Source organism: Ekhidna sp. (assembly GCF_039940915.1).
Taxonomy (GTDB): domain Bacteria; phylum Bacteroidota; class Bacteroidia; order Cytophagales; family Cyclobacteriaceae; genus Ekhidna.
Genome location: NZ_JBDVFO010000002.1, coordinates 1 through 922,746, shown reverse-complemented (window position 1 = coordinate 922,746; position 922,746 = coordinate 1). Strand labels below are relative to the sequence as shown.

Here is a 922,746-nt window from a genome sequence, read left to right as displayed (position 1 = left end):
AGCTCTTTTTCAAGGTCATTTTCTCTACCTGAAAATGTAGATGAAGATAAGATAAAGGCTTCTTACAAGGAGGGAATACTTTCACTGAGTTTGCCCAAAACAAAGGAAGCTACCATTCAAAAAAAGGAAGTTAAGATTTCTTAAATAGCGTTGTGCTGATTCTTAATGATGAAATGGGAGGATGAATTCCTCTCATTTCTTTTCAATACATGACAAATATGAAAAACTTAGACAAAGGTGTTTGGATAGATGAGCGACAAGCATGGATCGTATATCAAAATAGAAATCATGTGAGCCTGAAGGCGGTAGGCTCTGAAGTAGAAACATATCATCTTCATGGAGGGTCTGGCTCGTCCACACCGTATGGACCACAAGAAGCAATATCAGAAACAACTCTTAATCGAAGAAAAGAACAGCAGTTGAAAAACTATTATCACCTGGTTATAGAAGAACTTCTTCCAGCAAAGAGGCTGTACATTTCTGGGCCTGCCGAGGCAAAGATCGCCTTGGAAAAAGAAATTGCTCAGAGGAAAAACCTCCCACTTAAATCTGTTGTGGTAGAGCCGGCTGATAGCATGACAAAGAATCAATTTAAGGCTAAGGTTAAGGACTTTTTTGAGAAAAATCATGGTTATGATGATGTCATGGATTAGAACTCCCAAACGAAAATTAACGCTACCTGATTGGCTATCTCTTTATAGAATTATTGCAGCACCCTTCTTATTAATCCTGATACTTTTAGAGGCGCGGTTGTACTTCGGGATTTTTTTGCTGATCAGTTTTCTTACTGATGCGCTGGATGGCTTCCTTGCCAGACGTATGAATCTAGTTTCTCAGCGGGGAGCTCAGTTTGATAGTATAGGTGATGCGATAACTTTTGCAATTGGCCTGATTGGTATTTTTTGTTTCGAAAATGCATTCATTATTGAACAGTCAGGATTGATCATTTTCGCTTTTAGTTTCTACATTCTGCAGCTATTTATCGCCTACCTTAAATATGGCATGCCTAGCAGCTTTCATACATACCTGGCCAAGATCTCTGCTATTTGTCAGGCAGTTTTTATGCTGTGGATATTCTTCATAGGTATTGAGTATTGGTTGTTTTACTTAACGATCGTATTGAGCATTTTGGAAACTGTTGAAGAGATTATGTTGATCGTTTGGTTTTCCGAATGGAAGTCTGATGTGAAAGGTTTCTTTTGGGTTTTTAAGAAGAAAAAGGCCAAAGAAACGGTGTCCAACAATGAAATATAGGATTTATGAAAAAACTTATTTGCCCAGTCGATTTTTCAGAAACTGCCAACAACGCTGTAGAGTATGCAGCTTATCTGGCCTCTGGTTTAAAAGCAGAGCTGGCTCTTATTCATATTGTAAATGAGCCATCTATTGATGATATGTCCGACGCGGTAGGCGGACAAGAGGTAGAAGGGAAGAAAGAACTTGATGCGTTGGAACGTCTCGAAACTTATTGCCAAACGGTCAGAGATAGTTTCTCGATAAAGTGCCGACCTATTGTAGGCACATATACTCCTAACATGGAAGCCGCATTAAGAAAGGAGATTGAAACTAATACATATGATCTCGTATTGATGGGGACGAATGGTCGAAGTGATATCAGTCAGTTCTTTTTAGGCACCCATACCAATCATATCATTGGAAAAATATCAGCACCCATAATGGTGATTCCGTTTGGATGTAGTTTCAAGAAGATTGAGAAGGTTGTTTACGCATCTAACTATAAAGTTGAGGATATACCGGCTTTGAATTCACTCATAGCACTCACTCAAACATTTGATCCTTACCTAACAGTTTTGCATGTGAATAAAACTCAATCAAAAAAAGATGAAGAGATTCGTCTTTTGCTACAAGATGTTTACCAGGACAAACTGAAAAATCAAAAAATCATGTTTGATCAGATTCATAGCGAAAATGTATCGATGGCTATAGATGGTTATGTAACCAGAAATGATGCGGACTTACTGGTTCTTGTAACGCACAAGTATTCCTGGATCAGGGAAATTTTTCACGATAGCGTGACTAAAAAAATGAGTTTAGTGGCTGATTATCCTATACTAGTTCAGCATTTTAACGAGACTGGCAATTGAGGTTTCGAACTAGGAATCAATATTAAGTTCATTTTCCAGAAATTGAAGAATAGCTGACTTATGATTCTTTATTTCACCCTTCTTAGATGCTCCTGTAAGCGCATCTACTCCTTCCATTTTCTCTTCTCCGGATCCTGAAGTTGTAATAACAAGCATTTTTTCAGGGTCAAAATGCTGTGGGATGAATGAGTCAATTGATTTAGGTGGTTGTGAATACTCCCATGTATGTATCAATACAATTGCATCCCAACGATCATTATAATATTCTTCTAAACCGGATATATCAATTACCTGTATATAAACATCACTTGATTTAAGTGAATCAATAACGCTCTCTACCAATTCATCTTTGTAAAGACTCCCTTGTGTAGCAATCAAAACACTCTTTTCAAGAGAGGGATCATTGATTTCATACGATGCAATGTCTTCCATAGAATAGGTATTTGTGTACCAAAAGGAGAAAGCGATAAATGCGAGAATGAGGATACCTAGTCCTTTGAGAATGTATTTTAAAACTGTCATGGCTTGAATGCTATTAAGAAATGGAAATGGCTCTGGATTTACTTTTGCTTACGAAGGGCAAAGTGATATGTAGAAGCCCATTTTCAAAATGACTAACTATCTTGTCTGCATCAATGAGCGATGATAAGTAGAATGTTTTTTCCATACGATTCGTATCGATTTCTCGCTGAATGTAGTTTGTGTTTTGCTCTTTACCGGAGCTTTTCTTTTCAGCAACCACACGCAAAACATATCCATCTACGGATATCTTGATGTCTTTCTTTGAATATCCGGGCATGCCTACCTCTAGTTCAAATTGACTTGGATCTTTCTTAATAATATTGGTGACGGGGCGAGCTATCCAGCTATCTTCAAATGCGTTGCGGCCCATGAAATGATCAGGATCGATAAAGGAACTATATCTATCTCCGATTCTTCCAAAAACATGATTTTTTCTTCTATACAAGTTCATAACACATGGTATTTATTTATCCATAAAAGAACCTGGAATTGAATATGTTTTCAATGACACGTCTCATTTATTTTAATGATGCTAAACCTGTATTTGCGGCTGATCGAATCCAACTTATTAACTGATGCACGTCATGGTAGGAGGGGATTCCTAGCGCTAGGTTTAATTAAAAATGAAAAAGCTAATAACTGTCTGTGGTGTTGCAATCCTGGTAAGTGGCTTGCTCAGTAGTTGCGCTGCACCTATTTTTTTTGAAACGTCCCAACCTTCCTTTAAGGAGCCGCAATACCAATTTAAAAACCGGTTCATTGGAGAATATTTTGATCCTATAGATTCCATGGGTTTGATTATTTCAGAAAAGAGCGTACGCGCAGACCCATACTATTTTGGAGAATCACGACAGGATACAATATTTTCAATTTCCGAAAAGAACATTCTGAAATATTACAAGAAAAGATACCTGCTAAACTACAAATTCGAAGAGGGAGATTGGGGGATCCATATAATGGATTTAAAAGGTGACCAACTTACTTTTTACTGTTTCAATATCCCGGATGATATCTCTTCTTTGAAGAATTTTGGTACCGTAAGGGAGGTTCGAAACGAGTGCGGTGAAACCGTGAAAATGGTTGTGAATCCGACCAGAAAAGGATTTGCCAAATTATTCGCCGATGAGAATTTGGAAAGCCTTGTGGTTTATCAGAAAGTGAAGAAAACAGACTAGGAGATGCTGGGATATCTATTTGCCTTTCTGCTTCTTTTTCATGGATGGATTCATCTACTTGGTTTTGTGAAGGCATTCAAGCTGGCAACTGTATCTCAGCTAAAGATGGAGATTTCAAAGCCCTTTGGAGTTCTATGGTTCATTATAGGTATGTTGTTCGTTTACCTTGCGCTCTCCTTTCTGGTTCATGAAGACTGGTACTTCTTTGGATTTGTGGCTGTGGCGTTATCACAATGTCTCATTTTCATTTTCTGGCAAGATGCAAAAGCTGCATCTATTGTAAACTTGCTGGTTTTCTCCGTAGCACTTGTTCAGTATGCAGGAGACAGATTCGAGCATCAATACGAACGAGATGTAATCGCAAACTTGAAGAAAGGGGCCATGGATGAAGAGTTGATTACAAAGGAAGATTTGGAGCACCTCCCACTGCCAGTTGCGAATTACCTGGAATATGTAGGTGTGATAGGAAAGCCTAAAGTAAAAAACATGAAAGTGACCTTTGTGGGAAAGATGAGGAAAAAAGGTGGAGGTTGGTTTTCTTTTGCATCGGCTCAGCACAATGTCTTTGGTGACAGCCCCGCCCGATTATTCTTCATGAAAGCTAAACTTACGGGTTTGCCTGCCTACGGTTATCATTCTTATCAAAAGGGAGATGCAAGAATGTTGATCAAAATGATGTCCCTCTTTCCTGTGGTCGACCTTGAAGGAAAGCAGCTTTTTAAAGCGGAGACAGTAACGTTATTTAATGACCTATGTCTGCTAGCACCTTCTGCGCTCATTGATAAAAACATTGAATGGGAGGCTGTGAATGATACAACGGCTAAGGTGAAATTCACTAATCAAGGAGTGAGTATTTCTGCTTCGTTGCATTTCAATAAAGTACATCAGCTAACCAATTTTGTATCAGATGATCGATATGAAATGAGTGGTAAAGAAGTAGTTCAATATCGATTTTCAACTCCTGTTGGCAAGTTCAGAAAATTCAATGGGCTTAACCTTCCATCCTATGGAGAAGCCATCTGGCACTACCCTGAAGGGGAATACATATATGGTAAGTTTAATGTCCAGGAAATCCATTACAATCTTACCCTTGATTCGCTTGCTTTTTAAGTAGGAGCATTACCTTTTTTTGATCTATTTTTACTATAACTGATTCAGCAGCTTAAATGAGATTTATCTCATAAGACGAAGGTCATCATGAAGGAAGTACTCACCTCACATACTTTTCATTTCATGGATGATCCTTTCTGTCGAGCCTTTTTGGATTCAACAAGGGAGTCCATAATCGCGATCGATAAGAAGGGACACATTCTTTATGCCTCCAAAAAAGCATACAAAATGTTTGGATACGAGGCAGATATATTGAATGGAAAAATGTTCAACATGCTGGTTCCCATTGAGAATGCTTTTGATATAGATAGAACAGATATAATCCAAACCAAAGCATTGGAATTGGATGGCATTCATCGAAGTGGATCACGTTTTCCTGTAGAGGTTAGCTTAACTCACGTTCCGATGGGTGAGGGCATACTGTTGTTTTTTGTAAGCGAAAGATCGAAAGAAAGTAGTGTAATAGTTCAAAATGATATCAGCAGACAATATTTTGATATTGCTGAAGTCATATTACTTGCCTTGAATCAGCAAGGCGAAATCATTGATATCAATAAAAAAGGATGCGAGGTATTAGAATACACCACAGATGAGTTGATCGGAAAAAATTGGTTTGAAATTTCTGTTGAAAAGAGGAAAGAACTGCAGAAGGTATTCTTAGGTGTGTTGAGTGAAGCAGAACAATTCAAAGCGTATAACAATCATATAATTACGAAAACCGGCCAAAAAAAGCTCATTCATTGGCAGAATACCGTGGTTAAGGATAACGATGGTAACGTTATCGGATCTCTGAGTTCGGGCATGGACATCACAGAAAAGAACCAGATGTTGAATGCCTTAAAGGAAAGTGAAGAGAAGCTGAGATCCTACAGTGAAGATTTAGAGCTGCAAGTAGTGGAAAGGACTAAAGAGCTTCAGGAATTGCTAGATAGCGAAAGAGACCTTAATGAATTGAAATCAAAATTCGTTTCTCTAGCTTCTCATGAATTCCGTACACCTCTAAGTACGATTTTGTCATCAGCAGCTCTGATTGCTAAATATCCGGATACGGAGACCAACGACAAAAGACTGAAGCATGTGAACCGCATTAAGTCTTCTGTGAATCATTTAAGTGGTATTTTGGAAGATTTCTTATCTCTGGATCGATTGAATGAGGGAAAGGTAAGGTGTCATCCTGAACCATTTGAAATGGAAGAAGTCTTTGCGGAAGTATTATCTACTCTTTCTCCAATTCTCAAACCTGGTCAGACGTTGGAAGCTTCTCATTCCGGGATCACGCGAACGATGCACACTGATAAAAAACTAGTAAGAAATATCCTGGTAAATCTTACGTCAAACGCCATCAAGTACTCCCCAGAAAACCAGCCCATCCATTTGCGATGCAAGTTCTCATCACAAGATGTAGTGTGCGAGGTGGAGGATAATGGCATAGGTATACCAGAGGAAGATCAAATCCATTTGTTCGAACGTTTTTTCAGAGCGAATAACACCCGAAGTTTTCAAGGAACTGGTTTAGGACTTAGCATTGTCAAGAGGTATGTAGAATTACTTAATGGAAAAATCTCTTTTGAAAGCCGCCCTCAGGAAGGAACCACGTTCACTGTTACATTTCCAATTAAATACTCAAGCTGATCCTGTACAAGATCAGTATCACACCAAGGCGGTAATTTTTTTGTTTAATTCAATCTCCGCTTCATTCACATTTTCTATTCCTTTTAATAGCGCATCAGGATTAAAAGAAATGCTGTTGATTTTATGTTGAATAAGAAACTTAGCAAACCGAGGATCATCACTAGGAGCTTGCCCGCAAAGACCTACTTTGATCCCTGCATGATGAGCTGCCTTTATCGTTTCACCGATCAAGGATTGAACACTTTCGTTCTTTGCATCAAATAGATTGCTCAGGATTTCAGAATCTCGATCTACACCTAACGTAAGTTGAGTTAAGTCATTGGAGCCAATCGAAAAACCGTCAAAAAGAGCAGCAAATTGCTTGGCCTGGATGACGTTACTTGGGATCTCCACCATCATGTAGATTTCCAAGCCATTCCCCCCCCTGATCAAACCATAGGATTCCATTAGTTTCAGCACTTTTTCTGCTTCTTGAGGTGTTCTGCAAAAGGGGATCATCAGCTTAACATTGGCTAAACCCATATCATCCCTAACCTTTTTCATGGCTTCACATTCCAGTCGGAAGCCTTCTTTGTAATGCGGATGGTAATACCTCGATGCTCCTCGCCATCCGATCATTGGGTTCTCTTCTTTTGGTTCAAAGTAGTGGCCGCCGATCAGATTTGCATATTCATTGGTTTTGAAGTCGCTCATGCGCACAACTACTTCCTTGGGATAAAATGCTGCTGCAATAGTGGCAACTGCCATGGATAGCTTATCTACGAAGTAATCTCCCATATTTTCATACCCTTGGGTAAGAGATTGTATTTCCGTTCGTATTCTTTCATCCTTCACTTGCTTAAAATCCACCAGTGCCATGGGATGAATTTTGATGCTATTGCTGATGACAAACTCAAGCCGCATCAATCCAACACCGTTATTGGGAAGTTTGGCTAGCTTAAATGCTTGGCCTGGATCTGCCAGGATGAATTTCATTTCCGTCTCCGGTAGATGTATGCCGGAGGTGTCTATTTCTGTTGTGTCAAATTCCAGTTTGTCATCATAAACGATTCCCTTATTTCCTTCTGCACCTGATACGGTGATCAATTGACCATTTTTAATTGCCTTAGTGCCGTCACCAGTCCCTACCACAGCGAGTGCACCGCATTCCCGCGCGACAATCGCTGCATGGCTCGTTCTGCCGCCTCTGTCGGTAACAATTGCTGAGACTTTCTTCAGTATGGGATCCCAGTCAGGATTAGTTATTTGGGTGACTAGCACATCGCCGGGCTCTAGCTTGTCAATTTCATTTGGTGAAGACAAAATTCTTGCTCGCCCGGAGGCAATGGCACTGCCGACGTTTTTTCCTTCTGCTAATGCCTTCCCTTTCTGTAGCAATTTGAATTCCTTGAATGTATAAGCATCCCTGTTGGAGTGGACAGTTTCTGGCCTTGCCTGAAGTATGTATAGCTTTTCATCTACCCCGTCTTTTGCCCACTCCAGATCCATAGGTCTGCCATAGTGATCTTCAATAATCAAAGCCCATTCTGCAAGCTGTAAAATTTCTGAGTCCGTAAGAATATATTGACGTTGCTTTTCAATTTCAGTGTTGATATTGATGGTTTTTGAGTCGACACTTAGTACCTCATCCTGGGATGTTTTAGTATACACCATGGTCTTTTCCTTACTTCCAAGATTCTTTGAAATGATTGCTTGTTTTTTACCCTTTAGGGTAGGTTTGAATACATAAAATTCATCTGGGGTTACGGCTCCTTTCACAATATTCTCCCCCAAACCCCAACTGCCATTTATCAATATGATCTCTTCAAATCCACTCTCCGGATCGATGGTGAAACAGACTCCAGCACATGCCAGATCAGATCTGACCATCCGTTGAACTCCTATGGAAAGAGCTACTTGCATGTGATCAAATCCGTTATCCTCCCGATACTTAATGGCTCGGTCGGTAAATAAGGATGCATAGCATTTCAAAATTGACTCAAGTAATTCTGTTTCAGAATCTATGTTTAAATAGCTTTCCTGCATGCCAGCAAAACTTGCCTCAGGCAGATCTTCAGCGGTCGCACTGCTTCTTACAGCTACTTGTATTTGATTACTTCCTTTTAGCTCTTTAAAGCCTTTGAGAATTTCATTCGTTAGATCGATTGGTAATATGCCTTGCAGTAAAAGGGATCTTGCGGCTAACCCAACCTGTTTAAGGTTAGTGAAATTTATTGTGTCAAGTCCAGCAAGAATCTTTGATAGTTTAGCATGGAAGCCATTCATTTGGAGAAAATGCCAATATGCTTTGGCATTGAGCGCGAATCCATCAGGAATATGAATTCCTTTTGGTTTCAAATGATGGATCAACTCTCCAAGCGATGCATTTTTACCCCCGTACTGATCAATCTGATGGATAGTGATGTCTTGAAATGATTTAATGTATAAATCCATGGCTACCTTGTTTTAAAAGACTTGCTTATAATAGGCCAGATATCGGATCAGTTTTATGATCCTCATTTGGATCATGAATGATTACCATCATTCACAAAAAAAAGGCGGGTTTAACCGCCTTTGGATGCTAGACTCAGACCTATGCAGAGTTTCTGAGCCATGATCTATATATTGATATTAGTTTATCGTATAGTTATCGGCATTTCAATATATCACATCATGTAAAAAGCTGATTGTAATCATAAATGATCTCAAAAACCTCTACTGTTTCGCTCCCCGTAAATTCCTTCACATACTTTGACATTAGTTGGAGGTACTTTTTGGTTTCTTCCAGGAAGTATTGCTTATCCTCCATCTTTTGAGCTTGTTTGGCTTTAAGCGCATTAACTTTTGCTCTTACATTCGCGCGGTAACATTTATAATAAGAAAAAAGCCTCTCCTCATCCTTGTTACTTATGATAGGAAATACATTGAGGTATGCTGTTACAAAATCTTTGCATAAGTCTTCTTTGCCTTTTGCGTCAAGATCCATGCATAGGAAGGCAATTTCATCAAGCACATCGATTTGACGGAATTCATCATTGAACTCAATGCAATCAAATAGGATAGGCTCCTTTAGAAGAAAGATATTTTTTGCATGAAGGTCTCCATGTACATCTCTGATAAAACCATACTTGATTCTATCATGCAAAAGTCTCGCGCTGCTATTGATGTAATGATTACTTTCTAATATCGCTTCATTGATTTCGCTCACAGCTTCTATACCGAGTTCACGGTAGAGAAAGTTTTTGACTGATAGAATGTCATTAAATTTTTGACAGACGTTTCTCACCGAAACTGGAGTCCTTATGATCTTGGCATTGTGATGAAATTGAGCAATGGTTTTAGCCAGAGTCCCGATCGCTTTTGTGGTCACCAAATCTTCCTCTATCATGCGATCCATCTGAAAGTCAGAGTTGATCCTTTTCATTTTCACGCCATAATCGATGATTTCTTCTCCTTCTTCAAATTGAATTTTCTTTCCAGACCTATAGATAGGTACCACACCAAGGTAGATGTTGCTGTACCGGCTATTTAGTTCAACCTCCCTTTCACAATAGTATTTGCGGCGAGCAAGCTTGAAATAGTTTAGGAAAGAATATCTGATGGGTTTCTTGAATTTGAATGCAAATTCCTGTGTAAGAATCACCCATGAAATATGTGTCTCAATCAGTTGAACGTCTTCCTCTTTTCCGTACGATTTCAGCAATAATCTAATCTCCTTGGCTTCCATTGTTCTCTTTTTTTTAGCTGTAAATAATTTAATGTGGTCTTTATCATTTCCCCGATATTACTATTCGTGGAAACAATTTCCAGATGATCCTCCTGCATGGGTTCAAATGCTTTCCTCAGCTGCTTGTATACTATAAAATTCGCATCGCTAAAAGGCCTCCTCTTACTTGTTCGCTCTTTTATTAAAGCTTCAGAAGCTTGTATTTCTATAAAATGACAGCTCGCCAAGTTTTTGAAATTCTCAGTGACCATATCCCTCCATTTTTTCAAATAGAACGTACCATCTAAAACGACATCATTTCCGCTTTCTAATGCCGAATTGGCCAATCCCAACATCTTCCTGTAGACTTCTTCCTTCGCTTCTAGGGAATAGTTCTTCTCTGAAAAGAGGGTAGCTCTTAGCTGATCTGAACTGAAATAAGATGCACCCAAAACTTCCGCAAGCTTTTCTGCGAAAAAGCTTTTGCCGGAACCAGGTAAACCGAATACGACTACAATTGACTGATGCATGATTGATTGAATGTATGATTCTTCGATGGGCCTTTCCATGAACTATCTCAGTTAAATCCATAACCTTGATCAGTACTACAATAATCCTCAGGATCATCCAAAAGATTGATCTAACTCATGGTGGATCAGGACTAAGTCTTCTAGTTTAAGACCATAAACCATAAACTATGCTTAAAATCAAAAAGCTAGGAGTGCTTCTGGATACTACGGATTTGGGTTTTGAAAATGAAGGAGTTTTCAACCCAGCTGTGATCTTAGAGGAAGGAGCTATCCACCTTTTCTATCGTGCGGTACGTTCAGGCAATTATAGCTCGATAGGTTATTGCCTATTGGATAAGCCTGATAGCGTAAGGAAGAGACACACCAAGCCCTTACTTTTTCCCGAGCATACATACGAATCTCAGGGCATGGAAGATCCTCGAATCACGAAAGTTGAGGATACATTCTATATGACTTATACAGCTTATGACAAAATAAACGCAGCAGGAGCTATTGCTACTTCTACTGATCTTAAAAAGTTTGAAAAGAAGGGAGTAATCACTCCGCAATTTACTTACAGGGAATACAAACACTTTGTGGAATGCTCACCCGGTCTTAACGAAAAATACTTCTTTCATTACAAGATTTTTAAGGAGCATGGACTTGGTCCGGAAGTGGCAGGGAAGCTCAAAATATGGGACAAGAACCTCATGTTTTTCCCAAAGAAAATAAATGGAAATTTTGCGTTGCTCCATCGCATTCATCCAGGCATTCAGATTGTCTATTTTGATCGTTTTGAAGACCTCACCCACGAGTTTTGGAAAGACTACTTCATGAGTTTGGAGAAGCACATTGTAATGGATCCCAAACTATACTATGAGTCCAGCCATATTGGCGGAGGCTGTCCTCCGATTGAAACAAAAGAAGGATGGTTGCTTATTTATCATGCAGCTCAGGATACTCCCCAGGGATTTAAATACCATGCCTCTGCTGCCTTGTTGGATTTGAATGATCCGCAGATTGAAATAACCAGATTGAAGACTCCATTGATCTCACCAACACTTAAATGGGAAAAAGAAGGTATCGTAAATAATATCATTTTCCCTTCTGGAGCTATTGTGCACAATGACTACCTCTATATCTACTATGGTGCCGCGGATCAACGGGTAGGGGTAGCGTCTATCAAATTAAATGAATTATTGAACCAGCTAAAACAGGATTGATTATGGAAGACCGAAGGAAGAAGATCGTATTCTTAACGAGCTATCCACCTCGAGAATGTGGGATTGCTACTTTCAGCTTTGACTTGATCTCAGCTCTTAAAAGGCAATTCGGAGAGACGTTTAAGATAGAGGTATGCGCCTTGGAAAATGGGAAAGCAGAAAGGGTATATGCTGAAGATGTGAGTTACCAATTAGATGTCACCGATCCCGAAGATGTAGAAAAAGTATTGCACGAAATAAACGATGATGGTGAGGTAGTTGGAGTCTGCCTTCAACACGAGTTTGGCTTGTTTGTAGGTATGTATGGTAAGAGTCTATTGGATCTTATCGGACAATTGGATAAACCTCTTTTTACAACTTTTCATACAGTACTCCCAAAACCGGATATCGAGTTGAAAGGAGTGGTAGAACAGATCACCTCCAAATCACACAAGGTGATTGTGATGACAAAGAATGCTATGAACCTGTTGGTCAGATCCTATCGGGTAAGCAAGAAAAGGATCGTATTTATCCCTCATGGTACGCACTTGGTGAACTGGAAAAAACCAGAATTTCTCAAGAAAAAGTATGGACTGGAAGGACATTTAGTTTTATCCACTTTTGGATTATTGGGACCAAACAAAAGTATTGAAACAACGCTCAAAGCACTTCCGGAAATCATTACATCTCACCCAAGTGTCAAGTTTTTGATATTGGGAAAAACGCATCCGGAATTGGTAAAGCAGGAGGGGGAAAAGTACCGAAGTATGCTTAAGCGTTACGTAAAACGGCTTGATATTGAAAACAATGTTTTATTCATCAATAAATACCTTTCGCTTGATGAATTGTTAGAGTATTTGCAGTTGACCGATGTTTACCTGTTTACTTCGAAAGATCCAAATCAGGCTGTGAGTGGCACATTTGCTTATGCCTTAAGCTGTGCTTGTCCCATTGTTTCTACACCTATTCCTCATGCCATTGAAATGCTAGATGAAAATGTAGGAAAGATTGTAGCATTTGAAGATCATACCAACTTAGCTCTTGAAACAAGAAAGCTATTGTCCAGTCACAACAAACGTGCTGAAATGTCCCTGAATGCTTTTCATAAAACACGCATGACTATTTGGGAAAATGTGGCGATCCAGTATGCTCAACGCTTTCAGCAATGTTTGCCGAAGGGTGATACATTGAAATACTCACTTCCTCCAATCTCCTTACGTCATTTGAAGCGAATGACTACAGATGAAGGAATGCTTCAGTTTTCCTCTTTGGGAATTCCGAGTCAAGCATCTGGCTTTACACTGGATGACAATGCCAGAGCAATGATTGCTATGATAACGTATTATGCCCAATCCGGGAGGTTGGAGGATTTGCGGCTCATTGAGCGGTATTTCACTTTTATAAAGTATTGCCAAAAGCCAAATGGTAGGTTTAATAATTATGTAGACATCAAAGGAGAGTTCCACAAGCAGAATGCGTACACTAACCTTGAAGATTCGAACGGGCGGGCAATTTGGGCTTTGGGCTACCTTGTCTCCAATGCCAGTTACTTTCCTGATGACTTGGTGACCAAAGCAATTATTGCGATATCCCAATCAGCAGATTGGATGATGAAACTGAAATCGCCACGATCGATTGCATTTGTGATTAAGGGCCTCTATTATCATAATCAATACCTGAAAAATCAGACACTCGTAGATATTGTAGAAAAGCTGAGTGACCGGTTAGTGCAGCATTATGTAAGCGAGTCTCACGATGAATGGGATTGGTTTGAAAGCTATTTGACTTACGCGAATGGAGTTATGCCGGAAGCACTTCTTCTAGCCTATGATTTGACGGGGTATGATAGCTATCAGGAGATTGCAATTAAGACTTTTGATTTTCTTATTTCGAAAATCTTCAAGGATGGAAAGATCAAGGTGATATCAAATAGAGGGTGGTTAAATAAGGGCGATAAAAACGCGCACTTTGGAGAACAACCAATTGATGTGGCATATACAATTCTTGCACTGGATAACTTTTATAGGATCACGGGTAATGAGAAATACAAATCTTGCCTAGAGACAGCATTTGAATGGTTTCTTGGGAATAACCACTTGAACCAAATCATTCATAATCCAATATCAGGTGGTTGTTACGATGGTCTGGAAGAGAATCATCCTAACCTCAATGAAGGAGCCGAGTCCACTGTATGTTACCTGATGGCTAGGCTGATTATGGAGAAATATTTTAATACTTCGGTGTCAGAGCCAAGTAAACTACCAGCGATTGGAAAAATCAAGCGCAATCGGGACAAGGTCTCTGTCTAATTGGAAAAGTGATAAGTAAAAGCATCTTTTTTTCTGAGCCAGATCATACATCTTGAGGCTGTATGGTTTGCATATTTAGCTATGGAAATTACGAACCAACCACATAATAGAGGTACTGGACAGCTTTTCAATAACAAGCTTTTGGAGAAAATGACGAGAACGCATATAGCAGTCCCATTGATATTTTTTTCGGTAGTATCTATTGGCCTCATGTTTTATGGACTTCATAACTCATTCATCAATGGGTGGAACGCTTCTTTACTTTTCCCTCTTGGCTTTTTACTCTTTACGTTGGTTGAGTACTTGATGCATCGATTTTTGTTTCATCTACCCATAGAAACAGAAGGCGCCAAGAAGTTTACATATACAATCCATGGAGTCCATCATGACTATCCAAAGGATAAAGATCGATTGGCAATGCCTATTCCACTTAGCGCTTTACTGAGCGTGGGATTTTTTTTCTTGTTTGAGCTTTTCTTAGGGAATCTTGTATTTGCTTTTCTTCCTGGATTCTTAATCGGCTATGCCACCTATCTCTGGATACATTACATGGTTCATGCATTTAACCCACCCAAAAACTTCTGGAAAACTTTATGGGTCAATCATGCCATTCATCATTATAAGAATCCTGAAAAGGCATTTGGGGTTTCTTCGCCCTTATGGGATGTAATATTTAGAACCATGCCATAGCTTTTTGTTCAATGAATAATGATCAAATCATAAGCTGGCTTTTAAATGGAGATGTTTCCATCCAATATCAAGCTAACAAAGATTTGCTGAAAGAGGATCGAAAAGATTTACAAAAAAGAATCTCAGAAGAAGGATGGGGCAAGGAGTTCTTATCCAAACGAAATTCCGATGGTCAGTGGGGACAAAAATTTTATCAACCGAAGTGGACTTCATCTCACTATACCCTACTTGACTTAAGAAATCTATGCATTGTGCCTACTCATCAACTTATCAAAGAATCTCTTGATAAAATTGTGAATGAATGCAAGGTTCAAGATGGCGGAATAGGACCAGCACCTCCAGATGGAAAGAGTGATGTGTGTGTCAATGGTATGTTTCTCAACTATGCTTCCTATTTCAATACGGATGAGGGGGATTTGGCATCTGTTGTTGATTTTCTTTTATCTCAGCACATGAAGGACGGTGGGTTTAACTGTCGCTCCAATCGTTCTTTGGCAGTGCATAGCTCGTTTCATAGCACCGTATCTGTATTGGAGGGAATCACTGAATATGAAAAGAACGGGTACCAATATCGAGTGATAGAACTTGCCTGGGCTCGAAAGCAAGCTATCGAATTCATTCTAAAGCATCGACTATTCTTATCTGATCACACAGGTGACATTATTCATAAAGACTTCTTGAAATTATCATACCCGAGCAGATGGAGATACGATATCCTAAGAGCCTTGGATTACTTTCAATATGCCAAAGTACCATGGGATAATCGAATGAAAAAGGCTCTCGAAGTGCTGGCAAGAAAGAGAAACAAAGACGGAACCTGGAATGTACAAGCTAAACATCCTGGACAAGTTCACTTCGATATGGAGAAGGCAGGTAAGCCTAGTAAATGGAATACATTGAGAGCGCTTAGAGTGCTGAAACATTATAATCTATTGGATCAATGAGCTATTATATCAATCTTGAAAAAATGACGATCGAGTTCTTCAAGGAATGGTTGCTGACTTCAAACCTAATTCCCAGCTGGATGATATTGAGGGATAACATTGATCATCTAAAAAGCATAAAGAAACTGGGAATAGAAAATCTTGAGCAATTGAGAATCCTGTTAAGAAGTAAGTCTAACCTACAAGAATTTGCAAGCAAAAGTGGCCTTCCGGAGGAGTATCTCAACGTTCTCAGAAGAGTGATCAATGGCTTTCATCCCAAACCAAATAGAATTAAGGATTTTCCAAGAATAAGGCAGGATAGTGCGGAGAGGTTAAAAAAGATAGGTGTGACAAACACACTACAGGTATATGAATACGTCAGTGATACCTCAAAAAGAGCACAATTTTCTAAGGATACTGGCCTGGGTGAAGGGGAAGTGGATAGGCTATGGAAGCTAACAGATCTTTCCAGGATTAAATGGGTCAATCATACGTTTGCCTCCATGCTAAAAGAAGCAGGATACGACAGTTCAGAAAAGGTGGCAAATGCGGATTGTGAAGAGATGTATCAAAAGGTAAAAGAGGTCAATGATGAACAAAAATTTTATGCTGGAACCATTGGTTTGAAGGACATGGGAAGGTGTATAGAGTTTGCACAGATGCTGATTTTATTTAAATGAATATAGATTTTACTAAACGGTAATAATTCAGTTATGAAGACGAAGGAAGATGTTCACATACATGTAAAACTGATCGATGAAAACAAGGAGCCGATTAGCGGTGGCGAATATGTGGTGAGATTCTTCGATGAGGATGTTGTAGTTGATGATTTTTTAGGAGAATCTCTCATTGACGATTTTGGTCATGCCCAGGTAATCGTTTCAGAAAAAGACTTCAAAGTAGGTGGGTCTGCTTTAGAAAAGTATCCCGATATCTATTTCAAGGTTTATAAAGGCGATGAGATGATATACAAAAGCAAAGTATTTAAAAGCACACATCTCACGGAAGCTAAGGATTATCCTGCATCAAACAGGCTCCATTACGACCTGGGGATTTTTAAGGTTTAGCATGATCAGGGAATCACTATTCTTTGACGAGTGCAGGAGTTCCATTCCCTGCCTGAAAAGGAAATTCTTCAAACAACTTTTCTATTGCCTGATTGATCCGCTCCTCTGCGTTTTTCTTAAACCTATCAGGATTGCCAGTAGCTACTCCATGCCATACTAATTTTTTGGTTTTGGTATCAACGATATCCACCACTAGCGTTCCTTCTTTGTAGTTTCTGACTTGCTCAGAACTATATCCCCAGCCAGGACCCCAGTAATTGTAATATCCCCAGTAGCCATAGTACCAATACCTAATGCGATAAGGGAAGTATGGTCCGTCATAAGTCGTTACCCGCTCTGTACGCTTTTCAACCTTGACATAAATATTTACAACCAGATCGGCTTGTGTTGCTTCGCGATATCCATGTGATTCCATTTCATGTATGATCGCTTTTCTAACACGACGACCATTCAACTCATTTATGACAGGGTCGACGGGTAAATTGTCTCCCGATGGAGCCATCTCAAAAGTGGTATAATTTTCGAACCGTGCTTCCTGATCATAATCGGATAATACACGAACGGAGCTACAGGCGCTGATCAAAAGCGCGGTAGCCAGAATTACTATTTCTCTCATGCCATTTTTAGGTTTAATGTGCTAGATATCCTCCGTCAATAACCAGCTCTTCGCCAGTTACGAATTTCGCTTCATCAGAAGCGAGATAAAGTGCCCCATACGCGATATCATCGGGCTCACCCATATGACCAATTGGGTGGAGAGCATCAGTGGCTTTTTTACCTTCTTCTAAATCTCCATCACCACTACTTAAATAACCTTCAACCATTGGTGTCCAGATAAATCCAGGATGGATTGAATTAACTCGGATTTGTTCAGAGGCATAAATCATCGCATCAGTCTTGGACATTTCCCTGACGGCCCCTTTGGATGCATGGTAAGGAGGTACGTCAGGAGCGCCCACAATTCCATAAATAGAGGAAAGGTTGATAATGCTGCAAAGTCCACTTTGCTTCATGTATGGAATAGCATGCTTGGTGCAAAAGAAAACGCCTTTTACGTTTACCGCCATTACTTTATCCCATTCCTCTTCCGTAATTTGATCTGTAGGCGCATTTGCTCCAGCTATTCCAGCATTGTTTACCAGAACATTCAATTTACCCCACTTATCGAAGATGCTCTTCATCACTGAGCTCGCTTCTTTTTCGTCTGCTACATCCAAATGCCAGTAGGCTGCTTCTCCACCATTTCGCACAATTTTGTCTACAACCTTTTTCCCCTCTGCATCCAGCACGTCAGTTACGGCCACTTTGGCACCTTCCTTTGCAAATAACTCTGCCGTTGCTTCTCCAATGCCGAGAGAAGCCCCAGTAACTATTGCCACCTTTCCTTCTAATCGTTTCATAATCGTATTCTTTTTGAAATGAAGTACGGTTGGAGATCGCTCAATTGAAATGATCTGGGTCAGTTAGATGATTGATCGTAATGAGGAACTCATCTGAACAATTGCTATTGCTCACTGGAGTCTGGAACTACTTAGATATCGTGTGGCCTTCGGATGAAGATGATCTTATTACCTTCTTTTACTTTTCTGCGGAAGCCAAGGAGGTGAAAGATTTCAACGACATACCATCTTGCTATTCTTTTATTGACAACTATGGTATGATCTTGCTCTTTGTATTTCCCTACTCCGGGTAAAAATTGAATGAAGCGATGAAAATGCCTTTTACGAAGAAAAGCAGATACTTCAAGCCAAAATTTCTTGATCTCCCTTACAATAAAAAAACCATCGCTCCCAAGCCTTTGATATAATGGCATGAAAATCCGTCCCTCTTCCGGTGACCCAATCGGAGATAGGTCTTCTGCTAAAATCTCGCGCTTTTTAACGTGTTGAAAATTGATATATCCTGGCTTCATATTAAACGACGAATCCGCATCAATTTCATGACGATATCGAACTTCAAAGATCTTCTCTCCATCAATAACATGTCTGGCCAGTCGCTCATAATGTTTCTTTGCTTCAGGCATCATATTGCTGTCGACACAGCCTGCAAACGCTAGGGTAGACCAGATGATTGATTCGTGATTTTCGATTGAGGAGAGCGCGTCGTGCTGACCCGCCTCTACTCCAATAGCAATATGTCCAAGCTCATTGATGTAACTAAGAATAGTTCCATCTAAGTGTTCTTCCAATCCCAGGACGATTGGTACTGGGTACTTTCTGGCGAAGAAGCGGTTTTTCAGCGTGTCATTAATGGAAATGAATGGCTGACTTTCAGAGGAAGTAGTATGAAGGTCAATGAATATGATAGAGCCATTGCTATTACCTATTTCTCTATGAATTACCTTCCAAAGGTATTTTTGCTCCAGATCTTCCACTTTCTCCTCAGGAAAATCTTCATAGTTGTCCTCAAGCATTTTTACGCGCGTTTCGGTCCATGCTCTATTTAGATCCGTATCAATAAATCGCTCATGTTCGGTGCTTGCGGTAATGTTGCCCCATATTCCAACGATTTTGCCTTTAAAATCAATCTCTGTCTGACCAAGACTTTCGATTACACGCTGAAAAGCGATCTTCCCTGCAGGTTCGTTACCGTGAACGCTGCAAAAACAAACGATGGTTGTTCCTGTGCAGTTCTGGTCGTAGGATCCTATGATTCGTTTGAGTTTAGGCTTGCTGTTGTTATTGACAGGAATAATTACGGGTTCCATTTAGTTTTTCTTTTGGTTCAACCATTTGTTAATGAGCTGCATGAAGTCTCTTTCTGTGATGATTCCTACCAGGTATCCATCTTTTGTAACCGGTAGTCCACTAAGGTCGTGTTCAGTCATAAGCCGTATCACATCCGTAATTGGCGTTTCAGGATATGTGGTGACAGGCTTTGTCAGCATTATTTCTTTGACGGTTATATCATCTGCATTTCCAAGGCTTTTCTGAATGAGATTGGAAGTAATGAGGCCTTTCAATTTTCCTTTTTTGTCCTCTACGGGAATGTGCCTAATATTTTTCCATATCATCATGTTGCTTGCAAGCTGAACCGGATCTTCTTCATTTACGGAGAATAGGTCTCTGGACATGATTTGAGAAGCTTTTAGGCTGTCGGAGAGATTGATTTCTTCGTCAGCGATGCTGGTATTCCACCGATGGATCGGGATATTCTTTTTCTGCTTATGGAGCATGGTTGTAGTAAGTTTCATTGCTGCAATGGAAGGAGTGCTGTCCTTCGAAAACTCTTTGTAGGTATCCAAAATCCATTGTGACCCTGTGTTCTCGGACCTTACGCGATCCTCAATAATCCCCAGGTATTTGTGAATGTCTTTATTCACGATGCCTGCCTTCACAAGCCCCTCTTCTGCAATTGGAAGCAGTTTGGATAAAATCAATTCTTTTGCGGGTATTCTTTTGTGATTGATCCAATTGAATTGTGCACCCAGTCCCATTCTGGCGGCCTTGATGAAATTTGAGCGCACATCTTCAAAATCCATCAACTGAGACAGGTCTTTATATTTAGGTGGGCAGCCATTCATGAGACCGAGCCAGAAGGCAGCATTTGCAACCTCATCTACCACCGTTGGGCCAGAAGGAATATACCTGCATTCAATTCGCAGGTGGGGCTTCCCATTCGTGATCCCATAGCATCCTCTGTTCCATCGATATACAGTTCCATTGTTTATTGAAAGAGCTTTCAATTTTGGGATTTCACCATTTTGTAACAATCCCAAAGAGTCTTCAGGCTCCAGACTTTGCAGAAGTACGGGATATCGGGTGATGTCGTCTTTATATATTTCTGTGATTGATTCCTTAATCCAACTGGTGCCAAAAGTGACCCTCGGTGCTTTTTCGATGATGCCATAATTTGACCTTCTTGAGTCAAGAGCTTGTTGGAATAATGCTATACGTGTTTCCCTCCATAATCTTTTCCCAAGTAGGAGTGGAGAGTTGGTTGCCATTGAAAGGACAGGTCCGGCAATAGCCTGAGCCCAATTGTATTTCTCAACAAAATCCTCTGCACCAACTTGCAGGTGAACTTGAAAGCTGGTGGTACAACCCTCAAACATGGTATTGTCATGTCGGGTGATTAGCTGATCCGCGCCTTCTATCCTGAATTCGTAAGGTTCTCCTCTACTTTCAGTGAAAAGCTTATTTATTACGCGGTATCTATCTTCTGATGTGAAATAATCAGGCGTTAAATGCTCTTTTTCAATGGTAGGCAAGATGCCGACTAGTACCACGTCCGTATCAATGGTTTTTGCTGTGTTGGTTAAAAAATTAATATCCCTGTTCAGGTTCGTTTCAAGTGTAGAAAGGCATTCGCCTGTAAATTCCAATGGTTCCAAATTGATTTCTGCGTTGAAGCTGGCATGCTCATAGGTGAAGTTTGGATCTCTTATTTTGTCCAGTACTATTGAGTTGACCGGAGCAGGACGAGAATCGTGATCGACAAAGCATACTTCCTGTTCTGCTCCGATACGTTGGATGGATGATTCAATGTATTTATTCTTGATCATGATCTCAAGAGCTTCAATGTCTTGAGTCAATGAATCAATGAGATTCTTTCTTTCTTTTTTTGTTGTAACCGCCTTAATCTCAAATGAGCCCATCACTTTAAGCTTTATCCAAGCCTAAGGATTGAGTCATTTAATGCGTATGAGAATCGTCAAGAATATCTATGATCCTAGTCGATTTGAGGTCAAATTAAAAAGTGTTTTTCTGCAGCAGTCTCAAGATTTTTCAAGTCCTTGATCTTGATTTTGCCCGATTCAATAAGAATGAGACCTTCCTCTTTTAAGTCAGATAGTACTCTGATAGCGGTTTCAGTAGCTGTTCCAATCATATTTGCAAGGTCTTCCCTTGAGATGTTTAAGAAGGAAAACGAGTCTGATTGCCCAAATTTTTTGTTTACCTCAATCAATGCCTTGGCAGTCCTTTGCCTTACCGTGCTATAAGCTAAATCGAGCAACTGATTTTCCTTTTTTGCTACCTTATGAGAGAGTAATTCAATGAATTTTTTGGACACATCAGGATTACCATATATAAGATTCATGAAATCTTGCTTAGAGATCAAGACTAACTCAGAATCTTCTAATGTTGTAGCCGATTCACCGTACACGCCTTCTAGCAGTGATTCATATGCGAAGAAATCACCTTCAACATAGATGCCCGTAATGAGTTCTTTACCTTCTTCGTTAGTCTTATAAGTTTTTACACGACCATTTTTAATATACATGAGTGATAGTGGAGTATCACCCTCGAGAAAAATGTCTTTCTTTTTCCTATATAGTCTCGTTTTTCGGTTGTTTTTTATTTCTGATAGATTGTGAACCGAAGTTGCTTCATCGATTAAAAGATTGAGACCTTCAAGACCTTGACCAAAGTCCATTTTTGCAGTTTCTGATTTTTTCAATCGAATCTCTATTGCATCAAGTAACTCCATGTCATCAAAGGGCTTAGTCAGATAGTCATCAGCGCCAAGGTTCATACCTTTTCGGATATCTGATTTTTCCGCTTTAGAGGTCATATAAATAAAGGGAATATTTCTAGTTGATTCTTTCTTATTAAGTATGTGCAATACTCCATAGCCATCCAGTTCTGGCATGGTAATGTCACAAATCACTAAATCCGGCAATTCTTTATTTATTAAAGCTACTCCCTCTTTTCCATCACATGCTGTTTTTACATCAAAATCAGCTAATTCTAATATCTCCGCAATGTTTTCACGTACGGCAGGGTTGTCTTCTATGATCAATATTTTTTTCATTGTATGCTACTTTGGAAGCAACACAATTGTAGGTAAAAGATTATGCAGACGGTATGATAATAGTCAATTCAAAAGCTATATTGAATCAGTTTAGTCTCTTGATAATTAATTGCCTAGCGCGCTAACTGAGGCGATCAGCGTGGCAGTAGCCATCCTATGTGCATAGACCTTTTACACGGTGAAAATTAGTATAAATCAGTCATAGGTTTGGATGATGTAAATCATGTTGACTCTCAAGTTTTTCGAGCAATTTCACTCCTGCAATTAGTGAACAATGAGAATATGTGTGATCATAATAGGACTTGGGCTAATGACGCAAGCTCCAAGGAAAGTGATGAATTCTTTTGATCAGAAATATAGCCGCGCAGAATGTATTTCATGGTCATTCGTAGATGATCATTATCATGCTTCATTTGAACATTTCGGTCAGCAAAAGATCGCGGTTTTTAGATACAATGGAGAATGGTTAAAAACTCTCGTGATCCTTGAACCAAAAGAATTAATGTTTTGCATTCGAGATTATATAAAACATACTTACAAGGATGCAACAGTCGGAAACGTATTCTATGTAATTACTCCAGAGATATGCGAGTATCATATTTACCTCAAACGTGGGGAGGGAGAGGATGTGTGTTTAGAAGAAGACCCTTTGATCTTCGATGAGAATTGCGAATTTCTTCGGAAGCCGGATAAACCATAACTGGGAGCTGATACGGTCAAGATTCAGAGTTAGATCATTCATGAATCCTATGAAGTGATTTGAATTAGCTATTTCAGTGATTGTGGTCATTCCAAATCCCCGAGGCTGATTATTTATTTATTACATAATGAATGATCATGGAAGAACGACATAGAAAAATTGATGAATGGAAGGAATCTTTGGAGCACTTAAGACTCCAAATGCACTTAGGACTCGAGGAGGCAAAAGATGAGTTTGAAAAGCAAAAGAAACATCTAAAAGAGTGGACTGGAGATGTACAAGAAAAATTACGTCATGCTAAAGATTTAACCGAGGAGAAAGCTGTTAGACTAAAGTCTGGTTTTGAAGAACTAAGAGTGCAAGCCGCCTTAGGAAAAGCAGAAACAGAGGATGCTCTTGGTAAACAAAGAGATAAGCTAAGCAAGCAAATTCATGAGGTTAAGCATCGTGTCAATGAAACATATAGCCACTCAAAAGGCAAAACGAAAGAGATTTTAGGTAATGCAAAAGACCAGCTTGATGATCTTCATACCAGATTTGATTTATTCAGACTTCAGGCACATCTGGCAAAAATGGAAACCGATGATGCCTGGGAAGAAAGAAAGAATGATATATCAAAAAAGATGCATGACATTAACTTGAAACTGGAAGAAGGGAAAGAAACTGCTGTAGAAAGATGGGATCATTTTAAAGAAGAAATGTCTGAGGCGTGGAGTCATTTTCGAGATGCATTCAAATTATAAAAATGGACGCAACTCATACGCACCTTATTCTTAATCACATTCCCATTCTTGGTACACTCTTTGGCCTATGCCTTCTACTAGTTGGGATTGTAAAGAACAAAAGCCAGATAACAAATGCGGGTCTCACAACCTTTGTGATTGTTGCGATACTAACCGTTCCCGTATTTCTAACGGGTGAGGGATCCGAAGAGTCTGTAGAACAGGTGTCTGGTGTTTCTGAACATTTTATAGAATTGCACGAGGACTTGGCTAAAGTAGCTTTATGGTTAGCAATATCACTGGGTATTCTTTCAGTGATTACACTTGCCCTTTCCACAATAAAAAGCAGAAACAATCATAGATTGAAATTAGCAATTCTAGTGCTATCATTTATCTCCTTTGGTGTGATGACGGTTGTGGGAAACTATGGAGGTAAAATTCGCCATAGCGAGATAAGAAGCTGATATATAGGTATTTGAAAGCAGTAAGTCGATGGGTATCGATCGCCCAGCATCTGTGAAATTAGAGCTTCCATTCTCACCATCCACCTTGATTTGGGTCATTAATTCATTTGATTGAGGTCATTGCAAACGATGACCTTAGCCTTGACACTTAGAAGGTATTTTAAACAGTAAGCACTCATTCAATTGAATTGATTGAGTGATGAAATATGAATTAACAATAAAAAAACCTTTGAAATGAAAGCTATAACTCTTCTAATCATGATGTGTTGTTCAACATTGTCTTTTGGACAGCCTGAGGAAATAATTATCCAAAATGAACAACCAGATGATACTTATCGGGCAGGAAAAAACATAAAGGTCAATGCTGCCATACAAGGAGACTTAGTCATAGCTGGAGGAAATCTTGTGGTCAATGATAGTATAAATGGTGACTTGACAGCAGCTGGAGGTGAGTTATTTCTCAACGGCTATGTAGCAGATGATGTACGCATAGCTGTAGGAAGAGTAATCATCGACTCAGAAATAGGTGATGACTTAGTTGTTTTTGGTGGAGAGGTCATCCTAACCAAGGAGGCTGTTGTAGGTGGGGATCTCAAATGTTTTGGAGGAAATATAGAGATTAATGGCGAGGTAATTGGGAAACTTGAAATCAAAGGAGGAGATATTCTAATTGATGGAGCCATAAGAGAAACATCAAAAATAATTGGCGATGATATCACTATCGGGTCAGGTGCAAAATTCTACAAGGAACTTCAGTACTGGAATAGTGACGGAGAAATTGATTTTGAAGAATCCCTGGTTAATACTGAGGCCCAATTCAATGAAAATCTCAAGGAAGAAAAATCGGAATCATCTTTAACCACTTTTGGAACCACTTCAGTTAAGTTGTGGGTGTTTTACGTATTATCAGCCTTTCTCGTCATCCTGGTTTTACACGCACTTTTTAGAAAAGCATTTTCAGGTGCCGTTGAAAGTATAGAAAACAACCTGTTGAAAAGCTTTGGTTTCGGGTTGATTTATCTCATCGGAATTCCATTGTTAATCATCCTTGCCTTGCTAATTATTATTGGCATTCCCCTGGGACTCTTCGCGACGGTTATATTCATATTTAGTCTTCTTTTCGGTCATTTAATCGCTGCTTTACTTGTAGTCTATTATTTCAAACATCAAAAAGAAAAGGATTGGGGGTTTTGGAGTATTACATTCCTGGCTCTATTGTGTGCAGTCCTTTTGCGCCTACTCACAATCATTCCATTTGTTGGAATATTACTTTCTGTAGTGATCCTTTCAATCACCTATGGAGCTTTGACTTTGAAGGTGCTTCAGTCTAAAAAACAACAGGTTACCAATTAGTATATGAAGACGGAACATCCAAATATCAGTATTTTGAAGAGGTTCAATCCTGCAAATCCGAATACTGCTGCTCAAATGTTAGCCGAAGATTTCGTCTGGCATTACATTAATCCTAAGCTACCTGAGATGCAAGGAGACTATTTTGGACTCTCCGGTTTGGTAGACTTTTTCAAAAGAGTAGCCAGTCGTACTAGCGGTTCCTTTAAGGTAAATCCTATATCCATAGCCCCTATGGGAGATAAACTGGTCATTACACATGTTAAGGACAAGATGTTACTCGAAGGCAAAGAAATGGAAATTGACGCTGTTGTTACTTGGTGCATTGTAGAGGGTAAGATCAAAGAAGCCTGGGATATCCCCGTGAGTCATACCGCTAAGTTTATAGAATGATAAAAGAGAGGCCATGACTATAGTAGAGGTAACACCAAAAAATGCGATTAGAGAAACGTTCTTCTGTATAAAGGACACAAAAAGACAAGGGTTTGAAGATAAACTTAAGTGGTTCGAAAAGCGCTACAAAGAAGGTTTAAAAATCAAAATCCTTAAAAACAATGAGGACAAAATGATCGGGTTTATTGAGTACGTGCCCGCTAAATATGCATGGCGACCTATAGATGCGGACAATTACATGTTTATTCATTGTGCGTACATATACGCTAAAAAGGAAAGGAGTAAAGGCTATGGTTCAATGCTAATTGAAGATGCCGAAAAGGAAGCGAAGGCCAAAGGAATGGATGGTATATGTGTGATGACGAGTAAAGGTGGTTGGTTGGCTAATAAATCTCTTTTTGAAAAAAATGGCTTCAAGCAAATTGAGGCAAAGGACAGATTTGAGTTAATGGCAAAAACATGGAATGGTGGTGCTGGAAATCCTAAATTTTACAATTGGACTAAACAACAAAAAAGATACAAAGGCTGGAATCTACTCTATGCCGATCAGTGTCCTTGGAGCGAAAAGTCCGTAGCAGCCATACTAAACGTGGCGATGGATTACAACATAGACTTGAAAGTGTCTAAAATCAATAAGGTAAAAGAAGCAAAAATGGCACCTTCTGGCTTTGGTGTTTTCAACCTTTTATATGACGGTCAATTATTAGACGACCATTACATAAGTGCAACTCGGTTTAGGAATATTTTGAAAAAAGAACTCAGTACTGAAAATCAAACAAAATAAGGCTATGAACAATCTTACTGAAGAAGAACTGAAAGAGAATGCAACGAAGCGCGTTGATTTCAAACATCACTTTTTAATCTATGTCGTGATTATTGCTTTTTTATGGACCATATGGGCAGCTACAGGCAGTGGATATATGTGGCCTATTTGGCCAACAGGTGGTTGGGGAATCGCAATTTTTTTCCATTATGTCGGTGTTTTTAATCCCTTCAATCTTTTTTCTGTTGAAAAGGAAATCGAAAAATTGAAAAAGGAAAGAGGATGAGCATTATGAGAAATAAAAGGATGAGTGAAGGCGACACGGTCAGTACTCATTCTGTTGAATAAAATGAAGAATAGTATATGATGAGAACAGTCAAAGAACATAAAACGATATTATCGATAATACTTGTCTTCATTTCAACAGCGATTTTCTCTCAGGAGATGAATGCAATATTTTCAAAAGATAGTTCTAATAGAATTTCTACTGGTGCTTATGGGGGCCCTTTTGTTAGCGCAACACAATTAAATGGAAATTGGGGTATTTCAATAGGAGGTAAGGGAGGTATCATAATCAATCGGAAGTTTGCTTTAGGTGGAATTGGTATGGGAACGGCAAGCGACTATGGTTTCGTAGGGGACAATTTTAGCGGCAATTCAAATGCATCGTTAGATGTTAGCTATGGTGCCGGAGGAATTTTTCTTGAGTATATTTCTCATATAACGAACACCATTCATTATTCACTGCCTATTAACTTGATGGCGGGCGGCATTTCCATCAAAGACAATGACTTGGACGTTGAATCTTCTAGTGCTTTTATTATCGAACCAGGTGTGAACATAGAGTTCAATCTGACTAGATCGTTTATTCCTGGAATAAACTTTTCTTACAGACAGTTTTTTGGTAGTTCTTTAAATAATCTAGATGACACGGATCTTTCAGGATTTAATATAGGGATGGTATTCAAGTTTGGATCCTTTTAGAAGGAAGAAGACAATTGAATAATCGGTATGATTTAGCTACTCTTGAAGATACTGATCCACCACTTTCCACCAATTCTCCTGAAAAAAACCAATCTATCATAGCTTGATTATTCCATTAATGATCAATTGAAAGTCTAACCATGTAGAACCTTGGTCAAATTTTTAGACGTGTTGCTTAGATATGCCCCTACATATCCACATCATTTGGCATTGATATGAACTCGATAAGGCATCCTGTGCTATATTAGAAATTAAGTATGATTGAGTGAGTTTAAGTGGTAAGATATTTTCTCCAACTAGCATTTACATTATTCCTTGTTATTCAGAGCCAAGCTCAGTTGGAATTGGGCAATGATGCTTCTATGTATCATATAAATGATTATGTGCTTGTCAGCAGTACCGAAGATACACTGGATGGGCAGACAGCTTGGAACAAGATTCTTCGTGGAGATATTGAGTTGCTGTCGGAAAGTACCAATCCAGGTATTACCAATTCTGCTTTTTGGATTCAAATACCAATTGTGAATAACTCAGATGTTGAAGATTTCTATCTCGAAGTAGACTACCCGCAGTTAGACTATTTACAATTATATGAGGTAAGCAAAGATTCAGCAATCCACCTCTATGAAACTGGAGACCGGTTTGAATTTAACCTTCGTCCAGTTCAATATAGAAATTTCGCATTTCCGGTAAGTATCAGAAGAGGCGATAGTATTCGACTTCTTTTCAACGTAGATAAGCGTAATTCCGCCACGCGCTTTCCACTCACACTTTACAGTGAAATTTCTTTTTATAGAATGTACAATCAGGAAGCCATCTTTTATGGATTTTGTTTTGGTTTCCTAGCCTTAGTGGTCCTGCTTTCAATTATTGTTGGAATCAGACTTAAAATGCAAATCTTTATTTGGTATTCACTTTATGTGCTCACCTTCGGACTCAGGTGTTTTGCCAAACTTGGGTATGGCTACCAGTTTATTACATCAGACTATCCGGAATTAAACACCCATTTTTTCCCATTTACAACTCAACTAGCTTTTGTCTTTTTGATCATGTATATCCAAAGATATTTTGATACAAAGAAGACCATGCCTCGCTTCAATAGTGTCATGAACTATCTGCTCGGATTGTTTTTTGTGAGCTCCATTGTTTGGGTGATCTTTCCATCATTTATTGTTTCCGTGGCTCCAGCGCTAATATCTATGAGGTATGCTGTTGTCGTTGCTGTCATAGCTTTCGCATACTCAAGTGCCACGAATTATCTGAAGATAGATGTCTTAAGAGCTCGTGCATTTTTGGTCGGCTATTCGGTTTTTTTCCTTGGTGTATTTAGCCAAATATTGATGGAATACGGAGCGATAGACAGCTCTCTGATACCTGGAGATCCGCTATTTGTTGGCTTTTTTATTGAAGTAGGCGTTTTGTCTTATGCCATGATGGCCATATTGGTGAGTATCATCAAGGAGAAAAACAAGCTTGTGATTGTTAATGCGCAATTAAAAAACCTGGCAGACAAGCTTCAGCATGAATCAAAAGAAGAAGAAGAGTCTCCCTACGTTGTTTTAAAAAGTAAAGCAGTGGTGGATGCTCATCGCATACGATATATTCAATCAGATGATCATTACCTGGAATTCTATCTGAATGATAAAGAAAGACCCGAAGTAGATCGAAATAAACTAAGTGCGGTTCTGGAGATTCTACCAGCTCAGTTTGTTCAGATACACCGATCAACTATCGTAAACTTGGAGTATGTACGCACCATTTATGGTAATTACCTTTTGCTCAACAATGGTGAGGAGCTAAAACTCTCTCGAACGTATAAGTCAAAATTGGAAGAACGACTTGCTAAATAATTTGTATTTCGCGCTAGGTATTGTGTCATTCGCGACAAAAACTTCACGATACCGAATTAGGGGGCTTTAATTAGGGGTAACACCAAACCAGTAAAACCAATGCAAGTTGAACCTAAAAACATCGAAGAAGAACTTACCAATCGTGAGATACAACTAATAAGATGGCTCAGTCAAGGGTATTCAAGAAGTGAAATAGCAGACAAAATGGCCATGAGCATTCATACCTATGACGGATACCGTAAAAACATCCGGCTAAAGCTTCATATCAAAAATCAAGCAGACTGGGCGAGGATTCTCGTGCAAGTATCTTAGATGTTCTGCTAAAATTATCAACTACATATTTAAGCAAGCCGACATAATAGTCGGCTTTTTTCATTCATTTCAAAATGATGTTTCGATAGATTGATTTTATAAAAACCTATGACATATACTTGCGAATTGTGATGAATAATAACCTTTAAATAAAGATGAAAAAAGTACTATTAACCTTGTGTCTATTTGCTGGATTTGGAGTGGTAATTGCACAAGAAGAAACCACACTTTCAGATGAAGAGCTAACCTCGTATGCCACTGTAATGGTATGGGGCAAATTGGAAAAAAGTAATATGACTGGAATTTACAACGGTTGGATTAGTGAAAGTGATGAGCTCGCTGCAAAGAGATTTTCTGAAATCAAAAAAGCCAAGGGCGACTCTGTTAAGCTTGAAATGCTTGAGGTAAACGATACTGAATTAACAGCATTCAACACCATTCAAATGAAGTATGATTCAATGATCGATTCATTTAGAACCACCTATAAAGGTAAGATTAAGGAAGAAATAGGGAATGGCCTCTACAACAAGATAAGGAAAGCGTTAAAGACAGATGCCGAGTTGAAGTCAAAATACCAAGCCATTTACGATGGCATACTGGAAGAGCAAAGTGCTAAAAAGGCAGAGTCAGACGAGTAATCAGATCAGAACATTTAATGAAACCCTGTCCTTTGGCAGGGTTTTTTATTTTCCAAGCCTCTTAATTCCTCCGTCCACTAATTCTATCAGCTTTTTTTTGTATAAAATCCCCGTCGATCGCTTAAAGTTCTTCTTGCTCATCTGTAATAAAGCCTGAATATCGTCAGGATCACTTTTATCATGGAGTGGGAGGTATCCATCATTTTTCTTAAGCTCATCCATGATTTGCTGAGCTCCCATTTCAAGATTTTCAAGTCCTTCTTTTCTTAAGCTGACATCAATCTTCCCATCCTCACGTACAGCCTTTATGTATCCTTTGATGTGATCTCCCTCCAGTACATCATGAAAAAGCTCACTTTCATAAATCAATCCCCGATGACTGTTGTTGACGACCACATTTACTCCAAGATCCGTAGTGTTTGCTATGATAAGATCTACCTCTTCTCCTTCTTGAACAGTTACTTCAGATTTAAAGTATTTGGCAATTTTTGCAGTAGCCGCAAGGCGATCGGTCTTTTCATCTAGAAAAAGGTAGACTAAACACCATTGCCCTCTTCGCAGCTTGTTATTCTGCTCTCGAAAAGGAACAAGTAGATCTTTGTCAATGCCCCAATCTAGAAATGCCCCCACATTCCCAGCATCTTTTACTTTCAAGTAAGCAAATTCATTGACTTTTGCATAGGGCTTTTGAGTAGTGCAAATGATTCGATCTTCAGAATCACGATAAACAAAGACCTCTAATTCATCACCTTCCCTGGTTCCTGGCGGGATATATTTTGTAGGCAGCAAGACATCCGTTTCACCATCAGTAAGGAACGCGCCGGGATTGGTGATTCGATCAACTTCTAAGGTTTGGTAAGTACCTACATTCATGGTGGTAAAGTTAAATCAACTCTGCTCAGTGAAGAGTTATATTTTCATTTCTGGAATATCACCATCCACCACAAGTCTCCCTGCCGTGGCGTTCTTAATTTCTTCCACAGAAACACCAGGCGCTCGCTCCAGTAGCTTGAATCCATCCGGAGTGATGTCCAAGACTGCTAAGTTTGTAACAACTTTTTTTACGCATTGTACGCCAGTGATAGGAAGTGTGCATTCTGTCAGGAGCTTGGATTCACCAGCTCTATTGGTATGCATCATCGCTACAATAATATTCTCTGCTGAAGCTACCAGATCCATTGCACCGCCCATTCCTTTCACCATCTTTCCAGGGATTTTCCAGTTGGCGATATCCCCATTATCAGCCACTTCCATTGCTCCGAGTACGGTAAGCTGAACGTGCTGTCCCCTGATCATAGCAAAGGAAGTAGACGAATCAAAAATAGACGCTCCAGGAAGTGTAGTTACCGTTTGCTTTCCCGCATTGATCAGATCAGCATCCACTTCATCTTCCGTAGGAAAGGGGCCCATGCCCAACAGTCCATTTTCAGATTGAAACTCCACACTTATACCTTTAGGGATATAGTTGGCCACAAGGGTTGGTATTCCAATGCCTAGATTCACATACCACCTGTCTTGAAGTTCTTGTGCAATTCGCTTTGCTATTCCGTTTTTATCTAACATATCAATTTGAGGATTTGGAGATTAATAGATTTGGAGATTTACTCCATTCCTTTTAGATGAGCCAATTATTTTAGAAAGCACTTTGATAACCGATTGTAAATAGTTTCTCAACTCCTTTGTATTTGGATAATTTTCTGACTCTTTACAGAGTAGCAACCAGTATTCAGTTTCGTCTGCTTCCTTAGCTGCTATTTTCAGCTTATGTATAAAATCAGCTTTACTTTCTGCATTTTGAGCCTCTCTGACATTTGCGCCAATAGATGTTCCTGATTTTAAAATCTGTCTTGAAATGACAAACTTTTTGTCTTTCTCCAGTTCTTCCGAAAATGAAATGATTTTTAATGCAAAACTAAAGCTCAAGTCAACGATCAAATTTTCTTTTTCATTTCTCATAAATCATCAAATTAAGACATTTTCAAATCGACTCATCTTACCGTTCGTTGTTCAATTCTCTTTTCGTATGTCTCACCTTGAAAAATACGCTGTACAAATATTCCGGGGGTATGAATAAAGTTGGGGTCCAATTCGCCGGGCTCGACCAGCTCTTCCACTTCTGCGATGGTGATCTTACCAGCCATAGCCATCGGGGGATTGAAATTCCTTGCAGTTCCTTTAAAGACAAGGTTGCCAGCACGATCACCCTTCCAAGCTTTCACGATTGCAAAGTCCGCTGTTAAAGCAGATTCTAAAATGTGAGGTTTACCGTTAAACTCTCTTACTTCCTTACCTTCAGCTACTTCTGTTCCATAACCTGCCGGAGTAAAGAAAGCGGGTATTCCGGCACCTCCAGCTCTACAGCGCTCAGCCAGGCTTCCTTGAGGGATTAGATCAACTTCTAATTCTCCACTGAGCATTTGGCGTTCGAATTCTGCGTTTTCCCCAACGTATGAAGAGATCATTTTTTTAATCTGCCTTTGCTGAAGCAACAACCCAAGTCCGAAATCATCGACGCCTGCATTATTGGAAATACAGGTTAAGCCCTTAACGTCAGCTTTTACTAATGCTGCAATGGAGTTTTCAGGGATACCACAGAGCCCGAATCCACCAAGCATTAGCGTCATATTGTCTTCTATCCCTCGGATTGCTTCTTCTGCGTTTGCTACTACTTTGTCAATCATGGTTTGAAGTTATTGTTAATGTGCAAATAAAAAAAGCCATCCACGAATAGCAGATGGCTTTGATAGATCAATGGTTAAAGTTTTACTCGTCTTTGAGACATTCTACAGGATTTACGCGCGTTGCCCGCATGGTTTGATAAGCTATAGCCAATAACGTCAAGACTACTGCAACAATGGCAGGCATTACAATTAAAATAGTGGATACTGATGTGCGGTAGACAAAATTTTCTAACCAGTCATTCATAAACCAATAGGCCAATGGTAGGCCAAGAACAAAAGCAATTCCGATAAGGACAAGGAAGCGGTTGCTGATAATCATCCAGATATTTCCAGAAGATGCGCCTAACACTTTTCGCACGCCAATCTCTTTGATTTTGGTTTCGATGATGAAACCAACCATGCCAATGAGTCCCAGGCAACCAATGAGGATAGCTATCGCTGCAAAAACTTTGATCATACTGCTCAGCCGCTCTTCTTTCTGATATTGATCATTAAACAAGTCATCAACAAAGCTGTAGTTTGGATCAGTTTCTGCATCAAATTCTGCATAAACCTTTTCAATATGATCCAGTGATTCCCTGATGTTTTCTGACTTTAGTTTAAGGCTAATTCTTCGATAACGATCAGTCACTAGAAAGAGCGTAGGAACAATCTCACTATACAAGGATTCAAAATGGAAGTCTTCCATCACACCAACTATTTGACCACTGGAAGGGCCATAGTTTAATCGTTTTCCAACTACCTCGTCGGGATTGTCGAAACCCAGTGCAATTGAAGCCGCACGATTAATTACGTAGTAGCCGGTTGCAATAGTGTCTTGGGCTAGAACTGTTTCCATGCCGTCTCGGAAATTATCTCCTGCTACTACATCAATGCCATAAGCATCTAGAAAATGCCTGTCAACGGAAACTACGGGCAATCTGAATCCCGTTGCTACTGCAGAGTCTCCCCTAAAAAACCTTGATCCCCAGCTATCTGCAAGTCTACCTGTTGGAATGCGAGAAGAGAAGGCCGCTTTCTCAATGTTGGGATGCTTTAGCAATTCATTGCGAAAAGTTTCATTGCTGTAATCACCGCGCGGCAGTGACAAGCTCACCATCTGTTCACGATTGTACCCGGGATCAGAATTTCGTATGAAGCCCATTTGACTTTCGATCACTCCAATGGCGAAGATCAATCCAATCGTTACAACATATTGAAATGTTATCAGAAATGACCGGAAATTCCATTTGCTGGCATTCATGGACTGTTCGCCTTTCAACGCTTGCACCAGATTGATCTTCGATAAGAACAATGCTGGATATAAACCAGCCATACTGCTCACTAGGATCATGAGTACGATAAGACCAGCCAAGAGGTCTGTTTGAATCAATGGGTTGAAAACCAACTGCTTACCTACAAATTCATTTAGATATGGTAGGGAAAGCGTAATAAGTACGAGTGCAAGAGGTAGAGATAAAACTACGACCAAAAGGGATTCGGATAGGAATTGCTTAATTAATGATGATTTGAAAGCGCCAATTACTTTTCTTACACCTACTTCCCTCATCCTTCGAGAGTAATGTGAGGTAGCGATGTTCATGTAATTGACACAAGCAACAAGAAGAAGAAGGATGCCAATCACACTGAATATGTAGACCTGATCGATTGATCCATTTGTTTCGAATTCTCCTTCGAGGTTGGAGGTAAGGTGAATATCTAGCAAAGGTTGGAATTCAAAATCATAGAAGTCTCTGGCGTTTGCTCCGGACTGAAACTGACCAATATATTTATCCCAAAATTCATCATTGGCATCTTTAGTGAGACCAGGGAGGTTAGCTCCCTCGCTTGTACGGATATAGGTTAACCAATTATAATTACCACTTACGTTATTAACCGCATCTTCGCCCATGATCAACTCGACAAAACGGATAGGAGCAAGGTAGGAAAAGTGAAAATGTTGCTGATCGGGCATATCTTCTATGATGCCTGTGACCTTAAAAGGCGCTTCATTTCCATCTCTCGATAGCGTGACAGCTTCGCCAACAATTCCTTTCTCTTGCCAGTCTGTGCCAAAAATTTTCACGGCCTTCGATCGAGTAAGTACCAACGAATAAATGTCTGGAAAAGCTGTTTCAGCACTTCCTTCTATAAATTCGAAACTGAATATGTCAAAGGCATCTGGGTCACAAAATACAACTTGTTCACCTAGAAAATCCTTACCACCATAATTAAGATCTGGAAACGCCCAGGCATAGAATCGAGTGGCATGCGTGATTTCTGAATAATCTTCTTTGAGCCTTGTGGCATGGCCTCCTGATGCGAAAGCCCATTGCCTGCTGATATCACCGTCCCTTGTATAGTTTTTGACTGTCACACGATAAATATCTGATGCATGAACATGATGGCGATCATAGCTCACTTCATCTTTTACGAAGAGTGCAATTAAGACGAAAGCGGCTATACCGGTCGATAAGCCAATGACATTGATAATAGTACTGGACTTGTATTTCCAGAGGTTTCTGAGTCCGATTTTGAAGTAATTCTTAAACATAGTCGTTTCCTTTTCAATTGAGTTTTGAGCTTCTATTTCTTTAATCATACTGGGCTTAAATAGCCGAATAATTTGCCAGGTATACCAACGCTTAGCTCGGATCAGGTTGGTGTCTTTAGCCTTTAGTTGAAATTCCTCCTCCAAATCTCCCTGCACATCTTCGTAGTAGTCCTTTTTGAGAAACCAGGCTAGGAACTGTGTAGACCAGGAGGGAGGCGTAAACCTTTGCTTATCCATGCTTTTGAGTATTCATATGATACATCTGGGATTGCTGACCATAGCTTCCTTCTGGTTTCTTTGGCATGGTCCAATGCTGCTTTTCCTGTCTTGGTCACTTTGAAAAAACGCTTACGTTTGCCACCTCGAATGGCTGTAGCTTCTCCTAGTTCAGACTTTAGGTAATCTTTTTTTTCCATTCTGCGCAAGGCAGTCTGAAGTGCACTCACACTCACACTTCTATCAAGTCTGGATTCTATATCCTCTTTAATAGACACGCCATAGGCATCTTCATGAAGGATTGCTACCGTGAGCAAGACGATCTCTTCGAACTCACCTAACTGATATTCTTTCATTCCTTTGTTTTAATTTCTAAATGTAAATTAAATATAAAACTGCTAAACGTAAATAATATCAGAAGGTTGGACATAAAAAAACCACCCCAGCATTGCCGAGGTGGCTTACAAATTGATCTAATAGTTAAATTAGATAGTTAGTTTAAAATTGACAGGCACTGCTATTTTTCCAACTATGGCTGTTCCTTCCTCATTTTTAGCAGGCTTGAACTTCAAATCTTTAATTACGTCTTTCACGGCATCTCTTAAATCAGAGCAAGGGTAAGAATCAAATTCATGATTGATAACATTACCTGTTTCGTCCACTTTCAGCGTAACGATGACCTTACCTTCAATTCCCTTTTCCTGACAGACTTTAGGATAGACTATTTTAGAGATCACTTCCTTGTAATTTGTTGGTTTAGGGCTTTCTGCTTCACCTTTTACGCCACCATTATTGGCCAGGGCTCCAAATACAAATAGAACAAGTGTAAGTGTCAATAATTGCTTTTTCATAGTCTCCGTATTTTAATGTTTCCTTAATGTTATCTAAAGTTTACCTTAAATCAAAAATTGAGCAACCATTTGTTAACATTTAGGTAACATTGATTTTCTTCTTCGACGCTGAGCGATGTTAGATATTTTAAAATCTCTTTTTGTGGATAACTAATCAGGCTTTTTGAAAGGTGATAGAGGGCTTCCTGCTATTTTAGTAGTATGTCGCTCAATATTTATCGCTCATCTGCAGGTTCTGGCAAAACATATACCCTGGCAAAGGAATACTTAAGGCTAGCGCTCCGTTCTAAAGATTATTATCAGAAAATTTTGGCAGTGACTTTCACTAACCGTGCTGCTGAAGAAATGAAAGAACGGGTGCTGGAATTTCTCATTGAAATTTCAAAAGGGAAGCATGAATTGATTGCCGCATTTGAGAAAGATCTAGGTAGGTCGGAAGCCCAAATCATTGAAGCCGCCAACGACGCACTGACCCATCTGCTACACCATTATGGGTATTTTAATATCACAACCATAGATACTTTCTTTCATCGCGTCATTCGATCATTTTCTCGAGAAATTGGCTTGCAGGGAAGCTTTGGGATTGAACTGGACGTAGATAAAGTTGCAGAGTTAATTACTTCCAATGTCTATGAAGGCGTGGAAACGAACAAGCAACTCAAGGATTGGCTGGTGGAATTTTCCATGGATGGACTGGTTGGGGGTGAAGGATATGAAACCAAAGGTCAGGTGAGTAGGCTGGCGAAGCAGCTCTTTCAGGAAGAGTTCAAGAAATTACCTCAAGGGCAATTTGGAGATGATCAGATCAAAGAAAAAATCAAAAACTTGAAGAGTGAGCTCCTTGCAAAAAAGAAAGTGTTTGAGAATGAGCTGATAGAAATTTCGAAGAAGTATGAAGCGGTCATGCAGTCTGCTGGGCTGTCCATTGATGATCTCAACTACAAAGCCTCAGGTCCGGGGGGCTTTTTTCCAAAGTTGCTAAGGAAAGAATACGATGGCTTAATGACTAAGCGTGTTGATGCGGCGCGTGTTGATGCTTCTGCATGGACCTCCAAGTCCAGTACTTTAAGAGATCAAATCATTCAATTGGCTGGGGATTCACTCATTCCGTTGATGAATCAGGCAATCGAATACATTGAAGAAAACAAGAAGGATTACTATACGGCAAATGCAGTTCTTAAGCATCTCTATACGCTGGGGTTGATGACAGATCTCGCCCAAAAATTGCAAGACTATAAAAAGGAGGAAGAGGTAATCATGATTTCAGACCTTCCAGACTTCCTTTCTCAGATTATCGATGATACGGGATCGCCATTTATCTATGAAAAAGTGGGAACATGGTATTCACATTTTCTTATAGATGAATTTCAGGATACCTCGCAGTTTCAATGGAATAATTTCAGGCCGCTACTGGAAGAGAGTCTGGCAAACGGAAATGACAACATCATTGTGGGTGATGCCAAACAGTCCATTTATGGTTGGAGAGGCGGAGATCCCACATTACTGCTAGATACAGTCGAGAAAGAAGTGCCGCAAACATCGGTTGATCCCACCAAAAGCACCAACTATCGGAGCACGCGAAATATTGTCAATTTCAATAATCAACTCTTCTCTAAGCTCCCGGAACTGATGGTTGGCGAGATGGGAGATTCCATTTCGGAAGAAGAAGGACGTACGATCCTCAAGACCTATGAAGGAGTAGAGCAAGAAGTGTCAGATGCGAATAAAGACATAGATGGATTGGTTCATTTGGCGTTTTTAGCATCTGAAAAAAATGAATGGAAACAGCGCTCGATGGAGCAAACTGTTGAGAAGATTGAGCAACTTCTAAAAGAAGGTCACCGGCTCAACGACATGGCTATTCTCGTTCGTACCAACCGAGAGGCAACAGATATTGTCAACCATGTGCTTGACTACCGCAGGATGCAGAATACCCAGATTGAGGTAATATCCGCTGAGGGGATGCTTCTAGAAAATTCAGCTCTCGTACAACTGATGCTTTCAGCTTTTGGACATTTGATCAATCCAAATGACATTAGCATCAAGGCAGATCTGACGTTTAGATACCAAAAAACAATTAAGAAAAAAGAGTTTAAACACCATGCTGATTTTTCGAAATTGGCGAATGGCGGATTACCAGGAAGTTTCACGAAATTTCAGCAACACTTACTTCACCTACCAATTTTGGAATTGGTGGAGGTACTCATCCGGACATTTGAGCTAAATACACTCGCGTCGGAGTTTGTTTACCTGCAGGCATTTCAGGATGCGGTTTTAGAGTTTACTAAAAACAACCGATCAGACTTGCGGTTATTCATGGAATGGTGGGAAGACAATGGGAAGAAACGATCAGTTCAGTTAACAGGAGCTCTGGACGCTGTGGAGGTCATCACGTCTCATAAATCTAAAGGGCTTCAGTATCCTATCGTCTTCGTTCCTTTTTGCAATTTTGATATGAATAGTCGCTCCAAACCTGTGTGGTACGAATCACCATATAAAGAAGGAGAAAATTTACCAGTAGACTATAAGTCTGAGTTGGAAAACACCAAGTTTGTTGAAAGCTATCAAAAGGAATTTGCTAAATGGCATCTGGAAAGCCTCAATGTACTCTATGTAGCCTTTACCCGTGCAGAAAATGCACTGTACGTGCATTGTGACCCACCTCCGAGTAAAAAGGATAAGATGTACAGCACGGCAAGCAAACTTTTGTGGAGCTTTTTTGAGGGTCAACCAATGGAAGGATGGGATGCTAGTACGAACACCTTCTCTATCGGGAACGTACCAATCAAACACCGGACATCTGAGGATGAAATGGTGAAGCTGAATAGCTATGCCTCTAACAAATGGAGTGCGAAGTTGAAGGTGAGGAAAACAGGAAAAGCCTATTACGATGATGAAGTAGAGAAAAGTAGAAACGAAGGTATTCTGTTGCATCAAATGCTTTCTGAGATCATTCATCATGCAGACACAAAAAATGTGATGGATAAATACGAGCGCGGGATGCTTATAACTACTTCAGATCGTCAGCGGTATGAGTCTATGGTCAATAACTTATGGAAGAATGATACGGTGAAGGCCTGGTTCAGTGGAAAAGGAGAGGTGAAGACAGAAGTGGTCGTGCTACCCAAAGACGGTGAGGTGAAAAGGATGGATCGCGTGTTGATTGATGAGAGCACAGCAACAGTGATTGATTTTAAAAGCGGCTTGCCAAAGTCTCGAGATGAAAAGCAACTTAGTGAATATGTGAAGTTATTGACGGAGATGGGGTATGATGCGAAAGGATACTTACTGTATCTGATGAATGGGGAGGTGAAGAAGGTCTGACCCCCTGTCATGCCGGACCTGCCTGCGGTAGGCAGGCTCGATCCGGCATCTTCTAGTAAAAGAATCTGGGATCGTCATTGTGAGGAAGCATGACGAAGCAATCTTGGTGTGAATAAATATGCCGATTACATGAATGGTGACACTTGATGGCAGCCATGCACGTAGACTAGTATCATGTTTAATTAGACTGCTACTATGCTAAATCTTTGGAAGATTATAATCCTGTTCCTTTTTGTTCCGATGGTTTCCTGTGCTCAGGAGCACGATCCCAACAGAGAAACATTTAATGAATTGTGGGCCTTGCTGGATGAGCGCTACTCGCTCTTTGAAGCTCGTGGGGTAGATTGGCAAGCAGTTAAGGAAAAGTATAAACCACAACTGAACGATATCGGTACAGAGCAGGAGTTATTCGACTTGTGCTGCCAGATGATTTCAGAACTTAATGATGGTCATACATCATTAATAGATGTCATTAGCGATGAAAGATGCAACAGTTTTTCTTTTTCCAATACGCCATCTATTTTGGGAGCTTTTGAAAGTAAGGAGGCCTTTTGGAAAGTGTCTGATAGTACGCTTAAAACCAATGGCTTCAACGAGCTTCAATTGATAGATCAACATGTCTTCTATTCTTTCAATGAACGATTAGGCTACATCCGCTTGAATCTTATGTCCGGAACCTATCGCGGCTTTGCAAAGGCGCTGGAGCTGGTGAAGGATAAAGAGGGACTCATTTTGGATATCCGTCTCAACCCAGGCGGGAATGACGAAACCCTCCATCGGATCGCAGGGCGTTTAGTAGATGAAACTTACATTTCTCATTATAAGGAGACACGAATAGCAGGAACCGATCAATATACCAAGCTAAGAAGCTGGAAGGTAGAGCCGGAGGGCCCTTATCAATATTTGAAGTCAATTGCATTATTGACCAGCGATTTCACAGCCAGTGCCAGTGATGTATTTACCCTATCGCTGAAAGGAAGATCGAATGTGACCATTGTTGGCACACCTACCATGGGAGCTATGTCCCATGTGGAGTCTGACCGGCTTAAGAATGGGTGGAGGGTCAACTACTCCAATAAGCGAACGTACTCGCGCGACATGGTTCTCTATGAAGGCAAAGGCATTCCACCCGATGTGTACGCTGAGAGTACCGACACCACGAAAGATCAGGTAATCTTAAAAGCAATACAACTGCTTCAAGATTAGTAGCAATCCTTGTTTTTTAGTTGGCAATTGTAGAATGTTGCTGCATGGCATTTCTTTCGGAAGTAGCGGATCATTTACTCACTCAGCACAAAGATCGTTTGGGAGACTGTACCGTTATTTTCCCCAATAGAAGGGCAGGTTTATTTTTAAAAAAACACCTTTCCCAAAAAGTAGATAGACCAGTGTGGTCTCCTGCTACATTGAGTCTTGAAGACTTCCTTTTCACTTTTACGCCGACGAAGAAAACAGATCCACTGACCCTTATTTTTGAATTATTCGAAGCATTCAAGACACATCAAGGGCAATCGGAGGGTTTTGAGTCATTTTATTTTTGGGGAGAAATGCTACTTCGGGACTTTGAAGAAGTAGACCATTACCTAGTCAATCCTGAACAATTATTTACCTATGTTAAAGATGACCGTCAACTAGCCGAGGATTTTTATTTTCTGGATGAAGAGCAAGAGAAAATCATTAAGAAATTTTGGCAAGAGTTTTTACCAACCGCTACGAAAACTCAAGAACAATTTGTAGAAACCTGGCGAATTCTTATGCCTGTTTACGCTACGTTCAAGAAACGTATCAAGGAGCAAGGAATCGGGTATACGTCTCATGTTTATCGTGAATTGGTAGACAATATTCAGCAGATAACATTTGACTCAAACAAGCCTTTGATATTTGCGGGGTTCAATGCGTTAACGCCAGCCGAGGAATTGCTGATAAAGCATTTTGTTTCCAATTTTAATGCGAAGATTATATGGGATTTGGATGCCTACTACCTAGAAGATCAAAATCAGGAGGCGGGTGATTTTCTCAGAAAATATGCCAAAGATCCCATCCTTGGTACAAGTTTTCCACATCCTTTGCCTAAGAAAATCACCGACTCAAAAGAGGTTGAAGTTACAGGGGTTTCACTGGAAGTGGGGCAAGCCAAGTTAATAGGAGAGGAGATAGATCGGCTGATGTCTGAGGGGGTTAAGAAAGAAGAAATTGTGATCGTTCTTCCGCAGGATTATATGCTTTTTCCTGTTTTAAATGCGATACCAGAAAAGGTAGATAAACTCAATGTGACCATGGGTTATCCACTCAAGGATACCCCATTATTTGGACTGCTCGAAGCGGCGATCGAACTGCAAGAGCACGCGAGCCTTTCTCCGGAAAATGGACTCTCTTTTTATCATAAGCCAACCGTTGATATACTCAGCCATCCATACTTATATAAGGAAGATAAAAATCCGCTGGATAAGCTGCTTAGCCAGATTAAGAAGAAAAATCAGATTCGGGTATTTCAGCAAGAAATTCAAGTCATTCAATCTACGGTGCTTAACACTATTTTCAGGCAAGTGGGGGAGCACGAGCCTATTTCAGGATACCTGCAAGCAATCGTTTCAATCCTGGGGGATCAGGTGGTTGAGCGCTTTGGCTTGGAGAGAGAATACTTATACCATTTTGAGCAGCTATTGGCGCGTCTTAGCGAAATTCTGGACAAACAAGTAGCCATCATTGACATAAAGACCTTCAAAGGGTTATTCAGGAAAGCGACAAGATCAGTAAAGATTCCATTTACTGGCGAGCCCGTAGAGGGTCTGCAAGTAATGGGGGTGCTGGAAACTCGAAACCTGGATTTCAAGCATGTGCTCATGCTCAATATGAATGAAGATATTTTTCCTGCTTCGCAGCGAGCCGGTTCATTCATTCCATATAGAATACGTAAAGCTTTCCACCTCCCTACGTTTGAGACACAGGATGCGATCTACGCATATCTATTTTACCGTCTGTTTCAAAACTCAAATAAGCTCTCATTCTACTACAATATGTATGCAGATTTTGGCTTGAGTGGAGAGGTGAGCAGATTCATTCGGCAAATTGAATTGGAAAGTGGTTTGACGGTTCAGCGGAAGAAGCTGAGTAATTCAATTCAAGTAAATGAAATCAAACCTATTCGCATTGAGACAACGCCAGAGGTATTAGAGAAGCTTGCCATCTACACAGATGCTGTCCCGGAAATGGATCAACGGAGACTGTCAGCGTCTGCTTTAAATATTTATTTGGATTGCCGACTTAAGTTTTACTTCCGTTACGTACTCCGACTTTTTTCTGGCGATGAAATGAGTGACGATTTAAATGCGCGTCATTTCGGGAATGCACTCCATAGAACCTTAGAGTATCTCTATGTAGATACCATGAAAGAAAAAGGATCCAGACTCATTGATGAGAACGACTTTTTTAGAATGGAAAACTCCATTGATGGTGCGATGGAAAAAGCATTTAAAGAAGAGTTTGGAATGAAGGGTAAGAAGCGTTTTGAATTCAAAGACCGAAACGTGGTGATGGCCGAGATTATTCGAAAGTTTGTGAAACAGGTGATCAAGATGGATAAGGAGTATGTTCCATTTGAAATAGTAAGCCTGGAGGCCGAGGATAAATATGAACGATTTTTTGAAATCCATTCAAATGGCAAAAGCAACCAGGTAAAACTGGGAGCGGATATCGACAGAGTAGACAAAAAAGATGGAACGATTCGCGTCTTGGATTATAAAACGGGTCGCGACGAAACGGAAATTGGATCCTTCGAAAATATTTTCAATCCTGACGTATTCTACAAGTATCAAGCGGGTAGAAAAGCTGGATACCAGACTTTTTTTTATGCCTGGCTATATGCTTCGAAATATGGCGAGGAAGATGCCATTGTCCCCGGTCTGATCAACATAAAGCAATTCTTTCAGACGGATTTTGATTACCGTTTAAAGGCCAACGGTCAGCCAATAGCGGATTCAAGAGCGTTTTTACTCCCCTTCGAGCAGAAAATGAAAGAGTTGCTTGAAGAAATTTTCAGTACTGAGGAGCCGTTCAGTCAAACAGATGATTTAAGAAAGTGCAGCTTCTGCGATTTTAAAGGAATATGTGAACGTTGATGATTTCGTTGGTTTATTCCAGAGTCAAAGTAGTCGATCCGAAATTTTCATTGAGGCTATTGTCAATTTGACCTTGGAAATTTTCATAAAACTTGTAATTCGTAATTGATTAGCTAGAAATTTTACAGCTTAATATTTCTTTAACACTTTTTAAGAAATACTGGCATTCTAATTGTAATTATTCAGGCAGCATGATTAGTTAGTTATAAAAAGTAGTAGAGTTAGGTTAGGTTGGTGAGGCCTCTGCTTATTCATTTAAGCAGGGGCTTTTTTATTGCGAAATAATATTTGGTTAAAGTTTGTATCAACGATCATTCAAAAACTATTATTTGGTGTAAATGAATTATTAAAAATTTGTTAAATAGTAAACTCTTTCTGCAACTTTTCGTTTGCTTGGTTCATCTTAGTAGAGAAACACACTGAGAACAATGCAAACGTCATGGAAATTTCGAAATCTTCATCCATAAAAATTCGAATCGGTATGCTGATTATGATCGCCATATTCTTCTTTCGAGCATATGCAGAAGTACTAATCTGAAAAGGTTAATTGTGGAGTTCCATGGGAACTATTTCATACGTACATCCTTGCTTCTTAGCGAGGATTTTTTATTTCTTGATAGGAAAAAAGAATTGGGGTTAGTTTCACTATTCTCTATATCTTGGCATTGACCATCAGCTATGGCTTTATGAGAGAAAAACTAAGGAGCTGGCTCCTAAAGGATTATAATGTCCCTAAATCAGAGGGCGTTCAATTTATAACCATTGGTATACTCACCTTTCTAATAGCTTGCCTCGCAGCGGGTGAGATTTTGGTGGATTTGAAAGCCACCTCGTTGCCCTTAATCATTACCCTACTTTTTGTGAATATTGTTTTATTCATTTCGGCAAAGCGATTTGGGAAGTCAACAATTATTGGGCACTTTCAGCTGCTTGTTTTATACATCATGTTTCAAGTCAGTTTTTTCACGCTCCCCAACACTTTTCATGTTTTTATGTATTGGATGCCTTCCATTCCACTGTTGGCTTTTATTTTCGGGAATCTGCGTACCTCTCGTATTTGGCTGGTTATTACATTAATTACACTTGGAATGGATACCATTTATGGAATACAAGTGAATGGGAAGTCCTATACCCCAGAAATTCCATACATCCCTTATGCCTTTGCTGCTACTTTTTTCACCATCACCCTAGTAGCCTGTTTCTCGCTACTATACAACCTTCTGGGTAGATCTTATAGTCGATTGAGAGCTAAGAACAGAGAAGTACTAGAGCTCATTAGTCAGTTAAAAGAAATGAATGGGTCTTTGGAGGACACTGTCAAAGAAAGAACCAAAGACATAGAGAAGCGAAATGAGCAATTGAAGCAATATGCTTTCATGAACTCTCACATGGTGAGAGCACCGCTGGCCAATATTATAGGAGCAGCATCTCATTTGGAAGATGAGAACGACAGTGAAAAGATGAAGGAGCTTATGCAGATGATAAAAATATCAGCAGCCAGCCTGGACGATGTGATAAAAGAAGTTGGAAAATCGTTGGAGATCAAATCATAAATCGCGCTTTAGAATTTTGATTTCATTCGGAAAAAAAGTAACTTAATAAAGGGTTTAGTAGCATAACTAAGTCCATTAGGTGGTTAGATTGGATCGAATAGCCTTGAGCTATGTCGGCCACACCAACTCAAAGGCGAGTAACCCTCGCCTTTGAGTTTTAACAGCACACCGTTTGACAGATATTTTATGCCGATCTCCACTTCGGCTGTAACCAATCAGGACTTGTTGGGTACTTATATATAGATGATGCAACTTTTTTTGAGATACTGCATCTATAATACAAACACCCATATAATAAAGACATGGAAATATCTGACTCACTATCTACAAAACTCCGGCTAGCAATGCTGCTACTGTTCAGCATTTTTATTTTTAGAGCCTTTGCCCAGAACACCGTTTCGGCTTCAAAGATCATGGAAGATGTAAGAGAAGGAAAAGACATCTCTTACGAAGGTGTGACCATAGTAGGTGAACTGGATTTCACTTACATGGCGGAAAAAATGCCCGACCTTCCAAAGAAATCAAAGTGGTGGAACAATGGGGGAGGCAATACAGTGGAGGAATCCATTGACGTAAACATCTCATTTGTTAATTGCAAATTTGAAGATGATGTACTAGCCTATATTCATGATGACGATTCTGGATACACTTTTACGGCAGACTTTGATAAAGGGGTCACTTTCAAAAATTGTGATTTTAGCAGAAATGCAATGTTTAAGTATTCAGACTTTGACGGAAGCGTAGACTTTTCAGGAACTCAATTTCAACGTGAATCAACCTTCAAATATGCAGAGTTTGACGAACAAGCAGATTTTTCTGATACTCGCTTTGATGATGATGCAACGTTTAAGTACGCAGAGTTTGATGAAGGCGCAAGCTTCAAAAATGCGGTATTTGAAGAATCTTGGAATATCAAGTACATGAAAGCGAGGGGGGAATTTGATATCGCAGGTCTGAATGTAAGAGATGACATTGATGCTAAATACACGAAGATCAATGGTCAAAGCTTTACTAACTACCTTATAAACTCGAGAAATTAATTCTCTTTATATATACACGATACCAACGCGTGACTTACAGCCTCTCTTAGTTTACTAGGAGGGGCTTTTTTTATTTACGCTCATTCCTTTTCCAAATGATGCCCTGAGTAGAACAATCCTGATCTACAATTTTTGCTTCCTTCAGCGAGTATAAAACACCCTCAAGCATTTTGTTGCTCACCCAGCCATTTACAGACCATTCTGTAGCATGGTACCATCGCTCAGCATCCTTTTCATTGAGGTTATAGCGCTCTGCAACCAGTTGAGAGGCATTACTTTTTTCCATGAAGTGATGATTTGCATGGTGAATGATTTTCAAAACTTTGCTTATTAATGATGGTTTTGATGCTATGAAATCATTCGTTGCGGCGATCATGAAGCAAGGCCAGGGAGAAATGAATTCATCAATCTTCTTGAGTCTACCTTTCTCCAAATAGGGCTTAGTTGTAAATTTTTCCCAATAGAATATCTCCGCGTCTCCACTATTTAAGGACTTGATTCCTCCATTAATATCGTTGACTTCAACAAATTGACCCAGATCAATTTGTTGATCCTCCATCATGGCATTCACGATAGGCATCAGATGAGAACCAGACCCAAACCTGCTGATGGCTATTTTTTTATCAAAAATAGAAGAGTTGTCTTCAGTGTAATCAACGCTGGTGTGAATTCCCCACGTCAGGGAAGTCTTCACAAAACTGCTGACAATCTTCGACGGATTTCCTTTTAAAATATCGGTTACTATTCCTTCGGTAAGAAGAATGCACAAGTCGACCTCTTTCTTCCTCAGCGCTTCTTTCATATACCCGGACCCTCCTGGGAAGTCTGACCAGGCCAGATCAATACCCTCCTTGCTGAACCAACCATTCTCCACAGCAAGATGTATGGGTAAATTAAAATGTTCAGGGACCCCGCCTATTCGCACCTTGTCCATATGCTTAAACTCAGATTATTTTTCTGGTGAAGTTAAGGCATTAACTTGCTGTCACTTTGTGCAATAACCAAAAACGTCTCATATTTTACATATAAAAGGAGTATGATTATGTCAAAGGTCAATACGGGTGAAAGTCTGACTATGCAGAGTGCTTTGGACTACTAAAAAGATAACGATACACATGAAAGCCTATAGATTAAGAAAGATTGGGAAACCTAAAGTTTTAAAGATCGAAGATATTCCTGAGCCTAATCCGAAAGCGAATGAATTGAAAATTAAGATCGAGACCATTGGCATAAACTATGCAGAAATATTGTCTAGAAAAGGACAATATAGCTGGGCTCCAAAGAAGCCTTATGTGATGGGAATGGAATGCTATGGGGAGGTTGTGACGCTTGGCAGTGAAGCATCAAAATTTAAAATCGGTGATAAGGTCATAGTAGGGCAGCAATATGGATCATATGCGGAATATGTGTGTGCTCCTGAACACCTGTGCTTTCCAGCATTCGACACTTTTTCTTCAGAAGAGAATGCAGCCTATTTGGTGAATTTCATGACTGCATGGGTGGCTTTGAAAAAACTGTGTAGAGTAGAGGCAGGCGAGCGAGTATTAATACAAGCCGCTGCTGGAGGTGTGGGTACAGCTGCAGTCCAGATTGGCAATGCTCTCGGATGCAAAGTTTACGGGACTGCAAGCAAAGATGACAAGCTTAAGCTCATAGAGCAGTTAGGTGGTACCCCCGTTAATTATCGAAAAAAAGACTTCTATGATGAGATCATGAATGATGGGGGAAAGGTCAATTGTGTGCTAGAAACAGTAGGCGGAGACGTTTTTAAGAAAAGCCTGAAGTTGCTCGATTCCTTTGGCAGGCTTGTGGTCATTGGTTTTGCAAGTATGAATCTCAAGATTTGGAATCCAATATCGTGGGTAAAGACTTATCTGGACGCGCCAAAGGTGAATATGATGAATATGGCGATCGAAAGTAAAGGAGTATTTGCTTCCCACATTGGATACTTGACAGAGAATGAAAAGCTTACTTCCGATATATGGGAAGAACTACACACCTTCACCATTGACAATAATTTGAAGCCGATTGTAGGAAAGGTGTTTGATTTTTCAAACCTGCCTGAAGCACATTCATTCATAGAATCGAGAGATTCTGTTGGAAAAATAGTAATCAGACTCTAATTTGAAAATTTATTTGATTTTATCTCCGACAACTCTTTTACATTATCAAATGATAAAAAAAATCGCAAAATCTTTTGATAGAAGCAGGAAAGCATATAAATTCGAAGTATAGATAGTGAGTATCTATTTTCCATAGCTGGTTCTTAATGATGAAGGGTTACTGTCAAGTGACCCTTCTTTTTTTTCTCCCAAACTTTTTATTAAATTTATCACATGATAAATGATCGTATTTACAAGCTTATTCGGGTTTTGGATATGAACCCCACTTCATTTTCTGATAGTTTGGAAGTAAGTGTTACGGTCATATTTAATATTATCAAAGGTCGCAGAAGCAAGCCAAGCTTCGATTTAATCCTTAACATCCTCAGCACGTATGACAAGCTCAATGCTGAATGGCTGATCAAGGGCAAGGGATCAATGTGGAACGATGACATTGTTACTTCTGCTGAAATTGCGCCAACACATGTAAACCTTCAAGCACGTATTAGAGAGTTGTTTGTGAAGATGAGGTTGAATCAACCAGATTCTCATGAAGTTCTTGAGCTGGAAGAATTGGTTAACTACATGATGGATGAGACGGCAGAGCAGAAGAATAAATTGATCCTTTTGCATGAGCGTCAAGAAGGCATGTTGAATGTCCTTAAAGAGAAGCTGAAACTGAAAGTTTAATCTTAACAGCTTTCGGGCTAATTAGCTCAATCCAAATCCATTGTATTTTCTGAATAGCCTTTTAAAGAAGGGTAAAACAAATCACATATATAAAGCTGGATGCTTTTCAAGAAGGTGAAGGGGTAAATCTTTCTTGTGCGTGGCGTGTACTTGAGGGATGCAATGTATGCAATGCTGATGTGTTTGTTTTTGAGAACAAAAATGGGGGGGGGAGACTTATTAGTCGATGACCTTCAGCTTGATCAAATCCTGTACAATGCTCTTTCTGAGTTGAACTTTCTGATAGCGGTTAAACCCAATGGTAAATAGGAGCATTCCAAGTAAAGAACCCGAGATGAGTTTAGACCACCAAAGAATATGTGCAATACGCTCTTGTTTTTCAACCTTATCAAAGTAGCGCTTGGTAATGAGATCCATGTTGTAACGTTTGTCGATCTCTTGAATATCTTTTTGGACTTCTAAATATTTATTCAGACTCTCAGAGTGAAGGTCTTCGTATTTTTTTGCTTCATTGAAGTCTTTTAATAAAAATAGAGCATCAGCTTTCGATTTAAAAAGCTCATAGTAATCTAAGTTTCCTATTTGATCAATATACTTTTCAGCTTGATTAAAATATTTAAGCGCTTTTTTCACCTCTCCGTTTTTCAAAGAAAGATTTCCAAGCTCACTATAGGTTGAAAAAAGCGTTGATTGATTGCTCAGGTTTTGCTTCATTTCCAATGCCTTATTAAAATGCGAATAGGCGCTATTAAAATTGTTTAACGAGGAAAAACATCTACCTATATTGTGCATTGCGTATGCATGGTATTTATTAGAGAGTGAGGTAAATGCCAGCGAGTTGTTATGTGCTTCAATGGCAGATTCATAATCCCCAAATTCATAGAGAGCAAGACCCAGCCTATTGTTGTACTTCCAATAATTTCTTGAATCGATAGATGTTTTTGAAATAAGGTTGGTGAGAATAACTACGGCTTCATTAAATCTTTCTTGATCCATTAAAAGCCCAGAGATATTATAATTGATACTTTGCTTTTCCTGTTCGTTTTCAGTTTCTAAAGCATGCTCGAAGGCTTTATTGTAATATTCCTCCGCCAATGTATAGGATTTGAATTTCCTAAAGATGACTCCACAATTTTTATGTAGAGAGATTAAATCTCTACTAACATTGTCATAGCTTGATTCCTCCGCATATCTAATTGCCTCTAGATAGTAGATGATAGCCTTGCCATACTCTCCTTTAATCTCATCATGGATATACGCAAGTATGAAATTACTTTGAACGATTCCGTATTCGTCATTTCTTTTCAAAGCTTCAATCATCAAATCTTCGGCTAACGAATAGGCTGAATCTGGATATTGCCCAATGAGTGATGAAATCGAGCTAGCTCTATCAGCGATAGAATTTGCAAATATTAGGTGACTTGAAAGTATTGTAAAAAAGATGAAAATGTATTTCACTCCAAATAACTGTTTCTTGTACGCAATATAAAAAAACGCCATCAAAATATATGATGGCGCTTATATTATTTGGATGAAGTATGGCTCAAAATCGATTTTAATCGAAAAAGCTTAGATAACTTTCTTAACCGCCTGTGCCAGGAGGTTTGTTTTTGTCATCATCGTCTCCATCACCAGTTCCATCAGTGGCATTTAGTTCGGTATCCTGCAGTAGTTCTTCCATAGCTGCATCCTCTTGGCATGCGGTTAGTGATAATGCTCCTAAAATCACGAATGCTGTAAATAGTTTTCTTTTCATAACTCAATAAGGTTTTTAATGATGAATCAAATATAAGTAAAAAAAAATAAATTACACATAACTAATGTGTTTTTATTTTTTTTTAAATTTATACGATTAAATGATTGATTGTAAGACAGTTATGTGTGAAAATAAATTTTATTCCGATAAAATTTATTTGAATAAAACGCACTCAATTATCTTTGCAGAAAAGAACTGAATACTATGAGATATTTAATACTTATTCTTGTTGCTGTAGCATGTAGCACGCCTACTGAGAAATTTGCTCCATACGGAGAGGAAATTTCTTCTGAAGAAGCACTTTCCACCACCGCGTTTTTAACAGAAGTGAGCGAGGAGGAGACCACCTTTAAAGTAAGAGGTACCATCGAGGAAGTTTGTCAGATGAAAGGATGCTGGATGACACTCAAAAATGAGCAGGGTGCAAATGTTCGGGTAACTTTCAAGGATTACGGCTTTTTCGTTCCCAAGGACATCAGTGGTCGTGAGGTAATTATTGAAGGTGTAGCAATGCAGGAAGTGCTAGAAGAAGATGTCGCTCGCCATTATGCAGAAGATGGAGGCAAGGAATACGATGAATCCATGAGGAATTCGATCACATTCGTGGCTCGTGGTGTTTTGGTGAAAGAAAGCTAATTAGTTGTAAAGACTTCTTTTCTTCTGCTTAACAAACAGTTGCCTGAAGGTGGTGCCGGAAAGGGAAGCAAACCCGCCGGCTAATCCGCCGATGAGTCCAGTTGCGAATACCAGGAGTATTGGGTCACTTATTTGCATGATTTCGGCAATCGTGTTGCCGAATACGGATCCATTTCCTACATCAATATTCCAAGCATGCCCCATCCAGACCAGTCCGACACCCAGAAAACCGGCGGTGAAGGCGTTTAGTCCTGAGGAAGGAGATGTATAGCAAACGATAAAGGCGATAACCATCACTGACCACCACACCGTAAAAGGAGAAATAAAGTAGGTTAAAGCACCTATTACAATGATTCGAACAATTAATTTCATCTGGCTGGTTTTAGAGTTATGCTATGTTCCACTGCTTCATCAGCAGGTGTAAGCGCTTGCTTAAACAGTAATTTGTAATATTGGCCGCTTGCCCAATCTTCAATCATGTGTCCATATTTCGGATTGCCAGGATTTCCTGTCTGACTGCCAGGGTAAACACCCCAGGCATTTACTTCTCCGTCTCCTAACTCAACAACCATTCGCCAGGAAGGACCATGCGAACCTGAAGCTGCGTTGACAATGGATCTGTTTCCTCCGATCTTGATACGACCTTTGCTGAATGGACTTATGCGGAGGAGATGCCTTATGCTAGTGTTTTTGTATTCATACCATTCCAGCGAATTGCCATCCTCCTGCGAGTGCTTGGCCAATGCTGCGGCGGTTTCCTTAAATGTTATTCTGAATAGATCACCAGCGGTTTCTCTGGTTTCAGTATCCTGAATATCTATCATAAAAAAATCTGGATTTGATTTGAGTATTTCAATGGTATTGTACCAGTTCGGTCGATAGACCGCTACTTCGCTGCTGTCTATTTCATCCCACAATTTGGCATTTAGCTTTCTCCACCAAGATTCGTAGATAGATGGTGCTTGCAATTCCGGTTCATTGAAATAATCCCAATTTTTGAGTTGGCTGTAGTAGCTTAATTCTAAGTCTGTGAATGAGGCTGAATCCAGGCTGTCTAGCATCATGGGTAAGGCTTCTGATGCATTGTAGTTAAAATTATCATGCTGCAATTCCATCATATCTTCAACTTTGATGTTGTCCATCACTCGCAATCGGTCATTGATTCTTCTTCCTCGGTAGTGTTCAAAACTGTAATCGTATTGGTAATAGGGATAGGTGGAGTCTGCTGCATGTTGATTAGCAGAGCTCACAAAATTTCGAGGTGGGTTCTTCACATATAGATTGTGTGCTTGAGGCATATAGGCTTTCCATTCATGGTCGATATTGCTGCCATCCATCAAGAACTTGCCCTGTTCTTTCCACTTTACAGGAAACTTGCCATTGACCCACAAGGCTATATCGCCACTCACTGATGCAAACGAGTAGTTTTGAGGAGGACCGCTGAAATAACTAAAAGCTTCTACAAATTCATCGTAGTTAGAAGCTTTATTTCCCAAATACAAAGCTTTAATCTCCTTACTTCCTTCATGTGCCGTCCACTTCATGGCCAGATTTGACACCTCACTTTTGCTGCTTGTGAAATTTCGATCATAAACTACAGGGCCGTGATGTGTGTATATGATTGTATCATAGTAGCTAAATGAACCCCTGGCTTTTATTTCTTCCACCACTTTTTTTGTTGGTACCCAATTGCCATTGTATAGGTATTCATTCCTTCCTTCATCTTTAAACCGGATATGATACCAGTCTACTAAATCTCTTTTTGCATTTGTATTTCCCCAGGCAATGGAATCATTGAAGCCAATGATAACGCCTGGCCCTCCCGGCAGAGTAGCACCCATTACATTCATGGATGGTGCATTCAATTGCATCACATACCAAATGCTAGGGAGGTTTAGACTCAAATCGGGCTCGTTTGTCAAAATGACTCTTCCGTTTGCTGTCTTGTTGCCATTGACGACAAAACTATTGCTCCCGTTATCTGGATTCGGTGCTTCAATTAATGGTTCAGTAAACTTAAGTGGAAAAGAAATGTCTGGTTTTTCTACCAATATGGGATCAAAATCAAACGTAGTTCCTATTGGAATGACTGGATCAATTGTATCAGGTCTTTCAGGATAAAGAATGTCAAAAGTTTCTCTTCCCCATTTTTTTAAGGCATTGGTGTGTTCTAAATCGCGCTCACCTCTTGAGAGCATGTTATTCATGTTTGAAATCAGGAGGAAACATTTCAAAGGAGTCCATTCCTCTGGTTCATAGTCCAGAAGCTTATATTCTATGGGAAGCTCGGCATAAGAAAGATTGTTGATGTAGGCATTAACACCAGCAGTATAGGACTTGATTAGCTCATAGACTTCTGGTTCTTCTTTCTTAAACAAGTTCTCGGAATTTTGGGCTCCATACATGAGTCCAATTCTTCGCATTCTTCGGTCAATGTCTACAATGCTCGTATTTCCTACTTTTGGACCGAGGAGTTCAGCCAGCCTGCCTGCTGCGGAGTACAGTTGAAATTCCATTTGCCAAAGCCTGTGATAGGCAGTAATATAACCTTGAGTAAAAAATAGGTCTTTTTCATTTTGGGCAAATACGTGTGGGATCATCAATTCATCGAAGTGTATGTTGACACTATCTATCAGAAGCTCTTCAATTGATTGTGATTCTATGTCAATAGAAGTATTTTCCGCATTTTGCCAGAAGCCATGAAAAGGGCTGAGAAATTTACCCAGAGGAGGTATTGATCCGATTTTTGAATTGAGTGAGATTCCGAGTGCCAAGGTGATGCTAAGAGAAAGGACGAAGCGAAAAGTTTTCATAAGTGCAAGTCGCCTTTGAGGCAATTTCGAAGCTGATTGATTTAAGAACTAATTTCAACTTGAAAAATATCAAATAATTGGGGTAATGCCTATTTTTAGCCGTATGCCAGGAAGTAATTTTTATGTAAGTGCAGCCAAGCCAATTTTTGATTGGGTATTCGCCCTATTTCTTTTGGTGTTGCTAGTACCCATCTTATTGATTATTGGTGTGGTTTTGGCCGTTCATTTCAGGAAGTCACCGGTATTCATCCAGCAGAGGGTAGGAAAAGATGAGCGAATTTTCAACCTTTTTAAATTCCGAACGATGAAGATTGATGAGGATGAGGACACTACTTCTGCAATGGGCAAATTTCTTCGTTCTACATCTTTGGATGAGCTTCCTCAATTGATAAATGTCTTGAAAGGAGCAATGTCGTTTGTTGGTCCCAGACCACTTCTGCTTGAGTACTTACCTCATTATAGCATAGAAGAAAAAAAGAGACATGCGGTAAAGCCAGGTATTACCGGATGGGCGCAAGTAAATGGACGAAACACGATAGATTGGGGATTACGAATGAAAATGGATGTTTTTTATGTGAATCAAATTTCTTTTTATCTCGATATGAGAATTCTGTTTTTGACATGTTTTCAGTTATTGAAAAGAGATAAAACCACATATTTGGATCAAAAGACTGTCAAATTTTCAGAATACGCATCAAAGAGGTGAATCAACAACGCATATATCTATCTCCTCCAGATTTTTCCAAGTCAGAATTGAATGAGGTGAGCAAAGTTTTTGAGAGTGGATGGATTGCTCCGGTAGGGCCAGCCATCGATGCGTTTGAAGCTAAACTTGCAGAGAAGTACAATGACAAATCTGTACTCGCCCTTAATTCAGGAACATCAGCTCTTCACCTGGCACTGATTTTAGCAGGGGTGGGGGATGGTGACGAAGTACTGGTAAGCAGCTTCACGTTTGCTGCCTGTGCCAATACTGTATTGTATGAACGTGCAATTCCCATTTTTCTAGACAGTGATGATGTAAGTTGGAACCTCGATCCGGATGTTTTACTCAACTACTTGTCCAATGCCGAGGTAATTCCTAAGGCTTTGATCGTCACGCATCTGTACGGAATGCCTGCTGATATGAAACGTATTGCTGGCATTTCGAAGGAGTATGGGATTAAAATAATTGAAGACGCTGCGGAATCTTTGGGTGCAATGGATGATGGAGTGCATGTTGGAGGTATTGGGGATTATGGTATTATTTCTTTCAATGGAAATAAAATCATTACCACTAGCGGAGGTGGCGCGCTTATTTGTTCCTCAGAAGATTGGGAGAGAGGTAAGCACCTAGCTACACAAGCCAATTCAGGTAGTTTTGGTTACGATCACAAAGAAGCTGGCTACAACTACCGGATGAGTAATGTGCTCGCAGGCATTGGCTTGGCTCAATTAACGAAACTGGATTCATTTGTGAAAAGGAAAAGAATGATTTTCGAGATGTACGAAGATCAGCTGAGTGGATATTTTGATTTTTTGCAAGAGCCAGCCTCTATGTTTTCCAATAGATGGTTAACTACGGCATTACTGAAAGAAGAGGGAAGAGAAATCGATGAGTTAGTAGTGTACCTAAATGGGCATGAAATTGAGTCACGAAGGTTATGGAAGCCGCTTCATCTGCATGAAGCTTATCATGCCTCAGTCTTTATTGGAGAAGGTGTATGTGAGCAAATTTATCGACGAGGAATTTGTCTTCCTTCGGGTTGTGGACTAACTGTAGATCAGCAACAATTTGTTATTGATAAAATAAAAGATTGGCTGAGTCAATAAGCCGACGGTTTTTTTATGATCGCTTTATTCTTTCTGCTAAATAAGTCTTGAGGCAAGAAAATTTCAGCTTTTATGCTGATCTGCAAAAAACTGTCATTATTATCGGGATTGCCCCGCTGTGATCCTGGTTGGATTTGATCATAAAACGCGGGATTTACGATACCAATTTCCTCTTTCCGGTCGCTTAATAATTCAGAGGTAGTATTTGAAAATTCAGAAGCATATGTGTTAGACACATCGTCCAGATAATCGGTGAAAGTAAAGTGATAAGATATTTCCAGATTCACATTTAAAAACTCATTGGCTTTGAACTTTGCGCCAATTCCAACGGGTATTGTTGTCACCCACTTTTTGTAGGCTACACCTTCAGTTCTTGCATCCCTGAGTAAATAGGTTTCACCACCAAGTGTAGTTGTTGGGTTAAATTTCATGTAGCCAACCCCGGAAAATATAAATGGGTCAAAAACCCATCTTTTATAGTAATCTCCTTTGTAGGGTTTTAAATAGTAGATTGTATGCAGTTGAAAATGAATGTTTCGAGAGTCAAACGAAAGATTCCTTTGTCGCTGGAATGAGCTATCCGACGCGTTGCTATCTTGCCCGGATAAAGCAAAATAGCCGGCCTCTATTCTAGCACCAATTCTGTTGAGTAATCGGGCTTCAATTCCCAGATTGATCTGCGAGAGGTTGTTGTTAATACTGTTTCGACTATTGAGTTCTCCAAAGTAAGTTGAGGTGCCTGTGCCAACAGAAAATGAGAAATAGCGATCGTTAAATTGCCACGAAAGAAAGTTTTGCGATGAGACCGCCAGACTTATGAGTAGAAAAAATGCTGTGAGGATATTTCTCATTAGGATTCAAAAGTATTGCAGAAAAGTTTCCGACCCTTATAGATCGGAAAACAATTTCTACAAATAATCACCCTAATCGTTTACTTTTCCTAGTAAACCATGCCTGTTCTGTTATTACAAACACGCTTACTAATATCAATGAGAAAATTAATGTCGTCATAACTAATTGTTACACTACAATATTACGGCAGTTCAGTGGAGTCAAACGATAGGGTAAAATCGGATATATAAATAAGCAAAATGCTTATTTGGATTCTTTTCTTGCGCTGATTGTAAACCGTAAGCCCTTATTCACAAATAGGCACAAAATAAGCTGGCCCAAAGTGAATCGCCATTGCGAAGAGACCTGCGGCAGGCAGGTGCAGTGAAGCAATCTCAAACCTCTTGCTTTCATCCGCGTATGGACATAAAAAAACCGACCCCTGGGGTCGGTTTTGAAAGAGGCGCTAAGCGGATTCGAACCGCTGTAAAAGGTTTTGCAGACCTCTGCCTAGCCGCTCGGCCATAGCGCCAAATATGTTTTCACAAAAGTAGGAAAAACGAGTCATCTGACCTGCAGATGACTCGTTAATATATTACTTCTCTTCTTTCTTAGCTTTTGCCTTAGTTGGCTTTTTTGTAGACTCCTTTCCGGCATCTTCCATTTTGTCTTTCAATGCAGAAAGCGCATCAAGGTCTCCAAGCGTAGATTTTTCAACTTCTTTGTTGATCTTATCTAGCGTGTTTCCTTTTTTACCTCCGCTAGCAGGCTTCTTAGCAGCTGCCGCTTTTGGTTGCTCCGCATCTTTGTCCCAAACAGAAGTATGAGAAAGAACGATTCTCTTATCATCTTTAGAGAATTCCAATACTTTGAACTCTAAAGTTTCTCCCTCAGCTGCTGTTGTTCCATCTTCTTTCTTCAAGTTCTTAGGTATCACTTGACCTTCAAGACCATATGGAAGCTCAACAGTAGCAGTCTTATCAGAAACGTTAGTCACTGTACACTTATGAGTTGAGCCTTTGGTGAATACAGTTTCGAATGTATCCCAAGGATTTTCCTCAAGGTGCTTGTGACTAAGTGCGAGTCTTCTGTTGTCGATATCCAACTCCATCACTTTCACCTCTAGCTCATCACCAACTTTCACGAATTCTGATGGATGCTTGATCTTCTTGGTCCAAGACAAATCAGAGACGTGTACAAGGCCATCAATTCCTTCTTCAAGCTCAATGAATAAGCCGAAGTTGGTCAAGTTACGAACCGTTCCTTTGTGTTCGGTTCCGATAGCGTAGTTTGTAAGTACGTCTTGCTTAGTCCATGGATCTTCAGTAAGCTGCTTGATGCCGACGGACATTTTTCTTTCTTCTCTGTCGATTGTCAGTACCACCGATTCGATTTCGTCTCCAACATTGATGAAATCAGAAGGATTTCTCAGGTGCTGAGACCAAGACATTTCTGATACGTGGATAAGACCTTCTACTCCAGGAATAATTTCTAGAAATGCGCCATAATCAGCTACATTCACAATCTTACCTTTCACTTTAGATCCAACCTCGATATCCTTACCAAGAGAATCCCAAGGATGATCAGTAAGCTGCTTCATGCCTAGTGAAATTCGTTGCTTGTTGTCATCGAAATCCAAAACAACCACATTTACTTTCTCGTCTAGCGAAAGTACCTCTTCAGGATGGTTGATTCGACCCCAGCTAATATCAGTAATGTGAAGTAGACCATCTACACCTCCAAGATCGATGAATACACCAAAGTTGGTCATGTTCTTGATTACTCCTTCTAGAACTTGACCTTTCTCAAGGTTATTCAGGATTTCAGCTTTTTGCTGCTCTAGATCTTTTTCGATGAGTACTTTGTGTGATACTACTACGTTATCGTTCGTGTAGTTGATTTTCACAACTTTCACTTCCATCGATTTACCTACGAAGATGTCAAAGTCTCTAATAGGCTTCACATCAATTTGCGATCCCGGAAGGAAAGCCTCTACGCCGTATACATCTACGATCAAACCACCCTTGGTTCTTCGCTTCACAAAACCTTCAATGACTTCATCGTTATCAAGAGCACCCTGAATGGATTCCCAAGCCTTAACGATTTTTGCTTTTCTTCTTGAAAGAACAAGCTGCCCATTCGCATTTTCTTGCTCTTCTATATAAACCTGTACTTCATCACCAGCTTTTAAGTCCGGCATATCTCTAAACTCAGAAAGAGATACAAGGCCGTCTGATTTGAAGCCAATGTTTACAATAACTTCTCTGTCGGTGATTCCAACAACAGTTCCGTTAATGAGTTCTTTTTCTGTGATTTCAGTTAATGTATCCTCATAAAGCTTCTCCATTGCCTGGCGATCTGCTTCTGAGTATTCATCATCAAAACCATCATCGTCGAAATCATAAGCTCCGGCTGGTTCGATTTCCGGCTCAGCAATTTTGGTAGGTTTTTCTGCTTTCACTTCTACCTTCTCTTCTTTCGGCTCTTCTGCTTTCACTTCTACCTTTTCTTCTTTCGGCTCTTCCGCCTTCACTTCTACCTCCTCAGCTTTTGGTTTTTCCGCTTTAGCAGCTTCCTTCTTTTCAGCCTTCTCTTTGGTTTCTTTTTTTGCAGTCGTTTTGGAAGCTTTCTTTTCTTCCTTCACTTCCTCTTTCTTGTCGTCTGCTTTCTTGGTTGCTGCTTTTTTTGCTGCAGGCTTTTTAGCTGCAGGTGCTTCTGCTTTGGTTTCTTTTTCCTCAGCTTTTGCGGTTTCTTCTTTCTTTGCCATAATAAAAAATGACTCCTTATTCATACACTGTGTCAGTTGGAGTCGATACTGACCAGCATTTTTGTTAAACATCTCCTGGCAATCACCAGAATGCTCCATTTTGGAACGGAGCGCAAATTTAGGGAATTTGATTATAAAAACCAGTCATACGATTAACTTTAGGAATTAAAGAAAACCTGACTAAATCAATTCAAAAATGAAATTCTCTCAATTATTCCTGATTGCACTAATCATCTTTTCATGTGAGCCTGCCGAACCGGAAGTAGCCGCTGATAGTATTTATTTCAATGGACCCATTTATACGATGGACGATGAAAGTCCTACCGTGGAAGCTGTTGCGATCAAAGCAGATACTTTCTTATTTGTTGGCTCAAAAGCAGGTGCCGACGCGTTTAAAGCTTCTTCTACTAAAATGGTAGACCTCCAGGGTAGAACAATGATTCCTGGGTTAACGGAAGGCCATGCGCATATCATGGGAGTGGGCTATAACCTACTAAACGTGGACTTGCGAGAAGCGAAAAGCTACCAGGAAGTTGTAGATATGGTGGCGGAACGTGCTGCAAATATCCCTGAGGGGACATGGATATTGGGGCGAGGATGGCATCAGGATAAATGGACAGAAAAGCCAGAAATGACCAAAGGTTTTCCTACACATGATCTACTGAGTGAAGCGGTACCAAATCATCCGGTTTGGTTAAAGCATGCTAGCGGGCATGCAGCGTTAGGCAATGCGAAGGCGATGGAAGCTGCTGGCATTGATGGTGGCTCAGCTCAGCCTGATGGAGGTGAAATCTTCATGGGGATAAGCGGTCAACCGACAGGTATATTTAATGAAACAGCCCAAGGTCTGATTACGCGATCAATTCCAAGCCAGACAAAAGAAAGCGATGAGCAAGCACTCAAACTGGCCTTGGCTCAGTGCTTCAAGTATGGGATTACAGGATTTCATCAAGCGGGATCCGGAATGAAAGACATTAACCTGTATAAGGAATTCGCCGAAAGGGGAGATTTAAAATTGAGGCTATATGTAATGCTTAATGGTCGTGATCCGGAATTGTTAGATACTTATTTTTCCAATGGAATTGAGGAAGACTTGTTTGATAATCAATTGACGGTGCGATCTGTGAAATTGTATGCGGATGGGGCATTGGGATCGCGTGGTGCGTGGCTCCTGGAAGAATATACGGATGCGCCTGGCGTGCATGGGCATAATGTAATGCCGATGGGTGAAATCGAATCCATTACCTCAAATGCCTATAAAGCGGGGTTTCAAGTCTGCGTTCACGCCATCGGGGATAGGGCAAACAGGGAGGTTTTGGATATTTATGAAAGAACTTTTCAACTTTATCCTGAAGGAGCACCAGATGAACCTAGATTTAGAATAGAACATGCACAGCACTTCCATCCAGAGGATATTTCACGTTTTGCAGAGATGGGGGTGATTCCTGCGATGCAGGCTATACACATGTCTTCTGACCGTCCGTGGGCAATCGATCGACTGGGGCAGCAGCGCATTGAGTGGGGAGCTTATATGTGGCAAACGTTACTTCAGTCGGGTGCACATATTGTAAACGGAACCGACGCTCCTGTTGAGCCAATTACACCGCTTGCCAGTTTCTACGCTTCGGTTAGTCGAAGAACCTTAGGAGGTAACCCAGAAGGAGGTTATGAGCCCGCTGAGAAAATGACACGTGAGCAGGCGCTTCGATCCTATACCTTGGATGCTGCCTTCGCGGCTTTTCGAGAAGATAGAAAAGGGAGTATTGAGGTGGGTAAATGGGCAGACCTTACCATTTTTGATAAAGACATCATGACAATACCTGAAGAAGAAATATTGGAAACAGAGGTAGCTATGACTGTGATTGGTGGGGAGATTGTTTATGAGAAGTAGAACAAAAACCATGTTTAAAAGCAATGATCAATTACTTTCGTAAGAAACAAATTAGCATTGATCGTACAGCAGAATATTTCACTTAAACCTTACAATACATTTGGCTTGAATGAGAATGCAGGCTATCTGGCAATTGTCGATTCGATTGAAGACCTGGACGAAATCTATCAGACGGGCAGATTCCGCTCCCAAAAGAAGATGATTTTGGGTGGTGGATCCAATGTTTTATTTACCCGCGGATTTACGGGTGTTATAGCTAAAAATGAGATCCGAGGCATCCAGGTACAGAATGAAACGGAAGAGGATGTGCTTGTTTCGGTGGGTGCTGGAGAAAACTGGCATCAGTTTGTGCTTTGGTGTGTTGAAAGAGGTTACGCAGGAGTTGAGAACCTTTCATTGATTCCAGGCACAGTAGGAGCTGCTCCAATGCAGAATATTGGGGCGTATGGTGTAGAGTTAAAAGAGGTCTTTAATTCATTAGAAGCTTATGAAATCAAGAGTGGTAAGACACTTTCGTTTTATAAGGAGGATTGCAAGTTTGATTATCGTTATAGCATTTTTAAAGGAGAACTGAGAGATGAATTTGTAATCACAAAGGTCTTTTTCAAGCTATCTAAAAAACCATCATTCAACGTAACCTATGGTGCTATTAAGGAAACGTTGGAAGAAATGGGGGTGGGAGAGCTGACCTTGAAAAATGTTAGCCAGGCAGTCATTAATATCAGGCAATCCAAGCTGCCCGATCCTATGGATATCGGGAATGCTGGAAGCTTCTTTAAAAACCCGATTATTGAAAAACTACATTTTGAAGCTCTGGAAGCGCAGTTTGAAGAGATCAAATGCTACGCCATAGATGATGATAAGGTGAAAGTGCCGGCAGGCTGGTTGATAGAAGAGGCCGGTTGGAAAGGATTTCGCGATGGGGATATTGGAGTACACGACAAACAAGCTTTGGTACTTGTTAACCATGGAATGGGGAGGGGCAGAGATATTTTCAAACTTTCCAATGAAATCATGAAATCTATTCAAGGAAAATTTGGTATTGAACTTGAACGTGAAGTGAACATAATCTAGCCGAACAAAGCATGTAAGAAGTCTGTTTTTCTGAGTTTCATTTGAGTGATTGGAAGACCAGAAAACTCACTTCTTGGCCCTGTCACCTTTCCACCAAGAGACTTGAGCAATTCAACGGTGATGTCTCTGGCGTCAATTACTACCTCATCGATTTTCATTTCAAAAAGATCTTTGAAGGATTCAATTGCGAGTTTTTTCCCTAAGCCTTTTCCCCGTTGGTTTGGATCAACGGCCAGTCTACCCCAATGCCATTCGTTACCTTCTTTCCATGCAGCTACCGTCCCGACAATGGTTGTCTCCTCTCGAATGCACCACCAATGCTGCTGAGCGTTGGTTAGCGGTATCAGCTCCTTCGGGATTTGTTGCTCATCGCTGAATACGGTTTCTAAAAAAATGAAAACAGCTCTTAAATCACTTTTTTCGAGCCTTTCAGGCTTTGTGTTGTGTTTCATGCCAACCTTATTTCAAGATTAATATACCTAGCAATTGTTAGGAATCCACTACTGTCATGGTATTTTAGCCAGATGATCTATCAGCCAATTTACATCCTAACAGTCCTTTTCTTTCTTGTCTTTTTAAGTGAATGGCTCTGCAAGCACACGTTTTTGAAACACATAAGCAGCTCTTTGCTAGTCATTATTTTGGGAGCAATTGTCGCGAATCTTGGTGTCATTCCCTCAGCTTCGGATGCTAGTCCTGTATATGATTCAGTTTTCAAATACGTGGCTCCCGCCAGCATTTTCTTTCTGCTGCTGGGAGTAAACCTGAAAGAACTTAAAAAAGCGGGTGTACCGATGCTGGTGGCTTTTCTGTTGGGTTCCGCTGGGACCATGTTAGGCGTATTGACAGCACTGCAACTCATTGATTACGAAGTTGTGTTTGGAGAAAACTTTGCTCCAATTGCTGGAATGATGGCTGGTACCTACACAGGAGGTAGCGCCAACTTCAATGCAGTGGCTCTCCATTATGAGGTATTCAGGGAAGGTGCAATATTTACCGGTGTTGTTGTAGCAGACAACATCATTACGGCAATCTGGATGATTGCAACCTTGAGTTTGCCGGTTGTGATGCATAAGTTGCGACCCCATCCTAAGGTGATCTCTGATTCAAATGCTGAGGAAGAGGTGAATAGGGAGGAGGAATCAATTGGACCGCAGGCACTAGCCTTAATGTTAACTCTTGGTGCTGTTACACTTTTTGCTGCAGATTATTTAGCCGACCTCAGTGCCGGGTGGGGTTGGGAAGTTCCTTCAATTTTGATTTTAACTACAATCGCGTTGATTCTTGCACAATCCAAAAGAGTACAGCAATGGCCTGGAGCGAAGCTTTTAGGAATGTTTTCTGTTTACTTGTTTTTGGCCGTGGTGGGTGCTTTCTGCGAGATCGGAGCACTGATAGACGTAGGTGCTCATGCGTTTGATATATTACTATTTACCACAATGATTGTTTTGATCCATGCTGCTTTCTTAATTGGAGCATCACTCATTATCAAGGCTGACTGGGCCATTGTAGCGGTAGCTTCACAAGCAAATATTGGAGGCGCAAGCACGGCCCTTGCTTTAGCGAAGAGTGTGAAAAGAAACGACCTCATACTTCCAGCAATTTTAGCTGGATCATTAGGCTCTGGACTGGGAACGTATCTTGGCTTTTTGGTGGCTGGATTGCTTGGGGCTTAAGCAAAAAAAACCGGACCTTTCGGCCCGGCTTTATCTAGGTTGGTAATCAGACGTTACTTGTCCATCTGAACGGTTGTTTCCATCGCATCGCGATTTTTTACGTGCTCTTCCAGCCACTTATCTTGCTCCCACAGCACATGAAGGATGCTTTCTTTTGCTCGGTAGCCATGACTTTCCTTAGGTAACATAACCAGTCGCGCAGGACCTCCCAGTCCTTTGAGTGCGTTGAAGTAGCGCTCACTCTGCATCGGGTAGGTACCTGAATTGTTGTCGGCCTGACCATGCACAAGCAGCAGAGGGGTTTTCATCTTATCTGCATGCATGAATGGAGACATGGTGTTATATATCTCGGGTGCTTCCCAATAGGAGCGTTCCTCTCGCTGAAAACCAAACGGAGTGAGTGTTCGGTTATATGCTCCACTTCTGGCGATACCAGCTGCAAATAGGTTGGAGTGACTAAGCAGGTTGGCTACCATGAACGCACCATATGAGTGACCACCAACGGCTACTCTGTTACGATCAATGTATCCCATTTCATCTACTGCATCAATTCCTGCTCTGGCATTTGCCACCAATTGTTTACGGAATGTATCGTTTGGTTGCTCGTCTCCTTCTCCGATGATAGGGAAGGCTGCATCGTCCAATACTACATATCCTCTGGTTACCCAGAAAACAGGGGAACCGTACCATGGATAAATAAACTCGTTCGGGTTGGTCGTATTCTGACCAGCACTTGCTTTGTCTTTGTACTCCACAGGGTAAGCCCACATGATCATAGGCATCTTCTCCTTCTTCTCTTTGTCATAGCCCACAGGTAAATAGAGTGTTCCGGTAAGCTCAACACCATCATCTCGCTTATAGCTGATCACTTCTTTTTCAACATCCTGCATCGCTTTGAATGGATTTTCAAATTGCGTAATTGGCTTCAATGCTGATTTCTTTTTGATGTTTCTTAAGTAATAATTAGGATACTCTGTAGGCGACTCGATGCGAACTAGAACTTCTCCTTTGCTCATATTCATACCGTCAACCAGATCCTCTACCTTGTCTGTGTAAGCAGACTGATACAGTCGTGTTGTCTTTCCACTTTCTAAGTTCATCTGATCCACAAATGGAAACTGTCCTTCTTTGGTAAATCCATCACCCATCAAGTATGCATTGCCATTGTCCATGGATAGAACATATTGATTCAGCTTGTTTTTGGAAGTGACAAAGTTGCCAGGATTGCTGTATGCATCCTGATAGTTTCGATCAAATATGATTTTTGGTTCCTTCGAGTTATCGGAAGGGTTGAATACGTAGGTTTTTGTATTTCTGTCGTCAAACCAATAGTCATAAGCCAACGCTGTATTATCTGTACCCCAGGTAATTCCAGAGAAACGATTTTTAGTCTTAATAACGGATCGTTCTTTGCCTGTAAAAGGAGCATTTAACTCAAATACTTCATCGCGGTACTCCATTTTGTTTGCTGGATCGCCAGCATCTAGAGCGATGGTCCAAACAATGGTTGATGGCTTATCAGCACGCCAGTTGAAGCCTCGTGGCTTGTCTGTAGTAGACATAAATCCTTTAGGGCGAACTTCATCTGCACCTCTATCCAACAGCATTTTTACTTGTTTGCCATTGGTGTCATAAATGGCAGTTTCCGAGGCAAATCTGAAGTAAGGTACAAGGTATGAGAATGGACGTTTCACTTTCGTCATGATGATATACTTTCCATCTGGCGAAAAGTCCAATCCTCGATACATATCGGTATCCATCCATTTGGTGGAGCCTCCATCGATATTTACTTTGTAGATTTCAGATCTTGCTAGCTGCTCAAAGTTTTTCTCATCAACTGGATTTTTTAATAAGTCCTGATAGGTTCTATTTTGCGCCTTCTCTCCTGAGCTGACACTTACTGTTGGACCCGTAGGAACAGCCGTCTGAGTATTTATTAAAGGCTCACGATCTCCAGGTAACATTTTCACTAAAAGTGCTTTGCTGTCTGTATACCATGTCATTGGCCATCCCAGGTTTGCATTTGCGCCTGCATTGGTCAGTTTCTTTGCTGATCCTTTGTTGACATCTAATAGCCAGATTTCTACACCGGTTGAAGTCGTATGTGTAAATGCCATCATTGTTTCGTCAGGAGACCAACTGAAGTATGCAAATCGCGGGTTTTCAGGAAGGCCGGACACTTGCTTAGCATCTTGATCAAAAGCTTTCTTCACTTTGATGTTATTATAGAAAGTGGTTCGACTTCCTATGTTAGTCACAGGATTGATCCTTAATCCACCTAAGCGTAATTCTTCTTCTGAAAGTTCTGCAATCGTTTTGTATGCATTTCGATAAAGTAAAATTACATTTTCACCCTTATTGTCTATCCGTACGGAAGGGGCGAGAGGGGCATCCACCAAGTCCTTGATTTGTTTTGGAGGCTGCTGATAACCAAGCCCTCCCTGGGCAAAAACGCCAAGAGAAAGAAGGATGAGCAGCGCGTAGTTCATGATTTTTTTCATAGTCCTAGCTGTTTAATTTGGTTTGAACCATGAATTTAAAAATTATTTAGTGGATTAGGTGACCGCTTGTGTAAGAGTGATGTGGCGAGTTTATGCTTTGTGAAATCATTAATTTCAGAATTGCTACAGAATGAGCAAGTAAGTTTGTTGCATGAAATTGCTTTTAGTAGAAGATGAGGAACAATTAGCGTCCAGCGTTTGCAGTTATTTTTCGAAGGAAGGTGATGTGTGTGAAGTAGCTGCCAACTTTTCTAAAGCAACTGATAAGTTGTATGCATTTTCATATGACGTCTTGCTATTGGATTTGATGTTACCGGATGGAGATGGTTTATCACTCCTGAAAGAGGTGAAAGAAAACTGGCCCGAAATGGGTGTAGTCATTATCTCGGCAAAGAATGCCTTAACAGATAAACTCCAAGGCCTGGAGAGGGGCGCTGATGACTACTTACCTAAACCGTTTCATTTAGCGGAGCTCAATGCCCGTGCAAACGCAGTTTATAGACGCAGAAAACAAGAAGGTAAGCGGACGATTGACTTCAAAGAGATTGAGCTGAATCTGGAGAACCATGAAGCTAGGGTTCATAATACAGCGCTTGATTTGACCCGGAAGGAGTATGAATTGCTTCATTATTTTATCGTAAATCAAAATCGACTATTGACCAAACAAGCGATCGCTGAGCACCTTTGGGGTGATTATATGGATACCATGGATTCATTCGATTTTGTCTATCAGCACATAAAGAACCTGCGAAAAAAAATCATCAGTGTAGGGGGAAATGACTATTTGAAAACAGTATATGGAGCGGGTTACAAAATGAAAGAAGAATCATGAATCTAATTGTTCGAATAACGGTATTATTCGTGCTGGTTTCGCTGGTCGTTTTCTTAATCGGTGGTGTTATTAGCTACAATATCCTTTTAGGTGAAGTAAACATTGAACAGGAGAGATTCCTAAGCGAGCGTCTGGATAGAATGCAAATAAGGCTGGAAAGAAAACCTCCTGATGACACTTTGAAGTGGACTAAAATGATGGTCATCCCTCTTGATAGTTTTCAACAAGAGCGGCAATCTTTTTCCGACACATTGGTTATGCATAGTCAGCTTGAGCGACTGGAGCCACATTTGCTGCTCAACGCAATTAGAAATATCAATGGAAAAAGCTATGAGATAAGTCTCTACGATATTATTGTTGAGGCCGATGACGTGAGAGATGGATTGATAGAGTCATTAGTAACCATGTATCTCATTTTGCTAGCAGCAGTATTGATCATAGGCTTTCTAGCATCTTATTATGTCTTGCGACCATTCAACGATACATTGGCAGTTATAAAAAGCTTCTCGTTAACCAAGCCAGATCAAGAGCTCAATTTTCCAAATTCCAGGGTAGTGGAGTTTAGGCGACTGAATGACTTTCTGATGGATATGACCAATAAGGTGAAATCTGACTATCAATCACTCAAAGAATTTTCAGAGAATGCCTCACATGAAATCCAAACGCCAATTGCAATAGTCCAGAGCAAGCTGGAGGTATTGATGGATGGTGACAACCTTACCGAAGAGCAAATACAGCAACTCAGTTTTGCTCAAAACACCATAAAAAGGCTCAGTCATTTAGGTAATGCGCTTTCGCTGATAACCAAGATTGATAATCGAGAATTTGCAGATGAAGCGACTATAGACCTTTCGGTTACGTTGGAGCAAATGTTAGAGGAGTTCAAGGAGTTAATTGAACTCAAGGGAATTAAAAAAGTGGAGGAGGTAACGCAGGGTGTTTTGGTGCAGGCAGACCGTGTTCTCATAGAGCTTCTTTTAACCAACCTGATAAATAATGCAATCCGACATAATTGGGAGGGGGGTGAACTTCAGATCTCCCTGAAATCGGATCAGTTAAAGATCGTCAATACCGGGCCTCAACTGGAGATCCCGACCCGTGAGTTGTTTCGAAGATTTAAAAAGTCAAATCAAAGTGCCAAATCCATGGGACTGGGGCTTGCCATTGTTAAGAAAATTTGTGATCTCTACGATTATGAATTGTGCTACGAAAATCTAGATGAATCACATACCATTCATGTTCTGTTTTGACCGTAAATAGAAACATTTTGTAATCTTCAGATTTGCTTCAAATTTCACTCAAACATACTTCAGATATAGGTGTTAGTCTTGTATCATGAAAATTAAGATTCATTTATTTATCAGCTTGCTATTCATTGTTTTAATCGGGTTTAGCCAAGCTTTAAAAGATCAAGCTGCAGCACCATATGCCATTAAAGGAAAGCTACTCATTGATGGGACAGGGCAGCCACTTGAATTTGCTACTGTCAGTGTTTTTGCTGAAGCGGATTCATCGTTAGTTGCAGGTGGATTGACGGACGCCGATGGAATTTTCAACATTCCAGTTGTGCCGGGTAAATATTATCTAAAAGTACAATTCATGGGATTTCAGGAAATGATCCTTTCCGATATTTCCATTACCAAGAAAAACAAAATATACAACGCAGGGGATGTTTCAATTAAGGAAGATGAAAAGCTACTGAATGAAGTAGTGGTGCAGGCAGAGCGTACGCAAATGGAGCTTACGCTGGACAAAAAAGTCTACAATATTGGGAAAGACTTAAGCAACCTCGGTGGTAGCGCATCAGACTTATTAGCCAACCTCCCCTCTGTAGAGGTAGACGTAGACGGTAATGTGGCATTGAGAGGTAGTGAAAACGTACAAATACTCATTGATGGTAAGCCATCAGGACTGATTGGACTTTCAGGAACGGGAGGTCTTCAGCAGTTGCAAGGGAATCTTATCGAGCGTGTTGAAATAGTTACAAATCCTTCGGCCAGGTATGATGCAGAAGGTGGTGCTGGAATAATTAATATCATTTTAAAGAAAGATCAAGCGAAAGGGTTCAATGGAAGCTTTCAGCTGCAAGGAGGTTTCCCCGCTAATAATGGAGCAAGTGTAAATGTAAATTATCGCACAGGCTGGATCAATTGGTTCGTAAACTATGGGGTGACTGCCAGGACTTCACCGGGCCAAGGTTTTACAAATAATTCATTTAACAACCCTCAAACGGATACTATCTATTTTATTAGCCAGGACAATGACCGTGAAAGAAAGAGCCTTTCTCAGAATATACGCTTTGGCTCTGATATCTATTTTTCTGAAAAAAATGTGTTAACCCTTGCCGCATCCTATAGGAATTCAAATAGCGACAATACGACACAAACGGGATACAACTTCCTGAATCGCAACCGAGTACAATTTTCAGATCGATTCAGAGTAGATAACGAAGATGAAGATGACGTCAACTGGCAGTATGAGTTGAATTACAATCGAGAGTTTAAAAGGAAGGGACAGAAATTAACATTTACGCTTCAGCAGCAAGATAGCGAGGAAACAGAAAAATCCCTGTTTGATGATGTCACCAACTTTTCTGATGGGACTTCCTTTGACCTGGTTCAGCGAGCAAGAAACGATAATGGACAAGATCGCCAGTTGATGCAATTGGATTACGTTCATCCGTTTGGGAAAGCCGCTAAATTAGAATTAGGCACCAGGTACAATGGTCGAACGATTTTCAATAATTACATCGTGGAATCCGATTCCTCTGCTTCTGGTCTGGAACAAAATTTTGAGGAGGTGATAGCGTTAACAAATAACTTTTCGTTTGAAGAGCGAATATTTGCTGCTTATGGCATTCTGAGTAATAAATATGAAAAGTTTTCTTGGCAGATAGGCTTAAGGGCGGAAAATACCAACCTGGATACTCAGTTGATTCCGCGAAACCAGGTGGAGGCTTCAAGTGAGGAATATGAGCCGAATAGTCAGAGCTATTTCAGTTTGTTTCCAAGTGCGAACCTGACCTACAAGTACAGCACAATATCATCCTTACAGTTGAGTTACAGCAGAAGAATTAGCAGACCTAGATTCAGGAATCTAAACCCATTTATCACCTATAGTAATCCCCTGAGTTTGTTCGCTGGGAATCCGGATTTGCAACCCCAGTTTACAGACTCCTACGAGCTGGGGATTTTACAGAACAGAAAGTCTGCAAGTATTTATGTAGGGCTTTATTACAGATACACCACAGACGTTGTGCAGCGCATTCAAAGAACTGTAGATGAAGGTATTACGGAAAGACTTCCAGTAAATCTAGGTGTGAGGGATGATATAGGCGTAGAAGCAAATATCAATTACGACCTGAATAAAAAGATCAGGTTCAACAGCAACGTAAATTTCTTTAACTCTCAGACCGATGGAGGCGAATCATTTTCGGCTCAAGCAACAACTGTTTCCACCAGAATGGGTGCATTCTATAGAAATAGCAAACTTTTCAACGCTCAGCTTTCCTGGTTCTACCGTGCACCTCAAAACAGACCACAAGGAACCAGTAAGTCAATTCAAAGCCTTGATGTAGGGTTGTCAAAAGACGTACTAAAAAACAATGGAACAATTGCTTTCAATGCTCGGGACTTGTTCAATACCCGAAAGTATAGGGGAGAAACAATCACAGAAACATTTACGACCGATTCGGAGTTTCAATGGCGAAGAGGCCCAACGGTGGTCTTATCTTTTACCTATAGGTTAAACCAAAACAAGCAAAGGGAAAGAAGAGGTAATCGAAGTGAAGACTTTGACGATGGCGGAGGAGAATTTTAAGATAACTTTTTGAGTAAGTTGGTGATAACCCTCCTTTGCCTTATGGCGGGAGGGTTTTTTATTGGTATTGAATCCGATGTTCAGTCAGCACTTTCCCACCCTTGCCTTGATACACTATGTCAAGGACAGGGTTATTACTGACCCACCTTATACTAAGCAAGGCAAAATTGGATTCATGGATTTTCTTTTTTATGAGATACTGATTGGTATCTTTTTCTTTTCCCGCAGGACTGTTGAGGCTACTAGAAGTAAACTCGTACAAAGGATGTTGGTATCCTGTGATGTTCATTTTTGAAATCTCAGACAGGTGTCTGTCTCCGGAAAGAAGAATTAGTGGAGCATTGGTTTTTGCAATGAGATCTAGCAGTTTTGCTCTGGATTTGGGAAAATTCGCCCACTTTTCCCATCGATGTTTTTCAGGGATTACTTGTATGCCAGAGGCAACAATAAATAAATCAATTTCTTCGTCCAGGAGCTGTGTTTCCAGCCATGCCCATTGAGCGTCTCCTAAAATATCTCCTTGAGGATTTGCGATGGATCTCTTTTCTCTGGTTCCAGGATTTTCCCATTCCAGGACATCACGAAAATATCGTGTATCCAGTAGGATAACCTTCACATTTCCATTATCGCTTTGATAGGTGTACGATTGATAAACTCCCTTTCTTTTTCTTGCGGGGTGATCCGTATCAATATCGAGAAACTCAAATAGTGCTTCTTTGCTTCCTTCCTTGGCAGGGAATTCTTTACCACCATCATTGACGCCATAGTCATGATCATCCCATATTCCGATGACATCAGAACGTTTTAATAATTTTTGATAGTCTGGGTGCGATTTTTGAAGATCATACTTTTCCTTCATGATGCTCATATCTTCTGTATCGCCATAGATGTTGTCACCCAGCCAAATCCATACATCCGGATTTGAGGAATTGATCTCGCTCCAGAGTTGGTCATCGGTTTGACTCTGCTTACTACAGGAGCCAAATGCAATTCGCGAAATATCCATCTGAGTGGTTACATCAGCTCTTTGAGCAAGCAATAGCATGGGACAGAGTAGAAGAACAAAACCTGATTTTTTCATGCATGAAAGCTAGTAAGGCTTTTGCTATTTTGAAGTTAAGAAATGATGAAGTTTTATGTATGATCAAGTCAGCATTGACTACCTGCTAGTTTTGTGGAAAATGTCCTGATTACGATAAACTGGGCAAAAATCTGCCGCATTGGCGTTTATTTGAAAAGAAGTTCTACTTGGAATGATCTAAATCTCAATTTTTTTGTTGCTTAGTCCAATCACAATTTTTCCCTATGATTTTGAACCATACAGATCGTACCATTGAAGGCATCATGCGACTTACCTATGATGAGAAGACGTTCGGACGAAACTCTTTTGTTGAAAGCGATGAAAGACTGCTTACCATCGCCTGGAATACTGCTGATGATCAGTGCGTGTTTGTAGACGATGAAGAATTACTGCTTAAGTCAAATCATGTGATTGTATTTAGCGTAAGTCAATCCTTTCAATTTGAAGATCCAAGCGGAATAATTGCATTGCAGTTTAATCGCGATTTTTATTGCATTGTTGATCATGACCATGAAGTTTCATGCGCTGGTTTGCTCTTCTACGGGAAAAAAGAAAACCCCATCATAGCACTCGATGAGTTGCAACAAGAAAAGCACAACCTCATATTTCAGGTTTTTCTGGACGAGTTCAATGAGGAGGATGACAGTTTGAAAACTGAAATGTTGAGAGTTGTTCTGAAGCGCCTCATTGTGAAACTAACCCGCACGTATAAGACTCAGGAAAACCTAGATAAACTTGAAAACGTGGAGTTGGATTTGATCCGACAGTTTAACGTACTCGTGGATCAGCACTATAAGAAGTATCATCAGGTTCAAGATTATGCCGACCTCATTCATAAATCTCCTAAGACCATATCAAATTCATTTTCAAAGTATAGTGATAAGTCTCCGCTGCAAACAATACATGAGCGAATCTTGCTAGAAGCTAAAAGACTACTGCGCTATACTGACAAAACCACCAAGGAAATAGCCTATGAAATAGGGTTTCATGACATCCCTGGTTTCAGTCGCTTTTTTAAGAAACACACCCAATTTGCTCCCTCCAGGTACCGTGAAAATCAACAAAAAGTCCTTATTGGGAAAAATTGATAAACCTACGGGAAGAATAGACACTACCTAAAGGTATCAGACCTGCGTTCTTTGAACCATAATCTTTTAAACGAAAAATTAAAACAAGAAAATAGAATTATGGAAACGATTAACGTACCCGAAAGAAACGAAGTATCTGAAAACAATCAGGTCATCTTCGATAACCTGAATAGCAAGCTAGGATTTGTGCCAAACTTGTATGCAACATTTGCACATAGTGAAACAGCACTTGGAGATTACCTTACTTTTCAGAATCGCAAGTCGTCACTGAAAGCTAAAGAAAGAGAAGTGATCAACCTGGTAGTAAGCCAGGTAAATGAGTGTGAGTATTGCCTTGCTGCTCATACAGCACTAGGTAAAATGAACGGCTTTACAGATGATCAAATCTTGGAGATTAGAACTGGCGAAGCAGCTTTTGATGCTAAGATTGATGCGCTGGCAAACTTTGTTAGAGACATTACTGTGAACAGAAGCAAGCCAAGTGCAGAGGCTGTTACGAGACTATTCGAAGCAGGCTATACAAAAGAAAACTTGATTGACATCAACATGGTGATAGGAGATAAGATTGTTAGCAATTTCATCCATGGTTCAGGACAGTTTGCAGTGGACTTCCCAGCAGCTCCAAAATTGGAAGCTGAATTAGTATAAATAGGCAATCGATTTACAAATAAGAAGATGAACAAAATAAGTATTTTATTTCTATTAGCACTTTCCGTACTAGGTACACTAGCCGCTAATGCACAAGAACCTCAGACAGTGAGTTTGGTTCAAACAGAAGGACAGTTCAAACAAAAAGAACTAATGTTGGAAGCAGGCAAACCATACGTTTTTGAAGTAGAGAATGATGGAGTCGATCATTTATTAGGATTTGTCATAGCTCCTAAAGGAAAAACGGAGAAAGAATACCATGTACAAAATGCCTACCTCAACAAAACAATTGCTGACGGTGAAAAAGCAAGTTCTCAAGAAGTAGTATTAGACAAAGGGGAGTATGTTTATTTCTGCCCTTTAAATCCCACCCCCTTATACACATTGATAGTAGAGTGATCGTAGGGTAGTTGATAATGAGGGTCACCAGCATGGTGACCCTTTTTTGTTTCAACACGACTAAGTAACTATTGCCTGATTCCTTACCTAGATCTGAAGTACTGAGTCTAGACTGCTATTTTCGGAGCTAGCTTTTTCGACCTTCTTTTTCAAGAAGTATGCCTGTACACATAATGTATACCTGAGTATTTAGACGGGTGGTCATTCAGGTTTCTAGTTTTAAGAAACTATCATCTCCTTATTGAATGACTATTTACTACAGGCAGCTATTATATCTCTTTTTTTTGTTCGGTTGGCTTTCCACAATGGGACAAACAGATCGATTCGTTTCTTCATCTGGTACCGATACTGGTGACTGCACAAACAGTTTAGCACCCTGTGCAACCATACAATACGCGCATGATCAATCCAGCACAAGTAGTTCCATCACAGATGTTATTAATGTTGCAGCTGGGGCTTACTCAGAAACAAATATTACCATAAATCGCAACATTCATATCAGTGGTCCTGACTTACCAAGTACTGCAGTCTTTTCAAATGGAGGAGGAGAGCAAAATCGTTTTGCTTACGTTAATGGCAACTCTCCTTCACCAGATGCTATCGTGTCGAATATTTCCTTCTTAGATTATGATGCAAATGGATTTTCAGGCTCGAAGAATGGAGGTGTATTTCGCTTAGGAAGTTCCATTGGCTCTCTGACGATAAATAATTGCAATTTTGTAAACAATGCTGCGGTTGGTGGAGGTGCTATTTATGCATTCAGAGGAGCTTTGACCATAAATAATTCTCATTTTGAAGGTAACACCGTAGAGACTAGAGCCGGAGGAGCCATTTGGATACCAAGTAGTAATGTAGACCATGCCGTTACTATAAATAATTCTACATTTGTTTCGAATAGCACGATACAAGATGGGGGAGGTGTTGACGATGGAGGAGCTATCAGTTTCAGAGGTTTGCAGTTGAGTATTACCAACTCCACATTTTATGGAAATACTAGCGGTGATAATGGAGGCGCCATTAATGCTCATGGTTTAAACACAAATAGCCAAATCGATTTGACTAACTGTTTGTTTTATGAGAATAATGCAGAAGATCTTGGTGGAGCCATATATCTGAATGATATCAGTAGTAATATCTATCACTGCACAATTGCAGACAACAATGCAGAAACGACAGCCACTTCAATAGCCAGCAATACAGCGGGTGGAGGAATAGAGTATAAAGAAAATGCCGTGGGCTACGATGTGACAATCAACATTATCAATTCCCTTTTTTGGAACAATCAAGCGATAAATGGGACGAATTCGGGAGATCGGGATATTCGAGAAGGCGAGAGCAATACGGCGACAGATATTGATGTTGAAAACTGCCTCTATAAGGTGGCCTCTTTCAATCAGACTCGGACATCCAATAACATCGCCAACGAAGACCCACTCTTTCAGGATGGTGATAACGTAGATTTTTCCCTACGTAAGTATCACTTTACAGTGAGTGAGTCAGGAGATTTTTCACCAGCGGTCGATGCGGGTCAGGATATTGGAGTAAGCGCGGATATACTGGGAAGAGCTCGTTACAATGATGATTCGGATATTGGTGCCTATGAATTTCAAGGAGAACCACTTCCGGTAGAGTTGGTAAGCTTTTCAGCTTACTTTTTAGAAAGTAACGGTACTGTGGTTTTGGATTGGATGACTTTATCAGAAGTAAACAATGATTTTTTCACTATTGAACGGTCTAGAGATGGTCGCGTTTTTGTTCCCATCAAAAGAATTGACGGGATGGGAAACAGCAATAGCCTGCACAAATATCACGCGGTTGATGATGCACCGCTGAGCGGAAGGTCATACTATCGACTTAAGCAGACAGATTTTGATGGACGGACTTCTTACTCCGAGATGAAAAGTGTAAATGTCAAATTCAAATCCAGCATTCGTTTTTTCCCAAACCCAACGCATGATCATATTAAATTTTTATTATCTGGAAATTGCCATGCTGAAATCCACATTTCATTAATGAATCTTTCCGGCGAAGTACTGTCCCATCGAGTGGTGCAATCCCCATTAGGAAATTCAGTTTTGAATTTTCATCTTCCTGAAAAAACGATAGCAGGAGTTTACATCATCCATATCACTGGACACGACTTTGCTGCCGAAGAAATTTTACTTCGTAAAAAGTTGGTAGTCAGATGAAATGCCGAATGAGCTTTTGATCCAAAGAAGTCTTACTTATACCAGTTCAGATACATTATCCAACGAACCTTCATACTTATCTGCTTCTACTCCAAATTTGCGAAGAAAATCAATCCCCTCGTCGGTTGGAATGCCTTTGTACTCCGCATACGATTTCAAGTAGACTACTTTCTTGATTTTCATTGTATAGATGATTCGTGCGCAGGCTATGCATGGGGATAGGGTAACATATAATGTAGCACCCTCCACATCTGTTTTGTTTTTCACGGCATATAGAATTGCATTTTGCTCCGCATGCAGGGCAAGGGAACAGCTCCCCTTTGAGTCTCTAGGGCAACCTTCGTCAGGCCACTCCAAGTCGCAGTTATGTGTTCCAGAAGGTGGGCCATTGTATCCTATGGAGATGATTCGCGTGTCTTTGGTAAGCACTGCTCCAACATGGCGCTTGATGCAATGTGATCGTTTGGCAAGATTAACTGCCAACTCCATAAAAATATCGTCAAATTCGGGTCGCTCCATGTGGCGAAATTAAACAGCTCGAAGGGAAATCGAACCAAATAAATAATTGTCTCGTTCGATGCGGGTGGACAGTTGTATACTTGTCATTAGAAAAACCTTGTAACATGAAAAAAAACCTAGCCTTCTTTTTTACCATCATCTCCGTTTCCCTTTTTGCCCAGGAATCAGCGCCTGAGCAAACCATGAGTTTTGAAGAGTACAATCCGACATCTACGCTAGTAGTTCCGGAAAACCCTGTAAAAAGAGCAAAATTTCCATTCGTAGATATTCATAGTCATCAATGGAACCTGACGAAAGAGCGAATAGCAACGCTTGTAGAAGAAATGGATGAGTTGAATATGGGGGCGATGATCAACCTTAGCGGTAGGGGTTTTAATCGAGAAACCAGAGATATTGGAACGCAAGAATATTTGGCAGGAATGGTGAGAAGAGTGGAAGGTGAGGCGCCTAACAGAATCATTGTATTCACCAACGTTTCATTCAAAGACATAGGCGAAAAAGGCTGGACAAAGAAAGCAGTAAAAGAGCTGGAAGAAGATGTGGCGGCTGGCGCCAGAGGACTTAAAATTTATAAAAGCCTGGGCTTAAGCTATCAAGATGCTGAGGGCAATAGAGTTGCTATTGACGACCCTCGCATTGATCCGGTTTGGGCTAAGTGCGGAGAGTTGGGAATTCCAGTATTGATCCACGCAGCTGATCCAGCGTCATTTTGGGATCCAATGAATGCAGACAATGAACGATGGTTGGAATTGAAACTTAGACCTGGAAGAAAAAGAGGGGCAGATAACCCAGCTCCCTTTGAACAGATAATCGCAGAACAGCACAATATTTTCAAGAAGCATCCAAACACTACGTTTGTCAATGCTCACATGGGATGGATGGCAAACAACCTGGATAAGGCAGAGAAACACCTGGATATGTACCCGAATGTTTATTTTGGAATAGGAGCAGTCATCGCTGAGTTTGGCCGCCAGCCTAAAAGAGCAAACGCCTTTTTTGAGAAATATCAAGATCGAATCTTGTTCGGAAAAGATGCCTATAATCCAGAGGAATTTTATACTTATTTCCGAGTGCTAGAGACGGAGGATGAGTATTTTCCATACTACAAGAAATACCACGCCTATTGGAGAATGTATGGGTTGGGCCTCTCTGATGAAATTCTTAAAAAAGTTTACTATAAGAATGCTTGTGCAATCATCCCAGGACTAGAAGTGAGTCAGTTTGAGTGATCCAATCATGGTAATCACTCAAACGTATAAGGAAGCTAATTGCTAGCCCCACTTGCTCGATAATACTCCATTGCTTTTGGCATATTCGCATTTAAGTCTGATATGCGTGTTGAGTGAGAAGGGTGAGTAGAAACAAACTCAGGCGGAGCTTCTCCACCACTATTTGCTGCCATGCGTTCCCAAAATATAGGTGCTTCCTGAGGATTGTAACCAGCCATTGCCATGAAGTAGAGGCCTAGTTTGTCGGCTTCTGACTCATGCTTTCTAGAGAAGGCAAGGATGCCTAAAGAGGTGGCTGCACCGGCTCCTTGCATAATCAATTCGGCAGGGACTGATGGTCCTGTGCCACCACCAGTCAGTAAGATACTAACTGCGGATAGTCCAAATTGTGCAGCGTAACCTTGACTGATCCGCTCGCGACCATGATTGGCAATGGCGTGAGCTATTTCATGTCCCATTACAACAGCCACACCCAATTCATCTTTACAAATAGGCATTATACCTGTGTAGAAAGCTACTTTGCCACCAGGCATACACCAGGCATTTACCGTGCTGTCATTGTCTATTAAATTGAACTCCCAGTTATAATCAGAAAGGTATCCTGATTCACCTTGATCGGCAAAGTATTGCTCGACTGATCGCTGAATGCGCACGCCAACTCTTTTGATCATCCGTGCTTGATCTGTGCCTGTAATGATCTCACTTTCTTTCTTTACTTGTTCGTACTGCTCAAAACTCATCGGGAAGATTTTGTCATTATCGATGAGTGCAAGCTGAGATCTCCCACTGAGAGGAACGCTTGAGCATTGTACGAGAAATAATGCGATGAGAAGAAATGAAAGGGAAGCTAGCTTCTGCATGTGTTTGAAAAATTTATTTGTGGAGGTAATCACAATCCTAATGCCAAAGATAGGAAGACGAATGATTTAATAATTATATGATTGAACGAATGATTTGAAGTCTGGTATGACATCACGCAAAAAACTGATTTTTAGTCCATGAAAAAAATAATTGGCTAGATCACATGATTTTGGGTTCCAGCATGTCTTTATCTAGAATTATTCTGAAAGTAAAAGCTATCAGAACGTTTTGTAGCATGGGCTGTTGGCTGTAAAGAGTTTTCATCCTTCTTCAGTTAATTGATCCTTTTCATTTCGGGAAAGTTGAATCTCTGTCTCTAAAAGGAGAGGTGTTGGAAGCTTTGCAAACATTAGCCCTAGTGTAAGTGCAACAGTAACTAAGTGCAGGATTTCATTGTTAAGAAGGGCGACAACTGCAGCAAACAAACCACATCCTTCCAATAGTGCCATGCGGATGATATTAGCTGTCTGGAAAGTAGCCAACTTTTTACTGAGCGGGATTTCTTTTTCTAAGGCAGGTTTAATTGTGATTTTAAACATCTGAGCCTGAATGATTATCACAATGAAAAATAAGGCGGGGGAAAAATAATTAAACAGCTCAATTTCATTCGAAGTTGTTTCTTTACCAAGGATAAGAAAAGCTACCACTAGCGAAAAAAAAGCTATACCACCGATGAGAGCCAGGTGGATAATTCGAATAACATTAAGTTGATCTTTTGGATGAGCATTCATTGGATTGATTTTTCAATAAAAATACTTGATTAAGCTAACTCCTCCCACTTTTCCATTAGTCCCTCTAACTCAGCTTGCTCTTTCTTGTATTGAGTGTTTACTTTCTCATACTCATCCGCTTTTTCATAAATCTGAGGGTCTGCAAGCTGATCCTCAAGTGATTTAATGCTTGCTTCCAGCGATTCAATTTTCTGTTCGATGTTCTTGAGTTCTTTCGCAGCTTTTTGTTCCTCCTCATTGTTTCGCTGCTTCGTATGCTCTTTTTTCTTTATTGGTTTCACCTCCTTAGCCGAGGTATCTGCACCCTTGTTGTTTTTTTCCCACCACCAGGTAAACTCCTGATATGTGCCTGGATACTCTTTTATTTCCTGACCTTCAATCCACCAGATTTTGTTGGCTACCTGAGTAATGAAATGCCTGTCGTGAGAAACAAGCAAAAGCGTACCTTCATACTGTTGAAGGGCTTGTACCAGTATGCTCACAGACATCATGTCCAAGTGGTTTGTGGGCTCATCGAGCAATAGAAAATTGGCTTCAGATATCAGTGTCTTGGCCAATGCAACTCTGGATTTCTCACCACCAGAAAGCACTTTGATCTTTTTGAAAACCTCATCATCCGAAAATAAGAAGCATCCCAAAACACTTCGCAGCTCTTGTTCTGTTTTACCCGTTCCAGCTAGCTTTAGCTCTTCCAGTAAGTCATTTTGCACACCCAGAGATTCCAATTGATGCTGTGCATAAAATGAGTTGATTACGTTATGTCCGGTTTGCACTTTTCCTTCATGCGATTCAGTGCCCGCCACTATTCTGAGTAGGGTAGACTTACCTTTTCCGTTTGCTCCAATTAGTGCAACCTTATCTCCTCGTTCCAGTCCGATCGATGCATTGCTCAGTATGTCAAGATCGCCGTAGGATTTAGAAATATCTTCCAGTCGTTTCACATGTCTTCCAGATTTGGTCTTAAAGTTGAAACGAAAATTGACCTTCATGTTTTCGTCAATCACCTCTTCTACACGATCCATTTTTTCCAACATTTTCATCTTGGACTGTGCTTGACTGGCTTTGGTAGCTTTGGCTTTGAAACGTTCAATGAAGCGTTCTGCTTCTTTTATTTTCTTTTGCTGATTTTCGTAGGCGTTTTGTTGCAACTCATTCCGCAAAGATTTTTCTTCTTCGTAGAAATCATAGTTTCCGGAATACACATGCAGATTGGCTTGGGTGACTTCTACAATCTTATTGACAGATCGATTGAGGAATTCTCTATCGTGAGAGACGATGATGTATGCACCCTCGTAGGATTGTAAATAATTTTCAATCCATTGGATGGATGGGAGGTCAAGGTGGTTGGTAGGCTCATCGAGCATCAGGAGGCTGGGTTTTTCCAGAAGCAACTTCGCCAGCATTACGCGCATCCGCCATCCTCCTGAAAACTCACTCAGTGGGCGAGAGAGATCGGCGGTCTTGAATCCAATCCCTTCCAGTATCTCCTCAGCTCTGGATTGCAGCGTATATCCTTCCTGCGCTTCGAATCTTTCCTGAAGTTTTGCCAACTTATCTACCAGCTCATCGCGGTAGTTTTCCTCCATTTCTTTGATCACTTTGTCGATCTCTTTCTGGATCGCCATGGTTTTGGCGAAAGCCGTCATAGCTACTGCCAGGATCGAATCCTGTGTTTGGAAAGAAAGTAAATCCTGATTTAGGAAGCCAATGGTTGTATCCTTACTCATGGAAATTTTACCCCCAGATGGTTGGGTATCTCCGACCATCATTTTTAGCAAGGTAGACTTGCCCGTACCATTGAGTCCGATCAGCCCTATTTTGTCTTTAGGCCCAATAAAAAGCGAGGCTTCATCGTACAGTGGACGGTCGCCTATATAATAAGAAAGATTCGTGATATCGATCATGCGCGCAAAAGTAACTTCAATACTTTTTTAATGATTCCTGAAACGCAAAACTATTTTTGATCAAGTAAGATGGAGACGGTAAACTTGGCACCTTTTCCTTTTTCACTTTCTAGCGCAATGGTTCCTCCTAATTTTTCCACCAGTGTTTTTACAATGGATAATCCAAGGCCGGCAGAACTTTCACCGGCAGTAGGTCTGGATGATAAGCGTTGAAACTTTTGAAAGACTTTGGTCTTGTCTTTATCATTAAATCCAAGGCCATTATCTTCGACGCAAAGCACGAGCATTCCGTTCTTGTTAGATAGGTTAAAATCAACTTTTCCTCCTCTAGATGTAAACTTTATAGCGTTGGAAAGTAAATTATCTGTTATTCTCCCAAGTACATTTGAATCTGATATTACCTGTTTGTTTGACAGGTCAAGGGAGGCATTTAGCTGAATGTCTTTCTTTTCCGCAAGTTGATGGAACGCAATTTTCTTTTGTTCAAAAAAATCGGCTAAATCAAAAGAGGATTTATTTACTTCAAAGTCATCTTGTTCAAAAACCTTTAGCTCTGTGAGGTTTTCAATCATTGCTCGTCCATCAACGGTGACCTTTTTAATCATCTCATTGAATTCAGCTGTTTGACCTTTCAAATCTGATTTCATCAATTCACTAATTCCTTGAATACTTGAAAGAGGGGCTTTCAGATCATGAGCTACTACGGCCATCAAATGATCCTTTTCTTTCATTGCCTGTTCCAATTCTGCGTTTTTAAGCTCAATTATTTCATTTTTATCTTTCAATGCCTTGGTTCTTCGATCCACCATCTCTTCTAATTCTTTATTTACTTTCTCCAAATGAGCAGACAGTTGTTCCTTGCCTTCAAGTGCAAACAAGTACCTCCCAGTTAGCATGAACATCAATTGGAGGATATAGAACGCTATGCCAGCGTGCATCATATCAAATGAAAAAGCAGGAATGACATAATTGCTGGAAAGTAGGTCATGCAAAACAGCTAAAAATGCGGCCAGATATCCTACCAATAGAAATCGTGCACCAAACCTGTTGGCTATCGCAGCCCTAACCAAACAGACAAATAAGTAGATGCCTATGAAGACATTGTAGACGTGATAAAATGGAATGATAGAGTACGTGATTCTAGGAGATACAACCAGTGTAAAGAGTGATAGTGCCAACGCTAAAACTCCCATCCCGTTAGCGATTTTCTTATGGAAGAATTTAGGAAAAGTCTCTCGAAGAAAAAGCGCATTGACTGGTCCAATGAGAATGATGGATAAGTAAAGGGTTTTTTTCAACGCTACCCAACTGGTTTTTGGAAAAAGATCGATGATTGGTAAATCCCCTCTGGTCACCAAAAGCATTGAAAGAGAAAGGCATATGAGAAAGAAGTAGAATGCAGATTTTTCGTTTCGCTTTCTGAGAAATATAGACAATTGAAATAATGCACCGATCAGGATGCATCCAATGATGATGAGTTTTAATGATCGATTCAAATCAATTTTTTCCTGTAAATCTTTCTTGTAAGCCAGCTTAGGTGCATACCAAAGTCCACCACTCTGGTTACTGAAATTACTAATGTGGAAGGTGAACGTTACGGTGTCTCCGGCATGGATTTCAAAATCATAAACCTGAAAATCTATTTTAGGTCGAGTTTGGGATTTGTTTTTACCGGGAACACCTACCTGACCAATGAGTTTTTCGTTTGCATAGAGCCGATACGCAATGCTTACTTCCGGCACTTCAATCGCTAAATATTGCGTTGAGATGTCTTCACCAATTACGATGGTTTTATAGTAGGTGCCGAACCCAAAAGATCCAACTTTTTCACCATTCCAGATTACATTATTCCAAGTACTGGGGATGTCGATTTCAGCTTTATCTGGAGATTTTGTTGTTTCAGGATAGGAGAGAAAGGAGTTCATCACCAGATTCCACTCACCCTTAAGGTAAATCTCATCCCCCTCGAAAATAATAGGCGTTTCTTGGGCATGACTGGAAAGGCTTCCAAACAAAATTGGAAAAAGGATAAGTAGTCTTTGAATCAAAGAAGCTGGAACTAGGTTTAAGTGAGTACAATCTATAGAACAAAGAGCGACGAATTTTAATTATTCTATTTAACCGTGAAATCTTTCGATCTATGTCAATATGTATTTGTCAATTGTATCATTTAACTTGAACTGAAAACGTAAGTATGTTCCGATTTTCTGCACTTTTTTTGATGATTTTGATGGTTTCTTGTTCTTCTAAGTCACTAGAGGAAAATGAGACAGAAGATCCTATTAACGATATGCCTTTGGTGTCCTATGAAGGATTAAACCTTGATGCCATTGAACTTCCTGAAGGTTTTAAAATTGATGTTTTTGCCCGCGTTAACAATGCGAGAGCAATGGTGATGACGGATAATGGAACCTTGTTTGTAAGCAACCGAGGAGGCGATAAGGTCTATGCATTGAAAGACACGGATGGTGATTGGAAAGCAGATGAACGCTATGTAATTGCGAGTGGAATGCGAATGCCAAATGGCATTGCTTTCAAAGATGGGTCGCTTTATGTGGCTGAAGTTTCAAAACTCTGGCGATTTGACGATATAGAAGCAAATCTGGAAAACCCACCAAAGCCAGTGAAAATTTATGATGATTACCCTACTGACGGACATCATGGATGGAAGTACATCGCTTTTGGGCCTGATGGCAAACTATATGTACCAGTAGGTGCTCCTTGCAATATTTGTGAAAGTAAGAATGAGATGTATGCAAGTATTACCCGGATGAATCCTGATGGATCAGACAGAGAGGTTTATGTGCATGGTGTCCGAAATACCGTAGGTTTTACCTGGCATCCAGAGACAGGAGAGATGTGGTTCACGGATAATGGAAGAGACTGGCTTGGCAATGAAAGCCCCTCATGTGAGCTGAATCGTGTGAGTGAACAGGGGCAACACTTCGGATATCCATATTGCCATGCAGGAGAAGTAAAAGATCCAGAATTCGGAGATAAATATCCATGCTCAGATTTTGTAAAACCGGCTCAGACCCTTGGTCCACATGTTGCACCGCTCGGACTTAAATTTTGTACAAGCGAATCATTTCCATCTACCTATAAGCATAAGGTATTCATTGCTGAGCATGGCTCTTGGAATCGAGATTCTGATGTGGGACATACAGGACATAAGATTACCCTGGTGACCGAAGAAAATGGTCAAGGTGTGGCATATGAAGATTTTGCAGTTGGATTTCTGAATAAAGAAACCAATACGGCATGGGCGAGACCTGTTGATTTAATTTTTGCCTCAGATGGATCTATGCTAATCTCTGATGACTTAGCCGGCACCATCTTTCGTGTGACATATCAGAATTAATCTTTTTTAGATTTCTTTTTTTTATTCTGATTGTAATGGTTGTAGAGGGTATTGATGAAGGTTAAAATGATACCGACTCCAATAACTATGTAAATGATGGTAAATACCTTACCGGCATCTGTTTGTGGTGCAAAATCACCAAAACCAATTGTAGTGAGTGTGATGAAGGAGAAATAAAAAGCATCCAAATAGCTCCAACCTTCTAATTCGTGATAAACGAACGTTCCAATAACTAGTATGGCTATACTAGTCAATAAAAGGTCTCGGTATTCTTTATCGGCCAGAAATGACTTGACAGTACTGATGATAATCATGCAATGAAATTACTGATTCCTTATCAGAGTTTCCTTATGACATCCTTGGTAAGAACCCCTTTTTTGCCAGAAAGTGAAGTAACTCGCACGTATACATGGTTTACAGCGGCAATTTTAAGCTGCTCCCCGATGAATAAGGTATCTGATACTTGCGCCGACTTGTTCATTTGATTCCAGAGAGGAAGCATTTCTTTAAGAACGATTTCTTTTCCTAGCAGTGTGGTGTCTGCTCCGAATTTGGAAGGGCGTTTGTATTCTTCCACAATGAATGAAAAAGGATTTATGGGGCCATTATTATAAATGCCAAAGTGAAGGTGGGGGGGAGTGTATTTGGCATTGCCTGTATTGCCTACTGTACCAATGGTGTCTCCAGGATTTACTTTTTGATATCTTTTTACTTTTTGTTCTTGAAGGTGCGCAAAGTATAGATGATTGCCGGTTTTCCGATCGTAAAGCCATACGACCTTACCACCGATCCCTCGGGTTCCCACGAATCGAACATCTGCAGCAATCGGTGCCAGGATAGGAGTGTGTCTTTTTGCGAAAATATCCACTCCGTGATGATCTCTTCTACCTCCGTCTCTTGGATCACCAAAAAAACTCTGTATGGCCCTTACATTTTTTCCAGCAACGGGGAAGGCGAGTGTTGGCACGTTCTCGATGGTGATCGTAAACTGTCCACCACGCAAGAGTTCAGGCTGAAGTCGTAGCAGATACGATGCGTCTTTTCTCGGAGCGAAGGCCAAGTCATATACACTGTCCGCCGAGGCTACCTGGCGATACGTGCCGAGTGAATCATTATCAATCCGAAATAGATCAACAAAAACCTGGGTGGTATCATTGGTGATCAGATTGATATCGATGAGTACTTTTTGGCCCCTTTTCACATCGAACCTATAGCCAAGTGCATCTGGCTTTAAGTTGGATATTTCGAATGCTTCCTGATAAGGTAGTTGGACTTTGATCTGCTCATCAAAAGGTTTTTGAGCTGCAGTCAGCCATTCTTTGCCAAGCGCCGTATTCAATAAATTGGCCTGTTTCAGCGAATACCAATACGCTTCATGGTCGTTTCTGGGGTAGAATCTTTCTGGAACGATTTCTTTTTCTGAGCAACTGAAAAGTATGAGTGCTGCGAGGAATGTGGTCAGGAACTTTGATGACATACCTCATTTACGGAAAATCTTCGAGCTAGTTAGTTGTTTTCTATCTTCTCTCCATGTTTATAGGTTACTTCCTCGATTAGATTGCCTTTCTTATCATAGTAATTCCAAACAGCATGACGTCTGTTTCTTACATATGTGCCGGAATATTCTATTTGTCCGTTTTTATAATACTGTATGTATGTGCCTTGCAGCTTATTGAGCTCATTAGTTGCTGCTATTTTGAGGCTTCCGTTGGAATAGAATTCTTGATAGGTGCCATACTTGTTTCCAAATCGATATTCCGTCAATGAGAACTTATTCCCTTTTTCGTATGCTTCCTGCATGCCGTGCAGCTTCCCTTTCTCATATCGTTCAACAGCCAGAGGATCTCCTTTGTCGTTCCAGATTTTCCATGTGCCGTGCGGTAGCTCGTTGAGTAATTCTTTTTCAGAGATAAGTACCCCTTTGTCGCTGTATTCTTTTATTGCTGCGTTCATACCGCTATTGGAGAAGCTTGATGCTAAACGGATTTTTCCATTTGCATGATAATCAAGGCTTTTCCCAGTACGATATCCATCTTTGTATTTATACTCACTCTTGGTGTCGCCGTTTGCATAATAGACCAAATATTCACCTTGCAGTGTCCCTTCTTCATAGGTGCCGAGTGCCTTAAGCTGGCCATTTTCATGATACGTTTTTACTGATCCTGTGCGGTCACCGCGTTGATTCACCACCTCCATTTCCAGTTTACCTGTGGGATAATAGGTTTTGTATGTGCCGTCAAGCAAACCGGCGCTATAGTTAGCTTCAAGCTTTATTTTTCCACTTTTGTAGTACTGGCGAGTTATTCCATTGGGTTTACCCTCTGCATAAGTAACTTCCTCTTTCACTTCACCATTTTCAAAGTATGAAAAAACTGGCCCGCTGGGCTTTCCATTTTTAAATGAAGTGGTGCCTTTTAGATTTCCATTCTCATCGTATAGTTTGATAGCTCCCACGAGGGTGTCTTGCTGAAAGGTAGATTCCTGAATAACCTGACCGGAAGGGGTGAAAACCTGAGTAAGTCCTTCTCGAAGATTATCTATATAGACGGTCTGCCTTTGAATACTGCCATCAGCATAGTAATTATAGAATGTGCCTTCTTTCTCACCAGAATCGAATTCGCCAGTGACGATTACGTTACCACTGAGGTCATACATCTTGTATGTTCCATCCACCAATGAGCTATCGCCATTGAGAATGTTATATTCTTCTTTTATTTGTCCCTGATCGTAGTAGGTTTTAATTAGCTGCGCAGAGCTTTGAAATACAAGGAAAGTGAGAAGGGCTAGGGTCGTTAGGTTTTTCATCATCGTACAAACGATTTGTAGACGTATTTAGTACAAAATAAATACACAACGTAAATTCGTCTACTTCAAAGCTAAAATTTATCGAATGAATATACTAATAGTGGGTGTTGGTCTGATTGGAGGTTCTTTCTCTCTTGCATTGAAAGATAGATCTGATTTAAGTTTTGCAGGTTTTGATCTTGATCAGGAAGCGTTGTTGAAAGCTAAAAAAATAGGGCTCGTAGATGAGGTATTCAGTGAGATGAATAGTGCAGTAAAATGGGCAGATGGCATTGTGCTGGCAATTCCTGTAAAAGCTATAAAAGAGCTCTTACCTGTTATACTTGATAAATTGGAATCGCATCAGTTTGTTGTAGATTTTGGTTCTACTAAAAATACCATCTGCGAAACAGCAGATAGCCATGAAAAAAGGGATCAGTTTATTGCGGCTCACCCAATTGCGGGAACGGAACATTCGGGTCCGGATGCCGCATTTAAAGAGTTGTTCGTTGATAAAAACCTGATTCTTTGTGATGCTGAAAAGACGGATTTGCATAAGTTGATGTTATTCGAGGATTTGGCAAAGAGTGCAGGGTTTTATTTGACAAAAATGAGTGCAAAGGAACATGATCGGCACTTGGCATACATTTCTCACCTTAGTCACATCACTTCCTATGTATTGAGCAATACGGTACTCAATAAAGAGAAAGATGGTGAAGTGATTTTGGATTTAGCAGGTTCTGGTTTTGAGTCGACTGTTCGTTTAGCTAAAAGTTCTCCGAGGATGTGGAGTTCCATTTTTTTGGAGAATAAGGAGATGGTGCTAAAAGGGATAGTGGCTTACAAAAAGGAGTTGGAGCAACTGGAAACGCTCATTGAGAATAATGAGGAGGATGCCATTGAGGAGTATCTGGAAGAGGGCAGAGTGATTCGAAAGATTTTGAAATAGAAACGTCATTGCGAAGGCAAACCAGCAGCAGTCCTAGTAATGTAGCGATTGCCTCGATTTGCCTTCACAATGACGCCTCCTGACTAAACCTTTTCTATCACAATAGCAGAGGCACCGCCACCACCGTTGCAGATGCCAGCACAGCCGATTTTGCCGCCTTTCTTGTTCAACACATTTACAAGTGTAGAGATGATTCTAGCACCTGATGTGCCCAGAGGGTGACCCATTGCCACGGCACCACCAAAAACGTTAAGCTTATCAGCGTCTAGCCCAAGCTTTTCCTGATTGGCAATCGCTACCGCAGAGAATGCTTCGTTTACCTCCCAGAAGTCCACATCGTCCTGTGAAATACCTGCATGATCCAAAGCTCTTGGAATAGCTAGGGAAGGAGCTGTGGTAAACCACAATGGCTCTTGCGCCGCATCACCAAAACCTTTGATCTTGGCAATCAATGTAAGTCCCAATTCGTCTGCTTTTTCTTTGCTCACTAATACAAGTGCAGAGGCACCGTCATTGATGGTAGAAGCATTAGCAGCTGTTACGGTTCCTTCTTTACTAAATACAGGTCGTAAGGATGGAATTTTATCATAATTCACATTTCTAAACTCTTCATCTTCATCCATAAGTACGGGATCACCTTTTCGCTGGGGGATAGCAACAGGTACAATTTCATCTTTGAAATCTCCAGCCTCAGTGGAAGCAGCTACTTTTTTATATGAGTTGATTGCATACTCGTCCTGTGCTTCTCTTGAAATGTTCATTTCGTTGGCAGTATTGTCTGCACAGTTACCCATAGGAAATTCATTGTATACTTCCCACAGTCCATCGTGCATCAGCCCGTCGACCATTTGACCATGACCGTATTTGTACCCAAATCGTGCTTTAGGTATATAGTATGGTACATTGGACATGCTTTCCATTCCTCCGGCCACAACCACATCATTGGTCCCCAACATGATTGATTGTGCTCCAAACATGACGGCTTTCATTCCGGAAGAGCATACTTTGTTTACGGTAGTGCATGGTACATTATGTCCAATACCTGCACCTATTGCTGCCTGTCGAGCAGGTGCCTGTCCAAGATTTGCAGATAGTACATTTCCCATGAATACTTCATTTACCTGATCCGCAGAAACGCCTGATTTTTCAAGTGCTCCTTTGATGGCGAATGTGCCTAGTTGTGTGGCTGAGAATCCAGCAAGTTTTCCACCGAAGCTTCCAATGGGAGTTCTGACAGCTGCTGCTATGTATACTTCTTTCATGTGTATTAATTTTTTTTAAGGGTCTCAAGGAATTTGCTATAAACTTTTACCTCTTGTTGGAAAACATGAGATGTAAGGACTAGCTCATTTCATTTCTGTTGAGGGTTTGTTGTATTTAAATCAAAAAAAAGTCCCGATGGTTCAAATCGGGACGCAAAGATCGTAAAATCATTTTGGAAAAAGTAGCAATCGAAAGAATTGAAACTACCAGTCAGGCTTATCGCTAGGAGGACGCTTGGTTGGTTTCCTTTGCTGATGTTGTAGGTATTTGATTTCGCTTTGTCTCATTGCCTCTAGCAGTTGTCGGGCTTTTTCCTCGCTGATACCCATCTCCTCCAGTTTTTCTTTGGTCATCTGTTCCTGCGATTTCTCTTTCTCACTTTCTTGCTCTTCACCTTCCTTTTTCTCTTGCTCTTTTTGTTCTTCGTTCTGTTCCTCGTCAGATTTTTCTTGATTTTCTCCGTCTTGGTTTTCTTGATTCTCCTGCTCTCCGTCTTTTTTCTGATCTTGATTTTGTTTCTCTTGCTCGTCCTCCCCGTCTTTGTTTTCCTGATCTTGATTTTGTTGTTCTTGCTGCTTCTGCTCTTCCAGTTGTTTTTTCACAACTTCATAATTGTATATGGCTTCCTGATTGGTGGGGTCTGCTTTGATAGCAGATTTCAGTTGCTGAAGTGCTTCTTCCAGTTTGTTGGCCTCTTTGCTCATCACCCCCAACTGTTGCAGGGCTATGGATTTCAAGGGTTTACTTTCCGAACTCGCCAAGTTGCCGTAATTCAATTTGGCGCCTGCAGTATCTCCCAAATGATAGTGTGAATGTGCAAGATTTAGTTTGATGGCAGGGTCGTCCACTCCAAGTGAATCACGAAGAATGGTGTATTTTGAAAGAGCCAATTCATAATCCTGAGCCAAATAGGCTGCTTCGGCTTCTCTTTTCAATGAATTGATTTTGGCGATCTCTTTAGGATCATTGATCAAAATCGCTAGTATAATTACTAAAAATGATCTCATAGTTTTATCAATTTCACGCTAAATAGTACATCCATTACCATCAATAATAATGCTAGACTTAAGAAGTAGTAGTATCTATTTTGGGTGGCATCTACTTGCTTGGCATCCCTCATTTCACCTTCTACATTGTTGATTGCATTAATCAAACGTGCTACATCGTTTCTTGATTCATTTATTTCGAAATACTCACCACCTGCATTGTCTGCCAGCTTTTCTAAGGAAGTGGAATTTAGCTGTGAGATGACATCATTTCCACTTCTGTCCGTTTTGAAACCGTTTCGAGTGGGAATTTTGCTGCCTTGCTTGGTGCCAACGCCTAAAGTGAAAAGCGTTATCCCCTCGGATTCTAAATCATCAACAATTTCGTCTGTGTTGTCACCAAAATCTTCGCCATCACTGATGAGAATGGTGATTTTTGATTTGGATCGAGTAATGACGGTATCGTCGGCAATTAATTTTTCGGTGGCCATTTCTAACGGCGGACCAAAGTCAGTTCCAAAGTTGGGAACCATTCCGGTGTTTAGTGTTTGAATGAAAAGGTTGAGTGCGTTGTTGTCATAAGTGAGTGGACACTGCATGTAAGCTTCACTGCTAAACATGATCAGACCGATGCGATCAGAATTAAATGCTTCAACAATATTTTTTAATTCGAATTTCACTTTTTCCAGTCGTGATGGTTGGACATCTACCGCATTCATGGATTGGCTGAGATCAATACAGACAAATATGTCTTTTCCAACAGTTTTTACTTCACGTGAAGTATCGCCAAAACTGGGCCCCAGGAGAGACATAACAATTAGCCCGAAATAAATGGTTCGGAGGAGTGTCTTGATTATTACTCTTCTGGCTGGAAGGCCTAACCTCCTGGTAGTGCGAATGACTCTCCATATAAAAATGAGATAGAGCAAGAGAAATATCCCTGCCAATACAAGTTCAAAAGTGCTAATCGAGTTAACCCACTTCATGTACCAAGCTGTCTTTAGTTTTCATCGGCAGCAAATCTAACAGATCAATTGGATGAGAGGCTCTTGATTTTTATGGATTAACATTTTTTAAGGATAAGAGTATGTTGATCCCTTTTAAGGGTTAAGATTGGTTTTTAAAATTATCGGATTTCCCTGTTTGCTTTCACATTCGCAAATGATGTCTTGTAGCTTGAGGTAGCTTGTCGTATACACATTCAGGTCCACAAAATAGGTTCCATTGTCCTTTGGTAAAAGCCTAACATCTTTGTGCACCGCATTGAAGTAGCGATCATCGATGAGCTTACCTATGAAAAACTTTGACTTCTTACACTCCTCGGATGTGGAAAGCAGGTAAATGTTTCCATTTTTCTTAGCGAGGATGCGATTTTCATTTTTTAGCGTACCGTCAAGGAGGTATTCTTTTGTCCCTGTTCCGGGATTCCCATACCCGTAATTGATAATGGCTTTTAGTTGACCAGATGAATAGTGTATTTTTCTTGGCCCATGCATCCGATCATTTTGATACGAGGTAGAGGCATAGAGCACGCCACTTTCGAAGTATTTCATTGAGGTACCTTCTCTCTTTCCTTTGTTGTATGGCATGGCGAGCAAAATGGTTTCACCATCATCATGGTATAAATAGGAAGTGCCATGCTTGATCCCTTGATCGTAGTTTACTACTGTCCGAAGTTTTTTGCTTTTGGTATACTGTCGCACCTCACCGTGTTTTACTTTACGCTCGGTGGCAGGTTTTTCTGATTTGCTGGAAATAAGTTGCGATAGATCAAGGTAGGTGGCACTTACACCAAAAATGCTAAGTATGACTAAAGCTATGAGTATCTGGGTTTTATTCATGCTTGAAAAATTAATTGGAGGAAATTACTAAAGAATTGGATGAACGAAATGGATTTTTGAAGGTAACTTTTATATTTGCACTCCTTTTCAGGGATATCCCGATATGAGGATGTTTTTTTTGAAGGGAATTTAGTCAGAAAGCTGACTGAAAATGAGCATCGGCTAATACCACGGAGAGGTGGGTGAGTGGCTGAAACCACATGTTTGCTAAACATGCGTGCGAGAAATCGTACCGGGGGTTCGAATCCCCCTCTCTCCGCAAACAAAATGCTGCAAAAGCAGCAACCGGAGAAACCCGATTCAAGTTTACTTGAAATAGGGTTAGAGGAGGTTGGTCTGATACGAAGTATCAGTATTTTGTTTCATTCTCCCCATCAGGGGATCATGGAATAATCCCTCTCTACGTATAACAAAATATGGTTGCATAGCTCAACTGGATAGAGCAGCTGCCTTCTAAGCAGCAGGTTCGGGGTTCGAGTCCCTGTGCAATCACGATTAAACCCGCTTTTTTAGCGGGTTTTTTTGTTATAATTCGATTTTCAACAAGAAATAACGGTTAGTTAATGGTAAGTCGGTTAGAGTAGCTGCTCGTTTCACTACGGCTTCTAAGCAGCAGGTTTGATCGGACAGAAGATTCTGCCAGGTGGACGCTTCCATTCGAGTCCCTGTGCGGCATTTAATCGCAACGAAAAACTTTAGTCGAAAGCTTCAGGAAATATTAAAACTTTGAAAATGAAGACATTAGTTTTGGGCTTTGACCGTCAATGAGCAAGGTTGTATGGGTATACAGTATGTAGACTCATTATGTATGACTTTACTCTTTGGTCACCTTTACATATCCTTGTGTATTAAGGTATGTACTGTATCTATTGAAAATCAAATTTTGATCAAATGCTTTCACCGCTACAGAAAGAAAAAATATCACACTATTTCCATGTTGTGTTAGACCAGGACCGCAACGGGATCTTGGAAGCCAATGACTTCATGGAAATCGGAGAATCCCTATGTCTTCTTTGGGTTTACAAACCCGGTACTGAAGAATACAAAAAAGTGATTGATGGAAGTGTGAAAAGCTGGAAGATGTTTCAGAAATATTTTGAACATCAAGGCGGTGAGGCCAATGAAGAGCACTTCCTTGAGTTTTGTGACAACATGCTAAGCAAAGGGAATGAGCACATTTATAAGAGTTGGGTCATTCACATGATTAGCTCCATATTTGATTCCTTTGATGTGAATAATGACGGAGTGATTTCGGTCAATGAGTATTCTGATATGTTTATGTGTTACCATATTCCAATCAAGCATTCAGCAAAAGCATTCATCAAGTTGGATCGGGACGGTGATGACTTCATTACAAAAAGGGAACTCATGCATGCTGTTGATGAATTCTTTAGGTCTACCAATGAAAAATCTCCCGGTAACTGGTTGTTTGGGTTCTGGGCAGACAGAGACTAAAAAAAAGAAACCCTGCCTTTCAGCAGGGTTCACACACCTAAATAATATTACCGTAATAGTTGGCTCACCGCTAAGCCACTTTTAGCTGGTTCATATAGGTTTGACACTTATCTTTAGGTCCTATGTAAAGGATTCTTAAATTCTTCTTTACTACCCATTCTCCTGAATTTGTCTTGGAGAGTTTCAACGCATCTTTCTTTGCAAATAGACTGAATAAATATCCCATAGCTCTTAATGTTTGTTAATCGTAGTTCAAAGGTGTATTTAAATACTACCATTATATATTGGTATTGTACCATATATAATGGTAAGCATTTTAACTATGAATTGTAATTATTCAGCTATGAATTAGTACTATTCTTAGATGAGTCTATTTTTTGCTTAGATAATCAAGTGTTAAACCCATCATTGCTTTCATGCCTAGGTTCATGCCTGTGTCATCTACGTAGAAATCTGGGGTATGGTGGCCTGCTACTTTTTCAGGATCTCTATCCGGTGGGCATCCACCGATAAAGAAGTAAAGCCCCGGTACCTTTTCCTGGAAAAAAGAAAAGTCTTCAGCACCTGTTATTGGTTTGATAATTTCAACATTTTCTTTACCAGCTGCTCTCTTCAATGTAGGTAGCATCTGATCATAAAGCGATACTTCATTGTACGTCACTGGATAACCTTCATCGATCCATATATCGATTTCTGCATTATTAGATTCTGCGGTCTTGGTTGCTACTTCGCGAATACGCTGTAAAATCTGAGTTTTCATATCAGCATCTAGGGTGCGAATGGTACCAAGCATGTAAAGGTCTTCAGGGATGATGTTATATCTCACTCCTCCGTGGATTGCACCAATGGTAATTACCGCCGGCGCCTCTGTCAATTGCATATTTCTACTCACAATGCTCTGCAGGTTATTAATGATCTGTGCGGCAGTCACTATCGGGTCGATTCCATCCCAAGGCGCTGAGCCATGAGCTTGCTTTCCTTTAATGTCTATTCGCATGCTATTTACAGCAGCCATGATGCCTTCTGGTCTCACTTTCAATTTGCCTACTTCTGTCTGAGCATTGATGTGAAGGCCAAAGATTGCATCAACATCTGGGTTTTTAAGCACGCCTTCTTTCACCATGAGTTGGGCTCCTCCTTCTTCACCTTTAGGAGCTCCTTCTTCGGCAGGTTGAAAAATGAATTTAACAGTGCCTGGCACTTGATCCTTTATTTCCCAGAGCATCTTAGCCACACCCAAGAGAATACTTATGTGTGTGTCATGGCCACAGGCATGCATCACTGGCACCTGTTCTCCGTTGTACTCACCCATTTGGGAAGAAGCCCATGGAAGCTCCACACGTTCTTTTACTGGTAGCCCATCGATATCTGCGCGCAATCCAACTACCGGGCCTGGTTTCCCGCCTTTCAGCACAGCTACCACTCCAGTTTTGGCAACTCCAGTTTGTGGCTCATATCCAATTTCTTTAAGTATCGCAGTAATTCGCTTCGCTGTTTCGAACTCCCGATTGCTCAACTCTGCGTTTTGATGAAACCAATGACGCCACTCAATGACATCTTTCTCTGTCTGAGCGACCATCTTTTCGATCTGCTTATCAAATTTTTGAGCAAATAGGACTGATGTAATCAGCACTGAACATAGGGTTAGATAGGTTTTCTTCATAATTACTTTAGTTTGAAACCATAATTTACAACTCATCCTTTTATTTCTACAGTTCGGTGAAGCTTATTAGCTAAGGAATGTCTTCATGTTCACTTTTGACTCATGCTAAAAGTCAGAAACATGAGGACCGGATTTTTTTTACTTCTGTTTATTTCAGCGATTGTTTCGCAAGGCCAACTTACCATTACTGGTCAAGTGACTGAAAAGTCTGGTGAGCCTTTATTGGGTGTGAATGTCTATCTACAAGGGACATATGATGGAGCCACCACCGATATAGCAGGCAGGTTTTCATTTTCCACTTCCGAAATGGACAGTCTGGTGCTGATAGCCTCCTTCATCGGCTTTCACGACGCGATACTTCCAATCGCATCCAAAAGTCAAGAACTCAACATCATGCTAAAAGAAGAAGTAAGCGTTCTCAACGCTGTGATAATTACTGCCGGGGCTTTCAATGCTTCGGATGAGAATCAAAGAGAGGTAATGAAGCCACTGGACATAGTGACAACTGCAGGCGCCACTGCAGATATTCCCGGGGCGTTAAATACCCTACCTGGAACGCAAACAGTGGGAGAGACGGGACGACTTTTTGTACGAGGGGGTGACGGTCGTGAAACCAAGACATTCATTGATGGCATGTTGGTGCACGGTGAATATGGTCCTGCAGCTCCCAATACACCAAGCAGAAGCCGATTTTCACCCTTCATGTTTAAGGGGATGAGTTTTTCAACTGGAGGGTATTCTGCAGAATATGGACAAGCACTGTCCTCTGCACTTATTCTGCAATCAAAGGATGTGGCTGACAACAATCGAACAGACATCTCTCTCATGTCTGTAGGAGGTGATGTTTCAGCTACACGCGCATTTAAGAATAGTTCGTTGGCTGGTAAGGTTCAGTACACTAACCTGACTCCTTACTTTGAATTGGCACCTCAAAATCTGAAATGGGACAAAGCGCCTACAGGATTGGATGGAAATTTTGCTTATCGACTCAAAACAAGCAAAACGGGATTGCTGAAGTTTTACACCAATCTCAGCACATCAAGAATGGAACTGTTTGAGTCCGAAATTGGAAATCCTGAAGCAGAACTACCAGTAACCGTCTCCAGCGATTATGCACACGTCAATGCATCTTATCGTGAACTGGTTTCTGAAAAGTGGGGCATACGTGGTGGTGTCTCGATGACCACCAGTCAAGATTTCGCTTCAATTTCTGACAACAGCAGGGATCAAAAGTTGAATGGTGGTCATGTGAAATTCGTGGCAGACTATCAGCACTCTGATCGATTGGCCATTCTCTTTGGAGGTGAGGTGGTCAAAAGATCACTCGATCAGGTATTGTCTGACGAGACAGGACCGTTTCTTCAAAATTTTGATGAAACATTGACGGCTTCTTTTCTAGAAACTGAAGCATTTGCATCATCTGCACTCGCCTTTAAGGGAGGGTTAAGAATGGAGCAGAACAGTTTGAATGGAAAGACAACGCTATCTCCTCGATTTTCAACGGCGTATAAAACGGGAACGAATAGCCAAATTTCCATGGCCTATGGTCAATTTTATCAAGCACCTCAAACGCAAATTATATTAACTGAGTCCAGCGCACACGCTGAAAAGGCGGCGCATTACATTGCCAACTATCAATGGGTAAAAGAAGGACATAGCTTTAGAATAGAAGTTTATGAAAAGCGCTATGATGATTTGGTAAAATATGCGAGCATCTATGAAAGCAATACTTTTCAGTTTGATGGGAATGGATATGCTCGCGGTGTAGATCTTTTTTGGAGAGACAATAAGACTTTCAAGAATATGGACTACTGGGTGAGTTATTCATTCTTGCAAACGGAGCGAGAATATAGAGACTATCCTGGTTCATTTACACCTGCATTCGCCTCGTCACACAATTTCTCTTTCGTGATGAAGAAATTCATTGATGAAATCAAAAGCCAAATAGGTGTGACCTACTCGTTTGCCAGCGGTAGACCTTACAATGATCTAAATAGTGAAAAATTTCTTGGTGGCAAAACGCCCGCATACCACGACTTGAGCTTCAACATAAGCTACCTCTATAGCAATCAAATCATTGTGCATGCAATGGTGAATAATGTACTGGGGATAAACAATATATACGGGTATGAATTTGCGGATCAGCCGGATAATGCAGGTGTCTATACGAGTAGAGCCATTACACCACCAGCCAAGCGATTCATCTTCTTAGGTGTGTTTATCACCCTATCAAAAAACAAAGGAATTAATCAGTTACCAAATCTTTAAAATCAAAACAATTATCAATTATGAAAAAGAATTTAATACTCATATTATGCATGCTTTGTACCTCTTTAACGTTTGCAAATGGTCAATTTGAAAAGGCCATGGGAAAAAATGTGCCAGCGATGTTTGCTGCTGAAACTTCCGAAGACTTGCAGGCAGCGATCAACAACCTCAATCGAATAGGTGAGGCAGAAAAGAACCGTTGGGAACCTTACTACTACGTGGCTTTTGGCTATTTGAAAATGAGTGAGATGTACCAAACAGCTGAGGACAAGGATAAGTATTTGGATTTAGCCATGAAGGCTGTAGAAAAAGGAGAGGAAATCAATCCAAATGATTCCGAATTAGAAGCCATACGAGGTTATGTAAACATGATCAAGTTGACGGTAGACCCTGCAACGCGAGGAATGACTTACAGTGGATTGGCATTCGGATCTTTTCAGAAGGCGATAGCATTGAATCCCAACAACCCAAGGGCTCACTTTCTGATGGGACGTATGCAGTATGGTACGGCTCAGTTTATGGGTGGTGGAACCGACGATGCTTGTAGCAGTTTGTTTAAGGCGATGGTTCTTTTCGGTAAGGAAGAGAAATCTGACAATCCATTTGCTCCAAGTTGGGGTAAGGGAAGCACGGAGCAATCCATCAAAGAACTTTGTGAAAAAGGGAATTAAGAAAAAAGCGGCGAAAGCCGCTTTTTTCATTCAAATTCATTCTGAAGCAGCTTTAATTCGTCCAGTAATTTCATTTCTTTCTGAATTGCCTTACGGATGGAATAGATAAATATGGCAGCAGCTCCCAGGTAAGAAACATCCATAAGGATGACCTGGATGGTAGTGAAGTAATCACTAAACTCAGGAGTCAACAAATAAAAACCAATCGTGTAAGCGATCAGAATAACAACAGTTATCGGTCCATGGATGCGCTTTCGATAGTTATAGAACTGCAAGGAAGTATCATTTGCAATAGCGACGGATTCGCTCACATCTACATGTGAAGATCGATAAATACTGTAACACTCGATGATGATGCGAATTGCGAGTCCACCGACCATCAAAAAAATACCGATGTGACTCAATGTGTTCTTCAAAGGAGCCACATAAATGAAGAAGGCAGAGATTCCGATCAGCGTGATAGCCAATACTCCAATATTCCCCACATGCATCATTACTGCACTCTTCATCTTCTTTTTGGCTAAGGAGATTAACTCTTTCGAGCTGATCTTTGGTTCGCTAGGCGTGCTTTTCACTGCATCCCACTTGTTTTTTAGACTATCTATTGGATCACTCATTTTCTAATATTTTTTTAAGATTCTTTTTGATTCGATGGATTTTTACCCGCAGGTTCCCTTCACTAATTCCCACGACACTGGCTATCTCTTCATAGTCTAGCTCATCCAGTACCATCACAATGATCAGTCTATCCAATTCACTGAGCTTGCCAATGGCCTGATAGAGTTCTTGATGCGTGTCCTCATAAGCAGACTGATGAGCATTTTCGAGCAGATTGATTTTTGAATCAATGGGTACCTGATTTTTGTGCTTATTGTCCCGAATGAACTTTAAGCAGGTATTTACTGTGATGCGATAGATCCATGTTTTGTAGCTGGAAGCCTCCTTAAATTTGTCAAGAGATTTCCATGTGTTAATGAACGACTCTTGCGCTAGATCTTTCGCTAAGTCTCTATCTCCCTTCATGAACCCCATACACATTTGGTGTACCATGCCATAGTATTCAGCGTGCAGGGATTCGAAGAGGCGGGTGTTACTGGACATTCTTGGCTATGTAATCGTTGATTTTGGCATACAGCCATTCAGGTTGATCAAACATGATGAAATGCTTACTATCATCTGCAAGTTCAATGGTTTTATTTTTCAAGTTAGCATATTGCTTTTCGAATGTTTGCTGAGCCATTTCTCTACTTGGAAAAGTAGCGCCAAGTATGAGTGTTTCAGTAGCAATGTTATTTAGCTGCGGTCGCAGATCGAGTTTCAATAGATCGGTGTACCCGTAGACATACGTCTTACGATCAGCTGCTAAAGACCAGCTGGCTAGCACATCAATTTTCTCCTCAACATTTGTCATATTTCGAGCCATTGATAAAGCCACATTTTTGAATGCATCCTCTGGCATATTCAGCATTTGATTATTGTATGGGCTATCGTATTGCAATGAACTTGCTGGTACTCCTGGCATCATCAGTTCCCGCATACATGGCAGAGATTCTATGATGATTAGTCCGCTTAATTCATTGTCAAAATGAGCAGCCAGGTCAGTAGCGAGATTACCACCCATGCTGTGGCCTATTAAAGTGAGGTTAGTCAACTTTTCTTCTTTGATGTAGTCGATTAGCTTTTGTTTAATGGGGGCATACCAGGGTGTCCCGATAGATTCCATGCCATTAAATCCTGCATAGGAAACCACATGGGTTTCAAAAGTGCCATTCAAATTCTCAATAGTCTCTTCCCAAACTGACCCGGGAGTTGTAAATCCAGGAAGAAAAATGATCGGATTTCCTTTGCCACTTTTTTCTACCTGAATAGGAGATTGGCCAAATGAAAGCTGAATGATAAATACTGCGCTAACTATGAATAATAACTTTTTCATGATCTGTTTTATTAAAATTTTCCCTTTGATCCAATGTTTGGGAAATTGTTACAGACGCATAAAATATTTTCAATCAAGCAGAGGAACTGTTAAGCATGTTCATTTTTCATGATCTTGTGATTGAGACTTTGCATATGATTCAGCCCAGAGTTGAAGGGCTTTCGGTGTAGAATAGAATAGGTTATTGCCATGGTTTGCATTGGGCGTATACATGTGGTGGTACGATTCAATAGTTCCAGTATTCATCAAGCGGATCATGGCATCATATCCAGCTTTCATCTTGTCATTTTCTTCCGTTCCCAGACTAAGGAAAATGAAGTTTCCCGTTGATGAATATGATAATTCTTTTTCGGCCTTTTTAACAGCGAGGGACTCGTCTCTCCAAAAGGCTGGACTAAAGCTAAAATAGGCATCGAAAGAATTTGGCCTCTCTAGATAAGCGTAGAAGGAAAAGAGTCCGCCTCTCGAATGGCCTGCCAACATTTTGTAGCCATTGGTCGGATACCTACCTTCAATGTATGGAGCTACTTCATCTGTGATGAAGCTAAGGAAATGATCTCCTTCACCATATATTTCTCCATCGGTTTCCTGTAAAATGTAGTGAGGTGTAAGGTCACGGTTGCGATTAGTATTGGGAATTCCTACGATGATCATTTCCGGAACTGTGCCGGCCATATTGAGTACCTCCGCAATTCCTGCCATTCTGAAATCCTGAGAAGAGCCATCGAGTACATATAGAACAGGATAGACCTCATCTGGATCATATGCATATGGCAGATGAATGAGAATGTTTCGTTTTTCATTCAATATTTCAGAGTCAATCTCTACCAATGCATCAGCTTCTATTTGCCGCTGCTGTGCGATGACCTCAAATACTGTAAGTACGATTAGTGCTGTGAGTATTGTCGTTATGAGAACGGTTAAAAGTGTTTTTTTCATGACCTTTTTGACGGGCAAGAAAGAATGAAAATGAAGAATACGTTACGCCATTTCTATGTCATGTTGGTGTCATTATAGCAATAGTGGAACCCAGGTGAGGATTTTTGTTCGATTGCTGTTTAACCTCACTGCTGTAATACCAACCAGACTCACATTGATAAGAAGAAGGATCATGTAGGTGATCAATCGGTAAGGGAAATGGCCAATCACACTTTGTCCCGCAATGATGAAGGAGAGTATGTGAATCAAACTGAAAGCAACCAATGTGGCTAGAAGCCATATAATCTGAAAACTCAAGATTCGTCTTCCGATAGTTTTGTATTGACCTTCAACCTTCTTTCTTTTCCAGTAAAATAGCTGAACGAATAGATGTATCAGTGGGGCAATAATTGCGAGTAGGCCAATGGCATTAAGTGTCCGAAGTTCGTTCGAAAAATCGTGATCCTTTTCTTTGATGAGATCGGTCAGATCAAACTCCAGTGTTTCAGCCAGAACCTTCAGGGTATGTCCATGCGGATTAACGCTGCCTTTCTCAATGCGTTGAATGGTCCTGAGAGAAATCCCGGATTTATGTGCCAATTCTTCTTGGGAGAGAAGCTTTTTTTTGCGCTGTTGTACAATGACTTGGCTGATGATTTTCACAATGTAAAGTAAGTGATTACGGAAGCAAAAAGGGGTTAACCTCTGCGCATAAACCACAATGTATAATCTTCAGATTGCTTCCACGTATGGTAGGTACGAAAACCAAAGTGCTCGTAGATATTCTTGTTTCGCTCTACTGAAGTTTCCAGTAAGATTGGGAGTTTTTTTTCTTGTGAGATTTTAAAAATCTCCCTCTTGAGATCATGCACGCCGCCTCGTCCTTTGTTGTTTGGATCGACACCTAAAAACCAGAAATTGAGATGAGGTTCTTTCGAACGGTACTTTTTGAGATATCCTTCACGTTTTAGCACATGAGGAACACGTGAGATACCGATTGCTTTTCGTATGAGAATTAGTTGGTTCCAGTAGGCCTTCATGCTTGATGCTGTGGGTTCTTCAAAACAGATAGCAGCAGCTGATTCATCGTCTGAAAGAAATGCACCATCATTTTCCAACCCTGTTTTTACCGCGTATTCAATGAGCGCTCGGAGGCGCTTTTGTACTTTCTGATCCTGCTTGATTACCCACAATGCGCTTGGATTGGTCTGGAAGGATTGTGTCAGGATGTGAACAGCTTTTGATGCGGAGGAAGAGGTTATGAGTTTCATTAGTGTGACATACAATCTTGTAGGGCTTTCAAGGAATGTTTACACAGTCTTCGATGCTACCTATGTAAACCAAAGATATGTTTAGCGATCCGTAAATCCCCAGTCTGAGTAACCTTAAGGCAGTATGGATATGGCCGGATTTATCTTAAGCATCATTTGTAAGAAAATAGACATTGATCATTATAATCCAATGTTCTCACCCTTAAGATAAATCTTAGAAATAAAAAAGTTTATAGATTGTTGGTTCATAGTCACCAAACAAAATCAAGAAGCAAATGAGAAATCAGTTCATTGTCATATCGGTTATCGTCATCTCGGGAATTTTATTGATTTCATATTTTGTAACTTCCATGCTTTGGTCATTCATCCTAGTAGGGCCTCTCTTTCTAATAGGGCTCAATGATATTCTTCAAAAGAGGCAAGCCATAAGGAGAAATTTCCCTTTGCTAGGCAACCTGAGATACTTATTTGAGAGCATAAGGCCTGAGATTAGTCAGTACTTTATTGAGACCAATTCAAGTGGTGTTCCATTTTCACGAAACGCCCGGTCACTGGTATATCAGCGAGCGAAGAAGGAGCTTTCCACCCTGCCATTCGGAACGCAGAAAGACGTTTATGATGTGGGGTATGAGTGGGTCAATCATTCACTGAGCCCAACCGAAGTGGATCCTAAGACACTGCGAGTCACCATTGGCGGACCAGACTGTAAACAACCTTATGATGCTAGTATTCTCAATATTTCGGCTATGAGCTACGGATCCCTAAGCAAAAACGCAGTGGAGGCCCTCAATAGCGGAGCGAAAATGGGAGGTTTTGCACACAATACGGGTGAAGGTGGGTTGACTCAATATCACCTAAGGAACAACGGAGATATCATCTGGCAAATAGGAACTGGATATTTTGGTGCACGCACCCACGATGGAGATTTTGATCCTGAGCTCTTTAAGGAAAAATCCTGTCATCAAAATGTAAAAATGATAGAAATAAAGCTTTCTCAGGGTGCAAAACCTGGTCATGGAGGGATACTTCCAGGGGAGAAAGTAAACGAGGAGATTGCAGAAATTCGTAATGTACCCGTCGGTAAAACGGTGGCCTCTCCTCCAGGACATTCTGCCTTTAGCACTCCTTTGGAAATGATGGAATATATCAAGCTGCTCAGATCACTTTCTGGAGGTAAACCAATAGGAATAAAACTATGCATAGGGAAAAGAAGGGAGTTTATCTCCATTTGCAAGGCCATGATATTGTCAGGTATACAACCGGACTATGTAGACATTGACGGGAGCGAGGGTGGAACTGGGGCTGCTCCAGTTGAGTATTCTGACCGCATAGGTACGCCGTTGGTGGAAGCGCTTTCATTTGCTCACAATACGTTGGTCGGTTTTAATCTTAGAGATAAAGTGAAGGTGCTTTGCAGCGGAAAAATTATTACCGCATTTGATCTCATAAAAAATATGGCTATTGGTGCAGATGCATGTTATTCCGCCAGAGGAATGATGATGGCTATTGGCTGTATTCAGGCATTGCGATGCAACTCAAACGATTGTCCTACTGGTGTAGCAACCCAAGATCCCCAACTGGTAAAGGGACTGGATGTGAAATACAAAGCTAAGCGTACGGCTAACTTTCACGGGGCTACGATGCATGGCGTAGCTGAGATGCTGGGTTCTATGGGATTGAAGTCTACATCAGAACTGAGGCCTTGGCACAGAATGCGTAGAACTGATTTTACTGAAATTAAGCACTATGGGGAAATATATCCAGCGCTTAAGCCCGGAGATTTGCTCCAAAAAGAGCTACCGGTGGGGTGGGAACGTGCAGTCGTTGCAGCCTCTGCCACCACTTTTAGCAATGTAGATGATGATTGATTGATGGGTTAAAGTGGTAAAGATTTTTCTATTGCCCTGCTTCCAATTCTTTCCATCGCTCATAAGAGATGACGCCATTTTCAGGTCTGGATTCACCAGCTAAAATGCCAATAAATTCAAGTGAATGTCCATCAGGGTCATCAAAATAGATGGAGATGGCCGGCATCCAGGCAAAAACCATGGGTCTTTCGGTACCATCGTTCAAAAAATTGCGACAGGCGAGGTTTCTTTTTTTCAAATAGCCGACCGATTCATTCAATACCCAGTTTGGATCGCATTGAAATGCAAAATGCATGGCATTAATCTGTTCTTTGGGCTTTTCCCACAATCCTAGCATGAATTCTTTCGGCTTGCCAATCCAAAAGAAGGCCGCTCGTCTTTCTTCCTCATAGTAGCATTGTTCTAGCTCCAAGACATTTGAATAGAAGTCAATCGATCGATCCAAATTGGACACATTGAGATGTGTTTCATAGAGCCCTTTGATCATCTTGATTCATGCCTTTTAATAGGTGAGACGCAACAGTTTATTTGTGACAAGAACATTCATGATGCTCATTTAGATACGCAATGGTTTCCTTACAGAGTTTTTCCAAAACAGAGATGTCGATATCAGCAAGCTTCTTCACGTATATGCATGATTTTCCCATTTTGAACTTCCCGAAATCGTTCAAAAGCAGATCACTTTTCTCTGTTTGCGAATAGACATAGAGTGAGAATTGTGCTTTTCGCGGAGAGAAGGCAATGATCGGAGCATCTCCCTCGTGTCCGCTTGCATATTTGTAGTGGTAACCGCCAAACCCAACAATGGTGGGCCCCCACATTTTAGGCTCAAAACCAGACCATTCTTTCATCAAATCAATCAAACGATGGCTGTCTTCCTTTTTTTGATCATTCTCTACATAAGAATTGATAAAATCTTGGACACTTACTTCTGTTTCGATTGTCTTGGCCATATCTTTTTTTGTAAACGTATAATGTAAGATACCTTTTTTCAAAAAAATGCGAAAGTGAAAAGAGGTGCTATCCAGGTTTTGATCTCGAATGGAAATAATTCAAATAATCGTTTGCTAAAAAAGCTTAAACAGCCCTTACCTTCGCAACATGCAACCCATTCTATTCATTGACCGTGACGGCACCATCATCCAGGAGACAGAGGATGAGAAAATCGAAACCATTGAAAAACTGGATTTTTTACCTGAGGCATTGTACTACCTAAAGAAGCTGAAGGATGAAACGAACTTCCTTTTTGTGATGGTTACAAATCAGGATGGACTGGGCACAGATGCTTTTCCTGATCACGAATTTTGGCCAGTACACAACTTCATTATGCGGCTGCTTGAGACCGAAGGAATCCATTTTGATGCAGTGCATATCGATGAGCATTTTGAGAAGGATAATCATCCAAACCGTAAACCAGGCACTGGGATGCTTAATCAATACCTTTCGGGTGATTATGACATGGAAAGCTCCTATGTCCTGGGCGACCGAGCGACTGATGTACAGCTGGCGCGAAACCTGGGATGTAAAGCCATCTATCTGACCTCAGCGTATTCAGATAACGAAACTGAAGCAGCGCTAAAACCAAAGAGCTGGAAGGAGATTTACCAATTTCTAGTTACTAGCAGCTAGTCACTTGAAGCTTAATTTTTAAATTCTATCCCAAGGAATTCCTAGTAGCATGAGTATCAGCGACATTCCAAAGAAAATGGACTGAAAGCGAAATTTTACTTGAGCATCTGTAGTCTTCTTACTGATGGATCTTCCTACCTGGGCAGCTGCTACAGCAAATAGCATCAATGCCAAGTGCTCTACAGACCAGAATCGGGACACTTGATCACTCATGTTGTAGGTGATGAATGGACTATAGATGAAGTAGAGCGCCAATCCAAGCAATAATTGCAAGTGCATCATTCCTACGAAAGCTACTGCAACGATTTTATCAAACTTTGAATATTCGGTGCCTGCAAATAACCCAATAAGCGATTTTATCACGGCAATGACAACAGCAACAAGTATTAACCAGCGTAATCCGGAGTGAAATTGAAGTAGAAATGTGTACATAGTGAGAAATTTTCGTCAAATATAGTAGGAGTGATCCATTGAGAACTCAATTTATTTATCCATTGTCATCAAGGCGCTCATTAGCTTGATTCCATACCATAAATTTCCTATGCGAATATTCTCATCTGCAGCATGTTGATTGTTGTCATGATTGGCAATGGGCAAAATTATGGCTGGTTTTTTTAGTTCATCGGTGAAAAGGTAAAGAGGCAGCGACCCACCGAGTGTAGGTAAAAGAATCAAGTCATCTCCAGCTACATGTTTAGTTCTTTCAATTACCTCCTGAATGATTGGCAAATCCATGGATGTACGGGCAGCGGGGTAGCCGCTTGAGCGTGTGACTTTTGCGATTTTAGGATACTTCAATCGTGTTTCCTGATCTGGGTCTTCTCTGACGATATGAAACCCCTGTTTACGTATGTGTGCTTCCACCAGATTCTTTTGTTTTTCTGGATCACATCCTTTGACCAGCCGCATGCCAATAGCTGCAGTGGCTGTGGCTGGCACCACGTTTCTAGCCAATTTTCCAGTATTTCCACTGCTCAGGCCTTTGATGGTGAGCGAAGGACGGAGAAGTCGTTCGTTGTATGATTCGGTGCCTTCAGGATTGTTGATGCCAAGTTCTTTTTTTAAACCATCGTCAATGGAAGGAATGTTTTGCATAGCTTTTTTTTCCAGCTCACTTAATGGCTCCACATCTTCGTAAAAGCCATCAATGATGATGTTTCCTTCCTCATCTTTCATGCTGGCAATGAGCTCTGAAAGTATTTGCCCGGGTACTGGTGCCCAGTTTCCATAGTGTCCGCTGTGCAGTGGACGATTGGGTCCATAGGTAGTTATTTCCATGCCTGTTACGCCACGTACGCCAAATACCAATTGTGGTCTTCTGGATTGATGTACCGGGCCATCGCAAAACAGCCATAAGTCAATTTCATCAACGAGTGCTCTGTTATCATTCAAGTATTGCTGCAGCTGTCTGGATCCAGCTTCTTCCTGACCTTCAAAGAAGAAGACAAGATTAGATGTGGCTTTGATTTTATTTGTCTGAATCATATCCAATGCCGTAAGTATGGTGATCACAGGTGCCTTATCATCTCCCGCAGATCGTGCGTAGATGCGATGCTCATCGTCGATTTCATCATAGGAGACAGGAAAATCCATTGGCTCGCCACCTTCAAACAAAGCCTTGGAGTAGTAGGTAGGTGTCCATGGGTCGTTAATCCAGTTATTTTTATCGGCAGGCTGACCATCGTAGTGTACATAAAAGGCCAGTGTGCGCTTGGCTCCTTTCACAGGGTAGTATCCGTAAATAATGGGAGGTGTGCCCACTATGCGTAGCAGTTTGGTTTCCACGCCTCTCTTCTTCAATTCAGAAATGATGTGATCCGCATTCTTGTTGATATTCGGTAAATCGTAGGCCACATTCGGGATGGAAAGCAGGTTTTTGAAATCGGTTAAGATTTGTGTGCTGTTTTCTTTGATGTGTTTTTCAGAAAGCTTGTTTATGTCCTGACAGGGAGCGACTAAAGAAAGCAGAATGAATAGTGCAGAAATAATGCGCATCGTTTTTTAAATTTGAGATGTGGCTAAGATCATTAAAATACCTTCCGTTTTTGTATATGATACCAAAGTGGTAGGTGTGTCTAAAGATAATGCAGATGGATCTTCTCGCCAGGAAATCATACGGCGTGAAGTGCTGGAGGATGATAAGCTCAGTTTAGCAGCTGAGCCCACCAACCCGTATGACTCGAATGCCATTCAGGTACTTTCAAAATTTGGCAACCAAATTGGGTATTTGAAAAAGGATATAGCAGAGACCATTTTACCAGCACTGAAAAACAATACAGAGATTCATGTCACCGCGAAGTGGGTGAATGGCGAAAAGATGCTTGGCGTAGGACTGAGGATCGAGTTGGTAAGTTGATGCCTTATACGTCCAAAAAACACCCTTAAGAGCTAGTTGTTGCTAATTAAGCCATGAGGCATTCCTATATTCTTGAGTCCTTGCGGAGGCATCCCTGTTGTACATATTGAGGTGATGCTCATCTAAATACACGTGGCGATATCCAAACAGGTGAAAGATGTCTTTCGCCATAAATCGGGCAATGCGTTTATTTACCCGAAGACCTGATTTATCCTTATCCAGCCACTCCACCCCAGGAAGAAATGTTAATATTCGATCCAATCGGTGCTTTCTCAGAAATTCTGATAGTACAAGGAAAGGCGACCAGATTTCTTTAATTGTAAAGAAGCCGTCGGTGCCTTTGGGTTGATAGAGGGGCATGAAAATTCTTCCATCATCTTTCGCTCTTACCGGATTGTCGTTGCTTTCAGCAAGATGTTGGTTCTGTTTGATGCGTTGGAAATTGTAGAAACCGGGAAGCATCTTAAAATGCTCATCTTCCCTGATGGAATAGTGAAAATAGATTTCATATATGTGCCGGACGTCTCCGACCGTTTTGGCAAGCAAGTCATAATATCGTTGAAATTCGAAATCCTTTTTGTTGAGACAGCCGCAAAATTCGAGTGATAGATAGATAAACGAAACGCAGTTTTCTATGGAGGCCATGTCATCATGTTGGCCTGCTTCAAAACCGAAAGCGACATAACCCAATTCATTGATGTAGCTAAGAATAGGACCATTGAGGTATTCTTCAATGCCAAGGATAATGGGTAGTGGATACTGAATGGTGAAATGTCTATTCAGAAGGCTGTCGTTTACCGTAAGGAACGGCAGGGTTTCGCTGGAAGTGGTATGCATGTCAAAGAAATAGAAAGGGCCTTTTTCCTTCTCTAAAATATCATCCAAAAGCTCATTAATAGCTACCTGCTCTGTCTGATCATGATGGAGCGTGGGTTCGCCTGCTTTAGGTAATTTCACCATTTTCTCAGCTGTCCATAACCGGTTGAGGTCAGCTTTATGATACCGTTCGCCTTGTTTTAGTGCCCAGAGATTCCCTGATATTCCATAGATGGAACCTTTGATGTTTTCTGGTTTTAGTTGTTTTAGCACGTGGTGCAAAGCAAAAACACCTGCTGGCTCATTGCCATGTATGCCACCCATAAAGATCAGTGTGGGGCCAGCAGTTTCACCTTTTATGTGTCCGATGATTCGGTCTACTTCTATGGTTTTGTCCAGTGCTTTACTATGCACTTTTACTTTGGTCATACTGTTTGATGTCTTTGATGGTGACAATGCCGATGAGGTGCTGGTTGTGCACGACTGGGAGGCAGCCGATTTCATTTTGTTTCATTATTTTGATGGCTTCTTTTATTTGCATTTCCGCATGAGCGAGTATTGGATTTTCATTCATAATGTCTCCAACGGTAAGACTATCACTGTGTGGTCCTGTTTTCTGGAAATGCCGCATGTGTGTCCAAGTGAGAATGCCGCATATTTGTCCATTTGCGCATTCTACAGGAAGGTGATGAATATCCTTCCATTGCATCAGTTGGGTAGCCAACTCTGCGAGATCATCGGTTTTTACGGTAAACAAACGGGTAGACATGATATGACCTACCTGTGAGGCGTGCTCGTGTGTATTAGACACATTGGGTACGTTTGGCCACTCATGAATCGGGGTATCTTTCTGCTGGTTTTCGTACATGCTTTTCGTTAAGGCCAACAGTGCATCATCTTTACGAGTGGTTCTTTTCAGCCTTCTGTAATTTGTAATGGACCATTGTGCCCCTGTTTGTTTAATGGCTCGCTGATCAATGACCTCTAGTAAACGAGAGGCTGTTTCAGCGTCCACCTGGGCATTTGCCAGTCCTTCATACGCTAAGGGCAATAATTCTCGAGTAATTAGATCTTTGACCGATACAAAACGGTCTTTCCATTTTAGGACAGATTGTTTTCCTGTTCTTGCGGCTTTGATGAAGTTGGCTTTAACATCCTGAAAGTCCATTTGATTGGTGATATCGCCGTAGGTGGTAGATCTACCTTTCATCAGACCTACCCAAAAAGCAAAGTTGGCCATCTCGTCGATGATGGTTGGGCCAGCAGGGATGTATCTGTTTTCTATGCGCAGGTGAGCTGCTGTAGCTGTGGCACCATAGCATGCTCGATTCCAGCGATAAATGGTGCCATTATGGGTGTTGAGCGCTTCCAGCTTGGGTATTTTACCATTTTTAAGGTCTTTTAGCGAATCGTGACTGATGGGCTTTGAAAGAATGATTTTATGTTGAGCAATATCATTTTTATAGATGTCCGCTACAGTTCCATATTCCCAGTCTTCCCCAAAACTGACCCTGGAAGTTTGATCCTTTAATGCATATGTAGAGTTTCGAGTATCTATACTTTGTTGAAATAGCGCGATTCTGGTTTCGCTCCAAAGTTCTCTGCCTAGCAGGAGGGGAGAGTTGGCACAAATCCCCAGGACAGGACCTGATATGGCTTGGGCCCAGTTGTAGCTATCTACAAAGTCTTCCGGGTTTACTTGCAGGTGTAATTGAAAGCTCGTGTTGCAAGCTTCCATCAATACTGAGTCATGGGTGATGGATAATTCGTCTACCCCCTTGATGTGTAGTTGAAAATCAGAACCTCGCATTCCTTTCACCATTTCATTCAGAGACCAATACCTTGGCCTGGGCGTCATGTACTCCAATGAGAGTTCGGTCTTGCTTATGGTGGGAAGAATACCTGTCAATAGCAGATGTGTTTCTCTTTCTTTTGCTTTGTCCTCTGCTCTTTTCAGAAGGACCCGCAACTGTGTTTCAATTTCATTGAAACATTTTCCTTTGAGTTCTACAGGATCGAGATTGAGTTCGAGGTTGAACCTTGCCAGCTCGTTAGTGAAATGAGTGTCATCAATGGCTTTAAGTATTTCGTCTGCATTCTTTTCTGGTCTCCAGTTTTTTGAAATCAAACAGAATTCCTGTTCAGCTCCAATCCGACTAATACCTGATTCGATCTGATTTTTTTCAAGCATGAGTTCAAGACATTTCACATCATTTAGCAGGTGCTTGATGAATTGATTTTTCACAGCTTTTTTAGAAGCGGACTTAACCCCAAGATCTCCCATAATCGAAAATTTTAATTCGATAAAGATTGGCGATTCATTGACCATTCAGAATGATGAATGACAGGTCCATAAATGACTTGGGTCAAGGTCATTGTTATAGTCTTCGATGCGAAATTGCAGTCCTAGGTTTAGTTAATGCTAGGAGTATTATTTTTAAAATAAACCTGAATGCTTGCCAACTAATCATACAAATAATAGACTAAAATTATCGCCAACATGTTGTACAATCCATGTGCAATAATTGGTGCGGTAAGCCTTCTTGTTGTTATAAATAAAAGCGTGTAAGCTAAGGTTGGAATAGTGATATCAATCAACGCAATTTGATTGGAAGGAAGATGTCCTGCAATGAAGAAAATAATTGATAAAAAAGAAGCGAAATAAAGACCTATTTTTGGATTGTAAAAGACTTCTTTTAAGGCGTTAATGAAATAGCCTCGATTAAAAATTTCTTCAGTGATTCCACCACCTATTACACCTAGGGCGATATATGATAATAATGCAATAATTCCTCCCTTTTGCATGTCTATCATAGCGGCAACATCTGGGCGTTCTACCCCACCCGTATTTGGTATGATAATCAGGAATTGAAGAGCAGTCCAACTTAGACCGACTGCTACACCGATCCAAAGATCACTTGCCTTGAATTTCATCCCGATGAAGTCTAATTTATGTCCGACTTTACTTAAAGCGAATTTAACGAGAAGTGTAACGGTGAGGAATTGAAATAGAGCTGTATAGAATAGATTAATTCCATTTAGTCCGCCATTCCATTTTGTAATTCCGAAGAATAAATTGGGGAATATAAATAGGAGGTAACCAGCTATAAATGTGAAGATGAAGAATAGGATTTTTCTCTTTCTGCTGTATTTTTCCATGATCAGGTTTATGTAGCTGATGGACATACCTCTGAAAATGTTACAGCTTACGCATAGGAGTTAATATCGGGCTTTATTGATTGAATAATTACCATAAGTAAGTTTAATCAAAATGCTGAATTACAGGTATTTAAAATAATATTTGATTAAATACTAAAATAATTAGTATTTCAACTCAATGCAGTCTTATACACTTCAAGGCACCTCTCCCTTGCAGCTTTATGATCTATGATTGGATTGGGGTAATACTTAGTATCTATTTCAGGTATCCACCGGTTGATGTACTTACGGTCTTTATCAAATTTATCTGTCTGCGAGTAAGGGTTGAAAATCCGAAAATACGGCTGTGCATCTACTCCTGTTCCAGCTGCCCATTGCCATCCGCCATTGTTGCTGGCCAGCTCAAAGTCGAACAATTTCTCTGCGAAGTATGCTTCTCCCCATCGCCAATCGATGAGTAAATGTTTAGTTAGAAAACTTGCAACAATCATGCGAACGCGGTTGTGCATAAAGCCAGTTTGATTGAGCTCGCGCATGCCTGCATCAACGACGGGATATCCGGTTTTTCCTTGCTTCCATTTTTCAAATTCTTCCTCATTATTTCGCCATTTTATGTCGTCATATTTCTTATTGAAGTTGGAGTCAATTACCTGTGGAAAATGCCATAAAATAGCTTGATAAAAATCACGCCAAATCAGCTCATTTAAATACTTTTCATTGAGTGTATTTGCTCGCTTTACAAGTGAGCGAATACTGACTGTCCCGAAGCGCAAATGAAGGCTCATTCTGCTCGTTCCTTTGACTGCTGGAAGGTCTCTGGTTTCGTCATATTTTCCAACCACTTTTTCATCCAATTCACGAGAGGGAAATTCGATTTCTGTGGGCTCAAATCCTAACTCCTTTAGCGATGGAATTTCTCGTGCTTCTGACCTTGACCAGTTGGAGTAATTTTCAGATTTACATGAAGTGATATGTTCTTCGAGTAGGGACTTTTTCCACAACTTGCTGTAGGGAGTGAACACGACATAGGGGTCTCCATTGTCCTTGACGATTTCATCTTTCTCAAAAATGACATGGTCTTTTTTTGCCTTAAACTCGATGCCTCTTTCGTTTAGGAAATCGTAAACTTCCTTGTCTCGTTCGCGTGCATATGGTTCATAGTCGCGGTTCGCCCAGACAGCTTTTACATCATAGTCATTGATCAGTGATTTCCATATTTCTATCGGATTTCCCATTCGCACATCGAGGGTACCACCATGTGCTGAAATCTCATTTTGAAGACGTGTTATCTCTTGATGAATGAACTCAACACGTGCATCTTTTTTCGGAAGTTCTTCTAAAATTTGCGTGTCAAAAATGAAGATAGGCTGGACAGGATTTTCTTCCTGAAGCGCATGATAGAGACTGCAATTGTCTTCCAGGCGAAGGTCTCTTCTGAACCAAAATAGTGTGACTTGAGGTTTGGTCATTTTATGATTTTTATCTCTTGATTATTGAATCTTTTCATTGATTAGAATCTGGAAAAAAGTTCGGAATGCTTACGCTTTATAGGCTATAATATTCTTTGCCATGTTTCTAAATATGGGGCCATGCAAAGGGAGCACCAGGAACCAGTAGAGTCTTCCCCAGACACCTAGCGGTCGAAAGGTAGCAGTCTGAATCAGGCTGTGTTCTTTACCGGATGATTTGATTTTGAATTCCAGCCAGGCATCACCCGGCAGTTTCATCTCAGCAAATAGCAACAAGTGAGATTCTTTTTTATTAGCATACAATACACGCCAGAAATCCAGCGCATCACCTCCTTTTAAATCGTTGGGGCTTCTGCGTCCTCTTCGCAGACCTACACCCCCAACCAGTTTGTCTAAAAACCCTCTTATCTTCCAGAGAAAGTTCCCATAATACCATCCACGCTCACCCCCAATGGCCCAGATATTTTCAATCACGTCTTTGGGATTTCGCTCAAAAGCATAAGATTGAGTGTCTTTGAAACAACCGTGCTTTGGTACCTCTACTTGTTGCAAAAACGCATTATTGAAGTTTGGACTGGCAATTGAATCCTTCCAGCTACTTACAATCTGCTTTTGGTTGATCTTCTTGAACGTACGTTCAAGTGATTCCTTATAGGAAAGCTTTTTGATGGAAACGACTTCATCAATGGAGCCATCCTTTGCGATAACTTCATTTTTCATACTATCTACCAGGTTTCTGGCCAGGCGATAGGAGGTGGAGGTAACTAAGTAGAGCCAAAGTGAGGATAAGCGAATGGTAAGAACAGGAACTGTAAGTATGTATCGTTTTAACCCTCTTACTTCACCAAACTGTAAAAGCATTTGCTTGTATGTAAGAATATCTTTACCACCTATGTCAAAAATCTGATTGGAGGCTTTTTGATTTCCAAGAACGCCTACTAGATACTCAATTACATTATATATCCCAATGGGCTGGCACTTGCTATTGAGCCATTTGGGAGCGATCATGATCGGTAGCTTTTCTACTATGTCACGGATGATTTCAAATGATGCCCCTCCAGAACCAATAATAATCGCAGATCGAAGAACAGTCAACGGTACATCAGTTTCTTTCAAAATGTTCTCGACGTTTTGTCGGGAAGATAAATGATCTGAGAGTTTGGTATCATTGGCTATGCCGCCCAGATAGATGATCTGTTGCGCATTGGATTCAGAGACATATGCTTTGAAATTATTTGCAGTAATGGCTTCCAGCTGGCTAAACTCCTTGCTGTTAGAGGTAAGTGAGTGGATGAGATAGTATGCGGCATCAATGTCTTTTGGAAGACGCGTGAGGCTTTCTTTGTCTAGAAAATCACATTCTATGACCTCTATGGACTTCAGAAACTGGTCATCAAAGTCCTCAAAATCGAAACGTCGCATATCGCGAACAGGGCATACGACAGAGTGTCCAGCTTGCACCAAGTCAGGGAGCAGACGACGCCCAATATAACCCGTCGAGCCTGTGAGTAATAGTTTCATTAAAGTGGTCTTATAGATGACATACCTCCGTCCAAACCTATGATCTGCCCTGTCATCCAGCTGGAATCATTCGAGAGAAGAAAGGTAGCCAATTTCGCCACCTCTTCTGCTGTTCCCACCCGATTTAGCGCATGTCGTTTTCCCGAAGCCTCTTTTTTTTCCTCTGAAGAGAGTATTCGACTTGCAAGAGGCGTGTCAGTTACAGATGGAGCAATACAGTTTACACGCACCTTGGGAGCAAGCTCCGCGGCAAGTGACCGTGTCAAACCTTCCAGTGCACCTTTACTTACTGCTACCGAAGCATGAAACGGCATACCTTGCTGCACTGCTACAGTACTAAAAAAGACAATGGATGCATTACCATGGTTTTTCATTTGTTTTACAAAGTGTTGCAATGTTTTGATTGCTCCTTTTACATTGACTTCAAAGTCTTGCTGAAAATCTGCTAGTTTCAAACCGTGGAAAGGCTTAAGATTTATTGATCCAGGGCAATACGCAAATCCATCAATGGAATCTACAGTGATTTCAGGCATTAATTCGGATGTTATATCAAACGAAATGTGCTTAACGTTGCTAAGAGTATCTAGATTCCCTTTGCTTCTTGAAAGTACAATTACCTTGTTCCCTGATTCTGAGAGTTGTTTTGTTATCTCAAATCCGATGCCTGAGCTACCACCAACGATGATATAATTCTTATTCATGGACTATTAACTCATGCATTCGGTGAAAGTTTAGGACGGGCAAGAATTGTTGCTAAGGGTAGGGTGAACAGTTGCTCTTTGCGTTTCAGATTAAACCAATTAACATTCACATGCAAAGATTTACTGCCGCCATATTTATGCTCGCTAGCCTGTTTCTCATTAACTGTAAAAATGATGAACCTGTTGAACCATCTGATGACGAAAACCATGAGCCGCTGACGACCGAATTGAGAACCTTCATATTTGGTCACAGCCTGATTGTACATGATCCACCTTTGATTCCCACCCCGAGCGATGAAACTTCTGTACCTCACTGGATGGCTTCTTTAGCAAATCATGCCAATTTTGATTTTGCGGTCGCAGGCCAGTACGGATTTTTGCAGCAGCATGATGATCTTCCACCTATCGCACAATGGGGATTTGATATTGCAGAACCTGCCTGGGATTCCGATAACGAATCTTTTGCAGATGCCGATTTTAACACCGTTCTACTCACACCAGCTAACTTCATTCAATATCAGCCTTCTGATGAAAACTATTTCAATGGTGATGTATCACCCGTTGGAGCTACGCTAACGATTCATGATTGGGTGAAGGAACAAGAACCAGAAATTACCTTTTATGTGTATGAAAACTGGCCAGATATGGCACCTTTTATTGGAGGACAATTTCCACCAACTGAGGAAGAATTGGCCGCTTATCATGAAAACACACAAGGAGAATTTCATGAGTGGTGGATCGATTATCACGATCATTTGGTGACAGCCAGACCTGAAGATGATATCAGAATGATTCCTGTAGGACCTATCATTGGCAAAATTCTTACGGAAACAGAGCTTGCGAGTATTCCATTCGCTGAATTGTACGAGGATGACGCTCCACATGGAAGGCCAACAATCTATTTTCTGGCAGGATTAATTACCTATATGGCAATGTACGGTACGGAATCACCTGCAGACTATGTTATTCCAAATACGGTACATGAACTTGTTTCTACTCATTACCAGGAGGTTGTATCACTCATTTGGGAGGAGTTAAATGCTTTCGATTTTGATAACGGTGAAAGTAGGGTATGGTAAAGACGTCTGGGTTTGAGTCTTAAAAGAAAGCAGCTGAGGTAAGCAATGTGCGAAGCTCAGCTCTTCTGCTTAAGAATACTTGGAATGATTCCACTCCAGCCTGACTAAAGTTAGGATAATGATCATTTCGATCACAAAATAGCTCAGTCCCAGAAAAGTCAAACTTTCAAAAAATGAAATGATTAAGCCAAGAGTGAGTAAGCAATAGCAGGTGTTTATCACAGCAATGATTCTGAGGTATTTCTTATCGGATGACTTGAGATAATAGCAGGTTAAGGAATAGGCGGCAAAAAGTAGCGCCAAACAAGCCAATAGGTATAAAATTGCCGGGGGCATACCGATGATGTCTTTTAGTCTGACCAGGATAACTCCTAGGAAAACCGTAGAAACCAGCGCTCCAAGACCATCCATGAAGAAAAGTTGTTTGGTGCTGAATTTCGAGGTATTGTTAAAAACCATTTGAATTAATAGACATTGAGCGTGTGCATGCCTTCTTCCGGAAAGGTAACACTTGCAAACCCATTTGGTGTTTGAATGGCCCTAATTTCAGCTTTCATGATCCATTCACCTTTTCCGAATCGATCTTTCTCCAGTTGAATTTCACGAGCTTTTCCATTTTTAAACTTGGGGCGAGCGTTTTCGTTGCTTCGATCTATGCCATTTGACCAAACTTCGTTGGCATACCATCCCGTATGATTCCACCATAATTCACTTAGCGGGTTATCTGGTCTGGGAGCGCCTTCTTTTAAGTACCATTCACCAAGTTGCGCTGAAACGTGGATGTTTAGGGTATCTGCAAGGTTGGGCGTCAGAAGTTTCAAATCCATCGTTCCAAAGCTATTTTCTGGATAATCATATGCGAGCCAGACAAAGTATTCATCTTGATAGAAGTATAGGTTGACTCCATCCATGAGATTGATTGGTTCTACGCCCAGTCGGAGGAAGTCAGCAATATTTCCATCCACCATTGGAGGTTTCGGTTTTTTTGATTGCTGGCAAGAAAAAAGAGCCATGGCCAACACGACGGCTGAAATGATTGATTTGAAATGCATACGATTAAGTTTGTTCTCCATCGGAAACGATGTATAGTGATCAAGGGTTTTCGTAATGAAGCTTCTATTGGATCGGATATATTGTGGGCTAGAAGCTTCAAAACCAGAAGTTATATTTCAAAAGGATGTCTCCTAATCTACTGGTCGAGATGTATCTGCTCCGCTGTAAGTTGTAAATCTTCCCATCTACCAGGACTAGACGCTCGTAAGTGAGAAAAATCAGCATTTGACTTTACCTGATCAAATCCGTCCCATCCTCTGGCCAATGCCCTGGTAAGAAAGGTGTAACCTTCACCAATTTCGGCGTGCTTGGATAGTGATAAGGCTTTGGCTGCATATACGAAATCTTCTGTTGTCACATGTCCGTAGGCGCGCGTGACTTCAATGTAGTAATCCACAGCTTCCAAGTACTTTTCTTGAGCGAAAGCTTCTTTTGCTTTGGCTATATTTTTTTGATATGAGATTGCCAACTGCTCAGCTCTTTGCTGAGCTTCTTCAGGTGTAGGAACGGTATATTGAAAACCCATGGATTGGGCATTCTCAACGGCTGTTCTACTCACGCTCATCTCTTCTCGGCGATTTTGAACATTTGATTCATCATCTATCGGATAGTATGAACCTTTTTCTAATCCATTATTCGTCCAACTTTGGGTAGCATACAGTTGCTTTTCTCCAAGAGAAACACGGACGCGATCATATAGGTAGGCATAGTTACTTGGATTCGCCTGTTCATTATCAACCGCCTCCTTAAGAAGTGGAAGACATTTGGCTTGAAAGAGTGGATTTCTATCTGCATGCTGGACAATCAGCCAGGCATTATTACTTGGCCCAGGACCCACAAGGTCATAAGTTGGCCATCCATGCTTAGCGATGATTTCGCGCAATCGAGCTGTATTGGCACGATCAGCCGCAATAGCTCTGACCGTTAGTTCTTTGAACTTCTCGCTCTCTGTTTTCCCTTTTCTATGCATAGAAACCCATTTGTTACGAAGTTTTTGATCTTCATCACGCATCTGCTTCAACTCTTTGGCAATTTCAGGAAGCTGAACTTTTTCCTGTGCAGCCAGAGTAAGCGAACAAAAGCTCAGAAGTAGTACCAGGTAGAGGTAACTATTTTTCATCTTCATGCTGTTTCCATTTTTTATCGTTGTTGTAGGCTGTGCCGAGCAAAATAGCGCCAATAAGTAGCCCAAAGAAGTAGTCGTCGAAAGGACGACCAGTAAATGCACTATAAGCACTGAAAAGGATACTTATTATGCCAATGACCATTATGACCTTGTGAGCTAGTTGTATTTTACGCATGACCTAAACTTTAGCTGTAGCTAAAATAATCAATGCATGAGAGTCTCCGCTTGTTACAAATCAAGGGTTTTTTTCCAGAAATGCGACTAAATGTTGTTGAAGGAAATCGGTCCATGCAGTGGAGCAAACAGCAAAGCATATAAAGTCAGGAATGAGTCCTTCATGTTCAAAATTTAATAGCGTCTTTTCTTCATCCAGCGCTTTTAGCCGCCAGTGCACTTTGGTACCTACCCATTCTTTTTGCACGCCTTCCAAGCCATTGATGATCTGATTGGCGTCCACACATTCCCAAATCATTTCTTTGTTCTCGTCATACTTGACGACCTTGAATTGGTACCAAGGTTCACCCCAGGATACTTTGAAAACAGTGCCTGATTCTGTTATAGTATGGTCTTGATGTCCCCACCATTCTTCCAATTGTGAGCTAATTGCTTCGAAAACTTGTGTCGCTGGCCTTTCAATTTCCACTGAGGTTGAGTAATTATTCATCTACGTTGTTTTTCTATGGACGAATGATTAAAAATGTTTTGGACAGCCGATTTGTTTAAAATGAATCAATCACAAGTACACCTTTGTTTTTGAACTTGTTCATATTGGGTAGCGCTGAAGTTGCTTCTTGCAGAGAAATTGTCCTTTCGATTAATTTTTCTGGCTGAAGGAGACCATTTTTTATCATTTCCAGCATTTGTGGATATTTAAAAGCCTGCATCCCGTGACTGCCTATGATTTCTAGTTCATCAGCAAGTACCCGATCCATGGGAACTTTGGGGTGCTGGTGGTCTCCCGTCATCAATCCTACCTGAATGTGCTTGCCTCTTTTCCTGAGATTTGAAATGGAATTGAAGCAGGTGATCTGGCTTCCAAGTGCATCAATGGATACATGGGCTCCACCATTGGTTAACGATTTCACATGTGCAATTACATCGTCCGATTGAGAAGCGTTGACTGTTTGGGAAGCGCCCAGCTCTTTTGATAGGCTCAGGGTTTCTTCATCAATATCCACTGCAGTGACCTGAGCACCTAAAGCGCTGGCTATCATAATGGCGGAAAGTCCAACTCCACCGCACCCGTGCACCACAACATGCTGGCCTCCTGTGACTTTCCCTTGCTCCGCTACTGCTCTGAAGGATGTAATAAACCTGCATCCTAAAATGGCAGCAGTCACATCATCAATTTCCTCTGGAAGCTTCACTAGGTTAATGTCGGCGTAATCGAGCGCTACGTATTCTGCAAAAGACCCCCAATGAGTAAAACCTGGCTGTCTTTGGTTGTCACAAATCTGATGATTACCCGAATGGCATTCAGGACATTTCCCACAGCCACTAACAAATGGGACAGTTACCCGATCACCAACCTGAAAACGCTTCACATCTTTTCCGATAACTTCAATTGTGCCAGCCAGCTCATGCCCAGGTACGTGTGGCAGGTCTATGTCTGGATCATGTCCCATCCAGCCGTGCCAGTCACTGCGGCACAGACCCGTAGCTGTAACTTTTACGACTACTCCATGATTTTTTGGTGAGGGATCAGTGACATGCTGGACAGCAACAGGTCCTTGAAATTTTTCGTATATGAGCGCTTTCATTACTTAAGATCTTCAATCATTTATTAGATAGCTTCAAAACAGGTAAAATCTTCTGCTTCATGATTATTATTAAAGGGCATACGCAGCAGAGTAAAAACTAATACATGGTGTTTGGATTCTTAGAAGTAGGAGGAATCTGCTGGATGGAATCCCAGTGCTCGCATATCAATCCTTTTTCATCAAATCTGAAAAAATCCATCGTAACATATTGGTCATTCCCCGGCCAGGTCTGATGAGTATGTAATGCCACAAGATCTCCTTCGGCGATGCACCTTACAAACTCGATGGACTTGTCCGGGTACTCTTGCTTCATACGTTCGAAATATGCAATGAAACCGTCCAGGCCATTGGCAACATCGGGATTGTGTTGGATGTATTCATTGCCTACATAAGCTTCAACAGCTTTTCTTGGGTCACCCTCATACGCCATTTTATAAAAGGCAATGGCGTTTGCTTTATTCTGTTCTAAGTTCATAAGCTGTTCGTTTTGGTAAACTTATTTCAGATAAACGATAATGCCTCTTTCTTGATCTTTTGATTTACTAGCCACTTGGCCAGCCGATTCCAACGATTGTATTGGACGATGCACGTGTCCTACTTTATAAAACAGGACTTCTATCTTATAAATGACTACCGAAAACAGGTTCTTTGGAAGGTATCCTTGAGAAGAATTTATTGAAGATGACAATGAATTCATTTAATCATTAATCGATATAGACATGAAGAAACAACTTTCGCTTATTGTAGTCACACTATTACTTTTCACTTCCTCACATGCCCAACAGGTTAAGCTTGATAGTTTGTTTGAAGGGTTTTCTGAAGAGCCTGGAATAGCTGTGGCTGTTTATAAAGACGGGCAGTATGTATACAAGAAAATGTTTGGTTTAAGTAATCTTGATTACGGGATAGAAATAACGGACAAGACGCGTTTCGAGGTGGGTGGCCTCACCATGCACATAACCGCTTCCTGCATTCTTATGTTGGAAGATCAGGGCAAGCTTACACTTGATGACAAAGTGAGTGATATTCTTGAAGATCTTCCAAAATACCAAGAAGGAGAGGTAACTATTAATCATTTGCTGCATCATACCAGTGGTATCATGGATTATTTAGTAGCGCTCGGTATGACGGGGCATGTATGGGAGATGCCCTTCAGTACTGAGGATGCTTACGAGCTGATCAAGAAGAATCCCAAATTGGGCTTCAAGCCTGGGAATGAATATGAGTACAGTAATTCGAATTATGTCTTACTGAATAAGATCATTCAAGAACTAAGCGACACAACCATCAATGCATATGCAACCAAGTTCTTGTTTGAACCATTGGGAATGTCGAATACAGCTTACTATGAGCTGGGCAATGTTGTTTTACCAAATAGGGCAACCAGTTATAGCAAGATAGCAGATGAATATGTTGTAAATCAAAATCGATATTTCACCTCTTCAGGTGATGGACGCTTATATACAAGTATCGATGACCTGATGACGTGGGCGAATGCGTTGGAGGAAAAAACACATCCGGTGAAAGATGCTGAGTCACGTCTAGAGGCGCGAGGCGTTTTAAATGATGGAAGTGAAATTGGCTATGCACTTGGCGTAGAGCACGGTATTGAAAAAGGTTACTCCTTTTATGGCCACACCGGTTACTGGGATGGATTTAGTGCAATGTTTTTGAAAGTGCCACAAGCAAATTTTTGGGTGTTGACGTTGAGCAACAATGAAAGCATATCCGCACCAAACCATGCGTATAAGATACTTGATCTTCTCATTGATCAAAATCCAAATACGGTTGAACCAAAGGCGTATGCTATGTCAGTGAAAAATTTAAGGAAATATGAAGGGGATTACATTGCCTACAAAAATGGCTACTTAAAAGAACTTGTTGTTGAGAATGATACACTGGTATACAAATACACGGAAGATTCAGGCCGAGCATATAAACTGATGCCAATAGGTAAGGATCGATTCAAATTACTAGGTACTCTCTCTGACTATACGTTGCAATTTGCTTTGGAGAAAGGGAAGCCAATAAAAATGAACTTGATCAGAGAGGGGATCATCAATTATAGATATGAATCTTACGTCCCCTCAAAAACGCCAGATATCAATTCATTTTTGGGACGCTACAGGAATGAAGCACTGGAGGTTACCTACGAATTGAAGCAAGACGAAAAAGAGGGGATTGCAATATTTGTCAAGGGGGAAAAACTCATGAATTACGTTCCTGTGATGGCGAACATATTCTGCTCTGAATCCACGCACCATGGATATTTACGCTTCAATGAGACGAAAAGTGAATTTACTATCAGTGACTATTCGTTTAAGCCGATGCGTTTTGAGCGAGTGGAATGATGGATGTCGGTATTTCAAGCATTGACGAGGATGCTTAGGGTTGCTACATCTAGAGTGAATGCTTGGGTCCAATGTAGGCTATTAGGAAAGAAGGGGTGATCTAAATCACACCCTTCTATTTCACCAACTACTCGATCGTAATCTTGCGGATGCTGTGATTTTGATAGTCTGCAACAAACAGGTTATCAGAATTATCAACTATGATACCCCAAGGACGGTTGAATCTTGCTTCTGACTGTCCATCTATGAAGTCAGGATTGCCCGTCATTCCAGAAAAAACCATAGTAGTCAATACGTCATTATTATTGGCATCTTTGAAAGCTCTTATAATGCGATGATTAGCCCAATCGGTGATGTACATGTTATCATTTGCATCGATTGTCAGATTATAAGGTTTGTTAAATCCGTTTGCAGAGGTAAGATATGTTGACAAAGGTCCGCCAGTGCCTAGCGCACGAATCGCATTATTGCCTGAATCTGCAATGTAAATAGTTCCATTATTGGCTACTACTACCCCCACAGGAGCATTGAGTCTTCTGGTTTGTGAAGCTGCTCCGTCCGCATACCCTGCTGTACCATCACCTGCAAGAGTGGATACATCTCCGGAAGGAGTCACCTTACGAATCGCATGATTTGAAAATTCGGCCACAATCAAGTTATCTGAAGCGTCTATTGCCAAACCAACAGGACGGTTAAATTGCGCTGCTGTGGCTATACCATCTACAAACCCCTGTGTGCCTGAGCCTGCAAAAGTGCTCACTACCCCTGCTGGCGTTATTTTTCGAATTCTGTGATTGCCTTGCTCAGCTACATAAATATTACCGGCGGCATCAATGGCTAAGCCAAAAGGATCGTTAAACTGTGCGGTATTGCCCGGTCCATCGACGTAACCTCTCACGCCTGTACCAGCAAAAGTGCTAACTACTCCTGCTGGAGTAATTTTTCTAATCACATTGTTACTTCCATCTCCTACATAAATATTGCCTGAAGCATCCATAGCCAGACCTGTTGGGGTATTAAATCTGGCTGCTGCGCCAGTTCCATTAACTAAACCAGACAACATTGATCCGGCAAAAGTACTTACCGTAATTCCTGACGGTTCTACTACATCTGTTACATTGATGGTAATGTTTTGGGTAGTGCTCAAATCACCGTCTGTTACCATTACCTTGACTGTGTGAGACGTAGAAGATTCATAATCAAGTGTATGTATCGGGTGAAGACTTATGGTGCCATCAGATCCAACCCTGAATTTATTTCCACCTGTTTCAGCGGGTACTAATCTGAATGTGACATTATCTCCTTCCGGGTCACTAGCAGTAACGTTTCCAACGACCGTTCCGGAAACAATATCCTCAGCTACTGTAAACGTAGTTGTTGCCGAATTAATGATTGGTGCCTCGTTTACGTTTGTGACATTGATCGTTACATCAGCACAGGTTGTTAAAATGCCATCATTTACGGAGACAGTGAACGTATGGCTTGTTTTCGTTTCAAAATCCAGTCCTTCACCTATTTTGAGATTGATGAATGTACCATCGCCTCTAACCTCGAAAAGGTTGTCATCATCAACAGTGATAACAAATATGAGTTGATCTCCATCAGGGTCAGTAGCTATTATATCGCCAATAGAGTCATTATCTCCTATGTTCTCTGCCACTGTAAATGACTGGTTGGCTATGACAGGCGCCATGTTTTCAGCGACATCTACCACATTGATTGTGATTATGGCTGATACTTCATCCTCTCCATCAGTCACCTCTACAGTAATGTTGTGTGAAGTAGTCGTTTCAAAGTCAAGATTTTTCCCGGATGCAAGACTCAACTCACCGGAAGTGCTGATCTCAAATAAGTCATTATCATTGGTGGTAATGCTAAACGAAAGTACATCATCTTCGTCTTCATCAGAGGCAACTACTGTTCCGAGCACATCTGTGTCTGAAGCTACTTCCGATGCGCTGAAAGTTTGAGCGCTAATCTTAGGAGCCGCATTCTGTGGAGGAGCTACTGCATCATCCTTTCCGCATGAAATCGCCATCAGGATGAGTACTAGCATGGCGGTTTTTTTCCTTGTTTTCATAGTAAGTATAAGTTCTGTTTAATATTGATGGCAAATGTGAAAGCAGAATCGAAGCGATTGTTATAGCAATTGCTGAGATGTTGATCTGAGTTGCTAAAGCACATCAATGAAGCAGACACTCCAAACAAGGTGGGTATTTGATTGAATCAGCTATCCATAGAGTATCTCAGCTTAGATGCTGCTGATCAACGTCAGAAATTGGTCACGATTCTCTTTACTTATGGTGACAGAGGTGCCATTGTCCATTAGGATATATCCTCCATCGCTTTTTATGTATTGCGATACATACTTGAGATTGATCAAAAATGAGCGATGAGGTCGATAGAACAGGGGTATATTCTTAAGAAGTTCCACAAAATGTTTTAGTGGTTTGCTGATGAGAATTTCATCTTCTTTTTCTAATGTAATTTTCGTGTACATGCCATCGGCTTCCAGCATTACGATTTCTTCAAAAGAAACGAACTTAATGCCATTAGAAACTGGGAGTCCAATTTTCTTAAAGTTGGATGAAGCCAAACTCGCTTTCAATTCGGTGAGTTTGCTGCTTATGTTTGACTTTCCAATAAGTGCCAAACATTTATCCACTGCATTTTTCACTTGCTTGGATGATACAGGCTTTAGCAGATAATCTATGGCCGCCAGTTGAAAGGCTTGCACGGCATAGTCGCTATACGCAGTGGTGAAGATGATTTCGAAATCTACTACTTCTTTTTCAATGAAATTCAAGATTTCTAATCCGGAGTGTTCCGGCATTTCAATATCCAGAAATACGATGTGGGGAGCTTGATTTTGGATAATTTTAACGCCTGTAAGCAAATCTTCAGCTTGAAAAACTTCTTTGATCTTTGGACAGTTTTCCTCTATTAGTACTTTAAGGATATTCCTTGCTTTGGGCTCATCGTCAATTATAATTGCTTTCATGTCGTCTGTCTCTTTCCTATAGGAATGGTAAGTGTGACCCGAGTGCCGATGGCCTGTTCATTCTCAGTCAGATCCTCAATTATAACACCTATTTTTTTGTCTTTGCCGTAGTTGAGAAGTCCTAGTCGCTCCTGAGTTACCTTAGAAGCAAACGGCTTGTGCCATTTGTTTCTGCTCTTTTGTAATTCCCTTGTTTTGTCTCGCCCAACACCATTATCCTCAATGACACATTGAATCATTTCTTTTTGTAATGTTTCAAATGAAACAATGAGCCGCTTGTTACCTTTCTTGTGCAATAGCCCATGCTTAATAGCATTTTCCACATAAGGCTGGATCAGCATGGTAGGCAGGTAAGTGGCGTCTTGTGCTATTGTGTCAGAAACTGAGATAGAATAATCAAAAGCATCCTCAAATCGCATCACCTCCAGATCCAGGTACATGGTCAGACTTTCAACTTCTTCTGTGAGAGATATCAGGCCTGAATCGCTGTGTTCCAGGTAGGTGCGTATTAAACCTGCAAACTGACTCAGATAATCACTCGCCTCATCCTTTTTATTGGTGACGATGAACTCTTGAATAGAGTTGAGTGCATTGAAGATGAAATGTGGATTCATTTGCGACTTCAATGCTTTGAGTTCGCTCTCGCGGTATTGTTTTTCCAGGGCTAGTCGCTTTTGAGCTTCTTTTAATTCCATGGCTATGAGCTCTATTTTTTTTCGAGCCTGCAACCTTGCTAATAAGAAAATGGAAATAAGAAAAATGAGTATGGCTATGGCAATAACCGCGATTAGATAGTTTCTGTTCTGGTTGCTTTTACTTTCAGCTAACTCGACCTGTGCTTCTGCAGTAGCTTTTTCAGCTGCCAGTTGCTCAGTTTCATATTCCGTTTTCAATTTCCTGAATTCTTTTCGCCGATCGTTTTGGTACAAGGTATCTCTGTAGATGGTAAACAGCTCATACGCGTCAAATGCTTCTTTGAAATTCCCCAGCTTGGCTAATATGTTTTTTCTGTTTTCATATGTTTTTCTAAGTCCCTTTAAGTAGTGGAGTGTATTGTATTCATATAAAGCATTATCGTTATGTACCAGTGCTTTGCTGTATGCTTCGGTGATATAATATGCTTCACTTAATAAGTTGTAGGAATATCCCATATAGAAGTGATTATTTGGCTGACTTCTTTGCAACAGTTGGTTAGCTTTCAAAAAGGAAGAAAGGGCGGCAGGTACATTGCGATTGTTTTTCATGAATGCCTCTCCACGTCCATTGAAAATAGAGACTAAAAGTAGGGTGTCATTTTTGGACAACGCAATCATTTCAGCCTCTTTGAATTGATCCAACACCTCTGTGAGAGGCTTATTCAGTTTTTCATACAAACTACCAATGGACATGTAGGTGTGGCCAAGGCCAGACTTCTTCTTATCGTGAATTAGGTAAAGTTCATGTGCTTTCTGCATGTATGGTAAAGCTTCCTCGAACTCTTGGTCATCGATGAGAATTACCCCAATGTTATAGCTTACATTGGCCAGAAATAGCTCATGACCCAGTTCTTCAAAAATGGCAGCTGTTTTTTTATAATAGATCAAGCATTGAACTTGATCTCCTTTCATTTGATAAATAGTCCCAAGTGTTGAATAAGCCTGCCCAATTCCTCGCAGATGCTTGTTTTTTTCCGAATAGCTTAGCATGTACTTAGCAATGGTTTCAGCGGAGTCTAGATTCACATCCCAAAGGCTGTAAGCCAGCCGCACCAGGCTATCTGTCTTTTTAATAATCGTGCTATCTACGGGTGCTTTTGTCTGCCCAAAGCAGACATGGCAAGTCGAAAATAATAGAAGAGTAAGTAGGTTTTTAGCCTTCACGGTGGTAATCAAATACGCTCAAGTTTATGTTGAGCGAACTTGCACTTTTTTTTGAAAAATTAACCGAGATTTCTTCTCAAATATTGTTTTAAGCTTTTAAAGCAGGTGCTTGTTGTTGTTCAAGCGAACACAAACTGACAACTCAAAAACAGGATTCGACGAGGAATAAAAATCGAATTTTTCATGGGTTGTTGGTTTGATTTAGATCGAATATCCCTATTCATGTTCTAAAACAAAGCTTCACCTCACGCCTGCGAGTTGTCGTTACTTTCATGAAAAAATCTATGTAAATCTGTGATGCAACTACCTTTGGTCGCTATTAGCAGAGGCTTGCAGCCAGGAAAATATGTCTGAGAAGTAGTCAGTGCCTTTCAAGTTATGATCGGAACCAGGATATTGGATGGATTGAAAGTTTTTACCACTATCTACCAGCATATTGATACGTTTCAAACTCTGCTCCACAGGACCAAAACGATCTAGCTGGGAGTCACCAAAAAGCCAAAGAATCGGAATGTTTGTCGCTTCAAGTAACGGAACAGGATCAAAGTCGATAAGAGTTTTGAACCAACTTCTGTAGGCATTGGAACTTGGCTCCTCGAGGAAGTATTCAGACACATAAACACGTGAAAACCAAGCCTTATTTTTATTCTTCTCCCACAGTTGTTTGAATTCTTCATGCCTGGAGTGGTTCCGTGTAAGTTCCTGATCAAGCTTTTGCATCTCCGTTGCTTCTGCTACTTCCATTTTGTTGAAGCCTTCATTTGCCAGGCGAGTGGCGCGTTCGAATAAGCGGTCTTCTGCTACAGTGCTCACCGAGGCTGAGATCATAATTAAAAAGGATACATCGTTGGATTTGTTAGCTACAATAGGAGCTACCCAGCCACTCTGGCTAGCTGCAACAATGCCAATCTTCTGTGCTTTTACATCAGACCTTGTTTTTAAATAATCAATAGCAGCAATGGCATCCTGTGCGAGGGAGTCAAAGCTAAAATATCGCCAATCATCTTTCGTGCCCTGAGATTCTCCTGTTCCTCTTTTATCATAAACCAATGCGATATATCCATTTTTCACAAATTTTTTAGCTCTCCAGATATTTTGGTCTCGGGTAGATTCCCCCGAACCATGAAGAAATACAACAGCAGGGAAGGGGCCTTTTCCTTTTGGAAGCATCACGGTTCCAGAAAGACGCAAATCACCGCTGACAAAAGCGATCTCTTCCTTTTTTGTGGCATAGCACACACTCACAATAAGCACTAAAAGTGCTCCGATTAATAGTCCTTTGAATTTCATAGTATTGAGTTTTTACCAAAGCAATATGGAATGCGGTAGATAATCGACTCAATTCTTTTTTGAGACCTATTTTATTTTTTTTTCAGCATACGTAGATGGAGAAATACCTTCATGATTTTTGAATATTCTATTGAAGGAGGCTTTATTGCCAAATCCTGATTCCAATGCAAGTCCGAGCAAAGTCTTCTTTTTATGCTCTCCATTTTTGAGAGCCTGCTTTACGGCTCCTACTCGATAGGTGTTTACAAAATCTAAAAAAGTGGTTCCTAAGTATTGATTGATTAGGTAAGACAGTTGCTGATTCGATAAGCCTAGATTCTGAGCAGTTTCTCCAAGTGTGAGTTTTTCATTTAAATAAGGCCTTTCGGTTTGAAAGAAAGTAAAGAGGCGATTGGCATGGCTGGCTTCTTCCCCGTTAAAAAAATCAACAATTAAGGAGGAGTATGAATTTTCTTCAAACAAGGCTGGGTTTTTAAATGCAATGATCCCCATGAAATAGAACATGCCTATGATCAAGAGACTCCCGACCTTGTCCGACTCAAAGGGTATATGAAAATCAAAGTAATTGAAGAAAAAAGTAGCATAGACAAGAAAAATAACGACTGATATTGCAATGACAAGTTTTCGAAAATTGCAAAGCAAAATCACTTTTTTATTCCCATAGAAAAGTTCTTTTAGTTTGCTCAGCCGTACCGTAAGGGTGTGTATGGTGTAGCCGAGAAATAAAAAAGCAATACTTGACTTGAATAATACGAATATGGCCATGCTCTGAGGTATCCCTTTTTCGAAATATTCAATCTTTTCAAGACCTTGCGAGAAGGTATAGGGGATTTGCCAAATAAAGCCAATGAGAAATGGTAGAAAATAAACCATGTCTAAATAGCTATACCTGCTTCGCTTTCCTGAAATGGCCTGGATGTAGAATAGAAAAAATGGCCAAATCAGAAGATCAGCAGTCAAAGTAAAATCCGCTAAAAAAGGGTAGTAATCTATCACATCTGATTCCTGTATAATTTCATCTAATAGCATGATACTCATAATGAAAAATGCAGCAATTACATTCTTGAAATGTAGCGAATGCTTTTTTCTAAAAAAGAGGAACAAGAATTGTAAAAAGACTCCAATTGCGAGTCCACAGCCAAACAATAGTACCCATATGTTGAATGTGATTGTCATGTGATGGCAAGTAATTCAAGTTCAATACTGACTGTTGAATTTAGAATATTTAAGGAAGAAGTTTACACTGATAATATTTTGATTCTGGAATCAACTGCTAATCAGGCTTTGGTATTGCAAATAATATCGAAATAGATGGATTCGCTTGCGCATAGCTGTAACTATGTAATCAAGAAGTCCCATTGAGAAGAATGTAAAGTAAGTGCATCAAAATAAAATAGAGGCATCTGCCACCTTTGCTTATTGTGAGGTATCTTAACTGATTAATCTCCTATTTTAAAAAATGTTAGGTGCTAGGGTTGCATAAATTCTTATGAAAAAAAAATCTCAAAAAATGGATAAGGAGCACTTTTGGGATAAGTTCTATTTCAAGCTCATTGTTGGATATATAGTTGGTGCGTGGACCTTCATTGAGTTTTCCTCCTTCTTATTGACTCGACTAAATATTTCCTTATTATGGATTGATATTCTCCTTTTCGCATTGATTGGTTTTATCCCTAGTATTGTTCTGTTGGCTTTGGGAGAAAACCTCTCCGCGACACGTCGCACTTCTCGGGTAAAAAAAATGGTTCCGATACTAAACCTCATAGTGCTCATCATTACTATAACTATCTCTTACTGGGGTGACGAACTGGGTTCTATGTCATCAAAGATTTCGTATCAGGATGAAGATGGCAATATCGTTACAAAAACAGTTGTTAAATCTGCCTTTGTGAAGACCATACAGGTGTATAACATTGCTTGCACAGAAGGATGTGATGAAAATAATGAGTGGATTGAAGATGGTCTTCGAATAGCTATTGGGATAAATCTCAACCAGTTTCAAGGTGTAAAAACCGAAAATTCTGGAACCGCCTCTGAAAGTAACCTGCAAGAAATAATCGAATGGGTAAAACTTCGTGGAGCTGACTATGCCTTAACTGGTAACTTTCGGTTAACCAATGATAGCATATTTGCCAATATTAAAATCTATGATAAGAAAGGCAGAGTAGTGAATTCAAGTAGCTATCAAAGTGTTGATATTTTCACTCTGAGCGATAAGATTAAAAATACATTGCTTGATAAGATTGATCTTCATCCCAATGTGAGAAATGAAGTCAACCTGCCTTTTAGATCACATATGACAAGTAATCTTGAAGCCTTTAAATATTTTGTTTTCGGGGATAAAACCAAAGCAATCGAAGTAGATAAGGAATTTGCATATGCATATCTGTTTGAGACCGAATACGCTTTTTTGAATGACTTAAGCATTGACTATAAAAGACGAATAACAGCATCGGGATTGCCGAAAATTGGTAGAATACCCAAAAGAGATCAATTGAAATTTAGAGCCTATTACTTTCTCGCAAACGGGGAGAATGATAAAGCGCTGGCGACTTTTCAAAAGTATATGAAAATGAATCCCGGAGATGCCAAAGCAAGCTTAGATTATGTTGTTTTTCTATCATCAAATGGTTTCTATGAAGAAGCTTTGGATATCGCGCTTAAAAAAATAAGCAAGGAATACGATGTAAGTTTTGCCGAAATCTCATTCGAATTATCAATGATTGGTGGCTTCACAGAGGTTGCAAGAAAGTACATAGACAAATACTCGATTCTATTGAATGCCACCAATACAGATATTGCATATGGAATTACCAATCTAGTAGAAAAGAACTACGATCAATCCCTGGCAAATTTCCAATCAGCACTTTTGGATAGACCAGACTTTTATAGTCTGGATAGTTTAGCGCAAGCATCCAAATTTATGGGATCGAAAAATGAAGATGAATTAAGTAAAATGACAGCAGCAACTATAGGGAATTACTTTCCTTTTCGGTCTAAATCGAGCCTTCTAAAGGTTCGACAAAATGAAAATTCTCTTTATGTTGAACTTTTTGGAAGATTACCTCGGGTGGCATTTTTAACTAACCAAAACACAGTATTGTGGAGCACACCTTTTTATGAATCACAATTGACAAGTTCATTGAATTTAGTGGCGAATTCAGATAATGTCTACTCCAGCGGAGTAATGACAGAAAAGAATTTTGAATACGAACCATCTTATACATTATTTCTTAGAAGTAATGACAGATTAGACTCAGCTCTTATGGATCTAAGAGAGAAAAACTATCGAAAAGCTTATCAACGATTTTCCTCAGTCTTTAATCAAGACAGTGCTTATTATTTTGCCAATCAACTTGCAGAGGCTTCCTTGTTTCTCCAGAACCCTGATTCAATATTGTTTTTACCCAACGAGGCTATCTCATTTAGATCAGATAGAGATTCAAGTTTCACTTTCACAATAGAACCCAATGGAGATCATTATGTATTATCCGCTGAAGTTGACAGTGAGGATCGCCCTCTTTATTTAACACGTGATGGATGGCTTGTGGGAAGCGAAAATTACGATGTTATATTTCAAACTAGTAAAGACAAAGATAAAATCGTACTACATCAATATTATTATTTCAGTAATCGATTGAAATTTGAGTATATGGCATCATTTTATCAATTGCCATAAACCTAAGCTGGAGCAACTTATCCAGATTAATGACAAAGCCTTACATATTGGGCAAGTTGTCCTTTACAAAATAGACTTAGGAACAACGCCTCTGAGCCAAAGCTGAAATCGCTTGCTTCTGCTAGCATACTCATCGGGATTGAATTCAGTGGTGGTCTGCCAGGCGTTTTCAGGTTGCAATTCTATGAGCATGGTGTTGGAGAGGTTGGTAGCGATGGTTGAATCGCGGATGATTGCAATGCATTCCGTGTTGAGGTTGGCACTTCTTGGATCCAGGTTGAATGTACCAATGATGGCTATTTCATCATCTACTACCATGGATTTAGCATGCAAGCCAAAGGTGGGAGTGAAGTTGATCTTTCGCTGAAGTGCACCGGTCATTACTTCATATCGAATGGCTGCATCGGGCCTGAATTCGTATATTTCAATACCTATGTCCAGCAAGGTTTCCCGTTCTCGCTTATACCCGCTGAAGGCTTCAAGGTTGTCTGTGGACATGAGGCTGTTGGTCAGTATTTTCACCTTAACCCCTCGGTCAACGGCAGCTTTAAACAATTGTTGACTTAGCTCAGTAGTTACCAAATAGGGTGTTTGTATGTAAATGGAATGTTGTGCTTCAGTAATCAACTCAATAAGCGCGTCGGTACTGGCACCACCACCTCCCAACCCTTCAGAGCCATCGTTTTTACCCGGGATATCTGAGACAAAAGATACGTCTTCCACCCAGGCCACTTGTCCCGCAGTGTGGAGTTGCTTGAATAGCGCTGGTACATGTTCGATGTTCTTGCGTACTTCTGGCCAAAAGTTATTAGGGCTACATGCGTATTGATGCAGGTAGGCAAATTTGACTTCTGTATTCTTTTCGGCCTCACTTAAACTGATAAGTTCAGCAATAGGCACGCTCAAGTCATTTTCCCAAAACATGGAGAAGGAGTTGGTTACATCAACAACTGACTCACCCACGAGCATTACATCCCTATCGCGGAAGTTATATTTATGATCATAATCAAAGTATTCATCAGCGATGTTTCGCCCTCCCGTGATGATAACCTTACCATCAACGGTGAAGGTTTTGTTGTGCATGCGTTGATTTACGCCACGAAAGTCTGTTGCCAGGCTTTTTACTTTAGATGACAAATTCTTGCCAATGTTAGCTGTAGGATTGTAGATTTTGATCTCAATGTTGGGGTGAGAGTCGATAGCCAACAATTCATCTGCATCAGCTTCCACCATGATGTCGTCCACCAGCAGACGAACCAAAACTCCTCTTTCTGCCGCTCTCAGTAGGTAGTCCACAGCGATCAATCCTACATTGTCGCCGGAGAAAATAAAATACTGAATGTCAATGCTTTCTTGTGCTGCTTCGCTGAGCCACGCTCTGAATATCATAGAAACATCGCCCTCTTCGAGCACCAATACGCCTGTCTTGGTTGAATCGATTTTCGTGAAATCCATGAGTTGATTCAGCTCCTTTTCGCTTTGCATGGGAAGTGTTGCACAGTAATCTTCCGTGATGGGCTCATACTGGCGCTTCTCCGATGAGCATGCAAGAAAAACAATAAGCAGAAAGAGGAATTGATGCTTCATTTATTCTTTTGAATCGAAAGCTACTTGATTATCTCGAGTATTTTTCTGAACTGCAATCGCACCGTATATAGCGAGCAGAAAAGCAAAAGCATAAAATCCCTTCTCGCTAGGCCACAGCTCGGCGTTCCAAAGCCCTATGACAAGGAGTAGGATGGAAAGCAGGGTAGAGAACCAACTGATCCCGTAATAGATATCTGTCACCGGTATTCCTTCTAGCCTGTCACGTACTGCTTTTTGTAAGGAGATAACGGAGAATAGTCCGTACATTAAAATGGTAAAATAGTAACCTTTTTCGTTGAGCTCCATCTCAGCTCTGAAGAGCCCGATCAGGTATCCAACAATTCCTGTGCCCATGGCAATCCATGAAGCTGCCACAAAGGCGTTTGACGTTTTCTGATTCATAATAGTTTCATCTTTAATTATAAAATCGATTTAAAAACTCAATACTGACTTTTGCCGAAACAGGTGTTCTGCAAAAGTTCCGACCGTGTACGGCTGGGGTAAAAGAAAGGTTTTAAAAACGTCTTATAGGCTTAAATTAGACCGATTATGAATTTTAACAACGTTGGCAATGCGGACACTTTTGGTTTGTATCTCGACTTATTGTGAAGGCTGTAAGCCCATTGCTTCTTTTAAACCAATGAGTTTTATATCGTTTCTCTTCTTTAGTTCTCTTAAAAACCAACCCTTGTGCCCAGCTCCGTAGGTGATGACAATCCGTTTACCTTGATTAGCATATTCATCCAAGGCCTTTTCAATGTAAGCATAATGCGCCTTGTTGATGTTGTCCCATCCTCCTAGACCTAATTCTTCATTGAAGAGGTCGTTATAAATACTTAGAGCGACCTCACTGGCATTGTCATACGCATCGGAGTTTATCCAATAAGGATCAAACTCTCTGCCAGACGCTTTTTTGATTGAGTCAGCCTTTTGCCTGGCCAGCCCATAGAGTTGCCAATCGTACGCACGATCGGGATCATCCCGAATCTCTCGCATTTTTTCCAGTCTTGCATTGGCCATTTCTTCTGTCCAGGCAGCTGTGGGTACAAGGACGAAATCCATTTCCTTAGTAAGCGGGATGATTACATCTATGTATTCAGGAAAGCGTGCAACCCGTGATTCATTCACAATTCCAGTCTCTGCATACGTGCTCATGGCTTTTTCAAATCTATCCGGTGGTATTTCTGCAAGAATGACATCAGGATCAATTTTTTTCACCATGTCGCGTAGCACATCAGTCGAAAACTCTTGCTGCGTTAGATGGCTGCCATGGATTAAACCAAGCACAAGCACCTCATTTCTATCATCTGTTTTGCAAGAAAGGAATGAGGTGATTAGGAATAAGAATACTAGCTTTTTCATAAGAGTTTGGGTTCTTCGCTAAAATACAAGTTAGCCACAACTACTTAGATGAAAGAGCCATCTTAAAAGCCATTTTGTATTGGTCACGTCTTATAAAAACTTGATGCTTGGCATATATTTTAGCGTTTTGCCTTTTTGTATCAGCGAGGTGTTAATGATAATCATTAGCAAGTTATAGGCGTAGGCTCCAAGACAGAACAGTGCCCCGGCTGTGATAAGGATGGCGAGAGAAGGATCCGGAGCGCCAAAAACAAGCGATGTGAACGTAAATATGAGACCAAAGAAAAGTAATATGTTCCAGGTGATTTGAAAGTTGATAAGTGCAGCTCCAGCCTCATCTAGTTTTGCTATGCGCCCTTTTTTAGAATGCCAAATCATGTACGGTACGATGATACCAAGTAGTGGAAAAAGCAAAAAGAAAAGTGCTGATAGGTTCATTCGTTTGATGAAGTTTAAATTTTCCTCCATGTCCCAGTCTATCAACTCTTCAGGAGTGGTATCCAGCACGCTTGCTATTTTCTTAAGTGAATCGCCAAGAGGCTCGGTTTCACCATTTTCGATTCGCTGGATTGTCCTTAAACTTAATCCTGATTTTTCGGCAAGTTCATCCTGAGAAAATCCTTTTCTATTTCGTAGCTCTTTAATATTCACTGTTGTTTTCATCTTCTTTCGTTTAAATTAAATACCCTACAAAGGTATTTTCAGCTTTTATGACTCACTGCGACAAGTTTAAGACATCCTTACGTCATCCTTGTCAGTGAAAGCAAATAAGGACATGAGTTGATGATTTATTAAAAAATATGGGCAGAATTTATTCCACTTTTGAATCAATAATATGTATTTCTTTTGGTTTTAGGAATGAAATATTTTTGATTTAATTTGGTTTTAGGAATTAAATCGTTCTATATTTGATTTGGTTTTAGGAAAATAATAGAATTATGAAAATTGGAGCTTTTGAAGAGTTGGTTCTTTTAGCAGTAGGATCGCTGGGAGAGGAGGCCTACGGCGTAGTGGTGAAAGAAATGCTTGAAGAAAAGACAGGCAAGAGTCCAAGTATTGGAGCGCTTCACTCTGCTCTTTATCGCTTGGAGGACAAAGGATGTCTGACTTCACATGAGGGAGGAGCCACCTCCGAAAGAGGAGGGAGGAGGAAAAAATACTATCAGATTACCTCCGCAGGAAAGGAAGCAATACTGGAAGTAAATAAGATTCGCCTTGAATTTTCCAAAAACATTGAAGGACTAAACTTAGGCCTGGATGAAGCCTGAAAAGGAAATACATCCACCCAAGTGGGCTGATGTTCTTCTTAAGTGGTTTTGCTCTGAACGCGTCATAGAAACACTACAAGGCGACCTTTATGAGCTGTATGCCAAAAGGAGGAGCAAATCATCGAAACTGAAAGCGGACTACAGTTTTATTGGTGATGTGATAAGCTCTATTCGCCCATTTGCAATTCGGAAATTATGGTCAAAACACTCAAACACTAACGCAATGTTTAGAAACAATTTAAAAGTCGCTTGGCGTGGACTAGTCAAGCACAAAATGTATTCATTAATCAAGGTGGGAGGCTTAGCAATTGGAATTACTGCCTGTTTGCTCATCTCTATTTTTGTCAAAGATGAGTTAAGTCATGACAGAAACTACACTGAGGTTGAACGTATCTATCGATTGATCAATGTAAGCAACGACCCTGCAGATTTTGAAAAATGGTTAGCACATCAGGCACTTGTGGCTCAAATGATGAAGAACCAGTTTCCCGAAATAGAGATGGCAGGTAGGCTAATCCCTTATAATTGGTTTGAAGGCGGGGAGAATCAGGTAAGAAGATCAGATCGTATGAGTAATGCCTATGAAGACAGCTTTGCTTTCATGGATCAGGAATTGCTCGAAATTCTCAGACCTGAAATGGTATATGGCGATTTGGAAAGCGCTTTGTCAAAACCAAACTCGATTCTTATATCACGAGCGAAGGCCGATAAATACTTTCCTGATGAAAACCCGATTGGCAAAACACTCATACTGGATGAAGATTTGGAAAACCCAAAAGTAGTAGGTGGAGTGATGGAAAATCCTGATCCTCAAAATCACCTACAATTTGACTTTTTGATTTCATTGACAGAGCGCGAGTTTTGGAGAGGTGAACAAACAAGCTGGTGTTGCAGCAACTACAATGTTTACTTCAAGTTAGCCGAAGGTATTAACGCAGAGGAATTGCAAGCCAAGTTGACCAAAGTAATGCAGGAAAATTATGTTCCTTATTTGAGAGAGCGCGGAAATCTGTATGCAGAGGCGGTAGAGCAATACAGGAGTTATGAGCTACAGCCTGTAGTCGATATTCACCTTTATTCCCGAGACCTTAATGATGTTTTAAAAAATGGTGATATACGAATTGTATGGCTGTTTTCTGCGATTGCTTTTTTCGTACTTGTTTTGGCGTGTATCAATTTTATCAACCTGAGTACTGCTAAATCAGCTAATCGTGCAAAAGAAGTAGGCTTGAGAAAAGTTGTCGGTTCTTTCAGGAGCAACTTAATCGGCCAATTTCTAACGGAATCAATTCTCGTCACTTTGATTTCAACCGCATTCGGAATCATGCTGGCATGGGTACTGATGCCTTTTTTTAATACGATTTCTGGAAAGACTTTAGATATACCTTTTGAAGAGTGGTGGCTTATTCCTTCGATGATCATTCTTGCCATTGTGGTTGGGACACTTGCAGGGATTTATCCGGCTTTTTATCTCTCAGCATTTAGGCCAATAGAAGTGATAAGTGGAAAGGTCAGCAAAGGAGCAAAAACCTCAACCTTAAGGAGTATAATGGTGATATTCCAATTTACTTGTTCCGTTATATTGATTGTTGGCTCCCTTGTGGTTTATCAGCAAATGCAGTTTATGCTCAACAAAGATTTGGGATATGATAAAGAACATGTAGTCCTTCTTCAAGGAGTAAATTCGATTGGTGATAAGCTGGATTTACTTCAAAATAACTTGCTCAATCTTTCTGATGTTCAAAGTGTATCAGCTAGTAATTACCTTCCTGTTTCTGGTACAAAAAGGGATCAAAATGAGTTTTGGAAGGAGGGACGAAGCAAAATTGATAAAGCTATTGGGGCTCAGGTCTGGCATGTAGACGATGATTACATTGAGACACTTGGGATGAACTTGATGTTAGGAAGAGATTTTGATAAGACTTCTTTGAGAGATTCAAGTTCACTTATCATCAACCAAACAATGGCCAGAGAACTGGGACTCGACGATCCAATTGGAGCGAGAGTTCAAAACTGGGAAGGGTGGACAGTAATTGGTGTTATTGAAGATTTTCACTTTGAAAGTATGCGAGATGGTATCGGTCCATTGGCTCTGGCTCTAGGTAGATTCGGTTCTGTTGTTCCTGTGAGAGTTAAGACAAATAACATGAAGGGCACGCTTGAAGAGATAACGGCAGCATGGGATGAAATCATGCCCAATCAGCCCATCCGATATTCTTTCCTTGATGAAGTATTTGCTTCTATGTATGAAGATGTACAACGAACAGGTAGTGTGTTTACTGGGTTCTCCGTACTTGCCATTTTTGTGGCTTGCTTGGGGCTTTTTGGTCTTTCTGCTTTTATGGTAGAGCAACGAAGCAAGGAGATAAGCATTCGAAAAGTTTTGGGAGCATCCATCAAAATGATATTCAGCCTTTTGACAATTAACTTCATGAAACTCGTGGGTATGTCATTGTTAATTGGAATTCCCGTAAGTTTTTACCTCATGCAGGAATGGTTGCTAGACTTTGAATTTCGCATTGAAATAGGATGGATTGTGTTTGTAGTGGCAAGTATCATCACGACCATTATCGCAATCGCAACCATAAGCTTTGAATCTTTCAAGGCCGCTGTGGTAAATCCCGTAAAAGGATTAAGGTCCGAATAGCACAAGATTAGAAAAAAGAAATAGTTTACGTAAGCCGCTCAACTCCAACTTATTCACCATTTTTGGTCAATGGATCAGTGGCTTACGTTTCCATGGATAGAGACATTTACCATGAGCTTACTCCTGGTAGGTGGGCTTACAGGTTTATTGCTTGTTTTAAGCAAGTATCCTTCTGGTCGCTGGCTTGGGATTCTAACGCTGGCATATCTCTGCATATTTGGATCGAAACAATTCGGCATACCCAATCTTACACCAGCTTTCATTGTTCCTACGGCAGTTTCTTTCTTTTTATACTGCCACTCATTTTTCTTTCAAAAGAAGCGCGTAAGGATTGTTCATTTGATGCCCGTATTGGGCATGACAGGCGTATTGTTTATCGCATTTGACCTGTCACTGGTAAAGGCAGCTGCTGGTTTACTAACCATCGGCTATGCTGCAAATACATTGAAACTGATGTTAGATGAGAGTAGATCCAGAGGGTTTTCTTACTTTCTTAATCCAGGTGCTAGAATCGCTTGGTTTCGCAACTTTGCGATGTTCAACATTGTTTTTGTCGCTTTTTCATTTTTAGAAACGAGCACACTGATTTACGCCTCCCTTTATTTGCTTTTTTTAGCTCAGATACTGTTCCAAATCTTAAATGAATCGATTTTTTTCACGCCCATCCCGATAGGCAATAAGTACAAGAAGTCTACACTTAATCCAGAAATTAAAGCTTCTATTCTTGAAAAACTGGAAGCGGTGATGCGTGATCAGAAATTTTATCAAAGAGATGATGCGTCATTGACGCAACTAGCAAAAGAGCTTGGCGCTACTACACATCATTTGTCTCAAGTGCTTAATGAGTCGCTCAAAATTAGTTTTCAAGACTTGCTGGCTCGCTATCGAATTCGTGAGGCTTGCCAGATGCTACGGCTGGAAAAGTATGAACAAGTTAAAATTGAGAACATAGCGACCATGGTAGGGTACAACTCTAAATCCGCCTTCAATACGGCGTTTAAGAAGCGTACAGGCCTGACACCATCGGATTATCGAGAAGCAAAGCACGTTCGGACTTATGGGGAAGAACGTCTAACCGAACGGAAAGCACCATCCATAGATCAAGGTTTTTTTAGTTTGAATCATGTTTTTAACCTCAAAATAAAACGTGGTATGATTCTCAACTTTTTAAAAATATTTAGTAGAAATCTTAAAAGAAATCGATTATTCTCTTTCTTGAATATTGTTGGATTAAGTGTTGGCTTCACTTGTGCCATTTTCATCTACCTCTTTATCCAGGATGAGCTTTCTTATGACAAAGCAATTCCGGATGCTGACCGTATCTATCGCATTGCATGGATGAATGACAATCCACAAACACGGACCCCGCATCCACTCGCTCAAGCAATGGTCAATGATTTTCCAGAAGTTGAGGCAGCTGTAACACTTTCACCGTGGTACGGTCCCGGTTTAAGTAAAGATAAGATTAGGGTTAAGAATGTTCAATCCAACATTCTATTTGAAGAACCCGACTTTTATTTTGGTGATTCTACCTTTTTAGACATTTTTCAGTTGAAAGTGCTGGAAGGAGATGAATTTGCTTTGAGCAAGCCTTGGTCACTGGTAATTTCAGAGCCGCTTGCTAAGAAATATTTTGGAGATTCCAGTGCCATTGGGAAAGAACTTTCAATGAATGGGATGCTCACAGAAGTATCAGCAGTGGTGGAACCTATGCCTGAGAATTCACATTTCCATTTCAATGCAATCATTCCGTATGTAACCCTCAAGCAGATAAACCCGGAGAGTAATTGGATGACCTGGGCAGACTTTGGTCATTTTAATTACATCAAATTGAAGGAAGGAACTGATCCAAAAGTGCTGGAATCCAAAATTCCGGCGTGGGTTGTTGGCTACCTGGATTGGTCAGAAACAGACAAGGAAATGCTATTGGCTGAAGAAGCGAAATTTGAGCTTCAGCCCATATCAGCCATTCACCTCAACTCTCACCTAAGATGGGAGCTGGAGAATAATGGCAATATCTTATACATCTATATTCTCCTTGCGGTCTTTGGGTTCTTAATCCTAATTGCGGCAATTAACTACACCAACCTTACTACTGCAAAATCCATTGAACGAGCCAAAGAGATAGGTGTGAGGAAGACATTAGGAGCTTTTTCAAAAAGCTTGTCCATTCAATTTTACATTGAGTCAATCGTATTTTCATTTGCTGCTTTGATCATTTCACTTTTAGTAGTGGGTTTCATGCTGGACGGATTCAATACAATCAGCGGGAAAAATTTCCAAATTCAAGACATACTTAATGTTGCATTCATGATTAAAGCCTTGCTGCTATGTTTAGGAGTAGGAGTTTTGGCTGGTTTTTACCCAGCGATTGTTCTATCCTCCTTCAGGCCAGCTGAAGTGTTGAAGGGGAAGTTGACATCAAGCTCGAAAGGGGTACGATTAAGAAGCGCATTAGTTATTCTTCAGTTTACTATTTCCGCACTGCTGATTAGCGGAAGCTTGATCATTTATAACCAGATTCAATACATGAAAAACAAGGATCTGGGGTTTGATAAGGAAGCTATTATATCACTCAATGTTCCCCTGAGTGTGAAAATAGGGGGAGTAGATGATGAAGCACTTGAAACAACCCTCACGGAATTAGAGGCCATAAGTGGGGTCAACTCCACCTCACTGACTTCAAGCGTACCAGGAGGGCAGTTTAATCAACACGCCTATTTTCTCAGGGATTTTCCCGAGAATCGAGTAGATGTTTCTGAGATTATGGTCGATTACGGAATAGAAAAAGTCCTTGATCTTGAAATAGTAAAGGGACGGAGTTTCGATAGATCTTTTACGAATGATTCTCTGGGGGGAGTTATCATCAACGAGTCTTTCGCCCACCAGTTGGATGTTGATGATCCCATAGGAATGGTTTTAGTGCAAGATGCCAGTGGCAGAGAGTTCGAATCCAGAATTGTAGGTATCGTAAGGGATTTTCATTTTCAATCACTCCATCAAGAGATTCGGCCTTTGCTAATGGGGCTCTTCCCTCAAGCAGCGGGGCATATTTTAGTCAAGCTTGAAGGACAGCAGTTTAGCCAAACAATGGCAAAAATCAAGGAAGTTTATAATCAGAATATTGATAGTGAACTTCCATTTGAATACCATTTCTTAGATCAGGAAATAGCTGCCCTATATGCACAAGAGGAACGTACACTTTCCATTTTTTCCATTTTTTCGATGGTGGCGTTGATCTTGGCGAGTCTTGGATTGTTAGGAATGGCCATCGCAATTCTGAATCAGCGAGTGAAAGAAGTAGGTATGAGAAAGATTATGGGAGCTTCTTCAAGCCAAATAATCAGACTAATTCTTGGACAGTTTGTCAAACTCATTGCTGTAGCTGTTATCATTGGATTACCGGTATCCTATTTACTTATGCAAAGTTGGATTGCTGAATTTTCGTATCAGGCACCACTTGGTTTCATGCCTTTTCTGCTATCTGTCCTTGTCTTATTTTTTGTTGCTTTGCTAAGCGTAGTTTCTTCGGTAGCGAAGATTTCATTCGCTAACCCTGTGGATTCACTGAGGCAAGAATAACAAACATCAAGGCAAAGTCACTTTCTTCATTCTGATCAGGTCAACGTCTCCCATTTCTGTCCATGCGAAGTACAATGATCCATTGTGAACCTCCATTTGAGGAAATCCGCTCCCCCGCTCTTTAGAGGTTTCGGCCAGCAGGAATACCGACGACATGGATCCGTTTTGATTGACCGTTCGGTATTTGATGGCAGGATTATCCCCGCCATCCAGCCAACTGACAATCGCAGTTTGATTATTTATCATAACAATATCTACCCTGCCTATAGGGGAGGTATTGTCTATGATTATTGGCTCGTCGAAATCAGCTCCTGATTTGAAAGCAACCTTTACTTTGGGGCGGTTCAAAGCAGCAGTGTACCAGGCGACAGCTGTTCCATTTTCAGTGGCCGCCATCCTTGGTCCATTCACCGGGCAGCCTGCTATATTCCAGTTATCTTCAGCCACAAGCTTCGGCGCTTGCCATTGGCCATTTTTCTTGGTCACATATGCCATGTCACGTATCTCATCCACTGAGCGATCGCGATATACGAAGACTGGGCCATCATTTGTCATCACGCCACTTGTTTGGCAGCAATCACATACCCGACCATCAAGCTCTTCTTCTTCGGACAGATTTCCTTCCAGGTCTATTTGCGCTGTTCGTAAGGTCATAGCACCACCGGTTCCGTGATTGCTATGGTCACCTCCGCCAGTATTTCTGCCGTCTAGCCAGGCAAGGGTAAAAGAGCCATCAGTACCAGCTAACAAAGTAGTGAAACCATGTTCGGTGGGCGTTCCATCACTGTGGGGGATGATTGGTGCTGACCAGTTAATCGAGTCCGTATGCTTGAGCACCACATTTACATCATATGAATAGGTTCCAGCTGAGCTTTTGGCGAGGTAATGAGCAATTTTGTTTCCCACATTATCTATGGCAATCATTGGGTAATCGGCCCAGTTGACAAACCAGTTGTTCCCTTGTGCAATGACTTCCGGCGTATCCCAGTTATCTGCTTCTAAGGAGGAAAATTTAAATACTGATTGAATTGAATCTCCCTTTTCTATCCAACTCAGATATAGTTTCCCATCATTCCCTTTGATCAAATAGGGGAGGCTTGAGTTGACGTTTGATGGAACTGTCAAATCCTGAGCGATTGCAGGCTCGTTCTCTTTAGGTTGACTGCAAAAAGTGCAAAGGATAAGTAGTGCAACGGATGCATGTGGTAGCTTCATGAAACTAAGTTATGCATTGATTTTGAACGGAGCTTCATTATTGTTATTAGATATCTTCTAGCAGATTGCAGCGCCTTCGTCATGGTTCGCGTCCCCACGAAATGGCAATTTCAAAAACATTCAATAAGTTGGTGAAGACACCAATCTGGGCTTCAGTGCCATTTCATTGAATCGAAATTACAACATCTTCGAGTTCAATGAGCGATAATTGAGTGAGTTTGCCATTTTCATAAGCTGCGTCTATTTCGGCAAGTGGCACACTATCCTTCACAGTTGGTTTCAGGTTTTTATAATCCTGAACTGTTACGCCGTTTATTTGCCGAGGATTGTAAGCTACACGGAATCGGATACCCTTTCCATCATCTTCATTGTAACTGTAGGCTAGGTAATCCATGCTGAAATCTTGTGTATCAAACCAGTAGTAAAAAACATCCTCAAAATCCTCACCGCCTCCTTCAGCATTGAATGTTACTTTAATTTTATAGTACGTTTTATCTGCAATTTTGACTTCACCTTCCAATGACTTATTTACAGCAGCATCGTTGAGTGAGAAAGGGAGGAATGCGAAGTAGATCACGGAATTTACGGATGCCGTATAGGCAGTACGCTTTTCTTCTGTAATGATTGCTTCTTCATTGTTTATGAAGCGCTTTAAGCCTTCGTTGCTAAGCACGTCCTTTACTTCATTGCCCAGACTGTCCTTCTGCGTTCGAGCATAGGAAAAACGCCCACCATCTGTGAAGTATTCGTATTTTATATTTCTGAAAGTGAACAGGGAAGATGCGTTGTTTAAACCTGCTGTTCCTGAAGCGTCAATGGCTTTATCTACCACTTGCTGTGCGGTAGGCGTGGGACTTTCACATGCCCAGGCCAATAGAATAAGTAGAGCGAATTTTTTCATTTCACTACCAAACGTAAGAAGACTGTCAAAGGGTTTGTCGCACAGACGGCAAAAGAGATAACTATGCTGTTTGCTGTCTTTCAGAAGCTTGTTCCATCATGTCGGTAATGGTGGCATTGAGCTTATCCACAAGGCTTCCGATCCCTTCTTCCTTATCTTCTTCCAGTAACTCTACATGGTTTAAAAACAAAGTGATTTGCTTAGAGAGTTCTGTTTTCCAAACCACCACTTGTGGAGTCTCGCTTGTGGAGCCATCATTGATTTTTTCGTGATAAACCTGATTGAACTGCTCATGGGCATTAAGCATTTCTTCAAGTAAATCAGCTACACCTGCATGGGATATTTCTGCTGAGCATCTGTTCAAGTCTTCAACCAGACTTCTCATGGCTTCACTTTGGGCGATGTAACCAAGGTTATATAGACTAAACCCTCTCTTCCTTACGATCTCCACGAGTTTTTCTCCAGCTCTTTTGATCGATGGTTCAGTGCGATACGATGCAGATAAAACGCCGTATTTGAAGGCTTGAAAGGCATCATCACGTACTAAATCTGCCTGTTGTACGCGTGAGGCGTATACGTTGGAAAGACTTTCATTGAGTGCCTCCGACAATACATTTGATGCTTCGGTGGTTTTCTTAATTCTGTTTTCCAAAGTGCTTTTCAATGGAGAAGAATTGAGCGATTGAACAAGCCTTTCTGCTAAGACGACTAATTCTTCGGATGTGAGTAGTGAGTGTGAAAATTGCTTGAGCATGGTTCTTTCTGGTTAGTGGTAGGGATTTTGAGTGTGCCAAGAAAGCTCCTTCCTCTCAGACAAAAAACTAAACTTCGATAAGGCACTGAAAATTTTGGATATAACTATTCGCTGCAAGCGACCTCATAAGGAATATCACTCCCTACAAACTCATCCCACTCTTCTTGGGTTAGTTGCCTTTCAAGCAATGCGCATATGCGAAAAGCAAAATAGGCAGGGTCTACTGGCCATGTACGAATGTATTCGTCACCTCCGCCAGTGATCACTTGCGTGCCACTTGGATCGAAGCTGCCAGTTAGCACCCAATCTTGGTGGTCTTCCATAATGATGGGAAGCTTGCGCGATTCTTTCAGATCCCAGATGCGTGCCGTGCCATCTCTACTGGTGGTGAGGAGAAGATTACCTTTCGGATTAAACTGAATGTCGGTAACGGTGCTTTGATGACCATAAATGATGCGAATGAGCTCCTTATTTTCAATATCCCACAGAATTACATCCCCACGATCACGACCAATGGCTAATGTGTTTCCATCGGGACTGATATCTAAACAATTGATGGAGAAAGTGCCAAGTTCATATCCGAAATAAGACTGCTGCCTCCAATTTTTCATGATATCTTCTATTGGGCTTTCTTTGACCTCATAGGGCTTTTCCCAAGCTTCTAGCACACCTTGGTCGGTACCTGCGTAGATGGTGCCGTTGTTTTCATCCACCTTAAGTTGGTTTACTTTGAGTGCGGTTTTTCCAACATTTTCGGATTTGGAATCAAATCCCTTGAGAATCAAATCTCCAGCCTTGGTCACGCTCAGGTATTTTCTTTCACCAGGAATGAAAGTAGCCGTTTGAACAGGCTGTGGATCTTCCAATACAGCAATGTCTTCTTGTATGTTTTGATCAGTAGGTATAAGCGCCAGTCCTTCCTGATAAAAAATTGCCATTAGCACCTTTCCATCATTGGACATCTCAATGGATTGGATAATTTTCTTTGATTCATAGACTACTTCAGGAATGCTTCCCGGTTGTTTAACATTCCATTTCAGTATTCGTCCATCAGAGGAGGAGGAATAGTAGTAGTCAGGGTTTGCACCAAAGACCACTGAGGTAACTGTATTTGAGTGGAAGCCAACCTGATTGTATGCAAGATTCCTTGCAGAATCATACCCTAAATATTTATTTGCCTCGTACAACGCTTGATAGACATTGAGGTGAGATACGTAGGGTTCTGTTTCTCCATTTTTCCAAAATTCGTAGGCTTGCCTCGCAATTAAAGCTTTAAGGTCAGTCAAATACCCGGGCATTACCAACGATCGTTGAGACATGGACATTACCAACTCAGTGATTTTGGGATCATTTTTTAAGTCGCTCTGAGAAAAACAGAAATTAGTAGCTACGCAAAGAATTGTGGTGAGTAAGAATCGCATAACCTAAAGTTACGAAGAAAGGTGTACTATTAGATGACCTCCATTTTTTTCATAATGAAGCTTGCGCTTTTGTTTTGACATACCCCATCACGGAGTTTATAATCAAACACCAGTTCATCATCAATGATTTCTACTTCAAATCGTTTGTTGGTCAGTCTTTTTGGATAATCACTAGCCACATTGCATACTTCAAGGTCATGTGTAGCGATTCCTCCAAAGACGTTCTTGTCGGCCATTTTCTTGATGACTTCTATGGTTCCATTTCGTTTATCGTCTGAGTTAGTGCCTCTTAATATTTCATCTAAAAGGACAAAGCACGCTTGCGTTTTCAGACGATCCATGATGTATTTCAGTCGCTTCACCTCGGCATAAAAGTATGATTCACTATCGGTGAGTGAATCAGATAACCGCATGGACACCACAACAGGCAATGGAAATATGCTTGCTTTCTTAGCATATACGGGTGCTCCAATTCCGGCCAAAACCATGTTAATACCTAACGTACGGAGAAATGTACTTTTCCCTGACATGTTTGAGCCTGTAAGAATGAAGAAAGAATGGGGTTGAAAATGAATCGAGTTTGTTACACTGCTTTCTTGCTGTATGAGCGGATGTCCCAGCTCTTCGAAGCTCAGTTCTTGATTATCATTTACCTCAGGAAATGTAAAATCCGGATTATTGTAGCTGAAATTTGCCAGACTGCTATACTTTTCAAACTCACCAATCACTTTAAGCCAATCCTCTACATGTGCAGCATAATTTTTCCGCCAGTTGGATAATCCTCTCAATACGTGTAAATGATACAAGGCCAACCCATTGAGTATTGGAGCGGCAAAAACATTTTGCACGTGCTCAAGTCTCCCAAAAAGGAGAGACAATTGATGAATACTTGAGCTTGCTTTATGATTACTTTGGGTGAGCCTCTGCTTCAATTGCTGCAGTTTCTCCGAATGGAAATGTGTGTTCTCTATTTGTCTGAAAAGAAATGAATATTGTTTGAGTATTTGCTCAATCCGGGTGGTGGTCATGAGTTCATTTTTAATAGACCTAAACATGGAGCTTACCGCACCAAGATTGATGAGTGAAAGAAGAAAACTTATCCGTCCCATCATTTCGTTCGAAGCAAACAAATAAAAAGACAGCGTGATGAGAATCACTACAGGGCTGACATAGGAGATAAAGTGGATGATGCCGGGAATCTTAGCTGGTTTTTTTCGCGACCATTGTATCAAATCCTCAAGACTCTCAGTACTATCCTGTTTTATTCTGGCAAGTGCAAGTATTTCCTGTCGCCATTCAATCTGATCTTTTAATTCGTTTACTGCTTCCTGATTTTTTAAGATTTCTTCTTTCGGCAATATGTGAAGGAGCGAATCGGCCAGTACTTTTTTGCCGGTTATTGTACCTGTTCTGTTGAGGTGTTGGAAAAGAGAATGATCGCCGAAGAAGTCGAGATCGTAAGAGTAGTCATGGGTAGAATCGACAAACTCTTTGCCATTCCCGAAAGGCAACTTGCCTTCATTTAGGTAGCTCAATTCTTCTTCGTTAATTGAGATTTTGGCTTTAGCCAATTTGTTTTCCCATCGCGTGGCACTGTGTTTTCTGATCAGTAGCGCAAATGCTACCAAAATTAAAATCGTGCCGGTTAAGAGAATACCCCTGCCCGATTCGTAGTATTGATAAGAAAGCGCAATTGCGGCAAGCATCAATGTAAATCGATACATACTGATTCGCCTATCACGTGCCGATAGATCTGTGGACAATCCCTGATAGAATGCTATGAAATCCTTGTATACTTTCAACTTAGTCACTTCGAAAAGCAAGGATAACGATTCTTAGTGCCTAAGGTTAAGCAAACGGATGATTTAATCTTTGTAGTCCGCTGAATTGTTGACTATTCTTCATTCAGCGTAAGCGCCGGATTTGTTCGCGCCCACTTAATAGATCGTGTAGCGGTTATCACAAAAATCATGACGTAAGCCAGTATCAATGCCATTGGATATACCCAGGGATTCATGTCAATGGTATAGGCGTAATCTTCAAGCCAGGTACTCACGACTAGGTAGCTGAAAAGGCTTCCAAGTATTGCAGCACTGAGCACTATGAACCAAAGATCCTGATTCAAAACGCCAATAATACGAAGGAGAGAAGCACCTAGTACTTTCCGAATGGTCAGTTCCTTTGATTTTAAGCCAATGATGTAGATCATGAATCCGGCCAGACCCAATACAGACAGTCCGATGGCTAGCATGGAGAAAGTGATGCTAATTTGTCCGGTCTGTCGTTCTTTTGCGTACATGCGTTTGATTGCATCGTCCATTAAGTCATACTCCATAGGCACATCGGGCTGAATGGTGTACCACTGATCTTCAATGAGGTTAATTATTTCTTCCAGGTTATCAGAATTTGACTTAACCAGAATGTTTGTATTTACAAATTGTGGATCTGTTCGCAGCGAAATAATCTGCGGAGTGATTTTTTCCTTGAGTGCATAAAAATGGAAGTCTCTGAAAACACCAGATACTTTTCGATTGAGTTCGTTTTCTGTACCAGGACGTAAAATGATTTTTTTACCGATGGGATCATCTTGCCAGCCAAAGCGATCGATGAAGTTATGATTGACAAGTGATACTATTTGTCCTGCCTCGGCTGACTGCAAAACACGTTTGAAGTCTCCATGAGTAAGATCCATGCCCATTACTTCAAAGTAATCGATATCCACTCCATAGGATAGCAGGTTTTCATAGGTTTCATCTTCTCCTTCCACCTTATAAGCTAATGGGTTCATTCCATCACCCATCATTGGGCCAAAAGCGACACCACCAACCTGAGGGTAGCTCAATAGCTTGGTTTTGAATAGCTCATAGTTGGCAAATTCTCCGATTTCAAAAGCATTGGTCACTTTGATCACATTGGTGGCGTCAAACCCCATGTCTTTATTGTCCAGGTACCTGATTTGCTTATTCATAAACCAACCTGAAATGCCCAGCGTAAACAGCAAAATGAACTGGAAGAAAATCAACCCATTTCGATACTTGGTGCCACCAGTAATATTCATCGCTGACTTACTTTTCATGAGCGAGTTTACATCAGTGTTGCTAAGAGCAATTGCAGGGTAGAGTACAGTGATGATGCCTATCAAAGCTAAAAAAGCCAATGTACCAAAAATGTATAATGGAGAACTAAGCAGTACATTGGAGAGGTTGACATCCAGGATGATATTGAGTGCCGGTAAGGCAAAGCTGAAGCCGATCAATATAATGGGAAGGGTAAGTAGCATGGTAGTGAGTGATTCATAAATGAATGCCAAAACGATGTGAGTTTTGGATTCACCAAATACTTTTCGAATACCAACAGCTCTTCCTTTGCCCAGGTAAATAGCCAGGGAAAGATTTACATAGTTTGTGATAGCAATGAGCAATATCAGTGCGCCAATAATTAGGAATACCTTCAACTGCAAAGGGTCACCTTTTCCTCCCGATCCAAATGCTGCATCAGACTCCAGATAGATATCTGAAACAGGCATTAATTGTACTTCAGACAACTTGTGAAATTCATCTCTGGCGACATCCATTGCAAGTATCTTATCTTCCAGTTGACCAATGCTCACATCGTTTGACAGTTCGAAATAGATTTGAGAATGGTGATGGTCTCTTTCATAGAGACTTGGATTGGTATAAATCAAATCGAAATTCAGATGGGTGTTTGTGGGAAGGTCCGCAATGACTCCTGTCACTTTGTATTGAATGGTGTCACGTGTTAGGACTTCACCGATGGGTGAAGCCTCTCCATAGTATTTTTCTGCAATTGAGCGGGTGATAACAATTGCATTGGGTTCTTCCAGCAATCCTTCCGGATTTCCCTCTAGTACCTCAAAGTCGAAAATGTCAAAAAAAACTGATCCGGGATTTGTTTGGATGATGTTGGTTTCTGCGAACTTGTTGTCTCTGTAGCTATAGAATGCCTTTGGAGCTCTATTCACTAACACCCTGTTTTTTACCTCAGGATATGCGCCCCCAATAAGTTCTCTGGAATGCTCCACCCCAAGATTAGAAAACCAGGCATCTCCATTGGTCTTCGCTTCCATACGAAATAGGTTGGAAGCACTTTGATGAAACTGATCGTAGTGGTACTCATGATCCGCATAAACAATGATGAGTAGCGCTGCGATAACTCCGAGAGATAGGCCTAATATGTTGAGGCTGTTGAGACCGATTGATTTTAAGAAATTCCGGATGCTTAGATTGAAAAAAATGCTCATAGTCAAAATTGTTTGTTCAACAATACGACATGCTTGAGACCCAGAAGAATAACGTTTAGTTAAATAGCGATAACGAAAAGTTAAATTGGTTAAAAAAGAGTTAAAACATAGGAATGGTTTGATTTAAAGACAAACAATCCGTTATTTAAATGTTCCTTATTAAAGTGCATTCGGATGCAATTATCTAAACGAGCGATATTCATTGTGATCGGCTTGGCTTCATTAGCCTTGCTAGGGCTTTCTGCTTTGCAAATTCAGAACCTGCGATCTTCCCTCACCACGAATAAGCAGATCTTCCTGCAGAAAGTGGATCTCGCATCGAGCAAGATTTCAAAAGAGTTTCTTACCAACCCTCTTCATGCCGAAAGACTCAGAGAAGCGGAGCATCGCATGTTGCAAAGCGACAAACTTAATGATCCCATTATGGATCAGCACATGAAAAACATCCTGGAGCCTATTTTCACAGCGCATGGTATTGACCTCAAGTATGAGTATGCGGTTTATGTGCATAAGGAGCACACGGATGGATTCAACTTTGTCATGGGAGACGATGGAGCAAGTCTTGACTTTGAGTTGGTCAGTTGTGAAAATCCAAGAGAAAGAGGTCACGGTTGGGCGAATCTAACTTGCTCATCAGGTGGCAATCTGCATCTGGCATTATTCTTCCCTGATCAGGATGCCTATGTTTTTGCTCAATCAAGTGGAGCACTTATGATGTCCGTGGTGTTTATTTTGCTCCTTATTGGATGTTTCTCCTATACGTTGATCGTCATCAGAAAGCAGAAACGATTGTCGCTGATCAAAAATGACTTCATCAACAACCTAACCCATGAATTCAAGACGCCCATTGCTTCAATTGCACTAGCTACAAGCATGCTGAAAAGTGATAAGCCGGAAATAGAAAAAAGAAAAAAAGCCAACTACCTTAATTTAATTGAGCTTGAAGCGAAAAGACTTGAAGGTCAGGTAGATAAAGTGCTTCAGATAGCGATGATTGACTCTGGTAACTTTACACTTGAAAAGAAAAACCTCAATGTCCATGATGTGATTAGACGCGTGGTTGATAGCATGGAACTCATGGTAGGTAAGCGCAACGGTGCAATTTCGCTCCAACTAAATGCGACGCAATCAGAAGTGATGGCTGACGGCACTCATCTTGTCAATATCATTTATAATTTGATAGATAATGCACTTAAGTACACCATAGATGTTCCGGAAATTGTCATCACAACTTCTGATCATCCACAAGGAATTGAGATAGCAATTCAGGATAATGGTATCGGGATTGGAGAAGAAATTCAACGTTACATCTTTGATAAATTTTATCGCGCAGAATCAGGCAATATTCAAAATGCAAAAGGATTTGGCTTAGGATTAAGCTATGTAAAAAAGATCATTGAAGAGCACAAAGGAAGAATAGACCTGAGTAGTAAGCTTAATCAGGGAAGTGAGTTTCGTTTATATTTTCCATTTAGCTGATATGGGAAGGATACTGCTGGTAGAAGATGATGAGAGTTTTGGATATATCCTTCAGGAGTATCTTGAGCTTCACGATTTTACGGTCACTTTGTCAAAGGACGGAGAGGAGGGGTTGCGAACCTTTCAGGAGCATACATTTGATCTGTGCCTCTTAGACGTGATGATGCCCCTCAAGGATGGATTTACTTTGGCCAAAGAAATAAGAGACCTGGATCCGGGCATGCCATTCATGTTTCTCACAGCGAAAGCATTGAAAGTGGACAAACTCAAAGGATTCAGGCTTGGGTGTGACGACTATATTGTAAAGCCCATAGATCAGGAATTACTCATCGCTCGTATCAAAGCATTGATCAAACGAACAAATCAGGATACGGTAGCCAACAACCGTTCGTACCACATTGGAAAATATCATTTCGATTTCAATAATCAGCTATTAAGTATAGGTGATCAAGCGCAACGTCTAACAGAGAAGGAAGCTAAAATCTTGCAGCTGCTTTGTGAGAATAAGCATGAAGTCTTAGATCGAAGTAAAGCGCTAAAACATGTATGGGGTAAAAGCGATTTTTTTAATCGTAAAAGCATGGATGTATTCATTCATAAACTTCGCCAATATCTCAAAGCAGACCCAGCCGTTCAGATTGTGAATGTACATGGCAAAGGATTTGTTCTGCAAGATCAAGAAGTGCATTGAATCACGGCCTAACCTGCTATCTTTGAATTGGTCATGCGTTCCTTCAGGGGTGTTTGTGTATTCAACCTGATTGAGCAATATCAAAAAGAAATCAAGGCAATTGTTATATGAAAAAACTCGGATTGATCGGAGGAACTTCTTGGCATTCATCCATTGAATATTACCGAGCAATCAATGAAAATGTGAATGAACATTTTGGAGATAATACGAATCCTCCTCTGATGCTTTACAACCTCAATCAATCGCAAATTCATCGATATCAAAATGAGGATCGATGGGATGAAATTGCAAAACTCCTGACCCAAGCGGCTCTGAATCTCGAAAAGACTGGTGTAGAGGCTGTGATGTTTTGCGCAAATACTCCACATAAAGTTTACGACGCAGTGAGTAATGCAATACATGTTCCGATTCTTCACATTGCGGATGCCACAAGCAAGGCAATTGCAGCCAAAGAAATAAATAAGGTGTGTTTCATAGGCACGAAATTTACTATGCGGGAATCCTACATAGCAGATCGTATTTCTCGAAAAAGCATTGAGGTTTTAGTGCCGAAGGATGACGACAAAATTGAGGAGCTTCACCGCATTATTCAGAAAGAATTGACCTATGGAGTGATTAATGCTTCCTCCAAAGCATACGTAGTTGATGTGGTAAATTCCATGATACAAGAAGGTGCAGAAGGTATTGTATTGGGCTGTACCGAGTTCCCATTGATGCTAAATGGAAAAGATTTTTCAGTACCAATTTTCAATACAACAACCATCCATGCTGAGGAGGCCACCGCTTTTGTATTGAATAAGGATGATAAGTGAAAGAAAATTGAAATTGTTATCTAACAATTCGTTTGCGTTTGCGGTTAAATATTTAATGCAACGTTATGCTAAATTAAATTTGCATAATACCAAAAAATAGGGGTAAATCCGATAGTGTTTTAACCAGATTTACCTTTCTTTTGACAGAGTTAACCAGCTACACATGATACAACTTAAGAATTCCTCTCAGCAAAGTGAATTAAGGAAATCAATTAACCGACTTGTCTCAAATCTTGATCACTCAACACATAAGCGTGGTGATAAGCTGGCAGATACTGATGAGTCAGCTGCAAGCTACATCTCCAGACTTAATGACGAATCGCTGAACAGAGCCTTTCTTGATTACTGCAGCGCAGCGAAAAATTATGCTAAGTTCAAGCTCGATAGTTAATTCCCATCTTTAGCCTTTAGTGGAACCTGTGGAATAGGTGTTCCATGTGACCCATCTTTGCAACACATTGGAAGATTGTCGTAGGCAATGAGGTTTCTTGCTAATGTATCTGCATGATAACCAACCTTTGTGATTCGTTTTCTCAAGGTCTCCGGATCCGTTTTCTTAGGATTATAAGTGATGCTCATTACTTTATCATCGAGGTTAAGCGTGGCCTCTTTTACTCCTTTTTCAAAAGCCAAATCCTTTTCCAATGTGTATTGACACATCTCACATATCGCTGAGGTTTTAATCTCAATTTTAAATCCTCCATCCACTTCTATGGGCTCATTTTGAGCGATTGATAAAAGCATTGTCATGCTTGCTATCATTGAAAGTACTATTCTCATATCTTTAATTTTAATGGTCAATTTCTGTATATCAATTACGTTTGATTTTATATCGAAAGCCTGCATACACCATGCGACCAGCTACTGGCGCCCACACGATAGAGGCATCAAAATTATTACTAAATGGGTTCTCCGAATCAATGATCGGGTTGCCTTGCGTAAATCCGAGCAGGTTTTCTGAACCCAAGTATAAGTTACCCCACCTGAACGTACGGCTAATCTGAGCATTCAGCAAGAAGAAATCGGGGGTGGTTTCTCCACGCTGAAATTCTACCGGCTTGTCAGAGGTATCGGGAAGCCTTTTTGAGCCAAACCATTGCAGTGTGGCATCTGCTTCCCACTTATCAAATCGAGTAGCGTAGGAGGCATTTAGAAAAAAGCGATCTCTGGAATTGAAGGGAACTTCTCTCACCTCTCCATTGATTGTAGCACGTACGTCATAAAATTTATAAGCCGCTTTCGCACTAAACCTGTCGGAAAATTGATAATTGCCCTCTAGTTGGAAACTGTGCGCATAGGAGTCTCCCCGAAGGTTGTATACCCGAAGTTCGCTCGAACTTTGATCCATATCATAGATCAATTGGTTTTCGAAGGTGGTGTAGAAGTAATCTACGATAAGGTTTAATTGCCTTTCTCCAACAGGAATGGCGGTTGTCAAGCTACCGCCCATATTCCATGAAATTTCCGGTGCCGGCGCTTCTTCAATGATTAATCGCCTGGAAGAAACCAAAACGTTACTATTTTCTACTATGGCATTTGGTGTACGATAGCCTCTTCCGATCGCTGCTCGAAGTGTTGTATTTTCTGAAAACTTGTAGCGGGAATGAAGCCGGGGAGTAAAGTATGTGCCATATAGGTTATGGAAATCGGTTCGCGCTCCTGCTAATAACGAGAACCGGTCTCCTGGTGAATAAGTGTATTCATAATATAAACCTGGAATCACCTCTTGTCTACTATATGTGGAATCTGCATACACTTCATCAAAGTCATTGAAAAGGATACTTACGCCTGTCTTATACGAATGAAAAGAGTTAGCAATGATGTTCTGGAAGATGACATTTCCGTAGAGCGTCTGCTCAGTTCCTTTGTAATTATCTCTTCCAAACCCTCCGTTGATATCCAGGTATGATGCTGAATATATAAAACCCCAGCCTTTGTATGGTTTGTTGTGAAACAGCAGACCCGTCTTGCCAAAAACCTCTGCTCTGGTCGTTTCATTTTTGAAGCCGTATTGCGTGGAAGAACTGAAGTCATCTCCAAAATCAAAGCCAAGCTGCCCTCCGGCTTTTTCATCACGCATAAGCGTAAATCCAATCTGAGATACCAAGTTTTCTCCGCGAAACTTATACCTGTTCATCACATTGATTTGACGAGACTTTGGAAGATCCAAAAATCCGTCATCATTCTGATCTATCTCACTATTAAGGTAGTTGGTATGGAATAGGAGGGCAGTGCTCCATTTGTCGTTGATGTCTCTAGCATGGTTTGCATTCACCTCAAACCTGCCAAATGAGTTTACATAGCCATTGAGGTAAAGTTTTTCGCTGTTTTCTGGCTTTTTGAGTTCGACGTTGATTTGTCCGGTCATGGACTCGAATCCGTTGACAACCGTTCCTGCACCCTTGCCCACATCAATGGATTGCACCCAGGTACCTGGTACGTAAGAGAGGCCGTACCTACCAGAAAGCCCGCGTACGTTGGGGATGTTTTCTCGATTGATCTGCACATAGCGACCATCAAGGCCGAGCATGCGAATGGTTTTTGCACCACTTACGGCATCTGTGAATGACACATCTACGGATGCATTGGTCTCAAAGCTTTCGGAGAGGTTGCAGCAGGCAGCCTTCGTAAGTTCTGCTTCAGTAATGACCTCAATGTGTTTTGATTCGAGATCATCCATGAATGTACTGCTAGCTTGTACTACCACTTCCTCCAATTCCTCGGCATTCTCCTTAAGCTGGATATGCGTGGCTTTGGACAAATCAGCTTTCACCGTGTCTGAAACAAAGCCTGAATAGGATATGACAAGAAAGGCATCCCGTGAAGAGAGCTTTAACTCAAACATGCCTTCTGCATCTGTGATTATGCCATTTTGAGTTCCTAATTCCTGTATGGTTGCTCCGATAAGCGCTTCGTGATTTATAGTCTCTACTTTCCCGCGGACGGTTTGTCCGTAGGTTGTTGAAATGGATAGTGCTATGCAAAGCACTAAGCCTAGTTTTTTATACATGATTAAAAATTTGATTGTGAAAAATGAATTATCCGTGACCGAAAAAGCGGTCTCAAGGTGTAATCACAATCGGTATTATATCAGGAAGGACTGGATAAGTACAGGAATATCCTTGTCAGGAAGGGGTGGAGAGTAGTGTCGAAACTGCTTTTCTAATTGCTGAGAAAAGTCAATATCCTCACGTAGAACAAAATGGACAATTGCCAGTTGATACAAGTCGGGAGAGGCATCAAAATCAAAAGCAACAGTAGTGAACTCTTCTACTTTGAGTTCTTCGCTGATGTCTTTACAACAAGGCATTTGTTCGTCTTCTCCTTCAAAGCAATGCTCAGCGTGAACATTCACCGCGATAGACTTCAGCCTACCCATACAGTAGTGCTTGTTGAGGGTAATGCCTGTGGTAGCTACCAGCAAGGTGATTGCTAAAAAAGTATTCGCTATGTTTTTAAAGACGCCCACTGTTGCAAAGATACGGATATTAACTGTTTTAGTTTAATGACAGGCTTGATTGAATTTCTTGAGCTTGTAATAATTGTAGGGTAGAGGAGTAATAAATCCAACAATTAAAGCTGGAATCAATGCAAGCCAATAAGCCGGATCATCAAAGGCAGCTTTGCCGCCAGTAATCATGAAATCTGTGCTTGTCATAGCTATTTCCATAGCTACCATGGAAATAAATGACATACCGAAGGCTGTTTTCAATGCAAATGACCAGGAGAAATGCTCTCTGCTCTTGAGGATTATTGTTTCAAGTATGATGGAAGTACAGAGTCCTGCTACAATGGCAAGAATCATTTGCCACATGATTGGGGTGGATGGATAATAGGCTTGTAGAAAAAACACCATACCAAAGTCCCCAATGGAACAGCCAATCAAACAGTTCAATGTATTGAAAGAAGCACGATTCCATTTAGTCTTATCTGACCAAAACCCATCCGATGTTTTTACATGATAGCCATTCTGTCCCAAGAGTGCATCCAATTCTCTTTTAGAAATGGTCCCCTCAACTATTAGCTTCACTTCCCCATTGATATCGGCTTTCCAATGTGAGATTTTTTCGCTTGCGTCTAAAGCAGGGCCTACCTTATCTACACACCCCTGACAATGCAAGCTGGTTGCTACTTCAAGTTTTTGCATTTGCTCCATAATTACTATACAAATTTCGTAAGGAAATGGTGCAAATGCTTATTAATTACTTCTATTCATATCTTAATGCACTGACAGGATTCATTTTGGCTGTTTTGTAGGTTTGGATACTCACCGTGATGAAAGCAATTAGTGCTGTAACGAAGATCGCAATCACGAAGATTGCCGGATTTATCGTGGTATGAAAAGCAAAGTCATTTAACCATTGATTACCATAATACCAGATCAGTGGAATCACAAATAGATTACCGAGCAAAACCAAAATCATAAACTCTTTGGAAAGTATGAAGATGATTTGTCCAATACTTGCACCCATCGTCTTTCTTATTCCTACTTCTTTGGTTCTACTAAGCGCGACAAAGGAGATTAAGCCAAAAAGCCCAATAGATGAAACAATGAGAATTATGATTGCGAAAATGGTGAGTACCCTGGCTAGCTGATTTTCTTCTCTGTATTGTCGATCAAAATCTTCATCAAGAAAGAAATACTCCAATTCATAGTCGCCGTAGACATCATCCCATGCATTCTCTATCCCCTTGGTTAGCTCGTAGGTTTGCTTGGTGTCGTATCGAATGGCGAAGTATCTACCATAACTGTAGCTTCTGTAGTCCATGGCTTGTGGCCAAATAATATCTTGCAGTCCAAGTCCATGATAATCTTTCACAACTCCGATGACCGTGCCGGCCGGCCGTTGAGAGGGGGAGACAATTTCTCTACCAATGGCATCCTCCGGACTTTGCCAGCCCATTTCTTCAACGCATGTTTCATTGATGATCAGACCGGCCTCTAGTTCAGATGGTCGCTCAAGGTCAAAGTTTCTACCAGCAATTAACTGAAGCTCCAATACATCTACAAAGTTCTCATCTATGGCCATATACTCGGTATCCACCTGTTCTCCGCCTTCTTTTTCGGGGTAAGCCCACTGGCCCAGCCATCCAGGTCTTCCTGGCAGCGCATTCGTGTGAGATACATTATATACACCAGAGATTGATTGAAGCTGACTTTTTAAAACATCTCTTCTGGATCCTCTCGGCGCGTCGGAAGCGTTGATGATCAAAACCTGTTCCTTTTCAAATCCCAGATCTTTTGTTCGCATGTAATTGATCTGGTTGATTACCAAAAGTGTGGCTATGACCAGCCCAGAAGAAATGAAAAATTGAAAGGTTATTAAGATTTTTCTAAGACTTAATCCCTGATAACTCTTGTTTAGTTTGCCACTAAGTGCATTTAAAGGATTTAAACTGGATATGATCCATGCAGGGTAAAAACCGGAACCAATCGTTACCGCCATAAGCAACAAAAGCACCGCGGTTACGAATTCCATGGCACCAAATGACGCGATATCATATTTTTTACCCATCAAATCATTGAAAAAGGGGAGTGCCACACTCATCAACACCAAGCCTACTACAAAAGAGATGAGTGTAAGCAAGAATGATTCTGTCATGAATTGACTTATTATGGCTTTTCTTGAAGAGCCGGCTACTTTCTTCATGCCTACTTCCTTGGCACGATAAGCAGAACGAGCCGTGCTTAAGTTCACGTAATTGATGCATGCGAGAAGGAGTAAAAAAGCCGCAATCCAGGTGACTGTTTTTACTCTTTTACCGGAGCCTTTCGGCCCAAACCCATTGTAATAGGTCTCGTTTAGATAGACCTCTTTTAGCGGTATCAGTTCTACTGAAAACGATACACCCATTTCTTCCATCCACTCCCCATTGTTTTCGTTGTACAAGTCTTTAACCTTTGACTGGAGCACATCTGGATCAGTTCCTTCTTTCAAAAGAAGGTAGTTTCGAACGTTGAAATTTCCCCAGCCCTCCGTATAGCTCCACCACTGCAGCTTTTCTATGGTTGGAAACGAGACAAGAATGTCAAATTGAATGTGCGAGTTTTCTGGAAAATTTTCAATTACTCCCGTAATTTCAAAATCAATTGAGTCAGCCAGAGTAAGTGTTTTCCCAAGTGCGTCGCCCTCGAAATAGACATCTTGAAGAGATTCTGTGATAACCACCGTGAAAGGCGCTGTAAGTGCCTCTTTTTCATTGCTTGATACCAAGTCAAACGAGAAAAGATCAAAAAATTCCTGACTCGCATAATAAATAGATTGATCAACTCGCTTGTCTTTATGGTTCAATTTGATGTTCGAAGGAAAATTCTTTGCATATAAGACCGATTCGACTTCAGGAAACTCTGTTCGTAACTTGTATCCAACTGGCCAGGCGTTGGTTTCCATTCCTCCTTCAGAGCCAGTTACAACTTTGTAAATTCGATCACCCTTTTTATGAAAGTTATCGAAAGAGAGTTCGTCGATAACGTAAAGAAGAATAAGCGCACCTACTGCTAGTCCCAGTGATAGCCCGATAAGGTTTATAGCAGAGTGGGTTTTGAATTTTAATAAGTTTCGGAATGCAAGTCTGATTGTTCTCATGATTGATATGATTAGCCCTATTTTATAAATCCATTTTAAATTTTTGAGTAAGCTCAGCCTGAAGAGCTTCAACACACCAAGTGTGTACCGTTTGCGGGCCCCCTTTTTTGAAAGAGTTTCCAGATCGTCGTAAAAAACTTCCTCCAGATCCCCCTCGATCTCTTCCAGGTATTCACCATGAATGAAGATGCGAAGGAGTCGGCGAGCCCATTTTGGTGGCGCTATCTCCTTCATTATTAGATGGTTTTAAGTCCCTGGGTAGCTATTTCTGACCAAAAGCCTTCGCGAATTGCTTTTATTTCATTGAGTATTTTTTCCGCATACGGTGTGGCGTTGTAAATCCTTTTGCGTTTCCCGCCTCGTTTTTGAGTGGCCTCTCCAAACTCTGATGTAAGAAAACCCTTCTCCTCCATTCGCTTGAGAGCGGACTGGATAGAGCCTACACTGAGTCGCTCCTCCATTCGCTTTTCTAACTCCTTCTTTATTTCTACTCCGTACGCATCTTCGCGTAAGACGATTACCGATAACAGCACCAATTCCTCGAATTCTCCAAGCTTAGTTTTTTTCATTGCGATTGATAGGTTAGTAACTATTCAGCCACCTATTACTACTACAAAAATTGAGCGTGACAAGCGGTATACATTTATATTATTCGTAATTGCAGTAAAAATAGTTACAAATATTATTCGTAATTGCAGTTTTTATGAAAAATATTCATTAAACCAGCCTTATAGTGCTTTAAGGTAGGTTTATTAAATAACTTGTACAAAACAACAACTAATTTGATAACTTGTGCGTTTGTACAACAAATGGAAAGATTTTTAAGACACGAATCCTTGATTCAACTGCTAAAGGCAATGACATCAGGCAGTAAGTCTTTCTACTTTTAATAGAAGAAAAAATGAAGGGAGAACACCTAGGAGAATTAGAAGAATTGGTCCTACTGACAGTTGGATCGCTTATGCACGAAGCGTACGCGGTTTTGATTCTAGAAGAGATAAAAAGCAATACAAGACGAACCATGGATGTAACAGCCATCCATTCGGTACTTCGGCGTTTGGAAAAGAAGGGTTTTGTGAGTTCAGAAATGGGGGGAGCGTCTAAGGAACGAGGAGGCAGGAGGAAGCGTTTTTTCACGCTGACTAAAGCTGGACGCAGTGTGTTGGATCAATCAATGGAATTGCGCTACTCGCTTTACCAAAAATTACCTAAACTGACTTTCACCGGACTAGGATGAGCCAGCCTCCAAAATTTGCAGATCAATTATTGGAATGGTTTTGTGATCCTTACCTAATTGAGGATCTACAGGGAGACCTCCATGAGATATATGAAGGCAAAAGTAAAAATGGAAAGCAAAAGGCGAAGGTGCTTTATTGGTGGTTGGTTATCCGATCTTTTCGCTGGTCTGCGCTAAAAAAACCTCAAACATTCAAAAACTCAGGACTTATGATTACAAAGAATAACATTAAAATAGCATGGCGGGTATTGCTCCGCGATAAATTTAACAGCGTCATTAATCTACTAGGGTTAACAGTAGGAATTACATGTTTCCTTTTATTGGGCTTGTATGTGAAGCAGGAGATTAGCTACGATCAATTTCATACAAAAAAAGATAGAATCTATCGCCTCATCTTAAACGAGGATTATGGAGATGGACGTACCTTTTACAATTCCACCACGCCGCTGAGATTTGAGTCGATGCTGGAGGAAAATTTTCCAGAGGTAGAACAAGGCGTGCAGTACATACGAAGAACCCATCTCATCGGTAGAGGAGAAAAACGCATCAACGAACCTGTTGCTCTAATCAGTGATGACTTCTTCACCATGTTTGACTTTGAAATGGTAGTTGGTAAGCGGGAAGCTCCTTTTTCTTCTAAAAGTGGCGTATTGCTGTCTAGAAGATATGCTGAGAAATATTTTGGAGAAAATGACCCCATGGGAAGGCCCTTTTCTATACAGATTAATGATGAAATTCAGGATTTTGTTGTGGAAGGTGTTTTCAAGGATATTTCTAAAGAATCCAGTATTCAGTTTGACATAGCGCTATCCGTAAAAATGGGTCGCGATCTGTACAGTGAACGTTCGTATACAGCCTGGTTTAATATCATTCCGGAAACGTATGTTCTGCTACGTGAAGGTGTGAAGCCGGCCAGTCTCAACGAAAAGATGCAAGACGTGGTGATGAGCCAGCTTGGAGAGTTGGACATGGGAGGGGAGCCAATACTTAGAGGTCAATATGGAATTGAGTTTCAATTATTGACTGACATACACCTCAATCCTGATGTTCCACTAGGTTTTGCTCCGGTAGGAAATCCTCAATATGTGACCATCTTAGGAGTGATAGGGTTGTTGGTAATCATCATTGCATGTATCAATTATGCCACCTTATCCATCGGTCAATCATTGAAGCGATCCAAGGAAGTAGGAATAAGAAAAGTTCTTGGAGCATTTGGTAGCTCATTAACAGTACAATATTTAATGGAAGGTATTTTACTCACGCTGATCGCAATGATCATAGCAGTCACGCTTGCCTTTCTTTTAGTTCCGACATTTAACATGCTTACAGGGACCGATTTGGTACTGGAATTTGAGTGGTGGCATATCATGATCTATCTAGCCATGTCCATCATTATTGGTCTTGCTTCGAGTATTTATCCCGCTTTAGTTCAATCCAGGTTTAAGGCTATATCGGTACTTCACAGTGGTGGTCAATCAATGGATAAAGTAAAGGCAAGAAAGGGGATGATCGTTTTTCAGTTCATAATTACTGTTTTCTTGATTAGTACATCCTTACTCATAAGACAACAAGTTACCTACCTGCAAAACAAAGACATAGGGGTTAAATACGACGCAGTTATTTCTGCGAGGCTACATGCAAGTCCAGAGGCACAGAGAATCGCCGCGCTTACAAGCACTGCCATGCAAAATGGCGAAATACTTAAAGCAAGGTTAGAAAAGTACCCTGAGATTACTCAAATAGGAATGGGAAGTCATGTTTTTGGAAGTAATGGATGGGCGCATTATGGATTTAATGACAAGGATGGAAATTTCAAACGTTTTCGATTGCTGGTAGCTGATGCCGAATACCTTGAGTTGTTTAATATAAAGGTCAAAGAAGGAAGACTTTTTGAGAAAGACAATACATTAGATGAACGCCAGGGAGTACTGCTAAATCCCGCTGCTGTGGCTTTGCTAGAACTGGAAAATCCGGTGGGAGCTCAGCTGCCCAATGACGAATTTGGTGATCATCAAATTTTCGGAGTAACGGAGGAATTCCACTTTTCTTCTTTGCACAATTCCATTGAACCTCTGGTCATTGTTCAAAACCCTGTTCCAATTTTGATGGGTATTTCAGACCTAGATATTAATGATTCTTTTATTCCAAAACTGGTATTTAGATTCACTGGAAATAACTTGCTGGATGCTACGGACATACTTCAAAGAGAGTGGGAGGCGTCATTTCCCAATGAAAGCTGGAATTATGAATTTGTGGATGAGCGAATCAAGTCGCAATATGAGAGTGAGGCTAGAATGAACAAATTGATAACGGTAGCCACCGTATTATCTATTCTCATAGCTTCTCTCGGCTTGTTAGGACTTTCACTTTTGGTGGTGAATAGCAAAGTCAAAGAGATTGGTATAAGAAAAGTAATGGGAGCATCTCCGATTTCCATTTTTAAATTGCTGGCAAAAGGGTTTTCCGTTCAGATTCTAATCGCTATTGTTTTATCAATCCCGATTACTGTTTTACTGATGAATAAGTGGTTAGACAACTTTGCCTATCGTACTAGCATTGGGATTGGACTCTTTATAGTAAGCGCTTTGCTTTCTATTTTGGTTGCAGGTATTGTCATTGTTTATCAGACGATGAGAGCTTCCAAAGTGAATCCAGTGGAATCGCTGAGAGCCGAATGATGAAGATTAGGAATAAAAAAAGGCTACTCTAAATGAGTAGCCATTTCTAAAAGCGGAATGTTTGACGGTAGTAAAATCTTGAAATTAGCCTATGAGGAAATTTACTACTAGTAAGGATAAGGCTAATCCCGTCGTGCATATCACAAAACTTAAGTTGATGAAATTCTTTTGTTCTTTAGTGAATGTAAGTGCAGCCATGATTGGTAGTGTTTGATTTCGATTATGAAGTAACTCATTAAGGAAAACACTTCCAATTTTGTTCGTTGAACCTGATAGAAGCGTAGACTATGGGACGAAAATCACAGATTAGGATTTTCTAATTTTGGATCAATTCAGCTACTTCTTCGCCAACTAGACTTCCAATGGCGACCCCCATGCCGCCTAGACGGACTCCAATGGCGATGCGATCAGATACTTTTTCAACAATAGGCGCCTTGGTTTGACCAAAAGCCATGATGCCGGACCACTCCATTTCTATTTCAAACTTCTGAGCTGGAAGTATGACGGTTTTTAAATCCGAAATCAGCTTTTCTTTAATGTGGTCATTTACACCAAACGCTGTAGTGCATTCATCTTCAAGAGCTAGATTCCTGCCGCCACCAAATAAGAGTTTTCCATAGTAGTCTCTGAAATAATAGTAACCTTCTTCATAGTGGAAAGTCCCTTCAAATTTTAAAGGTTGCTCCGGTTGAATACTCATGACGATACCCCTGCCAGGGGTTATATCCAGGTTTCTAGGTATCAACTTTTTAGTAAATGCATTGGTGCATACCGCCACTTTTTGAGCTTTGAAGGTTACGTCCTTGCAAGTCACGGAAACAACTGCTTCCTCTTCCTCAATAGCCAAAACTTCACAACCCGTATGTACATGAATCCCAAGCTCGGCACAGTATTTCCAAAGCGAGGCTATGAGTTTCCCCGTATCAAGCTGGCCTTCCAAGTGGTTTTCAATCAAATGATTGGTCTGGCCAAAGCCAAAGCTTTTGATCTTTGAATCTGATAATTTGAACACCTCTGTTTGAAAGAAGGGATGAAGTAGGCTATTGATCTGATTAATATTTTCTTCCATCCCGGAATTTTCTGACATCAACTCATATCCGCTTTTCATCTGGATGTCAATCATATGTCTTCCCAGTCGCTGACAAGTCTTCTGCAATCCATCCCATCTTTTCTCTACAAGCTTAAGCATGCCATCTTCACCAAGTGCTGCAACATCATTCATCAGCTCGGAGACGCTTCCGAAGCAAGCAAAGCCTGCATTTTTTGTACTTGCCCCGGAAGGGAGTACACCGCGTTCCACCACCGTCACTTTTAGATCTGGGGATTGCTCTTTTAAAGTAGCTGCCGCTGAAAGGCCTGTAATACCAGCTCCTATGACTAAGACATCAGGTGTAAGAAAGGACTGTTTTTCCCAAAGACTGTGCACGGTAATTTATTTTATTTTGAATTTAGTTAATCAGTATAATTGACTCGCAACACCTCTGTTTTGATTTTAGCTGAGGCTAAAAAATTAAGCCAAAAAAGCTGCTGCGCAGAAAGGTGATCGTTGGGTGACTTCACTTCGTAAAACTGGTAATCTTTATCCTTCCAGATGAATAGATCTGGAAAACCAGCGCTGTTCTCTTTCATATTTTTAGACATTTCAATCAACACGACTTTCAATCCTTTGAGGGGTAGTTTTTGAATCATCACCTCTAGTGCTGGTAGGAGTGCCTCATGCCAGGTCACAAACCGATTAGCAATGCCCATTTTTTCATCATGAACAGTTGTTACATATTCCACCAATTGCTTCCTTGATCGTAACTTTTTAAGTTGATCCTGGAGTAATTCTTGCCGTGACTCAAAGAAAACGGCATCATTCAAATCTGAGGGTTGCCGCTGGAGCGGGTGATGGAAGGAGCCATGGTTTGTGTCAAATATGATGTGCCAAAATACAAGCCCAAACAAACCCCTCCACAGAAAATTTTCTGCATGTATTCCATCCCAACCTTCATTGGCATAGTAGTCGAGAACAGCATTTTCAACCCGACCAGTTGGTGTTGGTATAGCTATAGATGCCGCACTTTTGAGCCGCTGAGTCATGCTTCTATCTATGCGCAGACCTTTTCGATTTAAGAAGTCCGTAGCAAATGTAAGTTCTGATGCATTAGCTGCTCCTTCTAGCATTTTCTGAGCGATGTGTACGGCTTCATCCTTGCGATCTAGCTTGTCCAGCAAACGCACCTTTCGCTCTCTGGCTGGAGGTCTATCTGTATAGGAATAGTAGCTAAGAGCTAGATCAGGCATTTGAATTTGCTCCATATAGTAGGCGATTTTCAGAAGGAGCTTTTCTGCGGATTTTGCAGATCTTGGGTAGGAAAGCCACGTTTTCCAGGGTATATCTTCAAGATACTCTTCAAGCGGTAGGTCTGCTTCCTGTATTTCATAAACCATGCGCTTCAATTGTGATACGTGCATGACTGATAATGCCTCTTCACGTGATTGAAACCAGGGTTTGAAATTAGCATCATCAAGCTTTTCTATTTTGATATTTCCTACATCACGTATCACAAAATCGGTCATGCGACCACCTCTATGACCAAAGAAAAGGAGCTTGATAAACTCAACCTCTTCATTTTTCAGCACCTGAGCAATTTCTTCCTGCTCGTGTAAATGTGAAAGGTCTGATTCAGTTAGTTCTGCCAGGATATCTTCCTTTTTTTGAGATGGAAGTAGAAAATCATAAAAAAATGTTAACTCCGATTTTGTAAAAAGTCTAAACTGATTGGGATCATTGCTTTCATTTATTTGAATGAAGCCGTGATGCGTCAGCTCTTCTTTTGCTTCATGCACGTTTGGAATTTCGACATACGATATCTTGTTAATTCGAAAAAAGTCACCTCTGCGATTTGAAAATCGGAGATATAGGCATTGGGCTTGTTCAGATAAATCTCGGAATGATTGATAAAATAAGTGCTCGGGTTGATCCAGCACATGATCATATTGACGTTCCACAAACTCAAGTAAGTAGTTGAAGTAATCTAAATAGTACTTTTCGGGTAATATGATTGGATCATTTTTAGACATTTATCAAATAAGCCACTTTTTTGGTTACTCTACGTGTATATGCAGTATTATAACAGTGCACCACCATCAACTAAGTATATGAGGCAACTTCTGGTTGGATTATTCATCCTGGCTACATCATTATTATATGCTCAAAGTTATATCGATTCAGGCATTCGCCATTTTGCTGCGGGTGAATATGATGAGGCATTAATCGATTTTAAGGATGCGGAGGAAATTGAGAGTATGATTACAGAATCGTCCAAAGCAAAGCTGTACTATTATCGTGGAATCATTTGGTTGAATAAGGCAGAGTCTGCTGTCGGTTTTGCTGAAGAAGATCCGCTGCAGATGAGCTTTCAGGACCTTACGCAGGTGCTAAGTATGGATCCCGATTGGGAGCCTCAAATAAAGAAGGCATATGAAAAACTTCATTCACTGATTTTAGATGAGGCTGAAGATTATACAAAGCTTGCGAGAAAAGAGGAGGCTTTGAATGGACAATTATCCCTTTTGGATACTCGAATTGGCTACCTGCAGATGGCTGAAAAATTGGAGGTTTCCACCCGTCCGATTTTACTGCTTGGTCAAACCAATAAGTACGCTGGTGATTTATTATTCGACAATGCAGGCAATGACTTAACGGAGTTGAAAAAATCCAGAAAATATTATGAGAAAGCGCTTCAGTACTATGAGATTGCTAGATACGATGACCCTTTTTCAAAAGAAATTATTGAGGAGTTATTGTTGATTTCGAGACGATTGACAGATGCAGAACGTATCGAGGAATACGAAAAACTACTTGAGCTTGCAGGCGGATAGTTTAATGCGGGTGTCTAGCCTTGAATTAATTGATCGTTTACAAAATTCGCAACTTCGCATAGGCCAATAGCAAGGTCTTTTCACCAGCTTTTTCAAAGTCTACTTTCGCTTTCTTGTTTGCGCCCTGCTCATCAATGTTGGTTACCACCCCAAAGCCAAACTTTGGATGCTCTACTTTCATTCCTTCAGCAAGGTTTGTAGTGTCACTTGGTTCGAAATCGGGACTCGGTTTATGGTTTATTTTTGCTGCAAATCGTTTCGTATTCTCCTTTTTGACATTGTTAACAAAGTTTTTAGTCACATAATTAATGCCAGGAGAGACAGGGTCACTGGAAGAAAACTTTCGATTTACCTTGATGAATTGAGGATCTACTTCTTCCAGAAACCTACTGGGTTCACAGTTTTTTAGCCGACCAAATCGATACCTATTAAGGGCGTAACTCAGATAGAGTTTCTTCTCTGCCCTAGTAATCGCAACATAAAACAGCCTTCTTTCTTCTTCCAAATCTGCACGGCTGCTTAGCATCATTTGAGAAGGGAACAATTCTTCCTCTAAGCCTACAATGAATACATAAGGAAACTCAAGCCCCTTGGCCATATGAATCGTCATCAGGGTAACTGCCTCATCGGTTTTCTGATTCCGATCCTCATCAGTCAAAAGGGCCACATCTTGAAGAAAAGCACCAAGACTTTTGTCCTCTCGATCCGCGTCATCGGTAAACTCTTTGATCGCATTGAGAAGTTCTTGGGTATTCTCATACCGGTTCATTCCTTCAATGGTCTTATCCTCATACAGTTCCTTAAGCAAACCTGACGTTTTTGCTATTTGGGAAGCCGTATCATAGGCATCTTTCTTCTCATTCGTCAAACGAAAAGACTTAATTAGTGTCGTAAAATTCTCTACTTGAATGCCGCCTTTACCCCCCACATAGGAGCTGGCTTTTTCCATGATTTCCCAGAGGGTTTTTCCTTCTTCATTGGCGGCAACCACCATCTTGTCAATTGTGCCAGGTCCAATACCACGTTTAGGTAAATTGATGATTCTGCGCATGGCTGTTTCATCATTTGGGTTGACCGTATATCGGAAATAGGAGAGGAGATCCTTGATTTCTTTTCGTTGGTAGAAGGAAAGTCCGCCAACTATACGATACTTGATATTATTTCTTCTAAGGGCTTCTTCTATGGCACGAGACTGACTATTGGTTCTGTATAGGATGGCAAATTCATTTTCTGATGCATGATTGTGCATTTTCGTTTCAAATATGGCTGAAGCTACCAGCTTGCCCTCTTCATTGTCTGAAGTAGATTTGATCAAATCAATAAGTTCACCATCCTGATTAGCTGTCCAGACACTCTTTTTTAGTTGAGCAGTATTTTTATTGATGACAGAATTGGCCGCATTGACTATTGTCTTAGTTGAGCGATAATTTTGCTCTAGTCGGATGGTCTTCAGGTCTGGATAGTCACGCTCGAAATTGAGAATGTTTTGTATGTCAGCCCCCCTGAAAGCATAAATACTTTGTGCATCATCTCCCACCACGCAGATGTTTTGCCGCACCGCTGCGAGTCTTTTGGCTATCAGGTACTGCGAAATATTGGTGTCCTGAAACTCATCGATCATCACATAGTGAAATCGTTGCTGATACTTATTTAAGACATCATCGTGGTTTTGAAAAAGAATATTTGTGTTGAATAGAATGTCGTCAAAATCCATGGCATCCGCTGCGAAACAGCGCTCAGAGTAAGCACGATAGATACGTCCCATTTCTGGCCGCATATTTTGCGCGTCATCTTCTAGATATACAGGATTGTTTTGATACTCATGCCAGGAGACTAGTCTGTTTTTTGCGCTGGAAATTCGATTGTATACAATATTCGGTTTGTATACTTTGTCGTCCAGGTTGAATTCCTTCACGATAAGTTTAATGAGCGACTTAGAATCGTCAGTATCATAAATGGTGAAATTGCTCGGGTAGCCAATTCTTCCTGCCTCGGCTCGTAATATTCTAGCAAAAACTGAATGGAAAGTGCCCATCCACAAATTTTTGGATTCACCTCCGACCATTTCTTCGATCCGTTTTTGCATTTCACGGGCGGCCTTGTTGGTAAAGGTCAGAGACATGATGTTGAACGGATCTACATTATGAGCTTTTATCAGGTGTGCAATTCTATAGGTTAATACACGTGTCTTCCCAGAGCCAGCTCCAGCAATGATCATGCATGGACCTTCAATGTTTACTACGCCTTCTTTTTGTGGGGGATTGAGTTGGTCAAGGTAATCTGCCTGCGCTTCTGCCATCTGGCAAATCTATTTGATTTGATCAACAGATTTTTAGTTGGTTAGGCTAAATCAACCAACAAAATGAAAAAACTTGTTCAAAACGATGAAAGCTAAAAACCCTAGAAATAAAATCACTTCAATGATGAGAATGAGATTGTTGGCTCTAAAGAATGACTTTTTCACAATGGTGATCGGTGGAATCTGATTTAGTGATTTTACTGGGTGCTAAAATTAATAATATTGAATCAATGTTAAGGCTGTGTTACCCTCGCATTGAAAAATTCAACTATATCAATTTATGACACATTATTTTTATATTGTTATCTGTATAAAACAACTTAACTACACTACTTATGGATTTTGCATCAATTAATTGGCTAGCTGTTTTAGTAGCGGCCGTATCTGCTTTCGTTGTAGGAGGTCTTTGGTATGGACCCATTTTCGGAAAAGCTTGGATGGCTGAAATGGGTTACTCTGAGGATGATCTCAAAGATGCTAACATGCTCAAGATTTATGGAACGGCTTTCATTCTTGAATTTATAATAGCTCTTCAACTAGCATTCTTTTTAGGGCACGGAAATAGCGACCCTTCTATAGGAGAAGGAGCTACTTATGGCCTACATATTGGCCTTTTCTTCATTGCCGCCGCGATGGGGGTAAATGCACTTTTTTCTAGGATATCGCTTAAGCTTTGGTTTATCAATGCTTTTTACTTTGTTGTCCTTCTGGTACTGATGGGAGTGATTTTAACCGCAATGTAATAGGTTAAAAAAATAGGTTCGCAAGAACCTATTTTTTTTGTCTTATAAACTTTCCCTCGTGATAGGTCTGAAGACATTCTCCTTTTTCTGAGAGTGAACACACCCGAAATAAGTATTCATCCTTGGATTTATAAATCCAACTATCCCTCAACAAAAGCCCTCCATATTCATATTCATAATGAAGACTCTTTCCTTCTGTCTTTATAACCCCTTTGCTAACTCCTCCCAGCTTATCAAATTCATAAAATTCAAGTTGTTGGGTTTGCACATTGTATATCCGTACTCCCTCATTTCTTAGCCCAAACTTCAATGTTTTGGGATCTGTAGTGTAAGATTTCACTTTTACTATTTCTCCATCCAGTCCCCATGAAATTTCCTTAACAGTTTTTCCATCATGCCCTCCCAATTGCTTACCAGACGAAATCCAAGTACTACCTACCAGGTTTTCAAATACGCCCAATGAATCTCCTTGGCCAAGAAGGGAGGTAGAGGATAAAATCAATAATAGCAGTCCAATCATTTTCATAAGCAGTTAATTTCTTGAGTTTGGATATAGTTTTCTCGGAATAGTCATTATTTCCAATTGTCGTCCATCAATGTATCTGACGTTCTCGCCATCGAAAAAAGCATCTTCCTCCAGCATTATACGAATTTCTTTCTGCCATGCATCCAGGTAAACACTTGCGTTTAATTCTATTGAGTGTGCAGTATTAGGGTAAAGTGGGTAGTCACCTTTCCCGGTTACACCTCCTTGTTGATCCCAGAGACCAATCGTAGGTCCTGCAGCATGTCCATGGAATCCAATAGGGTGGGTGTAAATAACACCTTTAATGCCTTCAGCTTTACATTGGTCTAAAGTGGCTTTTAATATTTCATTTCCACTTCTTCCTTCTTTGAAATTGGAAGTGAGAATATCCTGCACTCGATTCCCTTGCTTAAAGGCTCCTTCAAGAAAATTAGGTACTTCTTTCTCACCGGGCTTCAAAACATAAGCATGTTGCTGAGTGTCGGTGTTTAGTCTTAAATAGGTAATTCCAAAGTCTACATGCAGAAGGTCTCCCGGATAAATGACTTGCTGTTCCGGTCGTTCCGAGAAGGATCGCAAGTGATCGAAAGACTCCGGATCTTTTCTTTGAATAGAAACCGAAGGATGAAACCAGGCTGTGAATCCCAATGCTCTTATTCGATCCCGGTACCACCATACCACATCATTTGTTGTGGTGATTCCCGGTTGGATTATCTTTTCAGAAAACCCTTCAGCGATAATTTGATGTGCAATCCTAACGATGTTTTGATAAACAATCATTTCACTTTCCGTTCGAGTCTCCAGCCATCCGATGGCAATATTTTCAGCGCTCACAACCCGCTCCTGATAGTTCTTTGGAAGGACTTGCATCAATTGATCATAATGAGTAGATGAAATACCGTCAGCCAATGCAAATGTTTCTGATTTGTTAATTCCGATTTTTTTTGGGTTCTTGGATGCAATCATTTCAGCTAAAGCTTTCCATTGGTCTGGCTGCTCTTCTTTATTCCATATTGTCTTGAACAGACTTCCAGTATTGTAGCGTGACATTCCGAATGTTTCCAAATCTTTACCCTCACCCGGATCATAGGCGATCAGCATTGTGGTTCTTCTTGCCGACTGCCAAGTGGCAGGAAGTAAAGTTTTTATCACCGGATCTTCATTGTATTCCCGAGCGATAATTACCCACATATCAATTCCTGATCTACGCATAATCGAAGGAAGTGTAGTTTTCACTCGCTCTTCTAACCATTGATCTACCACCTCCGCTCTCTCTTTCATTGAAAGAATCTTCGGATTATACGGATTTTGAGAAACACATTTAAATGATAGCAGTATAATAGGTAATATGAGAACCCTCTTCATTGTTATTTATATTGTGTGAGTCTAAGATACTTGAAAACTAAAAACACCTATATAAGTTTTGCCACCATTAATTAAACCTTGCAACTGATAAATGTCAATAAAAACTTCATGCATATGTTCCTTACTTATACTATCACTTTCAAGTTGGGCAAATCCAAAAATTGATAGTTTAAAAAATGAACTTTACAATCATATAGGAGAGGACAAAAGGAAAGTAGAGCTACTAAATAATCTTGGATATGAATATTGGATTATTAATCCTGTCCAGTCGATTATATATGGGCAGCAAGCCAAAGCACTCGCTGAAATCCTTCAGGATGCTCCAGGCTTGGCTTTTTCGAATCGAGTAATTGGCGTTGCACATTGGGCAAGGGGTAGTTACGATAAGGGATTGGAATACCTTTTAGATGGCTTATCACAATATCGTGAACTCAACAACAGTCTGGGAGAGGGTAATTGCCTGATGAATATCGGACTAATCTATGCTGATCGCTCGGACAATGACTTAGCATTGGAATATTACCAACAGGCACTGGAGTTATTTGAGAAAAGCAATGCTCAAAACAGATCTGCGACTACATATGTGAAAATTGCAGCCGTGCTTATCAAGCAGGGCAAACTAGCCCAGGCAAGCGATTTCTTAAGAAAAGCAGAACTGATTCATGGAGCTGAAGATTTCTTCTACGGCATGTCTGAAGTATTGAATAGGTATGGACTCCTTAAAATTGAGACAAAAGAGTATGACAGTGCCAATATCTATCTTAAGCATGCTTTAGAGTTGAGCATACGGATTGAAGATAAAGATGGAATCACAAAAAATTATATTGACTTAGCTCGTGTAGCGCTTTTAGGTGATGATACAAAATTGGCGGAAGAGTTGCTGATTAAAGGATTGACAACAGCAAGGGAAATTCACTCCCATAAATGGCTCAAAGAAATATATAACAGTCTCTTAGGCATATCTCGAAAGAAAGGAAATCTTGAGCAGGCTATTTTTTATTATGATCAGTACGTCCTAGAGAAGGACAGTATCTTCAATGAGCAGACACTTAAAAATATTTCTCGTTTAGAGACAGAGCTTGCCACTACTGAGCAGAAGAGACAGCTTGTTGCTAAAGAGAATGAAATAATTGTCTTAGAGCAGAAATCAGCCATCCTGCATATCAGAATCCTTATTTTGGTTCTTGTTATTATTACCATCGTAGCGTCGGCCATAATTATTACAAAAAATCAGCGACAAAAAGCACGAAGAAAAGAACAGAAGGCTCTGAAAGAGGCAGAAGAAGTCAAAAAAGAACTTGAGTTTAAAAAGAAGGAATTGGTGTCATACACCATAAATTTTGTTCAAAAGAACCAGCTGTTTGAAGAGCTAATGACTACTGTGTCGGCTATAAAAAAAATCTCTTCCGATGAAATCAGAAAAGAGATAATCAACATGGATCGAACAATTAAACGACATCTACAGGTTGATAAGGATTGGGAAGATTTTAAACTAAGGTTTGGGAACCTTCATACGGGATTCTTTGACAAAATTCTAGCTCAGGAACCGACCTTGACCGGCAATGATTTAAAACTGTGTGCGCTTGTGAAAATGAGTTTCTCAATAAAAGAGATATCCGAAATGATGGGTATTTCGACCGAAAGTGTAAAAACAGCTCGCTATCGCCTAAAAAAGAAGTTGAATTTGCCAGGAGAAATGTCTGTTAATGATTTTTTAAATTCCATTACTACTTAGTGTTAGCTAAAACACAAATGCTTAGGGTCTATTCAATATCTATTTGAAAATTGCTGTATAACGCTAATTCAGCATTTAGCATAATTAAAGTTCACCTCTTGTCATCAAGCAAATACTTTTGGTAGACCTATTGTCTACCTCGAAAAATAGATTCAGGAGACTATCCCATAGATATTTGCATGTCTTCATAAAAGAATATTAGGTTTTGATTAATGAAGACATTTACTCTAAAAGCGGAGTAATTTTGGTGGTAGGGGCGTTCTTCGGAACGCCCTTTTTTATTCTATGATTATTCTTGAAACAAGCTTGTCCCCCTCTGATGAACTTACTTGCAATAAATAGATTCCTTTTTCTAGACCAGTTAAGTCAGCGCGGTAGCTTAATGAGTTTTCTTGAATGGTTTTTTCAAGAAAACTTTTTAATTCTCCTCCCGATAAGTTGTAAAGCGTAATGCTTTTAATTTGAAAAGGTTTAGTTGAAGTGACATTCATAATCCCATCTCTAATCTTTGTTGGATATGCTCTTATTTCCCTTTTCTCTTTTTGAAGTCCGGTGTTTACTTGTACAATTTGAAAATATTCGAATTCGCCATTGAAATCGACTTGCTTCAACCTATAATACTCAGTGGAAGAAAAAGCAAACCGATCCGTGTAGCTGTAGGTATGGACACTATTGGTATTACCATTTCCTTGAAGCGTTGCAATTTCATAGAAGTGCGTACCATCTTCAGATCTCTCCACAGAGAAATAGTGATTATTTATCTCTGAAGCTGTAGCCCATGATAGCTTAACACCATCGGTATTTTCGAATTGAAAATACATAAGAGTTACCGGAAGTGGTGTAGAGCCTCCACCACCCACAAAGTCTTCGATTGTTTCAAATCCATCCGTGCTTAAGTCCTCGATAAGAAAAGATGAGTCACCCGCGCCATCACCGCTCGCATCAATTTCAGACTCAGCATTGCCGGCATAGGAACCCGCATAAACATTGCCAGCACCTGAATAGTCATTATTGCCAGTAGATCCTGACATGGCGAAAGTTCCTGTAGCTACAATAACTCCATCTGAAGCCACCGATATTTTGTTGTTCATGGAGAGGTCTCCAAAGATGATGAGGACTCCATTACTGGTGACTGTGAGTTCCATTGCCTTATTTTGAAAGGACACATTCCCGAAAATCACAAGTGTATCATTGACGATAAATTCACCAGCGAAATTGCTACTGGCCACATCTATATTAACATTGCTGAGATCAGTTCCGAGGGTGATGTAATCATTGAAATTCAAAGTTTCCCCATCGAGATTTAGGGTGCCGTCAGCATCTGTGCCACTCCCCGGATAAGTGGTGCTCCAATTGCCATTATCTTGCCAGGATCCATCCTGGCTTGTGGTTTGGGAAAATGATGTGAAAACCATCAAAGCAAATAATAAGAATATTAGAGGTTTTTTCATGTGTCCTTGTGCGTTGTTCACAAAGATACGAAGTGTCCATGCCTATTGGATCCAATTTGAAACTATTTAGATACTTAGACAGGTTTGCTCGACAAAACTTTTACTTACCCAGTTGAATAGCTTTTTCTACCTTTGCAATACAATACCATAAGTAAAAGATGAATTATCTAAATAACCTTACCGAGGGGATCGGAAACACACCATTATTGAAGTTGAATAGTGTCAATGAGGGAATTAAAGGCACTATACTAGTTAAGGTAGAATACTTTAATCCTGGCAATTCAATCAAAGATAGAATTGCACTTAAAATGATTGAAGATGCAGAGAAGAATGGGGTATTGAAACCAGGTGGAACCATTATTGAAGGTACTTCTGGCAATACGGGTATGGGATTGGCTTTGGTGGCCATTGCAAAAGGATATAGGTGCATATTCACACTGGCCGATAAGCAGAGTAAAGAAAAAATGGATGTTCTTCGTGCCATGGGGGCGGAAGTAATTGTTTGCCCTACGAATGTTTCGCCGGAAGACCCAAAATCGTATTACTCGGTTGCGAAAAAATTGAATGAAGATATTCCGAATTCTTTCTACCCAAATCAATACGACAATGAGTCCAATGCAGCCTCTCACTATGAGACCACAGGCCCAGAAATATGGAAAGATACCGAGGGAAAGATTACGCATTATGCTGCTGGCATGGGAACTGGGGGGACAATAAGTGGAACATCAAAATATCTAAAAGAACAAAATCCAGATGTTTTAACAGTCGGATTGGACTCCTATGGATCTGTTTTTAAGAAGTATAAGGAAACAGGAGTGTTTGATGAGAAGGAGATTTATCCCTACCTGACAGAAGGCATTGGTGAAGATATTCTGCCTAAGAATGTTGACTTTGACATGGTTGATCACATTGTGAAGGTTACCGATAAAGATGCAGCCATCATGACCAGAAGGTTGGCAAGAGAAGAAGGTTTGTTTGTGGGATGGTCTTGTGGGTCAGCGGTTCACGGTGCTTTAGAATATGCAAAAGAGAATCTCAGCAGCAATGATGTCATGGTGATCATTCTTCCAGATCATGGCACCAGGTATTTAGGCAAAGTATACAATGACGATTGGATGAAAGATCATGGCTTTCTGGAAGAGCGAAAGTTTGCAACCGCAAAAGATATCATCCTGCGTAAGAATGGCTCTTCCAACTTAATTACGATTGATCAAAACATCACGGTAGGTGAAGCGATTCAATTAATGAATACAGAAGGGATAGACCAGGCTCCAGTTATTGATGGAGTCAACTTTGTAGGGAGTATTTCTGATAGTATGATTTTGAATAGTTTGATTGAAAAGCCGGAAATGAAAAGCAGCCCCGTTTCAGATGTCATGGACAGCGCGTTTCAGTTTGTATCACCTCATGACACCATTGATGTTATGTCCTCAATGCTAAGCAAAAAAACGAAAGCTTTGCTTGTGCGGGATGAGCAAAATGATGTTCACATAATCACGCAAAGTGACCTTTTGGTAGCCATGACGAATTGATTAAATTTGACAAGTACAATTATATAACTCTTTACTTGCAGCCCTGACGGTCACCGTTAGGGCTTTTTTGAATGAAATCGAATCAACCAATAGGTATTTTTGATAGTGGTATCGGTGGATTGACGGTTACACGAGCTGTAAAAAACCGATTGCCCAACGAGTCGATCATCTATTTTGGAGACACTGCCCATCTTCCGTATGGAGATAAATCCACCGCTGCAATCCAAGCCTATTCGGTTCGCATTGCTGAAATGTTACTCCAGCATGAGTGTAAGGTTATTTTGATTGCTTGCAACTCAGCATCCTCAGCCGCTTATGAGCTTGTAACGGAGTATGTTGGAAAAAAAGCCAGAGTTTTTGATGTAATAAATCCTACGGTTGATTTCATCCGTGAGAATCATGCAAATAGCAAAATCGGTTTGATAGGAACAAAGCAAACCGTCTCATCAAAGGTGTACGAAGATAAAATAACTGACTTGGGTCAAAACATTGAGTTTTCGTCACTCGCCACGCCTCTTTTGGTTCCAATGATTGAAGAAGGGATGTATGACGATGAAATTTGTCAAAACATCTTAAAACGATATTTGAATGATACCAGACTTGAAGACATTAAGTCGCTGATTCTTGGCTGTACACATTACCCGATCATCAAGGATGAAATTGGAAAGTTTTATGAACATGAAAGATATGAAGTTGAAATAATTGATTCAGCTGAAATAGTGGCCGCAGCACTCAAGTCCTTTTTAGCATTTCATCAATTGAGCAATAAAAATCACTCATCAGAGGATAAATTTTTTGTCTCCGATTTTACAAAATCTTTCGAAACCACTACCAAAACGTTTTTTGGAGAAGAAGTTAACCTGCAGCAAATTCCCATTTGGGATGAATTGTCTTAGATTTACGATATGAATAAAATAGTCACGCTTTTACTAGCGGTCATTTTGATTGGCTGTTCAGTGACAAAAACCACCAATAATATTCATCCTTTCTCCGGGGATAGTATGGGGTGCGGTAATTTCATTGTATATCAACTTTCCGAAGATAATTCCGAATACGTCTCCATTGTTGTAGATGTTTCTTCAATCGACCTTGAAGAGATGCAAGTGTACAACGTAAGCAAAGCAGATGTTGTGAGAGTGACACGTAAAAAGTACGCTTCAGCCGTGAATGCGTCCTTATGCAATGATGTGATGATGGATAAACCAAAAGAATTGCTAGAAGAAATTGCTTCAGAAGGTGTGGTTGAGGTATTTGTGACAAACTATCAGTTGGAAAAGGCTGAAAATAAGGAACCTTACAATGTAACCATAGTTCTCAAAAAAGTCATTTTTGAGACCATTTCAATAGATTATTTACGAATCGAAAATATAAACGTAGGATGGCTGCCAGGATAAAATTATACTCAATACTACTCGTGTTAGCACTCAGTAGTTACGCTCAAGAACTTGTTTGTGGTACTGAAGCCACTCCAAGAGATATCGAAGCGCTTAAGGACTTGGATGTAGAATCTTTTGTCAACGCACGATCTTCTTCTGCTGATCCAATAAGGATTGCAATAACGGCACACGTTGCTCGACGCTCTGATGGTACTGGAGGACTTTCGGAATTTGAATTGGCTGCAGCAATTGCGGATGCAAATCAGATTTACACGCTTACAAATATGGAGTTCTTCATTTTTGGAGATATCAATTACATCGATAGCGATAAGTATTTTGACTTTTCATCCTCGATGGAATTAGAGGTGGCCGAACAGCACTTTGTTGAGAACACAATCAATGTGTATTTTTTCAATTCTGCCTTATCAGGAGAAAACTCCGTTTGTGGATATGCACGATTTCCCCAAAGTGGGATCGACCGTATCGTAATGGTTAATAGCTGCACAACAAATGGCAGTACTTTTCCACATGAACTGGGGCATTATTTTGCGCTATACCACACCCATGGGAAAACGAACAATGGTACAACAGATGAATTGGTAACAAGAGATGGCGGTGCAAATTGTGCTACCGCAGGTGATGATCTGTGCGATACAGCAGCAGACCCGAGGTTGTCTGGTTTGGTATCTACCAGCTGTACGTATACAGGAGATGCGAAGGATGCAAATGGTGAAACTTTCCGTCCAAACCCTCGAAATTTAATGTCTTATTCAAGAAAGGAATGCAGAGATCAATTCACCCAAGGTCAAGCCGATAGGATTGTAGCTGCCCACCAACAGTACAAAACTTATTTGTATGATAAAAATTACTTAGCAGACTTTGATGTAGTGTCTAGAGAAGTCTGTCAGAATGGTACATTGGAGTTTGTAGATAAATCTGTGAATGCAGCGAGCTATGAATGGACATTTGAAGGAGGTACACCTGCTGTTTCTGGTGAGGCTAACCCAACCATCGAATACGCTACATTAGGAACCTACGATGTTACATTAGTTATCACCGATGCTGAGGGAGGAATGGACACGAAGACTTTCGAAAACCTGGTTACGGTTAGGAGTGAAGTAACTACCGACAAAACATCTATCGCAGGTTCTTTTGAGGAAGCCACCCTGACAGAGACCATCTATAACTATGATGAATCAGAAACATGGAAAAAAACGACTGCAGCTTTTTCTGACGGCACCAGTTCTGTTTACATGAATTTTGCAGATTATAACAGTGTAGGTTCAAACGATTACCTGGTGATTGATGCTTTGGACGCTTCAACAGAAAAAGTTTTTGCTTTGAATTTTGACTATGCATATGCGCCTTATAATGAACAATATTTTGATGGGCTGGAAATAGTTTATCGGGAGCCATGTGGCACATGGAAATCTGCGTGGTTAAAAGAAGGTTTTGACTTGGCAACTGTAGCCAGCCAGGAAAATTTGTTTACTCCGACAAGTGATCAGTGGAAGACTGAAACCGTGATTTTTGAAGTAGACCCATCTATAAACGTTGTTGAGGTAGCCTTTAAATCTATTAATGGTTACGGAAACAACTTATACCTAGATAATTACAGCATCGATACTTTCGATCCTTCGTTCGAAATACTTGATATTCAAATCACGAATACCTCATGCCCGAATGCAAATAATGGAGCCATTGATATTTCTGCTTCCTCCAACTCCGAGTTAGACTACAGCATTGATGGTGAGAAATTTGTTAAATCAAATGTCATTGAAAACCTTTTTACTGGCACTTATAATGTCATCGTAAGAAATGTTTTAGGAGATCAAGAGGTTCAAGAGGTAGTAGTTGCTTCTGAAAACGTATTTCCTGATACTCCGGTGATTGAGTTGATTGGAGGAGAAATTACGGTCACATCGGGAGGCAAAAGCTATCAATGGTACAAGGATGGACAATATTTGGATGGAGCTACGAGCGCAAGCTATTCATTCGAATCCGGAGGCAAGTTCATTGTATATGTCTCAAATGGAGAGTGCGGCGTATTCTCGGAACCATTCTTAGTTCTTTCAGCGGATGCTGTTGATTCTAATTTGAAGGTTTTCCCTAATCCTGCGGAAGATTACATCTCGATATCGTTACCGTCCAAACTTCAAAAGGAAGTCAATAAGATTACTGTCAATGATGTGTCAGGACGAAAGATTCTTGAATATCAATATGAAGAAAGATTGGATGTAAGTGCTTTGGAGACAGGTCTTTATATCTTACATTTTGAATTAGAAGGAGAAAAGGTAAACCGACGTTTTCTTAAACAATAAAGAGCCGTAAATTCGAGTGTGATTTCATTCGTTTTCTATCTGGCTTTTCTTCTGATATTTGTAATTTTTGCCGTCTACGCAGAAAGAAAAACTGCGGCATTCATCCAAAATAGACTGGGCCCGATGGAAGTGGGCCCTAAAGGGATTTTGCAGACCGTTGCTGATCTGCTTAAGATGCTTCAGAAGGAAGATATCCGAGCGAATGCTGTTGACCTGATTCCATTTTTAATTGCACCCCTGATAGTTTTTGCAGCTGTTTTTACTGGTTTCTCGGTGCTTCCAATCAATGCGGATCTGGGAGGGTCTGATATATCTAGCGGAGTTTTTTTCTTGCTTGCGATTGTTTCAATAGATGTTTTAGGAATACTGATGGCGGGTTGGGCTTCAAACAATAAATACAGCCTATATGGAGCCATGCGATCAGTTGCTCAAATAGTATCGTACGAGGTGCCGCTTGGATTAAGTATACTTTGTGTGGTAGTCATATCCGGGACGCTTGATCTGAATGAAATGAGCATGCAGCAAAATCACAATGGCTTGCTGTCTTGGAACATTGTCAATCACCCGGTATTGATTATTCCCTTTATCATTTTCCTTATTGCAGGTTTGGCAGAATCTAATCGGGCACCTTTTGATCTCCCGGAATCTGAGTCCGAGCTGATCGGAGGGTATAGCACAGAGTATTCTGGTTTTAGGTGGGGCATGTTTATGTTATCTGAGTATGGGATGATGTTGTTGATCTCCATATTGGGAGCAACCCTATTCTTTGGGGGATGGAGTTCACCGCTAAGTAGTTTTGGAAATGGCCCTGTCTGGGGAACAATTTGGCTACTATCCAAAGCCATGCTATTAATTTTTGTTCAAATGTGGGTGCGCTGGACCTTGCCACGCTTAAGAGTAGATCAGCTCATGAGTTTATCCTGGAAATATTTGACCCCATTGTCGATAGTGATGTTATTTGCCTCTGCGCTGTGGAAGCTATGGATAATTGGCTAAGCATATGAGTTACCTTGGAAACATATCAAATGCAATAGCGACTACCTGGAAAGGAATGAAGCTCTCAATACAGTACTTTTTCCAGGCCAGAAAAGGACGTAAGAAAGAATGGGTTGGAGAGGACAACTATTTCCATAAAGCTAACGGAACATTTACCGTACAATATCCGCATGAACAGATTCCTGTTCCAGATCATGGTAGGTATCAATTGCATAATGAAATTGATGACTGTATTGTCTGTGATAAATGTGCAAAAGTTTGCCCTGTTGATTGCATAGACATAGAACCCATTCGTTCACCAGAAGTCTTTGGACAAACCTCAGATGGCACCCCTCTTCGAATACATGCTGCTAAATTTGACATTGATATGTCTAAGTGCTGCTTTTGTGGATTGTGTACAGTTGTATGCCCTACCGAATGCCTGACAATGACTAACGAATTTGACTTTAGCACCACAGATATCCTTGATCACAATTTCTCTTTTAGCAAAATGACAGATCAGGAAATTAGTGAAAAGAAGAAAGAATTTGATGAATACCAAGCCGCCAAGATCACCGCGAAACCAGAGATGCCAGCAATAAAGAAAGCGAATGAAGAGGTGAAGAAACCTGCTGTAAAACCTGTTTTTAAGCCTAGAATTCCAAAAAAGAAATGATGGGGGTAATTCAAATAGCGCTTATACTGCTCACCCTGTTAGGTGTTGGCATTATTGTCTTCACCAAAAATATTGTGCACGCTGCATATGCCTTATGTCTGTCTTTGATGGGCATAGCTGGTATTTATGTCGTGTTACTTTCAGAACTTTTAGCTGTTGTTCAGATCATGATATATGCTGGTGGGGTGGTAATACTACTTGTGTTTGGCGTAATGATGACCAATAGATTAAAAGGAGAGAAAGTTTTGACAGGATCGCGTAATTCAATTGTTGGAGCGGCTATTTCACTTAGCTTATTTTCCTTTTTGGCCTGGGTTATCTCAAATTCATCCTTTTCACCCGCAAAGGTGAAAAATCAAGATCAAGTAAAGTCAATTGGTGTATCCTTTCTTACTGATCATATCGTTGCATTCGAACTCGTTGCTTTTGTATTGTTAGTGGCACTCGTGGGTGCGGCTTATTTAGCTAAAACGGCTGCTGATGAATGAAGAGCAGATAGCATATTACCTCTACTTTGCAGCACTACTTTTTAGCGCCGGTATTTTTGTTGTGCTAACAAAGCGAAGTGCAATTTTTGTACTCATTGGAGTAGAATTAATCCTAAATGGAGCAAATGTTGTATTGGCAACTTTCTCGCAATACGATCCCAACTTAAATGGACAGATTTTCGCCATTTTCGCAGTGGTGTTGACCGTCTGCGAAGTGTCTATAGCATTAGCTATTCTTCTCAATATTTACAGAAAATCTAAATCATCCAACCTGGATGAATTAACGGAGGTGGGGAATTGATGATGTTTTTATTGATCAATGCGTTATTATTCATGCCTCTTGTCGGAGGTGGGATTTCATTTTTTATAAAATCCAGAGCGGGATTGCCCTCGACTATTGGGGTTTCTATTTCATTGCTAATTTCAATTTACCTACTGGTTTCAGATGTCGAATTTGTGACATCCCTGGAATGGCTACCGGAATATCGAATGAACATGCTGGTAGATAAGGTTTCACTGCTACTGATATTTCTCGTGACATTGATATCTATGTTGATTCATGTTTTTTCAAAAGAATACATGAAGGACGATGATGGGAGAAATAGGTATTTTTTCAAATTAGGATTTTTCACGTTTTCAATGATTGGTTTGCTCCTGGCAGATCATTTAATTCTGCTATTTGTTTTTTGGGAATTGGTGGGGCTAGCCTCATATCTACTCATTGGATTTTGGTATTCGAAGGAGGGTGTTCCTTCGTCAGCAAGGCTTGCGTTTATGGTTAATAGAGTGGCGGATGTTGCATTACTTGCGGGCATTCTATTGCTGAATAAGCAAGGACTAAATATTTCCAATTTTGAAGACAGCTTGCTATTTCTACCTTCATTATTAATTGCCATTGGAGCTTTTGGGAAATCAGCTCAGCTTCCATTTTCAGGATGGCTTACCAAAGCCATGGTAGGGCCTACGCCTGTTTCAGCGCTTATTCATGCAGCCACAATGGTGGCAGCTGGGGTATACCTATTGTTTCGTGTTTCACCATTCATGCATGCAAATGCGCTTGTATGTGTTGCGTTAGTTGGAACATTGACAGCATGCTATGGCGGACTTTGTGCCTTAATGCAGCATGATATAAAAAAGGTTCTCGCATATTCTACCATTTCGCAGCTTGGGTATATGGTCATGGGTATTGGCGTTGGAGCACAAGATGCTTCGCTTTTCCATCTGTTCACGCACGCCTTTTTTAAAGCAGGCTTGTTCTTAGGAGCAGGAGCTATAATTCATTTTATGCACTACCAAACAAAGGAAGATGCACAGGATATGCGAAATATGGGAGGGCTCAGGATGCATTTACCTTGGACTTACAAGACATTTTTAATATGCGCTTTGGCATTGGCAGGAATCCCATTATTTAGTGGATTTATGTCAAAGGATGGCATTATTATCGCCGCTTGGGAATGGGCTAGTGAGCTTGGAACCTGGGCGTATGTCGTACCTGATATTGCGTTAATCACCGCATTTCTTACCGCTTTCTATGTTGGCAGAATGATAATTTTAATTTTCTGGGGTAAGGCAAGGCTATTGAAGAAAATAAACAGTTTTTCTGAAGCAAGAGCTATGAAGATACCTTTAATTGTTCTAGCCATTGGATCTACGTGGATGCTTTATAATTGGAATCCCATCGCCCATACAAGTTGGTTGCAATTTTTATGGGGAGCTGAAATCCAAAACCACTCTGACCATGTCGCAATGATTGTTGCATTGCTATCACTACTGATGGCCGGTTCGGGATTGCTTCTGGCGTATTCCTTTTTCAAGCCGGGCTCGGCTTACAATCAGCGATATAGCCTAGAGACAGCCGATCGATTTCCTGCCATTTTGAAAGGCTTTTATCTAACATCGCTCTATCATGAGCTAGGGAAGGGTACTGAAAAGGTGACTAAAGCACTGTCGCTGTTTGACCATAAAGTAGTGGATGGTGCAATTCATCTCATGGGAGTTGGAGGCGTGGTACTTTCAAAAGTTATTGCCTTGGCTGATCGATTTCTGATTGATGGCCCAGTTAACTTTGTTGGGTACCTTTCAAAGTTGACTGGAAAGCTTCTGGCAGACTTAAGCTCTCGGGACCTTCAAACCCAACTGACTTGGTTGTTGTTGGGTGTCATTTTGATTTTAAGTTGGATACTGTTTTTTTAGCGCCGCATGCAAAACATCCTCACATATATATTTCTATTACCACTGATTATAGCAGTTGCAATGCTATTCATTCCAGCTGAGCGTTGGAAGCTATTTAGAAGGTTGTCGCTTACAACCATAGGTGTGCAGCTTGTGCTATCTGTGATGTTGATGGTCAACTTTGATCAATCCCTCAGCCCGAATAGCTGGTCTACAGGATTTCAATTTGTAGAAAGGGCAGATTGGATAACCATGTCATTTGGATCAGTAGGCTCCATTAGTATAGCATATTTTCTGGGGGTAGATGGCATAAGTTTACCACTTGTGGCACTGTCATCTTTTGTGCTTCTGATTGGAGTTATTTCTTCTTGGAACATACAAGAAAAGGCAAAGGGGTACTTCATTCTATACCTGGTGCTCAGCTCTAGTATTATAGGTTGCTTCATTGCGTTGGACCTCTTTCTATTCTATCTCTGTTTTGAATTTATGCTTCTTCCAATGTTCTTCTTGATTGGAATTTGGGGAGGTGAGAGAAGGTCTTACGCATCGATCAAGTTTTTCCTATATACACTTTTCGGATCTCTTTTTATCCTGGTGGTAATGATCGTTCTGTACTTAAGCGTTGTGGATGGAAATGCCAATACATTTAGCCTGGTGCAGATGCTTGATGGTAATTACTCCCCAGGCTCCGTACTAGATCCGAACTCCCCTCAGCTCATTTTTGGATATTCAGCAAGAGTTTTGGCGTTTATATTCTTGATCATTGGTTTTGGTATTAAACTTCCAGCAGTGCCTGTTCATACCTGGTTGCCAGATGCACACGTGGAAGCCCCAACACCCATATCAGTAGTTTTGGCCGGCTTGCTGCTCAAAGTTGGCGCCTATGGATTGATACGTATCGCATATGGGATATTTCCCGATGCGGCAACCGAATATGCCTTGTTTGTCGCGGTGATTGGTGTTTTGTCGATTCTCTATGGAGGCCTCAATGCGCTTGCGCAACGTGACTTGAAACGTATGGTCGCTTATTCTTCTATTTCGCATATGGGATTTGTGTTGGTGGGCTTAGCTTCATTGACAGCCGTTGGCTTTGCCGGAGCTTTATTTCACATGGTCTCCCATGGACTGATTTCTCCTGCACTATTCTTGATTGCAGGTGTCATTTACGATCGTACAGGGAACCGTCAAATGGAAAACTTCAGTGGACTTGCCGGTAAGATGCCAGTCTATACATTCTTCATGGCCATCTTCTTTTTTGCTGGCCTTGGCTTACCTGGACTTTCCGGATTTGTTGGTGAGCTAATGGTGCTAATGGGAGCATTCGGTAGTTCACAATTTTCTTTATGGATTGGTATCCTTGCAACCTTAGGTATTGCCATTTCAGCAGCATATTTCTTATGGACCATACAGCGCATGTTTTATGGAAAGTATTTTGTGAGAGAGCCTAATTGGGAGCCCAATATGTTTGATTTGACCGCTCGAGAGAAGCTGATGCTTATACCACTGGTTATTCTGGTCATTCTCCTGGGTATATTTCCACGCTTAATCCTAGACTATAGCAATGAATCGATCAATTTCTTCATTCAGCAGGTTAGCAACTTTCAGCCATGAATTTAACAGAGAAGCTGAACGGCATATTGAATGACTTGCAAGCGGTTTGGCCTGAAAGCAGTCTTCTTCTTGGAGCTATTTTGCTCCTGGTGATTGGATTGATCAAATCTCATGAAATCGGAACTAAGATTCTCTATGGTGCTATAATTCTGATCGCCTATTGGTTTAATATATCCTCAGAACTGCAAGGAGGACTATTGATGAACAGTATTATCATATCAGCACCCACCAACTACTTTGGTACACTTTTTTTATTGGTGGGTTTACTGATTCTTCTATTTCCGAGGAATAAAAAACATGCCACGGAATTCTATTTCTTCATTCTGGCAATGCTTTCAGGTAGCCTCTTTATGATGAAAGCCAACAGCCTGCTGACCATCTACCTAGCCATTGAAATCGTCTCATTTTCTTCTTATATCCTTACCAACTTTTCGTTTAAAAAAGAAGGTTTTGAAGCAGGCATTAAATACTTACTATTTGGAGCGATAAGCTCAGCAATCATGCTCTTTGGGCTGGGGTTTATTTATGGCAGCACAGGTGTATTTGTGATTTCAGATTTGAAAGAGCTAGTATCCATGGAACTGATGACGGAAGTAGGAGTCGTCATGACCCTTGTAGGCCTCTTTTTTAAAATTTCAATAGTTCCTGCTCATCTCTGGGTTCCGGGTACTTACCAATCTGCTCCTACGGATGCCACAGCTTTTATGTCGATTGTACCTAAGATTGCAGGACTGGTGTTGATGCAAAGACTGCTCCAGGTGGAGGCGCTTGATTCTGACCATTGGATAATCAAAACGGTATGGGTCCTTGGTATGCTTACAATAGTTGCAGGAACCTTGGGAGCCTTCCGACAAACAAATGCACGCAGAATGGTAAGCTTTGGTGCAATAGCGCATTCTGGACTTTTGCTGCCATTTGCTTTGATAAACTCAAGCACATCAAGTACTGGATTTTGGTGGTATGCTGTTGCATACGCATGTATGAATTTGGCTACTTTTTATTTGTTGGATCAATATGAGAAAAAAGGAATTGAGGCAACTTCAGATTATGCATTGTCATCCAAATCAATTTGGATGGGCGTGAGCTTTACTTTGGTGTTAATATCACTGGTGGGTATTCCTCCGATGGCTGGATTTACCGCAAAGTTTTTGCTATTCACTACGTTATGGGAAGCATACCTTGAATTAGGATCTTCTATCGTATTATCCTATTTAATTGTCGCGGTGCTAGCCACTGTTGGCTCTCTGTTTTATTATCTGCAGATTCCAAAAAACATTTTCCTCGCCAAGGACTCGCAAAATCAGTCGATCAATTTCAATCTATTGCCGAAAATTATTGCAACTCTTTTTTCTATTGCCCTGTTATTGTTGTTCTTTGTACCGAAGCTGGTAATAGTAATGCAACAATTGCTTAACAACGTCCATGAGTGACCCAATAAAACACGAATGTGGCATAGCCCACTTACGCCTTAGAAAGCCCCTCCAATATTATATTGATAAATACGGTACGCCTGCATATGCCGCCAAAAAGATGTATTTGCTGATGAAAAAGCAAAGTAATCGTGGACAAGACGGTGTTGGAGTAGCAAGTATAAAAGTCGATTTACCACCAGGACACAGGTACATATCGCGATACCGAACAATTAATTCGAACCCCATCGAAGAAATTTTTGGGAAGATCAGCAAGAAATACCTAAAAGCACAACGAGACCCCAGCGGGGATGAGACAGATGCGGAATGGCTGAAAGAGAACTATGCTTTTACGGGCGAATCCTGGTTGGGACATTTGAGGTATGGTACACATGGTAAGAATAGCATAGAAAACTGTCACCCTTTTTTAAGACAGAATAACTGGAGAAGTAGAAATCTGGTAATGGCCGGTAACTTCAACATGACCAATGTGGAAGAACTCTTCAATATTTTGGTAGGGTTGGGGCAGTTTCCTAAAGACAAAGTGGACACGGTGACCGTGATGGAAAAGATAGGTCACTTTCTGGATGAAGAAAATCAACGAATCTTTGATAAATACAAGGATGAATTGTCCAACGAAGAAATTACCTACAAAATCGAAGAAGAGATCGATTTGCAGCGAGTGCTTAGCAGATCATGCAGGGACTTTGATGGAGGATATGCAATGGCTGGCATCATCGGTTACGGGGCTTCTTTCGTCGCACGAGATCCTGCGGGAATAAGGCCTGCTTACTATTATGCGGATGATGAAGTTGTAGTGGTTACTTCAGAAAAACAAGCCATTAAAACAGCTTTTGGCTGTGAGTACTCAGATATAACCGAAATCAAGCCGGGCCATGCGTTGATCATTGATAAAGATGGGAGCTATGATCAAAAGCAATTCATCGAAACAATTGAGCGCAAATCATGCAGCTTTGAGCGCATATACTTTTCGAGAGGTACAGATCCTGATATTTATAACGAGCGAAGAACTTTGGGCGAACTACTTGTTCCTCAGGTATTAAAAGCGATCAATTCGGACCTTAAGAATACTGTTTTTTCGTATATACCAAACACGGCAGAAACTTCATTCCTTGGACTCATGCGAGGTGTAGAGAAGTACCTTATTGCCAAGCGCAAGGAAGTAATATTGGAAGGAAAACCATCGGCTGATTCGATAGAAGAAATGCTGAACTTTCAGCCCAGAGTCGAGAAGCTAGTTTTAAAAGATGCAAAACTGCGCACCTTCATTACAGACGATAGCACAAGAGATGAACTGGTTTCCCATGTATATGATACCACGTATGAGGTAATCAACAAGCATAAGGATACGCTTGTCATTATCGATGACAGCATTGTTAGGGGCACTACCCTGGAGAAAAGCATCTTGACTTTATTGGATCGCCTGGAGCCAAAAAAAATTGTCATAGTATCTTCTGCTCCTCAAATTAGATTTCCTGATTGCTATGGAATAGACATGAGCAAGATGAAGGATTTTCTTGCTTTCAGAGCTGTACTTGGACTCCTTAAGGACCACAACAAAGAAGACCTTCTGGATGAAGTTTTTGATAAGTGTTTGGCAAGTCAGACAGACAAGAATCCTGTAAATCATGTGAATGAGTTGTATGAACCATTCACTTATGAACAAATCTCAAATAAGATCACAGAAATCGTAAAACCTGAAGGCATGAAAGCTGAAGTAGAAGTGGTTTATCAAACAGTAGATAACCTTCACAAAGCATGTCCAAATCATCGAGGTGACTGGTATTTCACTGGTGATTACCCAACCTTCGGAGGAAATAAAGTCGTAAATCGTGCCTTTGTCAACTACATGAAAGGGGTAGAAGTAAGAGCGTACTGATTAAGTACTTATTCTTGCTGGATAAGCCTGTTGATATGCACTATTGACAATACATGCATGAAAACAGCTACAGGCATGAGGCATCCTGCAACTAACCCATACGGATAGGTCATAGCCTTCAGCGGCAGTAAAGGTTCTACAGCTCCATACAGATCAGGCTTGTAAATGGAAGTCATGAAAACGAAAATGACAGTAGCCAGAACAATCAAACCCAGGTAATTCCAAGACCTAACCAGCTTCAAATTCATTGGACTCCTGCGCATGGCCACAAATCCAATGATTGGAACTGTAATAGCATAAATCATATCAAAGTTGTATCCTTCAATACTTGCTTCTTTGTGCAGAATTCCAGCTGCTACAGATGCAACAAATAAGCTTTCAACCAAAATTCTAAACGATTGGAAAAAGAAAATTTGCCTGGTGGGTAAATTCAGTATCCAGCGTTCATTTCTGTTGCGATAGACAAAAACACCCGTGAAAATGAAGGAAGGAATAATCATGGTTAAAACAAAACGAGGAGGGAAGGTATAGGATTGAATAAAATCGGTAGATCCAATCATGGCCAGATACAATTGCCAAAGGACAATACCCCCGACAAGGAAGGCTTTCTTTTTTGTTTTCTGAGCATCCTCAAAGGTTTTATTGATTGCTGTAAATCCAAAATGGATCAGGCATAAGCAGACCAGCAACGTTAAAAGAAGATATCCGAGTTGTAGTGTCATGAGTGTGTGGTTTTAAGTTTTGATAAAATGGTATCAACTGCAGCTTCACCATCTTGCTGAAGCACCTCTCTGATTTCATTCATAGCTGCCTGCCAGGAGGGGATTACTGTTTCGAGAAGTTCTTTGCCTTTAGCGGTGATTTCTATCAGTGGAAAGTCCTTTTTTGAGCTGTAGCCCCTTTCAAATAACCTTCTCAAGTTTCTATTTACAGATGATTTTTCCATGAAGAGAATGTGTGAGAGCTCTTTTTGAGTGACTTTTCCACGTTTTAGCATCACAAAAAGAATGGTCAGTTGACTGTTGGTCAGATCGAAATCTTTTAAGTGTTTTCTGAAGATGTTTCCAGTAAGCCGGTTGATTCGATTCATTTTACCATTCAGGCACGTGGTGGGATCAACAGTGTATATGTTTTTAAATTTCATGGTTGTATATACAACTTTACGAAATTAAAATCACATGGTTACTATACATTATGAAATTTAATTGAGGCGTTTAGGTTCGCTCGCTATTCCTCTGGAACTCCAACGTTCGCCATATACAGACTCGTAAATGATCTCTACTTCAATGGAATCAGTTCTGGAAAACCACCTTTTCAGAATAGGAGAATTAATGGAATCATTTTTTACACCAACTAATTCTATTCTTGAGCCTGCGGGTATAAGAGTTCCTTTTTTAATATTTGAGTAATAGAAGTTGATAATTGAATCTTTTGGCTTTATGACACGATGAACGAAACTTGCCGGATCATCGATATATGCTGAATCGCCAACATGAATTTTCACATCCTTAATAAATGCAGGTCCTATGCCGTTGTTTTTCAGGACGTACATATAGCTCATTCCTTCTCTTCCTGGATTAGAATTCCACATTTCGAGATAGGGAAGCACAGAGGCATACTGTTGCTTACGGATGAGATTTGTCTGGTATACAATAGTAAATAGTGTGCCCAATGATGCCGTGATCGCAACAATGCTTAACCACCTATCTGATGACCATTTTTTCATGCAACTAAAATAGTCACATCAAAGGGATTTTAAACAGAGAAGCTTTCTCCACATCCACAGGTACGGGATGCATTTGGATTTACAAACTGAAAACCTTTGCCATTTAACCCATCCGAAAAGTCAAGGGTTGTTCCTAAGAGATACAGAAGACTCTTTTTATCAACCAGGATTTTTACACCCTTGTCTTCAAAAATTTCATCAGCATCTTGAGTCTCCGGATCGAACGTAAGGTCGTACATCAAGCCTGAGCAGCCACCTCCTTTGACCGAAACACGAATGTTGTGATCCAGTGATTTACCTTCACTGGTAAGTAGGGTTACAATTTCTTCTCGTGCTTTATCCGTTACGTTGATCATCAGGCTACTGGGTTTAATACAATGCTAAATACAGTTAAGTTATTAATGTCTCTGCCATAGTACAGCTTGTCCATGGCATCATACATGTTTTTCGCACGGAAGTAGGATGTTTGCAGCTCGTTCATGCCTTTCATCATCCATTGGATTGTAAATGAACTCTCCTTGTCCTTGTGCGTACGCACATAGTCAAGCATCTTGTGCAGTACATCGGTCTTATCAAAACCATTGATGGTTTTGAATAGGAACGATTGATTATGGCGCGGATTGATCGTGATTAAATCCAATTTGACTTTTCCGTCGTTATTTGAAAATTCAAAAATCACCTCATCGCTTCTCAGCCCGAGAAAGTTTTTTATCTCGTTTTGAATCTTCGCGGATTCTACATGAATATCAGATCGTAACTCCATTTGTTTTAATTAATGGGTAAACTTTTCAGATCGACTGAAAGTTCCTGCATTTTTGCAAACTTAATAATTGAGCATGATGCTCAACCTAATTATTAAGACAAATTGCACAGGTATTGTTAAAAAACTGGCACATGGCCCATTATTTTAGCTTTTAAATAAATAAACCAAAATGTGGAAAAATGTTGAACATATTGGCATAGCAGTAAAGGACCTGTCATCTGCAAATCAACTATTCGAAACGCTTTTCAATAAAGAAAGCTACAAAGAAGAAGTTGTTGAGTCCGAATCTGTCACCACTTCTTTCTTTCAGTTGGGAGAAACGAAAATTGAATTGCTTGAAGGCGGATCTGATAGTGCGATTGCCAAATTCATTGCCAAGAAAGGTGAGGGGATACATCACATTGCATTTGAAGTAGACGATATCTACTCCGAAATGGATCGATTACGCAAGGAAGGCTTTCAGATATTAAACGAGGAGCCAAAAAAAGGAGCTGACAATAAGTTGGTGTGCTTTGTACACCCAAAGTCGGCCAATGGGGTATTGGTTGAATTATGCCAGGAGATAAAAAAATAAAATGAGCGAAGAAAAAAGAACAGAAATAGGAGAGATAGGAGAGTTTGGTTTGATCGACCAGATCGCCGAGCGATTTACACCTAAAAGTGAGAAAGTCGTGAAGGGAGTCGGAGATGATGCGGCTGTATTTGATCTGGGTGATAAGTATCTCCTGACCACTTCTGATATGCTACTAGAAGGTGTGCACTTCGATTTGTCGTACATGCCATTGCCACACCTCGGATATAAAGCTGTAGCGGTCAATATCTCAGATATCGCTGCAATGAACGGCACACCGACACAAATCACCGTAAACCTAGGTTTGAGTAATCGGTTCTCTGTGGAGGCAGTAGAGGCACTGTACGACGGAATAAAGGCTGCTTGCGATGAGTATAATGTAGATCTTGTTGGAGGTGACACGACTTCCTCTTCCTCTGGGTTGATTATTTCTGTTACCGCATTGGGAGAGGTAGATAGAGATAAAATCGCTTATCGGAATGGAGCGATGGAAAGTGATATTTTATGTGTGACGGGTGACTTAGGGGGTGCTTTTGTAGGCCTTCAAATCCTGGAAAGAGAAAAAGCTGAGTACATGGCCAACCCGGATATGCAGCCTAAACTTGATTCCTACGATTATGTTGTGGGACGCCAGTTAAAGCCGAAAGCGCGCATGGATATCATTCACGAGTTCAAAGATCTGGCTATCCAGCCTACATCGATGATTGATGTGTCTGATGGTTTGGCGTCTGAGGCATTCCATTTATGCAAACAATCAGGGCTGGGAGTGGCCATCTATGAAGATAAACTGCCAATAGAGAAGCAATCTTTCGAGACGGCAGCAGAGTTTAGCATTGATCCAAACTCATGCGCACTCAATGGAGGTGAGGATTACGAATTACTCTTCACCATTGGTCAGGATGATTTTGAGAAAATCAAGAATCACCCGGATATCCATACGATTGGTTATATGCAGGCAAAATCAAAAGGAAGAACCTTTGTAACCAGAAGTCAGAATGTAGTAGAACTTCAAGCGCAAGGTTGGAAGCATTTTTAAAAATTGCACTTTTTAGAGCATAACTTGTCTTAATTCTATTTTAATCACTTTTTTCTTGGTGAAAATTGTGTTTGTACGCCTTTTGTACACATGTAATTACCTGCTCCTGAGCTAGTCTAGACGTTTTTTGTTAAATGAATTAGAACAATTAAACGGACTATCTAGATGATAAATAGGAAATCAAGATTTAGCGTGGTACTAGGTTTGACCATCGCTATGCTCTCAGCAAGTGTACCGCCAGCATCCGCATGCACATACATGAATGGTATTGAAGCTGTCCAATTGAATAAGAGTGATGAAGATTTTAAATACGGTCAATACGTTTATGTTACATTGAAGGACGGCACTCAGACCGTGGGTAAAATAGCGGGTAAAAAGAATTCGAAAAAGTACTACGTGAAACAACTGGATGGATCGCTAAAAGGAGTTGTTCACAAAAAGTACATCAGGAAAATGACAAAGGAAGAAGTGGAAAATTATAAGTCACGCGCTGATGGTGATTGACCCCTGGATGAAAATCATTCATTCAGAACCAAAATTCTTCTCATCCATTCTTTAAATGAAAGCCCACGCATACGAATAGGTTTGCTAAACGATAAAAATGAAAATACGATGAAAGAGCAAATCAAGTACTACGAAAGCAAACTTACTTATGAGATGGATCCATCCGATTTATTCGCTTCTTTAGAAACGGACACCAATCTGGTTGTTGTTGACGCTCGTCAGGCATTTGGTTATGAAAAAGAACACATTCCTACAGCGATCAATTTACCTCATCGGGAAATTACACCGGAGAGCACACAAGACCTTGATACATCCAAAACCTATGTCTGCTATTGCGATGGCATAGGATGCAATGCCTCAACCAAAGGCGCACTTAAGTTGGCAAAACTAGGCTTTAGCGTGAGAGAGCTCATAGGAGGAATAGAATGGTGGAAGTTCGATGGTTATGCTACTGAAGGATCCATGGCTACTCAGGGAGCTGCAATTCAATGCGCATGCTGATACGTCGAGCACAAGAACGGGACATTGATCAGATTCTTGAACTCTGCGCTTTGCATGCCGCACATGAAAAAGCTAATTACAATGCCACGGGAAAGCGAGATAAACTGTTTCATCAACTTTTTGAGCAAGCAACGGTGCAATGTCTTGTGGCGGAAGAACAAACTAACCTTTTAGGCTATGCTACCTTCATTAAGCAGTTTGCTACCTGGGAAGCTGATCATTATTTGTATCTGGATTGCATTTACCTAAGAGAAGAGATAAGAGGAAAGGGTGTTGGAACTAAACTCATGCAGTTGATAAAATCATATGCTGAAGAAGAACGATGTTTTCAGATGCAATGGCAGACGCCGGCATTCAATAAAAGCGCCATTGAATTCTATAAGAAGCTTGGAGCGGTGTCAAAAAGTAAGGAACGATTTTTTTGGTCTTAAAAAATAGAATGATATACACATGATTTTGTCCATCTTAGGTTTTGATTACCGCTAATTTATTAATTATCTACCTTAAATATTAGGGGCACTTTTAAATTAAATTTTTGAAAGGAGAGGAGCAATAATAGATGCGTGATCTGTCATAAAAAAGGGCCGTCCGAATAATCGAACGACCCAATCACCTAATCACTACTACTATTTCTTAATTACTTATTTGCAACCAGACTTATACTTAAGTCGAAATTGTCATAAATTGTTTTGTCTCCCAGGTTATCAAAGAAACTTCCTGATCCATATTTCACATCAAACTTGGATCTGTCTACAGATAATGTTGCTTTTGCAATAACCTTTCCATCTTTTTCTTCGATGCTCGCTGGGAACTGAATTTCTTCTGTTTTCCCCTTGATTGTAATGTTACCGACAATCTTGTATTTGCCAGGACCTTGAGGTACTGCTTTGGTAATCACGAAAGTAGAAGTAGGAAATTTCTCAACACCAAAAAAGTCATCAGACTTCAAGTGACCTTCCAGCTTCTCTTTAGATCCACCAGATAGATCGGTGTCTTCCAGGGTAGTCATGTCTATAGTGAATGTTCCACCTACAAGTTGGCCGCCTTCCATTTCTAAACTTCCACCTTGCAGCGAGATCACTCCACTGTGCTGACCGGTTACTTTCTTACCAACCCACTCTACTGTACTCTCTGTGGTGTTCACCTTGTAATTTTCCTTAGCGTCTGTACCTAGCAGTGCCGCTAAAATGATAAATGCTTTAATCATGGTTCTTTGTGTTAAGTTATCTAGTTCTCTTCAAAATAAATGTATGTACATATAATGTATAAGCAAATAAACGCCACAAGTCTGAATTTGTTCCATAATTTTGAAAAAAAAATGAAAAGATGATTGAGGTAGGAAAAACGCTCATTTCTGATGATGTAATAGCAGAGGCATTTGTTTGTGATCTCACGAAGTGTAAGGGTGCTTGCTGTGTGGAAGGAGATCTAGGAGCACCACTTTTGGAAGAAGAGTTAGATGAAATTGATAAGGCAATAGATTTGGTAAAGCCTTATCTCACTCAGGAGGCGATAGATGTACTGGAAAAGGAGGGAGGCTATCTGTTAGACGAAGATGGAGACCTTTCTACCACCACAATCAATGGAAAAGAATGTGCATTTGCTTTTTATGATGAAAGCAAAATCTTAAAATGCAGCATAGAACAAGCCCACAAAGAAGGAAAGACCGACTTCAAGAAGCCTATTTCCTGTCACCTTTACCCAATCCGTATTTCCAAGCTTCCGGAGTTTGAAGCCCTCAACTACGATCGGTGGCAAATATGTTCTCCGGCTTGTGATCTGGGAAAAGAACTGAAAGTTCCTGTTTATCAATTTTTGAAAGAAGCGCTAATTCGAAAGTATGGAGAGAGCTGGTACGAAGAGTTGGTAAAGAAAGTATCGGAGCGTTAATAGTATGCGATTATAGTTTGGCCAGGCAGAATTCTACATATTCAATGCCGCGTTTGCATCTAAATTTATCCAATGGTTCTCGATGCAGTTCTTCGGCTAATTGATAGAATTTTTTCGATTTTTTCAATTCCTCTTCGGACTCGATCCTCTTCGAGAGGATAAAAGCAATCCTTTCATAGTGAAACGGAATGTCTACATCCTTAGGATTGACTAACATCATCTCTTGAAGGTTTTTGATTTTTTTGTCAACGGGACTTAGGTCCATGTAATGCGCAATGCTATCCTCATAGTGATAGTATTCGGTCGGCGACTCATTCATTTTCTTGAAAGCCTTAAACTGCTTAAAGTCTTTCATAGTTATGGGTTGGTTCAGAAGTTGCCACCTTCGCTGACATGGTAGGTGACTTTCAATAAACTTTTCTGGCTCTACAAACAAAAACTTAGAGCGTGAGATTTTGACGTACTTCCATTGGCCCATTTCCAGATTTACATATCCACTTGCCCAGGTAATGTCCATCAAGTGAAATACGCCATTTAATTCAATGACATTCCATGCATGATTTGGTCGCTCAAAGATTCCATCGTCTACAAAGCCATTTCCTTTCGCATATCCGTTGATCACCTGGCACCAAATACCTGTTCTGAAACAGAGCTCTTTATACAGCTCCGAATAGCCTGAGCAGACCGCTTTCCTAGAGGAAAAGGTTGTTTGCCAATCGGAAGGTTGGAGCGTATTGTTTACAAAACTTTCTATATCATACTGAATGTTGAGCATCATCCAATAGGCAAGAGCTTCAGCCAACTCCTGTTTTGAGAAAGCGCCATTTTCTAAATATTCGACAAGCTCATCAATGTTTTTGCTTGCAGGAGCTTGACTCACATAATCGAATATTTTCTTATTGCGTAATTGCCCAATGGCAGCTGTACCAATAAAAATCAGGAAGCATATGGACAAGGCTTTTCTAATTGACATGCATCATCAATTCACAGTTCTTTTACCTTAATAACCAAATATCAGTAAAAAACCCTCACTATTCTCAAAATGATCGGTGTAGCCATTGTTATACTTGTCTAAATCTCCAGTAGCCTTCGAATCTTGGCCAGCAAAGACTGAGATTACCATTTTAGGGTTCGAGTTTCTGTATGGTAAAAAAGAAATTTTTGAACCTCATATTTCACCAATTAGGCACACCCATAATCCCCATTCAGTCATGGGATTGTTATTGTTTTTTGTTGCTAACAATAGGAAGCAGTTCTTGGAAATCGGTAATTCGGTAATCCGAATGCTCAGATCGCACTTGACCAAACTTTGCTACTTGTACCGTCTTAATTCCTAATTCACGACCTGCTTTCAATTCAGAGGTAGGATTATCTCCAATAGCAAAGATGTTTTCTGGTTTTACATTGCTTGATTGAAGAATTGCTGTAAAAATTCCTTTTTTATGCTTTCGATTTTGTTTGTTCACTTCATCAAAGAAAATTGATTCAAATTCTTGTTCAATTCCCAATGCTTTAATCTTAGCTCTTTGTAGTTTCTTAAACCCGGTAGTCACCAGAATTTTTCTAGCAACAATGTTTTCCACATGATGGAAATCATTGAACGTTTGAATATCCAACTCATATTCTAACTCATTTATAGAAGTCGAAAATTGTTCATTGAGCAGATCATCAAACTGATATTTTTTTGCTACAAAATCGAAAGGGAACTGCCATAAGTCTGAGATAATCAATTCTATTTTATCAGGCCTGTAAAAACGTTCCGCGGTTATCTTGAATTTATCAAGAATTGGTGCTACATGATGTTGACCAATAGACCTTGTTTCAAAAATTGTATCATCTAAATCGAATATAAGTAGATTCATATTGAGCATAACGCCCAGATAGCATTGTGCTTCAAGGCATGTTTACTTCTTCTAAGCTAGCGCGTTTGCACTGGACTTTCAAGTTGCACCTTTGAGGTATACTGTGTCGTTTGTTTAGATGTACTTCAATCCAAAACGTAGCAAGTAGCATAGGGGAGGTACTGAATTCAGAATGGGTGCGAGTTTGGTGAATTCCTACTGCACCTTTAATTCCTACTCATCTCTTGAAAACAATAAGGGTTAGAGAAATTCTACTCGGATTTACCACCATAGAAATGGCCCCTTCCCGATAAATTGGACTCATTTGAAAGTAACGAACGACCACACTTCCCTTAAATTTTTTGAAGGATCTTAACATTCCTATTCCCCCTACAAGTCCAAATTGAAAAGGTCTAATTCTCCAGAAAGTGCTTTCAGGTAAAGTAATCACTTCATCGTCGAAGACCTGTTCACTAGGCAGTTTTGTGCTTGAATTCAATTGTAAATCTAAATTCAATCCTCCGTTTATATATAGACTGTAATTTTTTGAAGGAAACAAATAATTAAAAGAAAGTGGAATTGATAATGTAGTAAGGTCGATGGAAGGGTAATAAAACTTAGGGTTTGCACCTCCATCCTTAAAAGTTGATGAATAGTTTGATTTTCGAAAATTAAGCTCTGCTTGAAAAGTTAATTTATCTGAGACCCGCGGAGAAGAGATTGTTGTAATTATCCCAAAGGTAGGATCTACGGAACTGTAGGATTCATCAAGGTAAAAATAAGAACCAAGACTTGTCAGTTGAATCCTTGATAAAGAAACTCCCAGGCTCACTCCAAGATCAACCTTAGTCCATGGTTTACTCGTTTTGAATTCTGTATATCCTGTGCCTTTGCACTTGTTATATTTTAAGAAAAATTCAGTAAGGCTCCTTTCATCAAGTTTCAGATTGGCGACACCCTTGGTTGAACAATCACTAACGAGATAATTAACGATACCACGCCACTTACTTGTTTCTCGGTATCCAACTTTTCCATCTTTCACCACTTCCACTTTTTTGGATTCTAAGTCAAACACTGAAGTGTCTTTCTTTACATGGAATTTCTCTTCCGATTTATATAAGCTGATTTCCCCAACTAAGAGAACCTCCACGAAGGCGTCCTCAATAATTTGTGATGAAAAGAATTTATCGTCTTGATACCCAAAGCCTAAAATGAGATTTGGGGAATAATCGAATTTACCTTCTTCGCCTTGGAAAAGACAAGATTTAGGATTCTTGGAGGAGTTGGAATAATCCACTTGACCTTGAATAGTATCGTTATCCAGCGTTATTACAAAGCCCTTTCTGAAGTCGTTCTGTCCATATGAATGGCCAACCGTAAGAAGAAGAATGATTAGTGTTGATTTGATCGTTTTGTACATAGCTCAGTGATGTCCTAATAACAAGTCGGTTTTCAGCTATTTTCTTTATTAACTACTGATACCTTGAGATTTTCAAAAATCCTTAAACAGATTAAGGAACATAAGCTTCCAGTTTCACAATGAAATAACGTGGCAAATCTTCCACTGTAGCAAATCCTGCGACGACATAGCCCTCATCAGAGGTCTGTTGGATTGAGTAAGCACTTTCACTAAGAGTTCCTCCAATTGTTTTTTGCCAGGTCAATTCCCCTGACTCATCCAATTTAACAATCCAAAAGTCATGACCCCCAGAGCGATCTGTCACATCTCCATCACTGGAGCCGGTATGCCCTGCTACAACATAGCCACCTTCTATGGTCTGTTGGATAGACCAAGCCACATCATTACCGGATCCACCAAATGTTTTTTGCCAAGTCATATTTCCTGACTCATCCAATTTCAAAATCCAGTAGTCGAACTCAGTAAAGAAGCCAGCATCACCCTCACCAAAGGATCTAACAGTTCCTGCGACAACATATCCTCCATCAGTTGTTTGTTGTATAGAATTAGCATATTCGTATTCTGACCCACCAAATGTTTTTTGCCAAGTCAAATTCCCTGAAGCATCTAATTTCGTAATCCAAAAATCAGAAAAACCATTAGAACCTGTCACGTCTCCATCACTAGAAAAAGTATGTCCAGCTACAACATAACCACCATCATTCGTCTGCCAGATAGATTGAGCCTCATCTTCGAGAGTGCCGCCAACTGTTTTTTGCCAAGTCAAATTCCCTGAAGCATCTAGTTTCGTAATCCAAAAATCAGAAGAACCTTTAGAACCTGTAACATCTCCATCGCTAGAATATGAATACCCAGCTACAACATACCCCCCATCAGTTGTCTGCTGGATAGATTGAGCCTCGTCTTTTTTAGATCCACCGAATGTTTTTTGCCATGTCAGATCACCAGAAACATCTAGTTTTGTGACGGAGTAGTTAAAGCCTGTATGCCCAGCAATAATATATCCCCCATCAGTCGTCTCCTGAATGGAGTAAGCATGATCTTGGCCATCTCCGCCGAGTATTTTTTGCCAGGTCAAATTTCCTGAAGCATCTAGTTTTGTGATCCAAGAATCATGGCCACCCTTTCTATCTGTATCCGTCAAATCGCCATCTCTGGAATTTGCATATCCAGCAACTACATAGCCACCATCTATTGTCTGTTGGATCGAATAAGCGACATCACGACCTGTACCCCCGAGTGTTTTTTGCCAGCTGACGGCTGGTGAATTGGAATCATTCAAAGAGTCCATCTCATTTTTATCACCGCACGCTGAAATAACCACACTAAGTGAAAATAAAGCCCATAAGGGGATGCAAACATTCTTATTCATAAATGAATATAGTAATTGCAATCAATAACCTTCAGTTATTAAAATTAAAATTCCAAATTAATACTGGAAGTTCTGGATAGACAAGCTGTTCTTTCTTAAAATCGACTTTCAAGAGAGCATCTAGTTCTTTGAATTCCTTCCTGAAACTATCACCAGAATCTTAACTATGTTTCAAAGTAAAAAAGTCAACTTATAGCTGATTTAATTACTATGAAACATAATTATTAGTGTCATTTTTGGGAGGGAGATTTGAGCTCTTTTGGTTTTTTTCATGATTGGAGTTCTGGTGGCAAAACCAAATGTGCTAAAATGTGTAGACGGTCTACGTCACGGCATGAAACCTAACGTCCCAGGTAGGCACGTGCCTACCGCAGACAGGTATGTCCCGAACCACTGTCTACGCGACCCGCTGTGAAAAACTAAGCTAGCAAAGCTTTGACCCACCCACAACCTTGCCTGTGAAAAACTACCTCATGAAAGTAGAGGCTAGAGCAGGAAAACGCTAAAGTGAATCGAACTTTCAGAAGCCTGCCGCGAACTTGATTCGGGGGCGAAGCTTTGCGGTTCGGATAGCAGGAGAGTAGCTAGAAGCAGTTGACCGGCACGCGCAGTGATATGCACTTTAGCGTTTGTTATCTGCTTTTGGTCATTAGGCCCTTTCCAACATATAGATCTACGACCTTAGGAACCAGCTCATTTTTGATTTCCCCCCACTTTTCAAAAGCCTCATTAGTTAGTTTTCGGTTCTTCTTATTGTCTTTTAGAAGTATGAATTGGGTCTCAGAGTTAATCTCTCTAATAGACTGTGTAAAGCATTGGACAAAATCGATGAAGACTATCTCATTAGATGGAACTTGGAGTTCGAAGTAACCGTCAAGATCAGTCATAGTTCCATAGGTAGTTCCCATTACTATGATACTCTGGGCGGGAAATGGCTCACCGTCTGCCATTACTCTGCCTTCAATCGTTCGCCATTCGCCATTTTCTTGCGCGAAGGTGTGAATTGAAATAATTGTTGCTATGGTAGCTATGAAACTCTTCATGTTGCAGATAACGACCCAGCTATGATGAGTGGGGATTAGAAAGCACTAACCTTTCCTGCTCCTCAAAGCCACGCCTTGATTTAAATGTAAAACTTTTGGCGGACTTTCCAATCCCCACAAAACTATCCTCACTGATGAAACCCCATTCATTCATAGCATATGTTGTGTACCGTCATTTTCAAGTTCCTTGGAAAGTTGGAAGAATGTAGCAAAATGACTGTCAATCAAATCATAAAGTTCAGGTTCAGTATCTATAAAATTGTAGTGTCCAATTGCAAAGTCATAGAATTTCCCGTTGATTAAAGAGTTATATTTTGCTGACTTAATAATTTTTGAATCTAGGGTTTTTAACTTGCCAAATTTGTCCAGTTGTGTCTTTAAACCCTTAGAGGTTTTGAGAAGCTCAGATAATGAATTTGAACGAAATCCGAGATAGTCTTCTAAAGTCGAAGTTTCAAGTAATTCCGAATTAGGAGGATTGACTACAAAATTCTCTAATTCTTGAATGTATTTATCTAAAGTTTCAGAATACTTCTGGATTAAAGTTGCTATCACATTCTTCATTAAATGATGCTTTAGAGATAAAAAGTTGTATCCTTTTTGAGAAGGTTCAGAAGTTCCGTTGGTTCGTCAATATCCTCATGAAAAACCCAACCTGATACTGTTCTTTCAGGTTTAGAATACCTTCGCTCTAAGGCTTCCGCATTCCTTTGAAAAACAGCATTTCTGGAAATGTTCGCCAACGCCTCATTAATTAGTTTCAAAGAATCTTCATCAGCTAGCTCTTTCCAGTTATTAAGTTCGGGCAAGGTGAGTAGTTCTACCAATTCATCTATATCTATTGCATTCCAGTATGACATCAGCCACTCCTTATCCACTGTGTTCTTCTTCAAGCGTCGATTTGAGTTCAACAGTAAATCCTTGGTTGTTGAAGATAGTGTCGGCGTTCAAAGTGATTTGAGTCTGATAAGGCGATAGATCCTCAGATTTCGTTTTTTGACTTTTATCACTTCGAGAAAGCGTAGCAATTGTAATAATTAAACCAGCAATAGGAGTTACAATAGCTATGATAGACTGGGTAGTAGTTAGTCTTCTTTTTCGTGTGCTGTTTTTTTTACTTGTCTTTAATTCTGCAAACCTTGTTAATCCTACTTTATTGATTCGTTCAAGGTCGGCCATTTCATCCAAATAGCCTTTCTTATAAAAGTCATCTAGCAGTTTTTTGAAATCCTCATGCCCTATCTGATTCTCGACTAATGCATATAGATCTGCATGATATAGCTCTCTATGCTTGTTGTCTGCAAGGGCCTTAAGTAAAATGTATTCATGGTTCATAAGTTCAGTGCAGAAGTGACATATAACGTCCCAGATAAAGCACGTGCCTCTGGACTTTGTTTATATCTCTAAGCTAGCGGATTTGCACTGCACTTTCAAGTATCTTCTTAGAGGTATGTGCTATATTGTTTGTTAGATGCCGTCTTAACTATCAAATGGGAAGGCTATAGCTTTCAAGGAAAAAGCTCAGTTACTCAAACAAATCAATATTCAAATTCTCAATATTAATTGAGGCAGGGGTTTTGGAATGTAAGGCAAATGAAATAGAAACTATTTCCGTCTTCTCAGATAAACAATAAAGTTCATGCACAAAATTATTGTAAGTTCCATTCTCTGATTCTCTTCTACTGTTTAAATAAATTCGACTAAGAGAGCCATCACTTAATCTTTCTCTTAAACTCAAAGAAACTCTAAAAAAGCCATCAGTTATTCCCTCGGCAGTGATATCCATAAATGACTTTAAATTATCACACTGGTTAAAATTTTCTAATTCAAATCTCTTTACGATTATTGCTCGCATGTCATCAGATGGTGAACCATTGGTTGTTAAGGTCACACTATGATCAGAATTATCTTTGGCAAATGCGAATTCAGAATCATTCATCTCATCCTCAATTATAAATAATTCCCAATTTGAATAATATTCACCACCGCCTTCTTGAAATACTGTCCTTACTAAATTGTCCTTGTTGATGAAATCTGGAGCTTTAGTGCCTCTATCAAATAGCTCATCTAAATAGTAGCTTCGGAATAGCTCATTATCATGATAAGTATTGAAGTTATTACAGCCATTGGGTCCATCTGAAGAGCACATGATGGATTTTGGACTTTCATTTGGAAAAGTTTCATCCAGATGTGGTCTACCTAACAAAGCATGACCTAATTCGTGGAAGACAAGGTTCTCTCGCTCGATATCGGTTCGGCTTTGCCAGCAATTATCGGAGTTTTTCACTTCAATTCTCTTCTTTAGAGTTCCTCTATAAAAGAACCAGCCATAGCCACAATACGTATTATCTCCACCAATGCTAATTTCATTTACGATTTCCGCTCCAAAGTCATCTATATTTAACTGAACACCTCTTCTGTTTGCTTCTTCTATGAAACTTTCAATATAGGGTCTTAGTTCTTCATCTATAAAATTGTTGTTTGTGATCGGTTCGTCACATGATAAAAACAACAGTAGAGAGATGATTATATATTGGATCTTACTCACAATAATTGATTTTCTTAGTTTGGTAGTGTTGCCACTAACATTTGTGTAAACGACATAATGTCGCTTATCTACCTTTCAAATATATCCGTAACTACCAAGTTGTCCAACAGACTCTTCATTTCTTCCATACTCTCCCCACTCAAATTGGTAACAAAAAAACCCTCACCGTTTCCGGCAAGGGTTTTAGACTTTTCAATATGTGCCTAATTACTTCAGGACACTGAAATCCCAGGTATCCAGGTACTTCGTGGTGAAGTTTCCAGATTTAAAGGCCTCATCTTCCATCATTTTCAGGTGGAAAGGGATCGTCGTTTTAATTCCTTCAATCACAGTCTCTTCCAAAGCACGCCTCATTTTAATGATTGCTTCTTCTCGCGTCTGTGCGCTCACAATCAGCTTACCAATCATCGAGTCATAGTATGGAGGGATCGTATAGCCAGCATACACATGGCTGTCGATACGTACACCATGTCCACCAGGAAAATGTAGGTTCGTGATCTTGCCAGGACTTGGTCGGAATCCGTTGGCCGGATCTTCGGCATTGATTCGTACTTCAATCGCGTGAAGTTGAGGATAGTAATTCCTTCCAGAGATTGGCTCACCAGTGGCTACTTTGATCTGTTCTTTGATCAGATCGTAATCAGTTACTTCTTCGGTGATTGGGTGCTCTACCTGGATACGTGTATTCATTTCCATGAAGTAGAAATCACCATTCTTATCTACTAAGAATTCGACTGTTCCAGCACCTTCGTACTTGATAGCTTCCGCACCTTTGATGGCTGCTGCACCCATTTTCTCTCTTAGTTCCTGCGTCACGATGGGAGAGGGGGTTTCTTCTATCAGCTTCTGGTGTCTTCGCTGAATCGAGCAATCTCTTTCTGAAAGGTGGCAGGCTTTGCCGTTGCTATCACCGATGATCTGAATCTCCACGTGGCGAGGCTCTTCCACAAATTTTTCCATGTACATCCCATCATTCCCAAAAGATGCGGCTGCCTCTTGACGAGCACTGTCCCAAGCTTTTTGGAATTCGCCTTCTTCTTTGATGAGTCTCATCCCTTTACCACCGCCACCAGCAGTAGCTTTGATCATCACCGGGTAGCCTATTCCTTTAGCTAGCTCCATTCCTTGTTCTACGGACTCCAATAATCCTTCAGAACCGGGTACTACGGGTACTCCAGCCTCTATCATGGTTGCTTTTGCCGTGGCCTTGTCGCCCATTTTGTTGATCATTTCTTCGCTGGCACCGATGAACTTGATGTCATTTTCAGCACATACACGAGAGAATTCAGCATTTTCAGACAAGAATCCATATCCCGGATGAATGGCATCCGCATTGGTGACTTCCGCCGCAGCAATGATGTTAGGAATCTTTAGATAGGAATCTTTTCCAGCTGCAGGACCAATGCATACGGCTTCATCGGCAAAACGCACATGAAGACTATCAGCATCTGCTTTAGAATACACTGCCACAGTTTTGATACCCATTTCTTTACAGGTACGAATGATACGCAATGCAATCTCGCCTCTATTGGCGATCAAAATCTTGTTAAACATAGGGGTAATGTTTTACGATGGATCAACTAAGAAAAGTGGCTGATCGTATTCTACCGGTTGCGCATTGTCAACCAAGACCTTCACGATTTTACCGGACACTTCAGACTCAATTTCATTGAAGAGTTTCATGGCTTCAATGATACAAACAGGATCTCCTGCCTTTACTGAGCTTCCCACTTCTACAAATGAGGGTGATTCCGGATTTGCAGATCGATAGAATGTTCCAATCATTGGGGATTTGATTTCTACAAGGTTGCTATTAGCAGCTGGAGCACTTCCTCCATCAGCTGGCGGAGCTGGAGCTGCTTGTGGTGCAGGAGCTACTGGCGCCGCTTGAGGGGCAGGAGCCGCTACAGCAGCTGGTGCAGATGCAATCACGTGTTGTTCAGCACTTCGCTTGATGCTTACCTTAAAGTTGTCTGTCTCAATATTCACTTCTTCCAATCCTGACTCAGAAAGGAAGCTTATTAATTCTTGAATTTCTTTGGCCTTCATAGGTTAATTGTTGATTAATAAATCTTAAGAACTAAGGTATAAAATTTCTTTGGCGTAAGCGCTATTATTTTACGCGCTCAACGTAGGAGCCATCCGCTGTATTAATTTTGATCACTTCATCTTGTTCGATGAACATCGGTACCTGGATGGTAGCTCCCGTTTCTACCACCGCATTTTTGGTGGCGTTTGTTGCTGTGTTTCCTTTCACGCCTGGATCTGCTTGAGTTACGGTCACAATCACATGCTGTGGGAGCTCACAGGCTAGGATCTTTTCTTCTTCTGCATGGAAAAGAATGTCCACTTCTTGTCCGTCTTTCAAGAATTTAGGAGCGTTGATTAAGTCTTCCTGAACAGCAATTTGTTCGTATGTACTGGTGTCCATGCAGTGATAGCCCATGTCATCCTTGTATAAGAACTGATAAGGCCTTCGCTCTACACGTGCAGTAGTGATTTTATGCCCTGCGGAAAAAGTATTGTCAATTACTTTGCCGGTGGTTATGTTCTTGAGTTTTGTACGAACGAACGCAGGGCCTTTACCAGGCTTTACGTGTTGAAACTCTACTACACTAAACAAACCATGATTAAACTCAATCACAAGTCCGTTTTTGATGTCTGAAGTAGTTGCCATGATTTTTTTAGGATGTTAGTTAGTTATTTAGGATCGTATGCCCATTTCACCCAGATGGATCCCCAGGTAAACCCTCCACCAAATGCAGCGAGGATCAGATTGTCTCCTTTTTTCAGTTTGCTTTCATAGTCAAACAAACATAGAGGAATGGTTCCGCTCGTTGTGTTGCCATATTTTTCAATATTCAACATTACTTTTTCATCGCTAACGCCCATGCGATTGGCTGTAGCGTCAATGATCCGTTTGTTGGCTTGATGTGGAACAAGATAGGCCACATCATCTGCGGTCAGGTTATTTTGCTCCATGACTTGCGCAGCTACATCTGCCATGTTTTTCACAGCAAACTTGAATACGGTAGCGCCTTCCTGAAAAGCAAAGTGCTCTCTTTTTTTCAATGTTTCTTCCGTCGCTGGTCTACGGCTACCACCGGCCTTCATGTGAAGGAAAGGCTCACCCGACCCATCGGATTTAAGAATGGAGTCCTTGATGCCGAAATCTTCCTCGGTAGGTTCCAGCATTACCGCACCTGCTCCATCACCAAAAATGATGCATGTCGCTCGATCAGTATAGTCAACGATGGAAGACATTTTATCCGCTCCAATGACCAATACTTTCTTGTATTTACCGGTCTCTATGAACTGAGAGCCAGTTGCTAGTGCGTAAAGAAACCCGGAGCATGCTGCTTGAATATCATATCCGAATGCATTTACAGCGCCTATTTTATTTGAAATAATATTGGCTGTTGCCGGAAAAACAAGATCAGGTGTTGTCGTTGCACACAGTACCAAATCAATATCTTCTGCTTTGGTATTGGTCTTCTCCAGAAGCCCCTCCACAGCTTTTACAGCCATCACGGAGGTGCCTTGGTCTTCACCTTTTAATATATGTCTTGTTTTGATGCCAGTTCGAGAAGTGATCCACTCATCATTGGTGTCAACCATCTTCTCCAAATCCTTGTTGGTGATAACATCTTCAGGAACGTATCCATGTACGCCTGTGATTGCAGCTTGAATTTTTGGCATCAGTACTTAGCTTAAGCTAAAACTTCTTTTTCCATCACCACTTTACCTTTATAGTAAAGTTTACCTTCATGCCAGAAGGCTCTGTGTGGAAGGTGAGCTTCACCTGTAGTAGGACAGATCACAAAGTTTTTAGGAGTTGCTTTGTAATGCGTTCTTCTTTTGTCTCTTCTGGTTTTCGAAATCTTTCGTTTTGGATGCGCCATCTTTCTTTCTCTATCTAAATTTTTCTTATTTCAATTTTTTTAAGGCTTCCCATCTGGGATCTATACTCTCTTCTTGTGATTCTTTCTGAGGGTCAGAAACATATATCATTTCATCATTCTCAGACTCGTCTTGGAATTTAGGATGAAGTTTCTTCATCGGCACTTCCAGACTTATCGACTCGTACAAAAACGCTGCAATATTTATTTCCTGCTCCCCTTTTTGTATTACAAATACATCTTCACTCAGCTCCTGCTCTTCGTCTCCGTATTTGTAAATGATCTCCTTATTTATTGAAATAGGGAAATCAAAAAGTTCAAGACTTCTGTCACATTCTAACTCAATTGCCCCTTCAATCTTAAGATTGAGTGTAATCATTGAGTCTGTTTTTGCTAAAATCACATCACAAGAGCCTTTGCCCTTGCTTACCAAGCTGTTTTCAAAATGAGAAAAGAAATCGTCGCTAAACGTGAAATTGAAGTCGTGAGTGCTATTACTCAGTCCAAATATCTCGATTTTATACGCTTTCAAATCCTGCATTTCCGTCCACTTCCCGGTAAAGACCCGCAAATTTAGATAGAATCCAAGTACTACAAAAGATTTGTGGGATATGATTTGTGGGATGTTGTAAAAACATCTTTTTAGCTGGTGAGATAAGAATGTTTCGAATTTACGATGACAAAAGAAATGAACTAAACTTTTACTTATTGAAAGCTTTACAAAAACCTAAGTTTTTTTGACTTTCGGATAGGATTTGATCCATTTTTTTTGGCGCATGAAAAAGGTTAAAATCAATCTATGGATCATCCTCGTGATGGTGTTTCTAGGCGTGGGTGTTTTGAACGCATCCTATCGGTTAAGGTCGCTCGATGGAGGAATTCTGCAAGCGGATGTAGCAATGGCAACATTCTCTTTTGAGAATCATGTAATTCTGACGGATGTCTATATAGACGGAGAAGGGCCATTCAATTTCATGGTAGACACGGGATTATACCCATCCCAAATTTCTTTAACCCTGGCCAAACGTTTGGGACTCGATATCAAAAGCAGAGGCGGTAACGTGCTGGGGGCTGGTACCGGAAACCTCTCATATTATCCGACACGTATTAAAAATGCTAAAGTTGGTAGTCTAAAAATAGATGATTTGGAAGCTATTGCAGTGGAGATGCAGCATTTCCAGGGGGAGGGTAAAGAGCTGCACGGGATGTTAGGGTATAGTTTTCTAAAGAACAGAGTCACAACCATTGACTATAAGAAGCAAGAAATGAGGTTTTATACCGAATGGCCAAAGGACTTCTGGTTGAATAAGAACAGGGAGGAAAGTGTAGCATTTCCTTTGAAGCTGGCAGGGGGTAAAATTCCAGAAATTCCCAATTTAAAGGTTAATGGACAACCTTTGAATGCATTGATTGACACCGGTTGCAATATCGGAATGATTTTATCGCATGGTCAAGCAGCCAGGCTTTCGCTGCCTAAGGTAGATATGTCAGGAATGGAGGCGAAGGCTGAAGGTACAAGAGGACAGTTTAGCATTGTTTTACACAGAATAGATAAACTGTCTTTGGGGAGCCTGGAGCAGGATTCGGTTATTGTAGCCTCACATGGGCAGGGGTTGAGAGCATCAATCGGCAATGCATTTCTTAAAGAATACATGCTGACGTTGGACTATGTCAATCGCAGGGTATACGTGGTTCCAGAAGAATAAAAAAGGATGCCCAATTTGAGCACCCATTTTCGAAAAACCATGTACAAAAACTAAAAACGCTCCACTAGTCGATTTTAAAATCAAGATTCATTGACTTAATCAAAAAAGCAATTTCATCTGCGAAGGTGGTTACGGGGGAGTGTGTTTGCGAGCCAAATGTAGAATGTGATGATCCCCATGCCATTTGCAGCAGATATTCACTTTTGCATTGCCTGCTTAAGTTCTGCATAGCTGCAATGAAGCGGTAACTCTCAGTGTCCATGGGGGTATCCATTTCACTCGTCAAGGCCAAAACAGGAGGGTAACACACGTTGGGGTCGATTTTTTGATAGGGCGAATACTCAATTATCGCATCAAAATCTTCCTTCACCGCAGCTGAACCAATTTCCGGTATCATGAAATCATGATTAGGGTCTTCGAAAAACCTCTCAGAATAAGAAACCATATCCAACATTCCGTAATGAAGAACCGCCCCACCTACAAGTTCTGGACGCTGCGTGAGTACACCACCCACAGGGATGGTTCCTGCGCTTACACCATTGACGACAATTAGGTCAGAAGACGAATACTTTTTCTCTGTCACATACTCGATCGCTGAAATGTAATCATCTATGCCATTTTGCTTGTTTCTAGCGATGCCTGCTTGGTGCCATCCGGATCCCAATGCTCCTCCGCCTCTGATGTGTGCCACGGCATGTATACCACCCATTTCAAGCCAGGTGATATAGTCGCCTTGAAAGTATGGATAATTTGTGAAGGCGATTGCACCGTATACCTGCATCATCAACGGCGTTTTTCCATTCTTTATTAACCCTTTTTTGTAAGTAAGCGAGATGGGTATTTTGGTTCCATCTTTACTTGTGCTAAAAACAATCTCGCTCATGTATTGGCTAGCATCAAAGTTAGTTTGTGCTCTACTGAATGGTTTAATGTCGCCCGAGTTCACATCGATTTCCAGGATGGTATTTGGTTCTGTGATACCGATAAATCGCGTGAGTACTTTGCTAGAAGACCTGGATCCACTCAACGCATTGTGTCCATTTGTGTTAAAGTAAAGACCACCGCTTGGCAATTCGATCTCGCGCACTGCTTTTCCATTGAGGTTGTACACACCTAGGTATTGTTTCAAGTTTTCCTGATAAGGAATGATGAATTTATCGTCAGCCATGAGCGGTAGAAAAGTACCTCCTGCAGACTGGTATCCAATGATGGGTTTTTGCTGCTCTGCAATCACTTCTTTCCAACTTGCTTTCGCTGGACGATCGATGTTGATGGCAATGACTTTGCCTTTAGGTGCTTCATGATCTGTCTGGAAATAGAATGTCTTCCCGTCATTCCCCAAAAAAATGAATGAAGCAGTAGCCTCTTCTATCAGGGTCGTGCTTTGATTGGTCTTCGTATTTACGTAGTGAACTTTAGCGGGAGTGGAGGCGCCTTCTCGCTCGGCAATCACCAGGTAATCGCCGCCTTTGCAAACGGAAAGCTCGAGCTTAGATCCATCATTGCCTGGAGTGAAAATAGTTTCATCGGTATTTCCTGAACCATCAATAAAGTGTTGCTTTACAACAAAACCTGATCTGGTACCATCTTCGCTGGTGACTGTATTTCCTATATAATAGAACGACTTGCTGTCGATGTTCCACACTAGCCGGGTGTCACCCATGTCTGTTCCTTGCAACATCCCTTTCATTAATTTTCCGGTGGAGACATCTAGGATTTTCCAATCAAAATTTCCAGTGGCAACAGCCATAGCCACATACTTTGCATCGGGGCTTGGAATGAAGAAATAAAATGCGCGGGGATTGAAGGGAGGCGTAGAACCAAACACTCCTTTTTCTTCACCTTCGGACTGTATGTAAAAATCCCACTTACCTTCGGCATTATCCTTTAGATAAAACATTTTCCCGCCGGCCATAGTGGGAAGTTCAGAACGCTCACTTATAGACATGTATTTCTGTACAGTCTCTTTCAACTTCGTGTAATTGGGCATGGAACGAACGTAGCTTTTCATCAAATCATCCTGGACAGTAACCCATGCTTTGGTCTGATCGGTGGTTGCATCCGCCAGCCATGCGTATTCCTCCAAAACGTTTGTTCCATGATAATTTTTGGTTTGCACTTGCTTTTCAGTGATTGGATAATCCAGTTGCTCTTTTTTCTGAGAGTAACAGCTCATGGCATTTACCATCAGAAAGCATATCAATACTTTGCTTGTAGTCATTTTCTTGAGTTTCATTTTTGATTTCATTTTTTTGATTCACAAATTTTTCATTCAAATGAACTCGTCAAAGACTAGAATTACCTTAGGGGAATGGAAGGAAAACCTTCAGATATTATAAGTGCTTTTTGCGCTTTCATAAAAGCTTAGGTTTTTGTTAGGTTTTCTTTATGGATTAACTTCAATAGCACTTCTGCGTTAGCCTTGCCAAGTAGCAGGATCAATAAATGAAAAACTTTTTTTACATACATGACGTCCGTGTTGATCCAGAAATTAACACAATCACCCTCAGGGGCAAGAGCCATAAAATGGAGCCTAAAATCATGCATGTGCTCATGTGTTTGGTTGAGGCGAAGGGGGAGGTTGTTTCCAAGCAGTATTTATTCGAAACAGTTTGGGCAGAGACGGTAGTTGTAGAGATGGTTCTAACCAGAGCTATTTCGGAGTTGAGGAGAGTGCTGGAAGATAAGCCTACAGATCCTAAGTTCATTGCAACCATTTCTAAGTCAGGCTATCGACTTGTGGCACCTGTTTCTACTTCAATAAGGGGTTTTCAAAAAGTGAGATTCCTGAAAGGCGCAATTGCAGGAAGCATGGTTTTGGGGTTAGCCATTGTATTCGGCTTTTTGCAGTCCGACCCATCACCTGCTGTTTCTAGTGTACCCCTAACCACAGAGAAAGGGTGGGAATACCATCCGGCATTGTCCGAAAACGGGGAGTGGGTTGCTTACATCGGGCAGTCAAACAATGATTTTGCGGATATTTTTCTGAGATCAACCTTAAGTGATTCAGTGATCAACCTGACGGGTTCGAATGGGTTCTTTTTAAAGCCTGTGTGGTCACCCGACGGCAAATTCGTAGCTGCTTATGGCAATCGGGATCTTAAAAAAGGACTGCATATTATCTCCGTGAAGAGTGGAGAAGTAAAAGAAGTAATAGAGATTAAAACCCAATACGTAGGAATGTCATGGTCACCCAGCGGAAATGAAATATCGTATGTAGCCTATGATTCTGTCAGTGCCAGGCACTCACTTTTTAAATATACCTTGGCAAATCAACAGTCCTCGCTCATCGTAGAAACAGCTCCAGAGTCCTGGGGTGATTCTGAGCCTAGATATAGTCCCGACGGAAAATCCCTAGCCTTTGTGCGCACGGTCTCAGAGGGTGATCAGGATTTATATAGATTGGATCTATCCAGTTCTACCATTTATCGACTGACGCGTATAAACCGGAATATCCTGGGATTTGATTGGGAAGACAATCAGACACTGTTGCTCTCATCAGACATAGATGGCGCAAATAATCTCTGGAAACTGAGGGTAGGAGATGGTGAGAGCCTCGCATCGCTAAAGAACATCATAAAAATTCCATATGGTGAGAGCATTCAGAATCCGACCGTAAAAAACAATCTGTTGATAGGTGAGAAATGGATACAAGATACGGACTTGATTCAAATGCATTTGTTGCATGATTCAGTCGGATCAAATGAGTTGACCTCAACGCAATGGGAGTTGCATCCTGACATTTCCAGTGACGGTAAATATGTTGTGTTTTGCTCAAATCGAAGTAGCACATATGAGATATGGAAGTATGCCTTTGAGGACGGACAAGTCGAACAGCTCACTTCCTTAGCGAATGGATTTAGTGGTAAGCCAAAGTGGTCTCCAGATGGGAAGCAGGTAGCTTTCGAATCCAATGCAACAGGAAGTCATCAAATCTACGTAATGGATGCAGATGGAAATAATCTGAAACAGATTACAGATGGACAAGGGGATTATATAAACCCTACATGGTCCAGTGATGGAAGCTTTGTTTACTGTGCATCAAACACAGATCAGGATTGGAATATTTGGGCACAATCGTTAAAAAATAATAGGTTAAGAAAGATTCAGAGCTCTGGCGGATATTATTTGCAAGAGGCAGGGTTTGGTCGCACATACATAAGCAAGCTTCATCAAAATGGAATTTGGGAGGTGAAAATGGACGGGACGGAAGAGCGAATTATAGCGAATCTTGCCGCTACGGACTGGGGTAATTGGAAGGTGGGAGCGAGAGGTATATATTATTACAATCGATCAATCAACGCCATCATTTATTATGACGCTGAGAAGGGCGAGGAGACTACTTTGAGAAAACTAAAAATAAATGTACCAACCAGCGATCCTTCTTTCGCTATCTTGGAAGACTCAGGAATTTTTTATCTGGGAAAGGTCAATAACTACAGCGGTGATTTAATTGCTATCAGAAATTATTGATTTCATTTAAATCAAGGCTTTTAGTTTCATTTTAACCACATACGGTTGACCACTTCTAAGGTATTCGAAAGTGATGTCGCTTCCATCATCGCGAAACAATATTCTCAGTTCATGAGAACTTAAATCTTTGATATCCATGTTGTTGATTGAGGTAATCGTATCACCTCTTATGAGTCCAGCTTTTTCTGCTGAAGATCCCTTAATTGTATTTTGAACAATCAACTTACCGTCCGACTTATCCTTCTTGAAAAGAATCCCCAAGCAGTCTACACTAAATCCTTCATCAATGGATTTATTGGGGTTAATAAACATTCTGTTTTTACGGTAGTCAAATGTGATATTGAATCTCTTTAAAATTGAATTGCCGAGAATACCGTCAAAATTGAGAAGTGAAAAAACGCCGCTGTTCGATAAAATAAGAGCAAGCGGAACTTGTCTGAAATCTACTTTTCCCATCTTCATATTTGAGATTCGGGTTATTACTACCTCTGTTTTGGCATTGGAAGTACCTATCCGGCTATTAAAAGAGTAAGAATTATGAATTTCCTCCATAATTCCATTGTCCTTTACAAAAGAAGGTCCTAGAATCATGTTTGCATCTGCACCACTATCTACAAGAAATTTCCCAAGGTATTCTTTATCATCGATTGTAAATGCCAGTGAAATAGATGGGATATTAGATATTTTTTTGAATTTGATTTCATGCCATGAACTGTCAGCAGAGTACTTGCCGAAATCATGCAATTCAATTAGGCTTCTATCATAGTCAATAGTCACGACGAATCTAGATAGTATATCATATCCGACGATTCCATCTAACCTCTCCCCAAGCAAAGCACTTGAAAGTTCGGTTTCATTTTTAATCAGAGAGATGTTATCGATTGTTTCTTGACCAATAGCTATTGAGTTACCATGAAATATTTGTACTGGATGACTTCCAGCGGCACCTATATTAGTAGACTTTTTGCCATTGGTTAAACCCAGTAGATCTCCAGTTCTCAAACCGATCAAGGTGCTGCCTGCACCAGTATCAAATATGAAGTTTAGGCTATCGATTTCGTTGATTCCTATTCGGACATAAATGATGTCATTGATGAGCCTGAATGGGAGACATAGTGGCTCGCTTAGCTTTTGTTTTTCATGGCATTGTGGGAAAAGCATTACTGCGAGAATTACCACACGTATTGTTTGAGAGATGGAGAGCATTTATTGGTTTTACTGTTTTTATTCTACTTTCAATTAAACGGTTAGAAGCCCAATACAATAGAATGTTTTTTTACAATGGGTTAGGACTAATTATTTAGAAATGAATTGTTGTATCAAATCTTACGATGATTCAGAACTTTGTTTTAGCTAAAAAGGAAACCTTATAAAATCATAAGGTTTTTTGATAAATAAGGCTGTCAAATTCGGATAGTTTTAATTGCATAGAGGAAAATCAGGAATGATGAAAATAAAGTATTATTTGAGAATAAGCATGAGAATAATTTGGATGATTATTGCACTCTCCCCTTTAATAAAAACAAATGCCCAAAATGGAGATATCCCTTTTTATAAGCCTGGTGACCTAGACCTTAAAACCCATCAAATAAAACCACACCGCATTGAACTTAAAGAAATTTCCTATCAAGGTGAGGACGAGTACCTGGAGTCGTATACCTACTTAACTTTTGATTTTGCAAAGCAATTTGAGAAGGAAATGTATTTAATTGAATGGGTAGCCGTAACTAAGTACGGGACGGGCCTGGATATCAATTTTGTCTCTAAGGATTATTTAGATGTAGTATTCAGGTTAACCCCAAAAGGACTTCCATGGGGTCACATTATTGAAAGCCATGCATTTGAAAATGAGGTAAATAGCATAGAAGTTAATGCAGATGTAGAGTTACACCTCGAAGAAATAAAAACCGTATATCCTGCTGCAAGGAAATTCCATCAAAATCCATCAAAAGAAGTAAAATACAGGTCGTTCAATGCGATCATTTGGCCATATGTCTTGGCTGCAATGGATCTAAAACAAGGCAATCAATTTGTTCTCCCAGGTTTCAACTCATATACCAATAGCCAGTTCTATTGCACCTTTAAAGTTTTGGGTGATACACAATTCAAAGATGTTAATGGCATCACCCATGGGGCAATTGAAGTAGAGGCAATCAGTAAGTCAACATTGGCGGGGGCAAAGAGTGTCAAATTCAATGACGAAGGGAATAGAACCGTATTTTATATAAGCCCGGAGGCTCCCTATTTTTTGGGAAAAGAAATCGTTGGGTTCGAAGAAAAAAAAGGACGGTTTGTAAAACAAAAGTGGACCTTAAGTAGCTGGCAATTCCTTCGTGTCAATGCTCAATTACGAATAGAAGAAATGGTGGAAGAATGGAAGCAAATCGAGAAGGAAAATAATATTCGTATCCCATGGCAAAAGGAATAGACATCCTCAGATGCTAATCACTCTCAAATTGATTTTCGTTTCTCTGACGGATGATGTCATTGGCTAGGTAAAGCGCATTGCGAAATGATGTCTCGTCGGCTTCATTTTTGCCAGCAATGGAAAAAGCCGTCCCATGATCGGGGGAAGTTCTCACAAACGGTAACCCAGCAGTGTAATTGATACCTTCTTCAAAGGCTAAGGTCTTGAAGGGAATCAGGCCTTGATCATGATACATTGCGAGTACGCCATCGTATTGTTTATGGGTACCCATACCGAAAAAGCCATCCGATGGAAAAGGACCGGCGACAATGTGATGACCACTTTTTACTTCATTGATTGCGGGTAGGATCACTTGCTCCTCCTCCTCACCCAATAGCCCATTTTCTCCAGCATGCGGATTTAAGCCAAGTACTGCTACGCGTGGCTTTTTGATGCCGAAATCTTTTTGAAGTGATTTGAGCATTTTTTGAAGCTTGGTCACAATCCTTTCCTTGGTCACTTTACTACTCACGTCTTTCAGTGGAATGTGCCCGGTAACCACTCCCACTCTCAATCCTTCGTGAACGAGAAACATGAGACTCTCTTTTTCTCCTGCCTCTTGCGTTAGGTATTCCGTGTGTCCGGGAAATTGAAAGTCATCGGATTGAACCAGTTCTTTGCTCAATGGGGCTGTGGTGATCGCATCAATTTTACCTTCTTTCAAATCAGCTACTGCCCGCTGTAATGAAAGTACCGCATATTTACCTCCTGTTGCGTTAGCCTGACCCGGATTGATCTCAATAGCTTCATCCCATATATTAAGCACATTCACCTTGCGATGTACGATTTTTTCTATGCTTGAAATTTGCTGATAATTGAAGCTGTCTTTTTCTAAATTTTTCCTGTAATAAGAGATTACTTTACCCGAACCATAGATCACCGGAGTGAATTGCTTAAGAATGCGACTATCCTCAAGAGATTTTATGATCACCTCCGGCCCAATTCCATTCACATCTCCAATTGTGATTCCTATTACAGGTTTATTTTTTTTGTGTGACGATTCACTCATTTGCACAGTACATTTATAAAATTGAAGTTAACTCGAAAAATTTGGGAGTTGTTTAATGGAGCGTCTACGGTTCTCCAAAATTAAATTTCCTCCGAAATCAGCGTCAGACAAATACAATATATAAACGGAGAATAAGTTGGCAAGCGTAAAACCAAAAAAACATTTAGGTCAGCATTTTTTAAAAGACCAAAATATTGCACTGAAAATAGTGGAGGCACTGAAAAATGAATGCAACCTTCCGGTTTTTGAGATAGGGCCCGGCACGGGAGTTTTGACCAAATACCTCCTTCAAAAAGAGGGAGCTGAGTTTTATGCATTAGATGTCGATACAGAATCCATAGACTTTCTGAAAGACAATTACACTAAGCATAGTGATCAATTCCAACTGCAAGACTATTTAAAGTATGACGTGCCCTTTGATCAATTCAATGTCATCGGAAATTTCCCATACAATATTTCATCACAATTGTTTTTCAAAATATGGGACGACCGCAGCAAAGTAGATGAAGTTGTTTGTATGATTCAGAAGGAGGTGGCAGAAAGGATATGTGCTCCACATGGAAACAAGACGTATGGCATCCTCAGTGTGTTACTTCAGGCATTCTACGATATCGAATACCTCTTCAGTGTTTCACCGGGTGTATTTAACCCTCCACCGAAAGTACAGTCAGCGGTTATTCGGTTGAAAAGGAATAGTGTGAAACAATTGTCCTGCGATGAGAAACTTTTCAAAAGAGTGGTAAAAGCGGGTTTTGGCAAACGGCGCAAGACCTTGCGCAACGCACTAAAAGACCTAAATTTGTCTGACACTGTTGTTGCCATGGAGGTGCTGAACCAACGAGCAGAACAGTTGTCTGTTCAAGAATTTATCTCGCTTACTGAAAAAATCTCCTGACATGGAACCAGTAATGACTTTTGAGTTATCCGTTGAATTCAAAGATCGGTTTCAGCAAGCGCTGGACGAGAAAGATACTTCCTTTATCAAATCAAGTTTAGATGGTGTTAACCCAGCGGATATTTCAGCACTCTTAGATGAGTTTGATTCTGAAGAATGCAAGTATGTTTTCGATCTTCTAACTCCCGAAGTAGGTGCCAGCATTCTCGAAGATCTGGAAGAGGATGTACGTGAGGATTTCATAAAGAAATTTTCTGCCAATGATCTAGCTTCATTCGTTGAGCTCATGGATTCCGATGATGGCACCGACATTCTCTATGAGATGGAGGTGATGGATCGAAACGAAGTAATCCGACAAATCTCCGATGAAGAAAAAGCGTCCAACCTAATGGAGCTTTTGGAATATGATGAGGATGTTGCTGGAGGATTGATGGCGAAGGAATTGATCAAGGCCAATTTAAATTGGAGTATATCTCAGTGCATTGAAGAGATCAGACTTCAAGCTGAGAATGTAGAGAAAATCTATTCAGTGTATGTGATAGATGACAAGGAAAACTTAATTGGCAAAGTAGGTGTGAAAAACCTGATATTAGGTAAATCAGGAGCTAAGGTTGCGGATATTTATGATGACCAAATCATCTCTGTAGAAACATCTACAAGCGAGGAGGAAGTGGCCAGTATCATGCAGAAATATGATCTGGAAGCAGTGCCAGTAGTAAATGCCAGAGGAAGGTTGGTAGGTAGAATCACCATTGACGATGTTATTGACGTGATTCGTGAAAATGCTGAAGAAGAACGCCAACTGATGACGGGAGTAAGCTCCGATGTAGAAGAGGACGATACCGTTTGGAAAATATCGCGCGCCCGGTTGCCATGGTTAATCATAGGTATGGCGGGAGGACTTGTGGGAGCCCAGTTTATGGGATTCTTTCGGCAGGAAATAATCATAGTGCCAGCTTTAGCTTTCTTCATCCCACTGATTACAGCATCAGGTGGCAATGTAGGGATCCAGTCATCTTCCATAGTGGTGCAAAGTTTGGCTAACCCAAATGTCTTTGCCGATTCCATGTGGAGGCGATTATTAAAGGTATTCTTTGTGGCCATCGTGAATGGAGCCATTCTTTCACTGATGGTCTTTGGAGCGGTAATTCTATTCATGCAAGAACAGCCACTTGCAGCTACGGTAGCGATAGCCCTCTTTGCTGTTGTATTACTAGCATCTTTTATGGGTACCATTACACCTCTTCTTTTGAATCGGTTTGGTGTCAATCCGGCTTTGGCTTCCGGACCATTTATTACCACAACGAACGATTTGCTCGGTTTAGCTGTCTATTTCTCGACAGCACACCTTTTATACAATTTATGATGACAAATAAGCGCATACTCATCGCCGATGACGTGCACGAATGTATTCTTCCACTTCTGACTGAAGCAGGGTATGAACCTATCTATTCACCCGAGATAGATAGGAGAGGTATTCTCAACATCATTCATGAATTTGACGGATTAATCATCCGAAGCAAGACTAAGGTAGATACGGAAATGATTGATTTGGCCGTAAACTTAAAATTTGTAGCCCGAGCCGGAGCAGGCATGGATAAAGTAGATCAATCGTATCTGAACTCAAAAGGTATTGCAGCGATCAATGCTCCAGAAGGAAACCGGGATTCTCTCGGAGAGCACGCTATTGGGATGCTATTAACTCTTCTTCATAAAATTCCATCTGGACACAAGCAGATATTGAATGGAATATGGGATAGAGACGGTAACCGGGGCATAGAACTCAAAGGAAAAGTAGTTGGCATATATGGAGTAGGTCACATGGGATTGTCATTCGCTTCAAAACTGAAAGCCTTCGGATGTGAGGTCATTGGCTATGATAAGTTCAAAGATGATGTGGCCAATGAAAGCATACAAATGGTGGATTTAAAGGATTTATTTGAGAGAGCTGAAATACTGAGTATCCATATTCCATTGGATGACTATACGAAGGGGCTATTCAATGAAGCGTATTTGAGAAGATTCAAACAGCTTAAAGTACTTATTAATACGGCTAGAGGAGGGGTGTTGGATACCCAGAGCCTGATCAAGCTATTAGATGATGGGAGCTTATATGCAGCAGGGCTTGACGTGTTGGAAAATGAAAAGTTAGGTACCTACTCAACTGAAGAAAAACGACAGCTTGAAAAGCTCTCTTCCTATGAGAATGTAGTTCTCACACCTCACGTAGGTGGTTGGAGTTATGAATCTTATCAAAGAATAAGTGAGGTGCTCGGCGAGAAAATTGCAAAACTACTTTAGAATGAGCCAGTTTAAAGCATCCTGCTCAAGTTTGAATTTCTGAAACTGCAGATTCGGTATAATGATGCTAATGGCAGAGGTAATCAAATTACTGAAAATACTGCCCTTTACCGAAGTTGGAGTTATGATTGCCATCTTTTTGACCAGGTGCGCTATTCTTTTTGCTCTCATTTTCAAGAATTTTTTTATCCCTATTCTCGCTTCAGTTTCGAATTCAATGAGATTGGCGCGATTTAAGATCAGTCGTTTGTAATTATGATGTTCAACTGAATCAGCTCCCATACTTAGCAATTTAAGGGCAGTGTCTTTGCTCACCACGCCTGACCAATCAATCTTGGCTATCTTTAGTTTCGGTTCAACAAGAAAAATGCTACCCTCTATTTCTGCTAAAACTTGAAATTCCATTTCCCCTTGATCAAAAGAACTGCTCGACTGAATCATGGAGGGATTCATTTCGGAAATTTTTGCGGTAAATGCGAGGTTCATAATTGCGATAGCTTTTAAATTTTGGTGCAAGTTCTGTTATTGATTCTTGCAAAACTTGAAAAATCGTTCGATGACCGATATTCTCGTTGAGTGAGCCATTTATTTCTATGGAATATTTTCACGGAGTTCAAAAATCGTGTCAAATGAAATATTGTAAATCAATCCATATTCTACCTATATTTGCATTGTATTAACAATCCAAAGAAAACGGCTTCACTGTGAGGCCGTTATTTTTTGTTTAAAGGGGTAACACCAATTATGGCAATTAATTATTACACGAAAGAAGGACTGGACAAGCTAAAGGCTGAGTTGAACGAACTCAAGACCAAGGGAAGAGCAGATATGGCTAAGCAGATTGCTGAAGCACGTGATAAAGGTGACTTGAGCGAGAATGCTGAGTATGATGCAGCAAAGGAAGCTCAGGGATTATTGGAGTTAAGAATTTCGAAACTTGAAACAGTAGTGGGTGACGCTCGAGTGATCGATGAGTCCACAATTGATACGTCTAAGGTTTCCATTCTTTCCACTGTTAAAATAAAAAATAAGAAGAATAACATGGAGGTGACCTATCAGCTGGTAGCAGAGGAAGAGGCCGACCTTAAGAGTGGAAAGATTTCAGTTCAATCTCCGATTGGAAAAGGTTTACTGGGCAAGAAAAAAGGAGAAAAAGCTATGATTAAGGTGCCAGCAGGAGATATTGAATTTGAAGTCTTGGACATCACCGTCTAATGGCAACCATTTTTACGAAAATAGCTGAGCGAGAGATCCCTGCTCACATCGTAGCAGAAGATGAAAACTATCTTGCTTTTTTGGATATAAACCCTCTAGTGGAGGGACATACGCTAGTGATCCCCAAAAAGGAGGTCGACTACCTATTTGATTTGGATCATCAAACCCTTGCGGGCTTATTCTCCTTTTCAAAAGGTGTAGCCAGAGCGATCGAAGAAATTATTGATTGTGAGCGAATCGGACTTTCAGTCATCGGATTAGAAGTACCTCATGCTCATGTACATCTGATCCCGATAAATGCCGTCAATGACATGAATTTCAGTCAAATGAAGCTTTCTCCAAGCAAAGAAGAGTTAGCAGAGGTGGCAAAGAAAATAAAGAAAGCTTACGTCAACTAGTTTTAATGGCTAGTAATTAGCTATTGAATCCACCGAAAGATGAGTTTTTGATATCATTCTTTGGGCAACACTTTCATTTAAATTGATTCAATCAACTCCTTCACTTGTTTTGGTAAAATGGAGCCACTAAGTGTAATGTGATCCTAATCACTAAATACCAATTACTACACAATTTGCTCACTTAATCCTCCCGGGATTATCCGCGATAAAGGATTTCCAACTTTTTTTACCACTTCCACCGAGTACTGATTTAGAGGAGTAATGATGACAAATTGCCACCGCAAGCGCATCAGTAGCATCCAATAGCTTGGGAGCTTCTTCAAACTTGAGTAGCATTTGAATCATGTGCGCGACTTGCTCTTTACTGGCATTTCCACTCCCTGTAACTGATTGCTTGACCTTTTTAGGAGCATACTCATGGATGGGCATTCCCCGGTTAAGTGCGGCGGCCATTGCTACCCCTTGTGCACGACCTAGCTTAAGCATGGACTGAACATTTTTACCAAAAAAAGGTGCTTCCAGAGCCACCTCATCAGGTAAATACTCTTTGATAAGCTCAGTAACTCGATCAAATATTTTCTTCAGTTTTATCTCATGATTTTTATACTTGCTGAGATGGATTACACCAAATTGGATCACGCTCATTTTTTCACCCTTACAATGGATCAGTCCGTAACCCATTACATTCGTACCCGGATCTATTCCTAAAATGATTCGCTCTTTAGTCGCCACAAATGCAAATTAAGAACAACCGTTCAAAGTACCTTCAAAAGTCATGGATCATTACCTTGATCAAAGCACTGCTGCTTGCTGGTTGTTTATTCTTCATTTATTCGAAGCTTCGCAATCAAACCATTTCGTTCATTGAAATGCGTCCGCCGGAGGGGTTTCAATTGGTGCTAGCCACAGTTTTGATATTAATGGTAATCAATTGGTATTTGGAAGCATTGCGCTGGAAAGCATTAATTGGTCTGTTTGAACCAATCACTATCAAGGAGGCATGGAAAACGGTGCTTGGTGGATTAGCTCTCAATTGGATGCTACCGTTTACATCCGGAGATTTGATTGCACGCATCTCTCAGCAGAAGGATAAGTATCAGGCAACTTCGGCAGTCATATTTAGCAGAGGCATTATGCTTGGTGTTACACTCATTTTTGGGCTGTATGGGATGAGTTTTTTAACCAGGGAATACGCCTTGAACTGGTGGATTTTTTTCGGAGTGATCGCCGGGGTTCTATTACTGGTTCTTCTATTTAAGAATCAAATTGAACGTTTCAGAAGCTACTTTGAGCTACTTACCAAGCACTTGTTTTTGCAAGTGATTGCGATTTCTTTATTGCGTTACTTTGTTTTCACTTTTCAATTCTACTTGCTACTTGCAACATTCCTTCCATCACTTGATGCGCAGGTAGTCATCGCCGGAATCGGCTGGGTTTTCCTTGCACGATCGGTTTTGCCTCTTTTGTTTGGTGGCATAGGCGTTCGAGAGGCTTCAGGAATCTTTTTCTTTGAACCATACCATGTAGAAGTTCAGCCCATTATTGTTCCCATTTTTTTTATCTGGATTATCAACACTGTCTTACCTTCCCTCATAGGCTTAATCTTTATTTGGAGATTGAAATTTGTGCGGAAATAGTACTTTTAGATTAAGTACCCTATCATTTTAGCGAACGAGTAAAATTCACTCAAATATTCGGGTTAACATTGCGCGATGATCTTTCTGATTGGCGCATTCACTGTTCTACACGTACTATTTTACCTAAAATTGACCGTTGGGTGGAGTAGAATTGGTGTGATGAAAGAAAACAATGAATCATTCATTCCATTCACAGTAATCATACCGGTACGCAACGAAGCGGATACGATTGATGCAATTTTGAACAGGCTCAATGAACAGGAGTATCCAAAAGATTTTTTCGAGGTGATTGTGGTTGATGATTTTTCAGAAGATCAGACGGTCACGATTGCTAAGAAAACAATGGAATCCCTTAGCATAAGCATCCGATTAATTCAGTTGAAGGATGAAGCACGGCAAGGCAAAAAACACGCGCTTACAGCAGCGGTTAAAGAAGCATCTTTTGAAACAATACTTACAACAGATGCTGATTGCTGGTTTGGTAAAGAATGGATCAAGTCTTTCAATGATGCCTTTGAATCAGACACCAATATGGTCGCAGGGCCTGTGGTAATTGAGGGACAAGGTTTTTTCGCAAGACTACAACAAGTCGAATTTGCTGGCCTAATGGGTTTTGGAGCGGTAACCATTACAGAAGAAAACCCAAGTATGTGTAGTGGAGCGAATCTTGGATTCAGAAAAAAAGCATTTGAAGAAGTTGGGGGATACACCAATAACCTATTTACTCCTTCTGGAGATGATGAGTTTTTGCTATTCAACATTATGCAGAAGTTTCCCAATTCTGCACGTTTTTTGAAATCTGAGAAAGCCATTGTTAATACCCCAGCACATGCTAAGTTCTATTCCTTTATAAATCAGCGGACCAGATGGACAAGCAAATGGAAGCACAATATGAATCGGAAGGTTCGGATTAGTGCCATACTCTTTTTTCTTGATTACTTAACTTTTTATGGGGCGATTGGCCTAGCAATAGCAGGATATCTTGATACTGTTCCTCTTGCTCTCGTTATTATTGTTCGTTTTTTGTCTTTACTTATTTATGTATCGCCCATCAACAGTTTCCTAAAAGGCAAAAGCAGTTTTTGGCCGCTACTATTCTTCCAAATAATTTACCCGCTACATGTTTTATTCATGGGTTTCAACTCTATCTTTGGTTCCTATACCTGGAAAGGAAGAAAATACGGATGACAGACGAGGAATTCGAGATCATTGATGAGCTCTATTTTGTAACAACCTACAGTGACTTAAAAGCCACTACAGATTTAACAGATGATCAGCTGAAAGACAACTTAATTCAAATGGCGCAAAGAGGGTGGGTAAGAGTGTATAAATCAGTGGATGAAGAATCGGAGTTAGAGCAATTGGACATGGAGAATGACTTCCAATCCTATTACTACCTTGCATCTAAGAAGGGACTATTTGAACACAACTCGCAATGAAGGAAACTTCGCTTGATATAAAAGACTTACAACTCAATGCACTGTTAGAGGTTACACAGGCAGTGAATAATAATTTGCCTGAAGATGACCTGTTGAAAATCTACAAGTTCACGCTACTAGCAGATTTAAAAATCAATAAGTTGGCGCTTTACACAGAGCAAAAGGAAGGTTGGGTCTGCAGAGTGAATTTCGGTACAAAGAACGACCTGATTGGAAACCCACTACCAGATAAATACCTAAAATTGAAAAATGAGATTGGTGTAGTGGAAACATCTTTTGATGAGTTTGATTCAGTCTTTCCCGTATACCATAAGAGTAAGCTTCTTTCCGTCGTTTTTATCAAATCAGACGCGAAGCTGGGAGTTCAAAACCGTTTTCTCAATGCTTTGACGAATATTATTCTGGTGGCCATTGAAAATAAGCGGCTTGCACGTCAGCAAATGGAACAAGAAGCATATAGGAGAGAGCTGGAAATTGCCAAGAAGGTGCAAAATTTCCTTTTCCCAAAAGAACTTCCCAAGATTGAACGATTACAGATTGAGGCATTCTATCTTCCACACCACGACGTAGGAGGTGATTATTATGACTACATCCAAATAGATGAACACAGGTTCCTGGCGTGTATTGCAGACGTTTCTGGCAAAGGAGTTCCTGCAGCCTTGCTGATGTCAAACTTTCAAGCTTCTTTGAGAGCGCTGGTTCGGCAAACAAAAGACTTGCTGGAGATTGTCACTGAATTAAATCATACAACTTTCGTAAGTGGAAATGCAGAGAATTTCATCACATTCTTTGCTGGAATCTACGATTTCAAAACAAAAAGTTTGGAATACATCAATTGCGGACACAATGAAATTATTCTCAAGAGCGGTAGCACAATTGAGCTGCTAAATGATGGCACTACGGTTTTAGGGATGTTCGACCCTCTTCCATTTATTGATACACAGCAATTGAATAATATTGATGAGTTTTTCTTATTTGCCTACACCGATGGACTTACCGAAACATTCAACGAAAAAGATGAAGACTTTGGTTTTGATCGATTGTTAAAGATCATAAAGCAAGATTGTCCGAAAGATTTATCCCACCTCCATGATGAAATTCTTAAGGTATTGAATGAATTCAAAGGAGAAAGAGCATTTCACGATGATATCACAATGCTCTCCTGTCTTATTCAAAACAAATGATTCGGTTTTACAAAACACCTTGGATAACTAAAAGAAGATATCCTGAATTGGTGTGGCAATTACCTTCCAGAAATACCCTTTACTTAACCTTTGATGATGGCCCAAATCCAACCGTAACCCCTTGGGTTATAAATGAATTGAGAAAGGTCGATGCGAAGGCTACCTTCTTTTGTTTGGGAAGCAATATTCAGCAACATCAAAACTTGGCGAAAGCGTTAATCGAGGAAGGACATGCAATTGGAAATCATACGCAAAATCATTTGGACGGCTGGAAAACCCTAAGTAGTGAATACCAAGATGATATCCTTAAGTGTGATGAAGAATTAATGAATTTGGGGGTACATAATCAGCTGTTTCGTCCACCATATGGAAGGATAAAAAAAAGCCAAATAAAGAAGTTGAGAAATAGGAAAATTATTATGTGGAGTCATTTATCTTGGGATTTTGATGGAAAATCAAACACTCAACAGAGTATCGAAAAACTTAAAAAGGCAGAAGAAGGTAGCATACTTGTTTTCCATGATTCTGCTAAAGCATTTGAGAATTTGCAAGTAATTCTTCCAGAAATTCTTTCTTTTTTCTCAGCAAAAGGTTTCAAATTCGATAGCGTAAGATGATTGATACGCACGCACATATTTATCTGGAGCATTTTTCCGAAGATATTGATGGAGTAATAGATCGAGCACTTCAAAATGGCATCCATAAAATTTTACTTCCCAATATCGATAGCTCAACGATCGATCAAATGTTAGAGCTCGAAAGCCAATACCCTGATATTTGTTATCCAATGATGGGGCTTCACCCTTGTTCTGTAAAAGAAGACTTTGAAAAAGAACTGAGACTCATAGAAGATTGGATGAATAAACGATCATTTTTAGCGGTAGGAGAGATGGGTACGGATTTGTATTGGGACAAGACTTTCTGGAATCAGCAAAGAGAAGCTTTTCACTTTCAATGTGAGCTAGCACTGAAGCATAATTTGCCAGTAGTTATTCATTGCAGAGAAACCATTGACGAAACCATTGAGATGGCTATGAAATATCAGGGAAAAGGCTTGAAAGGAGTATTTCATTGTTTTACAGGAACAATAGAGCAAGGAAAGCAAATCACAGACATGGGGTTTCACCTGGGACTTGGCGGAGTGAGCACCTTTAAAAATGGTGGCATGGATCAGGTAATTCCACACCTTGAGCAAACTAAAATTATCTTAGAAACAGATAGTCCTTACCTCACCCCGGCCCCTTACCGCGGAAAGCGAAATGAACCGGCCTACGTATCCATCATTGCTGATAAGGTGGCTGAATGTTTGAATACTTCAAAAGAAGCGTTGGTTGAATTGACGACAGCAAATGCAAATGCGCTATTTTTCCCAAATAAAATTGCTAGCCATTGAAATATAAGATTGTAAATATCAATAAGACCGGAGAGCGTTCGGTATTAATTATTTATACCGGAGGTACGTTCGGAATGGTTCAGGATTCAAGCGGAGCACTCGCACCTTTTAATTTTGGAAAAGTTGTAGACCGAGTTCCTGAGCTGCGTCAACTCGGAATAAGGATTACTGTAATATCATTCCCTAAGCCAATCGATTCTTCCAATATTCTTGTCCAGGATTGGAAAGACATGGCATACATCATCGAGGAAAACTATTCTCAATATGATGCTTTCGTGATTCTCCATGGTACAGATACCATGGCATATTCCGCCTCCATGCTCAGTTATATGCTTGAAGGCCTCAACAAACCAGTAATATTCACAGGGGCACAAATGCCAATTGGCTCTATTCGATCTGACGCGAGAGAGAATTTGATAACCGCTCTTGAAATAGCCGCTGCTCATAACAATGGAGATCCGATAGTAAGTGAGGTCTGTGTCTATTTTAATTACAGACTACTAAGAGGTTCAAGATCACAAAAATTGAGAAGTAGCACATTTGCTGCTTTTGAATCAGAAAATTATCCTTGGTTGGCAGAAGCTGGTATTGAAATAGAGTTTAACTACCCTGCATTAAAGCCTTATGATAAGGAAGCTAAATTGATCGTGAGGAATGAAATGGATTCCAATGTGGCCATTTTGAAAATATTTCCAGGCATTACAGAACATGTTGTGCGATCGATTTTGTCTGATCCCGATATCAAAGGTGTTGTTATCGAAACATTTGGTTCTGGAAACACTATGAGCTTTGATTGGTTCATTAAATGCCTGCAGGATGCTATTGATGATGGCAAGGTGATACTGAACGTAAGTCAATGCATCGGAGGAGAGGTTGAGCAGGGACGATATGAGACAAGTAAAAAATTAAATCAAATAGGGGTTTTGAGTGGTGGAGACATTACTACAGAGGCTGCTATAACAAAGCTGATTTTTTTGCTTGGGGCTGGATTTAGCAGCAATGAGCTTAAACAACAGCTAACACATTCTTTAGTTGGTGAAATGGATTCATCAATTGAATGAAAAAATGAGAATAACCCTGATGTTCGAATAAAACTTGCATAAAGGTATTTTTCATGATTTATTTGTAGCCCGTCAAAAGTGGCGGCCTACAGAGAGGTGGCCGAGCGGTCGAAGGCGCACGCTTGGAAAGCGTGTATATCTCAAAAGGGTATCGAGGGTTCGAATCCCTTCCTCTCTGCGCTTTTTTGCAGAGAAAGACTTTCAGGTTCGACATTTTATATAAATGGTGCGAATTTTGTGGGAATGAAAATGCAAATTTGGATTTACTAAAACTTAAATATTTAACTAAACCGAAGACTTAACTTACAAGACTGAATTATGAAAAAGTTATTGACTCTATTAATGTTGGCAGGTGTTTTTACCTTCAGCGCTACAGCGCAAGAGTTTTCAGACTCTGATGCTGCAACCGATTCTGCTGCTGTAGACTCTGCTCAAGCAGAAGAAGTATATGAAGAGCCTGTTGAAGAAATTGCTGAGATCGTGGCTCCTCAAGAGGAAGCGGCTCCTTCGCAAGGATTTCACCAAATAGTAAAAGAACAATTCATCGATGGAGGGCCAACTTTCATGGGAATCGTTCTTGCATGTTTAATTCTTGGTTTAGCTATCGCTATTGAAAGAATTATTCACCTTAACATGGCTTCTACGAACACAAAAAAGCTTTTGGCTGATGTAGAAGATGCCTTAAGTGCCGGTGGTGCTGATGCAGCAAAAGAAGTTTGTAGAAATACAAGAGGCCCAGTAGCTTCTATTTTCACACAAGGACTTCTAAGAATGTCTGAAGGTGTTGAAATGGTAGAGAAATCAATCATTGCTTACGGATCTGTCGAAATGGGCAAATTGGAAAGAGGCATGATTTGGATCTCACTTTTCATTTCACTAGCACCAATGCTTGGTTTCATGGGAACAGTAATTGGTATGATTGAAGCATTCGATGCAATTGCAGAGGCTGGTGATGTATCTCCTGCATTGGTAGCGAGTGGTATTAAAGTAGCACTCTTAACAACAGTGGGTGGACTAATTGTAGCTGTAATTCTTCAGTTGTTCTACAACTACTTGGTATCAAAAGTTGATTCAATCGTGAACAGCATGGAAGATGCTTCTATCTCTTTGGTAGACCTTCTAGTGAAGCATAATCTTTCTAAATAATCTAAAAATCGATTAGACTATGGTTGATGTAGGATTATTTATATCATATATACTCATTGGTGTTTGCATCCTTACCGCGGTAGGTATGCCACTAGTGAAGGCATTCGGAGATCCTGACTCATTGAAAAAAATGGGATTGGGAGTTGGAGCATTAATAGTTGTTTTTCTCGTTGCTTTTTTTACTGCAAGCGGAGACAACTCAGGAGATGCTTCTGAAACAACAGCTAAGCTCGTAGGAGCAGGATTGACAACTTTTTACATTCTTGCGATCGCAGCTATTGGCGGTATCGTTTATACGGAAATTAAAAAAGCAGCTGAATAATGGCTAGGAATAAAGATAGAGGAGGCACTCCAGAAGTGAGTTCAGGCTCTATGGCAGACATTGCCTTCCTTCTACTCATTTTCTTCTTGGTTACTACCACGATTGCAAATGATAAAGGAATATTAATGCAACTGCCACCTCCACCAGAGCCAGATCAGCCAATTGTAGAGTTTCAGGAAAGAAACATCTTTAAAATTTTGGCAAACTCTAATGATCAGCTTTTGGTTGAGAATGAGCCTTATAACAAGCCTATGTCGGAACTGAAAGATGAGGTGAAAGCTTTTGTTTTAAACTTTGGTAATCCAGATCAGGAGGGTATTGATACATACAATAGCCTTCCTTCTCAAATGAAAATCAGAGCCAAGCAAAGCTCAGAATCTTCTGATCATCCGAAGAAGGCGGTAGTTTCATTTAAAGCAAATAGAGGTACGAGTTACGAGCTATACATAGATGTGTTAGATGCTGTGCAAGCTGCATATAATGAGATCTATGGAGAGCGTGTGGGTATTACAGCAGATGAATTCCTTCAGCTCGACCAGAGCAAGGATGTGGAGAAGAGAATGTATCAACAAGCTAGGGCAGGAATTCCGAAGGCGATCTCAATTGCAGAACCAGATAAATAAGTTGAATTATGTCGAAGTTTAAGAAAAATTCAAGCGCATCACAAGATATTCCTACGGCAGCATTGCCAGATATTATCTTCATGCTGCTCTTCTTCTTCATGGTGACAACTGTGATGAGGGAGCAGGAGATTTTAGTGAAGCAAGTACTTCCAAAAGCGGAGCAACTTTCTAAGATTCAAAAGAAGTCATTGGTGAGCCACATCTATATTGGAGAGCCAAAGAATATTGGCACATATGGTGAAGAGCCACGAATACAAACAAATGATGTATTCATGGAGGCAGATGAATTGACCCTCTTTGTGAATCAGGAAAAGGATAAACTTTCTGAAGCGGAACGGGACAGAATTACAATGGCTTTGAATATTGATTCTGAAGTGAAGATGGGAATTGTTTCGGATGTGGAACAAACACTAAGAAAGTCCAACGCGCGAAAAATCCTTTACAAGTCATTGAAAGGAATTCAAGAGTAAATAACTTTTCAAATATATAATAAGAACCCAGTCCTTAGACTGGGTTTTTTATTTTTTATCCAGCTGTTTCTTTTTCTCCTCAAGCCATTCATCATACTCCTTCTTCGCATCCTTAATCGCCTCTTCTAATTCCTTTTGAGTGGCTTTCCTAAGCTTTTCGGCTTTATCAGTCACCTTCCTTCTCTGCTTTTTTAGGTTTCTTAAGGCGGTTTCAATATCGCGTTTAGCATCTTCCGCGGCTTCACGAGAAGCTTCTTCTAGTTGACTTATCTCATCTTCAATCTCAAGCTTCTTTTTTTCAAATTGTTCAAGTGTTTCTTCACGTTCGGCTTCTCTTTCTTCAGTACTTGGCGAACAAGAAATAAGAATTAATCCACAAAGAATAAAGGGTAAATATTTCATGAGCAAAATTTATGTGAAGTTAGGCACTGAAACGCTTGGGACTTAAGTAGGGAGCCCAGTCTTCACTATACTTATCATTCATACGTAAAAATGTCAAATAGGATGGTTTGATTGGCGCTTTAAATAGCCTCATTCCTACCTTATCTAAAGAATAATCACTTTTGCGGGAATTGCAGCGTTGACAGGCCGTGACAAGATTCGTCCAGGTTGATTTGCCTCCTTTGGATCTTGGAATGATATGATCAATTGTGAGCTCTTTGCTTGTTCCACAATACTGACATTTGCCACCGTCACGCTTAAAAATGTTGTGACGACTCATTACGACCCCTTTATATGGGATGGCTATGTAGTATTGAATTTTGATAATGGAAGGAAAAGGGAATGATTGACTGATTGATCTAAGCTTTTTGCCTTTGATTTCTGAGATTAGTTCTGCTTTTTTTAAGAACATAAGTGTAAAAGCTCGCTGTGCTGTACATACAGTAAGGGGAGTGTAATCTTGATTTAGTACCAGTACCGTATTCATAGCCTATATTTTCATCCGCTCTAATTCTCTTTTCTGATCTTTCTTTTTGATGCTATCTCGTTTATCGTATATTTTCTTTCCTTTAGCAAGAGCGATCTCCAACTTAGCCAAACCTCTATTGTTAATGTAAATTCTTATTGGAATGATGGTAAGTCCCTTTTCTTCCATTTTTGATTTGAATTTCTCCAATTCTCTCTTTTTGAGCAGAAGTTTACGATCACGTGTCATATCATGACTTTCAAAACTGGCTTGTGAATAGGGTGCAATGTTCATTCCTTTAATAAAAAGCTCTTCTTTTTTAAAAAAACAATGCGACTCCTGAATACTTGCCTTACCCTCACGTAAGGATTTGATTTCAGTTCCTTTCAGCATTATTCCTGCTTCTGCTTTTTCAATGAATTCATACTCATAGCTCGCTTTGCGATTTTTGATCTGAATATTATTGGAAAACCTATTCTTATCCTTACTCATAAGTTAAATATATAGTACTGTCATCAAAAAGGCATTCTTGGAAGCGGGCTATCAGTGAGCTTTCCAAACATACGTTGTTCAAAAAGCAAATGACCACTCATCGCAATCATTCCTGCATTATCTGTACAATATTGAAAATCCGGAATAAATATTTCCCACCCGTTCTTTTCGGCCTCATCTTTAAGCGTATTCCTTAATCCACTATTCGCAGATACACCTCCAGCGATTGCGATTTGCCTAATACCTTCTTGCCTAGCTGCATTCACCAGTTTAGTCATTAACATAGAAATGAGTGTTTTCTGTATGCTTGCGGCCAGATCATGCTTATTCTTTTCAATAAAATCATTGTCCTGTTTGAGTTCTTTTCTGAGAAAATATAGAATAGAAGTCTTAATTCCACTAAAGGAGTAGTCGAGTGCAGGCATTTCAGATTTCGCAAATAGAAATTTATCAGAATCCCCTTCCAGAGCAAGTTTATCAATCATAGGTCCTCCTGGGTAGGGAAGGCCTAAAAGCTTAGCCGCTTTGTCAAAGGCTTCACCCACAGCATCGTCTTGCGTTTGACCAAGTATCACCATATCAGTAGCATTTTTCACTTTCAATATCTGGGTATGTCCTCCACTTACAGTTAAACAGATGAATGGGAAATCTGGTCTGGGATCATCAATAAAGTGAGCAAGTACATGTGCTTTCATGTGATGTATGGGGATCAATGGGATGTTGAGAGAAGCAGCCATCGATTTTGCAAAACTGCTGCCGATTAGTAAAGCTCCCAATAATCCCGGCCCCCTTGTATAAGCAATTGCATTCAATTCATTCACCTCAATTCCAGCATTGTTTATCACATGATCAACTACTGGCACGATATTTCTTTGATGTTCACGTGATGCTAGTTCAGGAACGACACCTCCGTACTGTGTATGAATATCTTGGCTGGCAATTTCATTATTGATTACTTTGCCGTTTATACAAACTGATGCTGAAGTTTCGTCACAAGAAGACTCTATGCCTAGAATAACCGCCACTTTTTTTTGAAGGCCAAGATAACCATATCAAAAGTTCGTAAGGTGCTCTGGAAGTTTTTTTCAGGGTTTTTCTTCTATTCCATCGCTACTTTACTCATCATCATGTTGCTTATGCAACTCCGACCTGTTCAGACATTCTTGGCGCAGAAAACACTGAAGCTTATTTCTGACAAGACAAGTCATGTTATTTCCATCGATCGGGTTAAAATTTCCTGGTTGGATCAAGCAGAGCTGAAAGATATCCTAGTGCAAGATTTGCATAATGATACACTTTTGTATTCCCATGATTTGACCGTTAATTATTCACTTTTCGATTTGATTAAAGGCGCATATCTAAACATTGAGGAAATTAATGCATCTGACCTGAGATTAAAGTTAGCAAAGTACGATTCCGCTGCTAAATTGAATCTCTCCATATTTCTAGAATCGCTTAAAAGTGATACGCTTAAAAAGAAATCAACGCAAATTTTTGTAAATCAAATTACTTTGAATGATCTCAGATTTAGTCTGAGTGATAAGACTAAAATACCCGAGAAAAATCGACTTGATTTTTCGAACCTGAATTTTTCAATCCCCTATTTTATAGCAGGCCAATTGGCGATTGAGTCCGATACTATATCTGGAGATATCATCCAGATGCGTGGCGTTGAGCAGAACTCTGGTTTCACAATTGAAGAGTTTTCCACAAACTTTCATTTGAGCAACGAATCACTAAGTGTTGATGATTTAAATTTCAGAACACCCACTAGTTTCATTTCTGATAGTTTAGAATTTTTCTACAATGGATTGGATGACTTAGGTCACTTTGTCGACAGTGTCTCCTTTATTCTTCATTTTAACAATTCGAAAATTTCCAGGCAGGACATACAGATCATTCTCGGTGATGATCCTTTAAAAGAAGACATTACCATCGATGGAGTAGTCTGGGGAACAGTCGGCGATTTTAATATTGAAAATACAAGATTCGGTTACGGAAGATCATATTTTGTAGGTGGTGTAAGCTGCTTTGGCCTTCCTGATGTATCGCAGACATTTGTTTTAGCAGACCTGACTGATTCACACGTGTTGCCATCAGATTTAAGGCCTTACATTGGAGATTATGCTGATAACCTTAGTCAAATGGGTAGAATTGATTTTACCGGAAGTTTTGCTGGATTTTTAAAAGACTTTGTAGCAAGAGGTGATTTTGTCACAGATCAGGGGTCCATACATACCGATATCAATTTGAAGATACCTGAAAACTTTAATAACATGTCATATGAGGGTAATTTGGAATTTAGAAGTGTCAATGTTGGAGCTTTTTTTCAAAATGATATTGTACAGACTGTTAATCTGAAAGCTGCAATTAATGGGAGGGGAGTGAAGCCAGAAAATGCAGAATTTGACTTGGAGGCTGTTCTTTTTGCAAGCGGACTCAAAGGATATGTTTATGACAGTGTTAAAGTAGATGGAAAATTTGCGAAGAACTATTTCGAAGGAAAGTTTGCCGTGGATGATCCAAATTGTGATTTAAAGGGCATTGCTCAGATAGACTTTCGTCAAATACACGAAATACTCAAATTGGATATGGTGGTGAAAGTGCTGAATGCTAAATCCATCAACCTAACTCCTCAAAATATCTCAGCGAATGGTAAGTTAAAAGTAGAAATAGTCGATTTTGATATTGATGATTTCAAAGGAAAGCTAGCAGTAGATTCAGCACTTTTTATTCTAAATCAAAAGAAAGTGAATTTAGATTCAATCCGTGTAAACGCCTTCTTTGAAGATAGTACCAGGATTGTGCAATTAGGATTTCCTGGATTGAAATCTACGCTTAAGGGAGATTTCAAAGTCTCAGATGCGTTAATAGATATCCCCGCAATTGTAAGAAGTTATGCATCTGAGTTACACCTTTTAGATGATAGCTTAATAGCAGAGAACAGTGGTAAGTCATACAAGATGACCCTGAATGCAAAAATTGAAAATGTATCCAGCTACTTAGATTCATTGGATCTACCATTCTCTTTTGGGGGTAAAACCATAATTGAATCTACTTTTAGGCAAAGTAAGAATGCAAATATTTCATTCTATATGAAATCAGATACCTTTTCAATGGGTGAGAATAGATTTCATAAACCAATGCTTGAAATTAATGCCTCTAGCGATCCAGAGGCTTCAGATATCCTCACAAACTTTTTCTTTGAATCTAAAAATCAGACACTTGAAGGCATACCTGATACTGAAAAATTATCCCTCGAAGGAGTTTGGTATGACAAAAACATCGACTTTACTACACACGTCGGCCAACCGGTAACAGCCAGTGATATTCGAATAGAGAGTAATTTGAAATTGTATGAGGATTCAATTATTCTAAAAATGAAACCTTCAGACATAAAACTTCTGGATGATGAGTGGACCTTTAATCCGACGAATAAAATAGTTATCACCGACAACAAGACCTTAATTGAAAATCTTGAAATTTATGATTCAAGTGAATCCATTGCGATTCAGGGGGAATATGCGGATTCTACGGCAACATCAATCGTAATCTCTTCTGAAGATTTAAACATGAATAAAGCTAGCCTTTTTTCGAAAGCAACAATTGGAGGTTTTCTAAACGGAAGTTTTGAGATGTTTAGACAGAATAGCCAAGAGGCATTCAAATTTGACGGAGCTTTTCTATTAAAAAACCTTTCCTATGATGAACTCAGTGTTGGTGATGTAAGTGGATCTTCCGAGTGGAATCCTGTTGATAGAAGTGTATTTACAAAAGTTGAGGTTGAAAGAGAAAATGTCAATGCCATGCAGGTAGAGGGTTACTATTATCCAGCAAGCCAGCAGGATCAACTCGATTTTGATGTCACCTTTGATGAGGCTGATCTTAAAATGGGAGAACCCTTTTTGAAAGGAATCTTTTCAGATATTCAAGGTGCGGCAAGCGGATCATTAAAACTGACGGGGACAATAGCAGAACCTAAAGTGATCGGTGATTTTGAAATGAAAAATGGAGGAATCACCGTTGATTACCTCAATACGAGATATTCCTTTGATGGTTCCGTAACCTTTGATCCATCTCGAATCAGTCTGACAGATTTTAATCTCGTGGATAGAAAAGCCTCAAAAGCAAAAGTGTCAGGGGCTATTCAGCACGCTTCTTTTAAAAATTTTATTACTGACATCACGATAAGTGCTGATAATTTTGAGTTTCTCAATACAACTTCTTTAGACAATAGCCTCTATTATGGTTCCGCATATGGAACAGGGACAATAAACGTTACAGGACCACTAAACGATTTGCTAATAAAAGCAAAAATAGAGACCGAAGCAGATACCCGCTTTTTTGTACCTATTTCAGAAAGTACAGATGTTGGGCAAGAAGACTATATCACTTTTGTTGATTTTTCAGACACTACACGAGTGGAAGATGAAGAAGAGTTTAGCATTTCTGGTTTGACACTTGAATTCGACATTGATGTCACACCCGATGCATATTGTGAGTTAATTTTCGATATCAAAACAGGAGATATTATTCGAGGTAGAGGCAGAGGTAACCTCAAGTTGCGCCTGGATACAGACGGTGATTTTAATATGTTTGGACCTTTAGAAATAGAAGAAGGTGCCTATAATTTCACTATTTCTAACCTGCTAAGTAAGGAATTTGATGTAAGTCCAGGTAGTCGAATTACTTGGTACGGAGATCCATATAATGCCACCATTGATTTAGACGCAACTTATCTTCAACGAGCTTCCTTCGAGGGGCTAAAGAATTCTACAGAGCAGGATCCAACTCTGATCGGTCAAAAAGTTCCAATTCTGGTTGTACTTCAACTTGAAGGTGGAATGTTAACGCCACAAATTGATTTTGACTTGCAACTTCAAAATGAATCTGACGCGACAAATGAAAACATACCTGCCTTGTCGCAAATAAGAAATGATGAACAGGAGCTAAAGAGGCAAGTCATTAGCTTGCTGATTCTTAAAAGGTTCTCTCCCAAAGAGAGCTTCACGCTAAGCGGAGGAGGAAGTGTTGGGAATAGCGTAAGTGAGTTCATTTCAGGACAGGTAAGTTACCTGGTGAGTCAAATCGATGAAAATTTAGAGGTGGAAGTAGATTTAGCTGATTTAAACAACGAAGCATTCAATACATTCCAGCTAAGATTTGCATACACTTTCCTAAATGGAAGACTTAAGGTGACCAGAGGGGGCGACTTTGGAAGTCAGGATGATAATAATAATGTTCTCAATGACCTGATCGGTGATTGGTCCGTGGAATATAGCTTAACAAAAGATGGTAGGCTGAGAGCCAAAGTATTTAGTAACTCTGATCAGCGAATTCAGGTTAATGAAAACCAGCAAAATCAGGAGATTGGAATTAGTCTGCGTTTTGTTCATTCATTTGATGACATAACTGAGTTATTAACATTGAAGAGAGATGAAGCATTGCTTCGTCGTGAAGAAGAGGAAGAAAAAAAAGAAGAAAAAAAGACTGGAAATGATTCTACGAAGAAATAGTAGAGGTTCAAATTCAATTGGAATGGTTATCTTAAGAAGATAAAACCTAATTACCATGGATTACAGAAAGTTTAGCCAAAAATATGCAGAGGAGATTGGAGGGGAGTTTAGAGAGTATGACGAAACCCAGTCAGTCATTATCGTTCCATTGAAAAATGGTCGCTTTCAAACGGTGACAGGCCACATCGTAACCCATTCGGGCTATGAAAGAGAATTGGTACATCTAAAATCAAAGGTATGTGAACTTACCTATGATGTGCCGTTCAAAGAGTGCTTAGAAGCTTCAAAAGAATATCCATATACCAAGTTTATCGTTGAGGATGACTTCCTAAAAGTTGAGGCCATAAATTTTCTTGTGAATCTTAATGAAAATATGGTGAAGGAAATGATTATGGAAATTGCTCATCATGCAGATGACTGGGAATTAAAAATTACTGGTAAAGACATTCATTGATATTTTTGCAGATGCAAGCCGACTCATCGCTTGTCAATTGACAAGAGGAAAGTCCGGGCAGTACAGAGCAGCGTACTTCTGAAAAGGAAGCATCCCAATACTTTGTTTTGGGATAGAGAAAGTGCCGCAGAAAATAGACTACCTGTCTTAGACAGGTAAAGGTGAAAAGGTGAGGTAAGAGCTCACCGGGTGAATGGTGACATGAACCGCATGGTAAACCTTACGTGCTGAAAGACCAAATAGGTTCTATGATTAAGGGTTGCTCGCCCGAGTAGAATTGGGTAGGTCGTTAGACCTTGTCGGTGACGGCAAGGCTAGATAAATGATGGGATAAAACAGAACCCGGCTTACTGGCTTGCTTTTTGTAATTAAATCGAATAAAAACATAAGATGGCTAAAATTCTTGTAGTTGATGATGAAAAGAGCATTCGTGATGCTCTCAGAGACATTCTTTCCGAAGAAAAATATGACGTGCTTACCGCCGAAGATGGGGAAGACGGATGGTCTAAACTCGAGCAGGAAAAAATTGATTTGGTACTTTGTGATATCAAAATGCCAAAGATGGATGGCATGGAATTGCTGAATAAAGTTTCCGAAGAAAGACTGGATGTTCCATTCGTCATGATTTCAGCACATGGAACGATCGATACAGCAGTAGAAGCTACAAAGAAGGGTGCCTATGATTTCATTCAGAAACCACCAGATTTGAATCGTATTTTGCTCACGGTGAGAAATGCCATTGACAATGGTAAGCTTGCCACAGAAACGAAAGTGCTTAAAAAGAAAGTAAGCAAAGGGCTTGATATAGTTGGAGAATCCAAGGGAATTGTTGAGGTCAAGAATACCATAGATAAAGTGGCTCCGACAGAAGCTAGAGTGCTAATCAATGGGGAAAACGGGACAGGTAAAGAGCTTGTAGCAAGGTGGCTGCACGAAAAAAGCGGAAGATCTAAAGCCGCAATGGTTGAGGTGAATTGTGCGGCAATTCCTTCAGAACTTATTGAGAGCGAGTTGTTTGGTCATGAGAAAGGCTCATTCACCTCGGCTCACAAACAGCGAATCGGTAAGTTTGAGCAAGCAAATGGAGGTACACTTTTTCTTGATGAGATAGGAGATATGAGCTTATCTGCTCAAGCGAAAGTTTTAAGAGCGCTGCAAGACAAAAAAATTACCAGAGTTGGTGGTGATAAAGCTATTAATGTAGATGTAAGGGTGCTGGCAGCAACCAATAAAAATCTAAAGGCCGAAATTGGAGAGGGTAACTTCCGTGAGGATTTGTATCACAGGTTGAGTGTAATGGTTATTACGGTTCCAGCTTTGCGTGAAAGAAAAGAAGATATTGGCTTATTGGTTGATCACTTTTTAGATCAGGTCGCCAGTGAATATGGATCAGCTAAGAAATCGATAGAAAAGGATGCTGTTGAACAACTTGAAGATTATAGCTGGACAGGTAATATTCGCGAATTAAGAAACGTCATCGAAAGGTTAGTAATTATGTCTCAAGACACAATTACCAAAGAGGATGTTAAAAAGTACGTGGAGACTTAAGCGTTTGCTTCTTGCTCTGCTTTTACTTCCTGAGTATCTTCTTGAGCATAAGTTGGACATGTTCTTTGAGTACATGCACTCATTGCTAATATAATTACTGCTAGTATCGTAAGTTTTAGTTTCATATGCGGTTTATTTCAGTGTGAGGGCTATTTCTTTACCTTACCCTTCAAAAATAGGAGAAATAATCAACTATTCAACTGCGAAACGTTTAAAATATTTCATGATTTTCGCTAAATCATCAAGTTACATCCACGAATGTCACTATTATCAAAACGACCGAGGACCTCAAAGCCATTAGAAACTATTCTTCCAAGGTCTTTTGTCTCAATAAAACAGCAGGTATCAATGTTTGCAAGATCAATAATGTTGATTCCACCAGTCTTCCCTTCTTTTTGAAAGCTGAAAGGATCATTTATATCCCGGATTATGCATTTTGCCCATTTTGGAAATTCGAATGCACCATTTTTTCCATATGCCTGGCTCTGGAGTTCGGTCATTCCATACTCAGACCAAACCTCATTCACCTTAAAACCTTCTTTGAGCTCACTGTGTAATTCATACCTCGTTATCTCCTTTCTTCTGCCTTTCATGCCTCCCGTTTCCACTACTGTGAGATTGCTAGAAGAAGGCCTCTGGGCAGCAATATCTAAGAGAGCATATGATACACCTATCACAAGCTTTTTACCAGCCTGATTGAGTAGGTCATCCCAATCCTGGTTAAGGAAATAGTTGGATGCTGAATGGCTGTAGTTCATGAAATTGTCAACCATACTTATAAGCGATGAATCCCCTTGCTCCTGGTAGGAAGGTAAAACAGCGAAGATTTTAAATTCGGATAACTGTCCTATTTTTTCCTGAAACGTATGTCTTGCTACTCGGTGATAGTGATCAATGTCACGTATAAAGTGCTGACTTCTAGTAGTCGAGGTGGTTCCACTGCTTTTAAATATTTTCTTTTCTTTCCAATTTCCACTTTTTATAGCATGATTTTTGAAGAACTCAATTGGGATGAAGGGAATATCTGTGAGATTTTTTACCGTAGCAGGTGATTTATGCAGGTAATTGCAGTAAGACTTATAAATATCACATGCCTTGTACTGATATTCAAATGCAGCCAGTGAACTTTCAGTAAAGGTTTTTTCGTTTATTTCGAAAAGTGTATGTTTGAATTCTTCAGCAAAATTCATAGTTCTGAACTATTAGGGGCAAAGTAGATTAATTTTGTTTTCAACATATGAGTAAACTTCTTAGAAATATATTACCGTTAATAGCTTTAGTGCTTACCAGCTGCTTTGACAAAGATATTTTTCCAGACACTCCTAAAATAACTTTTGAAGATATCCTTTTCTATGATGGTACGACAACTGATTCGTTAATACTGTCATTTTCTTTTGAAGATGGAAATGGAGATCTGGGAGTGCTTCAGGCAAGAGATATTTTACCTCCGTATAACGAATTTAATGTTTACTTAGATTCCAGAGACAGCGTAATTACTGTTGGTAACATTGATATGGCCGTTCCTCCTGTATATAAGGCAGCACTTATAACAGAAAATTTTGTTCCCATTCGAATTACAAATACTTCCATAATAGTAAATGCGTCAGAATCTGACTATCCAGTGTTTTCTTTTACGAAAGAATTTTTTTCAGACAATGTTTTAGATGTTCCTCAAACCTGTCCGGATCTGGCAAATCAAGATGGCACCTTCCTTGAAAGCATAACTCTCACGCCCTATGTATTGGTTGATGAAGTAAATCTCACTCCAGCTTCAGCGGGCTCACAAGTGATACGTACCGCAATTCCGGTAGAACGTGTAGAAACATATTACAATTTCATTATTGAGTTTCAAAAGAAGGTTGGAGAGAATTATGTCCCTTTAAACTACCAGCAAATTTTTGGAACAGATAAGTGTGATATAGGCATATTTAATGGGAGAATACCACTTTATGACCCTGAAGGAAAAAGCGGTACAATTACGTATGCCATTCAATCCACCGTGTTGAGACTGGCTTTTCTTGATGATGTTATTCGTGCCAAATTTTACGTATACGATCGTGCCGGAAACAAAAGCAATGAAGTCACATCAGCCGATTTCGTGTTGGCAGACATCACCGTTTCTCAATAGATTTTTAGGTACTTATCTGGGTTAGCTTCTGAGATGAGATTATAAACTTTCTCGAAAATCTCTTCAACGTTTGGTTTAGAGAAATAATCACCATCGCTTCCGTATGCTGCTCTATGATCTTTCCCGGTGATTGTTACAGGTTTAGAGTCTAGATGAAAGTATCCATTATCTCTTTCTAAAATTTGCTGCATAATGAATGCAGAAGCTCCACCTTCCACATCTTCATCTACCACGATCAGTCTATTTGTTTTCTCCAGTGATTGAACGATTGTCTTAGTGCGATCGAAAGGGATAAGTGTTTGAGCATCAATAACTTCAACTTCTATTCCTTCGGAGGCCAGTTGATTAGCAGCTTCCATCACAACTCTGCATGTGGATCCATATGTCACGATCGTTGCATCACTGCCCGCTCTTAAAACATCTGGTTCGCCAAGTGCTAATTTGAACTCGGTGAGATTATCGGGCACCCGCTCCTTCAATCTGTATCCATTCAGTGATTCTATCACCAGAGCCGGGTCATCAGAGGTCAACAGTGTGTTATAAAATCCGGCAGCCTGAGTCATGTTTCTTGGTGTGAGGATATACATACCTCTAAGTGAGTGAAGGATCATTCCCATTGGAGATCCTGAATGCCAAACACCTTCTAAACGATGCCCTCTTGTTCGAATGATTAATGGCGCTTTCTGACCTCCATATGTCCTGTATTGAAGCGTTGCAAGATCATCAGATAGCGTTTGCAATGCGTATAGCAGATAATCTAAATACTGAATTTCTGCGATTGGTCTGAGTCCGCGTATAGCTGCACCAATCCCTTGGCCAATAATTGTGGTCTCACGAATTCCAGTATCCGTCACTTTTAGATCTCCGTACTTTTCTTGCAAACCAGCAAACCCTTGATTTACATCTCCTATTTTCCCAACGTCTTCTCCGAAAGCAAAAATTCTAGGGTCATTAGCCAAGTGATAGTCGAAGCATGCATTGAGGACTTCTCTTCCATCTACTAATTCACTCTCTTCAGAGTATTGAGCTGGGGTGGTGTCCGTAAGTAAAGCAGATTCAGAGGATTCGCTGTATAGCTTAGAGCTATATTGTTCCTCATACAGGTTACTCTTTTCTGAGAGAAAATTAATAAGATTTTGTTTCTCAGTGGATTGCTCGTTTTTCAAAAACCTTAACGATTTTTTTGCAGCTCTCACGATATGTGACTTTTCGGGATTTAATTCCTTTCCAAGTTCTTTTGTGATATTGGAAACATCAGCTTTGCGAGCTGAGGATATGCCAGCTTTTTCGATAAGGCTAACGGCTTCTTCTACTTCTTTCTTAATGTCGTGACTATAAGCCTTCCAAGCAATGTCTTTTGCATGTTTTGCTGCTTGTTTTGCTTCTTTTTCTATTTGATCTAATTCTTCTTTGGTGGCAAACTTTTCCGTTTGTATCCACTCCCTCATTTTTAAGATGCAATCGTGTTCTTTTTCCCAGCTGAGACGGTCTTTGGATTTGTATCTCTCATGAGAGCCTGAAGTCGAATGACCCTGCGGCTGTGTAACCTCTACCACATGAACAAGGCAAGGAATGTGCTTTTTTCTGGAAATGTCTATCGCTTTCTTGTATGTTTCCAGGAGAGCTATGTAGTCCCATGCTTTCACTTTGAATATTTCAAAGCCAGGTTTTTCTTTTGTTCTTTGAAATCCACTAAGCGCATCTGAGATACTTTCTTTTATGGTGTGATACTTTTGCGGTACGGATATACCATATCCATCATCCCAGACTGACATTACCATCGGTACTTGCAATACACCTGCTGCATTCATTGTTTCCCAAAAATGCCCTTCTGAAGTTGATGCATTGCCAATTGTGCCAAAAGCTACTTCATTCCCTTTGATGGAAAAATCTTCGAGTTCGCTAAGTTCTTCGTTTTCTCTATACAACTTAGAGGCATAGGCCAATCCAAGTAAACGTGGCATTTGGCCGGCAGTAGGTGAGATATCTGCACTGCTGTTTTTCTTGTCGGTCTGAGTAAGCCATTCTCCTTTCTCGTTTAGGTACCGAGTCGCAAAGTGTCCATTCATCATTCTCCCCGCAGATGCCGGGTCTGCCTCTACGTCTGTGTGTGCATAGAGCTGAGCAAAAAACTGCTGAGTATTCAGTTGACCTACGGCCATCATGAAAGTCTGATCTCTGTAGTAGCCTGATCTCCAATCTCCATTTTGGAAATATTTGGCCATAGCGATCTGCGGAACTTCCTTGCCATCACCAAAAATTCCAAACTTAGCCTTACCCATGAATACTTCCTTTCTTCCGATTAAGCTTGCCTCTCTACTTTCTATCGCAAGCCTGAAGTCTTGAAGTATTTCTTGTTTTGAAATTAAAGTTTTAGTCCTTTTTTTCGCCTCACTCATGTGCATGAATTTTTAATGTTGATGACCAAAGTCACTTCCAAAAATATGAAAAAGCAACCACTTTTGAAAGTGATGTCATCCGTATAAAACTATGTTTTGTGCCAATACTATTATTCTATGAAGAATAAAATTTTATTAATTAAAATTTTAAAGAATATTATTCTTAAAAAAATCGAATTACTATCCTCGATATTTCGTATTTAAAAATGTTGGGTGGTCAATAAAAAGCACTTCCTATATTTGCCGTCTCTTAACTTTATTTACCATGATTATAGGCGTTCCAAAAGAGATAAAAAACAACGAAAACAGGGTGGCAGTGACGCCATCTGGAGTAGTAGAATTTACTAAAAGAGGTCATCAAGTTTATATTCAATCCACGGCAGGCGATGGTAGCGGCTTTACGAATGATCAGTATGTTGAAGCAGGAGCTGAAATTCTTCCAACCATTGAGGCGGTTTATGATATAGCAGAGATGATCATAAAGGTGAAAGAGCCAATAGAGCCTGAATATAAGCTTTGTAAAAAAGATCAACTTATTTTCACCTACTTTCATTTTGCATCGCACGAACCACTGACCAAGGCGATGATAGAGAGCGGAGCAATTTGCCTGGCTTATGAAACCGTAGAAAGTTCGGACCGATCATTACCATTGTTGATTCCAATGTCCGAGGTTGCGGGAAGAATGTCTGTTCAAGAAGGAGCAAAATATTTAGAGAAACCGCTTAAGGGAAGAGGGATTCTCTTAGGAGGCGTTCCAGGAGTTCGTCCAGCTAAGGTTATGATTTTAGGTGGAGGTATTGTTGGAACAAATGCAGCCAAAATGGCCGCTGGAATGGGAGCGGATGTTACGATCATGGACTTAAACCTTCAAAGGCTGAGATACCTTGATGACATTATGCCTGCAAACGTGAATACGTTTATGAGCAGCGAGTATAATATTAGAGAATTAATTAAGTCTCATGATTTGATCATTGGAGCAGTACTCATACCAGGAGCGAAGGCACCCAACCTCATTACAAAAGATATGTTGAAAGAGATGCAGCCAGGCACAGTTTTAGTGGATGTTGCTGTAGATCAAGGAGGATGTATTGAGACATGTAAACCTACAACGCATGAAGATCCGACTTTCATCATTGATGATGTGGTTCACTATTGTGTGGCTAACATGCCTGGAGCTGTGCCATATACATCAACATTGGCACTAACAAATGCTACTTTACCTTATGCACTTGAATTGGCTAATAAGGGATGGAAGCAGGCTTGTAGCGATAGCAAGGAATTAAAGCTGGGCTTGAATGTGATCAATGGAGAAATAGTTTACAAAGGAGTAGCTGAGGCATTTGATATGCCATATACTCCAGTTGATAAATTTCTATAGAACACCAGCTTGAGTATTTGGCCCATCCATGGTAATGGATGGGCTTTTTTGTTTTCCATTCAGAGTGTACTTATGACCATTCACGTCAAAGCCTATGAATTTGGGATGGCATAGAATTTTATTTGTTTTAATAAATTGAAAAAGATGACCAGAAATAATTCGTATTGGCTCCTTCAATCATTTGGGTGGTTTACCTATGCGATGATAGGAGTGGTCGTCTCTTTTCTCTTCTATGATAGTGTTGACGTATGGGTGATTCTCGCCCAGTTTTTTGGAGCAATAGTTATGCTAATGTCTACACATTTGCTACGCTACAAAATGAAGTTGGATGGGTGGCTGAAGTTAAAGGTTCAAAAATTGATTCTGCGCTTAGTACCAGCCTTGCTGGTTATATCATTACTCGCGAATGGCGTTGTAGTGGGGTATACAATACTCACGACCGATATAATTGACGTTGAGAATTTTAGCATATTGGTGTTTTTCCTGTTCTCCTTTCAGACTTTTGTGTATTTCTCGCTGTGGACTGCTGTCTACCTCATCATTTACTTTTTTAGAAATTACAAGAAAGAAGAGGTAGAGAAGTGGCAACTGCAAACATCCGTGAAGGATGCTGAGCTAATCGCTCTGAAAGCTCAAATCAATCCCCACTTCTTATTTAATGCACTGAATAACATTAGAGCTTTGATACTTGAAGATCACATGAAGGCACGTGATATGGTCTCTCATCTTTCTGAATTATTGCGTTACTCCATTCAATTCAATGACAATGAGAAGGTAACGATTGAAGAGGAACTTAAAATTGTTAATAAGTACTTGGAGTTGGAAAGCATACACTACGAAAATCGCTTGCACTATGAGATATCCACAAATAAACAGCTTGAAAGGTATAGAATACCTCCCATGTTGATTCAGCTGATGGCCGAAAATGCAGTGAAACATGGTATCTCCCAAGTAAAGAATGGAGGTGACATTTTGATAGCTATTAAGAAGGACGGGAAAGACCTTGCTTTGGAAGTGAGGAATACCGGAAGACTAAAGAAAAATTTAGGAAGTGGCATTGGTTTAAAAAATGCAACAGATAGGATTAGAATATTGTTTGACAGTGAACCGGACCTTGAATTGACTCAGGAAGGTGATATGGTTCTCTCAAGATTAAAACTACCACTAGTAAAATGAAAGCATTAATAGTAGACGATACCCGATTAGCTCGCCAAGAACTTCAATTTCTTTTAAAAAATCATAAAGATGTTGAAGTAATAGGTGAAGCAGAAAATGCTGATGAAGCAAAGTTATTGATTGAAGAATTGAAACCAGATTTAGTTTTTCTGGATATTCAAATGCCAGATAAAGACGGGTTTGAGTTGTTGGAGATGCTTGATGAAGTTCCTCAAATTATTTTCACCACGGCCTACAGCGAGTATGCCATCAAGGCATTTGACTATAATGCCCTGGATTATTTAAAAAAGCCGGTTACTGACGATAGGCTTACGCTTGCATTGCAGCGTGTAATAGAAAATCTTGAAAAGAAAGAGGAGCCAAAGGATGTTTTAAACGAAAACAGTCAGGTCTTTGTAAAAGATGGCGAGAAGTGCTGGTTTGTAACACTCAAAGATGTCCGACTATTTGAGATATGGGATAATTACACCCGAATCTATTTTGAAGAACATAAGCCGATGATCCCAAAAACGCTGCAGTACATGGAAAGTAGGCTTGATTCAAAGGTCTTTTTTCGAGCAAATCGACAGCAAATCATAAATATGAAATGGATTGACAAAATTGAACCGTGGTTCAGTGGCACGATTCGTTTGTATTTAAAGGACGGTACTGAAGTGGAAGTGAGTCGAAGACAAACTTCTCGATTTAAGGATTTGATGAGTTTTTAAGCAACTCTTTCAGCTTTCTTATTGCTGATCTATTGCTTTCTATTGAGATATTTTCCTTTATATGTTGCTTTTCTTTAGCTGTTAAATGCCAACTCAAAGAAGCACGCTCCACATCTGTAGAAGATTCGTTTTTTTCAAATGAATCGTATGCAACTTCTACAATATCAAAATCTCCATCAAACCACAACTTCATCTGCTCAATACGCCCATCATTGTTAATGTCCTGCATATTTGTGAGGTTGTTGTAAACACTTGCAATGGGATAAGTCAAACGGTCAATTACCGAAGGGTTAGGGCGCTTTTCGATGGGTGAGTTTGATTTGGTATCCCGAACGACTAAGAATACAATGCCGGCCGTATTATCTGCAATCCATTCTTTAAATACATCTGCAAAGTGGATGGCATCAGCAATTCCAAAATTATCAGAAATACCAGCATCCATTATTTCAATGCGCGGTTCTGATGGAAGACTAATATTTGGGGTAATGTACGGAAAAGAGGCAGACATCCTTAAAGCAGATAGAAAACTTAGTTTCCCGGAATCATTCGTTCTGAACAGTCCTTGGAAGTCAACTCCTCTGATTTTTTGATTGGTTTTATCCAAAACCTCTGAAGAAATACCCATAAAAGAAATGGGCTGTGAAGAGATATAGAGTTTCCGTCCATCATTGGCAATGGTGGGAGACATAATTAGCGTTGGAATTTCAGCGGCTTTTTCTTCCCCAAAATAATCTTCGATTTGTTGATCCAGGGAGTAGCCAAGATTCTTGTTGAGGTTTTGTTCAAAAACAAATCCTCTATCAATGCTGTAATCACGACCCTCATATTCGTGAGTTCGCATTTTGAAAAAGAGATCATTTACAAGAAGTCCAAAAATCACAGGGTTCAAGTTGTCCTTGCCCATTTTTTCCAACAGTTCATGTCTGTTATTCGAGATCGCAATGCTATTATTTCTTCTAAACATCTCTCTGTAATATGCAGCACCAATGAGACCTCCAGAAGCACCTGTTATCAGCATTGTTTGATCCAGTAAGGAGCCGTTCAGTGCACTATCGGCGCTCAAAAGGGCATTGACTGTCCATAAGGCGGCCCGTTGACCACCTCCGCTGACGCATAAGAAGACCATCTTCTGCTCTTTGGGATGATCCCATTTTGCCTTCCAGTTTTCCAATGTTTCCAGCATATGCAACTGATCATGAACATACTGCTCTTTTGAATGTATGGCTGCTAAATTTTCTACAGAGTATTCAATCTTGGTTGTATCATAGTTGATGCCAGAGGCTTGGTTGATGCCCTTACCAAACCCCATTTGTGCGCCAGTATTTACAAGAATAAAAATCCCGAGGGCAAAGCTCAGTCCCCAACCTTTAAACCAATAACTGATGGCTCCCACAAGCATGACGGCAATTGCAAAAATGAGAAGAGAGCTCGCAGCAGCCGGAATTTGTAAAAACTCAATATGTGTGAAAAAACCCAGGATTAGAATTACTCCAATGATGCATAGCTCAACCACGACCGAGTTAAAGTGATTTTGGTCAAAAACTCTGACGATGGCTTCTCTATTGTCAAAGTGGACAATTTCTTCTGTCGATTTTTTACGAAAATTTAAATCTAAATAGTTGGTCACATTGTACTCATCAGCTCTGTTTTCACGAACTCTTTTCATTACCCGATCTCTACTTAAGACATTCTTTCTTAGCTTTTTATCTAGTGTTCCAGCAAGAAAAATGAATATGTCTTTGTTGGTAAATCGGAAATATAAAATCATGAGTAAGTGCATCGCAACGATTCCCAGCACCAGACCTGAAACATAGAGGAAGATTTCAGTAGATTCAGCAAAGCCATTATTGAGCTGAAACTTGATCAAAAGTAAAATATAGAAAATCAGTATGGATACAGGAATGAGGCTATTATTAAGGGAAAATTTGGTGAATGGCCTTTGAAGTACTCCAATAAATCTGAATCTGTGTCCATCAAGTATGTAGCTAGTAATGTGCCAAGCCATTATCAAGTTTCCGAAGGCAACACCTACAATGAAAAAACTCCAAAAGCTAACTTCTCCAAGGTATTCAGGATCTAGAAAGAGGTAATGAATGCCGTAGACTTTACCCAGACCGCCCGAGAAAGCAGCAAGTACTATGACCCAAACTGTGAGCAATGCTAGATTCCTTTTAAAATGATGAAACACTAATTGCACCATTAGGGAGTGATATATCTGATCTAGCACTAGTTTGATTCTGTTCATTTTTTGTTTTATCGATTGAATCGAGTCTTACCCTGACTATAACCTTTGATTGATCGAATCAACAACCAGGTATCCGAATATAGTAACTAAATTCATACCACAATTCACAACCAATTTCGAATACAGGTCTTTTCGACTTAGCATAAAAAAACCCGCACGAGCGGGTTTTTTTACTCTGCAGCTATGATTACTTAATGGCTTGATCCAAATCGGCAATTAGATCATCAATGTCTTCAATTCCTACGCTCAGCCTGATAAGCGAGTCAGTCAATCCACCAACAATACGTTTTTCTTTAGGAATACTCGCATGTGTCATTCCCGCGGGATACCCAACTAATGATTCAACGCCTCCCAAAGATTCTGCGAGACTAAATAGTTTAAATTTATTCAGCGTTTCTTCTGTTTTTTCAATGGTATCTTCTTTGGGAGTAAAAGAGATCATGCCTCCAAAACCACGCATCTGTTTTTTCGCAATGGCATGGTTTGGGTGATCTTCAAAGCCAGGCCAGAAAACGCTTTTTACGGCTGGATGATTTTTCAAAAAATGAGCTATTTTCTCGCCATTTTCGCAATGCCTTTGCATACGTAAGTGAAGTGTTTTGATTCCTCTGAGCACAAGAAAGCAATCTTGAGGGCCAGGAATTGCACCACTTGAATTCTGAATAAATCCGAATTGCTCATCTATTGCCGGATCGCTGGTTCCTAAAAATCCCATGATAACATCCGAGTGCCCTGCAATGTATTTAGTCACGGAATGCATAACTATATCAGCTCCTTGATCAAGTGGATTTTGTAAATATGGGGAAGCAAATGTGTTATCCACAGCAACTTTGACTCCATGTTTATGACCGATGGCGCTTATAGCTTCAATGTCAATGATATTCAGCATTGGGTTCGTAGGTGTCTCAACCCAAAGAAGTTTTGTCTTATCAGTGATGATTTCTTCGACCTTCCTAGGATTGCGCATATCCACGAATGTGAACTTTATTCCAAATTGTTCAAAAATTTGGGTGAACAGTCTGAAACTTCCCCCATAAAGGTCACCAGTGCTAATCACTTCATCACCGGGGCGAAGCGTCTTGATTACTGTCTCTGTTGCACTCATCCCGGACGCAAAGCACCTCCCAAACTTGGCGTTTTCCAGCGCTGCAAGATTCTTCTCAAGAACACTTCTTGTCGGATTTTGCGTTCTTGCATACTCATATCCTTTGTGTACTCCAGGAGAATCTTGTACGTAAGTTGACGTCTGAAAAATCGGGGTCATAATTGCTCCGGTTGAAGGGTCTGGCTCTATTCCAGCGTGAAGTGCTTTTGTTCCAAATTTCATAGGTATAGTTATTTAGAAGTTAAAATATTTTGGTTACACGCTCCAATAAATGCCATTGCACCTCATTGGAATTTATGTGGCTTTGAAAAATGACGAATTTATCAATTAAGTTCCTGATTTGTTTGGTACTTTCATAAAGTAATTATTCTAAATATTGCTTACAGAGGCAATTGTCTGCCAAATGTCTTTATATGAAAAAGGAGAATAACCCCGAAGAAAACATACTGCCAACTGACATTGAAAATCCCTTCGAATACCAACACACGAGATCTTTTGCGCAGATACTTCATTCGCTAAAAAGCAGTTTAGTCCTAAGCACTTATCAGACAGGAAAGATTGTTATGTTTAGTCCCAAGGATGATCAGGCTATGATACAGTTGCCAAGAAGCTTTCGTAAGCCTTTGGGAGTCGCAGTGCATGATAAGCATTTAGCAGTTGCATGCTTGGATGAGATCGTATTGACACATAGATCGCAGAATGCAGCCAAAACTTACCCCAAGAAGCCTGATGTCTATGATTCAATTTATCTTCCGCGATCTACTCATTATACAGGAGCAGTAGATACGCATGACATTAGCTATGGCAAAGGAGGACTGTGGGCCGTGATTACTGAGTTTTCATGCATTGCTCAAATTGATCCGCGCTACAGCTTTTTACCCAAATGGAAGCCTTTCTTTATCTCTGAAGTGACACCTGGAGATAAGTGTCACCTAAATGGAATGGCGATGAAAAACGGTCTTCCAAAATTTGTTACAGCCCTCGGGAAATCTGATATGCCAGGAGGGTGGCGTGAAAATAAACTGACAGGTGGAATTTTAATGGATGTTGATAGTCAGGAAATATTGCTGGATGGACTGGCTATGCCTCATAGTCCAAGATTGATCGGTGAAGATATCTACTACCTCCAATCAGCAGTCGGAGAGCTATGGAAATACCATTTACCATCAGGTTCGAATGAAAAGATATGCGAAGTGCCAGGATTTGCACGAGGTATGTCGTTTTATCAAAACTTTCTTTTCATCGGATTGTCCAAAATCCGTGAAGAGAGCAAAGATTTTGGAATGATGCCTATTGCTTCTAAGAAACCTATCCCGGGAGTGGCAATAGTCAATTTAAGAGCCAAAAAAGTAGAAGGATTATTAGAATACAAGGGTGCTGTGAGAGAACTCTACGATGTTCAGGTGCTTCCAGGCATTCAAAGACCTAATATTTTAAACGCGGATGAGGAAATTCACTCCAGAGCAATCATTACCCCACAGCGTATTTTCTGGCAAGAGAAAACGAAAAAAAAGGATAGCAAAAAAGAAAATTTGGAAGAAGGTAAGCTAGCTGATTCTGATGGCAAAATTTAACATCCAGACGTACTTTAAAACTGCTTTGACGATGCACCAGTCAGGAAAACTGAGGCAGGCAAGAAAGTTATATTCGGATATTTTAAAACACAATCCTGACCATTTTGAAAGTCTTTTTATGGTGGGTCAATCCTGGTTTCAGGAAAAGAGATTTGACAAGGCGCTGGAATTTTACAATAAAGGCGCAGAATTACAACCGTCAAATGAAGGACTCTTACTGCAAAGAGCAATATCGCTCACTAATCTCGGAAAGTTGGTTGAAGCCAAATCTGCATTTGAAAATCTTAAACGCTCAAGCAAAACAAGCGTTGGAATACTCTTTCACGCTGCTAGAAATCTGAAAAAAATGGGGCACTTTGAGAGTGCTATCCAGCATTATCAAAAATTGCTGGATATGGAACCACAACATATACAGGGATTAAATAATCTTGGAAATCTGTATCAGCAAGTACATGAATATGCAAAGTCCATGGAGTGTTATGCTCGATTGCTTGAAATAGATGATGAATCTCCTATGACTCACTGCAACATGGCAGGGTTACTACAAAAAATGGGTCAGCTTGATAAAGCAGAGCGTCTTTATCTCAAAGCCTTAAATCTTGATGGCACCAATACGTTGGCACATTATAACCTGGGAGTAATTCAAAGTGTGAAGTATGAGCATAAGAAAGCACTTGAATTTCTTCAAAAAGCGATACAATTATCCCCAGATAACGCCAAATACTTGAGTACTTACGCGAATGTTTTGAATGGCATTGGTGAGAGAACGAAGGCGACCACATTATTACAAAAACTTGTGAAGTCTGGGGTGAAGAGCGAAGAGCCATACATCAAACTTGCTAAAATTTGGATGACCGATTCTGAAATGAATAAAGTCGTTCAATTATTGGAAGCCTATATTCATGTCAATCCATACTCCTTTGAATCATACTACATTCTGGGGATCGCGCATGAACAGTTGAATAATCTAGAGAAGGCCGAGAGCAACCTCAGAAAAATTGAAAAGCATCCTGAATTTGCGCTTCGTTCACTTATGACATTGCAATTGCTTTATCCAAAAATGGGACGAGTTGATAGGAATAATGAAATCATGCATGAGGTATCTGTCCTACTGGAAAAGTTTGTTTCGAGTCAAGTAATAGAAGAAGAGATACCCGTTTACAACTTGGCATATTTCACCTACGATCCACAGTTGGTTGCTAAGGTCACAGCCAAATTTTCAAATGCCCTAATCAAGAGAATCGAACCCCTTAGAAAGCGACTGGATTTTAATTACCAAGGCAAAAAGGATAAAATCAAAATCGGATACCTCTCACCATATTTCAATAAACACCCTGCCGGTGTTTTGATTCAAGGAGTTTTAAAAAATCATGACAGGGAGAAGTTCGAGGTTTTTGCATATGCGATCAATTGCAGAGAAGATGAAATCAATGGTGAGATTCAATTGCTCGCTGATCAGTACACTGAAATAGGAGGTCTTAGTTCTGCGGAAGCGGCATCTAAAATCAATGAAGATGGAGTTAATATTCTTATCAGCTTAGCGGGATACAACGTGGGAATGAAATCAGAGATTCCCGCACTAATGCCAGCACCTATTCAGTTGGTAGCCATGGATTGCCATGAGTCCTTGCAGTGTGATTTTTACGACTATGTATTTAAGGATGAGATGGTGATGACTGACCGAAATAGAGCTTCCTTCAGCGAGGCTATTATCTACCTTCCTACTAGTCATTTTTTCAATGTTGAGTTAGAACCTACTGATAAAATAATTGAGAGATCTGACTATGGACTACCGGATGATGCTTTTGTGTATGGATGTTTAAATCATCCACGAAAGCTAAACTCGGTAGCCATCAGCGCATGGATGACGATATTGGAGCAGACACCTACTTCGGTTTTATGGCTTTACGATGGTGGGTTTGCATCATTCAGAAAAAATATCCAATTAATTGCAAGTAAACACGCGATAGCATCTGATCGAATTATTTTTTGTGGAAGAGAACATCATCGTGACCATTATAAACGGATGACTTTGATTGACTTATTTCTCGACACGCCAGTTTACAATGGCCATACCACTTGCTTGGAAGCGCTATGGATGGAGGTTCCGGTTTTAACATTAAGAGGCGAAACGGTAAGTGCCAGACTGTGTAGTTCTTTTTTAGCCGCCGTTGAAATGGATTATATGATTTGTGATGATGAGAAACAATACATTCAAGAAGCAGTGAGCTATGTAAATACGCGCGAGAAACTTGTGAGAGCTAAGAAACAGCTGAAAGAAGCAAAGAGTAGTAGTGATTTTTTCAATATTGGCCTTTTGACCAAAAGAATGGAAGATGCGTTTGAGCAGGCTTGGTATAAATATGAAGCAGGTAGTAAGCCAACAGATTTTCATGTGTGATGGATATTGAGGAATATATCGGTAGGATTAATGAAGCAATAAAGCTTTTTCAAAATGGACGAGAAGCAGAAGTTCTGTCGGAGTGCCAAAAGCTAATTGACTCAAAACCAGAGCGTGTAGGGGCATACCTCCTTTTGTCACAGGTATATTCTAAGCAGAATCAACTGTATTTGGCAGAGAACATATTGAAAGAAGGTCAAAAACAAACTGCCGATGATTCTTTGCTGATGAGCCTCGGTATTATACAAACAAAGCTGAAAAAATATGAGGATGCTATATCGGTATTTAGGTTAGTGAAAGTGCGGGGAAAGAATAGGAAATTTCATTTCTATTTTGCTAAAGCGCTTGCTGAATTGGGCCTAATTGAAGAGGCAATTGACGAGTATAAGGAATGCTTGAAATTAGATCCCAATCATAGAGCCTCTTTGAACAATTTGGCAAATTTGTCGCAACGAAAAGGGGACCATAAAGAGGCCATTCGTTTCTATCAACGATTAATAGATATCTACCCAGATGAGGCAATTGGTTATTGCAATCTTGGTGGAGCGTATGAGCAAGAAAGTTTGTTTGAAAAAGCAAGATCATGCTATGAAAAGTCTTTAGAAATTAACCCGAAGCTTTCCATCACATACTTCAACTTGTCGCAATTGCAAGCAAAGAAGTTTAATGACTACAAGGGGGCATTGCAATTCATTGAGGATGGCCTCAAACATGGGGACGAGCGTTTCAGGGAAGGACTTAGGTTTTATCAAATCCTTTTTAGAAAGATAATCGCTGATTGGACAGATTACTCGCAAGACAAAAATGATTTGATCAAAATCATAGATGAATACCTAGAGGGGAATATAAACCTGCCTTTCGAAATCGTGCCTTACACCCTGAGCTATATGCGTGTTGAAAATGAGCGCTATAGGGCCGTAGCTGAAAAGTACGCCGAAAAAATAACTGATGAGGTTAAAGTTAAATATCAGAACCTTTTGTACGATCATTCATCGAGCCCTGGAAAGCTCAAGGTTGGGTATTTATCACCGAACTTTCGGAAGCATCCAGGAGGTGTATTGGTACGCAAACTATTTGAATTTCATGATTCAAGTCAATTTGAAATTCATGGTTTCTCATTAGTGCAATCCAGTGATTTCATTAATAATGACATTAAAAACGATGTTGATTATTACCACGATGTTTCGGAACTAAGAACCAAAGAAATAGCAGATTTAATTAATCGATGTGGTATTGATATCCTTGTCGGTTTAGCAGGCTATAACACCAACATGAATATGGAAGTCTTCGCATTGAGGCCGGCACCCGTGCAAATGATGATGATTGGTTCGCATGAGACATCAGGGGCTTCATTTATTGACTATGTATTCTCAGATGAATCAATGATGGACGCTTCGCTGAGAAAGAACTTTACAGAGCAGGTGATAACACTCCCATGCTCAAGCCTCATCAATAGTGAACTCCCCTTGGATGAGACAAAAAACACAACAAGAGCAGATCACAATTTGCCTCAAAACACATTTGTGTATGCCAGCTTCAATCACCCAAGAAAATTGGATCCGGAGACACTTGATGCCTGGATGCAAATTATCCAAACAGTACCTAATTCGATATTATGGCTATTTGATGGAGGTTTGGAGCAGTTTCGGGTATCGATACACAATCTTGCCAATTCATATCATGTTGAACATAGTAAAGTCATATTTGCTTCGCCGGTCGATCTCCATACACATTGGGAGCGTATGAGGCATGCCGATCTTTTCCTGGACAGTTTTCAATACAACGCCCATGTTACAGGAGTAGAGGCATTGCGTATGGGTGTGCCCATGATTTCATTGAGAGGAGATAATCACAACAGCAGGTTAGGGTCAAGCCTTTTGCACTATTCTGGACTGAAGAATTGTGCAATTTCAACTAAGAATGATTATATTGAGCTGTCGATTTTGGCTGCATCTGAAGGGAACGAACTAAAGGGATGGAGAGAGAAACTGGAATCGAAACACAGTAGTATACTTTTCGATACTGAATTACAAGTGAAGTATTTAGAAAAATCGTATCGAAAGGCACTTTTTAGACATAGAAAAGGACTACCACCAAAGGACTTTTCTGTTGGATCCGCTTTAGAGCTAAATTTTTTAGAATGAATTTTTAGTTAATAATATTTCCTAATTCACAACTGCTATGAATATGTATCACCACACATTTCAAAAGACGAGAGAAAAGTATCTTAAGTTTAAATATCGACTTGAGAGAAGCATCTCTTCTGGCTCATTTGATAAACTATCCAGAAAAAAGAAAAACACACTCATCGCCAGAGTAGAGAAGTTTCGTTCACAGCTGGAAGGTTTTGCTAAACTTAAAAATGGAGCTGTATTGGCAGGGTCTATAGGAGCTGTAATGCTTCCCAATGCACTTGCAGCACAAGATCCTCTGATGCGTTTTGAGCGAGGCACTAAAGATATAGCAGTCTTTGGTACCAATGTGCATATAGAAGTAGCAAACATTGATAGTGACCCTGAACTGGAAACACTCATTTCAACGACGAGTGATGGTTTCATTATTGAAGGGAACGATAAGAATGGTTATGAGGTGCTTAGACCTTCCTCATTGGATTTGATGAGAGAAGAATTCTGGGTTGGAGATGTGGACAATGATGGAGACAATGACATAGTATTTAGGAGCAATGATTACTTCTATTTGCTCTTCAACGATGGTGATGGAAATTTTGAACTAACAGAACAAGTATTCTCATATTCAGCAAGTTCTACAGCAGGTGCTATTGCTCGTGAAACCAACCCTGACGACATTGATCTAGTAGATTTTGATAGTGATGGCGACTTGGATTTGGTAATAGCCTATGCTGACAACTCCCTCAAACATTTCGACAATGATGGTTCAGGCGCCTTTTCAGGTGTTAATTATTTATATGTGAATCGCTACGATGGGGTGACCGAATTCGAATTCGCAGATATGGATGCTGATGGTGATCTGGATTTAATACACAACCAAAGTGATGGTGCAGACAATACACGTGTATATGTAAAGGAGAATACTGCTGACGCTGATGCTGTTCCGGTTTTCTCTGGGGCAAATACTTACCTCCTTCAATATGAATATGCAAGCTTTCAGCATATTTCAGCACTTGATATGGATGGTGACAAGGATCTTGACTTATTCTTTTCAGATGGATCTTACAATCAAAATTTTGTTTATCAAAACAGATATGATGAAGGTCAGAATTTTCAATTTAATTCCATTTCAAATGCTGGATTGCCAAATGAGGCGGTCAATGACGTAGAGATAAACGATTTCGATGGTGACGGGAATGATGATTTACTAATAGCCTTCAATTCAGAATCAAAAATTGCGGTTTTTGATGGAGCCGATTTGACCGCTTCAGACCATAGTTTGAATGGTGAGATTGGAGATGCCGCACGAGCTTTTAGTTCTGTAGCGGTAGGAGATATTGATGCAGATGGATTGGATGATATCATAGGGCTCACTACATCTCTAGATCCGTTTGTTTATTTTGATAAGTCGGCACCATATATTTCCAGTTTTAATGGAGAGGTAATCATTGATGAGAATAAACCAGCTGGAGTTATTGCCAATCTTGTTGTTGAGGATTTTCACTCAGATCCGATAACATCTTATTTGAGTGGTGACGATGCTTCCAATTTTACCTGGAATGAGACCACAGGAGATTTGTCAACCAATCAACCGTTTGACTGGGAAGAATCTGGAAGTTCGCTTGATCTTAGCTTTAACTTTGGAGATGGTAATAAAAGCAGAACAGAAAAAATCAACATAAAAATCAATAACCTTCCAGAAGAGGGGAATGGATTATTTGATTCTAATAGCTATACGTTAGAATCCAGTAGCGGAGTTATTGAGGGTTTCAAATCCAGCGATATAGATCAAGATGGGGACGCTGACTTGTTCGTAACAGATGAGACCATCCTCATTAACAATGGAATAACTTTTGTAAAGGATCAGATAAATGTGTTTTCAGATGGAGCAACGGAAGTTGCTTTTATTGATTTTGACGATGATGGAGATTTAGACCTCTTTGGGTTAGACAATAGTGGATTGTACGCTGTGGAAAATAGTGGCGATGGAGGATGGAACTCTATTGGTACTAATTTTATCGGTAGTGGTAGTTTTGATTTTATACCTGGAGACTTTGATTCAGATGGTCTGGAAGAAGTTGCGCTTATTCGTAGATCATATAGTTCATCACAATATACCTACTTCAGGAGGTTTGAAGTAGCCGAAAACAATTCATCGTTTTCGCAAGAGCAAAACATATCGCTGCAGCCTTCTGCTGGGGGAGGTGCAATGCAAAATGCAGGTAGAATAGTCGATATTGACATTGCGGACTTTGACAATGACGGAAATGTGGATTTGTTGATTATAGCAGAAAACGATGGCGTAGATCCAGGTACAGATGCCTTCTTCAATGGGACAGGTAGTGGTTTTTCAGATACTTCTACAGCAGCAACTGGATTTAATGCAGATAACGGATTCAATAGAATTGAGATTGGTGATTTGAATCTGAATGGGTCTATCGATATTGCTACCTTAAGATACGATGGAACTGAGGTAGATATTGATATTATGATCAATGATGAAAGCGGTGGGTTCTCGGTTTCGCAAAGCTTAGATTTAGGAGGCGTAATTGACACGGATGGAGAGCAACTTGCTGATTTGAAGCTTGGGGATATGGACGGAGATGGATCACTAGATATCGTAGTTGCCATTACTGATATGAACGGCCAAAATGACATTACCTTATGGCTAAACGATGCTTCCGGTACTTTCACATTGAAGCAGACATTGTCCAACGTGAGTGGCGTGGAATTAGAATTGATGGATGTCGATAACGATGACGATCTTGACATTGTATTGAGAGAAGAAAATTCGTCTTCCAATGACGCAGTGAAAGTATTTCTCAATACAAATGTGTCAGCATCAAGTATAGGTTTATCGTCTTCCACTTTGGATGAGCATTTGCCAGAAGATACGCAGGTGGCAAGTGTCTCTGTTACTGATGATAACCCAAATGATGCTCATATCATTTCTTTAGCCGATGGTGACGGTACTAATGACGAACACAATAATTTCTTTGCCATAAACGGAAATAATCTGATCCTTACTAGAGATGTGAGTGCGGAAGAATTTCCAACGCTCAACATATTATTAGCTGCAAATGATGGTGAAAATATCCATGAACAAGCATTTACCTTAACTGTCAGTCAGGTGAACCTAGCTCCGACTGCAATTGCTCTTTCGTCAGATAATTTCAATGAACGAACAGCCATTGGAACAAGCATTGGAACAATTACTGCAACAGACGATGGCATAGAGGCACTAAGTTTTGAATTGGCTACAGGAGATGGTACCAACGATGCTGACAATGGATCTTTTAGGGTTGAAGGAGATCAGCTGATAATAGATGAAAACTCACAATTTGAAAGCAAACCTTCTTACAATGTTTACATAAGTGCAGCAGATGTTGATGGAAGCACAGAGCAGGCGTTTGTGATCAATGTCAATGATGTCAATCAAGCACCGAGTGCAATCGCCCTCTCAGCTGATAACATTGATGAAGGATCTGCAATCGGATCTACTGTTGGAACAATAACAGCTACAGATGATAGTATTGAGCCATTGACTTTCGAATTAGTAGATGGAGATGGCACTAACGATGCTGATAATGAATCTTTTAGAATAGAAGGGGATCAATTGAAAATCGATGTTGAGTCTAGATTTGAAACCAAAGAATCATTCAACATATATGTTAGAGCGTCAGATATTGATGGGAACACAGAGCAAGCTTTTGTGATCAGTGTCAATGACGTCAATCAAGCACCGACAGCCATCGCATTATCCGCAACTTCTTTAGATGAGAGTGTATTTCCCGGTAATGCAATAGCAGACATTTCTGCCACTGACCCAAACACAACAGATACGCATACTTTTTCGCTTGTAGATGGAACAGGATCGGATGACAATGACAAATTCATCATACAAGGAAATCAGCTCATATTAATAAAAACGCTTGAGTTTAATACCACTCCTTCTCTTTCCATAAGAATCGTTGCTTCAGATGGTGAGGAGTCTTTTGAGCAATCATTTGCTCTTACTGTAAATGAAGTATTAGGCTTAGAAGATGAGATCAGAAATGTTTTAGGTATTTATCCAAACCCCGGTCAGGATAAGATCAATTTCAATATTGAAAATGACCTGTACGGTGAGATGAATGTTAAAGTAGTTGATCTTGCGGGCAGAAGTGTACATCAATTTGATGTACAAAAAAACACGCGAAATTGGACCTACGACCTTGACATGAGTACGCAAAAATCTGGGATTTATGTCATTGAGGTTATCGTTGGAAGAGTAAAACTTGCCCAACGGTGGATTAAGAAAGACTAGATTGGTCGCGGATCAATTGACCCTCTTTTCAGTTTTTCCCAAACATAGATTTCAATTTCATCTCGGCATCAGATTCTGAAGGATATGAAGGAGATAGCGATGGTTGACCGGGTAAGTTTTCGATGTGTAGTGTTTGTGTTGGGAATGCAAAATTGACACCGAGTTCTTTGCCCAACTTCACTATTTCCATCAGAATTTCATGTCGACATTTCAATTCATCGCCCCAAGTAGGCACATTGAAGAAGATGTAAAACATAATATTCAGTGAGCTTGAGGCCATGTCGTTAAAATAAACGTGGTAGTTCTTCTTCCAGGTTTTTGGATGTTTTTCCACGATTTCGCGTAACCCTTTTACAAAAATTTCAATTAACTCAGGAGGAGTATCGTAGGTAATTGCAATTTGGGTGTAAAATCTGCGGTACTTTCTTAACCCGTGGTTGTCTATGGTATTATCTGCCAGTTTGCTATTGGGCACATAGATCAATGAATTTCTAAATGTTCTTATTCTGGAAGATCGAAATCCGACCTCTTCGACTGTGCCGTCTACACCGTCTGAAGTGATCCAGTCACCCACCTGAAATGGCTTGTCTACGAATATCATGACTGATCCGAAGAAGTTTTTTATGGTATCCTGAGCTGCTAATGCAAAAGCCAAACCGCCAATCGAAAGACCTGTAAGCAGTGGGAGGATAGGCACTCTTAGGTTGTTGAGGATCAGTAGTGTTCCGATTATTATGACAAAAGTTTTTAGCGTCTTTCTAAGAAGTGGAACTAGCTGATCATCAAGCGTGCTTTCTGTATTTTGAGCTATTCTAGCAAGCAGTACGCTAGAAATAGAGACCAACCGGTAGGTGATTATGGTACCAAACAAAGGAACCATTACTCTTAGGATAATATTGACATATTTCGAGTAGGCAATTGGGAGCTGAAGAGCAGGGGTAAAGACTAGGAGTAAAAGAATAATGATGAAAACGCTGGTTGGTCGGGCGATTTGCCATAAATACTTCTCGGAGTTTTCACTTTCATACTTGAACCGTTTAATAATTCTGCTAAAAATGCGTTCAGTGAAGAACGCAAAGATCTTATAAACTAGCGTACTTATAAGTGCCAGGATAAAGATCATGATGTACTGGTAGGTATATAAACCAAAGGTCTTCTTGGTGCCTAGTTTAGGCAGGAGGTTAAGTAGCTGGCCAGTCCCAAATCTAAATGTCTCTTTATACAGTTTATCAATACTGTCAATACTTGAATTTGAGAAGTGCCATTGGCCATTTTCAGATTTTATCAAATATATTTTAGGGTACTCATCAATTAAAACATACTTATTTCTGTTGTTCGTTGAATCGCGAAAGTTGGTATTGCCAGGGATCTCGTCGAGGTACAGGTAAATGCCTCTTCCATCAAGTATTCGTTTGAATTTAACCGATACCTTCTTTGCTTCTGCCAATGATCTGTTTTTGGATTTAAAAGGAAGCGCGGCTATTGAATCATTTACAGCGTTGGGTTGAAGATTTTCCAAAAACGTACGGACTGATGCATAGGGAGAGCTTAAATCTGAGTAAGGATTCTGAGCATTCAGTGAAGTCGACAACACACAAATAAGCACAACAAAAAAGTACCTCATATGATCATTTTTCTGCAAAAGTAAACCGCTCAAGCCATTACATTTGCCGACGGTTAAATTTAAATTCATTGCAATGGCTAATCCACTTCTTTCCACTTTTAAAACGCTCCACGAAATGCCTCCGTTCTCTCAGATAAATGCTGAGCATTATGAAGAGGCGATAGAGGCCGCACTTGATGCGGCAAAAGAGGAAATAGATAAAATCATCAATAATTCAGAGCCACCCTCTTTTGCGAATACCATTGAAGCGATGGAAAATAGCGGAGAAAACCTCCAACGAAATTCCTCAATTCTTTTCAATTTAAACTCTGCGGAAACAAGCGATGAGTTGCAGAAAATTGCGCAAAATGTATCTCCAAAACTTTCAGCATTTGGTAGTGAGGTAAAGCAGAATAGTAACTTATTTAGTCGCGTAAAGGAGATTTACGATCAGAAAGACAGGCTACACCTTTCGACTGAGGAGCAAAAATTGTTGCATGAAACGTACTTTGATTTTGTCCGACGCGGTGTTGAGTTAGAAGGTGACAAAAAAGAACGATTCAAAGAAATAAGCATCGAGTTATCAAAACTTTCACTTTCATTTTCAGAAAACGTTTTGGCCGAAACCAATGACTATGAAATGATTTTGACCAACGAAAATGACCTATCGGGACTTCCTGATGATGTAATAGCCAGAGCCAAAAATTTAGCAGAAAAGAAAGGCAAGGAAGGGTGGATCTTTACGCTACAAGCACCAAGCTATATTCCTTTTATGGAATATGCTGACAAACGAGAGCTAAGAGAGGAGTTGTACAGAGCCTATATGTGTAAATGCTTCAAAGGCAATGATCATGACAATCAAGAACTCATATTGAAAACAATCAGACATAAGGCTGAGCTTGCTTCCTTGCTTGGATATCCCACATTTGCCCAATACATACTGGAACAGCGAATGGCAGAATCCCCAGCCAAAGTGTTGGACTTTTTAAACGATCTCCTTGAAAAGAGCCTTCCGAAAGCCAAGGAAGAAGTCATTGAAATTAAAGAGTACATCAAGTCCAGAGGAGAAGATATTACCCTTGAACGATGGGATTGGTCGTATTATTCAGAGAAACTGCGCAAAGAGAAATATGAATTGGATGATGAGCTTGTAAAACCTTATTTCAAACTTGAAAACGTAATCAACGGGGTCTTTAATACAGCAGAACGATTGTATGGCATTTCTTTTAGACCAAGTGATAAATTGGAGGTGTATCATGAGGAGGTACAGGCATACGAAGTAGTGGATGAAAAAGGAGAGGTGGTGTCTGTTTTTCTAGCTGACTTCTTTCCAAGGGACGGAAAAAGAGGAGGTGCTTGGATGACATCCTATAGAAGTCAAAAATACCATGGTGATAACAGGGTTATCCCTCAGGTCAGTATTGTTTGTAATTTCACTCCTTCGGCTGCAGGACATCCATCATTATTGAAATTCAATGAAGTAGAAACGCTCTTTCATGAATTTGGACATGCATTGCATGGAATGTTAGCGAATACCAAGTATCAAAGCTTATCTGGGACAAGTGTTTATTGGGACTTTGTAGAGTTGCCATCACAGATTATGGAAAACTGGTGCTACGAAAAGGAATGTCTGGACATGTTTGCGAGGCATCACGAAACAGGTGAGTTGATTCCAGAAGATTTAGTGGACCGCATAAAGAAATCATCTACTTATCATGAGGCCTATGCCACTGTGCGCCAGTTGAGCTTCGGTCTATTGGACATGTCCTGGCATAGCCTTTCATTAGAGGAGGCGAATGAGATATCCAGTGTTGGAGCGTTTGAAGCAAATGCTTTTTCAGCAACAGAACTCTTTCCAGCAGTGGAAGGAACAAATATGAGCGTTCAGTTTAGTCATATATTCGCGGGAGGATATGCTGCAGGTTACTACAGTTACAAATGGGCCGAGGTGCTGGATGCAGATGCCTTCTCGGTTTTTCAGACCAATGGAGTATTTGATAAAGCGACAGCCGATTCCTTTAAGGAGCATGTGCTGAGTAAAGGAGGGACAAAGCACCCGATGGAACTTTATAAGAATTTCAGAGGGCAAGAGCCTACACCAGAAGCGTTGCTCAAACGAGCCGGACTTATTTCTTAGTTTTCTAGATAGGGTATTTCGGAATCTATTGACTTGTCATTGTCACTCAGATCTTTTTTGATGTCGGCAATCAGTGCATCTAAGGAAGTACTTAGTTTTCTGATTTCTTGTTGCTTTTCAGGTCTACCTCCAAAGACTCTGTCTTTTTCCGATGGCGAGAGTAGTGAAGCAAAGTATTTGGTATCTGTGCTTAGCTTATTAAGGAGCACCGAGACCTTAGGAAGTAATGAAAGAATCTTATTTTGTGAGATAGACAATTCTACCTCGGGAATGTTATACAATATAGAATTGATTTCAGAATCGCGGAGATTTATCTTGTCGTGCGTATCTGCCCGTAAGGTTTTAAGAAGTCTTGACAGTGACTTTAAATTACCGTTGGTATGTTGGTCTCTTGAATTGATGCGTGCAATGTTGAGAAAAGGCAGATACTTTTTCACTTTCTTGTGGGCAAAGTCAAACTCAGCGATTCCTCGATAAATTTCATTTTTAGTTTTTACGAATTCAGCGCTGTTGACCCAAAGGGAGGGAAGCACATCAATTTCGCATGTTGGTTTTTGAGCCGTTATTCTGATTCTGGTTTTATCGCTGTAGTCAACAGACTTAAAGGATGTATCTTTTGTGAGAATGTCCATCAAATCCATTGCAAGTGTTTGCATGTCTTTGTGTGGTTTATCAGAAACATTTTTCTTTATGATAATGATTTCTACATCCCCATAAAGTAGGATGTTAGAATACGTCTTTAGCGCACCCTGATATCTGTAATCAATGTCATAACCTCGCTTTCTAAGCGATTTACCAATCGTCTCGTGGATTCTTCGTGAATTTGCATAAACCTTATAGGCATAAGAGGGATCAATTTCAACCATTGATTCCAAGGTATACTTAAGGCAATCAGAGTAACCAGATTGATTAAAGGCATCTGATAGCACAGGCTCGCGCAGCGCTTCGTCATACCTTCTCCCTTTTAGGTTTTCTACTAGCAGGCTGTAGTCGTGTTCCATTGGGATGGCAAAATAATCAATTATAAACACATGAATTGTATTTTTAGAAGATTATCGACAGTTTATTTTCATGTTTAACTTGATATAGTAGCCTGAATTTCGCAGATGAAAGGGCAGATAAATGGTGTTTATTAGACTCAGGAAGTGATTCTGATTCCAAAAAGACATTTCATCTTATTTGAATGACAATTTTGAATGAAATGAAGAATTTTTAGTTTTTTGATTAAAAACTTAAAAACGGAAGACGTTTTTTCTAAAAAAAAGCACTAGAATTGTGGTCTTATGATTCTATTCACTGAGATTGTAAATACCACGCCCTCACGAGTCAGAGGGTAACCCCTAGGCTGGGTATCTCACCTTATCCGTTTTTTTCTTAACAATTTCATGGCTTTGCAGTCTATGCACAAGCTTCATCATTTAATTTTCTTTAGAAATGACGAAAGAATCATTCTCTATATCGAGAGTTTTTAAACTCTTTGTTTCCGCGCTAAAAGGAGAGGAAACAGAATTCACAACAGGAAGTATTAACAGAGCTATCATATTGCTATCTATTCCAATGATTGCAGAAATGATTGGCGAGTCACTATTTGCGGTGGTTGATATGATTTTTGTATCACGAATCAGTGTAAATGCCATCGCTACTGTAGCACTGACTGAAACCCCGTTAATGATTATTTACTCGTTGGCTGTTGGACTAAGCATGGCTGCTACCGCAATTGTTGCACGAAGAGTAGGAGAGAAAAAGTTTGGACGTGCAGCTGATGCTGGGTTTCAAGCAATTGTTATTGCCATCGTTATCGGTGTAATATTTGGCGCTATTGGCTTTCTCTTTGCTGAGGATATCCTCGCATTGATGGGAGGGGAATCTGACCTGATATCCGAAGGAGTTGGCTATACCAAAATCATGTATGCAGGTAACCTGAGTATTATTTTGATTTTCTTGATCAATGGAATATTTCGTGGTGCTGGCAATGCCTCAATTGCCATGAAATCTCTGTTACTGGCCAATGGTTTAAATATGCTCTTGGATCCAATTTTCATCTTTGGCCTAGGACCAATACCTGCAATGGGGGTAGAAGGAGCAGCTGTTGCCACAACTACAGGAAGATCAATTGGAGTCATTTATCAACTGGTGCATATATTCAATGGTAGCTCTCTGATAAAGCTTACAATTAAAAATTTCGTCATCCGCATTAAGACGGTTATCGAGATTGTCAAGATTGGTTCAGCTGGCATTGGTCAGTTTTTAGTTGAAACACTTAGCTGGTTATTTCTGGTTAGAATAGTAGCGGAGTTTGGAACAGAATCTGTTGCTGGTTATCAACTGGCATTCAGGGTCATTGTTTTTACACTATTGCCTTCTTGGGGTATGGCCAATGCGGCTGCTACGCTTGTGGGTCAGAACCTGGGAGCTAAAAGCCCGGATCGGGCAGAGACTTCAGTCTGGCGAACAGCTAAATGGAATACGATATTCCTCATTGCGGTTGCGATCCTATTCTCCATATTTTCGAATCAGGTTCTGGCGATTTTTAATCAATCAGGCGTGGTTCTTGAAACAGCAATTAATGCACTTCGAATCATCTGTTTTGGGTACATATTCTTTGCTTATGGCATGGTCATAGGACAGGCTTTCAATGGAGCAGGAGATACTTTAACTCCTCTCTGGATCAATATTGTGGTCTTTTGGGTTATACAGATTCCGCTAACATATTTGCTGGCAATCGTGTATGATTGGGGGCCTAACGGTGTCTTTTTCTGCATAGCGTTTTGTCATAGCTTGTATGCCATAGTAGCGATTGTGCTGTTTAAGCGTGGCAAATGGAAGACAGTAGAGGTTTAAAGACTAATCCAGAACATATGAGAAAAATTATCTACTATGTGGCGACTTCATTGGATGGCTACATTACAGGAGAAAATGAAGACGTCAGCATGTTTGCGCAGGAGGGAGAGGGGGTAGAGCAATACTTTTACGATCTTGAATCTTTTGACACGGTAATCATGGGAAGAAAAACCTATGAGTTTGGTTATCAATTTGGTTTAAAACCTGGTGAACCAGCTTACCCAAATATGGAGCACTATATTTTTTCAAATAGTCTTTCTTTTGATGACCGAAATGAACAGGTAAACATTGTTCCGATTCATTTGGATAACCTGAATATTCTTAAAAATCAAACGGGAAGTGACATATACCTCTGCGGAGGAGGAACTTTTGCAGGATGGCTTATGAAGAATGGAATGATCGATCAAATAAAGCTTAAAATCAATCCGATACTCTTAGGCAAAGGAGTGAAGCTTTTTGGTGACTGTTGTACACCTTACAAGTTAAAGGTTGAATACAGCCAGTCCTTTGATGATGGTTTTCAGATTGTCACTTATCAAATTGTCAATAACTAAAATTGTAGAGTTCCAGGTTTGATCCCCACGTGGTGAAAACTTGGAACTCTCTTTTTGCACTTGAATAAATTAAGCTTATTTCATGTTCCGAATTCAATGGATTGCCAGTCAGCAAATTCCCGGATTTGTCATAGATGTATAGGCTTTGGCTAGTTATGTCCGTGAATATTACCAGGTCTTTGCCGGCTCCAAATTGATAGTATTGAATAAGTACTGGTCCATCGGACAAATAGTCTTTTTTGAACAATAAATTACCTGTATCATCCAATACCTCGTATGTTCCCTCTTCTTTGCGAACAATAATGAAGGAATCTCCTCCTTTATCAGGAACGATTCTAAAAGACGCGTCAGCTGTGGTTTTTATGAGTTGATCTCGCCTTATTACATCACCTTCGAGATTGAGTTCGGCTAATTCACCTCCCTTTGATATTACAGTTATCGATGAATTGGATAAAGCATTAGACTTTCTCAAATGGTAGTATTGACTCACATCTTGTTTTACATTAAATGGAAACCCCTGAATGAATTCACCTCGGCGATTCATTATATTGATTGTGCCATTTTCCTGCAAAGAAATCATCACATCTTTTCTGCCTAGCCTCGCATGATCCAATGGTAAAAGTGCCCTTCGGTTTAATTTTCTTGGATTCCATCCTTCCAAAATTTTCAAATTTTTATCAGCCAAGTAGATATTTCCATCTATATCTGTAATGGCAATTCGATAATTCCTACTTCGCTCATAGTCTATCAGATTTAAATGATCGATTCTTGCATTATTTGACAATGCCTTCGGATATTCTGGTATATAGGAGCCAGTTCGATCGATGATGTGCACCTCGGAAGAGGTAGCGAATATGTACTGAATCTTTCCATTTTTGTAATAGTCGATAGAGTAGATGTCTCCCTGAATCGGCTCATCCAGCGTTTCAGACCATAGTGCATTTTGATTGGGATCAAGGTAGTAAACAGTATGTGTACTGTCCTGAACAATGATGTCAAAATTCTTATGAGCGTGGGTACGAACAAGAAATGGTTTGGTCGTTAGGCTACTGATGAACCTAACGCCATTTTCAGCATTCGTTTTAGGGATGTTTTTGGACTTCTTAACTGGCTGAGTGAAGGTGTAATTGGTGAAATACTTCCCATCCAGGTAGCTGTATTGAAAAGCAGCCATCTCCAAGGATTTGTAGATTGAAGCATTTTTTTTGAAATGATCTTCCCATTCCGGTTTCAGCTGATTTTGAATATCAAACCAGGCTCTGGGAATATTTACAAACAAGCTAACATTGGCAGCTTTGTTAGCCATTTCCAAGAAGTTATTCATCTGGATAGACTTACCCCATGTTTCTTCTTCCTTTACCGAGGAAATGAAATTCTTCAATTCCTGCAAGTCATTCGAAAAGATGATATAGTTTAAATGACTTATATAAAAGCATTGCTCAAAACCCTCAGCTATCGTCCCCAGTATAGTCGAAGGAAACTCACCAACTGGTAAAAACCGTATTTCGTTTTCACTATAAGATTCTGTATATACTGTGTCACCTCTTGAAAAAGCAACTCTTTCAGTTAACTGGCTAAAAAAATTGAGTGACTCCTCGGTACTTTTTACCTCTAGGATTAGGAGTTTTCGACTATCCTGAGATCGGGGAGATTCAAGATTTGCTAGTCCTATTTCATTGTCAATCAGGTCGAATACCTGATCGGTATTAAAGTCATATTGAACTTTCAATGAATCTTGATAGGCTTTTATTTTAGTATTGCTGGATCGTAAATAGTTGATCTGCTTTTCCTTCCAATTGGAGAATACCGAAGAGGTAATGTGATAGAAAAATGCGGTGTTTTCAGGAACAACCTCAGCCATATCAAAAGTAGATGGCTGTTCGGTGTGCGTAGCAATCCATCCATCGTCAACATAGGAAAAACCAGATAGTTGCATGAATGATGAGTCAAGTTGGAGTTCATAGTTTCCACTGGTCATTGGAAGATCTTGGTCTTTAGTAAAAGCACCCAGTAAATCACCAAATCGAAGGTAATTGATGTATACAGATGCTAGTCCGTTGGTTCCTATCTCATCAAATTGGCTAAACTTATCTTTAAATGCGTTCATTTCTGAATTTCCAATTACTCTTACTGCATCCTCTACTAAATAGGGAGTAAAGCTTGCCAGAAAGAAGTTTCTATAGAAAATAAATGTTAGTGTCTGATTGGCGCTGGAAATCTCGCTAATCTTAAAATCATCATAATTTCGAGTCTTAAATCGATACCCATTCTTCTGAAGACGGCCAATTGCAGCATTTGCAAATGTATTTTGGGAAATATTTTGGAGTTCGATCACAAAGAGGAAGTCTAGCTTATTGCTTGATACTTTGTGCGCAGATGCTAGCACAGGAGTGTCTTTGAAAATTGCAGAGAATCCTCCGTCCCCATTGATTGAATCAAGAAAAGAGAGTCCATTTCTGAAATTCTGAAATCCTGTAGATTCATCCAAAATGGTGGAAATAGGGTAGCCTTTTATTGACTGGAGGTCTTTCATCAACCCACCTTCCAATACCAACGCGGCATCTGCAGGAATAAAACTCCAAGCGGTCAAGTCGGAATGTTTCACCCATTTTTCGTAAGTGAAGTATCCTGCTCCCGAAAGGAGTAGAACTGCTAGTAAAATCAAAAGTTTCTTCAAATCGATTGGTTGATTTGCTTCAAAAATAACTTAGTTATTGACCATTTTAGTACGTATCTGGATGTATTGTATTCTATTTTTTACATGATAGGTAGTTAGCACAGTATTGGAATTTAATATCTTAGCTCGTATGTCACCGTACAAAGAACTCGGATCATTTATAGACCGCACATATAAAGTAGTTCGTCAGGACTTGATCAACAGATTTAAGCTTGCTAAAGTAGACATCACACCTGAACAATGGGTTATCCTTTCAAAGCTGAGTGAAAGGGATATGTATCAGACAGAGCTGGCATGCAACAGTTTTCGTGATAAACCTACGGTTTCTCGCATAGTTGATTTGTTGGTAAAAAAAGGATTAGTAGAGCGAACACGAGATACCATGGATGGAAGGAAATTCCACGTATCTATTACCAAGAATGGGGAATTGCTCGTTCAAAAAGCGTCTCCAGCAGTAGAAGACTCAAGAAAACTGGGATGGACAAATCTTACCGATAATGAATATCAGGTGCTAATAGCTACCCTTGATAAGGTGTTTACCAATTACAGTGAACGCAGTTAGATTTGAAAAACTAGAAACTATTCATACAGATTAAAGGATTAACAACCCGTGTATCGCTTACTAATCATTAATTCGGTTTTCGCTTAAAAGATGAAAAAGATAATAGCTACATTTCTACCTATTGTATTTGCGGTTCTTTTGGCTTTAGCATTAGAAGCATTATATGCGAATCGCATAAGGCAAAGTGAGATTGAAGTTGCTTTAGCTGATATTGGGCTCGATATATACTCTTATACTCAACAATACGAAGCTTTTGATTTCAATCAATCTCAATTAGATTCATTGATTGTTAATATTGAAAGATACAGACAAGGAAACTCTGCAAACTTTAGCTTTGGGTATGCCAGACCTGAATTGAGTTCTTTGGCTTGGGAGATGTCAAAATCAACTGGCCTGGCTTCAGATTTTGGAAATGAGCTTTATACAGATATTGCCAGAGTTTATGTCGAGTACGATAGGTTAATCGGACTCTGGGATTTTACATATGATTTTATGCTTTCATATGATCCATCTATGCCGTCTTATGATTTAGCTCAACATAAGACACGTCAACTTAGACGCATTCAAGCCAGACATGCTGAACTCGCGGAAAAATCTACTGAGTTCTTAAATAAATATAATAGCTCAAGTTTTATCAAAGCCTTGGCAAGCCCAGAATAAGTTAGGAATGGTCAAAATAGCCTAATAATATGTAGGCTAGACTATAAAGTTCCTCTCAATTCTTGCTCTCTTTCCAATGCTTCAAACAAAGCTTTGAAATTCCCTTTCCCGAAGGAAGTAGCCCCCTTTCGCTGAATAATCTCGAAGAACATGGTAGGACGTGCCTGAACCGTCTTAGTGAAAATCTGCAGAAGATATCCTTCATCATCTCTATCTACTAAAATCCCCAAAGGTCTCAGGGCTTCAATGTCTTCGTCAATTTCTCCTACACGTTCCGAAAGTACATCGTAATAGGTATCAGGCACCTGAAGAAATTCAACGCCACGGTTTTTTAGGTTTGTGATGGTTTGGATAATATTATCGGTAGCTACTGCGATGTGTTGGACTCCCGCTCCCTCATAAAACTCCAAATATTCATCCACCTGAGATTTTTTAAGTCCGGGTGCTGGTTCGTTGATTGGGAATTTAATTCGACCATTGCCATTGCTCATTACCTTACTCATCAGCGCAGTGAATTCGGTAGAAATATCGTTATCATCAAACGACATGATTTGAGTAAAACCCATGACCTCTTCGTAAAACTTGACCCACTCATTCATCTGACCCAGCTCCACATTTCCAACCATGTGATCTACATACTTAAGACCAACAGGCTCTGGATTGTATTCCGTGTTCCAAGCTTGATATCCTGGAAGAAAAATTCCATTATAATCACTGCGCTCAATGAAAATATGAACGACCTCACCATAGGTGTGGATTCCAGACCTCACAACTTTTCCATCCGCATCCTCCAGTGTATTTGGCTCCATGAAAGACTTAGCTCCACGTTGCACAGCTTCCTTGTATGCCTTGGTCGCATCATCTACCCAAAGAGCCGTTACTTTTACTCCATCCCCATGCTTGTCTATGTGACGTCCGATAGCTGTACCACTTTTCAAGGGAGATGTCAAGACTAATCGAATCTTGTCCTGTACTACTACGTAAGACTCCCTGTCTTTGACTCCTGTTTCTAGACCAGCATATGCTAAGGCCTTAAAACCGAAAGCAGAACGATAATAGTGAGCCGCCTGTTTTGCATTGCTGACATATAATTCCAGATAGTCAGTGCCATTGATTGGCATGAAGTCTATGGTTTCTTGAGAGTTGGATGTTAGCGTTGAGGTCTCCATGGAGGTGTTTGTTATCAGTAGTTGTTATAACAACAAATTTAGCAAGTCTCACCTCCAATTCAAACTGTCAATTAAAATCAACTTATTCGTTTCGCAATGATTTCACCGGATTGGCCTTTGCTGCACGCCTTGCTTGATCTGAAACAATGATAATTGCAAAAAGAAGTACAATAAAGCCCACTAGAGGGAATATCCACCATGCGATGTTTACCCTAATCGTGTATCGATCAAGGTATTTATCCAAAAGATACCAGGCAAATGGAGCAGCAATAAAAAAGGAAACCAATACAAGCCTAGCAAAATCTTTAGAAATCAGATTCATTAAGCTTGCTACAGTTGCACCCAAAACTTTGCGAATGCCAATTTCCTTGATGCGTTGTTCGGCCGTATACGATGCTAGACCAAATAAGCCTAAACCTGTGATGATCATAGCTAAAGTCGCAAACAAACTTGCAAGCTTTCGCGTCAGGTTGATCGTTGTAAATTTTCGTTGGAATTCAACATCTGCGAAGTTGTACTCAAAAGGATATGCTGGGTTATGCCTATTAAAAATTTGTTCTAACTCTTGCAGGGACGCTTGCAAATCATTTGTTTCCTTAAGTCGAACTGATATATAGCCTCCCCAATCTTCCAGAATCATAAACATCGGTTTGACAGGCTCATACGGAGACCCCATCAAGACATTGTCAACCACTCCAATGAGCTTTCGTTTGTCTCCCCATAAATCCAAGTTTGTTCCTATGGGATCTTCCAGGTTCATAATGTCCAAAGCTGCTTTGTTAATGACCATGGCATTGGAGTCGCTTGCAAATTCTTTTGAAAAGTCACGTCCCATGAGAACCTCAATTCCCATCGTTTTAGCATAATCATAGGTTGTCGTAATCGTCGTAAAAATTACTCGCCGATCATCTGGCTTTCCTGGCCACCCTACAAAGTTGTTGGAGTTAATTTGGGTAATTTGAGAGTTTGAGCGTGTGGCAGACTCAACAAATCCAGAGGACATCAGTTCTTGTTTTAATATTTCATAATTTTCCGAGAGATCATTGGTTTGTTCAACAGAAACAAGGCGATCTTGTTGGTATCCTAAGTCTCTGTTTTTCACGAGGTTGATTTGCTGAAAGATCACGATCGTACTGATCATCAAAACAATTGAAAAAGCAAATTGGGTAACTACGAGTATTTTCCGTGGAGTGGTCGCTCCTTTACCTGCTTTGACCGTTCCTTTGAGCGTCTGCGCGGGCTGAAAAGAGGAGAGATAGAAGGCAGGATAGCTTCCTGCAATGATACCTAGCACTATGATGATTCCTATGGAAGAAAACCAGAAGACAGGGTTTGCATAATTGATTGTTAATTGCTTTTCTACTAAGTTATTGTAGGCAGGTAAGGCCAATTCCGTCAATATTACGGCTATCAAAAAAGCAATGAAGGTGATGAAAATGGATTCGCTGATGAATTGATAAATCAACCGGACACGACTGGTACCTAAGCTTTTTCGGATGCCAACCTCTTTGGCGCGTTTTTCAGATCGAGCAGTTGCAAGATTCATGAAATTGATGCACGCGATGATCAGAATAATGATAGCAATGGCTGTGAATAGTTGGACATAATCACTTCTCCCGCCAGCTTGTTCACCTTTTTCATTCCAGTTGGAATAAAGGCGCCATTTAGACATGGGATGAAGAAAGAAGTGTTTAGCCATTCCATCTTCTCCATCTTTTTCCTGCAACAAATCATAAATACTTAACTCAACATCAACTTCACGAGCAGGATCATTTAGCTCAACAAACACTTGAAAGGAATAGTTACCCCAATTTGTTTTATTGTCTTTGACCCACTCATTTACTGACTCCCTGTACTTCCAGGTAGCCAGATAGTCAAACTCAAAGGAAGAGTTTTCGGGGAGATCTTTCACAATAGCCGTTACCTGAAGCGTTCCTTCATCTGAAAGCTTCACCTGTTTTCCCATCGGATCTTCATCTCCAAAAAGAATCTTAGCAAGCGATTCCGATAGAACGATGGACATGGGGTCTTTTAATGCTTCTTCATGCGTACCTGATACGAGAGGAAATTCAAATATTTCTAAGAACTCTTCGCTCACGTAATAGCCGGGTTTGATAATCCTTACATCTCCAGCTGTAAGTAGTCGCTCACTTCCCCATCCAGCCACAACAGAATTTTTTATGTTACTATTTATCACTTTCATCTCAGAATAGGTCGGCAGGGGCACGGACTGCCAATTATTTACCCTATCATCAAATTCAGAGCTAACATAAACCTGATAGAGATTATCATACTTTGGAAGGAATTTGTCATATGACACCTCATCTGCTACCCAAAGAAGGATTAAAACGCTGCAAACGATACCAATGGAAAGGCCTGAAATATTTATGACAGAATATAATCCATTCTTTTTCAGGTTGCGAATAGAGATTAGGAAGAAGTTTTTGAGCATGGCAAAAGAAGTTGAGTATACTATAAGGATTTAATCAGGTGATTATAGTTGCATCAATCTACCTAAATACTGCATTAAATTAATATAGTTACAAGATGTTGACTTATTTTCATGGAATATAAAATTTTGTTTTCAGTATGATTCTTACGCTTTCGGATTGGTTTGTCATTGCAGTCTTTTTCGTTATTGTCCTTGCAATAGGTCTATGGGCAAGTAAAACAGCAGGAAAAAGCTCATTGGAATATTTTCTCGCAGGAAAATCTATGCCATGGTGGTTGCTTGGTGTTTCAATGGTGGCCACTACATTTTCTGCAGATACACCCAACCTTGTAACAGGTTTTGTGAGAGAAGGAGGTATCGCTAAGAACTGGCTTTGGTGGTCTTTTTTGTTGACAGGGATGGTTACGGTTTTCATTTATGCCAGGCTGTGGCGGAGGTCTGGAGTTTTGACTGATTTAGAATTTTATGAACTGAGGTATGGAGGTAAAGCGGCCTCTTTTTTAAGAGGGTTTCGGGCATTGTACTTAGGCGTATTTTTCAATTGCCTCATCATGGGATCAGTGACTTTGGCTGCTATTAAAATTTCTTCCATTCTGTTTGGAGTGGAGCCCATTTATACCGTAATCGTAGCCTCGATTGTTGTTGCCTCGTATGCTGCCCTTGGAGGAATAAAGGGAGTCATTTGGACGGACTTTTTTCAATTTGGGATCGCATTGATAGGAGCTATCTACGCAGCCTATGTTGCTGTTAGTCAACCAGAAGTGGGTGGATTGTCAGGCTTGGTTTCTCATGAATCTTTAGAAGGAAAATTGGACATCATCCCGGACATCAATAACACGTCTCTCATGATTTCGATGTTCATCATCCCATTGGCTGTGCAATGGTGGTCTGTATGGTACCCCGGCGCTGAGCCTGGCGGTGGAGGATATATTGCCCAGCGAATGCTAGCCTCAAAAAATGAAAAACACGCCGTTGGAGCCACTTTGTTTTTCAACTTTGCTCATTATGCACTGCGCCCATGGCCATGGATTCTTGTGGGATTGGCATCACTCATCTTGTTTCCGGATCTTCAGTCAATAAAAGCAGCTTTTCCTGATATCGATGATCAATACCTGGGAGATGATATTGCTTATCCGGTAATGCTTACACTCTTATCGCCAGGATGGCTAGGTCTTGTCGTGGCCTCCTTGATAGCTGCCTACATGTCTACCATTAGCACGCATTTAAATTGGGGATCATCGTATGTGGTCAATGATTTTTATAAGCGCTTTGTAAAGCCAGAAGCATCTGAAAACGAACTTGTGAATATTGGAAGACTATCCACGGTTTTATTGATGATTATTGCCGGGATTCTGGCGCTTACCGTTCTTGAAAATGCTTCTCAAGCTTTTAGTATACTACTACTTTCGGGTGCAGGAACCGGAGCGATTTTCTTGTTTAGATGGTTTTGGTGGAGAATCAACGCGATAACAGAAATCGTTGGGATGATCGTTGCGACGATAAATGCATTTGTGTTGGTTCTATGGATTCCTGATGAAATGGTTGCTACTGCATTCATTGATGGCTTTACAGCAAAATTGCTCATTGCTACTTGCATCACCACCGTGGTTTGGATTGTAACCACGCTACTTACCCAACCCGAATCTCATGAAAAGTTACAATCTTTTGTTCTGCAAGTGAAGCCAGGGATAGGGTGGAAAAAATTTGATAACCGAGGAGAGTCAAACTTAGTCGCAAGTTTGTTAAGTGTATTTGTAGGTACCATTGGCACATATGCAGCTCTTTTTGGAATCGGCAGCCTCATCTATGGCAACCTTGGCTTGGCATTGGTGATGATTTTCATCTTTGGGCTTTCCATCTTTTTGATTTTCAAATGGTGGAAAAAATAAGAAACTGTGAATTGTGAAAATACCCTAAAGTGGGTATTGATTATCATTTGATAATGAGAGTACTTTGTTAATAGATACTCACCGCTCTATTCACTGCCAAATGTAGAGGCGCCATTCCGGGGCCTCTTTTTTTATGCCCTTTAATTATATTGCCTTCAAACAATATCGTATGAATCACACACAAGGCATGCTTAGTCCCGAGTCGCTAAAGGGCAAAACTATAATCGTAACTGGGGGAGGAACAGGATTAGGTAAATCAATGGGAGCTTATTTTTCTGAGCTTGGAGCTAACCTGGTGATCACCAGTCGAAAGATTGAAGTGTTGGAGGAAACAGCCAAGGAGATTACCGCCAAATCCGGATATCCTGTGCACTGTGTAGCGTGCGATGTTCGTGAATATGAGCAGGTAGAGCGTGTGATAAAAGAAGCAAAAGAGAAGTTTGGAAGCGTAGATGTGTTGCTCAATAATGCTGCTGGAAACTTCATTAGCCCAACGGAGCGACTGTCGAATAGGGCTTTCGATACGGTGGTTGATATCGTATTGAAGGGTAGCTACAATTTTACGCTGGCCATGGGCAAGGACTGGATTGAAAATAAGCAGAAAGGAAATATTCTGAGCATCGTCACCACCTATGCGTGGACAGGTTCAGGATATGTGGTGCCATCGGCTTGTGCCAAGAGTGGAGTTTTGGCAATGACCAGGTCGTTAGCTGTTGAATGGGCGAAATACGGTATCCGAAGCAACGCCATTGCACCGGGACCTTTTCCGACGGAAGGTGCCTGGGATAGACTGTTGCCAGGGAACCTTAAGAAAAAATACGATCCAGCTATAAAAGTGCCGTTGAAACGGGTGGGAGATCATCAAGAGTTGGCCAATCTGGCCGCTTATCTTGTTTCAGATTATTCAGCGTACGTCAATGGCGAAGTAATTACCATTGATGGGGGAGAATGGCTGATGGGGGCAGGAGAGTTCAATGGACTGGAAGCCATCCCGGAAGAACTTTGGGATGCGATGGAAATGGGTCGAAAAAAGGGAGGTTCGAAGTTGAAGATGATGTGGCTATACTTCAAAGGTATGCGCAAGCTTAAGATTTGATTGCACTTTTTAAAGTATGAATTATGAAAATTAAGCTAATACTAGCACTATCGTTTATTGGGCTTTTTTACTTTTCCTATTCACAGGAAAATGAAGAATTAGTCAAAGAATTGTTGAAGAAAGGAAAGGCATCATTGCAACAATTTCAGCTGGATTCTGCCAAATCTACTTTCGATAAAGCGTCACAGATTTCCGAGAAGAATGAGCTGTGGGATTTGTATTTTGATGCGCAGCTTAATCAAGCAATGGTTGCATTCCTCTCTAGAAAGCAAGTAGATTCCGACCAGATCATAGACGAACTTTACAGCCGGGTTAAGGTGAATAGTTCTTTAGTCAATGACAGTTCTATTGCCTTATTAAACTACATCAATGCAAATCTGCTTTGGCGGCAAAGCAAGTATTTAGAGTCAAGGAAGAGAATAAATGAGGCGCTAAGACTGGCCGATATTTCCAGAATTTCTGATGGAAACAAAGCAAAAATGCTGTTGATTGAAGGAAATATTAACCTTCATCTATCAAACTATGGACAGGCAATTGAAGGATTTCTCAATTGCCTCAATCTTCAACCAGACAAGGAGAATAGGCTTTCCATGTTTGTTTACAACAACATTGGTCAAGCCTATTCAGAGAGTAGGAACTATCAGCGTGGGATGGAATATTACTTGAGAGGTCTCTCTGTTTGTAATAAACTGTATAATCCAGATCATCCATACTTTGGTTTTTTCTATCAAAACATAGGAAATCTCTATTTTCTCATGGATGATTATTCTAATGCCTCTGCCTACTACACTAAGCTGATTGACTTAAATGAACGAATTCTGGATCCAGATGATCCGGAACTCGCAAAAAATTACAATAATGTGGCAGCTCAAATGATTAAAGAATCTAAGTATGATTCAGCAAGAATCTACTTAAATAAGTCATTCGCCATATTGGGTGAGAAGAATCATCGCAATAAGAGACATGCATATAATATTTTGGGTCAGCTTTTAAGTGCTGAAGAGAGGTACGATGAAGCTTTGCGCAACTACCATGTTGCCTTCTCAATTGAGCGTGAAATTAAAGATGGTGCCAATCATTTTTTAACTCAGATATTGATGCGAAAGGGGAAAGCGTATCAAAAACTGACGCAATATGACAGTGCTATACTTCAATACAATGAAATTCTAATGAGGATAAGTGATGATTGGTCTCCAGTGGATATCGAAGATAATCCTAAAATGAAAGAGTTGAAAGTAGGGTTTGAGGATGAGGCAATTGAAGCGCTATTAGCTAAAGCAACGGTGATGTGTTTAACAAAAGTTTCCCGATTGGGGATTACGCCTACTTACTCACTGATCGAGACCTTGTTAGATAAGCTAGAATCAGACTATTTAAGTCCAGAAGAACAGTTTAACCTGGTGGGGTATGAAAATGAATTGGCTAGACTGAAACTAGAAACCATAAGTAGCGAATTTGAAGGTACCGGTAATGAAGATTTAATAGAAGAAGCATTTCAATCCATTGAACGGAATAAGGCGAGGATTTTGAAACTCGAATTAGAATCACGTCATTCGAATAACGTGTATAGGTTGGATGAAAAAATATTTGAGAGAAATAGAGATCTTTTAATTTCAATTGGCTACCACAAATCCCTGGTTGTTACAAGTACCAATCAATTAAAAATTGACTCACTAAACTCCATCATTTTTGATCTCAACAGAACGAAAGATTCTCTTGAAACAGTGGTGAGGGATCGATTTCCATTAGCATATAAGAAGAAATTTGGTAAACAGGAAACCTCTGTAAAGCTGATCCAGGAAAGATTACAAAAAAACAATGTCTTGGTTCAATATTTTATTGGAGATTCCGCCATCCATATGCTATCCGTGAGCAAAGAAGGTGTAGAATTCACTTCGAGAACTATTCCAAACAACCTGGAGGAGCTAATAAAAGATGCTTCTATTCAAGCGCCGAATCAACTCAATTCTGTAGCATTTTCCGAATTATATAACCTATTGATTCAACCGCTAGCATTGGCGGATGAAATTGATAAGCTGACTGTGATACCAGACAAGCATTTGTGGAATGTTAATTTCGAACTTCTACTGAGTGAAAATCTCGAACCGGAAATTCCAATGAAGAACTGGCCATTCTTACTTAAGCAGATGAGTATACATTATGTGTATTCCGCAAGTACGTTTACCGATAATGAATTGGGGGCAGGAACAAATGTCAAAGTCCTGGCTATGTCGTTTGGAGATATAGATGAAGGTGATGGTACGGCATTGATTAGAGACTTTGCGGATTTAGGTGAACTTCCAGGAACACGCGAAGAAATACGTAGGATATCCAAACACGTAGGTGGTAATTACTATTTCGGAAAGAATGCCAATGAATCCAACTTTAAGCGAGAGGCTCCAAAATATTCTGTTCTGCATCTGGCATTGCATGGGGAGACGCAAGAAGACAATCCAAATAATTCAAGCCTCGCGTTTTACAATAATGAGGACAACATGGAAGATGGCTTTTTACATGCATTTGAACTCTATGGGCTAGAGTTGGGTGCAGAATTAGCAGTTCTCAGTGCCTGCCAAACAGGAGAGGGACCATTGGTAAATGGTGAAGGCATCATGAGTTTAGGGAGGGCTTTTAGCTCCGCAGGAGTTAAGAGTTTGGTAGTCTCGAGGTGGAAAATCCCTGATGCTACTGCACCCGAAATCATGGAAGCTTTTTACCAAGAGTTAGTGAATGGAAAAAGCAAAAGTGAAGCGCTTAGATTAGCCAAAATTGCCTACTTGGATAAAGCTGATAACCTGACTTCTCATCCGTACTATTGGTCGTCTTTTTACGTGCTTGGAAGTGATGCCAGCATGGACTTTTCTTCCAGTTTTTCACTTTACTTCTTGGTGCTTGGAGTTGTGATTATTGTATTTATAGCAATTCAAATAAAAAGAAGAATGTCTTAGGATTTCGAGCGATCGATCTCCCGAAGAAGCTCCTGAGCATCTGACCAGTTAAAATCATTTTCATTGATCTCTAATAGCAAATCTTTGGCTTGATTAGGCTCGTTGCTCTCGAGATGGGCTAGTGCCAGGTACCATCGAACCTGCTGTGCATATTTACCACCCTCAATAGTCATAAGCAGGGCTATTGATTCGCCTGACTTCCTTAAAGCTAGTAAGGTCATCGCATGATAAAATGTCACATCTTCTTGATAAGAAATAGGCGGTGATGCAGCCTTGAATAATTCTAAACCCTCTGCATACTTCCCGACCTGATATTTTTTTAGTGCCTTTTTCCAGCTAGTCTCATTTTCACTTTGCAATCGGACGCTTATTAGTTCAGGATATGGTTGAAAGTACGCTGTAAAGAGTTCTTCCTCAGATTGATTCGAATCTACGATTTTGTAGATCGAAAAGACTGTTAACAGCACTAGGGCCACCGAAGCGACTAACTTAAGATATGGCCAACTTCCTTTGTCTGTATTTGCTATTTCCTCAATGGTTGAGTTTAGGGTTCTTACTTTATTTTGTAGGGTTACTTCTTCTCCAAGTTCAAATAGGATGCGATCAGGATGGTCAGGGTTAAGTTTTGAAATTTCATTTCTGAGTTCACTCTTCCGTTCTTCGGTCGTGGACTCATGAAAATATTCTTCCAACAGTTTATTATACTCATCCATTTTTTAACTCTTTATATAATGGATCTTTTTTAATTGCTTCGATTAGCTTTTCTTGACAGAGATGTTTCTTTTTTCTGACATAACCAGCACTCCCCAAGTTCATCGCATCGGCAATTTTTTCCATGCTCATTCCTTTGAAAAAAAACTCAAATAGATTTTTACACCCCTCTGAAAGTCTTCCGAAATGAGCAACGAAAAGATTTCGTCGCTCTTCTTCAAACAGAATTTCGTCAATTCTTGGATCATCACTGATTTCCGACTCAGGAGTTTTCATCATCCTCTTAGAACTCCTTAAAACATGCAGCCACTTATTTTTTGCAATTGAATAAACGAAAGTGTCAATAGTTGACGACAATTTGAAATCTGGATTGTGCACTTTCTTATAGGCTACAATTATTGATTCCTGGAAGATGTCTTTGGCGTCTTGAGTGTTTCCAGAGTTGTTAAGTACATGCTTTTCAATTGACGGGAAAAGCCTTTTATAAAGCTCTTCCAGACTCTTTTTATTCTCAAATAAGGAAATGAGATTTTTGGTAGTCATTTTTTTTCAAGCGAAGGGTAACATTTTCCTGCAACATACAATTAAGGGTGAATTTTCTAAACCCTTAACCCTAATTAAAATGAAAATTGCGCAAAAAACGATTTGGTTGGTCATTCTACTAACCCTGTTTTTTTTCCTTCTTCATGAACCTGCTTAAGGTGTTAAAATTCAAAGAACGCTTTTCTAATTCAAAAAAGTAACTGATGCAATCAATTAATTCAATCACTTATTCAACCCTAAATACAGCATGCCATGAATAGCTCATTTAAAGGACTCCTAATTATCATAATGAGCACGTTTTCATGCGCGCTTTTTTCCCAGGAAATCAACCTTACAGAAGAAGTCCATACACTGCTTCCCTCACCTGATGTGGCCCAGATGAATAAGTTCGTCGATGTTCCAGTCAGTTTGTATACGGGGCAAATGAATTTGTCCGTCCCCATTTATGAGATCAAAATGAATCACTTCGCGATTCCGATTGCACTTCAATACAATTCATCAGGGATCAAAGTAGATGAACCCGCATCCTGGATAGGAGCAGGCTGGACCATGACCGGTGAAGGAGCAGTCAGTAGAAACGTAAATGGACTGCCTGACGAGAATCTATCTGTAGCAAAAGGATTGTTCCACAATACAAGATTTTTCGATGCAAACGGAATACGAGTAAGTGACCTTTCAGAATGCGGTGATGATTTTCTTACCGCACCGCAAATTCCCGAATCCGTACCGGATTCAATTGCCATGGGCTACCTGGATTTTGAGCCGGATGTGTTTTACCTGGCCTCACCCTTGGGTAATCTCAAATTTGTCTTTGATCATAATCGGCAGATGGTTCCATATGAGGATACAGATATCGAGATCGAAGAGCACCCTTTTGAGGACTTATCGAACATTGGTACAAAATGGATCATAAAAACCCCAAATGGTGTTACCATGGAATTCGAAGCGCTTGAAGCGATGAGGTCACAGTCTGGTTGTACCTCAAACGGCGCGTACTATGTCAATAGTGCAAGAATTCTGATCGGAGTAAAGTCTGCATGGAAAATCACCAAAATACATAATGGAATCGAGTCGGTCACTTTCGAGTATGAAGATGACTCATTGGCTGTTGATCGACTATATAGTGAAACAACTGATTATGGACTTTATGGATCGACTACCAAGTCCAGAAGTTGCCAAACCGAGATAAAGTATCACACAAAATATCTTAAGAAAATATCTACAACAAGTGGGGTCATAGTGGATTTTCATTCATCAGGAAGAGCGGACTTAGCTGGTAGACATAAATTGGATTCGGTTACAGTGACCCAGCATGGAAGATTTAAGAAAAGAATGGTTTTGGAAAATGATGACAGTCTTACAAAACTCAGGTTGTTGTCTGCATTTCAGGTGGATGAAAATGGACAAAGCTTACCCGGTCATACATTCAATTATTATGCTGGGATACTTCCTGACATCAATGAGAAAAGTCAGGACTACTGGGGGTACAATAATGACAGGAATAACACCACACTTATACCTGACTATAAGTCCGGTGTATACCATTTTGAAACTTCTTCAGATCGTGAGCCAAACCTGAGTGGCAGCCAGGTGGGGGCATTGCGGTCCGTTACATATCCGACAGGAGGAGAATCTGTATTCACTTACGAGCTTCATGACTATTTTGATGAAGCCTATGAATGTACGAAGATGTACGTTGTGCAGACACCACCCGGTGAAATAGATTCGATAGAATTTTCAGTTAATACAGCAACCAATTTCACCTGGACAAATGCCAACTATGTTGATACCGATTTTGATGGTGGAGGTACCCAATACTCCATTCTTGAAATTCAGAAGTTGGATAATGGAAGTTACATCACATATACACCAGCCACTACCATTGGAAATCGCTTCCTCCTAGATTCAGGAGCCTATAGATTATATTCTGAAAATCACGAGATAGGCGAGGACTTAAACATGCGTGTGGAGTACGAGGAAAGCTGCCCTCAAAAAAACTATGTAGGAGGATTGAGAATCAGCAAAGTTGAGTTTAAGCAAGCAGGTGAAACTTCGTTTACAAAAGAATATGAATACGAAGGTTTAGATGGAGTTAGTAGTGGCTTGTTGTTTTCCACACCATTGTTTGGTGGTTTTATCACTTCAACACTAAACGGTAGTATAGCGGAAAATGAAGGAGGGCTTGAGTATTGTGTAGGCGCAGACGTATCTAGTTGGTTAACGGTAAGTTCATCCCCAACGATTGCTACTTTCTCCGGTACACACCTTGGCTATTCGCAAGTAAAGGAAATCATATCAGGCACGCAAAACGACAATGGCTTTATACTGCATGAATTCACCAATGAGGAATTCCCAGGATTTAACTACCCACCTGTGAGCTATGTAGACAAGGGTATAACCAATGGTAAGCTCCTTAGCCAGGTAATGCTAAGTGTGTTTGAAGACACTGTTCAGCTGACTACCAATCAATATGAAGAAGTAAACAGTAGCACCGTGGCCTACGGGCTGAAAGCATCGCGTAAGCATACGCAGTTTTGCTATGATTGCTCCGGGTCAGACTTTACCGAAGACTTTGCTGCAAGTTTTTATGAAGTACGGCCGAAATGGCACAGACTGAAAGAAACCCGAACCTATTCCTATGAGGGGCAAAATGAGCTTGTAAAATCCCAGGTGTTTGAATACGGATCCGACCACACTTATCCTGAATGGATCAAAAGCACAACGAGTGATAGTGACACTCTTCAAAATCACATCATAAGAGAAGATACGCTTAATCCAGGCCTGGTTACCGAAAGTATTGCGTATTTGAAGACGCCGAATGCAACGGAGAAAATCAGTCAAAAAAGATGGAGTTATCAAGAGGGACTTCCTATTGAAGAGTCTGTATGGAATCGTCAATCAGATACAATGAATCGTGAAGGCGTGATTGTAAGAGACGCTCTTGGAAACGTCATGAGCTACCAACAGCTTCCAGATAATGGCGGGACAACATCCGTGTACTTGAGAGCATTTGATGGGGCCAGGGTGGTTGCTGAAATCACCAATACATCGCAGGCTGAGATCGATAACATTTGGGCTCCCAATACTATTGCTGAGCTCTATGTCCTGGAGGATAATGTGGTAATAAATCAACGATTGGAATCCCTGAGACTGGCACTCCTCGATCTTCCAATGCACATGCGGATATTCAAATATGATGCAGTTAACGAAGTATTCGGTCCTTCTGAGATCATTGATTTCAATGGAAAATCTGTGAAGTATGAATATGACACTTTCGGAAGACTGATCCTTATTCGAGATTATGAGGACCATGCATTGAAACAGTTCCAATACACCTTCTCCAATCAATAAGTCATCCCCTAAACACGCAATCCGATGAAACTAACAAAATCATTATACATTTTTATATTCCTTTCAGTTATATTCCATATTTCTGTGTTTGCGCAGACTGTGAATGGAAATTCGCAGGTGGGTGTAAGTACATTCCAAACATATACCTACTCAGGATCTTATTCGACAGGGTATCGTTGGGCTGTGGTTGGAGGAACAATTTCCAGTAGTTCTGGGCTAACCGTGAACATTATTTGGTCTGGTTCTCCTGGTACGGGCAAAGTACAATTCTATCCGAGTCGATTTGCTTTCACTCCACATGAGTTAGCAGTGACCAAGCATGCCAACCCACCTACTCCTTCAACTCCTTCGGTATCTGGCAATACGTGTGGAAACAAAACAGTAACTCGTGGTAATCCACCTTCAGGTATTACCTGGTACTGGCAGACCAGTTCTGGGGGTGCAAGCACCAGTAACTCCAATTCCACATACACAAAAACTTCTTCTGGCTATCTCTACCTCAGAGCACGTAGAAATGCCACAGGGCAGTGGAGTGGCTCTAGTTCTGTATACGTTACAGTAAATCACGCGCCAGGCATGCCATCTACACCCAGTGTATCTAGTAACACCTGCGGCAATAAAACAGTAACTCGTGGTAATCCACCATCAGGAATTACATGGTACTGGCAAACGAGTTCTGGAGGTGTAAGCACAAGCAATTCCAGTTCTACTTATACGGTTACATCAAGCAGAACCGTATACCTCAAAGCAAGAAACAATTCGTCGGGTTGCTGGAGCAGCGCTCGTTCGGTATTTGTTTCTGTTAATCAAAGTCCTGGCCAACCAGCTGCACTAAGCGTATCTAGTAATACCTGTGGAAGCAAGACTGTTACTCGACCAGGTGTACCCGGTGGCCAGACCTACTATTGGCAAACCAGCGCTTCAGGAACCAGTACAAGTAACTCCTCTGGGTCATATGTTGCGCATAATTCTCAATGGGTTTATATAAGAGCTAAGAATGATATTGGTGGATGCTGGAGTACAGCACGATCCGTTTATGTTACTGTAAACACTTTGCCTTCGACGCCTTCGACACCTTCTGTGTCGAGCAATACTTGTGGCAATAAGACAATAACAAGAGGCAATCCACCATCGGGAATCACCTGGTACTGGCAGACGAGTTCTGGAGGTGTAAGCACCAGTAACGCCAATTCGACATACACAAAAACTTCTTCCGGAAACCTGTATTTGCGGGCAAGAAACAATTCCACCGGATGCTGGAGTACCAATAGTAGTTCGGTGAGCGTGACTGTAAATTTTCCACCAGCTGCGCCATCCATATCAGGTATGAGCATGTGTGGATCTGGTAATGCTATTCTAGTTGTAGATGGCTACAGTCAAAATCAATTTGCCCCTTTTAAGTGGTACACAGCTTCTAGCGGAGGTACAGCATTTGCATCAGGCATTTCTTCCATCAATGAAAGCGTTTCATCAACCACCAGTTACTATGTTTCTCGCTACAATGAAACGACACTTTGTGAAAGTGGACGCACGCAAGTGACCGTGACCGTTCAGCAACCAACGCATACAACCGGTACTTCAGAATCTCATTGTCAAACTGCAGTTGCAGTACCGCTAACAGGAGAACCCGCGTACACGGGAACATGGTCAATCAATGGCCCTCCTTCCGCCATTGTGTTTGGAAATGCAGTGGATATGACCGCACTAAACCCTGGTCAGACCTATCAAGCTACCTACACTTACACAAACGGCATATGTGGCAGCAATACCTTTGTGAAAGATATTTATGTTCGTCCTCTTTCGGTTGCCGGTACTATAGCAGGTGATAGCCTACGGTGTGGAAGCGGAACATCGACGTTTACCCTTTCCGGCCATACGGGTACAGTTTTAAAGTGGGAAAGTCGGTATCAAGATGGAAGCGGAAGTTGGAGCGTCTGGGATCTAATCACAGATACGGATGATGTGCTACAAGTGAGTCCCAATCTTATCGAATGGGCAGGAGGCGTACGCACCTATGAGATCAAAGCTTATGTACAAAATGGAGAGTGTAACCAAGTCGCCTCTACAAAGCAAATATCCATTGACCCTCAATCGGTGGGGGGCTCAGTGAGTGGAGGCAAAGAGTCGTTTGTGTCGGCTACTGGGAGTTTAACCCTTCTTGGAAAGACGGGCACAGTGGAGCGATGGGAAAAATCCACGGATGGAGGAGCTACATGGAGCATCATAAATCACGTTTCCGAAACTTATCCTTACAGCAATGTGTCTACCACCACACTGTTCAGAGCAGTGGTTAAAAGTGGAATATGTTCGGAGGCTGTAAGTGCTACAGAACAAGTGACCATACTACCTGCACCAAGTATCAACTTGTCAGGTCTGTCAAACATCCGCGACTGTCAAAGTACCACGCTTGTCGCTACACAGGGATACGCCAACTACGCATGGTATTTGAATGATGTATTGATACCCAACGAGTCATCTCATGAGCTCCATATTGATCAACCAGGTGTTTATAAATTAACCATCACCTCTTCTGGCGGAGCGACCTACACGATCAGCAATTTTAACGTCACAAGCCAATTCATACTGGACCATAATGCAGTAACTACCTTCACCTATCGTGTACCAACAACAGCACCCGACTCTTCCTTTTGCTTCAGTGTAGAAGACCGATCAGTGGATGTACAGATTTTTGACGGACTTGGACGTCCTATTCAGCAGATATCGCTCAATGCCAGCCCACTAGCACAAGACATTGTGGTGCCCATGGAATACGATGATTTGGGAAGGCAAACCAAAAACTACCTTCCATATTCGGATACGGATTTGTCCGTTATTTACAAAACGGATGCACTCGTAGACCAACCCACTTTCTATCTGGGCAACAAAGGAAGTAACAAAGCCTACAGCGAAACCCGTTTCGAAACATCTCCGCTCAACCGTCCATTGGAACAGGGAGCGCCTGGTGATAGCTGGCAAATTGGGCAGCATACTGTGAAGTTTGAGTATGCCATTGCGGATTCAGCCGAAGTGATCAACTGGAACTTTTTGAGCTTTGATACTTTGCTTAGCAATCCAAAAGAGGTTTACGACCTGGGGGAGCTCTACAAAAACACCACTTTTGATGAAGATAGTAGTCAAACTGTAGCATACACCAATAAGCAGGGGCAGACCATTCTCAAAAAATCACAGCTAGATACTACCTGGGCAGAGACGTATTACATCTATGACATTTATGGACAACTGGTAGTGGTGTTACCACCAGAGGGATCCAAAAGCCTCAAAGATGATTTTTTCCATGTTTCAAAAACTCCAACCGATCGTCAAGCATTTTTGGATCTCTGGGCCTTTCAATATGCTTACGATGGTAGAGGAAGAATGACTGAGAAAAAGGTACCAGGGGCTGAACGTATGTTTATGGTATATGACCAATGGGATAGACTGGTCCTCACGCAGGATGGAAATCAGCGAGACAATAGTCAATGGTTATTTACAAAATATGATGAACTCAGCAGACCGATCATCACCGGGCTGATGAGTGGAGGAAACGAAGCGACCGAACGAACAGCAGTAGCTGCCTCGAGCGTACGGTTCGATACACTGAATACCACATTAGTGAATGAATACAGCAACCAGTCGTACCCGACTACTGGAATCGATGAGTATCTGACGGTCACCTATTACGACAACTATGACTGGGATACTACGGGACTTTCATTTAGTAATCCAACTGGTTTGTTATTGAATGCAATAGTAAAAGGTCAAGTAACAGGTACGCTGACGAAGGTAGTCAATGATAATGGCTCACTCCCGGGAGGGTGGATCAAGAGTGCTAGCTACTATGACGACAAGTATCGAGTTATACAGGTTCAAAGCACCAACCACCTGGGTGGCAAGGATGTGGTTACCAACCATTTCGACTTCATTGGACAAGTAATGAAAAGCATCAGTCTGCACGACAATGGAGACACCACATTCACCATCACCCGTAGCTTCAACTACGATCATGCTGGCCGGTTATTGAATACCTGGCATCTACTAAATAACTATGATTCTGTAAAAATTGTAGAGAATCACTACAATGAATTGAGCGAGCTGAAAGATAAAGACTTACATGGGGGGACGGGGGGCGTCTTCGCCCAATCCCTGGACTATGCTTACAACATTCGAGGCTGGCTAGAAAGCATTAATGATCCAGCGTTGAGTTCAACAAATGATACCAATACAGATTTGTTCGGAATGAATTTGTACTACGATACGGCTGTGGCAGCACTGGCGAGTCAGCAATTGTTCAATGGAAATATCAGTGCAATGGAGTGGAGTGACTTTGCAAGTATGGGTACCAATACACGCGCTTATGCCTACACTTACGATGACTTGAACCGGATCAAAAATGCTGATCATTTTGATGGAGGAGTAACCTCAAACTTTGATGTATCTGCGATCACCTACGAGATGAATGGTAATATTAAGAGTCTGGTCAGAAATGGTGCTACGGGAGCTGATATGGACAATCTAACCTATGACTATGAAGGCAATCAACTGCGGGAAGTGAGTGATGTGGGTTCGGACACTACTGGATTCTACGATGGATTTACTGCCAATTTAGACTCGGCGGATTATTCCTATGATGCCAATGGCAACATGGTCAAAGACCGCAACAAAGGCATTGATACCATTTACTACAACCACTTAAACCTACCTACCACTGTCATCCTGAGCAATAGCGAAGGATCTCAGGACAGCATCAAGTATTTATATGACGCAGCTGGCATCAAATTACAGCAAATCGTCTATGACAGTGGTGTTTTGGTGAAGATGACTGATTACGTGGGTGAGTTTATTTATGAAAACGACACCCTGGAGTTAATCCAGCATGTAGAAGGTCGAATCATTCCTGTGCGAAACATTGCTGGTGATGCTATTGAATCGTACGACTACCAATACCACCTCAAGGATCACTTAGGAAACGTACGACTAACCTTTAGTTCAACACCTGAAGAGTATGTGACGGTACAGAACATGGAGTCTTTAAATGATGCCATGACGGAATCTGAATCTCCAACGAATTTTGTCAATATACCATTTCGACAGGATGTTAATGCCAATACAAGCATTGGAGGAGATGAAGTAGCTACGTTGAATGCAGGAAGTGCGGGTGTCATGTCGTTGATACGCGTGAAGAAAAACGATGAGATGAGCTTCTCTGTTTATGCCAATTATTTAAATGATCCATCAACATCTGATTTGTTAAGTTTGGCCGGAGGAGCAATTTTCAATGCATACAACAATGGTGCTAATAGTAGTGGATTGGAAGGATTGACTTCAGCTACAAATTTGGAAATAGGTAGTGCCGTGACGGCCATGACAAGTGGAGCAGGAGCTAAGTCATCCAGTGGGGACGCACCAAAAGCCTACCTCAATTACATCTACTTTGATAAGTACATGTCATTTAATCGTGCAGGATTTGCGCAAATCAGTAATGCTGCCAAAGGGTTATCTGCGCATGAGTTGATTACCCTTGATGTAGGTACTATGGAAGCAGAGGGCTACATCTTGGTGTACCTGAGTAATGAAAACAATGCGGCCATACAAGTCAACTTTGACGACTTAACGATCAACCACACCATTGTAAATGACGTGGTGAGCACACAGGATTACTATCCGTTTGGGCTGACGTTTAATGCTACTAGTCGTACTGCAAGTACACCTCAAAAGTTCTTGTATAACAATAAAGAGCTTCAAGAGGGAACTGATTGGCTTGACTATGGGGCAAGAATGTATCAGCCAGAAGTTGGAAGGTTCTTTAATCAAGATAGGTATGCCGAAAAGTATATGAATTTTAATCCATATCAGTATACTTTAAATAACCCTATTCTCTACGTTGATGTTAATGGAGATAGCGTAAATGTGGCTGAGAAATATAGAGATCAAATGACCTCCGCATTGTCAGCAGTGTTTGGATTAAAAGCTTCAGATTTTTCATACTCAGAAGCGGGGAATTTGATTTTCAATGGGAGTACTGATGATCTCAGCAAAGAAGAGGCGGCTGTCTTTGGAGATTTCAGTACAGTGTTAAATGAGAAAACCACTACCAATATTGTATTTGAAAAACAACATTCAGTTATTGATAATGATGGAAATAAGATTCCTATCAATACCGCTAATTATGGAGGAGAGGCAACTTTAACAACATCAGATGCCAACGTTTCTGAAAACTATGTGATTATTGATCCAGCAGAAAGCGTAAAAGCGACCGTTTTCCCTTTAAATCCGAATTTCAATCCAAATGCTCCAATGTCGCCAAGTAATCCAGTTTCTACTGGTGCAGTAGAGGTTAATAATTCAAGGAACAATCGTACTTGGCATGGTATTGGTCATGCTATATTTAGAGGACAAACTCAAGATAAGGTTATGGATTTTGATAATGCCACAAGGAGCGCCAATAAACGGTTTAATTCTTTGGGTTCAGTATTAAAACCTCTTCCTTTGAAACCGTATGATACTAATCACAATATAAATGAACAATAAAATAAGAATTGCTAATATTATTTTAGTAGTGATTTCATTTTTCTGGAAACAAGACCTCTTGGCTCAAGAGATTCAATTACCTAGAAACTATTGCTCTAATCCTGAAAGGGGAATGTCTATTTCTCAGGGAGAGAATGTGTTGAATGATACCATACTTATTAGGCAGAGGGAAGAAGTTGATAGAATAATTTTTCAATTCTATAACACAACTTCGGAGACAGTATTTTTATTTAGTAGCTATTTTGAAGACTTATATTATTCTTCAAGGCATCTTCATCGAGTTGATACGAATTCTTTGGAATATAAGATTTCATTTATACCACTGAATCCATTTTTGAAGACGATATCTTCAGACAGAATAAAATTTGTTGCAAGAGATGCGGTGATTAGTAACCAAAACCTCTATGATTTTATTAAAATTCAACCCTATAGTTTTTTTGAGCTAGAAATTCCATACAGATTACTATTTAAGAATATTGATAATGAGGATTCATGTGTCTCTGTAATAGATGAAGATCAAAATACATTATTTGGTAATATAGATTTTCAAATTCTAGATAAGAAAAGTGTAAAATCTAAATTGGATTTACAATTTGAATTTGCTGTTTACGAAAGTGTTGATTTCCTATGTAATCGCACAGCTTATTGGGAAGCATCGAAGGAGTTTGAGAAGCAAGCTATGGGTTTGCAAAAATTTATAGTACCAGTACAACTTGAATATTTTATGCATTCATTGATAAATTGATAATTACTATCCCAAAACCCCCAATCTAGCGCAAGTATTAAATAAAAAACTGGTTCAAGCGTCCGCTTGGACTTTTTTTGTTAACAGTAAGTAGATTACTTTAAATAGGCACAAGCGGACGCTTGCGCCATGTGGCGTAGCATGCTACGCTTTTCTATCGTTTCGGTCAAGAAAAAGTAGAAACTTTAACCTACAATGGAAACACTTTTGCCATTTATGCAATAAAGGGACAAACATTCATAGGTTCCAATGCGATTAGCTTTCTTACTTCTCTTCACCACTTTGACTCTCAGTCTTTCGGCCCAAGTAAAAATCAATGCAAATGCAACAGGCAAACATGCAAATGCGATCAACAGAGCCAAGCAAGCAAAACAAACTGCCAAGGAGCGAAGAGCCCAAGCTCAAAAGCTTCAGCAGCAGGTAAAGGCACGAGAGCTGTATCAGCAGAGATACGATAGCATCAAGAACTCATACCATCTTGGAAATAGTGTCGAAATACTTGATATGGACTCTTTGACCATGCCTGAATTTACTGAGGAAGATTCCGTCGCGGTTTGCAGAGAAATTTTAGAAAGTGCGAATTTCCCTCCCGAGTATAGAGAGCTCATCCTCAATTCAGCCGTTTTTGATGTGGACATAGCTACTGAAAATGCAGACAGTCTGGCGCTGGCCGAAGCTACGCGTGTGCTGGAAGATGAAGCACGCAAGTTTTTACCAAACGAATCAGGGCTTGCAGAAGATCCAATGAGTCAGTTCAATAATCCGGCTTTGGGTCTCACATCACTCAAAAAACCAACCAAACCCAATCCCAATCTGATAAAGCCAGATCAAGCAAAGATCTTGTTCGAAAGAATAGATCCGGAGCAATTTCAGGAAGCACAGGCAGACATTCAGAAGCTGAAAAAAAAATATCGTAAGCTGCCCGACACTCGATATCCTGAAGAGGGAATCAGGCGTAATTCACTGGAAAAGGTACCCTTCAAGAAGAGGTTGTATTTAGGAGGGAATTTAAGTCTTCAATCCACTGATCCGCTAATCATAAATACAAACCTCCAGTTAGGTTACTGGATAAATAAAAAATGGTTGGGAGGTGTCGGGCTTATTCTTCGGGAGCAGTTTGGTAGCGATTCCACCAGATCATTGACAGGAGATGGTCATGGTTACAGTCTGTTTACAAGATACGATATAGCCAAAGGATTCTTCGCTTGGGGTGAAGTAGAGCAACAGATCAATAAATCATTTTTTAGCTCCGAGAGCCTTCCAAGTAAACAATGGCAGTCAGCACATATGCTAGGTGTCGGCAGGGAGTTTAAGATTGGGTTTGTCCAAATGATGTCACTGATTCTCTATGACTTCAATTACCAACGCAATGACTTGAATGCACGTCCGGTTGTTTTTAAGCTGGGAGTTCAGTTTGCTAAGAAGCCCAACTAGACGTAGACTGCTAGGTCCATTGGGAGAGATTGGAAAAAATAAAGGCATGAGAGCTATTCCCATGCCTTTTAGTGATTTGAATTTTAGAGCACGATGCTAATAATGTCACATCCTCCAGGTGTAACCGTGTAAAGCGCTGGGTTAAACCCACTAGGAAGTGGAGCTGGTCCGCCCGAAAGACTATAGAAGACATCTGGCTGTCCTTCACCGGTAGTGTCACAGGCATTCACCTGAATTGTTCCGCCTCCGGGAGGTGGAGGAGGGGGTGGAGGAGGACACGTTACTGAGAATGTGATGTTTGCACATCCAAAGTTGGGCACGGTATAAAGTGCTGGATTGAAATTGCTCGGCAGAGGAGCTGGCCCTCCTTGTAAACTGTAAAAAATATCAGGTTGTCCATCTCCCGATGTATCACAACCTCTGACTGTTTGTGTACATCCCCAAAAGGATGCTTCTTCATTGTTGGTTGACACTGTATCAAATCCTGAAAGGATTAGAAAACAACAACCAATGGATAGTGAGATCCATAGCTTCTTCATAAAAAATACATTTAACTGATTTATGTCTCGAAACCGCTCGAGACTATTATATTAAATATACGTAATTCAGTTAACTATATTGTTTTCTTTTAAATTAGAACTGTAAAATAGATTTAGTTCTAACGAGAGATCGCTTCGCTAGGCTCGCGATGACGTAATGATGCAATGTAAACGTTAAGGTTTGATCCTAGCAAGCATTTCATCCGCTGAGAATCGGTCCCAATGCGCTGGCAGAAATAAGAGAGCGACCAATAAGATGGCGCGATACATGACGTGTGACAGATCCCATATCGGATCGACAAGCCCATGCCCAAAGGAGACAATCACCAATACTGAAGCAAGGGCATAAAGTGCATAGCTTCTAAATAAGCCAATGACCACCAGAAAACCTGCAAGAAGCTCCACATAAGAAGTGTAGTACGCCGTTGCTTTGAGTAGGAATTCAGGAAGAAGCTCTTGGTATGTTCCCAGAAAAAATCCCTGATAGACATTTTCGATCCCAATCTTGAAGACTTTACCAATCCCTTGGAACAGGAAGATGAGACCTAATAAGAGACGGACGGTGAGCACACCAATTTGTTGATTGAGATTCATGAGGTTAAAGAAAGGTAATTTTCAACCACCATTTGGAAATGCCTCTCCTGAAATTTTGCAAACTGCCCGACATACTACTTCCAAAAGCAAAACCTTTTAGCCTCACAGACATTTAATAGGATGTTCATAACCAATCAACCACATGAGGACTAGCTCCAAAGAGCAACTTTACAAAATTATTGCACATTCTTCCACTGATTATTTGTCGATAGTCAGTTCAGATTACGAATACCTTGCCGTCAATGAAACGTATGCCAAAGGGTTTAACCGCAAGACAGAAGAAATCGAAGGAAGAAAGGTCGAAGAGCTTCTGGGCAAAGATGGTTTTCGGCATTTGGTCAAACCCAACTTTGACAAGTGTCTCGAAGAGAAGGAAGTCATCATGTTCGAAGATTGGTTTGAGGTATCTGAAGGAAGGGCATTTTTCAGTGTTTCATATACTCCAATCGAGATTGAAGCCGAACGAGTAGTTGTAGTAAATGCCCATGATAATACGAGGCATAAACTACTGGAAGATTCACTTGAAAAAGCAGTGGAAGACCTGAAAGCAGCTCATAGCTATAAGGATAAATTATTTTCTGTGGTATCCCACGACTTGAGATCTCCGATAATTGCGATTAATAGCTTTCTGGAGCTCATCGGTGATGAGGAAACAGGTTTTGACCAGATACGATCGCTAGTTCCGCTGATGAGCAGTAAACTTCAAACAACCAAGGCAATGCTGGATAACCTTTTGGGGTGGGCTTCAACCCAGATCAAAGGTCAGACGGTAGCATTTGAAAAGTTTTCTATGAGAGAAATTGTAGAAGAAAATACGGCGCTCTATGTGGATGAAATAACTAAGAAATCGTTGAGTATCGTAAATGAGATACCTGACGGTCTATCAATCAATGGAGATAAAAACGGTGTACGAATGATCATTCGAAATTTGTTATCCAATGCGATCAAATTCTCCTTTGAAGATGGCTCCATTAAAGTTAGTGCTCAAGGTGAACCTGTGGATGGATTTCAGTTTTTTCACTTCTCTGATAATGGGAAAGGGATGCCATCAGAAAAAGCGCGTAACCTGTTTTCTGGTACAGTGAATAGTGAAAAAGGAACACAGGGAGAATTAGGTACCGGCTTGGGGATGATGCTCACAGCAGACGCCATAACTGCACATGGAGGTACAATCACTGTGGAAAGTATGGAGGGAGAAGGGACGAACTATTCCTTTTCCCTACCAGCAACATCGCCGTACTAAACGGTGCTTCTAATCGTCAATCGTATAAAGCAGCTCATTGTTTGCAAAATCGTATAATGTGAGCCTTCTCAGGTCGTAGTATGCGATCCAATAGCTTCGCAATGCGTTGTTGTAGCTTCTTTTAGCGGTATCCTTTTCTGTCAATGCGATATTGAGGTTAGTAATGTCAATCTTTCCGATCAGGTACCTGTTCTGAGCTACCTCGTATCTTTTTTGTGCTACCTCATCCGACTTCTTTGAAATTTCGATCTGCTGCCTCAAAACATCGAGTTGACGAACTTGTGTAATGATCTCCTGTTCGAAATTTTGCTCCTCTTGGGCAATCACATAGTCTGTCAGCTGCTTGTTCGCGAGCGCGGTTTTCATTCGTGCTTCATTACGTCCCCAGTTTACGATAGGGATGTTGAGCGTGAGGTTGGCAAATTGCTGACTTTGAGCATTTTGGTACGACTGGTCAAATGCAGTTCCTGCACTATTCAATCCAAAGGATGCATTCAGATTCATTTGAAAACGTTGACCTTTCGCTTGAGCTACTTGGGCATCTGCTTCAATTCTTCGTCGTTCAAAGGCGATAAAGTCCGACCGATTGTCTTTTGCGTATTGCAAAGCAATACTTTCATCTACGGGAAATACTGGAATATCCTCAGGAAGCGCAAGGTCAAAATTTTCATCTTCATTCAATCCAATAAAAATTCTTAAAGCTAGCCTGGACGTTTGCAAATCCAATTGTGCCTGAGTTTGATCTTGCTGGGACCTCAACAGTTGAAGCTCTACCTGCAGTAACTTGTCTTCAGATGCTGTTCCAATGTTGTATCTACCTTTTTCGATATTGTAAATGGTGTCATTATTGGCAAGGTTAAACTCAGCAATTTGGTAGTTTACCTGTGCATCCAAATAGTCAAAAAACCGCTGAACTGCATTTCTTGAAACAAATTCCATTTCTTCCACATAGCTACGTCTGGACTCCTCGTATCGAATGGGCTCCGTCTTTTTGTCCCATTTGAGCTCATTGAAAGCAAAAATTGGTTGGTTTAAGGTCAAGTCCACGATCGTGCTCCTATAGCGTGTTTCATCGTTTACAATATCCTGAAACTGACTCGCTCGTGTATTTACAGAGATGCTTCCACCAGTAGGTGCGAGGGGTTGAAATAGACCAAGGTTAAGCGAAGAGTTCGTTTGCTCTACAGGTCTGAATTGTGTTGAACCATCTTCTTGCGTAACCGGTATAAACTGGTTACTGTATGCTGGCAAGTTTCCACTAAGCGCCAATTGCGGATTATAATTGGATCTAAACAACCGGTATTGCCAAAACCTATTTTCTTTTCTTGTCTCCGCTTGTTTCGCTTGAGGTGATTGGGATTGTGCTAACCCAATGATATTTTCAAGTGAATAGACCTGCTGCGAGCTAGCTGTTAATGAAAGTCCGATCAGGCAAATTCCTGCAAATAATTTATTCATATCTAAGTGAAGTAATAGGGTCTTGTAAAGCTGCTTTTCTGGCAGGGGCGATTCCGAAAACTAGGCCAATGGCTGTTGCCACACCGAAAGAGATTAAAATGGAGCCAAAGGAAATTACCGTTGGTATTTCGGCGAACCTACTTACCGCATGAGCCATTATTACCCCCAGCAAAATACCTATAAACCCACCACTGATACTGATCATCATTGCTTCAAACATGAATTGATTAACAATGTCTGCTTTTTTCGCTCCAATGGAGAGTCTTAACCCAATCTCTTTGATCCGTTCCAAAACAGAAGCTAGCATGATGTTCATAATTCCAATACCACCAACTATCAGCGATATGCCTGCAATAGCTCCCAACACATAGCTGAAAATGTCATTCGTTCGTTGTTGCTGTTTCAACAGTAGTTCAGGGATTTCTATCTCATAGTCGACGACCTGATTGTGCTTGCGTTCAAGCATACGAACGATGACATCTGCCGTAGGATTGAGCTTTTCTGTCTCTGCCACTTGTACCACAAGCCGATCCAATTGATGGTAATTGATGGTTTGCTGCGGCGCATCGTCTGAACCACTACCGCCACCTCCACCGATGATTATAAACCCAGCGGATCCTTTGTTGGCACCTTGGATCATTTCCTCAGTGAGCATCGCTCTGTTTTTATAGCGCACCAGCACGGTTTGCAATGGAGTGTATACATCCATGTTGTAATCTCTGATTCCAAGTTTGCTAATGCTACTCTCGCTGATATACCTCTCGTCAAGCACACCAATTACCTTCAGCCAATTTGAGCCACACTTGATCATTTTGCCCACCGGGTTTTCAGAAGGAAAGAATTTTGCTTTGATGGACTTTCCAATGATGCAAACTGCCGCACCTTTTTCCAACTGTGCTTGATTAAACATTTTCCCATCTGAAAGTGTGAAATTGAAAATATCAAAGTAGGAGGGTTCAACTCCCACTAATTTGGCTGACCTACGAATACCATTCTTGATGATATAAGTTTCGAGGAGAATCTCTGCACTTATGGTTTCTATGCCTGGGATGATTTGTACGATGGATTCCTTATCCTCTAAGGTTAAACCTGGAGAAAACTTCTTCTTTTCCTTTGCCTCATCGTCTTCTGCAAGGTTTTCTTCCGTTTGCTCTACTACAGGCTCTATGATGATGTTATTTACACCTACAAGCTTGATTTGTTCGAGGATTTCCTGCTGGGCACCATTGCCAATTGCAAGCATGGCAATAACGGCCGCCACTCCAAAAATGATCCCGAGAGCGGTCAAAATGGACCTAACTCTGTTGGCAAGGACCGCTTCAATAGCAATCCAGAGATTGGCTAAGACTCTTTCCTTATCCATTTTAATTTCTTCTTCTACGACCTGGTGTAGCTTGTGGATTCGTTACTTCTGCTTCAGCAGCGGCTTCTTCCTGCTTGTTGCGTTTACCGTCCATCTCAGGAAGTAGATTTACCTCTTTGTTCTCCATTCCTTGGAGAGAAGAAAGGTTTACACGATCTCCAGCCTCCAGTCCAGCTACGATGTGAACATTTTCTGCATTTGCATCGCCAATTATCACCTCTTGTTTTACCGTAGAGCCACCTGATTTTTTGAAAACATAAGTAATGGAATCATATTGAGAGTGAAGACTTTCTAATGGAATGAAAAGTGCGTCTTCTACTGTTTTAGTAATGATTTTGTTGCTTGTGGTCATGCCAGGCTTTAGCAATGGATCAGTACCAAAAACTTCAATTTCTACCTCGAAAACTTTGGCATCCGAATTGGGTCTTTGTTCACCAACATTGGCCACTTTCGTAACCTTTCCTTCTAAACTTTTATCAGGGAATGCATCGAAACCAATTTCAACACTTTGCCCTGCTTTCACCTTACGTATATCTACTTCATTTACATAAGTTTTGGAAATCATTTTACTCAAATCGGGTAGGGTAGCTACCACAGGATCCCATGCACTCACTTGAGAGCCTGCTTTGATCGGCTTACCATCCCAGCTTCTTTTGTAAATCAACATCCCAGTCTGAGGAGCAATGATTGTGAAGTCTTTCGAAAGAGCCATCAGTCCTTCCAGTTCATTCTTATCTCCTCTAAGCTCAGCAGATGCTTCTTGCATTTTAGCTACATTTTGCTGACGCTTTATTTCGTAATTCTCTGTTGCCTGCTTGAGTGATCGCTGTGCTTTTTCTAGTTCAATTTCAGCCTTTTGTATGGTTGCGGGCGGCTCGAATTGAGATTGATCTAGCGTCAGTTGCTTTTCTCTTACGGTATAGCCAAGGTTAATGAGCTCATCGCGTGCCTGGCGCATGGTCAAAGCAGTATCCAGTTTTGTTTGAGTAAATTTTGACTGAGTTTCATCAACTCCCAATTGAGCATCCTTGATTTTACCGGTCAATTCGGATGGGTCTAAACGCGCAACATATTGTCCTTGCTTCACCTCAGTACCCTCGTCAATGATGTGTTGTATGGTGACATTCCAAATACGATAATTACGAAGACCATTTGGACCTTTGATTGGCACGGAATTTTTGGCATCCAGAGCCCCAGAAGTCATTATATCTACCACAAATTCTCCTTGCTCAACGTCTACTACAACTTCCGCTGTAGCATCTGATGAACTTCCAGAGAATACCAGGACGAGAATGGCTATTATGGCCACACCTCCAATTAATGCTATTTTGTTATTTTTCTTCATGGTGTTAGGTCTCTATGATTAGTATACCTTGTTAAATCAAATTAGTTACTGCTACCAAGCCAGAAATCTTTCACTTTTTGTTGTTCTGGTGTTGGGTTTTCTACCGCTTTCAGCAAATGCTTTTGAGAGGACTTGACCTTTTTTGCTTTTGCCTTGAGTTTTACATTTTTAATTTTTCCTTTTACTTCTCTTCTAACGATTACCGTCACTTTATCGCCTGCCTCCACCTCTCCATAGTAAGATTGAATGACATCAGAAAAAGTTTCAGGCGAAACAACATTTCCGTTCCAACTCAATAAAACGTCCCCCTCTTGAAGATCAAGATCTTTGCCGAACTCATTCAAATTGTCAGTCCCTGCAACAAAAACTTCTTGATCCTCATTAAGTCCTGGTGCGAATTTTCCTGCAGTTATGACCATCTCATCATTATCAGGCGCATATTTAATTCCTGCCCAACTTAAGATTTCAGCGTAAGGTAATTTTTCACTTCCTCCTACATATTTTTTTAAGAATGAGCCAACTTCAGGTGTAGTGATTTTTTCAATTTCAGAGAATAATTCTTCGTCTTTAAAAGCTTTTAGAGGACCATATTGTTTCGATAGTTCTCTTAGTACTGATTGAAGATCCTTCTGACCATTGGTGGAATTGATGATGGTCAAATCAAGGCACCAGGCAATTAGTGCACCACCGGCATACACATCTCCGTATTTGCGTTCATTTTTAGGCTCAAGGATGTTCTCGCTAAATTCGGTATACGGAATATTTACATTGTATCGTTCTTGCTGATTTATCTTTCCCCTCATCTCATTTAGAAAATCGTCCAATTCATATAGACCATATTTTACCTGAACGTGCTGAGAGGCATATTCAGTAACCCCTTCGTAAAGCCATAAGTGTTGACTCATTTTTGGCTCGATATAATTAAAGTTGTGAATTTCTTCTGAGTGAATGTTGAGGGGAGTAACTATGTGGAAAAACTCGTGTGCCGCAACATCTTTTACTGTCTGACTAATTCTTGCTGGATCCATTTCTGGAAGTGCATAGAGAGATGAATAGGAGTGTTCCAAAGCTCCATATGAACCCGAAATAGTTTGACTGTCAAATAGATAGATGAGATAAGCATACCTGTCAACAGGTAGTTTTCCTCCTAAGTATTTGGCTTGAGCCTCCATTAATTCATCGATGGTATCCATCACATCGGCCGCAGAGAGTACTTTATTTGGAGAGTAAACTGATACGGTAATGGTCGCACCAGCGATTTCTTTACTTACAATATCAGGCTCACTGTACATGATAGGGGCATCTGCTAGAAAATTGTAATTCTCCGCAGTGTAAGTATCCGAGGTACTGGTAGATGAGGTTTTTTTGAGTGACGTTGCCCCCTGTATTTCTTCATCATGAATGACGGTTAGATAGAAAGGTTTGAATTTGTAGCCATCTACATAACCAATAAAGCCAAAAGTGTTCATTACGAAAACACCCTTATCTGCTTCAATGCTCATGCCACCTGGTTCAAATAGTTTATTACTGCCATATCCTAAGAAATCGTCAAAGGAGTCTTCGATCCAATAAGTGATTTTATCCAACCTTGATGCGTCTTTAATGACCCATCTGTTGGTAGAAATATTTTTTACTTCTAACGCATTGCCATCTTCATCGAGTGCTTTAAATCCTGCTACGAAACGACCAAAATCTGAAATGCTGTAAGTTCCTGGAACCACTTTGGCCATGTGGTACTCAACCTCATCTTGTTCAATGGCGGGAACGACTATTTCAACCGGAACACGGTCATCCTTAGCTGCGGTAAGGTCAATGTTAATAGTATAGCTCTCTTGGGCTTGAATGGAAGTTGTGAGGACAACTAGAAGAATCAATAAGTTTTTTTTCATAGTGTATAGTGTAATCAAATACCGTGCATTTATTAAGCGCAAAAAAACCCCTATTGTTTGTTAATAGGGGTTAAATTATATGAATGGTCTGCTATGTATTTGAACAGACCCTTACGTAATACCTAGAAAAGAAAACTATTTTTTAGTTTCAATTGTATTGTCGTTGATGATATCGCCTTTTGCGTTAACATCTATTATTTCATATCCGAGTTTTTCAAGCTTAGACCTATTGGAAGCTCCATCACCAACCACCAGGATGTAAAGGTTTTCATCTTGCAAGTATTTCTTAGCTAAACCATTGATTTCTTCTTTGCTAATGGTAGCTATGATCTTGTTTTGCTTGTCAACAAAGTTCTTATCAAGGTTGTAATGATTGATTCGTCTTAGAAAATTCGCTTTCTGACCTGGAGTTTCATAGCTTCTTGCATCTCTCTGACCAATTGCGCTTCTCATGAAAGCAAGTTCAGCATCGGTAATGCCTCCCGTTCTGAAGTTTGTGATCTCTTTCATGAATTCAACCACAGAGCTGTCAGTTGCAGCTGCTTTAACTCCTGCCGAAGCTGTAAATGGTGCTGGTTCGTCACTTCCATTGAAGAATGATCGTGCACCATAGGTCCAGCCTTTATCTTCTCTAAGGTTCAAGTTGATACGGCTGTTGAACGCTCCTCCTAAAGGAAAATTCATCAAGGTAGACTTGTAGTAATCTCCTGTCACATCATATTCAAGATCTGTCACATAGCCAATTCTAATTTGTGACTGAGGTGCATCCACCTTGTCGACCAAATAGATTTTTGTGTTATCTGAAGCTTTAGCGGTAGGCAGTTCAGGCAGCTTTGTGTTTTTGCTTTCCCAGTCTTTCAAAAAGTTTAGATATTTATCTATTTCTTTCTTCGAGATATCACCAACGATTACAAGCTCAGAGACATTGGGTGAGTAGTATTTGCTATAAAACTCACGTACATCATCCAATGTAATGTTTTCTACCGTCTCTTCAATTCCTTGAGAGGATACCGAATAGATATGCTCATCACCATACATTAAACGATTGAACACTTGACTGGCAATGCTACCCGGACTTTTTTGAGAAGCTTTGATTCCTTCCATCTGCTGATTTTTCAAGCGATCAAAATCTTCTTGATTGAAGGCAGGATTTTTAAGCATCTCATCCGCAATTTCTAAAGTTTTGGCCAGGTTTTTCTTCAAGGATGAAACGGTCATAGTAGTTGAGGACCTTCCACCAAAGATGTTGATACTACTGCCTAATTTTCTCAACTCTTCCTGTATTTCTTCAGAGGTGTAATTCTTCGTAGCCTCGTTCATCATACTAGCAGTCAACGATGCTAAACCAGATTTTTTTGGTGCATATGCATCCATTTTATGCCCACCATTGATGGTCAGCTGTAGAGCCACAACAGGGATTTCGTTGGTTTCAGTACCAATTACTTTTATGCCATTCGCATAAGTCTCCTTCCAGAAATCAGGAACTTTTATGGATGGGTTTTCACCTAGTGGAGGTCTTTGACTTCTGTCGAAATTATCTCCAGTAGGTCTAGTGTAGCTAAGACCTGAATAATCAGTCGAAGGGAATGGATTGTCGCCTTCTCTAGGAATATCATAATTATCCTCTTTGGCAGTCGCAGTTTCTTCATTTGGAATTACACTTTGAATCACCGCTGACTTCCCTTTGATATACTTGTTGAACACCCGCATCACATCCTCTTTTGTGATTTTCATGTATCGATCAAGATCGTATTTAATTCCGTTCGGATTTCCGTAAAAAGTTTCATAAGAAGCCAGCTGACTTACTTTACCAGCTACACTCGCCAGACCATTGATCATGCTTTGTTCCTGGTTGGCTTTGAATTTGATGATATCGTCATCGGTTACACCATTTTCTTCAAACTCAGCAAGAATCTCCCTGATTTGTGTTTCAAACTCTGACAATGTTCCGCCAGGGAATGGTAACGCAAACAAGGTAAACTCACCTGCATGCTCGCTAGTAGGGTGGAAGGTGGATGCTTGAATCGCCTTTCTTGTAAGTACAAACTTCTTATAGAAATATGAGCTCCTTCCTGTACCCAATATCTCTGCAAGACAATCGAGTGCAGCTTCATCATCGTGGAATCTTGGCACTGTCGGGAATGTCAGAAGTAGAGCAGGAAAGCGAATGTTGGAATCAACATATGAAACATAACGATCGCTTGCTAACTCAGGAGCGGCAAGCTCCAATGGGTTTACATCTGGACCACCAGGGATCACACCAAACAGCTTTTCAACTTTCTGGATGACATCTTTAGGATCAACATCACCACCTACAGTTAATGTTGCATTATTTGGCCCATACCATCTTAGAAAGAATTTTTTGAGATCTTCTACATCAACGCGATCCAAATCTTCCAAACGCCCAATAGTCAACCACGAGTATGGGTGTCCAAATGGATAAAGTGATCCAGCATTCACTTCTCGCCATTTTCCATATGGAGAGTTGTCATAGTTTTGGCCTTTTTCGTTCTTAACAGTCGCTCGTTGAACTTCAAATTTTTCTTGTGTAACCGCATCAAGGAAAAATCCCATACGGTCAGCTTCCAGCCATAGCATGGTTTCAAGTTGATTGCTAGGTACTGTCTCGAAGTAGTTAGTCCTATCTCGATTAGTGGTTCCGTTCAAGGTACCTCCTGCTTCTGTAACAATCTTAAAATGTTCCTCATCAGCCACATTTTCAGATCCCTGAAACATCATGTGCTCAAAGAAGTGAGCAAAGCCTGATTTGTTTAATTCTTCTCGTGCTGATCCAACATGATAAGTGACATCTACATGAACCAAGGGGTCAGAATGATCTTCGTGAATAATCAGCGTAAGACCATTATCTAAGACATACTTTTCGTATGGAATGACAATTTCGTCACCTTTTTTCGTCACCTTCTCCACAAGTTTAGTCTGGGCTATTGCCACAAAACCAATGAGAAGGGCCAATAAATAAGAGATTTTTTTCATAATCGTGAGTTTTTGAGTGGATTGAATTATATGCTGAAAAGATAACTAAAAATGACTCATTAACTCATCTATCCGTTAGATGGTAGTGTTTTTTAACAAAAAAAACCTGCCATGTGGCAGGTTTTCAAAATTGTTGATCTTTATTGCTAGTTAGGCATTTTCAGCATTGGCCATTCTCTTTCGTTGATTTTCATCAAGATAAATCTTCCTCATTCGAATGGATTTAGGGGTTACCTCAACGTATTCATCCTTCTGGATGTATTCCAACGCTTCTTCAAGACTGAATTTTTTTGCAGGAATGATCTTAGCATTATTATCAGTGCCTGACGTACGCATGTTGGTTAGCTTCTTTCCTTTTTGGATGTTGATTACCAGGTCATTCCCTCTTGAATGCTCTCCAATTACCTGACCGGTATACAAGTCAACTCCAGGATCGACGAAGAATGACCCTCTATCTTGTAACTTATCAATTGAATATGCAGTACCAGGACCATTTTCTATCGAAATAAGGGAACCATTTATTCTTCCTGCAATATCGCCTTTGAAAGGTTGATATTCTTTCAATCGGTGTGTCATAACTGCTTCGCCAGCTGTAGCAGTCAGCATATTGTTTCTTAACCCAATCAGTCCACGTGAAGGGATTTCAAACTCCAGATGCTGGATATTGCCTTTTGGCTCCATTACTTTCAATTCACCTTTACGCTGGGTTACCAACTCTATGGCTTTCCCTGCATACTCTTCAGGAACATCTATCACCATATGCTCGATGGGCTCAAGTTTTTGACCATTATCATCTTCTTTGAAAAGCACCTGTGGCTGACCAACTTGCAGTTCATAGCCTTCTCTACGCATCGTCTCGATCAAAACAGACAAGTGAAGTACACCACGCCCAAAGACTAAAAACTTATCTTCCTTATCTGTTTCCTGAACTCTAAGCGCTAAGTTTTTCTCGAGCTCTTTCATCAAGCGATCACGCAAGTGGCGCGAAGTGACGAATTTCCCCTCTTTACCAAAGAATGGAGAATCATTGATTGTGAAGAGCATACTCATGGTAGGCTCATCGATAGCAATGCGAGGAAGAACCACCGGGTTTTCGAAATCAGTAATCGTATCACCAATTTCAAAATCTTCAATTCCTGTAATTGCACAAATGTCTCCGGCTCTTGCAGATTCTACTTTTCTTTTGCCCAATCCTTCAAATACGTGTACCTCCTTCACTTTTGCTTTTTTCAGCGAACCGTCTCTTTTACTGATGCCAAGACTTGCTCCCTCCTTAATGTCACCTTGAACGATTCGCCCAATAGCGATTCGCCCCGTAAACGAAGAGTAGTCAAGTGAGGTGATCTGCATTGCTGGTACGCCCTCTTTGTATGGAGCTGGAGGTATTACCTCCACGATTTTGTCCAATACAGGAAGGATAGTGTCAGTTGGCTTTTGCCAATCTTCACTGAACCACCCTTGCTTACTTGATCCATAAAGTGTTTGGAAATCAAGCTGTTCCTCTGTTGCATCAAGCGAAAACATCAAGTCGAACACTTGCTCATGCACCTCGTCAGGGCGACAATTTTCTTTATCTACTTTGTTGACTACTACTATAGGAGCAAGTCCGAGTCCTAGGGCTTTACCAAGTACGAAACGTGTTTGTGGCATAGGGCCTTCAAAAGCATCTACCAATAAAATAACCCCATCTGCCATTTTCAACACTCGCTCCACTTCACCACCAAAGTCGGCGTGACCAGGTGTATCGATGATGTTGATTTTTACGCCTTTGTATTCTGCTGATACATTCTTGGAAAGAATGGTGATGCCCCTTTCACGTTCCAGGTCATTGTTGTCAAGAATCAATTCACCCTTTTCTTGATTTTCGCGAAATTCCTGAGTAGCGTAAATGATTTTATCAACGAGCGTAGTTTTGCCATGGTCAACGTGTGCGATGATGGCGATATTTCTAATTTCTTGCATTCGATTGTGTATTCGGGCGCAAAATTAGATAGAATGATTGTGGAATGCACTATGTCACGTAGACACAAAACTTATATTTGCGCTCTCTTATCGAATTTATGAGTAAACAATACAAAAGACATACAATAACAGCCGCGCTTCCGTATGCCAATGGTCCCGTACATATTGGACATTTAGCGGGAGTATATGTCCCATCTGATATTTATGCCAGGTACTTAAGAAGCAAAGGCGAGGATGTGGCCTTTGTCTGCGGATCTGACGAGCATGGCGTGGCTATAGAGCTACGCGCACGAAAAGAGGGGAAGACACCACAAGAGGTAGTGGATTTTTACCACAATCAAATCAAGAACTCTTTTGAGAAATTTGGGATCAGTTTTGATATCTATCATCGAACATCCTCAGAACTGCATCATGAAACTGCATCAGCGTTTTTCAAGGAGATGGAAGGCGATGGAAAATTTACAGTTGAGACCTCAGAGCAGTTCTTTGATGAAAAGGAACAACAATTTCTGGCTGATAGGTACATCAAAGGTACCTGTCCAAACTGTAGCTTCACGGAAGCTTATGGCGATCAGTGTGAGAATTGTGGGACAACGCTAAGTCCTTCCGAGCTCCAGAACCCTAAATCCATGCTCAGTGGAGAAGCTCCAATCATGAAAGAGACAAAGCATTGGTACTTGCCTCTTGATGCGTATGAACCATGGCTAAAAAAGTGGTTGCTTGAAGGGCATAAAGAGTGGAAGTCAAATGTTTATGGTCAATGTAAAAGCTGGATAGACAATGGCCTGCGTCCCCGGCCTATGACTAGAGATCTGAAGTGGGGGATACCCGTACCCGTAGCAGGTGGAGAAGGTAAAGTGCTTTATGTCTGGTTTGACGCCCCTATAGGTTATATCTCCGCAACGAAACAGTGGGCTCAGGATAAAGGGAAGAACTGGGAAGACTATTGGAAGTCTGAAGATACCCGACTCCTTCATTTTATTGGCAAGGATAATATCGTATTTCATTGCATTATTTTCCCGACACTTCTCAAGGCTCAAGGATCTTATATACTGCCAGACAATGTTCCGGCGAATGAATTTTTGAATCTGGAGAATAATAAAATCTCAACATCCAGAAATTGGGCTGTCTGGTTGCATGAGTATTTGGAAGAGTTTCCTGAGAAACAGGATGTATTACGATATACACTCACAGCCAATGCCCCCGAAACGAAGGACAATGACTTCACCTGGAAGGATTTTCAAACAAGAAATAATAGTGAGCTTGTAGCCATCTTTGGCAATTTTGTAAACCGCGCAGTGGTGCTCACACATAAGTACTTTGAGGGTAAAGTCCCTGCTAGAAATGAGTTACAGCCCATTGATGAGGAGGTAATCAAGGCTGTGAGCGCTGCTCCGTCCAAAATTGAAGCAGCCCTGGATCAATTTAAATTTAGAGAAGCGTTGATACAGATGATGGAGCTGGCTCGGATAGGTAATAAATACCTGGCTGATACCGAACCATGGAAACTGATAAAAGAAGATCAAAATCGAGTAGAGACCATTCTTAACATAGCCTTACAAATCAGCGCAAACTTGACAATCCTGTGTGAGCCTTTCCTTCCATTTACTTCAAAGCGATTGACTCAGATTTTAAATACAGAGCAAAGAACTTGGACAGAGGCAGGTGGAATGGATTTTTTACCTGACAATCATCAGCTGAATACAGCAACCCTACTGTTTGAGAAGATTGAAGATAAGGACGTAGAGACTCAAGTGAATAAACTATTGGAAACGAAGAAAATGAACGAACAAGAAAATAGCACAGCGGATTTACCAGCTTTAAAAGAAGAAATCGTCTTTGACGACTTCATGAAGATGGATCTAAGAGTTGGTGAGATCAAGACCGCCGAAAAAGTCGAAAAGTCGAACAAACTTCTTCAATTCACTGTGGATATGGGAATGGAAACTCGCACGATATTGAGTGGGGTAGCTAAGCACTTCACTCCCGAAGAGATGATAGGAAAGAAGGTGACCGTGATGGCAAACTTGGCACCACGTAAGATCATGGGAGTAGAATCTCAAGGCATGCTGTTGTTTGCTGAGAACTCTGATGGGAAACTGGTGGCAGTGAGCCCAGGCGCGGATGCTCAAAATGGGGCGAGCATAGCTTAGAATCTGAGAATGAAGAAATTGAAAGAGGCTGCTGATTGAGTAACCTTTTTATTCATTTACTGAAAAAAGTAGGCGTATACGATAACTGCAAATAGGCAAAGTGCGCCATTTCACCTTCATCACCTCGCTGCTTAAGAATCCGCATGCTTTCTGTAGCAAAAAACTGCGTATATCCAAACCCGAGCCTTAGGTCATTATATGGACTATAATTAATAAACGCGTCTACTTCATATCCCAGATGTTTTTCACCAGTGATGGAGCTAGTGGTGGCATCAAAAATGCTTTCTCGAGTAGAGAAGGAATGAAGGTGTATTGCGGTATTCAATTTAGCGTTCACCGTGTGCTTGAATTTCACAAAATAATCTGCCAGCCCTCCAGGTACATTAAATCCCCCGGCATAAAACATGTCTTGAACACCAAAATATCTATGCCTTCGTGCGTAAAGAGGAATGAAAGAATTGGTTTCATTGAATGTTGGATCTTGCTGATTTTCAGCACTTGTTCCAGATAAAATATCAAATCCACCTGTAAAGCTGGTCTTTTGAGATAAGGGAACTTCGAGTTGTAAAGCAACCATGCTTGCTTCTACATTTTGGTCGGACTGATTCTTGCCACGCTGCAAATAGAAGCTTCCAGTTAGCTTTAAATCACCAAATTTCTGAACACCATATATTCCAATAGTCTTGAAGTGATTTATAGATGTATCTGCCAATTGCTGACCTAGATCCAGAAACAAAAATGAAAGCTCAGTATTCGTCAATTTCTTATTGAGCCAAATCATGCCCATATTCTTGTAATAATTACTTGTGGTATACAGGGTTTGAAAAAGTACCTGCTGATCGTTGTTAACACCACCGGCTAGGTGCACTTGAAAGCTGGAGTCAGCACTTTGCCATTGTAGCAATGCGGCATCATGCGTACGTGCTTGGAGTCGCCAGGTACTATTACTAAGAATTTTAAGATCGTCATATTCAAATTCCTGCCGACCCAGTTTAAGGCTTAAGCGATCCACCACATTGAATTTTAGCCAGGCTTGATAAAGGTTCACCGTAGAGGCAGTGGTGTTTAGATTGAACTGACCCCACGTTCGAATATCCTGAAATGAAAGAAAGGATTCAATCTTGTTTTTGTCTTTGAATGACGCGTTGAGTCGGGTACGCTGTGTGATAAGAAAAACACCTTTCTCATCAGGTTCGCTCAAGGTTTGGTATCCATCTCTAAATTCTGCCCTGGGTCGGAACTCCGCGCTCAGTTTAAATTGTGCTATTCCAACTTGCTGAATAAGCATCAGCTTGACAATGATTAATAATGCCTTTTTTATCATAAATGATGTTCAATCCAGAATTATACAGTAGAGCGACGAGTACTAGATGTTAGGTTTCACCTAAGAGGCAAAAATAATGAGTTCCAGATTACCACAGATTATTGATAGAGAATCCAACTACGTCTATGAATTTTATTCATTGTTCGTCTTTTACCAGACATATTTGCTCATTAAAACTATATTTAATCACCTTTTCAATCATCAACACCAAAACCGAACTTCTTAATGAACCTAAGAATTAAGATTGCGCTGTTCATTGGCGGATTATTACTGTCAACTGTGACTATTATAAGCACAGTTACTATTCTTAGCATTCAATCTAAGAGTGAGGAAGACATTGCTTCATTTGAGCGAGAGGAAATGTTGAAAGCAAGATTGAGGCTCGAAAACGTAGTAGATCTCGCTTATGATATTGTGGAAGATGCGCATAAGTCTGTAGATAACCGAGATGAATCTATGGCAGAAGCCCTCAGGGTACTTTCCCAAATTCGCTTCGATGGTACAGAGGGTTATTTCTGGATAACCGATACGCAGCTACCCTATCCAACCATGATTATGCATGCCGCAAAGCCTCAGAATCAGGGTAAAGTAATGAGCGATGAAAAGTATAATGTAGTAGAAGGGAAAGAAGGGAAGAATCTGTATCAGGAACGAGTGGAGCAATCGTTGGCAAACGATGCTGCTTTTGTAGAGTACTACATGGTGAAGCCGGATGAAGATATGGTGTATTCAAAGCTCTCATATTCAAGACTGTTTAAGGAATTAGGCTGGGTTATTTCTTCAGGAATCTACACCGACTCAATTGACACTGCTGTTCAGATGAAAAAAGATGAACTCTCAGATCAGCTTGCAGGCATTGTATATAAAGTGATTGGGATATCATTGATTCTACTCGTACTCGGGTTATGGATTGGTTTCTATTTCAGCAATCAAATTGTGGATGCTATTGTAGGCGTTAGGGACCGATTAATTTTGTTGTCTAAGGGGAGAAAAGTAGCGAAAATCGAAAGGGCAAGAAATGATGAGATAGGCGATATGACCACCTCGTTAAATCAGTTGGTAGAGAGTTCGGTAAGCTACACCAAATTTGCTATTGAGATAAGCAGAGGGAATCTTGCTGGAGACTTTGGAGATTTTGATGATGAAAATGTGCTAGGCAGTCAGCTTGAGCGGATGCGGATGAATCTCAGGCAGATCGTTTCGGAAACCAATGAAGCATTACACGAGGCAGGCGGTCAGGGCATTCTTAAGGCTCGCATTTCAACTGATGAGAAAAGAGGTGTTTGGCTGGAAATGGCCGAATCTGTGAATAAGCTTTTGGGCTCGGTATCAGAGCCTATTTTTGAAGTAAACAGGGTAGCAAATGCAATGGCTAAGGGGGATCTTTCACAAAGGATGGAAACCAGTAGCAAGGGCGATATAAAGCTGTTGACGGATAATTTGAATCTCGCACTGGATCAGTTGAATGTATTACTTTCTGATAGTGTATCAATAACGCGGAACGTGGAAATTTCAGCGTCTGAAATGTTGGTGACTGGTGAGGAAATGTCCAGAAGCACGGGAGAAATTGCTTCTGCGACAAGTCAGATGAGCAGTGGCGCACAATCGCAGGTACAAAAAGTAGATGAATCTTCTCAGTTGATCGAAGGAGTCTTGGGTACTTCCAATGAAATGAAGATAAAGGCTAAAGCCATCAATGATGCTGCAAAATTAGGATCAGAAAAAAGCCAGAAAGGTGGAGGGATGCTTAATGAGCTTAAGGTGAGTATTTCCGATATCTTAAAGTACACCACGAAGAGTAGCGAGTCAATCGAGGTGCTCAAGGGTAGATCCAATGAAATCAATCAAGTATTATCTGTGATTACCGAAATTGCTTCACAGACGAATTTGTTAGCATTAAATGCCGCGATTGAAGCAGCACAAGCCGGAGACGCAGGGAGGGGGTTTGCAGTAGTCGCTGAAGAAATAAGGAAGTTAGCTGAGGACTCTCGCAAGTCGGCCACAAGAATTGAGCAGCTGATCAAGGATGTTCAGAAAGACACCCTTGAAACATCCAAAGCCATGACTGAGATGAGTCAGCGTGTGCAAAGTGGAACGGCGGTCTCAAGTGCGGCTCTTGAAATATTCAATGAAATCACAGAATCCTCGAATAATACTTTGGTTCTTTCAGAGGAAATTGTCTCAGCAAGCGAAAATCAATTGACTAAAATTCAGGAAGTGGTCGTAATCATTGAAGGAGTAGTTGTCATTGCAGAGCAAACCGCCGCGGGGACTGAGGAAGTGGCCAGTTCAGCTGTTGAACTCGCCTCAGGAATGGAAAACTATAAAACGAAATCTACTAATTTGTCAGAAATTGCCTCTGGCCTTAAAGATGAGCTCTCAAAGTTTAATCTAAAGGAATAATCGAATGCTAAAAACTCACCTTCAAAAAGAAGTTCATGGCAGGTATGGTCTTATCGAATGAACGACCATACCCTGGTATAGCGTAAACATCCACATCTTCCTGTTTGTCATAATCTGCAAGTATTCGCAGGCGTAGATTCATGCCAATGCTAAACAATTCGGAGAGTTTTTTGTCAGTATACACGACCACTTCATACCAGGTAGCTTTTAGGTCTTCTCGTTCAATGTTTTGGATGAAATTGCCTTGTGATCCGCTTGGGCTTTCGATGAATATGCGACCATCTTCTGAGAATGAAGAAGACCCATATCGGGCAGTCAATCCAATTTTATTCTTTGGCGTTAACTGATTGTAATATCCAGTGCCAATTCGGAAATAAACCCCCTGACTTTCATAGGTTCCATTGGAATAGGCTCCCTCTGGACTGAGCGTTGCCTGTCCAACTTCCACAATCAATGGAAATTTTTCTTTGAAGAGTAATTCAAAACCACCCTCGTACTTTGTTTCCATTTCAGTTGGGATAGTAAGAAGCTTACCATAGTCCAGGTAAAAGGAAGGAATGACTCCTCTGCTATACAGGGCTGAGTCTTTTGCAGCATCCTTTGTTTGAGCTAAGCAGGCAGCAGAAAGGATCAGACTAAAAATAAAAAGTAAGCGTGGTTTCACCATCTACGCAGTTTTCTTCACAGTTAATTAACGAATCATAGGATGTGTTTACTACACGAATATTTTCAGCTCTGATGAGTACATTTCTTTCTTGATCTACTTCCTGATAATTATCATATGTCAGCTCAATGGTTTCTGTTACCCCGGCGATGGTTACTTCGTATTGCGTGAAGGCTCCATTATATGAAAGCGGAATAGTCCAAGCCGTAGCACTGTCTTCAAAGGTAAGTGAGCTATTGGCTCCCAAGAATGCTACTTGATCCACTTTGAGCAAACCACTATTCATAGTTGATTGTGTGCTGCTATATACAGCGTTGATGCTGTCCAGCTTAGACTTAACCTCATTCAGACTATCAATTTTTTCTACTTCGCTGGGATCTAATGCAGCGATTGTCGAATTGATCGTTTCGATATCCAGAGAATTGATCGTAGAAAGGGCTTCAAGTTCAGCAATGCTATCTTGATTGATGAATACAAAAGAGACTGTAGGCTCGAACGAAATAGCGTCACAGTCATCGCACGGATCACAAGATCCAATCCAAAAAAATATTATTAAAATAATGAAGACGTTTTTCACTCTTGTGTTTCTATACAGGGTCAATGTCAAATACCACGCCAACTCCTTTAAATGCTGGCATCTGTTTCATCATTTGCTCAACAGATCGAAGGTATTCTTTTACAGCCAGCAAGTTAATGCCTTGTTTTTCAATTTTCAATGTGATTTCATGGAGGTACATGTTTCTGATTTTCCCAATCAATGGTTCTACAGGTCCAATCATCCGTTGATTGCCGAGGTTTTTGCGAATGTCCAGGGCGAAGAAATTTGCTGCTTGAAATGAAACGGTTTTTTCTCTATGCTTAAATGTAATGTTTATTAAGCGTGTAAACGGAGGGTAGTGGAAGTGTTCGCGTTCCAAGATTTCCCATTGAAAGAATGCTTGATAATTATCATTTCTAACCCGCTGCAATAGCTCTTGATCTGGATCGTTGGTTTGCACAATCACCTTACCATTTTTGGACTTTCTCCCTGCTCTTCCGCTCACTTGGGTGATTAAGTGATAAGCTCGTTCGTGGGATCGAAAGTCTGGAAAGTGAATCATCCGATCAGTGTCAAAAATTCCGACAAGGTTTACTCCGTCAAAATCAAGCCCTTTGCTGACCATTTGGGTTCCCACCAAAATATCGATCTCACCATCTTCGAATGCTTCTATGATTCGCTGATATCCATACTTGCTTCGGGTCGTGTCTAAATCCATGCGTTGCACGATGGCTTGTGGAAAAAGTATTTTCAATTCCTCTTCAAGTTCTTCAGTGCCAAAGCCCACATTTCTCAATTCCTTGCTGCCACACTTAAGGCAGTCACTGTACATGCTTTGATTGTAGCCGCAATAGTGACAGACCAGCTTATTGTTATACTGATGATAGGTGAGGCTTACCGCACAGTTTGAGCATTTCGGGATGGTGCTGCAATTTTCGCAGTTGATATAGGATGCATAACCTCTTCGATTCTGAAAGAGGATAACCTGTTCTTTCTTATCTAAAGATTCTTGAATTGCTTCTACCAAAACCGAAGTGAAATTGCCTTTGAGTTTACGTTGTTTTCTTTCGCGACTGACATTGGCAAACTCCATTTTGGGATTGTATGCATCTCCGTACCGAGAGGTAAGCTCAACCAATCCATACTTTCCATCAAGTGCATTCTGATAGGTCTCTAGCGATGGGGTAGCGGTTCCGAGCAATACATTGGCATTATGAATAGTAGAAAGATAGATAGCGGAATCTCGCGCATGGTATCGCGGAGCTGGCTCAAATTGCTTGTAGGAAGGTTCATGTTCCTCATCTACCACAATTAAGCCCAGATCTGAGAAAGGAAGGAACACGGCACTTCTAACGCCGACTACAAACTGATATTCTTTTCTCAGCACTTTCTGCCAAACCTCAACACGCTCATTGTCTGAATATCTGGAGTGATAGACGCCAAATGAGTCGCCGAAAATCCGATGTAAGCGAGCGATGATCTGTGTTGTTAGCGCAATTTCAGGTAAGAGGTACAGCACTTGTTTGCCCTGATCTATCTGTTCTTTTATTAGTTCAATGAAGATCTCGGTTTTTCCACTCCCTGTAATCCCATGAAGTAAAACAGTGCTGTGGGAGTCAAAGGAAGAGGCGATGAGTCTTCGGCAATGTTCTTGTTCTTGACTGAGTTTGATAGCTTTGAAAGCATCGGACTTGTGGGTTGGTAGCCTTGATACTGTCTCTTCCCACTCAACTAAGATTTCATTCTTAATCAATGTTTTGACAGATGAAGGGCTTACTTCTTCCGTAAGCAATTGCGTTTTCAGGATACCAGAGGTGTTTAGTTCTGCTTCATCCAATACAGGGACATTACGCAGATAGGCTAGAAGTACATCCTGTTGTTTATTCTTGGATTCTAGCTCATTGATCAAACCTTCCAGCATACCATCCTCAAGGTATGAATCAGCTATTCGGATTCGCTTCACTTTTTTTGGCTGGTACTTATCCTTCACTTTTTCGAAAAGGTCAATCAGACCATTTTCCGAAAGCTTTTTCAAAATCCTTTGTGGTTGCTTCAGTCCAAGTACTTCGCTCACATCTTTCATCGTGAGATCATTGCCCTTCAAAGCTCTGAGGAGGTTCCACTCACGGTCATCCACCTCTGCGTTTTCAGGATCTATTTCCGGGTTTATTCCTACAAAAGATTCACTCGATAGCTTAAGAGCAGCGGGGAGAGCCGCATTCATTACTTCACCGAGCGTAGATAGGTAATACCGAGACATCCACTGAAAGAACGCTAGCTGCTTTTCATTGACTAAGGGTAACTCATCCAGTACGTCCAAAAGCTCTTTCGGCTGATATCCAGACACTGATTCATTGTGTGTTTTGAGAACAATGCCCGTATATATTTTCTTTTTGCCAAAAGACACTACCACACGAGAGCCAGGAGATATAATAGGCTTGTATTGTGTTGGGATAGCATATGTGTACGTCCCTGCCAGAGGCAACGGAAGGATGATTTCGCAATATGGATTTTGACTACTCAATGCTATTTGAAGCTACTGGTTCATTTCAATTGCTTCTAATTTGAGCAAGCGCTTCTTTTACTGTTGTTACGGGTCGCTTACAGGACTTATTGTAGCAAATGTAGATGGTGGTTTTACCACCCATAGCACTCTTGAGTTCGAATGGAACCTCGCTAGTTTCCTGAAGAGTACCGGATATGATCTTGTTAGGAATGAACTCCTTATTTAATTCATTTACAAATTCGTTTGCCTGTGGACCAACAACGATCACCTCAGCAAAAGTACCTGACAGCTCCATTGCAAGCATTCCCCAATTACTCATGTATTCAGGTTCTGTGATAATGAGCTCCCTCGTTTGTGCAAGAACCGAATGACCTTTTTTGATCATCTCGTCATCATACAAATGGGTGCCAAGGTGAACGAGATTCCAGGCCATTAAAGAGTTGGATGAAGGAATTACATTGTCGAACAGCTCTTTTTTTCTAGCGATAAGGTTGGCATTTTCAGCACTGTTGAAGAAATATAAATTTTCACTTTCATCATAGAATGCTTCTTCTACTCTCGATGTAAGTGTCTTGGCCAGGTTCAGGTATGAGCGGTCAAGTGTTGTCTCATAATACTTAATAAAGCCTTGTATAATAGCTGCATAGTCTTCCATGAATCCTTCCAGGTCTTTGTCAGGAAAACGATACAACTTGCCCTCTTCGATTAGACTTTTGCTGAACTGCGCATTTGTATGGGCAAGGTCTAATATGGAAGAATCTTGCAGGGCTTGATATGATTCTACCAAGCCTGACAAAGCCAAACCATTCCAACCTGCAATGATTTTATTATCCAAACCCGGACGAATTCTCTTGGCTCTTTCTTTTAGCGCTTCTTTTTTGAAGGCCTGTATTTTTGCATTGAATTCTGCCGGAGTTAATTCATACTTACTCGCAAGCTCAGCTTCATTGACCACTACCCTTAGCGCGTTCTTACCTTCCCAATTCCCATTCGGTTTTATATCGTAGTACTCAGTGATCAGTTCAGCATTCTCTTTTTCCAATTGGACGATTTCTTCGTAAGACCAAACATAAAACTTACCTTCTTCTCCTTCACTGTCAGCATCAAGCGCAGAGTAAAACCCACCTGACTGGTCAAGCATTTCTCGTTTAAGCCATTCAATAGTCTCAAGGATGGTTGTTGCAAATTTTTGATTGCCTGTTAGTTTAAATCCGTTGGCATATAAGCTCAGTAGTTGGCCGTTATCATACAGCATCTTTTCGAAGTGAGGAACATGCCACTCTTCATCGGTACTGTATCTGGCAAAGCCTCCGCCAACGTGATCGTATATTCCACCATCAGCAATCTTTTCCAATGTGAAGGCTAAGTGTTCTTTGGCTTCTTTTGATTCGGTCAATTGTGCATATGTAGCTAGGTATTGCCATACAGATGGCATAGGGAATTTTGGTGATTTCTTGATGCCCCCATCAATAGAGTCAAATTTCTTCCTAAGATTTTCGTACGTCACATTTACCTCTTCAGAAGTCAGTTTGTAAGCCGTTCCATCAAGTTTGTACTTTTCAGATTCCTTGGCTTGAAGGTTTAAGGTGAACGCTTCTGCAGATTCATTGATCTTCGCACGATTATTTTTAAATGCCTCGGCTACACTATTCAGTAGATTAACCCAACCCTGTTTTGGAAAATAGGTGCCTCCATAGAATGGTTTTTGATCTGGCGTTAGAAAGACATTCAATGGCCAACCACCTTGAAGCCCCATGGCCTGTACTGCATCCATGTATACTTGATCTACGTCCGGTCGTTCTTCACGATCGACTTTGATATTTATGAAGTACTTGTTCATGACCTGCGCAACGGCTGTGTCTTCAAAGGACTCTTTTTCCATTACATGACACCAATGACAGCTGGAGTATCCGATGCTTACTAGAATTGGTTTGTCCTCTTTCTTTGCCAGCGCCAACACCTCCGGACTCCATTCCTGCCAGTTAACAGGATTGTGCGCATGCTGCTGTAAGTAGGGACTAGATGAATTAATTAGCGCGTTGGTGTATTCATGCATCTCATTTCGGCTTTTAGATTGGCAGGCAATTAGTAGTACAAATAGCAAAGGAATTAATCTCACAGTATTTGATTTTTCAATAGTTCTATTTCAACAGTCACATCTACTTTTTCATTCATTTTTTCCAGCTTCCTGAGCGTAGCTTTTAGAAATTGCTGATGGGCATCAGATTCGGGTTGAAAAGGCTTGTGTTGTAGCGCAGTTTTAATCTTTTGCCAATCCGATAGAAAAGCGATTGTTTCATTTTTGAAATACGTGTCAACGAACTTTTGCCAGATATAGTGGATTGCTTTTCTGGATGGATGAACCATGTCTTCAGAAAAAAATCGGTAATCCCTCAGTTCATCGATGAGTATTTCGTATGAAGGAAAATAGTCAACGTTTTCATACTGATCTACCAATAAGCGAACAGCATCAATTAGAATAGCCTTGCTTTGATTGTTTTCTACAAGCCCGTCTCTGATATGGCGTACTGGGCTGATGGTGAAAAGAACACGTATGTCCGTGACGGTTTTTGTGAGGTGGGAGTGGAGTTCTTTAAATTGATGGACGATTTCATCTTGCCTTAATAAACGTTTGTGAAACTTTGAAGCATCTATCTTATGACAGTTTGCAACAATGCGTCCATCTGACAGCTCATAGACGTGAGCTGTTCCTAGTGTAATGATTAGCCACTTTGCATCTCTTATAAATTGTTGCGTTTCCTTAGTCTTATGCTTGAATAGCTCTTTTGTTCCCTGCTCTGTTAAACCTGATATAGCTCCGTGAGCATCCCAGTGGTAGTATACCCCTTGACTTTCAATGACATCTCCTGAGGAAGCTTGGTCACTGATGAGCTTAAAAATCGAATACGGATTATAGATTGTTCCAAAAGGATTGGAAAGGCAGTTGAATTTATTCTCAGCTAATAGAGAACCTATTTCGTCCGAAAAGCATGACCCCATCAGTAAGATCTTGTCATGCAATTCAATTTTTTTTGAAGATGCGGGGATGTTGAATTCGAGCTTAAACACAGGTAAAGTTAAGCGAATTGAAATGTCTGAAAACAAAAAAACCCTGAACCTTATGGCACAGGGTTTGTATTCTAATGAATTATTTGCTTATTCCGCGATCACCTTGATTTGAACAGGGTGATGCACTTCTTTGTGCAAATCAAGTAGGGCAGTATACTCGCCTACTTCTTTGATTTTTTGCTCAAATGAAATTCGCTTTCTGTCTACCTCATGGCCTTGAGCACCAAGTGCTTCTGCAACCTGGATCGGAGTAATCGCTCCAAATATTTTACCACTCTCACCAGCTTTGGTTTTGATTTCAATAACCAATTCACCGATATTCTTAGCTATCGTTTCAGCATCTTTCTTCGCTTTCTCAGCTTTATGAGCTGCTTGACGAATATTCTCACTGATCATCTTTTTGTTAGAATCACTAGCAATGATCGCCATGCCTCTTGGAATCAGAAAGTTTCTGCCATATCCAGGCTTCACAGCAACTGTATCGTTTTTGTAGCCAAGACCTTGTATATCTTCTCTTAGTATTACTTCCATGTCAGTACTTATTTAAGGGAATCTCCAACATATGGCATTAGTGCCAGGTGTCTCGATCTTTTGATCGCTTGAGACACTTTTCTCTGGTACTTTAAGCTCGTACCTGTGAGTCTCCGAGGAAGGATCTTACCTTGCTCGTTTACAAACTTTAGCAAGAAATCAGGATCTTTATAGTCGATGTACTTGATACCGTTCTTTTTGAATCGGCAGTACTTATCCTTCTTCTGCTCTCTGTTTATTGGTTCGTTCTGTAATGTCATTTGGCAGCCTCCTTCTTAGTTTCTTTCTTCTTGTTGAATGCGCCTTTCGCTCTACGCTCGTTGTATACAACTGCGTGTTTGTCAAGTGTAGTGGTGAGAAATCTCATCACTGCTTCGTCTCTCCTGTATTCTGTCTCTAGCTTAGCAATAAGTTCAGGCTCTGATCGGAATTCAAACAGCTGATAAAACCCGGTGGTTTTATGCTGAATAGGATAGGCAAGCTTGCGCAATCCCCAGTTCTCTTCGTTAACAAGCTTTGCGCCGTTATCGGTTAGAACCTTCTTGAATTTTCCGACAGTATCCTTCATCTGAGCTTCAGACAAAACGGGAGTCAAAATGAATACCGTCTCGTAATTCTTCATAATTGTAAATAAATTAAGAACTATTGTTTAAAAATGAGCTGCAAAAATAAGTAAAAAAGAATTGAAATTAGAAAAATACTGAAAGACTAATTCTACTTTCACGAATGGAGGTGCTACCTATTGATTGAGCCCCAACCATTGGGTTATTTACCGTGGTAAAGATTGCAGTGTTTTTAATCAACGCCAATTCGTATTGGACAGCTAGTCTAAAGGTCTTAACAGGGATTTCGTATCCTGCCAAAACCTCAAAATTTCCCCAATTGCCTATTTCAATAGGTCTTATTGTGCTGCTGAGCGTTTCTCCGCTAATCACCTGAACTAATTCCCTAGTGGATTCCCAATCATATGCGAAGTTGAGACGATAGCCAAAGTTGACGTGGAACTTTCCAAGTTTTGTGTCAAACACAGGCCCAATAGAAAACGGGATAGATATTCTCTTGATGTTCATCTTGAAAATTGATTTCACAGATTCCTCAGCAGGAAATCTTGGTTCAAGATCTACCTCATAACCTTTTAGATTGGAAGAGAATTGGATACCTGAAATGATTGAGTATCGAATAACTTGATTGCTATTCATTATGTACCGCGCCGTAAGACCAATCATAGGAGTAACACTTTCAAAAGTGGTGTTTCGGTAGCTAGAAGGTACTTCACTGGAATTTTTAAAAGTAACGTTGAAAAAAGAGACAGCGGTGTATGTTCCCCAAAGGAATTCATTTTTTGCAATTTCTCTAACGTATTTAATTCTTTGATTTTTGCAATTATTATAGGTAACTGCATAGGAAATCATTCCCTTGTCTGACAAGGTGTAATCCTTTTGTCCTGTTTTACAATCTGAGGAGAGGGCTGTTAGTTTTCCCTTCCATCTTTGATCTTTGTACATGAAGTCTTTTCCATCTTTTTTAAGGAATTTTTCCTTTTCATCAATTAATGCATACTCGCTGTTCTTAATGATGTGGTATGTTTTATTCGCAGCAGCTGATAAGAGTGTCATCTCTCCATCTACCAATACCAAAGCAAAGCTGCTATCGGCTTGTATGGGCCTGAAATGCGTGTTATCAAATCCATACCCTAATGTATTCAACGGATCTAAGTTTTTTTCTTTTCCACCAACATTTACGCTTATTTTCTGAAAGGACTTGCTAGTTATTTTTGCTTCTAGGTAGCATTGAACGGTGTCTTGGTTTAAGTCAACAAAGTATCCATTATTGGGATGGTTCTGGCTCCTTGCGGTTGATAGATTGAACAGAAGGAATGCAGAAAGTGCTAAATGCTTTAAGCGAATCATTTTAGTAGACGGTTTTTATATAAATAAGCGCCAAAGTAATGCGCCACAAAATCGATTGGAAACTTTTTTAAAGCTAGCTTTCAAAAGCTGAATGACCTTAGAAAATTCATCATTTCGTAAAAGCTTATTCAGCAGCTAGTATATGATTCTTGTAGACCCTGAAATAAATTCAGGGTGAAATTTAAGGCAGGAGGTTCTAGACAGCTTGACGCTAACAACTTGAAGCTTGCTACTTACTTTACCATGAACGAACCTTTACCCATCAGGTAATCATCCGTGTATACTTCTACTTTGTGCTGGCCAATCGCATAGTCGCTCCCTTTGATGTAGAGGAAGGTGACTAGTTGATTATTGCGATCATAGAGGATTTCCTGCTTTGCAGTATAAAACATCTCACGATTTTCAAAAGTGAATGACCCAGATCCTTTGGTTACATCAAACAATACATTTCCGTCTGGGGCAATTACACGAAGCAACAAGTCTTTCCCTTCGATGGGAGCAATCTCGTTCTCAACTACTGTGAATTGAATTTTTAGCTGCTCAATGTGTCTGTTTCTGTATTCTCCGCCATCGCGTTCTTTACCATTGTCGTTTATTGCATTCACTTGCATACCCTCTATCTGAAGCCTGGATGCATAAGCCACCTTGCTGGCCAGTTCCTTTTTGTTTTCTTCAAGCTCCTGCACCGCTTGGTTTAGCTGATCTTTCTCTACTTTAAGTGTAGTGTTCTCCTCAGAAAGCTGTTCATTCAAAACTTTCAGCTGTTCTATCTCCTCATCCTTCAAGACCAATAGTTCTTTATATCCGGCTACTCGATTGTTTAGCTTGGTAATTCTACCCCGCTGGTACTGAGCATCCACGAGGAGTTGTTTTTTGTCTGCCTCGAGTTGTGCCTTGATGGATTCGAGTGTGTCTACCTCACCTCCAAGTTCTTTGATGGTCTGTATGCGGAGGTCCAGTTCATCTCCAATGGAATCAAGCCTGGACTGTGTCAGTAAAATCTCCTGGAACTGTCTTTCCTTTTCATCTTCCAGCTGCTGATTTTGGTAGTAGAAAAAAACTACCGCAGCTAAAAGTAGAAAAGTTACAATGATGAAAACGGGAGTCCTATTTTTCTTTGGCTCCATATAGGCTGGTTGATTTTCTGGTGTTTTTTTCTCGTCCATGTGTTTGAATTGTGATCGCAAAAGTAGAAAAATGGTCAATCATTAAAAACGCAACGTAAAATGTTGCTTGGGCATATCTATGTGTGGAAAAATAAGTCCGGCCTGAAAGAGGTCAACGGTCAAAGCAAAACGCTCATCCTGGACAAGTTCATCCCATCCTTTTTGCATGTCCTCCGACCAATAGATGTCATGAATAATGATGCATTTAATCCCAGGGCAGTGCTTCATTAAATGATTGACGCAGAATTTCACATGCACTGAACGGTGATCTGCATCAATGAAGCAAAATTCAGGTTTTTCCTTGACGATCAAAGCTTCAAATTTATCTTGAATTGTGCCTTCTGTGATAGCTATTTTATGCTGAAGTAGTTTTGCGAACTGTTTCTTGGCGATTGAGGCGATAATGGGAGAGGCCTCAATGGTACATAGTTTTTTCACTAATTGCGGTCCAGCCATGTATAGGCTGTTGATGCCGAGAGAAGTGCCCGTTTCCAGCACTTTTGTTACTTTAAGGTGATCGATTAAGAGGTAGATGAAAGCTGAAAATTTTGGCGTACTCAAGGAAGTTTGAGCTAGAGAACTTACGGTTTTTCGATAATTCCTTTTTTCTTTCAGATCGTATAAATCGATGATCTGATGATCCTTTTTGAGTTCATTTCTGAGCTTTTCTACATTTTCCAAACGGAATGTTGAAGCAGGTTTGATTACTTGATTAAATAACTCGAATAAAAATGGCGAATGGAGTGCATGTGGTCCCACTGCTCTGAATCTATATTTCAGATAATGTCTCAATCTGAACAAAAAAAGCCTGATCAAGTGATTAGTTTAATTTGAATGGAACTACCATCAAAAATTCTGGAATTTCCACATTGAATAAACGTCCATCAAGTATTCGTTCCATGATATAGTAGCCGCTCATTTTGCCAATGCCTGATTTTAAATTGCAACCTGATACGTATTGATGTATTTCGCCAGGCTCTAAAACCGGCTGCTTGCCCACCACTCCATCGCCATCAACTTCATGTTTGGGATGTGCTGCATCAAGTATATCCCAATGACGAGCTTTGAGCTGAACCGTATTGCTTGAATTATTTTCTATTGTAATCCGGTAAGTAAACACAAAGTGCTCATGAGCCGGTTGCGAATGCTCCGGCTGATAGTCAGTTTCAACTGAAACTTTAATGCCATTGGTTACTCCAGTAATCATATTCTTGGCAGACAATTTAATAGAATTTCAATTTAATTTACCAACATCAGGATCAACTAATTTAAAATGGCTGTGAAAATAGAGGCTAGCTGGAAGAAACAGCTGGATGATGAATTTGAAAAAACGTATTTCAAGGAGCTTGTGACTTTTGTAAAAGAGGCGTATGAGCAAAAACAAGTCTATCCTCCAGGATCTTTGATTTTTAGTGCATTTGATCATTGTTCTTTTGATGAGGTGAAAGTGGTGATTGTAGGGCAAGACCCTTATCACGGTTCTGGACAGGCAAATGGCCTGTGTTTTTCTGTAGCGGAAGGTGTCCGTCATCCACCTTCATTGCAAAACATATTCAAAGAAATTGAAAGTGACTTGGGGCAGCCAATACCTGAATCCGGCAATCTCGGAAGATGGGCCGATCAGGGAGTATTGCTTCTCAATGCTACACTGACAGTAGAGGCAGCTAAGGCTGGTTCTCATCAAAATAGAGGCTGGGAAACATTCACTGATGCGGTTCTTCGCGTTGTTTCTGAGGGCAAGGAAAACATTGTTTTCCTTCTATGGGGAGCGTATGCTCAAAAAAAAGGAAGCTTCTTGGATGATGAAAAACACTTAGTACTTAAGTCGCCACATCCATCACCTTTTTCGGCACATTCAGGATTTTTTGGCAACAAGCACTTCTCAAAAACCAACCAATACCTTACTTCTAAGGGTCTTACACCCATAAATTGGTAATTTTACGTTTATTTTAATGGACAATCTTCAGTGGATTGTTTTATGAGTGAGAATATATGAAGTTGATTAAAAATATGTGGGTGTGGATGATGCTTTTGATAAGTATCGCTGTAGCGTGTAATAAGGATGATGGAATCAATGTTCCTCTACAAAACGAGGCAAATGAATTCGTTTGGAGGGCGATGAATATTTACTATTACTGGGTGTCTGAAGTGGAAGATTTGTCTACGGATAAATACCCAACCTACGATGCATTGTACACATTTCTCAATGAATATGCTGAACCGGAAGATCTTTTTGAGCGCTTACTTTTTGAGGGTGATCGGTTTTCTTGGATTGTCGATGATTACGAAGCGCTGGAACAATCTTTTCAAGGAGTTTCCAAGTCTTTTGGTTTTAAATTGGGATTGATACGAATAGCGGAGGGAAGCGATGATCTAATGGGTTATGTACGATACGTTGTGCCAGGAAGCCCTGCAGAGGTAGCAGGATTAAAGAGAGGGGATCTTTTCACGAAAGCTGATGGACAACAGCTTACACTGAATAACTATATTTCCCTCTTGAATGAAAGTGAACAAGTTACGCTCGCCTTATCTCAAATTCTGGACAATGAGATCTCCACCACAGGTGTAGAAATATCTTTGGTTGCAGTTGAACTAACTGAGAATCCCATTCTCTTTTCAGACATTCTGGAAGTTGACGGAGTTCGGGTTGGATACTTGGTTTACAATCAGTTTGTAAACAACGGAGTTTATCACAATGAAATGAATAGTATCTTCGGAAGATTCAAAACCGAGGGAATTAACGATTTGGTCTTGGATCTCAGATACAATAGGGGAGGATCAGTGGACACTTCCGTGATTTTGGCCTCCCTGATCTACGGAAATGGCAGTGCAAGAACAGTTTTTACCGCAACGAAGTATAATGAACAACTTGAAGCTGCGTTGATTCGAGCAGGTTTAGATCCAAATGAATACTTCACTGATGATATTCCGAATACTTCGTCACAGCTTAATAGGTTAGATCTGGGACGGGTGTTTATTCTAACCTCAGGAAGTACTGCATCTGCTTCGGAACTTATCATCTCTGGCCTTGATCCATACATGGACATCACGCTTATTGGAACTGCAACTGTAGGGAAGAATTTAGGATCGACTACTCTATATGATTCCCCTAATTTCAGGAAAACTCCCGATAATAGTGGGGTGAATCACACCAAATCCAATTATGCGATTCAGCCCATCATTAGCAGGTTCACCAACATCAATGACATAGATTATAAAGATGGTTTTGAACCAAATATTCAAGTGAACGAGGTTGACTATGTGAATGAAGGCCTGAAGCCACTGGGTGATCCAGGCGAAGCTTTGCTGGCTGAAGCACTTGCGATAATAACGGGAACAGCCCGTGTTGCAAGACCGCCAGCCAGTAAAATGAAAGCGGTGCCGGATTACGATATTGATGCCGTCCAAAACAGTATTTTGATGGATGATCCCGAATTGGCGCTAGTCGTTGGAGATCAGTTGTATATGCGTAATCAATGAGTCACCATTTAGAGCATTTTTACAAATCTGATACTGAAAAAAAGGCACTCATTCCTGGGTGCCTTGCTATGTTTTTCTTTTTGGCCTTAGGTACAGGCTTTTTCATCGGCCTGTTCATGCTGGTCAGGTGGCTTTCCTGATTATTCTATTCCATCGAACAGCCTACTCCACCTGATTTTATTTAGGAAGCTACCGTTTGTATCAAATGACATCCAAATGAAAGATGCTTCCCCAACAATATTATCTTCAGGCACAAACCCCCAATAGCGAGAATCGTCCGAAGCATGCCTATTGTCTCCCATCATGAAATAGTAGTCTTTCTTAAACGTATATTCGGTTAGTTGTTCACCATTTACCGTTAGTTTATCTACATCAATCACTACAGAATCATGACCTTCATAGTTAGTGATGGTAGAGCCGTACATGGCGAGGGTTTCTTCATTGACCTCTATGGTCATGTCTCTAGCGGGCACTGTAAGTGGTCCGAAAAAATCTCTGTTCCACGGAAAATAAAGTGCGTTTGGAAAGATATTTCTTTCGGCTTCTCCTTCTGGAATTAATTGCAAGGTTACATTTTCAACAAAAGGGAGTTTTTCAAATTCATTTGCTCCTTCTGGTGGCATTTGAACAAAGTATCCATTGGGATGCCTGGAGACACTGTTGTATGGATTCACATTTAAATTTTCAAATACACGCTCTCGAATAGATTCATTCGTTCGCACAAAATACTGATGCTGCATCAATGGAGGATTTACGCTTGGCTCTCCATTCACATAAACTTGTGTGTCCTTTATTTCTATGGTTTCTCCGGCAATGGCTACACATCTTTTTATATAGTGCGTTTTCAGGTCCATTGGATGATAGTCACCATCCTTGCGCTGATTGTAGTTATCGTTCACAGGATAGTTAAAAACAACCACATCGTTCCTCTCCACTTTCCCAAGTGAAGGAAGTCTTAAACTTGGAAGCGAAACACCAGGGATGTATGACGGCACCTCTGTTCCCCAGATGGTCTGATGTGTCAACGGAATTTGCAACGGGGTTTGTGGTGTTCGTGGGCCGTATTCGGCTTTGCTTACAAATAGGAAGTCGCCAACTAAAAGTGACCTTTCCATGGATCCAGTGGGAATCACATAAGCTTCCATGAAAATCCATCGAACAAACGTTGCGCAGAAAACGGCAAAGACGATCGCTTCAAACCATTCCTTACCAAATGATTTCTTCGGTTTTGGAATTTCTGTAGCCTTATCGATATACTTAGTGTCTGACCAAGCAATGTAGTTCATGTAGAACGGAGCAAAGACCACCCCAAGAACTTGATCCAGATAAGTGTACTTACCAAAGGATTTCATTAAGTCAAGATGCATGGTAAGGCCAACAAAGAAATTGATGACCGGGACGAATAGTAGCGCCACCCACCACTTTGGTCGTCCCACAATTTCAAGGTGCACATAGTAATTCAAAATTGGAACAAAGCCTTTCCAACCTTCCTTTCCTGCTTTCTCGAAGAATTTATAGTAGGCAGTACCTTGAAGAACGTACCATAAAATCAGGGACGTGATTACAAAGATTGGATTAAAATCGTGAAAGTACATATAGTTAGTTATCGTTAATAAAGTCTGACATTGTATAAACTCCCTTCTTCTCGCGAATCCATTCGCCTACTTTTACCACACCTTCAGCGAATACGCTCCGGTCATGTGCTGTGTGTGTAATATCGATGGACTCTAAAGGAGATGAATAGCTTACGGTATGAGTACCCGGTACGTTGGGTGTGCGCTCAGAAACTATTCCTAATTTTTTATGATCGGCAGATTCAGCGTTTATCCATTCATCGATGGAAGAGTGGGAGGCCATAATTCCTTCTGCCAGCGTAATTGCCGTCCCACTAGGACTATCTTTCTTTTCTGTGTGATGTACTTCAGTAAGCGATGGTTTGAAATCCAACTGCGCCATTTTCTGAGCAAGCCAATTGTTGAGCTCGAAGAATAAATTCACACCTATGCTGAAATTTGAAGCGTAAAGGAAGGTTCCGTTTGCTGCTTTGCACATTTCATTCACTTCAGGGAGTTTATCAAGCCACCCTGTGGTTCCTGATATTACAGGTGTGCCCTTTTTGAGACAATGAGTGATGTTTTTGAATGCGGATTCAGGCTGAGTAAACTCAATGGCCAGGTCCACATTGGAATCTAAATTCCTGAGATCTGAATCGCCTTGCACAATCAAAGAAACAGTGTGCCCTGCTTCCAAAGCAATTTTCTCGATGGCTTTTCCCATCTTACCATATCCGATCAAAGCAATTTTCATTCGCTAAAATTTCAATACAAAAGAAACTCCTACAGCCTGCGAAAATAATGGAGTTGATTGAATAGATGGCTCTATCCCTAAAGCAAGTTTGTCATTTAGCTTAAACTCTTCAAGATGAGCGGATACATGTGCATCTACTATCTGCAGAATGTAAAATGCTGACCCTAAAATGATTAGAAAGTCTCTATTCCTTCTAAAAACGTCCCTGTTTCTAACCAATGCCGTCTCTGTTGTAATGATGGACTGATAGGGGTTGCTGCCTGAATCTCTGGAGGTAAGAAGCGCGGCATTTCGTAAGCCATGGTACACTTTGTTATTGTAATCGATAAAATGGGCAAAGGTGATTACACCGGCTAAGACTATGGGAACTTTCCAATACTGCTTATTGTAGGCCTGGCCCAACCCTGGGAATATAGCGGATAGGAGTGCAGCTCTTTGTGGATTTAGCTCTGATACTTCTTGAAACAGTTCTGCATCGTCTTCCACTTTTGTGAAGGTGGAATCAGTAATAAGCACAGGTTTATCTTGTGCTTGAAGCATAAAAGCAGCGCTGAAGCTAAATACGAATAGTAGTTTTTTCATCATTCGTGCAATTGCTTCGCAAAGTTCGCGCCTAAAGTGGAAAATGTGAGTGATATTCAGGAAAGATTTAGCGCAAAGTGCTTAGAACTTTGCGCGATCGGCAACAAATCCCAAAAATCTAAATGTCCAAAATTTCTAAGATGCGATTTAAGTCATCTGTTGAGGAGAATGGTATTTTGATTTCCCCCTTGTTTTGATCATTTGATTTTATGGCAATTTTAGACCCAAAGTGGGTCGAAAGTTTGCCCTGGAGCTTTTTAATCTCAGGATCAATAATCCCTGATTTCGCATCAACTTCTTCCTTCTTGCCATTGGACCTCACCAATTCCTCCACCTTTCTTACGGACAGGTCTTGTTTGATGATTTGATTGAAAATATCCAATTGTCTGGATACGTCATCGATAGATATAAGTGCCCTGGCATGTCCCATGCTCAGCTTATTGTCTCTCAAGGCTATTTGTATATCCGGTGGAAGCTTTAGTAAGCGTAGGTAGTTGGTGACCGTGCTTCGGTTTTTCCCAACCCGATCACCAAGCTGCTCCTGCTTTAAATCGCACTCTGCCAAGAGTCGTTGATAACTTAACGCAATTTCAATAGCATTGAGATTTTCACGTTGAATATTTTCTATAAGAGCCATCTCCAGCATCTGCTGGTCATCCGCAATTCTTATGTAGGCTGGAATGGTTTTTAAGCCTGCTTTTTTGCTTGCCTGAAGCCTTCTTTCTCCAGAAATAAGTTGGAATTCTTTTTCACTGAGGGCTCGAACCGTGATGGGTTGAATGATTCCCTGAACTTTAATTGATTCAGCTAAATCATTTAATGCATCTTCATCGAAATCAGTTCGTGGTTGCCATGGATTGGTTTCAATTTTTGAAATCTCAATCTCATCGATTGCTCCTTTTGGCGTTGCGCCAGAGCCACTGATTCTTTCTTTCTCTCCAGAATCTTCTAGAAGAGCTCCTAGTCCTCTTCCTAGGCCAGACCTTTTCTTGAATTTACTCTCTGCCATGATTTCTTCAGGCTGCTTTTACTTCGTTTCTTACTAAAATTTCTTTGGCTAAGTTGAGATAACTTATCGATCCTTTGCTGTCTGCATCATGTGTGATTGCTGGCATGCCAAATCCCGGAGACTCACTTAGTTTAATGTTTCGTGGAATCATGGTGTCGAAAACCATTGACTCAAAATGCATTTTTACTTCTTCTACAACCTGATTGGCAAGGTTCAACCTCACATCATACATGGTGAGAAGAATTCCCTCTATTTCTAAATCTTGATTCAATCGGGTTTGAATGATCTTAATGGTATTGAGAAGTTTACCCAGTCCTTCCAAGGCGAAATATTCGCATTGAACAGGAACAACTACAGAGTCGGATGCAGTGAGGGCATTTATCGTAATCAAACCCAAGGATGGAGAGCAGTCGATGATGATGAAATCATAGTCATCTCTGATTTCAGCAAGAGCCAACTTCATTTTTTCTTCACGCTCTTCAATGTTGACCATTTCTACTTCAGCACCAACTAAATCAATATGAGAAGGTAGAAGGTCTAAAAACTTAATCTGAGTTTCAACAATGCTTTCTTTAGCGCTTGCGCCATCTACCATGCACTCGTAAATACTTACCTCTACGTTCTTGGGATCTATGCCAACTCCCGATGTAGCGTTTGCTTGTGGATCAGCATCTACAATGAGCGTTTTAAATTCTAAAGCAGCTAGACTAGCAGCTAGATTTATAGCTGAGGTCGTCTTACCAACTCCTCCTTTTTGATTTGCAATAGAAATGATCTTACCCATATAATTTTATTTTGAGATGTGATTCCAGGTAGTGTAAAGGACACAAATATATCCAACCTGTTCTCAAGATAGTCATGTTGTGAATAACTTGTGTAAAAAAGAAAAACCTTGATTCAATGAATTCAAATCAAGGTTTTTAACGTAGATATCAACAATCTATTTTTTCTTTTTATTCTTTTTCTGAGCTTCCTGATTTGCTTTCATGGCATCTTCCAGCCTCGTCTGAAATTTTGACTTCTTCTTGTTGACGTTCTTCTTTTTATTCTCCTGGAGTAAGTTATGAATCTTGTCTTCATCAATTATTTTTCTAAATAAGACGGTCTGCCCAAAAGTGGTCATGTTGGATACAAAATAATAGAAGGTAAGCCCTGAAGCGTAGCTATTCAAAACAAATAGGAACATGATAGGCATCATGTACTGAAGTGTCTTCATCGGTCCTTGGACCGTCGTGATTTGACTATTACTCCAGGTATATAGAATTGTAGACAAGGTCATCAGTAGTGTGAATAAGCTCACATGATTTCCATAGAATGGGATGGTGAATGGGAGTGTCAACACACTATCATACGTTGATAAATCATGCGCCCATAAAAAAGACTCCTGCCTTAACTCAACTGCATTTGGAAAGAAGAAGAATAAGGAGAAAAGTATAGGCATTTGCAACAGCATAGGAATACAACCGCTGACAGGATTGATGCCTACTTGTTGATACAATTTCATCTGCTCTTGCTGAGCTTTTTGCATATCGCCATCGTGCTTAGCTTTGATTTCATCAAGCTCTGGTTTCATTGCACGCATCTTAGCCATGGACATGTGAGATTTCCAGGTCAATGGTGAAAGCATCAATCTGATGACAATTACCACGATCAAAATGATTACTCCATAATTGCTAAGGAACCTTTCAAGGAAATGAAAAATGGGAATGATCAAATATTTGTTGACTAGGGGTAGAGGTCCCCAACCCATATCTAAATTCTCTTCGAATTCGGGAGCTACCCTTTTAAGTACGTCATACTTGTTCGATCCGAAGTAGTACCGAGCACTAAATCCATTAACAAAGTCTGAATAAGGTATCAGCATTTGCATGGATAGGTTTTTGACAGATGTAGTATCCGCAAAATCTACCGACTGGCTAACATAGCCAGATTTGAAAGCATTTTTTGCGATGATTGCAGCACTGAAAAACTTTTGCTTGAAAGACACCCATTTCACTTGTGTCCCCAGTGTTTCTTCTTCAAACTCGGTAGATCTCTGTGACAAATCATCATATTCATCATCTGCTCGATAATACCTTACGTTGCTATTCAGACGACTATCGTCCAGGTTGTTTTCAGCACGATTGATCGCATGATACCAGTTGAAATTAACATCGGTTGGATTTAAAATGGTATTCAGTCCTTTTGCTTCAATGCTATAGGCAACCTCAAATCCGGTAGGGGGTATGAGATACTGTTGAGTGATGGAAAAATCTCCATTTGACAGAACGTAGGAGATTTGAGTGGTATCTCCGAAAGTTCTCACATTGTTCGTGAATGATAGATCAGATAGGTTGATGTTTCTTCCACTGTGATCCACAATCAAATCAGTCTTAGATTTAGATCCATCCATCAAGACCAATGGATTTCCCATGTAATCTTTATGATTTTTTAAGATCACATCCTTTATCCTTCCTCCCTTGCTTGAGAAGGAAATCTTTAAATCTTCATTCTCTATGGTTTTCAGCTCTTCTGCCCCTTCACCTGCAAATGCAAATGCACCGTACTTCTGCGTGTTGAGGGAAGCCTGCACTGAGTCAGGAATTGTCTGAATAGTGGAGGGTGTTTCTTCAGGTGTTGATTGAGTAATTGGCTGAGATACCTGCTCTTCCTGAGTTGCTAATTCTTCAGGAGAGGGAGGGTCTGGAGCAAACCAGGTAAAGTAAACTGCCAATAAGGCAAACATTAGGATTAGTCCGATAAATTGATTTCTATCCATTTATTAAGAATTATGCTTCTTGACTTTTCTTTTGGTCAAGCGACGCTTTGATAAATTTTACAAATAGTGGGTGGGGATCCATCACCGTTGATTTCAGTTCAGGATGGTACTGCGTTCCTACAAACCACGGGTGGTCTTTTATTTCCATGATTTCCACGAGGTTGGTGTCCGGGTTAATTCCAGTGGCGGTCATGCCCGCATTTTCATACTCTTCCAAGAACTTGTTGTTAAACTCGTATCTATGCCTGTGGCGTTCCATGATCTTTTTCGAACCATAAGCTGCATAAGCTTTGCTTCCTTTTTTGAGTTCGCAAACATATGCTCCAAGTCGCATCGTACCACCCATATCCTTGATGTTTTTCTGACTTTCCATCAGATCAATGACAGGGTAGGAGGTTTTGGCCATTTCTTTACTGTTGGCTTTTTTCTTTCCAAGCACGTTTCTGGCAAACTCAATGACTGCACATTGCATTCCCAAACAAATGCCAAAGAATGGAATTTTGTTTTCTCGAGCATATTGGACCGCATATATTTTCCCTTCTATTCCACGCTCTCCAAAACCTGGGGCAACCAAAATTCCATCAAGACTACCTAGCGCTTTATGTACATTGTCTCCATCAAGCTCCTCAGCATGTATCCAATGCACATTTACCTTACATTCATTGGCAGCCCCTGCATGAATGAAAGATTCAGCAATGGATTTGTACGCATCCTGTAACTCTACGTATTTACCAATAAGTCCGATGTTTACTGAGTCTGTAGGGTTCTTTAATCTACCTAGGAACTCTTTCCACTTCACAATCTTCGGTTCCTTCTTGTAAGGCATTTTGAATTTAGTGAGCACACGTTCATCCAGTTTTTCTTTCCTCATCAAGATTGGCACATCGTAAATTGTAGATGCGTCTAAAGCTTCGATGACAGAGTTGATAGGAACGTTACAGAAAAGCGCTAATTTTTTTCTAATATCTTGATTAATAGGATATTCGGATCGACATACTAAAATATCAGGCTGTATTCCAGCTTCTAAGAGTTCTTTAACGGAATGTTGAGTAGGTTTTGTCTTCAACTCTCCTGATGCTTTTAGATATGGAATCAATGTCAGATGTATGGAAATGCTGTTTGTAGGGCCAAGTTCAAATTTGGCTTGCCTTACGGCTTCCACAAATGGCAGTGATTCAATGTCACCTACACAACCACCGATTTCAGTGATTACCACATCGTACTTTCCAGTCTCACCAAGTTTATAGATGTTGTTTTTAATTTCGTCTGTTATGTGTGGGATAACCTGGACGGTTTTTCCGAGAAATTTCCCTTGTCGCTCTTTTTGAATAACGTTATAATAAATTCGTCCAGTCGTAACATTGTTGGCCTGTGAGGTTTCTATGCTAAGAAATCGCTCATAGTGACCCAGATCCAAATCTGTCTCTGCTCCATCATTTGTGACGTAGCATTCTCCATGCTCGTATGGATTAAGTGTGCCCGGATCAATGTTGATGTAAGGGTCAAATTTCTGAATGGTTACGGATAAGCCTCTGGCCTGTAGTAATTTACCGAGAGAAGCTGCGATGATTCCTTTTCCTAGGGAAGATGTTACACCGCCCGTAACAAAAATGTATTTCGTTTTAGACATGAAGAGCGTTTTCCTTTTCCTTGTTACGGGATGCAAAGGTAGGTTATTATTCCTTTTCGGCAGTGATTATTTGAAAGGTATTCTGTAGGAAATTGAAGCACCGAAATATCCGATAGGATCCACCTCAATAAACTCACCTGGTAATTGGACTGGAATGCTATAGGTATAACTTAAAAGAAGGTAGAATCGATTGGTTGACAATGAGAGGGGTAGGGTGAGTGCATAATTTAATATTCCGAACTTGTTGCTATCCCTAAACTCAGTTATCTCGTATCCTTCATTGGCAATTGTTTGCAAAGCTTGCTGATTTTCAAGTGTTAATTCTTCTGCATTTCTTAAGTTGATTAACAGCTCATTTCTCTCCTGTTCTGTTATTACTTGATTATTGAATGAACGGAAAATGAGCAAAGCCATAAATCTTCTTTGATCGTCTGTTAGATTGGCAAAAGAATCTATTCGCCTGATACGATTCGCCGTTTGCTCACTGACTTCACGATTGGTGATTCGCAATTGAGTAATGTCACTATTACCTGCCATCATACTTGCAGATGGATAAAGGCTTATACTTTTGAATATCCACCATTTACCAAGGTTAATCGTTCCCGTAAGGTTGGTTATGATTCTGTTTGCTGTTTCTTCTCCAAAAAGAAATGAATAGTCAACAGAAGCAAACCCCCATTTGAAATCGTAAGTGAGTGAACTTCCTGCTGAATAAGTGAGTGGGTTATTGGATGAATCCTTTGGGTTGTAAAACCACCGTTCGGCGTCTAGCGAATAGCTCCATTTTGGGTTCTGAAAATTACCTAGATAACCGGCTGACAAGATTGTTGGATTGTAGCCAGGATCAACTCCGCTATTCCAATACCCTGCTAAATCTCCATAGAAACCAGATTTATGGTAATAGGATAGTCCTGGAGATAAGCCACTCTGACTCAGGTTATAATCGCGGCCTGCACTTGTCACGTTTGTAGTAAATCCAAATCGCACATTGAGCTCACTTGAAGGCTTGGCGTCTAAAGAAAAAAGACTATCGATAAGGTTGAATATGGATAGGGAATCCAATTCATCCTCAATTGCTCTCAGCTGCTCAGCATAGCTCAAAGTATCTTGCGATTGAGAAGGTAGCGCTATGGTCAGCAGCACCATTATGGTGACTGTCCGATTCATCAGGTAGGGGTAGGTGTTAGTTACGTCGATCGTTCAGCCGATCGTTGTTTCTTTTTTGTTTCTGGCGCTGCATTTGCTGAGCGCGTATCCTTCGCAAGAGCATTTCTTTAAAGTCATTTTCAGCTTTGCGCAAGTTGTTTAGTTGACGTGAAGTGATCACTTTTAAAATTCTATCAGAATATTCACGCTCCAACTTTAACTGTCGTTCCTTCACCTGATTGGCCATTTCCAGCATTTTTTTATTCTCCTCTTCAGTTGCCTTGTTTGGGTCAAATGTCCTTCTGGCTTGATTGAAATCTTTTCTAATCAATTGTCTTTCCTTACCAAACTCACGATAGATAGGCCAGAATTTTTCTGCTTGTTGAGGAGTTAGTTCTAGCCGTTCGGTTATGAGTGCAATTTTAGCAGCTTCGATCTTTTTCAAAGCTTCTGGACTTTGTCCGAAAGCTCCAACCGAGCTGCATACTACGATTAATAATAATATTCTTTTCATCTTTATAAGTATTCGTCTGCTAATTCATATTCTAATAGTACGTTATCAATGGATTCGTCACCTATGTCAATGCCATCTAACACGTTTGTATCTTCAAATTCCAATTCATTGACTTCATCTCCAATGGCTGAAGCAATATCGTATTCATCCAGATCTATTTGATCCAGATAGGCTATTATCTCTTCTTGGGATATTTCTGCGAGGAGTTCTTCCGTGCTTGGATTACTTTCTGGTATGATAAATATGAAAGTAACCAGCAAAAGGACGGATGCTGCCAAGGCCAAACTCCATGCTGGAATTTTAACACTTCGAGGTTTTTGCTCTTTTGCAATCCGCGTTTGGATCTTTAAGGACAAATCTTCAAAGTATCCTTCTGGCACTTTGAAGGCTTCCTTTTTGTCGATATCGTCAAGTTTGTATTTCATCCGTTGTTCTTTAGATCATTTAACCAGCAAAAGGTTTAATCAGTATTTATAAAATCTTCAATTTTTTTGACTGCATGGTGATAGCTTGCTTTGAGGGCTCCAACACTGGTTCCTGTAATTTCCGCTATCTCTGCAAACTTCATATCTTCAAAGTATTTCATGTTAAATACCATTCGTTGTTTATCAGGTAGTTTTAATAATGCTTTCTGAAGCTTCATTTCTACTTCATCGCCTGATGGCTCTGTAGAGTTGACTAGCTTTTCAGTCAACTCTCCTTCTAGATCATGAATGGGTAAAAAGAAACGTTTCTTTTTCTTTTTGAGAAAGTTGAGGCATTCATTAGTTGCTATCCTGTAGATCCAGGTGTAGAGTTTTGAGTCCTCCCTAAACTTGCCAAGGTTATGCCAGACTTTTACGAAAATTTCCTGGACGAGATCATCTGCGTCATCATGATCAATAACCATTTTTCGGACATGCCAATAAATGCGTTCTTGATACTCTCGTACGAGCAAATTAAACCCGTAATTGCGAGTCTCTTCTTCACGAATCTTTTCTATGATAAGATCTTCCAAATTTTTTCAGGTGGGTACGAGGCTTAGATGTTAAAGATAGGTGAAGGTTTAATCTCCTCGCCAAATTATTTTGTAAAGGCAACCTTTTTTAAGGAATGTTGTTACATTTAATGTAATTGTATTTAAAATATATCTATGGGTATTGCAGAAGAGATAAAGCAACAAAAGTTTAAGAGTGAATTTTCAAAAGCCATTGTCAATATTATTTATACCAACTCATGGTTAAATCAGGAAAATTTGCAATTGTTTAAGTCCTATGGACTCACCACACCGCAATTCAACATTCTACGCATATTGAGGGGACAACATCCAAAACCAGCTACTGTAAATTTGCTGATTGATAGAATGCTTGACAAAAGCTCTAACGCATCACGCATCATTGATAAATTGGAACAAAAAGAATTGGTGATCAGAAGGCAGTGCTCAAATGATCGCAGAGCTGTAGATGTATTGATATCCAATAAAGGATTGGAGCTACTTGAAGAAATGGATGAAAAAATGAGTGACTGGGAATCATCCATCAATACGCTCACAGAGCAGGAAGCCCAGACGCTCAACGGTCTGCTTGATAAATTGCGGAGTTAACTCAAATCGATAAGCGATTCCAAGATACCCGCGACAGCCCCTTTCTTTCGGATAATCATTAATGGTATATCTTCATTTATCCGAATCATGCGTTCAGATTTGCTTCCAATAAACAGGGCAGAGGTAGTGGTTCTACCTTTTGCTCCCATAACGATTAAGTCAACTTTCTTTTTGGTGGCTTCTTTCAAAGCCAGATCAATTATTTTACCATCTTTATCAAGTGAGCAAACTGGAATTAATTCTTGAGAATCTTTTGCCACATTCTTGATTAAAATCTCAAGGTCTTTTGTTGCATGACCTTTCATGATTTCAGCAAACTCTTCATAGGTTTTGCCAGAATACCGATAGCTTGATGGAACCTGATAGACGTTCTGAAGATATACTTTCGATTTCAATTCTTTCGTGAGAAGCATGGTTCTTCCAAGCGAAAGTGAAGAATAATCAGAGAAATCTACAGGGATGAAGATTTTATCAAACTTAAGTTCCACACCTTCCGGTATAAGAAGGAGGTTACATGGCGACCTTCTGGCCACTCGGGTGCTTAAAACTGAATCACTTACTTTTTTTCTACCGAGAACAATTAAATCTGACTTTATTTCGTCAGCGGCTCGAAGTATTTCTTTTGTTTCTCCACCTTGACGGACAAGTATTTTTGTGGACACATCACACTTGAAATGACTGCCTATCAACTTTTTGATTTCATCCTTTCGTTCATCCAGCGCTTTGTCTAGAAGGTCGGGAAATTCTTTAAGTACTGATTCGGGAAGGTTAAAATCTTTGATGATGTTGAGAAAAGTGATTTCTTCTGTTCCAGCAATTTTGCTTATTGAACATGCATTCTCAATAAGCTCCTTATCCATGTCTGAATGGCCAAGGCAAACGATGATTTTTTTAAGCGGTGTGATCAACTTTATAGGCGTTTATAGGTGCAAAGGTATTATTGATATTTGATGAATCAGCAATCATTATTCTCTTTTTCAAAATATTTTTTCTTAAAATATGCATGTTGATAAAATAATACTCTGAAAACTGCAAAATGTTTCACCTAAACAGAATATTATTCTACTTTGTCCATTAAGTCGCAGATCATTTCGATGGACTCCTTCGAGTGCGTAGGGAAGTTAGCTATTCTGATATGATTTTCCTTGTTAACACCATAGCCATCTCCCAATATCAAACCCTTCTTTTGGAAGAATCTAAGTATTTCTCCTGATTTTTCTGTTTTGGCAACAACTGTCGTTTTTGAGCGATGTTCTTTTGATGTCACAAAATGATCAAGCTGTGAATGATTAGACACCATTTGGTTAAGAATTGCTGCTTTGTAAGTGGTGTCATTGCGCATCTTTTTGACGCCCATTTGCAAAATGTCTTTGGCTATTTGACCCAATAGGTATATGAATAACATGTTGGGTGTTTCTGGAGTCTGATGCTTACTTCCGAACCTTTTCAGATTCGGAAGCGCTCTGTAAGATCCGAGCGATGAATTTTCTGCTCTTTTAATTGCTACTTCATGGCACCTTTTGTTGGCAATCCATACACCAAGTCCGCTAGGCATACCAAATGCTTTTTGTACAGAAAAGTATGCTGTATCTACGTTTTTGAAGTTTATTGGAAGGGAAGGAGCTGCGCTAACGATATCTAAAGCAATTAATTTATCTGGATAAATATGTCTAAGATTTTCCAATTCTTCTTCAAGAAAAGTGTGGCCCACACTCGTCTCATTCTTTGTAACTCCTATCAATTCTGCTTTTTCAGGCACTTCCCATGAGCTAAAGGTTCCGCCATCAGCAACTTCACTCAACGTACTTTCTTTTGCATGCTGAGTCGCAAAATCATAAAACTTTTTACTGAAAGCTCCATTAATGAAATGATGCGAACTTGATTGAATTAAATTTTGAATGATTCGATCCCAAGCTTCATTGGCAGAGTTGAGAAAATAGATGTCATATCCTTCTGGAAGCTCCAATAACTCCACAAGAGCTTCTGTGGTTTCTTGCATTACCTTAATGAATGCGGAACTTCGATGAGAGATGGAAGGAATGTCGTTGAATATAGCTTTCTTGAGATGCTCTTCAAAAGTGTAGAAAAGTTGAGAGGGCCCGGGAGTAAAGTAGATTTTATTAGACATAAAAAAAGCTCTTGAATTAAGAGCATTATAATATTAAAATAAAGATTTAGGTTCCTTTCAAACCCTTGTTTCCATCCATTTAAATGTTCTGTTAATAATCTTAAGCGCGAGTTTGATCTTTTTCACACTGATCATTTCTCTTGACTCATCATACATCGTAACTCCATCGGCGAAAAGTAGAACTTGAGGGTACTCGTTAATTACACCGGCCATGTCAGTCACCGTCTCTGTAAGATCTTTATCCTTCATTACATCAATGATGTATAAGTCTAAGTCTTCAGGGGAAATACTCCAATCTCTTTTGAGCGTTTCCATAGCTTGCGTGCTCTCCGGTGAGGAAGGTCTATGCTTAAAAACAAGCGCAGGTTTCTCTTTCGAGCGTTCAACTAGTCGGTTGAACTCATCTATTGTACTCAGCGATTTCCAGTTAAGCGGATAACTCATTGTTAACAATTTAGCTTATATAAACGTTTTAATAAGCTCTTTCGGTTGGGTGGTTAGCGATAAAATTTGCATTAAATCTAATATAAAACTCTGAATCTAAGGGTACCTCTCACCCTTTTTAAATCTTTTATTGCCTCCTCTTTATAGTTCTTGTCTATATCAGTGATAACGTAACCAATTACATCGTTCGTTTTTAAGTATTGGCCAACGATATTAATGCCATGTTTAGCCAGCACATTATTAATGTCTGCTAATACACCAGGTTCATTTTTATGAATATGAATGAACCGATGAGCTTGACTCAAACCTGGCAAGGTGATGTTTGGGAAATTAACGCTATTGGTCGTTGATCCAGTATTGATATACTCGATTATTTTAGAGGGAACAAAGTCTGCAATATTTTCTTGTGCTTCTAGTGTACTTCCTCCCACGTGAGGGGTCAAAATAGTGTTTCTTTTCCCTAGAAGGGGTGATTTAAATGGATGATCATTAGTTAAAGGCTCTTCTGGGAACACATCAACACTAGCTCCATGTATCTTACCACTTTCAATATTCGAAGCTAAAGCTTCAATATCAACAATGTGTCCTCTACTCAAATTGATAAACACGACACCATGCTTCATCAATTCAAACTCTCTTGTAGAAATGATATTTTCATTGGCCTCACGACCGTCTACGTGAATGCTGATTATGTCCGAACTGGACAAAAGCTGTTCGATACTTTGGCACGACGTTGCATTGCCTAATGCTAACTTTTCTTCAATATCAAAATATTGAATGTTTAAACCAACGGATTCAGCTATCACTGAAAGCTGTGATCCTATTTTACCATATCCAATGATTCCAAGTGTTTTTCCACGGATTTCAAAACTCCCATTTGCTGATTTATTCCACCTACCCTGATGCATCATGCTCATTTTGTCAGGTAGATTTCGCATGAGCATGATGATCTCTGCAAGCGCCAGTTCCACTACCGATCGCGTATTTGAAAAGGGTGCATTAAAAACAGCAATACCTTTTCTAAGTGCGGATGAAAGGTCTATCTGATTTGTGCCTATACAAAAAGCTCCAATGGCCAATAATCTTTTGGCGTTAGCTAAAACCTTATCTGTGACCATCGTTTTTGAGCGTATTCCTAACACGCTAACATCTTTGATGGCTTTTGCAAGCTCATCTTCGGTCATGCCTCCAGCATATACTTCAACCTGATAACCTTCTTTTTTTAACCTATTTACAGCATTTTCATGAATGTTTTCAAGCAACAACGCTTTGATTCTGTTTTTGGGATAGGAGTGTGCTCTTTCAAGATTTTGAGTGAAAAGAAACTCATCAAGCGAAGGAGCTTCGTGATCCGCTTCATTCAGAATCTTTTCTCTTCTCACATTTTCAGTAAACGCATAAAACTTATGAGCTAAACCTGCTTTTTTTATTTCAAAATCTGTAAACCCATCCCCGAGAACAAATACTTCCCCATCCAAATTGAGACTTTCTATTTGATTGGCTTTGCCATTGTTTTCAGATAAAAGATTGCCTTCATCAAAGCCAACAATGTTGCCATTCGAGTCATAAATAAATTCATTGCCAAATACGTTTTCTTCCTTGATCCCAAACCTCTTAACAATTGGGACAATGAAATCTTTGAATCCATTTGACACAATGAAAATTTGTGTTGAATATTTAGTTATAAACGCTGTATTTCTTTTAAATGAAGGGGAAACAAGTGACTCTAATCGTTCCACGAGCTCTGGCAAATGGTCTCTATGAGCTTTTAAAATATCAACGCGCTTTTTTAAAGATTCCCTGAAAGACATTCCTCCCTCCATGCCCTGATCAGTAATCAGCTTAATTTCTTCAATGGCTTTCGCTTGATTTTCGCTATTCTTGAGAGAGATTTCAGCAAGTACATCGAGTGCTTCTACTTGTGTGAAAGTGCTGTCGAAATCAATTATGAAAAATTTGGTTTGCTCCATTGATTATCTAAATAAGCGTCAAAAATAGAACATGCTCAAACTCCAACACGGGATATTTATACTTTTCTTTTTTGCAATCGTTTCCGCCAATGCGCAGGCGGTAGAAACCATGCGAAATAGTATCGATAGTGTTGTCTATGAAGCGATAAATGCAAAGGCATTCCCCGGTTGCGTGGTGTATGCAAGCAAGGGCGATAGCGTATTTTTCATGCGATCGTATGGTCATCATACCTATGATTCATTGAGGAGGGTAGCCGTTAATGATGTGTTTGATCTGGCATCCATTACAAAGGTGGTGGGAGGTACTCTGGCAATGATGAAGCTGTATGATGAAGGTCATTATCAACTTGAAGATCCGATTGGAAGATACATTGATAAAATTGGGAAAATTGGAAAGGTCACCTTTCGAGAGGTGATGGCTCATCAGAGTGGTCTATATCCCTGGATACCCTACTATCAAGAGGTAAGGAGAAAGAACGGAAATTTCAAAAAAAACACACTCTCATTTACGCCCGACGAAGACTATACATATGCACTAAGCGACAGCCTTTATCTGCATGCCGGGTTTTATGAAAAAATCAAGAAAATGATAAAGAAAAGTGATGTCTCCAAGGAGAAGAAATATCGCTATTCTGGTTTGTTCTTTTACTTAATTCCAGAGCTGGTGGAAAGATTTACAGGCATGTCATATGAAGATTATTTAGTAGAAAATTTTTATGCCCCACTTGGAGCGAAAACACTGAAATTCAACCCATTAGAAAGCATTTCATCTAAACAGATTGTCCCAACGGAAATTGACACATTCTTTCGAATGGAGTCGATTCATGGTAAGGTTCATGACGAGGGCGCTATCATGATGAAAGGGGTGTCAGGTAATGCCGGCTTATTTAGCAATGCGCAGGATCTTGCCGCCGTACTTCAACTCTTTTTAGCCAATGGAAAAGTGGATAGTCTTCAATTGCTCTCGCCTCAAACTATTCAGCTTTTTACTGCTGTTCAATATCCGAGCAATGAAAATAGGAGAGGGCTCGGCTTTGACAAGCCATTGCTGACTTATGACTCCATAGCCAGTAGCGTAGCAAAAAGTGCAAGTTTCTTTAGCTATGGACATACAGGGTATACGGGTACCTTAGCTTGGGTGGATCCAGAGACTGATCTTATTTTCATCTTTCTTACCAATAGAGTATATCCTTCCCGGACATACAGAGCTTTGTATCAACAGAATGTGAGACCCACAATTCATCAGTTCATTTATGATTATTTGCAGGCGATTGAAAGGCAACCGGACGACCCTGTCGAAAACACCAAATAAACAACGCGAATTGCTTATTTAAAATTATTCTAAATAAGGTCTTTTTTTGGTTTTTTTTTATTCTTAAACTGCTGAATTACATGGGGTTACGAAACAGAGCGTCCTAATGGTAAGTGGGGGTTATAACCCACCTTTGAAAAACAACTACCCAATGTTACTTTTGTACGCGTTTGATCTCAAGCCCATCGGAATACATGTTTAAAACAACACCGAATCTAACCAAAATCTTCCTAGGCCTTGCCCTTGGAATATTTGCATCTACGAGCCTTTCAGCTCAAGAAATCTCAACAGACGAAAGCGTAATTGCAGCCGGAGAATCTACTTTCAAGACCAACTGTACCACGTGTCACAGGATCTGGGAAGTACGAATTGGTCCAGCTCTAAGCGGCGTATCAGAAAAAAGGTCTGTGGAGTGGCTGAACTCGTGGATTAAGAATTCACAAGCATTGATCGCTTCAGGAGACGAAGATGCCATTGCTATTTACGAAGAATACAATCAGACATTGATGCAAGCCTTTCCATTCAATGACGATCAGGTCATGGAATTGCTAGCATATATTAAGGCTGAGACAGCTAAAGGGCCTCCTGTAGCAGTAGAAGACCCCAAGAATCCTGAGAATCCAACTGGGGATTCCATTTCATCCTCATACTTGATGGCGGTAATCATCATACTTGTCGTGGTACTGTTGCTAGCCGTTATCGCCTTGATAATTGCTGCGAAAACACTAGTTAAGCATCTGAAAGATGTGAAAGGATTGGATGAGGCAGAACAGGAGATCGTTTCGCAAGAGTTTAACGTTGGAGCATTTCTTAAAAGCAACAACTTTGTTGGCTTGGTTATTTTCATTTTCACCATCATCGTGTTAAAAACATTGATTGATGGCGCATTTACCATAGGTGTGCAGCAGGGATACCAGCCAACACAACCAATTGCCTTTTCGCATGAGATACACGCAGGGCAATATGAAATCGATTGCCAGTATTGCCATACAGGCGTCAATAAATCAAAATCGGCAAATATTCCTTCACCTAACATTTGTATGAACTGTCATACACAGGTAAAAACTGAGTCTGAAGAAATAGCAAAGATCTATGCGGCCATCGATTATGATCCGGAAACAAAAACGTACGGAACGAACACTAAGCCGATAGAATGGGTAAGGATTCACAACCTTCCTGACTTGGCTTACTTCAACCACTCACAGCACGTCAATGTAGCTGACCTTGAGTGTGAGACATGTCACGGTCCTATAAAGGAAATGGAAGTGGTCTACCAATACTCATCATTGACCATGGGGTGGTGTATCAATTGTCATAGAGAAACGGATGTAAATACCAAAGGAAACGAATATTACGATAAGCTTGTGAAGCTGCATTCCGAGCAAAGCAAGGAGCCAATGAAGGTCGAGGATATTGGTGGGTTAGAATGTGCTAAATGTCACTATTAATATTCGAAAACAGCTTGATCTAAATGAAATGTGCATGACTAAAGAAGAACCAGGAGTTGAGAGAGTAAACATCATGCGAATTCCATGAGGCCGTTGAAAAAACGAACAAGAACGAATGAAAGAAACTAAGAAATACTGGAAAGGGATAGAGCAACTGGAAAACACTGCAGATTTCCAGCAAAGAGCTTCGAAAGAATTCCCTGAATATTTACCGATCAATGGTGGCGAAAATGGAGAGCCTTCCAGAAGAGACTTTCTGAAATTGATGGGATTCGGCGTAGCAGCAGTTTCCTTAGCTGCATGTGAAGCTCCTGTTAGAAAAGCCATTCCTTATGTAAATAAACCTATGGATGTTGATCCAGGGGTGGCAAATTATTATGCTTCTACCTATGCAATGGGTAACGATGTGGCTTCTGTTGTGGTAAAAACGCGAGAAGGAAGACCCATTAAAATTGAAGGCAATGACCTTTCAATGATCAGCCAAGGAGGAACATCTACACAAGTTGAATCTTCGGTGCTTTCATTGTATGACGGAGAAAGGTTACAGAATCCAAAAATTGGAGGAGAAGACACCGATTGGGAAACCATCGATGATAGAATAAAAACTGAACTTTCTGCAAACGCTGGAAAGATCACTATCCTTTCATATTCCAATTGTAGTCCAAGTACTACAAGAGCCATTCAGGTTCTAAGAGATACTTATGGTGAAGTCGATCATGTGCAGTATGATCCTCTTTCGATGAGTGGAATGCTTGATGCATATGGAGATGCAACAGGTTCAAGAAGCCTGCCGATGCATGATTTCTCCAAAGCGAGCACTATTGTTTCCATCACCGCTGATTTCCTAGGCAACTGGCCAAACCAAGCCCTTAACAACAGACAGTTTGCTTCTACTAGAAAGCTAGGTCCGGATAAGAAAGAAATGTCCAGGCTTTATGCTTTTGAGTCCAATCTCTCATTGACAGGTTCCAATGCAGACTACCGTCAACCAATCAAGCCTTCCCAAGAAGGGCTTTATGTTGCAAATCTTTACAATCTACTTGCACAAAAGGCTGGCGCAGCAGCAATAGGAACAGCCAGACTTGAAGATACGGTTATGCTTGAAAAAGCAGCCAATGACCTTTGGAGATCTCGTGGGAAATCGATGGTTGTTAGTGGATCAAACGATAAAAATGTTCAGCTTCTTGTTATTGCAATCAATGATTTGCTTCAGAGCTATGGTTCTACGATTGACTTAACGAAAAGTGTAAATACACGAAAAGGTGACGACACAGCATTTACTCAATTGGTAAGTGATGTAAAAGGAGGAGTAGTAGGAACGGTTATGTTTTATAATTGTAATCCAGCTTACGATCATCCAATGGGGGCTCAGTTAGTGAGCTCATTGGGCAAGGTAAAGACCACCATTTCTACGTCAGATAGAATGGATGAGACGAACAGCTCAGTAAAATACCTTACACCTGATCACCATTACTTGGAGTCATGGAATGACTTCGAGCCTGTAACTGGTCATATTACGCTTTCACAGCCAACGATTCAAAATATTTTCAATACCAGACAGGCACAAGAATCTTTCTTAAGATGGTCTGATAATGATGCTACCTACTACGATTTTGTTAGAGAAGGATGGCAATCATTTGCATCAGGTGATTTTAATGGGTTCTTCGACAAATGTCTACATGATGGATTCTACAATGTAGAGGCTACCGGAGATAGTCCTTCGGTAACTGTTGACGCAGTGGTAGTAGGAGGCAATCTGAAAGGATATTCAGCAAAATCAGATGGATTGGAACTAGCGCTGTACGCAAACTACTCGGTAGGAGATGGTGTGCAGGCGAACAATCCTTGGTTGCAGGAGATGCCAGATCCTATTACAAAAGCTTGTTGGGATAATTATTTCACTGTATCACCTCGCCAATCCAGAGAAAATGGATGGTTCGTAAAAGATGGAGATATGGATTACAAGGTAGCTACCTTGACCATCAATGGAATGTCTGTTACTGCTCCAGTTATACCACAACCTGGTCAGGCCTTTGGTACCGTTGGGTTAGCGGTAGGATATGGAAGAACGAAAGCTGGAAAAGTAGGAAATGATGTAGGTGTGAATGCCTACCAACTGATAAGCAGCTCTGCTAATGGATTAACTTTTAGTGGAAAAGCAACACTCGAACTGAACGGCGAGGAACGTAAAGTTGCTCAAACACAAACCGCACAGACCTACGCAGGTAGAGAGACGGTGATTCAAGAAGCCACGCTGGGTGAGTATCAAAAAGATCCTCAGGCAGGTAGAAGCTTCCCAATGATCTCAAAAGCTGATGGTACGAAAGTAAGGCCTCATGCAGTTTCTCTTTGGAAAGGACACGAATACCCGAATCACCATTGGGGAATGATCGTAGATCTGAATTCTTGTACAGGATGCGGAACGTGTACGGTAGCTTGTCAAACTGAGAATAATATCCCAGTTGTTGGAAAGGATGAGGTGTTGAATAGAAGGGAAATGCACTGGATTCGAATCGATAGATATTACAGTAGCAGGGAAGAAAGCAAGATTACAGAGGAAGATTTAGATTCTAATATTGTAAGCCTTGCCGAAGTAGCGGCCGATAACCCTGAGGTTACCTTCCAGCCGATGATGTGCCAGCAATGTAACAATGCTCCTTGTGAGACTGTTTGTCCCGTTGCTGCTACTACTCACAGCAGTGAGGGACTCAACCAAATGACTTACAACAGATGTATTGGTACAAGATATTGTGCAAACAACTGTCCATATAAAGTACGTCGATTCAACTGGTTTAAGTACCATGACAATGCTCAGTTCGATAAGAACACCCCGATGAACAATGACCTGGGTAAGATGGTGCTGAATCCGGATGTAACGGTGAGAGCAAGAGGAGTAATGGAAAAATGTACTTTCTGTGTTCAACGTATTCAGTCAGGTAAATTGGATGCGAAGAAAGAAGGTAGAAGACCTGTTGATGGTGAAATCCAGACAGCTTGTGCCAAATCATGTCCTACCGATGCATTGGTATTCGGAGATATGAAAGATCCGGAAAGCAGAATATCTCAAACATTGAAGTTGAAGTACAATGATAAGAGTGTTGAAGCTACAGAAGATAGAGCTTATCATGTACTAGAGGAGCTAAGGGTGATGCCAAATGTTTGGTATCTCACTAAAATCAGAAATAAAGACAACAACGATAAACTAGAAGCATAATGCACGCAGAATCAGAAGTACGGATACCCTTAGTAACGGGTGGAAAGACAGTCCACGATGTTTCTGAGGATATTGCTGGAAGAGTAGAGCAAAAACCTACGGTAACGTGGATGCTTGCCATGGCTGTCTCTTTGGCACTTCTCCTAGCTGGAGGGTATGCAGTAGCAATCACCCTTTGGGATGGAATCGGAATGTGGGGGCTTAACAAGACTGTAGGATGGGCTTGGGATATCACCAACTTTGTTTGGTGGGTAGGTATTGGTCACGCAGGAACTCTTATCTCAGCCGTTCTTTTACTGTTTCGTCAACGGTGGAGAATGTCCATTAACAGGGCATCAGAAGCGATGACAATTTTCGCTGTAATCTGTGCTGCTATGTTCCCGGTTTTGCATATGGGACGTCCTTGGCTAGGATTTTACTGGGCTTTGCCGCTTCCAAATACATTTGGATCTTTATGGGTAAACTTCAATTCACCACTGCTTTGGGATGTTTTTGCGATATCAACGTACTTCTCTGTCTCATTGGTATTCTGGTATATCGGGCTTATCCCTGATTTTGCAACCATTAGAGATAGAGCAAAGAATAAAATTTCTCGTGCCATTTACGGAGCACTTAGCTTTGGATGGACCGGAGGTGCAAAAACCTGGTCACATTACGAAACTGTGTCTTTGGTACTTGCTGGATTAGCAACACCATTGGTACTTTCCGTGCACACGATTGTATCCTTTGACTTTGCAACTTCAGTGATTCCAGGATGGCATACAACTATCTTCCCTCCATATTTCGTAGCAGGAGCGATCTTCTCTGGATTTGCGATGGTACTAACCCTGCTATTAGTTACCAGAAAAGTGTACAAACTTGAAGACTACATCACAATTCAGCACATAGAGCTGATGAATATTGTTATCATCGTAACGGGATCAATTGTTGGTATAGCCTATATCACAGAGTTTTTTATAGCTTGGTATTCTGGAGTAGAAGCCGAGCAGTACGCTTTTATCAATAGAGCAACAGGACCATACTGGTGGGCATACGCGTCAATGATGACTTGTAATGTGATTTCACCTCAGCTCTTCTGGTTTAAGAAAATTAGAACGAATCTGGCAGCCACTTTCGTCATTTCCATAATTGTAAATATCGGGATGTGGTTTGAGCGATTTGTAATTATTGTAACCTCGCTTCATAGAGACTTCTTGCCTTCAAGTTGGGCCATGTTTTACCCGACAATGTATGATGTAGGAGTTTATGTTTTCACTTTCGGACTGTTCTTCACAGCATTCTTCCTGTTTGCGAAGTTCTTTCCAGTGATCAACATGGCTGAAGTGAAAAGTATTATTAAAGCAACTGGAGAAAAACCGACTCAGTCGGGTAAATAAAAAGATAGATTATGTCTCAAGGAACGAATTACGTACTGGGCGTCTATGACGATGAAGATGTTTTGATGGATGCCATCAAAACGGTTAGGGAATCAGGTGTGAAAATCGAAGAAGTTTATTCACCATTTCCTGTGCACGGAATCGAAGATGTTCTTGGGTATAAAAGAAGCTGGCTATCAATAGCAGCGTTCATGTTCGGTATCACGGGTACAACCTTGGCTTTGACCATGATGGTAGGTATGATGGGCGTTGATTGGCCAATGATCATTGGGGGTAAGGATTACGTTCCAATACCAGCGTTTATTCCGGTGACATTTGAGATGACAGTATTACTAGCATCATTCGGCATGGTTGGGACCTTCTTCGTGATATCCAATCTGAAGCCATGGGGTAAGCCTAGAATTTATGACATTAGAATCACAGATGATAAGCACGTAATGGCTATTGATCTGGATAGCAATGACAAGTCTGAAGCAGATATTAAGAAAGTGCTGCAGGGAAGTGGAGCTACTGAGGTTAACGACAAAACTTTTGATTGATAATGAAACTGAAGGCATTTAGATACTTAGGAATTATCACAGTTGGAGCACTCGTAGCTTCATGTGCTGCCGGCGTTGATGACACAGGTTTGGAGTACGCTCCTCAGATGTATCACTCTACTCCATACGAGCCACTTACACAAATTCAGAATGAAGATGCTGGAAGTTGGCTAGATTCAAATGATGAAGACGGACATGGTGAATTTTACAATTCAAATCCGTACAATCAATTCAAAATGAATATGCGAGAGCCTGTTGCGAATACGGTTAGAAGAGGAGAACTTTTGCCGGTTCGATTAGGCAAAGATGATCTTGAAATAGCAGCTGCTACTTTGGAAAACCCGTTCTCTGCTGAGGATGAGGATGTTGTAAAGCAAGGGAAGGTTTTATACGACAGCTACTGTAAGCATTGTCATGGAGAAAAAGGAAACGGAGACGGACTAGTGGCAGAAGCTTACGCTGGTGTGGCTAACCTTAACGGTGCGTCTTACCTTGAGATTACTGAAGGGCACATTTTTCATGTGATTACCTATGGTAAAGGTTTGATGGGAGCTCATGGATCTCAGGTAAGTCCTGAAGATCGATGGAGAATCGCCCGATATGTTAAAGAATTGCAAAAGAAGAATTAAAGTCTACTAATGGTAACTGAAGAAAGATTTGAATTTACTGCTACTGCTAAGAAGCGCTTGATCATCACATTGGTGGTAGGTTTCGTGCTATCTGTGCTTGGCTATTTTATGCTAGGTTCCGGTGGTGATCATGGTGATGATCACGACGGAGGAGATCATACAGAAGTGGCTTCTGAGCATGGTGAAGAACCATATGAGGCTGAGGGACATGGGGAAGCGGAAGGTCATGGAGAAGAGGGGGCCCATCATGGAAGCAGCTCATCAGTAAAAAGATTGTTGTCTAATTTGTGGATTAACAATGTATTCTTTGCTGGATTAGCAATCATAGGAGTTTTCTTTTTTGCAATTCAATATGCAGCACAAGTTGGCTGGTCAGCTGGTTTGAAACGAATACCGTTTGCCTTCGGAAGCTGGTTGCCAATAGCGTTTGTTTTGATGCTAATTGTCTTCCTGATTGGTGGACACGATATATTCCATTGGACACATTCAGATTTATACGCTGCTGAAGGAGGAGATGAGATTGTAAAAGGCAAAGCACCTTATTTCTTTTGGCCATTGGAGGGAGGATCTACCCCAATCTTTTGGATTGGCAGGTTGGTTATATTCTTTGGAGTATGGTATCTGTTTTTTAGAAAATTAAGATCACTTGCATTTTCTGAAGATTTAGAAGGAGGGACTGCAAAGTGGTATCAAATGAGAAAGACCTCTGCGATATTTCTAGTGTTCTTCGCGGTATCATCATCCATGGCAGCCTGGGATTGGATCATGTCTATTGATGTACACTGGTTTAGTACAATGTTCGGATGGTACGCATTCGCTAGTTGGTGGGTTGCGGGTCTTGCATTATCACTATTTATTGTAGTGATGTTGAAAGACAAAGGCTACCTATCAGTAGTTAATGCTAATCACATTCATGATTTAGGAAAGTTTGTCTTTGCATTTACTATCTTTTGGACATACGTCTGGTTTTCACAGTTCTTGTTAATCTACTACGCACACATTCCGGAGGAAACTGTTTACTTCCTGGAGCGATGGAAAGATGATCACTATGCGCCAGTATTTTATATCAATTTAATTTTAAACTTCTTCTTCCCATTCCTAGTTCTTATGACTAGAGATGCGAAGAGACACACAAGAATCCTCAAAGTAGTTTGTCCAGCTGTTGTATTTGGTCATTGGCTAGATTTCTATCTGATGGTATCTCCAGGAACTGTAGGTGATAATGGCGGATTTGGATTCTTGGAAATAGGTTTGATTCTAGTCTATGCTAGTGCTTTCTTGTATGTGACATTCAATGCACTTTCAAAAGCACCACTCTTTGCCAAGAATCATCCAATGTTGAAAGAAAGTTTGCATCATCACATTTAATAAGTGAGGGAATAGGTTATGCTTAATTTAATCATTGTAATAGCGGTCGTATTAGTAATAGCTGTCATATTCACAGCTTACCGCGTCACAACGTTAGTTGATGTTGTAAAAAAGGATAAGAGCAAAAGTCATGTGCCCTCCGGAAATAGTTTTCAGGGTGCACTTATGATTGTATTCCTGGTTTTAGGGATAGCTAGCTTCTTTTATTTCTCAATGAAGGAGTACGATACGTACAATTTGCCAATTGCATCAGAGCATGCAATTGTAACAGAAAATCTTTTCTGGATAACAATGGCAATTACAGTGTTCGTATTTATTGTTACCCAAATTTTTCTCTTCGGATTTGGCTGGAAGTACCGATACAAAGAATCAAATACTGCGCATTATTATCCGCACAATAATAAGCTTGAGATGATCTGGACAATTGTTCCAGCACTGGTTCTAGCGTGGTTAATTATTTCCGGCTTGAAGCAATGGAATGTCGTTACCGGCCCTGCCCCTGACGATGCTGAAGTAATTGAAGTAATGGGTTACCAGTATGCGTGGGCTTTTAGATACCCGGGTAAAGATGGTGAGCTAGGAAAGACAGATTTTAGAAAGATTGATGCCGTCAATTCAATGGGAATTGATTTAGAAGATCAGAATGGTCATGATGACTTCATGCCAGCTCAACTGGTATTGCCTAAGGGTAAGGCAGTACACCTTAAGATTAGAGGAAGAGATGTAATTCATAGTGTTTACAACCCGCACTTTAGGATGCAAATGAATGCAGTACCGGGAATGCCAACACGATTTTGGTTTGTGCCTACTTTAAGTACTGCAGAAATGCGTGAAAAGACAGGCAATCCTGATTTTAATTATGAGCTTGTTTGCAATAAAATTTGCGGAAAGAGCCACTATGGAATGAAGGGGATCATTATTGTATTGGAGCAAGATGAATACGATTCCTGGTATAAAGAGAATCAAGAAAATTCGTTCCTGAAGCAAAATCCAGGATACTTAAGCCAAGTTCCTGAAGAATTGAAAGAGGCAGCTAAAATTGCCGCAGGAATCGAGAACATAGAGAACGAACAAAAGGTTACAGCTGCAGCAAGCAGTTCTAAATAAAAATATATGTCAGTAACAGATATACAACTTCAGGAAGATTTAGCTCATGACGATCACCACGATGAACACCATGAGCCTGGGTTTGTAAGCAAGTATATTTTCTCGACTGATCACAAGACAATCGCGAAGCAATTCTTGATTACAGGGATATTTTGGGCTTTGATAGGAGGAGCGCTTTCTGTCATCTTTAGGCTTCAATTAGGCTTTCCTGAAATGGATCTTGAATGGTTGAGGCCATTTTTGGGTCAATGGATTACAGCCGATGGTAAACTAGATGCTGAGTTCTATCTGGCACTTGTTACCATGCATGGTACCATCATGGTATTCTTTGTATTAACGGCGGGTTTGAGCGGAACTTTTTCAAATTTCCTGATTCCGCTTCAGATCGGAGCTCGAGACATGGCATCAGGCTTTATGAACATGCTTTCGTATTGGTTTTTCTTTGCTTCTGGCATTGTGATGTTCATTTCTTTCTTTATTGAAACAGGGCCTGCTGCAGGGGGTTGGACGATATATCCACCATTAAGCGCGTTGCCTGAGGCTATTCAAGGTTCAGGGTTAGGAATGACGCTATGGTTGGTTTCGATGGCTTTGTTTATTGCCTCTTCCTTATTAGGAGGTATCAATTACATCACAACAATAATAAATATGAGAACGCATGGAATGTCTTTCGCGAGGCTTCCGCTCACCATATGGGCGTTCTTTATCACTGCAATTTTAGGGTTGCTGTCATTCCCGGTTCTTTTATCAGCAGCTCTGCTATTGATTTTTGACCGATCTTTCGGTACAAGCTTCTATTTGTCTGAAATTTATATTGCTGGCGAGGCACTACCAAATGTTGGAGGAAGTCCAATCTTGTTTCAACACTTGTTTTGGTTCTTAGGCCATCCAGAAGTATATATCGTAATTCTTCCAGCCTTAGGAATAACTTCAGAAATTATTGGTACAAATTCACGAAAACCAATCTTTGGTTATAAAGCAATGATTGGATCAATGCTCGGAATTGGTTTCTTGTCATTTATTGTATGGGCTCACCATATGTTTGTGACAGGCATGAATCCATTCTTAGGATCGGTTTTTACCATCTTGACATTGGTAATTGCGGTTCCATCAGCAATTAAAGCATTTAACTACATCACTACATTGTGGAAAGGTAACATTGTATTTACACCAGCAATGTTGTTTTCAATTGGTTTAGTATCCTTCTTTATATCAGGTGGTCTTACAGGGATTTTCCTTGGGAATTCAGTGCTGGATATTAACCTACACGATACATACTTTGTAGTAGCACACTTTCACTTGGTTATGGGTAGTGCCGCGTTCTTTGGAATGTTGGCCGGTGTATATCATTGGTTCCCGAAGATGTTTGGTAGAATGATGAATGATAAATTGGGTAAGCTACACTTCTGGCTATCTTTTGTTGGAATTTATCTGGTATTTTTCCCAATGCATTACATTGGAATTGCAGGATTTCCAAGAAGATATTATTCATTCACATCGTTTGAAGCATTCAGTATTTATGGTGATTTAAATGCATTAGTGAGTATTGCTGCCATCCTAACTTTTGCAGCTCAGTTCATATTCCTGTTCAACTTCTTCTACAGCATATTTAGAGGTAAGCTGGCACCAGCCAATCCATGGAAGTCAAACACGCTAGAATGGACCACTCCAAGATTCCCTGGACATGGAAACTGGGTTGGAGCTATTCCAAAAGTATTCAGATGGCCATATGACTACAGTAAGCCTGGTGCTAAGGATGACTTTATTCCTCAGACAGTACCTTATTCACACACTCCTGAATCTAACCTTGAGCATGAAAATGAGCTAACCAAGGAAGAAGATCTTGCCGGAGTTGAGAAAGCTAATTAATCAAAAGAATTTTTTAAGAATCAATGCAATAACGCTAGGATCAGTATTAGTGCTGATCCTAGTGGGGAGCATTGTTCGCGTGACAGGCGCAGGAATGGGATGTCCTGATTGGCCAAAGTGCTTTGGCTCATATATTCCTCCGACTACTTCAGCAGGCTTGCCTGACAATTACCAGGACATTTTCAGAGAGCAAAGGGTCACTAAGAATAAGCGATTGGCTAAACTCTTTGACAGACTGGGTTATGAAGAATTAAGCAATAGGATAACGAAAGATCCGGCTGTGCTGCTTGAACAAGAATTTAATGTGACAAAAGCATGGATCGAATATGTCAATCGGCTGGTTGGAGTTCTTATTGGTCTTTTGGTTTTCCTGAATATGATCTTTTCTTTTTCTTATAGGAAAAAGTCTTTTTGGATCCCATTTATGGGAGTGTCTATATTCATTCTAACAGGCTTTCAAGGGTGGGTTGGATCGCTAGTTGTATCAACCAACCTACTCCATGGGTTCATTACATTTCATATGCTATTAGCCCTGGTGATTGTTGCTATGCTCATCTGGATGAACGTTCGTGTGAAGTCGCTCAGTACGATCAAACACTCCACAATATTTTGGGTTAGCTTGATAACAACTATACTTTTCATACCACAATTGATACTAGGAACAGAAGTAAGAGGAACGATTGACGACCTGCTTGTTTCTGCTATTGGAAGAGGTGAATGGAGCGAAAGCCTGACACAATCATTTTATGTACATAGAACTTATTCATGGCTGATCCTTATTGGATCAGTTTTGCTAAGCTATTATGCTAAAAAAACGAGAGAAGCTTGGTTAATCCGAACATCTATCCAGTTGGTATTCCTTGTTTTTTTCGCAATGGTGGCTGGAATTGGAATGGTTAGGTTCTCGTTTCCGTTTTGGTTACAACCACTTCATTTAATTCTGGGTGTGGGTATTTTTAGCTTGTTGTTTTACTTAACTTTACGAATCAAATTAGTCAAGTGAGTACATCGATAACACATATTGATATTTCAGCGATAGGCAAAGCAAAAGCCTACTATGAGTTGTTGAAGCCAAGACTATCCTTCTTGGTGGTTTTTTCTTCTGGTTTCGGGTATGCTTTGGCGTCACAATCTGCTTTTAATTGGCTAAACCTACTTGTTTTCCTTTTGGCAGGATTTTTAGTTTCAGGGTCATCAGTCACCATCAACCAGGTGATTGAGCAGAAGTATGATGCCATCATGAAAAGGACTCAAAAGAGACCTTTGCCCTCTGACCGTATCACAGAATCAGAAGCTATTTGGTTCAGCATTTTCACTGGAATTGCAGGTTTAATTTTGATGATTCTGACTACCAATCTTCTGGCCGCTTCATTGTCTCTGATTTCCTTGATTCTATATGCATTTGTATATACTCCGTTGAAACGAGTAGGATCTATTGCCGTATTTGTTGGAGCGATTCCTGGAGCACTTCCTCCTTTGATCGGTTGGGCAGCTGCAAGTGGTGCGATCACCTATGAAGCGATGATTATTTTCGGCATTCAATTCATCTGGCAGTTTCCGCACTTCTGGGCAATAGCCTGGGTATCGGACGAAGATTATAAAAAAGCAGGCTTTAAGCTTCTGCCAGGGGGAGGAGCAAAAGATTTGAATACGGCCATTAATATCATGGTCTATACACTGTTTTTATTGCCTTTGGGACTATTGCCGACTTATTTTGGTCTTACTGGCCTTACCAGTGGTGTGGTAGCCACAATTTGCGGAGTATTGTTTTTGGCACAAACTTTCAGTTTGATGAAAGATACTTCCAATCAAAAAGCACGGAGGATCATGTTTGGGTCATTTATATATCTGCCCATTGTTCAAATAACATTTTTATTAGATAAGATATGACAGGAGAGATGCAAGCTGGAAATAAAGTGAGATCAATGCATCCGCAAAAATTCGCGATGTGGTTATTCTTGGTTTCAGTGGTTATGGTATTTGTGTCATTATCAAGTGCATACATAGTCAAGAAATCGATAGGAGATTGGATTTATATTGAATTTCCATCCTTGTTTCAGTTCACCACAGGTGTTATCATCCTTAGCAGTGTCACCATGCATTATGCTTACATCTCCGCCAAGCGGAATAACATTAAAAACATAAGAATAGGGCTTGTAATCACAGCAATTCTTGCGGTAGTATTTATCGTCGGGCAGCTAAAAGCATGGGGGCAATTAGTAGATGGAGGGTATCATTTTGTTGGAAATCCAGCAAGCTCTTTTATCTATATTTTCACAGGACTGCATGTGGTGCATTTGGTAGGAGCTGTGATATTCTTGTTAATTGTTCTGAAAAAGGCATTCAATTATAAAGTTCACTCAAAGAGTTTGGTACGAATTGAAATGTGTGCCACTTTCTGGCATTTTCTTGGTGGACTTTGGTTGTATTTATACTTATTTTTGATACTCAATAATTAACCTACAAAATCTAAACGGATGGCTAACTCGGCTGTAATAGTAGAAGAAGAAAGCAAAAATATTTGGCGCGGCGGTGTTTCACCGATGAAATCAAGCTACGGAAAGCTTATGATGTGGTTTTTCCTGTTGTCAGATGCATTTACTTTCTCAGCTTTATTGATCACTTACGGCCTGATTCGTTTCAGCCACCCTGCCTACGTAGGTACAGTGGCTGATTTCAAGTTCTCGCAAGAATATTGGCCAATACCAGAAAAGGTATTTGAAGCTGTTCCATTTTTACATGGAGTTGAACTTCCATTGGTTTTCGTTGGGATAATGACATTCATATTGATCATTAGTAGTGTGACAATGGTGCTTGCAGTTGAAGCTGGCGAGCGAATGGATAAAAAAGCTGTAGAGAAATGGATGCTTTGGACGATACTTGGTGGGTTGACATTCTTAGGATGTCAGGCATGGGAGTGGAGTCACTTTATTCATGGAGCAGATGTTTCTATGAATCTGGAAGGAGTTTTTCAAGGAGCAGGACTATCCTATAATCAGTACGGTCCTCCAAATTTTGCCGCATTGTTTTTCTTCATTACCGGCTTTCACGGCTTCCATGTATTTAGTGGAGTACTGATAAATTTTATTATTTTCTATCAGGCGACTGTAGGTGTCTTCGAGAAGAGGGGACATTATGAGATGGTAGAAAAAGTTGGCCTCTACTGGCACTTTGTAGATCTGGTATGGGTCTTTGTATTTACTTTCTTTTACCTTGTATAATCTTATCATTTTCAAATAAATGGAACAGCAAACTCCACAAGTCGAAGTAAAGCCTGTTGACAAGGCTAAAGTAAAGAATTTCTTAAAGGTCATGTGGTATCTGGCCTTAATCACTGCCATTGAGTTTGGTATTGCTTTTACAGTACCTCACGAATATAAATGGGTCAGAATTGTCGTTTTTATTGCTTTGACAATTGTTAAGGCTTACTACATCGTAGCTGAGTTTATGCACCTTGGACACGAGAAGAAGTCTCTACGGATGTCAATCGTATTGCCAATGCTATTCGTAGTGTTCTTAATCTTCATCATGATTTATCAAGGTGGAGCTATTCTAGAAGCTCTTAGCTAAATTCATTTGCAAAATAAAGGGCTAAAACGACTCGCATTTTTTGTGGTGTTTTTTATACCAGTAGTCTGGTATCTTTTTCTTCAATTATTCGGTAGTAATAACTTTTCGCTGACGTTACTTGATGATGTAGCATCTGGATGTGATGTCTATGAGGAGATCACGGTCGTATCGAAGAACGATTCTCTTACGATTGTTGAAACCAATTATATGAATCGGGTAGTTTATGCGGTCGACAAACGAAAAGTTACTTTAATCTATGTTCCCTCAAGTTATTTTGATTGCATTGATCAGCCTAATGTAGATTTAGTTTTAGTTAATAAGGAAGGAATTTGGGGAACTTATGCATTGTCTAGGGAAGGAGTTGATCAGCTTTTAACCGAATTAGATATCCTGTCACTTCAACAATCATATGGAAAAGGAACAAGCCGGTAGCAAAGTATACCTTCGAATCATTTATGTGGTTTCATTGCTGATCCCTTTGGTCGTAACTTTTCTTATTTTTTTTCCAGCCAAATTCGGAGCTGGTAGCTGGGTGAAAACACTTCCGACAGTACATGCACTGATCAACTCACTGACCGTTGTTACTTTGATTGCCGCACTTGTCGCAATTAAGAAAGGAAATATTGCTGTCCATCGCTCATTCATGTTCGCTTCCCTATTTATGGGAGTGCTTTTTCTGGTATCCTATATCCTTTACCACTCAAATGTGTCTTCCGTCAAGTTTGGAGACCTGAATCATGATGGAATGGTAGATGAAATTGAATTAGCAAAAGCGGGAACTAGTAGGGTCATTTATTTGGTTATCCTAGCAAGTCATATTTTACTATCGATCCTTGTTGTACCATTTGTGCTTTTTGCATTCTATTTTGCTTTGACAGGCCAGATTACACGGCATAGAAAGATTGTAAAGTACACATACCCCGTATGGATGTATGTCTCAATTACTGGAGTTGTAGTGTACTTCTTGATTAAGCCATATTACATTTGATTATGAAAAAGTTGTTCGTACTTGCATGTGCTTTTCTAATCCCATTCATCAATTGGGCGCAATGTGCGATGTGTAGAACTCAAATAAAAAATAATGTAAGCGCAGGCGAAACCTCGATGGCTGAAGGACTAAATAAGGGGATTATGTTCTTGTTTTTCACACCTTACATCGTCGTGTTTGTCATTATTTTTCTTTGGTACAAAAACAGTAAAACAACAAAGAGTGTCAGTCTTATCGAACGTTTTAAAAGCTAAGTGCCCGCGTTGCAAAGAGGGAGAAATCTTTACTCACTCCGCACTTAATATTAAGAAAATGACTTCAATGCATGCTAACTGCCCAAGCTGCAATTTGAGGTATGAAAAGGAGCCTGGTAATTTCTATGGAGCCATGTATGTTAGCTATGGATTTTCCGTGGGTATTTTTCTGGTGACTGCATTTATCCTCTACCATTTTTTCAGTGACCCTACACTTAGTGTCTATTTGATTACAATCTCTCTTGTCGCGCTAGTGCTCTTCCCATTTAACTTTAGGTATTCAAGAGTCATCTTCCTTTACTTGATTTGGAAAAGTTAAGGCTCATTAAAGGACTGATTATTGTATATTCAAGCCTGTGAATCAAAAGATTTCCATCGGGTTACTTGTTGGATGTTTTCTAGCGCTGTTAATCAATCACTCCTTCATCCATTGGGATGATCTGAATAGACGTAGGGCGATTGAGAGCATTGAGGATATTGTTGCATTGCAATACAGTGATTTAATTCAATGGAAAGAGGGTAAATCTGTAAGTGACCTGTTTCGTAAACGGACCATTTGCCAGGGAAGACTTGAAAGCTGGAGCGATAATCGACCCTTCATTAGTAATCAAGCAAAAGATTCAATTCAGGTAATTGAAAATGATTTAGGAATCTTCTTGCTTCAGCAGTTTGATGCTGATGACTGCACCTACATTTCCTGTCATCAGTTAATCGAGAAATACTCCATCACCAATCAATACCTCACAAAATCAAAAAGTGTATTGCTTGATCAATCGGTTACCAATATTTCGCTTGACAAAGGAGATTACCGTTTCATGGAGATACTATCATTTGATGTAAAGAGTATGCCCAATAAGCTGATTGATGCTGTTATATCCTTGATTGTCTTGTTGGTATTGCTGTTTGAGTATTGGAAGTTTAGTCAGCTAAGCATTCAATCGTTTTGGAAGGCTCTGGTGTTTCTTTTTTTTCTACGATTCCTGAGCTTGCAATTCGAGGCTTTTCAACTATTCTTCAGGTTTGACCTATTTGATCCGCTTAAGTATACATCTTCTGTTGTAAATCCAACATTGGGTGACCTACTTGTCAATTGCATGGTCCTGAATCTGATAATTGTCGCCAGTGCTAAATACCTGTTAAGCTTGAAGAGATCCAAAAGGGCTGTGGCTGTGATTACTGGACTGAATACCATTCTTTCCGGCGTTGTTCTCCATGTCGCCTGGAGTATAATCAGTAATTCTCAGCTCTCGCTTGATGTTGGGCAGTCTATCGAGTTTGATTTGCTTCGTGCAACTGCTTACATGTGTATTCTTTTGGTGTGTGTGGGGTATTTTTATTTTACTTACCTCACGCTCCAGTTAATCCGAAGGAGTCATTTCATTTCCCAAGCAATTGGAGGAGCCCTTCTGGCGGCTTTGATTATGGGATTTCTCGACTTACTTTCCATTACTTTCAGCGTCGTTCACGTGTCAATTATTCTTATATCTATTCGCTATCAATGGGGCAAGTCATTTAAAGAATTCACCTATTCCAATCTGCTTTTTATTCTCATTGTAAGTGTAGGAATTTCTGCTGTTCTTTCATTTTGTATTTATAAATACGAAGAAGGGGATGTCCTAGACTCCAAAAAGAAGTTTGCCAATTACCTACTTCTAAAAAGAGACGTCTTAGGTGAATATTACCTTGATCAAACGATCAATAAGTTGTCAACGGATGAAAATTTGGCACTGATAGCAAGTGAACGAAGTAGGAAAGTACTAGAAGATAGGATCAGGAGCGAGTTTCTGACACCTTACTTCAATAAGTATGATTTAGAAATTGTCTTTCAAGACTATCAGAAGCTGAAATTGAATTCACGTTTCACAAGAGAATACAGCTTGCTTACTCCGGAAAATCAATCTGACTATGAGGATATCTATTTCATAGATGAGGGAACCAATTTTAAATACATCTGTAAAATTAATGTTGGTGATCTTGTAGGGTTGATAGTGCTAAAAATAAAAAGGAGAGTTCCGACCAGCGTATATCCGGCTTTGTTAACTGATAATAAATATTTCTCTGTAAGCAATGACTTTGATTATGCGGTTTTTGCTGGGGATGATATCCTGTTTCACAGGAGTAAGTTTGGACAAGGTGAGTGGCCCCAGCAAGAGGACTTTGCCAATGAAAAGCTATTTTATGATGGCATAGAGAAAAATGGTAGACACTATTTTGGTGTTAAAACCGATGATGGGAGAACCATTTTGATTATTTCAGCTAAATATGATGCCAGAGATCGAATTACCAATTTTTCTTTCCTCTTTTTACTTTTACTTTTTTCATTTGGGGTATTCAGTATCTTGAGTTCTGTAATTGAACGTGGCTTTAAGCTAAATTTTACTGGTAAGATCCAACTTTATTTGGGGATGGCTTTTATTATTCCATTGTTGATAACGGGGTTCGCACTTCTCAATACACTTAACACCTCTTATCGGGAAGAAATCAATCGTAGTTACATCAAGCAGTCACTTTACATTTCGGAAATCCTGTCAATAGATATCGAGGAAGTAAACAACGAAACAGCTGCTTATCAACTTGCTGAAATTAGTAGTTACATTCAGTCTGATCTTAGTTTTTATAACGAATCTGGTTACCTGGTGGCTACCAGTCAACCGGAGATTTTTAATTTGAATTTGCAGGGCAACCTGATTAATCCTATTGTATTTGAGGAGCTTGTAGATAAGGAAAATCAAGCCATAATCGCAGACGAGCACGTAGGAAATCTAGACTACAAAGTATGCTACGCGGTGGTGAATACTGTCGATAATCAGGTGTCAGGATTTATTGCTATGCCTTTTTTCAATTCGAAAAATCATTTGAGGCGACAGCAAATAGAAGTATTCGGAAATCTATTGACGATTTTTGCTTTCATATTTATCATAGCCATAGTGTTTGGGAATGCCGTTCTGAATAACCTGCTTCATCCTTTAAGAATGGTAGCAGCAAAAATTAGAAGAGTGACGTTGGAGGATGTGAATAAGCCTATACAATACGAATCTTCGGATGAAATTGGGTCGCTTGTGAAGGACTACAATCAGATGCTGGTCAAACTAGAGGATAGTAAGCGCGCATTGGCAAAAAGTCAGAAAGAGACTGCTTGGAAAGAGATAGCTAAACAGGTCGCTCATGAAATAAAGAACCCACTGACGCCTATGCAGCTTAAGATTCAACAAATGCTTAGGAAGCATAAGAATGATTCTAAAGAACATGAAACACTTCAATCTTTGTTGACCCAGGTGGATACATTGAGTCAGATTGCAGAGTCTTTTTCTGCGTTTGCTGAGATGCCAGCACCTGATAATCAGGTCTTTAACTGGGGAAAGTTGACGAAAGAGGTTGCAGGATTTTATAGCGCAGAAGACGTGACAATATCACTCAACATCGCTGAAGATGTACATATAGAAGCCGACAAGGATATCTTTCGAAGAATCCTTAATAATATTGTGTTGAATGCTATTCAATCTGTAGTAGATAAACGTGCTGAGATAACGGTCTCGTTGGGCATGAAGAAGGGTAAAGGCGTACTTGCTATCGGAGACAATGGCAAGGGAGTACCTTTGGAGTTGAAGGAAAAGATATTCCTGAACTATTTTAGTACTAAATCAACTGGAAGCGGTATTGGACTGGCATTGGCCAAAAAAGGAATTGAAAACGCGGGAGGCAATATATGGTTTGAGTCAGAGCAGGGTGAAGGCACAACGTTTTTCATATCCATGCCTCTGGTTAGCTAGCAGCTTTTTTTTCCTCATTGTTCAGGACACATTAGCTCAAAACCTGAAATGTCGTACCATCCCTTCTAATACTCCTGTTTTACTGGATACTTTGGTCATTGAGCCCGGTTCTATTCGTACCAGTGGTTCATTCTCCTGGAATGATTCAACAAGAGTTATTTCGGTCGATGCTACAACAGAAGAAGTTGAGATTTGTTATCGGGTACTTTCAACGCTGCTGACGTCTGCCTATCAAAATCGAAGTTTAACATCTTATGATGAAAGCAGAGAGAGCATAAAGATCATTCAGAAAAATCCAACTGTAGAAAAGGAAGAGCTGTTTGAATTTAGCAGTGTTCAAAAATACGGGGCTATTTCACGGGGAGTTTCATTTGGTAATCGACAGAGTTTGTTTGTTAACTCAACGCTGAACTTGCAAATGGAAGGAAAACTGGATGAGAATTTGAACATAGCTGCAGTCATTACTGATCAAAATATTCCTTACCAGCCTGAAGGAAATACGCAGCAAATAAGGGATTTTGACAATGTATTCATCAAGTTATACAATGACAAATTTGACTTGACAGCAGGAGATGTTGTTTTAAAGCAGCCAGAAAATGCCGGATACTTTCTTAGGTACTTTAAGAATGTGCAGGGATTGAAAGCTAGTTATCGCGGACAATCAGGCAAATGGAAGCATGAAACAAGAGTCTCAGGAGCACTAGCAAAGGGAAAGTTTAACTCGTCGACATTGACCCCAATCGACGGGTTGTCAGGTCCATACAAGTTGAGAGGGCCAAATGGAGAGCGTTTCATCATTGTCTTAGCAAACACTGAAAAAGTGTTTATTGATGGTGAACTGATGGAGAGGGGATTTGATAGAGATTATGTAATTGACTATAACCTTGGAGAAATCACGTTTAACAATCACATCGTAATCACTCAATTTACGATAATGCGCGTAGATTTTGAATATGCTGAACAATTCTATAGTCGGTCTAATCTATCTGCCTATCAATCGGTGGCTTCTGAAAAGGTGAAGGTATTTGCAAACTATTACCGAGAGAGGGACAACCCCAATACCAGCTTTGGGTTCAACCTGAATGAAGATGATCTCAATCAGCTGAGAGGTATCGGAGATAACATCGATCAGGCATTCATTACCGGTTTTGATTCCGTGCAATTCTCTGAGAATCGAGTGCTGTACATACAAAAAGATACGGTCGATCAAGATGGAATGACGCAAACCATATTTGAATATTCAACCGACGCGCTTGATAGGCTTTTTAGTCCGTCATTTTCAGATGTCGGTTCTGGTAATGGTGATTACGTTCTTAGCCAAACCACCGCAAATGGTAGCGTTTATCAATGGGTATCCCCTGAGGGAGGGCAGTCACAGGGCAATTACCAGCCCGGAGCTTTTATCCCACTCCCCAATAGTAGACAGTTGCTAACTTTTGGTACAGAGGTGAGCCTATCTACCTATGAATCAGTGAAGGCAGAGGTGGCCTTTTCGAATACCGACAGAAACTTATATTCAAACCTTCAAGATGAGGACAACAACAGTAGAGCGTACTTTGCATCTTTAGCAACAATTGGACGTTCATCTTTCATAGCTGGATATACTTGGCTGGGGTCAATTTCTTTGGAGTATGATGATACAGCTTTTACTTTTATCGATCGTTATCGCTCCATTCTTTTTGATCGAGACTGGAACTATGTGCCAGGTCAAAATGATTTTTCTGAGGATCTTATAGTTCACCTAAAGGGGGGGCTCAGGAAGAATGAAGCGAATCGTTTTGAAGCTTCGCTGAACCGAAGGAAGCGTTCATCCTTCATCGACGGTTGGCAACAACAAATTGATTTCAACCAGGAAGTGACCAACTTTAGACTGGTTTCTAAGCATTTTTTATTGTCCAATGACCAAGGAAGTCAGACTACTAATTGGCTTAGGTCGAGATCGGATTTGAGCTACAGAAAATGGAAAATTGCGCCGGGCTACATTTTTGAAATGGATGAAAATGAAGTTGCTAATGGGGCACGTATCATTAGCTCGCTAATGAATTACAAAGCCCATGAATTTTACCTGGCTAGTACTGATTCTGCGAAAGCAACTTATCGAATTGGATATCAACTTCGCAAGGATAGACTACCAGTGAATGGTGATTTTGAAGATTACCTTTTTTCAAAAAACCTCAATGCTTCTTACACGATCACCAACGAAAAATCCAGTGTTACCGCTGACTTTAACTATAGGGAGGTTGATGATAAACTTGATTTAAATGTTGGTGAGGAAGAAGTAATCAATGGACGAATCAACTGGGTCCAATCCATGTTGAATCAAAACTTACGTTCTAATTTTTCATTTTCAACAGGCAATAGCCGTGAACTTAGGAGAGCATTTGTTTACCTACCTGTAATTACTGGAGAGGGGACACATACCTGGAGAGATACAAATGGAGATGGAGTTCAGGATTTGAATGAGTTTTTTGAAGCCATCAATCCAGATGAGCGAAACTATGTGAAAATTTTCACACCTACAGATGACTACATCATTGCCTTTCAAACCTTGTACCTGCATACGATTGACATGCGAGCACCTTCAAGCTGGAGAAGTCAGGGAGGAATAAAACGTTTTGCATCTAAGGTTTCAGCGAATATCAACTTCAATATCAATTTCAAGACGACATCAAATGACTATGCTGAACGGCTTAATCCTTTTCAGATTAGTTTGGATGATGAGGACCTGATAAGCACGCAAAATGGGAAAAGATATACCTTGTTTTTTAATCGAAATGGAAGGGGATTTGCTGGGGATTTTACCTACCAAACTTCTGATAATAAGCAGCTGCTTTTACAAGGATTTGAAACCCGAGAAAAAGGTGAGTGGATATCCAATGCTAAAGTGGATTTGAGCGCTGCGTATACTTTCAGGATTACCACCTCAATCGGAAATCTCATAAATGAATCGGACTTTCTAGATTCTCGAAATTTTGAGATCGCATCCAATTCGTATCGTCCACAGATTATATGGCAACCATCCAATGTGGTTAGGCTGATAGGAAGTTATGAGCGTAAGGTCAAACGTAATGAATTTACAGAATCAAGTTTTGAGTCCACTACTTCAAAGATCTATCAGGCAGAGTTGACATGGAACCAAGCAGGGATAGGCTCATTGAGAGGATCTTTTTCAGTGGTTCAAATTGATTTTGCGGGTGATGCTACATCTTATTTAGGCTACCTACTTTTAGATGCATTACAGCCTGGCACAAATCAGACCTGGCAGATCAATTGGCAGCAAAAGATTTCCAAGGGCATGCAGATATCCTTGTTATACAATGGGAGAAAATCGGAAGAAGCAGCTGCTATCCATACAGGCAATGTACAGGTGACGGCTTTCTTTTAGTTTCCAAGCTTTTGAACAAACGTAGGGCAGCCCAGTTTTTTCTTGTTGCTGGGTGTTTTGTATGGATCTTTTGGCATTCTAAAGCTGTATATCAGCGAAAATTCATGCGCACCACCACCAGCTACCGGATCAAGACGAGATAGATTAAGATCAAAACTGTACCCAAACTCGAAATTGTCATATTCAAGCCCAGCTACAAGAATTATTGCATCTTGATTGATCCTGTTAAAACCGTTCTTAATGAAAGGCATTCCACGATAATACAGTCCAATAAGCACCGGCTGTAGATGGACGGTAGCACCCGCATCTATTTGCTGAAACTCACCTTGTCGTCGATAGAGAATACTGGGGGCTATGGATGGAATGATGGTGCCAATGTTCACCAATTTTTGAAGTGGATATCTGCTTCCGATATGGAGTGAATATCTAATTGGCAAATTGTCTTCACCTTCAAGGAGTGAACGATTCGGACGGGTTAAATGGTCTATACCTACGCCAAACCAATTTTTTTTCGTGTAAATAAGAAAGCCAGCACCAATGTCCCAGTGGTTTTTCAAACGGATTGAGTTGATCTGAGGATCTTGCGAAGGCGTACCGTCCACACCGAAATCTACTTGATCTCCTAAAACCAATTTGCTCCTGTCAATATCTCGAAATGTATACCCAAACTTAAGTGCTGGACGAAATACAACCTTATTATTCATATTGGCTTCATAAGCATAAATGAAAGAGCCAGTTGTGTTTCTCAAACCCGCAGTACCTTCTTGATCAGAATGTATGACAACTCCGAATCCACTATTTATATCACTGGCATTGTAATCTATCGAGACCGTTGAATTAGAAAACGCTTGTGGAAGATTTGGCCATTGAATGCGGTGGATGAAAACGGCTCGTGTATCCTGTGCAGTTCCAGCAAAGGCAGGATTCAAATAGATCGGATTTGCATAGAACTGAGAGTATTGCGCATCCTGTGCATATACAACAGTTGCAATAAGAAGAGCGGTGATATAGATGTGTAGTTTTTTCATTAACGAATGAGGGTGACATCACCCACTTTTATTAAATCTCGACCGTCAGAAAATCGAAGCTCCAGCTTATAGACGTAGACACCAGATTGTGCTAATTTCCTTTGATAGTAACCATCCCACCCTTTGTCCTGTGAGTTGCTTTCAAAGATCAATTCTCCCCATTTGTTATAGATGAGCATTCTAAAGCGCTCTACACCCTCAAGTCTAGGTAAAAAGACATCATTAATTCTTGACGGATCACCTTCATTGCCTCCCACAATTCCCCCTGACGGACCGTTTAGGCTAGGAGTGAAGGCGTTTGGCGTATTTACGGAACCGCCAGAGATCGCTTCGACTTCTGCAGAACGAAAAAGAGTGTCTACACATCCAAAATCATTTGTAGCGATCAACGTGATGTCATAAAAACCCTCTTCACTATATGCATGCCTCGGGTCTGAATCTGTAGAAGTAGTGCCATCACCAAAGTCCCAAAGGTATGTGCTGGCATTCTCGCTCAAATTTTTAAAAATTGCCTCCTGATCTGGTATGTACACAACTCTTGTAGATACGAGGAAATCCGCGAATGGCCTGGCATAGACAGAGATATATGCTTGCTTTTCAATTTCGGAGTTCGTACCTACTTCATTTTGCCCTCTCAAACGAACAGTGAAGTTGCCGCCGGCAAAGAAGGTATGTGTTGGATTGTCTGACCGGGAAATACTCCCGTCACCAAACTCCCACAAAAATTCCCCAGGAACAGCAAACTGAGAGAGGTTAGTAAATTGTACTGTAAGTGGGGCACAACCTTCAAGAACATCTGCTTCAAAATCTAGAATGGGAGCTGTTGGGAGCACCGTAATGGTTTGGGTAGATTCTATCGTACAGAAGGCATCGGTGATTTCAAGCCTTATTTCATACGTGCCAAATTGATTGTATTCATGGGATACTGGATCAAATCCAGTAAAAGTGCTACCATCACCAAAATCCCACTCATAGATCAATCCTGCACCAGTAGAACTGTTATTTGTAATGGTAACGGTGTTTTCAGGCAGCTGTAGAGTGAGGGTTGAAAGGGTAAAATCAGCAGTATTGGCAGGTCTTTGCTTTTCAATGGTTTCATTTATTACCCCAGGGCTGCTTTGACAAGATGCCAGGTTTGTCGTTATAAGTGTAATGGCCGCATTCAAATCATTTCCTGCATTTCCTTCACGATTGAATGAAATCATTATTTCATCATCTCCTCCAAAAGTGGCATCAGGAACAGGGTTGAAGGTCCAGGCATAATTGGCGAGCCCTTTTTGAGTAGCTTCTAATGTGAAATTCACTCGATCACAATCCTCTGTTCTTTCAAAGGTAAAATCAGCCATTGGCTGTGGACTTATTTGAATATTGAAAGTATCATTGGATATGCATACGCCAGCTTTCTCAGCCTCTAATACCATGGCGTAATTCATGATTGTACTAGAGGTATTGATGATTTCATAGTCAAGTTCGTTGAAGTCTGCATCTCCACTGTTCTTGACTTGCGGATATCCAGCCAGTGCTCCATTTTCATCCAGTAATGTCCATCTGTACAGATCAGCAGCTAAACTTTGAGTAGCTGCGTCTACAATCATTGTACTGTTCCAGGGAGAGCAATTGGTATTGAAGAAATTGTAAGCAGGGTCGTCAAATTCTGCTTCCTCATCAGGAGAAACACGGAAGGTTTCTACGCTGCTAATAACAACACAGCCGTCAGGGGTTTCTGCACGTATTTGTGCTTGAAAAGTTCTTGTGGTGTCATCAGGATTACTAAAGGATAATGACGTGTTGATCAATGCTAGTGGAACATTCAAACTAAAACCAGAAGGAGGATGAGTTACTTCCAGGCTGTATGTTGTCCCTGGCAAACCTGGATTGTTTGAATCATTATTGAAGGTTATGATGTCACCTGGGCAAACATCTCCAGTAGCATCATGCGATAGCTGAGCATCTGGATTTTCATTGACAGTGACTGTTTGGGTGATGAAATCTGAGCATCCTCCTTTATCAGAGGTCATCCGTAAGGCAACAGTATAAGTCCCTGCTATGGATGTTGTTGGTTCTACCCCTGTGACTATATCAGTACCATCTAGATACCAATCGAAATCAGTATTATCAGTCCGAATCAATTCTACATTAAATGATCCATCATAACTAAAATCCCACTCATAGAGATTAACCTCATCATTATTGACCTGGGTTGTCAGGCTTGTGATAGGGTCGGCTATGCTAGTAAAAGATGATCGATCTCCTTCACATGCTTCGTTCGATGCGAAAACGGGTTGAGGCCTTCCGTATACAAAGACGGTATCTTGATCTTCACTGCCGCAAAGTGTGGATGTATTCTGCGCTACAAGTCTTACAATGATGAATTCTTCTGCTGAAAAGTCACGCGTAAAGTCAGGAACCGGATCCGAAAGAAAAGAGCCATCTGTCGGTTGGGTTGATATGAGTGCATTGCTTTCATCGTAAAACTCATACCTGAATTCAGTATTCGGCTGGTCAATGGTATTGTCTCTGAAACCAACGGTGAATACATCAGCGCCGGTTTGGCAGAAATCAGGATTAATTGGTGCAGTGAATGCACCATCATAAAAGGAGAAATCTGCCACAGCATCTGGTGAGAGATTTACAAAATCATCATACACCACATCGCACACGCCATCTGCGTTTGGATCAGTGGCAATAAGGCGTACCAATTTTTGACCGCCGTTGGCAAAGCGAAAGGTTGGGTTTGTGTCGTTAGTGGTTCCCAATGAAGTATCTGTATCAAGCGGACCATCGAAAAATTCCCACAGATAGTTGTAAGGTCCACCAGGTGTTTCATTGTCAAAGTAAATGTCAGAATTAATGCAAAATTCTGTTAGAATGGCTCCTCCTGGCCCACCGTCCCGAGCCACGAAATCCGGCACTGGTGGTGGAACAACTGAAATCACAACAGTTTCAGCAATCGCATCTTCATAATTTGGATCTACTTGATCTCCATTAAAAGGATTGCACGTATTCCAATTGTACATCGTGATTTCGAAAGTAGTGCCAATGATATTGGCAGCATTGGCAGGCGCAGATATTGGAAAACTCTGATGAATCGGGCCCGCAGCAGGAGTAGGAGCCTCTTCAACAGGCCCAAAGTATCCTGCTGTTACCATTACAGCGCCCGTACCTTGTGTTGATGGTGCAGATAAGTTGCCGGCATTGTTGGTAATGGTAACCGTGCCACCATCATTGAGCGTGAGATCTCTGATTCGACCTACAGCAGGTGCCCCGTTGGTGCCATACACAAACTGAACCCACCGTGATAGTTGGTTGGGATTGTCTGGATGATCGTTGATGTTGCAGTTGAAGGTAGAAGCATCTGCAAATGAGACGTTGGTAATTGCGGTGTTTTCACAGATGTCATAAGCTCCAGGGTCTATTGCTAATACACCTCCGTTTTGATTGTCTACATTCCATGAAGGTATCAATTGATTTTCCTCTGAAGCTTCGCAGATGTCTCCATTGACGATCATGAAGGCTTGAGCTTCGTAAAAGCACTCAGTTCCAGCGTTTGGATACGCAAAAGGAGTAGCAGTAGCTTCGAAAATGGTATTTCCACCAGAAACGGTGAGGCCTCCGCCTGTAATCGTTTCAATTGTATTTCCAGGATCATTCCAACGAAATTCGATCGCAATTTGAGTGGGGTCTTGCGGCGCAATAAAGGTATACGTCACCCGAAAGGTGTTAACTGTAACCGGAGCACAGGTACCGTCAGCGGTAAACTGTTTGTTAATGGCTGTGCTCAATACGCTGCACTGTCCATAGCCAAGTGTTCCGATCAAGGCCAAAAGAATGGTGAGAGATAGCCTGGTGATCATAAATATGAATAGTAATATTCAAAGATCAAATGTACTCATTTGAATATCTCTTTAATGCAAAAATCCAGGAAATATTGTGTAAAAGATCAGTTTTTTAGGGATTCCGAATTACTTGGAAAGGTTTTCTGAGAGTCTTCTCATTAATTCGTCTTTGTAGGATCTTGATACCTTGATCTTTAGATTGCCATTTAGGTTGGCTATCATCTCTGAATGACCAATGGGTTCTAGATTTTGCAGGTATTTCAGGTTAATGATGGATGACTTGTGGACGCGCAAGAAAAAGTCTGGTAAACTCTGGTTAATGCTTTTCAGACTATCTTTTATGATGAAAGTTTTGGATGCATGAATTTTGATGTAATAATCATACGCCTCTATCCAGATGATTTTTTCAAAATCTATAAGCTCTATTCGTCCATCTACCCGAATGACGAGGCGATTCGTTTTGTAAGATGAGTGAATAGTTTCGTTGGAGTTTGTTGTTTGTTCTAAAGTATCAATGAGTCGTTTCAGCGCATCTATTGATTGCTTTTCCTGATTATTTCTAATCAAATCAATGGCATTTGTCATCGCTTCCTTAAACCGGGTATCTGTGAATGGTTTTAGTAAATAATCGAGGGCATGCACTTCAAATGCTTTCAGTGCGTACTGATCGTATGCGGTGATGAAGATAGTAACTGGCTTATACGATATACTTTTAAGAATATCGAACCCTGAAATACCTGGCATTTGAATATCCAAGAGCAGAAGAGCGGGACGGTTTTTCTCAATGGATTCGATTGCTTCAAGACCATTTTTGCACACATCTATCAGCTCTATGTTCTTTTCAGCCAAAAGTAAATGGACCAACCCATCTCTGGACTTTTTTTCGTCATCAACGATGAGTGTTTCAATCTTTTTCACTCCACGGTATTTCTACAATACAAATCACTCCATTGTTGGAGTTGATTAGATTGAATGTGTAATCTTCCTGATAGCTTTGTTTAAGTCTAGCATTGATGTTTTTAATACCTATGCCTTGATCTTTGTCCATATCGAAATTGCGTTTGACCTTTGGTCCTGTATTAAATACGTCAACGATCAAGCGGTTGCCGCTTCTTTTGGCTTCAATCTTTAATTGGGATTTTCCCAAGTGTTTTGAAATCCCGTGTTTAAATGAATTTTCAACGATGGGCTGTAGAATCAGGTTGGGTACGAGGGCGTTATCACAATCTGAGGAGATCTTGATGCTGACGTCTAAAGTGTCTTCAAATCTGATAAGTTCGATATCCAGAAATTTCTTCATGAGCTCAATTTCATCCTTTAACTCGATGAAATGCTTCTCTCCGGAATTGAGAGTGGCTCTTAGAAGATCACTCAAAGAGGAAGTCATATCAATGGCCTGATCGTATTTTTTTGTTCTAATCAACATGGAGATAGTGTTGTGTGCATTGAACAAAAAATGAGGATGAAGCTGCATTTTGAGTGTCTCGAGCTGAGCCTGAATGAGTTGTGATTCAAGCTCCGCTGCTTCCAAAGATTTATTTCTATACTTGATGTAAAGTTCACTGAGGAAGAATAGAATCAACACAACCCATGCAATAATGGTGGCTTCTACAAAATGAAAGGAACCTTGTTTAATGATGAAAGCAAACAAAGGGACTCCACGGTCGTGAAGACCAATTGTTAGATAAAATGATGTCCAGGAAAGTATGACCTTGACACTCCCCGCGATGGGACCAATTAACAAAAGGAAAACAAACCTTAGTAGAGGAGGGGATTTTTGAGATTTTTGAAAAAAATGAAACAGTGGGAAGGTGATGCAAAACCACAAAAGGAAGCCGAAAAAATAGAAGGATAAAAGGTATCGAGTATCTTCAACAGCGAATATATTCTTCTTAAGAACATCGATACTCAGAAACAGCAACCAGAAAATTAGTGCTGCAAGCAAACGTATTCTTAATGAGATATTTTTTCCGTTATTCACTGGATCAAACTAAAATATTGCCTGAGCTGCATGTCAGCCCAGGCAATTTAATCAATGAAAACCAACTATTTTCCTTGTGCTTTTGTGACGGCCATTATCCGCTGATCAGCATATTTCAGCCAGCGAAATCGCAACCAATTTTCATTCCAGTGAGCGGTCATGACCGGATGCTCACTTACTTGCTTGAAAATGGCTTGTGCCTGATAAAGCAGCGCTCGGCCAGCTAGCACTTCCTCTACATTGTCACTTGAGACTTTTGAAGTGCCAATCAGCACATATATCAGCGGGTTATCCGGGTTATAGCTGAGAGATATTCTAACATGTTCCCGAGCCTTTTTTCGATAGTCATCTACTTCAGCATCATATTCTGGATACCATGTATGGATGTTATAAACAAAAGATTGGAGCGCATGAAGGTCAGATAGAATTTCCGCACTATCTCCTTGGTAACTCTTCATGGCCATTTCCATATTTTGTTGCGCTTTTACCGGAATTAGCTCGCCAGCATTTCTAGGTCTATCTCGATATAAGCCGCATTGCGTATGAATAAATGCTGCCCAATAGTAAGCCAGCCATTCATCAGGGTAGTCTTTCGCTACATCTTCAAGCATCGTAGCAGCATATAAACTAGACTGATATGTTGAGGCTGTATCATGAACATGAAATGCAGATTTTAATACGCGATTGTAGGCCTTCTTGTCCTGTGAATAGGAGAGGAAACTAAGAAAGCAAAGCAGTGTTAGGGTAAATAGTTTTTTCATAACGTATGGATTTTTAGTCCCTTTTTACGTCATGATATACATTTCAAATGAAGCTAGTCAGTGTAATGGACAAAGGAGTCAGTGAATGGGATTTTACAGAAGAATATGCTGTTGGAGTCTAACTCCTTACTCGTACTTCAACGTCTTTGCAGGATCTAACTGAGCAGTTTTCAACGTGTGGAAACTGACCGTAAGAAATGCAATCAATAGTACCAGAAGGGCAGCCAATCCAAAAAACAGAAAATTAATGGAAACATGATATGGGTAGTTTTCCAACCATCCACTTAAAAAATACCAGGCTGTAGGCCATGCTATAAGGTTCGCAATACTGATCAGAATTAAAAAGTCTTTGAACATAAGGCTAATGATTGCGGAGGTAGATGAACCCAATACCTTTCGTATTCCAATTTCCTTAGTTTTTTGAACTGCAGTATAAGAGGAGAGTCCAAATAGCCCAAGACAACCGATCAGAATTGCTAGAATAGTAAATATTAAAAATAGGTCTCTAAAGCTTTTTTCTGATTGATAGTAGCTATCAAAATAGCTATCAAGGAAAAAGAATTCAAATGGATTTCCAGCAAAGCTTTTATCCCATTGCTCTTTGACGACATCAACAGTTTCCTCAATATTATTGGTGCTCATCTTCACCATCATATATTCATGATTGTACTGTTGAAGAAAAAATCCGAGCGGTTGCATAGCTTCCTGCAAAGATTCGTTATGAATGTTTTTAAGCACTCCAACCACCTGTGGCTTCCACCTGAATTGATCAATCGAGACATATTTGCCTACAATCTCTTCAGGTGTAAATCCTAGAGCTCTAGCACCATATTCATTAACCACAATAGCTGTGTCTGGATCTTTGATAAAGTCTCTGGAAAAATTTCGTCCTTCGATCATCTCCATATTCATTAGATCGAAGAGGTCATAGTCCATGCTGCTAAAGGCGAATGTGGTTGCTTGCTCTGGATCCTGCTCTAGTTTTCTAACCTGAGTTTTGAAACGAAGCTTTTTGCCAGGGAGCATCCCGGATCCAGCAACGCCTGCAATCATTGGCTGATCTGCCAGACCATTCTTAAAGGACATATAATCATTCTCGGCTTGTACGTTGGAAGTATCACGAGTTGCAGGGCGCTCAACAACCATGACCTGATCGGTGGTATAACCAAGGTCTTGATTTTGCATGAAAGACATTTGCTCATATACAATGAGTGTACCGATGATCAGGGCAACGGAAGTTGTGAATTGCATCACTACTAATGCTTTTCTCAGGAGTATACCTTCGCCTTTTCCCTTGAATTGTCCCTTTAATACTTCCACGGGTTTGAACGAGGATAATACCAAAGCAGGATAAAATCCTGTAGCCAATGAACCACCAATCCAGAAGACTAAAACACTTACCCAAAACCAAGGTTGTGACCAAAGGAGATAAGAAGTTGGAGTTCCTGCAATATTGTTGAAGATTGGATTAATGAATACAATAAGTGCAAAAGCAATCAAAATGGATAAGAAAAAGATGATGCTTGATTCAATCAAAAAATGAATGATAAGTTGTGACTTTTGTGAACCTACAACCTTTCGTAAACCAACTTCTTTTGCTCTTTCAACAGATTTTGCTGTGCTTAAATTGACATAGTTAATGCATGCAATAATGATAATAAACCATGCGATGATGGCTAAGTATCCAACGGCCTCACCATTTCCATTTATTTCTGCTTCGTCAGTTAGTCTTGATGTAAGGTGAATGTCTTTTATGGGTTGTAATAACAAAACATCTTCACCATTTTCCTCAACTAGCTCAGGCTTAAATTTGCTTACTAATTCAGGAAGTTTTTTCTGAAATTCTTTAGAGTCTGTGCCGTTTTTCAATTGAACATACGTGTAGTAGTCTTTTCTACCCCAACCTGTTTTGTAACGCTCCAAAGCACCGTCATACCTTCCATAAATGGTCGGAAATGAAATAAGGACATCAAATTTTAAATGTGTGTTGGCTGGGTGGTCCTTGAAAACACCTGTGACAATGCACGGTTCGTCATTGAAATCATCATCCTCTAATCTCAATGTTTTACCCATTGGATCTTCGCCTCCAAAGTAGTTTTTTGCCATTGTTTCTGAGATAGCAATGGTGAATGGCTCTTCGAGTGCTTTATCACGATCTCCCTGTACCATCTCATAAGAGAAGAGACTTAGTATAGAGGCATCGGCATACAAGAATTTTTGCTGTTTGAAAACTACCGGTCCATTCGGTGCTTGTTCCCATGTGATAATTACATTGTTTTTGGAGCCCATATTATAGAGTCTAGCATACGCTACTACCTCTGGGTATTCTTCCTTCATTGCAGCGCCTACACCTGCATAATTTTCAGAACTTTTGTAAATAAGCTCTCCATTGCGATAGACATCTAGCTGTACACGATAGATATCGTCACCGTTTTCCATGAAGTTTTCATAACTTCTTTCGTGGGTCACATAATGATTGATGAGCCAGAAGGCACATAGCCCAATAGCCAATCCTACCACATTGAGGAAAGTGAAAAAACGTTGTTTGAGTAAATGACGGAAGGAGGTTAGTAGGTAATTCTTGATCATAGTTGGAGAGGTGCTCTAAATAGTGTACTGAAAATTCATTCAATAGTTACGATTTAGATGATTGTAATCAGGAATTAGTTTCAATAAGGTTATTTGATGCGATGCTATTTACCTTTTACCATCTTCATCAACCTTCCTGCAAATACAAACTCGTTAAGCTCTTTGACATCAGAGTCACCAATGTCATCACTTGGACCTGTCCATAAAACATGTCCTTGATGCATGAAATTCACTATATCTCCGATTTCTAGGACTGAGTTCATATCATGAGACACTACGACGGTCGTCATTTCATACTCATCTGTAATGTCTTTGATCAGGTTATCTATTTTGATAGAAGTCTGAGGATCAAGTCCTGAATTGGGTTCGTCACAGAAAAGGTAATTGGGCTTGGTAACTATTGCTCTGGCAATGCCAACACGTTTTTTCATACCTCCAGATATTTCTGAAGGCATTTTGTGATTGGCATTTTCGAGTCCTACGCGTTCCAGGCAAAAGTTGACTCTGTCCAGCTTTTCTTCCATCGATTGAGTAGTGAGCACGTTGAGGGGAAACATGACATTTTGTTCTACTGTTTGGCTATCGAATAGGGCACCACCTTGAAAAAGCATCCCCATTTCTCTTCTCACTTCTGTTTGCACACCCTTTGATGCATTTGCGAAATCACGACCATCAAACTGAACTTTTCCATGATCTGGTTTTATAAGCCCTACTATGCACTTCAGAAGCACGCTTTTTCCGGTTCCACTGGCACCAATGATCATGTTTGTTTTCCCTGTTTCGAATGTCACATTGATGTCGAAAAGAATTTGTTTACCATCAAAAGACTTAGATATGTCTGTTATTTCGATCATGGAGTAAGAAATGGAGCTAGTAAGTATGCCAGTAGATAATCACCAGCTAAAATTGCGATGCAGCTGCTAGTAACAGCATTCGTAGAAGATTGTCCAACTTCCAATGCTCCACCGCTCGTGAAGTACCCTTTGTAGGAACTTATCGCAGCTACAAGGAATCCGAAAACGACAGCTTTGATTAAGGCAAAAATGACCTGGAAAGAATTGAAGTCCATTTGGATACCTAGAATATAGTCGGTTCCGGAAATCACACCAGTAAAGAGAGCTGTGAGGTAACCTCCGTAAATGGAAACAAATCCTGCCATAACAACAAGCACCGGAAACATGAGTACGGAGGCGATAATCTTTGGCAACACAAGGTAAGATGTTGCATTGATTCCCATGACCTCCAAAGCATCTACTTGTTCGGTAATTTTCATGGTGCCGATTTCTCCGGCAATATTGGATCCAACCTTACCAGCATATACAATAGCTGTAATGGTTGGAGCTAATTCAATAAGCGTCATATCTCTAACTACCAATGCAATAACGGGATCGGCAATCAATGGCGAGATAAGATTATAGGCTGTTTGTACAGTCGTAACGGCCCCCATAAAGGCAGAAACGATCACCACTATAAAAATAGAGTTATAGCCAACTTTGATACTTTCATCAACTATACGAGCTGTATAGGTTTTGAAAGATTCTCTCCTGACGAATAATTGACCTAAAAAAATGATGAATTTCCCTAAACTCTTCATGAAGTTTTCGTTGGCTAAGATTGTTAGCTTTGTCAAACATAACACCTTAAGGAATAACCGAAAAGTTTAAAATGAATAATTCAGAGAGATTAGTTGTAGTAACTGGTGGAACACGGGGGATAGGCAAAGCAATTATCGAACGTTTTGCCGAAGATGGATTCCCAATTGCAACTTGTGCGAGGAACGAGCATGACCTGACGCTTTTGCGAGAAGAAATAAGCAAAGAATACGACCAGCTTATTCACACATATGCAGCAGATCTTTCAAAAAAAGAAGGGGTGAAGGATTTCATCGAATTTATTCGAATGATTGGACAGCCCGTGGAGATTTTAGTGAACAATACAGGCGTATTTATTCCAGGATCGGTTCTCGAGGAAGAAGATGGCGCGCTCGAAAAGATGATAGATACAAATCTGTACAGTGCTTATCATGTCTCCAGAGGCATTGTTCCACAAATGAAAAAAACAAAAAGTGGTCATGTATTTAATCTTTGTTCAGTAGCTAGTCTGAAAGCGTACCCCAATGGAGGTTCTTACAGTATTTCGAAGTTTGCACTTTATGGATTCTCACAGGCCCTGAGAGAAGAGTTGAAGGAATCGGATGTTCGGGTCACATCTATTTTGGCAGGTGCAGTAAAAACCCCCAGTTGGGATGGAGTAGAGCTTCCAGAGGAAAGATTCATGAAACCATCCGATATTGCCGAAACCATCCATGCCACTTATCGGTTGAGTGAGCGGACCGTGATAGAAGATATCGTATTAAGACCGCAACTTGGAGACATATGATTCATACGTATTGCAATAGCTTGACCGAGTATTCTCGAAGAAAGACGAGAGAAGTTTTTATTGGTGACGTTCCACTGGGTGGTGATAACCCGATAAGGATACAATCCATGACCACCGTGGATACCATGGATACCATGGGTTCCGTAGAACAGACTTTGCGAATGGTGGAGGCCGGTTGCGAATATGTACGTATTACAGCACCAAGCATTAAAGAGGCTCAGAATCTTGAAAACATTAAGAACGAGTTGAGAAAAAGAGGGTGCGATGTTCCTTTGGTAGCGGATATTCACTTCACGCCAAACGCTGCTGAGCTTGCTGCCACTATCGTTGAAAAGGTGAGAGTAAACCCAGGCAACTACGCTGATAAAAAGAAATTTGAGCAAATAGACTACACCGATCAAGCGTATGCAGACGAGTTGAAGCGAATAGAAGATAAGTTTTCGCCGTTGGTAGAAATCTGCAGGTCTAACAACACGACCATGCGGATTGGAACGAACCATGGTTCTCTTTCCGACCGAATCATGAGCAGGTATGGAGACACACCATTAGGCATGGTAGAGTCTGCGCTAGAGTTTATCAGGATTTGCGAGTCCATGGACTATAAAGATCTTGTGGTTTCTATGAAAAGCAGTAACCCGCAGGTTATGGTGCAAGCCTATCGATTGCTAGTGAATAAGTTGGATCAGGAAGGCCTTGAGCCATATCCTTTACATCTTGGAGTCACCGAAGCAGGTGAGGCAGAAGATGGACGAATCAAGTCGGCTGTTGGGATTGGTACTTTGCTTGAAGATGGCTTGGGAGATACGGTTAGGGTATCGCTTACAGAAGAGCCAGAGGTGGAGGCTCCCGTAGCAAAAATCATGGTAGATCGGTTGAATGAAAAGCAACATCAAAAAATGATTGAACCGGTCATAGATCGGTTGCCGATAAATCCATTTGAATATCATAGAAGGGTAGCAGATGAATTTCTGAATTTTGGGAATGAAAATGTTCCAAGAGTCATTGCGGATTTTTCTAAAATGGGAATGGTGGAGGTGAAAGATCTCAAATCAGTTGGTCATTCGTATCTCCCTGAACTGGACAAGTGGGGGATGAATGACCTGGGAGCAGACTACATTTATACAGGTTCAAATCCAGTCGAATTCATGCTTCCAAATGGACTAAAAGAAGTGTTGGATTATGAAAAGTGGGAAAGAAGTAGCGATCAAGTAAATAAGTTTCCATTAATAACTGATTTACAAAATGTTAATGAGTTTCATAAGAAGCTAAACTTTATATTAGTCGATACAGATAATTACAACCAAACAATCTTCGGTTTCTTGCAAAAAAGCGCCAATACAGTACTTATACTGCATTCTGAGCAGGCGCATGCCACAGCCAGCATCCGCAGATTTGTGATTGAGCTAATCAATCAAAATATAAAGGTTCCTGTTGTTCTGAAGCAGTCCTATCCTGAGCTCACTGAAGATGAATTGATGATCTATGCTTCCACCGATGCAGGCACGCTATACATTGATGGTATTGGAGATGGTATCATGCTTTCTCCTGAATCGACTCCTACAGTAGATCAATTGAAACTCTACAACAACACCGCCTTTGGAATCCTTCAGGCAGCACGCACGCGCATCACCAAAACTGAATATATCTCTTGCCCTTCGTGCGGCCGTACACTCTTCGACTTGCAAGAGACTACAGCGATGATCCGCAAGCGAACCGATCACTTGAAAGGTGTCAAGATTGGTATCATGGGCTGCATCGTAAATGGACCTGGAGAAATGGCCGATGCAGACTTTGGCTATGTTGGTTCTGGTAAGGGAAAGATCACTTTGTATAAGGGTCAGGAGGTAGTCAAGCGTGGTGTTCCATCTGAGCAAGCACTGGATCAATTGATCGAGCTCATTAAAGAGCATGGCAAGTGGGTGGAGCCTGAAGGTGTTACCCTATGACAATAGTGCTTGCCAACTTTGAGTTTGCTTCGCGAAAGCTCTCGATGACTAAATGAAGCATGTATAGTCACCTCTGAATATTTATCCATCCAAAGTCGGCAGGTTTTGATGAACCAAGCATTATTTTAGCTAGCTCATGCGGATTCTTTTAATACTACCATTATTCCTGCTCGCTTTATTCTCCACGGCTCAGCCAAATAGGTTTAGGTTTCATTCTTACGGTCTGGAAGAAGGACTGACATCCAATTCCATTAATACAATGGCAGAGGATGCTCACGGTTTTATTTGGGTGGGTTCAAATGACGGTTTATTTAGGTTTGATGCATATAGCTTCAAACCTTACTTCAGATCTAAAAGTGAGAATTTAGGTTTGGTAGGCAATAGTATTACAGAAATACACGCCCTTTCAAATGGCGATTTACTCATAGGAACCAGACAAGGAGTTTCTTATTTTAACAGTAAAAAAGAACTCTTTACGCGTGTATGGAAAAATCATGACTTAGGTTACGTAAGTAAAATCATTCATGATGAGGATGGCTGGTTCTGGGTCGCTACAAGAAATGGTTTGTTTCGATTAAGCTTGGGGACCGAAAAATTTCGAGTTTATACCAATGAAGAGAAACCCAACAGCCTAAGCGCAAATGGAATCTTTGATGCACTAATTGATTCGAAAGGAAGATTTTGGGTGAGTACGAGTAATGGTTTAAACCTATATCAAGAAGAAACTGATGACTTTAGGGTTTATCAATATGATGATTTGGATAGAAATTCAATTTCATCAAACGTACTGAGACAACTGGAGGAGGCTCCAGATGGAAGGATATTGGTTGGAACAGCAACGGAAGGATTAAACATACTTGAACCTTCAACGGGAGTTTTTAAAAGATACACTCACAACCCATCGGATCCCAATTCACTGTCCACAAATTCAGCGTACTCAATCTTGGTAGATAGCAATGAAAACATTTGGGTGGGGACATGGTCGAATGGTTTAAATCTGTTTGATATAAATACCGGAAAGGCATTGCGCTATACCTACAATCCAAACGATTTGTATAGCATACCTCATAATTCTGTTAAAAGTATAATGGAGTCTTCATCAGGAGATATTTGGATTGCCACTGATGATGGAGGTATTGCAAGAATGAGCCCCAGGCAAGAACAAATCGTCCGATATAGACATGATTCTCGAAATAGTAATTCGATAGGAACAAACTATGTTAGAGCTGTATATGAAGATAGTGAAGGAGTTTTATGGATTGGAACAGCACAGAGTGGCCTGTACGCATATGATCGAAACTTGGGTCAATTCCAGGTTTTCTTAAAGCCCGATGAATCTAGACGTTCTAAAGCAAGAGGCAGTGCCTGGTCAATAGCTGAAGGAGAGAACGGAATCTTGTGGTTGGGGACAGGGATAGGACTTGGTAAACTTGACAGAAGAACTGGTAAAATAAAGTTTTATGAGCCCGACGAAACAAACAGGAAAAGTATTTCCACCAATAATGTCCTCGAAGTATTGGATGATGGAAAAGGGAATGTTTGGTTGGGAACATGGAGTGGAGGATTGAATAAGTTCAATAAGTCTACTGAGGAATTCGAAGCCTTTTATAATGATGAGTCTGATGAAAACTCCCTTGCCGGTAATACTGTTACTTTCATTCATCAAGATGGCAAAGGCAGGCTTTGGGTTGAAGCGAATGGCTTTCTGCATTTGGTAGATGAAGAGTCAATGACCTTTACCCGATTTGACTTAGGAGTTAATTCAATCGTCGAAGATGAGATGGGTGATTTTTGGATTGCCTCTGACGATGGCCTCATAAAATTTGATACCAAAGAGTTAGTCCATGCTAGAATCGTTCACAAAGCATCAGAAGTTCTTGATGACTCGTTTTATACCATAGAGAGGGATTTATCCAACAGAATATGGCTTGGTTCGCCAAAAGGTGTAATCTGCTACGATCCATCACTAGGCGAGGTTGTTGGTAAGTATGATAAAAAGAGTGGTCTGGCAGGAAACAATATTTCTCCGTATGTTTCTGATTTTGGTCAGCGATCTGAAAAGCTTTTTTTCGGAGGACCCGATGGACTGTCAGAGATAGATCCGACCATTGTTTCGTTGAAAGAAGCAAAATTTAATACGGTATTTACAGATTTTCTACTTTTCAACAAGAGTGTAGAGGTAAGCGATTCTACTGTACTGACTGAAGGCATCCATGCAGCTAGTTCAGTAACCTTAGATTACAATGACTACATTTTTGCTTTTGAGTTTGCAGCTTTAAACTTCGGACATCCAGAGAAAATAAGCTATGCATACAAGTTGGAGGGTTTTGATAATGACTGGATAATCACCGATCATCTGGATCGCAAAGCTGTTTATACCAATGTACCTGCAGGCCGGTACACGTTTAAGGTAAAAAGCTCAGCTCCTAATGGTTACTGGCTGGATGAAAAGGCAGCATCAATTCAATTAAGTATTATCCCCCCGTGGTGGCAAACGTGGTGGGCATATGCAATCTTTTTGCTATCTGTACTTTTTGCCATCGTTTTGATTTTTAGAATTCGAACAACTCTTTTGAGAAATCAAAAAAGGTTACTGGAAATTCAAGTAGAAGAGCGGTCTTCAGAGGTGGTGAAGCAAAAAGAAGAATTGGAAGTGAAAGCCGATGAGTTAAGAAAGATCAATGAACAAAAGAATAAACTATTTTCGATCATCGCCCACGATCTCAAGACACCACTAAATACAATAGAAAGTGTTGTTCCTTTAATAGATCCAAAGATTCTTGACTCGCAGAATTTGGAGAAGATTAAGCAATCCATCAATGAGCAGGTAAGCTCTGTTAGTTCTGCGATGGAAAACCTACTGGTATGGGCCAAAAGTCAGCTGGAAGGTGAAATAATTCAGAAAAGTCATTTTTCACTTGCTGATGTTATCCATCAGAAAATGACTTTGTTTATGCCCTACGCTGAATCGAAGAAGATTCAATTAAAAACAAGTGCTTCAAACAAGCTAACGGTATTTGCGGATGAAAATCAGGTAAGAGCGATTTTAAGAAACCTTATTGGAAATGCACTAAAATTCACCAAAGCTGGTGGAAGCGTCACTATACACGCTGCTACCGACGATACTGAAGTCAAGGTTTCAATCGCTGATTCAGGAATTGGTATCGCTAAGGACAAAATTGATGGCTTATTTAATGTGAAGATGTCAGCTTCAGTTGGCACTGGTGGAGAAAAAGGTGTTGGTTTAGGTTTGTTGGTTGTAAAGGATTTTGTCGAGAAGAATGGAGGTACTATTTCCGTAGAATCAATTGTTGGAAAAGGCACAACTTTCCACTTCAACCTTCCCAAGGACAAATCATAATTTGACGCCAAAGCGACAATAGGTCAACGACGCGCACGTACCGGTCTTCGGTATTTTTAATCTTAATTGGAAAGGGGTAAATTGATTGGCTACATCAAAACCCAACGATACTACCACATGCCTGCAAAAAAAATATGGAAGAAAGTCCTTGACGATCCTTCAAAACTCAAAGATGATCGTGTAATGACCGTGACTGCTGGTCACAAAAGCTTTTGCCTCACAAACCACAAAGGAAAATTCGGATGTCTGGACAATAAATGCCCCCATCAGGGAGGCCCTTTAGGCGAGGGTTCCATTGAAAATGGCTTGCTCAGGTGCCCCTGGCATGGATGGGATTACGATCCTATCTCTGGAAATGCACCTGGATTTGACGATGGGGTAGAATCATTTGATGTGGAGGTCAGGGATGATGGAGTTTATGTACAGCTAGAAGAAGAGGAAGAAAAAGAACGAACGGTTTCTGATGTCATGATAGAAACCATGGTGAATGCAGGTGTCACACATGCCTTTGGAATGGTTGGGCATTCAAACCTTGGTGTTGCAGATGCCATGCGATATCAGGAAGAGCAAGGAAGACTGACATTTATAGGTATTAGACATGAGGGGGCTGCAGCCTTTGCAGCTTCTGCCTATGGTAAAATCACGGGGAGGCCTGCCGCATGTTTTGGCATAGCCGGGCCTGGAGCTACCAACATGTATACGGGAATGTGGGATGCTAAAAACGATCGAGCGCCTTTGCTGGCACTATCAGGTCAGGTACAAACACAGGTGGTTGGTACTGGCGCGTTTCAAGAAGTGGATTTGGTTTCAGCATTCGAATCAGTAGCTTCTTTCAATCATAGAGCCCAATCGGATAGCAAGCATGCGGAACTCATGAACCTGGCGGTGAAGCATGCCATTGTCAATCGGGAAGTATCTCATATCACGTTTCCGGATGATGTACAGGTAATCAGCTCGGACGGAGAGGCTGGTACGCTTGAAAACAGAATTGCCAATCACAAAATCATTCCTCCTAAAGAAGTAATAGATCAGGCAACAGCCAAAATAAAGGCGGCTCAGCGGCCGGTGATCATTGTGGGGCATGGAGCACGTTTTGAAATGGATGCAATCACTGCGCTGGCCGAACAACTAAACAGCCCCGTTTTGACCACATTTAAAGGGAAGGGTTTGATATCAGACCATCACCCGTTAGGTTGTGGAGTTTTGGGTAGGAGTGGAACACCCATTGCATCCTATTTCATGAATGAAGCAGACTTACTTTTGGTTTTTGGAGCGTCATTCTCTAATCACACAGGTATTACACCAAAAGTGCCTACGATTCAAGTCGATTTTGATCGAATGGCGTTAGCCAAATTTCATGCAATAGATGTTCCGGTGTGGGGTGAGCTTGGGGAAACCGCACGTATCTTCACCAACCATCTTGCGTCAGCAAAAACGACCTTTGAAGATCGCAGACCTGCCATTGCAGAGCGTTGGGAAATATGGAGAGCAGAAAAAACGAAGCGTCTAAAAGAAACCAATGATAACGGTGTGAGTTCTGTCGCCGTGTTTGAGGCGATGAATCGACACATTCCGGCCAATGCGGCCATCGGAGTGGACGTAGGAAACAATACATATAGCTTTGGTAGGTACTTTGAATGTAAAAACCAATCCGTGGTAATGTCAGGTTATTTGGGATCGATTGGCTTTGGCTATCCAGCCGCTATGGGTTTGTGGGCCGCAGTAGGACACGAAAGACCCATCGTGGCGGTGACAGGAGACGGAGGGTTTGGACAGTATCCCATGGAGATAACTACAGCTGTCAAGTACAACATGCCAATCAAGCACATTCTTCTCAACAATCATGAATTAGGCAAAATATCCAAAGAGCAACGAGCTGTAGAATTTGATGTATGGAAGACGAGTCTTCAGAATCCTAATTTCTCAGAATTTGTAAATAGTTGCGGAGCCTTGGGTATTCGTGTCACTAAAACTGAGGATTTAGATGCAGCCTTTGAACGATTAATGGCGCATGATGGCCCAGGTACCATTGAAATCATGACTGATGCATTGTTGATCTGATGTTTCAGTCATTCATCATATTGCTCAGTCTAGCTGGATTACTCAGCTACATAAACCATAAGTTTATCAAGCTTCCTAGCTCAATAGGCATGACGATGCTTGCCATCATCATGGCCATTCCATTGGGATTGCTTGAAGTCATTAGTCCAGATCTGTTTCATCAGACCTGCACCATTGTCACTACTTTGGATTTCAAGACCTTACTGTTTGATGTCATGTTGAGCTTACTCTTGTTTGCTGGCGCATTAAACCTCCAAGTACGCGACCTTTCCATGGAGCGCAAGTCCATTCTATCGTTTGCCACATTGGGAGTTTTGATTTCAACGGTATTGATTGGTTTCCTGATTTATGGAACTACTTCACTGCTCGGCATATCGCTTCCATTAGGCTACGCACTTATTTTTGGGGCGCTAATCTCACCCACGGACCCAATCGCGGCTTTAGCTATTTTGAAAGAGCTAGGCGTGAAAAAGTCTCTGGAAAGTAAGATAGCTGGCGAGTCCCTTTTCAATGATGGCATAGGAGTAGTCGTTTTTGTGTCACTGGTCAACATTTTCACCATGAGTGATGAAGGAGTTGGGGTAGGTGAAGTAATAAGCATTTTCGCTGAAGAGGCGCTAGGAGGAATGATTGTAGGTGTCCTGCTGGGACTTCTGGGTTTTCAGCTGCTAAAATCAATCTCTGATGAGCCAAAGATAGATATCATGCTCACTTTAGTGATATCCATGGGAGGATATGCCCTATGTTCAGCATTAGGAGTTTCAGGGCCTTTGGCCATGGTATTCGCTGCTTTGATTATTGGCGAGAAGCTCAGATCTAGCCTGGCGTTTTCTTCCGAAGGGAAAATTGAGATGAATGTTTTCTGGGAAGTGCTGGACGAAATTCTGAATGCTGTGCTTTTTGTACTCATTGGACTTGAAGTGCTCGTACTTTCATTTGAATGGGATTATTTATTGATTAGCGCCCTGGCTATACCATTGGTGTTGCTCGCGAGATTCATCACCGTAGTGCTTCTTTCCAAATTCTTTCCAGATGAAGGAGACACTGATCCTGCTGCCACAGCCAAGATTTTAACCTGGGGAGGGCTCAGAGGAGCAATTTCCGTTGCACTTGCACTTTCACTTGATCCTTCACCTTATAGAGAGTTCATCTTATTCGTAACCTATGGAGTAGTGGTATTCTCCATCCTGGTGCAAGGCTTGACAATTAAAGGTGTGGCTAAAAAACTAAAAGTGACTTTGGAATGAGAAAACTCACATTGGCGCTACTGTTTTTTCCGTTGCTGCTTTCAGCTCAGATGAAAGAGAGCGGTGTAGCTCCCGGAGCAAGTGTAGTGCTTGGCGAGCATACAGGTGTCAACTTACGATTTCACTATTTTCCCAATCACAAGATGTGTTTTGGATTGGAAAGTAACCTTTTTCCAAAATCCGGGCATTCGCTAAGCGAAGGAATGGAACTCACCCTCAACGGCCACTTCATTTTCGAAGTTTCTGAGCATTGGGGAGTCTATCCGCTGGTTGGTGCAGGCTGGAAAAACCTCGAACATGAGTCTGGGTTTAGAGCACTTACAGGTGGAGGCTTGCATGGCTCATACGGAAGACTTGCGCCGTATGTAGAGTACATCTACAGTAGCGGCTTTGAACCGGAAGGGATTTTTATCATCGGAACATTTTTCACATTTGAATTAGGTAAAGAATAATATATGACAGCATTTGAAAACTTAACCACACCCGTAAAGATCGCCACCCTGAGTGATCTGCAAGAAAAAGAGCCTTCGCATGCGCAAGTATTGGGAACGGATCTGGTCGTTATAAAATATGGAGATGAAGCATCTGTGCTTTATGGAAGATGCCTTCATCGGGGAGCGCTGCTTTCAGATGGATTCATAGACGGGAAAAACCTGATATGTGGACTTCATAATTGGGACTATCGCTACGATACAGGAGTGAGTGCTTATGCTCCTGATGAGAAATTGAGAAAGTTTAAACACAGCATTAAAAGTGGTGGCCTTTACGTAGATCAGACGGAAATTGAAGCGTTTGAGGATAAAGAAGTACCTCCAAGATTCAATGAAAATGAATACTTAGGTAAGTATCAGGATACACATCCAGAACCGCCAGAACCTTACAATTCATACATCCAATCCTTAGCTAAAAATGGCTTGAAAGAGTTTGGGCATCACGGGCAAACTACCGCCATGGGTGTAGAACGAGATTTGCTACCCAGTTGGAATGATATCCAATTTTTACCGGCCCAGCTGAGTCGCAAGCCGTTGTTGGATGAAGAAGCTGTAGACACAGCTGTGGTAATTGGCCCCAACGCTAAAAAGCCCTTGAAGCTAGACATTCCGTTGTTCGTGTCAGATATGTCTTTCGGTGCCTTATCCAGAGAAGCTAAGATCGCTCTTTCAAAAGGCGCTGAGCTCGCCGGTACAGGTATCTGTTCGGGTGAAGGAGGGATGCTTGAAGATGAGCAGAAAGAAAACTCACGATACCTCTATGAGCTGGCTTCTGCGAAGTTCGGTTTCTCATGGGATAAGATGAAGAAAATACAAGCGTTCCATTTCAAAGGAGGTCAGGGGGCAAAGACTGGAACAGGAGGTCACTTGCCAGGGCATAAAGTGGTCGGTGAGATTGCCAAAGTTCGCGGTTTGAGTGAAGGCACTTCAGCCATTAGTCCTGCAACTTTTACGGACCTAACCACGGCTCAGGAATTCGCAGCTTTTGCAGATACTGTTCGTGATGAAAGTGGAGGTGTTCCAATCGGATTTAAGATTGCTGCATCGCGCATTGAAGAGGACATAGACTTTGCACTGGAGTCAGGTGTTGACTACATCATTTTAGATGGTAGAGGAGGAGGAACGGGAGCTGCTCCGATTGTACTTAGGAACCACATAAATGTACCAACGATTCCAGCCTTAGCTAGAGCAAGAAAACACCTGGATAAGGTGGGAGCATCAGGAATTAGCCTGGTTGTTACGGGTGGATTGCGAGTTCCTTCCGATTTTGCAAAGGCCATGGCTATGGGAGCGGATGCCATTGCCGTATCCAATTCTGCACTTCAGGCCATCGGATGTTTAGGCATGAGAGCGTGTCATACAGACAACTGTCCTGTCGGTATTGCCACACAAAAGCAAAACCTCAGATCGAGATTAATCATTGATAAATCAGCTGAACGTTTGAGTAATTATTTCAAGGCGTCTGCCGATTTGATGAAGGTCATCAGTCGAGCGGTTGGGCATGATCGTTTATCCAAGTTATGCATGGAAGACCTATCCACATTTGATCATGACATGCACCGATTGACTGGCATTCAATATGGAGGAGTGAACCCATGATTGAAAGCGCAGTAGATATTTTATTGGGAGTAATGACCATGTACCTTATTGCTGGAGTGCTCTTTAGCATTTACTTCTATGTGAAGGGAGCATCAAAGATTGATGAAGGCACCGATGGTACGCCATGGCATTTCAAACTCATCATATTTCCTGGAGTGGTGCTTTTGTGGCCTGCATTATTTATTAAACTATTATAAAGTATGACCAGAGGGCTGAGAAAAAGACATGTAATTATTTGGACACTTCTGGCAATTGTGATCTCTTTTTTGATGGTAAAATCCCGCACATATATCCCTGTCTTTAAAGGGGATATACAAACAGAATCAGTAAGCGAATGAGTGTTTCCTATACATCGATCCTGTGGAATAAACATAAGAAACAGTATGATCTGGCTATACTGGTAAGCGTCGTGCTGTTTATTGGCACATTCACCATACTGAATACCCTATTACACGAGGAAGTCACCTTTGAAACAAATTTGATTCGATCGTTCGGTTGGGTGTCCATTTTACTTCTACACGTCATTTTAGTTATTGGCCCATTGGCTCGTTTGAATGCTAAGTTCAATGTGGTGCTTTACAATAGACGACATCTTGGAGTTACGATGTTTCTGATGGGCTTGATTCACGGTGGATTTAGCATTCTTCAGTTTCATTCATTGGGAAACATGAATGCCATTCGTTCAGTGTTTCTTTCCAACCTGCAATACGATAGCTTGACGTATTTCCCATTTCAAACGTTGGGTTTTTTTGGCTTGCTGATTTTGGCCGTCATGGCTGTCAGTAGTCACGACTTTTGGTTGAAGAACCTTGGGTCAAGAACATGGAAAGCTCTTCATATGATGGTATACATAGCCTATGGTTTACTGATTATGCATGTCATCCTTGGAGGTCTACAGAATGAAACCAGTCCAGTTATTTTTGGGATTGTGCTTGTGGGATTTGTGCTGGTTGCTGGACTGCATATTGCTGCAGGTTTCAAGGAAATTACACTGGATAGACCAATAGAGACATCTGCAGAATTCATTCCTGTTTGCAAAGTTGATGAGATCCAGGAAGACAGAGCTAAGATATTTACTGTTAGTGGGGAGCGGGTAGCCATTTTCAAGTATGATGGGAAAATTTCTGCGATAAACAATGTATGCCGGCACCAGGGCGGCCCGTTGGGCGAAGGAAAGATCATCGATGGATGTATTACATGTCCGTGGCATGGTTACCAATATTTGCCGGCCAATGGACAGTCACCGCCACCCTTTACAGAAAAGGTAGAAACTTATCGATTGAAACTGGAGGAAGATCAGATACTGATTGACCCCACGCCAAATGAACCAGGCACTCAGGTAGATCCTATACAAATATGAAGGACGACTTTTACATTGGTTGGAGCGATGAGACTCCAAAGAGCTATGCCGCAAAAGCAACGTTTTTTTTCGTTTTCGTGCTTATTTCCATGATTTCCATTGCGGTCATCTATGTGAAAAACCAGCGCGGATACATTGATAGCACTTATGAGTATGGTGTATTGCAGGAGTTTTCTGGATTTTTAGTAAAAGATCCGATCTGGGGACTCAGGATAGATGAAGGAGGGGAGATTAAAACGATACCACTCGTGGGTTTCGGGAAGATGGGGCCTGAATCTACGCTTTCTAAGATGATGGAAACACATGAGCTGAAAGAAGGAACAATGGTTACGCTTCGGGGAATGGTTTTTCACTATCAAGGAAAATACTGGATGGAGCTTACAGAAAAAGAAAATAGCCTTGTTTCAGCGGGAGGACGAACAATGTTAACCCGGGAAATAAAAATGGTAGGCTACAGGAAGTTGGAAGGGGAAATAGTGGATCCAAAATGCTTTTTCGGTGTGATGAACCCAGCAGTAAAAGCTGTTCATCGAAGCTGCGCTATTCGTTGCATATCTGCAGGGATGCCGCCAGTTCTTGCAATTCGAGAAAATGGGTACTTCGTTGATTACTACTTTCTGCACGGAAAAGATATGGAAGATATTTCAAGCACTATTCTGCCGTATGTCGGCTTGCCTATCGAGGTTTCTGGTGGGGTAGCCATGTATGATGATTGGAAATCACTGACGATCGATACGTCTGACCTCAAGGTTGTCCTGAATAAGGCTTTGAACACAAACCCTGTTGCATTTTGTAATTAGTTTGCTAAAAGAAACTGATTGAGTTTAGACAATTCAGAAATCTTTCATGAAAAAGGCATCGCTTTATTGGGCTATGATGTTGTAGCTTATTTCACATTAGACAAAGCCGTCAAGGGAATGGCTGTACACTCCTTTGAATGGAAAGAGAAAGCTTGGTACTTTATATCTCCTGAACATAAAGAACTGTTTATTCAACATCCTGAAAATTATGCACCTCAATATGGTGGCTTCTGTGCGTTTGGAATTTCCAATGGATACAAAGCCAGCACCAGACCTGAAGCTTTTACCATTGAGGACGGAAAGTTGTACCTCAACTTTGCGAAGTACGTGAGAAACGATGGATGGAAAAGAAGGGCAATCATATCCAATCGGCAAATAGAGAATGGTCGAGCATGAGGGCCTCCGCATCAATCAAAGCTCATCCCATCCCTATTTGGTGGAAGTATCAATTTTTGAAATTGGTCGGGAAGGATCTGTTTGGTGAAGTAAAAAAGGATCCTGCTAAAATTTAACAGGATCCTTTCTCTTAATATTCAATCAATCCATTCGAAAGTCGTTGAATTAGTTCTTTGTTGTTTTTGAAATACTTAGCATTTGCTTCAACAAACACAAGGTAGTTTTTATTGGTTTTTTCGCTGTAGAGTGCTGTAATGAGCGCTTTTTTCTTATTTCTTTTTAAGACAAGCCTAACACCTATGAAATCGGATTCTACATTTTTTTTATCCACTAATTCCGACGAAATGATTTCATCCTTGGAATAGTCTAGCTGCCCGGTAATTGTTTTCACAGACTGCATGAGCATATCTGTATTTGTGGCCTCTTCTGCAAAGGGCCACTTCATAATTTCCAACTTTGCATGTTCGCTTTCCATTTCATACACTACCTTATTTTCATTGATTACCTTTTTAGTAAAAGCATGAGGAACATGAAAAAATGTGTTCTCTTTCCACTTTTGGCTATAGACACTTTGTGCATTCAGATGATAGGAGAGTGCTAAAAAAACACCTAGTATAATATATTTCATTTTATAGTGAGTTATAAATAATGATTTCAAGACAATACAAAGCATGTGTGACTTTTTCTGCGGCGTGCAGATAAAATCAACAGTAAAGTCTCCAATATAAAAGGTGGTAGTGTTGGCTTTTTCTATCAGAAAATGACAGAAGAAAGCGTTTGTGACGTAAAATTAACGAATTACTTTTCTTATTATTCTAAACATTCCATAATAATAATCTTAGCTGGTTATGTTGTTAAGAGCCACTATTCTGAAAAATGGTTGGAGCCATGCAACTGAGGAGTTCGTTTGGCGTCTTTAACAAACGGTATGAACAGCATGCAATTCTCATTTTCTTCCATTGCCGCTTTGTTTGCGGGTTTGATAGGCATCATAGTTGTCTGTTTTTTTCTAAGCAAGCAAAGAGGCAAACAGCATCGATTGCTTATCTATTTCCTATTAATACTTATTTACATGCAGGCATATTCATTTGCATTTGATACTGGCCTCATGCTCAGTTTCCCCTGGGTTCTCAATTCTAACATTCCATTGGTATTCCTACTGGGTCCTTTGCTGCATGGCTACTCGCATTACCTACAGCAACGCAAGCTCACTTCAATGGAATGGATCATTCACTTACTGCCATTCATCTTCGTTACTTTGTACTTCTTTAATTTCTACTTGCAAGGGAACGGATACAAGTTCAACATCATTGCTAATTCAATCGATGCTGATGAACCGCTACAGTCTTATGTAAAGGACTTTCCATCTGATCCATGGAACCTGAACGGATGGATAGTTGTGGAGCTACAATGTCTGCATTTACTTGTCTATGGAATAAGTACGCACTTAAGCATATTTCGGTCTTCTGCTCGATCAAGGTGGTTGATCCTCCTCAACTTTAGTTTGATTGTTGCATCAGTTGTTCTATTTATGTCGGAAGGAGGAGTGATTAATGGCGTCCGCTTTTTAGGCACTTTTTTACCTCCGCTATCTAATGCACTTTTCGCAGTAATAGTCTTGTATGGTTTTGCTATTTACTTAATCATCAAGCCATCTTTTTTAATGCAGTATGTACCTAAGTATCAAAAGTCATCCATCAATGAAGATTGGAGAAAGCAGAAGGCGAAAGATTTACTTACCACATTGGAGCAAGACAAACTCTACCTCAGCTCGGACCTCTCTTTGCAGCTTGTGGCAGATGCCATGGGCATAAAAAAACACCACCTTTCTCAGGTAATCAATCAGGAACTGAACTGTACCTTCTTTGAGTTATTGAATAGGTTTAGAATTAATGAAGCTAGACAAGTGCTGAGCCAGGAAGCAGATTGTAAGATGGAAGCATTGGCGTACCAGCTAGGTTACCGGTCCAAGTCCGCTTTTTTCATCGCCTTCAAAAAGGAAACCAGTCAAACTCCGGGACAGTTTGCACGCAGCATTTAGTTTTTTCCGTTCCGAAAAAACCCAAAAAAGACCCAATTCTTTAGCAAAAGACGATTTCTGGAATACCTATGTCCTAAAAAAAAATGAAAAGGACAATTTTATTCTTTGCACTATTCACTCTAGGACTAGTGAGTACTGCGCAAACATTGAATACTGAACAATGGATTCATGATTTGGACTACCTGAACGGTAAAATTCAGAGACAATTCGATTCTTTTACTCCAGGTGTAAAAGAGCAATTTCAATCAGCAATTGAACAGATAAAATCAGGGATCGATGAGATGGAGTCTCATGAGGTTACATGTGAAATTATGCGAGCCTTGGCAATGCTTAAAGATGGGCATACGGAGTTAAACATCGGCCATCGTAACGTAGGATTTCATCGGATGCCGCTTTTGCTCTACTTCTTCGAAGGAAATTTGCGCGTGATTGCCGCGCATGAGGAGTATGAAGATCTACTTGGGGCCAAAATTATTGGCATAGGAAACAGCACGTTCGATGAAGTTTTCGAAATGCTTACTAAGCGAATGTCTGCGGACAATGCAATTGAATACTTGCATGCCGGTCCCGGTTACCTGATACTTACTGAACTCCTGGAGTGTATGGGCGTATCAGATGACCCCATAGCTGCCAGCATCTCATTTGAATTAACCGGGGGTGAAACCCGAAAAGTTTCCTTTCAAGGACTGGAAGTCAAGGAGTACCAAGAAGGTACCTGGAAATTCGTAACTACGGGTGAACAACCCTTGTATTTGAGTAACGGGAAGGAGAGCTACTGGTTTAAATGGCTTCCGGATGAGCAGATCATGTATGTTCAAATCAATCGATTGAATAACCAAAAAGGAGCTCCTTCAATTAAGAAGTTTTCAACTAATCTTTTCAAGGAAATAGATAAACGAAAGCCCGCCAAAGTGATCTTTGATGTTAGAAAAAATAATGGAGGTAATTATCACTTGAGTAGACCCATTGTTAATGGAATCAAGAATAGAGATTGGTTAAACCAGCAAGGGAAAGTGTGGTTTATTACTGGGAGAAGGACGTTTTCAGCAGCAAGCACGATGGGGATATTTCTCAAAAAGGAAACAGAAACCATTCTCATTGGCGAACCAGGAAGAACGCATCCGAATCTTGCGGATAACAACGAATACATGAATCTTCCAAATTCTGATTACTTGATAGAGTATACGACCAAAATCAAAAAGCATTGGCCTGAACGCCCAGAGCTCACCATGATTCCTGTGGATGTCGAGATCCTTCCTGATTTTGAATCCTATAAGATTGGAAAGGATAAAGTCATGGAATATCTTATCCAGAACGATTAATCTATGAAGGAGTATAACAAGGGAGGGAGTTGATGGTCTGATTGGATTGCCGATTTTAAAATCAATTATCTTGGGTGAAGAATCATTCGAGCTAAAATGCAATATTACGATCCCAAAACCCTTTCCTTTTTACTCTCCGACGTTCATCAGCTTCAAGAACTCTTGAATGCTGAACGATATGCTGCATATGATCAACAATCCATTGATCTGTTGTTGGATGCTGTTAAGGATTTTAGTGATACATCGCTATTCCCTTTTGTCAAAGAGATGGACGAGAAGCCGTCTGTTTTTAAGGAAGGCCGGGTGACGATTCATGAACAATTTGGGCCGATTTTGAAGAAAGCAGGAGAGATGGGGTTGATCGGTGCCTTTATGGATGAGAAGGACAATGGGCTACAGTTGCCAATGATGGTTTTCAATGCCTTGTATTTCATCATGGAGGCAGCCAACAACCACGTGACAGGATATCTGGGCCTTACTGCTGGTTCTGCCAATTTAATCTTGACCTACGGCTCAGAAGAGCTAAAACAAAAGTACGTGCCCAACATGCTAGAGATGCGTTGGTCAGGAACCATGTGCCTGACGGAACCACATGCCGGGAGTTCTTTGTCAGATATCACTTCCTCTGCCATCCCTAAAGGTGACGATACATATGCTATCAAAGGGCAGAAGATTTTTATCTCTGCCAGCGATCACCAGTTTTCCGACAATTTCATACACCTGGTGCTGGCACGAGTCAAAGGAGCTCCAGCCGGGACGAAGGGTATCTCTTTGTTTGTCGTACCGCAATACCATGTCAATGATGATGGGTCGATCGGAGAATACAATCATGTAGATGTCGTAGGTGAGTTTGAAAAATTGGGTCAGAGAGGGTACTGCACCAATCATCTGGCGTTTGGTGATAGTGGAGAGAGCGTAGGTTACCTGGTGGGACAAGAGAACAAGGGATTGAGTTACATGTTTCAGATGATGAACGAGGCACGCATAGCCACGGGCCGCATGGGGACAGGCATAGCTTCAGCCGCATACTACGCCTCGTTGCAGTATGCCAAGGAACGTCCGCAGGGTAGGAAGCTTCAAAGTACAGGTCAGAAAGATCCAAGCGAAGAGCAGACCCTCATTATCAACCACCCAGACGTGAAACGTATGCTGCTGCATCAGAAGGCGATTGTTGAAGGTAGCTTGAGTTTGATATTGCAATGCTCGTATTACGTAGACAAATCACTGACTGAGGAAGGAGATGAAAAAAATACCTATCACCTGCTGTGCGAAATCCTAAACCCCATAGCCAAAACTTATCCCTCTGAGGCAGGGAAAGAAGCGGTAGATACAGGCCTACAGGTGTTGGGTGGCTATGGTTACATGATGGATTTTATTTTGCAGCAATACCTTCGAGACATCCGCATCATCTCGATCTATGAAGGCACCACAGGAATTCAGTCACTCGACTTGCTGGGCAGAAAAGTAACCATGATGGATGGTGCCGCACTGAAACTGTTGGCGAAAGAAATGGAGACGACGATTGCTGAGGCGATGGACAAGGAAGAACTTAAACAATACGCAATAACATTGGGGGAGAACGCCAAGCTGATAGAAATGTGTCTGAGAAACCTGATGCCTTACGCAAAGCAAGGGAATCATGAGCGATACCTGGCAGATGCTACCATCTTTATGGACTTATTTAGTACAGTGGTTATTGGCTGGCAATGGTTAAAAATCGGGGTGGCAGCACTGGGACAGAATGAAGTGTTTATGCAAAGCAAACTACATACGTTGGAATACTTTTATAAATATGAAATGTCCCGCTGCAAAGGCTTGCAAAAAACGATCTGCGACGATTCGGAGGTGACGATAAAGATGGGAGTAGAGATGTATTAAAGTAGTGATCTGTAATCAGTAACCAGTTGATAGGTAGACTTGATCCGCATCTTCTGAAAACGGTCATTTCATACGTGCTCATAATGGAGTTCATAATGATGAACTCCATCTGCCTGAGTAATAGTCAAAGTACCGGATATGGTTGCTAATTCATCACTTCCAGAACCTTCCAGGATATCGATTTGAAGCGTTTGAGAATTTTTATCCATGAAGCCTTTATGTGCTAATGTAAATTCACCTTTCTTCCCATCAACAGTGCCAGAAAACTCTTCAATGGCGAAATAGACTGCACCTCCGTCCTCAACTCTTTTGCTGATCATTTGCCCCAGCCCTTTGCCTACCATATCTCCCTGATAGGTTTTATCTAAGGTAAATCTTCCGGCTGGTACTCCTTCATCCGTTTGTGGATTCATGATGATTTCGAACGTTCCTTTTGCGATCATACTGCAGATGTTTTCTTCAATCTAGCAGAATTACTCATCAGTTTCAAATCGAAAAACCTAAAACTTCCGGATCTTATGAATCTGCAACCCGTTGTATTCTCCCTCCATTTTCACAAATTTCCGCTCATCTATGGTATACCAAAAACGTGTAGGTTGTTTGCCTGCATAATCAATGAATAGCACCCAGCACATCTTTTTGCCCAATCCATTTATTTCAAGCTCTTCTTTGCGCTCCACAATCATTTTGTAGTAAGCAGGAGGGCTGTACGCACTCCCCGCATGAAAAAAGGGAATGGCAAAGACAGCCCCTTCTTTCATCGATAATATGGCATACGTTTCAATATCTATCTCAAAGTTGAAAACCGGATGGGGCAGCTCTTTGCGATAATCTGCTGCGGCATTATTCGATGCTGAATCAAGGCCGGTGATCTTATCTGGAAAAAAACTGTAGGCTTCTTTCTTTCCTTCCGTGTTCCTGATCTGAATGATTGGCTCGAATGTGCCATGCTTCACCAGTGCAAGGAAGCTGCCGTTGAAGTTATTGCCAGACCATGTATGAGTTATCGCAATTACTCTCTTGCCATTCATCATCTCCTCACTGGTAGCAGAGATGAATGAAATTTCAGGCCCACGTTTGCCATTTTTCTCTGAATACACTGTGAAAGGGTAGCTTTCGTAGCTGAGCTTGTCAAAATCACCAAATGATTTCCCTACATGTAAAGTGTCTATGGATTGAGCAAATGTGGATTGACTAAATAGCAGCAATGTAATGATGAAGATTCTCATAATTGTTCCTTTTTGAGTTTGAATATTTCCGCCAATTTTGATATCCACACCCACATTGGAAAGTTTATTATACCATCTGCCCGATCAACTAGACGTACGCAGAGCTGAAGCAGATACTTGCGACAGGTGGAGTAAAGGACTCAAAGCGTCGATTATAAACCACCATCGGTATAAATGCATTGTGCAATGGCCGATTTGATCAATAGCTTTAGGTTTCAAACCTGCATGAAAGCATTGTTCACTCGATACCGATTACTGTTTTTTCATCTGATCTTTTGGACGGTATTGATATCCTATCGCCTATTTGACTTTACCCAATACCTCAGCATTCAACAGGCGTTAATCTTTTTTGGCATTCCGACAGCACTTAACATGTGCATTAGTTATGTGCATTACTTTTTCATTTTGCCCTACATCTATGGCCAAAAAAAAGTACGGAGGTATTTCGTGCTGCTGACCTTTACGCTGATCGCATTCCTTTATCTACGTTTCCTATCCGATCACCTTTTTGTGGTGCACCTAGTTCCGGAGCAAGCCTATTACAAGTCCATTCACCTGGCCCGAGTCTTGAGCGTACTGTGGGGATACTTGTCCTTCACGGTGCTTACAGTAATGATCAAATTGGCTGTGGATTGGTATGAGCTTGAGAATAAACGAAAGCAATTGGAAAACGAAAAACTCAGTGCTGAATTGAAGTATCTCAAGTCCCAGATAAATCCCCATTTTTTGTTCAACACCTTGCACAATCTGAATTATCTCGCGCTTAGCAAAGATGCTACCGCCAGCGACGTGATTATTCGCCTTTCCAACATGATGCGGTACATGATTTACGATACCAATAAAGAGGAGGTATTGATCAAGGAAGAGATACAATACATGAAAGACTACATTGAGTTGGAGAAGATACGCCTGAATCAATCCTTTACGCTCACCTTTGAGGTGGGAGAAAACGTCGGGGATTGTAAGATTGCACCCTTGCTGCTATTCACCTGTCTAGAAAATGCATTTAAGCACGGAGTGAGTGATAAGCAGAAAAGCTGGGTAACTGTGAGGCTGAGGAGAGAAGAAGAGACATTTCATTACTGGGTGTCTAATTCGAAGATTGCACAACCCTCCACAAATGAACCGTCCGGTTTCGGGCTGCATAACTTAAGAAAAAGACTGACGTTGCACTATCCGATGAGTCATGAACTTCAAGTGGAGGAAACTGACAACCAATACAGTATCCATCTTAAAATCACTGGGATCGTATGAAATGCATAATCATTGATGATGAGCCTTTGGCGCGTAAACTGTTGGTGGATTACATCGTGAAGGTGCCATACCTCGAGTTGAGAGGAGCGTTTTCTTCGGCACTAGATGCCCTGGAGATGATCAATAGCCAGCACGTTGATTTACTCTTTCTGGATATTCAAATGCCTGACATTAATGGCGTGGATTTTTTAAGGTCGTTGCATTCAAAACCATCAGTGATATTTACTACTGCTCATTCAGAATACGCTTTTGATGGCTACCAGCTGGATGTGCTTGACTACTTACTCAAGCCTTTCAATTTCAGTACTTTTTTACGTTCCGTAGAGAAGGTAAAGCGGCTTAATCCGATGAGTATACCTGCTAAAAGTGAAAAAGAACAACCCTTCATTTTTCTAAAACAAGGGAATGTACTGGTCAAGGTGCAGGTTTCGGATATCTACTACATCAAAGGTTTGAAGGACTACCTGAGGATCATCACCAAAAAGGGACAATATGTGGTTTTGCAAACGATGAAATCAATGTTGGAAAAGCTTTCACCCTATCATTTTGTGCGGGTACATAATTCCTATATGATCTCGATACGACACATCGAATCAGTGGATAGCACCAAAGTAAAAGTAGGAGGTGAGCCTATTCCCATCGGGGGGATGTATAAAAAGCATTTCCATGAATCGATCAAGGATTTGTTGGATGAGGGAAAAGTGTGACGACAGATGCTATATCGGGTTAGGTCTAAAATAGCGCTTTGTTATGCAGAGAAAAGTTGATCTACATTCCTAAGCGCCTTGAACTCCAGAGCGTTGCCTTCTGGGTCGCAAAAAAACATGGTGGCTTGCTCACCAACCTCACCTTGAAATCGAATACTTGGTTCAAGAATAAATTGCATGCCTTTTCTTTTTAGCATTTCTGCTAAATCGCTCCATTTATCCCAAGGTAGCACTACACCAAAGTGTGGAACGGGAACCTGATGACCATCTACCGCATTGGTGATGGGGGCTGTTTGAAAAGTACGCTTTGCAGCCTGATGTATGACCAACTGATGTCCAAAAAGATTGAAGTCAACCCAACGAGCACTGCTTCTGCCTTCCGAACATTCCAAAACATCCCTATAAAATTGGCGGCATATATTTAGATCGCGAACCGGAATGGCCAGGTGGAAAGGAGTTGTAGTTTCCATGATGAATGCTTGTTTTATTTAAATCAAAATTAGACTGGTATTGTGTGTATTTAAAGTGGAATCAACTGATACTAGATGTAATTATGAATTAAAAGACTTTATTTTGAATGATAAACGATTGATTCTGCTATGGATGAAATGGATGCTAAAATACTGGCAACTCTGGAGAAGAATTCCAGACTGTCATTCGCGGAAATAGGACGGGTTGTTGGACTTTCTCCATCTGCTTCACGCGACCGTGTGCAAAAGCTAGAGGGCAAGGGGATAATAAAGAATTACACGATTACCACAGACCAATGCTTACTTGGCTATGATATTGAAGCCTTCATTTCGATAAAGGTCTTTCATGGCAAGTTGAAGTTTTTTCTCAGCGCTGTTGGAAGTTTTCCTGAAGTACGTAAGGCCTATCGAATTACCGGTGGGCAAAACCTGCTGCTGGAAGTTCGTGCGAAGGATCGACTTCAATTGCAAAACCTCATTGACCAAATCATGGAGTACGGCGATACAGTTACACAGCTGGTACTTTCCGAAGTAGTGCTTGAAAGGTAAACTGCTAGAAGTCATCTCTATCAATACCACGAAGGTTGAAGACTGGTTGCATTTTCCTGTGTGAGTGGCTTTACTTCATTGGTAGATAGATCAGCTATGAAAAGTTCAAATAGCCAACCTTCACCGTGCTTTAGTGAATACAATTTTGTCATCATCTACAGACCACCCGGTACTGTACGAAAAAATTGGAGACTCCGATAAGCTATTCAGGTAGTTCTTTTCAGATGCTTTTGCACCATATAGTGTTTGCTCTGTATTATCTGTTAGGTTGAACACATGTGTGGTTACAGACTCGTCATCATGTATTTTTGAAAAGCAAGTAAACTTCCGTTAGAAGAAAGAGAGGGAGCAATGGCATGCCAGTCTTTGCTGTTGCAGACAGGCTCAGTCTTTCCTGACTCAATAATCAATCGCTCAATGGCATAAATACCATCAATGTTTATCTGATAGTAGATAGATTTCCCATCATGAGAAAAATGAGGAGCGTAGTGATTATGACCGTTGCTGGTAAGTTGTCTCACCTTTTTGCCTTGCACATCTGTGATAAATATCTGACGGTACCCGGAGCGTCCATTGGTAAACCCTACGAAGACTATGGACTGACCGTCTGCTGACCAATCAGCATCATACTCATATCCTTTAGAATTGGAAAGTAATTTTTTTATGCTACCGGATTTAATATCTCCATTTTCAAGTTCTGCAATGGCAAGTTTCCAACCACCATATCTGTAAGTATTGAAAACAATGAGCCTAGCATCGGGCGAAACTTGCGGCTGGTATTCTCCTCGAGATTCCCTGGTGGTCAATCTACTGACTGTTCTATCCAAATCAACTCGGAATAAATCAGAGTAGCCGTCACCGCCAGAAAAATAAATTGATCTTTCCTGGCTCATCAGAGGTGAAACAGCACAAAGGACGAAGGCTAGTAAATAGGTGCGGATTGCCATGTTAATTATTTATGTTGATTTTGTTGGCCCCATCACTGTCCATCACCCATGCCTGATAGATGCCGTCTATGTGTGCAAAGTAGGCGATGCGGTTGCCGGAAGGAGACCATCTTGGTGTCCATTCGTCATTCGAAGATTTAGTGAGTTGCTTCTTTTCACCGGTGGCTATATCAAACAGCCAGATATCTACATTACCGGATTCCTTGGAACAATAAACGAATGCTTTATCCGAGGTGGGGGAAGCATCTGTAAAGAATATTCGATCACTACTTTTAAGTAACTCAGTTACCTGATTGGTTCTTGAGTTGAAGCGAATAATGGTACTTATTTCATTCTCAAATATGGAGAGCAGAATGTCTCCATTCGCAAAAAATGAAGGAGCACTTACGTATTTGTTTTCCAAAAACGCATTGAGTTTTCTTTTTTTATAGTCATAAATGAATAATCTGGATACTTTCATCTCCGCATTCTCGGCATGAAATGCAAGCTTTTTTCCGTCCTTAGACCATATGGGGTGAAAGGAATTCAAATTGCTAAGACGGTCGTCTGCTATAACTACTTTTTCGCCACTTCTGACATTCACAAGTGTAATAGCGGAAGAGCCATTGGTCTTCATGCGTACAGCGTATAGGTCTCGATTTACCGGGTTGGGTGATGGTTGACTTCCCTTCAAGACTTTTTTTCTATCGCTTGATTTCATATCGTATGACCAAACATCTCCTGATCTATCATAGTATGCTATTACATGTTCGCTCTCCCATTGGGGATGAAGCCCGGATTGCGCCTGTGAAACAAAGGTTCCGCTAGTGATGACGAGACATACGAAGATCTTTTTCATTTTATACGAAGTTTGCTTTCGCTTCAAGGATACGACCTTGAGACTCCAGAAATGAAAGAAATTGACGAATCGTTGGTGTTGTGATGAGTTGTTTAAAAAAAACTCAGCTTTATGTCACCCTTACCCAATTGCCTCTTTGAACAGCGCCAATTGTTTTTGAAATTCAACGCGAAGTTCATCACTGGATATACCGACAGTTGCATCGAAATTGCTACCGAAAGCAGGAAGAGAAAAAGTACCTGATAGTTCTGCGCCCTGATGTGGCATGGCTGCTTTTGCTGTACTCAATACACCTTGTCCACCTCTGCCACCTGGAGATGTAGCCAAGAGCAGCATTGGCTTGCCGGCCCACGTCCCTTTCTCAATTCGCGAAACCCAATCGGTAATGTTCTTAAATGCCGCACTGTAGCTCCCATTGTGTTCTGCGAGCGAGAGTACCACTCCATCCGAGTTTTTGACGATAGACTTAAAATCATGAGCTTCGGGTGGTATGCCGTGTTCGTTTTCTTTGTCGATACCGTATATCGGCATTTCAAAGTCATTGAGGTCGATGATCTCTACATCAACACCATCTAGTTCATTTGCAGCCCAAACGGCAAATTGTTTGTTTATCGATTGTTTACTATTGCTTCCACCGATGGCAAGTATTTTTTTCATTGTGTTTCTCCTTTTAGTTTTTTTATTAATTCGCCTAATTGTTCGAGCTCGCTTGAGGATAAGTTATTGATCATTGAAGAATGAAAGGATCTTAATTTTTGATCCAATATTTTTAAATAATCAACACCTTGTTTCGTAATGGTGATATCCATTTTTCTTCGATTGGATGGACATTCTTTACGTTCGACAAGTTCTTTTATCAAAAGCTTATCAATGATTCGGGTCACATTGCTGGAACGCTGTATCATTTGAGATTGAATTTCTTGCACAGTGGCAGGCTTATTATCTCTGCCTCTGAGGATTCGAAGCACATTGTATTGAGGTTCTGAGATATCGAATTCTTTCAACTCAACAGACACCTGATCTGTAATCCAGTGACCGGTCTTTATGATCTCAAATATGGCTCGGAAGTAATTATTCATATATACAATTGTTGTACATACAATAGTAACGGGCTGATATGAAAATGGTTCATATTGAATTAAAAAATATTGGTGGAATGGAATTCGCTATTACCGCTTAATGATCTTCATCTTTCGAGACTGATCACCCGAGTGAACGCTTACCAAATAAATTCCCGATTTCAAGCCACTCGTATTAATGGGGAGGGAGTTTATACCGATGGTCGTATTTAACTTTCTTGTAAAGACTTGTTGGCCGTTTAAGCTTGTTAGTTTAATGATAGCCTTGTCTATAAAAGGTGAATTTAATTCAACAGTCAACTGATCGCTCACAGGGTTTGGATATGCAGAAATGGTCACCTTATCTTCAAACTCGATGGATACTTCTTCAATTTGACTCAGTGTCTCAGTACCATCGAAATCTATTTGCCTAAGTCTATAGAATACTTGTTGCGAATAGAAAGAGCTATTGTCATTGTAGGCATAATCGATTACCTCGTTGCTATTTCCAGATTCAGCTTTTGATTCCACCACTTCAATGACTTTCCACTCACTTTGATCTTCACTTCGCAGGACCTCAAAGCGGTCGTTGTTGGTTTCTGTTGCTGTAGACCAATTCAATCGATTTACATTGCTGACTCGCTCAGCATTAAATGCAATGAGGTCAACAGGCAAGGGGGCAGCCGCCGTACCAAATGCCGTCTGACTAAAAGATGTTATGCCATTGAAAACGGCTTCTCCAGTTCCTGTATTGACTGAATTTGCAGCAATGATGGTACCCCATGATCCGTTGGATTTACTGGGACGCTTGAAAAGAAAGACACTTGCAGGATTGGATTGCGTAAAAGCGCTCGCTCCATAAGTATAGGTGAGGTTGGCGCTGGTAAATGTTCCCGCTCCATACGTCTCCAATATCCAATATGGGGAATTAATGGCCTCATCAAGGGTGTTTTCGTCTCCTGGCAATGTTCCCACTGGTGTACGGTCTACCTCGAAAGCAACCAAATCAAACGAACCAGATACACCAACAAATTCCACAGAAATTCCACTATTCAGAACGGTGGTACCATCCATAGTGATTGTAGCGCTATAGGCATTCCCTTTGCCTACCGGAGAAGTAGAGGCCTCCCAGCTAGTTCCAGACAGGGTGCCATTGTTGCTGGTGATGATGTTTTGAGTGGCGCTTCCAGTGTTCTCATTGAATTGCCAGTATCCTACCAAATCGGTATCTAGACCATCGGCGATAAGGAAATTACTTGTTCTTATTTCGTTCTCTGTGCGCACAGAATTCCAAAGTCGTAACTCATCTACAGTACCACCAAAATAATCAGAAGGCACACCGATACCGTCCCAATCTTGACCAACTACCCATGCCAATCCATCTGGATCTCCCAGCACCTCAGAAATGGTATTTTGGAATGCTTGAATGCCGTCTTTGTACACCGTGATTTGCGAAGTTGTAACTGTCAGTTTTTCTATTGTAACTGCCAAGTGTTGGAGGCCGGTTTCTTTGGTGCCTCCTGAAGTAGTTGTACCTCTTATGTCTACTTCAATTGCGCCAGCATTGAATCCTATTTTAAAAATATCGTTACCAGATGCGTCATGCTTGGCCAAAAATGTCTGACCATCATCAGTAGTTGTTGGGTCGATCCACATTTCGGCCGTAAAAGATTCATTTACACTCAGATTGGAAAGCGTGGTATAATCGCTCGTTCCGTTCAGTGATAGATGTGTGCCAGGATCATTTTCTGTAATATTGACATTGGCGGTATTGGTAGGCCCTGATATCTCAAAATCATCAATCATGAAGCCATCTCTGTCATATCCGCCGCTATATCCTGCATTGACGTATAAAACAAACCGAAAGGCAACTGTTGAATTCCCGCTTAGGAATGAAACATCGTATGAAGTGGCTTCATTTGAGTAGTTGTCATTAAAGCCAGTGCGATCATGTATCACGTTGGTTTCTAGGCTGTTACCAGAATTTATTCCTTTGTCATACCAATTAGTTCCGCTTCCGTCATCTGTTCCAAGACGCGTCCAATTGCCTCCATTGTCTGTGGAATATTGTACTTGTACGCCAAATGGGGCATTTACAAATTGTCGCTCCATGCTCTTTCTGAAGCTAAGTGTATAAGTTCCTGACTCTGTAAAGTTGAAATTGGGAGAGAATAATGCACAAGAGTAGTCCGCCTGGGTGAGGTCAGAAGAAAGAGCAGTTTTCCATGCATCCGTACCTGAGTTGACTGTAGAAATGGCATTGCCGGGTGCGCCAAGTTCCCATAGATTAATGCCTCCAGTGAGATCATCTGATCCAAAATAGGTCGTATTGGTCTCGAAATTGCCACCATCGGCAGCAGCAAATGGTATTGCTACATTGGGTAACACATGAATAAAGCCCGATTTAGTTTGAGAGTCAGCACCACTGTTGATGGTAAGTGTCACATCATACACACCCGAACGTTTGAATGTGTGTGTTGGATTCTCTTCCGTCGAGGTACCACCATCTCCGAAGTTCCATTCCCAGGAGGTTGCTTTGTATGAGGCATCTGTAAAATTGATGCTTGCTTCAGCGTAAATGGTGTTTCTGTCAGAGGTAAAGTCTGCATGAACGGTTGCGAATATGTCAGAGGTAAAGATGCCTCGTCCGTGAGTTCCAGCCACTACCAGGTTATCAGAAGATCTAATCTGCAACATGTCCGTGCGAACATTAGCTAAGCCATTGTTGGAAGCTTCCCATATGGTTGAGGCTCCATTTAGGTTGTCTGTAGACCAAACACCAAGTTCTGTGGCTATCAGCGCCTGATCACTATTGCTGGGATTAAACAAGGCCCACCTTACAGGCATGTCAGGAAGGTTTCCTTCAACGGCTGTCCAACTGGTACCACCGTTGGTTGTTTCCCAAACACTACTCACCCCATAATTAGAGAATGTGACGAGCAAGTGGTTGTCATCGCCATCTTCTATTGCTACACATGAAACCGATCCTACAAAGCTTCCATCGCCTATATTCGTGCCAGAAGGAGCGGAAGTGGCATTGTCCACTTGCACTACGCGACCATTGTCCAGGCCAAAAAACACACGTTCTGAGGTGTTTTCAGAGGCCGCAACAGCTGTTACATTACCTGAATTAAATGCTGCAATAGCAGGACTGGAAAACCAACTCATGGTGCCAGCTTCGGTATCTGGACTATAAAGATATTGGCCGGCAGCAAACCCTCCATAAAACATGTTATCGGTATAGGCTAGGTCGGTTGGGTTAATAAAGGAACCACCTCCATTACTTAAGACATTTGTGAAGGTCAAACCGCCATCGGTAGATCGATTAAAGCTCGCGTTGGTAAAAGCAGTGAATTGGTAATTAGCATTATTTTGGTCAATATGAGCGAAACCTCCATCACCGCCGGTTACCTCAACAATGGAAGCAACACCTAGATTGGATACCTTATTCGTCCCGTTATCCTGAGTTCCGCCAATGAATCCTGGGTCATAGGCAGTGGGTTCCATTGCTATGGAATAAAACTGCGAGGTATTGTAACCAAACTCTTTTCTGTAAAATGTGGGGCTTGTTGCGCTTCCATCGTAGGTAGCATAGATTCCTCCGTCATTGCCAAAATAAATGGTATCCGAGTCGCCAGGTTCGTAGAGTATGAAGTGCTGATCAGCATGGACTTCAGGTAAATCGCAATTTCCAGCCCAGTTTGTCATTTGAGTCCAGTTTGCGCCTCCATCTGTTGTTCTCAATAGGTCAATTCCTCCTATGTAGACCGTGTTTTCATCGTTTGGATCAACCGCAGCAATGAGGTCATACCAGGCCTGATTTCGTGTAAAATCAGTAGTGCCAGTGACGCATTCCTGATCGAACCAATGTGGAGTGGGTTCTGTAACGCTGGCCCAGCTAGTTCCAGCATTTGTTGTTCGGATGATCCGATTGATGGTATTGTCATCTTCTTGAATAAGTGCATAAACATAGTCAGAGTTGCTAGGCGCGGTAGCCAGCTCTATTCGTTCTTCGCTGCAGGCTGAAGTAAAAACATTGGACCAGTTTGCACCGTCATCGGTTGATTTCCAAATCCCCTGATTTTCGAAAATCCCGAAACTTACATAGATATCACCATTTGCGGCTATTTCAATATCGGAAGCACGACTTCTAAAATCGTTACCAGTGCAGGCATTATTTCCAGTAAAACCGGATAAAACATTGGTCCATGAAGTTCCACCATTGGTAGAACGCATGAGCCCACCACCAAAATTTGTATATCGGCTTCTAGTCGCTGCCAGTACCGTCCCAGTTCCAGTGACGACAAGCTTGTTAACGTATAGAAAATCACACGCTCCAGTTCCCGCACATGAAGATGTGTTTGTGGTTATGGTAGCCGAAAGCTGCGTCCAGGTGTCGCCGCTATCTGTTGATTTCCAAATGCCATTTCCTTCAACGGCATCTACATTGAAGTAACCTTCTCCTGTTCCAAAATACATCGTAGATGTGGTGTTAGGGTCATAAGCGATTGTGGTAATGGCCATGTTTTCGAAGAAGTCATTGACCGAAATCCAATTTGGGTTTTCTTGAGTGATGTCAGCGGTTTTCCACAGTCCACCGGAAATACTGGCAGCCCAAATGGTTTTGTTTGTTGCATCGTTGGGATCGACCATTATGGTACGTGTTCTTCCCCCTAGGTTATTTGGTCCGCGTTCTTTCCATGAAACTCCAGGAATTGCATCCAGCAATACTTCTCCGTCGGTTCGAGTTTTCATTTGTTCCTTTACTTTGTAGGCTTCATAAAGCCTATTTCTAGGTACAATCCCTAAGGCTGGATCTTTGGTACGCTCAAATTCTTGTTTCGCGGCAAGATCCATGCGGGTTCGCTTATCAAGTTTTTCGAACTGTGATATTTTCTGGATACTATCATCTGTCGATGTGTTGACGCGATTGATTAAAACAATCAATGCGAAAAGGAGAGGGATTAATAGAATAATCCTTTTTGGTGGTTGCATCACGTTGTAGCTGGTTGTGGATCAGGTCATCATGCAAACCAGATCCAGTAAATAACAATACTAGGTTTAGTAACTTATAAATATACAAAATGGAATAGGATATTCCGTATATTTTTTTTCATTTTTTCAATTCAAAAGATCGCACAATAACGTTAATTGAAACACAACTCATTGTAAGTCAACGATCTTAGTCGTACGGACTAAAAGGCCTACTTTATTGCCTTCAGCGACGATTATTGAAGTACAAAACCTCCGGTTCCGGAATTGAACTAAAACTGGACGTTATATTTTACTTCAAATTGCTCTGGCATGTCTTCCTTATTTTCTCCGAGGTTTTGCCGTAAATCTATTTCAATGCCGCGAGCGATCGTAGAGATGGGCACATCGTTCGAAGTACCTTCAAATGGATTGTCTCCCGTGCGTCCTATGCGCTCCATGGTATGAAATACCCAGCCAATAGCCGTGTATACAGGAATGGAGAACCAGATGAATATTTTTCCGATTAAAGGGTATGAAGCTGATAAATTCATGCCTATTTCCATGAACTGAGGAACCAAGGCTACAGGTAAAAACATGAGGAGAATCCACATGAAGTAATGATTGAGCGTGGCAAATTGACGCGGATACGGAAAGTTTTTAATGCGCTCGCTTTTGCCTTGCAAATCGAAAAGATCTTTTTGAATCGCCTCCAGCTCTAGAAACGAAAATTCCCAAACAAGTCCTGATTCTTTAAGTCTTCTTAAATGATGTGATTGTTGATAAAGGAGGGCTGTTTGCCTGTTGTCTTTGGAAAGCGCATCAGCCAAATCTTCTTTGCTGAGGTAAGGTTGTAAATCATCCTCAAGCGTAGATAGTGTTTCTGGTGGCTGGATTCCCCACTCTTGATTGGTGCGTAGGTTTACGGTTGTTTCCCATTGTTTTTTTGCTCGCATGGCGTGACGTAGAGCGGTCATCCAGGCAATGTGACGATAGGTAAGCGTCTTTACTTCTTCGAATAATGACTCATCCGATTGCTTTTCTTTTGCGTGCTCGTTGGTAACCATGTCCTGTACGTACATTCCGAAGGAACGAGAAGTGTTAACGATTCCACCCCAAATCTTGCGAGCTTCCCATATTCTATCATAGGTTGCATTGTTTTGGAAGCCTACGATGAAGGCTACAGCTGTGCCGATTAGCGCAATGGGGGTCCAAGGAATTTTAAACCAGCTAAGGTCTAGAAAATGATAAGCTAATACCCAAATTAGGATGATGCTAAATATCTTGAGTGTATCAAATCTCGTCCATATGGCAAGTTCTGATGCTTTGTAGGTTCGTCTGGTATACATAGGCTAGGCTATTTGGTTGACGCTTTAACAAATATCAACCGTTGATTGGTTTCAATGCCTACTAAAATAGTAAGGACCTTTGATTTGACTAGCGAAATGATGGTTCTAACATGAACTTAATGGAGGAATTTCTTAGGCCTTTTTCACAAACTCGGACTTGAGTGCCATGGAGCCAAATCCATCAATTTTGCAGTCGATGTTGTGATCACCCTCTGTTAGCCGGATGTTTTTCACTTTAGTTCCGGCTTTTACGGGTTTGGGTGCTCCTTTTACAGGCAAGTCTTTGATGACAACCACAGAATCTCCGTCCTGCAATACGTTACCGTTGGAATCTTTGATTACTGAGATATCCGCATCACTTTCTTCAGGATTCCACTCATGGCCACATTCCGGACACATGAGCAAGCCATCAGTCGGGTAGGCATAGGGTGATTTACAGTTGGGGCAAGGAGGTATCTCAGACATGGTTGCAAAAGTAGTTCATGCTACTGCTTTTAACTTGTCAACTACTCCTATTTCACAACCACTTTCCCAGCACCATAGTAGGAGTGATATTCATTATTGTACATCGCATCTGCAGCCACAGGCCCTAGATTATACTGACCCTTGGATACCGCTCTGACCATGTAGTAATAGTTTCGCGTATTGCTGTAGTTGAGGTCTGTGAACAAATGAACTCTGTCGTCTCTAAAATCTGAGTAGTCTGGTCTGCTGGCGTCCTTGATCCATCTAAACGCTGGCAATTGACCAAATCGTGGGTTTTCTACTTCGAAACAACCCGGCAGCATATCTGTAACTACAACATTATCGATGCTGGAACCAAATGTTTTGGAAAGGCTGAGCTTTACAATCAAGCGGTCGTTTTGTTTGATGTTGTTGAGGTCGGCAATTGCTCCATTTTCATGGTAGTACGTTCGTCTCACGCGAATGTATTTGTCTTCCTGAATGTAAGATCCATCCTTACTAATCCCTTCAGATTCCCAGAAATAGTAGAGCGTCCCTTCTCCAGAAGTGCTGATAGAAACATTTCCTTTGACATCCGCTCCACTGAGTTCCAGTGGTTCTGAAGTGTTTTTATATGATCCTATTGTTTTTCCATTCGCTTTTATCTCAGCATTTATGGATGTTTTTGATGCTTCCCGGGCAATACGTCCCAAAGCGATAAGGCTGAATGCTCGCTCCTGAGTACTGTACCATGAGCGGCTTTTAAGTGCTTCAGAAACGTGTTTGGCCATCACCGGTATTTCTGAATTGGAGGGATCTACATCTAGCAAGGCTGTCAAAGCAATTGCTTCGTCTCGAATAGGGGAGTAAAAACTACCTCCGGTCGATCTGATCTGGGATTCACTCTTAAATTGTGTATCGATCAGCTCTCTGCTACGAGCAGGATCACCCGATAACACATATGCTGCACTCAATAGATACCTGCTGTCAGAAGTGAGGTATTGCTTTTTCGAGAGATAAAAATTCATGGTAGATACCTGAGGCTGTCCATTCAAAGCCAGCACGAACAGAGAATAAATGTTGGCTCTCGGATAGATTGTTCGCTTCTCAGTGTAAGTGTAATAATAGTCCATTACTTTCTTCTCGTTGGCTTTCTTAGCGAGGTAATCCATTCCTTTTGAGAGCACATTGCTATCAACATTATAGCCTGCTCTTTGTGCTTCTACCAGAAAGTGAAGCGCATAAACTGATCCCCAAAAAGAGGCGCTACCTTGACCAGGCCAATATGCGAAACCACCATTGTAAAGCTGCATTAGGTACAGCCTTTTGATTGCTTCATTGACGATGTAGTTTGCATTCTTTACCTCCAGGTCATCTTTGCTCAGCACACCACTTGATATATTTCTATAGTAGAGGAGCGGAAACCCTTGTGAAGTCGTTTGCTCCAAGCATCCGTAAGGGTAGCGCAGCAGGTAGGAGAGGTCTTTTGTGAACTCCACCATTGGGGATTTACTCACGATCAACTTTCGCTGCACGGTCTTTTCAATGAAATTGGAGTCTTTGATTTCTGCTTCTTCCGTTTTTGAACCTTTGATCACACCTGATCCGGTAATCTTTAGCAGTGGAGAGTTTGGCCGAATCGTTATGTCTGTTTTGTGCGTATACGTATCACTACCGTCGGCTACCTGTATGTTTATCTCACTAGTTCCAATGTTGTTGTCAGCATAGAGGTTGTAAGACAGCATGGTTTCTTGTCCAGCCTTAAGTGATTCTTTTGATTTAGACTTTCCGGTCAGGTTTAAGAGCTCACCTGTGCTCACTCCGACATCCGCGTTGATTGTGCTACTTGTTGTATTCGAAACCGCGACAGGCATTACGAGCGTATCGTTTGGACTAAGGAATCTTGGGATTCCCGGACTGATCACAATAGGGTCAGCTACCTTCATGTTGCTCTGACCATTGCCAAATGCTTCGTTTTTTATTGCAATGGCCATGATTCTTAAGTCTCCTGAGAATTGTGGAATGTCTATGGTATATTCAAGCTTGCCCTTTGCATCAGCTTGTTTTATGCCGTTCCAGAAGCTTACCAATTTCACCCGATCATTGTTCATCGGGTTCACTCTTGAAGACAACTCTCGAGCCAACCCAACACCACCTCCAGTTAGATTTCCTGCTATTTCTGGAAATAGGTATGGATAAACATCGTATGATTTTACTCCCAAAGCTCTTTTTCCATAAAAGAAGTTGTAAGGGTCTGGTGTTTGATATTTTGATACCTGAAGGATGCCTTCATCAACGATGGCCAAACCTACCATGGCATTTGGTGCGGTTGAAATAGTGATCTTTTGAGACTGATTGGATTTTGACTTTTCTACTGATTCGATTTTTACGTCCAGCTTGTTGTCAGGTTTGTCCACTTTGATGGGACTGTACCCATGTGCAACGGTCAGCGGAATGTCCGATTCTTTTTGTGGCTTGAAAAGGGTTGTGGACACAAAAACATTGGGAAGGTAGCTGTCTTTGATTGGCATGTCAAACTGAGCAGATCGATTGTCGGCTTGCACGTAAAAGTGATCCAATACATTGTTGCTTTCTACCGTCACCAATACCCTTCCCGAAAACGGTGTTTTAAGTAGGACTTTGGCCGTTTCTCCCGGACTGTACTGCTCTTTGTCAAATACAATATCCACTTCACCTTCATTGTCTACTTCAAAGGAATTGACAGTGGTTGATCCATACCCGTAGGCATAGAAGCTTTTCGAAACGTAGTTGTTGACTCCAGGAGGGAAGATTCGGACTTCATATTGACCTGATAAGTCTGGGATGAATGAAATGCTGGTGTTGTCACCATTAAATTCTATTTCCTTGTCTTCAATTATTCGCTCATAGCTTTGTGATCGATACCTGTAATAGCTGCCAGACTTAGCAAGCACAGTTTTGTACTCATGCTTGATGACCTTTACCGTTGCTTTTTGGCCATCAAGTATTTTCCCTTCTTTATTCAGGGCAATGAGTTTTGTTTTTATCAAATCACCGGTTTTTACCCAGTAATCATCGCTTTTTAGTCCGAAAAATACTTCCTGAGTATACAGGTTGGATCTATTAATGACCCCAACAGGACGGCCGGTTTCATCAAAAACGGTTACAAAAGCAGTCAAACGGATGATGCCATTGTTTTCAAAATTGGGCGAGATTTCAACAGAAATGTTGGCTTTTCCTTGAGCATCGGTGGTTCCTTGCCTGGTGATGTCATAAAACTGCGTATTGGTTTTGTCGTAGTTGAAATTGTAACCATTGTAGCCTTTTGGATAGAAGCCAGTCTTTGTCCATTGCATCCGCACTTCATAGCTTTTGTTTGCAGCCGGAGGGCCAAAGAAGTTCACCGCGCTTACATCAATATCGATTTTTTTATCTGACGGAGTGTACTCTTCTTTGTCAAGCTTAGATTCTACCTTGATCCTGTCAGGTAGAAACTCTTCTACTTTCAGTGTTCCGCTGGTTAAGAATTTATCGTTTGATGTTTGAATGGTGATCGAGTAATTACCTGTTAGACTCGCTTTTGGCAAGGCAAAAGAAGTTTCAGCTGATCCTTGCGCCGTTAGGATTTTTTGTTGATTGATGAATTCTTGCCCGTCAGGAGTTCGTACATTGATTTTAATAGGAATTTCACCTGGTAATCCCCATTTTCTATCACGAACGATAACCGCAAAATTGGCAGTTTCGCCAGGACGGTAGAGGTCTCTTTCCATAAAAATGAACCCTTCATAGACCCTGTCAGTGAGATATTTGCCCCCCACATCGTATCTGGAGGTTTGCACGGCTGTGGAGCCAAAATCCAATAGGTTGTAATCGTTTTGAAGACTGGCCGTTATCATCTCCGGTCTAAATCCTCTGGGAAGGTTAGGGTCAAGGTTAAAAACAGCAACGCCTTGCGGGTCAGTATTTACTGTTTGCAATTTTTGATTATTGCTCCCTATAATAGAAACGGATGAGTTAGCTACTGGCTCACCAGAATCCAGGGAATTAACAAACACATGGACCTTATTTTCGCCATTTTTAACAATGATGCCGAGATCGGAAATTGAAATTAGCCGAGCATCTTTTAGCCAGCGATTCTCTGTTGACCGTACTTGAACCACATAGATTCCCTTGTAATCGCTGAGTTTATCTTCAAAGTCCAGATTGAGCAAACTGAAATTACCTTCACGGGACAGATCTGATGTTTTGATTTTCTTACTCCACACCTCATCCTGCAGGTCGGTATTGTTGTAGTTGTAGCCGTAATAGTATTCATCCGAATTGTAATCGTAGTAATAGTCTCTGCTAGAAAGGAATGTCTTGGCATTGTTTTCATAAAGCTTTGAAACAACAACTTCTACTTCAGGAATATTTAAGATTTGAACCTTGATGTTTTTAAAACCTTTGCGGCTTAGGAAGCGCGTCTTGGTGCTGGCAAACTTGATGGTGGGCTGCACCTTACCAAATGAGAACTCTTCTCGGTAGTTATTCTTAAGAATTCCACCAATTTCTCCTTCAATACCTTCTTTCAGTGTCACTTCATACTTTTCAGTTACTTCAAAGGCTTCACTTGTAATGATGAAGCCGTTACTCTTTCTTTCGATATCATAGGTCAGCTTAGGTTTGATATCTATGTATTTCTCATAGTTTTTGAGTTGCGGAGCCTGTGAGGTTACAATGGTGAGAATGCCCTTGGAACCGTCATAATTTGAGCTTACACTGCTGACATTGAAGTTATAAGGACTGTTTAGATTGGTTGTTACCTGCCTTACTTCCTTGGTGCTTTGGTTACCGCCAAATGGGATGATGCCTGGCTGAATAACAATCTTCACAGGAATGGTTACATCTTTGAGTTCAAATTGATCCACATAAAGCTTGACGGTTCTGGCATATTCTTCTTTGGTATCGACGATAAATGCCTTGTTTTCTGAGCCCAGTTGCAGCTCTAGCCGACTTTTGAGGTCAGAAACAGGTATTGGAAAATTGAATTCCAATTCCACAAAAACCTTGGGTGTGTCTTTCGATTCCTTATTTAAACGTGCCCAATAGGATGCGACCCTGTAGACACTTAGAGGCGTTGTTTTAAAAGAAAAGGAGATATCATCTCCCAATGCTAAAGACCCGTCCTCTGGCAATACTTTTTTAGTGACTGTACCCGTGATGGTGGTAGCAGGGGGCAGCTTTTCGGAAGGTGAAAATGTAAGTCTATTGGGCGTTTCCCAGTTAAATACTCCTGAGATTTGCGGCTCAAACTGGATGTATTGTGTACTATCCCAAAGATTCAGCTTACTTTCGTCGGCTATATTTTGAGAAAATTCAAGCGTAAAATTTTGTGTGGTATTTACTTCTTCTCCGAAGTTCTTGTATGAAATTTCAACCTTGTCTTTATTGCTGCATGAAAGCGCAAATATGAAAACACCAAGAGCTAGCAGTGTTTTTTTGAAAGACCTGAGGAGAGGGAATTGAGAGTGGAAATAAATGGGCATGATCTCAGAATTAGTTAGGTATGAGCAAACTAAATAATAAAATTCAAACCTTCTTTACGGTTAGATGAAGTTTAGCAGGATATCAGCATATTTCAATAATCGACGCAAAAGAATTCGAAAGGCGACCATTGCTGTATGGTTGCTTTCTGGAGGTCTTTTCTTAATTTTTTTGCTGTTAGACTATGTTTTTCCTTTTAAGAAAACCATCGACTATTCCACGCTTGTTATGGATAGTGGAGGAGATATACTCAATGCCTATTTGTCGGAGGATGACAAGTGGAGACTATTTCTAGCGGCAGAGGACATCACCGATGATCTAAAGAAAGCCATCCTCTATAAAGAAGATCAGTATTTCTACTCGCATCCTGGCGTAAATCCAGTTTCGGTGGGACGTGCGCTCATTCAAAATGTCATAAGCGGAAAAAGAAAGTCGGGAGCATCTACAATTACAATGCAATTGGCTCGATTGCTCAATCCCAAAGAGCGAACCTATGGAAATAAGGTCATAGAGATGTTCAATGCTTTGCAACTCGAGTACCACTACAGTAAAGACGATATTCTGCGTTTGTATCTAAACCTGCTTCCTTACGGAGGAAATATCGAAGGCGTAAAATCGGCATCCTACATATACTTTGGTAAAGACCCTAAACTCCTCAGTCTTGCGGAGCTTGCAGGCTTGGTGGCCATACCTAATCGTCCTAGTTCCCTCTCCATTAAAAATGACAATGAACCAATCAACCAGGCCAAGGATAAGTGGCTGGTCAAATTTCAAGAAGCGAGTCTGTTTCCATCACACATCATTAACCTTGCTTTGACTGAAGAGCTCAACCCAAAGAGGAGAGACCTGCCCAATCAGGCACCGCATCTTTCCAGACGCTTAAAAAGGCAGGCTGAAAATGATATTATTAGAACTTTTGTAGACTATGAATATCAGAAAAGAATTGAGGAGATAGCCGCCGCGCACATCAAAAGGCTCCAGTATTTGAATGTGACCAACACCGCGATTATCGTTATAGAAAATGAAACGAGAAGAGTTGTTAGCTATGTAGGTTCAGCCAATTTCTACAATGAATCGAGTGCTGGTCAGGTTGATGGAGTCCCGGCGGTCCGATCTCCAGGTAGTACCCTTAAGCCGCTGCTTTATGCTTTACACTATGACAAGGGTACGCTTACACCGAAGCGACGAATCGCGGATGTGCAAATGAATTTTGGAGGCTATGAGCCTGAAAATTATGACAATTCATTTCATGGCTGGATCTCTTCTGAGGAGGCACTGAAACAGTCGTTGAATGTGCCAACTGTCCATTTGCTGAACGAATATGGAATTATGGAATTTATTGAACCATTGCAGTCCGCTCAGTTTAGAACCATTGAGAAGACAAAAAATAATTTGGGACTGTCATTGATTTTGGGAGGGTGTGGTGTTGCGCTAGAGGAGCTTGCAGGGCTCTATGCTGCATTTGCTAACGAAGGAGAGTATCAGCCACTGAGCTTTTACGAAGACCTGGATTCCATTAACTTTTCTAGTCTCATTATCTCCAGGCAGGCCGCTTATATTCTTACAGAAATCCTGACGGAAGTCACACGGCCAGATTTGCCTGACAGCTGGAAAGATAACCCCAATCGACCAAGGGTGGCTTGGAAAACAGGCACTTCGTTTGGTCGGCGCGATGCATGGAGTATTGGGTATAATCAGAAGTTCACGGTGGGGGTGTGGGCAGGTAATTTTTCCGGAGAAGGTGCACCAGAGCTTTCCGGCGTTGGTGTGGCAGCACCGATACTGTTTGATGTATTTAATGTGATTGACGATGTTTCGACGTATGACTGGTACGAGCGACCTTCCGGGGTAGACAGGATTTTAGTTTGTGACGAAACAGGTTTGTTGCCCAATACTTTTTGTAACAATACGGTAGTAGATCAGGTCATAGAAGGGGTAACCATCCCCAGCATCTGTCAGCATCTCAAACCCGTGCTCATTGCTCCTGATTCTTCGGTGAGTTATTGCATGACGTGTGTAAAGGACGCTAAAGACTACCAGGAAGCATTGTTTCCCAATCATTCGGCAGAGATGTTGGATTATTTTAGGACAGAAAAAATCACCTATTCCAAGGCGCCTGACCATTATCGATTTTGTGAGCGAGTCTTTCCTGATCAAGGCTTAGAGATCGTTTCCCCCGTAGATCGACTTGAGTACTATGTAGATGCCAATGATGAAAAGCAAATCCAACTCAAAGCGCAATCTCCTTCCAATGCCTCTAAGTACTTCTGGTACATCAATGATGTGTTTTATAAGTCTGTCTCAAGGAATGAAGAAATATATTTCACTCCATCAGAAGGGAAGGTCAAAATATCTTGTAGTGATGATAGAGGGAGAAATCAGGACATCATGATCACAGTAAAAAAAGTTAATTTCTAAAACCCGCGTTCTTTTATATAAAAAGACCACCTATTACAAAATAGATGGCCTGAAATAACTACCTAAAGTAAAACTTAACCTAATAATGCTTGAGAGGATAGTTATATTCTAACACGTTATTATTGAATATTTAATACAAAGTCAATATCTATATCGGTATCTCCGGTTTGGGATGTTGATGTAGCAGACTTTTGAGGAGTTCCACCTTCTTCTAATGGAGGCTGGTGTTTTAAGAGTACTTTAAACGCTGCGGCAGATGCTGCATCACCTGTAGTCCAGGAAGTTTCTAAACCCAATGGATTAGAGCCGTCATTATCTTCATAGTTCATAGGATCGTTTCTGCTGTCCGCTCCAATATTCCCGTCCCCGGCAGGGCTTGCAAATACATCAGCAGTAAATGAGAAAAAGAACATATGCTCATCATCTTCAGTCTTAATTTCTGCGGTAACATCTTGCTCCTCTTGTTCAGTAGCTAGCGTATTCTCAAGTGTCAAAGACAAAGTATATGCGGTGTTTGCCTCAAGATTTATAGGTTCTACCGTTGCTTCGTCGGGTCCATCTTCACCATCAGCATCAAACCAAACAGCTGTAACTGCTGTACCTCCTGCACTTGGAGTGAAAGTCAATGTCACTCTCGTAATCTCTTCCTCGGGATTCTCAGGAGCAGGTACATCATCATCTCCGCAACTTGATAGGAATACGGCACTCATTAATAATACACCTGTAAGTAAGTAGCTAAGTCTCATTTTCATTTTCATTTTTTATTTCTTTTATGCAATACTATTGCAAGTATAGTGAACAATATCGTTTTTGCAACAATGTTGTAAGAATTAAAAAGAATAACTTACATGAGCGGCAAAGTTGATACCTGGCTCGTCAGCGTAGTATCGAATGAGATTGGTGTATCGCCTGTAGGAGGCGTTAAGTAGATTTTCTCCCTTGATACGGAAAAGGAAGTTGTTCTTTTCGTATGCTACGCTGCTCCCCAATAGAAAAAAACCATCGGGGGCTTCCATAAGATCAAATGTTTCATTCAGTTCGAAAGGAACTTCCTGAGCATTGATGATTTGAGATGGACTGACAACTGGCGGTGTTGTGAATTGTCTGGCTGTCCATTCAGGGGTTATTGCAATACTGAAATTTCCATATTGCTTTTTCAGTTCTAGCTGAATATTGATCGGGGGTATGCCGATGAATGACCCTTTGTTTTTGGTATCCCTCGCATAGACATAAGAAGCTTTTAATTCGCTGTGAAAAGATTCATTCCATTGCTTCCTCACGTCTACATCAATTCCTGTGTAAAGCGCATTTGTTTGATCATAGATGAAGAAAGGAAGCGTTCCTCTGATAGTTCCTCTTATGCCTAAAGGCCGGGTAAATAAATAATTCTGGATGTAATTAATGTAAGGGGTGATTTCAAAACTCAGCTGATCCTTTTTCATTTCAATTGAGCTGATCCACTTCAAGCCTTGCTCGTTTTTAATGGGACGATCTTGATTCGTCAAAACAGTTGTGGTGTTAAAAGATGGAGAAGTTACATATCTCCATAGACCATATTGGAGAATGTTTTGATGTCTACCAAAACTATACAGCTCACCGATGTTCGGAGCTCTCCAGGCAGATCCGATATTTGTTCGAATGGACACATGTTGGTTCAATTGCTTGATAACACCTAGCGTAAAGCTAAAATTCTGATAGTTTTGATTGTTTCGAAATACATCTTGGTTTAAGTCTCTACCTCTTACATCAAGTTGCATAAAATCATACCTGAGTCCCACTTCATACGTCGCATTTTCTTTGGTATATGATTCGACTCCAAAAAAACCAGCACTATATGTATTGTAGTTTGGAATGAAAGGTGGGGTGCCCGTACCAAATAGGTTGTTGTTGTCTTGGGCGAACAATTGTATTCCGTACGTTCCAGACCAAGTGCCATCACTGGGGTGATCCCAGTCCAGATCTAATGAATGGGATTTCAACTTTAAGTTGATGGAAGGTTGAGAATTTAAATTGCCTCTGCGAACATCAAACTCTTTCCTTAAGTTATTCTGATATGCATACTGAACATCAAACTGCTGCTTGCCCAAATACAAGGATGCCTTTAATCGCAGCAAATCATGGGTGGTTTCTTGCTTAGGATTGTTGATGTCGTAAGAAAAGGGACCTGTTTCATTGGGTATTTCGGCTTCAAAAGCAAGTAGCAAATCCTCGAAACTTCCGTTTACCGAGCCCCTCAATATGCCAAGGTCTTGATCAAACCTGCTTGCATATATATCCAAGTCAACAATAGGGAAGTGAAATTTTCCTCCAAGACTAAACCCAACCTCACTTTTGCCGGTATTGGTCAATTGATAGGCCGGAGCAGTTAAATCACCCTGCCTTATTCCAGAGAGCGAGGCCCTCCAGGCAACACGCTCAAAGCCTTGCGTCAATGAAACTTCACCGTTAAATGCTCGTCCATTTGTTTGGAATCCTCCATTTACTTCACCACCTAAGTTGGTGTTATACGCAGGGGAGGGAGCATCAAATAAAATAACACCTCCCAGAGCTTCAGATCCATACCGAACGGTGGAAGCACCTTTGATCAACTGAATTTTATCAATCTGGCTTGGATCTACTTCTAACCCGTGTTCGTTGCCCCATGATTGATACGCATGTCTCACACCATTATTGATGATTAACACCCTGTTTGAATGCAGGCCATGAACGATGGGTTTCGAAATATTCTGACCGGTCTTTAGTAGACTTATGCCAGAGGATTGTGCGAAAATCTCACCTGCAGATTTTCCGGAGGCATCGAGGGAACCCAATTCGATATCTTTTGAACTAAGGGTCTTTAAGTCATGAACATTCAGCGCTTGCTCTATTACCACACTTTCAAGGAGTGTTTCATCGGCAGCCATAAAAATGGTTGGATTTGAATGATGAAAATCATGATGATGAACGATTGTTTTGTATCCCAAAAAACGAATTTCAAGATCCACTTCTTCATCGCAGATTTTCTCAATAATGAAATAGCCATTCTCATCGGCTACAGCGCCTTGCTCCGTTCCTAAAATTTTGATCGTAGCAAATGGTAGTGCTTCTCTTAAATCAATATCAAGTATTTGCCCTTCTATTGTTCGATCACACTGCGCATTGGATTGAGCAAAAAGCGAAGTACATATAATACAGAAAAAAAGGCTGAGTAATGAAATTCTCATGACTATGCACATTTAGCGCAAATGCCATCTACGATCATATTTACAGCCTCAATTTCATACCCTTTCGGTACAGAAACATGGGGAACTACCTTATCATCCAGGCATTCAATTTGTCCACAGTTGTTGCATTTGAAGTGTATGTGGTTGTGGTCGTGATGATCTGGAGAGCAAGTCTCATGGCATAGTCCGTAAGTCGCAACACCACTGGCATTGGGTATTTTATGCAAAATGCCAGAGTCAAGGAAACTATTTAGCGTACGATAGAGGGTAACCCTATCATACTTCTGGAATTGATTTTCCAAATCCCCTTGAGAAAGTGCACTCTTCTCATTCAAGAAAAAATGCATCACATCCAGCCGGCAATCAGTGATCCTTAGCTGATGCGATTTAAGAATACTTTTTAAATTTTCTTGAGACATATTGCAAATATAGTTTATGCAACTTACTTGCATTTATAAGAATGAACACTTTTCTATCTTTGATGGTTTAGAACACAATTATGACCGAACAGAAAAATCCGGATAAGGAAAAAGTGAATTATTTTGACTTCAGCGAAGTGCTTACTTACTTTTTTCGGAAAAAGGATCCGAACCGGCCAAAGAGCTTCAATTTGAAAGCCATGCACACCATTAACAAGATTTCGATCTTGATGTTTTTGGGAGCAGTAATCGTGATGATTGTGAGAGCCATATCCAGGGCCTAGTTTTGCGACATGAAAAAACTATTCTTTCTTGCTGCAATTTCAATAGCCGCTTTCGTTTCAGCGCAAGACGCTGACCCCATCGTGACAGACAGACCCACACAATCGGCCGCCTCCAATGTAATGCCCAAAGGAAACGTGTTGGTTGAATATGGATTTGTTTATGAAAAAGCAGGGGATTTTTCGAATGTAACATTTGCCAATTTCCTGGCACGAGTCGGTTTATTCGAAGGTGTGGAATTTAGAATCACGCAAAACATACAGCAGGTGAAAAATGACCTCACCGATTCTAAAGTGAGTGGACTATCTCCGATTACATTGGGTACGAAAATACATCTACTGGAAGAACAAGGTGCATTGCCGCAGATGAGCATCATTGGTCAGGTTACGTTGGCAAATGGAGAAGAGGCTTTTAAGCCGGAAGAGGCAGTCACAGAAGTACGACTTAATTTTTCAAACACCCTGTCAGAAACGCTTTCATTGGGATACAATTTTGGGATGGCTTTTCCTGAAGATCAAACGCAGACGCTTTACACCGTTGTTTTGGGATATTCCTTTTCACCAGGATGGACTGTTTTTGCAGAACCTTATGGCTTTTTTCAGGATGGAGTTTCAGACCACCGATTCAATACAGGGTTGATTTACCTATGTTCTGATCGTGTTCAGTTTGATGTATCTGGTGGAATAGGACTCTCAGAGAGCTCACCAGATTCATTCATTGGTTTTGGCGCTGCTATTGGTTTTTAATTTCTAGCCAGACTCCAACTGATGCCTAAATAGACTTCCCTGCCATGGATGGGAGAGTATGCGTATGCCGTATCAAAACTATCACTAAAACCAATGTTGGTATTTGGGTCATTAGTGCCTGTTAAAGGAGACCAGGGCTGTACGTAATCGAAAATGTTTTGCAGTCCACCATAAATTGACCATCCTTTCTTCAGGTCTTTGATGACTTGCAGATTGTGAATAGCAAATGCAGCAGAAGTAGTGGGTCTTGGATTAGTCAAAGGATCCCCATTTACATCCAGATCAAATACAACAGGTAAGGCCATGGGGCCGGTCACTCGTGCAGTGTATCCGATCGTCATTTTCCAGGGTTTGTAATTGTAGTTGGCAGTGAGGATTCCAGTCCATTGAGGCGCAAATTCGATGGAGCGTTTTTCCCCATTTTCATGCTCAGTTACGTCTTGAAGATTAACTCCAAGGTTAAAGGCAAGCGGGAAGGCAAATTCTTGCTGTAAGTTAAAACCTACTCCTTTGCTAACCGCGAAACCGTCTGTATTAGCGTATCGTATCTCCCCTTCGTTTTCATAGTCTGGAGTAATCTTATTGGTGAAGTGCGTGTAGAAAATGTCCACATCCAACATGCCCTGACTTTGCCCAATGGTATAAACATGATTGAGATTTAGTGAAAAGTTGTAAGACTTTTCAGGTTGTAACGCTTCCTCTATGATGACTTCACGCTGACCAGTCACGAAGGCATGATCCTCTGTGAAAAGGTTGACAATGCGGAAACCTGTTCCAAAATTGGAACGAAGGGTTGTCCATTGTCCTGGTTTGTATTTCAGGTTCAATCGAGGAGCAGGGATCACGCCATGGTTCTCGTAGTGATCAAGCCTTAGACCGCCCAGGGCGGTAAATTGATTGGATATTTCCCATTCATTCTGAGCGAAGATTCCTGGAGTAAATTGATTGTCAGGAGCATTGGTGCCATTGTGCTGTGTCGCAACCGTATTGTCATCATACGACTGATACCTTGAAGTGATGCCTGTGGTCACCACATGACTACCTAACTCTTTATTCCAAATGAAGTTAGCAAACGCAATGTTTTGAGAGGCTTTGTAGAAGTCAGCACCGTAATAGCTGTCTTGATCATGGGTGCTTAGTGAATAATCAACACGCATGTTTTCTGCGAAGTTGAAAGCGTAAGTACCAAAGATTTCTAATCGATTCGTATATATGCTTTCTCCATAGATTTGATCATCTCCTCTAAGCACTCGATAGTTTCTGTTTTCGAGAAATTCTTCTACACCGTTTCTCCTGTCTTCATAGTAGTATTTAGCCGAGATGGAAAATTTCTTTTTTGAAGGCCTGTTAATGTCCCATTTAGTAAATAAGGAAATTCGATCCAGGTTAATGTTATCTCCAAATCCATCACCGTTTTCATCATCAAAGTCATTGATATACGCATAGTTGAGTCCGATGAATCCTGCGCTCTTCCCAATTTTCGGCGCGAATGAAAAATTGCCGAAAGATTCAAGATGAGAAGTTCCCATGATGTCTGCCGAAAACACGGGTTGCTGAGATGGGTCTTTGGTAATGATATTGATCACTCCGGCTACTGCCTCTGATCCATACAGTGTTGAGCTTGGGCCTTTGATTACCTCAAACCGATCAATGATCATACTCGGTATACCATTGAGCCCATAAACAGAAGCAAGGTTGCCGTAAATAGGGGAACCATCCATGAGAATTGCAGTATATGGACCAGGAAGTCCGTTGATGGATATGCTATTGGTAAAACAAACACCACAGGCAACAACTTCTTGCACACCATTTACAAGCGAAATGCCTTCAACTACACTTGTTGCAGCTGCAGGAATGTATGTATTGAGATGCTTAGCCGTTATTACTTCAACCTTTACAGGAGATTGGGAGACAAAAGTCGGTTGCATGGTTCCTGTGACCACCACCTCGTCCATGGTCAAAGTGCTTACCTCCAGAGCAATGGATAGCCGATCGTTTGTGGGTATTTGTATTTGTCTTTTGACAACCTTAAACCCTACGGAACGAACCTCTAGGAGATAGCTTCCCTTGGGAATGCTCTCAAGCGTAAATGATCCATCAATCCCTGAAATTGTTCCATTTTTTGAATCTAGTTGGATGGTTGCCCCAGGAAATCCCTCACCGTTGACAGTAACTTTTCCCATAAGAATTTCTTGAGCTTGAAGCTGTACTGAAAGGAAAATTAGGAATAGAAGTCCGATTCTCATTGTAAATCACATTGTGACGATACAAAACTATAAATTAGTTTAAACAAAACAAAAATTTAGATTAGTCTAAAAATTAAACAAACTGAAAATTGATTGTTCCGGATAAGTGAGTGAGCCTCGGAGAGTGATTAAAAAAATGTAGAAAAAGGGCAAGTTGGAAATCTCTTCGTTCAATGAAAGCTACCATTCATCCTTAGAAAGTGCACTTTTATTCATTGCTGAAAATTAATTTTTAAAAGACAAGATAAATTGTCAATTTTATGAAGTTGAAGCATAACGACTTCTATATGACCAGCTAGCCATTTATCGTTATGTTTCATAACCTAATCAGTATGAAAAGACTCACTATCAAATTGGCAATGCTATATGCCTTGCTGTATCCAATCATATCCCATGGTCAAATCGATCGACCTTTACTAGATGAAGATTGCATTAGATGTCAAACCCCGTCAGTTTCAATTTCTGGTACTACTAGCGTAAATCTAAATAGCACTTATTCATATACTGTAAGTGCTTCTTCTGGATTACATTCATCAACCAGTTACGCTGTTTCTGGAGGAGTGATTACCTCACAAAGTAGAAATTCTGTTTCCGTAAGATGGACGTCCACCGGATCAAGATGGATTAGAGCGAATGCAGTTATTAGCGGTAGTATATATTCATCTACTAAGTATGTCAATGTTGCTGCACCTCTTTCCGGGGGATCAATTTCTGCCAGCACATCTTCAACAATATGTAGTGGAACTGATCCGGGAACAATTAACAACGCTGCGTCACCTTCGGGAGGAAGTGGTTCATTCAGCTACCAATGGCAAAAACTTTCCGAGGGTTCTGATTCGCCAATAGGAGATGGAGATGGTCCAACCTTGGAAGGTATAGGTGGTGGCTCTCTGGGGTGGTCTAATATAAGTGGAGCTACTGGGTCTAGCTACAATCCTCCAAGGTTATATAGTAATACAACCTATAGAAGAAGAGTGACTTCAGGAGGCAAAACAGCATACAGCAATGTCGTGAGTTATTCGATTCCTGCGGTAAGCGCTGGATCAATTTCATACAATGGAGGAAACATAAATGTTAGCGCGACACCCTCGAGAATTACAGGTACCAATGCCAGTGGAGGCAGTGTGAGCTATCAATGGCAGAGAAAAGTTGGAACTGCCAGTTCTTATTCAAATATTTCCGGAGCAACCAGTCGTGATTACCAGCCAGGAAGTCAGACAAAGACTACTGTCTACAGAAGAAGAGTAGTTTCTTGTGGTCAAACGAAATATTCCAGCGCCATAACGATTAGGGTCAATCTAAAGCAAGGATCTATTGCAGCGTCCACTACTACATCATTGTGTTACAACGGGAATCCTGGAACGGTGAATAACAGTAGTTCACCTTCTGGAGGCAACGGTTCTTTTGCATATCAATGGCAACAGCGCGTGTATTCCAATGGAGCATACGGTTCCTGGAACAATGTGTCAGGTGCTACTTCATCAAGCTATAACCCACCAGCGCTAACATCCAGTAGAAAATACAAAAGAAGAGTAATATCCGATGGTCAAACGAAATATTCCAACGAGATAACTTTTTCGGTAGCACCAAACCTCAATCAGGGATCCATCTCATATTCAGGTGGGAGGACATTAAATCCGGGAGGAAACCCTTCCACAATATCGGGTTCAACACCTACAGGAGGCAATGGCTCCATTGCCTATCAGTGGCAAAAGAAAACGACAGGTGGGTATTCAGATGTCAGTGGAGCGAGAAGTAAAGATTATAATCCAGGTCCACTTTCAGTGACAACAACCTTTAGAAGAAGAACTTCTTCCTGTGGTCAGACGAAATATACAAATGAGATCAAGTTTACTATAAATCTTGTTGGCGGAACAGTGACAGCTTCTTCCAATACCTCCATCTGTCCCAATACCAACCCTGATGTAATTAACAATGCATCTGCTGCTGCTGGAGCTTCTGGATTGTACAGTTATCAATGGCAATACTTATCAGAAGGTGGTTTAGAAGAAATAAACCCTCAAGGAATAGACGAAGTTAACCCTGTGACTCCTTCTGGGTTTACATGGCATAATATTTCGGGAGCTACTTCCGCTTCTTACAATCCACCAGCACTTTTAGTAAATGCCATTTATCGCAGAAAGGTTACATCCGGATCAAGTGTAGCTTACAGTAATAGCGTTGGCTATACCATTACATCTGCAGTCAATAAAGGGTCAATAAGCTATTCAGGAGGGTCAATCAATCCAGGAGCTACACCTGCTAAAATATCCGGATCTAATGCTACAGGTGGCAATGGGATCGCCTATCGTTGGCAGTGGAAAAGAGGGACTGAAAGTTCTTTTACTAATATTCCGTCCAACCTGGGATCTAGCGTGACCTCTCGCGATTATCAACCGCAGGCGTTGACCAAGAAAACGGTTTTCAGACGAAGAGTGACATCCTGTGGTCAAAATTATTACACCAATCAAATTACCATTGGGGTAAACCTTGTTGCAGGTTCAATAAGTGGTAATCAAACGATTTGCAAAGGGTCGGACCCATCCAATATTTCAAGCTCTTCCCTGGCTCAGGGTGGAAATGGAAGCTACAGTTACAAATGGGAAAAAAGAGACTATCGTCCAAGTGATGCATTGCCCTCTGAGGGAGGCGACTCGCCACTTGAAGGAGGAGGTATCGAGGCACCTGTAGGAGGTGGGGTTGAGTATACATGGTCAAGTTGGACCGAGGTTGCTTCGGGCACCAGTTACAATCCTGGACCCATCTCATTCAAAACAGAATATCGCAGAAAAGTGACTTCCAATGGGGTTACCAAATACTCCAATGTCATTACCAAAAACGTATATCCTGATGTAGACCCATCAACAATTTCGTATTCAGGAGGGTCAATCAATTCAGGAAGCACGCCCAATCAAATTTCAGGTGGGGTAGCAACAGGAGGCAGTTCGGTAAGTTATCAATGGCAAAGTAAGACAACCGGCGGTTTTACCAATATCCCTGGAGCCACAGATCGCAATTACCAGCCTGATCCATTGACATACACAACTAGTTTTCAAAGGCTAGCCTCATCAAATTGCGGAAATACGCAGGCTTCAAACAGCATAAAAATTACTGTAAATCTCAGTCCTGGGTCAATTGTTTCCGGGAATGAATTAATATGTAGGGGTTCTAATCCTGATGTTATTACCAGTACAAGCCCTGCAACGGGCGGTGTAGGAAACTATCAGTACCAATGGCAAATCTTTTCAGAACTTGGTGAAGGTGTACTGCAAGGACTGGAGGAAGATATTCAATCACCTCAAGACAATTGGATTAATCTCATAGGAGAGACTAATGAGACATTCAATCCTCCAGTGTTGAATGCTGATGCTGTTTACAGACGAAAAGTGACATCAGGAAATAAAGAAGCATTTACCGGATCGAAGACATTTACTGTATCCACACCTTTGAGTGCTGGGTCAATAAACTATACCGGAGGAGCAGTAAATGCAGGTGGGAATCCGCCCACAATCACAGGTACTTCAGCTTCAGGTGGAATTACCCCAAAATACCAGTGGCAAGAGAAAGTGGGAACAGCTACTGGTTTTACCAATATATCAGGTGCAACCAATAAAGACTATAACCCTCCATCTGGGATAGACTATACCACAACGTATCAACGTAGAGTACAATCTTGTGGAGAAACCAAGCAAACGAATCAAGTCACAATAAACGTCAATTTCAATGCAGGCAGCATCAGTGGTAATCAAACCATCTGTAGTGGTTCCGCTCCATCTACCATTTCGAATTCAACCTTAGCAAAGGGAGGAAATGGGAGCTACAGCTATAAGTGGGAAAAGCGAGATTATCGACCAAGCGATATCTTACCCAATGAAGGAGGTGATTTGCCAATCGAAGTAGGCGGAGTTTTGACCCCTATAGGTGTCAGTGATGAATACATATGGACAGACTGGGCGCAAGTAGCCTCGGGTACTAGTTACAATCCTGGTAACGTCTCATTCAAGACAGAGTACCGAAGGAAGGTGACTTCCGGTGGAGTTACTAAATATTCCAATGTTGTTACAGTTGATCTTGAAGAATTGCCAGATGCGGGTTCTATTAGCTATGTGGGTGGCACAATTAATTCGGGAGCTTCCGCCGCTCAAATAATTGGATCCGAAGTTACTTCTTCATCCAATTTTCAATACAAATGGATGAAAAGAATAACAGGAGCCTTTGTAGAAGTGCCGAATTCAAACTCACGCGACTTTTCACCTGGTGTTCTAAATTATTCAACTTCCTATGTACGAATAGTTGAGAACGATTGTGGAAGAATTGTGGAATCGAATGTGGTGAAAGTTCCGGTTAAGTTAATAGCTGGTAATGCAACCACTGCGAATTTTGATGTTTGTCATGATTGTACCAGGCCGACACTTAGTCCAGCAAATCCCGTTGGCGGAAATGGTCAATATTCATACCAGTGGCAAATGTTAGGATCAGGGCTGATTGAAGGAGGAGAACAGCCAATCGAGTCTCTGGGAGGCAACGACCAAAATCCGATACCTACAGGAGAAGTATTTGATGATATTCCTTTAGCTAAAGATGCAAGCTATACTCCAAATGACATCATTTGGATGGGTACCCGAACTTTTAGAAGAAAAGTTATCTCAGATGGACAAACTACCTATTCTGAGCCCATTGATGTGACCATTCATCAACCCATCGTTCCAGGTACCATTTCTTACAATACAGATGCTTGTCAAGGCAATAATTTGGGAACCATATCCGGTACGCTACCGACAGGAGGTAGCAATTCATATGATTATCAATGGCAGTACTATACAGGTTCTGCATGGGAAACTTTTAGCAATTCCAATAGCCGATCGTTTAATCCAAATTTTGTCATCACCGCAGATACTTTGTTTAGAAGACGTGTAAAATCCGCGGGAAGTGGCTGGAAGAAATCCAATGAGCTACTGATAGAAATATATGATGTATTAATGGGTAGTGAATTGGGCACCTTAAGTGCAACCAGTGACAAGGTATGTCCCAATTCAAAGATCGAGTTTACCTATGCACCAGGCCCCAATGTAAATACAAATAATACACGTCTGTACGGTGAGAAAGATGGTAACGAAATTGATTTTGGTAAAATAGGGACTACCAAATCGATCCATGTTATGGAAGGCTTTACGTACTATGTTCGATACACCCAACCATGTGCGTCTGAAGATTATGCGACAAACAGTGTCTCCCTTAGTTTTTATGAAAATTGCAATGTTCCACCGTCTCTGGATCAAAACTTCGTAAGAACGGAAGTGCCAAAAATCCCAGTTAAACAGGAATATGACCTAACCATACTGGATGCTACAGAAAAGTCTACATCATACACTTACTCGGATGGATTAGGAAGACCAACTATGAGCGTAGCAGTTGAAGCAGGACAGAATTTCGAGGATGTTATTCAGTTCAGTAAGTACAATGAAGAAGGACGTCAGGATATATCCTATATGCCTTATTACAATAGAGCATCAATTCCCGGGAAGTTTATTGATACGGATGATGCGATTACTCAGCAAGAGAATTTTTATAATGCGTCGACTTCCAGCTATGATGATATTAGCCATGATAGCAAGCCTTACTCAACTACTGAATGGGATAGTAGAGGTCGCGTGAAGTCAGTAATAGCTCCTGGAGAAGCATGGCACAATGGAAACAAAAGAACAGTGTATGACTATGCAGTGTTTGATCCAGCACTGACTGGCGGTGATGCAGCTAGTATTCACGCAGATGTAACCAAATGGAAGATATCTGGAGGATTACCGGTACCTGACGGAATGTATCTTGCCAAAGAGCTCTCCGTAACATCTGTAACTGGTGTGGAAGGTCATAAATCCAGGACAGTCACAGATGGAAGAGGCCTTACCATTACATCGCAGATTTATGACCAAGACCAAGATAAATGGATAGGTTCCTACAATGTATACGATAATTTTGGACGAGTTCGATTCATAGTTCCGCCACTACTTCAAGCAATCACATCACCAACCAGTGATCAAATCAAAGAACTTGCATTTGAGTATCAATACGATAGCAAAGGACGCGTGATAAGGGAACGCGCACCTGGTTCGGGCTGGGTTAGCTATGTATATGACCAATGGAATAGATTGGTTCTGAGAAGGCACCAGGCTCAATTTGTCAAGATAGGAGATGGGCCTTACCCCACAGAAGATGGTTACAAAACCTGGACGTTTTTCAAATACGATGCACTCAACCGACAAATTATGTCAGGGGAGGTTTATGATGAAGAAGAACGTAATAGGGCTGAGCTGCAAAACTTATTGGATAAAAATTTAGTTGGGGATACTCGCTATGAAACAACCAATCTTTCAAGTAGCAGAGGATATACCAAGTACAAATCATTCCCTGATCTAAATACTGATTATCAGATTTATGAAATCCATTCTGTCAACTACTTTGACAATTATGACTTTTTGGAAATAGTCAACTGGGATGCAGAAGATCATGATTATGCCTTGATTATACCGCCGGGATTTCAAAATTTTGGATGGGCACCGGAAGGGTATGAGCTCGTTACCGAAAACAAAGTCATTAAGGATCGCCGACTAGTCCTACCAGGAGGAAACCCTCCAACAGGAGATATCGAACACAATGGTAAATATGCAAAAAGACCAGGTGTAACCATCACCTTTGAAGAAGGAGTCGTTCCGGGCCCTGAATATGAAGAGATAGATGCAGCTGAACCCTATACCAATGTGATCAATCGTCCAACTGGAAGTAAGATTAAAGTTTTAGGATCCGATACCTGGCTAAATGCGGTTGTGTATTATAATGAACGAGGAAGAGCCATTCAAACGATAGCTGAAAATCACAAACGAGGTACAGATCGATTGACCAATGACCTGGATTGGAAAGGTGAGTTGCAAAAAATGCTGGTTCTGCATGAGAGCAAAAATGAGCATGGGGCATCCTCAGACAAAGTAGCATTGTTGAATGAATACGAATATGCACACAATGGACAGTTACTAAAGACCTATCAAACCATTGATGAGGATCAGAGAATACTTGTAGCGGAATATCACTACAACATACTGGGAGAACTGGTGGAGAAAAACCTGCATTCTGAAAATGAGGGGACTTCATTCCTCCAGTCCATTGATTACAGATACAACATTCGGGGCGCAATGACGCGCATCAACAATGCGGACTTGGGTGATGGAGAGGGAGATATCTTCGGTATGGAGTATTACTTCGAAACTCCGTTATCGATCAATAATAATGAAACAGAACCACGATTTGACGGCATGGTCAGCGCGATGGCCTGGAATGCAAATAATAACCCCGGTGGCGATAGTGATTTCAACAAAACGGCGATTGGGTTTTCTTATGATAAGCAAAGCAGGCTGAGATCAACAGCTTACGGAACAGGTACTTCTTACAGCGATCAAGCAAATGCCAATGCGTACACCATGAAGGTTGGCGAGCTGGATGCAAATGGTAAGTATACAGGTGGATATGATGACAATGGCAACATATTGGCGTTGAATAGAAATTCTGAGAAGGAAACAGTAGATGAGTTAACCTATCACTATTCACCCAACAGCAACAAACTTGATGGGGTGACTGATGATGCTACGAAAGAGGGGTTTGATGATTATAATGCTCCATCTGACATCAAAACCCTGGGTACTGACGAATACACTTATAATGCCATGGGCAACATGACCTATGATGTCCACAAGGAAATTGAGTTGCATTACAATCATTTGCAGTTAGTCGATAGAATTGACTTTGTTGATGGAGATAAGGTGTTGACTTCCATTATTTATACGTATGATGCAGGAAGAAATAGATTGGCTAAAGAAGTGCTAGATGCTGATAATAATTCAATAGCCAAAGTCGATTATGTTGGGGCTGTAGAATACTTGGATGATGAAATTAATCAAGTCTTTACACCAGAAGGGAGAGCCTACAAGCAAAACGGAGATTATCATCACGAGTACTTTTACACGGATCATCAAGGCAACAATCGGGTAGCTTTCGGTAACCTCCCTGAAAGAAATATATATACGGCTACTATGGAACAGTCGAGAAAGGATTATGAGAAAAGTCAGTTTAAGTTTCCAAATGATGATATAAGAAGTGAGGTAGAAAATCATACACCTTTAGGGAAAGGAAGCATTGCTTTAAATGGTACATTGTCAGGAAGACAAGTTGGACCAGCGAAGGTTTTGAGTATTTCTCCAGGAGACGAGGTTGAAATTGAAGTTTGGGCAAAGTATAAGGAAGCATTTTCTAACAGTACGGTTGCTGCAGGAATTGTCACAGCCATATCATCTGCCTTTAATTCAGCAAGCTCAGGAACTGGTTTAGAAAGTAATTCCACAGTGTTATCTGATGCATTAGCATTACCTAGTGATCACCTTTTTGCTAACAATAATTTGCCAAACAATGAAACACGTGCTTACCTGCAATACATTTTCTTTGATGCAAATTATGCTTTTAAGGAGGAAGGTACCAGTTATCAAGAAGTGACCAGCGCAAGCTTAGGAAAGTTTGCCAAGTATGAGTCGGGTGTACTTAGTTTTGATGAACCTGGGTATCTCTTTGTTTACTTGGTGAATGAAACTAACGAGAACAAAGATGTCTATTTTGATGACCTTAAGATCACACATAGCAGTACAGCTGAAAGCTTTAAAGTATCCCAGGTGAATGATTACTATCCGTTTGGTTTACCGACTTCCAACTCATGGAGATCGGAAGGATACATTGATCCTGGTCTGTTGTACCAAAGCAGCTATGCCAGCTACGATAGCTTGACAGGGTACTACGACTTCTTGAGTAGAAGTTATGATCCGGTGCTTGGAAGATTCTTTGCAGTAGATCCAGCTGGACAGTATAGTTCACCATACCTTGGTATGGGTAATGCCCCACACATGGGAATTGACCCCAATGGAGAGATATTTGGATTTATTGCAGGAGCCTTATTTGCTGCCGCAGGGCAAGCCGGAGTACAAAGTTTAAATGGTAATGGAAGTTTTTGGGATAATGTAAAAAACAATGGCTTTGTGATTGGTGGAGGCTACAGTCAAAATCAATCGTATATTTCAGCTGGAACTGCTAGCCTAGGCGCGGTATCTACCTATAATTTCCCAAATCAAGGGAGTCGGATATTTGGAGGTTTTGCTCGACCAGATAATTCAAATTACAGTTTACCAGGGCCTTATCAAGATGGAGGCCTGATAGCGGCTTATGGCTTTGATCCAAATAGCGCAATCGATTATGATTTTATGGGTGCAATGGTGGCCAGGAACACCTTTTACCCAACAATTCCACTGGAGGGTGATGGGGATGGTTTAGGAGGAGGTAGGGGTCAAGCGAGAACTGTTTGCTCTGTATGTGATCATAGTCACTGGGATTGGGGGGATGGTGGAATACCGCCTGAGCTCGAAGGTGGTACAGGTTGGGCATCTGTTGCGCAAGGATCATTAGCTACTGGAGAATTTTTCAGGAATCTAAAATCATTTCAGTTTACTGGAACCAATGCTGTCAGAGCTGGAAATATTTTAGACAACAGAAGATTTTTATACAACGGTAGAACTTTGAGTAATAGATATTATGGTAACCAACATCAAGGTGTTGCGACTATAAGACATGCAAAAAGGGCTTTCCAAAGTAGTGCCAGATTATTGAAGGGTGCAGGTAAGGCTATAGGAGCTTTGAATATAGGAATAACAGGATACCAAGTATATAATGATTTTTCAAACGGTAACTATTACGGTGGAGGAGCACGAATGGCAGTAGCTGGGGTGGCTGCTGGAGCAGCATTTATTCCTGTTGTTGGATGGGGGGTTGCTATTGGAATAGGAGTAGCTGACGCTATTTGGGGAGACAGATTCTATAATTATATTGAAAATAGATTTAGAAATTAGTTCTCATGACTATCTATAATTCACTCTTTTATCATATCTATGAATTGGCACTCAAGTCAAAAAGTAATAGAGACATGCCCATGTTTATAACTATAACGGTTATAAATCTTTGTTTTATGTTCAATGTATTCTCAATTTTTTTAGTTCTTGAAGGTTTTGGGTTGGTAGATAATTTATTTCCTAATGAATTTAGATTAGTAGTAACTCTAATATTTCTAGGAATAATTTCTGCTTATTATCTGTTGAATAACAGATATAAAAAAATACATGAATATTATAAGGAGAGACGAAAAACGGCACCAAGTACCTTCAAATCAATTTTAATAGTAGTTACATACTATTTAGTGAGTGGAGTTATTTTGTTGCTTGCCGCATTATTTAAAAATAAAGATTGGGTGTTTAATTCATTATAGTAGAATAGACATGCCTTTTATCGTAATACCCTTTATAGCGCAAGCCCTCCAGCTCAGGATGTGAAGGGGATAATGGGGGAAAGTAGAACTAAAAAATGAGTAGTAAATACACGATGAATACCACTTATAACTGATGAATGCAATGAAATTTTATATTCGACTAATCACATTAATAGCTTTTTTGGCTACAATTTCTTCGCAAGCACAGATAGCACCATCACCCGGTGCCATGAGTACCATCAACCTCAGTAATTCTGAAGATTTGTATCGCGCTCAGGTAACTGAAGGGGTTCCAATCTATACTATTGAAGCTGAAAATGGCTATCAAGTACCTGTTCAACTTACGTATCAAACTCGTGGTATTAAGGTGGATGACGTAGCTTCCTCAGTAGGTTTAGGTTGGGACTTGTTTGCAGGAGGGGCAATCACACGCGTCATGAAAGATGAGCCGGATGATCAGTCATTTTTTGTTGAAACGCCATCTGCGACTTCTGTAAGACATAGTGAATATGATAAGCAAGCAGGAAGAGATTATCAAAAAGATATTTTCTATTTTTCTTTCCCTGGAGGAGGTGGAAGTTTTGTTAGCAGTGGAAAAAAAATGAATACTAACCTTACCGAGAATAGTGATTTTTATGGACTTCCGTATACGGATGTGAACATCAAATTCTTCCGTACAAGTAGTACTAACTCATATTGGGAGCTTACGGATACTCAGGGAGTTGTTTATCGTTACGGTATGAGTCCTGAAGCGAGAGAAATCACTTCAACTGAATCTTATGAATCGGGCCAGCCCAAAGAAGACAATGCAAGATTTACCTACATATCTACATGGTACTTAGAAGAAATTCGCTTTCCAAACTTGCCTGCGACTAGCAGCATCGTATTTGACTATGAAAAAAATGACAATTATATCAACATGGTTTCAAGCTCTAAATCCATTGTCTTTGATTTAGTGGAAGATAAAACATACTGGTATTACGGAAGGCTAGAAGGCGATGAATCTTTTGCTGATTATTTTACCCTTAGAAGGCAAGATCGTTTTGCTGCTCAAAGCTTTACATATACAGTCCCAAATTATGGGAATGTTCCTGTTCCTGGATCAACAGCTGGACCTTCTATCAATAATGTTCCAGGACTTTATGACTATAAATTGTTTGAGAAAGTTTGCGTAGAAAATGCAGATCCGCAAAAGCAAGAGTGTTATCAAACATTTAATGGCGGTTCATGGACGCATGGTTCTTTTGCAGATAATTTTATTGATAATTTAGTCAATACGGGTAACACTACTGATTATACGGGAGGACCGTTTGTAACGTACAAGAAATCCCCCAATCCGCCGCACAGTGAGAAGCTCTTCATAACGTCAACAGATATCTACACTTCCAATTTGGTATCAATTAAAAGCTTAAAAGCTGACGTGATATTTAACAATCAGCCTAGGCAAAGTCGTCCTGGTTTAAGTCGTATTCAAAACATTATTATAAAAGACCATCAAAATAGAGAGGTGTTTAATTACGAACTTGGTCATGAGTACTTCGATTCTAGAGACCATCATGAAAATAACCTTGGGTTGGATGTTTCTTATACTAAACGACTAAAATTATCTTACATTAATAGAAATGGTCAATTCTACAGGTCATTTAACTACATAAATGAGTCAGATCCAAGTTATGAGCTTCCTCCTTGGGGTAGTGGCAGGAGAGACAAATACGGTTATTATAAGCGTTCAGTAAATTCTCCATACTCCCCGTACACTGTTAAATATGGTATATCAGAACCATTTGAGTTTGTTTATGATATACCAATCGATTATGGCGTCAATCGTGAGCCAAATGCGGATACGAAAGCTAATATGTTATGGAAAGTTAATTACCCTACTGGAGGATACAAAGAATTTGCTTTTGGTACAAAAGCAGGAGGAGGAGCAGCGATTACTTGGACAAAGCTAAAAGATGAAAATGATGAGGTAGTCTCACATATTTCATATAAGTATGGCAATCCACGGATAATGGAGGCAGGTTTACATGTAGTTGGTAATAGTCAGGTAACATTCTTCTCCAGTTCACCTTATCTTACTTTTGATCATCAAAGTTTAGCTGGATATGAGTTCGCTACTGTTAATGATGTTGTGGCTAAAACTTCAGTTAAATATAGATTTAGATCACCTATTGTGACAGACGAAAGCGCCAAATCCAAATGGCAATTAAATGGTAGCAGTTGGACTGATTTGAATGATAAAAAGGTGACAAAAGGAAGCTCGCCAATGATGTCACCACCAATGGTATTTGGTGTTGGTTTACCTAGATATATCGAGGCGTTTGATGCTGAAGGAAACCCTACAAACTACACGAGTTATGGGTATTCTCATGGTGATGTTGAGCAAACCATCGAAGAACATGCGTTTCTTCAATCTTCAGAAAACGGGGGACATTTTTATCAAGGCAAATCACCACTTAAGTTGAGAACTTTTAACTTGAGTAGTACACATAATATTTCTTATGAAGGTGATCATTCTACCCGAACCAGAACAACTTACTCCTATCACGATACTTTCAAAACACTGTTGGATTTCACAACTACGTATGCCGTCAATCAAAATAATGATCCAATAACGGATAGAGATGTGGTAAATACTAGAAGTACAATCTATTACCCTTCGGATGCAGATGCCATTCGTTCATTCTACGGAGAGGAATCCACCACATTGAATAAACTCGTAAATAAACACATGATTGGAATTCCCGTTGCAACCGTAAAAGAAGTGGACCTACCCAATGATGGGCACGAAGGTTACTGGGTTAACGGAGTAAGCTTCTCTAAATACACTGAGAAAGTGGTAGACGCTTCCAATAAATTTTTGTTACCGACCACACAACATCAATATATAATTACTCATCCAGAGGAAGAGTGGTATAGCGAGTTCCATTCAGAAATTATTGCAACAACTACTTACAATAATGAAGGACTTTTGGCTTCAAAAACTGGTCAGAATGAAATAGTAACGTCTTATGCATACGATGATTATGGATATATGAAAAGCATGACTGTTGATCCTGGTGTGGAAGATTTAAAAAGAACGACATCTTATACGTACTATCCCCTGGTCGGCCTGGATGCATTGACAGGACCTAATGGAAGAGTGGTTACGTATGAATACGATAATCAAAAGAGACTTCTACTCACTCGGGACAATGAAGGCAATATCCTTAAACGTTATAGATACAACTTCGTAACCCAAAGTCAGGAAGCACTTCGAGTTTCCATTGACATTTCCTCAGGGTATAATGTTGTGAATAGACCAATTAATTTATTAGCTGTGGTAAGCGGATCAGATTATGGATCAGTTTCCTATCGCTGGGGTGACGGAAGCACAAATTCTTCAAGAAGAGTGACTTACAGTACACCTGGCAACAAAACAACTTCAGTTTCTATCACCAACTTGGAGCATCCTGATGTGAAAAAATCTGCTGCTAGATCAATAGATATTCACGCTGAAATAGCAGACCTGAAGCTCAATGGTCCTATCTGGGTAGAATATTGCCCGGGTGACACCTTTGATGACGGATTTAGTGGCGGAAGTGAAGGCTCTTCAGGACCATCGGTAGATTATGGTACCCAAAACAGTTTTTTTGGAGCTGGATTTGAGGTTGGAGCCAGATGCCTCAATTATGGATATAAAGAAAGGTACATGGAGTATAGTAAAGATGGGGGTTCTACCTGGACACGATTTGCCAGCGAAGAAGGGCTGTTTGCTCAGCTTCCCCTGTCAGCATTTCACTATTCCAGTGTGGACTATACCATTTTAGTACGTGCTACCTACAAAGATAATTGCGGAGGAAAATTTGAAGATCAGAAAAGTATTGCAGTGAAAAGATGCACTTCATCTGGAAATTCAGGAGGGGGAAATGGATCTGCTTGGACGGTTGGAATCTCTCAAATGAACAGTAATTTATGTCCTTCTGGAACACCATCTTCTACGCAACTGACTGTTGCTTCAAGTGGAAATCACAATTGTTCAGATCCATCATTATCATATACATGGGAGTATAAAAAAGTAAGTGAAAGCACTTGGGACGCTTGGCCATTACTCGGCGTAGGTCCCGCATCACTTAACGTCACCAGATCTGTATTGGCAGCAGACGATCCAGACAATCCGCAAGGGTCATGGGATATTCGGGTTACCGTAACGGACGATTGCGGAGAAACGAGAACGGCGACATCTAGAGTAAACATTGTATTTGATTGCTCTTCTGGTGATGGTGGAACGGGAGGTACAGGTGGTATTGGTGACGGAGATCCAGGGAATGGAGGTTCTGGTGATGGCACCATTGATCCTGGTAATGGCGGTGGATTGAATTAATTATAATTGTACCATGCTGAAGGTTGGATGCTTGTGTCTATTTCTCGCTGTACTCCATGTCGAACTTACCGCACAAATCAAGTTTGATGTCAATGTCTCTGATAAACACCTGAAGAAATTAGAGAACTCCACGGACGCTAAATCCAAGCTCAAAAGCTACAAGGAATTTTACCGGAAAGACAGCATCAAGGCAGCCAAACTCGCCTGGAAGGAATACAAGAAAACCAATAAAGACAGTCTGAAATCCATTGGAAAATGGAAAGAGGTGAAAGCACATAAAAAGGAGCTTCTTCTTGGAAAGTACAAATTAGAAAATCCAAAAAAATACTTCGTTGACTATTCCAAATTTATAGATCCCAGAGACTCAACGGATTGGGCCATCCAGCAGCTAGCACGCAATGAGGATTTTATTCAAGTACAGAAGATCTATGAAGTATATGGGCAATATGATTCTGCATATTTAGAGCAGTTTCATCCAGACTCGGTAAAGTTAGACAGTGCAACCCTTGCCAGTAGGTTTGATATGAAAAAACGACTGGAGTCATACTTACCTCCAGAGCTTTCCAAGGAAAGCGATTTTAAAATATCAGAACAGATGAAACATGGTGCTGTTGATGAATACGGTCAGATAATGAAAATCGATCGATCCGGGGTTTCCGATTTTTTTAAAAAAATCTCACCAGAGGAATTTACAAAATCGCAGGTTGCGTTGAAGGAAGCTAAAAGAAAATACTCCACCATTCCAGATCTTTCAAGGGAAGAAGAAGGCATTAAACGGCAGTCATTGAAAGGCAAACCACTCAAAGACCGCTTATTTCTAAATGGGAATGTTACCATACAATCAACCACACCCGTTATTTTAGATTCAAACATCCAATTAGGATATAGATGGAATAAATCACTCTCCACCGGAGCAGGACTCATCATCCGAGAGCAGCTGAGCAATCGTGATTCTACTTCATTGACGGGAGATGCGCATGGCATCAGTTTATTTGCCAATTATGACATCATGAAAGGTTTTTTTCTTTACGGCGAATATCAGATTGTGAAGAATAAATCGTTGTTTCAAGAGTCCAGTAAAATCGCGAGTTGGCAATATGCTGCGCTTATGGGGGCCGGAAGAAGATTTGTCATATCTCGCAATGTAAGCCTGAGTATTTCATTGCTTTATGACTTTAATTACAAAAAGAACAAGCTTAACCAACGTCCACTTGTGCCAAGGATCGGTTACAATATTTCATTTTAATTACTTTATATAATTACCATTTTTAACTTTCCATTCATGAAAAATATACTTGCCTTCCTTTTTGTTCTGATGTCCATTACTTGTTTTTCTCAAAATCAAGACTTAAAAATGGAGAAAGGACGTTTTTTGATCAATGGAGATAGGTCCACCCTAAGGGAGTTTGTGGAAGTGATGAGGCCAAATCCGGAAGCATATGACCTTGCACTCAAAGCCAAATCAGGATATAGTGCAGGATCAGTAGTTGGATTCATCGGGGGATTTATGATAGGCTGGCCGATAGGAACAGCACTCGGAGGCGGTGATCCAAACTGGACGCTGGCTGGAGTAGGAGCGGCAGTTGTTGCAGTAGCCATACCCATCATGTCATCAGCGACAAAGAAAATGGATCAGGCATTGGATATTTATGGCAATAGTTCGTCTGCTCAGACGAGTAAGCTTGATTTGAAACTGATGCCTACTAAGGTTGGACTTGTCTACTCATTCTAATGAACATAGAAGTATTCAGAGATTATTGCCTGGCTAAGCCCGGAACCACGGAAGAAACGCCATTCGGACCAGACACATTGGTTTTTAAAGTAATGGGGAAAATGTATGCCTTGTCAGGCATAGAGGACTTTGCATTCATAAACCTCAAGTGTGATCCAGAGTACGCCATCGAATTGCGTGAAAAGTATGATGGCGCTATCAGGCCGGGCTATCACATGAATAAAAAGCAATGGAACTCAGTAGATACAGATGGCTCAGTGCCCGAAAACCTCATGAGGCAATTGATTGATGATAGCTATGATTTGATTGTAGAAAAATTGCCAAAGAAGATCAAAGAAGAACTGAGTAAATTATCCCAATAACGCTAGTTAACAGCCAGATCACTCACTGCGTATATTTTCAAATTCTTGCTTTTGCCTTTTAGTTGAATATTACCCATCAATTCGTATTCATTGTCTGTGATTTCACTTAGTGCGCTTTCCAGGCTTTCAGAAATAAGTACTTTTCTATTGAATTCATTGCAGCAAGCTTGTATTCTGGCTGCTGTATTAAGCACATCTCCATGATAGGCGATTTCCCTCTTAATTTCACCGACCTCAGCTACCATTACATTCCCCATTTCCAACCCTGCCTTGAACTGAGGCACCAGGCCAAACTTTGATTCATAGTGACTCCTACGCCGCTCCAATAAGTCTCTGTAGCTATAATAGAATCTAATGCAATTCAAATCAGCTAGTCCTTCATCAATGGACCAGCTCAATACAATTTCATCTCCAACATATTGATAGATGTGCGCCTTATGAGCAATTACAAGATCAGAAACATCTAGAAAACATTCCTGTATGAGCTGACTGTATTTATTGTGGCCGAGTTGTTCTGCAATAGTCGTTGAACTTTTTAGATCGAGAAACATAAAAATTCTACGATCTTCTTTTGGATGATAAAATTCTCCTCTAAGCATTCTCCACAAATTGCCTGGGCCAAATTTCTTACCAACTTCGCGAAAGAAGTCAATGAGAAACCCTACTAGAAAAATGTAGACCGTAAGAAGAATCATCTGTTTTGAAAAAATGAAATCTTGATAGAACAACCAATCAAATTCTATATTGGCAATTCTAGAGAAGGTTTTAAAAGCAAGTGTGACAAGTATTGCTATAGATACTAGATAACTTATCGAACCGATAAGCATTGTTTTTCCAAATGAGACACGTTTGTAGATGTACTTTTCAAATAAATACTCCAAACTTCCAAATAGAAACCCCGCAATCACGCCAAGCGCTAGGTGAAATCTAATTTGTTGAATAAAAGTTAACGGTTTAAATTCATTTGGTCTGATTATCTGTTGCCCAAACTCCCGCATAAGTGTCCAAAAGGCAAAGGCTAACGTCCACAGTATAAACTGACGGATCAAAGCCTTCAAGTAATTGGATTTGATAGATAATTTCAAAATCGAAGATGTTTAGTTAGTGCTAACGAAAACGTATCATTTTCGGATTAAAATTAGACTTCTTTGGTGATTCAATCCTCTAGCTGGAGAAAGGCTTTAACCTCATCTTGCTTTTCAGAGAGTCCCCAAGGAAGGTAAAAGAATTGAACAACTCTATATTTTTTGATTTTTATCAACTCCACCATTGGTATAAGTCATAATAAAACCCCTTGATAATCAATAGGTTTACTACACTCCATAAACCTCATTGATATGAAAAAATCAAAAAATGCAGAGTTAGCGAGCCTCCATCAGGAAACCATTCACGAACTCTCTAAAGCGAACAAGAGAATTGTCAGGCAAAATAAAAACCTCACTTTATGCGAAAGCCTGATAGAGATCAAAAAAGAACGTAAAAGAAGGGAGCTTGCCTTACGTCCACTACTGTTAAATGTCGGGATGGTTTTAAGCTTATTATTCGCAATTCTTGCGATCAATTGGAAATCTTACAATGATGGAGAGCTTATAGATCTAGGAAGGGTAGTGGTAGGTCTTAACGAAGTTGTAGAAATACCTACCAGTAAACAACCGCCACCGCCACCTCCAAAGCAAGAAATTTTTCAAATTGAAGAAGTGAAGGATACAGAAATAATCGAAGACATAAATGTTGATCTAGATGTTGAGGTAACCGAAAATGAAGCTGTGGAAGAAGTTGAGGTATCCATGGAGGTGGAAGAGGAGCAAGTTGAAGAGGTTTTTGTAATAGTTGAACAAGAGCCAATGCCACAAGGAGGATTCGAAGCATTCTATGCCTATTTAGCAGATGAGTTGAGGTATCCCGCACAAGCCCTAAGACTGGATATTTCAGGATCTGTCTTTGTTCAATTCATCATTGAAAAAGATGGTAGAATTACTGGAGTTCAATTGGTGAAAGGAATCGGGGCAGGATGTGACGAGGAAGCGCTCCGAGTTATCAAATCTGCACCTCCATGGGTTCCAGGCAAACAAAGAGGTGTTGCAGTACGCGTAAAAAAGATTATTCCCGTCCGATTTGTGATAGGCAAAAGGTGAATGTAGTTGGGCTTTTGAAAGTGATTTTACAATCAAAAAGCTGTATTTTGCATAAAATCCCTAACCATGCGTTTTCTTATCCTTTTATCCTTTTTTATTTTCACCGCTTGTTCAACCAAAAAACCTGATTCTATGCCCCAAGATGGATTTGTTCATTTGGCACTTGGTGATTCGTACACGATTGGAGAGGCAGTGAATGTAGATGAAAGGTGGCCAGTGCAATTAGCGCATCGTTTGCGGAAAGACTCCGTCAAAATTGACCCGGTCATTGTTGCAACAACGGGATGGACCACAGATGAACTTCAAACAGGAATAATAAAGTCGGATGTAGAGGGAACATATGACTTAGTAACCCTTCTCATTGGTGTAAATAACCAGTATCGAGGATACCCAATCGATCAATACGAACGCGAATTCAAAAAACTACTGGATCAAGCGATACAATTTGCTGATGGTAACCCATACCATGTTATGGTGATTTCGATTCCTGATTATGGAGTTACTCCATTTGCCAAAAAGAAATTATTGGACGAGGAAAAAATAGCCAGCGAGCTAGATAATTATAATGCCATTGCTGAAAAAATAGCAAAGCTTAGAGACGTTAAATTCATCGATATCACGCCTGGCTCAAGGCAGGCAAAAGATGACCCTTCTTTAGTAGCATCAGACGGGTTGCACCCATCTGGTAAAATGTACAAAATGTGGGTCGATGAGATGTATGAGCATGTGTTTAACAACCTTTCGTCCAGATAAATCTACTAAAAATTCAATTTCGTCGTTGATTCATCAGTATATAATAAAATACACCTATTTTTGATCCAAATCACCTTTTGTCACAACCATTCTCAATGAAGAGACTGTTGCTCATTTTGTGTTATGCATCGCTCATGTCTTGCCAAGACAGGGTGATTTGTCCTGCCTTCCAGAGTACCTACATTTTGGATGATTCTACGCGTAATGCCTACTTTTCGTACGTGTGGCAATTGGATGAAAACACAAGAGCCCAGTACCTTGCCGGCCAGCAAGGTGGCGATCCCGATGATACGCTTGGTGTAGTGACTCAACCAAAGACTGATTATTACGCTTATGCTGGTGAAAAAATGGTTCCGTGGCGTCTTCAAAAAAAGACGAAGTATGGAATTGTAAAGCAGCCACCACTTAAGCCATTAATTAAGCCAATAAAGAACTATCAGAGGCGCACTGCTCCAATGGAAAATGTGCTTGCACCTGAGCCAATTTCAAACGATTTTGTTGCATCCGATTTCACAGATTCCTTGGGAATTGATTCCTTATCCATTGCAATGGATTCACTTTCATTGGATTCAGTAGCCGCACCATCACCTGTGGTAGCTAAAGAGGAAACCAGGTATCTATATGGTTACGATCCATCAGACAACTTTAACGTAGAGCAGGAGTATTACAATAAATATTTTGGTGAAAAATTAGTTGATAGACGTCCTAAACCTGAGCCGGTTCCAATTGCAACTGACTCATTGGGCAACCCGCTTGCAGATTCAGTCCAAACAAAAGAACCCTTCTTCAAAGGATTGTTTAAAAAGAAGAAAAAAGATAATCAAGCCCCTGCTGAAGAAGACCTAGAGTCAACTACTCCATCCGATGAATCGGAAGAAGCCACAGAAGAAGAAGGTGAAGAAAGTGGTGAAGAAGGAGGTAATGGATGATTTCCAACCATTAGTTTCTGTCGTTCTACCATTTTACAATGCTCCCCATTTACAAGAAGCAATAGAAAGCATCCTTGATCAAACCTACGCAAATTTCGAGTTGCTGCTCATTGATAATGGCAGCTTTGATCATTCAGCCGAAGTTGCCCAAACTTACGCGAGGCATGCGAAGGTGAGACTGCTGAATGAACCTGAAAAAGGAGTCGTTTTTGCTGCCAATAAAGGAATAGCGCAAGCAAATGGAGATTTGATAGCGCGAATGGATGCGGATGATATATCCAATCCAGAGCGACTTGAAAGACAAGTAGAAATGTTCAGGAATAAGCCAGCTTTGAGCGTAGTTTCTGGGCTGGTAGAATATTTAGGTTCACCCCAAAATGAAGGATTCTTAACCTATGTAGATTGGCTCAATTCAGTCAAAACAACAACCGATATATGGTTTAATCAATTTGTCGAGTTTCCGCTAGCCAACCCATCGCTAATGATTCGAAAAGAGGTCTTCACCCAATATGGAGGCTATCAGGAAGGGGATTTTCCTGAAGATTATGAATTCTTTCTTCGTTTGCAGTGTGCTGGAGTGGAAATGGATAAAGTCGATGAAGTCGTACTCTCATGGCGTGATATACCCTCACGATTAACAAGGACAGATAGCCGGTATTCTCAAGACGCATTTTTTAAGGTAAAAGCAAAATACCTGGCATTGTGGTTGAGTGCTCACAATGCATTTCATCCAGATATTTTTATTTGGGGAGCTGGACGACTCTCACGCAGACGTAGTGAATACTTGCTGAATGAGGGCGTCAACGTTGTAAAGTACATTGATTTAAAAGAGAGTGACCGAGTGTTGCATTACACTTCAATTCCGGCACCATCGGAGGCGTTCGTCGTATCATACGTCGGTAACCGGGGAGTAAGATCGAAAATACGCAATTTCCTAGATCAGCAAGGCTACAAAGAAGGAGCCAATTACATCATGGCCTCATAAAAATTCTAAAAATTTTAGTATTTAATATTTTTTACTAAATTTAAGATCAAATTGAAATCATGCAATTGGCAAAAGATTTGATATTAGATGATTATTATAAGCTGAGAATTTCGTCAAAGAAGTTGAGCTCAGGTCGATATCAAGTGAAATTCTTTGCGACAATCCGTGAAGAAAAACAACTGTATGGTTACGTACTTGTAGAAGCTGAGGAGACCCTAAAATCTGTAATTAGCAGAATAAAGAAGCGACTGAAAGAACTGGATTATGGTTATGAAAGCAATCACTTTCATCTATACAATGTAGCTCAGGAATCGCAACGTGCAAATCTTATGATATTTCAATAATGGCTAGAATACCCAATAACATAAAATTCCTAAGGAAGAAAAAAGGATTCACGCAGGAAACGTTTGCGCAGACTTTAGGAATAAATAGACCCTCTGTGGGTGCCTATGAAGAAGGTCGAGCAGACCCAAGACTCACTACTCTTTCTAAGATGGCAGAACTCTTTGAAGTGACGGTCGATGAGTTGATCAATGAGGATTTAACCAGGGAAAATAGAATACCCAAACAAAACGTAAAGGTTTTGGCGGTTACAGTAGATGATGCAGAAGAAGAATACATTCAGTTGGTGCCCACAAAAGCGGCAGCTGGATATACAAATGGGTATGCGGATCCCGAATACCTGACAGACTTACCAAGATTTCACCTTCCTGTATTACCGAAAGGGGGCACTTACCGCGCATTTGAAATAGCAGGAGATTCAATGCTACCAATTGTTTCAGGAAGTATTGTCATTGGAAAATATATTGAACAGCTTAATCACATCCGTAATGGAAGCACCTATGTGTTGGTCACGCACTCAGAAGGTGTCGTCTACAAACGCGTATTTAATTACATAGAAGAGAAGGGTAAGCTTTTCTTAGTTTCCGATAACAAGTCTTTTAGTGCTTATGAACTTGATCCTGCAGAGGTTATGGAGATATGGGAGGCCAAAGCATACATCTCAGTAGAGTTTCCAGACCCAAACGCTACCAATGATTTATCAATGGACCAGTTGATAGGAATGATTGGTAACCTTAGAAATGATGTAGAACGCTTAAAGAACAGCTCCGACTAGCTTCAATTCCACCACTTTCATCCTAACTTTGCCCTTCTTATGCGGGTAGTTGGATTTACATTGATTTTCATATTTTTTGGTTGCTCATCCACATCAACGGACAGGATAGTAGTGCCCGAACTTCATGCAGGGTTCTATTCAGACGCATTAGAAAGAATCAATGAAGAATTAGTATCTAACCCTCAAGATGAGCGCCTGGTTGATCAGAAGTTATTCTATTGCGAGCAACTAGATTGGCCCACTACATGCATCACCGCATTAGATGCCTTCAAAGAGAAAAATGGGATGACCAGTCAGTTGGTGGAGCAATACATCGCATATTATAAACAGCATGAACGTTTTCAATTACTATTGGATGTAATTGATAAATGGAGTTTAGAATATCAACTAGAGGAGAAATTTACTGAGACATACATTGATTGCCTGACAAGATTAGGAAGAAAGGCATCAGCGACAATTGAACTCAATAGATACCTAAAAAACAATCAGTCGATAAATGCAATTTCATTTGCCTCAAAACAGTATCTAAGCATTGGAGATTCAACCCTGGCGGCCTATAATCTAGGGAAGCTGCACAAGCTAGATCCTGAAAACGCTCTCATGTGGGACTATGGACAATTACTTATATCTATCGGTTATCATGAATTGGGCTTTGAGGTAATGCGTGATTACGTAAATAGAAATGAGGAAAAATTTGATTTACAACTATCCTATGCTAAACACTTAGCAAACTTCAACCTGAACCAGGAGGCTAGAACCGTATTGAAAAGGTTTAGCACAAAAGACACAGTCTCTTATATGTTGGCAGATTTATACAAGAAGGATCAAATGTGGGACTCAGCTAGTTTTCTTTTAGAAGTCCTAATAGCCAAAGACTCTTCGGTACGAGAACCAATTTGGAGACTTGCTCAGCTCTATGATGAAAGAGGGTGGTTTCTTACAGCCATCCCATACCTTGAGTACTTAACAGACTTAAATCCACCGGATACAATAGCACAGCAAAAAATAGACCTTATACAGCGAAAAATTGCATATTTGCAGCGCTTAAAATTTGAGGAAAATAAGATTCCAATAATAGAATTACAACCTAAAAAAATAGAAAATTAATGAGTGAGCAAATCACCATTACATTGCCAGATGGCTCTAAGCGATCTTATGACAAAGGCGCAACAGCTCTTGATGTTGCGATGAGCATTAGTGAAGGTCTGGCTAGAAATGTACTAGCTGCTAAAGTAAATGGAGAAGTAAGAGATTCCTTTCGTCCAATAGAAGAAGATGCAAACCTTCAACTACTTACCTGGAATGATGCAGAAGGTAAATCTACCATGTGGCACTCTTCTGCTCACTTAATGGCGGAAGCATTAGAGGCACTGTATCCGGGTATCAAATTAGGAATTGGCCCACCCATTGAAAACGGATTTTATTACGATATCGACTTTAATGGAGTGGCGTTTGATTCTGAAAACCTTGCGGCAATAGAGAATAAAATGCTTGAACTGGCGCGTGAAAAGAATGCCTTCACAAGGCAGGACATTTCAAAAGAAGATGCCATAGCATACTACAAAGAAAAAGGCGATGAGTATAAGTTAGAGCTTTTAGACGGCCTTGATGATGGCACCATTACCTTCTATAATCAAGGTAATTTTACTGACCTCTGCCGTGGACCTCATATACCACACACTGGCTACATTAAAGCTGTCAAGATTCTCAATGTTGCGGGAGCCTATTGGCGTGGAGACGAAAAAAGAAAGCAACTGACCAGACTTTATGCGATTTCTTTTCCTAAACAGAAAGAGCTAAAGGAGCATTTAGAATTGCTGGAGCAAGCAAAGCTGCGTGATCACAGAAAAATTGGTAAAGAACTAGAACTATTCACATTCTCAGAGAAAGTTGGGAAGGGGCTTCCGCTATGGCTTCCCAAAGGCGCAGTTCTTCGAGAACGACTTGAAAATTTCTTGAAGAAAGCGCAACTTAAAGCAGGATACGATCAGGTGGTTTCTCCTCATATTGGAGGCAAAGAGCTTTATGTCACCTCTGGACACTACGCAAAATACGGTGAAGATTCATTCCAACCGATTCATACACCGGCTGAAGACGAGGAGTTTTTATTAAAGCCAATGAACTGCCCGCATCATTGCGAAATATATAAGTCAAAGCCAAGGTCATACAAAGATCTTCCGGTGAGATATGCTGAATTTGGTACCGTTTATAGATATGAGCAGAGTGGAGAACTTCATGGCTTGACCAGAGTGAGAGGCTTTACGCAAGATGATGCACACATTTTTTGTAGTCAGGATCAGGTAAAGAGCGAGTTTGCCAAAGTTGTAGACCTAGTACTTTATGTATTTTCAGCACTTGGATTCCAAGATTTCACGGCTCAGGTATCACTTCGCGATACGAATAATCCAGATAAATACATCGGTAAGGATGAAGATTGGGAGAAAGCAGAGCAAGCAATCAAAGAAGTTGCAGAAGAAAAGGAATTGGATTTCGTGATAGAATATGGCGAGGCAGCTTTTTATGGCCCGAAGTTAGACTTTATGGTAAAAGATGCACTTGGCAGAAAATGGCAACTAGGAACCAGTCAGGTGGATTACAGCCTACCAGAACGCTTTGAGTTGGAATATATCGGAAGCGACAATCAGAAACATCGTCCGGTGATGATACATAGAGCTCCTTTTGGCTCAATGGAACGCTTCATTGCAATACTAATCGAAAATTGTGCCGGTGATTTTCCGCTGTGGCTTGCCCCGGAGCAGATAGCCATTTTGCCAATTTCCGAAAAATATCATGATTATGCGAAACAGGCATTTCTCGATTTACAAGAACAAGACATTCGAGGCTTTGTAGACGAACGAGATGAAAAAATTGGCAAAAAAATAAGAGACGCCGAAGTGAAAAAGATTCCTTACATGCTAATTGTTGGTGAAAAGGAAGCGGCAGATAGTACCGTTTCTGTCAGGCAGCATGGTCATGGAGATGTGGGATCTATGAAAAAAGATGAATTTGTTCGTTTTTTCAAGGATAAAGTGGCTGAACTTATCAATTGAGTTTTGTTAAGAGTAAATAATCACGATATTTGCGTTTTGTTTTGATGTTCAACTAAAATAAAGCAATACAATCGCTAAACTAAGAAGAAGAGGCCCTTCCAGAATTAGAAAAGAAGAGCCCTACAAGGTAAATGACAAGATCACTGCGCGACGAGTAAGAGTGGTTGGAGACAATGTGAAGGTTGATGTTTACCCACTGGATCAAGCTATTAAAATAGCTCAAGAGCAAAATTTAGATTTGGTTGAAATTTCACCCAATGCTGATCCACCGGTATGTAAAGTGATTGATTACTCTAAGTTCAAGTATGAACAGAAGAAGAAGCAGAAAGAAATAAAGGCTAAAGCGCAGAAAACTGTAATTAAGGAGATACGCTTTGGACCAAATACAGATGATCATGATTTCAATTTTAAATTGAATCATGCCATCAAGTTTTTGAAAGATGGAGCTAAGGTGAAAGCATATGTTCATTTCTATGGAAGAACAATTGTTTTCAAGGACAGAGGGGAGATCCTACTGCTAAAGTTTGCTCAAGCACTTGAAGAGTATGGTAAGGTGGAGCAGCTACCAAAAATGGAGGGGAAGCGGATGATTTTGTTCGTTGCTCCAAAACAACTTAAAAAATAATTAACTAGAATAGATAAAGTAGAAATGCCGAAACTTAAAACAAACTCCAGCGCCAAAAAGCGATTGAAGCTTACCGGAACTGGAAAACTTAAAAGAAAGCATGCATTCAAAAATCACATTTTGACAAAGAAAGAGACAAAGCAAAAGCGGAATCTCAGATATATGTCAGTTGTGGATAAGGCAGACGTACCAAACATGAAACGTCTTTTAAATCTGTAATTGCCTACGATTTAGGCAAATGGATTAAGAATGTAATTTTTTTTAAACCCACACTGTGGGTGGTTAAATGTAAAACCCGGTTATTGGTTGAAAGACGCTGATTAAAGTCAACGCACCAATCGCCAAAACAAAACAAAAATGAGATCAGTAAATCATGTAGCTTCAAGAGCCCGTCGTAAAAAGATGATGAAGCACGCCAAAGGATACTTTGGTAGAAGAAAAAATGTTTGGACAGTGTCCAAAAATGCCATTGAAAAAGGATGGCAATACGCTTACAGAGATAGAAAAGCAAAGAAAAGAGAATTTAGAGCACTTTGGATTCAGCGAATTAACGCTGGAGCAAGAGAGCATGGAATGTCTTATTCCGTATTCATGGGTAAACTGAGTGCAAAAGGCATCGAGATCAACAGAAAAGCACTTGCAGACCTGGCAATGAATGAGCCTAAGGCTTTCAAAGCTGTCGTGGATGCAGTGAAGTAAGATTATCAAAGCAATTATTGAGAGCTCATAATGAAAATTATGAGCTCGTTTTGTTTATAAGCAAAGCCTATCCTCTGCTTTTTGCTTTCCCTCTTTTTTTCTTTTTAAGACGTTTTTTTCGATTCAGTTGATTTTTAATCATTCGTAATTTTATTTCTAACTCCGTGTGTTTGGTATTGTGAGCTCTTTCATTTTTCAATACTTCTTTTTTTAGTTGTTCATTCTCAGATTTTAGCACTTTCACAGCCTCTATCAAATGTGGAATGAAATTTATGTATTTGCTTGAAAAACAGCTGTCTGGAAGCACTACAGTATTTTTTCTAAGATCGACATCATTCATTGTGAGGGTTGACTCATTTTCTTGAGCTACCAGAGAGGTTATAGCTAGAATTGCTGTTGTAAGGAATAGTGATATTTTTTTCATCTGTAGTTATTTTTTGTAGAATTCAAAGGTCGATTTGAATTGCTTTTAACTACTTACTATGAAGCGTACAAATGGTGTACGCTAGTTAATTCGCATTGAAAAATCTCAATTTATTGGCTAGATCTAATGAATTTCCTTGACAGGGGTTCTTCTACTTTATTTTAAATATTGCTACCAATAAAAAACAGCACCAGTACCGGTTGATTAAAAAATGCCACATTCAAAGAATTGACATTTTCATGACATTTCATGAAAATGTACTTTCCCTATAGAAAAATGTACTTTCCTAACATGTAATTATCATTTGACAATACTTATCTTTAGGGCTTTATCCGCCAAAATTTAAATGCTGAGTGATGAGAATCCGCTTTTTAAGAAAACCTTTCTTGATAGCCTTATTGGTTACGGCTATTTTTTTTGAATCGAAGGGACAAGACTGTAATTGCGTAGCGAGCGCTACAAACCTTACAGTCACAACAGGCCAAACGGTAGTTGTAAATGCCTATTATCCTGGGAGTGCAAATGCTTTAGCTGGAAGCACTAGCATACCGATCGGAACGAAAAGAACCATTCCAGGGGCTTTTACTGATAATGGAGGAACCATTGCAATAGGTGACTTATTGATGATTATCCAGATGCAAGGTGCTGAGATTGATCCAACAATACCAGATATCACGATTACAATCAACCCAGGAGTGGCTGATACATATGAAACTTCTGATTATGGAGATGGGTCGGGAGGACTTGATCATGCAGGTTTTTTAGATAACGGGAGTTTCATTGCTGGTCAATATGAGTTTGTAGTCGCTACTAATGCGATTGGTGCTGGTGGTGGAACATTAACTATCCAAGAAGGACTTTCTAACTCATATGTTGCAAATACCACGCCAACGACAAACTCAGGAAGAAGAACTTTTCAGGTGATCAAAGTAGGAAACTATAATGATCTGACCGTTGATTCAGGAGGAGAAATAACTACCGTTCCGTGGAATGGAGCAACAGGTGGAATTATAAGCATTGATGCACTTGGTACTTTTGATTTGAATGGTACTATTGATGCAAACTTCGCGGGCTTCAGAGGTGGCCATCTAGATTTGACAGGAGGTCAGAATGGGGATGAAGACAATGGAATTAGAGGCGAAGGTATTGCAGGATCTCCAACACAAGTTTTTGGATATAATGATGATTTTACGACCATTTCTGGTACGACTGGATTAGCAACTGGTTACCCTGGTGGTAGCTCAACAGTTGATATAGATGTTGACTTGGGAGGTGTCGTTTTTTTCAACAGAGATCATACATGGGATGCCAATAGAGGACAAGGTGGTGCCGGAAATGCTGGAGGTGGTGGTCTTTGGAATGGCGGTGGAGCTGGTGGAGGAAATGGGAGTACTGGAGGTGGTGGTGCGAATGAGAATGCTCAAGAATCCGCAGGCGGAGGTGCTATTGGAGTAGAGAATGGAAGTAGACTAGCACTTGGAGGAGGCGGTGGTAGTGGCGGTCAAACTGACCTTGTAAATGATGGCTTTCCAGAAGATGTCAATAGCGGTAGACCTGGCGGGGGTGCCGTGCTAATTAGAGCAGATGTATTTGAAAGTACAGGAACTACTGGAGTAATAAATGCAAATGGAGATGATGGAAATACCTTTAATGCAACAGCAAATCCATCTGCTCCAGATGAAGATGGTTCCGGCGGTGGTGGCGGTGCCGGAGGCACGGTGATTGTGGTTACGAGCTCAGAAGATTTATCTGACTTAACCATCAATACCTCCGGTGGAGATGGAGCTGGTCTTACCGGAATTCAACAATACCTGTCTCCAGATGGAGGCGGTGGCGGTGGGGCCGGAGGCAGCGTTATGCTAGTTCGAAGAGGAGGAGATTTTTCTGCTACTCCAACGATTGATGTGTCTGGTGGAGCCGCCGGTGCAACACAAGGAACTCCTTCCGAAAACTCTACTGGAGGAACGGGAGCTGTAACGCTTCTAACAACACCTCCTGCTGCAAACCTTGATTGCCCGTTAATTACACTAGCAGCTCCTGCACCTGGAGGTGTTCCTGGATCAATTATTTGGTTTAACCCTGATGAAAATGTTACTTATAATGGAAGTCAACAGGTTTCTTCATGGAATGATTTTAGTGCCAGCAATTTCACGTTGACTAATACTGCTGTTAGTGGTATCACGGGTACTACCCCTGATTACATTGCAGGATCGTTTACAGGCGCAGAGGGTAGCTCTAATGCCAATTTCAATTTCAACCCCTCAATTTCCTTCAATGAAGGAGCGGATCAGGATGATTACCTGGCATTCGCCAATTTCACCAATATTAGTACAGCAGCCATTACCACGTTCGCAGTGGTACACATCCCTGCTTCAACGGCGAATGATCAAACCATCTATTCATATTTACCGAATGATGTGCAAGATGATGAATTGGATCTGGGGATAAGCAATGATGGAGGGGCAGATGGAATTAGAAAGCAAACATTGGATGATCCAGCTGATAGAGCAGGGGATTTGCGTGATGGTATTACACGTATAATTGCCACAGATTATGACAATACAGATGTAAATATTTATTTGAACAATGGAACAGCTACCAATGTAGTGCAGAGCGCTGGAACATTGGATGTGGGCGGAACCTTTGTGCTAGGTCAAGACCTGGACGATTTCACAACCCCGGCTTTTGACAACACTCGTGTATTGCAAGGACAATTGGGTGATGTGATGTACTTCAGCAGAATCATTACGGATACAGAACGGCAGCAAGTCTCTTCGTTCTTAGCTATTAAATATGGCATTACGCTAGACCAAACCACAGATCAGGATTATTTGAATTCAATCGGGGAAGCTATTTATCCGGTCGTTACGGAAACTGCTAGTTATGCTGCTTATGACAATGACATAGCTGGAATAGGAAGAGACGATGGTTCACGTTTGAGCCAATTAAGATCGAAAAGCATTAATTCAGACGCTATTATTACAGGAAGCCATACCGATGGATTTGCGGTAGACCGTCAGTTTGTTGTTTGGGGAAACAATGATGGAGGAACGACTTTTAACACGACTGAAATAAGTACAGGAATCACCAACAGAATTCAGAGAGAATGGAGAGTGGCAGTGGCAAACTCACCCAATCCAGTAGATTTTTCTTTTGACCTAAGCGGAACGACCAGTACACCCGCCGTATCAGCAAATTTGGCACTTGTTATTGATGATGATGGTGATTTCAGTAATGGATTTTTGAGAACTGTCTCAGCAAACTCATGGGATGGTTCTACGGCAACATTTGATAATGTGACGCTTAATGATGATGAAGTATTCACTGTTGCTGAGGTGCCAGAGACCCCTGGTGGCGTGTCAAATTTGACTCTTTGGTTGAAAGTGGATGCCGGACTTTCTGAAACTGGCGGCTCTGTTTCAGCTTGGGCTGATCAAAGTGGCAATAGTAATGATGCAACGTCTGGAAACAATCCTACTTTAATTGCAGACGCAATAAACTCCTATGGAGTGGTTGATTTTGATGGGACCAATGATAACATGGATGGCGCTGCTGGATTTAATACACAAAGTTATTTCATTGTAGCTCAACCCGATGTAGCAGTAGATGGTACGGCTAACGGATTTGTTTTAGGTTTTGAAACGGGAGGTAGCACTTTTAGTGGGTTTTTGTTAGGAACCAATGTTGACGGATATGTGCCATCAGATAGAATTGTTCATGTGGTTGGTACAAACGGTGATGGTGATGAATATCGATCGGGACGACCTGATGGAACCTTTACGGCTTTGGATGAGCCTGTTATTTACAGTTCAGCCAACAATACTGGAGCAACAGTACAAGATATTTTTTCGAATGGAGCTGACATTAACCCTGAACAATATGCAAATGCCTTAAAAAACTTGACTGACGAACCTTATAGACTTGGGAATAACTATGCCAACAGCAACTTTTATGATGGAGGAATTGCTGAAGTGCTAAGTTATTCAACAGCATTAAGTACAACTGAGAGAGAAAAAATCCAATCTTATTTGGCAATCAAATACGGTATCACTTTAGACGGAGATGAAACAGATTATATAGCATCTGATGGAAACTATATCTATGAGACGGTAATTGCACCTGCTAATTACAACAATGATATCGCTGGAATTGGAAGAGATGATATCAGTCAATTAGATCAAAGAAAGTCACTAAGTGTAAATGCGGACGCGATTGTCACAATGGCACTTACTGATAATGCAGGAACGTTTGCTAGCCCCAATGCCGCCACTGCCAACCTTTCGTTCCTTGCTTGGGGGAATGATAATGACGATGATGGTACGATTGAAGACATAACAACCGAAGTACCTTCGAATGTAGTGACCCGTCTGGATAGAGAATGGAGGGTGCAAGAAATAGGAACGATCGGCAATGTCACGATGGAAATTGATATAAGTGGAGTAACTCCAAATGGAGGAGGAGATTTCACGGGAAGTAATGCAGCAAATTTCTTGCTATTGATCGATGATGGAGGAGATTTTAGCAATGGAATTACCCGAAGCGTAGATCCTGCTTCTTATGATGCGGTCAATGAAATCCTTACGTTTGATGTAGACTTTGTTGATGGGGATATATTTACTGTAGCAACTTCATTGGCCCCAAATGGTCCAGGGGGTGTGACTAATAATTTGAGCCTGTGGCTGAAAAGTAATGAAGGAGTTACATCTGTTGGTGGAGATGGTACTGAGGTTACTAACTGGGCTGACCAATCGGGAAATGGATTGGATTTTGCAAGTCAGGTGTTTAGCCCAGGAGAAACACAAATAGGTCCAACATTGGTCAATTCGGATCCAAATTTTAATGATAATCCATCATTTACATTCACAGATAATTATTTAGCAAGGGATCCTTTCAACTCATTCCCGGGGACAGATTTGTCTGCCATTATTGTAAGTAGACCGGATTTAACCGCAACAGGCAATAATCAGGCATTGTTGAGCTATGGAGCAGAAGTGTTTCAGCTCAGAAGCCTTGATAACCTATTAATCGAATACAATAACGGAAACAATACCATCGGACTGGATATTTTAGGTTTCACTAATATATTATCAATAGCTGCCGACGATTTAAATGATGAAACCAACATATTCCTCAATGGTGTAGCTGATGCAGGCAATCCGAATGGGACCACTCTGGCTGGATTTGCCAATAATGATGAGTTTGTTATTGGATATGACTCAGATAGCGATCAATCTCTTGATAACAATGAAGAATTTGTGGGAAGTGTGGCTGAAGTAATACTTTATAATTCAGAATTGACAGATACGGAACGCACAAGGATCGAATCTTACCTGGCAATTAAATACGGTATTACCTTAAACGGTGGAGATTATGACTATGAAAGTGCAGATGGGACCATATTTTTTCCAGGGAATTCAGATACGGATTTTGCATCGTTCAGGACAGATGTGGCTGGTATAGGCCGTGATGATAATTCTGATTACGAGCAACTGACATCTAGTTCAATCAACAGTACGGCAGTGTTGTCGATAGCTAAAAATGCGGTTTTTGGTGGGAGCGACCAATATGTGGCATGGGCGCACAATGGAACAGTCATTACAGCCTCTGCGGCAACAGATTTCCCTTCTGGTACTGAAGGTAGATTAGATAGAGCTTGGAAAATAAAACTTACAAATGCTCCAAGCGGCACCATTGACATGACCTTTGACCTAACCGGTGTCAACGTTGACAATGCGGCAGACTTAAGAATTATTGTTGATGCAGATGGTGATTTTAGTGATGCTACACTGTTAAGTCCCACTGTCGTCCAAAATGGAAATAGCTATACATTTTCGAATATTGATCTATCTGATTTTACTGACGGCTCTTTCTTTACGGTTGCAAGTATCGATAATGCAGACACACCGCTTCCGTTAGATTTCTTATCATTTGTGGTAAATGAAGTAGGAGGGAACTCCCTACTTAAATGGACAACCACCAACGAGGTAAACGTTGACCGTTTTGAGATCGAGCGAAGCGGAAATGGAGTTGACTTTGAGGAAATAGGTCAACTGAAAGCGAATAATAAGTCAGATGGAATTAATGCGTATGAATTTTCAGATACTCATCCTTTGAATCAGGTCAATTACTATAGAATCAAACAGGTAGATTTCGATGGGGCATTCGAGCATACCAGAATTGAATTTGTGATTATTGATGGAGGTAAATGGGAAGTTAACGTCTATCCAAATCCGACAACAGACATGTTGAATATAGCTACAACATTGCGTACATCTGGTAGAATGAAAGTAGTTGACATGTTTGGAAAAGTGGTCATGGATTACCCAACTGTTAATGATCGAGTCAACTCAATGGATGTGTCTAATCTAAAAACAGGTGTGTATCAGCTGGAATTTAATTCTGTTCTAGGTGTTCAACGGGTTAGGTTTATCAAAAAATAGTATTTAGAACCAAAAACGGATTGAATCCTGGCACTTGCGTAAGATCTGCGTTTAAGCTTCAGGTTCTTTCTTCGTTGCTGAATGTTACTTTGAGCGTTTTTTGTTTGAATGAGGAAGCCAGTATTTTTCTTTTAGTACCTCATCGTTTCACGAACTACTTTTCAGTGCTTAGCTTTAGGCCTGTTAATGAGAAGGGGACAACTATTATTTTTGATAGGTGTATGCGCGTGCGCATCACTTAAAACTGGCTCGATCCAGATGAATGGCGATGAATACAAAGCTGTCGATTTGGATTTCGAAAATTGTGCCATGGGTAAATCCTACAAGTTTATTGAGGTAATGGTGCCTGTTGAATTTAAGCTCTCCAAGCATGATAATGATGGATTCTGCGAGTATCGTTTTGCTTATAAGAATGAAGCGATATTTTATGTTTCGTCCAATACATTTTCCGGATCCATGCTCAACTATGAGAATAGACTGAAAAACCACATTTCAACCTACTCGACTAATCGCAGTGAGAACGATACCATCAGAAACAATGGTAGGGAAATGAATGGCAAATATTGGCTTGAATGGATAAACGGTGGCTATGCAATAGGTTACTTCAATGCGGACGATTCCTTAAAGTTTGAGGAGACTTTAGCATCAATAAAGCTTTCCAATTAATCTAATAACGTGCTGATACTGGCAAAGGAAAAGTGTATGGCTCCCCGTCCATCACAAGCGCACTTCCATACGGCAACTCTATTCTGAGCTTCTTTTTTAAATCCTTACGGATCATGTTTTCGTGATAAAGTGCACGAATTTCTCTTGTAGATACCACTCGCCCATTTGCATAGGCAAGACGATCATCTAGAAGCCCAAAATTGGCATCATAAGCATGAGAGAGTTCGTGTGCCAATCTAATTTTTTTCAGAGACGGTGTCCAACGGATTTCGGCTCCAGATCCTATTTGATCAAATGGCGCATAGTCGACAACAAGCGTATCCTTATCCAAAACCTGAAATGCGTAGGCATTGTTGTTCAGGACGCCAAGCCTCCCATCAAGTATCGGAACAAGCATATAGCTATAGATACAGGGAACAATGGCTATTGTGAATTTATTCTGAGAGTTTTGAAGTGTTTCTATGATGTTTCGAGCATAAGCAGATTGTTCGTAAAGGCTATTCAATGCACTTACGGTTCTTCTCAAATCCTTTGCATATGCCGTTTCATATTCATTGAATTTTAACTCCTGGTAGTCACACTTCAGTTCTGTGAAAGAGTAGGTTTTCATATGCTTGTATAAAAACTCTTTATCATCAATCTTGATCCATAAACCTTTTTCTGATTGTGTTTTTGTTTTACCAGCATATGATTTAGCTCGGAGCTTCTGTGCTTTGATTCCCAGCGGACTCAACTCATTGAATCTAAAATTTTCCAGTGTTAATCCATTGGCTTTTTTGTCACCTAGGTGCTTCAGAAGATCATTTAAGTCCTCTTTGTATTGTGCGTTACTGCTTATTGATACAATAAAAAACGCGACCGATATCCAAATTTTAGATGTTCGGAATGAAGCCATTGTAGTAGTCCAGATTAAATTGAGTAATCACCTTGTAAACGAAGTGTCAAGATTCAGGACTGAAAAAAAAGAAGAAAATAAGGCTATTTGTAAAAAAGAAGATTAATTATTGTTCTTATTCAAGCTTGAGGTGATGGATGTGCTCATCAATGATGTCAATGCGGTAGGTGATACTGTTTAGATACTGGATCAATTCTTTTTCAAATTTTTTGATATCCTTCTCATATTGCTTCAACGTCTTCTTGTCAAAAGTATCATCGATCTCCTTCAGCATGTCACATTCGTTTAAGATGAATTGTTTAAAGTTAACAGTAGAGTATTCCGTTTCTAATTTTTCAATATCCTGCAGTGTCGCTTCGGCTTCCTTATCTTGGGTACCTTCATATTTGGCCTCCACGATGAAGTAAAGCGTGGTGTCCCAATGGTGAATTTCATCTAAAAGATTAATCGTTTTTATGCGATTTTTTTCAGATGAACAGAAGTTTTGTATCCCCTGGTAGTCTTTGAGAGCTATTGCGGTTTCATCCCATTGTACAGTTAATGCGTCAATTACCTTTACGATATTGTCCTTTTGCTGTGCCATGGTGGAGATGCTAAGAACAACCAATAAGAACGATACTGCTTTTTTCATAATCATGATTTTGAAATAATCCATTTCAAGGTAGAAGATTCTCTAATATTAATAAAATACTCCAATAACTTTAGCACGTGAGATTGAGACACTTGCTCTTAAGTATTTCGATATTGTTTTCTTTCAGTGGTGAATGCCAGTCTGTAAATGAAACCAATTATACAGTAAAAGATGGTTTGCCATCAAATACGGTTTACTGCGTACGTCAAGATAGTCAAGGCTTTGTTTGGTTCGGTACAGATGCCGGCCTTAGCCGTTTTGATGGTGCAAAGTTTAAAAATTATGGTTTGAAGGAGGGCTTGCCAGACATGGAAGTTCTCAATTTCTATGAAGATTCATTCGGACGAATTTGGATATACACGTTCAATGGGAAGGTGTGCTACATCGAAAATGGTAAGATTCATAATTCCATAAATACGCCGTTTTTGAAAGGTGCGGATGCTAATTCACGTATCACGGGTATTGCAGAAAAAGACGGCATAGTTTTTATCTCATTTCATAAAAACGGAATTAAAATAATAGATAAATCTGGTATCATAGCTGAAGAAGTGGATGAATCTAGCTTTATCTACAGTTACGTTTCGGTTATGGATGACAAGTATTGTTGGGTTGAAGTGGGTGATAGAAAACTTAGTTTGATTACGGGATCCGTCCATGCCACAAATTCAACAAGAGATTCATTGCTTATCAATGACTTAAAAGTGGTTAATACATTTTCCTACATTATTTCCTCCGGGAAAGACCTTATTGGAATTACGCAATCAGAAAACAATCATTTTATATTAAGGGTGAATACTCTGAATAAAAATGTTGTTCAAAAGGAAATTGAAGATTATAAAATTTATAATCTTTTTAATACAAAAGACCAGATTCTCCTTTTTACGGAAAGAGGTGTGAAGAAATTCAACAAAGAGACTTTTGAAATACTTGATTTCATAAACCTTCCAGAAACAACCAATTTTATTGAAGATACGGAAGGTAATTCCTGGATTACGACACTAAATAATGGTGTTTATTTTCAACCGAAAATTGAATTAAGAAAGCACTATTTTGATGAAATTTTCCAAGCAAAGAGCATATTCACATATCAAGATTCTTCTATTTACATAGTCTATCAGGAAGGCAAAGTTGGCTTGATTGATCAAACAGAGGAACTTCATTATTTGCATCAAATAAAGGACAAGTCTTTTCTCAAATCCATGTATGTCGATTTTGATAGACAAGTCTGGACCTTGAATTACTCTGGCCTAAGACAAAATGGGGTGCTAACAAAAAAGGAGTTTACTGCAACAAATGTTAGTTACCTCGATGATGGAGTTTTCATTTTTCAAAGCCCAAACTTCTTGATCTATTGGAACATTGATACGAATAAACGAATGAGATTGGAACTGGGTAAACTTGGCAAAATTTGGGATTTTAAAAAAATAAGAGATAACGAATTTCTGATTGCCAGCGCAAAAGGTCTTTCCGTACTAAATATTCAAAATGAAACCCTTGTTTTTTGTAAAGCCTTTGACAATATCCGTATCACAGATATCGAGCTCGACGCTTTTGGTAAACTCTGGCTATCCAGCAACGGCTATGGTCTCGTACGTATTGACAATAGCTCTCTTGCAACTTTATCTTTCGAAGAGGTTCTAAGCAACCGGGTCGATGACTATTCAGATGTATTCGGAAAAATCTTATCGGTAGATTCTGTCATTTACGCAGCTACACCTAAGGGCATTAGCAAAATGCTCATCAATGAAAGTGGTGTTTTGGATAGCTATCATATTTCCAGATCAAATGGACTTGAACCTGCAAGAATTAATGATCTAGCATATTTTCAGAATCGGATCTATTCAGCTCAGGATAATGGTCTTTTTTCCTTTTCTCACATTGAGACTTTCAACGAAATGGCTGATTTTCCCGTGATAGTAGATAAGGTAGTCGCGAATGACTCCACGTACTACAAACAAGATCGAATGATCTTTACGCATGAAATTAGCGTGGTTCAGATTGAATGCAAGGCTGTCAATTTCAGAAATCAAGACAACATTCGATATCAATTTAGATTGTTGGATAGTGAGTCCTCGCGGGACCAGAAATGGAATGCGAGTCAGAGCAATCAATTTGTTTTCTCGAATCTTTCTCCAGGTAATTACACGTTTGAGGTTAGAGCGCGGACAGTAAATAGCGCATGGACCAAACCAACGGCACAAAGCTTTGTTATCAAAACCATTTTTTGGCAAACACTCTGGTTTAAAACGGTGTGGATTTCATCATTGGTCCTATTTTTCATTTTAGCATATTTACTATACACCTCCGAACGAAGAAGAAAAAAAGAACTAAGAAGAAAAAAAATCGAATCAGATTTAAAAGCACTTAAGGCACAAATAAACCCTCACTTTCTGTTCAATTCAATCAATTCGATTCAATCATTTGTGCTAGAAGGGAATAATGAACTAGCTGAAGAATACCTGGTAAAGTACGGTAAATTGATTAGGACTACTCTAAATCACTCCAATGTGCTTACTGTATCAATAAAGGAGGAGATTGAGGCGCTTGAAAGATATGTGGAATTGGAGAAGTTGAGGCTATTGAAATCTTTGAATTTCAACATTCAGACTAGCCGCCTAGATGCTGGTTCGGAAAGGATTCCGTCCATGATAATTCAGCCATTGGTTGAAAACTCCATATGGCACGGTATTCAACTTGGGAATAGAACAGGAGAAATTACATTGAGCTTCGAAAAAGTCGGAAAGAGTATAAAAGTAACAATAGAAGACAATGGCAATGGATTTGAGGTACAACCCATCATGACCAACAATGAACCTAGTGGAATTCAGCTTGTGAGAGAAAGAATCGACCTCATAAACAAACTTCAAGGATATGATTCTAATTTTGAAGTGCAGTCCAATGATGAAGGGACAAGAATCATTTTTACTTATCCATCAGATTTAGTTGAATTATGATAAAATCATTGATAGTTGATGATGAACCAAGAGCCATAAAAGCTCTTGAGATTTTACTTGAGAAAAATTGCCCGGAAGTAAGGATTATTGGCACTGCGTCCAATGTAGATGATGCATATCGGCAAATTGTGCTCGAAAAACCAGCACTTGTTTTCCTAGATATAAACATGCCTAACGGGACTGGTTTAGATCTCATTGAGAGGATAAAAGATACGGAGAGCGCAAAAGTGATTTTCACTACTGCACATGATGAATTTGCAATAAAAGCCTTTCGACTTTCTGCCATTGACTATCTGTTAAAACCCATCGATAAAGTTGAATTAATCGATTCAATTAATCGTTTTAAAAAGCATGTAAGTAAATCAGCTAATGAAGAGCTTACCGTGTTGTCGCAACTGCTGGACAAACAAAATGGGAAACGTATTGCTATCAACACCGTGGATGGAGTGCATGTAATTAATTTGGAGGATGTTCTTTACCTTTCTTCGGAGAAAAACTACACTACTTTCCATTTTCAAGGATCAAGTATTTTGACTTCAAAGCCACTGGGTGATTATGAGAAAACCTTATCCGAATATCAGTTTATAAGAGTTCATAGATCTTACATTGTAAATCTTAAAAAAGTTAAAGAGTTTCATAGGAAGAGGATGGAGATTGTACTAGATAATGAATGCTGCATCGAAGTATCCAGAAATAGAAAAGAGCTTTTGATGGAAAACCTCAAAATTGTTTAGCACTATTCGTTCATTCAATCATACCTTTCATACAGTAAAATTAGGCCTTCGTTCATTGCTGAATCAAAAAGAACTTTTGTTTCAGGGCAATTGATACATTAGCCGGATGAAAGATACTCTGTCAATTCCAAGAAAATTTCAACTGCTGGCAAAAGTGACTATGCTTGGTAGCTTGCTTGTTCTATTTATGATTTGATTGGAGAAGTAGAAGCGGATAGCCAAAATCCTGAAGGAGAGAATAATTGAAATTTTACTTCGTTTTTTTATATCACTTTGTATCCGGTATGTGAAGGTTTGATCGAAAAGGGTTTCTCATTGTGAATATTTATTTAGAAATTAAGAGCTAGCCAACTAGCCAACTTGCACCAATGAGTGAGAAAGAACTGAGTTTCGACCCCTTAATTTATACTGAGGTCTTCGAAATAAGTCCACAAGGAATATGCCTGATAAGCGATAGAGGAATATACCTCGATGTAAACCAAAAATTCGCTGAGCTTCTTGGGTATTCTTCAAAGAATGATTTGATAGGGAAATCAATCGAAGAAGTTACACATCCAGATGATTTCGAGGCAGACCGGATTATGACGGAAAAGATTTTCTCTGGGTCGATTGATTCTTTTGAGTTAGATAAGCGATTCCTAAAGAAAAATGGTGATGTCACCTGGCTAAAACTACATGCAAGAACTTATCAAAAAAAGTATGGCATAGGTGTGCTGGAGCCAATTAGTGAGCGGACCAAATTAGAAACAAGAATAGCTAAGCTTAAGAAGGATCTGGATCAGTTTACCTATCGGATTTCACATGATATACGTTCTCCCGTAGTGAATATCCTTGGGTTAACCTCCATGGATTGCAAGACAGAAGAGGAGTTTCAATACCTCATGAAGCAAATAAAGGTAAGCGCTCTCAAATTGGATCATATTATACGTGAAATTGCTGATTATGCTCACAATAGAAAATTTCCGATCAGAGAAGAAAATGTTAACCTGGTAGAGTTGATAGAGCAAATTTGCGCGGATGCTTTAACTGAAAAGACGAACGAGAAATCAATTGACATCAAGCAAGATATTAGACATAACAATGGGGTGAAAGTCGACCATTCCAGGTTAAATATTGTTTTAAAGAATCTGGTACTGAATTCACTGGCTTTCGGAAAAGACCAGGGAAGTACTGTCGTATCGGCTGAGGTTGTTGACTCAGAATTGATTTTAAACATTAAAGACGATGGCGTGGGGATTAGAAAAGATATACAAGCCAAAATTTATGACATGTTTTACAGAGGCAGTAACATAAGTGAGGGCGCTGGATTAGGCTTATTCATTGTAAAAGACATTCTCAAAGAGATCGATGGTGAAATATCATTTACCTCAGAAGAGGGGACTGGTACTGAGTTTATCGTAAGAATCCCTCTGGATCGTCAATGACAAAGAGGCCGGTTACAAGGCTGCATAGTAAGTAGGGTGAGTTTCCAGATGGGTTAACTTCTATTCATTAATCTTCCATACTTACCAGGCGTGGTGCCAACAATTCGTTTAAAGCAGCGATTGAAATGGGAGAGGTTTTGAAAACCAGATTGATTTGCTACAAGACTTACCAACGGGTTACCACGACTGAACTGCCCACAAGCATAGGATACCCTTAGTTCATTCACATAACTTAAATAGGTCTTTCTTGTCCTTGCCTTAAAATACTTACAGAATGCATTGGGAGTCATATTAGCAATTGAAGCTATCTCATCAATGGTGATGTGTTCTCTATAATGATTTAGCGTATACTGCATTACTGCATTCATGCGCTGACCTTGATTTTCGCTCATCGAACGTTGGTTGTAGCTGAGTTTTTCAGCAAAATCGTCCATCATCAGGTATTTCAAGATGCTTAAGAATTCAATAATTAGGGCTAGATTATTTGTGGATGGTATCTGTTCCATCGGCAACCTGAGTTTGTCAGATATTTCCTGAGAAAACTTAAATCCGTACTTGCCTTCTTCGAGAAATATCCGAAGATCTTGGGCTTCTTCAAGACGTAGGAAATCTCTTCCCAATGCGTCAGTGCTAAAAAAAATGGAAATAGCGTACACATCTTTGTCCTTGTCGTTTTTATAAAACTCCTCATCACATTTAAGTACATGGGGCTGATTGGGGCCAAACATAAGGACGTTGCCAGGTGTAAACCTACCAAGATATTCATCGCAAATTAGCGTTCCATGTCCCCTGACGATGAGTGTGATTTGATACTCGGGATGCTTGTGGAGTATATCGTAGAAGTACGCTCCTGAATCTATCTGTGTCAGAATTGCTGGATCACCAGCCTTCGGAATTTTGAATGGAAGTACTTTCAATTAGCTCAATTTTATCTAAAATAATATAATTAGAGTATATAATGGATAATAATGGATATTTTATGAATTACATCTCCTTCTTTCTTTGTCACCTTGATTTTTAACTTATAAAATGATAATTATGAAATGGCAAGGTGTTTTTCCAGCTGTAACCACAAAGTTCACTCCTCATGACGAATTGGATTTAGAGGCATTTAAGTCCAATTTGGAAGCACAACTTGAAGCAGGCGTAAGTGGGATTGTTTTAGGAGGTACTTTGGGAGAAGCTTCCACCTTAGAAGCGGAAGAAAAATACGCGCTAGTAAGAGCAGCAGCAGGTTATGTTACAGGTAAGGTGCCTGTGGTGATTAACGTGGCGGAACAAACAACAAAAGCTGCTATTGAAGCCGCACAAAAAGCTGCTGACAATGGAGCAAGCGGCTTGATGATGCTTCCGCCGATGCGGTACAAAGCAGATGACAAGGAGACAGTGGAATTCTATAAAGCTACTGCCAAGAGCACTGAGTTACCCATCATGATATACAACAATCCAGTTGACTATAAGATTCTGGTGACACTTGATATGTTCGAATCACTTGCCGAATGTGAAAACATTTGCGCAGTGAAAGAATCAACCCGCGACATAACCAACATCACGCGAATGATTAATCGATTTGGTGATCGATTCACTATCCTGTCCGGCGTTGATACGCTGGCCATGGAGAGCATTGTGATGGGAGCCAAAGGGTGGGTTGCAGGGTTGGTCTGTGCCTTTCCGGCAGAGACGGTAGCCATTTACAACCTGATCCAAGTTGGTAGAATTGAAGAAGCGCGTGAAATCTATCGCTGGTTTATGCCGCTCCTTGAACTGGACATCCATCCAAAACTAGTCCAATACATCAAGTTAGCGGAGCAAGAGACAGGGCTAGGTACAGAAAATGTGAGAGCCCCCCGTCTGACCCTAGCTGGAGATGAAAGAGCGCATGTGTTGCAGATTATACATGCGGCATTAGCGAATCGACCACAACTACCTGATTATAAAGACCTACAAGCATGATAGAAGGAGCAAATATTCTCGGGTATTCATTAGCTAAATCTGGTCATGTGATACTCAAAGCGAAGGAAGCATCAACCCAAAACGAATTGCCGTTTGATTTTTTCGCTGCGACTGAGGATGAAATTGAAAAAGCTGTCCAGTTGGCAAAAGATGCGGCCTATGCATACGCGCAGACAGAACCTGAAAAGAGAGCACAGTTTCTTGAGTCCATCGCTAAAGAAATCGAAAACTTGGGGAGTTTGCTGGTTGAAAGAGCTTCAGCGGAAAGTGGGCTGCCGCAGGCAAGGATAGAAGGAGAGCGAGGGAGAACCTGCAACCAATTGAGGTTGTTCGCAGAGGTTGTCAGGGAGGGATCATGGATAGAGGCAACCATTGATTTAGCCAATCCAAACCGGACACCTCTACCTAAACCCGATACACGTAAAATGTTCACTAGTATTGGTCCCGTTTTGATTTTTACAGCAAGCAACTTTCCTCTTGCTTTTTCCACTGCCGGAGGTGATACGGCATCAGCACTTGCTGCTGGCTGTCCTGTCATCGTAAAAGCACATGAAGCACATCTTGGTACCAACGAACTTGTGGCTAAGGCCATTATGAGGGCTGCACAAAAAACGGGTATGCCTGAGGGAGTTTTCTCATCACTCAATGGTGACGGGTTTAAAACTGGAGAGCAATTAATCAAACATAAGGAGGTAAAGGCGGTAACATTTACGGGTTCGTACCGAGGAGGTATGGCGCTCCATAAAATGTCACAAGAACGAGAGGAACCAGTGCCATTTTTCGCAGAAATGGGCAGCATCAACCCCGTAATTATTTGTTCAGGCATTCTCAAAAACAATGCAGAAGAAGTAGCATCAACGTATGCATCATCGATTACGATGGGAGTGGGACAGTTCTGTACGAATCCAGGCTTGTTGATTGCAGTCTCCTCTACTGAACTTGATCACTTCAAGGACTCACTTTCTCAACAATTGAATGGTGTGCCAATGGCTCCAATGCTCACCGCAGGCATAGAGGAGCATTTTATCAATGGTAAAACGAAAGCCCTATCTCAAAACCACGTGGATTGCTTGACTGACGAGTCCAAGTCATCTACTCTGGCCTCAATCTCTGCGAAAAAATTCATTGGTAACCCGGTACTTCACGAAGAAATTTTTGGGCCAATGAGCCTTTTGGTGGAATGTGAAAGTGAAGAGGAGAGATTGGTAGTTGTTGAAAACCTCAAAGGACAACTTACGGGTACGATCATGGCAAATGAAAGTGATCAGTTGATAGCTGGTCAGATTGCTCAAATTCTTGAAAATAAAGTTGGTAGAATAATCTGGAATAATCCTCCAACCGGTGTAGAAGTGTGTCATGCCATGCATCATGGCGGTCCGTTCCCTGCAACTACGGATAGTCGATTCACGTCGGTTGGCGTCTCAGCCATTAAACGATTTGCTCGACCGATTTGCTATCAAAATTTCCCAGAAAGTTTACTCCCCATTGTTTTGAGAGACCAAAATGAATTTAACATTCCCCGAAAAGTAGATGGCGATTGGATTTTGTGAATTAAAAGCTCAGAAAAAGACAAACCAAAATAGATCATGTCGAGGAAAGTATTTAGCTGCATAGATGCGCATACCTGCGGAAACCCTGTCAGAGTTATTACAGCAGGGGGACCACAACTTGAGGGTACGACCATCTTTGAGAAGCGGCTTCATTTTTTAGAAGAGTATGACTGGATCAGAAAAGGGTTGATGTTTGAGCCTCGAGGACATGATATGATGTCAGGAAGTATTCTCTATCCACCTGCAGATGATGACAATGATGTAGCAATACTTTTCATAGAGACCAGCGGGTGCCTACCCATGTGCGGACATGGCACCATTGGTACAGTAACCGTCGCTATAGAAGAAGGGCTGGTAGTGCCTAAGAGCCCCGGTAAATTGAGACTGGAAACTCCGGCTGGTATCGTAAAGGTAGAATACCAGCAAGAAGGAGAAAAGGTCACTTCCGTGAAAATCACCAACGTGCCTTCTTTCCTGCATAGCGAAAACCTGGAGGTAGACTGCCCTGGGCTTGGAAAATTGAATGTAGATGTAGCATATGGGGGGAATTTCTATGCCATAGTGGATCCACAGAAAAATTTTCAAGGACTGGAAAATTACAACACGCAGCAATTGATCCCCTGGAGTAGAGCCATTCGGCAAGCAATGAATAAGTACTACTCATTTCAACATCCTGAAAACCCAAAAATTAGTGGCTTAAGTCACTTGCTGTGGACTGGAAAACCACTCTCAGAAGCAAGTTCTGCACGGAATGCAGTCTTTTACGGGGAGAAAGCGATTGACCGTTCCCCATGTGGAACGGGTACATCAGCGCGTATGGCGCAATGGTTTCAAAAAGGGTATTTAAATAGGGGGGATAGATTCATTCATGAAAGTATTATTGGTTCCAAATTTATTGGGCGTGTAGAGGAAACCACCTATGTGGGTTCCTATCAGGCAATCATTCCTAGTATCGAAGGCTGGGCACAAGTCACCGGAACCAATACGATATATTTGGATGACAATGACCCCTTTGTTCACGGTTTTTCAGTTATTTGATTATGATCACTATTATTGGAGGAGGCGCTATCGGATTATGCACGGCCTACTTTCTTCACAAGGAAGGGCAGGAAGTTCAAGTAATAGAAAGCAGTCGTTCGAATGAAGCTTCAGGCTGCTCGCACGGAAATGCCGGCATGATTGTACCTAGTCATTTTACTCCATTGGCTGCTCCGGGAGTTATCAGTCAGGGTTTAAAGTGGCTATTCAATAGCAAAAGCCCCTTCTACATCAAGCCTCGTTTGAACAAAGACCTGCTTCATTGGATGTGGCTTTTTGCTCGCTCAGCAAACCAAAAAAACATCTTGAGAGTTGGAGACCAGCTGTTTAGGCTTAATCACGCAAGTCGAAACTTGTATGAAGACATAATCAAAGAGGAAGACTTGAAGGTAGCATATCAGCGTCAGGGACTGATGATGCTGTATCAGACGGAGCATGTTGAAGCAGAAGAGCAGCATTTGGCAATAGAAGCCAGCATCCTGGGCATAAAATCTGACATACTGAGCCCACAAGAAGTGGCCAAATTGGAAACAGATTTTGAGTTTAACATAAGGGGAGGAGTTCACTACCATTCGGATGCACACTTAGATCCGGGTAGCTTCATGGTGCAGCTCAAAGACTATCTTCTCAAGGCTGGTGTTGACATTCATTACGATGTTCAATGCCACGGATTTAAGTCAACTGGCAATAAATTAACTCACGTTAATACAAACAAAGGGCTTTTTGAAAGCCAAAAGGTTGTTGTAGCTGCCGGGGTTTGGAGTCGGACACTCTCAGAAAACCTTGGCGTACATATTCCATTGCAAGGAGGGAAGGGCTATAGTTTAACCATTAAGAAGCCACCACTGCAGCTAAAAATACCCAGCATCTTATGTGAGCGAAAAATTGCCATTACGCCAATGGGAGAAAATCTGCGACTTGCAGGCACAATGGAAATAGCAGGCATGGATAGAACCATTAACGAGCATAGGCTACAAGGAATAAAAGACGGTGTAAATCAATACCTCAAGAATTTTGAAATGGATTGGGTAGAAAATGTGACGCCATGGACAGGTTTGAGACCGGTATCTCCTGACGGTATGCCATACATAGGCAAATGCAAGGACTGGGACAATCTTTTTATCAATACAGGACATGCTATGATGGGAGTGAGCCTGGCGCCCATTAGTGGCGAAGTGTTAAAAGACATTATTCTGAAGAAGCCCGTGAAGTTTAACACCGAAATTTTATCCCCTGATCGGTTTTAGCTAAATGAGACTTGATGTTGTAAACATCTTTGCATTACACTTTTTGAACTCAGAAGCGAATGTGTATGGAAAAAAAAGAGTACTCACATTTTTGTAAGTGCTTAAACTTTTAAAGCAATCTGGATGGCACGGACGCAAGCAGTGGCTAACACCAAACCTTATAAATAAAAAATCCATCTCGAAAGAGATGGATTTACACTTTTTAGCGGTCCGGACGGGACTCGAACCCGCGACCTCCTGCGTGACAGGCAGGCATTCTAACCAGCTGAACTACCGGACCGTGCTACAAAAGCGTTGCAAAAGTAAAAGCTTCTATTTTCCTATACAATAGCTGAATGCTTATTTTCTTAAGAATATTTTAAAACCTTTTAAACCTTTCACAGTAAGTTTGTTGCTGCAAATTCAATCCTATGCTATTAGACTTTGAAAAACCAATTGCCGAACTTGAATCTAAGCTCACTGACATGAAAGAGCTGGCCAAAACCAGCGATGTGGATGTGACAGCTACTGTCGGTCAATTGGAAAAGAAAATATTGAAATTGAAGAAGGATACCTTTAGCAACTTGACCAGATGGCAAAGGGTGCAGCTTTCCCGCCATCCGGAGAGACCATACACCTTGGACTACATCTATGAAATCACCAATGATTTTATCGAGCTCCACGGTGACCGGACGGTAAAAGACGACAAAGCAATGGTAGGTGGATTTGGTACCTTGGGCAGCGAAACGGTCATGTTTATTGGTCAGCAGAAAGGTAGGTCTACGAAACAACGCCAGATGAGAAACTTTGGGATGGCCAATCCTGAAGGTTATAGAAAAGCGCTTCGCCTGATGAAAATGGCAGAAAAATTCAATAAGCCCATAGTCACGTTAATAGATACGCCGGGTGCATTCCCCGGCCTGGAAGCAGAGGAGCGAGGACAGGGAGAGGCTATTGCAAAGAATCTCAGAGAGATGATGACACTGAAAGTGCCAGTCATCTGCATCATCATAGGAGAGGGAGCATCAGGAGGTGCCCTGGGCATAGGCATAGGAGACAAAGTGTTGATGATGGAAAACACCTGGTATTCGGTGATCTCTCCTGAATCATGTTCATCCATTCTTTGGAGAAGCTGGGATTATAAGGAGCAAGCTGCCGAGGCATTGAAACTTACAGCCGATGATATGCTTAAGAACAAGCTGATAGATGGAATCATCAAAGAACCTCTTGGAGGTGCTCATACCGACCTAAACAAGAGTTCTGCAGAGCTTAAGAAAGTGATCTTAAAGGAATTGAAAGCTTTGTCTGCAATGAAAACTCAAGACCGAATCAACGAGCGCATCGAGAAGTTTTCTGAAATGGGCTCATACAAGTAATCAGATTAAATGAGTAAGGCAAGCATCAACTGGACGGACCATATACTCAATTTCGTATCAGTGATTGTTGGCGTTTCGCTTGCTTTCATTATTTCAAGCCGTTCAGAGCAAAGCAAACAAGAAAACGAGTTCAACCAAAATATTTCTGCTATATTGGAAGAACTGGATTCAGATATTTACACCTTTGAATCTTACCAGATACCGGATAACAAAGAAAAGCTGGTGCGCATGAAGGATGCGATTCAAATGATAGCATCACAAAGTGGAAGCGATAGTGTCAGTGTACAGCTGATGTCTTTCTTTGATGTGAATAATTATTCCCCAAGTAACATCACCATCAACAGTTTAATTACTTCTGGTAAACTGGACCTTCTTAATGACTATGACCTTAAAACAAACATCCTGTATTATCAGAATCTTGCAGATGAATTAGAATCTCAGGGAAAATTCCAAGTCGAATTCTTAATGGATCGTATTACTCCGTGGTTTATCGAAAATGCACCGTATTTTATGGGAGAGAAGAATTACATTGATGATTACAAAGGAGATGATTCTGAGGCTATCATGATTTTTTCTCTCTATATCGCATTCGTGGAAAACAAAATAGCCAAGTATGAGTCTGCTTTAAAGGATGCTAAATCTCTTAAGGAACTGTTAACTAAGTATCAAGAAGAAGAAGGATTAAATGATAGGTAAGATTCTAGCAAGTGCGTTCAAACTAGCCGGATGGAAGGTTGATGGCACCAAGCCTGATCTTAAGAAATATGTCATCATCGTTGCACCTCATACGAGTAATTGGGATTTTTTTATCGGATGGACTGCTAGAAACCTCATAGGATTTCGTCCGAATTTCTTGGCAAAAAAAGAGCTATTCAAGATTCCAATAGTGGGCTGGTTTCTCTCCTCCATTGGCGGAGTAGCTGTCGATCGGAAGAATAAAAGAAAAAGTACCCAACTTGTTCAGCAGGTCGTGGACTTATACGCGGAGCGCGAGGAATTCATCATGACCATTACACCAGAAGGAACCAGAAGCTATGCACCCAGGTGGAAAACAGGATTTTATCGGATTGCCACGGAAGCAGGTGTTCCTATAGTGAAGATTGCATTTGATTACGGCACGAAGACCGTATTCATCGATAAACCATTTTATCCTTCGGGTGACATGGACAAAGAACTTGAGGAAATAAAAGACTATTACCGGCAATTTACCGGAAAGAATCCGGAAGATGGCGTGAAATAAAAAAGGCTACCAATTTTGGTAGCCTTTTTTTATGCTCTTGAAAGTTTCTACTTCTTCTCAGTAGTTGCTTTCTTTCGTGTTGTTCTTCTTTTTGGCTTTACTTCCTCCTCGATCACATCCTCTACGTCAGAAAGGATTCGTCCACAGTGTTCACACACGATGACTTTCTTTTTCTCTCTGATCTCTGCTTGCTTCTGAGGTGGCACTACGTTGAAACAGCCTCCGCAAGCACCTCTCTTCACAGGCACCACCGCAAGACCATTGCGCATGTTTGTTCTCACTTTATCATAAGATTTCAAAAGTCGCTCTTCAACATTCTTAGTTGCTTTCGCTCGATCTTTCTCCATCTTCTGCTCATCAGCTTCAGACTCCTTCACAATATTGGCAAGCTCTTCCTTCTTACTTTTAAGATCTTTCTCTCGCTCAGACAGGATGTTCTTAGTTTCACCCATCTCTTCCTTCTTCGCATCAATTTTCCCATGGGATTCTTTGATTCTCTTCTCAAGAATCTGAATTTCTAATTGCTGCAGCTCCATCTCTTTAGTAATAGCATCGTACTCACGATTGTTTCGTACGTTCATCTGCTGCTCCTCGTACTTCTTGATTAGCTTCTCAGCGTCTTTGATTGCGGTCTTATTAGCGGAGATGGCTTCTTCAAGTTCTTTCTGCTCCTCGTTTTGCTTTTCAATTCGAGTCTGGTAACCAGCTATCTCATCTTCCAGATCCTGAACCTCCTCAGGGAGTGCTCCCCTGACTTTCTTAATCTCATCAATTTTTGAGTCTAGTGCTTGTAGTTTTTCTAAAGCTTCCAGCTTTTTAGCTACTGTATTTTCCATTCAGTTTTCTATAGATATTTGATCGGATTCGTGTCTACCTTCGACAAACGGAACGCAAACTTAGTGAAATTTTTAGTTAAAGCATCCAGTATTAATTCTTTCGTGAAGACTTCACTTTCATAGTGTCCAATATCTGCAATAATGATGGCAGCATTGGCTTCAAAAAAGTCGTGATATTTAAAATCTCCTGTGATAAAAATATCAGCGTTTTTGGTAATGGCCTGACTAAGGAGAAAGCTACCGGAACCACCACAAATGGCTACTTTTTTTATGGTCGTATGGACTAAAGCAGTATGACGAATGATTTCGAGGTTCATGCGCTTTTTCAATGTTTCAAGAAACTTGTGCGAGCTCATGGGGGCTTCAATTTCCCCGATCATTCCAGCGCCTACTTCCTGATCTTTGTTCGAAAGCGGTTGTACATAGTGGGCTACCTCTTCATACGGATGAGATTGTACCATGGCCGAAAGCACAGAACCAAGTTGATGATTCGAAACAATTACTTCTAGTCTGGTCTCATTTACCTGCTCATCTACGCCTCGCTCACCGAGGGATGGATTGCTCTCTTCATTTCCTCGAAAGGTTCCGATGCCTTCAGATTGAAAACTACAATGGTCATAATTTCCGATTTTTCCAGCTCCCGCTTCATACATTGCGTCCAAAACCTGTTGTTTGTTTTGGGTAGGTACAAATACGGTAAGTTTAGCCAGCGTGTCACTCTTGGGCTTTAGTATGTGAAGGTTTTGAAGGCTAAGCTTCTCAGCAATTTTTCTATTGACACCGGTGTGGACATTATCCAGGTTGGTGTGAATTGCATAAATGCCAATGTCATGCTTTATCGCCTTGCGAATGCATCTGTCAATCCAATGAGAATTTCCAATGCTTTTTATTCCCGTAAAAATAAAAGGGTGATGAGCGATGATGAAATCTGATTTGGTTTCGATTGCTTCATCGATCACATCTTCCGTAATGTCTAGGGTGATAAGTGCCTGCTTTATCTCATCATTTTTTTCCCCTAGGAGCAGGCCAGAGTTATCATATGACTCTTGAAGGGATAGTGGAGCCCATGACTCCAGGTAATTGGTGATGTCCTTGATTTGCATGACTCAAACAAATTCTAAATGTTAGATACAATTATAGATGATCTGAGAACTAGATTTTTAATGTATTGTGTATTAATTCCATGATATTCGGAATGCTTTTTGTAAATGTGAAGTCAATGCCTCACATCCATAGAAAGCAATTGTTAAATTTGCGCGTGCGAATATTTTTATTTTTTATAACGGTTTTATTTATTTCGGGATTATCGGCTCAAATAGTTGATGATTCAACGAAGCAGATATATGGCCCAAAGACCACCGAATTTACAACAGGATCTAACCTGCTAAATAATTTGGAAGCGTATCAAAATGTAGATACGTCAATCTATCTTTTTGAGCGAAAATCTTTCTATGATAGGTCCGGCCGAAGATTTCAGGACCTTGGAAGTTTCGGAACTGCTTTATTTCCGATCTTTCACAATCCTCAAAGTCAGATTGGTCGCACCTCAGGATTTAATGCGTACAGCAGGTACGCTTTTGAAGCGTCCGAGGCTAAATACTACGATACCAAATCTCCATTTATTGAACTTCAGGTGTATTTAGGCGGTGGAAACAGAAACATCGTAGACGTAGGGTTTTCGCGAAATGTAAATCCCAATTGGAACATTGGGTTTGATCTAAGGAAGATAACCACCAACAAGCAGCTTGCACCTGAGAACCAAACAGATAGGCAAGTAATCGGAACTTCTTTTGTCGGATATACGCACTACAAGCATCCGAAAATAAAATATCAGCTCGCGGCAAATTACTCAAGTATGAATCACAAGGTAGTAGAGATCGGAGGCGCCAGACCAACATCTGATTCATTGCGAACTGACTTCTTTTTGTTTGATAATGCCTTGGTAAGACTGGATGATGCGCAAGGAATTATCAGTACTTCGAGGTGGTATCTTTATCACGATTATCAGATAGCAGAGCAATTTCAGCTGTATCATATATTTGACTTCAAGAGAGAAGTCAATGTCTACAAGGATTTTTTAGGAGGCACAGGCTCTGGAGGGTATGATCTCTACAGAGACTTCTACCAAGATTTCTTAATCGATTCGGATTCTACTCAGGAAAGAAACGAATTCAAATCGCTATCCAATGAAGCAGGGATAAAAGGAAATTTGTCTTCTGTTTTTTATCGATTCTATGCAAGAATACGATCAGTGAATTGGCAATACCTTTTGTATGATCCTGAAGGGGAGACAGCAGAGAAGTATTTGGGTGGTTTTGTTCGCTTTGATTGGAAAGAGAAATTCAAGGTATCCGGAAACGCAGAATATTTGATTGGTGGCGAGTATCAGTTTGGAGGCAAACTATCCAGTGATTTGATTAATCTGAGTTATGATTCAAGGAAATTCAAAGTCCCATTCGTTTATGCAGACTACTTCGGCAACCATCATGAATGGCACAATAATTTTGAATCAATTTTCAGTAATAAGCTTGAGGGGCAACTGAATTTGCAGATTAAGTCATTCGAATTTAAGCCAAAATTGAGCCTTACGGCGTACAACAACTTTGTGTATTTAGATCAAAACGTTGATCCTGTGCAGGCGAGTGATGGAGTGCTTATCTCTTCATTTGGTGCTGATTTCAACCTCCGTATATTCAATGATAAGCAGGAGGGATGGCATCTTGAAAATGAATTACTAGCGACAAATGTTTCAGGCGGTTCAGCTGATAAGGTAAGAGTTCCTGACCTATTTTTCAATGGGCGATATTTTTGGCGAGGCAATTGGTTTGACGACCTTGTTCCGGTAGAGTTTGGAATTGATGCTCATGCCCGTTCTTCTTACCTGGCGAATGCCTATGCACCAGAAATTCAGCAGTTTTACTTGCAAGACGTTCAGGAAATCTTCGGGTATGTGGCCGCTGACCTTTTTGTGAATATGAAGATAGATAAGTTCTTCTTTGCTTTTAAATGGACGCATGTGAATCAACCACAAGACGATGGATATTTCGTAACTCCCAACTATCCAGGCCAGCGAAAAGTTATTGACTTGACTGTTAGATGGATGTTTTTTGACTAATGGAACCTTCGAAAACAACACTTGGACTTGAACTTCCTACCGATCCACGGTGGGTAAATATTGCTGAGAAAAATATTGAGGATATCCTGGTAGACCATGCGTACTGTGAGCAGAAAGCCGCCTCATCTTGTATTTCACTGATAATCATGTTTCCCGAGCGCGAAAAACTGCTAGAAGTGCTGACACCTGTTGTGGCTGAGGAGTGGGCTCATTTCGAACTGGTGATTGAGCATTTAAAGAAACGAGGGTATACACTGGGGAAGGCGCGCAAAGATGAGTACGTATCCCGTTTGAATGGCATCATGAAAAAAGGAGGGACGCGAGATGAGCAGCTTGTTGAACGCTTGCTTATGAATGCGCTCATTGAGGCAAGAAGTGCTGAACGCTTTAAGCTTTTGTGGAAAAATCTTGAAGATGAAGAGTTACAAAGGTTTTATTATGACCTCATGGTTTCAGAAGCAGGACACTACCATAATTTCATTGATCTGGCGAAAGAATATTTACCTAAAGAGAAGGTAGAAGAACGATGGAAATACTTCCTAGTAGAGGAAGCAAAAATTATGCAAACTCTTGTCCCAAGGGCCGATCGGATGCACTAAGCCCTGTGAATTAATAATGATTCTGTTGAACTTTATTTTTCAACAATTATAGCTGGATTCTTAGTTAACAGTTCTTCAATAAATTCCTGCTCATCCCGAGGGGAAACTGGGAAGTCATCAAACTTCGTATACCTGAGAAGAAGCGGACGATTTGATAAGATTGGTTTAATCAGTGAATTGATTTCCCAAGCGGATTTCACTTTCTTCAATTGGCTAATCTTAGCAATCTCCAACTGACCCTTTATAGGGCCAGTAACCCAAAGTACCTTGTCGTCTTTTATTTGATAGTAAGTATTGAAATAAATACTTGCCATGAAAAGAGTGAAACAACTCACAAGAATTACAATGAAAATGAATAATCCATCGATTTCTCCCATCAATATGGGAAGGCATGAAACCCAGACAATAAGAATCGACGCTATAAGCATCCACTTGTTAAAATCACTGACTGCAGAATAATACCTCTTCATATCATGTTTTTTGTTTCTTCTTCTTGGCTGCTGGAAACAAAATATTATTCAGGATCAGACGGTAACCAGGAGAATTGGGATGTAAGTTCAAATCCGTTGGAGGTTCGTTCACAAAGTGCTGATAATCTTCAGGGTCATGTCCACCGTAGAAAGTCCAGAAACCTCTTCCAAGAATTCCGTGAATGTACTTGGCTTCACTAATGCTTGGTGTTTGTCCCATTACAATTACATCGCCTTTTACCATCTGTTTCTTAAAACCGGTGGTTTGTCCCATGAAGCCATGAACAATTTGCTGATGGTTTTGTGTGAGCATTGTCGGTATTGGATCCCATTTAGCCGAAAACTCAAAAAGTGTGAAGTAGTCATTCTTTTCAACTAATCCGCGTTCATTTGCCTGATTGTCAATGTTTGAATATTCATACCTCATGGGATCACGTTCGATGGTAAAGTTTTCGAAAGCCATTGTTTGCGAAAAATCCAACTTAGATTGAGCCCGAGGGTCTGCAGGGTCGCCATCATAAATGCTCTCTACGATATCTAGCCCCTCAGCAGCAAGGGCAATGTCATAGGTATCTGTTGCAGAACACATAGCAAAGAGAAAGCCTCCACTAGCAACGTAAGCTCTGATTTTTTGAACAGTGGCAAGCTTGAGTTGTGATACTTTGTTGAAGCCGTGTTTGCTTGCTGACTCTTCGTATTCTCGCTGCTGTTGTTGATACCATGGAAAGTGATGATATGCGCGATAAAACTTACCATACTGTCCCGTGAAATCTTCATGATGAAGGTGTAGCCAGTCATACTTTGGAAGTTCTTCTCCCATTATTTCGTCATCGAAGAGTACATCATAGGGGATTTCTGCGTAACTCAAGACCAGTGTGACAGCATCATCCCACGGCTGCTTACTTTTTGGAGAGTAAACAGCAATTTTTGGAAATTTTTCTAATTTCATCACATCCATGTTAGAGGATGGACTAGCGATCACATTCAAAATATCATTGGCTTCTGCATCTGAAATCACCTGATAGGATACTCCGCGGATGATACATTCATTTTCAAAAGCCTGAAGATGCTTTACCATGAAGCTACCGCCCTTATAGTTAAGCATCCAATCCACTTCTACCTCTTTGGTTAAGATCCAATAGGCAATTCCATAAGCCTTTAGATGATTCGACTGGGTCTCATCCATTGGGATAACGATATATGCCGCCTGACTGGCTATACAGACATTTAAGAAAATTAGTAACAATATTCCCCTCATATGCATCACTTTTGTATATACAACGTTAATCAAAACCGTGTGTTTTACTAAAATCAACCGATGAACATTAAAGAAAATATCAAAGAGGGAATCAAGTCGATTAAGGCAAATAAGTTGAGAACCTTCCTCACCGCTGCGATTATTTCTATAGGCATCACCTCATTGGTTGGTATTCTTACGGCAATTGATGGTATTCAGAGTTCTATAAATAGCAGTTTCTCAAGTTTGGGTGCCAATACCTTTGATATCGAAGATAAGCGAAGATCACGTGGATCTTCAGATGGAAAAAAAGAAAAAACATACCCCAAAGTGACTTATCATCAGTTGCTGACTTTCAAAGAAAAATATGAAGGGCCTGGAGTTGTGTCGATATATACAGTCATAACTGGTCAGGCCGAAGTTAAGTATGGTTCTAAAGTCACTAATCCAAACCAAATTGTAAGGGGAGGAGATGAGAATTATTTGACTGTAGATGGATATGATGTAGACAATGGACGACCATTTTCTGCAAATGAAAGTTTGAATGGGAGCTATGTCGCTTTAGTAGGAAGCGATGTGATAGATGAACTTTTCACTGATAATGAGAGCCCTGTAGGTAAAAAGATAAGCTTAATGGGATCGAAATTTCGCATAGTAGGAACCATTGCTGAGCAAGGTGGAGCCAGTGGAAATTCGAATATTGATCGAACAATAATTATTCCAATGCAGACAGCACGAATAATAGCCCCTGAGAGAAATTTTGGCTATGAGATTGCCGTTTCAGTTCCGGATCCAACTCAGATGGATAACGCCATGGGTATCGCTAGAGGATTAATGCGGGCGATTCGTCAGGATAGGCCAGGAGATGAGGATTCTTTCGAACTATCCGCAAGCAAATCATTGGCTGAAAGAATGGGGGAGATTACGGGCTACCTCAGGGCAGGAGGCTTCACCATAGGCTTTGTCACGCTGATAGGAGCATCTATTGGCCTTATGAATATCATGTTGGTTTCTGTGACCGAACGTACTCGGGAGATTGGTGTAAGAAAAGCTTTGGGGGCTACACCCCTTAAAATTCGTCAGCAGTTTCTGATTGAGGCCATTGTGATCTGTCAGATGGGAGGCATTGGAGGCATCATTTTTGGTATGGGCATAGGAAATCTTACATCAGCTCTCATATTCAAATCTGGATTCGTTGTACCATGGCTATGGATGTTTATCGCTGTGATAATTGGAATTGTAGTGGGACTAATCTCTGGATATATCCCAGCTTATAAAGCTTCAAAACTTGACCCTATCGATTCATTGAGATTCGAGTAGTTAGGCGCTTACTGCTGACTTCACTTGCATCATGAAACGATCCAATTGACCTTGGGTGACGTGATCCATAACGACTATTTTATACCAATTGGGATTTTCATCATGTGTGTCTGGCACTAGCATAAATTCATTCGCTAATTGCGGGTCAATTTGTGAAGACTTAATCGTCACAATGTTCATGAAGGGGTTTCGATAATGCTCAATTCCTGCGTCAGTCAGTTGATCACACAGACGATTGGTCTTTTCAAGTAGCTTGTTGATTTTCATTTTCCAGCCCTCAGAGCCATACGTTCTCATAATCATCCAAACTGCTATTGCATTCGCACCAGAACGACTACCCACTAGCGTATAATCTTTGCCCTTTACATAGTTGGCCTCTTCAGTGAGGGCATAGTCCATGAATCCTTTCCGTGTCAAATATATTCCTGTCCCATATGGGGATTGCAACATTTTGTGTCCATCCAAGGTGAAGGAATTTATCTTCGGATGGTTAAAGGTAAGTTTTGAATCTTGATCTGAAAAAGGATAAATAAATCCACCGAAGGCCCCATCAATATGGATCTTGTAGTTGAGATTCAATTCATCTACCCAATCGGTTACAGGGTCGATATCATCGATAGAGCCGAACATGGTGGTGCCCATATTCAGTACAATGATGAAGTAGCGTTTGCCATCATTATGCGCATTTTTTAATCGGATGGATGCTTCATTGGATATTTCCCTGCTTTCATTGTCTACTGGTAAGACCAAACTATCAAGACTTAGCAGCGATCCCGCTTTTGGCATGGAATAGTGTGCATCCTCCGTATATACCAATGCAATTTCATGCGGTTTAGCCTCAAACTCTTTTTCATAGTATCGTTTCAGCACCCAAATTGCCTGAATGTTTGCCTCAGTGCCTCCCGAAGCTACGTAACCGTCATAGCTTTCATCCGAGCCTCCGAATATTTCTTTGGTACATAGATCAATGAGTTCGGCTTCAATTTTTTGCGTCCCTTCAAAGGCAGATTCCGATTCATTCAATGTGTGACAGCCTATGTGATTGGGATTAGCAATCATGGCGGATAGGAAAGGGGCTTCAGATAAGAAGGGAGCATCATGGTAGAACACCTCAGTATCCAGAAATGAAGCTGGAAGACCTAACACTGGCTTCTGCCTGTAGTCCAAATTTTGCTCTAACGCCTCAAATACCGTTTGCTTAATTTCTTTGTGGCTGTATGAATCCCAATACATAACTCTATTCTTTTTGTAAAAATAGTTGTTAATGCAACTAAATGAAATTTTATATTCCTGAAAAAGTGATTGCTATGAAATTTGGGAATGGATCACAGTTTAATGCTCACACCAAAGTAAGGCATCACATATTTGGTTGCTTCATATCCACCTTCGGCAGTTGGGGTGAATAGCCAATAATAATCCACTCCTGTAGCTAAGAATTTATTCATGTGATAAATGAATCTCATCTTGGCTAGTGATCGCTCGTCAAAACTAAATGCATCACCAAGATCATCTAAGTCACCTTTTACATAACTCCCATGAAAAGAGAATTTATTAGCAAGTCGCTCCATATCTGCCGTTAATTCCACAAATGCTGGTGATGACGCAGAAATATCATCTGGAATCATGAGACTCCCTCCAAGGGAAACCTTCTTCAATACGTGACCTCTTAGTGAGCCGTAAATTCCGTTTTTGCCGTCTGTGGTTACAAGGGAAGCAATCCTACCATCTTTATTTATTTCATAGGTCGCATTAAAAAATTGTGGTATGTAATGGTCGGAATTATTCAGACGTTCAATTCTAATATCTGTACTGAAGACGTCTGCTATGAAATGCATTCTGAAATTTAAGCCTACTGATGTACCAGAGCCCGTCTTAAAATCATTCTCACCTATTGCTGATGCAAATTGGGATAATGTGTCACTTTTGACATTTAGGTTAGCGTAAGAGGCAAATAAATCGATTTGTATGAAGGGAGAGCTAAGTAAAGTGACGCCCATATCTACGCCAAATCCCTTAACGCCTGATCTGGTGAAAGCGTAAGTCGTGCTGGTAGAATCACTCGTAATGATGCTTGTCTGATCTTTGTCAGAAATAAATGAAGCGCCTACTTCTAATGTGTTAATGATTTTAAGAGGAAAAGCAGAGAGGGGTCTGATGTAAGGTCTAGCAGCGAATAAGTTGAAAGACTCAGGATTCAGATCACTGTAGAGCAATTCTAGACCTACAAATCGATCATAATTGAAGTCTGCATGGATTCCAACTTTGCGCTTTTCGTAACTGGTGGAGTTGGTGTAGTTGTTCATTAAGCCACCATAGCCAAGCATTAATCCCGAGATTTCCCCGGCTTTCACATAGACTGGATCGCTTTTCTGAACCCCATAACGAATATATCTAATCAGTCTGGCTACTCCCACGCCATCTTCGAAAATCTCCGTTCGAATAGAATTGTCATCCAATCCATATAAGATTGGCACGTTTAAGCCAACACCTACTTTTCCAAACTTAAATTCTGGTGAAAGTACTAAGCCCACATAGTCCTTACCATCGATTTGGGTATAAGTCATCCCTCCGTTTATACTCCCATCATCGTTTGGAAGTACCATGGGTTCCCTGAAATCACTGATTGGAGGACGCTCTACTCGTTCTCTTTTGGGCTTGGGCTCTTCTACATCCTCGGTATTGAGCGTGTCAATTTGAGCGTTCATTGCTGCGGTATCTGGTCTTAGCGTATCAGGCTGGAACAGGAGCGACCTTTGATTGAGGCTGTCAAGCTTCAAGCTATCTGAAGGAATCTGTAAAGAATCAATTTTGACTTGCTCGTCTTTCTTCTTACGCTTCTTCTTTTTTTTCTTTTTCGCATCTTCTGCCCATAGGTAAGAATAATCTGAATATGTATCCGAGGTTTCTTGAGAATAGCCCTTTGATACGAAGAATGAAACAAAGAGGGATAAAAGAATAGCTGATCTAATGGTCATAAAATTTAAGATGGATTCTTATGGTAGGCACAGGATATAAAAAAAGCCCCTAAAAGGGGCTGGATTATTTCAGATAAACCTTCTCTTTTTTGTTGTATTTATTTCGATAGGCAAGTTGGAAACCATTTTTACCCCATTTCTTAATCTTATATACGTACGGGATCCTTCTTCTCTCTTCGGTGAAGGAGTCATAGGTGAGAATCAGCTTGCTTCCGTCAAGCGACCAATCACCTCCAAGTTTTGCGTAATTATTTCGATCGTGGTAAAATTTGCGATCAATACGAATGGTGAACGTTTCACCAATTTCAAAGTAAGGCCTTTTACTTTTCACATCCATTACTGACCATTTTTGCTTCGTTTGCAATACCTGTTCAAGTTTTGAAAGCTTTTGTGCATTTGCCGAGGAGAAACCAAGGAATAAGATAATGAGTGTGATGTATAGCTTTTTCATATCAATAATCAGTTTTAGATTACATGAACCGTTTATTTTGTACGTTTCATGTTGATTGAGTTTTTTAGTAGACTCTTTTCAAATACTGTGCCTCAATTTTAAAGCCAATTTTCTTCACATTTATGAATCTGAAAGAAAGAATTACTCAGTCCATCCGGACGGTGCCTGATTTTCCTAAACCAGGGATCATGTTCAAAGACATAACACCTTTACTTAAAGATGTAAAGCTCAGCAAAGAGATTACGGAGGCACTTGCTGAATACTGGTCGCCGCATAAACTTGATGCAATAGTGGGTATCGAGTCTCGTGGGTTTATTTGGGGAAATTCGCTCGCGCAGCTTTTGAGTATTCCATTTGTTCCAATCAGAAAAATTGGAAAACTACCAGCCGAGACCCTCAATTTTAAGTACGACTTGGAGTATGGATCTGCTGAAGTGGAAATTCATAAGGATGGAATAGAAAGAGGTAAGCGTGTGTTGGTACATGACGATTTATTAGCGACTGGAGGAACAGCTATTGCTGCTGCAGAGCTAATAAATATGTCGGGTGGAGAAGTAGCCGGATTTTCTTTTTTGGTGGAGTTGGGCTTTCTGAATGGGAGCAAAGAGCTTACCCGTTATGCTTCCAATATCCATTCACTAGTAACTTATTGAGCTTCTCTCAACATTACTTGAACAAGATTTGCTCGTCCAATGGCATTAAACCTCACCGATAAGTATTGAATAGTTTCATATGACCCGCACGTGTCTGGAGGGGTGAGGCGGTAATGAAAAAATTTCTGGTTACGATCGTAAAGTTCATTTTCACCAGGCCTGCCTAGTAAGCTTTCTACATCATTTTGAGTTCCCTTAAGTAGCACTTCCTGATTTTCGACAATGAGATTAACAACATCCATTCTGTAGGTGCTGCAATCACTTTCATAATTGCTCCATTTTTCCTTGTCAAAACCCTCCATCGTCAAGGTTTTATAGCATGAGGCTAGGAAAAGCAGACCAATGATTAAGAGACAATTTTTCATTTTTTCAATCTGACTATCATGTAACAAATAGCGAAAATAACACCAGAAACAGTTACCATAGCCCCAGCAATTGATCCATCTAAAATGTAACTCAACCAATATCCAAAAAAAGAACTCAGGATCCCAAATGCAGCACTTAGAATCAACATTACTTTCAGCTGGTTGGTCATGAGGTACGCGGAAGCTGCAGGGGCTATGAGCAGTGCTACAACCAATATGGCTCCAACCGATTCAAATGAGGCGACAGTCGTTAATGATACCAATCCCATGAGAACGTAATGCCATTTGCTGGTTGAAATACCTATTGCCTTGGCAAAAGAAGTATCAAACGTTGTGATAAAAAGTTCTTTGTAGAATAAGAAAACAAACAAGAGGATGAGTATAAGTACGAAACTGAGTATAATGACAGCTTTTGGGCCGAGAACATTTCCAGAGGAGTCGTAAACCAAATCAATCGGCACATAAGCGATTTCTCCGTACAAGATACAGTCTTGATCAATGTGTGCGTTTCCAGCGTAGTACGTTACAAGAATTACACCCAATGCGAATAGCCAGGTGAATGTTACACCAATGGAAGCATCTGTTTGAAGTCTACCTTTTTGATGAAAAAATTCAATCAGGAATGTGGTCAGGATTCCGAGAATCCCAGCACCCACAAGCATCCAAATGGATTGCATACTTCCAGCAATGAAAAAAGCAATTACAATTCCGGGGAGCACCGAATGAGAAATGGCGTCACCCACCATGGACATTTTCCTAAGGATTAGGAATGAACCCAGTATGGCACAGCTTACTGCCACTAACGAGCCTGTCAATATAATCCAAAAAGCGTCCATCATTTGGGTATCATGGATTGGTGAGGGTCGATGGTCGGGTATTCCAGAAGCTTCTCCAGACTAGCTTCCAACTCGGGGGTTATTACATGCTCAATGGTATCAGCATCTTCATGCACATGATCCGGAGCTATGCGTAGATACTTGGTTAAGTACAACTCCCATAACCTATGCAGCCGCGTAATCCGTTTGCCTTTTTCAAATCCTTCCTTGGTTAAGAACCAAGAATCACTGGTTCTGCTCACATATCCATTCGTGCGCAGTTTCCTTAAGCCGTTGCTTAGTTGGGTCGGAGAAAATTTTCTAATAAGCTGCAGATCATCGATGGCCACTGTATCAAAATGATCACCGCTATTTTCTCCGATCCGATAGAAAGTTTTTAGAAGATTTTCTTCTAACAATTGTCGCCTAATTGAGAACCTTCTCCATTGGCGTACCACGATTCCCTTGCGAGGTGCAAAAAAGAATGAGAAAAGTGCAATGATGGATAGAATCATGACCATCCATGGACCTGTTGGCATAGATGGTGCACTGTAGGAAATGTAAGCTCCACTAATACCAGAGAATGCACCGAATAGGGATGCTAGTAAAATCATTCGAGAAAGCCTGTTCGTCCAAAAACGAGCTGCAGCTGCAGGGGTGATGAGCATGGCAGCCATTAAAACAACGCCTACGGCCTGAATACCCGTAACAACCGCTAGCACAGTAATAGAAGTTAAAATCATTTCAAGACGCTTTATAGGTAGCCCTATGACTCGTGCAAACTGTGGATCAAAGCTTATAAGCTTGAATTCTTTGTAAAAGAAAAAGACCGTTAGAAGCACCACAATAGCGATAATGCTAAAAGCCAACAAGTCATTGCCAATCAGAGCCGCTGCTTTTCCAAACAGAAAAGTATCCAGGCCACTTTGTGCAGCATTACCAGAATGCTGAATATAAGTCATCAATAAGATGCCTACGCCAAAAAAGACGGAGAGAGACAGACCTGTAGCTGCATCTTCTTTGATTTTTGTGTTTCGTATAATGGCGTCCATGACGATGATGGATATCCATCCTGATATGAAGGCACCAATAATTAAGAGAAAGGGGTCTTTGCTACCTGAAGCTAAAAACGAAATACAAATCCCAGGAAGAACGGCATGTGAGATGACATCTCCGACCAGCGATTTTTTTTTGATGAATGTAAAACACCCAACCACGGCAGAGCTGATGGATAGCAATATGGTTCCAAACACAACATATTTAATGTTTGGGTACTGAAAAGAAAAAAATTCAATCAGCGTCTCCATCACTGCTTTTCCCTGGCTTTAAATTCCCCCTTTTGAACCAACTCCCCAACTTCACTAAGAAGCGTCAGTTTACCTCCATATGTTTCCTCTAGTAGGGTGGGGATAAAGACTTCTTCCGTTGGGCCGGAAGCAACAAGTCTGAGATTGAGTAAAATTACCCACTTGAAATAGGTCTCTACAGATTGTAAATCATGATGCACGACAATGATGGTCTTGCCTTCTTGAGATAGGTTTTGCAAAATCTTAAATATTGCTTTTTCGGTGGCTGCATCTACACCGGCAAAAGGCTCATCCAAAAAATAAATATCAGCGTTTTGAGTCAGTGCTCTTGCTAAGAATACTCGTTGCTGTTGCCCTCCGGATAGTTGTGATATCTGACGGCCTTGATACTTATCCATCCCAACCAGCTCCAATGCCTTGATCGCAGCTTCCTTATCCGCTTTTCGCGGATTTTTGAATAGGCCCAAGCTGGCATATCTGCCCATCAGTACGACATCAAGCACCGAGGCTGGAAAATCCCAATCCACCGATTCACGCTGAGGGACATAGCTGACACGCTTTCTTACTTCATTAAGTGATTGATCAAAAAGTTTTATATACCCGGAGTTAATATCTACCAAGTCCATAACGGCTTTGATTAGTGTAGACTTCCCGGCTCCATTGGGTCCAATGATTCCACAAAGCGTGCCCATCGGAATCGAAAGATCAATCCCCCACAAAACTGGTTTCTTATCATAACTCACGGTTAAGTCATGAATTTCCAATACGGGCTTTTCAACTTGTTTTATAAAGTTATTGGACATTGGATTTAGTTTTTAAATTATTTCAAAGCGTTCACAATTGTTTCTACATTCTTTCTGAACATACCCAAATACGTTCCTTCTGAAGTCCCAAACTCGCCCATGGCATCTGAGTATAAATACCCACCAATTTTCACATCATGACCTTTTTCTTTGCAGCCGGTGATCACCGCGTTTATTGACTTTTCGGAAACACTGGTTTCAACAAAAATGGCTTTAATGTTATTTTCAATAATCAGATCAATGAGGTTAGCAATGTCTTTAAGCCCAAAATCAGCAACAGTGGATATTCCTTGAAGGGCCTCTACTCGTATTCCATATGCATCTCCGAAGTAAACGAACGCGTCATGAGCAGTAACAAGGATTCGTTGATTCTCTGGAATCTCACTAAGTCGACTTCTGACATACATGTCCAGGCTGTCAAGCTGAGAGAAATAAGCTTGCGTATTGATTTCGTAAAACTTTTGATTCGCTGAGTCAAGTTTGATGAGGGCATGACTCACTGATTTTACAGCGTATTTCCATCGATTAATATCAAACCACACGTGCGGATCATAGGCGTCTTTATAGCCTACAGCAGACTTCAGTCTTTCTATGGGAATGGACTCAGCTGCTGCAACGGTTGGTTTTTGCCGACCTAGTTTTTTTAAAATGTCGCTCATTTTGCCTTCAAGTTGTATACCGTTATACACAATCATATCAGCCTTGTTAAATTTGGATAAATCACCCTGAGTAGCTTTATATAAGTGTGGATCTACACCAGGCCCCATTATTGCTTCAGCAGTAATTTTATCTCTGCCAATATTGATAACCGCATCATACAGCATGCCCGTGGTTGCCACAATGTGTGGTTTGCCACCCCGTGACTCCTCTTTGGTATTACATCCACCAGCGATGACTACAATTATGGATAGCGCCAGAATAAGTTTACTCATATTTAGTCTGTTAGGGTTATCATTAAATTTTCAGCCACAGATTTTGAAAGAAACTGTTTTGGTCCCTCATCAATGGAAATAGATACCGAACCATCAAAGTCCATCCTTTCCAGAATTGCTATTTTCGACCCCAGCTGAATACCTAAAGAATCAAGGTGTTGAAGAAGGAGGGTGTCATCATTATTGACAGCTACAATTATTCCTTTGGCATTGACAGCCACCTCGGCAATGGATGCTCTTACAGTTTCTTTCATTATGCCTTCTTCATTAGGAATCGGATCACCATGTGGGTCCATCGTAGGGTGGCCTAAAAAGGCATCCAAACGCTTGATTAAATTAGGTGACTTAATGTGTTCAAGTTGCTCTGCTATCTCATGAACTTCATCCCATTTGAATCCCAACTTATCAACTAGAAAAACTTCCCAAAGTCTGTGTTTCCTAACGATTGTCAATGCGACCTTTTTACCCTTGGCTAGGAGCGTAGTTCCTTTATACTTCTGGTAGCCTATGAGATTCTTTTGAGCAAGCCTTTTCACCATATCATTAACAGATGCTGGAGTAGTGTTCATGCTTTCTGCCAGAGAATTTGTGTTTACGCTTTCTGTCCCATCCGATGAAAGGTGGTAGATCGCTTTGAGGTAGTTCTCCTCCGTGAAACTTAGTTCTGAAACCATGCCACAAAGTTATATTATTTTTAGATGAATCTAAAAATAAATTTAGAATGATTATTTAACGAAAATATAAGTAATTGTTAATCAGCAATTTTATAATCAATTGATTAATGTTTCAATTGAATTAACTGCTTTGACGGATTCATTTTCCCACGTAGCATCTTCAGGATAAGTTTTTGTTAAAAATGAATCTACGTTTTTGAACGTTTCGGATATCTTGGAGTGATTTTCTTCATCGAATGCCACAGGTATTGCAGCGCCTAATCTTAATCCTACTTTGCTCCATTTGGTATTTTTCTTTACTAAGAATGGAAGTCGGTACCTTGAATATTCGTAGAGTTTAGTTGGAATTTTTTCTCTATTTACTTCGGATGGCTCATATCCGATAATACCTAGATTTGCTTCGAATATGGCTTCTAATATTTGGTCGTATGGAACGGGAGTAGTGGAAATATTTAACATGAGCCCAGGATTGTTTTTCTGCTCAGATTCTAACCAATTTTTCAGAGAACTGTCATGCACTTGCCCAATGATTTTCAAGGTTGTTTTCGGAGAATCACTTTGGATTTTGTAGAATAGGCCTACTGCTCTTCTGACCCCTCCGTAATCCGAAATGGTCCCAGAAAATAGCATGCTGATGGAAGAAAAATCTCTTCGGGGGTAAGGCAAGTCGAGAGCCTTATTTTCTAAGATCAGAAACTTATCTTGCACAAATGAAAGTTCTTCTGCATAACAACTCTCTGCTAACCAAAATTGATCAACAAACCTTCGTGAAAACGTTTCCTTCAAACGGATAAATTTTGAAAGTATCTTCTTTAATAATGTGGGGTTGATGGAAGAGAGATTCAAACCATGATTTTCTTGCACATCGTAAACCACTTTGCATCCTGTAATTAGTTTTATTAGCAAAGCGTTGTTTAGCAATTCATGTGTAGTTATTATCAATAAAGATGGTCTTATCCGTAGGATTCGAAAAAATATCAATTCGCGGATGACAAGGCGTTTTAGCCAATTTTTGCGGTCGAGTTTGTGATGGAGGAACTTTATATTCTTTTCATCTTTTTCTTTTTTCCCACTATTTCCTATGATATTAACTTCATATTTATTTGTTTTCGCCATTGATTGAGACAGCTTCCAGTAAGCACGTACATCGTCTACTGGTTTGAGTAGAGAAGCTATCACAATTTTTTTCTTCATATTATCTGTAAATATTAGTCATTAGATGGAATTAAAAAACCTCATAGAGGAAGCCTGGGAAGATCGAACACTCGTAACCAAAAAAGATGTTTCTGTTGCCATTAAGACAGTAATAGAAGAGCTGGATAATGGAAAGAGACGAATAGCCGAGCCCTCTGAAGGGGAGTGGATTGTAAATGAATGGCTCAAAAAAGCTGTTATTCTTTATTTCCCACTGATGAAAATGCAGTTGATAGAAGTTGGTCCCTTCCAATTTCATGATAAAATCAAATTGAAATCCGGATACGATCAGTTAGGAGTGCGTGTGGTTCCACATGCAATAGCTAGATATGGAGCTTTCATTCAAAAGAATACCGTGTTAATGCCCAGTTATGTCAATATCGGAGCCTATGTGGACGAAGGAACGATGGTTGATACCTGGGCAACAGTTGGTAGCTGTGCACAAATCGGAAAAAATGTTCACTTAAGTGGCGGAGTAGGAATTGGTGGAGTACTGGAGCCAGTACAAGCGGCTCCAGTGATTATTGAAGACAATGCATTTATTGGGTCCCGTTGCATAGTTGTTGAGGGGATCAGAGTAGGTAAAGAAGCTGTTTTAGGCGCAAACGTAGTTTTAACTGCCAGTTCCAGAATCATTGATGTTACAGGCTCAGAGCCTAAGGAATATAGAGGGTATGTTCCTCCAAGATCAGTTGTTATCCCCGGTACAGTACCTAAAAAATTCCCAGCCGGAGAGTTTCAAGTGCCATGTGCATTGATCATCGGAGAGAGGAAAGAGAGTACCGACAAAAAGACCTCATTGAACGAAGCTTTAAGGGAAAACAGCGTTTCAGTTTAATTAATGGCACCTTAGTTGTAGTGATGGAAAGCGTACCAACTTTAAAAGTCATGAAAACTTTAGCATTGATTTTTCTAGGGCTTATCACCAATGCCCAAACAAATGTTGTTAGCGATAAACCAGTAAGTAAAGGTGAAGAACTTCATTTTAAGCTTTCTTATGGCTGGTTTACAATTGGAAGGGGTTCATTCAAGATTTCAGATGAATATGTAATGCGAGATGGAAAAGAATGCATAGCAATTGATGTGCATGGAAAAACTGCAGGGCTTGCTGGCGTTTTTTCCAAAGTAGACGACAAGTGGGGAGCAGTTATTGATAAGGATACTTTTTTACCCTATTATTCATTTAGAAATATATCTGAAGGAAACGATGATCTGGATGAAAGAGCATATTTCGATTATGATTCTATGCAAGTGAAGGTAGAAAGTACTTCAAAATCGGATCCGGAAGTAAGCCCTACTAAGTATTTTGATCTTGAGGAAGGTAAAATCTTCGACATGATGGGAGGAATCATGTATGCTCGAAGTATTGATTATAGAGGGCTTGTGAAGGGAGACACGATCCAGTTGGATGCTTTCTTTGACGATGAATTTTATGATTTCGAGATGATCTATCATGGCATAGAAATCACTAAAACAAAGGTGGGCGACATCTATTGCCACAAAGTGGTACCTATCATGCAGAAGAATAGTGTTTTTAAAGGAAGCGATGCTGTTACCTTCTGGATTTCTGCTGACGCAAACAGACTTCCACTAAAAGTTGCCGCAAATATGAATTTTGGCAAGGCATATTGTGAACTTACTTCGTATAAAAATGTGAAAAGCGGCATTGATTTTGATTAATCAATCTACTTTTGCCGACTTTATACATTCAAATGAAATACATACTAATAGCATTTATCATTATGGCAGCCATCAGTTGCAATAATGAAGACTCACACAATGGTGACGACTTTTTTGAGGATGGAAAATACCGTCTGGCAATTGAAGCTTACAGCACTTACCTGGAGACTCATCCAGATCATAAAAAGAGTATTTATAACCGAGGTAGATCATTTGAAGAAATCGGGGAAACTGGAAAAGCGATTAGCGACTATAAGAAGTTGCTTAAAATAGATCCTAAGTACATCAATGCCTACTTAAGCTTAGCAAAGGTTTCATATAATAATGGTGATTATAACAAGGCCCTTATTTACATAGGTGATGCCAAAGACTTGAATGAAAATTCAGCTCAGGCTCATTTTCTATCAGGTCGAGCAGAACATCAATTAGGTTATTTTGATCAAGCCCTTGAATCTTACAATAACGCAATTACGATCAATCGTGATTTTGGAGAGGCCTACTTATATAGAGGTGCCGTCAAAATAGGGCAGGAGAAGTTAAGATCTGCATGTGAAGATTTCAAGTTTGCTAAATCCCTTGGTGTTCCAGAAGCAAACAAGGCCATTAAAGACTATTGCGACTAGAACCATAGTCTACTTAGAAGATAAACCCTGCTATCAGGTAGAAGACGATTGAGAGTGCACCTGTGAAGAGTGCATAGGGCAATTGAGTTCTTACATGATCTATGTGATCACATCCGGAAGCAACCGAGGCAATCAGCGTCGTATCTGAAATAGGGGAACAGTGATCACCAAATACGCCTCCACCAAGTACAGCAGAAATTACCAGATAAATATTCGCATCAACAGCGAAGCTGAGAGGTACTCCAATAGAAATCATGATTGCAAATGTCCCCCAGGAAGTACCTGTAGCAAACGCAATAAACCCACTGATTACAAAAATAAGCGCCGGAGCTACTTCGGGTATTAACCATGCCGACGTTACTCTGGATACATAAATCCCTGTTCCCAGTTCGTTACATAAATTGCCAATGGCGAAAGCCAGGACCATCAAAACGGCCATGACAACCATTTCATTCATTCCCTTAAATGACTGATCAATGAAAGTTTTGATGGTCAGCATCTTCTGGAAGAAGTACATGATAGCTGCAACCAGGAACCCTGTGAAGCACGCATTTAAAACGGCTTCTGATCCTGAACCATTGCTAATGCTGTTCCAAACCTTATCAGCAAATCCCCCTGCCAAGCTTGGATCCCATCCACCATAAATAAGGAAAAAAGGCATTGAAAGCACCATTACAGCTATTGGGATAACCATATTCAGAGGAGAAGACGTGGCATTCTCTGTATGACTTTTTTCATCGTTGGATTCATTATATCGTTCTGCAGTCTTTTTCATCTCACCATATTCCCTGCCTGAAAATGAAAGCCAGAAGACAAAAACCAATGTTAGAATAGCGTAGAAGTTGAATGGGATAGAGTAAACCAAAGTTTTGAAAGGATCTAAACTCGGGAACGCCAAAAGCAAGCCCATAACATATGCTCCCCAGGCATTCAGTGGAAAAAGAACGCAAGAAGGCGCAGAACTCGAATCGGCAAGGTAGGCCAGTTTCTCTCTCGGAATTTTATGTTTATCAAACAGAGGTCGAAAAATGGTACCTACAGTGAGGATGGAGATGTTTGATTCAACAAAAATTAAGAAGCCAGTGAGTGCAGATGTTGCTTGAATTTTTCCTTTTAAATTCTGTTGTCCAGAGAGCTTTTTTTGTACCCAGTTGATAAACCCGTTGATGCCTCCTGAGTACTTAATGAGCTGAATCAATGCACCAATGATCAAAGTAAGTACAATGGTGCGTGTGTTTCCTTTGCTTTGGAACACTTCAACAAACGCTGATATGGTTGACAGGAAACCTTCAAATACATTCCCTCCTTGAATAATAAGATATCCTACAAATATTCCTAGGGAGAGTGAAAAGACAACTTGCTTTGTTTTGATGGCTAATCCGATTGCTAGAAGAGGTGGTATCAATGACCAAAAACCATAATCTGTCATTATTTGCTGTCTTTCTTTTTACTTACAAATGTTTTTAATGATTCATCCTCCTTTGCAGATAAAGCTCTGTAGGGGTAAGATGTGAAAATGTGACCAACAGCTTTTTCTATAGCGGCTGATATTTTTTTCTCCTTTCGCTGTTGACTAAGGTCATAGCTGCCTTGCCAAACTAATTTCTTTTTTTGGTCGACCAGCTCAACAATGAGAGCTGACTCGTAAATGGCACGGGATGAAACTTGCGTGTTGTAGTATGAATCAAATTGATTTCTTTCGGTCTCAACGCGTGTGCTGGAAGTAACTTCGTATCTCAATGTCAAGTCTGGGGACACGCTTGAAAGTTTGTACGATCGCCTTGCCATTTCATTGTGGATATTTTGTTTAATCAAATCAAAAACAGGCGTATTTCCGGATGTTACATTCTTCGAGTCAGCCTGAGCGCTAACTAATCGATAGGTTTCAAAGTGACCAAATTTGGACTTAGGGTTCACAAATGACACCACTTTTGGATTGCAACTCACAATGAATACAATGATTAGGAGAGAGCACTTTTTCATTGAGGCTAATTTATGAATTTAACATGACTAAAAATCGGGGTTATACAGGGTAGATATGAAAATGTGAACATTAAATCTGTATTTTGTTCAAATGAGTAAATTTTAGCTGGCTTATTGTATATACTCATCGAAATAATCGATATTTTTCATCATTATAGCATCATGTTTGGAGTGTTAATGCAAAAAGTCTAAAATGTATAAAATCGGATGTTTTTTTATACTTACTCTGTTTGGAGTAAATATGCTCTTTGCTCAAATGACTCCAAAGGTCGAGACGAACCTTGCCGGAGTTTATAAAGGGAAGACCTTGTTTATTCAAAATCCTTTTGACAAGGCTGACAAACGGTTCTGTATTGAAACTATTTATATCAACGAAGAGTATTTAGATATAAATTATAAACTGAGTGCAATCAAGCTTGATTTTGAAGGGTTTGACTTAAACACTCCTGTAAAAATTCGAGTTGTTCATAGGGACACGCTGTGTGTTCCCGTGATCATTAACCCGGAAGCTATTCTTTTTCATACCATTTTCAGATTCACTGCTGTTACCCTTACCGATAGTGCTTTGGTTTGGCAAACGAAAGGGGAGACAGGTGTAGGAGGGGAGTTTGAAATAGAAAAATTGAATAATGGCATTTGGATTGATCAAGAAGTTCGCGAATCATTGGGCAGATATGAAGGAGCGGATTATACTCATTTTCCAAACCTGGAAGAGGGGGCGAATAAATATCGAATTAAGTATAATTTCCCAAGGGGCTCGAGAGTTGGCCATTTGTATTCCTGGGAGGTTGACTTTGATCACTATCCTGAGCCTGTAGAGTTCACCCCTAAGTCGGCTAAGACAAAAGTATACCTTTCACGTTCTACTCACTACGAAATTTACGATGCGGGTAGCAAGCTGGTGCTAGATGGACAAGGTACAGTCATAGATGTTACTGTACTTAGGCAGGGCCAGTATGTAATATATTTTAATGGCAAAGATCCAGGCACCTTTATCAAGGAGTAGGTCTTAGATAAGCTGTATCCCGAAAAATTTAAATAGCACCGTTAAGATAAATACGACGACCAATACAATTGGTGCAAAATACCCAATGGCAAAATTTAGATACTTCTGAACAAATGATCCTTTGTATCCCGGTGCTCCATGGGACAATTCCTCATCCAGGTTATGCTTTTTCCATACATGCGCTGCAAAGAAAGCGATGATACATCCTCCAAGCGGAAGAATGGTGTCATTTGCAAGAGCTGCAACGAATGAAAGAAAGTCTGAATCAGTACCTCCGTCTTTATAAGTAGTAAAGCTAGTACTGAAAAACTCAGAATATCCATTGCCAATCAGCGAAGGAATTCCGATGATGAAGATAAACAAGGCAACCAACCAGGAAGCTCGATTTCTTCTGATTTTCCACTCATCCACAACAAATGAAATGGGTACTTCAAGCAAAGAGACAGTTGAGGTGAGAGCTGCGAAGCATAGCAGTATAAAAAACAATGTACCGGTCGCGATGCCTAAGTTTCCTCCAATTTGACCAAATATTTGAGGGAGAGTGACAAATATTAGTCCCGGTCCACGACCAGCCCCTTCCATGGTGCCTCCACTCATGAAGCCAATCAATGGAAAAATCATTAGACCAGCTAAAAAGGCAATACCTACATCCGTAAGTGTAATGAAGGCTGCAGAACTGACAATGTTGTCAGATTTGCCAACGTAACTTCCGTAGGTAATCAAAGCTCCCATACCAAGTGATAGTGAGAAAAACGCTTGCCCCATGGCATTGTAAACTACTGAAGGAGTAAGCTTTGAGAAATCAGGTATCAGGTAAAATTTTAAGCCATCAATGGCATTTGGAAGTGTCATTACATACCCGACAATGATCAAAATCATTATGATAAGTGTAGGCATGAGCAACCTTGCTGCTTTCTCAATTCCACCAGAAACTCCTTTCGACACCACGTAAGCAGTTACGCTCATAAACACTAAACCATAAGCTCCAACTTTGAACACATTTGTAATGTATTCGCCAAACTGATCTGCAATTCCAAAGTTGCCAGAGATCATTTCGAAGATATATCCAAATGCCCACCCAGCAATTACATTGTAAAAGGATAAAATCAAGACTCCACTAAAGAGACCGAGTTTTCCGACAAAATTCCATTTTTTATAACCAAGTGCATTAAAAGCTCCTACTGGATTCTTTTGTGTTTTTCTTCCTATCGCGATTTCAGTCACCATTACCGGGTAGCAAAGGATGAAACAGAAAATCAAGTAAATGATCACGAATGCGGCGCCACCACCTTGACCAACTTCGTAGGGGAATCCCCAGATATTACCAAGTCCTACAGCCGATCCAGCTGCTGCCAAAATGAAACCAAGCTTGCTTGAAAATTTACCACGTCCGCTCATGTACTATACTTTTTTGATTTTGCTTAAAGCGTCAAATATAGCAAAAGGAGGGTACCTACAAAGTCCAATCTTATTTACGTTTAATTCAAATCTTCGCCATCTACCTCAATTTCATATGGGTAGTTGAAAAGGTGGTTAGACTTGATCGCTTCGGCTACTCTATTAGGGACCATGTCTTCCCAGCCCGACTTATCATGCTCGATCATTTCTAGCACCTGATCTGAGATGATATGTAGGTTTTCTGTTTTGGCATCCGGGATACTTAGAATCTTATGATTTTCAATGAAGTAGTAGAATAGACTTTCCAGATGTCGATCTGGCGTGAAATCATTGCCTGTTTTAATATCGCCTGAAGCTGAATCTATGATTGGATAGACAAACAACTTCACGTTGCTACCGAACAACCTTGCAAATGACTCAAGTATGCCGCCATCAAGGTTTTGATAGTACTTTTCATCAAAAATTTGTGTTAGGTTATTGAGTCCTATGATGATTCCGAGCGTCTTATCCTTTATGAATTGAGACAGATAGCCCGCAAGCTTATAGTGTTCTTGATAATTTGAAATCATCACATTTTGCCCAAGTGAACAAAGAAGATCTACTCGGTCGAGGTAGTCTTGTTCATCAAGTTGTCCAGCCAGGGTTAAATCTTTGAGCGTGATTTCTACCACAGAAACTATGTCTTTGGTATGACCTAGTTCCCTTTTAAAAGAACGCATTCCTGTAATCATCATGTCAACATTGACATGTGTTACCGGACGAAACCTGCCTCTTAATACCAAAGCGTTTTTTCGATAGATAATGTCTGATGGAAGAACTACATTTTTATCAGGTCCAAACATGGCTACTTTGGTAAGCCCGTTTTTTACCAGCTTAAGCGTCATTAGACGATTGTCTACATGGTGAAAATCAGGACCGCAAATGCTGAACATGTCAATTTCCAGTCGATCTTTGCGAACGTTATCTACTAGTGCGTCGATTATTTCTTCCGGGGTGTTGTATGTGTAGCATGAGTGTATAAGGTTCACTCCAACAATTCCTAAGACCTGCTGCTGCCATTCTGCGTCTCGGTCTTTGAGGCTCACATGAATGACGCATTCGTTTGGCTCAGAATTGGAATGACGCTGGAATCGGAGACCCATCCAACCATGCCCAACGTTACTTCGATTGTAATTAATTACTTCCACGGTATTGGCGAAAGCAAAGAAGGTGGTTTTTTTAGCTCTTTGCGTAAGTCGCTGATCCAGAAGTGAATACTCGCGATCAAGCATACGTAGTAGCTTTTCTTGCGACACATACCTTTCACACTTCCCATAAATGGCATCACTGAAAGTCATGTCATACGCTGACATTGTTTTGGCAATGGTTCCAGATGCGGCACCTGCTTTGAAAAAATATGCTGCTACTTCTTGTCCTCCTCCAATCTCGGCAACTGTACCATAGATTCTATTATCAAGGTTAAGCTGTAAAGCTTTCTCTTTTGTGGTTAATTTCTTGCTAAATTCTTCCATTTGGGGTGCTCTGCGTACGAGACAAAGCTATTTTGAATTGTGGCCAAAACAAACTCTAAATAAAAAAAGCCGACCTAATGGCCGGCTTTTAGTAGCGTACGAAAATAATCCTTATTAGTTGTAGAGAGAATAAGGAAATTTGTTTTCTTCAATCATGACATCAGCTATTGATTGTCTGAGTTCTTTGGTATTTACAGGATCCATCTTTGTGAATCTTTTCATACCCATAAGCATGACGCGAAGCTCATCCCCATCTGCAAAGCAAGCCACTGCCTCATCTCCTGCATTTTTGATCTTCCTTACCGCTTCGTATAAATAGAGTTTAGCCATGTTTTGATAAAGCGTGCTTCCCTCATCTCCGTATTTAGCCATAAGCTTCTCTGTTCTAAGCAAAGTGGACTCAGCGACGTATACTTCGATAACCATATCGGCCAGACTCATAAGGACTTCTTGTTCATGGTCTAGGTTAGGGCCGAATTTTTCTGCGGCCTTTCCAGCAGCCATCAATACAGCCTTCTTTAAATTCTTCACGACCTGTTTTTCTTTCGCGAAAGGCGCCGAGAGGTCTTGACTCTCAAAGGAAGGTACTCCAGTCAATTCTTGTCCAACGGCCATGGCAGGTCCCAATAGATCAATCTCGCCCTTCATGGCTTTTTTGAACATCATTCCGACTAAGAGCATTCTGTTTATTTCGTTTGTTCCTTCATAGATACGCGTAATACGTGCATCTCTGAAAGCTCGAGCCATTGGTGCTTCTTCTGAAAAGCCCATGCCCCCATAAACTTGAACGCCTTCATCTACACAGTAGGCCAGCACTTCAGATCCGTGTATTTTAATCATTGCGCACTCTATAGCATATTGTTCTACACCCTTGAGTTTTGCGTCGCTAGGGGAGAGTCCATCATTTTGCAATTTGGCAATCAAGTTCTCGATATCTTGACCAGCCCGGTATGAAGCAGATTCAGTGGCATAAGTTCGAGTTGCCATGTTGGCTAGCTTTTGCTTAATCGCTCCAAAACTTGAAATAGAGACCCCGAATTGTTTCCTTTCATTGGCATATTGCGTTGACTTTGTAGCTACGTCCTTGCATCCATTGATACACCCGGCACCCAACTTAATTCTTCCCACATTGAGCACATTTACAGCTATTTTAAAACCGTTTTCCCTTTCAGAGAGTAAGTTTTCTGCAGGCACTTTTAAATCATTGAAAAAAACCTGACGGGTGGAAGAGCCTTTGATGCCTAACTTTTTTTCCTCATCATTCATTGTAATTCCATCCCAGGTACGCTCGGCGATAAATGCAGAGAGTTTTTTGTCATCATCAATTTTTGCGAAAATGATAAGCAAGTCAGCAAACCCTGCATTGGATATCCACATCTTTTGGCCATTGATGACGTAGTGTTTTCCATCATCGGATAGTTTGGCTTTGGTTTTACCTGAGTTAGCATCCGATCCAGCATCTGGCTCGGTAAGGCAATAGCATGCTTTCCACTCACCACTGGAAAGGAGGGGAAGGTATTTTTTCTTTTGATCTTCTGTGCCGTAGTACAGGATAGGTAAGGTTCCGATGCCCGTATGCGCTCCGTATGCGGTCGAAAAAGAACCTGCCACAGCCATAATATCTGCGATAAGCATGCCTGTGTTAAAACTCATTCCAAGTCCGCCGTATTCCTCAGGAATATTCACACCTAGCAGACCCAATTCTCCAGCTTTATCCATAAGGCCGGACATCACACCCTCTTCCATGTTCTCAATGCTTTCAGTGATAGGAGTAATCTCTTTATCAATGAAATCTTGAGTAGCAGCAGCCATCATTTTTTGTTCTTCAGAAAATTCTTCCGGGATGAAAATGTGTTCTGCTTCCGTTTCTTTGACGATAAACTCACCGCCCTTTAATGCTTTATTATCTATTGCTGACTCCATTTTACGATATCAATGTTCTGGTTTGTTATTAAAATACGCTGCATGCATAACAAATATAGTGCTATTTACTCTGCATGCATAACATTTTCAAAATATTTTTAATGTTCCAATGCGCTATTATTGCTGCTTAGAGTGTAAATGACAATTCAACCATGAAATTTAACAGTTGAGTCGTTTAAAATTTAGGCATTGGTCATGTTAGCATCACCTTTGAATCAAATAAAGCACTATGAAGCAACAGATTCTATTTATCATGATTTTCTTTTGTTCTCTTTTGGCAAGTGGTCAAAATACGTTCGATCTAATAGTCAAGGTAGAGAACATCAAGGAAGTGAAAGGGTCACTAATGATAGCGATTTATGATCATGAGGATCATTTTTTGGTTAAAGAAGTTATGGGCAAACGAAAAGCAATTGAATCCAATCAGATTGAGTTTCTATTTGAAGGGCTAGGTAAGGGTACCTATGCCGTATCGCTTTTTCATGACGAAAATGATAATGGTGAACTTGACTCTAATTTTATTGGCATACCGTCTGAGCCTTATGCTTTTTCCAACAATGCAAAAGGAATGTTTGGTCCGCCTAGCTTTGAGCAATGCAAGTTTGAAATCAAAGGGAGTGCTCACGAAATAGTGATATCACTATGAGTAAGTATTTGCGAAATCACCTCATTGGGACTGTGTTAATTTTCCTTCTTGGAGGAGTAGTCAATGTAGTACTATTTTGCTCGATTTGTCTGGAGGAGCCTTATTTCCTTACCCGCATGTTTTATATCAACTTTTGTTACAATGGAATGGCATGGGTTGCTTTCTGGAAGGGTAGTGAGTTCTTAGTAGAGTTTTGGGACAAGCACATACCTTGGATAGAAACTCCAATTAAACGATTTGTAGCAAGTTTGCTTTCTATAACGATTTATATCTATTTAGCTGTTTGGGCCCTGGATTTGTTTTTTGACCTTATTGTTTTCGAATTACCTCTTTCAAAAGCCTTGGAAGAGTCAGGGGCACCATTTAAAAACGTACTCTTGATTACTTTGGGTATAAATGTCTTCATGCATGGCCGAGGCTTTCTAATCTCCTGGAGACAAGCGTCCATTGACATGGAGAAGCTAAAAACGGAACAAATTGCTTCTCAATATAACAGTCTGAAAAATCAGGTGAATCCGCACTTTCTTTTCAATTCGATGAATGCGCTTAGCTCGCTAGTGTATGACAATCAGGAAAAAGCGGTGGAATTTATCAGGAAATTATCTCAGGTCTATCGCTATGTTTTGGATAGCAAAGATGATGAAGTAGTTTCTTTCGAAAGAGAAATGGGCTTTGTGGAGAATTTCATTTTTTTACAAAAGATCAGATTTGGAGAAAATTTGAAAGTAGAAATATCCGAACATAAGCCTAGCTTATTTGTTCCACCACTAGCTATTCAAATGTTAGTTGAAAATGCAATAAAGCACAATGTAGTCTCTGAAAAAGATCCACTAACGATTGTCATAGATGTTCAAAATGATTGCTGTATTGTGAAGAACAACCTGAAGGAGAAGAAGGTGAAAGATTCCACAGGCATAGGTCTGGAAAATATTAAATCTCGCTATCAATACCTGAGTGATAGGGAAGTGGAGATTTTAAAAACAGATGACTCTTTTGAAGTAAGAGTCCCATTATTAAATATGAAATAGATGAGGTTTATAATTATTGAAGACGAACAGCTGGCAGCAAAAAGATTACGATCATTAATTGAGGCCATACGTCCCGGCTATGAATTTGTATCCAAGTTTGATTCGGTAGAGTCAGCATCTATTTCACTCCCAGCACTCGCATATGATGTCCTGTTTATGGATATTCAACTCGCCGATGGCATTTCATTTGATATTTTCGATCAGATTAAGATTGATAAACCAATCATTTTTACCACCGCATATGATGAGTTTGCCTTAAAGGCATTTAAAACGAATAGTGTCGATTATTTATTGAAGCCCATAGCTGAAGCAGAGTTAGGAAATGCGATTGAGAAATTAGAACAAAACTTCAGCAAAAAAGAGGAACCGTCTCCAACAGTAGACTTGAATCAACTTGTTAAGGCAATGCAGCCCTCCGGCAAGGAAAGGTTTGTTGTTAAAGTAGGGGATCATTTGAAGACCGTGGAAACTGCCGATATTCAACTAGTTTATAGTCAAGATAAAGGCACATACCTTTTTACGACTGCAGGTAAACGTTTTCTAATCGACTATACTTTAGATAAAGCAGAAGATTTACTGAGTACAAGCCAATTTTTTCGGATCTCCCGGAAATACATGATTAACATGAATTATATCAAAGATATTATCGCATTTACCAATTCAAGATTAGAAATTGTTGTGGATCATTTTGACGAAGATCAAATAATTGTGGCACGAGAGCGCGTAGGCGAATTTAAATCATGGCTTGATAGATAAAAATGAGCCACTGATCAAAATCATATGGCATATGAAGCGTTTCTTCTATAATTTTGAGTTATTAGAATTTTAAAATAAGCATATGTCTGTAGGTACGATGGGTCGCAAGGTTGTGAGATTTAAAAATAATCTACACGAAGAATTCAATAAGACGCTTAACCAGCGTGTAAATCAGTATTTTAAAAACTCTAAATACGGGCGCTATGCAAATGCGGAAATGGTTATCAAAACCATCTTCATGTTTAGCTTGTATTTCATTCCCTACTTTATGTTCCTCCTAGGGATCGTACAAAACATTTGGGTTTTTTATCTAATGGCTTTCCTAATGGGATTGGGAAAAGCAGGAATAGGATTGTCTGTAATGCATGACGCCAATCACGGCGCATATTCAAAAAAGAAGTGGATAAATAACTTAGTGGGCTATTCTTTGAATTTGGTAGGCGCAAATGCAACAAATTGGAAGATTCAGCACAATGTTAAGCATCACACTTATACGAATGTGTCTGGTATGGATGAGGATATTTCTCCGAAAGGCGGAATTTTAAGATTCGACCCTAACTCGCCGGTAAGACCTCATCATAAGTGGCAACATATTTATGCTTGGTTTTTATATGGATTGATGACAATGAGTTGGATCATTGTCAAAGATTGGAGTCAATTAGCTGAATATACGCGCGATGGACACTTGAGAAAGCAAACCAAGAGCATCACGAGAGCTTGGATATGGTTGGTGGTTACTAAAATATTTTATTACTCGTACATTCTAGCTCTTCCACTTCTTTTTACATCACTTCCTTGGTATCATATTCTCCTTGGGTTTATCCTGATGCACTACGTTGCAGGTTTTAGTCTAGCATGTATATTCCAACCAGCTCATGTGATGGAGGATCATACGTTTGAGAGTGTAGAGGATAAGGACTTTGTTGATGAAAATTGGGCAGTTCATCAGCTCAAAACCACCTGTAATTTTGCTCAGAAGAATAAAATTCTTTCGTGGTTTGCAGGAGGTCTTAATTATCAGATAGAGCATCACCTGTTTCCTAATGTCTGTCATGTTCATCACAGAAAAATCTCAAATATTGTAAGGAAAACAGCGGAAGAATATGATATCCCATACAGATCTTATCCTACATTTAGGTCTGCTCTGTTATCTCATGGTAAGATGCTTTATGCACTTGGCAGGTAAGCCCAAGAGTCTTTTAGAAGAAATTAAGAAGCTGCACAATTTGTGTGGCTTTTTTTGTGCCTCACATGTGGTTCGAAGAACGGTTTGTAGATTTTTTTGACAAAGGCCTACAGTCCATCTAGTTGATTTTGGTTCCAGATTGAGGAAACCCAAAAGGTAAGCTTCCTGACAATGCAAAGCCTTGTATGTTTTGTCGAAAAAACTACCATGATTGCATTTATTCTCTTTGTTGAGGTGGAATTTGGGTTGAGAAACATGATGATTTGAGTTTACTGCTCCCAGAATTACATGATCACATCGAAATTCTTTTCCATGTAAGGTGAGGGTATGTTATCTTGCTTTTTTGTACCATCAGGAATTAAATAGTTATGAGAAGATTTTCGCCCTATTTAGGCATTTGCCTGCTTTCTTTTAGTGTTTTCTATTTCTTAAGACCCGAAGACCCCAAGCAAGATTGGATTGAATTCATTGAAAACCATCCTTATAATCAGAAGAGTGATTTAAAGAAAATTCAAGAACTTCCTAAGCAGGATCGTCCTGATTTGGCAATGCAGCAAAACTTCTTGATGACTGTAGACCCAAAAACCAAAACCGTACCAACTGATCGCATGGTCAGCGCATTCGAAAAACAAAAGCGCAGCAGAATTTTGACTGATGCAATTTCTGGCGTTTCATGGCAGGAAGAAGGGCCAAACAATATAGGAGGAAGAACACGTGCTTTGATGTGGGATCCCAATGACGACACACATTCTAAGCTTTGGGCTGCTGGAGTCGCCGGAGGAATTTGGTTCAATAATAATGTAATTAGCGGCACTTCATCCTGGCAGAATGTGGATGATTTCATGGCTAATTTGGCAGTAACAACCTTGGCTTATGACCCCAATAACACTCAAACCTTTTATGCTGGCACCGGTGAAGGGTACTTTAATGGAGGGTCAGTGAGGGGCGCTGGTATTTTTAGATCCATTGATGCAGGTGCCAACTGGACTCAAATCAGCTCTACTGCTAATGCTACTTTCAATTACGTTCAAAGAGTAGTGATAACCGCGGCAGGAACTATTCTGGCATCTACAAGAGATGGAGGGTTACAACGTTCGGCAGATGGAGGAAATACTTGGACATCAGTACTTAACATCAATTCTGCTGGTGCAACAAATTCAAGAGCTAATGACATAGACATTGCAGCAAATGGTGACATATATGCTTCAATGGGTATTTTCTCCGATGGAAGTATTCATAGATCAACAGACGATGGACTGTCCTGGACAGCAGTAACACCTGTTGGAGGCAGCCCGCAACGAATAGAAGTGGCAGTCGCTCCATCAGCAAGTAGTACGACTGAAACGACAGTTATGTATGCCGTTTCTTCTCGAGGTTCAAACGTAGAATGGTTTAAGAAAACAATGGATGGAGGAACCACATGGACAGATATAACGATTCCAAAATATAGATCACAAAATTGTGAAGAAAGCTCCGATGACTTCACCAGGGGCCAGGCATGGTATGATTTGGCGTTGGCAGTCAATCCTGAGAATGCGGATGTGATAATTGCTGGTGGTATTAATGTTTCCAGGTCAGATGACGGAGGAGAGACAATGGCTGAAGTTTCTTACTGGACAGGAGGGTGTGACTCCTATGTTCATGCGGATATTCATATGATTCTTTTCAGACCAGATCATCCCAATGAAGCGGTGATTGGGAGTGATGGTGGTGTAAGCTATTCTTTCCAGGTTGGCTCATCTGTGAACCCCACATTTACAGATAGAAACAAAGATTATAACGTCACTCAATTCTATTCTACAGCGGCACAAAATGCGGTTGATGTAGGTTATTATATTGCTGGAGCACAAGATAACGGGACGCAGAGATTTTTAGATGCAGCAGGCATGACGACCGTCAGTATCAATGGAGGAGATGGCGCTTTTTGTTTTATTGATCAGGATGATAACAACTTTCAAATAACCTCATATGTGTACAATGTGTATGATTTACATAATTCAAATGGAGGTAAGATTGGGTCATTGGTGGATGATCAAGACAAAGGAAGATTCATAAATCCTGCTGATTATGATAATGCAGCAAATATCCTTTACTCAGCTGGAGAAGCTAACAGATTGATGCGAATAACCGGTATCACTTCTGGAAACCCGAGTTCACAAGCTTCTATTTCAGTCGCAATGAATGGAGGACAGATATCAACAATTCGTGCGGATGCTTATGCAGACAACAGAATTTTTGTAGGGACAGATAGAGGTGAAATTTTTAGAATGGATGAAGCCAACGACACGCCGATAGTAACTGAAATAACTTCCAACATCTCTACAGGTGGCTATGTGTCATGCATCGATATAGGAGCGTCTGATGATGAGCTTGTTGTTACGTTTTCAAATTTCGGTGTTATTTCTGTGTGGTACTCAAATGATGGAGGGACTACATGGGTAGATAAGGACAACGATGCAAGTCTTCCAGATGTGCCAGTAAGATGGGCGCTTTTCAATCCTAAAAATACCAAAGAAGTAATGCTAGCTACTGAATTGGGCGTTTGGTCAACTTCAGATATTACAGCTTCCAATCCCGGATGGGAACAGTCTTCTGAAAACCTTGCAAATGTCCGATGTGATATGCTTCAATACAGATCAAGTGATAATTTGGTGCTTGTGGCAACGCATGGTAGAGGATTGTTTACAACCAAAGTTTTTGATGGTCTAGTTGCTCCAACGGATTTTGATGTGAGTCAAGACGCAGATTTTGTAACGCTGTCTTGGACAGATAATAGCAGTAATGAGTCAAATTATATTGTCGAAAGATCTGTTGATGATGAATCTTCCTATGAAGTAATTGCTACGTTAGACCCTGATACTGAAACGTATCAAGATGCTATACTTTCTACAAATCAAACCTATTTCTACCGAGTTTATGGAACATCAGCTTCGAGTGGTGATTCCAGGACTATAGAGGGTAGCATTCTTAGTATCCCTGGCGTTCCTACATTGGCAGAAGCTACAAACGTTACTGCTGAAGAGTTTACAATTAATTGGACTGTAGCGGATGGAGCGACACAGTTTTTTGTTGATGTTTCAGAGGTTGAAGATTTCTCGACCTTTTTGATTGGATATCAAAATAGATTGGTGACAGGTTTGAGTTTGGATATAAGCGACAGACTGAGCGGAACTTATTTCTATCGAGTAGCAGGTTTGAACGGTTCTGGTAGATCTGAATATTCTCAAGTAGGTACAACCGCATTAGATCCTCTTTCAGTGATTGACAATGAGCTGATCTGCTATCCTAACCCTACCGATGGTGAGTTTTCTCTGAAAGGAGTTTCGAGTCAAGCTACATTCGAAATGTTCAATGTGTTAGGACAAAAAGTAAATTTTGAATCCAGAGGAGGGAGTGGAGAATTTCAGTTCGATATTTCAACCCTGGAAAACGGTTCTTATATTTTAAAAATCAATGACATATCGGGTTCAAGAACTCAAACTCTCCTGAAAAAATGAGATATTTAATTATCATACTCCTTGCCACTTTAGGTTGCAAATCGACTTCTAAGAATGGTCAGACTCCAACTGGTGAAAGTACTCCAAACGTGTTTCAGGAGGTGAGTCGTGAAATGACCAATTCGGGTATTTATGTTAAGCTTAAGAACACAAGCGAGATACCGCAAAGCATTTTGAATCCTATGAAACAAAGTATCGAGAGAAATGTGGATGGAGAATGGAAGAAAGTAGGAGTGCTCTATTGTGATTGTGGAGGTCCACCTTGTCCTGCGCCTCCTAATGAGCAATCGGTGGAACCCAGTGGCACTTTTATATTCTCTTGGGATTTGATGGTTGAAGAGTGTAAGTCTGATCAAAATGGGCGAAGCACTGTTAAAGATCGAGCGACTAAGGGTGAGTATAGAGCTATTTATCAGTTTAGAGCTGAGGTAGGAGGAGATAGGAAGGAAGTTGTTGTCAATTTCTCTGTGGATTAGAAAATTACCCAAAAATGGGTATTGATATTCAGTGTTCAAGCATAGAGATTAGCATATTACTAATCGCAAGCAATGAACGTTTCCATAATATCTACCTATAAAGAGGGAAAATCCTCTGAAAACAAGTCTCGTAAGATTTCAAAAGTACTTCTTGAAATTGCTGAGACTCACTTGAAATCCCCAGAGACCAGCCACTTTATTTCTTTGGATGGTGTGGAGAAAGTGCGAAAAAAACTGGCATCTTAAATGAGTATATAAGAGAGGTCTGAGCTACTAATTCAGACCTCCTTGAGTTTTTAAAAGATCACTTCGGGTAATTGGCGCTCGCCATGATCTCTTTGATTTGATTGGTATGTCGTTCTGTGTGTCCGGACATAAATAAGATTCCTTGATATGTATCAATCAATCCGAAAGGAAACTGCAAAAAATGATTTCGGAGATCAGCATCTGTAGATTTGACGAATTTCATATTTGATTTCCTTCTGTCCTTAAATGCTTTTAAGGTTCCATCAAATCCATCAAAACTATTTGTTGGTTCGAATTCTTTACGTGTTTTTACTTTTTGTTCACGACTCGTGATTAATCCAAGAATCTGGTCATCACTCATGGCTACTTCAGACCTTTTGGAGGGATCACTTTCTCCTTCTAGTCCACCTTGAATCATTCCAATGAGGTTCTTTTCAGAGATGGCTATATGCTCAAGGCATTCCGCAATAGACCATGAGTTTTCGTCCATTTTAAAATTTACTTGATTTTCTTCAAGCCCATTGACCAAAGAAACCAGTTCACTTTGCGTTGCTTTTAAATGGGTTAGGGCTTTTTTCCTTTCAGTATTGCTAATGGTTGTCTGCGAAAGAGCTACTGAAACAGTAAGAAGGATGGCTAATGTTAGAATTGTCTTTTTCATCATTGTTGTCATGTTTTAATCGATTGACGAAGGAAGCACTAATTTTTGGACAATGCGAGCGTTTATTCTTCCAATGACAAAAGAAACCCAATGGAGAAGTTAGATTCGCTATCGAAAATATAGGAATAGGTAGGCTCCAGGTAGAGCGCGTTATAAATCACATTTCCTGCTCTTAGTTTTTCATTATCTGATGGATACGTACTTGGCTTACCTAAAACAAAGTACCTGTTTTCTGAATCTTCAATTTCATCCTTCATGAATTCATAAATCATTCCTCCCAGCATGAAGCAGAGGTGCCGGTTTTTCTCAGGAACCTCAAGCAACGCATCTCTCACCTCTCGAAACACAGTGGTATCTTGAATATCGCCAAGGAAGTATTTTGAACCATGGATTTCAATATTTAATGTATCATCGTTTTCTACCCACGCTATTTTCGAATTTCCGGATCCAATATCGACTAAAAATGACTCGCCGATGAATTCTTTTGGGATTGTGGCAATAAGCGCATATTCAGCTTCAGTCTTAGCATCAATGGAATTAATGGCTAAATTATCATTCGCTAAGCCAGATTTAATTTCTGAAATAATATCTGCCCTTACAGCACTGGAACTTGCCAAAATGTGAATGTTTTTTCTAGCTACTCCCTTAGTTAGAATTTCCTTTCTAAACTCATCAATCTTATCTAATATTTCGCGAGTAGTATTTACTCCATATATAATGTTACTTCTTCCATAGGATGCATTTATTAGCTGCCACCTCTTTTGAGCATCAATTTCTGCGATGAAATAGTTAAGTCCCAGAGCTCCCAGCTCAATTGCTGCATATAACGTTCCCTTCACTGGTATGGGAGGCTGATAATCAAATACTCTTGCCCTTTCTACCTGCTCAACAGCCTTATTTTTGGTATCTGTTTTTCTTTGTTCAGAACTACAGCCAATTGTTATTGCCAGTATGAAACAAATCTGGATTATAAGTTTCATTAGATTAAAATATTAAGCTAACTCCCGTAAATCTACAGGAACCACTTTAGAAACGCCTTGTTCTTGCATTGTCACACCATAAATTACATCTGTACTTGCCATCGTTCTTTTGTTATGAGTTACAATTATAAACTGAGACTCTTTCGAAAATTTTCGAATAATCTCATTGAACTTATCAATATTGGCGTCATCCAAAGGAGCATCCACCTCATCGAATATACAAAAAGGAGCTGGCTTAAGCAGATAAATGGAGAATAGGAGTGAAGTTGCAGTCAAAGTTTTTTCACCACCTGAAAGTTGATTTATTGTGAGGGGACGCTTTCCTTTCGGCTTTGCAATGATGTCAATTGAACTTTCCAGCGGCTGATCAGGATTGGTTAATATAAGGTCACAGTCATCTTCTTCTGTGAAAAGTGTTCTAAAAACTTTAATGAAGTTGTCCTTAATATGTTGGAAGGCTTCCATGAAGGTTTCTTTTGCAACCTCATCAATTTCGCTAATTGTGGTAAGAAGGGATTCTTTCGCATTTATAAGGTCTTCTTTTTGACTGATGATGAATGTATGCCTTTCTTGAATCTCTTCGTAGGCCTCCATTGCCATTGGGTTAATAGGCCCCATGTTGTCAAGCCTGTTGCGAAGTTTGTCAACCTTATTTCTCAACTCATCTTCTGAGAATTTTTTATAGTCAGCAGTTTCTTCCTCTTTGACTTGTTCCAGATTGATGTTGAATTCTACAGACAATCGATCTTTGACAGAATTCAATCCAATTTTTGCATCATTGAGCTTATTCTGCCATTCCATAAGGGCGTGATCAATTCCTTCACGTCTTCTCTGCGTTTCCCTTAAATTCTTTTCTTCCTCATCAATGATGCTTCGAGCTTCGTAATACTCTTTTTCCACCTCATTCACTCCTCCCTCCAGGGATTCTTTTTCATCATACATGCCAACTAATTCATCATCACTCGCAGTGCTTTTTTTCACTAGCTCATTTAGATTAGCCGTAGCATTTTCAAGTTCTTGTTTATTGTGCTCAATTCGCTCAATCGAAGATTCGTACGATTCTTCCTTGAAGGAGATTTCCTGGAGAATGCTATTCAGTTTATTTTGACGTTGGTGGAATACAACATTTTCTTCATTGTAGACTGTTGATTTGATATCCAGCGCTTCTTGCAAAGTGAGTGCTTCTTCTTTTTTAGCTTCCACACTTTTTTCAAGCTCCGTCAGTTCTTCTTTTTCTTTTTCTGCTTGTGGACGTAGCGTTTCCAAAGCTTGTTCAAGTTCTACAATTTGCTGTTGGATGTCTTCTCTTCGGTTCTTGTTGGAAGTCAATAACTCAGCGAATTGTTCTTGCTTCGTTTGTACAGAAACCTCCATTTCCTTTATTCGCGCCAGTTCTTCCTTCACTTCTTCTAGCTGAGACGCTTTTGAGGAAAGTCGAAGTTCTTCCAATTGCACTTGTTGCTTTCCAATGATTTGCTCTGAAGCCGCTTGTTTTTTCTTTAAGTCTTTGATCTCGACTTCTAACTTTTCCAGATTTTTAGCTCTACCAATGCGCTTTCCTTCAAAGAGACCTATCGATCCACCAGAGATACTATATCTTCTAAAAGTTACTTTTCCTTCCTTGTCGAGAAGTACCACATTTTCATTCTCGATTTGAGTGGGGTTTGGAGATATGTATACATTCCAAAGCAAATGATTAATGAGATTCTGATATTTAGAGTCAAAGTCAATCAGATCAATGGCAGCCTTGCTTTCTTTGGGCGGCTTTGCACTTTCTAGTTTATGATTTTTTAGATTTTCTAGGATGAAAAAATTGGCCTTTCCACGCGTTGATTCACTGAGTAGGGTTACAGCGTTCAAAGCATCTGCTTTAGTCTCTACAATATAGTAGTTCATAAAGGGCTCCAGAAAATTTTCGATTGTGACACGGTATTCTTCAGGACAACTCAAAACATCAGAAAGGAGCGGAGCTTCCTTCCATGTTGGATTCTTCTTGAGGAACTTAATTGCTTCAGGAAAACCTTCGAGGTTATCTACCAATGACTTGGTTAGGTTGAACTCGTTCTGTCGCGCATCCAAGCTTCGGTTTATTTTTGCCAATTCTTCTCTGGCATTTGCTAGCCGTTCTTCCGTATCTGCGATTTGTTCCTTCAAACTCTCTTCGTTCGATTTTAACTGATCGTAGATGGATTGTTTCTCATTCTTCTGGCTTCCGATTTCCTCTAGCCGATTCTTGAACTCTTCCAGGTTTGCACTTTTCTCACTTGAGTCTTCGCTGGTTTTGCTCAACTCGTTCATCATAGATTTGAGCTGAATGTCTTTGATTTCAATTTCTTTGCTTAGCTGAAATTGATGATCTTTTTTCTCGGAATGATACTGATTGAGCGAATTCAGCTTTTCTTGAGCTTCTGTGGTAAGATTTTTTTGTGACTCGTAATCACTTTTGAGTGTTTCTACTTTAGAAAGTATGGCTGTAACGTCCTTTTCTACTTCACGAGCTTCGTTTCTTAAGCCTTCAAGCGATGTTGCAGCTCTTTCACTACTTTGTTTGTCCTGACTGATCTGTTCCTTTAGATTATCAATTTTATCATTTAGGAATTTCTGTCGCTCGTTTTTAATCTTTTTATCACTCTCATATTGTCTAATGGTACTGACGTGCTCATTGAGCGTTTTTTGCCGTGATGATAGCAACTTTTCTTTGGTAATCAGATCCGCCTTCGCTTTTTCAATAGCAGCTTCCTTTTCATTCACCAGACCATTAAGAGCTAATTTTTTATCATTTTCTTCTTGAATTTGTTGTTGGATCATATCAAAATGCTCCTGCTGATTGTTCATGGCCTTCTTGGCAAGAGCTATGCTGGATTTTTTGTAGTCGTCTTTAAGTTCATAATACTTTTTTGCTTGTGAAGCTTGACGTTCCAGAGATTTCAGATTTTTCTCTATTTCGAAAAGTAAATCCTCCACTCGCTCCAAATCGGCATCAGTGTCACTTAGTTTTTTTAACGTCTCCTTCTTTCGAATCTTAAATTTTGAGATTCCAGCAGCTTCCTCAAATAGCGCACGTCTAGAATTATCCTTATCATTTAGGATGTCATCCACCATCTTCAATTCAATAATCGCATAGCTATTGGAAGCGATGCCTGTATCAAGGAAGAGATTGGTGATGTCCTTTAAGCGGCAGGTCACTCCATTTAGTAAATACTCACTTTCTCCAGAGCGATAGTATCTACGAGTAATGGTAACCTGAGCATATTCAGTGGGAATTAAATTCTTTGTATTGTTGAACGTAAGTGAAACCTCTGCGAGTTGAGTTGGCTTTCTGGCCTTCGTTCCATTGAAGATTACGTTCTCCATTTTATCAGATCGAAGAACTCGTGATTTTTGCTCACCGAGTACCCATCTGATGGAATCAACTACATTAGACTTTCCACATCCATTAGGACCTACTATACCAGTAATGCCCTCATCGAAATTAATTACTACCCGATCGGCAAAGCTTTTGAAACCCTTTATCTCTAATTTTGTTAATTGCATGCAGAGTACATTCTGTCCTTGACGGTGAAGCGGACAAAAATATAAGATTCGTTCGCAACTAGGTGTTTAGAAATTGAAATTGTTTCCTTGATTTATCCACCTTTTTTCCCCATTGGACACATTCATTCGTTTAGATCAATTATTCATGTAATTATTTAAATGATTAATCGAATGATTATAGGGTAATCCAAATGTTCGTTGCATTATTGTAACAAACACAGACAAATGTGAGAATAACTTAACTTTTTAATAAAAGTCAATTATTTTTAATAAACATAGATAGCAAGTAGATTCTTAATATGGACAAACCCACCATTTTGTATGTGGACGATGATCAGTTCAACATTACCCTCTTCGAATTCAATTTTAAGAATGAGTTCGAAATACTTAATGCTACGTCCGGGTCAGAAGCTCTAAGCCTAATCAAGGAGCATGATGAAATTGCTGCTATTGTAAGTGATGTACGCATGCCTGAAATGGATGGCATTGAGTTCATCACCAAAGTAAAGGAGACAAAAGAAAGTCTACCTTGTTTTTTACTTACAGGGTATGGTGGTGCTCAGGAAGTAGTTGACGCTATTGATCAAAACCTCATAGTGGGCTATTTCAGCAAGCCATTTGATAAGGAAAACATTATCACAACATTAAAGTCTACGATAAACGATTAAGTCGCTGTAATAGCGCATATTCATTCCTCTTTTTCTAACTTAGCTGCATGGACGATTTTAGTTTTTGGTGGTACATCATAGCAGCTGTAATCTATTTTATCACGCGAGGAAAGAAGAAAAAAGAGCAGCAGCCGAATGCTCGTCCAGGATCTGAAAATAACCCTCCTCCAAGTCAGCCCAAATCTTTTGAAGACTTGCTACGAGAAATAACTGAAGGTAGGACCGAAGAAGAGCCAACCATAGAGCAAGAACCGGTGGTAATTGAGCCTCAAGAAACTGAAGAGGAAAGAAGAAGGTTAGAGGGGGAGCGCAGGGCTTTTGCGGATGATGAAAGCAGAAGAGTTTATGAGGAGTCAATTAAGATGGCTGAGGGCTCAGACATTGAGTTTGCACCAGATGAAAACTTCCGAGAACCAAGATTGTTTAAGGGAGGTTCACAAGAAGAAGAGGAAGAAGAATGGTCTATTGCTGATGAGATTCGTGACGGATTAAGCACTTCAGAGGCGAAAAAAGCAGTTATTTACAGCGAAATTCTTACTCGGAGGTATTAAACTAATCTTTGTTCAGATCAAATGCATGTGGCAAGAGATCGCTTGCCTTATGTGAATTGGACTCTGATTTATCGCAGAAGCTAACTATTGTTGGATTACCAAACTCATGAATAACCTGTCTACATGCTCCGCATGGAGGAGTAGGGGTTGCAGTAGGAGTGTAGACCACAAGTTTTTCTATTTCAATGCTTCCTTCCTGATTAACCGCTTGGGCTATAGCGTTTCGCTCAGCACATATCGTAAGTCCATAAGAAGCATTCTCCACGTTGCATCCTGTATAAAGGTTTCCTGATTTAGTTAGTAAGGCACAACCGACTTTAAACTTACTGTAAGGTGCATACGCATGTTTTGAGGCATTTTTGGCAGCCTCCTTTAGTTGATTTTCAGACATATGAATTTGTTGCGAGATTTTAAATTAGTCTCCTTGAATTTGATACAACCTATTTTTTTGTAGTTTGCATTACAAACATTTAACAATTTATGAAATATTTATTGCTAGGGTTGGTTACGATGATGTTTAGTTGTACCACTCCCTCTACTACTGCTCCTACGGTGATTACTGATGAAGATGAGGCTTTGCTTAGAGCTTTTAAAACCGTCTCATGGCCCAAAGCATACGGTGAACAAGATACGGTGTTACTGGATGAGCTCTTGCACGATGATTTTCAGATGATTGATGATAATGGGGATATATATACGAAGGCCGATGAGCTTGCATATGTGGCAAACTATGGTCCAAGCTATGATGAATTTGATTTTGAAATCACTCGGCTAGATATTTTCGAAAATGGAACTGCCATAATCTCTGGAGTAGGTACCATGAAAGGTGTAGAAGCAGGAGTGCCAGGACAACCCGGGCAGGCTTATATCACTAAGTACAAGTCCAGCAATGTCTTGATAAAAGTTGACGGCAAGTGGAGAGCAATTAGTAGCCACGTAAGCGGAGTAAAGGAAGAAAAATTCCCAATGGCACCTACAGAATGATTTAAATTGTAAAGACATTTCAAACACCCTAGTCATGCTTTCTCAGTTGGATCCAGAAAAACTTGATGCAAAGTCTCGAAAGATGCTTGATTATTTTCTGAATAAGGATAATGTAAGCGTTTTCTGTAAAGACATTGAATCTAAATTTTTCAATTGTAATGCTTCTTTTTTGAGCGACTGTGATGAAGGGTCGGTTACCACACTAATTGGAAAAACTGATTATGATCTGTCATGGACAAAAGAGCAAGCTGCATATTTCCGTCTTGTTGATAGAGATGTGATGGAGAATGACATGCCTAGAATGGGTATCGTTGAAGAACAGACTAGCAGGAGCCGAAGAAAAAGGTGGATTGAGACAAATAAATTTCCTCTGAAAGATCCAGATGGATCTGTTGTGGGCTTGTTAGGTTTTTATGTGGAACGGCTTTGAGTGACTAGCTTGTAGCTGGATCACCCAAAAATCAAATTTGTAGTGCATCAAAAAAGCCCACATACTGGTGGGCTTTAATATTGTTTGCGTGAGAATTTTTACCGCTTAGAAATATCTGAATAATCTCTTTCATTCATTCCTGTATAAACCTGTCTGGGTCTTCCGATAGGCTCACCCTTTTCTCTCATTTCTTTCCACTGAGCAATCCACCCTGGAAGTCTTCCAAGAGCAAACATTACCGTAAACATATCAGTAGGGATACCAAGGGCTCTGTAAATTATTCCCGAATAGAAGTCTACATTCGGGTAAAGCTTTCTTTCTACGAAATATTCATCCCTCAAAGCTTCTTCTTCCAAACCTTTAGCAATATCCAATACCGGATCAACTACTCCTAGTTTCTCGAGCACATCATCCGCAGCTTTCTTGATGATTCTCGCTCTTGGATCAAAATTTTTGTAAACTCTATGTCCAAATCCCATCAATCTAAATGGATCGTCTTTGTCTTTGGCCTTAGCCATCCACTTCTTCGTGTCTCCACCATCTGCTTTGATGTTTTCTAACATTTCAATCACCGCTTGATTGGCTCCACCGTGGAGAGGACCCCATAGCGCATTGATACCAGCCGAAATGGACGCCCATAAACTTGCTTGACTGGATCCAACAATTCTTACCGTAGAAGCCGAGCAGTTCTGCTCATGATCCGCATGCAAAATGAGAAGCTTATCGAGCGCAGTAGCCACTACCGGATCAACTTCATAATCGTCTGCAGGAAGCGCAAACATCATGTTAAGGAAGTTTCCACAGTAATCTTTCTTATTGTTAGGATAGATCACCGGGTGACCAACTTTTTTCTTATATGCCCAAGCAGCAAAGGTCGGCATCTTAGCAAGTAGTCTAATAATGCCTAGTTCTGTTTCTTCTTTTGATCTGTTAGGATCAAGGCTGTTTGGGTAAAAAGCAGTCTGTGCTGTGATCAAAGAAGAAAGAACCCCCATTGGATGGGCAGCAGACGGAAATCCATCCAATATTTTCTTAATATCCTCATTTACTAAAGTATGATGAGTGATGTCTCCAGCAAACTTGTCGAATGTCGTCTTATTTGGAAGCTCGCCATAAATCAGCAAGTAGGCAACTTCCAAAAAAGTAGAATTATCAGCTAACTGCTCAATGGGATAACCTCTGTATCGGAGAATCCCTTTTTCGCCATCAAGAAATGTGATTGCACTTTCACAAGAACCTGTGTTTTTAAATCCCCTGTCTAGCGTGATAACTCCAGACTTACCTCTAAACGAGCTTATGTCGATAGCGTGTTCGTTCTCCGTACCTACAGTTACAGGTAACTCATATGTTTGACCATCGAGGGTTATTTGAGCTGTTTTTGACATGTTATTTATTCTTCTTTTGCTGATTTAAAAATTTCCACGAAATTAATGATTTTAATCCAAATTTTGAAGGCTAGTTGCCATTCAAAATGAGCGGAAGTCCTCCGTCTTTGCCTCCGATTACAATTACTTTTGCGTTCGGTGAGTTGGCAATATTCATCGTCGCCTCAATTCCTCGCATTTTAAGGAGTTCGTCTGTTAAACTGCTGTTGATGATTTTGTTTGCTGCTGCTTCACCTTCTGCTGCAATTCGCTTTCTTTCTGCCTCACTTTTTTCTCTATCCAATCTAAATTTGTAGGCAAGAGCTTCCTGTTCTTGCTTGAGCTTATTTTCAATCGCTGTTTTTATTTGTTCAGGAAGTTTAATTGATCTTATTAATAAGCTTTTCATTTCTACTTCATTACCTGGAGCTCCAAGTACCAGCCTGGTCTCTTCCTTTATGGCAGCTTCCACTTCGGGTCTTTTGGTCGAATAGATTTCTTCTGCTGTGTAGCGACCCATTACCTGCCGAACGGTAGATCGTCCCTCAGGGATAACCAATCGTTGAATGTAATCGCCTCTAAAGTTCTCTTGGATTGTTCCTATTGCATCATATTTAGGATGGAAACGCACGGTTACATCTACACTTATGCTCAATCCATTCTTGTCAAGCACATCCATTGTTTCTTCGATTTTACTTTCAGATACCTCGTATACGTAAATATCATTCCAAGGAGCTTTTACATTCCATCCTGGCCCGATGATGTTTTCTTTTTCAAGAGTTCCGCTAAGGGCGCGGAAAAGTACGGCTCTTTCTGAAGCTTCAATTCGGTAAAAAATGCGGTTAAAAGCAGATAATAGCACAATGAAGGCTATGATTGCTATGATTACAAAAGGTAAGTATTTTCTGTTATCCATGTTGATATGGTTAGGGTTTTATCAATTTTGACGTAAAGGTAACATGAAGCGACTGCCTCAAGTTCAGTCGATGGGTTTCAAAACCAGTTTATTTTGTGATTGTTTGATTTGATCATGGTTCATTTCCATTTTTCGGAATTCTCCTTGGACGAACATCTCAGCCTGGTCATCATAGTATGGACTAAAGTAATTGCCTGATTGTCCGGTGGGTAGAATACTCCAGCTGTTATTTCTAACATCAGCGAAATCTACAATTCTGCGTGTTGATGGACCAAATAAAATGATCTGTTCAGGAGATTCTTCATACGTATACCCCATGTTGTTCAGGACTTCATTTGCCCCTGATGCAGAGAATTTTCCAACATTTAAAAAACCAACAACATCTCCCATCGCATGTTTATGGTTGAGTTTATGTGAATCTCCCCATTTCCACTGGGTGTAATCATCCCCCCAGACTTTTGATAGCTCGGCAATGGTAACCTCAAATGCCTTTTGAATGATGTCTGTCCTTGTCTCCTTTCCTTCGGTGGTCACATCATCCCACCAGGGAGTATTCCTGTTTTTGATTAAATGTTCAGCAGATACTTTGTATGTATGTGTCTTTTTATAAATCGGCCATAATTCATCGCCTATTTCATCCTTCAGTGCAATTCTTAAAATTTCGTTTGACCACTTCTGAAATATGAGTGGTCTAAAGTCATTTTTGCTGAAATCGCACTTCCATTGAATGAGCTCTCTCAACAAATCACCTCTTTCCGTGTCTTTGATTGCATGAAGCAAAATTCCTTTGATTGCCTCATGCTTCATGGATTTGTCATCCAACAGCATAACCTTAACATCATCTACCGTGATATTATTTGATTGGTCAAGTATTTCAGCAATGCGCTGAGCTCTATCGTCTGGGAGGTAATAGCCTGAATAAAGCACGCCATCAACCGTGTCTGGTTGATTATTAGCACTATGTACATATCCCCAGGGCGGATTAATCGCATGTGGATTTTTATCAAACTCATACGTTGACACAGGATCATCGTATCCGGTAGATCCGTCATAGAACGTTTTGCTTGTTCGTTCATCTTTTCTTGTCATGAGTTTACCAACTGCCCACCAAGCTACATTACCAGCTGAATCGCCATACATGATGTTGAGTCCCGGACCATGTATCCGAGAAGCTGCGCTTTCCAATTCACCTATGCTATTTGAAGTCACAAATCCATAAACGGACTCTATCATATAACTGGGAAAGTTGGCGGTGACCCAATACATGCTGACAATGTCATCCAGGGGTTCATCTTGAAGGATATCAGAAACAATGGGCCCATGAACTGTGGAGCGAATGTTAAATGAAACGGTATCTTCACCTTTTACTTTTATTGTTTCTTTTTGCAAGTCAATGGCTTTCCACTCACCATTATGCATGTATAGCGTAGAATCTTCTGGATGTATCTCCTCCACGTAAAAGTCCATGTCGTCATTTTCAAACATCGTTAAGCCTGTAGCTTGCTTCTCAGAATGCATCAGTAGGGGGAAGGGAGCTCCTGGGATATGGTATCCATAGTACTCATTTTCAGGAGAGATTATGTGGGATTCATACCATACGGATGGTTGAGAAAAAGCGATGTGAGGATCGTTGGATAGAATGACCTTGCCACTTTTGGTTTTATCACCGGAAAGTACCCAGCTATTGCTTCCAATGAATTCAGGGATGTTCATCCGATCAAGGATGGCAAGTGTTTTTACTGCTTGTTTCGCATAACGATTATCAAACGACTTCAAAGTGGATTCACCTTCGTAATGGTAGATGTTCAGATCTTGGAGATAGACCGTGTCCAGCTTAGTGGCAAGCTCTGTTAACACAGGATCAGTAATTTGAGCATTGGAAAAACTGAAAGCCATGTATGTCAGGGTCTCGAAGATGTTTTGAACTTCAAATGGCTCCACATCTAAACCGAGTATGGTATGCTCTAATGGCTTGGAGTTGTTAGCGATGTATTCATTTATACCATCTATATAAGCATCAACAAGCGGAAGACTTTCGTGATTTCTTTTTACATAAACCTCAGCGGATTCCTTTGAATAAGAACTCAAACCCATAGTTCTCAGGTATTTGTCAACCTGAATCATATCAGGGCCGAAAAGCTCAGACAGTCGACCACTTCCAACATGACGCATCAAATCCATTTGCCATAGCCGCTCCCTGGCATGAAGATAGCCGAGTGAGCGATAGGCGTCTATTTGATTATTCGCATAAATATGCGGAATGCCAAACTCGGTAAAATAGACATCCGCATTTTCGCTCAACCCGCTTAGTCGTTCTTCTCCTGAATATGAGGGAGTGAGCGATGTTTTTATATAGAATGCATAGGAGGTAATTGTGACTATTATCAATAGGAACAAGATTCCCAATATTTTAAGAAACTTCATAAGTTGATTTTGAAGTAAAATAAAAAAGCCGTCTCAATTTGTGACGGCTTTTTATTTAGTTATTCCTTTATTTCTTCATAGTCCTTGAAAGGGGAAGTGTCTAGCTTTTCTACAGCTTCCCTAAATTCGGACCACTTTTCGGTATAATACCCATTAACCATCTCCATTGCTTCGGCAAGGTCATCCTCGAATTTTTTAATGAGTTTATTCTCTGTTGCTCCAGGAGCGTGAAGTGCGTTTCCTACATACCGAGTGGCTCCAAAGTATGAATTATTTACGCTGTTTGGAGTTCCTCGTGTGATTCCTTGACGCTTGTCCTCTTTACCCATAAAGGCATCTAGCATACTATTCAAAGTATCCAAAGTAGACTTACACAATTCCAGTTGTTCCTTGTATCCTTCTTTGTCTTTTTCTTTGAGGTCGCTTTGAATTCCTTTCACGATATCTAGACTTTCTTTCAAACGATCAACCGCTTTTACTCCCATGGAGTACTTGGCCTCAAGTGATTTCAGTGCATCGTATTGCGCTTTTATGGCTGCACTAGACATCTCAATTCTCGGGTCGTATCTTACCTCAACGTTGGTAGAATCCTTCTGATCACCAAATGTAAACCTCACTTTGTACGTGCCCGGAAGAACGGTAACCCCACCTGGCTCACTAGTGCGTCGCCTGTTTCTGCGGCTCATGTAATTGGTGCCTTTTTCATTCATGTACCAGTACGTTCTGTGAATGCCATTCTCCTTTGGTGCTTTGAATTTAAGCGTTCTTATGATATCATCACCTTTCAAAATGTCAATGAAGGCTGAATCATAGGATACTTTGTCTTCTTCTGCATCTTTCATATCAGATACATCCTCCTTCTTTTTCTTTTTGGCTTTCTTCTTATCATCCGATTCTTCGTCCTTAGCTTCTTCCGGACGATTAATTGAATAACTCAGCATAGCTCCATAGGATCTATTCTCTCCGTTGTAAAGAGCGTCACCTCCGAATCTTGAGCCTTTGGGTTGCTGGTTGGATGCAACATAGGCCACAGGAGGATCATAAACACTCAGCACTTTATCCAGTGTTGACTTGCCATTTTTTGCAATTTTTCTAAGCGGGCGAATGTCATCCATTACCCAAATTGACCTACCGAACGTTCCGATGACTAGATCATGCTCTTCAGGATGAATAACTAAATCATAGGCGTTTGTGGTTGGGAAGCCCTCTGTCCATTTGGTCCAATTGGCTCCTGCATCTACCGAAACGTAAAGACCATCGTCTGTTCCCAGGAATAGCAATCTTGATTCTTCTGGATCTTCAACGATAGATAAGGCATAGCTTACCACATCATTACTGTCTACGATTCGCTCCCACGTTTGACCATAGTCTCGTGTGCGATATGCATAAGGGGTGTAGTTGAATCTTCTATAATCATTTGCGACCAGTAGTGCTTCTCCTTGGTTCTTATTGGAGGCTTTTATTTGAGTTATCCAGGTGCCAGCAGGAAGTCCAGGAAGGCTTCTACCCACATTGGTCCAACTGTCGCCACCATTTCTTGAGATTTGTACATTGCCATCATCTGTCCCTACCCAAAGGAGGTCTGAGTTCAGTGGAGATGGTTCGATTACGATTACGGTGCAATAGTTTTCTGCTCCGGTAGCATCCATTGTCAAACCTCCGCTTTCTCCTTGCTTTTGCTTTTCAGGATCATTCGTGGTAAGATCAGGAGATATGATGTCCCAGTTTTGACCGCCATCCACACTCTTGTGTACAAATTGACTTCCGAAATACACTACGGAAGGATTTTGTGGATCTCTGGCCATTCCAACATTCCAATTGAACCTGAGGTCAACATCTCCATCCGGGTAAGTAGGCCTTACAGTCTCGTTATATCCTGTTTTTCGATCATATATAGAGGCGTATCCTTGTTGAGAAGTGGAGATACCGTATCGACTATTTCGCGGGTCTGGAAGTACATCAAAACCATCTCCGAAAGATATTTCCTGCCAATAGTGGTTCCTGATGCCTTGAGCTTTCCAAACGTAAGCAGGTCCTGCCCAAGAACCATTGTCCTGCATACCACCATACACATTATAAGGTGTTTCATTGTCCACGTTGATGTGGTAGAACTGTCCTACAGGAAGGTTTGAGATAAATCTCCAGGTCTCACCTCTATCTCTCGTAATGTTCAGACCACCATCATTTCCATCCATCATGAAATTAGGATCTTCCGGATGGATATACCATGCATGGTGATCGGGATGAACTCCATTGTCCACGCCATAAGCACCCATAAGTCTGGAAAAAGATTTTCCGCCATCGACAGAAACATTTACGTAAGTGAAAATACTGTAGACACGATTTTCATTTACAGGATCAACATAGATTTCAAAATAATAGAAGGGCCTATTTCCAATGTCATTGTTGTCATTGATCTTACGCCACTTAAAACCTCCATCATCTGAGCGGTAAAGTGCATTTTTCTTTGATTCAATAATAGCATAAACCACATTAGGTCTAGATGGAGCTATTGCAATCCCCATTCTTCCTAATTCACCTTTTGGTAAGCCATCTTCTTCGGTTCGCTTCTCCCATGTTTCTCCGCCATCATGGGTTATGTAAAGTCCAGATCCTGGTCCTCCGGATTTGAAAAACCAAGGATCACGTTTATGCTCCCACATGGCCGCCATCAGTTTGTTAGGATTGCTTGGATCCATTACCAACTCGGCCGCTCCAGTGCGAATGTTGGTGAACAAAATTCGATTCCATGTGAGACCTCCATCAGTTGTCTTATACACGCCTCGTTCTTCATGTTCGCCCCAAGGTGAGCCAATGGCCGCCACAAATACAGTATTGGGTTTATTTGGGTGGATGATGATTCGGTGAATATGACGTGTTTTTTCCAGTCCCATCTTTTTCCATGTCTTGCCACCATCTAGCGTACGGTAAACACCGTCTCCACCATTGAGGGAATTCCTAGGATTGCCTTCTCCGGTGCCCACCCAAACAACTGATGGGTTGGACTGCTGAATAGCGACAGCACCAATGGAGGCGGTAGTTTGATCGTTGAATATCGGCTCCCAATCGATTCCTCCACTGGTGGATTTCCAAACACCGCCAGACGCTGAACCAATGTACATGATGTCGGGTTGATCGGTGACTACATCTATTGCAGTTACACGTCCTGACATACCAGCCGGCCCAATATTTCGAGGTGCCATATTTTTGAAAGCCTCCATATCTAGCTTTTGAGCAAAGGCTACTGAGCTGATGGTGAGAAGTAAAGTGAGTAATTTGTTCTTCATTTCTTATAGGTTACTTTTTAGAATCCCAGTAATTTAAAAAGGATAGAGCAGATGAATTGTCCGATAGTTGATGAATGGTTCAAAGGAAAGATGGATGTTCGAAACAAGGTGCTTCCTCATTCGTTTATTTTAAGCATGCGGTTTTTCGCGACCATGTTTCTAGCTTTTATAGCATCTTTTTCTGTTGCCCAAGATCCACCAGAGGCGTACATCCTTAAGAGTATTTACTTTGGGGGAGGTAGTTATTTTATTGATGAATACCAATTGGAGGAACTTAAGCAGCTTGTAGATTCTGTGAAGGATATTCGTGATTACACCATTACGATACACAGCCATACGGATAACATTGGTGGAGCAGAGTATAACGAATGGCTTTCTGAAATGCGCGGAGATGCAGTCATCGAAAGACTTTTGATATTAGACTTTAAGGCCAACCAGATTGAAAAGCGAGATTTTGGACAATTCAATCCAGTGTATGATAACAGAACATGGGAGGGCAGGCGCAGAAATAGACGCGTCGATATTATTTTCTGGCCCGTCGTTATGTAGCCAAATTAATGATGGCTTAAAATCATTTTAAGAATAAATAGAGCCCCAACGGTCAGTATCCAATAATAATTTGGTAGGATAGTAATGACCGGAAAAGAGACTTGAGGATGGATAGACTCTACTACGTATCCTTTTGTGGGTATTGTTTTGATTAAATCATTCCCAATTTTTTTTCGAAGCATTGAAATAGAGTGCGTTAATAGCTCTTGTCCACTGTTATAATTCCCCCAAATAGCATCAATTAGGAACTCTCTGGTAACAACTCTCCCTCTGTGTTTCAAAAGAATTATTAAGATTTTTGAAAGGCGAGGCTCCAGATATATGCTCTCTCCGCTTGTCCTATCTTTTAATTCGTTTCTATCCACTAGCAGCTCAAGCTGCGATGTAATCTTAATGGTTTTCATTTCTCAATGTTTTCTCAATGTTCTCATTCCTTATGGTTTGATGCTCCCTAAATATGTTTGACAAGTGTTTAAGAAAAAAGGTTATAAATGAAATTTAAGAAGTCCCAAAAAAATGTCGCAGTTACTATTTTGTGTGTTTATCTCATGACTTCAATTCATCATGTATACGGTGCATTGTTGTATGAGACACCATGGAGATACCACATTGCTTATCAAGGCTTCACATGGCTGATTTTATCCTATCTAATTCTTGTAGTTTCAGTTAGATGGGAGCGCCAATTTATTAAATGGATCTTCGTTGTTTTCGCTGGGTTTTTCTTTGTTGGAGCCATTGGGCTCTATGAAGGCTTATACAATCATGTGTTGAAGAACGTGCTGTATTATTTGAATTTTGATAGTGATTTACTGGTTGCTATGTATCCTCCTCCTAAGTATGAACTTCCAAATGATTTTCTCTTTGAAGTATCTGGCATACTTACCCTTGTAGTTAGTGCTTGGTGTCTAAAGACAATGATAGTGTATCTAAAAAAATGATTTTAGGCTATTTTTTGGGTGGGTTAATCATTATATGTGCTCTATGCGTGCCAGGGTTCATAATCCATGGTGCACCTGGAGCAGGGGGGCTTAATGGCATCCCTGTTGATTCCTCTGTTGCATAGGGAATGTAAATCACGTAGCGGGTATACAAATTGTCAATTTCTCCAGTTTCTTCGTTTGGCTCGCCAACCGTAACGTAAAGCGTTGCTTTGTCCGGCATCTCTAGCGTACCCGCAGCTACTTCTTCCTCTCTTTTATCAAAAACTTCTTTTGCATTCAGCCCTTGCTTCTTGAGTTCTCTGCCTCGAGTCATGAAGGGTTCTAGACTTTTGTGATATGCCGCGACACTGAATCCATCATTGGACGGATTATCCGCTATGCATACAAAATCATTGGTTCCTTCTTTTAACATCACAATATCTCCTGATTGATTGAAACCAAGCACTGTAGCTTCACTTCTTTGGTGTTCAGGCGCAGCAAGAACTGCTGTTTTAATCTGATAATCCTTATTTGGGACTTCTTGTCCAGTACAACTCAGGAGTAATAGAAAAAGCAAGGATAGTGAGGTGAGATTTTTCATGAATCAATGTTTTGAATTAGACTAAAGGTACCGGATTCCTGTGTGAATTCAATTATTTTGCAAGCATGAATTCACCGACAGAAACGGAACGCTCTCTGCGGCACATTAAGATCATTATGATGATTTTTTTGGGCATTGCTGTTCTTTATTTGATGCGAGAGCTATCAAACCTCTTGATTCCGTTGTTCTTTGCACTATTCTTTGCCGTTTTGTTTCAGCCCCTGGTTCACCTCTTTCAACGACTTTTTCCTGTGAGTGTAAGTATTGCATTGACCACACTGGTAACCATGACAGTGTTTTTCTTTATCGGCTTTGGTTTGTTCAATGTCATACAGGCACTTATTGAAAATGGAGATTCTATTCTTGACAGTATATCGAATGATCTCAGACCATTCATCAATGACTACACGGCCTATTTTGGAATCACGTTTAAGAAGGGAGAACTGAGAAGCTTGGTGACTGATATGTTTCAAACAAGTCAATTTTGGACGGTGTCTGGATCATTTATCAATACTGTGAGTGGAAAGGCGGCAGAGCTTCTTATGACAATTCTGTACTTCGCAGGACTTTTGGGTGCGATCACTCAATACGATCAAACAATAAGCTACCTCATTGGAACAACTGGTGAGGATAAGAAAAAATCATTGGAAGTCTTTAATCGAATTAAAGACTCTGTGGGCTCATACATCAAGGTTAAAACGCTTGTAAGCGTCATGACTGGTGTCGCTATTGGACTTATTTGCTGGTTTTTCGGGATTGACTATGCGGTGTTGTGGGGATTTCTTGCCCTTGTGCTCAATTACATTCCTTACATAGGATCATTGATTGCCATTATCCCACCCTTGGTGTTGGGAATCATTGACTCCAGCTCTGTATCTCAGGTGCTGGTGATATTTTTCTGCTTGGAAGGTGTACAACTTATCATGGGAAATGTCGTGGAGCCGAAACTCATGGGGGATTCGTTTTCCATGAATACCGTAGCGGTGCTCTTCGGTTTTGTGTTCTGGGCTTTTCTTTGGGGAACGGCAGGAATGTTACTTGCAGTTCCATTAACATTTCTGTTCAAAGTAATCCTTGAGAATATGTCTGATGCAGGAGTGGTTGTGCGCCTGATGGAAAAGAAAGAGTTGGTGAAAAAGAAGTGATCAATTCACTTTAATCAAAAAGTAGTTTTTCTTCCCTCTCTGAGCAAGCAAGTATTTGTTTTGCAGTAAATTGAATTCCACAGACTGATCGGGGGCCTCAATTTTGTTTTTATTGATGCTTACTCCTCCGCCTTGAATCATCTTTCTTGCCTCGCCTTTGGATTTAAAGATGATCTTTTGAGTGGTTTCACTTAAGAAAGTGGTCACATCGATTCCAGTCATGTCATTTTTACTTACCTCAGTTTGTGGTACGCCATCAAAAACCTGAAGCAATGTTTTCTCATCCAGGCTTTCCAAATCCTCAGTTGTAGACTTCCCAAATAGAATTGAGCTGGCCTTAATGGCAATGTCAAGATCCTCAGGAGAGTGAACGCGTGCGGTGATTTCATCAGCTAAAGTACGTTGAAGCAGCCGCTGATGTGGAGCTTCCTTATGTTCTGCAATCAAACCTTCGATTTCTTCTCGACCCTTAAGACTAAAAATCTTAATGTACTTCTCCACATCTTCGTCCGAAGAGTTGATCCAGTATTGATAGAACTGGTATGGCGATGTTTTCTCAGGATCTAGCCAAATATTACCACCTTCAGATTTTCCAAATTTGGAACCGTCGGCCTTGGTAATCAGGGGGGTAGTCATTGCAAAGGCTTCGCCTTGGTCTTTTCTTCTGATCAGCTCAGTACCCGTTACAATGTTTCCCCATTGGTCAGAGCCTCCAAGCTGAAGCTTAGCATTTTTATGTTTCCACAGGTAGTAGAAATCATATCCTTGCACTAGCTGGTAGGAAAATTCCGTAAACGAAAGTCCTGTTTCCAGCCTGGATTTAACTGAATCTTTGGACATCATGTAGTTGACAGTTATGTGCTTACCCACATCTCTGATAAATTCAAGAAAACTAAATTCTTTAAACCAGTCATAATTGTTCACTACTTCAGCCGCATTTTCTCCATCAAAAGACAAGAAACTCTCAAGCTGACTTTTAACGCATGCCAGGTTGTGATTGAGTGTCTCTTCATCCAATAGATTTCTTTCCGAGGCTTTTCCGGACGGATCTCCGACCATGCCAGTTGCACCGCCTACCAGCGCAAGAGGTTTGTGCCCACATCGTTGGAAATGAACCAATGTCATGATTTGCACCATGTTTCCAATGTGCAGTGAATCAGCGGTAGGATCGAACCCGATATAGGCAGTACTCATGCCTTTGTTTAGTTCCTCCTGAGTGCCCGGCATAATGTCGTGCACCATTCCTCGCCATTTCAATTCTTCTACGAAATCTTTCATTGTATTCATTTGAGCAGGCAAAAATAGATGTGTTGGTGGAGCGCGTCAACTTAATTTGGAGCTAATATCAAATTAAATCTGCTTTTTCTTACAGGAATGGTTATTTCTTAAGTATCTGAAAATTAAGTCATTATGTTTTCGATTGTCGAATGATATTTATCATTTATGCTTTTATAAAAAATTAATAATCAATAAGTTATATGCCTTTACTTTGATTAACAGTTAAAGATTTTTAATTTTCTGGCTTAATAAGTAAATTCATACCAATGCGAGCAATTTGGAAAGGACATATTCGATTCTCAATGGTCACGATTCCAATCAGAATCTACAATGCCATTGATACGGCTCAAAAGGTTCAATTCAACCTGCTGTCCAAGGAAACAAATAATCCGGTAAAGTATGAAAAACGGGATAAGGTAACAGGAGACGTGCTGCGTCAGGAAGATATCGTAAAAGGGTTTCAGTATGAACCTGGACAGTTTGTGATTGTTGAGCCGGACGATTTTGAAAAAGTCAAACTGAAGAGCACCAAGGTAATTGAGATCGAAGGCTTTGTGGATGCCCAGGAAGTACACGAGACATTATACGATTCACCCTATTTTGCAGGACCTGACGGAGATGTTGCGAGTAAGACCTATGCATTGCTGAGTCAAGCCCTTAGAGAATCTGGAAAGGTTGGAGTAGGAAAAGTGGTTCTACGCGATAGAGAAAGTGTGGTTTTGCTAACCCCACATGAGCGAGGTATTATGATCTATAAGCTTCGATACCCTAATGAAGTTAGAAGCATCAAGGATGTTCCCAACGTTCGCATAGAAGAAGAAGCAGAAGAAGAACAGTTGAAGCTTGCCAATATGTTGATCAAGTCGATGACGAAAAAATTCAAAAAAATCGGTCTTGAAGATAAATACAATGATGCTTTGCGCGACATGATTGATAATAAGATCAAGGGCAATGAGGTTGTATCATATATTGAAGAAGAGCCTGAGGTGGTAGATATTATGACTGCTCTGAAGGCGAGCATCGATCAGGCAAAAGATGCCAAGAAGCCTATGAAAAAGGCTGATAAAAAGGAAGTAGAAAAAGAAGATAAGCGCAAAGCTAGCTAAATGACAAAAGTTGTCCAATTTCCAGTAAGCCCCCCAGAGAAACTGGGTCCTAAAAAGGCAAGGAGGAGGAAGAAACCAAATCTGGAAGATTTTGGACAGTTGAATATGTTTGATCAGTTGCCAGATAAGACACCTGTTGTGGCTCTACCAAAAGCAGGATCTTTTTTTGAGGAGGCATTGGATTTGGACGAAGTTGGAGCTGACGATGCTGAAAAATACTATTTGCTGGCCATAGAGAATAACCAGTCAGTGGAAGATGCTTACTGCAATCTCGGTATTTTGAAATCAAGCCAGGGAAACCTGACCAAAGCAATTGATTACTTAACACAATGTTTGAAAAGGAGTCCACGTCACTTCGAAGCACATTACAACTTAGGGAACGTTTATTCTGATTTAGGGAATTTGGAACTTGCGAAAGTACATTATGAACTATCCACTCAAATTGAACCTGAGTATCCAAACAGCTTTTACAACCTCGGTTTGGTTCTTATTTCCATGAAAAGATATAAAGAAGCCATCCAGAGTATCAATAAATTCGTAGAATTAGCTCCAAGTACAGAACATCAAGTAGCTAATGAACTCATCAAAACCTTAAACGCTATAGCCAAATGACCAAAGACAAGCACCCAGTTCTGAGTGAACATTTTGAGCGACTCAAAGAACTCATGCCAGATGTGTATGCCAAGCACTTTCGTGAAGAGAAAGAGACAAAGAATCAAAAGCTTTTTCGAATGCTGAAACACTCGTTGGGAGTAATAGAAGCAGTCTACCTTCAGAACAACGATGATTTCTCCCTTTCCAAAGCTGAAGAGTATAGCAAAATCATTGAAGAATTGAAGGAGCTGGGTTACAGTTATTCAGGCCAGCCTGAACTGATGAATCTTGCCACACAATTCATGATCATGAAAGCCAAGAAGCCAATGGAAAAAGCCAAGGGAGGTGTTCCGAGAGAAAGTGACGATCGAAAAGCGGTTTAATTGGCGAAAGAAAGCTTATTCGCCATTTCATTCGTATATATAGCTGAAAAGCATAGCCTGTGTTAATCAGCGTAATTATCCCAACCTTAAATGAGGAAGAACGAATCGGTTCTTTGCTCAAATTTCTTACGAGTCATCCACTAAAGAATCGTTTTGAAGTCATCGTGGTTGATGGCGAAAGTGAAGATAAAACTGCAGTCATTGCCCGTACTTTTGATGTTCCTGTTTACACATCTGATCCCTGTTCCAGAGCATTGCAAATGAATAAGGGAGCGAAGGAGGCCAAGGGCGATGTTCTCTATTTTGTTCATGCAGACGTGCAACTTGTTCCAAGCTTTGTCAATGATATAATTGAGGCTGTTTCGAAAGGTTTTGAAAGCGGATGTTACCGTTTCAAGTTTGACAACCCTTCAAACCCATTGCTTCATATCAATGGATTTTTTACGCGATTTCCATTCAAGTGGTGTAGAGGTGGAGATCAAACCCTTTTTATTACCAAAGAGGCATTTTCTAGAATTGATGGATTTGATGAACGCTTTGTTATCATGGAAGATTATAACTTGCTTGATCGATTGGGGCAAGAAGGATTGTCATTTAAAGTCATTGCTAAAAGCATAAAAGTATCTGCCCGAAAATATGAAACCAATTCGTACCTCAAAGTGCAGGCTGCTAACCTAAAGGCCATGAAAATGTATAAGAAAGGAGAAAGCCCAGACCTTATTAAGAAATTCTATACTTCTGCACTTGATTAAAGTGTGAGAGTGATCGATTATTTTTAGGTAATTGAAAATAAGATGAGCGATATCCCAGAAGATCAAATAGAAGGCTGGCTGAAGAAGCTTGAACGCGAAAGCTGGCAGTTAGAGTTACTCGTATCCGCATTTACCATTTTTCTTCTAATAGGAGCAAACACTCAATTTGATGAATTTTTGACTGATATTTTGTTTAAATACAATATTTCAGGCCCCATATCCATTGGCTATGTCTTCCTTGTCCTTATAAAAAAATCAATTCTGGCGCTTACCATATGTTTGGTTATCCACTTGATGCTGAGGGGTTTTTGGATAGGCACTATCGGGCTGAGATCCGTACAATCCACGATTGACTTCAATAAACTCAACTATAATGACTTTTTCACGGAGAAGTTAAAAAAGAAGGTGATTAGCCTAGACAGGATGGTCATTCTGCTTGATGAAATCTGCAGTGTGATCTTTGCATTCTCTTTTTTGGTCATATCCATATTATTGGCTTTCGGAATGTTCTTATTATTTCTTGCTTTTAGTGGCTTTGTCTTAAGCGCAGGTTTAAATGCTTTACCGGATGGAAATGTTAGTTCTGTACTCACCTTGATATCTATGGTTGTTTTTCTGTTTTTGATATTAATGGGAATGATCTACATGATTGATTATTTCACCCTTGGTTTCTTCAAAAAAATCAAATGGTTCTCAAGGTTCTATTATCCTTTTTATAGGTTTTATAACATCATCACGCTTTCAGGCTTAAGTCGAAGCATCTACTATTACTTGATTAGCAAATTTTCCAAGAAACGAATCAGGATAGTCTATGCCATGGCTGGTCTATCTGTGCTGCTTGCATCAATCTTTTCGTTCGATCAATATCAATATTTTCCAGGTGGTTCCAACACCAATGTTGTAACTGCTAATTACTATGATGATAAGAGGTCAGAAGATCAGTACGTGAATTCCATAAGTCTGGAGTCTAAATTTATCGATAAGCATCATTTTCAGGTTTTTTTGAGGTACGACGCTGCAGATAATGGACTAATTGCCTCCCAATGCCCGGACTATGAGCCTTTGAAAGATGACGGGTTAAATATGAAATTCGGATTTAAAGCGGCAGCTGGCAATTTGCAAATAACAGGGGTAGACTATTCATCCGAAGACCGACAAAAATTGCTTGAATGTCAAGCATCCATATATCAGCTTAGCATCAACGATTCTACCTATTCAGATCTCAAGTATCATTTTTACATACATCCTGCTCAAGAGCAAAAAGGACTTTTAGTCACTATTCCAACAGACTCGTTTTTGCTTGGAGAAAACACGTTGGAGGTTAAAAAAGTGAGCAGAGATTCAACAAGATCGTTTCAGCGTTTTGTAAATATACCTTTCTGGTACTATCCCAACTGATCATAGTTTATCCTTCATCCAAGCTTCGGACTTTTGTGCTAAAAAATCCATGATATCTTCCTTTGTTTTACCACTTCTCTTGGGAACATTAAATGAATGATCTGCGTCCTCAATGAGCTCCATTTCCACCATTTGTAAAGACTTGACTACCTCGTTCATTAAATCAGGATTGGCGAGTTTGTCTTTTGACCCTTGTAGAAACAATTGAGGAATATTGATGTCAGCCAGGTGAGCTGCCCGATCAATGGAGTCTCTTCCGGGGGCATGGAGAGGAAAACCAAAATAGATAATGCCTTTGATAGCTGAAATCTGGTTTTGAGCTATTAAATGAGATGCCATTCTTCCTCCGTAAGATTTACCTGAGGTAAAAATGGGTAAATCTGGGTAAGTGTTTGAAACGTAATCCACAACCGCTTTCCAAGCTTCGATATTTGTTTTTGGAGAACCAGGAGACTTCCTCCCTTGCTCCATGTAAGGGAAATTGAAGCGGATTGTTGTAATGTCTATGAGCGCAATTTTACTGGCAAGAACTTGCATAAAAGGATGGAGCATGCCTGCACCGGCTCCATGGGCCATTATGAGAATAGCCCTTGCATTGCTTGCCTCATCTATTTCAACACTAATTTTTCCAAGTTTATCATTTAAGAATAGCTCCATTGGGTAAATTTAGCGAATGGAATTAATTGTACTTGGCTGTGGCGATGCCTTTGGAAATGGAGGAAGGAATAACACTTCGTTTCTTGTTTCCGATGGTGATGAGCATGTTTTACTTGATTGTGGAGCCACAACCCTCATTAGGCTGAAACATGAAAAAATAGATGTAGAAGCAATTTCCACCATTGTTATTTCTCACTTTCATGGTGATCATTTTGGAGGTATCCCGTTCATCCTTATTTGTAGCCTGTTCGAAATCCCTCGTAAAAAACCGCTTACAATAATTGGTCCCATTGGTGTAGCCGATCGCGTGCACAGTTTACTTGAAGCAATGTATGCCGGAACTGTTGAGCAGTTGGGAATGCTAGATTTAAGGTTTTTGGAATATAAGCAAGGAGAAGTACTTACTATAGGTGATAAATCAATCAAAGTTTGGGAAGTGGATCATAGCCCACCTTCTTTCCCTCATGCCATTCGTCTGGAGTGGAAAGGGAAAAAGATTGCATTTTCGGGTGATACTTCCTGGTCAGATAAGCTAATCGCTCTTGCAGAGGGTACCGATGTTTTTATTTGTGAATGTAACTTTTTAAAAGAAGTGAGTTTTGGTCACCTGAGTTATGCTGAACTTTTGCATAAAGCTTCCTTGTTCCATACTAAGTCTTTATGGCTTACACATATGGCCGATGAAGTCATCGATGCAGTTGATTTTAAATTGAACAGACTGACTGATGGTCAGAAAATCACCCTCTAATGAATAGTAAAAAGATTTGGTTCATTCCCGCAGGAATGGTTGCGCTCGGCATCTTTCTATTGTCTACATTTTTGAGCATTCCAATTCAAGTTGAGGGAGTTGGTTACCTTGATAAGCTTGAGCATTGCTTTGCGTATTTTGTGCTCATCATAAGCTTTATGATCGCATTTAGAAAAGCAGATATTCTGACACCCAAACGGGCAATTAATCTCCTACTTATTGCATCTGGATATGGATTCGGGCTAGAGGTGGTACAGTATACTTTTTTTTCTTACAGGTACTTTGAATGGATCGATGCACTAGCCAATGTTCTAGGTGTTTTGATTGGTTTCGGTGTATTTAAATTATTCGATCGTGGCTAGAAAAAGGCACTATTTCATTATTCACAAACCATTCAAAGTTTTAAGCCAGTTTTCTAACGAAGGTCAGAATGTTGGACTCGGTGAGGTGTTTACTGATCTGCCGAAGGACGTCTACCCGGTCGGACGTCTGGATTTAGATAGTGAAGGACTTCTTATTCTGTCAAATGATAAGGCCTTGAACGATAAATTGCTAAATCCTAAACACGGTCATAAACGCACCTACTGGGTAGAAGTAGAGGGGACTCCAGACGCTCACGCTTTGAAATCCTTACGGGAAGGAGTGAAAATTAAGATCAACGGGAAGGAACATGCAACAAAGCCGGCTGAGGCTGAGCTAATAAAGCCGGTGGTTTCAGAGCGAAATCCTTCAGTAAACTATTTGAAGCATCCCGTGCGGTCATGGATGCAGATATCTTTGATAGAAGGTAAAAACAGACAGGTAAGACGAATGACTGCTAAGGTGGGACATCCAACGTTAAGATTAATAAGAGTAGGGATTGAAGAATTAAACTTAGAACCCCTTAAGTCTGGTGAAATAACTCAGATAAGCGAAAAAGTCATTTACAAAAAACTAAACCTTCTTTAGCTTGAAATCGAGTGAGTATTTCCCTCCACCCATAAGGTAAATACTTAAAAATCCAACGAAATAGAGTAGGGGAAACTCTTGCTTACGCCACGGATCATCTGCATGCACCACAAAGGCAGCCACCACCATTGTGATAGCTGGAAGTATGGTAGCCAATCGTGTTTTTAATCCGATGATTATTAGAATCGGTGAAAAGAACTCGGCTAGGACAGCTAGTATCAGGGTCGGAGCTTCACCAATATCTATTGGGTCAGAAAATGAAAGATTGCCAGACAAGAGCCGATTGAATTTACCCCAGCCATGTGTTAGCATCATACCCCCAAAAGCAACTCTTATGAGAAGTGAGGCCAGATTAGTATGCATCATTGATTTGCTGATTTTTTAATTTTTCTTGCACGCTTGTATACCCTCGGCGAACCCATCATTATTTGAAAAGTATCCCACAACCTTACCCAAGAATTTGGCCTGCTCTCGTCTTTTTCTCGCGATTCAAAAAACGTGATGACTTTCTTGAGTGTATTATCCAGTAGTGCCAGATACAGTACTATCGTCATAAACCAGATAAAGGATATATTAAAGTAGAAAGTGGATATCTCGCGCCCGGCTAAAATTTTGAAAGGTGCATAAAAATGTGAGCGACCTATATTGGAATAGGGTCGCATGAAAATAGGATCCTTTTTTTGAATGAGTTGATCTTCTCCACGATAGACCATGTCGAGATGCGCCCTGTTCATGAGTAAATCCGCTAAAAACTCATTATGATACTTTTTCTCAAGTTCAGCAAACCCCTCTTTGCCCATCTCATCTACTAGCTTGATGTAGAGTTGGTCACGTTCTTGTTGTGATCTTAAATAAGCGTTGGCAAAATTATCTCTAGCATAAACTAGATAGTCTTCTAACTTTTCTGCTATTGACGTACTGTAATATTCAGGAGTAATCTGGTCAAGATATGGGAAAGCTCTCAGCCCATGAAGATCTGTTAAGTTTCCTATTTCATTTTTCATGATGATAAAGGAATGCTCTTGTTTACTCCAATCTGCGCTATCGCGTACAATCTCTCGACTGATTGAGAATAGCTCAGGAATCATGAATGAGCGATAGACCGAATTTTTGCTAATCTCTTTATTCACTTCAAAAAAGTGTCTTTCGTAATCATTGTAACGAAATTGAGCCACAGCCAAAGCTTCGTAAGCCCATCTTGAAGCCATCATGTCACCAACAATAGGTACATTTTTTTGATTATTGATGGAGTGATGGAGTTCATCGAACTTGATCATTGCCCCTCCAAGCAAAAGCTGAGGCACTAAGATGAAAGGAATGAGGATGTAAATATTGATTACTGAATTGAGTGCAGAAGAGATATTTAAGCCAACCAAATTGGCAAAACAGGAGACTGTAAACAGTACCGCCCAGTAATAGAGTGTCATCCCGTGAATTTCCAAGATGTAATTGCCTATCAATACAAAAGAGAGGGTTTGAATGGCCGATAAAATAAAGAGATACACGATCTTGGAGTTGATATAACTCAACCGTGATAGATTTAGAAAGGATTCCCTTTCTAGAATTTGCCGGTCTTTATAGATTTCCTGCGCACTGACCGTAAGCCCCATGAACAATGAAACCACAATGGACATGAATAGGTATACAGGAAGGTTGATGTTTTCAGAGAAAGCGTAAGATTTTTCTGGTGAATACTTGGAAAAATAACCTAAGATAAATGCCAGAAGAGGCGCTTCAAGTAAATTTATGATGATATACTGACGATTGGAGATCTTGGAAAGTAGATTCCTTTTACTGAAGATTTTAAACTGATGCCAGCTATCTGGGATTCGAAAATTCGTAGGAGGGAGCACTGAATCATACTTCAGCCGAACCAGCTTTGGAACAATGTTCTCTTTGTATTTGGAATACCAAACTGATGGGTTTACCCTTCTTTTCTTCGTAGACCTTCCTCGTTCATCAATCTCACGAGCTTCAATGATTTGAAGGATTTGTTCCGGTATGACATTGCCACAACGAGGGCATTCACTTTCTGCTGCATTTACCTGTGTATTCATGGTCTTGAAATACACTACCGCATCTATTGGGTTGCCGTTGTAAATAGGGTAGCCACCTTTATCGAGTATCCACAATCGATCAAAAAGCTTAAAAATTTCAGACGAAGGTTGGTGGATAATGGCAACTACCAGTTTACCCTTTCGAGTCAGATCTTTGAGAAGCATCATCATCTTCTCTGAATCCATGGAAGATAATCCAGAGGTAGGCTCATCTACGAATAGCACAGAAGGTTCACGCATGAGCTCTAAAGCAATGTTTAGCCGCTTTCTTTGCCCGCCCGAAATTGTTTTGTTGAGTGGATCACCAACCTTCAAATCTTTAATATCCTCCAAGTCAAGATCATCAAGAGCTTTGTGAACCGTTTTGTCAATCAAATCTTCAGAAAAGTCACTGAAACAGGTTTTAGCATTGAAATACAAATTTTGATAGACAGATAGCTCCTCAAATAGCAAATCATCTTGGGGAACGTATCCGATCACACCTTCAGTAGATGCTTGCTCCAACGAAAACCCATTTATATGCAACCTTCCACCATTTAATCTTAGCTTGCCATTGAGAATATTCATCAAGGTAGTTTTTCCAGTACCTGACCCTCCCATAATACCGATTAGTCGGCCAGAGTCCTCAGAGAAAGAAAAAGGCTTCAAACCATTGCTGCTGTTTCTGAATTTGAATTCAACCTTATCTCCAGCAAGTACTACACGTGTGCTTGTTTGACTTTGAATGAATTGCTTGGTTATCTCAGATTCATAAATGGAAGAGATATTCGGTCCTTTGATGATAGACCCTGGTTTTAAAATATAGGATTTTGCAGGTATAACTTTTATCCCTTCAAGAAAAAGATTCAAGGGGCCATCATATCTGAAAACGAACGTCTCTACACTTTTCAAATAAAGGACTGTGATCTTACCAAACAGGTTTTGAACGAAAAGGTGACGTACCTGATTCGTGGTTTTTTTCTTTCGAATGATCCAGGCCATTTCCTCCGGCCATTCGGTCTGCTTGTTGTCAACTATGAGAATTCTCTCTTGGTTGATCTCCTTTTCATCGGGCTTTAGAATAAAGTTTTTGAGGTTGACAACATCCTCTTGATCCAGGTTAAAATTCAACGCAACGAGTGCTGCAAATTCTTCTTCCTTCGCAGTGACTTTTTCATCTGCCCGTATCAGCTCCATTAATTGCATGAAGACAATGAGTCTCTCAGAGCGAAGAAGTTCTTTGTTTAGTTGATTGCAAATCTTAGCTATTTGTAGAATGCTGGTACTATCAATGCTTACTCCTTCATTGTCTTTTGCTGCTGGTTGCTCCTTATAAAAATTGAGATAATCATAGAATAATTTGATGTACTCGGCGGTGAGCGTCTCATTATTGAGATTTTTTTGAAGATAAGGTCTAATAACAAGCTCGCCCGAATCGACAACACCAGTATCTTCTTTTGCACTTTCAATGATTGCAAGGAGATGGACAAGCGCGTTTATTATGGATTCGGTCATATGTTATTTTGATATAAAAAAAGCCCCAACAATGGTTGAGGCTCTAAAAATATAGTTTCGTAGAGGATTATCCAACGATGTGATCTCTCATCTCCTTTACACTGTTAGCAATATCGGAAAATTGTCCCTCAGTCATCTCCACACCTTCACCCAATTGATCATACGTTAGGTTGATAAATCTCAAATTGGGAAGAACCTTACTTACGTTTTCATCATCCTTATGATTTTCCATCAACTCAACAAGTTTGACAACCTGCAATTTCTGATTGGCCAATACAGCCATAAGCTCACCTTGATTTTCGCTCATTTTCACCAATTCGCAAGTAATGTGCAGCCCTTCAATCACACTTCCAGCAATTACAAGGATAGAAGTTTTCTCTTCGCCATTTCTGTTGAGGTAATTGTAGGTGTCGTAGAAAGATTCAGTGACAATAAAGATCAATGAATCAACATTGTCCATGTTATTCTCGATGCGCTGCGCCATTGATGAATTGAATGCAGACGTGATATTGAGATCATCAATGAGCTTCTTTGAGACATCTAGGAAATCTATGGTTTCCTGAGTTTTATCAAAAGTAGCTGCATAGCTTAAGTCAGCTCCATAAATGCCAAGATTGGCAGCTTTTTGCCAGGTAGCTACATATTGATCAACCTTTGAGGGGTTGTTAACAATATCCTGTGAATAGGAAGTATTGGCATTTCCTAACATTTGGGAAACTTCAAAAGCTGTAGGGAGTGGATAGGTAAACTCTTTTTCTACAAAACTTTCAATTTCTTCCTTTTTCTCAGCAGTAGACTCGTCAGAGGTATTGCTTCCTCCTCCACAAGAGATTAAAAAGAATGCAGAAGCAAAAAGAGAAAGGTTTATAATATTCTTTTTCATGAGATTGGTTTGTTTATCGTCAATTCGAATTCAAGATTAATCTATTAATTACTTTCATCAAACACTTATCGTGCCTAATTACCATTAAAATGATTAATTCAGTCCAAATTTTGAGGTATGCCACACTCTTTCGTGTAGGTAATAAAAAAGCATTTTAATAAAAACTTCGACCAAAGCAATTCCCGTTGCCTTTTCCATTGCATTGGGATCTTCTCGAAAAATAAGAAATGCGATTGAGAAGGTAGTAAGAGAAGCAGTAAACCTCCAGGTAATGGTTTTTAGCAAATGTCTAAGTCGACTGGAAAGTTTGGTTTTTGCATTGAACCAAATGCGTTCATGGTAATAATAAATAACCATCTTTACTAAAGATTCAATTCCTGCTACCCAGGATGCTTTGGCAGTTGCATTGGGGTCTTCGCGAAAGAAAATCATCGTCAATGCGAATGTTGTAGCTGTTGCTACAATTCTCCAGGTAAGCGTTTTGGCAATATGTCTTTTTCTCCCGTCCATTTTTTAGATGGCGGCAAAAATATCATCCAAGTTTATCGATAGCTATGTTTTAAGCTAAAACATTCCCATGCCTATGGATATATTTCTCATTTACCTAAAAGAATCACTCTGGATACGGTAACTTTGCATTTCACATTAATAAGTGCTCTTTGAATAATTTTGAAAAACTGGGACTTTCACAGTCAATCGCTGACGTCCTGGATAAGATGGGTTTCACAGACCCAACCCCTGTACAACAACAATCGATTCCACTTTTACTTACTGAAAATCCAACGGACTTTATTGGATTAGCTCAAACCGGAACTGGAAAAACTGCGGCTTTTGGTCTACCGCTTATCGATTTAATTGATGCTGATATTGCGCATACGCAAGCATTGATTATGGCACCAACGCGAGAGCTGGGGCAGCAGACCGCTAAGCAACTAAATGATTTTGCGAAGAGCAAATCGAAGCTAAACGTAGAAGTAGTTTACGGTGGAGCAGCTATTGTCAATCAGATAAAAGCACTTAGAAGACCAACTCAAATAGTAGTAGCTACACCTGGAAGATTGCTTGATTTGATCAAAAGAAAAGCAGTAAAGCTGGATCAGGTAAAATATGTGATACTGGATGAGGCGGATGAAATGCTCAATATGGGCTTCCAAGAAGCCATCGATGACATTCTTTCCCACACCCCAAAAGAGCGCGTGACGTGGTTGTTTTCAGCTACCATGCCTTCCGAAATTAGAAGGATCGTTAAGAAATACATGTCTGATCCTAAGGAAGTGTCTGTTGATACTTCTCAGAAGAGCAATAAAGACATCTCTCATAAATATGTCGTTACCAAAGTAAGCAATAAGCTACCTGCGATTAAACGCTTTTTAGATAGAGAGCCGGAGATGCGTGGGATTTTGTTTTGCCGTACAAAAAGAGAAACACAGGAAATTGCAGACAACCTTAGCCAGATTGGATATGGTGTAGAGGCACTGCATGGTGATCTTTCACAATCCCAGCGAGATGCTGTAATGAGGCGCTTCAAAGCAAAATCAATGCAACTACTGGTAGCTACAGATGTAGCCGCAAGAGGAATTGATGTGAACGATCTTACGTACGTTATTCACCATACATTACCAGATCAGTTAGAAAGTTATACGCATAGAAGCGGAAGAACAGGTAGAGCTGGAAACAAGGGTGTTTCATTAGCGCTGATAAACCCTCGGGAGTCTAGGAAAATCAGTGAGCTAGAGCGTAAAATCAATGTGAAGTTTGAAAAAGTGGAGGTTCCTAGCATTAACGAAATGCAAAGTTCTCGTATCACCAATTGGGCAGATCAATTAGCCTCCATGGAAGTGGCTAAAGAAGCGAGCCAACTGTTTGAACAAGTAAAAGATACTTTTGAAGCGTACGGGAAAGAAGAAATTCTTCAAAAATTAATAAGTCTTCAGCTGAATCAACTCACCGTCAAGTCTGGAGAAGACGCGAATTTGAATGAGTCGGCAGGAGGATCTTCTGACAGAAGAGGTAATTCGGATCGGCAAGAGAATAGCAAATTCAGGAAATTCTTCATCAATGTCGGGTCTGTAGATGGTTTCATCAAAGGAGACATGGTTCACCTTTTATCTGACCTTTCGGGCGTTGATAAGAAGTTTTTTGGAACGGTCAAAGTATTAAACAACAGATCGTACTTTGAAGTTGATAAAACGTATGAAAATGGGTTTGGTGAAAAGTTTGAAGGAGTGGAATTGGAAGGAAGAGCAGTAAGGGTGCATCCGGATAGTGAATCTTCTTGGGGCGGCGGTAAGCCATCGGGTCATTACAAAAAGAAATCAAGCGGTAGACGTCCAACCAATCGCAGAGATGATCGAAAATCGAGTAGGAGGAAGAGAAGGTAGGGATTTTTTTAGCTAACTTTGCTATGTTCTCAGAGAGGTGAAGCCTTCTAGAGGGATAACCTTTATTTAACAATTCTAAAATTATTACATGTCTAGTTCACAGAACAAATTCATTAAGAATCAAAAAGAGAAAAGAAAGCAGCAGAAAAAGAAGGAAAAAGAGGAGCGTAAAAAAGAACGACAGGAAAACAATGCAAAAGGTGGAGATCTTAATGATATGATAGCCTACGTTGATGAGTTTGGAAATATCGTTGACGAAAAACCTGAAGAACCTGTAAAGAAGGTTGATAAAAAGAATTAAGATCAGCCTGATTAGAAAATACGCAATGTGCTCTCATCATTTTACCGATCCTGATTTAGGTAGAATTCGTTCTTGTATTGTTACTTAGATCGCTCATTTTTACATTAACTACCGAGTGATGGCATTAGGGAAAAACCTTACAAAAAATTCTCCACTAGAAAACCTCTCAAACGAAGGTGACGGTGAAGCAGTGGCTGAGTTAGCTCCAGCGGAAGCAGAAGATGGAGATAAAGATGTTAAATCAGAACACAACGAGCAGGAATCTCTTCCAGAATCATTGAGTCAGTTCTGTGTTTTTAAGTCACTCGATGAAGAGTATGCCATTCCAATCAATCTTGTAAAAGAGGTTGTGCCCTTTCCCAAAATAGCCTCAGTTTCCCAAATGCCAAATTACATCATTGGAATGACCAATGTGAGGGGAAACATCTATGGGGTAATGGATCTGGGGGCTTTCTTTAGCAACAATTCCGAATCCACTTCTGAGTATAAATACTTGCTTGTGCTGGAGCATGATGTTTTTCAGATGGCTGTTGCAATTCCTGATGTTCCAGACACGCTGATGGCATCAGAAGCTATGATTGAGAAACTTTCAGCAGCAAGGTTAAAATCTGTAATAGGGCAGAAATACCTTAAGGGAATTATAAAAAAAGATGGCAGAATGATTATCCTATTCGATATATTGGGTATTATTTCTAGCGAGAAGTTCACTGAAGTAACATAAGGCCGTCACCATCAACATGCTAGTTTAACCATTATAGAGATGCTTAAAAACTTTACTATAAGAAGAAAAATGATGCTGTTTATCCTTGGATTAACAGTCGTTATTTATGTTATCACGCTCGGATTTATTAGTTATAATCTCAGAAAGAGTGCAATTGGTGAGGCGAAGAAATTAGCAGATTCCTACGCCGCCCAAAAGGCGAATTCATTGAAGGCCATTATTGATGAAGACATGGCTGTGGCCAGAAATATGGCCGAAGTTGTAAAGGGCTATACAAAAATGAATAAGGACATGAGGGATTCCTTGCGCTGGGACCTCATGGTTAATATTTTAAAAAAATACCCTAAATATGATGCTACATGGATGAGTTGGCAGCTTTGGGCTATTCAAGATGGGTATGATAAAATCCATGGTCGAGAAAGAACTAATTTCTATATCCGTGATGGTCAAGTCAATTCCTCTCAGGAGTTAGCAAACCTTGATAAAGATCCAACGAGTGGAGTTTACTGGTTTTTAAAATCGAATCAAGATCATGAGGAGAAATTGTCAGAACCATACTGGTATCTTGATTATGACTATTCATCAGGATCACGTGACTCATTGCTTGGTATTTCGCCAACGGTATCCTTTTATGTAGATGGAAAGTTCGCAGGGGTTATTGGCAGTGACATGACCGTAGACGATTTTAAGGGAATGTCTGAAGTGGAATTCTACGAAAATGGGTTTGGGTTCTTGTTTTCCAACGAAGGAGTGATTGTGGCTCACAAAAATCATGACCTGTTTAGCCAGTCGATGGATACTTTGAGTATCATACGGAATAGTCCATTTGACATTAGTGAAAGAATTAAAAATGGTGACTCCTTTTCGTTTACGGTATTTGATGAAGATATAGATGAAGATGTTTATGTCTCCTTTGCTTCGATTCCGGTGGGCAGGTCAAATTTTCCCTGGTCGGCAGGTATCGTAGTGCCAGTGTCAGAGATCACAGCTGATTTTAACGCCACGTTTATGCAGACGATCATTATTGGCCTCATTGGCTTAATACTGCTAACGTACACCATTTGGACACTTGCCAATCGAATCACAGATTCATTAGACATCTCCAACGGTCTTTTGAAAAACCTGGCTAAAGGAGAGTTGGATTCATCAAAACGCATAACGAAAATTACGAAAGATGAATTAGGCGAAATTTCGCAATCCTTAAATACACTTATGGATGAGCTTAATAGTAAGTCTGAATTTTCCAGAAAGATAGGAGAAGGCGATTTAAACGCTGATTTTGAAATTGCTGGAGAAAATGATGTTTTAGGTGCCTCATTGATTATGATGAGAAATAACCTTCGTGCAGTTATTGATGAAACAAATGATGTGGTCCAGCACGCTGAAGGAGAAGGTGATTTAAGTTCCAGAGTGAGTCCAGAAGATAAAATGGGGGCATGGAAAGAGCTCAGCGAATCAATCAACAGCCTTTTGGGGTCAGTTTCTAAGCCATTTGTTGTCTTAAACGATATTGTGAACAAAATGGCAGAAGGCGACCTGACAGTTAGGTATACCGAAGAGGCGAAAGGAGATATCCTGAACCTGGCTCAGAACCTAAACAAAGCCTTGGATAAGCTAGATGAGCTTTTAGATGGTATCGTTGGTAATGCTAACATCATTGGAGACTCTTCAATGGAAATGCTGTCCGCTAGTGAGGAGATGAATACCAACACAGGTGAGATAGCCTCCGCAATTGCAGAAATGAGTAGTGGCGCACAGACGCAGGTGAGCAAAGTAGATGAGTCTTCGAATCTGGTTGAAAGTATCCAGCGATCTGCCACAAGCATGAGCAATCAAGCCGAAGAGATCAATAAAGCCGCACACATGGTATCAGAAAGTTCTGAAAATGGACTAAAAATGGTGAATAAAGTAGGCTTTAGCATGAAAGATATCAAAGCATTTGCCAATGATACCGATCAGTCCATTCAGGTGTTGACCGAACGCTCGAAAGAGATTACGCGGGTGCTTGGGATAATTACAGATATCGCAGCTCAGACGAATCTTCTCGCTTTAAATGCAGCCATTGAGGCTGCGCAGGCTGGAGATGCCGGCAGAGGCTTTGCTGTAGTTGCCGAAGAAATAAGAAAACTAGCAGAAGATTCAAGAAATTCTGCAAGAGAAATTGAGAAACTCATTACCGATGTGCAAAACGATACTGCAGCAGCAGCTAAGGTTATTGAAGTCATGAGTGAAAGTATTCTGGGAGGAGAAGCAGCATCAAATGATGCTTCAGAGGCATTCAGAGAAATCTCGTCTTCATCCAATCAGAACCTTGAGATTTCCAAACAAATATTGGAAGCGACCAAGGATCAGATGGAAAGTATCAAAAATGTGGTAAGTATCACCGAAGGAATTGTGGTGATCGCCGAAGAAACCGCAGCAGGTACAGAACAAGTAGCAAGCTCAGCTACAGAGTTGTCCGCCGGCATGGAAAGCTATACGCAGAAGTCGGAGGAGGTGACTGAAATATCCGCCAAACTCAAGGAGAAAGTGAGTATGTTCAAACTTTCGTCTGAAAAGTAGCATTTACCTTATTTACTCCACCTGAATAAAAGGCAAGTCAGCTAGGATATTGTACATTCCATCGAATTGAAATCTCCGGTGATTAGGATTTCCTTAACCTTGTAATATTATCAATTGATAATAATTGATTATTTTACAAAAAGCGAAAACCTAATATTTAACACCATGAAGAATTTATTTTCTTATAAGAAGCAAATGATTGCTTTGTCATTATCAATAATATGCCTTGGAAGCCTCAAGGCACAAGAAGACGACTTCAATGCCGTTGTGGAAGAAGATGATAAGAAAACCGCAACTGGAGGATTTGGAGCAGACTTAGCCAAGAATCTAAGTTTTGTAAACTTTAACGGATATATAACAAACGAATTCTTTTCCGGAACAAATGGAGGTAATTCATCATTTGATAATCATTACTTCAATGTATTCATCTCTTCACAGCTAACGGATAAAATATTCATTGAAGGTCAGTTAGAATACGAACACGGTGGCCAGGATATTGACGTAAGATATGCCTACGCAGATTACAAAGTATCAGAAGCATTCGTAGTGAGGTCAGGAAAGTTCCTTGTTCCAGCAGGACAGTTTAATGAGTATTTGTATCCCGAATATTTGAACAAAACAGTCAGTAGAGCATATGTAAACAGAGAGATAGCTCCTTCGGCTTGGGGAGAAGTCGGCGTGCAAATTAGAGGAAGGTTTGACTCAGGAGGTTCTGCCACCCCATTTTATTCCGTGTATGTTGTCAATGGACTCAATGGTGATTCTGGTGCTGGAATTAGAAGCCTTAGAGGTAATGCACGAGACAGCAAGGGAGGCAATGAAAACAAAGCTTTTGGGGGCGCATTTGGTGTAGATATCGGCAAAGATATCACAGTAGCCGCCAACTATTACTCTGGAAAATACTCCAGCGATAATGAGCTGAACCTCGCAATAATGGGAGCTTCATTCTACATGGACAAGGAAAAATTCAGCATCTGGAGTGAAGTGCATTTGGCAAAACAAGAAGCATATAATGATGCAACAGATGTAACGCAAGGAATCTCCGATTTGGATAAAAGTGGTTTTTATATCCAGGGAGGGTATATGATTACTGAAAAATTAGAGCCTATTGTAAGATATGATGCAATCAAATTAGACGGAGCTCCTGACGCTGATCGATCCAGAATTACCTTAGGAGCTAATTATTATTTAGCCAAAACAGCTGTCGTCAAGGTCAACTATGAGCTTGTTAGCGATGATGGAGCAGATCCTGATGACAACCTATTCGGAGTTCAATTGTCAATTGGATTTTAAGAGAAGGTCATGCGAAGAATAATATTTTTCATTGCCATTCTATTGATATCAAGTGCCGGAACCAAACTCTATGCTCAAGTAAATAAATTCCAAGCTTTGTATCTGATCAATTTCACCAAGAACATTGATTGGTCTTCAAGCGACTTAACGATAGGAGTAGTTGGAAACACAAAAACACTTTTAGAATTAGAGTCTTTAGTTGCAAAATATCCGAACATATCGTTGAGGAAAATTGCTGGAACAGAGTCAATAGAAAAGTGCCAGATGATTTTTTTGCCGTTAGCTCAATCGCGAAACTTTGAACTTATTCAGGGAAAAATTGGAGGGCTTCCAATTGTCCTTGTTTCTGAAGATGAGAGTCTTGCAAGTAAAGGTGCAGAGATCGCCTTTTACATGGAGGGGAATAAGTTGAAATTTATTCTAAACAAGTCAGCACTTAAAGGTGCCGGTGTTGAGGTCGGTGAAAAACTATTTTCCATCGGAAAAGTCATAGACTAACCTAACCTGTGACTCAGAGCAATTCAAATCGGAATTGCTCTGTTTATAAATTTTTCATTGTTCGATAACCTACCACCCATGAAGAACGCTGTTGTATCCATTGTCAAGAGATTCACCATCTCTAAGAAATTAGCTCTTACAAGCTTTGTAGTCATAATTTTAGCCACTTTTAGCGGTGTCTATAGTTTAGTTACGCTGAGATCGAGTAGGATCATCGATAATCAACTTTCTAATGGCTACTACCCACTTACGAGTCAGCTAAAGGATTTTGAAGACTTGGTCAATCAATCGAACAGCCTGACTGTTAACTGGATATACCTCCCCAATCCTGAAGATAAAAGTGAGCTTAATAATATTCAAGCTAAAAAATACCCAGCCCTCAAAAAGCAGATCATCAGCTCCTTAGCGGCATGGAGTGATTCTAGTCAGTTGAAGGCAAAATCGCATCTTGCTGACTTTGAAAAGGTATTACCAAGTATTCAACAAATTAAAACGACCTTAAACACGGAGGAGAGTTATCAAGATGACTTCCTCTTATTTGACTTGATTCCATTACTTGATGATGAAGTTTCAACACCGCTAGCCGAATTGCAAACCAAAATAGCGAACCACATTGCCGAATTGGAGCAGGAAACAACCACCCTTATCGAGAGTAAGTTTGAAGCATTCGATGGAGTAGAAGTTGTGATCATTTTGACCACACTGCTGGCAATTGTTATTGGCACTATAGCCACCTTTTTGTCAACCAGATCAATTGTAGGTCCGGTTAGTAAAGTCAATATGCTGGCGAAAAGCTTGAGCAAAGGAGATCTGACTGATATCGATATAAAGGAGCAAAATGATGAAATCGGAGACATGGTCTCCTCAATAAAAACGCTGAGAAAGACCCTGGAAGAAACCGCAAAGTTCGCCAACGACATCAAAGAAGGAAAATTAGATACCGAATACAATTTGCTCGGCAAAGACGATGCCCTAGGATTAGCATTGGTTGAAATGAGAGATAACCTGAAAAAAGTGATTGACGAGACTAATTCAATTGTGATCGAGGTGGCTCAAGATGGGAAGCTGAATAAACAATTGAGTATCGAAGGAAAGGAAGGAGCGTGGAGAGATATAAGTCTATCTGTTAATAGTTTATTTGAATCCATATCAAAACCAATTCAGCCAATGAAGTCAGTATTGGAATCCATGGCAGCAGGAGATTTGTCAGTAAGATTTAATGATGAGTTGAATGGAGACTTCAAGCAACTGACGGACAGTCTGAACTTCGCTTTAGAAAACCTGAATACCTTTCTTTCCAACATACAAGAAAATGCCAACATAATAGAAGAGTCCACCACCGAGATGCTTTCAAGTGGAAGTGAGATGTCCAATAGCACGAGTGAAATTGCCAGTGCCATTGCGCAAATGAGCAATGGCGCACAGTCTCAAGTGCAACAAGTTGATGAATCTTCCCAGCTTGTTGAAAATATCTTAACAAGTTCAAAGGAGATGGCCACTCGATCTGAAGCGATTAATAACGCAGCAAAGAAAGGTGTAGCAGATAGCCAGCGTGGAACGGAAATGGTTGATAATGTAACCGCCAGCATCAATGAAATCATGGGGGTTTCATCGTCAACCAATGAATCCATGCAAATCCTTGCACAGCGCTCAGGTGAAATTGGTCGTGTGCTTGGCGTAATTACCGATATAGCCTCTCAGACAAACTTACTAGCCCTAAATGCTGCAATAGAAGCTGCGCAAGCAGGAGATGCAGGTCGAGGGTTTGCTGTTGTGGCAGAAGAAATAAGAAAATTAGCAGAAGACTCGAGAAACTCAGCCAAGGAAATTGAAAGACTTATAGATGATGTAACAAACGATACATCTAAGGCGACAAAGATGATGGAAGCCATGAGTCAGAGTGTTGCCAAAGGGGTGGAGGCATCAGAAGAAGCATCCACGGTATTTGTTGATATGGCAACCTCATCATCCCAAACACTGGACTATTCCGAGCAGATACTTAAATCCAGCAAGGAGCAGTCAGAGAAGATCATGAGTGTGGTCAATATCACCGAATCGATTGTCGTCATCGCTGAGCAAACATCAGCAGGCACAGAGGAGGTGGCATCTTCCGCGACGGAAATGTCTGCAGGAATGAATAATTACATCCAGAAATCTAATACGCTGAATGAAATTTCTGTGAAATTGAAAGACGGATTGAGCAAGTTCAAACTGAATGCCAAACTATAAGATTTAGAAGAGTGATCTGAATCAAAATAAATTAATAGCATATAGTTATTATGCTTAATGATTACTCTGTATTACGCGCTATTTTTAAAAGAAAAGGAGATCAAACCTTGTATTATCAGTTGATAATTTGTTGCTTAGTAATATTATCATTTGATAATAACCTAACCAACCACAACCACTAAAAACATGAAGAGATTACTTTACAATTCTCATCTGATAATTAATTTCAATCCGAAATTTTATCCCAGGCCTTAGCTTCAGCTTACTTTCCAATTTTTAAGAGTTTTCATCAACCAGCTATGGTATACCTATTAGCGTGTATAACCATTAATCCATCAATCTATGAAAAAGTATTTTTTTATTGCACTTCTAATTCCATGCATTGCGCAAGCTCAAGACGATGAATTAGATGCGGATCTTTCACTCGAGGAGATCATGAACCGTAACCTTGTGGACATGTCCATTGAAGATTGGGTTAACCTTGACGACAAAGAGCTCAATCAACTATCGTTTTATGGCTTTCTAAACTTTAATGCTGAGAAGGTTTTTCACGAGCCATCTCTTGATGCAGCTGGCAATACGATCTATGAGACTAGCCCTGGCGAAATGTCAACACCAGCATTTCATCTGTACGCTGGCTCAAGACTTTCTGAGAAATTCACTGTTTTCTTTAACCTTGGCCAGTCAGACGGGAACATTAACCTCGTAAACGCGTGGGGGAATTGGAAAATCAAAGACGGCTTTCAAATACGTCTGGGAAGACAATATCGTCGTTTTGGCTTATTTAATGAACGCTTAGATCAAATACCTACTTATTTAGGCATCGAGCCTCCGGAGTTGTTTGATGGTGACCATCTGCTTTTACCAAGAACAACCCTCGCATCTATTCATGGTGAGTTTCAGATGCAGGGAAGATCTAGATTGAGATACTTCCTTTCTACTTCCAATGCGGAAAGCGGTCAGGAAGGAAGCGTGCTCCCGTTGGGGCTAGACTTAAGGTATAGTTCTAGTTTCTTTTTGGTCGGCGTTTCAGGATATACATCCAATATCTCAGGAGCAGGCTCTCAGCCGACAGTCTCTTTAGGAGAAGGATCACCAAGTGCAGCAATTCTACCATGGATGGACTCAGATAAGTATGTTGTCTTCGGCTTGTTCAGTGAAGTGAGGAAAGGAAACTTAGGGATCAAGGCAGCTTATTTTACTGCCGATCATGATGCTGTCAGAAATGCTACTCAAGTTGTGGAGCTTGCAAATAATGGACTACTAAATCAAGCGCAAACCAATCGAATGTTTAGAGGGAGTACAGATCCAAACGCACCAACTGAGGCAGATGTAATCTTAGATGGCTCGTATCGGGTAAATACGTGGTACATCCGATTGGGATATGACATCAATACCGTCAAAGGAAAATTCACTCCTTACTTTTTCTTAGATAGCTATGAGAATCCTGAAACGATCAGATCCAAAGATTTTGGAGGAGATAATGAGGCGGGAGCTTCAGATAATGGTAGGTTTTTAAAACCATCAATAGGAGTTGTGTATAAGCCGATCGATCAAGTGGCAATAAAGCTTGACGGAAGCACGCACTCATATGATTTTAATGGAAGAAGTGAAAGCTACTCGGAGATTAGAATCGATTTTTCATACATGTTTAAATAATATTATACCATTATGAGATATATATTATCATTCCTTTTAATAATCACTTTCTCTTTGTTAGCGCAAGCTCAAATGGAAAAGTATAAAGCAATCTTTTTGTACAAGTTCGCTCAAAATTTCGAGTGGCCTTCAGATAAAATTTCAGAAAACTACAAAATTGGAATTTTTGGTGATGTGCCTCTGTATGATGAGTTAATCAAGCTTACAAATGGAAGAACAATTAATGGTAAGTCAATCGAGGTTGTTAAATACACCCCTGGAAATGATTTAGGCACTTTGTGCATCCTGTTTATATCCGACAAGAATAAAGATACAATTGAGCTCATGAGTAAAGCCGGAAAAGCAAGCAATACAGTAATTGTAGGAGAGTCTCCCGGTCTTTCTAAAAAAGGTGCTTGTATTAATTTTATAAGTAACGGAAATTCATTGAAATTTGAATTAAACGAGACAAACCTTAAGGAAAGCAAAGTGAAGGCTTCAGGTTCCATCAAGTCATTGGCCATTTTAGTAAACTAAGTCAGCAGTTACCTAACCTTTAACCTCATGATTTTCAAAAAAAAGAGCCTAAGCTGGCGTAGCTTAAACATTGGGACGAAGATTTGGGGAAGTTTTCTCATTCTCATTCTCACCATCCTTTTCACAGGAATATACAGTGTAGTTACACTGGGTAACGGCATGGGTTCATTGGATACAATTTCCAATGAACTTACGCCTGTTACCGATCAGTTGATTCGATTTAGAGACCTCATAAAGGACGCTAAGACCTATACCTCAAATTGGGTTTATGTAAGTGCTTATGATACAGACAAGCGAAAGCTTACCGACATACATGCCCGTTCATATCCAGCACTAAGGAAGGAAATAGAATCCATCATTCAGGCGATTGACGATGAGAATACAAGAAACCAACTTGTTGACCTTTTAGCCAAAACGGAAAATCTTATCAAAACGCAAAGAGAGGTGATGCAAAGCCTTCAAACTTTTGAGAATTATGAAGATGCGATGGTGCTATTTGTAGCTGAGGATCAAATTGAAAATGATGTAATTCCAAACAGTGATATCGTTATTGATGGCATTGAATCAATCATTCAATCACGTCAAATCATTTTAAACGATATGAATGATCAAATGCAAGCATCCTTTGCAGGTCTAAGAAGAGCGATATGGATCTCAGGAATTCTTGGAGTGGGATTCGCTTTGATTATTTCTTTCTGGCTCGTTCGAAACATTAAAAATCCACTTTCTCTGGTGGTTGATAGAATTTCTAAGCTATCTCTGGGGAAAATTCCCCAAACAATAGACGTAAAGAGCGAAGATGAGATTGGAAGAATTGCAGGAGGATTGAATGCATTGATCAACGGCTTTACTACAACGGCAAAATTTGCTCAAAACGTAAAGAATGGAGATTTAGAAGCTGATTATACCTCTCTAAGCGACGATGATGTTTTAGGCCTTTCGCTAATAGAAATGAGAAACAATCTAAAAAAGGTCATTGATGAAACCAATTCAATCGTGTTGGAAGTAACCCAAGATGGGAAACTAGATAAGCAATTGAGTGTCGAAGGAAAGGAGGGAGCCTGGAAAGACATAAGCCTGTCGATCAATGATCTATTCAAATCAATTTCAAAACCAATTGAGCCAATGAAGTCAGTTTTGGAATCCATGGCAGCCGGTGATCTATCGGTCAGGTTCAACGACGACTTAAAAGGGGATTTCAAAAACTTAACCGACAGTTTGAACTTTGCGCTCGGCAACCTCAATGCTTTTCTGACTAACATTCGCGAAAATGCAGGCATTATTGAAGCGTCTACAGCCGAGATGCTTTCCACGGGAAGTGAAATGTCCAACAGTACAGATGAAATTGCAAGTGCAATCGCTCAAATGAGCAGTGGTGCACAGTCTCAGGTCCAAAAGGTAGATGAATCATCTCAGCTTGCAGAAAACATTCTTAGATCGTCAAATGAAGTTACTTCCCATTCTGATTTGATCAACACTGCGGCAAAAAAAGGGGTCGATGACAGTGAGCGCGGAACAAAGATGGTAGCTAATGTTACCGCTAGTATTGGCGAAATAGAGGAGGTGTCCGTGTCAACCAATGAGTCAATGCAAATTCTGGCGCAACGATCAGGAGAAATCGGACGTGTTTTAGGGGTAATTACGGATATCGCATCTCAAACTAATTTGCTAGCATTGAATGCGGCAATTGAAGCAGCTCAAGCTGGCGACGCAGGTAGGGGGTTTGCAGTTGTCGCAGAAGAAATTCGAAAACTAGCTGAGGACTCACGAAATTCAGCCCGAGAAATAGAGAATTTAATTAATGATGTCACCAATGATACTGAAAAAGCAACACAGATGATGGAAGTCATGAGTAAGAGTGTTGCCAAAGGAGTGGAAGCATCAGAAGAAGCATCCACGGTATTTGCTGATATGGCAACCTCATCTTCCCAAACACTGGACTATTCCGAACAGATACTTAAATCCAGTAAGGAGCAGTCTGAGAAGATCATGAGTGTGGTCAATATCACCGAATCCATAGTCGTCATTGCAGAGCAAACATCGGCGGGAACAGAGGAAGTAGCCTCATCAGCTTCCGAATTATCGGCAGGAATGAATAATTATATCAAAAAATCCAATACACTGAACGATATTTCCGTGAAATTAAAAGATGGATTGAGTAAGTTCAAGCTATCATAATTTCTCAAACCTAATATGGCAATTATTTCAATTGTAAATCAAAAGGGAGGAACCGGAAAAACCACCACTTCACTTAACCTTGGTAGCGCGCTTGCCAAGCAAGGAAAGCGCATTCTTTTGATAGATATGGATTCCCAAGGTAACCTTGGCTATAGCCTAGGATTGGAAGAAGGTCCTACCATTTCAGATGTGTTTGAAGGAAAGAAGGACATAGAAGAGGTTATCCAGCGTCGAGAAGACATGGACATTGTTCCCTCAGACATCAGATTAGTGGATATAGAGCTTTCATTGATTGATTTGCCCGATAGGCATGATACGCTGAATGCTCAAATAAGCGGCATTGCAAAGCGATACGACTACACACTAATAGACTGCCCACCGTCACTTTCAATATTAGCTGTAAATTCGTTATACGCTTCTGAAAAAGTGGTGATTCCCATGTTAATGGAAGTATTAAGTTTACAAGGGTTAGATCAAATCATTCAGACCATAGATAAGATTAATAAAACATATAAAAAGAAACTTGAAATAACTGGAATCTTACCGGTTATGGTTGATAAGAGAAGGAAATTGAGTGAAGAGGTAAAGGATTACATTAATGAGAATTACGATGTAAGAATTTTTGATTCATTCATCAGAAACAATGTGAAGGCTTCTGAAGCACCGTCGTTTGGTCAAAGCGTAGTGTCGTATTCGCCACAATCCAATAGTGCGAAAGACTACATTGCTTTTGCTGATGAAATTGTGAAGCTAAATAAGTAAGTATGGCACTTGGAAAGAATCTTAAGAAACGGAAATTGATAGCTAATGAGCCTGAAGCCAAGGAAAATACTCCAGTGGCTAAGAAGAAAAAAAGTGTAAGGGCAAAAAAAGAGCTGATTGAAAAACCCAAAGCCAAAAAGAAAGCCAGTCCACAAAAAAAGGTAGCGACAAAAGCCAAGAAGCAACCCGTTGCAAAACCACTGAAAGAGAAACGCCCCGTAGAAGAGAGGCGTCTGGTAGAAGAGAGAAGTCCTGTAGAAGAGAAACGCGCTGGGATAGACCCTGGCCTTCCAATTTTCATTGCCAAGGAACTTCATCAATTAAAAAATTCGCTTAGGAAAAAGTACCAAGAGGATATCAATAAACTGGGTGGAGTTGTTACACAATTTGTTGTCATTGAGATTGGCAGTGAATTATATGCGGTAGACATTGATTGCGTAAAGGAAGTTGTTCCGACCTCCAATCTTTCCAAAACTCCAAACACTCCATCCCATATTCAAGGGATCGCTAATGTAAGAGGATCCACGTATGTTGTATTTGACCTTACCAAGAAGTTTAAACTAGGCATTGAAGTAAATTCTCAGTACCTACTCGTCTTAGAAAATGCAGGGATTGCGGCAGCATTATCATTAGGCTCCTTGCCAGCGACCAGAAAAGTGAATGGAGACAATATTTCAAGTGAAATGAATATGATCGAAGATGCTTCGCTGGATGTCTCATATATCAAAGGGCTGATTCAAGACCAAGACCAATTGATTTACTACTTGGATGTAATCGAGCTGTTGAAGAATGACAAAGCCATAGTAGTACCTGATAACCTGACCGATTCCAAAGAATGAGCGGAAAGTTGAAAATATTAGTAGTTGATGATTCAGCTTTTATGCGGCTGCTGATTACAGATCTGCTTTCAGAGGATTCGCAGATTGAAGTAGCAGGTACAGCCACAAATGGCCTGGAGGCTGTCCAGCAAGTAAAGGCGTTGAAACCCGATATTGTTTTGCTTGATCTAAACATGGCAGAATATGACGGTTTGTATGCCGTGCGAGAGATCATGAATGATCGACCTACTCCCATATTGATACTTAGTTCGGTAGGTAACACCGATCTACAACCGGTATTTGAAGCACTTAAAAGTGGTGCCGTTGACTATATCAATAAGCCAGATCGGAATAAATCAAAAATGCGGGAGCTTCAAAAGGAGCTCATTCAAAAAATTAAAAGTACGTCCAGAGCAAAACCTAAACAGATTTCCTCAACGAAAACTAAGGCGCAAGTCGTTACCAAGAAGAAACGGTCCAGCTCAAAATATGAACTCATAGCCATCGGAGCTTCCACTGGAGGACCCACGGCCATTGAACGTGTGATCTGCTCTTTGCCAAAAGATTTTGACATTCCAATCATCGTATGCCAACATATGCCAACGATGTTTATCCCTCAATTTGTTCAACGATTAGGCTCACTCACATCCTTGGAAGTGGTTTCAGCGACGAAAGGCATGAAACCAACCCCCGGGGTTATTATGTTTTGTCCCGGTCACGCAAACCTCATTTTATTAGATAAAAAAGGAGGGGCCGTTGTTGACTTCACAGATAAAGTATATAAGGAATATAACAACCCCTCCATCAATGCTATGATGCTGAGTGCATCAGAAGCATATAAAGATAAAATGGTTGGCGTATTGCTAACCGGGATGGGCAAAGACGGAGTAAAAGGAATGTCAGCTATTCATGAAGCGGGAGGAAAAACCATAGCACAGAATAAGGAAAGCAGCGTAATCTATGGAATGCCAAAGGCAGCCTCCGAAGCTGGAGCCGTTGATGTTGAGTTAGACATAAAGGAAATTGGTAACTATTTAGTTAATGGTATTTAAGTGAAATCCAAAGAAGAAGAATATCGTCAATTATTTCTCACAGAAGCACTCGAAAATTTCGAAGAGCTCAATCGCCTCTTTGTAGAGCTAGAGAAAGATATATCCAGTAAGAAAGCGATCGCTAATATCTTCAGAATAGTGCATACGCTGAAAGGAAATGCCATGGGCATGGGGTACGAGAAGATTGCAGATTTGGCGCATGTGATGGAGGATGTTTTCGGTGCAATAAAGAATAAAGAGGTTGCACCAGATAAAGAACTGGTTGATAGTCTGTTTCGAGCCAATGATAAGCTCGGGGGACTTATAAATGCCATTACTTCGAATGAACGGATAAGCTATCTGGGAATCAAAACAAAGCTTTCTGTTTATCTGAAAAATGCCATAGAGGAACAAGAAGCAAATGGTTCAAAACCCACAGGGGAAGAGGAGGAAGTAGAGGTACTTGCTGAGGAAAGTGGCGAAGAGGCACCAGATACAGGCACAGGAATCAAGTTCGCAGACGTTGTTCAGATACCCGTTCGCAAAATGGATGATTTGCTCAATATGGTTGGCGAACTAGTAATAGAGCGTGACCGATTGATTTCCCTGTTTGGATCAGAAGGTCAAAGCACACTTGAATTTGAACGCATAAAGCGGATCTCTTCAAACCTCCATTACGGGATCATGAATGTAAGGATGGTGCAGATGGGATTTCTTTTCAATAAATTTCACAGGGTACTTAGAGACGCAGCATCTACCGAAAACAAGGAAGTAGAACTGGTCTTGAAGGGCACAGAAGTCGAAATCGATAGAAATATCCTGAAGATCATCAGTGATTCCATGGTGCATCTGGTCCGGAATGCTGTAGGACATGGAATTGAATCTGCAGCGGCAAGAAAAGACAGTGGCAAGCCACCCTCGGCCAGTGTTACCCTTTCAGCTACTTTGGAAAAAGATAGTGTGGTCATATCCATTTCCGATGACGGGAAAGGGATCAATGTTGATAAAATCAAGGAAAAAATTGTAAAGCAAAACATGGTCACTCAGGATGTAGCAGACCAGCTTGCAGAAAAAGAAATCATCCGATACATATTTGAGCCAGGCTTTTCCAGTGCCGATAAGGTTACTGAAATTTCTGGTAGAGGAGTCGGGATGGATGTGGTGAAAAAAGCGGTAGAATCTATTGGAGGGCAGGTGCTTGTGGACACAGAACTTGGGCTTGGTACATCCGTTCACTTGGTTTTGCCATCTTCTTTAGCGTTGAAAGGGGCGCTCTTGTTCGAAATAGATTCGCAAGAATATGCTATTCCACTTACGTATATAGATTCTGTAACATACCTCAGGAAAGGGGATATTCACCAAGTGGCAGATAGCTTAATGGTGGATTATCAAGACCAATCAGTGCCCATTGTGTTTTTGAAAGGATTACTAGCCGTAAGAGATCTGGAAAATGTGGACCAAGCGGTCATTGGACAAGAATTACTGAAGTCTTATGAATCTGATAAGGAAATGAATGTGGTCATAACAACTCATTCAGGTCGCTTGTTAGGACTGGTGGTGGATAAGCTACAAAGGCAAAAAGAGATAATCGAGAAAAAATTACCTAAACCTTTAGATAATAGCCAACTCTTAAGCGGTACCACTGTCTTGGGATCGGGTAATGTATGCCCAGTTCTAGATGTTGCTTCCGTAATGGATGTATTATTTCAATCGACAACTAAAAAAGTAGAGTCATAGCCACATTAACCATCGATACCATCAGTGATGAAGAGCTTACAGCTCTCATGCAAGCTATAAATAACCGTTATGGCCTTGACTTCACGAATTATGAGCGAACCTCCCTTAAAAGAGGCATCATTCGGTTGATGATGAAGCACAATATGGAATCCATTATTGAGCTGTGGTCATTGGTCTTACGTGATAATGAGTTTTTCCTGGGAGCAATTGATGATTTGCTGGTAAACCTTACCGAGCTGTTTCGAAACCCAGATGTGTGGATTAAACTCAGAGATATTGTTATCCCTGAGATTCCTAACAAACAAATGAAAATCTGGCACGCCGGCTGTTCTACAGGAGAGGAAGTTTACACCATGAATATTGTCCTGGAGACATTAAACCTTCTGAATAGAGCAAAGCTGGTAGCTACAGATTTAAGCAATAAGGCGCTGGCAAAGGCAAAAAAAGGAGATTATTCTCACATAACGTTAAAGCAATACCTGGTTCCGTTCCTCAAGTTTTTTCCAGATAGAAAAATGGAAGACTATTTCGATTTTCAAGACAAACATGCCACGATAAAATCAAAGTACAAGGCCAATGTAGCTTTTAAGAAACATAACCTTGTGATGGAGCCAATGGATGATAAGTACGATATCATCTTCTGCAGAAACGTGATGATCTATTTTGATGAAACATTGAAGCACAGGGTATTGGATTTGCTTTATGGCGCTTTGAAAGAAGATGGGTACCTGATAATCGGATACTATGATATTATGCCGGATTACGGAAAAGATAAATTCGGAATTTACGATGTGAAAACACGCATTTACAAAAAGATCTCAGCCACCAAATAACCGAAAATTATGCGAGTACTAATAGTAGATGATTCCACATATATAAGATCCTCGCTTAGGACTTTGCTAGGGAATCAAGGATATGAAGTAGTAGGGGAGGCAAAAAATGGAGAAATGGCTATTGATTTAGCCTTGGAATTGAAGCCCGACGTAATTACGCTAGACAATATTCTCCCAGATATGACTGGGATAGACATCTTAAAAACACTCAATGCAGGTGAATTTAATGCTACGGTAGTAATGATCAGCGCTGTTGGCCAGCAATCTGCAATCGTAGATGCAATGAGCAACGGAGCAAAGCACTACCTCGTAAAACCATTTGATGACTCAGAATTAATCGCCATTTTGAAGCAACTCGATGAAGAAAGCATATAGTTCGCCTAAAACATTAATTAGATTGAGAATAATAGACTATTTTGACCCCCAAACCACGAAACCTAATATTATATGATGGCAGAATTGAATGATAGTGAAATGAAGGTAGCCACCAAGCTCATTTTCGACGGGCTTTCCATGGCAAAATCATCAATGGAGCAAATTCTTCAAAGCCCTATTAACATAGAGCAAATTGACTATATAAGTGCAGAATTAGATCTGGATCGTTTTGGTGGACCAAATCAAGATGTCCATTTGATAAAAACAGAACTTCTCGGAGAGTTGAAAGGCACTAGTCATTTAATATTTTCTGAAAAAGAGGTAGCAAAGCTCTATGAGGCTTGTTTACCAGAAAAAATCGCGAAGGATAACTCAAAAGAAAGTGTAATTATGAAACTTGGTTTCCTCACGGAAATTGATAACATGGTTTCAGCTGCAGTTATTACAGAATTTTCAAACTGTTTAGATGTGGAAATTTATGGAAATGTACCATCTTTGAAAGTATTGAAAGCAACGGAATTGAATGAATTTATTGTTAAAGAATCCAGCGAATTCGAATCTATCATTCATTTCAAAGCCGTTTTTCACGGAAAAGAACTAGATATCTGCCCAGATTTTATTTGGGTGTTTCACAATAAATTTGTGGATAAGATTAAAAATCTGGTGTAGTACTCATTATCACCCTAATCAGTTATGCTATGCATAGCTATCGTAATCTTTAATTAAGTGATAAAACAGTAATAAAAAGTAACATGAGCAAGACAGTATTAGTTGTTGATGACTCCATCTATATGCGGTCATTGATTAAAACCGCAATGGAAGGAGCAGGATTTGAGGTAGTAGGAGAAGCACAGAATGGCGAGAGTGCCATTGATCTGGCGGTTCAATTGCAGCCTGACCTTATAACGCTCGATAATATCCTTCCGGATATGATGGGTTTTGAAATATTAAAGGTCTTAAAAGACGAAGGAGTACCTTCAAAAGTAATAATGGTAAGCGCAGTAGGACAGCAAACAGTTGTTAACAAAGGATTATCCCTTGGAGCATCTGAGTATATTGTAAAACCATTCACTGAAGAGGATTTACTTAAAGTAGTAGAAAAAGTACTTGCATAGACTTATGCATAACCGATGATAAAGAGACTTACCAACCTACCCATACGCCAGAAATTTGCGGTGATTATTATACCGCTTATTGTTATTATTCTGGCATTTGACTATTTACAAGTCAGGTATCACTACTTGGATTATTCAGATAGCGTGCGACTCAATAAAGCTATTCGCATTGGAATAGAAATAAACCATGTAGTTCATGAGATTCAAAAAGAACGAAGCATTTCTTCTGGGTTTTTAGCGAATCAAGGAGAGAGCTTTGGTGTCAAACTGAATCAGCAGCGCGAGCGAACGGACAGTACCCTTCAGCAGTATTTTTCAGAGATAACAAACGGTGAGCTTGATGAGCTGATGGTTTTGCATAGAACAGATCTCGATCAGCTAAATGCTTTTTTTGATAAATTATCTACTTTAAGGAAAAGTATAGACACGCATCGCATCTCATCTGAAGAATCCATTGATAGATTTTCAGAGGTAAACAACAATGCGTTAAATACGGTAATTAAGCTGATTGATGAAACCAGGGATAAGGAAATTGCACAGCAAATACACGCAATCATTTATTTCCTAAAGTCGAAGGAATCTGCAAGTATCGAACGAGCCATTGGTACCCAAGCTTTTTCTCACAATCACATCGGTTTTGATTTATACAATAGGTTCACCACGCTGGTAGCTCGTCAGAACTCTTACCTTGATGCTTTTGATATCATCGCCAATGCCGAATCCATAGCTTATTACAATCAAATCGCAAGTGGAGAAGAAATAGACGAAGTAGATCGCATGCGTGCAGTACTTTTTGCAAATGACACCTTATCTGAGGATCCAGATCATTGGTATGAAGCCAGTACAACTAAAATTAACCGATTAAAAGATGTTGAAGACTACATGTCAGATAACATTCAAGCCAGAACCCAAGAAATTGCAAAAAGTTCAGTTAGAAATTTCTGGACATTCCTTATTCTGGATGTTACCATCGGAATTATTGCATTTTGGCTAATGACTACCATTGTTACTAACCTTCTGAAGAACGTTAGTATTTTGGAAGCATACACCCGAAGAATTTCGTCTGGTGACTTAACCAAGAAAGTAGTCATTCCTACAAAAGACGAACTTGGGCAATATGCCAATACCTTTAATCGTATGGTATTGGAGATAAGAAAATCGCAATTTGAACTTAGAAAACAACGCGATAAGGCCAAATTTCTGTACAAGAATATTTACGGTGTATCGATGGTGGTATTTGAAAATATCGAGCAAGGTATTTTCTTATTAGATAAAGAATTTAAGATTTCAAAATTTCATTCAAAGGCCATGAAGGAGATTTTCAGCAACGATCGAATTGCTGGAGAAAATTTTGCCAACTTCATGCGACCACTCATTCTTCCCAGAGAGCTTGAGGCCCTTGAAATGTTCATGAGACACTTGTTCAACGAAGATATGGATGAAGAAGTAGTCAACCAGCTGAACCCCATAGATCAGGTGAAAATTCATACAGAGCAAAATGGGATAGTGGCTACCAAATACATTCGAGTAGAATTCACACGTATCTTCCGAAAAGAGAAGATTCAAAATATCATGGTTTCCGTTTCTGATGAAACAGAATCAATTTTACTGCAACAGCATCTCAATGAAGCTGAAAAGAAAAAGCAGCAAGAAACTGAAAGAGTCCTTAGCATCCTTAAGATTGATCCATCAATACTTAGAGGATTCTTGCATAATTCCCGCAAAATGCTGAAGAGCATCTCTGAGAGATACGAGAAAAACGATAGCGATGAGTATGCAGATTTGCTGAGTTTCACATTTGATATCATACATAACCTCAAAGGGAACGCAGTAGTTATTGGCATGGAGCTGATGGCTAACAAATTCCATGAAATTGAAGATTCAATCACGGCACTACAATCGAAAGAGGTAAGAGGTAAAGACTTCCTAGCAATTCTTTATGAGGTAGATGAGGCTGATCGGATGATTGCAGAAATCGCTGAGATGCTTTATAAAATCATCAATATTTATAAGAAGTTTCCTGCAGAAGGTGATTCAGTATCCAATATCATGGTGATTGATTCGCTCGAACGAGGAGCAGAACTCATAGCGAAAGAGCTTGGCAAAACAGTCAACGTTACCTTCGAAAGCATAGACAATGTTGTGCTTCCTGAAGCGTACATTGAGCCATTTAAGGATATTATGATCCAGCTTATTCGAAACTCTGTGGTACATGGAATCGAAGCTCCAAGTGTACGGATGAATGTTGGAAAAGTGATCATGGGAGAGATTTTGATAGAACTCTCTAAAAGTGATGACGAGATGTTTATCCGATACAAAGATGACGGGAGAGGTCTTGAGTTGGAGTTAGTTAAAAGGCGTGCTTTGGACAATGGCTTGGTTACAGATACAGATCTTAAGAAAATGGAAGACTTTGAAGTCGCTGACTTAATCTTCCAGGAAGGATTTTCGACTGCAGATAAGTCGGATTCTCATGCCGGGAGAGGTCAAGGTATGCATTTGGTGAAATCTATTTTAGATAACCACAAAGGCGCATACGATATCACTTCCGTGCCAGGCAAATCGTTTGAAATGTTGATCAAATTGCCTGTAATTAACACCGATAAAGCAGACGAGGAATGAAAAAACTATTGATAGTTGATGATTCCTCAGTCATGCGAAGAACCATTGAGAAAAATTTGACGGACTATGATCTTGAAATTGTTGGCCAGGCAGCCAATGGTGTAGAAGCCGTGCAAATGGTAATGGATAAGAAGCCCGATGTAGTTACATTGGATATTACGATGCCTGAAATGGACGGAATCGCCTGTTTAGAAGAGATTATGAAAATAAATCCCGAGACAAAGGTGATGATCATCACGGCACTTACGGACAAGCTAACAGGCCTGATCGCATTGGATAAAGGGGCGAGAGGCTTTATGTACAAGCCAGTGAATGCGGATGATCTTTCTCGAGCATTTGATAAACTTTTGAAAAGGGATGGAGAGTAGGAAAGAAGAATTCGAAGCAACCTGTAACCTGTTTATCAATTCGGTAAGCAATTACTTCAAACATCTCACAGAGATTGATTCCGATATGAAGGTGCCATACCTCAAAGAGTCTGAAGGATTAGTCCTCAAAGATTTTACAGGCATGATTGGAATATCAGGTAGCCGCAAAGGCTTTGTATACATCTCTGCCAATCGAGAAATGTTTGCAGACCTCATCAATATGTTCATTGGGATAGAAGATCCATCTGAAGAAGATATTTTGGACATGGCTGGTGAGATTTCAAATGTAGTAGCAGGAAATGTACGTGCAAATCTTGGAGCAAACTTCATGATTTCTGTCCCTACCGTTTTTGAAGGAATGCCTACAGAACTAAATATACCAGAAAACGTTTCTATGTACGTGATTCCGATTAAATGGAATAATCACGAAGCTTTTGTAGTATTGGGTCTAGACTAAATAACGTTTCATGAGCGATCGGGGTAAACAGCAGAAAATGAGCGAAACAAACTGGATCATCAATTTTGATAAAATTGAAGACAGTACCCGTCGTAATTATTTCTCTGTTCTTCCACAAGAAAACAGACTCATGGATTTTTTCTCTGACGCCTTTGTGATCAACAAACCGAAAGGAAGTGTAGGAGGAGATGGTTTTTGGTTACATAGTCATGGCGATGATGTTTATCTAGCGCTTTTTACCTGTATAGGAGAAGGGCATTTGGCTTCAATGATGATACGCATCTATATGAATGCCCTTAAGAAAATGGTCGAAGGCTATTCCATTGATTTTCCCGGTTCAATTTTGCAGTTTTTACATAGAGAAGTACAGGCACGTTTTAAGGATAAAAACAACATTCTGTTGAATACGAATGCCAATGTTGGTATTGTGAAGCTTAATATTGTCACCAAAGAGATGGAGTTTGCTGGTGCTAATATGGATTTGGTTCAAGTAACTAAAGAAGGAATTACTATAGTGGAAGGTGAAAAACATCAGGTGGGAGAGAGTACCGACAAAAGATATAGCTACAACTCCAATTCTTTGAAAAATTCGAAAGATTCCAATTTCTATTTGTGCAGTTCGGGGGTATTTAATCTCATTGGAGGCCCTGAATTCAAGAAGTTATCAATCAAACAGTTGGGTGATTTCCTTTATGAAAACAGGGAAGCATCTTTTCAAGACCAAAAGACAATCAGCCAGCAGCACCTGGCCACCTGGACGGGCGCAAATCGTCAAAATGACGATATCATGGTCATTGGCTTCAAAGCTTAAGCATTCGCAGCAACCATCCGTTTCTTTTCAAGAAATTCATCATAGGTACTGAGCGTGTCAGTATAACCGTCAGGTCTTAATTCTAAGATGCGATTTGCTACAGTCTGCGTAAACGTATGATCATGAGAAGTAAAAAGAATCGTGCCTGGAAATTCCTTGAGCGAATTATTCAGTGCAGTAATTGATTCCAAATCAAGGTGATTTGTTGGTTCATCCAGAATGAGCAGGTTAGCTCCCTGCAGCATCATTCTTGAAAGCATGCAACGAACTTTTTCACCCCCGGAGAGTACTGTACACTTCTTAAGCGTTTCCTGACCTGAGAAAAGCATCTTACCTAAAAAACCTCGAATATAAACCTCATCCTTGTCTTCTTCATCTTCCGTGTATTGTCGCAACCAGTCAATCAAGTTATCGTCAGATTTGAAGTAATCCGAGTTCTCATTGGGCAGGTAAGCATGTGTGATTGTCTGGCCAAACTTGAATGTCCCTGAAGAAGGTTGTTCCTCTTCCATTAAAATTTTGAAAAAAGAGGTAACAGCCAGGCTGTCATCGCTTACCACGGATATCTTGTCTCCCCTGTTTACAAACAAGTCTAGATCTTTGAATAAATATTCGCCGTTTACCTCCTTGCTTAGTCCTTTGGTTTCTAGAATTTGATCCCCGGCTATCCTATTTTGATTAAAAATAATGGCTGGATACTTCCTGTTGGATGGCTGAATTTCATCCACATTGATCTTGTCCAGAAGCTTTTTTCGACTAGTAGCCTGCTTAGATTTGGAGGCGTTGGCACTGAATCGGGCAATAAATTCTTGCAACTCTTTTTTCTTTTCCTCCGCCTTTTTATTTGCTGAGGATCTTTGACTCAATGCCAGCTGGCTAGACTCATACCAAAAAGTATAGTTTCCGGTGAAAAGCTTGATTTGGCCAAAGTCAATATCTGCGATGTGTGTACACACGGTATCCAGGAAGTGCCTATCGTGAGATACAACAATGAGCGTATTGTTAAATTCTAGCAAATAATCTTCAAGCCATGAAATTGTTTGAATGTCCAGGTCATTTGTTGGCTCATCGAGAATGAGAATGTCAGGGTTTCCAAACAAGGCTTGAGCTAGCAGCACACGTACTTTTTCTGTGCCGTTGAGTTCTTTTACGGTCTTGTAGTGGTCTGCTTCAATGATACCCAAACCACTGAGTAGTGCGGCAGCATCAGATTCAGCATTCCAACCGTCCATATCAGCAAACTTGGCTTCCAATTCAGAGGCTCTATTGCCATCAGCTTCTGAAAAGTCTGGCTTAGCATAGATGGCATCCTTTTCTTTCATGATGTCCCAAAGTTCCTTATGACCTATCATCACCGTGTCAAGAACTTGCACTTCATCATATTCATGATGATTTTGTTTCAGCACGGCCATTCGTTTGCCTGGTTCAGTTTTAACCAGTCCGGAATTGGCAGCTATTTCGCCTGATAATATTTTCAGGAAAGTGGATTTTCCCGCTCCATTTGCTCCAATGATTCCATAGCAATTACCTGAAGTAAAATTGATATTCACTTCATCAAAAAGGACGCGTTTGCCGTATTGGAGAGAGATATTTTCTGTTGAAATCATAATGAATGAATTTGAGAGCCGCGAAGATAGACATATTCTTTGGCAGAATGAAGAGTATCGATGATTTTGGTGCTGTTTTGCTACTTAAACTCCTTTCTAGTCTCTCTATGACATTGCTACGTCGTGTAAGCAATTTGTTCCATCGAATGAGGTAGGAATGCATAGCTTTTGATGCGTACTTTGCAAACAAATACATCACTAAAACTACTATTAAGGTCACACCTACTTGATGAGGAGAGACACCACTAGTTCTTCAGAGTTGAGCATAAAGAAACTTATGATCCGTATACTCCTGGCATTCGCTTTGGGAGTATCGGTGGTATTGGTGATCGCTTTCACATCAAACCGTCAAATACAAAATCTAGCAGAAGTAAGCGCAGAACTGGATGAAACCATCAGTCTATGCGGGAAGCAACGTACACTTAGCCAATACCTCACGAAGTATGCCTTAATCCTGGAGACAGATACCAAAAAGCCAGAAGTGGCCATTAGTCACCTTGATTCGGCACTGGCACTCTTCAATAGAAATCATCAGCAAATTGAAGTTTCAAATCGCCAGCTGGCAACGTATGCTATTGATATTTCTGAGGCAGAGCAACTTTACAAAGAAGTTACACCTGCTATTTCAGCATTCATACGCAATAGCTATGGTATTCAAGAAGCAGCCAATATGGAGGCTTTTCGAGCCAATATCTTAAAACATGAAGAAACGTTCCTTCCAGCAATGAATCAGCTTAGTGATAGCTATCAAAAGTTATCGATGGAAATGAACAACAGGCTGACATCCACTATCGCTTCGCAGTATTGGATGATGGGCATAACGGTTGTTTTGGCGGCTTCATTGGTTCTAATTTTCACCATCCAGCTGGTCCGAGTTCGAGTAAATCGGCAAAGAACACATTTTACTGCGATAATTGAGTCAAAGGAGAAATATGAAAATCTTGTAAGAGGAACACACGATATCATTTATGAACTGAATAGGGTAGGCGAATTTGTTTACATCAACCCTGCTTTTGAAAAATGCATTGGATACAATCTTGCTGAGATAAAAAGGAAAAAATGGTTTGAATACATAGTCCCTGAACATAGAAAGGAAATTGTTGAGTTCTATGATGAAGTGGTCAAAAACAGAGCTAAAGAAATCTACATTGAGATTCCTTTCTTAACAGCGAATGGAGAGAAAAAATGGGTTGGTCAAAGCACAGATTTTAGTATTAGTGATGAAGGTGAGATCGATCACATCTATAACGTGGCTAAAGACATCACAGAACTGAAGTCGGCAGTAACGAAAGAAGAGAAGTACAAAGACGGGCTTATGTTGCTGAACGATCTGCATGCTCCTTCTGAACTTTCTATCCATGAACGTCTGGAAAGAGGACTGAAGTTGTGTTCGGAATTCCTAGGATTAGAAGCTGGCATTATAAGTTCGATATGGATGGATGAATATCGTATTGAAGCCTTCTACCCACAGGAATCTGGTCTTGAAATCAATCAAAAATTTAAGTTAGGTAATACGTATTGTGATATCACCATTGCTCAAAAAGGAAGAGTAATTGGGATAGACAATATGAAAAAATCTGAGCATAAAAATCATCCGTGTTTTGAAAATTTCAAACTTGAATCATACGTAGGAGCGGCTTACCGGGTAAATGGCAAGGTTTCTGGAACGGTGAATTTTACAAGTGTAAAAGCTAGAAAAGAACCTTTTACAGATTATGAAATTGATTTTATCTCATTGGTAGCCAAATGGGTTGGGGGACTTATGGATATCAGAGAAAATAGTAGCAAGATCCAAGAAGAACAAGATCTACTCAAGACCTTTATTTCAAGCGCTCCTGCGGCTATTGTCATGCTAGATAAGCATATGAATTATATCTCGGCGAGTAAACGCTGGTATAAGGAGCAAAACATTGTAGGAGACATCATCGGAAAATCTCATTATAAAGTATTTCCTGACATTTCTATTGAGGTGAAGGAGATGTATCAGAAAGCATTGGATGGAGACATAGTGAAGTCTGGAATTGAATTGAATACGCGAGCGGATGGAACCACCCAATGGATGCAAGGTGAAATCCACCCATGGTATACTGGAAAAGATAAAGTAGGGGGGATCATCATTTTCGCGAATGATCTGACAGAAATAAAAAGACAGGAAGTAGAGCTGAGAGAAGCCAAGGAAGAAGCCGAGAAAGCAAGCAGCATCAAGGAACAATTTCTGTCTACCATGAGTCATGAAATCAGGACTCCTCTGAATGCTATAATTGGCACAACCAACCTCCTAGAGATGGAGCATCCCGAACTTGAGGGAAGCAATCGGTTGAGAATGCTCAAGTTTGGAAGCAATAACCTTCTGACTCTGATAAACGACATTCTTGATTTTCAAAAAATTGAATCGGGGAATTTAGAAATAGTTACCGAAGACATAAACCTTCATGAGTTGGGTGAAAACATCATTGAGACCTGGAAGTCTGTTCCCAAGCAGGGGGATGTCCAGCTATCCTACCACTATTCCAATAGTCTTCCAGATCATTTCCTCTGTGATGAAGTTCGATTAACACAAGTTTTAAACAACCTCATTAGCAACGCCTTAAAGTTTACAGAAGAGGGAGAAGTAGAACTAAAAGTAATTCCTGGGGGAGAAGAAATTGTGCAATTTGTGATTAAGGATACGGGCATAGGTATTCCTGAAGATAAGCAAGAGACGATCTTTGAGACGTTCAAGCAAGTCAATAGTTCACGTACGTCTAAGGCTGGCGGCACAGGCCTCGGGCTTTCCATTTCAAAACATTTAGTTGATTTAATGGGTGGCAAACTTGAAGTTTCTTCGAGGGAAAATGAGGGAACTAGTTTCTACTTCTCTGTACCACTAGGCATTTCATCAACAAAAACGTCTAGAAAGAAGAAAGTAAAAGCTAGAAATGCACAACTAGATTTAAAGATTTTACTTGTTGAGGATAATAAAGCAAATCAAGAGATTGCCAAAGGCTTCTTGAACCGATGGGGGATTAGAGTAGATGTAGCAAATGACGGTGAAGAAGCGCTCGAAAAAGTAGTAAGTAAAGCCTACGATCTCATGATCATTGATGTGAGAATGCCAGTAATGGATGGCTATGAGGCAACCAGGCGAATCAGATCAATGGAAGATGTCTACTTTAGGCGGCTTCCAATAATCGCATTGACCGCTAGTACGCTCTTGGAATCGAGATCTAAGATGGAAGAAAGCGGAATGGACGAGATAGTTTCAAAGCCATTTGATCCGGACGATCTTTTTGAAAAAGTAAGCAGACTGGGTAAAAAATCTATCAGAATGACCTCCGATCAGAAGGAATCACAGATTCCTTCTGATCGAATTGATAAACCCTTCGCCTTTCTAAGTGAATTGCTGGGTGGAGATGAAGAGAAGGTAAGAATGATTGCAGACATGGCAATGAAGTCTATCAATGAAGGTATTGACGGAGTACGGTCCGAGGAGGAAGCAAATAGGAATAGAGAAAAAGCCTACGACCACCTACATAAGATGAAATCCAATTTGGCGAACCTAGACCTACAACCCCTTGCATTGCAAATGCCTGATTATCGGTCTGAAAATTTTTGGGAAGACATACCTGACTTCATTAGCAGGGTTGAAAAGGAGATGGCTAAACTCGCTAAGTATCAATTGGAGAGCGAAGGCGTTTCTTCATAGCAATACTGGTCGGTTGGTAGATTGCACCTCACCATCATTTATTAGCAAAATAATTGCTTAAAAGCTTCACATAAGGTTTTCACATGCTGGAATAGAAAACCAAAGGCTCCGCATAATACGACTGAAGTAAATCTTTTTTTCTCGTAGTATTCTGTAAAAAGAATTCATATGCGCAAAGCCCCAATCTACAAACTGTTAATCGTACTACTCTATTTTATAAACACGTCACTGCTTAGTCAATCAATTGCGAATAGCAGTGTTGCCTTTACAATATCCGAAAGAGACCTTTTACCAGAAAGTGTAGGTTATGATGATCAAACAAAAACTTTCTATGTCGGTAGCACTAGAAAAGGTACCATTGTAAAGATTGATAAAGAAGGCAAACAATCTACGTTCATTGAGAGTGGGGCATTTGGTCAATGGATGATCATAGGAATAAAGGTAGATTCTGAAAGAAACGAATTATGGTTCTGCAGTTCAGGCGGAGGGAATCTCATCGGCTATTTAAAGAAAGATGAAACAGAAGGCCGTCCTGCAGGTATCTTCAAAGTTGATCTTGCTACAGGTAAACTGAAAAAGAAATACACGCTTGAAACGGAGGGTGAAGTGCATTTTTTCAATGATCTCGTCATCGATTCCAATGGAAATGTATATGCTACTCATATGTTTTCTGATCATTCCATTTATAAGATTGAACGCGAAAAGGACGAACTCGAGGTTTTTGTTGAGAGTGATATCTTGAAATATCCAAATGGCATGGATATCTCAGATGACAATCAATTCTTATTCGTGGCTCATTCGGAAGGTATTGCACGAGTTGCATTGCAAACTGGAAAAACGGTTAGTCTGGATATTGTGAATGATGTGAATATCACCCACCGTGAAAGCATTGATGGCTTATATTTTTATAAAAATACACTGATAGGGGTTCAATCTGATTTGAAGCGAATCACTCAATATCAGTTGAGCCGACCCGCTGATGCCATCATGCAGGAAAAGGAGCTGGACATTAACCATCCAGCAATGGATCACCCCACTACTGGAGTCCTGATCGACAATGAGTTTTATTATGTAGCGAATGCACAATTTGAAAAGGTAAATGAAGATGGATCTCTCCCTCCAATGCATGAATTGAGCGAGCCTACGATATTAAAGCTCAAACTAGAGAAAGAATAGTATGGCTATGCTTCAAAATGATGAAAAAGTATTTTACCAAAAAAAGCGGCAATGAAGATGCAAAATTTAGTCTCTCGCAGAAAAGCTATACAGTGTACAGCAGCAGGTATTGCAGGACTTTCACTTCCTTTTGTTAGCGTTGCCTCACCATCTGCTTTAACCAACTCTTTGTGGCAAGCCACTCAAAAACCTTATCCAGCCTATCCTTCTTTAGATCCTGAGCTGGTGTCGGAAATGGTTGGTAAATCTCACTTTGATCTTTCAAGAGTGCGACAGTTAGTTAAGGAGCGACCAGAGCTTGCTCGTGCAACCTGGGAATGGAAGTTTGGGGATTTTGAATCAGCTATTGGAGCCGCATCACATGTTGGAAGACGAGACATCATTCAATTCTTAATAAATCAGGGTGCAAACCCGGACATTTTTACTTTCGCCACCCTAGGATCTTATGAAATAGTAAAAGGGATGGTGGAGCTGTTTCAAGGCATTCAGAGAACATTAGGACCTCATGGCATTAGCCTGTTGAATCATGCTCGGGCAGGCCTTCGGATGGAAGATAAGATGAGTCTTAAAGAAGTAGAAAATTCCAAGAAATTAATTGGTTACTTAGAAGATTTAGGAGATGCAGAAGGTCCGCAATACCAAGATGTATCCGAAGCAGAAAAAAACCAATACCTCGGAGATTATAGATACGGAGATGGGAAAACGGATGGTTTCAGTATTCAGCTAAATATGCGAAAAATGTTGTCATTGGGAGTTATCGGTGAATTTGGTGGTGCACTCAACAAAGTGGGAGATGATGAATTTACCTATGCAGGAACTCCGTCAGTACAAGTTACATTTCAGAAGGACAATGATAGCATCAAATCCATTACTGTGACAACCCCAGGATCGGTGATTGTAGCAAAGAAGGTTAAATGAAACCTCGAGCAATGTAGATCAAATCATGCTATGCCTCGTATTTGGAAAGTGCATTAAGTAAATCTTCTTTGAAACTGCCGCCAACTGGGATTGAAATTTTTCCAATTTCTAAATCATGGCTTGTATAGGATTTTATCCGACTGATATTCACAATATATGACCGATGTGATCGCATGAATATATTTTTTGGCAACACATCTGAAAGGTGACTCAGTTTTTGATAAGTGATGAGCGTCTGATCCTCACAATAAACTCTCACATAATTGCTAAGTCCTTCTATGTAAAGAATTTTGTCTAAATAAACCTGAACCATCTTCGCATCCACTTTTAGGTAAATGTAGCTTTGTAATGAATTAGCGGCAGTTGATGGTGCTGCCAATACCCGATTCAGGGCCTTTAGAAAGCGTTCATGCGAGATTGGTTTGAGCAGATAGTCAATAACATTTAATTCATAACCCTCTAGAGCATATTCACGATACGCCGTTGTTATGATGATTTTAGGTCTTTTTTCAAGGTTTTTAACAAAAGATAGCCCATCCAGATGAGGCATTTCAATATCCAGGAAAATGAGATCTATGGATTGCTCAACAATGATCTTATTGGCTTCAATTGCATTTGAACATTTGCCAAGAATTTCTATCTGATTAAAAGGTTCCAGATAGCTTTCAATGATGTCTTGCGCTATAGGCTCATCGTCCACAATGATACAAGTCATTTTCATTTTTCGTTTTGAATAGTAAGTTCAACAACAAACATCCCATCCTGTTCTTCACAGAGCAATGAGTGTTTTTGCGGATAGATGAGGCTAAGCCTTTTTTGTACATTGAAGATGCCTAATCCATTTCTGCCAGTATTCGATTGATCAGCCAAACCAAATATCTTGTTTTTAATAGAGACCATTAATGTGTTTTGAGAAACATTTATCCTGATGGAGATCCAACCATCTTTTGAGCTTTTGTTTACGCCATGCTTGAAACTATTTTCTAGAAAAGGGAGCAAGATTAAAGGTGGGATTCGGAAAAATTCAGGATCACCAGTTACTTCTATTTCTGTATGAAACCTGTTCTCATACCTTATTTGTTCAAGGCTTATGTACCTTTCCATTTGATCGATTTCTTCTGTGAGCAATACGGAATCTTTATCTGAATCATATAGCACATAGCTCATTAGTTCCGAAAGTTTCATAACAACTTCTGGCGTCTTTTCGGATTTTTTGAGAGAGAGGCCATAGAGCGTGTTTAATGTATTGAAGAAGAAATGAGGGTTGATTTGAGAACGTAGGTAATCCAACTCTGCTTTGATTTTTTCATTTTCAAATTGCTCTGCTTTTCTTTCGGAAGAGACCCACCTTTTTATCACGACCAAACCAATTAAAAAGATCATTGGTGAAGTGATAATCACCGATGATTGAAGTAGCTTATATGCGATAGGGAAAGATTCCTGATTCCAATTAGGAAAAAGAATTTCATTGAGATAGAAATACATAAACGATCGATGCAAAAACCCTGCAATTGCTATGCAAATAAGTGTATAGAATATGTATTGAACAATGTTGCGATTGAGGAGAAATCTTGGGAGAAGCCAGAAGTAATTAAGGTATGCGACTGAAAGACGGAATGGAAGAAAACCTAATTCGATATAAAATGAAATATCAAAATTGTTGGAGTAGCCGCCTTCAACAAAGGTGAAAATGGCTGTGTATATGATCCAGAATAGGATGTGCCAGAGCGCCTCTTTCTTCATTTCTTTCAAACGAAAATAACACAACTCTCGCTATTGAGGTTGTTTGTGATAGAGGTTGACATAGAGGAAACCAACCTTTGCATCAGGTATAGTATAACCCACATAAACAATTTACGCTATGAGATAATAGAAGGAATAAGAGCTAGTCAACGTGCTAAGCACTCTTTTGTCTCTGCTGATCGGGATGGTATTCAATGAATCTAAAAGGTAGATTCAATAGATCACTATAGTCTTCCCCAGCTTCCAACATGTCTTCATCGTCTTCATCGTAATACCATCGTACGATGACTTCTTTTCCTTTTGTTTCCAAAGACTTTAACTCTTTGAGAAGATCATAAATACATTTGGACGAACTAGTATTGAAGTATTCCATTTTGATCCGCACATCTACTCTTTCAACAGTTATGTGATTGGCAAGAGCTGATCGCAATGGCTCATAAAATTGAATGGAATTTTCCGGACTTGATCTACCATACATTTTAAAGACTCCCCTCGAAGGATCAAGCAGAACTGCTGGTGTATTTCTGGTAGGTTGTATTTTGATTGGTTCCATTGGTTGATTTTACTTACCTAAAGAGAATGAATTTTTTGGTAGAATTTTTTCTTTTTAGGTGAGAGGTCATTTTTGCTCGTTTAGTGATCAAACTCCTATGATTAATATTTCAGACCAATAAAAATAGTAAATAGTTGATGACATAATTTAGTCTGAGTTCCATAAAAAACTTTGTTGATATGAAATTGTATTAAACGTTTTAATACCCTTCTTTGACAACATTCATTATCAATTAATAATTCAATCGTGAAGGTTGATGTAGTAGGGGAGTTCAAGTATTTAATCAAGCTTTAAGTGATGTACATGCTCGTCTATGAGATCTATTCTCGTCGTTACATTTTCAACATACTTATTGAGCTCCTTTTCCAATTTTTCAACTTCGTCATAGTACTTCGACCCGCTTTCTTGGCTGTACTTTTCTCCAATTTCTGCAAAACGATCACATTCTTTTTGTAGAAAATCTTTGAAGTTGGGAGTAGTGTATTCGGTCTCAACAGTGAGAATATCCTTCAGGGTGGATTTAGCTTCCTTGTCTTTGGAGTCTTTATATTTCACATTTACAATTTGGTATAAGACTGTGTCATAATGATGAATCTTGTCTAGAAGCTGGATCGTTTCATTTCGGTATTTATCAGAAGTACAGTAATACTTCATACCTGAGAACTTCCCTAAATCATCAGCTCGTTTGTCCCATTTGATGGTAAGGTCATCGATAATTTTTACAATGTCTTCTTCCTGAGCTGAAGCGAAAAAAGTCACTGAGCAGAATATAAGAATAATAAGATGTCTCATGGTTAAGCTATTAAATTGATAGCTAAAGATATTTCATAACATTCAAAAAGAATGCGGATGCGACTGGCTTGGTCGACTGAAAAAGCGTGTAGTTCGAAATAATTAAGGTGAAAACCATAATTTATGTGCCCAACGCTTTAAAAATCAAAAAAAACCGCCCTCAATTAGAAAGGAATTGACTACCTCCCGACATGCAGTCGATAGCCGATTGAACGAAGATTTTCAATACGTATCGTCTGATCTGCACGAAGGTATTTCCTCACCTTAGAGATAAAGACATCCATACTACGTGCCACAAAGAAACCGTCCTTTTTCCATATGGTTTCCAAAAACACCTCACGGTCGATGACCTGATTTGGGTTTTCGAAAAGCAGTTTGAGAATTTGATTCTCCTTATAGGTTAAACGAAAAGTGGAATTGTCTACTACAAGGCTTTGATTATGAAAATCCAAACACGAATTCCCAAGTTGGATTCGGGTATTTTTTGCGGGGATTGCAATCGTAGACTTTTGATAGAGGCTAATGGAGTAGAAGTAAATCCAAGAAATGAAAATGAGAAAAACCACAGCAAAAAACCATGCGTCCATTTGGCCAAATAGATAGCTCTTCCTTGAGGGGAATAACACCGCGAAGTTCTTGTTAATAGCATCGGATATATCACAGGTATCATTTGATACGGTGTTCATTTCGGTACTTTTCACATAGTTGCCATAAACAAGTGAATCGTCATCTGCATTGTAGATGCCAAGCTCATAGTCCAGTGCAAGATTCCGCGCCAAAAACTCTTTTTGAATCAGGGTGTCAATCTCTTCATTAGATACCGGACTGTTTGTTGTAACATAGAACAGGTTGGAAGATCGTTTCTCTACGGTAGCACGTTCGCTCATGGTATCAGCTGCAGTAAATAGCGCTACCGATACAGAGTGATCAAACTGAGAAGCATTGGCATCAAAAGCTTTTGAAAACCAATATCCTAGAATACCAAACAAAAACACTGCAACGATACCTCCAATGATGACTAACTTTTTCAAGGGATTTTATGGATAAAAATAAGACTGATGAGGGTTTCTTAAAAGAAGTAGGAAGTTTTTAACTTTCATTTAACACTTCTTTACACAGTTTAACTCAGCTTCTTTGACTCCAGCCATATGCTTGTCGGATGAAATTAGATCCATCCGTACAAGTGAAAGGTAGATGGCTATACTTTGCCGTTGCTTTAACTTTCCAATTTGTTGCCATACTGTTAATGGCACTTGATTCCAGCCCTCATGGTTTTAGCACACTTTCCCTTACGGTGGCTCCAATTCTCCTCATCACCGGAATTTTGTTACCTGTGGTGGGACTATCCAAATTGGAAACTTTGCGGAGTACTCTTAAATCTTTTAAAGTAAAATCTTTTCAATCTCTGGGTTTCATTGGTTCCTTTCTTGTCGCATTTATCACTTATGCACTTACATTGGAGCCAACTGCCTCACTTTGGGACTGTTCTGAAACGATTGCTACAGCCTACAAGCTTCAAGTGCCACATACACCGGGCACTCCACTGACATTATTGATTGCTCGGCTTTTTTCGATGCTGGCGATGGGAGATGTATACAAAGTGGCCTGGTTTATTAACCTCATGTCTGGGTTTTTCTCTGCATTGGCTGTTGGAATTTTGTTCTTGTTTACCTGGCATTTTGGACGTAAACTCTTTCAAAATAAGTGGGTAGTGCTAATTGGAAGCTTTGGTGGCGCATTGTGTCTTACTTTCTCTGATTCGTTTTGGTTTTCAGCAGTGGAAGCCGAAACCTATGGACCATCCGTTTTTTTCATGCTCTTGCTAATTTGGCTATCCATTCGAGGCAGCTTTTTGGAGGGATATGATCGCAAGCTGAAGTTATTGCAGATTGCTTATTTCACAGGGTTATCCTATTGTATTCACCCGATGTGTATACTCATCTTACCGGTATGTGCTTTGATCTGGCGATTTAGATATCATCCTTTGAATTGGAAGCAAATAACCATATCTCTGGCCATAGGACTGGGAAGCATACTCTTCATCAGCAAAGTGATAGCTGTCGATTTATTTGAATGGGCTTTTCGATTAGACCTCCTTTTAGTAAACGGCTTGTCATTACCTATGTATTCAGGTGTGTTCGCATTATTGCTCATTATAGCCCTGGTGATAACAGTCGTTTGGAGAAAAGTGAAGAAATCTCGGCTGACATTAATGGCATTATGCATGGTGGTGTTGGGTTTTACTCCATACATGATGTTGTTTGTAAGATCCTCTAAGCTGCCGCCAATCAATGAGTTTGCCCCTAATAATCTCGCCAAGATTAAACCTTACATGAACAGAGAATCATACCCAAGTCGGCCATTGCTTTATGGGCCATATTTTGATTCATCAGTTGAGCGCACTTCAACCAAAGCCACCAGCTACATTGTGAAAGATGGACGGTACGAAGAAGTAGGGACTATTTCACAATATCATTACAAGAAAAACGACCTGACCATACTTCCCAGAATGTATAGTAAAGAGCCTGCGCATGTGGCTGTTTATCATCAGTGGACTGGATTGACCAAAGGTGAAGAGCCTCGCTTCGCAGACAATCTTAGGTTCATGTTTCGCTATCAATTGGGAGAAATGTACCTTCGATACTTTCTATGGAATTTTGCTGGCCGAGTCAGTGATGTGCAACACGCAGGATGGTTAGCTCCATGGGAAGACGCTGGAGACCGCTCACATATCAGCTACTCCAAGGCAGCCAATCAGTATTTCATGTTGCCTTTGTTGCTGGGAATGCTAGGATTGCTCTTTCAATTCAAGAAGGATCGAAAGGGCTTTGTTACTAACCTTTCATTTTTTTTCATCACAGGTTTTTTACTTGCCATATACCTTAACGCCACCCCGGTTGAGCCTCGGGAGAGGGATTATATATATGTCGGATCATATGTAGCATTTAGCCTGTGGATTGGCTTAGGTATGATGTCCTTGTTTGACATGATTAAGCGTAAGTGGTCGCTTTATATTTCAGGACTTGTTGCTCTTGCAGTGCCTGCATGGATGCTTTATCAAAACCTGGATGATCACGATCGGTCTGGTAGAACGTTTCAAATGGAACATGCCAGAAGTGTGCTAGGCAGCTGTGAGAAAAATGCAATTCTTTTTACGGGAGGAGATAACGATACCTTTCCAATGTGGTACTTACAGGATGTGGAAGGCTTCAGGACAGATGTACGTGTAAAAGTGCTGAGCTATTTCAATGCTGATTGGTATATCAACCAGCTAAGCAGAGAATATTATGATTCACCTGCTGCAAAATTGACTCTAAAGGATAGTGAAAATAGATACGGCCCATACAACCCGCTTTACATCAATGAGCAGACGAAAGCACCCATTTTGTGGAACAAATACATGGAGGAATTGAAGAAACGAAATCCTCAACTCATCTTATCTGGTACTGGGGAAAGCGAATACTTTTATCTGCCATCCCGACGAATTGAATTACCAACATCACAAGGAAAACTCCAGCTCTCAATAGCCGGTTCATATTTACCAAAGAGTGAGTTGGCGATCCTTGACTTAATCAGCAGCAATGAATGGAGTCGTCCGATCTACTTTAACTTCACGGGACTCAGCAGTCTTCAAACCAACTTTCGACCTTACCTTGTTCAGGAAGGATTAGTGTATAAGCTTACAGCTGAGTCAAGCAAGTCCGATGGCGTCAGATTGGATTTGGAAAAATCCTATGAAAATCTGGTAAAAAAGGTGGACTATTCCAGCCTGAAAAGAACAGACGTCTACTTCAATCATGAAGATTATCAATCACGGATGATCGTTCCAATCAAGTTTACATTCAATTCGCTGATACAGGATTACTTGGAGGATGAACAGAAGGATGAAGCGGAAAAGCTGATATTGTTTGTAAACAAGCACCTATATCATGATCACTTGGAGCCGTCCTATGCTGATATTCAACTTGCAGGCACGATGAGCCTATTGGCCATGGATGACGCAGCGGAACAGTTGGTTCAACGCACTTTCCAGTTTTTTTATGAAAAAATAAGTCAGCAGCTAGCACTTAATCATACCTATGCACAAAACGACTTGTTCATATTACAAGAAGCTGTGCGATTCCTGAAAAATCCTCAAAGTTTAGCGCTTTATCAAACATTGGTAGATCAGATAAGAAATGAGTAGTTGTTGTATTTACCTTCATTTTTGCAACCATTTAACAATCGCTGATGCTAGAGCTTTGTCAGTCCAGCCAAAAAGAGCAGATTTGAAAAAATATGTTGGAATTGCATAATCAGATTCTTAAAACGACCGGAGCCTCTTCCATTGAGAGCACACAATCCGTTCAAGCGCTATGGAGCGGATATGGAGAAATCAAACGAGTTTTCCTGAAGGGCGGGAAATACCCAAGCATCATTGCTAAACACATCCAATTGCCAAAAAAAAATCAGCATCCTCGAGGATGGAACACTCCCATATCTCATCAGCGGAAGCTTACATCTTACCAAGTGGAAAGAAAGTGGTATCAACAGTTCGCTAATCAAACAACTGAACATTGTAGAGTGCCTCACAGCTATCACGTATTGGAGAATGAGAATGAACTGCTGCTGATCATGGAAGACTTGGACGCAAACGGATATCTAATCCGGATGCATCACAATAATGTCACCTTAGATGCAGTCAAAAGTTGCCTCAGCTGGTTGGCCCATTTTCATGCCAAATTCTTGCATGTAGCTCCCAATGGATTGTGGCCAATAGGTACCTACTGGCATTTGGATACACGCCCCGATGAGTGGCATAAGATGAACAATACCCAACTTAAACAGGCAGCAGAAGGAATTAATGACCGACTTAATAGGGCTACCTACCAGACATTTGTGCACGGAGATGCCAAAATTGCCAATTTCTGCTTTGCGGAAACTGGTGCAGTTGCAGCAGTTGATTTTCAGTATGTAGGTGGGGGTTGCGGGATGAAAGATGTAGCCTATTTCATTAGCAGTTGTTTTACTGAAGAAGCATGCGAAGCGTATGAACAGAGGCTGTTAGATCACTACTTTGCCCAACTGGCGATTGCGCTTGATCCTGCCGTTGATTATTTAGCGGTAAAGAAGGAGTGGAGCGAGTTGTATAGGTATGCATGGGCTGATTTTTATCGCTTTTTAGATGGATGGAGCCCAGGTCATTGGAAGATGCACAACTACAGCGAGCGAATTACTCGGCAGGTGATTGAAGAACTAGGAAATGAACGGAAAGGCAAATCATAACTATAGCAGATTCAGTAAAGGTTAGAAGTCGTACCATTGATTCAAAACATTCGCGATGCACTGTTGTTTTATTTTAAAGAATCCTCATGAAAATATTTGCATCCTTTTTTATTGTCTGGCTCGCTTTCTTGCCCATGAAAATTGACTTTTCTGATGATGGAAGAGAAAAGTGGTATGTGTTAAGTGATGGAGTAATGGGAGGACGATCCAATGGCAATCTCACGGAGACTAATGATGGAGTGGTGTTTTACGGAAGTGTGTCGCTCGAAAATAATGGTGGGTTCACTTCATACCGTGGACCCTGGGAGCAATATGATTTTACCGAATACAGCGAAGTGAGCATCAAGTATCGCAGCGAAGGGATGCGATTAGCTTTCACCATGGAAACAAGCCAGCGCTTTTGGATTCCAAACTACAAGGTAAGTTTACCGAAGACAGACGATTGGGTGACAGAAACGTTCGCCCTTAAGGACTTCAAGCAATATCGTCTTGGTAACCTCACAGGCAGATCTTTTACTGAAGAAATCAAGGATGACATCATCCGCATCGGCTTCATTACGGATGAGAAACGTGCAGGTGATTTCAAATTTGAAGTTGCTTCTGTCGAGTTTAAGTAGATTTTGAATGAAGCGATCTCATGTCGGCTTGTTGTTTATGGTCTTTGAGACTACTTAGGTCGTTACTCTCTCGCAGTGACTTCTTTCAATTATCATAATTCTTTAGGGGTTTGATCACATACTTCCGACTAACCATTAGTTGAAACTATTAAACAGCCTCCATGAAATTACTATCCCTCATTTCTCTTCTACTATTGCTTAGCTTTTCTCACTGCAATGTGAAAGACCAGATTGATGAACTATTCCTTGATATTTCAGGAAACGTTTCAGATGATGGTCAGGTGGTAGAAGGTGCCTTAATCGTATTACTCGACAGTCCAACCCTTACGGATGGTGTCTCACTATCTAATGGAAGTGTTACGGGTGCTAATGGAAACTATACGATTCTGAGAGTGAAAGAGGGGAACTACTATGTGGTGGCAGTCGATGATGTAAATAACAATTTTGAATTTGATCAAGGTGTTGATCGGTTTGGATTTCATGGGGTAGACCCAAATCAGCTGGATCTTTTGCCAACATTGGTAAATGTCTCAGCGGAGGATGTAGAAAACATCGATATCACGTACCTGATCAATTAGTACTAGTGACGCTGGTCACTTGACCTAATCTTCTTAGCAAGGTGGTTCTTTTGCAGGCTTCCACGATCGCACCAAGTTTCTCAACAATCCCTTATCTTCCCCACTACTATGGAAGTAAAAGTAATACACAGAAGTAATGCTCGGGCATGCGAGTGTTGCAGTTCTTGGCTTAAGCATTGGGAACGGATCACCAAAGAAGATGTGGGCACTTGCAGAACTAAGAGCTGCACCAATCCTGCGAAGGTAGGCGCACACGTGAAACGCAAAACAGGTGATAATACCTGGCGTATCGTTCCTCTTTGTCACGATTGTAATAAGCGGGAAGATTGGATCACCTTGAATAAAAATACTAAATCCGCACCCTCTGAGCAGCATTCGTGTGGGCGGTGAGTAGCTTAAGAGTTTAAGCGAAATGATGTTCTCTTTTTTGAACCGTCATCATACATGAAATGAAACGATTTCATGCTGGCTTGATATTTATTCGTATTTGAAGACTGTTTCGGTCGTTTCTCCCTCGCAGTGACGTCTTACTGAATCGTCATCATGAATGAAATGATTGCCTACCCATCATGCTCATCACTGAGCTTTTCGTTGATGCTTCGAAGAGCATTGTCTAGTTCAGTGGCGGAATCATGCAGACTTTCATTGATGAAGGGCAGATTGGAGGAGTCTTTTGGATCATATAAATCCACCAGACCCAAAATACGGGCTAGTGGAGCGCGCACGATATGAGAGTTGGAAGAAAGGTATTCTTTGAGTTGCTTGTTGCGCAGTTTTAATTCTTGAGTTCGCTTATTTACGATCTTCTCCAGGTTGTTATTCATCACGATTACTTCGTGATGTGCGTCTTGAAGTTCTTTTGTTTGCTTTTCTATTTGCGAATTGAGCATGCGTAGTTCATCGTTGGCAATGCGCTTACGTTTGAAATTGCGAAAGAGCAAGTAAGAAATGATGCTCATGGCTAATACAACCACAATTAACGTATTCCGTATCCAAATGGCATTTGCCAATTCACTTTCTTGATTCATCTTTTCTTTTTGCTGCTCAATGGCTAACTCTGTTTGACGCTGATTAAATTCATACTCGGCTTCTTGAAATGCAATGCGTCTGGTTAGGTCTTTATTGAATAGCGAGTCATTGAGTGATTTGTAAATTTTATGATAGGTTAAAGCTTCCTCAAACTTGTTTTGTTGCTCATAGGCATCAGAAAGTAAGCCGGCAGCATTTTTTATTTCTGATCGCATTCCAATCAAAGAGGCCACTTCATACGCTTCTTCAAACGCTTTTTGTGCCTGTTCGAGCTGATTTAATTTTTGAAACATTAGGCCTTGATCGATCTTAGTAAGGCTGAGAATGTAATGATTGCGGAGCTGATGGGAGAGCTGCATGGCGCTATCGAGGTAGACACTTGCAGAATCTAACTCTCCGGTGAGCATATGAACACTTCCAATGTTGTAGATAGGAAACAATGATTTGATGGCATCTTGTTCTTTATTAGCACTGGCTCGCGAACGACGTAGGTATTCAAGTGCTGTTTCATATTCACCTTTTAGCTTATAGAGGTATCCAATGTTGTTCAGGACGATTCCTTCTGTCGGGTCATCCAATTGTGCAAATTGAATGGCCGCCTTTTGATAGTATTCAAGTGCCTTGTCATTCTCTCCCAGGAAGTTGTAGAGCCTCCCGACATTATTATTGAAAGTGGCAATGCGATCCTTAGCATTCAATTCTTTGAAAATAGCATATGACTCAAGGTAAAGTTGAAGGGATTGATAGTAATTCCCGAGATTGGTTTGAGCAATGGCCATGCGCACTTTTGCATCAGCTATTCCCAGCTGATAGCCAGCTGAGTTAGCGAGACGTTCACTCTGATTTGCTAGTAGCAAGGTGCTGTCTGGATTCGTAGATCTCATCAAATAAGCGATGCTATTGAGTGCATCTACCTTAACTATTGGATCGCTAGCATCTTCAAAAACACGCCACAAGCTATCAGTATTGGTCTGTGCAAAAAGGGTAGTTGCGATGCAACATAAAATGGATGTGGTTAGGACTCTTAGGCTCAATAATCTGTAGGCTGATGGTAAAATGAAGTTACCTAAAAAGTCTTTTGGTAACAATTTCTAAAACAAGTCATCCTTGAAAAAACGACGGATAGCAATTGGAAAAGGATAAAATAGATGTTTTTACACACCAATTTTTCAATGCTAAATCGACTTTATGTATTCATCCAACGCCAAAATTTGCCTAGCATAGTCTTGGGTTCTGGACGTGAGTCATGCGGTGTCTCTGGAGCAGGTGGATCTGGGTGTTTGGCTTTCCCCTTAACCCCAGCCGACTTCATTTGCTCAAGTTTTTGCTTGTAGTGCTGCTCTCTTCGTGATTTATGCGCCTGTTCTTCGCGCTCTTTTCTGCGCTTTTCCTGTCGCGCTTCATATTCTTCCTTTTTACGCTTTGCCTGAAGTCGCCGCTTTTCTTTTTCTTCCTCCGATAATGGCTGACGCTTTCTTCGGGGGTTTCTATATTCCCTAAGATCTTTTTCAGTAACTATATCACTTTCTTTTTCTTCCTTTTCTTCTTTTTTCTTTGGTTCAGGTAGATCTACTTTACCCAACACTTTGAGTCCTGACAATTCACGTTTTGGTGCCTTGATGAGTTTGATTTTATCGAGCTCTGCCGGAGCATCTTCAGATTCAAGCATCTCCAAAAGCTTGTCTGTCTGGATGATTTCATCTTCGGCATGTGCTACTTTTTCTTCGATAGTCACTTCTGGAGTCTCTGGGATAGCTTCTTTCTTTTCAGGTGTTTTTAGGACATGCAGGTCTTCCGGTTTTGCCAACTCACCTTCTACCATCGCTATTTCTTCCTCAGGTGTTGCCGGCAAGGGAGGCTCAACATCAATTACCTTAGGAATGTCAACCACTTTCTCATCATCAACTACTCCCTCTGCTGCGTCTTCAGTCAGTGGCTCTGGTAAGTCCATAGCAACTTCCGGTTCGACATTTTCGACTTCTACCTGTTCATCCGATTCGGGTTCTGCTTCCGATAAAGGCTGCAAGTCGAAATGATCATAGACCTTGGATTCCAAGGCATCATACAGTTTGGCATTTGGATGAAATTGTTCACCTGTCTCTTCCTCGAGATAAGAAATAATCTCCTGAACGGAGATGTCATATTTTCTGGCGAGTTGTCCGAGTCTCATTGGGATTAGGTTTTGACACTGCAAAAGTAATTTTTTCGCGGTTCTGAGTTACTATTTCTTTTTTAAAAATACTTATATGAAGAATCTGTTCTTGATAGCATGCTTCCGTCTGTCAAAAAGTGCAATCGCCACGGGTATTGGTTTTGTATATTTGATATGCATCCTTTTGATGTTCAGTTAAACTTAAACCTCACTAATATGAAATCTCGATTATTACTCATTCCAGTACTCCTTTTCGCCTTTGTTGCTCATGGGCAAGAAATAATTGACAAGGAGGCAATTGAAAAAATCAAGAAAGAAGGCCTTGAAAATTCACAAGTAGAGCAGATAGCTTTCGAATTGGTAGACAAAGCTGGCCCAAGACTTACAAACTCAGCAGGATATCAAAGGGCAGCAGAATATGCCGTCAGCCAGCTGACTGAGTGGGGATTGGAAAATGCAAAAACCGAAGCATGGGGAGAATTTGGCCGTGGCTGGGAAGTGAATAAAAGCTACATCGCCATGACAAAGCCCTATTATATGCCATTTATTGCCGTACCAAAGGCTTGGACGGAAAGCACCGATGGACCTATATCTGGCAAAGTGATCTTTGTTGAAATCAACAGTGAAGAAGATTTTGATAAATACAGGGGGCAATTAAAAGGCGCAATTGTCGCATTTAAGCCTAGGGGTGACCAGTCACCAACATTCAAGGCAGATGCCATCCGACATACTGCTGAAGCATTGCAAGAGATGGAAGAGCCGCGTACGCCACGAACCCCGTGGACATCTGATGAAATAGCTGCTTTTCGTAAGCGCAGAGCGTTTAGCCAGACGCTGAATACTTTTCTAACAGAGGAAGGTGTTGCTTTGATCATCAAAGGAGTCAATGGTAAACATGGAACATTATTTACAAGTAGTCCACGAGGATATCTCAAAGACACTCCAAAGGGAGCCAGTGAGATAGAGATGGCGCCTGAGCATGTCAATTTGATGGCTCGGTTGGCTAAAAATGGAGTAGAAGTAGAGGTTGAGGGTGAAGTAAAAACCACATTCAATGACGAAGACCTTCAAGGCTACAATGTACTGGCAGAAATCCCCGGTACAGATAGAAAGTTGAAGTCTGAAGTGGTAATGTTAGGAGGGCACCTCGATTCATGGCATGGTGCAAATGGAGCAACAGATAATGGCGCGGGATGTATCGTGATGATGGAGGCCGTTCGTATTTTGATGGCTTCAGGATTGAAACCTAAACGAACAATACGAATCGCGCTTTGGGGCGGTGAAGAGCAAGGGCTACATGGGTCACGCAACTATGTGAAAAATCATTTCGGCGATGCAGAAACGATGGCGCTCAAGCCAGAGCAAAAGAAGGTTTCAGCTTATTACAATATAGATAATGGCACTGGAAGGATACGAGGAATTTACCTGCAGGGCAATGAAGAAGTTGGCCCGATCTTCAGAGAGTGGTTTGGCTCGTTTGATGATATCATTGACAATACGACGGTTACACTGAGAAATACTGGCGGAACCGACCATCTGGGTTTTGATGCCATAGGTATCCCTGGATTTCAATTCATTCAAGACCCGGTAGAATATTGGTCCAGAACACATCATACAAACATGGATACGTACGAGCGGTTGGTAATTGATGATTTACAACAAATAGCGACCATCGTAGCTTCATTTGTTTACAATACAGCCCAGCGCGATGAGATGCTTCCGCGAGAACAACTGGAAACGAAAGAATAAGCGGCATTGAATACGAATATGGGGAAGTGTGTTGATCACTTCCCCATATTTTTTTTCCAGCAGACCTTAACCAGCCATTGAATTCTTAGCTAGAAAGTAAAAACACCTACTCACAAACCAAACCCACCCTTTCAAAAAATAAGCTTCCTGTACATATTTTGAGTGAATACCTTAATTGAATGAAGCTGATCGTACGATCACTTTTAATGAAATTCATCACCAATAACTAAAACTCACGAGAACATATGTCAACAGAAAGTTTTACTGAAACTCGCAAAGTTGCCGGTGCAATAGCCAGCATGGGTATAGACGAGCTCATTTTCAATATGGCCAAAGGTATTGCCGATGGGCAAGCACGACTTGACCAAACATGTATGGACTTGGCCGTTCAAATGGGAGATGCTCAAATTGAATTTGGCAAGATTCCCGGTACCAACGAAGCAGACTTAATCAGTCTTGTTGAGCTCGGTTTTACACCTAACTTCTATCAGTTTGTGGATACTATACTCGAGATCAATGTATCTGTAACCAGCCAGTACGAAGAAGAGCAAGAGACTGTGCGTTCTGAAATCGACAACCAGACCGATGAGAAGCAAACACAAACTCAGTATGCCCACCAGCGAAACAACAACTATTCCGGGTATGGCTATGGTCGAAGTTGGGGTTACGGGTATGGCTATGGTCGGTGGGGTTATGGAGGTCATGGGTATGGCTATTCAGGAGGTAGCAATACCACTGATAAAGTCAATACCGCGCAAAAGACAAAGACGGTGAAAGTGAATACCGTAGATGCTTCATTTTCTTCGAAATATGGGTATGAAGTTGCAGCCTCATCTGTTATCAAAACCAAAATCGTGCCTATACCGCCACCACAGGTATTGGAAGAGGCTGTACAAAATGCGGCCAAAGAGCGTAAGGAATGGGCGAAACGTTTCGCTTTATTACGTTATTCTAAAGTCATTTTTTCCACCCTTTCAAGCTCGGGAGTGACAACAAAAGAGCTCATCAATGGATTTCTTGAACATGGAGAGGGAGATGATAAAGTAGAAGCGTCTACTCCTGATTTTGCAAAGGCTACAGAGATTAAAATAGCAATAGAAAGCTTGAATGATGAGTATGCCAAGTTGACCAGCGACCATTGGTCAGTGATAGAGAACGTGAAAGATCGAAGGATGCTGGACAACTACTACGAAAACGCCATTAAGATGGTGGCTAAGCTCATGAGTTATTATCCAAATGGAGCGTTGAAAACAGACATAACAGAGGAAGAAACGGATGCGCTGAATGCCGAGCTGCAAATAAGCTTCGATACACTTACTAGTATTGATACATTGCTGACTGAGATTCAAGGCAGGCTCCCGCTGACACCCGAGGAGCAGGCGAAGAAAGATGAGGAAGATGAAGCAGCTGCTGCCAATCAGCAAGCACAGGGTGATCAAGCAGCGTAATTCATTAACAAACTAAAACGTATCAACTTATGGCACGAGATATTTCGCAAGAAACCCTGAAAGTAGGCAATGCGCTAGCAAGCGTACGAATAGATGAAATGATACTTAACCTTGCCAAAGGCATCGCCTGGGGGCAATATGAACTAGATCGGGTAGGCGTTGACATCACAAAGATGATGGGCGCACCTGGAACCGTTTCCATTGGAGGAGAGCAGGTCTCTATGCTAGAGGCTGGATTTACACCATCCTTTTATCACTTTGTAGATACCATTTTAGAAATGAAAATGGAAGTGAACATCCGGGAAGAAGAGTCTTCTTCGAAGAGTGTTTCTACCAAAACAAGTAAAGAAAAGGAGAGTTCAAGTAGCTACAAATTCAGTGCTTCCGGCTCTGCAAACCTGGGCCTTTTCAAAATGAAGGCTAGCGCCTCGGGAGGTGGAAGTTCCAAGTCAAAATCGGCTTATTCTAAAGCCGTTGATTCGACCCAATCGCAGAAATACAGCCAGGACCTTTCCGCTTCCAGCTTGATGAGGACAAAGATTGTTCCCATACCTCCGCCCGAAATTCTGCTCGAAAGAATCAAAATTTTATTAGAAAAACTGAGGAAAGAGGCAGAGGAAGCAGAGGTCGCAAGTGAACAAGAGGCTCTTGGATTGAAAGAAGAAAAATTATTTGATCTGACTATAAAGACAGGTGAAGATGATTTAAAAGGGATAAATGAAGAAATGTTGAATTTGGCTGACAAAAATGTGAAAAAACGTATTTATGAGGCTTTTTCAGATCAGGAAGATTACGAGCTAATGAAGTCCATGGAGATCACCGGCAAAGGGGAGGAAGAAGGTGGTGGACTAACCGTGAAAAAATGGATTGTAAAGGATAAGATTGAAAATAAATACATCATCGCATTGACGAAAGAAGAAGGAGCAGAGGACAAAATAACTGTTCACTCTGGAGGTGAAACTCAGAATAGTTCTTTCTCATTTGACGATCTACTTGACTTAGACGTTCCGCTCTAGATGAAGAAATCACAAGGAATATTTGATGCGATCTCCGATGAACTTCATTCTGAAATTGCCAATAAAGCAGATGTCATCAAAAATCGAATTATTTATCATTCCGAGTCCTTGAAAATCGAAGGTTTCTCAATGGAGACCTTGAAGTCAAAATCAGTTGCCTCGGAGGACTCACCTATGTCTCAAGCTGGTGACGCCATGAAAAACCTGAGAGATAAAGCAACTGATCCATTCAAATTAATTGGGTTTTCCAAAGAAGACATGCAGGTGGACAAGAGCCAAATTGGACAGAAAATGTTGGACACATTAGATTCAAAAAAGCAGTCTGAAAAGCTTGACACAGCAATTGATTCATCGGGAAAAGAGCTCCTTAGAGCGGCCAAAGACAAGATCAAGGAGGCCGACGCTGATCTAATGAAAGTTGCTTCAAAGAAGTGGCAATCAAAGTTCAATAATGGTTTTGACAGCTAATGGAGAAAGAAGACAAAAGAAAGGTACCTGAAATCTCAATTGACGAAGCTCTTCAATTGTACATCTCAATGGCATTCCCTCAAGGTTTGCCTGAAGGAGAAGAAGGCGAGCAGATTCTAAAAACAATCAAAGCGAAAATTGCATCCGAACGCCCTGAATGGGCAAAAGCATCCGGTTGGCAAAGTGAGACGGAAGATCCGAAAGGCTATTCGGGCATTAAACAAAAGGCCATAGAAGAAGCTGCAGAAGAGGATTTGCCTGAAGATCCTGAAGAGCGCTACCTGTATTTAAGGAGGCAGGAAGCACGGGAAAATAGTTCGCAAAAAAGAGACGAACAGCGTGAGGAGCAAGAAAAGTCCAACTTCCGAAAAGAGCTGATAGAGAACAAGACTGCTGAAGATGAAGCCATACTCCAGCGCGCCGCTTTAATCAAAAAGACTCTTTTGGAACGTGCCAGGAAAAAGGTAATGCCTGAAATGGGTAAACCTGAGATGTCTCCTTCAAAAAAACAATCCGCTGAAAGACCACAGATTCAAACTAAAGAGGATGCAGGTATACATCATCAGCAAGTTGATATCACTAAGAATGTTGTTAGACAGAAAGAAAAGTTTCAACATCAACTTGATTCACCTAAGAATCAATTAGATGAAGTAGATGTACATGAGTCGGCAAGGAAACCTGACGCTAAAGCATGGTTCAAAGATTTCAAAAGCCTTTCAGTAGAAGACAGAATGAAATCTATCAAATCGTACAATGATAAGAAAAGAGAAATGCTGGATTGTAAGGAAGATTTGATGTGGAATCGTAAAGCAACGCAAAAGGTCAAAGATCAACTTCAATTTGATGATGATAATTTGAGCATGGATTATGGCCTTTCTTTTGGTTCGGATAAATACGCTAAAAAAGGATTGAGATTGGAATGATATGATACTCACACAAAAACCAGATCCAAATATAGGTGTATGGGAGCTGGAAAGCGCCTTGGGTGTGATAAAGAGAAATATACAGTCTTCACCTGAATGGCAGTTCCGCGAGGAATACATTGATAGGGGAATACTCGACCCTTATTTGATATTCAAGATTCGCAAACCGGAAAACGATAAGCTGGATGATGTTTGGGATCAGAAACTACTCAAAGGAGCGCAGGAAGGGTTTTCCTATGTTCAACGGACAAGCAGGTGCACCAAGTCGTATTGGTGTGATATTGGCACGCGAGCTTTGATTGAGAGGTTGGATCATTTCAAAGAGTCCTATGACTTAAATAAGCTTCAGCCACCGGGATTTAAGGGAGACTTGATTGATCCTAAAGAGCCACACCAAGTCTTTGAAAAGAAAAGGTACATATATGAGCTGCTGACCCCATTCAAGAAGTTGACAGGAATAGGGCCAAGCATGTATGCGATGGGGCCAGGTGCGGTGTGCGGAACGGTGTTGGATCTAGAAAACCGCCCCTTGGACGGTGCTGAGGTTCAACTTCAGAAGGGACAAGAAACGCTGACTCGATTGACAAAAGATGGAGGACTTTTTTGGTTTTCCAAGGTGCCTGAAGGAAATTATACCGTACGCGTGAAGAATCGTTCATGCACCATTCAAGTGATTCGCCGAGATGAGTTTGGCAACATCAAAGGATGGCTGACCGATCAAGATGGATATCCTGTTGAATATGCTGATGTTCGTTTGAAGGCTCCTGACAATGAAGTTTTTACTGCAACAACAGATGAAACGGGTAAATTTCGTACAGGGCCTATACCAGCATTTCCAGTAACTGACACTCCGCTATCCAACTATCCATACATCATGAATGTGCCCGATTTTTTGTTCTCTGTGGCGAAATCCTTCATGGTCAAGGATGCGATTGCTGGCGGCATTCTTAGAAACCGTGAGGGCAAAGTGATGACTAACCATGAAGTCATCCTAAAGCAAAATGGAATAGAAATAGCCCGCACGAAAACCGACGGACATGGCAATTTTCAGTTTTTTGAACTTGGCGGAGGAACTTATGAATTGGAAGTTTCAGATTTCACGATCTATTTAAGTCATTTATCACCAGGGAAGGTCTTTGGCGTAGATCATCAGGGAAAGATCAATGAGACGCGAGTTGAGCTGGTAGCGCAAGGAAAAGTAGTTGCCACCGAACATCTATCCAGAAAAAGAGCATTCAGCTTTGATCAAGTCGCTCCCGGGAAGTACGAAGTAAATGCAAAAACACCTGATTGATGGGGGCAGTAACGGTCAGCGGGAAAACCTACAAGATTATTCAGGGAAGCATCAATGCGCACTCGGATTATAACCTACCTCAAAACCTGGATTCTCAGCTAAGGGGTGAATCTCTAAATCCTGCATTTGCTTTGCAGCTCAATGACAAAATCACGATTGTAGAAGTGATGCGAAGGGTAGAGGAAGCTGCGCCTGATCCAAATGAACCAAAATCTCCAACCGACGCAACAAAAGTTGTTTTTGAGGTTGTCAAAGCAACTGTAGAAGGAAAGGAAGGCGAATACTATGTATGGGTCGTGTACAATGGAGTTGTAAAAGTAGAAGAATTTGTAGCGGAGAACGTGGATCCGCCAGAGCCGGACCCGCCTGATCCTATTGATGATCCTGATCCGATTGATGATAACTACCCACCATTCCCGCCCGATCCACCGGATCCGATAGAGCACGAAGAGGTGAATGGAACCGAAATCCATGTAAAGGCTGGGCAGACAGTCGTAATGGAGGTGATTGCAGAAGGGGAGAAGCAGCAAGGAGAAGAGGAGGAGGTCGAGGTGGGTAGTATTGAAGTAGAATTGGTAGATGAGGAAGGTGTGCCTTACGAAGGTGCTGAAACAGTTCATTTACTGGGAGAGAATGCTATTTATACGGTTCCCATTGATAAAAAAACCGGTAAGGGGAGCAAGAGCAAGATTCCCCCAGGTGAGTATGAGCTGGCTTTACAGTTGGGAACAGTCTACTTCGATCAGAACAAAGATGTTCTGATTGCCTCTGAGAGAAACCGACTTGCTGAAATTTTAAACAAGCTAGCTAATGCTAAAGTCGATTTTGACACGATCAGGTGTGTAGGTTATGCGGATAGCGAAGGGTCAAAAAAACACAATGAAAGTTTGTGTTTAAGACGAGCGATTCATATTAAAAAGTATCTGGCACAAGCTCAAAGTAGAATTAGTGAAAGTAAGATTTTAACTGGTGTTGGGGGAGAGCTGGAGGGGAAGAATGGTGATGAAAAGAAAAAGAGCAGGAAGGTTGATATCTATTCAGAAATTAGAAATCAAGAACATGATGCATGTTCTTTTCCAAAAAACATATCTGTCGATCACATTACTGAAAGCACATTGGCTCCCAATATCATTAGCAAAGATGGCGAAGTGTCAGGTAATGATAGGGGAAGACATTCTATAGCGGGTGAACTTGAAATTGATGGAAGTGAATTTGAAATAATTCTTTATGGATTAAAAACATATATAGAATTATGGGGAACATCAGTATATCATAGGTTGGACCAAGTCAAACTCATCTGCAAAAAGGGTAGGAAGCATAGGAATTACTCAGAGCTATCTGATGAAATAAAAAACCTTAAGCTAGCTCAAGATCCTTCTAAAGTCCCTTGATAGATATAAAGAATAAGATAAATGAAGTAACAAAATGGGCGATTTCGAATCTAAAAATTCAACCTGATGAGTACGGTTAAGATAAATCCTAACAAAAAGGAAAATGTTAAGATTTCCATGGCTGGAAATGAAATAGAAAGTGTTTCCTATTCGGGATTCAAGATTTTTGTGAAAATAATAGCCTACAATGGAGCTGAGTACGTACCTGTCACGAATACTCCTGTGGAATGCATTGCTGACAAGTTCTTATCTAATGACATCTTAGGTAATGCGAAAACCAATGAATTAGGAATAGCTGAGTTTCAATTTGAATTCCAATACGGTTCAGGTACCTACGATATCTTTTTTTTATTCAAATGTGGAGGGAGAAACTTTAACGGAGAATTAACAGAATCTGGAGGGTTTCTTCACGACCTCTCCACAAAAGATTACAATACGATTCATAATGGACCAGGATATTTTGAAAACTATTTTGGCGAGCTTCTTAGTGATATTGACAACCCTTTGACATTTACTCCATCTTTAGAAGTGAATCTTAAGCTAGAAATATGGAGCAATTTGAAACAGTCTTATCTTCCGGTTGCCAAAGAGGTAAATGTTAGCATGGTGGATTATGATATTTTTATCACAAATCCCAACGACGAGTTAAAGCAGTCATCCACGAATGAAAATGGTCGTGTTTCTTTTAAAATAAGTGATAGATGGACCCTGGATGAGCCAGACCCGGATCTTTTTTTCTTCATAAAATCCGGATCAAAAGTTTTAATGATTGTTGACGAACAAAATTCTGATAATACTGAAGAAATTATTCTTGAAGAAGGATGGTCATCCGAGTATTGGGTTTCATCTGATCGCCTAATATCTGGTTATCTAAAGGCATTTAATGGTGTCCGTCTAGGAACAGAAGATAATCCCATCTCTTTCCGATTAATACCGGATGAAACTGATGTTATTGACGATTTTATTGATGACTCACAGGAGAAAATTTTAGCATGGCGAGATCTAAAAAAAATCGAATTCCACAAAGATGTGACCCTGGAAAAATGGAATATGATTGGAAGTATTCAGAAAAAACTATTCTTAATAAGACTCTTAAAAAGATATGGTGTTCAACCTGTGCACGATAATTTGTTAGATATTGTGAATGATTTCAGCGATGAGTTCCCAAATGAATTTGAAGGAGTTGACTCATTCGAATTCACTGAAAATGAGAATATTTTTATGTTGGAAGCTGTTGTTGAATATTTCCTCAACTATAATGATCCGAGAAAACCAATTCTCGATCACAATCAAATTCAAGGATCGTGGAAAACAACGGATTTGAGAAAGCCGATTGCAGAGGGTGTAAAAGCGAGAATTTTTTACTCTAGTAAACCGGATATTCCGAATTCTCTTGGTATTGATTACGTCGTTGGAATTGAAAAAGCGAAAGCAGGAGATATTATGTACTTAGAGAATGCAATCGACGAAGCAAATGACGCTTTCAATACAAAGTCTAAATACTTCATCATTAAAAAAATAGTTAAATACCATAATAGTGACAGTAGATCCGTTGAGCTGCATGGCAATCCAAAATTTTTACCTGGGGTAGAATCTTCTCGATGGAAAATTATACGAACACCTAACCTAGTCTTAATTGATTCCTTTGGAGCTAGAAACAACTCTCTAAAGGGTGAGTCAAAGAGCTTTTCAACCGATTCACCTAGGATTTTAGAGATTGAAGATTCGGCCGTCTTGACTAAAATAAATAATGAATTTGATACAATTTTGATCAAATCGGCAAATGGTGACAAAAGATATGAAATCGTTGAAGTTGACAATTCTAATGGTTCCAAATCAGTAACAGTAGATAGAGATATTCAACTAAGCAATGGTGCAATTTCCTCATGGCATATCCCAGCTGGGGTTACTGGCCAACTTCCAAACTTAAACTACACTCTTGGGCCTAACGATAATCGTAATGCAGGTAAGGATCATTATGATGGACAATTGTTCTTGATCTTTGATGGTAAAATCATTTCGTATTACCGCTGGTCAAGCTACACATCCAGACAAAGACTATATCAGAGACCTGCGTGGGCCTCTTCAATGAGAGGTAATGACATATTTGATTATTGGAGTATTCGGGATGATGATAGCAGTTATAGAAATTTTTGCTTCAGAATTAATGACAAAGACAAAAAATTCAAGAATAAAGACGGGGATTCTGTATACGGAGTTCTAAATGCAAGATTCTATTTTGGAATCCCATCTCAAATAACACCTGATGTACGTGTTATTGCAAACAACAAAAACGTCATAGATGATTTCGTACCTGAAGAAGCAGATCCAAGAATTCCATCTGATAATAATACCACTCAGGCAAATGGTAAGACAGGAGTAATAATTCACTATGGAAGTACGTCGGGGGAGACTACCCATTCTGGAGGATGTGTAGTGTCACCTGAAATGTTTAAAATGAGATCAAGACTTATTCAAGTTTATCTGGATATTGGTTTATATGATAATATCTATGTACATCAGTCAAAGCTGAGTTTAAATTCAGTTGGGGTATTACTCAACAATAAATTAAACATTTTGAAAGATAAAAAAACCTATACCGAGTCCAGAAATCTCTTTAATGGAGGTGAAATGCCCAAAGAGTACTGGGGCAATTTATTTAAAGGCTTATTTTACCTAATTCGACCCGACGAAAAACCTTTACATAATTATGATTAAATATTATTCAACCCCCGGCGAAAACTGCCATACCTGCTGCAGCCTTCCGGATGATTTGTTGCCGGTGGTTTGTGATTCACCATAGCCCTTACCACCATGCATCATCAGCCAGCCGGTGGGATTTACCCAGGTAGCGGCTCCATATCGCGAAGAAGGCCAGCTGTCCGGATACGGAATCTTTGGTGCAGTAGCATTTCCCATATCACGTGATTCCACAGGTCCTCTAGCATATGTCCATTTTTTATTGGCAAACTTCCACAGATCATTGAGTGGAGCGTCACGGTCGACTTCAGTATTTGAGCCTTCACCGCCAAACATCCACACAATTCCGTTGCTATCTTTCCAAACAGCCGGGTAAGCTCTTGGGCCCGGCCGCTTTTTAAGCTCGGCAAAGTTCGCGTCCAATGTTAGATCGTTATCGCTAATCATTGTCCATTTATTGCCCTTAAAATGCCATAGATCGTTCAAACTTCTCGCCTTTCCACTGACAATTCCATACCCACCGAACAGCCACAACCTACCCGTATCATCCGTCCAGATGGAAGCCCCACTTCGAGCAGAAGGCCGCTGATTTTGAATGTCCGGAGCATAGTCCGGGGTATCATCGCCATTTTTAAGTTCCCATGAAGTACCATCAAATGTCCAAAGATCCGAGATTCGATATTCTTGCTTACTGGATTCCCGGTATTCTCCTCCAAACAACCACAAAAGTTCTGTTTTTTCATCGTACCAAAAAGCACTATGAACCCTTGAGAGCGGCCAGTAATTGGTGATAAATTCTTTCCCATACTCATCCAGCATGGTGTGTTGATCTCCGTAGGTTCCATGTGCCCCATCTAATTTCCAGCTTGCGCTAATGGCGATCATTTCCCAACCCTCGTCCTCGGTGAATTTCCAGAGATCATTCAATGACCTTTGCCGCCCGCTTTTGTGATAGCCGTGTCCGCTAAACATCCAGAATACGCCATCATTGTCTTGCCAGTAAGCGGTACCATTTCTTCCTCCTGGTGTTGTAATTTCACCAGGGGTATTGCTAAATTTCGAAAGTCCATTCGTAGTGGACAACCCATTTATCCATGTCCAGTTGTCTCCATCGTAAGTCCACAAGTCATTCAACTGTCCTCTCCTCGGATTTGCATCGTTACCATATCCGCCAAACAGCCAGATCTTTCCTTTCAAATCTTGCCATATGGCCGAAAAACTACGCGATCCTGGCATGCTTCTGGGATCTGTTTCATTTTGAATTCCGGGTATAGTTAGCACCTTGGTTTTATCAGATCCAAATAATAAGGTCCATCCATCTTCTACATGTGTGAAGTTGAGTTCAGCTTTCACGATGGCCAGGTGATCGTCAAAACCTGAGGAGCCTGGCTCTACACGTATCACCAATGTGCCTTTTTTGCCTGCGCCACTGTGCGGGAAGCTAAACTTAGAGAGTGAGCCCCCGTAGGTCTCAAAGGCTCGGTTGATGAAATAGTGTCTGGCGCCATCTGCCTCTTCTAAAAAGAGTGAAAATCGAATGCCATCTGTTTGGCTCGCCTCTTCAAGAAATCCAAGGTGGAAAGATAGTTCGCATGTTTCAGGTAAATAGAAATCATCTAGGCTGCCGTCGATGAATCGATGTTCGGGGTTGGGGCAGGAGACCACCAGTGCCTGCTCGTACAGATTGCCATCATCCAATATCACCTTTTCTTTGACAATCACAGAACCGAAACCATCAGAGCCGGTTCCTTCAGAGCCGAAAGAAAGTACATTACCCGAAGGCAGCGACCATTTTGCTTGATGTGCATTTCTAAGAAAATTATAGCTATTCAAGGCGCTCACATTGATAAGTGTAGAGGACTCTTTAACCGAGTCTTCCGAGTAAACCAACCGTAGCTTGGCATTGACAATGGTCAATTTAGGAGCCACTACTTTTATGAGTTCATTGGTGATTTCAAGAGCTTCCAGCGGACCAAATTTCTCTACGTAAACGTTAGGCAAGCCATTTTCAGTGAAATGATCGCCCCGAATAATTATCGGATCACCTGCTGCGACATGGCCCGGCGATGAGAAGATTTTTGCTTCCTGAATGATTCTAAACGGAATGGATCGTGAACGCAAAGTGGGGTTGAGGTAGTCGAAAACATATAGTTCACCATTGGTGAATGGTGCATCATGAAGATCTACTTCAAGCTCTTCTGACGACACAAACAAGGTGTCCAAGCGTGTTTCATTGATATTGACGGCTGTGTAGCGGGTAAATCCTGACCCAGAAATCCTAAACTTTCGGATTTCAGTGGTAGGGAATTGACTAATCTCATCCAATGCATAGCCTTCATCCTCTTGAAGCAAAACCTCAGGCACAAAATCCCAAACGAATTTTGAGAAGTCCGGAAGCTCCAACGCATCGTAATTGCTGAGGATGATCGAACTTATAAAGGACTCGTGAGAAAGATCTAATGTCAACCTTCTGGTTTCGTGTGCACTGTTGTATTCTCTCAACAAAACGGCTACTTCGGATTCAGTGTTGTCCATATTCCAGCTGAAGCTGTGCTCATTGATGAATAAAACAACCTCGGTTTTGCTTAAATGGATTCTGAAAAATAGCTGGTCGAACCCTGCATCACCCAACAAAAGGTTGATAGGATAGGTGACGGTTGAATCTATTGAACTGAGGTGAAAAACAATTGATGCAGGAGTGACGGTGATTTTAAGATGTCCATGAGATGCTTGCGACAGATCCAGTATTTCAAATTTAAGGTCTAGTGCATCCAGGTTGTAAAACTCACCGTAAAATGAAAAGTGCTTTGGAAGATGCTGTTTGAGAATCAGTTCACCAACTGGTTCTCTTTTTTTCAACACTTTTTTTGGCAATAAATCAAAGCCTTCCGCTATCCAGCTGTCATCAAATTGGTTCCAGGTAGGAGAACACCAAAGAATGTGTTCAGTGAAGGTTCCTTGCCTAAATACGGGGATTTTTCGATCCCAGAGGGTCGTGGTGTCCTCATACTTTTCGTCGGATGCGATATCAGCTCGTATGATGCGAACTTTATCAGTGAAAGCACCCGGACTGAGCGCAAATCCGACAACTTGTGATTCATCTGTTTGATTCACATATGAAGCTTCAATAATGTTGGTGTCGTTTTGTTCGAATTCAAGGTAGAGACCTTGGTGGGTCTTGCCGAATCCATGTCCGTGTATTTTGCATTCATCGCTAACTACCATGTAATCAGGCGTCTTTGTAATGTTTGGAACCTGGTAGAAGAAGATACTGGTATCCCACCATTTCTGATTGCTGAACAGATGAAGTCTGCCATCTCCAGCATTGGTTGGTACTGGAATCAATAAGGATTGGTCTGACTTGATGGTGTAGAGACCATCCTCGGTTTCATTTGCTGAGAGGTCAAATGATTGCTCTCCAATTCTGAGTTTATTGACATTGGAGAAGTGGTTACCCGTAATTCGTATGAGCTCATTATGTCTCGCTTCCTTTGGCGTGACCGCATTGATGAACGGACGCAAATAGAAAACATCCGTCATTTCCACTTCTTGGTCACGCGTTAAAAAACTCACTGGGCCTGATTTAGCATTTTCGGGAACTCTAAACTGTGCCAGAGTAGACGTATGGGATATGACGTGAGCCAATACATCATTAATTTCATTGGGATCTTTGGCGAATTTAAGTTTTGTTTCAGCTGAGATATTTTCACCTATGACTTTTATCAGACTGCCCTGTTTGTTTTCAGGGTTGAAATATCCATAGTTGGATTGGCTTTCGAAACGAAGTGGAGTCGCTGCAATAATGAGCTGACTTGCATATTGAAATGAACCTTCAGGCGTAACAACCTTCAGGCTTCCGCTGATAAGTTCTGGTGTGATTTTGAAAGTTATCTGCTCGAAAGAGACTTCAAGGGGAGTAATTTTTTTACCACCTAAAGAAACTTGTGTGTCTGCCATGTTTAGGGCACCCAGGTTCTCGCCTGTTACGGTTATTGTTTCACCAGAAGTGGCAACCAGCTTATCTACTGCCGATATGATGGGGCTGGCAAGTTCAGTAGTATCTTCCATGGTTCGATTTCCCGGAGATAGCAAAAGAAGTTCTAAGAAGTCACCGGTAGTATCATCATATATGAGAAGCCCAAATAGCTCGTCAGCATCGAAAATAGAAACATACCATTTTCTTGAATCACGGATGTATTCAATAGTCAGGTGTGTATAAGTTATTTTCGTTTTGGTCTTTAACTCATTGTTCTTTTCAATTTCTTCCAGAGCCTTTTTTCGAATATCCTCTGAATTTTGTTTGCCCGGAGTTTTTGATGAAGCATTCTGGTCTATGTCTTCCTCAGGAACCATCGCGAATTTCAAGGATATCTTGGAGGAGACCTCTTGGCTCACATTGGATTTGGCCTGCGTTTGCGCATTGTGAGGCTTGGTTTCAATTTTGAAATGGCCGGAAGAATCGTATTTACCCTTGACCTGCATATTCAGATCAAGCTTAGCTTCAGGCAGAACAAAAGAAGACGCTTGCGGGAGTATCAACTGAGGGTTGGCAAGAAGTTCTTTGAGCCGATGCTGCTGCGACTCTATAAGAATTTCATCCAGTTTCTCCTGGCTTTGTGAAAGCGCTTGACCAATCTCCTTCACGATATCTTCCATGTATCCAGCACCAGCACCGCCTGTGGTTCCTATGACAGACTTTTCACGTTTTTTTTGATTGAGGTAATGTTTCATTCTTCAGAATCTGGAATGTTGGCAATCTTAAATTTCAATCGGACCAAAGGAGAGTCTTCCGTCACACTCTTGATGTTTGGTAACATGATCATGGGTTCATCTTCACCACGCTCTGCAATGAGAGGTAAGGCAAAATCAACCTCTAAATCCTGTATGATATAATCTTTAATGGTTTCACTCTCGGCACCTTCAAGCGTGCTTGATTTGATGGCCTTGGCCATCGAGTTTTGAAATCCATTCATGAGATCACTGGTTTTTACAGCGATTCCCGTAATCTTCTGACTTTCCGTCTTGGAAGTTTTGAGCTCATTGTAGAGATCGAAAACGAGATTTCGTAAGCTGACAATCTCGTTTTCAAGTTCCGGTAGTGTTTTCTCACTCATAAGGCTAGTATGATTTCGTTGTTTTTGATTCCTGCAATTCCTGTGGAGATGTCAATGTCAAACGCCTTGATATCCAGCTGATGAACTTGGGAGTTGTTGTTGACACCATGCACCTCTTTTACTAACTCCATATACCCTCTGAGGAAATCGGAGAGACTTGGAGTGTGTGTATATTTTATCCTTATCGCGTCCTTATCAATTGGAAAAGGAACTGTTCTTATAGGAGCAACTTTCTGTATCTCCTGCGAATAATTAGCTTGTTCTTTTTTCATAGTCAGTCCCGGTATTTAGCGGTTATGATTTCGCCTGATTCATCGTCGACTATTAGTAGGCCACGGAGAATCAACCCCGATGCTTGTTGGCTGCCCTCGGCTGGTGGGTGCAGTACTTCCACATACCAGTTTCCACCTTTATAAGACTTTGGATTTTCGAATGGCCGGAAAAAGGCATTGAGAAATGCATGATCATAGCTGTGAAGCAATTGAGCCACCTTACGTATTCTTGAAATTCGACCGATCAGATCATTTTCATTCTGAGCCGTCAGGTTTAGACTAGTCTCTACAGGCACCCGTTTTACCTTCAAATTGAAGTCACTTGACAAAGTGGTGTCTACATTGTATTTTGAAGTATAAGTAGCGTCTACCATTTGTGAGCGTAACTCCCGTTCCTTACTAATCTCAAGTAACATTTTGATAGCAAGGTCAGCTTCTGGAATGGCATACCAGTGCGCAGACATGCCTGTTTGTTCAGTTAGGCCGCTTTCAAGCAGCCGGACAGCAGTTTTGATGGAATTGCGATCCATCTCATATTGAGATTTGGCGACTGAACTTATCAAGCCAATAATTAGTGATCGTAAATCAATTGAATCTTGCATGGCTAATGAATTAGTTTTTGTAATCTGATGAGGTTAAAATCATATGCAATGGCCTGCATTGGGAGTGCGGAAGGGAGGGGATTTTTCATGATGTTTCGGGGTTACATTCTGTTGAAATAAGCCAGTAGCTCTTTTCGGTAAGGTTCACTGACGGGAATCCGTCTGTCCATGTAAAAAACATTGGCCTCAGAAAAGGAATCAATGTTTTCGAGATTGATTGTGTACGAGCGATGAACTCGCATAAAAGGATAACTGAGCTCCTTACAGCACTGTGTCAAATTTCGTGAGATTGTATAATCTTTTTTGTTCGTTCTGACGAGCGTGTATGCTCCTTGCGCTTCCAAGTATAAAATATCGTGATACTGAATTTTGTCAAACCTGATGCCGTTTCGCACAAAAATGCCTGGCACATAAGAATGGCTTTGATAATTGTCAGTTGTGACAATTTGTTTGCCCTTGCTGAGCAGCGCGATTAGCGGATCGCTTGCGGGTAAATTAATTCGAATTTGAACGCCATCTTCCTCTTCCCTCCATGCAATCTCGGCGTTGGTGGTTTTGAGCTGGTCCATGCTGGTGAGCTGGTTATTTAAGTCTTATTGAAATTACTTCAAAGTCCAAGTGAAAGGAACCAAAACAGGGATTATTTTAGAAAAATACCATAAAATGGGTAGGGGCATTTGGAATAAATTGCATTAAATAAATATCAAACTGCACTGAAGGATGTCCTCTTTTAATTGATGTGATCTACTTCTTTGGAATGAGTACAGGACATCCTTCCGGAAAGACAGGTCTTGGGAACTGAGATATGTAGAAACCCCCAATCGAATAACATCCCATGAAGGAAATTGATCCTAAGCTGAGGAACGCATCTTTTTGATTATTCCGCGGTACTTAGGTGTTTTCTTTATGAATGTATTTTTCCAGAAAATCTTTTTTGTAGTTCTTAAAGGAGGAGACCATTCCAATCTTATTCAGGCAATAAATGTAAATCCAGGCTAGATCTAATTGGTATGGAAGAAAGCCTGCCTGAGCACTTGTTGGGTAGAGGTGATGGTTGTTGTGCCATTCTCCTGAAAACAACCCAGGTCTTGTTTGATTGATGGATAGATTACTTCTGTCAAAATCAATACCTTCCTTGTGAGCCTCATCTCCTTTCCCATGGCCTGTGTAATTGAAAGCCCTCACTAACACAAACCAGAACATTGCAGCGCTGAATGCCGCTGTAGCGATTGCATGTCCTCCAATGGCATAGAAAATGGCGTACCATGCTGCCCAATTTATAACCCAAAGGGAAAGTGTATATGAAATAGAGGCAACAGAGCCCCATTTCTGATATTGCTTATAGGAATTTATTTTGACTCCTGTATGCTTCATGAACGTAGCTGCTTTTTGATAGTCCGCTTCGTCCAGATCTTCTGCAATGCTTTGGTGATTTACATCTGACATCATGCAGTACATAAGACCACCTTTTGGATTATAAGGATCGCCGGGTTGATCGGATTTAGCATGGTGAACATGGTGAGAAATAACGTAGATCTCTTCAGGAAATGTCTTGATTACCAGATTTTGAGTCATGATCCTCCAAATGGGATGTGCGAACTTGTAAGCTCTATGCGTACAGTATCTATGAAACCAAATGGTACCATGGGTACTCATTATGACCATTGCATAAAGCACAAAAAAAGCAAGCGTCCCAAAACTCAAATGGTACACAAGAAAGGGAATGAAAAATAGAAAGAGACAGAGCACCATTACCCAGCTGATCGATGAGATCCAATTTTTCTTGTTTTTGAAAAAATTTAGTCTGGAGAAGAACTCTTTGTATAGTTGCTTCCAACTTGGGACAATTAGTTCACCATTTTCATCTGCCCAACCATAAGCAGGGACTTTAAGTACTTTATCAATAAATGCCATGCAAAATGCTCGTTTTTAAAAGCTGGAGGCAAGGTAGAGAAATTAGTTGTCTATAAAGTAGATGTCTGAATAAAACAAGCGCAAAAGGAATCTTGGGTTCAGTAGCTACCTGCTTTAGTGATACTTATTGTAATTGGCAGTTTAAATAGAACTACCTTTATACAATCTCATCATGAATGAGATAGGCTTCATTTTTGGCTAAGACGATATAGTCAGACTATCTGCAAAATAAGCTGTCTTAGGACCACAAAATCATTTGAATGAAGCAGTTAAAAATCCTTTCTCAGATTACAAAAAGAACTCCGGCGCTTGAAAAGTATTTTCAGGAAATTGATAAAGTTCAATTAATAACTGCTGAAGAAGAAGTTAAGCTGACGCAGCAGATAAAGAAGGGCGATCAAATAGCCTTGGAGAAATTGACAAAGGCAAACTTGAGATTTGTTGTCTCTGTGGCGAAACAGTATGATCGTGGGATACATAATTTGACGTTGGGCGACTTAATCAGCGAAGGGAATGTGGGTTTGATAAAAGCAGCTAGCAAATTCGATGAGACCAGGGGTTTTAAGTTTATATCCTATGCGGTCTGGTGGATACGGCAAGCAATCATATCTGCAATATCCGAAAACTCGAGAATGGTAAGGCAGCCAATCAATCGCGTGAGTAGCTACAATAAGGTAACTCGTTCGTTTGCTGAATTGGAACAAAAGTATGAACGTGAACCTACAGATGATGAAGTGGCTGAAGCTCTTGATCTTACGGAAGATTATGTGATTCAAATCAAGAAGGTGGGTAGTCACGCGGCTTCCCTCGATGCCCCACTTTTGAAAGAAGAGGTCAGTAATTTGATTGATGTACTGAAAGATCCAGAAGCAAGCGATCCGGAAGCGGTCTCCCTCATCGACTCTTGCAAAGCAGATATCAATAATGTGCTTGATATGTTGACGGCCCGAGAGTCAGAAGTCTTAATTCATTTTTACGGACTTAATAATATGCCCGTTTTGACATTGAATGATATCGGTATGCGATTGGAAATTTCGATGGAGCGAGTACGGCAAATAAAAGAAAGTGCTTTATATAAACTGAAACAAAATGGCAAGGTAAACACTTTGCTAAGATCGCATTTAAGCTAGTCAAGTCAGATGGGCGATTGAGCTATTCAGTTATATAATCGTCCTTCTCGATAGGCATCCGATAATGCGGCAGGGATCTCTGCTTCAGCCTCTATTACCAAGGCTTTTGCTTTTTGAATATCCGCAATCATCTCTTGCTCCAGGGCCACTGCCATTGCTCTTCGTTCTTCCGCTTTGGCATTTGCAATTTCAAGATCAGCTGCGGCCTGGTCGATTTGAAGTTTAGCGCCAATGTTTTTACCAATGTTTATATCGGCTATGTCTATCGAGAGAATTTCGTAGGCAGTTCCAGCATCCAATCCTCCATTTAAAACGTGCATGGATATCTCCTCTGGTTTTTCAAGGATGATTCGATAGTTGGTAGCTTCACCCATCCGTGAGATGATACCTTGACCCACACGTGCTTTGATGGTTTCTTCACCAGCTCCTCCAACCAATTGATTAAGATTGGTTCTTACTGTTACCCTTGCCTCTGCCAATAATTGTATGCCGTCACCCGAAACACCTGTGATTGAAGGAACGACGATCATATATGGGGTCACTGAAATTTGTACCGCCTCCAGCACATCTCTTCCTGCCAGATCAATGGCAGTGGCTTGTTTGAAAGATAAACTAAGATTTGCTTTGTCTGCCACAATCAAGGCTTTGATCACGTTCAATAGGTTTCCTTTGGCGAGGTAGTGGGTTTCGAGCAGCTGAGAATTGATATCCTGGAGGCCTGCTTTCACCGCCAATATCAGGGAGTTTACAATCAGTTTGGGAGGTACCTTTCGAAATCGCATGAATACCATGTCCATCAGGTTCACAGTTACTCCTGAGAACACAGCAGTAATCCAAAGACTTATCGGAAAGATGTAAAGTACCAGCCAAAGGACAACAAGAATTACCCCAATCACTATAAATATTTGTTGCTCCATTATGATTGGTTTAACTATAAATGTTGATCGTGGGAAGGTACAGCTAATTATGGTATTAGAGGTTTATTCCTGTCGTTTTAGTCGATCAGTAGCTCAACAAAAAAAGTAATTCAGCGCTGCTCGTGTCTTTTTTAGCCTCATTGAAAATTTGCCCAACATATTTTCTTTGCTGTCTTTGCTCCCTTAAACCCGAATCTGAGTCATTCAGTGAGAGTTGTGTTCATTCAACTATGATCAAACTTCCAAAATGATCCCTCTATGATCCTCTCTGGATCAAATTAGATGGAGCAGACTGAGTGGGTCCTGAACAAATAAGCCATGAAAATGCACATTTGAGTAGATAGTGCACATTTGGTACCTTTAAAGTATGCATAGAAACCTCTACATAACCGGCATCATTGTATTTACGATAGTTGGACTGTTTGGCTGTTTTTGGCTGTTTAATAGCCTCATTCATGGGACTGAGTTTACAGAGTTCGTCGCATTTCCAAATCTGACAATCATTGATGGGATTAACGTTCTAATCTTAGAGATTGTCTTTCTTGTCTACCTGCATTTAAAAAAGTATAAAGTAGCTTTTGCATTCAGTTTATTGTCTGCCATCACTTTTTTGATACTTTATTCGACGGTGTACCTATTTTATCAAGGTGTAGGTGCCGGAGATTCTATCAATCTCATTGTTACAATTCATCTGGTAGCCGTGACCCTGTTCTCGTTATCATTGATATTCTCTAAATCCTCTGAACGACCTTTATTAAAGACTGCAGGTTATCTGGGAGCAGTCGTGGGATTAATTATTCTTCCAACTCATGTTGTTGGCGTTTATATGCCAGAAGGAGCAACGCTGGATATACTAATCTACATTGGTATGCTGGTTGGCAGACTGGGAGGGCTGATTGTTATTTTCTACATCCTGAATTTTTATCAGGAGTTAAGGTCTGAGGTTAACGCTGCTCTTCAAACCTGAAATGGAAGATTAACTATTTCCCAATACAGAATGTAACAGATATTGATAATCAATTAGTTAGGTAATTGGCGCAACACTAGCGCAACAAGATTATAACAATAATTACTTATTTATTTTTCCGATACCTAATTTAGTCAAGCTGGTTTTTTGAGAAATTTCTTTTTTGGATTTATTCAAACCTAGGTGAGCAGCGGCAACAATATATGCTTCTCTCAACTCTCTCGAATTAAATCGTCTGATTCCGTAATAGAGTTCTAAACTCCTTTGGTAAGAAGGAAGGAGTTCGTTTAGCTCTAGCAACGAAATTAGGGTTAGAACATTGAAGAATCGAAGATGACCAAATTTTTCTTGTACTCGTACGATAGCTTTCTTGTCATCGATTAGAATAAATGGTATTGAACGGACGCTAGCTTGTGAGATGGCTTCTGCTTCCCCAGCGTCTACCTTGTCTATGGATTTTAGGAATGTCAGTATCATTTGATCTTTCGAATTACAAATGCGATAGAATCCTTGAGATACTGAAAGCGAGCCAATTATTTGATTTCTAATTTTATTTTCTGGAATGTCTTTTCTTGGCGTAAATTCCTTGATTACTTCTTCTGGGAAAAGGAGGTGGTCAAATAGTAGTCTTATCCTGTCTAAGAAGCGAATTTCATTCAGCAGAGTGGCCTGGGCCATGAAAGAATTATCAACAATTGCTACAGGTTTAGGCATCTACTCGTCTTTGCTGAAGAGAGAAATAAGTGCAAGGAGGCCAAGACCAATTCCTAGGAACGCTAATAGTCCATCAATCTCATTTTTGTTTTGGTTAGATTTTTCTTTCTTAGATATTATATCTAGCGCTGCTTTGGTTGCAGCTTCAACTCCCTCGGCTTGTGGATTAAACTCTACCAATGTCATTTCGCTATGATCGATTCCAATACTATTTGAATGATACATGTTGCAAATGACAAGTATTTTTGAAGGGTCTTGGAAATGCTCATATGCTATGCTAATCTCTTCAAGAACAATTCTGCTGAGTTTGTTGGTAGCAAAGATTATGAAGTAGTCAGCTGATTTAATCCTTCTTACCGTTTCATCATCCACGTAGTTCTTTCCATACCTATCAGGAAGAAACATTTCAAAGCCGCTTACAGCTCCAATGGTTTGCAACCTAACAGCCAAAGTTTCTTCTTCATGTGAGTTAGGATTATAAGAGATGAATATGGATGGTACTCTTTTCAATGATCTAAAATTAGGTTAGATAAAGGTAGTATTAAATGATACCATTATCAGCCATACTATAAAACGAATTACTAGTTATAATTATATGATCAAGTAAGCCAATTTCAAGCAATTTGGTGCCTTTTCTAATTTGTCTTGTAATCTGAATATCTTGTTGACTAGGGTTAAGGTTTCCAGAAGGATGATTGTGAGCGAGAATTATTCCAGTGGCATGAGCCATTAAAGCATGTTGAAGGATAATTCTTATGTCCATTACTGTTCCGAAGATTCCTCCTTCACTTAGTCTGACCCAACCCAGGGTATTATTAGCTCGGTTCAGAAGTAACATGTATGCTTGCTCTTTATAGTTTATTCTTTTGAATAGTGGTTTAAGTTGATTGACAGCATCTTCAGAGTTTTTAATCTTCGCCTTTGGTTTTTCCTTGACGTGATAATCTACTTGGATTTCGCCTACTAATGATTTGAATTGTTTAGTCATGATAATTCGATTTTGATGGAACATGATTTAATTGGCGATCCACCAAATCACTTTATCGGATTGAGGCAAAAGGAATCCGAATAAACTAGAATGGAATGTGTGATGGCTTTATGCGGAAGTCTTTTGCAGAATGTGAGGGAGGTGTGCCAAGCAATCCGTAAAGGGATTTAGACTTGAATTAAATCTGCTCCACGAGTCTGACTATTCACCAATCTTGAGTTGTTCCTCAACTCGAATTACTAGGGCTGAAAGCGTGGTATTGACTGCATGACAAATCTTTAACATGGTAGCAAATCGAGGTGTTTTCTCGTTGCGTTCCAATTTTGAAATGTAGTTAGCATCCAATCCAGTTTTAGCTCCTAGCTCTGCCTGGGTAAGTCCAGCATCTTGTCTGAGTTTCTTGATTTCTTTAGCTAGGATGGCCTCCAATTCCATCCTGTAAAGAAGTAATCAAATTATTCCAATTAAGTAGCTCTAAAGAGCTATAAATGTTAAATTATTTCTAACTTAGGAATATGAAATTTTTATTCCGACCACTGTGTCTATTATTAATTTTTTCCACTTTCGAGAGTCATTCACAAGATGAAGTTAAAGTCACCCATGCCTTTAAGAAGCATGATGTATTCAAGATATCTATTTACCAGATGAAAGGTGGTCAACTGAGCTTGTATTCTGACCAGTCAAGAGTAGGTAGACTAACTCAAGTAATGGATGATGCTTATGTAATTAAGATGTCCGATAACAATGTTATCTATTCAATCTCCGCCTTAACCACGAATGAAGAAGCTGATCCAAATTGGGGACTTTCAACTACTGGACTTTTCAGGGATAATGGACTTGATAAAGACTTAAGGTGCTTAGTAGGAGCTGATTCCTATTATGACTTTGATAATATGAATGGTAAGGCGTGTATTAAACTTCATGTAGCCTTACCTGAACTAGGTCATTATTGGGTCTTTCACATTCTTGATGAAGACTTTTAACTAAGCATTTTCTTGGCAAAGTTTTACCAATTGTTTGACTAATGAAGAATAGGATGTGTAACTCTCAACGCTGCTGGTACCAAGTTTTTTTCCAATTTCTTCAATTGTTTGCACTATTTGCTCTTCATTACAAAAGTTAGCTGCATTGACTCCTGTGATTGGTCCTTTTAGTAGATCATAACCTGTTGGATCAATTAGAATTGGGAATAACGATGCTCCCAATCCCCATGCTGCACCCAGCTCAAATAACACATAATGAGATTTGATACTTTCTGCTGACAAAAGTCCAAGGAACACCTTGGATTCCCTAATTTCATCTCTTAAGGTCTCATCTGTTTGAGCGCCTATTGGAAGTTTGTATCCATCGACGCTAGTGCATCTTATAGATTTAGTAGGCAAATTCAAAGCGGTTCTTAAAGTGATTATTAGTAGATCTGCTATTTTTTTGTCTTTACTATTATGACTAATAAATATTTCAATATCAGACATTTGTTTTGCAGCAAATAATTGAGGTTTTAATGGAGCTATGTCTTGTTGTATTGTTAGTAATTCGGTTATTTCTACTAAGCTTTCAAGATTATTAATTTTGGTTCTAAAGCTTTCAATATAATTATCTACTTCACTTCTAGGGTTTCCATTAAGTAAATCAAATGTTCCAACGAAAGTAGCGCAATTATCATATTCTTTTTTATACTCGTTCGAAGAGGCGCTAAAGGAGGATTTGAGAAATTCAGAATTGTATTTATCCCATTTCCGAAATTGACTGGAAGCTTCTTCGAACTCGTTCTCTGTGCGAATATCTTTTTTTAAGAGTTCATTTCCCTTGGCAATCCTTTCAGTAAGGGTCGATTTAAATTGCTCTGGGTCTTTTGTTAATTCTATTCTATCTGTAATTGGTTTTTTTGCCATTTGTAATATTCATAAGTCCCTGTAGCAGTCAAAATTAAGTCTTAATTTCATTAGCGGACCTTTGCGGAAGCGAGGAGTCTCTTAAGGGAAGAGTCCGCTAGGACGCCCTTGGGTAAGCGCAGCGTGGCGACGAGTACGCAGGTCCGCATAAACATCGAGCTGCGATGGACTCAAATGGGCTATGGTAGGGTATGAGGGTAAGGAGCTTATTTGAGGACAGAGAGCAGCGGGTGAGGACTGAGCTTTTTGCATTCAATAATAATGACAGATATGCCCCGTAGGGGTAAGTAGCTCTTGGTACAAGTGCTGCTAATCTGGCGGTATTATTGAGGCAAAGCGAAGGAGGAACGCCTTATAACCACGTGGATCAGAAGACCCACCGAATTATGCCACATATCACAAGAATATGCCTTTCCGAATACCCACCAAATATCCTCCTTTCACTTCGTACTTTATGAACCATCCAATGGAATACAACGCATCCTCAATTGGTCTTTCACCAACTAAGACTCTGCTTCCAATAGCTACTTTATTTTTCTGAACGCAATAAATATCTATCACTTTACTTTCTCGAGTAATCAGCGTTTTCCTAATTCCTATACCTAATGAGTCTATTACTTCACTTTGTGCTGGTTGGTAGCTACATCTTTGGGCAGAGTACACTCCAGTGTCTAACTCATGTCTGAGCTTTTCTAATCGGATCATAGCAATGAATTTTGATGTTAGAATGCGAATAATCAGAATGGAATTGCAAGACCTTACCCAAATCCCCATCAGGCCGTAAAGTGGGGTTTGGGTGAGGGTGATGCAATTAGCTTTCTCAGACTACACAGAAGGTGAATGCACCTTTAGGAATAGTTACTTGATTGGTGGTTGGATTTACCGTTTCAATTAAATGCTTACATCCATGTACTCGATATTTATCTTTAATATCATCTGTTCTAACCATGAGATTTCTCTTCCCTTTTAGGCCGGGAATCTCTACATCAACAGCTAATCTAAACTCATAGCCGTCTTTACTTTTTCTACTGATTATCTGCTCATGTTTTACTTCGCTAGCATCATCAATTGGGCCTAGAATTTTGATTCGTTCGGGCAGGTTATCGTGGAACTTTTCACCTGCGTCTTTTAAGAATTTTTCACAAGTCATAATAAATGAATTTAAATGAATGAATTTCTGGGATTTTTTCCCTTGCGAGAGGGTCGGGGGTACTCGGGGTAGTACCCATTGTCCGAACAGAATTTTTAAAATTTTTTATTTTTTGAAATCTGAAATGATCAGTTAAGAACCTTTTATTGTGGAGATTATCTTATAGCTGAGGTTTAAAATGGATTTCTGAACTTTCTCATAAGTTAGGAATTATGGGGTCTTTGATTCCCTCTCTGTGAATGGAAACCATCTAAATCAGTTAAATTTGATATATGTCCATCACTATTATCTCTATGAGAATTCTACTTTGGTCTATTCTAATGATTAATGTAACAACTGTTTCAGCACAATATGAATATGAGTATAAGCCAGAATTGACTGATATTGACACAACGAAGTACGTGGAATTTATCAATGGGAAGGGATATCTTATTTCAAGACTAGATTTTTCTACGGTTGGAATTCATCTCCAACGAACTGGAAAATGGGAGGTAGTTGTCGATCTTGCAATTCAATATAACGGTGAAAGACTGAATTTTATCCCATCAGAAAGCTTAACCATTACTGGTTTAGATAGAAATTATGAAAGGGTGATTTATGAGACATACTCACATAAGGATTATTTGGATGAAATCGCTAAGAAGCAAAATTCAAGAATGTTCTGGACTTCTTTGGGCGAAGCGATGAGTAACTATAATGCTGGGCAGACTACTACGACTACCCAAACTAATGCTACCGTGCGTGATAATTATGGAAACGTAGTAAGTGGAAGTGCAACCAGTTATCAATCCACCTATGATCCTAATAAAGCTAAATCATCACAGGAAATTTCAAGAATGAGATTGCAAAGGATGCAAGAGCAGCAATTAGAGAACCTAACCTCAATTGAAGAATCTATAATGAAACCAGTCACACTTTATTATGGGGATTTTCACTATGGATATGTATTCTTGAAGATACCAAAGGTAGATAGAGATGCACATGCGATCCAGTTTGATTTAAAGATCGGTAAGGATTTACATACTGTTCTATTTACTTCTACGGATTATTGACATTCACATTTATTATTCATTATGTACTTGTGGAATCTCTCACCGTATGAATCAGAGTCACCATATCCTCCGTACCTGAAATTTCGCCAATTGCTGTCAGGGACATCACAGAAGATGTAAGTGTTGGTTTGATACGAATATTCATTCTTTTTGATTTCAGCAACAACATATATATCATAGTCATAAGAATATGCAGTAACTTTATAAAGCCACTTAGAATCCAGCACGTATGAGGACATAGTAGCCTTGACGTAACCTTCTTCTTTTATGAAATCCAATAGATCATTACATGTAACTAATGAAGAAGAATAATTTTTAACGTTAATCCTGCAATCTTCTAGACTTTCAAGCGAATACTTCAAATCTGATACAGCATTATTAAGATCTGTTACAGCATCTTCAATATCTGATAAAGCATCATTAAGGTTGCTAACTATCCACTCTCCATCAGATTCGTAGGCTGCAGTGGATAGATTACTTTCTGCATCATCCAAGTAACTTGATGCACTGTTGAAATCTCTTGATGCATCATAAGCATACTCTTCAGCATCATCACATTTTATATCGTTGGCTTCATCCTCTGCATATCCAGCGTATTTTTTGGCATTATTAGCATAACCAATTGCATCTGATATTTCAGATTCTGCATAACTAGCATAGCTGTTTGCATCAGATGTATATTGTGCCCTCTTGGCAGATTCAATATAATCTAACGCCGACGAAATGCTTTCTAAAGCACTTTTATAATTGTTATACGAATCTTCTATTTCACCAGCTACATCATCAATCTGACCGAATCCGATATGGATTATTAGGAAGGAAAGACTATATATGATGGTTTGTTTCATACTTACTTCACAAAGTAATCTGCTAACATTTCTGCCTGACGGAGCACTGTTTCAGTAGCTAGCTTTTGTTGATCTGGTGGATAGCCGAATTTACGCAATGCACGTTTTACCATTACTTTCAATTTAGCTCGGACGTTTTCTTTGATTGTCCAATCGATTGTGGCATTAGACTTTACAGTTTCTACCAGGTAGATCGCAAGCTCCCTGAGCTTATCATCACCTAGCACTTCTTGGGCGCTCTCATTATTAGCAACAGCATCGTAGAATGCCATCTCATAGTCACTTAGCCCCATGGACTCTCCACGTTCATCAGCATTCTTGATTTCCTTGGCAATATTGATCAACTCCTGAATGACTTCAGCTGCGGTAAGAATCTTATTCTGGTAGCGCTTGATAGAATTCTCAAGCATTTCCATTAAGGATTTGCTTTGAATTAGGTTGGTTTTGCTTCTAGCTTTGATTTCATCATTGAGTAGCTTTTTCAATGTTTCTAGAGCCACGTTCTGATGCTTCATATCCTTTATTTCCAATAAGAATTCATCAGATAGGATAGAGATATCCGGCTTCTTAATTCCGGCTGCATCAAATACATCTATCACCTGTTCAGATACAAGTGCCTGATCAATGACTTGTCTGATTGTGGTTTCAATATCTTCGTCCGTCCGTCCATTCCCTATAGAATCAAACTTGGACAGACGAGCTTTCACTGCCTGGAAGAAAGCTATCTCATCTTTTGCGTCAATGGCTTGTTCATGAGGTATGGCTATTGCAAATGCTTTGGATAATGCTGTGACCTCATTTATGAATCGCTTCTTTCCATCTTCAAGACTTAGGATATGTTCCTCTGCCGCCAGAATGATCTGAAGCTTGGTCTGGGTGTCAGAATCAAAGTATTCCTCATATTTGAAGCCATCAGCTTTTGTTATGTACGGAACATCTGGATCAGCCGCCAATTTGCTGTAATCATCTGAATAAGCACTTGCTGGCTTCTCGTGGAACATTTGTGATACAACCTCCAATTTCTCTAACATTAGCTGCACCGCTTTTTCTTGGGCTATGGTAGGGTCACCTTTACCACCGCTTTCGGAATAGAAGGAGAGGGCTTTCTTTAAGTCAGAGGCGATTCCCAGATAATCCACTACCAATCCACCTGGTTTGTCTTTGTATACCCTGTTAACCCTAGCAATAGCTTGCATCAGGTTATGACCTTTCATTGGCTTGTCAATGTATAATGTGTGCATACTTGGTGCATCGAATCCGGTCAGCCACATATCACGAACGATCACCAGTTTTAATTCATCATCCGGGTCTTTCATTCGATCTGCCAATGCTCTTCGTTGTTCCTTAGTTGTGTTATGCTTTGCCATTTTAGGACCATCTGAAGAGGATGAAGTCATGATTACCTTGATGGCTCCTTTGGCTAAGTCATCTGAATGCCACTCAGGTCGAATTTTGATAATCTCATCGTAGAGGTCAGCACATATCCGTCTTGACATACCTACAATCATTCCTTTACCTTCGAAAGCTTCCTGCCTTTGCTCGAAGTGGATAATGATGTCTTTTGCTACGGTTGCTATTCGTTTTTGACTTCCAATTAGACCTTCAAGCTGTGTCCACTTAGCTTTTGCTTTTTGGCTTTCTGTCAATTCGTCTTGGCTCAATTCTTCATCTAATTCCTCAACCAGTTTTTTACCTTCTTCGCTGAGATTCACTTTCGCTAGCCTGCTTTCATAGAAGATGCGAACGGTGGCACCATCTTCCACCGCCTGAGCTATATCGTAGATGTCTACATAGTTTCCGAATACAGCAGGTGTATTGACATCTGTGTTTTCAATAGGAGTGCCTGTGAAGCCCAGATAGGTAGCATTTGGTAATGCGTCACGCATATATTTTGCGAATCCATAGACCACCTTTTTGCCAATAATATTTCCTTGCTCGTCTGTATCATCAATGGTCTTGGCTTTGAATCCATATTGGGTTCTGTGAGCTTCATCTGCGATAACAACCACATTTTTTCGTTCAGTCAATGTTTCATAGATGTTCCCTTCATCCGGTTGAAATTTTTGGATCGTTGCAAAGACGACACCACCTGAAGCGACTTTCAGCAATTCTTTTAAGTGCTGTCTGCTATTGGCTTGAACAGGGGTTTGTCTGATCAATTGGGTTGACCCTGAGAAGGTATCAAAGAGCTGGTCATCCAGATCGTTGCGATCTGTTATCACTAATATGGTTGGGTTATTTAATTGTTGTACAACCTTCCCCGTGTAGAATACCATGGATAGGGACTTGCCTGAACCTTGGGTATGCCATACCACTCCACCTTTACGATCACCATCTTCTTTGGAAGCTAATAATGTACTATCGACTGCTTTGTTTACCGCATGATATTGATGGTATGCGGCGATTTTTTTCACTGTTACTACCGAAGTAATCCCGGTATTCAAATCTTCCTTCTTTGATTTTTCAAATACCGTAAAGTGGCGAATTAAATCGAGTAGGATAAGGGGTTTAAGCTGGCCATGAATGAGGGTGATGAGTTCAGAGCTCAATGCTGAGGCCTCAGTTTCTCCATCTTGTGTCTTCCAGGATAAGAAGCGTGACTGGCCAGCGGATAGTGACCCGGACTTGGCTTCTAGTCCATCAGATATAACTAACAGGGCGTTGAAGGTGAAGAGGCTTGGAATCGTAGCTTTGTATGTTTCCAGTTGCTTAAATGCAGATTTTATTGTTGCCTGCTCACTGCCTGGATTTTTGAGTTCAATAACCACAAGCGGTAATCCATTTACAAATAGAATTACATCAGGCCGCTTGTTGTTGCTTTCCTCTATGATCGTGTATTGATTAGCCACTAGGAATTCATTCTTTTCTGGCTCCTCGAAATCAACAAGCCAGACTAAGTCACCTCTTGTGATCCCATCCTTTTGATAGTCAACCTTAATACCCTCGGTTAGCATCCTATGGAACTGCTCGTTGTTAGTGAGTAGTTCGGGAGAAGCAATTCTTAAGACCTGACTTACAGCTTCTGCTTGAGCCTCAATAGGAATGCCTGGGTTAAGTTTTCCTACGGCATTTCTTAGTCGCTCAATTAAGACGCAAGCACTGTAGCTACTTCGCTCCTGTTCTTCTCCATCAGGCGCGATAGAAGGGCCATGGATATAGGAATAACCTAGTTTCTCCAGTTCTTCAATTGCTAATAATTCAATATCGTTTTCAGTGATTTTGGTCAACTTATCTTATTCTTTAAAATATCGTTGATTGCTGCCAATAACACTTGGTAACTTATTTTGGCTGTATCAATATCCGGATTAAATTTTGATGACCACTGCTCATAAGGATGTATATAGTTTCGAAAGCCCCTTAAGTTATGGCTATATTCTTTTACATCTTTTCCAAGAATTCGCAATTCATACGCTACATTAATCATATCGTAAAGAGTCCATTTACTGAATTCCTTTACTTTATCGTCCGAATTTTTAGGGCTTATTTTGCATTCGTTAAATTGTTTAGGATTGCTAGAAGCAACTCCAAGAAGCAATCCCTCCAATGTACTACCTGAAAGTATTATTGAAGCTAAGGCTGCTCCATTGGAGAGACTGATTTGTATCTCCTTTATCCTACTCTTCATAATCTGAATTAGAGCACTATCCATTGGTAGTTTATCAATTACTACACTTTCAAACTGTTTTTCAAGAAATTCCTGCTTGGTGCTTATGCTCTCATCAGTTGAAGGTGATTTTTGCCCAGATAATCTTTCAACAATTTTATCACAATCAGTTTGCAGTGCCCTTGAATTTTCAACTATTGGTCCATCTGTATCAATTTCCCAAACCTGAATAAGCGCATTCAATAAACCAGCTACAATTTTATCATTCTCAATTTCCCAAAATGCTCTTAATCGGTTGGCTTTTGATTCTCCTAGTATTGCATATTTATTGTCATAAATATCTATTCCAATACTACTCCCAATAAAGCTTTGAAATGAGTTATTGCTGAACTCAAGCACATAACCTCCATCCATTCGAAGGAGCTTTTCTAGTTTAATACGTTCTACACCTGTCAAGCTGCTCATAATCAATTACTATTCTAAATCTTATCAGTTTATTTAGGAAATAGCCAATATGGTAAGCTATTCCTTAGTTGTGATCTTAGTCTTCTATTCAATGGATCTAACTCCTGGTTTAGAAGATAATAAAGGTCGGTAAGAAGTTCCTTAGTATCGAAAGCATAAGCATGATGAGCGATGTTAGATTTGACCTCTGTTGTATCTACCGTATCTAAATCTCCATCAACAAACAGATCTTTTCCAGCATCACCCAGACGAGGCTGATTCCTAATTTGTTCTGACAGCCACAATGCTTTATCATTTTCAGAAGCGTACAAGGTGCGCCTCTTGCCAATATTCTTAAACTTTGGCAGAATAGTGTTTTTGAATACTAGTTGGTCAATATCAGGGGCAGCTAGAACTATCTGTCTTATTTTCTTAGCTATCTCCTTACGCATCTTCGCATTGCTGTTTAAGTTATTTAGTCCAACAGTCATTATTCTGTTACCCATGCTGTGCGCTATAATATGAACCTGCTCTGCATTGGTGTTTGTCATTAATTCAGAAATGAAATATTCGAATGAAGGAATAGAAGCGTCCGCTGATTCAATATCTTTAAAGTACCCTGCCGCCTTTGATGCAGAAGGCCAACTAAAGAATCCGGTCAATCCTTTGAATGGTATATCCCATGCTATTTGTGCAGTTCGACGTGCAGCCTCTTCAAAGGAATTATTGTAACCATGGACAAATATTAGAACTGATTTTTTCTCAAGAGACGATAGGTCCTTGTCTAATTGCTTGATGAATGAATTTTTATCTACTGGCTCCACTTTATCCACCACAATGTGTTTATTAGGGTTCTCTCTTAGGGAGAAGGAGAGAATATTCATAGGCCTTTCTATTTCACCTTGTTTGTGATTAGTAGGAATTGTCACTTTGCATTGACCATATTCAAGATCACCGAATTTATTCCCATATTTTACTTTCTTAGTTGACTTACCTTGTGCTCTAGTTGTAGCATAAAATAGAGATACTTCACCTATACCATCATACTCACCAACTTCTGAACTTTTCTCTACATGCTTGCTAGTAGCACTTTTTTTATTCCATCCATATTCACCATCACCATACATATCCGGATAGAACGCAGGTTCAAATTTCATGTGAAACTTTTCACCACTTCCACTCGGCCTTTCAATTTGTTTTGTTCTAATGGATATTGGTAGTTGAGCTTTTCTAATTTTGGTTTGAGTTAATGTGCTTAGTACCTCCTGTGATTGAATAAGATCGACTTTGCTTTCTAGTTTAAGTTCACTCGCAATTGGCTTCAAAACAATTTTTGATATATTATTTGCCTTACCTTCAGAATTCATTGAGTTCGAAGTAACTCTTCCTATAGTTTGCACCTTGTTGTCTGAACTAATACCTAAGATGATGTCACCTTCTTCTATCTTAGTCAGCATATGTAAAGCTTTAGCTGAATATTTAACTTTTTCCAGTGGAAGTTTTGGGTAAGCCTTAGAAATCCCTATTTGAAGATCGTCTTTTGAATGAGAGAATGATTTTGGAATGAAATTCCAATTGAAATCAATTTGCTTATGATCCTGAGTCCATTGATGTATCTCAGATTTCTCAAGTCTAACTATCCAATATTGATATGCACGAATGATTTCAGGTAGGTTTTCCATATCTATTCCATTTTAACTCTAATCTCTCCACCCATCAGTTTAGGTAGGAGAGTGTCTCTTAGATTAATCAATGTGTTCATCTCCTTTGTATTATTGGCTATTTTGCTAATTGTTGATTTGGTTACTATGCCAAGCTTCTGTGCTAAGGCTAAATCAGATGGTAATGCAATTTCATATTCAGGAATGGCACTCTTGGATAAGTGTAGAACCGTAGTGCCATTTGAATAGCCAACACAATGAGATTTGAAATTACGATCTTTCATTAAGTAGTATAGGAATTCAGTTGAAATGAGGGGTTCTTTTGATTCTACCTTTACTAAATCCATAGATATAATCAGCTTTTCATATTTGGGATTTTCGAGAATTAGTGCAGGGTTGCCTAATACCTCAGCATCTTGAGTTAGATCCGTATGTGCGACGATTAAGTCTCCAGGATAAACCAAATGCTTTTCCTTATACCTGTCACTTACCAATTCTTTGAAACCATCGTATCGAAATCCACCAGTTCTATCAAAGTTCTTAAGTGTTACTAGGGCCTCATTTGACTCTTGCAACTCATCCCCTTTATACGAATAGCCATTATGAATTTGGACAAACTCTGATAGATGGTATACTTTCCACCCCTCCGGAATCTCACCCAATTCAGAAGCGATCATTTTACCACCGGAAGATTTGTACGGATTACCGTTTTCATCCGGGAATTCAAGGTCTACGAACCACCGCTTGAATAAGGTCTGAGCGATTTGTTCAAGCGTTTCATTTTGTTGACGGAGTAGTGCTATTTTTTGGTCGAGATTTGATAGGGTTTGGGCTATCTCATTCTGCTCATCTATGGGGGGTGTATAAATTGGTATTCCAAGCACATCAGCTTTTGATATATTGGCTTGACTTGCGCTTCCACTTGATTGATTTCCAATATAGAATTGTGTTCTTGACCAAGTGAGATAGTAATAGAGGAATTGATTGCTTAGCTTTTTATCGTTAGTTGAATATATTTTACCAACTCTTTGATTAAGCAATGCTGGCTTTGACAACTTATATTGAGATACTCCTCCAACTACTTGTGTTTTATCGATAGGATGATTACCGGTTAAAGCAATTAATATATCCCCTTTTTCGACTTTATACTTTTCCAATTTGGAATCAGTCTTGTGATACACTGCGTCATTCAAATTGGCATCCCCATTAGCTACATTTTTAATTTTAAGTATGGGTAATGTATCTGGCAGATACATTTCAATAAAGTCTTTGGACTTAAATGCATATCCATTTAACAAATCACAATATTCACCTATGGTAGTAGTTGACCAATTGCTCATATTTCAATTCCTATCCCTTTAAGTTGATTTGCAATTTCCTTATCCAACTTTTGAGCTTCGTCCATTTGTTCCCTAAGCTCTATAGTTAGCTTTTCCATCTTTTCTTCAAATGGGATACCATCATCTTCTTCATCCGGGATGCCAACGTATCGGCCTGGGGTGAGTACATATTTGTGTTTTTGAATTTCCTCTGCAGATGCTGATTTACAGAAGCCTTTTATATCCTCGTATTCATCTTCATTGAACCATTGATTGTATGTTCCGGACATGTGTTTAATATCCTCATCCGTAAATGCCCTATTGCGCCGGTTTACCATGTAGCCCACCTCGGAACCATCAATGAATAAGACTTCATTTTTTCGTTTGGTCTTTCCTCGTCGAAGGAACCAAAGACAGGCCGGAATGCCGGTATTCAGGAAGAGTGCTTTCGGTAGCATCACAATACATTCTACCAAGTCCTCATCAACCAACCGTTGACGAATTTCTCCTTCACCACCGGAGTTGGAACTCAATGATCCGTTCGCAAGAACAAATCCGGCCAGGCCCTGAGGTGCCAAGTGGTACAGGAAGTGTTGCACCCATCCGAAATTGGCATTCCCAGTAGGAGGGACACCATACTGCCATCGAGCATCATTACGCAAAGCCTCGCCACTCCAGTCACTTACATTAAATGGAGGATTGGCAATGATGTAATCCGCCTTAAGGTCTTTGTGTGCATCATTCAGGAATGAACCTTCATTATTCCACTTAACCTGTGAGCTGTCAATACCACGGATAGCCAGGTTCATTTTACATAACCTCCAAGTAGTTTGGTTGCTTTCCTGTCCATAGATAGAGATGTCATTGATCTTACCCTGGTGGTCTTGCACAAATTTCTCCGACTGTACGAACATTCCACCGGAACCGCAGCAGGGATCGAAGACACGGCCTTTGTATGGTTGCAGCATTTCCACCAATAATTCCACTACGCTTCGTGGTGTGTAGAACTGACCACCTTTCTTACCTTCATCCAGTGCGAACTGACCCAAGAAGTATTCAAAGACATGTCCAAGCACATCAGCACTCCTGGCTTTAGCATCGCCCAGGGCTATATTTCCAATCAGGTCAATTAACTCACCCAGACTGGTAGGATCAAGATTTTGTCTGGCATACACTTTAGGTAGAACGCCCTTCAGAGATGCATTCTCGGCTTCAATCGCATCCATGGCCTCATCTACGGTCTTTCCAATCGTTGGCAGTTTGGCATTACTCAGCAAATGTGGCCAGCGTGCAGTAGGAGGGACAAAGAATACATTTTCTGCTTTGTATTCGTCTTTATCTTCCGGGTCCGCTCCTGCGTAATCTCCTTTACCGGCAATCAGTTTTTGGTAGAGTTCTTCAAATGCATCGGAGATGTATTTTAAGAAGATCAAACCCAATACAATGTGTTTGTACTCAGCAGCGTCGATGTTCTTTCTGAGCTTGTCTGCGGCAGCCCAGAGCTGCTTTTCAAGGGGTTCTTGTTTGGTTGGTTTCTTGGTTGTTGTTTTTGCCATGCGGTGAAATAAGAGAAAGCCCTTCACATAGTGAAAGGCTTCTCTAAATTAATTAAGATTGTTTAAAGCGGCTTGTCCGTCCATATATTTCCTTAGGGGGTTGGACGGCCGGACATTAAGTTCTACCATTCCGTTTAAGAATGCTGGATATTGTGCCTCTACCTATGCCTTGTCCTTTCTTAAACCCTTTTTCTATTAACCTATTTTCAATTTCTCTGAGAGTAGTGGTGCCATTGTCAAAGTTTAATAGAACTATTTCTTCGATTTTAGTTTTTAAGGCCTCTATCTCATAATTGTCAATATCATCTTTCACTTCAATCAATGAATAATGGAGGTTTTCAAACCGCAACCGGTATCTCTTTTTTCGTTCCTTATCTGATATATAGTTGTGTTTACCAAAAGATAGTATACGCTCATTATCGGTACGGTTTCTTTTTAGCTCCATTGTCACTCTAGGTCTCGCCTGAATGGCCTGTGATCCTGATGCGTTATTCTTGTGGCTAGAATTATTTTCCGATGCTTTTGTATTGTGGTGCAGGAATATAACTGAGCAATTATGCTCATTACATATTTCTTGAAATTCATTATAAAATGATCTGACATCATCTGCGCTATTGGAGTTGGTTCCATTAAATACATCACCAAATGCATCAACTAATATCAGGGAATAATTTTCATGCTTACATGCCTCTTTCAGGTCTTTCCTAAAAGTTGAACCATTTAGAAGATATTGGACATTTCCACAGAATTGTTGGCTGACGTTTTTTGGTAGACTATTCAAATAGAATGATAATGATTCAATGATGTCTTCAGAAGCAAGAACGAGTACTTTACCATTCTTTTTTACATCGAAACCGCAAAAGTCATTTAACCCGTAACCGACTGAATATGCAATTTGTCTCAACAAGGTACTCTTACCAATGTTGGATTCAGCATGCAATAACACCAAGCATTTCTGAGGTATCAGAATGTCAATTATGTATGGGATCTCTGTAATTCCTAAATCAAGTAAATCCTTGTCTGAATAGGGCGGCTTTAGATTCTTGATCCTAGTTGCTAGATCATTTATCATGATTACCTCCTTCCTCATTGTTCACATAATCAACTGCTTCTTTATAAATCTTCCGTCTGGACTTACAATGATTCTGAAATGCATAGTCTTGGATATGCTGTGCACTGAAGTAGGCTTTCTTGCCTCCTGGTTTGTGAAAGTCTATTTCACCTTTAGACATCAACTGGTACACATACTGCACCGATACATCCAGTATTTTCGCCACATCTTTTGGTGTGTAAACTGGTTTTACATCTACCTTAATCTTGATAGAGATATGAAATAGACTCTTTTCTATTTCATCTAATTTATTGATTAAATTTTTTAGCATAAAGCATAAAATTTTAGTTATGCTTTACTTCACGATCATTGAATTGGATAGGTACGGAGTGGTAATTATTCCGAACCGTTATTTAATATTAAGTTTGTCCTTTAAGAACTTATCATAGTCTTGGGTACTAAGGTCTGTGAAGCTTTTGCTGTCGTACATTCTCATATCCAGATCACTTTCATAATAAGACCATTTAAAACGATTTGATGCGAATCTTAACAGATCTTTCTTTGGAGATTTAATCAATTTTTTGTCAATGAGGAACTTCAACAATGCACTCAAGTCTGTTTGGTCAAGTTTAAACTCTAAAGCATCAAACGTATTCCTTCCGGGCTTATATCCATCAGTCAGTAGCTCAGGATCAAATCTAGATTTAAGATATTCAACCCCTTTGGTTACCACGAATAGCTTTTCTTGTCGATCCGTTGGTATGCGACTGGCATTTTTCTGAACAATTGCTATTCCATCTAGAATTGCTTGTTTAGTATGCTCAATATGATAAGCCTTTTGGATGATATCGGCAATAATTCTAAAGACACCCTTACCGGCGGCTAACTCAGGGTCTTGGAACTCATCTTCATGTGTATGTGACCAGCAGAATTCCTCAAACGTATATTCACGCTTTTCTTCGCCTTTCTCTTGGCCTCTTTCGCTCTGGTAGTACCAAGTATGTTTAATTGTAACTGTATCAGATTGGTCTGGGCTTAGTTTTTCAAACTCGCTTACGCACCAGTCAAAGAATCGATCATCCAGCGTATTTAGCTGCTGGATGATCATATCTTCATATTTGCTCATTAGATCGATATTTTATTGACTGCATCTCGCTTGCTCTTATTCATGACTTTGACATATATCTCAGTTGTCTTTACATGCTTTTGACCAAGGATTTCTTTTACAATAGTAATATCGTTTCCATAATATAGGTTGAGAGTGGCACAGGTATGTCTTGCACAATGAAAAGTAATTTTCTTTTTGATTCCAGCTTGCATTACCCACTCTCTGAGCTTTAAATTATTCCAGGCACTGTACTTAAGCCCTCTGAAGACTTTTTCATCAGGGGCTCCAGGTTTGCCCAGGTGCTTTAGGGTATTATCAGTAATTGGAAGTATTTCTTGACCTTTAGTTTTCTTCTGCTGGTACTTGATGCTGTGGCCACCCTCATCTTTTCTAATGTCACCCCATTTCAAATTTTGGATGTCAGACCAACGCATGCCCGTACGGCAGCTGAATAAGAATGCATCTTTAAGAACTGACATTTCACATTCGGTATTTTTCAATAGCTCAACTTCTTCTTCAGTGAGATACTCTCTGTCAGGTTCTCCCGCTTTAATACTCTTGACCTGACCCACGACATCTATATTGATCAACTTATCACGAAAGGCCTCCTTTAAGGCAGCTCTTATTTTGTTGAAATAACAGCTTTTTGAATTTTGAGAGAGCGGCTTATTCCCATGCGCAATTGCTTCCTTCTCTAGGTAATTCTTAAATCCCGCAAGCCATTCCTTATTAATCTTACTAAACTTTACATCCTTGTCATTCAGATACTTTTTAAGATGCTTAATAGCGCTATCCCAATTGCCATAGTTTCCCTTGCTATTTATGCGATCAGCAGCAAGTCCTTCCATGTACCTTACAAATGATTTATTTGCATTGCTGATAGAAGTGAATCCAAATTTTCCATTTTGATAGTCTAGTAGTTTTTGTGCTCTAACTCTCTCGGCTAGTTCTAGGATGTCCTTGTTCTCTCGCTTCTGAGCAGGAGTGAGGGCTTTTCCATTTGGTTTGTAAAGGTGTAGGTCTAAAGGCTCTTGCTTTCGAGCTCCTCCATCATAAATGTCGAGGTACAGGGAAGTCCTTGTCTTCCTTTCTCTTTTTCTTAGGGTTATCTTCATTGTATTTCCTGTTGCGTTTTGTTGCGCCCTTGCTTGTGCCACATAAGCGCAACAAAATCCTATCAATTATTGTACTATAAAGATAATCAAAAGGTTTCATAAATAACTGAATATCAACTATTTATATACTAAGATAGTACTAAGATTATAGGGCTTACTTCCCAATACAAAACTTGCTAAAGATATTCTCCAACAAATCATCGGTGGTGACTTCACCGGTGATCTCACCCAAATGAAAGAGGGAAGAACGGATATCCTGAGCTACCAGATCATTACTCATCTGCATGTTGATGCCTTCAATTACACGGTTGAGCGCCTCATCGGTTTGCTGTAGGCTTTGGAGGTGTCGAGCGTTGGTGACGATCACATCAGATTGAGTTGGAATTGAGATGAAAGCCTTTAGTCTGCTTTTGAGCTCGTCCAAGTTGCTTTTTTCCTTCGCGGAAATCATGATAGCATCCCCTCGATCACCCAACCATTTCATTAATTCACTATTTCCCGAATCCACCTTGTTTCCAATAATCAAAAAGGGAGCCTCAGATGCTTGTAACTCAGTGACTTGATCAGCGATCGAGTCAATTGTTTCGTTCTCCAAATCCACCAAATACAATACAAGGCTTGCCAGTTTCATCTTTTCCAATGTCCGCTGCACGCCGATACTCTCTACCTTATCGTCCGTTTCACGGAGGCCAGCAGTATCTATGAAGCGGAAAGCAATGCCATCCAGGTAGATTTGATCTTCGATAAAATCACGTGTAGTCCCTGCAACATCCGATACAATGGCTTTTTCCTCATTCAGGAGCGCATTCAAAAGTGTAGACTTGCCTGCGTTTGGTTTTCCAGCGATTACCGTTGGTACACCGTTCTTGAGCACGTTTCCATATTCAAAGCTGGCAATCAATGATTGAATCAAAGTTTGAATCTTAGCAATAAGATCCAGGAGTCCATGCCTGTCGGCAAATTCTACATCCTCTTCAGCAAAATCAAGTTCCAGCTCAATCATGGATGCGAAATGAACCAACTGCTCTCGCAAGTTTTTGATCTCATCTGAGAAACCGCCGCGCATTTGCTTCATCGCTGTTTGCTGCATACCTGCATTCTCGGAGGCTATCAAGTCCGCTACAGCCTCTGCCTGTGTCAGATCGAAGCGCCCATTCAGAAATGCTTTTTGCGTAAACTCCCCTGGCTTTGCCAGCCGAGCACCTTTGGTGACTAGCAAACTCAATATCTTTTGAAGAATGTATGGCGACCCATGACTGGATATTTCTATTACATCTTCTTTGGTGTAGGAGTGAGGCCCTTTGAAAATGGATACCAACACCTCATCAATGATCTCGTTTTGATCATTTCTGATTGTTCCTAGATGGATGGTATGCGAATCTACCTGAGTTAGATCTTTACCCTTAAATAGCTCATTGACAATGGAAATAGCCTGCTTACCTGAGACGCGGATAATGCCGAGTGCTCCTTGTCCCGGAGGTGTGGCGAGTGCAGTGATGGTGTCATTGATATGCGACATAGTGCAAAGATGGATAGAATCCGGGTAGTTATGAAGCGCACTTTTTGTAGCTTTTTTAAAAAGCTGTAACCTAATGTTGTTTTTAAAGTATACATTTAGGAAACATTGATAATATACATTTAGGAAATATAAAATGAAGGGTTCAAATATTGGCGAGTTTGAGGAACTGGTAATGCTTTCTGTGGGAATACTTCAGGAAGAAGCTTACGGCATTTCTATTAAGGATGAATTAGAAGTACGTACGAATAGAAAACCTAGTATAGGTGCTTTACATAGTGCGTTAAACAGGCTTGAAAAAAAAGGCTTACTTAAATCCTTTCTCGAAGGCCCAACCGAAGACCGAAGGGGGAGAAGGAAGCGTTTCTATCAACTCACCCTGACAGGGAAAGAGGTTCTTGCAGGTATCTATGAGCAGCGCAAGGAAATGATTCAACTCATTCCCAATCTTATTTTCAACTCATGAATAAATCTAACCCGCCAAAGCTAGCTGAGCGATTTTTTCGATGGATCTGCGCGCAGAGTAACCTTGAAGGACTTGAAGGGGATTTGTATGAATTGTATGAGCGAAGAGCTAAAAAACAAGGCCATCGAAAGGCAAACTGGTATTACCTGTTGGATATGCTAACACTCATGAGAGGGTCTGTTGTACAGATCAATTTCAATAACTCAAAATCAAATAAAATGGGAATGATACTCAATTACATCAAAATTGCTTTCCGGAATGGTTTAAGGAGAAAGTCTTTTACATTGATCAATCTTTTTGGCTTGACCCTGGGAATCACAGCGGTGCTTTTTATAAGTGTTTATTTATGGGAAGAGACGCATTACGACAGGTATCAAACAAATGGAGAAAACAAGTACCGATTATATGATCGCCTGGAGCGCGAGAGCGGAGACGTCTCTTTGATCACGACTGTACCTCCGCCAATTGCAGAGGCCTTAGAAGCTAATTTTTCACAAATAAAAAAGGCTGGAAGAATCTATTTCGACTATGGTGGGACGGTATTTCAAATTGGAGATAAATCATTTTCTGAGACCAATGGCTACTATGCTGAATTTGATGCGCTTGATATCTTAGATGTAGAGATAATCGCAGGAACCCGAGATGGACTTAAAGAACCAAGATCATTTATCCTATCAGAATCTCTTTTTATCAAATTTTTTGAAGGAGCTCCTTTCAATAATCAGACGGTTCAGTTAGGAAGTTCTACCTTTTCGATCGTTGGGGTTTACAAGGACTTTCCAGATCAATCTCATGTGAATCCAGATTACCTTGTGTCGTTTGAGTTATTAAAAAACTATACACCTGAAGAGCGGATGAATAGTTGGCTATGGCATCAATTCACTACATATGTTGAGTTTGAAGATGGTGTGAATGTGAAGGCATTTGAAGAAGAAGCCCAACGTTTTGTGAAAGAAAGGTCAGCCAAAGAGTTAGAAGCTCATGGAATTTCTTATACCACTCATTTTCAATCATTCCATGATATTCACTTACACTCATCAGCTTTCGAACAGGATACATTTGATAGAAGCAGTTATCAAAACGTATTTTTTTTAGGAATTGCAGCCTTGATTATACTTTTTATTGCCTGCTTGAACTTTGTGAATTTAACCTCTGCTCAAGCAATAGGTAGAGCAAAAGAAGTAGGAATCAGGAAATTTGTTGGAGCAGGAAAGGGACAGGTGTTCGTTCAGCATTGCATCGAATCCCTATTATACGTGCTGATTGCAGGGGCTTTAACATTGGGACTTTTATTTGTTTTATTGCCAGAATTTAATCAGTTCACAGAGAAGGAATTCGAACTCGTTGACTTATTCACGCCTCCTCGCATACTTGCCTACCTGGGGGCATTAGTGGCTTTAGGGGTATTGGCAGGTGCCTATCCAGCCACCCTGTTGACACGAGTAAGAGCAATCGATATCGTGCATGGTCTTAAGATACATAGAGTTAAAGTAGGTAAGCACTTCGCGGTTTTTAATCCGAGGCAAATTTTGGTAGCCGTACAATATGTTTTAAGTGTTGGGCTCATCATTATCTCTGTTGTCGTCTATGAGCAATTTCAATTCATGCGCGAAGCGGATCTTGGATTTGATAAGGAAAATCTAATCTTGATATCTACAGTGGGTTCCATGAGAAGGGACCTGGAAAGTACCAGGCAGGCATTTAGCGAATATAGTAACATCAAAAATATAACCTTTAGCTACAGTGTTCCTGGGGGGATTGTTGCGGGTGATGGCATAATTATCCCCAGGCTAAACAACAAAGATCAGTCAGCTAATGTCTTTGTAACAGATCATCAATTTCTGAAAACAATGGAGCTTGAACTCATTGCAGGTCGCGATTTTAAATTACAAAATGCATCAGATCATTCACAAGCATTTGTGCTGAATGAAGAGGCTGTTCGTACCTTCGACCTTGGTAATCCTGAAGATGCAATTGGTGAAGTAATTCATTGGAAGCATTGGAATCATCAGGACTCATTGAAGAAAGGTAAGGTTATAGGTGTAGTGCGTGATTTCAATGTCAAAAGCATGCATAAAGAAGTATCTCCTGCGGCTATTCATCTGTTAGACTCTTACATGCCAAACATGATTGTTCGAATTGGAAATGGCGATTTAAAAAAGACCATAGAATTTCTGGAAGAGAAGTACAGCGTTTACGCCCCTCAGCGTCCATTTGAGTTTACTTTCTTGGATCAAACCTTCGATGACTTTTATAGAAAAGAAGAAAAGATGGCTCAACTGTTTGGACTTTTTACAGTGCTCACCATCGTGACCGCTCTTATTGGATTATTGGGACTAGTAAATTTCAATATCAATAAGCGCAGCAAGGAGTTGAGTATTCGAAAGATACTCGGTGCTGGTAGATTGAACATCTATGTGCTTTTGGTGAAAAAATACATTTTCCTCATCTGCATTTCATTGATGATTAGTACACCCATTGCCTATTACATGGCCAATGGCTGGCTTGATGACTTTGCATACCGAATCACGCTTGATGCACTCATATTTATCAAAGTTTTAGGTTTGATTTTATGCTTGACATTGATTGTCGTTAGCTGGCGAGCCATCAAAGGATTACAAACCAATCCGGCGGATAAACTCCGGACAGAATAACATTTTAATCATTTAATGAAACCTTTTGGTTACATTTTAGTATACTTGTAACCAAAAGGTTTCATATTATGCGTAGAGATGTATTCCAAGCAATAGCAGACCCCACCAGAAGAGAGATCATAGGATTGGTATCTCACCAATCCAGAAACGTCAATGAGTTGGCGGACAATTTTGAGATGAGCAGACCGGCTGTTTCCAAGCACGTCCGGATTTTGAAAGAGTGCGGGCTAGTAACGATCGAAAAGAAAGGTAGAGAGCGCTTTTGCCATGCCCAATTGGATAAGCTGGGAGAGATCGCACTATGGGTGCATCAGTACAGACGCTTCTGGAATACCAGCCTTGATAAGTTAGAAGCCCTTTTAAGAGAAGATACCAACAACAACAAATAAACTACTACTATGAATACTTATGGTAAGTTGATCAATGATCACACAATTCAATTTGTACGACTATTGCCTGGCCCGATCGAACGAGTTTGGGAATACCTGACTGATGCAGATAAGCGATCACTATGGTTTGCGGGAGGTGAAATGGATAGCATGTCCGGTGGGAAGGTTGAGTACATATTCAACCACAACAAGCTTTCGCCAGCGAAGGATCCGATACCTGAAAAATACAAAGGCCTGGAAGGAGGAATGACTTCAATTGCAGATGTACTTACCTACAATGCACCTCATTTACTAATGATTGGATGGGAAGGCGGCGAGGTGGAATTCAAACTGGAAGAACTGGAAGATGAAGTAAAGCTGACGCTGACCCACTCAAACCTACCTGCGGATAGAAACAAGCGAGTTGGAACAATGGGTGGCTGGCATACACATCTGGATATTCTGGTGGACAGAATGAATGGTGTTGATCCCCAGGGATTCTGGAGTGTTCACATGCAGATGGAAAAAGAGTACATGGAAATCTTCTTTTGATAACTATTAATGAGATCAGATCATGAATAAAAATGGAAAATTGATAGCACCAACCACTTTGCAATTTGAACGTATGCTGCCAGGACCAATTGATCGTGTTTGGGAGTACTTGACAGATGCGGAGAAACGAGGAAAATGGTTTGCTTCTGGTTCAGTATCACTTAATGAGGGGAGCCAAATAAAATTTGTGTTTAATAACAATCAACTATCCAGCCCAATAGAATCACCACCGACCAAATACCAGGATTTTGGTGATGGGTTTGTCTCCTACGCGAAAGTTATTAAATCGGAAGCTCCGCATCTATTCGTAATTGAGTGGGAGGGATTAGTGACGTTTAAGCTGGAGTCCCAAGATGAGGGGGTGAAGCTCACACTGACACATGAGAAACTTGAAGACACGCATGAAACGCGTGTTGGTACCATGTCCGGATGGCATACACATTTAAATATCCTGGAAGTACAGCTGGCAGGAAAATCGCATGAAGGTGGCTTTTGGACAACACACATGTCCTTGGAAGAAGTTTACGAAAAGATCGTCTAGCTTCTCTTTCGAGATGCATTCCCAAGCCACAAGCCAAAAAGCAAAACAAAACCTCCTGCAATGAGGTAGGAGGTAACTCCCTCAAGTAAAAAAATGAGGATTGTGCCCGTGGCTAAAAGCCTGATGAATTCAGATGGAATCCAATTGCTCCTGTTCTCCATCAATATTCCTAGCTGCGCAATGGACCACATGATATATCCAGCAAGTGCTAGTTTGACATACAAATCATAGTTGACATGCGTGAATAAGAAGAGTGCGGTGAAAGTAAGTACCATCACAAACTGAACAAATACATATCGGATCATCGGAATGTGCGGGTGAACATCGTATTTATGGTAAGCATCTTTATTTACTTCAGGAGCTGCTTGATACCCTCCAAGTTCATCAGGTTGCCACCCGGGTTTGTAGAAAAGAATTTTGAGCTTATTCAAAAACCCGGAAGTAGTTTTCAACTGATGGGTCATATCCACAATGGGAAGTACATTGGCCCATACGGGATTCCAGGTATTTGTCGGTTTGGTTACGCCGTACGTTGGCTTTTCTTCTTCAGCCTGAAAAGTTCCAAACATCCGATCCCAGATCATCAAGGTTCCTGCATGATTCTTGTCGATGTACTTAGGATTGCGTCCATGATGCACCCGGTGATGAGAGGGTGTGTTGAATACATACTCAAACCACTTCGGTAATTTATTTATTGCTTCTGTGTGTATCCAGAACTGATAGATGAGGTTAATACCTTTCACAGCAAGAAAAGCGTAGGCATTGAATCCCAACAAAGCCAATGGCAAATAGAAGACCATGGAGAAAACGCCACCAAACGATGACTGTCTCAAGGCCACAGAGAGGTTGTAGTCTTCACTTTGATGATGCACTACATGAGCAGTGTTCCACAGGAAATTAATCTCATGACTTGCCCGATGAAACCAGTAGTAACACAGATCTACTAAAACGAAAAGCACGAGATAGCTCCACCAATTATTAGGAATCTGAGCAATTGACCAATGCTGGTATACGAATTGATACATCCCAACCGAAATCGCTCCCCAAATGGCATTCGTAACCTGAGAAAAAATGCCGCAACTGATATTGGTGACAGCATCGTTGGCTCGATAGATTTTTGTTTGCTTTACAAGCTGATAAACCAGTTCTAAGCCGATCAAAAAAAAGTAGAGAGGAATGGAAAGTATCACCGGGTTTAAATCCATCGAATAAATATAAAGATGCCTGGTCAGAGATGGCCAGCATCAGACCAACATTTTGAGTCATTTAAATATTCCAGCAGTTCATTGTTCCTTCATTAGCAGCATAATGACATGTGCAGCACTCCAACTGAAGTTATAGGCATGTAGTCCTTCACCAGTTAATGGATGATAATTTTCTCGAATGGCAGGGCCCTTTTCAAGCAGCCCGTTTGCGCCCTCCAGTATCTGCTTCGTGGCTTTGTTGGCTTCATCATTGTATCCGTAATTCCGCAATCCTTTCACGCCAAAATAGGCCTGATCAAGCCAATTGGGCCCACGCCAATATCCTTTGAGCGGATCAAACCTTTCATGATCAGCACTCATGGTTTGAAATGGAACCCGCGTGAAAAACTTGGTAGTATCCATCATTATCTCTTTAACAGCTTCGGCCTGTTCTTGGGTTGCTGCCATCGTCCAAAGTGCCGTCCAACCCTCGCTTCCTTCACCTCTGATGAAATGCTCACCATCCAAAGAGGTGTCGTAGAACCAACCTTTCTCTTCATCATAAAACTGCCGTTGGATTTGACCTTTTAAGAAATCAGCCTCGGTCTTGTACTTGATTGAATCTTTCCTTTCAGCCAAAACCATTGCTAAGTCTGCAAGCAAAAGCTTTTCGGCATAGAGGTAGCAATTCAGGTCTACACTTTCTTGGTCCAGCGAATAGGCATCATCGCTGTTTTTTAAAATTCTTGAGCCATCAAACCGGATGGCATTATCCATTCCGCTTTCCCACTTGGCGGCTACCAAACTGCCATCGGTAGAGCCATATTCACACAACCCGTCCTGATCGTGATCACGTTTTTGATACCACCATTGATGATACTTTTTCAGTTTGGGGTACATATAGTGCACAAAAGCAGTATCTAAACTCTTTTCAAAAACTGCGGCAACTGCCCACGCGGAGAGTGGAGGTTTAGTGTCGCGATAATTGTGAGCCTCAATGGTCGTATCGCGATATACACAGTCTGCAACAAAACCATCTTCATCCTGAAATTCAAACATCAATTTGATCTGCTTTTTTGCCAAAGTGATGTCGTAAAAGGAGAGACCAACACTGTGCTTCCAGGAATCCCATGACCAAAACCCATTGAACCATTCATAATGATAGCTGGGAAACAAACCTTCAAACTTGATTTCACCGGCAGGGATGCGCCAATTGTTTTGTAAGGTCAAATGCGCCTTTGCCAACGCCTGGGCATAGAAAGAATCCTGAAACTTCAACCGTCTGTTGTGGAGCAATTTTGACAACTGTAGATCTTTTTCACGTTTACGTCTTTCTAAGAGCGAGTCAAAATTGATTCCTACAGTCTCTTTTTGTTCTTTTCCCCAGTCGTATTCAGGGAAAATGAAAGTTTGAGAAATGTCAAGTTTGATAACCTCTCCTTTGGCAAGTGAGGCGGTTTTTAATTGTGTTTCATAAGAGTTGTTCTCACAACTCACTATCGAGTCGGAAAATTGAATATAGCCCATTGCATCTGTATGATCGGATGCAATTTCGATTTGACGGTTGTGACCACTTAGTTCTAGACCATCAGCAAGAATAGGGGCGTTTCTCCACTGATATTGGATGGACACATCTTTGTCAGAAGTATTTTCAATTTCAGAGTAAATTAATGCCGTATGACCTGACTTAAACGCAAGCCTTTGGGTTAGTTGTAAATCATCCGATATAAAAACCTGCTCCAAAAAACCACTCGTACTTCTCGTTTTATGTGCCTTCCAGTTTATGTTTTTGATGCGTAAATAGGAAAGGCATCGGCTACTCCATATACCATTTTGCTGAGTCATCAAAAAAGGGCCGGTGAATCCGGCAATACCGATGGAGTCTGGGAAGCTATATGCAAACCAAGCTCCTTGATCAGAAAACATCAATCCATTTTTATCGAACTTGCTCGTTGGAGTGAAAGAGTAGTTGAGGATATTTTCACTAACGCTTAGCGAAGTAAATACGGGTGCTTCTGCTGGCACTTGCTCTCTACAACCCCAAAGAATAAGACAAACTATAATACTAAGTGTTCCCGCTAATTTCTTAATCATTGAGACGTGGTTTAGGAAGTATAACAAGCTTCCATCGTGCCAAATATAGTTTCATTGAATCTTCAAGTTCACCTTTTGTACACATAGTATTTTTTCGAAGCGAAAAATGTAGCTCGAACTTACTTTCTAAAAACTAGAGAGAATGAAAAATATAGCTCGAGCACTCATCCTCCTTCTGTTTATGGGATGTAATAAAGAAGATTCTAGGGTGCAGATAACAAATTCAGATGTCCAGTTTACTTTCAATGTGTCAGATGGTGTGGTCGGGAGAACGCTATCGAACTCAACTGAACCTAAAGAAGTCATCATTACCATTAAAGATGAAAACGGCTTAATTACACATTATAGAGAACATATCGAACTCCTAGACTTCAATGGAGCCTTGCTAAGTTCACCGCTAACATTGCCAGTCGGAAACTTCACACTGGAGGAGTTTTTTATCTTGAACGAAGAGAAAGAAATACTCTATGTAAGTCCACTCGAAGGGAGCGAAAAAGCCAGCCTTGTCAAAGAACCACTTGCAATTTCATTCGATGTATCAGAAGACAAAATTACCACAGTGAGTCCAGAGGTTATACATGCAGCAGGATCTCCTGAGAGCTATGGTTTCGCGCAGTTTGAATTTAAAGTTGTACGTGTAGAAGTGCTGACGATATCTGTGTTTAGTATCACTGGAGATGGTGGACTAAATCTTACCAATGCTCACCTTAAGATTGCAGGCTTTGATGAAGAAGGTGATGTCATTTGGGAGGAAAGTATTGAGTTGGAGTCTACAGCTAATCAAATTTGTGTAAGAGAATCCTACAGCTACGGGTTGATTATTTCAAAGGATGGTTTTAAAACCGAAGAGCTCCAAATAGCTGATGAAGATTCACGTAAACTGGAGGTTATATTGCAGGAGACATGTGAGGAACTTGATTTTAAAACAGTTTGGAGTAAGGAAATTTCACTAGAGGGAACGTCTGTATATACAGTGTCTGGGTATAAAATGCTAGATGATGGCATTCTCATTTCTCTTGGCCTTACCAATGCTAATTATACAAACGAATTGTTTCTCAAGGTGGACAGTGATGGAAATGAACTATGGAAATTTGACCCCCATAGGTTTTTCGGTCAGTCTGTAAAAAAGTATTTGGCAGTGAGCGATGGTGGTATTGTCATTATGGGATATGGGGTCAAAGGGAGTGACCCTGCACATCTCATGAAAATTGGTATAAACGGAGAGATACAGTGGGATTTGCCTATAGGTACCGGGCATAACATGAACGCCATTCAATCAGCCAGTGAGGATGAGTTTTGGTTTAGTGCAGATGGACCAAGTAGCCTTGTTGATGGACGACGAGATTTTAAAGTATTCAAAGCTGACCTGCATGGAAATACAGTGGAGATCCTTTCCATAGACAACAGTCTTTACAATGGTATTTATTTTCGATCAAGCACAGCTTCGGGTTTTTCAATTCTGGGAAATCGAAGATTGGGAAATAATGAATTTCAACGATATGTGATGAATTTTGATTTTGATGGAAACTTTATTGATGAGTATAAAGAAACAGTTATCAGTTTGAATCATATTCGGGCACGGCTAAATGATGGAACGTGGTTGACAGGGTCTTCAGAGCAAATGACGGATTGCGGCGAAGATGTTTCATGTACTTATAGCATAGTTAAAAGATTGACGGCTGATGTTCAATCAGAAATAGCTACAACCTATTTGGATGTACCATGTCCAGTTTATGATGAATTGTATAGCCTATTCACAGGAATCTTTCCCATGGAAAACGGGGGTGCATTGCTGAGTTATATAACATCAGATTATCCAATTGGTTATGAATTGGAATTCGGAGACGATATCGCGAAAAGGAGTCATGTAATTGCTGAATTTGATGCAACTTCAAATATGATTATCCAAAGAGATAAAATTCCAATTCAGAGTGGATGGGAAAAAGGTTATCATGGATATGCTTGGTATGTACTAAGTCTTGCAAAGGGGGCTATTGTTCCCGATCAGAATAATGGGTATTATAGATTATTTTCAACAGACGAATATGCACTTAGAATAGAGAAAATATCGTTTTAAAGTGAAGTCTAAAACTGTTATTCTAAAAACGAAAGCGCATTCGTTTCGGATGCGCTTTCGCTCTCTGAACCTTGAGACGATTAGGTGATTCAGATGTCACTGGAGGAAGTTGGCATAAATTAAGCTGATTGGAAGAATATTGATATCTAACCATCAGGGGTTTGCTTTCAATATGCCTGTTACTGTTCGCAAGTGATTGTAAAGCGCAATGGAATTCTTTGTTAGTTGATAAACTTCATAGCTACCTATCCGGTGAATTGCTTCTTTTTAGATGAAGATTATTCGTCCCATTAAATTATATATGACATTTTTGCAGCCATGGTCAAAGCGATAAAAGTCTTCAACGCTATTTCAGTTTTACTCTTTTCAGTTATTCTACTTTTGGTGTACGCATACTCGCCCATTATGGTAGACCTGAATATAGAGGGGGTGAAGGAAATTCATAAACAATCGTTCTTCTATTATGCCTTTGGAAGTTTTGTGATTGTGAACATCGTTTTGCGCATGGGAGTCACGCTCGGTTCTAGAAATTTAGCTGAAAATTTAGCTGCTTGGATTCGCGCCATCCTTTTCATTGTCAACTTCTATTTGGCATCCATGATTGGTTTGGTAGGGGTGATGAACAATACCAATCACATAGCTCCATCCAGCTACGGATATCTCAACTTTTTAGGTCCTGTATTTCTGGTTATTTGGGTTGGGGGACTGATTTTTTTCATTTTTAAAAAGAAGTAGAACTACCTCTATTTCAGATTCTTAATTTGTCTTATTTCAAGTAACACTGCCTCTGAGGGTTAGGTTGTTACGTGTAAGTGTTGGATTTTTATCATTACTTTGAATTAGAGATTATTAAATCACTTATAACTACTTTATTAGATGGCTGAAGCGATATATACCGAGGATAGCATCAAATCACTGGATTGGAAGGAGCATATTAGACTCAGGCCAGGGATGTACATCGGTAAGCTTGGGGACGGTAGCTCTCCGGATGATGGCATATACGTATTGGTGAAAGAGATCATTGATAATAGTATCGATGAACACATGATGGGACATGGCCGAACCATTGATGTGAAAGTAACAGACCACCGCGTGACTGTGCGGGATTATGGAAGAGGAATTCCACTTGGAAAAGTAGTTGACTGTGTGAGTAAAATTAATACGGGAGGCAAGTATGACTCGGGAGCTTTTCAAAAATCCGTAGGCCTAAACGGCGTAGGAACAAAGGCAGTAAACGCACTGTCCAATTACTTCAAAGTACAGAGTTACAGAGATGGAGAAACGAAAGTAGCTGAGTTTGAAAGAGGCGAGGTTACCACCGATTCCAAAGTTCAAAAAGCCGAAGGTAGAAATGGTACGCAGATCATCTTTGAGCCAGACGATACGGTCTTCAAAAATTATCACTTCATTCCGGAATATCTGGACAACCTGATGTGGAATTATGCCTACTTAAATGCAGGCTTGACCATTGTACTCAATGGTAAAAAATATCACTCTGAAAATGGACTGAAAGACCTGCTGACCAATAAGGCAGACATTGAAAATCTACGCTACCCAATCATCCATCTAAAAGGGGATGATATTGAAATTGCTATAACACATGCCAATCAGTATGGTGAAGAATATTACTCATTCGTCAATGGGCAGTACACGACACAGGGAGGAACGCATTTAGCAGCTTTTCGTGAAGCAATTGTGAAGACTGTGCGTGAATTTTATGGAAAGAATTTTGACGCCGCAGATGTGCGGTCAGCGATCATTGGAGCCATAGCGGTCAGAGTACAAGAGCCTGTATTTGAAAGTCAGACCAAAACAAAACTGGGATCGCAAAACGTTGGGCCGGAAGGCCCCACAATGCGGACATTCGTCAATGACTTTGTGAAAAAGGAGCTTGACAATTTCCTACATAGGGATTCAGCTACAGCCGATGCACTTTTGAAGCGTATCCAGCAGTCTGAGCGTGAGCGTAAGGAGATTGCGGGCATTAAGAAGCTGGCGAACGAAAGAGCCAAGAAAGCTAATCTGCACAATAAGAAGCTAAGAGATTGCCGTATTCATTTCAATGACAAGAAAGGAGATGAAGCCATCAAAGATGAAACCATGGTTTTCATTACGGAAGGAGACTCAGCAAGTGGATCCATTACCAAATCAAGAAGTGTACAGACGCAGGCCGTATTTTCATTGCGTGGTAAACCGTTTAACTGTTTTGGGCATACCAAGAAGGTAGTTTACGAAAATGAAGAGTTTAACTTACTGCAGCACGCGCTAAACATTGAAGACGGGCTGGAAGGGTTACGCTATCGGAAAATTGTAATTGCAACAGATGCCGATGTGGATGGCATGCATATTCGATTACTCTTATTGACCTATTTCTTACAATTCTTCCCTGAGTTGGTTCGAAACAATCACATTTTCATTTTGGAAACTCCTTTATTTCGTGTTCGGAATAAGAAAGAAACGATTTACTGCTATTCTGAAGAGGAGCGGAGGAATGCCATAGCCAAGCTGGGCAGTAAGCCAGAAATAACTCGATTCAAGGGATTAGGAGAGATCAGCCCAGGTGAGTTCGCTGAGTTTATTGGAGACAACATCCGCCTCGATCCTGTTATTCTTCAGAAAGACACCAGTATCCAGGATTTGCTGACATTCTATATGGGTAAAAATACACCTGACCGTCAGCAATTCATCATTGACAAGCTTCGCGTAGAGAAGGATTTAGTGGAGGAAGTGGAAGCGGCCTGATGGAACGATCGAAATCCCTATCCATCAATTCTGTGAAGAGGTATAAGTTCTTTTTAATGGGGTCACTCTCCATCATGTTTTTGGCATATATGACCCTTTACCTGATAGATGGAGATCTGTATGGAGTTGTAATGGTTGTAGTCTATCTAGCTCTCATGATTTTCTACTGGTACCCCAACATTGGAAAGTTCCTTAAGAAAATAAAAGAAGTTTCCTATGATAAGGAAAACCTATATGTGCAAGAGGGGACGTATGAGATACAGATACCATTCCACGAAGTAAAGGACATTGAAATTGTTAGTTTGGATGGCTTATACAAGTTTAAACTTTATCAAAGTGATCAATTTGGAGACGAGGTGATCTGCAAACCTTCACTTTGGTACCCGCTGAATTATAAGAAAGTAGACGCCGAACTCAACCGCATACGTGGCTTGGTCAGAAAAGCGCATCATGAGTATACCGACAAAATAGGCTTTGATCGAAGTTTACCGAGTAATTAATTGTAATAATTATGCAAAAAATGATTTTTTGTAAAAAAAACGCAATAAATTGAGTTTTGTAAAATTGACGAATGAATAGGTTCATACTAATGGCGGATATCGTGAGCAGTCACGAAAAGGACAGTAAGGCATTGATGTCGGACTTTCAGGCGTTGGTAAAGTGGACCAATATGATATATGGTGACTCCATTGAGTCTCCACTGACCATCACCTTGGGAGATGAATTTCAAGGAATCGTGTCATCCGCATCCAGAGGAATAGATATCATTCTGGCGATGGAGGAATACATTCTTGAAGAAGAGTTCGATTTTAAGCTGCGATATGTCTTGAATGAAGGTGAGGTAGAAACGCCGATCAATGAGGACAAAGCGTACGAGATGTTAGGTCCTGGTCTGACGGATGCACGAAAGATGCTGAACGAGATGAAGAAGGAGAACGGGCGCTTTTTGATTTCAATAGCGGCGAGTGATCAAATCAATAAGATGATGAAGATCACGCAGCATTTCATTGATGGGTGGCATCCGAAAGATAGAAGCACGGTTTCTGGATTTTTGCAAGGGCATGATTATAAAGCACTAGCGAAGATTCAGCAAAAGGATGATTCATCGCTTTGGCGAAGAAGAAAGAGTCTGGCCATAGATGAGTATTTATTGTGTAAAGAACTAATTCACGAACTGATAGATGGATAAGCACCTTTACTATAGTGCCATCTATGTGGTGGGAGAATTGGTAGCGATGGGAATTTTTTTCCTTGTTACCAAAATGTTTAAGAAATCGCTGACACTGAGTAGCGTTTTGAGGGGAGCACTGGAAAGGGGCTTTTTGTACATCATTCTATTGGTGAATCTACCTCAAGGCATGGCTTTTTTTGGCGCATTAAAAATAGCAACACGTCTGAAGGACGATGATAAAATTTCAAATGACTATTTCCTTACGGGAAATCTAGTCTCAGTTTTAATTGTCATTGGGTATTACCTAATGAGTCAATATTGTTTTTAAATGGGAGAAGAACACGAAAAAGAGGACGAAATACGAGACGTCATTCCGATATCCGGAATGTATGAGAATTGGTTTCTGGATTATGCATCATATGTAATTCTGGAACGAGCCGTTCCTGCAATCAATGATGGATTGAAGCCAGTGCAGCGCCGGATACTGCACGCCATGAAAGAGATGGATGATGGTCGTTACAACAAAGTGGCCAACATCATTGGAAGCGCCATGCAATATCACCCACATGGAGATGCATCCATTGGAGATGCCATTGTGAACCTCGGACAAAAAGATCTGCTGATAGATACGCAAGGTAACTGGGGAGACGTCCGAACTGGCGACTCAGCAGCGGCAGCTAGATACATTGAAGCTCGCCTGTCCAAATTTGCGCTTGAAGTCATCTTCAATCCACAAACGACCAATTGGCAACTTTCCTACGATGGCAGAAAGAAAGAACCAGTAACATTCCCCGTAAAGTTTCCTTTGCTATTGGCACAAGGAGTAGAGGGAATTGCCGTAGGACTCTCCACCAAGATGTTGCCTCACAACTTCTGCGAAATTCTTGATGGATGTATTGCCACGTTGAAGGGCAAAAAAGTTCAACTTTATCCGGATTTCCTTACAGGTGGCAAAATCGATGTTACGGATTACAACGATGGGAAACGTGGCGGAAAAGTACGCGTGAGAGCTACCATAGAAGAGCGAGATAAGTCGACATTGGTAATCAAAGACATACCGTATGGAACGACGACCACTTCATTAATTGAATCCATCGTCAAAGCCAACGATAAAGGAAAAATCAAGATCAAGCAGGTAGTAGACAATACAGCCAAAGACATTGAGGTTTTGGTCAGCCTGGCATCAGGAACATCTCCTGATATCACCATGGATGCGCTGTATGCATTTACCGACTGTGAGGTATCTATTTCTCCAAACGCCTGCGTGATTGTAGCTGATAAGCCCATGTTTTTGGGCATATCTGAGATTCTGAAGCAGTCCGTAGATCAAACCGTAGATCTGCTGCGCCAGGAGCTGGAAATAGAGAAAGCAGAGCTGAAAGAAAAGATCTTCTTTAGTAACCTGCTTAAAATCTTCATCAATGAAGGGATGTATAAGCATCCTGATTATGAGAACTCTGGAGACCTTCAGAAATGCTATGAGGTCTTGAATACATTGTTTACTCCATTTTTCGATATGTTCTATCGAGAGATAACCAATGAAGACTATAAACGACTCATAGATAAGCCATTGAGCAGCATTACACGCTTTGATACAAGCAAGGTTGATGCACTAATGCAAGACTTGACCGATCAAATAGCGAAAGTAGATCATAGCCTGGATAACCTGACAGATTATGCAATTGCTTACTATCAAAACCTGTTGGAGAAGTATGGAAAAGGAAGGGAGCGTAAAACAGAGATCACAAACTTCGACACCATCAATGTAACCGTAGTTGCAGCCAACAATGCCAAGCTATATGTTAACAGACAGGATGGATTTGTCGGCTATGGGTTGAAGAAAGATGAATTTGTGAGCGACTGTTCTGACATTGATGACATCATCGCGTTTACGAGAGATGGTAAATGCGTTGTTACCAAGATTCAGGACAAAACATTTGTAGGTAAAGACATCTTGCATGTGGGTGTGTTCAAGAAGAATGATGAACGCATGGTTTACAACATGGCGTATGTGGATGCCAAGTCAGGAAATTCCTATGTGAAGCGTTTTCAGGTGCTTTCTGTAACAAGAGATCGGGCGTATGAATTGACTAAAGGAGGCAAAGGGAAGGTGCATTACTTCACTGCAAATCCAAATGGAGAAGCAGAACTTGTAACCGTTTCTCTAACGCAAGCAAGCAAAGCACGTAAGAAAATTTTTGATTTCGATTTCTCTGAGATTGAAATCAAAGGTCGTGGTGCTGGTGGCAATATCCTGACCAAACACCCGGTAAGAAAAGTGGTGCTGAAAGAAGAAGGTAAATCAACACTTGGAGGTGTGGATATATGGTATGATCCAACGGTCGGTCGATTGAACCGGGAAGAGCGCGGTGATTCGCTTGGAAACTTTATGTCAGAAGATCAAATAGTGGCCTTTTATAAAGATGGTAGCTACGAGACAACTTCTTTTGAGCTGACCAACCATTACGACTTCAACAATGTAATGGGTATTTACAAATTAGATCAGGATGCTTCGTTCAATGCAATACACTATGACGGGGATTCGAAGAATTACTTTGTAAAGCGTTTCATTATCGAAACGAATACACCGAACAAGAAATTTCCATTTGTAACCGAAACACGCAGTTCTAAGCTTATTTTCATCTCTAAGGGGATAGAAACGGATGTTGAAGTAACGTATAAAGAAGGCAGGAAGCACGAGAAGAAGAAGCTTGACCTGATGAGCTTGATCGATATAAAAGGATGGAAAGCCATTGGCAACAAGCTTCCTGTTCAGCAGGTAATATCTGTTGATTTGATCAAAGACGAAAAACCCAAAGAAGAACCCAAAGTTGACCTTGAAGCAATCAAGAGCACCATTCAATCGGAAGTTGAAGAAGAGGAGAACCAATTGGGGCTTTTTGGTGAGAAAAAAGAGTGATGAATGCCAACGCCATAATTGAAGTGCTGGAGGAGTTTGTTTCTGAAAATAAACAAGCCCACATCGAACGGGTTCTTCAGCTTCGAACCAGGCATTTAACCTTAGTTTTTGAGGATATCGATAAACCGCACAATGTAAGTGCGGTACTTCGAACGGCAGAATGCATGGGCATTCAGGATTTACATTTCATCAAGAATAAGAATAGCTATGAAGTCAATCCGATCATAACTCAGGGAGCAGCCAAATGGGTGAACATGCATCATCATGATCAGGCGGAAGACAATGTGGCGGAGTGTTTTGACTCACTAAGGAAGGATGGCTATCAAATATATGCGACTTCTTTGGAAGAGACATCAAGGTCCATCTATGACATAGATCCTAATCAGAAAACAGCCATTGTTTTTGGTACTGAATCGGATGGGATTACTCCCGAAGTGGGGGGGAAGGCCGACGGCTTTGTTCATATTCCAATGAATGGATTCACGGAAAGTTTCAACTTGTCGGTCAGTGCGGCTATTTGCATAACCGTATTAAAGTCTCGCCTCGGCCAATGGCCAGAACTTTCCAAGAAGGAAAAATTGGATTTACGTGCTCAATGGTACCGAAAGATTGTACGCGAAGCAGACCTCATTTTGAAGGCGAAAGGAGTGGCATATGAGTAGGGTGAAGAAGTTGATAAGAATAATTATTGGGTTGGGCATCAGTTTGTTTCTTTTCGTTTTGGGTTCAAATATCTGGGTAGTCCAGTCCACTAAGAGCTATATCTATGATGCTTCGGACGTTCCCGATAATGCAGTGGCATTGGTACTCGGAACGAGCAAAAAAACGACAGAAGGTAAGCCCAATCGATTTTTTGTAGAACGTATGAATACTGCAGCAACACTCCATTCGCTGGATAAGGTGAAGCATATACTTGTGAGTGGTGACAACCGGACTAAGTATTACAATGAACCACGCGATATGCTACAAGCCTTGGGTGATCTCAACATTCCTGAAGAAGACATATCATTAGACTTTGCTGGCCTGAGGACGCTAGACTCGGTGGTGAGATGCAATGAAGTATTTGGCCAAAATGAGGTGACAATAGTCACACAAGAATTCCATTGCTATCGGTCTTTATTCATTGCCAGGTATTTTGGAATGGAAGCGATTGCCGTCTCAGCTGATGATGGCGGTCCAATTGGCAATATGCTTGCGTTGCGAGAAGTTCTGGCAAGAACCGTTGCAGTCCTTGATCTTTATATTTTGCAGCGTAAGCCTAAATACCTGGGTGAAAAAATTAAGCTGCCGATTAAAGGTTAGCCCAATCTTTCAACTGCTTTACGGCATCTTCACATTGTGCATGTATGGCTGCAAGGGAGTCGCTGGTTGCTTTTTCAGGATTATGTTGTATTTCCTCAAGCGTCTCAGCGCACGAAAGCTGTATCATTTTGGCAGAAGGTTTTAGTTGATGAGCCGACTTGGCAAGGTTGTCCATATCGTTTGCCGCCAGTTCATTCTCCATCTTTTCAGTTAAAGATTTGTAGGTCGTTTCAAAGGTTTCAATGAATTCTGCTTTGAAGTCCTCATCATCTTCACTTAATACTTCCAGGTAGGTAAAATCGATTTTTTCCATAATTCGCTTAATCCGAATGTTAAAAGTAATAGCATCTAGGTAAAAAACATACCAAAATTTAGGTATGATGTCAGCTTTTCCGCGGAAATAATTTCGTATTTTCGAGCCGAAAATTTGAAATCCCAAAGGAATGATCCCAGAATTTGAACCATTAAGAGAAGACGAAATCCAAGTATTGCTTCAAGCTCCTGTATATGTAGCTATTTTGATTGCCGGAGCAGACGGTAAAATTGACAAATCTGAGCGTAAAGAAGCGATTGAAGTAGCCAGAAGTAAGCAAAGCAGATCAAGAGAGCAACTACATGAGTTTTATAAGTTGGTAGGTGAGCAGTTTGAAGATCACTTCAATAAACTAATTGATCAACTTCCATCAGGAACTGACGAGAGAATCTCCGCCATCACTACAGAACTGAGAAAGTTGAACTTCATCTTACCAAAGATTGATAAGAACTTTGCTGTGAAGTACCATGCAAGTTTGAAAGATTTAGCTAAGAAGATAGCAGAAGCATCAGGAGGTGTTTTAGGATACCTCTCTGTTAGTTATGAAGAATCAAAGTTGATGGAGCTTAAGATGATTAAAGAGATAGGCTGATTACTCGAGCACTGTAGAGTCGGTTAGACTATATAGAAATTTTATGATGACTGATTTTTCGAAATCAGTCATTTTTTTTTGTTTCTCCGCCTCATTTAATTGGACAGGGTGATTATCCAAGACCATACTTAGGCTAGGGTACCTTCCATCGTGCATGTAAGGTGAGGTGAAAATCAGATTTCTAAGTGTAGGTGTTTTGAACTTTCCAATATCCATGGTGTCTTGAGAAATATTAAATCGCCCAAGCGCTTTATCACCAAGTTTGAACTCACCCTTGATTGAGAAAGTGAGGGAAGATTCCCTGTGAAATTTGTTGTCAAAAAATAGCGGAGGAATGTGACACCGATTACATGACCTTTTCTGGAAATAAAACCATCCCATTTGTTCACCTTGAAGTAATGCGATATCTCCATTTAGATATGCGTCAAAACGTGAGTTAGAAGATTGAAGTGTTTCTATGTATCTGGCTATACTCTTCAAAAGCATTGAGGTAACCAATGTGTCGGTGTTAAATGCTGACTCAAATTTTGAATGATAACTTGAATCGCTCGTTAAGTACTCGAGAAGAGATGACATGTCATTGGCCATCTCATCAGGATGCGTCAAAGGATTGAAAACCGTAGATGCCAGATCAGAACTTCCACCATCAAAAAAGAAGAATTGACTTTGATCAAGATTAAGAAGCGTGGGGGTATTGATCCCCAATGATTTTCCTGTAACACCTAAAGTTGTGGTTTTGAGGCCATCGGTAAATGACTTGGATGGCTGATGGCACGTTGCACATGAAACCTCTTGATTGGCTGATAGCATTGGGTCGAAGAAAAGCTTCTTCCCCAATTCAATGGCAGCTTGTTCATTTGCTATGGGATATTCCCGATTGATCGCGTGTTCTTCCTTATATGAACAACATGAGCAAAGGAAGAGGAGCACAATTGACCTATTCCATTTGAATAAATCCATCGCTGTAGTTATCTGCCACCTTTCTTGCATCAGCTTTTGAGAAAGTGATGTTTGATAGTTCATTGAAATCAATTTGATGTTGACTATCGAATAGGGAATTCACATTCAACCTGAAGGAGTAAGAAGGACTTTTCTCTTTGATTTCATATTCCAGCCTTCTTGTATTTTCATCAAAACCAATGTGGTACACCAGTCCAATTGTCTCGTTAGATTCGCTTGGGAAATAATTACCTTCTAACAGTAGAAATTTGTATCCGACATTCCAGTTCCAAACCATATCATTGGTGGGGTCAAGATCACCTACATGATCAATGGACTTGTTAGACACTTCATCTACCCCAATCATAAATGAAAGACGATTGTAGTTATCAACTGGAACATTTGGAATGTCTACCTGTAGGCTTGGCTCAGAGAAATCCAGTAAATGATAACTATTTGGAACTAGGTAGTCTTCTCCATCGACATTTGTGAGTATGAGGTTGCTGATGTATAGCTTAAAGCGTTCAATTCTAAATGTACCCGAGCCTACTGGAGCTTCAAAAATTTCACCCGTATGAAACCGCTGATTTCCAATCGCCGCATCAAAATTTAGTGTCAACGCCTGTTGATGATTATTTTCACTAGAATCGCAGGAGCAGAGAGATGCAAAAAGAATAAGAACTATTGCATCAATCTTGATTTTCAAATGGATCGGAGAAATCCTCATTTTGTATGAATTTTTGATCTGTTAAAGTTTTTAAAAAGGCAATGACGGCTGCTATTTCTTGGTCGGTTAAGCCAAGCTTAACTTCATCATGAATGCCTTCAATATTGGTCGCGTTTCTTATCAAAGGATCCAGAGTTTTGCTTTCCTTGACTCCTTCATTGTAGTGACTGAGTACCTCTTCCAGTGTTTCGAAACGACCGTCGTGCATGTAGGGGGATGTCAATGCTATATTCCTAAGCGTTGGAACCTTCATCTTGCCTTTATCCGATTCGCTCTTTGTCACCTTCATCAATCCATCTTTCAAATTGTTTGGGTTGTCCAGTCCATTGTTTCTGAAGCCATCAAATCCTGAAGGAAATCCATCAGTTAGTATGTTTCTGTGACAGTCGAAACAGTTGGCTCCCCGAACTCCGGATTTAGTGTCGGGATGTGTGAAAAATAAATTCAAGCCATGCAATTCTTGCTCAGTAAACCCTTTGCCACTGGTGAGAAATACGTCGTATCTAGAATCTTGGGAGATCAGCGTCCTCTGAAATTGAGCTAGCGCTTTGGCTATGTGTTCTTTGTCAAGGTTGTGAGTGCCAAAAGTGTTAAAGAATAGTGCTCGATATTCGCTACTTGCTCTCAACCTTTGTACTGCCTCTTCGATGGGCAATCCCATTTCGGCAGGGTTTTCAATTGGCTGCAGTGCTTGATCCTCCAAGCTTATTGCACGACCATCCCAAAAGAAACGATTGCTCCAAAGCAAATTAGCGATTGACATACTGTTTCTAGGAATCTGCGAGCCATTGATTCCCAGCGCCAGCTTCTTCCCATCTGTAAAGGCAAGATTTTGTTGATGACAACTGGCGCATGATATCGACTGATCTTTTGATAAAAGCTTATCATAAAACAATCTACGGCCAAGTTGCACACCTTCTTCTGTCAGAGGATTGTCTTCAGGAATATCATAAAAGCCAAAATTAAAGGGAGTGTTTAGTTCATAAGGTGTGGCCACAATAGTATCCTCTTCTTTACAAAAAGTGAGTAGCAAGACTCCTATGAGCAGAATGTATGGATGTCTGAAAGCTTTAGGCATTGTGATTTGTCAAGAAAAAGCAGACGACCCTTAGTCGCCTGCTCGAATTCAATGTTTAATGGTGATGCGGATAGGCGTCTTCGTCTAAGCCACCCACAAACTCGATTCCATATCCATGCTTTGCTTGGATGTTCACTGTTTTAATCTGTTCTCCTGTAGCTCTGTTAAAGGCCGTTACTTCGTGCGATCCGAGAGAGATGTCAAGAGGGAACGGAGTATTGAATGCTTCTTGACCTAGATTCAGTAGATTTTGTTGAACAATCAAAACAGGTACAGTTTCTCCTGTTTCAGGATTCGTTACATCATAAAATGCGAGATGATGTGCACATGTCTTCGTATCAAATTCTACACTTGTTTTTACCAACTCACCAGTATTGGCGAGAGTAGCCAGATCGAATGTAATGACTTTTTGCGCATAGGTGACGTATAGCTTTGCTTTTCCGTCAGCTTCATCGGAATCATTTGTTGCATAAAATTCCAGTCCGAAATATCCCCAGCTATCGCTTGCTCCTGGTGAAAATTTTGATGTGAACTCTCCAAACTTTCCATCCGTATCATTCCAATCCGCAACCCTGATATCTCCTGCAAGCATATTCATCACTAAGGCCTTCTCGTTACCCTCAAACGCTGGATGTATACTTCCTCTCAAGATGAGAGATTCGACAGGTGAGACTCCAAAGCCTGCAATTGGACCTGCTGGGATTGTACCTAGATCATAACTCTCAATGGTTGATCCTGTAGCCAAATCAACCAGACGGGCAAATTGTCCAATATTCTCAGCTATAACAGCCGGAGATCCGCTGATGGCAATGTCTTCATGAATCACTTCAGTAACTAAAGCAGTTGTAGAGTTGTCCAGCATTGAAATTCCATGCGTGTATTTGTGACCATCTTTGATGACTCGGACCACTGCATCTGTATTTGCATTGTATACAACAATGCCTCCGCCGTTCGATTCTGAATCATCTCCAGCCAGTGAAGTCACGGCAAAACGATCTTGACCGTTTTCTTTGAACCAGAAGATGTCTTCTCCAACCCGCATACCTTCATCAGCCAGGGGAGTCTCCAGGTGATGAACCACTGGAGTGCCATCAGTAACTTGAACATGAACCCTTCTGGCCATGTCATCAGCGAGTGAAACATATATCTGACCATTTACCGGGCTGATGTACGCATGATGACCAAGCTGGCCTTCTTTCTGATTGATAATTGCTCCGAAATCTTCTGAATACGGATTGAAATCCATGACAGCATATGGATGAGTATCTGTAGTTGCTGTTGTGCCATCTTCATTTATATCTCTCAGCAATGCAAACATGTAGCCATCAATGTTTTTTACAACAGCACTATTGTCATCGCTTCCGCAACTTGTTAAAAATGCGCCTACTACAAAGCAGACTGCTAATAATTTTGAGAATGTTTTTTTTCCTTTCATCGTTTGTTTTAATTATTTGATAATTTCCCATCCCATCACAGGACTGAATGCTATGACTTTGTGGTGCTGGGCAAAGCACACCATAGTTTTGATTTCTTAATGAAAAATGCAGGTGTACAAAAGGTTATCTTTTGATAATGTTAATGAAGTGTCTAAATAGGAGAAATCAATTATTGTCACTAATGGTGTCCGTTTTACAATCAAATTTTTATCAGATGATATTTGCTTAATTTCCCCTTATGCACAAGTCAGGAATTGTACCACCGCTCAGGCTCTGCTTCTTCATGTGGCTTGTGTTCACCATTGAATTTTATTTAGAGGTGGATTTGGGATACCTGGGTATCTACCCAAGATCTCTTACGGGTTTGATTGGCGTGGTGATGGCACCTTTACTCCATGGAAATTTTAATCACCTCATGTCCAATACAATTCCGCTTTTGGTACTGGGTGGGAGCCTGTTCTTTTTCTTCCCCAAGATTGCATTGCGCGTATTCCTACAGGCTTATTTCTTTACGAATGCTTTGGTTTGGTTTTTTGGCAGACCATTTTACCACATTGGAGCCAGTGGGCTGATTTATGCGCTTGCTTCATTTCTTGTTTTTTATGGTTTATTCAAACGTAATTTTAAATCGGTCATTATCAGCGCCATCGTCATCTTCTCCTACGGAAGCATGGCCACTGGCTTGTTCTCGCTGGATGAACGTATAAGCTGGGAGTCTCATTTGATGGGCGCGATAGTGGGTTTAGTTTCTGCCTATACTTTTTCAAGAATCAGAAGATCATGAAATGAATTACTAAAAATATTAGTAATTTTATTGAATGGATTATTTAAAAGGAAAAGGTGCTCAAATCAATGTTGCGAACAAGTTTTCAGAGCAAAGGATAGAGGCCATTGATTATGATGGGCTAGATGAAGAATTTCTTTTGGATAAGCCAGCCATTGAGCTTTTTAAGGAAACGCCAAAGAGGATAATCTCGACCAATTCAAGCCCGGATATTGGTATGTCCGCTTCTATCAATCCTTATCAAGGCTGTGAGCATGGGTGTGTGTATTGTTATGCGAGAAATTCGCACGAGTACTGGGGATTTAGTGCCGGACTGGATTTTGAGACTAAGTTGATTGTGAAACCAGATGCACCCAAGCTTCTGGAGGCCGAATTTCTTAAATCATCATATAAGCCACGTACCATTATGCTGAGTGGCAATACAGATTGCTATCAGCCAATAGAGCGAAAATTTGAGCTTACAAGAAAACTATTGACTGTTTTTAATAAGTATAAAAATCCAGTTGGAATTATTACTAAAAATGCATTGGTGACACGGGATGTTGATATACTTAAAGAGTTAGCGGATAGTAATCTGGTTCATGTCATATTTTCGATTACTTCACTCGATGAAAAGCTGCGACAAAAGCTAGAACCCAGAACAGCAAGCGCAACCAAAAAACTGCGGGCAATGGAAAAGCTGGCAAAAGAAGGCATACCTGTAGGCGTAATGAATGCTCCACTTATTCCAGGTCTCAATCACCACGAAATTCCGATGATACTCAAAAGCTCAGCGGACGCTGGTGCGAGCTTTGCAAGCTATACGGTTGTGAGACTCAATGGGCAGGTAGCTACAATTTTTAAGGATTGGTTAAGTAAGAACTTTCCGGACAGGGCAGATAAGGTTTGGAGTCAGATTAAAAATCTACATGGTGGAAACGTAAATGATACGGAATATGACAGACGCATTAAGGGCGAAGGCAAAATATCTGAAATAATTAGAAAGCTCTTCGAGGTAAGCAAGCGTAAATATTTTGGTGATCACGTTTTTGAACCACTGAGCACCGCTCATTTTAGAAAAGGGGGGAGTTATAGTTTGTTTTAAAAAAACCCTGATGAAATACATCAGGGTCTCTCTTCATACTTACACTAGAATCTAGGGCAAGGTTTTTCTTAATCTGAAAGGTGAGCACTCATAAACCATGCACCGCCCGCAAGGGCTAAATCTTTCAAAAACATGGACGAACTTATTGGATCTTGACTCAAAAAACCAGATAAATGAATTAATACTGCAAACAACGCTAGCATAAGTCCCAGAAGTTGTGCTGCCAACTTTGCTTTCTTACCAATAATTATGGCTACAGCTGCTAAAATAAGAGCCAGTCCTGTGAGATAAACAAAAAATATAGGGGCGGGTAAAAAATCAGGTACCATGCCTGTCATATCATTGGCGCCCATCATGTGAAAAATACCAAACATTGCCATGGGTCCGGCATACATGAGTTTTCCAATAAATCCTAAGCTTTTCATACGGTTGGGTTAAAGGTTGAAATAGATGTTAATCTCTTTCAAGATACATTTTTCACCTCTAAATAGCAAGTACCAATGGGGCTATACTTAGCTGATTAGTGCGTCAATTAGCCGATTAATTTCTTGAGAAACGCGACCTTTTTTTAATTCATACCACAATCCGTCACCTAGGTTTATGCTATTTTTCTTAAGCCCTTTCGCAGGCTTTTGAGTTTCATAATCGATGCTATAGATGACATTGAGAAGCTCTCTTCCGACTTCCCAATTTCTACTACGTGTGTCATTCAATTCAATCATCCGTTCTGAAAACCTCCATTTGATCCGATGAACCGTTCCTTCAATACAAGACTCTAGGTAGAGAGGGGATTCCAGTTTGCTCTTTTCTAAAATGGCCTGCATCAGTTCATGAAAAATTACCTCGGCTTTTTTGATGTCCGTTGGGAATCCTTTCGACTCGCCATTTGATTCAATATGAAGATAAGTGGCTTCATTTGGTTCATCATCATATGAGTACTGCTCAAATGAATCAATGTCTTCCTTCCATGCATTGCTTATTTCTCCTTTCCAGGAAAAGTCATCGGCCCGTGTGAATCCTTCAGACTTGAGTTCATCGTCAGAGACACTCTCACGCCCAAGATATTCAAGGTCAAATTGGGCATAAGCATTTTCCTGAGACATTTCAATTTGCAGTACGGCGGCATATGCATACGGAGGAGGAAGTAGTTGATTTTGATATGAAATAGTTGTTTTCATAAGGTGTTTTTGAAATGTTCTTGCGTCTTCAGACGATCGAGTTTGCCTGAAGATGTTTTGAAAATCTGCTGGTTGAAGTAGCATGCTTTAGGAGCTTGATATTTTTCTAATTCTCCGAAATCAATCGCCTCTTCTTGACCACTAGACAGTAGAATGACTTTACTCCCCAGTTGCCCATCTGGAAGGGAACTAATCATGATATCGCCCTTGACTTTGTCTGATAATTGCTGCTCGACTTTCTCAGGATGTATTTTCAATCCGCCGGAGTTAATCACGAAATCCATGCGTCCGATCCATTTAAAAGAATTATTGGAGATAATCGAGACTAAATCGTTGGTTTTTAGCCATTTATTATCTGTTATTGAGCCATTTATCATCAGGCCGCCTTCATCGCCAATAGCAACTTTTGTATCTCCCGTGGTTGTAAATAACTCTTCACCAATGGGACGTAGGGCGATATGAGATACGGTTTCCGTCATTCCAAATGTCGAGTAGATTTTAGCCGTGGTTTTGACCTTCCTGACTTCAATGGGAGCTCCTCCGATAAGGACTGTTCGGAAACAATTTAAATCCGTAGGACTCAGTTTGTTAAACTGCATGGGAACGAACGATACAAGATCAAAAGCCTCACCTCCTAATTCGTCCATTGGACTTGCCGAGGGTGCTACTATGGTTAAATCATGCTCGAAGATCAAGCTCCGGTATACGACCATTGCTCCACCAATATGTGCTGCGCTAATGCACAGGAGTGAGGTTTTTATTTGATTTTCAGGATCGATGGACGAAAGGGTCGCTTTCGCGCTTGAAACAATTTTACTTCTGCTAATCTTAATTTTCTTGGGTGTCCCGGTCGAACCAGAAGTTTGATGTGTAAAATATTGTTCTGAGCTATGCCAGCGCCTAATTATATTCAACACAAACTTTTCATGTTCGTTATATCTTTTCGTCGGAAGATTTTCTTTTAGAATTTCTTCTAACTTTAGGACGAAATTTTTAGATTTTATAATCACTGCGCTTGGAAAACGAAGAGGAAATTGTACAACGGTTAATACACAAAGATAAGCGGGCTTTCGAACTGGTATTTAACCAATACTACAATATCATGGTTATGTATGCTACTCGCTTCATGGATACACGCGAAGAGGCCGAAGAGGTAGCCCAGGAAGTCTTTGTGAAATTTTGGGAAAAATGCGACACACTTTCAGAGGATTCGTCCATTAAAAGCTACCTCTATCGATCAGTACACAACTCCTGCCTCAATTCCATAAAACATGAGAAGGTAAAAGATGGATACAAACAACACGTGATTCATGTGATGGAGTCTTCTTATCAGAATGAGTTTAACGAAGAAGATCCGAATGGATTAAAAAATAGAATCAGCGACGAAATTGACAAATTGCCACCAAGATGTGCTGAGATTTTTAAGCTAAGTCGATTTGAAGGTTTGAAATATCAGGAAATAGCCGATCACCTCGGGATATCTGTCAAAACAGTGGAAGTGCAGATGGGAAAGGCGCTTAAAGTCCTACGGGAAAGCCTTAAAGACCTTAAAAACCTCAGAGATGCGAGCTAGCATAGTAGTAGTTCTATCTTTGGTCTTAAGCTATGGTTTTTCTCAAAATCGCAAGAATGACCTGGTCACAGGTTCATTTTCAAATGCTCCCCTGGAATTGATTTTTGATAGCCTGAGTGCCCAGACCAATTATTTTTTCAGCTACAATTCAGATTTATTGCCCAAAGGAAGTCTCTATTCAATTTCAGCTGAAAACACTCCAATAGATCAATTCTTAGCTCGATTACTCCTGGGAACGGGCCTTCAATACTCATTCTTTAAAGATCAAATCATTCTCAATTATAAGCCAGTCGAGAGGGTTGTTAAAAAGAAGAATTTGTTTTCGATCTCAGGTACTGTTTACAATGAAGATGGAGAGGCACTGAATAATGTCAATGTTTTCTTGGATGGAACTACCATAGGAGTGTCCAGTGACATAGATGGAAATTATAAATTGGAGTCCATTCCTCCAGGCTTTTACGATATTGTTTTCTCACATGTAGGATACAAAAATGCCATTTATCAAATCTCTGAAAATAGCGGCGGTGCGCGAATACAAAGTCATCAAATGGAGCTTGATTTAGGTCAGCTAGAAGAAGTCGAGGTTATTTCTAATCGAATCGATCGTAGGGGAACTGGCTGGCAACAGTATTATACCGTTTTCAATGAGGAATTATTGGGCATATCGCAGCATGCTAAAAAATGTGTCATAGAGAACCCTGAAGCACTAAATTTTTCGTACGATGAAGACAGTAAATCGCTGCGCGCTTTTTCGCAGTATCCGCTTCAAATAAGAAATGATGCACTAGGTTATCGAGTGAGCTACTTCCTGGAGTCCTTTAAAAAAGATGAGTCAGATTTAAGATTTCGAGGCAATATTCGATTTAGAAACCTCAAGCCTTTAAGCAGAAGTGAAAAGCGCGAGTGGCAAAAAAACAGAAGGATTAGCTACTATGGGTCATTCAATCATTTCAAGAGGTCATTGCTTAATGGAGAATTGAAAAAAGAAGGTTTTAGAATCTTCGAAGTTAAGAACCTGGAAAATTTTAAAATAAAGAAAGAAAACGAGCTCGAAGCATCTGATATTATTGTATTTAAAGGGGATCACTACAGGCTCGATTTCAAAAACTTTCTGGCGATTGAGTATCGAAAGGAAAAGGAAAGCATGGATTTTCTATTGAATAGCGAGTCAGTAGGGATCATTTACTCAAACTTACTCACATCTGATGGCCATTTGAGGAAGGAACCCGGAAGGCAAATCTCAATTATTAAATTACTTAAGAGCTCTGTCAGGCTTGATTTATCCGGCGAAGTTTTGGATAGATTTGGACTCACTACCTATGGATATTGGGCGTGGGAGAGAACCGCCGATCTTGTTCCTGTTAATTACGATCCTAAAATTGATAATTTATAAAAAAAATATAGGGGGGAGATAGCTGTAAGTTGTTAAGAACCAGACGATAAGAAGAAAATGGAAGAAGTACTAGCAAAATATTTTTCTGGCAATGCAAGTGATGACGAAATATCCTTGGTTGAAAGCTGGAGATCAGAATCTAAATCTAATGCAGAAGTGTTTTTAGACACTAAATCTGCATGGTTGATGTCTGAGCCTCAAACACCGGCTCCATCAGAAATATTGAATACAATTTTGAATAAGCCTGAAGGAAAGAATGTGCCTTTTATTTTACAAAATTGGGTGAAGTATGCAAGTGCAGCGGTGTTGGTTTTGGCAATTTCCTTATTGTTTATTCTTAATCAGAATTCAGTCGATTCGGGTTACGTGAATAAAGAGCTATCGGATGGGAGCATTGTCGCTCTTCACGGAAACTCTACCTTGGAGGTCATATCATTGAGCGAATCCAAAAGAGAAGTGAGAGTAGAGGGTAAAGCTTACTTTGACATTGAACGAGACGAATCAAGACCTTTCATCATACATACCAATAATGCAAAGGTTCAGGTTTTAGGAACCTCTTTCGTGGTTGACGCCTATGGTTCAAAAACTGAAGTATGTGTTGAGTCCGGCCTTGTGGAGCTGTCCAAGGGCCTTACTGGAACTGAAGTAGTTTCCGTAAAACTTGCTAAGGGTGAGATGGGATTGATTACGGACTCAAATAAAGGAATAATCAAAAAGAACAACGAAAACCTGAACTACCTCGCTTGGAAAACCAAATTGATTACGTTTAACGAGTCAAGCATGGATGAGGTGAAAAAGGTGATCGAGGATGTTTACGGAATCGAAGTGACATTTGAAAACCCAGCGTTCAAAGAGTGTAGGCTTACGGCAAAATTCAACAAGAAAAAAGCAAAAGATGCCCTCGAGATTATTGCTCGAACATTCGATATCGAGTATGAATATTCAAACGGAAAAGCAATATTGAAAGGAAAGGGGTGCTAGTGACACCCCATTTTACTTTTCATCTCCTCAAGGAATCCACTTGATATCGCTGAAGTTTGGTTTTCTTTTCTCCAAGAAAGCGTTTCTCCCTTCTTTTGCTTCATCTGTCATGTAGGCCAATCTGGTAGCCTCACCTGCAAAGACTTGCTGTCCTACCATTCCATCATCGGTCAGGTTAAAGGCAAATTTTAGCATTTTGATGGAAGTTGGGGACTTAGCCAAAATTTCCTGTGCCCATTGAAAAGCTTCACTTTCAAGTTTGTCATGCGGTATTACGGCATTCACCATTCCCATTTCGAAAGCTTCCTTAGCAGAATAGTTACGCCCTAGAAAGAATATTTCTCGTGCACGTTTTTGCCCCACCATTTTTGCCAGATATGCGGAACCATAACCACCATCAAAGCTTGTGACGTCAGCATCAGTTTGCTTAAAAATGGCGTGTTCCTCACTGGCAAGTGTAAGATCACAAACCGTATGTAGACTATGCCCTCCGCCTACAGCCCATCCAGGTACCACGGCAATCACTACCTTAGGCATGAAACGAATCAGTCGCTGAACTTCAAGAATGTTTAATCGTGGCATCCCATCATCATCCACATACCCTTGATGTCCGCGTGCATTTTGATCACCACCGCTACAAAATGCCCAGCCGCCATCCTTTTGAGAAGGGCCCTCACCACTGAGCAGAACCACTCCGATATTCACGTCTTCTCTGGCATCATGAAATGCTTTGTATAGTTCGCCCACCGTTTTGGGTCTAAATGCATTTCTTACTTCAGGTCTATTAAATGCTATGCGCGCTACTTTGCCGCACTTTTTATACGTGATATCTTCAAACCCTTCGGCGGAAATCCATTCAATCTTTGATTCGCTCATTTATGTATTTTTTTAAATCTTTATAGACGCGTTGGTTAGTTTCAGGATTGCTGAAAACCTCTAAAACTTTTGCTGAACTTGCTGGCAAAAAAAATGTCGACAAATCATTTTCCAGGTTGCTAAAATCTTCTGACCTGAAATACAGCAAACTGTTCTCAGCACAAATATATTCAGCCGTTCTATTATGTCTTGTTTCAAAGTACTCTTCAAGCTCGGGCAGCTTCGAAGGACCAGGTATTAACCTGAAAATGCCACCCCCTTGGTTGTTCAATACAATGACTCTAAGGTTTGGTGTATGGTAATTGTGAAAGAAGGCATTGCGATCGTAGAGAAAGGCTAAATCTCCAGTAATAAGAATGTTCAACTTGTCAGAAATCAGCGAACTACCTACGGCTGTAGATGTACAACCATCTATGCCACTTGTACCTCTGTTGCTGAAACACTCAACAGCTTCCCCCACACCAAACATATCCGCATAACGAACAGGCATCGAATTGCTTAAATGAAGATTTGAATTTTTTGGAACCACATCCAATATCATCTTTGCTACCCCTGTTTCCGAAAATTCACTTTGACTCTGGAATTCTGCCAATGCATGTTTTGTTTTTTGTTCGTAAGATTTCCATGCATCAATAAACCCTGAATCTAGATTGGTAAATTCATGGTTCTTCAGAAAGTGATCCACAGAACTCCTTATTACCTCAGGACTGGTTGCAAACGTATCAACCGGTACACCGGCTGGATCAAAATGCAGATGTTTTTGTGGTTTGTTTGCTCTTAAGAACAGCTTCAGCTTTTTAGAAAGGACGGATAAGCCACTGGTAATCAGTAGGTCTGGCCTTAAGTCCTGTTGTTCATCGATGAATAGATCTACATGATCAATCCCCTTAGATAGGTTGTTGAGTGGAAACTTCACAATTGGAATGCTTGAGAATTTTTTTAGCACTTCTTCCAATTGTTGATCGTTAGGATTTTGGCCGATAAGGATTAAAACTTTACGGTATTCCTTTAAGTCAATCGCAACTTCTTCATGCTCAATGGATGCCGATTCCACTTTTGTAAGGGCTAGTTTTTTATAAGTAAAAGAGCTGTTTTCTTCAGGATAGAATGGCTCAGCAAAAGGTATGTTCACATGAACAGGTCCAGCGGGCAACAATAAACTCTCGTTCAATGCTTCTACCAACAAATTGGAATAGAGGGTTGAGTTTTGTTCTGAATCAATGATTGGAAGTTGGATGGACTTCTTTACATGATTGCTCAGCGCTCCAAATTGACGAATGGTTTGTCCGTCTCGCTGATCAATGAGCTCAGGTGGTCTATCTGCTGACAGCACAATGAGCGGAATCTCTCGGTAGTATGCTTCAGCAATGGCAGGTGCGTAGTTAAGCAGTGCGGTACCACTTGTGCAGCAGAGTACCACTGGAGACTTACTTTCCTGAGCAATTCCCAAAGCAACAAATCCTGCTGATCGCTCATCAGGAATGATCCATTTTTGAATTTCTTGGTGTCGGGCAAACGAAATAGTAAGTGGTGCATTCCTTGAGCCAGGGGACATCACGGCATGTTTTACTCCGAGCTGACTGCAAATTTGTGCTGTATTAAAAACGGTAGGGTGAAGCACTAATTCTTATTGAAATCAGGGTTGAATTTTGACCTAAATTCCTTCCGACTATTTTTCATGCGTCTTTTTCCAATTTGGAAAAACAAAATTGAACCAAGAACCGGAAAGAGTATAATGAGTAGTAACCATGATCCAGGACTTTCATGGCTGTTTTTACTTAACCTAAAAATATCAATCAAAGCCCAAATCCATAGCACAACGGCTAGCCAAAAGAAGCCTCCTAAAATCATTCCCACCTGATTTGTCATATCTAGTATCATTGCTTCAAATGTGATTTTAACACATCAATTTTCATCTCTGTTTCCTCGAATTCTTTCTGAGGGATGGAGTCCTCTGTTATTCCCGCTCCAGCGAAGAAGCGGATGGCGTTGTTTTCAACTTTCATGCATCGCAAGTTCACAAATAAGTCTGTGGAGTTGCCGAAGTTGACGGGTCCCAGGAAACCTGCATAAAATCCTCGATCATAATGCTCTTTTTCGCGAATCCATGGTTTCGTGTTTTCAATGGGCATGCCACAAACCGCCGAGGTGGGATGGAGGAGCTCTAGCATTTGATCGGCTAAATTTTCGAAAGCCAATTCATCATAGTTCACCACAAACTCTGTTTTCAAGTGAGCTAAGCTTCCAGCCTGAATAGTCTTAGGACCATGTTCATGAAACTCACGCAAGCGTATTTTCTTGAAGCAATTGATGATGTATCTGCTGACAAAAGCCTGCTCTTCAATTTCTTTCTGGGTCCACGCGATTTCACTTAGGTTTTGTCCTCCGTCCAACGTCTTTGTTCCAGCCAATGAAACCGTTTTAAATCGATTGCTATTATTGGAAAGCAATAGCTCTGGAGTAGCGCCAATCCAAAGACCTTTGGATGGTACGAACGTTATACTAACGAATGCATTCGCATACGTTTCAGAAATATCCTGAAAGAAGTCCCATGAAGAGAAATTGCCCGGGATTTCTTCCTCCTTAAATCGGGACAATACGATCTTTTCAAACGTACCCGATTTGATTTGATGTACTGCTTCACTTACTGCATCATTAAAATTGCTCTGAAAATCACCGACCGAAGAAATTGCATGTGCTTCTTCCTTGTCGAAAGTCGACTCCATAGCTTCTTTAAATTTGTCTATTGCTGATGACGTTACTTTAGGATCTATCAACAATTCATCGTCGCGGATGATTATGTCTGCTGCAATGAAGTAGGGCCTTATTGGATGATTATCCTCAAACTCATTCACGAGAAACCCTGAACCAAGTGCCGACAATTCGACAGTGTCAATTTTATCAGCGGTGTCTAACGAAACAATAAATTGAGTTTGGGATGTATTTGGCATTCTCCATGCTGCAAATGCATATCCGGCCAGCTCCAGTTTTTTGACCAACTGATCCTTATGGAGTATGTCCAATGTCTTTTGAAGCTCAATCACTATTTTCTATCTAGAATGGCTAAAGTAATTCTACTAACAGCCACTATTTGATTTTCATTGTTTCGTATTTCGATACCCCATACTTGGGTGCTACGTCCCAGATGAACTGGGGTGGCTACTCCGGTTACCTTTCCACTTTTTGCTGATTTGATGTGGTTCGTATTGATTTCTAAACCTACCGCATATTGTTTATTCAGATCTATGGTTACCGTAGATCCAACACTACCCATGGTTTCGGCCAAAGCTACTGAGGCTCCACCATGCAACAAACCCATGGGCTGCTTTGTTCGATGATCCACGGGCATGGTAGCCACCAGATAATCATCACCTATTTCGATAAATTCTATGCCTAGATGATCAACCATACATCCCTTTGACATGCTATTGATTGCATCCAATTCCAGGTATTCGGGGAAAATTCGTTCTTTTGCCATTATTCTAAGCAAACCAATACAAAGCAGATTTGAAAAGCAAGACCATTTACATACTTCGACACGGAGAAACAGATTTTAATAAAAGAGGAATGGTGCAAGGTAGAGGTGTAAATGCATCTTTGAATGAACAGGGTATAGCACAAGCTCGCAGAGCAGGTGAGCACCTCTCTCACATTGCATTTGATGCGGTTTTCACTTCAGCTCTTACGCGAACGCAAGAAACTGTTGGTCAATTTTCACTTAACGGCACGCCTACTTTTTCTCATGAAGGATTTGATGAAATAAGCTGGGGGAATCAGGAAGGTCAGGTCGCTTCGTATGAAGCCAAATCCCTTTATGCTGATACCGTTAACGGGTGGAGGAAAGGCGAACTTGATTTAAATGTAGGTGGTGGTGAAAATCCCATCCAAGTGATGGAAAGGCAAAAAGTAGCGATGCAAAAAGTCTTAGGTATTGAAGCGGAGAACATACTCATTTGTATGCATGGAAGAGCTTTGAGGGTATTGCTTTGTTGGACGTTGAATTATCCTTTGAACTATATGGATGGATTTCCACATCAAAATTGTGGCTACTATACGCTTGGCTATCGAAAAGAATCCTTTTACTTGAAGGAATTCAATCGAGTGGATCATTTGAGATAGCAAAGGCCAGCCCCATCTTAATTTCTCCCCAGGTATAGCTGTCGGGTAGTGCAGACTTTATTTCACTGGATTTCGTCATGCCTTCAGCAAAGCATTTCATAATAGCTTTCAACTTGGTTGGTTTCAAAAAATCGTTTACATCAAGGAGGCCTTTCTCAACATAGTGCGCAAGATGACTTTCGATTGTCCCTGCTACAAGCCCACGTTCTTCAGCGATTACTTTGATTGATTTGCCCTCTTTGTACATTTCAAAGCTAATTTCAGCGGTTGGAGTTTTATCTTTTGATGCGGTTTTGGAGAGGTCTTTGAATTGACTATTCTGTTTTAATGCGTCTTTGGTAAGTGGCACGCCTTCATTGATGTGTTGAGTGAGCAGATTGATTTTAAGAATTTGACGCAATTGGGTGGAGAACATTTCTTTCAATTCAACCAACTCAGCTCGATAGGTCTTTGCGGCTGATTGCGTCTTTAATGTGCGATGTTGACTCACAATACGATCAATTAAATCCGAAATCTTTTCATTGAAATAATCGGAAGCCTTAGCCATTCTTTCGGCAAGTAAATGAAGATCCTGACCATGCAGAATTTTCCGCAATTGCCTAAGAAAATTTTCGCCTACTTCTTTTAACGAAAAGGTATCATTGATGAGATCTTCGGTCCAGGGAAGGTGCTTTTGTTTAAGTGAACGATTCTCATCTTTATTGAAAGTCTTCTTATGATCAACCAGGTCCTTAATCAATGAATCAAAAAGAAATGCCTGCTCTGCAAATTCACCCAAAAATCTAAACTGATCCCTTTCGAATTGCTCCAGCAGTTTTTCTTTGCCTTCAAAGTTGCTGATGTAGTACTTAAGCTGTTCATCAATTGTGGGAGCTCTCTCGGGTAGTAGACTTGATAATACCAGTCCATCTAGGGATGTAAGCCTGGACAAGGCGACATAAAGTTGGCCAGCAGCAAATGTTCCTTCCAGATCAAGAATTGCTTTATCAAAGGTCAGCCCTTGACTTTTATGAATAGTAACAGACCACGCCAACTTTAGGGGGTACTGTTTGAAGGTGCCAATGACTTTCTTTTCAACTTCTTTGGTATCTTTTTCTAAAACGTATCGGATATTTTCCCAAGTATATTCCTCGACATTTACTTCAGTATGGTCTTCAAAAGCTACTTTGATTCCCTCATTCAAACTTGATACAGTTCCGATTTTACCATTAAAAAATTGACCTTTTCCCGACGGGTCATTTTTGATGAACATTACCTGTGCACCTTCTTTGAGTTTTAAGTTGTAATCATTGGGGTAGGCATTTTCAGAAAAATCACCTTCTATGCTGGCAGGAAAAATCGTGGATTTGGAAGCCAGGTTTTCCAATCGAGTAGCGTTGATCTTATCTGCTTTGGTATTGTGAGTAGTGAGGTGAATATATCCTTCCATATCAGTCTCTGTATTGCTACGGAAGTGAGCATTGAGTAGTGCCACATCCTCATATGCTAATTCATTGTGACGTAGGCGGTTGAGAAGATCAATGAAATGCTGGTCACTCTGTCGGTATACTTTGTCTAACTCAACGCGTATCGGTGGATTCTCCTGCAGTGCCCGCGCTTCAAAAAAGTAGGGTGATGGGTAGAATTCTCTTAACAGACCGGCCTCCTCATTCCTCACAACAGGGGGTAGCTGCATCAAATCACCAATGAACAGTATTTGAAGTCCTCCAAACGGGTCAAACCGACGTTTTCTTAACCTTCTAAGTGTATGGTCAATGCAATCAAGTAAATCTGCTCTGAGCATACTCACTTCATCAATGATGAGAAGTTCCAGTTCGTTTATCAATTTCCTTTTCTGCGCTCCAAACTTTGCATCTTTAAATAATGAGGAAGGTGTATTTACTTGGATGTTTCGATCAGAAAATGGAATATCCTCTGGGATAAAGACTCCAAATGGGAGTTGCAGAAGGGAATGCAATGTGACACCTTCGGCATTGATTGCTGCAATTCCCGTGGGTGCGGCGACTGCCGCATTTTTGTACGTACTTGAAACAATGCTTCTGAGAAAGGTGGTTTTTCCCGTTCCAGCCTTGCCTGTCAGAAATATATGCCTGTTGGTCGTGTTTACGTATTTAGAAGCTAGCTCAGCAGCATCACTCATTTCATTCATTGAGCGAAGATACGTCGAACAAAAAAACTGTGACATGAGGAATGACTCACGTATATTTATGTGCGGTCATGGCAAAAAAGAAAATTCATGCGGAAGTAGGAAAACGGGTAATAGAGCTTTCCAATTTGGATAAAGTCCTATACCCCGAGGATGCGATTGTGAAAGCTGAGATCATTGAATATTACCTAAAGCTTGCGCCTACGATACTCAACCACATCAGAGGCCGTGCACTGTCACTGGTTCGCTATCCAGATGGTATTTATGGGGAACAGTTCTTTCAAAAACACAGGCCTGACTGGACACCGGACTGGATAGATTACAAACGGTTGGGTCAGGAAAGAAAGAAGGAATATGTAGTAGCCAAAGAAGAAGCAACACTCGTGTGGTTAGCCAACTTGGCCTGTCTGGAGATTCACCAGATTCATAGTTTTTCAGAACACAGCGACAAACCCGACTACATTGTATATGATCTCGACCCGCCTGAAGATGGCTCTTTCCCACTAAATGAATTAAAGGATATTGCTTTTAGCCTCAAAGAGCATTTGGAGAGATATAACTATCACGTGTTTGTGAAGACTACCGGAGGTAAGGGCTTGCACCTGCTTACACCCATTGAGGCTCGGTATTCTTTTGACGAATGTTTTAAAACGGCTAAGCTCATCGCTTCTGACTTTATCAACAAAGACAAGCGCACGACCCTTCACATTAAAAAGGAGTCACGAAAAGGAAGAGTGCTTGTAGATATCTATCGGAATAGACCTTCTCAGACCATTGTTTGTCCTTATAGTCTACGTGGAAGGCAGGGCGCTACCGCTTCAACACCTATCACATGGGAGGAGCTCGACGAGCTTGAAGATTTATCGAAATGGGATATTAAATCAACACTAAATAGAGTGTTGACTAATGGGGACGCATGGGAGCAAATTCGTGGCTGGGCAGTTCCATTGCATACAGATAAGCGGGCCATAGTCGCGAAAGAATTGCCACCAAATGAACGACATAAAACTCCGGATCAACTGACTGATTATGAAAAGAAGAGGGACTTCAATAAAACCCCAGAGCCCCTTGTTTCAGTAAATGAAGCGCCTGGTAGTCGATTTTGCATACAGAGGCATCATGCCTCTCATTTACATTACGATCTACGACTTGAACAAGATGGTGTGCTGAAATCATGGGCAATACCGAGAGGTATGCCTCCAGCTCCTGGGGTAAAAAGGCTAGCCGTGCAAACCGAAGACCATCCTTTGAAATACTTAACCTTTGAAGGTGAAATTCCAAAAGGGGAGTACGGGGGTGGCATGATGTGGGTGTATGCCACAGGCAGATACGAGATAACCAAAGAGAAAAAGAATGGATTTTACTTTAGGCTGTCCGGGAAGCAATTGACTGCTGAGTACCGCATGCATTTAATGAAGAATAAGGAATGGTTGCTCGAACGCGTGGACGAACCCCAGCAAAACTTGCTGGAGCAAGTGATGAAGCCCATGCTGGCTGATGCTTCAAAGCGAGTTCCGATTGGGGATTATTACTATGAAGTAAAATGGGACGGCATTCGGGCATTGATCTACCTTAACGAAGGTCAGTTAAAAATATACAGCAGGAATGGGAATGACATCACTGAGCAATTTCCGGAGCTGAATGTTCCAGAACAGGCTTTCAGGATAAATAATGCCATTTTTGATAGTGAGATAGTATGCCTTGATTCGGAAGGGAGAGCTAATTTCAAGAAGGTGATTAAACGTTTGATGAGCAAAAAGAATTTTGATTACGAATCAAAAAGGTCTCCCGCTTATTGCTATCTGTTTGATTGCATTTATCTGGATGGTAGGTCACTTATGAATGATCCACAAGATCGTCGCAGATGGTGGACCATTGACTCACTGAGGGTTGGTGAAACCAACTATCGCATCAGCCAAACGGAAGAGGATGGTAAAGCACTCTTTGCAGCCACCAAGGCACATGGAATCGAAGGGATTGTAGCTAAGAGAGTAGAAGCAAAATATGTTCCAGGGAAGCGAAGTGATGCATGGATAAAGGTGAAAGTGAAAGAAACCAAAGATTGCTTCATAATTGGATTCACAAAAGGAGAGGGGGAAAGAGAACACTCCTTTGGTTCGCTTCAGCTAGCAGAAGAACAAGATGGATCGCTTGTGTATCGCGGTAGAGTTGGAACTGGATTTGATGATGCTTTGCTTAAGTCGTTAACAAAACAATTTTCGAGTTTACTTGCTACTGAGAAAGTGTTGGATAGTGAAGTGCATGAAGAAAAAAAGACGATCTGGGTGACTCCCAAACTCATCTGCGAAGTTGAATATTCCATGATCACTGACAATGGCACTTTTCGAGATCCGGTATTCAAAAAGATCGTAGATCAATCTTGAATGCATAACTCATGATGATCCATAGAGGAATCAGTGTTAAATTTTAACGCTAGCCACTTATGATTGATTATCTATAAATAGTCAATTTCACTAATCAAATTTTAGGTATATGCACCTTTTTTATTGAACACAAAAAGGACGAGTATTGTATTTACTTTACTATTTAGTAGATGGATGATACAATGAAGAGAATCGTGTTGATTGACGATGATGCCACCACCAATTATCTAAATAAAATGATAATAGAACGGTCTGAGCTAGTCGATGAAGTACTAACTTTTGATTCAGCGGAGGAAGCACTAGATTATTTTGTCAGAAATGATCGCCCTAAGGATGACTCACTCGTCTTGTTGGATATAAACATGCCCATCATGGATGGTTGGCAGTTTTTAGATCATTGTAAGTCAGAGAATATTCCGCATCCAAGTAAGATTGTCATGCTTACATCATCCATAAATCCGGCGGATAAGGAACGCGCTGATACAAAGTATGGCGTTGATTATAAGCCAAAACCATTGTCAGTTGACATGATCAAAGATTTAGTGTCTTCATACCTTAATTGAGTCAGGATTGTACTTCGGAAACTCAATGGTAAAGGTGGTTCCTTCCCCTTCCTTACTCTTCACGTTTATAAATCCATTCAGCATATTTATTCTGTTTTTTACTATGAAAAGACCAATTCCTCTTCCTGTAATTTCCGGGTGATAGCGTTGATACATTTTAAATATTTTATCCCCAAAGAGCTTTAAATCCATTCCTCTTCCATTGTCTGAAATAACTATGTACTGTTTGTGTGCATCTTCATAACTTTTAATTTTTATGTTTAGATGCCTTTTTGAGTCCGCAAACTTTATGCTGTTAGCAATTAACTGAGATAGCGCCTCAAACAGGTAAGGTCGATAAGATCTTATCCTGCTCAATTTCAAATCTTGCTCGATTGTAATATTTTGAAACTCTTTCTCTTTCTTCAACGGATCGATAATTTCTTTGAGGAGACGTTCCAATGAAAGCATCCTAAAGTCCTTTTGCCTCGGATCACTTTCACTGAGCACCACGCTTAATTCCTTTATCACGCTATCAACATTATTAGAAGAATCTGATATTCGAGAAATAATTTCATCGCTTTCAGATCGTGAGATAGCTTTTTGATCTTGCAAGAGTGAGGTCAGCCCGATGATTTGAGTCAAAGGTTCTCGCAAATTGTGACTAATTACAGCGTTAAATTCTTGAAGACTCTTGTTTCTAATTTTTAATTTTTTTATCAGTTCTACCTTATCATTCTCAAGACTGTTTGTTCTACTTTTTCTTATCGCAACAACGATCAAGTCGGCCAATGAACCAACATATCGTTGTTCCTGAACCATCCAATTTCGTATTTGATGATTTGTCATTGTGTAGGAAATGAACCCCAGAAACTCACCATCTACAATTATGGGAGCATTTAGAATTGATTCAATGCCAAATTTTTTGAAGTACTTACTGTAAATCTCCGAAAGCCTTCCATCTTGACTAATGCGACTTACCGCTACTGTCCTATTGGTAAGAAAATCGCTGAAAAACTTCGGAAATTCATCTTTAGTAAATTCAATCTTTGGAATTTTAGCTGATGTTTTGCTTTCTGCTTTGGACTTTAGAGAAATTGATTGATTTTCTGAATCCATGATCCAGTAGGTGGCTCTATCGCATCTAAGTGTTTCTTGAGAAACAATCAGTAGTTTTTTTATAAAAAAATCAAGGTTAAAGCTATGCGTGTTCAATTCTTTCGATAGCGAAAGAAGTGTATGGGTAAAGCTTGCTTCACTTTTTGCTTCGTCGGAAACTCTTTGTCGTTTTCTATATTGATAATAAAAGGCAATCAATCCCAAAACCAGCAAAAATGATAGCAACATCAGGATGAGACGTGCCTTATCTTCAACTTGATGTTGTCTACTTTCTTGCTTAAGTAGCTCATTTTCCGCATCAATAAGCTCTGACCTCAGTGCGGACTTTATTTTTTCCACATTGGAAATGAACGCTGCATTTTGAATGCTGTCATTCAGGTGTTTATACAAGTTCAGGTATGTTGCGGCTTTAGCGACGCTATCTCGTTCGAAATAATATGTATACAGTTTATCATAAACCTCGCTTAGCAAATCGTTCGCCTCGTGGGTTCTAGCCAGGTCCTTCGTTTCATGCCAATAATAAAAAGCACTGTCGGGCATGTTCAATGGATGAGAGTTAAAGTAATCACCAAGCTTTAAATAGGATTGAATAATGCCTCTTTTATGGTTCCCCCTCAACCTCACCTCAGTAGACTTTCTCATTAACTCAACGGCTTTATCAATGTTGCCTTGTAGAAAAGCACACTCCGCAAGACCATAATACCCATAACCTTGCCCTCGTAGATGATTTATATCTATTGCTTTCGCTAAGCATTTCTCAAAGAAGCCCTCAGCTTGAGAAATATTCCCTTGCATCAAGCTTACTTCCCCAAGGTTTGAATAAATAATTATGGGTTGGGTATTACCCGATTTTTCTAAGGCCTGCGTCAACGCCTTGTTGAAATATTTGATGCTGGAATCATAAACTTCCTTTCTTCTGTATACTTCGCCAATGTTGTTATTGAGGCTCACATACTCCGATGGATATCGCTCAGGATGGTAGTTGAGGGCTTCCAGGTAGTAAGTAAGTGCCTGATCGGGCATTCCAGTAATAAGGAAACTGCTGCCTTTGATGGTAATTGCACGAACAAGACCTTTTTCGTATTTCAGCTCTTTGGCAAGAGTAATGGCTCGATTGATATAAGAGATAGAACTTTGTTGGTCTGACATGCTCAAGCGAAAAGCAAGATCATTGACAACATTGAGGTAGGTTGTATCCATAGCCTCCAGATTATCCAAAACTTCCTTTAGGCTATCAATCTCAGTACGCTGCGCATACAAATGCGTGGAATACACCACAATAAATAAAAGAAATAGAAATCTACGCATGATTATTTTCTAAGGTAGCCTTTACCTTTGAAATATGGCATCAGATTATACCGAAATACTTAGAGACATTAAGAGTGGGTCGTTTGCTCCTGTATATTTCTTACAAGGTGAAGAGACATTCTTCATTGACAGTATTGTTGATAATATTGAAGACACGGCTTTGGAAGAAAGCCAGAGAAGTTTCAATCAGATTATTCTCTACGGTAAGGATACAACACTCACTGATGTAATTGGTGCTGCTAGAAGATACCCAATGATGGGTGAACGTCAGGTGGTCATTGTAAAAGAAGCCCAGGAGATGCGCGACTGGAGTAAGGAGGATAAGCAGAGTCTGGTCATCAATTACTTAGAAAATCCGCTCGCTAGCACCATACTGGTTTTTGGATATAAGTATAAATCAATAGATAAGCGCACCAAGTTTGGAAAGGTCATTGAAAAACATGCTGTTTTTTTGAATGCAAAGAAACTTTACGACAATCAAGTGCCAGACTGGATCAGGTCTTTTTGCAAAGCCAAAGGCATCAAAATGGATGACAGTGCGGTAATGATGCTATCCGAAAACATTGGAAACAATCTACAACGTTTAGCTAATGAAGTCGAGAAACTGCTTCTAAATGTGAAGGAAGGTCAACAGGTTGATGCTGGCATGGTACAGAGGTATGTGGGGATCAGTAAAGAATACAACATATTTGAACTGCAAAAAGCGCTTAGTTCGATGAATAAACTTAAGGCGCATAAAATAGCTGATTACTTTGCCTCAAATCCAGGAAATAACCCACTCGTTCTTACCATTTATAGCTTGTTTTCTTATTTCAGCAAGCTGTTGCTTATTCATCATGCTGAAAATCAGAACGATAAAGCCGTAGCATCTTTGATAGGAGTAAATCCTTTTTTTGTGAAAGAATATTTACGAGCAGCAAGAAATTATCCAGTATCTAAAGTGGCCCAAAATATTAAATACTTGCATGAGGCAGATATGCAATCCAAAGGAATTGGCTATGCAACAAAAAAAGAAGGTCCCGTTTTAACAGAATTGGTATATAAATTGATGAACTAACACAATTTAGTATCGAATATTCGTTGCATTCCATGGTCAAAAACAGTTCAGCATTGAGAAAATACCTATTACTCTTCTTCGGATTTTCATTTTATCTGTCGTTCGGTCAAAGTTCGATTCCAGGTGGACAGTATGCTGATCTATCTGCATTTGAAAGCTTTCAAGTGAGGAAGTATAAAAGTGTAGTTGGAAAACTCAGCGCGAAAAAAAACAAAACAGAAGACGAAGAAATACTTTTGCTTTTAAGTGAGTTAAAGACGGGAAATGGTGAAGCAGGTAAAGTTGAAGGTTGGCTAGTAGAAAATCCCAAACATCCGATAAAACCGCTGGTAAACTATCATTTAGGCGAATATTACTTTTATGAGCGAGACACACTAAAAAGTAAGAAATACTTGATGGCCGTGAATTCAGGAGATTTAACAAAACGTGATAAAGCTTCTTATGGGTTTGTATTCGGACTCTTGAAATTGGATGAGGAAAATTATAAGGACGCCAATAACTTGTTTCAGTTCTCAAGAAAAAATGAATTCGAAGAATCGTTTAAACTGGACTATTATGAAGGCTTTTCGGAGTATCATCTAGGAAACAGTGAAGCAGCTCTGGACAAATTGACTAAAGTTGAGAATTCCGAAGAATTCAGCAACTCGTCTAAATTCTTCATTGCCAAGATAAGGCTTGAGAATGGTGAAATGGATGAAGTCATTGAGATGGCTCAAAATGAACTCTCAGATGAAAAAACCATCACTAATTCTGGATTTCACCAACTAATCGGAGAGGCTTATGCTCTGAAAGATCAGGAAGCTAAAGCGGATGCTTTTTTTGAAAGAGCAATTGAACTACATCCGTTCAAGCCATCCGCGGCATTATACTACCAGGCAGGAGTTTCAAAATTTAAAATTGGAAATGAAGATTTAGCCATCGATTTTTTAACCCAAGCAGGTATTCAAGGTGGCGAGTACGCGCAGTTAAGTGCACTTCAGTTGGCACGACTGTATCTGAAAAAGCAAGCATTCGAAAAATCGTTAACCGCTTATATTGAAGCATCAGCATCGAGCAACAATGCAATTAAAGAGGAATCTTTTTATCAGGCGTCCAAGATCAATGCCAAATTAGGATTCTTCACGGAAGCAATAAACTATGCCACCGACTACCTGAATCAATTCAAAGATTCATCCAAGAGGGAATCCATGCAAAACTTGATCGCCCAATCCTATTTACGCACTTCCAACTATGATTTGGCCATCGATCACTTAAATAGTACGGGAATCATCAATGATACACAAAAAGAGGTCTATCAAAAAGTGACGTATCAAAAAGCGGTGCTTATGTTCAATGATGTGAATTTTAGTGAGGCGGATAAGTGGTTCAGAGAAAGCCTTCGATTTACACCAGATACAGATAGGACGCTTTCAAATGGAGCGTATTTTCACTTGGCTGAAATAGCCATGAAAAGCAACCAGTTTGACCTAGCAATCAATTACTATACAAAACAAGCTACTATTGAGCCAGCATCACATTACGGTATTGGTTATGCGCGCTACAATAAACAGCAATATCAGGACGCAATTCCACATTTCAGGAAAGCATTGCAAATAGCTAATTCAGAAATGCAACTAGATGCTAATGTCCGGCTTGCAGACTGTCTGTATGCCACCAAGTCATATCAGGAAGCATTCACTATTTATGATAAACTGACCCTCGAAACAAGTTCAGCATATGTCACCTTTCAAAAAGCAATGTCATTGAAAAGCTTAGGAAATGAAAGTGAAGCCACTCGCACTTTTAGTAGCTTGTTTTCTGATAAAAGATATGGAGCACAAGCTCAGTTCCAGTCCGGGATGATTCAGTTTGAGTCAGCCAAATTTCCCGAGGCAGCGTCCTTTTTTTCCAATGTAATCACGGAGCATCCCAATTCGTCTCTGGTAGTAGAGGCACTTCTAAATAGAGGGATCTCCAAAAAAAACATGGATGATTTAGCTGGAGCTTCTGAAGACTATAAAGCTATTTTAGACAACCACATTGATTCCGAAATAGCCTTAAATGCAATTTTGGGTATGCAAGAACTTCAGCAGGCAGGGCTGAGTATTCGTAATCTTGACAAGTATATCGCGCAATATAAAAAAGTCAATCCTGAGGATGGAAGTTTGGAACTGATTGAATTTGAATCCGCGAAACGGCTTTATTTTGATTTTTCTTATGCAGAAGCAGCCGCTGCATTTGAAAAATACATCAAGGACTATCCGGAAAGCAGCAATAAGATTGAAGCAAAGTATTATCAAGCGGATTCGTACTACAGAACCGATGAGTTGGCTAGTGCTAGACCGTTATTCAATGAGTTGAAATTTGTGAGAAATCCACTCACCGGCAGGATTTTAAATCGATTGGGAGAAATCAACAAGCGTCTTGATTTTACTGAAGAAGCGGAAGAAGCGTATAAGCTTTTGAGCGATCTGAATCTATCACCAAAAGATGGTTACAATGCACGCCAAGGACTCATGCTACTGTATCTTGATCTCAAACGCCACAACGATGCAATTACCTATGCCGATGAGATTATCGCAGCAGATTGGAAGCCTTTGAATGCTGAGCAAGAGGCGATTGTGGTCAAGGCAAGAAGTTGGTTTCAGCTCAAGGATTTCGTGCAAGCCACAGATAACTTCAAACGGCTAGCAGAAATCAAGGATGAAAAAGGAGCAGAAGCCAACTATTTTCTAGGTCTAATGGCTTTTCAGGAAAGTGAATACGAAAAGTCGCTCGATATTCTTTTCCTTCTCAATTCTGACTATGGTAGTTATACACAATGGGTAGATGAATCATACTTGCTAATAGCTCGAAATTACATTGAAATGGATGAGCTTTTTCAGGCAAAAGCAACTTTAAGATCAATTATTCAACATTCTAAAAATGAGGATGTTAAAGTAAAATCTCAAACACTTTTAGATCAAATAGAACAAACCTCACTAGAGGGGGATTCAACTCAAATCAAGGACTAATATATGAGGATCTTATTATCACTATTTTTTGCATTTGTCGCTCAACTTCTGCTCGCTCAGACGGACAGTACGAGAACACAAGGGGAGATAATTTCTGGTGAAATTGTAATCGAAAAGGACAACAAGATCATTCTGCCACAGGCAGACAAGATTTATGTTAGAAGTGTGCCAAACGCTTTTAGTGATGCGCCTATAAATGTAACTTTTCAAGTTAATGAGCCCACTTTCGAATGGCCAGACTATAAATCTGATGTCCCTTTTAAAACCTTAAATGAACAATACCCACTTGAGGGATTCCAGAACTATGTTAAGCTTGGATTTGGTAATTATAGCTCACCGCTATTTGAAGCTGGTTTATTCCAAACCTTGGGCGCTTTCCAGACAAAGACTAAACTATTTTACGAAAGCTTTAAATCCGGTCCGGTTAACGATGAAAATAGCGGGAATACGTTGGCTAGCCTAGATATTTCAGGTACATACAGAAAAAACGCTTTCATTTTCACACCCTCTCTCAAATACAATGTCAATCGGTACAGTTTTTATGGAAATGCCAATCGAATCAATGCCGGTTTTGATGCAACCAATCCAGCTGACGTTACATTGAGTGAATGGCAATTTGAGATGCTACTCAGTGGAATGAGCAAAGATTTGACTTACAACTTAAAGCCCTTTGTTTCATATACAGATCAGAATATGGATTCAGGAACGGGCTTGAATACGGATAGAGATTTTGGAGTGACGGGATATTTAAGCTATCAAATTGATGATTACTTCACAACTGGGTTCAATATAGAAGGAAGAGGCGCATCCTATGATGGAGGCATTCAATACAATCGCTCTTTATTTAACATAAACCCTTGGGTAAGACACAGGAAAGATGAATTGTCCATTACGGCAGGATTCATGCTTTCTTCAGGAAAGGCCGCAGAGGAATCCAAAACAGGGTTCTATCCACGCGCGAAAATCGAGTACAACTTGAGTAAGCAATGGACAATTTATGGACTTCTTTCTGGCGGGCAGGCTTGGAATGGGCTGAATCAGCTGCTAAGTGAAAATCAGTTTTTAGATGACTCTCTTAGTATCGCACAGCAAGAATTCACATCTCAATTTGGTGGAGGGTTCAAGGGTACACCATTCAAAAATGTCCTTTTAGATCTTAGTCTAACCTATAGTTCCATTAAAGGATTGCCTTTTTATGTGCCATCCAATTCAGATTCCTCCAGATACACACTGGCATATGATACAGAATCTGTCGGGGTTGTTACACTCAAATCGAACCTGTCTTTTATGCCAACAGCGACAAGTACTTATGGCATTAATCTTGAAATAAATGGATATTCAGTGGAATCATTGGATCGTCCGTGGCATAGACCTTCCTATATTTTGAAGGCATATACAAGTCATAATGTTCAGGAAAAACTCATTATTTCGGCGTATCTCACAAGTATGGGTGGCGTCCGAGGAGCAGCAAACGTCGATTTTGGATATGTCAAATTACCAGCGTTTACAGACTTAGGGTTAGGTGCCAAATACCTCATCACCTCAAGAGCCTCTGCATTCATTGATGTGAATAATTTGTTGAATAACGAATACGAACGATATTTGGGGTACCCAACCAGAGGACTTACATTCAAAATAGGCGGTCAGTACCGTTTCTGATTATAATATTTCCTAGTATTGAATTTTATTTTATCTTGGTTCGGTCAAAAAACATACTATGGCAAAAGACGACAACACCAACGACAAAGAACAGGACGATTTCTTCGGAGACGATGAGGATTTTGGTTTACCAGAGTTAGACTATGAAGCTTTGGACGACGATGATTCCAGTGAACCAGAAGAGTCAACAACCGCCGATGAACCTGCTGCAGAAGCACCTGTAGAAGAAACAAAAGAAGAAGTAGTAGAAGAGGATGCTGCCTTCGATAGTGAGTCTACTGAAGACGAAGAGATTCCAGACCAAATCTCAGACGAAGAATTAGAGGCTGCACTTGACGATGACCTATCAATGGATGATGCTTTCGGTGACGATAGCTCTTTTGATGATACTTTCGATGATGATAGCTCAGCAGATGATGCTTTTGCCGACGACAGTTCGCTAGAGGATTCGTTTGCTGATGATGATAACTCTGTGGAAGAAGATGCTTCGACGGAAGATAGCTCGACAGATGATGCATTTGCTGATGCAGATTCCTTGGGCGATTCTTTTGAAGATACAGATTCCACGGACGATTCCTCTGATGTGGCCATGGATGATTTTTATGAAGAGGAGTCTTTTGACGATTTTGAAGCTTCAGCTGAAGATGGAGATGAGACAGGGGAAGATATTCCAGATTCTGTTTTTGATAGTGATGTACTGGATGAAGATGAGTTTGCTCAGTTTGAGAAAGACTTGATGGATACCGAAGAAGAGAGTATTTCTGATGTGGATGATACCTTTCAGTCAGATAGTACGCCTTCGGAGAGCAAAGGGAAATTTGCCAAAGTTGTGATTATTGGTATTGTGATTTTCACAGTATTGGGCGCAGTGGCATGGGGCTTGTCTCTTGGAGGAGATGATGATAACTCTGAGACAGCAGTGGCGGAGAAAGCAACACCTAAGCCTGAGGTGAAAACTCCTGAGAACAAACCTGCTGAGAAGCCTGCTAGCGATAGTGGCAGCACTCAGCCTGCAGAGAATAATGCAGCAAATAACCGACAAGAAGAAGAGCAGCCTGCTGAACAAGTGGCAACACCTGTAGCAGCAACACCAGGGACGATCAATGCTTTGAGCGATCGAACGGGCAATTTCTATATAATTATTGGAAGTTTTCTTGATGGTGATATGGCCATGGACTATGCCAATGAACTTTCAAGTGCTGGTAAAAGCCCATCGATTATACCTCCATTTGGTAAAGCAGTGACGCACCGTGTGGCAATTTCAGGATATGCATCGTTGGCTGAATCACAGCGGGCGGTAGATGGCTTGAAAGCTGAATATGGTGAGGATATATGGATTTTGAAATACTAAACACTAATCTTTCGATTACTGCGTTCAGTTTGTTTGAGTGACTATTCATTCAATTAACTCATTATAAAAGAACATATGCTCATTAGTGTTATGCAAGACCCTCTGGTTGAGAGTCTAGAATCCGAAGAAACAATATCATTGTTGGAGCTCCTCACAAATGGAGGTTACATGATGATTCCCATCCTTTTACTTTGGATGGTTGCCATTTACATTTTTGTGGAAAGAACCCGCACGCTGGGCTCTGCAGCTAAAACACCTGAATCTTTTAAGGATCAAATACGATCGCTAGTGATATCTGGTGATATCAATGGAGCTAAAATGCTGTGCAGTAAAACGGAAACGCCAGTAGCTCGCATGATCGAAAAGGGAATAAGTAGGATAGGTAACCCACTAAAGAACATAGAAGTAAGCATTGAAAATGTAGGAAAACTTGAAATCTACCGTTTGGAGAAAAACCTCAACCTCCTAGCTACGATATCGGGAGCTGCGCCTATGATTGGCTTTCTAGGTACAGTTACAGGTATGATACAAGCATTCATAGCCATAGCTCAAGAAGAAGGTGCAGTTAGCCCTAAGCTCTTGTCTTCCGGTATTTATGAGGCCATGATTACAACCGCCGCTGGCCTCTTTGTAGGTATATTAGCATACTTGGGATACAATTACCTCGTTTCTAAGGTAGGAAAGGTGATTCATACCATGGAATTCAATGTCATTGATTTTATAGATCTTCTACAAGAACCGAAGAAGTAATGGATTTAAAATCTAAACATAAGGTGAATGCAAGTTTCAGCATGTCATCCATGACGGATATTATATTCCTGCTGTTGATATTCTTTATGCTTACGGCATCATTCATTACACCGTCAGGCCTGCCAGTCAATCTTCCTTCATCTAAGTCCTCGGAGATTGTCATGCAAAAAGTGAGTGTCACCATTACAAAGAACCTCACCTACTTTGTTAATAATCAAAAGGTCAATCGCACATCCTTAGAATCCGTTCTTAGAAATAACTTGTCTGGCAAGGAAGGTATTGTTGTGCTCCATTGCGATGCATCGGTACCGGTTGAAAGACTTGTAGAAGTCGCAGGAATTGCCACAGCCTTAAAAGCAAAAGTTTCAATAGCAACGAAACCTGAGTGATGGAAGAACGAGAAAAGAAAGAAGAGCAAAACAAGCGCATCGGCTGGCTTACATCAGTAATTGTACAGCTGGTATTGCTCATTCTATTCTATTTCATTATTGCCTGGCGAGAGCCCTTCCCTCCAATACCAGAGTATGGCATAGAGCTGGGTTTCACAACCTCCGCCGGAGCACCGGCAACATCTTCCCCTTCCGAACAAGCACCTGCTACTGAGGAAGTAACACAAGAGCAGGAAGAGCAAACCGAGTCAGAGGTCGTTCAGGAAGTGGTTGAAGCAGAGGAAAACATTCAGGAAGAGGCTACAGTGTCTGAAGTTGACTCTCCAATAAAAGTAGAAGAAGCTAAACCGGAAGAGTCTGAACCAGCGGAAGAAGAGCAAGAAGTTGATTCGAGAGCCGTTATGACGCCTTCAGAGACTAATTCAGAGGAGTCAAGTGAAAATCCATCAGAAGGCGAAGAAGAGGAAAAGGAAGTAGATGAGCGTGCCATATATGGAAGTCAAGGAAATAATACCGGGGACGCTGAAGGTGCAAATCTAGCATTGGCTGGCTGGGTTTGGGATTTCAAACCAAAACCTGATGACCAATCAGATCAATCAGGTAAAATTGTTTATAAAATTGTGGTGGATCAGGATGGCTATCTGGTCAAGATTGAAACGGTGACTTCTACAGTTTCACCGTCTGTTGAAAGAAAGTACAGGCAAGCGGTTGAAAAATTGACATTTAGTAAAACTGCTGATTATAAGGCTGCTGCTGTTTCTACTGGAACCGTCACATTTATCATCAAATCAAAATGACATATCAGGAGACGCTCGAGTATCTCTTTGCTCGATTGCCCATGTACCAACGAGTGGGTAAGGTTGCTTATAAAAAGGACTTAACCAATACGCTTCGATTGTTAGATTTTTTAAAAGAGCCACATACCAAATTCAAAAGTGTACACATTGCGGGTACCAATGGAAAGGGGACTTCAGCGCACTGCATAGCTGCTGCATTGCAAAGTTCCGGATACAAGGTTGGCTTATACACTTCTCCGCACCTTAAAAGCTTTACGGAACGAATTAGAATCAATGGAAATGAGGTTTCTGAGTCTTTCGTGGTTGACTTTGTGGATAGAATAGGGCCGATTATTGAAGAAATAGCGCCTTCTTTTTTTGAGATCACAGTAGCAATGGCATTTGATTTTTTCGCGAAAGAAAAAGTCGATATTGCGATCATTGAAACGGGGCTAGGAGGTAGGTTGGATAGCACAAATGTGATTACCCCCGAGGTGAGTTTGATCACCAATATCGGATTTGATCACATGGAAATGTTGGGTGAGACCCTTCCTGAAATTGCGAAAGAAAAGGCTGGCATCATCAAACAGGGAGTTCCGGTTGTCATTGGTGAAGTGGATGAGAAGAGTACTTTCCCGGTTTTTAAAGAAGTTGCCACTGCATTAAATGCGCCACTTATTGTATCAAAGGAAACCAGTTGGAAGCCAAATAGGCTGGCACCAAACTATTTAGTTAAAAATTTGCCGGGTATTTTAACGGTACTGGAAGAGCTAACCAGGCAAGGATGGGAGATAGGAGAGCATCAAATGTATGCAGCGATAGATCAGGTAAATGAGCTGACAGGATTGAAGGGTAGGTTTCAAATTTTAGGAGAAAATCCCTTGGTAATTGCTGATGTCAGTCACAATGAAGACGGCCTTAAAGTACTCTTTGATCAAGCAAAAGATCTTAATCAGGGAATGATGCATTTGATTTTTGGATCTGTAAAGGAAAAATCGCTGGCGCCTATTTTTAAACTTATTCCACCAAATACAAAAATCCACTGGACTCAATCATCTGTGCCTCGTGCCTTGCCCGTAGAAGAGCTCGCCATTCAAGGGGTCATGAGTGGACTCGAAGGAGAGTGCTTTCATGAAGTAAAAGACGCATTGATTCAGGCCAAAGGGCGTGCAAAGCAAGAAGATCTCATTTTGATCACTGGGAGTACTTTCGTCGTTGCAGAGGTAGAAGAACTTTAATCCTCACCCAAGTGCAAATGATGTACATGCTCATCAATCAAATCAATCTGCTTAGTAATCTCAACAACATATTTCTTCAATTCGGATTCAAGGGCTTTGACTTCCTCTTTGTATTCTGAGCCTTTTTCTCTTCCCAGGTTTTTTTCAATATCGTTGTACGTATTGCATTCCTGATGGATAAACCTTCGGAAAGATCTTGTGGTATACTCGCTTTCAAGTGTTTCGATATCATCCAACGTCGCTTTAGCCTCTTTATCTCCATTCGCATTAAACTTTCGAGTCACGATACCATACAGCAAAGTGTCATAATGATGGATTTCATCTAGCATTGAAATGATTTTCTTTCTGTATTGGGATTGGCCACAAAAACTGCCCAAGCCTTCATAAGTTTGCAGCGTCTTTGCCTCATTGTCCCAATTGATGGTAAGGTCATCAATAGCTTTTACTACTTCGGCTTCTTTTTCTTGAGAAACAGATACAAATGAAATGATGCAAAAGGCTAAAAGTAGGAGTGTTGATTTCATGATTGATAGAATTTACTAGATCAGATAAAAATTGGCTAAAAAAAATAAGTTAACGAAGTTTTCCGAAAATATGGCAAGTAAAAATGTTATTGAGCCGGGAAAAGAACTTTTCGAAACAATCCATGGTAAGTGGAATGAATTCTTTGGTAATGATAATGAATTAGTCATTGAGTTGGCATGCGGATGGGGTGAATACACGATTTCATTGGCCGAAAAATTTCCAAATAAAAACTTCATAGGTATCGATATAAAAGGTGATCGAGTATGGAGAGGAAGTCAATATGCGCAGACACATGAACTGAATAATGTGGCGTTTCTTCGAACGCATATCATTGAAATATTAAAGGCATTTGATCAAAATGAGCTGGACGAGATATGGTTAACGTTTCCCGACCCAAGGCCGAAAGAAAGAGATGAAAAGCACCGGCTGTGCAATCGAAGTTTCATTGAAAAATATAGGCATGTTTTAAAACCAGATGGCTGGTTTCGTTTCAAAACGGATAATACAGAACTCTTTGAATATGGACTTCAGGTATTAACTGAATTTAATATTCGAGATCATGAGTTCACCTTCGATCTATACAATTCACCTTTGCTTGAAGAGCATCATGGTATAAAGACCAAGTATGAGCGTATCTGGACAGAGAAAGGCGAAAAAATCAAGTATATGAAATTTAGATTTTCAGACTAGCGATGCAATCAATGTCAAAACCCATTGCGAGTACTTGAATATGGATAGTTATCTCTCATTTCAAGCTATTCCGCCGGCGTAAATCTGATAAATATATTTGATATATTTATAGCTTTTATAAATCCATATGAAACACTTATGAATCTTCAACAGCTGGAGTACTCGCTCACACTGGAAAAACTGGGATCGTTTACACGTGCAGCTCAAGCACTCAACATGACTCAACCTGCACTAAGCCTACAAATCAAAAACCTGGAGAATGAAATTGGTATTTCGCTCTTTGATAGGTCCAGGTCACGAATCGAACCCACGGAGCAAGGGCTGAAGTTTCTGTTGAAGGCTGGTGAGATCGTAAGGGCTGGAAAGCAGTTAAAAGAGTATGCAATAACGTTGGGAAGTGAGTATGGAGGTGAATTAAAGCTTGGAATAATACCTACACTTTCGCCCTATTTAGTTCCTTTATTTTTAGATCCATTGCTCAATCAGTATCCGGAACTGTCACTTGAGATTCATGAGCTTTTGACAGAAGAAATATTGCAGAAAATTAGACTAGGAGACCTGGATGGTGGCATTATATCAACGCCAATAGCAAGACAAGGGATTACGATAACACCTTTGTTTTATGAGTCATTCTATATGTATCACAACAATGAAGAAGGGAGGGATGCGAAATCACTCAAAGTTTCAAACCTGGATTTGAAACATCTGTGGCTGCTTGAAGAAGGAAATTGCTTTAGAGATCAGGTAAGTGATATTTGCTCATTAAAAAATGAAAAAACCAATACGCGAATATCCTACCACTGCAGTTCCATTGATTCACTTATTCGCATGGTTGACAACCAGGGAGGAACTACCATCTTACCCGAGTTAACAACCCTAAGTTTAGATGCTGAGCAAGAACAGAATCTCATCCTCTTGGAAGAAAAGGTTCGGGAGGTAGGATTTGTTACTCGCAAATTGACGGGCAAAGAGCACCTTTTTGAGGTATTGAATGGAAAGATAAGATCAAGTGTGCCCGCGCCGATGCGAGAAAAAAAAGGGAGGGAGGTCGTAGACCCTGGCATACTGGAGGCATGGAGATAATTAAAACAGGGTACCGGTTTTTGGCAATGCCTGTCTTTGGAGATGTTTTAAATAGAGTTGGGCACAAGCATTTGCATCGCTCAATGCGTCGTGGTGATGTAGTTCAATCCTATATTTCTTGCTAAGGTAGGCAAGTCCTCTGCGGTAAATTACTCGTGTACAGCGCACTTCGAAATGAGGCTGTGCAATGTCATAATAGGCAAGTGTATTTTGAAGGCAGTTTACATCGAAAGAGGCATTATGTGCGACGACAACCTGATCCTCTATCAAGTGACGAAAATCAAACCATACTTCTTCAAACAAGGGCTCATCGATGGTATCTTCAGGCTTTATTCCATGTATTTCGATGTTTTTATAGAAATACTCATTCTTAGGAGGTTGAACGAGCCGGTTTACTTTTTCCGTTACAATCCCATCTTCAACTCTTACCAAACCTACCTGACAAATGCTAGCTGGATTCCAGGTAGCAGTCTCAAAATCAAGAGCTGAAAATGATTCCAATTTCATTTCTTAAAATTAGAACTTCACTGGGTAGATAAGAAATGATTTTTACCTGATTTCGATTTGGTCGCAAGTGCCAACAAAAGGTACACCAGTTGTGAAAAAAGCATAAGTAATTAGACCAACATAAACTTCACTCTCAAAAGTGGGAGCTGTTCCTGGTAAGTCTCCTGTACCATTATACAACGTCCAGCTATCCGCTTGATTATCCAGATCAAGATTTGGTATTTGCCAATAAACAGTAATGGTCTGATCATCATTTCCGACAATGCGAATATCAGCGCGACCACTTGGAACGGTATTGGCACCTATGTCATTAACAGAAGATGATCCATTGAGCGTATTTTTACCTTCAATTGTAAACCCAGTGGGTCCGCGATGCCCCACTACAACGTGAGCTGAGTTAGGAGAACTTAAATCAAGTGCATGCACCTGAACGCCTGCAAAGTTGTACGGATCGTTTGAATGGGCCGGAGCTTCTTGTGAGTTGCCGGTTGTTCCAATTCCTATATTCCGCGCAATGAACTCAAATGGAAACGCCACCCTTTTTGCATCAAGACGCCCCTGATCTTCATTGAAATGCAATGTCACATTATTCGCGTTATCCAGCAGTTCAGCACGATATCGACCAGCTACCTGAGCAACGTTAGGGAGAGCCGTTTCATTATTCGTTGTGTAGTCCACCAACGCTCCCGTACCATCAAAAGTGTCAATAAATACATCACCCGATTCCATATCATCATCATCAGGAAGTGGGTCACTGCTATTGGAGCAGGACAATAACGTTGTTGAGATGCCAAAAATCAGGATGTTCTTGAATTTATTCATAGTCAAGTTCAGTTTACAAGTGAGATGTGTCAACTCGTTTTAAAGCTAACCTTGGCAAATTAAGAAGTTTTTCGCTTTTCAAACTGAAGTAAAAAATTAACAAGGTTGTCTTCCGTTTTCAGTCCTAACTTTTTCCTTAGCCTGTAACGAGCGGTTTTCACACTATCCGGTGCAATTCCCAGAATCCTCGATGACTCTTTCAAATTCATGTTTAGTCTCAAAAGTGCGCAAAGCTTCAGCTCTGCGTTGCTGATGTCTGGATGAGATTTCTTCAACTCTTGAAAAAATCATCGTGCATTTGATCAAAGGTCAACTGAAATGTTTTCCATTCTTCATCTGAACGAAAATTATGATCAACTATTCTATTGATCCGTGTTAACTCTTTATTTGTACTCATGTCGGCACTTTTTTTCAGCTCATTTATCTGACTTTTCAATTCTTCCATTAATTGATTTTTTTGAAGAAAGCTTACGGTATAGGATGATATCTCCTTGTTTTTGGCATTGATTTGATCTGCAAGTGATTGTAATCTCAATTGGGAGATGATTTCATCATTTTTTCTTTTTTGGCGAGCATAGAACAGGAGAATAATTGCCAATAGAATCACACACACAATGCTGATGAAAAATAAATTTCTAACACCTACTTCGAGGGCTCTTTGTCTTTGCAACTCAGCGAATTGCTTTTCTTGCCTTACAGTTTCATACTGCATGGTGAGTCTGTCTACTTGTTTGGCTACCTCAATGTTTCGTTGTTTTTTATAGAGTAAAATCTCCTTTCCATAATACTCTAAGGCCTTTTTGTAGTCTCCTCGTTGATTGTAGAGTTCGGAAAGTTTACCGAAAATTTGTTCTTTAACTTGGTCAAAATCGTTCTCATCCGCTAAAAGAAGACCGTTCTTTAGAAGCCTTTCGGCCTCAGTAGGTCGACCAAGCAAAAGCTGTGATTTTCCCATGTTAGCATAAATAGTCGCTAGCAGATTATTGTTGTCACCTTCTTTGAGTAATGTCAAAGACTCTTTCAAATGAATCAACGCTATTTGAGCGTGTTCTGCGCTTATCTCACTATTTGATAGATACAACTCAGCTATATTATTAAGTACATGAGCGATACCAGTCGCATCCTCAAAAGCTCTTCTTACCTGAATGCATTCCTGGTAAAAATGAAGTGCAGAGTCAATCAGATTTAATTTGCCAAACCCGGCCGCTAAATGGAATATGGACTTGTCGAGATTGATTGAATCATTTTGATACCTACTTATTCGCAGACTCTCTTTCATATAGTTCATTGCATTTTCGGTATGTCCCATATCATCGAAAGCCCTGCCCATATTTGCTTTGATTATTGCTATATCTTTTTTCACGTCCATTTCATCATACTTTTCAAGCGCGATCAGGTAGTGTTTTATTGCAAGCTCAGGCAGCTGCCTAGCATCATATGATACTCCTAAGACATGGTGGGCTTTAGCTGGAACCAAGCCGGAAATATTCCATTCATCGGCTTTTTTCAAGGCCAGTTTAGCGGTATGCTGTGTGAGAATTGGGTTGTGAGTGCAAATGACCAATGCTGTATCACAAAGCCATAAGGCTGTTTGTTCAGTCTCAGGCATTGAAGCTAGTTTTTTTTGAATCTGTTTTAGCTGTGCAAATCCCACCAAACTTGCTGAAAAACAGCAAGCAATAAGTACTCTTCTTATCATTTCGACAATAGATTAAAAGAACGTTAAAAAAATGTTTATTATAGTAAGATTCTAGTCTTCCTCGATCATTTCGAGGACGTCCATTATTTGGCCATAATCCTTATAGCCTGGACGCTCTTCTTTTGAAGCTTCTAGCTCCAATCCTGGGAATCTTCCTATACTTTTTTTGGTGGTAACTCCGTAACCTTTTAACAGTTTCAGATTTCCATTATAGTATCCTATTTGGGAATCCAAATCATCAAAAAGCGCATCGTTTTCTGATTTTATTAAAACCATTTTTGCGAGTTCATCCAAATAGCTTAAGGTGGATTTTAGCTCTCTGAACTCTGAGTCTGTGTTGATATTCAATCTGACAATCAAAGGCTTTCCTAGTAGGAATACTTTTTCGACAAGATTGAGATCATCAATTTCGATTAAATCGATTGGGTATTTACTTACGGTATTTCGAATTTCTTCAATACCAGATCCATGAAACTCTCCGGCAAATTTTACACCTGCCACCCAATTAGTTATTTCTTCAAAATCTTCTGCACTTACAAATGATTGAGCAGTGGAATCAATGTTGAATCCTATCACATCAACCATCATTCCCGCACAGTAACGGGCATCCGATAAATTAGTTACGTTACTGATTTTTACGAATGTCTTTAAGCTCATTGATCTAAGAAATTTCTGAGGCAAAGAAAACCCACTGTTGGAAACAAATTCAATTAATTTGCTGTTTTGAAAAAAAAAAGTTTAAAAAATGGCAGTAGAGCTTAAAACGGATCAAAATTTTAGTGAATCTCTTGAGGGAAATGAGAAAGTAGTAGTCAAATATTTCGCAGACTGGTGTGGAAGTTGTCGGTTATTTGGTCCAAAGTTTAGAAGAATGTCAGAGGATAGTCGGTTTTCAGAAGTCACTTTTTTGGATGTAAATGCTGAGAATAGTCCGGAAGCAAGAAAGCTGGCTGGCGTCACCAATCTTCCATTTTTTGCAACCTTTAAGAATGGAGAACTTGTTTCTGGTGTATCTACAAGCAAGGAAGAAGTGGTTTTTGAAATGATCAATGCCCTTTAGACTATGAAAATACCCGTAATCAAACAGCTTGTAGAAAATTATTCTAAAGAAGAGCTGTTAAAAGCAGAGGCTAGCTTGCTAGAAGAACAAACCCCAGCGATTGACATACCAGGAAATGATGAAGGTGAGCAATTGACGCATGCCTATGCAGCCATTCAAATACTTGAATCAATGGATAGCAATGGAACGGATTTCAAGGCTGCGCTACGAGAATATACTAGCAGGGTTAGAAATTCCATCTCGTAAAGAATACTGGACGACATACGTTTTATAAATCCAAAAATGATACATACTACGTAGTTCAAAGAAGTACATTTGAATCTACATACTCAACAGCCTTATCCTCCTTACTTTTCAATAAACAGATGACTTAAAATAATTGATGGAAACATATTTAGATACCACTAAAGATATTTACAAGCGCGCGGCGGAGACACCGGATGTAGGTTTGTGCTGTACCACAACACCTATTTGGGCATTCCCTGGTCTCGATATTCCTAAGATCATGCAAGAAATGAATTATGGGTGTGGGAGCACGGTGCATCCTCGGGATCTCATCAACAGCCCCAAAATACTCTATGTAGGAGTGGGTGGAGGTATGGAACTATTACAGTTTTCATATTTTAGTCGACAAAGCGCAGGAGTGGTGGGCGTAGATGTGGTAGAAGAAATGCTTGATGCATGTGAGAGAAATTTCAAAGAAGCAGAAATTTCAAACGACTGGTTTCATTCAGATTTTGTTAGCCTCCGCAAAGGAGATGCACTCAACCTACCCGTTGAAGATGAAACCATTGACGTTGCTGCTCAAAACTGCCTTTTCAATATCTTCCATGAAGAAGACCTGAAAAAAGCGTTGAAAGAAATGTATCGAGTCTTAAAGCCGCATGGTAGACTCGTATTGTCAGATCCGATCAGTGAGGATGTCATGCCCGAAAACCTTAAGAATGATCCCGAGCTTCGAGGTTTATGCTTAAGCGGGGCGCTTCCTTTGAATGAGTACATCAAAATGATCACTGAAGTTGGTTTTGGTACCGTAGAGATAAGAGCTAAACGCCCGTATAGGATTCTCGATTCCAAACATTACGATACGGAGCACCCCATTCACATCGAAAGTGTAGAAGTCTGCGCTATCAAAGATCCTATGCCAGCAGATGGTCCATGTGTGTTTACTGGACGTACCGCTATATATACGGGGGAAAAAGAATATTTCGATGACCATGCAGGACATGTATTGATGTATAATCAACCACTTTCTGTTTGTGATAAAACGGCAGGCAACCTGGAATCAATTGGTGATGAGGATATTTATGTCAGTGAAAGCACACATTTTTATGATGGAGGCGGCTGCTGCTAAAAGCTCATATTAAAATCGCGTACTATGAAAGATAATAACTATTATAAGTCTGAAGACTTAAAAAAATTCAGTGAGATTACTGAATGGCAAAAGGAACTAGGCGATAAGTTTTTTGATTATTACGGCACTGTATTTAATGAAGGAGCTTTAACAGCCAGAGAGAAGTCACTCATTGCCCTAGCCGTGTCACATGCCGTACATTGTCCATATTGCATCGAGGCATACTCTTCTGATTGCTTAAAAAAAGGAGTAGATGAAGAGCAAATGATGGAAGCTGTACACGTAGCTGCAGCCATCAAAAGTGGAGCCGTATTGGTACATGGGGTGCAAATGATGAATAACGTGAAAGATAAATTGATGTGACAATGCTTAAATCCTTACAACGTCAAAAACATCCTTTGGGAACGCCTCAGGGTCAAATTGAAGTTCTAGACAATCATGAAGCCATATCTATTCCTTCATTCGAAAGTAAGCTGAATGAACTTGGCCATTTGCCACTTAAGCCAACAGGCATCGATATCTTCCAAATCAATGTAGGGAAAATGTGCAATCAGGTATGCACACATTGTCACGTAGATGCAGGTCCTGATCGCAAGGAAATAATGACACGGGAGACCATGCTTCAATGCCTTGAGGCGTTGAAGGGAACAGATATCTCGACGGTGGATTTGACGGGTGGCGCACCAGAGATGAATCCTCATTTCAGATGGTTTGTCGAAGAGCTGAGTAAACTTGGCAAGCAGGTGATCGTACGATGTAATCTTACTATTATCCTGGCTAACCCAAAGTACAATGACCTGCCAGAATTCTTTAAAAAGCACAAAGTCAATGTGGTCTCCAGTTTACCATACTTCACGGCCAAGCGGACTGATGCACAAAGAGGTGACGGTGTTTTTGACAAATCCATAAAAGCATTGCAGATGCTTAATGATGCAGGCTATGGACGACCAGATTCTGAGTTAAAATTAGATTTAGTTTATAATCCTGCTGGGGCATTTTTGCCAGGAGATCAGACATCCTTGGAAAATCAATTCAAACGGAAGCTCCAAGAATATGACATAGTATTCAATGAGCTTTTCGCAATTACGAATCTTCCAATAAGTCGTTTTCTGGAGTATCTGGTGAAAACTGAAAAATACCAGGACTACATGGATGAGCTTGTCAACGCTTTTAATCCAATGGCTGCTGAAGGCGTCATGTGTAGAGATACGATAAGCATTAGCTGGGACGGTTTCATGTATGATTGTGATTTTAATCAGATGCTCGAACTAAAAGTAAATGGCCCACAGCATATTTCTGAATTCAATGTGGATGCATTGAGTAAGCGTGAGATCATCTTGAATCAACACTGCTATGGATGCACGGCTGGTGCCGGAAGTAGTTGCGGAGGCACCACTACTACTTCATGAGGAAATGATAGGTGCTTAGGAGGTAGCTCATTATCTTTGCACTCTTATGTATAAACCGTGGCTGTGAACCCGGCGAAATACGAAACAAATGAGTAAAAAAGGAAGAATTTTGGTCGCCATGAGTGGCGGCATTGATAGCTCACTGGCTGCAGTGATGTTACACGAGGAAGGATACGAAGTGATTGGGATGACCATGAAAACATGGGACTATCAAACCTCAGGAGGAAGTTCAAAGGAAACAGGCTGCTGCAGTCTCGATTCCATCAACGACGCAAGGAACATTGCGGTAAACTTAGGATTCCCACATTTTATCATAGACATCAGAGAAGAGTTTGGTGATGCTGTCATCGACTATTTCACGGATGAATACATGGCCGGCAGAACGCCTAATCCATGTGTGATGTGTAATACCCATATCAAATGGGATGCATTGTTAAGAAGAGCTGATAAGCTGGACTGTGAATTTATTGCCACGGGACATTATGCAAATATTCGTGAGGAAAATGGTCGGCATGTTGTTTCAAGAGGAGCGGACGGGTACAAAGACCAGTCGTATGCACTTTGGGGAATTTCTCAGGAGAGCCTTAGTAGGACCAAGTACCCATTGGGTCATTTAAAGAAGACGGAGATCTATGACATGGCAAGAGAACGTGAGTTTTATGAGTTGGTGACCAAATCGGAATCCTATGAAATATGCTTCGTTCCCGACAATGATTATCGTGGCTTCTTAAAGAGAAGAGTGGATGGCATTGAAGAACAAGTGGCTGGCGGTGAATTTGTGTTAGAATCTGGCGAAGTAGTTGGTAAACATGAAGGATATCCGTTCTACACGGTTGGTCAAAGAAAAGGATTGGGTATTGCTTTAGGATATCCTGTATATGTTACTGAAATACAGAAAGATATGAATAGGGTAGTGCTAGGTACTTTTGACGAATTAAGTAGAGATGGAATGTATGTGAAGCAGCTGAATATGCAGAAATATGCATCCATAGAGGGAGAAAGAAAGGATACAATTACCAAGGTTCGTTACAATGACAGTGGAAGTCCTGCCGTTATTGAGCAGGTTGGAGACACCATGAAGGTTTACTTCGGTAAGGGCGTTAGTGCAATCGCTCCGGGGCAGGCAGCCGTTTTTTATGAGGGAGACGATGTAATTGGTGGTGGTTGGATAACTTCAAGCTTTCATCAAAATAGAGAAAATTGAGAATGAATAACAGCTTCAAAGTACGGAGTGTATACACATGGAAGGGATGTAAGAGCTTAATTTTTGCCTTTATCACATTTCTTTTCTCTTGCAATGAGACGAAAGAAATTGGACCAGATCTATTAGGTTACGATTACTATCCACTCAATGTAGGACAATACAGTATTTATGAAGTTGAAGAAATTCAATACCTGGTGAGTGGATTTGATACGACCAGGTATCAACTGAGAGAAACCATTTTTGATTCAATTGTTTCAATTGATAGAACCACCTATTTAATCAGAAGGGATAGCAGGGCAAATGAAATGAGTGCCTGGAAAAGCGACTCTGTTTGGTCAGTTACCCAAACCTCCAGCTTTCTGTCCATCACAGAAAACAACATTCCTTTTATCAAATTAACCTTTCCTGTAAATGTCGGTAGAGAATGGGATGGCAATAGTTTAAATAGTAGAGGTGCTTTAACTTATTACTATCAAACAATAGATAGTCAGATTATTGATTCCATTTCTACCGAAAACCATATCCGCGTAATTATTGAGGATATAGAGGAAAATGTGACAGGAGTTGATCTTAGAAGTGAAGTATATGTAACAGGAGTCGGATTGGTAGAGAAGGACTATTTGACTCAAAAGAAATGTACTTCCAGTGATTGTGGGGTAGACTTTGGCACAGTAATCGGAGGTCGTTCGCTTAAGCAAACCTTAATTGAGATTGGAAATGAAGAATAGCCTATTGATATCGTGCCTGTTATTATTATTTTGCATCGAAACCTTTGCACAGGGTGAGCCTGCGATTAGCCAGGTCAATAGATACTTTATCTATTTCTCAGATAAAGCAGGTGAAAATTATCCATATAGCCTATCTGACCCATCAGAATTCCTTACACAGAGAGCTTTAGATCGCAGGGATAAACAAAACATCTCTGTGAATGAGTCTGATTTACCTGTTGATCCAGCATACATTGATGGGCTGAGAGATGCGGGATTAGAAGTCTATTTTAGTTCCAGATGGCTAAATGGGGCATTGGTAAATGCTGACACGACTTTGCTCAATGATGTTGAAATGCTTTCCTATGTGGACAGCATCGCATGGATAGGAGATACAACACGGTTAAGTTTTGATAAATCTCCAATAGAGACACCAACGAATTTTTCTGAGCCTCCATCAGTTAATGGAGACTCAGACATCCAGCTAGGAATGCTTGGAGCGCTCTTCATGCATGCAGAAGATGTTAAGGGACAAGGAATGCTAATCGCTGTACTTGACAATGGATTTACAGGAGTCGATAAATACACACCGTTCCAGCACATTTGGGAAAACGATCAAATTATAGCGACACGGGACTTTGTAGAGAATTCAGATAACGTGTTCCAATTCGGGAGTCACGGCACATCAGTCTTTTCCATCATTGGATCTAAGTACGAATCCGAAAATGGAAACTTCCATGGAATAGCACATGAAGCCAGTTTCATCTTGTGCGTCACAGAAGATAATAAAGCTGAAAATAGGCTGGAAGAGTACAACTGGTTGCTGGGAGCAGAATTTGCTGATAGTTTAGGAGCAGACGTTATCAATGGCTCACTAGGCTATCGCTTGTTCGACATCCCCAGTCACAACTACGATTTTGAAGATATGGATGGAGAAACCACCATTGTTTCAAAAGCTGCAAAATGGGCTGCTGAAAAAGGAATTATTGTGGCAGTGAGCGCAGGCAATGAGGGCAATAAAAGCTGGAAGCGAATCACTCCCCCAGCAGATGCAAAAGGTATTCTTACCGTAGGCAGCGTGAATCCCGATTTCACCTATTCTTCCTTCAGTTCGGTTGGACATACTGCTGATGGCAGAATAAAGCCCGATGTTGCTGCTTTTGGTTCTGCCACAGCGGTGATGAGGGGGGATGGATCCATTTCCAGAGGTAGCGGAACAAGCTTTGCATCACCATTGATCGCTGGATTCGCAGCGTGTATTTGGCAGTCTAACCCAGATAGAACGGCTAACGAGATCATGGCATCCATTAAAAATTCAGCTCACAAGGCTAATAACCCGGATTCACTATTTGGCTATGGCGTACCCAACTACCTATATGCTAAAGACGTAAGAGCGTTAAACATAAGCGATATCCTGCAAGACAAAGTGGTGTTTTATCCTAATCCATTCAATGGAGATACATTGTACTTGATTACAGATGGAGAATTTAAACAAGGGATGAGTATCAAAATTATGGATCCAAAAGGGAGCCTGATTTACAAAAAAGAGTTTAAAAGAAGGGAAGTAAAAGAAAACATGGAATTGACCATTGATGGTAGCCAACAAGGAGTTTATTTCTTATTCTTGCAAACAGGAGACAATCAAAAAGTAGTCAAACTCATCAATTTCTAATGTCTAAAAAACTAATCGCCCCTTCATTTCTTGCCGCAGATTTTGGAAATGTGCAGCAGGAAGTAGAAATGTTAAATCAAAGCGAAGCAGACTACATCCACATCGATATCATGGATGGCGTATTTGTGCCCAATATCTCTTTTGGTTTTCCGGTATGCCAGGCCATCCATAAGCATGCTAAGAAGCCGATGGATTACCATCTGATGATCGAGCATGCAGATCCATACCTGGAAGATTGTATGAAGGCGGGGGCAGAAATTATAACTGTACATCAGGAGGCTTGTCGACACCTCCATCGCACAGTAACTGAGATACGGAGGCTAGGAGCAAAAGCAGGCGTTGTTGTCAACCCTCACACACCTGTGAGTACCTTAGAGGAGATTCTGCCATATGTCGATTTGGTTTTGTTGATGTCTGTCAATCCTGGGTTTGGAGGACAAAAGTTTATAGAAACGACATTTGATAAGGTTAGGAAACTCAAAAAAATGGTGGATCAGGTTAATCCGGAAATCATCATTGAAATAGATGGAGGGGTGAATGATAAAAACGCAGGAGAACTTTTTAGTGCCGGGGCAGATATGCTAGTAGCAGGTAGCTTCGTTTTTAAGTCAGATGATCCGGCCCAAACCATTGCGAACCTTAAAAAATCCTAGCCAGTTGAGAAAGCTCATTTTCTCAATACTGATAAGTGTCTCATTTGTCTCATTTGCCCAACAAGATGTAATAGAAGGTAGAATTGTAGACGAAAACGGTGATCCGATTCCAGCCGTCAATGTCTTGGTTAAATCTGACAAAACGAAAGGTACAATTTCCAATGCTGAGGGCTATTTTATCCTTGAACTAGCTTCTGGGAGGTATGATCTTGTTTTTTCTCATGTACAATATGGAGCCCATGAGCTATCGGACATACCTACTGGAGTCAGTGATTTCACGGTGACCATGAAGTTGCAAGTGACGCAGTTGGATGACGTGCAAGTAGAGGGGCAGAGGGAGCGTGACGCCATAGATCCAGCCACAAAAATCGATGCAAAGTCTGCAAAGAACCTTCCTTCTGCTTTTGGAGATTTCAACAAGGTCTTGTTGACCTTACCAGGAGTAGCCGGAAACAACGAACTTTCTTCCGCATACAATGTGCGAGGTGGAAATTTTGATGAAAACCTGGTGTATGTAAATGATATTCCGGTTTATCGCCCGTTTCTTGCAAATGCGGGAAGGCAAGAAGGGCTTAGTTTCATAAACCCTGACCTGGTAGGAGACATTAGTTTCTATGCAGGTGGTTGGGAATCCAAATACGGAGATAAGCTTTCCTCATCGCTAAATATCGATTACAAAGAGCCTGAAGCTTTGGAAGGCCAATTCAACTTTGGCTTGCTGGGAGGTTCAGCCTATATAGGTAACCGAATAAGTGAAGACATTCAATACCTGTTTGGCGCACGCCACCGTGACTCCAGGTATTTACTTAACACCTTGGAGACAGAAGGCCAATACCTTCCGTCATACACGGATGTTCAGGCCTTTTTCACTTTTGACCTTACCGGAAAAAACAGCCAACAGATTAACCGAACAAAGCTCAACTGGTTACTCGCCTATGGTAGAAACAGATACCTCACACTTCCAGAATCCCAAACCACTGAGTTTGGTTCTGCTACACAAAACTTACGAATTCAGACAGCTTTTGAAGGCAGAGAAAAACTTGACTATGATACCTATCAAAGTGGCTTCAATCTTTCGCATCGCTGGTCGAACAAACTACTTAGCAGATGGATATTTTCTGGTGTCTACACCACCGAGCGAGAGAATTACAATGTCGAAGGAGCATATCGCATTTGCGATGTAGATAATAATCCGGGCTCAAACAGCTTCAATGAATGTGTCGTAGTGAGAGGTGTAGGTACGAATTTCAACTATGGCAGAAATAAACTTGAAGCTAAAATCTTTAATTCCGAATTAAGAAATGAATACTTGCTATCAGACTGGTCCGTTTTGGAAGCTGGAATAGGCTATAATAGAAACATCATCAATGATGAGCTAAATGAATATGCTTTTTTGGATTCAGCGGGTTTCGTTACCATCAACGAAAGTACATTCAATAACCTCGAGCTAAACACCACATCAATTACAGGCTATTTACAAGCAACCATTTTTAGCAAGGACTCGATACATGCGGTGAATTTTGGTGGAAGAGTCAATCACCTCGACTATAACGATGAATTGCTTTTTAGCCCACGCATCATTTATCGTTTCAAGCCAAATTGGGAGCGAGAGACTTCTTTTAGACTTTCCGTTGGTAAATACAGCCAGCCACCCTTTTATCGTGAACTGCGCGACCAAACAGGTGAAATAAGGGAGGACGTAAAAGCACAGCAATCCATCCACATCATAGGAGCTATGGAGCGCTTACTTAGCTGGTGGAATAGGCCATTCCTGTTCTCCACCGAGGTTTACTATAAATCAATAGACAATGTAATTGCTTACGACATTGATAATGTGAGACTAAGGTATTTTGCCAACAATGACGCAGAAGCCATTTCGTATGGATTTGACTTCCGAATCAACGGTGAGTTTATACCTGGAACACAATCATGGTTCAGTTTGGGAATCCTCAGTACGCAGGAAGACATTGCTGAAGATGACAAAGGGTTCATCAGAAGACCTTCTGATCAGCGAATAAATCTCGCTTTTTATTTTGAGGATCACTTACCAAATGATCCAAGCATGCGAGTTTATGTGAACACCGTGTTTGGTTCTGGTTATCCACTTGGTCCTCCAAATGAAATAAATGCAAGAAATATTTTTTCTGGTGATGAATACTATAGAGTTGATATGGGCCTTTCAAAATCATTTGAATTAAGAAATCATAAGTATCTGAGAACCTTATGGTTAAGAGCTGAAGTACTGAATGTGCTGGGAGCAGATAATACCCTGTCATATTCATGGATTCAGGACGTGACAGGTTCTCAACTCGCCATCCCTAACTCATTATCGGCAAGGTTTTTGAATTTCAAAATATCAGCAGATTTTTAGGTGGAGGATCACCTATCTTTGTAATACCTTATAGCATAAAAAAATGAAAAGAATCACTCAATTATCCATGTTAGTACTTGCTATTGCAGTACTGGCTTCATGTAATAGACAAGTTACTCGCATTAACCCTGATCAGCAGGTAGATCTAAGTGGTCGCTGGAATGATACCGATTCCAAATTGGTCGCAGAAGAGATGATCCAGGATGTGACAGGGAGACCATGGCACAACAACTTTAAGATTGAAAATGATCGCAAGCCTGTTGTAATCGTGGGATATGTTAAAAACAAAAGCTCTGAGCATATTGAATCAGAGACCTTCATCAAAGACATGGAAAGAGAATTCATCAACTCTGGTTTCGTAAGAGTGGTGTCCAATTCTGATTTCCGTGAAAAGCTAAGACAAGAGCGAGCGGAGCAAGGAGAGTTTGCATCTCCGGAGACTCAAGCAAAATGGGGGAAAGAGCTGGGAGCCGATTTCATGATGTTTGGAGTAATCACCGCAATTACTGATTCATATAAAAAAGAGAAGGTGGTAAGCTACAAAGTGAACTTGGAACTTGTAGATATCGAGACCAATGAAAAAGTATGGTTAGGCGATAAAGAAATCAAGAAGTACATTAAGAACTAGTACACTAATTGAATCACAAGCCTTATTCTAAGGCTTGTGATTGTTTTACACTTTAGCTTCAATTCACCACATCTATCGATGGTTTCAACAAAGACCATATGCGTTTTAGCAATCTTGATTGCGCTCAGCGGCTGTGCCTCTTTCTATCAGCTCAACTATGAATTCAATAAGAATTTTGAGGAGGGTAAGATTGAGGAAGCAGCAAATATCCTTGATCAGAATAAGAAGGCCGCAAAGAGCAAGACTCGCTTCCTTTATTACGCCAATCAAGGGGTGGTGGAACATCTATTAGGTAATTATCAAGAAAGCAATAATTGGCTGGAGCAGGCATACCTTTTTGGCGAAGACTATCACAAAAACTACCTCAATTTTGCAGCATCCTATTTTCTCAATCCAAACCTAATCGTTTATCCAGGAGAGGATCACGAACATCTCATGCTGCTTTATTACAAAGCGCTCAATTATTTAAAGATGCAGGATTATGAATCTGCATTGGTGGAGTGTAGAAGATTAAATCAACGATTGTTTGAGCTTGGTGATAAGTATGTTTCTGATAACAAATACCAGAAAGATGCATTCGTCCATAATTTGATGGGGATTATTTATGATGCTTCAGGGGATTACAACAATGCCTTCATTGCGTACCGGAATGCCTTGGAAATTTATCAAAACGAGTTCACCGAAATGTTTGGACTTGGAGCACCAGAGCAGCTGAAGAAAGACTTGCTAAGAACAGCTTCACTGGCAGGATTTCCAGAGGAACTCGATCAATTTAGTGAAACATTTGGAATGGAGTATGTAAAGTTAGAACCGGCAAAAGGAGGGGAGCTATTGTTCTTTTGGCACAATGGTCTGGCACCCATTAAAGATGAGTGGTCCATCAACTTTGTTGCGGTAGCCGGTGATGGTGGCCAAGTGTTTTTTGAGAATGAAGAATATGGATTGAATTTCCCGTTTTTTTACGATACAGATGATGATGACAATGCAAGCATCACTGATCTAACAGGGACGCGCGTCGCATTTCCTAAATACATTGAGCGTGAGCCGTTCTTTACTTCCGCAAGTCTGGAAGTCAACAATTATTATTACCCTTTAGAGAAAGCAGAGGACGTTAATGCCATTGCTTTTAAAACATTGAGGGAACGAATGTTGGAAGAACTGGGAAAAGGGTTGTTACGGGTCGCGCTAAAAAAGATGGTGGAAAAACAAGTCAGGAAAGAGGATGAAACATTAGGCTTTTTAGTAGGGATAGTCAATTTTGCTTCTGAGCAAGCAGACACGAGAAATTGGCAAACCATGCCGCACAGTATTCATTACAGCAGAGTTCCCCTTGAAGAAGGAGAAAATGAAATTATCCTTCATGCGCAAAGCGGAAAAGTCGACAGTGAACAAACGTTTACATTCTTAGGCAAGAAGGGAGAGACACAATTTCAAACGTATCAATCGTTGGAGAGCAACGTGGCTTTCTGATATTATCTATCCAATCTTTTTTCCTCCATCGTAACATCGGCGTTTGTTCGGATATGCATCTTGATGTTTACCAAAAATTCCGTGCATCCGGAATCGACCAATGCTTGTTGTGCATCCCTGGCTACAGCTTGTAGTTTATCGTACGGCCCTTGCATCACCGTTTCCATGGGAGTGATTTGGTATGTTACACCAGATTTTTGAATCACATCGATAGCTGCATCTATCTTCTCGTAAACATCTCCATTGCGCTCCAGCGGAACCACTTGAATCGCCAATTGAATATTCTTATCTGTCATGACTTTTTTTTTAGCGAAAATAAATCTTAGATAATTAGACTCCTACTTTTCCCTATTTAGTTAAAAGGCTTTATTTTGAGGTCTAATAATAACCACTCCCTAATATGTTCACCGAGTACGAAATAGAGTCCATGATTGAATATCCTGAAGTAAAGGAAGCTACCAAGGCTTTGAAAAAGGATTTTCTTAAAACCGAGGCACCATACCTAGAGATAGAAGATGAAGATTTTTTCTCATTAATAATCATGGCTCCAACGATTGGAATAGCGATGGCGGATGGTAAAATCACACTTTTCGAAGAAATGGCTTTGAATAAGAAAGCCCGAAAGCTTTCAAAAGGCGGGTATTTTATGAAAAAGGATCCAGTCATTTATGCCATGAAGTTCCTGATTAAGAATTACTACAACTGGTCTGACAAGTTCATGGAGGTCTTGAAAGAAACAATAAAAGTCACATGTGGTATTAATGAACTTGATCTAGGAAGACCTCCCGGAGAAGGGGAAGTTGATTATAACGAGTACAGACAGGCCGTCCTGCATTCACCTTATTTGCTAATCAGATTCATTGCAAGTTTTTTTCTGGAAAATGATGAAGACATCATTAATCGAAATCACAAAATAGGTAAGGAGGAGTATCAGCGAATGATTTTGATAGGAGAAAAATTGGAACTCGACAAAATACCTGTTTTTCAAATGTTTTGTAAGACTTTCAAATAATCTATTTTCATCTAATGCGTTGTTGGTGGTAGTGATGAGATACATAGTAATATTAAGTCTGGGTTTGTTCCTGAGTTCTTGCGGCAATGATGACATTGTAAGTACATCAGTTGACGGAAATATTCAAGCATGGCTGGATACCATGAATATTACGGCTGTTCGTGACGATAATACTGGAATCTACTATTATGCTGATAATACCAACCTTGCTGGAGCTCAGGCTGTCACAGGGGCTGTAGCAGCTATTTACTATACATTGATGGACCTCAATGGCAATGTTATTTCCAGATACCAAAGAGCTGATGGTGATTCATTGATATATAAAGTAGGAGCATCCGCAATCTACCCAATAGGTGCAGACTTTGGTATAAGCGTCATGCGCGTGGGCGAAATTTATAATTTCATATTGCCGCCGAGTCAAGCCTACGAAGGCCTTACTTCAGGAGCTATTAGCCCCAACCTCATTGCGCATTTGCAAATAGAACTAACAGCAGTACATAACGAAGCTGATCTGATTGTTCAGGAATTAGTAGACATTGATAATTATGTTGCCACAAATAACCTGAATGATACCGTGACAAATCCACTCAATACCGTGATGAAATTTCCAGCTTCGGGTATTTCATTTAAACGCCTTCAGGCAGGAGCAGGTACTTTACCGTTAAACGGAGACACTATCATCGTTGATTATACTGGTAGATTTATAGATGATTCTTCCTTTGGAGGAGATACCGTATTCCAATGGATATTTGGATCTGGCAGTCCCAGAGAGCTTTTAACCGGATTCGAATTTGGTGTATCGCTAATGCAGGCAGGAGAACGGTCACTGGTGATGGTGCCTTCTTCCCAGGCATATCGAGAAAGTGCATTGATCATTCCTCAATTCATAGATGAAGATTTAGTTGAAGATGGAATCATACCCGATTATGTGACTAGAATACCACCGTACAGGACTTTGTTGTTTGAAATCGCCCGTGTCAATTAATCACTTAATTTTGAGATAATTTGCTCGCTGCTGCCAAACGATATCAACTGATTATTCTGTTAGCCTTTGTGTCTACACAATCGCTTGGACAGGATATCTATGAGAAATACAACATCTACCGTAATCCGGTTAAAGTATTTCTCAATAAGTTCAGCATTACTGCAACAACTGGAATTGGACAAACCAGCTATTCACATCAATTGAGAGGGGTATACTTTTATCAGGATGCTACCAACCAATACATATTCTCCAATGCTATTGAAAACCTGGGAAGTACTTTCAGCGGATATACCAATTGGCTGAACAATCCTCAACTTGGATTTGAAACCTCACTGGAAAATCCATTTGATGTCCCGTTCGAATATTTGCCAAATCCTGTTAATAACCCGCTACTTGGCGATCAGACATTTTTAGTAAATACAGATACAACAGATTTTGGCTTTAAGGGAGGCTCACGTGGGGTTCCCATCAATCTGTCTATTCACTACTCATATGATAAGTACCGATTGGGAATTGGATATTCATATGAAATACACACGGTAAGAGAACTAAAACCGACTGCCTTTGGCGATCAGGTTAGAAACTATCAACCAGATTTTTCCAGAACACGCTATTCAAGACTATATGCCATGGCTGGCTATAAGTTTTATCAATTTTGGAGCTATGATTTTGTTGCCGAGTTGCAGGTCGGCAGAATCACTGCAGGAAAGCAATTCAACAGTGGAGCCATTTCACGAGGACTATACACCAATTTAGGTGTTAGCATCGAAAACAATTGGTCTGAATACTTCAGAGTGATCATACGTCCAAGTGTCGAATTCAAATCATATACTGTCAATATTCCTGATGGCTCCTCTGTGAGGCATAAGTATCCAACATTCTTCATACAAGCAGGCATCAGCATAAATATTCCTGATATTCCTCGCTCACCGATGAAAAGCGATCATGTACAATTAAAACATGTATATACTGATCCAAAGACCGGCAGAAGAATGGAAGTAAGAGGGCAGCCTATTTGGAAGCGTCAGAACCCTAAGATCGGGGAAAATCACCGTACCCTCAAGAGCCTGAATCGTAAAAAAGGCAAAAAGAAAAGGTCACGCAAAAACTAAGAATTGGCCAGTATTTTTTAAGTCTAATTCTGTTTAATAAAATCCACTCATTTCACCTAGATTTTTGCTAAATTGCGGGTTGATTTTTGGCTAACCCAAATAAGCATAAATGGCAGACGGAGATAACGATAACCTATCCTCATTCGAAGAGAATATCATCCCAATAAATATTGAAGAAGAAATGCGTGGCGCCTACATCGATTATTCGATGAGCGTAATCATTTCACGGGCTCTTCCAGACGTCAGAGATGGCCTCAAGCCCGTTCACAGGCGAATTCTCTATGGTATGGATGAATTGGGTGTCAACTACAACAAATCGTATAAGAAGTGTGCGAGGATCGTAGGAGACGTGCTGGGTAAGTATCACCCCCATGGAGATACAGCAGTATATGATACCATGGTACGTATGGCGCAGGATTGGTCCATGAGGTATCCCTTAGTGGACGGTCAGGGAAACTTCGGATCAGTAGATGGAGATTCTCCTGCTGCGATGAGGTATACGGAGGCTCGACTTAGGAGAATTTCAGAAGAGTTGTTGGCTGATATCAGAAAAAACACGGTCGATTACGTACCCAACTACGACGATAGTACGGAAGAGCCAAGTGTACTTCCTTCAAAGATTCCAAACTTATTGGTAAATGGAGCGAGTGGAATTGCCGTGGGTATGGCTACCAATATGGCGCCTCACAACCTATCAGAAGTGGTAGATGGTGTCATCGCCTATATTGACAACAATGACATTACCATTGAGGAGCTAATGCAGCATGTGACGGCTCCTGACTTCCCTACAGGGGCAACCATTTACGGTTACCAGGGCGTAAGAGCGGCATTCGAAACAGGGAGAGGTCGAGTTGTACTTCGAGCTAAGGCTGAGTTTGATACCACTAGCAGTGGTAGAGAGCAAATCATAGTAACCGAAATTCCCTATCAGGTGAATAAGGCCAGCATGATTGAAAAAACCGCTGGATTAATCAATGATAAGAAAATAGAAGGCATCGCCGATATTCGAGACGAATCGGATAAGCAAGGGATGCGCGTGGTGTATGACCTGAAAAGGGACGCTATCCCTAACATCGTACTCAACAACCTTTACAAGCAAACTGCATTACAGTCCTCTTTCAGTGTGAATAACGTTGCACTTGTAAAAGGAAGGCCTAAAACATTAAACCTCAGAGAGTTAATAGTTCACTTTGTAGATCACAGACATGAAGTCGTGGTGCGAAGAACTGAATATGAACTAGAGGAAGCAGAGAGAAGAGCTCACATCTTGGAAGGGTACTTAATTGCACTTGACAACCTGGATGAAGTCATCAATTTGATTCGTTCTTCCAAAGATCCGGATGAAGCACGCATCGGCTTAATTGAAAAATTCAGCTTGAGCGAAATACAGGCTAAGGCGATTTTGGACATGAGACTTCAGCGTCTCACCGGTCTCGAAAGGGATAAGATCCAAAAAGAATACGAAGAGATTCAAGCGTTGATCAAAGAGCTTAAGGACATTCTAGGAAACGAAGGACGTAGAATGGAGATTATCAAAGAGGAGCTTGTTGAAATCAAAGAACGTTACGGGGATGAGAGAAGATCGGACATTGAGCATAGCGCTGATGAGTTTACTGCTGAAGATATGATTCCTGATGAAGATATGGTGATTACCATTTCACATCAAGGATACATTAAACGTACACCGCTGGTAGAATACAGGACACAGGGTAGAGGTGGAGTAGGAAGTAGAGCGGCCAAGTCGAAGGATGATGACTTTACTGAACACTTATTTATCGCTTCAGCTCACAATTACTTATTGATATTTACGGAGTTTGGGAAAGTATTCTGGATCAAGGTATGGGAGCTTCCTGAAGGAAGTAAAACCTCTAAAGGACGACCAATTCAGAACTTGATCAATATTGAATCTGATGATAAAGTACGGTCAGTAATCAACGTTAAAACGCTTGATGACCCTGACTACATAAACAACAACTTCCTAGTAATGTGTACCAAACGAGGCATCATTAAAAAGACCTCTTTAGAAGCATACAGCAGACCAAGAAGAAATGGGATCAATGCCATAACCATCCGTGAAGATGACAAGCTTTTAAACGTACGTCTTACAGATGGTGACAATCACATTATCATAGCTTGTAACACCGGGCGTGCGATCAACTTCAAAGAATCAGACGTCAGATCGATGGGAAGAATGGCCTCTGGCGTGCGAGGAATGAACATTACGGACAAAGAGTTTGTGGTTGGTATGGTTTGTGTAGACTACAAGAACCCGCCTAACCTATTAGTTGTATCTGAGAAAGGATATGGCAAACGATCAGACCTTGAAGATTACAGAATCACCAAAAGAGGTGGCAAAGGAGTGAAAACACTCAATGTAACAGATAAGACTGGAGAACTTGTGGCTATAAAAGATGTAGTTGATGGTGATGAATTGATGATCATCAATCGGTCTGGAATTGCTATAAGAATGTCAGTGGATAAATTAAGAGTAATGGGAAGAGCTACCCAAGGTGTTCGACTCATAAAGCTTAATGAAGATGATGAGATATCGGCGGTGGAGAAAATTTCCAACATAGGAAGCGATGAGGAAGAAAGTCAGGATGAACCATCTCAGTCATCAGAGCAAAATGAAAATCAAAAGGATAACGAATAATTAAAAATCGAATAATGAGAACATTTTTAACCCTTATGTTAGCGGCTATTTGTGTTGTAGGATACGCTCAGAAAAAGCCAAAAATTAATCAGGCACTCACCGCCATGGAAGAAGGTAAACTGGCGGAAGCAAAATCCATCATTGATGCTGCAATCGCTCACGAGAAAACCATGAATGATCCCAAGACTTGGTTCTACAGAGGTCAAATTTATGCATCACTTGATACTTCCAGCAGAGAGCCAGGAGCGCTCGAAGAGGCACTTAGGTCGTTTGATAAGACCCTAGAACTCGATCCGGAACAAAAGTCCGTTAATTCTGTGGACTTCACCACAGGTCAGATCGTTAATGTGGATTCCAAAAAGCAAGGGTATTATGCTTATTACTACAATGAAGCAATAATTGCTTATAACAAAGAGTCTTTTGAGTCTGCAGCGGATAATTTTGAAACAGCTTTCTATATCTATCCCAGTGATACCAATGCAATCATCAATGCCGCCTATGCATCTTCTGCAGCAGGTGACGCTGATAGAGCAAATAAGAACTTCATGAAGTCATACGAAGCAGGTGTAAAGGATAAGTCGATCTTCCTCCAAATGTATAATTACTCTGTGAAAGCAGAGAAGTATGAAGACGCACTTCAAGTGATCAAGAACGGGAAAGAGATATACCCAAATGATATAGACTTTGCCAAGTTTGAAATCAACTTATTGATTCAGTTGGAAAGGGTTGATGAGGCCAAAGAAGGGCTGGAGAAAGCCATCGCTGCATCTCCGGACAATGCCGACTTGCTATTCAGTCTTGGTGTTTTGAAAGAAGAAACGGGAGATGCTGAAGGTGCAATGGAAAGCTATGAAAAGGCTATTGCTGTTGATCCTGATCACTACAATGCAAACTTCAACAAAGGAGTTACCATTTTCAATGACGCGAATGAATTGATAAAAGAAAGAAATGCACTCTCTTACAAGGAGACAGCTAAATACGACGAGTTGACCAAAAAGATCAATGTTCAGTTGGAAAAAGCACTTCCTCTGTGGGAAAAGCTGTACTCACTTAACAGTACTGAAGAGACTGTCTTGGAAACCCTGTCGTACATTTACGTAAGCTTGAAAATGAATGACAAGGCAGAAAAAATGCAAGATGAACTGGATGCTTTACGCAACTAGGTAAACGAATAAATTCATTTGAAAAGCCGATCCAATGTATGTTGGTCGGCTTTTTTTGTTTATTTCTGATATTAAAGATGGAGACAATAGGAGAAGTTTTACAAAGGCTGGGCTTTGAAGCTGAGTTGATTAAGGAAATCGGACAAATTGGCTATTTGAAAAATGCCAGGCAAGGGCAGCACATCATTGATCCTGATAATATACGAAAAGAGATTCCATTCGTACTTGAAGGATTGCTTAAAGTATACCGCCAAAAACCTGATGGGGGCAGCCTACTGCTGTATTATCTGGAGAAAGGTGAGACCTGCTCCATGTCCATTACGTGCTGTTTAGAAAAGAAGCAAACAGCTATTCGTGTGGTCGCCGAAGAAGATGCCAAAATATGGATGATACCTAACCTTCATTTGGACCGCTGGCTTGTAAAGTATCCTGCGTTCAGGACTTTCGTACTCTCTTCCTATCAGCTACGATTTGATGAGCTGATGGAAACCATCGATAGTTTGGTGTTTAGCAATATGGAAGATCGCCTTTTGAAGTATCTACTCGACACCAAGCAAGCGACATCATCTTTCGAAATCCATAAGACGCATCAGCAAATTGCAGATGAGCTGAGTACCTCCCGCGTGGTGATTTCCAGGCTCCTAAAAAAGCTGGAATTGAACGAAGTGATCACGCAGCATAGAAATAAGATAGAGGTACTTTAGTGTTTTGTTTATCGTGTAACATAAGTTACCAATCACTAGACTACCATTGGCTACTTTTGCCTCATGAATCGCCTCAAAAACCTCTTACCGATACTGCAATGGTTACCCGGCTATAGGCGTGAAAGCCTGAATGGTGATTTGTTTGCCGGAATTACTGTAGGAGTTATGCTAATCCCTCAAGGAATGGCCTATGCATTGATAGCAGGTTTACCACCCGTATACGGGCTTTATGCGTCCATCGTGCCCCAAATAATCTATGCAATACTTGGAACATCAAGACAGCTGTCTGTGGCGCCAGTAGCCATGGATTCTTTACTTGTTGCAGCAGGCGTATCCGTTTTGGCCACAGAAGGAACTGAAACCTATGTGGCATTTGCCATCATGCTGGCTTTTTTCATGGGAGCTTTTCAACTATTGCTCGGAACTTTGAGACTGGGGTTTATCACCAATCTTTTGTCCAAGCCGGTCATCAGCGGATTTACCTCTGCCGCAGCCCTTATCATTGGTTTTAATCAGTTTAAATACCTGTTGGGCACTGACATTGAAAAGAGTAATCGATTCTATGAAGTGGTCATAAACTCCATAAATGAACTGAGCGGGGTACATTTCATCACCCTGTTGATGGGTGTGGGTGGAATTGTTCTCATAAAGGCATTGAAGCGCGCCAATAAAAACATTCCAGGAGCCCTTCTAGCAGTAGTTGCTGGAATTCTGCTCGTTTACCTGTTGGATCTAGATCAAAAAGGGGTAAGTATCGTCCAAGCCATTCCCCAAGGATTACCTGTCTTTAGGGTACCTGATTTCTCCCTGGGGCAGTTTAATCAAGTGCTCCCATTGGCATTCACAATTTCCGTTGTTGCATTTATGGAGGCATATTCAGTGGCCAAGGCTGTGGAAGCGAAAAAGAAAGACCACAAGGTGAATTCCAATCAAGAACTCCTAGGCCTGGGCGCCGCTAACCTGATTGGGTCTTTGTTTCAGTCCTTTCCCGTGACTGGAGGATTCTCCAGAACAGCCGTCAATCATCAGGCAGGAGCCAATACGCCGCTATCTTCGCTCATTAGTGCAGCGATAGTAGCACTTACGCTCATATTCTTGACTCCACTTTTCTATTACCTTCCGCATGCGATTTTAGCAGCAGTCATTCTAGTTGCTGTGAGCAGCTTGTTCGATTATGACTATATGAAGAAGCTGTGGAAAAATAGCCGCAAAGAATTTTTGGTATTACTGTTTACTTTCCTTGTGACATTGAATATCGGTATGGTGATAGGGATTGTGACTGGAATCATACTTTCCATTACGCTGTTTCTCTACCGGGCTGCCAACCCTCACATCGCACGTTTGGGCAGAATTAAGGATCATCATGAATTCAGAAATGTGACGCGGTTTCATGAGTTGGAAACATGGAATGAGCTGGCCATTTTACGAATTGATGCTCCCTTGAGCTTCATCAATATTCAGGGTATTTCAGAATACATAAGAAGGTTGGTAGATGGCGAAGAAGGTATAAACGAAATCATCATTGATGCGGGACCTGTCAGCCACCTGGATGCAACTGCAGCAGAAGGACTGCATGACTTGCTGAATGACCTGAACCAGAAAGGAGTGAGGCTGGTTTTATGCGATGTGATAGGGCCGGTAAGGGATACAATGGAGCAGAATGGACTGACGAAATTCATTGGTAAGGAGAATTTGTTTCTAAACCTTAGCGATGCAGTAGCTAATGCCCTGAGGAATACGAAAGATCCACATAAGAAGATGACATTACAGACGAATGTGAAAACGTAACAATTGTTACAAACTCGGAATATAAACCGTCGTACTTTTGTAAAAGAATGTTAGAAAATATGAAAATTGAACAGATATATACCGGATGCCTTGCACAAGGTGCTTATTTCATAGTGAGTGAAGGAGAAGCGGCGATCATTGATCCCCTCAGAGAGTCTGAGCCTTACTTGAAGAAAGCAGAGAAAGAAGGAGCATCCATCAAGTACATATTCGAAACGCATTTTCATGCGGATTTTGTCTCAGGGCACGTGGATTTGGCTAAGAAATCAGGAGGGAAGGTTGTGTATGGCGCTGGCGCAAAAGCTGAATTTGATTTTCATGAAGCTCAGGATGGAGAAGTCTTCGAGCTAGGTAAGGTAAAAATCAAGGCATTGCATACGCCAGGTCATACCCTGGAGAGTACAACCTATTTGCTCATCGATGAGGATGGTAAAGAACATGCTATTTTTAGTGGCGATACCCTGTTTATTGGTGATGTAGGCCGACCAGACCTTGCACAAAAAGGAAACATGACCCAAGATGATTTGGCAGGCATGCTGTATGAAAGCCTCAGAAATAAGATCATGACGCTCCCTGATGAGGTGGTGGTATATCCAGCACATGGAGCCGGATCTGCTTGTGGTAAAAACATGAGCAAAGAAACCTTTGATTTGCTGGGCAATCAGAAGCAGACAAACTATGCCCTCAGAGCAGATATGACCAAGGAGGAGTTCATTAAGGAAGTAACCGATGGACTATTACCTCCACCACAATACTTTGCCCAAAATGTGGCAATGAACAAATCTGCAGCAGTAGGATTAGACGCAGTTATGGAAAAAGGAAATGTAGCCTTGGAGGTAGATACGTTTGAAGCCATGGCCAATCACGAAGGTGCCCTGGTATTGGACACGCGACACCAAAAGGATTTCATTAAAGGCCACATCCCAAATGCCATATTCATTGGAATCGATGGCAATTTCGCTCCATGGGTAGGTGCCTTGATTCCTGATCTGGAACAGTCAATCATATTTCTTGCCGACGAAGGAAGAGAGGAAGAAGTGGTCACCCGCTTATCTCGCGTGGGCTACGACAATACGCTCGGTTACTTAAAAGGAGGAATGGATGCCTGGAATTCAGCTGGAAAGGATGTGCAAACGCTGGAGTCTATCTCAGCAGAAAAATTTGCAGAAAGATATGCTGATGGCAATATCCATGTGATGGACGTAAGAAAGCCGGGAGAATTTGAAGGTGAGCATGTTGAAGATGCGGAAAGTATCCCGTTGGATTACATCAGCGAACAAATGGATAAAGTAGATCCAGACAAAACCTATCATGTGCATTGTGCAGGAGGGTATAGATCTGTAATAGCAGCTTCAATCTTAAAGTCCAGGGGTTTTCACAACCTCGTAGATGTAGCAGGAGGCTTTAAGGATATAAAAGCCACTGATGTACCGGTAACAAATTTTGTGTGCCCAACTACCCAGAAGTAAAGTCAAGGAAGGGAATCTAATTAAAAACATTCGATGGAATTATTGAGTCAACCATGGCGGTGGTACGTGACAGGACCACTTATTGCCTTTATTATGTTAAGTCTGCTCATCAGCGGAAAGCGCTTTGGACTGAGTAGCAATCTGCGAAGCATGTGTGCAATCATGGGAGCCGGTAAGCATTGTGAGTTCTTCGATTTCAACTGGAGAGCGCAAAGCTGGAACCTGGTTTTCGTAGCTGGACTGCTCATTGGCGGTTGGATTGCCAATCATTGGATGATGAATCCAGCGGGGATTCAGCTTAGCCCGGATACCGTAATGGAACTTAAACAATATGGCATTGAGAAGCCAGGGGAAGCCTTAGTTCCGATGGAATTATTCAGTTGGGATAACTTGCTAACCATCAAAGGATTAACATTGATTGTTTTAGGTGGATTTTTGGTGGGGTTTGGCTCCAGATATGCAGGTGGCTGTACCTCTGGACACGCCATTAGCGGACTCAGTGATTTACAATTACCATCGTTAATCGCTGTGATAGGATTCTTTATCGGCGGTCTCACCATTACCCATTTAGTACTTCCGTATTTATTGACGCTTTAAAAAATCAATATGAAATTCATCAAATTCTTAGTGCTGGGGATCTTATTTGGAATCATACTTACAAAAGGAGAGGTCATATCCTGGTATCGAATCTATGAGATGTTTAGGTTTCAATCCTTTCACATGTATGGCGTCATTGGGTCGTCTGTGCTTCTGGGTATGTTCATGATTCAGGTGATCAAGCGAAGGCAAATAAAGGCTTTAGATGGAGAACCCATCAAAATAGAGCCAAAGGAGCGGAGCTTTGCCAGGTACATCATTGGTGGTACAATATTCGGACTTGGCTGGGCGCTGACAGGTGCATGTCCCGGGCCACTGTTCATTCTTCTTGGAAATGGCATATCAGTGTTTATTGTAACCATTGCATCCGCAATCTTTGGAACCTATGTTTATGGTCGATTGAAGCATAAACTTCCGCATTAATGATGTTACTTTGAGGAATGCTTCTAACCATTTTGCTCCTGCTGGCCATCGTTGGCATCATAGCCTTTGTGTACTTCATCTTTAAAGGTGAGGGGCCACATCATCAGTAGCCTTCTTATTTATTCTGTCATTTGATGCCATAGGCATGAATGCAAAGCCCTCGAAGGCGTACTTTTGTAACATGAGCCATTTCGACGACCTGAATCTTTCTAATCCATTGAATAATGCACTGGAAGACTTAGGGTTTACAGTACCCACACCCATTCAGTCGCAAGCTTTTCCAGCGATCCTTTCAGGAAAAGACCTGGTGGGAATTTCCCAGACAGGTACGGGAAAGACCTTCGCTTACTTGATCCCTTTACTAAAAGACCTGAAATTTTCGAAAGAAATAAACCCCAGAATACTCATACTGGTACCCACCAGGGAGTTAGTGGTGCAGGTTGTGGAGCAGATAGAAAGCATCACGAAGTACATGAATGTGAGGGCGCTGGGAGTATATGGAGGGAAAAACATTAATTCACAGAAATCCGATGTAATGGCAGGCATGGATGTACTTGTAGGTACACCAGGACGGACGTATGACCTTGTTTTACATCATTCGCTCTCGCTCAAAAACGTAAAGAAGTTGGTGATTGATGAAGTGGATGTCATGCTGGATTTAGGCTTTCGCTTTCAACTCACCAACATCTTTGACATGCTGCCTTCGAAACGTCAGCACATCATGTTTTCAGCCACGATGACAGAAGAGGTAGATGAACTCATTGATGATTACTTCATCGCTTCTGAAAAGATCACCATTGCTGTGAGCGGCACCCCGTTGGAAAACATTACCCAGCAGAGTTATGCGGTTCGGAACTTTTATACCAAGGCGAATCTATTGATGCATCTATTGCTTGATAAGCAGCATTATCAGAAAGTATTGGTATTTGTGTCTACTAAGAAAAATGCAGACCGCTTATATGAATCCATGGAACCGATGCTTGAGAAGGATCTTTGCATCATTCATTCAAATAAGAGCCAGAACTATCGGTTACGATCGCTGGAGCAGTTCAATGAGGGTAAAAAACGTATTCTGATTGCCACTGATGTGATCGCTCGGGGACTTGATCTGGATGATGTAACCCATGTGATCAACATGGATGTGCCCATCTACCCGGAGAACTATATGCACCGAATAGGACGAACAGGGCGTGCTGAAAAAGAAGGAACCTCGGTTTTGTTGTATACAGAAAAGGAACGAGAAGGCAAGGAAGCCATTGAAGAACTGATGAAAGTCCAGATCACGGACGTTGAATTTCCAGTAGAGGTGGAGATTTCGAAAGAACTCCTACCAGAGGAACGCCCTAAATCAAAACAGGTAGAGCTGTCTGACAAAGTGGGTGCGAAAGAAGCCAAAGGGGAGTCCACCCACGAGAAGAAAGACAAGAATAAAAAGGTGAACCTTGGTGGATCTTACCGGAGAAAAATCGCTAAGAAATACAAGAAGCCTTTAACGCGTGGCGATAAAAATGTGAACATGAAGAAGAAGCGGAAATAAACAATTCCGATTGCCAGCGCTTTAGTTAATCCAAATCCAGCATATTCATTACGACGGAATCGGCCTTAATGATTTGATTCTCATAGTAGTACATATCTTCCAACACTGATCGAATGGCCGGGTCGCTGTTGTAAATCATGTCAATGGCTTTGTCGCTGGTGATTATGTAGTGATTATTGAGCGTATAAACCTGATTCAGTGCATCCACTAACTCCAAATCCATTTCAACCAATGTACCCGTTGCCTTAGCTATTTCCCAAGAACGGTTGCTGATGTTAGCCGAGCGCAGCTGCAAGTTATATGGACCATAAAACTTCAATGTATCGTTTTGAAGTTTCAGTTTTAATGTCCGATCATTAACTACCACAATGCGATAATTTCCAAGACTTTTAACCTCCAGACGAGAGATGGGGGTAGCTTGCGAAAAGGGCAGGATCTCCTTTAGATGCTTTTCAAGCGCCTCATCATTGCGTACATCAATGGGGAACTCAGTTGTGGGGAATTCCATGATCAGGTGGTCGTACCGGTAAAGCTCTCGAATCAAATCCAGGTGGTAATCTCGGGAAGCTCGGATCGCCGAATCATTGCTAATGATTTCTTTCTGAATGGTTCTCATGACCTTATCCAGGGCACGATTGGTTGCCGCATTTTCTCGCCAACTGTTGAGTAGTAAAGCCAGAAGAACAGCAAAAACTACCGAAAGGAATTCCAGGATAAGTTGCGGTCGATTGATGGTTCGTTTGCTCATGGCTTAAAAATATGCAAGTATGAAAATATTTATGACGAAGTAAAACACTATATTTTTAAAAGGAGGGAAGCCGCATCGTGATAAATCAAACGGCCGCTACCAGCTCATTTTTCTTCCGGTATTGCGAAGGTGTACAGTGCATTCGTTTCTTGAATGCAGAGTTAAAGGCTGATTTGGAGTTAAAGCCAGTTGAATAGGTGATTTCTTTGATAGACAGTTGCTTGGTAGCAAGGAGTTTAGCTGCCCTTTTTATTCGCAGATCATTGATCAGGTCAGAAAAATTTGTTTGAAAATGACCGTTTACAATTTCCGATATTCTGTTAACTGAAATTCCCGACTGTGCAGCAATGGTGTTTCTACTGATGTCAGGGCTTAGGTACTGCTCATCTGAAATGATGAGGTGAGTCAATAAGGAAACCTCGGATTGTGTGATCTCTTCCTTTTGGTTGGAATATGTTTTTATCAGCTTGTATTTCGAGAAAATCGACGGGTCCCGAATCATTTTGCTCACAATTAAGAAACAAGCAATCAGGTGAGTCCAATAGTAATACCTGTTGGCCCAAGCTCCGTACACAGAGTCCCAAATATTGATCTTCATGAAAATGAAGATGCCTTCTATGATGTAGATTAATCCTATGGCCAGATAAGCAATCACAAATGGCTTCATCCAGCCTTTGCTGAGGTTGGAGTTTAGGAAATCGTTGGTGATGATTTCTTTTACACTTAAAATCATGTAGCAGATCAAAGAAGCGATGAACAGGGAGGTTAAATAAAAGGGGAGATTCCATAGTTCCTTTAACTCATTGATAGCCAGAATGCTATAAGGAATTATCCAAAGAAAATAATGAAACGTAAAGTTGGTTTTCTTCTCCTTGATATCCCTCATGTAGAACCAGAAGGATGGCGCATATATGAGGATGAAGAAGACGGACGGCCAACTCATCTGAGAAAAGGTAATGATGGCGTTTTGCTCTAAAACGACAACAAACTGGTGGAGCGTAAGGAAACTGAAGGATACAATCAGAAAGCGATTTCTCTTGACAATGCCCTGTGGGTGAGTAACCAGTAGGATGACAACCAGTATGCATGCAAAAAGGACTGCAGAACTCAATATGCTCAATTCAATTTCCACCAGGTTATTGATCTCTTAGATTTAAATGTACGTCTCAGTTACAACAACTTATGGAGCTGAATTTCACTCATTCTTAAGGTGCTGATTGGCAATACCGTACTTTTTACTTGTGTAAAATTCAGTACTTGCCCTTGTCAAATACGTAGATCATCAAAGAAAGTATTTAGTTGTCAAGAATTCCGAAATATATGCCAATGATATTCAGAAAAATTGCTTCAGTGTTTTTCATTTTACTCCTAACACTCAATTTAGGCTGCAAAACTTCCCGAGACGCCATTTCAAACTATGAATACAAACCTCCTGAAAAACAGGCCGATGGATGGAATGTTTCAACATTATCGGATCAAAACATTGATGTAGCACCCATTCTTGAGCTGGTGAATTCCATTTTAAATGATCGCTATACGGATATACATAGCCTATTGATAAGTAGAAATGGCGATTTAGTTTTTGAGGAATACTTCAATGGTTTCGATTCGGATGATTTTCACGTGCTTTTTTCAGCAACAAAGAGTTATTCTTCTACATTGATTGGACTTGCAATAGAAGCTGGACACATTGCCTCTGTAGATGAGCCCATCGCTCATTTTTTCACCGATAAGGCTGCACTTTTTACAGAGGAGAAAAGAGAAATTACCCTTGCAGATTTGCTGACCATGACCGCTGGCTTTCAATGGGATGAGTGGACGACATCAGGCCTCAGCCTGGCGAATAGTCACGAACAAATGATGCAATCCGTTTCACAAGTGGACTATGTGCTGGGTCTGCCCTTGGTGAGCAAGCCAGGAACCAATTTTACCTACAATACAGGGCTTTCCAACCTGATGGCGCCAATCATTGAAACAGCCACCGGAGAATCCATAGCGCACTACATGCAGCAAGAGCTCTTCAGTAAACTTGATATCACTAACTATCGCTGGCAGACGGTAATCGATGACTATCCCAGCACGGGCGGCTCCAGAGGCGGGTTAGAAATGAAGCCACGAGACATGATAAAATTGGGGCAGTTGTTTCTGGATGGAGGCACCTGGAAGGGAGAGCAAGTCATTTCCAGCACATGGGTGTCTGAAGCTCTGAAGCCAAGAATCAGCGAATCGGAGCATATCAACTACGGATATCAATGGTGGAACCGAACGTATTTTTCTAAAAATGGAGTAAGTGTAATCGAATACGATGCAGTTGGGGATGGGGGACAATGGATCTTCATTTTCCCTGAATACGAACTAATTGTTGGATTTACCGGAGGCAATTACACTTGGGTTAAAGAAAAAAGTTTGATGTTTCAACCTGTCAATATGGTACAGCATTTTATACTCCCGGCCATCAATTAATCATAAAAGAACAGACATGAATAAGAAGAACATGCGATCCATTTACTACAGCCTATTGACAATGCTGTTGATAACTTCATGCATGGATAAAGAAATTCGTTCCTTGTCACTCTCAGATAAGGAAACACTTAGCGAGTTTAAGGAATTGCCTATGGAAAACATCTGCGTTATTGCAGGGGCGGATGAGCCAGGACAGCCGCTGCTTCTCTGCCTGACCCTGTTTAACAAAGAGACTTTAAAACCTCTATCAGGACAAAGAATTAGTTTTTACCATACTTCAACAGAAGGGACCTATGATCCTGTTGTATCGGACGATGAATCAACGGCACGTCTGAATGGATCGGGCGTAACAGATTCTTTGGGTAGAATATTTGTGCGCACCATACTACCCGGAGATTACGGGTCATCCAATGATAACCGTCACATCCACACCTCCGTATTTGATGCGCATCCATCAGCGTACGATATTCACTTTAAGCAATATTCCGGAATCATGGGAAGGCGTTTTATCGATGGGAGCAAGCAGCATTTTCTCGCTGACTTGGTCAGCGACAATAACCAAAACCTGGTAACTTTTCTGGATATGTATATTGAGTTTTAAATGAGTCGGGTATGAGTAAAAAACTGATTTTCAGCACCTTCTTGCTCGCCTATGGGGTGCTCACGTGGATGTACTGGCCAGCGAATAAAAATGAGATGGTAGACGTGAATGCTGATTTTATCGGCTCATATGACATTACAGGAGCAGCAGGAGAGTTGATGCGTGATGGCTGCTACGATTGTCATTCCTATGAAACTAAGTATCCGGCTTATGCATATTTTCCACCGGTGTCTGGTTGGATAGGTGGACATGTAGCACATGGCAGAGGTAAACTGAATTTTTCTGCCTGGTCAGATTATAGCTTGGAAGAGCAAAGCGAGTTTATAAAGAAATCAATCCAGGAGATTGAAAATGGAGATATGCCTCCAAGTAACTATCGAACCATGCACAGTGAAGCTCAGTGGAGTGAACAGGACAGCGCGATAGTTTTGGCGTTTCTCAGAGAGTTCGCACAGATTTCACAACAGGATTGATGTAAGGCCATAAAAAGCATATCAGATTACCTAGATGGTTAATGTGATTATCTTGTGTTTTATTTGTAATAAAGCCACACGTAAATGGTACGGTGGTCAAAACCCATTAAAACCCTAATCTACCACACGAGATGATCAAGACCACCCAAAAGATCACAGTCAGCATGCTGATCCTGTGTTTTGCTGTTGTATCAGCATTTTCAAATAATGTCAAAGTAGAAAACGTCCGGTTGCGCAATCAAAACACCACTGCAGACACCAAAGAGGTGGAATTTGATTTGAGCTGGGAAAACTCGTGGCGTACCTCTGCCGCACCTTCCAACTATGATGCCTGTTGGATATTTGCCAAGTACAGACTCACATCTGCTTCAGCGTGGAATCACGTGACGTTGAGTACGACCGGAGGTGACCATACGGCACCTTCAGGAAGCTCGATAGAGGCAGTAGGAGACGGTAAGGGCATTTTCATTTACCGGAGTGCCGATGGTAGCGGAAACAATGACTGGGACGATATACGCTTGCAGTGGACGTATGGCGTGGATGGACTTGCAGACTCTGATAGTGTTGAAATCGCTGTTTTTGCCATTGAGATGGTATACATTCCAGAAGGAAGCTTTGATCTGGGCGATGGAAATGGCGTTTCAGAGAGTACGCAAGGATTCGAACTTGCGGCCACAGATAATCTAAGTATTACGATCACTAATGCGTTATCCGCACTTATTGAAACAGATGCATCTTTAACATATGATGATGCCCAGTTGGGTTCTACAGGAATCTACCTTGATGGAGATGGAGGAATTGACCTGAATGGTGATGGTGACTTTGCAGATGCCAATGAGAACGGCAGCTTTCCGGTGGGTTATAATGCAATGTATTGCATGAAATATGAGGTCAGTCAAGGGCAATATGTCGATTTTGTCAATAAGCTGGATGCGTCACAAACTAGCGTGCTCATTGCAGCTGAAGCCATCGCGCGGCAAAACATTGCTGGATCAGGAAATTCCTGGGCCAGTTCCACACCCAATCGTCCAAAAGACTTAGGCATCTACGATTTGTGGGCTTATTTAGATTGGGCCGCTCTTCGCCCAATGACGGAGACAGAATTTGAAAAAATTTGCAGAGGATCCAACGCGGCTCTTACCGGAGAGTATCCTTGGGGGACAACCAATCTATATACATCTGCCTATACCTTAAGTTTAGATGGCACAGAAGAAGAGGTAATTACTAACCCTGGATCCGCTACTGGAAATGCGAGTTATGCCACCACGGATGGTTCTCTTGATGGACCATTAAGATGCGGGATTTTTGCTGCCAGCAGCGGGAATCATACGCGGGAAGAAACGGGCGGAACATTCTATGGTGTCATGGAAATGGGTGGAAACCTGTCCGAAGTAGTTGTTTTTCTGGGAGATCCAGATGGTCGATCATTTGATGGTTCCAATGGTGATGGAGCCATCGCAGCAACAGGGTATGCCAACCAGGCTGGGTGGCCAGCTTACGACGGATTGGATAATAACCTGAATGATGGAGGAGCTACCGTGCGAGGTGGATATTACGGTCAGACTAACACCTACATGCGTGTTTCAGATCGATTCAACGTAGCAGCGCACCCTGGAGCAGGATCCAACGCGTACGGAGGAAGAGGCGTGCGTAATCAATGATAAATAACTAATTATCAGATGGTTAATACCTCTTACTTAATTAGAAAAATCGGATGTTTTTTCAGCCTGATCTTGCTATCTCTGAATTTGTTCTCTCAAAGCGCAATATTCTTAGGAGGCAGTGGTGACGGTCATTCACAAAGCAGCTATACGCAAGCACCGCCGTTGGGCAACGACCTGTTTTTAGGAAGCGCCGGTGATGGACATGACTTCAATTCCTACAAACAAAATAGTGCAACAGGGACGGATCTGTATCTGGGCGGAATTGGTGATGGTCATGCCCAGAGCGAGTTTTTACAAGCAACACCTGTAGGAGTGAGCCTGTACTTGGGAGGTGATGGAGACGGGGCAGACTACAACAGCTATGAACAGGACCTGACGATCACATTTGGTGTGTATACTGGCGGAATTGGAGATGGATATGCGAGCAATGAATTTCAACAAGCAAGCACGATAGGGTCAGAAATCTTTTTAGGCGGTACGGATGACGGACATGCCACCAGTAGCTTTGAGCAACAAGTAGCTTCCGGCTTTGCAATCTACGGCGGAGGGCTTGGAGATGGACATGCAACAGATGTTTACATCCAGAATGCAGCAACAAGTTTTACGCTGTTTTACGGCGGTTTAGGTGACGGATACGACGTGGATGGCTATCAGCAATCGGTGCCACCAGGAACCAATTTATTCGCGGGAGGCAGTGGAGATGGTGCTGATCAAGATGATTACGAACAAGGCGTAGTGGCCGTATTTGGCGTATATACAGGTGGCGAGGGTGACGGTTTTGACGTAGCGGAATATGAGCAAACAGATTTCATAGATGCATTGCCCGTAGAATTGACATCATTCTCCGTAGCGCTTGTGGAAGATTGGATAGATATTCGATGGAGTACGGCTACAGAGACGAACAATCATTACTTTCTGGTACAACGCTCCAACGACCTGAAACAATGGATGGTGCTGGATTCCGTACAAGGCGCTGGCAATAGCAATGCGGTGATTGAGTATATGAGCGCAGACAGAAGTCCAAGGACGACAATTAATTACTACAGGCTCCAGCAGGTAGACTATGATGGGACAACGAGCTATAGCATGATTCGCATCATGGACCTCAATGGAGTAAAGCAAGCTGCTGAGCTGCTGGTATATCCAAACCCCGTACGAGATCGGATCAATTTGCAGTTCACAGGATTTAGGAGTGATGAGATGCTGCTCAAAATCTATGACGCCAGTGGAAGACTCGTGCATGAAAAGAAACTCAAGCTTGCTTCCGGACAGGGGCTTTACGAGATTAATCGGACGACGAAAATGCTGGAGGGTTATTACATTGTGATCGCCACAGACGCGATTGATGGTACCACTAGAAGAACCCGCATGTTGGTTAAATAAGGCATAGGGGCTAGATTGTTCATAATTCTATTTAACATAATATAAATTATATAACAAAATAGGATATTGAGCTTTTGAGGCTTGTATGTGGAAAATAGAATTTTGGAAATGGAGATTTGATCTGGTCCTTTTAAAATCCGAGTTTAGTCCTCTTAAAATCCGAGTACTGAATTATTTGAAAGAGTTATTCTAAAACCTGAGTTTTAATGAGTTCTGACATTGAGATCTCAGTTACTTACAGTTTATGAGTAAATTAAATATATGGAAATATTACTCTCAGTGTTCAACACTATTCTCAGTCTAATAAATACAGTAAAGTCAAAGTCATCCAATCAACCTAATGATTCTAGACCAGTTGCTACTGCACAGAGTATAATTGAGGTTACGGATTCTATAGAAATCGAATCTGAAGAACCAGATTCAACTTTAGTTGAACTCAACTTATTACAATCAAGGATAGTCGAATTGTTTGAGATTCATGGAATTGTAAACGAACATATTTATCAATTTCTTAGACAGTATGTGAATGAAAAAATAAAGCTTAACATATCCGATCAAACAGATTTGATTAAAGTAATTGATCAGATAGATGATTCTGATTTGCAAAAATTGTGTACTCTTTTCGGTGTAAACACGTCACACATTTATGGCATTGGAAATCGGTATCGGCATCTTGATTTATACAAGCACCCTCATAAGTTTATCAACTTAATATTTGAGAATTATTACAACTGCGGTGGAATTGAAGGATTCATATTTAAGTCGGATGATTTAGATTTTAAGAATGGCGCTACTCAAGTTCTATACCTAGCACTTAGAACACCAATTGGGAATCTTTTCGGAGAACCTATTTATAGATATCTACCAGTTCATACAGTTTGGGATTGGGGATATATTAAGTCTAGATATGAACTAAAATCAATTTTTAGATTTCAGGATAAATACCAATCATACTTTCAACTCGCTGGCTTAAATACTTCACCTAATGATTTAAGCCAAATGGGATCTCAGAATTTTTGTCCTCATAAATTGATTTCTGAATATAAAAAATTCGGTAATTTTTGGCACACATACGACTATGCAAACAGCATTGAAGAGAATGAAGATGCAAAGGAATATGAGGAGTTTGATAATGTAAGGAGATACTACAAAGAAAACGACTACCATTCATATTCTGAGCTATCCAAAGAAAAAGCACTAATAAATAGATTGAAGAAATTGGAAGACTCCCCTACTCCAGTTTTGGATTAGTGCCTAAGGCTCATGATAGACATTTATCTATTAAGATGTCCTGTCGATTTGACCATAAAATACATTGGTTCAACTCAAGAAAATTTTTCAGTTCGTAAAAAACTCTATCATCATAAATATAACAATTGGCTCTCTGAGTTAAAGAATGAAGACAAATACCCAATAATAGAAATCATTGATTCAGTAGAATCTACTGAGCAGCTTTTTTACATAGAATTTTATGTTCAATTATTTAGCTCATGGGGATTTGAACTAATGAACATTCCCTCAGCAGTTATTAAGAAGAAAAGAGACGCAGTTAAAAGGAGAAGAAAATATAGAAAGAACAATATAACAAATGCCATATCAAAACTAAATGAGGTAATAGATGAGCACAATCAAGAGTTTGGTGATAATTACATCTGGCCAAGTGAAGACCTCCTATTTACTAGGAAAGAGGTCAATAAAGCCTTTCTCTTTGTTGTGGTGAACAAAGAATCCAATCTTGGAGGATATAGAAATCAAGAAGACCTGGTGACTCAATTTATTAAGTTGATTTGGAGTCATAGAAATCGAAAATCTTTCAAATTCAAAGGTCTATTTTATGAGCTTTCACTTTTCTTAACTCACTATCTCATTTTGAGATCAAAATTCAGTTTATCCTGCGAAGGTTTGGAGTGGGATGATTTTCCAGGAATAGATGAGAACCACGAACTTGCATTTATTTACAATGAATCAAGAATTTATTTGGAGGGAAAAAGATTACGTAACCCACTATCAGATAACTCTAACAAATCTAAAATTTATAGAAATCTATATCAGTACTGCTGGTGGTCTGAAGAATACGCACTGCATGGCATTTTAGATTTAACAAATCATTTGCTTAAGCATTTTAAATATCCAATTACAATAAAGTATTGTTCCTCAGGTCGATAATAATTCAAAAGTTATTGATTTATTAAATCCTCACTCATGATTTTGTAAAGAGGATATAGTTTTTGAAACTCACCAAGTATTGTATTATCAATATTCAAATCAGATAAGTTATTATCATTTGGATCGTAAAATCTTCCCAAAATAAAATAGTATGAAATATCTTCTTGCTTAGTCAGAAAGTGAAGGTCCTCGATTGTCCTTATATCTTTCACATATACTCTGTCTTTCCATCCTTTAAAATCAATCCAGTATTCATCACTAAGCTTTTTCAATGCCTTAAAAAATGCATTTCTTTTTACCCGACTTTCCATCTGTTTTCTGAAATGATTGCGATCATAATGCCCCTTTTTTTCAATTCCCAACATAAGCCAAATTCCAATGTCTTTATGATGGATTATAACTTGCAATCGGGTATGATTCAAAAAGGATTCCTTTTCAGAATACCGTTTTAATTGACTCTTGGATTTACCATAGTGAAGCCATAATGATTCTATGTAATATCCACTATATGGTGTAAAAAAATGCTTCGAAACTATGTCTTTAGTGCTATGATGTCTATACAGACCACTTAATCCATATTTCGTAAACTGAGGGTATATGCGGTGATGAAGTTCAATCAACCTATCTCGAACTTCTTTCCTTAAAGCCTTAATTTCTGGATTTTCTACTTCAACATACCTTTCAGCAAAAACCTCATGATGATTATACGTAAAGAATTGACTTAACCTACTCTTAGGTTCTTTGATAGAATTAAAGTCTTCTAAGTTATCTTTTTCTCGTTTCTTAATCTTTTTATATTGGGTAGAATAATCCGCGATAAGTTTGTCAGTGATTAATTCGCTGTAATCATCGATTGTCCAATACCATTTTACTAAATCATTACAATTAACCGGATCAGTCAATTCAATATTAAGCTCTACATTTTTTATAAGGCCTCCTTTTGTTGCGTTTGATGAACCAAGATAACCTATGTAGGTTCCATTGGTTTTTCTAATGACATACACTTTAGGATGAAATGTGCTTCTTGAGGTATACACTTTGGCATTAAAGTTATTGGATATTTTTTCCTTTAACTTTATTAGTACTGAAGGTGGAGTGGGTAAATCAATACCAATTATAATGTGAACTCTGACACTTTCTGGAATATTGTTTATAATGTTCCAACCGGTAGAATTAATCATGGCAACTGCGATCCAGACTTCGTCTGCTTCACTCAAAGCTTCAACTAACTTATCTCCAATATTTGAGTGAAATTTGCCATTTGAGAGATTCTTCATTTTCTCAATTCTTTCCGCTATGATTCACCTTTCTTCATGATAGACTTCCATGTTTATGTTGAATCAGAATAATGATCATGATATATTTCCTTGTGGTTAGTCAACCAATCATTTCTAACATAATCTAATACTAATCCTATTCTGTAGATTACTACCTTATCCATATATATAGGTGATGAATTAAACTCAACTTTCATGCTACCCGTAAAGTCGATGTATCCAGCTAGTAAATATGGTAAATCAGTGTTATTATGGTGAACTTCAAAATGAAACCTTGCAGCGTCCTTTTCCAAATAACAATACCTTACTTCGAACTGAACATCATTATAAAATTCGTTATATGAGATTTCCTTCATTATATCTTATAACTATTATCATCAATTCATAATTCTGCTTCATACAACTTCAAAAACTTTATTGCTTCATTCAGAATATCTGTATTGCCTGACTTGGCCCACAGATGTATCTGATTTTTTAATATATGAACTAGTGTTGGTTCATCATCAATTTTTTCAATATCATACTTTTCCATACTTGAATGATTAGTACAGTTAATGTGATATTTCAATTTTGAAAGATTGTCAGGTTCCATTCTATTTTTTAACTGTTATAAATGATTTCGTTCAAATACATTCGCAGCTGGGCATGACTATGAATTTCTGTTATTGGGAGTCTCGAGATAATCTTATCGATCATTGGTTGTGAAATATCTATTTCTTCATCCTCAGATAGATAATGATATTGTAAAATCTCAATAACGACTTTACGCATACTATCCTCATTTCCTTTTGATTCTTGAAACTTTTTTAAAATAGCTATAAGCTCAGTGTTGGAGCCATTTGAACCCATTTTTAGTCTTATTTAGTTATTGATAAATGATACCACTTCTAGTAAATTTCTGTAATCTTCAAGGCTTAACTCTCGTGATTTACTATAACAGAACGCTTCTAATGACATTTTGACAAATTCAGTACTTCCCGACTCTTGATACAGTTCAGTCATTGCTAAGTCCTCGAATTTAATTGTCTTAACATATGAAAACTCGAACACTCTACCCCACCTCCATGTTGCTCCATTCTTTTTCTCATCGTTAGTCCATAGTTTATCCTCCGGATCTAATTTCTTATATTGAATATATTCATTTCTGCTGTAAATCTTAGATTTCACCGTCGAGATGTATATTTCAGTTAGTCTCCACTTAGGATTTACAATATTTTCTTTGAGATATTTGTTTTGAACATCTATCCTAGATGCTCCTTTAGTTTTTATAAATAAAACCCTATCCCCAATTGCTAAATCAAATCCAGTTAGGTTTTCGGTTGGACACCAAATTTTTGACTTTCGAGCTGGCTTGACAGAGTCTTTTCCCAAATTGAAATTTGGTCCTTGATACATTATCCATACTTTAGACTCTGTGTGCTGTTTTATTTGTCGATTCAACAACCTAACAAAATTCTCACGACAGAAAGAGATAAAATCAGTTTGGTCTATTTCAAAAATTTCGATATCAGGAAAGTCTTCCAATAGATCTTTTGGTAAATAGTCATGATGCAATACCATAAGAAACCCTGATTGATCTTTAAATTTTTTGTACTTCTGAGTAGCATTCTTGCTAGTGTGGTAGTTAAAAAGTGAAGATGTGAACTTTACTTCTGCGGGTCTAAAAACGGTTTCTCCTTTGAGTTTAATTAATTCTATATCAGGAAAGCCTGTATTAGTAATAGATTCTAATTGAGTCACCTTAATCCATCTAGTTCTTCCAGATAGTTTTCCTTTGTGGAATATTCTTTTTAGACGAAGGTTCTTTTCATCAAACCTAGCCATCAAATATTCATAGATGGTCCATTCGTGAATGAAAGACCAATTTCCCCTACTCATTTTTATCCTCTTGATCCTCTTTTGTTGTGGGTACAATTTCAACCATTAAGTCATGAGGAAACCTAGGAAGGCCGACTCTGCTTGAATACGAAGAAAACTTTTGCTGAATATTATTTATGTATGGGTGAAGAATACGACATTTTCTTTTGTCCTTTAAACTATTTGCTTCTTCAATCTTAACCTCATTGAATTTAAACACAACAAAATCACTCCCATCGATTCCAAATAATATCGATTCATCATGTTTCTCACGAATTCCAAGGTCTTTCGAATAATTATCACCAAAGTGCCTTTCTGCCTGATTAGGAGTCATTTTACTTCCTTTAATAAGGTATAAATAACCATCAGTCCTTCCTGTTACAGTATCACACTCCGGTCTTATATTTAGCAAATATTTACCTGATTTGCTCCCTTTGAATACATCACCTGGTCTAAATTCGTCTTTATTCAAATAGGACTCATCTAAGTACATAAGCCCTTTAAGAACTTCTTTTATTTCTTCTTTATCTAGTACTAGATTATCTGCTCCTTGAATAAATTTCTTTTGCAAGCTATCAATCTTTGATCTTGACATTATTTGTCTGAAAAGTGTCTCATTAAAGTTAAAGACCGGATCGACCAAATCATCTTCATAACTATTCCACAATACTTTAGGCCAGATGGCACTTCTATCAAAAAGGTGCCAAAACGTTGAATTTTTAGCTTGGTAGAAAGAGTGTTCCCATTCCTTCATGGTATAAACGGAAGGATTATTAACAATCCAATCCTCAATTGCTTTATTCAGATCCTCAGCTTTTTGAAGCTTGTTCTTACTTCGAATTAAAATGAAATTTTTGCTTTCTTCTGATTCATAAAGCTTTGCTTTTTGAAGATGTTCAGTTACATCTTCTATAGCGTCAGTGGTGAAAATAAAGACAGGAACAAAAACCTTTGATCTAATTTCCTTAAGAAAATTGATATTGTTACCTATAATCTGGCTTTCAATTTCTTCACTTAACTCCATCCCTAAGGGCCAATTCAAAGGTTTCAGCCTCCAATCTAAAATGATGAAATTGAGTGCTCTGTAATTATCAATTTCATTTTGTTTAGGAATTTCACGCCTTTTTAGTAACGGAATTCCACTATTTTCAAGGTTATCTACTATGCTTGATATTCCATCATTTTCTTGATTTTCGGAATCAAGCGCATCATCAATAACTAAAGCAATACCACTATAAAGATGATTATGAGACATTTGATTTGACTATTGATTAAAATCCAAAAGAAAATTAGCGCCATCTAGTTTTTTATCAGAATTATCTGAAATATAACTGATTGAATAATCAAATCTATCAAACAATTGATCGATTATATATAAGCCCAAACCTCTACCACTTAATCCTTTCGTCGAGAAAAATGGTTGAAAAACAAAGTCTAGATCATTTTCACTAATTCCTGGACCACTATCACTAACAATTACTTTGTTATTAGTACCGTCAATGTGAACCTCTATTTTCCTTTCCTCGTCAACAGTTTTTAACCAGTGTACTGAGTTATCAACTAGGTTAATGAATGCCTGAAGAAGAACCCCCTCATTACATTTAACCTTTAAGCTAGGTCCTTCCTGGAAGATTATAAATTGAATATTATTTTGTTCAAATAGAGTGTTGAAGTAAGATTTAACCTTTTCTATTATACTACTAATGTTTTGGCTTGTAGACTTTCTTCGAGTAGAACGAAACATTGGCTGGATTCCTTCCAATTGATCTTCAACAAAAATCACTTGGTCCAATAGATCTTCAAGGTATCTTTCTAATGTTGATTGATCTGGTTTTTTTGATAGTACTGCATCTAGAATCAATTCAAGCTTCTCTTTTGCTCTACCAATCATCATTAAAATGTCATGGGATGTTGCTTCAACTGCCAATCCAACAGCGGCCAAATCTTCAGTCTGTTCCGCTCTAGATATTAAATAAGATCTTTCCTTTGAATATTGCTCTTCAATCCTATCTAATTCTTCTCTGATTTCTCCCGATTTCTTTTCTTGAATTGTTGATTTGAGTGATTTTAAGTTTAACTCTACTTTTTTATTCTTTGTAATTTCTACTGCATCTTTAGGCCGAATAGATTCTTGGTATTTCCTAAACTCTATTCTTAAGTAGCCCAAAAAGGTTTGGATTATAGCTATAAAATCTTCAAGTACTCCCTCCTTTTCTAATAAACCCTCTCTGTTAGTTTTGTCTTTTAAACTTGGATTCTCTTCTTGAGAGATTGATATGTGTCCAATTGTTTGATCAACGCTGAGGTACTCGCCAGCTTTATAGGTACCTCTTAGAATTTCCAATTTTAGCCAGTCATCATCTGGATCACCATAAGGAAATACTCTAACATTATCTCTGTACAAGTAGATTCGATGCTGTTTTACAAAGGATTTGTCTTCTTGTGTCAATCTATATTTTGGTGGTGCTGACGATGTGAAATCAAAAACATGAAACTCAAATCCAAATGAACCACAGGTAACTGGTTTTCTATAGACTTTACCTTCTCTTTCAAGAATAAACCTTTTTTTGAATTCCCTTATTTGTTTGAAACGATCAATTGCTAGTGAAATTTTCTGCCCATTCTGATCAAACGTGAACAATTCCTTTTCTTGATCAAAACGACCACTAATAATATTTAAGGGGGATTTTCCAAAGTACTCAGAAAGCTCATCTTCTATTTTATCAGCCGAAGAAAGAGACTCTCCATTCAATTGAATATCAACTAAAAATTTGGTGTCCTTTTTAGAAGCACCAAATGGAGATTCCATTTTTGAAATATCAGAAACAATATTTTTTAACTTCTTAACAGACCATTCGCCTTTAAGATTGGATATCCTTAAAAGAGTGCCATACGGTTTTCTTTCAATTTTTCTCCCATGAATGATTATTTCTTTTTCTACTATCTCTTTAGGTTCTATTACCTCGTAATCAATATTAAGTTCATCAAGAAATATCTCTTTTTCCTTTCCATTTTCTGTTAAAAAATCATCGTCATAATTTGACATATCACTAGTCAAAACCACTTCTTCGCTGGGGTTCTCATTCGACCTACTAGTAATAACAGATGTTGAGCCTAACTTATAAACCGCAAATCTTCCAATCCCTTTTTCACCTTGTATTATCCTTTTGAACTTTTTCGTTCTCCTAAGAGAATCAGTCTTCTTCTTAATGAGTTTATTTGGAGTTGCAGGGTTCATCCATGAATTGCGAATGGTTTTCAATGTCATACCTTCCCCATCATCTTCTATTTCAATGGTGGAATTTGAAGAAGCTTTTAAACTCTCGCCTTCAGACTCAGATGTTTTATGAAACCCAATAAATCTAACCTGAACCCACGATGCATCTGCATCATAAGAATTCTTAATTAGCTCAGTTAAAGCGACCTTTTCATTCTTTATAAGCTGCTCACCAAGCATGGTGAGAAGCCTAGCGTATGGTCTTATTTTAAAGGTGTTCCGTTCCTTACCCATTTTGAGTTTTTCTTCCAATTACAATAAACTCACTACCATACACTTTCCTCTTTCTTTTGTCACGTGAAAACTTTCCTTTTGAATCTCTATATGGAGTTAAAATTTTAGAACTCACCTTTCTCTTAACAACCTCAAGTTGCTCAAAACCGGCATCTAGCATGCATTTTGTTAGGAACTTAGCATTATCCACCTTTACTCCTGAATATTTCGTGTTCCCTATTACAAAAACAACCATTCCTCCTGGGTTTACAATAGAATACGATTTAGAGATTGCCTTATCAATATCTATGAAATACTTAAGCGCTGACCTTGCTTTCAATGGCTGTTTTTTCTTTAATCCCATATAAATATTCTTTCCAATATGGTTTATGCTATCTAGATCTTTGGTGCTTATATTTTTATGATGTAAACTTCCAATAGTACCTTCCCTTAGTTCCCTATAATCTTCTGTAAATCCAAGCCATAACGTTGATAGTTGATGGAGATCTGCATATTCGTAAGATGTTACGTAAGGGGGACTTGTCACCAGCAAATCAGTAAATGGAGTATTAACCCTTTTCTTTAGGAAGTTTTGAGTTTCTATTTTGGTTTTACTTTTTGAGGGAATTTTATCTTTAACGTCCCCTACACCTTTAATCATATTATCAACCTGAATTTTGAAACATGAAAGGGCTTCTTTTCTTTCTTTATTTGGGTCAATTTGTGGCTTGATAGACTTAGTTAACCATCGAGAAGTGGGCTTTAGGATATTCGAAAAAGCGCAAAGAAAAAAGTCTCTGTATTTACCTCGTGGTGTTTCTTTAATTGCAGAAAGTAACCTATATAGATCTATTATTTGTTCTTGTTCAAACCAATAATTGATTCTGCCATGATTAAGAATAGATTCTGGTGGTTCTATATCAGATGTATGAATTTTCTGAATAATCTCATCTTTAACTGAGTTCAGTCTGTCTAATGAATAGGCTTGACTTTTCACCCTTGCTATTAACGTTGCAACCGGGTTTATATCACACCCCCAGAAATCAACTCCATATTGCTTGGCTTCCAACGCGGTGGTTCCACATCCACAAAAGACATCAGCAATTGAATCAACGTTGAGATCTTTGTCTCTAGCGTACCCTAATGACTTTGAAACAATAAAGGCAGGGAATTTAGCAGGGTAAGCATGTATTTTATGCATCCTTGATTCTCTTTCATTGTGATCATTCCAATACTCGGAAATAGGAATTTTATCAAAATCAATTGCAAGATTTTCGCTGGTTAGGATCAAGGCTTCTTCGCTTTAGTTGGTGTGATTAATTCTCTTATGTCAACATCAAGAGCCTCAGCTATCCCATTCAATACCTGAAGGGTCGGTTGAGAATTATTATTGCAATAATTGGTTACAACGACATAGCTTTTACCAATCTGTTCAGCTAGCCATTTCTGACTTCTCCCTTGATCTTTCAGGACTTGTTTGATTCTGTTAAAGCTCTGATTATCTGACATTTATAATTCATGTTGGACATATTGACACATATGTATATTGGTTTTCAATATGTTTTTATACAGTAAGAGTAAAACTATTGATAATGCAACCATTAAAAAATAGCGCAATCTAATACATATATGTATTAGATAATAATATGTTGAGCCTTGAGATAGAGCTAATAATTTAAACTCCCGGAACAAGAAAGTTAAAAGTTTTCAGCACAACTTAATTATAGCTACAAAGCAAGGCTTGGCTTTGTGAAAAAAAAGCAATAACGTTTAAATTTACGTTACTAATAAAACATTGTTATCAATGTCTTTCAATTTCAATTGGCTTTAGTTAACAGATAAAAATAATGCTACCATTTTAGCTTATCTTTAATTGATAACATGAAAGCAGTTCTATATACAAGAGTGTCTTCGAAAGATCAATCAACCGCTCGTCAGGTTAATGAGATGAAATCATTTCCTTCCCTTACTAGCCCACGGACCGTCAGCAAACCTGCCTGCCGCCGCGATGGCCTTTGCCTTATCAGGCAGGGCTGGACTACTACGTGACTGCATCTGCACATTGCAATTGCCAACACACCAGGCATCATTATATTATCTTGCCAAAGTTTTCAAAACAAGATCATTGATTATGAGGCGAAAAATTCCAGAATCAACACTACCAAAAATAATTCGCTCGCAAATGATTACTGCCGAAGGCTTACAAAAGTTAAGGGATGAACATGATCACCTTTGCCGCGTTGAACGACCAGACGTTACCGCTAAGGTTTCATGGGCTGCAAGTTTGGGAGATCGTTCAGAAAATGCCGATTACCATTACAACAAAAAACGTCTTCGAGAAATTGATAATCGCATTCGATATCTGACCAAGTGTGTCGACGACTTAAAAGTGATTAATTACCATCCTAACCAAGAAGGCAAAGTGATGTTTGGCGCTTGGGTAGAAATTAAAAACGAAGAGAAAGGTCTTCAAAATCGATTTCGAATTGTAGGTTACGAAGAGCTCATAGGTAATAAAAATTATATATCTATGGACTCCCCAATGGCTAAAGCGCTTCTTGATAAAACTGTTGGAGATGAAGCTATAGTTAAAACCAAAATGGGCGATTTTGTATGGAAAATCCTTAAAATAGAGTATCAGAAGTAGTATAAGCTAAATAGATCTCAAGCTATTACACCATCAATTCTTAATCTATCACACACACATTTATTCACTTCTTTGTCTATTTTCAAAGGTGTTCATGAACCTTTGGTTTATCATCCGCTCAAAGCCTTCCACAAAGCAAGCCTGCCTACCGCAGGCGGGGCTATTTTAATCCCAAAATCAAGTTTGGGACAGGCTATAATGCAATAATCCAGGACAGTATATAACAATGCTATGGTTTATTACTGTGTCGCTGTTTGACGATTATCTTATCGCTTGATTATATGATGATAGTATGCCGCAGCGGCGGACCGTCAAAATACCGAATCACAGCCAGCTGCACATTGACGTGGATGTTTTTGCTGGGCAGACGTTTCCGTTGATGATTTTTTTTGTTAAGTGATTGGCAAAACGTACACTTTTTAAGTTCACAAATAATTCATACCTAAAATGTAGTATGATTAAAATTCAATTACTACATTTGAGGTATAACAAATGAATCATGGGAAAACATCATCTGGGAGAGTTCGAAGAAATTGTGATGCTTACGGTGGCATTGCTTGGAAAAAAAGCCTACGGCTTTGGCATCATCGAAGAGATTGAAAGCCGCATGAACCGATCGGTTAGTATTGGAGCCATGCAAACAGTCTTGAAAAGATTGGAAGATAAAGGCTATCTGGAATCAGAATTTGGTGAAGCCACTACTTCTAGAGGTGGCCGAAGGAGAAGGTATTATCATCTTACCAACACAGGAGTTTCAGTACTTGAGGAAACACAAGAACAACGAATGGGACTCTGGAATGATGTCCAAAAGTTGGGATTTAGTACGCAATAACCTCTGGACCCCCTACTCAATAATGAAAGAAAATAGAAGTTTATGGCAATTTCGAATTCTCCGCCTATTCTGCAAACCGGATTATCTCGAAGAAATCGAAGGCGACCTGCTCGAAAGATTTAAAAAAAGACCTTCAAGTTGGAGGCTTACTCTTGAAGTCGTCAAGCTGTTTCGTCAACGCATTATCAGAGACATTGGAGGTACTTTTCGAATGAACCGATATGGAATGTTCAGGAATCAGATGAGAACATCTGTGCGATTCATTAAACGAGAGAAAGCTTTTACATTGATGAATCTTACAGGTCTATCTATAGGGATTGCCTGTTGCTTCTTTATTTTTCTATGGCTTTCTGATGAGCTAAAATTCAATTCGCATTTAACCAGCGGAGACAGAGTTTGCAACCTTCTAAACTCTGAAATACAGACGAATGGAGAGATCCATACCTATCGTTATTCATCATTTCCACTCAAAGTTGTTTTGGACGAAAAGTATCCAATCATTGAATCTTCAACCGCATTATCGAGAGGAAACTGGATGGCGTTTCAAGTCGGTGAAGATATGGTGGAATGGGACGGTATAGATGCTACCCCTGAAGTATTCGACCTATTTGAGATCAACTTTTTGAAGGGAGGCTTCAAAGAAATGTTTGATAATGCCAACGCATTGGCAATTTCTGAAAGTGTAGCCGAAATCTACTTTGGTAAAGACTGGACAGAACAAAATGTGGTAGGAAAGTTCATGGTAAATGACCAAGAAGAGACATTTAAACTGGTGGGAGTCTATGAAAATCAACCTAGACGTAGCACAGTCAAATTTGACTTTGTTGTTCCTTTCACTAACCTGCTTAAAAAGAGGCCTTTCTTTAAAAGTTGGCAAACTACCTCAAGTCAGCTTTATGTGAAGTTAAAAAGTGGAGTAAGTCTGTCAGAGGCTAATCTTACACTCAAAGAAGCAATAAATGATCACCGAGCCGGGGAGTTTAAAACCAGTCGTGAAGTCTTCCTGCAGTCTTATGAGGATATGTATCTATATAACAGATACGAGAATGGTACGATTACTGGTGGGCGCGTTGATTATGTGCGGTTGCTGTCCGTCACTGCCGTACTTGTTTTGATTTTGGCAAGTATTAATTTCATGAATCTCACCACAGCCAGGGCCACCAAAAGAGCAAAGGAAACGGGAGTTCGGAAAGTGCTTGGAGCCTCCAAAGGAAATATCCGGATACAATTTCAGATGGAGTCTATAATGATTACTGCCCTATCTGCCTGTTTAGCAATAATCCTGGTAATCCTACTATTCTCACAATTTGAGCAGCTGACTAATAAAGAATTTGACATTTCGTGGTATTCATGGAAATCAATTCTGTTCATTGTCATATTCATTCTAATCCAAGGCTTTCTCGCCGGGATCTATCCATCCTTTTTTCTTTCATCTTTCAAAAGCATCTCTCTGCTAAAATCGGGGAATGTCTTACCTCAAGAACGAAATGGATTCAGAAGAGCACTCGTAGTTTTCCAATTTGTCATCACATTGGTGATGATCATTGGTGCTCTCACCGTCTACCAGCAGGTGAGCTACATTCAACATAAAAACATAGGGCTGAATCGCAGTAACCTCATCCGAACCTTTTCCTACGACATGGATCCTGTAAGAGAGTATATGGACTACAAAAAGTATTTACTCAATAAGCCGGGAATAGAAAATGTAACAATGGTAGATCAGCTGCTAATTGACGTGAAAAATGCTACATCAGGGGTGATATGGGAAGGCAAGGATCAGTCAGAGAAACTGGAATTTCGATACATGCAAGCCAATCCTGATTTTATCCCAACGATGGAGATTGAGATAAAAGAGGGAAGAAACTTTGATTGGGAACTTCAATCCGATACGAATAACTATATCATCAATGAGACCGCTCTGGAGCTCATGGGTCTGCATGACCCTATCGGTAAGAAAATAGGCTTTTCAAATCACCAGGGAAACATCGTCGGTGTGATGAAAGACTTTCACAATGCGTCTCTTCATAGAGCTATTGAACCATTGATCATCCGCAACAGAATGAAGTTTAGCTGGATGATTTTGGCGCGCTCCAAACCTGGTATGCAAAAAGAAGCGATTCTATCTCTGGAAGAGGCATTCAGAACATATAACAATCCGGATAGAGCCTTCTGGTATCGATTTGTTGACGACATCTTCAATGCAAAATATCAAAATGAGCTATTGGTCAAAGAACTCTCCTTCTACTTTACCATTGTTTCTATCGCTATATCCCTTCTGGGACTGATTTCTTTGGTCGCCTACAATGTAGAAAGAAAAACGAAGGAGGTTGGGATTCGCAAGATATTAGGTGCTTCCGTTCTAAACATATTCAGACTACTATCGCTGGATTACATTCAATTATTGATAGTAGCTACGCTCATTGCCTTTCCTATTGGCTATTTCGTCATGTCTGATTGGCTGGAGGGATTTGCCTACCGGATATCACTGGACTGGCGATTGTTCGCTTTTTCCGGCTTCTGTATTCTTATTCCGGCATTTGTCATCGTAGGATTATTAACGAGAAAAGTATCACATGCTAACCCTGTTGAATCATTGAGGGATGAATAATACACCACCTAAATATCCGCTCCGATTACTTCGGTTATTCTGCAAACCAGAATACCTGGAGGAAATAGAAGGAGATCTTCTGGAACGATTCGAGAAACGACCTTCTAAGTGGCGTATGACACTGGAAGTCCTGAAACTTCTTCGCGCAGCATTAATAAAACCCGCCAATGGCGGAAAACTCAACTATTACGGTATGTTTAAAAATTATTTTAAAGTCGGATATAGAAATCTCATTCGCAATAAATCTCACTCATTCATCAATGTAGGAGGTTTAGCTATCGCGCTAGCTGCATTTATACTTATTGGTCTTTGGATCAATGATGAGCTATCCTTTGACAAGCACAATAGAAACTCAGATAAGGTAGCGAGGGTACTCAAAAAAAGAACGATTGGTGGAGAAACTGCCGTGAGGTTTGCCCTACCTATCCCTATCGTGGAAGAATTAAGTACTATCTATGGTGAAGATTTTGAGCATGTAGTTGTTTCGGGGTTTCAATCTTCCTCATTGGTAGATACTCAAGAAAAGCAATTGTATCTGGAAGGCAATTTTATGGGGGCTGATGCTCCCAAATTATTAGATCTTACTATGGTAAAAGGTTCGCATGAATCGTTATCGAATCACTTTAGCGTGATTATCTCAGAACGATCAGCTAAAGCGCTATTTGGCTCTAATGACCCTATCGGGAAACCAATAGTCATTGATGGAGAAGTCACGATGACCATCACAGGTATTTTCGAAGAAATTCCTCAGCAGTCTAGCTTTCATGGACTTTCCTTTATTGCCAATTTCGATGGCTATGTCACTACTCAAGATTGGATCATGAGAGCTAAAAAGAGCGCAAATTGGGGAAGCAATTTTGTTCAGGTTTTCGTACAGCTTGCCCATCACGCAACGAGGGAGGACGTAGACAGAAAAATTGAAAATTTGATCTACGACCATGCGAGTGATTATGACAAACAGGCAGATCCTAAAGTATTCCTTCAACCCATGGAAGACTGGCATCTCAAGAGTAACTGGGAGAATGGAGTACAAACCGGTGGCGCAATCACTTATGTTTGGATGTTTGGATTCATTGGGATATTCATATTACTGCTCGCTTGCATCAACTTTATGAACTTAAGTACTGCGCAGGCCGAAAAACGTGCGCAAGAGGTTGGCATCCGAAAATCGATGGGTTCTCATCGATTACAACTTGTGAGTCAGTTCTTTATCGAATCACTGGTGATTATACTTTTTGCTTTTATTCTCTCCATAGGTATTTGTTCTTTGGCTCTTGCACCGTTCAATCAGCTAGCAGATAAACATATTTCTTTTCCTATTACCGAACCCTTTTTCTGGTTATCAGCAATTTGTTTCATTGTATTTACCAGCCTTATTTCTGCAAGCTATCCTGCTATTTACCTTTCCAGTTTCTCTCCCATAAAAGCTCTGAAAATGACTTTCTCGACAGGTAAACGAGCCAAGACTTTTAGAAGAGTATTAGTGGTCACTCAGTTTTCTATAAGTATCACCTTGATAGCTGCTACCATCGTAGTGAACCAGCAAATTGATCATAGTATGGACCGACCTATGGGTTATGAAGCGGAGAACTTGCTCTCGGTCAAAGCCTATCACCAAGACTACAGCAACAAGCAGCAGGTCATCGCCGATGAACTTCTGAAAAGCGGTGTAGTCGCCTCAGTGTCCCAATCTTCCAGCTCACTGACAGAGCCCAATAAGGTTTATGGAGGATTTGATTGGGAAGGAAAAGACCCACAACTACTGACAAACTTCATTTTCTATGAAGTGACACCATCATTTGGAAAAACGGTACAATGGAACATCTTGTCAGGCCGTGATTTTACTGCAAAAAAGTCTGATGAAAAGGCATTTATCATCAATCAATCCGCTGTTAAATACATGGGGATAAAAGACCCTGTGGGTAAAATCCTATCCAGGAATCGAAAAGATTATCGCATCATAGGGGTAGTTGATGATCTGATTCTAGAAGATCCTTTTCAGGAAATCAGACCTGCGGTTTATGTGATAGATGTAGAAGAAACACAGTGGATACAAATAAGACTTGCCGAAAATACCTCAATACCAACGGCAGTAGCCAAAATTGAAGACGTCTTCGCAGGAATTCTGCCTAATGTACCATTTGGATTTGATCTGACTTACCAAAAATATCTTACCAAATTCTCTTCTCTATCTCAAGTTAGAAACCTATCCAGCACATTTGCATTACTTGCTATCTTCATCAGTTGTATGGGGCTATTCGGTTTGGCTTCATACGTAGTTGAAACAAAAACCAAAGAAATTGGGATACGGAAAGTTCTGGGAGCAAGGGTAAGCGGACTTGTACTGGCTCTTTCATGGGAGTTTGGCTTGATGGTGCTTATCGCTTGCGTCATTGCTATCCCAATAAGCTATCTATTTGGCTATCAATGGCTGGAAAGCTTCGCTTACAGAATCGATTTGCAATGGTGGTATTTTGGAACTGCTGCACTCATAGCTATGACCATAGCTGGCATGACTGTAAGTAGCAAAACCATACGTGCTGCATCCATGAACCCTGCCGAGTCACTTAAAGATGAATAACACGCCTCTTAAATATCCACTCCGCTTACTTCGGCTATTCTGTAAAGAAGAATATCTGGAGGAAATTGAGGGCGATTTACTAGAACAGTTTGAAAGGAGGATTTCAAAAAATAGACCAGCACACCTACTCCTCTGGGTCGATGTTTTAAAACTCATCAGACCCAGAATACTGAAGCACTCCAATACTCAAAGTAGAAAAACGACGAATATGCTTTCGCACAACCTAAAAGTTTCATTAAGAAGTTTCAAAAGACATAAAACATCATTCTTGATTAATTACATAGGTTTGGTTGGTGGTTTGGTAACCGTACTCTTTATCTATCTATGGGTTAATCATGAGTTAAGTGTCGATCGATTTCATGAAAATGATGGTCAAATCTATCGTTTGGTTTCGGATAATGGTGGCAGTAAAACATTGCTAAACACCAATCCTTATTTTGCGTCGGAGTTGGAGGAAGCCATTCCAGAAATCGATTATGCTGTGCACAGTGCATTTGGGCCTCTTGTTTCAAATCTATCCATTGAGGAAAAAGCATTTTCCACCCGTGGTGAATTCGGCACTAAAAAATTCTTTGATCTTTTTTCCTATCCACTCACTTCAGGAGAAGCATCAACTGTATTAAATGCTCCCAACGCCATTGTGCTATCAGAAAGTATGGCGATTAAACTGTTTGGAAGTAGAGATGTAATTGGTAATCCACTTGTTTGGAGATGGTACAGCATGGAAGAACCATTGGTGGTGACAGGCATATTCCGTGACTTACCCAAAAACTCGTCCGAGCAATTTGATTACGTTTTAAGTTTCGATGTTTTCGAAAAGAGAATGGGCGATCGACTAAGAAGAACCAGAAGTGCGAGGACTTTTCTCAAACTTACTGATGGAGCTTCCCCTCAGATAGTCAATCAGAAAATCCATGATTATACGCGAGCCACCTATCCTGATTTTGAAGGAGATCCTGCTTTCATCATCGATTTCGCTGGCTATTACCTGGAGAGTCAGTATGAAAATGGTCAGCCAGTTGGAGGTCGAATTGAGTTGGTGCGATTGTTCATTGTCATTGGGCTTTTGGTATTGATCATTGCATGTATCAACTTCATGAACCTATCCACGGCACGCGCGGCATTAAGGACGAAGGAAATTGGGGTTCGTAAGACAATGGGTGCACTACGGAAGTCACTCATTTCGCAATACCTGACTGAATCCTGTCTAATAAGCCTGGCAGCTGGAGTGTCTGCAATGATCCTCGCCTTCCTACTTCTTCCCTTTTTCGAAAATCTGCTGGATCAAAGAATTGAGATCCCTTTTAATTATCCAACAACTATTGGTTTCCTTGGAATCATACTATTTACCGGGCTTCTCTCGGGAAGCTACCCAGCGCTGTATCTCTCAGGATTTAGCCCACTGAAAGTATTGAAAGGGCCATTTTTAGCCTCGTCTAAAGATCAATTGTTTAGAAAAGGACTGGTCGTATTTCAATTTGGCATTTCGCTGATATTGCTTGTGTCGGTACTGGTTATTTATCAGCAAATGCATTTCATCCAGACCAAGAGTCTGGGTTATGAAAATGACTATATCATCAATTTCGGAACCACGGGAATGAATGGCAGCAAACAGCAGGCATTCCTTTCTGAGGTAAGACAAATTTCAGGCGTAGAGAAGGCTGATGGAGTTTCACATGCACTTTTCGGAGCTCAACGATCAGGGTCAAACATGACCTGGCAAGGCAAAGATCCGGAGGAAGAGGTATGGTTTGAATATGGACATGTAGGGCATGACATGTTGGAGCTGCTTGAAGTCCGACTGCATGAAGGACGCTTCTTCTCTAAAGAATTTGGAGATGAAACCTCCAAAGTGGTGATCAATCGGGCGACAAAAGAACTCATGGGAGTTCAAAATGCCGTGGAAAAGAAATTCACGGTTGGTGAAACAGCATACGAAATTATTGGAGTAACGGAGGATTTTCATTTTCAGTCATTACATGAGCAGATAAAGCCTACTTTCTTTCTTCTGAATACAAACGACTGGTATATGAAATTGGCAATCAAAATCAACCCCAATCAACTTCAGGAAACCTTATCAGAAATTGATAACCTATATGCCACATTAAATCCTGGCTTTGCTTTTGAATATTCTTTCCACGATCAAGACCAGGCAGCGATGTATGAGTCCGAGACTAAAATAAGTTCCCTTACAAAGTACGCTGCAGGATTGGCTATCCTCATTTCCAGTTTAGGTTTGTTCGGCCTGGTAAGCTTTGTAGTGGAAAGAAAATCGAAAGAGATGGGTATAAGAAAAGTGTTGGGTGCATCGTCAGGAGCCATTGCAGGAGCCGTATCCAAAGACTTTATCTTCCCCATAGCGGTAGCCTCCGTTTTGGGAATTGTTGCCTCTACCCTATTGATCAATAATTGGCTTGACCAATTTGCTTACCGTATTTATCTGAAATGGTGGTTTTTCGTTGCAGCGATCGGCTTAATGACTGTAATAGCATTGATGACAACTATTTCGCAGGTACTAAAAGCCATCATGACAAACCCAATTAGTGCTCTTAGAGATGAATGAGTATTCCCTGCGCGTTAGTGAGCAAGATTGAATCAGCGAACATATGCTGACTGATTGACGAAACGATATATAGTTAAATCCATGAACAAAGTTTTATCATTTTCACTCTTGTCTTTCCTATTTACTTTCTCTATTTATGGACAAGAGGACAACCTGGAAGATTTTTTGACAGGTCTTCCAGACGCCACTTTTCGAAAGGTTGAGACTAATCCTACTTTTGAATCTACCTATGAGATTCGAATCAAACAGCCGTTGGATCATTCAGATGCTACTAAAGGATTCTTCCACCAACATCTATTTCTTTCCCATAAAGGATTGAAGAGTACCACTGTAATAGCCACTGAAGGTTATAAAGCCTTTCAAAAAAGAATATATGAACCGACTAAGCTCCTAAATGCCAATCAACTTGTTGTGGAGCACAGATACTACGGTAACAGCATACCTGACTCAGTGAATTATCGCTATTTGAATATGCAACAAGCAACTGCTGACCTGCATCGCATTAAGCAACTCTTTTCAGAACTTTATGCAGGTCAATGGGTGAGCACGGGGGGTAGCAAGGGCGGTGTGACAACTATTTTCTATCGATACTTCTACCCAGAAGATGTAGTAGTTAGTATTCCTTATGTTGCCCCAATCAAACGTTCCTATGATGAAAAAAGGATTTATCATTTTCTTGATACAGTGGGAACCGAGGAATGTCGTTCGGGAATTGAAGCTTTCCAGCGCCGATTGCTTGATCGAAGAAGCGAAATACTCCCTCTTTTGGATAGTTCTGCGGAGGCGTCCAATCAGTCTTTTGAGCGCATTTCACTAAACAAAGCATTTGAGTATGCTGTAATGGAATACTCGTTTGCCTTCTGGCAAAGGGGTGAAAACTGCGATAAAATACCGGGGGATGATGCTCCAATTACGGAGATTTTTAAGTACTTCCTTTTGGTATCCTCTCCCCTTTGGTTCAGTGATGAGTCGCTTCAAAAAAGCGAATCCCATAATTACCAGATCGCAACAGAGCTTGGCTACTATGGGTATGAAACGAACGATTTTGAAGGTCTTCTAACTGAATTGCCAACATCTCAAAACCCTATGTGTATTTTTCCTCCAAAAGGGCTACCCACAGTGTTCAATCAAGGTTTATTAAATGATGTTCGCATATGGCTACAACAACATGGACATAATTTCATTTATATCTATGGGGCCATGGATCCTTGGTCAGCAGCAGCAGTACCACAGAGTGATCAGGTAGATTCCGAATGGTTCATAATGAAAGGGAAGCATCATGGGTCAGCTCGAATAGCGCAAATGACCGACATAGAAAGAGAAAGGTTAGTATCGGCCCTTGAAAGATGGCTATCAGTGGAAATAAATAATTCTGTTTTAAGATGAATGCCATAAGGCCAATCAGTCAAGCAAATAGAATACCGTCTCTGGACTTCCTACGGGGAATTGCTGTCTGGGGCATCCTCTTTATAAATATTGAAAGCTTCGCTTATCCAGAATCTTGGAGTCCGTGGAAATTTGGATTTGAAAATGACATAGATAGAGGTGCAAGGTTTTGGGTGTATTTCCTTATTCAAGGAAAATTTAATAACATGTTCGCCCTCCTCTTTGGCGCTGAGCGCAGATTGAGTTCTACTTAACATAATATTGTATTCAGGTTAAAACAAGCTTCCATTTATCAGACTCAGCAAATTCTTTGATCGTCTCATTTCGTTTGGTCAAAAGCTTGGTCATGTAGCGTTTTAAAATAATCATATCGACCAGTTTACCCAGAAGTCCAAACGGTGATTGATAATCGAATATGTCAGTCATCAGTGTTCCATTCTCGATGGATTCAAAATGATGCTGGTGTCGAAATCCCTTAAAAGCTCCTTTGACCATTTCATCAACAAAGAGGCTTGGGCTGTTGAATTCTGTGATTTTTGTGGTTAATGTCTGATAAACCCCAAAATGTTTCGCTCTCCAGGTCACTGACTCATTCAAACTTATGAGGCCAGTTGTAACGCCATCAATCGCTTCTTCATTCGTGTGCGCTGTAGAAATCTTATGTAGATCAATACTCCTTGATAAGTCAAAGCATCGATCTATTGGAGCGCTTATTCTGGTTTCTAATTGAATATGTGGCATTGACGATTAAGTATTCCTAATATAACGCATACTAAAACGCTTTGCGAGAAGAATGTTTATTTCACATGAAATCGCACACATTTACCATTCTCTTGCCCTGCTACCAAAGTTCCTCACTGTAGCATGGTAATTCTTCTCTTGGCATTAGTGGCGAAAGAGTGCTCCACTCCTCCATTAAATTTTCATAACTAGTTCTTATAAATGTTTACATCACCGTAGTAAGTGGTAAGACCTATGGATGCTTCTCCTGAGCCAATTTTAATCCCGGCAAAATTGTCTCCTCGTTCAGATTTTCCTTTTCTGAAAAAACTAAATTCACTTGCTACTTTACCATGTTCATAGCTCACAAATACGTGAGTAGATGAATGGGAAGGAAGCACAAGTTTTATATTCCCCTTTGTGGTACTTAAAGCATGGGGATACCGAGAAGAAACATCTTTATAGGATGCGTTGATGTTCCCAGATTCCGAGTTTACCACGGTCGATCCTGAGATTCTAGTAAGCGTGATATCACTTGTGATTGTTACCGCCTCAACCTGACCCGCCAGGTCAAAAACAAAAATGCTTTCTCCCTCTGAATCTAGCTTCGCTGAAAAGCTTTCAGGCACCTTAATTCTCAGGAGAAGGCCAGTGGTGTCTTCTGCCGTTTCTTTAATGACAACTTCATTCTCATTTTCTGAATAAAAAAATGGGACTTCTTGAGCATCCCATCTACTGGGACTCAAATCGCGATAGCGATCAACCGCACTTTGCAAGTCTATTACCTCTACCTTGATGTAGTCCAATTTGTGCGTTTCTACTGAAATACGACTATAGGTAGTCTTCACATTCAATAGGCCATGCAGCCAAGGTTTGGTGAGTTGTATTTGAAATTTTCCCACAACGTTTGGTTCCTTGGCATCAATATTTTGGCCTACAACAGTGCTTTCAACAACCAGGCAAAAGAGACCCAATGCAATAATCTTTATTCTTTTCATAGCTCAATAATTTCCTGAATTTGACCTTTCAATTCATGATCAATCGGTTGATTTTCAATCATTTCTCTCAATTCTTCTATGATTTTTGGATCATCCATACTGATCAGGTATTTAAGCAGTATGGCTTTGACCAAGAATGATTCTTGAGATTGCAATCCTTTCAAAAACTCTGCTTTAACCCTGTCATTTCCTTGAAATGCCGCGAGAGTTTCCGCTGCAGCCAACCGGATATTAACACTTTCATCCGTGTTCAGCATGTTGACTAACGAACGTGAAAGACCTTCCTCCAGGGAGGGCAATTCACTGGCTATTTCAAGTGCCTTTAGTTTTAAGTGAACAGATTGTTGATCAACCAAGGCAATTGCCAAAGTCTTTTGAATTGAAGCAATTTCTGAATGAATTTTTCGGTTCTCCTGACCTTTGATAAGATAGCCAATGAAGAAGCCCAGTACAATTGCTGCCGCAATCTTATAGACCATATTCCACCTTAGAAGAAGTGATGGTTTTGAGTGAAAAATTAAGTGCTCGACTTTTGTATCAAATGAATCCGGGAGTTCCTGCGCCTTAGAAAAGGCATAGAATTTCATCTCATTCTCATAGAGCTTGTCTCCATGGGTCTTTCTCAAGGATTTCTCTTCGTCAGTCGTTGTTTTCCCCTCGTAATATTTATGTAGCAATTCATCTTTTTTCATGAGTTCAACATTTTTTTGTATTGACTTCTTATCTTTTTTCGCGCTCTTGAAAGGTTTACTTCAACCGTATTTTTCTTTAGGCCAAGTTTAACCGCAATGTCACTGATGGAGTGGCCCTCAACATTTTTAAGCTGAAGAATAAGCTGCTGGTTTTCAGGTAATTGACTAATGATTTCAGCAAGCATTTCATTTGCATCTTGCAATTCCAAGGCATCATGTGCTGGACTCTCTGGTGTCGACGGTAGATAATCAAGATCGACAGTCAGCACTTTCATTCGCTTTATTCGATCTATACACAGATTTTTGAGGACCATAAAGGAATAGGATTCGACGCTATCAAGATGACTTAGTTTATTCCTTATTTCCCAAAGTTTTAAATACAGATCCTGAACTATCTCCTCGCTCTCCAACGGGTCTTTCAGTTTCCAAATGGCATACCTGTACCATTGATTTTTGAGAGGCAGAAATAGACTTAAAAATTCTTTTTTTGTCATTTGAATAGTTTGCAGAAACCTCCGTTCAAATGGCCAGTAACTTTATCATTTGGCCTTCAAACTTCCAATAGATTTAGAATATTCTATACTAAAGACTGCTTATCTCTTCAAAACTGACACTATGGATTAAATTTTAATGTACAAATCAGACCGACTATTAGATAAACGCAAGCTATAGTCGCCTATCGGCCAATCTCCCAGGCTACTTTCTTTGTAAAAAAAATACAAAACCATTAACTAACAATCTGTATTTTAAAAGCGCTAAGTCAGATTATTTCAATTTCAACCTTCGTCAGTTGATCGAATAAATTAAGATATTTCTTAATATAGTGATATATTGAATGATATAATCGTTGATATAACCGTCAAAATTCATGCTTCGCTACAACTTGTTTACTAAGGCAATCCTTGCTTGTGGATTAGTTTTGGTTTTAATCCCCATCTACGCTCAATCATGGCTTTCTGGCTATGAATACCGAAAAGAAATCACCCTGGACGGTACTGAGATAAGTGGTACGCATACAGATTTTCCTTTGCTTTATGAACTTGCCTCTGATGCACAATTAGCAGCAAGTGCACGCGCTGATGGCTATGATATTGTTTTTACGGACACTGATGGCATCACGCTATTAGACCATGAAATGCTTTCCTACACCAGTGGCACAGGCGCTTACAGAGGGTATGTAAAGACAGACCTCACCAATGCCACGGACAAAACCATCTACATGTATTACGGCAAAGGTGATGCATCAACAGATCCTTCTTCTACGGGTACCTGGAGCAATGATTTTCAGGCGGTGCTACACCTTCAGGAATCCGGTAATGGCTCCACAGATGAGTTCGTGGATTCATCTCCCAATGCCATTAATGGAACGGGTGGTGGATTACCAAATAGTGGGAACAGTGGCTCTACTCCTACCCAAACAACAGGTAAGTTTGGTTTTGCGCAAGATTTTGATGGAACGGACGATCGTATCCGCCTCCAGGCGATCAATGACGATTCCTGGACTTCATTTACCGTGCAAGTATGGATTAACCCAGATGATGGCGGTGATGATCGGGTCTTTGGTAAATGCTGGGGCACGGGAGCGGATGATGAAACGTGGCTCCTACGACAATCTGGTGGTACCATTGGGAGTCGGACCAATGTAAACAATGGTGGAGCGGACAATGATGCTGAAATCGATGACGATGATAATCCTGTCGCCTACAATACGGGAACGTGGTATTTGGCTTCCTACACCTGGGATGCGTCTGATAACACCGTAAGAGTGTATTTGAACGGTACAGAAGTCGAAACAGGTGCGCTTACGGGTTCAAATCTTGCAATAACAGGAGAACCATCGGAAACGAACTTTGCGACCATCGGAAACATACCAGGAGGTGGTAGAGATTTTAATGGCCAGCTACAAGAGGCTCGTGTTTCTGATGTGGCCCGATCTGCCAATTGGATTCTGACTCAATTTAACATTGAAGATGATCCTACTGGGTTTGTAACCACAGTGGGCACAGAAGAACAATGTGGAACTCCGGTACCTGAAGGTGGCACAGCTACTGCATCTGAAAGCACCATACGTTCAGGAGAATCAACTACCATCACCTTAAGCGGGCAAAACACGACCCCTTTGCAATGGCAATCATCTTCAGACAATGTTAGCTTCTCTGATGTCGGCGGAGAAACAGGTACCTCACTGAGTACCGGTGTTTTGACAGCCACCACCTATTACCGTGTGAAAGTGGGCACTGGCGCTTGCCAGGTATTATCAACAACTGCTACAGTTACCGTCCTCCCTCCTTTTGCCAGTGGCTATTGCTACCGCAAAAAGGTGACGATCGGTAGTGATCAGGTGAGCGGGTCTGCAGATTTAACCAACTTTCCAGTGTTGATCACTGTGACGGACTCAGATCTTCGGACGGTTGCCAATAATGGCAATGTAGAAGACGCAAATGGATACGACATAACCTTTACCTCGTCAGATGGAACCACCGGCCTTAACCATGAAATCAGTTCGTACTCAGCGACTACAGGCGCCTTTGTGGCATGGGTGAACGTACCTACAGTCTCTTACAATTCAGACACGGAAATTTACATGTACTATGGTAACTCTGGCGTATCTGGAGATCCATCCACAACGGCCACCTGGAACAGTGACTATGTAGCCGTTTGGCACCTGGAAGAAGATCCCAATGGAGATGTTGCGGGATCCATATTAGATGCAACGAGCAATAATAACGATGGTCAGCCGCAAGGTACCATGACCACTGCTGATCAGGTGACTGGTCAAGTTGGAAATGCGATTGATCTAGATGGCACGGACGATTATATCACCGTTCCTGATGCTGCCAGTCTACAGGTCACGGACAATACCATTACACTAAGTGCCTGGGTGGATACAGAGGGTGACCTGGACAATGATGAGGGCTTTATTCTAAAGGGTGCAAATAACGACGAGAGTTACATGTTGGGTACCAATAATGCGGGTGCAAGCAATGAAGAGCTTCGTGGCAGGATCAATGACAGTGGTAACAACTTTGAGGGTGGCCAAGTCACAACCACGGATTGGTCATACGCTGTAGTGGTATATGATGGAACCAATGTGATCGGATATGTGGATGGCGTGCAGCAATTCAGCTCAGCATTCTCAACTAACATCGAAGCTGGAATTGGTGAAGCTGTGCTTTTAGGCACCAGAGCCGATTTAACTGGCACCCGGTTTTTTGAAGGGATATTGGATGAGTTAAGGATCTCAGAAGCCGCTCATACCGCCGGATGGGTTACTACAGAATACAACAACCAAAGCAGTCCCTCCACCTTCTATACTTTCAGCGAGGAAGAATATCCGCATGATGGCGGCATTGCTACCGCTTCTTCCAGTGAAATAGACTACAATACCAGCACGACCATCACATTGACGGGTCAGGAAAGCGGAGGTACTATTCAATGGCAGTCTTCAACGGACAATGTAACGTTTAGCGATATAGCTAGTGAGACCTCAACAACGCTGAACACGGGCAATCTAACTTCAACCACTTATTATAGAGCAGAAGTCACCGATACCGGATGTGAGGCATTCTCGACGATCGCTACTGTCGCTGTTCAGCCGGATTATATCAGCGGGTATTGCTACAGAAAGAAAGTAACCATCGATGTTAGCAAAGTGAACGGAAGCTCAGACCTGAGCAACTTCCCCATGCTGTTCAGCTCTACAGATCCCGATTTACGAACAACCGCAAACAATGGGCAGGTAACAAGTGCAAGTGGATATGACATCAAATTCACTGATGAAAGTGGTACCGAGCTGGACCATGAAATTGAGAGTTATACTGCAGGAACAGGAAACTTCGTTGCTTGGGTACGGGTACCCACCGTCTCTTCTTCGGAAAACACGGTGCTATACATGCACTACGGAAACTCATTGGTTGTTACCGACCCATCCGTTACTACCACCTGGGACAGCAACTTCAAGGCCATTTGGCACTTTGAAGACAACCTCCTGGATGCAACATCGAACAACAACGATGGTACGGAAGGCTCCGCAGGCAGCACCGATGATGAAATCGGAATCATCTCTCACGGTAGAGGATTCACTGGAGTAGACAATGGCGACAGTTGGATCAGTGTAACTAACAGTGCCAGTATCGACACCGATATTACGAATCAGGTAACCTTGGAAGCCTGGGCCAGATACTTCCTCCCTGTGCCTCAGGATGCCCCATTCATTATGAAGTCTCCTGCTGTTAATCAGGAGCGATACATGCTTGGAACAGATGGTGGCACCAACCCTGCAGCTCTTAATCAACGAGTGACTACAGGATCAGGACATTTCCGATACGACGATGGCGCAGTAGATGCGGATTGGCACCATTTTGTACTTACCTATGACGCAGATCTGGCAGCTAACCCGCGGATGAAATTGTATGTGGATGGAGTTTTGACAGCATCAAACAATGCAGATGGAAACATCTTAAGTGACAACACGAACCCACTGTATATCGGACGAAGATTAGACAATAGAAGGTATCGTGGAGCATTGGACGAATTAAGAATTTCTAATAATGCCAGGGATGAAGGTTGGATCATCACTGAATACAACAATCAAAATGATCCAAGTAGTTTCTATTCACTTGGAACTGAAGATTATAATGGGAATGGCGGAACGGCTATAGCAGACAACACCACCATTGATTTTAATGCGAGTACAAACATTACGCTTTCGGGTGAGACCGGAACCATTCAATGGCAAAGCTCTGCGGATAACTCTTCGTTTTCAGATATTGGTGGTCAAACCTCAAACAGTTTAAACACAGGTAGTCTTACATCGACTACTTACTTCAGAGCAGAAGTTGACAATGGAACCTGTATCGTTTATTCCAATACGGTTCAAATAAGTGTTCGAGCAGACTTCATCGCGGATTATTCCTTCCGTAAAAAAATCACGATAGACAATAGCCAGGTAGCTGGCAGCACCAATCACACAGACTTCCCACTTCTTTTCAGCACTACGGATACGGACCTGGCACAAGCCTCCGGAAAGGTGCAGGATGCCAATGGATATGATATCCTATTTACGCTCGCAGATGGCATGAGTTTAGATTTTGACATAGAGAAATACGATGGAACCAGTGGTGAGTATATCGCCTGGATACGCATTCCTACCTTGTTTGTGAATGCAGACACCGAGATATTCATGTATTATGGAAACTGTGGGTTTGCCGGTGGAGATCCTTCCGTGACTGCAACCTTCAATTCAAATTATTTAGGCGTGTATCATTTCAATGATGATTTAGGCGTGACTTCAGTGGTTGATGATCGTACCGGAAACACCAATGATGGTACGGCAAATGGAACCATGAATGGAGCTGATGTTATCGTGGCACAGGTCGGGGATGGCTTTGATTTTGATGGTGCGGATGATTACATCGATTTAGGCACTACACCTCAAACGACTGGTGCTGGCACGAGAACGATCGAACTATGGGCACAAACTGATGCCTTTGATGATGGCGGGGTGTTTCAGGGTGGCACCATTGCCAATGATTTCTCGCTGCATACGGATAATGGCACAAACGATAATTGGGACATTGAGTACAATGGAAATAATGATGAATTCACATTGAGTGGTAGCTCAAGTGGCTGGCATCATTACGCATTGACTTATGATGGAAGCATTGTGCAGTTGTATTATGATGGAGCTTTATTTGATAATACGACGGTTGCGCTTACCACAGCAGCTAACAACCTGGAGGTCGCGCGATGGAATGCTGTTGAATTCGATGGACAGATTGATGAGGTGAAGGTCTCAGATGTGGCGAGATCTTCTGGTTGGATTCAAACAGAATACAACAACCAAAGTGATCCGGATAATTTTTATAACATAGAAGCAGAAACCGCTGAAAACCAATGGACAGGTGGAAATGGCAACTCCAATTGGAATGAAGCAGGGAATTGGAGCTTCTGCAGTGTTCCAAGCGTAAGTAATGACATAGTAATCCCTTCCGGATTAACGGACTATCCGGTGTTGGATCAATCCAGAACAATCGGTGTGCTCAACATTGAATCTGGAGCTACATTGGATCTGGCAGGCTTTACACTGACGTTGGAAGGTGACTTTATCAATGATGGTACCCTTACCACAAACAGTGGCACCATTGAGTTTATTGGTAGTATTGAACAGGATATCACAGGCTCAACCAATACGACCTTTCACAATGTGGTTATCAATAAAACCGGATCGACAGCAGAATTAAGACTCGCTGCTAATGTCGGTAACGAACTTACACTAACCTTAGGTAATCTGTCATTGAATGATAACACACTTACAATCGAAAATACCGCCTCAATCAATGGCGGAAGTAGCACCGCATTTCTTGTAACAGATGGTACGGGAGAACTTTGCCAGAATGGTCTTGACAATGGAGATGGTACCCGGGTATTCCCCATTGGACCCACTACTTCCAGTTATAACCCCATTAGTATCAATAATGTAGGTACTTTGGATGATTTCTGTGCCAGGGTGGCAGAAACGGTTTATTCTGGTGGTGATATTGGATCAGGTGTTCAGGAAACGGCAGATGCAATCGATCGAACCTGGTTTGTGGATGAAGGTACTTTAGGTGGATCAGATGTCACTCTTACGATCGAGTGGGATGGCTCACATGAGCTCACTAATTTTGATCGAACTAATATGTTTATCAGTCATTACAATGGGACAGACTGGGAGGTTTATGGGAGTGGCATAAGTGCCACTGGATCAGATCCTTATGCTGCTTCAGTTGTGGGCGTGTCATCGTTTAGCCCTGTTGGCGGTGGGTCCTCTCCCAGCATATTGCCGGTAGAATTGAAAGAATTTACGGCCACCCACACAGGTGAAACTGTCGAGCTATCATGGATCACCGCCTCTGAATTGAACAATGATCATTTCACAGTTGAGAGGTCATTGGATGGTGTTGAATTTGAATCAATAAAGACTTTGAAAGGTGCCGGAAACAGCAACGAGCAAATTGATTATCGTGCCACAGATCGTTCACCCTTCTTCGGAATCAGCTACTACCGCTTAAGTCAGGTAGATTTTGACGGATCAACTACTTTTTCAAATACGGTTCGGGTATCCTGGGATCTAGCAACAGCTGTTATCGTCTATCCCAATCCGAGCGAAGGTTCCTTCCGAATTAACTTATCAGGGATTGGAAGTCATGCACAGGTTCCACTATCGATATACCAACTGGATGGCAATGAAATTTACAAGACATCCATTCAGGCGGACAGCAATGGTCGTATTAGTGAGGTCATTGAAACAACTACGCAACTAAAGGCCGGTGTATACTTTTTAAATCTAGAAATCAATGGCGCTATCTTCAATTATAAAGTGATTGTGAAATAGTGAGGCTGTACAAGAATTCCATTCGGCTGTAGAGGTTTCAATTGGTCGCTCAAGCCGTATGTGCAGCGTGCCTTGTGCGCATGAGTAAAATAATCAAAGCCAACACACATCCAACCTCACGCCCGATATTTGGCCTTGCCAACACTGCTGGAGGTAAGTTATTCTATAAGTAAACGTACAACGTACCAATATCAAAAAAAAATTGTCAGTATACTTCAAAAAATGCTCTAATTTTAGACAAAACTGATGTGTTGATTCAAATTTCCATCTAGCATGTTTCGAATACTTATTGGACTAATTTTCGCTGTATGCAGTTTTAGTGCTATCCAATTGGTAGCGCAATCACACCCCCCTGTCTCACCCATTGAACTTCCCGATAAATGGGAGAAATGGCAAGAAACAGTTCCTTCAAGCACCAGAGTATTGGTGGGGATTCAATATGCCCAAGATGGAAAGTTGGATGACCCCTCTGCTTTTTATGCACATGTTCCTGAACTTAATTTCAAGTATTTGTCAGTCGTAATAAAATCAGTTGATGGACGATATGTTGCACGGATTAACTACGAGATTTCAAATCTCAAATTCGGAATACGAGAGTTTATGTTACCTACTAAACACAAAACTCAATTACAAAAATATAAAAAGAACAACTTGTCCATTTTGTGTGGGCTAAAGAATGATCTTGATGACCAGGAACAACTATACACAGTTGCTGGATGGGAAGATCCTACTCAAAATAATGTATTGAACATTAACATATTACATCGTCGATCTGCCCAACTAATAGTGGAGTCTGGTGATGAGAGCTTAGAACTCTCCTTTGAAGAACTACCTGAGCCAATTATGTATTTCAATCAAAGGTGTAAGGTTAGCTGGGAACAGTTAAAAGGAAGTACCAATATTTGGCTAAATATTTCAAAACAGCTTGGTGCCCGAATAAAATCTCAAAGTATTTCAGTGCCTTTGATAAGTATGCAATGAGTGGTCTGATACGCATACGGATCATATTCAGTCTGACAATTGTCCTGGTTGTCACGCTATTCATGATTTTATTGGTGATTACTGCTTATAGTCCACGGCCTACCACCTATTCGGTAAATGCTATTACAGAAATTGTTGAGGTACAGACTTCTGATCAGATTGGAGTTCAATTTGATCTTTCAGGAGCTACGATTTATTTAGATGACGCTGATAGCATATATATACACAATGGATTTCTGGCACTCAATAAGAATGTGAAATTTACCGTTGAATGGATTTCCGACGAGTTGGTCATTTTTAGTTTTGATAAGAATGATGCCTCACGCACAATAGGTGCTATAACTTATGGTAACGATAGGTCAGTTGATCTTCATAGAGACGACATTATTTCCATTCAAGAACTTACTCTCAACCGCATGACGAATGGTGCAATAATTATCCCATTTCTTGGTGATGTGAAGGCTGGGAGAAACGTTGGACACCTTGGTGCCTATAGTGATTATGGTGTATTGAAATCCGGAGAAATTACCATGATTGGTAAGTCCATTTGGCAAAACAAATATTTTGAAGCAGATAAATACGAATTATCACTCGGTGATGAAGTACTGATGTACGATGCTCAATCGGAAGCGTCTGGTTTGATTTACATAGGTGACGAAGGTGGTCTCAGAGTTAGCTACAGGATAGTTGCTTTGAAGGCATGGATTAAAAAACCTGGTGCAGTCGATAATGAAACGAAATTTCAAATCTCTACTTCACTACTCAATCGATTTCTGAATGATCAGTTGTTTAAAACACTATCTTTAACTATCGCATTTTTAATTGGGTTGTTTACGCTTTTAGAATTTATAAGAAAGACCTATTCGAGCTTCTTTGAATCAATGAATGCGAAGAAAAAACGCATGAAGAAAAAGTAATGGCTAGAATCGTTTTGACCCTCCTACTTCTCCTTAATTCGATCGTTGTTTTATCTCAAACTCCCATTTATATCTCCGGTGGTATGGACACAAGACAGGGCATTTTGAGAGCAAACAAACACGGCTGTTTTGCTATCACTGCTAATCATGATTTGAATGGAACTGATCTTAACGTGGTTGGATCAAATGGTGAACGAACTAAAGCTGAGGTGATTATTCGATACCCTGAACAAGATGTTGCTATCATTAGATTAGGAGACGCGCTTTCTGGGTGTAATGAGTGGAACATATCGAATGACGGCAATGATTATCCAGGTCAATTTTTTGATGGCGTACTTTCAATTCGAGATGATCTAGGTGACTTTCAATTTATCCATGTAAACATTTTGACTAGCGATGATCAGTATTACACCGTCGAACCTAAGTCAAAATCCAATCGACTCATTCCTGGAATGAGCGGTGGCGCTTTATTCTCTACCAATAAAGATTTTCTTGGTTTTTTAATCAGTGTAGACCCTGACGATCATACGGGAATCGTGTATCAGTCCGACAATATATTGAGGCTTGTTGATTCCCATTTCCTAACATCATCGATTTTCTCACTCGAATCAGCAATTCAGATAGTTGAAAGTGCCATTGAAAGGAAAGATGGATCCAATCTGGGACAAATAGAGGCAATAGAATTTCTTATTCGGAATAATTACGATCTGAAATCCGTGGATTTGCGGGGTATAAATCTTAATAAAGCAGATTTGACTGGTGGTAATTTTGAATCAGGTCAATTCCAGTTTGCTGAAATGGGGAGTCTTCAGGGCAAAAGAATCAATCTGATCAATTCTAAATTAGACTTTGCGAATGCTGAAAAAATAGATCTGTCTAATGCTAAAATGAGTAATGCATCAGCCATTATGCTTAATGCTCAGGATGCCAATTTCTTTGAATCTGACTTGACTGGATCCTTATTTTTTGGAGCAGATTTTAGAAATGCTGATTTTACAAGAGCGAATCTCACCGGGACTGTTTTTTCGTTTTGTGATTTGAGAGGAGCCAAATTTGACGAAAGTCAAATGATCAATACAGGGCTAATTGCATCAATTTTGGATAGCGCGTCGTTCGCTAACTCGAAATTCGAACAAGTCAATTTTAATGGTTCCGTTGCAGATTCATTTGAGTTTTCAAAGGTTCAAAAAGCACAACTGTGCAGGTATGTATCTGATGAGCGGACTGAGACTCTTCGTTCTGCAGTTGTAGATCTATATGTACGCATAATGGAAAAAACGCCTTCAACGCGTTTTGATTCTGGATTTACATACGATGATTTAGTAAATATTGATCACAACTTCGCTACGTCCAGTGGTGCGTTACCTCTATGCAGGGATGGCTTGAATGCCAGTATTTCAAATCAATTTTTTCATGCCAATTCTCATACAAGAGGATATGAGAAATCCTTGCTGGATAAGTCCAACAGAAGAAATAAGTTGAGGGCCATTGCATCTGAATTTCAATCTAGATGTCTCAGATATCTTACACCAGAAAGAAAGTATAGATCTGCTGAATATTTAAAAGAAACAAAAAAAAGAATGGCCAAGATTACTGGGCAAATCAAGCCTTCTAGTTCGCCACCAATCATCAACAATGATGTAGCCTTGCTGGCCTTGATCAAAAATAATGTTATTCAAGAGGATGAAATTAATTGGGAATATTATGCTAAAAAGTATCTGGAAACTTCTTCGAGTAACAATAGTTGGCCAAGAGCTATTACTTATGGTGTATCTGCGAATGATATGATAAATGAATGGATACCATTCTACAAGGATTGGTCGCTAAAGCGAGCTAAAGCGTATGACAATACCATTCTGATTAGGCATAGAAATATTTACAACAGGTTTAAGGATTCTGAGATTACGCTCAGCACTAATCCAATGAAGAAGCGTCATCGGTCTGATGAACTGTTTACTGATGAAGAACTGGCTTCAGGACAAATGGCGCGAGTAGCTTATCTCGACCTTTATTATACCGGTGAAAAAGTTGTTGCTGATGAATTATTTCTCGAACATGAAACGAACTATACCAGTGTACTTGCTAGAATTCCATCAGAAGCCTCTAGTGGAAATATGAACCAACTTAACCTTGGCATTGCGTATCGAATAAATGAAATAGGTATTCGAGAACATGTAAAAGATAAGTCTTACTTCTACGCCAAAGTTTCTCTTATGGACGTTCACTACAGACTAAATGATTCTTTGAGTTGGAATAAAGTCCCTGAATTTGAACCGATGCATTCCTGGCGAGGAACGGATATTTCACGCAAAGATCTGCTAAGCTATGAGAACAGAGCCAAAGGAATTTCAAATGCTAATAAGACACTAAACCCACTGGAGAATGCAAATGGATTAATCATCAAACTAGGATTCGGAGTTGTAAAATCAGAAGATATTAACTGGTCTGCAAGTGCAATGAGATACCTAAAAGCCGAGCAAGGAGTAGACAGCTCATATGTAGGCAATTTAGACCCGGACTGGATGCCTTTCTTTCCACCTTCATCCCATACATCAAGAGTAGCAGTTCCAGATAAATGGGTAGATCTATTTAAAGATTGGATTATGAGATTAGCTCAGGAGCCTCCCAGGTTTATGACGATTAAATCCAACATCAACAACTTGGCCCGCTCATCAGAAAATCCTGAGCGAATTATCATTAAGGAACCCAATACGGTAACCTATTGGAAAAATCAGTACGCTGAACTATTTGAAAAGGAAAATGTAGACCCTAAGCAAGCAGATGTTTTACAGGTTCCATACACGCCGCTTGAAAAAACAGCCATTCCCAGTAGCCAGTACTATATAAAAATCTCACCGACTGAGAAAAAGGAACTTTCATTTAAACCTCAAGAGTTAGAAACCAATTATCCACTTAGAAACCTGGAAGTAAAGACGGTCTATGAAACTTCTAAAATCAATCACTTTTGGTACAAGGAACAAAACGTGATTTTTATTTACTGTACTCCTGTTAAGGTACTATATAAGCCAGTTCAAGGTGATTGGACTGGGACTTCTTTTTTTGAGCAAAAGTAGCTTCACTATCCGTTTTTTATAGAAAAGTACCCGCACACATTTGCTGCTCTCCTTCTCTCCTTCCCTCCTTGCCAACATGCCTATCTGCGGCATGGTAATTCCTATTACAAGGTGTCTCGCATCCAGGAATGGCAAATCGAAGATTCATGAACACCGTTGAAAAAAAAGACTAATGTGAATAAAAGAGTACTCTTTTCAGCTAAGAAATGATATGATGGTTTTAATTGATGTTAGGGGCTAACCCTAAACTATTAAGGATGCATTCTATCTTAATCGCTAATTCATTCATTTCTTGAAGCCAACTTTCATTTTGTTTTTCATTGATGTGAAAATGGGGGCGAATTTGAATTCGTAGGTAACTTCTGTTTCCCTCAGATATAAGATCAGCCCACTCACCATTGCAAGAAAGAATGATCCTAGACCATGAATTAGAAAAATTCCAAAATGGAATGAAATGCCTGCCCACAAAAAGTATTGTTTCTTACTGCTTCCTTTTTCCAAAAGAATACAAGCGGCTAACAAAAACTCAAATGCGAGTGTCCCCCAAGTTACTGCTATGACTGGAATAGGAAATGATAATAACTTGCCTAATACTCCTGCGAATAAATCATGAATGCCGTGATATTCGTGAAGTAACCAATAGTAGGTTGCCGTTCCATTCGTCCACTCGGGCACAAACAATTTTGCGACAAACGCATGTAAGTAAATGGCCATCATTTGGAGCTTTACAAGCATGAGAAAGGAAGATGCGATGGTTGAACCAACCTTCTTCTCTACGGTGACCGGTGGATCCCAATGATTCTTTCTTGGATCCATAACGACGATAGGGATCAATAAGAGAGATAGCACGCTAGACACATGATCACCGCCATCAGGTATGGAGCAAACATTCATAAAAGACGCTGTTACATACCAATGCAGTATGCAGGATACTCTTGGATAATAGCCGGAGATGACGAACCCCAGAACCCCTATTGACAAGATTTTCGCAAAGACAAAATTGCCCTTAAGGAGGTAAAACAATCCAAACTTCTGTAAATCGTTTTGAAGAATTTCTTCAAATTGATAGAATAATACATCAACACTATTAAATAATAAAGTACTCAGTGTTCCAAGTGCTAATAGTGCTCTGGAGAGCCCAACTACATTTGACCAGGTAAACGATAACACAGCTAGCTTGGCATTAAGATTTTCTATTTAAAAGAATTTTTGAACACTTGCATGGAATTACTGGCTCCGATGAAGACCATGCCCATGGGGTTCGCCTACTCCAGTAGATTAAGTAGACGCCATTTGCTAAAGCTGGAAGTTTGGTGCTTAGCGTGATCGTATCTAGGGGTTCTATTTTACGACAATCATCCCTCCAATTTTGATTATCTGACTTGGTCCAGGTGGGTATATTTTTCGCTATTATTTGCGCAAAAAATTCATGATTTGCTTTCCTGGAATGCCTCTTAATTCCATAGAGTGATTCTAGCGACATGGAGGATTTTTTGATGGCGTTTTCAAAGCTGCCATCTTCAAAGCTGTACAGCATTAATACATCGTCCTGGGGGTCCTTTGTAAAGAAGGCCCACCCCTGGGGGAAGACATTGAGCAATTTTTGAGGTGTCCCCTCCATAATGACCAAAGGGTTTGCCTTATTGTAATAGACAAAGAGCACGAGTGGAATTCCCACTACGATGGTTACATACAAACCTTTTAAAGTCGTATCATTCATGAAATAAGATTTTATTATAAGCCATTTGACACGACTTTAACTCTGTTATTCATTTCCTACAAAATGGATTACTACAAAAGCCTGAAATAAGATTTCTATTTACCCCATGATAAAGTAGCGATCTCATCGATTAGCATATCAAATTTTAATGAGTTGGCATTTTGGTTTGAATTATATCTACCAACAAAGACGTTAGGTGGAGGGCCAATATTGGGGGGAAATTGTACACCAACATTAGGGGTTTGTACACCAACATTAGGGGAAATTTGTACACCAAGGTTTGTAGCCCCAGCATCTTCTACCCAAAAATTGGCACCGATGGAAACGTTAAAATAAACACCAATATTAACATACATTACGACATCCAGTACAACAGCAATGTAGATTGCTACAGCTGCGACCACCACGGTTGGAGTTACTATTGGATTTGGATTATTTTCAATTAGATAGTTTTCAAATGCTGCTTCGTTGAAAACATCCCCTTCTATGAATTTGTTGATATCTACCTGGCTTAAGATAGAAGCGCCGTATTTGTACTCCATTGCTAGCTCAGGCGTCTCACTTAGAGTTCTGGCAATAGTCGATGAGGCATCTTGTAATCCTTCCCCTACTACAAGATGATTATTACTCTGAATCTTAGATTTGAAATTATCATAAAAAGTAGGGTCAAGGGCATGGATAGAAGACAATAAAAAATCTTCACGTTTACGTACTTCTTCTTTAAGGTTTTGAGGTAGATCTCTTTTTTTGCCTTGTAATTGTTTTGATAAAGAAAAGTTATAATGGCTGTTGTGTCCGAAAAAGATAGCGGAAAATAATTCTTGTCCAGTAACATCATTTGTAGTAACTGGATTTTCTGATTCTTCGCTGCATCCAAAAGAGATTAGCAGCAAAAGAAACAATAGTGATAGTGGTTTACGTGAGCTTTTCATTTGTATATGCTTTAGGTTCTTAAAGTGAGCTATCTTCTAAGTTAACACTTACCGCGTTACATTAAAAATGATTTTTAAAATAAGATGATTTAATTGTAACAATTGGGCGGCATTTGAGAGATTGTTTAGAAGGGTGAAAAACCCGTTCAAAGGATAATGGTTGGCGTAGGTCTCAACTAATGATTCCTTATGCATATAAGTGGTATTTTAGTTTAAGCATCTATTTCCAGCCTCACTTCCCATACGCTACCAAAGTTTCATAAGAGTGGACTAGACGTCCCCACACTCCTACACTAAGGTGATATGACCGCATCATTGGACGAATCCCTGTTGCTAACTATTGATCCCCTCCTCGAGCCAAACCTGCCCTACCTGCAGCCACATAGCCCCCAATCATGTTTGGGGCAGGCTAAAGCAGCGCATTATGCGTCAAAAGATGATATCAAGACAGGCTCGCAGCAATGCTAGTTTAGTTCCTTTAGATCACTCTTCGAATAGTTGGTTAAGCCTTCACGCTCGCTTGCGGAAAGGTCTGGATCATGCTCAACAAGCGACAGTGTATTCTTATAATGTTTAATTGCCTTTGCATTTTGGCCTACCTTCATGGAGTAATAGGCCAGGTAGTAATTCATCCGAGCGGATTCAGGATAGCTATCGTACCCAAGTTCATATAGTCTCTGACGGTACGAATAATCCTCATCTTTCTGCCAGGCAAGCCAACTCCGATAATCCTTATAGAAGGACTTGGAATACGGTTGAAGATTCCCACTCCCTTTTAACTCTTTATAAATATGCTCGATCTCATCAAATCCGCCTTTCATGAATCGATCTTTCAGAAGTGCAATGTTTGGAGGTGCTGGAATAGCTTCCCAAACAAAAGTACTATCAATCTCAGTCTGTGAGTTCAGGAAGGCTGTATCAAAAACCGTCTCAGTTTCATCCCCGCCGGCCTGATTACTTGTACGGCGGACAGGTTTGATTTTTTGGTTCAGGAATCTCAACATGAGTTGATGTGCCTCTTCGAATCCTTTTTGGGTGTTCGCTTTATGTTCTCCCAAAATATTTGGAACAAAAGCATCGAACATGCCATAATTAAGCATGGCAAATTCTGACATATTTGGAAATTGGGCAAAGTACCGATCAGCGTATTTCAATTGAAAAGTGTATTTCGGATCAATTGATGGATGAGATGAATAAATGATTAAGATGGGAGTCGTAATGTTCTCTGGCAAATAAAAAACCGATTCATTCAGCAGACCTTGCTCAAACGCGCTCGGAAGTCCTCCCTCCAGGCTGATCAGCGCTTTGAGTTTGTCGTTTCTCGAGATAGCTGCAGCGCCAACAGAAGATGAGATCGCATTGGCTACAATAGATACTTTGTCCATATCAACATTGGCTTGTTCACTCACTTTACCCAGGACGAATTCAAAATCATCAACTGCTACTTCTAAGCCTATCGCAGACACTTCCATTCCGGAAGAAAATCGACCCTTAGGCGTAAAGGCTATTACAACATATCCATGGCTCGCCAGGTATTCACACGTGATACTTTGAAATGCTGGACTGCCACCGTTTGGGTATATAACTACCGGAAATTTTCCTTTAAGAGGAGTTGCATCGAGTCGACCATATACTTCCAACTCAAGCAGCTGATCAAGATGCTCACTTGTGAAATCCTCCTTCGTACTTCCAAGTACTCCAATGGTAACATTTCCAAGGCCTTGAGTCTGTTCAATAAACGTCTGCTTGGCAGATTCCTTCTGCCCTTCTGTCTCTCCAAAATCTGTTTGTCGACCCCTTAGATAAACATAGTGCGAATAGTTGATTCGATCACCCGAACCACTCTCTGCCGGGTACCAAACATTCATCTGGAACTGACGTCCTAGTTCAAGCTTGTGGTTATTCGTCAGATTTCCATCCCAATCGGAATATGGCACGCCATTTCTTGTTCGATCGTAAGTGAAGATTGTTTTATACCCGACCGAATAGTCTCCCAATATAAGATCTCCCATTATGGGTAGATTCTCACTGGTTACTTCTTCTGTCTGACATCCGCTTAATATGATAAGTATAGAAAATACAATTGGCAACCTCATTTTCATGTTGATATACATCTCTTGCGTCCGTTTAGGCGTATCGTTTATTGAGTTTCCAACAAATTAGTAGGTTGCAGCTAACATAAAGTCTCACTTTCGGTAAACAGGTCTCATTTCCAGTATGCTAAGAATTTTGAGATTTAAACTCTTTTGGTGTCATTGCGGTGAACTGCTTAAAAACTCTATTAAAGCTTGCCTTGGAATTGAACCCTGCATCTATTGCCAGACTCAGTATCTTCAGATGATCATTGCTAGGGTCTTGCAATAACATTTTAATTTCTTCTACCCGGTATTCGTTAATCAATTGATAAAAGTTCTTATTTAGCTCCTGATTAATGGTGTCGGAAATTGAACGCTCAGATATGTCAACAGCTTGGCTTAAATCTGTAAGTGATAGTTCTGGGTTTCTATAAAGTTTTTGAGTTCTTATTGTTTCGTCAAGTTTCTTAACAATTTCAGATGGTCTTTTCGATTCATTTCGTTCAATTTCATGTGCAGGAATTTTGTGTATTTGCGCCTGCTTGAATCCACTGATACTAATCCAGTATAGAATACCTGCGTAGATGAGCAATAAAAAAGCTCTTGGATCATCCCACTCTTCCAAAGTGTATCTGCCACCTGCTAGCGTGCCTGCTATTAGGAAGAAGGCAAAAAGAAAACAAACACCACCGATTATGTAAATGATTTGACCGACCCATCTCAAATCAATTCTTTCGGTATTGGAAACGTTATCCAACAATGATCTTCTGTATGGTTTGATTAGCCTAAAAGACAAAATCAAGTAAATGACAATGGAAAGAATTGCCGCTGATTCTAATACTTCTGCAATGTGATGAAAATATGGCCATGGGTCTGCATTTACCAAGACGGCATGATATGCACTATGTAAATAGTTCAGAATAATTGGTGAGAAGTGCCAAAGGTCTTTTTTTCTAAATCTCGGACTACCTGTTAGGATTTTTATGTAGAAATAAAAGGACGGCCCTACCCAATAGGAAAGTGAAAAAGGGAGCCATGCTAACCATTGGTAGGTATTCCAAATGGTCATGTCAATAACCAAAGGTGTCAGCGTCAAGCACATGGACAAGATCATTAATGAAAGGAACCGATTGGCCTGACGATTCTCCTTCTTTTCAAAAAGAAGGAAGGCGAATACAAACCCATTGATAACGGCACAAACGGTTATGAACTGAATAGGTGAAACCTCAAATTGCATCTTACAATAGTACGATACAACCGAACAATGGGTATAGGCGCTCATTCTTTTTCAGCGATCCGCCACTGTGGTGACGAAACAAGTACAGTAAGTTTCATCTGCAGTGCGCTTGTTGTTATGCGTCTGAATCTTTGAAAGTTGTTGCCTTATTTTTTTCTCCTATATCCCAATTCTTGGTATAGTTCTGGCGATTGCTTGAGGTACCTATCTTTTCTTGTTTCGATCAGCCACTTTTCGGCTACCTCAGCATTATTGTAAAGCCTGGCGTCTTTCCATCCCCCAATGCCACTGATATTCATCCTTGGCCAGTTTTCATTTATGAAAGCAATGGCCTTGATGTTCTTGTTGTAGCAGAAAGAGAAAAAATCAACAAACCAGCCGTTCCAAACTTTTGGATCATCTTTATCAATTCCATTCACCGGGTTAGCTTCGGCAATCATCACGGGCTTCTTTTTTTCCTTGGCAAAGTTTATAACATCATTTGTTTCTTTATGATTGAATATATCATCGTAGGGTTGAAAAAAGACAGAAATTGCTACCCAGTCTACGTAATCATCACCAGGATACCATTCGGATAGAGCGTAGTTTTTATAAGGAGTAGAGGCATACGAGTGCCATACAAAGGCTACATTTTCAACACCCTCTTTTCGTATTACATCTACAATGTGCCGGAATGCTTTTATATATTCCCTGGGTTCTAGTTCATTATGTGGGCCATCGAATTCGTATCCCAGCCTCAAGTAAACAGGCCTATCTGTCTTCTTTGCCCAGCGAGCATATTTTTGGATCACGTTATCGTACTGTCCTTCAGATGTTTTTTTAGCTATTTCCCACTTTCCCACCATCCACATGGCGCTGTGTAAAACCATGTTGTCGAATTTCTTCACCAGAAAGTGGTGATCTTGTGTGTCTCCAGATGAGGTAGTCCAGGGGCCTTTGAAACCCGAAAATTCTGTCACTGCCCAATAAGCCGACCAGCCAGCGGGATTGTTATTGTCGTTGGTAAAAGCCCGGTATTCATTGATCTTACTCAACGACTGCCCAACGATCAGCAACGTCTTATCTACTGGAGGGACGTATTTTGTTTTCTCATAGGGATAGATATACGCACTGTCAACGGACGTTTTTATTTGAGCGTAGGCGCCTGTGAAGATTGAGCTTGTGGCTGCTATTGCCACAATAAACATTTGTCTAACGGTCAAATTCATTTCTAATTAATTAAACTGCTAAATGTATTTCAGGAAGTTAGTTAAACCCTGGTTTTTCAATCCACTCAATCTCCACGATTGTCAGGTTCATTTAATTAAATCATTATTTGCCAATTAATCCCCATAGCCATCGGGACAGACGCCACACTGAGACATTACTGGGTCGTCGGACCGATAAAAAATTAGAATATTGTGCTTTGAGGCTGTTTGATGACTCTGCAGTGCCAGCCTAACTCAATGGAAAATGCATCCTAAAAGTAGTTCCTTTTCCCACTTCACTCTCTACTGTGATGTTTCCTCCATTAGTCTTCACAAAATCATGAACTAAATTCAAGCCTAACCCTGTGCCTCTTTCTCCTTTCGTCCCTGATTTTACTTTATCATCCCTTAATTCAAAAATTTTCAGGATTTCTTCTTTTTCTATTCCTATTCCTGTATCAGAGACGGTGAGTATAAGTTCTTTTCCTTCAACCCCTGCAGCAAAGTCCACATTCCCATTTTCAGCTGTGAACTTGATGGCATTACTTGTTAAGTTTCTTAAAATGGTCTTAAAACTGTTTTTATCTAAATAGGCTTCTATGGAGTCATCACATTGCACCTGCAAGGCGATAGATTTTGATTGCGCTTGAGGAAGCATCAATGATATGTTCTCATCGAGGCATGCTTTTATATTGAGCAATGAAGGATTGAATGGCATAACTCCCTCCTCTTTTAGGGCCCAGCTCAATAAGTTATCAAGGAGAGAGACCACCTGATCTGTAGAATCTTTAAGATATCCCGATATTTTTTCTAGCTGCTCATCATCTTTTGCATCGTAGGTTTCAATTATATGATATTTAGTCAATTCATTTAACCCCATTAAATTGGCTATAGGACCTCTTAGGTCATGCGAAATGATTGAAAAAAACTTTGTTTTTGTCTTATTGGCAACATCCAGCTTGTCATGTTCTTTTTTAAGCTCTTCTTGCGTGGACTTTAAATCTTCCAAGGACGCTTTTAGTTCAGAAGTTCTTTCTTCGATCCTATTTTCCAGGTTTTCATATAAATGGGCATTCTCCATTGATACAGCGATTTGTCCTGAGAGCAATTCAAGAAAACGCACTCTGTCTTCTGTAAAAACAGATTCCTGCAAATTATTCTCCAGGTAAAGAATCCCTTCTTGATTTCCTTTATTGAGCATCGGAAGACATAAAACTGATTTCAGCTTGTTTTTCTTGACAGCAGGATCAGACATAAACCTCTGGTCCTTTGAAATATCATCCAATACCAGACTTTGATTCGTGTTTTGAATGTATTGTACCAGGCTTTCCGGAACCCTTGTATTTTCGTGAAGAGGGATCTCCGTAGTTGCAGATTGGAATTCCTCATTTGCAAATTTCGAACTCCTTATAAACCAATTATCTCCCATCTTAAGAAGTATACAACCGGATTCCGCACCTGCGTTTTCCATACTGATGCTTAAAAGGGTTTTCAATAATTGCTCCAATACGACTTCCCCTGAAATCGCTTGTGCCGCTTTCATTAAAGATTCCAGATCCAGTGAAGAACTCTCTGTATAATTACCACTTCCTTTTGATGTTTGAGCAGTAATGATCGAATCACCTTTTTCAGAACCTATCAAAATCTTCGGGAAGCGTTTTTTCAGGTCGTGCATCTTTGCAATCGCACCCCATTCTTTATATGTCTGAAAAGCTTTACGCAAGTAATTCTCCGCTGTGAAATCCTGACCAGTAGCTAAGTAATAAAACCCAGCTCTTTCTAATGAAAGAGCTTCCTCATTGAGAAACTCACCACTCTCTGCACCCTTTATGGCCAGATCAAAGTGCTTACGAGCCTTAGCATCGCTCCCCTTCAACGAAGCGAATTCGGCAATGAGTAAGTCTAGTTTATGTTGGTGGTTAACCGGGTTGAACTTCGCCCATTTTCTGAATTGTGAAATGTTTTTCTTTGCTCGGCGAATCAATAAACTCCTTTTTTTACCACTTGACTCTCGCGCTACAGCCATGCTTACCAAGCCTTCATAAAACCAAAAGATTGCCACATCATATTTTGCTAAAACGGCATCCAATAGAGGTCTCGTAAGTTTTGCATGCTCCAGCGCTTTGCCATAATCATGAAAAAGATAGTTAAGCATCAAATTATTGATGTGTATCAGGAATGTAGCAGCCCGGTCATTCTCTGACTCATGAATAGGTGCCATCTCTACCTCATCGTAGGCTTCTCCTGATAGTACTTTTGGGTCTTTGGAACGATCAAGAAGATTGAGTGCAGCCTGGCGGTATATCTCGTTGTAATTGTAATTCGTCTTCTGCTTGTACTTCAGCATCTGCTCGCTAAAAAGCCTCATTTCTTTTTCGGACTTAGCAAGTGGCTTACCCCCCAGATAAATGTGATTGCTATAGATATTTACATTGATACAGGCGTATTCAATGGCACCTGTCTCAAAACCTACTTTATAAGAATATAAGAAAGGTTCGAGAGATTTATGAACATGTTCACTCCAATGATTGATGAGTGCATAGATAGGTGTGTAAATCTGCGATAGCCACCTCTTTGCATCGAAGCGGTCAAGTAACGCCAACCCGATCTGTCCAAAACGGTATCCTCCACTCATATCTCCCAATACTCCGCACATCAGTAACCCGTAGGTTGCAAAACCGAATGCTGATATCTCTGTCACGCCATATTTTAGTGAGAGTCTGACCATTCGGAAAATGATGAAAGGTAGAATTGCTGGCCTGGCCCAATAAACAGGTGAAGCAATATCATTGAGAATCCTGAGAGCAGCCGCTTTGTACGGATTGGTCATCTCTCTCATTCCTAAGATATGATCATGCCCCTTGCCCATCAGCTTAATCTTTGTTGTGATCAAATCGATCATGACAAGTGGCAAAGGTCCTTTTTTAGGAAATTTTTCTCCTAGCTGTTCCAATACTTCAAGGCCTGTATCAATAGCTTCCTGAAGCTTATTTTGAGCTTTTAATGCATTGATGCGTATGGCATAGGGACGAACCGCATCCATGAGCTCTTTCCTGTTGGCCAATACAGCACTCAATTTCTCTTCCATGGGCTCAAATTCGCCCATATTATATGCTGACTCGGCTGCTTCTGTATAAAGCCCAAGGCTAAGCTCATATTGAGTTTCCCAATGATCAGACTTCAATAATCCAATACCTGTCTCCAGGTACGTAAGGGATGGTTGGAAGGCGGAGGAATCCCTGGCTTTTAAACCTGCACGAAGATTTAAATCTGCAATCAATTCTTTTTCTTCGGCAGAATCAATGAGTTCCAGCCCCTGGTTCAATTGATTGACAATTTCAAAAAGCTGATTTTCCAGTTGCTCTTCAGAGGCTCTTTTTAGTAAGAGCGTACCTATTCTGTAATGAAAAGCACTTTTTTCTTCATCAGGAATTAATGAGTACACTGCCTGCTGAATCCGATCATGGATAAAACGGAATTGATGCTCTGTAGGCGTAATATAACCTTCTGCAAGTGCCGCCCGGAGTGCTTCCAATACAGGATCTAACTCTTCTGAGGAATTGATTGATTTAGTCTTTTGATCATGGCCGGCTTCAAGGGTTTCTGTATCAAACATATTGCCAATGCATGCAGCCACTTTTAAATACTCCAGCGTTTCTTCTGGCAGAAAAATGATCTTTCCTGCCAGCAGCTCTACGACATTATCTGTAATATTTCGCTCATTGATTTTTTCAATATTCCATTTCCACTTCCTTTCCTGATGATCAAAATACAACAATGATTCCTCTGCCAGTTTCTTAAGGAATTGTGTAACGAAAAAGGCATTTCCATGCGTCTTATCAAAAACCAAATTCGAAAGTGAGTGAATGGCATCAATGGGTAAATTAATTGAATCAGTAATCAGTTGTTGGGTATTCGCCATTCCCAGATTTCCGATTTTTATCTCACTAACCTTGCCCCCTTTTTTGCGAATTTCCGAGACTGTAATGCTGAACAGATGATCGGAACTCACTTCGTTATCACGATACGCGCAAATGCACATAAAGTAGTTAAGTTCCTTATTAGACATTAGTACATTCAATAAAGACAAGGATGCACTATCAGCCCACTGTAAGTCATCAATAAAAAGGACAACAGGATGATCAGCAGTGGCTATGGCCTTAATAAAAGAGCTGAACAGGTAGTTCAATCGATTTTGCGACTCCAAACCACCCAGCTTGGGAATTTCCTGTTGCGTACCAATCAAAAGTTCCAGATTTGGTATTAACTCGGTAAGCACTTTACCTTCATCACCCAGCGCATTTTTGATTTGCTGTCTTAAAGGTTCCAAACGGGTATTGTTTTCTGTAAGTAATATGGAAACGAAACTGGTAAAAGCCTGTACGAAAGCGAGGTAGGGTTTTGATCGTTGGAATTGATCGAACTTACCCTCCATAAAATATCCTCTTTTTGCAGTAATAGGGCGATGAGTTTCATGCACCAACGCCGATTTGCCCGTACCGGAGTACCCACCAACCAACATCGTTTCTAATTTCCCCTCAGAAACTCGACTAAATGCTTCCATCAAAAGTGCCAGCTCATCTTCTCTCCCATAGAGTTTCTGTGGCAACTGAAAATCACCGGAAAAATCATGTTGGCACAACTCAAAATCTTTGATATCTCCTGTCTTGTTCCAGCTTTTCAAACACAGATCCAGATCCTTCATCAACCCCCTTGCCGACTGATAACGATCCTCTGCATTTTTAGCCACTAACTTGTCTACAATCTGCTGCAGTACTTTAGGAACGTCTGCTCTGTAGGATGTAATGGACGGAGGCTGACCGGCGATGTGTGCATGCACCATTTCCATGGCATCTGTGTGTAGAAAGGGTACTTTCCCCGTCAGCATTTCATGAAAAGTAATGCCAAGAGAATACAGATCGGTGCGGTAATCAACCATGCGATTCATTCGGCCGGTCTGCTCTGGAGAAATATACATGAGCGAACCTTCTAGTGTTTCCGGATTCTCAAGGTTTTGTTCTCTAAGGTTCAGTTTTGTAGAAATACCAAAGTCCAGAAGATGTGCTTTTCCACTTTCTTCGTCAATAATCAGATTATGGCTGGTGATATCTTTATGGATGATTTTCGCCTCGTGTACCTCGGATAAAATTCTTGCTATATCAATGGCATATTTTAGAAAATCCGGAATACTAAACACCTCATCATCTATTCTTTCTCTGATGGTTTTGCCTGGAACATATTGCAGTACAATCGCGTGACGATTGTTTATCTTTCTACGCTCAAAGCTTTGACGTACTCCTTCTATGGACAGCTTATGGGTGAGGTCAAATTCGTTGTAAAACTTATTGATAGTCTCTGGAGAGGGGAATTCCTCGTTAAGGATCTTGGTAATGATCTTGGTTTTCAGATCTTTATCATCCGTTAGAAAGACCTTAGAGCTTTTGCTTTCGTACAGAAGTTCCTCTTTCATAATTTAGTTAGCTGCATTAGAATTCCGTATATCGTTATCAGGAATCTCTGGAGGCATTCCAAATAACTTAATTGCCCACACTCGCGCGTTTCTCGCCAGGTCTGAGTGCCTGCGAAGAAAATTGAGCGAATTATAATCATAAATAGAATAAGATGGAATGATACCGAGACCTTTAGGAAGGTTCTTCATCGTAAAGATCATCTTGGTACTTTCAGCCCAGTCCAGGGGCTTATTCATGGTGATCTCTGCTAAATCCATCAACGGATGAGATGCCTCATCCCATTTTCTGCAACAGTTAAAGACTTCTGCATCATCGTCATCAGACGCTTCGTGCAGTTGAACCTGCAGTTTATATTTTATGGGACCCCTCTGAAGCCTTTCAACATATTCTTCTTTGAGGTAATTTCTGACCCGAGTCTCTCCTGGTAGAATACGCTGATTCTCTGTAGGGATCAACATATCATAATCATCCAAGAGGCCTGATTCAGGCACATCTTCAGCGGGAATCGTTCGATATTTAATATATCGCAGCACATTATCCTCAGCTTCATATAGATAGGGTGTCTGCGTATGATATCTTAAGTTAGAAAATGAAGTCGGGTCACGTCTCATTCCCACATGGGCGCCCTCCACTCCTGTTGGGTATTTGCGATAGTAATCTTCGTACTGCATCCCAAAACGGGTCTTCTTGTACTTCGCAAATCGGAAGAAGCTTGCAATGGACCAGAAAAGGGCCGTTTCGCCGGTGTTCAGTTCGATATCCATGGGGCTTTTTTTGGCTGTATCTGCCATCTTAACGGACATACTTCTGACCACTCGCATGGCATCATCATAAAAAGACGCCGCAGCATGTCTTACCCGGCAAGGGAGGGTTTTTCCAGGCTCAAAAAACGGATGTAATGGAAATCCGGGGTTATCAATAAATCGGATAGATCCCACCGCAGCGATCCCATTATTATGAGACATTTTCGAACGCATAAAGATACTTCCAAAGATCGTCAACGCCCAGGTAAAGGCTTTTGTGTAGATCCAAAGGATCATGATTCCAAACAACCGGTGAATGCTGGTACCAACTAGTTTATAAACAGGAGTTCGGTTCGATTTCATTTTATCTGTCAAATGTTAGTTCGGGACTGGATAATGTCTATGTCTAAGTCAAGGTTCGCGAATGCTTGCCGATGATTTTCAAGGCTTTCTCTCAAATCAGGAGGGACATCTTTATCTTCATCAGCAATGATGAATCCATATCCGGTGCGGGATAGCATATTGCTCCACCACATCATTTGTGTGGAACGGGTAAGATCTGGAGCAATGGAATGATCAGATTCAGGACCCATTACTCCATCAGGACCATCTCCAAACCGAATTCCCAGGCTACAATACAGCACTTCCCCAATATCATCGTACTGCTTGGAGTTAGACCAGGTGTGTCCAAAAGTGGCTTGATAAATCATATAGGTGCATGCCTGTTTTAGCTGATTTAGATCCTCATCCGTAACTTCTTCACCATCTGTTTTATCTGTAATTTTTGAAACGGCCTTTTTGATTCCATCCACCTCCGGCCGATCGTCATTTAAATCCATCCTGTGGTGTTGATTGTACCAGTCTGAGTTACCCTTCATCTTTCCCTTAGCATCTAACAAAGCATGCTGCAGGTAATTGCAAAGGAAAAATGGCACGCTATGATTAACCAGATCTTCAGAGAAGCAATAAATTTCAAACCAATTCGCTAAAATCTGTTCCTTGTTATCAGGATTATCGATGAAGTCAGATACAAACTGAAAAACAATATCCCAAAACAGGTTGGCGACTTTGGCGTAAGTATGCGCTTCGCTAATCGGCTGCATCGGTTGAAACCCTTTCCAATCCAAAGTCCCCATGGTATTATACACGACCTGATCTATCCCTTTGGGAGTAAGCGCACAGGCTGAGGTAATGTATCCATTGCCCACTAAAATTCGATCGGCTGTATGATTCACTAACACAACGGAGCGCAAGAAGGATTTAAGTAGCCCAGAGATGGGATTCAATCTTAAATTTCTAAAACACGCAATCGCATACTGTTCTGAGTTGATATGTGTCCCGGCAAAGTGATGTGATAATTCTGCATTTAGACCAGCACTTACACGGCAGATTCGTTTTGCTGCCAACCATTTCTCTCCATCGGCAGGCGTAAAGGTTCTTTTTTGTTTTTCATCCGTCTCTTGAGCTGTCAATGGGCCTGTAAGCGTAATCTTCACAGGTATTGGTAAGCCATCTTCCTTCAGCTTGAACCACATGTCAACATCAGGCATCGCATAATAGTGAGACCTCTTTTCATAAGATCCCCAATGATGGTGAACCCAATAAAGGTCCGGGTTCTTAGGGTCACGATCAAAATCACAGGCATACATCCCATTCATTATTCGCTGGCCAAACCAATCATCCCCTCTTGTGATTCCCGGCAGCCTTTTCTCCATGCAAACGGTTAAATTCTCAGGGTAGTCCTCAACTATTTGCTGGTATGTAAGCCCTTGGTTCATTCGAATCATTTCCAAGTGCTTGAGCTTGATCAATTCAATAGGGACAAATGTTTTTTCAAGTGCTTCATCAAAACCGGGTGAATACTTATCCGGAGCATCTTTATCATGATCCTTAATAACCACCCGTGGTAATGCGGTGTCTTTCCGGTACTCCCAATAGAAAAGTTGAACCTGACGACAACTATAGTCTATCCCAACTAAATCTCCTTTGCTAATCCGTACACGTTTGAACTCTGTAAATTTAGGAGCATGTTGTCCATTTATTGTGAAATGCTCATAGCCTGTTTGGTAGACTGCCAACCAAACCTTCGCGATATGGAACCGATGAACGTAAAACAAATCATACGGAAGGCTAAATTTTCCTTCGCGATCAGACTTGCCCTGACCAAGCTTGCGATACCCTCCCCAGAAAGTTCTTGCCCATAGCTCCAGGTGCATGTTAAAAATAGGGGAATCTGCGTCAGCCATCCTACTACCAAATGTAAGATGGCCGGTTACCACATTGTCAGGATTGGGATTACCATAGATTTTACCTCGACGAGGAAATATCAGGTTGTGCATCTTTCTATAAAAGTGTAACCAGCCATTATATAGTCCTACAATAAATATTCCGATCCGTGAAAGAAACCCTTGATGGGTACGTGACTTGTGTATTTCAAGTCGATTGAGGTTTTTTAGCCGAGGATGATAAAATTTGCGCTTTCGACCATGAGAAATATGTGTCTTTTCAAGACATTTTTGACACAATTTTTCAAGATTATCCTCAGATTCAGGTTGGGTTTTGATGGTATTCATTAAGTATAATTAAGACCTGTTCTTCATAGTCAAGTATGCTTAGTCTTGGCAAAATCTGCTGCAAAGATTCTCATTTAAGAAATTTGGCTTAACGGGCCATCTTTTTTAGCAAATAGCTCATACACTTTATTAGTATACTGCTGTTCAAGTTTACACCTCTTTAGCCATTATTTGCGAAAGATTAACATAACAATTTATAAACCTTAAGAAAATGAATCTAATTTCAAAGTTTCTATCTGTAGGATTTAATCAATATGAAATGATTTTCACCATTGAATCCATTTGGAAGTCGTCTGTTTATTAATGCCCCCGTGCTATCAATGTTCTGAAGAAGATGAGGATACCCATCCATGCAATAAACGCCGCGATGATAAAATAAAGCTATGATTTATTACTGTGTGACGGATCGTCAGCAAGGCTTGACTTTGACGTTCACGTATCTTATTGAGTTGTGGAATTAATTAATTCATTCGTGTGATTAATTAAACAACTAGTCACTTCCAATGCCTTTTTCTTAATTGCTCTACAGCAATTTTTTTTGAATAATGAAGGTAACTTTTCAACTGAACGGTAGAAGGAAAAATGTGGATGTTCAAAGAGACACAAAGCTTCTTTGGTACTTACGTGAACATCTAGGATTGACAGGAACTAAATATGGTTGTGGTATTGCCCAATGCGGAGCATGTACCATACATCTAGATGGACTCCCTGTCAAAGCCTGTATGACCTTTGTCGCAGCACTCGAAGGAAGATCAGTCACCACCATTGAAGGCTTATCAGAAGATGGACCTCATCCCCTACAGAAGATGTGGATAGAAGAACAAGTTCCACAATGTGGGTACTGCCAATCGGGTCAACTCATGCAGGCTGCAGCGCTTTTGAAACAAAATTCCAAACCTACCCTTCGTGAAATTCAGCAAAGCATGGATAATGTTCTCTGCCGTTGCGGCACCTATTACAGAATTAATAAGGCCATTCAAAAAGTTGTTGACTCAAACGGGAATACAAGATGAACGAAGTAATTGGTCGTAGAAAATTTCTAAAGATTAGTGGTGGACTCACCTTCTTGATAAGTGTGGGTTCTATTGGACAAATGTGCTCAGTGCCCGCTAGAAATGGAATTAAGCATGTGCCCGTAAATGCGTGGGTAAAAATAGGAACGGACGGACGCGTTACCATTTACAATCCAGCTGCCGAAATGGGACAAGGATCAATGACAGCACTTCCGGTTATTGTCGCGGAAGAAATGGAGGCGGATTGGACACTTGTGAGAATTGAAGACAGCCCCATCGATGCTGATGTGTATGGACATCATGGTTGGGGGTTTCGCAACATGATGGCCATTGTAGGAAGTTACGCAGTTGAGGGCTATCACCTGAAGCTTCGTCTGGCAGGAGCCCAGGTGCGAAAAACGATTCAACAAATGGCAGCCACTGCCTGGCAGATAAATGTGAGGCAGACCTATTGTGATAATGGATATGTTCACGATCGAATGTCGGACCGAAAAATGAGCTATGGAGAATTAGCAGATGCAGACACATTGCCTGAAGTTTTACCTGAAGTAAATGAGACGGATCTTAAAGCGAGAGATAAATTCAAAATTATAGGTACGGATGTTCCGCGAAGAGACCTTCCCGATAAAGTGGATGGAAAGGCCATGTACTCGCTTGATGTTGCTCCAAAAGATCGGTTATGCGCGGTTGTTGCTCATGGTGCGGTTTTCGACGCTACACCTACGCTAAAGAATGGGGATGATGTGTTAGGAATGACAGGTGTTGTGGAAGTTGTGAAGCTGGATAATGGCATAGCTGTTGTGGCAGACACGTTGGAAAATGCGCAGAAGGCAAAGGAACAACTGGATATTAGTTGGTCAGTGAAGAAGGAAGTGAGTGACTATGATAGCGAATCAGCCATGAATGGATATGCCGAAAAACTTGAAGATTCGACCATAGAGACGCAAACAGTAGAGGAAAAAGGAAGCGTATTTCAACTATCCAGAAATATCACGAAGTACACTGCAGACTTTTATAACGACTTCACCTACCATTCGCAGATGGAGCCTCTTAACGTGACGGTCTCTTTAGCAATAGACAAGCAATCGGCTGAAATATGGATTGGTACACAAGCTCCTGATAGTGTGCTTAGAGATGCCGCTAAGGCGCTGGGTTTAGATGAATCCAATGTGACTATTCATAGATGTTATTTGGGTGGTGGCTTTGGCAGACGTACGAAGCGAGACACCTTAATGGAAGCATGTCAAATCGCAAAAAAAGTATCTAAACCGGTTAAGCTCTTCTGGATGCGCGAAGATGATATGGCAGCAGGAATGTTTCGGCCAGCGACTATCCAACGAATTGAGGCAGGTGTAGACAATCAAGGCAGGATTGATTCTTGGAAGTACATAACCATTGGAGCCGGGAGAGCACTAATAAGTACTGGATCAAGAATACCTTTCTACGAAATCCCTAACAAAAAAATTGAGGCAAAGTATATTGATGAACCTGTTAGAACCTGTTCTTGGCGAGCGGAAGGGCATGGAGCAAATAAATTTGCCATTGAAGCATTTATGGATGAGATGGCTGAGAAGACAGGGAACGATCCTGTGGAGTTCCGACAAAAAATGATATCGGACGAGCGTGCACATAGGGTAATCGATGAGGTTGTTAAGCTAAGTGATTGGAAAAGCACAGCTCAAAGCGGTAAAGCCAAAGGCTTTAGTTTTTGCGAACGCAGTGCAATAACTGCTTGTGTATGTGAAATTTCAGTTGACGCAAACTCAGGTTCAATAAAAGTGGAAAAAGTCTGGATGGCTTTAGACGCAGGATTGATTATACAGCCCAATAATGCTATTGCTCAGATAGAGGGTGGAATAATCATGGGAATTAGTAGTGTTCTTAAAGAACGGATCTCAATTAAAGGAGGAGCTGTGGAACAATCTAACTTTCATGATTATCAGATATTAAGAAACAGTGAATCTCCTGACCTCATAGAAGTTAAGCTGCTGGAGTCGTCACTCCCACCTACTGGAATTGGAGAGGCTTCTTTGCCTGCAATTGGTGGTGCGATTGCAAGCGCATTTGCTCGGCTCACTGGAAAGCGACTTTATCACATGCCTTTTATTTCAGATCGTGTGAAAGAAGTATTGAAGTCAGGTTAAAGTTGAGCACGCGCATGTTCACCACTCTGCTTCCTACCAGCCACTATTCCGACGTGGCAATTCCTCGGAATATCATTGTAAAAAGTTAGTTGATCAAGATTTACTTAATGGACAATCACTCAAATGACCAAATCTCTACTTTCCTTCCAAATAGTAGGACTAAAGTATTTCCGTCATCACTTAATTTTAGATCCTGATCAAAGGTTTCAATGTCATTGCTGGAAATCGTAAGAGATTCATTCCAATCTCCCTCTACAAAATCATATACACGTACAAAAGCACTTCGGCTAATACCAATACCAGCGCCAACTACTAATCTACTCGCACCTTCATTTAATGCCACTTTTTTACCAACCCTATCATCCAATTCTTCTCCATATAGCGAGGACCCTTTTTGTTCCCATCCTGAATTGTTTTGATAAACCTTGACGATTCCCCTATAATCAGCACCAGGATAACCAGTTCCGCCTATTGCAACGGTCGACCCACTGGTGTTTATACCGATATTGCCAAACCAGTCCAATTGATTTTCCCCAACTAACCTATCTCCGATGGAGACTAACGCTGATCCATTTACACTGTATGCGTCCACAAAGCCTGTATTATGCGTATAGCCTAAAAAGACCCTATTCCCCTCAGCACTGAAAGCCATGGATGGCAATGGCACATCAACGGCCGTCACATTATCAAAATTATTAATAACGCTCTCCCAATTTGAACCAGATTGCACATATATGCTTAGTACTGAATTAAAACCCAGACGTCCCAATGGTTTTGATATAATTGCAATCTTTGATCCATCGCTATTTAGTGCCAAGTCCACACCTAAAGAAGTAAACCGCTGAGCGCCAGAAATCTGACCGGTCGGTTCCCAAGTATCCTGCGTATACTCGTATATGAAAACTTCTCCTGTTACATCGTTATACGATGGAGCCCCAACTGCAACGATGTTTCCATCAGCACTTAAACTAATTGCCGCACCAAATTTATCATCATCAATTCCTGATAGGGACTCACCTATTTGTTGCCATTCATCAACAAATTTTCTGAAAATTTTCACTGTTCCGGTCGTCTTTAAATTTGGATCCCAATCTGTGATGGCAATGGTATTTCCATCTCTGCTAATAGCTATTTGATTAATGGAGGCCTCTGGTGCAAAATCGCTGCTAGATTGAATCCACGTCTTATCTGTCTCATCGCCAGAATCTATTCCATCATCACTATTGCATGAGCTGATTGATGCCAGAAGGATTAAAGCTGTCACAAATTTTAAATTTAAAATCGCTAAGAAATCTATTTTCATATCCTCGGGAATTACATTCGTGCTTAAGATAAACTCATAATGTGATGAATAAAATATAAAGTTATAAATGCTATCTAAATAATCTTTGACAGATAACGCATCCCATCATAAAAAAGTAATCTTTAAGTAGTCATTAAGACTGATTCCTCCTGAATTCGGATGGTGTCATCTTGTGTACCTTTTTAAAAAGCGTATTGAATGTAGGAACGGAATTGAAACCGCTTTCGTAGGAAATTGCCGAGATCTTAAGGTGATTGTCTCTTGGATTCGAAAGTCGACTGGCAGCCTCCTTCAGTCGGTAGGAATTGATATAGTCTGTGAAGCTCATCTTGAATTCCTGGTTAATAACTCTTGATAGCTCATGCGTGTGCACAGTGATTAATGCTGACACATCCCTGATGGTCAGTTCGGTGTGGGTGTATGGGTGTTGCTCTTTCATCAGCTCCTCCAGTGAATTGCGGATTTCACGAACTTTCTTTTCATTCAATCCCGATTTCTGATATTTCCTATGAAAGAATGAGATCTTCCCTTTGTCACGCAGCATAAATACGCCCACAGTGAAGATGGCTATGGTGAACAATGAGCCGCTCCCGACGTAGCCTGTATACCTGAAAATTGTTGGAGAGTACATGATCAGCAACAATGCGATAACAATCAGCAATCCGCGCAACCATGTTTTAGTACCGTGTTCACAATCCGTGCGGCCTAAGCTATACAGCCTTACCGTCCAGAGGTAGTAAAAAAGAATGGAGACGTATGAAGCCCATAGTCCTCCGTAATTGTACCAGAAGCTTCTGGTGACGTAGAAACTTGCGATAGAGAAGCCAACATACGGCACAAAGTGCCATACATACTTCTGATGCCATTTAAAACCGTCAGAGAGCTTTGATTTGAAGTAAAGGAACAAAAGCGGACCAATGGCAAACTGGTGGGACAGTCCTACGAATATCCATTGCAGCCAAAACTCCTCCCAGTTAGGAAACAATTCGCGATTCAGGATGTAAAGATGGACAAGGATGTTTTTACCAACCCTGATACTTGTGAAAAGTAGAAATATGGCGAAAATGCGATTGGACAGGCTGTTCTTTTTGTGCCAAAAGATAGCCGCGAAAACAAGCCCTTGAAAGGTGCCTAAAATGGACAGCAAGGTTAGCACATCTATTTTGACCATGGTTCAAATATCATCCATAAACCGATAGACTAATGAATTTAAGAGCGATTAGACTTTAAATCCTATAAGATTAATATTATTTATGCCCGGCATTGGACTTTTTTGGAATGAAAATTCAAATCACAATAAAAGGAAATAATGAAAAAACCAATTACTTACATATTATTGATTGTCAGCACCTTAAGTCTTATGGCTCAAAGTGATGTAATTGAAGCTAAAGTATTTGAGCCGGGTCTTATTTCACTTCCAGACACCTGGGATGAGTATCTCAGCTTTTCTCCTGATGGTACGCTGATTGCGTTTAATAGAAGAGGCGCTAATCTTACATATAAGGGCTACCGTATTTATTTGACGAAAAAAGTAAACGGAAAGTGGACTAATCCGATTGCAGCACCTTTTTCAACGTCCGAGTTTCAAGACCGGGCTCCCTCCTTTTCGCCAGATGGCAACATCATGTATTTTTCTTCCAATCGCCCGATTAACTCGGATAGTTCCACACCAACGCGTCGAATGGACCTCTGGTATTCAGAAAAGAAGAACGATGGAGGCTGGAGTGAACCAGTATGGATGGGTGAAACGATCAACCTGCCTGGAGAGACAGAAGGACATCCAACAGTCACTAAGAACGGTAATCTTTATTTTGTCAGATTCGGATCCAGAGAAACGGATATATATTTTAGCGAAAAAGGTGACCAAGCGCCAGTCATGCTTGGATCAGAAATTAACAACGAAGGACCAGACTCACACCCATACATAGATCCTGAAGAACGCTTCCTAATTTACACGCCTACAGGAAGGGAAGATGGCTATGGAGGTGGAGATATTTATGTCTCCTTCAAGCAACAGGGGGCATGGACCGTTTCGAAAAACATTGGTCAGCCGGTAAATACTGAATGGTATGAATACAGTGCGAAGGTCGGGCCCGATGGGAATCTATATTTTACAAGAGCAGGTTTCGGTGAGCCCGCAAGGAAAGCTGCTGACATCTACTATGTGCCTCTAAACGACATAAAAGTGAAGTTTAAGTAATGATCCTATATGCAAGGGGTAAGTGATAACACATCATTCTGAACCCTGTAAAAACAAAAAAGGTGAACGTACATGTTCACCTTTTTTTGTGTGATTGTATGATGCTTATTTCACGACTTCTACATTGACAGCATTTAAGCCTTTTTTGCCTTGTTCAGTCTCATATTGTACTTTGTCGTTTTCCTTGATCTCATCGATCAGTCCATTGACGTGTACGAATAAATCTTCGTTCGAATTATCAGGTTTGATAAATCCGAATCCCTTTTCTGTATTGAAAAATTTTACTGTTCCTTCTTGCATTGTATTGTTATTTGTATTGATATGAATGATTAGTCGATGCGCTCAACATTGATCGCATTGAGTCCTTTTTGACCCTGCTCAGTTTCAAATGAAACCTTGTCATTTTCCATGATTTCATGGATGAGGCCACTGTTGTGGACAAATACGTCTTTGTTTGAATTAGCTGGTGTAATAAATCCGAATCCTTTTTCTGAGTTAAAAAACTTTACTGTTCCTTCTTGCATAATTATAAGTATTAAATATATGTATTAAAATGTTTTAGTTATTAGTTGACGAATGTGTAGGCTACTCCAGTTGCTTCTGCACGGCCGGTCCTACCTATTCGATGGATATAGCTATCCATGGTTTGAGGCAATTGATAGTTGATAACATGTGTAACCCCTTTGATGTCAATGCCTCTGGCAGCCACATCCGTCGCTACCAATATTTTTGTTCTACCTGATTTAAATAATTCGATGGCTCGTGAACGATAATTTTGAGACTTGTCTCCATGAATTACGTCTGACTTAATACCCGAATTTTTCAATTGCTTGCTGAGCTTGTCAACACCACGTTTCGTTTCGGCAAACAGTAGCACCTTTTCAAAAGCAGACTCATTTACTAGGTCAAATAAAACATCAAATTTGTTTTCATTGTGTTTCACTCGAATTATGTTCTGATCCACATTATCACTTGATTGAGTGCCTCCGGATACATTCACACGGATGGCTGTCTCGGTAATCTGCTTGATCAATTTTTCCTGTGACGAGTCTAGCGTTGCGGAAAAAAGCATGGTCTGCTTTCGGTTGTGCATACCAGAAACAAGCTTCTGAATAGCTTTTACAAAGCCCATGTCGAGCATACGATCAAACTCATCCAAAACCAAAATGGGTGTGGAATCAATCTTCAATGCTCTTCGATCAATCAGGTCGGCTAGCCTTCCTGGCGTACCAACGATCAAATCCAATTTCCTCCGTGCCATAGACATGTCTTTGCCGACACTTGTCCCTCCGATAAAACACGCAGAGTTGAGTCGTGTACCTTTAGTCAAGGACCTGTATTCAGCTTGTACTTGTTGGGCCAATTCCCGTGTGGGTACTACCACCAATCCTGATACGTTATCAGAGGTGAGCATTTGCTGCACGATTGGTATAAGAAATGCACCTGTTTTACCAGTACCTGTCGCCGCAATACCTACCAGGTTTTTGCCATCTATCAGCTGATCTATGCACTTATCTTGGATTTCAGAAGGTGATTGATAGCCTTTGAAGGCAATGTTTTTACTTAGATCCCTATGTAGGTTTAGTTGATCAAAATTTCTTGCTGACACATATGGTTCGGCCGTTATAGCCTTTGATTTTTTGACAAGCAATTCAGGGTTTAGCTGAGATGCTGGTCGCTTTGCGGACGGTCTCGTCCGACGTTTATTATTATAATTCATTGTGATATTTATTGATTGGAAGGAATTGCTTGCAATTCCGCTCGCCCCATGCTGCGGAGCATGTTAAAGTATTTGAAAATGACCGAAACGAAAGAGCCATTTGAGTAGTACGGCAGACCAAATTCTTGAGCGCTTGACTTTGCAATAAAGACGGCTTTAAAAACCGTTCGACTATTGCAGCAAGTGCTTATTTGATTGCTTTTGAAATATTCCGAGACACGAAAATTAAGTGTAGCGGAAAAACCAGAGCTTACTGATTTTGGAAATGATAATTTTTTAATAAAAATAGAAATTACATAAAATTTACTTCAATAAGGAAGGAAATGATGCGGGGTATTAGTCTGTTAAAAAACTGACTACCGGAAACGTTGGAGAGAAATCTTTGAGGAAATACTAACTGAACGGATACTACTCACTCCTAGGGAGTGCACTTACTTTATTATTGTGCCCAAAACTCTTGGGTGATGCAAAGGTAGTCATTTTATTTGACTGCTAGAAATAGCACTTCAAATTCACCTTTTCATGATTATATGCTGCATGACCTATTGAAAACTAAATACTTCACAAGTCATTGCAAGTAGGAAGGACTGAAGCAATCGCAACTTCGAAATACTCTCTAGCAGGTTTGCATATCTTCACCTGCTCAAATCAGCAAAACGCTATGAAAAAAGAAGCCATTGATAACGCAACAGCCTTGATCAAATCCAAACAGGACGGAGTGCTTTCTACGCTCTCCGTAAAGTTGGATGGGTTTCCTTTTGGTTCTGTGGTCCCCTATTGCCTGGACAATGCCGGATGGCCTGTCATTCTCATCTCCACTATCGCGGAGCACACCAAGAACATCAAGGCAGACAATCGTTGCTCACTCACGATCGTGATGGATGGTGAAGACGTGCAAGCAAACGGGAGAATATGCCTGGTTGGTCACATGAAGGAGGTTCTTTCTGAGGAAAAAGAGGTGATAGAACGCTACTATGCACAGTTTCCTAACGCCAGATCGTACGATGCTACCCATGATTTTTCGTTTTATCGCTTGGCTCCTGTTTCCATCCGCTACATTGGCGGGTTCGGTCAGATTCACTGGTTTAAACCAGAGGAGTTCAAATAAAAGAAGTAGGAATCCTTCCTACAAATGATCCTTTAACAAGACTCTCAAAACATCCAAATCCTTCTCCTGATCTCTTATCAACCGCTTTTCACTGGTGCATTCAAAAGATGAATATGGAATCTCCAATATGTTAATCTCATTGGACTTAAGGCCGCTTCTTCTGCGCTCGGCATATATTTTCCGTTGTTCCGACAAGCCTACCCCGCTGATTGTCCTCTTTTCCCATTTGTCTGTATCCACAGGTTCCATATGATAACTTTCCATGTACTCAATAACCAGGTTATGCTTCTGGTAATAGGCATCTACTGGTAAAACACTTCTGGTCGTGCCATCCTTGTGGTAGTCGCCAAGCAAGAAGCTAAATCTGTGGTGTCTGGAAGCCCGCTCCTGCAGTAGTTCATCGCACAGGTTCACGACGTAGTATTGATCACTGTTAATAACAGCAGCTCTTCTTTTTTGAGACTTGGTGACGCCTGTATCATTGGGTGCGTCAGAAACGTACGTACTCCCTTCTCTCACAAAATACCAATGCGTGTTTTTATCCTTTCGCTCCGGGTGCACCAACGGAATCTTGTCCAGGGCATCTTGATCATCCAAAGCGCGGAGCACCTTTCTAATGGGTAGGCCCTTCTTCTGATCCTTCGCAAATACCCCCGCCTCAATGAAGTACGGCATTAGTTCCTTAACAGCAATGCTGTTTTCCGTCTTATTCTTCTCAAAGTAGCTGGAGATGACTTTATTAATGCTGGCTATTCTTTCTTCTTCGTTCATGGGCAGGCAAAGCTAATGATTGTGCTTGCCGCATGACTCATTGCGGGATAAATACTTCTCTCCTAGCCTAGCAAATTGCAGCACGTCTTTGCGAGGGAGGAACGACCGAAGCAATCTCATAGCAATCTCAATACCTAGTAGTTCACCGCAATCATGAGATCACGTCGTTTCACTCGTGATGACGGTAACATTGGCGTGCTGAATAATAGATAGAAAGGTTTAGACGATTCTACGTCCACTGGGTGGAATGTCACGGAAGTAACTTCCGCGCCAGTTGATATTTGAGTGGATCTTATAACTACGAAAGACCACCGCCCCTAGCTACTCTGAAGGCTCCAGATCGAAGGTTATGCCAATGCCTAGCTGTAGCCTTACACCAGACCAATCAAGTCTGGCATTGCCTCCACCCGGCTTCAAGAGCCAGGCATTGCGATCGGTTTTGAACTTCAGCTTAGTGGAAATTGCATCAAACTCATAGCCTAACTGACCTATGAAATAAAAACCTGGGGTGACCTGATAGCGATTAACCCAGTTTAAGCGTATCTGGCCACTAAAAGAGGAGAATCGATTCAATGAGCTTTCATTCTGACCAAGAATGCTCAATCTATATTGGAAATTTAAATTGGAGAAGGAGCCCAATATGCTTCCACTGACGCCCATCGCATATCGATCACCGATGGGTTCCATGAAGCGGAAGGTCGGACCCAGAACGACTCTATTGACCAAAATATCGTAATTAATGGAACCAGAGTAGTCCGCGGAGCTTATGCGAGCACCACTTGAATTGTAGTGCAGTATACCCCCGAAAGAAAATCGATCTTCCTCGTTGCCTACGACCTCTATGCCAAACCCCCAGTATGTTGGAAAATTGTCTATCGTTTGGAGCTCAATGGGAATCTCATCTTGCGTAGCAGACAATATAACCTTCATGTCATCCATTGTTACTGAATTGAAGGACAGTGTGGGCTCAATGTGAAGCACATTGCTTTGCGACCACCCTACATGCCCTATACCGACACAGGTTAGCATGAGCAGTATTTTAACGATTGACTTCAAGGTCATACACATTTATGTTACGGGCTTCAAAAAACACTTGATTATTGGTCATATATTTTTCTCCACTCAGAATGCTCGGGTTAAGTGAGATGCGATCAACTTCTTCCAAAATATCAGTCGATATGATCACCAGGAAATACTCAGAATTATCTTCGAGTATTACACTGCACAGGTCATCAAAATTGGAGAATATCTCAAGAATCTGGCCATCCAATCTCAGCGTTTGCTGAACAGCATGATTAACATAATCCAGTTTTGTAATATTACTGCCTCCTGCTAGCAGGTAAGAGTCACTTGTATGCAATGGAGCCACCTTTCGAGGCACCCCAGATAAATCATCTTGTGAAGTGGATACACTACTGTAGATGTCTGGAAAATCGCTCTGGCTGTACGGAAAATAACTTATAAAGAACAGGTCAGAATCAACCAAAAAGCCATTTGGACTGAGTAAGCTAGATCTTCGCGTAGGGAAAGTTGTAGATGAGTGATTCCAGGTTCTCTCAAAACTCTTCGTGTTGGCATCCAAGAAGTAACTGCGATAGTAGGTTCGTTGCCCAAAGGGATCATGGCTTAGGAAATTATAAAACAGGAGCTTCCCTTCATTGGAGACATACAAACGTCGAAACTCGCCTTCCATACTCAAAAGTGGAGCGAGCTCAAAGGCATCTACACCTTCCAGGGTTGCAGGATTGTATTTGATGATGATTCCATCTTTATATTCAAATAATTGATTTCCATTAGGGGACAACGCAATCTCACCTGATAACTCCGCTACCTGCTCACCGGTAGCTATATCGTAGAGTATGGCTTGATCGATCTCTGCTGTCTCTCGTACTTTGAGATGCAAGACTGTATGTTCAAAGAAATAATATCGGAGATCTTCGTCGAACGAAAGCAAATATTTCTCATCATTGAAATTGGCTCCACCTAGATAGGTTCGTACATCGGATTGAGAAACGGCATAGACGTCAAAATTGTAGTTGATAGGATAAGTGTATTGGATTGAAATCTGCTCTGAGTCGTACAGTCGGTTTTCGATTGGATACATAGCGGGGGTCAAAGGATCTTCAAGGGAGTTGTTGTGTACCAGCTCATACCGATCAAATGAACTGTAGGTGTTGGGTAAGATACTCAGTTGGGGTTCTTCTCCATTCAATTCAATTGCCACTCCATGAACGTCGGAGAAGTTAGCTGAAGCGCTGGCCTCCTCTCCTTTTGCCCTTAGGTAAAAACTTGCACTGATATCTCCACCGATGTAATCAGGAATGGTAACAGAGGTTTGTTCGGGAGAAGTAATCGTTTGATTGAAAGACTGATACGGAAATCCAAAAACAACTTCGTATTCTTCAAATTTCAAACTTTTATATGCATCCCAGCTAAATGTTAGGGCGCCATCTACATTTTCAAATCCTGTGACTTGAGCGGTGATGGGTGCATTGTCAATCAGGCATACTTTTTTAGTTTCTGTGATTAATGCTTCCAAACCCAGCTGATCTCCAATACTGCCAGTGTTGGTTTTGGTAGCTACTTGAAGCACGATTGGGTAGTGTCCATCGCCAAACTGCCTGCTATCTATGAATGCACGTCCAGTGTGAGAATTTCCATTATCCACTTCCTGACTGCCAATGAATACTTTGTATTCGACTATATCTACACCTTGAGATATATTTATGTCAATGATCACCTGCCCCCTCATGTAGATCGTGTCTGGGCTATTGATAAAGTCGATCGAAGGAGTCACAATTTCTGATTGATCTACTTCGATGAAAAATTCTTCATCACTCTCAAACGTACAGGAAGGCAGCCATACGAATAACACTCCGAGCCAAATGAGTTGTATGGTTGATAAATGCCTCTTCATTTATTTGAAAGTTTGGAAGAGTAGACAGATCCATCAACACTTAGCACTACCATAAATATGCTGGGAAGCTCGTTTAAAGTAAGAGCCTTAGACCTAGAGAATGTGGATGAATGATACAGCCGCTTTCCCATGGTATCATAAATAGAGAGCGTTGCAATTCTTGACGGCCTGGAAAGATGTACGCTTAACTCGTTATTCAAATCATTCCAACGAAGATCATAGGCAGCCGACTCATGCCCTATGCTGGTAACGACATGATTAAATTCGGAGAAGACCATGAAATTACCCGCTACATCAAAGATCTGTTCGGGCTTCAAAGACAATGTCACGTTAGAAGTTTGATCCGGTCTAATATACAACAGGTAATTTCCGTCAACATACTTTTTCAGTCCGAGTGAGTCAATTCCCTCTGTTGTAAAGTCACTTGTGCTAATTTCATTCACAGGCTCGGTGATTTTCATAAATACTTTTACATAGTCAACTCCCACTTCATTTAGTATATAGGATACTTCTGGCGGATCATTATCGTACAAAAATTGATACTGTGTTTGGGTACTTGGATTCCCTGAAAGATCAAAGAACGTACCTTCCAGAAAGGTCACGGTTATTAAGCTGGATCCTGTAGGGGTGAGCAAGAGCTGATACTCCCTCGAACTACTCGTCTCGGCAAGTGCATAGTCTGCATTGTTTACTTCAATCTTGCTAAATACCAATAAGCCTATCTCCTCATTCAAAGAAATCGGCAGCACATTTTCGACACTTTTTAAATATATAGGAGGGTTTGGAACCGAAATTACTGGAGGTTCTGTGTCTGAAAAAAAAGTAAGTGTATGGGATTGCGTATTGAAATTCCCGGCCTCATCAACCAAACTTCCAGAGCTAAGTGTACATGACGCGGTTTTAGTTCGTTCCTGGATTAAGAACTTGATGGTATGAGACGTTGATTGCTGTGTGTAGCTTATCACGAATAGGTTATCCAATTCTAGTCCATCTGTCAACACACTGGCCTCTTCCGTACTCTGAAATGTAACCTCAACAATATTGGATGCAGAAGGAAATGAATTGGTGGCTATGATGTATTCTGGAGCGATGGTCTCAAAGACCAACTGCAATTCCTCAGACTGATCATTCATTTGATCATATTGATCACTCACAGCGCCTTCGGCAAGATAAAGACTGAAAACCCCTGGTTGTAACGGCTCAACATTCAAGATGTAAGAAGCTCCTGAGCCGGTGATTTCATGTACGATCGCATTGGTTGTTACCAAGTCAGCTACTTCAAACCCTGTTACTTCTTTATTAAAAGATACCGGCAGATCAAAGGCTCCGTTGAATTGAGTTTTGGTGTTATTGAAGGTCACTTTTGGTACGCTTGCTTCTACGGTGATGATGGTAGAGCCAGAAATGCTTTTACCTGAACCGACAGGCGGTAAAACCAGGTTGACCTGTTCGCCAGATCCTACTGAGCGTATGCTTGCCCCAGCGGGCATCTTTAAGTCGTGTTCTAGGTAATCAAGGATCAGTGAGTTATCGCCACCCGTGATTGAGTAATTGAAAATTAATTGGTCTGTTCCTGTACCCGATTGATATACAGCAATGCCTTCCTCGCCTTCTTCCAGATTCAGGTTAAAAAATGGAAAGCCAACTACGTCAACAGGTTCATTAAATGTGAGCATCATTTGGATGTTTTCGCCTGGCCCAAAGAGGCCGGACTGGCCAGAAGTAGCCTCAGTGACATATGGTTGATTGGTTGCGTACGCATAGATAGCTCCTGCAAAATACCCATTGTCGTTATCTTCGCTCTGAGCGCTGATTAAAACATTGGTGCCATAAAGGTCAAACGCTCTTCCAAAATTAGATGCTGTATCGGTTCCGGGGTTGTTTACGGCAAACAAAGAATCAAGAGAACCGTCTTCTTGAATACCGAAAGCGATGGCTTGATCGCTGATGGGGTTAAGTGATCCGATTGCGTTTCCTGATAGTCCCAATGAACCAGATCCCCTGAAGTTAGTGCCGAAACTTTGTGAAGTCGAGGAAACGCTCAGGGGTGCCTCTACTTGCTCGGGCTCCAAATCAAATGTGTAAAGGTGATTCGTTCCCCATGCATCATGTGTAATAAACAGGTTGTCGTTTAGGTGACCTGTGGTTCCAAACCTGTTGTAGTTTGTTTCGGAGAGCGATGATTCCGGATTAGCGATTATCCGGATAGAGGCATTTTCCCAACTTGGACCTTCTTTTTCAAAATTGATAATTGAGGGATAGCCAGCGTCCGTAAGCGTAAATACAATTCTATCTCTGTTGTGATGGATTCCTTTGAAAAACTGATTGAATGTAGTTTCGAATGCATAAGTTAAAATAGCACTTTGCTCATATGCAGTCGACGTAAGATTTTCTTTTTCAAAGACAAAGAGCTTGGCGGATTCTTTCTGGCGATCGATTACTTCATATCCGCCGATTACCAAACTGTACGCATCCAAGCTGAGGTGTATTCCGAAATTCTCCAAGTCACCATCAAATGATGCTTCCAGTTCCTCATATTGATCAACATCGATAGTTCCTCCAACAATTTCATATATGCGGACAACACCCTGTCTGTTTTCTTTCAATGCAGAGATAACGATAGTTGTGCCTTGGATATCAAAGTCAGAGGCAAAGGAGGTAATTGTATGTTCGTCCGGCGCTATTTCCCCTATCCTTGTCCACGTGGTGGATTCTTTTTTCAGAACGTCTACTGAACCCAGAGCACCATGAGGTGAAAAAGTGTGCTTGTAGACTAAAGCATACTCTCCTGATACTGAGATTCTTGATCCAAATCGATGATAGTGAGCATTCATGGTTACTTCTGAGAGTAGAGAGGTCTCAGATGCGCTTGCCTTATCTACAACATGGACAGCACCACCGCTGACACCATTTCGTGCATTGCCAGGATTGCCTATCAACAGATCGGTTTCATTTCCAGCCAGGGCGGATCCAAAACTTTCGATGGAGAAGAATTCAGTTTCGGAAACATAAGTTTCATCAGAATTTGCCGACTGCCAGCCAGCCGCAGGCTCATCATAGCGAAAGACAGCTCCCTTTGACATCCCATCAGGACTGTAATTATTGACCCCATGGTAAATACTTGTTCCATCGTAATGCAGGGAGACCATAGGTGGCGAATTATTCAAGATATAATCGCTCGGTGACAAGGAAGCTAAAAGACTATACGCAGTTTCTCCTCCATACACGTACACAAATGGAGGCCCGTTGAAGTTTTCTCCAGAGGTTCTGCTTGCTATGAAAAGTCGATCTTTGGTTAGGATAATATCTCTTCCAAACTGGTAGTCGAAACCCTCCTGTCCCTTCAAATAGGCTGCTTCTGATCCACTTTCCCAAGAACTGCCGGAATTATTGTAATACAGAAAGACAATGCCATTGATAGCATCACCCACATTGGAATAATTGGCACCAACAGCAATGGTATCACCACGGATTTCTACATCATACCCAAATTGAGATCCAAAGGAAGTTGGAATGGACGAATACAGGTTTGCGGTTTGATTCATGTTTCCCCAACCACCGATGGGCTTTTCAAAAACAAGTACGCGCCCAGCGTCTTTTACATTTAATGTATCAAAATTAGGAGAGGATGCGATGATTACATTATCATCGAAAGCAATTGACTCACCGAGACCTGCATTGGTCTGTGGCTCAGAAGAGGTTAGTGTGGCTATATGATCGTGAAGATCCCATTCAACTCCAATTTTCTCATACACAAAGAGTGCTCCTTCTCCTGATACTGTCCCATTTTGATTTGGTGAGCTTATGACAATAATATCTCCGCTGATGGCTACCTCACTGCCGAAGTAAGCATTCAGATGTGGAGATGGAGATCTCAATTCCGCTATGCGAGACCATGCATTATCCTTCCTTTGATAAACAAAGGCCTGACCAGCTCTGTATCCATATTCCCCGCTGTGCGGCATCCCAATAACAGCAATATCATTTTCAACGACGATGCTTTCCCCAAATCTGGAAGCCAGATCTATCTTTTCATTGGGCAAAATCGTATCAAATAAAGACAGCTCCTGACCCGTTAGTGATGAGCTTACAAGTATTAGAATGACAAAGATTGAAGGAATGTGGTGACGCACGGGATGTCATCTAAGTATTGGTGATACGTCAAAAATAAGCTATATCTCCTTTTTAAACGTACGCTTTTTGAGAATTATACTTGATGGATTGTCATAATTGTGACAAGGTAAAAAGGAATATCGTACATACTTTTCTTATGCTAATTCTATATGCATCCACTCAACCAACCTCACTCTAAGCTACACACCCTCTTCGAGCACGTCCCACCCTCACAACTGAGGCAAACGGTGGAAGACCTGTTCTTTCAGCATCAGTAGGAACACCTGGTACCGCTTACCCTAGACTTGTTCTGCATTTGAAAGCAAATAGATAGAAAGGTGTAGACGATTCTACGTCCAGGTTGGGTGGAAATGTCACGGAAGTAACTTCCGCGCCAGTTGGGAGAGCTATATGTAAAGTAGGAATCTAAAAAATCCAATAAGTCTTTGTACTTACTGTACCCTCTTTAAAAAATCACTAGCTAAAATATCTAGTGGTCCACAAATTTTGATCAGATGAGAAATGGTAGGAACAATGAGCTTACGTTCAATGCGTGAGATATATGATCGATCCACATCAGCCAAGTTGGCCAGCTTTTCTTGGCTATAGCCTTTAGCTGTTCGTAGCTCGATAAGTAAACTGCTTATGCGATCTCTGAGTTTTTCCTCCATTGGTGGTGAAACTATTTGAGAAAATAGAATAGATTTGAGGATTATAATCCTCAATATAACAGCTATGAATGAATACAATGAATTTGAAGAAGAAAAGCACACATGTTAAAAGAACTACACACCCTCTTCGAGCACGTCCCACCCTATCAACTGAGGCAAACGGTGGAAGACCTGTTCTTTCAGTACCAGTCGGAACACCCGGTCCCGCTCACCCTAGACCAAATTGAGGACATTCATTTGTTGGTCAAGTTTTTGAACCAAGTGGAGCTTTATGTAAAGCAGTAATGGTATCTGATTTAACTCGTCACATGCTTCGTTTAGACATATGAAGGCGTAGCTACAACCCTACGCCTTGAGAGGGTAAACCCTGATCAATTATTCATTTGACAGAACTGCCCTTTTACCTTCAAGATTTTCGCTTAATTCAATAGCATATTTAATATTCTCTGAATCTTGTTGATTTTTCAACCAATCAATAAGGGATTTGAAGGACCAATCCTGGATGACTAATCCCTTAGAACTTATTCGAGACAGTTCTTTTTCTGCCTGACTATCGATGTTATTTTGAAGTCTGGCAGCCACAATACTTAGATATAACTTTAATGCAAAATTTCTTGAATTGGTCAGGATATCAAACTGAGTAATAATCGGATCCAAAAGCGAGTTTACTTTATTATATCTTCTAGTTTTTATATATACCTCTGCAAGATCAAGAGCATAGTCAACATTATTAGTATCCATTGCCATTGCTTTTTCCAAATATCTAACAGAAGTTTCATTCTGGTTTATCCCGCTATAAAGGTTTCCTAAATAAAAGTAAGCATCAATACTCAATGAATCATACTTCAAGTGTTCTTTAAAACAGTGTATGGCTCCAGTTGCAAGCTTTACCTCTTCATTATTATCTGCAAATAGTCCACGAAGCTCTAGTCCCATTAATAAATAGGTAAACCTACGTTCCAAATGTCCCCTATCAATTTTACGTTCTATGATGGCATCACCTTCATCAAAATCATTCACAGCGTAATTGATTAAGACTTTCTGCTTTAGGTTATAATAATCAATTTTATAGTTCAAAGCGCTATCAATATTGGTCAAAGATGCTTCGTAATTCATGTTTTTTAAGTTATTCCTTGAAAGTTGATAATAGCACTCTCCGATTATATCTGACAATTGCGAAAAATCTTCTTCATTTTGAATTTTTTTCAAAAATTTGATCGCTTCGCTGTAATTGCCAATATCAAATTCTACAAGTCCCATTTCGTATTTGGGTTTATCATCTTTTGGGCTAGCTCTGATCGCTTTTTCTAGAAAAAAAAGCGCTGAATCATAGTTTTCTATACTTCTATAGCTTTGGCCCAAAAGATAATTAATGTTATAATCTACAGATTGAAAATCATCGTCTAACAAATGGCATTTTCTTAAGTTCCGGATGGCTTCCTTTGTGTTTCCTAACTTTTGATATAAGGAACCCATGATAGCATACGCAAAAGGATCTTCTCCCATTTCTTTATCACGATCTAATGCCTGCTTAAAGGCATAAAGGGACCCTTCATATTGCTCCATTTTTAATTTGATTCTTGCCATCAATAGAAATCCTACATGGGCCTTCTTTTTGATGTTTATGGCTCTGCTGGCAAAATAGCCTGCCATCTCTGGCATATTCTTATCCAAATAATCTCTACCTAAAGTAATAAGCTCGTTGTAACTTGCATTTCTATGTTCAATAATTATATCGAGATTTTTCTTATTCCACTTACCATTAATAATACTGAATGCAACAACTTCTGAATAGAGGTTTTGTAAAGGCGAAACAAGATCTCCATCTTGAACCCCAATGGCTATTGGCGGGAATTCAACCGGTAAATTCAATGATTTAATCTCAAGTGTTGGATTTATAATGATTTTGCCGTCATTATCGGTCTCAAAAATTGTTCTTATGATGGCATCCGCGGATACCTCATTTAATAGATTAATGCTGTCAGCCTTAAATGATAATGATCTAGTATATTCCCATGGCACAATCACTACATTTTCTATTAAAGGAGCTGAAGCTATGAAATTTTGAATCACATCACTTACAAAAAACTTGCTGAGTTGTTTTGATTTTTTTGGTGAGTGATCTGCTATAAATGCTATTCGAATGTGAGATGCTTTTTCGATTTTCATCTCTCGAATTTTCTCCCGTATTTTTCCGCTGAGCTCAGTAAATATCCCCAGCTGCCCATTAGAATTTTTCCTTATTCTTTCTAATCGAGAATCATTTACTGTAAAGTCTAAAACCATTTGTTCTCCAACATATCTAATAGATCCGCGAATAGTGTAGTCAATTGCACTCCTATCAGCTTCTTTCAACTCATTATTAATCAGTTTGAGCCTTGATGAGTCTTTTAAAGTTTGATCTCTAACAAATGAATTTTTTTCTAACTTTACATTTGACTCTTCAATGAAGCTGAAAGTAATAATTTCAGGAATTTTATAGTAAAAATCGCTTTTGTTCTTCGCTGGATTTTCTATGATTATATCATCAACAGCAACCCTAATTTGCCCCTGTAAAACCAAAGTCAAGGCTGACAATAAAATGACTACTAATAATGTTTTGACGCTGTTCATTGATTCACAATTATTTTGCTTACAAATGGCTGTATGGTATCCTTATAAATATTTTCCATAGCATCCATATAGTTTGATTTCTCCTTCTCTTTAAGACCCTTTGTGTGAAAACGTTTTAAAAAAACCGAATAACAATTCGTTGCAAATTGCCTCTCCAAGAACACCTCTCCTTTAACTACCAACAGACCATTTTCTCTACTTAGTCTATTGACAATACGTACAGGAAAACCATCTTTATCTTGCTTCACATGATCATGTCTAATGTTGAAAAAATCAATAAAGACACTTGATTTAATAATGTCATTTGTAAAAAGTAATTCACCAACAGAGTTTCTCATGTCACTCAGCTGATAGCCACATTCATGATTACCTTTATTAATTTCAGAAACAAATAGACCAGGTTTAAACCTTTCAAACTCCTGACTTTGGTAGTATGAAATCTCATCAAGTATTTTATCCAACCATAGCCCGAATTTGGGTACCGGTCCTGTTAAAATATATTTGAAATAGTCTGGCTGAATTTCTTCAGCATTATTGTCCAAAACTTTTATAGAAAGGATTTTTTCATTCTTAATGGGTCTCACTTCACCTATAACAATATACCTCAGCTGTAGGGCGCTCATGTAATCCCTGAAATTTGTCTTGTTTGGTATTAGCTTGCCATCCTTTTTATCAAACCAGCCTTTATAATCTTCATATTCTAAGACATTTAGCACCAAAGAGGAAGATCTAAAAACTTTTGAATTTGAAAAACTGTCGTTGAATTCATCAATGTATGAGACCAGTTCTTCGTCCCTACTCTTCAATTTCAAATACAAAAAATCCGAAAATTCTTGACTAATGACCCTTGATCCTAGGCTAAGGCAAAGTAGAAGTAACGGTAAGCGTCCCATCACAAATATTATGTTTATGAATAAATTTTTTTAGATCGACATGCACAGTAACAAATTTCATTCGTAGACTTAAATCCTCACTTATCAGTTTAGTACATTCATCTTTCATTGTCTCTGCCAGAGAGACAATTTCGCATTTCTGACTTTTGGAATCATACTCCCAAGAATCAAATAACTCTAAATAGCTTTTGAAGCTACCAGACCCAAAGCTTTCCTTGAAGGAATCTCTTAACGTTAAGTATATATTCTGTTTCTTAATAGTATCATTCTGTATTCTATATGTCTTCTTTATGATTTCAATAATCAATTTTTTTTCATTCGTGTCATTGGTCTCTTCCAGCAAATAGCCTAAAAGTGGTAATGCATTATGATCAAAATATTGTAACATCTTTAAACCAAGCAAACGCCCATTTTTGGATGAGAGAACTGTATTCATAGCTCCATTATAAGTAAACTCTAATTCTGCTTTTCTTTCCCTTTCCTCCGCCTTTCTTATCTGCTCATTTTGTGTCCTTATGGAATGATAAGAGCGATAGATACCAACGAATCCAGAAACAATTGTTATAATGGAAATAATGATAGCTATCCACCCACGTCTGGTAGAACTTTTAATGCTCTTTAATTCTTGAGATAACTTTTGTACTTCAAGTTCAATCTTCATTTTGTTTAGCTCACTATCACTTAAATGTGATAGGTCATCCAAATTCTTATGATCGGGCATTTTGCTTGATTTTGTGAAATTTATCCATCTCAAAACTCTCAGTACTCAACAATTTTTCAATATTCTTTAGCGCGAAAAAATTGAACATAATCGAGTAGTTTAGTACAACGAAATCTACGTTTCAAATTAGAACTTACTTCTAAAAAAATCAATACCCCATTTAGGGTATTTTCAAACACCTCTATGATAATTAGAAGATAAAATTGGAGAAAGAACACCGTTAGTTCAATCCGTTATTTGTTGAATACTATCTTAGGAGATAATTTAACCTTAGCCAATACTATTGGGAAAGTTCATCCAGCCCTACTCCTAACGCTTCTGATATTCTCAAAGAACTACACACCCTCTTCGAGCACGTCCCACCCTATCAACTCAGGCAAACCATAGAAGACCTGTTCTTTCAGTACCAGTCGGAACACCTGGTCCCGCTCACCCTAGACCAAATTGAGGACATTCATTTGTTGGTCAAGTTTTTAAATCAAGCAGAACTATATGTAAAACCATAATAATTGATTTTGTGTACAACCTACTCATCTAAGCGCTCTTTGAGGCGGAAGGGTTTTGTGAGGTTGAACGAATGTATGAAATTCACAGAAAATGTTATTGAATACACAGAAGGACATTGCTAAGCATTTGGTAGCCTAATGAAGATTAAATTTGAATTCAGATGACCACTTCCCAACCCAAGTCAAGTTTGCTAATATCCATCGGTGTGTTCCTAATCGGAATCCTGGCTGCTGATGCTTGGTTGTTTTACGAACTGGTGCAAAACCCTGCCTCCTACTTGTGGGCGAAACTGATACTGGCTCCGACACTACTCGTGATTGGAATCGTAGTTGCCATCAAAGGCTACACTTCTGCATTGAGGCTAACAATAGGTAACGATAAGCTGACCTACCAATACCTCATGGGCTCCCGCAAAAAACACAAAATCACGGAGATCACTAGCTGGAACGAGGAAATCGTTAAAAGCAAGAACGGCGTGTATAAAAGGCTTTCCATCCAGCTCAAGAATGGCAAGTTGCTACGCCTGAGTAACCATGAAAACAGCAACTACGAAAGTGTGTTGAACTACTTAAAAAAGAAGGTCAAGGTTCAAAATAAGCGTAAGAATAATGCGAATGGTTGAAACCTTTTCACAACTATACGAGTATTAAGTTAATATTTGTATAGTTAAACCATTTCCATGACAAAATTCCCAAAGTGGGCAAGCCTCTACATGAGCCTTTTCTGTGATTCTGAGATACAAGAAGAACTGGAAGGTGATATCCTATCAAATTACCATTGGCGGATCGAAAACAACCAAAGAGTATCGGCCCGATTACACTTTCTACGCGATGTGCTTTTCTCTACTCGATTCATGTTTAGCAGAAATTCCAGTGCAGCGTCCTTACAGCTCCTGCTATCTACTTTCACAATTTACTGGCGGAACATAAAAAGAAATAAGGTCGCCTTTCTCCTAAATATATTCGGGTTATTCATCGGAGTTTTTTGCTTTCTCGCCATCTATTCATTTCATGAATTTGAGAACTCCTACGACAGACAGTACACGAAAGCTGATCAGATTTTCAGGATAGAAAAAGTTGAATATGACCTAGAGGAAAAACGAGTAACAGGTACCTCCTACTTACTTCCCGAATTTGTTGCAAATCAAATTGCTGAAGTATCCAATATGACAGGAGTGATCAACATGAGATACGACCGTGCAAACCTTCAATATCCAAAAGGGAATCCATGGCACAGGCTTACGTTGACACTCGCAAAGCCTAACTTCTTTGAAGTGTTTGATTTTGAGTTTCTGGAAGGAAGTCCAGATGATGCGCTCACGGACACCAACCGGATTGTCATCACCGAATCCACCCGGCGGAAACTTTTCAAGGAAAATGATGCATATGGCAAAGTGCTGTACGTCAACGAAAAACCCTACGAAGTTTCAGGGGTCATCCTTTTCCCAGAAAACACGCATTTTGAGTTTGACTTCATCATCAACTATGAAGTAATGTTCTCAACGGATTTTTGGGACAAAGAAAAGCTAGCTACCGACTGGCATTATGCTGATTTTATTTTTCATTATGCGCAAATACCGCATGGAAAAGAAAAAGAAGTCATTGAAAGCATTAACAGGCTTTACGCAAAACATAAGCACGAGGACAAGCCGGAAGCAGACTTTCAACTCCATTCTGTTTCTGATATTCACCTGGATGAATCTACCGATTGGGAACTTTCGGAGAATGGCAATGCCTATTTTGTACAAATGATGATGATCCTGGCATTGATCGTAATCGTGCTGGTGGCCGTCAATTATTCGTTCATTAACATCGCGCAAACCTCCAATCGCATCAAAGAGCTGGGTCTTAGAAACATTCTAGGTTCAACAAACACCAACCTTCTTTCCATCATTGTCATTGAAAACATCATCAGTATTTCTTTCGCAAGTGTGGTGGCGGCTCTTGCCATTCTATGGCTTCCGGACAATTTACCGCTGCAATTGCCGATCACGATACATCCGGAAATGCTGCTTACCCTGAAAAGTACTTGGATCCTACTGGGTTTAATCCTACTCCTTAGCTTGCTGGCATCCATATTCCCAATGCTACTGATCCAATCACTCCAACCCATATTGGCACTGAAGGGAAGGATTGCCTCCAGATTTGGACATTTTTCTCTTTTGAAAAGCCTGGTTACAGTGCAAGTAATGATCTCGTTGGGATTGATCATCAGTATGATCATTTTTCATCGACAGATTAGTTTTCTCATGGACAAGGATCCTGGATTTGCTGTTCAGCATATTGGCTATCTGGAACGTTACGACCGTGGTGACAACAGGCCAAGTTATGAGGCATTCAAGGAAGAGCTTTTGCAGATACCCGGTATCAATAGCGTCACTAGCTCCGCACAGATACCTCTGAGATGGCCGGCAGGAAATAATTATGAATTGATACTGAAAGGTGAAGAAGAAGGTGTTTTGTGCAGTAGAGCCTGGATCGATTATGATTACTTTGAGACACTGGAAATCACAATGCAAGAAGGCAGAGACTATTCAAAGCAGATGACTTCTGACACCAATGCAATCATAATAGGAGCTTCAGCGGCTAAGCAATTGGGGCTTGATGATCCGCTGGGCAAGACCGTGAAGATATTCTTTCGAGGGGGAGCCATCGTGGAAGAAAAGACCATCATTGGCGTGGTAGAAGATTTCAACTACCGAACCTTTCATTCTCAAATCATGCCACACTACTACATGCTTGCACCGAATGGCCCGGTGATCACAATCAATTTTGCTGACATCCACAATCAACAGGTTCATGAACAAATACAAACGCTGTGGCCAAGCTACTCTCCTAACGAAGCATACAATTTCACCTATATGGAGAACCATTATGAAAAGCAATATCAATCGGACCTGGCGCAAAGAAATGCGATCTTCATACTGGCAGGTGTGGTGCTTCTTTTAGCAAGTCTTGGCATTTTCGGCATTTCCTCATTTGTTGCAAAAAAGGCAACAAAAGCGGTGTCTATCCGAAAGGTATTGGGAGCAAGAGTCTCCGAACTCTACATCCAGCAGGCAAAGCAGTATGTCATAATATCCGTTATTTCCTTTCTCTTATGCATGGTGCCTGTCTATCTCATTGCATTCAATTGGCTCCAAGGTTATGCATACAGAATCGTTATCAATCCGATGTATTTCGTAACTGGGTTGGCCATCGTGATACTCATCATTGTTGCGGTTGTCACAGGCAATATTTTGAAAATAGCTACTTTAAATCCTGTAAATACTTTGAAAGATGAATAATGAATCGATTGGCGTTTTAGAAGAAATGGTGTTACTCATCGTGATGCGAGAGAACGAAATCAACGGCGCAGAGGTCTTGCGACAATATGTGGATTTATTGAATCGTACCATCTCCCTCCCTGCCATAGTTTCTGTATTGAAAAGACTCGAACAAAAAGGATTTCTTACTTCTACCCTTGGGGCTGCTACCAGCGAGCGCGGGGGTAAAAGAAAACGCCTTTACCAGGCGACAGCAGAAGGGGTAGCCATAGCGAGGACTATCCAAGCCAATAGAAACGCGCTTTGGTCTGGTATATAGGCAAGGTTAAAGCTTGTGAGCCTTTCTAGAACAATCGATCTTTCACGATGTTTTTCTTTATAATGGTTGATGCCGTCAAAAAACCGGCAAACAAGGCTCCGGCCACACCAGCAGAGACAACGTCTTGTCCTGTCAGATAAAAATTCTTGATGGGGGTTTTGGGTTGCAAGAATCGCTGCTTGTAGCGATCTGGATTATGATCAATGCCATAGAGCTCCCCTTGCTCATAGTTCATGAAATGCCGGGTAGTAACGGGACTGGAAAGCTCGTAACAATCGATTTTACCTTTCACTTGTGGGAGCTTTTGATAAAGTACCTCCAGTAATCTTTGCGCAATCTTTTCTTTCAATGCTTCATAATCAGCGCCCCTCTTTTTCCATCGCTTATCTTCCCATTTTTTGAAAATGTCATAGGGCATGACGGTGATGATATCAATTGTGCTTTTACCAGGATATCGCTCATTCCAGGTGGGATCCTTAGCGGACGGAAAGGATATATAAACTACCGGAAAAGGCGCATCCATGTCCTTCTCGAAGCGCTCTACGCATTTATCATGATCTAAATCGTCGGGGTATATCCAAAAGTTGGCCTTAGGAAGGTTAAGCTCCTCAGGAGTGCCGATTAGTCCTATGTATAAACTAGCGTGTGCAGCAGAAGGTGTGACATGATCCAGTTGGCTAGCTAAATTATGCTCGGCTACAACCTTTTGAGGCAATAGCTTCTTATACGTATTTAAGATTCCGGTACCGCTAATGATGAGGTCACCGTGTATTTCTTTTCCATCTTGTAATCGTACACCCGTTGCCTTATTATTTTCTATCATCACTTCGGCAACTTCGGCATTGATCAGTATGGTTCCACCGCCGTTTTCGATGACGGAATCTACCGTTTCAGCTATTCTGGAAGAACCTCCTACAGGAAAGCAACCGCCACCAAAATAGTGCTTAGAGATCGAAATATGCATGGCGAAACTGCTTCTGGATGGAGGAAGACCATAGTCGCCATATTGACCTGTCAAAACCTTGATGAGCTCTTCGTTGGAAGTAAGCTCTTGAAGCACAGATAGGGTCGTACGGGAAGCGTATTTAAGGTATGACTTGCGCATTCTACTGCCCGCTAACTTCTGTACATATCCAGGCATAGCTTTCTCTGCAAAATATTGCCTGCTGAACTTAGAGACTTCAAATACAAGATCTACATATCGGTCGATCGCTTTTTCTTCCTCTGGGAAATATCCCTTCATAGCGTTCTTCCAATTTTCCACTCCTTTAGGAAAATCGTAGGTTTTATTGCCAATGACAATGCGATCATACACTTCTCCCATATCGGCCCACTTCAATTCACTATCGGTGACGTAATCAAACATCCTGCGTAAAACCCCCTGTTCCTTGTTTACCTCGCCGATGTAATGAATACCTACATCCCATTCGTACCCCCTCCTTTTGAAGACATGCGTATAGCCTCCAGCTGTTGTGTGCCTTTCCAAGACCAGTACTTTCTTTCCTTCTTTAGTTAGACAAGCTGCAGCAGCTAGACAGCCCATTCCAGAGCCAATAAGGATGACGTCATAATGCTCCAGAAGTTGATGTTTCTTTTTGTATGATTGTATCATAAGAGAAGTGTAAAGCTTCACAAAATAGGCATTTTTTGAAAAGATGCTTCTATCCTTTCTGCAGTAATACTTCACACCATGATCGATTTTTCATCTGTTCATGAAAAGGTTAAATGCATCAAGTCTAGGGAAAACTTTGAATGATGGTTAGTTAACGTTAGAATCAATCCATTTTCTGAAGCCTGAGGCTTTGCTTCTACTCACGATCACTTCTTGCTGTTCTTCTCCGCTTACCTTCAGTTCCACTTTGATCTTACCATGGTCTAATGAGGTTAGACGATTTACAATCGAACGGTTTACAATTATCTGCCTGTTGGCTTTGAAAAATCTTTCACCTTCCAGTTTTGACATTAGGTTGTCAAGAGAACTTCCGTACGAAAAATTTTGCTTGTTCCCCGTTGAGATCATAACAAGACCTGATTGATACCTGGCATAATGTATTTCATGCTGATTAATCAGGTAGCTTGATTTACCGGAAGTTATTTTTAATGGTTTTTGAGTCCCCTTCGTAAGGAACTCCGGCACTTTGGATTCCTTCCTCCAATGGAAAAAAAAGAAAATGCCTGTATCAATAATCGAAAAGAAGAATGCCAGAGAGACAAAGCTAATGTTGATAACGATCAAGTCACCCAGCGCATAGAATCCCCCATAGAAAGCAAACGTGACAGAAATCAATAAAAGGTTCAACACCACGATCAGAAATGCTAAATGCATCCCTAACTGTAAGACCAACCGTTTCCTGACGCCCTTTTCCCAAGGAAGCCGAACGTCAAGAATTTTTGTGATCCATCGCATCCCCTCCAACAAAATAAAAGCAGCAAGTACCGCGTTGATGGTTTCTTCTAGACTCAGGGAAATCAGGGAGCGTTGATACTTAAAGTCCAAAATGATATTGACAAGTAGGTTACTACAAAAGCCTAGCAGAAATACGCTGAGAACTCTCCAGTGAAAAATTCTCCGCAGTGAATTCTGAAGAAACCTTCTAGTGATTTTAGGTTGCTGGAGATAAGTAAGCATCCGAGCTTTTCATTTAAAGACCCCCAAATCAACAATAAGTTTATCAGCGAAAGACTTGCGAGTCGGATTTTATCAAATTTCGAGTACTCCCGAGAGACAATGTTATGGTCTTTCCTTATCAATTTCCACTTGCTTTGAAATTTCCTTTTCCGTTTCCCTTAAAATCAAGTGATCAAAATTTTCCCAATAACTGTGATCATTGTTAAACGCACGGTCAATCATTATTTCATTTCTTTCAAATCGGATACCCTGCTCAGTAAATGCTTTGCTTTTGGCGTAATCTGTAGTGAAATAGTACGAGCGAGTCTGATATTTTTGGTTCTTCTCAGTACCAAGCCAATAAAATTTGTTTCGTTTCTGTATCCAGTCCCCAATGTAAATACTCGAGTTCAGCAGCCATTTCCCATTCTCATCTTCCATGTATTGCTCAACCCAGGTATGGAGTGACCATTTCCAGTTGTCCAGTGGTCCCCCATCTCCATGCGTTTTGCTGCCTTCTATTCTCACAAAAGCATAGGACGCAAGGTCAATAATGAGCTTTCCAAAAATTGGCTTACGTTTTGAATCCGTAAAGGAAATTATAACAACCTTTTTCCCATTGAAATTTGTATAGCCTTCAATCCTGTATGAATAATCTTGAAAATGGGAAGGAAATATTGCATTGATTGGGTCGTTGATCGAATATTTCAGGCAACGATAAGCTCCTCCTGAAATTCCATTTCTTTTTCTAAATTCCCGCCTCCAATTTTCATACTCGGGCATCTTTTTCATTCTGTCCGAAAGATGTAGGATCTCAATCCTTCCATCTGCGTCCCTTCCTTTCCCAGGGATTTTGGCTTGGATTATAGCATCTGCCTGATAGATAGCCTTGCCGTTGGTACTTTCCGTCTCCTTGAAATAGCCGGTTAGCAAATGTGGCTCTAACCAATAATTCTCATTGATTCGAAGATAGGCCTCTTCAATTATCTCTTGTGGTGTTGTCCTTTCACCATTTACATAAATATCTTCCAGTTGCAAAATGGCTGGAAACAGTTGAATCTTAAAGTCTCTATCATGTTTGTCACGCTCCCATTTGACGGTATCTGTCCCATAGCCAATGCATGATACTTTCAGAAGGACTTCAGCGGAAGAAATATTTTTCAGATGGAAAACGCCATCTGCATTTGAAACAGTTCCTTTATTGCTCCCTAGCAACGCAATATGAGCAAAAGGTATGGGAGCTGAGCTATTTCGATCTAGCAAGACGCCCTTAATGATTTGCTGTTGTGCCTGAATTGCTGTCTGACTAAAAAATAACAATGACAAAACAAGAGTTCTCATGACCTAGATTTTAAGTTCAATATTTTTTCCCGTTCAGAAATTCCCCTATCACTGTCTTACGAACAAGGAAATGATAACTTATGAAGCAAATCAGAGAGGTTAGTGTCAGGTTAATTAGAAATTTTATGATCCCCGAAACCTCCCAATCGATCAAAAAAGCTGGGATAATGATTGTAAACGGAAGATGTATAAGGTATACCCAATAGGAAGAATCTGAGATATACCTCATCCTCTTTGATGCGCCGTTATAGTGTTGAATAAATAGACCTGGAATTCCACTGAGAAACAATGCGATGACGAATGCGCTCATGATTCCTTTGATGACGTCATCAATCTCATTGTAAAAAAGAAACTCGATGGAATAGACTGCCACAGCCAAAAGGGTGTAAAGCCCAGCATTTTGCACCAATCTTGGCAATAATTCCTTTGTCTTAAATAAAAGCCAACCAAAGAGGTAGAAGAAGAGGTAAAAAGCGAGAGATGGAAAATCCGGTATCAATGTGAGGGGCACCGGAGGACTTAATTCCCAAATGATCAAAAGGAGGATGAAAATCAATAATGTACTGACACCAAGGCGCGTATGACCTTGATAAACTACTTTGCGAAATATCTTTAAAACGGCGTTTTTTACTCCCTTCAAATGAGTCAGAATCTTTGCCAGAAATAATGTTAGTAATGTACAAAGCCAGAGGTAGTACAGAAACCATAAATGTATTGTAGAGTCAGGAATGAAATCTTCTGTGGAGAAACTAACAGAAGTGAGGCCGTCTGAAAACAATCCTGTGACTGAGCGTATGGAAACAGCCACAACGGGGAAGAGCACAATGAGGAAAGTAATAAACGGATAGACGATTCTTCTGATTCTATTTTGAATCATATTAGAAATCCCTCGTTTAGTATAAAGCAGTGCACCAAAGAAACCAGCAAGTAGAAAGAAAATTGGCATTCTAAACATGTGTATGAGATATTCCACATAATTCAATCCCAGGTGTGTCGAATCGAAATCCTTTGGAAATGGGGGATTATCTCCAACCAGGTATACTTCTGTAGCATGCAGCACAATACCCAGTAGCATCATGTAGGCTCTAAGCGAATCTAAAGAGTGAATTCTTGTTTCTTTTTTTTCCATTTCTTAAGTCATGTCGCTAAGATTGGAAATATGTCTGGAACTTATAAAAAGCCTTGTGACGAAAAAGTTGAAACGCTATAAAAACCATCCTGGAGCGAAATTTACATGAGACCTATTCTCTCACGGAATGTGGATTAGGTATTCAGGTCCTTCTTCAATTGAAGCTTGTTCAACTTCAAAACCTTTGCTGGAGTCTTGCTAGAAGGTTTCTACAGGATATTTGGAGCACATAGGCTATCGATATGAGATGTGTTCATGTACAGAATCTTTTAAAAAAATATCAAGATCCCATCGTATGCATTCACAAGAGATCTCAATTAAGAACAAATTCCATAACAAGTAGATTAGGGGATGAGTTTTGCAAGACAGCAATCAATACTTCAATACCCAAACTTCCTCACCAAACGAACTGAATGATGAAGTAGCTGCCACTGCTTGGTCCCATGTTTCATAGTCCCCGACGGAAACCCGATGAAACAATTTATTGATGTCATCTGGTTGGATAATTTTCACATCACTCCCCTCCTCGGTCAGCTTACGGGCATAATCCATCGCCAAATCTCCATCGATACTGCTGGATACAATCACGTAGAAACGTCCAGTGGGCGAAGAAATGGTCTCTATTTCTCCAGAGGCTATTCTAGCTTCTCTTGCTGCTATCTCATCTAATTTTGCATTGACTAATGTCAGTTGGTCCTGCGCGTATTGTTGGTTAGGGAGAAGAGCTGCAGCATCTGAGTAAAGTGATTGTGCTACAGCCCAGTTTTCCTGGTTAAATTCTGTATCTGCATTGATTATCAATTGGTCGTATTGAGTTTTTCTCCGAGCTGCTTCGTCCTTCCGTTTTTGTTCTGCTTCTTGTTTTGCGATTTGCTCCAAACGTGCTTTCTCTATCGCCTCTTGTTCGGGTTGATAAATGCCCCAGTACCATACAGCAAGAGCGCCTACTAAAAATATAACTACAATACCAATCACTATTGCAGTTCTTTTACTTCCGTTTGAAGAGTTATCCATGTGCTAGTTTGAATGTTGAAGATTAAAGGTAACCAAAATGGGTTTAGATGACTAAAACCTTTCTCGACGCTTAATTATTATTTAGCAGAGAGGCTCAAAGCTTATTTCTATTTCGTTCCATGTATTTGTAAGGTATACACCTAGTGAAATCCTTGCGAATGTGGTCACTAAAGCGAAATCCCTCAGTAAGACCCTCGACTATTTTAATTCTTTCATCTAATTTTTTTACCAGAAACAAGAATCCCAAATGTGATTAAAATCTAAACACATTTGGGATAAGTACTAGATTGCGATTTTTGACTTCCGTCAGTAAAATTTCAGCAAATGTGCTAGTGAGTGAATCATTGTTTTTCCAGCTTTAATGATTTAAGTGTTCCCTCTTGTTCAAATAACACAGTATAAATTCCCTGAGGCAATGCTTCTATATTAACAATCTTTTCTTGTCCCTTTTTGAAGGAAACCGTCATCATCAACTTTCCACTCATATCTATTATGGATAGCTCTTCAATATCGGTGACGTTTTGCAATTCAAACGTTGATTTTGCGGGGTTGGGTATGATCTTACCTGAGTTGTTGTCCTTTTCCAAGGATAGCACATTTATACCTCCAATATCACCCCTATATACAGCTACGTATCCTATTTGGTGACTTTCCTCTCCGTTAGAATTACGTATGATCATTTTCACTTCCACATTACTATTCGCGGTTACGTCTTTTGCTATCAGTATTTCACTTGGGTTTATGCTTCCAAACCTTTTAGCTAGTTCTTGCCAATCCCCACCGTCTGTGCGATAATATAAGATGAGTGAGTCTTGATCTGTCTCCATGTTAGGAGTTGAAACCACACATGCTGCTATATCAAATGGGGTTTGCGCCTGGCTAATCTCGATTACCTGCGACTGCCAATTAACTGCAGCTCCTGTATGATTAGCAATCAGTAGTCCGCCCGAAACTCCAAAGGATCCTTCTGGCGTGCCATCAATTGTCCACTTTTCTGAGGAAGTTGTCCCATCTTCATATCCATCAAAATCTTCAATCCATAAGACTCCATCTTCAGGTGGGGTGCATGCATCTTGACTGCCATTCCCGCTACCTCCAACAATATTAGGATCAATGGTTACCAAGTCATCCCCTCCTTCACCAGATTCAGGTTTATACTCCGTTCCGTTAAATTCATCAGTACCAAAAGCTTTACTCTCACCCAAAGCTGGAATAGTTTGCCAGACAACTCCCCCATCTTTGGTTTGTACCAAAGTAGGTTAGTAAAGACAGTAGGATTAGCTTTTTCATAAGGAGTATTTAAAATATTCCTCAAGTCTAGCACTACAGTGTTCAGTTTAGATTGATTGGCATGTATACAAAATGTGAACCAATTCATTTTTTCAAACAGCTACCAGAAATGTTAGATTAAACCGATTGTTTAGAACCGAATTCTAACAGCAGTCAAGCAGTTATTTTAATCTTGTATTGAGATGATGGCTGGAGTTATTTATGTATAAAAATCAGTCTAGTGTCCAATGTCATTACTCTAAATTCTATTTTCGCAATAAAAATGGATATGCTAAAGGCTGCAATTTTTGACATGGATGGAGTGATCGTCAATAGTGAGCCACTGCATCATCAGGCATATCATGCGATGTTTGATGAAGTAGGGATTGCTGTTCCCACTTCACTTTATGATTCCCTCACAGGTAAGTCTACCATCAATTTATGCAAGCAACTAAAAAGTCACTTTGATCTGGCTCTTCCTGCTGAAGAGATGGTGACCATCAAGCGTCAACACTATGATGTTATTTTCGAAAGTGATAAAGATTTTGACCTGATCAAAGGAGTAAGAAATTTGATTCAAAATTATTATGATAATGGACTGACGCTCGTTCTGGCTTCATCTTCTTCTATGCCGAGTATTGAGCGCGTTTTTCAGCGCTTTGATCTTAATCAATACTTCAAAGGGAAGATTAGTGGTGCCGACTTAGTCGCCTCAAAACCCCATCCGGAGATATTCATCAAGGCGGCGCAAATGGCCGGTTTCAGTGCACAGGAATGCTTGGTCATTGAAGATGCTACGAGCGGGATTGAGGCAGCAAAAGCAGCTGGTATATTTTGTGTAGCGTTTGATAGCGAACACACGAAAAGCCAGGATTACAGTAAAGCGGATAGATTGATTAATGATTTTGAAAGCATTCAATTTGAAGCTATCCGGAAGGATTTTGAGGCCTGAAAAGTTTAATGGATACTCTTAGAAACATTTTAAGCCATTCATAACAAAATGAGTTACAACATGAATGTCTATTTTATATATTGAGGAATCACCTGATTTTCAGTGTTAAATGAAAGATCTCACGCAACAAAATTCGTCCTGGCCTCAATATCAATTGATCCTTTTCAGGTTTTTTACCATCTACTTCATCTTATCGACCGCCATCTGGTCTTGGTTGGGATCCATACCTGGTTTTTCTTTCCTGAATTCAATCGATAGTACACTTTCTGGAGCCTATACTGAATTTTTCAACAACTACATTTACCAGGTAAAGGAAACCTTGGTTCCTACTAGAGGAAGTGGGGATACCTCCATGGGTTGGGCTACCTTATATGCGCAACTTTTCATAGCGCTTGTGGGTGGTGTTTTGTGGTCCATATTGGATAGAAAACGTACGCATTATACATGGGGAAGTCTCATTGTACGAAATATTGTCCGGCACTACATTATTTTGTTTGCCTTTATCTATGGGATAATTAAGATTTTCGGGTTGCAGATGCCCTCACCTAGCAACAGTTATTACGCTACTGATTTGGGACATTTTAGCGGCATGCGATTCTCCTGGAACTTTATTGGCTATTCAAAAGGATACGAGTTTTTTAGTGGTTTAATGGAAGCTTTGGTTGGTGTATTTCTGCTGTACAGACGAACCGTAGTTTTGGGTGCCTTATTGGGAGTTGGCGTCTTTGCCAATGTGTTTTTATTGAATATCAGCTATGATATCCCTGTAAAAATCTTCTCATTCCAATTGCTGTTTGCTTGCTTCTTCATCTGCGCGAACAATCTTCAGCGAATTTTCAATTTTTTCTTACTTAACAAACCGGTGTCTCCGGATACTTCCTGGGATATTCCGCAACTAAAACCGTGGTTCAAACCAACTAGAATTGTATTGAAGGTGCTTTTTATCATAGGCTTTGTTGCGTATCCATTTTACAATTACCAAAAAGCATATGTTTCTCGGAGCAATCGCACTACTCCTCCTCCATTTGAAAGCGGCTTCTACTCCATTGAAAATTTCATACTTAATGGAGACACCATTCCTCCAACATTGGATTCCAAGTTACATTGGAAGGATGTAGTGATAGACAACGGTAACCGAGGAAGTATAGGATTGATTGATTCTACTTTCAGAGTTCGGTACGGGAGGTCTTTCTTCTTTGACTACAGCCTGGATAGCACCGACAATCTATTAACCATCAAACGGTTTGCCAATGACACTTTTGACCTTTTCAAAGGCTCCTTTATCCGCTTAAGCGATACAGATTTACGATTGGATGGCATTTACAAAAATGCAGACTCGTTGCAGTTGGATCTCATCTGGGATGTAAGGGACTATAAGTTGGCCAGAAAAGAATTTAATTGGCTACTAGAAAGTGTACCTTAAGAAAGGCATCTCTCTTATTGAGCTTTGAGCATTTTCAAGCGATTTAGTGCATTGGATTGTTTGGGGTTTATCTTCAGCACTTGCTCATACAGGGATATGGCTTCTTCAGTCCTTCCCTGCTCTTCCATAGCGATGCCTTTAAACAATGGAGGATATGTCCATTTAGGATACGTCTGGATTAAGTAGTCCATTACTTTCGAAGCTTTTTCATACTCTTTATTATCTAGATAGCCTCTCCCAATGAGTAGTATGTCAGATTTTGAAGGGGTTCGGATATCAGCTTTGATTTCCTTCCACTCGGCTGCTAAACTGTCAGCGCCTTCTACACCTTTATCAAAAAGAATGCGAAAAAAAGCTTCACTACCATCCATTTTGGCTAAAGGCTCGTCATCAAACCCCACACTCATGTTGGTAAGTTTATTTGCTAGTTCTCCGATAGGCGATGGAAGTTTATTGCTCAGTATAATTACAACTATGTCGTGCTCTTTAAGCAAGGAAATTTTGGAGCTAAAGCCCGGACTTCCACCGTCATGATGCAAATTCAATCCTTCTTGTATTCCATCGTCAACTGGCCATACATAGTTAGCAATGAACCACCCATAACTATACTTTCCTTGCTGAATTTCAAATAGCTCACTTCTACTCTTTTCATTAAGGTAACTGCCAGACAAGACTTGTCGAGCCCAAAGGAAAAGATCTTTTGTTGTTGACTGTATTGAGCCAGCACCCACGACATAAGATTTGTCTTCATACTTTGCATCGATGGTTTGCTCAGGAAGACTTATTAAACCTTGTGCTTTGTTTTCATATGAATGCGTGCTTATTTCATGACTAGTGTTTTGCATTCCGATGGGATCGAAAACCAGTTCTTTCATGGCAATCCCGAATGATTGATTGGTAACGTTCTCAATGATTTTGGCCGCCAGCGTATATCCCAGATTTGAATAAGACCACTTTGCTCCTGGCTCGAATAATAAATCAGAATCACCAATGATACTTACCAGCTCATCTACGGATATATAATTACCACCAAGCTGTTTGCTACTCAAAGATTCTATGTCACGTCCAAGCCCACTAGAATGAGACAGTAAATGATGAATGGTGATACGATTACTCCACTTGGTATCGATGCCAGGCAAATAAGTAGCGATAGGTTCATCCAAGTCTATGCGTTTCTGTTGCTCGAGTGCTAAGAGTGCGCAAGCCGTGAGTTGCTTGGATATTGAAGCCGTTCTAAAAATCGTATTTCCATTGTTAGGAATGCTACCTTCAAGGTTGGCATAGCCAAACGATCCATGATACACGATTTCATCACCCTGTCCGATCAAAATGTTTCCGCTAAATGCCAATCTATCTCCATATGATTCTGCAACTGCTTTTAGCTTTTCAATATTATTAATCTGCGCCTCTTCTTTACTGAGGCTATTCGTCTGACTGCAACCGACTACTAATAGGGTGATCCATAAAAAATTAGCCTTGATTAGATTCATTTACTAAACGTTTTGATTGTATTGACACCAAAAGAGAATTTAAGGTTACAACTGTAGAAACTGAAGGTTACAGCAACCATAGAATTATTTTCCTCATATTAGAACATGTTGTTAGTAAAATTCCTGAGCCTGTCACTTAATCTTGTTGAAACATGGGCAATTTTGGCAGATTGACCTAAAAGAATCTTAAATGTGCTCATACTTTAATAGTTTAGACTTCAGAAGCCTAAATACGTGCAACTCGAGGATACAATAAAGAAGTGGATTTTCTTTTTCTATGTGCTAGATGCAAATCGCGATGGCGTATTGGAACCTTGCGATATCGATCAAATCATCGATCGATTGATCAGAGCCAGGCCGGGACTTTTCAGTGAGGTTGAATCTCGATACTTACGCTACGTTACCCAAAAAAGTTTCGATCGTCTACTCATTGAAGCCAGCAATGGAAAAGAACGCAAGATTAGCATCTTGGAGTGGGTTAGAATCATCAAAAAAAATAACGAAACGGACAAGGAATCTTATTTTATCCGTTGGTTTTCTGTTTCGGCTGTAAGGTTCTTGTTTGACCTCTTTGATCATAACAAAGATGGATTCATAGACTTTGATGAATTTGAATCGCTCTATCAAATATTGGGACTCAATAGAGGTAACATCATTTTTGCTTTTAAGCAACTCGACGTAAATAAGGACGGAGTTTTAAGCAAAGCGGAGATGCATGATGCAATCAATGATTTCTTTTCTTCGAGCAATGCTGCGATCAATAATTACGCTTTTGGTCAATACAAAGAGATCAGTCATGAGTATATCAATAAACTGATAACCGTTTTGCTTTAAGGACGCTCCCCTAGTAACGAGCACCCTAACCCTTCTTTCCTACCCTATCAGATAACCGTTTAAACTCACTATCCATGCCATAGACTAAGGATATATAGAGCAATGTAACCATGGTAAAAGCGATCCAAATTACATCGGTCATGCTTGTGCCGAATACGATTCGGGTAATCATAGCTCCAAGCATTACGGTAGCAAGCGTAAAAGCAGCGTATTTATTAGCTTTTGGGATGAGTATGCCAATGCCTCCCAAAAATTCGAGTACACCAATAAAGTACATGAAGTAGAGTCCATAGCCCCACCGTTCAATGAAGGCACTTGACCAAAAGCCATCTGCATCAAACTTAGCCCAGCCATTTTGTATGAAGGTGCTGGCATAGTTCGCAGACATGAGAAAGAGCAAAATCTTTTTGAAAATATTCATCCTTTTTTAGGTTAAAGATGAATGATTCAACTTCGAATTACTGGTGAGCTATGCGATGGTGGGACGAACTGTTGCCAATTTGGGGTCATCTGCTACTTGCTCTCTGGATACCATCTGTGCCTTGATTAGATCAATGGATTCTTTGTAGGTTTTGCTCGATGTAAGGGGTTTATTGTCTTGCATTACTATGAGGTATTCACCGTTACGCCAATGTTTGAGCTGCTTGACATTCCTCCAATTGATAATTGTAGATTTATGTATCCGATGAAAATCTGACCCTAGTTTTGATTCAAAAGATTTGAGCGTCGCTCTTATTTTGTACTGTGAATTTGCTGCATGCAAGTTGAGGTAGTTGCCATCAGCTAGCAAATAGTTGATGGTCTCAGGATTAAGCACGTGATATGTACCATCGCTGGTTCGGATTGTGAGGGTATCCTTTACTGAACTTCGCCTCCTTAAGAGATATACCGTAACAAAAATCACCGCAATTTTGAACATTGCTGTTGGCGATGAAAATAAGATCACCAACCAAACATCACCAAGAATTTTCAAGGGGCTTACATTGACCATTCCTACAATGTTTTTAATGCTGTAGTCCACCAAAATATCGAAACTTCTCACCAGAAGACTCAAAAGAAAAACGACAACAATGAGCTTTAAAAGAATAGGCTTTAATTGCTTTCCGGTAATGAGCTTGTGATCAACGATTCGAATGGCTAACGCAGTGAGTAGCGCCCAACTTAGCAAAGGTGTAAAGTAGTAGAAAGAGATATCAAATAGCTGATATGCTGTTGGTGGCTCTGCCTCATGTATACGCCCAAGCCAGCTGGTAAGAAAGGCAATCACCGCTACCCCTACTCCGATTAGCATGGACCAAGAAAACACTTTTCTATCTGTAGCGCCAGATTTCATAGTTACTACATTTCAATTTCTCAATATACAATTATAGTAACGTGATTTCAGAAATTCAGTCGATTACTTTCCTCTAATGACCAGATCCATAACCTCTTTTTGTTCCGATAAGGAACGATTAGTTACCGGTTGTATTTCTTCAGTTTTCTCAGCTTGCGACGCTTGCGTGACGTATACCGGAACAGATACCCTTAAAACTTTTTCAACCCATAAAGTGTCTACCTGTGTTACTGTGACCGTATCCCTCACCATTACTTCTACTATGCGATCTTGAGTCACCACTCGCTCTTCTGATGGAAGAAAGAAAATTAAATAAACGATTAGTGAGAGCGGCACAAGGTGTGTGTATGCAGGTAACTTATATCTGAAAAATGCAAAAGTGCTCTTTGCTTCTTTCGCCTTAAATTCAGCCATCAAAGAATGTTTCACATCTTTCCCGGTCTGGAGTCTTTCCCCTTTGAGTAGCGTTATACTTACACGAAGCTCTTCGTAGATTTCTTGCGTGAGTTCTTGATCAACAAGGATTCGCTCGGAAGCCGTTAGCTCTTCATAAGCCTTTGTCTTTAACAATGATTCAATTCTTTCAAACTCTTTCATTTCAATATTTTAATGAGGTTCGTATTTTCTCTTTTGTATAGAAGATTCTGGATTTGATGGTTCCTTCGGATAAGTCCAACATTTCTGCTATGACTTGAATGGGTAAATCCTGCTGATATTTAAGTAGAAAAATCAATTTCCTTTCTTCTCCCATCTGATCCAGCATTTCATGAATCTGATCTGTTAGAATCACTTCATCCAATGCATGTTCCTGCTGCATGGTAGTAATGGGTTCTTCATGCATGTGTTCTGCTTTATAAGCCTCTTCGAAGCTTCTTTTGCGGTAGGCATTTTTACACATGTTGGAAGCTATGCGAAACAACCAAGGCTTTACTTCATATTGCTCGTTGTAGAGTTCGGGTTTATTGATGATTTTGGAAAAAAGGTCATGAACAAAATCCTCTGACATCTCCCTATTGGACCATAGCATCCGAAAAAAGAAGGCGTTGAGGCGATCAGCGTATCGATTGTATAGAATAGAAAAAGCTTGATGATCCCGGTTTTTCACCAAGATCATCAGCTCTTCATCTGTCCTATTTACATGTTTTCGAAAAATCATTTACTCTTCGATCACTTCCATGAAGAGACGGAAACCAACACTTATATCTGAACCATCATATTCATTCATGCTTTGAATGGTGGACTCGTCTGCTTCATGATTCCAGCTCCCCCCCATGGCCTCTCCCTCGTTCTGCGTCATTTCAGCCACATTTCCTATGACATCATAGAGTCCAAATCCATTGGCAAAATAAGTTGCCACTGGCGAGACGAATGTATAGCCATCGCCTTTGATCCCAGCAGCACAGACTACATCTTCGGGGACTTTCACATTAGCCAGGTAACAATCTTTATTGTTGACAATGCTATTTCTTAGGCTCCAGGCAGACCGTCCCCACGGGTATGAAATTTGATATTCGGAAAGGTTATACGATTGATAAGCGGACTTCCCCTCTAATTCTTTGGCTTGGATGGTGTTTTCTTCTATTCTCCATGAAGTAAATTCTTTGTATCCCAAAGCAGAAATCATCCATTCTTCTTTTGTAGGCAAGCGAAAAAGCACCTTTCTGAATTTCCGCTTTTCTTGCGCGTTGTACTGAACTGTCAACCATTCACAGTAGGCTTGCGCTGTTTTGTGCGTAATATCTAGTACTGGGTAGTCTAAATAATTGCCACTGCGTGAATTTTTGACGGATGTGGCATTTGCCGGGCTGTATTGATAATTGAAAAGCAATGCTTTTGTGAGATCATCGTATTCAGAAATATCCGGGTACGCGCTTTCATACAATTTGGTATATCCATTCGTTCTTAGGTACTCCATAAAGAACCAAAACTCGCTGTTTTTCAGCTCGACCTCCGAAGCATAAATCTTGTTCTTGATGGGTTTCATACTTTTATCAAGAGACTTGGTATCGAGTTTTACAACCTTAAAGGTTCGTGGAGTTTTGCGTCCATTTAAAAGCAACTCCACCCTTGTTTTGATTTGAGAATCTTTTGATAACTCCAGTATCTGCTGCTTGAGCTGATTGGAACGTTCTTCATTATTCAGATTGTCATAAAAATCCTTTAACAGTAGTAATGGGACAATATAGTTGGATGAAAGTACGTTTCCGGTTGCCGTTTTCGGCTCGCCGTTGAAATCGATGGTGAGATAATCCATGAGGAATTTTTCTTCCATGTTTTCCTTCAATTTCTCAAAATGATTAAAAGATTCGTGACCATTCGTAGAAGCTAGTCCGACGACATATAAGTGACTTTCAATTTCTTGTAAATGCCTTCGTGGTAAAGTCAATGCATAGAATATTTCGCTCGTATTTTCTTTACTTAATAAGTGATTGACACTTGATCCAATGTTCTTTTTAGCTAGCGTTTTTGTAACATAAGCTTCTTGCTCTTCAGCGAGTTCAAGATTCAATATGGTGATGTCTTTTCGGATTCCCATGACGTCCTGTAAAACCCAAATCGGAACTGTGGTGTGCAGTGCATCCGTAACCAAAAGTCCATTCTCGTTTACTGACATCAAAAGATTGTAAGTGTAGTTTAAGGTACTGGAGTGGATTAAACCAGCATGAAACACCTTCGTCGATGTTGCCATTCTTTCCGAATCATTTATTAAATCAGCAAGAATGAGTTGATCCTCCAATGTATAGTCGCTTTTATCATTTATTGCTAAAGCAGACATCAAATGTTGTACGCCTTCATCACTCCAACCTTCCATTTTGAAAGCGAGATAATGACTGGTGTAAGAGTCTGGAAAGTACTCCTTCGCTTTGTCTGCAATGGTTACTAGTTCGGCTTTACCCTTTCCTGCATAAACGGATGCTTTGAAGTAATTTATCCATCCATCTTCATCTGATGGATTCTCCGTTAAGTATTGATGCCAGGATTGGGAGATTTCTTGATACCACGTTTTGGCTCTTATTTCGGTAATTTTTGAAGGTACATTTTCAGGCCTTTCAAAACCAAATAGCACTCCGGTGCATAAACATGTAACGATGTAAAATATTTTTTTCATTTCAAGTGATTGTTTGATCATTCACCAAGCCATACACTTCAAAATGAGTCAGGTTCAATCCCCATCACTTTTTTTGAGGAAACCATGTCTGAAAGCCTCAGAAAACACATCAATCTCTTATTCCAAATGGCTTGGGTTGGAAATCAACATTCTTCTCTTTTTCTTCATTGCTTGTCGGCCTTGGTTTGGTTGCCAGTGTGATATCTCTGTAAAATGGGATATCTGCAATTGGGCTTTGAAAAGAAGAATCCGCATGGTTGGATACCTGGAGATGATGTATGCCTTCGCTCAGGTCAGCAATGTTTATGTAGGTAAGGAATCCCCGTTGATTGGTCTGAATCTTATAATGGAAAAACCATCTTTGAATCGGTATTTCCTTCTGATCCAGTGCTACCCTAAAATAATTGTCGAGAACCATTGCCTCCAATGCAGCCGAAGCAGTGTCTGGATAGACTTCCCTTAATGAATCAAGAGGAGTGTGTTTAAGCATGTGCTTCTCATAGGTGATATTGGCTACTACAAATAACTTTAAAACATTCCCAGAGATAATATCTGAAGGAATATGCGCCCTCCATGAAGGATACTCCTTATTATGATCGTCATAATACCCGGCATAGGCAGTGTACCCTCTTGAATTATTCCAGATTGTAATTCTGCTGAGTTTATCGCCTGGATAGTTAGAATTTGCGATGTTTCCCGCTCCTATGATACTGATGCTTGCAAAAGCTAAAAGGAAAAGAAAGAATACCCACTTGTTGAAATTGGTCACCACACCGTAATAAATCGGACGGTAAAAACGCGAGAGGGTTAGGACGCTTACCGCTCTATGAAGTGGCCAGTAAAGTTTCGTAAACCATCTAAAGCGACGTAGATAACCAAGAGTTACAAAGTCCAGTAAGGCCAGGAGACTTATGACAACTATCGTCTGAACATAAATTTGAAAATAATCAAATAGCGGACCATCAAAGCCAAGGTCAAAATAGATGTATGCAATTGTAAATGGGAAAATGACCAACACCAAAAAGAAAAGGTATCCTCCAATGAGGCTCATAAACAGCATAAAAGAAACGCTAAACAAAGAGCTACTAATCTTTTCCAGCCGAATAACAATGCGTTCATAAGATGGAGTGTTAGCGACACGCTCTTTGAACTTCCCTTGGTAGCTAATGTTCGTTCCATCAATACCCTTAGGAAAGGTGTAGCTCAGACCTACCATCCCTATCCATATTCCTCTGCAGATCAGGTGAAGAATTAGGCCGGCAATGAGCCAGTAGATCCCCATTTTAAACAACGCTACCAGGTTGTTTATATCTGTAGAGTTTCCGAAAATATTAAGCTTGAAAAATATTAGAAAATCGTCTAACAGATCAGGAACTTTAAACATCCCATAAAGGACTATTCCAGACAGCAAAATTTCAGGTTCCCAGCTACGTTGTTGCAGCTCTCCCAACCATTTGGGTATAATTGATTTACTTTCATCGGCCATGATCCGATAAAAATAGCGAGAATTGAATTGATCCTAAAGAATCAATTAAAAGCGAGAGATGATCATAGTCTATCCCTCGCTTTTATCTTTATTCGTTTCGGAGTAAATCCGCAGGATTCACCTTTATGGCTTTGTTTATTTGTCCTGCTACTGTGATTACAAGCGTAATTAGTATGATAGCCATCGCTATAATAAAAGGTAATGCGGTGACCGATTTAGGATCAGGAAAAATAGAGATAACTATGTTCATCATGGCAAATGCCCCGAGCGGTGCGCCAACGATAAAGGAGATAAGAAGTACCCACATGTACTGTTTGCTAACAATTCTTACCAATGCTTTGGGCTCGGCACCCAGTACTTTTCGAACGCTAAATTCCTTCAATTTTCCCTGTACATTGAAAGAAAGGAGACCATACAGACCCAAACAAGCTAAAACGGTAGCAATTCCTGAAATAAAGAGAAGCAATACCGTATTGGTGTTGTTCTCTTGGTAAAACCGGTCAAAAACATCCTCTTGAAATTCACGGTCGAAAGGGTCATTTGGCGCGATACCTTGCCAGGCAGTACGCGCACTTGCTTCCAGTTCTGGTAGTTTTTCAGGAGTAGTTTTCACCGTCAAGTAACGAACCCTCTTAGGATCCAACCCCTTGATCATCACGGGATCTATTTCGGAAAAGAAATCATAGTAATGAAAGTTTTCTACTACGCCAACCACCGTTCTGCGTATGCTATCATGCAAAAAAGTTTTGCCAAGTGGATTGTCCCATTTCATGGCTTCTACAAATTTTTCATTGACAACTACGTTGCTTGTTTGATCGGTGACCTGGTTCGTCAACGTCCTCCCCTCCTTGATTCGCAATTGAAATGTTTTGAAATAGTTTTCAGAAACGGCTATCTGACGAATAGGGAGTTGTTTATCCTCAATCTCTAGCGAACTCTTGATGATTCCACGTCCAATTAAGAAATCTGAAGAGGTATAAACATCAACTGCCGGGTTGTTGATTAACTCATTTTTCAACAGTTCATACTCTTCTGCATTACTTACACGGATAGACATTGTGCCGGCAGGATTATAACCCCAGTCTTTTCCTCCCAGGTAGATGTTTTGCTCTGTCATGATAAAGCAACCAACAATGGTGGTGATGGCGAGGAAGAATTGAAACCCTAGCATGATCACAGAAAATCTATTCTTTGAACCAAATTTCTGATTCCCTTTAAAAATAGTAATGGAATCAAACTTAGAAATATAAAATGACGGATATGCTCCAGCGATGATTCCAACACTGAATAATAATCCTATCAGAAAAAACACAAGCTTCACTGGTTCGGCAGTTCTAAATCTCACGTTTAACTCTGGAATCAAATAATCGAACCAAGGGATCAGAAAGAAATAGGACAAAACTGTACCAACAATTAAAGCAAAAAGGCATTGAAGCAGGTTTTCAGTCATGAACTGCATGACAATTTCTTTACGTACGCTGCCCATAACTTTCCTCAAAGCAATCTCCTTTAGCCGTTTGGATGCACTTACAACGCTGATATTCATAAAGTTGAAGCAAGCCATGCTCAATAAGAATATGGCGATAACCGTCAATGCTATTCTACCTGCCGGATGTCCGCCTCCTGCTACAGCTCCAACAATTTTATATGAAGAAGTGGACAAATCAGCTAGAGAGAATGCTTCAAATGCCTTTATTTTCCACTCTGGGTTGCTGCTACGCTGCAGCTCAATGTAATCGTCATATCGCTCTTCAACTGTGGAGATTTTCTCTCCTTTTTTAAGTAAGATGAAAGTGGCGTCCGTCATGAAAGCCCATCCTTTGGTTCCCTTAAACCCCAGATCATGGAAATTGTCCATGGGTAGGTAGAAATCAAAGTTCATGCTTGTATTGTAAGGATACTCATCTAAAACAGCCCCTACAGTTAGACGTTTTAGTTCTCCATTGGTGAATTTGAACAGCAGTTCCTTTCCCATGGGGTCCTCTTCATTGAAGTACTTGATAGCCATGTCTTTACTGATAACCACATGGTTTTTGTTTTTAAGAACCTGTTTGCTCCCGCTGAGCATAGGAAAATCGAATATTTCGAAATATCCAGGATCCACAAAGAGTGTGAGCTCATCAAATACATCCGAGCCAAATCTTACATTGGCACTGCGATACTCTATTCTTGAGAAAGACTCTATGGAAGAGATTTCAGAGACGAGACTAGGTCCCAGTTCAATGGGGGTATCACCCCATAACTCTTCACTTCCGTCCTGTTCTACATAGTTCGTCAATTGATAAATCCTATCACCTTTGTTGTGATAGCTATCCATATTGAGCTGCATATCAGTGAAAATAAAGATGGAAACGGCAAAGCAAATTGCTATGGCGAGACCGAAAATATTGATTGAAGATGTAACCAGGTTTTTGCGAATGTTTCGCATACCCAGTTTTAAATAGTTTTTAAAAAGCATGAATTGATTCATAGTAGCGTATTTTGAGTTTGACTTTTTGACGTTTGACCACCTAAAAAAACGGAAGACATCCCAGATGAATTTGACCTTTGCCGTTTTCGGATTTTGCTCCTCAATTCTCCGTTCAAAAAGTTCATAGATGTCCCCTTCTATTTCCTCTAAAAATCGTGGATGGCAGTACCACCTAAGAAACCGATCGGCCCATTTGGGTGGCTGGGCATTCATGATGAAAAGTTGTAAGTGATATTGGGAATTCGATCATACAATGATCGTCGCAGAGCAATGCTTTGATCCAGCGCCAGCTTTCCTTCTTTGCTCAATGTGAACAATCGTTTCCTTCTGCCGCCACGTTCATTCGTGGATCCACCCATGCGAGATTTTAGTAGTCCTTTTTCTTCCAATCTCCTGAGTACGGCGTGGATGGCACTGATATTCATGTCCCTCCCAGCTTTATCTTTCACTTCATCCATCACTGCTACGCCGTATGCTTCATCAAATAATGAACCTACGGTCAATAACACTAACTCCTCTAGTTCACCAATGTGTGTTCCTTTCATTCTATGTGATTTATTTGTTGTAGAATACGTGAAAGTAATCAATTAGTTGTATAAAAAGTGAAAGTAATCCAGTGAAAAAATTGTCGCTTGATGAGCGATACTTATTTTATACTTGCTGACATAACACTGATGTCAAAGTTGAAGGGAAAATTGAGAGTTGTTTTATTGTTGCTTCTGTTTGGGTTTAGTGTGGAGTCGGTAAAGGCTCAATATGAATCCGTAAAAGTGAGAAAGAACCAGGTTTTGGTTATTGCTGATTCTCTTTTTGTACCCAAAAAAGACACTACACTCCTACTCCCAACTCATACTAAATATCAAGTGTATGATAACAAGTATATCCTCTCAGACGGGTTTTATGACTCCATTTATTCCGTCGCTAAGAAGAATCGTGTGACGAGAGAGCTTTTCAATTTGCTTATAATTGAAAATACCCCTGAAGACCCTTTTCAAAACAAGGAACCGGTAAAAAGTGAGGATTTCTTTATGGCTTATCGGGGTAAGACAATAAGTGCAATAAACTATGTTTCGGTGGATTTATTTGGTGGTTCGGTCAACGATACTACCCTTAAAGCCAAATCAGGAATTGGCAAACTTAGCAATGAACTCCATAAAAATACCTCCGAGGATGTGATTTCAAAACATCTCCTTTTTAAGACTGGGGATGATGTAGATCCTTTTAAACTGGCAGATACGGAACGAATTATCCGATCGCTCCCGTACATTGAAGATGCCAGGATAGTCCTTGAAATAGATTCAGAAAACCTGCGAGCTGTTACGGCTACAGTTGTTGTAAAGGACAGGTTTCCTTGGTCCATCGATCTGTCTCTGGATGATAACGATGCCTTTCGTACAGGTTTTACCAATCAGAATATTCTTGGGACGGGAAATGAATTTGGCGTAGGCTACTTGTATAACGGCAAAGAACAGCCTAAGCATGGCTATGACGCATACTATACGGTCAGAAACATTAAAAATTCGTTTGTTGATGGTACAGTGTATGTTTCTGACAATTATGAAGGAAAAAGCAAAGGAATCTCATTCAAAAGGAATTTTCTATCGCCAAACATCAAGTATTTTGGTGAGGCTACTTTCGAACATGTAGAACCCATAACGGACCTTGTGTTTGCAGATTCCTTGTACGAAAAAGATTTCATGGTTGAGCGGAAAAGCTATGACGTTTGGGCTGGCAGATCATTTCTGGTGGGTGATCGAAAATCCATAAATGCAACACTGAGACTTGATCACGACAATTTTAATATGCGGCCACCTGTACAGGCAGATAGTAACATCACCTATCAGAATCATCACTTTCTGGTGGGAGCGCTTTCCTACAGCAAGATAAACTTCTTAAAAACAAAGAATATCTTATCGTTCAACATTACAGAGGATGTCCCGATTGGGTTTATTTATTCCGTAATTTTTGGCAAAGATTTTACTGAGTTTGGCAAGCGCAACTACAGAGGATTTCGAGGCTCTTTTTCTACCTACAACAATAGATATGGATACTTCTTGTTCAATCTAGAATCTGGATATTTCACCATGCATGACCAAAGGACCAATCAGGTGGTGCAAATTGATGGAAGGCACTTTACCCCGCTGTTCGATTTAGGAGGAGCTTATTCAAGAATATTCACACGATTTCATTATTTCAATGGAAATAGACTTTCCATCCCACTATCTCAGAGCTTAGCTGCAGAAAACAGGATTAAAAGTATTGAAGGCATTCAAATAAGAGGCAACCGTCTTGTCACACTTACGACGGAATATGTCGTTTTCCAACCTTGGTATTTCTATGGGTTCAGGTTTGCTACGTATGGTCACATCGGATTTGGAAATGTGCAAGAATCTAGAATCTCCGATCCTTTCAACAATACGTATTTTACTGCAGGAGGTGGTGTAAGGATAAGAAATGAAAGTTTAGTCTTTAGCACGTTTGAATTTAGAATCTCCGCCTTCCCAAATGCACCTGTGGAAGGACAGCTGTTTTACTTTAAAATCTCGCTTTCCGCACCTCAGTTTTTTCAAAGTCCAATTGTTCGTAAGCCTAAAATCGTAGGATTGGATTAGTTACCAAAAAAACCTAAATACAAAATTAGGAGTGATTCCAAGCGAGTAAACACGCGTATCTATGAGGTCATTTTCTAAAGATGGAGTGGTTCGAAATTCACGATTAAGCAGATTCCTACGGTTATAAATGTTTAGTACAGATAAGCCGACTCGGTACCGAATATTGCTGGCCTTCTTTGATCTAAATTCTTTCAAGACTGAAAAGTCCAGGCGATGATATGGGGGTAAATTGTTGGCATTAATGGCTTCATAAAAAATCCTTACCGGTCCTGCTTGACCATCTTCCACTGGCAGCACTTCGGTATAGGATTTACCCGTGTGCCACATCCATCCAAGGGATACTTCCCAATCTCTAAAAGTGGCTATGTTGGACCATCGCAAGGTGTGTTCAATGCTCCAGCTCCCTGGGAATGGTTGATCATCGTTGAGTCCTGAAAATGTATTTTGCGTTCGTATAAATGAGTAACTAAACCACGTCTCATAATTCATCCAGGTTTTCTTTAAAAAAGAATCAATGCCATAGATGCTGCTTTTCCCCTCTCGGAATTGATTATCTAAGCCATTGAGGTAGCCAAAGATTAAGGTTGTAACTCCATTTACTTCTTTTCTATATCCCTCCAACTCTGCAAGCCAACTCTTCCTTTTATACCTAAGCCCTGAACCTATCTGTAAACTTGTAAGTATAGGAAAGCGATCAGGTGAAGCAAGTGACCACACTTTGTTTTCGAGTGACAAGTCGCTAATAACCGATTCCTTAATTTGACTCGCAGCTTGTGTTCTATACTCTGCTGATAAGGAGGCGGATATCTTTGGAAAAACCTGTCGCTGAGCATACAAGCGTGGCTCTAAAAATACTTCATTCAGCTGTTCATAATACGTGATGCGTACCCCTGGTCTAATGAAGAATTTCTCATCTTCATACGCATATTCGGCATAGCCGGCGTACGTATGAATCGTAGAATTGTCTGAGTCTAGAATGATCCGATAGGAAGGAGCTTCGGTTTCGTAAGCATATTGTATCCGCGTATTGTTGATGTTAAAACCTGAGTTGAGGCTACTGTTAGCATTCAGCTTGTACTTCCCGTTGAGGTGAAAGGTAACATCTCTCACAAAGTTTTTCTTGCTTGATTCAGTTGAAGTGTCTGCTTCATTTCGAAGAAAGCTATACTTCAAAATGTACTTAGAATAGCTTGTGCCAACATCAAACGATAGTCTTGCTTCGGAGCGTTTTTTCCAAAAGACACTAAGTCCCTCATTTGCATGTATAAGTTGGTCGCTAAATGATAGATTATTGTCTACATCTTCAGATTCAAAATCAAGTTCATTTCTATTATATAAACTACTTATTATCAGCTTGTTATTGTTATTGATTTGCCATGCAGAATTAAATGAATAATCATTGAAATAGAATGAATTTCCAGCTTGTTGTTCCTCAGCGGTAGATGCTCCTATTTTTGTGTTCTGAAACACCCTGTCAGACATCTGACTATACGTTGGAGTTTGTAGAAAATCAGTAAACGAGCGTCGTGCAGATAACTGTATCGAAAGCTTATCAGTGAGAATGGGGATGTTTATGTAACCGTCCGAGTATAACATGTTAGTACCTACTCCACCAGTAAATTCGTTCGACACTTCGTCTTTGCTGGCAATATCAATCACAGATGATATTCTATCACCATACTGCGCTGATGTTCCATGCTTTATAAAGCTAACCTTATCCGTTACATACGGATTGAATGTAGAAATCATCCCAAAGAAGTGTCCTTGACTATACGTTTTTATCCCATTCCATAAGATCAGGTTCTGATCTGGTAAACCACCTCTCACATGAATTCCTGCAGCGGTCTCAAAAGGGCTATTTACTCCGGGCACCTGCTGAATGCTTTGCATTATGTCAGGTTCTGACAGACCGGAAAGGGCTTTTAATGTATGTGAGTCTATAATCGTTGCATTTTTGCTCTGGACAATGCCAGCTGCCAGGTAGTCACTAACAATTACTTCCTGCAATTCTTCAATTGACTCAGCCATGAGAATAGCAGTGCAATTCTGAAACGATAACCTGGAAACCTTAAGACGCTTTGGCGCATAACCAACGTATCTGAATGTTAGCCATGAATCATAAGGAATCGAATCGAGTTGAAATCGTCCGTTTCCGTCTGTGAAAACCCCTTCCTGCCTTGTATAACCAACCGAAACACCTAGAAGTCTATCATTGCGATGATTAGAAACCTGTCCACATAAGGATACCTTATCAGAGCTTTTGTAGTTTCTGACAATAATGTAATCATCGCTCACACTTTCGAACCTCAGCCGAGTGTCCAGTTCAAGCACATGGATGTTTTGAGCCAATGATTGAGTAGTGTCAATTGCACCTTCTTTTCCTGCAATCACCTCATCGAGGTATGAAAACTGTACACCAAATTTTGCTTCAAGCTCAATCAGAATTTGACGTAGATCTTCTTCTGCTTCAACTTCTTGAGTCCAAGACAATAGCGGAACGCATAATGCGATGAAGAAAAAGCGGTGAAGTTTCATTAAAGTTTAGTTGCTAAGCAGAACTACATTCCCTTTCTTTTCATACTCCACTTCGAGTGATCCAAGGAACACTTCGAGCGCCAAATCTAAATCGCCATGTGGAAAACCTCCGGTATACGCCAAGTTATCAATGTTTTCAACTCCTTTAAATTGTACATCGTACTGGTTTTGAAATTCTCTTAGCACATATGCTATGGGGACACTCACAAACGAAGATTTGTTTTGGAGCCACGATGGTTGAGTCTTGGATAATTCTGTCCTTACCAACCGCGAATGCCTTGTTCTTCTTACACTTCTTTTTGGCTTTAAGACTTCTTCTTCACCCCCACTTAGCACTTTGACGCTTCCTTCAAAGCACATTACCTGAAAAAACCCATCAAGTTCCTGTACAGTAAATTCTGTACCTAAAACAGATACATCTCCCATCGATGTTTTCACGGTAAACCGATCTCCTTTTTGTACTTTAAAAAAACCTTCTCCTACGAGTTGTAATTCTCTCTTAATTTTCCAATCCTCTGTAGAAAAAGATAGCGTAGAATTCGCATTCAAAGTAACTTCAGACCCGTCAGGGAGAAGGATGCTTTGCTTTTCGCCAACTCCAGTTTCATATTTAGTTAGTTGCGTAGAAAAAAAGACACTATACAAGGCAAAACTGAATAAAATCAAAATAGAGGCGGCAGCAGAGAAGATCCAAAGCTTTGGAGTTGGTTTTTTACTATTTACTTCAAAACTCCGGCGTTTTTTGATCTCTTCGAGAATTCCGCTTTCATCAAATGAAGGTGAATCAAGCAATTCGGCGCCCTTGCGAATTTTCATATAGAAAGCATACTCGTCACTTTTCTCAAAAGCTTCGAGCTCTGTTTCGCTTAGCTCACCGTTGAGCCAGCGAGCTAAAAAAGTATCATTTTTAAATTCACTCATAATTTGTCCTTATATCACAAACGCACAAATCCAACATTTACCCTACCCCTATATATCTCCTATTTGATTCCGTAACTTCAAAAGAGCCTTGTGCATTGATTTTTCAATTGCTTTTACAGAAACTCCTGAAATCTGAGCGATCTCCTTATAAGTCTTTTTCTCTACTCTGTTCATCAAGAAAACTTCCCGTTGCTTATCAGGCAAACTTGAAATGGCACTTGTCAGCTTTTCCATAAACTCCTTTTCAAGTATTAAAAATTCAGGTGATTCCTGATCGACATCCATTTTGATGGCACGTTCAGTATATTTCAAATGGACTTTTTCAGATCTTTTTAAGCTGGTACTAAGATTGGTTGCCACTTTGTACAAAAATCCTCGTGCTGTTTCCATAGTAACCTTCGCACAATTCTTCCAAAGCCTGATAAATGACTCCTGCACTACATCATCGGATTGTTCACCATCACCGAACTTATAATATATGTAGTTTCTCAATGCCTTAGCATTCGACGCATAAAAGGCATCGAATTGAGTTTCATCACATAAGGGTTTTTCCAACTTTGGCATCCAGTAAACTAAACTATCCGATTTTAAGTCAACTCAAAAATCAAAAGCCTCAATAAAAAAATAAAATAAAGGGGGTAGGGTCTCCAATTACACTGTGCGTTTCAAAGTCAAAGAAGGGAAAATCCCTCGAATAAAATTTGACAATTAAATGAAACACCTATGCGATTACTAAAATCATACGGCATACTAACAGTACTCTTTGCAGCAGTGCTTATGAGTGCCTGCGAAAATGAAAATCCATGCCCAGGCGTAAACTTAGAAGTTGATATTGATAGCGCAAATCAGTCCGTAAATATTAAGGCTGAGGGACTAGAAGGTCTTGCCTTCGACCTATTTGTAAATGATTCTCTTGTACAATCGTTTACCGGCGAGATTGACACCACAGAGTTTTCATTCACGTTTGAAACTGGAGAATATAAAGTGTGCTTGATCGCAGAATCAGAAAACTGCAATCAGCGAATCGAAGGATGCGTAGAATTTGAAATACAAAATCCAAACAGGGAAAAATGCCTTGGTTTGGAATTTAAATCTGAGCAATTAGAACATGATTATTTTAAGTTCATTGCTGAATTTGAAGGCATTGAGACCATTCCCTATGTGTGGGTCATTGACGGAGATGTGGTAAAAGAAGAGCCACTTTCGGACAACCGAACAAACTATTTGAAATGGGACTTTGCTCCCGGCACGTATACTGTTTGCATCGTTTCAGAAAATGATCAATGCGGAGAGGTTAGCTATTGCGAAGAGATAGTGATCGACGCTATTTGTGTAGAAGAAGTTCGATTTGAAGTAGAAGAAGACAACCGATTTACCTACTACTTCTTTGCGGATTTTGACTACAAAGAATACACTAAGTATCATTGGTATATTGATGAGGATTTAGTTGAATCTGAAGTACCTGGTAACGAGGCAACTGATCATAAGCTTTTCTGGCAATTTGGAGTAGGCACACACAACATTTGCTTAGTAACAGATCAGGAAGGATGCGAATCAGTCGAGTATTGCAAAACCATCGAAATAAGTGATGTTGATTGTTTAGAACTTGGCTACTCTGCAGTATTGACAGAAACCGACTCTACCGATTTCTACACGTTCACTGCTGATTTTGAGAAAAGGGATGACGTTACATACATATGGAAAGTATTCGTCAACGACGATTTTCAGCATCAAGAAGTAAGACAGGCAGGCAGTGATGCTGATCACACTTTTGTGTGGCACTTTGACCCTGAAGTAGAATACGAAATTTGTCTTAAACAAGATGAATGTGACGACAATCAAGTTTGTAAAAACTTCTCTGTGGATTAACTCATTTTCTTAGGTTAGTTGATAAGGGAACCGACCTTTTAAATAAGGCGGTTCCTTATTTTCTAAATCTTAGAACTAAATTTAAACGAAAAAATAAGAATGAATATACCATCAATCATACGACCTGTTCGGGGAATTTTACTCCTCCTAGTCGTTTTGATGATGTCCATTCAAGCTTGTGTTTCTGAAGATGAACTTGATTTTCCCGATAAGAAAGACTCACTGAACTTATCGGAAAGTGTAGCGATTGTTTCTACCCTCCGAGCTGTTGAAAAATCCATTCTTTTAGAAGACAACAGATTTCAAGTTCTTTACCCACTCGAACTTCAGTTCAATAATGACCTGCGAATTACCATATCAGATTTTGACGGATTAAAGTCAGTCGCCGAAAACTCCTCGATTAGTCAGCATGTAGATGCCATAGCATTCCCATTCGATGTTTTGAATGGAGATATAGAAAAGACTATTCAGAATGAACAAAGCTTCATCAACCTGCTGGATGATGTCGAGATCCCTACCCTTAGGGATGAGTTTGATCCATTCTTTACGCAGTGTTTTGACTTGGTCTATCCGATAAAAATGTTGGATACAGATAGCAATGAAATCACTATCGCTAGCAAAGAAGCTTACTTTGCTTTCGAATTGGATCAAGGATTCGACAAGCAACCAAAGTTCATTTACCCGATAGCCATATTTGATTATGCCTCGGAGAGCAACAAAACAATAGCTTCTCCATTTGAGCTATTTGAGGTATTCGATGCATGTAAAAAATGTCCTCAACTATCCTTCAGGATAGATACTGTAGAAATCGATAGATATCAATTTACCGCCGACTTTGAAGAACTTGATCGAGTATTTTCATACGGATGGTACATCAACGGTGAGAAGGTTGAGACAGATGGGACAGGTGTTCAAGGCGATAACATGCTTATTGAAACCTTTCCAGAGGGCAACCATGAAATATGCATTAAAGCCACTCTGCCGGAAGATGATTGCTTTTCAGGAACTGAGTATTGTCAGATAATCTCCGTAGATCCGTGCCCATTCGTGTCATTCGAGACAGAGACCATAAATAATAGCACCTATAAATTCATTGCCAATTTTCCTGCCAAAGACCTCATAGAGTACACTTGGGCGATCTATCGAAATGAACAATTAATCTTTTCGCAGTTGGAAGACATCGAGGGAGACAATGAACTTTTTTATCAATTTGATGCTGGTACCTACAAAGTTTGCCTGGAATCTGAACGCGCAGCCTGTCCTGAGGTATTGAAATTCTGCGACAATATCGTTGTAGAATAGTTATTTAATAGGAAAGTGTATCTCGGCTATTAGATCTTTCTCTGGGGTGGTTTTAGGATCATTTAAGTAAACTTCGAAAGGATAAAGCTTTTTGTGATGCTTGAATTCCTTATTTCTCATCATTGCTTGTCCTGTAGCCCATGCATTCCCTACATATTTATATGCACCAATATGTCTTATTTTTTGAACCATAACCTCAGGTATTCTTCCGGTCTCAAAACCTGCAGGTATATCTTCCGGTGTTTTCGAAACGGGAATTGATGCGATGTATTTTATCCTATTGTTAACCAAGTCCCATTTGCTATAAATGGTGAAGGGGCTTCCAGCCACAAGGTCTTTGTTAATTTCTGCAAATGCATGAATCCGTCCATAATCCTCTTCCATATGCTGAGCTATGCTTTCACGCGTGCATTCGGTTTGAATGCCAATCCATTGACACGACTCAAATTTTACCGGATCGGAAAATTCTAATCGGGAGTGTATTTCGCCTGCCTCTACATAAGACTTGAGCATTCCCAAACCGCGTTCATAGTCTGATCCTACAAAGGCTTTCATCATCTTTTTCATCCAGAAAAGGTAGAAAGGCAAACTGCTTTCCATGATCCACGTTACTTCCGTACCTCCATCAGTGGGAGATAGTTGAAAACTAGTAGTATTTGATGATTTCCAAGGTTTTATGAAGTTAAGATCAAAATCTATGTACTCATTTTCACGTTGCGTTCTCATACGCATATTTCCAGATCCGAGTCGGTCTCCATCCCATTCATATGATTTATTGTCATCTGCAATCTTCACTTTTGCTTCTGGTTCCATCAGCAACCATGGTGACCATTTTATCCATTGATGGAAATCGGAAAGTGCTGGAAACACAACTTCCGCGGGAGCATTAATTTTGACGGATCGTTCAACTTTTACTTTAGACATGGGTTTATGATTTAGGTGCTAGTACAAGATAGTCTACACAAACAAAAATGAAAAGTAAGAATTTATATCAAAATGCTTAAAATAGCCTGGTCGCCTATATATAATCATCCGCTTCCTCCAAAGCATAGGTTTCCAATGGAAAAATATGACCTTCTCCCCCGTCAACTTGTGCATGAAGGAACCATAGAAGAAAAGAATTTATTTGCCCCGCGCAATTTGACAGAAGATGAAATTTTAGCTGTTCATAAAAAAGCGTATTGGAACAAGCTTCAAAAACTCAACTTTAGCAGACAAGAAGAAAGAAGAAGTGGTTTTCCAATAACAAAAGAATTGGTAGACCGGGAAATTGCAATTAATGGAGGGACGATTCAATGTGCGGAGTATGCGTTGGAATATGGGGTTGCAATGAACATTGCTGGGGGTACGCATCATGCATTCACAGATAGAGCTGAAGGCTTTTGTCTATTGAATGACATTGCCATAGCGTCTAGATATTTGCTCAACCGCAAAAAAGCATCACAAGTTTTAGTTGTCGATTTGGACGTGCATCAGGGAAATGGGACCGCTGAGATATTTGCAAATGAAGCAGCTGTATTTACCTTTAGTATGCATGGGGAGCATAATTACCCTCTGCAGAAAGAGAAATCCGATTTAGATGTCCCTCTGCAAGATGGGACAGATGATAACACTTATTTACGTTTACTTGACACTACTCTCAACCAGCTGTTAGATTCTGTACAGCCTGATTTCATTTTTTTTCAATCAGGTGTAGACGTATTAAAAACAGATAAATTAGGTCGGCTTGGGATGACAATTGCAGGTTGCAAAAAGAGAGATCAGCTCGTCATATCACTTGCTAAGAAACACGGCGTTCCATTGGTAGCCTCTATGGGGGGTGGATATTCAAGTGATGTACGAGACATATTGGAGGCGCATTCGAATACATATCGGGTCGCTCAATCCATCTATTTTTAAGGTAGAACTGTTTCCATAAAACAATCCACTATTTTACCTGTTTATTCTTTATTACGTAAAAGTTATAGTTAGTTTAACCTAATAAACCAGATGATCTACGCCATCTGGTTTTTTTTTTGAAATACCTAATTTACCTTAGAGCCATATTGATTTTGTTGCTTTAACAACTATTTTAACTATGACTCATTTTCCTTCCAAATTTCATTATGGAGAAGATCACCTCACTGCAGGAATTGCTTTGTCAATCGCAAGAGGAATCACCAAAGGACTACTTTCCGAAGCTGCAAGGAATGCGATTAGGAAGAGCGCCAATGATGTGAAAATCATAGCTGATGGTGATCGTGCTGTATATGGAATTAATACGGGTTTTGGCCCTTTGTGTACAACTCAGATATCCAAAGATGAAACCAGCACCTTGCAGAAAAACCTGCTCATGAGTCATGCGGTAGGTCTTGGGGATCCTATTCGTGATGAATTAGCCAAACTCATGATGATCCTTAAGGTTCATGCATTAGCTAAGGGGTTTTCTGGGGTACAAGAAGAAACAATTGACCGTATCATCTTTCACATTGATCATAATGTCATTCCGATGGTTCCTGAGCAAGGCTCGGTAGGAGCTTCAGGGGATCTGGCTCCTCTCTCCCATTTATTCCTTCCCCTAATTGGGCTAGGAAAGGTGAAGGTAGATGGTGACTTCATTCGAACACATGAATGGTTGAAGAAAGAAGGAATACAACCAATCGAACTTGGTGCTAAAGAAGGGCTTGGCTTAATCAACGGGACGCAGTTTATAGCGGCTCATGCAGTCAAAGTGGTGGAGCAATTGCAAAATGTAATGATACATGCAGATATTTCAGGTGCCTTAATGGTTGAAGGGTTGTTAGCTTCTGTCAAGCCATTTGCTCCTGAATTGCATAATGTTCGAGCATATAAAGGTAGTCGTCATGTTGCAGCATTTATTAGCAACTTATTAAGCGGTTCGGAAGTGGTTCACTCTCATGCGAACTGTGCCAGAGTTCAAGACCCCTATTCACTGCGCTGCATGCCGCAAGTTCATGGTGCATCTCGCAATGCCTGGCTCCATGTCAAAGAAATGCTCGAGGTAGAGATTAATTCTGTAACGGACAATCCCATTGTCTTCAGTTCTGAGCATACCATCAGTGGTGGCAATTTCCACGGTCAACCAATGGCTCTCCCATTGGACTATGCATGTCTTGCTGCATCTGAAATTGGGAATATTTCTGATCGTAGAATTTATCTTTCTTTGGAAGGAGATACTCCAGGCGTACCTAAACTCTTACTCAAGGAGACAGGCACTAATTCAGGTTTCATGATTCCACAATACACGACCGCCGCCCTTGCCAGTGAAAACAAAGGGCTTTGCTTTCCTGCAAGTGCTGATAGCATTCCTACATCCTTAGGCCAGGAGGATCACGTGAGCATGGGATCCATTGGCGGACGTAAAGCATTGCGTGTAGTAGAAAATGTAGAAAAGATCATTGGTGTTGAAACTTTCTGTGCAGCACAAGCAGTGGATTTCCACAGGCCACTTAAGTCAAGTAAGATCATGTCTGCCATTCACGAACATATTCGATCAAAAATTGCGCATATCACAGAAGATGGGGTTATGAACGAATACATGGAAACAGCCATTGAAATGGTTAAAAACAAAGATTTAGTTACCGTTGCACGAAGTGCCGCGGAAAAACAAGGCATTACATTGACGACCGAGTTTAGTGCAGAATTTGATCAATTTTAATCTAGAATAGAATGACATTCACCGAACAGATTCTTCAGGGAATACCAGAAAAGCTACCTACGAAAAAACAATTGGCTGAAGGAGTCAATCGCGCCCCAAAACGAAAAGATATTCTTTCCAAAGAAGAAAAAAGGCTAGCGATAAGAAATGCTTTAAGGTATTTTCCAGCTGAATGGCATACTGAATTGGCTCAAGAATTCTGGCAAGAGCTCAATGACTTTGGTAGGATTTATATGTATCGGTTTATGCCTGACTACCAGATGCATGCCAGGCCAATTGATGCATATCCTGCCAAATCCCAACAAGCGGCTTCCATCATGTTGATGATTCAGAATAACCTGGATCCCGCCGTGGCACAACATCCGGAAGAGTTGATTACCTATGGAGGCAATGGTACGGTCTTTCAAAATTGGGCACAATACGCCCTTACTATACAGTACCTCGCGAATATGACGGATGTGCAAACTTTGCATATCTATTCGGGTCATCCGATGGGCCTCTTCCCTTCTCACAAAGACGCGCCACGAGTGGTGGTTACCAATGGGATGATGATTCCCAACTATTCTCAACCGGATGATTGGGAAAAGTTTAATGCATTGGGGGTAACACAATATGGCCAAATGACGGCTGGTTCCTATATGTACATTGGCCCTCAGGGAATTGTTCATGGCACCACGATCACGGTAATGAACGCATTCAGAAAGAAATTAAAACCAAATGAAGCGCCTGCCGGTAAAATCTTCTTAACAGCAGGACTTGGTGGAATGAGCGGAGCTCAACCCAAGGCAGGCAACATCGCTGGATGCATAACTGTGTGTGCTGAAGTCAATCCCAATGCAGCACATAAGCGACATGAACAAGGTTGGGTAGATGAGATTATTGCTGATATTAATGAATTGGTTGATCGCGTAAAGTCAGCAAAAGAAAACCTTGAGGTAGTCTCGATTGCCTATGTTGGAAATGTTGTAGAGGTGTGGGAAGAGTTTTATAGTCAAAACATTCTGGTGGAATTGGGCTCAGATCAAACCTCATTACACAACCCATGGTCTGGTGGCTACTACCCTGTCGGACTAAGTTTTGATGAAGCCAATAAAATGATTGGCAAAAATCCAGATGAATTTAAGGAGAAGGTGCAAGAAACATTACGTCGACATGCTGCCGCAGTAAACAAACATGCGGAACGGGGAACATACTTCTTTGATTATGGAAATGCTTTCCTGCTCGAAGCATCCAGAGCCGGTGCAGCTGTCATGGCTCCAAACGGGAATGAATTTAAGTATCCATCGTATGTACAGGATATTTTAGGCCCGATGTGCTTTGATTATGGGTTTGGTCCATTCAGATGGGTTTGTACTTCGGGCGATCCCAAAGATTTAAAAGAATCAGATCAATTGGCCTTGCGCGTAATGAATGAGATCAAAGAGCAATCCCCACCTGAAATACAGCAGCAAATGCAGGACAACATTCGTTGGATTGAGGAAGCAGACAAGAACCGATTAGTGGTTGGTTCTCAAGCGCGTATTTTGTATGCGGATGCCGAAGGCAGAGCTAAAATTGCTGAGGCTTTCAATCAGGCAATCAAAACAGGTATTATTAGTGCTCCTATTGTTCTAGGAAGAGATCACCATGATGTAAGTGGCACGGACTCTCCTTATCGAGAGACAAGCAATATCTACGATGGAAGTAGATATACGGCAGATATGGCTATACAAAATGTAATTGGAGACAGTTTCAGAGGAGCAACATGGGTATCCATTCACAACGGAGGCGGCGTTGGTTGGGGTGAAGTAATCAATGGAGGTTTTGGAATGCTTTTGGATGGTTCCGACGAGGCTGATAGAAAACTGAAGGCTATGCTATTTTATGATGTAAATAATGGAATCGCCAGAAGAAGCTGGGCACGCAATAAAGAAGCATTGTTTGCAATTAAGCGTGAAATGGCGCGTACACCTGAATTGAAAGTTACGATAGCTAATCTTGTGGATGATTCGATTCTAAATGGATTGAATTAGATATCCATCACATGAGGTTCTGAATCCCAGTTGCCGAAAATCCAATTGCCATGAAGCGTGGTGTCTCCGGACGCAAAAAACTCTTCTACAGCAGTCATTAGATCATATCTCGAAAGTCGATAACTCTGGGTTTTATCTAATAGACTGAAGGCTTTGTCACTGTAGTCTCTATCAATTCCGAAAATATCATAGAAATCTTCGTATTCATTTTTAGAGATAAATCCATCTCTATTTTGATCAAAGAAGTCAAACATGAAATTGAAAATCAATTCCTTGTAATCATCCAATGTGTCTTCATCTCCAGACAGCACAACCTCTTTTAAGAAAAAATCAACCCATTCCTCTTCAGTTACCTGATTGAATGTAAATGGCTTTATGTCTTTAACCAATGAGTTAAAGAGCTTGACTGCTTTACCCGTAATACGCTTATGTTCCTTGCTATTTGGCTCATAATCCAAGCGTATGCGAACTTTCTCTACCATTTCAGTAAAGTCATCCATTTGAAGGCAGCCATTGCTGTTCAAGTCTAAAATCCTGAAAAAATAACCTAATTTTTTACGTTGAAATTCTGCAGACATATATTGGGTGATTTGGAGACAAAAGTAGGAAAGTTAAGGTTAAAATGTAAAGCTGACTATTTCAGCTGTCACCCTAACAAAAAAGGCGTATGCTCTACGTTTTCTTAACTTATATGTGTCTAACAAGTCTTGTAGATTTTCTGCAAGACTTGCTGGACATATTACTTTGTTCAGTAGAAATCTATCATGTCAGTAAAGCTCTAATGGCAAGCCATAGTTGTATCTTCTTAAAGAAAGTCTACTTTTCCACCGTTCAAATTGTAAAAAGCGGTAGTAATCTTAAGTTTTCCTGCATCTACTGCCCCTTTGAGAATTGCGGATCTATCATAAAGGTCTTTGGCTGAAAGCTCTGCATTCTTTTTCACAACCACGTTTACATCACTACTTCCAGCCTGGGCTTTGGCAGGTTCTATCTGAGCCAATAAATGATTTAAATTATATCCATTGTCTCCTCCAGCCAGGGCAGCACCTACTGCTCCGCAACTTTCATGACCCATTACCACGATTACTTCAGTAGCTAAGTGAGCGACAGCATATTCAATACTAGCTATTGTATCCGTGTTGGCGATATTTCCAGCTACTCGCAGTACGAAAAGTTCTCCTAGGCCCGTATCAAAAGCAAGTTCAGGTACAACCCTGCTATCTGCACAACTAAGAACGATTGCCCATGGAGACTGCCCACCAACAAGTTCTGATCTACGATCACCGTCCTGGAGTTTACCACTTAATTTATTCGATACGTATCGCTCGTTACCTTCCCTTAGTCTTTCTATTACTTGATCTTGATTCATATGCATATATTGTTAATTGACCGCTAATGTAAATCATATAACTATTTCAATAAAATTCGTTCTATTTGTTCAGGGTTCATCACTAATTATTAATCTTCTCATAATAAAAAATGTTGGATCCGAACCGTTCCTATCAACGGAGCGGTTCTTTTTATTTTAATTTTTGCTCCCATTGAAAGACTCTTCTTTCGCTTTTAATCCGATTCACAATCTCACTATTGCTTAATAAAGCGCTTTTTTCGCCTTTGGAAGTAAAATGCCAATTTCCGCAATTGTCGCAGCGGTATACATTGATCGGTCCTTGATTGCCTGAAAACTCATTTCTAATATGATATTGAATCAACGCCTCTTCAGCAAGCTGTTGATCCTCATATATCCTTTTGCCGGTAATGCATGAATTATTCAATTTTCATCCCTTTAGAACTCCAATCTGAAAAACCGCCTGCATAATCATAAATCGTCGTAAATCCTTCTTCCTGAAGCATTTTAGACGCCTTTCCGCTCCTACCTCCACTTGCACAATGAATGACAATTGGCTTATCGCGATCGAATTTCTTCATTTGATCCAAAAAATCCGAACTAAAGAAATCGACTAAAACCACTCCTGGAATGTGTCCCTGATCGTACTCTTTCTTTGTGCGGATATCGATCACCGTTACGCCATCATTTTGCAATTCAACCAGCCTTTTTGCGGATATTGACTCTACTGCTTTTTGCTGCGCTGAGCTGCATCCGATAAGGATACTGAGAAAATATATTGATCGAAACATCGTATTAATAGTATATAATGTAAAACTATGAGTCAAAAATCAGGTTTTATACGTAGAAGAAGAAAAATATGAATTCTTAAATTAGCAAATATGCATTTCGTCCCTTTTTTTGGTTCGGAATTTGTGTCCACCAGATATTACTTTAGAATAGAGTTATGAGAAGCATCTTCTTAGTGGCCTTCATTGGTACGACTTTAAACTTGTTTTCACAAGAACAGGAACAAGAGCGTCTAGATGAAAAAATTGATCAAATCACATATGATTGGGATTTAGAAGCCGATAAATTATCCTCTTATGAAGGTTTGCAAGAGCTATGCACAGATGAGGAATACAGAGCTAAAATTCTAGGGCTATTGGATGACATTCACCACTACGATACAGTTCTATACACCGTCCTTATAAATCTTTCTAAGAAAAGCGATGATAAGGAAGTAAAAAAGACACTTAAGGACATTAAAAAATTCGAAGAAGAATATGACTCTAAGAGCTTTATTCACTTCATGAATGAAGAATGTAAAGCCATGAGGGAAATCGAAAAAGATTCTGAGAACACGGCAAACGACGTTGGCATTAATTCGTACTCAGGACAAGTATATATACTTGAGACTGAGCTATTTAAATATGTAAAGCATGTTACTGCAAGAGTAGATAAAATTCGCCTGCATGTTCATCACCTAAGCAAGCATTACAACTAGCTTAGCTTATCCGCGAATACCTTCTCAAGCTTTTTTACTTTGGGAGCCACTACAAAAGCGCAATAAGGCTGGTTACTGTTTTGGTTGTAGTAATCATGGTGAGCCGCTTCCGCCTCATAAAATACATCTAAGGGGCTTATTTCAGTCACAATTGGATCATCCCAAATGTTGGAGTCATTGAGCGTCTTCTTATAGCTTTCTGCAAGAGTCTTTTGATTTTCGTTGTGATAGAATACGACGGACCTGTATTGCGATCCTACATCATTGCCCTGGCGGTTCAGAGTAGTTGGATCATGCGTTTTCCAAAACACCTCCAACAGCTCATCATACGTAATTGTATCAGGATCAAAATCTAATTGAATTACTTCAGCATGCCCCGTTTGCCCACTGCACACCTCCTGGTATGATGTGTTTTTAATTGCTCCACCCATATATCCGGATTTTACGTTTGACACCCCCCTCAGGCGTTGAAACATTGCTTCAGTACACCAGAAACAACCAGATCCAAAAGTAGCTCTTTCCATTTATCAATTATTTAAGTTGTCAAATCTAACTTCTTAGTCATTCATTTAGTTCCTGTGTGATAGACTTAATTTGAATTGTTAATTTAGTCGCCTAATCATAGCTATGGAGTACTACATCATCATTGCAGCTTCGCTGATCATTATCCTTTCTTATCTATTTAACAGGGTTTCCGAAAAGTCAAATATTCCGTCGGTATTACTACTTATCCTTTTGGGAATTGTAGGAAGGGAATTAGTAGGGGTTTTTGGAATCGATAAAGAACGCATTCTTGAAATTTTTTCGCGAATAAAAATACTCGAAGTTCTTGGAACGCTAGGACTAATACTGATTGTGCTAGAAGCAGCTTTAGAATTAAAAATAGCTAAGGAGAAGTTTAAACTCATCACAAAGTCTTTCGTGATTGCATTGATTGGACTACTAGTCTGCATGTTTGCAATAGCAGGTGTCTTGATTTTGTCATTCAAAGAAATGGATTGGACTACTGCATTGATTTATGCTACTCCACTTTCCATTCTGAGTAGCGCAATAGTTATTCCTTCTGTAGTTAACCTTAATGAATATGATGAGGAATTTCACATCTACGAAAGTACCTTTTCAGATATACTAGGAATCATGGTTTTTTACTTTCTTGTCGAATTGGGACAGCCAACAAGTAACATCATGGTTTTAGGTGATTTTACTTTTGGGCTAGTCATTACCATCCTTCTATCAATTATTCTTTCTTATGTATTAATCTACGTATTTCAAAACCTGGAAACGAAGGTCAAGCTATTCTTAATGATTGGTGTCTTATTTCTTCTTTTCAGCATAGGAAAGCTCATGCACCTATCCTCTTTGCTGATAATTCTTGTTTTTGGGTTGATTCTAAACAATTACAAATTGTTCTTTGTGGGACGATTAAAAAGGTATTTAAAACCAATGGCCATCGAGAATATCAAAGAAACCTTTTTGATGATTACGATAGAATCCGCCTTTGTTGTTAGGACATTCTTCTTTGTTATTTTCGGTTTTTCAATAGCCCTGGCAACTTTGATTGACCTGAAAGTGGCTATTGTAAGTGCGGTGGTTTTGATAATTATTTATGCAAGTCGATTCTTATCTTTCCTTCCTTACAAGCATGATAATCTAAGACGAGCCATAGCAATTGCGCCGAGAGGACTTATCACTTTACTTTTATTTTATTCGATACCCGAAGAGTTTTACTTCGAGGATTTTAAATCCGGTATCTTACTGTTTGTTATAATTGTAACCAGCCTGGTCATGACTTCTGGATTAATGAAGAAGGATGAAAAAGAAGAAGTAGAAATTTCCGAAGTTGAATAACTTAGCTCCTCACACCTAAGACTTTAAGCATGAAAAAATTAAATGCGCTCGCTCAGAAGGGAAAAATCAATGAAAACGCAGGTATTCGCGACTCTCATTCAATTATAATCAATGCGGATATTGATAAGGTATGGGATGTATTGGTTGATATGGAGAATTGGCCAGAGTGGAACCCTGATGTAAAAAAAGTGACTGTAGAGGGCGCTGTAGAAGAAGGAGCAAATTTCAAGTGGGTTCAAGGACGAACACATGGTCAATCTCAGATACAGTGTGTACAAAAACCGTCCACCCTATCCTGGACTAGCAAAGCCAAGTTGGTCAAAAGAATATATGTCTGGTCTTTGGAATCTGATGAGAATCAAACCATCGCAACTGTGAGTGCTTCTTTTCAAGGGACACTCGTGGTACTAGCGGAAAACCACCAAAAGGTGTATGACGAACTCTTAAACTGGCTCGAACGACTAAAAAATATAACAGAGGAGAGCTAATTCTACTCTCCTGCCTTCGGTGTTGTAAGCTCCCTGAGTTGTTGCTGGACAATCTGAAATCCAGGGTGAATTTCTAAGGTTTCCAGGTACTTCGCTTTAGCTCCTTCCACATCACCTTTCTCTTGTAGAATCATTGCTTTCACCCGACTTGCGGCTGCTTTTAGTGATACTTCCTGTCCTGCACCATCAGTGGTGGGGAAACGAATGGTTTGTACTTCTGACTGAGGATCGCCCATGATGATATCAAGCGAGGCATTAGATTCTGCGAATCTAGTTAGCTCCATTTGCAAAAAAGAAATCTTGTAAAGCATGTTAATGCCTCCATTTGCGAGATATAGTTTTTCATAATACATCAAGGATTTGTCCTTGACTCCTATTTGATCAAAACCTGTTGCTGCTATTTCAAGCGCAAACTGGTCATTCGGGTTAATTTTTAGCGCTTGCTGTGCCACTAGTGCTGCTGAAACACTTTGATTATACTGTAAATAGGAAATTGCTAATGAATCATACAAAGCAACATTTGAAGGATTCTCAGCTAAAAGATTGTATAAAGCCATCCGTGCTATGATCGGATCATTGAAAAGTGTTGCAGAGTTGAAAATAAACGCTTGCTTCCTAATTTCCCATGGGATTGAATCGCCGGCTAGCACCTCTTGACTTTGTGCATTAGCAAAACCTATGGACAGAATTGAGATTATAAAGAATACTTTTTTCATGTGTCTATTTATTTCAATGACTATATATCAACGTCAAGGCTGATCTTTTTAACAGCGTGCAAACATAGCTATTTGTCCTTTGAGGTGGAAATGTATTTTGCACTTGGCTTTAGTCCACGCTTCTCTCCAATCTTCCACATCAATTTTAATGCCTCATTTTCATCATTTTTGATTCTACCATCCAGAATAGCTTCTTTTATTTCATGCTTGATATCTCCGATAATTTTAGATGGGGTGATATCGAAGGCTTCAATTATTTGCTCACCTGACACTGGTGGGTGAAAGTTCATCACATGGTCTCTTTGCTCTACTTCCTTAATTTTATGTTCAACCTTCTTAAAGTTTGCCTGATACTTTTTGACGCGTTCTGGATTTTTTGAGGTAACATCAGCATTGCACAGAGTCAATAAATCTCTGATATCCTTCCCCGCATCAAAGATGAGACGTCTGATAGCGGAGTCCGTTACCTTGTCATTCACAAGGGCAATCGGGCGAAGATGCAATCGAACCAACTTTTGCACATACTTCATCCTATCATCCATCGGAAGTTTAAATTTCTTAAATATTCCAGGAACCCATTTAGCGCCCAGATCTTCATGTCCATGAAAGGTCCAGCCTACCTTATCATTAAAACGCTGAGTAGCAGGCTTGGCTATGTCATGAAGGATCGCTGCCCAGCGCAACCATAGGTTATCCGTCATCAAGCAAATATTGTCTAGCACCTGTAGCGTATGGTAGAAATTGTCCTTATGCCCCTGCCCATTTACTTTTTTGACTCCTTGTAAATCGGTCATCTGGGAAAATATGAGCTTTAAAAGTCCGCTATGAAACAACAATTGAAAGCCATAAGATGGCTTGTCAGTCATGATTACTTTGTTGAGTTCTTCGGTGATTCTCTCTTGAGAAATGATGGAAATTCGTTCAGAGTGATCGACAATTCCTTGAAACGTATCAGGCTCAATATCAAAGTGAAGTTGTGTGGCGAATCGAATGGCTCGGAGCATACGAAGCGGGTCATCACTGAATGTTATTCCGGGACTCATCGGCGTTTTAACAATCATGTCGCGTAAATCCTTCATTCCATTGAAAGGATCTATTAAAGCACCAAAATCAGCTTTGTTAAGGCTAATTGCCATCGCATTTATGGTGAAATCACGCCTGTTCTGATCATCTTCCAGTGAGCCATCTTCCACTATTGGATTTCTCGAGTCTTTTCGATAGGACTCTTTGCGTGCTCCTACAAACTCATATTCAAAACCCTCATGATGTATAGCAGCGGTACCAAAATTTTTGAATGTGGATAGTTTTGCGTCATCACCTAGCAACTTTGCCACCTCTTTTGCTAGTCCAATTCCACTTCCTACGCACACGAAATCAATATCTTTCGATGACCTTTTAAGGAGCAAATCACGCACATACCCACCTACTACATAAGAATCCACACCAATATTTCTTGAAGCAGCAGAAACCACAGAAAATATTGTTTTGGATTGAAGATGAGCTAGGAATTGATCATGCATGTAGCAAAGATAAGTTTCAATCAGCCATATGTTTTTGTCAAATGCGGGAGATTATCAAAAAGCTCATCAAATTGAGTAGTCCCATCTCTTGACAGAAGTCCTCTAAAGAAACTTCGGAGTTGTTTTGAGAGAAATACATGAAATTCCTTTTCAAGTTTGATGGTCGGATAATCAGCAGGCTTTCCGAATAAAAATGAACATAACGCCTCCTTGTACATAACTAATGCTACCATCGGTTCTACTCGATCATCAATCATTTTCTCGGTATATCCTTGTTGGATCAATACGGAGAAACGATCAAGCAACGCACTATTGATATGATCCGATAAAATTTTGGACAACATACTCTTGTCATTGCACAAATCTCGAAGCACGTGAATGCTAATGTGCCTAACATGCTCATGAAACATCTCCAGGTAATTGATCAGCTTAACAATAAAACATTGATTTGAAGAGATAATCTTTTCAGACATATTCACAATTGCTTCTAGCTTATCTCGTCCTACCTCAATAAACAACTCTTCTTTATGTTTAAACTGAAAGTAGATTGTCTTCTTACTCATTTTCAATGAGCTTGCGATATCATTGATGGTTGTCTCCTGATATCCTTTTGTGGAAAAATGAGCAAATGCAGAAGCAAGTATACGTTCGCGTTTATCTAACAAATCTGTTTATTTGCTGCCAAAAATAGCTGGTCTAAAGACTTGCGCAAGAAAAAATGCTAATGATTCTGATCGAATGAAATAGATTTGTTTTCAATGGATAATAAGCAAGCCAAAAGGCGGATAGAATCACTTACAGAAGAGCTAAATCACCACAATTACCTCTATTATCAAAAAAATCATTCAGAGATTTCGGACTATGAGTTTGATTCAAAGTTGAAAGAACTGGAAGGGTTAGAAGAAAAATTTCCTGAACTAAAACTCCCTCACTCACCAACAAGTCGCGTAGGCGGTGATATCACAAAAGATTTTGAAACTGTTCAGCATAAATATCCAATGCTGTCTCTTGGAAACACTTATTCGAAAGAAGAATTGATCGACTTTGATAGTCGAATAAAAAAAGGTTTAGGAACAGATAAATATGAATACATATGTGAATTGAAATTTGATGGTGTGGCGATCAGTCTTAAATATGAAAATGGAATTCTTGATCGTGGAATTACACGAGGTGACGGTACAAAAGGTGATGATATTACCGCAAATGTCAAGACGATTCGAACCATTCCGTTGAAAATTCAAGGGGAAAACTATCCACCCTCTTTCGAAGTAAGAGGAGAAGTCTTTATGCCTAAAGATCAGTTCATTGAGCTCAATAAAAGTGTTGTTGAAGAAAATAAGCAACGCGAAGCCGATGGAAAAACAGCGGCAACACTTTATGCAAATGCAAGAAATACCACCTCTGGGACGCTCAAAATGCAAGATTCAGCGGTGGTGGCCAACCGGAAGTTAGACTGCTATTTGTATTCCTACCTTGACGATCTGGATTCCTTCGAAACACATGAAGAAGCACTGCATTTTCTTGAAACTTCGGGTTTTAATGTATCTCAGACCTATAAAAAGCATAAAAGCATTGATGGGGTAATTGAGTACATAAACTATTGGGATCAAAAACGACATGAGCTCAGTGTTGAGACCGATGGTATTGTCATCAAGATCAATAGTATCGCACACCAATCAGAATTAGGTTTTACCGCTAAGAATCCGCGCTGGGCGATCTCTTATAAATTTAAGGCAGAATCCGCAGTTACAACACTAAATGGCATTGCCTATCAGGTAGGTAGAACAGGAGCTATTACACCTGTGGCTGAGCTCGAACCTGTTTTGATAGCTGGAACAACGGTTAAGCACGCTTCACTTCACAACGCCAATGAAATCGATCGCTTAGATGTTCGAATTGGCGACAGTGTAAATGTTGAAAAAGGAGGTGAAATAATCCCTAAAATTACTGGCGTAAATGTTGAAAGGCGATCTGATAATAATCAAAAAGTAGCGTATATCACGCATTGTCCTGAGTGCAATACAGCTCTCATTCGTCAAGAAGGTGAAGCCAAACATTACTGTCCCAATCAAGAAACGTGTCCTCCACAAGTTTTAGGAAGAATCGAGCATTTCATTAGCCGAAATGCTATGAATATTGAATCATTGGGTCCTCGAACCATCAATGGCTTTATCAGTAAAGGTCTAATAAAAAAAGCTTCGGATCTGTACAAACTTCAATTTGAGGATATCAATAACCTGCAATTTGAGGAAAGAGATGAGGTGACTGGTGAGATAAGTAAGCGCTCCATAAAAGAAAAATCTGCCCACAACATCATTGCTTCAATTGATAAATCAAAAGAAATCCCCTTCGAACGGGTCTTGTTTGGCTTAGGTATTCGTTACGTTGGAAAGACTGTAGCTGAGAAACTAGCTCAACATTTTGTCACAATTGATCGTCTAATTAGTGCGTCTTTTGAAGATATCATCGCTGTACATGAAATTGGTGATCGGATCGCGCAGAGTGTTGTTTCATTTTTTAATGACGAAGCGAATCTTCTGATGACAAATGAGCTAAAAGAAGCAGGGCTTTGCGTTGAAGTAAAGCAAAAAGAAGGAACAGATGACAAGCTGAAAGGACTCATATTTGTAGTTTCGGGTGTGTTTGAAGGATTTGGGAGAGACGAATTGAAAAATATCATTAAACAGCACGGAGGAAAGGTTGCCAGTGGCATTTCATCTAAAACCAACTATCTGGTGGCAGGAGAAAACATGGGGCCAGCAAAAAAAGAGAAGGCAGATTCGTTAGGAATTGCTATTTTGGACGAGTCATCATTTAGAGAACTTTTAGAAAATGATTAAAAACATTTTCCTTAACCATAAAGGCAAAGCAACCATTGCCGCAAGGGAACACTGTACCTACCTGGAAGCATCTTCTATTGGTATTTTGTATAATTCTGAGGAATTCAGTACGGAAGTCATAACCAAATTGGAGGAGCTACTCAAAAGCGATAAAAAAGATGTTGCCCGGATGGGATACACAGATAAACCATCTGAAGAAAAACTCATTTTCTCCAAGAAGGATATTTCTGGAACCGGAACAGTAAAAAAAGATAACCTCTCCTTTTTCATCAATCAAACCTTTGATTTTCTCATTTCACTCGACACCTCCGAAAACATCAACTACAAGTATGTGCTTGCGCTAAGTAAAGCCACTTGTAAGGTGGGGTTTGAAACCGAAAAGTATTATGATTTGTTACAGCTTTCATTGAAAATGGACGATAGTAAACCAAAAGCGGTGGCCAATATTGTTCGATACTTAAAAATGATCCAGTAGGCTTAAAGGCTTCACGTAATTAATCAACCAAATTTGTTTGAATTCATGGTGAACTGCGTTACACCAAGCGATATTTTTGTGAAATAATGATAGAAGAATTGAAAGGTACCGGTGTAGCACTAGCAACCCCCATGAATGAGGATTATTCAATTGACTTTGGTTCCCTAAGTAAACTGCTAGATCATATTCTTCTGGGCAATGCGGATTATATCGTTGTCCAAGGCACTACTGGAGAATCCCCAGTCTTTTCATGGTCTCAAAAACTAGCTATTCTGAGATATGTTTTGGAGCACCTTGCGGGTCGTAAACCGGTAGTTTTCGGTCTTGGAGGGAACAATACCTACGATTTGATCGAAAAGTCAAAAGACTTGAAAACGTTTGAGTTAGCTGCTATTCTGTCTGCAAGTCCATATTACAGTAAACCGTCTCAAGAAGGAATTTTAAGACATTATAGGATGCTAGCCGATGCTTACCCGCACCCCATCATTCTATACAATGTACCATCAAGAACAGCTTCTAATATGAGTGCTGCAACAACCGTAAAGCTCGGGGAACATTCAAACATTATTGCAATGAAGGAAGCTTCTGGAGATTTAGCTCAATGTAAAGAGATCTTAGAGAAAAGACCCAGCGGAATGATGATGCTATCCGGTGATGATGCGTTGGCGCACGATATCATTAAGATGGGTGGTGAAGGAGTGATATCCGTCATTGGAAATCTCATGCCTCAAGAGTTTACACGTATGGTCAATTCTACGATAGCCGGTGACATCACTGCCGGAAGTAAAATGAATGCTGATTTAAAAGTTGCATACGATATGCTCTCCGAGGAGGGCAATCCCACTTCGCTCAAAGCAGGTTTAGAAGTCATTGGCATTGGTCAAAGAACAGTTAAACCTCCTCTGTTTGATGCTACAGAGGGATTAGTAGAAAAGTGGAAGGCATACTTGGGTGATCGACTGTCATAAAACTTCATAATTAGTAAAGTCAAAAGCAACCATTTGTCCCCAAGGATCATTAATAGTGAAAGATTATCACCTATTGTGATTAATCTAAACTAATAAGTCAATAGATCCATGCGTAAAAAATCACTTCTAGTGATCATGCTTTTCAGCCTAATCACAACTGTCGCACAAGACAACAAACGTATTTCGGGAAAAGTCATAGACGAACAAACCGGTGACCCGCTGGCCTTTTCTCATGTAGGCATTTTCAATTCAAGCTATGGGACTGTTTCCAATATTGATGGGGATTTCACTTTGATAATACCATCCCAATACAGTGAAGATAAACTTTCCGCTTCCTATTTAGGATATGAGTTAAAGTCATACAAAGTAGCTTCAATAGATGCAGATAAAGACCTGATAATCAAGTTGAAATCTAAGGTTACCCAATTACCAGAGCTGGTCATTCGAGTGAAAGAAAAGTCAATTATTGAGGAAGCTATAGAAGCAATACCTAAAAATCATGATCAGAGTGAAATGAAGCTAAGGGCATTTTGGCGGGCATCAATATGGAACAAGTCAGACAACTATGTTCAGATGACTGAATATGCATTTGATATGTTTCGGCATGGAGATATTGGAGAGGAAGAGAATTCCATGAAAATACTGCGTGGGCGGGTTGCTCGGGACACTGCTTTTTTTGCAGATATAGGAGGCATGCAGATAGGTGTCACTCCCCCCTCTCTATTTGTAAGTTCACTCTTAAAAGAGCACCCGCTGCTGGATAAAAAAATACGTAAGAAGCACATTTATAAAATAACAGATGCCACCTCTTACAATGACAGGGCTGTATTTATTGTAAGTTTTAAGCCAAAAGAAAAAGCGAAGGGAAAGCTGTTTGAAGGTCAAATCTTACTGGATACTGAGTCATTGGCATTTGTGAAAATCTCCTACAGAAAGTTGATTAGTGAAGAAAATCCAGAAAAAGTATTTGATGGTCTAAGCATGGCTTCCATGGTTGTAGGCCTGGGAAAAAGCACCATGGATCAATTCGAGAACGAACTAAATTATCAATTGGTGAATGGGAAATGGTATTTAAGTCATGCCAAATATGACATCAATTGGACGATGCGACGAGCCAAACAAGGCATTATAAAGCCTGTAACATTCAACGCAGATTTTGTAGTCACTGACATTCTAAAGGAGGATATAGTCGTTCCTCCATCAGACGAATTAGCATCAAAAGGAATCTTAGAGCGGCAAGTCACTAAAAACACGAGTGAGTTCTGGGAGAAGTATAACTACCTAAAGGCAGATAATAACTTCGAGGAGTTGTTTCAGGAAATTTTGGATAGACAATAAAAAAGGGAGCAAGTGGGCTCCCTAATTTCTTTATCGGTTCGATTACTAATCGATTATCCTTTGTTCTTGATATCCTGAACTTCAAGTCTGATTTCCTGAGCAAGATTTTTCATATCCTGCATACCTTTTCTTACTCGAGTACCAGCGGCGTTGTTTTTCTTGTCATAGAATTTTTCGAAATCAGCTTCTAGTGATTCAACCATTGACTTTAGTTGTTCAAATCTTTTCATGTTATGAGGTAATTAAGGTTATCGATAAATTTTAAATTTAGGGGCAATATAGCCTAAAAAGCTAAATAACACAGTTTATCTGAAAGAAATATTAAGATTTTGCCAACATGGCACCTTCTACTCCTGCTTCTTTATAAACTCCGTTATCTAATTTTTCTTTTATTGCTTCAAATGCTTTCAATGTCTCTTCCACATCTTCCAGTGTATGCATGGCTGTCGGAATGATTCTTAAAATAACCATGCCCTTCGGAATTACAGGATAAACAATCATTGAGCAGAAAATATGGAAGTTTTCTCTAAGGTCGATGACCATGTTACAAGCTTCCAATACATCTCCATTCATCACTACAGGAGTTACCGGAGAATCTGTTGACCCAATGTTGAATCCACGTTCTTTGAATCCATTCTGAAGTGCATTTACAATTGTCCAAAGTTTCTCTCTTAACTCTGGCATTGTTCTTAGCATGTCTAATCTTTTCAATCCTCCTATTACAAGAGGCATTGGCAATGATTTAGCAAAAATTTGAGATCTTACTTTATATCTTAAGTGATCAATTATATCCTTCTGAGCTGCGATAAAAGCACCAATACTCGCCATCGACTTTGCGAAAGTGGAAAAATAGATATCTATCCCATCCTGACAATCATAATGCTCACCTGTTCCTGCACCAGTTTTTCCCATGGTACCAAATCCATGCGCATCATCTACGAGTAATCTGAAGTCGAATTTATCTTTCAGCGCTACGATTTTATCTAGTTTCCCAGTATTTCCGCTCATTCCAAATACACCTTCTGTGATCACTAGCACCCCTCCTCCTTGCTCATTTGCTAACTTTTCAGCTCTTTTCAGCTGCTTTTCACAGTTTTCAATGTCGTTGTGAGGAAATACAAACCTTTTGCCTAAGTGCATCCGCAACGCATCAATAATACATGCATGGCACTCTGCATCATATACAACCACATCCTTCCTGTCAACGAGTGCATCTATCACGGACATGATTCCTTGATAGCCATAGTTTAGAAGCATGCCTGCAGGCTTACTCACATATTCGGCTAGCTCCTGCTCTAACTGATCGTGATGATCTGAGTTTCCAGTCATCATACGGGCACCCATCGGGTATCCAAGTCCCCATTGCGCAGTAGCCTCGGTATCTGCTTTTCTGATGTCCGGATGATTGGCCAGTCCTAGATAATTGTTGAGGCTCCATGCCAATACTTCCTTCCCTTTAAACTTCATGCGAGGTTGAATCTCACCTTCCAGTTTTGGGAAGAAATAATAGTTTACATCTTGATCTAGAAAAGAGTATTGTCCTAAAGCTCCCTTATCACTGAGTAATTTCTCAAATAAATCCATTTACTTGTGTTCTCCTATTTTCAAACAAGATGCAAATTTAGCAGGAATACACATATAATGAATGTAGCCTTTTCAATAAACTTGCACCAACAATTAAATTATGTCTATAAAGAAAATATTAGTTGCCAATAGAGGTGAAATAGCAATTCGTGTAATGAGATCAGCCAAAGAGCTGGGAATCAAGACAGTAGCTGTGTATAGCGAGGCAGATAAACTGCTTCCGCATGCATCCTACGCAGATGAAGCAGTGAATATAGGACCTGCAGCTGCTTCTGAATCTTACTTGGTTCAGGATAAAATAATCGAAGCTTGCAAGCAAACAGGTGCAGATGCCATCCATCCTGGGTATGGTTTCTTATCAGAAAATGCCTCATTTGCTGAACGTGTAAAAAAAGAAGGACTCATTTTTATCGGACCTTCATCTGAAGCTATTCGAATCATGGGTGACAAGCTCACATCTAAGCAAACGGTTCAGAAATTCAATGTACCTCTTGTACCTGGAATGGATGAGCCGATTAATGATGTAGAAAAAGCCAAAGGTGTCGCTAAAAAAATTGGATACCCTGTGATGATAAAAGCAAGTGCTGGCGGAGGAGGAAAAGGGATGCGTATCGTAAATGATCCAAAAGATTTTGAAGAGCAAATGGATCGTGCAATGAGTGAGGCCCGAAACTCCTTTGGAAATGATGAGGTCTTCATCGAGAAGTTTATTTCTTCCCCAAAACACATAGAAGTCCAAATTTTAGGAGATCAACACGGCAATACGATTCACCTATTTGAGCGAGAGTGTAGTATTCAACGAAGACATCAAAAGGTGGTGGAAGAAGCACCATCTGCGCTACTCACTCCTGAACGTAGAAAACAGATTGGAGAAGCCGCAGTAAACGTAGCTAAATCGTGCAATTACTATGGCGCTGGTACAGTTGAGTTTATAGCAGATGAAAACATGGATTTCTATTTCCTGGAAATGAACACTCGACTTCAAGTTGAGCATCCTGTGACAGAACTCATTACCGGTGTTGATTTGGTAAAAGAGCAAATCTCCATTGCAAATGGAGAAGAATTAAGCATTAACCAAGACGACTTAACCATTACAGGTCATAGCTTAGAAGTGAGGGTGTATGCAGAAGACCCGGAAAACAATTTCCTGCCTGATACGGGGAAACTTTTGACTTATATACGACCTCAGGGAGCGGGAGTACGTGTTGATGATGGATATGAACAAGGACAGGAAGTATCGATTTTTTATGACCCCATGATAGCCAAGCTCATAACTTATGGAAAGGATCGCACGGAGGCCATTGCCCGAATGAGACGAGCAATTAGCGAGTATCAAATAACAGGAGTAAAAACCACACTCCCTTTTTGTGATTTCGTGCTTACACATGGTGAATTCATAGATGGTTCTTTCACAACGAAATTTGTAGAATCACACTACAATGCAGAATCCTTAAAAAAACAAGCTTCCGCTGACATCATTGAAGTAGCTGCAGTCATTGCCAATGAAATTATGACTAATACCTCCAAAACAATACCTTCTGCATCGAGCAATAGTCAGAAGAGTAGATGGAAAGATCGAATGAAAAACTAAATGGCAGAAATAAAGCCCCTACGTGCATGGAGATATAACTCCGCTCTGGACAAAAACATCGACGACTTAGTATCACCGCTATTTGATGTGGTTTCTGAAAGCCAACGAGAATTGTTGTATGCAGAAGAATTCAATAGCATACATCTATCGGTTCCAAAAGGGAGTGATTCCAATAGTAGTGCAGCTCAAAAACTTATGCAATGGAAAAGTGATGGGATAATCGCTCAAGATCAACTCCCATCTATCTATGTGTATTATCAGTATTTCACATTGCCCGGCTCAGCAAAGGAGCATATCAGAAAAGGCTTTATAGCTAACCTGCGTGTGTATGATTGGGATGAAAAAGTATTGTTGAGACACGAAAACACCATGCCTTTCTCTGTCAATGACAGAGTTTCCATTCTCGATCACACCCAATTGAACGTGAGCCCTACTCATGGTCTTTATACAGATACATCGCATGAAATTGAGCGATACCTTGATGATGCCATGATTCAACCGCTATACGAAACAGAAGATTATCAAGGAGTTCGGGATGTCTTTGGTGTAATACATGACGCCAAGGTAATTCGTCGAATAGTAGAAATTATCAAAGACAAACAAATCATTCTGGCTGATGGTCACCATCGATACGAAGGATCGTTGCTTTATCAAAAAGAAAGGGCTAAAAATAACCCAGATCATGACGGTAGTGAAGGATATAATTTTCACCTCATGTACTTCACCAATACAGAATCTGATGATTTGAGAATACTACCGACCCACCGTTTGGTGAAGGAGCTTGAAAATTTCTCCAAAGATGATCTTTTGGCCAAACTTGAAAAGTACTTCTTTATTAAGCCCATAGCTGAAGCCACAGATGTAAATGAAGTCATTCTTGGTAAACGATGGGCCTTTGGCTTACTCGTTGGAGATGAAGCCTACAAGATCAGACTCAAGCCAGAGATGATCCACGAAATTACTTGGGATTTTCCTCAGGCCATCAAAGAATTGGATTTGACGGTAATGCACTTTTATGTGTTTGAAAAATGCCTGGGAATACCCGGAAGAGATCAACGTGGAAGTACGAACTTGACCTTTGAAAGAAATTTCACTAAATGTTTGACTTCTGTTATTAACAAGGAGGCACAATGCGCGATAATCACCAAAGATATTTCAATAGATACAGTCAAAGAAGTTTGCTACAGCGGCTATACTTTGCCTCAAAAGAGCACCTATTTTTATCCAAAAGTTATTTGCGGATTTCTATTTGGATCCATAAAAGAGGATGAGTTTAATTCATTTTTTGATGAAGCATTTCAATAACCTTATACTGGCATCCAAGTCCCCACGAAGAAAACAGCTTCTTCTTGATGCGGGCTTTAAATTTGAAGTTAAGACCATCGCTTTTGATGAAATCTTTCCTGAAGACATGGATCCATTAAAAGTAGCGGAATACCTTGCCGTAGAAAAGAATAAAGCCCATCGAACTGCATTTGGCACAGGTACAATCATCACTTCTGATACTGTAGTGATTTTTAATGATCGCATCCTTGGCAAACCTAAAGACTTAAAAGAAGCTCAAAGCGTATTGAGGGTTCTGTCTGGTAAAATACATCAGGTGATTTCCGGCGTATGCATTAGCAATGAAGACAAACAGGTTTCTTTCTCCAACCTCACAGAAGTAAAATTCAGAGACTTAGCAGCAGATGAAATCAGCCATTACATTGAGTTAGCTCCACCCTTGGACAAAGCGGGGAGTTATGGAATTCAAGATTGGATTGGACTGATTGGAGTTGAATGGATCAAAGGGTCGTATTACAACGTGGTGGGCTTGCCAGTGGACGAAGTATATAAAACTCTCAAGGAAGAATTCTAATTGAAATTCCTCGTCGACGAAAACCTTTCCCCGGAATTAGCTGATCTATTCAGAAAATTAAGCCTGGATGCCTACCATGTCAATGAATTGAAAAGTAACAGTAGGCAGCGTGTGATCGACGATCAGCTCAGAAGACTTGCCATACGAAAGGGATATGTAATCGTCACCAAAGACGATGATTTCGTAAAAAGCTATGTAAGCAGAGAAGTGCCTGAAAAAATGATTTTTATCTACGGTTTGGATAAAAAGGAATTGCTACTTACCCGTATGCAGGAGGTAATCCCACAACTAGAGCCTTTGCTACGCATTCATAATTTCATAGAAGTGAATGAGAGCGAAGTAAGATTTCCATTCTCAAACTAGTACAGCTCACTCGTACCTTAATGTTTTTGCCGGATCGGTTTTAGCAGCATTAAGGCTTTGCGAAAGTATGGTTAATCCAGCCACCAGTAAAGAAGCGATTCCTGCAATTAAGAAGATGAATGGTGAAAGGTCAATTCTATAGGCAAAATCTTGCAACCAGCTATCAGACAAGAAGTACCCCACTGGCACAGAAATAACAAAGCTTACGACTACTAGCGCAAGGAACCCCTTCATGATGCCAAAGACTATTTCAGCTAACCTTGCCCCCAAAACTTTTCTGATTCCAATTTCTTTGAGTTTGGTTTTTACCGTGAATGTTGCCAATCCGAAAAGCCCCATACATGCAATGAAGATTGCCAGAAAAGCAAAAAACTGGATCATCATCCCTAGCTTTTCCTCTTTCTGATACTGAGCTTCGATTTGCTGGTCTAAAAAGGTGAATTCAAAAGGCCAACTGGGGGCCAATTCATTCCAGACTTGTTCCACTTCATCAATCGCCAATAAGAGTTCTTTTCTATCACCGACATTAAACTTAATGGATACATCTCCGAAATTACTGAGTGTGAACACACTGGGGCGTACAGGTTGATATAATGATTCGAAATTGGCATCTTTCATCACACCGATCACTTTTGTTTCGAAACGTGTTTTATTATCGGATCCTCCTACCCATGAAAACCTTTTACCGAGCGCTTCTGCATTGCTCCACCCAAATGTCTTCACCGCCGCTTCATTTAGCATAACTGCACTTGAAGAATCTGTAGGAAATTCGTTTGAAAAATTTCTTCCTGCAACAAGCTCTGTGTTGAACATATCCATAAAATCATGACTTATATGCTTAAATCCCAAACTCTTAGCTTCACTAATAGCCTCTCCTTCCACTCGAAAACTTTGCTGCCATCCGCTGGTTCCGGCAACATACCCAAGATTCAGTTGTGATATTCTGGGGTTATTGATAAGCTTAGACTTAAATAATTTGAATTCATCATCGATCTTCGATCCATGATCTAGTATGATAACCTGATCCTTATCAAAACCTAAATCCTTGCCTTTTATGTAATCCATTTGCATCTGAATTGCCAGGATTCCAATGATCAAGGTGTTTGAAACAATGAATTGAGTAATTACCAAAACCTTTCGAAGACTAAAATTTGATCGGCTATCTATCAGCTTGCCTTTGAGAACTTTTACCGGCTTCAATCTGCTGAGGTAAAAGGAAGGATAAAATCCGGCGAGTCCTCCAACGATTAGGGCTCCAAAAAAGATCAAGATCATTAAAATGGGAACCTGAATGTATGGAATGGATACATCCTGATCCAGGAATGAATTAAAAAGCGGAATGAGCAGTTCTAAAAGCAATAGACCAAGTGCTGTACTCAATAATGTTATTACCGTGGATTCGGTAATGAACTGACCTATCAAATGCTTACGGTGCGCTCCCATTACCTTTCTGAGCCCTATTTCCTTTGCTCGATTTACCGATTGTGCCGTTGTAAGGTTTACAAAATTGATGCACGCTATGAGCAGAATAAGTATAGCAACGGCTGCAAAAGCATATACTTGACTTATGCTCCCGTTTGAACTTATTTCCGAGATCATATTGGAGTACAAATGAATATCCGCCAGCTGCTGAGACTGATAGTTGAAATCCACACTTGGATTATCTACCCTACCGAATAAGTCTGTACCGTCTTCTAGCAGGCGAATGTCAAAATCATTTTTAAGAAAAGCGTCTTTTAGCAACACATAAGTCCATGAACCTGACCACCTCCAGTCTTCTTCAAGATCATATCCTTTATTGCTTCCATCACCTTTCCAGCGTTGACGTTGGAGCTCAACAGGGACCAGGAAATCAAAATCAAGGTGTGATCTAAATGACTTCTTAAAAATGCCCGTGACTTGCAGTTGATCACTGTTTTTATATAACAGGGATTTACCAATGGGATTTTCATCACCAAAGTATTTTTTTGCCATTGCTTGGGATAAGACGATACTATTCTTGGCGATTAAAGCGGTGGAAGGATCCCCTTGAGCCAAAGGGAAGTCGAATATCTCAAATACCTCCGGATCTGAAAAATAGATTTTCTCCTCTGTAAATGATTTATCATCATACTTAAGCGTAGAGGCGTCCATCCGATTGATATAGAACCTTGCAACCTTTTCTACTTCAGGATATTTTTCGAGCAAACGATGCTTCAATGGGAATGAAACCCGCGACACAGTGCTCGTCTCCCCTCTTGTTTCGTAGGAATAATTCAATCGTACAATTCGATCTGCATTCTTGTGAAATTTGTCATATGACAATTCTGTGACCACATAGCTGACCATCATCATGAAACTTGAAATACCTATGGCCATTCCAATGATGTTAATGGCTGCAATAGATTTTGTTTTTTTGATTGTTCGAATGGCAATCAACAGGTAGTTTCGGAGCATATCAATGGTGGTTAGTTTTGCGTATGTTTTTGATTTTCGTTTGAGTGCGAAAGGCTGGAAAAACATGATAACATTGAGTAGGTATAGCAGGTTTGCGCGGGTCTTTCCCAGGGAAAATACCCTTCGCCGATACAATTCAAGCAAGTCACCCTCAATAGCGTCAACCATATCTTTTCTACAATACCAGCGAAAAAAGCGTCTCATCCACTTAGGAGGATTCACAGCTTACCTCCTTCCCATACGATCTTAGGAACTGCTTCCCACATGGTATTTCTCAATTCACGAGAATGATTGAGTTCTTCTCGTCCTGTAGACGTAAGTTGGTATAGTTTCTTTGCTCGACCACCTCTCACTTCAGAGGCGACTCCCATGTAAGATCTAACATACCCTTTACCTTCAAGGCGAACGAGCGCCTTATGGACAGAACTAATGGTTACCTTCCTTTTAAGACGTGATTCGAGCTCGTCAGTGATTGATAAGCCGTATGCATTTTCATGGAGTATACCGACTGTAAGAAGTACAAGTTCTTCAAATTCTCCTATGTTTTTACCCTTCATTTTATATGTTTCACCTTTGCCTAGTAACGAATCAAAAAAACAAGGGTTACACAGGTGCCCTTGTTTTAATACAATTATCTTTTAAAATTCAGTGATCACAAACTCTGTTCTTCTATTCTTAGCCCTACCCTCTTTGGTAGTATTATCTGCTATAGGAACAGTTTCTCCATAACCTTTTGCAATTAACCTTTCTCGCTCTATTCCAGCCAAAACCATGTATTCTACCACGGACTGTGCTCGTCGTTGGGAAAGGTTGAGGTTGGTTGCATCAGCACCCTGACTGTCTGTATGTCCTCCTACTTCAATCACCATTGTTTTATTCTCTTTCATCAAAGTTACCGCCTTGTTTAATTCTACATAACTAATTGGCTTTAACTCCGCTTTTCCTGTTTCAAAGAAAATATTGTTCAAAACTACTTTTGTTCCCTTTTTTATTGGCTCTAAAGGAATGTCGTTGGCGATTTCTGCATATACGGCATCTTTAGGTAGCTCAAAGCTTTGAGAGTAGAAAAAGAATCCGTGTGCGTTTGCTGAAACACTATAATCTCTACCTGCCGGTAATACCACCAAATATTCTCCAGTTTCTTCATTGCTTTTGTTTGTAGCTATTAATTCTCCAGAGTTCAGGTCTTCGATTAAAACCAAAGCGCTTAATGGCTCATTGCTTTCAGAATTAGAAACAATCCCTTGCACGATAATGGTTGGTTTTGGCTTCAACTCATCGGGCAACTCAACCTTGAAGATGTCATAGTTATCCTCATCCAATCGGGAAGAGGCCATGTAGGCATTACCTGACGCGGAAATGCTGAAGTTGGTATCGTTACCTCTTGAGTTCACAGGTCTACCTAAGTTTTCAGGTGTTGACCACTTTCCATTTTCAAAAACTGTATAGAATATATCAGCTCCGCCCATTCCAGGATGACCTGTAGAAGAGAAATACAATGTCTTACCGTCTGCAGCTAAAAAAGGACTATTCTCACTCAAAGGTGTGTTTACAATACTTCCTAGGTTCTGAGGCGTTCCCCATAGACCTAAATGATTTTTTTCGATCATGTAAAGATCAGAGGCACCATAGCCGCCTGAACGAAGAGATGTAAATATGATTCGATTACCATCAGAGTTAATTGTTGGTTGGCTTTCCCACTTATCCGTATTTACCACATTACCCATGTTTTGTGGCACACTCCAGGTATTACCATTCAATTGCGTAATATATAAATCACAACTCCCAATTGCTCCGGTCTCATCGCAGCGAACAAACACCATGCTTTGACCGTCTCCAGTGAACGAGGAACCAAAATCATTGGACATGGAATTGATCGGCTTTGGTAATAATTCCGGTGCACTCCATTGATCTCCATTCAAATTTGAAAAATAGATGTCTTCGCCAAAATCTAGTTCTGCACTATTTTCATCTTTAAAGTCAAATCCACCTTTCCTAACACTCGTGAAATACAATCTTGTACCTGTCGGATTTACTTGTGGCATGAAATCACCAGAGATACTATTGAGTGAAGCAATAGGTGTGGGCTCTGAAGTATTAGGTTCAGCATCACGCAGTTCAGCACTGATATCCACATAATTAAGTCGATTCATGGCCAAGTGTATCAACTTAGCTGATTTTGGACTCTTAGGGGCTTTTTCTAAATATCTCTTGATATAGATTCTGGCACTTCTCAAGTTATCCAATTCAATGTAGGATTTAGCAATGTCGTAGTAAATGCCAGTATTGTATTCAGAATTAACTTTTTCAAGATTCCTATAGGCCATGATTGTTTCATCCGTCCTATTGAGGAAATCATACGTCTTGCCCAGATAGTACCAGGCATCTGCATATTGCGGATTTAGTCTAACTGCTTCCTTGAATTTTTCTATGGCGGTTTCGTACTTTTCGAATTTTATAGCCTGCATACCTTGTCTATAAGCATCTTTATGCGCCTGAGACAAAGAAGTGAAAGCAAAAAACAGTAAAGCAAAATAATAGCTGATTCGACGAATTTGCATGGTTGGTTTCTTTGATTATTGCATGAAATTAGAAAAATAATGATAGAAAAATATATTCTTCGTTAATCATATGTATTTTAATCGGAACTAAAAGTTAAACACACATGAAAAAGGTATTATTCTCATCTCTTATCATATTCCTCATTAATATAAATAATGGCAAAGCGCAGGTCGGATTGCAATTCCCTACTATGGAAGCTGAAACATTGACCAATGAGTTTGTCAATCTCCCAACTGATATTGGTGGCAAGTATAGCTTGGTAGGCTTGGCCTTTTCCAAAAAAGCAGAGGACTACCTCAAGGGATGGTTTGAGCCAGTATACAATCAGTTTATATATAAAAACCCAAATCCTGGACCATTCGATTTTTCATTCGACGTGAACACCTACTTTGTTCCGATGTTTACTGGTGCTAAAAGACCTGCTTACAAAAAAGTGATGAATAAGTTGAAGAAAACGATTGATAAACGCATGCAGCCGAATATCTTGTTTTACAAAGGAACACTTAAGGAGTATAAAGAAGCACTCAATTTTGATGGAAAAGACCTTCCTTACTTTTACGTGTTAGATCCTGAAGGAAAGATTGTTTACACCACTTCTGGTAGGTTTACTCAACGCAAAATGCAGGAAATAACAGATGCGGTTAGAAGTGCTATGGAATTAGAATGAATAGAAAAGCCCGATTAGAATTAATCGGGCTTTTCTGTAATGTACTCTTCAATTATTGAGCAAGAGGCTCGCCATCAATATCTAGAATAATGGGATCTCCCATTCCCAATTTCTTAACTTCCTCAAGCTGAGTTGCTCCGTCTCCAACCACGAGGTAGATCATTTCACCTTCATCCAAATACTTGTTGATCATGTTTTTATAATCATCCAAAGTCATGGATGTAAGCTCTGTTTGTTCCTTTTCCATAAAGTCAGGAGTTTTACCAAATTTGCTTATTTCATGGAGCATGTTGAGCTTCGCGCCTAAGCTTTCGAAAGCACGTGTATTCGACTTCAAAACTTTTGTTCGCACCACTTCTACATCAGCATCAGTAAAGTTTTCGCTGTAGTTAGCAATCATATCCTTTATTATTTCTAAAGAAGGAAGTGTTGCATTTGCTCTTACACTGGTGCGTACAGTAAATGGAGATACCTCTGTTCGCTGCGGCACAAAGGATGATGCGCCATAAGTATAGCCTTTCTCAATTCTTAACGTTTGGAAAAGTTGTCCACTAGAGCCGCCTCCAAGTTTCTGATTGGCATATGTCAGTTCGTTATATTCTGGATTAACTCCAGAAATAGCTTGCTTCCCTATGTAAATAACAGATTGCTTTGCTCCGGGGAAGTCAATGAAATATAGGTTTCCGGCAATGTTGTTTTCAGGTACTTGATAAGATGCCAATTGAACGTCTTTAGACTCCCACTCCAGATTCTTCAGCTGATTCATCACATCAGATTGGCTCATACTCCCTGCTACATGAAAACTTGCAACGGAGGGGGAAAAATTAGCTTGGTAATAATTCTTCAGATCATCCAAGGTTATGTTCTCAACAGTCTGAGAGGTCCCAATGGTAGAATAGGCCATGATATGATCTTCACCATATAGTAACTTGTTATATACGGTGGATGCAATGGCTGTAGGACTGGCTTCTCTTCCTTTAAGTCTTGTGCTTAAAGACTGCTTCAATCTTGCAAATTCCTTTTCATCCCAACGCGGCTGGAGCAATATTTCCTGCACTAGCTTAAATGTTTCATCAAAATTTCGAGCTAAGCAGGAAGCTGAGATGGTTACATCTTCAGATCCAGCAAACATTCTGATAGAAGCTCCCAATAAACCAATGGCTTCTTCTAGCTCCGCTGGAGTCTTGGTTTGCGTCCCTTCTGTCATAAGATCGGCAAGAAGGTCTGCTACTCCCGACTTATTTATTGGATCGTGATAGTGGCCACCCTTCAAGGTGATATCAAAATATACAAGCGGTAGTTCATTATTTTCAATACCGAAAACCTGCATGCCATTTTCTAAATAAGAGCTCCATACTTCAGGAGATTTCAGTAATGGTAGCTCACCAAAATCGGGCTCAGATCTATCATACTTAGATGCAGTCTTCTCATACTCGGCTACCTCTCCGCGTGAAGTATTTTCCGCTGCAACATCTGCAACAATCTCTTCTATATAAACTTCAGCTTTCTCTCCACCTTCTACTGCTAAATCCAGCTGCCCTTTGGGCACAACGCTTGTCATTACATAATTCTGATCTTTAATGTATTTATTGAATACACTCATGACGTCTTCTGCAGTAACTGCTTGTGTCAACTTAGCTGTTTTGGTGATATAGCTTGGGTCTCCGCCAAATTCATTATCAGAAACCAATTGGAAAGCCTTGTTCAACACTGTACTGACACCCTGATAGAGATTGGTTTCAAGTTCTGCCTTAATACGTTGAAGGTCTTTAGCATCAATACCATTTGTTTCAAATCTAGTCAGGCCTTCTTCTATAGCAGCCTTAACCTCATCCAAGTCTGATCCTGCATTGGCTCTCACCCTGAATACAAATTCACCAGCTACCTCATTGGAACTTTGATAGGTGGACGCATTTGGAGCTAATTTCTTTTCTTCGACAATCACTTGATATAGAGGAGCTTTTTTACTGCCGCTAAGCAATTGTCCCAGCACATTCAAAGCATACATATCTTGATGATAGTCTTCTGCTGTCGGATACACCATTCTTATCTCTGGCAGCTTCGCGAAATTATCTTCAAAATAAAGAGACTTACTTGCTTCCAGAGTTACTGGCAGAGGAGTCGGTTTTGCAACTTCCGGACCTTTCCGAATTTCTCCAAACCACTGCTTTACTTTCTCCTTCGTTTCTTCCCGGTTAATATCTCCAGCGATTACCAATGTAGCATTGCCAGCACCATAATATTGTTCGTAAAACTCTTTGACGTCATCAAGAGTTGCTGCTTGAAGATCTGGCAACGAACCAATTACAGTCCAGCTGTATGGATGACCTTCCGGATATAAATTCTTCCGAATTATCTCATCAGTATATCCATAAGGTGCATTATCTACACGCTGGCGCTTCTCATTCTTAACCACTTGCTTTTCCGCTTCGAGGGCATCTACGGTAACTGTATTGATCATATATCCAAAACGATCTGAATCAATCCAAAGGATTTTATCGAAGGCGTCTTTAGGAACTACCTCATAATAGATGGTTCCGTCGGACCAGGTTCCACCGTTTCTGCTTCCGCCCCACTCAGGTATCATTTTCCTGTTAGCTCCACGCGGCACATTCTCTGAATCATTGAATGACATATGCTCGAAGAAATGAGCAAAGCCGGTCCTGCCTGGTTTTTCTCTATTGGATCCTACATGCATAAGCGTTGCTACTGCCACAATAGGATCTGAATGGTCTTCGTGGAGTACTACTTCCAATCCATTTTCAAGTGTGAATTTTTCATAGCTAATCTTAAATTCTTTGTTTTCCATATCTGCTGAACCACCTGAGCAACCAAGAAGGAATGCCGCTGCAGCAAATGATAAAATGTGTGTGAGTTTCATAATACTTTGATTTTTAGCATTACAAGATGAATTAATGTGATGAGAATTAAAAAGAACATTTGATGATCGGTCAAATTCTTCCTTACAAAAAAACCCGCCGAAGCGGGTTTTTTTTCCTAAACTAAGATTACCTAGTCTTCTGACTCTTCTGATTTCTTCTTTTCTCCGCTTGATTTTGCTTCAATATCTTCTCCATCTTTTAAGCGCTTGGATACGGCTAAAAATGGCCCGGATACCACTTCAGTTCCTTCTTCTACACCAGAAACTATCTCGATTCTATCAAAATCACTGATACCAGTCTCTACTTCTGTCTTAACTGCTTTACCCTCCTTCATGACAAAGACCACCTCTTTCACATCCTCATCGAGAAGCTCTTCGCTGGAAGAGTCGTCTGATTCTTTACCTTTTGATTTGTCTTTATCAGATCGCGTAGTAACTGCTGCCAACGGCACAGTGAGAATGTCTTTCTTGACTTCTGTGATGATATCTACACTGGCTGTCATTCCCGGCCTGAAAGGGTATTTGATACCTTCTTCTTTCACCAAGTCTTCATAAGAACTGTTTAAAATTTGAATTCGAACACCAAATTCAGTAACAGCATCAGCGGAAACTTTATCGTTTGCGGTGTTGGCAATGTGTGTGACTATCCCCTTAAAGGTCTTATCCTTATATGAGTATGAGTCAACATCTATTATTGCGGTATCTCCCACACTGATTCGAATAATATCGTTTTCGTTCACATCAACTTGAACTTCCATTTTTGATAGGTCGGCAATTCTCATCACTTCTGTTCCCTGAAACTGAGATGTTCCCAACACAGTCTCTCCCAATTCTACGGACAGCTTAGAAACTATTCCACTCATAGGAGCGGTTAGACTGGTCAATTGCAAATTTTCTCTGGCGTCAGAAACTCTTGCTTGAGCGCTTTTCAAACTATAATTCGCTGCATTTACACTTTCCTTGGCAGATTCATAATCTTGCTCGGCTATCTGATAGTTTGCTTCAGCAAGTTGATAGTCCGCTTCAGAAATTACCTTTTCGGCAAAGAGTTTCTTTTGACGGGCAAAATCTTGTTCAGATCGCTTGAAATTAGCCAATGCTCGTGCCTGAGCAGCTTTAGCTTGAGCCAGTGCAGCACGTTGGCCGTTTAAGCTCGCATCTGCCTGATCCAGAGCAGATTGAAAATTATCTGGTCTGATCCTCAATAGGAAATTGCCTTTACTTACGCTATCTCCTTCTTCGATTTCCATTTTTATGATCTCACCAGAAACCTCCGGACTTAACGAAACCTCAACTACCGGTTGTACCTGACCTGAGGCACTTACTTTTTCAATAATCGTATTCTTTTCAGCCTTGGCAATATCAACTTGTATTTTCTTCTTTTGCCCAACCCATCCTTGTGATTTACCAACGATTACGAAGAGTATAAGTACACCTACTACTCCGCCGAGGATATATATTATTTTGTTCGATTTTTTCTTCTTCTTAGCCATGATTTTAGATATAAATGATTGAGGTCGGTTTAGAATGTTAAAGGTTTACCTTGATAAAATTCGAGCACTTTTTGTTTAAAAATAAAGTCATACTTAGCTCGAGATAAGTCCGTTCTTGCTTGAAATAAATTGTTGGATGCAACTTGATAATCTGTAAAATTTGCAGCCCCATTATTGTATTGGTTTTCAACTGCTCTTAGGGTTTCTACGAGCGATGCTACTTGCTTTTGAGATGCAGTGAATGTTTGAGCAGCGGCAACTGCATTTCTATAGGATGTCTCAATGGTCTGATACAGCGAGTTCTCTTGTTCTCTTTTATTGATCTCTGCTTGCTGCAGTGAAATCTTTGAACGCTGAATATTGCTTCTTGTGGAGAACCCATTGAAGATCGGGATTCTGAGGTTTGCGGACAACCCTCGGCTAAAGTTGTTGTCATACTGAGTAGATAGTGGAATGGTTTCGAAATCCCCTGTTACAGGATCAACCCGCTGAGCGGCATCAGAATATCTTGTATCCATGCTTCCTGAAAGAGAAATTGTTGGGAATATTCCTCCTTTTGCAACATCAACTCCAACATTGGCACTTTGAACTCTTAACTCAGCACCTTGAATTTCCGGCATGTTTGTAGCCGCTTCGTTGTAAAGCTCTTCAATACCTGTCCGTTCTATCTCTGTTTGATCAATTACAACGTTTGGAATGATTACATCAATGTCTTGCCCAGTTGGCAGGAGCAGCGCTTGTTTCAATGAGAGCAAAGCCAAATCAAGGTTGTTTTGAGCATTGATAAGGTTTACTTCATTCGTAGCTACCTGACTTTCCAATTGTAGTTTATTTGCTAAAGGCAATGCTCCAGACTCTACAAGAATCCTGGTTCGGTCTAGTTGCTGCTGACTTGATTCTAACTGAAACCTTGCATTCTCCATCAGCTCCTTATTGAATATTACATTGAGGTAGAAAGAGGCCGTATTCAGTGAAATATCATTTTCAGCTTTTTCTAAATCTTTTCGGGAAGCTTCTAAGCTAAGTTTATCCTGCTTTATGCCATTGGTGATTTGCAGACCTTGAATCAAAGGCAAATTGGTAGATGCTCCCACGCTGTTGAAGTTAATCCGCTGATCAATGAATTGATTAGTTGTTGGATCAATTCCCCTTCCCCAGTTGAATCCGTAGTTTCCACTGGCGTTTAACGTAGGGTATCTTCCTGCTTTTGATTGCTCAAGATTCACCTGGGCAGTTTGAAGATTCAACTCGCTCCGCTTAACGTTAAGGTTATTTTTAACCGCTATATCAATGCACTCTTTAAGCGAAAGTTCGCGCGTCTGAGCCATCGAAGTGAAGCATAGAAGTATTAGCGTTGTAATTAGTCCTGTTCTTATTTTCATTTTATTAATCAATATCTGGTATGTAAATGACCTCATGCACCCATTTTCTTTTCTTTAAATACTGTAAGGTTATATCGTCAATACCTGAGTCCATTTCCAAAATCAAGCATGCTAAATCATTTCGTCCTTTTCGCGAAACTGTCATGGTAGCAATGTTGCATTCATCCTGTGATAAAACCTCAGTGAAAAAAGCGATACTGCCTTTAACATCATTTGCCTCAATGATGAGTGTATGAAGACTCGCAGTAAAGTTTGAATCAAAACCATTCACTTCCTTTATTCTTATAACTCCACCACCTCTGCTTTCACCAAGAACCTCAATGCTTTTACCTCCCCTACTTGCGATAATCCTCACTGAGTTGGGATGGAAAGTTGAAGCACTACCAATTGATTTAAACTTATAGCTAAGACCAACTTCTTCAGTCAGGTTGAGCGCATCTTTGATTCGTTTATCATCTGTATGATAATCCATCAATCCAGCCAAAATAGCTCGATTGCTTCCGTGACCTTCGTAAGTTCTGGCGAAGGAATTGTAGAAAATGATCTCCGCATTCTCGGGTACTCCACCCAGTATTCGATTCGCCACTCTACCAATACGAACTACTCCCGCAGTATGCGAACTGGAAGGACCAATCATTACTGGACCTATCATATCAAATATGCCACTACTCTCTGCCATCTATACTTATCTACTTAGTTGACTACTTTGGGTGTTAGAATGTTACACAGCTACAGCACCTTTTATGTGCGGATGCGGCTCATAATTTATCAGTTCAAAATCTTCAAATTTAAAGGAGAAAATATCTTTCACTTCTGGATTGATTTTCATCGTTGGCAACTTGCGTGGTTCACGAGAAAGCTGTAGTTCTGTCTGCTCCATATGATTGGAATACAAATGTGCATCACCAAACGTGTGCACAAAATCTCCAGGTTCAAGGTCACAAACCTGAGCTACCATCATCGTGAATAAAGCATACGAAGCAATATTGAATGGGACTCCTAAAAACACATCCGCGCTTCGTTGATATAGCTGACAACTCAATTTGCCGTCCGCTACATAAAACTGGAATAGTGAATGACACGGAGGCAAAGCCATATTATCTACATCTGCCACATTCCACGCACTTACAATGTGCCTTCGGCTATTCGGATTATTCTTAATCCCTTCGATCAACTTTTTAATCTGATCAATCTTCCTTCCATCGGGTGTTTCCCAGCTTCTCCACTGAACACCGTATACCGGGCCAAGGTCCCCATTCTCATCCGCCCACTCGTCCCATATGGACACTCCGTTCTCTTTTAGATACCGAATGTTCTGATCTCCCTGAAGAAACCAAAGCAACTCGTGGATGATGGAGCGCAAGTGCAATTTCTTAGTTGTTACGCATGGAAATCCTTCGCTTAAGTCAAAACGCATCTGATACCCAAAAACACTTTTGGTCCCCGTCCCAGTACGATCACCTTTTTCGGTACCATTCTCCAGGATATGTTGCATTAGGTTCAGGTATTGTTGCATTCTGTTCGTAGTTTGGTAACAAAATTAACTTTTAAACGAAGAAACTCTGAGCTCTAGATTGGATAAATATGTCGAGCGGTTAATTACCCTTAAGGGAAAGGTGATAATGACCAGTTTATTGGTAGCGATTACAGCGATTTTGGGCTGGAATTTACAATACTTGACTTTTGATTTCGAGTTCGAGAAGTTTTTCCCCAATAATCACCCAGAAAGTAGGGCTTACATCAATCATACGCAACAATTTGGCTATGACAATGATTATTTGCACATTATTCTGGAGGAAAAAAACGGAGTTTTCAGTGCTGATTTTGTAGATCGTGCCAGTCAATTTGAAAGATCTTTAAGGAAGATCGAAGATGTAGAAAACATATATTCTCCTCTCTCTCTTCAGCACGTCATCAAGAGCCCTACAGGAATTGTCATTTTCCCTCTGATTCATTCAGAAAAACCAACCCCCTACCAGCTCAAAAAAGACAGCATCCGGATTTTTGGAAATCCATTTTATCGATCAGCTTTCAGTGAAAATGGAACTGCGATAAGCATCTACCTGAATCACGCTCACTTCGGAGATCAGGCACGGAGTGAAAAGCTACTGAATGCTATCAAAACCAAAGCTGAAAATTACGGACTAAAAAACGTAAGGCTCGTAGGAAAATTAAGTGCAGCTGGCGTTTTTATTTCCTACATTCAAAATGATTTCGGGAAGTTTCTCATTGGTTCGCTGGTACTCAGCTTTCTTTTGCTTCTTCTAATTTTCAGAAACTTTAAATCTGCCCTTCTTCCTTTTTTGATAAGTCTAGTTTCTATCGTTTGGCTTTTTGGCCTGATTGGAATGCTTGGCTTTAGAATTAATTTACTAAGCTCACTTCTTCCCCCCATCCTTTTCTTTGTTTCAATGTCAGACGCAGTGCACTTGATGAATGCATTGAAGAAAACAAACGCAAGAACGACAATAGATAAACTTAAGGAGGCGATAAAAATTGTTTGGATTCCAACGTTGTTGACATCCGTTACCACTGCTATCGGGTTCCTCAGTTTAATTTGGATAAACACTGAACCCGTTCAGTTTTTAGGGCTATTTGCTGCAGCGGGCATATTGATAGCCTTTGTGCTTACTTTCTCCTTAGGATTGCTAATTGCATCATTTACAACCTTTTCGCATAGCCATAGCGTGTTAGAAGTTCCCGCAACCTGGCTAACCTTTGTTACAGGTCAAAGAAAACTCATCATTGGTCTTGTTTGTGGCTTTATGCTCATCCTAATTCCAGGAATTTTACAGTTGAAAATCAATTCATTCTTGCTGGATGATCTTCCCCAAGATTCGCAGGTTCGAATGGATTTTGAATACGCGGATGAACAATTAGGAGGCTCAAAACCTTATGAAGTCCGGGTGGAAGTCGTCGATACCTCATTGACTATTTGGGATAAAAAAGTCATGGATGAAATTGTGAAAATTGAAGACTACTTACTCAGCGATTATCCTGTTGTCAAAGTACAGTCTCCGGCCACCATCATTAAATACCTTAACATGGCAAGCAATGGTGGACTTAATGAAAATTTCATATATCCCACAGATCAGCAAGCCTATTTGCGAACCTTGCGACTCAAAGATCGGATTGATCCTAAAAGACTCGATAAGTTGGTAACGGAGGATAGCAAGGTGGGCAGGCTTATTGGCTTTTTTCCTGAGCTTGGATCTCACGAAACTGACTTAAGGAATAAAGAAATGTTGGAGTATTTAAACAAAACAATTGATCAGCACGCAATTAGCTATCAATTAACCGGAACTACCTATTTAATAGATAAGAGTCATGAATTGCTTTCCATTAACTTATTGAAAGGGCTACTTACGGCCATACTCGTAATAGGCATAATTCTCGGGATTTATTTCAAATCCTGGAAGCTGCTTATCATAAGTTTAATCCCTAACCTTATCCCTTTGATAATGGTGGCAGGCATTTTGGGATGGCTTGGTATTTCTTTGAAAATGACAACTTCCATAATTTTTACCATCGCTTTTGGAATTGCAGTTGATGACACGATTCATATGATGAGCTACTATCTAAAAAGTAAAGAAGCGAATCCATTGGATCGGATGCGTGATACTTTCAAACATGCAGGAAGTGCCATGTTGATAACATCGATTATCATGAGTGCGGGATTTTCATTGTACCTCTTTTCTAACTTTGGGGCAACTTACTATTTAGGACTTTTTGTAAGTCTTGCTTTACTCATTGCATTGATCATTGACTTAACTATTTTACCCCTTCTGCTAATCTATTTTAGAAAAAATGCTAAATAAAGGAGAGCTTTTGCCTGACATTTCACTTGAAGATCAAGATGGGAAAATGGTGTCCCTTACTAATTTTAAGGGGCAGCCTTTGGTTGTTTATTTTTATCCGAAAGACAACACCCGGGTGTGTACTGCGCAAGCGTGCGGCTTCCGTGATCATTATGAAGAATTTCAGCAGGCTGGAGCTGAAGTTATTGGCATTAGTCGGGACAGCTCTAAGTCACACAAGAAGGTAGCCAATAAGAGAAAGCTGCCATTCATTTTATTGAGCGATCCAAAGAAAACCGCATTGAGCGCATTCAAAATCCCCTCTACGCTATTTGGTATTCTTTCTGGGAGAGCGACTTTTGTCATAGATAAAGATGGAAAAGTAGCTCACACTTTCAGAGCCGACTTCAATGCGGACCAGCACATAAAGCAAGCTCTCAAAGTGCTGAAAAGTTTTTGACTACTCATCTTTGAGTACCTCTGAAGGGTTCATCAAAGAGGCTTTTGTAGTTTGAACAACTGAAATAGCGATTGAAATAATCAATAAAATACTCAGGGAGATCACAAAAACATCGGCACCCATATTGATGTGATACTCGAAACCCGAAAGCCAGCCACTCATGAAGTAATAAGCCAACGGAGCAGCAACCCCAAAGGAAATCAACAAGAGTTTAACGTAGCTCTTTGAGAACAACATGACGATGCTGGTAACCGATGCGCCAAGTACTTTCCTGACACCAATTTCTTTCAACTTTTGCTCAATGGAGAATACCACGATTCCAAAAAGTCCTAAAGAAGCTATGATAATAGTGAGTATCGCAAAAAATGAAAGTACGCTTCCGAATCGTTGTTCGGTTTGATAGGTACTCTCAAAAAAGTCGTTGAGTACTACATGTTCAAAAGGCCTTCCTGGTGCAAATTCCTTCCATTTTTCCTCGATGGATGCTTTCAACGTTTCAAAATCAGCTTGACTAGAGTACGATTTTACCAACACATTGGTAAGTGGACGTTGACCTTGTGCATTTGATTTTGAATGAAAAATCGCAAAAGGTTCAATGGGTGAATGAAGAGAAAAGAAATTGAAGTCTTTAACCACCCCAATGACATGATAGGTACCACTCCAATTGGTTATTTTTTTGTTGATGATGCTTTCATCAACCTGCCAGCCAATTGTTCGCGCTGCTGTTTCATTTAGTATAATTCCATTGATATCATCAGAATAGGACTCGTCAAAATTTCTCCCTAGAGCCATCTTAATTTCAAGAAGTTCTAAATAATTTTCATCACCTAAGACATAGTTTAAAGGCAGGGATCCGGATTCAACTTTATCTGGAATGAATTGATCTCCATTGTAAATCCTCAGTGGAACAGCGTCACATACTGCGGTTCCAATTATACCTTCCAATTTTTCAAGCTCATTGGCGAATCCTTCTTGCGACTCTGTCCAATGAACATTTTCAATTGTCATTAGATTACTTTTCTCAAAACCAAGGTCCGCATTCATGAAATAATTGAGTTGCTTATATATCGTGATGGTGCAGATGATTAACAAAAAGGAAAGCATGTATTGCGTTATCAACATACCGTTTCTTATTCTTGCCCCACTTTTGCCAGATCGCAATTCCCCTTTCATAGCAGCTACAGGCTTGAATCGATTAAAGAAGGCATATGGATAGAATCCTGCTATGAAACTTACAAGGGCAATAAGAGCTAAGACAAATCCGATCAATAAGAATACATTGATATTAGTTAATGATAAGCTAGTGCCTAGTGATTGATTAACATATGGAATCACGTAAAACAGTGCTCCTATGGCTAAGATCGATGCTATCAAACAATAAGCGAATGATTCACCAAAGAAACGCTTAATGAAAGAGATCTTACTTCCGCCCAATACCTTCCTCAATGCTACGTCTTGTGCTTTGTTTGTAAACTGGGCAGTACTGAGGTTGATGAAATTAATACATGAAAGAATCAATAAAAAAATAGCAGAGCCTACTAAAGCTTTCACAATTGTAACATCCCCTAATTGTTGATTCAATCTATTATAGATTCCTTTGGAATGCAGGTATATGTCTTGAAATGGTTGCAAGTATAAATTCCATTCCTTACCAGCAGCTATGTACTCCTCATAGGTATAGCCCATAACCTGTAAGGTTTTGATGGCATGTTTCTTTGGAAGCTCATTAAGTTTTGCCTGAACCAACTCGGGCTTGGTGGACTCGTCAAGAAGGACAAACGTCTCAAAAGTGGTCCACATCCAACTCCAGTTACTCCGCTTCACTCGATCGATACTTCCCATTGAAATGAGTATATCAAAATCTATGTATGAATGCTGATTTGTTTCCTTAACTATCCCTGTCACAGTGTAGGATTGTCGAATAGGCCCACCTCCTAAATCAACTAGTTTCCCTATCGGATCACTGTTTCCAAAAAAACGCTTAGCTGATTGCTCGCTAAGAACCATTGAAAATGGCTGATCTAAAGCACTGGCGGCATCACCTTCCAGCAAGGGGTAACTAAAAACCTCAAAGAAATTGGAATCTGCAGCAAGCACGTATTCATCATTAAAAAATTTCTCCTCAATTCCGTCTTTGAATCGAACGGGCATTAAGTCAGGCTGATGTACACGTACAACTTCTTTGACCTCAGGAATCTCTTGCAGAATAGCGTATCCTACTCCAGGGCCTGTACTGGAAAAAAGATTGGGATTGTCCTCGCCCCAGATGAAGGTCTGATTTACGCGATATATCTGATCTCCCTTTTCATGAAAATTGTCATAGCTGAGCTCACCCTGTACATACATGTAGATAAGAATAGCCGCAAAAAAGCCAACAGTAAGTCCCAGAATATTTATTGACGAGAACAGTTTATTTCTTCTCAGTGATCGAATAAAAAGTTTGAACGATGTTAGCATAGGTTTTTAATAGGTTTTCACAATAGGTAAGTCACAAAGGATGCCAAAAATGATAACCGACTGTTAGTCAGGATAGTAACATATTTGAGCCCCCTATTATAGTTCGATAATGAACAAAATATCGTCCAAATGGCGCTGGTCTAAATATTGAAATAGTTATATTTTTTAGTAATAATATTATATTAATTATCTTGCATTCTTTATTCAAACTCACCAATACCAAAATGTTTACAGTCAAATCAAAACCCGCTCAATTAGGCTTTATTCTGTCCATTTGTTCTATGTTTTTTGCTTGCAACGAGGAAACTACAGACCCGATAAATGGGGTAGATGGAATAAATGGATTTAACGCTCTTGTAGAAGTACAAAACGAACCCGTTGGAGACAACTGCTCTTCTGGTGGAACTCGAATATCTATTGGACAGGATTCGAATGAAAATGAACTATTGGATGACTCAGAGATTGTCTCAACAAGCTATGTATGTAATGGTAGCCCTGGTTCCGCCGGAACAGCTCTTGTGGTGCGAACCTCGGCAGAAAATCCAGGTGAAAACTGTGAATCAGGTGGTACACTTTTAGAAATTGGAGCGGATCTAAACAGTAATACTACGTTAGATGATGATGAGGTTCAGACTGCTTTCTTCATATGCAATGGGCAAGACAATGGAAACGGAGGGTCAGATGGTCTCAACAGTTTGATTAGAGCTACCCCACTTGAGGATTGTGGAGGAAATGGAGTGTCAGGCCTCCGCATTGAAATAGGATTGGATGCCAATGGAAATGGTCAATTAGATACCGATCCAAATGAAGTTCAATCAACGTATGAACTATGCAACGGAACCAATGGAGTCAATGCCATTCTTTCTTGTGTCAATGAGGATGCTGGCGATAACTGTGCAAACGGTGGAATTAGCATCGAAATCGGACTTGATTCAAACGCGAATGGCATGTTAGATGAGGATGAAAAAATTGGAGAGCCAAAATTTGTCTGCAATGGTGCAGATGGGGTTGACGGCAAAAGCCCCATAGTGACATCCACTACTGATGTTTCTTGTTCAAATGGCGGAATAGAATTGACTTTTGGTTATGACAACGACGGCAATGGTTCCATTGATGAAATACTAGAAACGATTACCATCTGTAATGGTGGAAACGGGGCTGATGGATCAAATGGCTTCAACTCCATAATTCGGACTTCTGTATCAACTTCTTGTGATAATGGAGGAACATTCGTTGAAGTGGGTATAGACACCAACGAAAATGGAATGCTTGATCCTGATGAAGTGGATAGTGCATTCGATATTTGTAATGGGGCTGATGGAAGTAATGGGCTCAATAGTGTCATAGATGTTGAAACTTTTACAGGGAATGCTGGAACCTGCAACACAAATGACGGAGGCATAATTATTCGGGTAGGAATTGATGACAATGAAAATGGCTCATTAGATATTCCAGAAGAAGTAGATCAAACGCAATATATCTGCAATGGGAATGACGGAACAAATGGGAATTCAGATAATATCTATGAGTTCTACATTGCAAACGGATTTGACGGATATGAACAAGCAATTGATGTCTCAATCAATGATGACAGTGATGGATCGGCCAGCAATGAATATGGAGAAACCCTTAGTGTAGATCTTGCAGATGGTAATTCATCGAATAGTGTTCTTTATTTTCCAAGGTTGGAAGAGTTGGTTAAAAATGGAGTCAATGATGCTTCTTTTGAGGTTGTAGAAGCAATACTTTACTTAAAAACCTTTGTCCCGGATGAACGGACTGCTCCAACATTTGAAAACTGGATTGGGGTTAAAACAATGACAAGTGAAGCTCCTTTAGTTGTGGATAGAGCAGCTACATGGTATGCAGCTGATGGTAGTGATGCGATATGGAAGAGCCCTGGGGCTTCCATTACTGAGGCTGGTGGAGCTAATGGCTTTTCTGATCAATTTAGATTACCTAATGGTTTTTTCTTTGATGGTTATGTACCACTTCTTCTAAACAGAACCGAAATAACATCATGGATTTCTGACGAAAGTCTAAACAAAGGAATGATTCTGACAATGGCTCAGACAAATACTTATGGCATTGACTTTTACAGTTCTGAATATAGCCTGGATGTATATTTTAGACCCACGCTCTACATTAAAGTGAAAACTGATACTAAAAGAGTAAGGGAAGGAACTGTATTAGAAAAAGAGTATAAGCAAGTTTGGCAGTCTATGACATATGAAGAAAAACTTGCTCCTCTATCTCGAAGACTTAACGATTAAGCCTAACCTGATCGTTACTAAAAAAGCCCCTACCGAATGGAAGGGGCTTTTGCTTTTTTGTAGATTTTCTCTAAAACCCGCCAATTTTCAGCGTTATGAAATAGTTTAATTTATCAAAGGAATCACTTTCGGTGTTTATCAATTCTAAATCTTGCGTAAATCGCTTGCTAACTCCCATAGCCAACCTGAAATTTCTGCTAATGTTAAATTCTAAATTAGCTCCAGGTTCAACATACCAGAATACATCGCTATCAACTTCCTTCTCCAAAGGGGAAGGCATGGTATTGTCTTCATTGGTCAGGTGATATCCTAACCACCCTGCGCCTCCTGATACAGGAAAAGTCACGTGTACTACCTCATTGGAGAAGAATATTAATTCCAAAAACATGCCACCATACCCACCGAGAATATTCACTTCTCGACCAGTAACAATATCATCAAACTTTGCTGTAGGAATAATCCCATGCCCTTCAATACCAATACCCAGGGTACGGTTAATTATCCAACCACCCCTCAAGCCTCCAAGTACCAATGATTCATCTCTGAATTTCGTGCTCCGAAAAGAGATCGCCCCAAAACCACCGCTATGACTCATGGAACCGCTCAGTGTTTTTATGTCTCTTCTGCGATCCCTCCTTCTTTCCGGTTCAGTGCTCTGATAATATATGATCTTAGGAGTATCTCCATCTGCTTGTACATTTTCAGTTGGTTCAGGGATTGTATCGTTCGCTACAGGTTTTTGCTCCGTCTTAGTACTATCTTGTTCTTGAGCCAGGGAAGCGCTTGATATGATTATCGTGATAGCTAAAATCCAAAGTTTTTTCATTCCTTTTATTAATTGAGTTTGTTTTGAAGTAAAGACAGGTTAAATAAGTAATGGTTTCCATACTATCTAAACCTATTTGTTATTTGCATCTGTTTACCTTTGCGAGCTTTAAAATTCATAATAAGAATGGCGGATTACAATTTTCAAGAGATCGAAAAAAAGTGGCAAAAATACTGGAATGATCAGAACGTATATGAAGTTCCAAACGACGCTCACAAACCCAAATATTACATCTTGGATATGTTCCCCTATCCTTCAGGGGCTGGATTGCATGTGGGTCATCCCCTTGGGTATATCGCTTCTGATATTGTAGGTCGATTCAAACGCCTCAATGGATACAATGTACTTCATCCCATGGGTTTCGATAGTTTTGGACTCCCCGCAGAACAGTATGCCATCCAAACAGGACAACATCCAGCCATTACCACCGATGAGAATATTGCACGTTACAAGGAACAGCTTAAGGCCTTAGGTTTCTCATATGATTGGTCTAGAGAGTTAAGAACAAGCGATCCGAAATTTTATAAGTGGACGCAATGGATTTTCAAGTTAATCTATGACAGCTGGTACAATAAAGAAACGAATAAGGCCGAATCAATAGACACACTGATTGATTTTCTTAAGAAAGATGGCAATGCAAGTATAAAGGCAGATTGTGACGATGATACGCCTATTGTATCAGCCGAAATATGGAATGGATACTCAGAAAGAGAACAGCAGAAGTTCTTGTTAAAATACCGGCTTACGTACCAGGCTGAAACTACAGTAAACTGGTGTCCGGCACTGGGTACCGTACTTTCAAACGATGAAGTAAAAGATGGCTTTTCAGAACGCGGTGGTCACCCCGTAGTAAAGAAGAAAATGCCCCAATGGAGCATGAGAATTACAGCTTATGCTGATCGGCTACTTTCAGGACTTGACAAGATTGATTGGCCTGAGCCAATTAAGGAAATGCAAAGAAACTGGATTGGTAAATCATTTGGTGCAGAGATTGATTTTCAGGTAGATGGATTGGACAGCAATATCAGGGTATTCACTACCCGAATAGATACCATTTTCGGCGTCTCTTTCATGGTCATAGCACCGGAAAGTGAATTGGTAGACAGCTTAACTACACCAGAGCATAGATTAGAAGTCGATGAGTACGTGACGCAATCAAAAAATAGATCAGAACGAGAGCGCATGAGTGATGCCAAAAACGTAACTGGCATCTTCACCGGAAGCTACGCTATCCATCCGTTCACTGAGGAAAAAATACCCGTATACATTGCAGATTACGTCCTTGCTGGTTATGGCACAGGTGCGGTAATGGCTGTGCCAAGCGGAGATCAACGTGATTTTGATTTTGCTAAAAAATTCAATCTTCCGATCCCGATAATAAACGATGCACAAAAGTTAACTGAGAAAGAAGCCGACCCCACTAAAGAAGGCAAAATTATCAATTCAGGTTTTCTGAATGGGCTCACACCTAAAGAAGCAATGGAAAAAGGGATTGAAGAGGTAGAAAAAAAAGGCATAGGTACTCGCAAAACCAACTTCAAATTAAGAGATGCCATCTTTGGTCGTCAAAGGTATTGGGGAGAGCCTATTCCTGTCTACTATGAAGATGGAATTCCCAAACTGATTCCAGATGAAGATTTACCTCTCACCCTTCCAGAAGTGAGTGAATACCTGCCTACAGAAGATGGAGACCCTCCATTGGGAAGAGCAGATAACTGGAATTATAAAGGGCATCCCTATGAACTTTCAACCATGCCGGGCTGGGCTGGAAGTAGCTGGTACTTCTTTAGATACATGGATTCTCATAATGACGAAGAATTTTGTAGCAAAGAAGCACTGAGTTATTGGCAGGATGTAGATTTTTATATGGGAGGAAGTGAACATGCAACGGGGCATCTACTCTATTCTCGATTCTGGACTAAGTTCTTATACGACATGGGCATCATCCAAGTGGACGAATATGCTAAGAAGCTTGTGAATCAGGGAATGATTCAAGGTAGGTCAAGTCTAGCCCATCGTGTAAATGGTGAAAACACGTTTGTTTCCAATGGCCTAAAAAATGCTTACGACACCACTCCCATTCATGTGGATGTCAATATTGTGAAAGACGACACCCTTGACATTGAAGCTTTTAAAAAATCCAGAAAAGATGCCGGAGACGCAGAGTTTATTTTGGAAGACGGCAAATTCATTTGCAGTGCTGAAGTAGAGAAAATGTCTAAGTCCAAATACAATGTTGTCAATCCAGATGATTTAATAGAACGTTATGGAGCAGATACACTTCGCATGTATGAAATGTTCTTAGGACCAATAGAACAAAGTAAACCCTGGAATACCAATGGAATTGAAGGCGTTTTCAAGTTCCTAAGAAAGTTTTGGAATTTATTTCATACGGATGGCACATTTCAGGTTAGTGAGGATATCCCAACGAGTGCAGAATTAAAAATCCTCCATGGAACCATTAAAAAAGTGTCCGAAGATGTTGAGAATCTATCCTTGAACACTTCGGTAAGTTCTTTCATGATTGCTGTGAACGAATTATCAACGGCAAAATGCAATAAGCGATCGATACTTGAACCATTGACAATCGTCCTGTCCCCTTATGCGCCTCATATTTCTGAAGAACTGTGGCTTTTGCTGGGCAATAGCTCTTCCATTGTAGAGGCTCCTTATCCTCAGTTTGAAGAAAAATTTTTAGTTGAGGATTCTTTCGAATATCCCGTTTCTGTAAATGGAAAAATGAGAGTCAAAATTGGTTTCCCTGTTGACGCGACTAAGGAAACAATTGAAAAAGGAGCGTTGGCTAATGAAGTTATCCAGAAATGGATGGACGGAAAGGAACCTAGAAAGGTTATCGTTGTTCCAAACAAGATTGTGAATATTGTAATTTAAAATCGAACAACCAGTCTACACTAAAAAAAAGCCCTCGATGAAATTCATCGAGGGCTTTTTTGTATCTACTTAGCATTTTGTTCATCAATGAACAACCATTATTCGCTTGGCTCTCAACTTACGTTCTTCAGCATATAAGTGAAGGAAGTACAAGCCGGAAGGAACATCAGCAGTTTCTACCGTTAAGGTCTTGGTACCTTTAGAAATCTCCCCCTTGAATACTTCTCTGCCCGCCTGGTCATAGATTATCCATTCGGTATCTTCAGAGATGCCATCCGCAAATTCCACATTAACAAGTTTATCTGCTGGATTTGGATACACGCTGAAGTCTGGCAGTTCATCCACTCCAAGGACATTATTGGATAAGCCAGTTAACACATCTGCAAAAGCTGCCTGATAAATCTGCTTAGTCGTCAAATCTTGCACATATACAATCACTCGCAGATTTGAAACATCAAACATGTTATTTATTGGCCAGGTTATCGTAGAAAGGCTTCTCACGTCTCCTTGAGCAATTGGTCCAGTCTCATACTGGCCCGCGGCAGATGGTAATAATGTCCTAAGTACATTCCGGACTGTTGACCCTGCGGTATATAAACCCATATTACTTGGCAGGGTCACCGTTGGCTCAACCACGGCAACCATTAATGTCATTTCAGCATCATCTCCAAAAGCAGTAGTCGCCGTAAAGTCTGCGTCTACTATCAAGTTACCACTTCCATCAACGGTTGCATTGAGCGCAATATCAAAAGCTGGATTACTCAACCTGGCATTCGAAAGCTTAGCATTCAGTGAAGAATACGGCATATTGTCGATATCAACAAAATTAATATCACCACCAATACTCAAACTAGGCACGTCACCAACACCGTAGAAAGCTACTTTAGCTCCAGGATCAGCGCTGTTTTTCTCGTTGATTAAATCAATACCGTCGGGAAGAGTGTTTCTCAAATCAGTGAAGTAATTGATTTTAAGAATGTCTGAACCAGCGTATTGTGGTCTAACATCAACGGTATCATTCACTATTACACTTTCCTCGCTCATGGTTGAAGAAAACAACTCAAGCAAAACAATTTGATTGCGCTCATAAATTCGAACAAGATCAAAACCAAAACCATTGGTGGTTTTCTCTCCTGCCTGAGCAGACAATGCAAATCTGAAACGGACAAAATCGTTTTGCGCAGGATCTATTTCAATCGGTGATATTGCTTCTTGCCAATCACTGTTGAGTGCCCACCCTACCTGAGGGTTGTTGCTAGCTGTTGCCGCTCCAGGAGCTACACTTCCGGGAGAGCTCGATATTCCTTCTCGATTGTACCAACCTGGTGTAGAAGCCAGTCCTTCCGCTTCGAGTCCAGGATTGTATGAACCCACTGTTTGCCAGCTTCTTCCATCATCTACAGAAACCTGGAATACAGCTCCATCTCTGAAAGTCTCGAAATCCTCGTATCGTAAGAAGCTAATGGTTGGAGCAGTGAAACCACTCAAATCAAATGAAGGTGAGTAGACAAAAGACACCTCTGATTCTCTATAGCCATTTACACCACCAGGCGCGGTATATACAGCTCCTGTACCATCAATGTTCGCAGTTGTACCTGGCACGGATGCTCCTGAACCTCGAACCCAAGATGTGGCCGTATCATAATAAAGTTTGCCATCCAATGATAATGAATCAATTAACCAACCTCCTTGCGCAGCAGTCAAATCAAATGCTGCGGCGGTTTCAAATGATTCTGAATACGAGTTCGTTGAATTAAAGCCTGTATAATGCGGCAATATTCTTATTGTTCTATTCAGTGTCACATCACAGCCTGCAGATGTATTCATGATCACATCAACTGTGTGATCACCCGAAACCACGAAATCATGATTGAAATTAAGAGGGAAAACAGGATTTGGCACGCTTAATTCAGTAGCACCGTCTATCACCAGCTCTACAAGGTCAACATCACCATCTGGTAAAGTTGCGTTGTCCTCTGTAATAGTGAAATCAGTTCCGTCCGCATTTCCTGCAGTGATGCCTACCCATGATATAGCAGGAATAGGCTCAGCACCCACAGTAATGGATTGATTTTGAATACTCGCGACGCAATTAGTTGTATAAGCTGCACCTATATAAGTGGCTGTTACTCCAAAGTTTGCAGTTAGCTGACCGCCAAAATTATAGGTGATTCTCTCATCGTTATTATTTCCATCTTCGTCAATCACATCTACACCGTTCACATCAACGCCATTTACATTCCATGTGAAAGAATAATTGCCCACGCCATCGGTCATATCAACAAATAGCTCCACGCTGGAAGTCGCGCATGTACTTGCCGTCTGAATAACATTGCCCACAAACTCCGGCCTTGGATTCACTAAGAAGTCTCGGGATACGGAATTTGTACAGCCTTGACCATCTGTATAAGTATACACGATGGTGTGAGTAGATTGAGGAGCAAATGGATCCACCCCGTGATAGGTAGCTGCATTTATTACCGTTGATCCATTGGTTGAAACAGGGGTCCCATCAATGGTCAATGTACCGTCATTGATTGCAAGGTCGGAAGCTACGTCAATACCCGTAATTGATAGGTTAATATCATCGTAACAAAACTGAAGATTATCAGCATCAACCCCTTCCAGCGTAACGGAAATATCCGGGTCAGGATTTACCACAATAGTCTCAACAACCACATTCGAACACATGGTTGGATTTCCTTGATAATCTCTGCTAGGATCCTGATAAACAATAGTGACTGCATGATACGTTGGATTTCCCCCTACCAAAGTTCCTGGAGTTACCAAAGCACCATCTGTGTGCCACGCATCCAAATCTACTGTTGGTAAAGACCCAGCGCCTGAAGCAATCTGCACAGCAGCCCCTGATCCGTCAGTTTCGTTATATGAATCCACCGACCAACTGACGATATCTCCTATCGCTATCGTATGAGCAGCACTAAGACCATCAAGCGTTGCATCCGTTAATCCAATGATCGGATCTGTTTCATCCGCACAAAAAGAAGTTTGATCAACAGCAGAAGTATTTCCTACATCATCTATACCAGTGATATTGAGGCTTGGTAAGATCTGTAATTGATGATCTTCAGAAAAGACTTCAACACACCCATTCAAGTCTGTCACCGTAACCGCAATATTGAAAGAAGGCGTGCTTGGAACAAACTCAAGTGTATTGTCCAACCCATCCAAATTCAGGTCTGTAGCGGCACTACCCCCAACGGTCCATGTAAATGTATACCCGGAGTAATCGTCCTCTTCATCAGTTGCTTCAACTAATGGGAAATTGATCGGATCATCAGCAAAAGGTTCCACAAGTTTGATCTCAGCGGTCACAGCCGTCGAACCTTCACAGAAGTCTGTCAGTCGAATGAAGTTAGTACCTCTTGCAGCGGCCAAATCAGAAGGACTAAGTCCTGTGACGTCCAAAACTTCCGGTTCCGGATTAACAAATAAATTCACATTTACAGTATTGTCGCACGTATTATCATCGGTGTAATCAAATGTGATATTAATGGTGGACTGGTTTAAAAACTTACCAGATGAACCATGAAAAGCATCATGCTGAGCCACAGTATTGAATACTCCTTGCCCAATATTGGTTCCAAGATTTCCTGTTTGATCACTTGAAAATTGACCGCTGTTCAAGTTAATGGTATCGGTAATACCTGTGAGGTCATAAACATATTGAACCCCCTGAAGCACAATGTCATTTTCATCGTAACAAAACTCATCAGCTAGGAGTGGATCATTAATATCTACTCCGTTTACCTCGATACTAACGTGTGGGTCAGGGTGAATAACAATCTGCTCCTGAACTGTATTTGTACACATCGTAGCTATTCCCTGATATTCCCTGTCTGTATCCTGGTAAACTATGGTAATCGTGTGATAGGAACTAACACCTCCAACTAAAGTACCTCCCAGAGCACCAGCCGTATGCCATGCATCTAAATCCACTATCGGTAAGCTTGTTGCTCCAGTCAATATCTGAACTGGAGATCCTGCATTCCCTTCTAGGTAAGAATCTACCGACCAACTGATCACATTATCAGCATCATAGGCACTTGTTGCTGGAATTCCATTTACTGTTGCATCTGCCAAGCCTATTGTAGGATCGGTAGGTTCATCCGCACAAAAAGTGTCACCATCTGTAATTCCCGTAATATCTAAGCTAGGCAACTCCTGCAGCGTATGTATCTCATTAAAGACTTCCGAACATCCATTCAAATCTGTGACTGTCACCGTAATGTTCAAAGTATTGTTTGGTGGCACAAACTCGATCGTGTTTTCCAATCCGTCTAAATTAAGATCTGTAATCGTACTACCTCCCACGGTCCATGCAAACGTGTACCCTGAGTAATCATCCTCTTCATCTGTAGCTTCAACTAATGGGAAATTGATCGGATCATCAGCGAGAGGTTCTACAAGATTGATCTCGGCGGTTACAGCCGTTGAACCTTCACAAAAGTCTGTCAATCGAATAAGGTTTGTAGCATTCGCAAAGGCCAGATCAGAAGCAACAAGTCCAGTTACCTCCAAAACTTCCGGTTCTGGATTTACAAATAAATCCACATTTACACTGTTATCACAGCCATTTGCATCTGTGTAGTTGTACGTTAGGTTGATACTTGATTGATTCAGAAATTTACCATCAGTACCCGTTACACCATGAAAACTATTGTGCTCATTGGTTGGATTGAATGAAGCACTACCATTGCTAGTTGTTAATGCGCCAAGTTCCGAACTTACAAATGTTCCTGTGGTCAATGGTGTACCATCTGCCAATGCCCCTTGGATATTAATGTTCCCATCTTCGTAGCAAAACTGATCATCACCAGCCACGAAAGCTGTAATATCAATACCATTAACAAAGAAGGTTATATCCGGATCAGGGCTTATGGTTATTGTCTCAATGTGACTTCCGATACACCCTAAGGTTGGGTGCGTATATTCGTAGTATACGTCCAAGACAGCAGAAGCACCTCCCGTCAAATCTGTATCACCACCACCTCCAATAAGCCACGCATCCAAATCTGCCACAGGATTGCCCGTTCCTGTTGCAAGTGTCACTCCAACACCTGGATCAACGTCAATTATTGTTCCAGTGCCCGTAAGTCGTACTTCATAATTGGTGATGTCTCCATCAGCAATTGCTCCACCTCCTTCTCTTAGTGTCATGGCGAAATCTCCGTGATCATAACAATAAGTATTCGTAAGACCTGGATTGGTAGAAGTTGGCATATTCACTGTTAGAGCATCCAAATTGGAGAATTGAACCTCTATAAAAACAGGAGGTGACTCGCATCCTACAAAGTCATCAATTGCATCATCTATATCTGTACGTTGTGTTACTTCAAAATATTTGATATCGCCATCTCCTACATCCGCCAGCCCCATTCCTAAGGCATCAAATGTTGGTCCAGTAGAAGAAAACAAGAAAACCTCATTGTTTCCATTGTTATCCGTTTCGTACCACAAGAATTCTTTCGAAGCAAGAGGAGTATATGCAGTAGTTGCTGTAAGCGTGGCTAAAGGGTCATGATCACTCAAACAAATTTCATATAAGATATCACCACTTCCATCATTGTCAGTGATTGCATTACTTGGAGTAATTGTCGGTACTTCGGTTTCTGTAGCATGCACTTCAATAGTAAATGGTAATGTTGGACTCTCACAACCGGAAAAAGATGTTTCAGAAGATATGCTTGAAATTTTCGACAGCCCAAACGTATAAACACCAACATTATCTCTATCAAACGTAGATAGTGAACCTTCCAGATCATCAACATTAAGCACGTCACCATTTTGAATTCTCAAAACTTCGCCAATACCTCCCTCATATAATACATATTCATCAATTCCAAGATTTGAAAACAATACATCAGCAAATGCGTCACCCTCACAGATATTGATTTCTGGGCCACTCAATGCTGGAGCGTCTGTGGCATTAGGAGCTGCAGGTGTTGCGATCACCGTAATGTCAAATTGTACCAATGCACTTTCACAACCAAAGAATTGATAAGCGGGATTTAACCAATTAATCCCCCCCACACCCGTTAAGTCTGAAGCATCATTCCAAACCTGAGAAATATAAATGGTCTTGGTTACCCCAGCTGCAGCAACACCTCCAAAATCTGCTGCTGCCAATGAGCTGGAATTAATTATTCCAATGGGTGATCTTGCAGCGTCATAGATTCTAAAATAGGCATTTTGATTTCTTGAATCAGGATCAGAAGCATCAGCCACTAAAGTATTCAGTCCAATGGGAGTGTATGCATCACAGTATTCATAGACGTATCTCTCACCAACAACAATCTCCTCATTATTTGCTGTTGTCGTAGGGTTGGGAACGTCAGTTTCGTCATATACATAGACCGAAACCTTTCTTCTTAAAGATTCACACCCATTTTCAATTCTGGAAAAATAGAAATCAAATGTACCAGACACCCCGTCGTATATTCCACCATGATCTTGGAAATTCTGATTATCAATAAAACCATTGCCAGTGGCCGTAATCTCGTCTGTACCAGCTAAATCTGTATAGAATTTATGTGGATTGGCCGACAAGTCAGCGAAAATTCTATTAAAATCTGAATCACCACAGTACTCTAAAACAACCGTACTCATCCCATTTACCATATCAGTAGCATCGTACCATGGATCTCCTCCGCCATTTCCAATTGCACCTTGGCTTGTGTTAATTTCGGGGTTTGTAGGAATAGGGAAAACTGTAAACGGTAAGGTATCCGTATTTGTACAATCACCATCTCCCTGAGGTGTGCTCGTATATATCACCCTGTATTGCCCTGGACCAGGTCCTCCTTCCGTTATTTGAAGATCGAAAGGGTTTAAATTTTCATCAGGATATGATGTCACTGGAACAAAGGTTATTCCATTAAAAAACTCCAGATCAAATCCATTCGTCATAAAGCCAGTTGATCCATTAACCGTAGCCTGTAGCTGATAAGTGGTATTATCATTTTCACATAAACCTCCAAAATTGACAATGCTTACCGTTGGTAGTGCTTCAACATTTAGGGAGAATACTCTTCTTGTACCGCGAGCACCATCTCCTATTCTATTGTATTCCAAATAGATGTCATAGGTTGCTCCACGGTCCAGCGTAGATAAATCTAAATCCCAATTGGTATTTGGATTATGTCCGGTTAATACCCAATTTGTTGGGCTACCTGCACCATTACTTTGATTCGGATCAACTGGATAGCTGGCTCCTGCGACTTGTGAAAATGCTATAGGAAAAGTGGTATAAGCTCCCGGACCTGCTGTTTTTAAATAGGAAAATCGGAAGAAATATGCACTCGCCAAGCCAGCTACCTCGGCCAAATCTGCATCAAACGATAGGACATCCACTTCGCAATAATCTTCCCCAGGTGCTGCATCAACTATTCCATTCCTCCTGAACTGTTGTATCAAATCTGATAATGCTTCCACAGTGAAGGAACCCACGACCGTTTGCACTTGCCCCAGCTGATTTTCAATAGAATATGTGATCACATACGTTCCTTCCGCAACGGTAGATGGATCAAACACAGCTTTTAAGGTTCCAGATTCACTAATATTCGCAACAATACCAGATCCACTTACAGAAACAATATGATTCGCTGGATTAGAGAAAATCATGGTATCCGGGTCGTCAGTAGATCTAAAGGTTCTACTGGAGAAGTTATTTGTTCCGTTATCGGAGTAATCATAAACAAGCAGATTAAACGTCAAAGGATCACTATCACATGTGCCGTCATTATCAGACAAGAAGTAGGTATGAAGACCTTCAGCTGTATTCAAATTTGCTTGAGTAGCAACAGTTCCAACAAATTCAGGAGAACCATCAACAACACTTTCATACCAATTCAGAGTAGTTGGACTTTGATCTGTAGCATCAAGGCTAAAGGCTGTACCAACGTCTATCGTTAAACTTGTAATATCACTTGTTCCTGTTACTGTCTCATCAAGTGAGGCAATTGCAGATGGCTGTGCATTGCTTGCCAAAGTTGCATAGTTCGTGTCATTAGTCAATAGACTGGCTGTTCCTCCAGCTCTAACCAAATTCCCTGAAGCCCCACCATTTACGGTCTTAAACTCTAAATCATCAATTCTCACGATATCATCACCGGCAATTCCTGTAACCGTAATTGTTATTTGCAATGAGGCTGTACCCACAAAAACACTGGAAATGACACTAATGTCATTCAATGAACTCGCAGAAAAATTGGCCGGAATACTTGTGTCAAATTCAAAGCCAGCAGGAAGTGTCAATAAAATCGTTTCATCCGTACCCGCACTAAAATCGCCATCTCCTCCCTCATCTATTATAATCTGTCCCAGTGTTTGAAAACCATCGCTCTCACAAAGTGTTGCAGGAGTAGCAGCCGTGATACTAGCACCTCCAGTCACTTCGTACTCCGAACTTGAAACATCCGTACGGTTGTTACCCGAATTATCTATGCCAATAACTGTCACTTCATAAAAGCCTAATCCTTGCGTTAGCGTGATCGGACCACCATCTGAAGCACTCGTATAACTCCATGTTCCATCTCCATTGTTTTGGATTGCTGGTGCTGTGGATCTGGTTTGCCCATCTACACTGATGATTACTGTTGCGTTTACATCATCTATCGTACCTGAAAAATCTGGGGTGGTGTTACCACTGCTTGAATTGACCGTGATGTAAGGAGCTGCTCCATCACTTGTATTGTTGAAAGTTTGAGCGGTGTTTGGCGCGTTTCCTGCGCTTAGATCTTGAAGCATTCCAGCACCACCTGGAACGATTGTTACATCTGGAACTATATAAGTATCAGAAGCACCACTTTCATCTAATGTAAGGATAATATTGGGAGACGCTATAGAAGAAATAACGTCAATGGTGTAACCGTCAGATAATGAAAAATCACCCGCATCAATATCGATATCAGCAAATGCTTCGGAAAAGGTAACGGTGATTTGGTCGATTCGACCGTTTAAATTAACATCTTCTGTTAATGCGCTTTGGATAACAGGACCAGCTCCATCCACTGGAGTAATTGATCCTGATGCAACAGCATTTCCGTTTGGCAGATAGGAAGCATTCACTTCCGCATCATCTTCTAAATCCCCTGCTATATAAACCAAGCTACCAACAACCGCTGTTCCTGAATAACTATCAAACAAGAGCCTGAAAGTATTGTCATTTGCAGTGGTCCCTGTATCAAAGCCACTTGGAACAATTGTATTGAATTGGAAGTCACCAAGTGTTACGGTGGCATCTTCTATTCCATCAGGCATCACAACCTCAACGGCATCAATGTTACCATCCGAATCGGTATCAAGGGCTGTTGCCGTTGCATTGTCAAAATCTTCCGCTACTAAATCGGGAAGTGTGAAAACAAAAGTGTACGAGCCAACCATCGTAGATGCCGTACTTCGCCCGTTAATCTTACCAGACTCTGCTCCCGAAGGACCAAACGTATACGTTTCCGAGCCTGTCCAAGGTCCACTATCAATGTCGTTTAACTGAAAGCGATGGAGTGTTCCAGTATAGTTTACAATGTTGCCGCCCGAAGTTGTTTCAAACCTAATTTCATCATTCGCATCGCCTGCTCCACCAGCTCCGTTGGCTCCAGCTCTTAGCTCCACGTCATTATTGCTATCTGTATTAACAAAAACAGTGGACCCATTTGCTACATAAGTTCCACATAGTTGATCATCGCCAACACAATCAGAGTCACCATCCGTCCAATCACCCTGTTCATAGATCCCATCTACTGAATGCGCCAACCTTATGGATTGTCCCGTATTTTCCCCATAAACTCCATCCGAAAACTCAAGTTCGATGTATCCCTCAAAATTCGGAGCAGCGCTAGTAGTCACCCATGTCGCTCCTACAATCGTTACCACATTGTTCACATCATTCACTTGAACATTTCCAGTGGACTGTGCATCTCCCAACGCATTTCCTGCCGCATCTTCCAATGTTGATCCATCCGTATCTATGACCACATTATCTCCAGCATCGTAAGTGGAAGGAACCGGTCCAACTGAAAGTGTAAATTGAATGGTATCCTCAGCTCCAGTTAGCGGATTTCCTAAAAAATCTGTAATTGAATTGATCGTAATCGTGGTGGTGGGTGTCACATTCGCTTGATTTTCATTAAAATCACCCTGAACAGGCGTACCACCTCCCACTTGCTGAATAGGTTCTGAATAAACTACCTGAATAAAGGAGTTTGTTGCTTGAAGCGAAAAGTCATACAACACAGGTGCTGCCCCATCTGTGGTAGTTGTGAAATCTTGAGCCACTGTTAAGGAATTATCTGCTGGAGCCAAGTCTTCAACGTCTCCAATCCCTAGATTAATATCTGGGGTAATGCCGGTATCTGGACTTCCTCTTTCTGTTAAAGTAATTGTAGCGCCATCTGGGCTATTAAAAGCCACAGAAGTAATGGTGTAGGTATATCCACCATCAGTCACAATGAAATCATCCGACCCACCGTCAGTGTCCAATGTACCAGCACCGTCAATATCTTCTGAAAAGGTAAGCGTAATCTGATCAATCTGGCCAGCTACGCCCCCAACGTCTGCTGTTACTGCACTTACGATCACTGGGTTAGCCCCATCTGTCACTGCTGCTGAACTTGCTGCATTGGTATTCGCTACTGTCGCCAAATCCCCAAGCTCTCCTACTGTGATTGCTAAGTTCGGAACAGCATCGGTGTCTGACGAACCACTCTCGGTCAATGTGATCAATATCTCATCATCGTCCGTCGATCCACCCGCTACGGTTGCTACTGAAGCAATGTCATATCCCGTCACTACAAAGTCATCCGTGAAATCATCACCTCCTACAACCGTTGGAGTACCATCTATATCATCTGCCTCCATCGTCTCTGAGTACGTCACAATGATCTGATCGATCTGACCATTCCCATCATTGTCATTGGTTACTGCAGATAGTAATAACGGTGCAACTCCATCGGTCGCAGCTGCTGAATAAGCAGTCGCTGCATTTGGCGTGGGAGTCACCAAGTCATTTAATTGACTCGCATTCAAAGTCACATTAGGCACTGCACCTGTGTCATTGCCGCCACTTTCAGCAAGGGATATGATCAACTGATTGCCATCAACACCACTACCGCCTGTTGGCAATACGCCTGTAATATCATAACCTGCAATCGTGAAATCATCCGTGAAGTCATCTCCCGGATCTACCGTCGCGACCTCATCGACATCATCAGCTTCTATTGCTTCTGAAAACGTAATCGTAATCTGATCAATCTGGCCAGCTACGCCTCCAATGTCTCCGGTCACAGCACTTACGATCACTGGATTGGCTCCATCGTCTACTGCTGCTGAACTTGCTGCATTGGTATTTGCTACCGTCGCTAAATCTCCAAGTTCTCCTACTGTGATTGCTAAGTTCGGAACAGCATCGGTGTCTGGTGCGCCACTCTCTACTAGTGTGATCACGATCTCATCGTCATCCACTCCTGATCCTGACAAAGGTGCTACTGAAGCAATGTCATATCCCGTCACTATAAAATCATCCGTGAAGTCATCTCCCGGATCCACCGTCGCAACCTCATCAATATCATCTGCCTCCATCGTCTCCGAGTACGTCACAATGATCTGATCGATCTGACCATTCCCATCATTGTCATTGGTTACTGCAGATAGTAATAACGGTGCTGCTCCGTCTATTATAGCTGTTGGGTTCTCTGTATCGACTATTTCAGTGCTTGATGCATCTGATCGTATTTCTTCATCCGAGCTTTGATTATAGGTAATTGTAGTTGCAGGACTTGATGTACCGGTAACTCCAGATACATTAAGCACAATTTGACTTACACCTGAGATTGTACTGAAATCATCTGAAGCTCCAAAGCCTACAACATTGTCCACTGTAATTCCTCCGGTAAAAGCGAAAACATCAAATGCATCCGCTGGAGTATTGTCTGTAACCGAGATAGGAGTATTGAAATCAATTTGCGCTTGATCTATGTCACCGTCTCCATCATCCAGCCATGTAACAGTGTATGTAGGAAGAGGTATTGTAAAATCGATATTATCTAAGCCAGGACGAAAAGCAACCGCACCTGAATAACTCACAGTAATTGAAGTCACTCCTAGCCAATCTCCAGGTGATAAATCCTCAAAGTTATCGCCACCCAGTTCAGCTCCATTATCTTGAAGCACAATCGGTGTACCTGTGCTAGGAGTAAGCACGTAGTTATCACCATTGGCTAGTATTGCAAACTCCGAAAAGAGAATTCCTGAGATATCAACAGGGGCACTAAAGGAAATATCTAGGGTTTCTGTATTAGGAATCGTTGTGCTACTGGGACCCAGTGCATTACCAGCCGGACCACCTAATGCTCCATCAACATTTGCTCCATTGGATATAGTTGCTGTTAAAGTAATTCCTGAAACAGTAGATGTTACAGTAGGGGTTCCAGAACCCGCCGTAGTAACAAAATCAAAGGTTTGACCTATTCCTTCATGTGACAAAAGTAAAGTCAATAAGAAGGTGGTTAAGTAGCGGAGTTGTCTCATAAGCAGATCAATTGAGCGAAAAATCAAATATTCTCGCCTGATAGTAACAGGTCATAATTTACTTCAAAACTAAGGCAAAAGTGAATTTCCAGAAAGGTTTTTTGAATTCAAAAAACTATATCATTTTTTCGATATAGACTATAATTATTTGGATAAGAAAATTAGGAGCAAAAATTGTATTATTTCAATAAATCACCTATCTAAAGAGCCATCGGCGTTGAGCTTAATAATCGACAGCAATTTAACTCCACCACCAAAGTCAACATTGGCAACAGCAACAATTTTTCCATCCGGGAGGGTTACCGCATCTACAATACCATCATCGCCATCAGCCAGACCAAAGAAGGACTCGGCTCCTGTTACTTGAGCAGATTGATCAAATTGCACAAACATTCCTTCCCCACCTCGCGCTTCAGATGCCGTTGTGAATGATAAATATTTACCAACAAGTAACAGTTCATTATTCAATGCCTGCGTAACTCCAAAGCCTCTTGTTTGTAGGATTGAAAGATCGGGATTATAAATTGAATTAAGATGATTACTGGCATTTAGGTAAAGGCCGTTATTACTGAGATTCATCAGGAATGCATACTCTTGGTCACTCGCAGTAGTCGAAGTACCAACGACAGTGTAACCCGATGGGGTTTCAATGACATTATTGACTTGTTCATTAAACACGCCTCCATCTGATGGGTCTGGATCATCCATACCATAGGCATAAAAATTAACAGGGGTTCCATTGGGTGACAATTCCAAATAATACACATTTGTTCCATTGGTTCCGCCATTTTCACCCAATAGACTGGGGGAGTTGCTGTATCCAATGCAAACAAGGTTGCCATTATCTTTTTCAAATGCCCTTACCAGAACATCATCTTCACCTGCGCCCGGAACACCTTGTATTTCTTCAAAAGATACGCCATTCGTAAAATTGAACTTAAGTATATAGTTATCGAAATCTGTCACACCTCCCCCACGATCCAACTCAATGGCTCCCGCGATTAGGAAATTTCCATCGGAAAGTAGAATCGCATCGTTACCCATCAAATCCAAATCAACGTTACCCGGACTTGAAGCAAGCGCTACTAATGTATCTCCTCTTAAGTTTAAATCGTTATCCAGAAAACCAAGCGTCAATATTTGAAAATCAGAAATCCCGAGAGTATTTTGAGTAATCGAAGATGTTCCAATAATTATAAAACCCTGCCCAGGGACAACATGAATTTGACTTGATCTATCGTCTCCTTTTAGATCATCTGGTATATTATCTCCTGTAAAATCCTGACCTGTTTCATTCTCATATCTATACGACAAGGAGTCTATTAAATTTCCCTGAAGATCAGTCCTGAGCACAAAATAGTCATTGTCTCCCAGCTCATTAATCTTTGAGCCAAAAATGACTAATCCTTCAGCAATCTCACCAGTTGCATCATATATGACTTCAATATCGCTAGCTTCATAACTAGTTAACTCTCCATAATATTTTATGAAAGCCTCATCGGGAGAAGGAGCATTGTCATCTTCTATCTGACAAGAGACAATCAAAAAAGCAAAAATTAATAGTGGTAAGTATCTCATAAACTAGCGGTACTGCTTACGTTTTCTTGGTATGTAAAGTGATCGAGTATACCCAAATGATATGGAAAGGGTATTAAGGGTAAGGTCATCTTCAACATGACCCACTCCATAATTTAAATCTTCGTTTGCCCATCTATTATCGGGATTGATGTAATTAAGCAAAGAATTATCATATCTTAATTCGATCGAAAAGAAGTCAACCTCTGCTCTACCAATTCTAAATCTGGATCCGATACCGGCAAGAATGGAGATGTTGGATGATCGTACTTGACTTTCAGCCTTTAAATCGGCACTACTGACGGGCAAGGTATAGGCTGTACCTCCTGTTCTTCGAGCGTCAATATATTTAGCGCTTAATGTCAAGTCAAAAGAACCGCCGATAAATGCATAGGGAAGGAATCCTACTCTATTTCCATCATCGTCTTTGCTATCATAGTTTAAGCTATACCTCACAAGTATTGGTACCCGCAACATATTACTGGTATTTTTCGCAACATAATTAAGGTCATTTACTATCATCTCTCCTTCGATCTCATAGGTGGTAATCCGATATTGAAGGCCTGCTGCCACCTCTATCCCTTTTGTCAAATGCCTTTCTGCTAAAACCTCAGCCCAAAAACCAACACCCAATCCTGTATCGTTTCCTTTTTCATTGTATCTCTTGCTTCCTGATTGGAAGGTATTGAACTCTTGAATAACCTTAGGCAGCGTTTTATTAAACCCTCCCCTAATCGCAATTCTTAAAATCGGTTCAGTTTTGAATTTGTCTTTCAAAAGATATAACTCAGCGGGGTCTTCCGGAGAAAGTTGATGTTCTTTATCTACTTTCAAGAGCTTTACAAACATCTCTTCTGCCTTTTCTTCATTGTCTTGGAATAGATAGGCCTTGGTCAAAAGCTTATAGGCTCTAATTTCCTCCTCAATCGAAAAGACGTCATTGTCCAGGCATTTGGTAAAGCCGCTATTTGCGTCCGAATAGTTGTTAATTATATCCGAAAGTCTACCTTGTTCGAAAGCTAACTCTGCTTGAGAAAGAGCTCTGGCACATTGTGAAGACGATTGAGCAACAGCTCCAAAATAACCTAGCGTTAGCGTAAGGGCAATTAAAAGTTTCTTCATTCGGGTATTAGAGTTCGTTTGCTCTTCTCGGTTGTCCTGAGCAAGTTTCGACATATTCAATTCCTTCACCCACATACTGTCTCCACTCATTTTGGGACATATTACCTAGCGTAATGTGCGAACAAATCTCTTTAGCCAGCTTACCAACATTGGTAGGATAAAGCCTGATGTTTCCATCGTTTGCCGCAGTTAAGAAGTACTGTCCATCTGGACTAAAGTCTGCGTCATTCACCCAGCCCTGATTGTCACCACCTGAACCTTTATAATCCTGCAAAATAACCGGAAGATCGAATGGGTTTTCTAAATCCCACATTCTCACCTGCTTATTTCTCGATGTGGCCAACAATAGGCGATCATTAGGGCTAAACTCAATATCCGTAATCGGAGCCCTGAAACCTGTAAGCGTCGGAGGAATCTGTTCATCAGTTTCCATATCCCAAACTTTTATTTTACCATCATCTGTACCATAGGCGAGAAGCTTTCCATTATTGCTGAATTTAACGGCCTTAATCGCACTCACTTTGTTTGATGAAGAAACAACTCCCGTAGAATCTGTTGAGCTAGATTTATTGACAAGCATCGTCGCTCCCTTGCTCATGTCTGTCAAGTCCCAGATATAAACATTCCCATCATTTCCACCTCCAACAAGCGTTTTAGCGTCGTTCGATAGCGCTATCTTATTGATTCTCACATTTGACTTAACCAACTCTGTGCTGCTGCGGAAATCACTTCTCAAAATCCTATTATCCGCACCAACTGAAATAAATCCAGAATTGTCAGGCAAGAATAATAAATCAAAAACGGCTCCTCCCTGATGTCCGTCAATTTTGGTTGGTTGTTGATCGATGTTTTTCACATCAAACAATAATATATTGTTCTCATTTGTGCCCAACGCCAGGTACTGTTCACTTGGACTTATATTGACCACCCTGGCAACATCTTCATTCTGAAATACTTTTTCCCACCCCCTCGTTTCGACGTTCCATTTAATCACCTCTCCATTACCATTGGCCGTGTAGAAGTAATCTCCATCCTTTGAATAGACAACGGATAGTGCAGAAATAACTGTATTTTCCGAGCTCTCATCAATTGGTTTATGGTACTGATTGAATATGGAGTCCCCGGTGAGCGGGTCACCATACTTTATTTCATAAAGTCCCTGAAGGGCGTTGTACACACCGGCATAGATATCTCCGTTGTAGTCCTTTCCTTGATCTTTGTACTGTTGATGAAAGAAATAAGCTTGTAGTGCTACGAGTCCCTTAAGTTCTGCCAACGGGCGATCATCCGGAACAATTGTTTTAGCTTTTATCGCCATGGATTGGGCAATGGCCTGATACCTCAGACGTTCCGCTTTCTTTCTTTCTAAATCGGCCTGAGCTGTCGCCTCCTTAGCGGCTGCTTCTTGTTCCTTTGCCGTCTGCTCATTTTTCAATGCCTGTTCTTCAGCTGCCTCTGCAGCCAATCGAGCTTCTTCTGCAGCTTCCTTTTCTTTCTTGGCAATATCTGCTTGAACTTTTGCATCTGCCTCAGCTAGCTTGGCTCTATCCAAGGCTTCTAGGGCTTCTGCTCTGGCTTTATTGGCATCTGCGGCAGCAGTTATAGCTTTCTCTCGTTGTGAATCGGCTTCTACTTGCAGTTCAACCGCTCTATCTCGCTCTGCTTGAGCTTCAATACTTGCCTTCTCTGCTTCATCTGCTTTAATGAATGAGTAGATCAAGAAACTCAAAGAAACCAAAACCGCAATGGCCAATACCACTGCCGTGGTTCGCATCCGCTTTACTTGACGTTTCTGAAGAATCTCTTTGTTTCTCTGCTCCGTCAAATAGGCTTTCTCGGAGGTCTCCAAGAATACCATGGTCCGTTCAAAGGCCGGATTGTATCGTTGACCCCAAACAAGTGTAGGTCTATTTTCTTCTCTCCAGTTTAAGGCTAGCTGCAAATCCGGCATTTGCCACAGTCCAGCTTTTCCTTCTTGATATCGCTCAGCTGCCTCAGACAACTTCAAGTACATCTCTGCAGCCTTGGACTCTTCATCCAACCACCGCTTGAGGCGCACCCAGATACGCATCAAACTTTCATGCGATATGTCTATAACGGTCTCAGATTCCAAACGAACACCGAAAGGAGGCATCAAAAGCGACCTTCCTGGCTCCCTAAAGCGTTCTACTACTCTTGCAACTTCATCTTCATTGACACCTGCAATGGCAGCAATGGTCGCCAACTTGGTTGGCCGTCTAATTCCTTGGTTTTCAGATCCTCGTTCTGTCAATGCTTTAAACATCACTTCACAAATCTCTTTCTCACGTTTGCTCAAAGAGTCAAACGCTTCATTGGCATGCATAGAGAGTGCTTCTCTCAAAGTACCAATCGAATTATAATGTCTTAAGTCTATTGGTTCTCCAATCTTTCGATTTTCAGTCCAGTATGACCATGTACGCATGAGTGCATGCTGAAGAATCGGTAGTTGATCCGGATTGTCCCCTACATCATTTAGTAATTGCTGTGTCAAACGAGGAGCAATTTTACCGCCACCCACAGCAACAGGACCTTCAATAGCCGTTCTCTTTTGATCCCTTGTCATTTGTGGAATCAAGTAGTGAGAATCATTGATCATCTGTGTTAAATCAGGGAATTGCGCACATTCTCCAATAAAATCAGACCGCATGGTTAGTGCGATATAAACTGGCTCATCGTATTGATGAATCGCTTCAAGCAAAAGATTGACAAAAGCAGAAGATTCATCTAAATCTGAGGTCGCAGATTCCAGTTTTCGATACCTGAAAAGTTCTTCAAACTGATCGACCAGGATGAGTACATTTTGAAAATCATCCGTTTTAAGCTGCCTAACAACTTCCACAAGGCCGAGTGAACTACTTCTTAGGACGGTACTAATGATCGTCTTACGAATCAGTTTATCCTCAGTGCCCAGATTAGAAAATTCTTTATCTCGAATAAGGAGCGATTCAGCCAGGTTATCAATTGGGCCGCCTCCTGGGCGAGTAACTACTATCCTCCAGTTTGACCCGGCTTCTGTCATAAACCCACCATATAGCGTAGGGATTAAGCCGCAAAACATGAGTGAGGACTTACCACTACCGGATGCTCCAAGTATCGCAACAAACTTGTTTTCTGATAGTTTGACAAGAACTTCGTCACTTTGTCCCTCTCGACCAAAGAAAAGATGACTCTCTTCAATTCCAAATGGTCTTAAACCCGGAAAAGGATTTATAAGTTGGGTAATATCAACGATATCCTGAATCTCTTGACCCTGAACATCAATTTCTTTTTCGCTCATCAGCTTTCTATTTTAGTTAGAAAAGGCTTCAAGTGTTCTGGAGTAAACGTCCCTCCATTATTCCCTAAAACCATAGCGTTATTTTTCTTATAGTGCTCCATATCAACATCTTTTTGCCCCTTGAAATAAACCGCCTTGGCGGTTAACGGCTTTTCACGGCCAAAACCAGGAGCTTTTAAAAGATCTTGAAGTTTAGTTTTGATCCAGTCTTCAGTGGCTTGACCAAAATATATAATTGATGCATCGCATCTTCTTAAATTTTCTTGATGGATATACCTTAAATCAACTAAATCTCCTTCATAGCTAGGAGATACAACATTGAATCCGGCTTTCTTTAGGTACGCCTGAATATCATCAATGTCGCTAACATCTCGCTTGTCTGCAATCAGATAAATCATCTTTGTTTGATCATCCTCTTTCAAAGTATCCAACCCTGCGATATTTCTACGAATATTGAATCTACCCCCGGTCACCAGCTCTTCCCGTACAATGGTTTTAAGTTCTTGAAGCGAAATCTGAAGAACTTCTGCTTCCTCTAAAGCAGCTGCATCACTCTTAAGATCTTCAATGAATATTTTTTGCCTCTCAGTAACATTTTTTAAATCTGGAGAAACCCAAATAAGGCGACTGAATAGGTTTTTCTCATCTTCTTTCGCCTTCTTATTTTTATCAACCATTTGATAAGTATGGTCGGAAGCAATTCTATTTTGCATATCCACCACTGAAAGCTCAGAACCTCGTGGTTTATAGCCATAGTCTTCACCCACCAGGTGAATGGAAAGCCTGCATCTATCAAGGTCATCTCTAACCATTCTATCTAGTGCTTTGGCTTCTTTTGGTAAACTATGATCCGGCAGCACCTTATAGCCATGTCTGATTAGCTCACGCTTTATTATATCGCGTTGAATTACCATATCTACACCCGTACTGGCTAGATACACCGTTTTATCTCTTGGGATCGTCTCATAGGTACCGCTCCCCTCAACAAGTTCTTTGGCATGTAGCACATGATTAATATCATATGCCATATCCACAAGTTTCATCCAATAACTTCGCTCTGCATCACTACCGAAAAATCTTGTAAATTCTTGTGGGTCACCAGTCAATGGATCTACCAGATAGAAATCATACGTAAGCAAATCTTCAAGTTCACTTAGATATTCGTCAGGATCGAAAGGTCGCTTTAGTACTTTAAAAAATCTGGCAACACCATCGGCAATAAGTCCTCCCTTATTTTTAAGCTTCTTACCATGAGAGTTCAGTGCCGACATGATAACTTTTTCTTTGGCCAAGTTCGGCGTTAAAACAGCAATAATCACATTGTAATCATCCAAATCTGTGGTTGAAAAGCTCGATTCAGTCACCAATTTAATCTCGGGATTCTCTCTGGTGATTTGATACATCAAAGTGGATAGGAATTTGTGGAAATTTGAAACCCATCCTTTGATCCCCCCTTCAATCATCGCATCATCTTGCTCAGAATATATTAATGCTATGGTTCGGTTACTACTCATTGGTGCGATTAGGCAGTTTTTATATAGTGAATTAACTTAATTTTTTATACTCTTCAAAGGTCGTTCATCGAAATTCATCCGAATAAAGCATCTACAATCTCTGTTTCTTCCTGGTCAATTACTCCATTCATAATATCAATCCAGCAATCTAAAATTTCAATATGCTTGGACATTAGATTTAATAATTCTTCCTTTCTCAATAACAACAAGGTACATTCAGTTCTTGCCAAAGCAGTAAATGTGAATGTATCAGATTCGGTAAGGTTCTTCTCTCCAAATACTCCCCCAACTTCTCTTTCCGCTACTTTGTGGTCTCCATCATAAATATCTATCGCCCCTTCCAAAACTAGATACATAGGCTCCATCCCGCTATCTCCTTCTCGAATAATTGTAGCCCCCAACTTCACGCGTACTTCTTCTAAACATTCAGCAATATAGGTCACCAACTCTCCAGGGATCTTTTTGAACATCTCATTTTTCTTGAGCTCGATCACTCGCTCAATCAAAAGTAGTTTTTGATGATATTCCTCGTCTTCATTTCTAAATACAGGAGGAAGTATCGATTTGTCTAATTCCTTTTTAGTGGCAGGTCTCAATCTCTTAGTGTGTTCATGATAGGAATCCTTATTGATGCTATACATGACGTAAGCAGCCGTTTGCAAAAGAAGCGTATCAGGGTTAAATAGATTGGCAATCAAATCAGCAGTCACATGATTACTAAGTTGACTAAATCTATACATTGCTAGCGCTTTTGTATATCGGTTAATCCTGTTATAATCACGATTGATTATCTGCAGCAATAAATCGTCGTATGAATCGAAATCTTCTGGAGGGTAATGATTTTGCAACCTCACCAATCTTTCTGAAATCGTAAGTTCATCCATTACTGGTATAAGCTTGGGTTTCAGTTCCTCCTCCACAAAAATATCCATCATTTCCACTGCGAAGGTTATACTTTCCGTGGTTCCATTTTGAATATTTTCCTTAGCCAAAAGAACGCTTTGAGGGTCATATATCATCCCTAAAAGCATGAAGATATTGTCATAATTCTTAATATCCTCCTCTGTCATTGCTTCTTTGATCAAATGATCAATCGGGTTGTCATCCGGAATTTCCTGAGACGATTTTATGTTCCAGGCAATATCTCCAATTTCACCCTCAACAGCTATCTTAATTCTTGCAGCCTGAAAATCGCGAGCTACAAATCCAATATAGCTTAGTGAAAGCAAAAGCTGAGAAACTATTTTTCTGTCAGGGAAATCAATTTTTTTCCAAAGCAACTCAGTAGCACCTCGTCCCCCGATTCTACCAAGAACCTGGATAATCCGGATCATCGTAGGATGATACTGACCTGTCTTATAAAAAGCTGTGTCAACCGTATGGAAAGCAGCCTCTCCCGAAGCTTTCAAAGCCGACATTGCAACATTTCCATAGGTGGAAAGGTGAAGGTTCTCAATCAATATGGGCCATAGCTCTGGGCGCCTAACCTTGCCTGCAGATATCATGGCTGCCGAACGAACGTTCGGATTGATATCTCTTAAAAGTTCAACTATGTAGGTTATATGACGATCTTCTGTCGCTTTTGCTAGGAGCTTAGCTCCTCTTTCTCTATCCTTAGCTTCCGTCGATCTTACAAGTTCCTTAATGTTTACATCAGTCAGCTCAAATTCTGAAGCCAACTTCAACTTCTTGTATGAAACCCTGGCTATCTTTAAAACATCTTCATTCCCTTCTGTTTTAAGATCTTTTTCAATTATTTCAACTGCTTCCCAGCAAAGTCTATCTCCCAATTTTTGATAAGCAAAGCTCCTTAATATTGGTGAACGATGATTTAGCAAGTCCAACAACACAAATTCGAATTCAATTGGCTCAAGTTTTTCAAACATTTTTAGCGCATTCATCACTCTTTCAACGTCCTTCGATGAGACCTCATCTTTCAAAATATTGAGCGTATTGTTGTCATTCCGCTTCCCTTCTCCTTCTAATCCGGCTTTCTGTTTTTCCAATGTCTTCTTCAAGGTGGTCTTGTACTCCTCAAACAATTTACCTGCTAGGTATATGACTCCTGCCGCGAGTGCTAAAATGAAGTAAGAGTAGTGAATGAGTTTAAAGAACACTAAGAGCCCTAGCGCCATCTGAGTTGCCCCGGCAATAAATACTGCAATTTCATTGACTACACCCTCAATTCTTGTTTGGATATCAAACCTAATTTTAATGTCCAATGGAAGGAAAAACAGTTTAAATGCAGGATTTTCAAGTGCATCTTTAAGTGCTGCAGTAAACAGCTTACCTACAGCGGTAAGTACGAAAAACATGATGAATTCACTAGACTTGGTTTCATATCCAAAAATGTGTCCAACTATGATAGCTCCTAACGTAAATAGAATTAAAATAAGGGGCATGGTCATCAATGCCACCCTTAATCCAAATTTTCCTATGATGATATCATTGATAAAGCTTTGAATCAAAAATGAAACCACGATCACCGTTCCAGAGAAGAACGATAGGAAGTTTGCTAGATCCTTCTCGTCTGGATACATCGTTTCTGTAGCACTTAGAAAAGTGTAGTCAACAAAGACGGCAGCTCCCATGGAGAAAATAAGAAAAATTGAAAGAAGTCTGAGATACTTGTCTTTCATCAAACTGAAAAAGTTGACCTTTTCAACTTCTTCACCCGCCATGACTTTAGTAGCTGAATTCAAGTTGTAATTTATCACCAGCAGAAGAGTGAAGATAAAAATACCAAGCGCAGCTATTCCAGAAACAAATAACAGATCATAAGTAGCATTAATTACATAGGTTGTTAATATCGGAATACTGAAGAAAGCAATCATTGTTGCCATCAGTTGACCAGTGTCAATTCCTCCGATAATTCTTTTACTCGCCCTCAAATCAAAAACTCTTCCGAAGACCCCCCAAAAACCTAATAAGGTTATTGATGTGACAGGGCCGATCATAACAAAAAGTACAAATGGAAGTAACTGAAATTGGCCGGTTATCTCGTCATTGTAACCTATTAACTCAAAAGCAACTCTTATCCCTCCAATGAAAAGCAGAATAATAAACGTAGTAGATAATACAAGGGTAGAAAAGTTAATTCGACGCTGTAGGTATACAAAAATGGCTGTGGATACAATACCTGCAGCTCCTGCAGCAAAAAACGCATCTGCAAGGAATTCATCTCCCAGAACACTTAAAAAAAGGGTCTCGGCTCCAATTTGATAAGTAGCCAAGAGAATGCCCATAAAAAAGCCTTTTCCCAACAAGAGGAGCATTTGTTTCTCTTCTCCTTGCTCTCCTCCTAAAAACTTTAAGAATGCTTTTACCACAGTGGTGAATTTTACAGGTGATAAGGTAAGTTAGATATTTACCCGTAATTGTAGGAATAAATCAATAAAAGACCATGTTTTGGGGGTTTCAAACTTGAAATAATTATATTATTTCTTCTTTTTATTACTTTCACTACTTGTACTCTTCCCTTTCCTTTTCAGATCACTATTGTAGCCAAAGAGATAAGCCACCCCAACCGTGGCTATATTGTTGTAATACTCCAAGTTTTCTCTATAAAAATCTAGATCACCTGAACTTCCCCGAATTAAATTGATATCATTCCCGGTATTTGTGGCCATGTTGCTATGAACCCAGGTATATCTAAAATCAATCATTAATCTCCCACCAGAAGCTAAGTCAAAATACACTCCCCCTCCAAGCGCCAAACCAAATTGAAGTCTATTAGGCTGACTTACGTATGCAGTACTGAAATCATCTGGAGATGCATTATCCGAATTGAATCTTAATTTGTAGTCCACGACTATAGGATTTCCATCGTCATCTATAAGAAATTCTTCAAAAGCAGCTAAATCATGGGTTCCTTTACCTCCTACCCAATAACTTAACCGAGGACCTCCGTTAACAAAATAATGAAATGGCACTTTTCCTAAAGTGATTCTAAGCATAACAGGAACAGAAATAAAATGATTTGTCATATTGGAATAGACTGACTCCCCATTCGTGCCCTTGTCCCTCAAAGTCTTACCAATTCTTTCATAAAGAATTTCCCCATAAACTGAATACCTATCTGTTGCTGAATAGCTTAGCGCAAAACCAAACTGCATATTAACGTCTGAATCAACATTAAAGGAGTCTCTCTCATAAGTTTTATCCTGATATACATGATCGATGTAACTCACCCCTACTTTTGGTCCAAACCAATATTGTCCAAAAGAAAAATTAATTAATACCGTGAGAGCAACGAATGTAAGAATCGACTTCATATCAGACCACTTCTTTATTAATAGAATGTAATTATACAAAATCAATTGCAGTCTATATCACGCTTGAGTCTTCTTTATTTGACATTTTCGACGATAGGTTACCTACACAACATAAGTTTAATCGACATATTTGTTACGGGTAGTGCGAAATGCAATAAATTCTCTAATTTAGGGTTTAGATCAAAGAAATCATCAAATATTTGAAACGATTAACTTTCCTTAAAGCAGGTGGTGTGAATAGAATTGTGCGATCTTTCATTATCGGTATTCTTGCTGTTTTTTCATTGACAAGCAATGCCCAGCAGCCACAAGTCTACAATCAGTTTTTCATGAATCCTTATATGTACAATCCCGCATATGCGGGTGTAGAAGGACACGCTGCTTTTTTTGTTATGTACAGGGATCAGTGGACGAATGTTGAGGGGGCTCCTCAAATATCTCACGCTAGTTTTCATGTCCCGTTGCAAGGTGGCTTAGCACTAGGCGGGGCTGCCTTCAATGTAACCCAAGGCCTTTTGACTACTTCCGCACTCAAGGCTTCTGCTTCATACTTAATTAATATAGATCGTACGCATTTCCTAAGGTTTGGTTTATCGCTAGGTGCAGGTATCAACTCAGTAAACATTACCGATTTTGACTCTCCAGGAGATCAGGCTTTCGAAAATTTTCTAGATCAATCAAGTTTTTTTATTGGTGATGTAGGTGTAGCCTATCACTTTGGCCATTTCAACGTAGGCGTTTCCCTGCCTAACTTATTCAGCTACAATCCCATCACTCAAAAAGAAGTTGCTGACATTAAATTCTCCCCAACTGACAATGCCATCATCAAGATGAATTACAGAGGCCATATTAGTGATGATTTCGCATTTGAACCTCATGTCATCTATCGTTACAGCAACGTTCTTCCGCACCAATATGAAGCTGTTTTAATTGCTCACCTTTACCACATTGTTTGGGTTGGTTCATCATACCGTCAAGACGAAGGTATAATAGGCTTGGCCGGAGCTAAAGTAAAAGAAAAATTCGCCATAGGCTTTGCTTATGAACTGGGTAATCCTAAGATTTCGTCAGAGCTTGGACCAACACTCGAAGTGAATTTGGGTTATCATCTGGGTACCAAAAAAGAGCATGCCGAACATGTATCTTCATTTATAAAAAGCCATAGACTTTCCGCCGAAGAAAGAGCCAGAAAAGCGGAGCTTGAAAGACAAAAACAACTCGCCGCACTTCAGCAGAGTAGACCAACAGAAACAACAGATGAGGATGCGCTATCCATTGCAACCCCAACCGTACTTGATGACCCTGCACCAGAAGCTGATATTCCAACTGAAAAAGTTGATGATTGGGATCATCAGGAAGAGCATGAGGAAATAACTAGAACAAATCAATTTGGAGAAGAGGAAACAGGTATTCGTTTAGAAAAACCAAATGCAGATGGTGAAAAAAATGTAGTCATTAGCTGGGTGCCAACAGCCCAAGCAACCAATCTTTCTGTGGCTTCTGATGGTCATCTGGAAAGGACCTTACCGGATGGATCTAAGGAGGTAGGAATAAAGTATGAAAAAACGAATCCTGATGGTACCATTGAAAATATTGTAAAATGGGATCGAGCCATAAACGAAACTCAAGCGCAGACTATATCAGAAAATCCAGAGCTTACCGAAGAGCATCATGACGAAGTTGCCAAAGGGGACCCTGAACTAACCACAGATTTCAGAACACATGAGGAACTTGGATCTTCCGATGACCATGTGGTGACTAAGAGAGGCAATCATTTGCTAGAACTGCCTGTCGGAAATTATGTAATCTCCGGTGCTTTTGAAGTCTTCCAGCATGCAGAAGATTATAGTGATGAATTGTTCCAGATGGGTTTTCATGACACGATCGTAGGCTACAACAGTGGTAGAGGCTATTACTACGTAGTTATATATGAGTCGGGCAATCTGCAGCAGACCCGAACAAAACGAGATGAATTCAGAAACATACCAAAGCTGTCAAAAGCTTGGGTTCTTCAAGTGACCGAATGATGAGAAAGATTGTAGCCATATTATTATTTTGCCCAATAGTCTTATTAGCACAAAAGCCTTTTATTAACAACATCTCCCCTACCCGTGCAGAAGTTGGACAAACGGTGACTATTTCAGGTTCTAACCTCTCGGCTCCCGGAACGCCTCGCGTTTTCTTTGGTGGCGTTGAAGCTATAGTATCCTCTCACTCAGGCAACTTGATTAAGGTGACAGTTCCAGCTGGAGCAACTCATGGTGTAGTTTCTGTCATAAATAACGGGGAAATTGCCCAGTCTAGCGAACAGTTTTTTATCAGTTTTAGTGGCAGTGATATTACTAACTATGACGCGGAGTACCTTGTCAGTAGCACTGAAACAGACGCATATGACATATGCATGTGTGACCTGGATGGCGATGGATTAAATGACATCTCCATGACCCACAATGTTGGGACCAATGATAATTCCAAAAGTGAAATTACACTTTACAGAAATAACACGGCTGGTACCAACAGTTTTTCTGGAACCGACTTTCAGCTCACTTCGAAGATCAATAACGCTGATAATCAAACTGGTTTTATTTCATCAATTTGTGGAGATCTGAACAACGATGGCAAACCGGAGCTCATATACACCTCTAACGTAGGGACAAATATTAAAGACATTTATATCTATGAGAATCAGAGTCCTGGTGCAGGCACCGTCACAATGACCTATGTCAGTGGAATCACTTTAAAACTGCCATCCGCTACGGGTGGAGTGAATCGAGTTCCACGGAGAATTAAAGTTGCGGATATTGATGGAGATGGTAACTCAGATCTAGTCGTTGGCAATGAGGTAGATGCAACTATACATGTATTTAGAGGAAATGGAGATCTGACCTTTTCTTCTCCAGACGAAATATCAGTAGGCAGCGCTTCTCGAACCAGCTCCATAGATTTAGCAGACTTCAACAATGATGGTAGAATTGATATTGTGTCTTTACCATTCAGGCAGCCCAATGAGTCGATCTATGTTTTAAAAAATAACAGTCAACCAGGTAACGTTGATTTTGAACTAGAAGCCGGGATTAGTTCGTTGGCGCAACGGATTAATGTTGCAACTGCAGATTTTGATGACGATGGGCTGATTGACATTGTGGTTACTAATCAGCAACTTCAGCGTATCTCTTTTCATCGCAACACGTCATCAAGTACAGTCTTGACATTTGGCACTGCTCAAAACATTTCCATGGCTGGAGCTGGGCCATGGGGAATAGACATAGCAGACATGAATGGCGATGGTAAACCAGATGTCGTGGTTGCTTCCACTTCCACAAATGATGAACTCTTTACGGTTGAAAATAACTCCACATCAGGAAATATTTCGTTTGACACACCTACTTCAATATCAACCACCAATACCAACTTAAATATTTGTGCGGGGGACTTAAATGGAGATGCCAGACCTGACATAGCCTTCAGCCATAATATTGCTGTCGGTAATCCAGGGAACCTCGGAATATTTCTCAATAGAAATTGCGTGGAGCCTGTCATTTCCCCTGACAACCTACAATTTTGTTTTGATGATCAGTTCACGCTAAACGCTACTAAAACGAGTGGCGCAACCTATCTATGGGAATTCGTCAGTGCTGTAAATGGAGGCTCTGTACTCACGCCCATTGGAGATGGCAGCTCAGTAAATGCAACCATCACTTCAGGGTCTACCACGCCAGTTGAAGTACGGGTAACCATCACACACGATGCTGGTGAAACTTACCAGTGTGCCTTGACGGACAATGCCACGTTCACGCTCATTGGAGGAACGCAACCAGCCCCTCCATCTTTTGGTCCTGATCAGCAGATTTGTGTTGGAGATGATTTAACGCTTACAGTGTCTGGGGGACCGTTTGAGACTTATGAATGGACAAGGCCGGATGGCACATCAACCACTACTGCCTTGGGAAGTTTGCCGATTACAAATGCAACGATCAATGATGCCGGTAGTTACACGGTGCGAGCAAGACCTACAAGTGGGTGTTTCTCAGAAGAATCTCTGGAGTTTAACCTTGAAGTAAGTCAGCCTCCCTTATTTGATGTTTTAAACAATAATTTGGATAATTTCTGTTCAAATACATCCGTCACACTAACCGTTCCTGACTTTTCTCCAAGCCTAAATTATCAATGGAAAAGAAATAATATCGATATGGCAGGAGAAACAAACCCAACCTTAAGCACAAACCTTTCTGGTGACTATGTGGTTGAAATTGAAGATGGCGATGGTTGCCTAAGAGAAACCAATGCTTATACCATAAATGCAATTACGCTACCTACTTCAGTGGCCAACGGACCAACCGAAACCTGCATTGATTTCCTAACATCATTTACCTCAAGTTCTACAGGACAAGGGAGTTTTACACTGCAATATGAATGGGTGGTTGAAGACGCAAGCAATGCTGTGATCCACACGGCTACTACACAAGACCTTGATTTCACCTTTCCTTCCACAGGCAATTATGAAGTAATATTAAATACCAATTATGACCCTGCCGAAGTTTATGGAGGCCCTGGTTCGGGTGATATCTGCATGAGTTCAGATGCAATCTCAGTCACAGTATCTGATCCCCCCGGAATCACTTTTAACGTAACCGACGGTGTTGAAAAGTGTCAAGCGGAAACACTTAATGTGCTATTGCAAAGCCCAGCAAGCACGGCAATTTCTAGCTATAACTGGTCATTACGAAATGCCGTATCTGCTCCTAATGACACCATTATTTCAAGCAATTTCTCAACCAATAGTGCCATAGATGTTTCAATTCCGATTGGAGTAGATTCTGTATATGCAATTGTTGAAATAGTTACAACGATTGGCTGCAGTGTAATGGATAGTGTGAAGATTTTAAATTTTCCTTCTGCTGCAGATATAACATCTCCTGACGCAGACGCATCATCAGATTTGATCATCTTAGATGAGGATAACTTCATCCGCTTATCAGCGGAGGGACTTACCAATGTAACGTGGACACCTGAAGATATTTTTGATAATGCGAACGCAATTGATGTTACTGCTTTCCCTGACCAACCGAGCACTGTAATTACGGTAACTGGAACAGATGTTAACAATTGCACTGTTTCAAGTCAGCTAACTTTAGAGCTTGACAACTTACGTCCTAAAAGAACTTTTTCACCAAACGGTGATGGCTTAAATGATTGCTGGGAAATCCTAAATTCTTCACAGCCAAGTACTCAAGGCTGCAAAATTTTTATCTTTGACGCAAGAGGAAGAGAGATCAAAGTTGCCGATGCTCCTTTTAACAATAACTGTGTTTGGGATGGGAATTTCAATGGGTCTCCAGTTCCTGAAGGGGTTTACTATTTTGTATTTAAATGCGATGATAGCCAAATGAGCAAATCCGGAAGTATCCTTTTGGCGAGATAGTCCCTAAAATCCAATGTTTCGACTATCAAAAGAGATAGTTTGTCTAAAATCAGCCTTAAAATATTTATATTATTTATTGATATAGTTCTGCTTGTGATTATAGGCTTAACTTTACTATGACCCATTGTACCTTTTGATTTTCAGAGGGTTTATCTAGATTGCTAGAGGGTTACATTAGGCCTTTAAAGTGTATCTATGTCTGTATCCATTTCAACTAATACCATGAAAAGCTACTGGAAGTCAATATTTGTTTTCCTTTTTTTATTCTCAACCTTATTTGCTTCAGCTCAAGAAAATTGTTCCAACGGCATTGATGATGACGGTGACGGCCTCATAGATTGCTACGATGGAGAATGTTCAGATGATGGCGCATGTGATGATTTCTTTTTTGGAAATACAGTCATCTGTGCGGATGACATTGATGTAACCACATTCGCAATTCGAGAGCAATGGGGATCCGATGATCAAACTGCAACAAGTCACGTCACTCCCGCGATTGGAGATCTTGACGGCAATGGTATTCCTGAAGTAGTTTCCATAAATAATTACGGATCACTTGATTTATTCGTCCTCAATGGTGCAACAGGAGAAACCATAGCTTCCGCAGATATTGGCTTTACACCAGAGAATGCACCCGTCATCGCTAGAATTGATGGAGATGAAATTGGAGACATTATCGTATCGCAAAATAAGGGGGATGATTTAGCTCTCTACAACATTGACATATCAACAGGAACGCTTACCCAAGTTTGGAGAGAAAGAGCTTCAGTGAATCAGCCAATCGGTCTTCCAGGTGTTGCTGATTTTGACGAAGACGGTGATGTTGAAATCTATTACCGAAATGAAGTGATGGATGCACTCACTGGTAATGTAATTATTGCCGGTGACGGAAACTGGGAACAGGACTATACGCATGGATCAATAGCAGTAGATATTTTGCCAGATGCTGCTTGCGCAGATTGTGCTGGATTGGAATTGGTATCTGGAAATGAAGTATGGGCAATCAACGAAGCTTCCGGCACCAGAACCCTTGTGAGGGATATGGATGATGACATTCATACAGACATAGATCCAAATTTAAACTACTATCCAAAATATTACCCCAACTGGGATGACCAATGGTCTACAGTTTCTGCAGCTGATTACAACCTAGATGGAAATATTGACTTGCTCATGTCAGGAGCATTAGGAACTGCTGCTGAAGGATATAACGGTGAGACAACGATTTTCTATTGGGATGTCACTAACGGTAACGTAATTACTTATCACGATCCTACAAACAATTTCGTAAGAGGACCGGGTCGAATAAATATTGGAGATGTTGATGGGAATGGCCAACTCAATGCCAACTTCGTCATGAACCAGAAACTCTACTCTTTGGATGAGAATTTCAACATTCATTGGATTCACCCTATTAAAGAAGGTTCTTCTGGTTTTACTGGTTGTTCACTTTTTGATTTTGATGGAGATGGTGCAGTTGAAGTTGTATACAGAAGTGAAGAATCTTTGTTGATTGTTGATGGAGTTGGTAACGGAGATAATACGACCTCCGAAAGAAGAGAGATTGCCTGCGTATCAAGAACTCAGGAAGAATATCCTGTAATTGCAGACGTGGATGGTGATGGTAGTAGTGAAATCTGCGTCTCTTGTTATTTCAATAACTCCACGAGTTTTAGCCCTTATAGTAACACCCAGTTTTCGCAAATAAGAGTATATGAATCAGACGGAGAAGCTTGGATGCCTGCTCGTGGTGTATGGAATCAACACGGTTACTATAACGTAAACATCAATGATGATTTAACTGTCCCTACAGAAGTTCAAGATCACTCAGTGATATTTTCACTAGCTGGAAGTTGTGAGTATTCAGATGGATCGACAATACCTTTTGACAATCGACCTCTAAATACATTCTTAAATCAAGCACCAATCCTGAACGAGGAAGGTTGCGTTGAATTTGCATCTCCAGATATAGATTTCGTTGGAATTGTCTCTGCTACCGACGCGCTATGCCCCAATGCTGAAATAACGGTTGCCTTTGAAATCACCAATATCGGTGATGTCGACATATCAGGAAACCTACCAGTTTCTTACTATTACAATGATCCAAGAACGGCTGATGGAGTACTTCTAGATACAGAGGTCACTTTGTTAGTTGGGTTTGACGTTGGAGAGACTTTGACCATCACCCAAACAATATCAGGAGTTGGAGGTGATTTCGAATTATTCGTTGTGATCAACGATAATGGAGGCACCCCTCCTTTGACTGTTCCTTTACCAACCTCAACAATACCGGAGTGTGAAACTGGAAATAACATACAAAGCACATTGGTTGGATTCCAAACCTTCGACCTTTCTGTAGCTGATATTGTTGACAACAGAAAGTGCGATCCTACCCTACCAGATAATGGCAGTGCCAGAGCATTCTATTTTGGACCAACTCCTTCTGGAAATGAGACCATATGGCTAGAGAATTTTGAAGATCGAGCAAATAGCGCAAAGTCTGATACTGATGAAACTGCATGGACCTCAGATGGGGGCAGCGAATCGCCTGATTTTTATGGGGTATCATCGTACAACGGGTCGAAAATGTTTAGCATCACTAAATCAGGAACAAAAAATGATGTTGGAATTGTAACATGGACTTCTGAGGATATTGTGATAGCAGACTTTACTGACATTAATATCTCGCTTGATATTTTCGAAAACGGTAATCAGGAAAGCTCTGGAGAATGGAGAGATTTTGTGCGAGCATCATATGAACTTAGAGACATTAACAACAATGTAACTGAATCTGGGCTATTGAATAATGGCTCGCAATTTGGAGATTTTACTTATGCAAAAGCATTTGCATCCAATCTTAATTCCGATGGCGTTGATTCTTTATTGATACTCACTGTTGAGCTTCATAATACAAGTTCCAGCGAGCACCATTACATTGATAACATTTCCGTAGATGGCACTGGACCAGATATCATTAAAGAGTTCACCGAAGCAGATGGTTTTGTCTTTAATTGGTACAATGACAATGACTATTCAACCATCATTTATACGGGAAGTCAATATCCTCAGATGGCAACAGGTACGTATGATGTCATTGGATTTTATGCAGCAACGCAATGCTATTCCGATACCGTTGAAGTCAATATCAATCTGACTGCTCCAATAGTACGAGCATGGGTCTATGAAATCAGTCCACTTGATGATTGTAATACTCCAAATGGATCATTGGACGCATTCGTTTATACTCAAACTGACGATGGCACATTCCCTGCATCAGTTGGAAATCCACCACAGGACACATTAAGAACTGCGGATGGTTATGGGTTTAACTGGAGAATTACCAATGATGCAACAAATACGTCCATTGGCACCGGTTCCGTTATTCAAAACCTTACGAATCAAAGCTACACCGTTGATGTCGTAGAAAATCTCACAGGATGTACAACGTCTGCCGACCTCACAGTTTCATCTGATTTAACATTTCCGCCAGATCCTTCAATCTCGGTTGTAAATATTTCTTCATGCGGAGGTACCGGCCAGCTTTCAGCTGATGTAGCCGGAAATACCGCTGACTTTACATTTGAGTGGTTCGATGGAACAGGAGTAAAACCAGCAGCTGATTTTACGGGTGTAACATATACCGTTTCAGATCCCGGACAATACACAGTTCGAGCTACTTCGAACATTACGGGCTGCCCATCTAACCCTGTCACACAAGCTTTAAGCGATGTTTCTTCAGCTCCTAATCCTGCTACAACACTTGTTCAAAATAACACATCTTGTGTAGCTGGAAATGGCATTGTAAGTGCCGATGGAGACGGAGCTGGTAATGTTACAGATTTTACCTTTGAATGGTTTCTGGGTGCCAACACCTTGGTTGCTAATACATTACCAGGAACAGCCGCACCTGGTGCATTCTTAGTGAGTGATAACCCCTATGAGCTTGGAGGACTTGAAGAAGGTACATACACCGTAAGAGTAACAGACAATGCAACAAGCTGCTTCGAAACTCGAACAATTGATGTAGTTGACACGCCCGGATCTTTAGTTGTCACTGCTGGGAATTTAATCCAAAATGACATCAATAGTTGTGATGCAACAGTTCTTGGATCAATAGACGCATCTGGAGTAGTTCCTGGCAGTGTCACAGATGTTTCCATCGGAAATATCAACAGTAGTTTTGAAAACCTTGATATCACTACTAACAATGATCATATACAGTCATTTGATGGCGGGAATATTAAGACTTATCAACAAGATTTCATCAATGGATGGAGCACTACAGCAGGTGATCAAAGAATAGAAATTTGGCACAACAACAACACCCAAAACGGTAGCATACATGATGCTTTTCATGGCGATCAGTTTGCAGAGATCAATGCCAATCAAACGGCTGCTCTTTATTTTGACTTAGCTACAGTTCCTGGTGCTTTACTCAACTGGTCTTTTGCCCACAAAGGGCGAGCGGGCACCGATGTTATTTCTGTAAATATTGGTGAACCCGGAGCTGAAGTTGTTCAGGGAAGTTATTCAACAGGTAACACTGCTTGGGCTTTCTATGAAGGAGAATACACGATACCGGTAGATCAATTTACTACGCGTTTTCAATTTGAGGCCGTATCCACTGCTGGCGGAAATAATTCTGTGGGGAACTTTGTTGATACTGTATCCTTTGTCCTCTTTCCTTACAGGTTTGAACTGTACCAAGGCGCAACTGTTTCTGGTACCGCTGATTTCATTAACACCACTGGTGTATTCAATAATTTGGATGATGGTGATTACGTGCTTGTTGTCTATGACAATCTCACTGGTTGTGGTGCAGTAGAAATTCCAATAACAATTGCCAGAGTTCAAGATCAACCAACCATAGTTGCAGCCGTTACGGATGATGCAAATTGCGACAATGATGCAGGTAGCATCGATGTAACTACCTCAATGGCAGGAGCAGAACCTGCCTCCTACACTTACGAAATTTTTGATGGCCATTCATTCACATCTCAAAGAGGTATTGATGAAACTGTAGCAGATGGATCTATTCCATTCACTTTTTCAAATTTAGCTCCTGGGGATTACCGAATTAGAGTTACAAATGATGACACGAAGTGTACGAACTTTGAAGACGTCATAGTAGATGATATAACTGATATTCCAACCTTCTCTGTCTCTCAAACCATAGTCGACAATTCTTCATGTGCAGGAACTCCCAACGGATTTCTTTCAGTAAGCATTCAAGGGGATGCCGAAAGTAATTATACTTTCTCCTGGTGGAATGGCACAGATACTTCAGGCCCGGCGGATTCTGGCCCAGCGGTCGGAGGCAATCCTACCAATGGCAATAGTCTTTCCGGTTTAGCAGCAGGAGACTATACAGTGATCGCAGAAAATACTGCAACAGGTTGTGAAACCGTTGAACTAACGCTTACGGTAGGAAATGATCCATATATACCAAATGTCATAATCAGTGAGGATGCTCCTCAAACCGATTGCGCGACAGGAAATGGCATTTTGAGTGCGATTATCGACAATAACCCGGACTTCCCTCCTGGCACCAATGACATTACTGGATTTTCCTTCCAGTGGCAATTGGATGGCGTAGATCTTGCTGATGGTGTTGCCGCAGCGAACGGATCTGTTCCAAGTGGAACCCAAACCGCTACTGTTTCTGGACTTATCGCTGATGAGTATACACTTATTGTCACTCATGATGATCCATCAGGCAGTCAAACAATTTGTTCTGCTACTGAATCTTTTGTTCTTTCGGAGAATCAGGTAATTCCAACAATATCACTAAACAATTCTCAGCCAAATACAAGTTGTAATCCGGCCAATTCAGATGGGGAAATCCACATTGATATAACTCCAGCTGGCACCTATAATTTTGAATATTACTTTTCAAATGGAACACAGGTTGTAGATGGGGGCTCGGTTACTGGTAGTACAACAGCTGACGTAACTGGACTTATCAATGACACTTATAAAGTTGTCGCAGTATCCCCTACTCCTTTAGAATGTCCTTCGGATACCTTACTTGTAATCGTAGGACTGGATCTTCCAGTGGTTGCAGTTGCAGAATCTAACAACATTGACAATACCGTCTGTGTAGCTGATGGTGCGGGAGGTAATCCAGATGCTAATGGTCAGGTGACACTCACTCCTTCTACCACTAACCCTGCTGTAGAGCCAACGGGCGGATACAACTTCGCACTGGAAACTTCTGGAGGTACAGCCATCAATAACGCGGGTGGTACCGCAGGA

Annotated in this window: 751 protein-coding genes, 5 tRNA genes, 1 other RNA gene and 2 pseudogenes (1 of these 759 only partly in view); 385 read left to right on the top strand and 374 right to left on the bottom strand. The window is 40.4% G+C overall.

The genetic code is table 11. From position 1 onward, the window contains the following. The 4 genes from ABJF57_RS09225 to ABJF57_RS09210 all read left to right on the top strand — a co-directional run. Nucleotides 1–144 carry the 3' portion of an Hsp20/alpha crystallin family protein gene (locus ABJF57_RS09225; RefSeq protein WP_462234517.1) on the top strand. It extends 294 nt beyond the left edge of the window, so the window shows 144 of its 438 coding nt (coding positions 295–438); the start codon falls outside the window, past its left edge; its stop codon occupies nucleotides 142–144. A gap of 74 nt (nucleotides 145–218) precedes the next feature. After that, on the top strand, nucleotides 219–653 hold the full coding sequence (locus tag ABJF57_RS09220; RefSeq protein WP_462234515.1) for a hypothetical protein: 435 nt from the start codon (nucleotides 219–221) through the stop codon (nucleotides 651–653). After that, nucleotides 634–1,254: a CDP-alcohol phosphatidyltransferase family protein gene (locus tag ABJF57_RS09215; RefSeq protein ID WP_462234513.1), complete on the top strand. Its 621-nt coding sequence runs from the start codon at nucleotides 634–636 to the stop codon at nucleotides 1,252–1,254. The genes ABJF57_RS09220 and ABJF57_RS09215 overlap by 20 nt, the downstream gene beginning before the upstream one ends. A 5-nt stretch (nucleotides 1,255–1,259) precedes the next feature. Beyond that, nucleotides 1,260–2,105, top strand: coding sequence for a universal stress protein (locus ABJF57_RS09210; RefSeq protein WP_462234511.1), 846 nt, complete (start codon nucleotides 1,260–1,262; stop codon nucleotides 2,103–2,105). Nucleotides 2,106–2,114: 9 nt separating this feature from the next. On the opposite strand, the gene ABJF57_RS09205 is transcribed toward ABJF57_RS09210, so the two are convergent. After that, nucleotides 2,115–2,627, bottom strand: a complete 513-nt coding sequence (locus tag ABJF57_RS09205) for a hypothetical protein (protein WP_462234509.1) — start codon at nucleotides 2,625–2,627, stop codon at nucleotides 2,115–2,117. 13 nt (nucleotides 2,628–2,640) lie between these two features. After that, nucleotides 2,641–3,078, bottom strand: coding sequence for an Hsp20/alpha crystallin family protein (locus tag ABJF57_RS09200; RefSeq protein WP_462234507.1), 438 nt, complete (start codon nucleotides 3,076–3,078; stop codon nucleotides 2,641–2,643). 172 nt (nucleotides 3,079–3,250) lie between these two features. On the opposite strand from ABJF57_RS09200, the gene ABJF57_RS09195 reads away from it, so the two are divergent. The 3 genes from ABJF57_RS09195 (at nucleotide 3,251) to ABJF57_RS09185 (ending at nucleotide 6,544) form a co-directional block, all read left to right on the top strand. Beyond that, nucleotides 3,251–3,802 carry a hypothetical protein gene (locus ABJF57_RS09195; protein WP_462234506.1) on the top strand — a complete coding sequence of 184 codons (552 nt, stop codon included), beginning with the start codon at nucleotides 3,251–3,253 and terminating at the stop codon, nucleotides 3,800–3,802. A gap of 3 nt (nucleotides 3,803–3,805) precedes the next feature. Beyond that, nucleotides 3,806–4,912 carry a DUF6544 family protein gene (locus ABJF57_RS09190; RefSeq protein WP_462234504.1) on the top strand — a complete coding sequence of 369 codons (1,107 nt, stop codon included), beginning with the start codon at nucleotides 3,806–3,808 and terminating at the stop codon, nucleotides 4,910–4,912. A gap of 87 nt (nucleotides 4,913–4,999) precedes the next feature. Further along, nucleotides 5,000–6,544: a sensor histidine kinase gene (locus ABJF57_RS09185; protein ID WP_462234502.1), complete on the top strand. Its 1,545-nt coding sequence runs from the start codon at nucleotides 5,000–5,002 to the stop codon at nucleotides 6,542–6,544. Between the two features lie 18 nt (nucleotides 6,545–6,562). Here the strand turns inward: ABJF57_RS09185 and ppsA are convergent, their stop codons facing one another. The 3 genes from ppsA to ABJF57_RS09170 form a co-directional block, all read right to left on the bottom strand. Beyond that, complete coding sequence (gene ppsA, locus ABJF57_RS09180; protein ID WP_462234500.1) at nucleotides 6,563–8,977, bottom strand: phosphoenolpyruvate synthase; 2,415 nt, start codon at nucleotides 8,975–8,977, stop codon at nucleotides 6,563–6,565. Between the two features lie 217 nt (nucleotides 8,978–9,194). Then, nucleotides 9,195–10,250 carry a hypothetical protein gene (locus ABJF57_RS09175; RefSeq protein ID WP_462234499.1) on the bottom strand — a complete coding sequence of 352 codons (1,056 nt, stop codon included), beginning with the start codon at nucleotides 10,248–10,250 and terminating at the stop codon, nucleotides 9,195–9,197. Next, nucleotides 10,220–10,798, bottom strand: a complete 579-nt coding sequence (locus ABJF57_RS09170) for a P-loop nucleotide/nucleoside kinase family protein (protein WP_462234497.1) — start codon at nucleotides 10,796–10,798, stop codon at nucleotides 10,220–10,222. The genes ABJF57_RS09175 and ABJF57_RS09170 overlap by 31 nt, the downstream gene beginning before the upstream one ends. A 128-nt stretch (nucleotides 10,799–10,926) precedes the next feature. On the opposite strand from ABJF57_RS09170, the gene ABJF57_RS09165 reads away from it, so the two are divergent. The 6 genes from ABJF57_RS09165 to ABJF57_RS09140 all read left to right on the top strand — a co-directional run bounded on the left by ABJF57_RS09165 (nucleotide 10,927) and on the right by ABJF57_RS09140 (nucleotide 16,932). Beyond that, on the top strand, nucleotides 10,927–11,961 hold the full coding sequence (locus ABJF57_RS09165) for a glycoside hydrolase family 130 protein (protein ID WP_462234496.1): 1,035 nt from the start codon (nucleotides 10,927–10,929) through the stop codon (nucleotides 11,959–11,961). A 2-nt stretch (nucleotides 11,962–11,963) separates the two neighbouring features. Beyond that, on the top strand, nucleotides 11,964–14,249 hold the full coding sequence (locus tag ABJF57_RS09160; RefSeq protein WP_462234494.1) for a glycosyltransferase: 2,286 nt from the start codon (nucleotides 11,964–11,966) through the stop codon (nucleotides 14,247–14,249). Nucleotides 14,250–14,330: 81 nt separating this feature from the next. Continuing rightward, the gene (locus tag ABJF57_RS09155) at nucleotides 14,331–14,939 is read left to right on the top strand and encodes a sterol desaturase family protein (RefSeq protein WP_462234492.1); all 609 of its coding nucleotides are present in this window, start codon (nucleotides 14,331–14,333) and stop codon (nucleotides 14,937–14,939) included. An 11-nt stretch (nucleotides 14,940–14,950) separates the two neighbouring features. Then, on the top strand, nucleotides 14,951–15,883 hold the full coding sequence (locus tag ABJF57_RS09150) for a hypothetical protein (protein WP_462234491.1): 933 nt from the start codon (nucleotides 14,951–14,953) through the stop codon (nucleotides 15,881–15,883). Beyond that, the gene (locus ABJF57_RS09145) at nucleotides 15,880–16,545 is read left to right on the top strand and encodes a DUF4332 domain-containing protein (protein ID WP_462234489.1); all 666 of its coding nucleotides are present in this window, start codon (nucleotides 15,880–15,882) and stop codon (nucleotides 16,543–16,545) included. The genes ABJF57_RS09150 and ABJF57_RS09145 overlap by 4 nt, the downstream gene beginning before the upstream one ends. 33 nt (nucleotides 16,546–16,578) lie before the next feature. Continuing rightward, nucleotides 16,579–16,932: a hypothetical protein gene (locus ABJF57_RS09140; RefSeq protein WP_462234487.1), complete on the top strand. Its 354-nt coding sequence runs from the start codon at nucleotides 16,579–16,581 to the stop codon at nucleotides 16,930–16,932. A gap of 16 nt (nucleotides 16,933–16,948) precedes the next feature. Here the strand turns inward: ABJF57_RS09140 and ABJF57_RS09135 are convergent, their stop codons facing one another. The 5 genes from ABJF57_RS09135 to ABJF57_RS09115 form a co-directional block, all read right to left on the bottom strand. Then, nucleotides 16,949–17,548: a DUF4136 domain-containing protein gene (locus ABJF57_RS09135; RefSeq protein ID WP_462234486.1), complete on the bottom strand. Its 600-nt coding sequence runs from the start codon at nucleotides 17,546–17,548 to the stop codon at nucleotides 16,949–16,951. Between the two features lie 13 nt (nucleotides 17,549–17,561). Continuing rightward, the gene (locus tag ABJF57_RS09130; RefSeq protein WP_462234484.1) at nucleotides 17,562–18,332 is read right to left on the bottom strand and encodes an SDR family NAD(P)-dependent oxidoreductase; all 771 of its coding nucleotides are present in this window, start codon (nucleotides 18,330–18,332) and stop codon (nucleotides 17,562–17,564) included. A 131-nt stretch (nucleotides 18,333–18,463) separates the two neighbouring features. Further along, nucleotides 18,464–19,639 carry a M14 family metallopeptidase gene (locus ABJF57_RS09125; RefSeq protein WP_462234482.1) on the bottom strand — a complete coding sequence of 392 codons (1,176 nt, stop codon included), beginning with the start codon at nucleotides 19,637–19,639 and terminating at the stop codon, nucleotides 18,464–18,466. Next, nucleotides 19,640–21,529, bottom strand: coding sequence for a CBS domain-containing protein (locus ABJF57_RS09120; RefSeq protein ID WP_462234480.1), 1,890 nt, complete (start codon nucleotides 21,527–21,529; stop codon nucleotides 19,640–19,642). 89 nt (nucleotides 21,530–21,618) lie between these two features. After that, entirely contained in the window at nucleotides 21,619–22,686 is a 1,068-nt protein-coding gene (locus ABJF57_RS09115; protein WP_462234478.1) for a response regulator, read from the bottom strand. A 286-nt stretch (nucleotides 22,687–22,972) separates the two neighbouring features. Between ABJF57_RS09115 and ABJF57_RS09110 the strand changes: the two genes are divergently transcribed. From ABJF57_RS09110 to ABJF57_RS09060, 11 genes are all read left to right on the top strand, one after another. Continuing rightward, complete coding sequence (locus ABJF57_RS09110; protein WP_462234476.1) at nucleotides 22,973–23,386, top strand: hypothetical protein; 414 nt, start codon at nucleotides 22,973–22,975, stop codon at nucleotides 23,384–23,386. Between the two features lie 137 nt (nucleotides 23,387–23,523). Continuing rightward, nucleotides 23,524–24,129, top strand: a complete 606-nt coding sequence (locus ABJF57_RS09105; protein WP_462234475.1) for a hypothetical protein — start codon at nucleotides 23,524–23,526, stop codon at nucleotides 24,127–24,129. Nucleotides 24,130–24,131: 2 nt separating this feature from the next. Next, nucleotides 24,132–24,572 (top strand): hypothetical protein, encoded by a 441-nt coding sequence (locus ABJF57_RS09100; protein ID WP_462234473.1) that lies wholly within the window; start codon nucleotides 24,132–24,134, stop codon nucleotides 24,570–24,572. 234 nt (nucleotides 24,573–24,806) lie between these two features. Then, nucleotides 24,807–25,925, top strand: coding sequence for a bactofilin family protein (locus ABJF57_RS09095; RefSeq protein ID WP_462234472.1), 1,119 nt, complete (start codon nucleotides 24,807–24,809; stop codon nucleotides 25,923–25,925). 3 nt (nucleotides 25,926–25,928) lie between these two features. Next, a complete protein-coding gene (locus ABJF57_RS09090; protein WP_462234470.1) occupies nucleotides 25,929–26,315 on the top strand; it encodes a nuclear transport factor 2 family protein in 387 nt (128 codons plus the stop codon). A gap of 13 nt (nucleotides 26,316–26,328) precedes the next feature. Further along, nucleotides 26,329–27,099 carry a GNAT family N-acetyltransferase gene (locus ABJF57_RS09085; protein ID WP_462234468.1) on the top strand — a complete coding sequence of 257 codons (771 nt, stop codon included), beginning with the start codon at nucleotides 26,329–26,331 and terminating at the stop codon, nucleotides 27,097–27,099. A gap of 4 nt (nucleotides 27,100–27,103) precedes the next feature. After that, a complete protein-coding gene (locus tag ABJF57_RS09080; RefSeq protein WP_462234466.1) occupies nucleotides 27,104–27,364 on the top strand; it encodes a 2TM domain-containing protein in 261 nt (86 codons plus the stop codon). A 77-nt stretch (nucleotides 27,365–27,441) separates the two neighbouring features. Next, nucleotides 27,442–28,062: a hypothetical protein gene (locus ABJF57_RS09075; RefSeq protein ID WP_462234464.1), complete on the top strand. Its 621-nt coding sequence runs from the start codon at nucleotides 27,442–27,444 to the stop codon at nucleotides 28,060–28,062. Between the two features lie 362 nt (nucleotides 28,063–28,424). Then, entirely contained in the window at nucleotides 28,425–29,912 is a 1,488-nt protein-coding gene (locus ABJF57_RS09070) for a 7TM diverse intracellular signaling domain-containing protein (RefSeq protein WP_462234462.1), read from the top strand. A gap of 99 nt (nucleotides 29,913–30,011) precedes the next feature. Further along, nucleotides 30,012–30,224 (top strand): response regulator transcription factor, encoded by a 213-nt coding sequence (locus ABJF57_RS09065; protein ID WP_462234460.1) that lies wholly within the window; start codon nucleotides 30,012–30,014, stop codon nucleotides 30,222–30,224. A gap of 155 nt (nucleotides 30,225–30,379) precedes the next feature. After that, on the top strand, nucleotides 30,380–30,862 hold the full coding sequence (locus tag ABJF57_RS09060; protein ID WP_462234458.1) for a hypothetical protein: 483 nt from the start codon (nucleotides 30,380–30,382) through the stop codon (nucleotides 30,860–30,862). Between the two features lie 45 nt (nucleotides 30,863–30,907). Here the strand turns inward: ABJF57_RS09060 and ABJF57_RS09055 are convergent, their stop codons facing one another. The 7 genes from ABJF57_RS09055 to ABJF57_RS09025 all read right to left on the bottom strand — a co-directional run bounded on the left by ABJF57_RS09055 (nucleotide 30,908) and on the right by ABJF57_RS09025 (nucleotide 37,143). Next, nucleotides 30,908–31,735 carry a CvfB family protein gene (locus ABJF57_RS09055; RefSeq protein WP_462234457.1) on the bottom strand — a complete coding sequence of 276 codons (828 nt, stop codon included), beginning with the start codon at nucleotides 31,733–31,735 and terminating at the stop codon, nucleotides 30,908–30,910. A gap of 36 nt (nucleotides 31,736–31,771) precedes the next feature. Next, nucleotides 31,772–32,425: a 3-oxoacid CoA-transferase subunit B gene (locus ABJF57_RS09050; RefSeq protein WP_462234455.1), complete on the bottom strand. Its 654-nt coding sequence runs from the start codon at nucleotides 32,423–32,425 to the stop codon at nucleotides 31,772–31,774. Between the two features lie 21 nt (nucleotides 32,426–32,446). Beyond that, a complete protein-coding gene (locus ABJF57_RS09045; protein WP_462234453.1) occupies nucleotides 32,447–32,818 on the bottom strand; it encodes a four helix bundle protein in 372 nt (123 codons plus the stop codon). A 32-nt stretch (nucleotides 32,819–32,850) separates the two neighbouring features. After that, nucleotides 32,851–33,543 carry a CoA transferase subunit A gene (locus tag ABJF57_RS09040; RefSeq protein WP_462234451.1) on the bottom strand — a complete coding sequence of 231 codons (693 nt, stop codon included), beginning with the start codon at nucleotides 33,541–33,543 and terminating at the stop codon, nucleotides 32,851–32,853. An 82-nt stretch (nucleotides 33,544–33,625) separates the two neighbouring features. Continuing rightward, the gene (locus tag ABJF57_RS09035) at nucleotides 33,626–36,313 is read right to left on the bottom strand and encodes an FtsX-like permease family protein (protein ID WP_462234449.1); all 2,688 of its coding nucleotides are present in this window, start codon (nucleotides 36,311–36,313) and stop codon (nucleotides 33,626–33,628) included. Beyond that, the gene (locus ABJF57_RS09030; RefSeq protein ID WP_462234446.1) at nucleotides 36,265–36,648 is read right to left on the bottom strand and encodes a PadR family transcriptional regulator; all 384 of its coding nucleotides are present in this window, start codon (nucleotides 36,646–36,648) and stop codon (nucleotides 36,265–36,267) included. Before ABJF57_RS09030 ends, ABJF57_RS09035 begins: the two co-directional genes overlap by 49 nt. Before the next feature lie 129 nt (nucleotides 36,649–36,777). Then, on the bottom strand, nucleotides 36,778–37,143 hold the full coding sequence (locus ABJF57_RS09025; protein ID WP_462234444.1) for an energy transducer TonB: 366 nt from the start codon (nucleotides 37,141–37,143) through the stop codon (nucleotides 36,778–36,780). Nucleotides 37,144–37,344: 201 nt separating this feature from the next. Between ABJF57_RS09025 and ABJF57_RS09020 the strand changes: the two genes are divergently transcribed. The 5 genes from ABJF57_RS09020 (at nucleotide 37,345) to ABJF57_RS09000 (ending at nucleotide 47,178) form a co-directional block, all read left to right on the top strand. After that, complete coding sequence (locus ABJF57_RS09020) at nucleotides 37,345–40,467, top strand: UvrD-helicase domain-containing protein (RefSeq protein ID WP_462234442.1); 3,123 nt, start codon at nucleotides 37,345–37,347, stop codon at nucleotides 40,465–40,467. A gap of 195 nt (nucleotides 40,468–40,662) precedes the next feature. Next, a complete protein-coding gene (locus ABJF57_RS09015) occupies nucleotides 40,663–41,673 on the top strand; it encodes a S41 family peptidase (RefSeq protein WP_462234440.1) in 1,011 nt (336 codons plus the stop codon). 44 nt (nucleotides 41,674–41,717) lie between these two features. Beyond that, nucleotides 41,718–44,585 carry a PD-(D/E)XK nuclease family protein gene (locus ABJF57_RS09010; RefSeq protein ID WP_462234438.1) on the top strand — a complete coding sequence of 956 codons (2,868 nt, stop codon included), beginning with the start codon at nucleotides 41,718–41,720 and terminating at the stop codon, nucleotides 44,583–44,585. A gap of 686 nt (nucleotides 44,586–45,271) precedes the next feature. Further along, nucleotides 45,272–46,138 carry an ATP-binding protein gene (locus ABJF57_RS09005; protein ID WP_462234437.1) on the top strand — a complete coding sequence of 289 codons (867 nt, stop codon included), beginning with the start codon at nucleotides 45,272–45,274 and terminating at the stop codon, nucleotides 46,136–46,138. A 302-nt stretch (nucleotides 46,139–46,440) separates the two neighbouring features. Next, complete coding sequence (locus tag ABJF57_RS09000) at nucleotides 46,441–47,178, top strand: pentapeptide repeat-containing protein (RefSeq protein WP_462234435.1); 738 nt, start codon at nucleotides 46,441–46,443, stop codon at nucleotides 47,176–47,178. A 70-nt stretch (nucleotides 47,179–47,248) separates the two neighbouring features. On the opposite strand, the gene ABJF57_RS08995 is transcribed toward ABJF57_RS09000, so the two are convergent. Next, nucleotides 47,249–48,112, bottom strand: coding sequence for an ABC transporter substrate-binding protein (locus ABJF57_RS08995; protein ID WP_462234434.1), 864 nt, complete (start codon nucleotides 48,110–48,112; stop codon nucleotides 47,249–47,251). 181 nt (nucleotides 48,113–48,293) lie between these two features. On the opposite strand from ABJF57_RS08995, the gene ABJF57_RS08990 reads away from it, so the two are divergent. Together ABJF57_RS08990 and ABJF57_RS08985 are read left to right on the top strand one after the other, a co-directional pair. Then, nucleotides 48,294–49,301 (top strand): quinone oxidoreductase family protein, encoded by a 1,008-nt coding sequence (locus tag ABJF57_RS08990; protein ID WP_462234433.1) that lies wholly within the window; start codon nucleotides 48,294–48,296, stop codon nucleotides 49,299–49,301. Nucleotides 49,302–49,514: 213 nt separating this feature from the next. Then, a complete protein-coding gene (locus ABJF57_RS08985; protein ID WP_462234431.1) occupies nucleotides 49,515–49,970 on the top strand; it encodes a hypothetical protein in 456 nt (151 codons plus the stop codon). Nucleotides 49,971–50,189: 219 nt separating this feature from the next. On the opposite strand, the gene ABJF57_RS08980 is transcribed toward ABJF57_RS08985, so the two are convergent. Both ABJF57_RS08980 and ABJF57_RS08975 read right to left on the bottom strand, forming a co-directional pair. Next, nucleotides 50,190–51,428 (bottom strand): tetratricopeptide repeat protein, encoded by a 1,239-nt coding sequence (locus ABJF57_RS08980; protein WP_462234430.1) that lies wholly within the window; start codon nucleotides 51,426–51,428, stop codon nucleotides 50,190–50,192. Nucleotides 51,429–51,552: 124 nt separating this feature from the next. Next, nucleotides 51,553–51,726: a hypothetical protein gene (locus ABJF57_RS08975; protein WP_462234428.1), complete on the bottom strand. Its 174-nt coding sequence runs from the start codon at nucleotides 51,724–51,726 to the stop codon at nucleotides 51,553–51,555. 204 nt (nucleotides 51,727–51,930) lie between these two features. Here ABJF57_RS08975 and ABJF57_RS08970 point away from each other — a divergent pair, with 204 nt between their 5' ends. Beyond that, on the top strand, nucleotides 51,931–52,362 hold the full coding sequence (locus ABJF57_RS08970) for a DUF4920 domain-containing protein (protein WP_462234426.1): 432 nt from the start codon (nucleotides 51,931–51,933) through the stop codon (nucleotides 52,360–52,362). On the opposite strand, the gene ABJF57_RS08965 is transcribed toward ABJF57_RS08970, so the two are convergent. Then, on the bottom strand, nucleotides 52,363–52,734 hold the full coding sequence (locus ABJF57_RS08965) for a hypothetical protein (protein ID WP_462234424.1): 372 nt from the start codon (nucleotides 52,732–52,734) through the stop codon (nucleotides 52,363–52,365). It lies immediately after the preceding gene. Continuing rightward, complete coding sequence (locus tag ABJF57_RS08960) at nucleotides 52,731–55,175, bottom strand: penicillin acylase family protein (RefSeq protein ID WP_462234422.1); 2,445 nt, start codon at nucleotides 55,173–55,175, stop codon at nucleotides 52,731–52,733. The genes ABJF57_RS08965 and ABJF57_RS08960 overlap by 4 nt, the downstream gene beginning before the upstream one ends. 85 nt (nucleotides 55,176–55,260) lie before the next feature. On the opposite strand from ABJF57_RS08960, the gene ABJF57_RS08955 reads away from it, so the two are divergent. Together ABJF57_RS08955 and ABJF57_RS08950 are read left to right on the top strand one after the other, a co-directional pair. Then, the gene (locus ABJF57_RS08955) at nucleotides 55,261–55,881 is read left to right on the top strand and encodes a sugar transferase (RefSeq protein WP_462234420.1); all 621 of its coding nucleotides are present in this window, start codon (nucleotides 55,261–55,263) and stop codon (nucleotides 55,879–55,881) included. Continuing rightward, nucleotides 55,878–56,987, top strand: a complete 1,110-nt coding sequence (locus ABJF57_RS08950; protein WP_462234418.1) for an aminotransferase class I/II-fold pyridoxal phosphate-dependent enzyme — start codon at nucleotides 55,878–55,880, stop codon at nucleotides 56,985–56,987. Before ABJF57_RS08955 ends, ABJF57_RS08950 begins: the two co-directional genes overlap by 4 nt. Here ABJF57_RS08950 and ABJF57_RS08945 read toward each other — a convergent pair. The 3 genes from ABJF57_RS08945 to rpsA all read right to left on the bottom strand — a co-directional run bounded on the left by ABJF57_RS08945 (nucleotide 56,981) and on the right by rpsA (nucleotide 60,609). Beyond that, on the bottom strand, nucleotides 56,981–57,838 hold the full coding sequence (locus ABJF57_RS08945; RefSeq protein WP_462234417.1) for a DUF6089 family protein: 858 nt from the start codon (nucleotides 57,836–57,838) through the stop codon (nucleotides 56,981–56,983). The genes ABJF57_RS08950 and ABJF57_RS08945 overlap by 7 nt on opposite strands. A 441-nt stretch (nucleotides 57,839–58,279) precedes the next feature. Further along, nucleotides 58,280–58,350: transfer RNA gene (locus ABJF57_RS08940), tRNA-Cys, on the bottom strand. A gap of 63 nt (nucleotides 58,351–58,413) precedes the next feature. Beyond that, nucleotides 58,414–60,609 (bottom strand): 30S ribosomal protein S1, encoded by a 2,196-nt coding sequence (gene rpsA, locus ABJF57_RS08935; protein WP_462234415.1) that lies wholly within the window; start codon nucleotides 60,607–60,609, stop codon nucleotides 58,414–58,416. A gap of 172 nt (nucleotides 60,610–60,781) precedes the next feature. Between rpsA and ABJF57_RS08930 the strand changes: the two genes are divergently transcribed. Beyond that, nucleotides 60,782–62,476, top strand: coding sequence for an amidohydrolase (locus tag ABJF57_RS08930; protein ID WP_462234413.1), 1,695 nt, complete (start codon nucleotides 60,782–60,784; stop codon nucleotides 62,474–62,476). 57 nt (nucleotides 62,477–62,533) lie between these two features. Beyond that, nucleotides 62,534–63,550, top strand: coding sequence for a UDP-N-acetylmuramate dehydrogenase (murB, locus tag ABJF57_RS08925; protein WP_462234412.1), 1,017 nt, complete (start codon nucleotides 62,534–62,536; stop codon nucleotides 63,548–63,550). Here murB and ABJF57_RS08920 read toward each other — a convergent pair. Beyond that, a complete protein-coding gene (locus ABJF57_RS08920) occupies nucleotides 63,547–64,002 on the bottom strand; it encodes a GNAT family N-acetyltransferase (protein WP_462234410.1) in 456 nt (151 codons plus the stop codon). The two genes, murB and ABJF57_RS08920, sit on opposite strands and share 4 nt — an antisense overlap. Before the next feature lie 72 nt (nucleotides 64,003–64,074). Here ABJF57_RS08920 and ABJF57_RS08915 point away from each other — a divergent pair, with 72 nt between their 5' ends. Continuing rightward, a complete protein-coding gene (locus ABJF57_RS08915) occupies nucleotides 64,075–65,226 on the top strand; it encodes a DUF819 family protein (protein WP_462234408.1) in 1,152 nt (383 codons plus the stop codon). Between the two features lie 53 nt (nucleotides 65,227–65,279). Here the strand turns inward: ABJF57_RS08915 and ABJF57_RS08910 are convergent, their stop codons facing one another. Further along, the gene (locus ABJF57_RS08910) at nucleotides 65,280–67,727 is read right to left on the bottom strand and encodes a S9 family peptidase (protein ID WP_462234406.1); all 2,448 of its coding nucleotides are present in this window, start codon (nucleotides 67,725–67,727) and stop codon (nucleotides 65,280–65,282) included. A 151-nt stretch (nucleotides 67,728–67,878) separates the two neighbouring features. Between ABJF57_RS08910 and ABJF57_RS08905 the strand changes: the two genes are divergently transcribed. The 3 genes from ABJF57_RS08905 (at nucleotide 67,879) to ABJF57_RS08895 (ending at nucleotide 72,378) form a co-directional block, all read left to right on the top strand. Continuing rightward, complete coding sequence (locus ABJF57_RS08905) at nucleotides 67,879–68,559, top strand: response regulator transcription factor (RefSeq protein WP_462234404.1); 681 nt, start codon at nucleotides 67,879–67,881, stop codon at nucleotides 68,557–68,559. Next, nucleotides 68,556–69,809 (top strand): sensor histidine kinase, encoded by a 1,254-nt coding sequence (locus tag ABJF57_RS08900; protein ID WP_462234402.1) that lies wholly within the window; start codon nucleotides 68,556–68,558, stop codon nucleotides 69,807–69,809. Before ABJF57_RS08905 ends, ABJF57_RS08900 begins: the two co-directional genes overlap by 4 nt. 85 nt (nucleotides 69,810–69,894) lie before the next feature. Continuing rightward, a complete protein-coding gene (locus tag ABJF57_RS08895; RefSeq protein WP_462234400.1) occupies nucleotides 69,895–72,378 on the top strand; it encodes a TonB-dependent receptor in 2,484 nt (827 codons plus the stop codon). A 58-nt stretch (nucleotides 72,379–72,436) separates the two neighbouring features. Here ABJF57_RS08895 and ABJF57_RS08890 read toward each other — a convergent pair whose 3' ends face one another. Next, the gene (locus ABJF57_RS08890; protein ID WP_462234398.1) at nucleotides 72,437–73,459 is read right to left on the bottom strand and encodes an alkaline phosphatase D family protein; all 1,023 of its coding nucleotides are present in this window, start codon (nucleotides 73,457–73,459) and stop codon (nucleotides 72,437–72,439) included. Nucleotides 73,460–73,683: 224 nt separating this feature from the next. Between ABJF57_RS08890 and ABJF57_RS08885 the strand changes: the two genes are divergently transcribed. The 4 genes from ABJF57_RS08885 (at nucleotide 73,684) to ABJF57_RS08870 (ending at nucleotide 77,783) form a co-directional block, all read left to right on the top strand. Then, complete coding sequence (locus ABJF57_RS08885) at nucleotides 73,684–74,547, top strand: AraC family transcriptional regulator (RefSeq protein ID WP_462234396.1); 864 nt, start codon at nucleotides 73,684–73,686, stop codon at nucleotides 74,545–74,547. Nucleotides 74,548–74,646: 99 nt separating this feature from the next. Next, nucleotides 74,647–75,195 (top strand): carboxymuconolactone decarboxylase family protein, encoded by a 549-nt coding sequence (locus tag ABJF57_RS08880; RefSeq protein WP_462234394.1) that lies wholly within the window; start codon nucleotides 74,647–74,649, stop codon nucleotides 75,193–75,195. Between the two features lie 27 nt (nucleotides 75,196–75,222). Further along, nucleotides 75,223–75,594, top strand: a complete 372-nt coding sequence (locus tag ABJF57_RS08875; RefSeq protein WP_462234392.1) for a cupredoxin domain-containing protein — start codon at nucleotides 75,223–75,225, stop codon at nucleotides 75,592–75,594. A gap of 245 nt (nucleotides 75,595–75,839) precedes the next feature. Beyond that, the gene (locus ABJF57_RS08870; RefSeq protein WP_462234390.1) at nucleotides 75,840–77,783 is read left to right on the top strand and encodes a T9SS type A sorting domain-containing protein; all 1,944 of its coding nucleotides are present in this window, start codon (nucleotides 75,840–75,842) and stop codon (nucleotides 77,781–77,783) included. Between the two features lie 36 nt (nucleotides 77,784–77,819). On the opposite strand, the gene ABJF57_RS08865 is transcribed toward ABJF57_RS08870, so the two are convergent. Further along, entirely contained in the window at nucleotides 77,820–78,302 is a 483-nt protein-coding gene (locus tag ABJF57_RS08865; RefSeq protein WP_462234388.1) for a deoxycytidylate deaminase, read from the bottom strand. Nucleotides 78,303–78,406: 104 nt separating this feature from the next. Here ABJF57_RS08865 and ABJF57_RS08860 point away from each other — a divergent pair, with 104 nt between their 5' ends. Next, the gene (locus ABJF57_RS08860; RefSeq protein ID WP_462234387.1) at nucleotides 78,407–79,531 is read left to right on the top strand and encodes an amidohydrolase family protein; all 1,125 of its coding nucleotides are present in this window, start codon (nucleotides 78,407–78,409) and stop codon (nucleotides 79,529–79,531) included. Nucleotides 79,532–79,566: 35 nt separating this feature from the next. Here the strand turns inward: ABJF57_RS08860 and ABJF57_RS08855 are convergent, their stop codons facing one another. From ABJF57_RS08855 to ABJF57_RS08840, 4 genes are all read right to left on the bottom strand, one after another. Continuing rightward, nucleotides 79,567–80,391, bottom strand: coding sequence for a M48 family metallopeptidase (locus ABJF57_RS08855; protein ID WP_462234385.1), 825 nt, complete (start codon nucleotides 80,389–80,391; stop codon nucleotides 79,567–79,569). A 261-nt stretch (nucleotides 80,392–80,652) separates the two neighbouring features. Next, nucleotides 80,653–81,123, bottom strand: a complete 471-nt coding sequence (locus tag ABJF57_RS08850) for a hypothetical protein (protein ID WP_462234383.1) — start codon at nucleotides 81,121–81,123, stop codon at nucleotides 80,653–80,655. Between the two features lie 29 nt (nucleotides 81,124–81,152). Next, on the bottom strand, nucleotides 81,153–83,027 hold the full coding sequence (gene abc-f / locus ABJF57_RS08845) for a ribosomal protection-like ABC-F family protein (protein WP_462234381.1): 1,875 nt from the start codon (nucleotides 83,025–83,027) through the stop codon (nucleotides 81,153–81,155). A 50-nt stretch (nucleotides 83,028–83,077) separates the two neighbouring features. Beyond that, a complete protein-coding gene (locus ABJF57_RS08840) occupies nucleotides 83,078–85,075 on the bottom strand; it encodes a sensor histidine kinase (RefSeq protein WP_462234379.1) in 1,998 nt (665 codons plus the stop codon). A gap of 146 nt (nucleotides 85,076–85,221) precedes the next feature. On the opposite strand from ABJF57_RS08840, the gene ABJF57_RS08835 reads away from it, so the two are divergent. Further along, a complete protein-coding gene (locus ABJF57_RS08835) occupies nucleotides 85,222–86,388 on the top strand; it encodes a PQQ-dependent sugar dehydrogenase (RefSeq protein WP_462234377.1) in 1,167 nt (388 codons plus the stop codon). Here the strand turns inward: ABJF57_RS08835 and ABJF57_RS08830 are convergent. The 3 genes from ABJF57_RS08830 to ABJF57_RS08820 are packed head-to-tail and all read right to left on the bottom strand — an operon-like array spanning nucleotide 86,385 to nucleotide 89,196. After that, nucleotides 86,385–86,702 (bottom strand): potassium channel family protein, encoded by a 318-nt coding sequence (locus ABJF57_RS08830; RefSeq protein WP_462234375.1) that lies wholly within the window; start codon nucleotides 86,700–86,702, stop codon nucleotides 86,385–86,387. The two genes, ABJF57_RS08835 and ABJF57_RS08830, sit on opposite strands and share 4 nt — an antisense overlap. Nucleotides 86,703–86,725: 23 nt before the next feature. Next, nucleotides 86,726–87,865, bottom strand: coding sequence for a M23 family metallopeptidase (locus ABJF57_RS08825; RefSeq protein WP_462234373.1), 1,140 nt, complete (start codon nucleotides 87,863–87,865; stop codon nucleotides 86,726–86,728). Nucleotides 87,866–87,894: 29 nt separating this feature from the next. Further along, complete coding sequence (locus ABJF57_RS08820) at nucleotides 87,895–89,196, bottom strand: toxin-antitoxin system YwqK family antitoxin (RefSeq protein ID WP_462234372.1); 1,302 nt, start codon at nucleotides 89,194–89,196, stop codon at nucleotides 87,895–87,897. Between the two features lie 82 nt (nucleotides 89,197–89,278). Between ABJF57_RS08820 and ABJF57_RS08815 the strand changes: the two genes are divergently transcribed. Continuing rightward, nucleotides 89,279–90,121, top strand: coding sequence for a prephenate dehydrogenase (locus ABJF57_RS08815; RefSeq protein ID WP_462234370.1), 843 nt, complete (start codon nucleotides 89,279–89,281; stop codon nucleotides 90,119–90,121). 83 nt (nucleotides 90,122–90,204) lie between these two features. Here the strand turns inward: ABJF57_RS08815 and ABJF57_RS08810 are convergent, their stop codons facing one another. The 4 genes from ABJF57_RS08810 to ABJF57_RS08795 form a co-directional block, all read right to left on the bottom strand. After that, nucleotides 90,205–91,383 carry an acetyl-CoA C-acyltransferase gene (locus tag ABJF57_RS08810; protein ID WP_462234368.1) on the bottom strand — a complete coding sequence of 393 codons (1,179 nt, stop codon included), beginning with the start codon at nucleotides 91,381–91,383 and terminating at the stop codon, nucleotides 90,205–90,207. Nucleotides 91,384–91,587: 204 nt separating this feature from the next. Next, nucleotides 91,588–92,391 (bottom strand): hypothetical protein, encoded by an 804-nt coding sequence (locus ABJF57_RS08805; RefSeq protein WP_462234367.1) that lies wholly within the window; start codon nucleotides 92,389–92,391, stop codon nucleotides 91,588–91,590. Then, nucleotides 92,388–93,356, bottom strand: a complete 969-nt coding sequence (locus ABJF57_RS08800) for a vWA domain-containing protein (RefSeq protein WP_462234365.1) — start codon at nucleotides 93,354–93,356, stop codon at nucleotides 92,388–92,390. The genes ABJF57_RS08805 and ABJF57_RS08800 overlap by 4 nt, the downstream gene beginning before the upstream one ends. A gap of 114 nt (nucleotides 93,357–93,470) precedes the next feature. Then, nucleotides 93,471–94,211 carry a toxin-antitoxin system YwqK family antitoxin gene (locus ABJF57_RS08795; RefSeq protein WP_462234363.1) on the bottom strand — a complete coding sequence of 247 codons (741 nt, stop codon included), beginning with the start codon at nucleotides 94,209–94,211 and terminating at the stop codon, nucleotides 93,471–93,473. Nucleotides 94,212–94,383: 172 nt separating this feature from the next. On the opposite strand from ABJF57_RS08795, the gene ABJF57_RS08790 reads away from it, so the two are divergent. From ABJF57_RS08790 to ABJF57_RS08780, 3 genes are all read left to right on the top strand, one after another. Beyond that, nucleotides 94,384–94,470: transfer RNA gene (locus ABJF57_RS08790), tRNA-Ser, on the top strand. A gap of 159 nt (nucleotides 94,471–94,629) precedes the next feature. Further along, nucleotides 94,630–94,703, top strand: a tRNA-Arg gene (locus ABJF57_RS08785). Between the two features lie 399 nt (nucleotides 94,704–95,102). Continuing rightward, on the top strand, nucleotides 95,103–95,666 hold the full coding sequence (locus ABJF57_RS08780; RefSeq protein WP_462234361.1) for an EF-hand domain-containing protein: 564 nt from the start codon (nucleotides 95,103–95,105) through the stop codon (nucleotides 95,664–95,666). A 70-nt stretch (nucleotides 95,667–95,736) separates the two neighbouring features. Here ABJF57_RS08780 and ABJF57_RS08775 read toward each other — a convergent pair whose 3' ends face one another. Together ABJF57_RS08775 and ABJF57_RS08770 are read right to left on the bottom strand one after the other, a co-directional pair. Beyond that, a complete protein-coding gene (locus ABJF57_RS08775; RefSeq protein WP_462234359.1) occupies nucleotides 95,737–95,892 on the bottom strand; it encodes a hypothetical protein in 156 nt (51 codons plus the stop codon). Nucleotides 95,893–96,036: 144 nt separating this feature from the next. Next, the gene (locus tag ABJF57_RS08770; RefSeq protein ID WP_462234358.1) at nucleotides 96,037–97,329 is read right to left on the bottom strand and encodes an amidohydrolase; all 1,293 of its coding nucleotides are present in this window, start codon (nucleotides 97,327–97,329) and stop codon (nucleotides 96,037–96,039) included. Nucleotides 97,330–97,449: 120 nt separating this feature from the next. Between ABJF57_RS08770 and ABJF57_RS08765 the strand changes: the two genes are divergently transcribed. Further along, entirely contained in the window at nucleotides 97,450–99,597 is a 2,148-nt protein-coding gene (locus ABJF57_RS08765; RefSeq protein ID WP_462234356.1) for a TonB-dependent receptor, read from the top strand. Between the two features lie 20 nt (nucleotides 99,598–99,617). Then, nucleotides 99,618–100,268 carry a tetratricopeptide repeat protein gene (locus tag ABJF57_RS08760; protein ID WP_462234354.1) on the top strand — a complete coding sequence of 217 codons (651 nt, stop codon included), beginning with the start codon at nucleotides 99,618–99,620 and terminating at the stop codon, nucleotides 100,266–100,268. Nucleotides 100,269–100,294: 26 nt separating this feature from the next. Here the strand turns inward: ABJF57_RS08760 and ABJF57_RS08755 are convergent, their stop codons facing one another. The 6 genes from ABJF57_RS08755 to ABJF57_RS08730 all read right to left on the bottom strand — a co-directional run bounded on the left by ABJF57_RS08755 (nucleotide 100,295) and on the right by ABJF57_RS08730 (nucleotide 104,390). Beyond that, nucleotides 100,295–100,885 (bottom strand): hypothetical protein, encoded by a 591-nt coding sequence (locus ABJF57_RS08755; RefSeq protein ID WP_462234352.1) that lies wholly within the window; start codon nucleotides 100,883–100,885, stop codon nucleotides 100,295–100,297. Then, on the bottom strand, nucleotides 100,878–101,369 hold the full coding sequence (locus ABJF57_RS08750) for an RNA polymerase sigma factor (protein ID WP_462234350.1): 492 nt from the start codon (nucleotides 101,367–101,369) through the stop codon (nucleotides 100,878–100,880). Before ABJF57_RS08750 ends, ABJF57_RS08755 begins: the two co-directional genes overlap by 8 nt. Next, the gene (locus ABJF57_RS08745; RefSeq protein WP_462234348.1) at nucleotides 101,359–102,201 is read right to left on the bottom strand and encodes an alpha/beta fold hydrolase; all 843 of its coding nucleotides are present in this window, start codon (nucleotides 102,199–102,201) and stop codon (nucleotides 101,359–101,361) included. Before ABJF57_RS08745 ends, ABJF57_RS08750 begins: the two co-directional genes overlap by 11 nt. 99 nt (nucleotides 102,202–102,300) lie before the next feature. Further along, complete coding sequence (locus ABJF57_RS08740) at nucleotides 102,301–103,140, bottom strand: alpha/beta hydrolase (protein WP_462234347.1); 840 nt, start codon at nucleotides 103,138–103,140, stop codon at nucleotides 102,301–102,303. Nucleotides 103,141–103,212: 72 nt separating this feature from the next. Continuing rightward, nucleotides 103,213–103,782, bottom strand: a complete 570-nt coding sequence (locus tag ABJF57_RS08735; protein ID WP_462234345.1) for a helix-turn-helix domain-containing protein — start codon at nucleotides 103,780–103,782, stop codon at nucleotides 103,213–103,215. 35 nt (nucleotides 103,783–103,817) lie between these two features. Next, entirely contained in the window at nucleotides 103,818–104,390 is a 573-nt protein-coding gene (locus ABJF57_RS08730) for a hypothetical protein (protein ID WP_462234343.1), read from the bottom strand. A 275-nt stretch (nucleotides 104,391–104,665) separates the two neighbouring features. On the opposite strand from ABJF57_RS08730, the gene ABJF57_RS08725 reads away from it, so the two are divergent. Beyond that, nucleotides 104,666–106,258: an FMN-binding glutamate synthase family protein gene (locus tag ABJF57_RS08725; protein ID WP_462234342.1), complete on the top strand. Its 1,593-nt coding sequence runs from the start codon at nucleotides 104,666–104,668 to the stop codon at nucleotides 106,256–106,258. 28 nt (nucleotides 106,259–106,286) lie between these two features. Here the strand turns inward: ABJF57_RS08725 and ABJF57_RS08720 are convergent, their stop codons facing one another. Beyond that, nucleotides 106,287–106,745, bottom strand: a complete 459-nt coding sequence (locus tag ABJF57_RS08720) for a VOC family protein (RefSeq protein ID WP_462234340.1) — start codon at nucleotides 106,743–106,745, stop codon at nucleotides 106,287–106,289. A gap of 37 nt (nucleotides 106,746–106,782) precedes the next feature. Further along, nucleotides 106,783–107,211: a DUF1801 domain-containing protein gene (locus tag ABJF57_RS08715; protein WP_462234338.1), complete on the bottom strand. Its 429-nt coding sequence runs from the start codon at nucleotides 107,209–107,211 to the stop codon at nucleotides 106,783–106,785. Nucleotides 107,212–107,359: 148 nt separating this feature from the next. On the opposite strand from ABJF57_RS08715, the gene hisB reads away from it, so the two are divergent. Beyond that, the gene (hisB, locus tag ABJF57_RS08710; RefSeq protein ID WP_462234336.1) at nucleotides 107,360–107,887 is read left to right on the top strand and encodes a histidinol-phosphatase; all 528 of its coding nucleotides are present in this window, start codon (nucleotides 107,360–107,362) and stop codon (nucleotides 107,885–107,887) included. 18 nt (nucleotides 107,888–107,905) lie between these two features. Here hisB and ABJF57_RS08705 read toward each other — a convergent pair whose 3' ends face one another. Beyond that, a complete protein-coding gene (locus ABJF57_RS08705) occupies nucleotides 107,906–108,319 on the bottom strand; it encodes a cytochrome B (protein ID WP_462234334.1) in 414 nt (137 codons plus the stop codon). A 51-nt stretch (nucleotides 108,320–108,370) separates the two neighbouring features. Further along, nucleotides 108,371–109,882 carry a M20/M25/M40 family metallo-hydrolase gene (locus tag ABJF57_RS08700; RefSeq protein ID WP_462234332.1) on the bottom strand — a complete coding sequence of 504 codons (1,512 nt, stop codon included), beginning with the start codon at nucleotides 109,880–109,882 and terminating at the stop codon, nucleotides 108,371–108,373. 19 nt (nucleotides 109,883–109,901) lie between these two features. Between ABJF57_RS08700 and ABJF57_RS08695 the strand changes: the two genes are divergently transcribed. After that, a complete protein-coding gene (locus ABJF57_RS08695; protein WP_462234330.1) occupies nucleotides 109,902–110,243 on the top strand; it encodes an HIRAN domain-containing protein in 342 nt (113 codons plus the stop codon). A 42-nt stretch (nucleotides 110,244–110,285) separates the two neighbouring features. Here the strand turns inward: ABJF57_RS08695 and ABJF57_RS08690 are convergent, their stop codons facing one another. The 6 genes from ABJF57_RS08690 to ABJF57_RS08665 all read right to left on the bottom strand — a co-directional run bounded on the left by ABJF57_RS08690 (nucleotide 110,286) and on the right by ABJF57_RS08665 (nucleotide 117,909). Next, nucleotides 110,286–111,488 (bottom strand): succinylglutamate desuccinylase/aspartoacylase family protein, encoded by a 1,203-nt coding sequence (locus ABJF57_RS08690; protein ID WP_462234328.1) that lies wholly within the window; start codon nucleotides 111,486–111,488, stop codon nucleotides 110,286–110,288. Further along, a complete protein-coding gene (locus tag ABJF57_RS08685) occupies nucleotides 111,466–113,343 on the bottom strand; it encodes a CBS domain-containing protein (protein WP_462234327.1) in 1,878 nt (625 codons plus the stop codon). The genes ABJF57_RS08690 and ABJF57_RS08685 overlap by 23 nt, the downstream gene beginning before the upstream one ends. A gap of 179 nt (nucleotides 113,344–113,522) precedes the next feature. After that, entirely contained in the window at nucleotides 113,523–114,245 is a 723-nt protein-coding gene (locus ABJF57_RS08680; RefSeq protein WP_462234325.1) for a CPBP family intramembrane glutamic endopeptidase, read from the bottom strand. A 143-nt stretch (nucleotides 114,246–114,388) separates the two neighbouring features. Beyond that, entirely contained in the window at nucleotides 114,389–115,687 is a 1,299-nt protein-coding gene (locus ABJF57_RS08675; protein WP_462234323.1) for a cryptochrome/photolyase family protein, read from the bottom strand. A gap of 69 nt (nucleotides 115,688–115,756) precedes the next feature. Next, nucleotides 115,757–117,208 (bottom strand): SDR family oxidoreductase, encoded by a 1,452-nt coding sequence (locus ABJF57_RS08670; protein WP_462234321.1) that lies wholly within the window; start codon nucleotides 117,206–117,208, stop codon nucleotides 115,757–115,759. Then, nucleotides 117,208–117,909: an SDR family NAD(P)-dependent oxidoreductase gene (locus tag ABJF57_RS08665; RefSeq protein WP_462234319.1), complete on the bottom strand. Its 702-nt coding sequence runs from the start codon at nucleotides 117,907–117,909 to the stop codon at nucleotides 117,208–117,210. The genes ABJF57_RS08670 and ABJF57_RS08665 overlap by 1 nt, the downstream gene beginning before the upstream one ends. 110 nt (nucleotides 117,910–118,019) lie before the next feature. On the opposite strand from ABJF57_RS08665, the gene ABJF57_RS08660 reads away from it, so the two are divergent. Continuing rightward, nucleotides 118,020–118,988, top strand: a complete 969-nt coding sequence (locus ABJF57_RS08660; protein ID WP_462234317.1) for a hypothetical protein — start codon at nucleotides 118,020–118,022, stop codon at nucleotides 118,986–118,988. A gap of 69 nt (nucleotides 118,989–119,057) precedes the next feature. On the opposite strand, the gene ABJF57_RS08655 is transcribed toward ABJF57_RS08660, so the two are convergent. The 7 genes from ABJF57_RS08655 to ABJF57_RS08625 form a co-directional block, all read right to left on the bottom strand. Then, on the bottom strand, nucleotides 119,058–119,399 hold the full coding sequence (locus ABJF57_RS08655; protein WP_462234315.1) for a hypothetical protein: 342 nt from the start codon (nucleotides 119,397–119,399) through the stop codon (nucleotides 119,058–119,060). Between the two features lie 53 nt (nucleotides 119,400–119,452). Then, complete coding sequence (locus tag ABJF57_RS08650) at nucleotides 119,453–120,061, bottom strand: hypothetical protein (protein WP_462245079.1); 609 nt, start codon at nucleotides 120,059–120,061, stop codon at nucleotides 119,453–119,455. A 116-nt stretch (nucleotides 120,062–120,177) separates the two neighbouring features. Further along, complete coding sequence (locus tag ABJF57_RS08645; protein WP_462234312.1) at nucleotides 120,178–121,161, bottom strand: DUF6624 domain-containing protein; 984 nt, start codon at nucleotides 121,159–121,161, stop codon at nucleotides 120,178–120,180. Then, on the bottom strand, nucleotides 121,151–121,342 hold the full coding sequence (locus ABJF57_RS08640; protein ID WP_462234310.1) for a hypothetical protein: 192 nt from the start codon (nucleotides 121,340–121,342) through the stop codon (nucleotides 121,151–121,153). Before ABJF57_RS08640 ends, ABJF57_RS08645 begins: the two co-directional genes overlap by 11 nt. Before the next feature lie 60 nt (nucleotides 121,343–121,402). Next, nucleotides 121,403–121,831, bottom strand: coding sequence for an SRPBCC family protein (locus ABJF57_RS08635; protein WP_462234308.1), 429 nt, complete (start codon nucleotides 121,829–121,831; stop codon nucleotides 121,403–121,405). Between the two features lie 55 nt (nucleotides 121,832–121,886). Then, nucleotides 121,887–122,927, bottom strand: coding sequence for a zinc-dependent alcohol dehydrogenase family protein (locus tag ABJF57_RS08630; protein ID WP_462234306.1), 1,041 nt, complete (start codon nucleotides 122,925–122,927; stop codon nucleotides 121,887–121,889). Between the two features lie 97 nt (nucleotides 122,928–123,024). Next, complete coding sequence (locus ABJF57_RS08625; RefSeq protein WP_462234304.1) at nucleotides 123,025–123,402, bottom strand: nuclear transport factor 2 family protein; 378 nt, start codon at nucleotides 123,400–123,402, stop codon at nucleotides 123,025–123,027. Between the two features lie 244 nt (nucleotides 123,403–123,646). Here ABJF57_RS08625 and ABJF57_RS08620 point away from each other — a divergent pair, with 244 nt between their 5' ends. Continuing rightward, entirely contained in the window at nucleotides 123,647–125,278 is a 1,632-nt protein-coding gene (locus ABJF57_RS08620) for a serine hydrolase domain-containing protein (protein WP_462234303.1), read from the top strand. A 127-nt stretch (nucleotides 125,279–125,405) separates the two neighbouring features. Here the strand turns inward: ABJF57_RS08620 and ABJF57_RS08615 are convergent, their stop codons facing one another. From ABJF57_RS08615 to ABJF57_RS08595, 5 genes are all read right to left on the bottom strand, one after another. Then, entirely contained in the window at nucleotides 125,406–127,358 is a 1,953-nt protein-coding gene (locus ABJF57_RS08615; protein WP_462234301.1) for a cadherin domain-containing protein, read from the bottom strand. Between the two features lie 171 nt (nucleotides 127,359–127,529). After that, entirely contained in the window at nucleotides 127,530–128,279 is a 750-nt protein-coding gene (locus ABJF57_RS08610; protein WP_462234299.1) for a LytR/AlgR family response regulator transcription factor, read from the bottom strand. Beyond that, nucleotides 128,276–130,138 (bottom strand): tetratricopeptide repeat-containing sensor histidine kinase, encoded by a 1,863-nt coding sequence (locus ABJF57_RS08605; protein WP_462255581.1) that lies wholly within the window; start codon nucleotides 130,136–130,138, stop codon nucleotides 128,276–128,278. The genes ABJF57_RS08610 and ABJF57_RS08605 overlap by 4 nt, the downstream gene beginning before the upstream one ends. Before the next feature lie 303 nt (nucleotides 130,139–130,441). Beyond that, nucleotides 130,442–131,428 carry an alpha/beta hydrolase family protein gene (locus ABJF57_RS08600; protein WP_462234295.1) on the bottom strand — a complete coding sequence of 329 codons (987 nt, stop codon included), beginning with the start codon at nucleotides 131,426–131,428 and terminating at the stop codon, nucleotides 130,442–130,444. A 66-nt stretch (nucleotides 131,429–131,494) separates the two neighbouring features. Next, complete coding sequence (locus tag ABJF57_RS08595) at nucleotides 131,495–132,604, bottom strand: AraC family transcriptional regulator (RefSeq protein ID WP_462234293.1); 1,110 nt, start codon at nucleotides 132,602–132,604, stop codon at nucleotides 131,495–131,497. 334 nt (nucleotides 132,605–132,938) lie between these two features. On the opposite strand from ABJF57_RS08595, the gene ABJF57_RS08590 reads away from it, so the two are divergent. Further along, nucleotides 132,939–135,107, top strand: coding sequence for a hypothetical protein (locus ABJF57_RS08590; RefSeq protein WP_462234291.1), 2,169 nt, complete (start codon nucleotides 132,939–132,941; stop codon nucleotides 135,105–135,107). A 63-nt stretch (nucleotides 135,108–135,170) separates the two neighbouring features. Here the strand turns inward: ABJF57_RS08590 and ABJF57_RS08585 are convergent, their stop codons facing one another. From ABJF57_RS08585 to ABJF57_RS08570, 4 genes are all read right to left on the bottom strand, one after another. Beyond that, the gene (locus ABJF57_RS08585; RefSeq protein ID WP_462234290.1) at nucleotides 135,171–136,694 is read right to left on the bottom strand and encodes a phospholipase D-like domain-containing protein; all 1,524 of its coding nucleotides are present in this window, start codon (nucleotides 136,692–136,694) and stop codon (nucleotides 135,171–135,173) included. Next, a complete protein-coding gene (gene yiaA, locus ABJF57_RS08580; protein ID WP_462234288.1) occupies nucleotides 136,695–137,096 on the bottom strand; it encodes an inner membrane protein YiaA in 402 nt (133 codons plus the stop codon). It abuts the gene before it with no gap. Between the two features lie 198 nt (nucleotides 137,097–137,294). Next, entirely contained in the window at nucleotides 137,295–138,056 is a 762-nt protein-coding gene (locus ABJF57_RS08575; protein ID WP_462234287.1) for a hypothetical protein, read from the bottom strand. A gap of 90 nt (nucleotides 138,057–138,146) precedes the next feature. Continuing rightward, on the bottom strand, nucleotides 138,147–138,719 hold the full coding sequence (locus tag ABJF57_RS08570) for a helix-turn-helix domain-containing protein (RefSeq protein ID WP_462234285.1): 573 nt from the start codon (nucleotides 138,717–138,719) through the stop codon (nucleotides 138,147–138,149). A gap of 275 nt (nucleotides 138,720–138,994) precedes the next feature. Here ABJF57_RS08570 and ABJF57_RS08565 point away from each other — a divergent pair, with 275 nt between their 5' ends. The 3 genes from ABJF57_RS08565 (at nucleotide 138,995) to ABJF57_RS08555 (ending at nucleotide 145,553) form a co-directional block, all read left to right on the top strand. Continuing rightward, the gene (locus tag ABJF57_RS08565) at nucleotides 138,995–139,324 is read left to right on the top strand and encodes a PadR family transcriptional regulator (RefSeq protein ID WP_462234283.1); all 330 of its coding nucleotides are present in this window, start codon (nucleotides 138,995–138,997) and stop codon (nucleotides 139,322–139,324) included. Further along, entirely contained in the window at nucleotides 139,314–141,971 is a 2,658-nt protein-coding gene (locus ABJF57_RS08560; RefSeq protein ID WP_462234281.1) for an ABC transporter permease, read from the top strand. Before ABJF57_RS08565 ends, ABJF57_RS08560 begins: the two co-directional genes overlap by 11 nt. 69 nt (nucleotides 141,972–142,040) lie before the next feature. Further along, the gene (locus tag ABJF57_RS08555) at nucleotides 142,041–145,553 is read left to right on the top strand and encodes an ABC transporter permease (protein WP_462234279.1); all 3,513 of its coding nucleotides are present in this window, start codon (nucleotides 142,041–142,043) and stop codon (nucleotides 145,551–145,553) included. A 6-nt stretch (nucleotides 145,554–145,559) separates the two neighbouring features. Here the strand turns inward: ABJF57_RS08555 and ABJF57_RS08550 are convergent, their stop codons facing one another. The 6 genes from ABJF57_RS08550 to ABJF57_RS08525 all read right to left on the bottom strand — a co-directional run bounded on the left by ABJF57_RS08550 (nucleotide 145,560) and on the right by ABJF57_RS08525 (nucleotide 154,105). Then, the gene (locus tag ABJF57_RS08550; RefSeq protein WP_462234277.1) at nucleotides 145,560–146,768 is read right to left on the bottom strand and encodes an exo-alpha-sialidase; all 1,209 of its coding nucleotides are present in this window, start codon (nucleotides 146,766–146,768) and stop codon (nucleotides 145,560–145,562) included. A 163-nt stretch (nucleotides 146,769–146,931) separates the two neighbouring features. Further along, the gene (locus ABJF57_RS08545; RefSeq protein ID WP_462234275.1) at nucleotides 146,932–147,669 is read right to left on the bottom strand and encodes a DUF6503 family protein; all 738 of its coding nucleotides are present in this window, start codon (nucleotides 147,667–147,669) and stop codon (nucleotides 146,932–146,934) included. Between the two features lie 61 nt (nucleotides 147,670–147,730). Next, nucleotides 147,731–148,423, bottom strand: coding sequence for a DUF6261 family protein (locus ABJF57_RS08540; protein ID WP_462234273.1), 693 nt, complete (start codon nucleotides 148,421–148,423; stop codon nucleotides 147,731–147,733). 104 nt (nucleotides 148,424–148,527) lie between these two features. Further along, on the bottom strand, nucleotides 148,528–149,844 hold the full coding sequence (locus tag ABJF57_RS08535; RefSeq protein ID WP_462234271.1) for a WD40 repeat domain-containing protein: 1,317 nt from the start codon (nucleotides 149,842–149,844) through the stop codon (nucleotides 148,528–148,530). A 29-nt stretch (nucleotides 149,845–149,873) separates the two neighbouring features. Further along, on the bottom strand, nucleotides 149,874–151,646 hold the full coding sequence (locus tag ABJF57_RS08530) for a MutS-related protein (protein ID WP_462234270.1): 1,773 nt from the start codon (nucleotides 151,644–151,646) through the stop codon (nucleotides 149,874–149,876). A 92-nt stretch (nucleotides 151,647–151,738) separates the two neighbouring features. Continuing rightward, a complete protein-coding gene (locus ABJF57_RS08525) occupies nucleotides 151,739–154,105 on the bottom strand; it encodes an ABC transporter permease (protein WP_462234268.1) in 2,367 nt (788 codons plus the stop codon). 174 nt (nucleotides 154,106–154,279) lie between these two features. Between ABJF57_RS08525 and ABJF57_RS08520 the strand changes: the two genes are divergently transcribed. From ABJF57_RS08520 to ABJF57_RS08505, 4 genes are all read left to right on the top strand, one after another. After that, nucleotides 154,280–155,584 (top strand): sensor histidine kinase, encoded by a 1,305-nt coding sequence (locus tag ABJF57_RS08520; protein ID WP_462234266.1) that lies wholly within the window; start codon nucleotides 154,280–154,282, stop codon nucleotides 155,582–155,584. Nucleotide 155,585: 1 nt separating this feature from the next. Next, nucleotides 155,586–156,275 (top strand): response regulator transcription factor, encoded by a 690-nt coding sequence (locus ABJF57_RS08515; RefSeq protein WP_462234264.1) that lies wholly within the window; start codon nucleotides 155,586–155,588, stop codon nucleotides 156,273–156,275. Between the two features lie 107 nt (nucleotides 156,276–156,382). Next, a complete protein-coding gene (locus tag ABJF57_RS08510) occupies nucleotides 156,383–157,087 on the top strand; it encodes an aspartate/glutamate racemase family protein (protein ID WP_462234262.1) in 705 nt (234 codons plus the stop codon). 163 nt (nucleotides 157,088–157,250) lie between these two features. Then, entirely contained in the window at nucleotides 157,251–157,478 is a 228-nt protein-coding gene (locus ABJF57_RS08505) for a hypothetical protein (protein ID WP_462234260.1), read from the top strand. Here the strand turns inward: ABJF57_RS08505 and ABJF57_RS08500 are convergent. The 6 genes from ABJF57_RS08500 to ABJF57_RS08475 all read right to left on the bottom strand — a co-directional run bounded on the left by ABJF57_RS08500 (nucleotide 157,475) and on the right by ABJF57_RS08475 (nucleotide 164,243). After that, nucleotides 157,475–157,867 (bottom strand): heavy-metal-associated domain-containing protein, encoded by a 393-nt coding sequence (locus ABJF57_RS08500; protein ID WP_462234258.1) that lies wholly within the window; start codon nucleotides 157,865–157,867, stop codon nucleotides 157,475–157,477. The genes ABJF57_RS08505 and ABJF57_RS08500 overlap by 4 nt on opposite strands. Nucleotides 157,868–157,898: 31 nt before the next feature. Beyond that, entirely contained in the window at nucleotides 157,899–160,097 is a 2,199-nt protein-coding gene (locus tag ABJF57_RS08495; protein ID WP_462234257.1) for a TonB-dependent receptor, read from the bottom strand. Nucleotides 160,098–160,172: 75 nt separating this feature from the next. After that, on the bottom strand, nucleotides 160,173–160,556 hold the full coding sequence (locus ABJF57_RS08490) for an HYC_CC_PP family protein (protein WP_462234255.1): 384 nt from the start codon (nucleotides 160,554–160,556) through the stop codon (nucleotides 160,173–160,175). A 33-nt stretch (nucleotides 160,557–160,589) separates the two neighbouring features. Beyond that, nucleotides 160,590–161,234: a DUF4396 domain-containing protein gene (locus ABJF57_RS08485; protein WP_462234253.1), complete on the bottom strand. Its 645-nt coding sequence runs from the start codon at nucleotides 161,232–161,234 to the stop codon at nucleotides 160,590–160,592. 61 nt (nucleotides 161,235–161,295) lie between these two features. Then, the gene (locus ABJF57_RS08480) at nucleotides 161,296–163,908 is read right to left on the bottom strand and encodes an ABC transporter permease (RefSeq protein ID WP_462234251.1); all 2,613 of its coding nucleotides are present in this window, start codon (nucleotides 163,906–163,908) and stop codon (nucleotides 161,296–161,298) included. A gap of 2 nt (nucleotides 163,909–163,910) precedes the next feature. Then, the gene (locus ABJF57_RS08475; protein WP_462234249.1) at nucleotides 163,911–164,243 is read right to left on the bottom strand and encodes a PadR family transcriptional regulator; all 333 of its coding nucleotides are present in this window, start codon (nucleotides 164,241–164,243) and stop codon (nucleotides 163,911–163,913) included. 332 nt (nucleotides 164,244–164,575) lie between these two features. On the opposite strand from ABJF57_RS08475, the gene ABJF57_RS08470 reads away from it, so the two are divergent. Continuing rightward, nucleotides 164,576–164,911, top strand: coding sequence for a PadR family transcriptional regulator (locus ABJF57_RS08470; protein WP_462234247.1), 336 nt, complete (start codon nucleotides 164,576–164,578; stop codon nucleotides 164,909–164,911). Beyond that, entirely contained in the window at nucleotides 164,908–167,589 is a 2,682-nt protein-coding gene (locus ABJF57_RS08465) for an ABC transporter permease (protein ID WP_462234245.1), read from the top strand. The genes ABJF57_RS08470 and ABJF57_RS08465 overlap by 4 nt, the downstream gene beginning before the upstream one ends. A 316-nt stretch (nucleotides 167,590–167,905) precedes the next feature. On the opposite strand, the gene ABJF57_RS08460 is transcribed toward ABJF57_RS08465, so the two are convergent. Beyond that, complete coding sequence (locus tag ABJF57_RS08460) at nucleotides 167,906–169,015, bottom strand: NAD(P)/FAD-dependent oxidoreductase (protein WP_462234243.1); 1,110 nt, start codon at nucleotides 169,013–169,015, stop codon at nucleotides 167,906–167,908. A gap of 26 nt (nucleotides 169,016–169,041) precedes the next feature. Then, complete coding sequence (locus ABJF57_RS08455; protein WP_462234241.1) at nucleotides 169,042–170,655, bottom strand: VRR-NUC domain-containing protein; 1,614 nt, start codon at nucleotides 170,653–170,655, stop codon at nucleotides 169,042–169,044. 78 nt (nucleotides 170,656–170,733) lie between these two features. Here ABJF57_RS08455 and ABJF57_RS08450 point away from each other — a divergent pair, with 78 nt between their 5' ends. After that, the gene (locus ABJF57_RS08450; RefSeq protein ID WP_462234239.1) at nucleotides 170,734–171,456 is read left to right on the top strand and encodes a hypothetical protein; all 723 of its coding nucleotides are present in this window, start codon (nucleotides 170,734–170,736) and stop codon (nucleotides 171,454–171,456) included. A gap of 37 nt (nucleotides 171,457–171,493) precedes the next feature. Here the strand turns inward: ABJF57_RS08450 and ABJF57_RS08445 are convergent, their stop codons facing one another. Beyond that, nucleotides 171,494–173,755: an ATP-dependent helicase gene (locus ABJF57_RS08445; protein ID WP_462234237.1), complete on the bottom strand. Its 2,262-nt coding sequence runs from the start codon at nucleotides 173,753–173,755 to the stop codon at nucleotides 171,494–171,496. 335 nt (nucleotides 173,756–174,090) lie between these two features. Between ABJF57_RS08445 and ABJF57_RS08440 the strand changes: the two genes are divergently transcribed. Then, entirely contained in the window at nucleotides 174,091–174,498 is a 408-nt protein-coding gene (locus ABJF57_RS08440) for a DUF1761 domain-containing protein (protein ID WP_462234235.1), read from the top strand. Nucleotides 174,499–174,526: 28 nt separating this feature from the next. Here the strand turns inward: ABJF57_RS08440 and ABJF57_RS08435 are convergent, their stop codons facing one another. Both ABJF57_RS08435 and ABJF57_RS08430 read right to left on the bottom strand, forming a co-directional pair. Continuing rightward, the gene (locus ABJF57_RS08435) at nucleotides 174,527–175,018 is read right to left on the bottom strand and encodes a hypothetical protein (protein WP_462234233.1); all 492 of its coding nucleotides are present in this window, start codon (nucleotides 175,016–175,018) and stop codon (nucleotides 174,527–174,529) included. A gap of 12 nt (nucleotides 175,019–175,030) precedes the next feature. Then, nucleotides 175,031–176,389 carry a M24 family metallopeptidase gene (locus ABJF57_RS08430; protein ID WP_462234231.1) on the bottom strand — a complete coding sequence of 453 codons (1,359 nt, stop codon included), beginning with the start codon at nucleotides 176,387–176,389 and terminating at the stop codon, nucleotides 175,031–175,033. 91 nt (nucleotides 176,390–176,480) lie between these two features. Here ABJF57_RS08430 and ABJF57_RS08425 point away from each other — a divergent pair, with 91 nt between their 5' ends. Beyond that, nucleotides 176,481–178,124, top strand: coding sequence for a tetratricopeptide repeat protein (locus tag ABJF57_RS08425; RefSeq protein ID WP_462234229.1), 1,644 nt, complete (start codon nucleotides 176,481–176,483; stop codon nucleotides 178,122–178,124). 278 nt (nucleotides 178,125–178,402) lie between these two features. On the opposite strand, the gene ABJF57_RS08420 is transcribed toward ABJF57_RS08425, so the two are convergent. Further along, a complete protein-coding gene (locus tag ABJF57_RS08420; protein WP_462234227.1) occupies nucleotides 178,403–179,575 on the bottom strand; it encodes a T9SS type A sorting domain-containing protein in 1,173 nt (390 codons plus the stop codon). A 158-nt stretch (nucleotides 179,576–179,733) separates the two neighbouring features. Between ABJF57_RS08420 and ABJF57_RS08415 the strand changes: the two genes are divergently transcribed. The 12 genes from ABJF57_RS08415 to ABJF57_RS08360 all read left to right on the top strand — a co-directional run bounded on the left by ABJF57_RS08415 (nucleotide 179,734) and on the right by ABJF57_RS08360 (nucleotide 194,035). Beyond that, complete coding sequence (locus tag ABJF57_RS08415; protein WP_462234226.1) at nucleotides 179,734–181,107, top strand: cystathionine beta-synthase; 1,374 nt, start codon at nucleotides 179,734–179,736, stop codon at nucleotides 181,105–181,107. Nucleotides 181,108–181,178: 71 nt separating this feature from the next. Next, nucleotides 181,179–182,003, top strand: coding sequence for a glutamate racemase (murI, locus tag ABJF57_RS08410; protein WP_462234224.1), 825 nt, complete (start codon nucleotides 181,179–181,181; stop codon nucleotides 182,001–182,003). A 9-nt stretch (nucleotides 182,004–182,012) separates the two neighbouring features. Next, entirely contained in the window at nucleotides 182,013–182,501 is a 489-nt protein-coding gene (locus tag ABJF57_RS08405) for a hypothetical protein (protein ID WP_462234222.1), read from the top strand. Beyond that, complete coding sequence (locus tag ABJF57_RS08400; protein WP_462234220.1) at nucleotides 182,486–184,804, top strand: T9SS type A sorting domain-containing protein; 2,319 nt, start codon at nucleotides 182,486–182,488, stop codon at nucleotides 184,802–184,804. Before ABJF57_RS08405 ends, ABJF57_RS08400 begins: the two co-directional genes overlap by 16 nt. Before the next feature lie 18 nt (nucleotides 184,805–184,822). Further along, a complete protein-coding gene (nuoH, locus tag ABJF57_RS08395; RefSeq protein WP_462234219.1) occupies nucleotides 184,823–185,800 on the top strand; it encodes an NADH-quinone oxidoreductase subunit NuoH in 978 nt (325 codons plus the stop codon). A gap of 4 nt (nucleotides 185,801–185,804) precedes the next feature. After that, the gene (locus ABJF57_RS08390; RefSeq protein ID WP_462234217.1) at nucleotides 185,805–186,455 is read left to right on the top strand and encodes a 4Fe-4S dicluster domain-containing protein; all 651 of its coding nucleotides are present in this window, start codon (nucleotides 185,805–185,807) and stop codon (nucleotides 186,453–186,455) included. Next, a complete protein-coding gene (locus ABJF57_RS08385) occupies nucleotides 186,452–186,943 on the top strand; it encodes an NADH-quinone oxidoreductase subunit J family protein (RefSeq protein WP_462234215.1) in 492 nt (163 codons plus the stop codon). The genes ABJF57_RS08390 and ABJF57_RS08385 overlap by 4 nt, the downstream gene beginning before the upstream one ends. After that, nucleotides 186,936–187,244, top strand: coding sequence for an NADH-quinone oxidoreductase subunit NuoK (nuoK, locus tag ABJF57_RS08380; RefSeq protein WP_462234213.1), 309 nt, complete (start codon nucleotides 186,936–186,938; stop codon nucleotides 187,242–187,244). The genes ABJF57_RS08385 and nuoK overlap by 8 nt, the downstream gene beginning before the upstream one ends. Continuing rightward, nucleotides 187,244–189,136, top strand: a complete 1,893-nt coding sequence (locus ABJF57_RS08375; protein WP_462234211.1) for an NADH-quinone oxidoreductase subunit 5 family protein — start codon at nucleotides 187,244–187,246, stop codon at nucleotides 189,134–189,136. The genes nuoK and ABJF57_RS08375 overlap by 1 nt, the downstream gene beginning before the upstream one ends. A gap of 6 nt (nucleotides 189,137–189,142) precedes the next feature. After that, nucleotides 189,143–190,726 (top strand): complex I subunit 4 family protein, encoded by a 1,584-nt coding sequence (locus ABJF57_RS08370; protein ID WP_462234209.1) that lies wholly within the window; start codon nucleotides 189,143–189,145, stop codon nucleotides 190,724–190,726. Next, nucleotides 190,723–192,156 carry an NADH-quinone oxidoreductase subunit N gene (locus tag ABJF57_RS08365; RefSeq protein WP_462234208.1) on the top strand — a complete coding sequence of 478 codons (1,434 nt, stop codon included), beginning with the start codon at nucleotides 190,723–190,725 and terminating at the stop codon, nucleotides 192,154–192,156. Before ABJF57_RS08370 ends, ABJF57_RS08365 begins: the two co-directional genes overlap by 4 nt. Continuing rightward, nucleotides 192,149–194,035 (top strand): amidophosphoribosyltransferase, encoded by a 1,887-nt coding sequence (locus ABJF57_RS08360; protein WP_462234206.1) that lies wholly within the window; start codon nucleotides 192,149–192,151, stop codon nucleotides 194,033–194,035. Before ABJF57_RS08365 ends, ABJF57_RS08360 begins: the two co-directional genes overlap by 8 nt. An 8-nt stretch (nucleotides 194,036–194,043) precedes the next feature. On the opposite strand, the gene ABJF57_RS08355 is transcribed toward ABJF57_RS08360, so the two are convergent. Genes ABJF57_RS08355 through ABJF57_RS08335 form a run of 5 tightly spaced genes read right to left on the bottom strand, consistent with a single transcriptional unit; the run spans nucleotide 194,044 to nucleotide 196,524 of the window. Continuing rightward, nucleotides 194,044–194,757, bottom strand: a complete 714-nt coding sequence (locus ABJF57_RS08355; protein WP_462234204.1) for a hypothetical protein — start codon at nucleotides 194,755–194,757, stop codon at nucleotides 194,044–194,046. Next, nucleotides 194,754–195,179 (bottom strand): MarR family winged helix-turn-helix transcriptional regulator, encoded by a 426-nt coding sequence (locus ABJF57_RS08350; RefSeq protein WP_462234202.1) that lies wholly within the window; start codon nucleotides 195,177–195,179, stop codon nucleotides 194,754–194,756. Before ABJF57_RS08350 ends, ABJF57_RS08355 begins: the two co-directional genes overlap by 4 nt. 57 nt (nucleotides 195,180–195,236) lie before the next feature. Further along, entirely contained in the window at nucleotides 195,237–195,761 is a 525-nt protein-coding gene (locus tag ABJF57_RS08345; protein ID WP_462234200.1) for a hypothetical protein, read from the bottom strand. Nucleotides 195,762–195,790: 29 nt separating this feature from the next. Beyond that, on the bottom strand, nucleotides 195,791–196,117 hold the full coding sequence (locus tag ABJF57_RS08340; RefSeq protein WP_462234198.1) for a HesB/IscA family protein: 327 nt from the start codon (nucleotides 196,115–196,117) through the stop codon (nucleotides 195,791–195,793). Next, nucleotides 196,117–196,524 carry a hypothetical protein gene (locus tag ABJF57_RS08335; RefSeq protein WP_462234196.1) on the bottom strand — a complete coding sequence of 136 codons (408 nt, stop codon included), beginning with the start codon at nucleotides 196,522–196,524 and terminating at the stop codon, nucleotides 196,117–196,119. The genes ABJF57_RS08340 and ABJF57_RS08335 overlap by 1 nt, the downstream gene beginning before the upstream one ends. A gap of 169 nt (nucleotides 196,525–196,693) precedes the next feature. Here ABJF57_RS08335 and mce point away from each other — a divergent pair, with 169 nt between their 5' ends. The 5 genes from mce (at nucleotide 196,694) to ABJF57_RS08310 (ending at nucleotide 199,567) form a co-directional block, all read left to right on the top strand. Continuing rightward, complete coding sequence (gene mce, locus ABJF57_RS08330) at nucleotides 196,694–197,098, top strand: methylmalonyl-CoA epimerase (protein ID WP_462234194.1); 405 nt, start codon at nucleotides 196,694–196,696, stop codon at nucleotides 197,096–197,098. A 1-nt stretch (nucleotide 197,099) separates the two neighbouring features. Further along, nucleotides 197,100–198,131 (top strand): thiamine-phosphate kinase, encoded by a 1,032-nt coding sequence (thiL, locus tag ABJF57_RS08325; RefSeq protein WP_462234192.1) that lies wholly within the window; start codon nucleotides 197,100–197,102, stop codon nucleotides 198,129–198,131. 165 nt (nucleotides 198,132–198,296) lie between these two features. Continuing rightward, nucleotides 198,297–198,635 (top strand): hypothetical protein, encoded by a 339-nt coding sequence (locus ABJF57_RS08320; protein WP_462234190.1) that lies wholly within the window; start codon nucleotides 198,297–198,299, stop codon nucleotides 198,633–198,635. 108 nt (nucleotides 198,636–198,743) lie between these two features. After that, nucleotides 198,744–199,136: a rhodanese-like domain-containing protein gene (locus tag ABJF57_RS08315; protein WP_462234188.1), complete on the top strand. Its 393-nt coding sequence runs from the start codon at nucleotides 198,744–198,746 to the stop codon at nucleotides 199,134–199,136. Then, on the top strand, nucleotides 199,130–199,567 hold the full coding sequence (locus ABJF57_RS08310) for an N-acetyltransferase family protein (RefSeq protein ID WP_462234186.1): 438 nt from the start codon (nucleotides 199,130–199,132) through the stop codon (nucleotides 199,565–199,567). Before ABJF57_RS08315 ends, ABJF57_RS08310 begins: the two co-directional genes overlap by 7 nt. A 206-nt stretch (nucleotides 199,568–199,773) precedes the next feature. Here ABJF57_RS08310 and ABJF57_RS08305 read toward each other — a convergent pair whose 3' ends face one another. Further along, nucleotides 199,774–200,343: a YceI family protein gene (locus ABJF57_RS08305; protein ID WP_462234184.1), complete on the bottom strand. Its 570-nt coding sequence runs from the start codon at nucleotides 200,341–200,343 to the stop codon at nucleotides 199,774–199,776. A 119-nt stretch (nucleotides 200,344–200,462) separates the two neighbouring features. On the opposite strand from ABJF57_RS08305, the gene ABJF57_RS08300 reads away from it, so the two are divergent. Beyond that, complete coding sequence (locus ABJF57_RS08300) at nucleotides 200,463–201,026, top strand: DUF3109 family protein (protein WP_462234182.1); 564 nt, start codon at nucleotides 200,463–200,465, stop codon at nucleotides 201,024–201,026. Between the two features lie 10 nt (nucleotides 201,027–201,036). Here ABJF57_RS08300 and ABJF57_RS08295 read toward each other — a convergent pair whose 3' ends face one another. From ABJF57_RS08295 to ABJF57_RS08225, 15 genes are all read right to left on the bottom strand, one after another. After that, nucleotides 201,037–201,999 (bottom strand): transglutaminase domain-containing protein, encoded by a 963-nt coding sequence (locus tag ABJF57_RS08295; RefSeq protein ID WP_462234180.1) that lies wholly within the window; start codon nucleotides 201,997–201,999, stop codon nucleotides 201,037–201,039. A 247-nt stretch (nucleotides 202,000–202,246) separates the two neighbouring features. Further along, nucleotides 202,247–202,888, bottom strand: a complete 642-nt coding sequence (locus ABJF57_RS08290) for an HAD family hydrolase (RefSeq protein ID WP_462234179.1) — start codon at nucleotides 202,886–202,888, stop codon at nucleotides 202,247–202,249. A gap of 217 nt (nucleotides 202,889–203,105) precedes the next feature. After that, nucleotides 203,106–204,287: a porin family protein gene (locus ABJF57_RS08285; protein WP_462234177.1), complete on the bottom strand. Its 1,182-nt coding sequence runs from the start codon at nucleotides 204,285–204,287 to the stop codon at nucleotides 203,106–203,108. A gap of 91 nt (nucleotides 204,288–204,378) precedes the next feature. Next, nucleotides 204,379–205,659 (bottom strand): hypothetical protein, encoded by a 1,281-nt coding sequence (locus ABJF57_RS08280; protein WP_462234175.1) that lies wholly within the window; start codon nucleotides 205,657–205,659, stop codon nucleotides 204,379–204,381. Nucleotides 205,660–206,291: 632 nt separating this feature from the next. After that, entirely contained in the window at nucleotides 206,292–206,702 is a 411-nt protein-coding gene (locus tag ABJF57_RS08275; RefSeq protein ID WP_462234173.1) for a peptidase associated/transthyretin-like domain-containing protein, read from the bottom strand. A 150-nt stretch (nucleotides 206,703–206,852) separates the two neighbouring features. Beyond that, nucleotides 206,853–207,266: a hypothetical protein gene (locus ABJF57_RS08270; protein ID WP_462234171.1), complete on the bottom strand. Its 414-nt coding sequence runs from the start codon at nucleotides 207,264–207,266 to the stop codon at nucleotides 206,853–206,855. An 11-nt stretch (nucleotides 207,267–207,277) separates the two neighbouring features. Further along, nucleotides 207,278–207,595 carry a hypothetical protein gene (locus ABJF57_RS08265; RefSeq protein WP_462234169.1) on the bottom strand — a complete coding sequence of 106 codons (318 nt, stop codon included), beginning with the start codon at nucleotides 207,593–207,595 and terminating at the stop codon, nucleotides 207,278–207,280. Further along, nucleotides 207,573–208,037 carry a hypothetical protein gene (locus tag ABJF57_RS08260; protein ID WP_462234167.1) on the bottom strand — a complete coding sequence of 155 codons (465 nt, stop codon included), beginning with the start codon at nucleotides 208,035–208,037 and terminating at the stop codon, nucleotides 207,573–207,575. The genes ABJF57_RS08265 and ABJF57_RS08260 overlap by 23 nt, the downstream gene beginning before the upstream one ends. Nucleotides 208,038–208,227: 190 nt before the next feature. Beyond that, nucleotides 208,228–209,250: a hypothetical protein gene (locus tag ABJF57_RS08255; RefSeq protein WP_462234165.1), complete on the bottom strand. Its 1,023-nt coding sequence runs from the start codon at nucleotides 209,248–209,250 to the stop codon at nucleotides 208,228–208,230. Between the two features lie 207 nt (nucleotides 209,251–209,457). Next, nucleotides 209,458–210,804, bottom strand: coding sequence for an acetyl-CoA carboxylase biotin carboxylase subunit (accC, locus tag ABJF57_RS08250; RefSeq protein WP_462234163.1), 1,347 nt, complete (start codon nucleotides 210,802–210,804; stop codon nucleotides 209,458–209,460). A 12-nt stretch (nucleotides 210,805–210,816) separates the two neighbouring features. Continuing rightward, on the bottom strand, nucleotides 210,817–211,299 hold the full coding sequence (accB, locus tag ABJF57_RS08245; RefSeq protein WP_462234161.1) for an acetyl-CoA carboxylase biotin carboxyl carrier protein: 483 nt from the start codon (nucleotides 211,297–211,299) through the stop codon (nucleotides 210,817–210,819). Between the two features lie 64 nt (nucleotides 211,300–211,363). Continuing rightward, nucleotides 211,364–211,927: an elongation factor P gene (gene efp / locus ABJF57_RS08240; protein ID WP_462234158.1), complete on the bottom strand. Its 564-nt coding sequence runs from the start codon at nucleotides 211,925–211,927 to the stop codon at nucleotides 211,364–211,366. Nucleotides 211,928–211,950: 23 nt separating this feature from the next. Then, nucleotides 211,951–212,949 carry a beta-ketoacyl-ACP synthase III gene (locus ABJF57_RS08235; RefSeq protein ID WP_462234156.1) on the bottom strand — a complete coding sequence of 333 codons (999 nt, stop codon included), beginning with the start codon at nucleotides 212,947–212,949 and terminating at the stop codon, nucleotides 211,951–211,953. Between the two features lie 11 nt (nucleotides 212,950–212,960). After that, on the bottom strand, nucleotides 212,961–213,152 hold the full coding sequence (rpmF, locus tag ABJF57_RS08230; protein ID WP_348284523.1) for a 50S ribosomal protein L32: 192 nt from the start codon (nucleotides 213,150–213,152) through the stop codon (nucleotides 212,961–212,963). 25 nt (nucleotides 213,153–213,177) lie between these two features. Beyond that, nucleotides 213,178–213,720, bottom strand: a complete 543-nt coding sequence (locus ABJF57_RS08225; RefSeq protein ID WP_462234154.1) for a YceD family protein — start codon at nucleotides 213,718–213,720, stop codon at nucleotides 213,178–213,180. 205 nt (nucleotides 213,721–213,925) lie between these two features. On the opposite strand from ABJF57_RS08225, the gene ABJF57_RS08220 reads away from it, so the two are divergent. Next, a complete protein-coding gene (locus ABJF57_RS08220; protein WP_462234152.1) occupies nucleotides 213,926–214,855 on the top strand; it encodes an aspartyl protease family protein in 930 nt (309 codons plus the stop codon). A 64-nt stretch (nucleotides 214,856–214,919) separates the two neighbouring features. On the opposite strand, the gene ABJF57_RS08215 is transcribed toward ABJF57_RS08220, so the two are convergent. After that, a complete protein-coding gene (locus ABJF57_RS08215) occupies nucleotides 214,920–217,091 on the bottom strand; it encodes a prolyl oligopeptidase family serine peptidase (protein ID WP_462234150.1) in 2,172 nt (723 codons plus the stop codon). 209 nt (nucleotides 217,092–217,300) lie between these two features. Here ABJF57_RS08215 and ABJF57_RS08210 point away from each other — a divergent pair, with 209 nt between their 5' ends. Further along, nucleotides 217,301–219,328: a winged helix-turn-helix domain-containing protein gene (locus ABJF57_RS08210; protein WP_462234149.1), complete on the top strand. Its 2,028-nt coding sequence runs from the start codon at nucleotides 217,301–217,303 to the stop codon at nucleotides 219,326–219,328. Between the two features lie 6 nt (nucleotides 219,329–219,334). On the opposite strand, the gene ABJF57_RS08205 is transcribed toward ABJF57_RS08210, so the two are convergent. Then, nucleotides 219,335–220,534, bottom strand: coding sequence for an aspartyl protease family protein (locus ABJF57_RS08205; protein WP_462234147.1), 1,200 nt, complete (start codon nucleotides 220,532–220,534; stop codon nucleotides 219,335–219,337). A gap of 271 nt (nucleotides 220,535–220,805) precedes the next feature. Between ABJF57_RS08205 and ABJF57_RS08200 the strand changes: the two genes are divergently transcribed. Then, nucleotides 220,806–221,756, top strand: coding sequence for a hypothetical protein (locus ABJF57_RS08200; RefSeq protein WP_462234145.1), 951 nt, complete (start codon nucleotides 220,806–220,808; stop codon nucleotides 221,754–221,756). Between the two features lie 13 nt (nucleotides 221,757–221,769). On the opposite strand, the gene pdxA is transcribed toward ABJF57_RS08200, so the two are convergent. Further along, nucleotides 221,770–222,804 carry a 4-hydroxythreonine-4-phosphate dehydrogenase PdxA gene (gene pdxA, locus ABJF57_RS08195; protein ID WP_462234144.1) on the bottom strand — a complete coding sequence of 345 codons (1,035 nt, stop codon included), beginning with the start codon at nucleotides 222,802–222,804 and terminating at the stop codon, nucleotides 221,770–221,772. Nucleotides 222,805–222,940: 136 nt separating this feature from the next. Between pdxA and rsmA the strand changes: the two genes are divergently transcribed. The 3 genes from rsmA to ABJF57_RS08180 are packed head-to-tail and all read left to right on the top strand — an operon-like array spanning nucleotide 222,941 to nucleotide 226,000. Continuing rightward, nucleotides 222,941–223,699 carry a 16S rRNA (adenine(1518)-N(6)/adenine(1519)-N(6))-dimethyltransferase RsmA gene (rsmA, locus tag ABJF57_RS08190; RefSeq protein ID WP_462234142.1) on the top strand — a complete coding sequence of 253 codons (759 nt, stop codon included), beginning with the start codon at nucleotides 222,941–222,943 and terminating at the stop codon, nucleotides 223,697–223,699. A 1-nt stretch (nucleotide 223,700) separates the two neighbouring features. Then, the gene (mgtE, locus tag ABJF57_RS08185) at nucleotides 223,701–225,065 is read left to right on the top strand and encodes a magnesium transporter (protein WP_462234140.1); all 1,365 of its coding nucleotides are present in this window, start codon (nucleotides 223,701–223,703) and stop codon (nucleotides 225,063–225,065) included. Further along, on the top strand, nucleotides 225,062–226,000 hold the full coding sequence (locus ABJF57_RS08180) for an NAD(P)-dependent oxidoreductase (RefSeq protein ID WP_462234138.1): 939 nt from the start codon (nucleotides 225,062–225,064) through the stop codon (nucleotides 225,998–226,000). Before mgtE ends, ABJF57_RS08180 begins: the two co-directional genes overlap by 4 nt. On the opposite strand, the gene ABJF57_RS08175 is transcribed toward ABJF57_RS08180, so the two are convergent. Continuing rightward, on the bottom strand, nucleotides 225,992–226,486 hold the full coding sequence (locus tag ABJF57_RS08175; protein ID WP_462234136.1) for a hypothetical protein: 495 nt from the start codon (nucleotides 226,484–226,486) through the stop codon (nucleotides 225,992–225,994). The two genes, ABJF57_RS08180 and ABJF57_RS08175, sit on opposite strands and share 9 nt — an antisense overlap. Before the next feature lie 258 nt (nucleotides 226,487–226,744). Here ABJF57_RS08175 and greA point away from each other — a divergent pair, with 258 nt between their 5' ends. Both greA and ABJF57_RS08165 read left to right on the top strand, forming a co-directional pair. Continuing rightward, nucleotides 226,745–227,215 carry a transcription elongation factor GreA gene (gene greA, locus ABJF57_RS08170; protein ID WP_462234134.1) on the top strand — a complete coding sequence of 157 codons (471 nt, stop codon included), beginning with the start codon at nucleotides 226,745–226,747 and terminating at the stop codon, nucleotides 227,213–227,215. Beyond that, a complete protein-coding gene (locus ABJF57_RS08165; RefSeq protein WP_462234133.1) occupies nucleotides 227,215–227,613 on the top strand; it encodes an HIT family protein in 399 nt (132 codons plus the stop codon). Before greA ends, ABJF57_RS08165 begins: the two co-directional genes overlap by 1 nt. A gap of 177 nt (nucleotides 227,614–227,790) precedes the next feature. Here the strand turns inward: ABJF57_RS08165 and ruvC are convergent, their stop codons facing one another. Further along, on the bottom strand, nucleotides 227,791–228,345 hold the full coding sequence (ruvC, locus tag ABJF57_RS08160; protein WP_462234131.1) for a crossover junction endodeoxyribonuclease RuvC: 555 nt from the start codon (nucleotides 228,343–228,345) through the stop codon (nucleotides 227,791–227,793). 2 nt (nucleotides 228,346–228,347) lie between these two features. Between ruvC and ABJF57_RS08155 the strand changes: the two genes are divergently transcribed. From ABJF57_RS08155 to ABJF57_RS08100, 12 genes are all read left to right on the top strand, one after another. Further along, the gene (locus ABJF57_RS08155; protein WP_462234129.1) at nucleotides 228,348–229,250 is read left to right on the top strand and encodes a lysylphosphatidylglycerol synthase domain-containing protein; all 903 of its coding nucleotides are present in this window, start codon (nucleotides 228,348–228,350) and stop codon (nucleotides 229,248–229,250) included. A gap of 75 nt (nucleotides 229,251–229,325) precedes the next feature. Then, nucleotides 229,326–230,438 carry a glycosyltransferase gene (locus ABJF57_RS08150; RefSeq protein WP_462234127.1) on the top strand — a complete coding sequence of 371 codons (1,113 nt, stop codon included), beginning with the start codon at nucleotides 229,326–229,328 and terminating at the stop codon, nucleotides 230,436–230,438. Further along, entirely contained in the window at nucleotides 230,435–230,689 is a 255-nt protein-coding gene (locus ABJF57_RS08145; protein WP_462234126.1) for a hypothetical protein, read from the top strand. Before ABJF57_RS08150 ends, ABJF57_RS08145 begins: the two co-directional genes overlap by 4 nt. Continuing rightward, nucleotides 230,686–231,873: a PP2C family protein-serine/threonine phosphatase gene (locus ABJF57_RS08140; protein WP_462234124.1), complete on the top strand. Its 1,188-nt coding sequence runs from the start codon at nucleotides 230,686–230,688 to the stop codon at nucleotides 231,871–231,873. Before ABJF57_RS08145 ends, ABJF57_RS08140 begins: the two co-directional genes overlap by 4 nt. Further along, complete coding sequence (locus tag ABJF57_RS08135; protein WP_462234123.1) at nucleotides 231,870–232,490, top strand: polysaccharide deacetylase family protein; 621 nt, start codon at nucleotides 231,870–231,872, stop codon at nucleotides 232,488–232,490. Before ABJF57_RS08140 ends, ABJF57_RS08135 begins: the two co-directional genes overlap by 4 nt. After that, nucleotides 232,487–233,266, top strand: a complete 780-nt coding sequence (locus tag ABJF57_RS08130; RefSeq protein ID WP_462234121.1) for a TatD family hydrolase — start codon at nucleotides 232,487–232,489, stop codon at nucleotides 233,264–233,266. The genes ABJF57_RS08135 and ABJF57_RS08130 overlap by 4 nt, the downstream gene beginning before the upstream one ends. Then, the gene (locus tag ABJF57_RS08125; RefSeq protein ID WP_462234119.1) at nucleotides 233,263–234,327 is read left to right on the top strand and encodes an asparaginase; all 1,065 of its coding nucleotides are present in this window, start codon (nucleotides 233,263–233,265) and stop codon (nucleotides 234,325–234,327) included. Before ABJF57_RS08130 ends, ABJF57_RS08125 begins: the two co-directional genes overlap by 4 nt. 90 nt (nucleotides 234,328–234,417) lie before the next feature. Further along, nucleotides 234,418–234,505, top strand: a tRNA-Ser gene (locus tag ABJF57_RS08120). A 140-nt stretch (nucleotides 234,506–234,645) separates the two neighbouring features. Continuing rightward, complete coding sequence (locus tag ABJF57_RS08115; RefSeq protein ID WP_462234117.1) at nucleotides 234,646–235,473, top strand: MotA/TolQ/ExbB proton channel family protein; 828 nt, start codon at nucleotides 234,646–234,648, stop codon at nucleotides 235,471–235,473. A 19-nt stretch (nucleotides 235,474–235,492) separates the two neighbouring features. Then, nucleotides 235,493–235,795: a hypothetical protein gene (locus tag ABJF57_RS08110; RefSeq protein ID WP_462234115.1), complete on the top strand. Its 303-nt coding sequence runs from the start codon at nucleotides 235,493–235,495 to the stop codon at nucleotides 235,793–235,795. Beyond that, nucleotides 235,795–236,418 carry an ExbD/TolR family protein gene (locus ABJF57_RS08105; protein ID WP_462234114.1) on the top strand — a complete coding sequence of 208 codons (624 nt, stop codon included), beginning with the start codon at nucleotides 235,795–235,797 and terminating at the stop codon, nucleotides 236,416–236,418. The genes ABJF57_RS08110 and ABJF57_RS08105 overlap by 1 nt, the downstream gene beginning before the upstream one ends. An 8-nt stretch (nucleotides 236,419–236,426) precedes the next feature. Next, nucleotides 236,427–236,888, top strand: coding sequence for an ExbD/TolR family protein (locus ABJF57_RS08100; RefSeq protein WP_462234112.1), 462 nt, complete (start codon nucleotides 236,427–236,429; stop codon nucleotides 236,886–236,888). Nucleotides 236,889–236,936: 48 nt separating this feature from the next. On the opposite strand, the gene ABJF57_RS08095 is transcribed toward ABJF57_RS08100, so the two are convergent. The 4 genes from ABJF57_RS08095 to tsaD are packed head-to-tail and all read right to left on the bottom strand — an operon-like array spanning nucleotide 236,937 to nucleotide 239,312. Continuing rightward, entirely contained in the window at nucleotides 236,937–237,290 is a 354-nt protein-coding gene (locus ABJF57_RS08095) for a hypothetical protein (RefSeq protein ID WP_462234110.1), read from the bottom strand. A gap of 19 nt (nucleotides 237,291–237,309) precedes the next feature. Continuing rightward, the gene (locus ABJF57_RS08090; protein ID WP_462234108.1) at nucleotides 237,310–237,816 is read right to left on the bottom strand and encodes an HNH endonuclease; all 507 of its coding nucleotides are present in this window, start codon (nucleotides 237,814–237,816) and stop codon (nucleotides 237,310–237,312) included. A gap of 3 nt (nucleotides 237,817–237,819) precedes the next feature. Next, complete coding sequence (gene smpB, locus ABJF57_RS08085) at nucleotides 237,820–238,287, bottom strand: SsrA-binding protein SmpB (protein WP_462234106.1); 468 nt, start codon at nucleotides 238,285–238,287, stop codon at nucleotides 237,820–237,822. Nucleotides 238,288–238,310: 23 nt separating this feature from the next. Next, nucleotides 238,311–239,312, bottom strand: a complete 1,002-nt coding sequence (gene tsaD / locus ABJF57_RS08080) for a tRNA (adenosine(37)-N6)-threonylcarbamoyltransferase complex transferase subunit TsaD (protein ID WP_462234104.1) — start codon at nucleotides 239,310–239,312, stop codon at nucleotides 238,311–238,313. Nucleotides 239,313–239,354: 42 nt separating this feature from the next. Between tsaD and ABJF57_RS08075 the strand changes: the two genes are divergently transcribed. From ABJF57_RS08075 to ABJF57_RS08060, 4 genes are all read left to right on the top strand, one after another. Further along, on the top strand, nucleotides 239,355–243,803 hold the full coding sequence (locus ABJF57_RS08075) for a translocation/assembly module TamB domain-containing protein (RefSeq protein WP_462234102.1): 4,449 nt from the start codon (nucleotides 239,355–239,357) through the stop codon (nucleotides 243,801–243,803). 55 nt (nucleotides 243,804–243,858) lie between these two features. Beyond that, complete coding sequence (locus ABJF57_RS08070) at nucleotides 243,859–244,257, top strand: hypothetical protein (protein WP_462234100.1); 399 nt, start codon at nucleotides 243,859–243,861, stop codon at nucleotides 244,255–244,257. 10 nt (nucleotides 244,258–244,267) lie between these two features. After that, nucleotides 244,268–244,623, top strand: an RNA gene (gene rnpB, locus ABJF57_RS08065) — RNase P RNA component class A. A gap of 24 nt (nucleotides 244,624–244,647) precedes the next feature. Further along, nucleotides 244,648–245,805: a sigma-54-dependent transcriptional regulator gene (locus tag ABJF57_RS08060; protein ID WP_462234098.1), complete on the top strand. Its 1,158-nt coding sequence runs from the start codon at nucleotides 244,648–244,650 to the stop codon at nucleotides 245,803–245,805. A gap of 233 nt (nucleotides 245,806–246,038) precedes the next feature. Here the strand turns inward: ABJF57_RS08060 and ABJF57_RS08055 are convergent, their stop codons facing one another. Further along, entirely contained in the window at nucleotides 246,039–246,995 is a 957-nt protein-coding gene (locus ABJF57_RS08055) for a LuxE/PaaK family acyltransferase (RefSeq protein WP_462234096.1), read from the bottom strand. A 47-nt stretch (nucleotides 246,996–247,042) separates the two neighbouring features. Between ABJF57_RS08055 and ABJF57_RS08050 the strand changes: the two genes are divergently transcribed. Next, nucleotides 247,043–247,933, top strand: coding sequence for a hypothetical protein (locus ABJF57_RS08050; RefSeq protein ID WP_462234094.1), 891 nt, complete (start codon nucleotides 247,043–247,045; stop codon nucleotides 247,931–247,933). Here the strand turns inward: ABJF57_RS08050 and ABJF57_RS08045 are convergent. Continuing rightward, complete coding sequence (locus ABJF57_RS08045; RefSeq protein ID WP_462234092.1) at nucleotides 247,927–250,332, bottom strand: alpha-ketoacid dehydrogenase subunit alpha/beta; 2,406 nt, start codon at nucleotides 250,330–250,332, stop codon at nucleotides 247,927–247,929. The genes ABJF57_RS08050 and ABJF57_RS08045 overlap by 7 nt on opposite strands. 265 nt (nucleotides 250,333–250,597) lie before the next feature. On the opposite strand from ABJF57_RS08045, the gene ald reads away from it, so the two are divergent. From ald to ABJF57_RS08030, 3 genes are all read left to right on the top strand, one after another. Beyond that, entirely contained in the window at nucleotides 250,598–251,710 is a 1,113-nt protein-coding gene (ald, locus tag ABJF57_RS08040; protein WP_462234090.1) for an alanine dehydrogenase, read from the top strand. A 144-nt stretch (nucleotides 251,711–251,854) separates the two neighbouring features. Then, on the top strand, nucleotides 251,855–252,886 hold the full coding sequence (locus ABJF57_RS08035; RefSeq protein ID WP_462234089.1) for a sensor histidine kinase: 1,032 nt from the start codon (nucleotides 251,855–251,857) through the stop codon (nucleotides 252,884–252,886). Continuing rightward, on the top strand, nucleotides 252,883–253,593 hold the full coding sequence (locus tag ABJF57_RS08030; protein ID WP_462234087.1) for a LytR/AlgR family response regulator transcription factor: 711 nt from the start codon (nucleotides 252,883–252,885) through the stop codon (nucleotides 253,591–253,593). Before ABJF57_RS08035 ends, ABJF57_RS08030 begins: the two co-directional genes overlap by 4 nt. Here the strand turns inward: ABJF57_RS08030 and ABJF57_RS08025 are convergent. Together ABJF57_RS08025 and ABJF57_RS08020 are read right to left on the bottom strand one after the other, a co-directional pair. Then, nucleotides 253,571–255,838 carry a patatin-like phospholipase family protein gene (locus ABJF57_RS08025; RefSeq protein ID WP_462234085.1) on the bottom strand — a complete coding sequence of 756 codons (2,268 nt, stop codon included), beginning with the start codon at nucleotides 255,836–255,838 and terminating at the stop codon, nucleotides 253,571–253,573. The two genes, ABJF57_RS08030 and ABJF57_RS08025, sit on opposite strands and share 23 nt — an antisense overlap. Nucleotides 255,839–256,025: 187 nt before the next feature. Then, on the bottom strand, nucleotides 256,026–257,165 hold the full coding sequence (locus ABJF57_RS08020) for a cystathionine gamma-synthase (protein ID WP_462234083.1): 1,140 nt from the start codon (nucleotides 257,163–257,165) through the stop codon (nucleotides 256,026–256,028). Nucleotides 257,166–257,356: 191 nt separating this feature from the next. Between ABJF57_RS08020 and ABJF57_RS08015 the strand changes: the two genes are divergently transcribed. The 4 genes from ABJF57_RS08015 to ABJF57_RS08000 are packed head-to-tail and all read left to right on the top strand — an operon-like array spanning nucleotide 257,357 to nucleotide 267,353. After that, nucleotides 257,357–258,517, top strand: a complete 1,161-nt coding sequence (locus ABJF57_RS08015) for a TIGR03032 family protein (protein ID WP_462234081.1) — start codon at nucleotides 257,357–257,359, stop codon at nucleotides 258,515–258,517. Then, a complete protein-coding gene (locus tag ABJF57_RS08010) occupies nucleotides 258,504–260,918 on the top strand; it encodes an O-linked N-acetylglucosamine transferase family protein (RefSeq protein WP_462234080.1) in 2,415 nt (804 codons plus the stop codon). Before ABJF57_RS08015 ends, ABJF57_RS08010 begins: the two co-directional genes overlap by 14 nt. Then, entirely contained in the window at nucleotides 260,918–263,062 is a 2,145-nt protein-coding gene (locus tag ABJF57_RS08005; protein WP_462234078.1) for a tetratricopeptide repeat protein, read from the top strand. The genes ABJF57_RS08010 and ABJF57_RS08005 overlap by 1 nt, the downstream gene beginning before the upstream one ends. A 37-nt stretch (nucleotides 263,063–263,099) precedes the next feature. Continuing rightward, nucleotides 263,100–267,353, top strand: coding sequence for an FG-GAP-like repeat-containing protein (locus ABJF57_RS08000; protein WP_462234076.1), 4,254 nt, complete (start codon nucleotides 263,100–263,102; stop codon nucleotides 267,351–267,353). 28 nt (nucleotides 267,354–267,381) lie between these two features. On the opposite strand, the gene ABJF57_RS07995 is transcribed toward ABJF57_RS08000, so the two are convergent. Then, nucleotides 267,382–268,977: a mechanosensitive ion channel family protein gene (locus tag ABJF57_RS07995; protein ID WP_462234074.1), complete on the bottom strand. Its 1,596-nt coding sequence runs from the start codon at nucleotides 268,975–268,977 to the stop codon at nucleotides 267,382–267,384. Nucleotides 268,978–269,050: 73 nt separating this feature from the next. Between ABJF57_RS07995 and ABJF57_RS07990 the strand changes: the two genes are divergently transcribed. Then, nucleotides 269,051–271,093: a M3 family metallopeptidase gene (locus tag ABJF57_RS07990; protein WP_462234072.1), complete on the top strand. Its 2,043-nt coding sequence runs from the start codon at nucleotides 269,051–269,053 to the stop codon at nucleotides 271,091–271,093. Here ABJF57_RS07990 and ABJF57_RS07985 read toward each other — a convergent pair. Continuing rightward, nucleotides 271,090–272,124, bottom strand: a complete 1,035-nt coding sequence (locus ABJF57_RS07985; protein ID WP_462234071.1) for a hypothetical protein — start codon at nucleotides 272,122–272,124, stop codon at nucleotides 271,090–271,092. The genes ABJF57_RS07990 and ABJF57_RS07985 overlap by 4 nt on opposite strands. A gap of 403 nt (nucleotides 272,125–272,527) precedes the next feature. Between ABJF57_RS07985 and ABJF57_RS07980 the strand changes: the two genes are divergently transcribed. After that, nucleotides 272,528–273,934: an MATE family efflux transporter gene (locus tag ABJF57_RS07980; protein ID WP_462234069.1), complete on the top strand. Its 1,407-nt coding sequence runs from the start codon at nucleotides 272,528–272,530 to the stop codon at nucleotides 273,932–273,934. A gap of 17 nt (nucleotides 273,935–273,951) precedes the next feature. Continuing rightward, complete coding sequence (locus ABJF57_RS07975) at nucleotides 273,952–274,488, top strand: dihydrofolate reductase family protein (protein ID WP_462234067.1); 537 nt, start codon at nucleotides 273,952–273,954, stop codon at nucleotides 274,486–274,488. Here the strand turns inward: ABJF57_RS07975 and ABJF57_RS07970 are convergent. Further along, complete coding sequence (locus tag ABJF57_RS07970; RefSeq protein WP_462234065.1) at nucleotides 274,478–277,165, bottom strand: hypothetical protein; 2,688 nt, start codon at nucleotides 277,163–277,165, stop codon at nucleotides 274,478–274,480. The genes ABJF57_RS07975 and ABJF57_RS07970 overlap by 11 nt on opposite strands. A 130-nt stretch (nucleotides 277,166–277,295) precedes the next feature. On the opposite strand from ABJF57_RS07970, the gene ABJF57_RS07965 reads away from it, so the two are divergent. Together ABJF57_RS07965 and ABJF57_RS07960 are read left to right on the top strand one after the other, a co-directional pair. Continuing rightward, nucleotides 277,296–277,727 carry a MarR family winged helix-turn-helix transcriptional regulator gene (locus ABJF57_RS07965; RefSeq protein WP_462234063.1) on the top strand — a complete coding sequence of 144 codons (432 nt, stop codon included), beginning with the start codon at nucleotides 277,296–277,298 and terminating at the stop codon, nucleotides 277,725–277,727. Between the two features lie 90 nt (nucleotides 277,728–277,817). Next, on the top strand, nucleotides 277,818–278,387 hold the full coding sequence (locus tag ABJF57_RS07960) for a hypothetical protein (RefSeq protein WP_462234061.1): 570 nt from the start codon (nucleotides 277,818–277,820) through the stop codon (nucleotides 278,385–278,387). A 41-nt stretch (nucleotides 278,388–278,428) separates the two neighbouring features. On the opposite strand, the gene hppD is transcribed toward ABJF57_RS07960, so the two are convergent. Both hppD and ABJF57_RS07950 read right to left on the bottom strand, forming a co-directional pair. Further along, on the bottom strand, nucleotides 278,429–279,556 hold the full coding sequence (hppD, locus tag ABJF57_RS07955; protein WP_462234059.1) for a 4-hydroxyphenylpyruvate dioxygenase: 1,128 nt from the start codon (nucleotides 279,554–279,556) through the stop codon (nucleotides 278,429–278,431). A gap of 82 nt (nucleotides 279,557–279,638) precedes the next feature. Then, on the bottom strand, nucleotides 279,639–282,008 hold the full coding sequence (locus ABJF57_RS07950) for an ABC transporter permease (protein WP_462234057.1): 2,370 nt from the start codon (nucleotides 282,006–282,008) through the stop codon (nucleotides 279,639–279,641). A 137-nt stretch (nucleotides 282,009–282,145) separates the two neighbouring features. Here ABJF57_RS07950 and ABJF57_RS07945 point away from each other — a divergent pair, with 137 nt between their 5' ends. From ABJF57_RS07945 to ABJF57_RS07935, 3 genes are all read left to right on the top strand, one after another. Further along, nucleotides 282,146–283,897, top strand: a complete 1,752-nt coding sequence (locus ABJF57_RS07945; RefSeq protein WP_462234056.1) for a sodium:solute symporter family protein — start codon at nucleotides 282,146–282,148, stop codon at nucleotides 283,895–283,897. Nucleotides 283,898–284,066: 169 nt separating this feature from the next. Next, nucleotides 284,067–284,993: an SDR family oxidoreductase gene (locus ABJF57_RS07940; RefSeq protein ID WP_462234054.1), complete on the top strand. Its 927-nt coding sequence runs from the start codon at nucleotides 284,067–284,069 to the stop codon at nucleotides 284,991–284,993. A gap of 23 nt (nucleotides 284,994–285,016) precedes the next feature. Further along, entirely contained in the window at nucleotides 285,017–287,941 is a 2,925-nt protein-coding gene (locus ABJF57_RS07935) for a CHAT domain-containing protein (protein ID WP_462234052.1), read from the top strand. Here ABJF57_RS07935 and ABJF57_RS07930 read toward each other — a convergent pair. Beyond that, complete coding sequence (locus ABJF57_RS07930; protein ID WP_462234050.1) at nucleotides 287,938–288,654, bottom strand: tetratricopeptide repeat protein; 717 nt, start codon at nucleotides 288,652–288,654, stop codon at nucleotides 287,938–287,940. The genes ABJF57_RS07935 and ABJF57_RS07930 overlap by 4 nt on opposite strands. Then, entirely contained in the window at nucleotides 288,647–289,195 is a 549-nt protein-coding gene (locus tag ABJF57_RS07925) for an RNA polymerase sigma factor (RefSeq protein ID WP_462234048.1), read from the bottom strand. The genes ABJF57_RS07930 and ABJF57_RS07925 overlap by 8 nt, the downstream gene beginning before the upstream one ends. A 252-nt stretch (nucleotides 289,196–289,447) precedes the next feature. Between ABJF57_RS07925 and ABJF57_RS07920 the strand changes: the two genes are divergently transcribed. From ABJF57_RS07920 to ABJF57_RS07905, 4 genes are all read left to right on the top strand, one after another. Then, nucleotides 289,448–292,546 carry a hypothetical protein gene (locus tag ABJF57_RS07920; RefSeq protein WP_462234046.1) on the top strand — a complete coding sequence of 1,033 codons (3,099 nt, stop codon included), beginning with the start codon at nucleotides 289,448–289,450 and terminating at the stop codon, nucleotides 292,544–292,546. Nucleotides 292,547–292,570: 24 nt separating this feature from the next. Next, a complete protein-coding gene (locus ABJF57_RS07915; RefSeq protein WP_462234044.1) occupies nucleotides 292,571–299,074 on the top strand; it encodes a DUF6443 domain-containing protein in 6,504 nt (2,167 codons plus the stop codon). Next, entirely contained in the window at nucleotides 299,064–299,819 is a 756-nt protein-coding gene (locus tag ABJF57_RS07910; RefSeq protein ID WP_462234042.1) for a hypothetical protein, read from the top strand. The genes ABJF57_RS07915 and ABJF57_RS07910 overlap by 11 nt, the downstream gene beginning before the upstream one ends. Before the next feature lie 249 nt (nucleotides 299,820–300,068). Beyond that, nucleotides 300,069–301,253, top strand: coding sequence for a hypothetical protein (locus ABJF57_RS07905; RefSeq protein WP_462234040.1), 1,185 nt, complete (start codon nucleotides 300,069–300,071; stop codon nucleotides 301,251–301,253). A gap of 83 nt (nucleotides 301,254–301,336) precedes the next feature. Here ABJF57_RS07905 and ABJF57_RS07900 read toward each other — a convergent pair whose 3' ends face one another. Next, nucleotides 301,337–301,792, bottom strand: coding sequence for a hypothetical protein (locus ABJF57_RS07900; RefSeq protein ID WP_462234038.1), 456 nt, complete (start codon nucleotides 301,790–301,792; stop codon nucleotides 301,337–301,339). 174 nt (nucleotides 301,793–301,966) lie between these two features. Beyond that, complete coding sequence (locus ABJF57_RS07895; protein ID WP_462234036.1) at nucleotides 301,967–302,386, bottom strand: DoxX family protein; 420 nt, start codon at nucleotides 302,384–302,386, stop codon at nucleotides 301,967–301,969. 142 nt (nucleotides 302,387–302,528) lie between these two features. Between ABJF57_RS07895 and ABJF57_RS07890 the strand changes: the two genes are divergently transcribed. Then, nucleotides 302,529–303,629 (top strand): PAS domain-containing sensor histidine kinase, encoded by a 1,101-nt coding sequence (locus ABJF57_RS07890; protein WP_462234034.1) that lies wholly within the window; start codon nucleotides 302,529–302,531, stop codon nucleotides 303,627–303,629. Nucleotides 303,630–303,638: 9 nt separating this feature from the next. Here ABJF57_RS07890 and ABJF57_RS07885 read toward each other — a convergent pair whose 3' ends face one another. The 6 genes from ABJF57_RS07885 to typA all read right to left on the bottom strand — a co-directional run bounded on the left by ABJF57_RS07885 (nucleotide 303,639) and on the right by typA (nucleotide 314,640). Then, on the bottom strand, nucleotides 303,639–305,087 hold the full coding sequence (locus ABJF57_RS07885) for a TolC family protein (RefSeq protein ID WP_462234032.1): 1,449 nt from the start codon (nucleotides 305,085–305,087) through the stop codon (nucleotides 303,639–303,641). Then, a complete protein-coding gene (locus tag ABJF57_RS07880; RefSeq protein WP_462234030.1) occupies nucleotides 305,080–306,450 on the bottom strand; it encodes an ABC transporter permease in 1,371 nt (456 codons plus the stop codon). Before ABJF57_RS07880 ends, ABJF57_RS07885 begins: the two co-directional genes overlap by 8 nt. 1 nt (nucleotide 306,451) lies before the next feature. Then, entirely contained in the window at nucleotides 306,452–307,795 is a 1,344-nt protein-coding gene (locus ABJF57_RS07875) for an efflux RND transporter periplasmic adaptor subunit (RefSeq protein ID WP_462234028.1), read from the bottom strand. Between the two features lie 41 nt (nucleotides 307,796–307,836). Beyond that, entirely contained in the window at nucleotides 307,837–309,684 is a 1,848-nt protein-coding gene (locus ABJF57_RS07870) for a M61 family metallopeptidase (protein WP_462234026.1), read from the bottom strand. Nucleotides 309,685–309,819: 135 nt separating this feature from the next. Next, on the bottom strand, nucleotides 309,820–312,678 hold the full coding sequence (locus ABJF57_RS07865) for a M16 family metallopeptidase (RefSeq protein ID WP_462234024.1): 2,859 nt from the start codon (nucleotides 312,676–312,678) through the stop codon (nucleotides 309,820–309,822). 150 nt (nucleotides 312,679–312,828) lie between these two features. Further along, nucleotides 312,829–314,640, bottom strand: coding sequence for a translational GTPase TypA (gene typA / locus ABJF57_RS07860; RefSeq protein WP_462234023.1), 1,812 nt, complete (start codon nucleotides 314,638–314,640; stop codon nucleotides 312,829–312,831). 98 nt (nucleotides 314,641–314,738) lie between these two features. Between typA and metG the strand changes: the two genes are divergently transcribed. Continuing rightward, the gene (gene metG / locus ABJF57_RS07855; RefSeq protein ID WP_462234021.1) at nucleotides 314,739–316,793 is read left to right on the top strand and encodes a methionine--tRNA ligase; all 2,055 of its coding nucleotides are present in this window, start codon (nucleotides 314,739–314,741) and stop codon (nucleotides 316,791–316,793) included. 52 nt (nucleotides 316,794–316,845) lie between these two features. Here metG and ABJF57_RS07850 read toward each other — a convergent pair whose 3' ends face one another. After that, entirely contained in the window at nucleotides 316,846–318,117 is a 1,272-nt protein-coding gene (locus ABJF57_RS07850) for an alginate export family protein (RefSeq protein ID WP_462234020.1), read from the bottom strand. Between the two features lie 225 nt (nucleotides 318,118–318,342). Here ABJF57_RS07850 and ABJF57_RS07845 point away from each other — a divergent pair, with 225 nt between their 5' ends. Continuing rightward, nucleotides 318,343–320,520, top strand: a complete 2,178-nt coding sequence (locus ABJF57_RS07845; RefSeq protein ID WP_462234018.1) for a methyl-accepting chemotaxis protein — start codon at nucleotides 318,343–318,345, stop codon at nucleotides 320,518–320,520. A 7-nt stretch (nucleotides 320,521–320,527) separates the two neighbouring features. Here the strand turns inward: ABJF57_RS07845 and ABJF57_RS07840 are convergent, their stop codons facing one another. The 12 genes from ABJF57_RS07840 to apaG all read right to left on the bottom strand — a co-directional run bounded on the left by ABJF57_RS07840 (nucleotide 320,528) and on the right by apaG (nucleotide 332,111). Continuing rightward, entirely contained in the window at nucleotides 320,528–321,187 is a 660-nt protein-coding gene (locus ABJF57_RS07840) for a DUF6048 family protein (protein ID WP_462234016.1), read from the bottom strand. After that, complete coding sequence (locus tag ABJF57_RS07835; RefSeq protein WP_462234014.1) at nucleotides 321,156–321,761, bottom strand: hypothetical protein; 606 nt, start codon at nucleotides 321,759–321,761, stop codon at nucleotides 321,156–321,158. Before ABJF57_RS07835 ends, ABJF57_RS07840 begins: the two co-directional genes overlap by 32 nt. Before the next feature lie 10 nt (nucleotides 321,762–321,771). Then, complete coding sequence (gene priA, locus ABJF57_RS07830) at nucleotides 321,772–324,246, bottom strand: replication restart helicase PriA (RefSeq protein ID WP_462234012.1); 2,475 nt, start codon at nucleotides 324,244–324,246, stop codon at nucleotides 321,772–321,774. A gap of 25 nt (nucleotides 324,247–324,271) precedes the next feature. Beyond that, nucleotides 324,272–326,347, bottom strand: coding sequence for a thioredoxin domain-containing protein (locus ABJF57_RS07825; protein WP_462236607.1), 2,076 nt, complete (start codon nucleotides 326,345–326,347; stop codon nucleotides 324,272–324,274). Continuing rightward, nucleotides 326,344–327,297 carry a GSCFA domain-containing protein gene (locus ABJF57_RS07820; RefSeq protein ID WP_462234008.1) on the bottom strand — a complete coding sequence of 318 codons (954 nt, stop codon included), beginning with the start codon at nucleotides 327,295–327,297 and terminating at the stop codon, nucleotides 326,344–326,346. The genes ABJF57_RS07825 and ABJF57_RS07820 overlap by 4 nt, the downstream gene beginning before the upstream one ends. Before the next feature lie 87 nt (nucleotides 327,298–327,384). Next, nucleotides 327,385–327,828 carry a 50S ribosomal protein L9 gene (gene rplI, locus ABJF57_RS07815; protein ID WP_462234006.1) on the bottom strand — a complete coding sequence of 148 codons (444 nt, stop codon included), beginning with the start codon at nucleotides 327,826–327,828 and terminating at the stop codon, nucleotides 327,385–327,387. A gap of 8 nt (nucleotides 327,829–327,836) precedes the next feature. After that, nucleotides 327,837–328,088 (bottom strand): 30S ribosomal protein S18, encoded by a 252-nt coding sequence (rpsR, locus tag ABJF57_RS07810; RefSeq protein ID WP_348277622.1) that lies wholly within the window; start codon nucleotides 328,086–328,088, stop codon nucleotides 327,837–327,839. After that, the gene (gene rpsF, locus ABJF57_RS07805) at nucleotides 328,085–328,450 is read right to left on the bottom strand and encodes a 30S ribosomal protein S6 (protein ID WP_462234004.1); all 366 of its coding nucleotides are present in this window, start codon (nucleotides 328,448–328,450) and stop codon (nucleotides 328,085–328,087) included. Before rpsF ends, rpsR begins: the two co-directional genes overlap by 4 nt. A gap of 67 nt (nucleotides 328,451–328,517) precedes the next feature. Further along, entirely contained in the window at nucleotides 328,518–329,738 is a 1,221-nt protein-coding gene (locus tag ABJF57_RS07800) for a hypothetical protein (RefSeq protein WP_462234002.1), read from the bottom strand. 233 nt (nucleotides 329,739–329,971) lie between these two features. Further along, the gene (locus ABJF57_RS07795; protein WP_462234000.1) at nucleotides 329,972–330,904 is read right to left on the bottom strand and encodes a chromosome segregation protein SMC; all 933 of its coding nucleotides are present in this window, start codon (nucleotides 330,902–330,904) and stop codon (nucleotides 329,972–329,974) included. A 42-nt stretch (nucleotides 330,905–330,946) separates the two neighbouring features. After that, complete coding sequence (locus ABJF57_RS07790) at nucleotides 330,947–331,720, bottom strand: O-methyltransferase (protein WP_462233998.1); 774 nt, start codon at nucleotides 331,718–331,720, stop codon at nucleotides 330,947–330,949. A 4-nt stretch (nucleotides 331,721–331,724) separates the two neighbouring features. Next, complete coding sequence (apaG, locus tag ABJF57_RS07785) at nucleotides 331,725–332,111, bottom strand: Co2+/Mg2+ efflux protein ApaG (RefSeq protein ID WP_462234857.1); 387 nt, start codon at nucleotides 332,109–332,111, stop codon at nucleotides 331,725–331,727. 66 nt (nucleotides 332,112–332,177) lie between these two features. On the opposite strand from apaG, the gene ung reads away from it, so the two are divergent. Together ung and ABJF57_RS07775 are read left to right on the top strand one after the other, a co-directional pair. After that, nucleotides 332,178–332,840 carry a uracil-DNA glycosylase gene (gene ung / locus ABJF57_RS07780; protein WP_462233996.1) on the top strand — a complete coding sequence of 221 codons (663 nt, stop codon included), beginning with the start codon at nucleotides 332,178–332,180 and terminating at the stop codon, nucleotides 332,838–332,840. Nucleotides 332,841–332,896: 56 nt separating this feature from the next. Further along, the gene (locus tag ABJF57_RS07775; protein ID WP_462233995.1) at nucleotides 332,897–334,384 is read left to right on the top strand and encodes a S41 family peptidase; all 1,488 of its coding nucleotides are present in this window, start codon (nucleotides 332,897–332,899) and stop codon (nucleotides 334,382–334,384) included. Between the two features lie 140 nt (nucleotides 334,385–334,524). Here ABJF57_RS07775 and lepB read toward each other — a convergent pair whose 3' ends face one another. The 11 genes from lepB to ABJF57_RS07720 form a co-directional block, all read right to left on the bottom strand. After that, the gene (gene lepB, locus ABJF57_RS07770) at nucleotides 334,525–335,979 is read right to left on the bottom strand and encodes a signal peptidase I (protein WP_462233993.1); all 1,455 of its coding nucleotides are present in this window, start codon (nucleotides 335,977–335,979) and stop codon (nucleotides 334,525–334,527) included. Nucleotides 335,980–335,983: 4 nt separating this feature from the next. After that, entirely contained in the window at nucleotides 335,984–336,691 is a 708-nt protein-coding gene (gene dapB / locus ABJF57_RS07765; protein ID WP_462233991.1) for a 4-hydroxy-tetrahydrodipicolinate reductase, read from the bottom strand. A 3-nt stretch (nucleotides 336,692–336,694) separates the two neighbouring features. Then, nucleotides 336,695–337,276 carry a DUF5683 domain-containing protein gene (locus ABJF57_RS07760; RefSeq protein ID WP_462233989.1) on the bottom strand — a complete coding sequence of 194 codons (582 nt, stop codon included), beginning with the start codon at nucleotides 337,274–337,276 and terminating at the stop codon, nucleotides 336,695–336,697. A 115-nt stretch (nucleotides 337,277–337,391) separates the two neighbouring features. Beyond that, complete coding sequence (locus ABJF57_RS07755; protein WP_462233987.1) at nucleotides 337,392–338,282, bottom strand: ParB/RepB/Spo0J family partition protein; 891 nt, start codon at nucleotides 338,280–338,282, stop codon at nucleotides 337,392–337,394. 7 nt (nucleotides 338,283–338,289) lie between these two features. Further along, on the bottom strand, nucleotides 338,290–339,066 hold the full coding sequence (locus ABJF57_RS07750) for a ParA family protein (RefSeq protein WP_462233985.1): 777 nt from the start codon (nucleotides 339,064–339,066) through the stop codon (nucleotides 338,290–338,292). Between the two features lie 156 nt (nucleotides 339,067–339,222). Continuing rightward, the gene (gene yidC, locus ABJF57_RS07745) at nucleotides 339,223–341,040 is read right to left on the bottom strand and encodes a membrane protein insertase YidC (protein WP_462233984.1); all 1,818 of its coding nucleotides are present in this window, start codon (nucleotides 341,038–341,040) and stop codon (nucleotides 339,223–339,225) included. Between the two features lie 10 nt (nucleotides 341,041–341,050). Beyond that, nucleotides 341,051–342,670 carry a CTP synthase gene (locus ABJF57_RS07740; RefSeq protein WP_462233982.1) on the bottom strand — a complete coding sequence of 540 codons (1,620 nt, stop codon included), beginning with the start codon at nucleotides 342,668–342,670 and terminating at the stop codon, nucleotides 341,051–341,053. 66 nt (nucleotides 342,671–342,736) lie between these two features. Then, complete coding sequence (locus ABJF57_RS07735) at nucleotides 342,737–343,837, bottom strand: TorF family putative porin (protein ID WP_462233980.1); 1,101 nt, start codon at nucleotides 343,835–343,837, stop codon at nucleotides 342,737–342,739. 16 nt (nucleotides 343,838–343,853) lie between these two features. Further along, nucleotides 343,854–344,330 carry a hypothetical protein gene (locus ABJF57_RS07730; RefSeq protein ID WP_462233978.1) on the bottom strand — a complete coding sequence of 159 codons (477 nt, stop codon included), beginning with the start codon at nucleotides 344,328–344,330 and terminating at the stop codon, nucleotides 343,854–343,856. Between the two features lie 2 nt (nucleotides 344,331–344,332). Next, nucleotides 344,333–344,755, bottom strand: a complete 423-nt coding sequence (locus ABJF57_RS07725) for a hypothetical protein (protein WP_462233977.1) — start codon at nucleotides 344,753–344,755, stop codon at nucleotides 344,333–344,335. A 35-nt stretch (nucleotides 344,756–344,790) separates the two neighbouring features. Next, nucleotides 344,791–345,327, bottom strand: a complete 537-nt coding sequence (locus tag ABJF57_RS07720; RefSeq protein WP_462233975.1) for an RNA polymerase sigma factor — start codon at nucleotides 345,325–345,327, stop codon at nucleotides 344,791–344,793. Nucleotides 345,328–345,462: 135 nt separating this feature from the next. Here ABJF57_RS07720 and ABJF57_RS07715 point away from each other — a divergent pair, with 135 nt between their 5' ends. Next, nucleotides 345,463–345,912 (top strand): MarR family winged helix-turn-helix transcriptional regulator, encoded by a 450-nt coding sequence (locus ABJF57_RS07715; protein WP_462233973.1) that lies wholly within the window; start codon nucleotides 345,463–345,465, stop codon nucleotides 345,910–345,912. Here the strand turns inward: ABJF57_RS07715 and ABJF57_RS07710 are convergent. The 4 genes from ABJF57_RS07710 to serA all read right to left on the bottom strand — a co-directional run bounded on the left by ABJF57_RS07710 (nucleotide 345,909) and on the right by serA (nucleotide 350,454). Continuing rightward, nucleotides 345,909–346,820 (bottom strand): universal stress protein, encoded by a 912-nt coding sequence (locus tag ABJF57_RS07710; protein ID WP_462233971.1) that lies wholly within the window; start codon nucleotides 346,818–346,820, stop codon nucleotides 345,909–345,911. The two genes, ABJF57_RS07715 and ABJF57_RS07710, sit on opposite strands and share 4 nt — an antisense overlap. A 149-nt stretch (nucleotides 346,821–346,969) precedes the next feature. Continuing rightward, nucleotides 346,970–348,040 carry an aminotransferase class V-fold PLP-dependent enzyme gene (locus ABJF57_RS07705; RefSeq protein ID WP_462233969.1) on the bottom strand — a complete coding sequence of 357 codons (1,071 nt, stop codon included), beginning with the start codon at nucleotides 348,038–348,040 and terminating at the stop codon, nucleotides 346,970–346,972. Nucleotides 348,041–348,097: 57 nt separating this feature from the next. Continuing rightward, nucleotides 348,098–348,484, bottom strand: coding sequence for a monothiol bacilliredoxin BrxC family protein (locus ABJF57_RS07700; protein ID WP_462233967.1), 387 nt, complete (start codon nucleotides 348,482–348,484; stop codon nucleotides 348,098–348,100). Nucleotides 348,485–348,561: 77 nt separating this feature from the next. Beyond that, nucleotides 348,562–350,454 (bottom strand): phosphoglycerate dehydrogenase, encoded by a 1,893-nt coding sequence (gene serA, locus ABJF57_RS07695; RefSeq protein ID WP_462233966.1) that lies wholly within the window; start codon nucleotides 350,452–350,454, stop codon nucleotides 348,562–348,564. Nucleotides 350,455–350,485: 31 nt separating this feature from the next. Between serA and ABJF57_RS07690 the strand changes: the two genes are divergently transcribed. The 19 genes from ABJF57_RS07690 (at nucleotide 350,486) to ABJF57_RS07600 (ending at nucleotide 375,283) form a co-directional block, all read left to right on the top strand. After that, nucleotides 350,486–351,766, top strand: coding sequence for a serine hydrolase domain-containing protein (locus ABJF57_RS07690; RefSeq protein ID WP_462233964.1), 1,281 nt, complete (start codon nucleotides 350,486–350,488; stop codon nucleotides 351,764–351,766). Between the two features lie 194 nt (nucleotides 351,767–351,960). Next, complete coding sequence (locus ABJF57_RS07685) at nucleotides 351,961–353,214, top strand: cytochrome c3 family protein (RefSeq protein ID WP_462233962.1); 1,254 nt, start codon at nucleotides 351,961–351,963, stop codon at nucleotides 353,212–353,214. A 115-nt stretch (nucleotides 353,215–353,329) separates the two neighbouring features. Continuing rightward, complete coding sequence (locus tag ABJF57_RS07680; protein ID WP_462233960.1) at nucleotides 353,330–356,428, top strand: TAT-variant-translocated molybdopterin oxidoreductase; 3,099 nt, start codon at nucleotides 353,330–353,332, stop codon at nucleotides 356,426–356,428. Beyond that, nucleotides 356,428–357,804 carry an NrfD/PsrC family molybdoenzyme membrane anchor subunit gene (gene nrfD / locus ABJF57_RS07675; RefSeq protein WP_462233959.1) on the top strand — a complete coding sequence of 459 codons (1,377 nt, stop codon included), beginning with the start codon at nucleotides 356,428–356,430 and terminating at the stop codon, nucleotides 357,802–357,804. Before ABJF57_RS07680 ends, nrfD begins: the two co-directional genes overlap by 1 nt. 11 nt (nucleotides 357,805–357,815) lie before the next feature. Next, entirely contained in the window at nucleotides 357,816–358,343 is a 528-nt protein-coding gene (locus ABJF57_RS07670; protein WP_462233957.1) for a DUF3341 domain-containing protein, read from the top strand. 2 nt (nucleotides 358,344–358,345) lie between these two features. After that, nucleotides 358,346–358,972, top strand: a complete 627-nt coding sequence (locus ABJF57_RS07665) for a c-type cytochrome (RefSeq protein ID WP_462233955.1) — start codon at nucleotides 358,346–358,348, stop codon at nucleotides 358,970–358,972. Between the two features lie 9 nt (nucleotides 358,973–358,981). Beyond that, complete coding sequence (locus ABJF57_RS07660) at nucleotides 358,982–360,340, top strand: quinol:cytochrome C oxidoreductase (protein ID WP_462233953.1); 1,359 nt, start codon at nucleotides 358,982–358,984, stop codon at nucleotides 360,338–360,340. Between the two features lie 18 nt (nucleotides 360,341–360,358). Beyond that, the gene (locus tag ABJF57_RS07655) at nucleotides 360,359–361,447 is read left to right on the top strand and encodes a cytochrome c oxidase subunit II (protein WP_462233951.1); all 1,089 of its coding nucleotides are present in this window, start codon (nucleotides 360,359–360,361) and stop codon (nucleotides 361,445–361,447) included. A gap of 6 nt (nucleotides 361,448–361,453) precedes the next feature. Then, complete coding sequence (locus ABJF57_RS07650) at nucleotides 361,454–363,316, top strand: cytochrome c oxidase subunit I (protein ID WP_462233949.1); 1,863 nt, start codon at nucleotides 361,454–361,456, stop codon at nucleotides 363,314–363,316. Then, entirely contained in the window at nucleotides 363,300–364,319 is a 1,020-nt protein-coding gene (locus tag ABJF57_RS07645; RefSeq protein ID WP_462233947.1) for a COX15/CtaA family protein, read from the top strand. Before ABJF57_RS07650 ends, ABJF57_RS07645 begins: the two co-directional genes overlap by 17 nt. Then, a complete protein-coding gene (gene cyoE / locus ABJF57_RS07640; RefSeq protein ID WP_462234855.1) occupies nucleotides 364,307–365,206 on the top strand; it encodes a heme o synthase in 900 nt (299 codons plus the stop codon). Before ABJF57_RS07645 ends, cyoE begins: the two co-directional genes overlap by 13 nt. Beyond that, on the top strand, nucleotides 365,203–365,775 hold the full coding sequence (locus ABJF57_RS07635; protein WP_462233945.1) for a cytochrome c oxidase subunit 3: 573 nt from the start codon (nucleotides 365,203–365,205) through the stop codon (nucleotides 365,773–365,775). Before cyoE ends, ABJF57_RS07635 begins: the two co-directional genes overlap by 4 nt. A gap of 18 nt (nucleotides 365,776–365,793) precedes the next feature. Further along, complete coding sequence (locus ABJF57_RS07630; RefSeq protein ID WP_462233943.1) at nucleotides 365,794–366,537, top strand: cytochrome c oxidase subunit 3; 744 nt, start codon at nucleotides 365,794–365,796, stop codon at nucleotides 366,535–366,537. 19 nt (nucleotides 366,538–366,556) lie between these two features. Next, nucleotides 366,557–366,886: a cytochrome C oxidase subunit IV family protein gene (locus ABJF57_RS07625; protein WP_462233941.1), complete on the top strand. Its 330-nt coding sequence runs from the start codon at nucleotides 366,557–366,559 to the stop codon at nucleotides 366,884–366,886. Nucleotides 366,887–366,892: 6 nt separating this feature from the next. Next, nucleotides 366,893–367,318, top strand: coding sequence for a hypothetical protein (locus tag ABJF57_RS07620; RefSeq protein WP_462233939.1), 426 nt, complete (start codon nucleotides 366,893–366,895; stop codon nucleotides 367,316–367,318). Then, on the top strand, nucleotides 367,296–367,874 hold the full coding sequence (locus ABJF57_RS07615) for a DUF420 domain-containing protein (RefSeq protein WP_462233938.1): 579 nt from the start codon (nucleotides 367,296–367,298) through the stop codon (nucleotides 367,872–367,874). Before ABJF57_RS07620 ends, ABJF57_RS07615 begins: the two co-directional genes overlap by 23 nt. Nucleotides 367,875–368,186: 312 nt before the next feature. Further along, nucleotides 368,187–368,447 (top strand): DUF983 domain-containing protein, encoded by a 261-nt coding sequence (locus ABJF57_RS07610; protein ID WP_462233936.1) that lies wholly within the window; start codon nucleotides 368,187–368,189, stop codon nucleotides 368,445–368,447. 37 nt (nucleotides 368,448–368,484) lie between these two features. Next, complete coding sequence (locus ABJF57_RS07605) at nucleotides 368,485–371,898, top strand: sensor histidine kinase (RefSeq protein ID WP_462233934.1); 3,414 nt, start codon at nucleotides 368,485–368,487, stop codon at nucleotides 371,896–371,898. Next, entirely contained in the window at nucleotides 371,786–375,283 is a 3,498-nt protein-coding gene (locus ABJF57_RS07600) for a hypothetical protein (protein ID WP_462236058.1), read from the top strand. Before ABJF57_RS07605 ends, ABJF57_RS07600 begins: the two co-directional genes overlap by 113 nt. Here the strand turns inward: ABJF57_RS07600 and ABJF57_RS07595 are convergent. From ABJF57_RS07595 to ABJF57_RS07560, 8 genes are all read right to left on the bottom strand, one after another. Next, nucleotides 375,280–376,311 (bottom strand): PorP/SprF family type IX secretion system membrane protein, encoded by a 1,032-nt coding sequence (locus ABJF57_RS07595; protein WP_462233931.1) that lies wholly within the window; start codon nucleotides 376,309–376,311, stop codon nucleotides 375,280–375,282. The genes ABJF57_RS07600 and ABJF57_RS07595 overlap by 4 nt on opposite strands. Further along, nucleotides 376,311–380,165, bottom strand: a complete 3,855-nt coding sequence (locus ABJF57_RS07590) for a PKD domain-containing protein (protein ID WP_462233929.1) — start codon at nucleotides 380,163–380,165, stop codon at nucleotides 376,311–376,313. The genes ABJF57_RS07595 and ABJF57_RS07590 overlap by 1 nt, the downstream gene beginning before the upstream one ends. A gap of 108 nt (nucleotides 380,166–380,273) precedes the next feature. Continuing rightward, nucleotides 380,274–381,065 (bottom strand): LytR/AlgR family response regulator transcription factor, encoded by a 792-nt coding sequence (locus ABJF57_RS07585; protein ID WP_462233927.1) that lies wholly within the window; start codon nucleotides 381,063–381,065, stop codon nucleotides 380,274–380,276. Further along, on the bottom strand, nucleotides 381,052–382,128 hold the full coding sequence (locus ABJF57_RS07580) for a sensor histidine kinase (protein ID WP_462233925.1): 1,077 nt from the start codon (nucleotides 382,126–382,128) through the stop codon (nucleotides 381,052–381,054). The genes ABJF57_RS07585 and ABJF57_RS07580 overlap by 14 nt, the downstream gene beginning before the upstream one ends. A 65-nt stretch (nucleotides 382,129–382,193) precedes the next feature. Continuing rightward, complete coding sequence (locus tag ABJF57_RS07575; protein WP_462233923.1) at nucleotides 382,194–382,889, bottom strand: hypothetical protein; 696 nt, start codon at nucleotides 382,887–382,889, stop codon at nucleotides 382,194–382,196. A gap of 126 nt (nucleotides 382,890–383,015) precedes the next feature. Next, nucleotides 383,016–385,478 carry an ABC transporter permease gene (locus ABJF57_RS07570; RefSeq protein ID WP_462233920.1) on the bottom strand — a complete coding sequence of 821 codons (2,463 nt, stop codon included), beginning with the start codon at nucleotides 385,476–385,478 and terminating at the stop codon, nucleotides 383,016–383,018. Nucleotides 385,479–385,582: 104 nt separating this feature from the next. Continuing rightward, nucleotides 385,583–386,332 (bottom strand): ABC transporter ATP-binding protein, encoded by a 750-nt coding sequence (locus ABJF57_RS07565; protein ID WP_462233918.1) that lies wholly within the window; start codon nucleotides 386,330–386,332, stop codon nucleotides 385,583–385,585. Then, a complete protein-coding gene (locus tag ABJF57_RS07560) occupies nucleotides 386,329–387,072 on the bottom strand; it encodes an MlaE family ABC transporter permease (RefSeq protein ID WP_462234853.1) in 744 nt (247 codons plus the stop codon). The genes ABJF57_RS07565 and ABJF57_RS07560 overlap by 4 nt, the downstream gene beginning before the upstream one ends. Before the next feature lie 71 nt (nucleotides 387,073–387,143). Between ABJF57_RS07560 and ABJF57_RS07555 the strand changes: the two genes are divergently transcribed. The 11 genes from ABJF57_RS07555 to ABJF57_RS07505 all read left to right on the top strand — a co-directional run bounded on the left by ABJF57_RS07555 (nucleotide 387,144) and on the right by ABJF57_RS07505 (nucleotide 401,118). Then, nucleotides 387,144–387,857 (top strand): SDR family oxidoreductase, encoded by a 714-nt coding sequence (locus ABJF57_RS07555; RefSeq protein WP_462233916.1) that lies wholly within the window; start codon nucleotides 387,144–387,146, stop codon nucleotides 387,855–387,857. Further along, the gene (gene ispG / locus ABJF57_RS07550; protein WP_462233914.1) at nucleotides 387,854–389,803 is read left to right on the top strand and encodes a (E)-4-hydroxy-3-methylbut-2-enyl-diphosphate synthase; all 1,950 of its coding nucleotides are present in this window, start codon (nucleotides 387,854–387,856) and stop codon (nucleotides 389,801–389,803) included. Before ABJF57_RS07555 ends, ispG begins: the two co-directional genes overlap by 4 nt. Nucleotides 389,804–389,939: 136 nt before the next feature. After that, a complete protein-coding gene (locus ABJF57_RS07545; RefSeq protein ID WP_462233912.1) occupies nucleotides 389,940–393,164 on the top strand; it encodes a sensor histidine kinase in 3,225 nt (1,074 codons plus the stop codon). Nucleotides 393,165–393,281: 117 nt separating this feature from the next. Beyond that, nucleotides 393,282–395,225 (top strand): thiamine pyrophosphate-binding protein, encoded by a 1,944-nt coding sequence (locus ABJF57_RS07540; RefSeq protein ID WP_462233910.1) that lies wholly within the window; start codon nucleotides 393,282–393,284, stop codon nucleotides 395,223–395,225. Beyond that, nucleotides 395,225–396,472, top strand: coding sequence for a cation:proton antiporter (locus tag ABJF57_RS07535; protein WP_462233908.1), 1,248 nt, complete (start codon nucleotides 395,225–395,227; stop codon nucleotides 396,470–396,472). Before ABJF57_RS07540 ends, ABJF57_RS07535 begins: the two co-directional genes overlap by 1 nt. Then, complete coding sequence (locus ABJF57_RS07530) at nucleotides 396,469–396,924, top strand: hypothetical protein (protein ID WP_462233906.1); 456 nt, start codon at nucleotides 396,469–396,471, stop codon at nucleotides 396,922–396,924. The genes ABJF57_RS07535 and ABJF57_RS07530 overlap by 4 nt, the downstream gene beginning before the upstream one ends. 3 nt (nucleotides 396,925–396,927) lie before the next feature. Further along, complete coding sequence (locus tag ABJF57_RS07525) at nucleotides 396,928–398,562, top strand: glutamate synthase-related protein (protein ID WP_462233904.1); 1,635 nt, start codon at nucleotides 396,928–396,930, stop codon at nucleotides 398,560–398,562. Then, a complete protein-coding gene (locus ABJF57_RS07520) occupies nucleotides 398,559–398,759 on the top strand; it encodes a hypothetical protein (protein WP_462233902.1) in 201 nt (66 codons plus the stop codon). The genes ABJF57_RS07525 and ABJF57_RS07520 overlap by 4 nt, the downstream gene beginning before the upstream one ends. A 137-nt stretch (nucleotides 398,760–398,896) precedes the next feature. Beyond that, nucleotides 398,897–399,922, top strand: a complete 1,026-nt coding sequence (locus ABJF57_RS07515) for a Rieske 2Fe-2S domain-containing protein (RefSeq protein WP_462233900.1) — start codon at nucleotides 398,897–398,899, stop codon at nucleotides 399,920–399,922. Beyond that, nucleotides 399,919–400,722: a hypothetical protein gene (locus tag ABJF57_RS07510; protein ID WP_462233898.1), complete on the top strand. Its 804-nt coding sequence runs from the start codon at nucleotides 399,919–399,921 to the stop codon at nucleotides 400,720–400,722. The genes ABJF57_RS07515 and ABJF57_RS07510 overlap by 4 nt, the downstream gene beginning before the upstream one ends. Nucleotides 400,723–400,740: 18 nt before the next feature. After that, a complete protein-coding gene (locus tag ABJF57_RS07505) occupies nucleotides 400,741–401,118 on the top strand; it encodes a YHS domain-containing (seleno)protein (RefSeq protein ID WP_462233896.1) in 378 nt (125 codons plus the stop codon). Nucleotides 401,119–401,248: 130 nt separating this feature from the next. Here ABJF57_RS07505 and ABJF57_RS07500 read toward each other — a convergent pair whose 3' ends face one another. Beyond that, the gene (locus tag ABJF57_RS07500; RefSeq protein ID WP_462233894.1) at nucleotides 401,249–401,746 is read right to left on the bottom strand and encodes a hypothetical protein; all 498 of its coding nucleotides are present in this window, start codon (nucleotides 401,744–401,746) and stop codon (nucleotides 401,249–401,251) included. 309 nt (nucleotides 401,747–402,055) lie between these two features. Here ABJF57_RS07500 and ABJF57_RS07495 point away from each other — a divergent pair, with 309 nt between their 5' ends. The 3 genes from ABJF57_RS07495 to ABJF57_RS07485 all read left to right on the top strand — a co-directional run bounded on the left by ABJF57_RS07495 (nucleotide 402,056) and on the right by ABJF57_RS07485 (nucleotide 406,359). Next, nucleotides 402,056–403,159 (top strand): helix-turn-helix domain-containing protein, encoded by a 1,104-nt coding sequence (locus ABJF57_RS07495; RefSeq protein ID WP_462233893.1) that lies wholly within the window; start codon nucleotides 402,056–402,058, stop codon nucleotides 403,157–403,159. 83 nt (nucleotides 403,160–403,242) lie between these two features. After that, nucleotides 403,243–404,481 (top strand): S41 family peptidase, encoded by a 1,239-nt coding sequence (locus tag ABJF57_RS07490; RefSeq protein WP_462233891.1) that lies wholly within the window; start codon nucleotides 403,243–403,245, stop codon nucleotides 404,479–404,481. Nucleotides 404,482–404,577: 96 nt separating this feature from the next. Further along, nucleotides 404,578–406,359 (top strand): acyl-CoA dehydrogenase, encoded by a 1,782-nt coding sequence (locus ABJF57_RS07485; protein ID WP_462233889.1) that lies wholly within the window; start codon nucleotides 404,578–404,580, stop codon nucleotides 406,357–406,359. A gap of 68 nt (nucleotides 406,360–406,427) precedes the next feature. Here the strand turns inward: ABJF57_RS07485 and ABJF57_RS07480 are convergent, their stop codons facing one another. Together ABJF57_RS07480 and ABJF57_RS07475 are read right to left on the bottom strand one after the other, a co-directional pair. Further along, nucleotides 406,428–406,802 (bottom strand): DUF3224 domain-containing protein, encoded by a 375-nt coding sequence (locus ABJF57_RS07480; protein WP_462233887.1) that lies wholly within the window; start codon nucleotides 406,800–406,802, stop codon nucleotides 406,428–406,430. Nucleotides 406,803–406,859: 57 nt separating this feature from the next. After that, nucleotides 406,860–407,588, bottom strand: a complete 729-nt coding sequence (locus ABJF57_RS07475; RefSeq protein ID WP_462233885.1) for a DUF3108 domain-containing protein — start codon at nucleotides 407,586–407,588, stop codon at nucleotides 406,860–406,862. A gap of 225 nt (nucleotides 407,589–407,813) precedes the next feature. Between ABJF57_RS07475 and ABJF57_RS07470 the strand changes: the two genes are divergently transcribed. Together ABJF57_RS07470 and ABJF57_RS07465 are read left to right on the top strand one after the other, a co-directional pair. Continuing rightward, a complete protein-coding gene (locus ABJF57_RS07470) occupies nucleotides 407,814–408,842 on the top strand; it encodes a sensor histidine kinase (protein ID WP_462233883.1) in 1,029 nt (342 codons plus the stop codon). Next, nucleotides 408,839–409,549 (top strand): LytR/AlgR family response regulator transcription factor, encoded by a 711-nt coding sequence (locus tag ABJF57_RS07465; protein WP_462233881.1) that lies wholly within the window; start codon nucleotides 408,839–408,841, stop codon nucleotides 409,547–409,549. Before ABJF57_RS07470 ends, ABJF57_RS07465 begins: the two co-directional genes overlap by 4 nt. A gap of 41 nt (nucleotides 409,550–409,590) precedes the next feature. Here the strand turns inward: ABJF57_RS07465 and ABJF57_RS07460 are convergent, their stop codons facing one another. After that, entirely contained in the window at nucleotides 409,591–410,019 is a 429-nt protein-coding gene (locus ABJF57_RS07460; RefSeq protein ID WP_462233879.1) for a VOC family protein, read from the bottom strand. 138 nt (nucleotides 410,020–410,157) lie between these two features. On the opposite strand from ABJF57_RS07460, the gene ABJF57_RS07455 reads away from it, so the two are divergent. After that, nucleotides 410,158–410,568 (top strand): Lrp/AsnC family transcriptional regulator, encoded by a 411-nt coding sequence (locus ABJF57_RS07455; RefSeq protein ID WP_462233877.1) that lies wholly within the window; start codon nucleotides 410,158–410,160, stop codon nucleotides 410,566–410,568. A 284-nt stretch (nucleotides 410,569–410,852) separates the two neighbouring features. On the opposite strand, the gene ABJF57_RS07450 is transcribed toward ABJF57_RS07455, so the two are convergent. From ABJF57_RS07450 to ABJF57_RS07415, 8 genes are all read right to left on the bottom strand, one after another. Beyond that, the gene (locus tag ABJF57_RS07450) at nucleotides 410,853–411,515 is read right to left on the bottom strand and encodes a TolB family protein (RefSeq protein WP_462233875.1); all 663 of its coding nucleotides are present in this window, start codon (nucleotides 411,513–411,515) and stop codon (nucleotides 410,853–410,855) included. A gap of 1 nt (nucleotide 411,516) precedes the next feature. Beyond that, nucleotides 411,517–412,353: a TolB family protein gene (locus ABJF57_RS07445; RefSeq protein ID WP_462233873.1), complete on the bottom strand. Its 837-nt coding sequence runs from the start codon at nucleotides 412,351–412,353 to the stop codon at nucleotides 411,517–411,519. A 120-nt stretch (nucleotides 412,354–412,473) separates the two neighbouring features. Next, nucleotides 412,474–413,010: an NADPH-dependent FMN reductase gene (locus ABJF57_RS07440; RefSeq protein WP_462233872.1), complete on the bottom strand. Its 537-nt coding sequence runs from the start codon at nucleotides 413,008–413,010 to the stop codon at nucleotides 412,474–412,476. Next, on the bottom strand, nucleotides 413,007–413,432 hold the full coding sequence (locus tag ABJF57_RS07435) for a MarR family winged helix-turn-helix transcriptional regulator (protein WP_462233870.1): 426 nt from the start codon (nucleotides 413,430–413,432) through the stop codon (nucleotides 413,007–413,009). The genes ABJF57_RS07440 and ABJF57_RS07435 overlap by 4 nt, the downstream gene beginning before the upstream one ends. Before the next feature lie 90 nt (nucleotides 413,433–413,522). Then, on the bottom strand, nucleotides 413,523–418,406 hold the full coding sequence (locus ABJF57_RS07430; protein WP_462233868.1) for a LamG-like jellyroll fold domain-containing protein: 4,884 nt from the start codon (nucleotides 418,404–418,406) through the stop codon (nucleotides 413,523–413,525). A 269-nt stretch (nucleotides 418,407–418,675) separates the two neighbouring features. Further along, nucleotides 418,676–419,731: a bestrophin family protein gene (locus ABJF57_RS07425; RefSeq protein WP_462233866.1), complete on the bottom strand. Its 1,056-nt coding sequence runs from the start codon at nucleotides 419,729–419,731 to the stop codon at nucleotides 418,676–418,678. Nucleotides 419,732–419,863: 132 nt separating this feature from the next. Further along, the gene (locus ABJF57_RS07420; protein WP_462233865.1) at nucleotides 419,864–420,196 is read right to left on the bottom strand and encodes a zinc ribbon domain-containing protein YjdM; all 333 of its coding nucleotides are present in this window, start codon (nucleotides 420,194–420,196) and stop codon (nucleotides 419,864–419,866) included. Nucleotides 420,197–420,243: 47 nt separating this feature from the next. Next, complete coding sequence (locus ABJF57_RS07415; RefSeq protein WP_462233863.1) at nucleotides 420,244–425,679, bottom strand: alpha-2-macroglobulin family protein; 5,436 nt, start codon at nucleotides 425,677–425,679, stop codon at nucleotides 420,244–420,246. A 64-nt stretch (nucleotides 425,680–425,743) separates the two neighbouring features. Between ABJF57_RS07415 and pbpC the strand changes: the two genes are divergently transcribed. After that, the gene (gene pbpC, locus ABJF57_RS07410) at nucleotides 425,744–428,095 is read left to right on the top strand and encodes a penicillin-binding protein 1C (protein WP_462233860.1); all 2,352 of its coding nucleotides are present in this window, start codon (nucleotides 425,744–425,746) and stop codon (nucleotides 428,093–428,095) included. Nucleotides 428,096–428,214: 119 nt separating this feature from the next. Here the strand turns inward: pbpC and ABJF57_RS07405 are convergent, their stop codons facing one another. From ABJF57_RS07405 to ABJF57_RS07395, 3 genes are all read right to left on the bottom strand, one after another. Then, nucleotides 428,215–428,847, bottom strand: coding sequence for a hypothetical protein (locus ABJF57_RS07405; RefSeq protein WP_462233858.1), 633 nt, complete (start codon nucleotides 428,845–428,847; stop codon nucleotides 428,215–428,217). 78 nt (nucleotides 428,848–428,925) lie between these two features. After that, entirely contained in the window at nucleotides 428,926–431,298 is a 2,373-nt protein-coding gene (locus ABJF57_RS07400) for a TonB-dependent receptor (protein ID WP_462233857.1), read from the bottom strand. 2 nt (nucleotides 431,299–431,300) lie between these two features. Further along, nucleotides 431,301–431,717 (bottom strand): Fur family transcriptional regulator, encoded by a 417-nt coding sequence (locus tag ABJF57_RS07395; protein ID WP_462233855.1) that lies wholly within the window; start codon nucleotides 431,715–431,717, stop codon nucleotides 431,301–431,303. Between the two features lie 80 nt (nucleotides 431,718–431,797). Between ABJF57_RS07395 and ABJF57_RS07390 the strand changes: the two genes are divergently transcribed. Together ABJF57_RS07390 and ABJF57_RS07385 are read left to right on the top strand one after the other, a co-directional pair. Next, nucleotides 431,798–432,001: a DUF6728 family protein gene (locus tag ABJF57_RS07390; protein WP_462233853.1), complete on the top strand. Its 204-nt coding sequence runs from the start codon at nucleotides 431,798–431,800 to the stop codon at nucleotides 431,999–432,001. 9 nt (nucleotides 432,002–432,010) lie between these two features. Then, nucleotides 432,011–432,745: a transporter gene (locus ABJF57_RS07385; RefSeq protein WP_462233851.1), complete on the top strand. Its 735-nt coding sequence runs from the start codon at nucleotides 432,011–432,013 to the stop codon at nucleotides 432,743–432,745. Here ABJF57_RS07385 and ABJF57_RS07380 read toward each other — a convergent pair. After that, the gene (locus ABJF57_RS07380; protein WP_462233849.1) at nucleotides 432,742–434,991 is read right to left on the bottom strand and encodes a TonB-dependent receptor; all 2,250 of its coding nucleotides are present in this window, start codon (nucleotides 434,989–434,991) and stop codon (nucleotides 432,742–432,744) included. The two genes, ABJF57_RS07385 and ABJF57_RS07380, sit on opposite strands and share 4 nt — an antisense overlap. A gap of 332 nt (nucleotides 434,992–435,323) precedes the next feature. On the opposite strand from ABJF57_RS07380, the gene ABJF57_RS07375 reads away from it, so the two are divergent. The 5 genes from ABJF57_RS07375 (at nucleotide 435,324) to ABJF57_RS07355 (ending at nucleotide 451,793) form a co-directional block, all read left to right on the top strand. Further along, complete coding sequence (locus ABJF57_RS07375; protein ID WP_462233847.1) at nucleotides 435,324–444,923, top strand: DUF6443 domain-containing protein; 9,600 nt, start codon at nucleotides 435,324–435,326, stop codon at nucleotides 444,921–444,923. A 555-nt stretch (nucleotides 444,924–445,478) separates the two neighbouring features. Next, nucleotides 445,479–449,699 carry a hypothetical protein gene (locus ABJF57_RS07370; RefSeq protein WP_462233845.1) on the top strand — a complete coding sequence of 1,407 codons (4,221 nt, stop codon included), beginning with the start codon at nucleotides 445,479–445,481 and terminating at the stop codon, nucleotides 449,697–449,699. Between the two features lie 13 nt (nucleotides 449,700–449,712). Next, a complete protein-coding gene (locus ABJF57_RS07365) occupies nucleotides 449,713–450,945 on the top strand; it encodes a hypothetical protein (protein WP_462233843.1) in 1,233 nt (410 codons plus the stop codon). A gap of 36 nt (nucleotides 450,946–450,981) precedes the next feature. After that, entirely contained in the window at nucleotides 450,982–451,431 is a 450-nt protein-coding gene (locus ABJF57_RS07360) for a hypothetical protein (RefSeq protein WP_462233841.1), read from the top strand. After that, complete coding sequence (locus ABJF57_RS07355; RefSeq protein ID WP_462233840.1) at nucleotides 451,431–451,793, top strand: MmcQ/YjbR family DNA-binding protein; 363 nt, start codon at nucleotides 451,431–451,433, stop codon at nucleotides 451,791–451,793. The genes ABJF57_RS07360 and ABJF57_RS07355 overlap by 1 nt, the downstream gene beginning before the upstream one ends. A 2-nt stretch (nucleotides 451,794–451,795) precedes the next feature. On the opposite strand, the gene ABJF57_RS07350 is transcribed toward ABJF57_RS07355, so the two are convergent. Next, a complete protein-coding gene (locus tag ABJF57_RS07350) occupies nucleotides 451,796–452,878 on the bottom strand; it encodes an adenylate/guanylate cyclase domain-containing protein (RefSeq protein WP_462233838.1) in 1,083 nt (360 codons plus the stop codon). A gap of 252 nt (nucleotides 452,879–453,130) precedes the next feature. On the opposite strand from ABJF57_RS07350, the gene ABJF57_RS07345 reads away from it, so the two are divergent. The 11 genes from ABJF57_RS07345 to rplT all read left to right on the top strand — a co-directional run bounded on the left by ABJF57_RS07345 (nucleotide 453,131) and on the right by rplT (nucleotide 462,086). After that, nucleotides 453,131–453,928 (top strand): energy transducer TonB, encoded by a 798-nt coding sequence (locus ABJF57_RS07345; RefSeq protein ID WP_462233836.1) that lies wholly within the window; start codon nucleotides 453,131–453,133, stop codon nucleotides 453,926–453,928. Nucleotides 453,929–454,060: 132 nt separating this feature from the next. Beyond that, the gene (locus ABJF57_RS07340; RefSeq protein ID WP_462233834.1) at nucleotides 454,061–454,681 is read left to right on the top strand and encodes an SGNH/GDSL hydrolase family protein; all 621 of its coding nucleotides are present in this window, start codon (nucleotides 454,061–454,063) and stop codon (nucleotides 454,679–454,681) included. A 95-nt stretch (nucleotides 454,682–454,776) separates the two neighbouring features. Continuing rightward, nucleotides 454,777–455,610 carry a hypothetical protein gene (locus ABJF57_RS07335; RefSeq protein ID WP_462233832.1) on the top strand — a complete coding sequence of 278 codons (834 nt, stop codon included), beginning with the start codon at nucleotides 454,777–454,779 and terminating at the stop codon, nucleotides 455,608–455,610. Beyond that, nucleotides 455,546–456,595 (top strand): glycosyltransferase family 2 protein, encoded by a 1,050-nt coding sequence (locus ABJF57_RS07330; protein WP_462233830.1) that lies wholly within the window; start codon nucleotides 455,546–455,548, stop codon nucleotides 456,593–456,595. The genes ABJF57_RS07335 and ABJF57_RS07330 overlap by 65 nt, the downstream gene beginning before the upstream one ends. Nucleotides 456,596–456,654: 59 nt before the next feature. Next, nucleotides 456,655–456,939, top strand: a complete 285-nt coding sequence (locus tag ABJF57_RS07325) for a hypothetical protein (protein WP_462233829.1) — start codon at nucleotides 456,655–456,657, stop codon at nucleotides 456,937–456,939. Next, nucleotides 456,939–457,712 carry a helix-turn-helix domain-containing protein gene (locus tag ABJF57_RS07320; RefSeq protein WP_462233827.1) on the top strand — a complete coding sequence of 258 codons (774 nt, stop codon included), beginning with the start codon at nucleotides 456,939–456,941 and terminating at the stop codon, nucleotides 457,710–457,712. The genes ABJF57_RS07325 and ABJF57_RS07320 overlap by 1 nt, the downstream gene beginning before the upstream one ends. 39 nt (nucleotides 457,713–457,751) lie before the next feature. Then, the gene (locus tag ABJF57_RS07315) at nucleotides 457,752–458,819 is read left to right on the top strand and encodes a tetratricopeptide repeat protein (protein ID WP_462233826.1); all 1,068 of its coding nucleotides are present in this window, start codon (nucleotides 457,752–457,754) and stop codon (nucleotides 458,817–458,819) included. Continuing rightward, nucleotides 458,819–460,762 (top strand): threonine--tRNA ligase, encoded by a 1,944-nt coding sequence (gene thrS, locus ABJF57_RS07310; protein ID WP_462233824.1) that lies wholly within the window; start codon nucleotides 458,819–458,821, stop codon nucleotides 460,760–460,762. The genes ABJF57_RS07315 and thrS overlap by 1 nt, the downstream gene beginning before the upstream one ends. A gap of 70 nt (nucleotides 460,763–460,832) precedes the next feature. Beyond that, a complete protein-coding gene (gene infC, locus ABJF57_RS07305; RefSeq protein WP_462234851.1) occupies nucleotides 460,833–461,387 on the top strand; it encodes a translation initiation factor IF-3 in 555 nt (184 codons plus the stop codon). A gap of 24 nt (nucleotides 461,388–461,411) precedes the next feature. After that, entirely contained in the window at nucleotides 461,412–461,606 is a 195-nt protein-coding gene (rpmI, locus tag ABJF57_RS07300; RefSeq protein ID WP_462233822.1) for a 50S ribosomal protein L35, read from the top strand. Nucleotides 461,607–461,744: 138 nt separating this feature from the next. Beyond that, entirely contained in the window at nucleotides 461,745–462,086 is a 342-nt protein-coding gene (rplT, locus tag ABJF57_RS07295; protein WP_462233821.1) for a 50S ribosomal protein L20, read from the top strand. Nucleotides 462,087–462,153: 67 nt separating this feature from the next. Here the strand turns inward: rplT and ABJF57_RS07290 are convergent, their stop codons facing one another. Then, nucleotides 462,154–462,510, bottom strand: a complete 357-nt coding sequence (locus tag ABJF57_RS07290) for a hypothetical protein (RefSeq protein ID WP_462233819.1) — start codon at nucleotides 462,508–462,510, stop codon at nucleotides 462,154–462,156. A gap of 356 nt (nucleotides 462,511–462,866) precedes the next feature. Here ABJF57_RS07290 and ABJF57_RS07285 point away from each other — a divergent pair, with 356 nt between their 5' ends. Together ABJF57_RS07285 and ABJF57_RS07280 are read left to right on the top strand one after the other, a co-directional pair. Continuing rightward, complete coding sequence (locus tag ABJF57_RS07285; protein WP_462233817.1) at nucleotides 462,867–468,950, top strand: T9SS type A sorting domain-containing protein; 6,084 nt, start codon at nucleotides 462,867–462,869, stop codon at nucleotides 468,948–468,950. Between the two features lie 186 nt (nucleotides 468,951–469,136). Beyond that, nucleotides 469,137–469,616 (top strand): hypothetical protein, encoded by a 480-nt coding sequence (locus ABJF57_RS07280; RefSeq protein WP_462233816.1) that lies wholly within the window; start codon nucleotides 469,137–469,139, stop codon nucleotides 469,614–469,616. 1 nt (nucleotide 469,617) lies between these two features. On the opposite strand, the gene ABJF57_RS07275 is transcribed toward ABJF57_RS07280, so the two are convergent. Both ABJF57_RS07275 and ABJF57_RS07270 read right to left on the bottom strand, forming a co-directional pair. Beyond that, nucleotides 469,618–470,511: a hypothetical protein gene (locus ABJF57_RS07275; protein WP_462233814.1), complete on the bottom strand. Its 894-nt coding sequence runs from the start codon at nucleotides 470,509–470,511 to the stop codon at nucleotides 469,618–469,620. A gap of 115 nt (nucleotides 470,512–470,626) precedes the next feature. Beyond that, nucleotides 470,627–471,142: a hypothetical protein gene (locus tag ABJF57_RS07270; RefSeq protein ID WP_462233812.1), complete on the bottom strand. Its 516-nt coding sequence runs from the start codon at nucleotides 471,140–471,142 to the stop codon at nucleotides 470,627–470,629. A 77-nt stretch (nucleotides 471,143–471,219) separates the two neighbouring features. Here ABJF57_RS07270 and ABJF57_RS07265 point away from each other — a divergent pair, with 77 nt between their 5' ends. The 3 genes from ABJF57_RS07265 to ABJF57_RS07255 all read left to right on the top strand — a co-directional run bounded on the left by ABJF57_RS07265 (nucleotide 471,220) and on the right by ABJF57_RS07255 (nucleotide 476,254). Next, on the top strand, nucleotides 471,220–474,096 hold the full coding sequence (locus tag ABJF57_RS07265; protein WP_462233810.1) for a sensor histidine kinase: 2,877 nt from the start codon (nucleotides 471,220–471,222) through the stop codon (nucleotides 474,094–474,096). Continuing rightward, nucleotides 474,093–474,830, top strand: coding sequence for a LytR/AlgR family response regulator transcription factor (locus ABJF57_RS07260; RefSeq protein ID WP_462233808.1), 738 nt, complete (start codon nucleotides 474,093–474,095; stop codon nucleotides 474,828–474,830). The genes ABJF57_RS07265 and ABJF57_RS07260 overlap by 4 nt, the downstream gene beginning before the upstream one ends. Nucleotides 474,831–475,198: 368 nt before the next feature. Beyond that, nucleotides 475,199–476,254 (top strand): sensor histidine kinase, encoded by a 1,056-nt coding sequence (locus tag ABJF57_RS07255; protein WP_462233806.1) that lies wholly within the window; start codon nucleotides 475,199–475,201, stop codon nucleotides 476,252–476,254. A 53-nt stretch (nucleotides 476,255–476,307) separates the two neighbouring features. On the opposite strand, the gene ABJF57_RS07250 is transcribed toward ABJF57_RS07255, so the two are convergent. Further along, nucleotides 476,308–477,171, bottom strand: coding sequence for an AraC family transcriptional regulator (locus tag ABJF57_RS07250; RefSeq protein ID WP_462233804.1), 864 nt, complete (start codon nucleotides 477,169–477,171; stop codon nucleotides 476,308–476,310). A 121-nt stretch (nucleotides 477,172–477,292) separates the two neighbouring features. Here ABJF57_RS07250 and ABJF57_RS07245 point away from each other — a divergent pair, with 121 nt between their 5' ends. From ABJF57_RS07245 to ABJF57_RS07230, 4 genes are read left to right on the top strand one after another with little or no spacing between them, the layout of a single operon-like run. Beyond that, nucleotides 477,293–478,207 carry a dihydrodipicolinate synthase family protein gene (locus ABJF57_RS07245; protein WP_462233802.1) on the top strand — a complete coding sequence of 305 codons (915 nt, stop codon included), beginning with the start codon at nucleotides 477,293–477,295 and terminating at the stop codon, nucleotides 478,205–478,207. Then, the gene (locus ABJF57_RS07240) at nucleotides 478,204–479,757 is read left to right on the top strand and encodes an aldehyde dehydrogenase (NADP(+)) (RefSeq protein ID WP_462233801.1); all 1,554 of its coding nucleotides are present in this window, start codon (nucleotides 478,204–478,206) and stop codon (nucleotides 479,755–479,757) included. Before ABJF57_RS07245 ends, ABJF57_RS07240 begins: the two co-directional genes overlap by 4 nt. Nucleotides 479,758–479,793: 36 nt before the next feature. Continuing rightward, a complete protein-coding gene (locus ABJF57_RS07235) occupies nucleotides 479,794–480,795 on the top strand; it encodes a 4-hydroxyproline epimerase (protein ID WP_462233799.1) in 1,002 nt (333 codons plus the stop codon). Between the two features lie 2 nt (nucleotides 480,796–480,797). Next, a complete protein-coding gene (locus ABJF57_RS07230) occupies nucleotides 480,798–482,042 on the top strand; it encodes an NAD(P)/FAD-dependent oxidoreductase (RefSeq protein ID WP_462233797.1) in 1,245 nt (414 codons plus the stop codon). A 206-nt stretch (nucleotides 482,043–482,248) separates the two neighbouring features. Here the strand turns inward: ABJF57_RS07230 and ABJF57_RS07225 are convergent. After that, nucleotides 482,249–482,322 (bottom strand) — tRNA-Asp (locus ABJF57_RS07225). Nucleotides 482,323–482,452: 130 nt separating this feature from the next. Here ABJF57_RS07225 and ABJF57_RS07220 point away from each other — a divergent pair. From ABJF57_RS07220 to ABJF57_RS07210, 3 genes are read left to right on the top strand one after another with little or no spacing between them, the layout of a single operon-like run. Further along, complete coding sequence (locus ABJF57_RS07220) at nucleotides 482,453–483,397, top strand: acetyl-CoA carboxylase carboxyltransferase subunit alpha (protein ID WP_462233796.1); 945 nt, start codon at nucleotides 482,453–482,455, stop codon at nucleotides 483,395–483,397. Between the two features lie 9 nt (nucleotides 483,398–483,406). Next, nucleotides 483,407–484,093, top strand: a complete 687-nt coding sequence (locus tag ABJF57_RS07215; RefSeq protein ID WP_462233794.1) for a hypothetical protein — start codon at nucleotides 483,407–483,409, stop codon at nucleotides 484,091–484,093. Further along, nucleotides 484,083–484,637 (top strand): lysophospholipid acyltransferase family protein, encoded by a 555-nt coding sequence (locus ABJF57_RS07210; protein WP_462233792.1) that lies wholly within the window; start codon nucleotides 484,083–484,085, stop codon nucleotides 484,635–484,637. The genes ABJF57_RS07215 and ABJF57_RS07210 overlap by 11 nt, the downstream gene beginning before the upstream one ends. A 47-nt stretch (nucleotides 484,638–484,684) precedes the next feature. Here the strand turns inward: ABJF57_RS07210 and ABJF57_RS07205 are convergent, their stop codons facing one another. Further along, the gene (locus tag ABJF57_RS07205; protein WP_462233790.1) at nucleotides 484,685–485,473 is read right to left on the bottom strand and encodes a zinc ribbon domain-containing protein; all 789 of its coding nucleotides are present in this window, start codon (nucleotides 485,471–485,473) and stop codon (nucleotides 484,685–484,687) included. Between the two features lie 8 nt (nucleotides 485,474–485,481). Further along, the gene (locus ABJF57_RS07200; RefSeq protein ID WP_462233788.1) at nucleotides 485,482–486,576 is read right to left on the bottom strand and encodes a Nif3-like dinuclear metal center hexameric protein; all 1,095 of its coding nucleotides are present in this window, start codon (nucleotides 486,574–486,576) and stop codon (nucleotides 485,482–485,484) included. 155 nt (nucleotides 486,577–486,731) lie between these two features. Between ABJF57_RS07200 and ABJF57_RS07195 the strand changes: the two genes are divergently transcribed. Both ABJF57_RS07195 and ABJF57_RS07190 read left to right on the top strand, forming a co-directional pair. Next, nucleotides 486,732–488,588 (top strand): putative porin, encoded by a 1,857-nt coding sequence (locus ABJF57_RS07195; RefSeq protein WP_462233787.1) that lies wholly within the window; start codon nucleotides 486,732–486,734, stop codon nucleotides 488,586–488,588. Beyond that, complete coding sequence (locus ABJF57_RS07190) at nucleotides 488,588–489,187, top strand: MiaE family protein (protein WP_462233785.1); 600 nt, start codon at nucleotides 488,588–488,590, stop codon at nucleotides 489,185–489,187. Before ABJF57_RS07195 ends, ABJF57_RS07190 begins: the two co-directional genes overlap by 1 nt. 32 nt (nucleotides 489,188–489,219) lie before the next feature. On the opposite strand, the gene ABJF57_RS07185 is transcribed toward ABJF57_RS07190, so the two are convergent. Together ABJF57_RS07185 and ABJF57_RS07180 are read right to left on the bottom strand one after the other, a co-directional pair. Further along, a complete protein-coding gene (locus ABJF57_RS07185) occupies nucleotides 489,220–489,657 on the bottom strand; it encodes a PH domain-containing protein (RefSeq protein WP_462233783.1) in 438 nt (145 codons plus the stop codon). A 1-nt stretch (nucleotide 489,658) separates the two neighbouring features. Further along, nucleotides 489,659–490,915: an asparagine synthetase B gene (locus ABJF57_RS07180; protein ID WP_462233782.1), complete on the bottom strand. Its 1,257-nt coding sequence runs from the start codon at nucleotides 490,913–490,915 to the stop codon at nucleotides 489,659–489,661. A 60-nt stretch (nucleotides 490,916–490,975) separates the two neighbouring features. On the opposite strand from ABJF57_RS07180, the gene ABJF57_RS07175 reads away from it, so the two are divergent. Next, nucleotides 490,976–492,214: an ABC transporter permease gene (locus tag ABJF57_RS07175; RefSeq protein WP_462233780.1), complete on the top strand. Its 1,239-nt coding sequence runs from the start codon at nucleotides 490,976–490,978 to the stop codon at nucleotides 492,212–492,214. Here ABJF57_RS07175 and ABJF57_RS07170 read toward each other — a convergent pair whose 3' ends face one another. The 3 genes from ABJF57_RS07170 to ABJF57_RS07160 form a co-directional block, all read right to left on the bottom strand. Further along, nucleotides 492,215–493,447, bottom strand: coding sequence for a pyridoxal phosphate-dependent decarboxylase family protein (locus ABJF57_RS07170; protein ID WP_462233779.1), 1,233 nt, complete (start codon nucleotides 493,445–493,447; stop codon nucleotides 492,215–492,217). It lies immediately after the preceding gene. 92 nt (nucleotides 493,448–493,539) lie between these two features. Then, the gene (locus ABJF57_RS07165; RefSeq protein WP_462233777.1) at nucleotides 493,540–495,189 is read right to left on the bottom strand and encodes a hypothetical protein; all 1,650 of its coding nucleotides are present in this window, start codon (nucleotides 495,187–495,189) and stop codon (nucleotides 493,540–493,542) included. Between the two features lie 64 nt (nucleotides 495,190–495,253). Further along, a complete protein-coding gene (locus ABJF57_RS07160; RefSeq protein ID WP_462233775.1) occupies nucleotides 495,254–495,640 on the bottom strand; it encodes a hypothetical protein in 387 nt (128 codons plus the stop codon). Nucleotides 495,641–495,762: 122 nt separating this feature from the next. On the opposite strand from ABJF57_RS07160, the gene ABJF57_RS07155 reads away from it, so the two are divergent. Further along, entirely contained in the window at nucleotides 495,763–496,293 is a 531-nt protein-coding gene (locus tag ABJF57_RS07155; RefSeq protein WP_462233774.1) for an adenine phosphoribosyltransferase, read from the top strand. Here ABJF57_RS07155 and ABJF57_RS07150 read toward each other — a convergent pair. The 7 genes from ABJF57_RS07150 to ABJF57_RS07120 all read right to left on the bottom strand — a co-directional run bounded on the left by ABJF57_RS07150 (nucleotide 496,287) and on the right by ABJF57_RS07120 (nucleotide 502,383). Then, on the bottom strand, nucleotides 496,287–496,658 hold the full coding sequence (locus ABJF57_RS07150) for a hypothetical protein (RefSeq protein ID WP_462233772.1): 372 nt from the start codon (nucleotides 496,656–496,658) through the stop codon (nucleotides 496,287–496,289). The two genes, ABJF57_RS07155 and ABJF57_RS07150, sit on opposite strands and share 7 nt — an antisense overlap. Then, entirely contained in the window at nucleotides 496,655–497,497 is an 843-nt protein-coding gene (locus ABJF57_RS07145; protein WP_462233771.1) for a metal ABC transporter permease, read from the bottom strand. The genes ABJF57_RS07150 and ABJF57_RS07145 overlap by 4 nt, the downstream gene beginning before the upstream one ends. After that, nucleotides 497,494–498,780 (bottom strand): metal ABC transporter permease, encoded by a 1,287-nt coding sequence (locus tag ABJF57_RS07140; protein WP_462233769.1) that lies wholly within the window; start codon nucleotides 498,778–498,780, stop codon nucleotides 497,494–497,496. The genes ABJF57_RS07145 and ABJF57_RS07140 overlap by 4 nt, the downstream gene beginning before the upstream one ends. After that, nucleotides 498,780–499,583, bottom strand: coding sequence for a metal ABC transporter ATP-binding protein (locus ABJF57_RS07135; protein WP_462233767.1), 804 nt, complete (start codon nucleotides 499,581–499,583; stop codon nucleotides 498,780–498,782). Before ABJF57_RS07135 ends, ABJF57_RS07140 begins: the two co-directional genes overlap by 1 nt. 17 nt (nucleotides 499,584–499,600) lie before the next feature. Continuing rightward, on the bottom strand, nucleotides 499,601–500,515 hold the full coding sequence (locus ABJF57_RS07130) for a metal ABC transporter solute-binding protein, Zn/Mn family (RefSeq protein WP_462233765.1): 915 nt from the start codon (nucleotides 500,513–500,515) through the stop codon (nucleotides 499,601–499,603). A gap of 2 nt (nucleotides 500,516–500,517) precedes the next feature. Further along, nucleotides 500,518–501,189, bottom strand: coding sequence for a metal-dependent transcriptional regulator (locus ABJF57_RS07125; RefSeq protein WP_462233763.1), 672 nt, complete (start codon nucleotides 501,187–501,189; stop codon nucleotides 500,518–500,520). Between the two features lie 96 nt (nucleotides 501,190–501,285). Continuing rightward, the gene (locus ABJF57_RS07120) at nucleotides 501,286–502,383 is read right to left on the bottom strand and encodes a glycosyltransferase family protein (protein WP_462233761.1); all 1,098 of its coding nucleotides are present in this window, start codon (nucleotides 502,381–502,383) and stop codon (nucleotides 501,286–501,288) included. 25 nt (nucleotides 502,384–502,408) lie between these two features. Here ABJF57_RS07120 and ABJF57_RS07115 point away from each other — a divergent pair, with 25 nt between their 5' ends. Genes ABJF57_RS07115 through ABJF57_RS07105 form a run of 3 tightly spaced genes read left to right on the top strand, consistent with a single transcriptional unit; the run spans nucleotide 502,409 to nucleotide 504,686 of the window. After that, nucleotides 502,409–503,221: a 2,3,4,5-tetrahydropyridine-2,6-dicarboxylate N-succinyltransferase gene (locus ABJF57_RS07115; RefSeq protein WP_462233759.1), complete on the top strand. Its 813-nt coding sequence runs from the start codon at nucleotides 502,409–502,411 to the stop codon at nucleotides 503,219–503,221. A gap of 50 nt (nucleotides 503,222–503,271) precedes the next feature. Continuing rightward, entirely contained in the window at nucleotides 503,272–504,063 is a 792-nt protein-coding gene (locus tag ABJF57_RS07110; RefSeq protein ID WP_462233757.1) for a DUF3108 domain-containing protein, read from the top strand. Nucleotides 504,064–504,095: 32 nt separating this feature from the next. Continuing rightward, nucleotides 504,096–504,686 (top strand): tetratricopeptide repeat protein, encoded by a 591-nt coding sequence (locus tag ABJF57_RS07105; protein ID WP_462233755.1) that lies wholly within the window; start codon nucleotides 504,096–504,098, stop codon nucleotides 504,684–504,686. Nucleotides 504,687–504,699: 13 nt separating this feature from the next. Here ABJF57_RS07105 and ABJF57_RS07100 read toward each other — a convergent pair whose 3' ends face one another. Next, nucleotides 504,700–506,115 carry a Na+/H+ antiporter NhaC family protein gene (locus tag ABJF57_RS07100; protein ID WP_462233753.1) on the bottom strand — a complete coding sequence of 472 codons (1,416 nt, stop codon included), beginning with the start codon at nucleotides 506,113–506,115 and terminating at the stop codon, nucleotides 504,700–504,702. Beyond that, a complete protein-coding gene (locus tag ABJF57_RS07095) occupies nucleotides 506,115–506,669 on the bottom strand; it encodes a DUF4136 domain-containing protein (RefSeq protein WP_462233751.1) in 555 nt (184 codons plus the stop codon). Before ABJF57_RS07095 ends, ABJF57_RS07100 begins: the two co-directional genes overlap by 1 nt. A gap of 193 nt (nucleotides 506,670–506,862) precedes the next feature. On the opposite strand from ABJF57_RS07095, the gene ABJF57_RS07090 reads away from it, so the two are divergent. Next, entirely contained in the window at nucleotides 506,863–507,675 is an 813-nt protein-coding gene (locus ABJF57_RS07090; RefSeq protein WP_462233749.1) for a hypothetical protein, read from the top strand. A gap of 3 nt (nucleotides 507,676–507,678) precedes the next feature. Here the strand turns inward: ABJF57_RS07090 and ABJF57_RS07085 are convergent, their stop codons facing one another. From ABJF57_RS07085 to ABJF57_RS07075, 3 genes are all read right to left on the bottom strand, one after another. Then, nucleotides 507,679–509,073 (bottom strand): sodium-dependent transporter, encoded by a 1,395-nt coding sequence (locus ABJF57_RS07085; RefSeq protein WP_462233747.1) that lies wholly within the window; start codon nucleotides 509,071–509,073, stop codon nucleotides 507,679–507,681. Between the two features lie 80 nt (nucleotides 509,074–509,153). After that, nucleotides 509,154–510,584 (bottom strand): TonB-dependent receptor, encoded by a 1,431-nt coding sequence (locus tag ABJF57_RS07080; protein WP_462233745.1) that lies wholly within the window; start codon nucleotides 510,582–510,584, stop codon nucleotides 509,154–509,156. Nucleotides 510,585–510,698: 114 nt separating this feature from the next. Then, on the bottom strand, nucleotides 510,699–512,507 hold the full coding sequence (locus ABJF57_RS07075; protein WP_462233743.1) for an acyl-CoA dehydrogenase family protein: 1,809 nt from the start codon (nucleotides 512,505–512,507) through the stop codon (nucleotides 510,699–510,701). 229 nt (nucleotides 512,508–512,736) lie between these two features. Here ABJF57_RS07075 and ABJF57_RS07070 point away from each other — a divergent pair, with 229 nt between their 5' ends. From ABJF57_RS07070 to ABJF57_RS07040, 7 genes are all read left to right on the top strand, one after another. Further along, nucleotides 512,737–513,153, top strand: coding sequence for a DUF2141 domain-containing protein (locus ABJF57_RS07070; protein WP_462233741.1), 417 nt, complete (start codon nucleotides 512,737–512,739; stop codon nucleotides 513,151–513,153). Beyond that, nucleotides 513,150–514,181, top strand: a complete 1,032-nt coding sequence (locus tag ABJF57_RS07065; RefSeq protein ID WP_462233739.1) for a sensor histidine kinase — start codon at nucleotides 513,150–513,152, stop codon at nucleotides 514,179–514,181. The genes ABJF57_RS07070 and ABJF57_RS07065 overlap by 4 nt, the downstream gene beginning before the upstream one ends. After that, nucleotides 514,182–514,937, top strand: coding sequence for a LytR/AlgR family response regulator transcription factor (locus tag ABJF57_RS07060; RefSeq protein WP_462233737.1), 756 nt, complete (start codon nucleotides 514,182–514,184; stop codon nucleotides 514,935–514,937). It begins immediately after the preceding gene. A gap of 82 nt (nucleotides 514,938–515,019) precedes the next feature. Next, nucleotides 515,020–516,123: a fatty acid desaturase family protein gene (locus ABJF57_RS07055; RefSeq protein ID WP_462233736.1), complete on the top strand. Its 1,104-nt coding sequence runs from the start codon at nucleotides 515,020–515,022 to the stop codon at nucleotides 516,121–516,123. A gap of 368 nt (nucleotides 516,124–516,491) precedes the next feature. After that, a complete protein-coding gene (locus ABJF57_RS07050; RefSeq protein ID WP_462233734.1) occupies nucleotides 516,492–519,620 on the top strand; it encodes a T9SS type A sorting domain-containing protein in 3,129 nt (1,042 codons plus the stop codon). Next, nucleotides 519,617–520,096 carry a hypothetical protein gene (locus tag ABJF57_RS07045; RefSeq protein ID WP_462233732.1) on the top strand — a complete coding sequence of 160 codons (480 nt, stop codon included), beginning with the start codon at nucleotides 519,617–519,619 and terminating at the stop codon, nucleotides 520,094–520,096. The genes ABJF57_RS07050 and ABJF57_RS07045 overlap by 4 nt, the downstream gene beginning before the upstream one ends. A gap of 72 nt (nucleotides 520,097–520,168) precedes the next feature. Continuing rightward, the gene (locus ABJF57_RS07040; RefSeq protein ID WP_462233730.1) at nucleotides 520,169–520,342 is read left to right on the top strand and encodes a hypothetical protein; all 174 of its coding nucleotides are present in this window, start codon (nucleotides 520,169–520,171) and stop codon (nucleotides 520,340–520,342) included. Nucleotides 520,343–520,400: 58 nt separating this feature from the next. Here the strand turns inward: ABJF57_RS07040 and ABJF57_RS07035 are convergent, their stop codons facing one another. The 3 genes from ABJF57_RS07035 to smc are packed head-to-tail and all read right to left on the bottom strand — an operon-like array spanning nucleotide 520,401 to nucleotide 525,517. Continuing rightward, nucleotides 520,401–521,006, bottom strand: a complete 606-nt coding sequence (locus ABJF57_RS07035; protein ID WP_462233728.1) for a DinB family protein — start codon at nucleotides 521,004–521,006, stop codon at nucleotides 520,401–520,403. Between the two features lie 59 nt (nucleotides 521,007–521,065). Next, nucleotides 521,066–521,983 carry a hypothetical protein gene (locus ABJF57_RS07030; protein WP_462233726.1) on the bottom strand — a complete coding sequence of 306 codons (918 nt, stop codon included), beginning with the start codon at nucleotides 521,981–521,983 and terminating at the stop codon, nucleotides 521,066–521,068. A gap of 12 nt (nucleotides 521,984–521,995) precedes the next feature. After that, nucleotides 521,996–525,517, bottom strand: a complete 3,522-nt coding sequence (gene smc, locus ABJF57_RS07025) for a chromosome segregation protein SMC (RefSeq protein ID WP_462233724.1) — start codon at nucleotides 525,515–525,517, stop codon at nucleotides 521,996–521,998. A gap of 299 nt (nucleotides 525,518–525,816) precedes the next feature. Between smc and ABJF57_RS07020 the strand changes: the two genes are divergently transcribed. Further along, a complete protein-coding gene (locus ABJF57_RS07020) occupies nucleotides 525,817–526,185 on the top strand; it encodes a response regulator (protein WP_462233722.1) in 369 nt (122 codons plus the stop codon). 47 nt (nucleotides 526,186–526,232) lie between these two features. After that, entirely contained in the window at nucleotides 526,233–526,736 is a 504-nt protein-coding gene (locus ABJF57_RS07015; protein WP_462233720.1) for a hypothetical protein, read from the top strand. A gap of 1 nt (nucleotide 526,737) precedes the next feature. Here the strand turns inward: ABJF57_RS07015 and ABJF57_RS07010 are convergent, their stop codons facing one another. After that, nucleotides 526,738–527,127, bottom strand: a complete 390-nt coding sequence (locus tag ABJF57_RS07010) for a cytidine deaminase (RefSeq protein WP_462233718.1) — start codon at nucleotides 527,125–527,127, stop codon at nucleotides 526,738–526,740. A gap of 89 nt (nucleotides 527,128–527,216) precedes the next feature. Between ABJF57_RS07010 and ABJF57_RS07005 the strand changes: the two genes are divergently transcribed. Both ABJF57_RS07005 and ABJF57_RS07000 read left to right on the top strand, forming a co-directional pair. After that, nucleotides 527,217–527,720, top strand: a complete 504-nt coding sequence (locus ABJF57_RS07005; RefSeq protein ID WP_462233717.1) for a nuclear transport factor 2 family protein — start codon at nucleotides 527,217–527,219, stop codon at nucleotides 527,718–527,720. 34 nt (nucleotides 527,721–527,754) lie between these two features. After that, nucleotides 527,755–528,150, top strand: coding sequence for a PAS domain-containing protein (locus tag ABJF57_RS07000; RefSeq protein ID WP_462233715.1), 396 nt, complete (start codon nucleotides 527,755–527,757; stop codon nucleotides 528,148–528,150). Nucleotides 528,151–528,248: 98 nt separating this feature from the next. Here the strand turns inward: ABJF57_RS07000 and ABJF57_RS06995 are convergent, their stop codons facing one another. The 4 genes from ABJF57_RS06995 to ABJF57_RS06980 all read right to left on the bottom strand — a co-directional run bounded on the left by ABJF57_RS06995 (nucleotide 528,249) and on the right by ABJF57_RS06980 (nucleotide 536,141). Further along, nucleotides 528,249–529,535: a citrate synthase gene (locus ABJF57_RS06995; protein WP_462233713.1), complete on the bottom strand. Its 1,287-nt coding sequence runs from the start codon at nucleotides 529,533–529,535 to the stop codon at nucleotides 528,249–528,251. A gap of 70 nt (nucleotides 529,536–529,605) precedes the next feature. After that, nucleotides 529,606–530,430 carry a prohibitin family protein gene (locus tag ABJF57_RS06990; RefSeq protein ID WP_462233711.1) on the bottom strand — a complete coding sequence of 275 codons (825 nt, stop codon included), beginning with the start codon at nucleotides 530,428–530,430 and terminating at the stop codon, nucleotides 529,606–529,608. 63 nt (nucleotides 530,431–530,493) lie between these two features. After that, entirely contained in the window at nucleotides 530,494–532,854 is a 2,361-nt protein-coding gene (locus ABJF57_RS06985; protein ID WP_462233709.1) for a penicillin acylase family protein, read from the bottom strand. Nucleotides 532,855–532,913: 59 nt separating this feature from the next. Next, on the bottom strand, nucleotides 532,914–536,141 hold the full coding sequence (locus ABJF57_RS06980) for a WD40/YVTN/BNR-like repeat-containing protein (protein WP_462233707.1): 3,228 nt from the start codon (nucleotides 536,139–536,141) through the stop codon (nucleotides 532,914–532,916). A 51-nt stretch (nucleotides 536,142–536,192) separates the two neighbouring features. Here ABJF57_RS06980 and ABJF57_RS06975 point away from each other — a divergent pair, with 51 nt between their 5' ends. Further along, nucleotides 536,193–536,690, top strand: coding sequence for an OmpA family protein (locus ABJF57_RS06975; protein ID WP_462233706.1), 498 nt, complete (start codon nucleotides 536,193–536,195; stop codon nucleotides 536,688–536,690). 5 nt (nucleotides 536,691–536,695) lie between these two features. On the opposite strand, the gene ABJF57_RS06970 is transcribed toward ABJF57_RS06975, so the two are convergent. Continuing rightward, complete coding sequence (locus ABJF57_RS06970) at nucleotides 536,696–537,094, bottom strand: winged helix-turn-helix domain-containing protein (RefSeq protein ID WP_462233704.1); 399 nt, start codon at nucleotides 537,092–537,094, stop codon at nucleotides 536,696–536,698. A gap of 87 nt (nucleotides 537,095–537,181) precedes the next feature. Between ABJF57_RS06970 and ABJF57_RS06965 the strand changes: the two genes are divergently transcribed. Then, nucleotides 537,182–537,628, top strand: a complete 447-nt coding sequence (locus tag ABJF57_RS06965; RefSeq protein ID WP_462233703.1) for a hypothetical protein — start codon at nucleotides 537,182–537,184, stop codon at nucleotides 537,626–537,628. Between the two features lie 7 nt (nucleotides 537,629–537,635). Here the strand turns inward: ABJF57_RS06965 and ABJF57_RS06960 are convergent, their stop codons facing one another. Further along, the gene (locus tag ABJF57_RS06960; protein WP_462233701.1) at nucleotides 537,636–538,211 is read right to left on the bottom strand and encodes a hypothetical protein; all 576 of its coding nucleotides are present in this window, start codon (nucleotides 538,209–538,211) and stop codon (nucleotides 537,636–537,638) included. Nucleotides 538,212–538,276: 65 nt separating this feature from the next. Between ABJF57_RS06960 and ABJF57_RS06955 the strand changes: the two genes are divergently transcribed. Beyond that, entirely contained in the window at nucleotides 538,277–539,356 is a 1,080-nt protein-coding gene (locus tag ABJF57_RS06955; protein ID WP_462233699.1) for an AI-2E family transporter, read from the top strand. On the opposite strand, the gene tyrS is transcribed toward ABJF57_RS06955, so the two are convergent. Then, entirely contained in the window at nucleotides 539,357–540,634 is a 1,278-nt protein-coding gene (gene tyrS, locus ABJF57_RS06950; RefSeq protein WP_462233697.1) for a tyrosine--tRNA ligase, read from the bottom strand. Between the two features lie 266 nt (nucleotides 540,635–540,900). Here tyrS and ku point away from each other — a divergent pair, with 266 nt between their 5' ends. From ku to ABJF57_RS06925, 5 genes are read left to right on the top strand one after another with little or no spacing between them, the layout of a single operon-like run. After that, on the top strand, nucleotides 540,901–541,740 hold the full coding sequence (gene ku / locus ABJF57_RS06945; RefSeq protein WP_462233695.1) for a non-homologous end joining protein Ku: 840 nt from the start codon (nucleotides 540,901–540,903) through the stop codon (nucleotides 541,738–541,740). Then, nucleotides 541,741–542,352: a tetratricopeptide repeat protein gene (locus tag ABJF57_RS06940; RefSeq protein ID WP_462233694.1), complete on the top strand. Its 612-nt coding sequence runs from the start codon at nucleotides 541,741–541,743 to the stop codon at nucleotides 542,350–542,352. Beyond that, the gene (locus tag ABJF57_RS06935; RefSeq protein ID WP_462233692.1) at nucleotides 542,349–542,717 is read left to right on the top strand and encodes a hypothetical protein; all 369 of its coding nucleotides are present in this window, start codon (nucleotides 542,349–542,351) and stop codon (nucleotides 542,715–542,717) included. The genes ABJF57_RS06940 and ABJF57_RS06935 overlap by 4 nt, the downstream gene beginning before the upstream one ends. A gap of 59 nt (nucleotides 542,718–542,776) precedes the next feature. Further along, nucleotides 542,777–543,469: a TIGR04283 family arsenosugar biosynthesis glycosyltransferase gene (locus ABJF57_RS06930; RefSeq protein WP_462233690.1), complete on the top strand. Its 693-nt coding sequence runs from the start codon at nucleotides 542,777–542,779 to the stop codon at nucleotides 543,467–543,469. A 42-nt stretch (nucleotides 543,470–543,511) separates the two neighbouring features. After that, complete coding sequence (locus ABJF57_RS06925; protein ID WP_462233688.1) at nucleotides 543,512–544,867, top strand: hypothetical protein; 1,356 nt, start codon at nucleotides 543,512–543,514, stop codon at nucleotides 544,865–544,867. Here ABJF57_RS06925 and ABJF57_RS06920 read toward each other — a convergent pair whose 3' ends face one another. Next, complete coding sequence (locus tag ABJF57_RS06920; protein WP_462233686.1) at nucleotides 544,868–545,524, bottom strand: alpha/beta hydrolase family protein; 657 nt, start codon at nucleotides 545,522–545,524, stop codon at nucleotides 544,868–544,870. It lies immediately after the preceding gene. Nucleotides 545,525–545,540: 16 nt separating this feature from the next. On the opposite strand from ABJF57_RS06920, the gene ABJF57_RS06915 reads away from it, so the two are divergent. Genes ABJF57_RS06915 through ABJF57_RS06905 form a run of 3 tightly spaced genes read left to right on the top strand, consistent with a single transcriptional unit; the run spans nucleotide 545,541 to nucleotide 547,220 of the window. After that, a complete protein-coding gene (locus ABJF57_RS06915) occupies nucleotides 545,541–546,272 on the top strand; it encodes an MBL fold metallo-hydrolase (protein WP_462233684.1) in 732 nt (243 codons plus the stop codon). Then, the gene (locus tag ABJF57_RS06910; RefSeq protein WP_462233682.1) at nucleotides 546,272–546,634 is read left to right on the top strand and encodes a VanZ family protein; all 363 of its coding nucleotides are present in this window, start codon (nucleotides 546,272–546,274) and stop codon (nucleotides 546,632–546,634) included. Before ABJF57_RS06915 ends, ABJF57_RS06910 begins: the two co-directional genes overlap by 1 nt. Then, nucleotides 546,627–547,220, top strand: a complete 594-nt coding sequence (locus ABJF57_RS06905; RefSeq protein WP_462233680.1) for a pseudouridine synthase — start codon at nucleotides 546,627–546,629, stop codon at nucleotides 547,218–547,220. Before ABJF57_RS06910 ends, ABJF57_RS06905 begins: the two co-directional genes overlap by 8 nt. Here ABJF57_RS06905 and ABJF57_RS06900 read toward each other — a convergent pair. The 4 genes from ABJF57_RS06900 to ABJF57_RS06885 form a co-directional block, all read right to left on the bottom strand. Further along, nucleotides 547,206–547,586, bottom strand: a complete 381-nt coding sequence (locus ABJF57_RS06900) for a DoxX family protein (RefSeq protein WP_462233677.1) — start codon at nucleotides 547,584–547,586, stop codon at nucleotides 547,206–547,208. The genes ABJF57_RS06905 and ABJF57_RS06900 overlap by 15 nt on opposite strands. Then, nucleotides 547,583–550,771 (bottom strand): ATP-binding cassette domain-containing protein, encoded by a 3,189-nt coding sequence (locus ABJF57_RS06895; protein ID WP_462233675.1) that lies wholly within the window; start codon nucleotides 550,769–550,771, stop codon nucleotides 547,583–547,585. Before ABJF57_RS06895 ends, ABJF57_RS06900 begins: the two co-directional genes overlap by 4 nt. A gap of 67 nt (nucleotides 550,772–550,838) precedes the next feature. Beyond that, entirely contained in the window at nucleotides 550,839–551,654 is an 816-nt protein-coding gene (locus tag ABJF57_RS06890) for a hypothetical protein (protein WP_462233673.1), read from the bottom strand. A 93-nt stretch (nucleotides 551,655–551,747) separates the two neighbouring features. Beyond that, a complete protein-coding gene (locus ABJF57_RS06885) occupies nucleotides 551,748–552,164 on the bottom strand; it encodes a DUF2061 domain-containing protein (RefSeq protein ID WP_462233671.1) in 417 nt (138 codons plus the stop codon). A 149-nt stretch (nucleotides 552,165–552,313) separates the two neighbouring features. On the opposite strand from ABJF57_RS06885, the gene ABJF57_RS06880 reads away from it, so the two are divergent. From ABJF57_RS06880 to ABJF57_RS06775, 22 genes are all read left to right on the top strand, one after another. Then, on the top strand, nucleotides 552,314–554,035 hold the full coding sequence (locus ABJF57_RS06880) for a DEAD/DEAH box helicase (protein ID WP_462233669.1): 1,722 nt from the start codon (nucleotides 552,314–552,316) through the stop codon (nucleotides 554,033–554,035). An 88-nt stretch (nucleotides 554,036–554,123) separates the two neighbouring features. Then, on the top strand, nucleotides 554,124–554,336 hold the full coding sequence (locus ABJF57_RS06875) for a cold-shock protein (RefSeq protein WP_462233667.1): 213 nt from the start codon (nucleotides 554,124–554,126) through the stop codon (nucleotides 554,334–554,336). Between the two features lie 118 nt (nucleotides 554,337–554,454). Further along, nucleotides 554,455–555,057, top strand: coding sequence for a chemotaxis protein CheW (locus ABJF57_RS06870; protein ID WP_462233666.1), 603 nt, complete (start codon nucleotides 554,455–554,457; stop codon nucleotides 555,055–555,057). Nucleotides 555,058–555,096: 39 nt separating this feature from the next. Beyond that, on the top strand, nucleotides 555,097–557,619 hold the full coding sequence (locus tag ABJF57_RS06865) for a methyl-accepting chemotaxis protein (RefSeq protein WP_462233664.1): 2,523 nt from the start codon (nucleotides 555,097–555,099) through the stop codon (nucleotides 557,617–557,619). Nucleotides 557,620–557,784: 165 nt separating this feature from the next. Next, on the top strand, nucleotides 557,785–558,912 hold the full coding sequence (locus tag ABJF57_RS06860) for a porin (RefSeq protein ID WP_462233662.1): 1,128 nt from the start codon (nucleotides 557,785–557,787) through the stop codon (nucleotides 558,910–558,912). 9 nt (nucleotides 558,913–558,921) lie between these two features. Continuing rightward, on the top strand, nucleotides 558,922–559,410 hold the full coding sequence (locus tag ABJF57_RS06855; protein WP_462233660.1) for a YfiR family protein: 489 nt from the start codon (nucleotides 558,922–558,924) through the stop codon (nucleotides 559,408–559,410). A 78-nt stretch (nucleotides 559,411–559,488) separates the two neighbouring features. Further along, nucleotides 559,489–561,639, top strand: coding sequence for a methyl-accepting chemotaxis protein (locus tag ABJF57_RS06850; protein WP_462233659.1), 2,151 nt, complete (start codon nucleotides 559,489–559,491; stop codon nucleotides 561,637–561,639). Nucleotides 561,640–561,981: 342 nt separating this feature from the next. Further along, nucleotides 561,982–563,298 carry a hypothetical protein gene (locus ABJF57_RS06845; RefSeq protein WP_462233657.1) on the top strand — a complete coding sequence of 439 codons (1,317 nt, stop codon included), beginning with the start codon at nucleotides 561,982–561,984 and terminating at the stop codon, nucleotides 563,296–563,298. Between the two features lie 12 nt (nucleotides 563,299–563,310). Then, complete coding sequence (locus tag ABJF57_RS06840; RefSeq protein WP_462233655.1) at nucleotides 563,311–563,814, top strand: YfiR family protein; 504 nt, start codon at nucleotides 563,311–563,313, stop codon at nucleotides 563,812–563,814. Between the two features lie 27 nt (nucleotides 563,815–563,841). Beyond that, nucleotides 563,842–565,992 (top strand): HAMP domain-containing methyl-accepting chemotaxis protein, encoded by a 2,151-nt coding sequence (locus ABJF57_RS06835; RefSeq protein ID WP_462233653.1) that lies wholly within the window; start codon nucleotides 563,842–563,844, stop codon nucleotides 565,990–565,992. A gap of 15 nt (nucleotides 565,993–566,007) precedes the next feature. Beyond that, nucleotides 566,008–566,754, top strand: a complete 747-nt coding sequence (locus ABJF57_RS06830) for a ParA family protein (RefSeq protein WP_462233651.1) — start codon at nucleotides 566,008–566,010, stop codon at nucleotides 566,752–566,754. A gap of 2 nt (nucleotides 566,755–566,756) precedes the next feature. Next, nucleotides 566,757–567,593, top strand: a complete 837-nt coding sequence (locus ABJF57_RS06825; protein WP_462233649.1) for a chemotaxis protein CheW — start codon at nucleotides 566,757–566,759, stop codon at nucleotides 567,591–567,593. Continuing rightward, nucleotides 567,590–568,624, top strand: coding sequence for a chemotaxis-specific protein-glutamate methyltransferase CheB (gene cheB, locus ABJF57_RS06820; RefSeq protein ID WP_462233647.1), 1,035 nt, complete (start codon nucleotides 567,590–567,592; stop codon nucleotides 568,622–568,624). The genes ABJF57_RS06825 and cheB overlap by 4 nt, the downstream gene beginning before the upstream one ends. After that, nucleotides 568,625–570,340, top strand: coding sequence for a chemotaxis protein CheA (locus ABJF57_RS06815; RefSeq protein WP_462233645.1), 1,716 nt, complete (start codon nucleotides 568,625–568,627; stop codon nucleotides 570,338–570,340). It abuts the gene before it with no gap. Beyond that, nucleotides 570,337–571,173 (top strand): CheR family methyltransferase, encoded by an 837-nt coding sequence (locus ABJF57_RS06810; RefSeq protein ID WP_462234849.1) that lies wholly within the window; start codon nucleotides 570,337–570,339, stop codon nucleotides 571,171–571,173. Before ABJF57_RS06815 ends, ABJF57_RS06810 begins: the two co-directional genes overlap by 4 nt. A 9-nt stretch (nucleotides 571,174–571,182) precedes the next feature. After that, the gene (locus ABJF57_RS06805; RefSeq protein ID WP_462233643.1) at nucleotides 571,183–571,548 is read left to right on the top strand and encodes a response regulator; all 366 of its coding nucleotides are present in this window, start codon (nucleotides 571,183–571,185) and stop codon (nucleotides 571,546–571,548) included. A 138-nt stretch (nucleotides 571,549–571,686) separates the two neighbouring features. Further along, the gene (locus ABJF57_RS06800) at nucleotides 571,687–572,217 is read left to right on the top strand and encodes a hypothetical protein (RefSeq protein ID WP_462233641.1); all 531 of its coding nucleotides are present in this window, start codon (nucleotides 571,687–571,689) and stop codon (nucleotides 572,215–572,217) included. Nucleotides 572,218–572,300: 83 nt separating this feature from the next. Beyond that, nucleotides 572,301–572,663: a response regulator gene (locus tag ABJF57_RS06795; RefSeq protein ID WP_462233639.1), complete on the top strand. Its 363-nt coding sequence runs from the start codon at nucleotides 572,301–572,303 to the stop codon at nucleotides 572,661–572,663. A 15-nt stretch (nucleotides 572,664–572,678) separates the two neighbouring features. After that, nucleotides 572,679–575,285, top strand: coding sequence for a nitrate- and nitrite sensing domain-containing protein (locus ABJF57_RS06790; RefSeq protein ID WP_462233637.1), 2,607 nt, complete (start codon nucleotides 572,679–572,681; stop codon nucleotides 575,283–575,285). Next, entirely contained in the window at nucleotides 575,282–575,653 is a 372-nt protein-coding gene (locus ABJF57_RS06785; RefSeq protein WP_462233636.1) for a response regulator, read from the top strand. Before ABJF57_RS06790 ends, ABJF57_RS06785 begins: the two co-directional genes overlap by 4 nt. Continuing rightward, a complete protein-coding gene (locus tag ABJF57_RS06780) occupies nucleotides 575,643–576,110 on the top strand; it encodes a chemotaxis protein CheX (RefSeq protein WP_462233634.1) in 468 nt (155 codons plus the stop codon). Before ABJF57_RS06785 ends, ABJF57_RS06780 begins: the two co-directional genes overlap by 11 nt. A gap of 37 nt (nucleotides 576,111–576,147) precedes the next feature. Continuing rightward, nucleotides 576,148–576,921: a hypothetical protein gene (locus ABJF57_RS06775; protein WP_462233632.1), complete on the top strand. Its 774-nt coding sequence runs from the start codon at nucleotides 576,148–576,150 to the stop codon at nucleotides 576,919–576,921. Here the strand turns inward: ABJF57_RS06775 and ABJF57_RS06770 are convergent. Then, on the bottom strand, nucleotides 576,918–578,528 hold the full coding sequence (locus tag ABJF57_RS06770; RefSeq protein WP_462233630.1) for an ABC-F family ATP-binding cassette domain-containing protein: 1,611 nt from the start codon (nucleotides 578,526–578,528) through the stop codon (nucleotides 576,918–576,920). The genes ABJF57_RS06775 and ABJF57_RS06770 overlap by 4 nt on opposite strands. 277 nt (nucleotides 578,529–578,805) lie before the next feature. Here ABJF57_RS06770 and ABJF57_RS06765 point away from each other — a divergent pair, with 277 nt between their 5' ends. From ABJF57_RS06765 to ABJF57_RS06755, 3 genes are all read left to right on the top strand, one after another. Continuing rightward, entirely contained in the window at nucleotides 578,806–582,213 is a 3,408-nt protein-coding gene (locus ABJF57_RS06765; protein WP_462233628.1) for an ATP-binding protein, read from the top strand. Nucleotides 582,214–582,381: 168 nt separating this feature from the next. After that, nucleotides 582,382–583,389, top strand: coding sequence for an SMP-30/gluconolactonase/LRE family protein (locus ABJF57_RS06760; protein ID WP_462233626.1), 1,008 nt, complete (start codon nucleotides 582,382–582,384; stop codon nucleotides 583,387–583,389). 51 nt (nucleotides 583,390–583,440) lie between these two features. Next, a complete protein-coding gene (locus tag ABJF57_RS06755; protein ID WP_462236305.1) occupies nucleotides 583,441–584,307 on the top strand; it encodes a hypothetical protein in 867 nt (288 codons plus the stop codon). A 28-nt stretch (nucleotides 584,308–584,335) separates the two neighbouring features. Here the strand turns inward: ABJF57_RS06755 and ABJF57_RS06750 are convergent, their stop codons facing one another. The 5 genes from ABJF57_RS06750 to ABJF57_RS06730 all read right to left on the bottom strand — a co-directional run bounded on the left by ABJF57_RS06750 (nucleotide 584,336) and on the right by ABJF57_RS06730 (nucleotide 588,426). Then, nucleotides 584,336–585,022, bottom strand: coding sequence for a LytR/AlgR family response regulator transcription factor (locus ABJF57_RS06750; protein ID WP_462233623.1), 687 nt, complete (start codon nucleotides 585,020–585,022; stop codon nucleotides 584,336–584,338). A 2-nt stretch (nucleotides 585,023–585,024) separates the two neighbouring features. Continuing rightward, nucleotides 585,025–586,050 (bottom strand): sensor histidine kinase, encoded by a 1,026-nt coding sequence (locus ABJF57_RS06745; protein WP_462233622.1) that lies wholly within the window; start codon nucleotides 586,048–586,050, stop codon nucleotides 585,025–585,027. A gap of 154 nt (nucleotides 586,051–586,204) precedes the next feature. Continuing rightward, nucleotides 586,205–586,603: a DUF1987 domain-containing protein gene (locus tag ABJF57_RS06740; protein ID WP_462233621.1), complete on the bottom strand. Its 399-nt coding sequence runs from the start codon at nucleotides 586,601–586,603 to the stop codon at nucleotides 586,205–586,207. A gap of 279 nt (nucleotides 586,604–586,882) precedes the next feature. Further along, entirely contained in the window at nucleotides 586,883–587,395 is a 513-nt protein-coding gene (locus tag ABJF57_RS06735; RefSeq protein WP_462233620.1) for a hypothetical protein, read from the bottom strand. A gap of 179 nt (nucleotides 587,396–587,574) precedes the next feature. Next, complete coding sequence (locus ABJF57_RS06730) at nucleotides 587,575–588,426, bottom strand: winged helix-turn-helix domain-containing protein (RefSeq protein WP_462233618.1); 852 nt, start codon at nucleotides 588,424–588,426, stop codon at nucleotides 587,575–587,577. Between the two features lie 128 nt (nucleotides 588,427–588,554). Between ABJF57_RS06730 and ABJF57_RS06725 the strand changes: the two genes are divergently transcribed. The 4 genes from ABJF57_RS06725 to ABJF57_RS06710 all read left to right on the top strand — a co-directional run bounded on the left by ABJF57_RS06725 (nucleotide 588,555) and on the right by ABJF57_RS06710 (nucleotide 593,855). Then, a complete protein-coding gene (locus tag ABJF57_RS06725; RefSeq protein ID WP_462233617.1) occupies nucleotides 588,555–591,581 on the top strand; it encodes a glycosyltransferase family 117 protein in 3,027 nt (1,008 codons plus the stop codon). A 92-nt stretch (nucleotides 591,582–591,673) separates the two neighbouring features. Then, nucleotides 591,674–592,660 (top strand): phosphotransferase, encoded by a 987-nt coding sequence (locus tag ABJF57_RS06720; RefSeq protein ID WP_462233616.1) that lies wholly within the window; start codon nucleotides 591,674–591,676, stop codon nucleotides 592,658–592,660. Nucleotides 592,661–592,746: 86 nt separating this feature from the next. Next, the gene (locus ABJF57_RS06715) at nucleotides 592,747–593,277 is read left to right on the top strand and encodes a CIA30 family protein (protein ID WP_462233615.1); all 531 of its coding nucleotides are present in this window, start codon (nucleotides 592,747–592,749) and stop codon (nucleotides 593,275–593,277) included. Between the two features lie 161 nt (nucleotides 593,278–593,438). Beyond that, nucleotides 593,439–593,855 (top strand): carboxypeptidase-like regulatory domain-containing protein, encoded by a 417-nt coding sequence (locus ABJF57_RS06710; protein ID WP_462233613.1) that lies wholly within the window; start codon nucleotides 593,439–593,441, stop codon nucleotides 593,853–593,855. 33 nt (nucleotides 593,856–593,888) lie between these two features. On the opposite strand, the gene ABJF57_RS06705 is transcribed toward ABJF57_RS06710, so the two are convergent. From ABJF57_RS06705 to ABJF57_RS06695, 3 genes are all read right to left on the bottom strand, one after another. Beyond that, nucleotides 593,889–594,161, bottom strand: a complete 273-nt coding sequence (locus tag ABJF57_RS06705; RefSeq protein ID WP_462233612.1) for a hypothetical protein — start codon at nucleotides 594,159–594,161, stop codon at nucleotides 593,889–593,891. A 254-nt stretch (nucleotides 594,162–594,415) separates the two neighbouring features. Next, on the bottom strand, nucleotides 594,416–595,918 hold the full coding sequence (locus ABJF57_RS06700) for a tetratricopeptide repeat protein (protein ID WP_462233610.1): 1,503 nt from the start codon (nucleotides 595,916–595,918) through the stop codon (nucleotides 594,416–594,418). A 152-nt stretch (nucleotides 595,919–596,070) separates the two neighbouring features. Then, nucleotides 596,071–597,054 (bottom strand): hypothetical protein, encoded by a 984-nt coding sequence (locus ABJF57_RS06695; protein WP_462233608.1) that lies wholly within the window; start codon nucleotides 597,052–597,054, stop codon nucleotides 596,071–596,073. A gap of 198 nt (nucleotides 597,055–597,252) precedes the next feature. On the opposite strand from ABJF57_RS06695, the gene ABJF57_RS06690 reads away from it, so the two are divergent. The 8 genes from ABJF57_RS06690 to ABJF57_RS06655 all read left to right on the top strand — a co-directional run bounded on the left by ABJF57_RS06690 (nucleotide 597,253) and on the right by ABJF57_RS06655 (nucleotide 608,043). Further along, complete coding sequence (locus tag ABJF57_RS06690; protein ID WP_462233606.1) at nucleotides 597,253–598,785, top strand: M20/M25/M40 family metallo-hydrolase; 1,533 nt, start codon at nucleotides 597,253–597,255, stop codon at nucleotides 598,783–598,785. 245 nt (nucleotides 598,786–599,030) lie between these two features. Continuing rightward, nucleotides 599,031–600,233 carry a hypothetical protein gene (locus ABJF57_RS06685; protein ID WP_462233604.1) on the top strand — a complete coding sequence of 401 codons (1,203 nt, stop codon included), beginning with the start codon at nucleotides 599,031–599,033 and terminating at the stop codon, nucleotides 600,231–600,233. A gap of 29 nt (nucleotides 600,234–600,262) precedes the next feature. After that, entirely contained in the window at nucleotides 600,263–601,249 is a 987-nt protein-coding gene (locus ABJF57_RS06680) for a hypothetical protein (protein ID WP_462233603.1), read from the top strand. Further along, entirely contained in the window at nucleotides 601,250–601,717 is a 468-nt protein-coding gene (locus ABJF57_RS06675; protein ID WP_462233601.1) for a hypothetical protein, read from the top strand. It abuts the gene before it with no gap. Next, nucleotides 601,717–602,640, top strand: a complete 924-nt coding sequence (locus tag ABJF57_RS06670; protein ID WP_462233600.1) for a hypothetical protein — start codon at nucleotides 601,717–601,719, stop codon at nucleotides 602,638–602,640. The genes ABJF57_RS06675 and ABJF57_RS06670 overlap by 1 nt, the downstream gene beginning before the upstream one ends. Before the next feature lies 1 nt (nucleotide 602,641). Further along, nucleotides 602,642–603,934: a carboxypeptidase-like regulatory domain-containing protein gene (locus ABJF57_RS06665; RefSeq protein ID WP_462233598.1), complete on the top strand. Its 1,293-nt coding sequence runs from the start codon at nucleotides 602,642–602,644 to the stop codon at nucleotides 603,932–603,934. Next, entirely contained in the window at nucleotides 603,934–605,325 is a 1,392-nt protein-coding gene (locus ABJF57_RS06660; protein WP_462233596.1) for an OmpA family protein, read from the top strand. Before ABJF57_RS06665 ends, ABJF57_RS06660 begins: the two co-directional genes overlap by 1 nt. Nucleotides 605,326–605,391: 66 nt before the next feature. Further along, nucleotides 605,392–608,043, top strand: coding sequence for a hypothetical protein (locus ABJF57_RS06655; protein ID WP_462233595.1), 2,652 nt, complete (start codon nucleotides 605,392–605,394; stop codon nucleotides 608,041–608,043). A 3-nt stretch (nucleotides 608,044–608,046) separates the two neighbouring features. Here the strand turns inward: ABJF57_RS06655 and ABJF57_RS06650 are convergent, their stop codons facing one another. From ABJF57_RS06650 to ABJF57_RS06625, 6 genes are all read right to left on the bottom strand, one after another. Continuing rightward, on the bottom strand, nucleotides 608,047–612,756 hold the full coding sequence (locus ABJF57_RS06650) for a Kelch repeat-containing protein (RefSeq protein ID WP_462233594.1): 4,710 nt from the start codon (nucleotides 612,754–612,756) through the stop codon (nucleotides 608,047–608,049). Beyond that, nucleotides 612,753–613,139: a hypothetical protein gene (locus ABJF57_RS06645; RefSeq protein ID WP_462233592.1), complete on the bottom strand. Its 387-nt coding sequence runs from the start codon at nucleotides 613,137–613,139 to the stop codon at nucleotides 612,753–612,755. The genes ABJF57_RS06650 and ABJF57_RS06645 overlap by 4 nt, the downstream gene beginning before the upstream one ends. Next, nucleotides 613,136–613,411, bottom strand: coding sequence for a hypothetical protein (locus ABJF57_RS06640; protein WP_462233590.1), 276 nt, complete (start codon nucleotides 613,409–613,411; stop codon nucleotides 613,136–613,138). The genes ABJF57_RS06645 and ABJF57_RS06640 overlap by 4 nt, the downstream gene beginning before the upstream one ends. Before the next feature lie 2 nt (nucleotides 613,412–613,413). Then, entirely contained in the window at nucleotides 613,414–614,013 is a 600-nt protein-coding gene (locus ABJF57_RS06635) for a hypothetical protein (RefSeq protein WP_462233589.1), read from the bottom strand. A gap of 101 nt (nucleotides 614,014–614,114) precedes the next feature. Further along, nucleotides 614,115–614,582 (bottom strand): LytR/AlgR family response regulator transcription factor, encoded by a 468-nt coding sequence (locus ABJF57_RS06630; protein ID WP_462233587.1) that lies wholly within the window; start codon nucleotides 614,580–614,582, stop codon nucleotides 614,115–614,117. 322 nt (nucleotides 614,583–614,904) lie between these two features. Continuing rightward, nucleotides 614,905–615,927 carry a fatty acid desaturase gene (locus ABJF57_RS06625; protein ID WP_462233585.1) on the bottom strand — a complete coding sequence of 341 codons (1,023 nt, stop codon included), beginning with the start codon at nucleotides 615,925–615,927 and terminating at the stop codon, nucleotides 614,905–614,907. A gap of 260 nt (nucleotides 615,928–616,187) precedes the next feature. Here ABJF57_RS06625 and ABJF57_RS06620 point away from each other — a divergent pair, with 260 nt between their 5' ends. Further along, nucleotides 616,188–617,057: a sigma-70 family RNA polymerase sigma factor gene (locus tag ABJF57_RS06620; protein WP_462233583.1), complete on the top strand. Its 870-nt coding sequence runs from the start codon at nucleotides 616,188–616,190 to the stop codon at nucleotides 617,055–617,057. A 26-nt stretch (nucleotides 617,058–617,083) separates the two neighbouring features. Here ABJF57_RS06620 and floA read toward each other — a convergent pair whose 3' ends face one another. Beyond that, a complete protein-coding gene (floA, locus tag ABJF57_RS06615; RefSeq protein ID WP_462233581.1) occupies nucleotides 617,084–617,974 on the bottom strand; it encodes a flotillin-like protein FloA in 891 nt (296 codons plus the stop codon). A 367-nt stretch (nucleotides 617,975–618,341) separates the two neighbouring features. Here floA and ABJF57_RS06610 point away from each other — a divergent pair, with 367 nt between their 5' ends. Further along, entirely contained in the window at nucleotides 618,342–618,941 is a 600-nt protein-coding gene (locus tag ABJF57_RS06610) for a hypothetical protein (RefSeq protein ID WP_462233580.1), read from the top strand. A 102-nt stretch (nucleotides 618,942–619,043) separates the two neighbouring features. Here ABJF57_RS06610 and ABJF57_RS06605 read toward each other — a convergent pair whose 3' ends face one another. The 4 genes from ABJF57_RS06605 to ABJF57_RS06590 form a co-directional block, all read right to left on the bottom strand. Further along, nucleotides 619,044–619,655 (bottom strand): hypothetical protein, encoded by a 612-nt coding sequence (locus tag ABJF57_RS06605; RefSeq protein ID WP_462233578.1) that lies wholly within the window; start codon nucleotides 619,653–619,655, stop codon nucleotides 619,044–619,046. Beyond that, nucleotides 619,656–620,165, bottom strand: a complete 510-nt coding sequence (locus ABJF57_RS06600; RefSeq protein ID WP_462233576.1) for a hypothetical protein — start codon at nucleotides 620,163–620,165, stop codon at nucleotides 619,656–619,658. Nucleotides 620,166–620,196: 31 nt separating this feature from the next. Further along, entirely contained in the window at nucleotides 620,197–620,643 is a 447-nt protein-coding gene (locus tag ABJF57_RS06595) for a JAB domain-containing protein (protein ID WP_462233574.1), read from the bottom strand. Between the two features lie 201 nt (nucleotides 620,644–620,844). Continuing rightward, nucleotides 620,845–621,078, bottom strand: coding sequence for a helix-turn-helix domain-containing protein (locus ABJF57_RS06590; protein ID WP_462233572.1), 234 nt, complete (start codon nucleotides 621,076–621,078; stop codon nucleotides 620,845–620,847). A gap of 80 nt (nucleotides 621,079–621,158) precedes the next feature. On the opposite strand from ABJF57_RS06590, the gene ABJF57_RS06585 reads away from it, so the two are divergent. Then, nucleotides 621,159–621,626 carry a hypothetical protein gene (locus ABJF57_RS06585; RefSeq protein ID WP_462233571.1) on the top strand — a complete coding sequence of 156 codons (468 nt, stop codon included), beginning with the start codon at nucleotides 621,159–621,161 and terminating at the stop codon, nucleotides 621,624–621,626. Here ABJF57_RS06585 and ABJF57_RS06580 read toward each other — a convergent pair whose 3' ends face one another. The 3 genes from ABJF57_RS06580 to ABJF57_RS06570 all read right to left on the bottom strand — a co-directional run bounded on the left by ABJF57_RS06580 (nucleotide 621,627) and on the right by ABJF57_RS06570 (nucleotide 623,685). Next, a complete protein-coding gene (locus ABJF57_RS06580) occupies nucleotides 621,627–622,535 on the bottom strand; it encodes a toll/interleukin-1 receptor domain-containing protein (protein WP_462233569.1) in 909 nt (302 codons plus the stop codon). 396 nt (nucleotides 622,536–622,931) lie between these two features. Further along, a complete protein-coding gene (locus tag ABJF57_RS06575; RefSeq protein ID WP_462233567.1) occupies nucleotides 622,932–623,240 on the bottom strand; it encodes a hypothetical protein in 309 nt (102 codons plus the stop codon). A gap of 115 nt (nucleotides 623,241–623,355) precedes the next feature. Beyond that, nucleotides 623,356–623,685 carry a hypothetical protein gene (locus ABJF57_RS06570; RefSeq protein ID WP_462233565.1) on the bottom strand — a complete coding sequence of 110 codons (330 nt, stop codon included), beginning with the start codon at nucleotides 623,683–623,685 and terminating at the stop codon, nucleotides 623,356–623,358. Nucleotides 623,686–623,978: 293 nt separating this feature from the next. Here ABJF57_RS06570 and ABJF57_RS06565 point away from each other — a divergent pair, with 293 nt between their 5' ends. Continuing rightward, nucleotides 623,979–624,737 (top strand): hypothetical protein, encoded by a 759-nt coding sequence (locus ABJF57_RS06565; RefSeq protein ID WP_462233563.1) that lies wholly within the window; start codon nucleotides 623,979–623,981, stop codon nucleotides 624,735–624,737. On the opposite strand, the gene ABJF57_RS06560 is transcribed toward ABJF57_RS06565, so the two are convergent. The 11 genes from ABJF57_RS06560 to mnmE form a co-directional block, all read right to left on the bottom strand. After that, nucleotides 624,731–625,585: a hypothetical protein gene (locus ABJF57_RS06560; RefSeq protein ID WP_462233561.1), complete on the bottom strand. Its 855-nt coding sequence runs from the start codon at nucleotides 625,583–625,585 to the stop codon at nucleotides 624,731–624,733. The two genes, ABJF57_RS06565 and ABJF57_RS06560, sit on opposite strands and share 7 nt — an antisense overlap. Before the next feature lie 2 nt (nucleotides 625,586–625,587). Next, a complete protein-coding gene (locus tag ABJF57_RS06555) occupies nucleotides 625,588–628,812 on the bottom strand; it encodes a type I restriction endonuclease subunit R (RefSeq protein ID WP_462233559.1) in 3,225 nt (1,074 codons plus the stop codon). Beyond that, entirely contained in the window at nucleotides 628,809–629,654 is an 846-nt protein-coding gene (locus ABJF57_RS06550) for a hypothetical protein (protein WP_462233557.1), read from the bottom strand. The genes ABJF57_RS06555 and ABJF57_RS06550 overlap by 4 nt, the downstream gene beginning before the upstream one ends. Nucleotides 629,655–629,683: 29 nt before the next feature. Further along, nucleotides 629,684–631,315, bottom strand: coding sequence for an alpha/beta hydrolase (locus tag ABJF57_RS06545; protein ID WP_462233555.1), 1,632 nt, complete (start codon nucleotides 631,313–631,315; stop codon nucleotides 629,684–629,686). Between the two features lie 2 nt (nucleotides 631,316–631,317). Continuing rightward, nucleotides 631,318–632,634, bottom strand: coding sequence for a restriction endonuclease subunit S (locus ABJF57_RS06540; protein ID WP_462233553.1), 1,317 nt, complete (start codon nucleotides 632,632–632,634; stop codon nucleotides 631,318–631,320). After that, on the bottom strand, nucleotides 632,631–634,169 hold the full coding sequence (locus ABJF57_RS06535) for a class I SAM-dependent DNA methyltransferase (RefSeq protein WP_462233552.1): 1,539 nt from the start codon (nucleotides 634,167–634,169) through the stop codon (nucleotides 632,631–632,633). The genes ABJF57_RS06540 and ABJF57_RS06535 overlap by 4 nt, the downstream gene beginning before the upstream one ends. A 115-nt stretch (nucleotides 634,170–634,284) precedes the next feature. After that, nucleotides 634,285–635,259: an AAA family ATPase gene (locus ABJF57_RS06530; protein WP_462233550.1), complete on the bottom strand. Its 975-nt coding sequence runs from the start codon at nucleotides 635,257–635,259 to the stop codon at nucleotides 634,285–634,287. Beyond that, nucleotides 635,231–635,551, bottom strand: a complete 321-nt coding sequence (locus ABJF57_RS06525) for a helix-turn-helix domain-containing protein (RefSeq protein WP_462233548.1) — start codon at nucleotides 635,549–635,551, stop codon at nucleotides 635,231–635,233. Before ABJF57_RS06525 ends, ABJF57_RS06530 begins: the two co-directional genes overlap by 29 nt. 78 nt (nucleotides 635,552–635,629) lie before the next feature. After that, nucleotides 635,630–636,346 carry a hypothetical protein gene (locus tag ABJF57_RS06520; protein ID WP_462233547.1) on the bottom strand — a complete coding sequence of 239 codons (717 nt, stop codon included), beginning with the start codon at nucleotides 636,344–636,346 and terminating at the stop codon, nucleotides 635,630–635,632. Continuing rightward, nucleotides 636,346–637,443, bottom strand: a complete 1,098-nt coding sequence (locus tag ABJF57_RS06515) for a phage integrase SAM-like domain-containing protein (RefSeq protein WP_462233546.1) — start codon at nucleotides 637,441–637,443, stop codon at nucleotides 636,346–636,348. Before ABJF57_RS06515 ends, ABJF57_RS06520 begins: the two co-directional genes overlap by 1 nt. 154 nt (nucleotides 637,444–637,597) lie before the next feature. Next, nucleotides 637,598–638,962, bottom strand: a complete 1,365-nt coding sequence (gene mnmE, locus ABJF57_RS06510) for a tRNA uridine-5-carboxymethylaminomethyl(34) synthesis GTPase MnmE (RefSeq protein WP_462233544.1) — start codon at nucleotides 638,960–638,962, stop codon at nucleotides 637,598–637,600. 133 nt (nucleotides 638,963–639,095) lie between these two features. On the opposite strand from mnmE, the gene ABJF57_RS06505 reads away from it, so the two are divergent. The 5 genes from ABJF57_RS06505 (at nucleotide 639,096) to ABJF57_RS06485 (ending at nucleotide 643,540) form a co-directional block, all read left to right on the top strand. After that, nucleotides 639,096–639,425 (top strand): PadR family transcriptional regulator, encoded by a 330-nt coding sequence (locus ABJF57_RS06505; RefSeq protein ID WP_462233543.1) that lies wholly within the window; start codon nucleotides 639,096–639,098, stop codon nucleotides 639,423–639,425. Then, on the top strand, nucleotides 639,422–642,079 hold the full coding sequence (locus ABJF57_RS06500) for an ABC transporter permease (protein WP_462233541.1): 2,658 nt from the start codon (nucleotides 639,422–639,424) through the stop codon (nucleotides 642,077–642,079). Before ABJF57_RS06505 ends, ABJF57_RS06500 begins: the two co-directional genes overlap by 4 nt. Before the next feature lie 68 nt (nucleotides 642,080–642,147). After that, nucleotides 642,148–642,468 (top strand): ArsR/SmtB family transcription factor, encoded by a 321-nt coding sequence (locus ABJF57_RS06495; protein ID WP_462233540.1) that lies wholly within the window; start codon nucleotides 642,148–642,150, stop codon nucleotides 642,466–642,468. A gap of 9 nt (nucleotides 642,469–642,477) precedes the next feature. Then, on the top strand, nucleotides 642,478–642,999 hold the full coding sequence (locus ABJF57_RS06490) for an SRPBCC family protein (protein WP_462233538.1): 522 nt from the start codon (nucleotides 642,478–642,480) through the stop codon (nucleotides 642,997–642,999). 22 nt (nucleotides 643,000–643,021) lie between these two features. Further along, the gene (locus tag ABJF57_RS06485) at nucleotides 643,022–643,540 is read left to right on the top strand and encodes an SRPBCC family protein (protein WP_462233536.1); all 519 of its coding nucleotides are present in this window, start codon (nucleotides 643,022–643,024) and stop codon (nucleotides 643,538–643,540) included. On the opposite strand, the gene ABJF57_RS06480 is transcribed toward ABJF57_RS06485, so the two are convergent. Both ABJF57_RS06480 and ABJF57_RS06475 read right to left on the bottom strand, forming a co-directional pair. After that, a complete protein-coding gene (locus tag ABJF57_RS06480; RefSeq protein WP_462233535.1) occupies nucleotides 643,537–644,745 on the bottom strand; it encodes a sterol desaturase family protein in 1,209 nt (402 codons plus the stop codon). The two genes, ABJF57_RS06485 and ABJF57_RS06480, sit on opposite strands and share 4 nt — an antisense overlap. 78 nt (nucleotides 644,746–644,823) lie before the next feature. After that, on the bottom strand, nucleotides 644,824–646,818 hold the full coding sequence (locus ABJF57_RS06475; RefSeq protein ID WP_462233533.1) for an MGH1-like glycoside hydrolase domain-containing protein: 1,995 nt from the start codon (nucleotides 646,816–646,818) through the stop codon (nucleotides 644,824–644,826). Nucleotides 646,819–646,960: 142 nt separating this feature from the next. On the opposite strand from ABJF57_RS06475, the gene ABJF57_RS06470 reads away from it, so the two are divergent. From ABJF57_RS06470 to ABJF57_RS06430, 9 genes are all read left to right on the top strand, one after another. Next, nucleotides 646,961–648,895, top strand: coding sequence for a hypothetical protein (locus tag ABJF57_RS06470; protein WP_462233532.1), 1,935 nt, complete (start codon nucleotides 646,961–646,963; stop codon nucleotides 648,893–648,895). Between the two features lie 318 nt (nucleotides 648,896–649,213). Beyond that, a complete protein-coding gene (locus tag ABJF57_RS06465) occupies nucleotides 649,214–649,630 on the top strand; it encodes a hypothetical protein (RefSeq protein WP_462233530.1) in 417 nt (138 codons plus the stop codon). Nucleotides 649,631–649,771: 141 nt separating this feature from the next. Beyond that, nucleotides 649,772–651,637 (top strand): DNA topoisomerase IV subunit B, encoded by a 1,866-nt coding sequence (locus ABJF57_RS06460; protein WP_462233528.1) that lies wholly within the window; start codon nucleotides 649,772–649,774, stop codon nucleotides 651,635–651,637. Next, nucleotides 651,637–652,137, top strand: a complete 501-nt coding sequence (locus tag ABJF57_RS06455; RefSeq protein ID WP_462233527.1) for a hypothetical protein — start codon at nucleotides 651,637–651,639, stop codon at nucleotides 652,135–652,137. The genes ABJF57_RS06460 and ABJF57_RS06455 overlap by 1 nt, the downstream gene beginning before the upstream one ends. 71 nt (nucleotides 652,138–652,208) lie before the next feature. Continuing rightward, nucleotides 652,209–652,826: a SatD family protein gene (locus ABJF57_RS06450; RefSeq protein ID WP_462233525.1), complete on the top strand. Its 618-nt coding sequence runs from the start codon at nucleotides 652,209–652,211 to the stop codon at nucleotides 652,824–652,826. Continuing rightward, on the top strand, nucleotides 652,819–653,136 hold the full coding sequence (locus tag ABJF57_RS06445) for a hypothetical protein (RefSeq protein WP_462233524.1): 318 nt from the start codon (nucleotides 652,819–652,821) through the stop codon (nucleotides 653,134–653,136). The genes ABJF57_RS06450 and ABJF57_RS06445 overlap by 8 nt, the downstream gene beginning before the upstream one ends. Then, nucleotides 653,137–655,728, top strand: a complete 2,592-nt coding sequence (locus tag ABJF57_RS06440) for a DNA gyrase/topoisomerase IV subunit A (protein ID WP_462233522.1) — start codon at nucleotides 653,137–653,139, stop codon at nucleotides 655,726–655,728. Beyond that, complete coding sequence (locus ABJF57_RS06435) at nucleotides 655,728–656,390, top strand: TrmH family RNA methyltransferase (protein ID WP_462233521.1); 663 nt, start codon at nucleotides 655,728–655,730, stop codon at nucleotides 656,388–656,390. Before ABJF57_RS06440 ends, ABJF57_RS06435 begins: the two co-directional genes overlap by 1 nt. After that, nucleotides 656,383–657,030, top strand: coding sequence for a SanA/YdcF family protein (locus ABJF57_RS06430; RefSeq protein WP_462233519.1), 648 nt, complete (start codon nucleotides 656,383–656,385; stop codon nucleotides 657,028–657,030). Before ABJF57_RS06435 ends, ABJF57_RS06430 begins: the two co-directional genes overlap by 8 nt. Here the strand turns inward: ABJF57_RS06430 and ABJF57_RS06425 are convergent. Further along, entirely contained in the window at nucleotides 657,020–657,343 is a 324-nt protein-coding gene (locus ABJF57_RS06425; RefSeq protein WP_462233517.1) for an Hpt domain-containing protein, read from the bottom strand. The genes ABJF57_RS06430 and ABJF57_RS06425 overlap by 11 nt on opposite strands. Before the next feature lie 130 nt (nucleotides 657,344–657,473). Here ABJF57_RS06425 and ABJF57_RS06420 point away from each other — a divergent pair, with 130 nt between their 5' ends. Then, entirely contained in the window at nucleotides 657,474–657,935 is a 462-nt protein-coding gene (locus ABJF57_RS06420; protein ID WP_462233515.1) for a hypothetical protein, read from the top strand. Here ABJF57_RS06420 and ABJF57_RS06415 read toward each other — a convergent pair whose 3' ends face one another. From ABJF57_RS06415 to ABJF57_RS06400, 4 genes are read right to left on the bottom strand one after another with little or no spacing between them, the layout of a single operon-like run. Then, on the bottom strand, nucleotides 657,936–658,958 hold the full coding sequence (locus ABJF57_RS06415) for a cytochrome-c peroxidase (RefSeq protein ID WP_462233513.1): 1,023 nt from the start codon (nucleotides 658,956–658,958) through the stop codon (nucleotides 657,936–657,938). It abuts the gene before it with no gap. Beyond that, nucleotides 658,873–659,601: an MbnP family protein gene (locus ABJF57_RS06410; protein ID WP_462233511.1), complete on the bottom strand. Its 729-nt coding sequence runs from the start codon at nucleotides 659,599–659,601 to the stop codon at nucleotides 658,873–658,875. Before ABJF57_RS06410 ends, ABJF57_RS06415 begins: the two co-directional genes overlap by 86 nt. Then, nucleotides 659,564–660,679 carry a cytochrome-c peroxidase gene (locus ABJF57_RS06405; RefSeq protein WP_462233509.1) on the bottom strand — a complete coding sequence of 372 codons (1,116 nt, stop codon included), beginning with the start codon at nucleotides 660,677–660,679 and terminating at the stop codon, nucleotides 659,564–659,566. Before ABJF57_RS06405 ends, ABJF57_RS06410 begins: the two co-directional genes overlap by 38 nt. A 55-nt stretch (nucleotides 660,680–660,734) precedes the next feature. Continuing rightward, a complete protein-coding gene (locus ABJF57_RS06400) occupies nucleotides 660,735–662,114 on the bottom strand; it encodes a hypothetical protein (RefSeq protein ID WP_462233507.1) in 1,380 nt (459 codons plus the stop codon). A 239-nt stretch (nucleotides 662,115–662,353) separates the two neighbouring features. Between ABJF57_RS06400 and ABJF57_RS06395 the strand changes: the two genes are divergently transcribed. Then, the gene (locus tag ABJF57_RS06395; RefSeq protein WP_462233506.1) at nucleotides 662,354–662,899 is read left to right on the top strand and encodes a rhomboid family intramembrane serine protease; all 546 of its coding nucleotides are present in this window, start codon (nucleotides 662,354–662,356) and stop codon (nucleotides 662,897–662,899) included. Nucleotides 662,900–662,933: 34 nt separating this feature from the next. Beyond that, nucleotides 662,934–663,983: a PA0069 family radical SAM protein gene (locus ABJF57_RS06390; protein WP_462233505.1), complete on the top strand. Its 1,050-nt coding sequence runs from the start codon at nucleotides 662,934–662,936 to the stop codon at nucleotides 663,981–663,983. Between the two features lie 68 nt (nucleotides 663,984–664,051). Here ABJF57_RS06390 and ABJF57_RS06385 read toward each other — a convergent pair whose 3' ends face one another. The 3 genes from ABJF57_RS06385 to ABJF57_RS06375 all read right to left on the bottom strand — a co-directional run bounded on the left by ABJF57_RS06385 (nucleotide 664,052) and on the right by ABJF57_RS06375 (nucleotide 666,075). Next, a complete protein-coding gene (locus tag ABJF57_RS06385) occupies nucleotides 664,052–664,408 on the bottom strand; it encodes a DoxX family protein (RefSeq protein ID WP_462233503.1) in 357 nt (118 codons plus the stop codon). 87 nt (nucleotides 664,409–664,495) lie between these two features. Further along, nucleotides 664,496–665,161 carry a hypothetical protein gene (locus ABJF57_RS06380; protein WP_462233501.1) on the bottom strand — a complete coding sequence of 222 codons (666 nt, stop codon included), beginning with the start codon at nucleotides 665,159–665,161 and terminating at the stop codon, nucleotides 664,496–664,498. Continuing rightward, entirely contained in the window at nucleotides 665,158–666,075 is a 918-nt protein-coding gene (locus tag ABJF57_RS06375) for an AMP-binding protein (protein ID WP_462233500.1), read from the bottom strand. Before ABJF57_RS06375 ends, ABJF57_RS06380 begins: the two co-directional genes overlap by 4 nt. A gap of 101 nt (nucleotides 666,076–666,176) precedes the next feature. Here ABJF57_RS06375 and ABJF57_RS06370 point away from each other — a divergent pair, with 101 nt between their 5' ends. The 3 genes from ABJF57_RS06370 to ABJF57_RS06360 are packed head-to-tail and all read left to right on the top strand — an operon-like array spanning nucleotide 666,177 to nucleotide 669,108. Further along, a complete protein-coding gene (locus ABJF57_RS06370) occupies nucleotides 666,177–666,734 on the top strand; it encodes an RNA polymerase sigma-70 factor (RefSeq protein WP_462233498.1) in 558 nt (185 codons plus the stop codon). Further along, nucleotides 666,724–668,127, top strand: a complete 1,404-nt coding sequence (locus tag ABJF57_RS06365) for a carboxypeptidase-like regulatory domain-containing protein (protein WP_462233496.1) — start codon at nucleotides 666,724–666,726, stop codon at nucleotides 668,125–668,127. The genes ABJF57_RS06370 and ABJF57_RS06365 overlap by 11 nt, the downstream gene beginning before the upstream one ends. A gap of 57 nt (nucleotides 668,128–668,184) precedes the next feature. Next, nucleotides 668,185–669,108 carry a FecR family protein gene (locus ABJF57_RS06360; protein ID WP_462233495.1) on the top strand — a complete coding sequence of 308 codons (924 nt, stop codon included), beginning with the start codon at nucleotides 668,185–668,187 and terminating at the stop codon, nucleotides 669,106–669,108. 27 nt (nucleotides 669,109–669,135) lie between these two features. Here the strand turns inward: ABJF57_RS06360 and ABJF57_RS06355 are convergent, their stop codons facing one another. Genes ABJF57_RS06355 through ABJF57_RS06335 form a run of 5 tightly spaced genes read right to left on the bottom strand, consistent with a single transcriptional unit; the run spans nucleotide 669,136 to nucleotide 673,462 of the window. Then, entirely contained in the window at nucleotides 669,136–669,984 is an 849-nt protein-coding gene (locus tag ABJF57_RS06355) for a 1,4-dihydroxy-2-naphthoyl-CoA synthase (protein WP_462233493.1), read from the bottom strand. Then, nucleotides 669,965–671,605 (bottom strand): 2-succinyl-5-enolpyruvyl-6-hydroxy-3-cyclohexene-1-carboxylic-acid synthase, encoded by a 1,641-nt coding sequence (gene menD, locus ABJF57_RS06350; protein WP_462233491.1) that lies wholly within the window; start codon nucleotides 671,603–671,605, stop codon nucleotides 669,965–669,967. Before menD ends, ABJF57_RS06355 begins: the two co-directional genes overlap by 20 nt. After that, entirely contained in the window at nucleotides 671,605–671,835 is a 231-nt protein-coding gene (locus ABJF57_RS06345; protein ID WP_462234848.1) for a PLDc N-terminal domain-containing protein, read from the bottom strand. The genes menD and ABJF57_RS06345 overlap by 1 nt, the downstream gene beginning before the upstream one ends. 26 nt (nucleotides 671,836–671,861) lie before the next feature. Continuing rightward, nucleotides 671,862–673,028 (bottom strand): chorismate-binding protein, encoded by a 1,167-nt coding sequence (locus tag ABJF57_RS06340; RefSeq protein WP_462233489.1) that lies wholly within the window; start codon nucleotides 673,026–673,028, stop codon nucleotides 671,862–671,864. After that, nucleotides 673,028–673,462, bottom strand: a complete 435-nt coding sequence (locus ABJF57_RS06335; RefSeq protein ID WP_462233487.1) for a hotdog fold thioesterase — start codon at nucleotides 673,460–673,462, stop codon at nucleotides 673,028–673,030. Before ABJF57_RS06335 ends, ABJF57_RS06340 begins: the two co-directional genes overlap by 1 nt. A 29-nt stretch (nucleotides 673,463–673,491) precedes the next feature. Here ABJF57_RS06335 and ABJF57_RS06330 point away from each other — a divergent pair, with 29 nt between their 5' ends. Further along, nucleotides 673,492–674,103 (top strand): histidine phosphatase family protein, encoded by a 612-nt coding sequence (locus ABJF57_RS06330; RefSeq protein ID WP_462233486.1) that lies wholly within the window; start codon nucleotides 673,492–673,494, stop codon nucleotides 674,101–674,103. On the opposite strand, the gene ABJF57_RS06325 is transcribed toward ABJF57_RS06330, so the two are convergent. Continuing rightward, complete coding sequence (locus ABJF57_RS06325; protein ID WP_462233484.1) at nucleotides 674,078–676,252, bottom strand: helix-turn-helix domain-containing protein; 2,175 nt, start codon at nucleotides 676,250–676,252, stop codon at nucleotides 674,078–674,080. The genes ABJF57_RS06330 and ABJF57_RS06325 overlap by 26 nt on opposite strands. Nucleotides 676,253–676,320: 68 nt before the next feature. Here ABJF57_RS06325 and ligD point away from each other — a divergent pair, with 68 nt between their 5' ends. Next, nucleotides 676,321–678,633 (top strand): non-homologous end-joining DNA ligase, encoded by a 2,313-nt coding sequence (ligD, locus tag ABJF57_RS06320; RefSeq protein ID WP_462233482.1) that lies wholly within the window; start codon nucleotides 676,321–676,323, stop codon nucleotides 678,631–678,633. Nucleotides 678,634–678,803: 170 nt separating this feature from the next. Continuing rightward, nucleotides 678,804–679,196: a response regulator gene (locus tag ABJF57_RS06315; RefSeq protein ID WP_462233481.1), complete on the top strand. Its 393-nt coding sequence runs from the start codon at nucleotides 678,804–678,806 to the stop codon at nucleotides 679,194–679,196. On the opposite strand, the gene ABJF57_RS06310 is transcribed toward ABJF57_RS06315, so the two are convergent. Next, entirely contained in the window at nucleotides 679,182–681,602 is a 2,421-nt protein-coding gene (locus tag ABJF57_RS06310) for a tetratricopeptide repeat protein (RefSeq protein WP_462233479.1), read from the bottom strand. The genes ABJF57_RS06315 and ABJF57_RS06310 overlap by 15 nt on opposite strands. Nucleotides 681,603–681,636: 34 nt before the next feature. Between ABJF57_RS06310 and holA the strand changes: the two genes are divergently transcribed. The 8 genes from holA to ABJF57_RS06270 all read left to right on the top strand — a co-directional run bounded on the left by holA (nucleotide 681,637) and on the right by ABJF57_RS06270 (nucleotide 691,815). Next, nucleotides 681,637–682,659, top strand: a complete 1,023-nt coding sequence (holA, locus tag ABJF57_RS06305) for a DNA polymerase III subunit delta (protein ID WP_462233478.1) — start codon at nucleotides 681,637–681,639, stop codon at nucleotides 682,657–682,659. Nucleotides 682,660–682,712: 53 nt separating this feature from the next. Next, nucleotides 682,713–685,652, top strand: a complete 2,940-nt coding sequence (locus tag ABJF57_RS06300) for a tetratricopeptide repeat protein (protein ID WP_462233476.1) — start codon at nucleotides 682,713–682,715, stop codon at nucleotides 685,650–685,652. A 3-nt stretch (nucleotides 685,653–685,655) separates the two neighbouring features. Then, nucleotides 685,656–687,311, top strand: coding sequence for a porin family protein (locus ABJF57_RS06295; protein ID WP_462233474.1), 1,656 nt, complete (start codon nucleotides 685,656–685,658; stop codon nucleotides 687,309–687,311). Nucleotides 687,312–687,369: 58 nt separating this feature from the next. After that, nucleotides 687,370–688,662, top strand: coding sequence for an SPOR domain-containing protein (locus ABJF57_RS06290; RefSeq protein WP_462233472.1), 1,293 nt, complete (start codon nucleotides 687,370–687,372; stop codon nucleotides 688,660–688,662). A 75-nt stretch (nucleotides 688,663–688,737) separates the two neighbouring features. Continuing rightward, nucleotides 688,738–689,412, top strand: a complete 675-nt coding sequence (locus ABJF57_RS06285; RefSeq protein ID WP_462233471.1) for a MotA/TolQ/ExbB proton channel family protein — start codon at nucleotides 688,738–688,740, stop codon at nucleotides 689,410–689,412. Then, a complete protein-coding gene (locus tag ABJF57_RS06280; protein WP_462233470.1) occupies nucleotides 689,412–689,801 on the top strand; it encodes an ExbD/TolR family protein in 390 nt (129 codons plus the stop codon). The genes ABJF57_RS06285 and ABJF57_RS06280 overlap by 1 nt, the downstream gene beginning before the upstream one ends. Continuing rightward, nucleotides 689,801–690,598: a hypothetical protein gene (locus tag ABJF57_RS06275; protein ID WP_462233468.1), complete on the top strand. Its 798-nt coding sequence runs from the start codon at nucleotides 689,801–689,803 to the stop codon at nucleotides 690,596–690,598. Before ABJF57_RS06280 ends, ABJF57_RS06275 begins: the two co-directional genes overlap by 1 nt. Further along, nucleotides 690,595–691,815 (top strand): bifunctional folylpolyglutamate synthase/dihydrofolate synthase, encoded by a 1,221-nt coding sequence (locus ABJF57_RS06270; protein ID WP_462233467.1) that lies wholly within the window; start codon nucleotides 690,595–690,597, stop codon nucleotides 691,813–691,815. The genes ABJF57_RS06275 and ABJF57_RS06270 overlap by 4 nt, the downstream gene beginning before the upstream one ends. Here the strand turns inward: ABJF57_RS06270 and ABJF57_RS06265 are convergent. Continuing rightward, nucleotides 691,812–692,339 carry a hypothetical protein gene (locus ABJF57_RS06265; protein WP_462233465.1) on the bottom strand — a complete coding sequence of 176 codons (528 nt, stop codon included), beginning with the start codon at nucleotides 692,337–692,339 and terminating at the stop codon, nucleotides 691,812–691,814. The genes ABJF57_RS06270 and ABJF57_RS06265 overlap by 4 nt on opposite strands. Nucleotides 692,340–692,370: 31 nt before the next feature. Between ABJF57_RS06265 and trmB the strand changes: the two genes are divergently transcribed. Both trmB and ABJF57_RS06255 read left to right on the top strand, forming a co-directional pair. Next, the gene (gene trmB / locus ABJF57_RS06260; RefSeq protein WP_462233463.1) at nucleotides 692,371–693,030 is read left to right on the top strand and encodes a tRNA (guanosine(46)-N7)-methyltransferase TrmB; all 660 of its coding nucleotides are present in this window, start codon (nucleotides 692,371–692,373) and stop codon (nucleotides 693,028–693,030) included. Between the two features lie 138 nt (nucleotides 693,031–693,168). Next, nucleotides 693,169–694,113 (top strand): LysR substrate-binding domain-containing protein, encoded by a 945-nt coding sequence (locus ABJF57_RS06255; RefSeq protein ID WP_462233461.1) that lies wholly within the window; start codon nucleotides 693,169–693,171, stop codon nucleotides 694,111–694,113. On the opposite strand, the gene ABJF57_RS06250 is transcribed toward ABJF57_RS06255, so the two are convergent. The 4 genes from ABJF57_RS06250 to ABJF57_RS06235 form a co-directional block, all read right to left on the bottom strand. Continuing rightward, nucleotides 694,114–694,620 carry a 3'-5' exonuclease gene (locus ABJF57_RS06250; RefSeq protein ID WP_462233460.1) on the bottom strand — a complete coding sequence of 169 codons (507 nt, stop codon included), beginning with the start codon at nucleotides 694,618–694,620 and terminating at the stop codon, nucleotides 694,114–694,116. 42 nt (nucleotides 694,621–694,662) lie between these two features. Further along, nucleotides 694,663–695,442 (bottom strand): hypothetical protein, encoded by a 780-nt coding sequence (locus ABJF57_RS06245; protein WP_462233458.1) that lies wholly within the window; start codon nucleotides 695,440–695,442, stop codon nucleotides 694,663–694,665. A 271-nt stretch (nucleotides 695,443–695,713) separates the two neighbouring features. Continuing rightward, the gene (locus tag ABJF57_RS06240) at nucleotides 695,714–697,141 is read right to left on the bottom strand and encodes a tetratricopeptide repeat protein (protein WP_462233456.1); all 1,428 of its coding nucleotides are present in this window, start codon (nucleotides 697,139–697,141) and stop codon (nucleotides 695,714–695,716) included. 51 nt (nucleotides 697,142–697,192) lie between these two features. After that, complete coding sequence (locus ABJF57_RS06235; RefSeq protein ID WP_462233454.1) at nucleotides 697,193–697,798, bottom strand: hypothetical protein; 606 nt, start codon at nucleotides 697,796–697,798, stop codon at nucleotides 697,193–697,195. A gap of 88 nt (nucleotides 697,799–697,886) precedes the next feature. Between ABJF57_RS06235 and ABJF57_RS06230 the strand changes: the two genes are divergently transcribed. The 12 genes from ABJF57_RS06230 to ABJF57_RS06175 all read left to right on the top strand — a co-directional run bounded on the left by ABJF57_RS06230 (nucleotide 697,887) and on the right by ABJF57_RS06175 (nucleotide 709,669). Then, a complete protein-coding gene (locus ABJF57_RS06230; RefSeq protein ID WP_462233452.1) occupies nucleotides 697,887–698,201 on the top strand; it encodes a thioredoxin family protein in 315 nt (104 codons plus the stop codon). A gap of 3 nt (nucleotides 698,202–698,204) precedes the next feature. Continuing rightward, nucleotides 698,205–698,447: a DUF6952 family protein gene (locus tag ABJF57_RS06225; RefSeq protein WP_462233450.1), complete on the top strand. Its 243-nt coding sequence runs from the start codon at nucleotides 698,205–698,207 to the stop codon at nucleotides 698,445–698,447. A 136-nt stretch (nucleotides 698,448–698,583) separates the two neighbouring features. Then, nucleotides 698,584–699,555, top strand: a complete 972-nt coding sequence (arsM, locus tag ABJF57_RS06220) for an arsenosugar biosynthesis arsenite methyltransferase ArsM (RefSeq protein ID WP_462233448.1) — start codon at nucleotides 698,584–698,586, stop codon at nucleotides 699,553–699,555. A gap of 24 nt (nucleotides 699,556–699,579) precedes the next feature. Next, nucleotides 699,580–699,918 (top strand): arsenosugar biosynthesis-associated peroxidase-like protein, encoded by a 339-nt coding sequence (locus tag ABJF57_RS06215; protein ID WP_462233446.1) that lies wholly within the window; start codon nucleotides 699,580–699,582, stop codon nucleotides 699,916–699,918. A 2-nt stretch (nucleotides 699,919–699,920) separates the two neighbouring features. Then, complete coding sequence (gene arsS / locus ABJF57_RS06210) at nucleotides 699,921–700,964, top strand: arsenosugar biosynthesis radical SAM (seleno)protein ArsS (protein ID WP_462233444.1); 1,044 nt, start codon at nucleotides 699,921–699,923, stop codon at nucleotides 700,962–700,964. Nucleotides 700,965–701,052: 88 nt separating this feature from the next. Continuing rightward, nucleotides 701,053–702,168: a tRNA 2-thiouridine(34) synthase MnmA gene (gene mnmA / locus ABJF57_RS06205; protein WP_462233442.1), complete on the top strand. Its 1,116-nt coding sequence runs from the start codon at nucleotides 701,053–701,055 to the stop codon at nucleotides 702,166–702,168. A gap of 2 nt (nucleotides 702,169–702,170) precedes the next feature. Next, a complete protein-coding gene (locus tag ABJF57_RS06200; protein ID WP_462233440.1) occupies nucleotides 702,171–702,896 on the top strand; it encodes a hypothetical protein in 726 nt (241 codons plus the stop codon). Further along, the gene (locus ABJF57_RS06195; RefSeq protein WP_462233438.1) at nucleotides 702,886–704,547 is read left to right on the top strand and encodes a S8 family serine peptidase; all 1,662 of its coding nucleotides are present in this window, start codon (nucleotides 702,886–702,888) and stop codon (nucleotides 704,545–704,547) included. Before ABJF57_RS06200 ends, ABJF57_RS06195 begins: the two co-directional genes overlap by 11 nt. Then, nucleotides 704,547–705,200: a ribulose-phosphate 3-epimerase gene (gene rpe / locus ABJF57_RS06190; protein ID WP_462233436.1), complete on the top strand. Its 654-nt coding sequence runs from the start codon at nucleotides 704,547–704,549 to the stop codon at nucleotides 705,198–705,200. The genes ABJF57_RS06195 and rpe overlap by 1 nt, the downstream gene beginning before the upstream one ends. A gap of 4 nt (nucleotides 705,201–705,204) precedes the next feature. Next, nucleotides 705,205–707,571, top strand: a complete 2,367-nt coding sequence (locus tag ABJF57_RS06185; RefSeq protein WP_462233434.1) for a TonB-dependent receptor — start codon at nucleotides 705,205–705,207, stop codon at nucleotides 707,569–707,571. A 43-nt stretch (nucleotides 707,572–707,614) separates the two neighbouring features. Then, on the top strand, nucleotides 707,615–708,199 hold the full coding sequence (locus ABJF57_RS06180; RefSeq protein WP_462233432.1) for a penicillin-binding protein activator LpoB: 585 nt from the start codon (nucleotides 707,615–707,617) through the stop codon (nucleotides 708,197–708,199). A gap of 78 nt (nucleotides 708,200–708,277) precedes the next feature. After that, nucleotides 708,278–709,669 carry a COG3014 family protein gene (locus ABJF57_RS06175; protein WP_462233430.1) on the top strand — a complete coding sequence of 464 codons (1,392 nt, stop codon included), beginning with the start codon at nucleotides 708,278–708,280 and terminating at the stop codon, nucleotides 709,667–709,669. Nucleotides 709,670–709,671: 2 nt separating this feature from the next. Here the strand turns inward: ABJF57_RS06175 and ABJF57_RS06170 are convergent, their stop codons facing one another. Beyond that, on the bottom strand, nucleotides 709,672–709,965 hold the full coding sequence (locus tag ABJF57_RS06170; RefSeq protein WP_462233428.1) for a thiamine-binding protein: 294 nt from the start codon (nucleotides 709,963–709,965) through the stop codon (nucleotides 709,672–709,674). A 104-nt stretch (nucleotides 709,966–710,069) separates the two neighbouring features. Here ABJF57_RS06170 and ABJF57_RS06165 point away from each other — a divergent pair, with 104 nt between their 5' ends. From ABJF57_RS06165 to ABJF57_RS06115, 11 genes are all read left to right on the top strand, one after another. Then, nucleotides 710,070–710,681 (top strand): hypothetical protein, encoded by a 612-nt coding sequence (locus ABJF57_RS06165; RefSeq protein WP_462233426.1) that lies wholly within the window; start codon nucleotides 710,070–710,072, stop codon nucleotides 710,679–710,681. A gap of 34 nt (nucleotides 710,682–710,715) precedes the next feature. Next, nucleotides 710,716–711,666: an FKBP-type peptidyl-prolyl cis-trans isomerase gene (locus tag ABJF57_RS06160; protein ID WP_462233424.1), complete on the top strand. Its 951-nt coding sequence runs from the start codon at nucleotides 710,716–710,718 to the stop codon at nucleotides 711,664–711,666. Between the two features lie 20 nt (nucleotides 711,667–711,686). After that, nucleotides 711,687–712,778 carry a hypothetical protein gene (locus ABJF57_RS06155; protein ID WP_462233422.1) on the top strand — a complete coding sequence of 364 codons (1,092 nt, stop codon included), beginning with the start codon at nucleotides 711,687–711,689 and terminating at the stop codon, nucleotides 712,776–712,778. Nucleotides 712,779–712,887: 109 nt separating this feature from the next. Further along, nucleotides 712,888–715,431 carry a DNA gyrase subunit A gene (gyrA, locus tag ABJF57_RS06150; RefSeq protein ID WP_462233421.1) on the top strand — a complete coding sequence of 848 codons (2,544 nt, stop codon included), beginning with the start codon at nucleotides 712,888–712,890 and terminating at the stop codon, nucleotides 715,429–715,431. Between the two features lie 14 nt (nucleotides 715,432–715,445). After that, nucleotides 715,446–716,594 carry a tetratricopeptide repeat protein gene (locus ABJF57_RS06145; protein ID WP_462233419.1) on the top strand — a complete coding sequence of 383 codons (1,149 nt, stop codon included), beginning with the start codon at nucleotides 715,446–715,448 and terminating at the stop codon, nucleotides 716,592–716,594. A gap of 77 nt (nucleotides 716,595–716,671) precedes the next feature. Then, entirely contained in the window at nucleotides 716,672–717,298 is a 627-nt protein-coding gene (locus ABJF57_RS06140) for a Crp/Fnr family transcriptional regulator (protein WP_462233417.1), read from the top strand. Between the two features lie 63 nt (nucleotides 717,299–717,361). Beyond that, the gene (locus tag ABJF57_RS06135; RefSeq protein ID WP_462233415.1) at nucleotides 717,362–719,086 is read left to right on the top strand and encodes a SulP family inorganic anion transporter; all 1,725 of its coding nucleotides are present in this window, start codon (nucleotides 717,362–717,364) and stop codon (nucleotides 719,084–719,086) included. Between the two features lie 59 nt (nucleotides 719,087–719,145). Continuing rightward, nucleotides 719,146–720,555: an MBL fold metallo-hydrolase gene (locus tag ABJF57_RS06130; protein WP_462233413.1), complete on the top strand. Its 1,410-nt coding sequence runs from the start codon at nucleotides 719,146–719,148 to the stop codon at nucleotides 720,553–720,555. A gap of 33 nt (nucleotides 720,556–720,588) precedes the next feature. After that, nucleotides 720,589–721,152: a YeeE/YedE family protein gene (locus tag ABJF57_RS06125; RefSeq protein ID WP_462233411.1), complete on the top strand. Its 564-nt coding sequence runs from the start codon at nucleotides 720,589–720,591 to the stop codon at nucleotides 721,150–721,152. 9 nt (nucleotides 721,153–721,161) lie between these two features. Continuing rightward, nucleotides 721,162–721,575: a DUF6691 family protein gene (locus ABJF57_RS06120; protein WP_462233409.1), complete on the top strand. Its 414-nt coding sequence runs from the start codon at nucleotides 721,162–721,164 to the stop codon at nucleotides 721,573–721,575. Nucleotides 721,576–721,756: 181 nt separating this feature from the next. After that, nucleotides 721,757–723,112, top strand: coding sequence for a DEAD/DEAH box helicase (locus ABJF57_RS06115; protein WP_462233407.1), 1,356 nt, complete (start codon nucleotides 721,757–721,759; stop codon nucleotides 723,110–723,112). Between the two features lie 25 nt (nucleotides 723,113–723,137). On the opposite strand, the gene ABJF57_RS06110 is transcribed toward ABJF57_RS06115, so the two are convergent. Together ABJF57_RS06110 and ABJF57_RS06105 are read right to left on the bottom strand one after the other, a co-directional pair. Next, on the bottom strand, nucleotides 723,138–723,860 hold the full coding sequence (locus tag ABJF57_RS06110; protein ID WP_462233406.1) for a hypothetical protein: 723 nt from the start codon (nucleotides 723,858–723,860) through the stop codon (nucleotides 723,138–723,140). An 85-nt stretch (nucleotides 723,861–723,945) separates the two neighbouring features. Further along, on the bottom strand, nucleotides 723,946–724,992 hold the full coding sequence (locus ABJF57_RS06105) for a helix-turn-helix domain-containing protein (RefSeq protein ID WP_462233404.1): 1,047 nt from the start codon (nucleotides 724,990–724,992) through the stop codon (nucleotides 723,946–723,948). 194 nt (nucleotides 724,993–725,186) lie between these two features. Here ABJF57_RS06105 and ABJF57_RS06100 point away from each other — a divergent pair, with 194 nt between their 5' ends. The 7 genes from ABJF57_RS06100 to ABJF57_RS06070 all read left to right on the top strand — a co-directional run bounded on the left by ABJF57_RS06100 (nucleotide 725,187) and on the right by ABJF57_RS06070 (nucleotide 732,610). Beyond that, nucleotides 725,187–726,323, top strand: coding sequence for a serine hydrolase domain-containing protein (locus tag ABJF57_RS06100; protein ID WP_462233403.1), 1,137 nt, complete (start codon nucleotides 725,187–725,189; stop codon nucleotides 726,321–726,323). A gap of 16 nt (nucleotides 726,324–726,339) precedes the next feature. Next, nucleotides 726,340–726,924, top strand: a complete 585-nt coding sequence (locus tag ABJF57_RS06095; protein WP_462233401.1) for a dioxygenase family protein — start codon at nucleotides 726,340–726,342, stop codon at nucleotides 726,922–726,924. Between the two features lie 11 nt (nucleotides 726,925–726,935). Beyond that, nucleotides 726,936–727,397 carry a heme-binding domain-containing protein gene (locus ABJF57_RS06090; RefSeq protein ID WP_462233399.1) on the top strand — a complete coding sequence of 154 codons (462 nt, stop codon included), beginning with the start codon at nucleotides 726,936–726,938 and terminating at the stop codon, nucleotides 727,395–727,397. A 131-nt stretch (nucleotides 727,398–727,528) separates the two neighbouring features. Further along, complete coding sequence (locus ABJF57_RS06085; protein ID WP_462233397.1) at nucleotides 727,529–729,058, top strand: SUMF1/EgtB/PvdO family nonheme iron enzyme; 1,530 nt, start codon at nucleotides 727,529–727,531, stop codon at nucleotides 729,056–729,058. 18 nt (nucleotides 729,059–729,076) lie between these two features. Further along, nucleotides 729,077–730,444, top strand: coding sequence for a T9SS type A sorting domain-containing protein (locus ABJF57_RS06080; RefSeq protein ID WP_462233395.1), 1,368 nt, complete (start codon nucleotides 729,077–729,079; stop codon nucleotides 730,442–730,444). Nucleotides 730,445–730,705: 261 nt separating this feature from the next. After that, nucleotides 730,706–731,695: a hypothetical protein gene (locus ABJF57_RS06075; protein ID WP_462233394.1), complete on the top strand. Its 990-nt coding sequence runs from the start codon at nucleotides 730,706–730,708 to the stop codon at nucleotides 731,693–731,695. Between the two features lie 12 nt (nucleotides 731,696–731,707). Beyond that, a complete protein-coding gene (locus tag ABJF57_RS06070) occupies nucleotides 731,708–732,610 on the top strand; it encodes a hypothetical protein (protein WP_462233392.1) in 903 nt (300 codons plus the stop codon). Between the two features lie 11 nt (nucleotides 732,611–732,621). Here the strand turns inward: ABJF57_RS06070 and ABJF57_RS06065 are convergent, their stop codons facing one another. The 8 genes from ABJF57_RS06065 to ABJF57_RS06030 all read right to left on the bottom strand — a co-directional run bounded on the left by ABJF57_RS06065 (nucleotide 732,622) and on the right by ABJF57_RS06030 (nucleotide 740,743). After that, entirely contained in the window at nucleotides 732,622–733,887 is a 1,266-nt protein-coding gene (locus ABJF57_RS06065) for a phospholipase D-like domain-containing protein (RefSeq protein WP_462233390.1), read from the bottom strand. Nucleotides 733,888–734,269: 382 nt separating this feature from the next. Then, nucleotides 734,270–734,419, bottom strand: a complete 150-nt coding sequence (locus ABJF57_RS06060; RefSeq protein WP_462233388.1) for a hypothetical protein — start codon at nucleotides 734,417–734,419, stop codon at nucleotides 734,270–734,272. Between the two features lie 68 nt (nucleotides 734,420–734,487). Further along, nucleotides 734,488–734,736 carry a hypothetical protein gene (locus ABJF57_RS06055; RefSeq protein WP_462233387.1) on the bottom strand — a complete coding sequence of 83 codons (249 nt, stop codon included), beginning with the start codon at nucleotides 734,734–734,736 and terminating at the stop codon, nucleotides 734,488–734,490. Between the two features lie 12 nt (nucleotides 734,737–734,748). Beyond that, a complete protein-coding gene (locus ABJF57_RS06050; protein WP_462233385.1) occupies nucleotides 734,749–735,765 on the bottom strand; it encodes a hypothetical protein in 1,017 nt (338 codons plus the stop codon). Beyond that, nucleotides 735,758–736,999: a hypothetical protein gene (locus ABJF57_RS06045; protein WP_462233383.1), complete on the bottom strand. Its 1,242-nt coding sequence runs from the start codon at nucleotides 736,997–736,999 to the stop codon at nucleotides 735,758–735,760. The genes ABJF57_RS06050 and ABJF57_RS06045 overlap by 8 nt, the downstream gene beginning before the upstream one ends. A 9-nt stretch (nucleotides 737,000–737,008) precedes the next feature. Further along, nucleotides 737,009–739,273: an ATP-binding protein gene (locus tag ABJF57_RS06040; protein ID WP_462233381.1), complete on the bottom strand. Its 2,265-nt coding sequence runs from the start codon at nucleotides 739,271–739,273 to the stop codon at nucleotides 737,009–737,011. Next, a complete protein-coding gene (locus ABJF57_RS06035; RefSeq protein ID WP_462233379.1) occupies nucleotides 739,248–740,525 on the bottom strand; it encodes a class I SAM-dependent methyltransferase in 1,278 nt (425 codons plus the stop codon). Before ABJF57_RS06035 ends, ABJF57_RS06040 begins: the two co-directional genes overlap by 26 nt. After that, nucleotides 740,522–740,743 (bottom strand): helix-turn-helix domain-containing protein, encoded by a 222-nt coding sequence (locus ABJF57_RS06030; protein ID WP_462233378.1) that lies wholly within the window; start codon nucleotides 740,741–740,743, stop codon nucleotides 740,522–740,524. Before ABJF57_RS06030 ends, ABJF57_RS06035 begins: the two co-directional genes overlap by 4 nt. Before the next feature lie 622 nt (nucleotides 740,744–741,365). On the opposite strand from ABJF57_RS06030, the gene greB reads away from it, so the two are divergent. From greB to ABJF57_RS05995, 7 genes are all read left to right on the top strand, one after another. Continuing rightward, nucleotides 741,366–741,881 carry a transcription elongation factor GreB gene (gene greB / locus ABJF57_RS06025; RefSeq protein ID WP_462233376.1) on the top strand — a complete coding sequence of 172 codons (516 nt, stop codon included), beginning with the start codon at nucleotides 741,366–741,368 and terminating at the stop codon, nucleotides 741,879–741,881. 499 nt (nucleotides 741,882–742,380) lie between these two features. Then, nucleotides 742,381–742,713 (top strand): PadR family transcriptional regulator, encoded by a 333-nt coding sequence (locus ABJF57_RS06020; protein WP_462233374.1) that lies wholly within the window; start codon nucleotides 742,381–742,383, stop codon nucleotides 742,711–742,713. 22 nt (nucleotides 742,714–742,735) lie between these two features. Beyond that, complete coding sequence (locus ABJF57_RS06015) at nucleotides 742,736–745,321, top strand: ABC transporter permease (RefSeq protein WP_462233373.1); 2,586 nt, start codon at nucleotides 742,736–742,738, stop codon at nucleotides 745,319–745,321. Then, a complete protein-coding gene (locus ABJF57_RS06010) occupies nucleotides 745,314–747,902 on the top strand; it encodes an ABC transporter permease (protein WP_462233371.1) in 2,589 nt (862 codons plus the stop codon). Before ABJF57_RS06015 ends, ABJF57_RS06010 begins: the two co-directional genes overlap by 8 nt. Further along, nucleotides 747,895–750,465, top strand: a complete 2,571-nt coding sequence (locus tag ABJF57_RS06005; protein ID WP_462233369.1) for an ABC transporter permease — start codon at nucleotides 747,895–747,897, stop codon at nucleotides 750,463–750,465. The genes ABJF57_RS06010 and ABJF57_RS06005 overlap by 8 nt, the downstream gene beginning before the upstream one ends. A gap of 81 nt (nucleotides 750,466–750,546) precedes the next feature. Then, nucleotides 750,547–751,851, top strand: a complete 1,305-nt coding sequence (locus ABJF57_RS06000; RefSeq protein WP_462233367.1) for a S28 family serine protease — start codon at nucleotides 750,547–750,549, stop codon at nucleotides 751,849–751,851. Continuing rightward, nucleotides 751,848–752,105, top strand: a complete 258-nt coding sequence (locus tag ABJF57_RS05995) for a hypothetical protein (protein WP_462233366.1) — start codon at nucleotides 751,848–751,850, stop codon at nucleotides 752,103–752,105. The genes ABJF57_RS06000 and ABJF57_RS05995 overlap by 4 nt, the downstream gene beginning before the upstream one ends. Nucleotides 752,106–752,118: 13 nt before the next feature. Here ABJF57_RS05995 and ABJF57_RS05990 read toward each other — a convergent pair whose 3' ends face one another. From ABJF57_RS05990 to ABJF57_RS05975, 4 genes are all read right to left on the bottom strand, one after another. Further along, on the bottom strand, nucleotides 752,119–752,592 hold the full coding sequence (locus tag ABJF57_RS05990; protein ID WP_462233364.1) for an SRPBCC family protein: 474 nt from the start codon (nucleotides 752,590–752,592) through the stop codon (nucleotides 752,119–752,121). A gap of 188 nt (nucleotides 752,593–752,780) precedes the next feature. Beyond that, nucleotides 752,781–753,569 (bottom strand): DUF4097 family beta strand repeat-containing protein, encoded by a 789-nt coding sequence (locus ABJF57_RS05985; RefSeq protein ID WP_462233362.1) that lies wholly within the window; start codon nucleotides 753,567–753,569, stop codon nucleotides 752,781–752,783. Further along, the gene (locus ABJF57_RS05980; RefSeq protein WP_462233360.1) at nucleotides 753,566–754,261 is read right to left on the bottom strand and encodes a HEAT repeat domain-containing protein; all 696 of its coding nucleotides are present in this window, start codon (nucleotides 754,259–754,261) and stop codon (nucleotides 753,566–753,568) included. The genes ABJF57_RS05985 and ABJF57_RS05980 overlap by 4 nt, the downstream gene beginning before the upstream one ends. Beyond that, a complete protein-coding gene (locus tag ABJF57_RS05975) occupies nucleotides 754,258–754,755 on the bottom strand; it encodes an RNA polymerase sigma factor (protein ID WP_462233358.1) in 498 nt (165 codons plus the stop codon). The genes ABJF57_RS05980 and ABJF57_RS05975 overlap by 4 nt, the downstream gene beginning before the upstream one ends. Nucleotides 754,756–755,129: 374 nt before the next feature. Between ABJF57_RS05975 and ABJF57_RS05970 the strand changes: the two genes are divergently transcribed. The 4 genes from ABJF57_RS05970 to ABJF57_RS05955 all read left to right on the top strand — a co-directional run bounded on the left by ABJF57_RS05970 (nucleotide 755,130) and on the right by ABJF57_RS05955 (nucleotide 766,608). After that, a complete protein-coding gene (locus ABJF57_RS05970; RefSeq protein WP_462233356.1) occupies nucleotides 755,130–761,636 on the top strand; it encodes a DUF2341 domain-containing protein in 6,507 nt (2,168 codons plus the stop codon). 273 nt (nucleotides 761,637–761,909) lie between these two features. Next, nucleotides 761,910–762,617, top strand: coding sequence for a hypothetical protein (locus ABJF57_RS05965; protein ID WP_462233355.1), 708 nt, complete (start codon nucleotides 761,910–761,912; stop codon nucleotides 762,615–762,617). Beyond that, nucleotides 762,614–763,534 (top strand): hypothetical protein, encoded by a 921-nt coding sequence (locus ABJF57_RS05960; protein WP_462233354.1) that lies wholly within the window; start codon nucleotides 762,614–762,616, stop codon nucleotides 763,532–763,534. Before ABJF57_RS05965 ends, ABJF57_RS05960 begins: the two co-directional genes overlap by 4 nt. Next, nucleotides 763,534–766,608: a pentapeptide repeat-containing protein gene (locus ABJF57_RS05955; RefSeq protein WP_462233353.1), complete on the top strand. Its 3,075-nt coding sequence runs from the start codon at nucleotides 763,534–763,536 to the stop codon at nucleotides 766,606–766,608. The genes ABJF57_RS05960 and ABJF57_RS05955 overlap by 1 nt, the downstream gene beginning before the upstream one ends. A 285-nt stretch (nucleotides 766,609–766,893) precedes the next feature. Here ABJF57_RS05955 and ABJF57_RS05950 read toward each other — a convergent pair whose 3' ends face one another. The 9 genes from ABJF57_RS05950 to ABJF57_RS05910 all read right to left on the bottom strand — a co-directional run bounded on the left by ABJF57_RS05950 (nucleotide 766,894) and on the right by ABJF57_RS05910 (nucleotide 782,546). After that, nucleotides 766,894–767,778, bottom strand: coding sequence for a sporulation-delaying protein SdpB family protein (locus tag ABJF57_RS05950; RefSeq protein WP_462233351.1), 885 nt, complete (start codon nucleotides 767,776–767,778; stop codon nucleotides 766,894–766,896). A 13-nt stretch (nucleotides 767,779–767,791) separates the two neighbouring features. Further along, complete coding sequence (locus ABJF57_RS05945; RefSeq protein WP_462233349.1) at nucleotides 767,792–768,328, bottom strand: SdpA family antimicrobial peptide system protein; 537 nt, start codon at nucleotides 768,326–768,328, stop codon at nucleotides 767,792–767,794. A 95-nt stretch (nucleotides 768,329–768,423) separates the two neighbouring features. Then, nucleotides 768,424–769,260 carry a hypothetical protein gene (locus ABJF57_RS05940; protein WP_462233348.1) on the bottom strand — a complete coding sequence of 279 codons (837 nt, stop codon included), beginning with the start codon at nucleotides 769,258–769,260 and terminating at the stop codon, nucleotides 768,424–768,426. A gap of 464 nt (nucleotides 769,261–769,724) precedes the next feature. Next, the gene (locus ABJF57_RS05935; RefSeq protein ID WP_462233346.1) at nucleotides 769,725–771,356 is read right to left on the bottom strand and encodes an alpha/beta hydrolase; all 1,632 of its coding nucleotides are present in this window, start codon (nucleotides 771,354–771,356) and stop codon (nucleotides 769,725–769,727) included. Nucleotides 771,357–771,480: 124 nt separating this feature from the next. Continuing rightward, nucleotides 771,481–772,617, bottom strand: a complete 1,137-nt coding sequence (locus tag ABJF57_RS05930) for a helix-turn-helix domain-containing protein (protein WP_462233344.1) — start codon at nucleotides 772,615–772,617, stop codon at nucleotides 771,481–771,483. Nucleotides 772,618–772,718: 101 nt separating this feature from the next. Further along, nucleotides 772,719–773,780 (bottom strand): glycoside hydrolase family 26 protein, encoded by a 1,062-nt coding sequence (locus tag ABJF57_RS05925; RefSeq protein WP_462233342.1) that lies wholly within the window; start codon nucleotides 773,778–773,780, stop codon nucleotides 772,719–772,721. Nucleotides 773,781–774,009: 229 nt separating this feature from the next. Beyond that, nucleotides 774,010–779,229 (bottom strand): sensor histidine kinase, encoded by a 5,220-nt coding sequence (locus ABJF57_RS05920; protein WP_462233340.1) that lies wholly within the window; start codon nucleotides 779,227–779,229, stop codon nucleotides 774,010–774,012. A 3-nt stretch (nucleotides 779,230–779,232) separates the two neighbouring features. Then, a complete protein-coding gene (locus tag ABJF57_RS05915) occupies nucleotides 779,233–780,336 on the bottom strand; it encodes a catalase family protein (protein ID WP_462233338.1) in 1,104 nt (367 codons plus the stop codon). Between the two features lie 8 nt (nucleotides 780,337–780,344). Next, nucleotides 780,345–782,546 carry a lipoxygenase family protein gene (locus tag ABJF57_RS05910; protein ID WP_462233337.1) on the bottom strand — a complete coding sequence of 734 codons (2,202 nt, stop codon included), beginning with the start codon at nucleotides 782,544–782,546 and terminating at the stop codon, nucleotides 780,345–780,347. A gap of 542 nt (nucleotides 782,547–783,088) precedes the next feature. Here ABJF57_RS05910 and ABJF57_RS05905 point away from each other — a divergent pair. Together ABJF57_RS05905 and ABJF57_RS05900 are read left to right on the top strand one after the other, a co-directional pair. Then, nucleotides 783,089–783,559 carry a (2Fe-2S)-binding protein gene (locus ABJF57_RS05905; protein ID WP_462234846.1) on the top strand — a complete coding sequence of 157 codons (471 nt, stop codon included), beginning with the start codon at nucleotides 783,089–783,091 and terminating at the stop codon, nucleotides 783,557–783,559. Continuing rightward, the gene (locus ABJF57_RS05900; RefSeq protein WP_462233335.1) at nucleotides 783,556–785,703 is read left to right on the top strand and encodes a xanthine dehydrogenase family protein molybdopterin-binding subunit; all 2,148 of its coding nucleotides are present in this window, start codon (nucleotides 783,556–783,558) and stop codon (nucleotides 785,701–785,703) included. The genes ABJF57_RS05905 and ABJF57_RS05900 overlap by 4 nt, the downstream gene beginning before the upstream one ends. 115 nt (nucleotides 785,704–785,818) lie before the next feature. On the opposite strand, the gene ABJF57_RS05895 is transcribed toward ABJF57_RS05900, so the two are convergent. Then, nucleotides 785,819–786,967 carry a hypothetical protein gene (locus ABJF57_RS05895; RefSeq protein WP_462233333.1) on the bottom strand — a complete coding sequence of 383 codons (1,149 nt, stop codon included), beginning with the start codon at nucleotides 786,965–786,967 and terminating at the stop codon, nucleotides 785,819–785,821. 172 nt (nucleotides 786,968–787,139) lie between these two features. Then, a complete protein-coding gene (locus tag ABJF57_RS05890) occupies nucleotides 787,140–788,177 on the bottom strand; it encodes a helix-turn-helix domain-containing protein (protein ID WP_462233332.1) in 1,038 nt (345 codons plus the stop codon). A gap of 138 nt (nucleotides 788,178–788,315) precedes the next feature. On the opposite strand from ABJF57_RS05890, the gene ABJF57_RS05885 reads away from it, so the two are divergent. Continuing rightward, nucleotides 788,316–789,206, top strand: a complete 891-nt coding sequence (locus ABJF57_RS05885; protein WP_462233331.1) for a TolB family protein — start codon at nucleotides 788,316–788,318, stop codon at nucleotides 789,204–789,206. Between the two features lie 105 nt (nucleotides 789,207–789,311). Here ABJF57_RS05885 and ABJF57_RS05880 read toward each other — a convergent pair whose 3' ends face one another. The 3 genes from ABJF57_RS05880 to ABJF57_RS05870 are packed head-to-tail and all read right to left on the bottom strand — an operon-like array spanning nucleotide 789,312 to nucleotide 790,926. Beyond that, nucleotides 789,312–789,506, bottom strand: coding sequence for a cold-shock protein (locus ABJF57_RS05880; protein ID WP_462233329.1), 195 nt, complete (start codon nucleotides 789,504–789,506; stop codon nucleotides 789,312–789,314). A gap of 29 nt (nucleotides 789,507–789,535) precedes the next feature. Next, nucleotides 789,536–789,730 (bottom strand): cold-shock protein, encoded by a 195-nt coding sequence (locus tag ABJF57_RS05875; RefSeq protein WP_462233327.1) that lies wholly within the window; start codon nucleotides 789,728–789,730, stop codon nucleotides 789,536–789,538. A gap of 41 nt (nucleotides 789,731–789,771) precedes the next feature. Further along, the gene (locus ABJF57_RS05870; protein ID WP_462233325.1) at nucleotides 789,772–790,926 is read right to left on the bottom strand and encodes a DEAD/DEAH box helicase; all 1,155 of its coding nucleotides are present in this window, start codon (nucleotides 790,924–790,926) and stop codon (nucleotides 789,772–789,774) included. 661 nt (nucleotides 790,927–791,587) lie between these two features. Here ABJF57_RS05870 and ABJF57_RS05865 point away from each other — a divergent pair. After that, nucleotides 791,588–792,034, top strand: a complete 447-nt coding sequence (locus ABJF57_RS05865) for a HugZ family pyridoxamine 5'-phosphate oxidase (protein ID WP_462233323.1) — start codon at nucleotides 791,588–791,590, stop codon at nucleotides 792,032–792,034. Nucleotides 792,035–792,052: 18 nt separating this feature from the next. Here the strand turns inward: ABJF57_RS05865 and ABJF57_RS05860 are convergent, their stop codons facing one another. The 8 genes from ABJF57_RS05860 to ABJF57_RS05825 form a co-directional block, all read right to left on the bottom strand. Next, nucleotides 792,053–792,805, bottom strand: a complete 753-nt coding sequence (locus ABJF57_RS05860; RefSeq protein WP_462233321.1) for a hypothetical protein — start codon at nucleotides 792,803–792,805, stop codon at nucleotides 792,053–792,055. A gap of 321 nt (nucleotides 792,806–793,126) precedes the next feature. After that, entirely contained in the window at nucleotides 793,127–793,834 is a 708-nt protein-coding gene (locus ABJF57_RS05855) for a hypothetical protein (protein WP_462233319.1), read from the bottom strand. A 10-nt stretch (nucleotides 793,835–793,844) separates the two neighbouring features. Continuing rightward, a complete protein-coding gene (locus ABJF57_RS05850; protein WP_462233317.1) occupies nucleotides 793,845–795,722 on the bottom strand; it encodes a hypothetical protein in 1,878 nt (625 codons plus the stop codon). After that, a complete protein-coding gene (locus tag ABJF57_RS05845) occupies nucleotides 795,719–799,855 on the bottom strand; it encodes an FG-GAP repeat protein (protein WP_462233316.1) in 4,137 nt (1,378 codons plus the stop codon). The genes ABJF57_RS05850 and ABJF57_RS05845 overlap by 4 nt, the downstream gene beginning before the upstream one ends. Nucleotides 799,856–800,287: 432 nt before the next feature. After that, nucleotides 800,288–800,506, bottom strand: a complete 219-nt coding sequence (locus tag ABJF57_RS05840) for a helix-turn-helix domain-containing protein (protein ID WP_462233314.1) — start codon at nucleotides 800,504–800,506, stop codon at nucleotides 800,288–800,290. Between the two features lie 375 nt (nucleotides 800,507–800,881). After that, nucleotides 800,882–803,119 carry a tetratricopeptide repeat protein gene (locus tag ABJF57_RS05835; protein ID WP_462233312.1) on the bottom strand — a complete coding sequence of 746 codons (2,238 nt, stop codon included), beginning with the start codon at nucleotides 803,117–803,119 and terminating at the stop codon, nucleotides 800,882–800,884. After that, nucleotides 803,116–804,012: a hypothetical protein gene (locus ABJF57_RS05830; RefSeq protein ID WP_462236047.1), complete on the bottom strand. Its 897-nt coding sequence runs from the start codon at nucleotides 804,010–804,012 to the stop codon at nucleotides 803,116–803,118. Before ABJF57_RS05830 ends, ABJF57_RS05835 begins: the two co-directional genes overlap by 4 nt. Then, nucleotides 803,978–804,733, bottom strand: a complete 756-nt coding sequence (locus tag ABJF57_RS05825; protein WP_462233309.1) for a hypothetical protein — start codon at nucleotides 804,731–804,733, stop codon at nucleotides 803,978–803,980. Before ABJF57_RS05825 ends, ABJF57_RS05830 begins: the two co-directional genes overlap by 35 nt. Before the next feature lie 667 nt (nucleotides 804,734–805,400). Between ABJF57_RS05825 and ABJF57_RS05820 the strand changes: the two genes are divergently transcribed. Genes ABJF57_RS05820 through ABJF57_RS05810 form a run of 3 tightly spaced genes read left to right on the top strand, consistent with a single transcriptional unit; the run spans nucleotide 805,401 to nucleotide 808,824 of the window. Beyond that, nucleotides 805,401–805,862: a hypothetical protein gene (locus ABJF57_RS05820; protein ID WP_462233307.1), complete on the top strand. Its 462-nt coding sequence runs from the start codon at nucleotides 805,401–805,403 to the stop codon at nucleotides 805,860–805,862. A gap of 57 nt (nucleotides 805,863–805,919) precedes the next feature. Then, on the top strand, nucleotides 805,920–808,526 hold the full coding sequence (locus ABJF57_RS05815; RefSeq protein WP_462233305.1) for an ABC transporter permease: 2,607 nt from the start codon (nucleotides 805,920–805,922) through the stop codon (nucleotides 808,524–808,526). Then, nucleotides 808,519–808,824 (top strand): PadR family transcriptional regulator, encoded by a 306-nt coding sequence (locus ABJF57_RS05810; RefSeq protein WP_462233303.1) that lies wholly within the window; start codon nucleotides 808,519–808,521, stop codon nucleotides 808,822–808,824. Before ABJF57_RS05815 ends, ABJF57_RS05810 begins: the two co-directional genes overlap by 8 nt. Before the next feature lie 25 nt (nucleotides 808,825–808,849). Here ABJF57_RS05810 and ABJF57_RS05805 read toward each other — a convergent pair whose 3' ends face one another. From ABJF57_RS05805 to ABJF57_RS05780, 6 genes are all read right to left on the bottom strand, one after another. Next, nucleotides 808,850–810,436 (bottom strand): phytoene desaturase family protein, encoded by a 1,587-nt coding sequence (locus ABJF57_RS05805; RefSeq protein ID WP_462233301.1) that lies wholly within the window; start codon nucleotides 810,434–810,436, stop codon nucleotides 808,850–808,852. A gap of 147 nt (nucleotides 810,437–810,583) precedes the next feature. Continuing rightward, nucleotides 810,584–811,453, bottom strand: coding sequence for a LytTR family transcriptional regulator DNA-binding domain-containing protein (locus ABJF57_RS05800; RefSeq protein ID WP_462233299.1), 870 nt, complete (start codon nucleotides 811,451–811,453; stop codon nucleotides 810,584–810,586). A 102-nt stretch (nucleotides 811,454–811,555) separates the two neighbouring features. After that, nucleotides 811,556–812,773, bottom strand: a complete 1,218-nt coding sequence (locus ABJF57_RS05795) for a carboxypeptidase-like regulatory domain-containing protein (protein ID WP_462233297.1) — start codon at nucleotides 812,771–812,773, stop codon at nucleotides 811,556–811,558. 16 nt (nucleotides 812,774–812,789) lie between these two features. Further along, on the bottom strand, nucleotides 812,790–813,902 hold the full coding sequence (locus tag ABJF57_RS05790; RefSeq protein ID WP_462233295.1) for an acyltransferase family protein: 1,113 nt from the start codon (nucleotides 813,900–813,902) through the stop codon (nucleotides 812,790–812,792). A gap of 372 nt (nucleotides 813,903–814,274) precedes the next feature. After that, on the bottom strand, nucleotides 814,275–814,916 hold the full coding sequence (locus tag ABJF57_RS05785; protein WP_462233293.1) for an SPOR domain-containing protein: 642 nt from the start codon (nucleotides 814,914–814,916) through the stop codon (nucleotides 814,275–814,277). A gap of 341 nt (nucleotides 814,917–815,257) precedes the next feature. Further along, nucleotides 815,258–816,169, bottom strand: a complete 912-nt coding sequence (locus ABJF57_RS05780) for a T9SS type A sorting domain-containing protein (protein ID WP_462233291.1) — start codon at nucleotides 816,167–816,169, stop codon at nucleotides 815,258–815,260. Between the two features lie 299 nt (nucleotides 816,170–816,468). Between ABJF57_RS05780 and ABJF57_RS05775 the strand changes: the two genes are divergently transcribed. Both ABJF57_RS05775 and ABJF57_RS05770 read left to right on the top strand, forming a co-directional pair. Next, nucleotides 816,469–817,137 carry an HAD family hydrolase gene (locus ABJF57_RS05775; RefSeq protein WP_462233289.1) on the top strand — a complete coding sequence of 223 codons (669 nt, stop codon included), beginning with the start codon at nucleotides 816,469–816,471 and terminating at the stop codon, nucleotides 817,135–817,137. Between the two features lie 109 nt (nucleotides 817,138–817,246). After that, nucleotides 817,247–818,560, top strand: a complete 1,314-nt coding sequence (locus tag ABJF57_RS05770) for a hypothetical protein (protein WP_462233287.1) — start codon at nucleotides 817,247–817,249, stop codon at nucleotides 818,558–818,560. A gap of 14 nt (nucleotides 818,561–818,574) precedes the next feature. Here the strand turns inward: ABJF57_RS05770 and ABJF57_RS05765 are convergent, their stop codons facing one another. Beyond that, on the bottom strand, nucleotides 818,575–820,050 hold the full coding sequence (locus ABJF57_RS05765; protein ID WP_462233286.1) for a serine hydrolase: 1,476 nt from the start codon (nucleotides 820,048–820,050) through the stop codon (nucleotides 818,575–818,577). Between the two features lie 234 nt (nucleotides 820,051–820,284). Here ABJF57_RS05765 and ABJF57_RS05760 point away from each other — a divergent pair, with 234 nt between their 5' ends. Next, nucleotides 820,285–820,884 (top strand): EF-hand domain-containing protein, encoded by a 600-nt coding sequence (locus ABJF57_RS05760; RefSeq protein WP_462233284.1) that lies wholly within the window; start codon nucleotides 820,285–820,287, stop codon nucleotides 820,882–820,884. Nucleotides 820,885–820,909: 25 nt separating this feature from the next. Here the strand turns inward: ABJF57_RS05760 and ABJF57_RS05755 are convergent, their stop codons facing one another. The 8 genes from ABJF57_RS05755 to ABJF57_RS05720 form a co-directional block, all read right to left on the bottom strand. After that, on the bottom strand, nucleotides 820,910–821,305 hold the full coding sequence (locus ABJF57_RS05755) for a DoxX family protein (RefSeq protein ID WP_462233282.1): 396 nt from the start codon (nucleotides 821,303–821,305) through the stop codon (nucleotides 820,910–820,912). A gap of 48 nt (nucleotides 821,306–821,353) precedes the next feature. Continuing rightward, on the bottom strand, nucleotides 821,354–822,217 hold the full coding sequence (locus ABJF57_RS05750; protein ID WP_462233280.1) for a LytTR family DNA-binding domain-containing protein: 864 nt from the start codon (nucleotides 822,215–822,217) through the stop codon (nucleotides 821,354–821,356). A gap of 63 nt (nucleotides 822,218–822,280) precedes the next feature. Further along, complete coding sequence (locus ABJF57_RS05745; protein WP_462233279.1) at nucleotides 822,281–822,814, bottom strand: hypothetical protein; 534 nt, start codon at nucleotides 822,812–822,814, stop codon at nucleotides 822,281–822,283. A 1-nt stretch (nucleotide 822,815) separates the two neighbouring features. After that, nucleotides 822,816–823,373, bottom strand: a complete 558-nt coding sequence (locus ABJF57_RS05740) for an RNA polymerase sigma factor (RefSeq protein ID WP_462233277.1) — start codon at nucleotides 823,371–823,373, stop codon at nucleotides 822,816–822,818. Further along, nucleotides 823,374–825,326, bottom strand: coding sequence for a formylglycine-generating enzyme family protein (locus ABJF57_RS05735; protein WP_462233275.1), 1,953 nt, complete (start codon nucleotides 825,324–825,326; stop codon nucleotides 823,374–823,376). 109 nt (nucleotides 825,327–825,435) lie between these two features. Next, nucleotides 825,436–826,812 (bottom strand): hypothetical protein, encoded by a 1,377-nt coding sequence (locus ABJF57_RS05730; protein WP_462233273.1) that lies wholly within the window; start codon nucleotides 826,810–826,812, stop codon nucleotides 825,436–825,438. Between the two features lie 88 nt (nucleotides 826,813–826,900). Further along, on the bottom strand, nucleotides 826,901–829,495 hold the full coding sequence (locus tag ABJF57_RS05725) for an ABC transporter permease (protein WP_462233271.1): 2,595 nt from the start codon (nucleotides 829,493–829,495) through the stop codon (nucleotides 826,901–826,903). Beyond that, on the bottom strand, nucleotides 829,492–829,827 hold the full coding sequence (locus ABJF57_RS05720) for a PadR family transcriptional regulator (RefSeq protein ID WP_462233270.1): 336 nt from the start codon (nucleotides 829,825–829,827) through the stop codon (nucleotides 829,492–829,494). The genes ABJF57_RS05725 and ABJF57_RS05720 overlap by 4 nt, the downstream gene beginning before the upstream one ends. Before the next feature lie 90 nt (nucleotides 829,828–829,917). On the opposite strand from ABJF57_RS05720, the gene ABJF57_RS05715 reads away from it, so the two are divergent. Continuing rightward, nucleotides 829,918–831,894 (top strand): hypothetical protein, encoded by a 1,977-nt coding sequence (locus ABJF57_RS05715; RefSeq protein WP_462233268.1) that lies wholly within the window; start codon nucleotides 829,918–829,920, stop codon nucleotides 831,892–831,894. Here ABJF57_RS05715 and ABJF57_RS05710 read toward each other — a convergent pair whose 3' ends face one another. Genes ABJF57_RS05710 through ABJF57_RS05700 form a run of 3 tightly spaced genes read right to left on the bottom strand, consistent with a single transcriptional unit; the run spans nucleotide 831,895 to nucleotide 835,914 of the window. After that, nucleotides 831,895–834,429, bottom strand: a complete 2,535-nt coding sequence (locus tag ABJF57_RS05710) for a carboxypeptidase-like regulatory domain-containing protein (protein WP_462233266.1) — start codon at nucleotides 834,427–834,429, stop codon at nucleotides 831,895–831,897. 6 nt (nucleotides 834,430–834,435) lie between these two features. Continuing rightward, nucleotides 834,436–835,350, bottom strand: a complete 915-nt coding sequence (locus tag ABJF57_RS05705) for a FecR family protein (RefSeq protein ID WP_462233264.1) — start codon at nucleotides 835,348–835,350, stop codon at nucleotides 834,436–834,438. A 48-nt stretch (nucleotides 835,351–835,398) separates the two neighbouring features. Further along, complete coding sequence (locus ABJF57_RS05700) at nucleotides 835,399–835,914, bottom strand: RNA polymerase sigma factor (protein ID WP_462236045.1); 516 nt, start codon at nucleotides 835,912–835,914, stop codon at nucleotides 835,399–835,401. Nucleotides 835,915–836,073: 159 nt separating this feature from the next. Here ABJF57_RS05700 and ABJF57_RS05695 point away from each other — a divergent pair, with 159 nt between their 5' ends. After that, nucleotides 836,074–837,219, top strand: a complete 1,146-nt coding sequence (locus ABJF57_RS05695; protein ID WP_462233260.1) for a hypothetical protein — start codon at nucleotides 836,074–836,076, stop codon at nucleotides 837,217–837,219. Nucleotides 837,220–837,318: 99 nt separating this feature from the next. Next, nucleotides 837,319–838,521 (top strand): hypothetical protein, encoded by a 1,203-nt coding sequence (locus ABJF57_RS05690; RefSeq protein WP_462233258.1) that lies wholly within the window; start codon nucleotides 837,319–837,321, stop codon nucleotides 838,519–838,521. On the opposite strand, the gene ABJF57_RS05685 is transcribed toward ABJF57_RS05690, so the two are convergent. Continuing rightward, nucleotides 838,522–839,445: an SRPBCC family protein gene (locus ABJF57_RS05685; RefSeq protein WP_462233256.1), complete on the bottom strand. Its 924-nt coding sequence runs from the start codon at nucleotides 839,443–839,445 to the stop codon at nucleotides 838,522–838,524. 72 nt (nucleotides 839,446–839,517) lie between these two features. On the opposite strand from ABJF57_RS05685, the gene ABJF57_RS05680 reads away from it, so the two are divergent. From ABJF57_RS05680 to ABJF57_RS05670, 3 genes are all read left to right on the top strand, one after another. After that, nucleotides 839,518–840,420, top strand: coding sequence for a histone deacetylase family protein (locus ABJF57_RS05680; RefSeq protein WP_462233254.1), 903 nt, complete (start codon nucleotides 839,518–839,520; stop codon nucleotides 840,418–840,420). Between the two features lie 178 nt (nucleotides 840,421–840,598). Then, complete coding sequence (gene hutH, locus ABJF57_RS05675) at nucleotides 840,599–842,179, top strand: histidine ammonia-lyase (RefSeq protein ID WP_462233252.1); 1,581 nt, start codon at nucleotides 840,599–840,601, stop codon at nucleotides 842,177–842,179. 11 nt (nucleotides 842,180–842,190) lie between these two features. Continuing rightward, the gene (locus ABJF57_RS05670) at nucleotides 842,191–844,191 is read left to right on the top strand and encodes a urocanate hydratase (RefSeq protein ID WP_462233251.1); all 2,001 of its coding nucleotides are present in this window, start codon (nucleotides 842,191–842,193) and stop codon (nucleotides 844,189–844,191) included. Here the strand turns inward: ABJF57_RS05670 and ABJF57_RS05665 are convergent. The 3 genes from ABJF57_RS05665 to ABJF57_RS05655 all read right to left on the bottom strand — a co-directional run bounded on the left by ABJF57_RS05665 (nucleotide 844,188) and on the right by ABJF57_RS05655 (nucleotide 846,330). Beyond that, nucleotides 844,188–844,769, bottom strand: a complete 582-nt coding sequence (locus ABJF57_RS05665) for an EF-hand domain-containing protein (protein WP_462233249.1) — start codon at nucleotides 844,767–844,769, stop codon at nucleotides 844,188–844,190. The two genes, ABJF57_RS05670 and ABJF57_RS05665, sit on opposite strands and share 4 nt — an antisense overlap. Nucleotides 844,770–844,996: 227 nt before the next feature. Further along, nucleotides 844,997–845,560, bottom strand: a complete 564-nt coding sequence (locus tag ABJF57_RS05660; protein WP_462233247.1) for a carbonic anhydrase — start codon at nucleotides 845,558–845,560, stop codon at nucleotides 844,997–844,999. A 398-nt stretch (nucleotides 845,561–845,958) separates the two neighbouring features. Then, on the bottom strand, nucleotides 845,959–846,330 hold the full coding sequence (locus ABJF57_RS05655; protein WP_462233245.1) for a rhodanese-like domain-containing protein: 372 nt from the start codon (nucleotides 846,328–846,330) through the stop codon (nucleotides 845,959–845,961). 155 nt (nucleotides 846,331–846,485) lie between these two features. Between ABJF57_RS05655 and ABJF57_RS05650 the strand changes: the two genes are divergently transcribed. Then, nucleotides 846,486–847,025: a hypothetical protein gene (locus ABJF57_RS05650; RefSeq protein WP_462233243.1), complete on the top strand. Its 540-nt coding sequence runs from the start codon at nucleotides 846,486–846,488 to the stop codon at nucleotides 847,023–847,025. On the opposite strand, the gene msrA is transcribed toward ABJF57_RS05650, so the two are convergent. Next, on the bottom strand, nucleotides 847,022–847,549 hold the full coding sequence (gene msrA / locus ABJF57_RS05645; protein ID WP_462233242.1) for a peptide-methionine (S)-S-oxide reductase MsrA: 528 nt from the start codon (nucleotides 847,547–847,549) through the stop codon (nucleotides 847,022–847,024). The two genes, ABJF57_RS05650 and msrA, sit on opposite strands and share 4 nt — an antisense overlap. A 103-nt stretch (nucleotides 847,550–847,652) precedes the next feature. Between msrA and ABJF57_RS05640 the strand changes: the two genes are divergently transcribed. Next, nucleotides 847,653–848,873 (top strand): cation:proton antiporter domain-containing protein, encoded by a 1,221-nt coding sequence (locus ABJF57_RS05640; RefSeq protein ID WP_462233240.1) that lies wholly within the window; start codon nucleotides 847,653–847,655, stop codon nucleotides 848,871–848,873. Nucleotides 848,874–848,902: 29 nt separating this feature from the next. Beyond that, nucleotides 848,903–849,361, top strand: coding sequence for an SRPBCC family protein (locus ABJF57_RS05635; protein ID WP_462233238.1), 459 nt, complete (start codon nucleotides 848,903–848,905; stop codon nucleotides 849,359–849,361). A 2-nt stretch (nucleotides 849,362–849,363) separates the two neighbouring features. Here ABJF57_RS05635 and ABJF57_RS05630 read toward each other — a convergent pair whose 3' ends face one another. From ABJF57_RS05630 to ABJF57_RS05610, 5 genes and pseudogenes are all read right to left on the bottom strand, one after another. Then, the gene (locus tag ABJF57_RS05630) at nucleotides 849,364–850,077 is read right to left on the bottom strand and encodes a hypothetical protein (RefSeq protein ID WP_462233237.1); all 714 of its coding nucleotides are present in this window, start codon (nucleotides 850,075–850,077) and stop codon (nucleotides 849,364–849,366) included. A gap of 68 nt (nucleotides 850,078–850,145) precedes the next feature. After that, nucleotides 850,146–850,883, bottom strand: a complete 738-nt coding sequence (locus tag ABJF57_RS05625) for an HD domain-containing protein (RefSeq protein WP_462234844.1) — start codon at nucleotides 850,881–850,883, stop codon at nucleotides 850,146–850,148. Beyond that, nucleotides 850,878–851,081, bottom strand: a pseudogene (locus ABJF57_RS05620) (tRNA nucleotidyltransferase); the annotation flags it as partial. The gene ABJF57_RS05625 and the pseudogene ABJF57_RS05620, both read right to left, overlap by 6 nt. A 60-nt stretch (nucleotides 851,082–851,141) precedes the next feature. After that, nucleotides 851,142–851,597 (bottom strand): annotated as a pseudogene (locus tag ABJF57_RS05615) (tRNA nucleotidyltransferase); the annotation flags it as partial. Between the two features lie 20 nt (nucleotides 851,598–851,617). After that, nucleotides 851,618–852,262: a TetR/AcrR family transcriptional regulator gene (locus ABJF57_RS05610; RefSeq protein ID WP_462233235.1), complete on the bottom strand. Its 645-nt coding sequence runs from the start codon at nucleotides 852,260–852,262 to the stop codon at nucleotides 851,618–851,620. A 93-nt stretch (nucleotides 852,263–852,355) separates the two neighbouring features. Between ABJF57_RS05610 and ligA the strand changes: the two genes are divergently transcribed. From ligA to ABJF57_RS05590, 4 genes are all read left to right on the top strand, one after another. Continuing rightward, a complete protein-coding gene (ligA, locus tag ABJF57_RS05605) occupies nucleotides 852,356–854,437 on the top strand; it encodes an NAD-dependent DNA ligase LigA (protein WP_462233233.1) in 2,082 nt (693 codons plus the stop codon). Next, entirely contained in the window at nucleotides 854,430–854,912 is a 483-nt protein-coding gene (locus tag ABJF57_RS05600; protein ID WP_462233232.1) for a DUF6913 domain-containing protein, read from the top strand. Before ligA ends, ABJF57_RS05600 begins: the two co-directional genes overlap by 8 nt. Before the next feature lie 86 nt (nucleotides 854,913–854,998). Next, nucleotides 854,999–855,880 carry a 4-hydroxy-tetrahydrodipicolinate synthase gene (gene dapA, locus ABJF57_RS05595; protein ID WP_462233230.1) on the top strand — a complete coding sequence of 294 codons (882 nt, stop codon included), beginning with the start codon at nucleotides 854,999–855,001 and terminating at the stop codon, nucleotides 855,878–855,880. Nucleotides 855,881–855,988: 108 nt separating this feature from the next. Further along, nucleotides 855,989–857,218 carry a carboxypeptidase-like regulatory domain-containing protein gene (locus ABJF57_RS05590; RefSeq protein WP_462233228.1) on the top strand — a complete coding sequence of 410 codons (1,230 nt, stop codon included), beginning with the start codon at nucleotides 855,989–855,991 and terminating at the stop codon, nucleotides 857,216–857,218. Nucleotides 857,219–857,271: 53 nt separating this feature from the next. Here the strand turns inward: ABJF57_RS05590 and ABJF57_RS05585 are convergent, their stop codons facing one another. Both ABJF57_RS05585 and ABJF57_RS05580 read right to left on the bottom strand, forming a co-directional pair. Then, nucleotides 857,272–857,448 carry a histone H1 gene (locus tag ABJF57_RS05585; protein WP_350218310.1) on the bottom strand — a complete coding sequence of 59 codons (177 nt, stop codon included), beginning with the start codon at nucleotides 857,446–857,448 and terminating at the stop codon, nucleotides 857,272–857,274. Nucleotides 857,449–857,539: 91 nt separating this feature from the next. Continuing rightward, complete coding sequence (locus tag ABJF57_RS05580) at nucleotides 857,540–858,802, bottom strand: aminotransferase class I/II-fold pyridoxal phosphate-dependent enzyme (RefSeq protein WP_462233225.1); 1,263 nt, start codon at nucleotides 858,800–858,802, stop codon at nucleotides 857,540–857,542. Nucleotides 858,803–858,902: 100 nt separating this feature from the next. On the opposite strand from ABJF57_RS05580, the gene accC (ABJF57_RS05575) reads away from it, so the two are divergent. Genes accC (ABJF57_RS05575) through ABJF57_RS05560 form a run of 4 tightly spaced genes read left to right on the top strand, consistent with a single transcriptional unit; the run spans nucleotide 858,903 to nucleotide 862,614 of the window. Beyond that, nucleotides 858,903–860,393: an acetyl-CoA carboxylase biotin carboxylase subunit gene (gene accC / locus ABJF57_RS05575; protein ID WP_462233224.1), complete on the top strand. Its 1,491-nt coding sequence runs from the start codon at nucleotides 858,903–858,905 to the stop codon at nucleotides 860,391–860,393. After that, a complete protein-coding gene (locus tag ABJF57_RS05570; protein ID WP_462233222.1) occupies nucleotides 860,394–861,698 on the top strand; it encodes a DUF1015 domain-containing protein in 1,305 nt (434 codons plus the stop codon). Continuing rightward, entirely contained in the window at nucleotides 861,682–862,251 is a 570-nt protein-coding gene (locus ABJF57_RS05565) for a Maf family nucleotide pyrophosphatase (protein ID WP_462233220.1), read from the top strand. The genes ABJF57_RS05570 and ABJF57_RS05565 overlap by 17 nt, the downstream gene beginning before the upstream one ends. After that, nucleotides 862,252–862,614 carry a DUF5615 family PIN-like protein gene (locus tag ABJF57_RS05560; RefSeq protein WP_462233218.1) on the top strand — a complete coding sequence of 121 codons (363 nt, stop codon included), beginning with the start codon at nucleotides 862,252–862,254 and terminating at the stop codon, nucleotides 862,612–862,614. 6 nt (nucleotides 862,615–862,620) lie between these two features. Here the strand turns inward: ABJF57_RS05560 and ABJF57_RS05555 are convergent, their stop codons facing one another. From ABJF57_RS05555 to ABJF57_RS05545, 3 genes are all read right to left on the bottom strand, one after another. Further along, the gene (locus tag ABJF57_RS05555) at nucleotides 862,621–865,254 is read right to left on the bottom strand and encodes an ABC transporter permease (RefSeq protein ID WP_462233216.1); all 2,634 of its coding nucleotides are present in this window, start codon (nucleotides 865,252–865,254) and stop codon (nucleotides 862,621–862,623) included. Between the two features lie 14 nt (nucleotides 865,255–865,268). Continuing rightward, nucleotides 865,269–865,607 (bottom strand): PadR family transcriptional regulator, encoded by a 339-nt coding sequence (locus ABJF57_RS05550; RefSeq protein ID WP_462233214.1) that lies wholly within the window; start codon nucleotides 865,605–865,607, stop codon nucleotides 865,269–865,271. An 81-nt stretch (nucleotides 865,608–865,688) separates the two neighbouring features. Further along, nucleotides 865,689–867,611, bottom strand: a complete 1,923-nt coding sequence (locus tag ABJF57_RS05545) for an OmpA family protein (RefSeq protein ID WP_462233212.1) — start codon at nucleotides 867,609–867,611, stop codon at nucleotides 865,689–865,691. Nucleotides 867,612–867,715: 104 nt separating this feature from the next. Here ABJF57_RS05545 and ABJF57_RS05540 point away from each other — a divergent pair, with 104 nt between their 5' ends. Continuing rightward, the gene (locus ABJF57_RS05540; RefSeq protein ID WP_462233210.1) at nucleotides 867,716–868,279 is read left to right on the top strand and encodes a hypothetical protein; all 564 of its coding nucleotides are present in this window, start codon (nucleotides 867,716–867,718) and stop codon (nucleotides 868,277–868,279) included. 52 nt (nucleotides 868,280–868,331) lie between these two features. On the opposite strand, the gene ABJF57_RS05535 is transcribed toward ABJF57_RS05540, so the two are convergent. The 5 genes from ABJF57_RS05535 to ABJF57_RS05515 form a co-directional block, all read right to left on the bottom strand. Then, on the bottom strand, nucleotides 868,332–871,160 hold the full coding sequence (locus ABJF57_RS05535; protein ID WP_462233208.1) for a M16 family metallopeptidase: 2,829 nt from the start codon (nucleotides 871,158–871,160) through the stop codon (nucleotides 868,332–868,334). Nucleotides 871,161–871,291: 131 nt separating this feature from the next. Beyond that, on the bottom strand, nucleotides 871,292–872,653 hold the full coding sequence (locus ABJF57_RS05530) for an efflux RND transporter periplasmic adaptor subunit (protein WP_462233207.1): 1,362 nt from the start codon (nucleotides 872,651–872,653) through the stop codon (nucleotides 871,292–871,294). A 29-nt stretch (nucleotides 872,654–872,682) separates the two neighbouring features. After that, entirely contained in the window at nucleotides 872,683–874,035 is a 1,353-nt protein-coding gene (locus ABJF57_RS05525; protein WP_462233206.1) for a TolC family protein, read from the bottom strand. Between the two features lie 4 nt (nucleotides 874,036–874,039). Continuing rightward, nucleotides 874,040–874,714, bottom strand: a complete 675-nt coding sequence (gene sdaAB, locus ABJF57_RS05520; RefSeq protein ID WP_462233204.1) for an L-serine ammonia-lyase, iron-sulfur-dependent subunit beta — start codon at nucleotides 874,712–874,714, stop codon at nucleotides 874,040–874,042. A gap of 42 nt (nucleotides 874,715–874,756) precedes the next feature. Next, nucleotides 874,757–875,551, bottom strand: coding sequence for a thymidylate synthase (locus ABJF57_RS05515; protein WP_462233202.1), 795 nt, complete (start codon nucleotides 875,549–875,551; stop codon nucleotides 874,757–874,759). Nucleotides 875,552–875,657: 106 nt separating this feature from the next. On the opposite strand from ABJF57_RS05515, the gene ABJF57_RS05510 reads away from it, so the two are divergent. Both ABJF57_RS05510 and ABJF57_RS05505 read left to right on the top strand, forming a co-directional pair. Then, complete coding sequence (locus tag ABJF57_RS05510; RefSeq protein WP_462233201.1) at nucleotides 875,658–877,853, top strand: efflux RND transporter permease subunit; 2,196 nt, start codon at nucleotides 875,658–875,660, stop codon at nucleotides 877,851–877,853. Continuing rightward, the gene (locus ABJF57_RS05505; RefSeq protein ID WP_462233199.1) at nucleotides 877,843–878,292 is read left to right on the top strand and encodes a peroxiredoxin; all 450 of its coding nucleotides are present in this window, start codon (nucleotides 877,843–877,845) and stop codon (nucleotides 878,290–878,292) included. The genes ABJF57_RS05510 and ABJF57_RS05505 overlap by 11 nt, the downstream gene beginning before the upstream one ends. Here the strand turns inward: ABJF57_RS05505 and ABJF57_RS05500 are convergent, their stop codons facing one another. Next, nucleotides 878,293–880,749: an ABC transporter permease gene (locus ABJF57_RS05500; RefSeq protein ID WP_462233197.1), complete on the bottom strand. Its 2,457-nt coding sequence runs from the start codon at nucleotides 880,747–880,749 to the stop codon at nucleotides 878,293–878,295. It abuts the gene before it with no gap. A 224-nt stretch (nucleotides 880,750–880,973) separates the two neighbouring features. Here ABJF57_RS05500 and ABJF57_RS05495 point away from each other — a divergent pair, with 224 nt between their 5' ends. Beyond that, a complete protein-coding gene (locus ABJF57_RS05495) occupies nucleotides 880,974–883,022 on the top strand; it encodes a DUF7151 family protein (protein ID WP_462233195.1) in 2,049 nt (682 codons plus the stop codon). A 70-nt stretch (nucleotides 883,023–883,092) separates the two neighbouring features. Here ABJF57_RS05495 and ABJF57_RS05490 read toward each other — a convergent pair whose 3' ends face one another. Further along, nucleotides 883,093–883,848, bottom strand: coding sequence for a hypothetical protein (locus tag ABJF57_RS05490; RefSeq protein WP_462233193.1), 756 nt, complete (start codon nucleotides 883,846–883,848; stop codon nucleotides 883,093–883,095). Between the two features lie 126 nt (nucleotides 883,849–883,974). Between ABJF57_RS05490 and leuS the strand changes: the two genes are divergently transcribed. Continuing rightward, nucleotides 883,975–886,740 (top strand): leucine--tRNA ligase, encoded by a 2,766-nt coding sequence (gene leuS / locus ABJF57_RS05485; RefSeq protein ID WP_462233191.1) that lies wholly within the window; start codon nucleotides 883,975–883,977, stop codon nucleotides 886,738–886,740. A gap of 84 nt (nucleotides 886,741–886,824) precedes the next feature. Here leuS and ABJF57_RS05480 read toward each other — a convergent pair whose 3' ends face one another. The 7 genes from ABJF57_RS05480 to ABJF57_RS05450 form a co-directional block, all read right to left on the bottom strand. Continuing rightward, entirely contained in the window at nucleotides 886,825–899,286 is a 12,462-nt protein-coding gene (locus ABJF57_RS05480) for a T9SS type A sorting domain-containing protein (RefSeq protein ID WP_462236042.1), read from the bottom strand. Between the two features lie 192 nt (nucleotides 899,287–899,478). After that, nucleotides 899,479–900,864, bottom strand: coding sequence for an NHL repeat-containing protein (locus ABJF57_RS05475; protein ID WP_462233188.1), 1,386 nt, complete (start codon nucleotides 900,862–900,864; stop codon nucleotides 899,479–899,481). Between the two features lie 3 nt (nucleotides 900,865–900,867). Continuing rightward, nucleotides 900,868–902,073, bottom strand: coding sequence for an outer membrane beta-barrel protein (locus tag ABJF57_RS05470; protein ID WP_462236040.1), 1,206 nt, complete (start codon nucleotides 902,071–902,073; stop codon nucleotides 900,868–900,870). Next, entirely contained in the window at nucleotides 901,991–905,281 is a 3,291-nt protein-coding gene (locus tag ABJF57_RS05465; RefSeq protein ID WP_462233184.1) for a WD40 repeat domain-containing protein, read from the bottom strand. The genes ABJF57_RS05470 and ABJF57_RS05465 overlap by 83 nt, the downstream gene beginning before the upstream one ends. Continuing rightward, a complete protein-coding gene (locus ABJF57_RS05460; RefSeq protein ID WP_462233182.1) occupies nucleotides 905,281–906,795 on the bottom strand; it encodes a DUF4062 domain-containing protein in 1,515 nt (504 codons plus the stop codon). The genes ABJF57_RS05465 and ABJF57_RS05460 overlap by 1 nt, the downstream gene beginning before the upstream one ends. Nucleotides 906,796–906,869: 74 nt before the next feature. Next, nucleotides 906,870–910,124: a cyclic nucleotide-binding domain-containing protein gene (locus ABJF57_RS05455; protein ID WP_462233180.1), complete on the bottom strand. Its 3,255-nt coding sequence runs from the start codon at nucleotides 910,122–910,124 to the stop codon at nucleotides 906,870–906,872. 108 nt (nucleotides 910,125–910,232) lie between these two features. Further along, nucleotides 910,233–911,069, bottom strand: coding sequence for an outer membrane beta-barrel protein (locus ABJF57_RS05450; protein WP_462233179.1), 837 nt, complete (start codon nucleotides 911,067–911,069; stop codon nucleotides 910,233–910,235). 200 nt (nucleotides 911,070–911,269) lie between these two features. Between ABJF57_RS05450 and ABJF57_RS05445 the strand changes: the two genes are divergently transcribed. The 3 genes from ABJF57_RS05445 to ABJF57_RS05435 form a co-directional block, all read left to right on the top strand. Then, nucleotides 911,270–913,096, top strand: a complete 1,827-nt coding sequence (locus ABJF57_RS05445) for a PorP/SprF family type IX secretion system membrane protein (RefSeq protein ID WP_462233177.1) — start codon at nucleotides 911,270–911,272, stop codon at nucleotides 913,094–913,096. Continuing rightward, nucleotides 913,093–916,491 (top strand): FG-GAP-like repeat-containing protein, encoded by a 3,399-nt coding sequence (locus ABJF57_RS05440; protein ID WP_462233175.1) that lies wholly within the window; start codon nucleotides 913,093–913,095, stop codon nucleotides 916,489–916,491. Before ABJF57_RS05445 ends, ABJF57_RS05440 begins: the two co-directional genes overlap by 4 nt. Nucleotides 916,492–916,686: 195 nt before the next feature. Then, the coding region (locus ABJF57_RS05435) for an FG-GAP-like repeat-containing protein (RefSeq protein WP_462233174.1) at nucleotides 916,687–922,746 on the top strand (6,060 nt) is incomplete at its 3' end.

What these genes read in the sequence shown, in the direction of transcription:
- ABJF57_RS07610 (WP_462233936.1), top strand. Translation starts at nt 368,187, where the DNA reads ATGACTTCAATGCATGCTAACTGCCCAAGCTGCAATTTGAGGTATGAA.
- ABJF57_RS08555 (WP_462234279.1), top strand. Translation starts at nt 142,041, where the DNA reads ATGGATCAGTGGCTTACGTTTCCATGGATAGAGACATTTACCATGAGC.
- ABJF57_RS06175 (WP_462233430.1), top strand. Translation starts at nt 708,278, where the DNA reads ATGGTTTCAACAAAGACCATATGCGTTTTAGCAATCTTGATTGCGCTC.
- ABJF57_RS09140 (WP_462234487.1), top strand. Translation starts at nt 16,579, where the DNA reads ATGAAGACGAAGGAAGATGTTCACATACATGTAAAACTGATCGATGAA.
- ABJF57_RS05710 (WP_462233266.1), bottom strand. Translation starts at nt 834,429, where the DNA reads ATGAAACTTCACCGCTTTTTCTTCATCGCATTATGCGTTCCGCTATTG.
- ABJF57_RS07935 (WP_462234052.1), top strand. Translation starts at nt 285,017, where the DNA reads ATGAAAATTAAGCTAATACTAGCACTATCGTTTATTGGGCTTTTTTAC.
- sdaAB (WP_462233204.1), bottom strand. Translation starts at nt 874,714, where the DNA reads ATGGCAGAGAGTAGTGGCATATTTGATATGATAGGTCCAGTAATGATT.
- ABJF57_RS07775 (WP_462233995.1), top strand. Translation starts at nt 332,897, where the DNA reads ATGAAGTTGATTAAAAATATGTGGGTGTGGATGATGCTTTTGATAAGT.
- ABJF57_RS08050 (WP_462234094.1), top strand. Translation starts at nt 247,043, where the DNA reads ATGAGTAAACTTCTTAGAAATATATTACCGTTAATAGCTTTAGTGCTT.
- smpB (WP_462234106.1), bottom strand. Translation starts at nt 238,287, where the DNA reads ATGAGTAAGGATAAGAATAGGTTTTCCAATAATATTCAGATCAAAAAT.
- ABJF57_RS06775 (WP_462233632.1), top strand. Translation starts at nt 576,148, where the DNA reads ATGAGCGAAACAAACTGGATCATCAATTTTGATAAAATTGAAGACAGT.
- ABJF57_RS06235 (WP_462233454.1), bottom strand. Translation starts at nt 697,798, where the DNA reads ATGAGCTTAAAGACATTCGTAAAAATCAGTAACGTAACTAATTTATCG.
- ABJF57_RS06935 (WP_462233692.1), top strand. Translation starts at nt 542,349, where the DNA reads ATGACCAAAGACAAGCACCCAGTTCTGAGTGAACATTTTGAGCGACTC.
- ABJF57_RS05830 (WP_462236047.1), bottom strand. Translation starts at nt 804,012, where the DNA reads ATGGGACGCTTACCGTTACTTCTACTTTGCCTTAGCCTAGGATCAAGG.
- ABJF57_RS08665 (WP_462234319.1), bottom strand. Translation starts at nt 117,909, where the DNA reads ATGAATAAGAATTATATCATCGTTGGTGGTAGCTCAGGCATCGGATTT.
- ABJF57_RS06955 (WP_462233699.1), top strand. Translation starts at nt 538,277, where the DNA reads ATGAATTCACCGACAGAAACGGAACGCTCTCTGCGGCACATTAAGATC.
- ABJF57_RS08995 (WP_462234434.1), bottom strand. Translation starts at nt 48,112, where the DNA reads ATGGACAAGGTGCGAATAGGCGGGGTCCCTGAACATTTTAATTTACCC.
- metG (WP_462234021.1), top strand. Translation starts at nt 314,739, where the DNA reads ATGAGTAAACAATACAAAAGACATACAATAACAGCCGCGCTTCCGTAT.
- ABJF57_RS08220 (WP_462234152.1), top strand. Translation starts at nt 213,926, where the DNA reads ATGAAAAAGGTTAAAATCAATCTATGGATCATCCTCGTGATGGTGTTT.
- ABJF57_RS06410 (WP_462233511.1), bottom strand. Translation starts at nt 659,601, where the DNA reads ATGAGGATTTCTCCGATCCATTTGAAAATCAAGATTGATGCAATAGTT.
- ABJF57_RS06195 (WP_462233438.1), top strand. Translation starts at nt 702,886, where the DNA reads ATGAAGAATAGCCTATTGATATCGTGCCTGTTATTATTATTTTGCATC.
- ABJF57_RS07275 (WP_462233814.1), bottom strand. Translation starts at nt 470,511, where the DNA reads ATGGCTTCATTCCGAACATCTAAAATTTGGATATCGGTCGCGTTTTTT.
- arsM (WP_462233448.1), top strand. Translation starts at nt 698,584, where the DNA reads ATGGAAACATATTTAGATACCACTAAAGATATTTACAAGCGCGCGGCG.
- ABJF57_RS06985 (WP_462233709.1), bottom strand. Translation starts at nt 532,854, where the DNA reads ATGAAGTTTCTTAAAATATTGGGAATCTTGTTCCTATTGATAATAGTC.
- gyrA (WP_462233421.1), top strand. Translation starts at nt 712,888, where the DNA reads ATGGCAGACGGAGATAACGATAACCTATCCTCATTCGAAGAGAATATC.
- ABJF57_RS07485 (WP_462233889.1), top strand. Translation starts at nt 404,578, where the DNA reads ATGCAATATTACGATCCCAAAACCCTTTCCTTTTTACTCTCCGACGTT.
- ABJF57_RS08835 (WP_462234377.1), top strand. Translation starts at nt 85,222, where the DNA reads ATGTTCCGATTTTCTGCACTTTTTTTGATGATTTTGATGGTTTCTTGT.
- ABJF57_RS05880 (WP_462233329.1), bottom strand. Translation starts at nt 789,506, where the DNA reads ATGCAAGAAGGAACAGTAAAATTTTTCAATACAGAAAAGGGATTCGGA.
- ABJF57_RS06780 (WP_462233634.1), top strand. Translation starts at nt 575,643, where the DNA reads ATGGAGAGTAGGAAAGAAGAATTCGAAGCAACCTGTAACCTGTTTATC.
- ABJF57_RS05875 (WP_462233327.1), bottom strand. Translation starts at nt 789,730, where the DNA reads ATGCAAGAAGGAACAGTAAAGTTTTTTAACTCAGAAAAAGGATTCGGA.
- ABJF57_RS07905 (WP_462234040.1), top strand. Translation starts at nt 300,069, where the DNA reads ATGCGATTAGCTTTCTTACTTCTCTTCACCACTTTGACTCTCAGTCTT.
- abc-f (WP_462234381.1), bottom strand. Translation starts at nt 83,027, where the DNA reads ATGATCGATATCACGAATCTTTCTTATTATATAGGCGACCGTCCACTG.
- ABJF57_RS08055 (WP_462234096.1), bottom strand. Translation starts at nt 246,995, where the DNA reads ATGAATTTTGCTGAAGAATTCAAACATACACTTTTCGAAATAAACGAA.
- ABJF57_RS06325 (WP_462233484.1), bottom strand. Translation starts at nt 676,252, where the DNA reads ATGAATGAAATGAGTGATGCTGCTGAGCTAGCTTCTAAATACGTAAAC.
- ABJF57_RS07965 (WP_462234063.1), top strand. Translation starts at nt 277,296, where the DNA reads ATGTCACCGTACAAAGAACTCGGATCATTTATAGACCGCACATATAAA.
- ABJF57_RS08625 (WP_462234304.1), bottom strand. Translation starts at nt 123,402, where the DNA reads ATGAACTTAGAACAGAATAAAGCAAACGCCATTGCCTTTTATAAAATG.
- ABJF57_RS07010 (WP_462233718.1), bottom strand. Translation starts at nt 527,127, where the DNA reads ATGTCTGAAAATCAACTAAAGGAGGCTGCCAAAAATGCCTCAAAACAT.
- ABJF57_RS06450 (WP_462233525.1), top strand. Translation starts at nt 652,209, where the DNA reads ATGAATAGGTTCATACTAATGGCGGATATCGTGAGCAGTCACGAAAAG.
- ABJF57_RS07205 (WP_462233790.1), bottom strand. Translation starts at nt 485,473, where the DNA reads ATGGAAAATACAGTAGCTAAAAAGCTGGAAGCTTTAGAAAAACTACAA.
- ABJF57_RS07685 (WP_462233962.1), top strand. Translation starts at nt 351,961, where the DNA reads ATGTTTAAAACAACACCGAATCTAACCAAAATCTTCCTAGGCCTTGCC.
- ABJF57_RS08850 (WP_462234383.1), bottom strand. Translation starts at nt 81,123, where the DNA reads ATGAATGCTCATCCAAAAGATCAACTTAATGTTATTCGAATTATCCAC.
- ABJF57_RS07495 (WP_462233893.1), top strand. Translation starts at nt 402,056, where the DNA reads ATGCAATTCTCATTTTCTTCCATTGCCGCTTTGTTTGCGGGTTTGATA.
- ABJF57_RS07510 (WP_462233898.1), top strand. Translation starts at nt 399,919, where the DNA reads ATGAAGGACGACTTTTACATTGGTTGGAGCGATGAGACTCCAAAGAGC.
- ABJF57_RS05700 (WP_462236045.1), bottom strand. Translation starts at nt 835,914, where the DNA reads ATGCCAAAGTTGGAAAAACCCTTATGTGATGAAACTCAATTCGATGCC.
- ABJF57_RS09210 (WP_462234511.1), top strand. Translation starts at nt 1,260, where the DNA reads ATGAAAAAACTTATTTGCCCAGTCGATTTTTCAGAAACTGCCAACAAC.
- ABJF57_RS05540 (WP_462233210.1), top strand. Translation starts at nt 867,716, where the DNA reads ATGAAAAAGGTATTATTCTCATCTCTTATCATATTCCTCATTAATATA.
- nuoK (WP_462234213.1), top strand. Translation starts at nt 186,936, where the DNA reads ATGAATGAAGAGCAGATAGCATATTACCTCTACTTTGCAGCACTACTT.
- ABJF57_RS06225 (WP_462233450.1), top strand. Translation starts at nt 698,205, where the DNA reads ATGAAAATACCCGTAATCAAACAGCTTGTAGAAAATTATTCTAAAGAA.
- ABJF57_RS06980 (WP_462233707.1), bottom strand. Translation starts at nt 536,141, where the DNA reads ATGAAGAACAAATTACTCACTTTACTTCTCACCATCAGCTCAGTAGCC.
- ABJF57_RS08215 (WP_462234150.1), bottom strand. Translation starts at nt 217,091, where the DNA reads ATGAAACTCAAGAAAATGACTACAAGCAAAGTATTGATATGCTTTCTG.
- ABJF57_RS08385 (WP_462234215.1), top strand. Translation starts at nt 186,452, where the DNA reads ATGATGGGGGTAATTCAAATAGCGCTTATACTGCTCACCCTGTTAGGT.
- ABJF57_RS09085 (WP_462234468.1), top strand. Translation starts at nt 26,329, where the DNA reads ATGACTATAGTAGAGGTAACACCAAAAAATGCGATTAGAGAAACGTTC.
- ABJF57_RS08350 (WP_462234202.1), bottom strand. Translation starts at nt 195,179, where the DNA reads ATGAAATTTAAAAACATATACACTGTTGATCCCACCACGTGCCTGAAT.
- ABJF57_RS08180 (WP_462234138.1), top strand. Translation starts at nt 225,062, where the DNA reads ATGATGACAAATAAGCGCATACTCATCGCCGATGACGTGCACGAATGT.
- ABJF57_RS07315 (WP_462233826.1), top strand. Translation starts at nt 457,752, where the DNA reads ATGCGGGTAGTTGGATTTACATTGATTTTCATATTTTTTGGTTGCTCA.
- ABJF57_RS08880 (WP_462234394.1), top strand. Translation starts at nt 74,647, where the DNA reads ATGGAAACGATTAACGTACCCGAAAGAAACGAAGTATCTGAAAACAAT.
- ABJF57_RS08550 (WP_462234277.1), bottom strand. Translation starts at nt 146,768, where the DNA reads ATGAAGCTACCACATGCATCCGTTGCACTACTTATCCTTTGCACTTTT.
- ABJF57_RS09040 (WP_462234451.1), bottom strand. Translation starts at nt 33,543, where the DNA reads ATGATTGACAAAGTAGTAGCAAACGCAGAAGAAGCAATCCGAGGGATA.
- holA (WP_462233478.1), top strand. Translation starts at nt 681,637, where the DNA reads ATGGCATCAGATTATACCGAAATACTTAGAGACATTAAGAGTGGGTCG.
- ABJF57_RS06425 (WP_462233517.1), bottom strand. Translation starts at nt 657,343, where the DNA reads ATGGAAAAAATCGATTTTACCTACCTGGAAGTATTAAGTGAAGATGAT.
- murI (WP_462234224.1), top strand. Translation starts at nt 181,179, where the DNA reads ATGAAATCGAATCAACCAATAGGTATTTTTGATAGTGGTATCGGTGGA.
- ABJF57_RS05585 (WP_350218310.1), bottom strand. Translation starts at nt 857,448, where the DNA reads ATGAAAAGATTTGAACAACTAAAGTCAATGGTTGAATCACTAGAAGCT.
- ABJF57_RS07490 (WP_462233891.1), top strand. Translation starts at nt 403,243, where the DNA reads ATGAAAAGGACAATTTTATTCTTTGCACTATTCACTCTAGGACTAGTG.
- ABJF57_RS06970 (WP_462233704.1), bottom strand. Translation starts at nt 537,094, where the DNA reads ATGAAAACCATTAAGATTACATCGCAGCTTGAGCTGCTAGTGGATAGA.
- ABJF57_RS07500 (WP_462233894.1), bottom strand. Translation starts at nt 401,746, where the DNA reads ATGAAATATATTATACTAGGTGTTTTTTTAGCACTCTCCTATCATCTG.
- ABJF57_RS08705 (WP_462234334.1), bottom strand. Translation starts at nt 108,319, where the DNA reads ATGTACACATTTCTACTTCAATTTCACTCCGGATTACGCTGGTTAATA.
- ABJF57_RS08360 (WP_462234206.1), top strand. Translation starts at nt 192,149, where the DNA reads ATGAGTGACCCAATAAAACACGAATGTGGCATAGCCCACTTACGCCTT.
- ABJF57_RS05535 (WP_462233208.1), bottom strand. Translation starts at nt 871,160, where the DNA reads ATGAAACTCACACACATTTTATCATTTGCTGCAGCGGCATTCCTTCTT.
- ABJF57_RS08770 (WP_462234358.1), bottom strand. Translation starts at nt 97,329, where the DNA reads ATGAAGAAAACCTATCTAACCCTATGTTCAGTGCTGATTACATCAGTC.
- ABJF57_RS08955 (WP_462234420.1), top strand. Translation starts at nt 55,261, where the DNA reads ATGCCTATTTTTAGCCGTATGCCAGGAAGTAATTTTTATGTAAGTGCA.
- ABJF57_RS08060 (WP_462234098.1), top strand. Translation starts at nt 244,648, where the DNA reads ATGGCTAAAATTCTTGTAGTTGATGATGAAAAGAGCATTCGTGATGCT.
- ABJF57_RS07900 (WP_462234038.1), bottom strand. Translation starts at nt 301,792, where the DNA reads ATGAAGAAGCTATGGATCTCACTATCCATTGGTTGTTGTTTTCTAATC.
- ABJF57_RS05590 (WP_462233228.1), top strand. Translation starts at nt 855,989, where the DNA reads ATGCGTAAAAAATCACTTCTAGTGATCATGCTTTTCAGCCTAATCACA.
- ABJF57_RS05990 (WP_462233364.1), bottom strand. Translation starts at nt 752,592, where the DNA reads ATGCCACATATTCAATTAGAAACCAGAATAAGCGCTCCAATAGATCGA.
- ABJF57_RS09160 (WP_462234494.1), top strand. Translation starts at nt 11,964, where the DNA reads ATGGAAGACCGAAGGAAGAAGATCGTATTCTTAACGAGCTATCCACCT.
- ABJF57_RS05565 (WP_462233220.1), top strand. Translation starts at nt 861,682, where the DNA reads ATGAAGCATTTCAATAACCTTATACTGGCATCCAAGTCCCCACGAAGA.
- ABJF57_RS06920 (WP_462233686.1), bottom strand. Translation starts at nt 545,524, where the DNA reads ATGGAGCTATTCTTAAATGATAAACTTGGAAAAATTAGTGTTGAAATA.
- ABJF57_RS06525 (WP_462233548.1), bottom strand. Translation starts at nt 635,551, where the DNA reads ATGCTAAAAAATTTAATCAATAAATTAGATGAAATAGAAAAGAGTCTA.
- smc (WP_462233724.1), bottom strand. Translation starts at nt 525,517, where the DNA reads ATGCAATTAACAAAATTAGAGATAAAGGGTTTCAAAAGCTTTGCCGAT.
- ABJF57_RS08375 (WP_462234211.1), top strand. Translation starts at nt 187,244, where the DNA reads ATGATGTTTTTATTGATCAATGCGTTATTATTCATGCCTCTTGTCGGA.
- ABJF57_RS05690 (WP_462233258.1), top strand. Translation starts at nt 837,319, where the DNA reads ATGAATATACCATCAATCATACGACCTGTTCGGGGAATTTTACTCCTC.
- ABJF57_RS07395 (WP_462233855.1), bottom strand. Translation starts at nt 431,717, where the DNA reads ATGTCTCAAGAAAATTTAAAAAGTATTCTTAAATCGCATCAGCTAAGG.
- ABJF57_RS06495 (WP_462233540.1), top strand. Translation starts at nt 642,148, where the DNA reads ATGCGTAGAGATGTATTCCAAGCAATAGCAGACCCCACCAGAAGAGAG.
- ABJF57_RS08270 (WP_462234171.1), bottom strand. Translation starts at nt 207,266, where the DNA reads ATGAAGAATGTGATAGCAACTTTAATCCAGAAGTATTCTGAAACTTTA.
- ABJF57_RS05995 (WP_462233366.1), top strand. Translation starts at nt 751,848, where the DNA reads ATGAATGCCATAAGGCCAATCAGTCAAGCAAATAGAATACCGTCTCTG.
- ABJF57_RS08900 (WP_462234402.1), top strand. Translation starts at nt 68,556, where the DNA reads ATGAATCTAATTGTTCGAATAACGGTATTATTCGTGCTGGTTTCGCTG.
- ABJF57_RS05515 (WP_462233202.1), bottom strand. Translation starts at nt 875,551, where the DNA reads ATGCAACAATACCTGAACCTAATGCAACATATCCTGGAGAATGGTACC.
- ABJF57_RS07005 (WP_462233717.1), top strand. Translation starts at nt 527,217, where the DNA reads ATGAAATATTTATTGCTAGGGTTGGTTACGATGATGTTTAGTTGTACC.
- ABJF57_RS08775 (WP_462234359.1), bottom strand. Translation starts at nt 95,892, where the DNA reads ATGGGATATTTATTCAGTCTATTTGCAAAGAAAGATGCGTTGAAACTC.
- ABJF57_RS08500 (WP_462234258.1), bottom strand. Translation starts at nt 157,867, where the DNA reads ATGAGAATAGTACTTTCAATGATAGCAAGCATGACAATGCTTTTATCA.
- mce (WP_462234194.1), top strand. Translation starts at nt 196,694, where the DNA reads ATGTGGAAAAATGTTGAACATATTGGCATAGCAGTAAAGGACCTGTCA.
- ABJF57_RS05850 (WP_462233317.1), bottom strand. Translation starts at nt 795,722, where the DNA reads ATGAAGAGGCATTTATCAACCATACAACTCATTTGGCTCGGAGTGTTA.
- ABJF57_RS09100 (WP_462234473.1), top strand. Translation starts at nt 24,132, where the DNA reads ATGGACGCAACTCATACGCACCTTATTCTTAATCACATTCCCATTCTT.
- ABJF57_RS07730 (WP_462233978.1), bottom strand. Translation starts at nt 344,330, where the DNA reads ATGAAAAGAATATTATTATTAATCGTAGTATGCAGCTCGGTTGGAGCT.
- ABJF57_RS07120 (WP_462233761.1), bottom strand. Translation starts at nt 502,383, where the DNA reads ATGAAGAAAAAAATTGTGATAGCTTCTCTACTCAAACCAGTAGACGAT.
- ABJF57_RS06240 (WP_462233456.1), bottom strand. Translation starts at nt 697,141, where the DNA reads ATGATAAGAAGAGTACTTATTGCTTGCTGTTTTTCAGCAAGTTTGGTG.
- ABJF57_RS06975 (WP_462233706.1), top strand. Translation starts at nt 536,193, where the DNA reads ATGAATTGTCCGATAGTTGATGAATGGTTCAAAGGAAAGATGGATGTT.
- ABJF57_RS06865 (WP_462233664.1), top strand. Translation starts at nt 555,097, where the DNA reads ATGCTTAAAAACTTTACTATAAGAAGAAAAATGATGCTGTTTATCCTT.
- ABJF57_RS06230 (WP_462233452.1), top strand. Translation starts at nt 697,887, where the DNA reads ATGGCAGTAGAGCTTAAAACGGATCAAAATTTTAGTGAATCTCTTGAG.
- ABJF57_RS08960 (WP_462234422.1), bottom strand. Translation starts at nt 55,175, where the DNA reads ATGAAAACTTTTCGCTTCGTCCTTTCTCTTAGCATCACCTTGGCACTC.
- ABJF57_RS07070 (WP_462233741.1), top strand. Translation starts at nt 512,737, where the DNA reads ATGAAGCAACAGATTCTATTTATCATGATTTTCTTTTGTTCTCTTTTG.
- typA (WP_462234023.1), bottom strand. Translation starts at nt 314,640, where the DNA reads ATGCAAGAAATTAGAAATATCGCCATCATCGCACACGTTGACCATGGC.
- ABJF57_RS07125 (WP_462233763.1), bottom strand. Translation starts at nt 501,189, where the DNA reads ATGGTTTCAGAACTAAGTTTCACGGAGGAGAACTACCTCAAAGCGATC.
- ABJF57_RS05815 (WP_462233305.1), top strand. Translation starts at nt 805,920, where the DNA reads ATGACAAAATTCCCAAAGTGGGCAAGCCTCTACATGAGCCTTTTCTGT.
- ABJF57_RS07180 (WP_462233782.1), bottom strand. Translation starts at nt 490,915, where the DNA reads ATGAGGGGAATATTGTTACTAATTTTCTTAAATGTCTGTATAGCCAGT.
- ABJF57_RS07415 (WP_462233863.1), bottom strand. Translation starts at nt 425,679, where the DNA reads ATGCCCATTTATTTCCACTCTCAATTCCCTCTCCTCAGGTCTTTCAAA.
- ABJF57_RS08825 (WP_462234373.1), bottom strand. Translation starts at nt 87,865, where the DNA reads ATGTCATCAAAGTTCCTGACCACATTCCTCGCAGCACTCATACTTTTC.
- ABJF57_RS09095 (WP_462234472.1), top strand. Translation starts at nt 24,807, where the DNA reads ATGAAAGCTATAACTCTTCTAATCATGATGTGTTGTTCAACATTGTCT.
- ABJF57_RS07530 (WP_462233906.1), top strand. Translation starts at nt 396,469, where the DNA reads ATGAGAAAACTCACATTGGCGCTACTGTTTTTTCCGTTGCTGCTTTCA.
- ABJF57_RS06540 (WP_462233553.1), bottom strand. Translation starts at nt 632,634, where the DNA reads ATGAGCAATTGGTCAACTACTACCATAGGTGAATATTGTGATTTGTTA.
- ABJF57_RS06435 (WP_462233521.1), top strand. Translation starts at nt 655,728, where the DNA reads ATGAATGCCAACGCCATAATTGAAGTGCTGGAGGAGTTTGTTTCTGAA.
- yidC (WP_462233984.1), bottom strand. Translation starts at nt 341,040, where the DNA reads ATGGATAGAAATCAATTTATCGGACTAATCCTAATGTTTGCCTTATTG.
- ABJF57_RS07130 (WP_462233765.1), bottom strand. Translation starts at nt 500,515, where the DNA reads ATGAGTAAACTTATTCTGGCGCTATCCATAATTGTAGTCATCGCTGGT.
- ABJF57_RS08545 (WP_462234275.1), bottom strand. Translation starts at nt 147,669, where the DNA reads ATGAAAAAATTCGCTCTACTTATTCTATTGGCCTGGGCATGTGAAAGT.
- ABJF57_RS08730 (WP_462234343.1), bottom strand. Translation starts at nt 104,390, where the DNA reads ATGAAACTCATAACCTCTTCCTCCGCATCAAAAGCTGTTCACATCCTG.
- ABJF57_RS06380 (WP_462233501.1), bottom strand. Translation starts at nt 665,161, where the DNA reads ATGAAAACAACTATTTCATATCAAAATCAACTACTTCCTCCTCCGTAT.
- apaG (WP_462234857.1), bottom strand. Translation starts at nt 332,111, where the DNA reads ATGATTACTGGAGTAACCAATGGCATTAAAGTTTCAGTTGAAACTGAC.
- ABJF57_RS05580 (WP_462233225.1), bottom strand. Translation starts at nt 858,802, where the DNA reads ATGGATTTATTTGAGAAATTACTCAGTGATAAGGGAGCTTTAGGACAA.
- ABJF57_RS07555 (WP_462233916.1), top strand. Translation starts at nt 387,144, where the DNA reads ATGAATAATTCAGAGAGATTAGTTGTAGTAACTGGTGGAACACGGGGG.
- ABJF57_RS08035 (WP_462234089.1), top strand. Translation starts at nt 251,855, where the DNA reads ATGACCAGAAATAATTCGTATTGGCTCCTTCAATCATTTGGGTGGTTT.
- ABJF57_RS06080 (WP_462233395.1), top strand. Translation starts at nt 729,077, where the DNA reads ATGGTTAATACCTCTTACTTAATTAGAAAAATCGGATGTTTTTTCAGC.
- ABJF57_RS07150 (WP_462233772.1), bottom strand. Translation starts at nt 496,658, where the DNA reads ATGAAAAATTGTCTCTTAATCATTGGTCTGCTTTTCCTAGCCTCATGC.
- ABJF57_RS09090 (WP_462234470.1), top strand. Translation starts at nt 25,929, where the DNA reads ATGAAGACGGAACATCCAAATATCAGTATTTTGAAGAGGTTCAATCCT.
- ABJF57_RS06020 (WP_462233374.1), top strand. Translation starts at nt 742,381, where the DNA reads ATGGGAAAACATCATCTGGGAGAGTTCGAAGAAATTGTGATGCTTACG.
- ABJF57_RS08365 (WP_462234208.1), top strand. Translation starts at nt 190,723, where the DNA reads ATGAATTTAACAGAGAAGCTGAACGGCATATTGAATGACTTGCAAGCG.
- ABJF57_RS07215 (WP_462233794.1), top strand. Translation starts at nt 483,407, where the DNA reads ATGAGTAAGGCAAGCATCAACTGGACGGACCATATACTCAATTTCGTA.
- leuS (WP_462233191.1), top strand. Translation starts at nt 883,975, where the DNA reads ATGGCGGATTACAATTTTCAAGAGATCGAAAAAAAGTGGCAAAAATAC.
- ABJF57_RS06870 (WP_462233666.1), top strand. Translation starts at nt 554,455, where the DNA reads ATGGCATTAGGGAAAAACCTTACAAAAAATTCTCCACTAGAAAACCTC.
- ABJF57_RS08485 (WP_462234253.1), bottom strand. Translation starts at nt 161,234, where the DNA reads ATGCAAAAACTTGAAGTAGCAACCAGCTTGCATTGTCAGGGGTGTGTA.
- ABJF57_RS05450 (WP_462233179.1), bottom strand. Translation starts at nt 911,069, where the DNA reads ATGAAGTCGATTCTTACATTCGTTGCTCTCACGGTATTAATTAATTTT.
- ABJF57_RS06120 (WP_462233409.1), top strand. Translation starts at nt 721,162, where the DNA reads ATGAAATTCATCAAATTCTTAGTGCTGGGGATCTTATTTGGAATCATA.
- ABJF57_RS06805 (WP_462233643.1), top strand. Translation starts at nt 571,183, where the DNA reads ATGCGAGTACTAATAGTAGATGATTCCACATATATAAGATCCTCGCTT.
- ABJF57_RS08690 (WP_462234328.1), bottom strand. Translation starts at nt 111,488, where the DNA reads ATGACCAAAGTAAAAGTGCATAGTAAAGCACTGGACAAAACCATAGAA.
- ABJF57_RS07355 (WP_462233840.1), top strand. Translation starts at nt 451,431, where the DNA reads ATGAACATAGAAGTATTCAGAGATTATTGCCTGGCTAAGCCCGGAACC.
- ABJF57_RS06490 (WP_462233538.1), top strand. Translation starts at nt 642,478, where the DNA reads ATGAATACTTATGGTAAGTTGATCAATGATCACACAATTCAATTTGTA.
- ABJF57_RS06995 (WP_462233713.1), bottom strand. Translation starts at nt 529,535, where the DNA reads ATGTCAAAAACAGCTCAAATAACCCTCGATGGTCAAACATATGAGTTA.
- ABJF57_RS06110 (WP_462233406.1), bottom strand. Translation starts at nt 723,860, where the DNA reads ATGAGCAAACGAACCATCAATCGACCGCAACTTATCCTGGAATTCCTT.
- ABJF57_RS08620 (WP_462234303.1), top strand. Translation starts at nt 123,647, where the DNA reads ATGAAGAAACAACTTTCGCTTATTGTAGTCACACTATTACTTTTCACT.
- ABJF57_RS08720 (WP_462234340.1), bottom strand. Translation starts at nt 106,745, where the DNA reads ATGATCAAAGGGCTCTATGAAACACATCTCAATGTGTCCAATTTGGAT.
- ABJF57_RS06415 (WP_462233513.1), bottom strand. Translation starts at nt 658,958, where the DNA reads ATGAACTATCAAACATCACTTTCTCAAAAGCTGATGCAAGAAAGGTGG.
- ABJF57_RS07090 (WP_462233749.1), top strand. Translation starts at nt 506,863, where the DNA reads ATGTATAAAATCGGATGTTTTTTTATACTTACTCTGTTTGGAGTAAAT.
- ABJF57_RS06085 (WP_462233397.1), top strand. Translation starts at nt 727,529, where the DNA reads ATGATCAAGACCACCCAAAAGATCACAGTCAGCATGCTGATCCTGTGT.
- ABJF57_RS08700 (WP_462234332.1), bottom strand. Translation starts at nt 109,882, where the DNA reads ATGCGCATTATTTCTGCACTATTCATTCTGCTTTCTTTAGTCGCTCCC.
- ABJF57_RS05785 (WP_462233293.1), bottom strand. Translation starts at nt 814,916, where the DNA reads ATGGATAACTCTTCAAACGGAAGTAAAAGAACTGCAATAGTGATTGGT.
- ABJF57_RS06655 (WP_462233595.1), top strand. Translation starts at nt 605,392, where the DNA reads ATGAGTACGGTTAAGATAAATCCTAACAAAAAGGAAAATGTTAAGATT.
- ABJF57_RS06960 (WP_462233701.1), bottom strand. Translation starts at nt 538,211, where the DNA reads ATGAAAAATCTCACCTCACTATCCTTGCTTTTTCTATTACTCCTGAGT.
- ABJF57_RS06830 (WP_462233651.1), top strand. Translation starts at nt 566,008, where the DNA reads ATGGCAATTATTTCAATTGTAAATCAAAAGGGAGGAACCGGAAAAACC.
- ABJF57_RS08370 (WP_462234209.1), top strand. Translation starts at nt 189,143, where the DNA reads ATGCAAAACATCCTCACATATATATTTCTATTACCACTGATTATAGCA.
- ABJF57_RS06760 (WP_462233626.1), top strand. Translation starts at nt 582,382, where the DNA reads ATGCGCAAAGCCCCAATCTACAAACTGTTAATCGTACTACTCTATTTT.
- ABJF57_RS05860 (WP_462233321.1), bottom strand. Translation starts at nt 792,805, where the DNA reads ATGAACGAAGAAGAAAGAATAGCCAGCATTAATAAAGTCATCTCCAGC.
- ABJF57_RS07075 (WP_462233743.1), bottom strand. Translation starts at nt 512,507, where the DNA reads ATGGAGTCAGCAATAGATAATAAAGCATTAAAGGGCGGTGAGTTTATC.
- ABJF57_RS07060 (WP_462233737.1), top strand. Translation starts at nt 514,182, where the DNA reads ATGAGGTTTATAATTATTGAAGACGAACAGCTGGCAGCAAAAAGATTA.
- ABJF57_RS06885 (WP_462233671.1), bottom strand. Translation starts at nt 552,164, where the DNA reads ATGGACGGGAGAAAAAGACATATTGCCAAAACGCTTACCTGGAGAATT.
- ABJF57_RS07795 (WP_462234000.1), bottom strand. Translation starts at nt 330,904, where the DNA reads ATGGACGAGAAAAAAACACCAGAAAATCAACCAGCCTATATGGAGCCA.
- ABJF57_RS05680 (WP_462233254.1), top strand. Translation starts at nt 839,518, where the DNA reads ATGCTTAAAATAGCCTGGTCGCCTATATATAATCATCCGCTTCCTCCA.
- ABJF57_RS05530 (WP_462233207.1), bottom strand. Translation starts at nt 872,653, where the DNA reads ATGGCTAAGAAGAAGAAAAAATCGAACAAAATAATATATATCCTCGGC.
- ABJF57_RS06740 (WP_462233621.1), bottom strand. Translation starts at nt 586,603, where the DNA reads ATGGAACCAATCAAAATACAACCTACCAGAAATACACCAGCAGTTCTG.
- ABJF57_RS06990 (WP_462233711.1), bottom strand. Translation starts at nt 530,430, where the DNA reads ATGGATAACAGAAAATACTTACCTTTTGTAATCATAGCAATCATAGCC.
- ABJF57_RS06160 (WP_462233424.1), top strand. Translation starts at nt 710,716, where the DNA reads ATGAGATACATAGTAATATTAAGTCTGGGTTTGTTCCTGAGTTCTTGC.
- ABJF57_RS07045 (WP_462233732.1), top strand. Translation starts at nt 519,617, where the DNA reads ATGAGATATTTAATTATCATACTCCTTGCCACTTTAGGTTGCAAATCG.
- ABJF57_RS08930 (WP_462234413.1), top strand. Translation starts at nt 60,782, where the DNA reads ATGAAATTCTCTCAATTATTCCTGATTGCACTAATCATCTTTTCATGT.
- ABJF57_RS08105 (WP_462234114.1), top strand. Translation starts at nt 235,795, where the DNA reads ATGGCTAGGAATAAAGATAGAGGAGGCACTCCAGAAGTGAGTTCAGGC.
- ABJF57_RS08020 (WP_462234083.1), bottom strand. Translation starts at nt 257,165, where the DNA reads ATGAAATTTGGAACAAAAGCACTTCACGCTGGAATAGAGCCAGACCCT.
- ABJF57_RS06590 (WP_462233572.1), bottom strand. Translation starts at nt 621,078, where the DNA reads ATGGAATTGGAGGCCATCCTAGCTAAAGAAATCAAGAAACTCAGACAA.
- ABJF57_RS07190 (WP_462233785.1), top strand. Translation starts at nt 488,588, where the DNA reads ATGGAACCTTCGAAAACAACACTTGGACTTGAACTTCCTACCGATCCA.
- ABJF57_RS09065 (WP_462234460.1), top strand. Translation starts at nt 30,012, where the DNA reads ATGCAAGTTGAACCTAAAAACATCGAAGAAGAACTTACCAATCGTGAG.
- pdxA (WP_462234144.1), bottom strand. Translation starts at nt 222,804, where the DNA reads ATGAGTGAATCGTCACACAAAAAAAATAAACCTGTAATAGGAATCACA.
- ABJF57_RS06250 (WP_462233460.1), bottom strand. Translation starts at nt 694,620, where the DNA reads ATGAAATTGGAATCATTTTCAGCTCTTGATTTTGAGACTGCTACCTGG.
- ABJF57_RS09020 (WP_462234442.1), top strand. Translation starts at nt 37,345, where the DNA reads ATGTCGCTCAATATTTATCGCTCATCTGCAGGTTCTGGCAAAACATAT.
- ABJF57_RS06115 (WP_462233407.1), top strand. Translation starts at nt 721,757, where the DNA reads ATGAGCCATTTCGACGACCTGAATCTTTCTAATCCATTGAATAATGCA.
- ABJF57_RS08725 (WP_462234342.1), top strand. Translation starts at nt 104,666, where the DNA reads ATGAGAAATCAGTTCATTGTCATATCGGTTATCGTCATCTCGGGAATT.
- ABJF57_RS08670 (WP_462234321.1), bottom strand. Translation starts at nt 117,208, where the DNA reads ATGAAACTATTACTCACAGGCTCGACGGGTTATATTGGGCGTCGTCTG.
- ABJF57_RS05750 (WP_462233280.1), bottom strand. Translation starts at nt 822,217, where the DNA reads ATGAAATCTGGCGCTACAGATAGAAAAGTGTTTTCTTGGTCCATGCTA.
- ABJF57_RS07840 (WP_462234016.1), bottom strand. Translation starts at nt 321,187, where the DNA reads ATGGTGAAACCACGCTTACTTTTTATTTTTAGTCTGATCCTTTCTGCT.
- ABJF57_RS09035 (WP_462234449.1), bottom strand. Translation starts at nt 36,313, where the DNA reads ATGGATAAGCAAAGGTTTACGCCTCCCTCCTGGTCTACACAGTTCCTA.
- ABJF57_RS07545 (WP_462233912.1), top strand. Translation starts at nt 389,940, where the DNA reads ATGCGGATTCTTTTAATACTACCATTATTCCTGCTCGCTTTATTCTCC.
- ABJF57_RS05955 (WP_462233353.1), top strand. Translation starts at nt 763,534, where the DNA reads ATGGCTAGAATCGTTTTGACCCTCCTACTTCTCCTTAATTCGATCGTT.
- ABJF57_RS05800 (WP_462233299.1), bottom strand. Translation starts at nt 811,453, where the DNA reads ATGCTTACTTATCTCCAGCAACCTAAAATCACTAGAAGGTTTCTTCAG.
- ABJF57_RS05925 (WP_462233342.1), bottom strand. Translation starts at nt 773,780, where the DNA reads ATGAATTTGACCGTTAGACAAATGTTTATTGTGGCAATAGCAGCCACA.
- ABJF57_RS09130 (WP_462234484.1), bottom strand. Translation starts at nt 18,332, where the DNA reads ATGAAACGATTAGAAGGAAAGGTGGCAATAGTTACTGGGGCTTCTCTC.
- ABJF57_RS07895 (WP_462234036.1), bottom strand. Translation starts at nt 302,386, where the DNA reads ATGAATCTCAATCAACAAATTGGTGTGCTCACCGTCCGTCTCTTATTA.
- ABJF57_RS06595 (WP_462233574.1), bottom strand. Translation starts at nt 620,643, where the DNA reads ATGACTAAACAATTCAAATCATTAGTAGGCGAAATCCAAGTAGATTAT.
- ABJF57_RS08855 (WP_462234385.1), bottom strand. Translation starts at nt 80,391, where the DNA reads ATGCAGAAGCTAGCTTCCCTTTCATTTCTTCTCATCGCATTATTTCTC.
- serA (WP_462233966.1), bottom strand. Translation starts at nt 350,454, where the DNA reads ATGGAGCAAACCAAATTTTTCATAATTGATTTCGACAGCACTTTCACA.
- ABJF57_RS06620 (WP_462233583.1), top strand. Translation starts at nt 616,188, where the DNA reads ATGAAGCAGTTAAAAATCCTTTCTCAGATTACAAAAAGAACTCCGGCG.
- ABJF57_RS06265 (WP_462233465.1), bottom strand. Translation starts at nt 692,339, where the DNA reads ATGAAATCAACACTCCTACTTTTAGCCTTTTGCATCATTTCATTTGTA.
- ABJF57_RS06360 (WP_462233495.1), top strand. Translation starts at nt 668,185, where the DNA reads ATGGAAGAAGTACTAGCAAAATATTTTTCTGGCAATGCAAGTGATGAC.
- greA (WP_462234134.1), top strand. Translation starts at nt 226,745, where the DNA reads ATGGCAATTAATTATTACACGAAAGAAGGACTGGACAAGCTAAAGGCT.
- ABJF57_RS05975 (WP_462233358.1), bottom strand. Translation starts at nt 754,755, where the DNA reads ATGACAAAAAAAGAATTTTTAAGTCTATTTCTGCCTCTCAAAAATCAA.
- ABJF57_RS05885 (WP_462233331.1), top strand. Translation starts at nt 788,316, where the DNA reads ATGAAAAAACCAATTACTTACATATTATTGATTGTCAGCACCTTAAGT.
- ABJF57_RS08450 (WP_462234239.1), top strand. Translation starts at nt 170,734, where the DNA reads ATGAGGCAACTTCTGGTTGGATTATTCATCCTGGCTACATCATTATTA.
- mnmE (WP_462233544.1), bottom strand. Translation starts at nt 638,962, where the DNA reads ATGTCGCATATCAATGACACCATCACTGCACTCGCCACACCTCCGGGA.
- ABJF57_RS07435 (WP_462233870.1), bottom strand. Translation starts at nt 413,432, where the DNA reads ATGAATAATTACTTCCGAGCCATATTTGAGATCATAAAGACCGGTCAC.
- ABJF57_RS06010 (WP_462233371.1), top strand. Translation starts at nt 745,314, where the DNA reads ATGAATAATACACCACCTAAATATCCGCTCCGATTACTTCGGTTATTC.
- ABJF57_RS05720 (WP_462233270.1), bottom strand. Translation starts at nt 829,827, where the DNA reads ATGAAAGGAACACACATTGGTGAACTAGAGGAGTTAGTGTTATTGACC.
- ABJF57_RS06685 (WP_462233604.1), top strand. Translation starts at nt 599,031, where the DNA reads ATGTCAACAGAAAGTTTTACTGAAACTCGCAAAGTTGCCGGTGCAATA.
- ABJF57_RS08805 (WP_462234367.1), bottom strand. Translation starts at nt 92,391, where the DNA reads ATGAGATCATTTTTAGTAATTATACTAGCGATTTTGATCAATGATCCT.
- ABJF57_RS05930 (WP_462233344.1), bottom strand. Translation starts at nt 772,617, where the DNA reads ATGAGCGCCTATACCCATTGTTCGGTTGTATCGTACTATTGTAAGATG.
- ABJF57_RS05770 (WP_462233287.1), top strand. Translation starts at nt 817,247, where the DNA reads ATGAAAGATCTCACGCAACAAAATTCGTCCTGGCCTCAATATCAATTG.
- greB (WP_462233376.1), top strand. Translation starts at nt 741,366, where the DNA reads ATGAGGCGAAAAATTCCAGAATCAACACTACCAAAAATAATTCGCTCG.
- ABJF57_RS08820 (WP_462234372.1), bottom strand. Translation starts at nt 89,196, where the DNA reads ATGATGAAAAACCTAACGACCCTAGCCCTTCTCACTTTCCTTGTATTT.
- ABJF57_RS08260 (WP_462234167.1), bottom strand. Translation starts at nt 208,037, where the DNA reads ATGAACCATGAATACATTTTACTTAAGGCCCTTGCAGACAACAAGCAT.
- ABJF57_RS08680 (WP_462234325.1), bottom strand. Translation starts at nt 114,245, where the DNA reads ATGTCCATCAGCTACATAAACCTGATCATGGAAAAATACAGCAGAAAG.
- ABJF57_RS06530 (WP_462233550.1), bottom strand. Translation starts at nt 635,259, where the DNA reads ATGAGGAAGGAGGTAATCATGATAAATGATCTAGCAACTAGGATCAAG.
- accC (WP_462234163.1), bottom strand. Translation starts at nt 210,804, where the DNA reads ATGTTTAACAAGATTTTGATCGCCAATAGAGGCGAGATTGCATTGCGT.
- ABJF57_RS09215 (WP_462234513.1), top strand. Translation starts at nt 634, where the DNA reads ATGATGATGTCATGGATTAGAACTCCCAAACGAAAATTAACGCTACCT.
- lepB (WP_462233993.1), bottom strand. Translation starts at nt 335,979, where the DNA reads ATGTACTTTCACGATTTTAATCCAATCTTTGTAATCACGTCCCTGATT.
- ABJF57_RS07175 (WP_462233780.1), top strand. Translation starts at nt 490,976, where the DNA reads ATGAACATTAAAGAAAATATCAAAGAGGGAATCAAGTCGATTAAGGCA.
- ABJF57_RS07050 (WP_462233734.1), top strand. Translation starts at nt 516,492, where the DNA reads ATGAGAAGATTTTCGCCCTATTTAGGCATTTGCCTGCTTTCTTTTAGT.
- ABJF57_RS07725 (WP_462233977.1), bottom strand. Translation starts at nt 344,755, where the DNA reads ATGAAATACAAACTTGACGATATCGACAAAAAGGAAGCCTTCAAAGTG.
- ABJF57_RS07700 (WP_462233967.1), bottom strand. Translation starts at nt 348,484, where the DNA reads ATGAGTTATCCGCTTAACTGGAAATCGCTGAGTACAATAGATGAGTTC.
- ABJF57_RS06355 (WP_462233493.1), bottom strand. Translation starts at nt 669,984, where the DNA reads ATGAGCGAATCAAAGATTGAATGGATTTCCGCCGAAGGGTTTGAAGAT.
- ABJF57_RS06315 (WP_462233481.1), top strand. Translation starts at nt 678,804, where the DNA reads ATGGATGATACAATGAAGAGAATCGTGTTGATTGACGATGATGCCACC.
- ABJF57_RS08295 (WP_462234180.1), bottom strand. Translation starts at nt 201,999, where the DNA reads ATGTCAATTAGAAAAGCCTTGTCCATATGCTTCCTGATTTTTATTGGT.
- ligA (WP_462233233.1), top strand. Translation starts at nt 852,356, where the DNA reads ATGGATAATAAGCAAGCCAAAAGGCGGATAGAATCACTTACAGAAGAG.
- ABJF57_RS05545 (WP_462233212.1), bottom strand. Translation starts at nt 867,611, where the DNA reads ATGCAAATTCGTCGAATCAGCTATTATTTTGCTTTACTGTTTTTTGCT.
- ABJF57_RS07135 (WP_462233767.1), bottom strand. Translation starts at nt 499,583, where the DNA reads ATGTCCAATAACTTTATAAAACAAGTTGAAAAGCCCGTATTGGAAATT.
- ABJF57_RS07535 (WP_462233908.1), top strand. Translation starts at nt 395,225, where the DNA reads ATGTTTCAGTCATTCATCATATTGCTCAGTCTAGCTGGATTACTCAGC.
- ABJF57_RS06200 (WP_462233440.1), top strand. Translation starts at nt 702,171, where the DNA reads ATGAATAACAGCTTCAAAGTACGGAGTGTATACACATGGAAGGGATGT.
- ku (WP_462233695.1), top strand. Translation starts at nt 540,901, where the DNA reads ATGCGAGCAATTTGGAAAGGACATATTCGATTCTCAATGGTCACGATT.
- ABJF57_RS07515 (WP_462233900.1), top strand. Translation starts at nt 398,897, where the DNA reads ATGAGTGTTTCCTATACATCGATCCTGTGGAATAAACATAAGAAACAG.
- ABJF57_RS06645 (WP_462233592.1), bottom strand. Translation starts at nt 613,139, where the DNA reads ATGAGTGAGAAAACACTACCGGAACTTGAAAACGAGATTGTCAGCTTA.
- rpsR (WP_348277622.1), bottom strand. Translation starts at nt 328,088, where the DNA reads ATGACATTACAGAACGAACCAATAAACAGAGAGCAGAAGAAGGATAAG.
- ABJF57_RS08860 (WP_462234387.1), top strand. Translation starts at nt 78,407, where the DNA reads ATGAAAAAAAACCTAGCCTTCTTTTTTACCATCATCTCCGTTTCCCTT.
- ABJF57_RS07385 (WP_462233851.1), top strand. Translation starts at nt 432,011, where the DNA reads ATGAAAAAACTATTCTTTCTTGCTGCAATTTCAATAGCCGCTTTCGTT.
- ABJF57_RS08175 (WP_462234136.1), bottom strand. Translation starts at nt 226,486, where the DNA reads ATGAACCTCGCATTTACCGCAAAAATTTCCGAAATGAATCCCTCCATG.
- ABJF57_RS08795 (WP_462234363.1), bottom strand. Translation starts at nt 94,211, where the DNA reads ATGAATAAAACCCAGATACTCATAGCTTTAGTCATACTTAGCATTTTT.
- ABJF57_RS05475 (WP_462233188.1), bottom strand. Translation starts at nt 900,864, where the DNA reads ATGAGATACTTACCACTATTAATTTTTGCTTTTTTGATTGTCTCTTGT.
- ABJF57_RS08685 (WP_462234327.1), bottom strand. Translation starts at nt 113,343, where the DNA reads ATGGGAGATCTTGGGGTTAAGTCCGCTTCTAAAAAAGCTGTGAAAAAT.
- ABJF57_RS08095 (WP_462234110.1), bottom strand. Translation starts at nt 237,290, where the DNA reads ATGAAATATTTACCCTTTATTCTTTGTGGATTAATTCTTATTTCTTGT.
- ABJF57_RS08635 (WP_462234308.1), bottom strand. Translation starts at nt 121,831, where the DNA reads ATGAATAATTACTCAACCTCAGTGGAAATTGAAAGGCCAGCGACACAA.
- ABJF57_RS09200 (WP_462234507.1), bottom strand. Translation starts at nt 3,078, where the DNA reads ATGAACTTGTATAGAAGAAAAAATCATGTTTTTGGAAGAATCGGAGAT.
- ABJF57_RS06860 (WP_462233662.1), top strand. Translation starts at nt 557,785, where the DNA reads ATGAAGAATTTATTTTCTTATAAGAAGCAAATGATTGCTTTGTCATTA.
- ABJF57_RS08515 (WP_462234264.1), top strand. Translation starts at nt 155,586, where the DNA reads ATGGGAAGGATACTGCTGGTAGAAGATGATGAGAGTTTTGGATATATC.
- ABJF57_RS08655 (WP_462234315.1), bottom strand. Translation starts at nt 119,399, where the DNA reads ATGGATGGTCTTGGAGCGCTGGTTTCTACGGTTTTCCTAGGAGTTATC.
- ABJF57_RS05440 (WP_462233175.1), top strand. Translation starts at nt 913,093, where the DNA reads ATGATGAGAAAGATTGTAGCCATATTATTATTTTGCCCAATAGTCTTA.
- ABJF57_RS07255 (WP_462233806.1), top strand. Translation starts at nt 475,199, where the DNA reads ATGAGTGAGAAAGAACTGAGTTTCGACCCCTTAATTTATACTGAGGTC.
- ABJF57_RS09000 (WP_462234435.1), top strand. Translation starts at nt 46,441, where the DNA reads ATGGAAATATCTGACTCACTATCTACAAAACTCCGGCTAGCAATGCTG.
- ABJF57_RS05525 (WP_462233206.1), bottom strand. Translation starts at nt 874,035, where the DNA reads ATGAAAATAAGAACAGGACTAATTACAACGCTAATACTTCTATGCTTC.
- hppD (WP_462234059.1), bottom strand. Translation starts at nt 279,556, where the DNA reads ATGGAGACCTCAACGCTAACATCCAACTCTCAAGAAACCATAGACTTC.
- ABJF57_RS05910 (WP_462233337.1), bottom strand. Translation starts at nt 782,546, where the DNA reads ATGAATACCATCAAAACCCAACCTGAATCTGAGGATAATCTTGAAAAA.
- ABJF57_RS05655 (WP_462233245.1), bottom strand. Translation starts at nt 846,330, where the DNA reads ATGTTTCGATCAATATATTTTCTCAGTATCCTTATCGGATGCAGCTCA.
- ABJF57_RS07655 (WP_462233951.1), top strand. Translation starts at nt 360,359, where the DNA reads ATGCTTAATTTAATCATTGTAATAGCGGTCGTATTAGTAATAGCTGTC.
- ABJF57_RS05820 (WP_462233307.1), top strand. Translation starts at nt 805,401, where the DNA reads ATGACCACTTCCCAACCCAAGTCAAGTTTGCTAATATCCATCGGTGTG.
- ABJF57_RS08025 (WP_462234085.1), bottom strand. Translation starts at nt 255,838, where the DNA reads ATGAACAGAATCAAACTAGTGCTAGATCAGATATATCACTCCCTAATG.
- ABJF57_RS05495 (WP_462233195.1), top strand. Translation starts at nt 880,974, where the DNA reads ATGTTTACAGTCAAATCAAAACCCGCTCAATTAGGCTTTATTCTGTCC.
- ABJF57_RS05855 (WP_462233319.1), bottom strand. Translation starts at nt 793,834, where the DNA reads ATGCTAACCTGTGTCGGTATAGGGCATGTAGGGTGGTCGCAAAGCAAT.
- ABJF57_RS06420 (WP_462233515.1), top strand. Translation starts at nt 657,474, where the DNA reads ATGATCCCAGAATTTGAACCATTAAGAGAAGACGAAATCCAAGTATTG.
- ABJF57_RS06710 (WP_462233613.1), top strand. Translation starts at nt 593,439, where the DNA reads ATGAAATTACTATCCCTCATTTCTCTTCTACTATTGCTTAGCTTTTCT.
- ABJF57_RS08945 (WP_462234417.1), bottom strand. Translation starts at nt 57,838, where the DNA reads ATGAGAAATATCCTCACAGCATTTTTTCTACTCATAAGTCTGGCGGTC.
- ABJF57_RS08870 (WP_462234390.1), top strand. Translation starts at nt 75,840, where the DNA reads ATGACTATTTACTACAGGCAGCTATTATATCTCTTTTTTTTGTTCGGT.
- ABJF57_RS08235 (WP_462234156.1), bottom strand. Translation starts at nt 212,949, where the DNA reads ATGCCAAAAATTCAAGCTGCAATCACAGGCGTACATGGATACGTTCCT.
- ABJF57_RS05900 (WP_462233335.1), top strand. Translation starts at nt 783,556, where the DNA reads ATGAACGAAGTAATTGGTCGTAGAAAATTTCTAAAGATTAGTGGTGGA.
- msrA (WP_462233242.1), bottom strand. Translation starts at nt 847,549, where the DNA reads ATGGAAAGAGCTACTTTTGGATCTGGTTGTTTCTGGTGTACTGAAGCA.
- ABJF57_RS07570 (WP_462233920.1), bottom strand. Translation starts at nt 385,478, where the DNA reads ATGATCAAGAATTACCTACTAACCTCCTTCCGTCATTTACTCAAACAA.
- ABJF57_RS05935 (WP_462233346.1), bottom strand. Translation starts at nt 771,356, where the DNA reads ATGAGGTTGCCAATTGTATTTTCTATACTTATCATATTAAGCGGATGT.
- ABJF57_RS07245 (WP_462233802.1), top strand. Translation starts at nt 477,293, where the DNA reads ATGAAATGGCAAGGTGTTTTTCCAGCTGTAACCACAAAGTTCACTCCT.
- ABJF57_RS08030 (WP_462234087.1), top strand. Translation starts at nt 252,883, where the DNA reads ATGAAAGCATTAATAGTAGACGATACCCGATTAGCTCGCCAAGAACTT.
- ABJF57_RS05500 (WP_462233197.1), bottom strand. Translation starts at nt 880,749, where the DNA reads ATGCTAACATCGTTCAAACTTTTTATTCGATCACTGAGAAGAAATAAA.
- ABJF57_RS07875 (WP_462234028.1), bottom strand. Translation starts at nt 307,795, where the DNA reads ATGAAGAAAAATAACAAAATAGCATTAATTGGAGGTGTGGCCATAATA.
- ABJF57_RS06900 (WP_462233677.1), bottom strand. Translation starts at nt 547,586, where the DNA reads ATGATGCATACTAATCTGGCCTCACTTCTCATAAGAGTTGCTTTTGGG.
- ABJF57_RS07950 (WP_462234057.1), bottom strand. Translation starts at nt 282,008, where the DNA reads ATGCTCAAAAACTTCTTCCTAATCTCTATTCGCAACCTGAAAAAGAAT.
- ABJF57_RS08155 (WP_462234129.1), top strand. Translation starts at nt 228,348, where the DNA reads ATGCAAATTAAGAACAACCGTTCAAAGTACCTTCAAAAGTCATGGATC.
- ABJF57_RS06440 (WP_462233522.1), top strand. Translation starts at nt 653,137, where the DNA reads ATGGGAGAAGAACACGAAAAAGAGGACGAAATACGAGACGTCATTCCG.
- ABJF57_RS07325 (WP_462233829.1), top strand. Translation starts at nt 456,655, where the DNA reads ATGCAATTGGCAAAAGATTTGATATTAGATGATTATTATAAGCTGAGA.
- ABJF57_RS07055 (WP_462233736.1), top strand. Translation starts at nt 515,020, where the DNA reads ATGTCTGTAGGTACGATGGGTCGCAAGGTTGTGAGATTTAAAAATAAT.
- ABJF57_RS07145 (WP_462233771.1), bottom strand. Translation starts at nt 497,497, where the DNA reads ATGATGGACGCTTTTTGGATTATATTGACAGGCTCGTTAGTGGCAGTA.
- ABJF57_RS06505 (WP_462233543.1), top strand. Translation starts at nt 639,096, where the DNA reads ATGAAGGGTTCAAATATTGGCGAGTTTGAGGAACTGGTAATGCTTTCT.
- ABJF57_RS05840 (WP_462233314.1), bottom strand. Translation starts at nt 800,506, where the DNA reads ATGGAGGAAAAACTCAGAGATCGCATAAGCAGTTTACTTATCGAGCTA.
- ABJF57_RS07590 (WP_462233929.1), bottom strand. Translation starts at nt 380,165, where the DNA reads ATGATCACCAGGCTATCTCTCACCATTCTTTTGGCCTTGATCGGAACA.
- ABJF57_RS08765 (WP_462234356.1), top strand. Translation starts at nt 97,450, where the DNA reads ATGAGGACCGGATTTTTTTTACTTCTGTTTATTTCAGCGATTGTTTCG.
- ABJF57_RS07080 (WP_462233745.1), bottom strand. Translation starts at nt 510,584, where the DNA reads ATGGAAGAATTTAGCAAGAAATTAACCACAAAAGAGAAAGCTTTACAG.
- floA (WP_462233581.1), bottom strand. Translation starts at nt 617,974, where the DNA reads ATGGAGCAACAAATATTTATAGTGATTGGGGTAATTCTTGTTGTCCTT.
- ABJF57_RS09070 (WP_462234462.1), top strand. Translation starts at nt 28,425, where the DNA reads ATGTATCATATAAATGATTATGTGCTTGTCAGCAGTACCGAAGATACA.
- ligD (WP_462233482.1), top strand. Translation starts at nt 676,321, where the DNA reads ATGGCAAAAAAGAAAATTCATGCGGAAGTAGGAAAACGGGTAATAGAG.
- ABJF57_RS07085 (WP_462233747.1), bottom strand. Translation starts at nt 509,073, where the DNA reads ATGAGCGGACGTGGTAAATTTTCAAGCAAGCTTGGTTTCATTTTGGCA.
- ABJF57_RS05805 (WP_462233301.1), bottom strand. Translation starts at nt 810,436, where the DNA reads ATGATACAATCATACAAAAAGAAACATCAACTTCTGGAGCATTATGAC.
- ABJF57_RS06280 (WP_462233470.1), top strand. Translation starts at nt 689,412, where the DNA reads ATGGATTTAAAATCTAAACATAAGGTGAATGCAAGTTTCAGCATGTCA.
- ABJF57_RS08760 (WP_462234354.1), top strand. Translation starts at nt 99,618, where the DNA reads ATGAAAAAGAATTTAATACTCATATTATGCATGCTTTGTACCTCTTTA.
- ABJF57_RS08435 (WP_462234233.1), bottom strand. Translation starts at nt 175,018, where the DNA reads ATGATTGGACTGCTATTATTGATTTTATCCTCTACCTCCCTTCTTGGC.
- ABJF57_RS08510 (WP_462234262.1), top strand. Translation starts at nt 156,383, where the DNA reads ATGAAAAAACTCGGATTGATCGGAGGAACTTCTTGGCATTCATCCATT.
- ABJF57_RS07945 (WP_462234056.1), top strand. Translation starts at nt 282,146, where the DNA reads ATGATTCTTACGCTTTCGGATTGGTTTGTCATTGCAGTCTTTTTCGTT.
- ABJF57_RS09135 (WP_462234486.1), bottom strand. Translation starts at nt 17,548, where the DNA reads ATGAGAGAAATAGTAATTCTGGCTACCGCGCTTTTGATCAGCGCCTGT.
- ABJF57_RS07450 (WP_462233875.1), bottom strand. Translation starts at nt 411,515, where the DNA reads ATGGCAATCCGCACCTATTTACTAGCCTTCGTCCTTTGTGCTGTTTCA.
- ABJF57_RS06050 (WP_462233385.1), bottom strand. Translation starts at nt 735,765, where the DNA reads ATGAGTAGGGGAAATTGGTCTTTCATTCACGAATGGACCATCTATGAA.
- ABJF57_RS07925 (WP_462234048.1), bottom strand. Translation starts at nt 289,195, where the DNA reads ATGACTACCAAAAATCTCATTTCCTTATTTGAGAATAAAAAGAGTCTG.
- ABJF57_RS05695 (WP_462233260.1), top strand. Translation starts at nt 836,074, where the DNA reads ATGCGATTACTAAAATCATACGGCATACTAACAGTACTCTTTGCAGCA.
- yiaA (WP_462234288.1), bottom strand. Translation starts at nt 137,096, where the DNA reads ATGAATCAGAAAACGTCAAACGCCTTTGTGGCAGCTTCATGGATTGCC.
- ABJF57_RS09185 (WP_462234502.1), top strand. Translation starts at nt 5,000, where the DNA reads ATGAAGGAAGTACTCACCTCACATACTTTTCATTTCATGGATGATCCT.
- ABJF57_RS05600 (WP_462233232.1), top strand. Translation starts at nt 854,430, where the DNA reads ATGATTAAAAACATTTTCCTTAACCATAAAGGCAAAGCAACCATTGCC.
- cheB (WP_462233647.1), top strand. Translation starts at nt 567,590, where the DNA reads ATGAGCGGAAAGTTGAAAATATTAGTAGTTGATGATTCAGCTTTTATG.
- rpmI (WP_462233822.1), top strand. Translation starts at nt 461,412, where the DNA reads ATGCCGAAACTTAAAACAAACTCCAGCGCCAAAAAGCGATTGAAGCTT.
- ABJF57_RS06890 (WP_462233673.1), bottom strand. Translation starts at nt 551,654, where the DNA reads ATGAAAAAGAATATTATAAACCTTTCTCTTTTTGCTTCTGCATTCTTT.
- ABJF57_RS07670 (WP_462233957.1), top strand. Translation starts at nt 357,816, where the DNA reads ATGTCTCAAGGAACGAATTACGTACTGGGCGTCTATGACGATGAAGAT.
- ABJF57_RS06095 (WP_462233401.1), top strand. Translation starts at nt 726,340, where the DNA reads ATGAATAAGAAGAACATGCGATCCATTTACTACAGCCTATTGACAATG.
- ABJF57_RS06430 (WP_462233519.1), top strand. Translation starts at nt 656,383, where the DNA reads ATGAGTAGGGTGAAGAAGTTGATAAGAATAATTATTGGGTTGGGCATC.
- pbpC (WP_462233860.1), top strand. Translation starts at nt 425,744, where the DNA reads ATGAAGTTTAGCAGGATATCAGCATATTTCAATAATCGACGCAAAAGA.
- ABJF57_RS06270 (WP_462233467.1), top strand. Translation starts at nt 690,595, where the DNA reads ATGACATATCAGGAGACGCTCGAGTATCTCTTTGCTCGATTGCCCATG.
- ABJF57_RS05765 (WP_462233286.1), bottom strand. Translation starts at nt 820,050, where the DNA reads ATGAATCTAATCAAGGCTAATTTTTTATGGATCACCCTATTAGTAGTC.
- ABJF57_RS05790 (WP_462233295.1), bottom strand. Translation starts at nt 813,902, where the DNA reads ATGGAAAAAAAAGAAACAAGAATTCACTCTTTAGATTCGCTTAGAGCC.
- ABJF57_RS05865 (WP_462233323.1), top strand. Translation starts at nt 791,588, where the DNA reads ATGAAAAAAGAAGCCATTGATAACGCAACAGCCTTGATCAAATCCAAA.
- ABJF57_RS06720 (WP_462233616.1), top strand. Translation starts at nt 591,674, where the DNA reads ATGTTGGAATTGCATAATCAGATTCTTAAAACGACCGGAGCCTCTTCC.
- ABJF57_RS07865 (WP_462234024.1), bottom strand. Translation starts at nt 312,678, where the DNA reads ATGAAAAAAATCTCTTATTTATTGGCCCTTCTCATTGGTTTTGTGGCA.
- ABJF57_RS06015 (WP_462233373.1), top strand. Translation starts at nt 742,736, where the DNA reads ATGAAAGAAAATAGAAGTTTATGGCAATTTCGAATTCTCCGCCTATTC.
- ABJF57_RS07400 (WP_462233857.1), bottom strand. Translation starts at nt 431,298, where the DNA reads ATGAGAATTTCATTACTCAGCCTTTTTTTCTGTATTATATGTACTTCG.
- ABJF57_RS06785 (WP_462233636.1), top strand. Translation starts at nt 575,282, where the DNA reads ATGAAAAAACTATTGATAGTTGATGATTCCTCAGTCATGCGAAGAACC.
- ABJF57_RS09005 (WP_462234437.1), top strand. Translation starts at nt 45,272, where the DNA reads ATGAGAGAAAAACTAAGGAGCTGGCTCCTAAAGGATTATAATGTCCCT.
- ABJF57_RS08975 (WP_462234428.1), bottom strand. Translation starts at nt 51,726, where the DNA reads ATGAAAAGAAAACTATTTACAGCATTCGTGATTTTAGGAGCATTATCA.
- ABJF57_RS08425 (WP_462234229.1), top strand. Translation starts at nt 176,481, where the DNA reads ATGTCAATAAAAACTTCATGCATATGTTCCTTACTTATACTATCACTT.
- ABJF57_RS07335 (WP_462233832.1), top strand. Translation starts at nt 454,777, where the DNA reads ATGAAGAGACTGTTGCTCATTTTGTGTTATGCATCGCTCATGTCTTGC.
- ABJF57_RS08565 (WP_462234283.1), top strand. Translation starts at nt 138,995, where the DNA reads ATGAAAATTGGAGCTTTTGAAGAGTTGGTTCTTTTAGCAGTAGGATCG.
- ABJF57_RS08455 (WP_462234241.1), bottom strand. Translation starts at nt 170,655, where the DNA reads ATGTCTAAAAATGATCCAATCATATTACCCGAAAAGTACTATTTAGAT.
- ABJF57_RS08130 (WP_462234121.1), top strand. Translation starts at nt 232,487, where the DNA reads ATGATTGATACGCACGCACATATTTATCTGGAGCATTTTTCCGAAGAT.
- ABJF57_RS06145 (WP_462233419.1), top strand. Translation starts at nt 715,446, where the DNA reads ATGAGAACATTTTTAACCCTTATGTTAGCGGCTATTTGTGTTGTAGGA.
- ABJF57_RS06850 (WP_462233659.1), top strand. Translation starts at nt 559,489, where the DNA reads ATGAAGAACGCTGTTGTATCCATTGTCAAGAGATTCACCATCTCTAAG.
- ABJF57_RS06560 (WP_462233561.1), bottom strand. Translation starts at nt 625,585, where the DNA reads ATGAAACAAACCATCATATATAGTCTTTCCTTCCTAATAATCCATATC.
- ABJF57_RS08310 (WP_462234186.1), top strand. Translation starts at nt 199,130, where the DNA reads ATGCTGATACGTCGAGCACAAGAACGGGACATTGATCAGATTCTTGAA.
- ABJF57_RS08285 (WP_462234177.1), bottom strand. Translation starts at nt 204,287, where the DNA reads ATGTACAAAACGATCAAATCAACACTAATCATTCTTCTTCTTACGGTT.
- ABJF57_RS08200 (WP_462234145.1), top strand. Translation starts at nt 220,806, where the DNA reads ATGAGAATAATTTGGATGATTATTGCACTCTCCCCTTTAATAAAAACA.
- ABJF57_RS05470 (WP_462236040.1), bottom strand. Translation starts at nt 902,073, where the DNA reads ATGAGTGGAGACAGTATGTGGGTGAAGGAATTGAATATGTCGAAACTT.
- ABJF57_RS06610 (WP_462233580.1), top strand. Translation starts at nt 618,342, where the DNA reads ATGCATAGAAACCTCTACATAACCGGCATCATTGTATTTACGATAGTT.
- ABJF57_RS06665 (WP_462233598.1), top strand. Translation starts at nt 602,642, where the DNA reads ATGATACTCACACAAAAACCAGATCCAAATATAGGTGTATGGGAGCTG.
- ABJF57_RS06825 (WP_462233649.1), top strand. Translation starts at nt 566,757, where the DNA reads ATGGCACTTGGAAAGAATCTTAAGAAACGGAAATTGATAGCTAATGAG.
- ABJF57_RS07425 (WP_462233866.1), bottom strand. Translation starts at nt 419,731, where the DNA reads ATGTATACCAGACGAACCTACAAAGCATCAGAACTTGCCATATGGACG.
- ABJF57_RS07115 (WP_462233759.1), top strand. Translation starts at nt 502,409, where the DNA reads ATGGAATTAAAAAACCTCATAGAGGAAGCCTGGGAAGATCGAACACTC.
- ABJF57_RS06385 (WP_462233503.1), bottom strand. Translation starts at nt 664,408, where the DNA reads ATGAAAAGCTTAGGATTTATTGGAAAACTCATGTATGCCGGACCCATG.
- ABJF57_RS05685 (WP_462233256.1), bottom strand. Translation starts at nt 839,445, where the DNA reads ATGTCTAAAGTAAAAGTTGAACGATCCGTCAAAATTAATGCTCCCGCG.
- accC (WP_462233224.1), top strand. Translation starts at nt 858,903, where the DNA reads ATGTCTATAAAGAAAATATTAGTTGCCAATAGAGGTGAAATAGCAATT.
- ABJF57_RS06400 (WP_462233507.1), bottom strand. Translation starts at nt 662,114, where the DNA reads ATGAAAGGAAAAAAAACATTCTCAAAATTATTAGCAGTCTGCTTTGTA.
- ABJF57_RS07155 (WP_462233774.1), top strand. Translation starts at nt 495,763, where the DNA reads ATGAATCTGAAAGAAAGAATTACTCAGTCCATCCGGACGGTGCCTGAT.
- ABJF57_RS07595 (WP_462233931.1), bottom strand. Translation starts at nt 376,311, where the DNA reads ATGAAAAAACTACACATCTATATCACCGCTCTTCTTATTGCAACTGTT.
- ABJF57_RS06285 (WP_462233471.1), top strand. Translation starts at nt 688,738, where the DNA reads ATGCTCATTAGTGTTATGCAAGACCCTCTGGTTGAGAGTCTAGAATCC.
- ABJF57_RS07755 (WP_462233987.1), bottom strand. Translation starts at nt 338,282, where the DNA reads ATGGCAGAGAGTAAATTCAAGAAAAGGTCTGGCCTAGGAAGAGGACTA.
- ABJF57_RS07030 (WP_462233726.1), bottom strand. Translation starts at nt 521,983, where the DNA reads ATGAAACTTATAATCCAGATTTGTTTCATACTGGCAATAACAATTGGC.
- ABJF57_RS09075 (WP_462234464.1), top strand. Translation starts at nt 27,442, where the DNA reads ATGATGAGAACAGTCAAAGAACATAAAACGATATTATCGATAATACTT.
- ABJF57_RS07690 (WP_462233964.1), top strand. Translation starts at nt 350,486, where the DNA reads ATGCTCAAACTCCAACACGGGATATTTATACTTTTCTTTTTTGCAATC.
- ABJF57_RS07380 (WP_462233849.1), bottom strand. Translation starts at nt 434,991, where the DNA reads ATGAGAATCGGACTTCTATTCCTAATTTTCCTTTCAGTACAGCTTCAA.
- ABJF57_RS08645 (WP_462234312.1), bottom strand. Translation starts at nt 121,161, where the DNA reads ATGAAAAATAGTTACCTCTACCTGGTACTACTTCTGAGCTTTTGTTCG.
- ABJF57_RS06445 (WP_462233524.1), top strand. Translation starts at nt 652,819, where the DNA reads ATGGATAAGCACCTTTACTATAGTGCCATCTATGTGGTGGGAGAATTG.
- ABJF57_RS07220 (WP_462233796.1), top strand. Translation starts at nt 482,453, where the DNA reads ATGCTATTAGACTTTGAAAAACCAATTGCCGAACTTGAATCTAAGCTC.
- ABJF57_RS06840 (WP_462233655.1), top strand. Translation starts at nt 563,311, where the DNA reads ATGAGATATATATTATCATTCCTTTTAATAATCACTTTCTCTTTGTTA.
- ABJF57_RS06650 (WP_462233594.1), bottom strand. Translation starts at nt 612,756, where the DNA reads ATGAAACATTACCTCAATCAAAAAAAACGTGAAAAGTCTGTCATAGGA.
- ABJF57_RS06725 (WP_462233617.1), top strand. Translation starts at nt 588,555, where the DNA reads ATGAAATTAGATCCATCCGTACAAGTGAAAGGTAGATGGCTATACTTT.
- ABJF57_RS05825 (WP_462233309.1), bottom strand. Translation starts at nt 804,733, where the DNA reads ATGCCCGATCATAAGAATTTGGATGACCTATCACATTTAAGTGATAGT.
- ABJF57_RS06550 (WP_462233557.1), bottom strand. Translation starts at nt 629,654, where the DNA reads ATGAGCAGCTTGACAGGTGTAGAACGTATTAAACTAGAAAAGCTCCTT.
- ABJF57_RS07140 (WP_462233769.1), bottom strand. Translation starts at nt 498,780, where the DNA reads ATGGAGACGCTGATTGAATTTTTTTCTTTTCAGTACCCAAACATTAAA.
- ABJF57_RS08390 (WP_462234217.1), top strand. Translation starts at nt 185,805, where the DNA reads ATGAGTTACCTTGGAAACATATCAAATGCAATAGCGACTACCTGGAAA.
- ABJF57_RS07880 (WP_462234030.1), bottom strand. Translation starts at nt 306,450, where the DNA reads ATGGATAAGGAAAGAGTCTTAGCCAATCTCTGGATTGCTATTGAAGCG.
- ABJF57_RS07280 (WP_462233816.1), top strand. Translation starts at nt 469,137, where the DNA reads ATGAGAAGGGGACAACTATTATTTTTGATAGGTGTATGCGCGTGCGCA.
- ABJF57_RS06485 (WP_462233536.1), top strand. Translation starts at nt 643,022, where the DNA reads ATGAATAAAAATGGAAAATTGATAGCACCAACCACTTTGCAATTTGAA.
- ABJF57_RS08100 (WP_462234112.1), top strand. Translation starts at nt 236,427, where the DNA reads ATGTCGAAGTTTAAGAAAAATTCAAGCGCATCACAAGATATTCCTACG.
- ABJF57_RS08875 (WP_462234392.1), top strand. Translation starts at nt 75,223, where the DNA reads ATGAACAAAATAAGTATTTTATTTCTATTAGCACTTTCCGTACTAGGT.
- ABJF57_RS06940 (WP_462233694.1), top strand. Translation starts at nt 541,741, where the DNA reads ATGACAAAAGTTGTCCAATTTCCAGTAAGCCCCCCAGAGAAACTGGGT.
- ABJF57_RS05740 (WP_462233277.1), bottom strand. Translation starts at nt 823,373, where the DNA reads ATGATTTTTCGAAAACATGTAAATAGGACAGATGAAGAGCTGATGATC.
- ABJF57_RS07240 (WP_462233801.1), top strand. Translation starts at nt 478,204, where the DNA reads ATGATAGAAGGAGCAAATATTCTCGGGTATTCATTAGCTAAATCTGGT.
- ABJF57_RS09145 (WP_462234489.1), top strand. Translation starts at nt 15,880, where the DNA reads ATGAGCTATTATATCAATCTTGAAAAAATGACGATCGAGTTCTTCAAG.
- ABJF57_RS06565 (WP_462233563.1), top strand. Translation starts at nt 623,979, where the DNA reads ATGAGAATTCTACTTTGGTCTATTCTAATGATTAATGTAACAACTGTT.
- ABJF57_RS09025 (WP_462234444.1), bottom strand. Translation starts at nt 37,143, where the DNA reads ATGAAAAAGCAATTATTGACACTTACACTTGTTCTATTTGTATTTGGA.
- ABJF57_RS06000 (WP_462233367.1), top strand. Translation starts at nt 750,547, where the DNA reads ATGAACAAAGTTTTATCATTTTCACTCTTGTCTTTCCTATTTACTTTC.
- ABJF57_RS07635 (WP_462233945.1), top strand. Translation starts at nt 365,203, where the DNA reads ATGACAGGAGAGATGCAAGCTGGAAATAAAGTGAGATCAATGCATCCG.
- ABJF57_RS06680 (WP_462233603.1), top strand. Translation starts at nt 600,263, where the DNA reads ATGGCACGAGATATTTCGCAAGAAACCCTGAAAGTAGGCAATGCGCTA.
- ABJF57_RS08590 (WP_462234291.1), top strand. Translation starts at nt 132,939, where the DNA reads ATGGATAAGGAGCACTTTTGGGATAAGTTCTATTTCAAGCTCATTGTT.
- ABJF57_RS09190 (WP_462234504.1), top strand. Translation starts at nt 3,806, where the DNA reads ATGCTGGGATATCTATTTGCCTTTCTGCTTCTTTTTCATGGATGGATT.
- ABJF57_RS06800 (WP_462233641.1), top strand. Translation starts at nt 571,687, where the DNA reads ATGGCAAAATCATCAATGGAGCAAATTCTTCAAAGCCCTATTAACATA.
- ABJF57_RS06075 (WP_462233394.1), top strand. Translation starts at nt 730,706, where the DNA reads ATGGAAATATTACTCTCAGTGTTCAACACTATTCTCAGTCTAATAAAT.
- ABJF57_RS08315 (WP_462234188.1), top strand. Translation starts at nt 198,744, where the DNA reads ATGAAAGAGCAAATCAAGTACTACGAAAGCAAACTTACTTATGAGATG.
- ABJF57_RS07750 (WP_462233985.1), bottom strand. Translation starts at nt 339,066, where the DNA reads ATGGGTAAGATCATTTCTATTGCAAATCAAAAAGGAGGAGTTGGTAAG.
- ABJF57_RS07525 (WP_462233904.1), top strand. Translation starts at nt 396,928, where the DNA reads ATGACAGCATTTGAAAACTTAACCACACCCGTAAAGATCGCCACCCTG.
- ABJF57_RS06135 (WP_462233415.1), top strand. Translation starts at nt 717,362, where the DNA reads ATGAATCGCCTCAAAAACCTCTTACCGATACTGCAATGGTTACCCGGC.
- ABJF57_RS06170 (WP_462233428.1), bottom strand. Translation starts at nt 709,965, where the DNA reads ATGACAGATAAGAATATTCAATTGGCGATTCAAGTGGTTCCGCTGGAG.
- ABJF57_RS05940 (WP_462233348.1), bottom strand. Translation starts at nt 769,260, where the DNA reads ATGAAAAGCTCACGTAAACCACTATCACTATTGTTTCTTTTGCTGCTA.
- ABJF57_RS08420 (WP_462234227.1), bottom strand. Translation starts at nt 179,575, where the DNA reads ATGAAAAAACCTCTAATATTCTTATTATTTGCTTTGATGGTTTTCACA.
- ABJF57_RS08990 (WP_462234433.1), top strand. Translation starts at nt 48,294, where the DNA reads ATGAAAGCCTATAGATTAAGAAAGATTGGGAAACCTAAAGTTTTAAAG.
- ABJF57_RS08920 (WP_462234410.1), bottom strand. Translation starts at nt 64,002, where the DNA reads ATGAAACACAACACAAAGCCTGAAAGGCTCGAAAAAAGTGATTTAAGA.
- arsS (WP_462233444.1), top strand. Translation starts at nt 699,921, where the DNA reads ATGCTTAAATCCTTACAACGTCAAAAACATCCTTTGGGAACGCCTCAG.
- ABJF57_RS05970 (WP_462233356.1), top strand. Translation starts at nt 755,130, where the DNA reads ATGCTTCGCTACAACTTGTTTACTAAGGCAATCCTTGCTTGTGGATTA.
- ABJF57_RS08985 (WP_462234431.1), top strand. Translation starts at nt 49,515, where the DNA reads ATGATAAATGATCGTATTTACAAGCTTATTCGGGTTTTGGATATGAAC.
- ABJF57_RS07200 (WP_462233788.1), bottom strand. Translation starts at nt 486,576, where the DNA reads ATGCAAATCAAGGACATCACCAATTACCTGGAGTCATGGGCTCCACTA.
- ABJF57_RS06455 (WP_462233527.1), top strand. Translation starts at nt 651,637, where the DNA reads ATGGAACGATCGAAATCCCTATCCATCAATTCTGTGAAGAGGTATAAG.
- ABJF57_RS08000 (WP_462234076.1), top strand. Translation starts at nt 263,100, where the DNA reads ATGAATATGTATCACCACACATTTCAAAAGACGAGAGAAAAGTATCTT.
- ABJF57_RS07375 (WP_462233847.1), top strand. Translation starts at nt 435,324, where the DNA reads ATGAAAAGACTCACTATCAAATTGGCAATGCTATATGCCTTGCTGTAT.
- ABJF57_RS07340 (WP_462233834.1), top strand. Translation starts at nt 454,061, where the DNA reads ATGCCCCAAGATGGATTTGTTCATTTGGCACTTGGTGATTCGTACACG.
- ABJF57_RS05755 (WP_462233282.1), bottom strand. Translation starts at nt 821,305, where the DNA reads ATGAATATTTTCAAAAAGATTTTGCTCTTTCTCATGTCTGCGAACTAT.
- ABJF57_RS05890 (WP_462233332.1), bottom strand. Translation starts at nt 788,177, where the DNA reads ATGGTCAAAATAGATGTGCTAACCTTGCTGTCCATTTTAGGCACCTTT.
- ABJF57_RS05965 (WP_462233355.1), top strand. Translation starts at nt 761,910, where the DNA reads ATGTTTCGAATACTTATTGGACTAATTTTCGCTGTATGCAGTTTTAGT.
- ABJF57_RS07040 (WP_462233730.1), top strand. Translation starts at nt 520,169, where the DNA reads ATGAACGTTTCCATAATATCTACCTATAAAGAGGGAAAATCCTCTGAA.
- ABJF57_RS07210 (WP_462233792.1), top strand. Translation starts at nt 484,083, where the DNA reads ATGATAGGTAAGATTCTAGCAAGTGCGTTCAAACTAGCCGGATGGAAG.
- ABJF57_RS05920 (WP_462233340.1), bottom strand. Translation starts at nt 779,229, where the DNA reads ATGAAAGAGGAACTTCTGTACGAAAGCAAAAGCTCTAAGGTCTTTCTA.
- ABJF57_RS08610 (WP_462234299.1), bottom strand. Translation starts at nt 128,279, where the DNA reads ATGAAAGCAATTATAATTGACGATGAGCCCAAAGCAAGGAATATCCTT.
- ABJF57_RS08815 (WP_462234370.1), top strand. Translation starts at nt 89,279, where the DNA reads ATGAATATACTAATAGTGGGTGTTGGTCTGATTGGAGGTTCTTTCTCT.
- ABJF57_RS08150 (WP_462234127.1), top strand. Translation starts at nt 229,326, where the DNA reads ATGATCTTTCTGATTGGCGCATTCACTGTTCTACACGTACTATTTTAC.
- ABJF57_RS08890 (WP_462234398.1), bottom strand. Translation starts at nt 73,459, where the DNA reads ATGAAAAAATCAGGTTTTGTTCTTCTACTCTGTCCCATGCTATTGCTT.
- ABJF57_RS05555 (WP_462233216.1), bottom strand. Translation starts at nt 865,254, where the DNA reads ATGAGACGCTTTTTTCGCTGGTATTGTAGAAAAGATATGGTTGACGCT.
- ABJF57_RS09170 (WP_462234497.1), bottom strand. Translation starts at nt 10,798, where the DNA reads ATGGAAAGGCCCATCGAAGAATCATACATTCAATCAATCATGCATCAG.
- ABJF57_RS08540 (WP_462234273.1), bottom strand. Translation starts at nt 148,423, where the DNA reads ATGCTCAAGCAATTTTCACACTCACTACTCACATCCGAAGAATTAGTC.
- ABJF57_RS08615 (WP_462234301.1), bottom strand. Translation starts at nt 127,358, where the DNA reads ATGAAAACAAGGAAAAAAACCGCCATGCTAGTACTCATCCTGATGGCG.
- ABJF57_RS09030 (WP_462234446.1), bottom strand. Translation starts at nt 36,648, where the DNA reads ATGAAAGAATATCAGTTAGGTGAGTTCGAAGAGATCGTCTTGCTCACG.
- ABJF57_RS07990 (WP_462234072.1), top strand. Translation starts at nt 269,051, where the DNA reads ATGGCTAATCCACTTCTTTCCACTTTTAAAACGCTCCACGAAATGCCT.
- ABJF57_RS08090 (WP_462234108.1), bottom strand. Translation starts at nt 237,816, where the DNA reads ATGAATACGGTACTGGTACTAAATCAAGATTACACTCCCCTTACTGTA.
- ABJF57_RS09155 (WP_462234492.1), top strand. Translation starts at nt 14,331, where the DNA reads ATGGAAATTACGAACCAACCACATAATAGAGGTACTGGACAGCTTTTC.
- ABJF57_RS08660 (WP_462234317.1), top strand. Translation starts at nt 118,020, where the DNA reads ATGCAAAGATTTACTGCCGCCATATTTATGCTCGCTAGCCTGTTTCTC.
- ABJF57_RS07320 (WP_462233827.1), top strand. Translation starts at nt 456,939, where the DNA reads ATGGCTAGAATACCCAATAACATAAAATTCCTAAGGAAGAAAAAAGGA.
- ABJF57_RS06405 (WP_462233509.1), bottom strand. Translation starts at nt 660,679, where the DNA reads ATGCCTAAAGCTTTCAGACATCCATACATTCTGCTCATAGGAGTCTTG.
- ABJF57_RS07915 (WP_462234044.1), top strand. Translation starts at nt 292,571, where the DNA reads ATGAAACTAACAAAATCATTATACATTTTTATATTCCTTTCAGTTATA.
- ABJF57_RS09045 (WP_462234453.1), bottom strand. Translation starts at nt 32,818, where the DNA reads ATGAGAAATGAAAAAGAAAATTTGATCGTTGACTTGAGCTTTAGTTTT.
- ABJF57_RS09050 (WP_462234455.1), bottom strand. Translation starts at nt 32,425, where the DNA reads ATGTTAGATAAAAACGGAATAGCAAAGCGAATTGCACAAGAACTTCAA.
- ABJF57_RS05650 (WP_462233243.1), top strand. Translation starts at nt 846,486, where the DNA reads ATGAGAAGCATCTTCTTAGTGGCCTTCATTGGTACGACTTTAAACTTG.
- ABJF57_RS07665 (WP_462233955.1), top strand. Translation starts at nt 358,346, where the DNA reads ATGAAACTGAAGGCATTTAGATACTTAGGAATTATCACAGTTGGAGCA.
- ABJF57_RS05730 (WP_462233273.1), bottom strand. Translation starts at nt 826,812, where the DNA reads ATGGCCGATGAAAGTAAATCAATTATACCCAAATGGTTGGGAGAGCTG.
- ABJF57_RS09015 (WP_462234440.1), top strand. Translation starts at nt 40,663, where the DNA reads ATGCTAAATCTTTGGAAGATTATAATCCTGTTCCTTTTTGTTCCGATG.
- ABJF57_RS06090 (WP_462233399.1), top strand. Translation starts at nt 726,936, where the DNA reads ATGAGTAAAAAACTGATTTTCAGCACCTTCTTGCTCGCCTATGGGGTG.
- ABJF57_RS08780 (WP_462234361.1), top strand. Translation starts at nt 95,103, where the DNA reads ATGCTTTCACCGCTACAGAAAGAAAAAATATCACACTATTTCCATGTT.
- ABJF57_RS06660 (WP_462233596.1), top strand. Translation starts at nt 603,934, where the DNA reads ATGGGGGCAGTAACGGTCAGCGGGAAAACCTACAAGATTATTCAGGGA.
- ABJF57_RS07000 (WP_462233715.1), top strand. Translation starts at nt 527,755, where the DNA reads ATGCTTTCTCAGTTGGATCCAGAAAAACTTGATGCAAAGTCTCGAAAG.
- ABJF57_RS08335 (WP_462234196.1), bottom strand. Translation starts at nt 196,524, where the DNA reads ATGGAGTTACGATCTGATATTCATGTAGAATCCGCGAAGATTCAAAAC.
- ABJF57_RS07330 (WP_462233830.1), top strand. Translation starts at nt 455,546, where the DNA reads ATGAATCGGAAGAAGCCACAGAAGAAGAAGGTGAAGAAAGTGGTGAAG.
- ABJF57_RS07455 (WP_462233877.1), top strand. Translation starts at nt 410,158, where the DNA reads ATGGATGCTAAAATACTGGCAACTCTGGAGAAGAATTCCAGACTGTCA.
- ABJF57_RS09175 (WP_462234499.1), bottom strand. Translation starts at nt 10,250, where the DNA reads ATGGAAGCCAAGGAGATTAGATTATTGCTGAAATCGTACGGAAAAGAG.
- ABJF57_RS07995 (WP_462234074.1), bottom strand. Translation starts at nt 268,977, where the DNA reads ATGAGGTACTTTTTTGTTGTGCTTATTTGTGTGTTGTCGACTTCACTG.
- ABJF57_RS08430 (WP_462234231.1), bottom strand. Translation starts at nt 176,389, where the DNA reads ATGAAGAGGGTTCTCATATTACCTATTATACTGCTATCATTTAAATGT.
- ABJF57_RS09125 (WP_462234482.1), bottom strand. Translation starts at nt 19,639, where the DNA reads ATGGAACCCGTAATTATTCCTGTCAATAACAACAGCAAGCCTAAACTC.
- ABJF57_RS08535 (WP_462234271.1), bottom strand. Translation starts at nt 149,844, where the DNA reads ATGCGATTCTTACTCACCACAATTCTTTGCGTAGCTACTAATTTCTGT.
- ABJF57_RS07440 (WP_462233872.1), bottom strand. Translation starts at nt 413,010, where the DNA reads ATGAAAAAAATACTTGCCATCGGTGGAAGCAATAGTAAACAATCGATA.
- ABJF57_RS07170 (WP_462233779.1), bottom strand. Translation starts at nt 493,447, where the DNA reads ATGTATTGGGATTCATACAGCCACAAAGAAATTAAGCAAACGGTATTT.
- ABJF57_RS07110 (WP_462233757.1), top strand. Translation starts at nt 503,272, where the DNA reads ATGAAAACTTTAGCATTGATTTTTCTAGGGCTTATCACCAATGCCCAA.
- ABJF57_RS08570 (WP_462234285.1), bottom strand. Translation starts at nt 138,719, where the DNA reads ATGAAAACAACAGTGAATATTAAAGAGCTACGAAATAGAAAAGGATTT.
- ABJF57_RS07680 (WP_462233960.1), top strand. Translation starts at nt 353,330, where the DNA reads ATGAAAGAAACTAAGAAATACTGGAAAGGGATAGAGCAACTGGAAAAC.
- ABJF57_RS06215 (WP_462233446.1), top strand. Translation starts at nt 699,580, where the DNA reads ATGAAAGATAATAACTATTATAAGTCTGAAGACTTAAAAAAATTCAGT.
- ABJF57_RS07480 (WP_462233887.1), bottom strand. Translation starts at nt 406,802, where the DNA reads ATGATCGCAAAAGGAACGTTCGAAATCATCATGAATCCACAAACGGAT.
- ABJF57_RS07520 (WP_462233902.1), top strand. Translation starts at nt 398,559, where the DNA reads ATGATTGAAAGCGCAGTAGATATTTTATTGGGAGTAATGACCATGTAC.
- ABJF57_RS05480 (WP_462236042.1), bottom strand. Translation starts at nt 899,286, where the DNA reads ATGAGACAACTCCGCTACTTAACCACCTTCTTATTGACTTTACTTTTG.
- ABJF57_RS06635 (WP_462233589.1), bottom strand. Translation starts at nt 614,013, where the DNA reads ATGCAAGATTCAATTGATTTACGATCACTAATTATTGGCTTGATAAGT.
- ABJF57_RS07760 (WP_462233989.1), bottom strand. Translation starts at nt 337,276, where the DNA reads ATGATGAAAAAACTACTATTCGTATTTAGCTTCAGCGCTGCTTTTATG.
- nrfD (WP_462233959.1), top strand. Translation starts at nt 356,428, where the DNA reads ATGCACGCAGAATCAGAAGTACGGATACCCTTAGTAACGGGTGGAAAG.
- ABJF57_RS08290 (WP_462234179.1), bottom strand. Translation starts at nt 202,888, where the DNA reads ATGAATCTACTTATATTCGATTTAGATGATACAATTTTTGAAACAAGG.
- ABJF57_RS06310 (WP_462233479.1), bottom strand. Translation starts at nt 681,602, where the DNA reads ATGCGTAGATTTCTATTTCTTTTATTTATTGTGGTGTATTCCACGCAT.
- ABJF57_RS05725 (WP_462233271.1), bottom strand. Translation starts at nt 829,495, where the DNA reads ATGAATGCCCAGCCACCCAAATGGGCCGATCGGTTTCTTAGGTGGTAC.
- ABJF57_RS08810 (WP_462234368.1), bottom strand. Translation starts at nt 91,383, where the DNA reads ATGAAAGAAGTATACATAGCAGCAGCTGTCAGAACTCCCATTGGAAGC.
- ABJF57_RS08520 (WP_462234266.1), top strand. Translation starts at nt 154,280, where the DNA reads ATGCAATTATCTAAACGAGCGATATTCATTGTGATCGGCTTGGCTTCA.
- ABJF57_RS08630 (WP_462234306.1), bottom strand. Translation starts at nt 122,927, where the DNA reads ATGAAAGCGCTCATATACGAAAAATTTCAAGGACCTGTTGCTGTCCAG.
- ABJF57_RS06580 (WP_462233569.1), bottom strand. Translation starts at nt 622,535, where the DNA reads ATGGCAAAAAAACCAATTACAGATAGAATAGAATTAACAAAAGACCCA.
- ABJF57_RS06690 (WP_462233606.1), top strand. Translation starts at nt 597,253, where the DNA reads ATGAAATCTCGATTATTACTCATTCCAGTACTCCTTTTCGCCTTTGTT.
- ABJF57_RS07235 (WP_462233799.1), top strand. Translation starts at nt 479,794, where the DNA reads ATGTCGAGGAAAGTATTTAGCTGCATAGATGCGCATACCTGCGGAAAC.
- ABJF57_RS08300 (WP_462234182.1), top strand. Translation starts at nt 200,463, where the DNA reads ATGATTGAGGTAGGAAAAACGCTCATTTCTGATGATGTAATAGCAGAG.
- ABJF57_RS07565 (WP_462233918.1), bottom strand. Translation starts at nt 386,332, where the DNA reads ATGATCGAAATAACAGACATATCTAAGTCTTTTGATGGTAAACAAATT.
- ABJF57_RS07735 (WP_462233980.1), bottom strand. Translation starts at nt 343,837, where the DNA reads ATGAATCGGACAGTCACCATAATGGTGCTGCTGACCATAGCGCTACCT.
- ABJF57_RS06335 (WP_462233487.1), bottom strand. Translation starts at nt 673,462, where the DNA reads ATGGCAAAAGAACGAATTTTCCCCGAATACCTGGAATTGGATGCAATC.
- ABJF57_RS09080 (WP_462234466.1), top strand. Translation starts at nt 27,104, where the DNA reads ATGAACAATCTTACTGAAGAAGAACTGAAAGAGAATGCAACGAAGCGC.
- ABJF57_RS09195 (WP_462234506.1), top strand. Translation starts at nt 3,251, where the DNA reads ATGAAAAAGCTAATAACTGTCTGTGGTGTTGCAATCCTGGTAAGTGGC.
- ABJF57_RS08915 (WP_462234408.1), top strand. Translation starts at nt 64,075, where the DNA reads ATGATCTATCAGCCAATTTACATCCTAACAGTCCTTTTCTTTCTTGTC.
- ABJF57_RS05980 (WP_462233360.1), bottom strand. Translation starts at nt 754,261, where the DNA reads ATGAAAAAAGATGAATTGCTACATAAATATTACGAGGGGAAAACAACG.
- ABJF57_RS07230 (WP_462233797.1), top strand. Translation starts at nt 480,798, where the DNA reads ATGATCACTATTATTGGAGGAGGCGCTATCGGATTATGCACGGCCTAC.
- ABJF57_RS07020 (WP_462233722.1), top strand. Translation starts at nt 525,817, where the DNA reads ATGGACAAACCCACCATTTTGTATGTGGACGATGATCAGTTCAACATT.
- ABJF57_RS08405 (WP_462234222.1), top strand. Translation starts at nt 182,013, where the DNA reads ATGAATAAAATAGTCACGCTTTTACTAGCGGTCATTTTGATTGGCTGT.
- ABJF57_RS07185 (WP_462233783.1), bottom strand. Translation starts at nt 489,657, where the DNA reads ATGAAGAGGTATTATTCTGCAGTCAGTGATTTTAACAAGTGGATGCTT.
- ABJF57_RS05985 (WP_462233362.1), bottom strand. Translation starts at nt 753,569, where the DNA reads ATGAAAAGAATAAAGATTATTGCATTGGGTCTCTTTTGCCTGGTTGTT.
- ABJF57_RS08005 (WP_462234078.1), top strand. Translation starts at nt 260,918, where the DNA reads ATGGATATTGAGGAATATATCGGTAGGATTAATGAAGCAATAAAGCTT.
- ABJF57_RS06755 (WP_462236305.1), top strand. Translation starts at nt 583,441, where the DNA reads ATGAAGATGCAAAATTTAGTCTCTCGCAGAAAAGCTATACAGTGTACA.
- ABJF57_RS07360 (WP_462233841.1), top strand. Translation starts at nt 450,982, where the DNA reads ATGAAAAATATACTTGCCTTCCTTTTTGTTCTGATGTCCATTACTTGT.
- ABJF57_RS08110 (WP_462234115.1), top strand. Translation starts at nt 235,493, where the DNA reads ATGGTTGATGTAGGATTATTTATATCATATATACTCATTGGTGTTTGC.
- rpmF (WP_348284523.1), bottom strand. Translation starts at nt 213,152, where the DNA reads ATGGCGCATCCAAAACGAAAGATTTCGAAAACCAGAAGAGACAAAAGA.
- ABJF57_RS07845 (WP_462234018.1), top strand. Translation starts at nt 318,343, where the DNA reads ATGAACCTAAGAATTAAGATTGCGCTGTTCATTGGCGGATTATTACTG.
- ABJF57_RS07345 (WP_462233836.1), top strand. Translation starts at nt 453,131, where the DNA reads ATGAAAAAATCAAAAAATGCAGAGTTAGCGAGCCTCCATCAGGAAACC.
- ABJF57_RS06180 (WP_462233432.1), top strand. Translation starts at nt 707,615, where the DNA reads ATGAAAAGAATCACTCAATTATCCATGTTAGTACTTGCTATTGCAGTA.
- hisB (WP_462234336.1), top strand. Translation starts at nt 107,360, where the DNA reads ATGCAACCCATTCTATTCATTGACCGTGACGGCACCATCATCCAGGAG.
- rpsA (WP_462234415.1), bottom strand. Translation starts at nt 60,609, where the DNA reads ATGAATAAGGAGTCATTTTTTATTATGGCAAAGAAAGAAGAAACCGCA.
- ABJF57_RS08165 (WP_462234133.1), top strand. Translation starts at nt 227,215, where the DNA reads ATGGCAACCATTTTTACGAAAATAGCTGAGCGAGAGATCCCTGCTCAC.
- ABJF57_RS06100 (WP_462233403.1), top strand. Translation starts at nt 725,187, where the DNA reads ATGATATTCAGAAAAATTGCTTCAGTGTTTTTCATTTTACTCCTAACA.
- ABJF57_RS07035 (WP_462233728.1), bottom strand. Translation starts at nt 521,006, where the DNA reads ATGATGAAAAAGACAATTCTAACATTAGCCATCCTTCTTACTGTTTCA.
- ABJF57_RS07405 (WP_462233858.1), bottom strand. Translation starts at nt 428,847, where the DNA reads ATGAAAATGAGACTTAGCTACTTACTTACAGGTGTATTATTAATGAGT.
- ABJF57_RS06480 (WP_462233535.1), bottom strand. Translation starts at nt 644,745, where the DNA reads ATGGATTTAAACCCGGTGATACTTTCCATTCCTCTCTACTTTTTTTTG.
- ABJF57_RS08355 (WP_462234204.1), bottom strand. Translation starts at nt 194,757, where the DNA reads ATGACACTACAACTCGGATATCTTCTTTTAACGTTGCTGGTCTGCTTA.
- ABJF57_RS06515 (WP_462233546.1), bottom strand. Translation starts at nt 637,443, where the DNA reads ATGAAGATAACCCTAAGAAAAAGAGAAAGGAAGACAAGGACTTCCCTG.
- ABJF57_RS08675 (WP_462234323.1), bottom strand. Translation starts at nt 115,687, where the DNA reads ATGACCAAACCTCAAGTCACACTATTTTGGTTCAGAAGAGACCTTCGC.
- ABJF57_RS06915 (WP_462233684.1), top strand. Translation starts at nt 545,541, where the DNA reads ATGGAATTAATTGTACTTGGCTGTGGCGATGCCTTTGGAAATGGAGGA.
- ABJF57_RS07870 (WP_462234026.1), bottom strand. Translation starts at nt 309,684, where the DNA reads ATGAAAAAAAACTTATTGATTCTTCTAGTTGTCCTCACAACTTCCATT.
- ABJF57_RS08070 (WP_462234100.1), top strand. Translation starts at nt 243,859, where the DNA reads ATGGATTACAGAAAGTTTAGCCAAAAATATGCAGAGGAGATTGGAGGG.
- ABJF57_RS06770 (WP_462233630.1), bottom strand. Translation starts at nt 578,528, where the DNA reads ATGATTTCAACAGAAAATATCTCTCTCCAATACGGCAAACGCGTCCTT.
- ABJF57_RS06765 (WP_462233628.1), top strand. Translation starts at nt 578,806, where the DNA reads ATGATCCGTATACTCCTGGCATTCGCTTTGGGAGTATCGGTGGTATTG.
- ABJF57_RS08905 (WP_462234404.1), top strand. Translation starts at nt 67,879, where the DNA reads ATGAAATTGCTTTTAGTAGAAGATGAGGAACAATTAGCGTCCAGCGTT.
- ABJF57_RS06460 (WP_462233528.1), top strand. Translation starts at nt 649,772, where the DNA reads ATGGCTGAAGCGATATATACCGAGGATAGCATCAAATCACTGGATTGG.
- ABJF57_RS07260 (WP_462233808.1), top strand. Translation starts at nt 474,093, where the DNA reads ATGATAAAATCATTGATAGTTGATGATGAACCAAGAGCCATAAAAGCT.
- ABJF57_RS06875 (WP_462233667.1), top strand. Translation starts at nt 554,124, where the DNA reads ATGTCTAGTTCACAGAACAAATTCATTAAGAATCAAAAAGAGAAAAGA.
- ABJF57_RS07740 (WP_462233982.1), bottom strand. Translation starts at nt 342,670, where the DNA reads ATGTCTAAAACGAAATACATTTTTGTTACGGGCGGTGTAACATCTTCC.
- ABJF57_RS05635 (WP_462233238.1), top strand. Translation starts at nt 848,903, where the DNA reads ATGAAAAAATTAAATGCGCTCGCTCAGAAGGGAAAAATCAATGAAAAC.
- ABJF57_RS05460 (WP_462233182.1), bottom strand. Translation starts at nt 906,795, where the DNA reads ATGAGTAGTAACCGAACCATAGCATTAATATATTCTGAGCAAGATGAT.
- ABJF57_RS06290 (WP_462233472.1), top strand. Translation starts at nt 687,370, where the DNA reads ATGGCAAAAGACGACAACACCAACGACAAAGAACAGGACGATTTCTTC.
- ABJF57_RS08115 (WP_462234117.1), top strand. Translation starts at nt 234,646, where the DNA reads ATGAAAAAGTTATTGACTCTATTAATGTTGGCAGGTGTTTTTACCTTC.
- ABJF57_RS07420 (WP_462233865.1), bottom strand. Translation starts at nt 420,196, where the DNA reads ATGTCTGAGATACCTCCTTGCCCCAACTGTAAATCACCCTATGCCTAC.
- ABJF57_RS05510 (WP_462233201.1), top strand. Translation starts at nt 875,658, where the DNA reads ATGACCAGTTTATTGGTAGCGATTACAGCGATTTTGGGCTGGAATTTA.
- ABJF57_RS06045 (WP_462233383.1), bottom strand. Translation starts at nt 736,999, where the DNA reads ATGTCTCATAATCATCTTTATAGTGGTATTGCTTTAGTTATTGATGAT.
- ABJF57_RS06005 (WP_462233369.1), top strand. Translation starts at nt 747,895, where the DNA reads ATGAATAACACGCCTCTTAAATATCCACTCCGCTTACTTCGGCTATTC.
- ABJF57_RS06030 (WP_462233378.1), bottom strand. Translation starts at nt 740,743, where the DNA reads ATGTCAGATAATCAGAGCTTTAACAGAATCAAACAAGTCCTGAAAGAT.
- ABJF57_RS08465 (WP_462234245.1), top strand. Translation starts at nt 164,908, where the DNA reads ATGAGCCAGCCTCCAAAATTTGCAGATCAATTATTGGAATGGTTTTGT.
- ABJF57_RS06365 (WP_462233496.1), top strand. Translation starts at nt 666,724, where the DNA reads ATGCGAGCTAGCATAGTAGTAGTTCTATCTTTGGTCTTAAGCTATGGT.
- ABJF57_RS07430 (WP_462233868.1), bottom strand. Translation starts at nt 418,406, where the DNA reads ATGCAACCACCAAAAAGGATTATTCTATTAATCCCTCTCCTTTTCGCA.
- ABJF57_RS08010 (WP_462234080.1), top strand. Translation starts at nt 258,504, where the DNA reads ATGGCAAAATTTAACATCCAGACGTACTTTAAAACTGCTTTGACGATG.
- ABJF57_RS05465 (WP_462233184.1), bottom strand. Translation starts at nt 905,281, where the DNA reads ATGAGCGAAAAAGAAATTGATGTTCAGGGTCAAGAGATTCAGGATATC.
- ABJF57_RS05960 (WP_462233354.1), top strand. Translation starts at nt 762,614, where the DNA reads ATGAGTGGTCTGATACGCATACGGATCATATTCAGTCTGACAATTGTC.
- ABJF57_RS08525 (WP_462234268.1), bottom strand. Translation starts at nt 154,105, where the DNA reads ATGAGCATTTTTTTCAATCTAAGCATCCGGAATTTCTTAAAATCAATC.
- ABJF57_RS05775 (WP_462233289.1), top strand. Translation starts at nt 816,469, where the DNA reads ATGGATATGCTAAAGGCTGCAATTTTTGACATGGATGGAGTGATCGTC.
- ABJF57_RS06275 (WP_462233468.1), top strand. Translation starts at nt 689,801, where the DNA reads ATGGAAGAACGAGAAAAGAAAGAAGAGCAAAACAAGCGCATCGGCTGG.
- ABJF57_RS08715 (WP_462234338.1), bottom strand. Translation starts at nt 107,211, where the DNA reads ATGGCCAAGACAATCGAAACAGAAGTAAGTGTCCAAGATTTTATCAAT.
- ABJF57_RS06465 (WP_462233530.1), top strand. Translation starts at nt 649,214, where the DNA reads ATGGTCAAAGCGATAAAAGTCTTCAACGCTATTTCAGTTTTACTCTTT.
- ABJF57_RS06625 (WP_462233585.1), bottom strand. Translation starts at nt 615,927, where the DNA reads ATGGCATTTATTGATAAAGTACTTAAAGTCCCTGCTTATGGTTGGGCA.
- ABJF57_RS08910 (WP_462234406.1), bottom strand. Translation starts at nt 67,727, where the DNA reads ATGAAAAAAATCATGAACTACGCGCTGCTCATCCTTCTTTCTCTTGGC.
- ABJF57_RS08895 (WP_462234400.1), top strand. Translation starts at nt 69,895, where the DNA reads ATGAAAATTAAGATTCATTTATTTATCAGCTTGCTATTCATTGTTTTA.
- ABJF57_RS08480 (WP_462234251.1), bottom strand. Translation starts at nt 163,908, where the DNA reads ATGAAGGAGATAGCGCCACCAAAATGGGCTCGCCGACTCCTTCGCATC.
- mnmA (WP_462233442.1), top strand. Translation starts at nt 701,053, where the DNA reads ATGAGTAAAAAAGGAAGAATTTTGGTCGCCATGAGTGGCGGCATTGAT.
- ABJF57_RS06695 (WP_462233608.1), bottom strand. Translation starts at nt 597,054, where the DNA reads ATGAGACTCGGACAACTCGCCAGAAAATATGACATCTCCGTTCAGGAG.
- thrS (WP_462233824.1), top strand. Translation starts at nt 458,819, where the DNA reads ATGAGTGAGCAAATCACCATTACATTGCCAGATGGCTCTAAGCGATCT.
- ABJF57_RS08755 (WP_462234352.1), bottom strand. Translation starts at nt 100,885, where the DNA reads ATGAGTGATCCAATAGATAGTCTAAAAAACAAGTGGGATGCAGTGAAA.
- ABJF57_RS08650 (WP_462245079.1), bottom strand. Translation starts at nt 120,061, where the DNA reads ATGGAGAACAAACTTAATCGTATGCATTTCAAATCAATCATTTCAGCC.
- ABJF57_RS09055 (WP_462234457.1), bottom strand. Translation starts at nt 31,735, where the DNA reads ATGAATGTAGGTACTTACCAAACCTTAGAAGTTGATCGAATCACCAAT.
- ABJF57_RS06640 (WP_462233590.1), bottom strand. Translation starts at nt 613,411, where the DNA reads ATGAAAAAAGAACAAGCTAATTATTCGCAGGAGATACAGAAAGTTGCT.
- ABJF57_RS08560 (WP_462234281.1), top strand. Translation starts at nt 139,314, where the DNA reads ATGAAGCCTGAAAAGGAAATACATCCACCCAAGTGGGCTGATGTTCTT.
- ABJF57_RS08885 (WP_462234396.1), top strand. Translation starts at nt 73,684, where the DNA reads ATGATTTTGAACCATACAGATCGTACCATTGAAGGCATCATGCGACTT.
- ABJF57_RS08595 (WP_462234293.1), bottom strand. Translation starts at nt 132,604, where the DNA reads ATGACAATCACATTCAACATATGGGTACTATTGTTTGGCTGTGGACTC.
- ABJF57_RS06345 (WP_462234848.1), bottom strand. Translation starts at nt 671,835, where the DNA reads ATGATTTTAGGAGGCTTCTTTTGGCTAGCCGTTGTGCTATGGATTTGG.
- ABJF57_RS07465 (WP_462233881.1), top strand. Translation starts at nt 408,839, where the DNA reads ATGAAATGCATAATCATTGATGATGAGCCTTTGGCGCGTAAACTGTTG.
- ABJF57_RS07940 (WP_462234054.1), top strand. Translation starts at nt 284,067, where the DNA reads ATGAATCACACACAAGGCATGCTTAGTCCCGAGTCGCTAAAGGGCAAA.
- ABJF57_RS07930 (WP_462234050.1), bottom strand. Translation starts at nt 288,654, where the DNA reads ATGGATGAGTATAATAAACTGTTGGAAGAATATTTTCATGAGTCCACG.
- dapB (WP_462233991.1), bottom strand. Translation starts at nt 336,691, where the DNA reads ATGAAAATTGCTTTGATCGGATATGGTAAGATGGGAAAAGCCATCGAG.
- ABJF57_RS07850 (WP_462234020.1), bottom strand. Translation starts at nt 318,117, where the DNA reads ATGATAAAAAAGGCATTATTAATCATTGTCAAGCTGATGCTTATTCAG.
- ABJF57_RS07270 (WP_462233812.1), bottom strand. Translation starts at nt 471,142, where the DNA reads ATGAAAAAAGCAGTATCGTTCTTATTGGTTGTTCTTAGCATCTCCACC.
- ABJF57_RS07165 (WP_462233777.1), bottom strand. Translation starts at nt 495,189, where the DNA reads ATGACCATTAGATCAGCTATTCTTTTATCCCTCTTTGTTTCATTCTTC.
- ABJF57_RS06670 (WP_462233600.1), top strand. Translation starts at nt 601,717, where the DNA reads ATGGAGAAAGAAGACAAAAGAAAGGTACCTGAAATCTCAATTGACGAA.
- dapA (WP_462233230.1), top strand. Translation starts at nt 854,999, where the DNA reads ATGATAGAAGAATTGAAAGGTACCGGTGTAGCACTAGCAACCCCCATG.
- ABJF57_RS07065 (WP_462233739.1), top strand. Translation starts at nt 513,150, where the DNA reads ATGAGTAAGTATTTGCGAAATCACCTCATTGGGACTGTGTTAATTTTC.
- ABJF57_RS08275 (WP_462234173.1), bottom strand. Translation starts at nt 206,702, where the DNA reads ATGAAGAGTTTCATAGCTACCATAGCAACAATTATTTCAATTCACACC.
- ABJF57_RS09165 (WP_462234496.1), top strand. Translation starts at nt 10,927, where the DNA reads ATGCTTAAAATCAAAAAGCTAGGAGTGCTTCTGGATACTACGGATTTG.
- ABJF57_RS08320 (WP_462234190.1), top strand. Translation starts at nt 198,297, where the DNA reads ATGATAAATAGGAAATCAAGATTTAGCGTGGTACTAGGTTTGACCATC.
- ABJF57_RS06630 (WP_462233587.1), bottom strand. Translation starts at nt 614,582, where the DNA reads ATGGACCAGCTCAAAACCACCAACGCCGAGATTGCATGGAGGGAAGAG.
- efp (WP_462234158.1), bottom strand. Translation starts at nt 211,927, where the DNA reads ATGGCAACTACTTCAGACATCAAAAACGGACTTGTGATTGAGTTTAAT.
- ppsA (WP_462234500.1), bottom strand. Translation starts at nt 8,977, where the DNA reads ATGGATTTATACATTAAATCATTTCAAGACATCACTATCCATCAGATT.
- ABJF57_RS06585 (WP_462233571.1), top strand. Translation starts at nt 621,159, where the DNA reads ATGAAATTTTTATTCCGACCACTGTGTCTATTATTAATTTTTTCCACT.
- ABJF57_RS05490 (WP_462233193.1), bottom strand. Translation starts at nt 883,848, where the DNA reads ATGAAAAAACTTTGGATTTTAGCTATCACGATAATCATATCAAGCGCT.
- ABJF57_RS09105 (WP_462234475.1), top strand. Translation starts at nt 23,524, where the DNA reads ATGGAAGAACGACATAGAAAAATTGATGAATGGAAGGAATCTTTGGAG.
- ABJF57_RS06295 (WP_462233474.1), top strand. Translation starts at nt 685,656, where the DNA reads ATGAGGATCTTATTATCACTATTTTTTGCATTTGTCGCTCAACTTCTG.
- ABJF57_RS08205 (WP_462234147.1), bottom strand. Translation starts at nt 220,534, where the DNA reads ATGCTCTCCATCTCTCAAACAATACGTGTGGTAATTCTCGCAGTAATG.
- ABJF57_RS07365 (WP_462233843.1), top strand. Translation starts at nt 449,713, where the DNA reads ATGCTGAAGGTTGGATGCTTGTGTCTATTTCTCGCTGTACTCCATGTC.
- ABJF57_RS08440 (WP_462234235.1), top strand. Translation starts at nt 174,091, where the DNA reads ATGGATTTTGCATCAATTAATTGGCTAGCTGTTTTAGTAGCGGCCGTA.
- ABJF57_RS08745 (WP_462234348.1), bottom strand. Translation starts at nt 102,201, where the DNA reads ATGAAAAAGTTATTATTCATAGTTAGCGCAGTATTTATCATTCAGCTT.
- ABJF57_RS06245 (WP_462233458.1), bottom strand. Translation starts at nt 695,442, where the DNA reads ATGAATAAATTCAAGAACATCCTGATTTTTGGCATCTCAACAACGTTA.
- ABJF57_RS07560 (WP_462234853.1), bottom strand. Translation starts at nt 387,072, where the DNA reads ATGAAGAGTTTAGGGAAATTCATCATTTTTTTAGGTCAATTATTCGTC.
- ABJF57_RS07890 (WP_462234034.1), top strand. Translation starts at nt 302,529, where the DNA reads ATGAGGACTAGCTCCAAAGAGCAACTTTACAAAATTATTGCACATTCT.
- ABJF57_RS07615 (WP_462233938.1), top strand. Translation starts at nt 367,296, where the DNA reads ATGGAAAAGGAACAAGCCGGTAGCAAAGTATACCTTCGAATCATTTAT.
- ABJF57_RS07540 (WP_462233910.1), top strand. Translation starts at nt 393,282, where the DNA reads ATGCCTGCAAAAAAAATATGGAAGAAAGTCCTTGACGATCCTTCAAAA.
- ABJF57_RS06065 (WP_462233390.1), bottom strand. Translation starts at nt 733,887, where the DNA reads ATGAAGAATCTCTCAAATGGCAAATTTCACTCAAATATTGGAGATAAG.
- ispG (WP_462233914.1), top strand. Translation starts at nt 387,854, where the DNA reads ATGATTCATACGTATTGCAATAGCTTGACCGAGTATTCTCGAAGAAAG.
- ABJF57_RS05705 (WP_462233264.1), bottom strand. Translation starts at nt 835,350, where the DNA reads ATGAGTGAATTTAAAAATGATACTTTTTTAGCTCGCTGGCTCAACGGT.
- ABJF57_RS08965 (WP_462234424.1), bottom strand. Translation starts at nt 52,734, where the DNA reads ATGAAATTAATTGTTCGAATCATTGTAATAGGTGCTTTAACCTACTTT.
- ABJF57_RS07575 (WP_462233923.1), bottom strand. Translation starts at nt 382,889, where the DNA reads ATGAAAAAACTATTTACCCTAACACTGCTTTGCTTTCTTAGTTTCCTC.
- ABJF57_RS07470 (WP_462233883.1), top strand. Translation starts at nt 407,814, where the DNA reads ATGAAAGCATTGTTCACTCGATACCGATTACTGTTTTTTCATCTGATC.
- ABJF57_RS07910 (WP_462234042.1), top strand. Translation starts at nt 299,064, where the DNA reads ATGAACAATAAAATAAGAATTGCTAATATTATTTTAGTAGTGATTTCA.
- ABJF57_RS08015 (WP_462234081.1), top strand. Translation starts at nt 257,357, where the DNA reads ATGAAAAAGGAGAATAACCCCGAAGAAAACATACTGCCAACTGACATT.
- ABJF57_RS06060 (WP_462233388.1), bottom strand. Translation starts at nt 734,419, where the DNA reads ATGGAAAAGTATGATATTGAAAAAATTGATGATGAACCAACACTAGTT.
- ABJF57_RS06570 (WP_462233565.1), bottom strand. Translation starts at nt 623,685, where the DNA reads ATGACTTGTGAAAAATTCTTAAAAGACGCAGGTGAAAAGTTCCACGAT.
- ABJF57_RS06070 (WP_462233392.1), top strand. Translation starts at nt 731,708, where the DNA reads ATGATAGACATTTATCTATTAAGATGTCCTGTCGATTTGACCATAAAA.
- ABJF57_RS05505 (WP_462233199.1), top strand. Translation starts at nt 877,843, where the DNA reads ATGCTAAATAAAGGAGAGCTTTTGCCTGACATTTCACTTGAAGATCAA.
- ABJF57_RS06745 (WP_462233622.1), bottom strand. Translation starts at nt 586,050, where the DNA reads ATGAAGAAAGAGGCGCTCTGGCACATCCTATTCTGGATCATATACACA.
- ABJF57_RS07705 (WP_462233969.1), bottom strand. Translation starts at nt 348,040, where the DNA reads ATGTCTAATAAAATCTACTTTACTCCCGGGCCCTCTCAACTTTTCTAC.
- ABJF57_RS05795 (WP_462233297.1), bottom strand. Translation starts at nt 812,773, where the DNA reads ATGAGAACTCTTGTTTTGTCATTGTTATTTTTTAGTCAGACAGCAATT.
- ABJF57_RS06795 (WP_462233639.1), top strand. Translation starts at nt 572,301, where the DNA reads ATGAGCAAGACAGTATTAGTTGTTGATGACTCCATCTATATGCGGTCA.
- ABJF57_RS06520 (WP_462233547.1), bottom strand. Translation starts at nt 636,346, where the DNA reads ATGAGCAAATATGAAGATATGATCATCCAGCAGCTAAATACGCTGGAT.
- ABJF57_RS07800 (WP_462234002.1), bottom strand. Translation starts at nt 329,738, where the DNA reads ATGATTCGCTTAAAGCATTTAGCACTTTCTGCATTCCTTCTGTTCAAT.
- ABJF57_RS05745 (WP_462233279.1), bottom strand. Translation starts at nt 822,814, where the DNA reads ATGAAAGAGTTTGAAAGAATTGAATCATTGTTAAAGACAAAGGCTTAT.
- ABJF57_RS09220 (WP_462234515.1), top strand. Translation starts at nt 219, where the DNA reads ATGAAAAACTTAGACAAAGGTGTTTGGATAGATGAGCGACAAGCATGG.
- ABJF57_RS06845 (WP_462233657.1), top strand. Translation starts at nt 561,982, where the DNA reads ATGAAAAAGTATTTTTTTATTGCACTTCTAATTCCATGCATTGCGCAA.
- ABJF57_RS07715 (WP_462233973.1), top strand. Translation starts at nt 345,463, where the DNA reads ATGGGTATTGCAGAAGAGATAAAGCAACAAAAGTTTAAGAGTGAATTT.
- ABJF57_RS05670 (WP_462233251.1), top strand. Translation starts at nt 842,191, where the DNA reads ATGACATTCACCGAACAGATTCTTCAGGGAATACCAGAAAAGCTACCT.
- ABJF57_RS06910 (WP_462233682.1), top strand. Translation starts at nt 546,272, where the DNA reads ATGAATAGTAAAAAGATTTGGTTCATTCCCGCAGGAATGGTTGCGCTC.
- rpsF (WP_462234004.1), bottom strand. Translation starts at nt 328,450, where the DNA reads ATGAAGAATTACGAGACGGTATTCATTTTGACTCCCGTTTTGTCTGAA.
- ABJF57_RS06500 (WP_462233541.1), top strand. Translation starts at nt 639,422, where the DNA reads ATGAATAAATCTAACCCGCCAAAGCTAGCTGAGCGATTTTTTCGATGG.
- rplT (WP_462233821.1), top strand. Translation starts at nt 461,745, where the DNA reads ATGAGATCAGTAAATCATGTAGCTTCAAGAGCCCGTCGTAAAAAGATG.
- ABJF57_RS08475 (WP_462234249.1), bottom strand. Translation starts at nt 164,243, where the DNA reads ATGAAAAAAACTAAGCTTGGAGAATTCGAGGAATTGGTGCTGTTATCG.
- ABJF57_RS06925 (WP_462233688.1), top strand. Translation starts at nt 543,512, where the DNA reads ATGAGCGATATCCCAGAAGATCAAATAGAAGGCTGGCTGAAGAAGCTT.
- hutH (WP_462233252.1), top strand. Translation starts at nt 840,599, where the DNA reads ATGACTCATTTTCCTTCCAAATTTCATTATGGAGAAGATCACCTCACT.
- ABJF57_RS08135 (WP_462234123.1), top strand. Translation starts at nt 231,870, where the DNA reads ATGATTCGGTTTTACAAAACACCTTGGATAACTAAAAGAAGATATCCT.
- ABJF57_RS05915 (WP_462233338.1), bottom strand. Translation starts at nt 780,336, where the DNA reads ATGAAATCGAACCGAACTCCTGTTTATAAACTAGTTGGTACCAGCATT.
- ABJF57_RS07980 (WP_462234069.1), top strand. Translation starts at nt 272,528, where the DNA reads ATGACGAAAGAATCATTCTCTATATCGAGAGTTTTTAAACTCTTTGTT.
- ABJF57_RS09060 (WP_462234458.1), top strand. Translation starts at nt 30,380, where the DNA reads ATGAAAAAAGTACTATTAACCTTGTGTCTATTTGCTGGATTTGGAGTG.
- ABJF57_RS06575 (WP_462233567.1), bottom strand. Translation starts at nt 623,240, where the DNA reads ATGATCCGATTAGAAAAGCTCAGACATGAGTTAGACACTGGAGTGTAC.
- ABJF57_RS08505 (WP_462234260.1), top strand. Translation starts at nt 157,251, where the DNA reads ATGATACAACTTAAGAATTCCTCTCAGCAAAGTGAATTAAGGAAATCA.
- ABJF57_RS07160 (WP_462233775.1), bottom strand. Translation starts at nt 495,640, where the DNA reads ATGAAAAAGCTATACATCACACTCATTATCTTATTCCTTGGTTTCTCC.
- ABJF57_RS05660 (WP_462233247.1), bottom strand. Translation starts at nt 845,560, where the DNA reads ATGAATCAAGATCAAGTAATAGAAAGACTAAGGGAAGGTAACGAGCGA.
- ABJF57_RS05665 (WP_462233249.1), bottom strand. Translation starts at nt 844,769, where the DNA reads ATGTCTGCAGAATTTCAACGTAAAAAATTAGGTTATTTTTTCAGGATT.
- ABJF57_RS05810 (WP_462233303.1), top strand. Translation starts at nt 808,519, where the DNA reads ATGAATAATGAATCGATTGGCGTTTTAGAAGAAATGGTGTTACTCATC.
- ABJF57_RS06395 (WP_462233506.1), top strand. Translation starts at nt 662,354, where the DNA reads ATGCACAAGTCAGGAATTGTACCACCGCTCAGGCTCTGCTTCTTCATG.
- ABJF57_RS06750 (WP_462233623.1), bottom strand. Translation starts at nt 585,022, where the DNA reads ATGACTTGTATCATTGTGGACGATGAGCCTATAGCGCAAGACATCATT.
- ABJF57_RS09115 (WP_462234478.1), bottom strand. Translation starts at nt 22,686, where the DNA reads ATGAAAAAAATATTGATCATAGAAGACAACCCTGCCGTACGTGAAAAC.
- ABJF57_RS08800 (WP_462234365.1), bottom strand. Translation starts at nt 93,356, where the DNA reads ATGAAGTGGGTTAACTCGATTAGCACTTTTGAACTTGTATTGGCAGGG.
- ABJF57_RS06475 (WP_462233533.1), bottom strand. Translation starts at nt 646,818, where the DNA reads ATGATTAAGAAATTAGCGGGAACACTTAGTATTATAGTTTGTCTTATT.
- ABJF57_RS09150 (WP_462234491.1), top strand. Translation starts at nt 14,951, where the DNA reads ATGAATAATGATCAAATCATAAGCTGGCTTTTAAATGGAGATGTTTCC.
- ABJF57_RS08640 (WP_462234310.1), bottom strand. Translation starts at nt 121,342, where the DNA reads ATGCGTAAAATACAACTAGCTCACAAGGTCATAATGGTCATTGGCATA.
- ABJF57_RS05640 (WP_462233240.1), top strand. Translation starts at nt 847,653, where the DNA reads ATGGAGTACTACATCATCATTGCAGCTTCGCTGATCATTATCCTTTCT.
- ABJF57_RS08045 (WP_462234092.1), bottom strand. Translation starts at nt 250,332, where the DNA reads ATGAGTGAGGCGAAAAAAAGGACTAAAACTTTAATTTCAAAACAAGAA.
- ABJF57_RS08865 (WP_462234388.1), bottom strand. Translation starts at nt 78,302, where the DNA reads ATGGAGCGACCCGAATTTGACGATATTTTTATGGAGTTGGCAGTTAAT.
- ABJF57_RS08830 (WP_462234375.1), bottom strand. Translation starts at nt 86,702, where the DNA reads ATGATTATCATCAGTACTGTCAAGTCATTTCTGGCCGATAAAGAATAC.
- ABJF57_RS08345 (WP_462234200.1), bottom strand. Translation starts at nt 195,761, where the DNA reads ATGAAAAAATGGTCATCAGATAGGTGGTTAAGCATTGTTGCGATCACG.
- ABJF57_RS06835 (WP_462233653.1), top strand. Translation starts at nt 563,842, where the DNA reads ATGATTTTCAAAAAAAAGAGCCTAAGCTGGCGTAGCTTAAACATTGGG.
- ABJF57_RS07650 (WP_462233949.1), top strand. Translation starts at nt 361,454, where the DNA reads ATGTCAGTAACAGATATACAACTTCAGGAAGATTTAGCTCATGACGAT.
- ABJF57_RS06545 (WP_462233555.1), bottom strand. Translation starts at nt 631,315, where the DNA reads ATGGAAAACCTACCTGAAATCATTCGTGCATATCAATATTGGATAGTT.
- ABJF57_RS05735 (WP_462233275.1), bottom strand. Translation starts at nt 825,326, where the DNA reads ATGAAAAAAATATTTTACATCGTTACATGTTTATGCACCGGAGTGCTA.
- ABJF57_RS08970 (WP_462234426.1), top strand. Translation starts at nt 51,931, where the DNA reads ATGAGATATTTAATACTTATTCTTGTTGCTGTAGCATGTAGCACGCCT.
- ABJF57_RS06895 (WP_462233675.1), bottom strand. Translation starts at nt 550,771, where the DNA reads ATGACCGAATCCATAATAAACGCGCTTGTCCATCTCCTTGCAATCATT.
- ABJF57_RS07920 (WP_462234046.1), top strand. Translation starts at nt 289,448, where the DNA reads ATGAATAGCTCATTTAAAGGACTCCTAATTATCATAATGAGCACGTTT.
- ABJF57_RS06390 (WP_462233505.1), top strand. Translation starts at nt 662,934, where the DNA reads ATGGATTATTTAAAAGGAAAAGGTGCTCAAATCAATGTTGCGAACAAG.
- rplI (WP_462234006.1), bottom strand. Translation starts at nt 327,828, where the DNA reads ATGGAAGTAATACTAAGAGAAGATATACAAGGTCTTGGCTACAAAAAC.
- ABJF57_RS08470 (WP_462234247.1), top strand. Translation starts at nt 164,576, where the DNA reads ATGAAGGGAGAACACCTAGGAGAATTAGAAGAATTGGTCCTACTGACA.
- ABJF57_RS06790 (WP_462233637.1), top strand. Translation starts at nt 572,679, where the DNA reads ATGATAAAGAGACTTACCAACCTACCCATACGCCAGAAATTTGCGGTG.
- ald (WP_462234090.1), top strand. Translation starts at nt 250,598, where the DNA reads ATGATTATAGGCGTTCCAAAAGAGATAAAAAACAACGAAAACAGGGTG.
- ABJF57_RS05835 (WP_462233312.1), bottom strand. Translation starts at nt 803,119, where the DNA reads ATGAACAGCGTCAAAACATTATTAGTAGTCATTTTATTGTCAGCCTTG.
- ABJF57_RS06255 (WP_462233461.1), top strand. Translation starts at nt 693,169, where the DNA reads ATGAATCTTCAACAGCTGGAGTACTCGCTCACACTGGAAAAACTGGGA.
- ABJF57_RS06965 (WP_462233703.1), top strand. Translation starts at nt 537,182, where the DNA reads ATGAAATTTAAGAAGTCCCAAAAAAATGTCGCAGTTACTATTTTGTGT.
- mgtE (WP_462234140.1), top strand. Translation starts at nt 223,701, where the DNA reads ATGGAACCAGTAATGACTTTTGAGTTATCCGTTGAATTCAAAGATCGG.
- ABJF57_RS05550 (WP_462233214.1), bottom strand. Translation starts at nt 865,607, where the DNA reads ATGAAGGGTAAAAACATAGGAGAATTTGAAGAACTTGTACTTCTTACA.
- ABJF57_RS06855 (WP_462233660.1), top strand. Translation starts at nt 558,922, where the DNA reads ATGCGAAGAATAATATTTTTCATTGCCATTCTATTGATATCAAGTGCC.
- tyrS (WP_462233697.1), bottom strand. Translation starts at nt 540,634, where the DNA reads ATGAAAGATTTCGTAGAAGAATTGAAATGGCGAGGAATGGTGCACGAC.
- ABJF57_RS06140 (WP_462233417.1), top strand. Translation starts at nt 716,672, where the DNA reads ATGGAGACAATAGGAGAAGTTTTACAAAGGCTGGGCTTTGAAGCTGAG.
- ABJF57_RS05570 (WP_462233222.1), top strand. Translation starts at nt 860,394, where the DNA reads ATGGCAGAAATAAAGCCCCTACGTGCATGGAGATATAACTCCGCTCTG.
- ABJF57_RS06125 (WP_462233411.1), top strand. Translation starts at nt 720,589, where the DNA reads ATGGAATTATTGAGTCAACCATGGCGGTGGTACGTGACAGGACCACTT.
- ABJF57_RS08280 (WP_462234175.1), bottom strand. Translation starts at nt 205,659, where the DNA reads ATGAATAAGAATGTTTGCATCCCCTTATGGGCTTTATTTTCACTTAGT.
- ABJF57_RS07290 (WP_462233819.1), bottom strand. Translation starts at nt 462,510, where the DNA reads ATGAAAAAAATATCACTATTCCTTACAACAGCAATTCTAGCTATAACC.
- ABJF57_RS07975 (WP_462234067.1), top strand. Translation starts at nt 273,952, where the DNA reads ATGAGAAAAATTATCTACTATGTGGCGACTTCATTGGATGGCTACATT.
- ABJF57_RS08415 (WP_462234226.1), top strand. Translation starts at nt 179,734, where the DNA reads ATGAATTATCTAAATAACCTTACCGAGGGGATCGGAAACACACCATTA.
- rpe (WP_462233436.1), top strand. Translation starts at nt 704,547, where the DNA reads ATGTCTAAAAAACTAATCGCCCCTTCATTTCTTGCCGCAGATTTTGGA.
- ABJF57_RS08400 (WP_462234220.1), top strand. Translation starts at nt 182,486, where the DNA reads ATGGCTGCCAGGATAAAATTATACTCAATACTACTCGTGTTAGCACTC.
- ABJF57_RS09205 (WP_462234509.1), bottom strand. Translation starts at nt 2,627, where the DNA reads ATGACAGTTTTAAAATACATTCTCAAAGGACTAGGTATCCTCATTCTC.
- ABJF57_RS06130 (WP_462233413.1), top strand. Translation starts at nt 719,146, where the DNA reads ATGAAAATTGAACAGATATATACCGGATGCCTTGCACAAGGTGCTTAT.
- ABJF57_RS08740 (WP_462234347.1), bottom strand. Translation starts at nt 103,140, where the DNA reads ATGAAAAAAACACTTTTAACCGTTCTCATAACGACAATACTCACAGCA.
- accB (WP_462234161.1), bottom strand. Translation starts at nt 211,299, where the DNA reads ATGAAGGCCAAAGAAATTCAAGAATTAATAAGCTTCCTTTCTGAGTCA.
- ABJF57_RS07625 (WP_462233941.1), top strand. Translation starts at nt 366,557, where the DNA reads ATGGAACAGCAAACTCCACAAGTCGAAGTAAAGCCTGTTGACAAGGCT.
- ung (WP_462233996.1), top strand. Translation starts at nt 332,178, where the DNA reads ATGGCTGTGAAAATAGAGGCTAGCTGGAAGAAACAGCTGGATGATGAA.
- ABJF57_RS05630 (WP_462233237.1), bottom strand. Translation starts at nt 850,077, where the DNA reads ATGAAAAAAGTATTCTTTATAATCTCAATTCTGTCCATAGGTTTTGCT.
- ABJF57_RS07660 (WP_462233953.1), top strand. Translation starts at nt 358,982, where the DNA reads ATGGTAACTGAAGAAAGATTTGAATTTACTGCTACTGCTAAGAAGCGC.
- ABJF57_RS06535 (WP_462233552.1), bottom strand. Translation starts at nt 634,169, where the DNA reads ATGGCAAAAACAACAACCAAGAAACCAACCAAACAAGAACCCCTTGAA.
- ABJF57_RS08145 (WP_462234126.1), top strand. Translation starts at nt 230,435, where the DNA reads ATGACAGACGAGGAATTCGAGATCATTGATGAGCTCTATTTTGTAACA.
- ABJF57_RS09010 (WP_462234438.1), top strand. Translation starts at nt 41,718, where the DNA reads ATGGCATTTCTTTCGGAAGTAGCGGATCATTTACTCACTCAGCACAAA.
- ABJF57_RS05945 (WP_462233349.1), bottom strand. Translation starts at nt 768,328, where the DNA reads ATGAATGATACGACTTTAAAAGGTTTGTATGTAACCATCGTAGTGGGA.
- ABJF57_RS07885 (WP_462234032.1), bottom strand. Translation starts at nt 305,087, where the DNA reads ATGAATAAATTATTTGCAGGAATTTGCCTGATCGGACTTTCATTAACA.
- ABJF57_RS05870 (WP_462233325.1), bottom strand. Translation starts at nt 790,926, where the DNA reads ATGAATTATAATAATAAACGTCGGACGAGACCGTCCGCAAAGCGACCA.
- ABJF57_RS08340 (WP_462234198.1), bottom strand. Translation starts at nt 196,117, where the DNA reads ATGATCAACGTAACGGATAAAGCACGAGAAGAAATTGTAACCCTACTT.
- ABJF57_RS07100 (WP_462233753.1), bottom strand. Translation starts at nt 506,115, where the DNA reads ATGACAGATTATGGTTTTTGGTCATTGATACCACCTCTTCTAGCAATC.
- ABJF57_RS08445 (WP_462234237.1), bottom strand. Translation starts at nt 173,755, where the DNA reads ATGGCAGAAGCGCAGGCAGATTACCTTGACCAACTCAATCCCCCACAA.
- ABJF57_RS06055 (WP_462233387.1), bottom strand. Translation starts at nt 734,736, where the DNA reads ATGGGTTCAAATGGCTCCAACACTGAGCTTATAGCTATTTTAAAAAAG.
- ABJF57_RS06675 (WP_462233601.1), top strand. Translation starts at nt 601,250, where the DNA reads ATGAAGAAATCACAAGGAATATTTGATGCGATCTCCGATGAACTTCAT.
- ABJF57_RS07445 (WP_462233873.1), bottom strand. Translation starts at nt 412,353, where the DNA reads ATGAAAAAGATCTTCGTATGTCTCGTCATCACTAGCGGAACCTTTGTT.
- ABJF57_RS07390 (WP_462233853.1), top strand. Translation starts at nt 431,798, where the DNA reads ATGACCGAACAGAAAAATCCGGATAAGGAAAAAGTGAATTATTTTGAC.
- ABJF57_RS07285 (WP_462233817.1), top strand. Translation starts at nt 462,867, where the DNA reads ATGAGAATCCGCTTTTTAAGAAAACCTTTCTTGATAGCCTTATTGGTT.
- ABJF57_RS07475 (WP_462233885.1), bottom strand. Translation starts at nt 407,588, where the DNA reads ATGAGAATCTTCATCATTACATTGCTGCTATTTAGTCAATCCACATTT.
- ABJF57_RS07095 (WP_462233751.1), bottom strand. Translation starts at nt 506,669, where the DNA reads ATGAAAAAGTGCTCTCTCCTAATCATTGTATTCATTGTGAGTTGCAAT.
- thiL (WP_462234192.1), top strand. Translation starts at nt 197,100, where the DNA reads ATGAGCGAAGAAAAAAGAACAGAAATAGGAGAGATAGGAGAGTTTGGT.
- ABJF57_RS08600 (WP_462234295.1), bottom strand. Translation starts at nt 131,428, where the DNA reads ATGAAATTCAAAGGACTATTAATCGGAGCACTTTTAGTGCTTATTGTG.
- ABJF57_RS07460 (WP_462233879.1), bottom strand. Translation starts at nt 410,019, where the DNA reads ATGGAAACTACAACTCCTTTCCACCTGGCCATTCCGGTTCGCGATCTA.
- ABJF57_RS06735 (WP_462233620.1), bottom strand. Translation starts at nt 587,395, where the DNA reads ATGAGACATCTTATTATTCTTATATTCTGCTCAGTGACTTTTTTCGCT.
- ABJF57_RS08575 (WP_462234287.1), bottom strand. Translation starts at nt 138,056, where the DNA reads ATGAAAAAGCTAGTATTCTTATTCCTAATCACCTCATTCCTTTCTTGC.
- ABJF57_RS08305 (WP_462234184.1), bottom strand. Translation starts at nt 200,343, where the DNA reads ATGATTAAAGCATTTATCATTTTAGCGGCACTGCTAGGTACAGACGCT.
- ABJF57_RS07015 (WP_462233720.1), top strand. Translation starts at nt 526,233, where the DNA reads ATGGACGATTTTAGTTTTTGGTGGTACATCATAGCAGCTGTAATCTAT.
- ABJF57_RS09120 (WP_462234480.1), bottom strand. Translation starts at nt 21,529, where the DNA reads ATGGGCTCATTTGAGATTAAGGCGGTTACAACAAAAAAAGAAAGAAAG.
- ABJF57_RS07630 (WP_462233943.1), top strand. Translation starts at nt 365,794, where the DNA reads ATGGCTAACTCGGCTGTAATAGTAGAAGAAGAAAGCAAAAATATTTGG.
- ABJF57_RS07105 (WP_462233755.1), top strand. Translation starts at nt 504,096, where the DNA reads ATGAAATACATACTAATAGCATTTATCATTATGGCAGCCATCAGTTGC.
- ABJF57_RS08210 (WP_462234149.1), top strand. Translation starts at nt 217,301, where the DNA reads ATGAAAAACTTTTTTTACATACATGACGTCCGTGTTGATCCAGAAATT.
- ABJF57_RS06165 (WP_462233426.1), top strand. Translation starts at nt 710,070, where the DNA reads ATGTTCACCGAGTACGAAATAGAGTCCATGATTGAATATCCTGAAGTA.
- ABJF57_RS08495 (WP_462234257.1), bottom strand. Translation starts at nt 160,097, where the DNA reads ATGTATAAAAAACTAGGCTTAGTGCTTTGCATAGCACTATCCATTTCA.
- ABJF57_RS08750 (WP_462234350.1), bottom strand. Translation starts at nt 101,369, where the DNA reads ATGTCCAGTAACACCCGCCTCTTCGAATCCCTGCACGCTGAATACTAT.
- ABJF57_RS05715 (WP_462233268.1), top strand. Translation starts at nt 829,918, where the DNA reads ATGAGCGATACTTATTTTATACTTGCTGACATAACACTGATGTCAAAG.
- ABJF57_RS07370 (WP_462233845.1), top strand. Translation starts at nt 445,479, where the DNA reads ATGAAATTTTATATTCGACTAATCACATTAATAGCTTTTTTGGCTACA.
- ABJF57_RS06470 (WP_462233532.1), top strand. Translation starts at nt 646,961, where the DNA reads ATGAAAAATATAGCTCGAGCACTCATCCTCCTTCTGTTTATGGGATGT.
- ABJF57_RS06715 (WP_462233615.1), top strand. Translation starts at nt 592,747, where the DNA reads ATGAAAATATTTGCATCCTTTTTTATTGTCTGGCTCGCTTTCTTGCCC.
- ABJF57_RS08585 (WP_462234290.1), bottom strand. Translation starts at nt 136,694, where the DNA reads ATGAAGCATCAATTCCTCTTTCTGCTTATTGTTTTTCTTGCATGCTCA.
- ABJF57_RS08140 (WP_462234124.1), top strand. Translation starts at nt 230,686, where the DNA reads ATGAAGGAAACTTCGCTTGATATAAAAGACTTACAACTCAATGCACTG.
- ABJF57_RS07960 (WP_462234061.1), top strand. Translation starts at nt 277,818, where the DNA reads ATGAAAAAGATAATAGCTACATTTCTACCTATTGTATTTGCGGTTCTT.
- ABJF57_RS06605 (WP_462233578.1), bottom strand. Translation starts at nt 619,655, where the DNA reads ATGCCTAAACCTGTAGCAATTGTTGATAATTCTTTCATGGCCCAGGCC.